The sequence below is a fragment of the Marinibium conchae genome, from assembly GCF_015595035.1.
GTDB lineage: Bacteria > Pseudomonadota > Gammaproteobacteria > Enterobacterales > Alteromonadaceae > Glaciecola.
Genome location: NZ_JADNRN010000001.1, coordinates 57672 through 980417 on the forward strand (window position 1 = coordinate 57672; position 922746 = coordinate 980417).

Consider the following 922746-nt stretch of genomic DNA (forward strand, 5'->3'; position numbering starts at 1 on the left):
AAGTCTTTTTAAGGTGCAACAAAAGTATGGTGTTGAATCGGTAGGTACATATTTGGGCAATCCCAATGCGCATAATATGGGGGCAATATTGTTTGGCCCTTATTTTTATAGAGCGTTGCGTTCACACAATCGTTATTCAGCGACGTCAGTTGATCAACTGCCTCATCACATTGTTAGCCGGATGTTATTTGGCCATCAGTCGCAAATTCCAATTCCCGATATCGATCACACTCACTATTTTATGGTGATTGGCGGTAATCCGCTTGCCTCAAATGGCAGTATAATGACCGTCCCGCACATTAAACGTCGTTTAAAAGCAGTTCAAAAAAGAGGTGGTAAGGTAGTCGTAATCGACCCGAAAAAGTCAGAAACTGCGGACATTAGCAGCGAACATCATTTCATCAAGCCAGGTACAGATGAGCTCCTGCTGCTTGCGATGATTCATACTGTATTCGTAAAACAGTTAGACAAGCCCGGTAAACTTCTTGACTACGCACCAGAACTCGCCACGCTTAGGGATCACGTTGCCAATTACCCTGCCTCTCGCGTTGCAACACATACCGGCATGAGTGCTCAGCAAATAGAACAACTAGTCGAAGACTTTTGCGCTGCAGAATCCGCCGTTTGTTATGGACGCATGGGCGCAAGCGTTCAAGCCTTTGGTACCCTTACTCAGTATCTGATTATGCTGTTTAATATGCTCACTGGTAATTTGGATTCGCAAGGCGGCATGATGTTTACGCAACCTGCGGCCGACTTACTGCCTCATTCCGGTAGAGGTTCGATTGGCGCATACAGCACTCGCGTTAGGAAGTTACCGGCGTTTTCCGGTGAGTTTCCGGTTTCTGCGTTAGCAGAAGAAATATTGACCGAGGGGGAGGGGCAAATAAAAGCAATGGTTGTTGGCGCTGGTAATCCTGTGCTTACAACGCCAAACGGTGGGCAACTTGATCGGGCATTTGAATCTTTGGAATTCGTTGTTGCGATAGACTTTTTCATTACCGAAACGACTCGTCACGCTGATATCATATTGCCGCCAGTCACTTCACTTGAACGTGATCACTATGACATTATTTTTCATAACTTTGCGGTAAGAAACAGTACTAAGTTCTCTTCCCCCATCTTCGAACCCTCGCCCGATTCTCGTACTGATTGGCAGATTTATTTAGCCCTAGCCGAACGAATGGATGCCCTTAATGGTGCAGCTACCGACAAATACAAAGCGTTGTGGGCGAAAGAGCCGACAGGTGTAGTAGATGATTTGTTACGAAGCGGTAGTTATCGTCATGAAGGAAAGCCTTTAAGTATCGACCTGTTAAAAAACTTGCCTCATGGAATTGATCTTGGCCCACTACAAACTGCGCTTCCAGAGGCGATTTTTCACAGTAACAAGCGAATCGATCTAGCCTTCGATTACTTCATGCCCGACATCGACAGAGTTGAAAAGGCCTTTTTTATAACGCCCCAGAAGACAAGTCAGCAACCGAACACTTTGCAATTAATCGGGCGTAGGCATTTAAAAACGAATAACTCTTGGCTTCATAACAGTCAACGCATGGTAAAAGGAACTAATCAGGGGATGTCGCGCTGCACCGCGCAAATTCATTCCCAAGATGCCGCTCGGTTTGGTATTGACAATAAGCAGCTGATTAAAGTACGTTCAAGAGTAGGAGAGATTGAGATTCCGGCTGAAGTTACCGACAAAATCATGCCCGGCGTGATTTCTATTCCTCATGGCTGGGGACACAACAAAAAAGGAATGCGCTGGCAGGTAGCCGAACAACATGCAGGAGTTAGCGTCAATGACCTGACGGATGAGATGGTGGTTGATGAACTCTCAGGAAATGCGGTGTTAAATGGGGTTCCAGTGCAAGTTTTTCCCTCATAAAATATTACAATCATATTTATGGATAATTATGAAAAATGTTAATAAACAGACAGTATTATTACTGAGTGGGTCGTCTTTAGCATGTTTGGGTTTTGGGTGGCATTTGGGTAGCTCGAGTGTTGCCGAGGACATTGCTGCGTATAAAGGTCAAACCGTCGAAATTTCTTCGCAAAGTTTAGTGTCGGCAGATACACTGCCAACTTCACTAGCAGCGCAGCCCAAAAGTACAGGGCAAACAGAAGAAATTATTGATAAAACCTTATTGATAAAAAACGCAAGTGACCTCTCGAAAGCTGATTTAGTTTTACAAAACCAAGCATTGAAAGAGGAAATAACACAACAGAGCATTTTAGCTAAGGAAAAATATCAGCGATTACAAAAGCACTATAATGATGCAATATCGATGTTAGATGCTCAAGGACTTAGCCGAGAAACCATTTCTATCGAAGATGTAAAAAAGGAAGTCCCTTCACCTTTTGCTGAGGTCGTCGCTAGTAGCTCCGGCACAGTAGTCGAAAACTTTAAAAAGCTTCATGCGATGGAAGAAGACTACGATTGGGGTGTGCAGATGCAACAAAAAATATCAGACTTCTTTTTGACTCACGAATTATCCGATCAAATACGACTGCAGTCAGTGTCGTGCAAACAAAATTTATGCGAAATTAGGGCTTTTCAGGACACAGACAAAATATTCGGTCAGGTAATGAGTGTAATGAGCGCACAGCCTTGGTATTCATTTAACTCAGTGCATTCATCATCATCGAATAGTGAGCAATACGGTAATTACATATACGCAATGGCTGAGGTTATACACCACAACGAAGAGGATTCTGAGTAGTCTAAGATAATAGGTAATTTGAAGTTTTTTGGCTTTAAAGACTTTCCTGTGTTTCATTCCTTGCTGTAGCGCTTTTGCGATTTATTGTCAGAGGCGTTCCCGTTCATCATTTCCATTGACCGCTCGTCATATTTTCATATCGTCGTCGAAATATTTAGGTAGAGTGTTTGTGTCAGTCGAAGAAAAAGGAACATAAATGAAAACAGTGACCAAAATAGTATCTCTGCTTGTTTTGCTATTTGCCGTTCAGTCCATGTTAGTGACATCAAGCTACGCTAGCTCAAACAACACCTTTGATGGCATGTGGCGAGGCGAATTAAACATATCGAAAGGTCTTAAACTGGCTATCGGCATAAATATTAGCGACAGCAACAAAAAACTTACCATCAATAGTCCTAATCAAGGAATGCATGACAGAAATCCCAGCAGTTTTAGTATTGAAGGTCAGAGTATTTCATTCTATGACGAGAGTCTAAATGCGACATTTAAAGGTCAGGTCATTGGCGACAAGCTCGAAGGTAGCTTTACGCAAGGGAAATCAATGCCATTGGTGCTTCATAAATTATCTGAAGATGATTTGAATAGAATGGCATTTGAAGGCAAGTACATTGGTGACCTGCAAATCAATGCTACTAGCAAGCTTCCTTTAGTATTGCATGTAGCAGTAATAAAAGATGGCTATTCGGCAAGCTTAGATAGTCCATCACAAAATGGCTTCGGTATTCCCGTGAATGAAATTTCCATAGATACGCATAAGCTAAGTTTCACGTCAGACATGATTAGCGCTAAATTTTCCAGCACTGCAAGTGACCAAGGCTACGTGGGTACCTTCGTGCAAGGCATGCCCTTGCCATTGACATTGACTAAGGTCAACGATAATAACGCGCATTTGCAATTTAAACCTGCTGAGTTTGGAGAAAAAGGTGGTAGTGTCGCGGTGATAGAAAATGGCAAAGCGACTATGCGATTCTGGGGAAATCATGGACCGACAACCCAATATGAAATCGGTTCTATCAGCAAAACCTTCACTACTTACCTTCTGGCTAAGCAAGTGCTTGAAGGCCAAATCGAACTGCTCACCACTACAGACCGTTTTTTTGAAAATGCATCCGCTATTTCAATGCAAGCGCTGGCGACTCATACGAGTCGCTTAGAACGCAACCCTCCGAGCCTACAAAAAAATGCAGATCCGCAAAATCCCTTCGCACATATTACGCGCAAGATGTTGCAGGAGGATTTGCTTGCCCCAAATTATTTACCTGAGCAAAACACCCACGAATACTCCAATTTCGCCTTTGCCGTTTTGGGTGAAGCGCTCGCTATTAATCGACATACGACCCTTGAAAAGGAAATGCAAAAGCACATCTTCAAGGACTTAAAAATGGATAATAGCTATCTTTCAGTTAAGGCGGACTCAAAGCAAGCTAATAACATGGCTCAAGGACATAACTCAAGTGGCCAAGTTGTGCCTAGGTGGGGAATGGGTGCAGCATCTGGCGCTGGTGCTGTGGTTTCAAACCTTGACGATATGATTAAATATGCTGAATATATGATGCAATTACCGACTCAGCAGAGCGAACTTGCCAACTTACTCTTCACTTCTTACACGCCTACTGCGGGCAGGTTTGAACAAGGCTTAGGCTGGATGCTAATGAAAGACGATAAAGGACAGACTTACGCTTGGCACAATGGTATGACGGGCGGATTTAGTACTTTTATTGGCTTCTATTTAGATGGTTCAAGAGCGGTGATCATGTTAAATAACCAAGCGAGCAGCTTCGACCAAAAAGCACATCAACTATTAACTCGTGAGCAATCGTTACAGGGTATTTAATGCAAAGCAGATATGTACATTACTATCAGTTTTTCGCTTGGCTATCGGTCTTCTCGCTTATAACCGGGAGCATTCATTTCTCTCGTGGCCTGGCCGACCAAGAAATTTATTTTGCGATCAGTCTCATATTTGGAACTGGACTATACTCTTACCTTAGCCGTTATGGTTTCAAACGCTTCCTCAATACTGCAAACATCTTTTATCAAGTTCTCTACTTCATCACTCAATCGGCGCTAGGAGCCAGTTTTGGTGCAAGTCTTATGGTGTTAAGCATATTGCTTTTCATTTCCTTTGGCTTAGTCACTCCTATCCCTGACGACATGCTTTGGTTCGCTATTAAAACTATGTTTTGGGGTAATTGGAATAATATGTTTGGCGCATCCTTGTTTTGGTCGGTGCTCTATCTATTGTTGACTAAAGTGCGCCAGCTTTACGCTATGAAAGAAGCATTAGCTAGCAGTCAATTAGAGGTTTTATCGCAACAATTAAATCCGCATTTTTTGTTTAATACCTTGAATAATATCCGCGCTAGTATCCTAGAAGAACCTGAAAAGGCCAGAGATTCACTCGCCCAGTTATCAGATATGCTTCGCTATTCGCTGGAACAGCATTCATTGGAGCAGCATTCATTGGAGCAGCATCAAAGCCCAAAAGTACTCCTTGAGAAAGAACTTGAGATTCTGGAAGAGTATATTGCGTTATGTAAGATACAATATGAAGACCGCTTAAGCTTTGAAAGTGATATAAATAGTAAGGCTAAGCGCGCATTGATACCAAAACTACTTCTACAATTGTGTGTTGAAAATGCAATCAAGCATGGCATAGGGAATTTGGTCGATGGAGGTACTATCTTTTTGAAAGTGAATATTGAGCAAGATAAGTCGCTGCATATTCATGTTAGCAATCCGATTCCGAGGGCGAATGAAGGCTCCTTGCCGAAATCAAGCTCTGGGATTGGGATAAAAAACATCCGCCGTCGTTTAGCGCTGCTGTACCCGAAAAATAGCGCAGTATCTCCGTCACTATCATTGTCATATGAAAATGATGTTGCAATAGTGACTATCATTCTTCCCCTAGAAAAAAGCGAGGACGATAAATAAGTGCGCATTGCAATTGTTGATGACAGCCGCTTGGCAAGACTGGAACTCAAGCAGCAAGTGCTCGCGATAGGTAATGTTGAGCTCGTTGCTGAGGCAGCTAGTGTAAAAGAGGCACTTGAAGTCTTAAAGCAAAACACTGTCGATTTATTATTGCTCGATATTGACCTGCCCGATGGCGATGGTTTCGATGTTTTAGAGCAATGCCAAGGCCTTCCTCAAGTGATCTTTGTCACTGCATTTAATGAGCACGCAATTAAATCGTTTGAATACAATGCGCTCGATTATTTGCTAAAGCCCGTGCGTCAAGAGCGTTTGGAAAAGGCGTTATCAAAAGCGCGAGTCCAAAATGAGACACTGAAGCCAGAAAAACGCATCTTTATTAAAGATAGAGACGAATGCTATTTTGTTAGTGTAGACGAGATTTTCGCTTTTGAGGCTTTAGGAAATTACACCAAAGTTTATTTCGATAAGGCATCGCCATGCGTTTATCGTCCTATCAGTGCTATTCACGAGCGTTTAGATTCCGATGTATTTTTTAAGGCGAGTCGAAGCTGGCTAGTCAATACGCACTTCATAGAATCGATAGATGCAATGGAAAATGGCTCACTTCAAGTCACCCTGAAGAGCGCTTTGAAAGTGACTATTTCAAAGAGACAAAGCAGCGAATTTAAACGGTTATGGGCCTTATAGTCTAACAGAGGACTTGGGCTTTTAGCTTTCGTTTCAATGGCTTGAGTATTACTGACGGTCAAAACGATATCATCCCAATTTGGCATCGAGAGCCATACACACAAAAACGGTCTGTTAGTGCAAAACATAACAAATAAAGATAACGAAAAAACATAAAGCCAATCGTAAATAACTTGTTAACAAGCTCATTGACCTACCTATGGGCCTATAATACTGTTTGATGACCAAAAGAAACGAGTCATTGCCACAGGTTAATTTATGCTATTACATCGCACAAACCTTTTGTCTAGTATTGCGCAAACGAAACAAGCAAAAGCCTTTCTCGTGGTATCTAGCTGTGTGTTGGTCTTACTAGTGTCAAGTTGCTCGCACCGCGCTGAAGTAAACTCAGCCGCCTACAACGAGGTAGTACCGAACACGCTTGCTCAAAGCTATACACCATACTTTCAGGTGGGGGCTGCTGTTAATCGAGATCATGTTACAGGGCAAAATCCGCGAGGTGCAGCTATCGTCACTGAGCATTTCTCTGTATTAACAGCTGAAAACGACATGAAGTGGGAAAGTGTTCAACCGAGAGAAGGTGAGTTCACCTTTAACGGAGCTGATGCGCTCGTCAGGTATTCAGCTAAGACTAATCAGGATGTTATAGGGCATGTGTTGGTATGGCATTCACAAACTCCTGACTGGGTGTTTGAAGATGAAAATGGTAAGCCTGCAAGTCGAGAGCTTCTGCTAAAGCGCATGCGAACACATATTTTTGAGGTCGCTGGCCGCTACAGACACGATATTAAGGGCTGGGATGTAGTGAATGAAGCTTTGAATGAAGATGGATCATTACGAGACTCTAAGTGGCTGCAAATCATCGGGGATGACTTCATAGATAAAGCTTTTGAGTATGCAGCGCAAGCGGCACCAGATGCAGAATTATATTACAACGACTACAACCTTTATAAAGCAAGCAAAATGGATGGCGCTATTGCCTTGGCTCAACGCCTGCGTAAAAAGGGCATACGAATCGATGGTATTGGCTTGCAAGCGCACTACGACACTAGTCCGCCTCTTAAAGAGCTAGAAATTAGTATTCAACGCGTCATTAAAGCGAATCTAAAAGTGATGATTACCGAACTAGATCTCAGCGTACTGAAATTTCCGGATGAGGAGAATATGGGAGCTGATGTGTCTCTCAACTTTGAATTTAAGGACGAATATAACCCTTACGTCAATAGTATTTCTGAGTCGTCGAGTCAGCGCTTGGGGCAAGCTTATATTGATTTATTTACCCTATTTCTGAAATATCACGAACATATCGACAGAGTGACCCTTTGGGGCGTGACCGATGAAAATACCTGGAGAAACACCTGGCCGATGAAAGGGCGTACAGATTACCCCTTGTTATTTGATCGTGACTATCAACCAAAATGGTTTGTAAGCGATTTGATTGACTTGGCACAAGCCCAGTAAACAAAGCATGTTTATGTAAACAAATAAGCATAAAAATAGAAAAAGGAAAGCAGTATGCAAGGCCTCAGCGTTAAAGAGAAATTTGGTTACGGACTAGGAGACACTGCCAGTAATATTGTGTTTCAGGTTGTTATAGGTTTTTTAACTATTTACTACACCGATGTTTATGGCATATCGGCGGCTGCAGTAGGTACCTTATTTTTAGTGGTAAGAATATTTGATGCAATCACCGACCCAATCATGGGTGGTATAGCTGACCGAACGGAAACCCGATGGGGGAAATATCGACCTTATCTTGTTTGGTTTGCGTTGCCTTATGGTGCTCTGGCGGTCGCAGCCTTCACCACACCAGAGTTAAGTGAAGACGGTAAGTTAATTTATGCTTATCTTACCTATGCCGCCTTAATGACGGTATATACCGCGATAAATATTCCCTATTCGGCCTTGGGTGGGGTGATGACCGAGTCACCAACCGAACGAGCCTCGGTTCAGTCTTGGCGTTTTGCTTTAGCAATGGTGGGTGGGGCGATAGTGACGGCCTCTGTACTGCCCCTGGTAGAGTATTTTGGTGAAGGTGATGAGCAGCTAGGTTATCAAATGGCTATGATAGTGCTGTCCACTTTTGCCATTCTGTGCTTTTTTGCTTGTTTTGGCCTAACAAAAGAGCGAGTTGCTCCTCCGCCACCCTCAAATAAGCCTTGGGTGAAAGGTATTTGGAGTGATTTTCAGCAAATGCTACGCAACGACCAATGGCGCATAATCGCTGCAATAAGCCTAATTATATTGATCAGTGTGGTGATGCGCGGCGGAACAACCGCCTATTATGTTGAGTACTATTTGGGTCAAAAAGACCAAGTCACCTTGTTTATGACTAGCGGAATGATCGCCGGCATTTTTGGCGCTTTGAGTGCTAACTTCTTAGTGGCGAAGTTTTGCAAAGCTAAGCTAATGAGTGCTTGTGCAGTTGGTATTGTGGTGTGCAATGGTGTTCTTTTCTTCATTCCACGCGAGGGGGTTGAGCTTGCCTTAGTCTTTACCGTCCTAGCTAATTACGTGCACATGATTTTTACACCCTTATTATTCTCTGCCGTGCCCGATACGGTTGACTATGGCGTGAAGAAGCTCGGACAAAACAGCATGGCGATGGCATTTTCTGGTCATCTGCTTATGATAAAAATGGGTATTGCTTTAGGTGGCGCAGGAATTGGATGGATACTCGCATTTTCAGGCTACGAACCAAATGTTGCACAGAGTGAATCGGCATTGAATGGCATACTTTTTCTATATTCACTGGCATCAGTTATCGCAGGCATTATTATCTTCTTCTTAATGAGAAGCTATAAGCTAACCCGCGACTTTAATGATTAATTTACCGCCGTTTGAACGTGCGGTTTGGAAGTTTTAGCGGAACTCCCCTTTTCGTTAAAACTTCCCACTTTTTGTTTTCAATATATAACACAGGGCACTTATTTTGAGTTCACACACAACTGTTCAAAATCCTATTCTTCCTGGCTTTAATCCAGATCCAAGCGTTGTTGCCGTTGGCGATGATTTTTACATTGCTACCTCAACTTTTGAGTGGTATCCCGGTGTACAAATTCATCATTCAAAAGATCTTAAAAACTGGCGACTTGTAAAGCGTCCGCTAGATAGAAAGAGCCTTCTCGATATGCGTGGCAATCCAGATTCATGCGGTATTTGGGCGCCATGCTTGACTCATCATGACGGAAAGTTTCATTTAATATATACCGACGTTAAGCGTTTTAATGGTAATTTTAAAGACGCTCACAATTACTACACAACTTGTGAAACTATTGATGGTGAATGGAGTGAACCGGTATATATGAACTCTAGTGGCTTTGATCCCTCACTGTTTCATGATGATGATGGCCGTAAGTGGTTTATTAACATGATTTGGGATCATCGCCATGAAAATAATCAATTTGGCGGTATCTTACTGCAAGAATATTGCGAAAAACAAAAGAAACTTGTAGGACCGATTAAAAATATCTTCAAAGGCACCAAGCTAGCGTTAACTGAAGCCCCTCACATGTTTAAACGCAATGGCTACTATTATTTGCTAACGGCAGAGGGTGGTACTTTCTATACTCACGCCATGACTATGGCTCGCTCTAAAAATATAGATGGCCCTTATGAAGAAGACCCCCATGGTTATTTGCTTACGGCAAAGGATCACCAGGATCTAGGCTTGCAACGAACGGGGCATGGTGATTTATTTGATGCACCAGATGGACAGTCGTACCTAGTGCATCTTTGTGGTCGTCCGCTTGATGGTGAAAGACGCTGCCCCTTAGGTCGTGAAACTGGCCTACAAAAAACCTTGTGGGGTGACGATGATTGGTTGCGCCTCGAAAGTGCTGTCGATGCAGAAGCCAATGGAAATTCGACAACTAGCAATGGTTTGCCAGAAATGGAAGTAAAGGTTAGTAATTTACCAGAACACCCTTGGCCAGCAAAAACTGAACGTTACACCTTCGATAGCGAAGAGCTTCACATCGATTTTCAGTGGCTCAGAACGCCAACACCAGAGAGCTTCATGAGTTTAACTGCCCGTAAAGGTCACTTGCGACTGATTGGGAAAGAGTCTATTGGTTCATTGTTCGAGCAGGCTCTGATTGCGCGTCGACAGGAGGCTTTTGCTTACACTGCACAAACTGAATTGGAGTTCAGTCCAGAAAATGTTCAACAAATGGCTGGGTTAACTTGTTATTACAATAGCACCAAGTTTCACTACCTTTACGTATCGGTAGACGATGAAGGGCAAAGATTCGTAGATATAATGAGTTGCTTAGGTAAGAGCGATATGGGCTTGAACTTTCCACTTCGCGAAGGTCATTGCGGCGAATTTATAACAGATACGCGTTTTATGTTACCTAAGGAAGGTAAGGTGTATCTCAAAGCTGAAGTGGATCATCATAAATTAACCTTCCATTTTTCAATGAACAACAAAGATTGGACTAAATTGCCGGTAAACCTCGATTACACGATCATCTCCGATGAAGCGGGTGGAGGCGATGGTTGTCATTTCACAGGCGGCTTTGTAGGCATGGCTTGCCAAGATGTATCAGGCCAGAAGTGTGTGGCTGATTTTGCTAGTTTTACTTACAAAGAGAACAGCTAGGTATGTGAGTGATGATGCGTTTATATTAAAAAAGGTAGGCCATTGGCCTACCTTTTTCGTGGTGCTAACCTTGTGGTTTAAACGCGCTCAAAGATGGTTGCTATACCTTGGCCTAGGCCAATACACATCGTTGCTAAACCAATTTCTTTATCGTTTGCTTCCATCAAATTAATGAGGGTAGTTGATATACGAGATCCAGAACAACCTAAAGGATGACCTAGCGCAATTGCACCGCCATTCAGGTTTACTTTGTCTTCATATTCATCTAGCCAGCCCAAGCGCTTAATGCATGATAATGCCTGTGCAGCAAAAGCTTCGTTAAACTCGGCAATTTGAATGTCTTCCATGGTCAAGCCTGCACGCTTGAGTGCTTTTTGAGTTGCTGGCACAGGACCAAAGCCCATAATCGCAGCATCACAACCGGCAACAGCCATCGCACGAACCTTCGCACGAGGTGTTAAGCCCAGCTCTTTTGCTCGGTCGGCAGACATAATAAGCATTGCTGAAGCACCGTCCGACAATGCCGAAGATGTGCCTGCAGTGACTGTACCGTTAACAGGGTCGAACACAGGTCTCAAACCTGCTAAGCCCTCTACACTCGTTTCTGGGCGAATAACTTCGTCATGCTCAATTAGGCTTAATACGCCGTCTTTGTCATGCCCTTCAATTGGTACAATTTCATTCCATCGTCCGTCAACGGTTGCTTGATGAGCACGTTGATGAGAGCGAGCACCAAAGGCATCTTGCATTTCACGGGTGATGCCGTTTTGGCGACCCAATAGCTCTGCCGTCATACCCATGCTGCCAGAGGCTCTTGCGGTATGCTTTGCGATGCCAGGATGAAAGTCGATATTGAAGTCCATAGGTACATGACCCATATGTTCAACACCACCAATCATATAAATATCACCACGGCCACTCATAATACCTGATGTGGCATCGTGCAATGCTTGCATAGACGAGCCGCATAAACGGTTAACTGTTACAGCACCAGTGCTGCGTGGAATTGGTGTTAGTAACTGAGCATTACGTGCTACGTTGAAGCCTTGTTCTTTAGTTTGTTGAACACAACCCCAAATAATATCTTCTATTTCAGCAGGATCAACGCCAGGGTTGCGTTCAAGCAACTTTGTCATTAGATGAGCTGATAGTGTTTCGGCGCGCACATTTCTGAATACACCACCTTTAGAACGACCCATAGGGGTACGAATACAATCGATAACTACGACATCTTTCATTTTTATCTCCTAGTGGTGGCTTATGCTGTTTGTGAAAAGTAAGATTTACCAGAAGCGGCCATTTCACGCACACCATCTGATATTTGATAGATAGGCCCTAAACTGGCGTACTTGTCGGCAAGTGCGACGAAGTTAGCTAGACCCATAGTTTCGATGTAACGGAAAATACCCCCTCTAAATGGCGGGAAGCCTAATCCAAACAACAAGGCCATATCTGCCTCTGCGGCACTGGCAACAATACCCTCTTCCAAGCAACGAATAGCTTCATTAGCCATCGGTATCATAACCCGAGCAATTATTTCTTCCTTGTCGAACTCTTTAGTAGCTGCTACATGGCCTTCGAATAAAGCATAAGCCTCTGGTGAAGCCTTCTTCGTTGGACGACCGCGCTTGTCTAGTGAAAAGTCATAAAAGCCCTTTCCGTTCTTTTGACCAAAACGACCGGCTTTGTATAGAAGAGTAACCGGGTCATTTTCAATCTTTTGCATACGCTCTGGGATGCCATCAGACATTACGCCAGATGCATGATCAGCTGTGTCCATGCCAACAACATCAAGCAAGAATGCAGGGCCCATTGGCCAACCGAATACTTTCTCCATTACTTTATCAACAGCAGTAAAATCAGCGCCATCAATTAATAGTTGACTGAAGCCTGCAAAGTAGGGGAATAAAACACGGTTCACTAAAAAGCCCGGGCAATCGTTCACGACAATAGGGGTTTTACCCATTTTTAAGGTTGAAGCAACAACGGCACTGATTGTTGCGTCGGAGGTTTTCTCACCGCGAATGATTTCAACCAATGGCATTTTGTGCACAGGATTAAAGAAGTGCATACCACAGAAGCGTTCCGGCTTATCCAAGCTTTCGGCTAACTGGTTAATTGATATCGTCGACGTGTTAGAACAAATAATGGCATCATCGGCCACTGTTTTTTCTGTGTCGGCTAGCACAGCGGCTTTAATTTTGGGATTTTCTACAACAGCTTCTATGATCAAATCGGCATTCGCAATCGCATTCTGATCAAGGGTTGGGATAATGTTATTCAGTGTTGAAGCCATCTTCTTAGCGTCAACTTTGCCGCGTTTCATGCCTTTAGCAAGAATACCAGAGGCTTCTTTCAGACCAAGATCAAGTGCAGGCTGATTGATATCCTTCATGATAGTAGGAATACCCTTTACTGCGCCTTGGTAGGCAATACCGCCACCCATGATGCCTGCGCCTAATACGGCGTGTTGTTTGACTTCTTTAGTCGCACCTTTGGCTACTTTTTTGCCTTTCGCTTTAACCAGTTGGTCAGCTAGGAAAATACCTACTTGCGCCTTGCATGCGTCGGTTTTCGCAAGAGCAACAAAGCCCTCGTTTTCAAGCTTAAGTGCGCCTTCGCGATCGAGGCCAGCGGCCTTTTGTACCGTTTCAACCATTTTATGAGGTGCTGGATAGTGACGACCGGCCTGAGCTGCGACCATTGCCGCTGCGGTTGAGAAGCTCATCATTGCTTCATTAGCGTTAAGCATTAACGGCGCTTTCTTTTGGGCTCTGCGAGCAGACCAATCGAGCTTACCTTCAATTGCACTGAGTAACATTTTACGGGCCGCTTGATGCAAGTTTTCTGGTGCAACTACAGCATCCACTGCGCCTTCTTTTAGTGCTTTTTCACCATTACGATCTCGGCCTGTTGTCATCCATTCCAAAGCATTATCGGCACCAATTAAGCGCGGTAAACGCACCGTACCGCCAAAGCCAGGCATAAGACCTAATTTGACCTCAGGTAGACCAATTTTCGCAGTGGTATCTACAACGCGAATGTCACCAGCTAAGGCCATTTCACAGCCACCGCCAAGCGCGAAGCCATTGACTGCGACAACTGTCGGCACAGGAAGATCTTCGAAGCGATCAAAAACTTGTGAGGTTTTTGCGACCCAAGCGAGGATGTCCGCTTCGTCCATTTCGAATAAAGGAGTGAACTCGGTAATGTCGGCGCCCACGATAAAGGTTGATTTTGCAGAGCGAACTAACACACCTTTGACATTACTCTCTGCTGCAATTGCTTGTGTTGCTTCATCAAGCTCTTGAACGGTTTGTCGATCGAATTTATTTACTGAACCTTGTGCATCAAACACGAGTTCAGCAATTGAGTCGTCCGTCAGCGTTACTGATAGACTCTTGCCTTCAAAGATCATTCTATTCTCCTGTGACATTTACAACACGCCAATGTTTATTGTTAATATAAAATTGTTAAGATTAGACCACACTATTCCGATAGGTGATTTATACTCTTATTGAACATTTCGATGATATAAATAGTAGAACATCATTCACGATCATCAACTTGTTCATCAATATGGTAGTGGATACTACGTTTTCAACCACTGATTGTACCAGTTATTTTTTTGTTTATTTCATGTAATCTAATTTACAACATCTAATTATTGTAGGAATACCATTGCAGAAGCACAGCGCATCGGCTTATTACATTATTCTAATAATCAGTATTTTCTTGGGAAATATTGCAGATGCGAATGAAAATTCTACAGAGAAAGCACAAAACGCCCCACTCAACCTTTCTTCATTGGATAATGACCTCAGTTTTTCTATGCTCGGTTCTCAAGACGAAGAGCAGCGAGAGGCTCAACGTGCCGGTTTTCTCAGAGCCGAAAAACATATTTGGAACACTAGCGATGAGGAGTTTGCTAAATTACTCACTCAGTTAGGTGACTACCCTCTTGTTCCTTACCTTATAGAAAAAAAAATACTGCATAATCTGACTACAAAAAAACAACAGCAAGTACGCGCATTTCTTGAGGAATACAACGGCACGCCCTTAAAGCGCAGAGTACTGCGCCCATGGCTTCGTTATCTTGCTAAAAAGAATCGTAAACGTTTATTCATGGAATTTTACGAACCTGTCGCAGACACTAAGCTAGCTTGCCGATATATCCGCTATCGCTTAGAAGATGAAGCTGACAGTAGCGAGTTGTTTGCAGATATTGCAAAGTTGTGGAATGTCGGTAGGTCGCAACCTAAGGACTGCGACCCGATATTTAAAGTGTGGAAAAACGCGGGACAGCTCAATCCTTCACTTGTGTTGGAGCGCATAGCGAAAGCAGCGCGAGGGGGGCAACACTCGTTAATACCTTACCTGTCGAAATTGTTACCCGAAGAACAAGCTTATCTTGGTGATTTATGGCATAAAACTCGCCGTTCGCCTGCGACGGTTGCAAAATTAAGCGCGTTTAGCGGTAAGCATCCGCATATTGAAACACAAATCCTAAGTTATGGCTTTGGGCGATACATTTGGCGTGATGAAGAAAAAGCACTGGGTGCATGGGATAGGGCACTTGAGAAGTTTTCATTTTCAACAGAACAAAAGGCTTATGTAACCAACCGTTTTGCTATTGCTCTGGCAGTATCGCAACATGCAAAAGCCGAAGAGTGGCTGGTTAAGTCTGAGGCTTTTGAGCAAGACGCCGAGGTATTGCGCTGGCACCTTGCTACCTTGCTCAAAGATAAAAATTGGTTGAGTGTAATCAAGCTGATTGAGAAATCGTCTCCTGTGCTCACAGTTAAAAATGACTACCAATATTGGCTAGCAAGAAGTTATGAGAGCCTAGGTAATCAAGCCAGAGCGAATGAACTTTATAAGCAGTTAGCAAATAAGCGTCATTACTATGGCTTCCTAGCAAGTGCTCGTCTTGAACAAGCAGTAAGCTTGGAAAATAAGCCATTGCTGGTGAATAAAGCACACGTTGATAAGATTAGGGCGATGCCTAGTGCGCAGCGAGCTTATGAGTTAAAGCAGATCTCACGTTTTCACGAAGCGCGAATTGAGTGGCGCTTTGCACAAAAGCAACTTAATGAGGATGAGAAGCTAGCATCAGCAGTATTGGCTACCGAGTGGGAGTGGCACGACCAAGCGATATTTACTTTTTCAAATACCGGCTATTTGGACGACATCGACAGGCGTTTTCCCATGGCTTATTCAGACATACTGACCAGAGAAGCGAAACGTAATAAAATTGAACCAGAGTGGGCCTTTGCAATCGCGCGCCGAGAAAGCTCTTTCATGACTGATGCGGTATCTACTGCTAAAGCATTTGGATTAATGCAGGTGTTACCGTCAACCGCAAAATATCTTGAGAAAAAGCGGGTTTCGAAACGCTCTTTAATGAATCCCAACATAAATGCGAAACTCGGTAATCGATATTTGCGTTATTTAATGGATAAAGTCGACAACAACACTGTGCTAGCCACCGCATCTTATAATGCCGGTTGGCGAAGGGTGAAAGAGTGGCTGCCGGAAGAGGAAACGATTGAAGCAGATCTATGGGTGGAGAGCATTCCTTTTAAAGAAACCAGAAATTACGTGAAGGCAGTGCTAGCATATAAGCAGATTTATCAGCATCGTTTATATGAGATTAATCAACAAACAGATAACGACAGTGGCACTAAACCGGAAGCGAAAAGTCTCGCTTCATCAGTTTTTGGTGAATTTGTGCAAATGCACATTCCAACCAGTGTGGCTGATTAAGTAATTTTAGAAGGGATAATATGAATACAAAACTAAGTCACGACGCCGCATATGCGCAGCATATTCAAATTTTGCAAGAGAGAACACTTGAAGCCATACAGCGCGAGAGCATCGATGGCTTGATCATTCACTCTGGGCAGGGCAAAGTGATGTTTTTGGACGATAATTATTATCCTTATAAAGTAAATCCGCAGTTCAAAGCTTGGTTACCAGTTGTTGATAATCCTTGTTGTTGGTTAGTAGTAAACGGCACAGATAGACCTAAGCTGGTATTTTATCGCCCTGAAGACTTCTGGCACAAAGTACCGCCTGAACCTACTGATTTTTGGGTTGAGCATTTTGATATCGTGTATTTAAAACAAGCAAATGCGGTTGAAAAGCACCTACCTTACGATAGAGAGAAATACGCCTATGTTGGTGAATACATTGAAGTCGCAAGGGCTTTAGGCTTTGACCTTATTAATCCAGACCGCGTGTTGAACTACTTACATTGGCAACGAGCTTTTAAGACGGATTATGAGCTGCAATGTATGCGTGAAGCCAACAGAATTGCAGTTGGCGCTCATAAAGCAGCGAGCGCAGCATTTTTTAATCAGCAAGCCGAGTTTTCTATTAATAGCGCTTATTTACTGGCAGCCACGCAAGGCGACAATGAAGTGCCCTACAATAATATTGTGGCCTTAAATGAGAACGCCGCCATTTTGCATTACATGCAAACCGATAAACACGCACCAAGCGATTTTCGCTCCTTTTTAATTGATGCTGGAGCGAGCTATCACGGTTATGCCGCTGATATCACCCGTACGTATTGTGCCAAACAACATGAGTTTGCAGACTTAATAAGGGCTGTAGATTCGCTTACCCTGCAATTAGGCGAGATGTTGAAACCAGGCTTAAGCTATATTGATGTTCACAAGGCAGCGCATGCTGGTGTTGCGCAAATATTGAAGGACTTTGGTATTGTGAATTTAGCTGCTCAGGATTGCCAAGAGCAAGGCATCGTGCATACCTTTTTTCCTCATGGGATTGGTCACTTTCTTGGTTTGCAGGTTCACGATGTTGGTGGCCATAGTGCGGATGATCGCGGTACCCCGAACCCACCACCAACAGAGCACCCTTTCCTTCGCTGTACCAGAACAGTTGAAGCAAGGCAGGTATTTACGATAGAGCCAGGTTTGTACTTCATCGATAGCTTACTCGCCAAACTAAAAGGCTCAGAGCAGTCTAAATACATCAACTGGGATGTGATAGACAACTTCAAGCCTTTTGGTGGCATACGTATCGAAGACAATATCATCGTTCATCGTGAGCGAAATGAAAATATGACGCGAGACTTAGGTCTTTAAGTATTTTGTTTAACTGCTGCGATTAACAGCCAGATCAGCTAGCCCCAAAAGTGCGTCTTTTGCTTTACTCTTTGGGATAGCATTTAACGCTTGTTTGGCTAAATCGGCCTCTGCTTCAGCGAGTTTACGTGTATATTCCAATGAGCCCGCTTCGCGCATGGCATTTAAGATGCGGTCGAAGTGTGGCATGCCATTCGCATTTTCTATCGCGTCTCGAATAAGTGCAGCATCGCTGTCAGTCGTGTTTTTCATCGCATGCAATAAGGGTAGGGTAGGTTTACCTTCAGCGAGATCGTCACCAGCATTTTTTCCCATCTCATCGGCTTCGGCGGTGTAGTCTAGGACGTCATCGATAAGCTGAAAGGCCGTACCAAGATGCTTGCCATAGCTCTGCATTGCCGCTTCCACTTCGGGCGCTTGGTCGGTTAAGACAGCAGCGAGTTGTGTCGCAGCTTCGAACAATCGTGCAGTCTTGCTGTAAATAACTTCTAGGTAGCTTTCTTCAGTTGTATCTGGGTCGTTACAATTCATCAATTGCAACACTTCACCCTGAGCGATTCTGTTGGTGGCGTCGGAAAGGATATCCATTACTCGCATACGCTGTAAACTCACCATCATCTGAAATGCGCGAGAATATAAGAAGTCACCAACCAGTACACTTGCTTGATTACCAAATACAGCATTGGCTGTTTCACGACCCCGTCTTAAAGTGGATTCATCTACAACGTCGTCGTGTAGCAGGGTAGCAGTATGGATAAACTCGATGATTGCCGCCAAGGTGTGATGCTCATCACTCTCAATACCGAGCGCTCTGGCAGATAATACTGTTAATAACGGACGTAAGCGCTTGCCACCGCTGTTAACGATGTAAAAGCCTAATTGATTAATCAGAGCAACATCGGAGTCAACTTGCTGCTGTATGAGTTGATTGACGGCTTGCATATCAGATGCAGAAAGCGATTGAATACTGGCTAAATCCATATAGAACTCGTTTTTACTCTTTAAATCAAACACAAAGATAGTTGGCATTAGTGTACATTAAAGTACAATAAGGTGTACAAAATCGATGTAAATTAAGTATAAGAATCTGTCATTTCCACGGATTCTGTTGGCAATTGCGCATTAGCCCAAATAAATTCAGTTTTCCACTTGATAGATCATTAACCTTAACGTACAATTCGCGCCCTGTTTTTTGAATTAAAGCGCCCATGTGCGCAGAGCGGAGAAATATATGTACGCGGTTTTCCAAAGTGGTGGTAAACAACACCGTGTGGCCGAAGGCCAAACCGTTCGTCTTGAAAAAATCGAAGTGGCTCCAGGTGAGTCAATTGAATTCGATAATATCTTGATGGTTAGCAATGGCGACGACGTTAAAATCGGCACGCCTTATGTTGCTGGTGGTAAAGTTACAGCTGAGATCGTTACTCACGGTCGTGGCGAAAAAATTAAAGTAGTTAAGTTCCGTAGACGTAAGCACAGTCGTTCTACAACGGGACATCGTCAGTGGTTCACAGAAGTGAAAATCACTGCAATCAACGCATAATAGGAGCACTAACTCATGGCACATAAAAAGGCTGGTGGTAGTACCAAAAACGGTCGCGATTCAGAAAGTAAACGTCTTGGCGTAAAGCGCTACGGCGGTCAAGAAGTACTTGCTGGTAACATTATTGTTCGTCAGCGTGGAACTAAATTCCACCCTGGAGACAATATGGGTATTGGTAAAGACCACACTTTATTCGCTCTTACAGACGGTAAAGTGCAGTTTGAAATCAAGGGCCCGAAAAACCGTAAGTACGTAAGCATCGTTGCTGAGTAATTCGGTTATAAGAATATCGGAAACCCCGCTATTAGCGGGGTTTTTTTTGCTTTGCAAAAACTAAAAGCCAGCGTTATATACGCTAGAGTTAACACCAGAGCTATAATAAGCCAAAAGCACGGTTAGCGAGATTTGAGAGAGTGCGGAGAAAGTGTAGAGAGAATGTAGTGGGAGTCCTTAGCTCACAAAAACCGCTACGAGCTCATCCATGAGGGCTTAGACAAGCACATCCATGTGCTTGTATATTTTTGTGAGCTAAGGACTCCCACTACATTCTCTGTGCTATCTCGACGTTAATGCTATCTCGACCTTAGCGTTCGTGCTTTTGGCGAACTAGCTCCATGCCAAACTGACGTGTATAGGGCTGGCTTTTCGGGCAGTTACGATGCTAAGCATTTACTGCTATAATATAAAAGTACTAGAGTACGACTGCATTTTCGTTGTGCCTCACTATCGTTTAAAGGTTTAGAAGAAAGATATGAAATTTGTTGATGAAGCAGAAATACGCGTTGAAGCTGGAGACGGCGGTAACGGCGTAATTGGATTCAGACGCGAGAAATACATTCCTCGAGGTGGACCTGATGGTGGCGACGGCGGTGACGGTGGTAGTGTATATTTAGAGGGTGATGAAAACCTTAACACGCTCATCGATTATCGATTCGAGCGTTTTCATCGAGCCCAAAGAGGTACGAATGGCCAAGGCTCAGACTGCACAGGTCGAGGTGGTGAAGATCTTATATTGAAGGTGCCTGTTGGTACCCGCGCGACTGACAAAGACACCGGCGAGCTGCTCGGTGATTTGACTGCCCATGGTCAACGCATGAAGGTTGCACAAGGCGGTTATCACGGCTTGGGTAATGCACGCTTTAAAAGCAGCACCAACCGCGCGCCTCGTATCAAAACTAATGGTACACCTGGCGAGATACGTAATCTCTCTCTGGAACTCATGTTACTTGCCGATGTTGGTTTGTTAGGCTTACCTAATGCCGGTAAATCAACTTTTATTCGCTCAGTTTCTGCAGCAAAACCAAAGGTTGCTGATTATCCATTCACGACACTTGTTCCTAATCTCGGTGTGGTGCGTTTGGATTCACAAGCAAGTTTTGTCATTGCTGATATTCCAGGTTTGATTGAGGGTGCTTCCGACGGCGCAGGCTTGGGCATTCAGTTTCTGCGCCACTTAGAGCGCTGCCGAGTGCTCTTGCACATGATCGACATCATGCCTGCAGATGGTTCCGACCCTGTTGAGAATGCCTTAACCATAATCAATGAACTTGATAAATATAGTCCGAAGTTAGCCGCAAAGCCACGATGGTTGGTATTTAATAAAGTCGATTTGATGCTTGAAGATGAAGCAAATGCGTTATGCAGCGAAATTGCCGCTAAGCTTGGTTGGGAAGAAGATTATTATCAAATATCAGCTTTCCAAAAGTTAAACGTCAATACTCTTTGCGAAGATATAATGGATTTCATCGACGAACTTCCCCCAGAGGAAGAAAGTGCTCAAAGCGATGAAGAGCCTCAGTTTACTTGGGATACCTATCACGAAAAAGTGATTGCAGAGCATCAGAACGATGATGACGATGATTGGGATGACGATGACTACGACGTAGAAGTTGTTTATCAAAAGTAAGTATCGCTGGCCAGAAAACAGGATTAACCGATGATATCAATGATTGCAGCGATGGCTAATAAGCGTGTTATTGGTGCTGATAATGACATGCCTTGGCACCTCCCTGCAGACTTAAAACATTTTCGTGCCACAACAATGGGTAAGCCAGTATTGATGGGGCGAAAAACCTACGAGTCAATTGGTAAAGCGCTCCCCGGCAGGCCGAATATTGTGGTAACCCGCAATGCTAGCTATCAGTTACCTGATGCCTGTGTTGTCGACTCGATGGACGCCGCAATGCATGAAGCCAAAGAATATGATGAAGTTATGATCATTGGTGGTGGAAGCATTTATGAGTTGATGTTAGCGAAGGCAGATCGTTTATATCTTACTTTTATCGACCTAGACGTTGAAGGTGATACTTATTTCCCGGATTACGAAGCTTATGCCCAGTGGCGTGAAATCGCGCGTGAGGAGCATGTTAAGGACGATAAAAACCCCTATAACTATAGCTTTGTTACTCTTGAACGGAAGACCTAAGACACACTCTCATTCACTTCTACGCTTAGAAGCTCTCAGTTTTGTTGAGCCCTAGCTTTTCGAGTTAACCCTATACTGTAAATATAGCCAAAGATGGCGCTGAAGAATATTGATGGTGCAACGGTTAACCACAAGTTAGGTGTGTTAAATATAACATTTATTCCAATGACTAAAACGCTTTGTGTAATTATTGCCGGTACTGGAGTAAGTAACATGCCAGGAATACAAGTACCTTTGCAGGCTTTTTCTATTTCGGCAAGTGAGTTTTCAATTGTTTTAGTTGTAGCACATTCCTTAGAGAATAAGTGTGGGCTAACTAAGTTAGGTACAATGAATGGCAGACAATAAGACTTGTGCTTGAAAATATGGAAAAAAAACTCTAGGAAGAAAGTAAAAATTAAGGTGATGGAACCGCTATATACACCTTGCACCAGAGCCGCTTTTAGCAAAGTGCTTTCATCTTCAGTAACAAAACTATTTGCATAATAAGCCCACGCTGCATAAAACGTGAAAGCAACGATACCTGAAGTTATTAAGCGGATAAAAGCTATCATAGGGTGTTCGTAAAATGTGTGAGCATGATGTTGTCATTTATGCCAAGTAAAGCTTAGTGTTGATTAAGCTCTATCTGAGCTAAGCTGGCAACATTTATGGCTCGTAAGTAAATAGGGACTCTATATCAAGACCTTGATGTCGCATAACATCTTTCAAACGCTTTAGAGCTTCCACTTGAATTTGACGTACTCGTTCGCGTGTAAGACCGATTTCTCTGCCAACATCTTCTAACGTAGCAGGCTCATGACCTAAAAGGCCGAAGCGTCGAGCAAGAACTTCTCTTTGCTTTGGATTCAATTCTTCTAACCATTTTACAATATTCAATTTCATGTCGTTGGTTTGTAAACGACTTTCAGGCCCTGACTCTTGCTCATCGGCAATAACGTCGAGTAGTGCTTTACTTTCCTCGTCGCTGCCAATGGGTGTATCAACTGAACTAATGCGCTCATTTAATTTGAGCATCTTCTGAACGCTGGCAACCGGTGCGTCTGCCGCTTCGGCAATTTCCTCGGCACTAGGCTCATGATCTAATTCTTGAGCAAGCTTGCGAGCCGTTCGTAAGTATAAGTTGAGCTCTTTTACGATATGAATGGGTAAACGTATCGTACGTGTTTGATTCATCAAAGCACGTTCAATGGTCTGGCGTATCCACCAAGTCGCATAAGTAGAAAAGCGAAAACCTCGTTCAGGATCAAATTTCTCAACGGCTCGAATTAAGCCCAAATTCCCTTCTTCTATCAAATCGAGCAGAGCGAGGCCTCTATTATTATAGCGACGTGCAATTTTGACCACCAATCTCAAGTTACTGACGATCATGCGCTCACGAGACTTTAGGTTGCCTTTTAATGCTTCACGCGAAAATTTAATTTCTTCTTCGGCAGTGAGAAGAGGAGAGAAGCCAATTTCACCTAAGTAGATCTGAGTGGCGTCGAGTTGCTTTGAAGTTAATTCGGTGCTTTTGGTATTTTCTTTTTTTGCTTCGGCTTCTTCAGCTTTAAGACCGTCATCCAGTTCAAGCTCTTCATTATCATCAAGCGTATCAATTTCTATTTCGGCTTCACTTGCTTCGATATTTTTTGTTTTCTTGCTCATTATTTGCACCTTGTTAGGAAGGCAGAAATTGAGTTGGCGCACAAATTTATCGATGTTTGCTTAAGCAACACAGAAAAATGGGCTATCAACGAAAACTCAAAATTAACGTCTTGGTAAAAATTTGAATGGATCAAGTGACTTACCTTTGCGGCGTATTTCGAAATGCAACATAACCTCGCCATTATCGGCGCGTCCCATTGTTGCAATCTTATCTCCCTGCCTAACATAAGTTTGTTCACCTACTAAAATCCTATCATTGTGCGCGTAAGCGCTAATAAGATCATTGCTATGTTTAACAATAATCAGATTTCCGTATCCTTTCAGGGCATTACCTGAATATACAACTTTGCCATCGGCTGCGGCATAAATAGGGGAGTTTAGCTCACCCCGTATATCTGCCCCACGGTTTGTTCCATCGCTACCAACCACTGCTGACGTTGATTTTCCCTTAGCTGGCCAAGCCCACACAGGTTTGTTATAAGGTTTAATCGACGTTAAGGTTTCTTTTTTTGATTTTTTTCGATGATTATTTTGCTTAACGACACCATACGCCCTAGTTTTACTAGGGTCAACCTTAGTTTCAGAAGTCTTCGTTGGATTAATCTTTACACCCTTGTTTTTGTTGTGGTTATTTTTTGGGGGAGTAGCCGTTAATTTTAAGATCTGACCTGGAAATATGTTATAGGGAGCCGATAAGTCGTTGAAACGCGCTAGATCAAGGTACTCATTACCGCTATAAAAAGCGACAGCAAAAAGCGTATCGCCACGTTGTACCGTATAGGTTTCCCCAGTGATTTCGGTGAGCGTGTTCTTTTTTGTGATATTTGTGTCTAGCGTGAGCACGGGTGCAGGCGAATGTCGGCCACTACAGGAAAGTAGCACCAAAAGACTTAGAGAAAATATAAATAATCTAATTGAAGCGCAGTAAAACTTATCCATTTTAATCCAAACTGCTAAGTCTTTATCGAATTAGAAAATAAGCAATAACAGCCAGAACTACTGTTGCCCAACCAATAATTTCGATGTATTTCTTGAGTTTTGCTTCCATCATTGGGCCGCCATATTTCATCAATGCAGCTACCAAAAAGAAGCGCAGTCCTCTCCCTATCGTAGAGGCAATGATAAATGGCAGCAATGCCATGTGCATGAAACCCGCAGTGATGGTGAATACTTTATAGGGTATGGGTGAAAAACCTGCCAAAAAGACAACCCAAACTCCATAGTCTTCAAACCATTGGGTTGCTTGAGCTAGCTTTGCTTCATAACCCATATCAATGACTAAAGGCTGAATAAGTGATTCAAATGCGAAATACCCTAAAATGTAACCCAACACACCGCCGATAACCGATGCGATTGTGGTAACAGCTGCAAAACGCCAAGCTTTGTTTGGTTGGCTTAATGCCATTGGGGCAAGCATTACATCTGGGGGAATCGGAAAAAACATCGATTCGGAACAGCTTAGGCCGGCAAGGTACTTTTCAGCATGTTTATGTTTTGCCCATGTGAGACAAAGGTCGTAGCATTTTTCAAATATCTTCATAGCAAATCACCAGCCACCAAAGGCACAAAGCGCACAGGTTCAATAGTGCGTTCTTTAAATGTTTCACCTTTTCGGTCGATGCATTTTAAGCTCTGTTCAGCATCGCCTACAGGAATAATCAGTCGACCGCCATCGTTGAGTTGTTGCACTAGGGCTGTAGGCAATTCAGCAGCAGCGGCAGTGACAATGATCGCGTCAAAAGGAGCCTTACTTGGCCACCCTTGCCAACCGTCACCATGCTTCATTGATATGTTATGAAAGTCGAGTTGATTCATTCGACGCTTTGCTTGAAATTGTAATGATTTGATTCGCTCAACTGAAAATACTTGTGCAAAAATACCGGCGAGTACCGCAGTTTGATAGCCCGAGCCAGTGCCAATTTCTAATATTTTTTTCGGCTGATTGCTTGATTGTAGGAGAAGCTCCGTCATTTTGGCAACTATATAAGGTTGAGATATCGTTTGGCCCTGACCAATGGGCAGTGCCGTGTTTTGATAAGCTTTGTGTTTGAGTGCATCAGGAATAAAAATTTCACGGGGAATGTTGGCAATGGCAGAGAGTACTCTAGTGTCACTTACGCCCTCCTGCTCCAATAATTGAGCGAGTTGTAAACCTCTGCGTGATGATAATGCCATATTTCTTCCTACTTCTCTTTCGTGTGTAATAACGACAGTATTCGTTATTGAGTTCGATTATTTCTATGTGTTTGCAACTGTTGCATCGGAATTATTTACTATTTCGGCGCATGATATCGCATGTCAATCCTACAGTCTTATGAAAATAAGCGACATCCATTATTTATAGGCCTAGGGGCAGATATTCTTCACCTGTCAATGTGCTAAACATCAAAAAGCTCTCGTACAATTGATGTTGCAAAACAACCCGATGGTAAAGTAAAACTAAGCGTTAGCTCTGTGTTGCTGAAATGCCATTCAAACTCAGTAGGCATAACGCGTATTGCTCGTCTCTCTTGCTTTAGGCCAAGTTTGTTAAGCGCCTGTGCAAGCTGGGTATGCTCTTTTAGTACATTGGTTTCGAGTGTTTTTGCCTCATTGCTTGTGTGTAATTGCCCGTCACCTACTAGCGGTGCAGTGATGTTGATATCGTTACAAGACAAGCGCTGTTGTATGTTTTCTAGTTCTTTGGGGTCGTTAAAGATAAAAAAGCTGTTTGAACCGCTTAGCTGCATGGCATCACCCAGTTGCACCAAATTAAACTGTTGTTGCTGAATTCGTTGATGAATAACTTCATTAAATAGCCAACTGCGAATTGCTGATATGGCTAGCGAGCGTTTATTGCGATTACGAATTGCTTCGCCTGCGATCATTTTCTGCGCAAGAGATAAATTACCACCTAATCTCATTTGTTGCTCGGTCTGCTGACCATTGTCATTTGTTACTGACACTCGCATTTCACCAAAGCGTTGACTACCGTAATAATTAGGTGCTCCCTCGAGCTTTATTCTATTCAGGCGCTCTAGCAAGTCTTGTTCAGTAAGCCCTTTATTAAGAGATACATTTCTCAGAGTTAGTTCGAAGCGATTCGCTTTCAAAACGCCAACCCGCAATTTTCTATCGTTCCGAGTAAGCTTTACTATTCGTGCGCCATCCAGATGGAAGTTTGACCAATCAGGCTCTTTGTTGTTGGCAATATGAACCCCAAACCATTGTCGGGTAAGGGCATACTTGTCTTTCCTTCCTGCATAGGTAATTGCTCTGAGCGGTAAGGCACTGAATTTTGCAAGTTCCTCCGCGACATAAGCGGTGTTCAGATTACTCTTTTCAACCCATAGAAAGATGTGTTCTCCAGCACCGCTAGGTTCAAAGCCTAATTCTTCTTCGACGATAAAGTCGTGCAGGTGAGTTTTAATTTGCGCGCTGCCTAGCGACGGCCCGTAAAGACGAGACCAATGCTTCGTGCCTAATTCAGGAGTGAGTTTAGACATAACTAGCGGCTTGGTGATATCAGCACGACTGCGTGGCAAGCTATGCCCTCTTCTTTACCAACAAAGCCTAAGCCTTCGGTGGTGGTCGCTTTAATACTAATATCTTTCACTGAGACACCCATTGCATCTGAAATTGCTTCGCGCATAAAAGAAATATGTGGTGCCATTTTAGGTGCTTGAGCCTCTATGGTGATGTCGGCATTACCAAGGGAGTAACCTAAGTCTTTAATGCGCTGATATACCTGACGCAGCAATTCAAGACTGCTGATATTTTCGTAGCTCTTATCGTTATCAGGAAAGTGATGGCCTATATCGCCAAGAGCTAAGGAACCGAGCAATGCATCACATAGAGCATGCAAGGCAACGTCACCATCGGAGTGAGCAATTAAACCACGTTCATGGGCAATACAGACACCACCAATTGTGATAGGGCCCATTCCCCCAAACTTATGCACATCATAGCCATGCCCAATACGGAACATTCTATGTCTCCTTGTTGTTATAGTTAAGGTAAAACTCTGCCAGTGATAAATCACAAGGGCGCGTGATTTTGATGTTACTAGAGCGCCCTTCAACAAGTTGTACTGTTGCCCCAAGGTATTCCATGGCAGAGGCCTCATCAGTAATCACTCGATTATTCTTTAAACCTGTCTCGATAGCGTTGATCAAGGCATGCAGTGGAAATATTTGTGGCGTTTGTGCTTGCCATAGCAAATTACGGTCAATCGTTTTCTCAATAGCACTGGTGGACCGCAATGATATGTCGTGAGCTTGCGCCATTTTGATGGTATCGACTACTGGCGTTGCTAAGATGGCTCCAAAATTAGCCTCAGCTGTGTCAGCCGGCTTTTCCTCTTCAAGTCGGACGAGAGATTCATAGTGCATGAGCAATTGCTCAATTTCTTGATGCGTAATACAAGGGCGAGCGGCATCATGCACTAAGACGCCATGTGGTGAATCTGTTGCAGCATTAGCGATATCTGCATAGGCTTTTAGCCCAGCTAAAACTGAATCGACCCGATCTTTACCTCCAACGACAGTGTGTACTCTTGGATCGTTGGCGCATGCTAGCATTTGAAAATGTTTGTCATTGGGATGCAAAGCAACAATTACTCGTTCAATGGCATCATGTCGAAGTAATTGTTCAATACAATGCTCAATCACTGGCTTAGCATTTAATAGCAAATACTGCTTGGCTACTGCGGCTTGCATTCGTGATCCTACACCTGCAGCAGGCAGCACAACTGTATATTTGTTCAAGCTATTCAATCTACTTCTCTTGCGGCAGTATTCTGTAGAAGGTTTCGCCTTCTTTTATTAGCCCAAGCTCATTTCTAGCACGCTCTTCGATCGATTCAAGTCCAAGTTGCAAATCACTTATATCGGCTTTAAGTAAGGAGTTTCGCTGCTCTAAATTCGCATTTTGACGTTTAAGTTCCTGTACTTGAGCGTCCATTTTACGATAGTCGGCAATGCTATTTTTACCAAACCAAAGTCGAGCTTGCAGGGCTGTGAGCAATACAAGCATTATGATGACGAACCAGCGCTTATGCATAATTATCGTTATCCGTTGTTTTTAGTCTTTACCAAATAGTTTTCCGCCCAGCTTATTTAACAACTCGTCTTTTTTGTCTTCGAGGGCGTTAGTCATTTGTGATTTCAATAATTCGTTTAAACTATCAGTGTCGCCCTGAGCGGCAGAAAGCAGGGCGTCAACAGATTCCAGTTGTGCATTTGAATCACCAAGCTGTGTTGCAATTTTGTCGTTCAGTTTCGATTTCAACTCAGCAAGCTTACCAGAGTTAGCCCCGCTTAAGCCTTGTGTGAGTGACGCGAGCATCTTTTTATCCAAATCAGATGATACGCTTACTTTCGGGCTATTTAAGCTGCCAGCGAAGTCTGTCATCAAATTGAGTTCGCTAAGTCCTGAAATGATTTCGGCCATGGTGGAAGTAAGATCATTCTGACCATTTGCTTTAAGTGACAATGCGCTAAGGTCAAAGAGAGACGAGCCTGATAACTTGCCATCTTGGATATTCAGGCCACCTTTACTAGCAAGTAAACCAGATTCCAGCAATGCATTTAGCTTTTGCTTAGATTCTTCGGGAACAAGCTCAACAGCCTCCAAGACTAGACCTTGTATGTCCCAATTTTGTACGGCGTTAACCTTGCCCTGGGCAATACTAAAGTTACCGCTGAAATCAATATTTTCCCAGTTATTCGCTTTACTAGAGTTGACGACAAATTCGGTTGCTTTACCTATAAGGTCGTGTTGATTGGTGATGTTTTCCCATACCGATTCGATACTTTCATCTTGCCATTTTACATTAACAGCAGCCTTTTTGATCCAAACCTTAGGCAGACCATCGTCTGCTTGTTGTTCTACAGGTTCATCAGGCGAAGCTTCTGCGTTTGCAAGCATATCGATAGCAGCAAGAATACCTTGAGTGTATATTTTTGCTTTATCACCAAACAAGTGCTGGGTGACCTGACCAATAGCACCTTCATCGCCAGCCACTAGGCCCTGTAATAACGCGTAATCTTCTTGAGGGGCTGCCTTCAGCGCGGCAATAGAGTCTGCGCTTGCTGCTTTGGCTTCTTTGGCTAAGGTCATAAAAGCGCTAATTTTATCTCGGTCTGCTTTCATTGCTTCTTTGATACTGTCAAACTCTTTCTTGGCCCCAGCCAATTTGGCCGGATTTTTATAATCCGTTTCTTTTAGGGCTTTTAGTCTGTCTTTATAGGCTTGTAATTGCTCTTTGGTGGGCAAGCTATCATATTGCTCTTTCAATGGTTTCTGATATTTGTCAACGACCTCTTTTGCCTGTGCAACAGCCGCAGTAGTTTGCAGAGGAGAGCTGGCTAAAACCTCATCAACACTGGGTAAATCTTCTAAGGTAGGAAAGGCAAAAGGCGATGCCTGTTGGTCAGGCTGCACATATACTTCACCAGGATTTTCTCTTGTTGTGTTGAACGCAAGATCTTGAACAATTAATTCCTCAACAATGAGCTTGCTGTTTAGTAGTGGCAAAAGGTCGACGTCAGCTTTGACTTGTGTAATTTCTACTTTATTTCGAGAAGGTTGCGCATTATCAGTCGCTTGAATTCTATTGAGGGTTAATCCAAAAGGAAAAAGACTATGGTCGACCGTGTCTATATTGACCTCAGCACCTGACGCATTGCCCAATGCACTCTGCGCTAAACTTTTAAGTAAAACATTAGCGAATAAAAAATAAAGGACGAATAGCAGTGCTACGATGCCCAAGGGTAAAGCTAACCATGTTTTCACTTTTCCCTGTTGATTTGAATACGGGACAGCTTGAGAGCTTTTGATCATGAAATATTCCTTATAACGTGATTATGAGGCATTGTTAAGTACCCTTATAGTAGCCGATTTATATTCGAACAGCCAATTTTTAAAGGCTTACTGAGATGGCGTTCAGGTCCTTTATTTTATTGCTGATAATCAACAAAAGCACCTTCTTCCTATCTGTTTGTTTTTGGAAAGAATTGTTTACCAGTAAAAATTTTTAAGTTTATGAATTTAATGGTCTTTTTGCTGTTTACGTCAGACTTGTGAAAAAAGTGTTTACAAAGCTAGTTTTTCACATCAATTAGGATTATCGTACGCACAAATCAAACCCGCTCATTAACCTGTGGAGCCATGCAATGCTAATAAACGAAAATACCCAGACATCTTGTCCGATTCGTCAGAAAATTCGTGAGTTTTATCGCATAAGTGAGTCTGAGGCCATTGACCATATACTGCCTGAGGCCGAGGTAAATATGGCTGCGCGCAGCAGAGCATGGGAAAGAGCTAGAACAATGGTACTGCAAATTCGTCGCGAGCAAGAAGGGCATGGCGGCGTTGATGCACTATTAAATGAATATTCTCTGTCTACCTCAGAGGGAGTAGTATTGATGTGTTTGGCCGAGGCACTTCTACGAGTGCCCGATAAGCATACTCAAGAGGAATTGATTCGTGACAAGTTGTCGAAAGGAGAATGGACACCTCACTTGGGCAATAGTGACTCATTATTCGTTAATGCTTCGGCGTGGGGCTTGCTATTCACCGGAAACATGGTGAATTATGCTGACAAGCGCAAAGCAGAACAATTTGGCCTGCTCAAGAAAACGATGGGTAGACTGGGCGAGCCAGTGATTCGCAGAGCAATGAAAATTGCAATGAAGGTGATGGGCCGTCAATTCGTTATGGGTGAAAGCATTGAAGATGCCGTGGAGCGTGCTGCAGAAAAAGAAACCCAAGGTTATGTGTATAGCTATGATATGTTGGGCGAAGGCGCTCGCACGGCGAAGGATGCAGAGCGTTATTACCAAGCTTATGTTGATGCAATCACAGTAATTGGCAAAGCTGCAAATGGCAAAGGGCCTCGCAAAAGCCCGGGTATTTCAGTCAAACTATCGGCCATTCATCCACGCTACGATTTTGTCAATTACGACAATGTGATGCGAGACATCCCTGCCAAGTTGAAAACTTTATGCTTAATGGCGAAAGAATACGATATTGGGCTAACAGTTGATGCTGAGGAGTCCGAGCGCTTGGATATCTCTCTCGATATTATCGAAAAAGTCTATAGTGATGACGACTTGAGTGGCTGGGATGGATTTGGTTTAGCCGTTCAAGCTTATCAAAAACGCGCAATTTTTGTGATTGAATGGTTGCGTGAGTTGAGTCTCAGAGTAGGGCGAAAGATGATGGTTCGCTTGGTGAAAGGAGCTTACTGGGATACTGAAATCAAACATACTCAACAGGGTGGTTTTGAGGACTTTCCAGTATTTACTCGCAAAACATCAACCGATGTTTCCTATCACGCTTGCGCTAATCGAATGTTAGCGTATCGCGACACCATTTATCCTCAGTTCGCAACGCATAACGCCTATACGGCTTCAGTGATTATTGAGTTAGCCGGAGACGATAAAGAGGGTTTTGAATTTCAGTGCTTGCATGGCATGGGTGACACCCTTTACGACCAAGTGGTGACTAAAGACAATATTCAATGCCGCGTATATGCGCCTGTTGGCGTACATGAAGATTTGCTTGCTTATTTAGTGCGCAGACTCCTAGAGAATGGCGCGAATTCTTCTTTTGTTAACGCCATAGTAGACGATAGCCAGCCAGTAGAGTCATTACTTGAGGACCCTGTTGAACGCACGCAGCGCTTACAGGTTCGTGAGAACCGTCAAATTACTATGCCAATTGATTTGTATCAGCCAGAGCGAAACAATTCTAAAGGCTTTGATATTTACGATGTTGCTCAAACTCACGAGTTATCGAAACGCCTGAGTAAGTGGTTTTCTGAGCACATCAAATCATTAAAGCTAGATGACGTGAAAGAGAGCTCATCAACTGTCTTGGTTCGTAATCCGGCTAAACTTGATGAGGTGGTTGGATTTCACCATCTCAACAGCCAAGACGAGATGCGTGACATGCTAGCATGCAGCGCCAAGGCAGCTACTTCGTGGGCTCAAGTTCCGGTACAAGAGAGAGCTGGTTTGTTGATGCGCACAGCAGATATTCTCGAACGTCACATGGACGAACTCATTGGCTTATGCATAAAAGAAGCAGGAAAAATCACGGCAGATAGTATAGACGAAGTACGTGAGGCCGTAGATTTCTGTCGCTACTATGCGGTAGAGGCGCAAAAGCTTGATCCTCAAAATCGACTCGTTCCCAGAGGTGTGATTTTATGCATTAGCCCGTGGAACTTCCCTCTTGCAATTTTCCTTGGGCAAGTAGCTGCGGCACTAGTAACGGGTAACACAGTTATTGCCAAGCCCGCAGAACAAACAAGTTTGATTGCCAAACGCGCACTGCAATTGATGCAGTCTGTCGGCTTGCCAAAAGATGCTGTAAACCTGGTGGTGGCCCGTGGGCCAGATGTTGGTGAAGCATTATTGCCAGACGAGAGAATACAAGGCGTGATGTTCACAGGGTCTACTCAAACAGGCACCTTGATCTCTCAAATTTTGGCTGAACGAGGCACAGAACAAGTGCCATTAATTGCAGAGACAGGTGGCCAAAATTGCATGATAGTCGACTCCACTGCCTTGCCAGAGCAAGTAGTAGACGATGTTATAGCGTCAGGTTTTCAAAGTGCAGGGCAGCGCTGCAGCGCCTTACGCGTGCTGTTTGTGCAAGAGGATATTGCTGATGATGTGAGTGAAATGGTCATTGGTGCCATGAAGGAGTTAAGCCTAGGCGATCCGTCTTATCTCTGCGCCGATATCGGCCCTGTGATTGATGATAAGGCCTTGCGATCCTTGAACAGCCACGTTGAAGAAATGAAAACAAAAGCCAAGCTATTATACAAATGTGAACTGCCCGACGCGAAGGGCAATTTCTTCGCTCCGCATTTCTTTGAAATTGAGAATATCAACGTGCTCACCAGAGAGGTTTTTGGGCCCTGCGTGCACCTAATTAGGTTCAAAGGCAAAGATATTGACCAAGTGATAGAACAAATAAATAGCACAGGTTTCGGCCTAACTATGGGTATTCATTCACGTATAGAAGAACGCGCGAATGAACTTGCTCGTTTATCTCGTGCAGGCAACATATACATTAATCGCAATATGATCGGCGCTATTGTTGGTGTGCAACCTTTTGGTGGCAGAGGTTTGTCGGGTACAGGGCCAAAAGCCGGTGGACCGAATTACCTGCCTCGCTTAATGAAAGAGAAAGCAACGCCCACCGAGGCTTCCCAAGTAGATAAATTTGAAGATGACAAAGCTATATTGAGTGATGAACAGTCTCAATCAGAAGCTCATCAACTCATGATCGCGGCAAGCAAGGTTGAGAAAAAATGGCGTTTAACGGCCTTGAACGACAGAGTGAGTTTTGTGCGTCAGCTTCTCGCAAAGATTGCTACGGTTGAGATTGTAGAAGAGTTGGCCGATGATTTGAATAAAACCTTAGCGTCTGCTCGCACTCAATTAATTGCCATCGAGCGCCGCCTAAAGCAGCCCACTCAATTGCCTGGGCCAACAGGTGAGTCGAATACCTTGCATCTAGAGCCTCGCGGTATACTCGTTTGCTTCGCTGATAAAGATGTTACCTTCGAGTACTGGACTTTGTCTATTGTGACTGCATTGGCAACTGGCAACACGGTGATTTCGGTGGTATCAGACTTGTTCTATGAAGAGGCTTGCGCCTATCGGGACAAACTCGAAAGTACCGGTGCGGCCAAGCACGCCTTTCAAGTAGCCAAACTTAGGCATCTCGAGGCTTTGCTGGTGCATGAGGATTTGGCGGGTGTTGTCGTTGATAGTAACACTGACCGAAGCGCTTATATTTCTGCTAAACTAGCGGAGCGTGAGGGAGCCATATTGCCTGTTATCACAGCAGAATATAACGACAGTATGATACAGCGCTTGGTAACCGAAAAAACCATCAGTATCGATACCACGGCGTCGGGCGGAAATACTTCATTAATGACCATGATTGAAGATGACGAGTAGTCACGTCGTTGTTAGCCTACTGAAGGCCTTTGTGTGCGGGCATAGATAAGTTAGTTAGAATAGCTATCGCCCGCACTACAAAAGCAACAACACAGCCTATTGCAACTGCATAAAAACCAGTAATGCTTAGCATTGCATCGCATACGCAAAATGCAATTGCGCCGCATAATGAGGCGGTGATATAAATCTCTTTTTGAAACACTACTGGCACATCATTCAGTATGACGTCACGGACGATACCGCCTAAACAAGCACTGAATACCCCCATAATTACCGCGACGGGTAGGTCAGCGCCAAGCGACAGCGCTTTTTGAGCGCCTAAAACACTGAACAAGGCCATTCCAATTGCGTCTGCCCAAAGCAGTGCTTTTGATTTCCGAGATATCTGCTGTGTTGCGAAGTAGGTGACGATGGCAGACACACTGCAAATTATGATGTAGTACCAGTCGACTAACCAAAATACAGGTACGTCGAGGATCACATCTCTCAATGTACCGCCGCCAATACCCGTGACATTAGCGATAAAAATAAAGCCCACCCAATCCATCTTCTTTTTTGCGGCAAGCAAGGCACCTGAAACCGCAAATGCAGCGGTTCCAGCAAGGTTAATAACAAATAATAAAGTGAGCATGTGTGCCTTTGCAGCGTGATTAAAGTAGAGGGTTTGCTTTGTTTCGTTTGCGTGCAAAGAAGCCGAGTAGGAAGCCAAAGAGAACGCTCATCAACGCTAATATGCTACCACGAGTAAACCACTGCATTTGTTCTTTCGAACTGCGCTTTTCAAAGCTACGCTGCAGCTCTGCTTTCTGTTCTAGGGTTTTTGTTAGTTGTCGATTGAGTCTCTGTTTCTGTTCTTGTGAAACAGCTAGTTTATTTTCTGCCTCTCGCATTTTGGCTACGGCCTCATCAACTTCTCGCTGTTGTTCTTTTACACGTTCTTTTGCCATATCGATCTCAGCTCTAATCGATGGGATTCGGCTCACAAATTTTGATTCTACCCAGCCAATACGATCTCTTTCATCTTGAATTTGAGCATATCCGGCCTCTTTATCAACTTGCAATAAGTTTACCGTGGTGCCGGCAGTAATTGATCCTAACATGCGGAAGTCGCGCCCTGGGCCAGCATGTAAAAAAATGAATAGCTCGTCGGATATATAACGAACTTGCTTATTCTCTGAGGGCGCTTTACTGGAGGACGTTTGAGCATAAGCGTAGGGGCTTGATGCCAGCAAGTTTGCGGCTACTAATATACTGAATATTACGATGTGAGTGAGTCTTTGGCGAGTGAACATGGCGCTGCTGATACTCCGTTTTGCGTATAAGAAAAAGGCGATTGCATAATACTTAACTGCCTATAAAGGTATAACACAAGTTTTTATGAAATAAAGGCTAAATTTTGCTGACTGCTGAGATTTAGCATTGCACCCTATTGTTAAGCTCGTTATTGTATTTCACATATTGACATGCCAACACGGCAATTAAAGCTCAACAATGTGAGCATATCGAAGAGTAAACATGGAAATTGAATTAAAACTAGTTGCGGATCAAGACGCATTGCAAACTTTCGAGCAACAAATACTGCCGAAACTGGAAGCTCGAGTCACTCGAAGTGCTTCGGACTTATTTAATGATTACTACGATACTCCAGACCAGTTTCTAGGGCAGCGAAAGATGGGTTGCAGAGTAAGAACGGTTGACGGTCATATCGAGCAAACTATAAAAACCCAAGGGAAAGTGGAAGGGGGCTTGCATCAGCGTCCAGAATTCAATGTTGATTTGGACGAGGCTAAACCTGACCTAGAGCGTTTTGAACGCAATATTTGGGCAGACGATATTGATGTTGAAGAAGTGAATCGCCAACTCACTGTGCAGTTTTCGACGCACTTTCATCGCGTTACTTTTGATATACAAGACGACGAAAATCACCTAGAGCTAGTTTTTGACACCGGCCAAGTGAAACACAAACAACATAGTGTTGATATTGGTGAGATTGAAATTGAACTCAAACGTGGCTCGCCGTCGAGCTTATTTGATTTGGCCGATGAAATTAGCAAGGTGACACCAGTAAGATTGAGTAACGTGACGAAAGCTGCGCGTGGCTATCAATTGATGAATGGAACTAGCCTGCAAACTATCGCTCTACCTAAATTCCTGGCATTAGCACAGGAAGACACCACGGAGGACGGCTTCTGCAAAGCGATTGAGTGCGGCTTATCGCACTGGCAACATCATGAGTATGTATATTTGCAAACAGGGCATCATGGTGCGCTTAGAGAAATAGCCCAGAGCGTTCAATTATTATTGCAAGCCGTGTCTTTGTATCTGCCGGTACTTCAATGTCAGGAACTACTCAATTTACATAAGCAATTGCTTTTACTGTCGGAGCAATGGTCATGGCAAGAAGACTTGCAGTGCATTCGCAAGTTGAGATCGAAAAAAGGCCCTTTTTGCCAACGCATTCCAAAAAACCAGTCGCTGATGAGTTATTTGAAAGGTCGCCGAGAAGGTCTTCTTAGTGTTCAATCTCCAGAGCAGTTACTTGCATCTATGGAGAGCTCGCAAGTGCAATTGGGTGCCTCGAGACTCCTCATTGAAAGGCCTTGGCAAACACAAGCAACTGGTCACAACATTGCTGTGCTAAAGCACGCTCGAGGATGGTTGTCGCAAGGCTGGCAAACCGTTATGCAAAGCCTACCGCCAAAAAAAGGCATGGATTTTACGAAATACATTACGTTAGAAGTCTTACTCCGCCAAACCCTTATGAACGGTTTTATGTTGGCAGACTTATTCACCGAAAGTAGGGGCAAATTTCGTGCACCTTGGTTGGACCTAATTGAGGGTATCGATGAAATCAAAGCCTTGTTGTTTCTGCGCGGCGCGCTTGAAGAAGTCGACATCGAAGATAGTAAAGAATTACAAGGCTGGATTGATGAAAAATTAAATGCGGTGATAAATGTCATGGAAAAGAGCCGCAAAGTTGCCATGAACGCTGAGGTGTATTGGTCCTAAGCAACGTGCTTAAAAAGTTTAGCTACTTGTCAAACAGTAGCTACTTAGCCCATTGAATACTTACCTGTGTGCCGCCGTTGTCTAAGCTTGTTAATTCCATGTGTCCGTTATAATGCTCAACAATTCGATTTACCGTTGCCAAACCCAATCCAGTGTTTGAGAGAAGACTATAGGTTGAGGCTAAATGGTATGAATTTTGAGCTATATTAGCTGGTAAGCCTGGACCATCATCCCTTACGACAAATATATAGCTGTCATCCTTATCGCTTGCAGTAATACTGACTTTGCCTGTGTCTCGATGGTGATGCTTTATAGCGTTAGTAATAAGATTTGAAAGCACCGTCGACAGCGGTATTTTCGGTACACTCACTTCAATATTTTGTACATCCAGCTCGAAGCTTTTCGACCATTTAAATTGCGAGGCTAATTTATGCACTAAGTCACGTAAGTTGACGGGTTCAGGGTGTTCGTAACTCGTTCGTAAACGTGCATTGTCGAGCATGTCAACAATGACCTTCTGTAAAGTCGAGAGCATCTTATTGGAAGCGCTGAGCTTAGTGACATCGGCGCTGCCCTCAGACTCTATTGTCGATATCACTGAGTTTAATTGATGTTGGATATGATCAAGGGGAGCACTGAGTTCGTTAGCTATTTTATAGGAGATACCCTCAAGTTCTTGGTTTGATTGCTCCAATGACTGGATAAGTCGCTTTTGAACGCGATTAGCATTATTGAGTGCTTTGGCTTGGCGTTTTAACTCTAGTTTCGATACCACGTCCAAAGCGAGCACCTTTAAAAGTTCACGCTGAGTGTTACTTAACTTATGGGGCTTGTCGCTGATAACACAAAGCGTACCCAGTTTACTGCCATTGTGAGCCGTTAAGGGAGCGCCAGCATAAAAGCGAATATGCGGTTCGCCGACGACCAAAGGGTTGTCGTGAAAACGCTCGTCTTCAAGTGCATTTTCTATTTCCAAAATATCATCTTGAAGTATAGCATGTGCACAAAACGCGATATCTCGGTCAGTTTCACTAGCGGGCAAGCCTACCTTTGATTTAAACCACTGCCGACGCTGATCAACCAAACTGATAAGCGCGATAGGCACATTGCATAGCTGAGTCGCTATTTTGGTTATGCTGTCGAAGACAGCCTCTTGATCAGAGTCAAGAATACCATACTCATCGAGAGTACGTATTCTTTCTTCCTCGTTAGTAGTGCATTGGGCTTTAATCAACTTATCGTCCTTGATTTGATGTTAGTTATGTCAATATAACCCAAGTCCTCGTAAAAAGTATAGTAAGTTCGTTTTGAGCTTACTGTTTTCACTAAAGTCACCTTAAATGGCATTTTATTGTGCTTACGCCATTGATTTTTCCCCCTTCGTGACCACTTTCCGATCTAATAAAGTAAGTGCTCAGTATTTATGTTTGTTTTAGCGAATAATTGAGCGAAGCAGATTTTACTAACTACACTGTAGAGAGCGAATTGCGATGAGTTAAGACAAATAAAAGCGGTAATCGGATTAATTAATTAGAAGAATCGTTTTTATTCAATTTAATTATTTTACTAGTGTCGCTATATTTACATCCAAGCAAGGCAAGTAAGCCTTAAATTTTAACCTTAATCATTACTAATAAAGGAAAACATCATGTCTATGATCAACAAAACTATCCCTGACTTTTCAGTAGAAGCTTTTCACGATGGTGAGTTCAAAACTATCACTAGCGAAGACGTAAAAGGCAAATGGTCTATCTTCGTTTTCTACCCAGCGGATTTTACTTTTGTATGTCCTACTGAACTAGAAGACATGGCTTCTAAGCACGAAGAGCTTTTGGGTTTGGGTGTTGAAGTATACTCAGTATCAACTGATTCTCATTTCGTACACAAAGCGTGGCACGATGCGAGCGATGCGATTGGTAAAATCAAATATCCAATGCTTGCTGACTCAACAGGCGCACTAACGCGTGCTTTCGATATTATGATCGAAGAAGAAGGTCGAGCGCTTCGCGGTACATTCTTGGCAAACCCAGAAGGTGTTATCAAAGTAGCTGAAATTCACGACTTAGGTATTGGTCGCTCTGCAGCTGACATGGTTCGTAAAGTGAAAGCAGCGCAGTATGTTGCTAACAACGACGGCGAAGTGTGCCCTGCAGCGTGGGAAGAAGGTCAAGCAACGTTAACCCCAAGCCTAGACTTAGTCGGTAAAATCTAAGCGAGCCCGCACAATTGGGGGAGTTTTGCTCCCCCACTTAGTCCACTTACGATGCAAGAGTATTTGTATACTCTGATCCGGAACGCTTGAGATTAAACTATGCTAAGAAGCAAAAATTTAACATGAAAGGGTTTCAGTCTCTGTTACGAGCGATATCCTGATAATTAGTGATAGTTCGCTCATCCACATTTTATGAACACCAAGAGCGACAGGCTCAGCCCGAGGGCTTAGCCAAATGCACCCTGAAATAATAGAGACTGACACCTTTTCAACCGTCAGCAAACACAGTCTGTTTTGCGTCATTAACGCATCACAGCAAAAACAAAAGAGGAAAAATTATGTTAACGCCAGATATTTTAAATGCCTTGAAGCAATATACGAATGACATGACAAAAACTGTAACGCTAGTATTGCAAACTGGTGAACACGCTAAAAGAAATGAGCTCAAAGAGATGTTGAGCCAATTTGCCTCAATATCTGACAAAATTGTTGTAGAGGAAAGAGATGATGCAGGTCGCTTTCGAAGCCCAGTAACCTTCGGGTTAGATGTAGATGGAAAATCTACCGGTATCGTATTTTCGGGTGTACCTGGTGGTCACGAGTTCAATTCATTTGTATTGGCGGTATTACAGTCAGGCGGCGTAAAATTGAAACTTGACGAGTCGATACAAAAGATGATCAAAAAAGTGGCAAGCCCACTGAAGTTTCAAGTATATGTGAGCCTCAGTTGTCACGCATGTCCAGACGTAGTTCAAGCAATGAATCAATTCGCTTTGCTTAATGGCAATATTGAAGCTGAAATGATTGATGGCAGCGTATATCCTGAATTAGTGGAAGAAAACGGTATTCAAGGCGTACCAACTGTATTTATGAACGGTAAGGTATTTGCCACTGGCCAGATTGATACCGCTAAACTTATTGATAAGCTTGGCGAGTTACAACCGGAAATGTATGCGGCAAGTAACGACGCTGAAACACTAGCACTGCAAGACGTAACGGTAATTGGCGGTGGACCAGCAGGTGTTGCGGCGGCGATTTATTCTGCTAGGAAAGGTTTGAAGGTAACTATTGTCGCTGATCGCTTTGGCGGGCAAGTCAAAGACACCATGGGCATAGAAAACCTGATATCTGTACCCAAGACTACTGGACCGAAGCTTACCAATTCATTGATGGACCACCTTAACGATTATGAAGTGACTATGCGCGAGCATCTTCGTGTTGATAAGATTGAAAAAGGCGAAATCAAAAGGTTAACACTGACTTCTGGGGAAGTAATTGAAACAAAAACGATAATTATTGCCACAGGTGCTAACTGGAGAGAGCTTGGTGTGCCGGGTGAGAAGGAGTATATAGGTAACGGAGTGGCCTACTGTCCACATTGCGATGGCCCTTTCTATAAAGGAAAAGACGTTGCTGTTATTGGTGGTGGCAACTCAGGCGTCGAGGCTGCTCTTGATTTGGCCGGTATCGTAAAATCCGTTACGGTGTTTGAATTTTTGCCTGAGCTGAAAGCTGACCAAGTACTTATTGACCAAATTAATGCTCGCGACAATATATCGGTCATTAAAAACGCACAAACCAAAGAGATTCTGGCAGCAAATGGCAAAGTAAACGCAATTGAGTATATTGATCGCGCAAGCTCAGAAGTACATCAACAAGCACTGGAAGGGGTGTTCGTACAGATTGGCTTGGTACCTAACAGTGAGGTGCTAAAAGGGGTGGTTGACTTGACCCAATATGGTGAAGTTATTATCAATGAGAAAGGCCAAACGAGTGAAGAAGGTATTTTCGCATGTGGTGATGTTACCACTGTGCCCTATAAGCAAATTGTTGTTGCCATGGGGGAAGGTTCAAAAGCTTCTTTAGCGGCTTACGACTACTTACTCATGAATCAAACCAGTAGTAAAAGCGAATCTGCAACGGCGGCAGCCTAAAATATAAAGCCCCTTAATGGTCATGTTATTGATATTTACAACATGCCATAAGGGGCTTTTTCAATATATTTATCTAAACAAAATAGACACAGATAAAGCACTCACTATGATCGCTTTAAAAGTTGGCTAAATAATCCTTAGGCAGCTCTTCAATTTTTGCCACGCCTGAGTCGATTGCGGCTTGTGCGACAGCCGTCGCGATCCGTTTGCATAGGCGAGGATCCATTGGTTTTGGAATGATGTAGTCTTTCCCAAATTTCAAACTCTTGCTGTTGCTCGCTATGAGCACTTGTTCAGGTACTTCCTCTTTCGATACTGAGCGCAAGGCTTCAACAGCCGCTACTTTCATTTCATCGTTTATCACACCAGCGCGCACATCAAGCGCCCCTCTGAAGATGAATGGGAAGCACAACACATTGTTCACTTGATTGGGGTAGTCTGAGCGACCTGTTGCCATGATCAAATCATCACGTACCGCATGCGCTAAATCAGGTCTTATTTCCGGATCTGGATTGGAGCACGCAAATACAACCGGCTTCGGTGCCATCAACTTGAGTGCTTCAGGTGGCAATAGATCAGGGCCACTTAACCCTAAAAATACATCAGCACCTTCCAACACATCTTCCAAACTGCGTTTATCTGTATTGTTTGCAAACAGCATTTTGTGTGGTGTTAGCTCTTCTCGTCGGGTGTGAATCACTCCCTTGCGATCGAGCATGTAAATTTTTTCACGCATAGCGCCACACTTTATCAATAGCTCCATGCAAGCAACGGCTGCTGCACCAGCGCCCATACAAACAAAAATCGCTTCTTCAATTTTTTTACCTTGAATTTCTAAGGCATTTAACATGCCTGCAGCGGTAACGATGGCAGTTCCATGTTGATCATCATGAAAAATTGGTATTTTGCATCGTTTGATGAGCTCTTGTTCAATCTCGAAACACTCTGGCGCTTTTATGTCTTCAAGGTTTATACCACCGAAGGTATCAGCAATATTGGCGACGGTGTTTATAAACTCTTCAGTGGTTCTATGTTTAACTTCAATGTCAATGGAGTCGAGCCCAGCAAAGTGTTTAAACAATAGTGATTTCCCCTCCATAACAGGCTTTGAGGCGAGGGGGCCAAGATTTCCCAAGCCCAGAATTGCTGTTCCGTTTGAAATTACAGCAACCATATTGCCCTTTGCCGTGTATCGATAGGCTGCGTTTGGATCCGCTGCAATTTCTCTGACAGGCTCTGCAACCCCAGGGCTATATGCCAGCGCAAGGTCGTTGACGGTATCGGCGGGTGTTGAAAGCTCTACACTGATCTTTCCTGGCTTCGGAAACTCGTGATAATCAAGCGCTTGTTGACGAAAATCTGACATAAGGTGCAGGGTCCTTTCTTTTTGGGTCGATGTTACACTCTTTTGTAAGTTTACAGTTTAACTTACGAATCTAGTGCAAATGTAGCATAAATAAGCGCTGAGGGAAGAATATAACTTTTACTAAGCTACTTTTTTACAAACTGGTAAGACCATGATTTTAATGTACTATTTTCGAGTAGATCGATGACTATTATAAAATCAATATAATGAGTATTTATGAAGCATAATGAGCTTGTGTAGATAACGCGGAAAAATACAAGAGAATACGAAAAAAGTGTAATAAATTTACAGTTTTTAGACTGGTAGTTGATGGGGATTGCAGCACTTAGGACAGATGCGATAGCAGGGCATAGTGAAGCCAACATCTGCAATGCCACATTCAAATAGTTTGCAAAAAAAAGAGCACTTGAGAGTGCTCTTTGATATTAGATGCGAAAGTGCTAAATGCAGTTTTCGGCCAAAGCTTTTATTACTTCTTGCTAAGAGCGCCAAAACGCTTCTTAAAGCGATCAACACGACCACCAGTATCAACGTTACGTTGCTTACCAGTGTAGAAAGGGTGACAAGCTGAACATACGTCCAAGTTGATATCTTTTTTAAGCGTTGAACGAATTTCTAATACGTTGCCGCAAGAACATGTCGCTTTGATTTCGTTATACTGTGGATGAATACCGTCTTTCATTGGCTTACCTTTATGTTTAGGCCGTCTCGCTATACAACCCGAAGTTGCACACCAAACGAAATTGATTAATACGCCGATGGGGGTCATGTAGCCACCGCCAGCAAAATTTGGACGCGCATGATAAGTGAGTTTTTTCTCTAAGGCAAGTAATAAGTGTGTTTCAGCTAGGTTTTATTGCTAACATTAAGTTGCGCGCATTGCTCGATAAATCAGTTAACATATAACACGTACATAAACCAAGGAATTCCGTTGCAAATAGCTCAAGTGGCAATCCCAGTGCCAATGTATCAACTCTTTCATTATGAAATAATGCTTAGTACCACAGATATCATTGGGGCGCGCGTGCTAGTGCCTTTTGGCCCGCGAAAAGTGCTTGGTATTGTAGTGAATTTGGTTACTGTTAAAAATGATGAGCAAGCTGCACAGCTAAATATAAATCTAAAGAAATTGCGTGCAGTTGAGCGTATTTTAGATGATTGTCCTGTGCTGAGTGAGCACATGATGACTCTAGCGCAGTGGATGAGTGACTTTTATCATCATCCTATTGGTGAAGTCATGCACACTTTGCTTCCAGCAAGCTTACGAAAGCATCAAGATGGAAAGGCAAGGCCATCGGTGCAAAGTATTTCTTATTATCGACTTTCCAGCAATCAGGAATTACATCTACACGCTAGTGAGTTAGTTGCTCGTTCACGCAAGCAAGGTGAACTATACACCTCTATGCAGCAAGCTACTGACCATAAATGCAGTGTGCATGAGCTCAAAGAGAGCTTTAGCGCCAGTGTAATAAAGGCCCTGCTCGACAAAGGCTTAATTGAAAAATATGACGAGGCGGTAAAACCAGGACTTTGGCAGTCAAGTCTCAAAATCGATACAAAACCAGTGCCCAATATTGAGCAATCGATCGCAATATCAACCATTTCCATGTGCACAAGCTTTGATACTTTCTTAATTGAGGGGGTAACAGGAAGCGGTAAAACCGAAGTATATTTACAAATTATCGAGCCTCTTCTTGAAGTCGGAAAGCAGGTACTTATTTTGGTGCCCGAAATAGGTTTAACACCGCAAACTGTGAAGCGCTTTGAGCGACGCTTCAACACTCGGGTCGGGGTATTACATTCTAATCTAAATGATTCCGATCGACTCAGCGTATGGCAGCAAGCTCGAGAGGGAAGTGTTGGTATAGTGATAGGCACACGCTCATCTATTTTTACACAACTGAAAAACCCCGGAATGATTATTGTTGATGAAGAGCACGATGAGTCATTCAAGCAACAGGACAACCTGAAGTATCACGCTCGCGACATTGCGGTGTACCGCGCAAATAAGTTGAATATTCCACTGGTGCTCGGCAGTGCAACCCCGTCATTGGAAAGCTTACACAACGCCTTGGAGAAAAAATACAAGTTCTTAAGTCTACCCAATCGAGCTGGGAGCGCCTCTATGCCGAGCCAACGGCTCATGGATGTCAAAAGTCAAAAGATGCAGTTTGGGATAGCGCAAGGCATGCTCGATAAAATGAAGCAGCATCTTGAGAACGGTAATCAGGTAATGGTGTTTGTTAATCGGCGCGGTTATGCGCCGGCCTTGTTGTGCCATCAATGTGGCTTTGTGGAGTTCTGTGAACGCTGTGATAACCCCATGACGGTGCATAAAATCCAGCATCATCTTCAGTGTCACCGTTGCTCCGATGTTAGGTACCTACCGAGTCAGTGCAGAGAGTGTGGGGCGAGTGACATGGACACCTTCGGCTACGGCACTGAGCAGCTTCAACAAGGCTTGAGTGAATTATTCCCCGAATATAATAGTATACGAATCGACAGCGACTCTGTTCGCGGCAAAGGGAAGCTAGATCGTCTTTTGAAAGAAATTAATCAAAAGCAATATCAAATTCTGGTGGGTACGCAAATATTATCGAAGGGCCATCATTTTCCAGATGTCACATTTGTTCTCATACTTGATGTCGATAGCGCGCTGTTTAGTGCCGACTTTCGAGCCCCTGAGAAACTCGCTCAGCTAATTACGCAGTTAGCAGGAAGAGCTGGGCGGAGTGATAAATCTGGAGAGATGTGGCTACAAACACATTGCCCAGAACATCCCTTATTACAAGACCTGATAAACAATGGGTATTCTGACTTTGCTCGCTATGCTTTACTCGAGCGCAAACATGCCGGTTTACCACCACATGAGTTTCAAGTTTGCATTCGAAGCGAGTCACACAAAAAAGGCCTAGCAAACCAGTTTCTAATACTCTGTGCTGAAACCTTTACTCAGTTCAAACATGCAAAAGTACTGGGGCCTTTTCCGGCTGCAATAGAGAAACGTCAAGGACGCTATCGTTTTAACCTTATAATACAATCAGCCTCAAGAAAATATCTGCAGGAAATAACAAAACAAGCCAACGCAGCGCTTATTCAGCTACCCATTGCGAAACAAGTGCGCTGGAGTATTGATGTGTTACCGACTGACTTCAGCTGAACATCTTTCATTATAAGAATATTAAAATATAGAGGCGTTTTTTCTCGAAAAATTTTGTATAGTCTGCCTCGGATTAGTATTACAACAAAAAGAATTCATCAAAAAGTATGGCGCAAAGAGATTACGTGGCCCGAGGCCAGAAGAAAAAGAAAGCAAATCCCCCAAAGCGCAGTCAGCAGGTTGTGCCGTGGTTCAAAGTATTATTGGCTATATTGGTGGTGGTAGTATTCGTCATCGGGCTTTTTTATCTTAAAAATAGCAATGTAGGTGCGACCAACAATGATGTAGACACTGAAACCGTTTCGTCTGCCATCGATGCAAAGCCAGGTGAAGTAAAGTCTCCATCTTCGGCGATTGCTGTGCCTACGAATAAGTCTACGAGTGATACTGAAACCACTGATTCAACCGCCATTCCGGAACTAGGAGATGAGGAGTGGGAATTCATCGAGGGGCTGCCGTCTTATTCAGTTGAAGTGGATGTTGAGGAGATGCCAGATACTGGCGAAACTTGGAATGTGCGTTGTGGCTCCTTCCGCGAGCTAGAGCGAGCAAATAATATGCGAGCAAGCATCGCTATGCTTGGTTATGAACCGCAAATGAAGAAGAGCAATAATTCAAATGGAACATGGCATGTCGTTTTCATCGGGCCTTACGATATGAAGCGAAAAGCGGATTTCGACCGAGGGAAACTGGTAAAAGGTGGGCTTCGCACCTGTCAAGTTTGGAAAATTTGGGATTAAACTAAAGCTCTCTTGAATTAAACGTATCTTGCCCCACATATACCCTACTAGCTGAAATTGTCAGCATCTTATCAGGAGTATACATGACCACTATTGTTTCTGTTCGCCGCGGCAATCAAGTTGTTATTGCCGGTGACGGCCAAGTCTCTCTTGGCAACACGGTAATGAAGGGTAATGCAAAGAAAGTTCGCCGCCTTTATAACAATAAGGTGCTTGCCGGTTTTGCAGGGGGCACCGCAGATGCTTTTACCTTATTCGAACGTTTCGAATCAAAGCTTGAGATGCACCAAGGTCATCTGACCAAAGCTGCAGTTGAGCTAGCCAAAGATTGGCGAACAGACCGCATGCTACGCAAATTGGAAGCGCTGCTGGCTGTTGCTGATCACAGTGCCTCATTGGTTATCACGGGTAACGGAGATGTAATCCAACCAGAGCAAGACCTCATTGCCATTGGTTCCGGAGGACCCTTTGCCCAAGCTGCTGCAACCGCGTTATTGGGCAATACTGAGCTTAGCGCCAGTGACATCGCTCAAAAAAGCCTTACGATTGCTGGTGATATCTGCGTATTCACCAATCATAGTCATACAGTTGAACTTCTGGAGTACTAGTAGTTTGCTCGTTTACTGAACGAGCCTCGCTCCATATGCAGAGTGCTCAGTCGCCTGCAAGCTAACAAAATTTAAGGTAAATATTATGTCAGAAATGACTCCTAGAGAGATTGTACACGCATTAGACCGTCATATTATTGGGCAGGCAGATGCCAAAAAGGCTGTGTCGATAGCCCTAAGAAATCGTTGGCGTAGAATGCAGCTTGACCCTGAACTTCGTCAAGAGGTGACGCCTAAAAACATTCTGATGATAGGTCCGACAGGTGTTGGTAAAACTGAAATAGCGCGTCGATTGGCGAAGCTTGCGAATGCACCCTTTATTAAAGTTGAAGCGACCAAGTTCACTGAAGTGGGCTATGTGGGCAAAGAAGTTGAAACTATTATTCGTGACCTAGCCGATATCGCTGTCAAGATGACCAAAGAGGAAGCATCTAAAAAGGTGAAGTATCGTGCCGAGGAAGCGGCAGAAGATCGTATTCTTGATATTTTATTACCTCCAGCTCAAAGTCTTAATGGTGAAGCTGAGAGCAATCCTGATAAAGGTACGCGCCAAGTTTTTCGTAAGAAATTGCGCGAAGGTCAGCTAGATGACAAGGAGATCGAAATTGATGTTTCATTGCCACAAATGGGCGTTGAAATAATGGCTCCGCCCGGAATGGAGGAAATGACAAATCAATTACAGGGGATGTTCCAAAATCTGTCTGGCGGTCAAAAGAAAAAGAAAAAGCTGAAAATCAAAGAAGCTTTCAAGCTCTTAGTTGAAGAAGAGTCGGCTAAGTTGGTTAATCAAGAAGATTTAAAAGAAAATGCAATTGAGTCGCTTGAGCAAAATGGTATCGTGTTTATCGATGAGATTGATAAGATTTGTAAGAGAGAAGGAAACCACTCTGGTGATGTATCAAGGGAAGGCGTTCAGCGCGACCTTCTGCCCCTAGTCGAAGGTTCAACGGTTTCGACAAAACATGGCATGGTTAAAACAGATCATATTTTGTTTATTGCCTCAGGGGCTTTTCAGATGGCTAAGCCATCCGACCTTATTCCAGAGTTGCAAGGACGACTTCCAATCCGCGTTGAATTAGCAGCACTTCGAGTTGAGGATTTTGTGAGAATACTCACCGAGCCAAATGCCTCGCTAACTCAGCAGTACCAAGCGCTTCTCAAAACAGAAGGTGTAGATGTGGAGTTCACAAGCTCGGGTATTCAAAGGATCGCCGAGGTTGCGTGGCAGGTGAATGAAAAAACTGAAAATATAGGTGCGAGACGTTTGTACACAGTTCTCGAGCGTTTAATGGAAGACATTTCTTTTGAAGCGAGCGATAAAGCGGGTGAGTCACTGGTGGTGGATGACGCGTATGTCAATCAACATTTAGAAAATTTAGCAGAAAATGAAGACTTAAGCAGATTTATACTGTAGTATAGAAGATATAGCGTAAGTGTATTTATTTATACGTATACGAATAGGGAAATCGAGAGTAACTCGGAAGTAAGTAAATACAAGATCTCTGGTCTAGTCAACCCTTGATTTTCCTAACGTTTTTTATTATTTGATTCAAAACCCCAAACACTCACGTATTTGGGGTTTTGTTTTTCTAGACTAGCCTCGGTATGCGATAGCGAGTGATTGTTTTATTGGTTAAGGAATTAAGTCGGTGTTTATTATTTTGTCAATGATGCTGCGTTCCTGAAGTAACATTTGGCTCGTAAGCATACTCCACTGGTCCAAAGGATCATCGTGAATAGTTGGGTTAATTGCATAAGGTACCCGATGTCCGCCACTGACTGTAGTTTGTTCTTGTTTGCTTAACTCTCGTGTTGTTAATTGTCTCATGTTGTCTCCGAATATTTGGACTGTGCTGAGGGCGGTAAAGTAATCTAGGCCAGTCTTGAAGATAGCCTAGATCATCACCATCCTTGGTGTGTCGTCTGTTTCCTTACAGACAAAACAATCATAGCTCAAGGGCACATTTGAGGGCACTGTACTTTGAGGCAGAATACGCGGTGGGTGCTAAAACAGTTATTAAGTCGGGTTTCAAACCTGCAAATACGAAACGATTTGCATTGGAGTGAGTCAATATTGTCGGTGATACTGTATTGTTCGGATAAGGTAAAGGAGTTTGATATTTTAGCTTTGGTAATTAATAGGTTATTTGTGCGTATTTTTGTCGTTATTTGCTGCTGCTTACTCCCGCTTCATGTTTATGGAGAATGGCTTATAAAAGGTGTAGACGCCGACATTGAAAGTAATATTCGCTTACACCTAAGTGAACTTACATTACCGACCAATGACTTTGAACTCGCACAGTTTGATACGAAAGTGAAAAGCAAAGTGAATACAGCGGTAAGGGCTTTCTCGTACTATGAAGCTACGATTGAACTTCTTGAGCTTGATTCACTATTGCTTGGTAATTCTGAACAAAAAGCGACTGTCCAAATAAGCCTCGGAAGACAGCTTGTCGTCGACAATGTAACACTAAACATGGATGAGGCAAGCCTAAAGGCTCTCAGCCTAGCCCACTTCCCATTGCAAATAAAAAGCTTGTTAGACGAACTGCGAGCAATGAGAGGAAAAGTTTTCAATCATGGCGATTACGAAAGAATCAAAAGTTCTGTACGGTCTTTTGCGCTCATTTTTGGTTATTTTGATTTTGAGCTATCCGAGCACAAGGTGGCAGTCCGCTCTAAGACTAGCCAAGCTAGCATTATTTGGACACTCCAATTTGGCCAACGATACAGGTTTGGAGAACTCCAATTTATTGGTGATAAAAAGGGCATTGAGCTAGTAAACTCAGTACGTCCATTCAGTACTGGCGACTTTTTTAATCAACAGTTGTTAGGTAATTTCACTCAAGCAATGCGGCAAACTGGTTACTATGAAAGCGCTTTGGCACGGGCGAACATAGATGCTGCAAGTGACATTCAAAAGAGTGCTCACCTCGTTCCTATCGAAGTGTTGTTGAAAACTAAACCAAGAGATACTTACCAATTTGGCGTTGGTGCGTCGACTGATTCTGGCCCTCGACTCACTTTTAATTGGGAACGTCCGTGGGTGAACTTACGAGGACACACCCTTTCGTCTGAACTCTATTTGTCGGCACCACGAAAATCGGCGGCACTCGCTTATCAAATTCCCATGGCGAACCCGCTGAACGATTTTTTGAATATTCAATTAGGTTTTCAACAGTTGAACGAGGACCAACGAGAGAGTGATACCTTTAGCTTGGCGCTGCAGCGGCAGTTTGGGGCTGTTGAAGAGAACGAATGGAACAAAATTGCCTTTATTCGCTATGAGTATGAGCGTTTTACGCAAGGGATAGATATCGAGCAGAGCACTCAACTGCTACTTCCTGGTGTGAGCTTCAATCGTGTAAGAAAGCGCGGTGACCTGTTTGTAAATTGGGGCGACCGACAGCAAATAAAAATAGAAGCCGCTTCACAAGATTTATTGTCAGACATTGACCTCGTAAGAGTTACCGCTCAGACTAAATGGATTAGGAGTTTCGATAAACACCGGTTTATTTTACGTGCCGATGCGGGTGCTATTTTTGCATCAGATTTCGAACAAGTGCCCTCTAGCCTGCGATTTTTTGCCGGCGGTGACAACAGTGTTCGGGGCTTTCAACTGAATACTATCAGTGCATCAAGGATTGATGAGTTAACGAATCAACCAGAGCTAATTGGTGCTAAGTTTCTCAGTGTCGCCAGTACCGAATATGCTTATCAAGTAGCCGAAGCGTGGCGTGCGGCATTTTTTGTTGATGCTGGAAGCGCAAGTGATGCTCTGGGGGAGGATTTGGTATATGGCGTAGGTAGCGGTGCGCATTGGCTCTCACCTGTGGGTACCGTTAGGCTCTACATCGCTCGTGGGTTTAACGAAGAAGAGAAAACGTGGCGCTTGCACTTTTCAATAGGGCCGGGTTTATAATATGTTCAAATTCTTATCCAATCGGTCTTGGTTAACCAAGCTTTCATTTTTATTTTTACTGTTTTTATTCATCTTGCTTTTGTTTATTGGTGCGGTCTTGTCGCCATTTGGAACCCGTTTTGTAATAAGCCAAGTGAACAAAGCAGAACTTGGTGCGGCAATCTCCTATGAAAGCGGAAGTTTACTTAGCGAACTGTCACTGAGCAAAGTGAGCTATAAGCAGGAAGGGCTCAGTGCCACGATCGAAGATTTAAGGCTTAACTTAGGATGGGAATGCTTTTTCAAAGCAGATGTGTGCATTGAAGTGTTTTCGGTTCAAAAACTCAATGTGGTGCTTTCCCCACAGCCTGAAAATGCTAATTCGGACACACCAACTAACACATATATTGAGTTACCCTTTGCATTTTCTGCTCCCAATATTTCAATTGCTGAAGTTGAAATACGTCAACAAAACATAGAGTTGTTAAAACTGCAAGAACTAGACTTGAGTGTTGAGTTCGAGAAGGTGTTAACCATTGATAGACTCAGACTTGGTGCTGCGCGCTTCTTTGTAAAGCCTTCACCAAGTGATACCGAAGCTCAGGAAAATACGCCTAAGTTGGACACACCTAGCAATCGGCAATGGATTGAAAATTTAGCTAAGTACAAATACGACCCGATTGAAATCCCGCAACTGTTTATTCCGATAAATGCAGAGCTGTTAAACCTCGAAGTGTTGGATGTTTGTGCTGTGGAGCAAGAGCAGGGCTCTCAACAAAATACTTATTGTATGGAGTCACTAAGGGCAACTATTGGATTGCAGAAACAGCATGTTGTTGCGAGCGTCAATGTAAATGGTGTTGCGGACAAAAGTGACACAGCACTTTTTGAAAACTTTAACGCGTCACTTAGCGTTGATCTCAAACTGAGTAAAGCCATAGCTCACGATATTAAACTGTCGATATCGCCACAATCCGCCTCACAACAGAATGAATCTCTCGAGCTTAAGGCAAAAGGGAATTTAAAAAATTCAAGCCTTTCCATGCGCTTTGGAAGCAAGCTAGAACCTGACTTAACACTTAATTATGCATCAAATTTTAGCTCAAAAAATTTACCACTTGATGTGAATGTCACATTTTTAGGTGTGTCCCCAAATGCGCTCAGTTTTGTTGAATCTATGGCAATCGATGGCCTGCAGCAACAGATGGAAAGACTAGTTGGTGTGTCCGGATTAAATGCGAGCCTTAAAGGAAACATGACAAACTATGCATTAAATGCCGACTTTTACACCAAAAATGAAGCAAACCAACTTTTTGGTGTACAAAAGATTTCGCTACATGCCTCTATAAAACCAAGTGATCCAAATGCGTTGGCAATCCTCAATAAGCTCAACATTGAGGGTGCTCTCGGCCGACTGCATTACCACGGTGCTGCGATTATCGAAGGTCAAAATCAAGGTCGACATTTAAATCTTAAGGGCAATATGAGCTTAGACGGTGTCGACGTCTCCTACTTCAGTGATGAACTATCGGGGAAAGTATCGGGCAAGATCCCACACGACCTGAGCATTGGGCAAGATACACAGTGGGGCAGCATTAAAGGTTCAAAATTGGAAGGTAACTGGTTCGACACTAGTTTCAGTTTACAGGCAGACACGGCGCTAAAGCAGAACGGAACGATTCAAATTCAAAAGCTGCTACTTCAACAGGCGAGCGACAACACAATTGAGTTGAGCGGCCAGCTGTTGTCAAATAAAGCGAACAAGCTTGTGGCAAGTGCCATAGACGGCACTTTAAATAGCCAGTTAGCTGAGCTTGAGGACTCGCAAATTGCTGAGGCAATTGAAGATAACCAAGCTCGGTTAAGTTTCGACATTGATATCGCGAACGCATCGCTTTTATATCCTAAACTGGCAGGCCAAGCGCTGATATCAGGAAATATTACAGGGCCCGTTGAAGCGCCACAAATAGTGTTCGACGGTAGGGGGGAAAGTCTCGAATTTGAAAATAATCAAGTTGGTTATTTTACACTGAACGGGGATATTAACCTCGACAATAAGTTGCGCTCGAAGCTAGCAATATCTCTAAGCCGTATTTCGAGCGGTGATATATCTATTCCAAAAGTGGCTTTGGTAATTGATGGTGATGAAGACCGTCAGAATGTGAATTTTTCAATACCAGAGGGTGACTTCAAAACTGAACAGAGCTTCTCCGGAAGCATCGAAAAACTGCAAAGTGATACTCAGTGGCGGGGAAGCTGGCAAAAGGGTCAACTGTCATCGAAGCCGATAGACTTAGCGCTTCAGTCTGCACCTGAAATAGTGTTGGGGCTTTCCCCCTTTGAATTCTCTATCGACGCTCACTGTTGGAAGGGGCGAAGCGATTCAATTTGCATCGATGAACTTAAGGCTTCCACGAGTGAAGCGAAGGCCAAATTGACTCTTCATTACAATGTGACAGAGCTATTGCTCGGCTTGCTACCAGAATTAGATAAAGCTAAATCGGATATGGGCTTAACTGCTTTGGTTGATCTTGCCTGGAGCGAGCAGGCAGGAGCGAAGATAGACGCTAAGATCGAATCAATAGATTCTATGCTGTCGTCGCAAGGCAGTAGCGTCAACATTAATACACTCAGTATCAACACCCGTGGTGATGCACAAACCTTAAAGTCTAGCGTATTTATGAGCAGTGATACGCTTGGTAACGTTGAACTGTCCAGCGAGCTTAGTAAAGCTGATCAGCAATACTGGCATAAAGGTCAAATTGGTGTGTCCCAATTGCGCTTAAATGAACTTGAAAATTTGATTGAGAATCTACAAGAGCTCAAGGGAACACTGAACTCTCGGCTCGATTTTGATGGACCACTGGCGAAGCCTAAATTATATGGTTTTGTCGAACTCAACGGGGGAGCGATCGGAGTGAGTGAGCTTCCTATGTTACTTTCAGATGTGAATCAACGTATTGAGTTCGATGAATATGATGCTCAGTTCGATGGGTCATTTCTATTAAGTGAAACGCTTTCTCAAAGAGCAAAGGCTACTGATATGCAAGCAACTGGACGAGGTCGAATCAGCGGTAAACTGACTTATGCAGATGCATTAAGCATCAACGCGAACATTTCAGGCAATGAGTTAGGAATTGAGTATGAAAGTTATCGCTTTCGAGTTTCTCCAAACGTTGATATTTCTCTGGAACCTGACTTCGTCAAGGTGTCTGGTGATATCAATATTCCTTATGCGAAGGTGAAAGTAAAAACACTTCCGAAGAGCGCGAAATCGCCTAATCGCGATATTGTCGTTATTGATGAGGAGAAAAAGCCAAGCGCCTCGCCACTGCCTCTGAGCGCGGATCTGAACATTAAAGTAGATGAATTGGAGAAAGGTGAAGTTCGTATCGATGCGCTCGACCTAAAGGCGCAACTTAGCGGAAATCTGAATGTAAAAGTGGATGATGATAATACCCGTGTGAATGGCTTAGTTAGAATACTTAAAGGGGATTATGAAGCCTATTCTCAAGTCTTACAGATTCGTAAAGGGGATATCACCTTCAGTGGGCAGCCCGACGTACCTTCATTTGATATTGAAGCGATAAGAAACCCTTTGAATACCGCAGATAATGTGATTGCTGGCATTCAAGTTAGCGGTAACGCGCTGCAACCGAAAGTCGATTTGTTCAGTGAGCCAAGCATGGAACAAGCAAGGCAGTTATCTTATTTGATCGGTGGTACCGACATTGGTTCGAGCAGTGGTGGTAGCAGCGACTCCAATACCGTGCTAGTGAATGCGCTAGTGAGTTATGGGGTAGGAAAAAGTGAAAATGGACTGGGCGGCTTAGGGCGTTCTTTGGGTGTTGAAGACCTTAACCTTAAAACTGCAGGCCAAGGCAACGATACAAGAGTAGAACTATCAGGTGAGTTAGCTAAGGGTGTCCGAGTAACCTATGGTGTCGGTGTCTTTGAGTCAATCAGTGAGGTGCGCGTGCAATATCAATTGCTCCCTCAGCTTTATCTAGAGGCCGTGAGCGGTGCATCCAATACTCTTGATTTATATTATCAAATCAGTAGTAAAGACTAATCATGCATGCCGAGACCAATAGGGCTCAGACCTGAACGAACAGGTCCCAGCGCACTTGTGAGCTTCGTAAATGCCCAAGACACTATTCGCTTAAAAACAGTGACTATCAAGCTGCTTCTTTGTAGCGGTCCCTGTAGTAATTGGCAATTAGAGATGTTCGATTATGTATATTCAGTTTTTTATAAATATTTGCACAGTGAAACTTTACAGTACGTTCACTAATATACAATTCGTTTGCGATTGCTTTATTTGATAGGCCGTCGATTACCTTCAAGGCAATTTCTTTTTCTCTTCTGGACAGGCTGTGTAACATGCTTATGGTATTCATCAGTATTTTCCTTATTGTGATGATTGTTGTTGAAGGGGTGGATTGTGTTTCTTATCTACGTAGCTTAGCTTTGGACTTACACTGCCATCGTTAAGCGTAAGCACCGCATCGGCAGAACGTATTGTTTCTGGACGATGAGCTATCAGGATTTTGGTGATATTAAGGCGACTTAAGTGCTGATTTATTTGCTTTTCATTTGCAATATCGAGGTGACTTGTCGCCTCATCTAAAAAAAGTAAAGAGGGTTCTTTATATAACGCTCGTGCGAGGAGGATGCGCTGTTTTTGGCCGCCACTAAGTGAACTCCCCATATCGCCTACCAAGGTGTTGTACTGCATCTTCATTTGAATAATGTCTTGGTGAATACAAGCCGAGATACAAGCATTGATGACTTTATTGATATCAACTTTTTCAGCAAAATCACTGACGTTGTCTAAAACAGATCCTGTGAGAAGCTGATCGTCTTGGAGCACCGCTGCGAAGCCTTGAAGATGCCTATTTTCGCTAGTGAGCTGCTCAATCGACCCGTTCGATAGTGAAATATTTATGCACCCTTTGCTTGGTTCATTCAGGCCCATTAAACACTGCAGTAAGGTTGACTTGCCACTTCCGCTTTTACCAACAATTGCAAGCGTTTCACCGCGTTGAACAGTGAAGCTGAGCTTTGAGAATATCCATGGTAATGAATGATGGTAGCGATAGCTTAAGTCTGTAACCGAAAGAGCATACTCTCTTGGCGTTTTGTTTTTTTGCGTTGGTGAAATGTTTGCTACATTTGCTGCAATACTGTGTTGAATATTGCTCTCGATACTTTTTGTCTTTTCTGTTTTGCTTTGCAAAATATCAGCTAGGCGCGCCAAATGTACGCTTAGCATTTTGAATTCAAGCCATGTGTTCACGAGGCTATCCGATGCGGCAATAAATCGAGTTTTGTAACTCATAAATGCGTAAAGCATGCCAATTGAAAAAAGATTGTCGATTACCAAATGTGCCGCTAAAAATACAATTAATATATTCTCTAGTCCGAATATTAGCTTGTTAAGCAAAGCGAAATTAATATTCCACGTTGCCAGACGAATCTGTTTATTCATGGCATGAGTAAGCAGGTTAGACCACTGACCGTGACGCTGAGCTAAGCTATTATTCAACTTAAGCGTTTTAATTGCTCTGATGCTCTGCATGAAATGCGAACTTTCATTTGCATTTGCTTGGATTATTTCATTTTGCTGGCGCTTCATTGGCTGAAAGAAAAACCACCTGATTAAAATGTATAAACTCAAGGTTGTACTTACAATCAGTGCTAGTTTTACAGAATAAATCATTAGCACAACGAGCATTAGCAAGGCCATTATCCCGTCGATAAGCGCTGTTACAATGCCCGAAGTAATTAGGTCGCGAACATGTTGCAGTGCACCGAATCTACTTACCACATCGCCAAGGTGGCGTTTTTGGAAATAGCTGACTGGAAGACAAAGCAAATGATGAAATACACTGGCCGCCATGTGCAGATTTAAGTAGCAGCTAAAACGAAGCATAAGACGTTCGCGTAAAAAAGACGTCACAAGGTCGAGGCCGAGTAATATGCAAAAAGCCAAAGCAAGGACGATCAACAGATTGGTATCGACGTTCACAATCACCTCATCGATAACGGTTTGCATATAAAAGGGCGAAGCAAGGGCGAAAGCCTGTAAACAGAGGCTTAAGGTAAACAGTAGAAGCAGATGATGTGAGATGTTTTTCGTTTTTCTAAAGAAGTCATGAAGCCTAAGCGCTTTAAGCTTATCATCATTGTGAACATCGAAGTTCTCGTTCGCTCTGAGCTCCAGAGCTATACCTGTATATGCTTCATCTACTTGGGCTATTTTTAAACGTCGATGTCCAAAAGCGGGGTCGACGATATCACAATAGTCTTTACGTACTTTACTCAACACTACAAAGTGATTGAAATTCCAATGTAAAATCGCAGGTAAAGCAAGTTCCTTCAGTTCAGTTAAATCGGCTTTGAGCGCACGACTGGATAAGCCAAGTGTTTCTGCATCATTTATTAGGCCACTTAAATCACTTCCTTGAGAAGAGCAAGGAGACGCTTGGCGTAAGCTGTCAATTGATACCTTGTTACCATGATAATTAGCTATCATAGTTAAGCAGGCTAGTGAACATTCACTAGCTTCGCTCTGCATAACCAAGGAAACGGAGCTGTTCTTGTGAAACTTTAATTTTTCTGCAAGCGACATTACCAAGATCCTCTCAAACTCAAAATAGGATTCAGCAACCATTCCCACAGTTTCATTTCTGCCAACACTATTTCAGCTTGGAAAAGCATACCTGGTCTGAGTTGCACCTCGGTGCCGTTGGCATTGATATGGGTAGACTGTATCTGTGCTTCTACCATGAACACAGGGCCTGCAAGAGTAAAAGGTGCTTTATTTATCTGATTAGGCAATAGGATGTGCTGAGATATTTTATCCAAGCGAGCTTGCAGGGTGCCAAATTTTTGATAGGGAAAGGCATTTAGTTTTAATCGTATATCTTGATCAGGCTGCACAAAGCCAGCTTGGTCGGAAGGAAGGTATATAAGCGCCTTTAGTTGTTGGTTACCGGAGTTTACTTGCATTAACAAAGTGTTAGAGCCAAGCATCATTCCCTGCCTTGCTTGTATATTGCTTATCACTCCATGAACAGGGCTTCTTATTTCATAGCTTTGCGCCGATAAGAAGGCGTTTTGCTGTTGTGTGTTCTGTTCAATGCTATTTTGAATGATACTGCTGTTTTCTCGGTAGGTAAGTTCCGCTGCTTTTTGTGTGGCGGCGATCTCTTTTAATTGTTGTTCGGTGCTTTGTAATTGAAATACGGCATCGTCCTTCTGCAGGCTAGCTCTAAGCCACTCATTTTTATGTTGAGTTAATACCGACTTGGCTATAAGCCCTTTTTCAGCTAAGTGTTTTGTATTGTTCAGCTGTTCTTCAAGATTGTTAAGGACTAGATCTAGACTGCTAAGCTTATTTTGATGGATGCTAATCATTTGCTCTAAAGCTTGCTTGTTTTGTTGCTGTTGTATTGTTTGTTCTTGATACTTCTTTTTCGCAAGCACCTGCCTTTGCTGTAGAAGACCCTTCTGTTTTTCAAGCGAATCCGCAGTGGTGTTTGTTATCGCTTGTCCGTATGAACTGTTTGTCGGGCGCATTAAGCGAGCGAGAATTTGTCCCTCATTAACTAATTCACCCTCTCGAACCAATAGTTCGATAACTTGGCTTGATGATTCACGCGGAAATATGTCTATTAGTGCTTCTTCATTGACCAACCATCCATAGACGGTGGCTTTATTCGTATAGCTTTGGCTAGAGAGCAGGTACAGTGCAATTGAAATGGCGATGAGCAGCAGCAAAGTCAACAAAAAATAGTGTGCTTTTGGTAATGCAATAGTATTCCCTAGTTTGTGGGCACCTTGATTTTCCAAAGCTGCTTTGCGAAATAAACCATCTCTTTTTTCATGAGTTACTGAGTCAGGCATATTTATTGGTCGGTTAGTAAAGATGCCTTAAAGACTACAAGTATTGATAAAAACTGATGTTTAAATTTGGGACAAAAGTGTTAAGAAATGGGACATTTGGTCATTTTGTCTCATTTCTTAAAGGTGTCTTAAAGTGCAGTATTGAGATTTGAGAATATATATTCTCTTGTTTTATTTCTTATTATCAGGGGTTTGCGTCTTCCTGCTAAGCGAAGCGCATTGTGACAGTTGATATCGTATAGGCGAGACTGTAAATAGGCATTTCTATTTTTTTGCTATTTAACTTGCCTGTTTTATATACAAACAGGCAGGCTGCATTTTTATTGATGTTTCTGTTTGATATTCCTTGTGCTGCCATACCACAGGCCCGAACATGAAAAAGGGTGCAAATATTGAGTATTTACACCCCTTGATGTAATGAATAAAGTAGAGTTTATTATGCTCTAGTGTACCCAATGATAAGTGTGTGCTTTAGCATCCATTTCTCGTTGAGTTTGTTCAGGCATAAATAAATTGTTCGCCTTCTCAAAGAAAAATTCAGCGCGCTTGGTTTTGCTTCCCATTTCATTCATGGTTGCCGCGTCAAACACTCGCCCATTAATGATTGTGTAATCAACATATTCGCTGCGACTCAAATCCGCTAGCACATCGCCATCAATAATAACGAGGTCGGCGAGCTTACCCACTTCGATGCTACCGATTTGCTTATCCATGCCCAAGTGACGAGCGCCATCAATTGTGCCGCCTCTTAAGGCTTCAAATGCTGAGAATCCGCCATGCTCCATCATCCAGAGTTCCCAATGTGCTCCCAAGCCTTCGCGTTGACCATGGGCACCAATGTGCACGCCCACACCATTATCACGTAATGTTTTGGCATATTCAGCGATAGGATAATGATTGTAGTGTTCATCAGGCGCTTTTGGTCGACGAATCTTACGGTCAAGAATGAAGCTTGGCGTATAACGCATCAATCGTTCATTTTCCCAAACATTGCTGCGGTCATAAAAGTACGTCTCACCCGTTAAACCACCGTAAGCGACGACAAAAGTTGGTGTGTAGCCAAATTTTGTTGCTGCCCACAGTTGGGTTAGGTCGCTATAGCCATTGGCAATTGGTATCGAGTGTTCTAAGCCGGTATGACCATCAACTAGCATAGAGATATTTTGTTGGAATTTGCCGCCGCCCTCCGGCACAACCATCATGTCTTGATTTTTTGCAGCAACAAGCACCTGTTGACGTTGGTCGCGACGCGGTTGGTTGTAACTCTTGACAGAAATCGCTCCCATGTCCTTTAAACGTTGTACATGGTAGTACGCATCATCATAATCATTTATGACAGACTTGAATCGTAATGATTCAGCGCCGTACAAAATGGTGCCAGTTGAGTAAATTCGCGGGGCAACACGCTGGCCAGCTTTCTGAAGTTCCGCTGCAGCCATTATTTCACTGGTATCGTTCGATGGGTCATGAATTGTTGTTACACCAAAAGCGAGATTAGAATATTGCGTCCAATTTTGCTGTGGAATAATTTCGCTGCGACCTTGTGAACCATGAGCATGGGCATCGATTAAGCCTGGGATCACCGTTTTACCTGTTGCATCAATAATGAGCGCACCTTTGGGAATGCTGACATCTGATTTAGCACCCACCGCGGCTATCTTGTTATCTTTGATCAGCACAACCCCGTTTTCGAAAATTTCTTCTATGTTATCGGCGTCACGCATCGTCACCACCTTCGCCCCAACAATTGCTTTGTAGCCTGAAGGAGCAAAGCTGGCTTCTTTGAAGCTTAGGTCGATACCTTCGTTGAGCGGTTCTGGTAATTCATCGGCAGCGCCTTTGACGAAATTAAATGATTCGCTTAGTGCGCGTTCAAAATAACGTGCACCATGTGACCAGCTTACTGAGCTATTGTCAGGGCTCCATGTCATATAACTGCCAGAGCGCGCAGACAACTGTTTAACTGGTAAGGAAGACATTGTAGGGCCAATAGAAATTTTTTGCCCGTTGTCTGCGAAGGGGCTAACAAAGGTATTGTATTGATGAACAAAGGCGACCCATTTTTTATCGTGAGATAGGCGATATTCGCTAACCTTATCAGCACCATATAAATGCACTCGTTTGTCTTCGCCACGCAGGTTTACACTCGAAAACTGGGTTTCAGGGTAGGGAGTGCCACCGACTGCTTCAGTGAAGTATACGCGATCATTACCAGCGCTGAAGTGGGGCTCGACACCACGCTTAGAAACACGCTCTGTTGTCTTGTCTTTGATGTTAAGAACGTAAATGCCCGGTTCCGTTGAATTACTAGGATCAAGCAAGTATCCACCGGTAAATTTACGATAGGTTATTAGTTTACCGTCGGTTGAAAAGCTTGGCTCAATATAATGACCTGGTGCTAAGCTTACTACTTTACCTTTTCCGCCTCTTGCGGATACAACTCGTATACTACCTTGTTCTGCATCGTTCCACGTTGTATACACAATACGTTTACCGTCATTTGAATAACGTGGATAGTATTCATCGTGATTGTTTTGCTTGGTAAGCCTTTTGACCTTGCCCGATTTTATATCTTTCAGATAGAGTTTACCTAGAGCTTGGTAAAGTATCGACTTGCCGTCGGGAGACTTTTGTGCCCACCGTATTGCCTTAACCTCAAACTCGTCAGGCGCAACATCTACGTCGAAGCGAAGAGCATCGGCGTATTGTAGTGTTGTTTTTACACTTAGCTCTAGGGTGTCTAGCTGTTTGCTTTGAATATTGAGTTTATGAAATTTGCCACCGGTCCAGAACATGATCTGTTTTGAGTCAGGCGTCCAGTCAAAGTAGGCAAAGTAGCCTTCAGAACCAAACCCTTCCTGCATATCGCGCTCAAGGTCTAAGAAAATTGGCTCTTCATCGCCAGTTTTCAGGTTTTTTAAAAATAGGGCGGTCTTGTGTTTCACACGTCGAATGAAGGCAAGATATTTGCCATCAGGAGAAGGTGTTGGTACCACTGCGCCGCCGGTGCCAGAGACGAAGCGCTCTTCTTCGCCGTTGCTTCGATCGTAGCGAATGATGGCAAAAATACCTTGTAGAGCATCGCGGTTATATGAAAAAGTTGAACCACCCGATACGTCTCTGGTGTAGTAGATATAACGTCCATCAGGCGAGAAAGCTGGGTCGGCAATGTTCTTTTGGTCTGCTTTTCCGTTTACACGTTTTTTGATTGCTAAGCCACTACCGCCACTCTTGTGATAAAGCCATATCTCGCCGGCGGGAATGCTTCGGCTCGACATTATACCTTTATTAACAACGATGTATTCTCCGTCAGGGCTCCACTTTGGTGAGTGTATAAGATTATTTTTTTCTTTGGTTACTTGGCGTAGATTGTTGCCGTCGATATCCATTAACCATACATTCGACAAACCGTCTCGGTCTGAAATAAAAGCGACGGTTTTGCCATCAGGACTGATATTTGGGTGGATATTCCAAGCGAAGTCTTGAGTGAGGGCTTTTGCTTCTCCGCCATTTGTGCTGGCAATGAAGATATCGCCCAGCATATCGAATACAAAGTTATCTCCACTGGGACTTATATCGAGACTCGACCAAGTAGTTTCATTTGTTGAAATACTAATACTGTTTAGTTCCATCGGCGGATTAAGCACATCCCACGATGCGTATGGTTTCTCTTCACCCACTTCTTTTTTTGCAAGCTCATCAGCCAATGCTAGTGAAGAGAAGGTGAGTAAGCCGGATAGCAATATCGTGCTTAGTTTCTGTCTTGTTGTAATCATTCTTATTCTTCTATGTTGAAATAGTTCATGATGGTGTGTCTTATGAAGCGTTTGTTTTTTCAAATGACTTTTTTAGGTCACTGAATCGCGACCAATAGCTCGGTGCACATTTCATTGAGCACAATAATGGCTATGGCGTTTTTCTGCAACTTTGTGAGTAAAATCATCCTTGCATAAAAATGGATAGTGTAGTTTTTGGGACACACCCTTTTATGAGGCAAACTTGTTTTGCCGATGTTTTGCGGACACACCTTTTTAAACACTAGCTTGTGCAACAAGGCCAGAGTGATAGGTGTGTCCAACTTAGGGCACCTCTTACTGGAGTGTCTTTTTAGATTGCTAGGTGTGTCCGATTAATGGGTAAAGCGCTAAAAAAGCTCTAATGTAGTTTGGCGGTTACGAATACCCATGGCGCTTTCAGGTGCAACCTCACCAAGTGCGTATTGAGCAGGGCCAGTAGGTTCGGCCAAAACAAAGCTAGTCTTGCCTTCTTTGATGCTCAAGTCTTGCTTTTGGGGTTTAAGTGCCACACCAACCAAAGCATGATTCGGTAGATATACCATGGTGCTTTTAACGTTTGCATTGTATGTTTTAAGCAGTGCCAAGAATAATGTCGACTTGCTATCACAATCACCACGATTGTTCAGCAGTAGTTGCTGAGGGGCGGCAAAGCCAGAGCCATTTGAGGAAGCTCGGTTCTCGAGAGTATCGTAAGGAATCGCCTGTAGCCAAGACAAAGCGTAGTTTACAAATGCCCGCGTATCATTTGGATTAATGAGTGCTTCTTTGATAGCTTCTACTATCGCTACAAGGTGAGGAGCGCTCTCTAAGGCATAGCGTTTATGATCATGCTTGATCGCTTTTTGCCCTAAATCATCTCGAAAAGCGACATAGTAGTTTTCGTTAAGATATGCAGCTTGTGCCTCATCATGTTTGACGGTGAGCATGTTGTTGACTTCTTCTACCAACTTTTCAGAGCGCCCAGTAACCTTCATGCTTAAGGTGTTACCAGATTGAGATATAGACACTCGCGCGTCACGAGGGTCGAGTGTTTTTGCATATAAAAGCAGAGCGCGCTGAGCAGAGTTTTGGGCGAGAAGGGGGTTGTAGGCAGGAGCCGACTCAGGTAAGAGTGAAAAAGTGGCTTTTTTAAACGAAAAGGCTAACGACTGTTGTTCGCCCTCGCTAGTAGTCCATTCATATTCAAACTTAATTGAATCATCAAGTTGATACTTGTTAAATCGAGTCTGCTTTGCATCTATGTCTGCTGTAAATAAGATACTTACAGCCAGGGTTATAAAAACGCTTAGTTTTTTGTTCATCGTCAATAAGCTCTTAGGTTATTGGCTGACTTTCCCTGTAAACCAGTTTAGCGTAGCGTGCAGTTCAACTACTGTGCCCACTATTATAAGCGTGGGAGGTTTCAATGCTAAGGTATCAGGGTTATCGGCAATTGTTGCCAACGTGCCAGTAACGACCTTTTGATTGTTTCTTGTGGCGCCTTGCACCAGCGCAATTGGCATAGTCGAAGGCATCCCATTTTCGACGAGTTTATCACAAATGATGCGTAAACCAGTGAGCCCCATGTAAAATACCAAAGTGTGATTTTGCTGAACCAAAGCAGGCCAATTTAGGTTGATAGTATTGTCGCGCAGGTGTCCTGTCGTAAAGGTAACCGATTGAGCGTGATCCCTGTGGGTTAGAGGAATACCGGCATAACTGGCAGCGCCGGTAGCCGCAGTAATCCCTGGTACAACTTGAAAATCAACGCCATGGTCAATGAGTGTTTCGATTTCTTCACCACCGCGACCAAAAATAAAGGGGTCACCGCCTTTTAACCTAACAACTCTATTACCGGCGAGGGCCTCTTTGGCAAGCAGTTCGTTAATCTCTTCCTGAGGTATTGTATGGTTGCTTTTCGCTTTGCCAACATAAATTTTTTCAGCATCACGTCGTACTAACTCTAAAATTTCTGGGCTAACAAGTCGATCGTAAACAACAACGTCGGCTTTTTGCATGAGGCGTAGAGCGCGAAAAGTTAGAAGATCGGGATCTCCAGGGCCCGCTCCTACTAGATACACTTGACCAGCAGGTTTGTCGCCATTTTTATAGGCAATAAGTGCCTTATCTAGCTTTGCTGCAGCCAGATCATTATTGCCTTGTAGTACTGATTCACCAATATCACCATCAAGCACTTCTTCCCAGAAGTAACGTCTATCAGTGACTGAGGATAAGCCTTCTTTAACTTTGTTGCGAAATTTCTCTGAGAAATTCCCTAGAAGTTTGATGTTGGCCGGAATAACGCTTTCAAGCTTCTGACGAATGTAACGTAATAAAACGGGTGCAACGCCACCGCTGCTCATAGCAATAATAATTGGGGAGCGGTCAACAATAGAAGGGGTGATAAATTTACACAAGGGCGTGTTATCTACTACGTTAACTAATAATTTACGAGCGTGCGCAATGTCATGAATATGCTTGTTAACAACCTCATCATCAGTTGCAACAAAAATCATTTGTTTGTCGTTAATATCATCATCTTCGAATTTACGATTTATTAAGGTGATTTGTTCAGACGCATCAGCCAAGCGTTGCACCGTGTCACTTACCCACGGCGAGACAATCGTAATCTTTGCTGGAGTCTTTAGCAGGAGTTCACATTTTCGAGCAGCTACTTCCCCAGCGCCAACGAGAAGACAATGTATGTGCTGAGCATCAACGAAAATTGGAAAGTACTTCATAGTTATACCTGCATGTTTTAGTGTTCGTAGTATTGCGCTTTTGCTTATGCAAGGAAAGCATCTTTTAATCACTTGATATAACAAAAAGTAATTCTCAAGTTCTAGTCCGGCAAATGTGGTGTAGCAAGCTTACTCAGAATTGTAGTCGAAAAAAAAGCCACTAACGTGGCTTTTCAGTATTACTTTTTGCGCTTCGGTGGTGTGTCGGACCACTCTCGAAGGTTCAGCCTTTGGCCTGCTACTCGAGTTTTCGCTAGGGTTTCTTTGGTTTCTTTTGGCATGCCCTTTGGCAAGTCAACAGTAGTAAAGTTGTCGTATATTTCTATCGCGCCAATATTTTTACTGCTGATGTTTGCTTCATTAGCGATAGCGCCAACGATATTACCGGGCTTCGCACCATGGGCATGGCCTACTTCAATTTTGAAGCGTTGCATACCTTCATCTGGTGTACTTTTACCACGAGGTTTACGTGAGCTACGGTCGTTTCTGCCTCGTTCGTTTCTCTCGTTTCGACCTTGTCTTCTGCCACTGTCGCGATCACGGTCTCGATCGTTGAATGTTGGCTTACTGTGTAGATCAGGACGGTCGGTTTCTTTCAATAGCAATGGTTCGTCGCCTTGAGCTACTTTAGCTAGGGCTGCCATTACTACATCTGGAGAGGCTTCAGTTTCTTCCATAATAGACTCTACAATAGGAATGTAGGATTCAATGGACTCATCTTTCATTGCATCGACGATGCTTTGTTTGAACCTGACTAAGCGCGATTCATTAAGTTGTGTTATGGATGGGATTTCCATATTCTCAATGCGCTGTTTGGTAGTTTTCTCAATCGCAAATAACAAGCGCTTTTCGCGGTGTGAAATGAATAGAATAGCATCACCGGTTCTTCCAGCTCGACCCGTTCTTCCGATTCTGTGAACATAGGATTCTGTATCGTAGGGAATGTCGAAGTTAATCACGTGACTCACGCGCTCAACATCAAGCCCTCGAGCAACAACGTCGGTTGCCACTAGAATATCGATTGTGCCTTGTTTGAGTTTTTCAACGGTTCTCTCACGAGCGTTTTGAGGAATGTCGCCATTCAGCGGCTCTACGTCATAACCGCGTGCCGTGAGTTTATCAGCAAGTTCAACAGTGGCTGTTTTCGTTCTCACGAAGATGATCATGCCGTCGAACTCTTCGACTTCCATAATGCGAGTAAGCGCTTCAAGTTTGTGATGCCCTGCCACTTGACAGTAGCGTTGCTTGATAGTGTTTGCCGTTGATACCTTAGATTCGATTTTAACATGCTCAGGATTCTTCAAATAACGTTTCGTTATTTTGCGGATCACTTCAGGCATAGTTGCCGAAAATAGCGCTGTTTGACGTTCTTCCGGAGCATGGCTTAAAATAAGTTCGACGTCGTCTATAAAGCCCATGCGAAGCATTTCATCGGCTTCATCAAGCACTAAAAAGCGAAGTTTATCTAGTTTTAGAGTTTTGCGTTTGATGTGGTCAATAATACGACCTGGCGTACCTACGACAACCTGAACTCCGCGCTTAAGTTGGCGAATTTGGTTATCGTAAGACTGACCACCATATACTGGTAATACACGTATTTTCTTTGAGAAACTCGCATATACCTGGAATGCTTCGGCGACTTGGATAGCAAGCTCTCGCGTTGGAGCTAGTACCAATAGTTGCGTAAAATTATCGTCAGGGTCAATGTTTGACAGCATTGGTAATGCAAATGCAGCTGTTTTCCCTGTGCCTGTTTGAGCTTGGCCCAAAAGGTCTCTACCTTCGAGTAAAAGTGGAATACTCTTGGCTTGTATTGGAGATGGCTTTTCATAGCCAACTTTTTCTAACGCCTGTAATATGGGCGTTGGCAGATTTAGTTCTTTAAATGTAACATCGACAGTGTCGGTCATCGGGTATCCTGATAGACTGAAAAAAGGGGCGTTGCAGAGAGGATGCGAGAGCCTTCGTAATGCGGGAGTATATAAGAAATTTATATAAGTTTCCATCACTACATAGGCTTATTCGTAAGCTTATGAGTTACAAGGTATTAATTAAGTAGAAACCAATAGCCATTACGCGTTATATTGGATCTTAATGAGATTAATGGCTTTTCGAAGCGCTATAATCGACGCAAATTTAAACGATGCAAAAACTTAAAAGGACGTTAAAGAACATGATATTTCGATCCAAGCTTGCCCCCACTTCTGAACACACTGCACTGAAGCGTTCGTCCGAGCCGAAAAAACGCTCTTCAGGTTTAACTGGAGTGGCTGCATCGTTAGCGCTAGTATTTGCATTGTCGGGCTGTGCAAAAAAAACCACTGAAGATCACTTAGAAGCTGCTGCAGATTTCTCACAGGAAGGGAATTATAATGCTGCTGTGGTTGAGCTGAAAAATGCGATTCAACTGGCTCCTGATATGGCCACTGCGCGCTACGAGTTGGGCAAGGCTTATTTGCTGCAGAATAAATTCGAAGCCGCTGAAAAAGAACTCAATAAATCTTTAGAGTTAGGCATGTCAGCCGTCGACGTCATTCCTTATCTAGCTCGCGCCTATCAAGGTTCAGGAGCAAATTCAGCGCTTGAAGTTATTGATCATGAACTGATTGGCCTAACGACCGTGCAGAAAGCTGAAGTGGGTTTCTTCAAAGCTCAGTCACTTATTCAGTTAAACAAAATTGACAAAGCGACGGTACTTATCGACCAGTTAGTCGATTTAGATACTGATTCTGCCTACCGAGGTTTGGCGAGAGTATTAAAGCTGATTCTTGAAAGAGAGAATGTTGAGGCCTTAACGCAAGCGGTAGCTTTGCAAAAGCAGGCTCCTCTAAACAAAGACGTACTAAACATCACTGCGCGACTTTACATGCTTAATGAAGAGCCTGAGAAAGCGGCTGACGTTTATGCCAAATATGTAAAAGCCGCGCCAGAAGATATCGAAACAAAGTTTCGCTTGGCAGCAATGTTAGTGCAACAAAACCGAACCGAAGAAGCCGAGCCGCATGTCGATGACTTACTACAAATTAACGATCAACATCCTCTGCTTAACCAACTCAAAGGTGTCATTAAAGCTGCGGCACAAGATTATGAGGCTGCACAGCGATTTTCTGAAACAGCAATCAATAATGGTCGCACCGACCCTACTGTAAGAATGGTAGCTGGTTACTCGGCATATCGCTTGGCCGATTATGAGGCGTCATCTATGCACCTTGAAGCAATTGCCTCAGATTTGCCTGATAACCATCCTGCCCTTCGGGTGTTAGCGGCAAGTCAGCTACAAACGGGCAAGTCAGTAGAAGCTTCTAATGTGTTAAACCGCTTAGATAATTTGACGGCTGAGGATGCGAGTTTATTCTCCAAGACAGGCTATGAGTTATTGCAAAGCGGCAATATCACCAAAGCCAAAGAAGTGGTCGGTCGAGCCGATGGGATCAGCGAAGAAGCAGATGATCTTACACGACTTGGTATGTTAAAACTTGAGTTAAATAATGTTGAAGGCATTTTAGACTTAGAGAATGCGGTGGAAAAATCACCTGATTCAGTGACTGCTCGAAGCACGCTTGCAACTGCGTATTTGGCTGCAAACGAGCTCGAAAAGGCAAGCGAACTTGCCACTGAGTGGAAACGAGAAAGTAGTGACCAACCGGGTGGTTTTCTGTTAGCCGGAGAAGTAGCAGCGCGTCAAGGTGACTTAGCTGTTGCCGAACGCGAGTATATGACGGCCGCCGCGCTAGCTCCTACTGATAACAAAGTGAAGATGTCATTGGTTAGTCTTGATATTCTCAACGACAAGCCTGATGAGGCGTTAAATAAACTCAGCGACTTACTTAAAAATACACCCAGTTACAAACCAGCCATCTCAGCTTATTTCTCGCTAATGAGTAAGCAGGATAAAGCACAGGAAGGCATGCAACCAGCACTAGAACAAGCCAAGAATGCGCCACAAGACTATCAGCTAAAAACAACAATTGCGAAGATGTATGTGGTTCAGGGAAAGGATGATGAGGCCCTATCGGTATTGAATGAAATACCTTCTGATAGCAGAGCACCTCAGGCTTTCTGGACGACAAAAGGCTTGATGCTGTTCAAAAATGGCAGTATGAATGCAGCCAAAGTCCACTATGAAACATGGCTTGATATTGCGCCAAACAATCCCGATGCAGTGTTTGGCAATCTATTACTACTTGATAGCCAAAACAAATATCCAGAGGGTTTAGCGCTTTTGAATAAGCTAACGCTTGTTAGAGAAGCAATTCAGTTTGATATCCTGAAGAGTTATTTCCTTGTAATGTCAGGAGATGTAGAAGGTGGTAAAGCACTGCTTCAAAGTTTCAATGAAAATGTGCAGTTAGTTCCTTTTGTTCGTGGTGTTAAAGCCAGAATTAGCCTACTCGAACGCAGGCCAGCTGATGCCATAGAAGATGCAAAAGCTGCTTACGAAGCTAACCCGAATACGAAAAACTTGGTGGTGTTAGTTCAGGCCTATGATCAGACTAACAACGCTCAAGCCTCTTCATCCGTGCTAGAAAAACACACTGATGCTAATCCTAATGATTTACAGGCTCTCATGCTGCATGCTGAGAAAGCAATCAGTAGCGACAATGCCGAAGCAATTAAACGTTATGAAGCAGCGTTAGAGTTGAATGAAAATAACTTTGTGGTGCTAAATAATCTTGCTTATGTATTGACCCAAGAGGGACAACTAGAAAGAGCAGCACCCCTTGCTAAACGCGCATTTGACCTCAAACCGAATAATCCACCAACCGTAGATACCTATGCGCAGATACTTGCAAAACAAGGCAAACTTGATGAAGCATTGAAGACTTATAACCGAGTGATGAATCAAGATGTAGGCAGTGAAGAAATTTTCCTAAACTACATAGAAGTACTATTGAAAAATAAAAATCAGACGATTGCCAAACGTCGAATTGCTGAGGTCGAATTGAAGTTGCCTGAGTCACAGGCGCGACTCAATAAATTGGCCGAGCAGTATAGTTTATAGCATAGTCGCTTTTACACGATGGTACCTGAGCGAGGGGCATTATTGCTGCTCGCTTCTTTAATTTAGTTGTGAGTTATCATGTTCGAATCAAGTCGCCTCTTCCTTTTCAATCTAAAACAAAACAAGATATTTGAATTTTTCGTTATAACCGTCATCATCGTATCTGCGCTTGAAATCGGCGCTAAAACCTATGATCTGTCGGAAGGTACGCTTTTATTCACCAAGTACCTCGATGTTTTTATCACCCTGTTTTTCCTGATAGAAATTAGTATTCGCTTTTTAGCGGAGGAAAAAAAGGCAGATTTCTTCAAATCAGGTTGGAATATTTTTGACACCATAGTGGTGATCATTAGCCTTATTCCTGTCAACGAATCCGAAACAGCTTTGTTGGCTCGCTTGGTGAGAATTTTCAGAGTGCTTAGAATGGTATCTATCATTCCTGAGTTAAGGATTCTGATAAATTCACTTTTACAGGCATTACCACGATTGGGATATGTGGTGCTTCTCATGTTCATTATTTTTTATATTTACGCGGCTATTGGCAGTTTCTTATTCCATGATATCAATTCGGTACTCTGGGGGAATATCGCCATTTCCATGCTGACTTTGTTCAGAGTGATGACCTTCGAAGACTGGACCGATATTCAATATGAGACTATGGAAGTGTACCCAATGAGTTGGCTCTTCTACATGACTTTCATCTTCTTCACCGCTTTTGCATTTTTAAATATGGTTATTGGTATCGTTGTGGGTGTTATGGATGAAGAAATGCACAAGGAGCGCCTCAAGTCAGAACCTTCCATGAGCGAGCTCCAGGCGCAAATTCAAGGTTTAGAAAAGCAGATTCAAATACTGATAGAAAGAGAAAGTAACAAGCAGCCCGATAAATAAAGTGAATGGTGATAAATCGGCAACAAAGCATCCAAAAAAAAGGCAGCCTTCGCTGCCTTTCTATAATCAATCTATGCCTTAACTTGCAGGTTTCATCACTCTGTTAATTGCTAAGAGATCATCTTCGGTTAAGGTGCCTGCAGCTCTTTTTAAACTGATTATTGCAGAAATGAAGTTGTATCGCGCATCCGCTAGGTTGCGTCGAGCGTCAAACAAATTTCTGGTACTGTTGAGCACATCTACTATCGTTCGTGTGCCCACATCAAATCCAGCTTCGGTTGCCTTTAAGGCACTATCAGCAGAGACTACTGACTGTTCAAGAGCGCGGATAGTGGAAACTGCAGCTTTTACGTCGTTATATGAACTTCTCACTGAGCGCACAGTTTGACGGTAGGTAAGCTCCATATTCTCGCTGGCGATAACGTAACGATTGCGGGCTTGCTCGGTACTAGTGCTAATACTCCCGCCGTTATAAATTGGAATTCTAACAGTTACGCCTATTGATTGGCTGTCCAGAGCTGGAAGTTTTTCGGTTATATCACCGTCGTCACCGGGAAAGGTGTTCTCCGTCTCTCGTCGACCTAATGCCGCAGACAATGATAATGTTGGATAGTGTCCGGCTTTGGCTGCTTCTATATCTTCCATAGCAATGTCTTTTGCAAAGCGTTGCACCAGCAAGTCAAAGTTTGAATCTTCGGCAAGCTTTAACCAATCATCAACGTTCTCTGGGCTTGGTGCGGTTGCAGAGAATAAATTAGTATCGAGAACTGAAATCTTACTGTGATATTTGCCCGTAATTTCTCGTAGTTCTTCCAAGCGTAACTCGAGCAAGTTTTCTGCACGGATTTGTCTAGCGACGGTGTTATCAAAATTAGCTTGTGCCTCATGTACGTCGGTAATCGCCGTAAGACCGACTTCAAAGCGCTGCTTAGTTTGCTCAAGCTGACGTTCGATGGCGCGAAGTTCGGCTTTCACAAATTCGACGCTGTCTTGTTCTCTTAGTACTGCAAGGTAGGCGTTGGTAACCCGAACAATAAGTAATTGCAATGCAGAAGCAAGGTTAGCATCACCTTGTTGCGCTACTTTCTCGGCTCTGTCCATACCTACCCAATTGGCATGATCGTACAGTGACATACCTAAATTCAACCCCATATTTAAGGTTTTGCTATCGGCGTTGAAGGTGATAAAACTAACATCATCGCCTGAACCAACAGCTTGGGCCTGGTCGCCACCAGCTAGCGAGTATGACACCGAGCCTGAAATTTGAGGAAGCAGGTTTGCGCGGCTCAGAGCGATACCATTATACGCTAACTCTTTATCAGCTTTAGCTCTGTTGATGACTGGGTCATTTTGAAGTGCTAATTGATAAACTTCTGATAGGTCGTCTGCGATCACTGGCGTGCTTAAACTGACGCCTATGAATAGTGAGAGTAGCGTTTTTTTCATGAAAGAGCCTTAGGTTAAATTAACATTGGAACTTTAAGTATGGACAGAGTGTAAAACATTCAAGCTTGTTGCGATAATGAATGGTTGTTACATAACACCTCCAAGTGTAACAGAATGTAATATTTAAAAGTGCAATTCGAGACTTTATGGTTTAGTTTAGTCGAAAATTCAGAGAGAAGATCATGACCTTTACATTAAATTACAGTAATGATGACGTTAATGTACTTTCAAAAAAAACCGTTTTTAAAGGTTTTTTCACAATGAACCGTTATGAGGTAGAGCATAAATTATTCGATGGCAGTATGAGCCGCGTTATGCAGCGGGAAATGTTCGAGCGTGGACATGCGGTTGCAGTCTTACCTTATGATCCTGACACCCAAGAGTTTGTATTAATAGAGCAGTTTCGACTTGGGGCTATGGAAACTTGCGAATCACCTTGGTTGATAGAAGTGATAGCAGGAATGATAGATGAGGGTGAGAGCCCTGAAGAAGTTTGTCATCGTGAAGCGAAAGAAGAGTCGAATATCGAAATGAGTGAATTAACTAAGGCGCTCACGTATTTATCAAGCCCCGGTGGAACAACAGAACGTCTGCATATATTTATGGGGAAAACTGATTCAACAAAAGCCGGTGGTGTGTTCGGCTTAGCGTCCGAATCCGAGGATATTAAAGTTCATAGAGTGCCAGAGGCGACGGCACGAGCTTGGCTTGAAACTGGACGAATTGATAATGCAGCTGCAATTATTGCGCTACAATGGTTTTTCTTAAACAAGGCAACACTTCTGGCCAGTTGGCGCTAGCCGTTAAACAAATAACGATGATAGAAATTAATAAGGACACACCCTTTTATTAATTGCAAACATAAGAATGAGTGGTATTTAGTCTATATATGAGTTTGAGAAAAAAGTACGTTCCCCATCTGCCCAGTATTTTGGCAACATGCGAGCAAAATTACGCATACGCACTTCGTTTGCTACCTGATTGCGATTCGGAGTCTCTGTCTTATCAGTTTCAGATAAACGATTCGTTAAGCTATAGAATTACTATCATCGAATCGACGCGTTATACCTCCACAATTGAGATGGCTCAATTCACAAAGAATGCCCCGGCATTTTTACAACCCTTAATGGAAGTTCGTTTGTATCATGATGCTAAAGTGGCGGAAGTGTTAAGTTGTCAACGCATCTCTCGATTAGAGCCGTCATACGAGTATCCGAATTTGAATATGCATCAACGGAATGAAAAGCAAATGGTAAATATATTTCTAGCAGAGTGGTTGCAGTTTTGCCTCCAGCAGCATCGTGAAGTCATCACGACTAACCAGGATTGACATGAATCATCTAATTTATTTACACGGATTTTTAAGCTCGCCTGCATCTCAAAAAGCGCAGCAGGCAAAACGGTTTTTTTCTAGTCAACATCCAGATATCACAGTGCATATTCCTACGTTGCTTGGAGATCCCGATTCTGCGGTAACAACAGTTTCAGCGCTTTTCCAGAGCATTCATACACTTGAATCAGAAAATAAATCCGTTAACCAGGACACACCGCACATTGCATTTATTGGTAGTTCTATGGGAGGGTTTTTGTCTACCTATTTTGCCGAAAAGTTTAATTGTAAAGCGGCGCTCATTAACCCGGCAGTGAGGCCTTTTGATTTAATGGCATCGTATTTGGGGAGCCACATTAATCCTTATACAGGTGAAGAATTTGAGATAACACCTGCTACCATTCAATCATTACGTAATTTGGACACACCCATTTCGCGCGATTTAGAACGTTACATGGTTTTCTTGCAAACAGGTGATGAAACCCTAGATTACAAATTGGCTGTAGAAAAATATGGAAGTAGCTTGTGTAACATCGAGCAGGGCGGTGATCACAGCTATGTAGGTTTTGAAAATAAGTTACCTCAAATTGCGCGTTTTCTTTTTCCGAGAAGTTAAAATATACGAGCTCATGAATTGCCGCAAAGGCTCAGTCTTGCTACTATCGAAGCATACAAAATTTACCGAAAACACATATGTCTACTCAATATAACTCTGACGCTATTGAAGTCCTAAACGGACTTGAACCAGTAAAGCGTCGGCCAGGAATGTACACTGACACAACTCGGCCAAATCATCTCAGCCAAGAAGTTATCGACAACAGTGTGGACGAAGCTTTGGCTGGACACGCTACAACTATTAAAGTGATTTTGCATACCGACCAATCACTAGAGGTTATTGATGACGGGCGTGGTATGCCAGTTGATATTCATCCTGAAGAGAAAATATCAGGTGTTGAGCTGATCATGACTAAGTTGCACGCAGGTGGTAAGTTTTCCAATAAAAATTATGAATATTCTGGCGGTCTGCATGGTGTTGGTATTTCCGTTGTTAACGCACTATCCACCAGGGTAGAGGTAAACATTCGGCGTGATGGCAATGTGTATCAAATGGCGTTTGAAAATGGAGATAAGGTAGAAGAACTCTCCGTTGTTGATACATGCGGTAAACGCAACACCGGCACGAGCGTGCATTTCTGGCCTGATGCAAGCTATTTTGACTCTTATAAGTTTTCTGTCACGAAGCTATTGCATGTGCTTCGTGCGAAGGCGGTTTTATGCCCTGGCCTGAAGATTCGTTTCGATGATAAAAATACAAAAGAAAGCACTGAATGGTACTACGAGGATGGACTGCGTGACTATTTATACCAGTCAGTAAAAGAATATATTACCTTGCCAGATGATAGCCCTTTTGTTGGTCAATTTTCCGGTAATGGCGAGGCCGCTGACTGGGCCGTAATGTGGCTGCCTGAGGGTGGCGAAATGGTTACTGAAAGCTATGTTAACCTAATTCCTACCGCACAAGGTGGAACGCATGTAAACGGTTTGCGTCAGGGCTTACTTGATTCTATGCGCGAGTTTTGCGAATTTCGTAATTTATTGCCCAGAGGTGTCAAAATCACCGCAGATGATATCTGGGATCGCTGTAGCTATATATTATCAACAAAAATGCATGATCCTCAGTTTGCAGGACAGACAAAAGAGAGGCTGTCTTCACGCCAAGCATCAGCTTTTGTTTCTGGTGTTGTAAAAGATGCTTTCAGCCTTTGGCTCAATCAACACACTGACGTTGCTGAACTGCTGGCAGAAATGTGTATCAATAATGCACAGAAACGTCTTCGTCAAAACAAAAAAGTAGCAAGGAAGAAAGTTACCTCAGGCCCAGCTTTGCCCGGCAAACTCACTGACTGCTCATCTCAAGACATAAAATATTCAGAACTATTTTTAGTCGAAGGTGATTCTGCAGGAGGGTCAGCAAAGCAGGCCAGAGACAGAGAATTTCAGGCCATCATGCCTCTGCGTGGAAAAATTCTAAATTCTTGGGAAGTCGATTCCTCTCAGGTACTTGCGTCTCAGGAAATTCATGACATATCGGTGGCGCTGGGTATCGATCCTGACTCGGATGATTTAAGTGGGCTGCGTTACGGGAAAATATGTATTTTGGCCGATGCTGATTCAGATGGTTTACACATTGCAACGCTGCTGTGTGCGCTGTTTGTCAAACACTTTCGAACGCTAGTGAACCGAGGTCATGTGTTTGTTGCTATGCCGCCTCTATTTAGAATTGATATTGGTAAAGAGGTTTTTTACGCCTTGGACGAAAGTGAACGCCAAGGTATTTTGGATAGAATCGAAGCTGAGAAGAAGCGCGGTAAAGTAAATGTTCAGCGTTTTAAAGGTCTGGGAGAGATGAACCCTCTTCAGTTACGGGAAACGACGATGGATCCAAATACTAGACGCTTAGTGCAGTTGACGGTTGACGATGCTGAAAACATGTTGGAGTTGATGGATATGTTGTTGTCGAAAAAGCGCTCCCCTGACAGGAAGGCGTGGCTGGAGAGCAAAGGAAATCTTGCGATAATTGATTAATACAACCTATCTCTTATGATAAAACGCACTCTAAAAATTGCTACTTTTACCCTGCTTTTATTAGTGGTTGTGTTTGTGGCCTTGATTATTGACATCTCGCCGACGGTTGAGCGTCAAGCTCATGAGCAGGTGGAGAATGCTGAAGATGTGAACTCGCTAATAAGTCAACTGAGAGGCGGGCTGAAACAGCGATATTCTACACAGCGTATTGATATAACCCTCAATCAAGCCGAAAGCCTTATTGGTTTTGCTCAGCGGGCGCTTCCGAATTTGGCAGCGGAAATTAACTTGTCGGATGGACTTGCTTCCATAAACATGTCATATAAATTGCCTTCATACCTTTTCGGGACACACCTCAATATTTCCGTAGAGACAATTAGTAGCGAATCTCTTGTCGTGAAATCTGTTAGTGTGGGAGACATTTCCCTTCCAGGTGCGTGGGCCTTGTCGTGGGCTGAGTCTGCAGCAAACTCTTATACAGAGAGTGAAATAGCGACCGTGGCTATTTCACAAGTATCGAAGGTTACAATATCCTCCAATAATATAAATGTGGTCGTTAATCCAATAGATACTTTCTTAAAAGAACTTAAAAGTATTAGGGTTAGCGGCAAAGATGAGATGGATGAATTACTTCGAATTAAAACTGCGCATTACTTGCGATTATTAATAGACTTGAAAGCTCCTGCTAACCTTAATGCGGACACGTCCCTTAGCTATTATTTGCATCACTTAATGAAGGAGGCAAAATATCTCAGCCAAGACCCAGAGGGTGGTCAATTGAGTTCGGCGACATTAGAAAATGAGGCTGCAATATATGCCCTAGGAATTTACGCTGGCCATCGGCGTTTTTCTTCTTTAGTTGGGGATTTATCATTTGCGGTTGGCGATTCAACTTTTAAGCAAGTTCAACCTGTTTTAGCTGGGCGTAAGGATCTAAGTTTGCACTTTATATTTTCTGCTGTCATAAAGCTGATGTCTCAGCAAGACATTAGTAACGCAGTTGGTGAGTTCAAAGAGTTAATGGATAGGGGGGAAGGTGGCTCAGGCTATAGCTTTGTGGACCTTGCTGCTGATATGGCGGGAGCGAATTTCGCCGCACTTGCCGTTAATCCTCACACCGCATTGCAAGTTCAAAACATAATGTCTCTTGACGCGAATGAACTCTTGTTTTTCCCTGCAATTGACGAGCTAGAGGAGGGCATGGATAAAACTGAATTTCGTCAAAAATATAGTAATATTGAGAGTGATAGCTATAAACGTGTTGTTAACGAGATAGACGCCAGAATAAAAATGTTGCCTTTGGGTTCCGCGCCTTAATTATTTCATGGAAAAAGTCTTGTTGCGTTTCCCACACCTTTAATTCTCTTCTGGTTTATTCTATTTTTAAAAGCAATTAATGAATCAGCATTTCCTGCTACAAAGCCGAAAGCTTCTTCAAAACCAATACAAAGTTCTTCCCAGGCGCTAGGTGCAATACCAAATTTTGCTAATGAAAAAGAGGCTACATTTTTGCCTGATGTACCTATGGTTTTAGATGTCTGCTCAACCAATTCCAGATAGGAAAATAAATCGAAAGGGAGATGTTTACCGAATTGTTCTCTCTTTGTCTTGAACGGGAGGAGTTCAAAGGGTTGTTTTCCTATCCGAGCTTCTATAAGCCTCTTTCTAATGCTTGTATACTCTGAGTTTGAAAGCGATGATGATGCGCCGACTCTTAATGGATTTAGTTCAACATACACCATGCATGCGATAAGAGCCTTTTCGTCGAGTAAGGCCTGAGACTTGAACCTAGCTTCCCAAAATTTTCCTTTGCAGTCGTCTTCCTTATTTGCTCGTGTTGCAATTTCTTGATTAAGCTCTTTCATGAATGTACTGATACAACTTAGTGATTTTCGACGTCGCATTATTTCTTTTTTAACAGATGCTCGGCCTAAATCAGTAAGGCCTTCTTCGCCATATCGTAGGTAGTGAGTTTCTTCAGCGGTAAGTTTGTGTATTGCTCCCCATCTTCTAAGAACCTCAATATTTGAGAGCGTTTCAGCTCTACTGTCATCGACAAATAGCACCAGATGAGTGTGATTTTGCATGATTGCGTATGCACAAACATCGATGGTAAAAAGCCTGGTTAGCATTATAATGCGAGCTTCTATCCAGTCCCTTCGATGTTCATAATTTTTTCCTGTGGCAAAGTCCTTTCCGCACAAGAATGCCCGTCTGACACACCGCGTCATGCAATGATAGTACTTAGTTTGTGACAAAATAACTTGCTTTTTTCTCGGTGTGGCCATTACTCATTCCTTTATTTGGCTATATGTCGATAGTAAAGGATGAGTATTAATATTCTAACTGTCGGGCAGTACAGTTTTGGCATTAGCTTAACCTCTCTGTGGAAACCCTTCTGTGGACACGCCAAATTGGCTTAAGAGGGTAAATCTCAAAAATGTCCTTTGGCGTCGGGAAAAGAGTGCTAGTTCTGAAAAAAGTGAATTACAGAGTCGATTTGAATTTGTCTAAGGTAAGGAACATGCTTTGAATTTTTTGAATAATAACTTGAAGTTGTTCAGTATCAACTGCACCGCCTTTCTCAAATTCAGTAATATCTTCCGCTAGCTCTTCAACATAGGGGTAGAAGCGTTTTTTTCTGGCTGAGAACAAAGAATCATCGCCAAAAATTACGGTAAATTTACCCTTGTTTGCTTTTTGGAGTTGATCGAGGGCTTTGTCTGCATCCAATGACTTTCTATAAATTAGCTGCATGTTTTCAGTGATTTTTGGGAGGATATCTTCCATTTTATTTCTCTATTCTGTTAAAGACTCTGGCACGCTAGCCGATATAAAGTTGTGCAATTGTGCACATTTTAATTGTTGCTACAAGCAATATAAGGAAATGGTATGGATATTTCAGGTGCAGGCACCTCTGGTGTATCCGGTGCGTTGGAGATCAAGTCGGCACAGTTGGCCAAAAACCAAATTGAGCAAGAAGGTCAAGCTGCGCTTCAGTTGCTAGAAGCAGCCGACGTACCACAACAATCTGCGAACTCAAACTTAGGGTCAATTATTAATACCTATGCCTAGGGTTGTAGATTGAGATCTATCGGCGTTTTGCTGGGTTGTCCACCGATTTCTCTAACGAGTTTCGGGACAAGAAATCCCGGCAATCGCTTTATTAGCTCTTGCATCACTGCGACCGCGTCGGCCTCACTTACTTCAAAATGAGCCGAGCCTTTTACTCTATCGAGTAAGTGGAGGTAATACGGCAGCACACCAAACTCAAAAAGCTTTTCACTCAAATTCTCTAGAGTACTTACACTATCGTTAACGCCTTTAAGAAACACAGCTTGATTTAGCAGTGTTACGTTGTTTTTCTTTAAGCTCTGGCATTTGTGAAACAGCTTACCGCTGAGTTCATTGGGGTGATTTATATGCAGCACCATTACTTTTTGTAGTTTGCTGGCGGTCATGATGTCAATAAAATCATTATCGATGCGATTTGGAATGACGACCGGCAGCCGTGTATGGATCCGTAATCGCTTCACATGCTCTATATTTTCTAATTTACTGATGACCCACTGAAGATGCTCATTTTTTGCCATCAAGGGATCGCCGCCCGAAAATATCACTTCGTTTATGGATTTGGCCTGTCCAATGTACGACAAGGCTTCTTCCATCGACTTTCTATTAAGCGTATTTTCGCTGTAAGGGAACTCTCTACGAAAACAATATCTGCAATTTACTGCGCAGCCAGTTTTTATCATCAATAAGGCTCTGTTGCTGTATTTGTGTAAAAGCCCAGTAACAGCATTTCCTTGCTCAAGAAGTGGGTCGGATACGAAACCAGGTGTGTCCTCATACTCATCAATTAGAGGTAACACCTGTTTCAATAGAGGGTCATTAATATTTCCCTTCTCCATAAGCGTTGCGAAATGGTGAGGAACCCTCATGGCAAACAATTTGCGAGCCGCTGTATGTTTTTTGGCAATTTGAAGGTCAAGTTCTAGAAAATCAAACAAAGATTCCAATGTAGTAAAGCAATTTGACAATTCTTTTTGCCAGTTAGACTCTACAGCGATAAGATTTTTAGGTATTATTTGGTTCACAGATATGCTCATTTTTAAACTTAAGAGGAAATATGGCTAATTTCAGCACAAACGAATTCAAAGCGGGCTTAAAGATAATGCTCGATGGCGAACCTTGCAACATTCTTGAGAATGAATACGTCAAACCAGGCAAGGGCCAAGCATTTAATCGTGTTAAAATTCGCAAGTTAATCTCAAATAAAGTGCTTGAAAAAACCTTCCGTTCAGGTGAATCAGTAGAAGGTGCTGACGTGCTTGATATAGAGCTATCTTACCTCTATTCCGATGGCGAGTTTTGGCATTTTATGAATAATGAAACTTTTGAACAAATTGCCGCGGATGAAAAAGCACTCGGTGATAGTATTAAATGGCTAGTAGAGAATGACCTTTGTACTATTACCTTATGGAACGGGACACCTATTTCTGTGACTCCGCCCAACTTTGTCGAACTTGAGATTGCTGAAACTGACCCAGGTCTGAAAGGCGATACAGCGGGTACAGGTGGGAAACCAGCAACCCTAACAACGGGTGCGGTTGTACGAGTTCCCTTGTTTGTGCAAACCGGTGAAGTGATAAAAGTTGACACACGAAGCGGAGAGTATGCTTCGAGGGCTCAAAAGTAATCGCGTTAGTGATTTCGCGGTCATGCCGAGCCAATGATGACAGATAAACCCGACTGGCGGCCCAGTGCTAACATCGCGAATAATAAAATGAAAAACGAAGTACTCCATCAAATTAGGCAGTACTTCGAATTTCATAATGTACTCGAAGTGGACACACCCATATTGGGAAGATCTACTATTACAGACGTCCATCTTGATGCGATGTCGACTGTTCATACAAATCCGCTTTCCACTCAAAAAACTCAAATGTATCTTCAGACTTCCCCTGAATATTTTATGAAGCGGTTGTTATGCTCTGGCTATCCGTCTATTTTTCAAATTGCAAAATGCTTTCGCGATGATGAAGTGGGGACACACCACAATCCGGAATTTACGATGCTGGAGTGGTATCGATTAGATTTTGCGATGGAAGAACTTATTCACGACGTAGAGTCAATATTGCGACTCACTTTAGGGGTTGATGGTATTGAAGCGCTTTCTTATCAAGAAGCGTTTAGCAAATATTTGTCGATAGACGTATTCGGTGTGTCCCTTTTGGAGCTAATGGAATTTTGCGAACAACAGGGTTTTGAGCACTATGTGAACAGTGTTAAACAAATTGGTGATGACGATTCTCGTAAAGATATGTTATTGCAGCTTCTTTTCAGTGAGAGAATTGAAGCGAAAATTGGCAATATCTTGCCAACGGTCATAACTCATTTCCCTGCCAGTCAGGCTTCGCTCGCAAAGCTGAATATGGCTGACTCTAGGGTTGCCCAACGCTTCGAGGTTTATTACCGAGGTATGGAGCTTGCAAATGGCTTTGAAGAGCTCGGTTGTGAACGAGACTTACGAACAAGGTTTGAACGCGATAACATACAAAGGTCCTGTTTAGGGAAAGCTACACGGGATTTAGATGAAAAGTTTCTTCAGGCTCACTCATACGGCTTGCCAGCTTGCTCTGGAGTGGCATTAGGTATCGATCGGCTACTCATGATTAAGAGTGGCGCCAGTGATATTGGTGAAGTTCAAACCTTTTCTTACGAGCGAGTCTAGAGTTAAACAAATGACACATAAGCTAGATTGGCTCCATCAATGCGACAAGGAATATATCGTATTAGCATATGGTAGTCTGCTCAATAGAGCTAGCAGAGAACAGCATAATGACGTTTACGCTGATGGTCTAGGCGTTATGGTGCAAGGATGGGAAAGGAGTTGGATTACTCGTTCTGAATCAGAGAAGCAAAGCTATGTGGGTGCTCGGCCCAATATTTCGATATCTCTGAGTGCATTAGCTCTCCCCATGATGATAGATGAAAAGTTGGTGGCGCGAGAAAAGGATTATCGATTTACCGAGGTTGATTTCTCTTGTCTGCACTTTGATACAAGTCTCCCTCAACACTTACGCGCCGAACTTTCTAAAAAGAAATTTGTTATCTGTGAAAGTTTACTACGCCATGAACCAAACCATTCATACCCCGTCAATCAGAGCTATATCGATACTTGTTTAGCTGGCGCGATTGAGTCAGGTGGTCAAAAATTTGCTGAGCGCTTTGTAGAGACAAGCTCGGGGTGGGACAGTCTATATATCGTAAATGACAGGCACGCCCCTATGTACCCTCGATTCGCATCGCTAAGTAAGCGCCTTCATAATACTATCGATATGCTGCTACAAAATTATCGATAGTTCGACGGCGCATTATCTGTAAAAGCTCATTGCTATTGTTGAAAGGCTAAAAGGAATGATGCTTTGATTAGACTCACTAGTCTTTATAACTATCTATGGCTTTGGTAAATCGTTGGTTTGGACACACCAATTTCCAATTAATTAGTTAAAAACGATAATTTCTGATAATTGGGTGTGTCCTAATAACCTAGTTCGCTAGTCTGTTTGACCAGCTACTGTGGTGTTCGAAGTACCATTAATCTGATTTCAGTCATATCTTCAATTGCAAACTTAATACCTTCTCTACCCAGACCGGATTCCTTTACACCACCATAAGGCATATTGTCGACGCGCCAGCTCGGTACATCTCCTATCACGACTCCGCCAACATCCAGCGTGTCCCAAGCTTGGTATGCTTTATAAATGTCACGTGTAAAAATACCAGCCTGAAGGCCAAATTGACTATCGTTAACTAAATGTAACGCTTCCTCAAAATCACTGAATTTGCTAATGACTGAGACCGGACCAAAAGCTTCTTCAGCATTAATATCACTGTCTGATGGTACATCCTCCAGCAGAGTCGCTTGCAGCATCAATCCATCTCTTTTACCACCGCAAAGAAGCTTGGCTCCTGCATCGACGGCTGATTTTATCCAGCTCTCTAGTCTTTTTGCTTCTGACTCAGAAATCATGGGGCCAATAAAAGTATCTTCGTTGAGCGGGTCGCCATGCACTAAATTAGCCACCTTCTCTACGTATTTAGCTTTGAACTCCTCATAAACGGCATCGTGGATATAAATTCGCTGAACACTTATACAGCTTTGTCCTGATTGGTAATAAGCACCAAACACTATTCTTTCTACAGCGTCATCTATGTCAGCGTCGTGATCGACAATACAACCCGCGTTGCCACCAAGTTCTAAAATGACCGGCTTTTTACCGGCTTTAGCCTTTAATTCCCAACCAACACTCGGTGAGCCTGTGAAACTTAGTAGCTTAAACCTATCATCTGTCGTGAAAAGGTCAGCACCATCTCTGCTGCAGGGTAGGATAGAGAAAGCTCCTTCTGGTAAATCGGTTTCTGCTAATATATCGCCAATAATAAGAGCGCCAATTGGCGTCCTACTAGCAGGTTTTAACACAAACGCACAACCTGCCGCTATTGCCGGTGCTATTTTGTGGGCCGCTAAATTTAATGGAAAATTAAATGGTGAAATAAAAGAACAGGGTCCGATAGGCACTTTTTTATATTGACCTTGGTAACCTTTGGCGCGCTCAGTTATTTCTAGATTCATTACTTCGCCTTCGATTCTTACCGATTCTTCCGCAGCAATCTTAAAAGTGTCAATGAGGCGAGTAACTTCACCTCGGGCATCTTTTATTGGTTTTCCTGCTTCAATACAAAGTGCATATGCCAGTTCGTCGTATCTCTCTCGAAAACGATTAACACAGTGTTCCAGGATTTCTTGTCGCTTAAATGCTGGCATCTTATTTAGCACTTTTTGGCTATTTTCTGCAGCTTCAATTGCTTTATCAATGATTTCAGCATCAGCTAAAGCTACTCTGGTGGCAATGTCACCGGTATATTTGTTTGTAACATCTAGGTCTTCGTTTGCGTAAATGGCTTTATTTGCCAAATAGTATGGGTAATGCTTGGCTAATTTTTTCATTGTTTCTTCCTTATTCAGACACACCAATTTAAGAACAGTCTCAAAACGTGAGCGCACTACATACACATCAAAAACACAATGTGGTGTGTCCTCGTAGTGCAATTTGGTGTGTCCTAGTAGTGTGCTCTCACAATAGTTAGAGCTTTGAACTAAGTGTGCGAATTGTTTTATTCAATGTCTCGTCATTCAAGCTGTAGTCAACGGGCACGTCGATTAAATGGACCGCAGGATCATTTAAACAAGCTTCTAGTGTGGGAAGTAATGCATCTGTAGCATCAATTCTCCAGCCTTTGCCGCCGTACGATTCAACGTACTTAACGAAATCAGGGTTTCCATAGTCCAAACCATAGTTTTCGAACTCCATATTCGCTTGTTTCCACTTGATCATGCCATAAGCATCGTCACGAAGAATGATGACTACAATATGAAGCTTTAATCTCACGGCAGTTTCGAGTTCTTGGCTATTCATCATAAAACCACCATCGCCGCATACTGTAATCACCGCCTTCTCGGGATGAACTAACTTTGCAGCCATAGCAGAGGGAAGGCCAGCGCCCATTGTTGCTAGCGCGTTATCAAGAAGCAATGTGTTGGGTAAAAATGCAGGGTAGTTTCGAGCAAACCAAATTTTGTACACACCGTTGTCTAGTGTAACAATACCGTCTTTTGGCATCGCTTTGCGTACTTCTCTTACAAACCTTTCGGGTAAGATAGGGAAACGGTCGTCGTCTTCCGATTCATTTCTATGAGTAACATAAGCATCATGTACATCTTGATAGAAACCTAACTTCCAGCTCTCTTGCGGTTGAATTTTTTCTTTAATCTGCCAAATACTGTTGGCAATGTCCCCAATGACTTCGAGTTGAGGAAAATACACTGGGTCAACCGATGCGGAATCGAAGTTAATATGTATCACTTGCTTACTATCGTCTTCCATAAAGAACGGCGGTTTCTCAACCACATCGTGTCCAACGTTGATAATCAGGTCAGCTCGGTCGATGACGCGATGCACAAAGTCGCCCGACGAGAGTGCAGTGTTACCCATGAACAATTTTCCACTCTCGTCTAACACTCCTTTGCCCATTTGTGTTGTGATATAAGGTACGCCGGTTTTGTCCACAAACTCTTGCAACATCTTTGCTGTTAGCTTGCGGTTGGCCCCCGCACCTATCAGCAATACCGGCGACTTAGCGTCTTCAATCATTTCGACTGCACGGTGTATTGCTTTATACTCTGCGATAGGGCGGCGGGTGACACTTGGTGTAAGCACTTTGGCCGAAGTATCTTCTGCTGCAATATCTTCAGGCAGTTCTATGTGTACCGCGCCAGGGCGTTCTTCAGATGCTAACCTAAAGGCTTCACGCACGACGGACGGGATACGGTCTCCACTAACGACCTGCGTGGTATATTTGGTAATTGGACGCATCATGTCTACTACATCAATGACTTGAAATCGGCCCTGCTTACTTGTTTTTATTGGTTTTTGACCAGTAATCATCAGCATTGGCATCGCACCGAGTTGAGCGTAGGCGGCTGGGGTAACTAGGTTGGTGGCCCCTGGCCCGAGAGTAGAGAGGCAAACGCCCACTTTACCCGTAAGTCTGCCGTAAGTTGCTGCCATGAAGCCAGCGCCCTGTTCGTGACGAGTTAGCACCAGTTTAATTGAGGAGTTCCTCAGAGACTCAAGCAAGTCGAGGTTTTCTTCCCCAGGTATTCCAAATATGTATTCAACGCCCTCTGCTTCTAGCGCTTTTACCATCAAATCTGATGCTTTCATGTTATTTCCTTTTCGCGTTAAGAAATTTCAGTATAGATTGGTCAAGCCAACATACATATTCAATTAAAGCATAAAGTATTTTGCTGAAATTGAGCTAACACGAAGAGTATAGAATCAAATCAATGGTCTAGGGGTAAAACCGTTGCTTTTATTAAAATCACATCTTCTTTAGGAGTGTCTTGAAAGCGAATTGTTGCCTTGTATTCTGTTTCAATTTCTGAGAAAGCATCTATCACTTCGGTACCATCTGTGACATAGCCAAAGACTGTGTAGCCCCATCCTTTTCCTGGGTTGAGGTTGTCATTGTCTTTGAGGTTAAAGAAAAACTGTCTGGTTGCACTGTGAGGATCGTCTTCACGTGCCATCGAAATGCTATACATGTCATTTTTTAGGCCATTGCCAGATTCATTAATGATTGTTCTCGATGTTTTTCTTTCCTTGAAACCCGTTTCGTAGCCACCTCCTTGAGCAATATAATTTGGGATGACTCGATGGAAAATAGTGCCATCATATTCCTTTCTCACGACGTAACTGAGAAAACTATTTACGGTTGCAGGTGCGCGCTTGCGATTGAGTTCAATAATGAAATCACCAATAGATGTTTCTATTTTAACTAGCGGATAGTAGTTATCTGCTTGAATATTAGCGCCAGGTTCCTTGCTAGATTTAGCCGAAACATCCCCAGTGATGATGAATATTGCGGTTAGAATGAATATGATTTTTTGCATCTAATTACCTCGCCTTGTAGGTCGATAAAACACTGAATTTCTTATTACTGTCAATGACTTGATAACCACCAAATAGTTTTTTTAGCTTTTGATGGTAGTCTAAATGACGATTACCAACAATCCTTAATTCTCCGCCTTGTTTTAGCGCGGACTTTGAGTCGCTAAACATTTGTGTGGCAACATGGTCAGTCACTGCATTTTGTTGATGGAAGGGAGGATTACATAAAACTAAACTGTAATCGCGTGGCTCTTCCTTCAATACTTCTTCTAAACAATTACTTACGAAAAAACTAGCCCTATCCAAAGAGCCTAAATGGGCTAGCAGAGTCTGTTTGGCGGATTCGATTGCCATAAAGGATTCATCAACAAAGGTAACGTGCGCATCTTTATATTTATCTAATATGGACACACCAAGCACGCCATTTCCGCATCCTAGATCGATGACTCTTGCTCCCTCAGCGTTAGGGAGATTCTTCAGTAAAATTCTGGCTCCAATATCAAGGTGATCTCTGCAAAAAACGTTTGCATGGTTGTGAAGTGCAAAGGGAATGAGGGGGTCCTCTACAATGCTAGGGTAAGGACTAACATGAGGTTCTTTCGTTTCAAATTGAGAAAATATCAGTCTAGATTTCTTTTTCGCTAAGGAGGTAGTTGTTTTACCTATATGCTTTTCAAAGAGTTTTAACACGGAATTTTGTACCGATTTGACCTTACCTGCGGCTACGACTTTTGTATCTTCATTTATGACTTTTGATAAATTAATCAACTGATACTCGAGCAGTGCGAGTGACCTTGGGATTTTCAACAGAACAAGCTTGGGTGCTGCAGGCATGAGAGTTGCGAGATTTGTTAATGCGTCGCAAAATGTAATGCTCTCGGGATTTAAGTCATTAATTAGCATGTTAGTCATCAGACTTTTATGGGAAATCCATGAGTCGGATATAAAGACTGGTTTTGCTGAATGGAACCAGCATGACAGAGCTCCAAACTCGTCGTTTAGAATAATAAGTGGTGTGTCCTTATTACTACTTTTTTCGCTTGAAGTGCTGATCAAATTACAGTCTTCAATATGTTGAATGATGTATTCATCAGCCGAGTCCCATGCTTGCAAGCTTACATGTTGGTGCTTTGCGGGGTAGCGTTCCAAATGTAAAGTGCGCTCAAATGCGCTAAAGTGCGTATTCATCAACAACCTTTGTTAGCTTCTTATCATAATATCTATGCAAAAAAGTCTTTTTCCTCAAAATGAGTTACAGAGTCTACCGCTCGCCGATGCAAAGGTACACTACTTGGAGAACTGGCTAGACGAATCTCAGTCCAAATACTTCTTTCAAAGCTTACACAACTCGTTGGATTGGAGTGAGGGTTTTATTAAGCTATTTGGTAAAACTCATAAAATACCGAGGCTCCAGGCGTGGTATGGCGATCCGGGAACTGATTATGCGTATTCGGGTGAAACAATGAAATCGCTTAATTGGACACACCAACTTTTAAAATTAAAAAACCTGGCTGAGCAAATATCAGGCAAAAGATTCAATTCTGTGTTGGCTAATTTATATCGTGACGGCAGTGACGGAATGGGAATGCATTCAGACGACGAACCTGAATTAGGACACACCCCAACGATTGCTTCCGTGTCTTTAGGAGAAACACGGCGCTTCGACTTTAAACACAAAATCAGTGGTGAAAAGTACAGCATTCAGTTACGCAACGGCTCTTTATTGCTAATGTCCGGCCAAACTCAACGGTATTGGCTGCACGGGATAGCGAAAACGACAAAAGTACACGCTCCTAGAATCAATTTAACTTTTCGCCACATTATTAAAAAATAAATTCGTACATGATTTCAACTTGTAAAGAAGTTAGTATGTTTGACGATAAGTTGGTGTGTCCTCATAGTGATAGACATACCAAAAAACTACAGAAATAAGGGAAGAATGATGAGTGTACAAAAAGCAATTGAGGCAAAATTACAGCAAGCCTACTCTCTTGAGTTTCTCTCTGTAGAGAACGAGAGTCACATGCACAATGTACCCGCCAATTCTGAAACTCACTTCAAGATAACTTTAGTTTCGAACGACGTAGTGGGGCAGAGGCTGATCCAGCGCCAAAGAAGCATAAATAAATTACTGGCAGATGAACTCGCTGGGCCTGTGCATGCGCTCGCCCAACATATTTATACTGTAGATGAATGGAACAAGAAAATGGGTGTGTCCCCACAATCGCCAAATTGCCTCGGCGGTGGAAAATAGAAATTTGGCGATATTGAAGCAATTAACAATCTCTTAAAAGAAATTTACTTTCAATTCTGCTAGACTCCGGCCACTTTTGAGTTATTTGATATTGATATATGTTTAATTTAATTAATGGCACCCAAGGAAACGTCAAAAACGACATCCTTTCGGGTATTACCGTTGCACTGGCGCTTGTTCCTGAAGCTGTTGCCTTTGCTTTCGTCGCTGGCGTAGAACCAATGGTCGGCCTATATGCGGCCTTCATGATGGGTCTAATAACATCTGCAATTGGTGGCAGACCAGGGATGATATCCGGTGCTACAGGTGCAATGGCAGTCGTGATGGTTGCGTTGGTGGCGCAGCATGGCGTTCAATACTTATTTGCAGCGGTGCTACTTGCTGGTTTACTGCAAATACTTGCTGGAATTTTTCGTTTAGGAAAGTTCATTAGACTTGTTCCCTACCCAGTTATGTTAGGTTTTGTAAATGGCCTTGCAATCGTCATTTTCCTTGCTCAATTGGGGCAATTTAAAATAACTAGCCCCTTAGGCGATCTGGAGTGGATGTCGGGCTCGATGCTTTACATTATGCTTGGTTTAGTCGGTTTGACGATGGCCGTAATTTATCTACTACCTAAGTTGACTACCGCAGTTCCAGCCTCTCTAGTTGCCATCGTTGGTGTCACTCTGCTTGTTCATGGGCTTGACTTAGACGCCAGAACGGTTATTGATTTCGTGCGCGACATGGTACCGGAAGCCCAAAAAGACAGTGTTACCCTTGCTGGTGAATTACCGAGTTTTAGTATTCCGATGGTCCCATTTAACCTTGAAACGCTTTACATCATTCTGCCGACTGCGGTGATTTTGGCCTTAGTTGGCCTAATCGAATCTTTACTAACACTTACCTTAATAGATGAAATGACCGACACTCGAGGTCAAGGTAACAAGGAGTGCGTTGGTCAAGGTGTCGCCAATACCGTAAATGGTTTTTTCGGGGGCATGGGTGGCTGTGCGATGATTGGCCAGAGTATGATTAACATCAATTCTGGTGGCCGTGGTCGTCTATCAGGTATTACTGCTGCATTGGTATTGCTTGGTTTTATTCTTTTCGCAGCCCCCCTGATTGAAATGATACCGCTAGCTGCCTTGGTTGGTATGATGTTTGTTGTCGTTATCGGAACTTTCGAATGGGCATCATTTAGAATTATTCGCGGCGTTAATAAGGAAGACGCTTTCGTACTGTTTTTGGTCACTGGTATAACTGTGATAGCTGATCTGGCAATTGCCGTTATTGTTGGCGTTATCGTTTCTGCTTTAGTGTTTGCATGGAAGCACGCCACACACATTATGGCTAAAACTCATACCGATGAAGACGGTTGGAAGGTCTACGATTTAGAGGGGCCATTATTCTTCGGTTCTGTTTCTCATTTTAGGGAGATATTCGACCCGCAAAATGATCCTGAAGATGTGGTTATCGACTTTAGAGAATCACGAATTTGGGATTCATCCGGTATCGATGCACTTGATGGGCTTGCCGACAAATATAAAGAACAGGGAAAAAAGTTACATATAAGGCACATCAGCTCTGAATGCCGAGTTTTGCTTAAAAAGGCAGGTGATTACGTTGAAATAAATGTGAATGAGGACCCGCGATATAGGGTCGTTTCGGATACTCTCGGGTAGTTGATTCTTAAATTAAGTTCATCTACTTGATATGCTGTTTGTTATTGTAAAAGGGAGCTAATGTAGCTCCCTTTTGTATTTGCTAACCGAGGTCAGCTTTAGTTTCGGTAAAGTGTTTTAATTAAATGGAAGCCAAATTTAGTTTTGATGGGGCCATGAACAACCAATAGTTCTTTTTTAAAAACAACATTATCAAACGCTCTCACCATATCGCCCTGCTTAAACTCGCCCAAATCGCCACCCTTTTTTGCCGAAGGGCAATCACTATACTTTTTCGCAAGAGCTTGAAAGTTAGCTCCACGATCAAGTTCTTTCTTGATTTTATCAGCTTGAGCTTTAGTTTTTACAAGAATATGGCAAGCAGCAGCTTTCATGCATTAACCTACTTTTTTAAACAAGAGAGTCATACGATTCGACTCTCCAATAGCGTCGACTGCAGCTTTTAACTCTGGGTCATCGGCAGTGCCATTATACGATGGCGGTAGGCGCCAAACGATGTCTTTTTCTGACGGTAGGTCTTTAGCGTTAGCATTGATATTCGATTCGTCGACTAACTCAAAACCAGCATCAGTAAACGCTTTAATTACTTGAGATTTCTTAAGGTAACCGGCTCCGCCATTTGCCCATTCATCACTATTAGCCTCAGGGCTTTCATGTTGAACAACGCCTACCAAGCCATCCTCTTTGAGCAGTTGATGCGCAGTTTTCAGTGCTTGCGTCATTGTACCTGCTTCGCCTTCAAATCGATTTAGGTTATGTAATGCCCTGACAAACAATACGCGATCAACGGTGCCGAATAACTCCTGTGGTGCTGATGCAAAGGTGAAACCACTTGCACTTGGCATCTTTTCACCGAACTCACTGATCATTTCTGGAAACTTAGCAGTGCGAGCTATCATGCTTTGCATGGCTTCCTCAGAAAAGAACCCGAACATCGGCCACATATCTTCATTATAATTAATCCCATGGAGTTGCCCCTTTTCTCCTAGATAAGTGGCAAGGATTTTGGAATACCAACCGCCACCGGGTAGTGCTTCGGCTACTGACATGCCGGGCGCAACTCTGAAGAATGATAGTGTTTCGACAGGGTGGCGAGCTTCATCTCTTGCTTTCTCGTCTTCACTACGAGAATTTACCGCGGCAGAGAGTGCAGTTGTGTCGACGCTGACCACTCCATTGTCTTGTTCGCTCATTTGAGTCTTCGGTGACTCTGTATCTACGCTTTCGATAGATGCATCTTTCGATGAGTTTTCGGTACACGCGCTGAGACCAATCAAAGCGCTCAATATTGCAATTGAAATTGTCGATTTATTTAACATGGTAATCCTTTTCTTTAGTTATTGTTGTTGACTTAGCCACTTGATAAGTTCAATGACATCTTGTGCATTCATATCTCGTGTGAATGTTGCCTGATATTTTCCATTTACAATGAAGTTGGGAACACCGTTTAAGTCCTCTCTGTTTGTATCAATGAGCGCATTATTGGCCTCATAGATGGCGACAACTTCGTCACTCTCGGCGGCAGCAAGAAAATCTTTCTCAGAAACGTTTAAGGAGAGAAAAATACTTTTTATATCGTCTATTGTAGTTATGTTTTGGCGTTCCTGATGTATTTTAGAAAATATGGACGCGTTTACTAAAGTCTCATTATTCAAATGTCTTGCGATAGCCATTCCAAGGGTTGCTAGCTCTTGTGATTGCTTTGAAGCCAAACCCATGAAATTAACATGTACTTTCTGAAATGCCACTTCAGTGCCAAGTTGACGTTCTATTTCTTTTGCTAGCGGCTCAAAGTTATAACAGGCAGGACACCAAAAAGAGAAGTATTCAACCACAACAGGACTCTGCGTCAACTCTTGCTCTAACACCTTATAATGAGTGCCTTCTTTCCAAGGTACTAGCACCGAGCTTTCAATTGAAGCTTGAGTGGTATTTACTTCGCTTTGAGCAACCGTCGCTTCAGAACTACTCGCCTGATTTTGAATATCGTCTTGCTTCTCACAAGCACTTAGAAAGACTATAACGAATAGAGCAAATAGGGGATTACAAACTGATTTCATAGCAAATTTTCCGTTTTGTTTTGTAAAGAGTATAGATGTTTTTGGCGCTTGGTAAACTAATTAAGTCAACAATTACTTGTAATTAGGACACACCAAATAATTGTTATGAGGACATGCCAAACAGATTTGAATCTTCTAAAAGGCCTAAAAGGCCTAAAAGGCCTAAAAGGCCTAAAAGGCCTAAAAGGCCTAAAAGTGCAGAAAGTGGCTTACTTGTATTTGAGTTAGGTGTGTCCTAATAAATGTAGTGCGTTCAAAAACATTGCAGCTAGGTGTGTCCTCATAGAGAAAATTAGGTACAAAAAAAGCCCTTGCAGGGCTTTTTTAAAATGTCGAATTATCGACTAAGGCTGTTTGGTTAGCCACACAATTAATTCAACAATTTGGTCTGTGGTCATATCTCTGCTGAAGGTTGCTTGATACTTACCATTCACGATAAAGTTTGGAACACCAGTTACATGCTGTCTAAACTCTACGACTTGTTTGTTGTTTTTATTTGCTAAACTTTTCACGCTGAAACTTTTCGCTAACTTATCGAACTCTTCACCATCAACTCCATTAACCACGAAGATGTTTCTTAGGTCCTTCAAACCAGTAATTACCGAACGCTGTTGGTGGATATAGTTGAAGATGGCTCCATTGAGCTCTTCTTCTTTCTTAAGTGCTCTTGCGATCACCATCGCTGTAGTGGCGTTTTCTTGTACTTCAGGGCCTGCCAAGCTCATGAAATTGACATGCACTTTGGTGAATTTTACGTCTTTGTCCAAACCATCTTTAATGTTTTTTACCAAAGGTTCAAAACGGTAACAGGCAGGGCACCAAAAAGAAAAAAACTCTTTTACTTCAGGTTTGGCGGTTCTGGTTTCACTGATCACTTTATAGTGTTTACCTTCTTGCCATGCATCTTGAGCATTTGCATAAAAGGGGAGTAATACAACCAGCAAAAATAGAGAGAGAAACTTCTTCATTAATAGATTCCTTTGTTAACGCAAGTTTTTGCGCCTGTCATTTGTTAGCCCTAGAGTATCATAAAGCCGAAAATCAGTTCAAAAAAAAAGGCCAAACTGCGGTGCTAATCTGGCCATATTCATTTTCTGTTCAGTTCTACATTACGGCTTGATCTGCTTTAGGTCGCCATTCACTCAATTAGTTCCATTCATATTGAATATTAGCCATGACTCGTCTTGGTTGACCAACAAAACCAAAAACATCTTGATAGCCTTCGTCGAATAAGTTGTCGACACGAATGCTTAGCCCCCATTCTTTGTTCAATTGAGCACTATAATTTGCACTTACTAACCAATAAGGCGCTAGTTTTACTACTTCAGATGGCAGCGGGAAAGGCGGAAAGAAACGGTCAGTTTTGCTACCACTATAATCGCCCTGCAAATAAAGCCTGTGAGCTTCAGAAAAGGCATAGTTAAGCGAAATAGAGCCAGTATGGCGAGCTCGTCTTAACTCCACTTCCGTCGGAGCTTTGGAATCGAGGTAGGCATAACTCGCAGACCATTGCAGATTTTTATAGTCTCCTGCCAGAGTTAACTCTACACCTTCTCTAGTGCTTTGCTCGTCGATATTGTCTGCAGTGAATCCGCCTGTTGAAGCGTCAAAAACAAAACCGTTGATTTCATTGCGAAGCGCTGTATCGAAGTAGGTCAATTCCATATTCACAGCCTTATTAGCTTGATATTCGAGACCGACCTCATTTGAATAACTAGATTCAGGGCGTAATGCTGGGTTACCTATGAAAGTGCCTGCAAAGAAGCCAAAGCGTTCAGTGAAGCTGGGGTTTTTTATCGCCTTCCCTCTGCTAACAAAGACCTTTACATCTGTGCTTAGTTGACTGCTTAAGCCCAACCTGAAGCTATTGGCATTGTCAAATTCATCGCTGTTATCACGTCGAAAGCTAGCGCTTAAATATGTTTGCTCAAAAATCGCATATTGACCATCACTTAACACAGAAAGTGTTGTGTTGTTTTGTTCTTGATTCGGATCGCCAAATCCAATAGGGCCGCTTTGTTCAAAGTCTTCTTCAACAGCATCAAGGCCAAAATTGATAAAGTTATGAAATTTATTTTTGGTGTGTCCCAAACTCGATAAATTAATGAAATTTAGCCATGTAAGGCGCTGAGTTTGCCCTTCAGTTCCACCAGAAAAAATGCCGCTAGAAAAGTTATCACTGGCATTGTTGCTTACTTGATAAGCTAAGGACTGTGACCACATACTGCCTTTGGGCTGATAAACCCAACGTAGTAAGGAGCTGAGAGTTTGCCCTTCACTGTTGTTGTCAGCATCGGTTGGAAGGCCAGTATTTACAAAGTCTACGCCGTCGAATTCACTTATAAAATCAACAAAACGAAGATTTGCTACAATTTTATGTTCATCGTTTACATCATATTCAAGGTTAGAGCTAATGCTTGTATTTTCATACCCGTCTTTCTCGTCACCTTGCAGTGAAATGTTTGCACCATCGGTATTAAAATGATTTGCATTCAATGAGAACTTTAGAGCATCTGTGGCTTTTGAATAGTTGAGGCCAAGCTGCTTCGTTGCTTGGTTTCCCAAGCCCAAATTCGCGCTAAATGCTTGCCCGGAACGGGCTCGTTTAGTCGTGATAGATATCACACCCGACACCGCACTTGTGCCCCAAAGCGCACTTTGTGGGCCTCTCAACAATTCGATTTCTTGAATATCCGACACCAGCAAGTGAGCAAAATTGACCAAGCCACCTTGGCCTAGGTCATTGATTTCAACACCATCAACCAAAACCAGTATATGATTGCTCTCACTGCCTCTAAAGCGCAATTCAGTGAGTGTTCCGGTGGGCCCTGATTGACTCACGTTAACGCTGGCAAATCTTCGTAATAAGTCAGTCAATGACGTTGCACCAGAAGCTTCTATAGTCGCTTCATCAATAAAGGAGACTGAGCCTGCTAAGCTTGATTTATCGATAGGGGCGCGAGAGCCTGTGATGCTTATTTTTTCTATGGAAGTAGATAATTGTGTTTGCGCATGGGCAAGATGACTTACGCCCAAACAGAGCGCTAGTGTGGATAATTTTAATTTCATGTTGGATATATCTCTGTGTATGCTCCGCCCGAGCATGACAAAAGGTAGGCACAATGCCCAGTTTATCAAGGCCGGTATCCGGGCTTATCTATCTTGGACGAAGCTAGTCGTGCCAAGCTACTTCATCACCTTCCCGCGCAAATACGCAGTGGTTGACCTCGAAAATCGATGTATGAAGTAGTGGTAGTTTTACCAATATATTTACCGTTGCGGGGGCAGCTCTAGCTTTCCACTAGCTTCCCGTTTACCTCATTGAGCTAACAATGAGCACCTTGAACGGGCGCTAGTATAATGGGATATACTAATTTTTATAGGCTTATTTAGCATTTTATTCGGATTAGATATAACCATTAGAAATTACAGTTTGAGTGGCGCTTCTTGAAGTGCCGAATATTGTTCTTTTAAGGCTAAAATTTGGTTTTCCCAATATTTATCTTCAGCAAACCATGGAAACGCCTGTGGAAATGCCGGATCTTCCCATCGTTGACTCAACCAAGCCATGTAATGCACCATTCGCATAGCTCGAAGCGCTTCGATCAGAACGAGTTCATTGGTGTCGAAAGAGTGAAATTCGTCATAAGCTTCAACTAGCGTATCGAGTTGAATAAATTGCTGCTGCCTATCGCCGGATAACATCATCCATAAATCTTGAATCGCAGGGCCTGTTCTACAGTCATCAAGATCAACGAAGGTTGGTCCATCGCGCCAAAGTATGTTCCCGGGATGCAAATCACCGTGTAATCGTATTTGTGTAAATTGCTGGCTAAATTTCATTTTTGTTTCGCTAATCACCATGTCCAAAATAGTATGGAAAGCCGTTTGCAAATGATGTGGCAGCAATGAGCCATTTTCTAAGATTTGTTTTGGTGTGTCCAAATAGCTGGTGGTGTCAATTTGTGGACGATGTTTGAAAGACTTCGCTTGAGCAACCCTATGAATACGGCCAATAAATCTCCCCATCCATTCCAGTTGGTCAAGATTGTCTACTTCAAACTGCCGCCCGCCAGCCGATGGAAACACGGCAAAGCGATATGCTTCATGATGATGTAACGTGCTCTTATTTGCGCCTAACTGCAAAGGAGCAACAACAGGTATTTCTTGATGAGACAGCTCCAAAGCAAAGTCATGTTCTTCCTGAATTTGCGAGTCGGTCCAGCGCTGTGGGCGATAAAACTTAACGACGTAACGCTTGTTATCTTCAGCTAAAAACTGATAGACCCTATTCTCGTAGCTATTTAAGGCTAGAAGCCCAGATTCGGCACGAATATCTACCGTTTCTATTGCATCCAATATAAGGTCAGGATTGAGTTTCGAGAACGTAAAATCAGACATCAGTGAAAATGAACTTACTGTTTTCTTGCACTGCTACGGTTTCGCCATTCTCATCTTTTGTTTCTAGCCGGAAAGTAAACTCTGTTACTTCTTCACTTAAAGCATAGGGGTCAACGGTTACACTCATTGGCAAGGTATATACGTCACCACCTTTCACCTCTACCTGCGATAAGCCCACATAATTCGCTCCTTCTATACCACTTATAGAAACTGTAAATACTCTACTTGCCTGCGATTTATTGAGAATTTTTAGCGTATACACATTCTCGATAAGGCCTTGATTTGTTTCTCGGTATAGGGAGTTTCTATCCTTTATAATATCTAGCTCAAGGGGGGCTCTTGAATAAATGTCAACGACTAACAGGCTGGTCATAATGAAGAGTACAAATGCGTAACCGACTAACTTGGGGCGTACTATTTTTGTAGTACCGCCACTTAATTGATGCTCCGAAGTAAAACTGATCAAGCCTTTTTCATAACCCATTTTGTCCATCACGCCATTACATGCATCAACACAGGCGCCGCAGTTGATACATTCGTATTGCAAGCCGTTGCGTATATCAATGCCGGTTGGGCAAACTTGGACGCATAAATTACAGTCTATGCAATCGCCAAGGCCTTTTTCGGCCAGTTGCTCTTTACTGACTTTCCTAGAGCGAGGTCCCCTTTGTTCGCCTCGTTCGGGGTTGTATGCAACGGTAAACGTGTCCTTGTCGAACATGGCAGATTGAAAGCGTGCGTATGGGCACATGTGGGTACACATAATTTCGCGCATGTAACCGGCATTGCCATAGGTACATACAGTAAAGAAAATGATTGAGAAGCCTGCCCAGAAGCCAACATGTAAAGTAAAGAAATCGATGAACAGTTGGTCAATAGGACTAAAGTAGCCAACAAAGGTAATAGAGGTAAGTAGCGCAACAAGTATCCATGCGAAGTGTTTTAAGAATTTTCGAGTGAATTTATCGAGATCCATTTTGCGCTGATCAAGCTTCATTCGTTTATTTCTACTGCCCTCTATTTTTTCTTCAAACCAGATATAAATGAAGGTCCAAGTTGTTTGTGGGCACATAAAACCGCACCAAACACGACCGGCAAAAGTGGTCACGAAAAATAAGGCGAATGCAGATACGATGAAAATATAAGCCAATATTGTGAGATCTTGTGGCCATAGCGTCATGGCGAAAATGCTGAAGCGCTGTTCGCCGATGTCAAATAGCACTGCCTGCGAGCCCTTATATTGAATCCAAGGGATAATAGCAAAGATGCCCAGAAAGATGAGGCCAAAAAAGCGCCTAATATTTTCCAACATACCCTCCACGGCTCTCACATATATGCGGTTTCTCGCCGAGTAGGTATTGGCGTCACTGGCCTGTTTTGGCTTGTGGATCTTAACCGGTGTGACATCTTTGATTTTAATTTTTTCGGTCATTGAAGACTCCGATAAATGCAGAAGAACAGCCTCTCGACTTATATTCGGAGTATATCAAGTTGTTGATAGAAAATGTTATTTGAGATCAAGATAATGCCTTTTCTGATCGTAAAGTCTACGCTTTAGTTATTTTTATTATACCTTTCGCCACTAAAGCTAAGCCGAGAGCAGTTAGAAATATACGAGTGTATTGCCCATAATCATTGTATTTGTCGTATAATTACCTATGATTAGAGCTATAGATATGCGTATATTTTTGCAAACCATAAAGGAACAATTAGAAGCATGTGGCGTACTTTTGTCATCATTATTGAAATTGCTATTCTCATCATTGTGTTGAGAACCTCCTTTGTGCAATATTTTTTATCAGATATTCAGCAAACAGTATCCGGATGGATCGAAGCCGTAGTAGAAATCCCTGAGCAACAAACACTGGCAAATTTGCGAGAAAAATTTTTTTACAACAATATGTCTCTGCAATCTCATCAAACCGACTACATAATTGGGGTGACGTCGTCAAAAGAAGAGCTTCTCGATTTCAAAAAGCGCTATTGCGACGGCAATGATAAAAATCCTTTTATATACGGAACTAACCTTCGACGTTTTTGTCATCATATAGATGAAGTTAAGTTTATAGACGGGCCGAGCTTGTAAAATCTGTATTGTTTTGGCTAAATCTTTGGGAAGAGTACTGAGCAGAAGCACAGAAGCACAGAAACACAGTTCATACAAAGTAGATACTTATCCATCGTAGTCAACGCGGAATATTGAATGCTCCACATCGTGCGGGCTTCATCTGGCAGATACATCGATAGTAAGTCGAGCATTTCATCATTAATCCACAGTGTTAAATCACCGGAGGCAACACATGAATCGTATCAAGCAGTTTTTAATCGCAAATGCGATGATTATCCCCTCGATTGTAAGCTTTGACCTTATGGCTGAAGATAAACCTTCAGAAGTCGCGCTCGAAAAAGAAGAGCGTGTCAGTATTGATTGGGTTGAACCCAAAAAATATAGAGATGTGCGCAGCCCGAATATGTCTCGTAAACGTTTCCGTGAACAAGTGTTTAATGATTTGCATGAATTCTTCAATGAACTTGCTACAGAACTTCCTGAAGGGAAAAGGTTAGCGCTGACTGTAACCAATGTTGATTTGGCCGGCACAGTGCAAGTACCGTCACAGATTGGCATAGGAGGTTCGCTTAATTTTGATCGAGGTTTTGACGAATATCGAGTGTTGAGAGATGTCGACATTCCTCGTTTAAACTTCAGCTACACATTACTTGACGCTGATGGTAATGAGTTAAAGAGTGAGACCGTTAAGCTTAAAGACATGAACTATTTACGTAATGCTTCCATTCGGCGTAGCAGCGAATCTTTGCGTTATGAGAAGCAAATGATAGAGAAGTGGTTTGAGCGTACATTTTTTAAACAGTCTTGAGTTAATATAAATAGTTCTAGGTATTTTCAAAACGAAAAATCCAATAAAAACGGTGCTTTACAAGTGCCGTTTTTTTGTTTGCGAAAGAGGTAGGATCTGTCACATTTTTGTAGTAATTTAGCTATACCATCGTATAGGAAAAAATACCTAACAGTTCTAGCGATAGAATTATAAAACACACGGACAGAAACTCATGAAAATCAAAACCTTAAGTGCCCTTCTGCTAGGCTCTATGAGCTTTGCATCAAGTGCTGACGTATTCATATCAGAATATATAGAGGGCTCGAGCAATAATAAAGCGGTTGAAATATACAATAATAGCGGCACCGCTGTTGAGCTAGGTAATTATCAATTACTTATATATGCTAATGGTGGAGAAAACGCGGGCACCACAATTAATTTGTCCGGTTCATTAGATGCATATAGCACTTATGTTATTGCTGACAATGACTCTGCCGATGCTATCCTTACGCAAGCTCAAATTTTATCTAACTCAAGCTTCTACAATGGCGATGACTATCTTGAGCTTGTGGTTCAAGACGATGCTGGAAATCGTGTTGTTTTAGATACTGTTGGCCAATATCTTGTTGACCCAGGTAGTGCTTACTCGACTACCGTAGAGGGTGTTTTTTATTCTACTCAAAATAGAACATTGGTGCGTCGTAGTAATATCACAATGGGTGATACTGACGGTACTAACGAATTTGACCCAAGTGTTGAATGGGACGTGTTTCCGCAAGACGATTTTTCAAATTTAGGAAGCCACAGTACCGTGGACAGTCCAGATGGCGGCTCTGATGGTAATTCTGAGGGTGGCTCTGAGGGTGGCTCTGACAGCGGTTCAGAAGGTAGCGATAATAACGATGGAAGTGTAAGCGGTGATGTTTGCACAGGCTGCCCTGACTTGTTCCAATTCAAAGACCCAGCAACATTTGATGCGTCAGTTTACTACGCAAGCGTTAACGCGCTAATTAGTTCAGGTAGCGCTACGCCAGCTCAAATAAAAGCCGCATTGAGTGAGGTGATCTCTACTGATATAACCCGTTTATCTTATTCCGAAGTCTGGACAGCGATGACGGTAACTGATGAAGATCCATCAAATAGAGACAACGTTATATTACTTTACTCTGGCCGCTCCATTCCGAAGGCGTCGAATGGCAGTGGAAGCGTAGCATCTAGTGATGGTGATAACTGGAACCGCGAACATACATGGGCTAAAAGCCATGGCTTCCCAGACCAAAATGATGAGCCTTACACCGACATTCATCATCTTCGCCCAACTGATATTTCAGTAAATGCAGCCCGCGGTAATCTTGATTTTGATGAGAGTGATGCCCCGTTAACAGAAGCGCAAATTACGCGAGAGTCTGATCCTGAATTACGCGCTGCAATATTGGCAGCAACTGCAGCAAACTTTGTTGACGCTGACTCCTTCGAGCCACGCGCTGAAGTAAAAGGTGATGTTGCCCGCATGATGTTATACATGGACACACGCTACGAAGCTGGTGGTTCATACACCGACCTGGTATTAGTAAATAGAATTACCTCGACCGGCACGCCGACTCTAGGCAAATTGTGCACCTTATTAAACTGGCACTACGGTGACCCAGTGAGTGATTTTGAACTAAACCGTAACGAGCGTATTTATCAGTATCAAGGTAACCGAAATCCTTTCATTGATAACCCGCAATTAGTGGATGAGATTTATTCACTTGAAACCTGTTCTGATGTCACTGATGGCGGTGATACAGGCGGCTCTGATAATGGTGACGGGTCAGACAACGGCGGCTCCGATAACGGCGACGGCTCTGATAATGGTTCTGGTGAAGAAACAGACAATGGTAACAGTAGCAATGCGCCAATGCTTATTTCTGCGATTTTTGATGCAACGCTTCCCGGCGGCGTACCAAAAGGCATAGAAGTGTTTGTGACTCAAGATATCCCAGACTTATCGGTCTGCGGTATTGATCGCGGCTCAAATGGTAACCTTCCTGATGGTTCTGTTTATAGCATTGATATAGGCGGCGACAATTCAGCTAAACAAGGTGACTTCCTCTACTTTGCATCTGATATCGAGAACTTTAGTGCTTACTTTGGTTTTGCGCCAAACGGTGTTACCGGTGAACTCAATAATAATGGCGATGATGTAGTACAACTTGTTTGTAATGGTAGCGTGGCCGACACTTACGGTGTTCCTGGTGTAGATGGTAGTGGTGAAGTTTGGGAGTATACTGATGGCTTTGCATACCGTGTTAATGATTCTAGCCCCAGTGCTACTTTTGACTCAGCGCAATGGAGCATTAGTGGGCGTGATGCTCTTGATAACATCACTGCTAACGACTTAATTCCATTAGCATCATTTACCCGCACCGCAGGTGGCCTGATTATTTCAGAATATGTTGAAGGGTCTAGTTTTAACAAAATTCTTGAAATCGCAAACCTTACCGGCAGCGATGTAGACTTAAGTGAATACAGCATACGTGTTTATGCGAACGGTAATCCTGCAATAACAGGTGAGAGCCAGCTCGAAGGTATATTAGCCGCAAACTCAGTATTCGTTATTTCTAACCCTGTAGCAGATATCGCCGGAACAGATGTGGTCGATATGGTGTCATCAATACTAAGCTTTAATGGTGATGATGCCGTGGCTTTGGCTGATGCAAATGGCAACATCGACGTGATTGGTCAAATTGGCGTTAGAACGGTTTGGGGCTCAGGTGATATCAGAACTCAAAACGATACTATTCGCAGAAAGTTGAGTGTGACTGTTGGTGATAGTGACGGAAGTGATGAGTTTGACCCAGCTGTTGAATGGGACGGTTTTCCTCAAAATGATACCAGTGATATCGGCTTTTATGCAGGTTTCCCAGATGGTGGCAATGGCGACGGCGGTGACGGATCTGGCGAACAAACAGATGAAGAGCTACTCGGTTTCTGTTTCGATGATGCAACACGCATTCATGCTGTGCAAGGTGAAGGAGAGTCTTCGCCATTAATCGGTCAACAAGTGGTTGTTGAAGGCGTTGTTACTTTAGTTACACCGTCGCTGAATGGCTTCTTCATGCAGGAAGAGGACACTGACGTAGATAATAACCCACTCACTTCTGAAGGTGTTTTTGTTTTCACTTCCTTTGAGGGTGTAGAGCTTCAAAGTGGCGATGTTATACGTGTGCTAGGTACTGTTGATGAAAACTTTGATAGAACGCAAATAAATGCAACGCTCTTGTCTGCTTCTTGTACAAGTGACCTAGCAAGCGCAAGTGAAGTAACGCTGCCACTAGGCCCTGAAGAAAGCCTAGAATCAGTAGAGAACATGCTCATAACTAGTGCGCAAGAATGGTTTGTGACCGACTTAAGCAATTACGGGCGTTTTGGTGAGCTCGCTTTGTCTAGTGAAGTGAAATACAGCCCAACCCATCTATTTGCTGCAGATAGCGCAGAGGCGGCAGAGCTCAACGACAAGAACCAACGCAATCGTATTGTTCTTGACGATTTGCTTAACGGCACGGCTCAAGAACTTGTCTATCCTGTTGGTGGTTTTGATGCAAGTAACCCCGTGCGCATCGGCGATTCTTTTGTTAGCGTGACAGGTGTGCTCGATTATGGTTTTAATAATTATAGAATTCGTCCTGTTGATAGCTTAACGCTTGAGCAAAATAACCCGAGACAAGAAGCTCCAGAACTTGAAGAAGGTAACCTGAAGGTAGCTAGCTTCAATGTTCTTAACCTATTCAATGGTGATGGCACGGGCAATGGCTTCCCAACGGCTCGTGGCGCTGGAACTTTTGAAGAGTATCAATTACAACTGCAGAAAATCACCAATGCAATTATTGCGATTGACGCTGATGTAATCGGCTTAATGGAAATTGAAAATGATGGTTTCGATGAGCTCAGTTCGATTGCTCAACTGGTTGACAATATCAATTCTACCTTAGGTGGCGATGTCTATAGCTTCGTGAATGCAGGTGAGCCTCAAGGTACTGATGAAATTTCAGTTGGTCTGTTGTACAAAACGTCGACAGTGAGCCTTGATGGCGCATTGAAAGTGTTGACCTCAGACAACTCGATACTTGATGAGAATGGTGCGCCATTATTCGATACTAGTTTAAATCGACCGTCTTTTGCCCAAGCTTTCACATTGAACGAGAGCGACAAAGCCTTCGTTGTCAACGTTAACCACTTGAAGTCAAAAGGGTTTAGCAGTCGCTGTAATCAACCTAACGATAGCGACACGCTAGCTGGTAACTGCAATGTAACGCGTGATAGAGCGGCTCAAGCACTCAACGTGTGGTTGGCTGAGCAGTATCAGGACACACCCATTATGATAATTGGTGATCTAAATGCTTATGCGAAAGAAGATCCGATTCAAACTTTGTTGAATGCTGGTTTCAAAGATGTAGCGCGTGAACTAGATGGCCCGTTGGCTTATAGCTATCGTTTTGCTGGGCAACTTGGTTCATTAGACTATGCATTAGCAAACGAAGCTGCGTTTGAACTCGTCGTTGACGTTACCGAATGGCATATTAACGCAGATGAGTATGCTGGCTTAGATTACAGCCTTGGTTTCCCACGTTCTAGCGCCGACAAGCCAGCGAGCTTCTTGAGTGAAAACGTTTATCGCTCGTCAGACCATGATCCTGTTATTGTGAGCCTACTCTTAGAAGCTGACCCAGCGATATTTGGCGATGTTAATGCTGATGGCGTTGTGAACTTTAGAGATTACATTGAAATCATACGTGCTTTTGGTGCTAGAGAAGGCAGCGGTCGCTACAATGCTGCAGCCGACCTCGACAATAGCGGCCGTATAAGCTTCCGCGATGTTTACATTTGGTGGCTTGCGTATTTATTCAATAGATAAGCTTTAGCTAACAATACATAAATCAAGCCAGCCTCATTATATGACGCTGGCTTTTTTGTGACTCTCAGCTTTAATTATGTGCAATGACATTTTGTAGAAAGGGAGCTAGTGTGACACCCGCTGTTAATATTTTGAAAAAACAAAAACAGACCTATGAATTATTGCAGTACGAGCATGAAGCTGGGGCGGAAAGTTATGCGAGTGAGGCCGCTGAAAAACTGAATTTGCCCGTTCAAGCGGTATTTAAAACCTTGTTAGTTGAGCTTGATACTGACGAATTAGTTGTTGCCTTGTTACCCGCAGATAGTAAGCTAAGCATGAAGAAACTAGCCAAAGCTTGTGGCGTGAAAAAAGCAAAGATGGCTGATGCTCAAAAAGTACAAAAAGTAACGGGTTATGTACTTGGCGGTGTATCACCTTTTGGGCAGAAGCGACGACTTAATACAATCATAGATAGCAGTGCTCAAAACCAATCACGAATATTTGTTAGCGGTGGTCGTCGGGGGCTTGAAATTGCGGTTACAGCACAAGTTATCGAACGGCTATTAAATGCAAGCTTTATTGATTTAAAGGCGCTCTAAAAAGCTGTGGTAAAGGAAGACAGAGATGAATATAGAGATTAAAAGAGTAGACTATTCCGATAAGGCACAAGCTGCGGATCTACTTCATTTACTAAATGATTATGCCCAAGATCCAATGGGCGGCGCACAAGCATTATCGGATAACACAATGGCAGGCTTAATTGACGCACTTAAAAGCCGTAGCTTTATGTTTTCGCTTATCTGCTATGTTGATGACGAAGCCGCAGCGTTCACTAATTGTATTGAAAGTTTCTCTACTTTTAAGTGCAAACCCCTTATCAATATTCATGATTTTGCTGTTAAGAAGACATTTCGAGGCTTGAATCTGAGCCAACGATTGCTGGCTGAAGTTGAGCTTATTGCCAAGGAAATGGGTTGCTGCAAGCTCACCTTAGAAGTTTTAGAGGGTAACCTCGCAGCAAAAAACGCTTACTTGAAAGCCGGTTTTAGTGCCTACGAGCTTGATCCTGAAATGGGGAGCGCGTTATTTTGGGAAAAGCCTCTTCTAACGGAGTGTTAATATGAGCATAAAGTTTAGCGCTCAAGAGAAAGAGATACTGATACATAAGTTACAAGCCTATATGAGCAAAGAACTCGATTTCGAACTTGGGCAATTTGACGGCGACTTTTTGCTCGACTTCATCAGTGAAGAGATGGGCGCCTATTTCTACAATCGTGGTTTATATGATGCTAAGCTCAGAGTTGAAGAAAAAATTGCCCAAATCGATGAAGCCTTATACGAGATTGAACAGCCGACTAGCCTTCGTTAGCCTACTAAATCTGCTTATATCGATAAACCACATAACGCTGATATTCCTCGCCTGGGCGCAGAATATCATGCGCTAGCCCGTCGTGATTAATTGCATCTGGATAGCCTTGTGCTTCTAAGCATACGGCTGATTGTGGTTGTGCTAAGAAGTTCCCAGTATAAAGTTGCAGTCCTACATGATCTGATTCCACCGTCAGTTCAAGCCCGTTTTTTAGCGATTTAAGCGTGGCCATTTCACTTGAAGTTACCCTGTAACAGTGATCGTATACGCCTTCTTGTAATTTGCTAGCGAGGGTCGCAGTTTTAGTAAAGTCAAAGCGAGTATCTTTAACGGGTGTAAAGTCTCCTAGAGGAATACTTTGATCATCAACTTCCAAGTAGGCATCGCCTTGAATTTGAAGGCTGAGATTATGAATACTCGACTCGCCCATTGTAAAGTAAACGTGATTACACAAATTGATGGGTGTTGCTTTGCTACTTGTTGCTTTAAATTCAAATTTAAGCGCGTTATCCTCACTCAAGCTATAAATGATATCGACTGCAAGATCACCAGGAAAACCTTGGTCTCCGTCACCTGATAGTAAACTGAACTTAATTCGCGACTGAGTCGAGTCTACGCCGTCGCTTATCCATCGACGCTTTGAGAAACCATATTGTCCGCCATGGAGATTATTCGCGCCTTCGTTTGCGCTCAGTGTGAAGTGTTCGCCATCTAGGGTAAATTGGGCGCCAGAAATGCGGTTTGCGGTCCTTCCGCAAGTAGCTCCCATGTATGAGTCGTCGTTAATTATCGCTTCGTCAGAGTCATGGTTTTGAGTGGTTTCGACCAATTTACCCTCTCTATTAGGTACTTTGATAGAGAGTATTCTTGCGCCTAAGTCACAGAGTTCTACTTCCATGCCATTTTGGTTTTGTAAAGTGTATCGTTTCAAACTACTTGATGTCATTTATCTGTTCCGTCGGCGCTTATTGCCATTAAATAAGTGAAAATTAAACTAAATGGGAGGGAATACGCCCGTTTTTTTAACCGTTCCATAGGCAAAACTAGTATCTATTGACGCAATGCTGCCAATAGGGTGAAGTACTTTTCTTACAAAAACTTCGTAGGCCTGTAAATCCGCGACTACTATTTTTAATAAATAATCCGAAACTCCCGTCATGACATAGCACTCTAATACTTGTTCAGCAAATTCAATATGTTGCTCAAAATTTGAGACAATATCGGCGCTGTGTTTTTCTAGTTGTACGCGAGCAAAAACGGTAATAGGTAAGCCATAGGCTTGAGCATCTACCTCTACGCCATAGCTTTTTATAACGCCTTGTGACTCTAGGTTTCTTAGTCGACGTAAGCAAGGTGAGGGGCTTAAATTGACTTTATTGGCAAGTTCTTGGTTACTCATTCGCCCATCTGTTTGAAGCTCACGAATGATTTCTCTGTCTTTATTATCCATAGTGGTCTTACCTGAGTTGACTATATCATCCAAGATTTTGGCATATTATGCCAATATCGCTGTGAATTGATAGCTAAGAAACACGAATTCACCTCTTTTATAGGCATATAATGTGAAAAACGTGAATATGGCATTGAACTTACATGACAACTCAATCAACAAACTTCTCTACTTTAGCAATTCATTACGGCTACGATGCGCAAAAAAACGAAGGCTCTCTCACGCCTCCAATACACTTAAGCTCTACTTTCACTTTCGAAAGCGCCGAAGTGGGCGGTGAGATGTTTGCTGGGGAGAGAGAGGGTCACTTTTACTCACGAATTTCAAATCCGACGCTTGATATCTTAGAGAAAAGAATTGCGGCACTTGAAAACACCGAAGCCGGCCTTGCTTTGGCCTCTGGTATAGCCGCTATTTCTTCTACAATGTGGACACTGCTGCGTCCTGGCGATGAAATTATTGTCGATAAAACCCTGTATGGTTGTACATTTAGTTTCTTACATCATGGCTTGGCGAAATTTGGTATCAAAGTAACTCACGTCGACCTTTCTAGCATCGATGCGCTTAAAGCTGCGATATCAAATCAATGCAAAGTTGTTTATTTTGAAACACCGGCTAATCCTAACATGCGTTTGGTTGATATTAAGGCTGTGAGCGCCGTAGCACATGAGCTAGGTGCAACAGTTGTGGTGGATAACACTTATGCAACACCCTACCTTAGCCAACCCATTTCCTTGGGGGCTGATTTGGTCGTACATTCTGCTACCAAATACTTAGGCGGCCACGGTGATTTGGTTGCGGGCCTGATCGCTGGGCCAAAAGCAATCATCGACGAAATCCGTTTGTACGGAATGAAGGACATGACTGGAGCCTGCATGGCGCCTTTTAATGCGATGCTAGTTATGCGCGGCATGAAAACCTTAGCCTTAAGAATGGATAGGCATTGCAGCAGTGCAATGAGGGTGGCCAAAATGTTAGAGGCGCATCCCAGCGTTGAGAAGGTTTGTTACCCAGGTTTAAAGAGTTTTGCTCAACACGCTTTAGCTAAGGAGCAAATGTCAGATTTCGGCGGCATGATTACTTTTGAAGTAAAAGGTGGGGTAGAGGCTGGGATCAAAATGATGAACCAACTCACGATGATCCAACGAGCGGTATCTCTAGGTGATGCCGAAAGCTTAATACAACACCCAGCAAGTATGACTCACTCAACTTACACGCCTGAAGAAAGGGCTGAACACGGAATTAGTGATGGTCTAATTCGTTTGTCGGTAGGTTTGGAGGATGTAAGCGATATTCTTGATGATTTGCAGCGTGCGCTTGGTGCCGTATCGCAAAATGAATCAAGTTTGCTCGGACTTTCCTGATTGCCAAACCACGAGTGCAACGCCACCTAAAATACTCGCAGAGGCAATGATGAGTCGTAAAGTGATGCTCTCTTGAACCCAGATGAGACCACCTATTGTAGCAATTATCGGCACGGTCAGTTGTAAGGTGGCAGCTGATGCTGCCTTCAAACTTGGCAGTACGGCATACCATATCGCATAACCAAGGCCAGAAGTAATGGCACCAGACGCGATGGCTAACCCTAAACCGTGGGCGTCAATATGAAATTTGCCGATGGGTAGAACGAGCATTAAGACCAATAGAGCTAAACAATAGGGTAGTGCCCGCAAAAAATTTTCGGTGGTGGCTAGGGTTGGTTCACCAGCTGTTTTACCCTTGATAGAATAGACTCCCCAGGCAATACCAGAACACATCATCAATAACGCGCCAAACAATGGCGGTGCACTCAAACCTGGCAGTAATAAATAAACCAAACCTGCAATTGCGAAAATGAAGCCTGTCCATTGCAGCAGATTCAAACGGAGCCCTTTGAATATAGCTACCCCAAGCATGGTTATTTGAACGCTGGCGAATAGGATTAAAGCACCAGTGCCGGTTGCAAGGCTTATGTAAGCAAAAGAAAAAGCCGCTGCATAAATAAACAAGGAAAGACCACTCACCCAATCACTGTGCTTAAAATTCACACCTGACAAGCTCAGCTTGTTAGGCGTCAACAATAAGCAGATTATGCCTAGGGTAATCGCCCCGCTGACTATTCTAATGCTAGTGAAGGAAGTCGGGTCAATGCTCCCGCCCTCAAGAGCAAGCCTGCAGAGAACTGAATTCCCTGCAAAAGCTAGGAGCGCTAGGCTTGTCTTGAATACGAGGGTAAAGTTCAAGACTATACGTAATCGAACTGTTGATCTTGAAGTGCGAGTAAATCATCGGCAGCTGCAAGCACCACAGACTTATGTACATCTTTTCTCGGTAATAGGCGCTTAATAAAGAAGTTAGCTGTGTTTGCTTTACCTTCTTTAATAAGTTCATTCGACGAGTTAGCAGCAGTACTTGCCATGTCGAGCCACAAAATTCCCAATATACAATAGGCACTGTAGTGAAGGTAGTCAGTAGCCGCGCCAGCTACATTTTCAGGGCTAGCTCCCAATAAGTTAGTTGAAGTATCTCGCCACTCATTCAACAAGTCTTCAGCTTGCTGCTTACGCCCCGCGTCTGCCATTACTGCAATTCGGCTAGCAAGCAATTCAAGCGTTGCATTTAACATATCGCCGCCATCACGAGTGAGCTTTCTGCCAATGAGGTCAGCTGCCTGTATACCGTTGGTGCCTTCATATAGCTGGGCGATACGCGTATCTCGCACTAATTGCTCCATGCCCCATTCGCGCACATAACCATGACCACCATAAACTTGTATGCCGATGTTAGTCACCTCAGTTCCCATATCTGTCATGAACCCTTTACAAATAGGGGTAAGAAAGGCAATGACCTTTTTGGCTTTGTCGTGACGCTCATCGCTAGTATATTTTTCAACATCCATTTGATGTGCATAGAGCATAGATAATGCTCTGCAGCCTTCGGTAAGGGCTTTTTGAGTCAATAGCATTTTTTTCACGTCAGGCTGATGGATAATCGCATCGGCTTTGCTTTCAGGTTGCTGAACGCCCTGAGGTGCGCGAGACTGCATGCGTTCGCGCGCATATTGCAGTGCACCTTGGAACGAGGCTTCAGCTGCACCAAGACCTTGTAGGCCGACTTGGAATCTGGCGTCGTTCATCATAGTAAACATGCACGCTAAGCCTTTATTTTCCTCCCCTACGAGCCAACCCTTAGCTTCGTCATAGTTCATAACACAGGTAGGACTGGCCTTGATACCCATTTTCTTTTCAATACTTCCTACGCTTACTGCGTTGCGTTCAGCAGGTTGACCTTGCTCATCCAGCAGAAATTTGGGTACTAGAAATAGGCTGATACCACGAACACCAGGAGGTGCATCGGGCAAGCGCGCAAGTACCAGGTGTATGATGTTATCAGTCCAATCTTGATCGCCCCCAGTAATAAATATTTTATTGCCGGTAATGGTATACGAGCCATCTGCCTGCGGCAGGGCTTTTGTGTTCAATAGCGCTAAATCGGTGCCAGCGTGAGGTTCAGTAAGGTTCATGGTGCCTGTCCATTCTCCACTGATTAGCTTGGGTAAATAAGCTGTTTTGAGCTCTTCGCTAGCATGTTTATCGACTGCTAGTACCGCGCTTTCTGTCAGCATCGTTGTTAAGCGCCAACTTAGATTGGCAGAGTTAAGCATTTCATGAACGGGTACCGCTGCAGAATAGGGTAGGTCTTGGCCATCAAAGTCAGGGTTGCCAAGCATCGCATTCCAGCCGTTGGCTACGTATTCGTGGTAGGCCTCTGCAAATCCAGTTGGGGTAGATACTTGGCCATCAACGAGCTTACAACCCTCTTCGTCGCCTTCCCTGTTGAGGGGGGCAACCGCTTCTTCTGCAAACTTTGCACCTTGTGCAATTATTTCGTTAACGAGCTCAGCATCCATGCCCTCAGCACCAACGCTTTGATAGTGCTCGTCGATACCAAGCCAATCATTGAGAAGAAACTGAAAGTCTGCAATAGGGGCTTTGAACTGGGGCATATAAACTCCGATAAAATTAGTGGTTATCAAAAATTGAAATTTGCTAATGCTCTTAAAATTGCTTGCACTAAGCACATCGCAATTCTATGTATCATTCGCATTATTATTTGTCGTTAAAATACGCGAAAATCTCATAAATGGACGTATTTTGTACTGAAAAAGTGCATAAAGCTGCTATTTGTTAGATTCTACAAAACCTATCGCAACATAACCATCTCTATACATAATTAAATTATCTGGGTGTGTCCAATTATCGGTGCGAGTGTCAAAAGGATTAACGAAATGTATTTCAGCGACACTACTACTGGCCCAATCTGGTGGCTCCACCTTTACATCAAATGCATCAAAGCCACCTGATAGATGGCATTTAAATAAGTGTGTACCGTCCGGCGTAATACTCAAAAGCTGATCAACCTCAACATTGAAGCCGGTATTTTCCCACATTTGACGATGCGCTGTGCATTGTGCCGATTCGTTTGAAAGAGAATCACCAATTGCTAGGTCATATAGGCCAGTTGAGGCTCGTTCAAGCACGAGCAACGAGTTTTGTACTCTAATTAAACAAGCTGAGGGCCCTTGATAGTCTCCCTCAAAGGCATTTGATACTCTGCAAGTGGGCGATGGCGGAGGAACTTCAGAACAAGCGACCAAGCAAAAAGCGATGGCAATATAAAATAGTTTCAATCCGTATTTCTCTGTAATCAGTAAACAAAGCGCATGCTATAAACAGTACTGCTCAACTAGGTGTTAATCAAGTTATCTTGAGAATAAAAAAATAAAATGAGAACAAGCAAAATCAGGCACTTGAACTACACTTAGCGTATAAATCTGAGCAGCTTATATCGAAGTATTTGCTACATGCAGATAAGGCAATTAAACACTCATAGCAAGCGCATGAACGCCGCATCATAAGGCTCTGCCTTGCTGTATTAGATAGGACGTAAAATGACCAAATTTGTGAAAATCTCTCCTTTATTCATTGGGGCAATAGCATTGTTGGGTTTTGTAATATATCTCAACTTGCCTGCTCAAGAAGAAGATGCGCAGCAACGTGGCCGAGGGAGTACGCAGGTGGTTGTTGCTGAGGCGCAAAACCAAGCTTTCCCAATTGTTGTTGAGGCGCTAGGTACGGCAGTTGCTAACGAGTCTGTTAATTTGACGGCACAGCAAGCCGAGACCGTAAAAACGGTACTGTTTGAAGATGGTGATATCGTAGAAAAAGGACAGTTACTGATCGAGCTAAATGACCAACAAGAACGCGCAAGAGTGAACGAGCTTTCAATTAACTTAGCCGAAGCAAAGCGCCAATTAACAAGAATAAGAGATTTAGCAAAGCAAAATGTGGCATCCGAGCAGTTACTCGACGAGCAAATTGCCCGAGTCGATGCGATAAGCGCTCAAAAAGATGTTGCCGATGCGCAGTTGGCAGAATTGAAAGTCAGTGCGCCTTTTGCAGGACGTTTGGGCATTCGTCAAGTAAGTATAGGCTCTTTGGTTCGTCCGGGTGATCTTATTTCAACCCTTGATGATTTGAGTATTGTGAAAGTCGATTTTAGTATCTCAGAGCTTCATCTAGCTAGCGTTGCAACCGGACAAGCTATCGCAGCTTCTTCCATTGCCTATCCAGGAGAGCTATTTAAAGGCGAAATAAGCAGTATCGATTCTCGCATAGATCCTGTCACCCGAGCGATACAAGTGCGCGCGCAAATTCCAAACCCTGATTATCGTTTACGTCCTGGTATGCTATTGCAAATCAATGTAGAAAAACGAGTGGTAGATGCGCTTGTTATTCCCGAACAAGCATTAATTCCTGAAGGGGAATCACAATTTGTGTATCTTGTGGACGAGGAAGCTATTGCCCGCAAAACCAAAGTGAGAGTAGGCCAGCGAAAGCCAGGATGGGTGCAGATCCTTGATGGGCTAGATGAGGGCCAGAAAGTGGTCATTGAAGGTACGCTGAAAGTGAGAGATGGTGCGAAAGTTGAGCCCATTGCCGCCACTAAAACTGAGCAATAGGAGTCACTATGTTACTTTCAGATATATCGGTAAAGCGTCCGGTTTTTGCATCCGTTGTCAATCTTATCTTATTGGTGTTTGGTATTGTTGCCATTAGCTTTTTGTCGCTTCGAGAATATCCCGACATCGACCCTCCTATAGTATCGATTAATACGAACTATCCAGGGGCTTCGGCGGAAATTATTGAAACTCGTATTACACAACTCCTTGAAGACAGGATAAGCGGTATTGAAGGCATTAAGAATATTAATTCCTCTAGTCGTAATGGGCGCTCCAGTATCACAATAGAATTTAATCTGAGTCGTGATATTGATGCCGCTTCAAATGATGTGCGTGAGCGAGTGTCACGTGCTTTAAACAACTTACCCGACCAAGCGCTCCCTCCTGAAGTGTCAAAATCAAATAGCGATGAAGATGTTATCGTTTGGTACAACCTTCGCAGTACCAACCTTAATACCATGGAGTTAACCGATTATGCCGACCGTTTTATAGTTGACCGACTGTCAACTGCCGAAGGTGTTGCTAGAGTGCAAATTGGTGGCGGTCGTACCTATGCGATGAAGGTATGGCTTGATCGCAATGCGATGGCTGCACGTGGTATCACTGTGGGCGATATCGAGAGAGTAATTCGCTCTGAGAATGTCGAACTTCCAGCAGGCAGAGTGGAATCAAATGAGCGCGACTTTGATGTTCGAGTAGCCCGCTCCTTTCTTAGTCCTAAAGATTTTGCCAATCTTACAATTAAGGCTGGTATCGACGGTTTTTTGATTCGCCTGTCTGAAGTTGCCACCGTCGAACTTGCAGCAGAAGATGATGAAACTGATTTCCGTGGTGACGGCGTTAACATGATCGGACTTGGCATTGTCAAACAATCAAAAGCCAACACGCTGGAAGTTGCTCGTTCTGCGCGGGAAGCCATTAAAAGAATCGAAGCTACATTACCGTCAAACATTTATGTTGTGGCAAGTTACGATTCCTCCGTATTTATCGAAGAGTCCATTAATGAAGTTTACAACACCCTAGGCATTGCGATGTTCATGGTAATCGTGGTTATTTATCTCTTTTTAGGGAATGTCCGGGCCACTATCATTCCGGCGCTGACTGTTCCTGTTTCTTTGGTTGCCGCCTTTATCGTCATGTATATGTTAGGTTTCTCAATTAACCTTCTGACTCTACTTGCCTTAGTGTTGGCGATAGGCTTAGTCGTAGATGATGCTATTGTGGTGCTTGAGAATATTTATCGCCGTATAGAGCTCGGAGAGCCGCCTTTACTCGCTGCTTTTCGAGGCGCAAAAGAAGTTGGCTTTGCCGTAATCGCGACGACGCTAGTATTGATTTCAGTGTTTCTGCCATTAGTCTTTTTGGAAGGAAATATAGGCCGGCTGTTTACTGAATTTGCTATTGCGATAGCAGCAGCGGTTGCCTTTTCGAGTTTCACCGCACTCACCTTGTCGCCCATGTTAGCGTCGAAAATTCTTAAAAAACGCGAGCGTAGCTCAGGTTTTGGCCGCTGGGTTGATGTCAGCTTCAAAAAGTTGGAGTTGCGTTATTACAAGAGCTTAGGTACTACCATTAAACAACCTTTCATTATGTTGTTTATTGTCATTATAAGCATTGTTGCCCTGGTGCAATTACAAAGTAAGATTCCAGAAGAGTTTGTGCCCCGTGAAGACCGCGGTAACTTTTTTATCCTCATGCAAGCGCAAGAGGGAGCGAGTTATGAAAGTAATGCTAGAAATCTCAAAGTTATCGAAGATATCCTTCTGCCTTATAAGGAAGCAGGAGAGGCCAAGCGTATTTTAGTAAGAACCCCTGGCTTCGGTGGTACCGCCGGTATTGCGATTGTTGGTGCTGCGGATTGGGACACTCGCGAACGAGACACCTTCGCGCTAATGAATGAGATCAGCGGCAAGCTTTCTCAGATACCTGATGTAAGAGCTTTTGCTATTATGCGTTCAGCTTTAGGCGGAAGAGGGCTTGGGCGTCCTGTGCAATTTGTTTTGCAAGGAAATACCTATGAAGAGCTAATTTCTTGGCGGGACATCGTCATGGAGAAAGCCGCTGAAAACCCAAAATTATTGCGCCTAGATTCCGACTACAAAGAAACCTCTCCGCAATTGCTGGTTAATATCGACCGTGATAGAGCGGCTGACCTTGGTGTGTCAATTTCTGAGGTTGGTCGCACCTTAGAAACAATGCTGGGTCAACGTCGAGTATCTACTTACCTCGACAGAGGCCAAGAGTATGACGTTGTCATGGAGGGTAATGAAGCAGATTATCGAAGCCCTAACAGTATCGACAATATTTATGTACGTTCGGATCGAACGGGTGAGCTTATTCCCATGGATAACTTACTGAATATCTCTGAGCGTGCAACGTCTAACACACTTAATCGATACAACCGCATGCGCGCTATCACCATCAGCGCGAATTTAGCCGATGATTATACCGTCGGTGAAGCCCTCGCTTATCTTGAAAATATCGTCGCAACCGAATTGCCTGAAGGAGTATCCATTGACTACAAAGGGCAATCGCAACTCTACCAAGAGTCCGGTTCATCCTTCATCTTCATTTTTGCCTTAGCACTTGCCGTCACTTACCTAGTCTTAGCGGCGCAATTTGAGAGTTGGATCCATCCTTTAGTTATCATGTTAACCGTGCCGCTAGCGTTGGTGGGAGCCTATGTTGGGCTTTATTTCGCTGGCATGTCACTGAATATTTATAGTCAGATAGGCTTAGTTATGCTGATAGGCCTTGCCGCTAAAAATGGCATACTGATCGTTGAGTTTGCCAATCAATTACGCGACAGTGGTGTAGAGTTTGAAGAGGCCTTAAAAAAGGCATCTATGCTGCGTTTACGCCCTATAGTTATGACCGGTTTCACAACTGTTTTTAGCTCGTTGCCCTTAGTGTTAGCCTCTGGACCAGGTGCAGAATCCAGAGCGGTGATCGGGATGGTTATTTTTGCCGGTGTTCTTTTTTCAGCATTTATGACTTTGTTTATTGTGCCTACTGCTTATGCGTATCTTGCTCGTGGAACAGGCTCACCAGAAAAACGAACGAAGAAGTTAGAAGAGTTAGAAAAAGAACTGCCTTATGCTAAGGGAGAGCGTGAGCTTACGGTTAATGACCTTAGCAAAGCGGAGTAGACGAGCATTTACAAGCCTTTGTTAAGCTCATAGCAAAACTATCAGCATAAAAAAACTCGCTATTGGTTGAACCAAATAGCGAGTTTTTTATATTTTGTGCAAGAGCCCAAACAAGGGCTATAGTCACTCCAGCACTAGCGTACCGAACTAGTCGTCAAGAAAACTTTTAAGCTGTTCAGAGCGGCTAGGGTGGCGTAACTTACGCAAAGCCTTGGCTTCTATCTGACGTATACGCTCACGAGTCACATCGAACTGCTTACCTACTTCTTCCAAAGTGTGGTCGGTGTTCATGTCGATACCAAAACGCATTCTAAGGACTTTCGCTTCGCGGGCCGTTAAGCCTGCCAGTACTTCTTGAGTTGCATCCTTCAGACTACCGCCGGTTGCTGAATCAAGTGGTTGAACGATAGTACTATCTTCAATAAAGTCACCTAAGTGCGAATCTTCATCATCACCTATGGGAGTTTCCATCGAAATAGGCTCTTTCGCGATTTTTAGCACTTTGCGGATTTTGTCTTCAGGCATGATCATGCGTTCGGACAATTCCTCAGGTGTTGGCTCGCGTCCCATTTCTTGCAACATTTGACGAGAAATACGGTTAAGTTTATTTATTGTCTCGATCATGTGCACGGGAATACGTATTGTTCTTGCTTGGTCGGCAATTGAACGAGTGATTGCTTGACGTATCCACCATGTTGCGTAAGTTGAAAATTTATAACCACGACGGTACTCAAATTTATCAACTGCTTTCATCAGACCGATGTTACCTTCTTGAATCAAATCCAAGAATTGTAAACCACGGTTGGTGTATTTCTTAGCTATTGAAATTACCAAGCGAAGGTTGGCTTCAACCATTTCTTTCTTCGCCCTACGAGCCTTAGCTTCACCGATAGACATTCTTCGATTTATGTCTTTAATGTCAGGAATAACAAGCCCTGTTTCGGCTTCAACAGCATTCATTTTGCTTACGCTGCGCTCTATCTCTTCTTTAAATTCATGAAGCTTTTCTACGTAAGCAGCTTTGCTTTCAAGTAATTTGTATAGCCAGTCGGTACTTGTCTCATTGCCAGCAAAAGCCTTTATGAACTCTTTCTTAGGCATTTTAGCGTTAACAACGCAGTACTTCATTACAAGGCGTTCTTGAATTCTAACTCTGTCCATCATGCCGCGCATATTCTTAACCATGCGGTCAAATTGCTTGGGCACTAGGCGGAATTCTTTGAAAACTTCGCTAAGTTGATTGATTTCCTTGCGAGCTGCTTTGTGTGAGCGACCTTTCGACTCTATAACGTCGCGGGCTTTTGCATATTGCTCACGTAGGGCAGTAAACTTTTCTCGAGCAAGCTCAGGATCAACGCCTGTATCTTCTTCTTCCTCGTCTTCGTCATCGCTGTCGCCATCTTCGTCATCCAGCTCTTCTTCAGATAGCTCTGAGCCTATGTGCGTTGCTGTTGGAGCTACGTCTTGCTCGTTAGGATCAACGAAACCGATGATGATGTCACTGATACGAAGCTCTTCAGCTTCATACAGGTCCCATTGGTCAAGGAGGTATGTGATGGCTTCAGGATACTCTGCAACCGAGCATTGAACTTGGTTGATGCCGTCTTCAATGCGCTTGGCGATTTCAATTTCGCCCTCACGAGTAAGCAGTTCAACGGTGCCCATCTCGCGCATGTACATACGTACGGGGTCAGTGGTGCGACCGATTTCACTTTCAACAGTCGCGAGCGCTTGTGCAGCGGCCTCGGCAACATCTTCATCGGCTGTGGTTTCTTGCATGAGTAGTTCATCGGAGTCAGGTGCTGACTCTGAGACTTTAATACCCATGTCGTTTATCATTCGGATGATATCTTCTATTTGATCCGAATCTACGATGTCTGGAGGTAGGTGGTCGTTGACTTCTGCGAAGGTCAAGTAACCTTGCTCTTTACCTTTTGCAATCAGGAGTTTTATCTGGGACTGCTTGCTTTGCACAATATACCTTACATTTATTAGGAGTTGTTAAACGCGAATAAGTTTTATCCTATTGAAATATAACTTATTTTCAACCCGTTAAACGGTGCTGTGATTGTCTGCTTTACGAGTCAAGTTTGTGCTTGATTTTGTTTAGCTCACAACGTTCTTTATCTTAGCGTTTGCGAATTAGCTAGTATAACATCAACGCAGTTATTTTTACTATATATACTTGTTTACGAGTGTTGTGATAATCGGATTTATGTTGAAGCTCAAATAATCCTAATTGTCGTTAAGCTTTTCGCGCTTTTTGTTCATTAATCTGTGCAGCGAGTATCTCAACTCTCTATTTTAAACACCTATAATATGTATATCGACATTAGACCTTGATACTGCAGTGTTGTTTTGCGCTAATCAATTCAGTTTAGTCACCAAGAGATTTAGCTCTTGCTGTTCGTCATTGCTAAGCTCAGAGAACTTTGCTTTTGCCATTAGCTCATCAAGGCGAGCGCTAAAATGCCAATTTAGTAATTTTTTAAAGCAACCAAGATATTCGGCTTTCAAGTTCATTTCGCCAGAGAGTAAGTCGCTTTCTAATAATTGAGCCAAATGCTTGCTGTTGGGATGCTCTCTAAACGCCTCTAACACCATGCCGGTATTTGCTTTGGGATTTGCATAACAGTAGGCGTGTAAATCGATCAAAAGGGGAACACCAGGTATCGCTGTTTGTTGCAATAAACTGAGCTGTACATTTTTGCACTTTGAGGCAAGCTCTGGCGCATCGAGCAGTAAACGCAGCATCATTCGAAGTGGCGACTGCTTGATTTTTTTGGGGGCTTGATAATCAATTTTACGAGGGGCTCTGCGACTATTAGCGTTTTTTATATCTCTGGCTAAAGTCTCTTTCGCTTCTTCACCGAAGAGACGAGACAAATCAAGTAGTAATAGTTCACGTTGATTTTCTCCCTGAATTTGATTTATCAGCGGCAATGCTTCTGCTTTTAGGGCGGCTTTACCTTCATTAGAACTCACTGAATGACGTTGTAACAAGTTATCAAAGAAGAACTTGGAAAGTGGAACAGCATCGTTGAGTAAGGCCTCGAAAGCATCTTTGCCTATTTGCCTAACCATCGTATCGGGATCTTCGCCATCCGGCAGGAACAAGAACTTCATTGCTACGCCGTCCTTCAGAAACGGCAGTGCGTTTTCCAATGCGCGCCAAGCTGCCTCGCGGCCAGCCCTATCACCGTCATAACAACATACGATTTCGCTGGTAGATTTGAACATCGCCTGAATATGCTCAGGTGTTGTTGCTGTGCCCAAGGCCGCTACCGCATATTGAATATCAAACTGACTTAAGGCAACAACGTCCATGTAGCCTTCAACAACGAGTAAACGTTCAAGTTTACGATTGTTTTTTCGAGCTTGGTATAGCCCAAATAGCTCAAAGCCTTTATGGAAAATAGGGGTTTCGGGACTGTTCAAGTATTTGGGACCGTCATCTTCCATTACCCTGCCGCCGAAACCTACAACACGCCCACGTTTATCCCTAATAGGAAACATGACACGATTTCGAAAGAAGTCAAAACGACGTTTGTTGTCATTTTCTGAGATAAGCTTTAGCTCTAGCAGGCGTGACTGTTTGTGGTCATCTGTACCAAAGGTTTTAAGCACAGAGTCCCATTCAGGTGGTGCAAAGCCCATATCCCACGCTTTGACTACGTCACCACTTAAACCTCTTCCTTTAAGATAATCGATAACCTTGGGTGCTTGTGCATGATTCTTAAGTTGATGCTGAAAGAAGCGTGTTACCGACTCCATAAGCAAGTAATCTTGTTCTCGCTGGCTCTTTTGCTGGGCTGTCGGGGCAGGAGCTCCACCTTTTTCTCGCGGAACTTCCATGCCGTAGTTTTTGGCTAGCTCTTCGATTGCTTCGGGAAATTCAAGTCGATCAAACTCCATTAAGAAGCTAATGACATTGCCTTTGGCACCACAACCGAAGCAATAATAAAATTGTTTTTCCTGGCTAACAGAAAAGGAAGGACTCTTTTCGTTATGAAAGGGGCAGCACGCTTGGTGGTTTTTTCCTGCTTTTTTGAGCTTTACTCGCGAATCAATAATATCAACGATATCGCTACGAGCAACAAGGTCGTCAATAAAATCACGAGGAATGCGTCCGGCCATGGGTGTCCTTTTCAAGCACGAATAAGTATGAGCACAGTTAGGCGCTGAAGGGCCATTGTTCTGTGCTCAATAAATGAAACAAAGAGGCATGTAGCTTAGCTGATTTTTTGCTTAATTCAATTTTGCTTTGATGCTGGCACTGAGTGAGCCCATATCTGCTCTCCCTGTGACTTTTGGCTTTAACCAGCCCATTACTTTGCCCATATCTTGCATTGTCGCAGCGCCTGTTTCGGCCATCGCTTGGTCGATTAGCGCATTTATTTCGTCTTGAGTGAGGGCTTGTGGTAAGAAGCCTTGAAGAACTGCGATTTCAGCTTCTTCAACGTCAACTAAATCTTGGCGATTCGCTGCCTTGAATTGAGTGATTGATTCGTTACGTTGCTTTACCATTTTCGTGATAATGGCTAGTACATCGGTATCGTTAAGCTCTATGCGCTCATCAACTTCTCGCTGTTTCACAGCCGCCAAAGCCATTCTTAGTGTTTTTAGTGTGTCTTTGTCTTTAGCGCGCATTGCGTTTTTTTGCGCTTCTTTTAGCGATTCAAGTAATGTCATTACACTTTCCTTTTTACAAAACAAAAACGGGCGCCATAAGACGCCCGTTTAGAATAGAGTTGGCTGTTAGCCTGTCAAGTTGTGCTTAGTACAACTTGATACGACGTGCGTTTTCGCGAGCTAACTTTTTCATGTGACGCTTTTTAGCAGCAGCTTTCTTGCGCTTGCGTTCCCAAGTTGGCTTTTCGAAAAATTCGCGACGGCGAACTTCAGATAGTACACCAGCTTTCTCACATGAGCGTTTGAAGCGTCTTAGCGCGATATCAAACGGTTCGTTATCTCTTACTTTCACGATTGGCATTAATTCATCACCTTAGATGTCTAATCTTCCAGGCATGTATTTTTACCCGGGCTTAAAAAATGGTGCGGAATACTAAAACTTTTAGGCTTGGTTGTAAAGCGCTTTAGTACAAAAATATTCACTTTTGTTGGTTTTCCGACAGCGGTGCGCAGTATATACTAGCTCCGCTTTGAATGCACCGAGATCACGCAATTAAATCCTATGTTTTTGCTATTTTTTTTAGGTGCACTTTTAAGTGCTTGAAATTCTTGCGAACTCGTGACGAATTTTCTCTAAAGCTACTTATTTATTGCTATTATTCGCAAACCAACACTGTTATTGATAAGGCCATATATGAAAATCCTAGGCATTGAAACTTCTTGCGACGAAACAGGTATTGCTATTTATGATACAAATGAGGGTTTGCTGGCTCATGAGTTATATAGCCAAGTGAAGTTGCACGCCGATTATGGTGGTGTGGTGCCTGAACTAGCGTCAAGAGATCATGTTCGTAAAATAGTCCCGTTGGTTAAGCGGACCATAGCGGCGGCTAAACTACACTCTGATGATATTGATGGCATAGCTTACACTCGAGGCCCAGGCTTAGTTGGGGCCTTGTTAGTCGGCTCATCGGTAGGGCGTAGCCTTGCGTATGCTTGGGATATTCCTGCGGTGGGAGTGCATCACATGGAGGGACACCTTTTAGCACCGATGCTAGATGATAATCCGCCCGATTTTCCTTTTATTGCCTTATTAGTCTCCGGCGGGCACAGCATGATAGTTGATGTGCAGGGGATTGGGCAGTATGAAGTTCTAGGTGAATCTCTTGATGACGCTGCTGGAGAGGCCTTCGATAAAACTGCGAAGCTGCTCGGTTTAGACTATCCGGGGGGGCCGCTATTAGCGAAGCTTGCGGAAAAAGGCGAGGCTGGACACTACCAATTCCCACGACCGATGACCTCACGTCCAGGCCTTGATATGAGTTTTAGTGGTTTGAAAACCTTTGCTGCAAACACCATTTCAGCTTGTGACGGCAGCGAGCAAGCAAAAGCAAATATCGCTTTCGCCTTTCAAGAGGCAGTGGTAGATACACTATTAATTAAATGCCAAAGGGCGCTTAAGCAAACTAAACAAAAACGCTTGGTGATTGCCGGCGGCGTAAGTGCGAATAAACAACTTCGAGCATCGCTCCAAGACTTGAGTAAACGAAAGGGAATTGAAGTGTATTATCCAGCTTTTGAGTATTGCACTGATAATGGTGCCATGATTGCATACGCTGGCGCGCAAAGGTTAATGGCTGGGGAAAGAATTGGTTTGAATGCCAAAGCAATGCCCCGTTGGCCTTTAGATTCTTTATCGGCTATTTGAGTGGGCTATCACGCTATCAATAGTAGGCAGAACTACTACTCGTTTGCCTTACCTTTTTTCCAAACTTTGCTTTCCTCACCTCTGTATAAACGTCGAATATTAGCGCGGTGTTTGAATATGATGAGCACTGAGAGCATGATTACCGCATAGGTATATTCTGGTTTAAAAAGATAAGTATAAAGCGGCGCGAAACTGACTGTTACGATGGCCGCTAGCGAAGAGTAGCCACATAGCAGTATTACGATAAGCCAAGTGCCAAACAAATAGGCAGCCAAACTGTAACCCATTGAAATTAAACAGCCTAAAGCTGTCGCGACTCCTTTACCGCCAGAAAAACCAAAGAAAACCGGGTACATATGGCCCAAACAAGCGCAAATAGCAACTAGCCCCAGTTCTAGTTCACCAAGCCCAAGTAAAAATGCTACATATACGCCCACTGTACCTTTTAATACGTCAAAAATTAATACTAAGGCCGCGGCAACGGGGCCGGCGATACGTAAAACATTGGTTGCCCCTGGGTTTCCCGAACCTTGACGTCGAGGATCACCTTTGCCAAATAAGAAACTGACAACTATGGCACTTGAGACTGAACCCAAAAGATAGGCAGCAAGCATCATCATCACAGTGAATGAAATCATATACTTGGGCCCTGTCTTGCGGTTACAATTACCCTAGACTACTAAAAGATATAAATAATCGCTAGGCGATAACGTGGAAACAATGGATTTAGTAAAAATACAAGGCCTCAGCGTTCAGGCCCTTATCGGCGTTTATGACTTTGAGCGCCACGCCAAACAACGTTTATTACTTGATGTTGAGATGCAAACAAGTTTGCAAGCGGCTGCTGAATCAGATGATGTTAACGACACCATCGATTACGGTAAGGTGGCTGAACGTTTAGATGAAATTGCACAATCATCATCGTACTACCTGCTTGAAGCATTGGCTAAGGAAATGATAGAGAGCATACTTGCCGAATTTAAGCCATATTCGATAAGACTTACCGTTAATAAACCCGATATTCTGAAGAATGCTGAGAATGTTGCCATTTCTATTTACCGAGAGCGTGAGTAGTGAGTCACTTTATTTTGATCAGTGTGGGCTCCAATATCGACAAAGAGAAACACACAACAGCGGGTTTAAATGAACTTGAGCTCGCCTTCGGAGAGTTGGGGCTATCGCCTATTTATGAGAGTGAGTCGGTAGGTTTTACTGGTGCAAGCTTTTTTAATTTAGTTGTGTCGGCAAGCACCGACATGAGTGTGGATGAAGTTTGTCGCGTATTAAAAAAAATTGAAGATAATAATGGCAGGGTGCGTGGAGCCAAAAAGTTTGCTTCACGTACCCTCGATCTCGACTTGCTAACTTATGATGAAGTCGTAAGCCAAGAGCCGATCGTTTTGCCCAGAGAAGAGATTTTATACAATGCATTTGTGCTTCAGCCTCTGGCTGATTTAGTGCCTACCCACAAACACCCCATTGTGAAAAAAGACTACCGCAGCCTATGGGCTGACTACGATAAACAAAAACAGAACCTTTGGGTTGCTGATTACACATGGAGTTCTACGCAATCATGACTTGGTTCGAAATTATTATATTGGCAATTATTCAGGGGCTTACTGAGTTTTTGCCGATTTCCAGTTCCGCTCATTTGATACTGCCGGCTGAAGTTCTGGGTTGGCGAAATCAAGGCTTGGCTTTTGATGTTGCGGTGCATGTTGGGAGTTTGCTTGCTGTTATTATTTATTTTCGCAACGACATTGCGAAGCTCACAGTGGGTTGGTTTTCACATGGCTTCAGCAAACAACAAACAACAGAGAGCAAACTTGCCTGGTGGGTGGTGATTGCGACCATTCCTGGCGTTATTTTTGGTTATTTAATGAAAGATTGGATAGCACTCAACGCCAGAACTGCATTAGTTATTGCAATTACTACCATTGTTTTCGGTTTGTTGCTTTGGTACGCCGATGTCAAGGCAAAGCAAACAAAAAGTATAGAAAAAATAGGCTTAAAAGAGACGGTTATTATCGGTTTAGCACAAGCTGTTGCCATCATTCCAGGTACCTCGCGTTCTGGTATCACAATGACGGCAGGCCTCATGATGGGCCTCGATCGTGAGAGTACCGCGCGCTTTTCTTTTCTACTTTCTATTCCTATTATATTGGGAGCGGGTTTATTTTCGGTCTTAGACCTGTTAGAAAATGTCGCTAAAGTCAGTTGGATGGAACTTGTGTATGGCGCCGCTTTCTCTTTTGTAGCAGCCTATTTGTGCATTTTCCTTTTTTTGAGCTGGATCTCTAAAATTGGTATGTTGCCATTTGTTATTTACAGACTGGTGTTAGGTTTCGTATTGTTATACATAGTTTTGGGTTAATTTATATACGCAATATAATCGATAGTTTACGAGAAGGACTGCTACTATGAATGACGTTAATGTAGTACCAACAGATACTATTTTTACAAAAATTATAAATAAAGAGATTCCGGCCGATATACTGTTTGAAGACGAGCGTGTATTAGCATTTAAGGATATCAGTCCACAGGCACCGGTGCATTTTCTCGTTATTCCTAAAAAGGCGATAGCGACGACTAATGACATCGCTGAAGAGGACGAGGCAACAGTTGGTTACATGCATAGGGTTGCCGCGAAAGTCGCAAATGACTTAGGGGTTGCACAAAGCGGTTATAGAACGGTAATGAATTGTAACGAGCACGGCGGGCAAACTGTGTATCATATTCATTTGCATGTATTAGCTGGAAAAGCGCTAGGATGGCCGCCTTATCAAGAGCGCCTGAAAAAGTAAATAACGATTTACCATGTTGGCAACGGCAATTTAGTTGCGATACAAAAATTAAAATTAAGGTTTCATTTACATGTCTACTCAAAATGCACTGTTAACAATACTAGTTGAAAAAATTAATAACGATACCCTGGTTTTACCAACACTTCCTGCTATTGCTCTGAAGGTCCGAAAGTCGGCAGATGATCCCAATATCAACCTAAATGGCATGGCTGAGGTCGTTGGCCAAGACCCATCACTCAGTGCGCGCATGATAAAAATATCAAATAGTGCTTATCTTGGCCGAACGGTAAAGGTAACTTCAACTACCCAAGCGGTTACTCGTATTGGTCTTAATCAAGTGAAAAATATCGCCACTGCGCTTGCAATGGAGCAACTATTCGTGTCAAAGAACGCCATCGTTAAGAAGTATATGGCTAGAATGTGGACAGACACGATTGAGATAGTGGCGAACGCTATGGCGGCGGCACAAACATTTCAGCAAAGCACGGGGAAAAAAGACTTGAGTCTCGACACTATTACCTTGTCTGCTTTGGTAGCTAATATTGGTGCATTGCCTGTACTCACTGAAGCAGAGAGACACGACAGCGTATTTGCTAATCCGACTTTCTTAGATGTCGCCATTGAAAAACTATCTGGTCGAATTGGGGGCAGCATCATGCGTGAATGGCAGTTCAATGATGTATTTATTCAATGCGCTGAGCATTGGAGAAACCTAGAGTTTTCTGAAGCGGGTATTACTTACATTGATTTTGTAAGGATCGGCGCCGCATTGGCTAATCAAGCTGATAATGGTGATGAAATTCTTACTCAGGCCATGGAGAAAGGAATTTTCAAAGAACTTGACGAATACCACACGCCAGAGTTTGCAGAAATGAGAGACAACGCGAAAGCTATTTTTGCCTAAGCTTTAATAAGGCCACAGTTGGAAGAGCCCGGTAGAGTTTGCAAACTCACCGGGCTTTTTTGTGTGCGCAATCAATTTTTCATCGCTACTCATGACAATATGCTCTTACGAGGACACACCAAATTCTGATGAGAAATGTTTGTAAGGACTCTGCAATGCCATTATCAACAATTCAAAAGCTACAAAATGCGATATTCTAATGGAATGCTGAAATGTGACTGTCTCTGATTAGCCCATGGAACGGCTACAATGCCTATGGCATTACAAACATTGAAAGCAACTATAAGTAGCTTGATAAAAACTAGAAAGTAGGGTTTTTCGTGCACCGAGTACGATGGCTGATTCGCTGGTTGCCAAGAGCAATATAGCTGCCCTTGGCAAATCAGGATTTACTGGGAACGATCCTGTTCCAAATTCGTAATGTAGGCATGCTTGCCAACATCACTATAAGCTTTATAAAGCTACTGTTCTTCCTTCAAAACGTTTGATAAATGATTCGATAGTGCGGCCATTACAAATAATGTTTGGGCTACTCAAGTCATGTTTTTCAAGGGCTGCGTCAACACCAATTAGGACTGCATCGCGGCATACTTTTGATTCAGTCGCTTCATCAGTGATGAACTTCACTTTAGTAATTTTTTCAGGTGTTACTGGTGTCGTTTTTTGGCTAAAGATTCTAGCAGCGCGTTCCAATGAGTAACCATTGCAGCTTAAGGTGCTTGTGAAGCGAGCAAAATTCTCACCGCTGTTCTTAACCATGGTGCGTGCGGCCTCTAAGCCTTCAGTTGCTGCGGTAAAGCATACTTGTGTTTCGAAAGTTGAATCAGCAGGACGAAGTTGAACGTTTGTTGCTGAAACTGACGATGCAAATACAGATGTAGCTAATGCGATAGATAATAGTGTTTTCATTTTTTTTCCCAGTATTTAATGAATGTGTCGTTGTGTTGATAAGTATACTAATGACTTTTTTGCAGAGATCCAGCCTTTTCTGTAATTTAATTACAGAAAAGTGCAAAAAATCTTGTTTTTAATCTTAAATCTGTAATTAAATTACTATTAATTCACCTTTTACGATATAAATTAATCTTTTAGTAACATCATCAACAAATTGTTTTTATTAATTCAGGCCATTAAAAATAAAGGTTTGATGTTTAATGTGATAAATTATTCGTGATTGTTTTATTTTTGTAATAAAAGTACGGATTTTGGTTTTTTTGCGTTGATAGTTCAATAGATGTGCTGTGAGCGCATAAGGAACTCAGCTTAGAAAGTGCTTGCTAAAAGATGTGTGGAATTGAGAGTTTTGAATTTAATAAAATAGTTAAGAAAAATGGCGGTATTTATTTTTCTAACCGCCATATAGTTTGCTTGATGAAGCTTATTGTTCGGAGTCAATCTCAAAAATATCACGTAAGGCTTTAGCCAGTTCAACGACTTCTGCCGACATTAGGGTGAAATCAGCATCTAATTTGGCGTTAATTTCATCCTTGGGAATATCTTCGTTTTGTTCTTTTACTACATCGGTGAATTTTAGACGTTTAACTGATAAGTCTTCACCTAGAATACAGGTGAGCCTATCTTGCCAAGCCAGTGCAATTTTCTGCACTAACATTCCGGATTGTAAATGAGCCAACATTTCATCAGCGTCTAAGTCTTGAGATTTGCAACGTATCACAGCACCATCTTCTGAAGGCGATTTAAATTCAGCCTCGTCTAAGATTTCTATATCGGCAGGACTGTCTTGAAGTATCCAAGAGGTGAGAATTTCTTGTTTACTATTTTTTGCAAAAGGCACAACAGGCAATGATCCTATACACTTCCTAACGCAAGCAAGGAATGCTTCAGCTGCGCCATCAGAGCTAGCATCAACAGCAACCAAGTTGTCTTTAAGTGAGATAAAACCATGGGTGCTACTGTTTTTTGTAAAGGCTTGCGGCAGCAAACGGTGCACAATTTCTTGCTTCAAGTCTTGTTGCTGTTTTTTGGCCACGGGCGACCCAGTTTCCTTTTCAATTTGTGCAACTTTTTCGGCAAGTTCATTATTGATAACAGAAGCGGGTAGGATGCGATCTTGTTTTTTTAACACTAACCAAAAGCGATTGTCGGTTTTGTGAAAAAGCATGTCACTATTTCTAAAAGGCGAGGTCCAACCCATGGTCGCTAGGTCTTGAGAACCGCAAGGGCGAAAGGACATACTCTCTAGCTGTGTTTGAAGTTCGTCATCGCTTAGTTCGATACTGGAAGTGAGTTGATATAATTTGAGATTTTTAAACCACATAGTCATTTGCTCTGATATGTAAAAAAGATGCGCGCACTCTATCAATCAGACCTCCAAATATCAAAAGCATTTTCAAGTGAATTTTCAATGTAGACACAATAATTGACTGTGGTCATAAGCGGGAAAGTAACTGAGACGACAAGTTAAATGGTGTGTCCTGATAAAGTGCGATTTAGTCAGAAATGGAACTTATTGGCGTGTCTTGATAATAGCCAGAGTGAGTGTTTGCTTGTCATAATTCTTGGTAATGGCGCAAGTAAACGCTAATATGAGAGGGTAATATTGAGTTTTCATGTCGAAAATGCATGAAAAATGATTATTTCTGTTCTTTTTGGTGAACTTTAATAAAAATGTCACACATTACTCTAATAATAGCGAGCTCTTACTATGTCACGAGTACAACCCATGTCGCGCACAATTTTGTTAGTGGAAGATGAAGCTCCGATCAGAGAGATGTTATCTTTTATTTTGCAGCAAGCAGGCTTCTCTGTTGTAGAGGCCGAGGACTTCGATATTGCCCTTGAAAAAGTGCAGGAACCTTATCCCGATCTTATTCTACTCGATTGGATGCTACCTGGCGGCAGTGGCGTACAACTGGCGAAAAAGTTGAAGCAACACGAGTTTACCCGAGATATTCCAGTGATTATGCTAACAGCTCGTGGCGAAGAGGACGATAAGATCAGAGGTTTGGAGGCTGGTGCCGACGACTATGTTACCAAGCCTTTTTCGCCCAAAGAACTTGTCGCTCGCATCAAGGCTGTGATGCGTCGCGTCACGCCTACTAGTAAAGAAGAGCCAATAGAATTTAACGGTCTAATACTTGAGCCTATTTCACATCGGGTGAGTGCACATGGCGATGCCATCGATATGGGGCCAACCGAATTTAAGTTACTTCATTTCTTTATGACTCACGCTGAGCGTGTCTATAGCCGCGAACAATTACTCGATAACGTATGGGGAACCAACGTCTATGTTGAAGATCGCACGGTCGATGTACATATTCGCCGTCTGCGCAAAGCACTATCTCAACATGGTCATGATGCCATGGTACAAACTGTGAGGGGCGCTGGATACCGCTTTTCGAGTAAAATATAGATGTACTACCCTCGTTCTTGGTCAAAAAGTATTATCAGGCTATCGGTGTATGTCGGCCTGATTGTGCTGCTTGGTCTATACGTGGGTAATGTCACCTTAGTACTATTAATTGCATCCCTAACGCTACTTACCTTCAACTACTTGCACCTCTACCGACTTACTAAATGGTTATGGGAAAGTAGAAAAATGTCTCCACCTTCAGCGCCAGGTGTTTGGGAGCATGTATATGAGGGGATCTATCACCTTCAGCGTAGAAATAGAAACAAGCGCCGCAACTTGGGCGAACTTGTAAAACGCTTTCGTGAGGGTTCAGAAGCCCTTCCTGATGCGGTCGTTGTCGTTGATGATGAAGCCCGTATTGTATGGTGCAACCGCCATGCTCGCATTGAGATGGGCTTCAAGTGGCCCGATGATAATGGTCGGCGAATTGATAATCTAATTCGTCACCCAGACTTCATCAATTATTTCCATTCGGGTGACTATCAATATCCGATTGAAATTCCTGCTCCAACGAACCCGAACAAGACTTTTGAATATCGGATCATGGCCTATGGCGAAGACCAATTGCTGTTGATTGTTCGTGATGTATCGCGTGTGTCTCAATTAGAGGAAATGCGCAAAGATTTCGTGGCCAATGTATCGCATGAGTTACGCACGCCGCTTACTGTTATCAATGGCTATCTAGAGGTGCTTTCGGATAACGATAGTGACCAAGGCCCATTCATTAATAAAGCAATGAGCGAAATGGGTACGCAAACTCAACGCATGCAGGCGCTGATTGAGGACTTACTCATATTATCTCGTATTGAATCTTCTTCTGAACGCATTTATGAAAAGACGATCGATATGAAGGCCATGTTTGATCTTATAGAAATGGAAGCTGCCGCCTTAAATAAAGAAAAGAAACACAAAATTACCTTTAAGATAGACAATAAACTACGCATTTTTGGTGTTGAAACTGAGATGCGCAGTGCCTGTTCTAATTTGATTTTCAATGCTATTCACTACACACCGGAAGGGGGTGAAATAAAGGTGCATTGGAAAGCGAAAGGCGGGGGGGCCTACTTTGCCGTTATTGATAATGGTGATGGCATAGAAAGCAAGCATCTACGAAGGTTAACCGAACGTTTTTATCGAGTAGACAAAGCGCGTTCAAGAAAGACTGGAGGCTCAGGTTTGGGGCTATCTATCGTTAAACATGTATTAAATCACCACAATTCCTTTTTGAATATTGAGAGTAAAGTTGGCAAGGGCAGTGAGTTTTCTTTTATACTGCCCGAAGAGTTAATCTACGAATCGCAACGCTAAGGTCGCCCGTGAGTATTCAATCAGGCAAACATCATCTTCATGTTAAGTGGCGCCATTATGCCATGCTTGTCGGTGTCATCTTTTTCGCTTTGCTGGCGTTGAGTAAGCACAGCATTGCCAAGCAATATGCTCCTAGCCAAAGCCAAAGCCAAGAAAGAGAAATCGATTTGCCTCCAGAAATGCTTCCACTCCCCAAAAATTTAGCGCGAAGTAAGACCTTAGCTGGCGTGTACGGCAATATTTCCTCGGTTGGTTCCGACACCTTAGCCAACTTAATATCATTGTGGGCCGAAGCCTTTAAGACCGAATATCCACACGTGAAGTTTCAATTACAGGCCTCTGGCTCAGCAACTGCACCGCAAGCACTTACGCAAGGTACCGCGACCATTGGTCCTATGTCGAGAGCCTTAACTGCAAATGAAATTAGTCAATTCACCCGTCGATATGGCTATCCGCCAACTACTATTATCGTTGCAGTTGATGCAATCGCCATTTATGTTGAAAAGAATAACCCGATTGAAAGACTCTCGTTACAGCAAGTTGATGCGCTATTTTCGTCAACTCGCTTCTGTGGCTCTTCCATCCGCATCAATAAGTGGCGCGATCTTGCTGTCTCCAAGTTTGGTGATGCTCGCGAAGTGCTGTTGTATGGTCGAAACTCAGCTTCGGGTACTTACGATTTATTCAAACAGCAAGCGCTTTGCGATGGCGATTATAAGGCACGAGTAAACGAATTACCGGGTTCAGCATCGGTAGTGTTGTCGATTGCATCGTCGGTCGGAGGATTGGGTTACGCCGCAATGGGTTACGTTGACGAGAATGTGAAAGCCCTGTCTGTAGGTGTACCAATGAAAGGTCAAGATGGCAGTGTTGAACTAGAGTATATTGCACCAACGCTCGCTAATATCACTTCAGGAAAATACCCATTTTCTCGCTACCTTTACATCGTTGTTAATAAGGAGCCGGGTAAAGCCTTGCCTGTGCTCGAACGCGCTTTTTTACGCTTCATTTTGTCTGAAAAGGGGCAGGAAATGGTTGCTGATAATAAATATTATCCGATTAATCAAGAGCTTAGGGTTAAGCAGCTTAGTCTTATTGAAGCTCCCTGAAAAGCACGATAAGCCTCATTATATGAAACTTTTGTGACAATATGGTCATGTAACATAACTGTCACTTACATCGCGTACTCTCCTTTCAAATTCTGATAGTTATTATTATTTGTCGATGTTTTGGAGATTCAAATGAAATTAAACGGACTATTTAAAGTTTCTGTTTTGGCCGCCACTATGGCGCTTACTGCATGTGGTGGGGATATCAATATATCCGAAGGCGATATTATTGATAACAGTGACAACAGTGTTGTTAACAACAATGGTGGTTCCGATTCTGGCAATGGCGGCGATTCAGGTACTGGTGATGAGTCAAAGCCAGGTACGGTCAACACTGCATTATCCACAGAAGTATCGACAGCGCTAGGGCAAACTGTAGAAGTGCGAGAGCTAAGCGGGCGCTTGCTAGCAGATAGTACAAATAATGGTGTTATTAGCCTGACTAACGATACAGTATGGGCGCTTACTGGCCCAGTTTTTGTTGGTAACGATAATGCCGACAACGTAAGTTTAGAAATCGAAGAAGGAACAATAATTTTCGGAAGCCAAGGTGCTGACTACCTTGTTGTGAGTCGGGGCTCTGAAATAGAGGCCATCGGTACTTCCTCTTCACCGATAATATTCACCTCATATAATGATGTTATTGGTTCTACTGTTCAAGCTGGGCAGTGGGGCGGGCTCATCATACTGGGTAATGCGCCTACCACAAAATGCCCACAAGATGGTACCGAGTGTTCTCTTCAAGTTGAAGGTGCAGAAAACGGCGCTGTTTTTGGTGGTACCGATGACAACGATGACTCAGGTACCCTCAACTATGTAGTTGTAAAATATGCGGGTTTTGAGATTGCGCCCGACAACGAATTAAATGGTATCACTTTTGGTGGAGTAGGTTCTGGTACTACCATCGATTTTCTACAAGTGCATGCAAACGCTGATGACGGCATTGAATTCTTTGGTGGTTCGGTAAATGCCAAGCACGTTGTCCTAACATCTATTCAAGATGATAGTGTTGATTGGGATAACGGCTACATGGGTAAGCTACAATATGTCTATGTCGAGCATGCTGCTGATGGTACTGATGCTAATCGCGGTATCGAAGGTGATGGCGATGGTGGTGATGGCACTGCTTTTTCTCAACCAAAAATAGCCAACCTTACAATTATCGGTAACGGTTTCGACACTGCTGACGCAGATTCTGAAGGGGTGTTACTTCGCGATCAAACCGGTGCAAATATCATTAATATGCTGGTGACTGGCCCTGAAGGTATGGGTGAATGTTTAGAAGTAGACTTTGATGAAACTGCTCAGGCAAACCTCAGCGATGGTGATATTACGATCACGCATTCAGTAATTGCTTGTTCTACTCCTTTTGCGTTTACTGAAAACGATGTGAATTTAGAGACATGGTTTACTAATGATCAAGCCGACAACGACTTGATTGCCTTCGCCGACCGAGCCAATGTCGGTCTCAATGCTGACGGCACGCTTACTTCGCAAAGTGCTCTATTAACCAGCGGCGGTAATGCATCAAATCTTGATACTTTCTTTGAAGCGAATACCTTCATTGGTGCAATCGGTGCTGATGACTGGCGTGAAGGTTGGGCCTTTGGTTTTGGCGGTGGTGAAGTAGGTGTGGTTGCCTCTGCTTCTGGCTGCCCAGCAGGCACTACTGCTATTCAAGCAGTTGATGGTGTGACCAATACTTGTGAGGTGTCAGGTAGAATAAGCAGCGACCTTCGCTTAACCGCCGGTAATCACTACGCTTTATCTGGTGCAGTATTTGTCGGTAACGATAATACAGACAACACCACGTTGACGATAGAGCCTGGTGTGGTGGTTTATGGTAGCTCTGGTGCTGACTACTTAGTCATCACTCGTGGCTCTCAAATAAATGCTAATGGTACGGCATCTTCGCCTATTACATTTACCTCGCGCCAACACATTGCAAATGGTGTGGAAGCTGGCCTTGATAATGGTACTGCCGGTCAGTGGGGTGGTTTGATCATTCTCGGAAATGGTACTTCTACGAAGTGTCCACAAGACGGCACAGCGTGTTCGTTACAAGTTGAAGGCGCACAAGAAGGCACAGTATTTGGTGGCACTGATGATAGTGATAACTCAGGTACATTGCGCTACGTTCGCGTGATGCACGGTGGTTTTGAGGTAGCACCTGACAACGAACTGAACGGAATTACTTTCGGTGCTGTTGGCTCTGCAACGACGATTGAGTACTTACAAGTACACAAAAATGCCGACGATGGTGTTGAGTTCTTCGGTGGTGCAGTGAACGCGAAATACTTGGTTCTTACTGATATTCAAGACGATAGCGTCGACTGGGATAATGGTTACACGGGTAATATGCAGTTTGTGTTAGTTCGACACGCGACTGATAACTCCGATGCTAACCGTGCGATTGAAGGTGATGGTGACGGTGGTCAAGGAACTGCCTTTTCGAATCCAACAGTAGCCAACATGACTATCATAGGAAATGCTTTCGATACCGCAGACGCTGATTCTGAAGGGGTCTTATTAAGAGACCAAACAAATGCTCAATTATATAACTTTGTGGTGACCGGGCCGGCAGAAATGGGCGAGTGTTTTGAAGCAGATTTATCTGATGGTGATACAACACTTGAGCAAAACATGGATGGAACGGCTACTACGCAGTTGGTGTTTCAGTCATCGGTATTGGCCTGTTCAGAGAATATTAACGACTCAGGCACGTTTAACCAAACTACATGGTTTATGGCACAAACAGGCAACTCAATGGCTGCTAACCAAACTGCAGTGTTAAACGGTATCTTCACTATCGATACCACTACACCTACAGATGTGAGCACGCTTGACTCCTTCTTTACACCCGTTGATTTCATTGGTGCGGTGAAAGATGCAGATAACGATTGGACGGCTGATTGGACAGTTGGTTTATAAATTGGACTTCACGAGAGTCGTTCCACAATAAAGATAAAACAAATGCGTTACTAAAGTAGCGCATTTGCCTATTTAAGATACACAGTTTTCGCAGTATATGAGGTTAATATGAATCAACCTGCAAAAAGGTTTCCTGTAAAACAGCTCACATTGGCTGTGCTGGCATCATTAACAGTTTCACAATCTGTGGCTTTTGCTCAGGATGATGAGGAAGCTATCGAAGAGGTCGTAGCAACAGGAACACGCTTGAAAGGCACGGCTACTGCGGTACTAGAAGAACGCAAGAATCAAGCCTTCGTAGCCGACATTTTGGGTGCCGAACAGATATCAAGAACAGGTGACAGTGATGCTGCTTCAGCTTTGCGACGAGTGACCGGACTGACATTAGTCGATGGTAAGTTTATTTATGTACGCGGCTTGGGCGAACGCTATTCCTCAACGCAACTAAACGGCGCAGCAGTGCCAAGCCCTGACCCAACACGTAACGTTATTCCCCTTGATTTGTTTCCGTCTGATATTATCGAAAGCCTCTCCGTTCAGAAGTCGTTTTCTCCGTCAATGCCAGCCTCGTTTGGTGGCGGTAATGTTGATATTCGATTGAAAACACTTCCTACTCAGTTTGTATTTAATGTGAGTGGAAGTATCGGTTATGACACTGAAAACTCGGGTGACGCTTTGGCCTACAATGGCGGCGATAAAGACTGGCAAGGACGTGACGATGGCACGCGTGCTGCACCACAGTCAATTGCTTCCCGTTGGGAGAATAAAGACTTTTTGGATAATCTTGAGCCTACAGAAGCGCTAGCGTTATTCAAAGATGTCAATCGTGACTACGATCCTTTCATCGACAGTGTTGGCCCCGATGCAGGTTTCTCTTTTTCACTCGGAAACTCTTATAACATAAACGACGAGCTTCGCTATGGTTTCCTAGTGACCAGTAGTTATAATGCAGATACTACGGTATCGAAAGAATATGAGCTTCAACAAGCCGACCGTGTGCAAGAGGATATTGTGATTGCACGATTCTTTGATGACATACTGGTAACTGAGTCTACCGTTAAGTGGTCGACAATGATCAATTTTGGTATTGACTACAACCGCAATCACGCGATTAACTATAGCCTCATTCTTTTGAACGATACCCGTGATGAGGTGAGCGAAAAGTTCGGAAATACAGAAAATATCAACCAAGCTGAAGGGCTTCGTATTCGCGATATCGATGTCGAATATGAAGAGCGAAAACTGTTTACTAATCAGCTACGGGGCATGCACACCTTTCCAGAATTAGACTTTGCTGGCCTCGATTGGCAATACAGCGTGGGACGTTCGGTTAGAAAAGCACCTGGTAATTTTTCGTCACGTTTCATTATCAGCGATGACAACGAAGATGGTGTATTTGATGCAAGCAACGAGATTGTATTAAATAACTCTACCACAGCCGCGCGCTACTCTTTTCAGACTCTGCATGATCGCTTAGAAAACTTTGGTTATAACATTAACTATCCAATGGCGATTGAAAACTGGGAAATGGAAGTGAAGTTCGGCGGGGATTTCGTTAGTAAAACCCGTACCGCTGAAAACCGTCGATTCGATGTAAATACGCGTGCGTTTTCAAACACCGACCTGCTTATTGGCGATTCCTTTTTCTCTGCTGTTAGCGACACAGTGTTAAACGATACCAGTAACTTTAATTTAAATGGTTTCCCAATTTTGCGTGATACTACTATCGCAGGTGATGATTATGCGGCAGCTCAGAAAGTAGATGCTTACTACGTAGAGGGCGACTTCTTTTATAAAAACAAGTGGCGCTTCAGCGGTGGAGTGCGTTGGGAAGACTTTAGGCAAGTGGTAGCGCCTTTCGACCCTCGCACTAATCAATTTGATTTACCAGACGACGCAGACCGCTCCCAGTTGGCTTTCAATGAAAGTGATTTTTACCCCGCTATTGCTTTCACTTATATCCCAGATGAGAGTATGCAATACAGAGCAAGTATTGGTAAAACAGTGGTTCGCCCTGATTTGCGTGAAGTCTCATCATCCACATTCATCGACCCACTTACCGAATTCCCAATTGCCGGTACACCAGGTATCAAAACCACTTCAATCATTAACTTTGATTTAAGATGGGAATGGTACCGCGAGGCTGGAGACAACTTGTCAGTGGGTTTGTTTTTTAAAGATATGGATGCGCCTATTGAGTCTGTGCAGTCTCCTGCGCAAGATGGGCCGCCTCTTATTCGTATCGCGAACGCAGAAACCGGACTACTGTACGGTGTCGAAATAGAATTTCTGCAGGGTTTGGATTTTATTGACGGTGAAGTGTGGGATAACATCTTTGTTTCAGGAAATCTCACGCTCAGTGATTCAGAAATTGAACTCGATAGGCAAAATATCGTTGATCAAACCGGTGTATCGGCAGCGATTACTAACCTCAAGCGTAGACTCACTGGTCACTCTCAATACGTCTTAAACCTACAGGGCGGTTTCGATTCAGATAACGGTGAGCACAGCGTGTCGCTTGTGTACAACGTATTTGGCGATCGAATACTGATCCCTGGTATTGATGGATTTGAAGATAGTTTTGAACAACCGTTTCATTCTTTTGATACGGTCTATAAATACTATCCTGACTTTAATACAACAATTACTGTTAAAGTGCAGAACATCTTAGGTGAAACGAAATTGCTTGAGTTTGAGGACGTGTTATTGCGCTCTGAATCACGCGGACGTCAATTTTCACTCTCGTATAAATACGATTTCTAAACTGCAACAAAAAGTTCATAAAACTCTTTGAATTGCTCTAGGCTGTGCTACTCCATGGGTCGCGCAGCCTTTTTATGAGCCTTGTTACAAGCCCTTTCCAAATATGACAGTCATGTAATAAATCTGTAATACAAGCGCTCTATCCTTTGCCCAGATTTTGGTGTGCAAGCGCCGTATTTATTTGGAATTAGGATGCGTATATGAAGCTTATGAAACCCCTACTAGCTGTCGCGGCAACGACTCTGTTACTGAGTACATCGGTAACGGCGCAAGAAGACAAGTACTTAGAGCCTGCTGTGGAAAAGGCAACTGAGATTAATGAATCGGCCGTAAAGTCGCAAAGTAAAATCAATAGCATCACTGATCAAATTGACGACAAACTTCAGCAATTTAAAACCCTCAATAAAGAGATTGAAGGTTTAGAGGTTTACAACGCACAACTGCGCCGTCAAATCGCCAATCAAGCTCAAGAGATGCTCGATTTAAATAGCTCCATTGACGAAGTTAGCGTAGTTGAGCGTCAAATTACGCCACTGATGTTGCGCATGATAGACGGTTTGTCACAATTCGTAGCACTTGATGTGCCTTTCCTTGAAGAAGAGCGAAGCAATCGCATTCTTGATTTACAAAGCATGATGGATAGAGCTGACGTATCTCCTTCGGAGAAATTTCGCCGTGTTATGGAAGCCTTTCAAGTTGAAATGGACTATGGCAAGACAATTGAAGCTTATCCTGGTTTGAAAGAGATTAATGGTCAGGAGCGTTCTGTAGACTTCTTACGCATAGGTCGTACCGCGTTGATTTATCAAACACGCGACGCCAGCGCACAAGGTGTTTGGAACAAACAAACACGTCAATGGGAAGAGCTTGACTCAAGCTATAAAAATCAAATTGCAAAAGGGTTGAAAATCGCCAAGAAGCAACTAGCACCGGACCTACTAATGGTTCCTGTCGCGATTACAGACTAAGGAAATACTATGACTCTTTTTACTCAATCAACTATGCTTAAAAATATCGCATTAGCATGCACGGTATTCACTCTGTCATTTTCGCTACAAGCGCAATCAGATACTGCACTTGACCTTGATGCTTTATTGAAACAGTTAGAAGAAGGTAAGTTTGCACAGAGCGAGAAAAATAATCGCCGTGAACAAGACTTTATCAATCAGCGTGCTCAACAAGACCAAATGTTGCGAGACGCCATCGCTAAACGCGACGAACAACTTGCTTTGTCTGAGCGTCTTGAAACGCAATTCGAAGAGAATGAATTCAAAATAGCTGACTTAAATGGTGCCCTTGATAATCGTCTAGGCTCATTAAAAGAGCTCTTTGGTGTGCTTCAGCAAGTAGCAGGCGACACTAAGAATAAATTTTCAAATTCGGTAATCTCTGCACAGATCCCAGGCCGCTCTGAGTTCCTCGATAACATGGCACAGTCGATGGGCAGCTCGACTAAGTTAGCTTCCATTGCGGAAATAGAACGAGTTTGGTTTGAAATTCAACGCGAAATGACAGAGTCGGGTAAAGTAACTCGCTTTACCACCGACGTGGTTGAAGCAGGTGGCCAAAAAGTGACAAAAGAAGTGGTACGAGTTGGGCCATTTGGACTTGTTGCCGATGGTCTCTACCTTGATTACCAAGGCGCGACTGGCGTTGTGTCTGAGCTTTTACGTCAACCAGCTAATCGCTTTGTCGATTCAACTGCAAATCTTCAAGCATCAAGTGGCGAACTAGTATCCTTTGGTTTAGATCCTACTGGTGGCTCGATTCTAGGCTTGCTTGTACAGGCTCCTTCTCTTGAAGAGAGAATTCATCAGGGTGAGCTTGTGGGTTATATCATCATCGCTGTTGGTGCAATTGGTATTTTTGTTGCTATCTGGCGCTTCTTGGTGCTAACCACTATTACCAATAGTGTTAATCGCCAGTTGAAATCAAACACATTAAGCGATAAAAATCCCCTAGGTCGCGTACTAAAAGTGAAAGAAAATTATCCAAATGTGGATACCGAAGCTTTAGAACTGCATCTTACAGAAGCCATTTTGGGCGAAGTGCCTAAATTGGGTCGTTATTTGACGCTAGTGAAAATGATTTCTGTGGTCGCGCCGCTAGGCGGATTGTTGGGTACGGTTACAGGTATGATTGTGACCTTCCAACAAATTACACTTTTTGGTACTGGCGACCCTAAAATCATGGCTGGTGGTATTTCCTCAGCACTCATGACGACAGTACTAGGTCTGGTTGTCGCAATTCCTACTACTTTGCTATATGCATTGTTGAGCACGCAAAGTAAAAACGTGGTGATGATCCTTCAAGAGCAAGCCGCTGGCGTCATTGCAGAGCGAGCTGAAAAGCAAGAAGCGAAGGCATAAGCTATGTTGGTTGATATCTTCGAATCAATACGCGACTTTACCGAAACTGGCGGTTCAATACTGCTGGTTATCGGGACGCTAATTTTCGTGATGTGGATATTGATACTCGAGCGAATTCTTTACGTGGCCAAAGGTCATAAGGAAATGATGAAGTCGACCATTGACGAGTGGCGTTCGCGCGAGGAACGAGCCTCGTGGAATGCCATACAAATTCGTCAAGCCATGATCTCTCGAGTGAGTTTACGTTTGCGTTTTAGTTTGCCGATTATCCAAGCGTTGGTTGCCCTTTGCCCACTTCTGGGATTGATGGGTACGGTAACCGGTATGATCATGGTATTCGATGTAATGGCAATGACGGGCGGTGGAAATGCGCGCTCAATGGCGGCTGGCGTATCACAGGCAACAATACCGACAATGGCAGGAATGGTAGGGGCACTTTCAGGTGTTTTCGCCTCTACTTGGCTAACACGGACCGCAAAAACAGAACGCATGCATCTTGAAGATGCCCTGCAACTTCAACGTAGCGAATAGCGCGCGTTTGAAAAAGGAAGAATGATGAAGCATTTACAAAATTTAGTAGAAGAAGAAGAAGCAACAATCGATATGACGCCCATGCTCGACGTGGTATTTATTATGTTGATCTTCTTCATTGTAACGGCCTCTTTCGTTAAAGAGTCTGGAATTGATGTTAATCGTCCAGATGCGCCTACTGCGGTGAAAAAGGACCGTGCAAATATCCTAATTGCTATCAGCGATAAAGGTGAAATCTGGATCAATAAGCGCAAAATTGATGTACGCGCGGTACAGGCAAACGTTGAACGTTTGCATGCTGAAAATCCTCAAGGCTCTGTTGTTATTCAAGCTGATAGAAAGTCAACAACGGAAACCTTGATAAAGGTAATGGATGCCTCTCGTGCAGCGGGTGTTCCAGACGTTTCAATCGCGGCCAATGAGTAATCGCTATGCTTAGAGTGTTAATCGCCATTGTTTTAGCTGCGCTGATTACCTTGAGTTTGTTCTTTTTGATGCAAGCTTTGATAGCCAGTGGTGACAAAACCCTTACCGAACCACCGGAAGGTCGAGTGCTAGATTTTGTGCGTGTTCCGAAGGACGAGGCTGTACAGAAAAAAGAGAGCAAACCAAAGCGTCCACCTAAGCCTGAAACACCACCACCCGAGATGGAACAGCCACAAATGGATTCGCCTACTCCTGATGGTGAAGGAGCTGCTCTCGATTTTGGTGCAGATGTTGCCAGTGATATTGCCTTGGATGGCGGTTTAGCTCTAGGCTCGGGTGATGGTGAATACCTACCTATTGTAAAAGTCACACCGGTATATCCTAGGCGTGCTCTGCAACGTGGTATTCAAGGTTATGTTATCGTTGAATTTACGGTAAACAAAGTAGGTGCCGTTACCCAACCTGTCGTTGTTGAGGCTAAACCTGAAGGTATTTTTGACCAAGCCGCAATAGACGCTGCGAAGAAATTTAAGTACAAGCCTCGTGTCGTAAATGGTGAGGCGATTGCCGTGTCGGGCGTACAAAACCGAATTACCTTTAAGATAGATGGTTAAGGAGAATTGACGATGAAAAATAAACTTTCCTTATTCTTGTCTGGCGTATTCGCGGCTTTAACCGTCGCTTTGTTAAGTACCTTAGCGATACCTGCCTATGCCTTGGAAGCACTTGAAACGAGCCCTCAGCCAGCAACAAACCAGCAAAATGCCGATAATCAAGCTGCTAATGAAAATGCCGTCTCGCCGGGAGAGCGTAAAACCCGTCGCGTACCCGCATTGCGTTCAAACGTGTATACCCAACTGTCGCGCGCTCAAAGCGCAGGTGATGCCGGCAATGTAGCAGAAGCGCTAGAAATTCTTGATGAAGTAAAAAGCAAAAGGTCTTCAATGAATGCCTATGAGCAGTCTATGATGTATAACTTTTATGGCTTTATTTATTACAACAGTCAGCAACTAGACAAAGCGATCGAGAGTTTTGAGCAAGCCATTGCACAGCAACCTATCCCAGCTAAATACGAACAAACCACACTCTTTTCACTTGCCCAATTGCACATGGCACAAGGAAATTATGAAAAGAGTATTAAGATGCTTGAGCAATGGGAAGCACTAAACAACGGTGTTATCCCGCCAAAGAATTTTGTATTAAAAGCACAAGCGCATTATCAAAATAAAAATTATGCCGAGTCTGCTCGCTATATCGAGATGGCAATTGAAGGTCACGAGGCCGAGGGCTATTTACCCGATGAAGCTTGGTTGATTCTCCAACGTGCTGTTTATTACGAAATGAAGCAACCTGAAAAGGTTAAAGAAATACTCGCGAAAATGATTCGCCTATATGACAATCCTCAGTATTGGATACAACTTGCGGGCATGTATGGCGAGCTAGGGCAAGAGAAAAAGCAGTTGGCGATGATGGAAAGCGCCTATCACATGGGTTACGTACAATCGGCTTCTGACATCTTCAATTTTGCGCAACTTTACTATTACCACGAAGCGCCTTATAAAGCGGCTCGATTAATGGAAATTGCGATTAAGAACGGCACCCTTGAAGCAAACTTGCGTAACTTAAAGTTTTTGTCTGTGTGTTGGACTGCAGCGAAAGAGAAAAGTAAAGCCATTGATGTGTTGATTGATGCCGCTCAATTGTCTGATGATGGTGAACTTGACGCTCAATTAGGTCACTTGTATTACAGTAGCGACGATTTTGATAAGGCAATAGAATCATCAACTCTGGCGATACAAAAAGGTGGTTTAGCGAACCAAGGAGCAGTGCACATGGTTATTGGTCTGTCGCATTACAATCAAAAACGTTATGTCGAAGCACTCGACGAGTTGGCCAAAGCCGAAGCATTCAAAGCTAGTCGCGCTGCAGCGCAACAATGGGGACGTTTTGTTAGTACAGAAAAGAATGAAGCTGAGCGTTTAGCCTCCGCCTTATAATGTTAAAGCCCCTGCTTCTACAGGGGCTTTGTGAACACAATACTAGGCTCTTGCCCTAGAAGAACACTTCGTTTATCTCTTCTTGTTGCTCCTCCTCACTTTTGCGTGAAGCATTTGGCTTACTTTTATCTCGAATCTCTAAGTCCCATTCAGTATCGCTGAGAGTGAAGTGGCTCACAAACTCTGCTAGGCGATTACTTAGTTTGCCCATGTCGATGCCTATTTGTACCGACACATGACTGGCTTCCTGTGACTCATGAAAGCACTTATCCATGAGGTCAAAATCTTCACCTACAGCATTGAAGTTATCGCGTTGTTCGGCGACGGTGTGATTAATTTCGCCAACATTTCGAGAGATTAAGTTCATTGTGCTCTCAATGCCTTCAAGTTTTTCTTTGGCTTCGTTCACTCGTTGGTTACAGCCTGCGATAGTGTCTTGGCCGATCGCCATGGTTTGTACAACGGTGTCAGTTTTCGATTGAATTGCCTCAACCATTGCCGACACTTCCAAAGTCGATTCGCGTGTGCGAGACGCCAAAGCTCGAACCTCATCGGCTACAACAGCAAAACCTCGACCTGCTTCACCCGCTCGTGCGGCTTCGATAGCCGCATTTAGTGCCAATAGGTTGGTTTGGTCGGCAATTGAACTTATCACATCAATCACGCTAACAATGCGGTCATTCTCTTCTTTAAGGGAATCGATCGATTGGCTAGCTGAATCCATATAGCCACTCAGGTTTTGAATTTCACCTTCGGTCTCTTGGAAAGTTTTAAGTCCTATGCTTACGCTAGTTGCCCCTTCAGCACTGCTGAGGGAGATCTGTTCGGACACTTCTCTGACCTTATCGGAGGATTCACTGGCGATATAGAGTCGGTCGCGCATTTTTGACAGTTGCCGATTCTGTTCATTCGAGGATTGGGTGAGTGCATCATTGCCAAAAGATAACTCTTTCGACATAGGGATTAAGCGCATGGCAGACTTAATGAGTTGTGAGAATGTGCTATCTAAATGGCTGACAAAATCGTTGAAGCCACTGGCTAGGGCAGCTATTTCGTGTCTCCCGCTAATCTCTACGCGTTGAGTCAGGTCGCCTTCACCAGCGACAATGTCAGATAAACGGTGGCGTAACAAGCCAATAGGATCAGTGATTGTTTTAGCCAAATACCAAGCGCCAAACATGCCAAGGCCGATAGCGATTGAAATCGCTAGCACCGCGCTTCCAACTATTTGATTGCGTAACGAAATCGCTGGGGCAAATGCCTCTTCAGCATCTATTTCGCTCATAATTGCCCAATTGAGCCCCGAAATTTCTAGGGGTTTGTATGCTGAAAGTACGCTAACGTTACGGTAATCATCAAAAATGGCAAAATCACTTTGTCCGTCCAATGCAGCTGCAGTACCTTGCGTTTTCACCGTTTGCAGACCAATAGAAGTTTCTTTGTTTTGAATTTCATCAACAATGTCACTGGCTAAACCGATTTCACGCATTAGAGCGAGATATGCTGTTTGATCTTCAAGCAAAAAACGACTCTCACTACGCAGCCTAAAATCACTGCCAACTAAATAGGTTTCTCCAGACTCTCCAAGCCCCGTCTGTTCCCATTGACCTTGATAGGTCATGATTGCGTTGAGCCTGTCTATTGGCATTTGTAGGATCAGGATCCCTACTTTTTCGCCATCGAGATGAATAGGGCTGGCAATGAATGAAGCCGGAGCATTATAAGAGGGCAGGTACGGTTTAAAGTCAGTAAGCACAAAGTCATTGGGATCTTGTAGAGCATTCGCTTTGCTAAAGGCTTCAGCAATGCCTGAGTTGGCATAGGGTCCGTTAATTAAGGAGGTTGCGTAGTCAAGTTCTTTAAATACAGAGTACACAATGTTGCCTGTCTGGTTGTCGACTAAAAATAAATCATAAAAGCCAAAGCGCTCGATAAAGTCTCTAAAGATAGGATGATATCGGGCGTGCTCTTTGTCGTAGTTATCAATATTAGCGGTCAGCAGTTTTTGCTTGTTGCCCAGTGGATAGGAGTTGTTCGAGATATAACGGCTTTGCATTTCAATAGCTAAAGGAGAAAGCCCCTGCAGTTGCTGGTTAAGTGGTGCTTGGCTTTTGTTTTTATCTTGGAACACTTTGCCAAAATCACCTTGATAATAGTTCTTCAAGTTCGCATTAGGGCTGGCAGCGCTGCTCTTAGCGTCAATATTATTGAACTCTTGACTAAACACTTGCATCGCTTGAGCTGTCATCAGGTTAGACGAGCTTGTTGCCACTTGCTGCTGAATATCTGCAAAATAATTTTCAACTTGTGAGGCGGTAATGTCACGAGTTGAGATAAGTGAGTTTTTAGCGTCTTGCTCGAGGGATAGTTTCCCTGCAGAAATCGCTGAAACACCAATAAAAATACTGCTTAACAGCACAGGAATAGATGCCAAAAGAGCACCACCGAGAAGCATTTTGGATTTGATCTTCATTGTTTACCTAAAAAAGCTATACAGACGAACTGTATGTAATATCGGCAGCTAGCAATATTAATTGAGTCAGATATGACCGAAGAGTGATTACCAAATATCGATAATAAATTGCAGATGCAAAGAAATTAGTGCAGCGAAGCAGGGCACCTCGCTGCAGGAAGTACGGCGGTATTATTCGTCGTTAGCTATTTTTTCATGTAGCCACGCAGCATGACGTGGGGCTTTTTTTGTTTTGCTCCATTCTTCTAGCATTGCTGGCGCAACACTGTGAAGCTGTGCCATTTGTTCGCTAGTTTGGGTATTCGCGGCTAGCTCTAGGCGGTGGCCATTTGGGTCAAAGAAATAGATAGATTTGAATATGCCATGGTTGGTTGGACCGATAACCTCAATACCGTGACCCTCAATGCTTTTTTTCGCAGCAAGCAGCTCATCGACACTGTCGAGTTTCATGGCGATATGCTGAACCCAGGCCGGTGTGTTCGGATCTCGACCCATCTCAGCTTGCTCAGGTAACTCAAAAAACGCCAACACGTTTCCATTACCTGCATCCATGAATATATGCATGTAAGGGTCGTAAGCGCCGGTTGATGGCACATGGTCCTCGGCGATGGCAAGCTGAAAGTCCATACCTAAGACCTGTTGATAAAACTCAACGGTTTCTTTTGCATCTTTGCAGCGATAAGCCACATGATGGAAACCCTTTAATTGGATTGGGTGGCTCATGCGCCCTCCTTTTCCCCTGTGTTTAATACGCCGCGATTTATCTGATCTCGCTCTATTGATTCAAATAGTGCTTTGAAATTACCTTCACCGAAACCGTCATCGCCTTTTCGTTGAATAAATTCAAAAAATACTGGGCCAAGCTGGGTTTCAGAGAAAATTTGCAGCAATAATCTTGGGCCATTTTCGGTAGTTCCGTCTAGTAAAATACCGCGAGACTGTAACTCGGATACCGGCTCACCATGGTTGGGCAAACGTCCTTCGAGTAGCTCGTAATAGGTGGCAGGTGGCGCTGTCATAAAAGGCATGCCCATGTCTTTTAGGCGATCCCAGCATGCAACTAAATCGTCACAGCTAAAGGCAATGTGTTGTATTCCTTCTCCATTGAAGGCACGAAGAAACTCTTCTATTTGGCCTTTGCCGCCTTCGCCTTCCTCATTTAGAGGAATACGTATTTTGCCATCGGGCGCGGTGAGGGCTTTCGAAGTTAAACCGGTGTATTCTCCTTTGATGTCAAAGAAGCGAATTTCCTGAAAATTGAAAAGTTTTTCGTAAAAGTCAGCCCAATAGGCCATGCGTCCGCCATAGACATTATGAGTTAGGTGGTCGATAACCTTAAAACCAGCGCCCACAGGATTGCGGTCGATACCATCGATATAGTCAAAATCGATATCGTAAATGGACAGTTCATCGCCGTAACGGTCAATTAAATAAATAATGGCATTACCAATACCGCGTATTGCAGGTAACCTGAGTTCCATAGGACCGGTTTCAACCTGCACAGGTTCTGCCCCCTGAGCTAGCAAATGTTCGTAAGCCTTAACTGCATTCTTAACTCGGAATCCCATACCGCAAGCGGAGGGTCCATGTTCGCGAGCAAAATACCACGCGGCTGATTTCGGCTCATAGTTAGCGATTAAGTTGATGCCGCCCTGACGCCATAACTGCGCATCTTTTGTACGATGATTTGCTATGTGAGTAAAGCCCATCGCGGTGAATACAGTTTCTAATTGCCCCTTCTCGGGTGACGAAAACTCTATGAATTCGAAGCCGTCGAGGCCTACTGGGTTGTCAAACAAATCTGGCATGTTGATATTCTCATTATTATGTTGCGCTTTTTTCCAAGTCATTCAGCCACCTTGTAGAGACTGTGAATACATGCTTGGCTTCGCGCTTTATTTATTCGGCTAAGTGCCCGATGACACTCATTGATGGGCGCAGTTTAGGATATTTCGTAAAAAATTACTGCAATTGCAACGCGGAAGTCGCTTTTCTATCCCCTTAGCTTTATCTCGAGGTGTAAAAATAAAGTTACGAAAGTTGGCTGTGAGTATTGATTTGTGGTTTGAAATTCCATGGCAGATTGCACTTTCGAGCGTATTTAGCTTGTGTCTCCAATAACTCTATTGCGCCCACCTTCCTTTGCTAAATAGAGATTTTCGTCGGCGAAAACTAACATGCTTTCAATCTTGCGTTTGAACTTGCTGGTTACACCGATACTGACGGTGCATTGCACACTCACGTTTTTGCGCACGATAGTTTTAAGACTGAGGGCTTCTCGAAATTCGTCCAGGAGTACCAAGGCTGCGTGTTGGGGAAGATCGGGCATAAATACGCAGAACTCTTCACCACCAAAACGTGATATGCAGTATTTGCCGAAGTGTTTATCAAGCAATTTGGAGAACTCTTTTAACACCAAATCACCGTGATCATGGCCGTAATTATCATTGATTGATTTGAAGTGGTCGAGGTCCATCAATGCTAAAGTTTTATACTCTAGGCCACGCTGCATGCGCTCTTTAGCTTGACTGAAAAAGTGTCTTCTATTGGGTAAGCCCGTTAAATAATCAGCGTTTGCGGTCTTTCTAATGAGCGCTATTTGCTCAACATACTCAATATTCTGCATTACCCTTACAAAAAACTCTTCGTGACAATAGGGCTTTTTCAGATAATCGTCTGCGCCACACTTTAAAAACCGCGCCAGAATGGTAGGGCTATGTTCATCCGACGAGCCAATGATGCTCAAGCTGTCTTTATCAAATGCTTTTCGAGTCTCGGCAACAACATCAACACCCGCTAACTCTGCAGTCGCGGTTCCAAATTGAGCGTCTATGATCATAAGCTTGATAGTTGGGTGAGCATGCAAATAATCTATAGCCAACTCTGGCTTTGCGACTTCATGAGTTTCAAAGTTATGTCGTTTGAGTAAATCGACCATATTTTTGCGTGAGCGCCGAGAGCTATCAGCTACCAGCACACCAATATTTTTATTGCGCTGAAGACGGGTGAGTAAACGGCTGAGGTACTCGTAGATTTGTGCATTTTGTTTTGGGATATAATCTATCACTGCCTTGCTGAGAATATGTTCCCTAACGTCATCTTCTGTGCTGTTGGTAATTACAATCGTCGGCACGAAAGCATCTAGTGCAAAGTCGATTGCTTGGCCATTTTTTGCATCAGGTAGCTGGTAGTCAACCACTGCACATAGGTAGCTTTCTGGTGGTGTGGAGCTGAAAATGGCGCGCGCTTGTGTAAGCGTTGTCGCACTAACTACATCAAGCTTTGCTTTGCCGATGACACGTTTAAGTACCCTTAAGTTGGCACTGTCGTGCTCGATCAATAAAACCTTATATTTCATAGTGTTTGAGCCGGCTTGTACTAAAATTCTCTTTAACCACAAATAGAAGAGAGCGTTTTTTCGTCTTTGCTTATTAAAACTATAGCACCCAAAGCATGCAATAGCTCGTGACCTTTGTCTTGACCTTAAATGATTATTAGTTGACTACTTATATAAGTGCTTATATATTTATTCAGCATAAGGTGAAAAAAGGCACTCAAAATGAAAATACCCGCGCAAGAGCAGCATGTTAAAACACAGCAAATAGACTTTTTGGATGAATTGGCCGAGTTAGCGCTAGGCAGTCGCTTGAAGCGCATCAGTGAAAAAATGCTGGCGAATGCCGCTCAGGTATACCAGGCCTTTGATATGAATATTCAACCAAAATGGTTTACCTTGCTTGCCCTGCTTGATAGTAAGGGGAGTGTGAGTATTGTTGAGGCATCGCAGTTATTAGGCTTGTCTCAACCTGCGCTTAGTCAGTTCTGTAAGCAGTTGAGTGAAGAGGGGTTAGTGGACGTCACGGTCGACCCTGAGGACTCGCGTCGTAAAGAACTATCTTTGAGTACGAAAGGCAACGCCGCCATTTTAAGAATGCGACCTATTTGGGAAGCCGTAGAAGCCGCTGCAATTGAATTATGTGAGGACAACGCTAATGATTTCTATCGTTCACTCATTCGTTTTGAGAGCGCTTTCGACAGCCTAGATTTGTTCGAGAGAACAAAGAAAATACTTGATAGCCAAGCCATCGATAAACAAGCCGCGGATAAACAAATGATAAACCACACTATCAGTATACTCGATTTTAGTGCAGAGCTAGCCCATTATTTTGAGTCGATTAATACACAATGGATAGAGCAGATGTTTGTGCTTGAAGACATTGACAAGCAAGTATTGCAAGATCCTCAAAGGCACATCATTGATAAGGGGGGGCGGATTTGGTTTGCTAAACATCCAACACTTGGTGTCGTGGGAGCCTGCGCTCTCCTCAATAAAGGAAATGGTAATGTCGAGTTAACAAAAATGGGTGTGTTGGATAGTGTTCGGGGTATGAAGGTTGGAGAGCGACTGTTGCAACATGTTATACAAGAGGCATTGAATATGCGAGTCGAGACGCTATTTCTGCTAACCAATGCTAAGTGTGAAGCCGCTATTCATTTGTACGAGAAGAATGGTTTTGCTCATGATGCAGATATTATGCAAAGGTTTGGGCAAAGCTATCAACGTTGTAATGTCGCTATGCGCTACGTGAAGCAATGATATGGATCGCTTATCTGAAGTATTAAACCGCTTTTCAATGGACGCAGGCGTTTTCTTTACTGGTAATTTATGTGGCATGTCGTCGTTTGAGCTTAACAAAGACGAAGCTATTCATGGCCATCTGCATGTACTTAAACAAGGCAAACTAAAGCTCATTCAAGCAAATATGAGCTCTCTAATTATTGACCAGCCAAGCGTTTTGTTCTTTCCGCAAGGTAAGACTCATCGCTTTGAAAGCGATCCTGATGTGGGTGCTGATTTGGTGTGTGCGGCCATTCATTACCAATCAGTTGGGAGCGATCCGATTGCTAGTGCTCTTCCTGAACTCATTCATTATCCTTTAAATGAAAAGCCTGCATTAGCGCGTTCGGCACTGTGGTTATTTGAAGAAGCCTTTGCACAAAATAGTGGCCGTGAACCGATGATAAACCGCCTTTGTGATATTTTCATTATTCAAATCCTACGTGAAGTGCTCGAGGACATTGAGTTGTCTCAAGGTATGCTGGCAGGTCTTTCGCATCCACAAATAGGCCGATTATTAGCGACGCTTCATCAGTCACCGCAAACTCAATGGACTTTAGAGATGATGGCACAAGAGGCAGGCATGTCTAGATCGAAATTTGCCTCTTTATTTAAGACACTGGTAGGAAAGTCGCCGGGGGAATATCTTGCCGATTGGCGCATGACTTTGGCACAAAGTATGTTGAAGAAAAATCAATCTGTGGGTATTGTTGCTCACAGTTTAGGCTATGACAGTGGTTCGGCATTAGCTCGTGTGTTTAGAAAAAGGGTAGGGATGTCGCCCAAAGAATGGCTTAAAAGCGTCAGCAAGATAGGTAAAGCCTAATCCTAGCATAAAAGGCTACATTATTTCAGGGCTTGTACATTAGGGAACACAGCATGTCTAACGATGTTTTAAAAGGTCAAGAGCGCATTCGATTATTGCAACAAGTGCTTGAGCATCATCAGTCTTTAACGCCTAGTGCCTATGAGCAAATCTTGGATGCTTTGAATAGTCAAAAAGAGAGCTTTGGCTATTCCTCCAAAGGTAAGCTTAAGGTTGCTTTTTACGATATCCACTCTTACGACAAGAATGCTTTTGAAGCACTCGGCGATATTCCTATCGAGCCTGTCTTTCTCACTAACTCACTGAATGCTTTGTCGGCAATACAGGCAAAGGGCTGTCTTGCGGTATGTGTCTTTGTGAATGATGATTGCAGTGCCCCGGTGATAGAAAGACTTGCCATGTTGGGGGTTAAGCTAATTGCACTAAGGTGCTCGGGTTATAATAATGTTGATTTAGATGCGTGTGCTGCCAAAGGCATTGATGTAGTAAGAGTGCCTGAATATAGCCCTTACGCTGTGGCGGAGCATACTGTGGCTTTAATGCTAATGTTGAATCGAAAACTGCATCAGGCTTACATGCGTAATAAAAACGGACAGTACGTTCTCGATGGTTTGGTGGGCTTTGACATGCGTGGCAAGCAGGTGGGCATTATTGGTTTGGGCAAAATTGGCAAAGTGTTAGTTGATATTCTCAGTGGTTTCGGCTGCGAAATATTGGCCTACGATGTAAAGCCAGATCCCGCATTGGAAGGTCGTGACAACCTTCGTTATGTAAGCTTAAATGAACTGGCTAAAAATGCTGATATCATTAGCCTGCATGCCCCCTTGTGTGACGAAACTTATCATTTGGTAGATGCAGCGTTAATTGAGCAAATGAAAGCAGGTGTGATGCTCATCAACACGGGGCGAGGAGCATTAATCGACACTAAAGCACTGATACAAGGCTTAAAGTCGCAAAAAATTGGTGCCGCTGGCATCGATGTTTATGAAGAGGAAGCTGATATTTTCTTCAAAGATAAAAGCGGTGAAGTACTTACCGACGATGTCTTTGCGCGCCTAACCACGTTCAACAATGTGGTGATTACCTCGCATCAAGGTTTTCTTACCCATGAGGCTTTGCGAAATATCGCACAAACCACCCTCCAAAGTTTAACTGAGTTTAAAGATGGACAACGAGGGCTTGGTCTGAGCTATTCTGTGCTCGGGAATCCTTAGGAGTTAATGCTATAAAACAAGGCAAAGGCTAAACAAACAGCTTATCACTAGCGCGAGATCAATATCAGACGCTGCCAAACCATTTACTATGTTGTTTTCTATATGCAGCAAAGCTAGCACGAGGCTTACCTATGCAGTCACTTGTTTCTCAATTTACTAATCAAATTCCATGGTCTGAGCTTTTGCAATCGGGCAATCGTATTTTTCTGGGCTCCAACGCGGGTATTCCTAACGCGCTTGTCGATAGCTTAATAGAGCACGGACGCAGTATCAAAGATCTGGAAGTAACCCATATCGGTACCTTATCAGATGAGCGCTGGGCGCTTCCTGAACACCAACATCAATTTAAAGTGAATACCTTTTTCATTCATGGCAAAGTGGTGCGTCAGGCTGTTGATGAAGGGCGTGCTGATTATACACCTTGTTTTTTATCGGAAGTGTCTAGTCTGTTTACGGACGACATATTGCCACTTGATGCAGCTTTGATAATGGTCAGTGAACCCGACGAGCTTGGCTACTGCTCGTTGGGGGTATCGGTAGACGTGGTAATGTCGGCAGCGCGCTCTGCGAAGAAAATTATTGCTCAGGTGAATCCTGCTATGCCAAGAACAGCTGGGCACTCTTTTATTCACATATCGGAATTTGCTGCTTGTATCAAGCATGAGCAAGCTTTGCCTGAGATTATTCCTGCGCCCAAAAATGATATTTACGAACGTATTGGGCAATATGTTGCCATGTTAGTGGAAGATGGCGCCACACTTCAGCTAGGTATTGGTAAAATTCCAGATGCTACTTTGCGCTACCTTACAAAACACAAAGACCTAGGGATTCACAGTGAGATGATCAGCGATGGTGTGATTGATCTGATTAAAAGCGGTGTTATCAACAATAGAAAAAAGACTTTTCACCCCGGTAAAGCGGTTGTGAGCTTTTGTATGGGAACTAAACGTTTATATGACTTCGTTCACAATAATCCTCACGTCGAGTTTTATCCAACTAGCTATGTAAACAAACCCACCAACATCGCCAAAAACGACAAGTTAGTTTCTATCAATAGTGCTATTGAGGTTGATTTAACTGGGCAAGTGGTATCAGACTCCATCGGACATGATTTTTATAGTGGCATTGGTGGGCAGGTCGACTTTGTTACCGGAGCCACTATCAGTAAGGGGGGAAAGCCTATCATTGCTTTACCTTCTACTGCCAAAAACGGCACACTTTCTCGTATCGTCGCCAATATTCAAGATGGCGCAGGGGTGGTGACTTCACGTGGCAATGTGCATTATGTGGTCACTGAGTTTGGTGTTGCGAGCTTAAAAGGTAAAAGTATACGAGAGCGTGCGCTGGAACTTATTCGCGTTGCTCACCCGAAGTTTCGCCAAAGCTTATTGGATTCGGTGCGCAAACACTACTATGTACCAGATTATCAAACGCAATATCCAACAGATATTCCTGAGTTAGGAGAGCTCCAATTAAGCCCCATCAATATCGACGATGACAAGTTCTACTTGCGACCGCTAAACCCTGCCGACGAACGTCGCTTGCAAGAGTTCTTCTACTCGCATACCAAAGAAACGCTGCGCCTTCGCTACAACTACATACCGCAGGGCATGAGCCGTCAAAACTCTTGCGAGCTCGTGAGTGTTGATCAGACTAAAGATGTGGCGTTAACCATTGTTAGTCAGCAAGGCTCCAAGATGAAAATTGAGGCGGTAGGGCGTTACTATCTTAATCAAGATAACTCCTGTGAAGTTGCTTTTGTTACACGCGAAAACATGCAAGGTAAAGGTATGGCGACAAGACTAATGAAGGAAATGATCAGTATTGCAACGCAGCGAGGCGTGAGCAAAATGGTCGCTTTTGTGCGCAGTGAAAATAAGCCCATGATATCGGTTTTTGAACAGTTTGAATTTAAGCGCGTATTTAACCCCGACCCAGCTGAAGTAGAGTTGATATTGTTTTTACAGGAGACATAGATGTCGTTAGTGTTGGTAGGTAGCCCAGCGTGTTTACTACACGATATGGACCCAGAACATCCCGAACAACCGGCCAGATTGCATAGTATCAACGACCAGCTTTTAATATCGGGCGTAGAGCTGAGCTTGCAATTCCTCGACTCGCAAGCCGCAACTAAAGAGCAACTATTACTCGCTCACGATAAAGACTTCGTTGAAGAAGTCTTCAATAAGTCACCCTCTGAAGGTCAGCAATGGCTTGATGATGATACCTTAATGATGCCCCATTCTTTAACGGCTGCTTTACATGCTGCCGGAGCAGGTATCGAGGCGGTGAACAAGGTGCTCCCGAGAGAAGAGGAGTGCCCCGAATTTATGCCTGTAACCACTGCATTTTGCGCCGTACGCCCACCAGGCCATCATGCAGAGCATGCCAGATCCGGAGGCTTTTGTATTTTCAATAATATCGCGATTGCCGCCCGCTATGCATTAGAGGTGCGTGGTTTAAAAAGAGTGGCTATCGTTGATTTTGACGTGCATCATGGAAACGGTACAGAAGATATATTCAAAGACGACGATAGGGTCATGTTTTGTTCGTCCTTTCAGCATCCTTTTTATCCTTTTAGCGGCACTGATACAACAAAAGCCCATATTATCAATACTCCTATACCGGCGGGTACAAAAGGCAGCGAGTATCGCGAATTAGTGCATCATTGGTTTGCAAAGCTTGATGAGTTCAAACCCGAGTTATTATTTATATCTGCCGGCTTTGATGCTCATGCCGAGGACGATTTGGGGCATCTACGCTTGCAAGAAGCCGACTATGAGTGGATAAGTTATGAGCTTAAGGCGATTGCTGATAAGCACTGTGAAGGCCGAATTGTGTCAATGCTCGAGGGCGGATATGCTCTGGGTGCCTTGGCTCGAAGTGTGCTCACTCATATTAAAGTGTTAATGGCTTAAGCTTGGTCGACAGAAAGCTTGTATCTTTTTTCAATATTGTTCCGTATTTCTTCTACAATAACACGGTATTTTATCATTTAGACCAAAATCTAGGAGCAAGGAATGAAATATTCACCATTGGGTAGCTCGGGCTTGTCTGTATCGCGTGTGTGCTTGGGGAGTATGACTTGGGGCGTCCAGAATAATCAGAGCGATGCCGACGCACAGATCCAATATGCTATCGACAACGGCGTTAACTTTATTGATACGGCTGAGATGTATCCGGTACCGCCGTCAGAACAAACACATGGTGATACTGAAGCTATTATAGGCGATTGGTTATCAAGAAATGCCAGTAAGCGTTCGGATATCATTATTGCAAGCAAAATTGCAGGGCCTGGCTTTCCCTATGTGCGCGACAACTCAATGATCAGTGGTGCAACTATTCAACAGGCGCTCGATGACTCGCTGCAAAGGTTGCAGACAGATTATATCGATGTTTATCAGTTACACTGGCCAAATAGAATCTCTCCACATTTTGGAAAGCATTGGCCAAATCAAGTGCTTGCTACTGAGCAAGATGTTAGGGCTGAGCGCGATCGTATGCGCGATATTGTGCAGGGCTTAGGACTAGCCATTCAAGCAGGAAAAATAAAGCATTGGGGTTTATCTGACGACACGCCTTGGGGCATTCATACTTATCTACAGCTTTGCGACGAACTCGGTGTGCCAAAGCCGGTATCGATTCAAAATGAGTTCAACCTATTACATGTTAAAGATTGGCCTTATCTTATTGAGTCATGTGTGTTTGAAGATATTGCTTACTTGCCTTGGTCGCCATTATCTGGCGGTATGCTGTCGGGGAAATACATCGGTGGCGCTAGGCCCAAAGGAAGCCGTTGGACAATGATGCAACGTAACGGCTTATTTAGGAACACGCAACACGCGGAAGACGCCGTAGTGGCTTATTGTGAGATTGCGAAGAAGCACGGTATAAGCCCTAGTCAGTTGGCATTAGCTTGGTGCGATCAAGTTGATGGCGTTACATCAACCATTATTGGAGCAACGAATTTGCCTCAGTTGGAAGAAAACATTGCAGCTTTTGACATGACACTGTCACAAGATTGTGTAGATGCTGTGCTTGAGACATTGCAGAAATACAGTATGCCATTCTAGTAAGTGCCGTGTTGCGGTTATTGCTGATTTTATAGAAAACTCTGCGCTCCGTTCTCGAATAAACCTAGGTTTTTTTAAGGGCGGAGCAAGTTTATGTTCAACTATTTAAGTTTAACTTTTCTACTATCTCACCTACATCGTGTTTGAATTTAGCATTGCGTAAGGTGCTATTAATTTGGCCTAATTCATAACGTTCAACTTGATCCTGAGAATAATACAGCGCCTCATTAAGTGTTTCTGCGAAACTAATTTCTTCAAAATCAATGTTATCCATCGCACGCTCAAACACAATAATGTCGGTTAAGCGACAAATTATATAACTGAATAAAGCCACTTTTTGTTGCTCTTCGTCTAATTGGCTTGAGTCCAATTTATTAACCAGCGCTAGAGCGTTGGCACCTAAACTATCAATGATTTCGGTGGGCAACTTCGCGTTTGCAGCGAAGACTTTTGCCATTATTGAAGGGTTAGTTCCAAGCATGTTCTGTATGTTCTGTAGTCTTTCAAAGTATGGACTGAAGTCGAGGTAGAACTCAGCAATTTCAGGCTTGGCAGCCAGCAGTGATATGTCGCCAAGATAATCTAATAAACAACGCGTCGAAAGCTCGGCAGAGTTTTCTAATTTCATGTCCTTTGCGACTAATAAGCCGATCGAGCTTGCTAAAAAGCTTGCCTTCCAAATGCGATGGTATGCTTTCTTTTGTTCTTGAGTAGTAAAATCGGCGCTGTGTTCCAGTGCAAACTGCATCGAGATGTTTTTGGCTTGTAGAACCCCCAAATACACCACTGCATGGTTAATAGTTGTGATCGACTTTTGTAGCGCGAACAAAGAGGAATTTGCCACATTAATCACTTTCACTACCAACTCAGGATCTTTTTTGACAATGTCGAGTAATTCTTGCGGGTCGCTAATGTCTCGTGTTAAAGACATTAATAGAGGATGTGGCTTTTTGAGGCTAGATGCTTCTAAGAGGAATTGCTTCTGTTCTTCATCCGCAATATCTTCAAGCAATTCAAAATTAAGTAAGGCTTCACTCGGTTCTGGGATGTCTTTAGCGTCGCGAAGTTTGAGGCTTGGTACAGTGTCTTTTTCTAAACCGACGAAGCTTTGCGCTTTGCTAGTTCTCTTTTTTGACGGGTTCTGTGTCTCAATAGTCGACTTCTTGCCCATTGCGTATAAGTATACTATTAACAGAAGAATAAGCACCAAGCCCACAGCGACGCTCGAGTACATGATAAGATTTGTTGAGGTAATGTCTGGTGACACGCTTTAGCTCTGCAATGTGAGTATTTTTATAGATATTACAACAGGAAAGAGCATATTTCCTGCATAGTTATTAATCTAAAGGTATGTTTTTCTACAACATTAGTCTGTTAACTAAGCAAATTGCTGCACATCATCGCAATAATGTGGTGATCTTTTGCCTATTTCATCTGCAAGTATTGTCAAAAAATCAGGCTCACTTTTGCTTGAAAAAGCGAGCCTCTTTTTTCGGCAGTGTATGTTTGCATGGCTTTTAAAAAGCATACTTCATTGAAAACTGCAGACGTGTCATGTCGCCATCCAGTCCAGATTCAATTTCTCTGGTAGCTTGCTTAATTTCAGCCCCAACAGTGATTTTTTTAGTCGGCGAATATAACAAGTTTGCACTCATACTACTTGTGGCTGAGTTAACTCCTAAGCCAGTTAACGCTGTGTCATTATCTATCGTCAGTTGGGCATAGGTCACACTCGAGCGCATTTTTGAATTCCATAGGTGGCGGTACGACAGCGCAAATGCAGTTGAATCGATGCTTTTCAAATTACCATTGGCATCAAGGACCGCCCCATTAGCTGTATTAAGAGCAACATAGCGACCAAGCCCCGAGCCCGAGGTTAAAGATATACGAAGGTCATCGCCATTATCAAAATTAATTTTTGAGTTAATACTGACGCCCGCAGAGCTTGCACTGTCATCAATAAGATCACCCTCTACGTAGCGCAGTTGGCGAACAATACCTGCAACCGACAAATGTCCCCAATCAGCCTTATGCGTATATCGCACAACAGCATCAGGTAACGATGAGTCATCTGATACGATTCTTGTACCACCACCGAATGGTGTAATGGTGGACTCAGAATTCTCAAGAGCGAACTCCCATGCACCACTTTGATAACGAACTAAGGCTTGACGATCGAAGGCAACACCATCAGGAACGCCAATAAAATCCAAGGTTTCAGGGAGGGTCTTAACATCTTGGAAAGTGGTCCAAGTTTGGCCGACCGTCCATGCTTTATATTTAATAAAACCATGTCGAATGCGCGGAACGTAAGAGTTACTGACTCGTTCATTACCACCAGGCGTCACTAGGAAGTCAATTTCAAGCACGCCAGTTATGGTGTCTCCTTCGTCAGTTTTCGTTGTAGAGGTAAATTGAAAGCGACTTTGTTTGGCGTGTGCGTCAAATTGAGTACTTTCTTTTATGCCGCCGACAGGTGTCAGCCCCGGAATGTAAAAATCGCGACCAACACTTTGGCTGCTAAGTGTGCCATCAGAATATGAGCTGAATATTGCATCAGCTTTAATATAGCCAGAGAATTTCACTTCAGAATTTGCTAGTAGATCTGCCTGAGCATGTAGTGAAACACTAGACATTCCTAGTGCTACAGACACTGCAATAGCATACTTAGTTATTAAATTTTTCATGTTCGGACTCGTTTGTTAATTTAGTGTAAAGGTATGGTTAATCAGGAGTAATATTACTAAGCTTGCTAGAATTGCAAATTAGCCCATGGTCTATAAGACTAAGGTCGTAGGGTCGTCGCTCGCGCTGTATTTTAAGCTCGAATGTATGAATTAGTGAAACAAAGTCAATGGCTTAGAACACAGCTGAATTTGCTTTTAGTGCTAGCTAGGCGTTGGCGCAAATGTTAACTTATAGCATTCGAGCTGTTAATGCAGAGTCTGATACCAAAGTCGCATTTTGGTTTGCGGGCATCGGTATATGGTAGTGGTATGTTGTCGTTAATCTTTTTAGCCAATACTTTTAATTAGCGCTTGAGCGCTCAGCAGCCTTTTTGTTGAGAAGTGACTTTCAGCGTCGTAGATAAGAACGTAATCAAGGAGACTACTTTATGTCGGCCAACAAACTTTACCCCGTACCGCAAGCGTATAAACAAGATACCCTCCTTACGCCCGACCAATATAATGCGATGTACGAGCAGTCAATAAATGACCCTGAAGCCTTTTGGTCACAGCAGATGACTCAGTTGGATTGGTATAAGCTTCCTTCGATCATCAAAAACACAAGCTTTGACTCACAAGACTTATCAATTAAGTGGTTTGAAGATGGTGAGTTAAATGCCAGCTACAATTGTATAGATCGTCACCTTGCGACTCGTGCAAAGAAAACTGCACTTTTTTGGGAAGGTGATTCTCCTGAACACTCGCAAGAGGTTAGCTACCAAGAGCTTCATTACGAAGTGTGTAAGTTAGCTAATGGTTTAAAAAAACTTGGAGTTAACAAGGGCGACCGCGTAGCGCTGTATATGCCAATGGTGCCGCAAGCAGCTTATGCCATGTTAGCTTGTGCACGCATTGGGGCCGTACATTCAGTGATATTTGGGGGCTTCTCACCGAATGCGATTGCAGACCGAATTAACGACAGCTCAGCTAAGGTGGTGATTACCTGTGATGAGGGTCGCAGAGCAGGTAAGTCTGTTCCATTGAAGGCTAACGTCGATAAAGCCTTGGCAAATGGCGCATGTCCGTCAATTGACGCGGTTGTTGTGCATAAGCTAACCGGCGGAGCGGTAGAGACCTCTGCTGTCGACGTGTGGTGGCATGAGCTAACCGAAGACTGCTCAGGGCAATGTGAGCCTGAAGTGATGAATGCTGAAGACCCTTTATTTATTCTCTATACATCGGGCTCTACCGGTCAACCTAAAGGCGTGGTGCATACCACTGGTGGTTATTTGCTATGGACTAGCATGACGTTTAAATATGCCTTTGATTATCGCGAAGACGATGTGTTTTGGTGTTCTGCTGATGTGGGTTGGGTTACAGGTCATAGCTACATCGTATACGGGCCACTATCGAATGGTGCTTCCCAAGTATTTTTTGAGGGTGTACCAACTTACCCCGATGTGCGCCGTGTTGCTCAAATCGTCGAAAAGTACAAGGTAGCATCACTGTATACAGCGCCAACAGCGATTCGAGCGTTGATGGCGCACGGCGATAAACCCGTGGAAGGCTGCGATCTATCATCGTTGCGTATATTGGGATCAGTGGGCGAGCCAATTAATCCTGAAGCGTGGGAATGGTATTACAGAACCATTGGCGAGAGTCGCTGCCCTATTATTGATACTTGGTGGCAGACGGAAACCGGAGGCATGATGATTACACCATTACCTACGGTTCATGATTTAAAACCGGGCTCCGCGACAAGGCCAATGTTCGGTATTCAACCCGCCTTGTTTGACGCCGATGGCAATGAGTTGCAAGGAGTCGCTGAAGGCAACTTGGTTATTAAAGATAGCTGGCCCAGCCAAGCGAGAACGGTATACGGTGATCATAAGCGTTTTATCGAAACCTACTTCTCGGCTTATGAGGGTGTGTATTTTACGGGTGATGGTTGTCGTCGTGACGAAGATAACTATTACTGGATAACCGGCAGAGTTGATGATGTCTTGAACGTGTCTGGTCATCGCCTTGGCACTGCTGAAATTGAAAGTGCCTTGGTAGCCCACAAAGATGTGGCTGAAGCCGCCGTTGTTGGTTACCCACACGATATCAAAGGGCAGGGAATATATGTTTATATCACTCCGAATGAGGGGGTAGAGGTAACCACGGAACTCACTGATGATATTCGTAAGTGGGTGCGTAGCGAGCTGAGCCCGATTGCTAGCCCGGATATGATTCAGTGGACGGGTGGTTTACCAAAAACTCGCTCGGGCAAAATAATGCGCAGGATTTTGCGTAAAATCGCCGCGAATGAGCATGAACAACTCGGCGATACATCAACCTTGGCCGACCCTTCTGTCGTTGATACACTTATCGAAGAAAGGTTAAATAAGTAAAAGGACACAGTATGGTAAACCTGCTTATTGCAGACGACCATCCGCTTTACAGAGACGCCCTCAAAGGGGCGTTGAATTTAGCGTTGAAAGATCTGAATATTGTTGAAGCTGGCAACTTAAACGAAACTGTTGCTATATTAGAAGCACAAGATATTGATCTGCTACTGCTCGACCTACACATGCCAGGTAGCAGTGATTTGTTTGGGCTTTTGCACATACAAAAAACCTTTCCTGGGCTGCCAATTGCAGTGGTATCAGGCACAGAAGATACGGCATTGATATCTAAAGTTGTCGGCCTTGGTGCGATGGGCTTTATTCCCAAAACAGCAAGCGCTCAAGAAATCAATGATGCCGTAAACACAATGCTGGAAGGAGATGTTTGGGTACCAGAAACACTGCGCCAGCAAATTGAGCAAGTGGATGAACACTTTTCAATTTTGGCTGAAAATGTCGCAAGCTTAACCCCTTCACAATACAAAGTACTTTGCTATATGCGTGATGGCCTTCTAAATAAACAAATAGCTTACAATTTAGATATTGCTGAAGCGACAGTAAAAGCGCATGTTACCGCTATCTTTAGAAAACTAGGTATTAACAATCGTACACAAGCTGTCCTAATTGCAACTGAACTGCAACTAGAGCCGCCAGCTCACTAACATGAGAAGCGGGCTTATATGAAAGTTCAACGCTATGTTCGAAGCCTGCATAAATGGCTTGGTCTAGTATTAGTTATCCAACTATTTTTCTGGATTGCCGGTGGTTTGATTATGAGTGCCATACCACTTGAAAATGTACATGGAAAGCACCTAGCTGTTAAGGAACTTCCAAATCCATTTAGCTTTCATGATTATTCATTTGACTTACAAACCGTGTTAAATGACCTTAACGCAGGCTCAAAGGCGTCAAATCGCTTCACAAGTACGCAAAGAGTTGAGTTTACCGAGTATCAAGGAACACCCGCTTATCTGATCACCAGTGCTACCGGCCAAGAGCTGCGCTCTGCAATTGACGGCTTAGCTTTCCCTACTTTACGCGCTGAGCAGGTTCGCAGCTTAGCTAAACAACACTATATATACACAGGCAACCCGAGTAAGAAGATAGCTTCAACGACGCTATTAGAGATAGCTCCACAAGAGGTCGCAACACAGAGCGATCGACTATGGCGTGTGAATTTTGATGATACTTGGAATACCAGTTTATATTTCTCTGATTCAAGTGCTCAATTGGTATCAATAAGGAGTGATATTTGGCGTTTATTCGATTTTGTGTGGATGTTACACATTATGGATTATGATGAACGTGAAGACTTCAACAACCCCCTTCTCATCGCATTTGCAGCTTGCTCAGTGTTATTTACCATAACAGGTATGTTGATGTTAATGCGCAGCCTTCGCTACCGACCTAAGCAGAAGATATAAAATAAAAGCCGCGACCCAGAGCAGTGCTCAGAAATAAAGCAACAAAGTGTGAAAAAACAAATTTATGTTATCGCTTATGCTGCTTATAGTTGTGAATCTTATTTATATTTCGCCGCGGTGATGAATTTTGTCATACTTTGAATCAAGGTTCTTAATTTGGCCGGTTTTAAAGGTTTACTGAGATAATTCACACCTTGCTCTTTACAATGCCTAATAAGATCGTCACCGCGTTTTGCGGTTAACAAACACGCAGGCAGAACAATGTTTAGCTTACTACGAATCGAGTCTATAATTTCTAAACCAGTTGGTCCTTTGCCTAGCTGGTAATCAACCAGAAGAATTTGCGGCGAAAAGTGCTCACAAAGCTCGACGGCATCTTTATAGTTGAGTGCAGTTCTGGTATCCACTCCCCACTTATTCAGCAGGGTCTCCATGGCATCTAGATTCTCTTGTTGATCGTCAACGCAAAGTATACGCAGGCCATCAAACACCGACGTCGCTTTATTCATTGCTGCACCCACTTGCTCCACAGCGGGCATTTCTGCAAACATAATAGAAAAACAACTGCCCCGGTTTTCTTCAGATACAACCTTTACAGCACATTTGAGCTGTTGGCTTAGTCGCTTTACTACGCCTAAACCAAGTCCGATCCCTTGCTCATTTGAATTCTCTACCCGATAGAAGTCACTAAAAATAGCCGCTTGTTGTATCAGCGGAATACCTATGCCAGTGTCTCTTACTTCAATCAGTATTTTTCCATTCCGTTTTCTGGTGCTGAGTAACACTTTACCACTTTGTGTATATTTCACCGCATTCGACACTAAATTTTGAATTATCCTATACACGTAGGTCCTATCTGCGCTAATCCAAACATCGTGAATTCGGTGTTTAAAAATAAGGCCTTTCTCTTTTGCTTTCATACTTAGTTCATTGATGATGGGGGTAAGCGTTTCCCGCAGGTTGATGGTTTCAATGAACGGTTTCAGTTCACCTTGGTCAAGGCGGGAGATATCTAATATAGTCGCAATTAAGGCCTCGCTAGAAACGACCGAGTCATTAAGTTTGCTGATAATTCTAGTGGTGTCTTGATCGAGTTTTGTTTCCTGCAAAGCAGATAGATAGAGTTTTGCCGCATTCAAGGGCTGTAAAACATCGTGACTGGCAAGTGCTAAAAAGCGTGATTTACTGGCGTTAGCCTCTTCGGCTTCTTTGCGTGCACGAATAAGCTCCTTTTCAGCCTCATTTCTGCGTTCGATTTCAAGTCTTAGTTCGGCATTAATTGAATGTACTTCTTGTGTTCTTTTACGAACACTTTGCTCAAGGTTACTGTTGCTTTCTTCCAACGCTTGTTGCAACTCCACGCGATCAGTGATGTCTTGGAAACTGGTAACGAAACCACCACCAGGAAGAGGGTTACCAATCATTTCTATGACACGCCCATCATCTCTTTGGCGAGAAAAGCGATGGGCTTGCCCAGATTTAAGTCGGCTCATGCGTTTTTGTACTCGTTCCTCAAGTTCACCACTCATGACTTTGCTATGCGCGACGTTATAGCGAATGAGCTCCTCTATTGGCATTCCCACATTCACCATTTCTACAGGAAAGTGAAAAAGGTCGATATAGGGTTTATTCCAAGCCACAAGGTTTAGGTTTTTATCTACCACGCTAATACCTTGATCAAGGTTTTCTAGCGATGTCATTAAGGCGCTTACATTGAAGTCGACTGCCTGCGCAGACTCTTCAAAAAAGTTGACGACTTCGGTGATATCCAGTTTCTTACCTCCGACTAAACTGTCGATGAGAGCTTTAGCGCTAGATGAGCCAACAACGCCACCAAGGGCTCGCTCACAGAATGCTAAAAAGTCGCTTTGTACAGGGTCTTGCATATTAAGCTGCAAGCCTTGTTGGTGGGTATAATCAAGAAAGAGTTGCTTGCTTCTGACGTCGCCTGTAAATTTTGTAATCAGGGTGTGCAGGTCCTCTACCGTAACGGTGTGAGACTGATTGCTTTGCGAAACGAACTTTTTGTCAGCAGGCGATACAAACGCTTCAGCTTGAATTCGATCAATTAAACGCGACTGGGTAAATAAGGAAAATGAAATATAGCCAATAAGGTTCGCGACTAAACTTACCATCGCGCCTTGGCTCAGAACCTCCGATTGATCTTTACCCGGATCGCCGCCTCCCAATATGGGTAGCATCAGCCACAATGTCCACACCACAATTCCGGCTAATAGCCCTGCATATACGCCATGTGCATGGCCTCGCTTCCAATAGAGGGCACCGACTATCGATGGTAGTAAATGAATGAGTAGTGAAAAGGCCAGTATGCCTATGGATGCTAAGCTTGCTTCGTTAGTCATTTGCTGTTGATACAAAAAGGCTAATATCAATATTAATAAGATAATGGCTCTGCGAAGTGTTTTAATTCGCCTAATTTTGTTTACTTGTAATTTACTGTTTAGCTCTAGCAACTTTGGCAATACAACGTCGTTAGTAATCATCGTACTGAGAGTTAAGGTGGCGACAATAATCATGGCGGTTGCAGCGGAGAGCCCACCTAAAAATACTATCATTTGAAGTACAAGGGAGTCGGACAAACTAGCTAGTGCCAACACATAGTTATCGGCTTTTACATTAGCGTTTGATCCCGGGGCATTAAATATCGCATCACCGGCTGCTGCTATCACAGGAATCGTTGCGGCGATAATTACCAAATACAAAGGAAATACCCATCGAGCCTGCTTCAGATGCGTCAAGTTGAGGTTATCGACGACCGCAACGTGGAATTGTCGTGGAAGGCATATCACAGCCGCAGCAGCCATCAGCGTTTGTGCCCAAAAAGTAAAGGAGCCAAAAGTACTGAGCGCTTCACTGCTCTTAAAGCTGCTTAGCAATTCAGTCTCGGTCGCGCTTTGGTAGTATTGATAACCAACGACAGCGATGAGAACTAAGGCAAGTAGCTTAATACAAGACTCGAATGATATTGCTAACATCAATCCTCGACGATACTCGGTAACGTCGGTATTCCGAGTGCCAAAATACATTGCAAAAATGGCAATAAACAAAGTCGCGGCTATTACAACATAGGTGGGCTTCTCTTGTGTTGAGATGATCGTAAACAAAGACCCAATCGCTTTGAGTTGCAAAGCGATATAAGGAATGGTGGCCAACAGAGCAATGATAGTGACAAGTAAAGCAACGGTTTGTCGCTTCCCGTAGCGTGCGCTAATGAAATCGGCAATAGTGCTAATATGCTGCTTTTTGCTTACAAGCATCAGCTTTCGCATAAAACGATGAAACACGACATAAACTATTATCGGGCCCAATAAAATTGGAAGAAACAGCCAATTATCTCGGCTCGCTTGTCCTACTGCTCCGAAAAAAGTCCAAGCAGTACAGTATATACCCAGCGCCAGAGAATAAACCAAAGGGTGTGATGTTAACCAGCGGGAAGTAGGCGTATTCCTGTCACCCCATTTTGCTATCCAAAATAAAAAACACAGATAGAAAAGGGCAAGTGCCAACCATCCAAATGACATAGAAAATCCTTACAAGCTATTTACATACGCAACTGTATCACAATAAATAGTGGGTCTACGACTACTAAGACCATGGTCTAATTTTACGTTTTATTAACAAGGGATAAAGTAAGACCATCACTGCTACTACACCTAATTAACTAGCTGAGGAATACAAAGATGGCTTTTAAAAATGAAGGAGATCAGAAGGCATACTGGAAGGATAATCTGTCCCTCCTGTTTACACTTCTCATTGTTTGGTTCGTCGTCTCATTTGGCGCCGGTATTATTTTCGTTGACCTACTTAATCAGGTCCAATTTTTTGGATTTAAATTAGGTTTCTGGTTTGCCCAACAGGGCTCAATCTATGTTTTTGTTGGCTTAATTTTCTTCTATGTGAAGAAGATGAACGATCTCGACAAAAAATATGGCGTGGACGAGGAGTAGACGATGAGCGTTCAAATCTTAACATTTCTGATAGTAGGTGCTTCATTCTTACTGTACTTGGGCATTGCTGTTTGGGCTAGGGCCGGGTCAACCAACGATTTTTATGTGGCCGGTGGTGGCGTTCACCCTGTATTAAACGGCATGGCAACGGCGGCTGATTGGATGTCGGCAGCCTCTTTTATCTCAATGGCAGGCCTAGTTTCCTTCATGGGTTACGATGGCGCTGTATATTTGATGGGTTGGACCGGCGGTTACGTGCTACTCGCCCTTTGTTTGGCGCCATATTTACGCAAGTTCGGCAAATTCACGGTGCCAGATTTTATTGGCGATCGTTACTACTCGCAAACAGCAAGAACGGTTGCGGTCATTTGCGCAATTTTTGTGTGCTTTACCTATGTGATAGGTCAAATGCGTGGGGTTGGTGTTGTCTTCAGTCGCTTCTTGGAAGTTGAGCTGTGGTTAGGCGTAGTGATTGGCATGGGGGTTGTGTTCTTCTACACTGTCTTAGGCGGTATGAAAGGCATCACTTACACCCAAGTTGCTCAGTTCTGCGTACTCATTTTTGCTTACTTAGTACCCGCAGTGTTTATATCTATACTAATGACAGGGCACGTATTACCGCAAACGGGCTTTGGCGCGACGCTTGTCGACAGCTCTACCTATCTCTTAGATAAACTCGACATGCTCTCAACTGACTTAGGGTTTGCTGAGTACACGTCGAATAAAAAATCCTTACTGGATATCTTCTGTATTACGTTTGCATTAATGGTGGGCACCGCGGGATTGCCTCATGTCATCGTGCGCTTCTTCACTGTGCCGAAAGTGCGCGACGCACGCAGAAGTGCCGGCTGGGCCTTGGCGTTTATTGCTATTCTTTACACCACTGCGCCATCGTTAGCCGCTTTTGCCCGTGTGAATATGATTGAAACCATCAATGGCCCACAAGCCACAGGCACCTCTTATGCTGAAGCACCAAGTTGGATAAAGAACTGGGAAAAAACCAATCTTATTAAGCATGATGATAAAAATGGCGATGGCAAAATGTTTTACTCGGGCGACGAACGCAACGAGATGACTATCGACCGCGACATTATGGTTTTGGCTAATCCAGAAATTGCGAATTTACCGGCTTGGGTGATCGCATTAGTCGCCGCTGGTGGTGTTGCTGCAGCATTGTCTACATCGGCGGGTTTGTTGCTGGTCATTTCGTCATCGGTATCGCATGACTTACTTAAGAAAAATCTGATGCCGAATATTACCGATAAACAGGAGCTGTTATCTGCAAGGCTGGCCGCCGCAATCGCAATACTCATTGCAGGCTACTTTGGCATACATCCGCCAGGCTTTGTGGCCGCAATAGTCGCTTTTGCTTTTGGTTTGGCTGCCTCTAGTTTCTTCCCGGTGATCATCATGGGTATTTTCAGTAAGCGTATGAACGATAAAGGGGCAATAGCTGGCATGGTGACGGGTATCACTTTCACTGCCGCCTATATTATCTATTTTAAATTCGTGAGCCCTGAGATGAACCTTACTGAAAACTGGTTGTTTGGTATATCCCCCGAAGGTATCGGCACCATTGGCATGCTGATAAACTTTGCGGTTGCTCTTACCGTATTTAAATTTACTGACGAGGCTCCCAAAGAAATACAAGACTTGGTGGAAAGCATTCGTTTCCCTAAAGGAGCAGGAGAAGCCACCGGTCACTAGCTACTGAAACCTGAGACCAAAGCCCAGCCATGCTGGGCTTTTTCAGTGCCTAGCGAAAGTGGATAGCCCTGGCCTCTCTGCTTCTGCAAAGACGCTGTGCCGCGTTGCGGCAGGTCATCCATGACCCGCTCTACTAAAACCATCCATGGTTTTAGACGCTTTGCGCCAGCAGAGAGGTCAAGGCTATCCACTTTCGCTAGGCTGGACTGTTGGCAAATGTAAAAACGCTGTGCCGCGTTGCGGCAGGTCATCCATGACCCGCGCTACTAAAACCGTCGATGGTTTTAGACGCTTTGCGCCAACATAGAGGCCAAGGCTATCCACTTTGGCTATGCTGGACTGTTGGCAAATGTAAAAACGCTGTGCCGCGTTGCGGCAGGTCATCCATGACCCGCTCTGCTAGAACCATCCATGGTTTTAGACGCTTTGCGCCAGCAGAGAGGCCAAGGCTATCCACTTTGGCTATGCTGGACTGTTGGCAAATGTAAAAACGCTGTGCCGCGTTGCGGCAGGTCATCCATGACCCGCTCTACTAAAACCATCCATGGTTTTAGACGCTTTGCGCCAGCATAGAGGTCAAGGCTATCCACTTTGGCTAGGCTGGACTGTTGGCAAATGCAAAGCAATATCGACGGTAAAACGAACTGGGAACTTAGAGGGTCAGCGCCGATTGTGGGTGATGAAGTAGAAAGTTTCTAAAGCCATGGATGGCTTTAGCTAAGCGGGCCAGGATGGCCTGGAGCGAAAGCGACACAACGTCTTTCAGCTTCATCACCCACAAGCTGTGATTGCCTTTTAACATAGACAACACAGGCATTGCCGTCTAACAAAGACAACACAGCCAATGCCTTCTAACTTAGATGGGTTGATGTTTGTCAATGTAATGTGACTGTAAAAGAGTATGATATTTACGTGAGTAGAGTGGGGGAATAGACGATGACGGCAGTGCCAAAACAGGTAGCTGATTTTTTAAGAGAGTCAGGGCCCTTCGATTTGCTTGATGACGAGCACCGGCTCAACATTGCCAAAAAAAGCCAGCTAATTTATCTCACAGCCGAAAACCACGACGAGATGTTACAACAGCATCGGCATTCGCTGTTTTTAATTCAAAGCGGCCAGTACTCTGTCAAAGACGGTGAGGGTGCCCTAAAGCACTTGAGTGATGGCGACTACTTCGGTTACGCCGCGTTGCTAGATGGCGTTGATTACAAGCTAGATATGACCGTAGACAGCCCAGGCTTAATTATCTGTATATCCAAGGCAAGTTTCGATGGTGCCATGCAATATCCAAAATTTGCGCAATTTTTCAACGCAGCAAAGGACGATATGCTTGAGCATGATGCCGTTACTGACGCTAATTCAATGTGGTTGCATAAGCCGCTTTGTGAAGTGAGCCAAGTTAAGCCCATTGCGCTTGCAAAAACAGATTCAATTCAAAGTGCTGCCGCTTTAATGTGCGAGAAAGCCATATCTTCGGTGCTGGTTATCGAAAATAACGCTCTCATCGGTATCGTAACCGACCGAGATCTACGCAATCGAGTTGTTGCTGCTGGGCTGGATATGCAACTGCCGGTGGAACACGTCATGACCACCCAGCCTGCTTACTTGACCAAGAATAAGACCCTTTTTGATGCTGTTTTACTGATGAGCGAAAGGTCTATTAACCATCTGCCTGTGCTTGATGCAGTAAGTAACGAGCCTGTTACCATGATAACGGCGACAGATATATTCAAACAGCAGCGAAATAACGTGCTGTTTGTTATTAGTGATATATCAAAAGCCAACAACTTATATGAGTTAACACGCAGTTCTTGGCTCTTGCCACATTACTTTTCATCAAGCGCAAAGCGTTTAGGGGATTTTGATATTGCGGGTAAAGTCCTATCTCAGGCGACCGATGTAATGACTCGAAAGTTAATCAACTTTTTTCAACAAAAGCACGGCAAGGCACCAATACCCTATTGTTGGTTAGTTTATGGTTCACAAGCGCGCGAAGATCAAACGATGGGTTCGGATCAAGATAACGCGTTGCTATTTGCTGAAGAGCCTAGTGACGAGCAAGCTACTTATTTTGCAAAGATGGCCGAGTATGTGTGTTCAGGACTTGGGAAATGTGGCATAAAGTTGTGTGACGGTAACATTATGGCATCAAATCCAGCACTGCGGGTATCGCTGGGTCGAGCCATCGAAGAATCCAAGTCGTGGGTGCGCCAACCAACACCGGAAGCCATGCTTGCGTTTAATATTTTTCTTGATGCGCGTGCAGCAGCTGGAGATTTTTCTCTGTTTAAAAGTCTGCAAAAAGAGCGCAAAAAGCAATTCAGTAACAGTCTATTTTTGGCCGCACTGGCTCGACAAGCAAATGAACAGTCTGTGCCTTTGTCGATGTTTCAAAAATTTGTTTACGCTAAAAATAGACCAGAAAAAGACAGCATAGATCTAAAGCATAGTGCAATTGCTATCGTAAACAATCTAGCGCGTCTCCATGCCTTAGCTAACGGGATTACGGTGCCATCTACTATCGGAAGGTTAAATAACCTGCCAAAATCTTCCGGTATCGCCGAGGCCGATATTAAAAATTTAAAAGATATTTGGTTATTTTTAAACCGACTGCGTTGGCGACATCAATTACATAGAAAAGTGCAAGACAACTTTATTCGAATAAGTGATTTGTCGTCTATTGAAAAGCATCAGCTTAAGGCCGCTTTTAAGGCAATTCATCGCGCTCAACAGGCCGCAGTGCTCAAATATAGCGGAGGTATTGGGTAGTGGCGTCGCTTTTTGCTCACTTCTTTTCTTCGAAGGCTTTCAGCAATAGCTTTCTTACAAAGTCTTGGCCAGTGAGTAAAGAGTGGAAGGAAAGTTCGCTGCTTTCCACACCCCTTCTTGGCATTGACCTTGAATTAACTAGTCTGCAAACTGACGTCGCAAAAATAACATCTATCGCCTGGCTTGAGGCAAAGGCGCAATCCATCAATATGGATAGCGCACAATATAGCCTTGTTCGGACAAGTGGTGATCTAGCACAAAGCCCAGTGATTCACGGCTTAACTGCGAAGGATCTGGCACAAGGTGAACATGTTAGTGTGCTGGTAAAACAGTTGGAATCTTATTCGAAAACACATATATGGGTGTTGCATAATGCAGCACTTGATATGCAGGTGCTGCACAAGGTGGCCACTTCACTAAAGCTTCCTGAAAGCTACATTCTAACACTCGACACCATGCTGCTCGAACTGTACCTTCTGAACAAAGCACAAGCTCCGGTAAAACAGAACGCGCTTACCTTAGAAGAATGTAGGCAACGCTATCAGCTTCCGTCAGCGCCCAATCACAATGCACTTGACGATGCCCTTGCCAGCTTGACCCTCGCTTTTGCTCAACTTCACGCAATAGATGCCAAAGGTGTTGCAACGATAGGTGATCTCTTGCAGAGCAAAGCATTTAGGGTGTTTCGCGTAGGTATTGAAGGTAAAAGAAATGTAGGGAAGCGTTGAATTGGGCATCGTATGATTCTCATTTGAGCTTCAACAGTATAAAAGCTAGTATAAAAAACAAACAAGTGACGCGTTAATTGAAATGTGGAGTTGTGTGATGCAAATTCGTTTTTACTTTCCTGTCCTTTGCTTGGTCGCTTTGGCTACTTTTTTGTTAAGTGCTTGTACGTCTTCTAAATTGCGAGTGGGAAATGAGTTAAGCTTGTCACAAACGCAACTTCTTGACGATGAAGTGTTTCCCGAGTATCACCTTTATCAGATTGAAAGCACGAACGAGATATTTTTTCTCGACGAAAGCGCGCGAATTTTTGTTGATACAGCAATAGCAAAAGGTCGAACAGAAAAAGAGCAGGTAGAACAACTCATTGGCGCTATATTTGCTCGAACAGACTTGGATTTAGTCTATCAAGAAGCGGCGAATACCACCGCTGATACTACCTTCACGAGCGCTGCAGCTAATTGTTTATCGCTTTCAATTATGACCTACGCAATGGCCGAGTATGCCGGTTTTGACAGCGATTTTCAGCTTGTACACATTCCTGAATATTGGACTAGACGCGACGGTTACTCATTACTTAACGGGCACATAAACCTAAAGATTGTGCCGAGGGCGAACGCTGGAATCACCCAGTTTTTTGAAAACAGAATGGTAATTGATTTTGATACTGAAATAAGTTCGAAGCGCTTCCCTGCGAGCAAGGTGACTAAAAATTATGTGGTTGCTATGTTCTATAACAATAAGGGGACAGATGCACTATTAGAGCGCAATTACACCAAGGCTTATCGTTATTTTAAAGCGGCTATTCAGAGTAACGAATACTACGAGGGTTCATGGGTAAACCTTGGGTATTTGTACCGGTTAATGGGAAAGGTTGAATTGGCAGAGCAAAGTTATCTTCGCGCAATAGAGCTTGATGATAATCATCTTACTGCTTGGGAAAATTTAGCTATATTGTATCGCAAGATAGGGGATGTTAAGTCAGCTAATTCTATTCAAAGCTATATAAAATCGAAACGTCAGAGCAATCCGTTTTACCATCTCATGCTTGGCGAAATTGAGCGAGATAAGGGTGACTACACCGCCAGTATTAAGCATTTCCAAGAAGCTATACGCCTAGATGAAAATCAGCATCAATTTTACTTTTCTTTAGCTACTTCGTTCTTCGAGATGGGGGACTTAGACAGTGCCAAACGTTATATGTTGTTGGCAAAAAGAAAGGCCCCAGCGAGTCAAGTCGCTGAGACCTATTCAAGCAAAGTGTCTGCTATCCGGGCTATACAAGCCAAATAGTTAAGCCAGTTAGAGCACGCCAAGTTCAGTTAAGCGTTCGTGTAAGTAACTCCCTGCGGTATGACGCTCAGATAGCTTCACATCGGGGCGTGGATGCAAGAAAAGCGGCAATGAAATACGTGCTTTTGTCATGTCGGTACCTTCCGGATTCACTACTCTGTGAGTGGTTGAAGGGAAGTAATGACCGGATGCTTCTTGTAGCATATCGCCGATATTAACGATCAGGTTGCCGAAATCACAAGGCACATCCAACCAAGTTCCGTCCTTGGCCTTAACTTGCAAGCCAGGCTCATTTGCTGCTGGAAGAAGGGTAATGAGGTTGATGTCTTCATGGGCCGCCGCCCTGATTGCGTCAGCTTCTTCATCACCCGCAAGTGGTGGGTAATGTAACACTCGCAATAAGGTTTGATCGCTGCCATCGATCATGTCTGATAGTGGCATACTGTAGTGCTTGCTAACTTCCGCTGGTGACTCTTGTTCAATCCAGTTTAATAGTTGAGCAGCAAGTTCAGAGGTATTGTTGTAGTAGTTATCTAACTCTGCTTTTAGACTGCTTGGGCACTGACCCCAAGGGTAAAAATGATAATACTCTTTGATGTCTTTCTTCTTAAAGCCTTTCGCGACTTCTGAAACGCTTTGAGGGAAGAAGCCATCTTGCTTGTCTTTGTTATACAGATAATTTTGTTTTTCATCAGTGTTAAAAAATGCTTCCCAGTTTCGATATATATCGGCAACGCTTTGTTGCTTAATTGGGTGATTCTTAAGAACACCGAAACCCGTTTGGCGTAGTGATTCTACAAATTTTTGCGCGGCGTCGGGCGCCGTGAAATCAACTGCTTCTAATTTCATGTGTAATGCCTGTGTATATATATTTCTGTCGATTAGTGTCTAAACGCTTCCAGATGCTAAGTGCAAATTTACATACTTAAAGAAATAAAAATTCCTGCCAAGCTTGCACTCATAAAGTTAGCTAAGGTTGCTGCAAACACTGCTTTTAAGCCCAGTTGCGCAATTTCTTTGCGTCTTGTTGGGGCTAGTGCGCCAATACCACCCATCAAAATAGCGATGGATGACAAATTAGCGAAACCACATAAAGCAAAAGTGATAATTGCCTGTGATAAAGGTGATAATTTGTCGGCAGTTTCAATGAGTGCAACATAAGCCACAAACTCATTAAGCACTATTTTCTGGCCTATTAGTGAACCTGCAATATTCGCTTCGTTCCATGGTACGCCAATAAGCCATGCGATGGGCTGAAAAACATAGCCCAATATAAGCTGAATGCTAACCTCTTGGTCGGTAAACCAAGCGGCAATGCCGCCTATCATGCCATTCAAAAGCGCAATGAGGGCAATGAATGCCAATAGCATTGCGCCCACATTAACTGCAAGCTTCATCCCTGATGTTGCACCGCTAGCTGCTGCGTCGAAGATATTAGCGTATTCTTCGTTATCTTCCTTGACGTCGGTCAAGGTTTCATTGGTTTTGGTTGTTTCGGGCTCTAACATCTTTGCCATCATCAAACCGCCAGGTGCAGCCATGAAGCTAGCGGCTAGCAGGTATTTCAACTCGATCCCCATGCCAGCGAAACCAGCCATAATAGAACCGGCTATCGAGGCTAAACCACCCACCATTACAGCGAAAAGTTCTGAGCGGGTCATCGTTGGTAAAAAGGGTTTGATAATCAAGGGCGCTTCAGTTTGGCCAACAAAAATATTCGCCGCGGCCGACATTGATTCAGGTCGGCTGGTACCGAGCATTTTTTGCAAAGCGCCGCCAATAATCCGAATTACCCAAGACATGATGCCAAGGTGGTAAAGCACTGCAATGAGTGATGAAAAGAAGATAATCACTGGCAAAACGTTGATCACGAATATAAAACCAAGCGACTCGTTGCCATTTAATCCGCCAAATAAGAAGCTGATGCCATCCTCACTGTATGAGATCACATTAGCAACGTATTGTGTTAGGCCATTTAAAAAGGAAATTCCCCAGCTCGAATAAAGAATAAAGGCGCCTAATGCCGCTTGTATTGCAAAGGCACCGCCTACCGTTCGCCAATTAATATTTTTCTTCGCGGAGGAAAACAAAAATGCCATGCCGACTAAAAAGCCGATGCCGAGTATACCAGTCATAATTTTATCGCTTTGTTATTGTTGTTATTTATAAAATCGCCTTTCGGCCTGTTGCTTGGTCCCGCTGTAATCGTCGTTATTCATTCTGATGTTTTTAATGGTTTTTTGAAAAACCATCTCAGTGCTACGACAACTAAGGTCCCTTTATACTGGCGTTTTACCTTCGAGTAAATAAGTACTCAACACGTCAACGGCCAAATGATTCTCTCCGCCATGTGGTACGATCAAGTCAGCAAAGGTTTTGCTTGGCTCAATAAATTTATGATACATGGGTTTTACTGTATCTTCGTACTGTTTGGCAACCGAGTTAATTGTGCGACCGCGTTCTTGCGTGTCACGAAGCATTCTTCGCATCAGGCATACATCAAGCGGAGTATCGACAAACACTTTAATGTCGAATTGGTCGAAGAGTTGGATCTGCGTTAAAAGCATAATGCCCTCGATGATAATGATCGGTGAAGGGCTGACTACTTCAAAATCTGGCAAGCGCGTGTGGGTTACATAACAGTAACTAGGATATTCAATGCTAGAGCCAGTATTTAATTCTTGTAGGTGTTGATTAAGCAAATCGTGCTCAAATGCATCCGGGTGGTCATAATTTGTACTAGCACGCTCTTCAATCGCGATGTGATCCTGAGCTTTGTAATAGTGGTCTTCTTGCAACACTAATACATCTCGTTCGTGCTGACTTAACTTTAACGCTAGGTTTTGCGTAAAGAGTGACTTGCCTGAGCCTGAAGCGCCCGAGATTGCAAGGATGATAGGTTTTGCCATGGTCTTATTTTCACCGCAGATATAATTCCCAATAGGATACCCTCTTGCTGAGTTCCAATCAATTTAAGAAGACACGATCACTCTATTATTCAAGAAGTTGTTGTAATATTCGCAACAACTGTCATAAAAATGGCGATATTCTGCTGAAATAGTTTATAATAATCGCGCGAAATAATATTTTTACGCTTTTAGGGTGATTTCATAGTGTAAATGCGTCAAAGAAACGCATGGTGTCATAAATTTGAAACACAACACAACGACAATCACTCTGCAAAAATACTCAACTAAACTAACATAGGGATTAAAATATGTTTGCTAAGATGAAATTGAACCGTATTGCACTGGCAGTAGCGGTATCAGTTGGCTTATCAACGGCTGCTATAGCACAGGAAACATCTTCATCGTTGCGCGGTACTGTTGCAACTGAAGCTGGTCAAATTGTAAGTGGCGCAACAGTCACACTAATTGACACTCGTACAGGCAGTGCTAGAACAATACAAACTTCTGCTAACGGTACTTTCAACGCTCGTGGTTTGCGTGTTGGCGGTCCATACACTTTGATCGTAGCAGAAAGCGAAGGTTCAAGAACAATTGAAGACGTATACGTAAACTTGGGTGAAGCTGCTGAATTAACTATCAGCCTTGTACCAAGTGCAGCGGTTGAAAGAATCGTTGTTACTGGTTCTGCCAGTGGTTTGATTACAGAAACAGTTGGTCCATCTTCAAACTATGGCTTTGATGATTTGCAGTTCCAACCGTCGGTTGACCGTGACATCAAAGACGTAATTCAAAACGACCCGCGCATTACTATCGACGCAACTAATTCAAGCGCAATTCAGTGTGCTGGCGGAAACAACCGCGGTAACAGCGTCACAGTTGACGGTGTACAACAAAACGATAACTTCGGCCTAAATGGTAACGGTTACCCAACTGAGCGCTTGCCTTTCCCATTCGACGCAATCGACCAAGTCGATGTTCAGCTTGCTCCTTTTGATGTCACTTATGGTGGTTTCACTGGTTGTAATATCAATGCTGTTATTCGAAGCGGTGCAAACGATGTGTTCGGTTCTGTATTCATTGATTACACTAACGATGACATGCAAGGCAACACTATTGAAGGCAACTCTTTTGACGTTGCTGAATTCGATGAAATTCGTTACGGCTTCACTGTTGGTGCTCCAATTATCAAAGATACCTTATTTATCTTTGGTGCTTTCGAAAAACATGAACCTACTCAAATCTTCAACAACGGCCCAGAAGGCGCAGGCTTTGCCTCTCCTATTGCTGGTCTGACAGTTGCTGACCTTGAAGAAGTTCGCCAAATCGCTCGTGACGTTTACGGTTACGAAGTAGGTGAGATTCTTAACTCAGCTGATGAAAGAGAAGAAAAAGTACTTATCAAATTAGAGTGGTTAATCAATGATGATCACCGTGCTACTTTGACTTACCAAAACACCGACGGCAACACTGTTAGCTCTACAGGCTCAAGCACTTCTAGCTACGCCTTCAACGATCGTTACTATGAAAGAGCAAACGAGTTAACCACACTTGTTGGTTCTGTCTATTCAAACTGGACGGATAACTTCTCTACTGAAGTACGTTTAGCGAAAGCTGAAGTGAAAAATGGTCAAAAACCGTTTACATCAGACGCTAGTTTTGCTGATGTGACAATTCAAGATGCTTTCGGTAGTGTTGATATCAACTTAGGTGCTGACCAATTCCGTCAAGCAAACATCCTAAACTACGATACATTAAACGGTAAAATCGCTGGTACTTACGTTGTAGGTGATCACGAAATTACTGCTGGTTACGAGTTCCAAGCAACTGACGTATTCAACTTGTTTGTACCACGCAGCCAAGGTCGTATTATTTTTAACAATACTGACGACAGAAACGGTCCTGAAGAAAGTGGTTTAGAGAACTTCAGAAACCAACTAGCCCAGCAAATTGAGTATGCTATTCCTGCGTCTTTAGATCCGAATGACGGTGCTGCTGCCTTCACTTTTGACAACAGCACTTTTTATGTTCAAGACAAGTGGTATGCAACTGACGACCTAACGTTAACATTTGGTCTACGTTACGACACATGGACTTCAGACGACAAGCCTGTTCAAAATGATCGCTTCGAAACACGCTACGGCTTCTCGAATGCACAAGAACCTGACATGGACTTGCTACAACCACGTCTCGGCTTTAACTACATTGTAAGCTCTGATACCTTCGTATATGGTGGTGTTGGATTGTTTGCTGGTGGTAACCCGAACGTTTGGTTGTCTAACAACTATTCAAACAATGGTGTAACTATCCTTGGTTCTGACATTGAGAGAACAGGAAGCTCAAGTGCTGAAGAGCTTGCCGCTCTTAACGGTGCAAATACCGCTAACTTTGGTTTAGAAGTTCCTCAATTAAGCGTAGATAGCTTGACTGGTGGTGACGGTGCAGTGAATGCTCTTGACCCAGACTTTGAAATTCCATCATTGTGGAAATACAACATTGGTACGCAGCACTCTTTTGAGAATGACGTACTAGTGGGTATTGACTTCATCTACTCTGTTTACCAAGATAGCGCGAAAACTATCCCATTGAACGTTGTTCCAAACGGTCGTGCACCTGATAACCGTCCTATCTATCGTGATTTCGATGTATTTGACGCTGATTGTGCTGCTGGTGGCGATGAAAGTCGTTGTGGCCGCTCAGGTACAGATTACTTGCTTACCAACTCTGATGAAGATGGCGATGCTTTCGTAGCGTCAACTTTCGTAACCAAGCGTTTTGATAACGGCTTTAAAACGACTCTTGGCTATGCATTCCAAAACATCAATGATGGTAGCCCAATGAACAGCTCTACCGCTAGCTCTAACTTTGGTAACTTATCAGTAAGTGACCTTAATGAGCCAGGTATAGCAACTAGTAACTATGAAACAGAGCATCGTTTCACTTTACAAATGAGCTACGTAACTCAGTTCGTTGATGGCTTAGACACACGTTTCACTCTTTTCGGAACGCGTCAAAGCGGTAGACCTTTCAGTTTTACTTTCGATAATGATCCAGGTTTTGGTGATGAAAGAAGCTTCGAAGATCGTAACTTACTTTATGTTCCAAGAATTGACGATCCGCTAGTAAACTACTCTAGCCCTGAAGTTCAAGCAGAAATCGACAACTTCATTGAAGAGTACGGCTTAGAAGGTAAGCGTGGTCAAATCTTAGACCGTAACTCACAAAGAAGTGCTTGGTGGACTCGTATCGATCTACGTGTTTCTCAAGAAGTTCCGGGTTTCATGGAAGGTCATAAAGGTGAAGTTTACTTCGCTATCCGCAACCTAGGTAACCTAATCAACGATGATTGGGGTGTATTACGTCAGGTTCCATTTGAGTATAACTCAGCGGTAATTGATGCAACTATCAATGATGACGGTACATATACTTACACTAACTTCGACGGAGTTCGTGACCAAGGTATATTCAATGACCCATCAACTTACTCTATTCGTGTAGGTGTTAAATATACTTTCTAATCAGTATATTAATGCTGCCTTTAAGTTAGCTTAAAGGCAGTCGGATAGAAAAAGTAGCATAAAAAAAACCTAGCTCTGTAAAGATGCTAGGTTTTTTTATTATCTGCGATAAATCTTGACATTGCTTAGCCTTATGCTTGCGAACAAAACACACGGAGTGCTTAAGATAAACGCGCTTTAAACTCCTCATAGCTAAAGCTTTTTATTAAGTCAAAGCTTTGATCTTTGCGTAGTATTCCTATTGCCGGGTGCTCTACGCCATTAAAAAATGTAGTTTTGACCATGGTGTAATGCAGCATATCTTCAAACACTAGCTTCTCTCCACGTTGTATTTCATGATCGAAGCTATAGCTATCAATTATGTCACCCGCGAGGCAGCTGTTACCTCCAAGCTTGTAAGAAAACGCTTTTTCATTCGCACTACCAGCCCCAGTAATTGTTGGACGGTAGGGCATTTCTAATACATCGGGCATGTGGGCCGTGGCGCTTATATCAAGGATAAGGATTTTCCCATCATTTTCGACAATATCCACCACTTCAGCAACTAACGGCCCTGCTTGCCAAGCCACTGCTGAACCGGGCTCCATAATAATTCTCAAGTAAGGATATTTCTTCTTAAATGCCGTTAAGCTAGCAATGAGATGCTCGATATCATAGCCGGTCTTGGTCATCAGATGGCCACCACCAATGTTAAGCCATTTAAGTGATGGTAAATACCGCCCAAATTTATCATCGATAGCTTGCAAGGTGCGCTCGGTTGCAAAAGAATCACATTCACAGAGATTGTGGACATGAAAGCCCTCTATACCACTTAAGTCTGCGTTTACGAGCTGAGAGGCTAATATGCCTAAACGAGAGCCAGGCGCGCAAGGGTCGTATAAAGCGGTGTCGGCTTCTTGATTTTCAGGGTTTACTCTAAGGCCCGGCGATACCCCAGTTGCCAGCACTTGTGTTTTAAATGTCTGCCATTGGTGCAAGCTATTAAAAGAGAGGTGGTTAACTAAGCCTAGTAACTCATCCATATCTTTTTGTTTATAGGCTGGCGAATAGCAATGCACCTCACCGCCCATTTCATATTTAGCCAATTTTGCTTCCCAAACTGCGCTTGCTGTGGCGCCTTTTAGGTAATTTTTGACCAAAGGGAAGGTCGACCACATCGAAAATCCCTTCAGTGCCAAAATAATATCAACACCGCTACGTTCTTGCACTTCAGCCATTATTTGCAAATTACTCTCTAATTTGGCCTCATCGCACACATAGCAGGGCGACGGGATGTCGCTGCGTATGAACTTACTCATAGGTTGCTCGCTAAATGCTCGTTATTTACTAAAAGGACTTTGTTCACATTCCAATACATGCCAAGGTAGACCATGTTCATTAAGCATCGCCATGAATGGGTCGGGATCGAATTGCTCCATGTTCCACACACCGGGTTTCTTCCATGTATTATTGAGCATAAGTGCTGCACCAATCATGGCGGGAACACCGGTAGTATAACTCACTGCTTGAGCGCCCACTTCTTCATTGCAAACCGCATGGTCACAGTTGTTATAAATAAAGATGGTTTTCTCTTTACCATCTTTAATGCCAGTAATATAGGTACCGATACAGGTCATGCCTGTGTAGCCCTCGGCAAGTGAGCCAGGATTTGGCAATACGGCTTTCAAGAATTCTAATGGTACTACTTGCTGACCTTGAAACTCGATTGGCTCAATGCTGGTCATGCCGATGCCTTCGAGTACTTTTAGATGATTGAGATAAGCATCTCCAAAGGTCATCCAGAAGCGCGCGCGTTTGAGGCTAGGGAAGTGTTTAACCAGAGACTCTAACTCTTCGTGAAACATTAGGTAAGAGGCGCGCGTGCCGATATTCTGATAATCAAGATCTTCTCTCACACTTAATGGTTCTGTTTCCTTCCATTCGCCATTCTCCCAGAAACGTCCGCGTTGAGTGATTTCTCTAATATTAATTTCGGGGTTGAAGTTGGTGGCGAAGGCCTGACCATGATCACCGCCATTGCAGTCAACAATATCAAGATAATGAATTTCGTCAAAATAGTGCTTCGCCGCATAAGCGGTATATACATTCGTTACGCCGGGGTCGAAACCACTTCCGAGCAGTGCCATAATACCGGCTTCTTGAAAGCGTTGTTGATACGCCCACTGCCAAGAGTATTCGAATTTGGCAACATCTTTAGGCTCATAATTTGCGGTATCGAGGTAGTCAGTTTTGGTTGCCAAACATGCATCCATGATGGGCAAATCTTGATAAGGTAAGGCTAAGTTAACCACTAAGTCTGGTTTTACTTCGTTAATCAATGCCGTCACTGCATCTGCATTATCCGCGTCAACACTATAAACAGCTTTTAGCCTATCGCTACCGACTTCGTCTTGCAAGGCTTGGCATTTTGACAGGGTTCGGCTGGCTAAGTAAATTTCGTCGAACAGCGCAGGTAAACGAGCGCACTTTTTAACAGTAACAGAAGACACGCCGCCGGCGCCGATTATAAGAACTCGAGACATTAGTTTTCCTCAGTAAGATAATGGCTGGATCGTAACAGTAATTTTTGAATAGGCAAGCACAAGAAACTGTTAAAAAGAATAGACTTAGTCTGAAAAATCGCAAGTGTAAGGTTTGCCGAGGGCAATGCTATCGCCTTCATAGCTGTAGGGGTATAAGCTCAATGTATTTTCACCATTGCTGTCGCACAAGCTAAACATTAAACCGTCGGTTTCATTATTGTCTTCGCTTCGCAGTGTCGCGGCATATACTAAGAGGCCAACCGCGTTCTCCGCATGGATTTTATTGATATTTATAAGACGCTCAAGCTTTTCTATCATGCCAAAACTCGCACCGTTTGGGTGTTGATTTTTTGTGTCGCTGTCGTCGAGGAATAAACACTGCACTTGGTCATCGACAGACAGAACGGCAAAAGGATACAGCATTTCACAGTGGCTGAGCATGGTTTCGCAAAGCGTGAGTGCTTTGTCGATGAGCTCTGCATGCTGTATATGTTCTTTTAAGATCATATGCTGGTTCACGTGGTTGCCTCTATGCGCTGAATTGGCTAAAAAATGTTGCTTGATTATGTGTTAGTAAACGGAAATAAGGGAAGAATAGTTCAATAACGATAGTCGAAATACCTCCTTATTAAGGTTCTCCCCTTCATACTTTAGTATAAGATATTTATGCCAAATACAACACCAACAAAAATTACCAACACACAGCGCTGACAAAGGATGCCGACTAAGGCTTAGTTGGAGGGCGTTTGCCTTGAAGACCACCGGTGTGTAAAAGCAGTAATTTACTACCCTTAGAAAAGCGGCCTTGTTCGAGCATGTTATTCACCGCATAAAACAGTTTTCCTGAATAACAGGGTTCAATTCTAATACTCTTTTCTTCTGCGTCGGGGTGATGATTTATCTCTTTCACACTGGCACAAAAGGCGTCTAACTCGGGCGATGTTTTCGCATAGCCGCCAAAACTGTAATGATGTTCAATTTGCCAATCACTTGTTTCAGGTGGCCTAAACTGTGGCAAAAATTGTTGTACCAGGCCTTCAAGGTAGCCTTCACCCTTAAGCACTGCCACTCCGGTAATTGTCTTGGCGATCGACTTGTTGGTAGCGTGCTCCGCCTTTACTACACCTGCCATTGTTGCGCCGCTAGCTACGGGTAAAAAGAACTCGTCGAAAATACTGGCATTAAGCTGAGCAAGTTCGAGCTCTTGAGCTTGTTCTTGTATTTCTTGCATCATCTGGGCAAGCCCATGCAATGAGGATATTTGCGAGCCGCCTTCGGGAATTATTAAATCTGCGTCGAACTTGCTTTTGAGCTGTTGTAAATATTCAGGGTCATGTCTTCTGCGATAGTCCGTTTTGCTAACAAAGTGAAGACGCGCACCCCACAAGGTCATATCTTGCAGTGTCGGATTCAAAGTTTCGTTTGCGAGGTACTGCCCTCTGATCACCGCGATAAGCGCAATGTTTAGTTTGTTACAACAATAGGCAAGTGCATGAAGATGGTTAGAATAAGCGCCTCCAAAGCTGACTATGCGTCTAGGGCGAGAGGCCTGTGTTGCGAGCGCCTCGCTCTGTGTTTCAAAAGTTGCAAGGGCGTGCTGTAATTTACGCCATTTATTACCCGATATAATGGGGTGGAGCAAGTCATCACGCTTGCACCATACTTGAATCTGCTCATGTAATGTGGTCGCTATAGTGCTATTAAATTCCAGTTGAGCTGGCAATTTTATTTGATGAAGTGGCGAGTTCTGCGCAATACCCAAATAGTTGGCCATGGTCGATATGTGTCGGAAGGGGTGATGCATTCGTATTCCATATTACATAAGTTTAACGGGGCTGGATGATCTTAATCAGCTATCATCAACGTTAACTATTCAAATTAATTAAGAGCAGGAGCCTTGTATGTTAATAACGAGACTAACAAGACTAACAAAAAGCATAGCTATATTAGGTGTGCTTGCATTCACCTGCAAGCTAGCATTTGCGAATGCCGCTGTGGCCAACAAAGTCACATTAGCCAGTGCTTCCGAATCTACGGCATCACCCATGAGTTTACGCGAGATTTCCAAACGTTACATACCTCAGCCTGAAACGGTAGGAAAAGCAAGGCTTAAGGTCATGTTCTGGAAGATATATGACGCGCAATTAATGGCGACTAAGGGCGAATGGCAAGAGGGGGCGCCTTTCGCTTTATCACTCACTTATTTACGAGATTTCGACGGTGAAGAAATTGCCAGCCGCTCGGTGGATGAGATGCGAGATTTAGGCTACGACGACGAAGTTGATTTGGCGAAATGGTTTGAACAAATGCGAGCAGTGTTCCCCGACGTGAAAGAGGGCGATAATATCACGGGTGTGCTTGATGAAAATCGCCATACACACTTTTATTATCGAGGTCAAAAGGTGGGTAGTATTGATGATGTTACCTTCGGGCAGTCGTTTTTTGACATATGGTTGAGCGATAAAACCTCAGAACCAAAAATGCGTAAGCAACTATTAGGCTTAAACTAATCAATATTGACAAAAAGGACAGGAAAATGACAAGTAAGCTTATCTACAAAATAGTCGCGATAGCGTTTGTTGCTGCATTTTTATCGGCTTGCTCGGTATCGATCGACCCAGACAAATATCAGCAAATGGAGCCTAAATTCAATATAGAGTCATTTTTTGACGGCAAGGTGAAAGCGTGGGGGATAGTACAAAACCGTGATGGTGATATTGTGCAGCGTTTCATAGTTAACATCGATGCTTACACGCAAGATGACAAGCTTATATTAGACGAAACCTTTGAATATGGGCTAGGTGAAGGCCCACTTAAACGAGTATGGACGCTTACCAAGAATGCTGATGGGAGCTACACTGGAAATGCCGATGACATCGCTGGGCCCGCAACAGGCACTCCGCATGGTAATGCATTTAACTTTGTATACGAAATGGATTTGGCAGTTGGTGACTCAACTTATCGCGTGAATTTTGATGATTGGTTTTGGGCTTTCGACGAAAACACAATGATGAATCGTTCGTACATTAAAAAGTTTGGCCTAGTGATGGCTGAGGTGACTATTTTCATGCAAAAGCAATAAGCGTCATTTGCGTGTAGTAAAACCGCTGTGATCCTTATGGTAGTCATCTTCCAAACCTAGTCCTTTGACTAGTTTTCCCAATAATGACGACAACCATGCAAGAGGTAATATTCTTGCAGCAAGTCGAGCTCGTTGTGATTGATACCCATACACTATACGTGCTCTATTATGCATTACCGCATTCGCTATTTTGTTTGCTAGTGCGGACGGTTCGGTTTTCAAAAAGCGCTCTTTGAAGCGCTGACTATGCTCTAGTCTAGTGATGTTGGTATTTATGCCTCCGGGGTGTACCAAGTGCACTTGAATATGCGGGTGCACCAAAGCAAGTTCGGCTTTGAGTGATTCGGTGTAGCCTCTAATTGCAAATTTGCTTGCACAGTAGTCGGCGGTATTTGGTGGTGCCATTAAACCAAATATGCTCGACACATTAATCAATGCCGCCCACGGCTCATTACTTAAATACGGCAACACATGTTTAGTGCTGTATGCCATGCCATAAAAGTTGACATCCATTACCCGCTTTAAGCTTGCTGTTGTGCTAGCCCAAACAGGTTGCCCCGAGCCCTCAATACCAGCATTGTTAATTAGTAGGTTAATCCCTCCCAAAGCAGCCGCCGTTTCAGCTAGAAACACGACCCAAGCATCTTCATCGGCAACATCAAGAACGCTGTGATAAAGCTCAGTATTAGGATGTGTCGATTCTATACCCTTAACAACTTCATTAAGGGCTTTTTTGTCGATATCACAAAGGGCAAGCTTACAACCAAGTTCGGCGAATAAATGGGCCAAAGCAAGTCCAATTCCTGAGGCCGCACCGGTCACAACGACCGCTTTGTCTTGGTAAAAGTGAATGAGCTTTGTTGTTGGCATAGCATTTATCCTTACGAAGCAAACTGAGTTATTACCTCTAGCATATAGCGTTTAATTTTATTGAGGAAATTATTTCAAGTATTTGTAGCAATTAATGTCGTTTATCCACGAAACGCGCTATATTGATATCATGAGACGAGTATGTGTACATAGCGCCTGATAGAGGTAAGTCGCAAAAATGATGTTGGCAAAGCGAGCAACCAAGCAAGGGCTCAATATAAAATATCCAACGAGACTACCCATCGTATGGGTTGCGTTTTATTCTACAATGCTATTATTGAGTTTACTGTTCTGCGCTCCCTATAGCTATGCTTCGAACAAAGCCGATGTAAGCATGTACACCAGTATACTCGAAGATAAAATAACCCCGCTCAATAAGCGCATTCAACTCTTACTCGAGTCCCCGCCACGGGAATTAGAACCTGATAATAAAAAAGCTTTTTATCATATGGTATTAAGCCAACTTTATGCTCAGGCTACACAGCCATCCAAGGCCATAGACGAAGCTAAAAAGTCTCTTTTGCTGATCAATGAGAAGGAGTTTCCTGACTTATTTCACTTATCCAAGGTAACTCAGGCGAATGCGCTCAATTTAGTACAACAGGGTGAGTCAGCTATTGATAGTGTTAGCGCTGCGGTTGAATGGGCGCTCAGTTCCAATAATCAAGAGCTACTTGCTCAAGCACAGCTCACGCTCGCAAATATTTATCTTCGAGGCGGTCAATTCAGCTCTGCTCGAGATAACGCTTTAGCTTCCTTAACGGTAGCAAAGGAAATTGGCTCCATCCGCTTGAGCAGTCAAATAGCAGAGGTACTAGCTAATACTTATGCCCGCCAAGGCAATTATGAGCTCGCAAAGAAATTTTATATAGAGTCTGCTAATTACGCGGAAACAGCCGCTGATCCAATTGGTTTGAGTTATAGCCTGTTTGGTTTGGGGCGTATGCAATTATTTCTAAAAGAGTATGCTGAATCTGAACAGAGCTTTTTGCGCTCTAAGATTTATGCAGAGGAATCCGGAGATGAGTTAGGTGTTGCTTATGCGCTTGATTTTTTGTCACAACTCTTCTTTGAAATGGGAAATTATGACAAGGCCAAAGACTATCGCTTGCAGTCATTGGTCGTGTTTGAGGAAAAGCAGTCAGTATTTAGTGAACGTCAAGCGCTGTTGCACATGGTGAAAATTGCAATTGCTCAGTCTGATCTCAGTACTGCGCTTATTTACTATGAAAAAGGTCAGTCGCATCCTTTTCAGCGAGTAGGTGAGGGTTTTCGGATAAATGAGAAGCTATATTATTCGCAAATTCTGGCTCTTCAGGGAAACTACCAGCAAGCCTTCGAGCTACTGAATGAAACAGTAAAAGTAAAAGATGCTCGAACAGTAGCAGCACGACAAAAAATGCAAGCAGAGCATATTAAGCAGATGGAAAGTGAAGTACGTGTCAAAGAAAACAAACTATTGGCTTCTATCTCCAGCGCGGAAAAGAAATATGCACAACAGCAAAAGCAACAGCGGCATCGTGTTGTGATCCTATATATCTGTGTATTATTAATAAGCGTGTTTTTTATTGCGTGGTTTGTTTCTTCACGACGCAAAAAGACTTTTTTACTTGAGTTGGCAAATACCGATAGCTTGAGTGAACTGGCTAATCGACGTCGGGTACTCGAACTCATGAATCATCAAATTGCGCTGGCCCATCGACATAAAACCCCTTTCACTGCTGCGCTGCTCGATATCGATCATTTCAAAAAAATCAATGATACGCACGGCCATGCAGCGGGTGATGCTGTACTAAAAGGCTTTGGGCAGCTATGTAAAGTCATGTTTAGGCATACTGATATTGTTGGTCGAGTCGGTGGCGAGGAGTTTGTCATTGGCTTTCCTCACACACCTTGTATTGTTGCCGAAGAGGCATTACGTGCATTCAGTCGAGAATTCGAAAACTTAGGTGAGGCGATAGGCTACCCTGGTTTAAGCTTGAGTATCTCTGCGGGGGCAGCAGAGTTGGAATCACAGGCTGATGCAGAAGCTTTAATCGCTGATTGTGACAAGGCTCTTTATGAGGCTAAAAAAGAAGGTCGTAAGCAAGTTCGGCTCTTCGTATCTTAGGCTTCGGTAATGCTGACTGGGTCGTTAATAATTTTTATCGGCAACAGTATTTCACAACCCAAACCTGATGTTTGTGCCAAGGGATTATCGAGAAAACGAATTTCGCCATCGTGCAAATTAACAATAGCTTGCACTAGAGCAAGACCTAAACCGTTGCCACTGGTCGTGCGGCTTTTATCAGCGCGATAAAAACGTCGCGTTAGCATATCAAACTCTTCTTCGTTTACGCCAAGCCCAGAATCATAACATCTAAAAGCTAGGTATTTTCTGTCGCCAATTTTGGCGTAATCGAGCGTGAGCAAAATACTGCCGCCGGGGTGATTAAATTTAATGGCGTTGTCGATAATATTTGCATAAGTTTGAAAAATAAGGTCTTTATCGCAAAACATGATGGCATCATCGACGCTTATTATTGTTTCTAGGTGGATTTTTTTATCTTCAAAGATGGGACTGTATAGCTCGATAACGTCGGTGAGTATTTGCTTTACATCTACGTTAGCGAAGGCGCTGGTTTTGTGTTCGGTTTCTAAATCGGCAATCCTTAGCAAGGAGTTGAATATAGACAGTAAGTTATTAGATTCACTTAACAGTGCTTCTTTTTCATCGCTCGGAGCAATTGCTTCAATGTGTGTTTTAAGGCGTGCAAGCGGAGTTCTTAAATCATGTGCGATATTGTCGGTAACTGATTTGATACCTTCCACTGAACTTTCGAATTGCTCTAATAATTTATTTAATGAAATGGTGAGCTTGCTCAAATCGTCCCAATTGCTATCAACTGGTAAGCGTTCGTTGAGCCTTCCCGTGATAATGATGTGTTCGGCTTTTTCGGATATAGTATTGATACGATTAACGACGTAATAAGCAACCCAAATACTGGTTGCTGATATTAAACACAGAACCAAGATCATTATCCAGCCAAAGGTTTTGCCAACCCATTGCACAATTTCGATGTCATCAATATTTCGGCCAATCAATAACTGATGCCCGTTGGTAAAGGTCATGATCTTAGCGATTACGTCATATTGGTCGCTATCCTTGCTGCCTATTTTTATCGACAACATGCCATTCTTTACAGCTTGTGTTCCTTTCTCTGGCCAGAACAGCATGTTGCCCGCGACGAATTTATCTTTGTCTGTTTTTAAATGATAGAAAAAGTCATTTCCGTTTTCTGCAATCCTATCATTGAGTGCATTTTCAACTGCTTTCGCGCCAGCAGCTCGGTAAAGTGAATTAAAGCCTCGGATATCTGAATTAATGGCAGCTTCCGACTCTCTAATTAAGAGATCGTCGTTTGAAAGGATAAGAAAATAGGTAATAAATACCACACCCATCATCAGCAACGAGGTAAAAACAATACTAAGTGTAAAGCTTGAGCTTTTTCTAAAAGCAGAAATGGCGCGCACTAAAAGTTCCTATGCTTGGTTTGGGTCGGTAACTAAGTAGCCTGAGCCCCGAATAGTTTCAATAATAGGATAATCAAAGCCCTTATCTATTTTATTCCGTAAACGGCTTATGTGCACATCAATCACGTTTGTTTGAGGGTCAAAATTGTACTCCCAAACCTTCTCTAAGAGCATGGTTCGAGTCACGATTTTGCCTTTATTTTTCAATAGGTACTCCAATAGCTTGAATTCTTTTGACTGTAAATCAATGAGTTGTCCGCCACGACTTACTTGGCGATTAATTAAGTCGAGCTTTAAATCACCTAACTCTATTGAGGTCAGTGCAGTCTTTGACGCAGACTGCCTTGACGCTACCACCTCAACTCGCGCAAGTAGTTCTTCGAAAGCAAAAGGTTTTGTCATGTAGTCGTCGGCACCGGAGCGCAGGCCTTTTACACGATCTTCTACCTTATTTTTAGCACTGAGAATAACCGCAGGTGTTTGGTCACCGTTGGCGCGTATGGTATTTAGCAGTGTAATGCCGTCAACAAATGGCAGCATACGGTCAAGCACGATGACATCGTAGTTTTTCGATGACGCTAAATCTAGGCCCTGTTTTCCGTCGTTTGCTACGTCTGCACTGTGGCCAGAGTCTTGAAAACCTTTATGAATGTAATTAGCAACCGTGGTATCGTCTTCTACTATCAATATTTTCATTTTTTACCGTTTATGGTGTTAGTAAAGCAAGTAAGTTGTGTTTTATACACATGTAAACAAAATATAGACTGTTAAGCTTAAAAAAGTAACCTTTAGGAGTATGTTAGTGACCATTGTTGTTATATGTTTAATTATTGTGGTGTTTATGCCTATGTTGGCGAAAGTACCTCTGGCCATTATGATGAATCGTTCTGGTGGCTATGATAATCGTTTGCCACGTTTACAGCAGCAATCATTAGAGGGATTTGGTGCTCGCGCTCAAGCTGCTCATCAGAACTGTTTTGAGGCAACGAGCTACTTTGCTCCAACCATATTATTGGTATTTACTTTAAACGCCATCGACCATACGACAGCCTACCTCTGCATCGCCTTTGTAGTAAGCCGTCTACTCTATCTTGTTTGCTATTGGGCTAATTGGCATATTTTAAGAAGTTCTGTATGGCTGCTAGGCATGGCAAGCGTGGTTGCTCACTACTACTTTTTATTAGCTTAATCGTCGGAAGCGTTTACTGGCAGGGTAGGGGCTGAAGTTCGGAATATCGCCCTTACTTGTTATGGCTTGCGTTTCTTGCCAGTATTCTGGAGTCATGATGTCGCCATGTAGTTCTTTCAGAATATCTTTAAACTCCTTCTTGCCAATAATGAAATGCTCGAATTGCTCCGGGAACACATCTGTTGGGCCTACTGATAGAGTATCGATTGCGTATGGGTCGTCGCTTTTGGGGATAGCTCTAAACTGACGCTGCGACATGTAACATATTTCATCGTAATCATAAAAAATAACCCTCCCGGTTTTGGTCACACCAAAGTTTTTATGCAACATGTCTCCTGGAAACACATTTGCTGCCGCGATCTGTTTAATACATATTCCTAAGTCGTCAATGACTGCGCGGATTTTTGATTTGTCTTGTTCTTGTTGCAAATATAGGTTCAGCGGTGTCATTTTCCGTTCAATGTAAAGATGAGAAATGATCACTTCATGCTCAGTTATGGTTAAACTGCTGGCACAGGTTTCTTGTAAATAGTGTAAGAGCTCATTATTGATTCGCTGCTTCGGAAAACGAAAGTTGACGTATTCGTGGGTGTCGGCCATGCGACCCACGCGGTCGGTTGTTTTTACCAAGCGATAACGGTCTTTCACATGCTCACGAGTGATTTTTTTACTTTCAGCAAACTCATCCTTTATCACCTTAAATACGACGCCATAGCTAGGAAGATGAAATACTGTCATGACTAGTCCCTTAATCCCAGGGGCGAGTGCTAACTGGTCTTCGGAATTCTCAAGGTGTTGCAAATAATTGCGATAAAATACTGTTTTTCCATGTTTGTAAAAGCCCAATGCCATATATAATTCAAAGTGCTTTTTATGCGGTAGGAGTTCTTGAAGAAAAGCGACAACTTCAGCTGGATATTGCGTGTCGGCCATGAAGTAAGAACGAGCAAAGCTAAAAATAACACTTAAGTGACGGCGTTCGGTAAGCAAGGCGTCAACCATTAACTTGTTATCTTCAGAGCTTTGTAAAGCAATCACAAAAGGTAGGGTTTCATCAGGCATGCAAATACGACCCACCAAATATGCAGCCTTTCCACGATAGAAAACGGGGCGAAGTATTTCTACGGTGTGAACACTCGCTAACGCTTCAGGGCTTAAACGTTCTCGCAAAGCCTTATCAAGATTGTCTAGATCAAGTTCATGGTTGTCGAATGCGATATTAAAACGGAAGGTTGCAAATATCTGTTTGTACATATCGCGAACGGTGCCGGTGGTATCGAAGCTATAAATCACCTTCTTGCGATCTGGGCCCGGCAAATAGCAGCGGCTAGGTAAAACAAACATGATCTCGTCGTCAATTTTACAGTGTTTAAATATCCGTCCAATAACTGAGTTGTAAAAAGTTTCAGCTAATTCAAATTGCGGGTGGTTGTTAAGCAATTTTGCATAATGTGCCTTAGACTCTCGCCAAAAACTCATTTCTTGTTGGCGCGGGTGGACCTGTTCATAGAGATCAATAACAATATTGCTAATACTTTGCTCATAGATCGCAATTCGTTCTTTTACTGCCGCTTGTGACGCTGCCCATTGTGCATTTTCAAAGCGAGATTTGGCTTGTGCGCTTATTTTACTAAACCACCTATATGACTTGTCAAAACCAACAATCACTTGATAAGCAAAGTGCTGGGCTTGCTCTTTCTCATCACGCTTGTATTTATCTGGTTTTGAGTTCATCTGATTCCTTTTGAACAAGCCATGTCGCTTATTGTCTATATGAGTATAATAACCGTAAACCTAGCGTTGTCGCATAAAAGAAAACTATAGTTGTGATACTTACGGATGATAGCGCTGTAGCAACTGCCATGAGGAAGCCCTAATTTGATTTTAAGTACTCTGGACAAACTATTTTTTGGGCTAACCCTGTTGTTTGCCTTGCAAGTCCCACAATTTACTGACCAATATTATCAGTTCATTGCAGGAGTGCAGTCTTCGAACCAATGGCAAATAGATGGCTATCAACAGGTGGCAAACAAATACAATTATGCTTCCATCGAGGCAATGATTGCACATCACCTTAACAATGAGGTAGACAGTGTGCGTGACGATGCCTTGCAAAAACAACAGACTATTGCCCGTTTTAATGCGATAGAAAATGGTTTAAGCATTTTCGAAAAAGGTAATCTTTTGCAAAAGCTAGCATATATCGCGTCGGCGAATGGGCGAGAGTTTGTGGGTCCTACCTTAAAACAGTTTAGCTTTGGGTTGCCAATTAGCACTGAGGGGATTGTATTTGGTGTCGTCTTTGGCCTCTTGTTAAATCTCCTGTTTAGTGCGCCTGCTCGGGTTATCGTTAAAAAGAGAAAGGCGCGCAAACAACATGCCAAGCGCTAATTCGCAACAAGTAACCAACACGACTCAGTCAATCGTGACTTAATGAGTATTTTGCGCCTAGCGAACTCATGTCATCAGCAATTTACTCGCTGATATAATAAGTGATGCTAAAAATCGATTTATATCACCCATAAACACATTTCTTTATTGACATATAGACGTCTATACGGCAAATTGAAGGCATGAAAACAAAAACAAATACTAACGACAGTGTACCAATGATAATCCGTGATAATTCCATCACGATGATCGGTATGATGATTACCATCCTTTTGAGGGGCGGTCGTTAGCTTGCGCAAGTTTAAAAGTTAACGAAAGCCCGCACTAAGCGGGCTTTTTTGTATGTGCTTTGTGGCGCTAGTGATTCAAGCAAACAAGGATAACTCGCGCGCAAAAGTACAAAATAGCGCGAAAAGTAAGATAATTTTAGATATTAAGAGTACAGGAGCGACAAATGAAGGTTTTAAAGTTTGGTGGGTCAAGTCTAGCAGATGCAACAAGATATATGCGTGTGCTAGAAATTAGCACCGCTACACACCAAACAGAAGGCGCTGCTGTTGTGTTGTCAGCGCCAAAAGGCGTCACTAACGCTTTGTCGCTACTTTGCGAACAAGCTGAGTCTGGGGCTGATTACGGCGAGCTTTTGGCTAAGCTAAATATGACTTTACACGGCATTGCCGACGAATTGAATAAAACGCTGAGCAACTTTGCTTATCAACCACTAAGCGATTTTATAAAAGCTAAACTAGGAGTGTTAGAAGCTCAGCTTAAAGGTATCAAGTTACTCAAAACCTGTCCTGAACAAGTTACCGCCACCATTCTGAGTTTAGGCGAATATGTGAGTGTGCGTATTTTCAGTGAAATCCTTTCTGCTAAAGGCATTGCAAATGAGATTGTCGACCCTGTTGAGCATATTATCGCTCATGGAGACTATCTCGACAGCATAGCCGACCTTAGCGCAAGTAAGGCGCGTTTCAGCGATGTTGATTCATCTGGTAAAAAACTACTTATCATGCCTGGATTTGTTGCTGTTAATGAGGAAGGAGAGAAGGTAACCTTAGGCCGCAATGGTTCTGACTACTCTGCTGCTATATTGGCCGCTTGTATCGGTGCATCGTGCTGTGAAATTTGGACCGACGTAGACGGTGTTTACAACGCTGATCCTAATCAGGTCGACGGTGCTGTTCTACTAGACAAACTCACTTATCAAGAGGCCATGGAGCTCTCTTACTTTGGCGCTAAAGTTCTGCATCCAAAAACCATAGGTCCTATTGCGCAATACAGTATTCCCTGCTTGATTCGAAATACTTTGAACCCAGCTGCGCCTGGCACACTTATTAGCCATGAAGCAAGTGAAAAATGGACCAGTGTAAAGGGCATATCTCACCTAGAAGATGTAGTTATGTTCAATATCGCTGGGCCAGGCATGAAGGGCATGGTAGGTATGGCGAGTCGTGTTTTTGATGTGATTTCTACTGCTAATATTTCAATTAGCTTGATCACCCAAAGCTCGTCTGAATACAGCATCAGTTTCTGTATTCAACAAAAAGATGCCGACCGAGCGCTCGATTTACTTGAAGAAAGCTTTGCACTTGAGTTGAACAATCAGTTGTTAGAACCAATTGAAGTGCGCCGAGAGTTAGCCATTGTGACCTTAGTGGGCGATGGTATGCGACAGTCGAAAGGAATGGCGGCGAAATTCTTCAGCGCACTTGCGCAAGCTAGAGTCAATAACGTTGCTATCGCTCAGGGCTCTTCTGAGCGTTCGATCAGCACCGTGATTGAAAACGCAAAAGCGAAAAAAGCAGTCAAGGTTATCCATCAAAATTTCTTTACCAAGAAGCATACTATAGATGTGTTCTTGATTGGTTGCGGTGGCGTGGGCTCAGAATTACTTCGTCAAATAGCGCTGCAACAGCCAAAATTGTTGAAGCGTGATATCAAGCTGGAAGTATACGGTATTGCGAATAGCAAAAAATTGCTGCTTGATGCCAATGGAGTTAATCTTAATGAAGACTGGTCGGCGTCGTTAAATGATGCTGAAGAATGCTTCTCAGTTGCTCGAGTTCACCAGTTTGCGAACGACAATAGCCTGGTAAACCCAGTTATTGTTGATTGCACTAGCAACGAAAATATTGCTGATTTATACATTGAAATGATGACCTCAGGTTGTCATGTTGTCACTCCTAATAAGAAAGCGAATACTGGTAGCATTGCCAGATATCATGCTCTGCGCCGAACGGCTCAACAAACTAATCGCCAATATCTTTATGAGACTACTGTTGGTGCCGGATTACCGGTTATTGACAACCTTCAGAAACTGTTTGCTTCCGGTGATGAATTAGAAAGCTTTGAAGGGATTCTGTCGGGTTCTCTTTCCTATGTGTTTGGAAAGCTAGATGAAGGTATGAGTTTATCTGATGCCACTATAACGGCTAAAGACAACGGATTCACCGAGCCTGATCCACGTGATGACCTCTCGGGCATGGATGTTGCTCGCAAACTATTGATAATGGCAAGAGAGTCTGGGCTTGAGATTGAATTGAGTGATATACAAATTGAGTCGGTGTTACCCGATAGTTTCGATGCGCAAGGGAGTGTCGACGCCTTCTTAAATAGGCTGCCTAGCCTAGATGACGCGATAGCAGAGCGTGTTGCAGCAGCAAAAAAAGCAGGTAAAGTATTGCGCTACGTAGGTTCTATTAAAGACGATAAGTGCAAGGTTGCGATCCAGGAAGTCGCACTTTCTCATCCTTTAGCTGCCGTTAAAGATGGTGAGAATGCATTAGCTATTCACAGTAAATATTACCAGCCAATTCCTTTTGTTATTCGAGGCTATGGCGCGGGAGCAACGGTAACCGCGGCTGGTGTGTTTGCTGATGTACTTCGTACAATGCCGTGGACACAGGATTTCGCCTAATGACAACACCGAGAAAAACAAAAGCATTCGCGCCAGCGTCAATTGGTAATGTGAGTTTGGGCTTTGATTTACTTGGTGCTGCACTTGCGCCAGTAGAGGGTGAATTTTTGGGCGATTGGGTTGAAGTGACGGACGCAGATAATTTCGATCTGACAGTCGATGGCCGCTTTGCGCATAAATTGCCTGCGGGTAGCGAAAATAATATTGTGACTAAATGCTATCACTACTTTCAAGAAAAGTTAGTTAACGCGGGCTTAGCAAAATTAAACGTAGCGCTCCACTTACACAAAGCATTGCCGATAGGAAGTGGTCTTGGCTCAAGTGCAGCCTCCATAGTGGCGGCATTTTATGCCTTGAATGAGCATGCGCACGCCCCCTTTGATAAAGACACTTTGCTCGAAATGATGGGCGAACTTGAGGGGCAAATTAGTGGCAGTGTTCATTATGATAATGTTGCGCCAAGCTATCTTGGTGGGCTCGTTTTAATGACAGGTGAAAGCTCACCTTTAGCGGCAAAGCTCCCGTGTTTTGATTCTTGGTATTGGGTTGTTTGTTATTCCGGTATCTCAGTATCGACTGCCGAGGCACGGCGTTTACTGCCATCAGAATACAACTTAGCCGATACGCTAAGTTTTGGGCGTCAACTGGGCGTATTTGTTCATAGTTTGTATGCAGGTGATGAAGAATTAGCGGCCAAAATGATGACAGACGTGATTGCAGAACGCCATAGAAAAGCGCTATTACCGCGCTTTGATGATGCTCGCTCGGCGGCATTTGCTAACAACGCGCTTGCTTTTGGTATTTCTGGGTCAGGGCCGACGGTGTTTGCTGTCTCACGCTCCCTAGAGGATGCTAGAGCAACGCAGGCTTGGCTAGATGCAAATTATATTCAGAATGAAGACGGTTTTAGTCACGTGTGCAAGCTAAGCTATGAAGGCACGCACACTCAAACAAGGTAAGTAATTTATTTGGCAAGTGTTTTGCTAGCCTTAATACAATACATGTAATAACGAGTAGCGATTTTGCTACCAGACAGGGTTAAAAAGTGAACTTAGTAAATTTAAAAGATGCCTCTGACAAAGTAAGTTTCTCGGAAGCGGTAAAAAAAGGTCTTGGCAAACATCAAGGTTTATACTTTCCACAAAGCATAAAACCTTTTGATAACATCGATGAAATATTGGCCTTGCCCTTAGTTGAGAGAAGCACAAGAATTCTACAGCATCTTATTGGTGACGAGTTAGCGCCAGAGCTCATCGAGACCATCGTGTCAACGGCATTTCAGTTTCCAGCACCCTTAGCAAAAGTCACTGATAATATTCATTGTTTAGAGTTATTCCACGGCCCAACCTTGGCATTCAAGGATTTCGGTGGGCGCTTTATGGCGCAGTGTTTGGCTAATATTAGTGAAGGTAAGCCAATTACTATCCTAACGGCTACTTCCGGTGATACGGGAGCCGCAGTTGCGCATGCTTTTCACGGTATTAATAATATTCAGGTGGTTATTCTATATCCCAAGGGCAAAATCAGCCAATTGCAAGAGAAGCTGTTCACGACTTTGGGTGGGAATATACATACTGTGGCAATAGAAAGTGACTTTGACGACTGCCAGCATTTGGTGAAAGCGGCTTTTGATGATCCTGATGTGCGGGATGGGTTGCACTTAAACTCAGCGAATTCTATCAATATCAGCAGATTGCTTGCCCAAGTATGCTATTACTTCGAAGCAATAGCACAGCTTCCAAAAGAACAGCAAGCGAAGGCTGTGTTTTCAGTACCCAGTGGAAACTTTGGCAACCTTACTGCAGGCGTTATCGCCAAAGCACTAGGTTTACTAATAAAACGTTTTATTGCAGCAACAAATTCTAATGATACCGTGCCTCGTTATTTACAAACAGGCGAATGGGAACCAAAGCCTACCGTAGCAACCATCTCGAACGCGATGGATGTGAGTCAACCTAACAACTGGCCACGTATTGAAGCGCTTATTGAACAAGGTTATATCGATAAGAGCGCGATAGTGGGCGAGGGAATTGACGAAGAGTATACGCAAGTTGCTATGCGCCAGTTATCAGCTTTAGGCTATGTCTCTGAGCCACATGCAGCGATTGGCTATCGGTCACTCTCTCGCTCATTGCAAGATGACGAAGTGGGGATTTTCCTGGGTACAGCACATCCAGCGAAGTTTAGAGAAACAGTGGAAAATGTATTAGGTCAGCCTATTAGCTTACCGCAGCCGTTAGCTGACTGTGTCGGTAAAGCTGATTTCTCAGTTGATGTTGATAACAGCTATGAAGCACTTAAAAAGCACCTGTTTTCAATTTTAACGTAGATAGACATGGAAGCTTGGTCGTCACTATTAGGTGAGTTAACACAAAAAGCCTATTTCTTGGAAGCAATGGCCTTTGTTGAAGCCGAGCGCCGTGCGGGAAAAGTCATCTATCCACCTCAAGAAGACATTTTTGCAGCCTTTGAGCTTAGCACTCCTGAAAATACTAAGGTAGTCGTGTTAGGGCAAGATCCCTATCACGGCCCCAATCAGGCACATGGCCTGAGCTTTTCAGTTCGCAAAGGAAATAAGATACCACCATCTCTTCGCAACATTTATAAAGAGCTAGCGAGTGACATCCCGAGCTTCAGTGTACCAGAGCACGGGGATCTTACGAATTGGGCTGAGCAAGGGGTATTGTTGCTCAATAGTGTACTTACTGTTGAGCAAGGCCAAGCTCATTCGCACAAAAATATCGGTTGGCATAAATTTACCGACGATATTATTTACGCACTCAGTGAGCAGTTTAGTGATTTGGTGTTTATTTTGTGGGGTGGGCCAGCACAGAAAAAAGAAAAGCTCATAAATGCGGATAAACACTTTATTCTAAAGGGCGTGCACCCATCACCTCTCTCCGCGCACAGAGGTTTTTTTGGATGTAAGCACTTTAGTCGAACCAACGAATATCTGCGCTCAGTGAATAAGCAGCGCATAGATTGGCAGCTCTAGTATGACAACAAAAGTATGACAACAAAAAATGCCACCCAAAAGGGTGGCATTTTTGTATATTTTATCGCATTTCGTCGAGTTCGTATTCTAAGTTAACATCCATATCAGAGAGTTCTCTCTGCAAGCGATACTGTTCATGTATTGCTTCAATTTCTCGCCACTTGCGTTTTTTGCTTTTAGTTTTTACTGGGCTTGATTCGTTATCGATGATAGATAGTATGTCTGATCTTTCCACGGGTATCTCCTTGTCGAAACCGCTTGCTACACAAACAGTAGAACAAAAAGAACTGCCTACTGCTTACGCTATCTTTTGTAACATAAGCAGTAGAAAAACAAAAGCTAATAGTTAATATTTTATTAACTTTTATTTAACAATCTTAACAAGGCCAATAGAAATTGAGTTGATCTATGCACGGGATTTAGCAAATTTGGCGACGAGATTAGCCGTCGATGCGTCAAGCTTACTGTTATCATTTTTATCAAGAATAACGTCAAGCACATCATTGCCTAATACTTTTCCTAACTCTACGCCCCATTGGTCAAAGGAGTTTAAGTCCCAGATAGCACCTTGTATGAGCACCTTGTGCTCATACATAGCAATTAGTGCACCTAGGGTTTTAGGGTCGAGCTGTTCAAAAATGAGTGTATTGCTCGGTTTGTTTCCAGGCATAGTTTTGTGCGCTGCAAGCTCGCTTCGTTCTGACTCTGATAGCCCTTTGCCTTCTAAGTCTTTAAAACACTCTTCAAATGTTTTTCCTTGCATCATGGCCTGTGTTTGCCCGAAACAATTGGAGGCCAGCATGGCGTGATGCGTGTCATTTTGATTTGGAACTCGCAATGGGAACATGAAATCGGCTGGGATAGGCAAGTTACTTTGATGTATCAATTGGTGAAAACTATGCTGTCCGTTTGTTCCCTCACTTCCCCAAATTACAGGGCCTGTGCCGTAATCAACTGCTTGCCCATTCAAGGTGGTCGATTTGCCGTTGCTTTCCATATCGAGTTGCTGAACGTAGGCAGGTAAGCCACGCAAATAGTGATAATACGGCAGTAAAACATGTGACTGTGCGCCCATGAAGTTCCTGTACCATATACCTAACATAGCCAAAATAAGGGGGAGGTTTTCTTCAAATGGCGCAGTTTGCACATGTTCGTCCATGTCGAAAGCGCCGCGCAATATTTCTTTAAAGTTATCAAAGCCAATAGCAAGTGAAATGGGTAAACCTATTGCTGACCACAGAGAATAACGACCACCTACCCAATCGGCCATCGGGAATACATTTTCGGCAGCCATACCAAAGTCGGTTGCTGCTTTCACATTCGACGAGACCGCTACAAAATGCTTAGCGATATCATCGATTGTAGTGCTATGTTGCTCGGATTTTTGCTGTAAAAACCAAGCTTTAGCCGTTAAGGTATTTTGTAGTGTTTCTTGAGTGCCGAAAGACTTCGATGACATGACAAACAAGGTTTCTTCAAAGCAACACTCGGCTAGAACATCTTGTATATGACAAGCGTCGACATTCGCGACAAAACGCACATCTACTATATTGTTGCGATAAGGCTTAAGGGCTTCGCTGACAATTTTTGGCCCAAGAAACGAACCACCAATGCCTATACTAACCACCTTTTTGATTGCTTTTCCTGTGCAGCCTTTGTGTGCTCCTGAAAGCACACTCTTAGTAAATGCTTCGACTTTGTCTAGCGTGGCGAGAACGCTTGGCATGACGTCTTCGCCGTCAACCATCACTGGCTTTCCTGAAAAATTTCTCAAGGCAGTGTGCAGTACAGCGCGTTTCTCAGTGGTATTAATTACATCTCCTCTAAACATCGCTTCAATTTTAGCATTGACTTTACGTTGTTCAGCGAGTGCTTTTAACTGCTCTAATACGTCGTCGGTGACGAGGTTTTTGCTATAGTCGAGAGAAATACCACAGGCATCAGCGCTGTATCTATCAGCACGCGAGGGATCGTTTTCAAACCAGTCTCTCATATGCTGTCTTTTGGTTTTTGCTGCAAGCGCTTCTAATTTGCTCCACGCATCAGAATGACGAATACGTTCCATGGTAAATCTCCGTGTGTAGTTTAAAGCATATCTCTTAATAAGCTCTCGAGCTTAACTTGGTCGGCAGCGAAATTGCGAATACCCTCGGCAAGTTTCTCTGTTGCCATCGCGTTTTCGTTCATGTGCCATCTAAACTTGCTTTCTGAAATGGGCTCGCCAGCGTTCTTAGCTTTACCGTTATCGACAAGATAAGGCTTAACCTTTCCTTCAGTGTTTGACAATTCCTCTAATAGCGAAGGGCTGATAGTGAGTCTATCGCAGCCAGCCAAGCATAGAATTTCGTCGATATTTCGGAAGCTAGCTCCCATTACTACCGTTTTGTAACCATGTGCTTTATAAAAATTGTAAATTTCGGTAACAGAAATGACACCCGGGTCTTCATTCCCTGGGTAAGACGCTTTACCTGTACTCGCTTTGTACCAGTCTAGGATACGACCAACAAAGGGAGATATTAAAAACACACCCGCTTCTGCACAGGCACGCGCTTGAGCAAAACCAAAAAGTAAGGTTAGGTTGCAGTTAATGCCTTCTTTTTCAAGTATCTCAGCGGCTTTAATGCCTTCCCAAGTTGATGCAATTTTGATCAGGATGCGAGATTTATCAATCCCCGCTTCTTTATATAGTTTTATTAGTTTATGCGCTTTTTGCACTGTGGCAGCGGTATCAAAACTCAAACGAGCATCTACTTCAGTTGATATGCGACCCGGAATAACATCAACAATTTCTTTTCCGATTGCTACAGCAAGTTTATCGCCAGCGTCAATGATTTGTTGCTCAGCATCACTTGATTGCTCAACTGCCCATTTAACGGCATCTTCAATGAGTGTTTTATATTGTGGAAGCGATGCTGCTTTCAACAACAGAGAAGGGTTTGTTGTTGCGTCAACAGGTTGGTACTTTTTTATCGCGTCGATATCGCCTGTATCTGCAACTACTGTGGTTAGCGCGCGCAATGATTCAAGTTGTGATGTCATTTTTTGAGCCTTAAATGTGATAATTACGAGAGTAAGTTAATTGTTACATAGAGTACCGTTTGTGTGGGTTTCTGGCTAGGGTTGAATCATTGTTTTTATATTATGAAAATAAGGTTTTTTCCTTGCATTTAGCTTAATTGAGTATTTTGTGACTTACTGGTCGACTTAGCACTACGCAGTGAGCGATAATACAAAAAAGAGCGTATGTCTTTGTGAGAGTAACAAAGCTTTTGTGTGTCTATCAGGCGTGCAGAAATACGATGAATAACGACGGTCAAAGTAAAAAGGTAGAATTAGAATATGTTAATGGTTGTGTCTCCAGCGAAAAATCTAGATTTTGAATCTTCAGTGCCGGTAAGTGACTTCACGCAACCAGCCATGTTGAACGATGCGAAGGAGCTTGTTGAAACATGCAAAACGCTAGCACCAAGTGATCTGGCAAGTTTGATGAAAATTAGCGATAAACTTTCTATATTGAATGCTGAGCGCTTCTCGAGTTTTGAAACGCCTTTTACAACAAAGAATGCTCGCCAAGCTCTTTTTGCTTTCAATGGCGATGTTTACACGGGTATTGATGCACAAAGCCTGTCTGAAGACGACCTAGCGTTTGCTCAAAAACACCTTCGCATTTTGAGCGGCTTGTATGGTTTACTTCGTCCCCTAGATTTGATGCAAGCATACAGATTAGAAATGGGTACCAAACTCGAAAATACCCGCGGGAAGTCGCTTTATGAATTTTGGGGTACTTCCATTACCGATGCACTCAATCAAAGTCTCGATAATGAAGGCAGCGACAAAAAGGTATTGGTAAACCTTGCGAGTAACGAGTATTTCTCGTCGGTGAAAAAGAAGAATTTAAACGCTACGATCATTACCCCACAATTTAAAGATGAGAAAAACGGCAAATATAAAATTATCAGCTTTTATGCCAAAAAAGCCAGGGGCTTGATGGCGCGTTACATCATTCAGAACCGCATTTCGCAGGTTGAGGACTTGAAGTCCTTCAACTTAGGAGCCTACGAATATTGCGACGCTGAAAGCACGGCTACCGACTTTGTTTTCAAAAGAGCTGAAAATGCCTAAGGTTTTGCTCTGACTGAAATGACTAGCTTGTAATTTAGCTAGGGTTACAGTTGATGTAAGTGCTCAAAGGGCGGTGAATGTTAACTCAATTCACGTACAACTCTTCTTGAAACTTCAAGGTCTGTACCTCATTTCCCAAGCGTAATTCAATGTTGAAACGGTAGGTTTCACGATGGTCATGATTCATCACCGCCAGATAATAGATGGCGTCGCCGTCACTCACCTTCTTAAAGTTGAGCTGTTTGCTGTTGCCTAACAGGTTTCTTGCATCTCCGCTTACCGAAACGTTTTGAGCTATCTTTGAGTCCTTGTCTAGTACCGAAATATTGACCAATGCGTTGTATTTGCTTCGTACGATATTATTGGCTTTAGCAATTTCAGGGCTCAGAAATGTGGTGTTTAATACAATATAATGTACATCCCAGTCGCCTAATGTTTTCTTTTGTTCGGCACTGAGTTTTGTGCTGCTGAAACACATCACTAATATCAGCATAACGATAAACGGGGTGTTTGAACTGGGTGTTTTGAATGTCAGGTTCAACATAATATTTTATCCTCTATATCTATATTCCGATATATTGCGACATTAAACTTAGTAAAAACTGAATACCTAAGATTAATACTAAGGGTGAAAAGTCTAAACCACCGATTACTGGTAACACGCGTCTTATCGGGGCTAGCATAGGTTCAGTGAGTTGGTGCAATACATATTGCATAGGATTGCCCTGACTTACGAAACTTAAAATCATGCGCACGATAAGTACGACGAATAAAAGATAGAAAGCTGTTTTAAGTAGGCCAAAAATACTCACAATTGCGACAGATAATAAGTTGGGTATGCCACTACCAAACATGACGCTAAACAATACGAGCTTAATAAATATCACTAAGTAGGCGATCAGGAAAGTGCCAGTATCAAAAGCGCCGATTGAAGGGATCATTCGTCTTACAGGGCCCACAATCGGTTGAGTAGCTTTAACGACAAATTGGCTTAGTGGATTATAAAAATCAGCTCTGGCAAATTGCAACCAAACACGGGCCAACACAATAGTGGCGTATGCGTTAAATAAGAAGTCCAGTAAGTTGTATAGTGCTTGCATGCCTGTTTCCGTATGGTTATTAGTGAAATTTAATCGTTAGTTTTAGCAATTTCTATTGATATCAGAAGTCGTTAGCCATTTCCGTTGCTCTGGTAATAGCGGCTCTCATCGCTTTACTCACGATAGCTTCCAAGTTACTTTCTTGAAAGCTAGATATTGCCTCGTGGGTGGTTCCCCCCTTTGATGTAACTTGGGCACGGAGCTCGCTTAATTCAAGCGTTGGATTGTCACAAATCATCTGAGCACTGCCCAATAAGGCTTGTTGCACAAGTAGACGCGCATCATCTTTGTTGAGTCCTTGCCGAATGACTTCGTCTTGCATTGCTTGAGCAAATAAAAAGAAATAGGCGGGGCTACTTCCAGCAGCGGCAATGACAGTGTTTATTTTCTCATCGCTGTCTACCCATAATATTTCGCCAACATGTTTCATCACCGAGGCAACGAACTCTTTATCCGCATTATTGACTGTTTTTGGCGCATACAAGCCCGTCATTCCCATACTCAAGGCCGATGGCGTGTTTGGCATGGTGCGCACTACGTTGGTGTGGCCACCAAGCATCTCAATAAGGCGATCAGTAGTAATTCCCGCTGCAATTGACACCATTAACTTGCCGCTTATGTCGCAATGTGCGATTAAGTCGGCGCAGGTTTGTGCCATAATCTGTGGCTTCACAGAGAGTATTACTACGTCGGCAAAGTCGCATGCCGCATAATTTGACTGAGTGGTGTTAATACCAAAGTGATGAGAAAGCGCCTCTAGTTTTGGCGTCGATGGGTTGGATGCGCTTATTAAGTTAGCATCATAACCACCTTTCACCAGCCCACTAATGATACTGCGGGGCATATTTCCTGCTCCAATAAAACTCAATCTACGTGCTTGCATACTTCTCCTTATTCGATATTCAACCAGACCCTAGGCCATGAACATGCGTTTGCTTAGTCTCGAGCACCAAATATAGCCGTTCCTACACGCACCATCGTAGAGCCACATGTTATGGCAGAGGCCAGGTCATTGCTCATTCCGATGGATAGGGTATCAAATTCAGGATAGCTTTGCTTAGCAGCCTCAAAAAGAGTTTGCATTTTGCGTAAGCTAGCTATTTGTTCTGAAGGCACTTTTGTCGATTTAGGGATTGCCATCAGCCCACGGACTCTTAGCTTTGATAAGCTCGTTAACTGGGCTAGCATAGGCATCAGGTTTTGCGGTAATATGCCCGTCTTGGTTTCTTCCTCATCAATATTTATTTGTACGCATATGTTGAGGGGGGCAGCGAAAGCCGGTCGTTGATCGTTCAGGCGCTTTGCAATTTTATAACGGTCGACGGAATGCATCCAGTCAAAGTTTTCTGCGACCAATCGGGTCTTGTTTGATTGTAATGGGCCGATAAAATGCCAAATGATATCAGGTAAATGCTTTAACTCGGTTATTTTATCAACACCTTCTTGCACATAGTTTTCACCAAAATTTCGGTGTCCGGCTTCATACGCAAGAACAATATCTGATACGGGTTTAGTTTTACTTACGGCTAACAATTCAATATTGTTCTCGTCACGGCCAGCCTGCTTCGCGCATGCCTTTATTTGGGCTTTGACGGTGTCGATATTGTCGGCGATTTGATTAGTCATTTTGATTCTCACAAGCTAAATTGCAATTTTTCATGCGTTTGCATCAGTACTTATTTTTGGAGTTATACAGTGGATATTAACGAACTTTTAGCCTTTAGCGTAAGCAACAAGGCATCAGATTTACATTTAACCGCCGGTTTACCGCCTATTATTCGTGTTGACGGCGAGATGCGGCGATTAAATGTTGATCCGCTCGACCATAAGCAAGTGCATAATTTGATCTTCAGTATTATGAACGACATGCAACGTAAAGAGTACGAAGAAAACCTCGAATGCGATTTTTCTTTTGAAATTAAAGATCTCTCTCGATTTAGGGTAAATGCTTTCGTTCAAAATCGCGGCGCTGCGGCTGTGTTACGTACAATACCAAGTGAAATATTGACCCTCGACCAACTCGGAGCGCCCGAAATATTTAAAGAAATTATCAATCAGCCTACGGGCATCGTGTTAGTGACAGGGGCCACAGGCTCTGGTAAAAGTACGACGCTTGCAGCAATGGTTGATCACATTAACACTCACAAACGTGAGCACATTTTGACGATTGAAGATCCGATAGAATTCGTGCATCAAAATAAAATGTGCGTAATGAATCAGCGTGAAGTTCATCGTGACACTCACAGCTTTAATAACGCTCTTCGCTCTGCATTGCGCGAAGACCCAGACGTAATTCTTGTTGGTGAGCTTCGTGATTTGGAAACAATTCGATTAGCTATTTCTGCGGCTGAAACTGGCCATCTTGTGTTTGGTACTTTGCACACAAACTCAGCACCAAAAACTATTGATAGAATTATCGATGTATTCCCAGCAGAAGAGAAACAAATGATTCGCTCTATGCTGTCAGAATCTTTGCGCGCTGTCGTATCACAAACTCTTCTGAAGAAAGTAGGCGGCGGACGCGTTGCGGCTCATGAAATTATGGTAGGCATACCGGCGATACGGAATCTCATTCGTGAAGATAAAGTACCGCAAATGTATTCTGTTATTCAAACCGGTCAGCAGCATGGCATGCAGACTATGGACCAGTGTTTACAACGATTGGTCGCAATGGGTGTTATCACTGCAAATGATGCGGCATCTAAGTCAGTAGATAAAGCGCCATCAGTTGGAATGTAAAATATAGGAGCGTAGAAGTATGATGGGTTTACATGAATGTTTACGAGATATGGTTGCGCACGAAGCTTCTGATTTATTTGTGACCGTTGGCATGCCAGTGAGCGCGAAAATAAATGGCAGAATGACACCTCTCACGGCTATGAACCTCACCGAAAGCGAAGCGCTTGAACTGGTTCATGACGCAATGAACGAAAAGCAGAAAATTGCGTTTGCAGAAGAAAAAGAATGTAACTTCGCTATTGCGGTAGATGGTATAGGTCGTTTTCGTTGTTCAGCCTTTTGGCAGCGAGACCAAGCGGGCATGGTTGTTCGTCGAATTGTCACAACCATTCCAGAGGCCGACGACTTAGGTCTTCCAAGCGTGCTCAAAGATATTATTATGTCTAAGAAGGGGCTAGTACTATTTGTAGGCGGAACCGGGACTGGTAAGTCAACATCGCTTGCTGCGCTAATAGGCCATAGGAACAGAAATTCACACGGACATATTCTCACTATAGAAGATCCAATTGAGTTTGTGCATAACCATAATAACTGTGTGGTAACGCAACGTGAAGTAGGCATAGATACACACACATTCGACGACGCCCTAAAGAGCTCACTGCGCCAAGCCCCTGATGTTATTTTAATTGGTGAGATTCGATCAATGGAAACCATGGAATACGCAATGTCGTTTGCTGATACTGGGCATTTATGTGTAGCAACATTGCATGCCAATAATGCTAACCAAGCGATTGAACGTATCATGCATTTGGCCCCAAAAGATCTTCATGAAAAGCTACGTTTTGATTTGAGCCAAAATATTCGCGCTATTGTTGCTCAGCAATTGGTGCCGACTATAGATGGTAAAGGCCGCGTTGCTGCGATTGAAATATTATTAAATTCGCCTTTAATTGCCGACCTCATTCAGCGAAATGAGATTGGAAGCTTGAAGGAAGCCATGATGAAAGGAAAAGAGCAAGGTATGCAAACCTTCGACATGGCACTTTATGACTTGGTGAAAGAGAATCGCATTAGTGAAGAGCAGGCTATGCACAATGCAGATTCTCCTAACGACCTTCGTTTGATGTTCAAACTTGATAGTGAAGAGGGTGCAGGCCTAGGCAGTTTGACCAATGTATCGATAGACATGGGTTAACCTTCCTCTCTAACATCGAGCTTGCCTTCATAAAGTACGGTGACATGATGAAAAATCCCGTTATTAGACGGGATTTTTTTGTAGCCTTATTTTTTCAACACTGCAACATTGCTGGTCGCCATAATAATTGTCTTTGTAATTACAAACTTGAACTTGTTGATTCTTTTTAACTAACAACAAGCGCTGTTGAAGTTCGAATAAAATGCGAGTCATGGTTTTTTCCTTTTCAGTTGTTTTTGTCTTCACCATTAATGTAGTTGCTATGACTGAGTAATTAAAACGATAAAAACCAATTGAATTAATCGCTTTATAAGATTGAAAGAGAGGACCAGTCTCCAAGGCTTAGCATCTTGTGCCTTTTGATGACTAGGACGGTGAATCAGGCAATTTATTTAAAAAATGCTAAGCTTTGTATTATTCATAGTAAGAAGGAGATAAGCCAATATGGTGCATTTTTATTATCACCCTGACCGATTCCAAGTTTATCAAGTTAAAAGCCTTCTTGATGCTGCTGGGGTGCCTTGCTTCATTAAAAATGAGTTTATACAAGGTGCCATGGGAGAGGTGTCTCCATTGGATTGCGAACCTGAGCTATGGCTCAATGACGCGGAATGGCAAATAAAGGCGACACAAGTCCTTGAAAGCTTCAAGGCGGAGCAACAAGCGCTTAGTCAGGGTGACAAAAATGATTGGGCATGTCGCAGTTGTGGCGAAATAAATGAATATCAGTTTGCTCTTTGTTGGCAATGCCAGAGTGTAAGAGTCTAGCTGCTCATTTGGCTTGCAGCGATATGAAGATATCGTCAGCAATTTTCGGTGAGTCTTTGTCTGCACCACCAAAAGTCCATAGCGATGCTTCTTCAGCAATATCACGGTAATGCCCCTCACCAGCAATATCCCACGTGCTAATATAAATATCGACATTGGCCCAGTCATCGATACCCAATTCATCTCCAGCGTAATGGAAGCTGATTGATGCAGCGGATTTATCCACGGTAATGTTGGCTGCTGTACCAAGGTTATTTCCTCTTCGGGTCGGTGAGGCGTTCTTACTACTGAACATGTAGTTACCCCAACCAAAAGCGACATGCCCAATATCCCATCCATGCATCTCAGCTTGGTCTGTCGCTGACGAGGAGCGAGGCATCGAGGCGTTTATAAGAGGAAGTGCTCTCTTGCGGTGCTTCAAAGTGCTAGCTTTCTTTTTATTGTCTCTTATAAAAATGCTGAAGCTGACATTATCAAAGCCATTTGCTGGCGCCCAATTATCGCTGACCTCATGCATGAAAAGACTCAGTTCCAACTTGTTGCCAGAAGCTCTTGCTAGCACTTTGCGTATATCGCGTTGTTGTCCAGACGCCGCATGCTGAAGGTCAAGGTAACGCATTTTCGGGCCAAGAGTATCGCCTTTTGGATCGTCTTGGCGTTGCACTATGGCCGCTTTATTCATTACGGCTGTGTAGGAAATAGTATCAACAATACGGCGGTGAGTTACATCAAATATACTGAGACTATGACGTTCCGTCCCTAAGTTTTCAACCGGCAACTCGAACTCCCATTCCCCTCGAGTATTAGTATTTATATATGTTCTGTTGTCCCAATCGTTATCGATAATTAGTGCAAAACGTCCATCTGCTAAGTTACTTGATCCAGAGAGTAAGCTGCTGGTTGTAAATGTTTTCTCGTCGTATTTATCGAGTCCTTTTAGGGTGAGTAGCTGGGGATGTTTACGCGCTCTTATATGGCTTGCAGCATCAGCTTGCTTTTGTTCAAATATGACTATGGCGCGTGGCCCGAGCAAAGCTTGAATTTGACCTTTTTGTTCGCTTTGAACGTCGAGGTGATACTCAATTTCTTGTTCCTCACGCGAAGAATACACAGGTTCTAGTTCAGTGCCGGCAGACAGATCTAAGTCGATAGCTGGTGTAAATAGGCTTTTCGATGATGTGTTCATCAATACGATCAAAGCACTTTCTTCGTGAATCATTTTGTAGGCCATCAAACCAGTGCCCTTATCTGAGCCTTTGAGTGCTTTAAAGCTGCCATGAGTCAAAGCTTTGTATTTTTTGCGTAAGCCTTGCAGGTTTTTAATAAGCTGATAAAAGTCGGCTGTTTCATCGAAGTGCGAATGGGTAGACAAATAACCGCCGGCGAACATGCTTTGTCTAGTTTCTCGAAGTTGCTGTTCTGTTCCTTGATAAATAACCGGTATGCCAGGAAGCGTGAATAAAACTACCAGAGCTTGGTGAAGTGCTTGTGAATTAGCGCCAGCTAAAAAGCGCGGAGTATCATGATTATCTAAAAAGGTCGGAATTAGCCTTGGGTCTGGGAAGACGCTCATATGTTGCTCAATACGATAAAGTAACTCCGAGGTAGCAACTCCCTGAGCAAACACGCGTCCCAAATCTTTATACAAGGGAAAGTTGATCACTGAGTTAAGCTCTGGCTTTTGCTCGCTGCCCAAGAAGCGTGAAATCGCAATTTCGCCGTCGTTTTGCTTGGCTTCTGAGAATCGAAAAACTTCACCAAAAGCTAAAAAGTCCTTCTTGCCTTTTGCCGCGGCGCTAGCAAAAATACCATCATCATCATGTAAAAAGCGATGCCAGAATTCATGCTCAACATACTTTACTGTATCGATTCGAAAGGCATCTACACCGACCTCTTCAATCCAATATCGATAGCTTGCTTTTAGCTCTGCGATAACTATCTCATTGGATGTGTTCAAGTCGGCCAGACCGCCCAACTGGTAACGATGTTCTTGGTCTTGCTGATCGTAATTTTGGATCTCTGGCGTCCAATGATAAATTGCTGCCTGAGCATGTTCTTCGTTGTACAAATCTATTTTGTTAAACGGAGCTTGAGTAGGCGCGTCATAGAACTCAGTCGCGTTACCATCTTGCACGTTACGGCTATATGGAGAAAAGAATGTAGATAGTTCATTTGTATCGATTTTCTGAGCATCTAAGGTTGCATTCAGCTCAAAGTGTTGTTTGGGATTGTTAGCGTTATATTTACCATTTGGGTAGGAGAAAAATATGCCCGTATGGTTGGCTACAATATCTTGAATGAGCAACATTCCTCTTTTGTGTAGCTCGTCAGCCAGTTCTTTATAGTCATTCAAGCTGCCAAAATGGGGATCAAGCTCTTTAAAGTTTTTCGCCCAATAGCCATGGTAGCCACCATAGTTTGTGCTAGGGCTAAACCACTGATTTAGCACTGGCGGCGTTATCCATACCGCAGTAAAGCCCATTCCCTGTATGTAGTCGAGCTTATCTATTAAACCTTTTATATCGCCACCATTAAAATGGCTTTCTTTACTTGGGTTATACTCATTTAAGCCAAAATCATTGTTGCTTTTGTCGCCATCATTGAAGCGGTCAATCATCACAAAGTAGATGGATTGATCACCCCAATCTACTCTTTCTTCAGTATCAGCAGCGAAGGCTGTAGGTGTCATGGCAATGAATGCAAAAGCCAATAAAGCAATGAGAATCACGGGGAAGGGTTTGTTAATTGATTTCAATAGTTACTAATCCATGTTTCATAAATAAGGCAGGCAGAGACACTATCGACTTTGTCTTTACTCAGCTTCTTAAAACCACCGAGTTCGAATAAGCGCGCTTTGGCATCTACTGTGCTAAGGCGCTCATCGTGGCTAAAAACAGGAAGACCATAACGACCATGTAAACGCTTGGCGAATTTTTTTGCTCGTTGTGTAATTTCTTGTTCGCTCCCGTCCATATTAAGAGGTAAACCAACGAGCAAGTTGCTCGGTTTCCATTCATCAATTAGGGTAGCAATATCTGCCCAATTTGGAATGCCATCTTGTGCTTTTAACGCAGGCAATGGCGATGCAGTGCCAGTAATACTCTGACCGATGGCCACACCAATACTTTTTGTCCCATAATCGAATGCGATGGTAGTGTTATTGTTCATGGAAACTCATTGTGCAAAGCAATTTACTAAGCATGACCGGCGTCTTGGGTGAGTTGCCACACATCAACGCCTAGCTTATTGACCGCGCTTTGCCATTTAGAGTGAATCGGAGTGTCGAACAGCAGCTCATCGTCGGCTTCGACTACAAGCCAAGTGTTATCCTGTATTTCGGCTTCTAACTGACCCGCTTCCCAGCCTGCATAACCCAAAGCAACCAAAGACTTTTTAGGGCCTAAATCATTACCAATAACAGTGAGAATGTCTTTCGATGTAGTCACCATTAAACTCGGTGTTACGGCGAGACTTGAGCTCCACCCCTGCTGAGTTTGATGCAGTATAAAACCCCTATCTTGATGAACTGGGCCACCGCACAAGACAATTTGTTCACTTTTATTGTCATCAACAATGGCGTGCTCGTCGGCTTGACTAATCAGCTCGCGAAACGTCATGGTTGAGGGCTGGTTTATGATGATTCCCATCGCACCCTTTGCAGAGTGCTCACAAAGATAGATAACAGAGCGCTGAAAAAAGCGGTCGTCCATTGACGGCATCGCAATTAACAAGTGGTTTTCAAGGCTACTCAAACTTTTCATTTCAACTAACAGTTCCTTATTTTATGCGTTTCTCAATTGCGTCAAATAGCTTTCCGCAAATATTAATATTATATGCAGCCTCTATCTCTTTTACGCAGGTCGGACTCGTAATATTAATTTCGGTTACTTTATCACCAATCACATCTAGTCCGACAAAAAGAAGGCCTTTTTCGCTCATGTTTGCCGCAATTTTATTGGCAACCTCAAAATCACTAGCACTCAGGGCTTGCGGCCTTCCTGTGCCCCCGGCTGCCAAATTGCCACGTGTCTCGTTCTTTGCTGGTAAGCGCGCTAGTGCATAGGGAATAACTTCACCGTCTACAATTAAAATACGTTTGTCACCTTCAGATATTTCGGGCATGTACTCCTGGAACATTGCGTAACGCGTGCCCAGTGCTGTTAGTGTTTCGATAACGACGCCCAGATTATTGCCATCCTCCTTAATCTTGAATATGGAGGTGCCACCCATGCCGTCTAAGGGTTTGCAGATAATGGTTTTGTGCTTTTCATGGAAGGCTCGGATAAGCTTGGCATTACTGGTAACAAGAGTGTCAGGGATTAACTCTGGAAACCAAGAGGTAAATAGCTTCTCATTAAAATCGCGAAGTGCTTGCGCCTTATTCACTACGACACAGCCACGCTCTTCGGCCAATTCAAACATTTGAGTTGAGAATAAAAACTCACTATCGAACGGGGGATCTTTACGCATCAGTAAGCTATGTAAATCACCCAGGCAGATGTCTTCTTCTGCACTAAAAGTAAACCATGATTCAGGGTTATCTTTTACATTGAGCAATTTAGCCGTAGCGCGAGGCTCTCCGTTGTTGATGTATAGGTCACCCATTTCCATGTAGTATATTTCATATCCACGCTTTTGAGCCTCGAGCAACATCGCAAAGCTAGTGTCTTTTTTTATATTAATGGCCTCGATAGGGTCCATTACTATGCCAAGTTTTATCGTCATATTATTTGCTCAACTATTATGTGGTGCATGGGCTCTATAAATTAGTGGGTACAAAGTGCTAAATATCAAGCTACAAATCGCCAAATATGGCCTGAATAATTGCAATGCTGGCAAGTGCTGCAGTTTCTGTTCTAAGTACTCGCGGGCCTAAATTTGCGCTCTGGAACCCTGTTTGTTCACAGGTGTATATTTCTTGCTCGGATAAACCACCCTCAGGACCAATGAGTAAGCGAAAGCCATGCTGATTGCGCTTCAATGATGAAAGGTAGGTAGTCGCACTGGGTGATAGTATTATTTTAGCTTGTTCGGTGCTTTGACCAATCCAAGACGACAAGTTAATCGGCTCGTGCAATGTGGGTATCACATTTCGACCAGACTGTTCACAAGCTGAGATAACTATTTTTTGCCATTGCTCATGTTTCTTTGCCCAGCGTTCTTCTGATAATTTTACGCTGCATCTTTCCGTTATTACCGGAGTAATTTCACTCACTCCTAATTCAACCGATTTTTGCAAGGCAAAATCCATCCTATCGCCTTTTGACACACCTTGGGCTAAGTGAATCTGAAGCGGTGATTCGCTTCTGATTGATAATTGAGTGTTCACCAGCGCTATGGTTTGTTTCTTGTTGGTAACCAGAATTTCAGCACTGTACTCATTGCCATCGCCATTAAATAGCACAACAGGGTCACCTTGCTTTAAGCGCAATACTGTGGATACATAATGAGCAAGCTGTTTGTTGAATTCAATTTCTGAATCTACGTAAAGAGGGGTATTGGTGTAAAATCTAGAGATACGCATGCGCTGTTTTGTGGTTGTTCATGATTGCGTTCATATTAGCACAAAACTCGACACATATAGTCGAGCGAATAAGGCTCGACAATATTGTTTAGGAGACATATCTTCGAAGCAAAGTGCGCTTTTTGGAAAAGCTAACTCAACTGTTGGTTCGAGTCAGCATTATCTGGATTGTTGTGCGTCGCATTTTGATAAGCATTCGCTTGATGCTTTTTGCCACGAGCATGATGACTGTTTTTGCCCTTTGACTCGCTCATTGAGAATGCAAAAAGAGCAACCACGGTAACTAAGATAAAAATAAAAAGATAAATTTCCATTGCCAATTCCTATGACTCGTTAACATTTATTTGCGTAAGTTGACGATTACCATCCTTGGAAAGCTAATCATACTGCGCGATTTATGTGAGCGGTTTCATTTCAAAACCGTAAGTCACATACTTGCACACTGCTTTTAAAGTGCCGTATGAAATCTGACCAGTTACAAAGTGTTGCTAATTCTATTCAAAATGAATTAAATTTCAACTAGTTTTGTGTAAAGTTTATGCAAAACTGCCATGTTATTGTGTTTCATTGCAATAAAAAGGAAGGAGATAAATAGCTATTATTTAGGCTTAGTAATTGTTTTTAATGAAATAAGTGCTATTTTACTCTCTGTTTGACGTATTTTCGTTCAAGCTTACAACAATAAAAAATACATAGGATTTGTACCATGTTTGATTTCACTCAAGAAGATTTAACAAAATACCTCGACGATTTTATTATCCCATTTGCAATTAACCTTGTGATGGCGTTAGTTATTTATGTGGTTGGTAAATTTGTCGTAAAGATACTTGTCTCTACCTTTAAAAAGGTGATGGCGAAGTCTAAGTATGACGAAATGCTTGTGTCGTTCTTAGGTAATATTCTTAATGCCCTGTTAATGATCTTCGTTATCATTGCGGCCTTAGGTCAATTAGGTGTCGATACCACGTCATTCGCGGCAATTATTGCGGCAGCTGGTTTGGCAATCGGTTTGTCTTTGCAAGGCTCATTACAGAATTTTGCGGCAGGCGTAATGTTACTTGTTTTCCGTCCATTCAAGAAAGGTGACTTTATTGATGCTGGTGGTGTAGCTGGGTCGGTTGTTAGCATCGGTGTTTTCTCAACAATTATGAGCACACCGGACAACAAAGAAATTATCGTTCCAAACGGTAATATCTATGGCGGTAATATCACCAATTTCTCTGCTAAAGATACGCGTCGAGTAGACATGAAGTTTGGTATTGGCTACGGCGACGATTTATTGAAGGCGAAAAAGGTACTAGAAGAAATGGTTGGCGCAGACGACCGCATTCTTGCAGAGCCTGCTCCTACAGTAGCAGTTGCTGAGCTAGGCGATAGCAGCGTTAACTTCGTGGTTCGCCCATGGGTTAATTCTGGTGATTACTGGGGTGTTATGTTTGACTTCACCGAAGCCGTTAAATTACGTTTCGACCAAGAAGGCATTTCAATTCCGTTTCCACAAATGGACGTTCACGTTCAAAAACAAGACTAGAAAAGTACTTGTTTGACAAAAAACCGAGTCGATGCTTTGCATTGGCTCGGTTTTTTATTTGCTTGTTGATAACAGAGCGCGCATTCTATCCTGAACAACCTCAACCAGAAGGTCAGGTTGGAACTTTGATATAAAGCGGTCACAACCAACTTTTTCTACCATTGCTTCATTGAAGCTACCACTTAAAGAAGTGTTTAGGGCTATGTACAAAGACGTCATTCTTGGGTCGTCTCTCACTTCTGCGGTTAAGCGATAGCCGTCCATTTCAGGCATTTCTGCGTCGGTGAACATCATCAACAAATGTTCAGACACCTTAATACCTTCGTCGGCCCAAGCTTGTAATTTCTTCAGTGCAAGTAGGCCATTTTTTTCTTCGATGATATCTAAACCTAGTTGCGAAAGTGTTTGCTTGATCTGCCAGCGAGCGGTTGAAGAGTCATCCACGATGAGTATTTTTCTGCCCTCTAGATGGGTTTTGATTTCTTCATCCAATACTTCTTCGGATATTGACGTATCGTATTCCACTATTTCTGAAAGTACTTTTTCTACATCTATTATTTCAACGAGCTCACTTTTACCATCTCCATCATATCGTGTGATGGCAGTGAGGTAATTATTTTTTCCAACACTGCTGGGAGGGGGCTGTATGTCACTCCAACTGGTATTGACGATATTCATGATTTGGCCAATAAGAAAACCCTGAACGCTTCTATTGTACTCAGTAATGATGACGTTTTCGGGAACATAGTCAGGGTTATTAGCGCTTAGGTGTATGGCGGTTCTGAGGTCGATTATAGGAATGGATCTTCCACGATAGTCAGTTACGCCAGATATATGGTAGTGCGATCCAGGCATTTTGTTCATTTTAGGAACAGTAATTACCTCACGGACTTTGAATACATTAAGTGCAAAAGTGTGTCGTGAGCCCAACTTAAAAAGAAGCAGTTCTAGGCGGTTTTCTCCTACCAATTGTGTTCGTTGGTCGATAGACGACATTAGTTTTGACATGCATATACTCAACTATGCATGGCGGAAACAAGTACGCTCGTAAATCACAGCTACTGATCCCACCACGCTATTAAAATAGACTTACTCCTTTAACGGCCGTAATCGCTAGCACTTTACACTAAGCTTCGCAATCTGGACGCTCAGGAGCAGCGTTATAGTATTTCATCGCCGAAGTCATCTTGCTTTCTAGGTCTTCTATACGTGTTTGTGGGCTGGGGTGAGTCGAGAAAAACTCTGGTTGAGATTGGCCACCACTTGCTTTACTCATGTTTTTCCAAAGTTGGACTGACTCTCTAGGATCGAAACCAGCTTTAGCCATTAATTCCACACCGATTTCATCGGCTTCACTTTCATGTGTTCGACTGAAAGGAAGTGCGACCGCATATTGTGTTGTTAGCCCCAAACCAGACATAATTAAACCACTACTTTGAACTTCATTAGCCTGCAGTACTTGGTTAACGATTTGTGTACCTGTGCCAATAAGGGCATTTTGTGAAACACGTTCATTGCCGTGCTGAGCGATAACATGACCCACCTCATGGCCCATCACAGCAGCCACTTGATGCTGATTGGTCGCTACTTCCAGTAAACCTGTATAGACGCCTATTTTGCCCCCGGGAAGTGCAAAGGCATTTAACTGCGTGTCGTCGAAAACGACGACTTCCCATTGACCATCAAAAACCTCTGTTGGAACGTGTTTGATAATGCTGTCGGCAATGCATTGAACGTAGCTATTTTGCACAGGCTTATTGCTGATTTTTATATTGGACTTCATACCAGAGAAAGCCTGCACACCCATTTCACTGAGTTGTGACTCTGGGAACAGCAGAAGTTGATTTCTGCCTGTTGGTGACGTTGTGCATGCCACTAATGCTATCGAGGCAAGGCTAAATGAGAGTGCCTTTAGTGCGCTGAATTTCATTGTATTCTCCTTATAAAAAAATACCCCCTGAGAAGGAGGTATTTATTTCGTTGACTTAAATTGAGTCCTTCTGAGGTATTATAGCCCAGCTGCTTCTTTTAGGTCATTGGCTTTGTCGGTTTTTTCCCATGGGAACTCATCGCGCCCGAAATGACCATAAGCAGCAGTTGCTTTGTAGATAGGGCGCTCAAGGTCAAGCATGGTGATTAGACCATAAGGGCGAAGGTCAAAATGCTCTCTTACTAATGCTGTAAGAACTTCGTCAGATACTTTACCAGTACCAAAGGTTTCAACACTAATTGAAGTCGGCTCGGCCACGCCGATAGCATATGACACTTGGATTTCGCAACGGTCTGCAAGACCTGCCGCCACAATATTTTTAGCAACATATCTGCCAGCATAAGCTGCTGAGCGATCAACCTTCGACGGATCTTTTCCTGAGAACGCGCCGCCGCCATGTCGAGCCATACCACCATAGGTATCAACGATTATTTTTCGGCCTGTTAAGCCGCAGTCACCCATCGGGCCTCCGATAACGAAGCGACCTGTTGGGTTGATATGAAATTGTGTTTTGTTGGTAAGCCATTGCTCTGGAAGCACGGGCTTAATAATTTCTTCCATCACCGCTTCACGCAGCACTTCGTTACTGACTGAATCGCAGTGTTGAGTTGACAGTACAACTGCATCAATACCCACAGGCTTGTTGTCTTCATAAACGAAGGTAACTTGTGACTTGGCATCAGGGCGCAACCAGCTTAATTTGCCACTTTTTCTCATTTCGGCTTGTTTGTGCACTAGGCGGTGAGCGTAGGTTACCGGTGCAGGCATAAGTACGTCGGTTTCATTGCTGGCATAACCAAACATGAGGCCTTGATCGCCAGCACCTTGCTCTTCGGGTGATGAGCGATCAACACCTTGGTTTATATCGTTAGACTGTTTACCAATAGCGTTTAGCACGGCACATGAATCGGCATCAAAGCCCATGTCAGAATGGGTGTAACCAATTTCTTTTACGGTTTTGCGAGTTAACTCTTCAATATCAACCCATGCTTTGGTGTTGATTTCGCCGCCAACTAATACCATGCCTGTTTTGACAAAGGTTTCGCATGCTACTCGGGCTTTCGGATCGATTTCTAATATTGCATCAAGTACCGCATCAGAAATTTGATCGGCGATTTTGTCTGGGTGTCCTTCCGACACTGACTCAGACGTAAATAAGTGACTTGCCATAAATTGTCCTATGGTTGTTTGTTATGTCTATCGTTAATTTATCATTAGTTGAAATAAGGAAGGCGTTCTCGGGCTAACAAACACGCTTTGCGCCTTCCTGGCCGCTCTCTAATGGCATCCTTGCCATTAGAAGGTTTGCAAGCCCGAGAACGCCTTCCTTATTCCAGCTAAACTCTATATTTCGACTTCTCAAAGTTGACTCAAGCAAACCTCAAATCACACTTGGGTGATCAGAAGCTTTGAAAACCCAGTGATTACGGGCTTTAACAGTCCGAATTCACATTCATTATTTCTTGTTGAACCACTACAGCGCCGCTTGTCTCAAATGGCATCCATGCCATTAGAAGGTTTGCAAGCCCGAGAACGCCTTCCTTACTCTAGCTAAACTCTATATTTCAACTTCTTAAAGTTATCTCAGGCAAACCTCAAATCACACTTTGTCATGAATCGGCTAAGTCAACTTCAAACAAGCTCAAATATAAGAGAAGTAAGAAACGAAGAGTCTCTATGGGTAAAACCTTACAATGACATGGATGTCATTGTAGAGCGGCCATGGATGGCGCAAAGCGTGTTTTACCCATAGAGACTCTTCGTTTCTTGCTTCTCGTGCTAACAAGTGCGTTGCTTCTCGTGCTAACAAGTGCGTTGCTTCTCGTGCTAACAAGTGCGTTGCTTCTCGTGCTAACAAGTGCGTTGCACCTTGAAGCAAAACGCAAGTTGCTTGTTGTGTAACCAAGCTTTTCTCTATATCGAATATTGTAGTCTAAAACTTTAGTTTTACCAATCTTTACTTCTAGACGTCTATAAGTCTGTTTGCTGATAGGCTGTTTACGGCTCACAGCGATGTTTGGATTTTAGTGAGAACGATTTCAGCAAAAAAATGAATACCGAAACGCCGAATAATGATTGAACAAAGTCGCTAGCTGTATAAGAATACGCCCTCACTTCGATATTAGTAACTGCAAGTTCAAGGAGAGCTCATGCCATCACGTCGTCATTTAGCCAACGCCATAAGAGCGTTAAGTATGGACGCTGTACAACAAGCCAAGTCAGGACACCCTGGCGCACCAATGGGAATGGCAGATATTGCTCAAGTACTTTGGACCGATTATTTATCACACAACCCAGCGAACCCAGATTGGGCTAACCGCGACAGATTTATATTGTCGAATGGTCATGGCTCTATGTTGTTATATTCGCTATTGCATCTCACGGGCTACGCATTACCAATTGAAGAGTTAAGACAATTCCGCCAGTTGCATTCCAAAACTCCTGGTCATCCAGAGTATGGTTATGCGCCTGGTGTTGAAACAACAACTGGCCCACTCGGCCAAGGTATTACCAACGCTGTTGGGATGGCGATTGCCGAAAAAGTACTTGCTGCCCAATTCAACCGCGATAATTTCGACGTTGTTGATCATCACACCTACGCTTTCCTTGGCGACGGTTGCCTAATGGAAGGTATTTCTCATGAAGCATGTTCTTTGGCGGGTACGTTAGGCCTTAGTAAACTTGTTGCTTTCTGGGATGACAACGGCATTTCAATCGACGGTGAAGTGGAAGGCTGGTTCAGTGATGATACGCCAAAACGTTTTGAATCTTATGGTTGGCAGGTAATTAGTGGCGTTGATGGGCATGATCCTGAGCAAGTGGCAGCTGCCATCGAAAAGGCCAAGGCGGAAACATCTCGCCCGAGCCTAATTTGTTGTAAAACAGTCATTGGTTTTGGTTCACCAAATAAGCAAGGCAAAGAAGATTGTCATGGCGCACCATTGGGCGATGATGAAATTGCACTTGTACGAAAAGAGTTAGACTGGCCGCATGCGCCTTTCGACATTCCTGCTGATGTGTATGCTGCTTGGGACGCCAACGAAAAAGGAACACAAGCTGAAGCTGCATGGAACGATATGTTCGCAGCGTACGCAAAAGCGCACCCTGAATTAGCAGCCGAATTCAACCGTCGTAACAGCAACGAGTTGCCCGCAAATTGGGCGGCTGACGCTGCAAAATATATAAGTGATTTACAAGCAAATCCTGCCAATATCGCGACACGCAAAGCCTCACAAAATGCATTGAATGCATTTGGTCCATTGTTACCAGAATTACTTGGTGGTTCAGCGGATCTCGCTGGCTCAAACTTGACTATTTGGTCGGGAAGCAAAGGTGTTAGCGCAGATGATGCAAGTGGTAACTACTTGTATTACGGCGTGCGCGAATTCGGGATGTCGGCAATGATGAATGGTATTGCTTTGCACGGCGGCTTTAAAACCTACGGCGCCACCTTCCTTATGTTTGTAGAATACGCTCGTAATGCGGTGCGCATGGCCGCCTTGATGAAGCAGCCTTGCATCTTTGTATACACTCACGACTCTATCGGCTTAGGTGAAGATGGCCCAACTCACCAGCCAGTTGAGCAAGTTGTTTCATTACGTGCAACGCCAAACCTTGATAATTGGCGTCCATGTGACCAAGTCGAATCTGCCATTGCTTGGAAAGCGGCGATAGAAAGAACAGAAGGGCCGACAACATTAATATTTACTCGCCAAGGTCTTGCTCAACAAGAGCGTAATGCTCAGCAATTAGCCGACGTTGAACGTGGTGGCTATGTGTTAGTTAAAGCGAGTGAAGCACCAGCGGTCATTCTTATTGCCACTGGTTCTGAAGTGCAGTTAGCGGTAGAGGCCGCGGCTAAGTTGAACGCCGAAGGCACGCCAACAAATGTGGTGTCAATGCCATGTACCGACGTATTTGACCGCCAATCGGCCGAATACAAAGAAAGCGTGTTACCGAGTTCGGTTACTAAACGAGTTGCAGTAGAGGCCCTAGCTAAAGATACTTGGTATAAGTATGTTGGTTTAAATGGTGCTGTTATTGGTATGGACACATTTGGTGAATCTGCACCTGCAGGCGATTTATTCAAACATTTCGGTATTACAACTGACGCTGTATATAACGCAGCGAAATCATTGTAGAATAGTTGTATCGTTTGTTATGCAAGCTGAGATATTGGCTCAACTTGCTGCGTAACTCAGAAAATAAAAGGCTGTGGCATTGTGCTACGGCCTCTTTGTTTTAAGCGTTTTTATTTTTACAGTAGCTTAATTTTGAGAGCATCTTAATTTTGACAAAAAGTGCAGTGCTGAATATTGCAATTAATGGTTTTGGTCGAATAGGGCGAAATGTGTTGCGGGCTCTTTACGAGTCAGGTCGCAATAAGCAAATTAACATTGTAGCGATCAACGAGATAGCGTCTGCCGAAGGCGTGGCTCACCTTTTAAAGTATGATACTGCTCACGGGCGCTTTCAAGGCAAGGTCGATTATACGGATAACTGCCTCATCGTAAATGGCGACAAAATCCCGCTCTTTCAAACCGAGCATTTGAGCGAACTTAAATGGCGAGATGTTGACGTTGATATCGTATTGGAGTGCACTGGCATTCACAGCTCGCGCGAGTCTGCTTTGCAGCACATAGAATGTGGGGCGAAAAAAGTCCTCTTTTCTCAACCTTGCGGTCAAGATATGGACGCCACAATTGTATTTGGCATTAATCACCATACTTTAAAAAATGAAGACATTGTTGTATCCAATGGTTCTTGTACAACAAATTGTATTGTTCCTATTATTCAAGTGCTTGATGACGCTTTTGGTGTCGAGAGTGGCACAATAACCACTATCCATTCCTCAATGCATGATCAGCAAGTTATCGACGCTTACCATCCTGATTTGCGTAGAACCCGAGCAGCAAGCCAGTCGATTATTCCTGTCGATACTCGTTTGGCAGCAGGTATTGAGCGCATATTGCCTCGTTTTGCTGGTAAATTTGAAGCAATTGCGGTGAGGGTTCCTACGATCAACGTTACCGCTATGGATTTAAGTGTGACTTTGCGTGACAAGGTAACGGTTGAAGAAGTCAACGCAAAGCTAAAACTAGCAAGTCAAGGCGAGCTCTCAGCGATTATTGATTACACGGAAGAGCCACTAGTATCAGTCGATTTTAATCACGATCCACATTCATCAATTGTGGATGGTACACAAACTCGGGTGAGCCACAAGCAATTGGTAAAAACCCTGGTATGGTGCGATAACGAGTGGGGCTTTGCCAATAGAATGCTCGACACAGCTGCATACATGCATGGCTTAGAAATAGCTGAAAGCAACAATACTTAAGCGATGCGCACCGTTAGTCTGGTGCGTTTTTGTTTCTGAGCACGGCAAGAGCTTATTGCTTGGTAAACTTATTATTAATTGTGTTGGCATGCTGTAATAGTGTGTAGCATGCAAAAGATATTATTTAGAAAAGAGAAAAGTCTGAAAGGAGAAAACAATGGCTATTCAAGAAATGAGCGCTCTCGATTTACAGGGCAAGCGCGTACTGATCAGACAAGATTTAAATGTGCCGGTCAAAGATGGCAAAGTAAGCTCTGACGCCAGAATTAGAGCATCGCTACCGACCATTAAAATGGCCTTGGAAAAAGGCGCAAAAGTGATATTGATGTCTCATCTTGGCCGCCCAACTGAAGGAGAAATCAACCCAGAGTTCTCGCTGCAGCCAGTAGTTGATTACTTGAATGATGCTTTATCAGGTGGGGTTGAATTAGCAAGTGATTATCTTAATGGCTTACCTACAAGCAATGCAGCGGTAACCGTTCTTGAAAATGTGCGTTTTAACATTGGCGAAAAAAGTGACGACGAAGGTCTAGCTAAGAAGTACGCTGCACTATGCGACGTGTTTGTGATGGATGCGTTCGGCACCGCACATAGAGCTCAAGCATCCACCCATGGTGTTGCGAAGTTTGCACAAGAAGCCTGTGCAGGTCCTCTGTTGGCTGCTGAGCTAGACGCACTGGGGAAAGCTCTCGACAACCCAGCTCGTCCTTTAGTTGCTATTGTCGGCGGTTCCAAAGTATCGACTAAACTAACAGTACTAGAATCGCTTGCAACTAAAGTCGACCAACTGATCGTTGGCGGCGGGATTGCAAACACCTTTATCGCGGCTCAAGGACATGCTGTAGGTAAGTCTTTGGTTGAAGAGAGCCTAATTCCTGAAGCAAAACGCCTCATGGAAGAAGCGAAGCGTAACAATGGCGAAATTCCCGTACCGACGGATGTTGTTACTGGTACTGAGTTCTCGGAATCGACGCCTGCAAGTCTAAAAGCAGTGGATAAAGTTGATTCTGATGACATGATTTTCGATATTGGCCCAGAAACAGCGACCAAGCTTGCTCAAATTCTTAAAAACGCTGGCACCATAGTATGGAATGGTCCTGTCGGTGTATTTGAATTTGACCAGTTCGGTGAGGGTACAAAAACCTTGGCGATGGCCATTGCGGAGAGTAAGGCTTTCTCGATTGCTGGTGGAGGTGATACTTTAGCCGCAGTCGATAAATATGGCATTGAGAATAAGGTATCTTATATTTCTACTGGCGGTGGAGCTTTCTTAGAGTTTTTAGAAGGAAAAACGCTTCCCGCGGTTGCCATTTTGGACAGAGACTAGCACTATATAAAAAGTTTCGGACACATTAACACACAACACACAGCTTATATGGGCAGAAACTCTGCCTTCAAACACGAAAAAAGGAGCAGTTAATGACAACTCAAGCGCAGCGAGACATGCTGACAAAAGTAGTAAACGAAGTAGGCTTTATCGCCGCATTGGATCAAAGCGGTGGAAGTACCCCAAAAGCGCTTAAATTGTATGGTGTTGATGAGTCGGCCTATGCGAACGACGAAGAAATGTTTAGCTGTGTGCATCAAATGCGTACACGCATTATTACTAGTCCAGCCTTCGACGGAAAACGCGTACTGGGGGCTATTTTATTTGAAAATACCCTCGATAGAGATATTGAAGGCTTGTCGAGTGCAAATTACTTGTGGCAGCAAAAAAACGTAGTGCCATTTTTGAAAGTTGATAAAGGTTTGGAAGACGAGCTTAATGGTGCTCAGCTTATGAAGCCTATGCCTGGTTTGGACGAGTTACTTGCAAAAGCTAATGCACAAAATGTGTTTGGGACTAAAATGCGTTCAGTCGTAAAATTAGCCAATAAAGCCGGTATTGATGCGGTTGTAGAGCAACAGTTTGCGGTTGGTAAGCAAATTATAGCTGCTGGGCTTGTGCCGATTATTGAGCCTGAAGTTGATATTAATAGCCCAGAAAAAGCTGAGGCTGAGGCCTTGCTTAAGGCAGCCTTACTCGAGCAGTTAGCAAGCTTAAGCGGCGAGCAAAATGTGATGCTTAAGCTTACCTTACCTGAGTCTGCAAACTTCTATCAAGAATGTATCGCTCACCCGAGAGTATTGAAGGTTGTTGCTTTATCTGGCGGTTACTCACGTGAAGTAGCAAATCAAAAGCTAAGTGAAAATGTCGGTATGATCGCAAGTTTCTCACGCGCGTTAACCGAGGGTGTGAGTGCGCAGCAATCTGACGAAGATTTTAACGCCACGCTAAACAGCACCATTGAAACTATCTACGCAGCCTCTGCGACTTAGTGTTTAGTAAGATGAAAGAAGAAGGCGATGCATGTGTATCGCCTTCTTTGTTTTCTGCTATTTGATTTTGAGTTTTATACCTACTTGGTCGAGATAAGCATTTTCTTGCTCTAAGTCAGCCAGCAACAAAGGCGATAAATCAAACCAGTCATCAGGAAAGCTTAGAATAATTTTTGACTCACCGGCTTTCACACCAAATTCGGGCAACTGGCTTTCTTGTCGATTAATGTTCAAAACGATGCCCAAGCGCAAAATAGTAAGCAGCTTAAGAAGCGTGTCTTCGTTGTAGTTGATGAACTTGGGGAGTTCTTGAAGTTTGATTTTCTTGCGATGATAGCGCACAAGCGTCGACAGTAATTTCTGTTGTTCTTGATTGAAGCCAGGTAAGTCGCTTTGCTCTATGATATAGCTTGAGTGACGCTGCACACCTCGCGAGTTTATTTGCAATCCTACTTCATGAAGAAGTGCAGACCAACCTAGTAGATGACGCAGATCCCAAGTATCTATCTTCCACTTTTTACTGCATGCTTCATATATTTTAATACAGGTTGACCAGACCTTTTTGGCGTAGTGTGTGTCAACGTCATATCTTGTTGCTAGGCTTTGCGCAGTACGCTCACGCACGTTTTTTGAACCATCGAGAGCCTGACTTTCGTAAAGCACGCCTTCACGCAACGCAGCGTTGCTTGTAGTAATAGACTTAAGCGACAGGCTTCTGAATATCGCGATCAATATGCTTAGACCAGCGGCAAAAACAGGGCGTCTATCTTCACTTAAGCCAAGCAGTTCAATATTATCTGAATTTCCTGCCTCACAACAATGCTGCATAAGTAGCGTGAGTCCACTTTTACTAATGGCTAGGTCGTTGTGGCTTTCGGCTTCAGCAGTTAACACCGCACATATCGCGCGAATAGTTCCTGATGCCCCAATGGTTGTTTCCCAATCGAAGCGTTTAAGATTCGCTACCACAAGCTCAATTTCCTGCCTTGCTGCAGTGATCGCTTTATTGAATGCTCTCTTAGTTATCTTGCCCTGAGGGAAGAAACGTTGTTGGTAGCTAACACAGCCCATTTGCACGCTTTTACACATCAATGGCGTAATGGAGTCACCTAAGGCAAACTCTGTAGAGCCGCCGCCAATATCAATGATTAACCGACTTCCTTCAACTTCAGTGGTGTGGGCAATACCAGCATATATTAGACGCGCTTCTTCAGGCCCTGAAATGATTTCAATGGCGAAGGGGAATACCTTACGCGCTTTTGCCAAAAATGAGCGTGCATTTCGCGCTCTTCTCAAGGTGTGAGTAGCGACTACACGCACATTTTCAGGCTTTAGACCTTGCATACTTTCGGCCATACTTTCCAATGTGGCCAGCCCTCTTTCCATCGCTTCTTCAGAGAGTAAGTTTTTGCTGTTTAAGCCGTCGGCCAAGCGAACTTTGTTTTTTATTTTTTGGACGGTTTGTAATGAGCCTGCTACGACCCGCGCAATTACCAAATGGAAGCTGTTGGAACCAATGTCTAGCGCTGCATATAAGTCGACATCACGACTTTCTACGTCTTCAAACACATTTTCTAATGTCTGCACTTAAAAAGCTTCCTTTTTAGTTAGGTAGCTATGAATGGATATTTGCGAGCGAATGTTCTTACGATTCCCGCGCTTCACATAATTATTGATTTGGTGTTCATCGATCACTCGGGCTTTTTTGGTATCTTTGAACTGTAATTCTAAGAGGTCACTGATCATAGCGATTGCATCTTCATCATATACTGGGCAACCCACTTCAATGCGATGATCCATGTTACGCGTCATCCAGTCTGCGGAGGAGAGAAATACACGCCGGTCGCCGCCATTTTCAAACATCATAATGCGCGGATGCTCAAGGAAGCGATCGACAATACTAATTACCTCTATGTTCTCACTTAAGCCTTTAACACCGGGAATTAATGAACACATACCACGAATAATGGCCTTGATTTTCACGCCAGATTGGCTTGCATGATAGAGGTTATCAATCAGTTCTTTATCAACCAAGTTATTAATTTTGAGAGTAATAAGGCCTTGATGGCCTTCAGTTACTCGTTGAATTTCTTGGCGAATTAACGATTGAATTTTACTTCGGGCATTAATAGGCGAGAGTTGTAAGTGCTGAAATTTCATTTTGCGAAATGGGTTTTGGATCATATCGAATACTTGAATACATTCCAGAGCAAGCTCTTGATTACAGGTGAAAAGACTCAAGTCAGTATAAATTTTTGCGGTTTTTTCATTAAAATTACCTGTACCAAAATGGGCATAATGCTTGGTAATACCGCGCTCTTCACGGGAGACAACACAAAGTTTACTGTGAATCTTCACGCTAGGATTACCCAACACTACTTTTATACCGGCGTCGGTCATGCGTTTAGACCAAGCAATATTGGCTTCTTCATCAAAGCGTGCTCGCAATTCAACGACGACAGTTACCGCTTTACCATTATCAACGGCATCAATAAGAGAGTTGATAATGCGTGACTGAGAAGCTACTCGGTAAATATTCAAGCGTATGTGTTTTACCTGAGGATCGAAGGCCGCCTGGCGCACAAACTCGGTGAAATGAAGGAATTCATGATAAGGATAGTAGAGCAAAATATCCTTGGCGGCGATAGCCTGAAAGACGGTATCGTGGGTGGCAAAGTCTTTGTTGGTGATTTCAGGTAGGTTCACATTTTCTAAGTAGCTTCTGCCAACGTTTGGAAATCCGATAAAGTCTTTGAAATTACGATAGTGTCCAGCACTTTGTATGGTGTCTTCCGACGATATTCGTAGCCGCTTTCGTAGATCTTGAATCATGTCATCTGGCATGCCCTCGTCGTGAATAATGCGAACAGGCTCAGCAATGAGACGCTGCTTCATGCCCTCGGACATTTTTTCAACATAGCTTTCGTCAATCTCATCATTGATTGAATACTCTGCATCACGGGTGATTTTGAATGAAAAAGCATCTGCAGTGTCAAATTTAACAAAGCCGGTGAATATGTCAGCAAGACACAGTTTTATTAAGTCGTCGATAAGAATAATTTGCTTCACTTTGCGCGACTTTTCAGGCGGCAACAAGATAAAACGACTTATTGAAGATGTTGGTATCTCGACTACCGCATATTTGGTATTTCGGCCTTCACGGCGCAGAGCAACATCGAGGTATACTGAATTGTCGTTTAAACGCTTTATTAATTGCACCTTACTATCGAGTAATATGGGCGCTACATGCAGCAGTACTTTGTTTTTGAAGTAGCGTTGAGCCCATACAAGTTGACTTTCTGAAAGCTCATTGAAGCGCAGAATATGAATGTTGTAGCGCCGAAGTTCTTTCGTCACCGTTTTATGAATGCTGTCGAAGCGTTTTGATAGTTTATGAACTTTGTCTTGTATGCGTTTCAATAGCTCTTCATATTGCGCGGCGAGCTCTTCGTTGTTTTCATTATATGAGATGGTGATCTGACGTTTAACGTCAGCAAAACGGACACGATAAAATTCGTCGAGATTATTTGAATATATGCCGAGAAAACGTATGCGCTCAATGATTGGGTTACTTTCATCTGCCGCCTCTTGCAGCACTCGTTCATTGAAAGAAAGCCAACTCAATTCTTTCGGATAATATAACTCACTTTGATTCATCAAGATTTATTCACCCTCTATTTCGACCATTAAATCGTCGGTAATACCTTCAACGGCTGCTTTTATATCGTCCAAGTCAACATCGGCTACTAAAGAAAAACTGAGCTTGGCGGTAAACAAAAGGCTGCCCCAATTAGGCGCACTTTCACAGCGAGTGCTCATTTCAATGATGTTGATATTAAAGCGCTTCAAAGCGGATGCGATATCACTAACGATACCTCGACGGTCATTAGCCGTGACAGTCATGTTAACCACAGGAAGCTCTGCGCTTGACTGGTCTGAATCGCTGTTGTTGAGCTCGCTACTAGGTAGCAGGGTGATGTGTAGGTTAGCTAAATTTTGGCAAGCACTTACCAGTTCATCATGTTTGTCACGCTCTAGCATAACCTCAATAAAGCCGGCAAATTGACCAGATAATTGACAAAAACTACTCTTGAGCCAATTTCCGTTAGCGTCGGTTATGCACTTGGCAATAGCATCTACTAAGCCAGGTTCGTCTTTGCCGATAATTGTTAACACCATTGCTTGCATAATAGATTTGTCCTTAGCTATTGATTTGTTTTGAGTATAGTGCTTTAGTAGCGCCAAGTCATTTGATGTTTCGCCTTCATTATATAAAGCTAAATGAATAATCAACAACGAGAATTTAATCAAGATCGCTTTCGTAAGGATTGGCTAGCTAGGAGAATTGTTACCGCGGCAGGGTGGCTTGTTTTGGCGACTTTTATTTTAATTATCTGGCATATATTCAGTCATGCCTTTCCTCTTTTTAAAAGTCCTTCGGCAAAGCTAATCGATTCACAGACGAGTATTGCCAACGCAAGCTTAAACAAGGTTGTTGAGTTATCCAATGGCAATCATGTATTAGCCACTGATGGGTGCGACCTGCTACTGATTAAACATGCTCAAGACGGCGCTCTACGCGACAAAAAGCGCTTTCCATTTCCTTGTGGCTACAAGTTCGTATTTCCCGAGCAAAACACTAGTCAGTATATTGGTATAGTGACTAACAATGCACTGTTTGAACTGCATAAATTAAGTACTGAGGGTGAGGACTATCACTTAACTTTGGAAAGCTCTATTTCCGTCAAAGAGCTACAACAAGCCAATGCAATTGATCAGGATGCGAACGCCGAAATAACAGAGCTAACACTGTCGATAGCCGGTGATTTTATTATGTTATCGGCAAGTAATTCCGTGCAAGAGCTACACGTCTATTCATTTAACAAGTTACGTCCAGCCGATTATCGTTACCGACGCCTTGATAATGTGAGCACCCACGCTTTACTACCTCGTTCACAGCACATGATTACAGTTGAAGAAAATATGTGGTCGGTGCGCAAACACACTGCAGAAGTCGTTCAGCGGCAAATACTAGCGACTCCTATTAATACTATATTTATTGCGCCCAGTCAGCGAAGCTTGTTTACCCTTGATACTCAAAATGTGTTCACAAAGTGGGTGATGGTAAACAAAGAGGGGCGTTTTGAATTTGTTGCTGATACGAACAATCAAACGAGCTTAGAGGCTATGGCAACATCGATGGTATTTGATCTTAACTCTAACGCAGCCTTGCTTGTTTTTGACGCTCAGCAATATGCCTTTGTGAATAAAAGCACAAATGAAGTTTTCGAGCGAGTCAACACCAATGCTCGATTGCATAATTTAGTATGGCAAGGCCGTTACATTTATTCATTATCGGAACAGTTAACTACCTTCGAATTAGCCGATATGCAGGGCATCACGACCTTAAAAAGTCTTGTATCAAAGGTGTGGTATGAGGGCTATGATGAAGCCAAATACGTATGGCAAACGAGCAGCGCTGCACCCGGTTACGAGAGTAAAAAAAGCATCATGCCTCTCATTATTGGTAGTTTAAAAGCCTCTTTGCTGGCGCTTGTCGTAGCTATTCCTTTGGCCCTCGGTGCTGCAATTTATACTGCATTTTTTGCCGACCTAGCAGTCAGAAATATTATCAAGCCTGCTATTGAGATGCTTGAAGCTGTCCCCTCGGTTATTATCGGCTTCATTGCGGCGGTATGGCTCGTACCTATTGCTGAAAGTTTCTTGCTGTCGCTTATACTGTTCATCATATTACTTCCTTTCGTGCTGTTGTTCAGTGCCATCATGCAACCCAAAGTAGCAGAGCTATTAAATGATCGACTAGAGCATAAATGGGAACTTTTGTTTATTATGCTGGGTGTGACTTTACTGGGTTTGTTCTGCTTTTCGCTCAGTGATCTGTGGCAATTATTGATTTTCGGGGGCTCAGACAATCTTGCTGCGCCAGTGCAATTACTCAGTATTTCGAAAACGACAATCGTTGTCGCTATTGCCTTGGGCGTAGCTATTTCACCTAGTATTTATTCTTTAGCTGAAGATGCTTTGTTTGAGGTGCCAGAGGGCATTAAGCAGGCATCCTACGCTTTGGGCGCGACCAAATTGCAAACCCTTCGAAAAGTTATCCTTGCTGTGGCCTTACCGAGCATACTTTCCGCTGTTATGTTAGGTTTTGGGCGTGCCTTTGGTGAAACAATGATTGTGCTTATGGTTACTGGAAATACGGCCATTAGCGATTGGAGCATATTAGAGGGCTTGCGTGCTATGACTGCGAACCTTGCGATTGAGCTCTCCGAAGCGAGTAGTAATAGTGCTCACTTCAACACCTTGTTTTTGACCGCAGGCATACTCTTTATTTTCACTTTTATTGTGAACACCGCCGCTGAAATTTTACGCAAACGATTGAGGTTGCTATATCACTATGGCTAAAGCGAACAAGAAGGCCACCGATAAAGAAATGCGTAAGAGTAAGAAAGTGATACTTAATGCTCAACAAAAGCAAGCGGTCTCGAGTTTTACAGCAGGCTTGAGCGCCGCGATCTTACTGATTGCATTAATTAGCCTCGTTGTTTTTATCATGATCAAAGGCACGGCTTATTTTTGGCCAGCCAATGTTTTTAAAGTCACCACCATAAGCGCTACCTCACCTAGTGACACTGGACAGGTTTTCGTGAAGAGCAGTGTTGATCAAGCTGAGTTTATCTCAGCGCTCGAAAACAGGCTCGAAACTCAGTTTTCTGGCAATAAAGCGTCAATGCCAGAATTTGAGGTTGAACAACCTACGAAGGTCTATCAAATAAATCTGTTGAATGGTGACGAGAAACTAGGCGTCTTCTCCCGTTTACACACTCAAAGTGGTCAATATGAGGATATTCAGCGGCTTGCGAAAATAAAAGCCGAAGTTAACTTGTTACAGGCAGACTTACGAAGCATCCAAGATGAGCAACTAACGGTGCTTCACAGAAAGATAGCCAATCTCGACCAGAAAAACGTAGAGCAAGGTGCGCCAGCGAGACTGCACGAGCTCGAGCTATTTGATTACTGGCAGAGTAGGGCTGACGAATTGTCGAGTCAGATTGAACAATACAGCATCGAGTTTACCGATGCGATGGGAAATCCTTTTCGTGTAGCGGTAAAAAACACAGACACATTATTTCTTCCAAACCAACTGAGTTTAGGGGATAAGTTCGCTTACAGCGCAAGTAAAATTTTTGCTTTCGTTTCTGAGTCTCCAAAGCAAGCGTCAACTAGCGGCGGTGTGTTTCCTGCTCTTTTTGGGACCGTACTCATGGTGCTAATAATGGCGATTATCGTTGCTCCCTTTGGCGCGATGGCGGCCATATACCTGCATGAGTATGCGCCGAATAATAAACTCACTTCAATTATTCGAATTTGTGTGAGTAATATGGCTGGCGTACCTTCTGTTGTTTATGGTGTATTTGGCCTTGGTTTTTTTGTGTATTTTTTAGGCGGCTCTATTGATTCAATCTTCTTTAGTGAAGCCTTGCCGTCACCTACTTTTGGAACCCCCGGCTTATTTTGGGCGGCTTTAACGATGGCATTACTGACACTTCCAGTGGTTATTGTGTCAACAGAGGAAGGCCTTAGGCGAGTACCTGAGGGGCTCAGGGCCGGCAGTTATGCTCTTGGTGCGACTAAAATTGAAACCATATTAAAAACAGTACTGCCCATTGCTAGCCCGGGTATCATGACGGGGGTAATACTCGCCGTAGCGCGTGCTGCCGGTGAGGTGGCGCCCTTGATTTTAGTGGGCGCGGTAAAGTTTGCGCCTAGTTTACCAGTTGATAGCGATTTTCCTTTTTTACATCTCGAACGCCAATTCATGCACTTAGGGGTTTTCATATACGACGGTGCATTTCATAATCAGACAAATACTCAAGGTTCATCGATGATGTTTGCAAGTTGTATGTTGCTACTGCTTATCGTTTTTGTACTGAATTTATTTGCTATTATTGTGCGTAAGCGATTAAGAGATCGTTTCCTGCGTCTTTAAATTGAATTGGGGCAGGCTATGAAAACTGTATTTACTATCCAAATGCATATTGAGAATTTATGTTAAAGCTGTTTGAAAAAGAAACACTAGCCCTTGAGAGTCTTAGCGACGAGCAAACCGCATTAGATGTGAAAAATTTGAGTGTGCGCTTAAACGATAGCTTGGTACTCGATAATATCTCTATGCGCATCCCTAAGAATAAAATTACTGCCATGATAGGGCAAAGTGGTTGTGGGAAATCCACCTTGTTGAGTAGTTTTAATCGTATGAACGAACTTCATCAACATTATGCTTACAGTGGTGAAGTTATCATGGACGGCAGAAACATCTATAGCAAAAAAGAAAATGTTGCCAAGCTTCGGACACAAGTGGGTATGGTGTTTCAAAGGCCTAATCCCTTTCCCATGAGCATATATGAAAATGTGTGTTTTGGATTACGCATTCAGGGGCAGTCTGAACGCCGGGAGTTGGACGAGATTGTGGAGCAATCGCTTCGCCATGCGGCATTGTGGGATGAGGTAAAAGACCGTTTATTTGAATCTGCGTTGTTACTCTCTGGTGGGCAGCAGCAACGTTTGGTAATCGCTCGCGCGCTTGCTTTAAAACCTGAGGTGTTATTGCTCGACGAGCCTACTTCTGCTTTGGATCCATTAACCACTCTACATATTGAAGAGTTAGTCAGCCAACTCAAACACAACTGCACTGTCATCATCGTCACCCACAATATGCAACAGGCCGCACGCGTGTCTGATTATTCGGCATTCTTGCATCAAGGACAGCTAATTGAATATTCAGATAGCGATTCTCTGTTTACAATGCCTGAGAAGAAACAAACCGAAGACTACATCACCGGCAGATATGGCTAGCTTTAGGGGAGCAAATGAAACGTAATATCGAACTAAATACGCATATATCTGGGAAGTTTAACCAAGAGTTAGAAAACCTTACAAATTCAGTATTGACGATGGGCGGCGAAGTTGAACAACAACTTATTTCTACCATAAGCGCAATTCGTGAAAATAACGCGAGCGAAGCAGAAAAAGTGCTATTAAACGATGCAAAAATCAATTCGATGGAAGTGCAAATAGACGATGAGTGTATGCGCATTATTGCCAAAAGAAATCCTACCGCGAGTGATTTACGCTTAATCATGACGGTATACAGGGCAACCACCGACATTGAGCGCATTGGTGATGAAATTTGTAGAATAGCCAAGCTCGTTACAAAGGATAAGTTGCCGCCCTCTGATCTCGTCCAAAGTGGAATGTTAATGATCGCTGAAAAAGTAGTGGTCATGATGCGGGGTACCTTTGATGCGCTAGCTCGACAAGACGAGAAATCTGCTGTGGCGGTGTACGAACAAGACAACAGTATCGATAAAAAACATAAAGAGCTGCTTAAACAAACCGCAAAAGAAATGTCAGGAGCAACGGATGACTTGCAAACTTGGTTTGACGTGCTGTGGGCAATTCGTTCACTGGAGAGAATAGGAGATCGCTGTAAAAACCTTTGTGAATATGTGCTTTTCCTTACTTATGGTAAGGATGTTAGACACAGTTCGATGAAAAAAACACTCAAGAAATTATTGAAATAAGTAGTGTAATTAATTGATATATATAACAAAGCCATTTTTTACGAAATAGTCGCTTGCGATCATCTATGCATGTTGTAACATACTCGCCAACTATGAAACGAATCAGCATTAATATTTCGATCTGCTGTAATTCAAATCTGGATATTTACACATGGATATAATTCAAAATTACGGCACATTGCTTGTAATTATGGCTGCCGCAGTTGGTTTCATAATGGCTTGGGGTATTGGCGCAAATGACGTTGCTAATGCCATGGGCACTTCCGTAGGTTCCAAGGCGATTACACTCAAGCAAGCTATCATTATTGCGATGATTTTCGAGTTTGCTGGGGCTTACCTAGCGGGTGGAGAGGTAACCTCAACCATTCGCAAGGGTATTATCGATGTTTCTTATTTCACAAATATTCCGGAATTTCTTGTACTCGGCATGATAGCGTCGCTATTAGCGGCTGGTATCTGGCTTGCGGTAGCATCGTATTTTGGCTGGCCGGTGTCGACTACCCATTCAATTATTGGCGCTATTATCGGCTTCACAGCAATAGGTGTTAGTCCTGAGGCCGTTGCATGGGCAAAGGTAGGCGGCATTGTTGGTAGTTGGGTAATTACGCCAGCTATATCGGGTATTATTGCCATCCTTATATTCGTGAGCGCTAAAAAACTTATTTTTGACCGTGCAACGCCGTTGATTTATGCCGTTAAATACGTGCCTATCTACATGGGCCTAGCTGGTTTTATCATGTCACTGGTTACTATCAAAAAGGGCCTTAAGCACGTTGGCTTAGGTTTACCAACCGACCAAGGTTACATGCTAGCGGTTGCGATCGGAGTGGTTGTTGCCATTATCGGTATGATACTAATTCGCCGTTTAAATATTGATACGACGACAAGCTCTGAACAGCAGACTCAAAGCGTAGAAAAAATCTTTGCGATTCTGATGGTGTTAACAGCTTGCTGTATGGCTTTTGCGCATGGTTCAAACGATGTGGCGAACGCTATTGGGCCTTTGGCAGCGGTAGTTAGTGTGGTTGATAACAATGGCGAAATTTTGAGTAAATCTCCGCTGGCTTGGTGGATACTACCCTTAGGTGGCCTCGGCATTGTGGCGGGTTTAGCCTTATTTGGTCATCGCGTGATGAAGACAATCGGCCAAGGTATTACGCATCTTACCCCCAGCAAAGGTTTTGCTGCAGAGCTAGCTGCAGCCACCACTGTACTTATTGCATCAGGTAGCGGCTTACCTATCTCAACCACACAAACCCTTGTTGGGGCAGTGCTTGGTGTAGGCATCGTACAAGGCGTTGCTGCTCTGAATAAGAAAGTGATCAGAAGTATTATTGTATCATGGGTGGTCACACTGCCTGCTGGTGCAACACTCTCGGTCATTATCTTCTTCATTTTAACCTTTTCATTTGGTGTGTAATCGTATTTCAGCTACACTCTGGTGAATGAAATTACCTAATCTAAAACACCTCCATTACCTTACAGTGCTGCATAAAGAGCAGCACTTTCATCGCGCTGCCGATAAGTGCAATGTCAGCCAGTCGACACTCAGTGCCGCAGTTCAGAATTTAGAGGATAGTATTGGCCAGCAACTGCTTGAGCGTGAACATAAAAACTTCGTATTTACTGACTTTGGCGAAGCGCTTGTAAATAAGAGCCAATATTTGCTTAGACAAACTCATGAATGGATTGAGTTTGCTGAATCAGCCGGTGATTGGAAGAGCGGCACCTTGCGCATTGGCGTTATTCCTACCATTGCTCCATTTCTGTTTGAAGGAATGATACGCAGTATTTCCGAAGCTTTGCCTGATATTAAGCTGCAACTTCACGAAGACACGACTGACAATTTACTAGCTCGTCTGGAAGATGGTGAGCTAAACCTTCTGGTGTTAGCTTTACCTATGCAAACACCTGGTTGCAAGCAGTTAGTTATTGGCCGTGACCCTTTTCATCTCATTGCCCATGAAGATAGCACTCAAGACATTAGCGTCGCTCCTGCGGTTGATACCTTACCAAAAGACAGTATCTTTCTACTACAGAAAGAGCACTGCTTAACGGAACATGCGGTAAGCGCATGTGGCTTGCAACACAAAGAGCAAATAAGCTCCTTAACTGCAAATAGTCTGCATACGCTGGTTTCCCTAGTGAACAGTGGCATGGGCTACACTTTTTTGCCGGAAATGGCCTTGAACAAAAACATCCTAGCAGGCAGTGATGTGGTGAGCTTACCTGCAGAAGATGGTGCTTATCGCGAGTTGGGCTTGGTATGGCGTAATGGAACGACTCGGGTTCAACTGTTTCGCTACCTAGCAAAGCTCCTAAGTAAGCTAACTCCAGAGCCCGCTGATATTGATTAAATCAGTTGTATTTTATATTTACTGAACTAAAGTATAGTAGAGAACATAGAATGAATGGACTAAGCTAAATTATTCTGTGCAAAACTTTCTATGAAAATTCTTTATGTATTTCATCACTTGAATAAACAAGGCTCAAAAAAATACCACTATATGAACGCGTAAATTAAACTACAAAATGACAGACAATAATCACATAAATAACAAGCTGCTATCCTTGTTATCTAAAAATGAAAAAGTGATCTATCTATATCAGCCAGTCGACGCTGATATGTCTGTGTCGATTTCTGACAATGTCAAACAAATACTTGGATTTGATGCGTCGCTATTCAAAAATGAAGCCATGCATTTTGAGTCTTTGGTTCATCCAGAGGATCTCGACGACTATAAATCCGACCTAGTCAACGCCATAGCCGACGCCCAAAATAATCCACATTTTACTCATCAAGATTATCAGCTCATGCGTTCAGATGGCACTTTCTTGTGGGTTGAAGAAAACAAACAGTTCGAAGTTGATGTTAATGGTGAACTGATTGCTACTATGAGCATCATTTCTTTGCAGGCCGAAAAGTATCAAATGCTTGATACGCTTGAATCAACGAACAAACGGCTAGAACTCGCAATGACTACCTCTGGTATTGGCACCTGGGATTGGGATCTTGTAAGCAATAAAGTTCGCTGCGATGCCAGTTGGAGCAAGATGATGGGCTTTGCAACCCCGATCCCCGTTGTGAATGTGTCGCGTATCTATGCCATGGTGCATGTAGACGACTTACATTTATTGCAAAAGGAGTTGAATGGTTATATTCAAGGTGAAAGAGCACGCTTTGAAATTGTGGTTCGCATGCGAAGCCTTAACGGCAGTTGGCGTTACATTTTGAACAGGGGGGTAATATTTAAGTATGATGCAACTGGCAAACCTCTTCACTTCATAGGTTCTCATACCGATATTACTGAACAAAAAGAAACGGAAATCGCGGCACTTGCGGCGCTAGGGTCGCGGAATCAATTTTTTGCGAGAGTGTCGCATGAAATAAGAACGCCTATGCATGGCATTCTCGGTATTTTAGGCTTGCTAAAGTCAAAAATTAAAGAGCCTGAATTGCAAGGGCAACTGGATAAAGTGGAAGAAAGCTCTGAGCAGCTCTTGTTTTTGCTCAATGACATTCTCGATTTGGCGAAATTGAATGAAACTAAACTCACCGTTAAACCCGAGCTTACCTCGATTAATGAAGTTGTAAGCCAAGTTGAACGCTTATTCAAAGCGAAGGCTGAGGAAAAAGGCCTTAAATTTACAACCACGGGGCCGAGTGAAGAGCATGCCTACCTTTTGATTGATAAGGTGAGAATAACTCAGGTGCTTTCGAATTTGGTCAGCAATGCCATTAAATATACTCATTATGGTTTTGTGAGCATTAATTGTCAGTATGTAGATGACGATCTCTATATTGAAGTGAGTGATTCTGGAATAGGTATTAAAGATATAAGCAAAATTTTTGACCCTTACGTGCAAGAGAGTGAACGCGGCAATCATGCTAGCAATAGCACAGGCTTGGGTTTAGAGATCGTCAAAAAACTCATTGATCTAATGGGGCTGAACATTAGCGTTGTTTCTGATGGAAGTGGTACAAAATTTTCAATATGCTTAGGGCGGCCAACGCCGGCTAAGAACATCCGAAAGAATGTGCAGCAAAAGCCTGATTTCTCATCTAAAAATTTAGTAGGAAAACGTATCTTAGTTGTTGATGATAGCGATATAAATTGTGAAATCGCCTGTGAGATGCTCAGTACCTGCGGTGTAGAAACACATCGAGCTAGTGATGGCTTTCAGGCTTTAAAAGCGGTTAATATTTCACCTGAGTTCGATGTGATACTTATGGATAAGCATATGCCAAATATGGATGGTATCGAAGCGACTAAGAGCATACTTGCTCTCTACTCAGATGCTCAGCCGCCGATCATCATAGCGCTAACAGCAGATGCCTTTGATGCGGATAACGAGGCATGGTTCTCACTCGGGCTTGCCGATTTAATTACAAAACCTTTTGATGCTGACATGTTATTGCAAACCGTCAGCCGAGCAATTAAAAAACGGCGAAAATCATGATTTATCCAAAAGTATTGAACATTCATAAAGACAGTGAATGGTCAAAGGAGTTTGGTCTTGAGCCATTGGAGTTGAAGACCCTACTTTTTAGCTCTACGATGGACTTCGTGGTGGCTCTTGGTGCTACTGGCTTGTACTTTCAGTTATTCCCCGGCAGAGAGCAGGTATCGGCAAAGTTCTCGATAGGCAAGGAGCTTAAAAGCACGGATATGTTCGTCGATTTAAGAGATGTTAAAAATATCAACGATGATTACTTTATTTATGATCAGGAAAGTAGGACATCAAGCTTTGAAAAAGTGAAAAAAGCCTCGAAAGAGGAAGATCTTGAACAACTTATATACATCCCGGTTTTACAGTCAGATAATCGCTTTTTAGGTTTTATGGTTCTGTATTTTTTTAGCGCGATTGATGTGACTAAAATACATGAAACGCTGATTCGTCAATTTAGAGACAACATCATTCTTCGCTTAAATTTAAGCAGAGAAAAACGTTTGCGCAGAGACATATCTGAAATTCAAGACTTAATTGCAAACTCCAATGAGCATCCTATATTTGCAAAAGACAAAGAGTTTAGAATCGTTTATGCGAATGACGCATTTTTGGAGTTTTATCCCCCGGAGCAGCGTGATAAGGTTATCGGTTACACTACCTTAGAGAGCTATGACCCTGCTGAGGTTGAAGAGTTTTTACAAGAAGACCGAGTCGCTTTCGAAAGCGGCCTAACTAAAACAGTCGAAAGAATCAGTTTCCCGAGTGGTAAAATTCGTGTGTTGGAAACCACCAAAAGACGATTCAAAACAAGTGCAGGCACTGAATATATTTTGGGGGTATCGTACGATCTCACCGAAAGGATTGTATTGATTGAGCAACTGAAAAAGCGTAACGCCGAATTGGATAAGTTCTCGAATATTGCGTCACAAGACTTACGTGGGCCACTTAACTCTATTTTGAAACTGCTTGATTGGACACTCGAAGACCTTGACCCGATAGCAAACGAAGAGGCGATTGATAATCTTCATCAAATCAAAACTAAGGCAACCCGAATTCATACTTTACTTGATGACCTGTTTGATTATTCATATGCGGGTCGTGAAATACATGATGCAAAGCCCTTAAGTTTGCGATCATTCGTTATGAAAATTGCACCAAAGCTTAATTTTCCAGAATCAACTAAGTTAGCTATTGACGACATTGAGTTAAACTTGCCCCATAATCCGTTTGAAGTTGTTATGCTGAATCTCCTAGGCAATGCTATACAGCATGCTGATGCAGAGCAACTCGACATTGCTATCACTGCGAAAAAAGAAAGTAACGAATTTCTCATCACGGTACAAGACAATGGTATTGGTATTGACGAGAAGGATCACAAAGTCGTGTTTCAACTCTTTGAGACATTAGCCCCCCAATTTGAGCGGGCAGGCAGCGGTAAAGGCCTTGCTTTGGTGAAGAAGATTGTCGAAACCTATCAGGGTAGCGTTTCACTTGATAGCCAAATAGGAAAGGGTTGCCGCTTTGAAATACGCTGGCCACTGATCAGTAACGTATAGCGTTTATAGTGTCGTCTGCTTATCTCAGTGAGCTTGAGCAGATTCACAAATAATCTTTTCCGTGATGACGATGCCTGCAGCTATGCCTTTTTCTATTTCTTTCTGTTTTTATATAAAAACTCGATGAAAATCGACTGGTTTGGTGTTAATTTAGAGCTATCGACGGTTAGCGATCAGTTAGCAGTAAATTTGTCGTGTCTGTATCGCATAAAAAATCACAAAATTTGAAGGAACAAAGCATGTTAGGGTCAAAATTCAAAATGAGCTTACTCGCTCTCACGCTAGGTCTTGTACTCACTGGTTGTGGGCTTGATGGCGATGATGGCGAAGTTGGCGAAACAGGTGCGCAAGGCCCAGAGGGAAGCCCTGGCAGTGACGGTAACGATGGTAATGACGGCAGCGATGGCGCCGACGGCCAAGACGGCCAGGATGCTTCAACAGGGGTATCTCTCTCTATAGTTGCTCGTGCTTCTTTAGGTTCACAAGACTCTGCCGAAATAGTCCAGTATCACAAAGCAAGTCAAACTATTTATGCAACTAACTCAGCAGCAAATACGATAGCCATTATCGCGGCAGACGCAATCAGTAACGCTGAGCTTTCAAACCCAACAAGCTCAACCAACCTGACCGTCTCGAGTATTGCTTTGCCAACTGAGATCGACTCAGTCGCACTCGGTGGTGTTACCAGTATTGCTATCTCAAACGACTTGTTGGCCGTTGCTGTAAGTGCAGCAACAGCGACCGATAACGGTTACATTTTGTTTTATAACGGACTAGAAAATAGCGCTCCTGCTTTTCTCGATAGTGTAGAGGTTGGTGCCCTGCCTGACTCGATTGCCTTTACACCCAACGGTGGCAAGTTGATAGTGGCTAACGAAGGCGAGCCAAATGATGATTACAGTATAGACCCAGAGGGCTCTATATCAGTGATTGATATATTAGCCAGTGGTGAGCCAGAAGAAACAGCGGAAGCGGTTTTATTCACCGCGCTAAACGGCACACAAGCAGCGCTTGAAGCTCAAGGCATGCATTTTCCAAACCCGAGTGGGCGTACGCTAAACGCTAATGTGATCAACACTACCGTAGCACAGGACTTGGAGCCAGAGTTCGTGTCAGCTACCAATGAAAATGCCTACATCACTTTGCAAGAAAATAACGGTTTGGCTATCGTTGACCTTGAGACTCTTGAAGTCACGGTAGTTGGCCTTGGCAGCAAAAACTGGTCTGGCTTGAACTTTGATGGCGAAGAAAATGCCGCAGTTAGCTTTGGTCAATATGAAGGTCTTGAAGGCATGTATATGCCAGATACCATTGCGAACTATGAGTGGAAAGGTGCTACATTTTTGGTGACTGCGAATGAAGGTGATGCTAGAGAGTACTTTTTCCCTGTTGCTGATGAAGCTGCATGCACTGCAGCCGGTGGGCAAGCCTATGATGCTGACGATGGGTGTTTGGCTTACAGCGATGAGATTGCCTTGGGTGACTTGACCGCGCAGGCCGGCTCTGAGCTTGAGGCCCTTCAAGCAGATGGTCGTTTAAATAATTTATTGGTAAGCAATGTGCTAGGTGATGCTGATGGCAACGGTGAATTTGAAACTGCCTATACCTACGGCGCTCGTTCTTTCACCATTTGGGACCAAAATGCTTTGGTAACGTTTGATTCAGGCGATGAGTTTGAAAGAGTAACTGCTTCTATTCATGGTGCTCAGTTTAATAACGATGATGAAGAAAATGCGGGTGATTCTCGCTCTGCAAATAAAGGCCCTGAACCTGAGGCTTTGACGGTGGGTCAAATAGGCGACAGAACTTACGCTTTTATTGGTCTTGAGAGAATGGGTGGCATTTTTGTGTACGATATTACCAATCCTTTTGATGCTTTTTTTGCTGATTACGTAATCAATCGGGACTTAACCGAGGGTAGCACGGCAGCAAATGGTATTGGCGATCTGGCGCCAGAAAGTTTGTTGTTCATCGACGCAGCTGATAGTGCGACGGGTGAAGCCTTGGTGGTTGTTGGTAATGAGGTAAGCGGCACGGTGAGTGTTTACCAAGTAACACCTAACTAAAACGATAAACATTGAAAAAAGCGCCCAAGGGCGCTTTTTTTATTTCTAGCTTTGCAAAAGCAAAAGCAAAAGCAAAAGCAAAAGCAGTTGACGGGCCCTTGCTCTTCAAAACACGCTGTTCGCCATCCATGGCCGCTCTCCAATTGCATCCATGCAATTGGACGGTTTCGAAGAGCAAGGGCCCGTCAACTACTTTTGCTCTCACATGGTCGTTCTCCAAATGCATCTATACAATTGGACGGTTTCGAAGAGCAAGGGCCCGTCAACTACTTTTGCTCTCGCATGGTCGTTCTCCAAATGCATCCATGCAATTGGACGGTTTCGAAGAGCAAGGGCCCGTCAACTACTTTTGCTATCGCATGGCCGTTCTCCAAATGCATCCATGCGCGTATCAAGTGACAAAAGTAGTGTTAAGCGTTACTCTAAGGGGATTAATAAGAATAGCATTAACAAGGCAATAATATGACGCAACAAGTGGTACTGAGTGGAACAGGCTTATGGACACCAAAACACAGCATAAGTAACCAAGAGCTTATTGGCGCTTACAACGCTTATGCTGATCAATACAATGCCGAAAATGCAGCAGATATTGAGGCTGGTGTATTACAAGCAAAGCCACATTCAAGTGCTGAATTCGTTGAAAAAGCCTCAGGTATCAAAAGTCGCTACATTTATGAGAAAGAGGGGGTGTTGGATATTAATAGAATGCGCCCTGCTATCGCTGAAAGAGGCGAAGACGAGCTTTCTAACCAAGCTGAAATAGCCGTCGAAGCAGCTAAAAAAGCCATGCAAGCTGCAAATAAAAGTGCCAGTGATATTGACGCCGTCATCGTTTCTTGCGCTTACTTACAGCGCTCTTATCCAGCCATTGCAATAGAAGTTCAAGCCGAGCTTGGTATTCAAGGTTTTGGCTTTGATATGTTGGTTGCGTGTTCTGCGGCCACTTTTGGTATGCATCGCGCCTATGAAATGGTGAAAGCCGAAACGGCAAAATGCGTTTTAGTTATTAATCCTGAGTTAGTATCGCCACAAATTAACTACACTGATCGCGATAGTCATTTTATTTTCGGTGATGTTGCTACCGCAGCTATTTTAGAAAGTGCAGAAACTGTCAGCTCGGCAAATGCCTACGATGTGTTAAGCACTAAAGCATTTACCCAATTCTCAAGTAACATTCGCTCTAATCATGGCTATATGAACAGGGCAAACGATACCGACCCCTATGGCCCAGACAAGCTTTTTCATCAAGAAGGCCGAAAGGTTTTTAAGGATGTTTGCCCACTAGCTGCTGAGCATATTAAAGAGCATCTTGCCAAGCATGACCTTGTGCCTGATAACCTAAGTCGTTGGTGGTTGCATCAAGCCAATATCAATATGAATACTCTTATTAGTAAACGCCTGTTGGGTCGCGATGCGAGTAGAGAAGAAGCACCGATAGTACTTGACCGCTATGCTAATACAGCCTCGGCTGGTTCAGTTATTGCGTTCAATTTATACAATGAAGATCTCTCTAGTGGCGATTATGGCATTTTGTGTTCATTTGGCGCTGGATACTCAATTGGAAGTCTGCTCGTTAAAAAGAGATAAACACGGATGTTAGGAAATTTAGGATATGGCTTAGCGGCACTGGGCTACTTCTCCCTCATGTTGCTATTGTTGACTGGCAGAACGACTGGCTTTGCAAAGCACCTTCTTTTGGGCGCCAGTCTTGTTACCTGCTTGTGGGCGGCGAGCCATTTGACCGTATTGGGTTGGCAACGGGATATTGGCGACTTTTTCGTCGCTGATGCAGCTCGCCAATGGGTTTGGATGCTTTTCTTAGCTGCCTGTCTGCGGGCCGATTTTTCCTCTTTCAAGCAAATCGTAATACGTCCAACTACGCTCGCTTTACTTACGTTACCTACTGTTGCACTAATAAGTGCTGGCAGCGGCGCTATCCCGCTACTCTGGCAATATTCATTACATACTATTATCGCCTTGCAAATGCTGATTGTACTCGAATTAGTGTTTCGTCAAGCCGGTGAGCATAAGTGGGCCTACAAACCTTTGGTTTTGTTCTTAGGCGCATTGAGTTTGTTTGATTTTGTGACCTATGCCAACGCGACCATGATTAATCAAATTGGTGAAAATTACGTTATTGCCCGACCTTACATCTATCTCTGTTTGTTACCTTTCTTGATACTTGCTATTCGCAGAATTAGCCATTGGGGGGTTACCATCTTTGTTAGCCGTGATGTGGTGTTGCACAGTACGCTTCTGTTGGTAGCTGGCGCGTATCTATTTGTCATGGCTTTAGTCGGTTACTTGGTAAAATTTATGGGTGGTTCGTGGAGCTACCCCTTACAGCTTGCTCTTGTTGCTATATCTTTAGTGTTGCTGATTTCTTTATTCTTATCGCATAACTTTCGCACCAGAATAAAGGTATTTATTACCAAGCATTTTTATGCAAATCAATTCGATTATCGTGTTCAGTGGGTGCAGTTAACAGAGAGCCTGAATGGGCAAGACGAAAACTTGCAGGATGTATATCAGACCTCTTTGCATGCCATGCTTGAGGCTATGGAGTACGAAAGTGGCGTGATTCTGAAACTGCAAAAATCCGGTTTACAGCAAGTTGCAGAGATCACTTCGGGTAATAACCGTCATTTTGAGCCTGATAAAGTGACAGCTTTGTTGTCTTACTTTGAAATTAAAGAGTGGATAATAGATATACAAGAATTGAAGGTAAAGCCTCATCAGTATGAAGAACTCATGCACAAAGACTACTTTATGGAGCACTTTGATTATCAGTTAGTGATTCCAATGTTCAAGAAGGATGAGTTATGGGGAATGGCCTTCATTGACGCTCACGAAGAGCAAAGGAAACTATTGAATTGGGAACTAAGAGATTACATCAATGCTGTTACGGCGCAGGTCTCCAATTATTTATATCAATTTGAAGGGGCTTACGCCTTGGCTGAAAATGCACAGTTTGCGGCGTTTAGCCGTATGTCGGCATTTGTTTTACACGACCTAAAAAACGTGATGGCGCAAATTGATTTGATATTGGCTAATGCTCAGCAGCACAAATCTAATCCTGAGTTCATTGATGACACATTTGAAACGCTCGAGCATACCAAAGCGAGAATGGACAAAATGTTAAAACAATTGACTGATAAAAAAGGCGTTGAGGCGCAAAAAAATAGCAAAACAGCCTTGCACGACCTTATCCAGAATATTCTCTCTGAGCGTTGCCAAGGCATGCTACCTCTGCCCACCTTTGTGGCGAAATCGCAAGTATTGCTCAATATTGATAGCGAGAAGTTTAGTAATGTACTCTATCACCTTGTCAGCAACGCTCAGCAAGCGACGTCAGACTCAGGAAAGGTAAGTGTAGAGTTAACTCAAGATGTACATGCAATTTTAACAATTACGGATGACGGTGAAGGCATGAGTGAGCACTTCATCGCGACGCGTCTGTTTAAAGCTTTTGATACTACTAAAGGCAACGCTGGGATGGGCATTGGTGCTTACGACGCAAAAAACTATATTGAAGAAATTGGTGGTACAATAGCAGTGCACAGCAAAGTTGGTGAGGGCACCACCTTTATTATTACTTTACCCGTAACAGCGTAAATTCGGCGCAGTACAACGGAATAACAAGGCAGAAGAATGGACAAAGTACTAGTAGTAGATGACGACCTAGGTATTCAAAAGCAACTGAAATGGGCTTTGTCTGAATTCGATACCGTATTCGCTGCCGATCGTTCGGCAGCAATTGCCCAGCTTCGTCGCTTTGAACCGGCCGTTGTGACACTTGACTTAGGCCTACCGCCTGATCCCGCTAATGCCTCTGAGGGCTTAAAAACGCTGCAAGAAATCATGTCTTTGCTGCCTCGCACTAAAGTTATCGTGGTGACGGGGAATAACGATAAAGAAAATGCGCTGAAAGCAATTAGTATGGGAGCCTACGACTTCTATCAAAAGCCAATAGATTCCGACACCATCAACATTCTTATAAAGCGAGCGCTGAATTTAGCATCGTTAGAACATGAAAATCATTTGTTAACTCTGTCGAACCCAGCGATGGGCAGAATTATAGGAAATAGCGAAGCAATACAAAATATTAGTCGGAAAGCTGAAAAAATCGCGTCAACCGATATATCTGTGTTGCTGTTAGGGGAGAGTGGCACTGGTAAAGAGGTCTTCGCTAGAAGTATTCATGATCATAGTCAGAGAAAAGGCAAAGCTTTTGTAGCGATAAACTGTGCATCTATTCCAGAGAACCTGCTAGAGAGTGAGCTTTTTGGTTATGAAAAAGGCGCGTTTACCGGCGCTAACAAGACGACTCTGGGTAAAATCGAAACTGCTCAGGGCGGCACTCTTTTTCTTGACGAAATTGGTGATATGCCATTGGGTTTGCAAGCTAAGATGCTGCGTTTCTTACAAGAACGAGTAATCGAGCGGGTAGGTGGAAGAAACGAAATACCGGTTGATATTCGCGTTGTTTGCGCCACCCATCGAAACCTACAGACCATGGTACAAGAAGAAACCTTCCGTGAAGATTTGTTTTATAGAGTGGGTGAAATTGTTATCTCAATACCACCTCTTCGCGATCGTGATGAAGACGTGATTCTATTAGCTCGTACTTTCTTGAGCCAATACAAAGAAGAATATGGCAACAAGATAAAAGGTTTCAGTGAAGACGCAATTGAGGCAATGCTCGCACACCCGTGGCCTGGTAACATCCGAGAGCTTCAGAATAAGCTGAAGTCAGCAGTAGTGTTAGCTGAAGGAAATGTGATTAACGCCGACGACTTGAGCTTAGTGGCTAAGAAGTCAGAGGAAGATACGGTTGTACTTAATTTGCGTGAAGTTAGAGAGCAAGCTGAAAGTAAGGCCATCAGGCGCGCCTACCATCAGTCTGAACAAAATATCTCTAAAACGGCAGAGCTACTGGGTGTAACTCGGCCTACACTTTATTCTCTTATCGATAAATATCATTTAGAAGACCTGAAAGCGAACGCTTAAGCGAAGCTTACAACATTATCGAAGCTCTCTTGCTTTGGTATTTGCACTAAGTCTTTGAATAGTGCTCTAAGTTCATCGGCAGCCTTGCCTTTGGGTTCGCATTCTATGACCGATAGTCCAGACTCTTCGCTATCGTCATAGATGTGGCGCTCATGCAATACATGCTCCGATACTTCAATATCATATAGATCAGCCATCGACTTAGCTTCGTTTAGCCTGCTTTGTTGATTGGGTTGTGATGGGCATTGAGTTAACACGATATGCGCACTAAGGTGGTGATTTACTAGTTTACAACTGTGTACCATCTCGTCGATATGCGGCAAGGTTTTTAGGTCTCTCCTCTTGGGGCGCATGGGCAACAAGGCCACGTTTGCAGTAGACAGTGTCGAACGCAATGCCATTGTGTCTTGTGCCCCGCAATCAACAACGACATAGTCGTATTGACTACTGTAACCCAATAATTGATTTCGAATCTTTCCATTTAGCTGCACCAAGTCAATGGTGGGTGCTTTCGGGTTGGTGTTTCTTAATTTTATCCAATCGGCGCTTGTTCCTTGGCTATCGCAATCAACAATGAGCACACTGGCATTATCTTCAACAGTAAGCAGTGCAGCTAAATTTTGCGCAATACAGCTTTTACCGCTGCCGCCTTTCTCTCCACCTACTAAAACGATCATATATCACCTTTATAGTTATCAGTTTTTATAAGCAAAGCGTTTTGGTTTTGTGTTCGATTTTATCTTCAACGCTTGCTAGAGGCTAAAATCTACTTGTTTCACTGGCATTCTTGTGAATATCAATTAATATTTAAGCATATTCTACTATACCCTAAATAAGGAAAAACATGGCTCAACCTACACACTTACCCAATCAGGAAGGTAAAAAAGTTCCTGACGTTACGTGGCCTGTACGCGTAAACGATGAATGGCAAAAAATGTCGTCTCAGTCTATTTTTGCAGGTAAGAAGGTCATTTTATTTTCACTACCTGGAGCATTTACTCCCACTTGTTCGTCAACACACTTGCCTAGATATAATCAATTGGCAGGGGTATTTAAGAAACTAGGCGTTGATGAAGTATGTTGTATGTCTGTCAATGATACCTTCGTAATGAATGCTTGGTTAGCTGATCAAGAAGCTGAGAACATTACTGTTATCCCTGATGGTAATGGCGAGTTCACAGCGGCTATGGAAATGTTAGTTGATAAAGATGATATTGGCTTTGGAAAACGCAGCTGGCGCTATTCCATGCTAGTGAATGACGGCGTTGTTGAAAAAATGTTTATTGAACCTAACGTACCCGGTGACCCGTTTGAAGTATCCGACGCTGATACCATGCTTGAATACTTGGCGCCGGGCTCTCGTGCTCCTCAAGAAGTGTCGTTATTTACTAAGCCGGGTTGCCCATTTTGTGCTAAGGCCAAGACCTTGTTGAGTGATGCAGGATACGAGTTCGAAGAAATCGTTTTAGGTAGTCAAGCCAGTCTCGCTTCCTTAAAAGCGATTTCGGGTCGTGATACGGTTCCGCAAGTGTTCATTGGTGGACAGCATATCGGTGGAAGTGACGATCTAGAGGCATTCCTACAGTCTGCATAAAAGACAAGCAAGATAAGCGTCATAGATTGTATTGTCTATGGCGCTTTTTTGTTGTTATCCTCTGCACCATTATCCATCATAGCCAGTGTGAACATGACAATTTTTAACTCCGTGCATAAATCTGCTTCCTTCTCCTTGCTCCTGTTGATCTTATTTTATTTTCCATCTGCTATAGCTCTCGACAACGCGGTCGACACTTCTGATAAGCTGGTAGCGTTGCCGAGTGAGGTCATGAACGATAAAGCAAGCGCTCAACTAGGAGTGCCTTTAAGACTTATGCAAGGTTTTACTGAATTGTACGAAGCCGAACTTGGTAAGAGCTACCCTTGCCAACAACAAGTAGCCAAGCTAGAACATAAAGTGTGCTTTGAAAGTTTGCGCAATGAAGGCAACTCTCCGTATATCCTATTCTCGCGTGCAAGCAATTCACCATTAGGCGCTCATCCTTCAGCCAAGGTAAAGAAGCCGGTGGATATTGTCGTGCTATTTCATGGTCTCTCTGATAGCCCTTTCTTCATGCGTGGGATTGCCGAACATCTTCAATCGTCAGGCTATACTGTCGTTGTTGCATTGAGCCCAGGGCATGGCAAGCGTGACGCTAGGGAAGATATGAAGGACGATAAGCTCAAAGAGCGCTGGTATCGTCATGTAGACGATGTCATGGCCTTGGTAGAGCCCTTTTCTGAACGGCGCTTTATTGGTGGCTTTTCGACTGGCGGAACTTTAGCGACACGCTATGCATTATTAAACGAAGATAACATCGACGGCTTACTTCTTTTCTCTGCTGCGTTGGCTTTATCGAACAATGCAGAAAGACTCGGGGCTATATGGGGGATGAAGTCCATTGCCAAATTATCTGACGGTGAGTTTGTTAGTCATGGGCCTCATCCTTACCGCTATCCAGATGTTGCCGGTTTTGCTGGACTGAGCCTAGCTGATGTTATATTCGAAATCCGCGATATGCTTGAAAGCGGCGAAGATGAGAGTGGAAGGGCAATCGACCGTCACTTTCCCATCTTTATTGCTCACTCTCTCGCCGATATTATTACTCCCTATCACGGCGTAGATGGTTTAAGCCAGCAGATCGAAGGGGAGCATCACATATTTACCATTGCTGAGAGTTATGATACTTGCCACCAAGACTTAGTGATGTCTGCACAGATGATGATAGGACTTAAAATTGACAAACAAGCACTGAACATTAGTGAGCGTTGCGCTGTTCCCACGCCAAACCCACTTTTTAATCAAATGATGTTAATGCTTAGCTATTTTATGAAGTCTCTATGACTTAGCAGCTACTGCTTCAACCTCGCGCCATACTCTGAGAAAGTTCTCATTGAGAATTTTCTTAATATCATCTTCAGAATAGTCTCGCTTTAACAAGCCCTCTACTAGCCTTGGAAAGTCAGATACGTCTTTGAGGTTTACAGGCAGTGAGTCGCCAACGCCATCATAATCAGAGCCGATGCCTACGAAGTCTATGCCAACCAAATTGACGACATGATCAATGTGATCGAGCACTGTTTCTAAAGTCGCAAAAGGATAGGGCTTGTCGGTATTGTACTTTGCCACAAAGTCACTCACTTCTTTGCTGTCGCGACCAAAAGTTTTTGCTAATTCGGCAGCCTGTTTCGTACGATTGTCGCGCCATGCTCTTGCCGTTGGACTGATGAAACCAGAACCAAAGTTGATCATAATTATCCCTTTGTTTTTAGCTAGGGCTCTTATCATTTCATCGTCCATGTTGCGCTCAAAACCCGGCGTAAATTTTCTCAGGGAGGAATGAGAGGCAATCACGGGAGCAGTGCTTAATGCAACCGTTTGATAAAAAGCATCATCCGACACATGAGAAATATCAACAATAATGCCCAGTGCATTCATTTCTTTTACCATCTCTATACCAAAAGGACTCAGGCCCTTCCATTGCCTGCGAAGGTCATAAGATGAGTCTGAGATATGATTGCTTTGACTATGGGCAAGGGTGATATAGCGAATTCCGCGCTCGTAGAAGGTAGCAAGGGTATCAAGCGAGCCTTGCACAGGGGAACCATTCTCCATTCCCATTGGAAGTGATATTTTGTTGTCTGCGAAGTTTCTCTCAACGTCAGCCACGCTTGTAGCCAAGGCAAATTTTTCGGGTGCTCTACCAACAATCGCTTCGACGTAATCGATCAAGCGGTGCGCAAGCTTTGTTGATTCAGCCGAATCATCTAAACTTGCAGGCACGTAAATAGACATAAACGGTGCGTTTAGACCCCCTTCAACCGCTCTGGGATAATCAAAATCACCATTAATTGTTGACTTTGTTACATCTACCCATTGATTTTGCAGTCGGTAGGGCACATCTATGTGTCCATCAACGATTATATTTTGTTGAGTAATTCTTTTTGCTGCAGCTGCATGGCTCTCTTGTAATTTGAGATTGTTAACTGTGCTTGATTGACATCCGGCAGTACTTAAGGTGATAGCTAGCGCAACTGCGCAAAGTGATAGAGGGCGTTTAATGTTGTTCATTTTTCATCCTTGTTGAATTGTATAACGATACCTTGAGGTGTATGAGTGTTGAGCACAGTTAACGTCCTTTTGTGCATCGACGCTGGTACAAAAACCTAAACCTAGCATTAACGTTTGTTTTTTGTGCGATCGATAGCGATTCATTTGTTAATGTAAAGTTACAGAGTGACAAGCCTTGTGCTTTACGTAATAATAACGACCTTACAGTGCCAGTCAAATATGGGCTGTGACAAAAAGAAAATTTTTAATCGCTGAGAGAATTAATAGCTATCACTAGCTTTGGTTTTTTGAGCTCGAAGGTGCGATACTTAGACAATCATTTGCCGCATCAAACTTACGTAAGAGAAAAATAACAACATGGCTATTAACTACATTCCTCTGGATAAAGAAAAGCATCAATCAATTAAGATCGTTCCTCAATTAGATCTTAGTTTTTCAAAAGAAACTCACCTTGCTGCTGCAACAATTCGTGAATTCGCACAATTAGCATCAACAATGCCAGTCGTTTTTATTGAAGATCCAACAAATAAAAATATTCATACCGTTGCCATGCTAGGCCTTGATCAGAACAAGAACTTGTTTTGGGCCGATGACAGATGGCAAGGTCCGCATGTTCCACTTAATATTCAACGTTATCCATTTGATATTCGTCCTGACGGTGATCAGCTTGGCGTATTCTTCGATGAAAACAGCGACTTGGTAGGCGATCAAGGCGAAGCTTTGTTTACCGAAAGTGGCGAGGCGACTGAGTTTTTACAAAGCCGTCAAAAGTTTTTGGCGGAACTTGCTAATAGCGAAATGATGAATCAACGTTTCATTAAACGTGTTACTGAGCTTGAATTGCTAGAGAATGTGCAAATTGGTATTCAGTATCAAGATGGCTCAGCTAGAAATGTGACGGGTATCATGAGTATTAATGAGAAGAAATTAAACACACTTGATGATGCCATTATTCTCGAATTACATAAGGCCGGCTTCTTGGGCGCAATGTACGCTATCATGATGTCATTGGCTCAATTGAACCGTTTGGTTGAATTATCAAATAAAAGTGATAAACCTATTCGCACTGTTCAAATTCGTCCGGTAGCAACGGAAACTGAGAAAAGCGAGACTACTGCTTAATTTATAAGCAGTTAATAAGTATAAGAAAAACCACCTTCGGGTGGTTTTTTTATGCCTGTTCCTAAATTGCGACCCTATTCCTATTTATGTCTAAAGCCTGTGTTTATGTACAGTTGCTAGGAGTGCTTATTTCATTTTTTGTCATAAATGTGCTTGACAGGGGGGCATGGTGGTACATAAACTGTCAAAAGTGGGTAGAAGTGGCGAAAAATGGTTTTTTCAGTCAAGTGCAACCAGCTAATAAAAAATAAAAACAATAATAATTATGAGCTAACAATAAAAATAAAAGGCTAGGGGAATGTTCCGCGGCGCTAACGCAATCAATCTGGACAGCAAAGGTCGACTCACGATACCTACAAGGTATCGCCAGTCGCTGTTGGATGATTGTCAGGGACAACTGGTTTGCACGATTGATATCTCCCAAAACTGTTTGCTACTCTACCCACTCCCTGAGTGGGAAGAAATTGAGCTTAAATTAAGTAAGCTATCAAGCACCAATCCTCAAGAAAGACGACTCCAACGCCTGTTACTGGGCTACGCTATGGAAGTTGAAATGGACAAGAGTGGCCGTATTCTCATTGCTCCGACACTTCGTCAACATGCAGATCTCGATAAGCCAGTGATGCTGGTGGGGCAGTTGAATAAGTTTGAAATATGGGATGCTAATACTTGGCAGCAACAAATCTCTGAAGACATTGAAACGGAAAAGCAAGGTCAATTCGAGCTTACGGAACGTCTTCAGGATTTCTCACTATGACCCTAGAAACGATATCTGCAGAATCAGCAAGTTTTGTTCACCGCTCAGTTTTACTCCAAGAATCTATCTCTGGTTTAAACATTAAGCCTGATGGCATCTATATTGACGCTACTTTTGGGCGTGGTGGTCATAGCCAGCACATTCTTAAACAACTTTCGGAAAACGGTAGACTCATTGCACTTGATCGCGATGATGCTGCTATTGAAGCCGCAAAGACTTTCTCCGACGACCCCAGATTCAGCATTCATCATGTCGCATTTTCAAATATAAAAGACGTGGTCAACGAGCTTGATTTGATGGGTGAAATTGATGGTGTTCTTATGGATATCGGGGTGTCGTCTCCACAACTAGATGATGCCTCAAGAGGCTTCAGCTTTCAAAAAGATGGTCCACTCGATATGCGAATGGACCGTAGCTCAGGAATGAGCGCGGCTACATGGTTGCAATACGCTGACTTAGACGAGATAACCATGGTATTAAAAACTTATGGTGAAGAAAAGTTCGGCAAGCGTATCGCCCATGCAGTCATTGAGCAACGTGCAATAAAACCGCTAGAAACGACAGCCGAGTTTGCCGCCTTAATAGACAAGGCGGTACCAGTAAAAGACAAATACAAGCATCCAGCAACTCGCAGTTTCCAGGGCGTTCGTATTTTTATCAATGGTGAACTTGATCAACTTAACGCCGGCCTAGAGGGTGCTGTTGAGGTTTTGAAGCCCGGTGGACGCCTTGCTGTCATTAGCTTCCATTCTTTGGAAGATCGTGTTGTGAAGCGTTTTATTCGAAGCCAAAGCAAAGGTAAAGATGTTCCCCACAATATGCCTATAACGCAACAGGAGATTGATGCGGATAAAGTACTGAAGGCTATTGGAAAAGCGATTAAACCCAGCCGCGAGGAAGTCAGCGAGAATGTTCGCTCAAGATCTTCGGTGTTGAGGGTGGCAGAAAAACTATGAAAATGCCAAGCACTAATTTCAACTTGTTGTTGTTAATGACATCAGACCTTGGACGAAACCTCTTCAAGGTTTTTTTATTTCTAACCGTAATTGCTTCTGCGTTGGCCGTGGTGTTAAGCGCTCACCATAATCGCCAACTAAGTATTCAGCATGAAAAACTGGTACAAGAAAAAGATGCCTTAGATATTGAATGGCGTCACTTGATCATCGAGCAAAGTGCGCTTACTGAGCACAATCGTATCGAACAAATTGTCAGCAAAAATTTAGATATGCGACGCCCAGGGCCAGATGACGAAATTTTAGTACGAGGGAAACCAAATGGCAGTTAACGCTAGACGGCGTTCAACTGCGAAAAACCGAGCAAGTTCCGACCGCCAAGCCAAACAAAATATCTCGCCCATTTTAATGCAATGGCGCTTTTTGACTGTGCTATTCAGTGTCGTGCTTGTGTTTTTCTGTCTTGCCGCCAGAGCTGCTTACATTCAAGTAATTGAGCCTGACGCACTGATTAAACAGGGCGACAACAGAACCATACGCGTGCGCGACAATCCGACTTATCGAGGTTTAATCACCGATAGAAACGGGCAACAATTAGCGGTGAGCGTGCCAGCAAAGGCCATCTGGGCTGACCCAATGGTTGTGCACGCTTACGATGCCGAAACAGGCAGTACCGAGCCTCTTGATGAGCGGCGCTTTGAAGCCTTGGCAAAAGTGTTGGGTAAAGATGTTGAGAGCATTTACACAACCGTTAAAAACCCCAAGCGGCGTTTCGCTTATTTGCAGCGACAAGTGTCGCCGGCAATGGCTAATTTTGTTGAGGAACTTGCGATTCCTGGCATTTATCTGCGTAACGAATCCAAACGCTACTATCCAACGGGTGAAGTATCGCCTCACGTGATTGGCTTCACCAATGTTGATGATGAGGGCATAGAAGGCATTGAAAAACTGTACAACGACTGGTTAACGGGGACACCTGACAAACGAAAAATACGTCGTGATGCAAAAGGCCGTCAGGTTGAAATAATTGAAGAGCAGGAAGGTGAAAAAGCAGGAAATCTAACCTTAACGATCGATCAGCGTATTCAAGCTTTAGCTTACAGAGAATTAAAAGAAGCTACCTTGTACTATAAAGCGCAGTCGGCGTCGGTCGTTATCGTGGATGTTCATAGTGGAGAAATACTCGCTTTGGCGAACACGCCTTCTTATAATCCAAATGATCGTTCTACAGTGTCGAATTATCGTTTGAGAAATAGAGCGATAACAGATGCCTTCGAACCTGGATCTTCCTTAAAACCCTTGGCGGTTATTGCTGCCCTTGAGTACGGCACTGCTACTCGCGATACTATTATTGATACCTCAGAGACTATGCGTTTGGGTGGGATATACGTACGAGATGGCGTAAACCGAGGGAAATTAAGTTTGCGCGAGGTCTTAAAATACTCAAGCAACAAAGGTACGTCGCAATTGGCGTTGTCGGTTGATAAAACTTTCCTAATGGATCTCTATTACAACATGGGTTTGATGAGTGATTCTGGCAGCAACATGATAGGTGAGTCGGATGGTATATTCCACGAACGCTCGCGTTGGTCAGACCATGAAATTGCAGCTTTATCTTTCGGTTACAATATTTCAGTAACAACGATGCAGCTCGCCCGCATGTATGCCACGATAGCAAACGGTGGCATCAAAATGCCGCTTTCGATTATCAAGAGCGAGGAGCCAGCTTTAGAAGCCCCAGAGCGAGTGATTAGCGAAGAGACGGCTTACGCTGTTTTGGAAATGATGGAGAGCGTACTAGAAGACGACGGCTCTGCTAAGTTAGCGAGGGTGCCTGGTTATCGCGTCGCAGGAAAAACGGGCACGAGTAAAAAGGCAGTTGCAGGTGGTTATGGCGAAGAGTACGTGAATATCTTCGCGGGTGTCGCCCCAGTTTCCGATCCGCAAATTGCGGTGGTGGTGCTTATCAATGAACCCGGTGGTGATCTTTATCATGGAGGCTCAACAGCTGCACCGACCTTCAGCAAAATCACTGCTGGTGCATTGCAAATGCTCAACATTGCGCCAGATGATAATGACACCTTAGCGAGAGTCACAACGCGGGAGCAGTCCAATGACTAAGCTGCCTAGTATATCCCCACCAATGCGTTCGATCAGTCAAGTTTTAGCTCTTTTCGATATCTTCATTGACGAGTTTGATACAGATAACATTGTAATGGACAGTCGAGCCGCAAATGACAAATCGATATTCATCGCGCAAAAGGGCGGTTCAGACGATGGCAGAAAATATATAAACTCTGCAATAGAGAATGGCGCTAAACTCATACTTGTTTCTACCTCAAAGAGTGAATTGCATGGCGAAGTTGATGTGGTCAGCGATGCGCTTATCATTCAATTCTTTGAATTATCCAAGCACTTAGGTTTCATTTGCAGTGCCTTTTATCAACATGCCTCGAAAAGGCTTCAAACCATAGCGGTAACTGGCACTAATGGCAAAACTTCGGTCACTCATATTTGCGCCCAGTTATCAGCCTTATGTGAAGAGCCAGCAGGAACGATCGGTACGATGGGGGTAGCTTTTTATCAATCAAATCGTGATATATCGAAGATTTCAGACACTATTAATACGACACCAGATCTTGCATCTATTCATCGTTTATCGAGCTTGGTTAAACAACATGGTGGTCAACGCCTATGTATTGAAGCCTCTTCACACGGTCTACATCAAAAACGCTTAAGTGGCTTCAATACACAAACCGCTATTTTCACGAACCTTACGCAAGATCACTTAGATTATCATCACAGCTTTGAAGAATATGCCCGCGCAAAAAGGTTGCTGCTGCAACAAGAAGGCCTTCGATCTGTCGTGTTAAACGCAGATGATAACGAGAGTGTGAATTGGGTGGCGGCCTTACCGTCTCACATGTCAGTTTGTCTCTGTTCAATTAAAGCCAAAGACAAAAGTGAACTCTTCGAAAGCTATTCAAATAATAATCAGCACTTCAAATATTGCATAGCGAAAAGCCCTCGTTTTACTCCCAGTGGTAGCGGTTTTGAGCTCGAGTCAAGCTGGGGGATTGCAAGTATATCGTTGCCAATGATAGGCATGTTCAATATTTCGAACCTACTTTCTGCGCTAAGTGCTCTATTAATGCAAGGCATGGATTTTGACAGTCTTATCGCAGCCATCCCACTCTTGCAGGGTGTTCCCGGAAGAATGGAAGTTTTTGAGTCGCGCAAACATGGCAACATTATCGTGGATTATGCACATACGCCCGATGCCCTCGAGCAGGCCTTATTGGCATCACGGCCCCACGTACTCGGTAAACTGACGGTTGTGTTTGGTTGTGGCGGTGATAGAGACGCGACAAAGCGTTCGATTATGGGGCGTATTGCGGAAAAATGGGCCGACAATATTGTGCTAACCCAAGACAATAGCCGCTCAGAATCGCCCGAAAATATTATCGCAGATATTACACAAGGGATGCAGGGCAAGTCTAACTTGTCCATTGAACTAGAAAGAAAAGATGCAATCAAAAAGGCTTACCTTAATACACAAAATGATGACCTCATTTTAGTTGCAGGCAAAGGCCATGAAGAATACCTCGAATTGAATAACGTGCGTGAATATTACAATGAGAGGGAATACGTTAAACAGTTAACCTTGGAGTTACTCGGATGATTTCTGTTTCATTATCTTGGATCGCTGAGAAGGTAAACGGCACTCTTAATACCAAAAGTGTCGAAGATCTCAGCATTAAAGGGGTAAGCACGGATACGCGTGATTTACAACCCGGTGATCTTTTTATTGCCCTTGTTGGGCCTAATCATAATGCGCACGAACACTTATTTAAGGCGCTAGAAAAAGGCGCTGCAGCGCTTATTGTAAGCGAAGTTGTGGATTGTCCGCTACCTACGATAACGGTTGCTGATACCAATGAGGCCTTGGGGTTGTTAGGAGCCGCTGTAAAAGCTGAAGTAAAGCCGAAAACAGTCGGTATAACTGGCAGTAGCGGCAAAACAACCGTAAAAGAAATGGTAGCCTCTATCCTTTCTGTGAAAGGTAAAGTACTTGCAACGAAAGGGAACTTTAATAATCACATTGGTGTGCCACTTACCCTGTTACGCTTAGAAAAGCAGCACGAGTTTGCCGTTATCGAAATGGGAGCCAATCACCTTGGTGAAATCGCCTATACCACCAACTTAGTGAAACCAGATGTGGCAACCATAGTGAATGCAGCGGCTTCTCATCTAGAAGGCTTTGGCAGTTTGTTTGGGGTAGCTAGAGCGAAAAGCGAAATATTTAAAGGTTTAGGTGAAAATGGCACAGCGCTTTTGAATCGAGACAGTCAATTCTATGAGTTCTGGCAGGGAAAAACTTCTCACTTAAATTGTCTCAGCTTTTCACCCGACTCTGCCGAGGGAGACTATCGCGCAGAAGATATCGCCATGGGCATGGACGGCTGTGCTGAGTTCGAGCTTGTTTGCCCCGCTGGCAGAGCAGCAATTCGTTTGAGTATTCCAGGTACGCACAATGTGGGTAATGCGCTTTTAGCGGCGGCTTTATCCATCGACGTTGGTGCAAGCCTGGAAGACGTACAAATGGGACTTTTCAATATGCGTGAGGTTGGTGGGCGTTTGAACGTAAAACAACTAACGAATCAGGTTCGTTTGCTGGATGACACCTACAACGCCAACGTTGCTTCCGTGAATGCAGCGATAGACTTACTCGCTACTTTCTCTGGAAGCCGCGTCTTAATTCTGGGTGATATGGCTGAGCTGGGTGATAAAGCTCGCTATTATCATGAGAAGGTGGGGGAATATGCGAAGTCTAAAGGAGTTTCAGCCGTATATTCACTTGGTGTCTTAAGCCAATGTGCAAGCGCTGTCTTTGAAGATAATGGCTTTCATTTCGACGATAGAGATGCACTTGTCGATATGTTGAATGAAAACCTGTGTTACGAGAAACGCGATATCACTATTTTAGTTAAAGGATCGAGAAGTTCAAAAATGGAATTAGTAGTAAAAGCAATTGAGGAAAGCCCCGTGGGAAAGTTCGAAAGGCGTAGGGAGCGTATCGCATGTTAATTTGGTTAGCCGATTGGCTGATGCAGTTTGATGCGAGCTTTGGTGTTATCAAATACCTTACCCTGCGCGCTATATTAAGTACCTTAACGGCTTTGTTGATCGCGATATTGATTGGGCCGTCGATGATACGCTGGTTACAGAATTTACAAATCGGACAAACGGTGAGAGATGATGGACCTCAAACTCATTTGTCAAAAGCTGGAACGCCTACCATGGGTGGCCTGCTTATTTTGGCTGCAATCCTTGCAAGCATAATCCTATGGGCAGATTTAACCAATAAATATGTCTTAGTTACTATTCTTGTGATTGTGTCTTACGGCATTGTTGGCTTTGTAGATGACTACCGAAAAGTAGTGAGAAAAGACCCAAAAGGCTTGATTGCTCGCTGGAAGTACTTTTGGCAATCTGCTATCGCTATTGTTGTCGCCTTTTTTCTTTATTACAGCGCAAATCCTGATGTGCCAGCAGAAACAGCCCTTTTAGTTCCTTTCTTCAAAGACGTAATGCCACAGCTTGGTATTTTTTACATCATCATTTCTTACTTTGCTTTGGTGGGAACAAGTAACGCGGTTAATCTTACCGATGGCTTAGACGGCTTGGCTATCGTTCCAGTCATTTTGGTGGCGGGTGCTTTTGCGATATTTGCTTATGTTACCGGTAACCTTAATTTTTCTGCTTACCTCAATATTCCTTTTATTCCACTCACTAGTGAATTGGTTATTGTTTCAACAGCTATTGTGGGCGCAGGTTTGGGTTTCTTGTGGTTCAACACTTACCCAGCACAAGTCTTCATGGGGGATGTGGGCTCACTGTCACTTGGCGCAACCTTAGGTTTACTCGCTATTCTAGTTCGCCAAGAAATCGTATTTATTATCATGGGCGGGGTATTTGTTGTTGAGGCCTTGTCGGTGATATTACAAGTGGGTTCATTCAAGATGAGAGGCAAAAGAATTTTTAGAATGGCACCTATTCATCATCACTATGAACTGAAAGGTTGGCCGGAGCCACGGGTGATCGTGCGCTTTTGGATCGTTTCTTTAATCCTTGTCCTCATTGGGCTGGCTACATTGAAGTTGCGTTAGATGAGAAAAGACCTTGCACATCAGTCTATTGCTGTTGTGGGCTATGGCATCACCGGGCGCGCTTGTGCTCGGTTTTTGCTTTCCAAAGATGCGAAAGTCTGTGTATTAGACAAGCGTGATCTCAGCGAGGAACTTGAGGCTACTGACTTAACTAGCGCTATTTTGTCTGAAACAACAGAGCTGTCACATTTTGATATTGTCGTGTTGAGTCCGGGTGTAAGTCCTCATCAAACATGCTTCAAAGACTATCAAAAAGCGGGTGGTTGTTTGATTGGTGACATAGAGCTTTTTGCTTGGTTCAACCGCACTCCAGTTATTGGTGTAACCGGTTCAAATGGCAAAACGACGGTTACTGATATGCTTGGAAAAGTACTTCAATCAGCGGGCTTGAAAGTAGCTCTTGCCGGAAATTACGGTCAGGGCGCACTTGATTTGCTTATGCAAGGTCATGACTATGATTACGTCGTGCTAGAGTTGTCGAGTTTTCAACTTGAAATGACCTCTAGTTTGCAGTTAAGAGTTGCTACTTTACTGAATGTTACGGAAGATCATATCGATCGTCACGGTAGCCTTGAAAGCTATCGTCTTGCTAAGCAACGCATATTTTCCAATGCTGACAGCTTGGTCTTCAACTTAGACGAACAAAGTAGCTTTCCAGATCCTCAATATAAGGCTAATACTCAGCTAACGATAAGTAGTGGCGATACTGCAGCTGATTTTTATGTGAACGATAAGAGCGAATTGGTATTTTCAAGTTGTGTTAGCGGCAATGCTACTGACATTCAAAAACTGCTCAAAGTCGATGAAATGCTCCTTAAGGGTAAACACAATATTGTCAATGCTCTAACAGTGTTTGCGATTGCCAAAATCATTGGTGTTGATTTGCGCGTGGCGGCAGCTAGCTTAAAAACCTATAGTGGACTTGAACACCGTTTCGAACTCGTGTTGGAGCACGATGGCAAACGTTGGATCAATGATTCTAAAGCAACCAATGTAGGTGCTTGTGCTGCAGCTTTAGCCTGTTTTGATGACAATGAGTATTTAGTATTGATTGCTGGTGGTGACGCAAAAGGTGCAGACTTAAGTGCTCTTAAAGAGAGCCTACACAACAAAGTCAATGAGCTGATTGTATTTGGGAAGGATGCCGAGGCCTTTATCGCCCTGCAGCCAAATGCTCTTCTGGTCAGCACCTTATCAACAGCGATTGCGAAAGCAAAGGAATTAGCTGAGACGCAACCCAGAGCCACTGTTTTATTGTCGCCAGCTTGCGCAAGCATTGATATGTTTAAAAACTATCAGGAGCGAGGCGCACAATTTAAAGAACAAGTACTATCGCAGGTCAGTCCCGAAAATGTTGAAGGGGCAGTTAATGGCTAATGCAGAGTTGAAACCTGATAACCGCTTATCGGCATTATTCGCCGCTAAACATGATGATAGCGTCAAAGTTCGGCCTTATGATCTAAGCTTAGTGCTGATAGCGATGACGCTTTTTGCTATTGGTTTTGTTATCGTAAGCTCAGCTTCAATGCCAATTGCCGAACGCTTGCACGGAAACCCTTTTCATTTTGCTGTTCGCCACGCCATATATATTGGTTTAGCGATTATTGCGGCGATGATTGTCCTCAATCTGCCCATGAACTTCTGGCGGGTGGCCAATCCTTATCTATTATTTTTAGCTATTGGTTTGCTCATCGCAGTGTTAATCGTCGGTAGAACAGTTAACGGTAGTACTCGATGGATTGTTGTTGGGCCCATTACTATACAAGCCGCAGAGCCGGCAAAACTCTTCTTCTTTTGTTATTTAGCGGGCTATTTGGTTCGGCGTTACGAAGAGATTTCTGAGAATTTTAAGGGCTTCGTAAAGCCGTTGGGCGTCTTTTTCCTATTGGCATTATTACTGTTGAATCAGCCTGATCTAGGCACCGTTATTGTGATGCTAGCAACCACTATCGGTTTACTATTTTTGGCTGGGGCTAAACTTTGGCAGTTCTTTGGGCTCATATTTACGGGTGTGCTTGCTGTGGTCGCTCTCATCCTAGTTGAGCCTTATCGCGTTAAGCGGGTAACAGCCTTTCTAGATCCGTGGGCTGACCCTTTTGGTTCAGGCTATCAATTAACGCAATCGCTAATGGCTTATGGTAGAGGTTCTTGGTTTGGCCAAGGCCTAGGAAATAGCCTACAAAAACTGGAATTTCTTCCTGAAGCTCATACCGATTTCATCATGGCAATACTCGCGGAAGAGCTGGGCTATATAGGGGTTCTCACAGTGCTGCTATTGATTCTAGCAATGGTTGCGATTGCCTTACGCATAGGCAATAAAGCCCTCACGCAGGAACGCCCTTTTGATGCGTTTTTGGCTTACGCAATTGGCATTTGGTTTAGTTTTCAAACAGCGGTAAATGTAGGGGCAAGCTCTGGAATACTCCCGACTAAGGGCTTAACGCTACCACTTGTTAGCTATGGTGGTTCGTCTCTCATAGTTATGGCGGTTGCTGTGGCCATACTGCTGCGTATTGATTTCGAGTTAAGAGTTGACGGAGTGCAAGCCCTAAAGCGCGGTCGCAAAACAAATGCTAAGAAAATTAGTACAAACAAAGACTCAAGTGAAGAGTAGCGCCGATGACTAAAAATAACGCTACGAATCAGACTTCTCCCTTGCTATTTATCATGGCTGGCGGAACCGGTGGACATGTGTTTCCGGGTTTAGCTGTGGCCAAACAGATGCTTGCCAATGGTTGGCGTGTAGAGTGGTTTGGCACTCAAGATAAAATCGAGGCGAAGCTTGTTCCAGCCAATAATATTGTTATTCATTTTTTGAAGGTGAGCGGTGTCAGAGGAAAAGGGCTAATTAGAAAACTAGTTGCGCCTTTTATGCTCTTGTCTGCCGTTGTGCATGCCCGAAAAGTGTTAAAAGAGAGAAAGCCGGATGCTGTGTTAGGAATGGGCGGTTTTGCCAGTGGCCCCGGTGGTATCGCGGCATGGACACTTGGAATACCGGTTATTGTTCACGAGCAAAATGCAATTTTTGGAATGACCAATAGGTGGTTGGCTAAAATCGCAACGCGTGTGCTGTGTGGTTTTGATGTCACTCACGAAGCATTGCAGCAAATAGCAAAAGCGCCGAGCAATGTTGAGTTCGTTGGCAATCCCGTGCGTGCGGATTTTTTCAATATTAACAAGCCCACGGCAACTGATAATGGGCACCCTACTTTTACAATCTTAGTCGTTGGTGGCAGTCTGGGTGCCCTAGCACTGAATCAAAAGCTACCAAAAGTTTTTGTCGAACTAGCCAGTAAGTACTCGTTGAAGGTGATACATCAGGCGGGCAAAGGTAAAAAGAGTCCTGTAGATAAGCATTATAAAGAACTGACAGCATCAGGTGTAGCACTTAGCTATGAAGTGGTTGAATTCATTGATGACATGCCAATGGCCTTTGCATCAGCTGATATCATTATTTGTCGCTCTGGCGCACTTACGGTTGCAGAAGTTGCAGCGTCGTCCAGTTGCGCTATTTTTGTGCCTTTGCCAATTGCAGTTGACGATCATCAAACTTACAATGCGAAGTCGTTGAGTGACAATCAAGCGGGCATTTTAATTTCTCAAAGTGAATTGGCAAGCAAACTGCCTACGGCCCTAACTGAGCTCTTGTCTAAGCCGCAAAGCATTCATGCTTTAGGTACCAGAGCTCGCGAGCTTTGTATTGAAGATGCAACCGAAAAAGTTGCGTTGGCCTGTATACAAGCGAAGCAAGGATAAATACAGTGAGTAAAGAGCTAAACACAATGCAAGCCCACAAAATGCGGCCCCATAAAATGAGAAGAGTACAACGTCTTCACTTTATTGGTATTGGCGGTGCAGGCATGGGCGGCATCGCAGAAGTAGTATTGAACTTGGGCTATGACGTGTCGGGCTCAGACTTAAAAGCCAGTAATATGACGTCGAGATTAACAAAGCTTGGCGCAAAAGTGCACATAGGGCACGCTCAGGGCAACATACAAAATGTAGATGCAGTCGTAGTATCAAGTGCAATTAATCGTGAAAACCCAGAAATACAAAAGGCAATTGAACAACGCATACCTATCATTAGACGTGCCGAGATGCTCGCTGAGCTTATGCGTTTTCGTTACGGTATTGCCGTTGCCGGCACTCATGGTAAAACCACGACCACTAGCTTAATTGCTACTATTTTTTCACAGGCCAAGCTCGACCCAACCTATGTGATAGGGGGGCTTCTTAATAGCGCTGGTACAAATGCTAAGCTTGGTGAAAGCAAATATTTGATTGCTGAAGCAGATGAAAGCGATGCGTCTTTTTTGCATTTGCAACCAACGGTATCAATAGTCACTAATATCGAAGCGGATCATTTAGAGGCTTACGGTGGCGACTTTTCAAAAATGAAAAGCGCCTACGTTGAGTTCTTGCATAACTTACCCTTCTATGGCCTAGCAGTTTTGTGTGGCGACGACCCAGTGATACAAGAGCTATTGCCAAAACTCGGTAGAAAGTACCTGACTTATGGTCAACATGCTGGGAATGACTATCAGGCGACAGATATTCGCTTTGAGCTTAATTACAGTCACTTTACGATTAAGCGCCAAGGCCACAGTGATTTAGCTGTGAAACTGCGTTTACCCGGCATACACAATGTACTCAATGCTACTGCTGCGATTGCAACGGCTACCGATGAGGGGATTAGCGATACAGATATTCTCGACGCACTTGCCAGTTTTGAAGGCATCGGTAGGCGTTTTCAAGTATTAGGTGAATTCACTCAAAGCTATGGCAATGCAATTCTAGTCGACGATTATGGGCATCATCCTACTGAAGTTGCGATGACGATTGCCGCCGCTCGAAACAACTGGCCAGATAAACGCGTTGTGATGGTGTATCAACCACATCGATTTAGCCGGACACGTGACTTATATGAAGACTTTGTCGAGGTATTGTCCAAAGTCGACGTATTGCTTTTACTCGATATCTACCCCGCTAGCGAGGAGCCGATTGAAGGAATTGATAGTAAATCTTTATGTCGTTCTATTCGTCAACGCGGCAAGTTTGAGCCTATTTACGTTAGCTCGCAAAAGAGTCTCTATCAAATTCTATCTGACCTACTGAGCGACGGCGATGTATTGTTTGCGCAAGGGGCCGGAAATATTGGTGACATAGCACAAAACCTAGCATTGACAGGCTTGAACAAAGACCAACTTGCAGCAAAAGCAGCGCAATTTAACGAGGGCAATGTATCGTGAATTCATTTATGTCTTTAGATGAGATCCGTAAAATAGGTCCAAATCGCTTTGGCAAAGTTGCAGTGCTGTTAGGTGGTAAGTCGGCTGAGCGAGAGGTGAGTTTAGCGTCGGGAAAAGCGGTGCTTGATGGGCTTATTGCTAATGGCATTGATGCACACGCCTTTGATACAAAAGAACGAGCGTTGTCTGACTTAAAAGACAAGGGATTCGAACGAGCGTTTATTATTTTGCATGGTCGCGGTGGTGAGGACGGTAGCATGCAGGGTGCCTTGGAAACTCTCGGTATTCCCTACACCGGCTCGAAAGTATTAGGTTCGGCCTTGGCTATGGATAAAGTGTGTTCTAAACAAATTTGGTCGAATTTAGGTTTACCAACTGCACAATATAAAGTGGTAACTAAAGCCCTTGTTAGCAATTTCAGCGCAACTGATTTTGATAGCTTATTAAATGACCTAAGCGGTCAAGCTATGGTGAAGCCTGCTAGGGAAGGTTCTAGTATTGGTATGGCTAAAGTGAGCAGTGGAACTGAGCTGCGAAGCGCGATTGTTAATGCTCTTATGTATGACGATGAGATACTTATTGAATCGTATATTACGGGGCCCGAATTTACGGTGAGTATCCTAGGCAATCAAGCTTTACCCTCTATTCGTATGTCCACTCCGCATGTTTTCTACGATTATGACGCCAAATATATCGATAATACTACGAATTACTATTGTCCTAGTGGCTTGAGCGAGAAAGAGGAAGCTGAACTTAGTGCTTTGTGCGTTAAGGCATTTACTGCGCTCAAAGGTGAAGGGTGGGGAAGAATCGACCTAATGCAGGAAGAGAGTGGTAAATTTCTGTTACTTGAGTCGAATACTGTACCTGGGATGACAAAAACGAGTTTAGTGCCCAAGTCTGCTAAGCAAGCAGGTCTTAGTTTTGAGGACTTAGTGACGATTATTCTGGCGTCGAGTTTGGAGCGCTAGTTTGACCGACGGTAAACCCACTCGAGCAAGACGCAAGCGGCCTGAGTTAACGACCGCGGGCGAGTCTGATACTTTAGTGTCGAAACGCAAACAGAGGTCTAGTGAACTCGCCGACTTGCCGAGCACGGGAACTGAGGATGATCTCGAGTCGCCACACTACAGAATTTATGGTTTTATTTTTTTCTTGTTGGTGATTTTTGCGCTTATTTACGTTGTGATTGTGACTAAAAATTGGTTGCAAGACGAGCAGCAATTACCGGTGCAAAGTGTTGTTTTCAGTGGCCATCGTCAAGTATTGCAAGACGACGAGATGGAAGCACTGGTCAGGGCGACTCAGCAAGGTAGTTTTTTTGCCCTTGATGTGAATGAAGTCCATCGCTTAATGGAAGACATTCCTTGGGTTTACAGAGCATCAGTACGCAAACGTTGGCCGAGTAGTTTGCATATCTATATTGTTGAACAAACACCGGCGGCTGCATGGAACGATGATTTGTTACTGAATATACATGGTGATGTGTTTGAAGGCGGTCAAATTCCGACTTCTTTGCCCTTGCTTTACGGCCCTGGTGGGAGCGAAAAAACAGCACTTGCGGGCTATAACGCAATGCAGTCATTGTTAAACGTGACAGGACTTGAAATAAAGAGCTTATTTTTGAGCGAAAGATTCGCTTGGCGACTAGAATTAGACAATGGAATTCATCTGAATATCGGGCGTCAACAATTCATCGACCGACTGCAGAATTTCATTGACATTTTTCCGCTACTTAAGTCGGAAAATAAGGCGATTAATTACATCGATTTAAGGTATGATACAGGGCTTGCTGTGGGATGGCAGGAAAATGACAAAAAAGAACAAGAAATTACTGAAAATAATGATTAAAATAAGTGGTAATAAACATGTCTAAAGCATCGGAAAGAGACCTCATTGTTGGTTTAGACATTGGTACTAGCGTAATCAAAGCCATTGTTGGCGAATTACTCGATGATGATAGCATCAGTATCATCGGCGTTGGCACTCACAAATCCCGCGGAATGGATAAGGGCGGTGTTAACGATTTAAATTTGGTTGTTCAATCGGTTCAGCAAGCTGTAAACGAAATGGAGTTGATGGCGGATTGCAGTGTTTCCTCAGTCTTTATGTCGATTTCTGGCCGTCACGTACAATGCCAAAATGAAAGCGGTATGGTACCAATTAATAACCAGGAAGTGACTCAAGACGATGTCGACAATGTAATACATGCTGCCCGTTCGGTGCCGATGGCCGCGGAACGAAAATTATTGCATGTTTTGCCACAAGAATTCGTGATCGACGTACAAGAAGGAATTAAGAATCCAATTGGTATGTCGGGTGTGAGAATGGAAGCAGCAGCACACATTATTACCTGTGCCGATGACATGGCAAAGAATTTGGTTAAGTGCGTTGAAAGCTGTGACTTAAGCGTTGACCAAACTATTTTTTCTGCGCTGGCATCAAGCTATGCGGTGTTGACCGATGATGAACGTGAATTGGGCGTATGCGTAGTTGATATTGGTGGCGGAACGATGGATATCGTTATGTTTACCGACGGGGCAATACGTCATACTGCTGTCATACCGCTGGCCGGGAATCAAATAACCAGCGATATTGCAAAGATCTTTCGCACGCCAATGAGCAATGCTGAAGATATAAAAACGAACTATGCATGTGCACTGAAAGACATGGTGAGCATGGAAGAAAGTATTGAAGTGCCAAGCGTTGGCGGGCGTCCGGCTCGTGTAATGTCAAGGCATACTTTGGCCGAGGTGATTGAGCCGCGGTATCAAGAGCTATTTGAACTAGCCTACGAGCAAATTAAAGCGAGTGGTCTTGAGGAACAAATTGCGGCAGGTCTGGTAATTACAGGTGGTACTGCCAAAATGGAAGGTGCAGTAGAGTTTGCTGAAGAGATTTTCCAAATGCCAGTAAGAGTAGGAAAGCCTCATTCTATAAAAGGTTTAGCCGAATATGTAGACGATGCCTGTTTTGCTACAGCGGTAGGTCTGTTACAGTATGGTAAACAAAATATAAATACAAAAAGAACGTCTTCAAAGAAAGGCGAAGAAAGCGTGTTAAAACGCATACAAAGCTGGTTTAAGGGCGAATTTTAGGGGGCCTTTAAGAAAGCGCTAAATCAATATGAAACCGACATAAAAATATAAAAGGTTTCAGTATACCGGAGAAGCAGAATGTTCGAACTAATGGACAGTCAAAGCGACGAAGCCGTCATTAAAGTTGTTGGCGTCGGAGGTGGCGGTGGTAACGCCGTCGAATATATGGTTAAGCAAGTGATAGAGGGCGTTGATTTCATCGCCATGAATACCGATGCTCAGGTATTGAAGACATCATCTGCCCATACAAAATTACAGATTGGGAATGAAGTTACTAAAGGGCTAGGAGCGGGTGCTGATCCAAATGTTGGCCGAGAGGCTGCGCAGGAAGATCGCGAAAAGATTCGCCAAACCTTGGAAGGTGCAGACATGGTATTTATCACCGCTGGAATGGGTGGCGGTACAGGTACGGGTGCTGCGCCAGAGGTAGCTAAAATTGCGAAGGAAATGGGTATACTCACGGTTGCCGTAGTCACAAAACCCTTCCCATTTGAAGGCAAAAAACGTTCAGACTTCGCCAATCAAGGTATTGCAGAGTTATCTAAAAATGTCGACTCACTAATCACCATCCCAAATGAAAAGTTACTAAAAGTAATGGGTAAAGGTACGCCTCTACTTCAAGCCTTTAGTGCAGCAAACGACGTACTGCGTGGCGCAGTTCAAGGTATTGCTGAGTTGATTACACGTCCTGGTCTTATCAACGTGGATTTTGCTGACGTGAAAACGGTGATGTCTGAAATGGGTACAGCAATGATGGGTAGTGGCATAGCTTCCGGTGAAGACCGAGCTGAAGAAGCCGCTGAATCTGCCATTGCGTGTCCGCTATTGGAAGATATCGACCTATCAGGTGCGCGAGGTATTCTAGTGAATATCACTGCTGGCCTTGATTTCGCTATTGATGAATACGAAGTGGTAGGTAATGCGGTAAAAGCATTTGCCAGCGAAAACGCAACAGTCGTTGTTGGAACCGTTATCGATCCAGAACTAACCGACGAAGTGCGAGTTACTGTTGTAGCTACTGGCATCGGTGCTGAGCGCAAGCCAGATATCACTTTGGTGAACGATTCCGCCAGAGTCAGTGCTCAAGGTCGTGATTTTGCTTCGAGCGCTCATGAAACACGCGGTAATGGCGGCACTGATGGTAACCAAGCATTAAAGCTTGATGATGAAGCGCAACCAAGCTCAGAACTTGAATATCTTGATATTCCTGCCTTTTTAAGAAAGCAGGCAGACTAAGGTTTAGGCCCTGTCGCGTCGTTGTTCTGCGACAGTGGTCTGAACAGTTCATTTTTTGATAAAAAAAGCTTGAAAATTTCCAAGTCTTTGACAATTAAGCGCTTGAGTGATATTCTGCGCGCCGTTTTTATATTTGGTGACCAAATTTAAATGATAAAGCAACGTACTATTAAAGAGTCTGTTAAAGAAACCGGTATTGGTTTGCACAAGGGCCGCAAGGTTACAATGACCTTACGACCAGCTCCTGCAAATACCGGTATTGTATTTCGACGCGTTGATTTACAACCTTATGCCGACATCCAGTCAAAAGCCGACTCCGTTGGCGATACCATGCTTTGTACCTGCATCACTAACGAAGATGGACACTCCATTCACACAGTCGAGCATTTGGCCTCTGCACTGTCGGGCTTGGGTATTGACAATATCATTGTAGAAGTCGATAGCCACGAGTTACCAATAATGGATGGCAGTGCATCTCCTTTTATCTTTTTGCTCCAGAGCGCCGGTATTCAAGAGCTAGATGCCCCTAAAAAGTTTATTAAAGTCACCAAAACTGTGCGTGTTGAAGATGGCGATAAGTGGGCTGAATTTCGTCCGCATGATGGGTTCAAAGTGAATTTTGAAATTGATTTTGATCATCCAGCAATTGCTGCTAGTCGACAAAAAGTCGAACTCGACTTTTCTACGGACTCATACGTAGACGAAGTTAGTAGGGCCCGTACTTTTGGATTCATGAAAGATCTAGAGTTAATGAATTCGATGAATCTGGCGCTTGGTGGCAGTATGGATAATGCGGTTGCCCTAGATGAATATCGAGTGCTTAATCCCGAAGGCTTGCGTTGCAGCGATGAATTTCTCAAGCACAAGATCCTTGATGCGGTCGGCGATTTATATTTAGGCGGGCATAGCCTAATTGGCGAGCTTGTTGCATATAAAACAGGGCATGGATTAAACAATAAGTTATTGAATGCTATACTAAATGACAGCGAAGCGTGGGAATACGTCGAGTTCGAAAGTGACGAGAGCATGCCAATTCGCTACATTGAGCCTTCGCTAGCATTTTAGAAAAGACTAAGAAAAACAAGGAGTAGCTTATAATTGAGCTGCTCTTTTATTTTAGGTATAAAGCACGATAACGATGTGTCGTATAGTATTGTTCCTTTGTGCCGATACAAACGTTAGAATACGACGCAGTTTTGAAATTTTGCGACAATCAGGTCGCACCGCGATAGAAAATACACAACGAAGTAGGCTGAATCAAAATAATGAGCATCACTATTATGTATAAAGGCAGAAAACGCAGATTTGCGAAGCGGATATCCGCGCGCAAGTTGCTCAGCCTTTCAGTGATGGCATCACTTTTATTTCTCATCTCAAGCCGGTCGACCGAATCTGTTTACGAAAATCACGTTCGAGTTAACGTCGTCAAGACTGGCCTTGAAGAACAGGCTAAGCTGGTAGAACAACTTAAAACGAATACCGAACAACAAGTAGGTGGCATTGCTTCGCAGTTAGCTACCTTGCAGACTCGCATCAATCAAATGGAACTACTCACAGCAACCATGGCTGAAAGGGCTGGGTTGAATAGCGAAGATTTCGTGTTAAAAGAAGAGATGAAGACACTTGACCTATCCGAATCATCTTTAAGCAAACAAATAGAAAAAATGTCGGATACTCTCGACTTCAAAATACAACAACTCACAGCCCTTGAATCTTTGATGCTCGGCCTCAATATAGAAAGAGAGAGTGAGTTAGGCGGTCGCCCTGTAGGTAAAGGTTGGCTGTCCTCGTATTATGGTGTTCGAAAAGACCCATTCACAGGGCGACCTGCGATGCACAAGGGTATCGACTTTGCCGGCAAGGAAGGTGACGCAGTGATTGCCACTGGTGCTGGAGTAGTTACTTGGTCTGGTACCCGATACGGATATGGTAAGTTAGTAGAGATTGATCATGGTAATGGGCTTCGCACTCGTTACGGACACAACGCAGGTATCAACGTGCAAGTTGGTGATGTCGTCACAAAAGGGCAGGCCATCGCTTTCGTTGGCAATACCGGGCGTTCCACAGGTGCCCATGTTCACTACGAAGTGCTCAAAAATGGTCAACAAGTCGATCCACTACCTTACGTTTATCAATAGTTCCGCATACTTGCGAATAAATTCGCTTAATACGTCGGTCTAATATTCCTCTCTTATAGTTTATTCGTCACATTATTGATATTATGTGGCGCGTTTAATAATAGTCATTTTTTGGAAAATCTAATAGCATGCTTGCAAACATCTTTAAGAAAGTATTTGGCAGTCACAACGACCGTTTACTAAAAAAATTAAAAAAAACCGTTGGTGTCATAAATAGTTATGAGCAAGCGTATGAAGCCCTAAGCGACAACGAACTTAAGGCTAAAACTCAAGAGTTCAAAGAACGCTTAGAAAAAGGTGACTCGCTAGAGCAAATTGCACCCGAGGCTTTTGCTGTTGTGAGAGAAGCCAGTAAGCGCGTGTTTAAAATGCGCCACTTCGACGTGCAGATGAAAGGCGGATTGGTTCTGCATCAGGGTAAAATCGCTGAAATGAGAACCGGTGAGGGTAAAACGTTGACCTCAACCTTACCAACTTATCTGAACGCCGTGACAGGAAAAGGTGTTCATGTAATTACGGTCAATGATTACCTTGCAAAACGAGATGCTGACTGGAGTCGTCCTTTATTTGAATTTCTGGGTTTAAGCGTTGGCTGCAATATCCCCGGTATGAACCCGATTGAAAAGCGTGAGGCTTATCAATGCGACATTACCTACGGCACAAACAACGAATTTGGTTTTGATTATCTTAGAGATAATATGGCTTTTAGTCCTCAAGATAGAGTACAGCGTCCTCTTCATTATGCGGTTATTGATGAAGTCGATTCAATTTTAATCGACGAAGCGAGAACACCACTGATAATCTCTGGTGCTGCTGAAGACAGTTCTGAGCTTTATCGTCAAATTAATCAAATCATCCCAGAGCTTCAACAACAAGAAAAAGAAGATGAAGAAGATAATATCGGTGATGGTCATTATACAATTGATGAGAAAGGCAAAGACATCCATCTTACCGAAACAGGGCAAATATTCGTTGAAGAATTACTCATAAAGCACAAGATGCTAAGCGAAGAGGAGTCTTTGTTCTCTGCAGCAAATATTTCTTTGCTTCATCACATCAATGCTGCTTTGCGCGCTCACAAGCTTTTTTCCAAGGATGTTGATTACATTGTTAAAGACCAAGAAATTGTTATTGTCGACGAGCATACAGGCAGAACAATGGAAGGTAGACGTTGGTCTCAGGGACTGCACCAAGCAGTTGAAGCAAAAGAAGGTGTTACGATTCAAAATGAGAACCAAACACTCGCATCTATCACGTTCCAAAACTATTTTAGGTTGTATGAAAAACTTGCCGGTATGACGGGTACCGCTGATACTGAGGCATTTGAGTTTCGTCATATATACGGCCTCGAAACGGTTGTTATACCGACTAATAAACCAATGATCCGTGACGACCGTGCAGATAAAATATACATGACCGCCGCTGAAAAATATGATGCTATCGTCGAAGATATACTGGATTGCGTTAAGCGTGGACAACCCACTCTTGTTGGAACCGTATCGATTGAAAATTCAGAGTTGCTATCATCGGTCCTGAAAAAAGCGAAAATTCCGCATAAAGTACTAAACGCTAAGTTTCATGAGCAGGAGGCGGACATCGTCGCAAATGCGGGTTTACCAGGCGCGGTAACGATTGCAACTAATATGGCCGGTCGTGGTACCGACATTGTTTTAGGTGGCAATTTACAAGCTGAAATCGAGAAGTTAAAGAATCCGACAGAACAACAACTTGAGCATGTTAAAAACGAATGGAAAAAACGTCATGACGCTGTTCTTGCTGCAGGCGGCTTGCATATCATAGGTACCGAAAGACACGAATCACGACGCATCGATAACCAACTGCGTGGTCGCTCGGGTCGACAAGGAGATGCTGGCTCATCTCGTTTCTATTTATCATTAGATGATGCACTCATGCGAATTTTTGCCTCTGAGAAAATGGGCAACATGATGAAGAGACTCGGTATGGAAAAGGGCGAGTCTATTGAGCATCCTTGGGTGTCCAGAGCCATTGAAAATGCGCAACGAAAAGTAGAGGGACGCAACTTCGATATCCGTAAATCATTGCTAGAGTACGATGATGTTGCAAACGATCAACGTCGTGTTATATACGAACAACGTAACGAATTGCTAGATGAAGGTGACATTGCCTCTACGATTACAAATATACGAAAAGACGTTGTTTCGGATGTGATTAGTCAATATATTCCACCGCAGTCATTGGAAGAAATGTGGGACGTTAGTGGTCTGGAAGAACGCCTCAGAAGTGATTTTGCCACTGACTTGCCTATTCAACAATGGTTAGATGACGACGATAAAATCTTTGAAGAAGTTATCCGTGACAAAATTCAAGAAGCGGTAGAAAAGAATTATGCTGCGAAGGAAGAAGCAGTTGGACCAGAAGTTATCCGTCAGTTTGAAAAGGCTGTTATGTTGCAAAGCTTGGATGGCTTGTGGAAAGAACACTTAGCGGCGATGGACCACCTTCGTCAAGGTATTCACCTACGCGGCTACGCGCAGAAGAATCCGAAGCAAGAATATAAGCGAGAGTCTTTTGAACTCTTCTCGCAAATGCTCGATACCTTAAAGGTAGACGTGATCAGTATATTGAGCCGAGTTCAAGTGCAAGAAAAGTCAGATGTTGACGCTGTTGAAGAGCAGCGCAGAGCTGCTGAAGTACCAAAGAACTTCGAGCATGAGTCTGCAAGTGCTACTGAGCAAGATGAAAAGCCACAAGGAGCTATCAAGCGCGAAGGCCCTAAAGTTGGGCGCAACGATCCCTGTCCTTGTGGTTCCGGTAAAAAATACAAGCAGTGTTGTGGAAAGCTGTCTTAAAGTAGCGCATTGTTTCATAGCTAGATTTTATAATGCATTGCAGCCGTCGCTTAGATAACTAAACGACGGCTTTTTTATTAGGTGATAAATGATGAAGCAAATTCATGTGGCTGTTGGTGTGGTAAAAAAAGACAGCAAGTACTTCGTTTGTAAACGCGCAGCGCATCAACATCAAGGTGGGAAGTGGGAATTCCCAGGTGGGAAGGTCGAAAGGGGTGAGAGCGTTGAACAAGCGCTAAAGCGCGAGTTAGAAGAGGAAATTGGGATAGCCCTAACACATTCTTCTCCTCTAATTGAAATCGCTCATGAGTACCCTGATAAACATGTTCTTCTATCTGTACTGCTAGTAGATAGTTTCGATGGACAGCCTTACGGCAAGGAAGGGCAAATTCACTCTTGGGTATCACAAGCAGAGCTAGAAGAACTTGATTTTCCAGAAGCAAATAAAGCTATCGTCGCAAAGCTTAGGTCTTAAGCTCAGACCCTCTGATTAACAAGCCAGTATCGTTCTTTTATCAATTGCATCTACCGGGTAGCCTGAATAACAAACTGTATAGCACCGGTACTACGCCCAATGTCAATAGGGTGCCGATAGCCAAACCAAATGCCAGTGCTGTTGCCATTCCGAAAAACAACGCGTCTTGCCCTATGATCAGGGGCAGTAGCCCTAAAATCGTAGTCACTGTCGACATCACTATTGGGCGAAGGCGCCTCATGCACGCGTGAACCAAGGCCTGATATTGGTCGTCATTTTCCTTACGTTCAATATCAATGCGGTCAATTAACACGATAGCGTTATTTACAATGATGCCAGCCAGAGCATACAAGCCCAGTATAACCATGAAGCCGAAGTTTGCCTGAACAGCTAATAGGCCAACAACCGCGCCAATTAATATTAAGGGCACAGTCATTATAACGATACCAGCCCTTCTCAGTGAGTTAAACTGGGCGATGAGTATAAGCATAATAACAGCTAAACAAAGGGGCAAATTCGCATTCAAAGATGCTTGCGACTCTCTAGAATCTTTTACCACGCCATCAAATTCAATCCGATGAGCAGGAGGTAATGTCTCACGAAGCTTATCGAATTCTGGTTCAAGTATCGGCACCATGTCTTCAGCAGTCATATAGAGGTTTTTAGCTTCTACTGTTACGGTTCTAAATAAGTTTTCACGAGCGATACGAGCATACTGTGGCGTAAACGCTATGGTGGCCACTTGCTCTAGCGGTATATTCGTTTGGCCTTGTGGCGAGTAGATATTTACATCGTATATGCGGCTAATATCAAAACGATCTTCGGGCGCACCTCTTATAATAATGGGGATGAGATCGTCACCCTCACGAAATTCAGATACAACAATACCTGAGAAAAAAGTCTCGAGTGATCGAGCAATATCCGCTGAAGTTAAGCCGGCTCGTTTTGCTCTTGCTTGGTCGATCTGAATATCTAACTGCGTTACTTTATTTTCCCAATCATTTTTGATTTCAACAGTCCCCTCCAGTTTTCTAAAAATCTCTTGTATTTCAAGCGCAGTCTCATAGATATATTCTTTATCAGGTCCAATAACCTGAACGTCAATTTTATTGGAGTCGCTTGGCCCAAGAAACATTTTTGTAACCCGAGCATTTACTTGAGGAAAATGCGTCAAGAAGTCTTCGCGTAAGTTAGCAATAGTGTCGTCTTGATATCGTCGGTCGGTGAGGTTTAGCATGATAAATGACTTACCCGCCTCGGGTGTGATAGGCGTGAGTGATAAAACGAAACGCGGACCGCCAAAACCCCCATAAGCCGCGTAATTTTCTACATGCGGATAGCGCTTTTTGTCATTCAATTTTACAAAGACATCCTCCAATACGGCTTCCGTTTCTCGCATAGACGCTCCCGCCGGTAAGTCAATGTAGGCTAGCACTTGCGCTCGATCTGAATCGGGGAAAAACTTTACCGGCACAATACTCATAGCTGCGCCAGCGCCAATAAATAGCAATATTGCTAAGGCTAGCGTGAAGAGTCTAAATCGCAACACAAAGTGCAATATTACCTCGTAGAGAGGATTAATAAGGTCAAAGAAATTAGCGACTTTTTGGTGAATACCAGACTCCTTCTTTTTCTCACCATCTTTAATGAATAAGTAACATAAAAAGGGAGTGACCATTAAGGACAATATCCAAGAGGTGAAAAGGGAATAGATAATGACAATTGATACTGAGCGCGTGTATTCCCCTGAGTCGCTTTCCGCAAGCATCAATGGTAAGAAAACTAACATGGTCGTTGCTGATGATGTTAGTAAGGGAATGGCTAAGGTTTTTCCTATACTCGATACAATATCTCGACGCTTCTCGCCATTCTCCAAGCGCTTCTTGAAGTCTTCAGCAACGACAATGCCGTTATCAACGAGCAAACCCAGTGAAATAATTAGCGTTGCTAAACTCATACGTTCCAGAGCCATACCGGTAAAATTCAGTATTGCTAACACTATTAACACTACCGCAGGTACGATTGCCCCAACGATGATGCCTATTCGGAAGCCCAAAAATAGAATCACCACGCCGAGTACGATTGCCAGTGTTTGGATAACGCTAATTGACACTCCATCGACAGCGGCATTAACTTGATCTGCCTGACGAGTAATTACATTCAAAGATATACCGGCAGGCATCTGTTGTTCGAGTTGAGCTATCATCGCTTCTAAACGAGGAGAATATTCAGTGACACTGAAGCGGTTATTTTTTGCGATCGCTAATACTATGGCTCTTTCGCCATTGAAGTATGCCGTCTGAAATGCGGGCTCCTGAGTACTCCGGTATACTCTAGCCAGATCCCCCAAATGTATAGTTGTATTCACATTCGGTAAGGTAAAAATAACTTCTCGTATTGATTGGATATCTCTGAAATCACCGCTTGGAATAATACTAAAACTTTTACCATCGAGATTAACAGTGCCTCCAGAACGCAGCACGTTTTGTTGTTGAAGAGTAGAAATAAGTTGATCAGGAGAAAGGCCTAGTTGTGCCGCTTTTACGTCGGATATTTCTATCACGATGTTTTCTTGCTGGGCACCTAAAATGTCAACTGATTGCGTGCCTTCAACGGTGTACATCATGTCTCGCGCATGTTGAGCCATATCAAACATGTCACCCATGGATATTCCCTTATCAGCCTGCAGGGCAACAGTTAAAATGGCGACGTCGCCGAAGTTATCATTAATAATATGAGCTTGTGTACCGTCTGGCAGTTGGTTTTGCACTTTATCTAATTCGTTTCGTACTTTGTCCCAAATCTGGTCTAGGTCGAAATAGCGGTCATATAAATCAACATAAACTACTGATGTACCTTGGGTTGATATTGAACGAATTTCTTCTACTTCATCAACATTGCGCACTGCCTCTTCAACAGTTTTGGTAACTAAGAGTTCAATTTTCTCAGCTGACATTCCCGGGAAGTTAGTAGTAATAACCGCCTCTCGAATTTTTATCGAGGGATCTTCTTGTGCGGGTAGAGTGAAATAACTGACTACGCCAAATATCATTAGTGAGATAACCGCAGTCATTAATACGCGATTATATTTCAAGCCAATATTGGAAAGATTCATACTTGTGTCTTCCTATTGGTTATAAATACGAGTTTCGGTTTCAACGATCGACACGGCTTGGCCGTTGCGAAGAAAATTGAGTCCAGTTCGAACAATGATATTATTGCTTTCTGGACTATGTTCATCTAACAACTTCACAATGGCACTATCAGCTTTTAATTCTAAAATCTCGATATCAACGCGACGAACACGATGTTCTTGGTCGGCACTCGAATCATTTTCTGCCGCTGGTGTTGATTCAACAACGTAAATATAAGGGCTGTTCTTGTCGGTGGTGAAAGCGCTAAAAGGCACTTCGTATAATCCGTCAATATCAAAATCTGACTTTACCTGAAGTATTACTTCCGCCGACATCCCTGGATATAAGCCATCATAGTTATCATTGAGTGTAATGGTAATTGGAAAGGCATTTGCCACTGTTGCTCTTGCACCAATTTCTGTGAGTGTCGCGGGTAAACGCCTCTTAGCATTAATGGCTAGAACAATGACATCGACTGGGTCGAACAAAGTGACTTTTGAAATTAGGCCTTCAGGCAAAGCAGAAGCCACTTCAAGCTTTGCGTTGCCTTGAATATTGAGTATTGGCGCCCCTGGAGAAACTTGTTGTGATGGTTCGGCAAAACGCGCTGACACTCTGCCATCGTAAGGAGCAATTAGGCGGGTATCAGATAGGTTTTCCTGTGCCAGAGAAAGAGCACTTTGCGCCACATCAACGCGCTGTTGGGCAATATCAAAAGCTGCCTTTGCGTTATCAAGTGCCGCCTGCGACACCAAGCCTTGCTCTCTGAGTGTAACATTGCGATTGTAGGTTTGCTCTGCATCAATGAAAGCGGCATTTGCTTCGCCTAAGTTACTTCTGCTTTGCGCGACGCTTAGTTCGTAAACGGCAGTATCAAGCTCAGCTAAAACATCTCCTTTTTCAAAGGACTGACCTAAATCAACATGCATTTTATTGATGACACCACTTAACTCAAAGCTAACAGCAACCGCATCTGCGGCTTGGATTGAGCCGGTTAAATGACGTTTCCTGCCTTCTGCAGCAGGAATCAATGTTGTGGTCCATACTTTCTTGGCATTTTGCTCAATGCCACTTTTGTCATGAGCCATTTCGCTTCTATCGTCGCTGCAAGACAAGAGTGCTAAACAGGCTGTAAGTATAAAGACAGGGTAAAAAGCAGAGGTTCGTATTGCCGAAGCGAAGCGCATGTTGTAATACCTATATGAGTAACAAATCATAAGACTAGTCAAAACTAATAGCCCTTATTCAATGCTTTAAATGGATTATTCAGTTAAATAAAACGATAGATTAAAAGTGTACTGTACGGTACAGTACCATTATGGTTTAAGAATGTCAGCCATTAGTTGTGAATATTTTTAATCATGATAGATTGCACGGTAGTTGTGTCCGACACCGTTTTTCACGAAAGCTAGCGTTATTATTAGTTGGGCTAGGTGTTGTGTCCGACACAAGCAGTAAAGAAAAGTAGCAGCTGTAAAGAGAAGGTTTATGATATGAGTAGCATCAATGAGTAGTCGAAATGCTGAAAGTCGCATATTGGCGGCAGCGAGAGCGTTGTTCTTCGAGCATGGCGTACCAGCCGTAACAACTGATATGTTGGCGAAGGCTGCGCAAACCTCAAAAATGACCCTGTACAAGTATTTTCCGAGTAAAGAAGAATTGTTAGAAGCCGTAGTCGCTAAAGAAGTTGCACGAATTTATGAGCCGACCCAGGTTGATATTCATTCTAAGGATGATTTTGTGAAGGTTATTCATTCTTTCTGTACTAATCTGCTTAAGATCATTTTTGATCCTCAGATCGTGCGTTTTGACCAGCTCATGATTAGTCAAGCCCTCACCAATAGCGACATGTCGAAAGCCCATTTCAGTCGCTGCTATGAGCCAACGATTGAAGAGCTAGCAAGACTGATTAATTTAGGTAAAGAAAGGGGCTATTTGGAATCAGTGCAATCTTCAAAAATATTAGCCGATATCGTGATTTCGGCAATCTCTGGTGTGACTTACACTAAAGGTTTGCTAGGCTTTGACATACAAAAAACCAAAATCAAAAAACACGTTTCAAGCGTGTTGTCTGCGATCTTTAACTTTTAGCTTTGCTCAATCGCGAATGCGTCTCTCGCGATAACAAATAACAGGCTTTGACTAGATCCTTGTTTTATCTGCAAGTGCGAATGCAACATTTAGGTGATAGTAGGCTGACTCACCAATAAAGTGCGGGTAGACTTCGCTGCTTCCTTGCCAGAGGATCGCATTGTGGTCAAAATCTAAAAACACTGGTTCGCCCTCGTTCAACGCAAGGAAGTCTTTATCTTGGAGCATAGGGTGGATCATTGCGCATTTATGGCCATCTTCATCAAGCGGATAAGAGACCTCTTCGGTGAGCCTGAACGCATCTACCGGTGTTAACTCACTCAGCAATCGTAAAGCGTCTTCGTCACCATTAAGATGTTGATTCCAAGCTTGGCAGAAGGCTAAAATTGCTCTCGTCATGGTTTCGGTCTGAAGGTAGGCCGCGGGGCGAAGCACCCCTTGTGGTTGTGGACCGACTTCAATCATCACGCCACGTTTACCCACCGTGCACAAGTAAGCATGGTCTGCGAAAGGCTTTTCATCTTCAATTAAAATCACTGCTTCTGGCATTTGTGCTTTGACAAAACGCGCCATTGCGCTATTAAAGTCGTCTAATTCTAAAATAATCAGGGTTGGACCCATGTTGCTCGTTGTGTTGTGCACATCAATCACTAAGTCGGTTCGAGATTCATGTTTGGGGCCATAGCGATGGTTAAACTCAATTGCTAGTTGGTGTTCAAGGTTTTCACCGCTTAGCACACTGAGCTTTTCCTGACTGAATTGACGGTTAAGATCTTCTTCTACAAAGCGAGCGCGCTTTTCTATCGCTAACTCATTCACAAGGCAAGTTTCGAGGCTAAAGTTTGCGTTATCACCGAGTATTGAGTGTAGTTTATGAGCTTTATTTCTTTGTATTTTACGTACAAACTCAATACCTGAAAGTTCATTGCCATGAGTTCCTGCTGCCAATAAAACGCTAGCAATAGGTTTTTCAGTTGATTGAGCATCGTTTGCTTGCTCGAACGAAGAACTTGTCACTACTATTCCTTAAAGAAGTCTTTTTCTTGATCAGCCAACATCGCTTCGATTTGCTCTATATCGATATCAGGGGCAATACCGGGCAATTCCATTTCAGAATCTTTATTAGCCCCGCTGGGTATTGCGTTTTCTTCATTTGCCCATTGACCCAAATCAATCAATTGACAACGTTTGCAGCAGAAGGGGCGGAATTCACTCTCAGGTATCCATTCAACTTTTTTCTTACATGTGGGGCAGTTTACGTTCATTACTTTTTCATCTTTCGCTTATATTTTGTACAAATAACTCTAGACATTTAGCAGCAAGCTATTTCAAATTCTATTGGGCCTGTGAGGCTCTCGCTGCCATCTTCAGTCGAAATAAGATTCATAAAACGGATGCCATAGCGATATTTGTTACCGCTAAGCACGGGATAATAGCCTTCGGTGTTCGCACAGCGAACGCGTATCAAGTCAATTTTTTCAGTAACAACACCTTGGTAAAAAGCGTTGTTTGCGATCACTTTCTCGTATTTGCTGCGTTCACGAAGAAACTGCAGTAATAAGTAGATGTTTTCGCGCACTAAATTCAATTGCTCAACCCACAATTTAATATCTTTTTCCCGGACGTCTTTGTGCTGTTTCATCCAGCAAAACAAATGCGGCAGGTCAAAGCTAGTGGCACCGCCTGGTATTGAAAAGCGCTGGCGGATACTCGATAGGAAACGATCCTCTTTGAGACTCGAGCCGAGCTTATTTGTTCGTTTTAAGTCATGAAGTAATTTGTGCAGCTTTTGTAGGGTTGCATCGAGTGCAGCAGAGTCAATGTTTGGATGCTGAGACCAATGCACCAAATTTTTTTCATGAACGTCAATGTCGCGAATAAAATCTGTCCGGATATCTAGCCGTTCGAGAAGGTCGAGAATAGTAAAGAGCAGGTCGAAAAACTGAATACTTCCGAATTCATTATCGAACTCAGCGCTGTGTTCAAGTTGCTTGAATAGTTGCTCCAATCGCAAATAATTTCTCACTTTTTCACAAAGCGGGAATTCGTAAACTGCGACTGGCATTCAGTGCTCCTTGTTTTTTAGCTATTAATTTAAGAGTCTACAGGTTTTCGATGCATATGTTTAGTGCTTGTTTTAGCTGGAGCGCTAGAAAGGAGCAAAGAACGCGAGAAATTGATATTATTTCAACTAAAACAATGTAGATGTTGCCAAAGCGCGACGATATTCGAAGCACGGTGAAGCATGTAATTTATTGGCTTTGTCGTAAATAAAAATGGTGCAGTTTTTCGGTTTGAGCATGCAAATATGAAATGTCTTTCGTGTTTCTAATCAAGTCGTCAGCTTTTTCTATGCGTGTTTGTCTGCTGGCTTGTGCGGCCATGATTGATTTTATGGTGCTAATTGAACTGCCATCTCTATTAAGCGCTCTTTTTAACTGAGTATCTTCGTCAATATCAACCACTAGGGTGCGATTCACCATGGTGTTAAGGCCGTTCTCTATTAAAAGAGGAACACTTAAAATGCAATAGGGCGACTGTGCTTGTTGTGTTTGTTGCAACATTTCATTGCGTATCAAGGGATGAAGAAGAGCATTTAGCCACTGTTTATCTCCTTCATCTGAGAATACTTTAGCACGGAGCTTGGCTCTATCAAGAAAGCCATCGCTGCATAACATAGTACTTCCGAATCGACCGACAATGGCCTCGAAACCCTCAGTGCTTGGCTCTACAACTTCTCGCGCAATGATATCGGCATCAATTACATCAATGCCCAAGTGTATAAAGTGGTCGCTCACAGTGGTCTTGCCAGACGCTATTCCACCGGTAAGCCCTACTATGTAAGTGCTCATAAGGTTGATAAATACCATGAGGCGATTGCATCGCCGTATAACATGCTTAGCCAACCTGCCGCGGCTAGATAAGGGCCGAAGGGAATGGCAAGAGTGCTATCCTTGCGCTGCACTAACATCAAGCTTATACCCACGATGGCCCCGACGATAGATGATAACAATATAACAATAGGCAAGTGTTGCCATCCAACCCATGCACCCAAGGCAGCGAGCAGTTTGAAATCGCCATATCCCATACCTTCTTTGCCCGTGAGCAGCTTAAAAGCCCAATAAACAGACCACAAACTTAAGTAACCGAGCATAGCGCCAATGATTGAATCAGTTGGGCTTATGGTGCCGTCAAAGCAGCTTACGCCTAAACCAAGCCATAGCATGAGCAGGGTAAGAGAGTCAGGCAACAACATCTTATCAAGATCGATGAAAGTCATCGCAATCAGTAACCACGTCGCGAAAATAAAGGCCACTCCTGTGATACCAAAACCTAATTGATAAGCAACGACCATTGAAAGAAGTGCGGTTAAAAGTTCTACAGCAGGATAACGAGCTGAAATAGGACCTTTACAACTACTGCATTTACCGCCCAATGCTAACCAAGAAAAAATAGGTATGTTCTCCCAGGCTCGTATTTTATGTTTGCACTTTGGGCAAGTGGAGTCTGGCTTAATTAGATTAAAGCTTGCTTGGGCTTCTGGCTCTTTGTCTGGTTTTTGCGAAAGCTCGATATCACGTTGCCATTCACGTTCCATCATAATAGGCAATCGATGAATGACGACATTAAGAAAGCTCCCTACCAATAAGCTAACTATCCCGGTTGCTATGATAAAAGCCACAGGATAATCAGTAATGAGTTGAATGATGGCGGTGTTTTCCATGCTTTTGTCCAGTTTTTATTTGATTGCACTTGTTAGTTAACAACGATGTGTTGCGTAAAGTCAAAGTAGCATGAGGAGCAAAAAAAACCAGCCTTTGGCTGGTTTTCCTAGTTGGTAAAGCTTATACAACATTACCCATTTCGAATATTGGTAAATACATCGCTATAATCAGACCACCGATAACAACGCCAAGTACCGCCATAATCATAGGCTCAAGCAAGCTTGTTAAGCCATCAACCATATCGTCTACCTCAGCTTCATAGATTGTAGCTATTTTATCGAGCATAGAATCAACCGAGCCCGATTCTTCACCGATAGCTATCATTTGCGTAACCATCGCAGGGAAGATGTCTGTCGCTCGCATAGCAACATTCATTTGCAGGCCGCCAGCGACCTCTTTCTTCACAAAAAGAATGCCATCCCGAAATACTGCGTTGCCTGATGCGCCCGCAGCTGAATCTAGTGCACCAATGAGCGGAACACCTGCTGCAAAGGTGGTAGACAAGGTACGGGTAAATCGCGCTACTGACGCTTTTTTGAGAATTTCACCGATGACCGGTATTTTTAAGGTGAATTTATCTACTTTGTCACGTAAATCAATCGATTTAGCATGTGCTTTTTTAAACGCTATCGCTCCAATAATGAGTCCAACGGCTAAGAACGGTCCATAATCGCGCATCATATTTGAAATCCCGATTACAAACTGAGTAAAGGCTGGGAGTTCGGCGCCAAAGCCATTAAAAATTTCTTCAAACTGAGGAACAACGAAGATTAAGAGAATTGATGTCACAATAGCTGCAACAACAATTACCGCGATGGGATAGAACATCGCCTTTTTAATTTTAGACTTGAGTGCTTCTGCTTTCTCTTTATAAAGTGCAATTCGATCGTATATTGTCTCTAGTGCGCCTGATTGTTCGCCTGTTTGTACTAAATCACAGTAGAGGTCATCAAATTTATCGGGGTGTTTTCTTAATGCAGTGGATAATGGGTTACCGGACTTCACTTCATTGCCGATTTCACTGAGTAATACGCGCATGGAAGGATTCGTGTGACCTTGCCCGATCATGTCAATACTTTGAATGAGTGTTACGCCAGCACCAAGCATCGTTGCTAGTTGACGTGATAATACCGCTATATCCTGTGCGGTAATTTTTTGCTTACCGCTAAACAAAGGTTTAGCTAGTTTCTTTACTTTAGTTGCCGAAACACCTTGGCGACGGAGAAGGTTTTTCGCCTCTTGTATTGAGGCAGCGGTAATTTCCCCCTTCCCTGGTCTGCCAGTTTTGGTAGTGCCAACCCAAGTAAATGTCTCTGCTGTTTTCGCCATGGTAATCTCTTTCTATTAATTTTGAGACTAAAAAGCCCAGGCAAGCTGGGCTTTTTACATTATAGTATCACTCTAATTAGCAAAGTGTTGCTGGATCACATACCGCAGACCAAGTAACTGTAGTACCTGTGTATGCAGGAGTTAGCGTGTATGTTGCTGCGCCGCCGCCAGGCTTAACGATGCCAGATGAAGCAGAAGCAGTAGAAGTGATAACGCCAGCAGCAGTAGTAAGTAGAGTAGTGTCTGCTGGAATACCTCTAGTACCGCCGTCACAGCCAGTTAGTGTATTGTTTATCTGAGCACAAACTTCAACAGCAGATTTAGCTGCTGCAGTTGCGTTAGTAACTTCAGTAAACTTCGCTTTTTCAGTATAACCTTGGTAAGCAGGTAAAGCGATAGCTGCAAGAATACCGATGATTGCTACAACGATCATTAGTTCGATTAGTGTAAAGCCTTTTTGAGCTGAATTTTTCATTTTATATCTCCGAGCGTGGTCAACGCGTTTTTAATATTTGATTTTTGATTAGTTAAAAAGGTAAGTCTGGTAATTGCTTACCTCCTTAACCTCGAAACTGAGTATAAGACCTGATATTCAAATGTGAAGTATGCTGTCGCATACCCAAGTCTCTGAAACAACACCGGCGTTTATACTTTCGTTACTTCGTGTCTGGCGAAGAGCGGCGTTCCTGCAATGAAACTAGCGATAAATCTATTGCAGATACATGTTTCGTTAATGCACCTGAAGAGATGTAGTCTATTCCCGTTGCTGCCAATTCCTGCAATCTTGCAAGAGTGATATTGCCAGACACTTCTATTTTACACTTTCCGTCAGTGATTGCGACTGCTTCTTTTACTAGTTTTGTAGAAAAATTATCTAACATAATAGTATTGACATTACAGTTTAATGCTTGACGCAGTTCATCCAAAGTCTCTACTTCCACCTCTATAGCTGCATTTGGCTGCAATTTTCTTGCCTTGGTGACTGCGTTTTTAATTCCTCCACATGCTTCTATATGGTTTTCTTTTATAAGGTAAGCGTCGTACAAACCCATTCTATGATTTTGTCCGCCTGCGCATGCAACTGCATACTTTTGTGCTTGACGCATCCCCGGAAGCGTCTTTCGAGTATCTAGCAGTTTAGTTTTGCTACCCGTTAAATAACTAGCATATTTTGCTGTGACCGTGGCTGTGCCGCTGAGGGTTTGCAAAAAATTCAAGGCGCAGCGTTCAGCTGTTAAGATTGATCGTGCGTTTCCATGAATGGTCACCAAACATTGCTTTGCGCCAACATGATCGCCATCCTTGCATTGCCAGTGCAACTCGACGCTGCTGTCAACCTGTTGAAATACTTCATTCACCCACTCTACACCGCAAATCACAGCTGCTTCTCGCGTTATAATTTGAGCATGCATCACTTCATCTTCATTGATTAACATGGCGGTAATATCAAGTTCGCGTTGAGAAATGGCTAACGTTTCTGCTTGAGGCTGGCTAGAGCTAGGCACAAAATCAAAGCCTAAGTCTTCGGCAAGTGCTTGGTTGACTTGATAGGGGATATTCAGTTTGTATTCTGATATGAGTGACATATTTATTACTTATATAATGAGTACGATTGCTTTTAGGAGTGGCCAGAATATTACTTGTTTATCGAGCACAATGAAACGGTGAATATTACTATGTGTTTGCTTTGCTGAGGTAAACTGTCATTTAATTATGCCAATACTTTGTACACTACTGCTATACTTAAACGGAAAGCTGTCTACATAATTTACGTATCAAGGAAAAAGCAACACATGACGCTTATTTCACTATTAATAGTTATGGCATTGGAGAGAGTCACTTCTAAAGCGCCCGAATGGCATATACACGCTTTAGTAGGTCGCTACATTCAGTTTTTGCAAGCTAGAAAGTGGTTTAATGAAACTGCATCAACACTTTCATTGGTGCTCATTTCTTTATTACCGGCTTTATCACTTTACTTAATCGATTATCTTATCGATAACGGATTGTTTACTTTCGTACTCCAACTGATTACTTTGTGGGTCTGTTTGGGCTGCCCGATCACCAGGAAGAATTACAAACGTTATTTAGAAGCAGCAAATCGCAAAGACTTTGAAGCATGCTCACTGCATAGCCTTGCTTTTGGCAATACGAACGGCGATTTATCTAAAGTTGGGCAACAACTGGTTTTTGTTAATTATCGTCAATATGCAGCTGTCATTGTTGCTTTTATTTGTTTTGGTGTCGCAGGCGTTGTCTTTTATAGTATCGCAAAAGAGTTGCAGATATTTTCTCATAAGATGTCTGCCTGTGGCGGCGATCCAAATGAAGTCGATGAAGAAGTGATTGGTGAATGTGAAAAGGCCAACGCTGAGCTAGCCATTGATAAAATAATGCATGCCATTGATTGGCTTCCTGTCCGCATCACGGGTCTTGGCTTCTTAATCGTAGGACATTTTTCCAGAGCACTGACGATTTGGCTCCCATCACTTTTTGATCTGAAAACTTCTAGTAAAGAGACATTAGTTTCTGTTGCGGTTGCGGCTGAAGAGGTAGAGCCAAACAAGCAAAATTATGTCGACGAGCCCTGTATGTTAGTCAGATTGGTTAAGCGAAATGTGATGTTTATGTTAGTAGGCGTGTCGATACTTACAATGGTCGGAGCAGTTGCCTAACACTCAGTCTTGGTTAATATTTAATCTAAATGAAATGAGCAAAAGTTGTTTAATTACAATGACTTTTGCTTTTTTTATGCCTCAAGCTAAGTTACTTGTATTTGTTAATAGCCAGTGAAAATACAGTTAATGCCTTCCTTTATTAGCGCTAACGCTTGTTCGTGAAGCAAAAGTTAATTACACTTACTTGGTTAATTGGTATTACCATTGTGTTTTGCTAGCTTATAAAGAAGTACAATTTACTATTTCTTGTTGAGCTATAAGCATCTAGTGAATTTCTTTTTTAAAGCGGCTATGGCGACGATTTGAACTCAAGCATAAAACAACAGAAATTATCAGACGTGATTACTGAACGGCTCGAGTCGATGATACTTGATGGTACGCTAGTGTCAGGCGAGAAGTTATTGCCTGAACGTTTACTCGCCGAAAAATTTGAGGTATCCCGCCCTTCATTGCGAGAAGCCATTCAAAACCTACAGGCTAAAGGGCTTATTGAACGCAAGCAAGGTGGTGGTACGTTTATTAGTCAAAACTTAAGCGCCAAAATGACCGATCCCTTACTAGCCTTGGTAGCTAGCCGCCCAGAAACCCAATTTGATTTGTTAGAGTTTCGTCATGCCTTAGAGGGAATGGCAGCATACTATGCTGCACTTCGTGGTCAACATGAAGACTATATTGCGTTGAAAGATGCGCTCACGAATTTACCTGAAGCTTCTGCTAATGTTGAACAAGAAGCCACCGCCTTGGTAGATTTTTATCTAATAATGGCAAAAGCATCACATAATATGGTGCTATTACACGTCATGCGAAGTATGAAAAACATGTTGCATGAAAACATTCTTCGTAACTTAGAAATGCTTCGGGATGGAGCGAAGGTAGAAACTGACATCAGAGAGCAGCGCAGTGCAATAGTCAATGCAATCTGTGACCAAGATCCGGAGGCTGCGAGAAAAGCCAGTAATGAACATTTAGGTTTCGTTGAAAGTACTCTATTAGGGATTAATCAGCGAGACATTAAGCTTCAACGCGCCATGCGCAGAATTGAAGTGAAACAAAACAAAAACATCGCATCATGAGTGCGGTGTTTTTCGATTTAAGTAAGTAAAAGTAACACCATAGTTAACACGCAACAGTCTTCATATCATGGAGCTGTTAACAGTAAAACATAGAATAGGAAAGCACCATGACCGATGTGATGCATCCAGATGTGGATCCAACAGAAACGCAAGAATGGTTAGACGCACTTGAAGCAGTATTAGAAGAAGAGGGCGTTGATCGCGCTCATTATTTACTCGAGTCGCTTATTGAAAAAGCACGCCGTAGCGGGGCACATTTGCCATACGATGCTACTACAGCCTACATCAATACTATCCCTGCTGGCCAAGAGCCAACCATGCCTGGTGATCAAACGATCGAAACCAAGATCCGTAACGCGATCCGCTGGAATGCAATGATGATGGTGCTTCGCGGTTCCAAGAAAGACCTTGAACTAGGCGGCCACATATCAAGCTTCGCTTCATCAGCAATGTTGTACGACGTAGGTTTCAACCATTTCTTCCGTGCGCCTAACGATAAAGACGGTGGCGATTACTTGTTCGTACAAGGTCACGTCTCGCCGGGCATTTATTCTCGTGCATTTATTGAAGGTCGCTTGTCGGCAGGTCAACTGGATATGTTCAGGCAAGAAGTCAGCGGCGAAGGTCTATCTTCTTATCCTCACCCGAAATTGATGCCAGACTTTTGGCAATTTCCAACAGTGTCTATGGGCCTTGGCCCAATGCAAGCGATTTACCTTGCACGTTTCTTAAAATACCTCACTAACCGTGGTTTGAAAGACTGTTCAGAACAACGTGTATGGTGTTTCATGGGTGATGGTGAAGTTGATGAGCCAGAATCATTAGGCGCGATTGGCTTAGCTTCTCGCGAAGGTCTCGATAACCTAACTTTTGTGATTAACTGTAATCTACAGCGCCTAGATGGCCCAGTTCGTGGTAATGGTAAAATTATTCAAGAACTTGAGGGCACTTTCCGTGGTGCTGGTTGGGAAGTATTTAAAGTGATATGGGGGCGTTATTGGGATCCATTATTAGCCCGCGATACTTCTGGTAAATTGCTCGACGTAATGAACGAAACCGTTGATGGTGAATATCAGAACTATAAGTCAAAGGGTGGTGCTTACACTCGTGAAAACTTCTTCGGCAAATACCCTGAGTTGAAAGAGATGGTTGCGAATATGTCAGATGATGATATCTGGCGTTTGAATCGAGGCGGTCACGACCCAGTAAAAGTATATGCAGCATACAAGCGCGCTACTGAAACCGTAGGTCGTCCGCAGGTTATCCTTGCCAAAACCGTGAAAGGTTATGGTATGGGTGATGCCGGCGAGGGTAAAAACATTGCGCATAATGTGAAGAAGATGGATATCGAAGCTGTTAAGCATTATCGCAATCGCTTCAATATACCCGTGTCGGATGACGACATTGGCGAGTTACCTTACTTCAAATTTGAAGATGACAGCCCTGAAATGAAGTATCTTCGCGAAAAGCGTGAAGCCTTGCACGGTTACATGCCTGTTCGTTTAAGCAAAAGTAATCATGACTTACCAGCGCCGCCACTAAAATCTTTTGAAGCAATCACGAAAGGTTCAGGTGAGCGTGAAATTTCGACAACGATGGCTTTTGTACGAGTACTCACCGTACTCTTAAAAGACAAGCAAATGGGCAAAAATGTCGTGCCTATTATTCCTGATGAAGCCCGTACTTTTGGTATGGAAGGCTTATTCCGTCAAGTGGGTATCTATTCAAACTCAGGACAGAAATACATTCCGCAAGATAAAGACCAAGTTGCTTATTATCGAGAAGATAAAAAGGGGCAAGTACTGCAGGAAGGTATCAATGAGTTGGGTGCTATGTCGTCCTTTGTGGCTGCCGGTACATCCTACTCTACCAACGATCTGCCTATGCTTCCTGTGTATATTTACTACTCCATGTTCGGCTTCCAACGTGTCGGCGATATGGCTTGGGCCGCGGGCGATAGTCAGTGTCGTGGTTTCTTAGTAGGCGGCACAGCTGGCAGAACAACGCTTAATGGTGAAGGATTGCAGCATCAAGATGGTCATTCTCATGTTCAGGCAGGCTTAATTCCAAACTGTGTGAGTTATGACCCAACTTACGGTTATGAAGTTGCGGTTATTACTCAAGACGGCACACGCCGTATGTTAGAAGAACAAGAAAACGTGTTCTACTACCTCACAGTAATGAACGAGAACTACGTTCAGCCCGAAATGCCGAAAGGCAGCGAAGAAGGCATCATCAAAGGTATTTATAAATTAGACACCGTAGGTGACAAGTCTGCTAAGTTGAAAGCAAAGCTACTTGGGTCAGGCACTATTTTGGTTCAAGTTCGCGAAGCGGCCAAATTACTGGCTGAGAAGTTTGGCGTGCAGTCTGAAGTTTACAGTGTGACTTCGTTTAACGAGCTTACCCGAGACGGTATTGATTGTGAGCGCTGGAATATGCGTAACATCGATAAGAAGGCTAGAGTGCCTTATATTACACAAGTGTTAAGTGAAGGTAATGATGGCCCAACGATAGCCGCAACAGACTATATCAAAGCCTATAGCGACCAAGCCCGTTCATTTGTTCCGGGTGCTTATCGCGTATTGGGCACCGATGGCTATGGCCGTTCTGATTCTCGAGAGAATTTGCGTCGTCACTTTGAAGTAGATGCTAACAGTGTTGCTTATGCCGCCTTATACGAATTGTACTTAGCAGGTGACTTCGATAAGAAAGCACTGAAAGAGGCAATGAAAGAACTCGCGATTGACCCAGATAAAATCAATCCGCTTTACGCATAATAGGGAGAATGACATTGGCAAATTTAGTAGACATAATCGTTCCTGATGTAGGCGAAGATGAAGTTGAAGTTATTGAGCTTTGCGTTGAAGTCGGCGAGTCGGTTGATGCCGAAGCATCCATAGTGACAGTCGAAAGTGACAAGGCCAGTATGGACATTCCTTGCGTTGATGCGGGTGTAATAAAATCGCTTAGCGTGAAAGTTGGCGACAAGATAAAGCAAGGTGATGTGTTAGGCCAGATGGAGTCAGGTAGTGCTGCTGAAACTGATGAACCTGCACAAGAAGCTGCTCCAGAACCAGCGCAAAGTAGCGCCGAGGCTGCACCCGTAAAAGAAGAGTCGACGGCTGCACCTGCTGCCCAAGAAACACAACAAGCACCTAGCGCGAGTAAAACCATTGAGGTGTTTGTACCTGACATTGGTGATGCTAGTGACGTAGAGATTATTGAGGTGCTTGTGGCCGAAGGTGACAGCGTTGAGCCAGAAGATGGCTTGATTACGCTTGAAACCGATAAAGCCACTATGGATGTACCCGCTCCAGAAGCTGGTAAGATAGTGAGTTTGGCTGTGAAGCTTGGCGACAAGGTATCTGAAGGTTCGCTTGTATTAAGCCTAGAAATTGCTGGAAGTGACACTGCTTCTTCTGAACCTGCGCCGGCACCAACTCCTGCTGCGCCTGAGCCTGCAAGCGCAGCGTCAAGTGAAAAAAGTGCACCTGCACCAGTCGCGCAGAAAGCCCCGCCTGTGCCACATCATCCGTCGGCGGGTGATAAAGGCAAGACGGGTAAAGTACACGCTTCTCCTTCTGTTCGACGATTGGCGCGCGAGTTTGGTGTTGATCTTACTTTAGTGCAAGGCAGTGGTCGCAAGAACCGCGTTCAAAAGGAAGATGTACAATCATACGTGAAGTATGAATTATCACGCCCTAAAATGAACCCAGGTAGTTCTGCTGGCACCGGCAGCACCGGTGGTGGTTTGCAAGTGTTAGCACAACCTAATGTTGATTTTGCCAAGTTTGGTGAAGTGGAAGAAGTGCCACTTACGCGTATTCAAAAACTATCAGGCCCTAATCTGCATCGTAACTGGGTAACGATTCCTCATGTTACTCAATTTGACGAAGCCGATATCACCGAGCTTGAAGCGTTCCGCAAAGAGCAAAATGTACTTGCTGAAAAGCGCAAACTTGGCGTGAAAATCACTCCGCTAGTGTTCATGATGAAGGCTGTTGCAGATGCATTAAAAGCATACCCTGCCTTTAATAGTAGTTTATCAGCAGACGGCGAGTCTTTGGTAATGAAAAAGTACTACCATATTGGCATTGCAGTCGACACTCCCAATGGTTTAGTTGTGCCAGTGGTGAGAGATGTTGATCAAAAAGGCATTATGGAAATCTCTCGAGAATTGATGGAAATAAGCGCGAAGGCCAGAGATGGAAAACTTAAATCTGCCGATATGCAAGGTAGTTGTTTCACAATATCTAGCCTAGGTGGTATTGGTGGAACCGCATTCACACCAATTGTAAATGCACCTGATGTTGCTATTTTAGGCGTTTCTAAGTCGGAAATGAAACCAAAGTGGAATGGCAAAGACTTTGAGCCACGCCTCATGTTGCCACTATCCTTGTCTTACGACCATAGAGTGATTGACGGAGCGCTTGCCGCTCGTTTTGCTGTGCATGTAAGTGGTGCATTAGCCGATCTACGTCGTATTTTATTGTAATAAATAATGAAAAGGGTTGCGCAACCAGCCCTTTTACAGAAGAAATTTTGCTGTTTACGTCGCTAATCGGTAAGATCCGGGCGTAGCATGCACTTAACCATATAATTTTGAGGTCAGAATGAGCGAAATAAAAACTCAGTTGGTCGTACTAGGCGCAGGTCCTGGTGGATATTCAGCAGCTTTCCGTGCTGCGGATTTAGGTATTGATACCGTTATTGTCGATGTACGCGAAACACTTGGTGGCGTATGTTTGAACGTAGGCTGTATTCCTTCGAAAGCTTTACTTCACGTTGCAAAAGTCATTCAAGAAGCGAAGCATTTATCGTCACATGGTGTCACTTTTGGTGAGCCAACATTTGATCTTGATAAAATTCGCGGTTGGAAAGACAGCGTAGTTAGCCAGCTTACTAAAGGCTTGGCCGGCATGTCAAAAATGCGCAAAGTTAAGCATGTGCAAGGCTATGGTAAATTTACAGGCCCCAACACGCTTGAAGTGGAAGGAAACGACGGTAAAACCACGATTACTTTTGATAACGCAATCATTGCTGCGGGTTCTGAACCTGTAAACTTGCCGTTCATCCCGGATGACGAGCGAGTGATTGATTCAACTGGTGCATTAGAAATGCGCGACATACCTGGCAAAATGCTTGTGCTAGGTGGTGGTATTATTGGCTTGGAAATGGGTACCGTATACCATGCGCTAGGTTCGCAAATTGACGTGGTTGAATTCCTTGACCAACTCATGCCAGCGGCAGACAAAGACATCGTGAAGATGTATATGAAAACCATCAAAAACAAATTTAACACCATGCTTGAGACAAAAGTAACGGGTGTTGAAGCAAAAGACGACGGCTTGTATGTCACCTTTGAAGGTAAACAAGCACCTGCAGAGCCTGTACGTTATGATCGCGTACTCGTTGCTGTTGGTCGTAAGCCAAATGGCTCTCTAGTTGCTGCTGAAAAAGCCGGTGTTACGGTAACAGATCGTGGTTTTATCGATGTCGACAAACAGATGCGTACGAATGTATCGAACATTTTTGCGATTGGTGACTTAGTTGGTCAGCCTATGCTTGCTCACAAAGCTGTGCATGAAGGTCATGTTGCTGCTGAAGTGATTGCCGGTAAGAAGCATTACTTCGATCCTAAATGTATCCCTTCAGTAGCTTACACCGAGCCAGAGGTCGCTTGGGTTGGTTTAACTGAGAAAGAAGCGAAAGAGCAAGGTGTGAACTATGAAGCTGCTACTTTCCCATGGGCTGCTTCAGGCCGCGCTATTGCATCGGCTGCTACTGATGGACTAACGAAAATGATTTTCGAAAAAGACACAGGGCGCGTTATTGGCGGTGCAATCATTGGTACAAACGCTGGTGAAATGCTTGGTGAAATCGGTTTAGCTATTGAAATGGGCGCTGATGCGGAAGATGTTGCATTGACTATTCACGCTCACCCAACACTTAATGAGTCTATTGGTTTAGCTGCTGAAATCTTTGAAGGTAGCATCACTGATATGCCAAACCCAAAAGCGAAGAAAAAATAACATAAAAAATATAAGGGCATAAGGTCGTTTACAGTGCCAATAGTTATGAAAGCCGATACTTTATGTGTCGGCTTTTTACGTATTTATGATGTCAAAACAAGAACTTTAGGGAAATAAGCTAAATAAATTAGCGCATAAGTCGTCTGAAAACACCTGTTTGTTAGTATAAATACTAGATTTTAAGTGTTAACAAACTTGGTTTTTACAAAAATTGCGAGTAAATTTAAAACACTTTAAAAACGCTTCAGAAATTTATCGAGATACAGTTCCTTCTTGAATATTGACTTATATGTAAACTAAAGAGAGCAGCTAACTGTTATGAGCGACATGCAACAACTAGAGTTTTTTGCTATTCCTAGCCCCTGCATCGGTGTATGTGAATCAGGGCCTAGAGGCTATTGCAAAGGTTGCTTTAGGAGTCGAGAAGAGCGTTTGCATTGGTTAAAAATAGATGATCAAACAAAGCGTATTATCGTTAAAGCCTGTAATCGTAGGAAGCAATCTTGGTCGAGAAAACAAGGCATTAGCCAAAGTGACTTTCATGGTGGTGAACAACAAGACCTCTTTTAAGGTATAGCTTCTTCTCAATAGGTATTATCAATACAACCTTACTACAATCTCAATCTTGTATACTCCGTTCATTATTTTTCACCATGAAGCACGCTGTGAGTGCAAACGAACTCGGAATCCACGAATCATGTCAATAAAGCCCCTCGTTAAATTTGCCTCTAAGTCGTTTACTCTGCCTGATACTTGTGTGAATTTACGCGCCGCTCTTGATGATCCGAAGAAAGACTTAACTGACATTGCACAACTCATTGCGGTTGACCCTTCGCTTAGCGCTAAAATATTGAAGCTTGCCAACAGCGCGCTATTTAGATTTCCTAGCCAAATTGAAACTGTGTCAAAAGCCCTCAATGTGATTGGAGGGGAAGCTGCCTATAATATATCTATTGCAGAAACCGCTAATATCGCGTTCAAAACTTTCAATACATCGGTGATGAATTTTTCTGAATATTGGAATAATGCGGTAATGTGTGGCGTTATTGCTAAAAGTATCGCTCAGCAAAAACAGTCCCGAGGTAGCGAGCGCTTTTTTGTATTAGGTATACTTCAAGGCTTGAGTGAATTGATCGTTGCGAGTAAACATGCTGACAAATACAAGTCATTCCAGAATGATTTGGAAGCAAAGGCACCGCTTGTTAAACAGAAGGATTATTTTGGTTTTACTTTTCCGCAGTGCAGTGGTCAAATTATCCAAGAATGGAAACTTCCCCAGAGCTTGGTGTTACCCCTGCAGAAACTCGCCCATCCGCCGTCAGAAAAACTTCAACTTGAAGAAAGTATTTTGTATGTTGCGATCGCAATGGCGATATGCGAGCAAAAAGACTATGAATTAGATGACCTTCCAGGTTTTAACAAACAAGCATTAGACACTGTTAGCTTGAGTGATGATGATTATGATATGATCCTAAATTATTCGCGTCTTGAGACTTCAAAGATTGCGAATTTGATTAATTCATAAACACCAAAATTATAAAAAGAGTGAGCGCTCTAATTACAGCGCGATAACCAGTGCTAATGTCGATAAAACTTTTACTTGCCCAGCTCGGCCTCGTGCTCATGTTTGTCACTTCTTCTGTTCAGGCTTTTGGTTCAAATGACCTCATAAAAAAGCTCTATTTAAAAGAAAGGACGTTTAAAAATACAGAAGAGGGTATCAGTCTTAGCGGTGAATTTGGTGTCCTCACTACCCAAGGTAATACCAATACCACCACTTTCAAAGCTGGGTTAAGCTCAGAGCATGAAACCACAAATTGGAGCAATCGCTATTTCTCTGAAGTGATTTACAAGCAAAACGAGGTCGATAATGACACGATTGTGACCGCCCAGCGCTTCTCGGTAAATACCCAACTCGATTATAAGCTAGCAACGAAGAACAAGCGGCTCTTTGTTTATGCTGAATATGAAGACGACCGATTCAGCGGTTTTCGTTATCAAAGTGCTGTTGCGACTGGTTTTAGTGCTCATGCATGGAAGGAAGCAAGCAGTCAACTACGCTACAGTATTGGCCCGGGCTACAGCTACTCGGAAAGAGAGGTGATCGACGACAACAATCATCAATCCTATGACGTTTTTAAAGAAGCCATAGTAAGAGCATCGCTCGACTATAGAATCAGCCTAAGTAAAACCGCTCGCTTTAGGCAATTTTTGTCTACTGAATCTGGACAAGAGAGCAATCGTTCACGTTCTGAAACATCACTTACCGCAAATATTATCGACAGTCTCGCGATGAAGCTGTCAATTGTGTTGCTATATAACGACAATGTGCTGCAAACTAATGAAGACCTTAGCACAGAGACCTCTATTTCCCTTGTTTACCAGTTCTTTTAGCTTGATTCTTAAACAAATCTGACTATCATTAGCAGCGTAGCAAATGGGGGCTAAGCGTTTCGCTGAATCTGGCTCTCCTCATTGATAAGATAAAAGGAACTAACATGAAACTCTCTACAGTATCGGCCGTTGTGGCATTGGGTCTGTTTGCAAGTGCGAGTCAGGCAGCCGACGAAGAAAAAACATTTACGATGGACGGAGAGTTAGGCTTCATCTTCACATCTGGTAATACAGAAACAACCTCTGTAAATGGCGCATTAAATGCCAAGCAAGAATTAGAGAAGTGGAGTAACGAATATGTTCTTACTGCACTCTATAAGAAAGACGAAATCGGCGGTGTTGAGAGAACATCGGCTGATAAGAAATTTGCTTCCGCACAGGGTAACTACAGGCTAGAAAACCCCGCTTACCGCCTATTCGTGTTCGGTTCGTATGAAGATAACCGCCTAAGCAGTTACGATTTCCAAGCGACGATTGCGGCTGGTTGGAACCACAAAGTATGGGCCGACGACACAAGCAGCTTTGAATATAGCATCGGTCCTGGTTATTCACTTAATGACCGTATTGATGTAGATGATGCTGGTAACCGAATCATCATAGAAGAAAACAGTGTTGTTGTTCGTGGGGCTTTGTCTTACGCTTATAATATTTCTGAAACGGCTAAGTTCACACAAAGCTTTTCAACAGAAGTGGGGTCTGACAACACTAAATCTCGAGCGGAAAGTGCAATTAGCGCGAAATTAGCCGGTGCATTATCTCTAAAGGTCGCTATCAGGTTTGATCATAACTCTGATGTAAGTGAAGGTACCGAGAACTTAGATACAGAAACAGCAGTTAACTTGGTTTATACCTTTTTCTAAGCCTTGGCTGGTAGCAATGATGAAATATTATTGATTAATGCTTTCATCATCACCTGAACAAAATGAAGCTGATACGCCCCTACTTAATGTAGTAGAGAGGCTTATCAGCTTTTTTGTCTAAGCGAGTGTCTGATTTTGCCGTTTTGCTTACCCCAAGAGTCACTCATCTTGCTGCGCACTTCCCATAACTCAGGGAAAAACTGCTGACGAGCACCATTTTGTAGTATTTCTACTGGGCGACCTTTAAGTGAGTTGGCGTCGATGCCAATAGAGCGACGGATCAAAAACATATGGTTCCAACGAAATTTCTGCATTAACTCATCAAACTCAATAAGCGACTCTGCAATGGCATAGGCATCGCAATGTGAAAAGTGCGTGTCGTAAATACTTTCTACGCTTTGTTTTCTTGCACGTAGATAGTGCTCCTGAAATACCTGCCAAATATCGTTAGGCATTTTCAATAGCGTGATAAATCCAGGCGATTCTTGTCCGCTACCGTTGCCTAATTGCAAACGAATTTCTTGATACTCTTTTGGCGACATCGTTTCTAGTAAATCAAGTTGTTGAATCATCAAGCGCTGTATCATGTGTACACGTTTCATTTGTGAAAGCACCGCGATCGACTTAGCTTGCTCCATTTTGTCGATGACATCAATCAGAGTGAAGATTATCTGCTTCATCCAAAGCTCTTCAACTTGGTGTACGAGTTGGAACTGTAATTCGTCATGGGTGGCAAGTTGGTCTAGTGCTTTTTGACAAGAGAGTAATTTATCGCATTGCAGATATATGCCGTAGTCGAGCATTTGGGGGTTATTTAATTCGTGAATATATTTTTCTGATATTGCCGACATATTAACACTCGATAAAGTAGATATGCTGAAAATAGTAGCCAATAAAGCCAAAAACATTGTTCCTATTGGTCTGTTATTTCTGCTAAATTAGACGTCTTTGTTTCGGTTTTAGGGTGCTTATATGGATTTTGTTCTTGATGATATGGATTTGGCAATTATTCGTTATCTAAGCGAAGATGCGCGTCAGTCTTTTGCGACCTTAGGTGAGAAAGTCGGTTTGAGTAAAACTCCTTGTTGGAATCGCGTAAAGCGGCTGCAAAATGAAGGCATCATAGAGGGCTTTGGGCTACGACTTAATCACACGAAATTAGGCTTTGAAATACGCGCTTTGCTGCAAGTCGTTGTCGACTTTTCCTTATACCAAGAGTTTGAAATCGCGGTCAATGAACACCCTAGTATACGTTGGTGCAGAGCTATAACGGGTGAATTTGATTATATTATGGAAGTGATGTCGCAAAATATTGCAGAGTTTGACGAGTTGCTCCGTGCAGATCTAAGTGCTCTTCCAGGGGTGTATCGCTTTACCACGTCAATATCGACGAGGGAAATAAAAAGCGCATCCTAAACTCTGACGAGCCAAACTCTGACGAGAGTGTAGGATGCGCTTTTCAGCTTCGTTTCTATGTTTTGCCTTACCTGGCTCAACTGTCTTTTGAGCTGATGCTGCCTAAGTTCCTGTGTCGAGGCTAGTGAAGCAAACGCGTTTTTATCGTGCCTTCTATTGCTTCGAGTTGTGCAAAAGCGTCGTCGGCTCGGTCTGCTTCGACATCAACGACAACGTAACCAATTTCCTCGGTAGTTTGTAGGTACTGTGCCGCAATATTGATATTTTGGTCAGCAAATGCTTGGTTTATCTGGGTTAATATGCCCGGGCGGTTGCTATGAATATGCAATAAACGCGATCGGTTAGTATGCGATGGTAGAGATACTTCCGGGAAGTTTACGGCCGATAAGGTTGAACCATTGTCACTGTACTTGGCTAGCTTACCTGCTACTTCAATACCGATATTTTCTTGGGCTTCTTGTGTGCTGCCACCAACGTGAGGGGTTAGAATCACGTTATCAAACTCTCGTAAGGGTGACTCAAACTCTTCGCTATTCGATTTAGGCTCAATTGGGAAAACGTCTATTGCGGCGCCATTGAGTTTATTTGCTTTGAGGCTTTCAACGAGTGCATCGATATCAATAACGGTGCCACGCGCAGCGTTAATTAAGATTGCACCATCCTTCATTTGATCAAGCTCAGCCTTGCCGATCATGTTCTGAGTGTGCGCTGTTTCTGGTACATGCAACGAGATAACGTCAGAACTACTCAATAACTGTTTAAGCGATTTGACTTGCATGGAATTACCTAGAACCAGTTTGTCTTCGATATCGTAAAACTGCACGCGCATACCGAGGTGTTCAGCTAATATACTCAATTGAGTACCAATGTGACCGTAACCAATAATTCCGAGGGTTTTACCTCGTGCTTCGTAAGATCCAACTGCCGATTTGTCCCATTCACCACGATGAGCCTTTGCATTTTTGGCAGGAATACCGCGCAACAGAACAATGATCTGTCCAAGCACTAGCTCTGCAACGGAGCGCGTGTTAGAAAATGGCGCATTAAATACTGGAATGCCACGTAATAGCGTAGCTTTTAAGTCAACTTGGTTTGTACCGATGCAGAAACAACCCACTGCAACAAGTTTTTTGGCTGAGGCAATAACACGCTCATTAAGTTGAGTACGCGACCGAATACCTATGAAGTGAACATCTTTGATTTTTTCAATGAGTTCGTCTTCTGGTAATGAGGTTTTTAAGCATTCGATATTGGAATAGCCGTTGGCCTGAAGTGTTTCCACTGAGCTTGGGTGTAAACCTTCTAACAGAAGGATTTTGATTTTTTCTTTTGGTAGAGACACTTTTGTCATGGAACAAACCTTAAAACTGTATATTTCTTGCTTACTTACATCAAAAGTCTGGTAAATGAGTAGATGCCTACTCATCAGACATCTAGACGTCCGTTTTTTTGATTCCAGAAATATACCAGAGTTCTAACAGGGTTCACAGTGTTTTGTGAGTGTAGAACGAAATTAGCACTGGCGATTATATGCAGCGCTATTCTTGTATATTAGCTTTCGCTTACACCTTCGCTCGTACCGGTTATCACGACATCGGCTCCACGCTTTGCGAAAAGACCATTGGTTACCACACCCACAATATTGTTTAGTGTATTTTCGAGTTCCACTGGGTTCAGAATTTCCAAGTTATGAATATCGAGGATTACGTTACCGTTATCGGTGATAACACCTTGCCTGTATGCTGGATCACCACCAAGCTTGACGATTTCACGAGCAACATAAGAACGTGCCATGGGGATCACTTCAATGGGTAAGGGGAACTTCCCGAGTATTGGAACATGTTTTGTATCATCGATGATGCAGATAAATTGACTGGCAACTGCCGACACTATTTTCTCTCGTGTTAATGCTGCGCCACCGCCCTTGATCATATGCTTGTGCTCAGTAATTTCATCAGCGCCATCCACGTAGATATCTAACTTATCTACTGAATTTAGATCGAATACTTCAATGCCTATTTTTTTCAGTCGAGCAGTAGAAGCATCTGAACTGGAGACGGCGCCTCGAATCATATTTTTCTTACTAGCTAGAGCGTCGATGAAAAAATTAACGGTAGAGCCGGTTCCAACGCCTACAATGGTGTCCTCTTTTACATAATTTAGGGCTGCCTCTGCCGCCGCTTTTTTCTTTTGATTCTGATCCATGAGCTATCCTTATATATTTAATATGATGAGCAGTAATATGAGCCATTTAGAGAAATACTAACACGGACTATAGTGCTTTGTTCTTATTGTTCTGTTTTGGGTCTTAAGTCTTGATCCTTAGGGTCTTTGGCTCATTCATGCTGAAGGATACAGGCTAGGCTAAGGACTAAGCAAATATATAATGCTGGCTTGGTGTTAATACCTCAGGAAGCGGGATATCCCATGTCTCTTTTGGTAGTTGATTTGCTTTTTGCTGGTCAAGCGCTAAGCCGACGACTCGAGTTTTTCCTTGCTCTTTATTGTAAAGCGCGCTAAGAGTGCGATCGTAAAACCCGCCTCCCATTCCCAGCCTATTGCCTTTGTCATCAAAAGCCACCAGAGGTGTAAATAACACATCTAATTCGCTGCATGGCAATACCTTTTGCACATTTAATGCTGGCTCACTAATACCGAAACGATTCTTGGTCATTTTTGTGGTCGAGTCGTAAACTTGAAACAACAAATGACCTTTAGCGAAGGGGTGAAGTATCGGTAAAAAAACACGGTGACCAAGTGCCCAGGTGCTTTCGATTAATACCCGAGTATCCAACTCTCCATCGAAACTCAGATAAGTGGCAACATTCAGTGTGCTTGCATGCGAGGGTTTACTAAAGTCGCTAAAAATATGAGTATGTGCTCGTTTCGCTAGATTGCTTGCGAAGCGTGAGTGGTCGCTTTTATTGATTTGTTGTCGTTGCGCTCTGAATTCAGAGCGCAGTGTTGAACGTAATTCGGAACTACTTGCTCTTGTCGACTTACAATGCATATGTGTCGATAAAGAACTGCGTTAAACGAGGGTGGTCGACCTTAGTGGCTACATTAACGGTCATTGCTTGCGTCCAGTCGGGGCTAGCAGTCGTGCCCGCAGGTGCAATAATTGTTTGCCCTTTGTTCAATGCGTCAGTTGATATTCTTGCGTTCCCCTCAGTCATTTCAAACAAGCTCGGATCGAGCAGATAGGCGAGCGGGAAGGCATCATGAAAATAACACTGTTCGCTATCTTTGCCTTGAGAATAGAACTCTGTATAGAAGCGCGATGATTTTTCTACAAAACCGCCCAAAATCGGATTTTTTTCAGCCAATATTTTGGTGAAGTCAGGTGGGAAGGGAAGGTCGTAGGTTACATCGAGACCGAACATATTAAGTTCCCAATCGGCGGCAAAAACAATTTCTGCGGCGTGGGCATCATTCCAAATGTTTGCTTCTGCAACCGGAGTAACATTACCTGGCACAAATGCCGCGCCACCCATAATATTCACTGCTTTTATTAGCTTTGGAAGCTCCGGCTCTAGGCGTAAAGCCAAGGCTAAATTACCCAAGGGGCCTACTGCAACAATGGTAATTTCTCCTGGGTGCTTGCGAGCCATTTCCACAATGAACTCCGCAGAGCTACGCGGGTCAATCTTACCTTTCGGCGCCGGGTGGTTGATATTACCAAAACCATCATCACCATGCACAAAGTGCGCATAAGTTGACTCCGGACCTACCCAAGGCATACCAACTCCTTTACAAACAGGGATGTCGATGTTCGCTAGTTCACACAGAGCCAAGGCATTTTGCGCCGCCATTGTTACGGGTACGTTACCAAAAACGCTTGTTAATCCCAACACCTCAATATCAGGTGACTGGAAAGCAAAAAATATAGCCATTGCATCGTCGATGCCCGGATCGGTATCTAATATGATCTTGTGTGTCATAAAACTCTCTAATTATTCTTTTGTAAAAAGGCTGCTACTTCATCTACGTTTGGAATTGAAGGCGCAGCGCCTGCTTTTGTTACAGCTAATGCTGACGCTGCTGACGCATATTTAAGTGCATCAGGCATGGACTCTTTGCGTTGATAAGCGGCTAAGAAAAAGCCGATAAAGGTATCACCTGCCGCTGTTGTGTCAACGGCATCGACCTTGAATGCTGGGCAGTAGTGCTGGTCTTCAGCACTTACGTACCAAGCACCCTGTTTGCCTAAAGTGACAACAAATTGTGTTGATGGGTAATTTGCTAACAAGCTTTGTTTTATCTTTTCAACATCTGATTCGCCAGTAAGTTGCTCGGCCTCTACTTCATTTACAATCAATAGACTTAGCTTATCGAGCGGCAGTGATTTCACTGAAGCTGTCATCGGAGCAGGGTTAAAAGCGATATTTAAGCCTCTAGCGTGACTGCTTTCGATAATATCAGCAATGGCGTTTGTTTCGTTCTGTAAGAGCACCCAGTCGTCAGTTTTTGCAAAGGCCAAGGCAGAGGCGATATGGTCATCGCTTAGGCAGTGATTGGCTCCGCCAAATAAAATAATTGCGTTTTCAGCATCTGGGGTTACTTGAATAATAGCGTGGCCAGAGGCTACATCGGAAAGCGCTCGTATGTGAGTACAGTTAACGCCCGCCTTTTCCATCTGTTCGATAAAAGCCGAGTCTGAACTGCCAATGGCGCCTACATGATAAATATTGTTCTCTGCTTTTGCGAGGGCGACAGATTGATTCGCTCCTTTACCGCCTAAGATTGATTGGTAAGCCGATGATGATAAGGTTTCGCCGGGCTGCACAAAGTGTGAAACTGAATAAACGTGATCGATGTTGATCGATCCAAAATTAAACACTGCCATGTTTAGTCCTTATCTTCTTAGGTTTTCATCAAATGTTGCAGTTATGGTTGCTTAAGGCGAGTGGTGCTTCCCAAAATGCCGCAGCACATTTTTCGTCCGTGTGCCGACAAGGACACGGTGGAGGTATCAACATTGCCTCAGGTTTCTCGATACGGGTCGAGCTTACACAATAGCAATAGTGTCAACTTCCTAAGTTTAAAGCATCGGCCAGGAACATGAAATGCACAAGCAAACATTCCAGGAAGCGCAGAACCCAACGATTTTCGTCAGGGGGAATTGATGGTACATGAATACGTCACTGCTTAGAAGTGTTTATCGGGACAGTTTTAAAATTTCCCTTTAGCTCACGCTTTGCTAAAATGTAGGCTACTCCATAAAAGGGCAAATTTGTGTCTACAAAATCAATAGATTATGAAACATTCAGCGCGATGCTTAGGCAAGAAAATATTGTTGTTGATGCGGCTGAAGTACAGGGCATCCTCTGTGGTATGTTGAGCGGTGGTATGGCGGCAACTGATCAGTCGTGGTCTGAGGCATTAGCCGACGTGATAAACCAAGGTGATGCATTTTCTCCCAAAGCAAAAACGGCGATTACGGCCTTGTTCAACGAAGTGTGCCAGCAATTTGTTGATGCAGATTTCGCGTTAAGGCTTTGTCTACCCGACGACGCCTCGCCTATTAATGAACGTGGCGCCGCTTTATTGGTATGGGTTCAGGGCTTTCTGCTTGGCTTTGGATTGCATCAAGCTGACCTCACGGGCTGTTCTGCTGACGTAAAAGAAGCATTAGAAGACTTCTCAGAAATCGCTCGCATGGACGAGGAAATGAATGACGATGAAGAGTCGGAGCAAGCATTGTTTGAAGTAATGGAGTATGTTCGCATTACGTCGATGCTCTGTTTTAATGAATTGGGCAAGCCTCTATTAGACGATGACACTAGCTCTACATCCGTTCATTAGCAAATAACGTATACAGAGATTCAAAAGGTGCAAAAACTCTGTTTCATGCTAATGCTCGCTGCAACATTTTTGTCATTAGTATGAAAGCTCTTAATAATCATATCAGTATTAAAGGAAAAACAGGCATGTCGACTTTGCTTACGAGTCACTTCTATGAACGGCGCAGCGCCTTCATGGCTCAGTGTGAAAAAGATAGCATTTTTATTATTGCTGCGAACACTTTGCTTACCCGAAGCAACGACACCGAATATCCTTTTCGGCAAAACAGTGATTTTTGGTATCTGACCGGCTTTGGTGAACCCGACGCTTATTTGATACTTTCAAATCGAGAACTCAATGATATCAATGATGGCAAAAAGCAACTCACTGAAAATATAGCAAATCATAGTGCCTACATCTTCGTTCAACCAAGTGATGCACTAGCTGAAATTTGGCATGGCAGACGTTTGGGCGTCGACCGAGCCAGTAAAGCTTTAATGGTCGACCAGGCTTTTAGCATTGATGACTTGGACGAACACTTACCCGATTTACTAGATGGACATAAACATCTCTATTATTGTTTCGATACGTCGCCTGCTATAGAGGCGACAATACAGTTAGCTTTGAAGGAATGCAGGCAAGCACCCAAACAAAGTAAAACCGCACCAAACTCATTGCATAACGCTCAAGAACTCTTGCATGCCATGCGCTTGATAAAGTCAGAAGAAGAGCTAGCTATCATGCAAAAAGCCGCTGATATTTCTAGTGAGGCTCATGCAAGAGCGATGAGTTTTAGTGCTGCAGGAAAGTTTGAATATCAACTAGAAGCTGAATTACATCACGAATTTGCCATGAGCGGGGCAAGATACCCAGCTTACGGCACTATTGTTGGAAGCGGGGTAAACGCTTGTATACTGCATTACACCGAGAATAAAGACGAGCTCAAAGATGGAGACTTAGTGCTCATCGATGCCGGCTGTGAGCTTCAAGGTTATGCCGCTGATATTACACGTACTTTCCCAGTAAATGGAAAATTTAGCGACGTTCAGCGTAGTCTTTATCAACTGGTTCTTGATAGTCAATATGCCGCAATAAACGCCTTGCGCCCAGATGCAACAATATCTGAGGCAATGAAAATCTGTGTACGGGTATTGGTAGAGGGCTTAGTTGAATTAGGTATCTTAAAGGGAGCAGTCGAAGCCAATATTGAAGCTGAAACTTGGCGTAGCTATTTTATGCATGGTTTAGGGCATTGGTTGGGTTTAGACGTTCACGATGTGGGTATTTACAAGGAAAACGGTCTTGATGTGCCGCTGCGTCCGGGCATGGTGATGACGGTAGAGCCCGGTTTATATTTCAGTGAAAATGCGGATGTGGACGCTCGTTACAGAGGTATTGGGATTCGAATTGAAGATAACATTGTAATTACTGACACTGGCAACAGAGTACTTACCGATAAAGTGCCCAAAGAAATTGCGGGAATTGAAAAGTTAATGTCGAGTTAAAAACTATGGCGGGCTCACAGCAAAATGCAAAAAATAAAGACGTGTTGAGCGAGGAAGCATCAGATAGCAGTCTGCAACACTTCGATATCGTTATTGCAGGTGGTGGCATTGTTGGCTGCACTGCTGCCATTGCAATTGCCAATCATAGTGATTTTAGTGTTGCTGTGGTGGAAGCTTTCGACAGCCAGGATACAGCTAAAACAAATCCGCAAAACGACCATTCGATAAAGAACGCAAAAACTACTGAAAATACGGAACATCCGAGTTTCGATGCTCGCGTGGTTGCGCTGGCACAAGAATCTTACAAGCAATTAGCAAGCTTTGGGCTTAAGATGCACAAGCTAGCTTCTTGCCCAATTAAGCAGATACATGTGTCCGACCGCGGTCACATCGGCCAAGCGAGGCTCGACTTGCCTGAAGATTCTGCCCAAAGCATGGGGCATGTGCTCGCTCTTGCTGATTTGGGCAAGTTGCTTATGGAGCAAGTTAGCGAGTCGAAGATAAAATATTTCAGCCCTTACAAAATATCAGCGGTGTCCCGTCATAGAGATTATAGTGACCTATCTTTACTGGCAAATAACGAGAGCGTAGATACTAAGCTTAGCTTACGCACTAAGTTAGTTATTATCGCAGAGGGTGGAAATGCGCCCTCTTTGTCTTTTTTCAATCTGCAGCAACAAAGGACTGATTACCATCAGGTTGCTGTTATTGCCAATGTGATGAGTCAGTTGCCTCATCAAAATCGTGCCTTCGAACGCTTTACCGAGCAAGGTCCTATTGCGCTACTACCAATGTGTTCTCCGAATTCGGCTTTGTCAAACTCAGCAGACGCCAGCAAGTTGGCGGAAAGGCATGAAAGCAGTAGGCAAATGTCGTTGGTATGGACCTGTGATGAAAATATTGCTAAGTCCATATCGAGCCTCGATGAGCACGCTTTTCTTGCTAAGCTACAACGCCTATTCGGTGACAAGCTGGGGCGTTTTCAAGCAAGCTCGCCAAGGTACTCATATCCTCTTTGTTTGGTCCGCACACTGCCTTTTAGCACCCACCGAGTGATTTGTGTCGGAAATGCAGCTCAAGCATTGCATCCTATCGCTGGGCAAGGTTTTAATTTGGGTGTGCGTGATATAGCGGGTTTACTTAGCAGTATTAAACACGTTTTTGCTGAACAACAAAGCAGAGATCCACAGCTGTCTGAAATACCAATGGATCCAGGTAGTTTTGAATTAACTCAAGATTATAAAGTACGAAGAACTAGTGATAAAAACGCAGTTGTGATGGCAACTGATAGCCTGGTGCGCTTATTTTCAAATACTTATGCTCCCACGGTCGGTGGCCGCAATATGGGTTTAATAGCATTGAACCACGCTCCAACAGTTAAAGATGACTTAGTCGCATTTGCTATGGGCAAACGCTAGAGTCAAAAATAAATGAAACAACAGAAAGGACGATAAATGGCTGTTATCAATAGCGATGTCACAATAGTTGGTGCAGGAATCGCTGGTCAAACACTTGCGTTAGCTTTAGCGCAGCAAGATTTTTCGGTTGTTGTCATTGATGCAAATAGGGTTGAGCAGCCGCTCACCGATAGTTTCTCTGCACGCGTGAGTGCCTTGAGTAAAGCTAGCGAACAAATATTTAAAAACTTGGGCGTATGGCCACATATTCGACGGGCACAGCCTTACACTGGAATGCAAGTATGGGAAGACCAAGCTTTCGGAAAAATTGCGTTTAGTGCGATTGAGTCGAATTTAGATAATTTGGGCCATATTGTTGAGAACAGTTGCATCACAAATGCATTATTCGAGGCCGGCCAGTCACAACGTTCTCTGCAAGTTTTGCAGCAGCAAAAGATCATGAGCGTCAATAAAGGCGAAGGTCAGCATTTCGTTAACTTAGATAATGGCGACATGCTAGCCAGTAAGCTAATTGTTGGTGCTGATGGTGGTGCTTCATTTGTTCGCAAAATAGCCGAGTTTGCCACCACCTTTTGGGATTACGACCACATTGCTATTGTCGCTAATGTGCGCACGGAAAATGCACACGATTTGATTGCTAGACAAGCATTTACACCAACAGGGCCTCTCGCCTTTTTGCCGATGTCAGAGGCGAACACCTGTTCCATCGTGTGGTCGCAGGATACTGACGAAGCACTGCGACTACTTGAGCTGAGTGATGCCGAGTTCTGCAAGGCCTTGCAAGTCGCCATTGACAATCAACTCGGACACTGTGAACTGCTGACTCAGCGATACTCTTACCCACTTAAAATGCAATATGCTCAACAATGGTTAAGCGACGGCATCGTGTTAGTGGGTGATGCTGCCCACACCATTCATCCTTTGGCGGGGCAGGGCGCAAACTTGGGGCTGCTCGATGTTGCTTCCTTAGTCGAGGTGCTTGTTGATGCGAGAGCAAAGGGAGCTGATATTCATAGCGCCAAGTCTTTACGTGCCTATGAACGCTGGCGTAAAACGGAAGCACTAAAAGTGGTCGCTACTATGGAAGGCTTCAAGCGTCTCTTCAGTGGTAATTTCGCGCCTGTAAAATTAGCTCGTAACTTGGGTTTGGCCGGTGCAAACAATCTACAACCGGTGAAGAAATTCTTTATCCAACAGGCCACAGGCAGTGCAGGGAAGTTACCCAAACTAGCAAAGTAAGCATGATGCCCGTCACACCAGCCGTCAACCGTCATACCAGCCGTCAACCGTCATACCAGCCGTTCTCCGTCATACCATCTGTTATCCGTCATACCAGCGAAGGCTGGTATCTAAGATTCTTGCCTGCGCAAGAATGACAAGCCCACCGTCACACCAGCCGCCATTGGTCATACCAGCCGCCATTGGTCATACCAGCCGCTATCAGTCACACCATAGGTTCTCCGTCATACCAGCGAAGGCTGGTATCTAAAGATTTTACTTACAAAGTGAGCATTTTATTTCTTAAAACGTATACTGTATTCAGGAATTAATAACAACAAAGGGCTCAGCATGGACTTTCCTAAAACCTTACTATTTACTTGTGTGGTAAATGCATTAGCGTTGTCAACATCTGGAGCAGTATATGCTCAGGATGTGCCTATTATTAAACCCGGCGCGCCAGGCGAAGCATCACAAACACTGAATAAAGATCAAGCAATTAATATTGCTAATACCAGTTTTACCAAAGCCGATGTTGCCTTCATGCAGCATATGATCCCGCATCATGCACAGGCGGTTGAAATGGGTGTGCTTGTAAGTGAGCGAACAAACAACCCAGAAATTATCGAAATAGCGGGGCGAATTGAAAAGTCTCAAGCAGATGAAATCAAGTTTATGCAAGATTGGCTGAGTCAGCGCGGTCAGCCACTGGAATCAATGCACTTTAAGCACATGGATCCTAGTGAAATGGGTATGGCGACACCAGCGCAAATGCAGGCGTTAGCAGCTGCTAAGGGCGTTGATTTTGACCGCTTGTTTTTGCAGCTTATGATCCCTCATCATGAAGGTGCGGTGGACATGGTCGACGATCTCTTAGACACCACCGGTGCGGCTTATGATCCTATCTTATTTAATTTTATTAACGACATAGTTGCTGATCAAAATGCCGAGATCGATCAAATGAATGCCATGCTAGCAGTGCTTTCTAATGATCCTCGTGCCGACCTAGCAGCCGGCTTTCGTGATGCCGAAGAGGTCAGTCTGCATTTATCCTTAGTGGCAACATTACCGAAGCCCAATGGTTTCTTTGACCCTGAAAACCCTTCAAACATCCCTCCTAAAAAGCCTAAGGGTGAGGATGATTCAAAAGAGTCAGACAACGAAGAGCTTGATGGCGCAGACGCGAAAACAAATTACAGCGAACGTTGGCCACTATTGAGTTTCTGGAATACCGACATGGCATTTTCAGACAACATTCTGATCGCTGGGAATTACCATGGTTTTAATATTTATGACATTAGCCAAGGCGATGCGCCAACGCTAATGAGTTCAATTGTATGCCCGGGTGGGCAAGGCGATGTGTCTATCGTTGACGACATTCTCATTATGTCGGTTGAGCAAACTCGCGGAAGAATTGACTGTGGTTTGCAAGGTGTAAACGAAGATATTAGCGATGAACGTTTTCGAGGCCTACGTATTTTCGACATCAGTGATTTGACTCGGCCAACTCAAGTTGGCTTGGTGCAAACGTGCCGAGGCTCTCATACTCACTCTATAGTAAGTGCTGATGATGAAAAAATAGTGGTATATAACTCCGGTACTGCTGGCGTAAGAGACCGAGAAGAACTCGATGGTTGCATCGGTGAAGTGCCAGGCGATGAGCGAACTGCTTTATTTAGAATTGATGTTGTTGAAATTCCCCTTGCTGATCCAAGCAAATCAAGAATTACCTCTAGTCCAGCGGTATTTGCCGACGATGAAGGGCGTGTTGCTGGTTTGTGGTTGGGCGGCGATCATGGTGACGGTACTCAAAGTACAAGGCGCACCGATGAATGCCACGACATCACGGTTTTTCCATCTTTAAATCTCGCTGCGGGTGCCTGTTCAGGGAATGGCATTTTGATGGATATCAGCGACCCATATCATCCTAAACGTATCGACCAAGTAAAAGACATTGGTTTTGCCTATTGGCACTCCGCTACTTTCAATAATGATGGCGACAAAGTGATATTTACCGACGAATGGGGTGGCGGAACACAGCCTCGCTGCCGTCCTTCTGACCCAATGACTTGGGGTGCTAACGCATTATATTCGATTAACAATGGCAAGTTCGAGTTTGAGAGCTATTACAAAATTCCTGCGCCACAAAGCGATGTTGAAAATTGCGTAGCCCATAACGGTTCAGTGGTTCCCGTGCCTGGCAGAGATATTTTTGCGCAAGCTTGGTATCAAGGCGGCTTGTCGTTAATGGATTTCACTGACATTGGCGAACCTCAAGAAATTGCTTATTTTGATCGTGGGCCAATTTATGAAAATCGCCTAGTGATTGGTGGTTATTGGTCGACGTATTGGTATAAAGGAAGAATTTACGGCACGGAAATTATTCGCGGTTTAGATGTGTTTGAGCTCCAAGCAAGTGAATTTTTGAGCGAGAACGAAATTGCCGCAGCCAAATTGGCTGACATGGGTAATGCCTTCAACCCACAGCAACAGTTCCCCGTGACTTGGCCTGCTGTGCCTGTTGTAGCGATGGCTTATTTGGACCAACTTAGCCGTGAGGGTGCGCTGGATGAGACAGTCATTAAATCCATGATGGAGACGCTAACTGAAGCCAACAAAGCACTTGAAAATAAGCGTGAGGATAAGTCACTTGCTCAGACACTTAAAGCGCATGCTAGCAAGCTCGCATTAAGTGCAAATGCTTCAGAGAATAATGAGAAGCGTTTAGGGGACTTAAAAACTACGCTCGCAGGCATTGCTGAATCACTTATGTAATGTACCAAGCTTAAGTGTTACTAGCTAAGCCCCTGTTATATTTCAGGGGCTTCTCGCATAAACATAGCGACCTTTCCCATTGCCACAGCATTGCCGAACAACACAATTATGACGCCCAATGCCGATACTAAGGTCCATTGATAAGCCTCAAAGAGGGTAGATATTGCTAAGGCAACAATGGGGTAAATCAGCACCACATAAGCGGCTTTGTCAGAGCCAATTTGCTGTAATAATTTCATGTAGGCGCCAAAAGCTAGCACCGAACCGAATAAAGCAAGATAAACCAAGGCATAATAGAAATTAGGCTCTTTGGGTAAGCTGAAGCTCGCTCCGCTAAAAAGTGCGAAACCGTAGGTGAAAATCAAACTGTAACTCATCGCCCAAAAGTTCATTTGAATAACAGGTGTGCCAGCGTCGAGTATCTTCTCTGATACCACATTGCCCAGCCCTGCACTCAGGAAGGATGCCGAGGCAAACAACAGACCCATCACTAAGCCTTCATTCATGTCCATATTTTTGAATTCAGGAATGAAGATCAAAAATATGCCTAGCAGGCCGAAGCTAGCGCCAACGATCACTTCAAAACGCATTGGCTTGCCGAGCATAATACGGCGAAGCACCACATTGATATAGATAATCGTTGAGCTGAGTAAAGCCAAAAGTGCACTAATAATATGATGTTGCGCGGCATATAAAAAAGTATAGTCGAGGGTGTAAAACAACAATCCAACCAAAACAAGTTGTTTATGCGTTTGCAGTGATAGCTTAAGAGGAAGCCTTCTCAATAAGCACCACAGGCCTAAAATACAAGCTGCAATAGTGAAACGGAAGGCGACAGACACGGCAGGGTCGAGCTCGCTAATTTGAAAGTTAATAGCAATCCATGTGCTGCCCCAAATTAAGCAGGTGACGGCAAATAGCATAGGGTTCGACATTAATCAGCCTTTGCCTCTTTTACCATTGTTTTAACATCTTCTAATAGCGACTTAGCGTCATAAACAATACCGTCTTTAATGGTGTAATCAACACCACCGCTGCGAATGGGTTTATTGTTATCATCAAGGCGGTAATGGCCGGTTCCGTAAAGTACTTTGAAGTTTCGCAGTGGGTTTTCTTTTATGATCACCATGTCAGCAAGCTTGCCGACACTAATAGAGCCTATATCATCCTCCATCCCCAGTGCTTGCGCACCGTTTAAGGTTGCCGCTTGAATAACCTCATAGGGGTTAAACCCAGCTTCGCGCAGCAGTTCTAATTCGCTGATATAACCAAAGCCATAAATTTTATAGATATAGCCAGAGTCAGAGCCAGTGGTTACTCGCCCACCGTGGTTTTTGAAATCGTTCAAAAACTGCATCCACAAACGATAGTTTTCTTTCCATTCAATTTCTTCGTCAGTTGTCCAATCAAACCAGTAAGAGCCATGTGCATAGCGACTCGGCGTGAAAAAATCCCATAGCGTGGGTAAGGTGTATTCGGCGTGCCAGTCGGCGTTGCGCTCGCGCATGAGATCTCTGCTAGCCTGATAGATAGTCATCGTCGGGTTTATGGTGAAGTCGAGCGCGATAAGCTCATCACGCACACTATTCCATTTGTCTGAGCCCATTACGGCTGCTTGCTTCCACAACTTGCCAGCTTCGGCAAAGCGGTCTTGCTCGTTATTGTAGTTGTAGGTAGCAGGGTAGTCTTGGATCCTACGATCTTCAAAAAGAGCTTCAGGTAAGCCGTACCAATGCTCCATCGTGGTAAGGCCTAAACGGGCTGAGTCGAGCACATTCATACTCATAACATTTAACTGCGCGTGATGCATCATTGTGCCTAGGTTTTGCTTTTTTGCTTCATCTAGGGCGGCTGTCATTACTTTTGGTGTTGCTCCAAAAAATTTAATGCCTTTAGCGCCATTTTTTGCGCTAGCCTTCACCCAAGCTCGCGCTTGTTTAGCAGTGAATATAGGCTCCTTTGCCCCCATGCCAAAGCCTAAATAAGGAATTATTCGGGGTGCCACAATTTCATTTTTCTGGCTGCGTTTAACGTGGTCTAACACCCAGTCGAGACCATTGAAGCTGCCAGGTTCGCGCACCGTAGTTATGCCATGAGCTAACCATAATTTGAATACATACTCCGCAGGGATATTATCTGCTGAACCGCCAATGTGGCCGTGCATGTCGATAAAGCCTGGCAACACGTAATAACCCTCGAGTTGCATTTCTTCATCGCCCTCACGCAGCACTGGGCGGCCTTCTACTTTTATTGGCACGTCTGGGTGACCGACACTCACAATGTTGGTAATACGATCACCTTCAATAACGATATCAAGCGGGCCTCGTGGCGGAGCACCTTCCCCATTAACAAGCGTAATGCCTCGCAGAATAAGACGCTTATAAGGGCCTTTTCCTTCATCTGCTGCTTTATTGGGGGCCGCCTTATCTGCATAGCTGTAGGGGGCAATACTCAATATAACTAAGATAACGGCTAAGACCATTACTTTATGCAAATAAGAGAAGTAAGCACTTGTGAGTGTAAACCGAGAGTTTGGCAATGTTGTTAACATGGTGAGGTCCGCCATTAGTGTCGTGATCGTTCTTATAAGAATTTTCTTAGAATGAAGTGGCAAAACCGCATACTTCATCAATTTTTCAATAGCTTAGCATTGCTTTGTTGTGATTGCTTTACGTTAGATGAATTTTAACGCTTTCTTGTAATGTAAATAATGCAAGATTTTCTGTACTTGTAGAATTTTACCACTATCATTTGCCTAAGACTCAAAGGATTTTTCTGCCAATACATGGATATTTTCTTGCCGCTATGAACAAATTTAATTTTATCACCGCTTTTTCTCTTATCGCCTTTAGCATTCTAAGCTCGGGTTGCGCAAGCTCGTTTGAGCGTACTAAAAAGCACAGTGACGCTAAGCTCATCGACAATGAATTTTTGGTGTCTTTTGCCTCGTGCGCAAAAGAAAACCGCCCTCAGCCGATTTGGACCGAAATTGCTAAAACGAATCCCGACGTGTTCTTATTTATCGGCGATAATGTGTACGCTGACGTGTATGAAAAGAACGGCAAGAGAAGTATGCAACCCGTAGAGACTCGTGAGCGTTTCGACGAAGCCTACGCGATGGCAAATGCTATTCCCGAGTTTGCGGCTTTTCGAAAGCAAGTGCCTATGATGCTGGGTACTTGGGACGACCATGACTATGGCGCAAATGACGCTGGCAAAGAGTTCCCATTAAAGAAAGAATCACAACAAGCCTTTCTCGATTTCTTCGAATTTGCCGATGACGACCCAATCCGTCAGCAAGAAGGTATTTATCACTCGCGTTTCGTTGAAGACGAAGGGAATACAGTTCAGATAATCATGCTTGATACCCGCTATCATCGCGACCCAATTACCAAGAACCCCGCTGGCCGCCCAAAAAATAAAGGGCCGTACTTACAAATTGACGATCCCAATGCCACGATTCTTGGCGAAGCCCAATGGCAATGGTTAGAAGAAGAATTGAAAAAGCCAGCCGATGTGCGCTTGATTGTGAGCAGTATTCAAGTGGTTGCGTACGAGCATTCGTGGGAGAGCTGGGGTATTTTTCCACATCAGCGTAACAAGCTTTACGATATGATCACGAATACTAAGGCAAATGGCGTGGTGTTCTTAACGGGTGACCGCCACCTCATGGAAATTTCAAAAGATACTGGCCAACTCGGTCATCAGGTGCCTTATCCGCTTTGGGACTTTACGTCGAGTGACATTGTGCGTGATTTCACTGAAGTGAATGAGGACAACAGTTTCAGGCAAGGTAGGGTCGTGCGCGATACCAACTTTGGCGAGGTTAAAATAGAATGGGCTGATAAGCTTGCCGATTCCGTCATTACCCTGACTGCAAGGGGCCGCGATGGCGGTGTTTTGAACCAGCAAGTTGTTTCCCTAAAAGACTTACAAGCCTTTTAGTGCGTCATTGATGGCGAGTGGTCGCTTTAGGTGATTCTAGAACGAATATAATCTGACAGCGTTTTACTGACTTGTGGATGCTGTGTGTCTTGGTTGAACAAGCAGATCTTTACTTTTCCCAAATGGGGTAGGCGTTTGTTTTTAATAATGTCTAATTCAGGCGGCACACTAGTTTTGGCTAACGCACTAAGCCCTAATCCTTGCTTTATTGCTGCGATGAGGCCATATAAATCGGCATTGGTATAGGAAATTTTCCAGGCTTGGGTTTGTTGTTTTAATTGTTGAATCACCCGCGAGCGGTAAATACAACCGTCCGGCGCCAATACCAGTGATAGGTGCTTATTGTTGAAAGCCTGCTTAGCATCACCCACCCATACCAGCTCATCTTCAATGAGTAATTCACCTTCTTGTGGCTCTTCTGGGTTCACCAAGGCAAGTATTAGATCGAAGTCTTTGCGCTGGGCTGAGCTTAACAACTGACGTGACAGTGACGAGGTGACATCTAATGACACGTCGGGGTAGCGTATATTGAATTCGCCAATGATGCTTGGTAAGAGGGTCGACGCAAATTCACTTGGAATACCCAAACGTAAACGCCCTCGAAGTGTATCCTGTTCGTGATGACGAAAAATATCATCGTTGAGAGCGAGCATCTGCTTGGCTCGTTCGTATAACCATTGGCCGTCGGCGTTGGCCTGATAACGTTGTCCTACCTTATCGAATAGCTTTTTGTTTAACTGGCTCTCCAGTTTCTTTATTTGCAAGCTGATTGCAGGTTGTGACCTACCTAAAAGCTCGCCAGCTTTGTTGTAAGCACCAAGCTCGATGATGGCGACAAAGGTGCGTAGATTATCAAGGGAAAGCTGTTTCATTATTGTCCTCTTACCTTCGACGCACCGTCGAATATCGAAATTATCACTGCGCGTTGTTAATTAGTAGTTTAAATGCATTGTAGATAATAGATTTAAAAAGTAAATGTATTCATAAGGACTTTTAATTAGATAAAACGATATCGAGTTTCTATACTCTGTTCATTATTTCTTAGCATCAGGTGAAACATGAACACTACTGCATTACATGCGGCTCACATTAAAGCGGGCGCTAAAATGGTCGATTTCTTCGGTTGGGATATGCCAATTAACTACGGTTCGCAAATTGAAGAGCACAATGCGGTGCGTCAGGATGCGGGCATGTTTGATGTATCACACATGACCATCGTTGATGTGGAAGGAGCCGATGCCAAAGCATATTTACGTTACCTGCTTGCTAACGACGTAGACAAGTTACAAGCCAAAGGTAAAGCGTTATACAGCGGTATGCTCAATGAGCAAGGCGGTGTTGTTGATGACCTTATCGTTTATCACTTCGAGTCGACAAATTATCGCTTGGTGGTGAATTCAGCGACAAAAGAGAAAGACCTCAATTGGTTGAACAAAGTTGCCGAGGGTTTTGATGTAAGCATCAGCGAGCGTGATGAGTTTGCCATGATTGCTGTGCAGGGACCAAACGCAAAAAGCAAAGCACAAACTTTATTCAGCGATGCTCAAAAAGAAGCCGTTGCTGATATGAAGCCCTTTTTTGGTGTGCAGGCAGAAGATCTTTTTATCGCCACCACTGGGTACACGGGTGAAGCAGGTTACGAAATCATGGTGCCACGAGCGCGCGCAGAAGAGTTTTGGGAGCAACTATTGGCAGCAGGCGTTGTAGCTTGTGGTTTAGGTGCTCGAGATACATTGCGTCTTGAAGCCGGTATGAATCTGTATGGGCAGGATATGGATGAAAGCATTTCGCCGCTTGCCGCAAACATGGGCTGGACAGTTACTTGGGAGCCAAGTGAGCGTGACTTCATGGGGCGTAAAGCCTTAGAAGCTCAAAAAGCGGCTGGCCACGATAAGTTAGTTGGCTTGGTAATGACGGAAAAGGGCGTGCTTCGAGCGGGTCTTAAGCTTATCACTGAAGCCGGCGAAGGCATTATTACATCTGGAACTTTCTCTCCTACCTTAGGGCATAGCATTGCCATGGCAAGAGTACCAGCAGCAATAGAGATAGGCTCTAGTGTTGAGGTAGAAATGCGCAAAAAATTAGTCACGGTAAAAGTGGTTAAACCCAGTTTCGTTCGAAATGGAAAAAGTGTTTTATCAGAGTAGTAAGGCTAGCTCCGAGCAGTAAGAAAGTGAGCAAACAACAAGTAAACAAATAACTAAAAGTACTATAACAAGCTAGGAAAAATTATGAGCAACATACCAAGTGATTTACGTTACGCAAGCACACATGAATGGGTTCGTCCGGATGGCGATGGTGTATTTACGGTAGGCATTACCGAACACGCCCAAGACTTACTTGGCGATATGGTTTTCGTAGACTTACCTGATGAAGGCGATGCAGTCACTACAGGTGAAGATTGTGCGGTTGCAGAGTCGGTAAAAGCGGCATCTGATATCTACGCACCGATTACGGGTGAAGTTGTTGAAGTAAATTCACAGCTAGAAGATTCGCCTGAACTAGTTAACACCGATGCTTTTGGTGATGGCTGGATGTTCAAAATCAAAGCTGATGATCCTTCAGAAGTGGAAGGGCTTTTGGACGCCGAAGCTTACGCAAACTCCATCGAAGACGAGTAAGCTTTTTCAGAGCTACCTTTTTGTGGGCTTGTTAGCGCCCCTGAGATAGCTCATTTAACATCATAGTGTTATTTCTCAGTGCTACCCTCCGGTGGCACCGTGTTTTTTATTTTCAATTTGTTTGTAGGTCGCCTATTTATGAGTACGTCAAATAATCCAGCTTCATTGTCAGATTTAGAACAACCTAACGATTTCATCCGTCGTCATATTGGCCCAGGTCAAGACGAAATAGCTCACATGCTTAAGACTATCGGCGCTGAATCACTTGACGATTTAATGGTACAAACAGTACCTGCAGCTATTCGTTTGCCAGAGCCTTTAAAGGTTGGCGAAGCCCAAACAGAAGTGGACGCTTTAGCTGAGCTCAAAGCTGTTGCTGCGAAAAACGTAGTTAATCGCTCTTTTATTGGTATGGGTTATAGCAATACGCACACGCCAAATGTCATACTGCGTAACGTTCTTGAAAATCCAGGTTGGTACACGGCTTACACGCCTTATCAGCCTGAAATAGCACAAGGCCGCTTGCAAGCCATTTTGAATTTTCAGCAAGTGACAATCGACTTAACCGGATTGCCTCTAGCATCTGCGTCGTTGCTCGACGAAGCAACCGCTGCTGCTGAAGCCATGGGTTTAGCAAAGCGCGTTTCTAAAAACAAAAAATCAAATAGCTTTTTTGTATCGAAAGGTGTTCACCCGCAAACGCTTGATGTGATTAAAACTCGTGCCGACATGTTTGGCTTTGAAGTGATTGTTGGTCATGCACTTGAAGCTGCTGAACACGACGTATTTGGCGTGTTGTTACAATACCCAAGCTCAACGGGTGAGATTAAAAATATCAAACAAGTAATAGCCGACGTGCAAGCCAAGAAAGGCATTGTTGCCGTTGCGTCTGATCTAATGGCACTCACCATGCTAACGCCTCCTGGCGAGCTTGGCGCAGACGTTGTTCTTGGGAGTGCGCAACGTTTTGGTGTACCGATGGGTTACGGCGGTCCGCATGCTGCATTTTTTGCCACGCGCGACAGCTATAAGCGCTCTTTGCCTGGCCGTATTATTGGTGTATCGAAAGATACCCGAGGTCGCCCAGCTTTGCGCATGGCCTTACAAACTCGTGAGCAGCATATTCGCCGCGAAAAAGCTAACTCGAACATCTGTACAGCACAAGTATTGTTAGCCAATATGGCAAGCTTCTATGCCGTTTATCACGGTCCAATTGGACTGAAAACAATTGCTAATCGCATACATCGTTTCGCCGATATCCTTGGCACAGGTTTGCAAGCCAAAGGCGCTGAATTGGCGCACAGCACATGGTTCGATACTATCACCGTGTTAGTGGATAACAAGCAGACGGTGATTGATGCTGCTCTAGCAAAAGGAATGAACCTACGGTCTGACCTCGACGGGGCAGTGGGTATCAGTGTAGATGAAACCACCACTCGCCAAGATATCGCGGATCTATTCACTGTATTATTAGGTGAGGGCCATGGTTTGGATGTTGATGCGCTCGACGCAGACCTTGTGAAAAACGGCTCAACTTCAATTCCGGTTGAACTAATCAGAAGCACCGACTTTCTTACCCATGAAGTATTCAACAGCTATCATTCTGAAACGGAAATGCTGCGTTATATCAAGTCACTCGAAAACAAAGACTTGGCGCTCAATCACAGCATGATTTCACTTGGCTCATGCACAATGAAGCTGAATGCGACTGCCGAGATGATTCCTGTTACGTGGCCCGAGTTTGGTCAACTTCATCCTTTTGCGCCGGTAAACCAAGCTCAAGGTTACAAAGAGATGATTGATGAGTTAAGTGATTGGCTAATTGATATCACCGGTTACGATTCACTATCAATGCAGCCTAATTCAGGTGCTCAGGGTGAATACACTGGTTTGTTGGCGATTACTCGGTACCATCAAAGCCGCGGTGAAGGCCACAGAAACGTGTGCTTGATTCCGCAATCAGCTCACGGCACGAACCCAGCGTCGGCGCAAATGCTGAGCTTGAAAGTAGTGGTGGTAAATTGTGATGCCAAAGGTAACGTTGACCTTAACGACCTTCGCGCAAAAGCGGAAGAAGTGAAAGACAACTTAAGCTGTGCAATGATTACTTACCCCTCTACTCACGGTGTTTACGAAGAAACCGTAAAAGAAATCTGCGATATCGTGCATGAGTTTGGCGGCCAAGTGTATATGGACGGTGCAAACATGAACGCGCAAGTGGGTATAACCTCTCCGGGCTTGATTGGTTCTGATGTATCGCATCTTAACTTACACAAAACCTTCTGTATTCCTCACGGTGGTGGTGGCCCTGGCATGGGTCCAATCGGCGTGAAAGCGCACTTGGCTCCTTTCTTACCAAGTCACACGCAAGTGGGTTTAGAAGCCGGTGGAACAGGTGAAGATTTAGGCTCAAATGGTGCAGTTTCTGCAGCACCATGGGGAAGTGCTTCTATTCTACCGATCAGCTATATGTACATCAAAATGATGGGCAGTGCTGGTCTTAAAAAAGCATCTGAAGTTGCCATATTGAATGCCAATTACATTGCGAAGAAATTAGAAGGTCATTACCCAGTGCTGTATAAAGGTAATAACGACCGTGTCGCCCACGAGTGTATTATTGACCTACGCCCATTAAAAGAGGCCTCTGGCGTCACCGAAATGGATGTCGCCAAGCGCTTGAACGACTATGGTTTCCACGCACCGACAATGAGCTTCCCAGTAGCAGGTACGCTGATGATTGAACCTACTGAATCTGAAGCGCAAGCTGAAATGGATAGGTTCATCGAGGCGATGGTTTGCATACGTCAAGAAATCGCTAAAGTTGAATCGGGCGAGTGGGATGCCATCGATAACCCACTGCATAATGCACCTCACACTTTGGCAGATATTTGCGATAGCAATTGGGACAGAAGTTATGACCGTCAGTTAGCAGCCTACCCAGTAGATGCCGTAGCGAAAGACAAATTCTGGCCAACGGTGAATCGTATTGATGACGTTTACGGCGACAGAAACTTAATTTGCTCATGCCCTGATTTAGACAGTTATCGGGATTTTGCTGAGTAGTTGTGACATCAAAATTAAGTTTGTGAATGATAAATAAAGTTTGTGAACTAAATTAAGATTGTGAAAAAGGGCCGAAAGGCCCTTTTTAATTTAAGACATTCACTTCAGCGTGGGTATTAATTAAGTTTTCTGTCACGATCTATTAAGTTGAACCAACTCATGAAATCACAGAGAGTAAATTTGAAATCTGCTTTTTAGCGGGTGCATTTTTGAGGTGAAAGTGAGCATGATTTGTTATTTTTGGCCTTGTAGCAGGGTATCCTTTGCACTGAAGTAGAACCGCCGGTGCTAACGCCATTCACATTCTCTAGATTTTCTGATAACAACGGTTGGGGTAAAAAGTTAGATGAAATTGACATGGTTTTTCTGCAGAATTGAGCAAATTACGTATAGCAGATCAATAAAAACGGACGTTCGCAAAGAGCATTAGCGCGGCTTATTGAAGTATTATGAGTCAGGAGTAACAGACAATTATGGAAGAACTTTTCAATAAATACACGGAAGCCTTTGACGCTTTTGACCCAGAAGCTATAGCAAATCTATATCGTTTACCTTGTGCTATTGCGGACGCAGACGGTGTTCAAGCATTTGCTTCAAAATCTGATTTAGTTAAAAAGTTTGCATCCAATTGCGAGTCTATGCGTGACTTTGGTTACCAATATGCTCAATTTAATATTCTGCAACAGCAACCTATTGGCCAGGACAAGGTTGCCACCACACTTGGTTGGCGTATAAATACAGGTACCTCTAATATAGAATTCCGTACACTATACATTTGTCATTTAGTAGACAGTAAGTGGTTTGTGTTTAGCGCTAATGTGTACCAAGGCAGTTTTAGCAATGCCACATAACAAAAAAATTCAAGCGTACATTAACGAGAGAGGCTAGCGCTGCTCAAATTGGTGTTGTATGCCTATGTTGTAAGTTTAGGTCCTTTAAAATGACACAGATAAAAGAAGAACTAGTTTTATCCGGCAGATGGTTATACGCTGGTTCAATTGACAAAAATGTTCATATTATTAAGAGTAACTTTAAGGCAGGGTCTGGAGATTACCAGGATCCGCCGAGTACAAGAGACGACGAGTTTGGCGTCTTTTATGGTGTGATTTTTGTTGAATTCACTAAATCAGTTCATCCAATTGGTGGATGTTATGATAGCTTAAAACAAGCTAAAGAATATGCCTCAAGTGTATGCGAGTCATTGGTATGGGGTGAGAATGAAGAAAGCATATAATAAAAAAATTGAAGACGGATATCTGGGAAGAGCGCCCAGCTACCGCTTAATTTGGTGTGAGACATACAATAGGTGAAATCTTTCTGCGTAGCTTTTTTTCTACTCTTTTTGTCGTTTGATGCTTTGACTTGCATGCTACCTAATCAGGGTGTGGAGTTTGATAGCCTTATTGAAATAAAGAAATTAGATGAAAAAGATAAGTATCTCGTCTCTTTACCTAGAACAATTGGGAGTTCGAGCGGGTTCCCGACAATTACTATTGTATATAAATCAATTGAATTGGAAGATAATTGCACAGAATCAATATTGAGTGATGGTAGTCGCACAATTTGTTTGCCAAAAGAGCAAACGAGAACGGAAATTCAACTTCAAAATATAGCTCAAGATCTTTGGGATGTAGTAACTTTTGAAGAGATGTATAGCGGAAGTTTGACAATAAAGCCCAAACAAGGGTATTTAGTTTTTTAAGCGTTATGTGGAATACAGAAGTATGCCTAACAAGAAATTGCGGTCGGACACAGCGCTCTACCTGCTTTTGTGTTACTTGCTGTGCTAGGGCATTAACATAAAACCACCCCCGGCACTGAGCCGCTGAATTGGAGCGTTATGAATCACAGAGGGTTTATAAATGAAACACACAGAATGGTTAATGGACAAATATCCGAAATTACGGGACGAACCTAGTGCAAAAACATTTGCTTTGATTGAGCAAGCTAAAGACCGGACTAAAGGGCGGATGTTAATTATACTTTCAATTTGTACGTTAGCCGCTGTGTTACTCGCATATTTTTTAGCCGCACTGTCTTCTCAATTCATAAGTCTGGACTTTCCAATTGTTTTTGGGGTGACTTATGGTCTAGTGTTTGTGTTGTTAGGCGGACTTCAAAAAAGGCTTGAGCGACTAGTAATTCAAAACAAAATAATTGAGTTAATGGGTGATAGCGAGGAATAAACATTCGCCGAATCGCTCGGGAAAAAGCTCGTTCATTCAAGAGTCACTCTCAAAGGTTTTTATTAAACTAATTACGAGTTAGCGTGTACTTGCTGTTTGGTCTAGGCTACCAAACATCAGTTGTTGTTTAAGCTTCAAACGAGTATTGTTTTACCTAAATGGTTAACGTAAGGAGACATGGAATGTTTTATCAAAATCGAGTTGCACCAACCAAATCTAACAAACGATTGAAGACGCATAAAAACAACAGCGGTTTTTACCGCTTAATCGGGTGTTATGTCAGTGTTGTTAAAAAGCCAATCGCGATTATGCTTAGTTTTTTTTGTTCAATTGTTTACGCACAAGATATTAAAATTGAAGTTGACGACTGTGGGCCTCTTGCTAGAGGTGAATTAGCTGTTGTATTCAGCACAAAGCCTCACGGAACCGGGCAATCGTATTTTTCTAAAGGCCCATTGGTTGAGGTATGCACAAAGCTAACTGAAGCGAAGTACGTTATCGGATATGAGGAGCCTTACTGTAAAAACCATAAACCCTTTGACCCACAAGAGTGTGAATACCGGAAAGTCTTTGTGATTAAGGAATATGTTTTTAATTAAGTTGAGCATGCCTTTCGGCCAGTTTTGCACAACAATCCACTACACGCAAAACGCCGCTGAGTAAGGCGTCAGGTTTCACTCATTAGTATAGGTTACATCCTCTTCCGGAATTTTCTCCGCGATTATCTTAGATTCATGGTATCTGCGGAGCTAATCATTTTACCTGTAAAGAGGAACACATTGTACTCATGTTTTCAGGATCCATACCCTCATGAAGAAAGGGATTCTGGGTCGAGTGTTTTTTTCTCGCCAAATCATTCTTTGCCGAAATTACCAGATCTATCCAGTCTTGATACGACGAAACTCGAGTGTACAATTCTGTTACACCGTATTCGCCGACATCATAAAACCATGAATCAGCTCGTGAGCTTATTCCAAGTAATTTATATGACTCTCCTTCTTTCATGTAGGCTGGACCTCCACTATCGCCGTTTCCACTAACTCCCTCTAGCATTTCTCCTTTTGAACCTTTTTCAAACTTAAATATGATGTCCGTATCGTTAACCTCAATTATTCTATTTTGAGCTTTTCTCAGTTTCCCGTTGTTCTCTTGGTAGCCTATTGTTTCTCCACTAATACCAGTGCCAGTCCCTCCAGCACCAATAAACCAAGTTACTTGACCCATCTCATCATCATTTCTGTATATTTCTGCAGGCTTGACTGTCGATATACTTGATTGTAACTGAATTAAAGCGATATCGTGTTCATCTCCGAGCTTATAGCTAGGATGGCTATACCTATTTGCAACAGTTACGATTTCGTTACCCACTCTAATTTTTTGTCCTGGATTGAGGCAAAATACAGCGTGAGCAGCCGTGACGACCCACTCAGGATGAATTAGTGTTCCGTGAACGCCGATGTTGTATAAGGTTGCAAGAGGAGGAAAGTCAGATGGGACAGCATGATATCTCTCATCGGGAACATCATGACGAATAACTATAGCACTGCTTGCCGGAGCGATGAGTCCCAATGATAAAAGCAAGGATTGGATAAGCTTCATTTAAATTTCTCTCTGATTATTTCTTGAAGTGGCAATTTCTTGCGAAATTAGTCTAATTCGTTAAGTCTTTTTACAAGTGACTTTTCAACGAGTGCTAATTCAGCTTGGCGTATTTTACTCATGAGTTCGCAGCCAACTTCTTTGTTTAGTTGGTCGAAAATAAGATTAATATCCCGCATAATCGGCCGAAGAAGTTTCTCTTCAGTCATTCCTAGTTTTGTCAAATGAATAGTTTTAGCGCGTTTGTCTTGAGGGTTCGGTTTACGGTAGATTAATCCTAACTTTTCTAAGCTGTTCACTCTTTGAGTTGTCATTTGATGGGTAACACCGAGCGCTTCTGCTAGCTCAGCGACTGTGACACTACCAGTGTCTGTTAGAAAAAAAATAGTAGAAATCGCTGTAATGGGTGTAGTAATTCCGTGAGCTTGTACTATCTCTGAGCCTTGCTCAATAATTACTTCAGCCAAACGGCGACTGAAGTGAGCCAAAAAGCCACTATCAAGTTTCTCTACATATGAACTCATATTTCATTTAACCAATAATTATACAGGTACTTGTACAATACCTTTGTTTATAAATGTACGCAAGTACTTGTATATATTTTTTCAATAATAGCAACAAGACCCCGTTTCGCCGATATGCTTTGTACGGGTTTGCACATGCTAAGCATATCGCTAAAGTAGGTTTGGGCGAGTGTGGTGCCATCACCACCCTCCTTTCTAACATTTCCTAACAAACTCCTTGCGTTCCGCGCGCGAGTGCTTTTAAATAAAATGGTGGTCAATAATTGTACTGCTATTGAGCTGTCTAAGAATAACAAAGCACAGGGAAGACTCTAGAAAGCATGCGTTCAACATCAATCGTAAAGTACTTACTACTAGTTAGCTTGGTTTTCAGCCAAGGCTTAAGTATGTTTGCGAGTGCCTCGGCAATGTCGACAATGCAGAGCTTTGCAAGTGAAGACAGCCTTGCGATTTGCACGGGCAAAACTGTGCGTTGGATTTCTGCCAGTATTTTTTATGAAACGGGTGAATTGATTGAGCTTGAAGCTCAAGAAAGTGTACCCGATAATTTGCATGAGGTTGTTTGTGTACTTGCGCAACTAGGTGATGCACCTCCATCTATTTCTGATTGCTATGAGCCACTTATTGTTAAATTGGCACTTATAAGCAAAGTCATCAACAAGGTATATGCCGCGACTACTCAAGCCGCCCATTGTCATTTTTCAAGCAGAGCACCGCCTTCCATTTTTTTCTCATAAGCACCTCATATTGCATAATGGCTATCTGATCAGCTGGTAGTCATAACTTGCGAGATACTCAATTATTATAAATTAATATCCTTGTGGCACTTTTTCTATTAGCCACAAGGTTTAGAGAAAAATCATGACTAAAATTATTCAAACAAACACTTTGGGCAAACCCGCCAGTAAACCCGCCTTTCTTGCCTCGTCCATAGCCTTAATCCTGACGTTTCCTTTTGTTAATGCGAAAGAAAACGATTCACTTGGCTCACTTGAAAGAATTGAAGTGAGAGGCATCATCAATAATGGCAGTAATCGCATGATGCAATCAGAAATTGACCTGGCAGATGGCAGCGCACCAGACCTGAGGGGGCAAATCGAGCAGTTACCGGGCTTATCGGTTAATGGAAATGGCTTGGTCAGTGGGGTAGTTCAATATCGCGGTCTATTTGGTGACAGGCTCAAAGTTAAGGTAGATGACATCGGCATTGCGGGTGCTGGCCCAAATGCCATGGACAGTCCTTTATCTCACGTGTTGGGAAACCGCCAAGAGTTGGTCTTACATCAGGGCATAGCACCTGTATCGCTTGGTTCTGAAAGCTTAGGTGGTGCAATTGAAATCAGAGACCTTGCGCCTGAGTTCAATAGCGAGGCCAATTTTGCCGTTAATTCAGAGCTATCTGCTGGCTACTTTGCAAACAATAAAGCGCAACTTTTGGGTGCAAATCTTCATGGCGCTAATAAAACGACCTACATTAATTTTCAAGGGCAATACCAAGAAGCAGAAAACTATGAAAGTGGTAATGGTCTGCTTGTACCTTCGACTTTTTATGAACGCAGCGGTATGAAGCTACGGGCGGGTTATCATCATAACGACTCCGAGCTCGACTTAGTTATAGGGCACAGGAATACGAATGAATCGGGAACCCCAGCATTGGCCATGGATATCATCTATGTTGATTCGCTTTGGTATAAACTCAATTATGCAAATAGGCTCAACGATAAGTGGAAAGTAACAAGCAAGATTTATGGTAATCAAAACGAACACGCTATGAATAACTTTCAACTGCGGCCTGCGTCAATGGCTGCAATGCATCGTCTAAATACAGTTGATAGTGAAGCATTAGGTGTAGATATTGAGTTAATGCAGTTAGAGCGGGATGATGCGGAAGGTTTTAGCACGGGTATTAGTTATTACAAACAAAATCACAACTCACGCATTACTAACCCAAATAATGGCATGTTTTTTATTCAAAATTTTAACGATGTGCAACGGGATATAAGTAGCTTGTATGCGCAATATGAATTTGAAACATCGAGTAGCTCAAGGCTATTGTGGCAAATAGGTGGGCGAGCAAGCCGAGTAGACTTGCAGGCGAATGAGGTTGGTTCAAACATGGTTATGATGAGCCCGGCTGTTGCAAGCGTAGTCAATCGTTTTAATGACGCAGACCGACAGCTTGACTTTTTCCTTCTCGACCTTGTTGTAAAAGCGCAAATGCCACTGAGTAAGCATACCGTGGCAACATTTTCAGCAGGACAAAAAGAGCGCGCGCCTAGCTATCATGAAGTCTATTCTTGGTTCCCCTTGGGCGTTTCTGCGGGTCTTGCCGACGGCCGCAACTATATTGGGAATCTCGACCTCGAAAAAGAAAGTGCGCTGAAAGCTGATATCGGTTTTCAATACCAAAAAGACAACACAAGTGTGCTAGCAAGTCTGTTTTATCAAAAGGTGAGCGATTACATTATTGGCGTGCCCAGCAACAATATGCCAATAAACATGATCACCAATATGATGGGCGTTCAACAAGCCCTTCAGTGGAACAATAAGGCGGCTCGATTATATGGTATTGATGCTTACTTCTCGGTCATGCTCAGCCCTCATTTGCAGTTTAGCACTAGCGCACAATACGTTGACGGTAAGCTTAGCGATGGCATAAATGGGCAAGAACTTGCGCTTTATCGCCTTACTCCCTTAAGTGGCAACATGGCTTTGAATTGGCAGCACAATGCTTGGGATATCGCTTTCGTATTCGATGTTGCAGCAGCTCAAACTAAAGTGTCCCCATTGCAAAACGAAGCGGAAACAGCCGGGTATGGTGTTTGGAATGTAAAGGTCGATTATAAGGTGAATGCTGCTATGGACATTAGCTTTATTATTGAAAACTTGGCCGACAAAGACTACGCAACTCATCTTGGCGGTGTTAACCGAGTGAGAGATGAAAATGTTGCTCTGGGGCAAAAGGTGCCAGAGGCAGGTAGAAATCTTGGTTTACATCTTAACTATCGTTTTTGATTCATCGTAGGTCTCAGCACGATAAAGATCATCACTTTAACGCTAAACAGGCTACTCCATCACCATTACTTTCTGTAAGGCTCTCGCAGTAGAGCCTTTTTTATTTTCAAAAAAATTTAGTATTGCATAGTAGGATTACATGTGTAATATTAAATATAGATTACAACTGTAATATCAATGTAACCCCTTTTTAGAGTGAGAATTAACCAAGATGAGTATTGAAATCTCAGATGCGGAATATCAGATCATGCTAGCTATCTGGGAGTCTTCCCCAGTAAACGCGAAAGATGTTATTGCCCGCCTAGATAGCGACTGGCACCCTAAAACAGTGAATACCTTGCTTGGTCGACTGGTTAAAAAAGAGGCTCTAGCCTATATGAAAGACGGTCGCTCTTACCTTTACACGCCGCTGATAGAAAAAAACAGCTATATCAAAAGTAAAAGCCAACATTTCTTACAGAAATTATTCAATGGCAAGTTGTCGCCCCTTGTTGCCAACTTTGTTGATCAAGACTTAGTTGAGAAGGACGACATTGAGGCACTTAAAAAGCTTATTGATGATTGGGAAAGCTCAAATAATCCTGACGGCGCTAAAGGCAAAAATAGTGATACTAATAACGCTGAAGCTAATACCAATGCTAGTCATAGCAATAATAAATAAGGGGAGTCAGCATGAGTGAAATATTCATAAATCTGTTGCTAAGCCTAGTTGATTTTCTGATATCCGCCTTCCTACCTATTACTCTGTTACTGCTTGTTCTTTTGCTTAGCAGAAAGTTCGTTTTACATAAATTGGGCCCAAGCGTTAGCTACCAGCTGTGGTTGTTAGTGCCGATTTGTTTGATACTTACACAGTTACCCAGTTTGCCTGTAGCGCTGCAAGAATCCTTTGCGGTAATAGCTAAGATTCAACGCTTTGTGGTTAGCAATATGGCTGCACACAATGACACTAGAGCTTTGTACATACTTGCGTCTATGCTTTGGTTGGCCGGAATCTTGGCTCTTGTAATGCTGGTGAGCGCTACTCATCGTAAACACTTCGCTCGGGTCTTCAGCACTATCGCAGAGCTTACGCCTGAACAAAAACAGCAAATCGGCGTGGAATTACCTAAGCAAAAACACCCAAATATTTACATGAGTTCATCGATTACTAGCCCTATGATCACGGGTTTTTTTCGTCAGAAACTCATATTACCGCAAGGCTTTTTCACTCAATTCTCTGCTACTCAACGCAGCTTGATCCTTGCACATGAAACTCATCATTACGGCCGTTTTGATATCTACTGGAACTATCTCGCCATATTTGTACTTGCGGTGTTTTGGTTTCATCCTTTAGCTTGGCTTGCTTACTTGCGTTTTAGGCAAGACCAAGAAATATCTTGTGACCAAGCAGTACTGTCACATAAACCAGAAAAAGATAAACAGCAATATGCAAGAGCGCTGGTGCATACCTTAGAACATCAGCAATTGCACCTTGCCTATCTTTCTTTTGGAAAATTTGGAGATAACAACATGATGGTTGAAAGAATTAATCAAATCAAAAAAGCTAAAGCCTCTGCTAAGTTCGTGGCTCCGGCTATTATCCTTGGCGCGGCACTGACAATGGCCGCGACACTGCAAGCTGCTGATGTGCCAGCACCACCGTCTGTGATGGTGATCAAAGGCGCAGATATTGGAGCCGTTCCCGTACCACCAAAACCGCCTTTGCCGCCAAAGTCAGTTAAGGCATTAGAAGCAATGAAACCCATTGTAAGAGTATCACCCGCTTACCCGCCAAAGGCTGCTGCAGATAATGTAGAAGGATGGGTTGTGTTGAATTTTGATATAGCAAAAAATGGCTCTATTGATGACATAACGATCATCGATTCATCGCCAAAAGGTACCTTTGATGAATCGGCGCGTGTTGCCGTAGCAAAATGGCGTTATCCCCCTCACGATATCACTAACGCGAATGCTACGATACAATTGGACTTTACATTAGATAGCAAGTAGTTCTTATAATTTTGAGGATTGTGTTTGCTATTCTTTGAATAGCGAACGCAATGCTTAACTTTACAAATCTCTGGCTATGACTATTGCGCGAATTTGTGTACTCTTACATAGCCTAAGTTGTCATTCTTAGAATGTAGGCACGTAAATGGCTCTTAACAAGCCTGCCTTAACAATCTTCGAATAAGGAAATTCACTTATGAGTGACTTCTTCAATAATTTTGACATTAATGAGTATTTGCCCATTGCTATAAATTGGTCAACAAATATTCTTCTCGCCGTTTTGATTCTTTTTGTGGGCTTTTGGCTCGCTGGAAGAGCCTACAAAGCTGTTTATTCGATTGGTAAGAAATACGAACGTCTCGACGATACCTTATTTCGGTTTTTCGGTAGTATCGCCCGTTATGTGATCATTGCTTTCGTGTTAATCGCCGTTCTGAATCGCTTTGGTGTGCAAACAGCATCCGTTGTTGCTCTGATAGGTGCTGCAGGTTTAGCCGTTGGTTTGGCGCTGCAAGGGGCAATGTCAAATCTGGCGGCAGGCGTTATGTTACTAATATTCCGCCCGTACAAGGTAGACGAGTTCATTGATGCAGCAGGGCAGTTTGGTAAAGTCACAGAAGTTGACTTGTTTACGACTATTTTGCAAACCTTCGATAATCAAAAAATCATCATTCCGAACAGTGAAATTTGGGGCCAGCAAATTACCAATCATTCATTTCATCCTGTTCGTGGTGTCGATATGACCTTTGGTGTAGCTTATAATGCGGACATCGACGAAACACGCAAAGTCATTGAGGGCGTGTTAGCCGCTCACCCTAAAATATTGAAAGATCCAGTGCCCTTTGTTGAGGTAAGCACTTTGAATAATAGTTCGGTAGACTTTGCAGTGAGACCTTTCTGTAAAGGTGAAGACTACTTTGCCATAAAGTTCTCCGTTCCAGAGCAAATTAAAAAGGCCCTGGATGCTGCAAATATTGAAATCCCTTTCCCACATAGAAAAGTGATATTAGTTAAAGAAGACTAACCACATCTAAAGGCTCATGTCGGTTGACCTGAGCCTCTATTTTCCGCTTACTAAAATCGTTTTTGGTTTTATTTTTTTTGTTTTTTTATTTTTTAAATAGCTTAAAAAGTAATCAGTTTTATGTTGATCACGTGTTTAATTCACTCTATCCTAAAAATGTAAACATTATGTAAATGGCTTTCAGCTTTTTTTTGCAACAAAATGAAAGCGCTTACATGTTTGCAGGGAAGTTGGCTTTACAATTTGGATTTGTAATTTGATGCGTTGGTTATCGTAGTGCGCGCCTTACTCATTACCCAGTTCAATGTGCCAACATAGCAATCAGACTTGCTAAACACACAGCAATGGGATTTATCACATGACTAGACATTTCAATACTAAATTTGGAGGAGCACTTCTGGCTTCGTCCATTCTAATGACCTTATATTCTGCACAAGCATTCAGTCACGGCTTGATCGTGCAGCCCGCATCAAGAAACGCAACTTGCGGCTTACCCGAAGATCAAAAACCTCACAATGCTACTATTCAAGCTTGTATTGACGCCTTCCAAGCGGATCAAAACGGTGGCTATCAATTCATGAGCGTGCTTACCCATGATGTGGGTCGTCAAGGCGTTACACCTTTACCAGAGAATGTGTGCGGCTTTAACAGTGAAACTTGGGACAACTACAATAATGGCAACACTACGCCTTGGGATTTGCCCCTTGATTGGCCGACCACACCGGTCGCTGCCGGTAATTTAGATTTTGTATGGAACATATCGTGGGGCCCACATTTTGACGATACCGACGAATTCGTTTATTACATAACAAAGCCTGATTTTGTTTACCAAGTAGGAGTACCGCTAACTTGGGATGATTTTGAGTCTGAGCCCTTTTGTAAAGAGGACTATGATGATACCAATCCAAACGGCAACCCGAATATAACTCCTGATAAAGGGGCAACGACTTTCACTACGTCGTGTCAGCTTCCTGAGCGCAGTGGCAGGCACGTTGTATATGGCGAGTGGGGACGTAATCAATTTACCTTCGAACGCTTTCATGGTTGTGTAGATGTGAGCTTCAGCGGCTCAGGAGGCGGTGGCACAGTGAACCAAGCGCCTAGCGCCATTGCGCAAAGTGTAGATGTAGACGAAGGAAGCAGCGTTGCTATCACGCTTGCTGGCACTGATAGTGACGGCACCATCGATTCCTATGTTATATCAACTCAGGCGCAAAGCGGTGTGCTATCAGGTAGCGGTGCTAACCTTACTTATTCACCCAATGCTGGATTCTCTGGGGCAGATAGCTTTGCCTTTGTTGTGAGAGACAACGACGGCGCACTATCAAGTCCTGCAACTGTCTCCATTACGGTAAATGATACCGGCGGTGGCGGCACTGTAAATCAAATGCCAATTGCTGCGTTTACCTTCGCTGCGAATGATCTTGCGGTGAGCTTCGCCGGCGGTATGTCGTCTGACCCTGATAACGCGCCAGTAAGCCCACTCAGTTATAGCTGGGATTTCGGTGATGGTTCAACATCAACTGAAGTTGGCCCTGTACATACTTATGCTGTCGAAGGCTCATACTCTGTATCTTTAACTGTAAGCGATGGAGATTTAAGCGATACCTTAACGCAAACAGTTATGGTAACTGAGCCAGTGGTGGGTGTTGGTAGTGGCGCAACATGTACTTATGCTATTGCAAACTCTTGGAACAGTGGTTTTGTTGCTGAAATAACGATCGCCAATACCGGCACTAGTACAATTAACGGTTGGGATGTAAGCTGGGCTTATACCGATGGTAGCTCAGTTACGAATGGCTGGAATAGTGTGCTGTCAGGTACAGGCGCTGGGCCATACACGGCATCCAATTTAGCTTGGAATGCAACGATAGAGCCCGGTTCAAGTGTTGTGTTCGGCTTCCAAGGAAGTCACAACGGTAGCGCGCCAGTGGTAAATGTTACCGGCGACATTTGTGAGTAAGCCTTGTGTTTAATTCAAAGCTAAGTTAACTATGCCAAGTTAGCTACATCAATCGAAGCAAGGCCTCTATTTAGAGGCCTTTTTCTTTTTAGGTTTCCACGTTTGCGGGCTATTGTGTGGCTGATTATCTGAGAAGCGTGTTAAGCCTTGTTGATGCTTCGGTGTTTTCCCTGAATCCGCCCCTTGTTTCTTGCCTTTACCCTTTGCATAAGCTTTGTTCACGCTGCGCTTTGCATATTCACGCTGTTGGCTGCCTTTCAATTCGTTGCGACTCTCGAAGGGAACTAAGCATTTAGGGCCATTACCAATGAGATGTCCCTTGCCCATTTCCTTCAAGGCTTTTCTGATCAACGGCCAATTAGCAGGATCGTGATAACGCAACAACGCTCTGTGTAATCTGCGATGTATTTCTCCCTTTGGTACCTCCACAACTTCACTTTTGTGATTCACCTTATGGATCGGGTTTTTGTTGGTGTGATACATGGTTGTGGCGTTGGCCATGGGCGACGGATAAAAGTTCTGAACTTGGTCAAGTTTGAAGTTTCGCTCTTTCAGCCAAAGTGCCAAATTCAGCATATCTTCGTCTTCCGTGCCGGGATGAGCAGAGATGAAGTAGGGGATCAAAAACTGCTCTTTACCCGCTTCTTTGGTGTACTTGTCGAAGAGTTCTTTAAAGCGGTCATAGGTGCCCATACCGGGCTTCATCATTTTGTCTAGTGGGCCTTTTTCAGTATGTTCTGGTGCTATTTTTAGATAACCGCCTACATGGTGAGTTACCAATTCTTTTACGTAGTTTGGATCTTCAATTGCCAGATCGTAACGCACGCCCGATGCAATGAGTACTTTCTTAACGCCCTCGACCTCTCGAGCTTTACGATACAAATCCACGGTAGGTGTTTGATCGGTATCCAAATGCCCACAAATATCGGGCCAAACACACGACAGTCGACGGCAAGTTTGCTCGGCTTTAGGGCTCTTGCAACGTAATTTGTACATATTGGCTGTTGGCCCACCTAAATCAGATATTACGCCGGTAAAGCCAGGTACTTTGTCTCGAATTTCTTCAATTTCGCGAATAATCGATTCTTCTGAACGACTCTGTATTACTCGTCCCTCATGTTCAGTGATGGAGCAGAAAGTACAGCCTCCGAAACAGCCCCTCATGATGTTCACCGACGTTTTGATCATGTCATAGGCAGGGATCTTGGCTTTGCCATAACTCGGATGTGGAACTCGGGCATAGGGAAGGTCGAATACGGCATCCATTTCTTCAGTTTCCAAAGGGAAGGCCGGAGGATTAATCCACACTAGTCTATCGCCATGGCGCTGCGCCAACGCTCTTGCACAACCGGGGTTAGTCTCTTGATGTAATATGCGTGAAGTGTGTGCGTAATGGGTTTTTTCGGCGCGAACAACATCGTAAGGAGGGAGTAATACGTAAGTCTTTTCCCAAGGTTTTCTGCGCTTGGTTTTTGAGGTGAACGGTTGTATTACAACAGGTTTCGCCTTTTCTGCATCCTCAGCTGCCTTTTTATCTTCTTCTGACTGCAAAGCACACTTGTCTTCAATCATTTCGTAGGGGCTAATAATAGGTTCAATTTTACCTATCGTGTCGACATGAGTTGAGTTAACGCCTTGCCAGCCTGGCAGCGCTTCTTTGCGGATAACAGCAGTGCCTCGAATGTCCTGCATTTGTTCAATCGTTTCGCCAGAAGCAAATCGATGCGCCATTTCTATCAATGGTCGCTCAGCATTACCAAACATGAGCATGTCAGCCTTAGAATCAAACAATACTGATCGTCTGACCTTATCCGACCAATAATCATAATGGGCTATACGGCGCAAGCTTGCTTCAATTCCGCCAATCACTACTGGTTTTTTATACGCTTCTTTGCAACGCTGAGTATATACCGTCACTGCTCGGTCTGGACGTTTGCCACCCTCGTTGTTTGGTGTGTAGGCGTCGTCGTGGCGAAGTTTTCTATCAGCTGTGTAGCGATTAATCATGGAATCCATGTTGCCAGCGGTGACGCCGAAAAACAGGTTTGGCTCGCCTAATTGCATGAAGTCATCTTTCGAATGCCAATTAGGTTGCGAGATAATACCAACGCGGAAACCTTGGGCTTCCAGTGTTCGGCCGATCACCGCCATGCCAAAACTTGGATGGTCAACATAGGCGTCGCCAGTCACGATGATGATGTCGCAGCTATCCCAACCTAGTTGGTCCATTTCTGCCCTAGACATCGGCAAGAATGGTGCGGGATCGAAGCAAGAAGCCCAATATTTAGGAAAAGAAAATAAGCTGCGCTCTGCCTTCATCCTTGGCGTTTGAGTTTTTCGTGACGTGGGCTGAACTGATGGCATGATGAAAGTGACCTTGGTATTTGGAGCTGCGAGCTGGCAACGGCTATTTCGAATTGTATTTGGATAATAACACGCTGGAACAATTTCGGGGCGACCAGCTTTCAGTGCGTATTATAAATTAAGCGCGGCAACATAACAGCAAAAACCTCTAGGCTCTACTACAAAAGGTCTGAATAGATTGGTTATGCCATAGCAGGCATATTATAAGCCTAGCCGCACAGGGCGGCATTACAAAATTACAAAGCGTGTGCTTGTAAGGCTTCATAGAATGGCATGACTTCATCGACTACTTTTTGCTGTTGGCTATTTAAAGTAAATGATTTTGAAAGCGATTTGCCAAAACCGGTCGATTTCTCAACACTATGATACCAATGCTCAGCCCACACTCCGTCACTTGCGCGCCTGCCAGTAGGCCAGCTCATCATATTTTCATCAAAAGGAAGGGCTAAAGCTTTGCACAATTTGTGCATTTTGTCTTGCGGGGCTGCTAAAACGTCGTTTGAGTCTATAACGGGTATGTTTTGCCCGGTCATCTGGCTAAAAAGCACAAAAAGTTCGTGCTGGCGCTTTATGCCAATATCTTCTGGACTGCATTCGCCGCGGCTATTGGTATAAGAGTTTACCACTTGCGCTGGGTCGCGAATTAAAAAGCAGTGCCGTAAGTCTTTCGCCCACTCAAAATCGTCTTTGTGCTCATTTGTGGTTAACATGTGTTGGGTCATGTGTTTTTGATATTGGAGGGGTGTACCACAGCTACCTTCACTCATGTTTTTAGCGACTAGCTCATAGTCGGTGGGTTGCGATGCAATCACCTCGTCAAACATGGGGTGCGGGCTTTGCGTTTGATTGAGATAGTAGGCGTAAAAGGGTTCATCGACAACACTACAATCCTGTCTGTTTTCCCAACTTCTCATCATCGCTGTAGAGATATTTCTTGGTCCCGACCACATGGCTATTCTAATTGTCATTTCTTGTCCTTTTTTACTTGCGTCTATATCGAGCTTCAGCAAGGTTGACTGGGATTGTTGGTTTGCGCTTGTCGGTGTTCTGCTTTTATTCGCTGCACATAAAGGCTTTCAAGTTTTTTAGTCATAGGGTTGCTAGGGTCGTCACCGATCACTCGTCCATCAATCATCGACACTGGCGTAAGCCCTGCAAATGTACCGGTAATAAATGCTTCATCCGCGCCATACACATCGGCCAGGGTAAAGTTCCTTTCATATACCGGCACTTGGTGTTCCTTACACACATTAATTACATTGCGGCGAGTAATGCCGTCCAAGCAAAAATCGCCCGATGACGTCCATACTTCGCCATCGCGAACGATAAAGAAATGGGTTGAGTTACAAGTAGCAACAAAGCCGTGGGGATCCAACATTAAGGCCTCATCTACTTGGGCTTTTGCAGCTTGTATGCAAGCAAAAATGCAATTGAGTTTGGAGTGCGTATTCAACTTTGGATCTTGCACGTCGGGATAACCGCGACGAACATGAGAGGTGAACAAGGTGACGCCTTCATTGGCGTCCATACCGAGCGGTTTTTTATGCTCAGCAATAATCACTATTGTGGCATCCGATATAGTCACTCGAGGGTCTTGATAAGGCGTCGCTTTTAGGCCTCTCGTTACCATTAATCGAATATGTACGCCGTCGTGCATGTCATTGGCTTTGCAGGTGTCGTAAATACGTTGTACTAATGCTTCTTTGCTTATACCGATATCCATATCGAGGGCTTTTGCACCATCGTAAAGCCTACGCATATGCTGGTCGATAAACGCCAAATACCCTTCGTGTAAGCGAATCCCTTCCCAAACACCGTCGCCGAGAATAAAACCACTATCAAAAACCGATATTTTCGCTTCGCTGCGGGGAAACAACTCGCCATTGATATTGATTAAGATTGAAGCGTTGCGAGGATCGTCAACATATTGATGTGTGCCCATAGTCTACTCTAGGTGTTGTTTTTCTCTACATTAATCGGTTTTGTCTCGCTTTTCTAGCTTTCTTCACCTCCACTTTTTAGTGAATTTATTGCCAGCAAAAGCTAGTCGATTCAACTTTTTTCTTCACCTGGGCGTATAGAGGCTTTGCTATGGTAGAAATCGCAAAAAGTACTAAGCTTCATAGGGTTAACGTTCGCCATAAAAGTAAAAATCGTAATTACATAAACACTTATTCGTAAGTGCTAAAGGAACCTGTATGTTGAACCAAAGAAACAAAACTATCGTGAATAAGCTATTAATCGGGTGTGCTGCTTTTGCAATGCTGCTAATGGGTGGTTGTGCCAATTATGATTACCCTGGCGAGCTTAGCCTAGGCGAAAAAATGGTGTCAGCAACGGGCCAGAGTCTGGAGGGTGACCTTGTCGTTATACCAAAAGATTTTGCGGGCGAAAAAACACTCCTACTGTTTGGATATGTACAAGACTCTCAATTTGATATCGACCGCTGGTTAATCGGCCTCGATATGACTGAAACGCCAGTAAATGTATATGAAATTCCTACTATTCAAGGAATGGCGCCACGCATGTTCAGTGGCTTCATCGACAACGGTATGCGCAAAGGCATCCCAAAAGAACTCTGGAAAGGGGTGGTTACGGTTTATGAAGACGGCGATAAAATTCAACGTTTCACTGGCAACATCAACCCTAATAATGCTCGAGTGATGCTTTTAGATGCCCAGGGCAAGATTCTTTACTTTTACGACCGAGGTTTTTCTGTTGCGGCCTTAAAAGAAGTACGAGTGTTAGTGGGTGTAGAGGGAAATGCGACGTTTTAGGGATTGAACATATTCTGTAAAGTGTAGTCGTATTTTGTACATGATATGTGTAATCTATGGCTTTTAAGGCACTCAATTAATGGATTATTGCGACGAGCTGATAATTTAAGATCTGTGTGTGCTGTGAAATCTAAGCCGCCAGCTGCGTTAACCTTATCAGCTCTATACGGAGATTTATGCAAAAACCAGAATCAGATTCAAACTCAAACTCATCAGGCGAAAACTCATCATCGCATGAGCATAAAACGCTAAGCACAAAACTAGCTTCTACCGCACCTAAGTCGGGCTTGATGAGCAGCAAACGTTTCCTTCCGCTTTTTGTTACCCAGTTTTTCTCGGCGATGAACGATAATGTGTACAAGAATGCAGTACTCTTGCTTTTAGTCTTCCAAGCCGCTAACGAAGGCGATGGTGCCTTATATTCGAATTTGGCGGCAGGTTTATTTATTCTGCCCTTCTTTCTTTTTTCCGGCATGGCGGGGCAGTTGGCTGAGAAGAATGAGAAATCAAAGCTAATCCGTATTATCAAGTTCTGTGAAATGCCTATCATGGTGATTGGCGCAATATCAATCTTTACACAGCTTATCTGGTTGATGTTAGTAACGGTATTCTTAATGGGCTTACAAAGTACCTTTTTTGGCCCACTGAAATACAGTATTTTACCGCAGCATGTGGATCGTGATGAGTTAACTAAGGCCAATGGTCTGGTCGAGTCTGGAACTTTTGTTGCGATATTGATGGGAACCATTTTTGGTACTTATTATATCACTCAAGAAGCGGGTTCAATCTATATCAGCGTGGCCATTTTAACACTTGCCGCTGTTGGTTATTTCAGCAGTCGCTTTATTCCTGTCAGCGCTGCGAACGATCCTAATTTACACTTCACTTTCAATATTTTTTCGTCTACCAAAGATGTGTTTAAAACCCTAAATCAGCAAACTGAATCAGTTGGCAAATCGGTAGTGGGTATTAGCTGGTTTTGGCTAATTGGAGCCATTATTCTTACTGCATTACCTAACTATGTTAAATACGAAATGGGTGGTAATGAGTTAGTAGTAACAAGTGCCTTGGTAGTATTCTCTTTGAGTATTGCCATTGGCTCATTGCTTTGCGAAAAGCTTTCAAGGTCGCGTATCGAGCTAGGTATTGTGCCCTTTGGAGCGATTTTGATTACAGTATTTTTGTTTTTGCTAAGTCAAGAGCCAAATATGGCGAGTTACAGAGTAATGCCTGAGCGCGACAACATCACGGCGGAAGATTTGCTTTCAATATCGGAAGTCTTTAGCACTGGCGATATGATTTATCATCTTATTTGGATGGGCGCTATTGGTATTGCGGCGGGCTTCTATACTGTGCCACTCTATGCTCTGATCCAACAACGTACAGAGGAAGACAGTCGCTCTCGCGTAATCGCTGCTAACAATGTGTTGAATGCCTTATTCATGGTTGGTAGTGCCGTACTTAGTATTGTTACGTTAACTGTATTGCAATGGTCTATTCCTGAGTTACTGCTTCTATTGGCAGGATTGAACTTGCTTATATCTATTTATATCTATACCAAGGTGCCAGAGTTCTTCCTACGTTTTGTTATTTATATTCTCGCTATATGCATGTACCGAGTGCGGACAAGAGGTGAACAAAATATTCCAGTCGAGGGGCCAGCGGTTATTATTGGCAACCATGTTAGCTTTGTCGATTGGATGTTTATTTTGGCCGCGTCACCACGACCCATTCGTTTCGTTGTATTCGCGCCTATTTACTACTCGCCTTACTTGCACTGGTTATTCAAAATGGCCAAGGCCATCCCAATCGATGCTGAAAAAACCAATCCTGTTGCCTTTAAGCGTGCTTTTGATGATGTGGCCGATGCACTAGAGCGCGGAGAGCTTGTTGGCATTTTTCCTGAAGGGAAGCTAACAGCTGATGGCGAAGTTGATACCTTTCGCCGTGGTATAGAAAAGATCATCGCGCGAAGCCCTGTGCCTGTTGTTCCTCTGCATTTAGGTGGCTTATGGGGAAGTATGTTCAGTCGAAAAACCAAATGGCGTTTGCCGCGTTTACGTTGGTCTTTAGTATCAGTGACGATAGGCTCACAAGTTGCCGCTGAAGATGTCGAAGCTGATGATTTACGTAAAAAGGTACTGAGTTTACAAGCAGAATATTCAGCCGATAATCCTTGATAGCGAATAAAAGTAGTGGAATAAAAAAAACGCGACACTTTAAGCAAAAGCAGTCGCGTTTTTTGTTCCCGATCAAGCTCTAGCTGGTTGGCGGCGTTTTCGGGCTATCCGTTGGAGTAGTATCTGCACCTAGCTTATCTTGTTCTTGCGCCTCTTCATTTCTCAAGTAACCCGCCGCTTCTTCATCAGCCTTTAGGTCGAGTCTACTATCGATATTTGCTTCAGGATCGAAGGCTCGGGATTGTTGGTTTATCTGATGTATCTGACTAGCATTCGATAAATCACGCTCGTTAGTAATGGCGGCAATAGCCTCACGCTCTCGCAAGAAGCCTTTGATTTCGTCTACTATTGCTCCCATTTCTTGTTCATTTTTGCTCATCGACATTATGAATCTTGGTTGCTCAAGGTTTTTAGCGCCACTGGTTGCAAAAATAGAAGTCTTTATACGCGATGTAATTATCCAAGGTGTAATACTAGAGCGCACTACGGTATTTTCAGAGCGGGTACTATCGTGAATCGACATACCGGTGGACAGTTTCGACTCGGTGTAGGTTCCTTCGGTTTTTAAGTACATCAACAATGAGGTGAAATGCAGTTCCCCCCAGAATAAATGTGATGCCGCGTCGAGGATCTTCGAAGCACTTTTCAGGGTTAACCAAGCAAACAAAGTAAACAAGGCAGAACTGAAGGCCTGTAATAGCAAGGTAAGGCTTTCTTCTGTTTTTGCGGCCTTCAAGCCTTCAAAAGCGCCAATGCTGTCGATAAGGTTCTGCCCCAAAAAGTAAAAGGCGATAGCGCTGACTACATAAAATACTTGGCTTACAAGCGATAGGATAGTTTTCTTGCCGTCTTGATCTGATGAGTTATCTTCTTCGGCTAAGGCGGGTTGAGTTTCGATCAATAGTTGACCATCGAAGCTTCCTTTACCATCTGATTGTTCATTAAGCTTAGGATCAAATTCGCGATAAATACGGTTAGGCATTTCTTTGTAGCGGCGATTCGCCAACACGATATTTTCGATATTGATGAAGATCTCATTAGGATGCACCGACTCTTGCATATTCTCACGGTACTCACTCACTTCAGTTTGCGGGGCTGCTTTCGCCATTCTCGCAAAAAGCAATGGCAATACAGCGGCTAATACTGCAGCAGTCGCAATGGCAAGAATACCTAAGTTAGCCCAAGCACTGAATATTCCTGAGGCTTCAGCAAAGACCGTTTTGGTTTTATCGGTAATATTGACTAACTCATCTAAGTAAACACCGGCGATAACAGGTACCAGAATGGAAAGCGCAAGTATGCCACCAAACGAGGCACCGCCTGCGCTTTTTAGTACGGTTTCGCGGTTGTTGTTTATCGCTCGCGCCGCGGAGGACCAACTTACGACAAGGTATAAAAGTAACAATATGCCCATGATTGGGAGAGCAAACAACTGAGCTGTCTCTCCCGCGAGGCCCGTGGTGACAATGAAGAATACAATTAAAAACGACACGATGCCGGTGATGAAGTTAATCACAACTCCTGCAATTTCTTGCGCCATTTTGCGCAAAGGATAAGGGAGAAAAGTGAGTTTGGGGAATATTGAATGCACAAAGCGCCCAAGAAAACCAACAGGTTCAATGAAGGTGGTGTTTTTTCTGCCCATCATCATTGAATGTAGTGTTTTCGCATCATATAGCAGAGCGTCACGTTCGAATTTCGCTGAATCTTGTTCTGAGCGAGACAAGTTGTAAGCGAGTGATGTAGGCACTGAGCGCCCGACGAAATAACGGAATAGTTGAAAAAAACCAACGCCAGTGTGGCGTGCTCCGCTTAACAGTAAGTAAAAACCAATGATGGCATAGGCCCAGCCTACGATCTTGTCTTCTTTCAATTCGCCAGCTACTTGTAATAGAGTAAATATACCGAGTAACGCAACTAGAATACCCGCAGCGGCTTTGAAAGTTCCTTCTTTTTTGAAGGGGTTTTTTATGCCAAGGGTTTGTGAGCCAAAATCATATGCCATGCAAGTTCCTTTTTAAATGAACAAATTATTTACGGTCAAGTCTACTGAATGCTGCATTGATGCGCTAGCACAAATCCATGAACTTGCTATGTTGCGATATCTTCGAGAATAAAAATCAATACCCTTCGTTTCGCTTACTATAAAATTTGCTCGTTATCTTTACTCTATGTTTTGAAGAATGATGTTGCAGCAGTATCTAATGTAAAGAACGATATTATAGATTTCTTCAACTACGGTTTTCCCCTATACTCTAGGGGAGCTACAGCACCTATTGAGAGCATTGAAGCATAATTTAATGCAACTGTGTTAACTTCACAGAAGATGCGTAGCGACGGAAACACTATAATTAAAAAAGGAAATACCATGAAAAAGCTCGTCTCAATTGTCTTTATATCTTCACTAACATTCTCAGCAGCTTCTCACGCCGAAGATGGTTGGTTCGGTTCTCTCAAAAGTATGTTGGGTTTCGGCGATAGCGCTGAAGAGCAAGTTGAAATGCCTGCTATGCCATCTGCAGATGGTTTAATGGAGTCTCTTCAAAGCAGTTTGGGTGTTACATCTGAGCAAGCTGAAGGCGGTATGGCATCCATCATGAACTATGTAAAAAACAACGCTTCAGAGGGCCAGTTTTCTGAGTTGTCTTCGGCCATTCCTGGTTTAGATTCAATTATGAGCTCTGTGCCGAGTATTGAAGGTTTGGGTTCAAGCGACGCTTTATCGGGCGTAATGAGCAAAGTATCTGAATACAGTGATTCACTGAAAGGTATCAATGAGTTAAAGCAGCAGTTTGAAGCATTAGGGTTAAAACCAGAAATGATCATGGGCTTCATTGAGCAAGCAAAAGCTTATTTGGACACAGAACAAGGTCAAGCAGCCAAAGAACTGCTCACTAGCAGTCTTGGTGACTTTGATCTCAGCTCCTTCCTATAAGTCTTAGCGAAAAGGCTTGGTAAGTCTTAAGTGAAAAAACGACTAAACAACGCAGCCCTTAGAGGCTGCGTTTTCTTTAGCTTGATTTTTGCAAGCTAGCTAGAAAAAGGCTTCGGCGGTGGATTCATTATTACTACGCAAGATAAGCACTTCCGACTTATGTTCATTCAATGAATATACGCAACGACTCGCACAGCAAAGAACTAGAATAGGGCAAATATGACTTTTAGTGCTTTGCTATCTGCTTTTTTTGGAACTAACGCTGTTGAGATTATTGCAGCAATATCAGGCTTTATTTGCTTGGTGCTATTAATAAAGGTGAATATTTGGAATTTTGCCTTTGGTTTCGTGCAAGTTACCCTTTATGTGTGGGTGTTTTATCAGGCTAAGTTATATGCCGATTCAGCCTTGCATATTGTTTATATGGCCTTACAAATATACGGTTGGTGGAATTGGTCGCGTCATGCAAATGCTAAAACAGGGGTAATGGTAATGAGTATGCCCTATCAGCTTATTGCTTTGTGGGCCTTAGTGGCAATAGTCGCAAGCGCAATTGTAGGTGGCTTACTGCAAGTAAATAGTGATGCGAGCTATCCTTATCCTGATGCTTTTACCACCTGTGCTAGCTTGGTTGCCTTTGTTTTAATGACCAAGCGCTACACGGTCAATTGGGTTTTCTGGATTGTCGTTGATGTGGTGGCAATATTTGTCTATTTTCAAAAGGCTTTGTACCCAACCGTGGCGCTGTATAGTTGCTTCTTAGTAATGGCTTGTCTAGGTCTTTATACTTGGAGCAAACAAAGCCAAAGTGCCTATGGCGACGATGATAGCCAGAACCAAAGAGTATAGATTACTGTATCCATTCTTTTCCCTGAATAATAAGAATAAATTAACTCGCTATGAAAAACGATTGTTGTGATATTAAGAAAGTTGTATTTATGGGCGCACCGTCTACAGGTAAATCAACCATTTGCCAAGCTGCTGCAAAGCATTATAAAACCGTGCATGTAGATGAATATGGTAGAACGTACTGGGAAGAAAACCAAAGCGACCGACGCTTAACGCCGGAGCAACTTTTGCATATTGCCCAGGAGCACATTGCTATTGAAGAGCGAACACTGCCGCAAGCCAATAAATATCTGTTTGTGGATACCAATGCACTTACTACTTGGCATTTCGCGCTGGATTACCATAATTCGGCCTTAGCAGAATTGTGTCGCCTAGCAGATGAAAGTAAAGAGCGATACGATTACGTTTTTCTATGTTGCGACGATATCCCTTTCGAAGATACGTGGGAACGCTCTGGAGATGTTAAACAAACTGAATTTCAACGCTTCATAAGCGAAGAGCTAAATAAGAGAAACATAAAGTACACCGAGCTTAAAGGGAGCGTTGAAGAGCGTCTACAACAGATAATAAAAACACTGCCATAATTCGCCACCAGCCACCAGCCACCAGCCACCTGACCTCTGCTAGTGCTTGCATTTGATTAGCACTTTTGTGAACATAACAACGCGCCTCAGTAATACGCTTGGGGCAGTAAATACGATACGCAATTTCAACTTCATTTCTATAAGAACATAGAGCCGAAGTAACACGATTTGAAACTGCCATTTGTTTGTTAGGACGTTACCACTGGCTAGTTGTAAACGGGCTAGTGGATATTAATAATAAAAATGGACAACACTATGATTTATAGAAAAATGCCGCTCAACAAGAAGTTTTATAAGCTCTTTCAACACAATCCTTACATATCAAGGTTAAATTGCGCCTTTAGGGCAGTGGCAAAGTCTGCTAGCTATGCGCTAAAAGTAAGCTTCGTGTATGCGGTGCTCTTCGGTGGCGCAGCCCAGGCGCAAGACCGCTCCAAAGAAATTGATGTGATTTACAGTAAGTTAGTGTCGGCCTTGCCTACGGAAGGCGTCTTAATGCTATCGCCTTACGCTGATAGCCTGCAAATCTTTGGCGATGATATAAAAGCCAGTTACAACAAAGAAAGTGATGCTATGGGTGGCGTAGCTCTGGAGATAGAAACCAAACGAGGCAAGAACCCATGGGATGCTGGCGTATTCAATGTCGCGGGCGCTGAAATCAAAAAAGGTGACGTTATTTACATGGCTTTCTTTGCTAAAGCATTGGAGCTTCCGAAAGGTAAAGAGAGTGCATTAATAAAAAATGTGGGCGTGCAAAAAGGTACCGAACCATACACCACAGTGATTGGTAAAGATTTCTCTCTTAGCCAGCAATGGCAGAGTTTTGCGTTAGCTGGTGTTGCCAACGATAGCTATAAGGCTAATGAGGCACAGTTGTCGATGCAGATAGCAACCGCAAAGCAAAAAATTGCGATAGGGCCTGTGTTTGTATTTAATTTAGGTAGCGATGTTGACCCAAGCACCTTACCCTTTATTAGCCAATAATATCTCTACCCAATAGACCACAAAAAGTTAGGGAGCACTTAAATTTGAGTGCTCTTTATCTGCAGCGACCAGCTTCTGATACCAAAAACTTGCCAATAATATAAATACACCAATACCAATAAACATAATGACTTTTTGCCATAGCACAACTTGAGCTGCATCTACCAGAGCAAGCTTTGCAATGCCTAATAATATGAGGCCAAAACTAAATCGAACTGATGCAATTCGTCGATTTTTCAAAAACAATATAGCTGCGCCATGCACAGCCATAACAGGCGCAATAGCAAGGTCGGCACCAACATCATTCAGCATCATGAAGGCGAGCAGATAGGTGATTAATGCATAGCTATGGCCGATCAAATCCTTATTTTTGATAGCATTTATACGTTTCGAAATACTCAAATTAGCCAAGCGTTTTGTCGTATAAACCGCAGTCGCCAATACTATGATTGGATAGATAACCACAAACAGCTCACTTCTACCGCCATTAAGCAGCGTAAGCCACGACAGCACACTGATTGCTAGCAAGGTGAAGGCATGGAAATAAAGGTTTCGTTTGAATACTGTAAAGCGCTCAGCGAACACAAAGGCAAGTAATGGATAACTCGTAATTAGTGCGAAAGGCAGAAGCTCAGAAAACAAGGTGAATGAGCGAATATCCAATACACTTGAAATACTTACCCCCACGAATATCGCTAGTAATATGGCGGCAAAATTAACGATACTACTTTGAATAAACGCGTAAAAGCCTAGCGCTTTTAGCTGCTTTTGTTTCTCTATTCTATTCGTTTCTTTTAATGCTGATTCAGCGCCAAGTTTATGGAGGTAGAAAGCGATGCTAGCTAGCACTGTAAGCCCAGCTAACAAAGCTAAGTCGTTGACGAAGTGATAGTACTGCCCAGACCAACTTTGCAGCAAGGTCATTGAAAATATACTGTAGGCAACGAGCAATACGCTCAGTATTTGGCTCTGTACACGCAACACGGCGGCCTTTATAAAATGGGCTAAGACTAAACTTAAGGCTGGAGACAGCCAGAGCAATGCGCCAATATAGGCTTCGAAGTGTCTGAAGGCTGAGCCAAGCCAACATATCGGAAGTAGAAAGTAAAAGGCAAGTCGAGCGAGTTCTGCTACTGATGCAAAAGGACTTTGCGGGTAAAATTTGCGATAAAAAGCAGACCACAGCCACAACTGTACAAAGGCCAGAATGAGTGAAGCTTTGGCAAAAGTAGGTAGCAGACTAAAGCGTAATGAGTTTACAGATTCTGCACCAATCGCTACGTAGGCCAATGGGAATATTATCAATGCGGCGGCCAACAGCTCTAATTGTGAGCGTTGTGTTTGCCTAGCTCTAAATAGTATAGCGATCTGTACGATGATGGCAGTTAAACCAGCCCAATTATCAAGCCAAATGAAGGCGCAGCTAAGTGCAATTAAACTCAAATAGGCTGTTTCTGCAAAAACAAGCACGGGGTAAACGTCTTTTAGGGTGTAGCTGTTTAGCAGCTTGTCGCTTTCTTTGCTATCTTCATTTTTTAACCTGATCAAGCGTTGCCATGCCGATAACGTGAGGCCAATCACTGCAGCGATAACCCAGCCGTCGAGCGTCAATAGCGCTGGATTAGGGAAGTAAGGATATATTGCAGCAGCACAATAGAGGATGGCTATACCACTTAAGGCTTGGCCATGATGGATAAGTTGCGCTAATGCGTAGCGACGGCTCATATAAATCAGCAATAGGCCTTCAATTGCCCATGCTATTCCCCAATAGCTTGGCGCTAACAGGGCGATAATCGCAAGTACAGTCCATGCTGCAGCAATTAAAGACGCTAGATGTGTAAAACGGTGTTTTTCTCTGAAGAGATAAACGGCAACGATGAGAGAAACAAAACCATTTAGTAAAAACTGTAAGGCTAATTCGGTGAAACCAAATTGATTGCTTTGCAGCATGAGCAGCAAGCTCGCACCAAAGTTAGACGCAATGAGCACCAAATACTTGGTGAGTGTGCTCTCTGTTTCTTTGTCTTCTCTATTTGCGTAGAGGCAAAACATAAAATAGGTAAAAAATAGAAGATAGAAGGCATTAATCATCCATGCCGCCATTTTTAAGTTGCTGTTAGCTTCTACCCAACCCAAGGTGACGAAGGCAAACACAAAGGTAATATTGCTTAACCAATGACCCAAGTACTTGAAAGCGATATATAAGCTACTGACGCTCACTAGCCATACCGACATTAGATAGAAAGTGGGAGCTATGTTGCTTGCGCCAGCAATGATGGGAATGAGGGTTATGCCGACAATGCCCATTACCGCCACCACTTTTGTTTCCAAATAAAGTGCTAAGTAATGGCAAGCAAGGGCGATTAATGCATAGATACTTAACGTAACCAATGCTGGCAGTAGCGCGTATACACTGCCCACGAAGTAAATGGTAAGAAAACAAAGTAGTAAGCCCAAACTGACGATAGCGCTGGCAAATTCAGCATATTTCGTTCGAACTTTTAGCACTAGGCCTAGTGCAACTACGCTAAGAGCTGAGCTACCTAATAGGGCAGCTTTGCTACCGGCACCTAGCTCATCAACGACTAACTGCATAAGGTAGCCAAAACCAGATAAAACAAGCCCTACACCGGCAATAGTGAGGAAGAAAATTCCTAACATGCCTCGTTGTTTGTAGCTTTCATAGAGAGTTGTGACGGGGGAGAACCAGTCAATTACCATGCTCAACAGCTGCATTAAGGCGACTTCGATGAATGATGGCTGCTGGGTTTGTGTTGCTTCAGCTTCTGAGGCTTTTATGGTAGCCGCTTCACTAATGGCCGCTTCATTTACTAGAGCTTGATGCTTTGCAGCTTCCTGCACTTTGGGTTTAGGTGAGCTTGATGGCGCGCTTGAGTGCTCGTTTTGTTGTTTGGGGGATGGCCTTGTAGAAATTTGACTTTCAAGAGCATCAATTTTTTTTGATAACAGCATACTCTTGAGGATCATTTGATTTTTGAGATCCTCTAACTCTTCCTTAAGTGCTTCAATATCCTGATTCAACCGACTCTCCATATTGTGGTGCTGACATTGCAGCGAGCATTGCATACGCTTGGATTAAGGGTAGACTACGCCTAAAGCAAGTCGACTTGTCGACCAAATTTAGCCTATACAAACTAGAATACTCCCTCACTGCGTGTTGAGCAAGCTTGCTCATCTTTTATAAAATACGCTTGCTGGAGTAGAGCTGTGTGAACTATACAAGGACTTAACAATGTATCGCTTTTCTCTTCAAAAATCTTGCAAGTGTTTTATAAAAACGGCTCTGTTGTTTGTTGGTGTTTATGCATGTCACTCTCATGCTTTTTTCATTGAGAATGGGGAAGCGCAGAATGATGAACGCTTAAGTCGAGAGTTTGTGAGCTTTCCTGCGGCCACAAAAAATACCCCATATAGCGAAGTGAGTGCGCTTAACTATAACCAAGCAGACCTTAAGCTGGTTTATTCAGATGAGCACGCTGATTTGTATTCGTCTTTATGGTTCAGTCGTGATTCTGCAACAGAAAAAGAGAAGCCTCTATTAGTATTTATTCATGGCGGCTGCTGGCTAAGTGCCTTCGATATGTCGCATTCATACGCTATGGCGACAGGCCTAGCACAGGCTGGCTATACAGTCTTGTCTTTAGAATATAGAAGAGCAGGCAACGGCGGAGAGTGGCCCGTAGCCTTGAATGATCTTGCTAAGGGCTTAACGCATGCTCTGACAGCACTTTCAGATGGAAGCCAAACAGCGTCAAGCAGAACTAAGGTCGATAACAATACTGCTGAATCAGCCAATAACCCTCAGATCAACACTCGCCATGTGGTCATTATGGGGCATAGCGCCGGTGGTCATCTAGCGGCAATGCTCGCACTGAAGCTAGAAGACATATTACCGACTACCACAGAGCGAGTGGATATAGTGTCGCTAGCAGGGATTATGGACATCAAGCAATATAGCTTTGGCAATAATAGCTGCCAAAGCGCTACCCCAAGCTTTATGCAGGGCTCGTTAAGTGAGCGGCCACAAGCGTATTACCTTGCCAACCCACAGTCTTACACAATACAACACCCCAAGATTGGTAAGTTTCTGTTGTTGCAAGGAAGTGCAGACTCAATCGTACCAAGCGCACAAGCAAAACATGTGAATGCGCAAGTGAACATGTTTGAGGGGGTGGGTCATTTTGATTGGATCCATCCGGGAAGTTTTGCGTTTAAACAATTGCTTCTTGCCCTAGAAAAAGCCGATTAACCTTGCTTCAGGAACTCAAAGTCTAGTGAATACTAATAATAGCAACACAATACACAGTTTTTCAGCTAAGCCCTCACAGGCGCTTGTGGAACAAGCAAGAGCGATGGATGAAAGCGATGCCTTAAGCCATCTTAAAACAAAGTTCCTGCTACCAAATGGGCTTGTTTACCTTGATGGCAACTCTCTTGGTGCTTTGCCCAAAGCTGCAAAAGAACGCGCTATTGAAGTCGTTGAGCAGCAATGGGGGCAAGACCTCATTACCAGTTGGAATAAACACGCCTGGATAGCCTTGCCTGAGCAAGTAGGTGAAAAAGTTGCGCCCTTAATTGGCGCTCATATACCTGGGCAAGTTATTTGCTGCGATTCTATTTCTGTCAATTTGTTTAAGTTATTGTGTGCTTGCGTACATTTAAACGGCAGTGCAGGCAAACGCAATAAAATATTGTCGCAACGCGATAATTTCCCTACCGACCTATACATGGTCGAAGGTTTGGCAACGCTGTTGAGCGAAAATCACTGTGAGTTGCTTCTTTGCGAAGAAGATGAGGTGCTTGCGAATATTCAAGAGCACGGTGATGACTTAATTGCGGTTATGTTAACCCACGTGAACTTTCGCTCTGGTTATATTCATGATTTACCAACAATTACCTCACAAACTCACGCAGTTGGCGCACTGAGCCTGTGGGACTTGGCTCATAGCGCTGGGGCTGTGCCCGTAGAGTTGGATGAGCATAACGTTGATTTTGCCGTAGGATGTGGTTACAAATACTTGAACGGTGGGCCAGGCGCGCCAGCATTTCTCTATGCAGCACAGCGTCATCACGACGCTATTCAGCAACCCTTAAGCGGGTGGATGGGTCATGCCAAGCCCTTTGACTTCACTCCTAGCTATACGCCAGCGCCGGGCATTAAACGTTTTTTAAGCGGCACGCCCAGTGTGATTTCAATGAGTGTGATGGATGCCGCTATGGATGTTTTTGATGGCGTTAGCATCGCAGAACTTAGGGCCAAGTCTGTCGCGCTAACGCGTTTTTTTCAGGCTGCGGTTGCGCAGTCATCTTACTTAAGTGATTTAGAGCTGGCTTCGCCTGAGGATGCAGGGGCCAGAGGTTCACAAATCGCTTATGCTCACCCGCATGCTTATGCCCTTTGCCAAGCGCTTATTGCCGAGGGTGTTGTGGCAGACTTTCGAGCGCCAAATATTCTTCGTTTTGGTTTTTCCCCCACTTTTGTTAGCTTCGAAGATATCGCCACGAGCTTTGCTGTGCTTGAACATACAATGCAAAGCAAGCTTTATGAACAGCCTCAGTTTAGTCAAAAGCAACTCGTTACTTAAAAGTGATAGGTCGATGACGATTTCTGCACAAGACAAAATCTGGGCCACGGTAAATATGATCCCCGTTGGCAACGTCGCCAGTTATGGTCAAATTGCCGATTTAGCAGGTTTGCCAGGTCGTGCACGGCTAGTAGGCAAGTGCTTAGGGCAACTGCCTACGAACAATGATAATTCAGATATGCAAGTGGCATGGCACCGTGTACTTCGCGCCAACGGACAAATAGCCTTTGCGGCTGAAAGTGAGCAAGCCTTGAAGCAAATAGGCTTACTTCAGGAAGAAAATGTGGCGGTGTTTAACAATCGCGTGAAACTTGCCCAATACCAATGGCAGCCTGAGCTTGCCGAGCTTTTGTTTGGTCTTAAATATTAAATATAGTGGTTAAATTTCAAATATTCTCCTAATGTGATGAAAGAATCTGCAATGCCTGTAGGTCTTATAATCGAATTTACAAAAACAAACATTTAGGAGCTACCCATGTTCGCATCAATCAAAGGTTCAAAGCTATTAACAGTCGCTGCGTTGTTAGTTGCATTCACTGTTACATCGTGCGGTCTAATTCCATCGCAAGTGCAGTCTTCAATCAACGAAGTTAACGTTGATGAGTCGAGACTGGCGATTAAAGGTTACGACCCAGTTGCTTACTTCACCATGTCTAAACCTGTATTAGGCAGTGCAAACCATACTGCTACGCATCTTGGTGCAACCTACCAATTCAGTTCTGCAGCTCACAAAGCGCTATTTGAAGGTAATCCTGAAAAGTACGCACCACAATATGGTGGCTACTGTGCATTTGGTGTGTCTAAGGAATATAAATTCGATATTGACCCTCAAGCATGGGCAGTTGTTGACAATAAACTCTACTTAAACTTGAACCCAAAAGTACAGTCACGTTGGTTAGAACAGCAAGACGAACTGATTGTTGAAGCAGACAGCATATGGAATACAATCAAAGACGTTCCTGCATCTTAATGTAAAAAATTTAACAAAATGTGAAAGTTTTTATTCCCTTTCACGGTTTATATTACTATCCTGAGTATCAGGCTATTTTTCAAACACGAGGATTTTCCTATGAAAACGACTAATATCGCAATCGCCGCTGCCCTAGCTACAGTATTAACTACGGGTGTTATCACAGATGTAGAAGCTAAGAAGAAAAAAGAGAAGTGCTATGGCGTTTCTGCCGCGGGTCAAAATGACTGCGCTAACTTAGCAGGTACTCACAGCTGTGCAGGCCAGTCTACTGTAGACAACGATATCGGTGAATGGCGTCTAGTGCCAGCAGGCACTTGTAAAGAGCTTGGCGGTCATGATCGCAAATCTGCTAAAAAATTGTTCAAAGAAATGCAAGCTAAAAAGAACAGCTAGTTCTTTTGTATCGCTAACAGCAGTATAGGCGATATGCATCAATGACTTTGAAAGAAACTAAAAAGCCCAACCCCGTCATCGGAGTTGGGCTTCGTCATTCTCATTACAGTGATTTATTGGCTGGGGAAAAGCAAAACGTTGATTTTGTTGAAATCCATGCAGAAAATTTCTTCGCCAAAGGCGGCGCGAGCCGAGCTGTGCTTAGTGATATTATTAGCACTTATGCTTTGAGTTTGCATGGTACGTCGCTGGGTTTAGGGTCAACTTTGCCTGTTCCTGAGAGTATTTTGGCGCAGTTCGCAGAGCTGGTTGAATTTACTCAACCTATGCTTGTATCAGAGCACCTGTGTTTTAATCGCGCTAAACTCAACGATAAGGTGCTGCATAGCGGTGACTTACTTCCCATTCCCTACAATGAAGCCTCACTTGCCAACATAGTTAGCCACATCCAGAAGGTGCAAGACACCATTGCTAGGCCGATATTAATAGAGAATTTATCGGCTTATGTTGAAGCTAGCCAACTAGTTCCAGATCTGCGAGACAGTTTTACAGAGTTTGAATTTTTAATTGCTATGTGCGAGAGAGCGGGTTGCGGTTTATTACTCGATTTAAATAACTTGATAGTCAATGAACTCAATAGGGCGAATTTAGCGTCCGAGCCAACGAGCTTTTCCTTATCGAATATAAAGTCACGTATTAATAGTTTACCCAAGCATTTGGTAGGCGAAATTCACCTTGCTGGCTTTTCGGCTACGGATCCAAACAGTTTTATTATCGATGACCACGGTGCACCGGTTTCCTCTCAGTGTTGGGAATTGTTCGACATGGCAATTCAGCGCTTTTCAGGCACACCCAGTTTGGTTGAATGGGATACGCAAATGCCAAGTTGGCCGGTGCTTATGGGCGAAGCTGACAAGGCAAGAGCTATCGCCAACAAGCACTTACAATCGCCACTAGCAAATTCAAGGGCTTAAATCAGTGAGTAAATTACCTGAGCAAGTTCTACCATCACAGCGGGAGCTACAAGCCGACTATGAAGTGAGTTTAATATCGTCGATTTTTACTCGAGATCTGCCTACTAGTGGTGAGCGCAGCGGTAAATCAGCTGCGCCAAACGCTGAAAAGAATAAGGAAATAAAAGCCGAACAAGCGCTTAATATCTATCAAAACAACTTTCTCGAGAACGGCATACGTGCATTAGCAATTACCTTCCCAACAGTAGAAAACTTAATTAGCCCCGAAAGCTTTCGAGTGCTAGCCAAACATTACCTATTACACTATGAAAAGTCAGCGTTTGATTGGGCTGAATATGGCGCATCTATGCCTGAGTTTATTGATGAACAAGACGCTCTCGCTGACTCGCCATTTTTAAGTGAGTGCGCTGAACTCGATTGGCTCATTCATCGCATACAGCGTGAAGCTGATGCCGACTTTGTGGCAGAGAGTTTTGCTAAGCTAGAAATAACTGAGCTTTCAGCTCTTCGTTTCACGCCAGCGCCCGGTTTGTGCATCATGCCATCGTGGTTTCCTGTGGTCGATTTGTATCAACTTGTGCACGATCCGTATTTGCAGTCGAAAGAAGCTGTGCTAGCGCGGGAAGACTTACTAAAAAACATCAATAAATCAATAAATAATGCACTTAATAGTGCAATAAATTCAGAACCACCTCGGTCTCTTGTAGTGTGGCGTGCAGAGTACAAAGCTCAGTTTGAATATGTATCGGATGCAGAGGCATCGGTCATCAACCATATCCTGAGTGAAGAGCCTGTTAGCCAAGTGATTGAAGCTGTTGTTAAGCATGACCTCGATTTGAGCGAATGGCTTAGCGAGGCAATACAGAAAAAACGAATTTTTGCCGTTGAATAAGATTTTGTTGGGGCTGCCCTATGCAAAATGACAACAGCAACGATAAAAAATAAGCGAGCATAGCGTCATCAATGCGATGAATACTATTACTGAGAAGACTACCAAGAGGCCCACAATGAGAAAGCTGATTAATTTATATAATACTGTGTTTGAAAAACTAGACTATTTGCAACCTGTCGGTCTTCTATTAGCTAGATTTTATGTGGCATGGGTGTTTTTCAAAGCGGGTTTAACTAAGCTTCGCGATTGGGACTCAACCTTGATGTTGTTCGAATATGAGTATGCTGTACCCTTATTGAACTTTGAAGTGGCCGCATATTTAGCTACCTTCGGTGAAATTGTCTTGCCAGTTTTGTTGGTGTTGGGTTTGTTTGGCAGAAAGGCGGCAATTGGCTTGTTCATTGTTAACTATGTAGCAGTAATAAGTTTTGAGGATATGCCTGCGGCTGCCTTAAATGAGCATGTGTATTGGGGTATATTGATGTTGTTGGTTGCTATCTGGGGTGCAGGAAAGTTGTCGGTCGATAATTTGCTTAACATTAAATAGGACATCTACTCACGCTGATCAATGTATAGCGACTCATTTATAAAACCACAAAACCTTCAAAAACTCCTATGTTTTTGAGGGTTTTTAGCTATTATCGTAGCTACATTAGAGTCCAGCGGCGATTTAGCTAAGCTGGTGAGTTCACTAGGACACCATTCATGAGTTTACTTGGCTCCGTCGCCATCTTTCTGGCTGCAACGCTAATCGCTGTGCCGCTTTTCAAACGTCTTAAGCTAGGGGCTATTTTAGGTTATTTGATCGCCGGTGTGATTATCGGTCCTTCGGCTCTTAATTTAGTGAACGACCCTTACACAATCTTGCATTTTGCCGAGCTTGGCGTGGTGCTTCTACTATTTGTGATTGGCTTGGAGCTTGAGCCAGCTACCCTATGGCGCATGCGCAACCAAATTATATTTAGCGGCGGTTCACAGCTCTTGGTGAGTGCTATTGTGATAGCCGCTTTTTCGCATTATGTTCTAGCGGTGTCCTTCTCGGCGAGTATCGTTATTGGTTTGGGCTTAGCGCTATCCTCAACGGCCTTTGCGATTCAGCTCATGAATGAACAACGCATTTTGCAGAGCCCTCCTGGGCAGCAAGGTTTTTCGATCTTATTGATGCAAGACGTTGCTGTTATTCCTATATTATTGGCCGTAGCCGCGCTTGCCCCAGTAGCTACTGAAGCAGGAACGCCATGGTATATTAGCTTGGGTGCAGTGCTTGCAGTATTGCTCATCGGACGTTTCTTAATTAACCCGTTTTTACGCATTGTTGCGCGCTATGGTAGCAGTGAGGTAATGACCGCCGCGGCGCTATTTATTGTATTGGTAACCGCTTTAGTGATGGATCAAGTTGGTTTGAGTATGGGGATGGGCGCTTTTATTGCCGGCATACTCCTAGCAGATTCAAGCTTTAAGCATCAACTGGAAACTGAAATAGAACCCTTTAAGGGACTGTTATTAGGTTTGTTTTTTATCGCCATTGGGATGAATCTCGATTTATCATTATTGGTAAATGAACCCGTATTTATTATCAGCATGAGCGTGTTGCTCGTTGCCGTTAAGGCCTTCATTATTTTTGTCATACTGCGAGCATCAAAACAAAGTAATCGTGATTCGATAAGGGTGGCTTTGATGTTATCGCAAGGTGGCGAATTTGCTTTCGTTGTGATGACACTGGCACTTTCAAACTCGGTGCTTAGCGCTGAAATTGCTGGGCAGGTCAATCTTATTGTGGGGCTTTCAATGGCGCTAACCTCGCCGGTGGTGATTGTGTATTCCCTGTTCTTCAATACTCAAAATTGCCCTGCAGTTTATGATAGCTTCAACGATACTGGCGACCCGAAAGTGATCATTGCAGGCTTTGGTCGTTTTGGTCAAATTACCGGTCGAATTTTAGCGGCCAACGGTATTCCTTTCACTGCAATGGACAAAGATGCCGAGCACATCGAATTCGTCCGGAAATTTGGTAATAAAGTTTATTTTGGTGATGCAACAAGGCTCGATTTACTCAAAAAGTCAGGCATACAAGAGGCACGAGTGCTCCTTGTTGCCATCGACGACAAAGACGAAATAAATGCGCTGGTGAAGTTAGTACAGCATGAATTTCCTCATATTAAGCTTATTGCTCGCGCAAGGCACAGGATGCACGCAGTAGAGCTAGCAAAAATGGGCGTTGATTTCTTTGTTCGCGAAATGTTCGACAGTGCTGTTTCAGCTTCAAAAGAGGTGCTAAAAGCCTATGGTTTCACTCAGGGGCAGGCTGATAACATGGCGAGTATTTTTGAGCAACACGACGTTGCTATGCTTGAAAGCGTAATACAGGACAACCTCGACCTGCCACAGCTTATTCAAACGGCCAAAGATGGCAGAGCAGAGTTGCAGCAATTGTTTGAAGAAGACAAGCAAGACTAAACATTCACCTTGGTATGAGTTAATTTTGCAAGGCGCATAAAGGCTACTGCTTAACAAAGTGCATGTCGCGATAGGCGTGGCGTTTGCGCTCTCGTGAAGTGAAGGGATGCATTTTCATGCCACTGACTTCGTTTGCTAAGTTTAGCTCAAAGAGTAAAAACGCATTAGACGCCGCGTTTTGATTATCCCAAGTCACTTTGTATTTGTTGCCTTCAAATGGGCTAAGAGTGCCTTTGAGTGTGCTCATTCTTTGCGATGAGATGCGTAGCTTGCCATCAATGGCTTCAATGATCATTTGCCCAAACCACGCATCCTGATAAATGCCTAGCACGTCGCTATCATTTATCAGCATGGGCTTTGTTGGAGTAGGGTCGGGTAATTTATTGGCCAAGTATTGTGACTCTTGTTCCGCTTGGTAATCACTGTAGGTTTGTACCCAGTCGTTCACTTCAGAATGAGTGCTGTCTTGAGTGGGTAAAAATGATTTTAAGATATGTTGCATCACCGACGAGCGCGCGCCGTAGTTAGAGCCATTGTTTAAAATAACCACGCCTAATTCTAATTCGGGAATAAGTGATACAAAGGCCTGAAAACCAGACAGTGTGCCAGTATGAGAAAGCACTTTGTAGTGTTGTAAGTTCGACATACGCCATCCGTATCCATAGCTTTTGAAGTGAGTGCCATCCCACTCTTGTTCGGTATTGCTCACTCTCATTATTGTGCGTGGTGTCCACATTGCTTGTAGTTGCGCTTCGGAAAATGGCAGGGTGCTTGGTGCGAGTAAGGCTTGTATCCATTTCGTCATCGACTCTGCATTACACACAATGCCCCCTGCAGCTACCGACATTTGCGCTTTAGGGCCGATGGCGTTTCTGGGAATGAGATACAGGCCACGCGCGTCGTTGTGAGCATAGGGAAGGGCGGTTTTTGCCAAGGCGCTTTTCGGAACGTCACCGGCATAACAGCTCATATTCAATGGGGCAAAAATGTGCTTTTGCAAAAAGCTTGCATAAGATTCACCACTCACTCTAGCAATTAATTCGCCAACCGTGATGTAAAGCACATTGCTATATGAATAAGCCGAGCGAAAGCTGTAATCGGGTGTTAAGTGCTTAAGGCGATGAATCACTTCTTGGCGGCTAAAGCCAGATGGCTCAGGCCAAATCATGCTATCTCCTGCACCAGAAACCAGACCACTTCTGTGCGTAAGCAGATCTTCAATGGTGAACTCTCGGCTTACCCAAGGATCTTGCATTTGAAATTCAGGAAGATGGTCGATTACCTTATCTTTCCAGTTCAGCTTTTTTTGATCAACCAGCACAGCGAGCGCTGCGGCAGTGAAGGCTTTGCTGGTAGAAGCTAAACGAAAATAAGTGCCAGGTCTAACTGATTGGTTTTTGAGCAGTTGAGCGTTGGGTAGCAAGGGCACCTTATTCACATGTTCAGCGTTAATAAAGCTTTGACCAAAACCATTTAGGAAAACAATGTCATTTTTGTGCACCACACCCACTGCCATGCCTGGTGTGTAGAAAGTTGATAGCGCAGAGACAATTTGCTGCTCTGTGGTTTGGGCATCAAAGCGGGCTTGTTCGCTGGCTAGTACTGGGTTTGGAAGAGTAATGAATAAAAAGGTAGAGAATGAAACAGCAGCTTGAATAATAGAGCGCATATTAACTCTTCTTAGGTTGTGCCTTGTAAGTCGTTTTATGATAACCCACTAGCAAGAAAGCGCCAACGTACATTGTGATCCCGTATACACCTGCAGCAATGCTATAAGCGCTATTATCGAGAAAGCTCACAGAAATCAGCATTGCCATCGTGGCATTTTGAGTGCCAATTTCGATGCCAAGTGTTAGTCCGTCTTTTTTGGATAAAGCACTCAGCTTTGCGATTAAGACCCCCAACACCGTTGCGCCAATATTCAATGCGAAGGTTAAAATGAAAACGTTAGGAAAAGACTCTTTCAGCGAATCAAACTCATCATAGGTGATAATCGCAATCAGCAAAATCATGAAAATAGTCGAAAAGTGCCGGAAAAAAGGCTCTGCACGTCGAGCTTGCTTAGAAAACAGGCGTCGTAACAACATGCCAAGGGAAATCGGCACAAGCAGCAGTACAATAAGTTTCAACGAAATGTCGAACAAGGAAAAGTGCGAAGCATCAGCTTGGGTGAAGTACTCAATCGAAAACTGAATTAAAAAGGGGGTGCTGACTACGCATATTAAGGTTGCGATAGCGGTTAAACTTACCGACAAAGCCAAGTTAGCCTTTGCGATATGACTGATCAAATTTGAGGTTGTGCCGCCGGGGCAGGCCGCTAGTATCATTAAGCCAATCGCAATTTCAGGTGGTGCCGAAAAAACAATAGCGAGTACAAAAGCAAAAATAGGCAGTAATACCAGTTGCCCGAATAGGCCAATAACAACGGGTTTAGGCGCTTTGGTCAGTCGAGTGAAATCGTCCTTTACAAGGCTAAGGCCCATACCTAGCATGATGAATGCTAGCGTTGCTGGTAAAAGCACCTGCGTGAAAAAACTACCTTCCAATATATACGCCTTATGTTATGTGGCAATGATGTGCGTAGCTAAATAATTAGCTTGAGCATAGCAAAGTTGCTACGAGTTAGCTCATTTTAGCAAGCCAAGACAAAGGAGCTATACGCATAATCCTATTGAGTATAGCCCAAGGCCAGCGTGGCACATAGCTATTGGCCCCCTCTTTTTCGATAGCCGATATAATCGCCTTACAGCCTGTTTCAGTGTCGACCATAAAGGGCACTTTTTCTACTTTTTCGTTAATTTCACTGCGAATGAAACCTGGATGTACGGTACTGACTTTTATCGGTGTTTTCATTAAGTCAATGCGAATGCCTTCCGTAAGTGAGCTTATTGCAGCTTTTGTCGCGGCATACACCGTGAGCGCGCGTCGGAAGCCCCTCACAGCGCTTATTGATGAAATGGTTACCAAATGGCCATGATTCTGCGCCCGAAAGATTTCAACGGCGGCCTCACATTGCGCTATTGCTGAAACAAAGTTGGTAATCGCTGTTTCTTTGTTGGCTTTGAAGTAGCCTGTGCCGATAGATGCACCTTTACCCATACCCGCATTCACAATTACCCTGTCGAGACTACCGAGTTCATCTTTGAATTCGTTAAACACGCGAAAGACAGCATCGTGATCATTTACGTCGAGCGACTTTATCACCACCGATATATTGGGGTTAATTTGGCTTAACTCGGTTTTCAGTTCTTCCAATCGCTCTATTCTGCGAGCACAGAGTGCGAGGTTGCGCCCCATTTTCGCATACAGCAAAGCCATGCCCTTTCCAAGACCTGAACTTGCACCTGTGATGAGAATATTTTGTCGCATGGCTCTTCCTTATTATTATTCTTTAGAGTGTTGGCTGCTCGATTATTATTACTTACTGCGCTTTATTACTTTTCTACAGCGGTGCATTAAATATTGCACAAAAAACCAGATGTGCTTATAAGCGGGGTTTCTGGTTTGTTTGTGGTGATAGCGATAATATATTTGCTGTGCGATGGCCGCTAAACGAAACAGGCCATACACCTCGTAAAAGGCAAAGTCATCGGCCTTTAAGCCTTGTTTGCCACAGTAATATTCAATGACTTCTTGGCGAGTCATCATGCCCGGTAAATGGCTGGGTTGACGCCGCGTCGCTTTTGCTACTTTGTCGTCGTCTGCCTGTACCCAATAGGCTAGGCTATTGCCCAAATCCATCAGTGGGTCACCCAATGTTGCGAGCTCCCAGTCGAGCACTCCGATGATTTCCTGAGGATTTTGCGCATTCAATACCAAATTATCGAAGCGGTAGTCGTTGTGTGTAATGCATATTTTTTCATTGCTCGGCATGTTGTCTTGCAACCAATCGGTAACCTTTCTACCGCGCGGTACATTCCAGGTTTTTGCCTTTTGGTAGCGATTAGTCCAGCCGCTAATTTGACGTTGTGTATACCCTTCGCCTTTACCGATATGTGATAGATCCGCTGCTTTGTAGTCAACATTATGTAAGTCGATTAAACCATCTAATGCCGATTCGCAAAGTTGACGTGTGTCGGCCTCCGATATCTGAAAACCTCGAGGCATATTTTGGCGTGGAATTATGCCGTCGAATTTTTGCATGATATAAAACTCAGCACCAATAACGCTTTCGTCGTCGGTGTAGCCGAGCATATCGGGTACTTTTGGATAGACCGGTTTGAGAGCTTTTTGAAGCCGATATTCGCGCCCCATATCGTGGGCGCCTTTGGCTTTTGTGCCTGCTGGCGGGCGACGCAATATTACCGACTTATTCTCAAATGCTAGGCAGTAGGTCCAATTTGATGCGCCGCCTGAATATTGGGTAATAACTGGGTCACCGCTTAAATCTGCTATGTTGGCGCGTAGCCACTCTTTTAACGGCTCTACAGGAAGCTCTTCACCAGGGCGAACCGAGCCCGCTTTATCAACTAGACTAGTCATTATCTATACTTTTTAAGTTCTAAGCGAGTCACCATGCCCATATGCACTTCGTCAGGGCCGTCGGCTAAACGTAAAGAGCGCGCGCCCGCTGCAAATTTAGCCAGTGGGAAATCTTCACACATACCAGCACCGCCGTGCATTTGTAAGGCCATATCAACCACTTCTTGAAGCATATTGGGCACAACCACTTTGATTGCCGATATATCCACCATGGCATTCTTTACGCCAAGGTTGTCAATTTTCCATGCGGCTTGCAAAGTCAATAAACGAGCCTGCTCTATCTTCATTCGAGCCATCGCAATACGCTCGCCATTGCCACCTAATTTGATGATAGGTGAACCAAAGGCAACACGTTCAAAACCGCGTTTAATAGCCAGTTCTAAGGCCTTTTCGGCCATGCCGATTGCGCGCATGCAATGATGTATCCTGCCGGGGCCTAAGCGTCCTTGAGCGATTGCAAATCCCTTACCCATACCCACTAAAAGATTCGCTTTGGGAACACGGACGTTAGTGAAGTGCATCTCGCCATGACCAAAGGGAGCATCGTAATCGCCGTAGGCAGTTAACATGCGCTTAATTTCAATCCCGGGTGTGTCGAGGGGCACAATTACCATGCTATGCTGGCTATGACGGTCGTTTTCCGGGTTAGACAAGCCCATAAAAATGCACACTTTAGCATTCGGGTGCCCAAGCCCTGTCGACCACCATTTCTTGCCGTTGATAACTATGTCGCCACCATCTTCTTCAATGGTGGCTTGCATGTTGGTTGCATCAGATGACGCTACATCTGGTTCGGTCATGCCGAACACTGAGCGTATCTCGCCGGTGAGCAGTGGCGTTAACCACTTCTCTTGCTGCTCTTTATTACCAAAATGATATAACACTTCCATGTTGCCGGTGTCGGGCGCATTACAATTGAATATCTCAGGAGCAAACAAATAGCGGCCGGTTTCTTCCGCTAGTGGCGCATACTCAAGTGTGGTTAAGCCTTGTGCTAGCTCTGCGTCGGGTAAAAATAGGTTCCACAGGCCCGCCGCCTTTGCTTTTTCTTTTAAGGGCTCAATGGCCGGATGTACCTTCCACGACTTCCAGTCACCCGTTGGATTGAGTTCTGCTAATTCGGCGTATACTTGATCTTCAATCGGCGCGACGTGCTGAAGTAAAAAGCTCCTTATCCGACCTAAGTAGTCTTTCGTTTTTTCGTTATGAGAAAAATCCATCGTGCGTCATCCTATAAGGCGTTTGTGATGTTTTAATCATAGTGGATATTGTCATTTAAGCGTACTTTGTTTCGTTTGGGTTAATTCATAACTTTCATGAATAGTATTGAGAGCATTAAATAGTCTACTAATGTGAGATTTTTGACGCTTATTGTTTTTTAAAGCTAATTAAAACATTGGTTTAGGTCTGCTGGGGGTTCTGTGCTTTCACTCTGTACATAGATGCTATCAATAGTTGCTATTAAAAAGCGACTCATTTACTCCATCACGCTTTAGCTATGCTCCTCACAAATTGCTAGAGGCTCACATAACGATGCCATATTTGGTGATCAATCGCTGGGTGGGCTCGGGGTACATAATAAGAAGGTCAATAAGTAACTGTCTATGGCTATCTTCTATTCGTTTATTTGCGCCTAATAATTTTTGCACGAAGTAGAAGTCTTCATAACCTTTTATTATATCAATCAAGGCATTATCTAAGGCATCTCGGCCTAGTTCAGGCTTTTCTACATCAACGCCTAAACGAAGTAGGGCTCTAAAGCCGATTTCATGTTTTTCCTTGATTGCAACAGACAACAGTGTTCGCCCAAAATTGTCCTGTGCATGAATATCGAAACCCGCATTTACTATATTCTCAAGCGATTGCATGTCATTGGAGCCTAGAGTACTTGATAAGACTGAGCCTACTGGTACATCAATTTTACTCAAAAGTAGTCTGAGTTCATCAACGCTTGCCTTGTTTGCCATTGCACGGTGAAATATGCCACTCTCAATAGTCGATCTAACACGGGGGCTTAATGACTCGCTTAATTCAAGCGCTGTTTTATAGTCGTTGCTTAAGAGGGCTTCTTCTAATTGCTTCAGCAGCAGGGCGTCGGGGGCCTTATCAATTGCCTGGCTTATTTCCAGTGTTCGCCTAAAAGAAGGGTCTGATCTTCTTTCTGCGTTTTGAATAGTGTTAATTAAGCCTTTAGCTCTGTATTCGTCGATTAGACTAAGTTGTTCGATTGCTAAGTCAGCATCAATTAGCTTTTCATTATATTCCTTGAATATTTGTAAAGCTTGCGCATGAAGCTGCTCGTACTTTTCTTTTTGTATTTGATCTTGCTTTCGGTCCTTAAAGCTTTTTTGACGTTTCTTTTGGAACACTATAAATTCGTCTTCACATGTTTTCGATAGGCTAGCGTTGCCCTTGGTATGAATCGCAACTAGCTCATGCACGACTTCAGCTAGTTCGCGCTGTAGCCTCTTATCTTCCGCGGTGCTAAGGGTTGATACTCTTTGATGTTGCTTGTAAAAGCTTTCATTATTCGCATTCGGGAAACGTGTGTTTAGTCTTTCCTCAAAATTTTTATTCGCACTGGTGGTAAATAAACCCGCGTTAACAAGGGTTTTTATCGTCTTATCACTCGCCCTGTCGTCCACAAGCAACAGACCGCCATGACTACGTTGGAGTTTGCTTACTTCTTTATAATTACTGAAAGGGTCGACCCCTTTGGATAACCAAAACGCCGCTAACTCATATTGATAATTGCTTAACGCTAGCAGCACTAAATTGGTCGACTTATTATTTTTGTAATCAAAAACGGTATTAAAATTTCCGTTAAAGTGTTGGCTTAAATAGCTTACAAGTTCTGGCCTATTGCGCATATAATGCGTCATTTCAACGAGTTCGGTGAAATGAATTTGGTAGCCAGAATTTAGGAAAAGGTCGATGATACTTTTCGTCGATTCGGCCGATTGAGAAGATGAATTCATTGCCCATTTTGTTGACATTGTATAGTTTAGTAGTGAGTTACCAAATGAATCTAACAAGATGCTATTGGGAGAATCCTCAACTATTTTTGTTAATAAGCTCTCGGCTAGCGCGTAGTTATTTTCTATTATGGCTTGCGTAAAAGCGTCACTTGACACCAGCACTCCCTCTTCACGAATAATTTTTTCGATGCTCATTTGTGGGCGCTTAAAATCCGATGAACGGAGATTGTTCGCATCGGATACGAACATTGGCTCAGGAAGATAAAACAGTCTAGTCATAGCGCTGCGAAAATAAAGTGCCATTTCTTCGCTTTCATTGGGGAATTTATTTTTGGCAAGTTTGCTTAGTGTTTGAAAAAAAGCAGCATTAAGTCGATATTCTTTGAATAAGGCCCGTACTTCTTCTTCACAGCGTTTGGAAGCTTGAAAAAATGAGGCTGTCGTCGGGCTCTCTGTTTTTATGCTTTGGCGAGGTGATACAAGCTCTTCAGTTGACTCTTCGAGCACCACTTCTTGCGCTTGTTCGTGCGTGTCTGTCGTGTTCTCTTGAATCGACGTATCTGCTTGTGCAACAAATTCATTTTCATCCGTGTTGAGGTGAATGTAGGCGCCGATCGCTATTATGATGATTGCGATTAGACTTAACACTGGTTTTAGGCTCATTCCATGACTTCCAATAGTTTTAAAAAAGGTGGCAACGCATTTTTACTCGTATTTTACATTTAGTGTTGATTTTTTGCGCGATTCTGTCGATATTAAAGCTGTGGTGAATATTTGAATATTATTTTAACACTTTTATTAGGGTCATATTCCAACAGCACCATCAATGTACTACATCCAATGTACTACATCACTTTTACAATCAGTAAGTATTTTTCGCTTAAGGATGAGCATAAGCGGAGTTTCTCTATTTTATGTCTCAACAGTTAGCCAAACTATCCATCATTTCACTCACTCTAATGTCGATGGTGTTATCAACATTGTTCATTCTTGTGATGGGCATTCAAAGCGTAAGTAGCTCTTATCAAAATATGCGAGCCAGCGATACTGCGGTTATTAGTACTGAGGTGATGGTTTTACTCGATCAACTGGCTCATAATTTTGCGGTTGAGCGTGGGTTGAGCGCTGGGTTTTTAGGGAAGCCAAACGAGCAGGCCTACAACAAAGTCCTTACTCAGCGCAAAAAGGCCGACGAAGTTGTGAGGCTCTTTGAGGCCAAATTACAAGACAGTGAGGTGGAAGAATTAGGTATTGCGGCTAGTTTGAACTTGGTGCAAAAAACACTGCAGGGGCGAAATGTCATTCGACGCCAAGTTGATGCAGAAGAAGGCCGCAGCGCCTTTGGTTACTATTCTTCATTAAACAGGGCAGCTCTTGATGCGATAGAGTTGGTTCGTTTACGCAATCAGGTAGCAAAGCAGCAGTTAGGTATAAGCCAAGCCCTCTCTTTTGCTCAATTGAAAGAACGCTCGGGTCAGGCGCGAGGCTTGATTAACGGCACTCTAGCGCGTGGTGAAATAGCAAGCACTGCGAAGGCCAATCTTCAACTTTATGTTGACGAAATAAGTGCCCAGCAACAAAAGCTCTCGCTGCTCCTGCAGGGCGAAGAACTCGCCAGTTTCGAGAAGATATTACGCTCAGATAACGCCATGTTAATTAAAGACACCCACCAATTCTTGTTAAGAAGTGCTGGCGACCTGCAGCTTAGCCAAAGTCCGGTTACTTCTGCTAATTGGTTTCCGCTTGCGACTAAAGAGATTGTAGAAATTAAAAAATTACTAGATGCCAAATGGGAGCAAAATATTGCGCAGGCTCTGCAAAGCCAATCAAGTGCTCATACTTGGATTTTTGTCAAAAGTGTCTTGTTCTTGCTGTTGCTAGCAGCGCTTGTTTCAATCAATTTATATTTAATAAGGTCGTTGAAGAGTGAGCTTCAGTTGCTTACGAGTAAGTTGCATAAAATGTCTCGAGAGGGCGACCTGACAATTGACTTTACCATTAATTCAAACGACGAATTTGGTGACATATCTCGCTCTATCGCGTCCAGTATCGGCGGTATTCGTGGCTTGATCATTTCGATGGTTGATGCAATCGACCGCAATACTCGTTTGAATGCTGACTTTGATCAGGCGCGTGCTAAAGTGATTGACGATGCAACTAACACGCAAACCATCGCGAATAATATTGTGCTGGCCGTAAGTGAAATGAGTGCGGTGAGTAGTGATATTGCTGCAACGGCAGTGGATACTAAAGAGGCAAGTGAGCATTTGAATCAGCGTTTGTCTGAGTCGATTGATTTAACGCATTCGAGTGAGTCTTCTATCCGAAATGTTGCGGATAACATGGACAATATTTCCGATAAAGCAGCTTCGACAAATGAGCAGGTTGCTGAAATATCGAATATTCTTGAGAGCATTAACAGTATTTCTGAACAAACTAATTTACTAGCTTTGAATGCTGCTATTGAAGCTGCGAGAGCTGGCGAACATGGTCGCGGCTTTGCTGTGGTTGCCGATGAAGTCAGGAACTTAGCCTCGAATAGCCAAAAAGCGACCGAACAAATCGCCACCTTATTGCACACCTTACAACAGGCAAGTACTGAAGTGGTGAATGCCGTGCAAGATGGTCGTGTTACCATCGCTAGCACTTTGGATACGGTGAATAAAGCCAAAGAGATATCCCTTATTCTGCAAGACTACTCTTCAAAAGTTGATTTACAAGCTAGCCAATTTGCCAGTGCCTCTGAAGAACAGACCGTAACGGCATTGCAGATATCTGAAGAGGCAAAGCAAGTCTTAACCGCGGCAACAAATCAATTAGACGCCATTCAAAAGATGACCACCATTTTTGATGATATTGTGCAAAATGGAGAAGTACTAAGTACGACAATTTCAAGCTATAAACTCAAGTAACTATCTTTATATCTTGAGGATGGTGATGTTCTGTTATCAATTAGCTAATGTTAATAAGCGTTGCGCTTTGCTGCTTTAAATTTCAATGACTTCTGGTAGACTTCGCTGAGGTTGAAGGTATATAAGGGATTATCACTATCAATAAGTCTGCGTTTTTCATCAGCTGTGCTATTGCTGCCGCCATTGGTTTTGCCTCTGCTGAGCTTATTTTAGGCAGCTCAGCTAGCCCACATAATTTAGCTAGCCCTAACAGCCCTGATAGCCAATTGGCTCTCGCGTCTAGCCAAGCAAATCTAAATTCCAGCCAAATAGAAAGTAATAAACAAAGCAATATAGAAAGCAATATAAAAAGCAATGAAGCTCAAGGTCTTGGGCTTGATGTAGAAAAACAACAAGAGCAGAGCAAGCAACGAGTGCAAGCGCTTAAGGTTCAGCTTGCCGAAGCAAATGCACGTTACTCGCAGCTACAAAAAAAATACGCATTGGCCAACCAAGCTTTGGAAAGGCAAGGAAGAATTTCACCAAGGCAGCTCACGGAATATCTTCCAGCCCCCTTCGATCTGCTTGTTTCAAATTACGATGAGAAGGCCTTTGCCGAGTTCGAGACCTTTTATCGCGCCGATGATAACAACCCAATTACCCAAGACTACGAGCGTTTGATAAGCGCACTTTTTGATGACTCAGTGAATGAACATTTTGTGTTAAAGAAAGTAGACTGCAAATTGAGTGTTTGCCATATTTATTTTTTAGCCTCCAATACTCAGTCTGCGCAATACCTTCAGCACGCCACGGCATATTTGCTCGAGCAAGAGTGGGCTGCAAATTTCATATTAGCAGGCTACCGAAGCTTTTTAGAAAGCGCTAATGAAAAGCAACTCATTGCTTTTGTATATTCGTATAGGGTCCCAGATAATAGCGGAGCAAGCATTAATGAGTAGACTAGGGCAATACGCAGTCATTTTGTTATGCTTTGTAATTGCTTTCTTAGCAAACCGTGAATTGCAAGCTGACGATTTTGAAAGGGGTAATGTTGAAAGTGAGACTGCGGAAAGCAGCAATATTCAAGCTGAACACTTTGCTAAAAGCGGTATCGAAAACCAGAAAACGAACAATGTATTGTCGACGTCAGAAAATCGGAATGTGACTGCTTATCAAGAGCTATCAGGTAACCAAGAACTATCAGTTAATCAAGATTTATCAGTTAAACAAGTCAATAAACAAGCCCGTAATGATATCGATTTGGATGACTATGATTGGCATGAAGAAGAAGAGCTAATCGACGCAAAGCTCAAGGAGCTTAGTCGCTCATATAGTCAGCTTAATAGACGTTACCAAAGCGCATTGGCAAGGCTTGAGGCACCTGCCGCACTCACAACTAAGCCGAATAAGCCATTGCGAGGCACAGCCTTTGAATCTGTGAGCAAAAAACTACCACCAAAAGCTGCCGCAGCCTATCAGTCTTTTTATGAAAGTAGTGACGATGCGCAATCATATTTCGACTTAAAAACCCGTATTAGCGATTATTTTTTACTTCATCAATACGCTGAATTCGTTAACCTGCACAGAATAGACTGCAAGAATTCCGTTTGTTTTCTTTATGTATACAATAACGACGTGAAATTTGCCTGGGAGGTGGTGAAGTCTATTAGTGAAGCTAGTGATATTCATGCGATTACGGTGGGAAACTATCATTTATTCCCGATAGACAAAACACAGCATGCAGATAGTGACTATCAATATGGAGTGTTTGTGAGCATTTCTGCACCGCTTCGACGCTGAGTAAACGGCAATTCACCCACAGTACTTCATCGCATTGGCCCGAACTTAGTCAAACAGGCCTAAGAATGCAGCTATCATTGCAGCAAGACTTATTACACTGATAATACTGCATGCAATAATAGGGTCGTTTATACGCTTGCCGTTCATACCAAGCTCCAACACCGCTTTTTGTGGGTTGCTAGCTTGGTAATATACCGTCACCTTATCGCCTTTTTTATATTTTTCAGCGAAAGCTTCGCAGTCCTCTTTGCTTGTGACCGAATAAAAAGCTGGTATGTAGTGGCTATACTGTTTTCCTGCTACTTCATAAGTATATTCAACCGAGTAGTTACGGCCATTCCTGTTACCGACTGCCACACTTAGTTCACTGTGCTCAATGTTGCCCTGTACTGAAGGCCACGATTCGCTCTCGCTTTGCAGTTTTTTTAATTCTAGTGAGCGCCGTAAAATATAAAGGCTGATCAAGAGGAAAAACAAAGCCGCGAAGAAAGGCGCAGAAAGCATAAGTGTGTACTCACATTAAAAGTTAAATTATTGTTGCCAAGGCTTGCGCTACCACAAGCAAAAGCAAAAGCACAAGCTTCTATGCGCAACAGGCCAAGTTAAAGCAAACTTCCCTTTTGCATAAAGTGTTTTCGGCATAGTGATACATACTTTTCATTGCCGCCCACGTCTACTTGATCGCCTTCTGAAATTGGATTTCCTTGCTCATCTAAACGAGCAACGAAATTCGCTTTTCTGCCACAATGGCAAACCGTTTTCAGCTCAGATAGTTTATCGGCCCATGCCAGTAAATAATGACTTCCTTCAAAGGTTTGGCCTCTGAAGTCGGTACGCAATCCATATGCAAGCACCGGTATTTTTAGTGTGTCGACAATTTGCAGGCATTGAATTACCTGTTGTTTGGACATGAACTGTGCCTCATCAATGAACAAACAGGAAATCTTCTGTTTTGCACATTCTTTTTGCATAGCGGCAAATAAATCAGTATCGGATGAAAACAATTCAGCAGGTGACTCTAAACCAATTCTTGACGCGATCTTGCCTGTGCCATAACGATCGTCAAGCGCTGCAGTAAACAAGCAAATGTTCATACCTCGTTCTTTGTAATTGTAGGCTGATTGAAGTAGTGAGGTAGATTTACCCGCATTCATTGCGGAGTAGTAAAAATAAAGCTGCGCCATGTTGGTTTCTTATTGTGTAGAGTTATACGAAGAACTTACTTACCCAAGCGTTTATTTGTTTAAGCGGCATTGGACGAGCAATATAATAACCCTGAATATAGCGTATTCCACCACTTTTTAATATGGCCAATTGATGTTCAGTTTCTATGCCTTCGGCAACCATTCTGGCGTTGAATTGGTCAGCGATGAGCTTGGTAGCAGAAATAATAGTGAGATCTTGTTTGCTGAGTTCGATGATAAAGCTTCTGTCTATTTTCACGACATCAAAGTGCATTGCTTTCAGTTGGCTTAGGGAGGAAAAGCCAGTACCAAAATCGTCGATAGAAACATGAACGCCTAGTTTGGAAAGGTGGGCTAGTTGAGATAAGGCCAATGCCTCGTTTTCGAACAGCACACTTTCGGTAATTTCTAGATGAAGATTTTCAGCAGGTAAACCACTCAAGACCAAGGCACTTTCAACGGTTGCTATAAACGAGTCATCTACCAGTTGAATGCACGATACGTTCACCGAAACACCAGGTTGTTTGTTTCTCTTGGCGCTCAAAGCATCGAAATGCCATGTCGTTGCATCCATACATGCTCGCTGCAATACCCAAGCGCCAATGTCGTTTATCCTACCCGACTTTTCTGCCATTGGAATAAATTCAACCGGGGATATAAAGTTGCCTTGATGCTCCCAGCGCAGCAGCGCTTCAAAACACACCAACTCGTCGTCTTGAATGTCGACTATGGGTTGATAAACAAGCGAAAACTCTTGTTTTTCCAGAGCGAGTTTTAGGCCATCACGAATAAGCTGATCACGTTGAAACTCGGCAAATAAATCGAGGGAGAAGTAAGTCGCATTACCTTGGCCAAACTCTTTGTGGTAATACATCGAAATGTCGGCATATTGAATCAACTGTTGTGGCTCTTCGGTGTCTTCAGGATACTTGGCGATACCGATACTGGCACCTAAATGTATTTCATTCGAGGCAATGTTGATGCTTTTAGCGACTCTTTTTTGAATTTCTGCGCTAAGCTTCTCAATTGCTGGGCTAGGCGCTGTTGTCACACTTTTACTGTCGGTAGGGTAGAGCACTAAAAACTCATCCCCTCCCCAACGGCATAAGACCGCTTTCTGGCTATTAATGGGTTGAGTTTCATTCAATAAGGTTAATAATCTATGGCCTATCTCACTGAGCACTGAGTCGCCAATCTTGTGACCGAAGCCATCGTTTACATCTTTAAAGCCGTCGAGATCGATGAATAGCAGGGCAAATTGTTCCCGCTTCGATTTTGCAAGTAAGACTCTCTCTTTCAACTGCTCGAGAAATGCGCTGCGATTACTCAAGCCTGTGAGGGAATCAAGATTCGACAAACGGTAAATTTCTTTCGTTCTATTTTCTACTTTTTCTTCTAAAGAAGCGGTGTATTCGTCTAGTTGTTTATTAGCGCTTAGCAGCTCATTATTAACCCGCTCTACCTCCTGTTTTTCTTGATCCATGAGCAACACGAGTTCGGAATTTTTGTTTTTAAGTGTCAGTGTTTCACTTACAAAATTAGCCGCTTGTTTAGACGACAACAGCATGACGAACCAAAAGCCAAAACCCAAATAAGAAATGTAATGAAAATACTCGAACTCATTAAATAGCCCCATAATGGCGTAGGGTAAAATTAAGCATGACATATAAAAACGAGCAAGTAAGCCAGATGCCGCAAGGATGGTTGTAGCACCGCCAGCTAATGCAGAGAGTATCACTGCACTTACTGTGATCTCGATACCACTCATCGTAGGCACCAATAAAAAACTATAACTTGCCCAAATTGTACTGTTGATCATGATACCGACAGTAAATCGAACTATTAAGGTTTTGTGATTTGCAGTTTTTTGTTTTATTTGATGCAGAGTTAGCGTGTTTTCAGTAAATCGAAGGACATGAGAAATAACCAAAATCACAAATATGCTTGTTTTTAGCTTTTGTTGCTCGGGCGTATCAAAACCAAAACACAGTACGCCCATGCACAGCAAAGTAATGAACAAACCACCTAGCGCGTTACCGTATAGAAGACGCAGGCGTGCTAGCGTATCTTGGGGACTCGAGTTGAATATGTCGGTATGCTGCATTAGTTTTACAAAAGGTCGCTCAAGGTTTGGTAAATTGGAAACGCTACCACAATCATTTATTTTTCAGGCATAAAAAAAGGCCGATAAGTATATTATCGGCCTTTCTTGGTGATTCTTTATGAATCGCCCAGTGAAGATATTCCTACTGGGCTTAGCACATATTAAGCTGCGTTTGCTTCTTCTTTGGCTGCCTTACCAGCGGCTGGGCCGTCGGTTTCTTCAGCGCTAAGAAGTTGCATGTCGAAAGTAAATTCGTCAACACGAACAGACAATTTACGCTTCTCATTATACGACAATAAAGTAGTGCGTTCAGCGTCCGTTAAATCGCCTTTCGCGTGTAAAGTGTCGACAGCATTCTCAAACGATATGAATGGAATAACAGGCGATTTACGTAAGGCTTTGTGCACTTTTGACAACAATGGCATTGCAGCATGTTTCGCTTTAAATGCTTGCTCGTTGATGTCGTTACCGTCGCCAGGCATTACTTTCACAAGATGCGTTAGCTGTGCTTTGATGCTGCTATCTTCCAGTGACGCGGCAGAAAGTTCACGTACCAAGTCGTCAGAGATGCCGCTTACCGATGAGCTGTAGGTGTTGGTTAACAATCTCATTAGGCCACGAGTAGGCGTGTTCGGGAAGTTATTCACGAAATCAACTACCGCTTTCTCAGCTTGTTGTAGTGACCATTCCATCGCATAGCGGAAGTAAGCTTCGGCTTGAGTGCGGTCTTCAACACGTTGCTCATAGAAACGGATAGTTGCCATTGCAGCGTATAAGTAGCTCATTACGTCGCCAAGTCTTGCAGACAACAATTCGGCTTTTTTCAACTCACCACCCAATACTAGTAGCGATAAATCTGCTAGTGGTGCTAGTTTTGCAGCCATAGCATTTACGCGCTTCTCGTAAGGACGAACAATCGGGAAGTTCGACTCTTTCGTGCGTAAGAATGGAAGATAGCTATTTGCTAAGCTTCTAAACGCATTTTTAACACTGAACTTCACAGTCTTACCAAGCACTTTGTTAAACTCAGCATCGGCTGAGGAATCTTGGCTGTGAATTAGATCAACCATTTCCTTCAAGTGCGGGTGACAACGCATTGCGCCTTGACCAAAAATCATAAGGTTACGTGTTAGGATATTCGCACCCTCAACCGTAATCGCAATAGGCAAGGCAGCATAGCCGTTAGCGAGTGTATTTTGCGGCCCACGCTGAATAGCTTTACCCGCTTGAACGTCCATGGCAGTGTTTAGTACGTCACGGCCAAGTTCGGTCATGTGATATTTAGCAATAGCCGTAACAACCGATGGCTTCACACCTTCGCCTAGGCCTTCAGTGGTTAATACACGCATCGCTTCTAGTAAGAAAGTCTTGCCGGCGATGTCTGCTAATTTCTCTTGGATACCTTCAAAACGTCCAATTGGTACACCAAATTGCTCACGAACAAAGGAGTACTCTGCTGTTGACTTAAATGCCGATTGTGCAGAAGCCACACCCATTGCAGGAAGCGAAATACCGCGGCCAGCACCTAGACAGCTAACCAGCATTTGCCATCCGCGACCAATGTTTTTCTGGCCACCGATAATAAAGTCCATAGGGATGAACACGTCTTTACCGCGTGTAGTACCGTTATAGAATTTAACGCCCATAGGATCGTGACGATTGCCTAACTCAACACCAGGGTGAGACTTAGGTAATAAGGCACATGTAATACCCAGTTCAAGCTCGTCACCCAATAATTGCTCAGGGTCGAATACTTTAAATGCTAGCCCAAGTACTGTCGCGATTGGGGCAAGAGTGATGTAACGTTTGTCCCAAGTCACGCTTAAACCAAGTACTTCTTTTCCTTCCCACATGCCTTTAGTAACGATACCTGCGTCTGGTATAGAACCAGCGTCTGAACCCGCTTCAGGACTTGTAAGTGCAAAACACGGAATGTCTTGACCGATGGCTAGTTTCGGTAGCCAAAAGTTTTGTTGCTCTTCGGTACCGTAATGCATAAGCAACTCGCCCGGGCCTAAAGAGTTAGGCACCATAACCGTAACAGCAATCGCGCCTGAGGTGGCAGCGATAGTCGCAACGATGGTGGAGTTTGCGTAAGGGCTGAACTCAAGACCACCGAATTTTTTCGGGATAATCATTGAGAAAAATTTGTTTTTACCAAGAAAATCTAAAACTTCCTGTGGGATGTGCTTGCTGTTGTTTAGCTCGAACTCATCAACCATTTCAAGAAGTTCTTGAACAGGACCGTCCAAGAAGGCTTGCTCGTCTGCGCTCAATGTTGCTTGAGGAAGGCTACGCAGGGCATGCATGTCAGGTTTGCCTTGATAAATAGACGATTCAATCCACACGTCGCCGGCATCAAGTGCTTCTTGCTCGGTGATTGATATTGGGGGTAATACTTTCTTTAAGTTTGTTCTAATACTCATTGTTAACTTATCCGCTCATCTGACCAGTTGAAATATAGATACTACATGAAATCACACAAAGATCAAAATTTATTGTATGAAATATGTTCGATTGAACTCGAAGATAACCCAAATTATTAACAGAAAGGTATCGTCAAGGGCTCATGCTTATTGATTCGCATTCTTTTTGTCGCTGCTATAATCATTTGTGAGCCTAAAGTGATCTGCCTCGGCGCTCTTACGAATTAATAGTAAAAACAAGGTAAATAAAATGAAAAACAGCATCGATAGTAAATTCCTGTTACAAGTGTTTGAAAAAATTCGTCAGCATGGTGAACATAAAGACGGAGCGCATCACTTGGACGGCGTGAAGGCCTATACCGACTTCGACGGTTATACAGTGTATATGGAAGACGCGACGGTGAAATTAAGTTTTGGTTTTCATAATCAATACCATTTCGACTACGACAATCAGTCGCAATTTGATGCCTTTGAGAAAAAGCTTCAAAACATCGATAAAACTCACTAGTTCTTTATTCAATATGTGTTGCAAGGTAAACTAGGGCTATTGAAAGCCTTTAAGGTGGTGAGAGTTTCCCTTGGAACAACAGCAAAAAATAAAAAAAATAAATGCCATGATGGCGCCAAAATTCAGTTGGCGTTTTTTTCTGCCAAAATATTGGTTGGTGTGGATTGGCGCGGCCATCTTGTACATCATCACTTGGCTTCCTTACCCCGTTATCAAATTGCTAGGCCGAGGTGTTGGCAAGCTCATTGGTCTTCTTGCGTCAAAACGCGTCAATGTGGCACGCAGAAATTTTGAATTGGTTTATCCGGACTGGACGCCTGAGCAGCGTGAGCAATTAGTCAAAGATAACCTTTTTCGCACGGGTATGGCACTTTTCGAGACAGCAATGGGCTGGTGGTGGCCAACTTGGCGCGTGCGCCGCATCGGTGAAGTTGAAGGCCTCGACCACGCACTAAAGGTGCTGAAATCTGGAAAAGGTGTATTTGGATTGGTTATTCATAATGTGAATATCGAAATTTGCTGTCGTATCATTGGTTTAGCGCATCCTTGTGTGGCTTTCTACCGAAAGCATAACAATCCACTTCTGGATTACATGCAGTATCATGGTAGAAATCGCTCAAACAAATACATGATCCACAAACGTAATGCTAAAGCGCTGATCAGAGCCTTAGATGAAGGCGAAATTGGCCTGTATTTCCCTGATCAAGATTACGGTAAAAATCAAAGTGTTTTCGTTCCCTTTGGTGCAGTTGAGAAAACAGCAACCACTACGGGCACACTGATGTTCGCGAATCGTGCAAATTGTATTCCCATGTTTATCACGCCGCAATATAGCGAAAAGGGTTATAAAGTAAAAATAAGTGCACCTTTGCCATACTTGGCCGATAACCAAGCTGAGGCAGCATTAACGGCGTTGAACAAAGACATATTTGCCTTGGTTAATGAACAACCCGACGGCTATTTGTGGATGCACAAGCGATTTAAAACACGCCCCGATGATGAGCCCGCTTCCTTGTATTAATTTGGCAGTTAACGAGCACTTCGGAATTAAAGTAGCGTAAATAGGATAGGTCATGGCAGATAAAAACCAATCGATGTTCTGGCTCAAGCATGCTTTACTTGCTTTAGTTGTGTTGTTGGCTGCTTTATTTGTTTTGCGATACAACCCTGAAGAAAGTCAGCAGTCAATTAAATCCTCTGGGCAAGACAGCGATACGCGTGAGACGATTGAAGATAATGTGTCACGTTTTTATCAAGAATTTCGCATGTCTTCGCGTGACCCAATAAAAGAGCAATTCGGTGATTATGTTGTTCCCTTGGAGGTGAATGAGTTGAGCCAAACAGAACAACTCGCCGACATGCCTACACCCACTAAAATACCCAGCGAAAACTGGCAAGGTGAATTGAAGTACAGGGCCTTTGCAAAGGGCAATACGATCATGGTAGAAGCGATAAAGTATGCTGAAGAAGAAGGCATGACACTGATGTGGGATTTAAACCAAGATTTTATTATTCGTCAGCGTTTTCTCACTGAAAACACCTTTCTAGGTTCATTAAATGATGTTGCGGGTGCAATCGACGCCAACTTCATCCCTAAAGTCGACGTTTATTTCTGCAACAGAAAAAGAACGGTTATCATTACCGAACAAGCTGATAGCTTCGTGATGGAAAACTGCAAAAAGCACGGTTTTATTGACTAGCCTATTAGCAACGCGCTTGAATAGTGCTCATTAATGCACTGCATAGCCTGCAGTAGCTTTTGACTGGTTTCTTTCGTCACTCCCTTATTTAAACTCTCTCGATGCAGTCTATTTCTGATACTCAAATAGGCCTTTTGCAAGCTTTCTGCCTCGGCTTGCGTTAACAAGCCTTCATCGGCCATGGTATCGAGAATGCGCAGGTTATCGGTCCAGGTACTTAAGGCTGGATGTGTATTAGCGTGACGCAACACCCAGTACTGACACAGAAACTCTAAATCGCTGATCCCACCGCGAGCCTGCTTAAAATCAACTAGCGATGCCGTACTTTTATCAAGATGCTCGCGCATCTTATCTCGCATCTCAGCAACTTCGGTCGCTAACTCAACTTGCTCTCTTGGTAGGGCTAGCACTTCCTGACGAATTTGCTGAAAGGCAGCTACAAGTTCATTATGGCCGTAAACAATCCTAGCTCTCACTAAGGCTTGATGTTCCCAGGTCCATGCATCTGCTAACTGATAATCTCGAAAAGTATCTATGTGACTTATTAACAGACCTGAGTTGCCCGAGGGCCGCAAACGTAGGTCGATCTCATAGAGTTCATTTAAGTATGTTTTGGTGGTGAAAAGATGTGATATACGCTGCACGAGCTTTACAAAAAACTCACTGCAACTTACTTGTTTGCGGCCATTGGTACTCAAGCTCAAATCGACATCGTGAACAAATACAATGTCGAGGTCGGAACCATACCCTAGTTCTATGCCGCCTAATTTACCGTAGGCGATCACTCCTAAGCCCTTGTTGCTTGCAGAATAGCCCTCAATACAACCGTATTTATCAGTAATTTGCGCCCAAGCTAAGTCGATCGTCTTATTCAGTAAACACTCAGCTAAGGCGCTCAGTTTGTCACTTACTTGGTTTATGGGCAGCGTGCCACTTACATCGGCCGCGGCAATTCTGAGTTGTTGGGTAAGTTTAAAATAACGGAGGGCGTCCATTTGTGCTTCTACGTCGTCAGCCTCTATGCGTAGCATTTGCGTGCGAAGCTCGTCGGTATATTGAGCAAACCACAGCTGTGCATTGCCTTTTTCGCTCACCAAATACGCCGGGTGAAGTAGCTCATCAAGCAATAAAGGAAATTGTTTTATTTGCCTTGCAACCCAATTGCTTTTTGCTGACAACGACAACAAACGTTGGCGAACCATGGGGTTTTCCAGCAGCAGGTCGAGATAGGCAGTTCGACCTAGCATCGGCAGCATTATGTCGAGTATCAACGCATATAATTTGCTGATGCGTTCACAGCGAATGGCACTTGCCGCTAGCTCTGCTTCACCAAACACGAAAAGCAGCACTTCTTTGGTTAGCACAGGTAGTAGTTTTTCGAGAGTGTCGACGCCTTTCGGGCCAACATTGTGCTTATGACTTTGGTGTTTAAATTCGATGAGTTGAGCAGCAATATCAGCGGCCGTCGATGTCGCTTGCTGAGCGAGTGAATGTTCGTCTTCCTCGATTGAACTTACTGATGGGATACTAGCGTTTAGTGCTGCCTTAAAGGCAGGAAAGAGCAGCTCAGAGGCTTCATTCTCATTCAGTTTGAGTTTCCATAAGTCAACAAAGTCTTGCTCAAAGCCTGCCAACACTCTGCCTATCGAAGGGGCTAGCGTAGAGCCCAATGATTCGTGGTCGGTGTCGCTATCTTCCCCCATCTTTGTGGTTGAAGTTTGTTCGTCACTGGTCTCAATAAGGTTTATAAAATGAGCGTTAATCAGGTGCATCCGTGCTTCAATTGCTTTTTCACAGCTTGCATAATCTGCTTGTTGATTTAGCACGCTAAGGCGAGCCTTGTCTAGGGGGGTATCGGGAAGTTGCTGCGTTTGTTTGTCGGCGAAAGCTTGTAGATAATGTTCATTTTGGCGCAAATATAAGTAGCTTTGAAGTAATTCATCTGCAACAGTCGCCTCAAGAAAACCATGTTTTTGCAGCACCGAAAATGAGGCCAATATAGACCGTGTTTGGCATTCTGTTACTTTTCCTGCATGTATAAGTTGCAATGCTTGAATGAAAAACTCTACTTCACGAATACCACCTTTACCTAATTTTATATTTCCGCTTAACTGCCTACGCGCGACTTCGCTTGATATGAGTTGCTTCATTTTACGCAGCGATTCTATGGTAGTGAAGTCGAGATACTTGCGGTAAACAAAGGGTCGAATAATGTTTTGAATTTCGGCAGAAGCCTTGCTTTCAGGGCTTAATACTCTGGCCTTCTGCATCGCAAAGCGTTCCCAATCTCTACCTTGTTCCAAATAGTAAGATTCAAACGCTGCCAACGAAATGACCAAGGGACCACTTTCACCGAGTGGACGCAAGCGCATATCCACCCTGTACACTTGCCCATCGGCCGTGGTCTGGTGCAGTGCGCTTATGAGTCGCTGTGCTAGTTTAGTAAAAAAGCTGTGATGCTCTACGGGTTTTCTGTCGCGTTGTGTCTCTCCTTGCTCAGGATAAACAAAAATCAAATCGATATCTGAAGAGAAGTTGAGCTCTTTGCCGCCAAGTTTGCCCATACCAATAACGATGAGTTTTTGTTCTTCGCCTTGCCAACTTGCTGGCCTACCGTAACGAGAGCAAGCTTGCTCGTACAACCAATGGTTAGCTGAGTTGATAAGCGCATCGGCTAACTCGCTCACGGCTATCAATGATTGCTTGATGTCTGCCTGATAAAGCAAGTCGCGCCATGCTATTTTCGCCATCGATAAATGACGATATTGCCTTAACGTCGCGTGTAACTCACTTTCACTATTTAGCTCAGCAAGCGCACTGGCTAATGCGCTATCATAGCCCGATGTTTGATGTGCTTTTTGCTGAAGCAATGAGGGCAGTTCAGCGATAAACTGCGCAGGGTATTTGCCAGCAACCTCTGCAATAAAATCACTCAACGCGAAGGCCTTTGTGATCAGAGCTTGGTTATCGTACACAAGCGCTTTATAGTCAGATTGAGCTTCTGTGCTAGGGCTATCTTGCTGAAAAAGGTAAGCCGCTTTTGCAATGAAATATTGCCAGTGGCTTTCGCCGGCTTCTTGAATCAGGGTATTGAGTGTAGACATTTGTTTTTACATTGATAAATGGCTTATTTGTCTATTATGGTATAGTTTTGTCACAAATGGATAGTCTGAAAAGAGCTTTATGGAACAACTTGTTAAATTAGTGCCTTTGTCGCCCGACATATTAATCTATCTTGCAATTGATATATCGATTGCGGTTATCTTGCTATTCGCAATTCGCTCATTGTCGGGTTTGTTCAGTAAAATCAGTGTGCGCCAAGAGCTTGGTGAAAAAGACAATTTTGCTTTTGGCATTTCAATGGCGGGAAGGATGCTTTCGCTAACTATTGTGCTGTCGGCGGTGGTGGGGCGACACAGTCATCTTGGTTACGAAGCTGCAGCTTTAGGCATGTTGTTGTTCGGTAGTATTGGTATCTTTTTGGTGAAAGTCGGCCGTTTTGCCCATGACAAAGTGGTATTAAATCGTTTAGATAAAAACCAAATGATATCCGAAAAGAATGTGTCTGTTGCTTTGGTCGACGCAAGCAGTGCAATAGCTAGTGCGATCATAATAAAGAGTATTATTGAATGGGCCGACGGTACTGACGCAAATACGTTGGTAGCGATTATGTCGGGCTCGATGGTGGTATTAGCAATATTGTTGCTAACTACCCGTCTATACGAGCGACGCTATGCCAAAAACAACCAAAATAACGGTTTTCAACGCACGCTGTGTAAAGGCCAATTGGCGCTTGCAATACAGCATTCAGGCACCTTAATCGGCACTGCTATTGTGGTATCTTCGGCGGGTTCTGTGATTGAATATTCGGCTGATGCCTACGTAAGCAATATTACCGGATGGTTGTTTGTGGGCGCCGCGTTCTCGCTTTTACTGATCGTATTCACCAGCCTGGCGAAAAGGATCGTGCTCAGTGGCGTGAATTGGAAAACAGAAGTTGATTTACAGCACAATATCGGGATTGCTAGCATCGAATTTGTACTAAGCATGGGCCTGGCGTTGTTGATTGCTGGTTTGTTTGCTAACTAAGACAGTCAATGCTTGTGTTTACCGATTAGGATAACTATTTAAAAGGGGATCTGCTTCTCTCCACTAATGATTTTATTTTTGGTGTCTCTGCTTTGTTTTTTCATCCAAATCTCAGCTTTAAGCGCGGTTGAATGGTCGCCTAATTTGGTAACGAAGGCCAATACTAAGGGGCCTTTTCCTTTCAGTGCCTTAGCACACTTTGGGCTTCCACTGGCGTGCTCTTGAAATCGCCGTTCTGCATCTTTAGTGATACCCGTATAAAGTTGATTGAGCTTATTTTTGATTAAATATAGATACCAAGTGTCGGTATTTTTTGCACTTGTTGCGGTCATCGTTAACTTTCCTTCTAACAAGCTCTGACTTTAGCAGATTCATTGGTATACTTGCAGCATTAAGCCAAAGATATACACACTATTACATCAACACAGAGCGAATAACTAGCATGCAAATACCTGATTTCAGTCAAGCCAATATTCTTATCATAGGTGACGTGATGCTTGATCGTTATTGGTCGGGGTCGACAGCGCGTATATCGCCAGAAGCGCCAGTGCCTGTAGTAAACGTGAATGATTCCGAAGATCGCCCTGGTGGTGCTGCGAATGTGGCAATAAATGCCGCAACGCTCGGCGCTAAGGTTACTCTAATGGGTATGACTGGAGACGATGAAGCCGCGCAAATATTAGAAGAAAAGCTCGGTGCAATGAGGGTAAACTGTGTGTTTGCAAAAATACCGAGCAAAGACACCATCACCAAGTTGCGAGTGATGAGTCGAAATCAGCAGCTATTGCGTTTGGACTTTGAGAAGAGCTTTGCGCTCGACTGCAAAGCCGATTTGCTAGCAAAATTTGAAGCGCAAGTTGAGGCCGCCGATTTGGTTGTGTTGTCAGACTATAATAAAGGCTGCTTGTCGGCACCTGAGGCGTTAATTGAGGCAGCAACTAGGCTGCAAAAACCGGTTATTGTTGACCCTAAGGGTAGTCATTTTTCTAAGTATGCAGGGGCCACCCTGATCACCCCAAATATGGCTGAATTTGAAGGCGAAATGGGAGCGGTCAACAGTGAGCAAGACTTACTAGAGAAAGCCAGCATCTTACACAGTAAGTGTAAACTTGAGGCTTTGTTGGTCACGCGCTCTGAAAAAGGAATGTCGCTGTTTACGACTTCAAGTGGCGATGCGCTTAGCGCTTACCATTTACCGGCTCATGCTAAGGAAGTGTATGACGTTACAGGTGCTGGCGATACCGTAATATCAACGCTCGCATGTGCAATGGCCTGTGGTTTAAGCTTACAAGTCGCGAGTCAATTAGCCAACCATGCGGCAAGTGTCGTAGTAGGCAAGCTGGGTACCTCCACTGTTAGCACCACCGAATTGGCCTTGGCAGTTAATGCTAAACAAAGTCAAGACAGCGGTGAAATGAACATACAGCAACTCAAGCTTATGGTGCAGCAGGCACAAGCAAAGGGTGAGCGAGTGGTAATGACCAACGGCTGTTTTGATATTTTACATTCAGGGCATGTTGCTTACCTCAATGAGGCTGCAACGCTAGGCGACCGACTCATTGTAGCCGTGAATACCGACGATTCTGTGCGCAAATTAAAGGGTGAGGGCAGACCCATTAATAATGTGCAGCGTCGAATGGCAGTGCTCGCTGGTTTACAAGCCGTTGATTGGGTTGTTGCGTTTTCCCAAGACACACCGCAAGAGCTTATTGCCGATATACTACCCGACGTACTGGTGAAAGGTGGTGATTATAAGATTGAAGATATTGCAGGTGGTAAAGAAGTTATCGCGAGTGGTGGCGAAGTCAGGGTGCTGTTATTTGAAGATGGCGTATCGACTACCGGAATTATTTCGCAAATTGTGAATGCTGACGCAAAATAGTGTATATTATGCAGACTTTTAAAAGGGATGCCAGAAGTCAGAGGCAAAATACTAACAATATGTTTTTGTGTGAATTACATAGCCTATTGAATTATAAGCTTAAAATTACACATCATTAGATTACGGACAAACGAAACGCTCATGTACGAAAGCTATTACGGACTTGACTCAAAACCTTTCCAGCTAACTCCTGACCCGGAGTTCTTTTATGCGAGTAAATTGCATAAACGTGCTATGTCATATTTACAATACGGACTTTCTCAAGCAGAAGGCTTCATTGTGATTACTGGCGGTATAGGAACGGGTAAAACCACCATCGCAAACAGTCTTTTAGATAACATGAAAGAGGACATATTTGCTGCCCAGATCGTAACACCAAAACTCACCCCCGACGAGTTGGTGAAAATGGTGGGGGCTAAGTTCGATTTAGATGTAGCAAATAAATCAAAGACCGAAATCTTAGAAGCCCTAGAACGCTTCTTAAATCAACTATCGCAGCAAGGAAAACGTGCTTTGCTGGTGGTGGATGAGGCCCAAAACTTACCACTGGAAACCATCGAAGAGTTACGCATGTTGTCGAATTTCCAGAAAGATGGCAGGCCACTTTTACAAAGCTTTTTGCTTGGGCAGGAAGAATTACAACCCATCCTTCGTGCGCCCAACATGGAGCAACTAAGACAACGTATTGTTGCGTCTTGTCATTTAGCGCCTCTTAATAAGGTAGAAGCTAAAGAATACATCGAGTTTCGACTCAATCATGCGGGTTACGAAGGCGAGTCCTTGTTCACTGAAGAAGCGTATACCGCTATTCATGAGTTTTCCTTGGGAATACCAAGACGCATGAATACACTCATGGATAGAGTATTGTTATTTGGCTTCCTAGAAGAAGTTGAAACTTTCGATGTTGAGGAAGTGAACATCGTTATCGAGGAAGTAAAATCAGAGATGTACATTCCTGATAACAAAATGCCATTGCGTACCGACGCCAGTAATTACAATGAGCAAGACGGTGCAAAAGATGGTGCCTTGTACACGGCAAACGGCACGAAAATTAACGAGACGCAGTACTATCGCGATATGTTACACGATCTGGTTGATGCTTTAGATGATGCGCTTAAGCACAAAATAAAGCTCACCCAATACATCGATAAGTTATTAAAACGTAAGTACCAAGCCTACGTAAGACTAAAAACAGAAAAGTGAAATAGCGAGCCTGTTGTTAAGCTCTATAAGGCTGGCTAGTTTGCCAGCCTGTATGAAAGGTTCAACGCAACTCTGCGATCTTGCAAGCTACCGTTAATACCTGCAGCGCCGGTGCCACTGCTTAGCACTCTACCTTCTACTTCCCTATCTAAATACGAAAAATCGAGCGCCAGCTTGAAATATCTACCTAGGTCTCTGCTAATACTTAGCTTTGAGCTGTAAACGTCTGAGCTACCACTTTCTCCGTCGATGGATTCGTCGGTATAGGCGGCGTTGAGGGTCCAACTAAAATTGGTTCTTCTACCGATCTGAAATGACAGTAAACTACCTGCCGAATAAGTACGTGATAAGCGATTTGTTTCCAAGAAATCGTTGGTGGCATATCGCCCGTTTATTGAAATGCGAGTGCGCCTTTGTTGCACACCCAACTGCCAAGAAAGCGCCTTACGTAGTATTATTTCGTCGTTTATTTCAGTGTCTTGTTCACTAAATTGCACAAATTGTTCGTTGGGAGCCAACTGATAATTCAGTGAGTTAGGCTGGAAACAGGCTGCTAACTCGCTAACGCCGTCGGTGCAAACGAAAACACCCAGGTTGTCGGGGTTAGATATGAGTCTGGCGAAACTAGTGACTTCTTCAGAGTAGCGAATCTGAGTGCGAAAGCGCCTTATTTGATGTTGAAAAGAGAAGCTGCCTGCTTCACCAAAAAAACGCCTTTCATATTCCGCCGCTAAGCTGGTTCTTGGTGTAAATCGCCAGTTAATATCCAGGCCAACATAGCCCTTATTGTCTTCATCTTCTTCAATCGCGTCACTATCCGCTCTATTCCAAGTAAGCGATATTGACCTGTTGTCGGCGGCTTGCCAGATGATACCAGCGCCGATGGAATTAAAGTCTTGTAAGCGGCTGAAGCTAGTTTCGCTCGATGATACCTGATTGGCTTCATGGCTGGTACTCACTAGCGCGCCGAAGCCATTATAAATTTGATAGGCAAGCTCTGCGTCAACTTGTCGGCTAGCAAAGTCACCATTGTCCGGACGTTCAGATATAGTGAAGCCGGTTTGCACACCAAAACGAAAACGTTCGAAATTATTACCGCTGAAGGTATTTGTATTAATGTTGTATACCTTGCTGTTGAGTTGAGCAAAAGAATTGATATTGCGTTCACTTTCGGTATTTGAATAGGCAATTTGTGTTTGATGGCCGAAGTAGTCACCTCGTGGCAAGTTGAGGTTCAAGCCATAACGATTGGAGCGCGTTTTACTCAAGTTTTGTGCATTGGTTAAGAAGTCGTCGACCAAAAAGCCACTGGCCCCTACATTCTGATAATTAAGTGCCCCATTTGCAGTGAACTGTAGTAAGTTCTCGACAAGGTCGTAGCTTCCACGATAATTGTAGTTGGTATAGTTATTGGTAACGTCGAGGTCTTCTAAACCTCGCCTTACATGATTGTGTGTGGCACCCCAAGTAAGCGAGGCGCGTTTGTTCCTATAACTCAGGTTTAGGCGAGGGCGTATGATGAAGTTAGTTGTATTCAGTGTTTGTCTGTCGTCTTCAGAGTAAATGTCTTGGAACACGTTTTCTGCATCGACGCTGAGTGTATATTTTAGCTCTTGCGCTTGAGCAAGGCCAGCTGAGACTATTAGAGCAAGCATAAACATAAATGCATTCAAAGGCACGAGGAACAAGCTAGCGGCTGCGTTACACAGCCAGTGTCGTTTACTCGAACGAATAATAGCCATCCCTGAGCGTGTCATTTATCGCTTGTTCCACTTCACTGCTTGCGCGCTTCGCTGCTTTCATCGGTGCCTTGATCAGAACTTTGACCTGAGCCTTGCGACGCATCGGTATTAGCCTTCTCGCTAGCGTAGTCAATCGCATTGCCAGCTTCTTCGCGGTTGCCATAATAACTATAACCGTAATAGCCGTTACTGTCTGACTGACTCACCGACTTATTGATCACATAGCCAATCGCCATATCGGGGTTTAGACGATCAACCGCTTTTTTAACGTCAGCCAGTTTTGATCTTCCTTCTTCAACCACCACCACGGCCTGCCCAGCGAAATTGGCCAATATTGCCGATTCGTTGATACCAATAAGAGGGGGAGTGTCGATAATTACAATACGATCAGGGTATCGATTGGAAAACTCATCAATTAGGTCACTCATCGCTTCACTGGCGAGTAGCTCAGTAGATAAGTGATGCGAGCGTCCAGCGGGAATCAATCGAAGCTTGTTGAGATTAGTTCTAAACATAACTTCGCCAATTTCTTCTTTTTCGCCAAGCAAATATTCCATTAGACCACTGCGCTCATTTAAGCCCAAAGTTCGCAATGTGTTAGGTTTGAGCACATCGGCATCAACAAGCAATACGCGTTTGTCTTGTTCTGCAGCAATGCTTATTGCAAGGTTAACTGCAGTGAAGGTTTTACCTTCACTCGGGCGAGCACTAGTAACCATAATAATATTTGAATTATTAATTGTGCCTGAAAGTGCGCCAAAGGCATTCGCCAATAGTTTACGCTTGATTTCGCGGTACTCTTCATTTATCAGGCTTCGAGTACTGTTAGGCGATACAAAGCCTCGTTCTTCCAAACGTTCTAAATCAATTTCAAAGCGCTTGTCTGTGAACATTTCTGGCTTGTCAGGCTCAATAACAACTTTTCTGCGGGCTGAGCGGCGGTCGCCTTTGCCATTTCCATCAGCGCCACTAATATCGCGCTGCGCACGTTCGGCTTCTTGTTGGCGAAGCAATGCCTTTTCTATCGTATTGCTCATATCGGTAATCTACTCATTAAATCTACATTGAGAATGTCTAACATCACAAAGCCTGCGTATATAGCGAAAATTGAACCCGAAGACAGGGCAAAAACCGCTACTCTGAGTTTGTTTCGGCGCTTAATCCGTATAAGCTCCAAATGTGATACGGTGCCCCAAATCGGGAAACCAGTGAGATCAGCTAATTGCTGACCACGCACTAGTACTGGCGTTAGCATGCTCATCAAGAAAGCAAGGCCAATACCTACACCAAAACCAACAATTAATATGCCGGTATAAAACAAAATGCGCTTAGGTCCTGAGGGGCGCTCGGGTACCATGGGCGGGCGAAGTATCTCGAACTGGAGGTCGTCGGATGCTCGGTCAGCACGTTCAGTGACCCTAGCTGCCTCACGTCGAGATAAAAACTCCTCGTATTTTTCTTTTTTAATGTCGTAATCGCGATTCAGTGCAGTTCCCTCAGCTTCAACTTGAGGCACAAGGTCTATCTTTGATTGCAAAGAAGCGATTTTTTGTAAGGCGTCGTTCTCACGCACTTTTAACGAGGCCATTTGGCCTTCTAGGCGCGTAATTTCAAGGCGAAGTTGGCGATCAGACTCACTCATTAGGCTATTATCTTCACCAGTGTCTTGCGACTTGTAAGCGGCTATTTCTTTGTCACGCACTTCTTTTAAGGCTTCTAAGAGGTTGCTAGATTCGATCACGTCGGGGTGTTGATCGGTGAAGCGCAAGCGCAGTGAATCAAGGCGTTCTTCCAAGGCTAATATGCGGTCATCGTAGCGCGTTCGTAGCACTTGCTCATTTTCGTTTCGAACACCTAAACCATCCGACGCTTTTTTAGCTTTTCGAGTTTGCGCCTTCATCGCTTCAATTTGCTGAGCGGTTTCTTTCATGGTCAGGCGCGTTGTTTCAAGCTGTGTGCGCATGTCTTGTAAGTTAGCGTAGAAGGTGCCTTGAAGTGGCAAAATATCGCTATACTGACGCTTAAAATCAGCTAAGCGTTGCTCACTTTCGGCAAGCTGTGATTCATAGTCGGCTATTTGGTCATCGAGGAAGCGAGCAGTTGTTTCGCTATCAGAACGTGTATTTCCCAGAGCACCTTCAACAAATAAATCAAGGGTTTCTTGCACCACCGTGCGAGCCATTTCACGATCTTCGTTTTGATAGCTGATGGTGTATTCGTTACTACCCCTTGCGCTATTGAGTTTGATGTCTTCAGTAAGATCGTTAATTAACTGATTGTAAGCTTCATCGCCGATTGCGGTAACGTCTAAATCGGCTTCACGTGCAATCTTTTCGATGTTGTCTCGGCTTTTCAAAGTGGTCGCCATCATGCGCAACTCTTCGTCAGGATTTGAACCCATTACCATGTTACCTAGCAGAGGGCGCAACACTGAGCGAGTATCAACAAATACACGTGCATCCGACTCATACACATTGGGTAAGGTACTTACGTAAAAGAATCCTAATGGGCATATAAGCCAGGAGCACACCATAAGGTAACGCTTTTTTATCCAGATACCGCGGATAAAATCTAACACCATGTGAATGGTTTGTTCTAAATCTTGCATGAAATTTCTCTAGGTTAAGACTAAAACCAGGCTTCTGGAATAATCACAATATCGCCGGGGAGCATGTCGACATTTTCCCTAATGTCGCCGTCCTTAATTAAGTCTTCTACTTTTATTTCGAAGGTGGTCTGTTTGCCGTCAACTACGCGCACAAGCTTTGCGTTATTGCCACTAGCAAATTCTGTTAGCCCGCCAACCGCAATCATCAAGTCGAGCAAGGTCATGTTTTGTGTATAGTTTATTGCTTTCGGGTTTGTCGCTTCACCAATTACTCTCACCTGTTCACTGAAGGGGCCATTAAAGCGGCCAACGCTCACGGTAACGCGCGGGTTGTTGATATAAGTAGAAAGTTGCTCTTCTAATTGCCTAGCGAGCATGGTGGGCGTTCTGCCTGCGACTTCGATATCTTCGACTAATGACGTGGTAACTTTACCATCGGGGCGCACAACAAAATTGCCGGATATTTCTGGGTTCCGCCAAACGAAAATGGTTAAATTATCGCCAGGGCCAATTAAATATTGGTAATCGTTTACATTGCTGGTGAGTGAAGCTCGAGTGGTGGCTTCTGGCAATTTGTTTACGCTGCATGCGGAAATTACGAAGGTAGCAATAAGTAGTGCAGTGATACCTATTTGTCGCGCTTTTATCATCCCTAAAGTTCCTTCACAAGTATTACTAATTTGGCTCAAAATATGGATTCTTTCAGCATGTTTTCAACGAAAATTCGCGCTAGTTTATCATAAATAACAAATGAGTCATTTACCCGAGCGCTAAACCTACTATAATGCTGAGCGAAAGTTTATGAAGTTTAACTTAATTAGATTAATTATCATACGTCTAAAACAAGAGTTTTTTAAGATAGATCGTAAAGGGAAATATGGCTTCGTCCAACAAACGTCAAAACAAGCGCTCAACCGCATTAGTTCTCACCGAAGCTGTACTCATCTCCTATGTGAGTTACATCGCCAGCTTTGTGCTGGTTAGCCTTCAACTCATTCCAAAACCAAACAGCGAAGCACTCGTTCTCAACATTTTTCTGTTGGTGCTTGCTATTTTAGTATGCTCACTGTCTGTGGGCTTATATGAAACTAAGCTTCGCGAAACATTTCGAGGCATCATTCGACGTATATTTGTGAGCTTAGTTTTGAGCTATTTTGTCGTCGAAATCGTGACTACTGTGCTTCTTAGTGAACTCAACACACACCATTATTTCTTGCCGATGGCAGTGTGCTTCAACATTGTGACTATCGTTTTCTTCCGCTACTTCACCAACCGATTGGGATTGATGGGCCTAAGCAGCTCCAGAATATTGGTGCTTGGGGCTGGCATGAGAGCGTCCATCATCGAAAATAGAATGCGCCGCGACGTCGATCGACTAGGCTTCGAATTAGTTGGCTTTGTGCCTATTCCTGGCGATGACCGAGCTAACGGCGTGCAAAGAGAGAAAATCATTCACGTAAAAGTAGATGACGGTTTTAAACAGTTCTTGCTCGATAATGATATTGAAGAAGTCATTGTAGCTTGTGATCAGCGCCGAGGAACCTTGCCAGTGTCGGTATTGTTCGACTGCAGATTACGTGGCATTGAAGTAACTGACTTGCTCGATTTCATGGAAAGAGAGCGCGGACAAATAGTCGTCGATTTGATGTACCCAAGTTGGGTAATTTATTCAAATGGCTTTCACTCACAAAATTACCTGCGCGAATCTATCGACCATTTGTTGAATATTGTGCTGGCCGGTTTTGTCATGTTTTTTGTGTGGCCAATCATGCTTATCACCGCCATGGTTATCTACATCGACGACGGTTTCAGAACCGGTGCATCGGTATTTTATAAACAGGAACGCGTGGGCAAAGATGGCAAATTGTTTAACATACTTAAGTTTAGAAGTATGCGTCCCGATGCTGAAAAAGACGGTGCAAAGTGGGCAACTAAAAACGATAACCGAGTAACGTCTATCGGTAATTTCATCCGCAAATATCGTATAGATGAGTTACCGCAGTTGCTCAATGTCTTGAAAGGCGAAATGTCTTTTATCGGCCCTCGACCCGAGCGTCCGCAATTTGTGCAGCAACTTGTGAAAGAAGTGCCTTACTACAATCAAAGACATAACGTTAAGCCTGGCCTGGCTGGCTGGGCTCAACTTAATTACCCCTACGGTGCGAGCGTGAAAGATTCATTGGAAAAGCTGAAATTCGATTTGTATTACGTAAAGCATCAAAGCATGTTGCTCGATATCTTGATCCTCATCCGCACGGTTGAAGTTGTGATCTTCGGAAAGGGGCGCTAATCATGAGCGACACGCGCCTTAATGCCATGACGGTAGATGTTGAAGACTACTTTCATGTGTCTGCCTTTGAGTCGGTGATATCACCATCTGACTGGAGCAGTATCTCGCCTAGAGTTGGCGACAATACCCATCGCTTAATCGACTTGTTTAATGAACATAACATCAAAGCAACCTTTTTCACCCTTGGTTGGGTAGCTGAGCATTGCCCCGATGTTGTCAAGCGTATTGTAGATGAAGGTCATGAGCTTGGAAGCCATGGTTCGAACCATAAACGCACTACCTTGATGACGCGCGAAGAAGTCTTCGAAGATATTCGTATTAGTAAAGATAAGTTAGAACAGGCCTCGGGAAAAGCGCTCTTGGGTTATCGAGCGCCGAGCTTTTCGATTGATAAGAGCAATGAGTGGGTGTTCGATGTATTGGTTGAGTTAGGCTTTAAGTATTCGTCTAGCACCTATCCGATAGAGCACGATCTTTATGGTGTGCCAGACTGGCCACGGTTTAAGCATGTGCGAAAAGAAGGTATTGTTGAAATTCCGGTGCCTACTTTGAGAGCCAACGACAAAAATACCGGCATTGGCGGCGGCGGTTACTTTCGCCTATATCCATATTGGCTTTCAAAGCGCAGAATACAAAAATACATGCAAAGCACTAACGAAGCTTATAATTTTTACTTCCATCCTTGGGAAATTGATCCCCAGCAACCTCGCGTGGAAGGCGCTCCGTTTAAATCAAAACTTCGCCACTATGTGAATCTTCATGTAATGGAAAAGAAGCTCAAAATGCTCATGAGCGATTATAAATGGGGCTCGATGTACGATACTTACAAGGATGTAATTGATGGTAATGGTAGAAAGTAAGAGTAACACGAAGCTATGGGGCCTAGGCCTCGTTCTATTCTGCTTTTGGCTAGGCTTTAGTTTACAGGGCTTAGTATCGGCGGTTAAAATTTGGTATATCTCTGAAATATTCAATCACTGCTTTTTTGTGATTCCTGTTAGCATTTATCTTATTTGGGAAAAGCGCAACGAGGTTGATTGGTTAAACCGAAGCCTATCTTTTTACGCCTTACCACTTATAGTTCTGCAAGTACTGCTATACCTTGTTGGCATTGCAGGCGATATACAACTTTTCCAACATGCTGCACTTTTCGCTTTGCTACCCACCTTGATATGGTTTTATCTTGGCAACAAAATTACTTATCAATTAATTTTTCCTCTGTATTTTATGCTGTTTGCCATCCCCTTTGGTGAGGAGTTTATTCCCTTCCTACAAGAAATAACGGCTGATTTATCGGTTATCATGGTGTCGTGGACAGGCATTCCGCTTTATCGCTCTGGCCTTTTCCTTGAGATCCCACAAGGCCGATTCTTAGTTGCTGAAGCATGCTCAGGAGTAAGCTTTCTGATTGCTTCCGTGGTGTTAGGTAACTTATATAGCTATATGAATTTGAAGTTGAAACGTACGCGGATTTTCTTCGTGCTGTTGTCGATTCTATTTCCAATAATTGCGAATGCCATTCGAGTTTTTGGCATTATCGTTATCGGCTACGCTTCAGATATGGAACATGCTGTTGGCGCTGATCATTTGATTTACGGTTGGTTTTTCTTTGCTTTTGTGATTGTGTGCTTATTAGGTATCGGCGAGCTTGTAAGGCGGTTCGAGGCCAAACGCTTGCCTAGCAGTGCAACAGCACAAATACCCGCTACGGGGAATATCGACAACAATAGCCATGGTGAAAAATCGACGCTAACCATCGCGAAAATGTCGATAGTGTTGCTCATTTTGGTACTTGGCATTGTGAAAACGCAAGCATTGAATTCTGCGTCGCAAAACACGCCTCCTTATCCTATTTTCGATTTACCTATTAGCAGTGTTAGCGAAGGTAATAGGCTAGGTACTTGGCAACCCGAGTTTCAAAAGGCGAGCTATACCGAATTTAACACTGGCCTGATGAAAGGCATCGCCGAAGAACAGCAAATTGTGTATTTTTTAGCTTATTACGACGGTAGCGATGGCGAACTCATCAGCGCACAAAATAAGATATTTGGTGAGAAGCGATGGAGCTTAGCGGGTCGGCAAAAGGTGGGTTTGGACAGTGGAAATAGCGCGAACCAAATTACCTTGCGTTCTGGCAACGGTAGCCGAATTAAAGTGAACTATTTTTATGTTATTGATGGTTTACTATTCACCGACAACAAAAAAGCGAAACTGTATCAAGTATGGTTGAAGCTGCAAGGTAAACCCTATGACGGTGTGTTCTTTGCGATGTCTGGCGATAGCTCAGATGAAAAAAGTACATTGAAAGAGCTTGATATGGCAGCGACTGCATTAGTCAGCGCATTCAATCAGCGCAAATAGACTAACCAGCTACAACGATGCCTCACTTTTAATCGCTAAATGTTTGAACAGCTAACGCGTTTTAAGTACCTTGGCTGGGTTGCCACCCACTATACACCCATCTGCGACTGGCTTGGTAACTACTGAGCCTGCTGCTACTACGCAGTTTTTGCCTATGTCGGCCATGATTAAGGCACCATTTCCTACCCATGTGTTCTCGCCGATAGTCACTTTGGTGAATTCACCACCTTGGTCTCTTAATGGCGTGTTAGGGTCGTCGAAATTATGCTGTTTTGCGCCACTCATTATGTGTACAGCGCTTCCCAACAAACAATCGCGCTCGATGTTACACATACCAATGTTGCCTTGTGGGCCAATATAGACTCCGCTGGCGATAGATATTTGTTGTTGTGAAAATAGCGTACCAAAACCAACCACCGCATTCACGGCATAGCTTTCTAAAGTGAAGCGATAAAAGCCGCTCCTTAGATACACACCAAATTTACCAGGTACCAAACTCAAACTTTGACTCAATGAAGCTAACGCGTCTGATTTATTCATTATTACGCATAGCAAAAAGTAAAGAAGCGTGAAGGGCAAGGCTAAAAGGGCAAAAATGAAAAAGAACACTGCTTTTAGGGCGCTCTTCATAACTTGTGATCTCCGCTCAGCTGTTCAGTTAGTGGTTTTAACACTTCTGGCCATGCATAGTGATCTACTATCGTCTGCCTAGCCTTACCTCCTATTTCTTGTGCCATAGCCTGATCATTGAGCAATGCAATGCAGTGGGCAGTGAATTCCTTAGCATCTTTTGCTAGTAACACATCATCGCCATTTTTATGCACTATGCCTTCTATGCCGCGCTCTGTGCTCACCACTGGAATTTCGCAAGCCATGGCTTGCAATACTTTGTTTTGTACACCACGAGCTATTTGAAATGGCGCCACAAAAACGCTTGCAGCTTGAAAGTAGGGCATAATGTCGTCGACAAAGCCGGTTACCTTAATGTTGCCTTTACTGGTGAGTTTTTGAATTGCTGGGCTGGGGTTCATGCCCGCGATCACTAGCTCAGCCGATGGGAATGCATCGCTGACCTGTGACCAACAATTTTCTACAAACCACAGCACTGCATCGATGTTTGGTTTGTAATCCATGACACCAGTAAATAATAAGCTAGGCTGTTGGTGGTTAATCAGCTCGGGTTTGGCTTTAAATACGTCTGTGTTCATGCCATTGGCCAACACCCGAATGTTGCCGATGGCACTAACCTCGCTTTTGAATAGATCAACTTCGGCTTGCGCAATCAAATAGCATTCGCTCGATACATGGGCGGCTTCAACTTCTAGTGCTTTAATTAATTTGGCTTCTCGTTTGTAAACCATGGCCATTGGAAAGCCTGACTTGGCTTGATATTGCTGCCATTTGTTGGAGTCTACATCCATAAAATCGGTGAGGATATTGGCAGAATACCTTGCACTACCTTTGTTGCTAACATAGGGAATAAGTGATGAAGCAGAGACAAGAATTGTGTTTGGTGCAAAGTCTTTCACTTCTGCGTTTATTAACGCTGAAACAGCTGGTGAAACAAAGTTAGCCTCACTTAATGAGCGCCCAGTTAGCAGCGCCTTTGCAAAGCGCAGATATTTATTCGATAAAGCACAGGTTTGCACTTTTATGCCAAGTGCTTTCGTTAAGCCTATTGCATCGTTTTCATCGCTTGCTTGATGCAGCGGAGCAATCAGTGAAATGGAGTGGCCGAGTTCAACAAGATGCTCAAGTTGGTGGAAGGTGCGCAGTTTCTCGCCTTTATTGGGCGGATAAGGCACTCGATGCGCAATTACTAAAATTTTCAAATGCTATCTCGCTGTGGTTACAATCAATGTAGAGAGTTAACTTCCTGTTGCCATTGTACTACACAAATTGTAACTTACTAGTAGCGCAGTGATTGCGAATGACTGAACCGACAAGGAAAGTGCAAAAGCCATGCTTTTAGCCACGCAATAAAATGAAATCAATACTGGCAATAATCGCGTTTCTTATTATCTACGGGTCGCTTTACCCGTTTAGTATAGAAATAAAACCTGTTTCAGAAGCTGCACTCGCTGCATTGCTTAATTTTGATGTTAGGCAAACTGGCTTAACCGATCTTATCGCCAATATCGTTCTATTCGTGCCTATGGGCATGTTTATTCGCGGTGCTTTTCCTCGTGTTAACTCGGCTTTTCAGCTTGGCCTGCTGTTTATCGCTGTGTTTGCTTTTGCCTATGGCATTCAGGCTCTTCAATTGTTCACACTTGATAGAAAACCGTGGGGTGGCGACGCTATTTGGAATATGGTGGGCTATGTTATTGGTTTGCTTTTGCATTCCAGCTTGCGCTTCGAGTTTGTTGGCTCTTTTCAGAAGCTAGACAAGGTAAAGCAGATATCACTAATGTTAGCTTGCGCGATCATTTTGCTTGAATTAGCGCCATTTGCCCCCTCCATTGATTTTGATATTTTAAAGCAAAACATAAAATCGTTGTTGCAGAAGCCAAGCATTGACTGGTACTGGACTTTTGAGAATACGGTGTTCTGGTTGGTGGCCTTCTATCTCCTTCATGTGGCCTTGCCAGTGTGGGTAAATATGCGTCGATTGAGCATTGTTGCAGCTACGGTGCTCGCGGCCAAATTCTTTATTATTGCGAATAATATTAATTTGGCATCGTTGGTTGCGGTAATCATTGCTTTGTTAATTTGGTCGGTGTTTTGGCAGGTAATTAAGTCAAAAAACAAATCTGTATTGAATGCCTTAACCCTTGCCGTTCTATTGTTGGCTAGCATTATTGCCAATGGCTTATATCCCTTTGAAATTAGCGACAATATAACAGCATTTAAGTGGCTACCTTTTAGTGGCTCGATGAACGGTAATTTGCTACTAAATATCGTGGCTTTTGCGAAAAAATTGGTTTTCTATGGTGGCGCTATTTGGCTGTTGTATTTGCATTACAAGCACTTAATAAAAGCAATGTTAATCTGCGCTGCAGTGGTATTGTTTGCTGAATTGCTACAAATGCGAGTTGATAATTCAATTGCCGAAAGTACCGACATATTTTTGGCCGCCATGGTCGGTTTCGCGATCTTTAAATGGCTAAATGCTAAGACCTTAGCGCAAGTGACTGATACTGCTGATGTAAACGTGCAGCAACATACTAGCGAGCTAGGGGCGCTTAATGATGAAACACAAGCGCAAGCCCAAGCCTCGGCTCACGGTCCAGGGCAAATAGTGCCTAGTCGACTATCAAGCCATAAAAACTACATTGAAGGCTTGGACGGTTTGCGAGCGATCGCGGCTTTTGCAGTTTTTATGGTTCACTTTCAACAGTTTTCTGGGGTGGGTGGCAGCTTTGGGCCTATTGATTTCGAACGTTGGATGATTAACGGCAACACAGGTGTTGGTCTGTTTTTTATTCTCAGTGGGTTTTTGCTGTCTATGCCGTTTTGGCAGGCATTTAAAGATGAAAAGCGACCCAGCATTAAAGCTTACTTTATTAACCGTGCCGCGCGTATTATTCCTTTGTATTATGCCTGTTTGTTTGGCCTATTAGCATTAAAAGGTTTTAGTGGCCCCGATGCTGGTGTTAACAATATTTTTTCTCATCTGTTGTTTTTGCATAATCTAAAAGACTATCAGGTAATGAGTTTGAATCCGCCGTTTTGGACCTTAGCGGTTGAGTTTCAGTTTTACCTTTTGCTTCCTTTTATATTTTTAATATTGTTAAAACTAAAACGTGGTATTGCTGTAATTTTGTTAAGCCTTGCTATTCCCTTAATTTATATTGCTTATCGTGCGTTCATGCAAAAGATGGCTCTGCACTCAGAATGGCCCATTATTGTTCCCCTTATTTGGCCTTTGGGCATCGATATTCAATCGGCAGAAGGGCAATCGCTTACTTATTCTCTCTTTGCTCATCTGCCACACTTTTTGCTAGGTGTACTCAGTGCAAACTTCTTCACCAAAAGCAAAAGTAAGCTCGCCGAGCTCTCATTTTGGGGAAGCTGTTTATTCGTGTTTTTGATTTTGGCGACCAGCGCAGATGACGATTTTCAATGGGATTTTGGGCGTTATAATTTTCCTTTCATACCTATTTTGCTCGCCATTATGGTACTTTCGGTGGCAAAAACACGCCTAGCAAGTGCTATTCTTGAAACGTGGATACTGCGCTGGATGGGCCTACTGTCATACGGTATTTATTTATTTCATTACCCTATACAAAAAGCGGTAAAGCAAGTTATTGAGTTGGCCGGTGCTGATGTACAAAACCAGAGCATGCTCTTCTTTTTACTCAGCTTGATACTAACGTTGGTGGTGTCGTATGCCGCGTACAAACTCATTGAGCGCCCTGTTATTGCTCATTTCAAGCAGCAGCCCAACAAAGCCCTTGAAAAGCTTGTTAATGTGGAAAGTAACGAGCAAGTCACATCAACAGCAAAGCAAACACTGGCAGCAGACAACAGCGATAAAATAAGAAGAAAAACCATGAAACACAAACGTTTATCTCCAGCATTAGTGAGTATATGTGTTATTGCATTGCTCTCTGTAGTTGTTTATATCTCAGTATTTTCAAGGCCCGAAATAAAAGTTGAACAAGCCTATTGGGCGGGTTCAACCGCTAAACCGCTTATATTCGACCATCATACACACTCCACCCATTCTGACGGGTCCAAATCAATTGAAGAACTTGCCGAACTCGCTTATTTGGGAGGGTGTGACGCTTTCGCAATCACCGACCATACCGATGCATTAAAAAACTTCTCGTTGGAGAAATTGGCAGAAATAGAAAAAGTACGAGAAAAGTACCCTGTAATGAAAATTTTTGCAGGGCTAGAAGTGGGCATGCCTTCTTATTTCCAGCGCGAACACGTTAATGTGATCACTACGCCTAGCTTCGAAGATGATGTGATCAATGCCACTATGGCTGCGCTAACAAAAGTAGAAGAGCTTGAAAAACCCGAATGGGACTTGTCGGTACTTAATGCTATTCAAGCAGTGCCTAAGGCGAGCAGACACACTATCGCAATTTACAATCACCCAAGTCGAAAAGACTTGAATGAAAACGGTGATGAAAACTATTCTGATATTCAAATTTGGAATAAAGACTTTCAGCATATTAAAGCCGTTGCAGGTGCACCTGGCCATCAAAATAAGGTGGAAATAGGCTCGTATGAAACCAATATCAAAGCTATCGACCGTTGGGACCCGTTTGTTGCTGTAGTTGGTGGTACTTGGGATCGTTTGTTATCGGAAGGTATGCATATTTGGGGTGCCATTGCCTCTTCTGATTATCATAATGACAGTATGGATTTCCCACCTTGTGCCTTTTCTCGCATACACGTAAGTGTGCCATCGCATTCTTACGAAGGCATTATTCAAGGCCTAAAAGCCGGTACATTTTGGGCCGACCACGGCAAGATACTTGATGATTACCGTTTTTCTGTGAGTGCCGGCGAGTCAAAGCTTACAGCCTTTCACGGTGGCAGCTTGCAGCTAAATGGTGCCAAAGATGTGTTAGAAGTGAAGCTTCGAGTGAAAGTAGCAGAGCAATATCAAAACGAGTACTTCCGTAGCGACATTATCACGAACTGCGGTAGCGAGAGCGCTAAGGTAAATTCCAAACTACTGGCACCAAAGGAAGAAAGCATGAGCTTGTTACTTCCCATTAGTGCGTCAAGCCAAAAAAGCAAGCATTGCTATCTTCGTTCAAGAGTTTCTTTGGAGTCGAACGATGGCGATAGGTTAAGTGCATATTCAAATCCTATTTTTATCGAATTTTAATTGCAGTATAAGCCTAGCATTAGCTATTTAGTTATTGCATGGCTAAGCGCATGCGTTTATTCTTCACACATTACGCTCGCTGTGGCTTGAACGAGCTTGCAGTAACTTGCGAGAGCACCAAGGAAAGTGCTCTGTTTAGCTTTAAAGGCTAACGTAAAAAATATATTAGTCTTAAGGTTTTTTGAATGTGTGGAATAGCTGGCTTTCTTACCGAAAACGGTAGAGATTTAACAAAAGAACATTTGCTTGCGATGGGCGAGGCGATTGCGCATCGCGGGCCTGATGCCAGCGGTACCTACCTTGATGACACTATAGGTTTATGCCATAGGCGTTTAAGTATTCTGGATCTGTCGGAAGCGGGCAATCAGCCCATGTACTCAGACGATAGCAACATTGTTATTGTTTTTAATGGCGAAATTTATAATTTTTTAGAGTTGAGAGAGTCATTAATTAGCGAAGGTGTGAGCTTCCGCTCAAGTACTGACACCGAAGTCATTATTCGTCTTTACGAAAAGCTGGGAACACAGTGCTTATCGCTGCTAAACGGTATGTTTGCTTTTGCACTGTGGGATAAGCGCGACAACACGCTGTTTATAGCTCGCGACCGCTTAGGCAAAAAGCCCTTGTATTACTACTTGGAAAATGACACCGATAGCAGCGGTGAGGTATCGCGCTTTGCTTTTGCATCTGAAATAAAAGCATTACTAGCATTGCCTGATATTAAGAAAGAACTGCGACTCGATGCAGTACACGACTTTTTTGCCTATCAGTACATTCCCGACCCAAAAAGTATATTTCAGCACGTTCATAAACTGCCTCCAGCCCATTTCATGCTTGTTAAAAATAACAAGATTGAAATTGAAGAGTATTGGACCTTAAGCTTCGCCAATAAAACTACCGACTCTGAAAAAGAGTCAATCGATAAGCTCAGAGAACTCATTAAGCAATGCACAAAACGCAGAATGATAAGTGATGTGCCTCTAGGTGCCTTCTTAAGCGGTGGTGTTGACTCAAGCGGCGTTGTTGCCACTATGGCTGGTTTGTCGGAAACCCCTATAAAAACCTGCACAATTGCCTTCGACAATAAAAAATATAATGAAGCTCAATTTGCAGAAGCGGTAGCCAAACAATATAACACCGAGCACCATGAACTGATGGTGCATCAAAATGTGGCAGATGCACTAGAAAATATCGTGAGTTATTTTGATGAACCCTTTGCCGACCCATCGCTCGTACCGACGTTTTTCGTGTCGGAGCTAGCAAGGCAAGAGGTAACGGTAACCATTGCAGGTGATGGCGGTGATGAGGTTTTTGCAGGCTACGAAAAGTATGCTGTAGACGATGTTGAAAACAAACTTCGAGCAAAATTCCCCGAGTGGATGCGAACGCAGTTGTTCCCACCACTTGCTACTTTTTGCAATAAAGTGAGAGTAGGGCCATTCAAAAAGGCGGCTAGCCTGCTAACAAGCTTAAGTGTGAGCCCAGCAATGGGTTTTTATATTACCAACAGCTTTATAACTGACCGTGAGTGGCAGTCATTGGTAAATACAAAGACTAATGAGGCCTTAGCCAGCTATCACCCGTCTAGCTTAACACTTGATAAGTACAACGAAGCAGATGCCAGCGACCATTTGGGTAAAATTTTATATACCGATATGAAAACCTATCTTACAGGCGGTATTTTGGTGAAGGTTGACCGAATGAGTATGGCAAATTCACTTGAGGTGAGGGCACCTATATTAGACAAAGAAGTGATTGAGTTTTCAGCGACACTGCAGTCTGACATGAAATATAGAGGCAAAGAGAAAAAATACATTCTAAAAGAAGCGTTTAAGCCTTACTTAAGTGACGATATTTTGTATCGCAAAAAAATGGGTTTTTCTGTTCCCCTTGCACAATGGTTCCGCGAGGAAATTAAGGATATTGCCGAACGTTATTTGATCAACGACGTAAAAGGTTTGGGTGAAATATTCGACATTAGTGAAGTGAAACGCTTGTGGAATGAGCACCAGACAGATAAAGGTGATCACAGCACGGTGCTTTGGTCGATGCTTATGTTCGAAATGTGGTGGCATAGGTACATGAACTAGTATGATAAAAACAAAAGTACTTCATGTAACCTACGACATGCGCATAGGCGGCACCGAAATGGTGATTAAGAACATTATTGAAGGTTCGGACACTACCAAACTCGACATGCAAATATTTTGCATTGAAGAGCCGCTGGGGCCTTGGGGGGAAGAATTACAACAAAACGGTATTCCCATTCACTCACAAAATAGAAAAGATGGATTTGATACATCGCTTATCGGCGCTATTCGCAAAGTAGTTAAAGAGCAAAATATTGATGTATTGCATTGCCATCAATACACGCCTTGGGTTTACGGTGTGCTTGCTGCTATTGGTTTGAAAGCTAAAGTGATTTTTACAGAGCATGGGCGTTTTTACCCTGATTCAAGTTCTTGGAAACGACGCTTTATAAATCCCGTCTTGGCTTTCTTTACTGCCCATATCACCGCAATATCCAAAGCCACAAAACAAGCTCTGGTTGATTTTGAGTTTTTGAAAGAAAAGAACATAGAAGTAATTTACAACGGTATTGAGCCCTTACCAAAAGCTTCGCCTGAAGCATTGAAAACGCTACGAAGCTCCTTAAAGATCCCTGATGAGGATATGATCCTTGGCACCGTTGCGCGTCTTGATCCCATTAAAAATCAAAAAATGATGATTGATGCGTTTAGCGAGGTATTGAAAGAGCAGCCGAACACTAGCTTGATCATCGTTGGTGATGGTGAGCTAATGGACGCACTTCAGAGCCAAGTAAAAGAGCTAGGTATTACGGACAAAGTCATTTTTACAGGCTACATAACAAAGCCAGGCAAGCATATTCAGTTGTTTGATATATTTTTGTTGTCGTCTTTGAGTGAGGGGACATCAATGACCTTACTTGAGGCCATGTCGGTTGGTGTGCCTTGTGTCGTCACAGACGCTGGTGGGAATGGGGAGGTTGTTTGTGATTCAGTAAGTGGTGTTGTTGTAAGTAATGACTCAAAACTGGCGTTTTCTGACGCGGTCACTACGGTTCTGTCTAACGTTGAATTAAGAGAGAGTTTTTCAACTAAATCAACGAGCAGATTTGAAGAGTTTTTCTTTGTTAGAGTTATGACAAAAACGTACGAAACTATTTTCCGACCACAAAATTCGACTTTGAATAGTTAAGGTAAAGTCTATCAATGTTAAGTGCGCTAATTTTTGTATCGACTTTTCTCTACACAATATTTATGGCTTTTCGGCAAGGCTCAGTTTACATATTCGTGTTATATCAGGCTTATTATTTTTTCAACCCTCCTACTAAATGGTGGTCGGCATACATTCCTGATTTGCGCTATTCATTTTATATTGTTTTGTCTTTATTGTTAATTACGCTGCTGAAATGGTCGAGTTTGTCTGAAAATAAAATAAGTAAGATTCCACAGTTTAGATTTATGGTTTTCACTGCTTTTCTCTATTTTTGCGCACAGTTCTACGCAGTCTTTCCCGATACACATATGATTGCACTTGATGCTCTTATCACAGTGACAATACTCGTGTTGGTAGTGTTTAAACAGGTTAATACCACAAAGCATCTTGACATTATTATGAAAGGCTACGTAATTTTTTCGGGCTACATGGGCTACTACATTTCTCAGTTTGGAAGGGTTAAAAATGGTAGGTTTGAAGGGGCAGGTATGGTTGATGCCCCTGATGCAAATGGTATCGGAGCAGCCATAGCGCCGGCAATAATCATAGCTTTATATTATTTTTGGAGTCGACCAAATATACTGTCCCGCGCGTTATATGGAGTTGTGGGTATTTATCTTGGAAACGCGTTGGTGCAACTTGGTAGCAGAGGCGCTTTCTTAGGGCTCGTGATTGGGGGAGGAATATTTTTAGTATTTTTATTCTTTACTAAAGCAAGAAAAAAACATCAACGCAAAGGTGTAATCGCGCTCGTTGTAGCCGCTATTTTGGGTTTAATTATTGTCACTGATTCAGCTTTTTGGAGCCGAATGTCAACTATAAAAACTCAAGACATAGAAAGTGCTCAGCAAAAAGAGTCAGGGTCCACGCGTGTTTATTTTTGGCTTGCTGCTATAGATATGGCAAAAGATCACCCCTTTGGTGGCGGCGCTTCAGCGTTTATATATTACGCAAATCAATATATTCCTAGTAATGTCGACACAGGGAAAAGTAGAAACCGTGCGGTACATTCAACTTGGTTTGAGGTATTAACCGAGATAGGATACCTGGGCTTAATGTCGTTTGTTGGTATGTTGTATTATAGTTTTATTACTTTGAAGCGAAGTGCTAGATGTTTATCGGCCTCTAATAGGCCTGACGAGTTAGCCCGCGTTATTGCAATTGGAGCTGGATTATTGTGCTTTATCGTGAGTATGACTTTTTTAAATCGATTTAGAGCCGAAATACTGTATTGGTTCGTTTTGTTCACTGCAGTTGTTTACAATCTTTACGTACTAAAAAACTCAAATGAAGATTTATCAAAATGATGAATAGGGAAGTTTTCTAGTGTATTTGAGTTACTTTGAATTGAGATTATTATGAGTGCGTTAAAAAAAGGCATCCTAAGCAGTGTTATTTTAGTTGGGGAGTCTCTTCTTAACAAACTGGTAGGTCTAGTTAGTACATTAATTTTAGCTAGAGTTCTGTTACCTGAGGACTTTGGTATTGTTGCTGTCGGGACGTTATTCATTGGCTTCTTCGAAGTGATCTCTAGTATAGGCGCTTCGCAGTATCTTCTCCGAGAAAAAAAGATAACAGATCAAGATGTAAATACCGCTTTTTCTATTAATTTTCTACTACGTACAATTCTGACGTTGATTGTTGTTGGATTATCTTTTGTTATCAATGGGGTTTTCGAAGACGATAGGATTCAAGGCGTTGTTTTAGGTCTAGCAATAATTTTCTTGAGTGAGTCTTTTCAAAATCCTGGGATCATTTATCTGAAAAGAAATCAAGAGTATGCAAAGATAGTAAAAGTAACGCTTTCTGGGAAGGTTTTAGCTGTAATTAGTGCAGTGTCAATAGCTCTGTTGTACCAAAGTTATTGGGCACTCGTCATAGGTCATGCCATCAATAGACTGAGTATGCTGGTGGGATACTATTTGATTTACCCTTACCTACCAAAGTTTGAGTTGGTTAAAGCAAAAAAGCAGTGGATGTTTTCAATTTGGATGTTGCCTCAATCCATTTTGGGCTTTTTTAGAACTCAGCTTGATACATTTCTAACGGCCACATACTTTGGTCAAGCTCAGTTGGGTTCCTATCACACAATGAAGTATATTGCGTTTATACCTACGTCACACCTTATGATTCCATTGACTCAACCACTTCTAGTCGAATTACGAAAAGCTTCATCAAATGTAAAAGAATTTTCAAAAATATTTAATGCTTCGTTCATTCTGGCACTTATTGTTGCTGCCCCATTATCATTTTTTGTCTTAGTTTTTCATGAATTAACAACTCAAGTGTTGCTTGGAGAAAATTGGTTGGAGTTTTCTGAGTTGATGGGGGTTTTCTGCGTTTTAGTTACAACTACCGTGTTAAGCCTTCAATGCTCGAAAACGCTTATCGTCTTTGATAAACCCAATCATCTTTTGATTTATGAGGTCGTTTCGTTCGTTGTTATATATACCATTCTAATATTTTCGGGTTTCGATAACATAATTGAATTTGCGAAAATTCGAATATGGCTTGAGGTTCTCACTATTTTCATGTTGCTCGTCTATGTATCTCTCCGTTATACAAGCATAATTCACTTTGGTAAGCTCATAAGTGCCATGTTCGCGATAGGTTTCTGTGCGTGGTGTTCTGTGGCAGTGGTCGACTTTTTTGGTGTAGCTAATTACACTAGTAATGCATTCATAAATTTATGTCTAAGTTCTCTATCGGTATCTATATTATATGGCTTACAGTTAGTACTTGGATATTTGCTCGTATTCAAATCGTACGAGGAGTGTTTCTACCTAAAATCACTTTTTAATAGGGCCATTCAACCTATTTCTAATAGATTGTTTAAAGCCTAGTAGGGCTATTGTCAGGTTCTACTATAACTTTGATAAGGTTTTATCGAGGATTTCATTCGCGATATTCTTTTGTTGTTTCGATAATTCCAATAGTCCTTTTTTGCAATTATAGCTTGAAATCTCTATGTTGGCCTCATCAGTCACATCCTGCAGGACGAAGCCTGCACCAATAGTTTCATACAGAGATTTAATTTTTTTGTGCAATCGTATATCGGTAAGTGCAACGTGGGGAATACCAGATATCAAGGCTGGTAGCAGCACATGTAATCTATTGGAGATGACTAATGAAGATTTAGAGATAATCTCATTTATTTCCTTCAAATCTAGCATGTCTTCAACGTTAACTACTTCGATACCTTGAAGGCCGGATAACGAGTTGAAGATCTCTAAAGAAGTTTCTTTATCTTCAACTACTTGATAACCTATTACGACCTTTCGAAAAGAAGAATTTTCTAAAAAACTAGTTATTTTACTCGTGATCTTTTGTAAATAATCTGAGCTTGTTTCTGCATCGGGAAACTTCGACCTAAATGATAAAAAACAAATATCGTTGTCAGCAGGATTGAGATTTGTTTCCACTATGTCAGTCGACAAAAAAGCGAGGTCAGGGAAATACTTCATTGATGACGAGTTGCACATTTTGACTGATTCGTTGTCTCGCAAACCATAGAGTTCATACATTTTTGACTTAAATCTTTCAACACTTAGTTTAAATGAAGGTATTGGTCCAAAGGATGTACCCACACGCAAGAATCTGACACGAAGCACGTAACGAAGAAAAGCTGTTTTGATGCATTGCAAAAAGCCTGAAATATATTCAGGTTGGCTCTCCAAACTATGTCCAGGAATACCTACCTTGAAAACTCTATTTTTAAATATATTGTCTAAAACGCACCCTAAAAAGCTATGGATTTGTTCTTCGTCATTTAAGTGTAGCTCCTTCAAAAATGAAGCCGGTAAATGAGATGAAACGACTTTTACTTTTCCATATTTTTTGAGTGTATTTATTAACGCTTTATTTATGAGAAGATCGCCGTTATTACCAAAAGCAGTTACTATATCGAATATAAATATGTTTTCTTTGTTCACTTTAAGTCTTGCTAATTAATATGTGCTTGAGTGTATGATAACATCAAAGGAGTCAAACAAAAGTTTTGTCGTGACTTTTATGCGTTGCTTATTTTGTAAATAGTAGGATCTCATCAATATATGAAAATAGGACAATAGTCTCAATGAAGAAAGAGCTAAAAGTAGGGGTTACAGAGCTACATGGTATAGCACAAGAGTCTGTAAAATCTCCTCCGGAAGGAATTAGTTACCAGAAATTAGAGCCTAAGGATGTTTGGAGTAATCATATATTCAGAAGCCCTGCTAAAGGTGTATTGAATCGTTATATTGACGACGACGTCGATTTTGTTGAGGCGCCATTGTTTCCTATTCTTACGTCGAAGCCATGGATATATACACCAGCAGATACCGCTAGTGCTATGGCATTTAATATTTTTGGAGTTCCAACCCCAAGGATATTTAGAGCCTTAATATTGCGTTATTTGTTTTCTCGCAAAAATTTTTTGGGCTTGTTCTTTAAAAGTGAGGCAGGGTTGAAGACATTGGATGAGTACCCATTATTAAAGTCAAAAAAAATAAGAGCCGATGTATTATATCCAGCAGTACAAGAATACTCTCGTTCAAATGGTTCACAGAGACGAGATGCTTCCACAATTAATTTAATATTCGTCGGAGAATTTTTCCGTAAAGGTGGGAAAGAAGTTATCGATGCGTTTGTTGAGCTTAAGCAAAAATATCCTAACATCTCTCTAAGTATATGTGCTGATCGTGACAAACATTTTCAATCAGAGCTTTATAAAGAAAAATATTTGGAGATCATAGATAGCGACGAAAATATCAACCTCCAATTTGTTACCAGAGAAGAATTATTCGATGAGCATTTTGAAAATGCTGACATATTCTTATGTCCTACATTTCAAGAGAGTTTCGGTTATGCCATCTTAGAAGCCATGGCAAAAGGGTTGCCAATAATCGCAAGCGACGTATTTGCCATTCCTGAAATGATTGAAAACAATGTGACAGGCCTTCTTTTACCGCTTAACGACCAAGCTTATATTAAAAGTTTAACGGGTTACTGTATTGATGAAATTCCAGCGGATTTTTCTGACTTTCTTAAGTCAAAGCTAATCGATTCTATTTCATTATTGGTAGATGATGAACAGTTAAGACAAAATCTGGGTAGCAATGCACGAAAAAAGGCGTCAGAGAAATTTTCGTTTAAGATTCGAAACGATTTCCTCAGTACAATTTATCGCAAGGATGAGACGTGAGTTAGGGACATATTTCAGCTATAAAGATATGCAGAGAAACTGTTTGGGTAGTTCAATTAGATAAAGAGAAAGTCAACTCAAAGTAGTTGGCATGATTACGTCTGTACTTTTAATTCTTTGATAATCTTTTGATTGATCCTAATACATTGGATACCATATGGATCATAACTATACAATTTGACCAGCTTTTGAAAAAAATATTATTACTCTTATTAATCCCACTTTTTTGTTTAACATCACTCTATCTATATTTTTACCAGTGTAATTGTGAACATCCTCAGTCGAGTTTCGAAAGGATTACCAACGCCCATTACGCACGAAAGGTAAGAAATGCTGATGATGAGAGTGCTCTATTTTTAGGCAGTTCCTCGATTCAGGCATTAGACGTTAGTAGAGTGGTAAATAGAGCTTTAAACCTTGGCATTGGCGGAGAAACTCTGGCTGACTTAGAAGCTAGATTGGAGAGTTATGAGCTTGTAGACCAATATCAGTTGGTTGTCTTGGGTGCGGGATTCAATGACTTGTGCAACAGTGATTTTGAATATAAGGCAGAAAAGTTCAAAAACATTATGAGAGTTTTCGAAGCTAGCCCAATGGTTATTTCTTCTCTACAGCCATCACCGACGACGCGATTATGCAAAGACTTAACTTCTCGAATATCTCAATATAACGACTTTTTACAAATGACCTGTAAATCTCGTGATAAGTGTAAATTTGTGGATTTGGAAGCTGCATTTTTACTCAATACTTCTCAATATTTTGAGAAAGACGGAATACATCTAAACCCTCTCGGATATAGAGTGTGGGAAGAAGAGTTACGCAATGCCATATCGAAATTAAGTGGTGATGTCAGTAGATGATTTTTTCGACCTTTACTTTTATTCTATTATTTTTACCAATCGTTTTTTCGTTATATTCGGCATCGTTGTACTTTGGACGAATACAATTATCTAAGATAGTTTTAATTATTGCTTCATTAGTATTTTACGCTTACGGAAGTGGTGACTTTTTTATTGTTTTTGTTATTGCAGTTATTCTGAATTATTTCTTTGGTATAGGTCTATCAAAAGCTATTAATAAATCGAAGATGCAGAGATTGATGCTACTTTGGATAGCAATCAGTCTTAACCTAGCGCTTCTTGGCTATTACAAATATACTGACTTTGTTCTTTTTAATATAAATATCTTTATAGAGCATCCTATCGAATACCAAAATATTATTTTACCAATTGGTATTTCGTTTTTTACTTTTCAGTTAATCGCTTTTCTCGTTGACTCATACAAGGGGGAGACAAAAGGCTACGCACCGACAGACTATTTGTTGTTCATTACTTTCTTTCCGCAGTTGATTGTTGGTCCCATAGTTCATCATAAAGACGTAGTGCCGCAATATCAGGGACTCAAAAAGTCGGCACCAGATCTGAGTCGAATCAGCCCTGGTATCTTTCTTTTTGCTATTGGTTGCGCTAAAAAGCTTTTGATAGCCGATCCACTCTCTGAATGGGCGCAAAAAGCCTTTGATGTTGCAGGTGAGTTAAATAGCATCGAAAGTTGGGTTGCTTCATTAAGTTATACGCTGTCATATTATTTTGATTTATCAGGGTATGCTGATATGGCTATTGGGTTAGGCATGATTTTCGGAATAGCCCTACCTATAAACTTTAATTCTCCTTACAAAGCTAGAAATTTTGCTGACTACTGGAGGCGTTGGCACATGACTCTGTCCAAGTTCTTAGGCGACTATATATTTAGAAATGTATACGATAAGACTAAAGGTAGCCTTAATTTTTATTTTGCTCTGTTCGTGACCTTTTTCGTGTCAGGCTTTTGGCACGGGGCGGGATGGACGTTTGTTTTGTGGGGTATCATTAATGGTGCTTTTGTTATCATGTCACACATGATGATCCGCGCAAATAGGAGCCTCGCGTTTCCAATCGCTTGGACGTTGACATTTATCGGAGTAATTAGTACCAGAGTTTTATTTGTGGCTAATGATTTCGATGATGCCGCACACGTCCTTCTAAAAATGTTTTCCTTTTCTGATTTTGCGAACACGATCCAATTGGCAACATTGCAACCCCTATACCTTCTCGTGGGAATGGGGCTGGTACTTTTTTTCCCTAATAGCAATGCTATGGTCAAATCGTTTAAGCCAAGTTACATTTATGCGATATCTACTTCCTTGTTACTATTAGCGTCATTTTTGAATATGAGCTATGTAAGAGGTTTTTTGTATTTTCAGTTCTAATTTGGTAGTCATATGAAACATTATAAAAAATGGATATCGTTAACCGTAGTCTTATTATTAACGTTCGCTTTGATTTCTAGCATAGTTAACTATTTTGTAGTGATAAAGCCGGTTTATAATACTGACAATTTTAAGTTGCCGGATGTATCGACTATCGTCGTTGGAGCGTCCCATTCTGCTACAGCCATAGACACTGCGGCACTGAAGCAGATAACTAACCTAGCCAAATCTGGTGAGCCTCTTTTTTTTAGTTACTACAAGAGCAAGATGTTGCTCACAAATAACGAAGATATTGATCATCTCGTGGTGGCTATCTCGCCAATTCATATTGGTAAGTATGCTGACGAACATATCTTTAGTAATAGTTCAGGTTCTAGGAAGTTCGTGATGGATTATTTTTTCCTAATCGACGAAACAAACGACCCATTTATCAACAAGTATAGCCTTGACTACGTTATAGGAATTTCTAAATTCAAACTAGGCGTCCCGTTCAGTTACATGTCAGACTTAAAAGTGACACTTAATTATTATACAAGTCAATTTACGCATAGCGACTATGCGTTTTGGGGTGGTGTTGAGTCTCTTGATGGGAATCATATTGAAGAGAGTAGACAGCTGGAAAAGTCTAACTTCTACTATGTTGGCGAGAATAGCTCGATTAGAAGTTCGAAGATTGGCGTTGAATCAATCAGGCGGTTATTTAGCTTATCGGAAGAGTACGATGTAAAGGTAACTGTTATTACAACACCCATGCACCCCTATTTTAGAAGTTTAACTCCTCCGAACATTAAAAAAGAATTTGTAGGGCTTATAGATAACTTAGTATTACAGTACCCTAATTCAAGCTACTATGATTTTTCTTCTTTTGAATTAGACAATGATGATTATCTAGATGGCGATCATTTAAATAAACAAGGGGCAGCCAAGTTTACGGGGTATCTGCGAACACTTGGTTTGCTGGATAGTGATGGTTAGTCCAGGGTTATTAGTTTAACAATTTTATCCGTTGCAATGGTTGATGGGTGATTCGAATCGAAATAGAGTGTTTCGTTATTTCTTACTGCGTAGCAAAATATCTCATCACAAAATATACTAGTCGCATCAATGAAATGTACATTGTCCGGGTATTTCGTATTTTTAAAATGCTCGATTATTTTTTGGTTTCGTTCCGTATACCATTGTAAGCTAGTACCTCTAACGTTCGATATGTCTGATCCAAATAAGTTCTCTCTGCTGATTAATTGACCTACATGTCTTGGTAATTCGGGAAAGGGATAAACCACAAAAATGTTATCTTTTTGACTTGAAAGAAGCTTAATCATCTTTTCGAAGTTCAATAGCCTTTCTTTGGATTGAGCTGTCATAGGTTCGTTAACTAATTCAGGGTAATCGGAACCATCGCCCCCAAGAAGTTGACGGGTGAATCGATGGTTTACTACTATGTTTGTTATATTGTCACTGCTTAATAGGTACGCTACTGCATCGTTGTACCAGCGAGTGCAGTCATCAACAGTATGAGAGATCTTGTATGAAGTAGCGCAACCCGAGAAACTCATGTGTTTTACGCCGACCTGTTCGGGCTCTAACCTTTTAGCCATAGAATAAGACAATTCTGTCGCATGGCTATCCCCAAAAACTGCCCAAGATATATTATTCCCGAAATATGTGCATGATTCACTTGGCGCTGCATAGGAGTGTTTATGGCACTTCTCTCTCATTGGGCTTGACACGGCCCCGGCTATTAATGACTGATATTGTTTGTTTCGGAGTTCACTAAAACCTGCATTGACAAATACAACTGCGCCTACCACGATAACTGCGATACTCATTAACAGAGGCTTAAAATATATGAAATCGATAGGTGAGGATATATTAGTGTTAAAGTTCTTTCTTTCTATAAAGTGATGGCTCAAATATCCAAGAGCAAGCGATAGTACAATACCGGCTAGAGTAAAAATTGAGCTCAGAGAAAAGTAAAAAAATAGAACTACGATGGGCCAATGCCATAGATAAATTGAATAAGACCACGTGCCTATTTTTTGAATAATGAAACTGTTATTTAAAATACTATTAGCTTGTCTAGCCTGAATAATAAGGAATGCGCCAACTACTGGACATAATGCCAAGTACCCAGGCCAGTAATTGTCTTCAGATATTGCAAAATAAGAGATGAATATCATTACGAAACCAAGTAGCTCTAGTTTCGATTTTGTTGAAGTTTTGACATGCATAGGATATAGAAAAGCAATACCGCCGAACATCAGCTCCCAAGCTCTTGTTGATAATAAATAATACGATGAAGATGGCCAAAACTGAGAAGCTACAGCACTATAACTCAAACTCAATATTGTGAGACCAACAATTACAAACTTCGTTTGCGATAGCGAGAAAAAGCGTCTCAAGCTAATGATTAGTATTGGATAAAGTACATAGAACTGCCATTCAACAGCTAAAGACCAAGTATGAAGCAACCACTTTTCTTTTGAAGAGGCATCAAAGTAACCAGCCTCTTGCCAAAATATAAAGTTGGACAAAAAACTAATACTACCTGCAGCGTGTTTTCCTAGTGATTTGTAGTCGTCAGGTGATAAGAACAGAGGGCCTAATATTAGAAGCACTAAGCACAAAAAGGCTAGTGCGGGAATAATACGGAGTGCTCGGGCTCTGTAAAATTTTGTTAAAGAAAAAGTATTTGTATCGATTGCTGTAAAGATGATACTTGTCATCAAGAAGCCCGAAATTACAAAAAATACATCCACCCCAGCGAAACCACCTGGCAAAAATCTGGAGTCGAAGTGATATATTACTACTGCAATTACGGCCCAGGCTCTGAGTCCGTTAATGTCCTTGCGAAATTCCATACAAAACCGCTTAAAATTGAATTCGCAGATTATAGGTTTAAAAGTTAACTAAGGCAAAATAAGACACGCGATTTGCTACGCTATGTGAGTAAATCGCGTGTTCGTCTCAAAAAATCAGTCTTTAGCGCTCAGTGCATACGATATTATGAGAGGAGGTCTATCATACAGTCCAACTTGCCCTGCTTCCTTGAGGGATATGTATAGCCTTGAATTTGAATCATCATAGACAGCGCCCAAAACTTTAACGAAACCACCTTCATCATACGGATGGCTCCACTTACCATAGCTCACAGGTTTAACTTCCCAAGGTTCATTTGAAGCTGCAATATCATTGATGTCAAAAAGCCAAAAGTAGTTGTAATAATCGGCTGCATCATAACTACAAGGCCCGCCACATAAATTACCGTCATTTTGAGTTATTTTATATCCTACACCACTGTGGATTCCACCATGACTCCCTATGGCCATGAAATAATCTGTGCCAGGAATAATAAAGCCATAAATAGCCCTAGACAATGGTCCCCAAATTGGGCTTATGTCATCAGAGTAGTCTGCAGCGCCATCAACAAGCTCCTTGCCCGATTCGAGGGGATACACCACTTTGGCGTTGGCTTCTACTGTTACATCGGCTTCTATTGCATTCTGCGGATTGAAAACAAACATGCTTGGACCTTGGGAATATCTTGATGTAATTGAATAATTAGTCGCCCAACCAACAAGGTATTCCCCCCCCAGTGTTTCAACGTGAGGTTCGGGTATTTTCGACATATATCCAGCTCCTAATGCGCCAGACGATAATTGCAGCATTCCTTTGAATGCAGATGATGTCAGATCGTTCGCATCATCAAATATTTGTAAGTTATCCATGTTCCTCGCCGATGCGTCGTACCATATTTCAGACGAGACAAATAACTTACCTTCATAATTCAATATTCCTGTAATGCGGTTTGTGCTGTTACCATCAGTCTTCTTATCTAATATTGTTGTATATTCTTGTAAAACACCAGCTAGTGGAATCGCCGATATATCTTCGCTTTTGGAAAATTCATTAGGGATTTGAAACTCGGCTATTGCATTGTGGTGTGCGTGACCCGCCATGTACAAGCTATTGGTCGTTGAGTTGAATCCGAGAGCACCGATTGCATAGCTTGAGTTACTCTCACCACCAGCCAATACTCTAAACGCTCCCAAATACTCAACATCAAGCGTAGCCTGAATCCCGAGCGGTATATTCACATTGGTTGGGGTGCTTTGAACAATATCCTCTGCGATGTCTTCTTCAAACAAAACTTGGGTGGGCTCATCATCACCGCCTGAACCGTCATCGCCGCCTGTGCCATCATCACCGCCTTCGCCATCATCACCGCCTTCGCCGTCATCACCGCCTGTGCCATCATCACCGCCTTCGCCGTCATCACCGCCTGAGCCATCATCACCGCCTGAGCCATCATCACCGCCTGAGCCATCATCACCGCCTGAGCCATCATCACCGCCTGAGCCGTCATCACCGCCTGTGCCGTCGTCACCGCCTGAGCCGTCATCACCGCCTGTACCGTCATCACCGCCTGAGCCATCATCACCGCCCGAGCCATCATCACCGCCTGAGCCGTCGTCACCGCCTGAACCGTCATCACCGCCTGAGCCGTCATCACCGCCTGAGCCGTCGTCACCACCTGAGCCATCATCACCGCCGCCTGTTGCTGGTGGTGGCGGAGCTGGTGGAGTTTCGGGGGTTTCTACAATGCTTTGTGCAACTTCAGGTTCATCACCCGAGCCACAAGCTGTGAGGGTAAACATTGCACCAATAACTACTGCGATTTTTGATAACTTCGAAACAGACTTCATAATACAGTTCCTGAATGACTACTAAATATTCTTGAGCTTAATAATAAGCACTTCTGGCCTGTTGTAGAGCAAACTGTCAATACGAAGGTATTTTGACAAATACCCGCATAGCTTTCGAGCTGTACGAAATTCATACTTTTCTGAGCTATGTCGATGTTTACTAAGCTCATGTTTTATATCGATTTATTTGAGGTTTAGGTTTGGATCATTTACTTATGCCAAAGTATAATTTTGACTAGGGTGTTTTATGCGCATACTGGAATAAATTCCCTCGCCCGCAATACTTATTATCTTTCTTGCGAGCGGTTCATAATGCTTTTACTATTAGATTGAGTTGTCAAAGCTCTGAGGTAAGAGGCTATCTGACTTTGAGAAGACCGTCTTACTACAAACTTATAAACTTCCTTACTTTGGGGCCCACAAATGTTGTTAAACCAAGGGGAAGCTTCTGCCAAGTTTGCTCTATAATGCTTCTTGCTTTCGACTTTTGCATGTCGTTATTGTCAACAGGCTCGCCTTCGTTAAATTCTTGCCAACTGAGTAGCGCTGGCTCACAGCCCCATTGCTTTTTAAAGCGGTAAGTTCCTTCTCCCATCGTCGAACGACCAAAATCGAAACTCAGCATTTTTTGCTCAACAGCTTCGCTCAATACTTGCCAATACAAGAGCATATTTGGTGCCAACCTGTTGTAATCAGCGAGCGTTGATGCCCAAGGAATACTTGCGTTTTTTCCGTTCATTAGCACAATAGCCCCGCCAACTGCGACTTCTTCTTTGTAAACAAGCGCTAAATAGGCATGTTTACCATAGTGTTTTAATACCTCATAAAACCATGCTCTGGAGTGAACAGGCGAGCCAAGCGAGTGCATATTGCAGGCCATTACATGATAAAAGGCATTAAACTGTTGCTTAAAAGCATCGCTATCTGAAAATTCGCTTACACAAGCACGCAAACCATTTTTCTCTGCCTTACGGATCTGGCTTCGCAGCTTTGACTTAAATGCAGCCATTTGTTCATCAACACTTGCTTCCAACGGCAGTATCATGCGCACTTTTGTATTTTGCTTTATTTTTTCGGCATCTGTGGTTGCGTAGGTGCCTGCGCGCAGAGTAAGGCTTGTATGCTCGCTCTTTGATAAAACCTTGATCGCATAATCATGTAAAGCTTCATAAGCATCATTGTTGTTAGCGATAATGCCCGAGCAATCACAATAGGGTAACGACACATAATAAGCTTTGCGAAGCGGTAGGCCCATCTTCACTAAGGGCAAGATACCTACTAACTCATTGTTGTTGAACGCACCTAAGTAAATTGGCGTAAAGCCATAGCTGCTCTGAACAGCCTGGCCCCAAGCATAACGATGATAAGGGCTGGCTTCACTGCTGTTGCCTACGAAGTTATCCCAGAGCGACTTGTCAGACTCGCCAATGTGTTTAATTTCTATCATGACTTAGCTAACAGGTGTGGGTTTTGTGAAAAGTAAATGTGTGCTTCTTTTAAAGTCATAAATTCTAATGTATAAGATTCAGATAAGGTTTCGATAGTTTGCGACACGCGTTTGCAAATTTCTTGGAAAGGCTGCTCTTCTTTAAAAAAGCCGGTGCCGTTGGAAATAAGGTTTGAGCTATGAAAATACATATTAATGAATGGTACGTTGTTTTTAACTAGCTGATGCGCCAACGAAATCATATCGTTAGCCTGCATTACCTCCGGGCTCATATATATTTTTCGCAGTAAGCGGGTTTGCCACAAAGCACCAACTGCTTTTAGATATTTAAAAGGCGCTAACTCTGCTGCGTTGTATATTTTGTTTGCGCGGGCAAAATTACTGCGATTAAAACCAACCGACGCTTGTATTTCTAATATATTTCGTTGGCTCCCTGCCTTTAGCACATTGTTTGAATCGGGCCAGTAAGCGCCATCGGGTGAGCCTTGGCAAGTAAAAAACTCGTTCGAATAGTATGGGTACACACTTGAGTCAACTGTAAAACCTCGTGTCCATAACAGATGCATAATAGCCGCTGATATTCCCCAGCGTCCGGTTCTGAATGAGCTAGGTTGGTAGTTAAATTCTTCTACGAACACGTCAACTAAGGCATCAAGTTTGGCTTCTACTTGTTCGATGGGTAAGTTCACAACATGTGAGTTGGCTTCCGTTGCTTTTTCGAAAAAAGGCGGATTGGCCCAAGGATGTAAATGTGCGCCGAGCTCACATGTATTTTCTGCTAAGGCTTTTTTAAATACACCGTTTTCAGCCGCTCCCTTCGCTGCTGCATAGTCGACAAAGTAAGTGGGGCGAATTCCCGCTTGATTAAAAAAGTCTTGAAGTTCAGGTATCTTCTCAAGGTTTTTTACCGAGAAGTCTTCTTCTGGGAAGGGGCCTTCCCAATCCCATTCTTCTTCGGTATCCACCGTGAGGATGAAAATTAATGGGGGCTTAGTACTCAAAGCGCTGCCTCTTTAATATTCGAGCTTTGCAGTAGGGTGTTGAACAATGCGATGTATTCGTCGGCCATGCGTTTGGCTGAATAGTATTCATTTACATAGTCACAAGCGTTTTTACCCAGCGCCTTGGCGTAATCAGTGTCGGTTAACAGCCTTTCCCAGCAAGTTAATAAATGCGCTTTGTCACCTAAAGGCGACAACATACCGGTTTTTTCATGACTAATTAGTTGGTCAATACCTGCGATATCATAAGCAGCTACCGGTGTTTCCATAGCGCAAGCTTCCATTAAACAGCGTGGTATGCCTTCAAGGGTAGAGGTCATAGCAAATATATCGAAACTTTTTAGGTAGTCTAGTCGGTCGTCTCTGTAGCCTAAAAAGTGTATGTCGGCTTTTGACGACAAGCTCGCAGCGTGCTCTTCTAAAGATGGGCGAGATTCACCATCGCCAAGCAGTACTAACTCGACGTTCTCCATTTTTTGATGCAGGGCGTCGAATACATCGAGTAAATCAGTAATGTTCTTTCTACTGATCATCTGTCCAATAAACCCAACCCGCTTTTTCGTTTTTGTTTGCGCTGTTTCTTTGTTTTTAAAGCGCTCTACTTCCGACAGGTCGACACCGTTTTGAATATACACTAGCTGTGGCGCTTTAATATTATATGCTTCACAGTCTTTTACTAATTGTGGTGAAAGTGGAACAACATGGTCGGCGTATTTCATGGCCTGGCAACCCAGCCAAATAAATAGCCTGAGCTTGAAGTCTTTAGCGTTTTCAAAACCGTGCGGAGTAACTACCACCGGCACGCCAGCTTTTCTAGCGGCCATTACACCAATAATATCCGACTTATAGCCGTGTGTATGAACTACGTCTACTTTATTGGCTTTTATGTAGTCGGCTAAGCGACTTACCGCCTTGAAATCAAATTTGTTGGCCATGGGGAGTTGATAAACATCGCCACAATCAGCTTTGAAGTGTCGGGCTATTTCTAAGTCTTGAGAGGCGGCTTCATCGGTTACTGCCAATGAATACTTTACGTTTTGGTCATGAGTATTGTTACACATGGCCAAAATCCAGCGTTCAGCACCATAAAAACCAGTGGAACAAATAAACTGCAATACATGCATGGCTTGTGACTCTTTCATTATTTGTGGCTACTCGTTTGTATGGGTTTTACTATGCCGAGAATTGTACCCCAAGTTCTTGCGGGAAAATACAAAGCATAAAATTTAATCACGGTAGCTAAGCTCAGTTTGGGCTTGGCTATTCGATAAAGGCGCAGACTGTATAAGCCAAGCACAAGAATAGCGCCAAGCAAACTGACAATGCTCAATGTAGTAAGCGACAGCATTGCAAACACAATAAAGCCCAATAGGCCGAAGGTAAAAGCGGGTGGGGCAATAAAGCTAGGATATTCCGATAAGCTCACTTTTCTACCTTTTAATGAGGCTAAATTCGACTGCCCGCGCCACACTTCTTTTTTTGCCATTTCGTTAAATACTTTATCTTCACCAAGATGCACGTAGTTCGAGGCAGTGCTATAAAATAAATCGCCTTGCTCTGCTACTTTTTGTGTAAAAACATAGTCTTCACAAGTCACGAGGTGCTCAGGAAAGCCGCCAGAAATAGCGAAGGTTTCGGCGCTCATGAGTAAATTTCGCCCAGGTAAAAATTCCACCGTGCAATCAGTATGCGCGTTGCTTAATTCTGTTCTCAATATTTCGAGTGGCGGCGCGTTGTTAGCGGCTAGCTGCACGGCACTGACCAGTTTTACTTGCTCATTTAATTGCGGCAAAAGAGCAAGGAGCCAATTCGGTGCTAAATCAATATCGGCATCTAAAAACGCAAGATAGTTACCATTAGCTGCCGCGACGCCCATGTTTCTCTGTGCAGAAATAGTCACATCCATTGGCGCGTTGATAACACGTACGTTGAGCTTATTTGCAAACACTTCAAGGTCGCACTTGAGCTTAGTGTTTTTCGTAACAACAATTGCTTCCACTTCGTAATGTTGCTCGGAATTGTCGTCTTTTAAGCTTAAACGGCTCACCGAAGCCAAGGTGTCCACTAGCATTTCCTCTCTGCCGTAATGAGGAATAATAAAGCTGCAAAAGGCAGTAAGTGGTGCAGACATGACTATTTGCCCCTTAACTGAGGGAAACGTATAAACAAGTGTTTAAACTCTCGCCGAATTGAATATTGTTTGAGGAAGTGCCACGCCGCTAATACGGGGCTGAAAGCCTTGGTCTGGTAAGACAAGCTGAGTGTTGGTTCACCTATATTTGCGCTTTCAACATGCTGATGGTAAAGGTGAAAATCGTCGTTGGCGTTTTGCATCAACAAGGCCAAAATGCGGGTGTATTCTTTCTCTTCGCTTTGGCTGAGCTTTTTCTCAACAAAGCGTTGAATTTCGTTTATTTTATCTTGCATTTGTTCTCGAAGTTCATCGTTTTCAGCGTAGCCAATAGCAACTTTGAGAACCTGCACTTTGCGCAAATCTTGAGCTGTCCAAGTGTCGTTGGGGTATTCTAATTTGTCGCTGTTGTGCAGATATACTTGTTCATGTTTGGCTATGTAGCTTGCGTAGTGCATAAAAGCACGCTTAATGTTGAAGTAATCTTGGCTAATGCCGTAGTCGCTCTCACAACGCCACAAAAACTTGGCTACGGATTGCATAAATACAATGTAATACCATGTATTTTCAATATCGCCGAAATTGCGATCTGCTATATCATCGTCAGCACTAAAGGTATTGAGAATAACCGACGACGCGTTTTCCATGTATTCTTTATTAGCACTTACGTCGAAGCTATCGAGCAAGGCATTTACGTAATTCGCCACACCTCGGTCGAGCGGATATTTTCCGTTGAGCGGATTGCGCACAATGGCTTTGTTGCGATACTGCAAAAGCGTTCCTAGCACGGTGCCATCGCCTTCGAAAAAGTAGCTTATCCAAGTAGTGAGTTGCAACACTGCGGCTTTGGCCTTTTCGCAGCCACTAAGGTGATAATACAGCGCTAAACCACTGGTGTAGCAATGATGGCTACCAGGTCCGCCACCGCCGGCATGATCCTCATATACACCTGTTTGTTGGCGTTTAGAATAGGTTCTATGCGTGGCTGTTTCAGCCTCAACGTAATGGTCGGTGTGCCAAAAAAGGCCACCGTTATATTCTTTTTTGTCTTGTTCAGTGTGGTAGATGTCGATATTTACGATGTGATCGTATAGGTCGTCGGCAAGGGTTTTCCAGTTGTCGTTACCGCTGAGCAGCCATTGCTTTAAGAACCCAAATAGTGGGTCGTATTGGTTGTTGTAGTGCGACACAAAAATATCGTCACCGCTGTGATTGGCAGCCTCATGATCAGCATAAAGATCGCCGAAGTTTCGCCAACCATATTCATCCAAAGCCTCACGTTTTGCAAAAAAGTGCTGTTTGCCACTTAAGCCTAACTCAATAATATTGGCCAGCGCTGAACCAGTTTCGGGTGTTTTTAACCATGGTATGGCGTTTGAATCGCTAAATAGCTCAGTATTTGGCTTTACAGTGACTTCACGGGCACTTGCGTTAGCTACGTGATCTTCTTGCTCGCTGATAGCTTGGTCTGAAGCCTTGTTTTCATTATCTTTGTTTTCAAAAGCTGTGCTATCAAAACATAAGCGTAATTTATGAGACTTCTTTTCACCCGGCTGTAGCTCGACAGCAGCGCTTTCATTTGCTCCTGCGAAATTAATAGATAACTCGCCTTCGCCCGCGCGAATTTGAATAGGAAATTTCTGCCAAAGTTTCTCAATGGCTACTTCCAGTGTTTGTTGTCTGTTTTTTAAATAGATAAGTGGATTGGGGCGATCAAGTCGATAACTGTGGGTTGAGTCGTTCGCCCGTTCAATCAGCAAAGCTCCTCGTTCGCCAATATCAACTTTTCCCTCATGATTAACATGATTTTTCGATTGCCAATTGTCTCCGCCGCTATTGTCGGTGCTCAAGTTCCAGTAATCGAAGGCTTTCAATTCTGTAGTGTTTGAGCGCTCGCTACTGCAATATAAGCTAGCGTTTGGCATCTCAATGACTAAACCAAACTCACGAAGATGAAGGCTATTCTCGTTACCTAAGTCCCATTGCCCGCCTTTTTGCACTATCGCTTGTGGATTGTGCGCGGTAAGGTTTATATCAAGCGTGTTATGGGCATGATCAAGTACGAACTTCAATTCAATATTTAGGCTTTTGCTACTGTACTTATCGCCCACGGAGAAAGTTTGTTCAAGCTCAGAAAAAAGCGCTTGGCCGCTTGCAGAGTGCCTAGTGAGTTGCTGTGAATGAGTGAGTTGGCTTGTGTATTGATTGTTCGAAAAGCTAAGTAGCGGCCTGATGTGTAGCCCTTGCTTAGAGTTTGTGTGTTGCCTAATGTTTAAAAACTGCGTTGATGATACCGCGAGCTCTACCTTGGCCGATTTCAACAAAATATGCTGATCGTGCACAAGGGCGCAATTAATTTTTCGAGTGGTATTTGCCTTGCGAGTATTAAGGTAATAGTCAGCAAGTTTGCTTTGGTCATCAAAATGGCTTGTTTCGCTGTAGCCCTTAATAAGGCACCAACGCACAGACTTATCTTGCCACAGCGACTTCACACTGATTTGTGCTGCCACTTCCTCGCCCGATTGCGTAATCAGACCGAAGCTTTGCCCAAGGAAGAATTGACCTTTTGGCAGGGGTACGCCCACGCTGAATGCCTGTGAACCAGCACATGCAGCCTGTAAGCTAAAAACGTGTGTCATTTGCGTATGTCATTTTGTGGTTTCATTTACCTGGGGCTAGTGTTGGCCCTGAGAGCTAGTGTCGCTTGTTTTTTCAGCGCGTAAGTATAGTTTTTTCTTGAGCAATATATAAGTCTTTTTTATGCTGCGGGCAAAGCTAATTAACCAAGTTTTGCGTTCAGCTTGAACGTGATAAACAGGATAATGATGGGTCGACATTTGTTCTTTATAGCGGGCTCTGCCGGCCAAGAAGTCATAACGAGCGTAGCCCGCTGCATTTAAATACTCAATCGCGGCATAATGCGCACTTAGGCCTGGCTTGCATTTGTTTCCTAGGTCGAAGCTTTCAAGCGCCGACAGATAAAACAAAGCATCTTGTTTTTGTATCATGATGTAGAGATAAGCGAGCAGTGTACTACCAGCAGTCACTTCCAATATATCGAAACCTTTTCCCGCTTCGAACATATTGTCGTGAAAGGCCGTAAATGCGGGGTTGTTAAAGCCGCTACCAAATTCGCTGCTTCCCCAACGCTCTTTGTGTAAATACTTAAGCTTTTCAATACATGGTATAGCTTGGCTTGGGCTCATGTCGTGTTGTAGCGAACGAACTGAAATTGGTCCAAAAGTGTGTTCAAGTAGCTTATTTGAGCGTTTCACCGCTGCGCGCGTGTTCTTTGATAACTGGTCTAAGTAATTGTTGTTACCTAAGCTCACAAACTGACTATCTTCTTTCGTAATATCCACAGTTAAGTCGGCATAGTGCCAATGCTCACTGAGTGCATTGTGTACGACGATGCGATGGAAGCGTTTGCGTTTACTCAACTTATGACACATGGCTTCAATTACTTTATCGCGCAGCTTGTTAACACAAATAGCGTCGTTATGCTCTATCCACACCTGATCGCTCAGGTGGTCGCCACTTTGATTAAGATAATAGCTGTCACCTACAAGCTGTGTTTTTCGCCCCCAAAAAGCGAAGCCTACCAGTTGCTGTTTGTTCTGAGTTAGCTTGTGGCTTGCAGTGTGATGGGCTGTTTCAACGCTTTTAGCAGTGCTGTAACAACAAAGCAGAAGGGGGCGTTGCTCTATGCTACGAAGCCAGTTAATAAACCACTGCGAACTTAAAAAGTAATTGGTACTTAGTTCATCGTCAGGGTAGTGCTGCTCAAGCTCTGAGAAAAGCGCTGCTACGTCTTCAAGCTCGTATTGATGAACAATCTTAACTTCAATTGGCGACATCCATTCCCCCCTATGTCCTTATAGTTTTTGAGCATACAGACTTTTTCGAATGTTCTCCAACATACATTCAAATCCTGAGTCGAGATTAGCGAACAGTAAATCTGAGTTAATGTAGTGCGGAGCGCGTTTTCCATGGTAGTCAGTGATGGGGCCAATTTGTTTAAATTTAATGCCTACAAGAGCTAAATTTCTGGCTAATTGTGGCTCTAACATCACAAATGCATGCTTTTTATTCAATTTTAAGCACATTGCCGCGGCTGAAAAGTACAAACCAACGGCAATGAAAGGAAAGCAGCGTAATTCGTTATCTTCGTCGACGTCGTCGTTAAATGAGCCGGTGGCTGCACCGCTGACTTGGTCGCTCACACGACGCCTAAATTCGAGAGGCACTGCCAATCGTGAAATCTCACAAATGTCATCGCGATTAAAGTTTTCAGGCAAGAATTTGGCATTGAGTATTTTATCCTGACAGAATACTTCAATGGGCAGTTTTTCACTCTCATCACGCGGACAAATAATTCTTACCGTTCCTGCGTACTGCCTGCTTTTGATATGTTGTATTAAGGCATGAAAAGCATAATTATCGAAAGTATCAGTCTCTAATTCATCATCGCGCAAAGGCTCATAGCTTAACTCTTCACAGTAGACCTTGTGCCTCAGTCTGAATACGATATCTTTCTTAAAGTCACTGTTTGCGATCACTGGTCGAAGGAAAGTCGCAAAGTGCAAGCTGACCTCTTGAGCTTCTTTTACACTTTGATGTTCAGACCATCTCCTTTTTAATTTTCCAATGATGCCACTGGGAAGGAGAGTTTGTGCGGTTTTTTCTAACAACATATATTCTACTTATTCGAGTGATTAGCTTCGAGCTTGTAATTTCACCTAGCGGGCGGAATATATCAAAGTGAAGAGTATTCTTCGTATATAAACTCGCGAGGAATGTATCTTTTCTTATACTTTTATTCGGTTAAATATTGAGAACAAGCTTAATATTGGCCATCCACACATAAATGGCTCTGCGGCTCTCTTCCAGCGCCCCTAGTTTGGGAAACCCCGGGAGGTAGGATATTTTACCTAAGCCGTTGTGCTCCACTGGAATAAAGATAAAAGGCTTAACGTCGTTGCTGGCAACTAGGGCTTTGAGTCGTTTTCCATGGCTGGCCGACGATACGATGGCAAGAAACTCAGTGAGCTGATAGCTTGGATGCTGTTGAAGATGATAGAACTCTTCTTGAGTATTACTGCCCTGATTGATTTCGATAATGTCGTTTGAGTTTACCCCCAACTCAACCAAGAAAGCCTTTGCCTTTGATGCATAGCTAAAGCTTTTATCACTGCCAAAGCGCCCGCCTGTAACGATGATCTTGGTGGGTTTGTAGCGGTACATTTGAGCTGAATGGACCAAACGCTGCAAAGCGCAATTATTCCATTTGCTAACGGATGGTAAGCCTTCTGCGTTGAAGTGACCACAGCCTAGTACCCAAATCGCGTCGGCAGAATGCCATGCTGCATTCTCAATAGTGATCGGCGGGTGTGCTTTTTCAATAGAGGAGATTAACCAAGCACTGAAAAATGGTTGAGAGCAGAGGTAAAGCCATAAAAGCAGGACCCCAACTGAGTATCGGTGAGTCATTTTTTTGATAATATTGAATTTCTTCAATAGGCTAAATATGCCAATAAGCACTAAGCTATGGTTAATTGGCGATACTAAAATATGGGCGAATTCGTTGATCACGGTAGGCTTGTTTGGTATTTCACAGTTAATTCGATATGCTATACGATTAACGGACTAAAGAATACCTACGATGTATAAAAGAAGCCTTAACTCAATCTACAAACCTTACTTGTTTTTACTTGCAGTGCTAGTGGTCTTGTTTAGCAGCAAGCTTAGTGCTCAGGATACGCAGGCTAAAACTAATCTAGTTGACAGTATCAAACTGGTTAAGCCGTCGATAGTTGGTATTGCGAGGTATACACCTATTGACGCCAAAGCGCCTGTTATTTTGGGCACAGGCTTTGTGGTGGCCGATGGGAAGCACATTGTTACCAATTACCATGTCGTGTCAAAAGAACTCGACAGTAAGAAAGTGCAGCATTACGTTGCGCTCAGTGGAAAGGGCGCAAACCCGAAAATTCATATCATGACAATTAAAGCGGTTGATCCGGTTCACGACCTTGCTTTACTGAGTATTGAAAAGAGCTTGCCAGCGTTAGCATTGGCAGGCGATGAATTAATAGACGATGGAACGTCAGTATTTTTTACAGGCTTTCCAATTGGCGCTGTATTGGGTTTATATCCGGCCACTCATACCGGTATTATCGCGGCTACAACCCCCGATATTAACCCTGCAAAAAACGCGAGTGAACTTACAGTGCAGATGCTCAATAGGCTCCAAAAGCCCTTCTATATCTATCAGTTAGATGCAACGGCTTATCCTGGGAACAGTGGTAGCCCCTTAGTGAATCAAGATACGAATGAGGTAATCGCGGTGATTAACAAAGTGTTTGTGTCGGAAGGAAAAGAGTCGGCGCTAACTAATCCAAGCGGTATTACTTACGCAATACCTATTCGGGAGCTAAGAAAGCTAGCCAAAACAGTAGATATAACGCTATAATCTGTCGATATTTTTTGCACTACGCATAGGCATCTTCACATAAATCTAGTTGAAACAAAGGTTTATATTTTGGTGTGAATATTGCATCAAGCTAGTATTACAGCAACTTTTTGCTAGCACGCAATAAAACGTGCAATCAGAGCAGTCATTTTTAGTAGGTGGTTTTCAAATGGAAGACAAAAATTCAAATTTACCCACGGACACTGGGCTTGAGAAAACACAAAGCAGGCGTAAGTTTTTAACTCGCGCTTCTTCTGGTGCTTTACTAGCGACAATTCCTAGTAAATCCGTATGGGCAACGATGAGCTCGAACAGTATAGCGGCCTCTGGTCACGGCTCTGATTTTGCGGGTGGCAAAGCCATGCATTTGAAAAAGCCTCATCACTGGGTTGATACTGGAGTGCCAGAATTAACTGACAAGTACGAGCGTATTTGTGGCGGCGTGCCTTACGTGGGCGGCAACTTTGGTACTTGCTTAGGATCTTCAAAAAACAAGATTCAACTTTGCCACATACTGGGTGACTGGAACGAAATAAAGAGCTTTGTTAAAACGCTCTTTATCCGCAAATCCAATGGCTCAAAAATTTATGCTAGAGTCGTAAATAAAGTGATTAATGGCACGCGTTACAGAATTAAGTTCCCGAAAAACACTAGCGGTGACTATGAATACTTCACCAAAAATGAGGTGTTAGAAGCCTTAGCCGGTGATCACGACCTTAACAAGCTTATTGTTAGTGCATATCTTAATGCTTTGTATAGCGGCTCTCATCTGGGCATTCATTACCCAGTGGTAAACTCATACAATGGCAACAGAACACCTTTCCAAAGTGCTGAAAGTTACATCAGAAAAATTCATCTTTCTGCACAGGGTAACCCAAGCCATACTCGTGAGGTTCTCAATAGTTTACATAACGACCCCAATTCATTCCGTACGGTATAGAATAGGCTAGTTATATTGAGCAAACCTATTAGTTCGACAAATAGTGGTCAATATAAAATTAAAGAAGGGATGCTTATGCATCCCTTTTTAGATGGCTCTGGAGTCGTTTTTTTCGACCCGGCTAAAACCACAATTAGCTCTTTGAATATTAGCCTAGATGCCTTTAATGTATGGTTAGATGCTCCAGATGAATTGCGTGAAGATGATAGAATGCGTTTTGACACGCTTGTAAGACAAGGCTTTCTGGTGAAAAACACCAGTGTAAACAGCAAGGCGGGTGACCCTTAGTGCAGCGCTTTCAGTTAACTATTCCACCCTTTGTATTTCAAATAGAAACTGATATTCCCGTGGTTATTGATAATGCAAGGCGCATTTACAAATCAGCCTTTATCGAGGATATCAACAACGACAATTATGTTGATTACTTTCTCAGCGCCACTTATTCCAATGGGGTTCGCCGCTTTTTTAGGCCGCAAGCTCGCTTTTTGTGCGACGACCGTGAACCTTTCAAACCCTTGCATGCAAACCAAGCTTTCGCAATGCTTGAGTGGGGGATGAACTGGACTGTTGCCGCTCATGAACTCGATTATGCGATTGTGCATTCAGCCGTGCTTGCTAAAGAAGGCAAAGCAATCCTCTTCCCCGCACCGCCGGGTTCTGGAAAAAGTACCTTAACCTCGCATCTTTCGCAAAACGGCTGGCGTTTATTGTCTGATGAAATGGCACTAATCGACCCCACAACAATGCGAGTAAGGCCATTTGTTCGGCCTATATGCTTAAAAAATAGATCCATCGATTTAGCGAAAAAGTGGTTTCCCGAAGCCTGTTTCTCAACAGTTGCGGCAAATACGCACAAAGGCGATGTTATTCACATGGCAGCGCCGGATGATGCCGTAGCTGCGTGTAATGAAAGCGCTGAGATCGTAGGGGTGGTTTATCCAAATTACCGAGCCGACACAACACTCGATATTTACAAACTCAGCATGACCGAAAGCTTCATGCAGTTAGTTAGCAATTCGTTTAATTTTACGGTGGTAGGGAATGAGAGCTTCGACACCATCACTAAGGTGATTGAAAAAGCCCAGCATTTTGAAATCTTCTATAATGATTTACACGAAGTGAATAGTTTTTTATTGGATGAAATTATCTCATCAAGTAAGGATGAGCATGAACATTGATTCTGACTTGATTGTTCGCCTATTTGATAGCCCAGAGTTACTCGCTGAGGTAAACCTAGCTGATCGGCCACGGGTGATCACCGCTTTAAGGCAACAAAAAGTATTGGCTAAATATGCGCATTTACTGTTTGAAAACGATAAAGCGGACTGCGTTGATGATAAAACTCAACGACACTTACGAAACGCACTAAAAATTGCAGAAAAACAAAAACAACAAGTTGCCTTTGAGGCGAACGAAATAAAAGCGGCTTTAGCCGATGTGTCGGAGTTTGTGGTGTTTTTAAAAGGCGCGGCCTACAGCCTGAATAATACCGAAGTAGGGAAGGGCCGCATCTACAGCGATATCGACGTGTTGGTGAATAAACCTGACTTACTGGCTTGCGAACAAAGCTTAGTATTTCACGGTTGGCACGGTGAAGAAATAAGCGATTATGATGATAAATATTATCGTAAATGGGCTCATGAAATACCGCCTATGACGCATATGCACAGGGGCACAAGTATTGATGTTCACCATAATATTATTCCGGTGATTTCAAAAGACGCGCCCTCAGCTGAGAGTCTAAAAGCCTTTATTGTTGAAAACGACAGTGGGATTCAGAGCCTCAATATTGATGCTCAGTTTGTGCATTGTGCGGTTCATCTTTTTAGAAATGAAGACTATAAAACAGCTTTTCGAGATATTTTGGATCTGCGCTTTATGCTGAAGGATTTGAATGATCAGAGTTTATGCGGGGTGTTAAGTGTCGCTGATACTTTGGGCTTTCGTTATGAAGTCGGCTTAGCTCTGCACTTCGTAAAAGCTATTTTTGCAGTGGGCATCGAGCAAGACCTGATTGATAGTTGCTTGGTGTTAAAGCCACTCCGCAAGAAAATTGACCTGTTTATATTTTCTACGGTGCTGCTACCAAAACACCCAATGATACAGCATAAAAGTAGAGCCTGGATTGAGGCGCTTGCCGAGCTGCGAGGGCACCTGATAAAGATGCCACTGCTTTTACTTATCTATCATTTAACAGTAAAATCGACACGTTCGGTGATTGAAGCGATTATGGGAAAGCACTTCTTTTCGAAACGCGAACTAACATGATCAAGCGCTAAAATGCTAAATCTCTACTATTAATAATGGCGAAAAAGGAAATACATTGAAAATTCTAGTCACCGGCGCGGCCGGCTTCATCGGCTCTCATACTTGCCGTCAGCTTTTAGATATGGATATGCAAGTAGTAGGTATAGACAATATAAATGACTATTACAGCACCTCATTGAAGGACGCACGACTCGAGTGGATAGCCGAGCACGAAAAAGCAAGTCAGTTTCAGTTTATCAAAATGGATATTGCCCACCGCGAAGATATAGAGGCTCTTTTTGCTGAACAAAAATTTGATCGAGTGGTGCATTTAGCCGCCCAAGCTGGGGTGCGCTTTAGTATTGAAAACCCACATGCCTACGTTGATGCTAACATTGTCGGATTTATGAATATTCTGGAAGGATGTAGGCATAATAAGGTAGAGCACCTAGTGTATGCGTCATCAAGCTCGGTATATGGCGCAAATGAAGCGATGCCTTTTAGCGTTGATGACAATGTTGATCATCCCGTTTCACTTTATGCTGCGTCGAAAAAAGCCAATGAATTAATGGCTCATACCTACAGTCACTTGTATGATTTGCCAACCACAGGACTTCGTTTCTTTACCGTTTATGGCCCATGGGGTCGCCCCGATATGGCACCCTTTAAATTTACTAAAGCGATCAGTGCTGGCGAGCCAATTGATGTGTATAACTATGGCGACCACCAACGTGACTTTACTTACATTGACGACATTGTTTCGGGCGTGATTAAAACGATGATGCATGTTGCACAGCCTAACTCAGAATGGGACGCAAAAGCACCTTCGCCAAGCTCAAGTAAGGCACCATGGCGTGTTTATAACATAGGTGCACAAACGCCAGTTCATTTGCTTACTTTTATTGAAACCATTGAAAAAGCACTTGGTAAAACAGCGCAAAAGAATTTATTACCAATGCAGCCAGGTGATGTGCAGGCAACTTATGCTGATGTAGAAGCGCTGGTTAAAGATGTAGGTTATCGCCCGAGTACTTCCTTAGAGGAAGGAATAGCAGAGTTTGTTAAGTGGTATCAGGGCTTTTATTCTTAGGGAGTAAACCTTAGGGATTAAATTTCGGGCAATAAAAAAGGCGCTAAGAGCGCCTTTTTTCGTAGTAGAAAACTTATTTAGCTTTGCGTCTACGTGATAGACCAAGACCGATTAGGCCAAGACCCATAATTGCAACAACACCTGGAGCTGAAACTCTGATTTCAAAGCTCTGCTGCTTCATACCATTAACATCAGCTACTAATACGTTAGTTGTACCGAAAGTGTAATCATCACCACCACCGATGTAGATATGCTGACTAGCATTACCAGAATCAGTATTAGTTAACGCTAAGTTGTTGAAAAGGCTAGAACCTAAAGAAAATACCATAAGCTCAACGTCGTCAGACAAAGTAAAGTCGATACCGTCTACGCCGCCTGAATTATTTGTTATCGCAGTCCAACCAAATGCGTCTTGACCGCCTAAAAAGCTAGCATCATAGTTTACGCTGAATGTTTCGTTAGAAGCTAGTTCGTACTGAAACAACGAAGTTGTGTCAAGTGACGAAGATCTGAATACTAGGCCGCCAGCCCATGTAGGTGTGCTTTCTGCTGCGCCATTTCCTGTCCAACGAATAGACCAATTTTTAGGAGCTAATTCGTCGTTCCAGATGTAGTATCCATAATCAAGTGTCGTAGCTAAGTCGCCACCGTTAGCTGGAGTTACGTTCGATATTTCTTGGCCGTATGTGTTACCACTATACTGAGGTGTAGCAAGAGCGCCGAAAGCTGCTAAGCCTAGAGTCGCTGCTACAAGTAATGATTTAATTTTCATTATGTTTCCTTTGAATTATTATCTATTTGTTTGTTTGGATGACACGTTTAGCATCAAGTCCTTCTAAAGCTAGCAGTGCTATTCTAAAACTTACCCTGCTCGTATTGTTGATAAGCATGTTATGTGCCAATAATTAAAGCTATTAAAAATCAGTGGTTTATGGTGGTTTCTTGGTTTGGGTTTATTATGTTGTAAAAATATTCGACATAAAAAAAGCGTCGTTCCCAACTAGATTGGGAACCTCGAAAAAGGCGTCGTTCCCAACTAGATTGGGAACCTCGAAAAAAGCGTCGTTCCCAACTCGATTGGGAACCTCGAAAAAAAGGCGTCGTTCCCAACTAGATTGGGAAGCTCGAAAAAAAGTCGTCGTTCCCAACTAGATTGGGAAGCTCGAAAAAAGGCGTCGTTCCCAACTCGATTGGGAACCCCGCGACATCAAGCAAGATATGTAAAATTACCAGTCATAGCAACGACGTATAAAGATCTATCCAGTTAGGATTCCCCTTACTTATTAGCTGGTTTTTCCAATCCCTGTTCCATTTTTTCAGACGTTTTTCCCGTATTATTGCATTGTACATATCATCATACTGCTCAAAATAAATAAGCTTGTGTAGGTTATATTTGGCACTAAACCCTTTAAAAGTCTTATTTTTATGCTGGTAAATACGTTGAACTAGGTTGCTAGTAACTCCGATATAAAGTGTAGTATTTCGATCGTTGGTGATGATGTACACGCATGGTTGTTTCATCATTGAATTCCTTTTCAATTAGACGTTTTGAGAAACAATAGAGCAATTTTAGTGTAGTGGAAAGTACAGTTTTTTTTCTTTTTTAATGGGGTGTGAGGTTCCCAATCGAGTTGGGAACGACGTTTGTTTTAGGGGTTCCCAATCAAGTTGGGAACGACGTTTGTTTTAGGGGTTCCCAATCGAGTTGGGAACGACGTTTGTTTTGGGGGTTCCCAATCAAGTTGGGAACGACGTTTGTTTTTGAGGTTCCCAATCTAGTTGGGAACGATGTTTGTTTTTGGGGTTCCCAATCAAGTTGGGAACGACGTGTGTTTTTTGTGGGGGGCCAATCAAGTTGGGAACGACGTGTGTTCTGGGGGGCCCAATCTAGTTGTGAACGACGTTTGTTTTAGGGGTTCCCAATCAAGTTGGGAACGACGTTTGTTTTTGAGGTTCCCAATCAAGTTGGGAACGACGTTTGTTTTGGGGGTTCCCAATCGAGTTGGGAACGACGTTTGTTTTAGGGGTTCCCAATCGAGTTGGGAACGACGTTTGTTTTTGAGGTTCCCAATCAAGTTGGGAACGACGTGTGTTTTTGAGGTTCCCAATCTAGTTGGGAACGACGTTTGTTAAGTTGCGGACGGCGTTTAGCCTTTATAAAAAGCTCTTTGAATTTTATCTTTCAAGAAGTTTTTATGGATTTTAGTTGCTTGGTCGCCACGTGAACGCTCAACCATTTTCAAGACTCTGCCAAGCTCATAGGTTGCTGATGCTTGTGCGAAGTTGTCATAGCTGCTTTGCTTCTGCAAACCTGACATAGCTATTAGGCGATTAACGTATTCTACTTGCAGATTTCTGCGGTATGAGTTTACGTCGCCTTTAATATCAGCCTTGAAGATAGCGTCGGTTAAACGCCCCATCATTTTCTCAGCGGTAAAGGTATTTCCGTAGAGTGTGGTGTCGGTTAAACGGATCAGTACATTAGGATGCATAACATGGTTTAACACGTTCTTTTGCGCGCCTAGTAACATATCGTGTAAGCGCGGTGACTCGTCGCGTCCCCAACCACTGAAACCACGACGTTGGCGTTGAATATAGGCAAACAAGGGTTCCATCTCTTTAATGGCATCTGGTGCGAACACGAATGACATTAGCGTATTCATTGCCTTGTTCTGCTCAGCTTCTGGCACTGGTGTCAGTGGCTGCGTGTAGCCTTCTTGGCCAACAAAAGCACGGTTTAGATAAACACCACCGATGTAGCGTGATACCACCGACGCTTGACGGGCAAACTCACCAAATAAAACATTCACACCAGTTGCTAGGTCGTTGTGTGAGCGACCAGGAACTAGCGTTTTGTCTTTCAGTTTGCCAGCCATGTGTTTAATAAGTGCAAACCGGTCTTGTGCATAATCAACAGCTTCAGCTGACATGTCGAAGATATTAATGCGAGGATCAACGTGACGACCCGGAGAGCGCATATCGTCGGCATCATTACCAAAGGCAAGTTCAGGCTCTGTAGAGCGGTTTAAAATTGCGGTGAGACGCTTTTCTTCTGCTTCCGCATCGCTTAAAGCTTCTGAGTAACCATATAAAATAACCCAATCGTCGTAAGGACCCGGCTTTTCTGTGTAGAAATCACCTTGCTCTTTACCCACTGGCGCATAGTTCACCGATGGGTAATCCATAACCGAACCAGCAAGTATACCTTGAGTGATCGATGCATCATGCGCATCATCGTGACTGTGCAGCTGCGAGGCCATCATATTATGGTTCAAACCAAGCGTGTGACCAACTTCATGCAAAATAAGGTAAGCCATAGACTGACGAAGTAGTTTATCTTCATCGATTTTGCCCATGCCATCGGCTAAACCCGCATATTTTCCGAACATCATTCCAAGATTTAGCTCATGGCCTAAGGTACACATCATACGGTCGTCACCTTCAAGGCTTGCGCTTAGTGCGTCATAACCGTCTGTAAACATTTCACTTGCTATCCAACGGCCTTTCATAAAGCTGTACTCAAGCATAATATCAGAGCCGATAATTTGGCCTGTTAGCGGGTGGGCAATGCTCGGGCCATAACCACCAAAGGGAGGGCGAGGCGATGATGTCCAGCGTAGCACGTTGTAACGCACATCATCAGAGCTCCAGTCTGCATCGTCAGGCTGAATTTTAACTTCAATAGCATTGCTGATACCTGCTTTTTCAAATGAGGAATTCCACGCTAGAGTTGCATTCTTAATCGTTTCACGCCACTCAACCGGAGTAGTATTTTCAATCCACCAAACGATAGGCTCAACTGGGTCAGATACTTCAGCACCCGGATTTTTCTTCTCTAGATGCCAGCGATTAATAACATCGCGGTAGTTAGCTGTTTGGTCAGACGTCAGGTCATCGAACTGTTGCGAGAAATAACCGATTCTTGCGTCGTCTCTGCGAGGCTTGAAGTTATTTTCGGGCGCTTTGATAAATGCATGTTGAATTTGAAGAGAGGTGTAACGTGCATCCGATACTTCAGCACCACCGCCCACTTTTGGTGTGCTGTTTTCATACACGTAACGAACAACAACATGGGTATTTTCGGGAAAGTTATTCACTTCCTGAATATCGGTTTTGTCTTTTGACAATTTACCTGGCTTAAAGCGGCGCTTTTCAGCTTCGGGGTTGTTAGACGGCATAGGCGCCACACGATGCATATCTTCGTTGGCAAATAAATCGTCGAGTGAAATCGCGATCTTGCCTTCGTGTTCGTGTTCAATCTTGGTTGAAACTAAAATAGCTTCGCTGATGTTAGCGTCTGCCGCTCGGCTAACTGCATTTTCAGGGTCGAAATAGAATCGTGGTGTTTTTGATACCACTTCAATGCGGTCGTAATTGCGGCGAAATTCAATTAGACGAGAGCCACGGAATTGACCTCTAAATGTACCTGCGGCTACCGCGCCGTCAACAGTTGATACAAAGTAAAGGAAGGGTGTATTTAATTGCTCTTCATCGAAAACAACTAAACCGCTGCCGTCTTCTTTGTCGCGATAGATATCAACAAAGCCTTCAAAGGCGTCTTTTTTCTCTAAGATCTCAGTGAGTGTTTCTTTCTTTTTTTCTTCGTCTTTGGCATCTTCTTTTTTATCTTCTGCTACGGCTGTAAAAACCATAGAAGACAAGAAAATCGCCATTAACGATTTACGTGTAAAGTTTACAATCATGGTGCTTTCCCAAGCTAATTAGACTTTGCCTTTCTGTCGAAGGCGCGATGGCTCTTTAGTGATACTAATGCTAACTCTGCGCGATGCTTTGCCGCTTATCAGAACACGCTAATATCACTAAAAAGTAATTTCAGTATAGTACTACTTTCGTAATTGCTTTTTAGTTTCTCAGGATTACAAATTATTGATTAATTGTTACAAGGTTTTACAAGCTCTTTAGCTCAACTGTAACTCAACAAATTCTTTGTATACTGAGCTACTCTGCAATAGCTCTTGATGTTTACCCTGAGCTATCAGTTTGCCACTCTCAAGCACAATAATGTTGTCGGCATTAATTACTGTCGATAAACGGTGCGCAATAATAAGCGTGGTCGTTTGGTTCATCAGTGAATCAAGGGCTTGTTTTACGTATTTTTCACTGCTAGCGTCTAGTGCGCTGGTGGCTTCATCAAGCAATAAAATAGGCCGCTTAGCCAGAATCGCTCTAGCGATGGCAATGCGCTGCTTTTGCCCACCCGAGAGCTTCACGCCGCGCTCGCCGAGCTCGGTATGATAACCGTTAATAAAGCCTTCAATGAATTCATGTGCATAGGCCAACTTGGCAGCGCTAATAACAGCTTCTTCACTTGCCTCAGGTTGTGAAAGGCGAATATTGTCGAGCACGGTGGTGGCAAATATCACCGCATCTTGAGGCACTAAGGCGAAGTTAGCGCGAAGCTCAGCGGTGTTGAGTTCAACATGGCTTTTTTGATTGAGCATAATGCTGCCAGAATCAATATCGTAAAAGCGCATGATTAAATCGAAAAGTGTTGATTTACCTGCACCGCTGTGACCAACGATAGCAATTTTTTGCCCTTTTTTTACCTCAAACGATAAGTTGTGAATGATTTGCTTATTTGGCACTGACGGATAGGCAAAGTTAACCTTATTAAGCGACAAGATCGCCGCACCATCTTGGCTTTGCTCTGGCGCTGACATTGCTGGCTTGGTCGTTTGCGTAAGCGTCGACACAGGTATGTCGGGTTGAGTATGCATCAACTCGACGATGCGCTCGCTTGCACCAGCGGCTTTTTGTAGATCGCCAATCACTTCGCTAATGGTCGCTATGGCGCCGCCAGCTAAGACCGCATAAAAAACGAATGCGGTAAGTTCTCCAGGGGTGATGCTTCCAGCAATAACATCTAGTGCGCCTATCCAAGCAACGACGAAGATGGAACCCAACGATATGAACATGATCATGGCAATAAGTAGAGCGCGATAATGTATTCGCTTAGCTGCGCTTTGCATGATTTTTTCGGCACTCTTATCAAAAGCTCTAACGCTCGGGCCTTCGTGGTTATAAGCTTGAATGGTATGTATTTCATGTAAGTTTTCGTCGATGAGAGTGCCCATTGAGGCAACGTCATCTTGACTGACTTTAGCAAAGTGCCGAACTTTTTTGCCTAATAGCTTTATCGGTAACAGAATAACTGGCACCGCAATAAATACGTACAGGGTGAGTGTCGTGCTGGTTATCGCCATCAGGATCAAGGCGCCAATAAACATCACAAAGGAGCGAAGCGCCATCGATACCCCAGTGCCTACAACCGACTGCAATAGCGTAGTGTCGGAAGTAAAGCGGGAAATAACTTCACCGGTTCTTGCCTCGGCGAAAAAGTTCGGTGACAGTGTGACCAAATGGGAAAATAAGGCTTTTCTAATATCGGCGCAGACCCTTTCACCTAACCACACCATAAGATAAAAGCGGCAGTAGGTGGCTACACTGCCGACAAAAGCAATGCCTAGCACTATGAGTAGAGAGGTGTAGAGCATTTCTTCATCGCCAGCGACAAAGCCCTGATCAACCACCAAGCGCACGCCTTGACCAAGCACTAACCAAGAGAGAGCGCCAACTAATAAGGCGACCAGCGCAAGACCGACCTTGGCCATGTAAGGGCGAAGGTGAGCAAATAACCAGGCGAGTATCGACCTACTGCTTTTCAATTTCCTTTCTGACTCAATTACCTTGCCTACGTTGAGCATTTCCCTTAGCTAGCCAATATCGCCTATGTAAAGCAATAAGCAGCAATATATTGATTAGCGAAATTGCACCACCAGAGCTTGAAGGAGGTGGTGGTATCGGAAGTGGCACAGGGTTTACCTGCGCGTCGGCTTCTACATTCACCGTTACCGACACCGTTGATTGTACACCAAAGTCGTCGGTTGCAGTGAAGTCAAAGCTTAATGTCCCTTCGCCGTTAGGTGCAGTGAATTGAGTACTTAAGCCTGTTGTACTGCTAAGAGTTACCTGTGTTCCTGATGTCTGCGCCCATGTGAAGCTTAAATCATCATTTTCTGGGTCGTTAGCAGTGGCCGTCATTGTCACACTTTGCCTTTCTACAACGTTAAGTTCAGTGTCGGTATTTACTACAGGGGCTTGATTTGATTCGTCATCGCGAATTGTTAAGGTAACGCGGTTGTTTCCTTCAATAGTGACGTTGTCGGGGTTACTTACCACGAAACTGATGCTTTCGGTTGATTCACTTTCGTCATCGTTAATTATATTAATGCTGAGGCTTCGATCGCCAACTTCGCCTATTCCCCATGAGAGCGTATTGCTAGCAAGGTTTAAGTCGCTTCCTAGTTCAGCGCTATTGACTACACCATCGCTGTTGTCGAGTTCAATAGTGACACTTGCCGCGGTATCGGCAGCTCCTGAGCGAGTAAGGGTTAAGCTTACCGACGCGTCGGTTTCTTTTGCGTTTAGCGTATCGGCGTTGATAGCAACAAGAGACGCCCGAGCGGTGGTACTAAGAACATCAACTTTGGCAATATTGGGAGTGATGAGTTCTGCGCTAGGTGATGCATTTTCTAAACGGATGAATAAGCTTTCCATCGTTTCACCTTGGGCATCATCAAGTGGCGCAATGGTAATGGTTTTAGGCTCACTTTCATCGGCTGCCCAAGATAAGGTGCCAGACTCAAGCGAGTCGAAATCGTCTGCGTCGGTCGACCCACGAATAATATGGTAATCGACACTTATTTGCTGAACGCCGCTGCGTTCAACAGCAATTTCCAAGCTAGTGCCTTCAGCGACGCTGTATTGACTGGCTGAAAAGCTAATGTCATCTTTTTGGTTGCTTTGGGTTTCATCCTTAATAATATACAAGCCACCTTGAATATCGCTCACTAGAATTATACCGCTAGGAAGGTAGGGATATACGCCCCAAGCACCATTGAAACCTGCTGAAGTGCGTGCAGGGAAGGTATCAAAATAGCCTATTTCACGAGGCGCTGTTGGGTCGGATAAATCCAAAACAGTTACCCCACGCTCGTAGTTCGACATGTAATACTTATTGCCTCTTACGAAACCATTATGGTCGACTGCTCGGGTTGGGCCAACCCATGTTGAGACTAAGCTAGGTGAGTTTAAGTCTGAGACATCAAATACGTGTACAGTGGTATTGAGGCTATTGCGTTGCTCATCGAGCTCATCGTGCACAAGCACGTACTGGCGATCTTCACTCCACCAACCTGAGTGAGTATATTCGGCATTGGGATAAGATACCGACGACAATTCCACCGAAGTATTTAAGTTTGAATGGTCCCACAAGCGCAGCGTACCTTCATTGAAGTCGAGCATTACGGTACAACCTGCTGCAGAGGCATTCACGCAATCCCGTTCTGCGCGTTCATCATTGATTAACATAGAAGACGCGTCGTGGGTGTAATCAGCACGAGTTGCGCCTGGTAAGCGATAGGTTGAGCGAATGTTTTCTGGGTCGGTGAGTAAATAGCTTCTAAGCGAACCACCGCCATTTGAAGAACCTAAAATATGCGCCTGTGGCAATGCCAATGAGTTTTGAATATTCAAACCGTAATCAACATTTGAAATGTAGATGTTATGTGCAGAAAGATCGCTTAGGTCGCGATCTACTAAGATCATGCCGTCGTCGGGGTTACTTAGATTTAATATCGTAAGGCCTTCACTTGCGCTATCGGCAGTAGCGTATGCATAAGCTTCCCATTTATTCATATCGGCATTGAAATACTGTAGCACTTTAATATCACGCCAAGTGGTGTTCTGACCAAATATATTATTAATAACAACCGGGTTTACAGGGTCTGATACGTCTACCAAGCTTACGGCCCTGCGTGAGCCTACAATGGCATATTCTTTCATCGTATTTAGGTCGACATGCCCCCAGATATCATTAGCAGCCGTACTTTCAGGCGTTAATTCACGTACGGGAACATGAGAAAGTAAAGACATATTACTACAAGGAAACTCACCTGCTAGGCCATCAACGCAGGCGGTTTCGGCTTGAGATTCGTACATCGCGTTTACCTGTGCTAAGCCCTTATCGAGCGCCTCAGCGCTTTCATGGAGTGCCTCGTCGCTTTGGTTAGCTTTGCTATCAACAATAACGTTAAAGCCTTTTTCACTGAGTTGTTGTGCATACTCTAACGGAACGCCCGAGAGCGTCGTCGGAAAAGCATTTGGGTTTTGAGCTTGGTAATTATCGAGTGTTTGAAAACCGCCATAAGCGGGCACGATGTCGCTGATGAGATAAAAAACATCGGAAAAGCTGCGTAATTCGTAATGACCTTGTGCAACTAATACAACATCACCTTTGTTGGCTTGCTCAGCTGCGTAGCCAATACTTGCGCAGGGGCGAAAGCGGTTTTTACAGTCACCGCTATCACGGCCGTCTGGTGACACGAAGCGTGCTTTGTCGTGATCCATATGTGCGTTTGCTTGGGCACAAATCCCTATGGTAATTACAAGCAAGATGCGTAAACTAAAGAGATACTTTTTCATGAAGATTCCGTTTATTGTGTACTCAAGGTCATTATTAACATGTTGTGGCGCATTTAAAAAGTACTTCCTAGCGACATTCATTCATCGTACTTTATATACCGTGCCCACCTCGTTTATTCGGGTGTTTGCTTTGCTATTCAGTGTGACAGCCTTAAGTGCTTGTCAGCCGAATGATGCCGAAGGCCCTAGTGCATCTCAGTTAGCACCTAAGGGTGACTTGCAAGCTGCAAACGCTTATCAAGTTACCATAAGTTTTCAACCGGCCTTTGGTTCGCAAATGCTAGCTTGTGACACACCGATTTCGACACGAAACTCTGGGCAGCAACAAGTATGGAAAATTAACGAACTTGCGGCATTTATTAGTGAACTTCGTTTCGTGCAAAATGGTAATCGCTATGTAGTAACGTTAGTCGATAATCCTTGGCAAAGCCAGAACGTCGGCCTTCTTAGGCACTCTGGCGATTGTAAAGTTCAGCGTACTAATTTGAGCCTAAGTGTGAATCTGTTGAAAACAAGCGCTGATAATACTCAGCCAGAATTTCGCCCCGATCAGCCCAGCCGACTTGACTTCACGCTGGGTGTACCTTTCGCGTTGAATCATGGAAACCCAGTACTACAAGCTTCTCCTTTGAACGATTCCTCTATGTTTTGGGTGTGGCGCAATGGCTATAAATTTTTACGCTGGGATATGCAAGCAGATTCTGGCGAACGGTGGTCATTTCACTTGGGCAGTGTGGGTTGTGATTCTGCCGCGATGGTACGCGCCCCGAAACGTGAGTGTGACTTAGCAAATCGCATCCCTTTTTCTGTTGAAGTGATGTCGTTGGTTGAAGCTGAGTTGAAGGCTGCTGCGACGCATGAGGGTATACATCAGCTAAAGGTTTCTGAGCCGCTACAGGCTTCTGACCAGCTGAAGGCTTCTGATCAGCTAAAGGCTTCTATCACCTTAGACTTAGAGAAAATAGTGTTAGGTTTGAGTGTAGATAACTCAACAACTTGCATGTTTTCGAGTATCGACGAAAGAAGTTGTATGCACTTACTCAACAATCTGAAAACACAAAATGTATTTTCGTCATCAGCTGAATCAGCTTCTATATTAACAGGCAAGGGTAGTTAAATGCGCAGAGTTTTCTTGCTTTTGCTGAGCACGATTGTTGTGCTAACGACGGCATGCTCACCTAAACCAACGCCTTTTGTATGGGATATACCTGAGGGCTTCCCAGCACCTAATGTACCTGCTGATAATCCTATGACGATGGAAAAGGTCGCACTGGGCGAAAAGCTGTTTAATGATGTTAGTTTGTCGGTGAATCAACAACAGTCTTGTGCCTCGTGCCACATGAAAGCCTTCGCTTTTGCTGAGCCTAAAAAAGTATCGGTAGGCACCACGGGCGACCAACTTGCTCGTAACTCTATGGCTCTGGTTAATATTGCCTACAATGGCAGTTTCACTTGGGCACACGATAGCTTGGGAATTGTTGAAAATCAGATCCTTATTCCATTGTTCAATGAAGCGCCAATAGAAATGGGCGTAAGCGGGCATGAAGAAGAGATTTTGGCACGTTTAGACGCTTACTCGAGTGAATTTAAGGCGGTATTTGGTAGTAGCGAGCCGAACTTTGATTTCATTATAAAGGCCTTGGCAAGTTACGTGCGCAGCTTAACGTCTTTCAATTCAGACTTCGATCGCTACGCTTATTATAATGACGATGATGCTCTCAATGCGTCGGAATTGCGCGGTATGGAGCTGTTCTTTTCAGAAAAGCTCGAGTGTTTTCACTGTCATGGCGGTTTCAATTTTACGCAGTCGAGCAAGCACGCCTTTCAAAAGTTAGATTTGGTCTCGTTTCATAACACAGGCTTGTACAATGAAGATGAAAAAGGTAGCTATGCAAATGGCGATCAAGGCTTGGCTGATATCACGATGAACGATGCGCATAGGGGGAAGTTTAGAGCGCCTACCTTGCGAAACATCGAGCTTACCGCCCCTTATATGCACGATGGTAGCGTGGCTACATTGTCGGAGGTGATAGAGATTTACGCAGCCGGCGGCCGAGGGAAGGGCGTAAACAATCCACTTAAGAGCCCTTTTGTGCGTGGTTTTGATATTACTGAACAAGAGAAGACCGATTTAATTAATTTCCTCGAAAGCTTAACGGATGAGTCCTTTGTGAAAGATTGATGATGTTGGTTTTGCGGAGATTTCTGCCTTCGCAGAAATGACGATGGGGCGCAGAAATGACGTTTTTCTTCGTCATTCCAACTTCACCAGTCATTCCAACGTAAGTTGGAAACTAGATTTCTGCTTTCGCAGAAATGACGCTTTTCTTCGTCATTCCAACCTCACCAGTCATTCCAACGTAAGTTGGAAACTAGATTTCTGCTTTCGCAGAAATGACGGTGGGGTGCAGAAATGACGATGGGGGCGAAGCTTCTTCGCCCCGTATCTGGTTATTCGTAGTTAACACCGGTTACAAACATGGTCGTAGTGCCGTCATGTTTATCGTCATCTGCTTGTTGGCGATAAAGACCCCATCTCCACCCATATAGCGTTGAATTACTTTCAAGGTTCGGCTGTGGATGGTTTTCAGCTAAAACTCGATCGCAATTTAGATATACTTCAACTCGAAAGCCGTTTGAACGAACACGCAAGTTAAACGGTTTTTGATACACATCATCAGCAATTTTTACTCTGCCTTTTCCTCGTCTAGCAATTTTTAGGCTGCCATCGCGGTCGATTAAGGCTTGTATAATGAAGTTACTAGCATCGTTGGTTTTGATCTGAAAAATAGCATACAGCTGACCTTCATCCCAATCGGCTAGGTAATAATTCGCGCTAAATTCTCTCCATGAACTTTGGTTGCTTCTTTTCCATCTAGGAGACTGATGCGTTTCTACTCGAGGGCGCAATATGCTCGAGGTTTGATTTTGGTCGCCGTCTTTTAACTGAAAGCGCTGCATATTACCTTGCTCTGTATACCAGTTAGTATAGTCACCGAAATCGCTCCTAGACGTATTACGATCGAGAATAGTGTGTAATTTAAAATCACTTCTCATGTCGAGGTTTGCGTTACTGCATGAGGATGGGGGCTGAGCTACGTTACTGAAATTGCCACTTCCTGAGCCACCACCAGAACCGCCGCCCGTAGCATCGCATCGCTGAGAGCCACATATACAGATGCTTGCATTGCTTCTGCTATCAGCACAGTCTGTGGCAGCACTGCCGAACATGGCTTGGCATTGCGCTGTAGTGTTACACTGATCTGGACCATCAAACGGTCCACCCGAATCACCACCGTTCGAGCCGCCACCTGATCCGCCGCCACCGGAGCCACCATCTGGATTGCTCCCGATAATGCCACCACGGTTGCTAGGTTGGTCATTTAAACAGGCATTTCTGCTAATACAGCGCTGCCCACTTTCTCTACCCCAGCCTTCTGCCTTGTTTTTGCAAAGTGGAACGACATCGCGGCCGTACCAATTGCATGCTTCTTGAGCGCTTGCGTTTGCACTGAAGAATATGGCAACGATTAAGCTGCTTATTCCGATTAGTAAGTACTTTGTTTTCATACTGTGTCCCTTCGTTTTGTTAAATGGAGATACACAAGTACAACCGGAAAATGCATATCCGCGTAAAGTATTACGTACATTTTTTTCACTACGCAATTACGAAATATGGTAATTGCTACAATAAATTTACATTTGGAGGTGGCTAATGATAGTTTAAATTTCGTTCGAAATTTGTATGAAATTTGAAGGTAGATCAACAATGCTGGCTCGTCTAAAAACAAGCTTTTTGCTTATTGCTATAGCGATTTTATTAGCCATTTCCTCTTTGCTTTTTCTGCAAGAAAATAAAGCTGATTTTAACCAAGCCCATATTGCACAGGGTGTTAAAATTTTTGAGCACGCTAATTCAACACAGAATCAAAGGCCATTTTTTTATCATGAAACGAAGGGGAATCAGGCCCAAATCACTTCGTTAAATTCACAAAAAGTAGCAAGTAATAATGCCACTATATCGGAAAATATGGTCACAGTGACGAACATGGACGAGCTCAATGACTATTTTCGGTCTCCAATAAGCGACAGTATTTTTGACTTTGAAAGCCTTCTTGATTTCACAAATAGTTCACCACAAGCCTTTGCTTACATTGCAGATTTATATGTAAATACCGGTAACGCTTGGCAACAAAAAAGGGCCTTTGAGCTCTTATTTCGTTGCCTGCATCCTGAAAAAGTGAGTTTTATTGCTTCGTTGCTAAGGTCAACTGACCTAGATTTACAATCAAAGGGAGCGCGTCTGTTATCTACCGATGTTCAAACTACTGAGCAATATGAGCTTATGGTTAGTTTAATTATCGAAGCATCGTATAGCGCAGAAAATCCCGAGGCATTAACGCATTTAATCAAGGCCTTGCAACTCACTGAACGCAAAAGTTTGAGTAATGACTTTACCGACAAACTGATAGTAGACAGGCTGCATGAGTTGGCCTCCGACAGTCACCCAAGTGTCGCGAATATTGCCTTATCAACACTATTGCAAGTGTCTCAAGGTGAAACTGCGTTAGCTATTGTAAATATTCATTTATCTCAGGGCTCGGAAAGTACTCAGCTTAATGCACTTCAAAGCATACGAGATATCGCATATCCGGGAGAAGAGGTGATGCTTACACTAAATCAGATTATGAATGACAACAGCCTTCCTAGGGAGGTAAGAGCCTTAGCAGCAAAGCGCTTAGTAGACTTTGAGAATTATGCGAGCATGCAAGATGCTTTGGAGTCTATTTAAAGGTTTTCCAATTAATATTAGTCGAGAGCAGTAACTCCCTTAAGGAAAGTGCCCGTGGTGAGGTTTTGCCTTTGCTATTCCATGTATGACCACTGCAGGCTGCACCTACGATGGCTTTGTTCGGTTTAACTAACTGATGGCTTACGTGCTTAGCTTGCGCTTCCAAACTCTTGCCATTGAGTGCAAACCAGCCGTGCTTATTAGTATGCAATTTGTTTAGTGGCGTGGGTAGCATGTCAATGGAATCAAATTCAATATGTTCATTGCCGTAATCATTCACGTAAATACATACGACTGCACCGTGATAAGAGTGCTTATTAAACCATGCCTCAGTTTTACCAAGCACCTCTTCATCTTCTAAGAGTTTTGTTGCTGGGCATTTTCCCGCTTGTTTCGATTTCCATGTGCCGTTGTGCACGTCTACATCAATCGGAGTAGGTTCATTAATGAGGAACTCAGCCGCGTTTTTAATATGATAGGACAAACCACTTAGCTTGCGTTTTAAAAGGATAGGATCGCTAATATTGCTGGATGCTAAATTCACTAGCTCTCTTTCATACAAGGCATTGCAAAGCTCAGCAACATTTGGATATTGCTCAGCTAAATTGAAAATATTTGTTTGGCTAGGGTGTTGGTCGCTCATATTACTCGAGTAAATACTACTTTATGGCTTTTCAAATAGAAGCGGCATCTTAATACAATAAGATGCCGCTTTCATTAACAACAATGTCGATTTCTCGATTTTAGTTTAAAAGCAATAGAATAACTACTGGCCTTTTATTTCTGATAAACCCTTGTATGGTGCAGGCGTGCCATTTTCGGCAAGCTCAGCTTCAATACGAAGTAGTTGGTTATATTTAGCAACACGGTCAGAACGACAAAGCGAGCCAGTTTTGATTTGGCCTGCTGCTGTGCCCACTGCTAAATCTGCAATAGTTGCGTCTTCAGTTTCGCCGGAACGATGAGAGATAACGGCTGTGAAGCCAGCGTCTTTCGCCATTTTGATAGCGTTCAAGGTTTCAGTTAAAGAACCAATTTGATTGAATTTAATCAGTATCGAGTTACCTACACCGTTCTCAATGCCGCGCGCTAAAATCTTAGTGTTAGTAACAAATAAATCATCACCTACTAATTGAATTTTATCGCCTAGGATCTTGGTTTTATATGCCCAACCGTCCCAATCACTCTCGTCTAAGCCATCTTCGATGGAAACAATTGGGTATTGGTTTGCCAAATCAGCCAAGTAGTCGCTAAAGCCATTTGAATCAAAAGACTTATCTTCACCACTTAGCACATACTTGCCGTCTTTATAAAACTCAGACGCCGCACAATCAAGTGCGAGGGTTACGTCTGTACCCATTTTATAGCCCGCATTTTCAACAGCTTCGACAATCACAGCAAGTGCTTCTGCATTCGACGTTAAGTTTGGTGCAAAACCACCTTCATCACCAACCGCGGTATTAAGACCCTTAGCAGAAAGTACTTTTTTCAAGCTATGGAAAATCTCAGCACCCGTGCGCAAAGCTTCTGAGAAAGAAGGCGCGCCAACTGGCTGAACCATAAACTCTTGAATGTCTACGTTGTTGTCTGCGTGCTCTCCACCGTTGATGATATTCATCATTGGTACAGGCATGCTGTACTGGCCAGGAGTGCCATTTAAGTTAGCGATGTGCGCGTATAATGGTAACTTTTGGCTAATAGCTTCGGCTTTTGCCACTGCTAAAGATACCGCTAGGATTGCATTAGCGCCCAACACTTCTTTGTTTTCTGTACCGTCCAGATCAATCATTACCTGGTCTATGCCAGCTTGGTCGCCGGCATCTTTACCCGCTAAAGCTGGCGCAATTTTGTCATTAATTGCGGCAACGGCTTTTAATACGCCCTTACCTAAATAACGAGATTTATCGCCGTCACGCAGCTCTAAGGCTTCTCTTGAGCCAGTAGATGCACCTGATGGAGCGCAAGCGCGACCCATGGCACCGCAATCTAGGTAAACATCTGCTTCTACCGTAGGATTGCCTCTTGAATCTAATACTTCGCGACCGACTATGCGATTAATATTCGCCATTTTTGTTCCTTTTACTTGTTGATTTTACTTGTTTTTCGTATATTCGCCTGCTGCTGCGATGAAGCCCGTAAATAAAGGGTGTCCATCGCGAGGCGTAGAGTTAAACTCAGGGTGGAATTGACCTGCTACAAACCAAGGATGATCTTCTAGCTCAATCACTTCCACCAAGGCTTTGTCAGTTGATAAGCCACTGACTTTTAAACCTGCATTTTCAATTCTCTCACGCAAGTTGTTATTCACTTCATAGCGATGACGATGACGCTCATGTATTTGCGTATCACCGTACATGGTGGCCACTTTACTTCCTTCTTCAAGGTGACAGAGTTGACTTCCCACACGCATAGTACCACCTAAGTCTGTTGTAACATCTCGGATCTCTTTGCTACCGTCGGAATCTAACCACTCAGTAATTAAGCCAACCACAGGGAAGGGCGTGTCAGGGGCGAATTCAGTGCTGTTCGCGTTTTCCATTCCGGCAACATTTCGCGCAAACTCAATATATGCGACCTGCATACCCAAACAGATACCTAGATAAGGCACGTCATTTTCGCGTGCGTATTTAGCTGCCGCAATTTTCCCTTCAATGCCGCGCTCGCCAAAACCACCTGGCACTAAGATGGCATCAAGGTCGTGTAAGATATGCACACCCTTACTCTCTACGTCTTGCGAATCGATATATTTAATGTTCACAGTAAGACGGTTCTTCAAGCCGGCATGCTTTAGTGCTTCATTTACTGATTTGTAGGCATCGGGTAGTTCAACATATTTGCCCACCATACCCACATTGACTTCGCCAGTAGGATTTGATTCTGCATATAATACTTGTTCCCACTCGCTAAGGTCGGCTTCAGGGCAGTCATAGCCAAAGCGTTTGACTACTAATTCGTCCATACCTTGTGCTTTGAGCGCAGCAGGGATTTTATAGATGCTGTTGGCGTCACGAAGCGAAATAACGGCTTTCTCATTCACGTTAGTAAATAGGGCTATTTTGGCTTTTTCGTTATTCGGAAGAGGGACTTCTGAACGACACACTAAAATGTCGGGTTGAATACCTACCGAACGCAATTCTTTTACCGAGTGCTGGGTGGGTTTAGTTTTGGTTTCACCAGAAGCCGCAAGATAAGGCACTAGGGTAAGGTGCATGAACATAGCATGATCACGGCCAACCTCAGTACCTAATTGACGAATAGCTTCGATAAAAGGTTGTGACTCAATATCACCTACCGTGCCGCCTACTTCTACAATAGCAACGTCGTTGCCTTCAGCACCGGCGATCACACGGCGCTTAATTTCGTTGGTAATATGCGGAATAACCTGAATGGTCGCACCTAGATAATCGCCTCTGCGCTCGCGTTTTAACACCTCTTCATACACTCGACCCGTGGTAAAGTTATTGCGCTTGCTCATGCGAGTACGAATAAAGCGTTCATAGTGACCTAGGTCGAGATCGGTTTCAGCGCCATCATCGGTAACAAATACCTCGCCGTGTTGAATGGGGCTCATAGTGCCAGGGTCGACATTGATGTAAGGGTCGAGTTTGAGCATAGTGACCTTCAGGCCTCTTGCTTCTAGTATTGCTGCTAATGATGCGGCTGCGATGCCTTTTCCTAATGATGAAACAACACCACCGGTGACGAAAATATAATTTGTCATGTAAAACCTAAGGTACGTAATTGAACAAAACCAAAAGCAAATAGACAGCCACGCTTTACTCCAAGGTGCCAATGCAGGTTGTGCGGCTCATGGCGACCCTTATGGGGCGAGTAGACTCTTTGATTAATGGTTGTAATTTGGGTTTACAAACACCTTTGCCCCTTTTTGAATAAAAGGCTAGCTGTGTTTCGATGGGCGAATAGTATACTAAGAAATAGGCCTTTTAGTAAATGAAAATTATGTGACAAAGGCCAGTTTTCGTTATTTGTTTAGCTCTTTACGCCATTGATACATCAGCGCTAGAGCTTCTCGTGGCGACAAGTCGTCGATATCAATAGTACGAAGCTTGTGTTCCAGCCAATGTTCGGCGTCATCAAAGCTCATACTCAGTTGTGGAGCAGGCTTGGTTTTCGCAGCTTGTTGAACTTGTTCAGCGGTTAAATCTGCCGTTGCTACGCCTTGTTGTTGCACCTGATCCAGCATTTCGAGTTCCTGCAATTTCTTTTTTGCCGCGTAAATAACTGGCTTAGGTAAGCCTGCTAACTTGGCAACTTGCAAGCCATAACTCTTACTCGCAGCACCTTGTTGAATTTGGTGCATAAAACGAATGTCATCATTGTGCTCTACAGCGCTTAAGTGCACATTGTTGATAGTGGGTATTAACTCCGGTAAGGCGGTTAGCTCAAAATAGTGGGTCGCAAAAAGAGTGAAGGCTTGTAAACGCTCTGATAGCCATTGTGCGCATGACCAAGCTAAACTTAAACCATCATAAGTGCTGGTTCCGCGACCGATTTCATCCATCAGCACTAAACTATTTTGTGTTGCATTGTTTAAGATGTTGGCGGTTTCGGTCATTTCAACCATGAAGGTAGACCGGCCAGAAGCGAGATCATCTGCCGCACCAATACGGGTAAATATGCGGTCGATTGGGCCAATTAAGCTTTCTTGTGCTGGCACAAAACACCCAGTGTAAGCAAGTAAAACGATGAGGGCTGTTTGACGCATATAGGTTGACTTACCGCCCATGTTAGGGCCGGTAATCATGAGCATACGCTTACTGTCGTCCATGAACAGCGGGTTAGAAATAAAGGGCGAATTCATGACTTCTTCAACCACTAAATGACGGCCCTGAGCGTAGGAAATCGTATTTTCATCTACTAGAGCGGGGCGCGACAGGTTTAGCGAATCGGCTCGTTCTGCAAAATTAGTTAGCACATCTAGGGTCGACAAGGCCACCGCACTTTGCATCATGTCGGCAAGCTGTGGCGCTAGGATGTCGAAAAGTTCTTCGTATAGTGATTTTTCTAACGCAAGTGCACGGCTTTGACTTGTGAGTACTTTATCTTCATGTGCTTTTAATTCAGGAATAATGTAGCGTTCGTTGTTTTTTAGGGTTTGTCTGCGCACATAATCAGGCGGTACTTTGTCGCTATTTGCACGGCTTACTTCTATGAAAAAGCCATGCACTCTATTGTAATTGACTTTAAGGGTAGGGATGCCAGTTCTGTTTCGTTCTCGTTCTTCCAATTCCTCGAGGAAGTCTGTTGCCCCTTTCGAGAGCGCTCTAAGTTCGTCTAGCTCAGCAGAATAACCGTCGGCAATTACGCCGCCATCACGCAATACTACCGGAGGATTATCGGTAATGGCCTTGTTTAGGAGACTTGCAGCCTCAGGATATTGGCCAATTTCTTCAATAAAGTGTCGGAATGACCGATGTTCGCTGTTAGCGAGTGCATCAGCAAGCCATTGCTGTAAATTAGGGAGCACATTTAATGCATCTTTAAGGCGTGAAAAATCTCTTGGGCGAGCACTACGCAATGCCATTCGAGCAAGAATGCGTTCGATGTCACCGATGCTTTTTAGTAGTTCATGCAGTACACTGTAATCATGCATTTGAATGTCGGCAACGCTGTTCTGTCGAAAGCTAAGCACTTGTTTGTTAGTGATAGGGCGATGCAACCAGCGTTGCAACAAACGGCTACCCATCGCAGTGGCAGTGTGATTAAGCACAGAAAAAAGTGTGTTATCAACGCCTCCACTCAGATTTCGCGTGAGTTCTAAATTCTGTTGTGTAGCCGCATCCATCAAGACCGCTTCATCAGCCTTGTTCTCACTAATCTTTCTAATGTGTGGTAAAGCGGTGCGTTGGGTGTCTTGAATGTATTGCAGTATGCAACCGGCTGCACCAATAGCGCAAAGCTGAGTGTTTATGCCAAAACCATCTAAAGAGCTTGTGCCAAACTGTGCATTGAGTTTTTTGTCGGCGGTTTCCCTATCAAATTCCCATTGAGGTCTGCGCCGTAAACCTTTATGGTTTTCAATTAAATGAAAAAATGTACATTGTTCTGGATATAAGAGCTCCGCAGGTTGAAGTCTTTGTAGCTCGGCTTGCAATGCCTCGTCGCCCACCACATCTATTACTTGAAAGCGTCCGCTGGCTAAGTCGACGTAGGCTAGGCCATAAGTTACCTGATTCTGTTGCTTTTGTTGAGTAACGGCCAATAATATGGAATCACGATTTTCTTCAAGCAGTGCTTCGTCAGTAACGGTACCAGGTGTAACGATACGCTGAACTTTGCGCTCTACGGGGCCCTTGCTGGTGGCAGGATCGCCGACTTGCTCGCAAACAGCGACTGATTCACCCATTTTTACAAGTTTTGCTAAGTAGTTTTCGGCAGCATGATAGGGCACACCGGCCATTGGGATCGGTTCACCACCCGACTTACCGCGAGCGGTTAAGGATATGTTTAACAAATTCGAGGCTTTCTTGGCATCATCAAAAAACAATTCGTAAAAGTCACCCATTCTATAAAATAAAAGAATATCCGGATGTTCGGCTTTTATTTTTAAGTATTGCGTCATCATAGGCGTATTCGCAGGCCCAGCCTTGGCTTTGCTTTTCGACAACGAATTTGAGGCTTCAGTAGATACTTGATTGTTTTTTGATGTTTGCATACAGCCCGCGAATGTTTTTATTGTAGCGACAGGTTCATGTCATTATTATGTGGCGCTATTGTAATGAAAACCAGTCGGATATAAACAGAACTTTGCAAAACTTCAAAACAAAAAATATAAAGAGTTTGGCGATCGAGCTTGGCAACGAGCTTGCAGAGCAAAATAAAAAGGTGGCCACTGTTGAGTCATGCACTGGTGGTGGCATTGCCTTTGCTATTACTGAGGTTGCTGGTTCGTCGGCTTGGTTTGAAAAATCCTGGGTGACGTATTCTAATCAAGCTAAACATGAAGAGGTAGGTGTATTGAACGACACCTTGAGCGAGTTTGGTGCGGTGTCGGCTCAGACTGTTGAAGAGATGGCTGCTGGCGGCTTACACGCAAGCGGTGCAGATTTATGTGTTGCGGTAAGCGGCATAGCTGGTCCTGACGGTGGCAGCCCCGAGAAACCTGTTGGCCTCGTATGGTTTGCCATTGCGTCGGCAACATCAAACATAACGGGAAAAGCAACTATAAGAAACTTCTCTCGCTGCTTCAACGGCGATAGAGCCGAAGTGCGTGAACAGGCGATTAGCCTTTCTTTAAAAGAACTGATCGACAGCACAGTTTCCGCGTAATTCTATACAGTATATGCTGTGCTTTATGATTTTTTAGAGTGAAATACTGTGTAAAAAGCACTGCAATAGCCCAAACATTGACTCACCAAAAATAAAAAATCTAGAAATTTCATTAAGATACAAAATTTATAAAATACAGTGTTGCAACTGTATGGTTATACAGTATACTTGCGATATAAATGATTAGGTGTGTGAAACTTCAGCTTGGCAAATGAATGCAAGCAGCGACTAATTAAAATAAATAGAAACTAAGCGTACATTCATAGGAGTACAAGCCATGTTAAAGAAATCCGCGCCAAAAGCAGAAAAGAATTCTCCAGCTAGAAGAACAGGTAAAGAGGACAAAAACATGAACGAGAATAAAAGTCGCGCACTAGATGCGGCACTCGGCCAGATTGAGAAGCAATTTGGTAAAGGTGCAATCATGCGCTTAGGCGACAACCAAGCTATGGACATTGAAGCCATTTCTACGGGCTCTCTAAGTATCGATATTGCTTTGGGAATAGGCGGTTTACCCTGTGGACGAGTTGTTGAAATTTATGGTCCTGAATCTTCTGGTAAAACAACCCTTACCTTGCAAGTTATCGCGGAAGCGCAAAAGAAAGGAAAAACCTGCGCCTTCGTTGATGCTGAGCATGCCCTTGATCCAGTATATGCAGAAAAGCTTGGTGTAAACATCGACGACCTACTTGTGTCACAACCTGATACGGGTGAACAAGCACTTGAAATTTGCGACATGCTTGTACGTTCAAATGCAGTTGATGTTGTGATTGTTGACTCAGTAGCGGCACTTACACCAAAAGCGGAAATTGAAGGCGACATGGGCGACTCTCATGTTGGTTTGCAAGCTCGTTTAATGTCTCAGGCCTTGCGTAAGTTAACTGCAAATATAAAACGTTCAAACACACTATGTATTTTCATTAACCAAATTCGTATGAAAATTGGTGTGATGTTCGGCAATCCTGAAACCACAACAGGCGGTAATGCGCTGAAATTCTATTCATCTGTACGTTTGGATATTCGTCGTATCGGCGCAATCAAAGACGGTGATGAAGTGGTTGGTAACGAAACTCGCGTGAAAGTCGTGAAGAACAAAGTTGCCCCTCCTTTCAAGCAGGCTGAATTCCAAATTATGTATGGTGCTGGTATTTCTAAAGAAGCTGAACTTATCGACCTAGGTGTTAAGTTAAAGTATGTAGAGAAAGCTGGTGCATGGTATAGCTACAATGGCGAACGAATCGGTCAAGGTAAAGCCAATGTCGTTAAATATTTGAAAGAGCATGTTGAAATGGCGAATGAAATTGAAGCTCGCATCAGAGCTGAATTGCTTCTTCCAAAAACGAAAAAAGAAGAGGCCGACGCGGCCGCGGCTGCAGCAGAAGAGCTTACTTCGGCTGAATAACAACTTTAGCGTTGCGTAAGAGCAGCCGACGCTCTTACAATCCCCTTGAATGACTGACTTGTTCAGCCATTTTTTTTATTAAGTTGAGAATTTTTTAGAAGCGAAAAATTAAGAAAGCACCTATATAATATGTGTGCTTTTCGGCATCCTGCCTACTCTCAAACGACAGCCTTGTCGTTCTGCGGTCTCAAGTGCATGCACATACGTCCTAGACTTTCAGCCTCTGACTCTATGTCGCCGCTATGATGCTTGTCATGTGATTATCGAATTTTAGCGAAGGAAAGTTGAGCTCTTTATAAGCAGGAGCGCTCGCCCTTCCTTTAAGCAAAGAGATTTGCCCAAGCCCGTTTGAACTGGCAATCCCAGAGCCTGTTTTTACGAGGCCGGCTACGTCTTTTTGTGTTATTTGAGCGAGTGCTTTATTTTTTACCAAATCAAATATAAATAGCGAGTTTCCGCGAGGGCAAGTTACATAAGCTTGGTTTTGATGACATACCACACTTGCAGTATATTGTTGCATTTGTTGCCACTGCGTATTCGAGGCTTGCATCGGCATGAGCTCTTTATCATGCATGTGATGCGAAAATACTAGTGCTTGTATTTTACCTCTTTTCCCTTGGTATTGTGCCCCAACTACAACTCTTCCTTGCGGGTTCACATCGAGATGACGAAGACTCAACTGTGGGTCTTTGGGTAATACTTGATGCTCTAATGCACCCGTTTGACTATTAATATAACTTAGGTTTGACTGCATCGAGTCTAAGTTAAGCTTTATACGCGGGTAGTCCGGGTGCGTTTCTATGCCACCGTTTGCAAGTGCCAAGGTGTTATTATCGGGCATAAATACTAACTCATGCGGGCCGATACCATGAGAGTCGAAACGCCCTTCAACTTCAAAGGTGCTAGTATTACGCACAACAATTAGGCCTTGTTTGAAGTCATAGCGATTTTCAGTGGTGAACAAATAGTCGCCGTTTTTCGATAGCACTCCGTGGCCATAGAAATGGGTATCGGCTTGGCTACTAAAGCGTTTTACAATCTGCCCAGAAGCTAGGTCAATCTCCATTGCAAAGCGGTCTGGTCGCCTTGCAAATACAAGCACGTGCCCAGGCTTATGAGGCATTTCTAAAACATCATGTGCGCGCTGCGGTAAGGCTACCTTTGAAATGATGTTCCCCAATACATCGACCGCAGCAACAGAATAGCTTCCGTCTATCTCTTTCACTACGCTAGCAAACCAACGCGCTTGCTTTAGTACATCACACCCAACAATAAGGCTACTAGTGCCCAGAATGCTGGCCGCAGCGACGCCATTCATGGAAAGCTTAAGAAACAGTCGTCTATTCATATTAAAACTCGTACTTTATTCCAACAATAAGCTGTTGAGGTTTGCCGGGGCGAGCACCAAAGGGTCTACGCGAGACTATCTGGGTTTCATCGCTTAGGTTGTCTATTTTTATGTAAATTCGGGTTGCGGCTTGAATTTGGTACCAGCCTGATACGTCAATCTGAAGTAAGCTCTCAGTGCTAAGGCCGCTGAGATCCGTTCCACTGCCAGCCGCTTCAAGCATTTCACTGCTGTGCTTGATATTCATGGCTACCTGCCAATGTTGAGCTTGAAGACCTACTTGTATGTTTAGCTGGTTCTCAGGTAGGTAGGGCAGCTCATCGCCAGCCGAGATATTCCCCCATTGAGAAAATTCAGAGCGAAAGTCATTTTGGAATTCAGACTCGGTAAAAGTATAAGCAAGGCTAAGCGGTACAGAGAGCGTCTTCGATAAATCAAGGTCTGCATTAGCGCTGAACTCTACACCCTGAATGATTACTTCGCCGCCATTGAATTCTTGATTTAAATCGCTAGTACAACCACTTGAAAATGTGCAGGTGCCTTTCAAATTACTGTAGTCGAAGTAAAATGCAATAGCTTCTGCGTTCCAGTTGTTTCCACTTGCTCGGGCACCTAATTCATAATTCCAACTTTCTTCTGGGTCGATATCATCGTTTTGACCGGGACTGTTTGGCACGAAACCTTTGTTTACGCCTGCAAGTAATCCAAAAGTATCATTTATTTGATAGAAGGCCCCTATACCCGGTAATACGACAGTATCGCTGTTGTTGGCTGTCGTTGTTAAGGTGCTTTCGCTGAGAAAGTCATTGGCTTGCCCTTCAATATGCTCTGCTCGCAATCCGGCATTGAGGGTTAACATATCGGCTTGAAGCTTAGCGTCGATATAGGAAGCAATAGCCGTTGTTTTATCTTTGTTGCTTAGCAATACAACTTCTGGTCTGCCTGAGAACACCAATTCAGCATTAACCATATTGAAGTATCTTGCTCGATGTAATCGTTCAACCTGATCTTGATGAATGCGAAACCCGGCTTCCAAGCTGACATCGAAGTTGTTCACTTGAAGGTCGTAAAACAACTTCGACTGAATACCTTGAGAAAAGAAGGTCCGATCATTTAATGTAAATTCGAGTGCTTCGTCGTTAGTTAAGCTATCGCGCTCGCCATTAAGTACTTGGAAGAATAATGCGTTCAAGCCTGTATCAGGTGAGCGCAACACGGTCTCGATGCTTCGATTCCCCGCGAATCCGTTAAGCCTGTCCCAATCACGGTTGAAATCTCGACGGTAGGCTTGAGTGAATAGAGTCAAATTTGGACTCAGCTCAGCGTAATGAGATAACTGTATTTGAAAATGTTCCCAATCGAACTTGTCATTCGCACTTGCTGGGTAACGCAAGTAGGGGTTTTGCTTGAAATCGGCATCGCTCAAACCCAGATAGGTTTCATTTGATACTTCATCTGCATAGCCGACTTTTAACTCGTAATATTGATTGTAACGACTATTTTTAGGGCTGTAGCTAAGTTTGCCCAATAGCTCATTTTTTGCAAAGCCAGTGGAGTCACCCGACGCTAGAGTTTTAAACCCGTCGGTATGAAGGTTTATGCCTTCAACTAAATAACCAATGTCATCGCCAAGGTGCTCTAAGGTATCGGAATAGTAAGCATGTAGCTTACGATAGTCTTGTTGGCCTGCGGAGAAATCTATCTGACCTTTACTGGGCGATTGTGACTCGTTGATTGGGCGCGATACCATATTGATCGCCCCGCCAACCGTGTTTGGACCATACTTGATTGCTGCAGGCCCCTTGAAAACCTCGACGGCGGTCATTCTGCTTACTAATGGGAAAAAATATGCAGCCGGAGCAGAATAGGGTGCAGGCGACAACAACACGCCATCTTCCATTAAGGCAATTTTGCTACTTCTCTCGCTAGTGGCTCCACGTAAACCAATATTTGGTCTTAAGCCATAACCATCTTCTTCACGGATGTAAACGCCAGGCACACTCTGTAGCACTCGATGAATATCGTCGAACTCGTAAAGCTCAAGTTGCTCTTCCGTTAGCACAGCGCCAGAGCCTGTTGCGGTTTTAAGGTCGTTTTTACTACCAAAAATTTGGATGACTTCTATCTTATCATTGGTTTTCTCTTCCGCTAATACGCCCTTGCTGATACTTAATGTAGCAAGCACCGAAGCGGCTATGGTGCACATGTACTTTGTATTTGAACTAGCTATAGCCATTCTGTTAATCACCATCATTTGAGTTAAAGCCAATGTTGATATCGAGTGCCTGTACGAAACTCGTCGACAAAATATCGCGCGTTATTCTTATTTCTTCGACAAGGGCATTTAACTCTGCGCGACCAGCTTCGTTGCTGAGCATGGCATCCAAAGAGTCATAGTTGTTAGTGATCGTTGCCAGGCGATTAAGCTGTGCGTTTAAGGCGTTAAGCATTTGTTCGTTTATTGTGCCTTGATCAAGACTGTCGGCTAAAATACTATCGAAACCCGTAGATTCACCATTTTGGTAGAGTGCCAGAAAACTCTCCATATTCGCCTGAATACTGGCCAGTGACTGTGCGCTTTTTGGGAATTCAGAAATTGTAATATTGCCAGGCGTTACACTCCCTAGTGGAAAGAGTACTTTCTCATCTTTTACAATCTCCAAAGATTCAAGCCAGTTTGTAGCGAGTTCTTCTACAGCATCAGTAACCGAAGTAAATTCGCCACTGCCTGAAATAAGCGCTTGGCGATAGTTGCCACCGTTACTCGACCAGCTAGAGGCGATGGTGGCGCTGATATTAAATAAGTTTTGTGATATTGCGACAAACACTTCACAGCGTTTTGCACGGTCGCTACTGCTATGCAGGTTATTGATACTGTTGTCTGGATACAGCAAGTATTCAAGTGCAGGAAGTCCCTGACCGCCTACATTTCTACCTGAAACGAGCTCTGCGGTGACGGTGTCTGCCTCTATTAGAAGCCCCTCGACACCCCGCGCAACTGCACCGTTTGTATCAGGCCAAAATTGAATCCTAAACAGTCTATTTTCATCTACCACGGGGCCAATTTTAACCCATTGAATGGCCTGCCAGGCCAAGTTGCTAGCTTTCCATTGCTGTTGCAGTGCAGCGAGGTCTTCGATACTAGGTGAAGCCATCGCACAGAAGCTTGTGCCTTGTGTAAGCAAAGCGTCAGTTTGATTTGCCAAATTTTGATAGCCAGGCAAAATAATATTGTCTGCCAGGCCCGTAAGGTAGCTTGTGAATTCTGCTGGTAAATCAACGGCAGGCGATGTGATAGGGGGTTCAACGGGCGCTGGCGGGTCGAGTACAGGATCGTCAACACTGCCGCCTCCACCCCCACAAGCGCTCAAACATGATGCTATGAGCGCCACAACAAAGCTACCTTGTAGTCTTCGTGCCGTGTTTATTTGGGAAATTAATTTCATCGTTTATGCTCCTAAATCGCATTTAAAAAGGTAAGCAAGTCTGCCCTCGATGCGGCATCGAGTTGCTTAAAAAATTCTTTACTGGCTTGTGCTTCGCCACCATGCCAAAGAATGGCTTCTTCTATTGTTTGTGCTCTGCCGTCGTGCAGATACACGGCGTCAGATTGATAAGCTTTTCTCAAGCCAATTCCCCACAGAGGTGGTGTTTTCCATTCTTGGCCCGTTGCCGAGTATTCAACCACGTTGTCAGCTAATGCTGGTCCCATATCGTGTAAGGCTAAATCGGTATATGGCCATATTTTTTGCTTGGCGAGTGCCTCAATCGGATAGTCTTCTGAGGTGGTATAGCTTGGTGTATGACAACTATGGCACTTCGCTTGGTAAAAAAGCTTGCGCCCAGATATTGCCGACGGACTTGAAAGGTCTCTGGCAGGGGGAACCGCCATAAACAGATTGACCTTGAGTACGAGATTAAGCAGTTTGTCGGGGATTTCAACGGGCTTTCGACTAGCCTTAGTGGCTTTTGGCAAACCTAATAAAGCGGCTATTTGGCAGTCTTTTTCGTTTGTGCTGCAGGTTTCGTCAGGAAAATAATTATTTGTAATGCCTATGTCGTCAACGAAAGCCGCTGCCACTTGTTGCATCAGAGTTGGATGTTTAGCTTTCCAACCAAATCTTCCTATTCTTAGTTCGTCACTTTGTTGATTCGAAGCTTGGTGCCTAATAAGAGGTACTTGATTGTATTTACCGCTAATCCCATCTCCGTCTATATCGTTGGGGTCGGCTTGAGCGATAAGGTCGTCTTCTGATATTGCATCAAGTAAACCTGAACCGAAAATGGGCGGGGCAAAACGCGGTGACAAGTCGGTGCCTTCACTCAAGCTGCCAAAAGCCAAATCATGTAAGCGGTAGTTTGGTTGACGAAGTTCGTATTCACTGCCGTCTGCGTAGGTGCCTTTTAGCGTTGTGTAGCGGAGGTCAAGTTTTGCTTCGCCAACTAAAGGCTTGCTCATTGAGGGATGCTGAATTTGGATTGCTCTGGGCTGAATTTGACCACCGTAGCGCGCAAAAGTTGACGACGATTCAAAAGCCTTCGTCATCATCATGGCCCTTTTACTCTCATCCTCGGCAAGTTGGTTTGGCTGTTCAGACGCCTCCCAAACCTGTCCAAGCCTTAAGACTAGACTCGACGGTTTTGATATACCTTCAAGCGTGGCTGGCCCTCTGGCACCGCCGGAATGACAGCTAATACATGAGCGAGTATTAAATAGTGGCCCCAAACCGTCTCTATCGGCGGTAGAACTGGGCGCTATTACCCATGGGTCGCGAAATAATGAAAAACCTGTCCAGAAATCTAAGCGCTGCATTGCACTGAGTTTTTTAGATACTTCCACGTAGCTATGATCGGATAGTCTATTTGCCGTTAGATCGCCACCGGGCAATAGCGCATCAGTACTTTGCTCTGGAGCTGAATCGACTTGCTGCCCCTCGGAACAGGCCATGAGAATAAACAATGCGCAAGCAAACAAACAAGCACCCTTATTGGCTCTGTAAAAAGCTACTCTGCGGCTGCTATCTGCTATTAGATTCCGTTCAACTGACACTTGATTTCCCTACAATGAAGCTAAAAAGCTGAGTAATTGTTGTCGCTGTTGTTCGTCCATTTGCATGAAGGCTTGCTTCGACGCCATTGCTTCGCCGCCATGCCAAAGTACAGCTTCTTCAATAGTTCTGGCGCGCCCATCATGCAGAAAGCTAGCTCGTGCATTCACAGTTTGTACAAGCCCTAAGCCCCAAAGTGGTGGTGTTTTCCACTCACTGCCGCTAGCGTCACCTTGTATTAAACCATCAGCCAGCCCGTCGCAGCGTTGAACATAAAAACAAGCTTGCCCACTAGAGCATGAGCTACCATCTGCCAACTCGCGAGTGACAGAACAGCTTCCGCCCATGTCGTGCAGGAGTAGATCGGTATAAGGAAATATGACTTGATTGCTCAACATTTCAATAGGGCTCGCATTTTCTTCTAAGCCGGTAAGAGTGAGTTCACCAAGCACACTTCCAGCCGCTTCTTCAGTTATATGACGGGGCGTATGACAAGCAACACAGCCGTTATTGAAGAAGTGTTCACGGCCCAATACTATGTCAGTTTCCCAAATGGCATTCGTGCTATCAAAACCGCGCCTGGCGGGTACTCCTAGCACTCGGTTATAAAATTCCACCAAGGCAAGTGAGTTATCTGATATGTCATGTTCTGGTTTTACCTTGCCTTCTCTTTCAACGGCGACTTCACAAGCCACTTGATTGCTAGTACACACTTCATCTGGAAATATTGAGCTAGTGACGCCTGTATCGCCTCTGTAAGCTGCAGCAGCTTGTTGCAATACATTCGGTGTTTGCGCTTTGTAAGTAAATCGGCCGATAACGGTTTCAGGTGCTTGATTGACGTTACTTACATCTAGTACAAACGATGCCCTGCCGCTTATACCGTCATTGTTGCTATCATTTTCATCAGCTAGCGCGAGTATATTCTCTTGAGGAATTGCCGCTAATAAACCCGCGCCAAATACTTGTGGAGACACTCTTACTGAAAAGCGAATATCCTCAGTAAATGGCCCAAAGCTGGTATCTCTGATTTTGTAAATCGGCTTTCGAAGCTCGTAACTTGTGCCATCAGGGTAGGTGCCCGAGATTAATTCGTAGTGAATTTCGGTAAAGGCTTCCCCTTTAAGTTGGTCTCCGTTTATCGAGGCATTATAAACTGGCCAGCCTGACTCAAAGTCACTGCTATCAAAGCTTTGAATTGCAAATGTTTGTATTTGACTTCCGTACACAGGGTCGGGGTTTCCGAGGGAGTCGCCAATTTTTACCAGTGCACTCGTTAGTGGGGAACTTGTATCGAGCGGCAGCACACCGCGGCCGTCGTTTAAATGACAACCTTGGCAATTATTTGTATTCAATAGTGGGCCGGCGTTGTCGTGTGGCGTTCGAAAGATATGGTCGCCGGAAGTAAAAAAACCATCGAGTTGAAAATCATCTTTTATAGGATCTGGACGAGTGCTAAATGCGTCTTCGTTCGTGACAAACAAGGTTGCATCTCCGCCTGATAAATACTCAGCGTTATCTGGCACTGATGCCGAGAGTGGCTCAAGCCCACTATGGTCCAATACTGGCGTAGATATTGGAGGAGAAACCGGTGGAGTCTCAGGTGGTGTTGTCTCTTGGTCAGTAGAGCCTCCACCACCACAGGCGCTAAGCACGAACACTGTAATAAAAAAGATAGCCTTGTGAATATATTTCATTTATTTGCCCAATTTATAAAAATGCCGAAAGGGGCAATGAATGCCCCTTCGGTTTTAGCGTAAGATAGTTGGTCTATGAGCTAGCGTATTAGCCACCAATATCCTCTTCAGTATCTTGTCGTAGGTCATTGGTTGTGATGCCTAGTGCACTGATTGCTTGCTCGATATCGTCAGTTTGCTGAACAAGCGCTGCAATTACCGCGGTGATATTTTCTTGCTCAACACCTTCTTGAATAAGTTGGTCAAAAGGCGTACCGGTTTTTGCTTTTGTATCAATTACCGCTGCCTTGGCCATGGTCTCTTCAAGTGATGCGCGAAGCTGGTTGGCTAACTCGAAATGACCCTCAACGACCATTAAGTCGTACGGTGAAGCACCTTCGATAAGCTCACCATCAATGCGTGTATACGACCCTAGGAAACTGTTCTGCACACCTTTTGCGTTGAGAAATATGTCGCGATGGGTATTGTCGCTAAAGCAAGAATGTTCATCTTCTTGAGAGTCTGTGGCTAGCGCTATTTTTATACGCTCACCACCGAGTTCACCAAAGCTCAAGCGGCCCATTCCTTCGAATATTTTAGCAAGTGAAACATCGCCGCCAGCGATGTAAGCGTTATAGTGAACACCAGCACCTGGCTCCCAAGCTTCAACCACGGCGGTGAGGTCGTCGATTAGAATGTCGGTAGCAGCTAGCAGATAATCGCCGCGGCGTGCACAAATATCTTCAACGACTGCAACTTCGCCGGAAGTGCAGGCATTAGGATTGCCGTTTTCAGTTGTGTAGAAATCACTTACCGGACGCTGACCACCTGATGAGTCTCTTTGGCCTGCGCCACTCAAGTCTTCATTGAGATCTTGGCCCCACAGTAAAAACTCAATAGCGTGATAGCCTGTGGTAACGTTGCGCTCGTCTTCACCGAATTCAAAAAGCGAACTGATTGTTTCTTTATCAATAACGGGGTAGTCGGTGATATTGGCGATGGCATTACCACTTAAAGCATTTTCGGCACTTTCTGGGCCTGAGTTTCCATCAACTACTGGCGCAACGTAATCAATAATAGCTTCACCTAAAGGCCAAGCATTGATGCTACCTTCTGGACCATCACCATCATCACCCATTGTGCCGTCTTCTTTTAATGCATCAATAGGGCCTACGCGGAAGCGATATACTTCAGTTTGACCATAGGGTTCGCGTGAAGCAAGCCATGCCTGCTTGGCTAGCGTAAAGTTTGCTTCTGTCGGAGAAGCTATAAATGTTTCCAAACTGTTTCTGAGTGCGACCACACTGATAAGAGAATCAGCATAGGCGGCATAAGCAATGTTTGCATTAGTGGCAACCACGTCATCTCTGCTGACGAAGGTGCTAACACCATTTTGACCAGGTGCGCCATCAGCACCAGTGACACCGTCAACGCCATTGAGGCCATCGTCGCCGTCGTCGACGCATGCACCGAGGGTGAAAGTAAGTGCTATTGCGATAGCTAAACTACGTTTTTTCATTGTTAACCTTCCTTTAGATAACAAAATGGTACTCTTAATGAATACCTAAATGATAATGATTATCATTGTTGATCCGTTTGGGCGTGATTGCAATGGTTTTTTCGAATAAAATGTAAGGTTTTCTCTGATTATTTTTGTGTGATAGAGGGTTTTTGCACTGAAAATCGCCTTCGTGGCGGCGCCAAAGGGAAGAGAAAGAAAAAAAGATAAAGGAAAGAAAGATAGAGGAAAAATGAGCGGGGTGCTTTATGCTATTCTTTAAAATCTATGTGTTCGTGAACATTACTCCATGATTCGGGGAATTTGCCTTGTAGCATGTAGGAAAACGAAATGAGTTCGGCAATAACATGGTAGAGGCTTTCCGGGATCTCTTGCCCCAAGTCCATTCTCGATAACAAATCGCTGAGGTAAGGGTCTTCGTGAATCAACACGCCATGCTCTTTTGCCAAGGCTATAATATCGTCGGCCATGTCACCAAAGCCTTTGGCTATTATCGTTGGTGCTTCTGTATCGTGGCTGTTGTACTTCAGGCCGACCGCTTTTTTCATTTCACTCATACTTTTGTCTCAAATAAATGATAATGCTCAGGCTTTAGTTGTGTAGGAACTTTGCCAATGGCGCAGGAGCGTTCGATTAAATCAATGCCCAACTGTGCTAGTCGCTTTTGCAGATAGGGAAGCATATTCAGTGCTTTGTTCTTTAGCGTTTCGGTTGATGTGTAAAGTTGTAATTTAATTTGGTTTTCAGTTAACTGCGTCTTGGCCAATATTTTACCGTGTTCGCCCACATCAAGTTTCATTGTTAAATACCATGACGAAACACTCTCTTCGTTGGCAGTATTTTTCTTTTCTTGGCTTTCGCGCTTAATGAGCAGCTCGAGGTCGTCGGCGTCTTTATTCAACAGATTCGGTAGCGAGTAATAGAGTTGGTCTTGCCCTTGTAACGACGATTCTGCACTTGTTATTTTACTGTGTTGATGATTCGCTAATAGCTTGGCAACCTCTGCTGATAAATTATGTTTGGCATCGAATTGTCGAAAGTCCTGCATCATCCTCGCACTCTGCACGTTAGATATTGTTGGTATGATATTTTTCACGATGTCGGGGATCTGATCTTGCAGTTTGCTGGCCTGCTTATTTGATTGGCGTTGCAGTTTGGACGCCAAACTTACCTGTAGAAGAGTCACTAAGCCCGATAAAAATCCACCTTGGCTAATACTCGCAAGGGCCGAAATTGGCGGCGGGTTAAGTGGTGAAGCGAGCAGAGTTTGAATAGTCCTACTATCCAAATTAGGCACATTTGAGTCAGTTTTTGGCAATTGTTCTTTAATGCTTTTTAAAAGCTGTTGGGTCTCTGGACTTAGCTGGTCGAGCTCAGCACTGTTAGTTAATACCGCGTTAAGCTGAGAATTGATACTGGCGATACTTTGAGACTGAGACCCCGACAACACCAAGCTTTGCTTATTTAACTCTTGGAGTGAGTTTTTCAAAACTCCGAAATCAAGCGCTTTCGCAATCGCTTTGATGTCAACTGAACTTAGTGGTTTATTTTGACTAGGGTTTGCGTTCGGTGTTGATAATGCTTCTTTAGTTTTCACATCCGCATTAGCATCAACACTACCTTGTAGATGAGCGATTTGCTTTATGATTTGCTCGATTACTGGGTTGAGTACCTTGGCGCTAGGGTCTGCGCTGCTAGGATTAATCTGCCCCTTTTGTATGAGTGTTTGCACAAGCTTCTGCAATAGCTTATTCGATTCAAATTGCGGCACTGACTGCGTGTTAGAGGCTTTTGGAATATCGTCTGGCACACTTGTGGGGTTGGCTCTTGCCATGCTAGCTGCCGCGAAATTATTCACCCGTTGATTAAATAGCGCGTTTTTGGCGATTAAATCTGCTTTCGTAGGGATCACAATATTGCGAGCATTTACAGGTGCACGTTCAAGGGGGCTGTCTGATGATTGCGCAACACCCGAAAGTGCAGCGCTACTAGACGACTTTAGTAGCAATGACTGTGCCTGGGCAGCGCTGAGCTCGAATCGTTGTGGTCGTAAATTACCTAGCACTGAAATGCTTAGCGAGCCTTTTGTTTTGCCGGCTTCAATCGACAAAAATAGACTTTTGCTACCCGCACTTTCGCCGCGCGCTGCAACAGCGTTGTCTTTGCCATTATTGATTGAATTCGCCAGCTCACTGACTGCTTGTTTGCTCAGGTTCTGAAAACTCTCCTGCAGGCTCTTTGGTAGTAGCGCAAGTAGATTTTGGTTTAACGGTATGAGTAATTTGTTCGGTGAGGCTATACTTTGGTTGGCTCCTGTTGGAGCTGCTTGCACCGCTCCAGCTTTAGTTGCAATCGCCTCGAGTAAGGAGGTGTTTAACAGGGCAGTGGGAAGCACACCTTTGTTTAACTGCCCCTGACTTGCCGTTAATACAGTTGTTGAATTAGTGGACAGGTTGTTTATTGATAATATTTTGGGGCTTTTACCACTTAAGTCTGCGTTAATCTGCACTTGGTCGCCAAGCTTGAAGGCACTGGCTTGCGCAGTGCTGAGTGTGATCTGTGCTTGTTGAGCCCCTAAATTTGAACCCGCTACTTGGAATTTGATACTCAGTTGAGTTAAGCCCGATGCATTACTAATACCTACGATTGAACCTTGTAGCGCTGCCGTGCTTGTGCCAGAAATTGTAATGTTTCCAAGCGACGCAGCTTTCGTCAGTAAGCTATTGATTTGGTTGTCGTTGATATTAACGTTATTAGAGAGTAGCGCTGAGGGAAGTTTGTTTGCAATTGCGGCTTGCGTGGCTTGATTACTTGCTTGGCTTGTTGTGCTCGAACTTCCGGTATTTGCGGCGATCAATAAATAAGTATTGGGTTTATTCGCCAATTGCAGCAAGTCAAACGCTTGACCGCTTGTTACTGCTAGCTTAGTAGCCCCGGATGTTTTATCAGAAAATATTGAGGCAGATACTTGAATGGCTTGTTTATTTTGTGGGTTGGTGAGTGTGACTACCGTTGGTGTGACTTGCGATACTAGCACTCGCGCGAGTGTTTGATTGGCGATAGCGCCCACACCACTAGAGTCTCGAGAGCTCACTCCTGCATTCTCGCCACCACGGGCAAGCGCATTTGTTTGGGTTGGTGGAACAGAATTAAAATTCGACATACTTTATTATCGGCAAGCGATGCGAAAAAGCAACAATATGGATCATTCGTTTGATATTTATCAAATTCATCGAGAATTACATAGCTAAATAATTTATTAAGGCCTTATGACAGATAAATATTATGGTAGTATCTCGTTGATTAACATATTAAAACGAGTAGTGGCGTTTGACGATATTAGTAGCTCAAAATATTGCATGTGAAAAAAGTGACAGGCGTCTCTTTAGTGACGTTAATATCCATCTGTCTGCTTCTCAGCTCATCCATCTTACCGGCGAGAACGGCGCGGGCAAAACCAGCTTGCTCCGCATTCTTGTGGGGCTAAGCGCGCCAGCAAGAATAGAGAGCGCCCCAGCAAGATTCGAGAGCGCCCCAGCAAGAGTAGAAAGCGCCCCAGCAAGATTCGAGAGCGCACACGCAAGACCAGAAAGCGCGTCAGCGAAACCAGACGATGCTTCAACAAATGAGTTCACACAAGGTCGTGTTGAAATCAACGGCACAGATGTACACAGCAACACTGACCAAGCCAGCGAAAAATTACTCTATTTCGGACATAAGCAGGGGGTAAGCCAATTGCTCACGCCTGTCGAGAATCTCATGTCGTGGTGTAAATTGCACAACATCGTAGTGAGCGAAGCAGACATTATTACCATTTTAGGGGAGCTTGGCTTAACTGGCCTCGAGGATTTACCCTTAAAGAACTTATCCGCTGGACAACAGCGCAGAGTTTCTTTAGCCAAGTTATGGTTAAAAACACATGCTAATTTGTGGGTGCTAGACGAACCTTTTACAGCTCTCGATGTGAATCTTATCGCCAGCTTAGAAAATAAAATACGCGAATTTCTGCAAAGCGGCGGTGCGGTGTTAATGACATCGCATCAGGCGCTTAACATTGATCACCCGATCACCAATATGCATTTGGAGTATCAATGGTAACTAAGGCACTACTGGCTGTATTTAAAAAAGATATAGCCTTGGCTTACAGACAAATTGCTGAGTTGATGCAACCGCTAATGTTTTTTGTACTGGTGATTACCTTGTTCCCATTAGCTGTGGGTCCCAGTCCTGAAACGCTTCAGCGAATCGGAGGTGGTGTGATATGGGTTGCCGCTATTTTGTCTTTATTGTTAGGCATGGAGCGTTTGTTTCGAGATGATTTTGCCGACGGTACACTCGAACAATACATATTGTCGCCAATACCGCTATATCTCATTGTTGTTGTGAAGGTACTTACCCACTGGTTGATGCACATTGTCCCGCTGTTTTTAATTTCTCCTTTATTAGCCCTGTTTCTGAATCTTTCCGTAGATATGTACGTGGCATTGATGCTAACGCTTTTGTTGGGTACGCCGTTAATTAGTTTTGTGGGTGCAATTGGTGTTGCTTTAACCGTTGGTTTGCATCGAGGTGGGGTGCTTCTGGCGTTGTTGTTGATCCCTATTTTTATACCGTTGTTAATATTTGCCACATCGGCGATTGAATCAGCGTCGATGTTATTACCATATCAACCGCAACTTGCTATTATTGGTGCAATGTTGCTGTTTTCAGTTGCTTTATCGCCCATGGCGATCGCATATTCATTAAAAGTGAGTCAAAGTTAATGTGGAAGTGGATTAATTCGTTTGCAAAACCTGAAAAAGCGCATTGGCTAGCAACTGTGCTTATTCCGTGGTTTGCTGTTGTGGCCATCGTGAGTCTAATTGTCGGTATTACTTGGGGCTTGGGTTTTGCACCACCTGACTACCAGCAGGGAGACTCTTTTCGAATTATCTATATACACGTTCCCAGCGCAATACTTGCTATGGGCGCATATGTTGCGATGGCAGTGGGGGCCTTAGTAGGCATTGTATGGCAGTGGCGTACCGCTTTCATGTTTATGATTGCTATCGCGCCGGTTGGTGCTGTTATGACTTTCATATCTCTTTTTACCGGTTCATTTTGGGGTAAGCCAATGTGGGGAACATGGTGGATATGGGATGCTCGCTTAACCTCTCAATTAATTCTGTTATTTCTATACCTAGGCGTAATAGCCCTCTATTCAGCTTTTGACGACAAGCAACAAGCCGGCAAGGCTTCAGGTGTGATGGCGATGGTTGGCGTTATAAACATTCCCATTATTCACTATTCGGTTGAATGGTGGAACACCCTGCATCAGGGCGCAACAATCACAAAAATTGGAAAGCCTTCTATTGCACCTGACATGTTGTGGCCTTTATTAATTTGTATTGTAGGTTTCGCCGCTTTTATTGGTTGGGTTACCTTAATTCGCATGAAGAACGAAATAGTTATTCGGGATATGCATCGCCCCTGGGTGGCAAAAATGTTTGGTGTTGTCACGCCGCAGAAACTTCGTCGGAGTGATAAAATTTTGGGCGGCACTGCACAGACTTCTGAGCAAAGGGAGGCCAAATAATGGAATTTCAATTCGAGACGATGGCTGATTTTTTCGATATGGGTGGCTACGCACTTTTTGTATGGCTTTCGTTCGCGTGCACCTTCATTTGCATGCTCGCCTTATTCATTCAGAGTGTGTTTGTGAGCAAAAAGATTCAACAAGGCGTAAAAAAAGAAGCGGCGCGTGCTCAGCGTATTATTGATGCTAGGGTCGCAAGAAGTGAAAAAATGCGTCTTAAAAGAGAAACTCAAGACTCAGAAATTAGCAGGGTAGAAGCTGCGCCAACAAATTCAAATTCTAATGATGAGGTAAGTCATGAACCCAAGACGTAAACAACGTTTGTTCGCAGTATCGAGTATCGGCGTTCTATTGGTATTATCTATCGGCTTTATGTTGTATGCCCTTCAAGATTCAATTGACGTCTTTTATACTCCCACTGAAATTATGCAAGGAAAACAGAAGACTGGGCAGAAACCGGTGCTCGGACAACGCTTGCGTATAGGTGGTTTGGTCGTGCCTGGTTCTGTTTCTCGTGATGAAGCAACACTTGCTGTCAGTTTCGACCTGATGGATACAGGGCCTAAAGTCACTGTGCAGTTTAATGGCAGTCTTCCTGACTTGTTTCGTGAAGGGCAAGGGATAGTGGCTACTGGCATATTAGAGAAAGAGAATCTTATTGTCGCTCACGAAGTGTTAGCTAAACATGATGAAGAATATATGCCGCCTGAGCTTGCAGAGCAACTTAAAGGCATTAAGCATGTGAAACCAGAGGAGGCGGGTTACTAATGATCCCTGAACTTGGTAACGTTGCCCTCATCATTGCACTGGTTTTATCTATATTACTCGCTGTGTACCCACTGTGGGGGGCGCAAATCCATAACCAAACGATGATGCGCATGGGGCGCCCTTTGGCCTTTGGATTATTTCTGTTTACTGCCTTCGCCTATCTTTGCCTGACCTATTCGTTTTACGTTGACGACTTTAGTGTGGCGTATGTTGCCCAAAATTCCAATAGCGCGCTGCCATGGTATTACAAAATTACCGCGGTATGGGGCGGTCACGAAGGTTCATTCCTGCTTTGGTGTTTGATTTTTGCAGTCTGGACGGTTGGCGTCGCCTTGTTTTCTAAAGGTATTCCGCAGGCGATGATAGCCAGAGTGCTTTCGGTGTTAGGGATGGTAAGCATCGGCTTCTACTTATTTATGTTGCTCACCTCCAACCCTTTCGATAGCTTGCTACCGTTTTTCCCCGTTGATGGGCGTGATTTAAACCCATTACTACAAGATTTTGGCATGATTATTCACCCACCAATGCTGTATATGGGCTATGTGGGCTTTTCCGTTGCTTTCGCCTTCGCCATAGCCGCTCTCATTGGAGGCCAACTTGATTCTACTTGGGCACGTTGGTCGCGCCCATGGACAATCGCCGCATGGAGTTTCCTCACTATTGGCATCGCTTTGGGCAGTTGGTGGGCTTATTATGAACTTGGTTGGGGCGGATGGTGGTTCTGGGATCCAGTTGAAAATGCCTCCTTTATGCCGTGGTTGGTTGGCACCGCCTTAATGCACAGCCTTGCAGTCACAGAAAAGCGTAAAGTGTTTAAATCATGGACAGTGCTTTTGGCAATCGCCGCATTTTCATTAAGCTTGCTTGGTACTTTTCTCGTGCGCTCAGGAGTCTTAGTTTCAGTCCATAGTTTTGCTAGCGACCCATCCAGAGGCTTATTCATACTAGGACTCTTGGTTATTGTTATCGGTGGTTCTTTGTTGCTCTATGCAATCAGGGCCTCGCAACTAAAAAGTGTTGGGCGCTATGAGATATTTTCTCGAGAAATGATGTTGATGGGAAACAATGTGTTACTGGTTGCCGCTACCATCGTTGTATTGTTGGGTACTCTGCTACCCTTGGTACATAAAGAGCTAGGCATGGGCACTATTTCAATCGGAGCGCCATTCTTCAATGAAATGTTTACCTTACTGGTGGTTCCTTTTGTTGTGTTTATGGCAATAGGCCCACTATCTAGATGGAAAAAACAAGCCCCTAGCGCGCTTCGAAACCAGTTATTGCTTGCACTTTTTCTAGGTGTATCGGCGGGTGTTTTGATTAACTTCACCTACGATGAAGCAACTTATATGGGCATGTTAGGATTGGTCTTGAGCTTTTGGATATTGATTGCTGTGGTATTAGAGGTTAGACAGCGAGTGACGTCAAATACGCGTGAAGAGCCACTTTTAGCGTCGCTTAAAAAACTGACACCAAGTCACTGGGGAATGGTGCTGGGTCATGTTGGTTTTGCCGTTACCTTAATCGGTATTACTTTAGTAAGTAATTATGAACTTGAGCGTGATGTACGCATGAACGCAGGAGATACCGTCACAATCGCTGATTATACTGTTAAGTTCGACGGTGTTAAACAAGTGCAAGGGCCAAATTACAGTGCCGATCGCGGTATTTTCGATGTGTATAAAAATGGCGAGTTCGTCAGTCACCTCGAACCTGAAAAGCGCTTCTATCCAGTACAGCGAACGTCGATGACTGAAGCCGGTATACATACCACTCTCACGCGTGACCTCTTTGTTGCCTTAGGAGAGCCATTATCTAACAATGGTTGGGCGGTAAGGCTTTACTACAAACCTTTTGTGGTGTGGATATGGGGGGGCGCCTTCATCATGTGTGTTGGTGGTATTTTCTCTATGTCGGACAAACGCTATCGCATCAAAAAGATGGCAAAGTGGAAATCAGTTATCGGACGACATGGCGAGGGAAATAGTCCGGAAGCGCAGATTGCAGGCTCTCCAACGCTAGGTGCCAGTCAAAACGTTGTGGCTGCGAAGCCAGCAGGAGAGCAAAGCTAGTGAAACGTATTATATGGTTCTTATTGCCCCTGTTTCTGTTTTTGGGCTTGAGTGTGTTTCTCTTTCAAGGGCTTTTTTCTGACCCGCGCGACCGAGAATCAGAAGTGCTAGCCGAAGCCTTTCCACCTTTCACTTTGCCTGATCTAATGGATGAATCGCTAAGCTACGACAACAGCGTTTTCGACGGCAACGTGACCTTAGTGAATGTATGGGGCGTTTGGTGTGTCACTTGCGCCATAGAGCTACCTTATCTTGAAACACTAAAGGATCAAGGCTATCGCATTGTAGGTTTGTATTACGACCAAGACCTCGATCCAGATTTTGGCACTAAAACGCTTGAACGCGTTCGCTCCGAAGTAGTGACTACCTTAGCAAAATACGGCAATCCTTATGCCTTTAATATTTTTGATGTATATCGAGATACTGCTTTAGATTTAGGCGTTACAGGAGCACCAGAGCACTTTCTTGTTGACAGTCAAGGCGTTATTCGAGTGCATCATTTAGGTGATATTAACCCCAGAGTGTGGAAGAACAAGTTTGTGCCCGTGTTACGAGAGCTGGGCGCGTTAATGCCAGCCGACGAGGAGCTAAGCGCCGATGTTAGGAAATAAATCGCTGATAGAAGTTAGTAAATCAGACTCGACTGTTTTTGTGTCATTTGGCTCAATTTCAAGTGCAATGGCGTCTTTTTTGACGAAATTATGCTTCCTTTTTTGCTTATTTAGCAGCCTGGCTATTGTCGTAGTGCCACAAACTCATGCACAAAACAGTGTGCCTGTAGCGCAAGTGGAAAGCGCTGAACCCAATGCGAGTGAAGAGCCGATTATTACTGCGGAAAACTATGCCTTTGATGATGCATCGCAACGCAGGGTGTTTCTCGACCTCACTGCGGTATTGCGATGCCCCATGTGCCAAAACCAGAACATTGCTGATTCTGACGCCATGATTGCTCATGATATGCGAAGAAAGGTGTATCAATTACTGAAACAGGGAAAATCAAAAGACGACGTTATTGCTTTTATGAAAGAGAGATATGGCGACTTTGTGTATTATCAGCCACCTGTGACACCTGTAACTATATGGTTGTGGGTGCTACCGGTGATTTTCGCCTTTGTAATGATGCTCGTTTTTATTCTGCGACGCAAGCCGACGGTTGATGACGATATTCAAGATAAAATCGCTGCGGCGAATAAACTATTGAAGGATGAATAGTGGTCAGTTTTTATTTGTACTCCATCTTTTTCGCACTTGTTGCGATAGCGTTTGTCGCTTATCCATGGTTTAAAGACAGAAGCGCAAAAAAACGTTTCGAAGTGTCTAATGCTAATGTGATCAAGCAACGTATAGAAGAGATCCAACGAGAAGCGCAAGAAGGACTCATCGACGAAGATGAGATGGATACCGCAATCAACGAAATGAAGGTTGCTTTGGCTGAGGAAGCCGAATTCCAACAAGCCCAACAAGACGAAGCTGAACGCGTAAGTTTGTCTGCTCGATCAGCTAAAATACCGTTGCTAATTGGCGCTATTCCCGCTTTAGCGATAGGTGTTTGGACTTACTATGATGCCAACCAGCTCTCAGGTTTACGTGACTTAGTTGACGCTACCAGTAATGTAGAGCAAATGAGCCAGCGTATATTAGGTCAAGATGCATCGGAAGTCTCTCGGGAAGAATACAACAAGTATGCCTTGGTTATCCGCCAGCAATTGCGTAAGAAACCAGATGATGTTACTGGCTGGCAGTGGCTAGCGCGCTTGCGAATGACCCTTGGTCAAAGTGAAGAAGCTTCGCAAGCATTCGACCGTATCTTAGACATTAATCCCAACGACAATCAAACGCGCATGCAATACGCTCAGGCGCTTATGATGATGGGCAGTGAAGAAAACTTGCAGGACGCAAAACGTCAAGTACTCTATTTGGTGAGTAAATCGCCGCAAGATCGAAATTATCGCCTATTACTAACGGTTATCGCCGCCCAGTTAGGTGACAAAGAAACTGCCTTCGATAATTTTGCGCTCATCAAAGCGCAACTCTCGGCAAACAGTCAATTATATGTGTCGTTAGTTGAGCAACTTAAAAAAATGGGGGCGAGCGATGAGCTACTTGCGCTTAATTCACAAGACAGCAATGAAGATCAAAACGGCAATACAACACAAACCACTGCAAATGCTGAAGGCCCAGCTTTTGATGTTAGCGTGAATATTTCGAACGAATTGAAAGAAAAACTGCCACCTTCCGGTTACTTAATTGTTTTTGCCCAAGATGCTAATTCAGGTGCTCGAATGCCACTAGCGGTTAAAAAAATAGCTCTTCCAAGCTTCCCAATAACACTAAATTTAAGCACCAGTGACGCAATGATTACAAACTTTTCATTGAAAAATGCTAAACAAGTCACTATAACTGCGCGTATATCCATGGACGAAGACGTGATGACAGCGCCAGGTGAGCTGCAAGGTAGAGTTGAGAATCTCGATGTAGCCAACACCACAAGTGCTGTTAACTTAACAATTACTGAGGAAGTGCAGTGACACAAAATACAATAGGCTTAGGGCCAAACGCAAAAGTCTTACTCATCTTAGCTGCTTTGCTAATGGGCGGTTGTGCTAGTCAAAATGCTAGTAAGCAAGCTGGCGAAGTTAATACTGACATAGCCGAGCAGAATACGGTGGAATCAGCTAATGACGACGGGGTAAATGACCCTTTAGAACCAATCAACCGAGTGGTGTGGGATTTTAACTTTGAGGTACTCGACCGCTTCTTAGTAAAGCCTCTGACGAAGGGGTATATTGCTGTGACACCTCAATTTGTGCGCACAGGACTACTTAATGCTTCCGAGAATCTGGGCGAGCCAACCAATGCGGTCAATAACTTACTTCAAGGCAAAGGCACTGATTCTATCGCCAGTGTGGGGCGCTTTTTAGTAAACAGCACCGTGGGAATTGTGGGTATCTTCGACGTTGCCTCCGAATTAGGTTTGGAGCGTAAAGAAGAAGATTTTGGTCAAGTATTGGGTGTGTGGGGTGTGGGCACGGGCCCGTATTTGATGTTGCCAGGCCTAGGCCCGAACGATGCAAGGAGTTTAGCCGGTACCTTCGTAGATAACGTTTATTGGCCATTAGAGTTTGTAGAAAGCCCCTACGTTATCGCTGCAAATGTGGTGAATGTGCTTGAAACTAGAGCATCCTTGTTAGATCAGGAAGAAACCTTAAACCGTTCACTGGATCAATATCTCTTCGTGCGTGATGCCTACTTCCAACGTTTGGCTTTTCAAGTAGCCGACGGGAAAGTTGAAGCACGCTCAGCTGAAGAAGTAGAAGAAGAAGCCGACGACTTCTCCAACTTCGAAGATATGTTAAAAGACCTGTAGACTTAGTCGTAACCGTTAGGGTTATTAGACTGCCAGCGCCAGCTGTCTTCACACATCTCTTTTAAGCCTTTTTCGGCTGTCCAGCCTAGTTCATCGGCAGCGAGCTTTGGATCTGCATAGCAGGCGGCGACATCGCCGCTGCGCCTTGCTGTGATCTTGTAGGGCACTTTTTGCCCAGACGCTTTCTCAAAATTGCTGACCATTTCAAGCACACTATAACCTTGGCCAGTGCCCAAGTTGTAGGTCACTAAACCGACTTTTTGGCTTAGCTTATCTAAAGCCTTAAGGTGGCCGTTAGCTAAATCGTCAACATGGATGTAGTCTCGCACACCAGTACCGTCTGGCGTGTCGTAGTCGTCACCAAATACACTTAAGTATTCTCGCTTACCTGTTGCTACTTGCGTTATGAAGGGCATTAGGTTATTTGGAATACCATTAGGATCTTCACCTATCAGGCCGCTGGAATGCGCACCTGCCGGATTGAAATAGCGTAATAACACAATATTCCAGTTGTTATCAGCCTTGAACAAATCGGTTAGCATGAGTTCTACCATTAATTTAGACTGTCCATACGGATTCGTTGGTGTTCCTGTAGGAAGTTTTTCGTGTAGCGGTAATTCTGTTGGGTCCCCGTAAACAGTGGCAGATGAACTAAATACAATATTCTTTACATCATGTTCGGCCATTGCCTTACACAAGTTTAGCGTGCCGTATACATTGTTCTCGTAATACATAAGCGGTTTCTCAACCGATTCCCCCACCGCTTTCAAACCTGCGAAGTGAATAACACCATCGATCTGATGCTCTGAAAAAATGCGATTCAGAATTGATGAATCTCTGATATCTCCCTCGTAAAGTACCGCGGATTTGCCTGTTATTTTCTCAACACGCTTTAAGCTTTCGTCGGAGGAGTTCGCAAAGTTGTCGAGAATGATTACATTTTGACCGGCTTCTAATAGCTGAAGAACTGTGTGGCTACCTATGTAGCCGGTGCCGCCTGTAACGAGAATATTTTGCATGTTTTACTCTTTGGTATTTATGTAACGGTAAATGTGTATAATTATCTTATAAATCGGATTATTAATCCACTTAGACTACCTAAGCCATCAGTTCCTTGAATGGGGGACTGCAGTTATTCGGAAGGCCCTGTCAAATGCTTCACGCACAACGAGTATTGTATCGGTTTCACTAGGATTGGGTAAAGTGCGAGAATTAATGCAGCCCAAATTAATGAGGTCCAGTCGGTAGAAATGCGTAGCAAAAAAATAAAGACCGGCACCAAGACTAGAAGCTTCAATACATTGAGCATCGCCTTTTCTGGCACGCTCATGTGTTTTGCTGCATCTTCCATGATTGCAATACGTTCGGTAAGGGGTTTATCTTTCAATTGTGGAATGTGCTTCGTTGAAGTATAAATTTTCACGCTTGGCTCCATTGTTAACTCTTCAACTATTATATAGGTATCATTACGTTGATGCATAAAAAAAGCACCTGAACTATTGTTAGGTGCTTTTTATATTTGATTATATGAAGAAATTATCGCTTTTTAAAACGTCTAGCAGCTAATCCCATTATACCTAGTGCAAATATAACTAAGGTTGAAGGTCCAGCAACTTGCGCTGTTTGGCTAAATTCAATATTGTCAATTCCAAAGGAGTAAGCGCTTGTTGCACCATATGCAGTGAAGGTTGCTCTGGATAAGTCATTAAAGCCTATCAAATCAAATTTTTGAAAATCAAGTAGCGGATTAAATTCCGCTATTAAATCCAAATCGAATCTACTTTGAATGCTTCCTCCGGTAGCAAAATAGCCGGTAACTTCAATACCTTCAGCACCAAACCTTGGAAAAAAAGAAGTATTAATATTCCTACCTTCTGACCCGAAAAAACTCAACAGGTTAAAGAGTTCACCTGTAGTGGATTGCATATTGATGGAAGCAGGGGTTCCTCTATTTACTAAGAGCGATGGAGTTCCTGATGTAGGTATATTAGAGTTGCCAAGCTCCCCAAAAAGAAAGCTTCCACTGAGTGAAGATATCGTGAATCCTTCCTCTATAGGAGATCCTGCGTCAAAGGTAATTAAACCTGCATTGGCCAAGTTACAAACAGACAGCATCAGACCGGCAAATACAGTCTGTAGAATTTTTGATTTCATGAAATATTCCTTGTTAGTCCCTTTCCATTGATTTTGGATTGGCACTGTAAAAACAACGTGTTATTACTTCTCGGCTGGATGTAAGCAAAAAATACACCAGAAAGTAAATTTGTTTTTTTTCAGTGGCTTATATTTCGCTAAAGTTACTGGTAATTGATTTTTGTAAAGAACACCGACACTGAGTGTATAAAAATAAAGCAAATAAAAACAAACAATAAGAAACAAACAGTTTTTAATTGTTGATATTATTTAGTAGGCTTTTGTATTTGATGTAGTCCTTGTTTGTATTCATTACGTATCACAAATAGTCGGTGTGCAGTAAAACTAGAGGCCAACAATACCACTGTTATTCAATGGTATTATTGACTTGATGTGTCACAACATGTTCAAACTATTAAGACGTTATTCATCATTCCAATTAGTTAATAACTTATCTTAGTTGAAACCCACCTTTTTGGTCGATAGGCCTTTTCGAACTTTATTCGGATTTTGCTGCTATCGATAATTTTTCCCACTTCCCAGTTTTCACAGAAAGCAGTAATAGTAAGATGCCAACGCCAACGCTAAACAAAGTAATCTGGATATACAAGCCCGGCATTTGGTCAACTTTTTCGGGGTCGAAATTACCTGACAGTAAGCCAGCAATAATATTACCCATCGCATAGGTAAGAGTGAATACTCCCATCATTTGGCCAGCAAAACGCTTCGGTGAAAGCTTACTCACCGCACTCAAGGCCGTTGGGCTTAAGCATAATTCACCAACCGTATGTAAAAAGTAGGTTGCTACTAACCAGTATGGCGCTACCTTTAAATCAGTTGCAGCATATTGAGCTGCGAAATACATCACAATGAAACCGCTTGCCATTATGATGAGTCCTACAGCACATTTTACAGAGTAACTAGGCTCTATCATTTTCTTTGCCATGTTGATCCAAAATGCAGCGAAGAAGGGCGACAAGATAATAATGAAATAACTGTTGATTGATTGGAACCATGCTGGTGGAATTTCGAAGTCACCGATCATGCGATCTGTATAGTTTTGACCAAACAAATTCAAAGATGAGCCTGCTTGCTCAAAGCCAGCCCAAAAACAGGTAGAAGCGACGCAAATGAGGAATAAAGCGCCTAAACCGCGTTTTTCATTTTCATTTAAGTTACCGGTGAAAAAAATATAGGCGAAGTAAACTAAGAAAATAGTACCAATGGTGTAAGCCACGTACTCAGCGACAACGACTGCATTGAAAGTAAGTGAACCGCTCATTATCAAGAAAGTGACCACCGCAATAAGTGATAACACCGCAACGATTACAGACCACGCTATCTTGTTTCCAGCCGCAGTTAAGGGAATCTTAGGGCCATCAGCAACACCAGTAATATTATGTGCAGACAGTTTGTATTGAACGATACCGATACCCATACCAATTGCGGCTGCACCAAAAGCATAATGGTATCCATATTCAACTTGTAGATACCCACAAACCATATAGCCAATAACGGAACCGATGTTTATGCCCATGTAATAAAGCGTATAGGCACTGTCGCGACGTTTGTCTTCAGGCGTATAGAGTTCACCGACCATTGCGCCAATATTTGGTTTTAACAGACCTGTACCAAGAACTACGAAAATAAGACCGATGAAAAAGCTCCAGTCGGTAGGTATGGCCAAAATAATATGTCCGGTCATAATAATGCAGGCACCATAAAACACGGCTTTTTGACCACCGATTAAACGGTCTGCTATCCAACCACCTGGCAGGCCAAAGAAATATACTGCGCCGGTGTACAAGCCATATATTGCACCAGCTGCGGCAACGGTAAGACCCAAACCGCCTTCTTGTAAACCTGCTACCATGAAGAGCACAAGTAAGGCTCGCATTCCATAATAACTCATTCGCTCCCACATTTCAGTGAGTGCTAGGGTTGAGAGCCCCATGGGGTGACCAAAAAATCGTGTATCGTTAGTGCGATCGACATGACCGCCATCTGGAGAGGAGGTTTGCATACTGCTTCCTTTATTATTGTTATTATCATTGTCGTTTTATTGCAACCAGCATTATGCCCGTGTTAGTAAGAAAGTTGCAAGTTTGTTAATAAGCACGTTGCATACGAAATCATTGAAAAAAAGAGCGTTTTATTTACGAATACATGTGACAAATAGGCTAGTTTTAAGTAGGATCTCGCGATTAAGGAAAACTCTGCACGGTTGCAGGCATTTGGAAGACTCAAATAAATGAAGAAAGTTTGCATGCCAACATTAGCCATATCCCTAAAATCTATGATAACTAAACTCATTCCGACTATAACCTTGGCAGCCGCAATTGTTGTATCACCTATTGCTATGGCTCAATCATTTGTGCCATCGGCCCAACAAATCGAGCAGTTTAAGAATCTCCCTAGAGCACAGCAGGAGCAGTTGGCTAAGCAGATGGGGTTTGATTTGTCTATGGTACAAGGTGGAGCGCAAGCTAAGAATTCTAGTCCTTCAAGTCAACAAGCCGATTTTGTAACCCGCGAAGTTAACACGAAAGAAGTTGCAAATGAACTTGCTAAGCAGAGTAACGTTGAGAGCGTGTCTGCAAGGCTTGAACCGTTTGGATACGATATATTCAAAAACAGGCAAGAAGCTGCGCAACCAGCTGCAAATACTCCGGTTCCCTCAAACTATGTTATTGGGCCTGGAGATTCAATTAAACTTCAATTGTTCGGTAAAGAGTCTGGCAATTTTGAGCTTGTTGTAAATAATGAAGGGAATATTGATATTCCGGAATTAGGGCCGCTGAACGTCGCAGGTATAAGTTTCAATGAACTAAAACAGTTAGTAAAAGAAAAATACGATCAACAAAAAATAGGTGTGACACCTTTCGTGTCGATGGGTCAGCTAAGGACTATTCAAATCTTTTTGGTTGGTGAGGTTTATCAACCAGGCCCCTTAATGATAAATAGCCTCTCGACTATCACGACTGCTTTGATTAACAGCGGCGGTGTCAATGATATTGGCTCATTAAGAAATATAGAACTAAAACGCAACGGTAACACTGTAGCCACTTTTGATTTATATGATTTGATCGTATTCGGCGATACGTCAAACGACATGAGGCTCGAACAGGGGGATGTTTTATTCGTTCCTACAGCACAGAATATCGTTTCAGTAGACGGAGAAGTTCGACGCCCTGCAATCTATGAAATGAAGAAAGGCGAGACTGTTTCAGACCTCTTAGAACTTGTTGGTGGTTTTCTTCCAAAGGCCGACAGAAGTTCGATGCAGCTTGTGCACAATTCTCTTACCGAAGGTTTGACAATTAAGACGATTGCGAGTGGTGATGAATCAGCTATGGCGCAAGGTCTAAAAAACGGAGATTTTCTTAGGGTTCCTACCGCAACCCAAGAGTTTAAAAACGCTATCATAGTTAATGGCGCGATAAATGTTCCCTCAATCATCGCGCAGAATGGCGTTAAGCTAGACCAGTTAATTACTAAAAAAACAATCCTTTCGAATTCCGATCTAGACTATGCTCTTGTCGCTAGAAAAGGGCGCTTTGACACGAAAACAACAATAATACAGTTTAAACCGAAGGACGTATTACAAGGTAAATTTAATCTCGAATTACAAGCATTCGACGAAGTTTTAGTGTTTAACAAGGTTGGACAAAACATTGCACGCGGAGCCGCGTCTGAAGTCGCGAGCGGTGATATAAAAAGTTCTGATGACGCTCTGAGAAGTGGCAGTGCTAGCTTTTTACAAGAAATTGAAACAGAAAGGTTTACAACAAAAGCATTTGATAAGAGTGCTACCACTGACTACTCTCGCAAGGCTCTCTTAGCACCGTTGATTGCTCGCTTGAAAAACGAAGCGACTACCGATGCTCCTGTTCAACTTGCAGAAGTTATTGGACAAGTTAAATTCCCAGGTATATATCCGATCGCACAACAGTTCGTTCTTAGTGATTTAATTGCAGCAGCAGGTGGCGTAAATGAGTCAGCTCATTTGGAATCAGCTGAGCTATCACGAGTCACAATGATTGATGGTGTGTCGGGAATTAAGCATCAAAAGTTGAGCTTACTTAAAGAGTTATCTCTGCCAAAGGAAAAACAGTTAGCAGTCGAATCAAAGGATGTGTTTAGTATCGTAAGGATACCCCAATGGTACGAGAATAATGTTATTGAACTCAAAGGCGAAGTTGTTTTTCCTGGGCGTTATCAAGTGTCTCAAGGGGAAACTCTTTCTAGTGTTATTGAACGAGCTGGAGGCTTAACAAGCAAGGCGAGTATTCGGGGCGCTGTGTTCAGTCGAGAAGAGTTAAAACAAAAAGAAAGAGAAAATATTGGTAAAACAGTTGAAGATTTGCGCCAACAGATAGCGAATAATAACTTGAGTAATAGTCAATTTTCTAAAACAATCGATTACGAAAATGCTACAGCAGTATTGGATGAGCTCAGTGAGGTAGAACCCTTGGGTCGCATGGTTATCGATTTACGCAGAATTATTGACGGTGACTCATCGGCAGATATTTTGATTAAAAATGGTGATGTTCTGGTTATACCGAATATCACGCCTGCAGTTTCAGTGATTGGCGAGGTGTTTGTATCTACGACCAACATGTTTGATCCTGCACTTTCGGTTAACGATTATATCGATTTGGCTGGTGGTGCCAGGGATTACGCAGATACCTCAAAAATCTATATTGTAAAAGCCAACGGTTCGATACAGATCCCCGAAGCTAGTTTTTGGTTTTCGTCAGGGCAGGAGAATGTATTAGAACCAGGTGACACAATCGTGGTTCCAAGAGATGTAACTAACTATGACAATATATCGTTGTGGCAGGGTATTACTCAGATAATTTATCAGAGTGCGGTGGCGTTGGCCGCTATTGGTTCGCTTTGATAAACATGTTAACTAAGAATATGAGGTGTACTCGTGAGGTTTTTGATACAAGCTCTGTTTGAAATTAATTTTTTTCGTAGAGAACTAAATGACAGAAAATAATCATAAGCAGAATTCTGAATTGAACGATAGGTCTCTGAACGATGATGAAATTGACCTAAGAGAACTATTTTCCGCGCTTTGGGCTGGAAAGGTCACCATAGTACTAAGCACGTTTGTGAGTAGCGTTATTGCTGTTTTCATCGCGCTTTCTATGCCGAATATATACAGAGCGGAAGCTTTACTATCACCGGTTAGTAGTGATGGTGGCGGCATGAATGGCTTGGCAAATAAGTTTGGTGGGCTTGCTTCATTGGCTGGTGTATCAATAGGCGGTGGGGGTTTTGATAAAACCACCATGGGTATTGAAGTATTAAAGTCTCGTACCTTTTTTGCTGATTTTGTTGATAAGCACCCTGTCATGGTAGATTTGATGGCTAGTAACGGTTGGGATTCAAACAACAATGAAATATTGATAGACCCTGAAATTTATGATGTAGCTAGTCAAGCTTGGGTCAGAGAAGCTAAAGCACCGAGAAAGTCAGAACCATCTGTTCAAGAAGCGTATAAAGAATTTAGGCAACTGTTGTTTGTTTCGCAGGATAAGGAATCAAGTTTTATAACTATTGCAATTGAGCATCATTCCCCCTATGTTGCCAAACAGTGGGTGGATTGGTTAATACAAGACATAAATAATACGATTCGCAATCAAGATGTAAAACAAGCCCAACGTTCAATTGATTATTTACTAAATGAAATAGAACAAACAAAGTTGTTAGAGTTACAAACAGGCTTTTTTGAGCTCATACAATCACAAACTGAAACAATTATGTTGGCTAATGCAAGCCCAGAATATTTATTTAGAACACTTGACCCTGCAGTTGTACCAGAGTTGAAAGCAAAGCCTAAAAGAGGATTGATTTGTGTTTTAGGTGCTTTTTTAGGTGTAATTCTTGGTGTACTTATCGTGTTAGTTTTGTATTTCGTACGATCTAGAAATGATAAAACGTATTGAATAATGGGAAAGTAATACTACCAATGTTATCTGAAGAAACCTTTAAAATCATTGTTGCTTCGACTCCACTAGTCTCGATCGATTTTGTGGTGCGCGATCTCCAAGGTAAAATTTTATTAGGAAAACGCGTAAATCGACCCGCACAAGGCTCGTGGTTCGTACCGGGTGGCAGAGTATTAAAAGGTGAATCAGTTGAACAAGCCTATAGTCGCTTACTTAAAATTGAGTTAGGCATGGATAAAACGTCGAGTTGTTTTAAAGGCGTCTATCAGCATTTTTATGAGGATAACTTTTCTGAGGAGCCATTCACAACGCATTATATAGTTTTGGCCTATGAAGTGATCTTTGATGGTACTACTGAGTCATTACCTGTTGTTCAACATAACGATTACCACTGGTTTTCAGAAGACATGTTGTTAGATGATGATGATGTCCATCTTCATACCAAATGGTATTTTCAGAAAGATAAACAAGCTGATATTTTGATTACAAATTTATAGTTAGGAATATAGATGATTACTCCCGTTATTATGGCCGGTGGCTCAGGCTCTCGCTTGTGGCCACTTAGTCGCGCTTTATACCCCAAGCAGTTTCTTGCTTTAACTGGTCAGCAAACTATGCTTCAGACAACGGTACAACGTTTGTCGAATCTTGATGTCAACGCTCCTTTGATTATTTGTAACGAAGAACATCGTTTTATTGTTGCAGAGCAATTACGCGAGTTGGATATAACAGGCTCAATAATTTTAGAGCCCGTTGGTCGTAATACAGCACCAGCAATTGCGCTGGCAGCTGAAGCGACAGTAAATGACAATGATCCGCTATTACTTGTATTATCCGCAGATCACGTTATTCAAAATACCGATGCCTTTACTGATGCAGTTAAAAGTGCAATCTCTCTTGCTCAATCAGGTAAGCTTGTAACGTTCGGCATTATTCCGACACAAGCCCATTCGGGTTACGGTTATATCAAGCGTGGTAATGCAGTATCAGGCTCAAGCGGTTATGACGTAAACGCGTTTGTAGAAAAGCCTGATTTAAATACCGCAGCTACCTATGTAGAAAGTGGTGAATATTATTGGAATAGCGGCATGTTTTTAATCAAAGCAAGCCGATACCTACAAGAGCTTCAAAAATATCGCCCTGAAATATCGCAAGCATGTAAAAAAGCTCTGGAGCATACTACGCACGATAGCGATTTTGTTCGATTAGACGCTGAAGCATTTGCTCTATGTCCTGATGAGTCAATAGATTATGCGGTTATGGAAAATACCAAAGATTCAGTAGTTGTTCCGTTAGATGCCGACTGGAATGATATTGGCGCTTGGTCTGCTTTATGGGACGTCAGTGAAAAAGACAAAGAGGGTAATGCAGCCTTTGGTGATACCCTTTTACAAAACACATCTAACAGCTATATTCATGGTGGAGATCGGCTTATAGCTACTATCGGATTAGATAGTGTTGTTATAGTCGATACGAAAGATGCCTTATTAGTGGCGTGTAAAGACAAAGTGCAAGATGTTAAGAAAATTGTTGAAAAACTGAAAGCCGAAAAGCGCAGTGAATTTAAAATCCACCGAGAAGTTTACCGGCCATGGGGTAAATATGATGCTATTGATAGTGGTGAGCGCTATCAAGTGAAACGTATTACTGTTAACCCAGGTGAAAAATTATCTATTCAGATGCACCATCACAGAGCTGAACATTGGATTGTTGTATCAGGCACAGCAAAGGTTACTAATGGTGACAAAACCTTTTTAGTAACAGAAAATGAATCAACATATATCCCTATTGGTGTAGTTCACGCCTTAGAAAACCCAGGTAAAGTGGCGCTAGAAATGATTGAAGTGCAGTCAGGCTCATACTTAGGTGAAGATGATATTGTTCGTTTTGCCGATCGTTACGGTCGAGCATAAGTAGTAAAATGTCAGAAAATTCAAAACTAGTTAGCTCAAATGTTATCGCACAAAGCGGCGTTGCTTTTGGCACCAGCGGCGCCCGAGGTTTAGTAGCCCAATTTACGCCTGATGTATGTGCAGCCTTTTCAGTTGCATTCATCGCGGGAATGAAACGCAATTTCAGTTTTAAAACTGTTGCTATCGCTATTGACAATCGCCCTAGCAGTTATGCGATGGCGCAAGCCTGTGCCAATGCGCTTAAAGAGCTAAATCTTGACGTTGTCTATTACGGTGTAATACCAACACCCGCGTTAGCCTATATCGCGCAAGCGGACGAAATTCCAGCTATTATGGTCACTGGTAGCCACATACCTTTTGACCGTAACGGTCTTAAATTTTATCGGCCCGATGGTGAAATCAGCAAAGCTGATGAGCAAGTAATTGTTACTGAAAAAATTGAATTTATTCCACTTGTAGGCACTGTTGAACTGACAGTAAATAAACGTGGGGCAGAAGAATATATCTCGCGTTATGCCTCTTTATTTTCGACGCCGTTTTTAACAGGTAAACGCATTGGTATTTATGAGCATTCAAGCGCAGGACGCGATATATATTACCGTATTTTTGAAACGTTAGGTGCCGAAGTAATTTCTTTAGGTCGAACAGAGCATTTCGTACCTATCGATACTGAAGCGGTGTCAGATCAAGACAAACAAAAAGCTGTCATGTGGTCTAAAGAGTATAGCCTAGATGCTGTTTTTTCAACCGATGGGGATGGAGATCGTCCACTAATATCAGATGAGAATGGTAATTGGTTACGTGGTGACATTCTTGGTTTGTTAACGGCCGATGCACTTAGCATTGAAGCTTTAGCTGTCCCTATCAGCTGCAATACAGCTGTCGAATTAAGTAATAAATTTGCTCATGTTGAGCGTACAAAAATAGGCTCCCCTTATGTTATCGCAGAATTTTCAAATTTAAACGAAAAGTTCAATACCGTAGCAGGTTTTGAGGCCAATGGCGGCTTTTTATTGGGTAGTGATTTGCAACTAAATGGGAAACCATTAAAGGCATTACCAACACGAGACGCTCTGTTACCGGCAATTATGCTATTATATGCCGCAAAGGAAGGTGTTATCTCAACTTTAGTTGATGCATTACCGAAACGTTACACACACAGCGATCGTATTCAAAATTTTGCCATTGAAAAAAGCCAAGCAATAATCGCACGAGGCAAGCAAGAACCTACAAAACTGTTAGCTCAAATAGGCTATTCAACGGCAGAAATTAAAAATATAGATGAAACTGACGGATTAAGAATTACGTTAATTGATAACCGCATTATTCATCTTCGTCCATCAGGTAATGCGCCAGAATTACGCTGTTATGCAGAGGCTGAAAATTATTTAAAGGCCAGTGAATGTGTTATTACGAGTTTGAAGAAAATTCGAATAATGTAATATTCTTGGCTAATGTTAGTCAGTATTAAAAAATTATTTTTTATTTTGCAGATACACGGCAAAGACTTAAAGTTAAGTATAGGAATGAAAAAATGTCAAAGAATAAAGTTGCATTAATTACGGGGGTTACAGGTCAAGATGGCTCTTACCTTGCTGAGTTTTTATTGGAAAAAGGTTATGAGGTTCATGGTATTAAACGCCGCGCTTCATCATTAAATACCGAGCGTGTTGACCATATCTATCAAGATAGCCATGAAAACAATCAAAGGTTTTTTCTGCATTATGGTGATTTAACAGACTCATCTAACTTAACGCGTATCATCAAAGATGTGCAGCCAGATGAAGTATATAATCTAGGCGCCCAATCTCATGTTGCTGTTTCTTTTGAATGTCCAGAATATACCGCTGATGTAGATGCAATGGGCACACTACGTTTGTTAGAAGCGATCCGCTTTTTGGGGTTGGAAAAAACAACTAAGTTCTACCAAGCGTCTACCTCTGAATTATACGGTGAAGTGCAAGAAATTCCGCAAAAAGAAACGACGCCATTTCATCCACGCTCGCCTTACGCAGTAGCAAAAATGTATGCGTACTGGATAGTTGTTAACTATCGTGAATCATATGGTATGTATGCATGTAACGGTATATTGTTTAACCATGAATCACCCCGCCGAGGTGAAACGTTCGTTACCCGTAAAATAACACGCGCTATTGCGAATATTTCACAAGGTCTAGAGACATGTTTGTACCTTGGAAATATGGATGCATTGAGAGACTGGGGACATGCTAAAGATTACGTTCGAATGCAGTGGATGATGCTACAGCAGGAAACCGCAGATGATTTTGTTATCGCGACGGGCAAACAAATATCTGTACGTGAATTTGTATCATTATCAGCTAGAGAAGTTGGTGTTGAGCTTGAATTTACCGGTGAAGGTATTGATGAAATAGCGACAGTTAAGGCTATCACGGGAGATAACGCATCAGCATTAAAGGTTGGTGATGTTATTGTGCGTGTTGACCCGCGTTATTTCCGTCCTGCTGAAGTTGAAACATTATTGGGTGATCCTTCTAAAGCGAAAGAAAAGTTAGGTTGGGTACCACAAATTACAGTAGAAGAGATGTGTGCTGAAATGGTACAGAATGATTTAAGTAAAGCAAAACAGCACGCATTACTAAAAGCGCACGGTCATAACGTAGCTATGTCAATTGAAAACCAGGGTTAACAGTATGACAGGGTTAAATACTAAGATATTTGTCGCGGGGCATCGAGGTATGGTCGGGTCGGCAATTGTTCGTCAGCTTGAAAAAAGTGGCCACACTAACATTATCACTCGCAGTCGATCTGAATTAGATCTAGCTAATCAACGGGAGGTACTTGATTTTTTTCAAGCTGAACAAATCGAACAAGTGTATTTAGCAGCTGCCAAAGTAGGGGGGATTGTTGCAAACAATACTTACCCCGCAGATTTCATATATGAAAACCTAATGATACAGTGTAACGTTATTCATAGTGCCCATCTATCAAACGTTCAGCAGCTACTTTTTTTAGGCTCTTCGTGTATTTACCCTAAATTAGCCGCGCAGCCAATGCAAGAAACTGCATTACTAACAGGTACACTAGAAGAAACTAACGAACCTTATGCAGTGGCTAAAATAGCAGGCATCAAACTATGTGAGAGTTATAATCGCCAATACGGACGAGATTACCGTAGTGTAATGCCTACTAACCTTTATGGTGCACACGATAATTATCACCCTCAAAATAGCCACGTTATTCCTGCATTATTACGTCGTTTCCATGAAGCAAAATTAAATGGTGATAAGAAAGTCGTTGCATGGGGTAGCGGCAAACCAATGCGTGAATTTTTATATGTTGATGACATGGCCGATGCTTCTATTCACGTCATGAATTTGGATAAGTCTATTTACGATGATAATACGGGGCCTACATTAAGCCATATTAATATAGGTACTGGGGTTGATTGTACAATCAACGAATTGGTTAAAACGATTGCTAAGGTTGTAGGTTTCACAGGCGATATCAAGTTTGATGTGACAAAGCCTGACGGTGCACCACGCAAGTTAATGAACGTTGGCAGACTTAAGGCATTAGGCTGGGAATACTCGGTGCCATTAGAAACTGGTCTTTCTAAAGCTTATGAGTGGTTTTTGAATAATCAAGATGAGTTTAGAGGTTAGAAATAAATGAGAATATTAGTCACGGGTGGCGCAGGTTTTATTGGTTCTGCTGTTATTAGGCACGTTATTAATAATACGAATGATTCTGTGATTAACCTTGATAAATTAACCTATGCAGGCAATTTAGAATCTTTATCAGAAGTTAGTAACTCAGAGCGATATAGCTTTGAGCACGCAGATATCTGTGACCGCATTGCATTAGAGCGTATTTTCTCTAAGTATAAGCCTGAAGCAGTAATGCATCTTGCTGCGGAATCTCACGTAGACCGGTCAATAGATGGGCCTGCTGATTTTATCGAAACTAATATAGTAGGAACTTACACGTTATTAGAAGCAACGCGTCAATATTGGTCGGAATTAGATTCTAAACAGAAATTAACTTTTCGATTTCATCACATATCAACAGATGAGGTATATGGTGATTTGGAAGGTACAACCGACTTATTTACGGAAACCAGCTCATATGAACCAAGTAGTCCGTATTCTGCTTCAAAGGCTTCAAGCGATCATCTAGTAAGAGCTTGGTTACGCACCTACGGCTTACCTACAATTATAACTAACTGCTCAAATAACTACGGTCCTTATCATTTTCCTGAAAAACTAATTCCATTAGTTATTTTGAATGCATTAGACGGTAAAGCTATACCGATATATGGTAAAGGAAATCAAGTTCGTGATTGGCTGTATGTCGAGGATCATGCGCGTGCTCTATACGAAGTTGTTACAAAGGGGGATATAGGCGAAACCTACAACGTTGGTGGTCACAATGAAAAACAAAATATAGAGGTGGTTGAAACTATTTGTCAATTATTGAATGAATTAGTGCCACAAAAAACTGACTATCAAGATCAAATTGTTTTTGTTAAAGATAGGCCTGGTCACGACCAGCGTTACGCAATAGATGCAAGTAAAATTGAACGAGAACTAGGCTGGAAACCAGAAGAAACATTCGAAACAGGTCTCAGAAAAACTGTTGAATGGTATTTGAAAAATAAGACTTGGTGCGAACATGTGCAAGATGGCTCATATCAGCGAGAGCGTTTAGGAGCGTAAAATATGAAAGGAATAGTTTTAGCTGGTGGCTCAGGAACCCGTCTGTATCCAATTACCCAGGGGGTTTCAAAACAGTTATTGCCAATCTACGATAAGCCAATGATCTTTTATCCTATCTCGGTATTAATGCTCGCAGGTATTAACGATATTCTAATCATATCTGCACCAGATGATATTGGCGGATATCAGAGATTACTTGGCGATGGTTCTCGATTTGGTATCAATATTTCTTATGAAATTCAGCTTACACCCGATGGATTAGCGCAGGCTTTTATTATTGGTGAAGATTTTATTGGTGATGACAGCGTTTGTTTAGTTCTTGGTGATAATGTTTTTTACGGTCAAGGCTTTTCTCCTAAGTTACTTAATGCGGCTTCAAGAGAGAAGGGAGCAACAGTGTTTGGCTATCAAGTTAAAGATCCAGAGAGATTTGGTGTTGTTGAGTTTGATAAGGCTGGTAAAGCTCTTTCTATTGAGGAAAAACCAAGCAAACCAAAATCCAATTATGCTGTTACAGGATTGTACTTTTATGACAATCAAGTTGTTGAAATTGCAAAGTCAATAAAACCATCACATCGTGGTGAATTAGAGATAACTTGTGTAAATAATGTATATTTAGAGCAAGAAGAATTGAATGTAGAGATGCTTGGTAGGGGGTTTGCTTGGTTAGATACAGGCACTCATGACTCATTATTGGAAGCGTCGTCTTTTGTGCAAACTATAGAGCATCGCCAAGGTTATAAAATTGCATGTTTAGAAGAAATTGCGTTCAACAACGGTTGGCTAACTTCTAAACAAATAGAGCAATTCGCACAACCAATGATGAAAAATAGTTACGGAGTGTATCTATTGTCACTTATAACTGCAGAGTAAAATTTATGAAAGTTTCATTTAATGAACAGTACAGTTTATTCCTAGATAAAGTTAAGGGTTTTACCGACGAGCCTATCTATCCTCACACAATAGAGTCATTTTTTGAGTCTCTCAATGATTGGTCTCAATTTCATTCACTTGAAGATGTTAAAAAGTGGTTTATAGAGAAGAGGAAGTCCTCCTCTCTCTCAGTAACAAATATTCCCCTAAATGAGGTGAGTGGATGGAAAGCGGATCCTTCGACTGGAAACATATCACATTGTTCAGGAGATTTTTTTACTGTTCATGGTCTTCGTGTTAATTCAAAAAATAGAGAAGTCGACATCACTTGGGAGCAACCAATTTTAGAACAGGTTGGCTATGACGGTGGTTTACTCGGTATTATAAAGAAAAGATTTAATGATGTTCCTCATTATTTGTGTGAGGCTAAAGAAGAACCTGGCAACTATGGAAAAGTACAAATAAGCCCAAGCTTGCAAGCTACTTTTGCTAACTTGAATCAAGCCCATGGAGGAAGGAAACCGCATTTCGCAGAGCTCTTTATGTCCAGGGAAAAAAATGAAGATTTGAATGTTTTATTTGATAGTTGGCTAGCTGAAGATGGTGGTCGTCTACACTTAAAAAGAAACAGAGGTATTTTATTAGAAGTGCCAGCAGATGAGGAAATAGAATTACCCAATGACAATTTTATATGGTTGAGTTTATATCAAATAAAACAACTGTTGACGGAGGATGCTTGGATAAACCCTCATGTAAGGGGGATTCTTGCACATGTCTAAAGTTATAAATATTGGTGTTATTGGTTGCGCCAACATTGCTGATAAGTATGTGATACCAGCAATACAATCCATGCCAGATGAATTTAATTTATTTGCTGTTTGTAGTCGCAGTGCCGAAAAGTCAGAGGTCTATGCAAAAAAATATGAAACACTAGGTATCGTTGGGTACGAGCAGCTACTGTTAATAGAAGATATTGATGCTGTCTATATTCCATTACCTAATAGTATGCATCATGAATGGATAAAAAAATCTTTACTTAAAGGAAAGCATGTTTTGGTAGAAAAGTCTTTAGCTTGCAGTTTAGGGCAGGTTGAAAGCTTGACATCCTTAGCAAAAAGCAAAGGGTTGGTGTTAATTGAGAATTTTCAATTTAGATTTCATCCACAATTAAAAGTTATTAAGGAATTAATTACTAGTGGTGAAATTGGAGCAATTAGAAATCTTAGAAGTAGTTTCGGCTTTCCTCCTTTTTTAGATGAGGATAACATTCGCTATTCTAAAGAATTAGGTGGTGGTGCGTTATTAGATGCTGGTGCATATCCAATAAAAGTTAGCCAAGAGTTGCTCGGTGAAGATTTATTTGTAGACTCAGCCACACTGAGCTACTGCGGTGAAAAACAGGTTGATATATGGGGCAATGCACAACTTAAAAGTGAAACAGGTGATGTTGTTTCTCAAATATCATTTGGATTTGATAATTTTTATCAATGTTCGCTTGAGATCTGGGGGTCTAAAGGGGTTATTAGAGCTGGGCGGATTTTTACATGTCCTCCATCTACAAATGCTACGATAGAGCTATGTAATGAGAATGGTAAAAAAGTTCTAACCGTGAATGCTGAAAACCACTTTGAGAATATGCTTCAGTACTTTTATAAATTGATCAATAAGGTCTTACCCGTTGAAGTGGAATATACTTCGTCTATTCATCAGTCCAAATTAATATCTGGAGTATATAAAAAATCTTATGAAAAATAATATATATGTTACACAGCCTTCTCTAGCGCCGCTTAATGATTTCGTTGACTTATTACAAGATACTTGGGATACAGGTATACTGACTCATAATGGTCCGTTGGTGAGAAAGCTTGAAGCAGACTTGTGTAAAACGCTTAACATAGAACATCTTTCCGTAGTTACCAATGGTACAGTTGCGCTTCAAATGGCAATAAAAGCATTAGAGCTGAAGGGTGAAATTATTACAACTGCTTTTAGTTGGGTCGCTACTATAAGTGCCATTAAGTGGGAAGGGTGCACACCTGTATTTTGTGATATTGATGAAGATACCTTTAATATTGATATCAAAAAAATAGAGGGGCTTATTACTGACAAAACTGTTGCTATTATGCCTGTTCATGTATTTGGTAATCCTTGTGATGTTAATGCGATTGAAATCATTGCAAAAAAACACGGATTAAAAGTAATTTATGATGCAGCACATGCTATGGGGAGTAAGATAAATGGTTCGAGTTTACTAGAGTTTGGCGATATTTCCGCAACAAGTTTTCATGGTACCAAGCTATTTAATACGGCTGAAGGCGGCGCATGCATTACTAAAAGCTTAGATTTAAGCAAAAAGTTAGAGCGGATACGCTTTTTTGGTCATGATGATAATAAAGACATTGTTGAAGATGGATTTAATGGCAAAATGACCGAAATTCATGCAGCGCTAGGTTTAGCTAATCTGAAGTATTATTCAGATGTGCTAGATGACCGCGAAGTTAAATATAAAAAATATAAGTCTGAACTATGTCAGATTGAAGGTATTGGCTTTCAAAAATTATCTATGGGGGAGATCAATTTTTCATATTTTCCAATAGTATTGAAATCAGAAGTAATGTTATTGAAAATTGAAAGTTTACTTAATGAAAACAATATATATCCTCGAAGGTATTTTTATCCATCACTAAATCATTTATCACAAATAGTGGATTATCAAGAGTGTCCCGTGTCTGAGAGCCTATCTACTAGGATACTATGCTTACCTTTATATAAAAGCTTAACTGATAATGAGTTAATGCGGATCGTTCGATTGATCAAAAGGTGTTTTTAATATGAGTGTAAATAAATGAAAAGTGTTTTAGTTTTAACTGACAACGTAATTATCTTTGAAAAATTCAAAGCTATTTGCGAAAAGCATAATAGGGTCGATGTCAAATTTGATTATTTCTGTAGTCCATCATCTGAACACCTTTTTTTAAAACACAATGATGTGTGTGTGCTTGATATTCAGAAAAATTATAAAAGTGTTATAGATACATACTCCTTAGTTATTTCTTGCCACTGTAAAAAAATTTTTCCTGCTGAATTGGTCAATTCGATTCGTTGTATAAATATACATCCAGGTCTCAATCCTTATAATAGAGGCTGGTATCCACAGGTATTTGCTATTAACAACGGACTTCCTCATGGGGCAACAATTCATGAAATGGACGAAGATATTGATCATGGAGCGATAATTGCACAGAAAAATGTTCAAGTTAATCTGGAAGATACGTCATTAACTGTCTATGAGAGAGTTTTAAATGCTGAAATAGATTTATTTGATAATTTTTTTAATTCCTTGATCGATCAAAGTTATGTCGCACATCCTATGGTTAATGAAGGAAACTATAACTCGATTCAAGACTTTAGAAATATCAACCATATTGATCTTGACCGTAAAGGAACATTTTCAGAGTTTTATAATTTATTGCGATCTTTGACACATGGGGATCATAAAAATGCTTATATTCTTTCTGAGGATGGAGCAAAGATCTTCATCAGTTTAAATATTGAAAAAAACTAGCGAGTGAGCCTTGCTTGGTACCCTAACAATATTTTTATTTCCATACTAAACCTTTTGTTAGCAAACATTTCTAGTTAATTTAAAAGACAACACGTGTTTTGATGTATTTAACTTCAAGCCTAAAGCGACTGTGAGATGATTAGAAAAATGTTAAACGATACCGAAATAAAAATACTCGACTGAATATCTAATTTTCCAAAGATATCTAATATTGTTAATATTTAAAATACAAAAATGTATTGAGTTATAAATTCTTCACTAAAGTGTCCAAGCATTGTTAGTCAAGTCAAACGGGAGTCAGACAACAATTTTTAGAAAAAATATATTAGCAAACTATATAAGTCAAATTTATGTTACTTTGATCGGCATTTTGTTGTTACCTATGTATATAAAGTATATGGGTAGTGAAGCATACGGTTTAGTAGGTTTTTTTGCCATGTTACAAGCCTGGTTTGGTTTGCTTGATTTAGGCTTGACACCCACGATAGGACGAGAAACAGCTCGTTATAGAGGTGGAGCAGTGTCTGTATTGGCTTTTAGGCAATTATATCGTGCACTATCTGTGATTTTTATCACTATCGCTGTTCTGGGCGGAGGGGCGTTGTTCTTATCTGCGGATTTAATAGCAGAAAACTGGCTAAACCTAGAAAACCTTGCAGTTACTGATGTTGTTATCGCAATACAAATAATGGCAATTAGTGTAGCGCTGCGCTGGATGGCAGGCTTACATCGTGGAGTTGTTGCGGGTGCTGAGCAATTAGTATGGCTTAGCGGTTTTAATGCCCTTGTTGCTACACTGAGGTTTGTTGGTGTATTTGTCAGCATGTGGTTTTTTGGATTCACACCATTAGTTTTTTTCGTTCACCAGTTCGGCATAGCCTTACTCGAAAATATAGGCTTAATGTTAAAAACATCGCAAATACTTCCAAGTAAGCAATGCATATCAACTAAGATAGGATGGTCTTTTTTACCTGTAAAACCAGTACTAAAGTTTTCAGTAACGATTGCATTTACAGCCTCTGTTTGGGTGTTTGTTACTCAAACTGATAAATTAGTTTTATCTGGTATATTGCCTTTGGACGAGTATGGCTATTTTACTTTGGCTGTTTTAGTTGCTAACGGTATTATGGTGTTAGGAGGGCCCGTAAGTTCAGCTATTATGCCTAGGATGACACGACTTTTTGCGGAAAATCAGCATAATGAGATGATTAACCTCTACAGAAAATCAACTCAGTTAATTGCCATAATCGCCGGCTCAGCATCTTTAACCCTCGTTGTAGCGGCTAAACCTCTGCTTGCTGCATGGACTGGCGACGACATTGTAGCCACACAGTCTGCACCAATATTGCAATTATACGCAATGGGTAATCTATTTTTGTCATTTACAGCCATGGCATATTATCTACAATACGCGTTAGGAAACCTTCGTTATCATTTGATGGGAAATATAGGTCTGGCTGTTATATTGATCCCCTCTATCATTATCGCATCATCAAATTTCGGTGGAATCGGTGCTGGTTATGTGTGGTTGCTTATGAATGTTTTATACTTATTCACTTGGATTGCTTTTGTACATCATAAATTGGAGCCAGGGCTATATATAAAGTGGATGCTAAACGATATAGTTAAAATACTGCTGCCTGCGGCATTGGTTGCATTATCACTCTTCCTTATTGATATAGAGATAGCTGGCCGGTTGGCATCTCTGGTATTTGTAGTGTCGGTTGGAATCATTGTCATTGCCACAGCTTTTACTTTTTCTTGCTATGCGTCTAATTTTCGACGTAAATATTTACAGGCTAATTAATTACATGAAAATACTTCACTTAGCTCCTGATGAAAAATTTATTGATATGGCCCTAGAAATTTTTGAGGAATCCTACCCTAAAGAAAACTCTTTGATAGTTTTTTCAAATAGCCCTATAAAGCTTGTTAAATCGAAAGGGGTTAGTTGTAGTAGGGTTAACCCTCTTAATCGTTTCAATCCTATATTTTATTCTTCTGTAATTAAAAAGTACGATGTTGTGGTATTGCATGGGTTATCTGATTGGTTTTTACCTATTGTTCTTTTCGCTTCAACAAAAACAACTTTTATCTGGTTGGGTTGGGGATATGACTACTATAGATATATAGATGGTTATCAAGGAGAGGACCAACTAGAACCGTTGACTAGAGTAGCTAGCTTCAACAATAGAAAAAGCATTAGTAGGATATTATCTGATTGTGTAAAGTACCCATTTAGTTTAAAGCCATCAGTCAAGTATTGTATTAGTAAAATAAAAATTTTCTCACCAGTTCTACCCGATGAATATGAGCTTTTAAAAAACAGCTTACTTTTAAATAAATTTCCAGCTTATTCGGCATGGAATTATGGTAGTTTAGAACGGAATTGGTTGAAAGACTTTACTGACCAAGAAGTTTCGGGCGATAATATATTGGTCGGCAATAGCGCTGCGATAACTAATAATCACTTTGATACGTTTGCTTTGCTTTCCAAAATTCCTTTTAATAAAAAACAGTTAATCACCCCTTTGTCTTACGGTAATAAAGAATATGGTGATGAGGTTGTTAAAAAAGGCTACCAGTTGTTTGGTGATGATTTTTATCCGCTCAATGCTTTTTTAGAATTAACTGAATATATTAATATAATTAAAAGTTGTGGTTTTGTTATTATGAACCACAAAAGGCAACAGGCTCTAGGCAATATTGTGATCATGCTTTATTTGGGGGCAAAAGTGTTTTTGAATCAAGCTTCACCCGCACTCCTATACTTGAAAAACCTGGGTTTTGTTATTTTTAGTATTGAAGAGCTTAAAGAGCAGCCGTCTCTACTTAGCGGTAAACTATCGCAAAGAGAAGTTAATTTAAATCGAGAGAAACTTAAATTGACATGGTCACATAGTGTTATAAAAAAGAGAACTGAATCACTAGTACAGTTAGCCTTGCTGCCAGATAAGGAGTAGACTTTTTGTTTTCTCCCACTTTAACTAATTGCATTTTATTATTGTTTTTAAGTAATTTGTATTCATTAATGCTGAAAATATCTAACCGAATAGAAGTGGGGTACGATGTTGGTCTTAAATTATTATGACTAAATTTGTCCTTGTTGCATATATATTGTTTTCATTGATTATCTCTTACTTAGGGGTTTCATACGATATGATACCGACCCCATTTTCCTACAATCAATTAGTTTCAATTGAGGAGTTATGGGGTACTGTAATTATTCTACTCTCATCATTGTTATTGTATGGTGTTTCATACAGATGTTTTGATTATAAACATAAACATAAACATAAACATAAACATTCAACTAACAACTTAATTTCTGTAAATGTAAGTAAAAATAACCACTTTTTTGTCGTGAAGAAGCGTACCTTATACTGTTGGTTTTTCCAGCTCATTATCGTCTTATATTTTTTAAGTCAGTTTATTACTAATTTTGATGATTACTTATCTAGCAATGCGCATATTAAAAGGATTTTTGAAGGTAAATTCAGTCAGTTTTTCTTAATAATCCAATGCTTTCTTGTGTTTTTAACTAAGGGGTGGACTAGAACGTTGATTGCTACGTTTTCGTTGTTATTGGCTTTTTGTGTTGCTTGGTTTGACGGTAGTCGATCTGCACTAATTCCGTTATTTGGACTTGTAATCTCTGCGTACATGGAAAAGAAGTATCTGAAGACTACCTTTTTTGTTTTTATTTTGACATATATGTTCGTGTTTTCTATGGGAGTAAGGACGGTTGATGACAAACTTAGCGTATTTACCTTTTTTGGTTATTTATTTGAATCTTTAGTTAACTTTTTTATTATTTTTGCAGGCTCTATAGGTTACCTCACAAGCTTTTCTATACTGCACTTTACTTACGTTAATGAAACCCAAAAAGGTTTGTTTGGAATTCATGATTTATTATATAGCCTTTCCCCTTTTCCATCATTTGTATTTAAACCAGCTATTGTTAACGAGGAATTATGGAAAATAGATAGCGCGAGAGTCATAGGGGGGGCGGGTGAAATTTACAGGGTGTCAATCCTTTTGTTTTATTGTACGTTTATTTTTTTCGCATGGCTTACTAATAAAATAGATCGAATGTCGACCATTCACATCAAATTAATATCAGTTTCAATCTTTACTTTATCTATGGTTGTATTTTTTCAGTATAGCTTGAGAACTGTCCACTGGTTCTACTACTTGCTTATGTTGTTTATATTTATTGATTATAAACTGTCAAAAAAACGAACCATAAAGCCTACAATTAGATGAGCTACTAGACTGGTACGGTATATTAGTTGATATTGGTTGTTTTCACTTTGCAGACGTACATGAAATAAACTTCAGCTAATCAGAGATGAGATAAAAGAGAAATATCATGAAAGAAGTAAAACACAGTAAAGGTCTAAAAATAGCAGTTGTCTTTTTCGCATTTAATAGACCTGATAAATTGAAAAATACTATTAAATCATATCTCAGTTGTTTTAATGCACAAACAGATGATATTTTTGTTTACATTGATGGCCCTAGAAATTTGAAAGAACGAGTTCTTACTAATGAGTGTTTTCAAGTATCGTCCGAGTTGATCTCTCAAGCAACAATTATTTCAAGGGAAGATAATTTGGGGCTCAAACATTCTATTCATGGTGGTATATCTGATGTTTTGAAGCAATATGAGGCTGTAATAGTTATTGAAGATGATTTGAAGTTAGAGCCAGAGTTTTACAACTATATGCGGACTGGGTTAATTAAATACGATGGGAATGAAAAGGTCTATCAAATATCGGGTTATAACTATAACCCTGAAGAAGGGACAGATGCGTTTTTTTTACCTATAATAACCTCTTGGGGCTGGGCTACATGGAGAAGTAGGTGGAAGGGTTTTGATTTGACTACAAATTACCAGTCTTTATTAATGACAAAAAGTGATAAGAAAAGATATAACTTTGGTGGGTCGTTTAATTTTTCAAGGATGATTAGTTTGGAATACAGTGGAAAAATAAGCTCTTGGGCCATTCGGTGGTATTCTTATGTTTACTCGTATAATGGTTTGACACTATATCCACCACAAAGCTTGGTCGTCAATGATGGTTTTAATGATGGAGGTACTCATTCATCTTATACTTCAAGTGAATTGTTTTCATCAGCCAACTCCTACGCTACATCCAATATCGATTATCCAGATGTTGTTCAACTGTGTGAATTTAAGGTTAGATCCTTACAAAAGCATTTTAGAAAACGTTTAAATAGAAAGATATTAGGTTACATCAAATCTCTTCTAAAAAGAGTCTTCCATGTTAAATAGTCTGAAGGGAAACCTCAAAGAGTTAGCAAAAAGCAAGTTAGGTCTGGCGATGCTGCGTGGTTATTATTTCATAATAGGTTCTATGGGGTATTTTTATAGATATAAATATTTTTTTAAATGTACCATATCAAGAACTGCGCGAGTAACTGGCTGGAAACAAGTTTCATTAGGTCGTAATGTGGTTATTTGCAATCGTACGTGGCTGAATGTTAACCATCGAGATAGTCAAGGCATAAAGGCTATTACTATTGGTGATAATTCATTTATTGGTGAAAATAATTTTTTAACTGCAGGAGCACATATTACCATTGGTGCATATGCGTTAACTACGTCGAATTGTTCATTTATTGGTGCATCTCATAATATTGACTCGGTCATGACTCCTTACATCAGAACAGGAGTGGATAGTGAAAATATAATACAAGTCGGGGTTAATTGTTTTTTCGGCTACGGCTCAACCGTTATCGGTAATGTGAGTATCGGTCACGGTTCAATTATTGGTGCTAAATCAGTTGTCTTACACGATATTCCACCTTTTTCCATTGTCGTTGGTAATCCAGCAAAAGTAATCAAAAGGTATGATTTTTCATCTCAAAAATGGGTAAAAACAGATATAGATGAATCCTTAATTCCGAGTCAAGAGGAGTATTTAGAGTTAGTGGAGAAAGGTAATGATTTAATCTTGATGCCTTATATTTTGGCAGCAAAAAATTTCAGTAGTATCATTTAATTATAGAAAAGGCTCAATTTTGAATGAAGTTATCGTAACCGGTTGTTTTGGCTTTATTGGAAGCAACCTTGTAAATAAACTTTCTCAGCAAGACTGCGATGTATACGGTATTGGTAATGGAAGTGAGAAAAAATTAAGTCATAATTTTATAAGTGGCTATGTTGATTTCAATAACCTTAATAAACTTCTTAAGCTAATGAAGGGTAAACCTAAGACTATTTATCATCTTGCTGGTGGCTCTTCGGTCGGGACCGCAGTGGACAACCCTTTCGAAGACTTTTGTAAAAGTGTCAATACTGCTTCATTATTATTCGAATGGGTTCGTGTAAATTCACCGGAAACTAATGTGATTGTTGCGTCGAGTGCTGCTGTATACGGCAGTCACTCAGGTGGAAAGCTCTCGGAAAACTCAAGAGTTAACCCTTATTCTAATTATGGTTACCACAAAGAGATGATTGAGCGTCTAGCTTCGATGTATCGTTCAAATCATAATTTAAAAATTACCGCTTTAAGGATATTTTCAGTTTATGGTAACGGCTTAAAAAAGCAATTGCTTTGGGATACGTGTAATAGACTCAGAAATATAGAAAACTCAACAACCTTAACTTGTTTTGGAACAGGTAATGAGGAGCGGGATTGGATTCACATCAGTGACGTTTGTGATGGTCTCTATACTCTTGGTAGTTTGGGGAACCTAAGTCCCTCGGTCGTAAATATGGGGACGGGAAAGAAACATACCGTAGCGGAACTTATTTCGCTTTTATGCAAACATTGGTTCAACGGTCAAGTTGACATTGACATTGTTTTTAACAATTTATCTCGAGCTGGCGATCCATTTTCTTTAGTTTCAGATTGCGAGTTTAAAGATAGCCTATGTGAAAAATACAAAGTTAAATTAGATGAGGGTGTTGCTCAGTATGTCAATTGGTACAAACAAAATCATGAATAATAGACATATAAGACTGGGGATTTTTTTTCCATCTCCAAAACTATGGATGGGCGGAGCAAATTATTACTTAAGATTAGTGACATTACTCGCTGAATATTCGACCAATATCAAAGTAATAGTTTTCATGTCCCGTGATATTGATAGCGATTTTGCAGAGTTGCTCTCATCCATGAATAATGTTCAGCTAGTTTATGTTAAATCTACTCAGCAAAAATTAATTGAGGTTTTATCTGCAGTTCTTCTTGGTAAAGATAAGGCTATTTCTCTTTTAGCTGAGAAACACAATATTGATGTTTTTTACAGCAACGCTACCTTTTTTGGATGGAACTTTAAAACTCCCGTTTTATATTGGATCCCTGACCTACAGCACATATATCTCCCGAAAATGTTTTCAATGCTGAAAAAACTAAAACGAAATATTGGCTTTTTAGCGCAAGCAAAGTTTTCATCTGGTATTGTTTTAAGTAGTTACGATGCTAAAAATAGTTTTTTAAAAACTTATGCAACTCCAGAGGATAAGTTGTTTGTTGTAAGGTTTGCTGTCAAGGCAGCAAGTGTACCCCAAAAAGATATTGAAGCCGTAAAAGAAAAGTACCAACTTGAAGATAAGTATATATTCTTACCCAATCAATATTGGCCTCATAAAAACCATGAAGTTGTTTTGCGAGCTATTGAGTTTCTCCGATCGAAGGGGGAAAAATCATTTCAGATTGTTTCTACAGGTAGCACTGAGTCGGAGTCATTTAAAAAATGCGAAACACTCATTCGAGCTATGGAAATCACGTCGGCTGAATACAGTGTTCTCGGTTTAGTACCTGGTAGTGATGTTCTAGCTTTAATGGCTGGAAGTTCTTTCGTTCTCAACCCGTCTTTATTTGAAGGTTGGAGTAGTACTGTCGAAGAAGCTAAAGCTCTCAATAAGAAGATGATTCTTTCCGATATCCCTATACATAGAGAGCAAGAGCCAAAACATGGTGAATTCTTGTTTTTCGATCCCCAAAATATCGAATCACTTGCTGTATTAATTTGCTCAACTACAAAGACAAAAGTGATGCCTACCGCCCAACCCGAACTTGATTTGCAGAAACGTTTTTTTGACGAACTGGAATATGCGATAAAATCGGTAGTATTCAAATAATAAGCTAAAAAACTAAAACGATTGTCTATTATATGGTTAAGGTGAATTGTCTAATTTATTTTAAGGCGAGTGAACTTTATACCCATTGTATATTTGGAAATATTTATTAAATGAAAGTGTCAATCATTACAGTATGCTTTAATTCTGAGAAAACAATTGAAGATACTATAAAATCAGTTCAATCTCAGACTTATCCTACAATTGAATATATTATTATTGATGGTAATTCTAACGATTGTACCAACGAAATTGTGTCAAAATATAAAGATGTCGTTAAAGTACATGTTAGCGAACTTGATAATGGACTTTATGATGCGATGAACAAAGGTATTAAGTTAGCGACTGGGGATATTGTTGGTGTGCTGAATTCAGATGATATCCTCGCAAGCGATGAAACTGTTCTTAATTTGGTTTCAGCCATTGGTAATAGCGATGGTATATATGGTGATATCGGTTTTTATTCAGAGCATGATTTTTCAATTAAGAAAAGACGTTATTCATCTGCTGGATTTAAAAAATCAAAGTTCTCACGTGGAATGATGCCTGCTCATCCTTCTTTTTACGCAAAAAAAGAGTGTTATGAAAAAGCAGGTTTGTACCGTACTGATTTTAAGATAGCTGCTGATTTTGATATGCTTTTGAGGATTTTTTCGTTGCCAAATACCTCTTTTACCTATTTGGACGAAGAAATTGTAAAAATGCGTTTAGGAGGGGTTAGCACCTCTGGTTTTATGTCGAATTACACTCTGAACAAAGAAATATTGGCGTCCTGCCGGAGCAACGGAATAAAAGCAAATTGGTTTTCTATTATGTCTAAGTATCCGAGTAAAATCATGGGTTATATTTTTAAATGATATTGCTTACTGGAGGAACTGGATTTGTTGGTAAGGCATTGCTTGATGCTTTAAAGAATAGAAACGTACGATGTTTAGGAAGGCGGAAGCCTTCAATAATAGCAAGCACTTCATTCTTTGAGAGCGAAATTAATGCCAACACCGATTTTGCCGTTGCTTTGCAAGATACGAATGTACTTATTCACTGCGCTGCTCGTGTTCATATTATGAGTGATAGCGCAACAAATCCATTAGAGGCGTTTCGAGAGATAAATACCTACGGTACGCTTAATCTTGCTCAGCAAGCCTCGGATGCTGGTGTAAAACGTTTTATCTTTATTAGTTCAATCAAAGTGAACGGCGAATCAACCGAGCCACATTCTCCGTTCAGGCCTGATGACCAATTTGTACCTACCGATCCTTACGGTTTAAGTAAGTATGAAGCTGAAGTTGGATTACGCGAAATTGCAAAAAATACGGGCATGGAGGTTGTAATAATTCGTCCACCATTAGTTTATGGTCCTGGAGTCAAGGCAAACTTTGCTTCCATGATGAAATGGATGAACAAAGGGGTTCCATTGCCACTAGGTGGTATTAGAGGGAACAAACGAAGCTTAGTGTCTGTAGATAATTTAGTTCATTTAATTGTCACTTGTATTGAACATTCTAATGCGGCGAACCAAACTTTTATGGTGTCTGACGATAATGATGTTTCAACCTCTCAATTATTGGCCAATATGGCAACCGCATTAGGAGCGCCTAATAGATTATTGTCTATTCCTAGTACATGGTTTATTTTGGCTGTAAAACTAATGGGTAAGGCTGCTATTGCACAACGTTTATGTGGGTCTTTAGAAGTTGATATATCAAAAACAAAAGAGATGCTAAACTGGAGGCCACCATGCAGTTCGGCTGAATCTATGAAAAAAACAGCAGATGCTTATCTTGCAACTCTCAGTTCAAATAAAAGATATAGATAACAGATGAATACAATTATAATCCGCGTCCTCGATTTTTTGCTGGCTTTCTTTGGTCTGCTTGCCACTTTTCCAATTTTAATTGTTGTTACCATTGTTGGTTACTTTGATACCGGCTCGCCGATCTTTATTCAACAACGCATGGGTAAAAATAAACGGCCATTTAAACTTATTAAATTCCGCACTATGGCGATTGAAACCAAATCGGTAGCTAGCCATCTTGCAAGTGCAGCTTCTGTTACTAAATTGGGTGGCTTTTTGCGTAAAACTAAAATAGATGAGTTGCCTCAGTTAATTAATGTTTTGAGAGGGGAGATGAGTTTTGTAGGCCCTCGGCCAAATTTGTTTAATCAGGATGAATTAATTTTTGAACGCGATAGCCGAGGTGTTTATGCTGTATTGCCTGGTATTACTGGGCTGGCGCAGGTTCGTACTATTGATATGTCTACGCCTAAACTGCTTGCAGAAACTGATCAAAAGATGATTTCTGAACTGTCATTAATCCATTACTTCAAATTCATTATTATGACTATAACTGGGAAAGGCTCGGGTGACAGAGTAAAAAGCGACAATCAATAGTGAATAGGTAAGTGATGGTACTCTAAATTTAAGTACCATCATTGTGTCATTTCGACTAATAGGATTACATCATTACTTTTACTGTAACTGGTGCTAGAATGTGAAAGTGTTTAATTGTCATAAATGAATCTGATTAATTTTTATGGTAATTAAAATAGTGTCCAGCTTCAGCATTTTATGTTTATTCTATTGGACGCTATGTTTATAAAGCGCCCTACATCGGTAGTCTAAAAATTAGAAGAGTTCAAAAGTGATAAGCCTAAACACTATACTAAATCTATCTCGTCCAAAAAAACGTTTGATTACTCTCACAGTCGATTCACTTTTCATCGCAATTTCTTTTTGGGCTGCGCTGGTAATACGCATTGATAGCTTTTCAGTGTTTTCAAACATAAACTACTGGCTAATTCTTTCCGGCTTGCTTCCTCTTAGTATTCTAATATTTGTTAAGCTTGGCTTATACCGAGCTGTGTTGCGCTATATGAGCTCGCAAGCTGTGTGGGCTGTCGTTGCTGGAACTATGTTATCAACTGCAGCATTAGTGCTTATTGCATTTTTCTCTACAACAGCTGTACCTAGAACAATGCCATTGATTTATTGTGCCTTGATATTGCTAACTGTCGGAGGCGCGAGGCTTCTTATTCGCGCTCTGGTTACACAATTCACCGGCTCTAACAAACAACCTGTGGTGATTTACGGCGCTGGCTCAGCAGGTCGCCAACTTGCAACAGGAGTCGCTATTGGTCAAGAGTATTATGTATCAGCCTTCATTGATGACGATGAAACAAAACATGGCTCCGTAATACAAGGTATTCCTGTCATTTCTTTGGTTGAGCTGAAAGGGTTAATTGATGCAGGTAAGGCAACAAGAGTTTTGCTTGCTTTGCCTAGTGCAAGTCGCTCAGCGCGGAACCGCATAATTAACTCTTTAGAAAAGTATCAAATTCGAGTCCAAACAATTCCTGGTATTAAAGACGTAATAGAAGGGAATTTTAACGCGTCTGAACTGATAGAGGTTGAAATCGAAGACTTACTGGGGCGTGAGCCAGTGACGCCTCTTCCGCAATTAATGGCACAAAACATTACCGGTAAAAACGTGTTTGTGAGCGGTGCTGGCGGCTCTATTGGTTCAGAGCTGTGTCGTCAGATTCTTAAATTCAAACCAGCAAAGTTAGTCTTATTTGAATTATCAGAATTCGCTCTTTATCAAATAGAAAAAGAGCTGAGCGAGTATATCCATAAAAATGGTTTGAAAATTAAACTTTTCCCCCTCATGGGGTCCGTACAGAGAATTAACCGTATGGAAAACGTTATGACGGCGTTCAATGTAAACACCATTTATCACGCAGCCGCCTATAAACATGTTCCATTAGTCGAACATAATGTTGTTGAAGGCATTAGAAACAACGTATTTGGCACATATTACGCTGCAAAAGCTGCCATTAACGCAGGGGTTGAAACGTTTGTATTGGTTTCTACCGATAAAGCAGTGCGACCAACAAACGTTATGGGCGCATCAAAAAGAATGGCTGAATTGGTTCTCCAAGCTCTGTCTCAGGCATCCTTCAACAAGTCAACTCGCTTTTGTATGGTTCGTTTCGGCAACGTCCTTGGTTCCTCTGGTTCGGTAATCCCGCTATTCAGGCGTCAAATACAAGAGGGGGGGCCGATAACACTTACCCATGAAGACATCACTCGCTATTTTATGACTATCCCCGAAGCTGCACAGCTGGTTATTCAAGCTGGCGCTATGGGTAAAGGGGGGGACGTATTTGTTCTCGACATGGGAGATGCTGTGAAAATCAAGGATCTTGCCGAGAAACTTGTGCGCTTATCTGGTTTGGAGATTAAAGACGAAGCTAATCCGAATGGCGATATTAAAATTGAATGCACAGGCTTGCGCCCAGGTGAAAAGTTGTTTGAAGAGCTACTCATTGGTGATAATGTCCAAGAAACTTTTCACGAACGTATAATGACTGCCAGTGAAGCAATGTTGAGTTGGGAAGACCTTGAGCCTCTACTCGACATTTTAGATACGAAATGTCATGAGTTTGATCATGAAAGTATTAGAGAGATCCTTCTAAATGCACCTACAGGCTTCAACCCTACAGACGGTATTTGTGATTTAGTATGGGCAGCTCGACGGTCTGAAGAACCACAACCTGAATCAGCAGAAGTTATAAATTTGCAACGAAATTAGGTGCGCTTTTGATACAATATAGTTAACAACAACTCTAGTAGACTATTTTGGTAACACCGTTTACCAAATTTGAACTACCGCTGATTTGAGAAGAATTTGTTTGATATCACCATGCAAACATACTGTCCCAGACAATTAACAAAATGAAATACTTAAAAGGAACTCTCCAAATGAAAGTAACCGTCTTCGGCATCGGCTATGTCGGCCTAGTACAAGCCGCCGTTCTAGCAGAAGTAGGCCATGAGGTTGTTTGCGTCGATGTTGACCAAAACAAAGTAGATAATTTGGAAAAAGGCATTATCCCGATCTATGAACCAGGCTTAACTCCACTGGTCACCACTAACTTCGAGCAAGGGCGCGTTAAATTTACTACCGATGCTGAGCAGGGGGTCAAACACGGTGAGATTGTATTTATTGCAGTTGGTACACCACCAGATGAAGACGGCTCAGCGGATCTAAAGTATGTGCAGGCAGTCGCAAAAACTGTAGCAACTCACATGCAAAACCACAAGATTATCATCAACAAGTCGACCGTTCCGGTAGGCACCGCAGATAAGGTGATTGCCACTGTATCTGCTACCCTACAAGAGCTAGATAAAGACCTCACTTTTGACGTCGTCTCAAACCCAGAGTTCCTAAAAGAAGGCGCAGCCGTAAATGATTGTATGCGTCCCGACCGCATCATCTTGGGCACAGAAAGCGAGTTTGCAGAGAAGAAGCTTCGTGAGTTATATAGTCCTTTCAACCGTAATCACGACAAAATTATTGTCATGGATGTACGAAGCGCAGAGCTTACCAAATACGCAGCCAATTGCATGTTAGCAACAAAAATTAGCTTCATGAATGAAATGGCCAATTTGGCTGAGTTGATGGGGGCTGACATTGAAAATGTGCGCAAGGGCATAGGCAGCGATCCACGAATAGGCTACCAGTTTATTTATCCTGGTTGTGGTTATGGCGGCTCGTGTTTCCCCAAAGATGTGCAAGCGCTCGTTCGTAGTGCAAACGGTGTTGGTTACAAAGCAAAGATATTGGAATCGGTGGAAGCCGTTAACTATCGTCAAAAAGAAAAACTGTTTGATTATTTAATGGACTTCTACAAAGGCGACTTAAAAGGTAAAACGATTGCGCTTTGGGGGCTGTCCTTCAAGCCAAATACAGACGATATGCGAGAGGCTTCTTCGAGAGTATTAATGGAGAAGCTTTGGGAGCAGGGCGCTAAGGTGCAAGCCTTTGATCCTGAGGCAATGGAAGAAACTCAACGCATCTATGGTAACCGCTCTGACTTAGCACTAATGGGCACAAAAGAGTCAGCATTAACAAATGCCGATTGCTTGGTTATTTGTACAGAGTGGCAGGCGTTTAGAGCACCTGATTTTGAGTTGATTAAGGCCACCATAAAAGACCAAGTAATCTTCGATGGAAGAAACCTATTTGAACCTTCGTTAATGTCGGAATACGGATTGCATTACTATGCTATCGGCAGAGCACTCGCTGTAAAAGCACACTAAGTAATAGAAAGGAATGTATACGAAATGAGTCAAGTAAAAAAAGCAGTTATTCCAGTTGCAGGTTTGGGAACGAGAATGTTGCCCGCTACCAAGGCTATTCCAAAAGAAATGCTACCTGTGGTGGATAAACCCCTCATCCAATATGTAGTAAACGAGTGTGTGCAAGCTGGAATAAAGCAAATTGTACTAGTTACTCATGCCAGTAAAAATAGTATTGAAAACCATTTCGATACCTCTTTCGAACTTGAAGCAACCCTAGAGAAGCGGGTAAAACGACAGCTTCTTGAGGCAGTTCAGGCTATTTGCCCTAAAGATGTAACCATAATGCATGTTCGCCAAGGAGTCGCAAGTGGGTTAGGGCATGCGGTTATGTGTGCATACCCTCTGATTGGCGATGAGCCTTTCGCAGTAGTTCTTCCCGACGTAATCATTGATGACGTTGCAAGTAACCCCAAAAAAGACAACCTAGCTGACATGGTTGCTAAATTTAACACCAGTCGCGTTAGTCAAGTTATGGTTGAGCAAGTGGCTCAGGAAGATGTATCAAAATTTGGTATAGCGGATTTGGAAGGAAAAGCTATCCAGCCAGGTGAGTCCGCAAAAATTCACAAAATGGTTGAAAAGCCAGACCTCGAAGATGCGCCATCTGATCTTGCAGTCGTAGGCAGATATGTAATGTCGGAAAAAACCTGGGATTTATTAGCGAAAACACCTCCTGGTGCCGGTGGTGAAATTCAATTAACTGACGCTATCGATGCACTCATGGAGCATGAGCAGGTAGATGCTTATTATATGAAAGGTAAGAGCCATGATTGCGGCAGTAAACTTGGCTATATGAAGGCGAATGTTGAGTACGCAATGCGTCACCCTGAGTTAGGTGAGGAATTTACAGAGTACCTTAAATCGCTATAAATATAGCACTCAGTTTTAAATAGCATTAGAAAAACCCCACTCACAGTTACGGCGGTCCTGTAAAACAAGACCCTTAACATTGAAAGAGGGGTTTTTTATAGGCAAAGCTAGTAGCCCGATGTCTTAGTTTACCTATTAGCACTGCAAACTCTACTAGTTATACTTTAACCATGTCACTGATCTTGGCGACCATCTTAACGCCAATACCTTTTACATTTACCAGTTCATCAACAGTTTTAAACTCTCCATTAAGTTTTCGATACTCAATGATTCCTTCTGCTTTTTTCTGGCCAATACCAGGAAGTGCTGTCAGTTCATCCGCATTCGCTGTGTTGATATTAATTTTGTTTTCCAAACTTTTACTAACAGTATTTAGTGTTTCAGCATTCAATGATGATGCGTCTTCATATCCGAATGACGCAATAGCTGGAGTCATACTGCAGGCTGACGCAAGAGCAACACTCGCAAGCAATAATTGTAGATTTTTCATGATTAATTCCTTTTTTAGATAATTTCCTAATTGGTGTGCACAGGCACGGATTGATCTTATGGTAGCTTCAATAATAAATATACTGTCTAACAGCGCAGTTTTTTAGTTACCTTGTCGTGTAGGTTATTTTATGTTGTATAAAGGGGGCGATATTGACTCGGATTCAATTCCCCGAGCTTATGTCTGATTATTGACGCTAAAACTCAAACTTAAGTCTCTAATGGCTCATTTGAGCCCTGCCTATAATAGTTTTATTGGTATGATATGTGCTAATGCTAAGAAAGTTTACATTGAAAATACATCTAGGTGAGTCAATTATGAGCTTTAGCAATTCCAGCCAAGCGGGAGCCACATGAGTAGTAAGAATCTGAAGGAACAAATAGTGCATCTCGCCATAAGCATAATTGGGCTTGTATCAAAGAATGCCGCTGTGGCAACTTTTAGGCAAACTAATGCCATTAGACTCGTTCCCTTAACTTGGGTTATTGCTTATCTTGGTAAACAAGTTAGCAAACGGAACATAAAGCAATATATTGATATTGGTACTAATGACGGTTTTGAACTAAAAAAAATAGTGAAAAGTATTGGTCCATTTAGCGAAGTTCACTGTTTTGAACCAAATCTAGCGATCGCAACAAAGCTAGAGTCGGAGCTCAAAGATGTGCACGTCCACGCGATTGCATTAGGGAAGTCTTCCTGTGAGGCAATTCTCAGTACTCCTATTAAAGTAGACGGAGAGCATCAATCGAGAGCGGCATCGATTGTATTTGCTCACAAAAGTAATGCGTACGGTAACGATGCGCAAAAAGTGATTGTAAAGAACCCTCGGGATACCTCAGTTAATTGGGAAGTTCCTTCACTGATTAAAATTGATGCAGAAGGGGCTGAGCTAGATATATTGAATGAGTTGATTGATATGATTGATAGTAATAGTGTTGTTTGTATCGAGGACCACTGGGCTATTATGGAGCAGTCAGAACAAAAAACCTATAAAGATGCTTTAGCTCAAGTTATAAGTCGCCTGCAATACAAAGGCATCCACGTGTTAAAATGGATGTGAGTATGAGCATTCCTTATCCTGATATGCCGAATAGCGAGATTATCGATGTCTAAGGATATTGCTATAAACAGCATCTGTTTTATTGAGCCCGGAAAATCCTATCTTCCGGAGCTTGAGGCTTATACTCAGTTTCTCAGTAATTTTGACATTAAGGTCTCGCGCCATACTTCTGTTGAACAAGTACCAGATGACGCTGGCGTCATCTGGATAATTTGTGGAAAAGCACCAACAATACCAAAACGCTTTAAAAACACTCCGATCGTTGTGCATGAATATGCCTCGGCAAGTGTCGGACGTTTTGCTTTTCTTAAAGATAAATTAAAACGACTACTGCATCCAAAGCCTACGTACAGAATTTTTTTAAACAAATGGGTAGAACGACAGTTTAATTTTAAAGATAAGGTTCCATCGTTCTATCGGGATATGGGCGTCCCAGACTATTTCTTTAATACAGAACATTCAGAAAAAACCTATGACTTTATTTATGTAGGTGAAACTAGCCGACTTCTAGCTTTTCATGCTGAGCTATCGGCTTTAAATCAAGCAGGTAAATCCTTAGCTATAATTGGTAGTTTCGATAAGTCTGTAGAGGACTTGGTGTCTACACTACCTCACGTAGAATTACTTGGACGTAAAAAACAATCTGAAATTCCATATTTCCTTTCAAGGGCTAAAACAGGCTTGAACCTTATGCCGACAGAAAGGCCGTACGTATATCAAACGGCCACAAAAGTGTACGAATATTTGGCTGCAGGTTTGCCTATTTTAAGCAATAGTTATCAATGGATTGATGATCTAGCAAGCAAACATAACGAGACGATTGTGGTTAAGAAGCAATTGGATATAAAAGAGAGCTGGCTGCAGGTTGACAGTGCACTAATCAACTTTCATCCAGCTAAAAACGGATTGGAAGTTTACTCTTGGCATGCTCAACTGAATTCATTTGGCCTTTTTCAGGCTTTAAAGCTAGTTCCTTGATCTAATTGAAACGAATTGAACCTAACAAATGGCGGAGAACCGAATAGTGTTATTTGCAAAAATGAAAATCAAACTTAAGCAGTTAGGGCGAGGCTTAAAACTCAATAAGCCTGCACATAATCAGTTTATTTTTGGTCAAAAACTACTCTCCGATATTGCTCTTGATTACACGCTCAATAATTTGGAATTTAACAGTGTCTTAGATATAGGGAGTGGTGCAGGAGTGCATGCAGACATCTATGCATCAAGAGGAAAGAGCGTCACACGATTCGACTTTGGTAAATCAAGGGCATATACGGATAAAAAAGATGTCATTGTAGGAGACTTTGTTAGTTACGAGTTTTCTAATAAATATGATTTAGTTTGGGCGTCACATGTTTTAGAGCACACCATACATACCCATGAATTTTTAACTAAACTCTTAGCTGTTTCGAGTCAGAATGGTTTTGTTGCCATAACCGTACCACCAGCCAAATCAGAATTTGTAGGAGGTCATGTAACATTGTGGACACCCGCATTACTTATCTATCGTATGGTATTGGCCGGCTTTGACTGCAAAGACGCGGTTGTATTGAACTACGGATACAACATTTCGGTTATTTGCGCAGCAAAGCGTAACGAACTGGACATGAATGATTTGGCATGGGACTTCAATGATATTGAAAGACTCAGCAAGTGGCTGCCCAGCGATATGATCCCCAGAATGGATGGAGCCAAATATGGAACATCATATCGCAGTACTGAAACATATCTGTCGTAATTTCTGGCTTAAGCTCAAAGGCGTTTTAAAGGTAATCTACTTCCAATGACCTATGCAATACAAAATACCGAAGGTATTAACGAATTCAACATAAGGACACCCTTAGAGCGCCCCGAGGGGCTTTCTGCTATGGTTCGTGTAAAGAATGAAGAGCTCATGTTAAAGGAGTCAATTGAATCGATTCAAGCGTATTACGATGAGATTGTAATATGTATTCAACCTTCAGAAGACAATACTTTGAGCGAAGCGCAAGAGCTATCGCGACGATTTGATAATGTTGTCAATTTTGAATACCCTTTTTTATCTTTACCAAATGGTTCAGGCTATCAATACCAAGATGAAAACTCAGTTTTCTCAAGAACCTATTTTTACAACTGGTGTTTGAGTAAGTGTAAGTTCCGAACGGTAACAAAGTGGGATGCTGATATGATCGCACTTCCTTGCTATGTAAATTTAATAAATATGCTGAGAAAGGGAACTCAATATATTACTGAATACGGAATCGACCTTGCTTTTGATGGAAAATTTACCACTGAAAAAGTACATACTGGCAGCGAAATAAGGCACTTTCAGGCCGAAAAATCTAAATTTGTAAACGGAAAGATGTGTGAATTACTTAGCGTTAATAATCGATTCGGTACTATTTGGGGTAAAATATTTAGAAAGCAACAAACTCGCTCCTTAGGTGAACCTTCCTACCTTCATTTTAAATGGTGCAAACCTCTTTATTTATCCACTCAAGCATGGCCAATAGACTGGAAAGAAAATCAACACTTTCGGCACTTGTTACAAAGAACTAATAATCTAAGAGAGAGAACAACACATTTTGATTTAAAAATAGAAAACGTCATTGAAAAAATCTGTAAGAGGATGGCTCGATGAAATCCAAATTAGCGCTAGGCGTGGGTCTTCCATTTTTAACTTTGCTCTCTCTTTGTTGGCATTATCGTATGTTAATTATTCCCGTGCCGATGGCTAAGTTTAGTAGACTCGGTTTTAGTCATGATTCACTCAGAAAAATTATAGCCTGGTGGGGCAGCAAGCTGATTTTCACTTGGGGAGCTAGATTGCACGATTTAGGGTTTTCTATGTCCTCCATAGTCTCGTTTGAAGATGGCTTCTATCGTTCCAAAGATGTTTGGAGAAAACAGCCTATCCCTGAAAAAATCACCTACGAGTTTGGATATCCATATTATTGTTGCAACAAAGATAGCCGCTTAGCGCTCAACCTTAAATCGTTTGCCAATATGGCGCTAATTCCAGCAAGTATCGAAGAGAAAGCCGATGCCGAAATACTAGCAATTCGCTCTGGTCGCTGTAAGTATGGTTGGAAAGAGATTGAGCAAATAGAAAAATCGATTGAAGACAAAACTATCATGGCGGTGCAAACAGAAGGTGATTTCTCGATAACATATTCACCTAATAAGAGTATAAATTTCAAAGAGTATGAAGCAGCCCTATCAAAGCATGATGAAACCTTAATAAAGTATCATCCACTCGATTCAAATCGCTCAAATGCTTTGTCAACAATGTCTATCCAAGAGTTAGCGGTATCTAAAATAAAGTGCTTATGCGTCTATAACAGCACTCTAGGGCTAGAAGCGATAACTTGTGGGATCCCGGTAACATATTATGGCGAAACACCTATCGCAAACTTAATCGTTGCAGATTCAATTCATTACCCTCTAACGATTTTACCAAGCCAAGATAACATTCAAAGGATGGTTGCAGCATGCTACGTTTGCTATCCCCTAAACTTATAAAAAATAAAATCAAACGTTATTGCGATATGCATATCTTTGATCATAAGACAGGCTTGTTGTTTGTAGAAAACCCGAAAGTAGGCTCTACGTTTCTTCGAAAGGTGCTTTATGACAATGCCATTGAAACAAACTCATCCGCAAGTAATACAGATATTCGCAAAGCTACGCGCTATCACTTTTCGGTCTGTGCTCAAAAGTTCCATTTCTGTCATTTTTTTATAAAGCTCAAGCTAAAGAGAGACAAAGTGAGTGTTGTCATGTTTCTGAGAGAGCCTTTGCTGCGTCTCAATAGCGCATATAACGACAAAATGAAATCATTTTCCAGCGAAGAGTCAGAAGAGTCGAAGGCAATTTTTTTAAAACTAAGAAAGCGATATCAACGCTTTTTGCTAAATAATAACCTAAACGATCAGCTAGAGAGCTTTATCAATTGGAGTGTGCTCCCAGAGAATGCTAATCCACATTGGGATTTTCAATATGAAATTGCGAATAAGGCTCTCATATCACCAAGTAAACTTATACCTTTAAACAAAATATCAATGTTTCTTGCTAGCTTCTACTCAGTCAGTAACGGCGATGAAGTTAATAAAAGTAAAAATGCGTCAGAATGCGAAATTTCAAAGGAACTATTGAGCGAATTAGCCTCTGAAAAGATGTCAAATGAATATGGATTCTATAAAAAGGCGCTCATTAATGAAAAGTAGTCAGGAAAAAATTAACACAATTACTTTGGTTCATAGTCAATGATTAAGTTGGCTTTTCAATCGTTAGCGTATTTTAAATTGCCGGTTATTCTTTCGTTTGGAAAGTACTTACCGCTGATAATGTCTCTTTTTTATTTCAGCAGTTTAGAAAAAAAGGAGAACTTACTACTTTTGGTGACACTCTTCGGTCTGTGCAGAATAGTACCGAGTTTACCTATTGGTGGTTACATCATAAGGTGTGCCGTTGATAAGAAGTTAATGAAGTTACCCATTTATCATGTGTTTTCTTCGGTTCTTAGCTTATTGCTGATCAACATCTATTTTTATATTTTTTACCCAGCAGCACTAAACGACGTTTTCGTTTTTACGTTTCTAGGTGCGTTGGCAGCGAATTACAATATCTGTGTGGGTATATATCAATCAGATATTGATAAAGCAAATACTAAGCAACATGTTTACTATTTTATATTCTTAGCATTCTGGTCAATTTCAATCCCCACTATCAGTAATTTATTAGCTAGTGACGACTATAGCGCGTTCTTATTGTTTATTTTTATTGCAACTGTTTGTCATTGGTTCTCGTTTTATAAGGTGCTAAAGCTTGACTATCTTAAGACTTTTTTCGCACACTCATCACCGCTTGTATCAATTACTGTAATTGCACAGTTGATTTACAGTATCGGAACTTTTGCTTGGATTTCGGTCGACCGACTGATTGTCTTAAAACATGGGCCAGAGTTAACATTTAGCGCCGATCACTATGCAATTGTTTCAGTTGTCGCCTCGGTTTTTGCTGGTATTACTAGCACAATAATAATTGCGAGTCGCAGTCAGTTTTTGAAGGTAGCTCGCAAATCAAAAGTACAAATGGTGTGCTATGCGATCGGAGGAGTAATTATTACCACCTCAGTTGCTACATATTTTTTTGCTCCAAGCGCGATAATTGCATTTCCTATCTCCGTCAGTTTATTGGGTATCGTGCTTAGCTTTTTGATGATTAAAGCACTTGATACTGACCACTCTATGCTTCTTACAGGGTTCGTTTTGTTAGTAGTCTCAGCATTGGTATTTATCTTGCTTGAGTATATTTCGTTGGCAAGTGGGATGTTGATAATTTTAGTTGCGAAGTTTTTACTGCCATTGTGTGTTGAAAAGATAACACTCTCGTTACAATCAAAAAGTTAAAAGAAAAATGAAAGAGCTTACAGTTTCATGAAAATTGCGCAGGTAATCACACGCTCTGACACACTCGGAGGTGCAAGTGCGCATGTCAGAGATTTAACTATAGCACTAGTGGAAGAAGGTCATGAAGTTTGCGTATTTGTTGGAGGACATGGTGTGCTGGTTGCACAATTCCAAGAAATAGGGATTCAAGTAAAAAGTGTTTCCACACTTGTACGAGAACTTTCTCCGTTGAATGATTTCAAAGCGTACTTCGCACTAAAAACACTACTGGCAGATTTTTCGCCAGATATTGTTGCTTGTCATTCGGCGAAAGCTGGATTACTAGGACGCTTAGCTGCATCGAGATTAAATCTCCCCGTAGTTTATACCGCACATGGTTGGCCATTCACTGAGGGGGTCCCAAACTTCAGCGCTAAGCTCTATAAATATATAGAAAAGTTTATGGCTAACTACTGCGATAAAATTATTGCAGTTTCCAACTACGATAAAGAGCTTGCGATAAAGTATGCCGTGGCTGATACATCGCAACTCCAGGTCATTTGGAATGGGGTCCCTGATACTACTTCAGTTGTTGCCAAAACTTGCAGTGAAAGAGATACCTCAATACCAACTATTCTAATGCTTGCACGATTCGAGCAACCCAAAAATTTTTCTTTATTGCTAAACTCCCTGAGCGCGATCGAAAATTCAGTCTGGCAAGCCAAGTTCGTTGGCGATGGTCCAGATCTATTAGCTGTAAAAGCTCTCTGTGATGAACTAAATCTGAGTCATAAAGTTACGTTTTTAGGTTGGAGAAAAGATATTCCTCAGCTTCTTGCCGACGCTGACATTTTTACATTAATTTCTGATTGGGAAGGCTTGCCACTTAGTATCTTAGAGGCTATGAGGGCAGGTTTACCTGTTATTGCTAGTGATGTTGGTGGTGTTAAAGAAGCTGTTGATCATAAACAGTCTGGGTTGCTTGTTTCAAACAAACAAACAAGGACGATTGTCAATGCATTTGAGCAACTATTAAATGATGAGCTTTTACGAAAAACGATGGGGAGCAATGGACGAGCTCGCTTTAATTCCTTATTTACTGTAGAGAGAATGACTAAGAAAACCTTAAATGTCTACAGTGAAGTGATAGGCGACAAGTGAGCATGGTTTCGAAGACTAAAAGAAAGTGTGTTTTTGCGATACAGCTTAAAATATCTTTCATATTCGGAATAAAGTTTTGAAATATCGCCCAGAGATAGATGGATTAAGAGCCCTTGCTGTAATTCCGGTAATACTATTCCATGCTGAATTCAGTCTTTTTATGGGAGGCTTCATAGGCGTTGATATTTTTTTTGTTATTAGTGGATATCTTATTACGTCGATTATTATTGCAGACCTCGAAGCTCATAAGTTTTCTATTCTTAATTTCTATGAGAGACGCGCACGGCGTATCTTACCTGCACTGTTCTTAGTTATTTTCTTTTGCTTACCTTTCGCATGGCATTGGATGCTAGCTGAACAATTCCGTGATTTTTCGCAAAGTCTCGTTGGAGTAAGTGCTTTCGCATCGAATATACTTTTTCACTTTGAAAGCGGATATTTCGCTCCCTCTGCCGAGTTAAAACCTCTATTACACACTTGGAGCTTGGCAGTAGAGGAGCAGTATTATGTAATTTTCCCCTTACTTTTAATCGCAATTTGGAAGTATGGGATTAATAAAGTGTTTTTGGTAGTAGGTATACTTGCGTTGTTGAGTTTGATGATAGCTGAGTTTGACTGGAGAAAAGATGGACAAAGCAGCTTTTACTTACCTCATGCACGCGCTTGGGAGCTCTTAGCGGGATCCATTTCAGCATTTGTTATTCATAAACAAGGTGTAAAATCGAATGAATTATTAGCGTCATTAGGCTTACTGATGATCGCAGGTTCGCTATTTATGATCGATGAAAATATACCGTTTCCAAGTATATATACGCTTATACCCGTTGTAGGTGTAATGTTACTAATACTTTTCGCTGGTGAAAAAACAAGAATTAACCAAGTCCTTAGCGCCAACATACTTGTTGGTGTAGGGCTGATAAGTTATTCGGCGTATTTATGGCATCAACCCTTATTCGCATTTGTTCGGCTGAGAAGTCTCGAACATCCCTCAAGTCTGTTAATGGGTTTGCTAGTTTTGTGTACTTTTTTATTGGCATATTTAACTTGGAAATATATTGAAGGACCTTTTAGAGACAAAGAAAAAGTGACAAGGAGGCAATTGCTCAAGTTCAGTGTAGGAGGTCTCGTCTTTTTCTCAGTGATTGGCTTGTTAGGACATTTCGGTGTTTCCTCATCAAATATAGCGCATAATCAAGAAGTAATCGATGACTGGAGAGACTTAAGCCCTTGTGTTGTCATAAAGGGATTCAGACCCTCGCTGCTGGAACAGCGAAAGACTTTACTTTCAGAGTGCTTTGGTCAAAATGAGAATTTCATTTTAATCGGTGATTCACATGGCGAAGCGCTCTCCAAAAGCCTTAGAATGGTAATCGATGAAAAGAATGGCGGTCTCATCTCACTACTTCACAATGGTTGTTTACCAATAGTTGGTACATCAAGAGTTCCGTTACAGATTAATTGTATAAAAAACAAAAAGGATTATTGGGATTCTGCTCTATCTACTAACGCCACCATTATCGTTGCTGCAAGGTGGAGGCTAAACCTTGTTGGCACGAGGTTTGATAATACAGAGGGCGGCGTCGAATATGGTGATAGTAGTTTGAATATACTTCTTAACTCGAAAGAGAAACACGATATATATGAATATACAAAGCTATTTCTGCGAACTGCCGCTCACAAAAATAGACTTATTTTAATTGACCAAATACCGGAAGCTGGCTGGCATGTGCCTGAACGAATTGCAAAGATTAAATCGTTTAGGGAGCCTGAAGGAGTTGATATTTCGACATCCTACGAGGTGTTTTTGGATCAAAATAAACCCATTAGAGCATTGTTTGCAGAATTGGAAACAGTGCCTAATATTTCAATAATTCATCCATCTCAATTAGTTTGTAATATTGAGAATTCTAATCGATGTGTAAATAGCACCGATAGCCAATCACTTTACATCGATGATAACCATCCAAGCCCACGATTTGCTGAGAAAATATCAAAGGAAATTTCAAATTTGATACCCAAAGAGTAATCTATTTTCATGATAACAGTTTTGTAACTCATCTAATTTTTGAAATAGCTTGGCCCAGTTTTTGCCTTCATATTTGAGTAACGCGCAACCCAACTAGATTTTTCCACAATTCTACTAAAGGTAATCGCGCTTTCTACCGATAAATCACTATAAGGTAAACACTGGAACTTAATCATGAACAAATCGCAGACAATATTCGTTACAGGCGCGACTGGTTTCGTTGGACGGCACTTAGTTGCCGCATTATTAAGTAATGGATTTAAAGTAATCGTTGGTGTCCGCGACACTACCAATGTTGATCCCCGTGTCGAAACGAAAAGGTTCGTATTGAATGAGCATACCGATGTTGATTTAACGGGTGTCGATTGCGTTATTCATTTAGCGGGTCTTGCTCACACCGTAAATGCCAGTGCGGAAAAACTAAATGAGATTAATCATGTCGGTACTCAGAGAATTTCACAACTTGCAGCGAAGCAGGGCGTCAAAAAATTTATTTTCTTGAGTTCAATTGGCGTTAATGGTTGTTCAAACGATTCTCCATTTACTGAAGACTCTGCAGCGAATCCATTCAACGATTACACAGTCTCCAAATATCATGCAGAGCAAGCATTAACTGATGCTACAAACTACTCAAAAATGCAGAGTTTTATTATTCGAGCACCACTAATTTACGGTAAAGATGCTCCTGGCAATTTTCAGAAGCTTATTAAGTTTGCGAACTCAAATATGCCTTTGCCGTTTGGCAGTATCCAAAATGAGCGAAGTTTGTGCAGTATCTCTAATTTGTGCGACTTTATTATGTGTTGTTGTTCGACGTCGAACTTGGAACTAAAACAGATAGAGAACTTTGTTATAGCGGACAACGAGCCTGTTTCTACTTCAGCTCTATTTAAGGCTATCTCTGGGGCGCTCGGCAAAACACCAAGACTGGTGGGTGTGCCAAAAACGCTGTTAAGTTTAATATTTAAAGCGGCACGTAAACAGCAATTAGAAACGAGTTTGATGCACGATTTAACCGTGGATAACTCCTACGCTAAGCAGAAGTTAAACTGGGAGCCGCGCTTGACTCTCATGCAAGAGCTTTCAGGTTTAAATATTCAAAACCGCTAAGAAAAAAGCTCAACATCCATAAGGTGTTGAGCTTTATAGTTACTAATTTTTTTGTAGCATTTTAAATAGAAACCAACGCCTACAGACGCTCCAACAATGCCTCAGTGAACTCCGTAGTGCCGTGCTCGCCACCTAAATCACGTGTGGTGCGGTCGCCGCTCTCAATAACGTCTTTCAATGCGGTACGTATTCTTTCTGCTTTATCAGACATATCTAAATATTCCAACATCTGAATCGAGGCCAAAATGACTGAGGTTGGGTTCGCTAGGTTTTTGCCTGCTATATCAGGTGCGGAGCCGTGAACAGCCTCAAAAATTGCGCATTCTTCACCTATGTTTGCGCCTGGTGCCATCCCTAATCCACCAACTAGACCAGCGCATAGGTCCGACAGAATATCACCAAATAAATTAGTCGTCACAATCACGTCGAATTGATGTGGGTTCATCACTAATTGCATGCAGCAATTATCAACAATCATTTCCTCTGATTCGATATCCGGATAGCGCTCACCCACTTCGCGAGCAACTTTCAGGAATAATCCAGATGTTGACTTAAGAATATTTGCTTTGTGTACGGCGGTTACTTTTTTACGACCTTCTCTGCGAGCTAACTCGTAGGCGAATACTACAATCTTTTCCGCGCCATCGCGGGTAATTTTACTCATTGCTTCGGCTTCGTTGCCGTCTTCTGACACTACCTGACCTAAGCCGCTATACATGCCTTGCGTGTTTTCTCGAACGGTAATAATATCAATATCTTCGTAGCGCGCCTTTGTGCCTTTAAAAGACAATACAGGGCGCAGATTGGCGTATAACTTAAACTGTTTACGCAAACTAACGTTGATTGACGTGAAACCTTCACCTACGGGAGTTGTTAACGGGCCTTTCAGCGCGACCTTATTCTTAGCTATGAGTTCTAAGGTTTCTTGGGGTAATAGTTCACCGTGGTTTTCTAATGCCATCAAACCAGCATCAGCATAGTCGTAAGCAAAATTACAACCTACTTTGTCTAAGATTTTTGTTGCTGCGTCGATGATATCCGGGCCTATACCATCACCACGAATTACGGTAATTCGTTCTTGAGTCATTTGTTGTGCTCCGATGTTGTGTGCTGTGCAATACGGCTTTTATTGATTATGGCATATTGCTTTGTGTGAGCCGAGCAGTGAGTGCTTTGGCTGTTATATTTGTGTCGGGATGCATTTTACCTGATGAGTCAAGTGTATGGTAGCTTTTGCTGTTTGAGTGAGCAGATATGCATCATTCATGTTGCTTATTTTGTTTTGGGTGCTTGTTGAGGCCCCAGCTTGCGCTGGGGTGACGTGGTTCGATGCTGGGGTGACGTGATTTGATGCTGGGGAGTCGATTGGCTAAACCTTTACTCTATAGCAGGGTTCATATTTGCTGCCAGGTAGCTTCATTCTTCCTTGCTCAACAAAGGATGCGAGTAGGGCGTCCATTTTCTCCATAAGCTCTGGATCACCGCTGAGTTCAAAGGGCCCATGCCTTTTGATTTCTTCGATGCCTTCTGCTTTCACGTTGCCGGCTACAATGCCCGAGAAGCATTTTCGCAAAGTGGCTGCGAGATCTGCTTTAGGCTGATTGAGGTGAAGGTTTAAGCTGCGCATATTTTCATGAGTAGGCTCAAATGGGGTTTGAAAATCTTCAGAAATATGCAGCGTCCAATTGAAGTTGAGTGAATCACCGTTCTCACGCCTATGTTGTTCAACTACCGCTTTCTGTTCAGCTAGCAGTGTTGCTACTTTCGCTGCGTTACCTACCACAATGGTATATTTTGCTTGAGCTTGAGGTCCAAGGGTAGCGCCTACAAAGGCATCTATTGCTTCGAAATAGGCTTTACTATTTTCAGGGCCTGTCAGTATGAGTGGAATTTGCTGTTCTTTGTTACGGTCATCCATTAACAGCCCTAGTAAATACAACAACTCCTCAGCAGTACCAGCGCCACCAGGGAATATAACGATGCCATGAGCAATGCGCACAAAAGCTTCTAAACGCTTTTCAATATCTGGCATTATTATAAGCTCATTAACAATCGCGTTGGGGGGCTCAGCGGCAATGATGCTAGGTTCAGATATACCTAAATACCGGCCTGATTTATTACGCTGTTTTGCATGACCTATAGTTGCGCCCTTCATCGGGCCTTTCATTGCGCCAGGTCCACAGCCAGTGCAGATATTAAAGGCGCGTAGGCCAAGTTCATAGCCCACTAGTTTTGTATATTTGTATTCTTCAGAGCGAATTGAATGGCCGCCCCAGCACACTATCATGTTAATGGGTTGTTCTTGCGAAATTGCCTCAGCATGGCGAAGCATATCAAACACAACGTGAGTGGTTAGTTTACTTGGTGCGTCTATTAAGTTTTTTAAAGCTTCATTATGCTTTGAGCCCATGTAAAGCATATCTCGAAGCACTGCAAATAAATGCTCATGCACCCCTTTGATTAGGTGTCCATCAACGAAGGCAACTTCTGGCGGATTGATTAACTTTATCTTTACTCCTCGCTCCTTGCGAATGAGGCGCACGTCAAAATCACCATAAGGGGAAAACAAATTGTGATAATTGTCTTCTTCGACACCGCTGTTAAGCACGGCTAGACAACAATTTCTGAAAACTTCATACAAGTCACTTTGGGTTGATTGCTGCAATAGACTGACTTCTAATTGCGATAATTGGCTCATCCATCCAACTGGATTGAGTTCTACTGTTGTCATGCACTATCCTTATTTATTGTTCGGTTTCTGCCTTGTTCTTTGGCTTTATATAGATTGGCATCCGCTTTCTCGAAGGCAGTCTCTAAAGTGTTTTTCGCTGTTATTTCAGCTAAGCCACATGAAACGGTCACACTCACTCTTTCCCCCTTAAACTTAAACGGCAAAGTCGCTATTTTCTTTCTTATGACTTCAACTTTGTCGAAGGCCAATTGCTTGTTTGTGTTTGGCATGAGTATCACGAATTCTTCACCGCCCCAGCGAGCCACAAAATCTTCATTAGGTAAAAACTCGCGTATGTGTTTCGCTATCACCTGTAGGGTTTTATCACCTACAGTATGCCCATAGGTGTCGTTAATTTTTTTAAAATGGTCTATGTCCATAATGCCAATACTCAATGTTTCACCACGTTTCTTAGCATTCGCCACGTCCATAGGCGCTTTTTCTTCGTAAGCCATACGATTAGGAAGTTTCGTTAGTTGGTCGGATAAAGCGGCAGCTCGTTGCGTAAAGAGCTTTTGTTTATAGGTGGCAGCCTCGGCCTCAAGCTCATTTACGCGTTCCTGCATTTTTTTCATTAAGGCAATTGTTGCCGCTTGCTCTCTTTTTTCAGCATCAGCAGATTTGGTAAGTGAGCTTTGTAGATGGTCTAAGTGTTCTTGCGCTTGCAGCTTCAGTTCATCTAGTTGCTTACTGTCGGCGACCACATTTTCCATCGTATTAATTTGAGCATTTATCTCACTGTTGTAATTGTCTCGCTCTGTTTGACGTTTCACTGAGTCTGAAATGGTAGATTTGATCGACTCGCTTATTTTGCCTAAGGATTTGTGTAGGTTGGTTACCAAGCGACTGGTTGCGCTAGCTTCCTTAATAACATCCCGAATAACAAAGCGGATGAGTATTAAGCAACACTCAAGTAATTCTTTATGGTCAATGCCTGCGTTAAGTTTGCGATAAATATTTTCGAGGTTTTTGTCTTTTTTATTACCAATATAAAAAGGCGCGATAAGCTCTTTTAGCTCTTGGGTAATGCTATCGTGCAGGGCGAGTTGCTCAGGTGTGGGTTTCGCACTGGCTTCTGCAGAGTTTTGTATTGCTCGATTGTATAGGCTGAGTGCCTTTTCAAACTGAGCTAATGGGGCAACTACTGCGTTTTTGTCGGGCGATAAAGATGAAAGAAAGAGACTCACGTCAGAGCGCACATCGTCGGGCACACTTTTGATGTTACTCAGTTTTCTGAGAGCGGTTTGAAGGTGAGATACCGAATCGAGATTGCGCTGCTTGAAAAATTTGGTGTCTTTTTTTAGATTAGCGTTGAGCTTTCCCGTTATTTCGGCTGCCATGTCGTAGTTAGGTTTGCCAGAAAGCTGCTTTTTCAGCATCTGCAACTCATCGTCGAAGCTGGGGTTGGCTCCTTGATAGAAGTTTGCCATGTTCACAATGAAAATCGCTAGCTTGTCGAGATGCTGACGTGCAACCATCAATTGTTTTTTGTGCGACACTTCACTCATTTTTTACACCTTACAGTTCTTGTAATATAACAGTTCTTGTAGCAACGTGTTCATGCATTTTCTTTCGTGTTCACTGGCGAGCAAGGCGTTTATCGGCGTAAGTGCTCTCAAAATTTGAGCGGAAAGGGTTAATATCTAAACCGCCTCTTCTCGTGTAACGGGCGTAAACAGTTAACTGTTGCGGCTGACACTGCTGAAGAATATCGTAAAAAATACGCTCAACACATTGTTCATGAAACTCGTTATGTTGTCTAAATGAGATCAGGTAACGTAGAAGCCCCTCTTGATCTATTTTCGCCCCGCTGTACTTAATTAAGATGCTACCCCAATCTGGCTGATTAGTAATCAAACAATTTGATTTTAATAAGTGGCTCACTAAGGTTTCGCTAACATGTTCGCTTTTCGATGAGCTAAGTAGTGTTGGGCTAATATCGAAGTCTGTAATTTCGATATCTTGTTCGTCAATACAACTACCCTCAAACAGACCTAGTTGAAGCTCCGAAAATTTCGCTGCGGGAATTAGGGTCACTGCGACTTTTTCCCCGGCGCAAGCGCTCAAATCCCCTTGTAATACGCGACTCACCTCGTCGATAGTTGGAAACTGACTTTGATTAAAGCTATTTAAGTATAATTTGAAAGACTTCGACTCAATCAAATTTGGCGACGTAACTGGCACCTCGCAACGCATGATAGCGACATGTGGTTTTCCTTTACTATTCAACCACGAGAGTTCGTAACCATTCCAGATGTCGCTACCATGAAAGGGCAGTGCTTTAGGTAAGTTGATTGCATTTCGACTCATAGAGCGCGGCACGGCTTGCAAAAGGCTGCTGTCATAATGCTCTGAATAGTCTACTTGTTTACCTAAGGTCAAATGGTCCAAAGATGTCTCCTTTATTTATACTTAACTATACTTAAACCTACGCGTAATTTATCATAAGTGCTCAATTCTCAATAAGGTGAAACGCACTTTATTTAGATATCACAATTTCTATGGCGAAATCTATGCATCCAAAATCAGACCTTACAGCGGCAACGCAAACCTTAAATGAGTCATTGGACCAATTTATATCCTCCTATATCGGCTTGCTTAGTGATGACAATAGCCAAATAATGACTGAATATGATAGCGAATGGCCTTCACCTTGTATTCAGCTCACTAGCGAAGACTTAAATGCGACAGCTGACGGCAGTGAAGTGCCTTGGCAGCCCGTTCTAAGAAATGATGGTGTTACCTTGAACAATATCGCTGAGGCATTGGAGATTGAGATTGATCCTCAGCTCAGCGCACTTTTTTGTCGGTATTATAGCCACGACCTACCTGCTGTCACAGAAAGAGGTGAACTAGAAATTCTCCAAGCGTGGAATGAAGAGGATTTTGATCGTCTTCAAAAAAACTTAATTGCTCATGTACTGATGAAGCGCAGGTTAAAACAACCCGAAACCCTATTCTTTGCAACAACCGATCAGGAAGAGTTTATAATTAGCTTGGAGTTGGCGACGGGTAATGTTGTGCTAGAACAGGTTGGGAAGTTGCCAAAAGAAGTGCTTGCTCCTGACATAGCGACTTTTATCGACTCGCTAAAGCCTCGAGCTGTTGTTGTAACGCTTTAAGCTCTGCTTGAGTCGACGCTAAGCTCATTTCGAGTTGGTTAACACGCCCCTCACTTTCTGCGGCGCGAGCTTCCTGCTTAGCCGCAAAGTCTACGAGTGCTTTATTCACTCTCTCATTTACAAGAGCATCAATATAGCTAGCCTGCTCTTTACTAAAAGTCATTGACTGACTGGCAGTTACTACAGCTTTGTTGGAAACTTGGACACCTTCTTTTACCAAGCGATCTTTATTCTCCTTCCAATAACTGAGCGACTTTATAATTACGGGAATGGGCAGAGGTGAGGGAGACTTTGCTTTTATCATCCCAACACTGGGCTTTTTATTGTCTCGATTTAGTGCGATGCAAATATTCAGGGCCTGTTGCATTTCGGGTGTCATGTGTAGTCCTCGCCAAACTATTTTGTGGTGATTTTGACTAAGTTTTAAGGAAATTCATAGTCATGATTCAGCTTTAATTCAGCTAAAAAAAGCTAAGCTATTGATGTAGTTAATAGTTTCAGTATTGGTCTGATATTTGTAATGGTGTTTGTATCATCATGTAAATATTAATAATAATCTTGTTTATAACACTAAGGAACACAAATGAAAGCGTTAATAATTTCTTCTCTACTCGCAAGCTCCGTGCTACTGAGCGGCTGTGTAATCTCAATTGGCGGCGATGAGGATGGTTATTCATCCTATAATGTAGGCTGGGAAAAGAGAGAAATGCAAAATCGAGAGTTTATTTCTAATTTGTCCACAGGGGTGTCAAAGTCGGCGGTTGTTGATGAGCTTGGCGCAGCCGATTTCAATGAGCTAACCTCAAAAAATGGCGACAACATTCAAATACTCTATTATCGAACCCAACGCATGGAAGACGATGGTGTCACCACAAAAAATGAGTGCACGCCTTTGGTATTCGTTAACGGTAGCCTGAGTGGTTTTGGCTCGGCTGAAGTAGCTAAATATCTATAAGTCGTAGGTGGCTGCCTTTCAAAAAGGGCAGCCATTGAGTTATTCGTTCAAAAAATCGTCCGAAGCGCCTGATTTGTTAAAAAAATGTTAGCGAAATTCTGAAATTGTTTTATTGTATATGTAAGGCCATGAGGAAAATCGATGACAACTGCAGAATATCACCCGACGATTGAAGAAATATCCGTACACTATCTTGGTGCAGACGACCTAAAAGTGGCGGCATCTATTCTCTATAATGCATACTATGATGACCCTCTATTTAATGACATTTTTGATGTCGAGCGCGAGGGCTATGAAATTCGTCTTAGAGGGGCCATACGAGAGGAATTGAACGCCTTTTGGGATGCCAAGCAACCCATGATCGGCTTATTTGACGACGGTAGACTATTGGCTGTCGCTTGTCTAATCAGTCCGGACGCCGCTTTTGGAGCTGGCAGATATTGGCATTGGCGACTTAAAATGTTGCTCACAGCCGGTTTCTTGGGTACCAAGCAAATGATTGCTAAAGAGGAAAGGGTGCGAGAGTGCATACCTGCCGAAGACTACCATATGCTGTCTTTTATTGGTGTTCACCCCGACCATCAAGATATTGGTCTCGGTCATGTACTGATGGGAGCGATCGTCAGCTTACTTGAAGAAGATAATAAAACCCAAGGTGTGGGCGTTTTTGTGACACTACCAAAGTGCCTGTCGTTCTTCGTTGATGGTAAATTTGAACTCGTCCAAGAGCTTGAAGTAGGGCATATCACCGGAAAAGTAATGTTCCGCAAAAGGTAAAAAAGACAAAAGCCGATATCGTTTGTACGACATTTCGTACAAGCATGTGAGCTAAACTACCTTTGTGCTACATGATTTTGTTTTTCTAAAAAATAAAAAGCAATTATTACAATAAGTTAATTTTAGCTGTTCATTTAATATACGACCTTTATTTAAATAAAATAATTTCACCGATAGTAAAAGAAAATCGGCTTGCTATTATTACACCACCTAAAGGAGACGAGTTCAGGAAGAAAGCGTTAAAGGTGATGGAAGGCTTCAGGATGAAGTTAGCAGGGAAAGGACGATAAAGGATTACTTCAGGATGAAGTGCAAGGAAATGGATTAAAGGGATACTTCAGGACGAAGGCGACAAAAGTAGGAAAGCTTTAGGATGAAGCGATAAGGATAGGGAAGATAACGGACAACTTCAGGATGAAGATTTTGTGCGAGACGGATTAGCACAATAGATGGAAAAAAGGAAAAGGGACCTACACATGGAGTGTTGCCTGCTTAGGAAGAGTGGGATAAAAATGGAAAGGGGTGTAAAGGATTTTATCTGGATGATGTTTTAGCAACGGAACGCTGAGAGGGACGCTCAAAATTCTTGGAAAAAGGTGGAGACAGTGATGTCTCTGCCTTTTTTTATGCACTTGGCTTATTCATTAAACTGGCCGCAGAGCTTTTTTCAGAGACGGCAGATGACACAATAGATTTAATGCAGTTCTGAATCTATTTTATATACTGGCAGGTTGATTTCTATAACGGTGTTCCCAAAACTGGTCATTGTGCCCATATACGCATCTTCATGGTTACTGCTGAATTCGAGCTGATAAACTACTTTCCAGTCTAGCTTGCCTCTAAAGGCAGATATTCGTGTTGAACTGCGCGCTAAAGAGAGGAATTGTAATTGGTGCTTTTCACAATAGCGTTTGGCATAAGCAATACTGAACTCAGCCATGCCCCGTAAGCGCCAAAACTGGAAGGCAATCCACGCTAACACAAGCAATATTACAAGTGGGCCTAGTGTCATTAAGAAGCGCTCTTTAAATTTGTTACGCTGGCATATAAAGAAGCAATTGCTTCACTGAGTGGGGTGGGCAAGTCGTTTTGACGCATAAGTGTGAGCAATGCGAAACGAGTGTCTGGCACTTGAACTAAGTCGCTATAGATCCCTTTAAATAATTCATAACTTGAGTCATGTTCGATGACTTTGAGCAGATAAGACCTCAGTAGCGATTCTTGTGCAAGTAAACGATAGTGCCGCCCTGCAATGATCACTAAACATTCGGTGTCAGGGTGTCCTCGCTCAATGAGTTCATGCAAAAACTGTGTGACTTGCTGTGAGTTTTTGCTGCGCTTCAGACCTCTTAACGCCATGTGCTGGATTTCAGCATAGCGAGCGCCTTCGAAGAGGCTAATAAGTTTGTCGCTGAGTACAGTATCAATCTCAATATTTTCAAAACTACTGCACAATGCGGTGAGTACCTGAACCGGTAAACTCGTCAAGTTCTTGTGAATAGCGTGTTCGATATCTTTGCGATCAATGTTTACAGCAAGATCAGCAATGTCTTGCAGGGCTAAGTCTTCCCACGTTTGGATTGATGGCGATTTGATATAGGCAATAGCTTTACTTAAGCCAAGTCTAGCTGAAAGCAAAAGCTCTTTACGAATAAGTGCATTAAAATCAGCCAACTGCTGTTGTGAAGGGGTAAAAACATAAGGGTTTTCAGGCAACTGAGCGCCTTTAGCGTTAGTATTCTCCAACTCTCTGCCTAAAGCTTCTACCACGGTTTCTAAAAATTGATTTCGAGCAGCTTGAACAATCAATGAACGCTCATCGATAGGAAGTTTAACGAACCATATATACTGTTCATGGCTCAGTGATTTGTTCCAAAAAACAAGCCCAAACCAAGCATACCCAGCTCGCGGACAAGGCACCGGCAGTAAATTATTTTCGAGATTCATAAATAGCTGAGCATCAACGGCCTCTATGCCTCTGCCCATATCGTAAACCCGATACTCGGTGCCAGCTTGCAGCAAAAATTCACTGATTGTATTGATGGTTTGTGCGGTCATGAAACTACTTTTCTTCAATAAATATAGAGCATTGATGCTAGATTAGCGCTTTGCCTTGTATATTAGCAAGATATCGCGCTTGTACCAATGTATGAAAAGTCTATATAGTGCTAATAATACTATTTTCAACAAAGAAGCTCAGTGTTAAATATTCTCCATCAAGACCAGCACCTCGTGGTTGTTCACAAACCAGCTAATATGCTGGTTCATAAAAGCATGATAGACCGCCATGAAACGCAATTTGTAATGACCATTTTGCGCGACCAAATTGGGCAGTACGTGTATCCTGTTCACAGACTCGATAAACCTACTTCAGGTGTATTGATGTTCGCACTGTCATCAGACGTTGCTAGATTACTTGCAGGCTTGTTTGAAAATAGAGAAGTGAAAAAAGAGTATCACGCAATTCTTCGTGGCTTTGCTCCCGAACAAATAAGCATTGATTATGCCTTAAAAGAAAAACACGACCCCATTGCCGACAAGCACGCTAAGAAAGATAAAGAAGCTCAATCGGCACTTACCGTCCTAGAAAGAGTCGCTACTTTAACCGTGCCTGAGCCTGTTGGTCGCTATCCTGAAGCGCGATACTCTTTTGTGAAGTTATTACCCGAAACAGGGCGTAAACATCAACTACGTAGACACATGGCACACATTCGTCATCCAATCATAGGCGACACCACTCATGGAGATGGCAAACAAAATAAGTTCGCAAGAACAAACTTAGACTTTCACCAACTTGCCCTTTGTGCAACTAAGCTCAGTTTTACGCATCCGATTACGGGCGAGGCAATCGCTTGTGACACTCATTTTGAGGCGCCGATGCAAGCCTTCGTGGAGCGCTTTAAGCAATAAAAAGTGTATCTAACACATAGATATTTTTAATTTTGACCCCATATGCCTTTTTATCGATATAAAGAATCATTAAAAGTAGTAGACAAATCTAGGAGCTAATAAATGCGTAGCGTAAGTATCTTCGCGGGGTCAGTTTATGGAAACGCTCAACATGTTGCTGAGGAAGTGCAGGGCATGTTGACTGATAAAGGGGTGGAGTCGGAGGTATTTACCGATCCAGAAACATCCGACTTGAGTGAGGCTGAGGCTGTATTGGTGATCACTTCAACTACTGGGCAAGGCGATGTTCCGCCAAACCTAGAAATGTTTCACAGCGATCTTCGCAGCGAGTTTCCTTTACTAGATGGGAAGCCTTTCGCAGTTGCTGCGCTAGGAGATAGCAGTTACGGTGAGAGTTTTTGTGGCGGTGGTCGTCAATTTCAAGAGTTGCTGCTTGAACTTCAAGGCAAGCCTGTTGCTGAAATGCTAGAGGTTGATGCGATTGAAACCTTAGCGGCTGAAGATGAAGTTGTGCCGTGGGTTGAAAAGTTAGTTGATGCGTTAACCGTTGACTAGCATTAACTAATAAGCTTTCAGTCGAGTGTTAACTCGACGCTAGATCTTAGATGCAAAGCAAAGGGGCTCGAATCTAATCGGCCCCTTTTTGTTTTCTGATGCGTTTCCGGATGATTATTCGGCGCCGCGTAGAATTTCGTTGATACCTACTTTGGCTCTTGTTTTAGCATCTACCTTTTTAACGATGATCGCAGCATATAGGCTGTGAGTTCCGCATTTACTCGGCAAACTTCCAGAAACTACAACCGCTCCAGCTGGCACGCGGCCGTAAGTCACTTCACCGGTTTCACGATCATAAATGCGTGTACTTTGGCTTATGTAAACGCCCATCGAAATAACCGCGCCCTCTTCAACAATAACGCCCTCGACCACTTCTGAACGGGCACCAATGAAACAGTTATCTTCAATTATGGTTGGGCTAGCTTGCAAGGGCTCGAGCACTCCGCCTATACCAACGCCACCAGATAAATGCACATTCTTACCAATTTGCGCACAAGAGCCAACGGTTGCCCAAGTGTCTACCATCGTGCCGTCGTCAACATACGCGCCAATGTTCACATAAGATGGCATAACTACCACATTCCTACCAATATAAGAGCCAGTGCGCACGGCGGCTGGTGGTACCACTCGCATACCTTCTTCAGCAAAACGCGCTTGCGTATAGTCGGTAAATTTTAAAGGTACTTTATCGAAGTATTTCGTTTCGGCGCCATCAATTATTTTGTTGTCGTGTAATTTGAAATACAACAGTACCGCTTTTTTCAACCATTCGTTGACTACCCACTTACCGTCTATTTTCTCGGCTACTCTCGCTTTACCCGAATTAAGCAGCTCGATTGATTCTGTAACTGCTTGCTTTATTGCTGAGTCTGCAGTTTCGGCTGTATAAGTGTCGCGCGTGTCAAAGGCATTTTCGATGATTGCTTGTAGATTGTTCATATAGCTGGGTTCACTTCTGGTTGGTCTAGTTTTAAAGTTAATTGTTTTTTTAGCGTAATTTCTTGGTCTCTGGTGAGCGCTTTTCCATCTTCATTTGAAACAATGAAAATATCTTCCGCTCTTTCACCGATAGTGCTGATTTTCGCCAGTTTCAGTGTGAGATTTAGGTCAACGAATAAGTGACCTATCTTAGCAAGAAGACCCGGAGCATCCAGTGCTTCAAGTTCAACTAGCGTGGCGTCTTCAGTTGACGAATAAAAACGAACCTTAGTTTTCACATCAAGTTGCTTCATTTGTCTCGACATTTTGCGTTTATTAGCATGTGAACGACCAGGTTTGATCAATTGAGAACGCACTGCTTCGACGAGGTTGTTCACATGGTTTTCGGATTCTATTCTATTGGCATCTTGATCAAGAATAATCATTGAGTCAAATACGTTACCTTGGTCGGTAACCGTTATCTGGGCATCGTGGATGGAACAATTTCTACTGTCGAGTACCGATGCGATTTGTGCAAAGAGTGCGGGCCTGTCAGAGCAATATATCAAGAGTTCGGTACCCGCTTTAGAGGTCTTATTACTAGCGTTAACGAGTATTTCGTCTTTAGCCAACTTTCCGGCTGAAACGATAGTGTCAGTATGCCAAGCAATTTGATTCGGTTTAAAACGGGCAAAGTAGTCCTTGCGCATTTGCCGCCAAAAAACATCTGCTTTTTCACGATTAATATTCCGTTTGGCTAACAACTCAATCGCCTCTACCTTGTGCTGTTCAATGCGCTGGTCAAGGGTCACTTGACACTCCAGTCCATTGTCAAAGGCTTGTTGCGTAAGCAAATACAACTCTCGTAACAAAGATGCTTTCCAGTCATTCCAGAGGTTGTCGTTGGTTGCTCGTATATCAGCCAGTGTTAAAGCATAGAGAAGATTAAGTTGATCATGACTTTTAACTGCGCTCGCAAACTGATTAATCACTTCTGGATCGTATATATCTCTGCGTTGGGCAACGACCGACATGAGTAGGTGGTTCTCGACTAGCCATGCAATTGTGTTTGCATCGGCTTGAGGAATATTGTGCTGTACACAGAATTTAAGTACGTCAACTGCCCCTAAGGTTGAATGATCGCCGCCTCTACCTTTGGCTATATCATGGAAGATAGCTGCTATAAACAAGATTTCGGGTTTATCTAGGTTATGCACAATGCGGTGACAACGCGGGAAGCTTTTTTCACTGCTGTAATATCTATGTACGTGTTTAACTAATCGATGAGTGTGTTCATCGACTGTATATGCATGAAAGAGATCGAATTGCATCATACCCACGATTTTGTCCCACTCTGGCAAATATGATTGCAAGATCCCATATTTATACATGGTGTCCCAACCAAGGCCAAAGAAACTAGGTTGCTTCATCAAAGCAACAAATCGTTCTCTGCAATCCATACGTTCATGGTAATATTGGTCTTGAAATTTTCTGCGAGCGTTCCTGACTTGTCTGATGCAGTCGGCGTCAAGCCCTTCGATGTTGTCGTGTTCACAGAATAGCGCTAAGAAGTCTAAGATGTCGGACGGCTTGTAAAAGGTTTCTTCATTGAGCGGTGAAATCAGCCCATCTTTAAGGGTAAAGCGGTTATTTAAGGGTATTTCTTTCTTAGTCTTTGTTTCAAGAACATCATCTTTGAAACGATGCAGAAGCATGCTGTTCAACTCAGACACTCGTCGCACTATGCGAAAGAAGGCCTTCATCATTTGTTCTACTGATGATTTATCGTCACCGTAGCCGAGTAATTTTGCAACGTCCGTTTGGTAATCAAATAACAGTCTATTTTCGCTACGTTTGGCAACTAAATGCAGTGCGAAGCGAATTTTCCAAAGATGCGAACGACACTCAATCAGTTCAGCATGTTCGATTTCAGTGAAGTAACCGTGCCCGATGAGTGTCTGACCATCGTATTCTCGGAAGTGCTTTTTGGCTACCCAGCCAAGCGATTGTATATCACGCAAACAGCCAGGATTTTCTTTTACGTTGGGTTCTAGGTTGTAAGAAGTGTCATTAAACTTGTGGTGACGATTTTGTTGTTCTTCTAGTTTCGCCAAGAAAAAGTCTTTGCTCGACCATACTTTTGGAGAGTTGACTTTGTCGATAAGGGAATCGAAAGTCTTTTCGCATCCAATGAGAACTCGAGCTTCAACTAGATTGGTTGCGATAGTAATATCGGCTTTGGCCAATTTAACAGTTTCCTTCACCGTTCTTACTGCCTGACCTATTTCGAGTTTAATGTCCCATAAAAGTGTGATGAAGGCGGCGACCTTTTCTTCAACTTGTCGACTGATATTTTTTTCACTAAGTATCAACAAGTCAATATCCGAATATGGTTGAAGTTGACCTCGCCCATAACCACCGACGGCGCATAAGGCGAGTTTTGCTTCATTGTCTAATCCCAACAATTGCCACGCTCGGCATAATAAGGCATCGGTAAAATCGCTGCGCGCGACAACTAAGTGGTCAACATGGGCTTCTGTAAAGGCATCGTTTAACCATTGATAATTTTGTTGTACTGCATTTTTGAATGCAGCTACGTCTAGCACATCGTCGATATTCCGAAGTGCGTCAATTTGAGCTTGTATCGGCAAAGTGACTCCTTGCTGTTCCAACTGTTGTTTTATAAAAAATTCACATTCTGATTCTGTCGTCAGTATTAGGGCCTGTTTATGTCAAGCTCTTATTGTTGGATAGCTTAATTACTTTGAGTTTTCGATCAGGTTTACGCCATCATCAATACAAAATTATGCGTGGCTGATAACGCGGTCTATTGTTTCCTCATCTCGAAGTGTCAGTATTTCTACACCTGTTTCAGTGACTAACAAGGTATGCTCCCACTGAGCACTTAAACTGCGGTCTTTAGTGACAACTGTCCAGTTGTCGGGCAGTATTTTTGAATGTCGTTTTCCTGCGTTAACCATAGGTTCAATGGTAAAACACATACCAGCTTCAATCAGGTCGCCGGTTCCCTTCTTTCCGTAATGCACAATTTGTGGATCTTCATGGAATACGGCGCCAATACCATGACCACAGTATTCTCGAACAATACTGTAGTTATGTGCTTCTGCATGTACCTGACAAGCATGACCAATGTCGCCCAAGCGAATACCTGGCTTTACAATCTTAATGGCATTGTATAGACACTCTTGCGTTACTTTAATCAAGCGTTCGGCCATGATTGATGGTTTGCCCACCACAAACATTTTTGAGGTGTCACCGTGGTAGCCATCTTTTATAACAGTAACATCGATATTCACGATGTCACCGTCTTTAAGCTTCTTGTCGCCTGGAATGCCATGGCAAATCACATGATTAACAGACGTACACACCGACTTTGGAAACGGCGGGTTACCATAATTAAGCGGTGCAGGAATAGCGTCTTGCACATTAACAATATAGTCGTGACAAATTTTGTCTAGCTCACCAGTGGTAACGCCCTTCTTTACGTGTTCACCGATCATCGTTAACACTTCTGAAGCGAGCTTGCCAGCCACGCGCATTTTGTCCATTTCTTCTGGTGTTTTAATTGTTCCAGCCAAGGTTAACCTCGTTATTAATTGATCTTTATAAACATTGAAGTCTCAACTATATGACTACATTGCTTGATGCAAAAGCTTATTTATCAGAAGTATATCAAGTTCAGCCCAACTGCACTATGCTGAGTTTGTGATAAATAATAACTTTAATGGTTGTTATCAAAAGCGGGGTAGTCACTGTAGCCCTCGGCACCGCCACCATACCAATGGCTCATATCGTCAAAAGGAGTCAGTGGCCAATCGTTTTTGTATCTCTGTGGTAAATCGGGATTAGTGATATATGGACGACCAAAAGCTATCATATCTGCTTGCTTTGTAGCCACCGCGCTTGTTGCACTTTCAAATGTATAGCCACAGTTGCCGATGATCTTACCGCTAAATAGTGAGCGGAAATCACCAAGTGTCATAGGTTCACCGCGTTCATGGAACCCGAATGCAAGGCCATCCATTACATGTAGAACACCTATTTTTTCACTTTCGAGGTAACGAGTTAATTCACTAAAAAGCTCCCTGTAATCGTCACAACCCATTGAGTTATAGACACCGTTTGGTGAAATTCTGACGCCTATGTTAGCAGCGTCGAAGACTTCCTTTATAGCGCTAACGATTTCTTTAAGAAAACGCAGTCTATTGTCTATTGAGCCACCGTATTCGTCGGTTCTTTTATTGCTCTCACCGTCTAAAAACTGATTGATTAAATAACCATTCGCAGCGTGGATCTCGACACCGTCAAAGCCTGCGTCCTTAGCGTTTTCTGCCGCTTTTTTGTAGTCAGCAACAGTGCGCTTAATATCGTCGATGCTCATCTCTCTAGGCACTTCAAAGTCTTTTTTGCCGTAAGGTGTATGAATTTGGTCACCTTCAATTTTAATTGCAGATGCGCTCAAGGGAAGGTCACCGTCGTGGAAATCGCTATGTGACGCTCTACCCATATGCCATAGCTGCAACATAATAGTACTTTGAGCGGCATGCACACGGTCGACTACGGCTTTCCAACCTGCCACTTGCTTGTTGTTGTAAATGCCAGGTGAATCTATCCAACCAATCGCTTCTTTAGAGATATGCGTGGCTTCGGTAATGATTAAGCCGGCGCTAGCACGTTGCTCGTAATAATCGCCCATTATTTGGTTTGGTACTCTTTCGCTACCAGCTCTTCCTCGAGTAAGCGGGGCTAGAACAAAACGGTTTTTCAATGTTTTGTTAAAAAGGGGGGTTGTTGAATATAGGTTCGTTGCTGTCATAAAGCTCCCTCAGACAAGAAATTGTTGTAAACGCGTTACGGTATCGATAACTCATGATTGCATTTTTTCACCAAGAGCTGACCTAAAGAAACGCTTTGTGTTGCTTATGTATACCTAGGTGGTGATAGAAAGTTTATTCACAAGGAATAATCGTGCGTTTTAATAGCGCAAATTCGAATAAGTAAAAGGACTTTGTTATTAAGTTTGAACGCGGATTAGTGCTTCAGTGGTCAAACTAAAAATACATACAATTGCAACGATAAATGTTGATGTTGGGCAGTCAAAATGATATAAAGCGCGCGCTGTTTTTGAATGTCACTGCTATGAGCACTTCACACTGCTTTTTTGCGTTGCTGTCAACTTCAGTAAAATTAACTTAAAACACACATATACCGACACTGAACTCGGGGTGTCTAAATCATGTTATATCAATGGTTTGGATCGAGTGATGGGGTATATGGAGGCCTAACCCCTAAATAGGAAAATATATAATGGCAAACGTATCAATGCGTGACATGCTACAAGCTGGCGTACACTTCGGTCACCAAACTCGCTACTGGAATCCAAAAATGAGTCAATTCATTTTTGGTGCTCGTAATAAAGTTCATATCATCAACTTAGAAAAAACAGTTCCTTTGTTCAATGAAGCCTTGAACTATCTTTCTAGCGTATCAAATAAGAAAGGTAAGGTATTGTTTGTTGGTACCAAGCGTGCAGCAAGCGAAGCAGTTAAAGAAGCCGCTGAAAAGTCTGGTCAATTCTACGTAAACAAGCGTTGGTTGGGCGGAATGTTGACTAACTGGAAAACAGTTCGTCAGTCAATTAAACGTCTTAAAGATTTAGAAGCGCAGTCAGCTGACGGCACTTTCGACAAGCTTACAAAGAAAGAAGTACTTATGCTTCAACGCGAAATGACTAAGCTAGAAGGTAGCTTAGGTGGTATCAAAAACATGGGTGGTCTTCCAGACGTTATCTTTGTTATCGATGCTGATCATGAGCACATTGCTGTAACTGAAGCTCGCAACTTGGGTATTCCAGTTGTGGGTGTAGTTGATACTAACTCTAACCCAGATGGCGTAGATTACATCATTCCAGGTAATGATGACGCTATCCGTGCGGTACAGTTATACACATCAGCTGCTGCTGATGCTATCAACGAAGGTCGTAATCAGGAAGTTGTTGTTGCAACTGCTGAGAAAGACGATTTCGTAGAAGCCGCAGAGTAATTATTACACTGAAGATATGTAAGGGGGCGTTCGCCCCCTTTTTAAAAGTATTAAGAGGACAGAAAAATGGCAGTGACTGCAGCACTGGTTAAAGAATTACGCGAGCGCACTGGCGCTGGCATGCTAGATTGTAAAAAAGCATTGGTAGAGACCGATGGTGATATTGAACTAGCGATTGAAAATATGCGCAAGTCTGGGCAAGCAAAGGCTGCTAAAAAAGCCGGTCGTATTGCTGCTGAAGGCGTTATTTTAACTAAAGTTGATGGTGGCAAAGCCACTATGATGGAAGTTAACTGTGAAACTGATTTCGTTGCACGAGATGAAGGTTTCCTAGCGTTTGGTAACAAATTATTAGACGTAGCGTCGGCAAACAATGTCAACGATATGGATACATTGAATGCTGCTGAGCTTGAAGGCTCAACAGTGGCGACTGTTCGCGACAACCTTGTTGCTAAAATTGGTGAAAACATCAGCCCTCGCCGCGTTATCAATGTTGAAGGCTCAAACCTTGGTGCTTACGTTCATGGCGGCCGTATTGGTGTAATCGCTATCTTAGAAGGTGGTGACGAAGAGCTTGCTAAAGACATCGCAATGCATGTTGCTGCGGCAAGCCCTCAGTTTGTTAAGCCTTCTGACGTTCCTGCAGAAGTTGTTGAGAAAGAAAAAGAAATCCAAATCGACATCGCTATCCAGTCTGGTAAACCAGCTGATATCGCTGAAAAAATGGTTTCTGGTCGCATGAAGAAATTCACTGGTGAAATCAGCCTAACAGGCCAAGCATTCATCAAAGATCCTTCACAAAGCGTTGAAGCTCTTTTGAAATCTAAAAATGCTGACGTTATCAACTTCATCCGTTTTGAAGTTGGTGAAGGCATCGAGAAGAAAGAAGAAGATTTTGCAGCTGAAGTAGCTGCACAATTAGAAGCCGCTAAGAAATAAGTGCTTCGATTGCTTTTGCAATCACCGTTTCTCGGATAATATACGAAGCACCTCAATTGAGGTGCTTTTTTATAAGCTTTTGGTTTTAATAATGCTTCTTCTAGGAAGAAAGACGGATTGGACGTTTTTAGTAATGCCTCTTTTGACAAGAAAGGCGGATTGGTCATTTTTAATAATGTCTCTTCTAAGAATAAACAGCGAATCAACACCTCAAATTTGAAAGACGCTTCAAGCCCATCCATGGGACGCTTGGCACTCGACATCCATGTCGAGTGACACTTTCAAATTTTAGGTGTTCATCCACTTTTAGTTTCTTCCTAGAAGAGGCATTATTAAAAGCTAAAAAGCTCTCAGGCACTAACAAAAAGCCGGAAGTCTTCCGCCATATAAAAGTGTCAATCGGCAGGACGCCGATTGCCAAGCACCCCATGGATGGGCTTGAAGCGTCTTTTATATGGCGAAAGGCTGCAGGCTGTTAGTGACTGAGGGCGTCGTTTCGCAGAGGCAAGTGCAAGTAAGAAGCATCTTTTCAAAAATTTATAAGCACATGGATGTGATTATTTAAGCGGCCATGGATGGCGTACAGCGCTTTTTGAAAAGATGCTTCTTGCTTGTAATTGCCGAGAACTAGCATCCGTTGCTTGTGATTGCCGAGAACTAGCATCCGTTGCTTGTGATTGTCGAGCGCTAGCACCCGTTTGCCAACAGCGACGCTTCGGCTTTTGTAAAAAATAATAAATACCCTTGAGGACATAAGATGAGCATAACACCAAAATCTGCGTACAGACGCATCTTGTTAAAGTTAAGTGGCGAAGCGCTGATGGGCGAAGAGAACTTTGGTATTGACGCAAAAGTACTCGACCGCATGGCGATAGAAATAAAAGAGTTAGTTGAATTAGGCGTCGAAGTTGGCTTAGTCATTGGCGGTGGTAATTTGTTTAGAGGGGAAGGCCTCGCTCAAGCAGGAATGAATCGCGTTGTTGGTGATCACATGGGTATGCTAGCAACTGTGATGAACGGCCTTGCCATGCGCGATGCGTTGCACCGAGCATTCGTTAATGCGCGCTTAATGTCAGCTATTCCACTAAACGGAGTATGTGACCCATACAACTGGGCCGATGCTATAAGTTTTCTCAAATCAGGCCGAGTTGTGATATTCTCTGCAGGTACTGGAAATCCGTTCTTCACCACAGATTCAGCAGCCTGTTTACGCGGAATAGAAATTGAAGCCGACGCAGTGTTAAAAGCAACAAAAGTTGATGGCGTTTACAGCGAAGATCCAGTCAAAAACCCTGATGCTGTGCTGTTAAAGCAAATTAGCTATCAAGAAGTACTAGAAAAAGAACTAAAAGTAATGGACCTATCCGCCTTTACATTGGCGCGCGATCACAATATTCCTATTCGTGTATTTAACATGAATAAGCCAGGATGCTTGAAGCGCGTTGTTCTCGGCGAAGATGAAGGTACGATTATTTGTCATCCAGAAAAAGTAGAAAAATAAGGATTCTGTCGTGATTGATGAAATTGAATTAGATGCTAGTCAACGAATGGAAAAGAGTATCGTTGCACTTAAAGGGCAGTTGAGTAAGATCAGAACAGGTAGAGCTCACCCAAGCTTATTAGACAGCATCATGGTGCCATATTACGGTTCAAATACACCACTAAAACAAGTTGCTAACGTTGTTGCAGAAGACAATAGAACCTTAGCCTTGTCGGTTTTTGACAAGAGTATTATTCAAGCGGTAGAGAAAGCCATAATGCAATCTGATTTAGGCCTTAACCCCATGAGTGCAGGTACAACCATTCGTATACCCATGCCGCCACTTACCGAAGAGCGACGTAAGGACCTTATCAAAGTGGTTAGGGCTGAAGCTGAGCAAGGGCGTGTTTCTGTTCGTAATATCAGACGCGATGCTAATAGTGATATAAAAGAACTGCTGAAAGAAAAAGAAATTAGCGAAGACCAAAGCCGCGCTGGTGAAGAAAATATTCAAACGCTTACCAATGATTTCATCAAGCAAATTGATGAAATTTTGGCTGATAAAGAAAAAGAACTCATGGAAGTGTAAAATTTGAGTTCTGATAGCAATAATATAGCATCCTCGGTGCCTGAAGATGCTATGCCACAGCACGTTGCGATCATTATGGATGGCAACGGCCGCTGGGCACAACAACAAGGAAAGTTAAGAACCTTTGGCCACAAAGCTGGGGTTGATTCCGTGCGAGCATCAGTACGCTATGCGCGAAAAAATGGAATTAAGGCGCTCACATTATTTGCTTTCAGCAGTGAGAACTGGAAACGTCCAAAAGAAGAAGTAAAAATATTGATGCAGCTTTTTAATCTTGTACTTTCAAGTGAAGTTAAGAAGCTAAATAAAAACAATATTCGCCTTAAGGTAATTGGCGACCTCTCAGCATTCGATAAAAAATTAGTTGAAAAAATCCACAAAGCAGAGGCGCTAACCGAGCAAAATACGTCGTTAACACTCAATATCGCCGCTAACTATGGCGGGCGTTGGGATATTGTCAACGCGGCTAAAAATATCGTTCAGAGCATCAACGATGGCATCATGACATCTGAAGATATTAACGAAGAAAGTTTTCATCAACATACTTGTATGTCGGCACTTCCACCCCTTGATCTCATGATCAGAACCGGCGGCGATCATCGCGTAAGTAATTTCCTATTATGGCAGTGTGCATATGCAGAGTTCTATTTTTGTGAGACACTTTGGCCAGATTTTAATGAGCAGAAGTTTGATGAGGCAGTTATCGACTTTTGCCAAAGACAACGTCGCTTTGGGCAAACTGGTGAGCAGATTGCTCCAGAAAAACAAGGTCAGGCTTAATGTTAAAACAAAGAATAATAACCGCGTTAATTCTCGCACCGCTTGCCATCTGCGCCATTCTATTTTTACCCGTAGAGCAGTTTAAAATAGCCGTAGCCGGTGTTGTAGCATTAGGCGCATATGAGTGGGCAAATATGTCGGGTATAAATGGTCGTGTATCCAAAGCGACCTTCATGGCCCTTATTTTGGTATTGTGCGCAGTCTTAATCTTCGCTGTCGACGGACAAGCGGTGTGGTACCAAGGTGAACTAAATAGCTTATACAAAAGCATTTTGGCAATCGCCGCTGTATGGTGGGCAGTGTCGCTAGCGATGATTGTCACCTATCCCAAATATAGCTCAGGTTGGACCGAAAACGTACCCATTAGAGCCGCGTTTGGTGTGCTAACACTTATTCCTACTTGGGTAGCAATTGTTAGTCTGCGTACTAACTTGTACGAAATTGACCCATTTTACGGCGCCTCATTAATATTTTACGTGTTGGGGATCGTGTGGGCTGCAGATATCGGCGCTTTTTTTGTGGGTGTGAAATTCGGAAAACACAAATTACGCCCAAATGTGTCGCCTGGTAAGAGTATCGAAGGTTTATTGGGTGGTGTAATGGCATCATTGGCTATTATTGCTTTTGCAGCTTTGCACTATCAATTTGAAGCATCGCGCATTGGTTTGCACATTTTAATTGGTGTAATCACTGTGGCGGTCTCTGCGCTGGGTGACTTGAACGAAAGTATGTTCAAACGCTGTGCCGGAATAAAAGACAGTGGAAAGCTTCTGCCAGGTCATGGTGGCATCATGGATCGAATAGACAGTTTAACGGCGGCCTTTCCTGTTTTTGCGTTCTGCTATGTCGTGTGGATGGCATAATGTTAAAGCGACCAAGTGCTTTCAGCATCGAGCTATAAATTGAAAACAGTCACTATTCTCGGAGCCACTGGTTCTATCGGTCAAAATACATTGGACGTTATCTCTCGTCATCCTGACTTGTATCGAGTTTTTGCCGTCACCGGCCACTCTAATGTTGAAAGCCTTGTTCGTTCAGCTGTGCTATGTAACGCTCGTTTTATCGTGCTTTCCAACGAATCTGCCTACGAAAATGTAAAGCAACAAATGCAACAACAACACTGTCATTCAGAAGTCTTGATAGGGCCGGAAGCTATGTGCGAGGTGTGTTCGGCTCCAGAAGTTGATATTGTGATGTCTGCGATTGTCGGGGCGGCGGGTTTGCTTCCAACGATAGCCGCAGTTAGAGCAAGTAAACGAGTATTACTGGCAAATAAAGAGTCACTGGTTATGTCGGGAGAACTGTTTATGAATGCTGTTCGCGAGCATAAAGCCGAATTACTTCCCATCGACAGTGAACACAATGCAATCTTCCAATGTCTACCACATAACTTTGAATATGGTAACTTAGCCGCTTCCGGCATAAGCAAAATATTATTGACAGGGTCGGGTGGTCCATTTCGTGAAAAGCCACTGGATGAGTTTGAACTCATTACGCCTGAACAAGCCTGTGCTCATCCAAATTGGACGATGGGAAGAAAGATATCCGTCGACTCGGCGTCGATGATGAACAAAGGCTTGGAATTTATTGAAGCTAAATGGTTATTTGGTGTTGATGAAGCAGATATTCAAGTAGTTTTGCATCCACAAAGCACTATTCATTCAATGGTGCAATACTCTGATGGCTCGGTAATAGCTCAGATGGGCAACCCAGACATGCGAACGCCTATTGCCTATGGATTGAGTTACCCGTCACGAATTGAATCAGGTGTCAGCCCCCTCGATTTTTCACAATTAGCGAACTTTAGTTTCGCTGAGCCCGATAATTTAAGATATCCCAACTTATATCTTGCCATAGAAGCCTGTAAAGAAGGGCAATCCGCAACGACAGCATTGAATGCATCGAATGAAGTTGCGGTTGAAGCTTTTCTAGATCAGAAGCTAAGCTTCTGCGCCATTGCTGCTCTGAATGAGCGTGTTTTATCTAAACTATCGACCGTCGAATTGAACTCTATTGCTCACGTTATTGAGCATGATGAAATGGCGCGAAACATCGCGCGAGCCGAGTTAAGGAAGTTATCATAGTGGTAGATATACTTTGGAATATTGCGTCATTTGTTGTCGCTTTGGGACTGTTGGTTGCTGTGCATGAATGGGGTCACTACTACGTGGCTCGTTTATGCGGTGTTAAAGTTTTGCGTTTCAGCATCGGTTTTGGCAAGCCTATTTACAAACGTATTACTTCTTCAGGCATGGAATTTGTGATTGCCGCTATTCCTCTTGGTGGCTATGTAAAAATGTTAGATGGTAGGGTCGATGATTTGAGCAAGGAAGATGAAGCGGTAGCGTTTAATTTTCAGCCAGTTTGGCAACGCTTTGCTATTGTTGCAGCCGGCCCTGGTATTAATTTCATTTTTGCCATATTCGTCAGTGCCCTTGTATTTATGATAGGTCAGAATACTTTTAAACCTTACATCGGTAAGGTTGATAGAGGCTCGTATATCGACACCGCTGGCGTGCAAGAAGGAGACAAATTTGTTGCTATTGGTGAGCACAGCACAACAACATGGAAAGCTGTGAATATCGAACTGATGTCCTACATTGGTAAAGACGAAATACCGCTCACGGTTGAAAAGTCTAATGGCAACTTGCGTGAATACCTAATGCGAGTCCCGAATTGGAATTATGATCCTGAAAGTGGCAGTATTTTTGAATCATTAGGCTTTGAAATATATCGCCCTGAGGTGTTTCCAATTATATCGAGCTTTGTTGAAAACAGCCCTGCAGAGCTGGCAGGTTTGAAAGAAAACGACGAAATACTAAAACTAAATGGAACTCTTATCCAAGAATGGAGACAAATACCTGACATTGTTGAAGTGAATGCAAACAAAGCGATGTTAGTAGAGGTATTGCGCGACGGAGAAATAGTAACCATCGAGTTGATACTTGGCGAGCGTAACACTCCCGATGGTATCGTTGGCTCGCTAGGGATTTATCCAACGCTGGCTGAACTGCCTGAGAGCCACTACTTTAACTATCAATCAGGGCCTTTTGAGGCTTTGGTGAACGGAACAAAAGAAACGTGGCGTTTAATGACGTTTACTGTACAAATGTTAAGCAAATTTATTACTGGTGATTTAGCAGTCAAAAATCTCAGTGGCCCTATTTCCATCGCTCAGGGTGCTGGAATGAGCGCAAGCTACGGAATTATTGCTTTTTTAGGGTTTTTAGCCTTAATCAGTGTTAATCTTGGCATCATAAATTTGTTACCATTACCGATGTTGGATGGCGGCCACTTAATGTATTTTACCGCAGAGTGGATCACCGGAAAGCCAGTATCGGAAGCGGCTCAAGAAATTGGATTTAGAATTGGTGGTGCGTTGTTGCTCATGCTTATGGTTACAGCCATATTTAACGACATTGCTCGCCTCACTTAATAAAAGTTTTATATAAAAACGTGTTTTGGAAGAATATCAGTTAATGAAGTGTAAAAAGTTAGTTTTAGTCGTTTTGATGGCATTTACGTCGTTATCATTCGCACAGAGTAAAACGGAATTTGTGGTTGAAGACATCCGTGTTGAAGGCCTACAACGAGTTGCTCTTGGTGCTGCGTTAACTTATCTTCCAGTTCAAGTAGGCGATAAGCTCAATGCTTTTCGTGTAAGCCAACTTATCCGTTCGCTTTATTCATCTACCCATTTCGAAGAAGTTGAGATACTCCGCGATGGTGGCGTGCTGATTGTACGAGTCTCAGAGCGACCAACAATCAGTAACATCGTGTTCGAGGGTAATGACGACATAAAAGACGAGCAACTATCCGAAAGTCTTAATAACTCAAATGTGCGCGTTGGTGAACCGCTTGATAGAACGGTATTAACATCTATTGAAAACGGTCTTAAAGACTTTTTCTATAGTATTGGTAAGTACAACGCAGATGTCACTGCTATTGTTACACCTCTTCCAAGAAACCGTGTTGATCTGAAAATGCTTTTTGAAGAAGGTGACGCGGCTAAAATTAAGCAAATAAATATCGTTGGCAATGAGCTTTTCGATGATGAAGAACTGTTCAAAATCATGGAGCTCAAATTTGATGCGCCGTGGTGGGATTTTACCTCTGAAACTCGTTATCAACAGCAAACCCTCGCTGGTGATTTGGAAAACTTAACAAGTTTTTACAAAGATCAAGGGTATTTGCGCTTCGAAATTTCGTCAACTCAAGTATCGATGACGCCAGAAAAAGATGGCATCTACATCGGAATGAATGTCAAAGAGGGCGAAAAGTATACGGTGTCTGAAGTAGAGTTAGTCGGTGATTTACTTGGTTTCGAAGGTTTTCTAAACCAAGTTCTTCCCCTACGTAGTGGCGAACTATACAACCAAGCACAAGTAACCTACGCTGAAGAGTTTATTAGCAAGTATCTAGGTCGTTTTGGTTATGCTTATCCTACGGTAACCACTATTCCTGATATCAACGACGAAGAGAAAACCGTGAAACTGTCCTTGTCGGTCGATCCTGGCAAGCGAATTTACGTGCGACGCATTAACTTCGAAGGCAATGTGATCACCTCTGACCAAGTATTACGTCAGAATGTAAGTCAGTTGGAAGGTACGTGGTTATCCGATCCGTTGCTTGTTAACTCGAAATCCGCTATGTCACGACTCACCTATATGGAGACAGTGGATTACGAAACGGTTCGAGTGCCGGGTGAAGATGACAAAGTCGATATCGAGTTTACAGTCAAAGAACAAGCCTCTGGTTCCTTTCAAGCGGGTATAGGTTACGGTGATAACACTAAATTAAGTTTGCAGGCCGGTATACAACAAGACAATTTCTTGGGCACTGGTAAGCGCATTGCTCTAAACTTAAATACCGTTTCGTATCAGCAGTCTGCGCAGTTGAGCTACACAGACCCTTACTTCACTATCGATGGCATAAGCTTGGGCGGAACGCTTGGTTACAGCAAGTTTGATGGTGGTGACTTTGGTGTTATTCAATACAATAGTACGCGTTATCAAGTCGGCGCGAATATTGGATATCCTATCAATGAAGTTAATCGAATTAATTTCGGGCTTACCTATGCGAATGTTGAGCTGTCTAACGACAACACAAGCTTTGTACAAACATCGCGTTTCTATGACCAGTTCACAAGTGCTAATGATCCAGATTCCGAGATCGAATACGAAAGTTTCTTAGCGTCGGCGAGCTGGACACGCTCAACATTAAACCGTGGTTTGTTCCCAACTGATGGTTCGTCACAAAGAGCCTCATTCAGTATTACTACCCCTAACTCTGACGTGAACTACTTTAAGTTTATAGCTGATACTAAGTTCTATTTCCCTATCAGTCGTAATCAACGTTGGTCTTTATTAGCCCGGGCTCGATTGGGTTATGGTAACGGTTACGGTGAGAAGAATGGTACGGAACAAATATTGCCATTTACTGAAAACTTCACCGCCGGTGGTGCCGATACACTGCGTGGTTTTGAAGACAATACAGTTGGACCTCGCGGGGTTAGAAGAATTACTAACAGCATTTCAACGACACCAACTGGGATTCCTATATTTGGTTCGTCTGATCAAGACAGCATAGTAGTGTCTTCACGCAGTTTAGGTGGTAATGCAATGGTAATAGGTGGCTTAGAATTGATAGTACCCACCCCATTTATTGAGGCTGATTTTGACAGCTCGGTCCGAACGTCATTCTTCCTTGATGTAGGTAACGTATGGGATACCGAATTTAATTATGACACCTTCAAGGAGTTAACTTTCATTCGTCAGTCTGGGCAAGGCCAACCTGAAGAATTAGGTGATTACAGCGACTGGAGACAATTTAGAAGTTCTGCAGGTTTATCAGTGCAGTGGATTTCGCCAATGGGGCCGCTAGTGTTTAGTTTTTCTAAAGAAATAGATTCACGAGATGGCGATAACCCAAGATTCTTCACTTTCAACATAGGTCAAACTTTCTAAACTCGATTGAACGTAGTATGATTAGCGCCATGTATAAGGCATAGCGCGTCGTCATAAAAGCATGATTTGGCGTTAGATTGAAATTTTATAGATATAATAAGAACCAAGTGCTCAGACACTTGGCGCGTAAACGGAACAGATTAAAGGAGTTTCCATTGAAAACATTTACAAAAACACTTATCGCTGGTGCGATGTTAAGCACAGCATTATTGACTACTGCTGCACAAGCAGCCGAGCAAAAGATCGGTGTTGTTGATGTACAAGGTATTGTTCGTTCACTACCGCAGTTCGCTGCGATTGGCACGACCATACAAGCTGAGTTTAAAGATCAAATTCAAGAAGTTCAGAGCCAGCAGGAAGAGTACAACTTTTTGCTTCAGAAGTTTCAGCGTGAAAGCGCTACGATGAGCGAAGAGCAGAAAAAAGCTTTAGAGGATCAAATACTCGCTTTACAAAAAACACTTCAAGAAAAGTCTGCACCTCTGCAGCAGGAGCTTCAGCGTCGTGAACAAGAAGAGCAAAGAAAGCTTTTCGCCTTAGTTATGCAAGCGGTGAACAAAATCGCTGCAGACGGTAACTACGACGTGCTTCTAAACCGTGGTACTACGCCATTTGTTAAGCCAGAATTCGATATCTCTGAACAGGTATTAGAGCAAGTTAACAAAACTCAGTAATACTTCAGATATTACTGTGGAGCAGAAAGCATCATATTTTGATGCTTTTTTCATCACAGTGGGAAGGAATTTAATAGCAGGCCAACCATAACGGTTGGTCTGATTTGTTTTTGGCCTATAAAAGCGTATCTTATGCACAAATTTTATCGGCAATTAACAAATATCAGCACGGATGCAGTATCGCGTTCTGGTGCTATCAAGGAGAAACTGTGGCAAATGCATTAAATACCATCGACATAAAAGAAATAATGGAGTTGTTACCACATCGGTATCCATTTCTACTTGTTGACCGCATTACTGACTACGAACTAGGAAAGTCGATAAAAGGCTATAAAAATATCACCTTCAATGAACCTTGTTTCATGGGCCATTTCCCAGAGCAACCTATTTTCCCTGGTGTAATGATATTAGAGGGTCTAGCTCAAGCTGCCGGCGTTCTGGGTTTTAAAACGATGGGTAATAGCGATCAACTCTACCTTTATGCTGGTATTGACAAAGCTCGTTTTAAAAAGCCCGTTGTTCCTGGCGATAAACTAGAATACTCTGTTGAACTAATCAAAGAGCGCCGTGGTATTTGGAAATTTTCAGGCATTGCTACCGTAGATGGTAACGAAGTGTGTAATTCTGAATTTATGTGTGCAATGAGAGAGATGTAATATGATCCATCCTTCATCAGTAATAGCAGAATCAGCAAAAATTGGCGATAACGTAAAAATCGGTCCTTTTTGCATAGTGGGCGATAACGTTGAGATTGGCGACAACTGTGTGCTTACTTCACACGTTGTGGTGAAAGGACATACCAAAATCGGAAAAAACAATGTGTTTTTTCAATTCTGCTCTATTGGTGAAGACTGCCAAGACAAAAAATATGCAGGTGAAACGACCTATCTTGAAATCGGCGATGACAATGTTTTCCGAGAGTCGTGCACTGTGCATCGTGGCACTATTCAAGATAATAGCCTGACCAAGATCGGTAATAGAAACCTTCTCATGGTAAATGCCCATTTGGCCCACGATTGTATGGTCGGAGACGATAACGTATTTGCCAATAACTGCGCAGTGGCAGGGCATGTTCATGTTGGTAATCATGTTATTTTAGGCGGTTCATCTGCCGTGCATCAATTTTGCCACATTGGTTCTCATGCTTTTGCCGGTGGCGGCGCGATTATTCTGAAAGATATTCCTCCTTATGTAATGATCAGTGGCACGAAGCACATCCCCCAAGGTATAAATAGCGAAGGCTTGCGCCGACGAGGCTTCAGTGCCGAGTCAATTCAGGCAATTAAGCGCGCTTATAAAGTTATTTATCGAAACGGTAATACTGCTGAGCAAGCATTGGTGCTGTTAAATGAGATGGCTGGAAGTCAGAGTGAGGTTAAAATACTAGCTGATTTCCTCGCAAGCTCTAAACGCGGCATTGTTAGATAGGCTTGGCCTTTACATTCAAATTAGATGGGCTGAGTTAGCATTCAATTAGCCTTTTGGTATGTCACACATTAGCGTAGTAGGCAGTATTCATGGTTGATAAAAAAGGGCCTAGGATAGCGATAGTGGCCGGAGAAGCTTCTGGCGATATTCTAGCGGCTGGATTTATGAAGCAACTTCAAGCAATCTACCCTGATGCCGAGTTTGAAGGAATTGGTGGCAAACATCTCACTGGTTTAGGTTTACAGTCGCTTTTTGACATGGAAGAATTGTCGGTCATGGGGTTGGTTGAAGTACTAAAGCACCTTCCTCGCTTACTTCACATCCGTAAAAGCGTCATCCAACATTTTACTAAAAACCCTCCCGACATCTATATTGGCGTAGATGCTCCAGATTTTAATCTGGCAGTTGAAAGCAAACTCAAATTACAAGGCGTTCAAACGATACACTACGTGAGTCCAACCGTTTGGGCTTGGCGTGAAAAGCGGATTCATAAAATTGCTAAAGCGACCAATTTGGTATTAGGTATTTTTCCTTTTGAAGCCGATATTTATCAAACATACTCTGTGCCTTATCAATACGTAGGCCACACTATGGCGGATAGTATTCCTTTGCATCCTGATAAGTCAGCCATGCGTGATAAGTTTGGCTGTCACGCTGAAGCAAAAGTGCTAGCGATTCTCCCAGGAAGCAGAGCGAGAGAAGTGGATACTTTACTTCCCGATTTTTTTTCAACTGCTCAAATATTAACCGAAGACACTGAGTTAAAAGCCCTAGAACTGCTTATACCGGCTGCAAATTCGGCAAGAGAGCATCAAATTCACGCCATGCTAACCAACTTCGGTTTAAAGAAAATCGCCACTGATGATAGGGCAGATAAAAACGCCGTGTACACCCTATATAGAAGTGAACAAGACGGTATTGATAAGGGCTTAGCCTCGATTCAAGTCAAAGTAAGCAGCGAGGCCGCGCGAGATGTCATGATTGCAGCCGACTCTGTACTCTTAGCCTCAGGAACAGCAAGCTTGGAAGCGATGCTTTGTAAGACACCGATGGTGGTTGCTTATAAAATGTCGAAGCTGACTCACATGATCATGAAGCGCCTATACAAGCCAGATTATTTTTCATTGCCTAATATATTGGCTAACAAAGCCCTGGTGCCCGAATTGCTGCAAGAAGAGGCAAACCCAAAAGCCATGGCTAACTTACTCAAAAGCCTGTTACTGGGCGATAACTCACAATTAATAGTAGAGTTCACCGACCTTCATCGCAGCCTTCAAATTGATGCAGACAGACAGGCAGCGAATGCTATTGCCAGCTTGCTCGATAAGCAACAGGAGAAAAGTTGAGCTAAATGAAAAAACAGCAAGATCTTGATGCCTTAAAGCAGTCACTGGCTACTTTTAATCTCATTGCCGGAGTTGATGAAGTAGGGCGAGGCCCCTTAGTCGGTGATGTAGTGACTGCCGCAGTCATTCTTGACCCGGAAAAACCGATATTCGGTTTAACAGACTCTAAAAAACTCTCTGAGAAAAAACGTGAAGAATTTGCAGAATTGATCAAGCAAAACGCGTTATCATGGAGTATAGGCAGGGCTACACCCATAGAAATTGATGAACTTAATATTTTGCAGGCGACTATGCTCGCCATGCAACGGGCAGTTGAAGGCCTAACGATACAACCTGAGTATGTTTTGGTTGATGGTAACCGTTTACCGAAATGGCAATACACGGCTGATGCAGTGATAAAGGGCGATGCTTTATTTCCGCAAATTTCAGCCGCGTCTATTATTGCGAAGGTTGCCCGCGACCACGAAATGGTCGCACTGCATGAGCAATACCCGCAATACGGGTTCGCTTCGCATAAAGGATATCCTACTAAGGCTCATTTGGAGGCCTTAGAGCAGCATGGCCCCTTGTCATGCTATCGACAAAGTTTTAAGCCTGTGAAAGCTGCATTGATGCAGTGGCATGGCGAACTACAAAATGAGGTAAACTAAGTGTCTTCAGATTTTGTACACTTACGAGTTCACAGCGATTTTTCAATGCAGGACGGTTTGAATAAAGTAAAACCGATATTAGCCAAGGCAAAAGCGCTAAATATGCCAGCTATTGCCCTCACAGACCAAATGAACATGTGTGGTTTGGTAAAATTCTACTCATCTGCATTCGCTGAAGGTATCAAACCAATTATTGGCTGTGATATTTGGCTACTGTCGTCTAAGTTTCCGGACGAAATTACCCGCCTTACCTTGCTTGCCAAAGACAAGGAAGGTTACCGAAATATCACCGAAATCATTTCTAAGGCTTATTTGCAAGGGCACGTGCAGTACAAGGTTGTTGTTAGAGAAGAGTGGTTGGCTGAGCATGCCAAGGGCATTATCGTCTTGTCAGGAGCACTTGCTGGAGAGTTAGGCATGGCGCTCACTAAAAACAATCCAGATATTGCACAGAAAGTTACCGATTTTTTTCAAACTCACTTCCCCGACCATTATTATGTAGAACTCATTCGTACAGGTCGCGAAGGTGAAGAAGACTACATTCATCGGGCGGTTGAATGGGCGACTCAGCAAGATTTACCAGTCGTTGCAACTAATGAGGTTTGCTTCAACGAACAAGAAGGGTTTGAACCTCATGAAGTTCGAGTGTGTATCAGCGAAGGCTACACACTAGACGATAAGCGACGTCCAAAAAAATACAGTGAACAACAGTACTTACGCAGTTCCGAAGAAATGATTGAGCTATTCTCAGACATACCTTCTGCGATTGAAAATACCGTAGAGATTGCTAAACGGTGCAGTGTTGAAGTGAGATTAGGTGAGTATTTCTTGCCGCAATTTCCTACTGGTGACATGAGTACCGAAGACTTTTTGGTAAAAGTCTCGGAGGAAGGTCTTGAACGTCGACTAGCGAAACTGTTTCCCGACGAAGCAGAGCGTTCAGAAAAGCGTAAAGAATATGATGAACGCCTCGCGATTGAACTGAAAGTAATCAATCAAATGGGCTTTCCAGGCTACTTCTTGATCGTCATGGAGTTCATCCAGTGGAGCAAGGACAATAATATTCCCGTTGGGCCAGGTCGTGGGTCGGGCGCAGGTTCATTAGTGGCTTATGCACTGGATATTACTGATCTTGACCCGCTCGAATTTGATTTACTATTTGAGCGCTTCTTGAACCCAGAACGTGTTTCGATGCCTGACTTCGATATCGATTTTTGTATGGACCGCCGTGATGAAGTAATCGACCACGTTGCTGATATTTATGGTCGAGACGCCGTATCGCAAATCATTACCTTCGGTACCATGGCTGCGAAGGCGGTTATTCGGGATGTTGGTCGTGTATTGGGTCATCCTTATGGTTTTGTTGATAGAATTTCAAAATTGGTACCACCCGACCCGGGAATGACACTCGAAAAAGCATTTTCCGTTGAGCCACGCTTACCCGAACTTTATGAGTCAGACGAAGAAGTAAAAGATCTTATCGACCTCTGTCGCATTCTTGAAGGTGTCACCCGAAATGCCGGCAAACATGCTGGTGGCGTTGTTATTTCACCCACTACCATTACCGATTTTTCGCCATTATATTGTGATGATACAGGCTCTAACCCAGTTACCCAGTTTGATAAAAATGACGTTGAAACAGCGGGCTTGGTCAAATTCGACTTCTTAGGCTTACGCACGCTAACCATCATCCAGTGGGCCATTGATATGGTCAAAGAGGTGCAAGGTAAAGAGCTTAATATTACCCAGATCCCTTTAGAAGACGCTAAGAGCTTCAGAGTCCTACAAAACGCTGAAACGACAGCCGTATTCCAACTTGAATCACGCGGCATGAAAGATCTTATCAACCGTCTGAAGCCAGATTGTTTTGAAGATATTATTGCACTTGTGGCGCTTTTCCGCCCAGGCCCACTTCAATCAGGCATGGTTGATAACTTCATTGACCGTAAGCATGGCAGAGAAGCGATTTCGTACCCGGATGCCGAATATCAGCATGAGTGTTTACGAGAAATATTGGAGCCTACTTACGGCATTATCTTGTATCAAGAGCAAGTAATGCAAATAGCTCAAGTGATGTCAGGTTATTCCTTGGGTGGCGCAGATTTACTACGTCGAGCGATGGGTAAGAAAAAGCCTGAAGAAATGGCTAAGCAACGAGCATCATTCGAGCAAGGCGCTGCAGATAATAATATCGACCCAACGCTATCTATTAAAATTTTTGACTTGGTTGAAAAGTTTGCAGGCTACGGCTTTAACAAATCTCACAGTGCGGCCTATGCACTTGTTTCCTATCAAACACTATGGTTAAAAGCGCATTATCCGGCGGAGTTTATGGCCGCGGTTATGTCGGCAGATATGGATAATACCGATAAAATAGTGACCTTGGTCGACGAGGTCGGTCGCATGGGTATTGATATTTTGCCCCCAGATCTTAATGCTGGTGCCTATAAGTTTACTGTGAATAAAGAAGGTCAAATCGTTTACGGTATCGGCGCAATCAAAGGCGTAGGTGAAGGTCCTGTTGAAGCGATAATCGAAGCACGCGAGCAGCAAGGTGTGTTTAAAGACTTGTTTGATTTTTGCGCTAAAGTTGATGTGAAACGGGTGAACAAACGAGTGCTCGAAAAGCTTGTATTGAGTGGCGCAATGGATAACTTGGGGCCGCATCGAGCTGCGCTGATGGCCACAATCAAAGATGCGCTTGATGCAGCACAACAGCATGCGAAAGCTGAGCTTGCAGGCCAAGCAGATTTGTTCGGCGTGCAGATTGAGTCAGAAGAAGACGTGGTAAATGCCTTTGCTAAGGTGCCAGAGTGGTCGGAAAAAGTATGGCTTGATGGCGAAAAAGAAACCTTAGGTTTGTATTTAACCGGTCATCCGATTAATCAATATCTCAAAGAAATAAAGCAGTACTCCGATGGTCGTTTAGCCGACCTAACGCCCACTAATCGCGACCAATTTGTTAGCACTGTTGGCCTTGTTATCGGCGTGCGAGTGATGACCAATAAAAAAGGTCGTCGTTGGGGGATTGTTACCTTGGACGATAAGTCGGCGCGCATGGATGTGAGATTCTACCCCGACATGTACGAACTTTATGAATCTGTGCTTACCACTGATAATTTGTTGTGGGTGAAAGGACAGGTCAGCTTTGATGAATTTTCTGGTGGGAATACAATAAACGCCAAAGAAGTACTAACGATTGTTCAAGCTAGAGCGAAATACGTTAAACAATTACGAATTAGTATTCCAGAAAAGTTGTGTACTTTGTCAACAGTCGCTAAAGTGCAGGGTACATTGCAAGAGTATAAGAACGGAACATGCCCTCTGCATATCCATGTTGAGCATGAAGATGCTGAGGTAACCATTGCCGCGAATGCGCAATGGTACATTGAACCAGACGAACAGTTATTAGTTGAGCTTCGCCACGTGTTAGGGGCGGAGCGGGTAAACTTGGAATTTAATTAGTAGCCGGCAATTTAAGGCTTTACAAGGTGTTAGGATAAAACATGACAGGACATTTTTTGGATTTCGAACAGCGAATTGCTGAGCTAGAAGCCAAAATAGAAGAGCTTCGCATCGTGAACCAAGGTGGTGAATTCGATGTGGGCATTGAAGAATCTATTGGGAAGTTACGTGAAAAGTGTGCCGAGGAAACCACAAAAATTTTCTCTAACCTAGGAGCCTGGCAAGTATCACAAATTGCTCGTCATCCTATGCGACCTTACACTCAAGATTATATTGATAGAATCTTAACAGATTTTGATGAGTTAGCGGGCGATCGCGCTTATGCAGACGACAAAGCGATTATTGGAGGCTTAGCTAAACTTGATGATGTACCTGTGATGATCATAGGACACCAAAAAGGCCGAGATACTCAAGAGAAAATCAAGCGTAATTTTGGTATGCCTAAACCTGAAGGCTACCGTAAAGCGTTGCGTTTAATGAAAATGGCTGAACGTTTCAAGCTTCCGATCATAACCTTTATTGATACGCCGGGGGCATATCCGGGCGTAGGTGCTGAAGAGCGCGGGCAGAGTGAAGCAATAGCCATGAATCTTAAAGTGATGGCTGAGCTCACGGTTCCGATCATTTGTACCGTAATTGGTGAAGGGGGCTCCGGTGGTGCGTTAGCTATCGGTGTTGGCGACAGAGTAAACATGTTGCAATACAGTACCTATTCAGTAATTTCGCCAGAAGGCTGTGCGTCTATTTTATGGAAAAGTGCCGACAAAGCATCAATTGCGGCTGAAGCAATGGGTGTGACAGCACCGCAAATCAAAGAGCTGGGCTTAATTAATACGATTATTGAAGAGCCCCTCGGTGCTGCTCATCGCGACCATGCAGGTATGGCCGCGAACTTAAAAGCAGTATTGAAACAACAATTAGCACAGTTACAAACCTTGCCGACAGAAACACTGCTTGAAGAGCGATACGAGCGCTTAATGTCTTTCGGTTATTGTTAAAGAAAGTTGTTAACGATTACTACAACAGTACGAATATAAAAAGGGGCTAGCTATTGACTACCAATATAAGTCATTCATTGGTTTCAGGGCTTGCCTCTTTCTTTTCTAAACTTCCTCAATTTTCGTCCAATGAATCTGTAGAACTTACCATCGCCTTAAGCGGAGGCGTTGACTCCGTAGTGTTACTTCATGTTTGTTCCCAATGGGCTAAACAGAATGACATGTTGAGCCTTTCCGCTGTACACATTCACCATGGCTTAAACGAGCAAGCGAATGCTTGGCAGAAATTCTGTAAGGAGCTTTGCAAGAGTTACGATGTAGCATTCTTGTCTAAGCGCGTTGAGCTTAGTCAGAAGGCTCGTCAAAGTCTTGAAGAGAAAGCTCGGGAAGCACGCTACGCTGCAATTGATGAGCTAATGCTTGGTAAGGACGGCAATAGTATTGTGTTACTTGCTCAGCATATCGACGATCAAGTCGAAACCCTCCTTCTTCAATTGAAAAGAGGCGCAGGGCCAAAAGGTTTGTCGGGCATGGCTGAATTTTTCGTTTCTGGCGCCGGTGTTCAGTATGCAAGACCATTTTTATCACTTGGTATTGCTAAGCAAGATGTTATTCATTACGCCAAACTCAACAATTTGTCTTGGGTTGAAGACGATTCAAACCAGGATTCACGTTTTGATAGGAACTTTCTGCGTAATGAGCTTTTACCTTCATTAACAAAACGCTGGCCGCAATTCGCGAACACTGTCGCTCGCAGCGCCAAATTATGTGCTCAGCAAAATTCGCTTATCGAGTCCTTAGCAAGTGAAACTCTCTCGAATATCATCGGTTCAAAGGGCGAGTTACCTACAAAGGCCTTGTTAGCCTTAGCCCAAGCATTGCAATATGAAGTACTTCGCAGGTGGACATCCACCTACTTGGCCAAAGCACTTTCCCACAAACAAGCTGCTGAGCTGATATCGATCGCGGAAAGTGGCACTGACAAAAACGGGCTATTATCAGTTCAAGGCTACCATTGCCAAAAATTCAATTCAGCGCTTTATTGGGTGAAAGATACTGAGTTTTGCAAAATAGCGCCTGAAAGCTATCAGCTCAAGCTTAAAGACCTGCAAAGCAAAGTCCTCAGGGTGAATGCCTTTAGTTTGTGTGCTAATGACGAACATCTATTCATTAAGTTTGAAGAGCAAGCGAGTGAGATTTCGGAGATTATCAACACGAGTAATAGTGGTCATCTCAGTAAGCTTGATAAGACTATATTTAACATAGTGCCGCTTGAGAATACTGAGGAAAATACTTCCGTTTGTGTCGAGTTTGGGCAGCTTTCTAAGAAAGTGAAAATAGCAAAAAACCGCCCATCGAAAAGCGTTAAGGCTTGGCTGAAAGAAGCTAAGGTAACGCCTTGGCGGCGTTTGGCAGTGCCCGTGGTTAGCGTCAATCAATACGCCTGTTTGTTAATTGATAAACGCAAAGACACTTAACAGCTTGCCTCAAACAGTGCTAAAAATTAATGCAGGCAGTCATGCTGCTTCAAATACGTCGGCCCATTATTGCCGAGCGCGGTAATGGTTTGCCTATGTTTGTTCTCACTCAAACGCTAAGATTAGGCGGCTTTGAATAAGTTCTTACCGTTCTGCTTTGCGCTCAGAAGAGCCAAATCGGCTCTGTGGAATAAACTTTTTTCGCTATCTTCGGCACGAAAAGTTGTTGCGCCCACGCTGCTTGATACGTCATGCTTTTGAAATAGAGGCGTGTCTGCAAGTGCTTGTTGAATGCGTTTGGCAACGCTCTCATTTGCACGTTTATCGCTATCAACTAACAGGCAGCAAAACTCATCTCCACCAAAGCGGAATGCATGATCAGACTCGCGCAAACATGACTGTAGAACATTGGCAAACTCTATGAGAACCTGATCACCACACTGATGGCCAAATTTATCATTCACCTGCTTAAAGTTATCGAGGTCAAGTACTAACAATCCAAAGCTTTGTTTGTTCCGCAGACTGATACTCATGAGCTTTTGTAATGAATCGTTGAAGTGGGAACGGTTATATAGTCCAGTTAACATGTCTTTTGTGGCTAATTGACGAATTCGGTAATACTCCAAAGCATGCTTTAAACCCATTGCATAGATTGCGTGTACTTCAGACAATAGTTTGCGCTGAACTGGCGTCAATACCTTGTCAAATACATATGCGAGTTGTGCATGCTGAGGAGCACCGAAAGGTTGGCCATAATCTAGGGATATTTTCAAACTGCGGCCGCTGCGTTCTTCAGTACCGAAGGCAAGAGTTTGGTTTGCAAAATTAATTTTGATCGCGCTACAAGGTAGCTTACTTGTAAGAAGTGCAAAATAAGCACTTGCTAATTCATGCAGATCAATCGATTGCATCATCGATTTCATAATATTTGAAGATTCAGTGCTTGTTAACATAGTACCAAGTGTCTCGTCTTGATAGTCGAAGCCCTGAATAACTCGGGACTCAACTAGTGAACTTTCCTTAGTGCTCTCAGTTTCATTTACGGCAAGGATGTCCATTGACTACTCCAATAACATTACGATAAAAATACAAGTGAGCGATTTACGCTGATGTACAAGGCTCACTATTTAGCGCGCTAACGAGACTTTTGACGATAATGACAAGTAATTGACAGTTTCATTGATATAGATTGTGTATATAAACACCAATTTGTGCGAATATCGCACTATCAGCGCATACACTCTCAATAAGTTGTCGAATTATCTTGTTTTTATCTTACTGCTTTAGTCTAGTTTTTACCCTTGTAGTACTCCTAAGCAAAAGCTGTGCCTGTTTTTTCCAGACACATTTATCAGAGGAATAGAACGTGGATGCTAATTTTGTCAATGTGATTACATTGATGACTCTGTCGGTTATTTTAGTTTGGGCTTTTAAGCGGGTTAACTTGCCGGCCATACTTGCCTATCTTGCCGTTGGCCTAATAGCTGGCCCTCAAATATTGTCGCTTTATACTGACCCAGAACAAATGCACTTATTAGCAGAAGTCGGTATTGTTTTTTTGCTCTTTTCCTTAGGTTTAGAGTTTTCCCTACCCAAACTCATGGCGATGCGAAATCTCGTATTTGGAGTAGGTTTTGCGCAGATGCTTTTCACGACCCTTATTTTTGCCTCTATTGCCTACTTGTTCGATATTAGTCTTGGTACCTCTATCATCATTGGTGGCATGCTGGCTTTGTCGTCAACGGCTATCGTCATTAAGCAGATTGACGAAGCAGGTCATCTCAATACGCCTCGCTCACAAATGGCAGTGAGCATTCTGCTATTTCAAGATCTCGCTGTTGTACCATTTTTGATTGTGATCCCTTTGTTGGCCGAAAGCGCAGAGCAAAGTATTGGCACTGCGATGCTTTTTGCCCTGTTTAAAGGTGTTGTTGTGGTAGTGTTATTGTTGTCGATGGGTCGTTGGTTGCTTCCTAAAATCTTCAATGAGGTGGCGCGCACTCGCACCGATGAACTTTTTGTATTAACCACAATTTTGGTAGCCCTGCTAGCTGCCGGAACCACTTATGCTTTCGGTTTGTCGATGGCACTAGGTGCCTTTCTTGCTGGAATGATGTTGAGCGAATCACAGTATCGCCATCAGCTAGAATCAGATATTCGTCCTTTTCGAGATATTCTAATGGGCTTGTTCTTCATTACCGTGGGTATGAAACTTGAGTTGGATGTTTTTTTTGGTGAATTGCATTGGGTTGTTTTAGGGGTGGCGGTACTTGTCCTGATAAAAACAGCTGTCGTGAGTTTTAGTGCATGGCTATTAAAACGAAACACACAAGACGGATGGGCTGCGGGAATTAAGCTTGCGCAAATGGGAGAGTTTAGTTTTGTTATTGCCGCCTTAGCCGCTCAAAATGAACTTATCAGTGCCCAACACAGCTCGATGTTGATCAGTGTCGGCCTACTCAGCATGGCCTTAACCCCGTGGTTGATAACACACAGTGCTAGCATAGCGAAACGTATCGCACCAAACAAAGCACTTGAAGATATCGACCTGCTAGCCCCGCAGCATGAGCGCCAGGAACTATCGAATCATGTGCTTATTTTAGGTTTTGGGCGAGTAGGTCAGTCAGTTGCCCGAATGTTGAAGCTTGAGGGGATCAAGTATCTTGCTGTTGATATCGACCCTATTCGTGTTCAAGAAGCACGGCTGGCGGGTGAAAATATCATGTATGGGGATTCTAGCCAACGAGACCTGTTGAAGTCTGCCGGAATACTGCACGCGCAACTAGCACTGATTACTTTTGACCATCACGATAAGGCGTTAAGGGTAGTCAACACCATCAATGGTATTAAAAAGGCTTTGCCGGTGGTTGTTAGAACGCGAAAAGACTATCAATCTGATGATTTTTACGCAGCGGGTGCAAGTCAGGTGGTACCCGAAATACAAGAAGGCAGTTTGATGTTGGTATCGCAGGTGCTTCATAGTGCTGGGGTGCCGATGTCTCGTATTCTAAAACGTGTTAGAAATGAGCGTAAGAAAGGCTATAAACACATGCACGGTTTTTATCCAGGTGAAACAACTGAAATCACTTACGGCACGAAGGACAAGTTAGAGTTTATGCATGCGGTGCTGATCAGTGCCGAAGCTTTTGCGGTAAACAAGACTTTGGCCGAGCTTGATATTAAAAGGCGAAGAGTCACGGTAAATGGGCTTAGACGAGAACAGGTAGAAATAGAATACCCAGATGCCGATACACGCTTGCAGGCGAATGATGTTCTTGTCATTTCTGGAAAGCCCAGACGTGTTGAGCGTATAGAGAACTTTTTGCTTTATGGAAATTAGTCTAATTTTTTAGGTGAAATACAGTAAACTAGGCTAAAAATATAGTACGAAGGCACACAATGGCAGTTCATTGGTTTCCAGGGCACATGCACAAAGCCCTAAAAGAGATAAAAGAGGCGTTGAGTCAGGTTGATATTCTGATAGAGGTACTCGATGCTCGCATTCCCTATTCAAGTGAAAACCCCGAAATAGCTAAAATACGCGGTGATAAGCCGGTGTTGAAAATACTGAATAAAGCCGACTTAGCTGATCCAGTCATTACCGCAAGGTGGCAAGAACACCTTGAATCTGAGCGAGGCGTTAAAACTTTTACCACTTCCACTACGAACACGGCTAAAAGTAAACAAATTATCGAATTGATCCGAAAAATTTGTGCACAAAAAGACGCTTCTGTAAAAACCGTTAACGCAATGATCATGGGTATTCCCAATGTGGGTAAATCAACCCTCATTAATATTTTGGCAGACCGAACTATCGCTAAAACAGGCAATGAGCCAGCCGTAACAAAAAGCCAACAACGCATAAATTTAGGCAGCGGTATTGTTTTGTATGATACTCCCGGAGTACTTTGGCCCAAACTAGAAAACCCCAACACGGGCTATCGGCTAGCGGCCTCTGGGGCGGTTAAAGACACTGCTATGGAGTATGATGATGTAGGCTTTTACGCTGCTGACTACTTAATTAAAGCATATCCAGAGCTTATGCAAGAGCGCTTTAAGCTAGATCACTTACCTGATACTGAGCTCGCATTTTTAGAGGCCGCAGCGCTTTCTCGCGGGGCTAAAATGGCCGGTGGTAGAGTTAACTTACACAAAATTTGTGAAGTACTAATAAATGAACTGCGTTCGGGAAAATTAGGGCAAATTACCTTAGAAACTCCCGAGATGTTAATTGTTGAAAAACGTGAAATGGCTGAGGTAGCAGCCAAAAAGATCGCAGATAAAGAAAAACGTAAAGAACGATTCAAAGAAGGTTCGTTAACCCCAGATAAAAAAGATCGAAAAGAGCAACGAACAGAAAAGAGAATGGCAAATAAAGCCCGCCGGAATAAGCGCTAAATCAGCGAGCATGTTAACTTAGCAGCGCTAAAAGGCTATATAAGCCCTTTAGCCTCGAGATAATCCAAGGCACCACTTATCGCAGCAACTTGCGCTTGTGTGCAAATGGCATCGCTGGCATTTGGGCTATCGGGATAAACCTCAGTTGTGCTTACATATTCAGCATTGGTGAAACCACCGCACAGGTAGAGAGATTTTTTGTCGTAGTTGATCACGCCGCGTTGCTCGCATCGGGCTCCAATGATTTTACCATCGGGATCCGCTTCGGCTATGTGGGTAACTTTCTCAACAGCTTGAATGATGGCTCGCTGAAATTCAGCTTGCGGCCTAGCCGTGTCCCCAACCGTATAGAAACCGTCGGGAATATCCCAAACTTTTTGTTCAATTGCATCACGAGCACTCAGCGCTGGGCGAAATTCTGAGTTGTCTGTGTCTGTTGTTTCATGTAAATCGATATGCATTAAAAACTCAACACCTAAGGAAGCAACAAAGGCCATTGCTTGATTAGCCTCTTGGCTTGGTCCCGTTAACTTGAATGAGCGATTTGGGTCAATTGCGTCAGGATTCCACCGGTTAATAGTTTCGTAAGCCCATGGACTGATGCAGGGAAGTATAAAAATATTAGCATTATCTTGATATTTGCTTGCAGCGCTCTTGGCAAATTCAATCGCGCCTTGTACGCCGCTAGTTTCATAACCGTGAACACCGCCTGTAACAAGTACGTTTGGTAAACGCTTATCCTGGTTTCCTATCTTGATACAGTAGAGGGGATAGGTGGTACTAAGTTGCGAGTACGATAACTCACCATATTGGATAACTTCATGGTGGAGTTGCTTTAGCTTACTCTCTACTTCCAGGGCGTAACTGCGCTTGACAACTTGGCGAGTAAACCATTGTTGTTTTTCATCGTCGCCCCAAGGTTTACCGGCGACACCAATTGGATATTGCTTATAAGAGCTGGTCATTTATGCTGCAGGTTCCCTTCGAAGGTTTTCAAATTCTTTATTAAGAGAGTATTTTTCATCGGTTACGATTCTCTCAAGTGTCTGTATGCGCTCGTTCATCTCTTTGATTTGAAGAAGAAGTGCTTCTTTGTCCTCGTTCGCAAAATTATCCGATTTTTTGCGCTTGTTGCGGGCAAGGGTATCGATAATCTTAGTAATACCGCCTACACAAATAGCGACAATTATAATAGCTGTTAAGTTCATACGTCTCTCCTATTGATATAAAACTAACATCGTAAAACCTAGCTTACAATGATTTGTTAAATGTGAGGATTTACAATAAAGGTTATATTTTACTAGTTAGCGCAAAAGTAGCATGTGCCAATAGTCATTAAAATATGGAAAAAATGTTTTTCCTGCACTCGTAATAAAAGAATTAGCAAAAAAGCTGCCATAAAATATCCCTATTAAAAACAATGCTTTATGTTTTCTGCTGAATATCGACGAGGCCATTGTTCGTTATTTTGACCAAAAAGTTGTGCAATTAATTACATGGTTATTGCTTTGAACCTTCATTATACTAAGGGTGATACCAACATGGCTTTGCGAGGAATATACTGTGGGTAGCCAAGACGAACTGTTTATGCATAGAGCGCTAGCACTTGCAGAGAAGGCGGAAGCCATCGGTGAGGTGCCTGTTGGGGCTGTGGTCGTTATCGACGGCACCATAATTGGTGAAGGTTACAATCAGCCTATAACACTTCACGACCCTAGTGCTCATGCTGAATTAATAGCACTTAAAGAAGCAGCGAAAAACATTCAAAACTATCGGGTTACTGACGCAACTGTTTACGTTACCTTAGAGCCATGCCCTATGTGTGCAGGAGCGATGTTGCATGGCCGAGTGAAGCGGATCGTATTTGGCGCATTCGATGAAAAAACAGGCGCATTAGGAAGTGTGATGGACTTGGTAAATCATGACTATGCTAACCATCAGATTGAGGTTGATGGTGGCTGTCTAAAGAATGAATGTGCCTCTCAAATATCGGCGTTTTTCAAGAAAAGACGACAACAAAAAAAGACTGAAAAGCGAATTAAACAGCAAAGCAAGGTTGCAGGGTCGAGCGATAAGATTGTGTCCTAACAGGCTTGCTGAAAATCGCCACTAGATTCTTCGTTTAGGCAAGCTGCAGCGAATTGTTTACGTCTTTGAAGTACTCGTTGATGTACCTTCTTCAGCAATGTTCTGCGTTGGTTGTTGGCGCGTAATCTGCGCGCTGCGCTAAAAGTATTAGTCTTTCTCATTTGTTCTCTCTTTGATTCACTTACATTAAAAATATTTTACAGTTTGTTGCTTGTAAGAACGTTTGCTTGTGAAATTCGTTCAATTTCCAACATCTTTCAAGCTCGATAACTGTTAATGAAAATTGACAACTGCTTGTCTTTTACAAGAGCTAGTTGTCAAGGGTGTAAGCAAAAATTAGACCATCAAAGTGACGGTTTGATGAATGGTTTATCTCATTTTCATGACGTGATTGTTACGCCTAGGTTACAAGCCTGAACTTGTTAATTCGGCTTATCGCTCTCGGCAGGCGTTGTTACTGGGCTGCCAGTTTCTGAGTTGTTAGTTTCCGAGTTGTTTGTCTCAGTGGCACCCGCTTCGGAGTTTACTGCTTCAGACTCCTCAATGGCCGGAAGCTCTGTTTGCTCTTCCAACCATACAAGGGTGTCATAATAACGGCGTATGTTGTCAACATAATTAACGGCTTCGTCACCACGAGCGTAGCCATATCGTGTATTTTTGTAGAATTTTTTCTGGCGCAGCAGTGGAAGATGCTTTTTCACGTCGACCCACAAGTCTGGGTTATAGCCCTGGCGCTCAGTAATTTTTCGAGCGTCCTCTAAATGACCTAAGCCAACATTATATGCTGCCATCGCCATCCATAGTCTGTCAGGAGACTGAATTCGCTCCGGAATTCTACGTAATAAACTTGAGTAATAGCGTGAGCCGCCGCTGATACTTTGTTCTGGATCGAGTCGCGATGTTACTTTCATATCTTTAGCCGTCGCGAGAGTAAGCATCATCATGCCGCGCACCCCAGTTGCCGATTTTGCTTTTGGATCCCAGTGGCTCTCTTGGTAACTCATCGCGGCAATTAAGCGCCAATCATTCTCGCCAGCATAGGCTTCGAAAAGTGGTCGGTAGGTGGGTAGCGTACTCTCAACTGCGCGCATGAATGCGCGAGTGTCAACGAAGTCAAATGATTGAACATGGCCAAAGTATTTGTCTTCTAGGGAGCTAAGCTTGCCATTTGATTGAACAATGCCAAAGTACTCAATAAGTGCCGCTCTGAGAGAATCGTCGGTGTTTTTATTTAAAAGCCAGCCAATTTCCAAGGTGTCAGTAACTGAAAAGCCAATTCCTAAATTAGGGTAACGTCGGCGAGCAACAGCTAATATGTTTGAGTCGGATAAGGTGTAGTCGAGCTCGTCATTCGATACCATCTCAAGTAATTCTTCAATATCCTTCTCGGCGGTTTCTTGCCAGAAAGGTGCTTCATCATCTTCAATAAAGGCGGTAAGTGGTTCTCGGTATAGATCGTTGGCAACGATGGTCAGCTCACCATCAAGTTGTTCGATGTCACGAGGCCGATTGGTTCCCTTTTTGTAAACCAACTCAAAATTAACTGATTGATAAGCAGGCCCGAAGCGATACGCTTCTTTACGTGCTTCTGTCATGGTGATATTCGCTGCAAGTAAATCAACTTGACGATTATCAAGCTGAGGGAGTAACTCTCTGTACGAATAATAGGGATAAACTTCGAGGCGCACGCCTAAGTAGTCAGCAAAACCCTGAGCGAGTTCGTATTCAAAGCCCTCTGGGGACGTCGAACCATTGTAGTAAGTTGTTCTGCCATAGACTGACCCGACTTTTAACACACCAGACTGCAATATTTTACTCAATGAGGAGGAGTGTTGCGGCTGGCTACAGGAACTGAGTAGAAACAGAGAGCTTAGTAGAGCTGCAAAAACACACAAGCGCCTAACTTTTTGAAAAAGCGCTCGCACTAGCCTATGTTCTTGCATGCAAAGCGGCATAGCTCTATATATAGCTCTGTATTTTGTGGCATTCGAATATCTCATGACCTTCATTGTGACGAAATTTAGTGCTGGCATCTATAGGCAGTACAAAATAAATATTAAAAAGCGAAAAATAGAAAGCCTCTATCACTTATAAAGTGCTCATTTTTCATCTATAATCTTGCGCCAATTGATAGGCTTTGAATTGCCTGAAATCTCAAGTATCTCTACTTGCAACCTACTGATTGGTATCCACTATATGTTAACTCTTTCCGGCTCATCAGCTTTATCACTATTCAAACAGGAAAAACTCCTTGCTCAATATGCCCTTGCAGGCTTAAAAGTAAGTAAAGTAACTGCTAATTATATGCATTTTGTCAATATTGATAAAGGCGCCAACTTGTCTGTCGAACAGCGTGATGTACTTGAGCAATTGCTAACTTATGGCCCAGAAAGCCATGATCCTGAAATGTTAGGTAAAAACAGCGAGCTCGAAGAAAAGAAGCTGCTCATTCTTGTTACGCCTCGCCCTGGTACAATTTCCCCTTGGTCATCAAAGGCAACCGATATTGCTCAAAATGCGGGTTTGACTTCAGTTCAACGAATTGAGCGTGGCATCGCATACCATGTTGAGTTCGAAGGTGAGTTTGATTTGCAGCAATTAGCTAAGCCGTTGCACGACCGAATGACACAAAGCGTGTTTACCTCGCTAGATAGTGCCGAGCAATTATTTGCTCGGGCAGATGCCAAGCCTTTTACTTCTGTTGCCATACTAGAAAACGGTAAACAAGCACTAATTAATGCCAATACGTCACTGGGCCTTGCCCTCGCTGACGACGAAGTTGATTATCTGTTTGATAGTTTCACCGAATTGGGCCGAAATCCAAACGATATCGAACTGTACATGTTCGCTCAAGCCAATAGTGAGCACTGTCGACATAAGATATTTAACGCTGATTGGACTATCGACGGCGAAAAGCAAGCAAAGTCTTTATTTAAGATGATCAAGAATACCTACGAAGTGTCGACCGATTTTGTGCATTCTGCATATAGCGACAACGCTGCGGTGATGGAAGGATGGAAGGCAGGGCGCTTTTATCCTAACGCTGATAGCGGCGAGTATGATTACCATCATCAAGATATTGATATTCTAATGAAAGTAGAAACCCATAATCATCCTACCGCTATTTCGCCATTTCCAGGCGCTGCTACAGGTTCTGGTGGTGAAATTCGTGATGAAGGTGCAACGGGTCGTGGTTCAAAACCTAAAGCCGGTCTGGTTGGTTTTTCAGTGTCGAATTTACACTTACCGAATGCCAAACAGCCATGGGAAGAACATTATGGCAAGCCTGAACGAATAGTAAACGCCCTTGATATTATGCTTGAAGGGCCACTGGGTGGCGCAGCATTTAACAATGAGTTTGGCCGCCCCAATATATTGGGATATTTCCGTACTTTTGAACAGAAAGTAAATAGTTTCAACGGGGAAGAAGTGCGCGGCTACCACAAGCCAATTATGTTGGCAGGTGGTTTGGGAAATATTAAAAAAGACCATATTCAAAAAGGCGAAATTACTGTTGGTGCAAAGCTTATCGCGTTGGGTGGCCCTGCTATGAACATTGGCTTGGGGGGCGGAGCAGCATCATCGGTTGCATCAGGTCAGAGTAATGCTGACCTCGATTTTGCCTCGGTGCAGCGTGAAAACCCCGAAATGGAAAGGCGCTGCCAAGAAGTTATCGATAAATGCTGGCAGTTGGGTGATAAAAACCCCATTCAATTTATTCATGACGTAGGTGCCGGAGGGCTCTCAAATGCGTTTCCTGAGCTAGTGAATGATGGTGGGCGAGGTGGTGTTTTTGAACTGCGCGAAGTACCCAATGATGAACCGGGGATGTCACCGCTAGAGATCTGGTGTAACGAATCACAAGAGCGTTACGTTATGTCGGTAGCGCCTGAAAACATAGCACTTTTTGAATCAATTTGTAAACGCGAGCGGGCACCATTCGCCATTGTAGGCGAGGCGACTCGTGAACAACACCTTACCTTGAGTGATAGTAAATTTGGCAATAAGCCAATTGATATGCCGCTTGATGTTCTGTTGGGCAAACCACCTAAAATGAGCAAAAACGTTGTTTCTAAAAAAGCGGTCGGTGACGATTTTACAACAAGCAATATTGATCTAGCCGATGCTATTCATCGCATATTGAGTTTACCTACCGTTGCTGAAAAGACCTTTTTAATCACAATAGGAGATCGCTCCGTTACAGGCATGGTATCGAGAGATCAGATGGTGGGACCATGGCAAGTGCCCGTATCGGATGTCGCCGTTACCACTTCTGCTTTTGACACTTACGCTGGGGAAGCAATGAGCATGGGCGAACGTACTCCGGTGGCACTGTTAAATCATGCAGCGTCGGCTCGTCTTGCGGTAGCGGAGGCCCTGACGAATATGGCAGGCACCGACATTGGTGATTTAAAACGCGTCAAACTATCGGCTAACTGGATGTCGGCTTCTAATCACCCCGGTGAAGATGCTGGTTTGTATGAAGCAGTTAAAGCGATAGGAGAAGAACTTTGCCCTGAACTCGGTTTGACCATTCCTGTGGGTAAAGACTCAATGTCAATGAAAACTGCATGGGAAGACGAGGGGACTCAAAAGGCTGTTACTTCACCCTTATCATTAGTGATTACCGCCTTTGGCGCGGTAAAAGACGTGCGTAAGACGATTACCCCTCAAATTCGTGATATAGGTGAAGATTCCAGCCTATTGCTCATTGATCTTGGCAAACAAAAGAATCGAATGGGCGCGTCCTGTTTAGCTCAGGTGTATGGCAAGCTCGGTAGCGAGGTGCCTGATGTTGATGATGCTGCAGCGCTTAAGGCCTATTTTATGTTTATGCAAGAAGCCGTGAGCAAAGAGTTAATAAATGCTTATCACGACCGTTCTGATGGTGGCTTGTTCACTAGCCTAGTGGAAATGGCTTTTGCTGGGAAAAAAGGCTTAGAAGTAGACATTAGCGGCTTAGAGGGTGACCCTGCTGCAGTACTCTTCAATGAAGAGCTTGGTGGCGTTATTCAAGTGGCTGATAGCAACAAAGCGGAATTAATGGCTCTGGCTTCTCACTTCGGTCTTGCTGATATCATTCATAGCGTGGCGAGTATTAACGACCTAGATCGAATTTGTATTTCTAAAAATAACGAGTTGCTAATTAAGAATACCCGTACTGCCTATCGTCAAATGTGGGCAAGCACAACCTTTGCAATGCAAACTTTGCGAGATAATCCTGAATGTGCTGAGCAAGAGCATAATGCAAAAGCCGATGCCGAAGATCCTGGTTTACACAGTTTACTCACCTTCGATTTAAATAAAGATGTGAGCGCACCGTATATTAATACGGGTGCCAAACCAGAGGTCGCAATACTGAGAGAGCAGGGCGTAAACTCTCACGTAGAGATGGCGGCTGCTTTTCATCGAGCTGGGTTTAATCCGATTGACGTGCACATGAGCGATATGCTTGCTGGGCGCTCACTTGATAACTTTGCCGGCTTGGTTGCTTGTGGTGGATTCAGTTATGGTGACGTGCTTGGCGCTGGTGAAGGCTGGGCAAAATCGATACTCTTTAATGCAGAAGTTCGCGCTACTTTCAAAGATTTCTTTGAACGCCAATCGACCTTCTCGCTAGGTGTTTGTAACGGTTGTCAGATGCTTTCTAACCTAAAATCACTCATTCCTGGCGCAGAGCATTGGCCGCATTTTGTAAGCAACCAATCAGAGCGTTTTGAAGCTCGAGTAGCTATGGTTGAGGTAGGTAACTCTAAGTCAGTCTTACTCGAAGGCATGGAAGGTTCCAGAATGCCGATAGCTGTCTCGCACGGCGAAGGAAGGGCTGAGTTTAAGGCTGAAAATCAATTACAAGCCTTGAAAAATCAAGCCCAAATTGCGCTTCGCTATGTCGATAACTATGGGCGGGTTACTACTCATTACCCCGCAAACCCAAATGGTTCAGCTCAAGGTATTACTGGTCTAACATCGGATGATGGAAGAAGCACAATTATGATGCCTCATCCTGAGCGCGTGTTTAGGGCAGTGAGCAACTCTTGGCGCGCGGATGAATGGAAGGAAGATGGCCCGTGGATGCGCATGTTTAGAAACGCTAGAGTCTTTGTTGGTTAAAGATGCTAAATGCTATTGACCGCGACGATTCTTTTCGCGGTTAATCAGTTTTTGATTAGGGTGTTTTTTCATTAGCACATACACTGAGGCTAGGCCCCCATGTTGTTTTTGTGCGGTGTGAAAGGCAATTACCATGTCTATTTCACGAAGCCAGACATTCACGTAACTTTTTAAGAAAGCAGGAAAAGGTTTACTATTTAATCCCAAGCCGTGCTGCAGCAATAAGGTCCTGATCCCGCGTTCATGACAGTCTTTAATTGTTCTATAAAGACTTAAACGCGCTTCATCAAACTTCATGTGAGTGATGTTTAAGGTTGTATCTATTTGGTATTTACCCAAGCGCAAATTCTTATATACGCCGTCTTGTACTCCATCTTGTTTGTATTCAATGAAGTCGTGCGGGGCAACAGGCTCTACTCTTTCTACACTAAGTCCGTTATCGTCTTTTTCTATTTCTGCTTCCAAAGCCTCGCGCTTGAGCTTTTGTGCTAATGTTTCTTTTGGTTTATTAAAAACGGCCACTTTGTCGCTTTTTGCCAGCGGCTTAACATCATTCATTTCTTCAAAAAATGAGAGTTCATCTGCAGACGATTTCGACATTGTTTTCTCCACTGTTTTATAACACTATTTCAGACGCTTAATGTCGTAGACTTTATTTGGTTTTATACGCGAAAATCTCAAGTCTTGTCCACAAATATATTTTGTCTACGTTGATTATTAAAATTAGAAGGAGAGAAGTATGTTGCCACTTATTGCGATATTGAGAGGAGTCAATCCTAGCAGGGTAATTTCTATTGCTCAGCTTTTAGTCGATAGAGGCTTTCAAATGATAGAAGTACCACTTAACGGTAAAAATGCCGTAGAAAGCATTCAGCTAATGTGTTCGCATAGCTTTGGAATGGCTAACGAGGAGCATTCTCATAGGCCTATGTTTGGGGCCGGAACCGTGACTACTGTTAGTGATGCAGCAATGGCCATTGAAGCGGGTGCGGAATTCATCGTTTCGCCGAATACAAATCCCGCGCTTATTCGTTTTTGCAAAGACAATGATGTTTTGGTTTGTAGCGGTGTATTCACTCCTACCGAAGCCTTTCAAGCATTAGAAGCTGGTGCTGATATTCTTAAAATTTTCCCTGTAAATGTGATGGGGATTGACGGATTTAAAGCATTGAGATCGATTCTTCCTAGCGAAACAAAATGCTTCCCCGTCGGTGGGATAACGCTTAGTAGTGATTGTTTTCAATCATTCATTGCTGCGGGGGCGGATGGTTTTGGTTTAGGCAGCTCTTTGTTTACGCCTGATATGAGCGACATGTTAATTTCCCAAAATGCCCAAAAAAGCATTGATTTATGGGAGCAATATACAACAACATAATTTGCTATTATCAGTCGAGCAGGGTTTTGACCTTTTCTAGTAAGGTGAGGTCGTAGTTCTCATGGTTTGACACTAGTTTACAGTCGCCATCGTTATCGCAAAAGAAATGACCAGTTACGTAGTTGTTTGCTTTTTTGACTAACAATAGTGATTTGCTTCCATCTCTAAATAAGCTGATGATCTGTGATTTTCCATCAAATGCTTTTTTGCCGGTACCTTTTAGTACCATCAAATCAAAACGATCAATAAACTGTTGTAATCGCTCCAATGCAATTTCTTTCGGTGAGTTTAACTCGGCAGCGGCCACTACGTCTCCGGCTTTTATGTGGCCTAAGTATTTGAGTAGAACAGTGATTTCTGGCAACGAGCTTCGAGTGTCATTGTTCATTATAATTGGCTCGCCAAGCAGCACTTCAGTAACCACCTGTTCACGATTATCTATAATGAACGGGGTGCGCACAGTTTCGTATTGTCGTTGGATTGCTTGATTATTGTCATATGCAGCACCAATGGGAACCGCTCTAAGAAGAGATTCTTTCATTGATAATACGAAATTCCTCATTGCAAATATTTCCTTATCCCTCTGGCTAAGCCTTCCATTATTTTACGAATTATCAAGCATGTCGAGTAGACGCACTAAAGTGATGTTTTGATTGGGAATTTTGATTTATCGCTCAAAACTCCTCCGATGTGTGCAGATTATAACCCATTCTATGTTTTTTTTCACAAAAAAAACCTTGCCGCCGGAATACAGGAAACAAGATTTTTAATTAACGCAGTCTTATAAGCGTTGTAAGTGGTCGTAAACAACCCGTCTACTGCGCTCTAGACCTTGACGTGTCGGATACCAGCGAAGTAGGGCGTTATCGTCCATGCCTTGGCTGCAATCGTACTCAATGCTTTGTGCCAAATCAATAAGCGGTTCAGCGTTGATACTCTTCGACAATATCACTAGCTTGTGCGCCAACTGAATTAGCTTTTGTGCACTTCCGTCATTAGTAGCTTGATCACCAAACTCAATCAGTTCGTCGATATTGCCAAAGAGCTCAAGTAAAGCACTAGTGAGCGTTGTGCTAGACGACTGTGTTGCCCAGTAAGTACTTAAGTCGAACCATGTGCCTGGTTTTGCCGGCAATGGTGTAGACTCGACATCTGACCTATTTAATTGCACTGCACTGCTCGATGCTTTTCCGTCCGAGGCAGGCGCTTTGGTCGCAGCAGCTTGCTCTAATTGTTTTTCGGTTTGATTCAGCTTGCTTTCGAGCTCTTTTCTAGCCTTTTCGGCCTCAGCAACACTGGCTTCATACTCACTAGCACGTTTCTTCTGCTCTTCAAGCTCAGAAGCTAATTGTTTTTGCTGGCTTTCTTTTTTATCAATCTCGCGTTGCAGTGACTGCATAGTATCACTTGCTTCCAATAGCTTATTCTGCAGATCGGTTTGACTTGATTGACGCTCAGCATTCTCTTGAGAGCTTTGTTTCTCGAACTTGGCAATAATCGCCATTTGTTCTTCGATCTTCTGTTTGAGTGTCTCTATTTCTCTATTCGACTCTTGAACACTCGCTTCAAGTGATGCTGCTTTCCCATGTTCGCTTGAAATATCTGACTCTAATTTTTCGTTTACAGCCGACAGCTCTTTTCTTTGCGCAGCAGACTCGGTTTCTAGCTCAGTAATTTGTGTCTTGAGCTTTTCAATAGTTGACGTCTGGGCTTCTCTTTCTGAGTCACTTTGTTTAGATAACTGTTGAACTTCTTCAAGTGACTGATTTGCTTTTTGCAATGCTCTTTGGGAACCACTAAGCTCGTCTTGCAGCTTCTCTCGCTCGGCTATTAATGCCTGCTGTTTCTCTTCTGACGAAGAGCTTAGCGCGGCTAATTGCTCCTGTAGTTCTTTTAACGCCTCGGAGCTGTCTTTGTGCACTTCCTGTTGGCTTTGTTTAGTTTTCTCGATGAGCTCTTTTTGTTCAGTAACCTTTTCGTTGAGCTGACTTATTTCGCTCTGTGTTTTCTCTTTCTCACGCTCAAGCTTAAAGATAGTATCTTCAAACTCGTCTAATTTTTCAGATTTAGACTGCAAGTCTTCTTTCAACAGACCAAGCTCAGAGCTGGTTTTCTCGAATTGTTGTTGCTGTTCTTCATATTCGCTAGTGAGCTTTTTCAGCTCAGACTCACGCTGTTCTAATTCGTCCCGCTGCTTGGTCAACTCAGTTTTGCTTGCAGATAATGCATCTGATGCCTCACTGTGTTGCTTCTCTAAGTCTGTTAGCTTTTGACTAGCAACTTTATGCTCTTTCGTCAGGGAAGCTTCTCGCGATTCAGCTTCTTTCAGCTTCGCAGCTAGTTTATCTATTTCTTCTTGCAGTACAGCTTTGCCATTTGATGAGTTTTCTTTCTCAGCAGTCAGCTCTTCAACATTTTCACGTAAGAACTTGTTTTCGCTGTGCGCGATGGAGAGTTGAGACGCAATATTTTCTTTTTCAGTTGCCGCAGAGCTAATTTGCTCATGAAGCTTGTCAACTTCTTTAGTCTTAGCTTCAAGAGTAGAAACGGCCTCTTTAAGCTTCACTTCGCTTTGAGCTAAGCTGTCTGTTTTGAACTGTATTTCAGTCATGTCCGACCATAAAAACAATACAGAATCAAATTGGTTGTCTTTGAATATTGGTATCAGCTTGATTTGGCATGGACGCTTTCTGTCGTTTATCTCAAAAGTCCAATCTGCAGACGCAGTGCCACCGTTGTCTCGGGCTGTTTGGAACATAGACGCCAGCTTTTCTGCTTTTTCATCGCTATCATTGAATTTTTCAGCGTAAGGGAACACGCCTCGCAACATATCATCTGAGGCAACGTTAAAGAATTGGCAAGCAGGGCGGTTAGCTTTGGTCATGCCTTCGCTAGTAACAATTGCCGCCGGTGACTGATTATTCTGAAGAAGCGCTTCAAACTTCTCGTATTGAAATTGTTCATCTGAGCGATTGATTATCCAAAAAAGATACTCACCTTTTTCTTCGTCAATCGTGTCGATTGTTATCTCGCCAGGATATTCTTTACCGTTTTTACCCACTAGTTTAACGTGGAAATCGCGTAATAGTTTTTGTTCTTTCAGTTGATTTGACGCAAGCTCAGCTTGTTTAGAATTACTAAAGAGCTTGTAAATGTTTCCTTTCTTAAGTTCTGCTTCGCTGTACTTAAGACGCTTTATAAGACTCTTGTTCGCACTGATTATTTGATGCTTTTTATTCAATTTACCAATGGCTACAGGCGACAAATGCATTACTGTTTCCATGTCTTGAACTGAACTGTTCAAAGCACCTTTCACTTCATCTAGTTCTTTTATCAAATGCTCGAAACCTTGGCTACCGTCAGCGCTTTCGCTTGGTATAATCATGGTGACTAAACGAACGTTTTCCTTTCCAAAAATGAGCTTTTCACCCACTGATAACACAATATGCGAATCACCCTTAACCACTTTTGTGTTGATAATAGTAGGTTTTTTGCCATCACTGGTGAATAGCTTGGGGCTATACGTTAACTCCAGGAAGGTATCAAGTTTTTTGCCTACGACATCACGTTCTTGATTAAGTAGCTTCTTTACCAACTTATTTGCAAAAACAATCTTGCCCTTTGTATCAAGGTAAATAGCCCCAGTATCTTTGTCGAGCATATATTGATTGAGAGCTTTCAGTTCCTTATCAACACTTTCTCCTTTGAGAGCAGCGAAGTAAAATTGAACAACGGGTATGATCAGTAACACTGTTATGACAAATAACAGTGCGTATATAAGTGCAGCTACAGTGCCAGGGCTACCTTCCTTTACAAAGCCAGTGAAAGCTAAGGCAGTATTTGGAAACAAGACACATACCAAAAAGGCGAGTGACAGCAACTTGTGTAATTTGAAAAAACGTACATCCATTTGTAATATCCTAAGCTTTTGCGAGGTCTGTATAGACGATAATAAGCATAATAATTTCCTCTATTGACCTTAATTGAGTTCGTTTAAAAGCTCATCGGGTAAGCTTAATGTAAAACTTTGCTCAGAGTTGAACTGGTTAAAAACATCATCAATTTTTATTTGAACAGTGTATTCACCAGCATCTAAAATCTCGCCATCAAACGTGAAACTAAACAGGTTTACTTTCTGAGCGGCAATAGATTCGCGCTGTATTGTGTCGCCATCAGGCCCCACGAGGCGTAATGAAATAAAACCATTTGGGCGGAAGTTAAATTCGGCCGTCATTTCAAAAGACGTTACACAAATCTGTGTTGCTGAGCGATGTTGGTCACAAAAAGTAGGTAATGTTTCAAATTTATCTACTGTGAGCACGCTAGAGCGGGCAGAATCTTCAGGCGTTTCACTGCCTGAGCTTTCAAGTTCTGTAATCTTTGCAAGTAGCTCGTTCTTCTCTTGATTAAGTGTTGCTAATTCAGCCTCAAGTTGTGTTTCGATATCTTGGAGCTGGCGATTTCTTTGTAAAACGCTTTCATTTTCTTCGAGCCTACTCTCTAACGATGATATACGTGATAAAAGTTCACGATTCTCTGCGTTTCGCTCTTGCAAGCTCGCTTGAATTTCATTTAATTTTTCATCATTTGAATCACTCGATGCGCTTGTTCCTGCAGCGATAAGCTCTTGTTTGTCTTCTTCTAATTCACTAATGCGGTTTTGTAGACCTTGAACGGTATCTTTCGCGGTTTGTAGCTCTGCCATTAACTGGGCTTGTTCATCGCTCTGGTCATTATTTTGAGAAGCACGGACTCGGTCTATTTCGTTTTCAAGTCTGGAAATATTTTGCTGTGATTGAGTGAGAGAGCTTGCACACGAACTTGCCTCATCGCGAGCTGTCACTAAGTCTTGTTTGATAATCGATATCTCAGCTGCGGCGTCGGCATTATCGACAGCTTCACACTGCTGAGGTGTAGAGGTGCTAGCGCTTTTTTGACTTGAAGCACTGTTGCCTTCATTAGAGCTGAGGTTTTTGCTCATCATGAAGAAAAAATAAATGGCGAGGAGTGCTAAAAACGCAACAATCCCGATGGTATATTTAAGCGTGTTTTTAATCATATTATCCATAAATTGACTCATTCCAATAAACGCATGAGTTGGTCAACAGTTGTTTCACAAGTTTATTTCCTTAACCATTAAATCAGTTTTCTATTGCTACTTTGGGTTAGATCCTGACAGGAAATAAAAGCCCACTTGCGTGGGCTTTTAAATAGCAACGTTTAAAACACGTAGTTTATAGCAAATCTTACTAGAGTTGCATCATCTTCTTCAACAAGATCGTCAGTGTATTTGCTAACATCAACTTTTATCGCAAAGTTAGCTGCATAATCGTAACGAATTGCTGCGGATGCAACCTGATAGTTTTCAGCGAATCTATCATTAACGGCATTAATAATTGGTCTCAACGCTGAATTCAACGGCTCACCAAGGGCTGCAAGTTCATCAGAACCTTTCAGTTCGTCACCTTCAAATACAGAGTATGTCAGTGAAGGCGTCCATTTACCAGCCCTAAAACCAGCGGTTAGGTATGCAGTGTCATCAGTTGATGAGAATGAATCTGGAATCTCAATTCTCGTGAATTCGCCCGCAAGGAACCAGCTGTAACGGTCTATGTTAAAACCTGCACCGAAGAAGTTCGCAGTGTCTTCATTAATTGCATAAAAATCACCGAAGGCGGGACTTAGAGCACTGAATTGTCCGACCAAGCCATCAATCTGTGTTTCAGAGAAAGTCGTTGTAGACGTTCCGTAAACAGTACGAACATTCAACCAGTCATTAGAAATTTCCGCACTCACTAGGTAAGTGTTGTCACCAGTAATAACACCGCCACCTACTTCGTTTTCGAAAGTACCTACTGAAGCACCAAGTTTGATTTCCCAATCGCCCATGTAGTCAGCGTAATCAAGGCGGAAACCATCAATATTGTTAAATGGTACGTCGTAAACCCCTTGCGGTACTGCCACCCAATGGTGAGAGTAACCAATATCCAATGAATCTGAATATTTAAATAGTGGTAAACGGAAGCGTCCCGCTGAGAACGATGTGTTGTTAGTCATGCGATACGTTACATAGGCCCACTGGAACTCTGGGTCATAATCGTTTTCACCACGAGCAAGAATCTGAACGGTTGCCGTCATCTTTTCATTGATGCTGCCACTTGCCTGCAAGGCAAATAAGCTCTCTTGGCTGAAGTTGAAATTTTCGTCGTAACCGTAAAGTGTTTCGTCGCTACTTGTAACTCCACCAACTAAATTAGCGAAGCCATTAATGCGTATTTCAGCGTGTGCTGGAAGAGCAACTGATGCAGTCAATGCTGCAGCTATAAGTGTTTTTTTCATGACATACTCCTTAGTCTATTTTCACGACTTTAACGTCACTGGTGACAGAGGACGTATCGATGAAGCCAATTGCGTTTTTATTTTCTGAGATTAATTCGATCATCTCAGCGTCTGACTCAACCGTGGTTGGCATAACGCCGCGCCCAGTGAATACAAGTTTTGACCAGTAGGCGTTAACAGCAGCAGTTTTGCGGTTGAGAACTCCTTCATCGAATTCGGTACGAAGCGCAGAGTCGGGAGAGTGAGTTATCACTGTCGCGATCTCACCATTTGAGAAGGCAGTTTCTCTGCCAAGAAAAATGCGCTTTACCAATTGAGTGTCAAATTCAGCGTTATTTTCAGGATGTACTACGACAGCGTAGTCGGCGAAAACCTGAGAACTGAACAAGGCACCAAACAATACCGTGCCAATAATACGTTTCATGTAGTCTATTTCCTTGAGTTAAGTGTAAATTTTTTGAGCCCATGTTAGTCACTAAATTACTTCGTCACGACCGTCTTTGAGGATCAATTAGTTATTAATAAGGTCACCAGTCCGGGTTCCGACGGGTGGCATTTTAAGGCACACATCCGATGACCAATATAGCTAAGGGTGCGAAGCCTAAATTGTGATGCACCAAAAGTAAATAAAATAAGGGTATAAAATAGACATATGGTGTATGAAAATCGCTATTTAACATGCAACCGGTTCCAGAGTTGTGTGTTTTTGAAAACACAAAAAGGTCGCTTCTATTAATAACTTAGCAGTCACATTGTCTGTTTATTGCAACACAATCAAAGTTTATCAACATTACACCTTTGTTTAAAAAAAATCAAAAAGCTAATGGCGCTTTTGTCGCATTTACCGCACAAAGTACATATTTGACGCTAAAAACGTGGTCGGCTAAGACTGGGTCAATAGGGTATTCCTATGCGATAACATGATGCTCGGTAATCAAAAATGTACTGTCTTTACTGCTGTATAAATTGTATATTTTCGAAGAAACCACAGCTAATTTAAAGTATCGCAGTGCAGAGTCTCATCATTAGCTGCTCAAAACGCTATAAAGGAAGAAGGTAAATGAAGTACTTGCTAACACTAGTTTTATTGTTTGCATCCACCACATCTCAGGCTCAGGTATATAAATGTACCAGCGAGAAAGGGGAGTTGAAGTTCTCTGATAGTCCCTGCGCCGAGAACAGCAAACAAGAAAAGTTATTTGATAAACCGCCTAAAAAGCATTGGACTGAGATTGTTCAGGATAAAGCGCCGGAGAGCGTTGAGGTGAGCAAGCTTACTCAGCAAGACGACGACGTATTTATTCACTATTCCTTCGCTAATTCAAAGGATGCTAGTGATTTTATGACCTTAGTATACGAAACTAGTCAGATTACAACCGTTCTGCTTAAGTATGTTGAGGCAACGAGCGAGGTGCGCGGACGTGCTGAACTTAAAATATCAAGCAAACCTAACGCTTTGGCTGGTGTCCTGGAGTCAAAAGAACAGGAAAAGAGTGTTGAAACCAAAGATCAATAACTGATCTACACCAGTCACTCCTACAGCACAAGATTACCTAGCATGTCATCGCAGACTCTTGCTTTGCACTTAGGTGTTGTATCCCCTACATATTATTGATAGCACGCTCGTCCTATTCACATTCAAATTAAATGGGGTAGAAATCAAACCGAACCCAAAAAAGCAAGAAATGGCATTACATACGTATTCAGTTGGTTAACATTTCATTTACGATTGACTCGATATATTTTAACAAATACTCTGCGATTCCCATTCACTGATCGACTAGGAAGATCTTATGAAATCAAGAACTAATGCTTCTTTTTTCAAAGCTATATCTATCATCATCGTGACATTTATTTGGAGTATCGCCAGCATACAACATGCTAGAGCCGATGTTATTCTCCATGCATTTAATTGGAACTACAATGAAGTAAAAAACAAAGCCAACGAAATTGCAGATATTGGCTACAAAGCGGTACTTGTCGCGCCACCATTAAAGTCTGGCAGCAATTGTGCTTGGTGGGCACGATATCAACCGCAAGACTATCGCGTTATCGACCATTGCCAAGGCAATAAAGAAAGTTTTCAGGCCATGATTGATGCTTTAAACAGCAAGGGCGTTGTTGTCTACGCTGATATTGTGTTGAACCACATGGCAAATGAACGCAACAACTCTACCTATTTTCCAGGTGACAGCGCACTTAATGATTACCAAAATAACGCCAACTATTGGAATAAGCAAAAGCTATTTGGCGATCTAAGTAATGGCTTTCTGAGCCCTTGGGATTTTCATTCGGAAGCCTGTATCAGCGACTATAATAGTATTTGGCAGGTGCAAAATTGGCGCATATGCGGCGGTAATGGTGATCGTGGTCTACCTGATTTAGATCCGAATGGTTATGTCCGAAGCCAACAGCGTCAATACTTACAAGCACTTAAAGATATGGGTGTTAAAGGCTTTAGAGTAGATGCAGCTAAACACATGACGAATTGGCACATGAACCAAGTATTCACTAGCAGCATTAAGAGAGGTATGCATATCTTTGGTGAAGTGATTACTGGTGGTGGCACTAATTCATCAGACTACCGTAATTATTTAGGTCCTTACTTATCTGGCACCGATCATGATGCATACGATTTCCCTTTGCTAAACACCATGCGCAACGCACTTCGTCCTGGTGGTAGCATGACCTTACTAGAGAATCCAATTGCTTTTGGGAATGCCTTACCAGGTAGCCGAGCAGTAACTATGCCGATTACTCACGACATACCTACCAATGGTGGATTTCGTTACTTGATTTTAGATCCAAGCGATGAGCATTTAGCCTATGCCTACGTGTTAGGTCGTCGTGATGGCGCACCAATGGTATTTAGCGATAGCACAGGTGTAGATAACAATCGTTGGGTGAATGACTATCGTCAATCAGATATCAAAGCCATGGTTCGCTTTCATAATAAAGTGAGAGGACAAGGGCAAGAAACGATTTATTCCGATGATTGTGTGCTCGCTTTCAGACGCGGTAAAGAGGGCGTAGTTGGTATCAATAAATGTGGTGGTGATCGCTGGGTAGAGTTACGTACAAACGAAAAATACTATTGGTATCGTAACTATCGTGACACTTTTTCAGGCGAAACCTTCCAAATCAATTCTAGTAGCAAGTGGGTTCGCATTCCTGGCAGAAGTGCAAGGATGTGGTACGCGGACTAAATTACGCAGATCAAATAAAGCATCTATGAGTTCTTGCGTTAGCAAGAACTCATAGACTGCCAACTTTTAGACTAGCTCAGTTTGTTGAAATGTTGATTTGTGTCAGTTTTGTATGACCTGTTAGTTTGAACTGTCATGTGAAGGCAGGCCATTGGTAAAGGAATTGTGTGATTAGGATGCTATAGCTCTAACCATCTGATAACCTTTCTTAGTGAGCCCGATAAGTGGATGAATTAGGCTAAGGTGGTATGTTGGTAATTTCTCAGTGTAGCTTACAGCATCACGTTTAATTGATTACAGTCGACACTCGGTCTAATTTGGAGATATCCGTTTTTATCAAAAATTCATCAAAGTAATCATGGACAAAAATCAAATGCTTTCCCTCGAAACGAATTGTCTGTTCGTGGGCGTTATCATCGATATAGGAAAGGGTAGCACTCGAATCTTGTAGATTTTTTATAGTGAAATCAAATGGCCCTAGTTTTTCGTAAGCTGCAACCTTATTGTTCTCGATTACTGCAATAAAAACCGTCACTTGCTTATTGTTAAACTCAAAAACATTTGCACCACAACTTTCGTCATTCACGCAGAGCTTGAGGGCTTCAGAAAGCTCACTCATCTCGTTTTGATGATCGCTGTATGTCTGAGATTTATCCTGAATCCACAAGCCTTGGATCCGCTCCGTAATATCCTCTTCTTCACTTATTGCAAAAGAACTGACATTTAATAACAAAAGAGAGGCTAACAATTTAACATTCATTTTTTTTCTCTTTTTATTGCAACACAGCAACAGTATTAGACGCGTTTTCACTCGCCTATCTGAATTGGCAGCCTGATCGTGCGTGACACTGCCGGTGTATCACTATTTGAAAGGATGAGAGAAACATAATTTTCACCCACTTGGCTAAATGACGTTTGCACGAAGGTCCCCACGTCATCTACTTCACCATCACCGTTATAATCCCATTCCCAGCTAGTAACATCGCCAAAACCTTCAGCACTCTCGCTTGATGTTACTTCAAAAAATACCGTTTTCCCCACATAGGTCGCGTTATCATATTTCACGTTTGCAAACAGCGATTTGCCGCCTTTATCTTCAATGATTTCTGCTAATTTTGTTGCTGCTTTATCCACAAAATTTTTAGGCGCGCGTTCATGTGCTAAACCGGTAAGGTCAAAGTTGTAGATAGGCCAAACCAAACCACCGGTTTCAAAAGCTAAGCTAGATAGCTTACTTTCTTCAGGCTTTTTGCCAAAACGTTTTCCTTTCAAAAAACGTAGGGTGTCACATTTTTGCATGCTTGAATCTTGGCCCAAGGTCATGTTGTTGCGATCAACTGCAAATGCAAGACTATTATCGCACCAAGCAGGAAAGGGGATGAAGGCGTGAAACTCAGAACGTCGATTTCTTAACTGTTGCATCAATTCAGCTGTATCTGAGTTTTCTAAAAGCGTATTTTTACCATCTGAGAATATCAACACGATAGCTTCGTTTAGCTCGGGTGTGCTGGCGATCAATTGAAGGGCAGACAACACGTCTTCAGATGATGAAATCAATTTGGTCTCCGTAAGCCTCGATCTCACTTGGCTCAAGGTGCCGGCTTCTTCATCAATAACAATATCGCGAAATGATACGAGCTTCGCATTGTCAACCAAGTTGCTATTATGCTCAAGATTTCTCTCAATTTGTTTCAGCATGTCAGCGATGACTGCCTGTGAGCTTTTCATTGAGGAGGAAGCATCAAAAACAACCCAGATACTGGGGTCTTTTTGAGCAAACACTGACTTTACAGGCAATAACATGCAAACTATCAGAGTCAAAATACAACTAGGCAAGCCTTTGGTTTTGAAATTGAACACCTTTAATATCCTTATTTAAGGTAACGCACAGGAGGCAGGAGAAACATAGTAGTAAGTTCCGAGCGTATCCGTTGAAATTAATAGTAGTATAGGCAAAAGGATTTATCTTCGCAATAAACGCGCCTGCGCACTGGTGATTACAACCGCATAGACTCACAGAACCAACTTGATATTTCAACGAGAGCGTAAGCCAGATTGGAAAGATAAAGCTCACTATAAAAACTAGCATTCTCGTAATTTATTAAGTCTTATAAAAGATTTATGTAGCTTTACTTTGTTTAAAAAGAATAATTGCGAAAACGACTTCGATAATTCCTCCTGCAAACGCACCAAAGACGAAAGGTAAACTTAAGCTTGCACTAATCACCCCGGCGATTACCAGTAGAGCACCAAGTAACCAGTATGCTTTTAACGAGTACATTGTTTGGAAGGCAAAATAACGAGCACCTATCACCATTAGCATTATTGGAAAAAATAATTCGACTTTGATCTGAGCCACGTAGAAGGCAATAAGCAAACCTACAAATAATATGGGGAGTGTTTCTAAAGCGAGATGTCTCAATAAATTCTGCGAGGAGTGCTTGCCTGAAGCCGACAACAACTTGGAAAATACTATTGAGAGAGGAAATATGAACATTCCTCCTACAAACAATGCGGCCATTGATGCCTTTTCGGTGACTGTCATAGCGATGATAGCAGCGCAAAGCCATATTAAACCAGATGCAAGGACACCTGTAGCACCGCCTACGTAAGAGGCATTCATATCTTGTTGAGACTGAGTGAAATCCATTCCTTTACCTCTCTCGTGTTAAACGGTTGTGTGCTAAAAAGGCTAGTAGCCATAGTCACAATATGCCATTTTCACATAGCTAGTAACAGCACTTTCGAAAGCCTTTTTCTTCCTCGTTCTGTGTGTTGGTTTTTTGTTGCTCGGATACGGTACTGTTCGGTGAACTAGCTATACCTTTCCAATTTCAGTTTTTTTAACTCACTACAGACCAGCTTCCTGAAGTAAAGTGGGTTTTGAGTCGAGCTTGATAAAACTCTCAAGGCTCAGTGCGTTTAGCTCTGTTTGGGTTGTTATTCCGTTAAAAATATAGCGTTGATAGTTATTGGAATAATGGACTTGATTCTCTATAGTATTTAGTAAACTGATTTTGCGACTTTCTCTAATATAACAGTCCGACTCAGGAAATGAATCAAAACTAGCGTTTACGCATGCAGCCTCATTACCTCTATATATTGGGAAGAAGAGTTTATGTTCAACATCGCCTTCTTCATTGATGCGCCAATAACGTGTGTAAGTGGTTATTTCTGACGGATTATTGTTAGCATCTGGCGTCGCTTGAATTTTACCATCGTCATTTATGTCAACCCATGTGTAGGTGATTACGCTTCCATTTGGTTTATATTCGTACCATACCGCCTTTTTTGATGGCCACGAAATATAGCTACTTTCATACCATCCAACAATACCGCTTTGGGCAAAGCTCGTAGCTGTATTTTTTAAGATGAGGGCGCTTTTCTGTACTCTCTGTTTCGATTCCACATCAACATCTGCGCTTGGCATAGAAGTATCATTCGAAACACTAATTTCGGTTCCGGAAAGAGAGAGCACAGCCAGCCCCTCATCTAACAGTTTGGCAATATTGAATTCAAGTGTTTCCTCGTCTTCAAGGCTAAAAGTTAGCAATTTTTGGTCAACTGAATAGATGCCCTGATACTCTTTATAAATCACTTCGTTATCAATTGAGAAGTCTATTGCGCGTCGAAGAGTAAAGCTGTTACCGTCCCTTACGGAAAGAGTCGTTAAATTTGAAAAATTTCTAACGGCTCCTTGAAGCTCAGTCGATAAACGGTTTATCCATACATTTGGGGTTTGCAGGGTATATTCGCCAGCAGTTAACCAAGTTGGCTCTAAAAGGTTTTGTTCTTTTACCACTTCAAATTGTCTGAAGGATGTTGATATTTCGTTCAGAGATGGGTTGTCTGCACAAATGCGCTCATAGGTAAATACTGCGCCTAGAACCATGCTTTCTTTTGACTCATTGAGGAATCCGACACTCGCATTTGTGGCGAACGCATCACATAAAAAGCCACCAATGTAATTGAGACTAGAAGGCCCTTCAAGCGCTAAATTTAATGCATTGCTTTGAAGGTCCCAAATGACTGAATACTCAAAAGCTGAGAGTGTTAGCAAACCAGTGCCATCTTCGAATAGTTCAAGTTTTCCATTTCCGTCATAGTTGTCGAGACCCACAAAGTAATAATTTGTGATTAATGCGTCTAATGCAGGCAAGCTAGGCGCTTCTGGGTTGGTAACGAGAGACAGAATCGATTCTTCAAACTCTGTTGTGTTCGCTACGCCCAAAGCGAGCGATGTTGAAATAGCGAGCTCTCTATTTGAAACTAAGTCCCATGTTGTTTCCACTCCTTCAGGTAACTCAGCCACTTGTCCATTAACGGTTCCAGTAAAATAGCCTAGCATTACCGACAATGGCGCGATCAATGCTCGGTCATATTTCTGTCTAGCACGAGAGAGTGACTCTGCGTCGCTTATCTCATTTTCGTAACTTATTAGAGCGGAAAGAACAGTATGTAGCGATGAAATTTTCAGTGATGGTTGATCTGAGTCGTTAATACTGCTGCCAATAGCAAGGAGGTTCTCAATTGAATCTACGTAAGTTTTGTAATGAATTTGCTGATTAGAGCCAATACCGACAGCGTCTAGTATCAGTATGTTGTTCTGTTCGCCTTCGTTAACCTCAATGTCGAAAGTATAATTACCTTGTTCATCGGCGCTTGTTTCAAATCGGCTTGAGCCAACACTGGCTGTTAGTATTGCATTCGCCATATTTGCTGACGATAGCGTACCGGAAACTTGCAAAGATACATTGGTTGGTGGAGGAGGTAGCGGTGCACTTACGTCACTTTCCGGCGTGGTACTGTCTGAGTCGCCGCCACAAGCTGAGACCAGCCAGATAGCGATAAGTATGAATAGTCCCAGTTTCATTTTAAAATCCTTTTGCTCTATTTTTGAAGTTTGATTTGCTAGATATTTGAACACTTAAGCGTGATTTTTGAGCTTGCTTTTGCTTCGTTTTTCAAGATAAACCAATAACTACCTATTCTAGGTGGCTTTATTACGGCTTGAACTTTGCCAGTAGTTGACTCCTTATAAAAAATAAGGTCTTCGTTTTTCATGTTCTCACTATCGCCTGACATAAGCGCTTTATAGCTGCGTTCAGCAATTAAAATTACGTTAAGAGCACCTTCACTGTTTTCAATTTCACACTTTATCTTGACATTTATGCCGGCAATGATCTCTCTATTCCATTCAAATTCAGGAAGGACTTGCCTTGATTCAGATATAAATACTTTTGACTCAGCTGCGAAGCTGAACATGATGGTAGAAAGATAAATAGTGACTAATCCAAATAGTCTTGGTTTCATATTCCTCTCCTTGGATATGTGTTGGTTTGATATTGTTCGATGGTTTTGATTACATACTTAGCTATTTCTTTATGGTGTTTGGACACAAAGCGATTCACTAAGGCGCATAGTATATCTGTTTTTGCGACAAATATGAACTTACAGATATTATTATTGGCCTATTGAGTAATTTACCGAAGAGCAATTATAACTTCGAAGCAATCTCATTTCTTAATTTTTCAACTAGCTTAACATCCGCTCCTGCAACAGCCGTGTATACAAAAGTTTGCTTACTCACTTTGACACACTTTATAGCGGCGCGATTATTATTGAAGTTGCCATAAACGTAATTTCCGTTTTTAACTACTGATTTAAACCCCAAGGAGTTAAGAATAGATTCGCCTTTCATAGCGCATACCTCGGGCGTTTCCTTTAATGTTTTATGATGCGACCAAAGTTGAGGTGTATATTCTTTTTCAACAGTTACTAACTTGGTTTCAGTAACAACCTTTGGCTCGGGCATTTCTTTTTGGCTGACGGCACAGCCTGATAATGTAATGATTAGTGCTAATGATAGATATTTGATAAGTCTCTCCTTTTTGTATTGCATCCAGTTTTTCATAAACGTTTCACCGCCTAGTTTCACATGCTTATCCAGTGCGTCATCAGGTATTGCTTCTGCATAGATATCGAAAGAATAAGTCATTTCTTTGTTAGATGACATGGACTTTAACCTAAACGACCTGCTTTTTGGATAAGTACATTACCCAAATACCAACGACAAAGTCTACTGCTGCACAAAAGGGTGCCCACCAAGATGGCGCTACGGTTTCTGTAAACTGAAGATAATGCAAAATATCATATACACCATGCAGCGCAATGGCCAAACCTACAACAAATAAAGACTTATAAGCCCCATACAGAGCAAAAAGTATAAAGACAAAAGCAATAGATGTCTCTCTTACAATTGAATGGCCAGCCATGACTGCAAACAAGATATAAAAGCTAGCAATAAAAATAAGTATTGAAGGGTAAAAGCTCACATCCCTATCAAAGCGTGTAAATTTTGCGCTAAAGATCAGAAGTAAAGAAAGTACAATCCCGATACAACCTGCCAGTATTAAAATTTTCATTGCTACCTAATAATGTAAACCTTCCTAGGAAATCTATACCACAAATAGTAAGCGCCAATTGCAGTACCGACTGGAAAAGAAAGTAACAAAAGAATACATGCTACTAGGGCTACCCTGCTAATAATGTCCCTTTTTATTACGCCACAAATTCCCGCTAGCAACGCCATGACTGATGGTAGGCACACTACGATAAGTGCTACTGATTGAAGGAAGGTGAGTCCGGACTCCCCGTGAAAAATCTCGTTGGTTTCAGAAAACGCAGTAATTAAGTTTGGTAAACCAAACCCCATTACAGTGCTGGAAATCAGGCCGTAAGCAAGAAACATCCAAGTCAATCGAAATTTGTGCTTATCCATAGTCTATCCTTAGGTCTACATGGGGCTGCATAAAGCGGCTCTTGTTTTGCTCTACTTTATTTATTAGTTATACACCGCTTCAGCAATGCTGTTTGATAAATGCTTCACCCATTCCGTGAATTTTGAACAGCCATTAACTTTATCTTTGTCAGTCAACTAACTATTGCCCAAGCGAGCGAGTTGTGTACCTTGCTCAAAAAAATACATCAATAAAGTTACCAATATTTGCTATGAACAATCCAGCAAGCAAACCGTAGCTGAAAGACGCAGACACTCGCGCTTCAGTTTTGTGCCGTTCGATTGTCGCCACCATCTCATCAACTGAGCCTCGTTCGTTAGTGAATTGACTCAATTTATATTTGGTTTGTCCGTTTAATGGGACGCAGAATTGTTTATGTTTCTTAAAAAAGCGTCGTAAAACTGATTGGGAGTAACCAGTTTCTAAGGAAAGTGAAATTACTCCTCGACCTTCTTTACCGGAAGATTCCAAAGCTTCTAAAATTTTGCGTTCATTTACACTCATAATACGTCCTGTATTTATCAATTGTTGAGCTACACCGCATTTTAGCAACATGCGTTGGCCGCTCTAGCAAAAATTCTCTCGATAGGAGTATAAGACGAATAAAAGCTACGTGCTACTCCTTGTGACAGTTGTCTTTTAGACTAGCTCAGTTTATTGAAATGTTGATTTGTGTCAGTTTTGTGTAGCGTGTGTATCTTTCACTCTTGTCGTAAAGGTAGACTAGGCCCCAAAGTTGAAGTCTTGTTGCATAGTAAAATCGTTTGCGTATCGTTCTCTCGGTGGTGCAGGCAAAGGTGGCAATAGCTTTGTTTGTATGGAAGATGGGTACTTTTTGTCTAGAGAATGGCAAAGGACCAACGCATAAATTTGGGTACGAACAATAATTCATTTTCACTTAACACTAATTTAGGGAGCAATGATGAAAGTTTATGTAAAAGTGTTGTCATGCGTTAGTTTGTTATTTTTTTTATATGCATGTGGAAAGCATATAGCTGAGGCTGAAAAAACCAAACTTGTTGAAAAAACTATTAAACAAGATTCGCTAAAAATCTTAGAGAATATCAGTGAAATTAATGAAATGTCTGAACTCATGTACAGTAAAAACGAAAGTATAGAATTGCATACGCTTCTTTGCAAAGTATCACTTAGCAAAGAGCGTCGGGAACCCTCAAATGTCATTGACAAGTATTGCAGTTTGATGCACGAAGCTGGGCTAACCAGTGTTTCATTTGGTAAAAAAAATCCCGAGGAAGTCTATATGATCGTAACACAAAGGTATTTTAAAGCTGATAGCGGGTTAATTGAGGGGCTTATTTTGAGCTATGTTTTTGAGCATGGCAAAACAACTGAATTGGGGCTTAATCAAGAGTTTGCTAATGTAGAAGGGGGAATATATAGATATGAACGTATAAATGGTAAATGGTCTATTATTGCTGTATGGGTAAATATATTTGATGAGTAATGGCCGTCGTTTATTGCTAACACTATGTACTAAACATCGTCATGGCTTTATTTGAGGGTAGTTTCGCGTTTACGTATTTGTGGTGATGAGGAAATTTGTGAAATATTTACAGGTGAGTAAGTAAGCCAACCTTTGGTGCTGAAAGTTGTCACAAAAGTTCAAGTCAAAATCGCCCAAAAAATGGCCGGCCCTAAGGGACTCGAACCCCTATTTTCCGCTTAGGAGGCAGACGTTCTATCCAGTTGAACTAAGGGCCGACGCTTTCCCAAATATAGTGTGATAAATAAGCTCAAAATACAAGGTGTAAGCTATTTTATACTCGCTAAAAACTCTTCATGGCTTGGCATAACATTCAAGCACTTTTGCGTTACGCTATGTATTTCTGACATTCTGCGCTCCATTTCCTCTTCCTGTAGCAAATTTGCCACCGGGTGATGACGCTTCGGATGAATGCCTTGGCCGTTAAAGACTGCAAGCCAACTTACATGATTGAATAGTTCCTGATCCTCACGATATAAACGTGCATTCTCTTTGTATATCGCAATACGCTTTTCTAATGATAAAGGAATATCCATTTCTCTAACGTAATTCCAAAAAGGACTATCGTCGCGTTTGGTCGCCTTGTAATGCAATATTAAGAAATCGCGTACTTGTTCATATTCAAGTCTTGTCTTTTCATTGTAGTAGTCAATGTCGGGTTGATTAAACGACTTGTCAGGGAAATTAGTCATTAACCTGGCAATCGCTGTTTGTATCAAGTGAATGGACGTTGATTCAAGCGGCTCCAGAAAGCCAGATGAAAGCCCAATCGCAACCACATTTTTGTTCCAAGGTTGTTTTCGAATGCCGGTTGTAAACTTTAACTGGCGCGGCTCTGAAATGGGGCTAGTATCGAGGTCTTCGCTGAGGCTATCCATGGCACGGCTGTCACTTAAAAATTGGCTAGAATACACATAACCATTTCCTGTGCGCGATTGTAATGGTATTCGCCATTGCCACCCAGCTTCTTTTGCTGTAGCTCTTGTGTAGGGGGGCAGTACTTTCATACGCTCGCTTAATCGAGTAACAGCGCTATCACATGGTAAATAATGTGACCAATCGTCGTAACCAGTTTTTAAGGTTTCTTCAATGAGCAAGCCCTTAAAACCTGAGCAATCGATAAACAAATCGCCGTCAATAGATTCACCGCTATCAAGGCTTACTGACTGAATATGGCCACTTTTGTTGTCTTGTTGTACCGATGAAATTTTGCCCTCTGTGCGCACAACGCCTCTTCCTTCCGCAAATTCGCGTAAGAAGGCGGCGTACAGTGTTGCATCAAATTGAAATGCATAGGCAATTGTCGCCAGTGGACTACCTTTCATATCGGGTTTTGCACGCATAAACTTACCGGCTTTGGCAGCTAAAATTTGCAAGTTGAAATCGCCAATAGGCTTAGCACTGCCCAATTTTTGCTGGCGCAACCACATGTGGTGAAAATGAACACCTTCCATGTCCATGCCGTAGGGGCCAAAAGGGTGTATGTACGATTCGCCAATGCTACCCCAGTTAACAAATTCGATGCCCAGTTTAAAGGTGGCATTAGTTTGTTTAATAAAACTGTTTTCATCGATACCTAACAAGCGGTTAAAATAAAGAATGTGAGGAATAGTCGCTTCACCAACACCAACCGTGCCGATAGCTTCTGACTCAATCAAGTGGATACTAATTTTTTGCTTATCGAGTAATCTAGACATTGCTGCAGCTGCCATCCAACCAGCAGTGCCACCGCCAACGATTACTATTTTTTGAATATCCATACTGTTCATTGGAATTTCCTGCTTGTTAGTTTTTCAAAATTGATGATTTACAAAGCGTTTGCATAGCGTTTTATAAACTCAGCATGACTTGGCATTTGCTCAACAGTTCTGCTCATTGCCGTATTCATCGACTGCAAGCTATGTTGGATACCACCTATTGGAACATCAGCTAAAAGCGGATCTACAGTGAGTGGTTGCATATTCTGACCCGTCATTACCGCGACCCAGCTTGGTATTGTGAATAACTCATGATCATCGCGAAAAACGCGCCCAACTGTTTTAAACAAATCCATTTTGTGTTGTAAGGAATCTGGAATAGACATCTCTCTACAATATCGCCAAAAGCGAGAATCGCTGCGCTGAGTTGCTTTGTAGTGCAAAATAATAAAGTCGCGTACCTGATGGAACTCTCGAGTCATTAAACGATTGTATTCTTGCGCTACTTTAGGCGACGGATTCAGTGTTGGATAGAGCGATATAAATCGACTTATACCTTGTTGAATCAAGAATATTGACGTTGATTCCAAAGGCTCTAAAAAACCACTGGATAAGCCAATAGCGACACAGTTTTTATGCCAAAACTCTTTTCTACACCCAGTTTGGAAACGGATTATTCTGGGGTCGGCCAGGGGTTTAGCGCCCAGCCCCGACATCAACACTTCATTGGCTTCGTCGTCACTGATGAAATCAGTACTGTAAATATGGCCGTTTCCTGTTCGATGTTGAGTAGGTATTCGCCATTGCCAACCGGCGCTCTTTGCCATCGACTTGGTATAAGGCAATAATTCTCCGGTACGCTCAGTCGGCACTGCTTGTGCGCTATTGCATGGTAACCAATGAGACCAATCGTTGTATTGAACGCCAAGCGCCTTTCCAAGTAGCATCGACTTAAAACCCGTGCAGTCAAAAAAGAAATCAGCGTTAACTAAGCTGCCATCACCAAGCACTAAGCTGTCGAGATTGCCTGATTCAGAATGAACGATAATTTGCTTAAACTTGCCTTCAATGCGCTTTACCCCACGTTTTTCGGCGTATGAGCGCAAGTAAGCTGCATAAGCACTGGCGTCAAAATGATAAGCGTAGCGTATCTGAGATAGGGGGGAGCGGGCATCATTGTTGGGGAGTGCAAACTTCATCTTTTTCGCTGCAAGGGCACACATGCTGTAATGCTCGATTGCTTCATTATTCCCTGCTCGTTGCAAGCGCAACCAGTATTGGTGAAAGTCGATACCGTTCATATCAACGCCATGTACACCAAAGGGGTGGAAGTACTTATCACCTAATTGACCCCAGTCGCTAAATTCTATTCCTAGTTTAAAAGTCCCCTTAGTCGCCCGAAGAAATTCTGCCTCTTCAATTCCTAGCATCTGGTTGAAGTTTTTAATATCGGGGATCGTTGCTTCACCCACACCAACAGTGCCAATTTCTTCTGATTCAATCAGCGTGATGTCTACGTGTTTTGTATCGAGCATACTCGACAGTGCGGCTGCCGTCATCCAACCAGCTGTGCCTCCGCCTGCAATGACTATTTTTCTGATTTGTTCTGATGGCTGCTTCATGACTTCTTCTTTAAATATTCTTTGTACTTAACTGTATATGCGTCGCATGGGGGCACCTTTGGCACCAGTATGCTTATAGCTTCTTTCATTTTGTTCAGTTCGAGTGCTATCGTATTTTGATTAAGGCTAGAGCATAAACTATCTCTTCGCCGTGGCTCACGTTGCATACCGCAGTGCATAATGCTCCAATCTTCGAGGTTAAAAGGCTCCAAGTCGTAGTTTACCAATAGACCTCTATTGAGAAACTGCTCTATTTTGCGATTCAGAAGCGCATCTGCTCTGTTGTCTTGTGCCCTCGCTGTTGCTGGCATTTCATCTTTATCAAGCTTCTGACGCGTGTCGAATAATGCGTCGCAGAATATACCAGCATGGTCAACATCGAGAAGGTAGCGACGATTATACTCTTTTCTTTCCATATCCATGTCAGAGTGAATGGGGATGAGTTCTAGCAAGCGTTCTATGTCACGCTTCAACAATCTGTAGGAAGCATTGCTGTGCGGGCTGAGCAGTGCCGCCGCATGGCTAATGGCAACACAATTCCCAAGCCAAGCCTTTGCTGAATGGCCAAGTTGAAAGGCTTCAGCGTTAGCGAAGGTTTGCCTACTTACACGTAGTAGTTGTCGTTTATTTTGTAAAGGCACTTCGCACTGCCAATGCGATTGATGACCTGTTGCGCTGATGCAGGGCCTCGGTGATTCAGCGATGTCTCTATCTTCGAGGGAAAAGTACATGTTGCTTTTCACTTCAAAAGCACAATCAGCATGTTGTTGAAGCTTCGCAATAACTTTCCTTTCTGAGCCCGAGCAATCAATGAAAAAATCGGCATTGATGGTTTCACCCGTGTGCAATCTAAGGCTTTTCACCGAGGTTTTATTTTGCGTCAGTTCAACCGAGTCCAACTCTGCTGAATGCACGGTTACCTTGCTTTGGCTCACACGTTCTCTTAGAAATGAAGCGATACTAGCGGCGTCAAAATGGTAGGCATATTCAGCTCGAGAAAGCGGCAGTGCTGGTTTATTCTGAGGGGGATGAGCGAAGCGCCCCTGAAGACTCGCTTGGGCGCCAAAAAGGTAGTCTTGCAAGTTCTCTTTTTGCTGCAATAGTATCTGATGAAACTCCGCCCCAAAATGGCTAGGGAAGGGTAAGTTAAATGCTTGCACCCATCGCAACTGCTTATCGGTCCAATTGCTGTAATGAGTGCCAAATGAGAAAGCTGAATTGGTTTTTAAGAGTAATTCAGGCTCGCTAATGCCCAAGGATAAATGGAAATCGTAGGCATCAGGACTGGTAGAGCCACCATAAAGCATATCGCTTTGACTTTGCTCCTTTGGCAAAATTAAGCTTACTTTGCTGCCCTCATCAAGTGCTTTACTTAATGCAATACTGCTTAGATAGGCTGCAATACTATTGCCATAGATGACTATTTTCATTATTGCGTATTCCCGAGAGTGTTCAGGCCGAGGTAATGTTCGAGAAATTTAGCATGACTTTGCGCTTGCTGGCTTCCTTCATGTATGCGTTTTCGCATGTTTCGCGCAACTTCAAGGCTATATTTTGCCTCGGTATTTTGTACCCTAGGGTCAACATTTTTAGGTGTTAAGTTTTGCCCCAACATCACTGCAACCCAACTAGGGGGCAAAAAAGCGCCAATTTCATAGCGCTGAATATACCCTCTGTGCAGCCAAGCATCTAGTTTATCCTCTAAACTCTGAGGCAGCTCCATTTCTCTATAGTATTGCCACATCGGACTATCGTCTTTTTCATTTGCCACATAGTGCAACAACAAAAAGTCTCTGATTCGTTCATACTCGAGGCTCATCTGTGCATTATATTCATCCATATCAAAGTGATTAAGCTTATACGCTGAAGGTTCGCCAGCTACAGTGGTTTTGCTTGCATCCTCAAGTTCAGGAAATAGCTCGATGAGCTTTGTGATCCCCGATTGGATCAAATCGATAGATGTTGATTCCAGAGGCTCTAGAAAGCCCGCCGATAAACCAATCGCTACCACGTTATTTTTCCAAAATTGATTGCGGCGGCCAGTTTTAAATCGCAGCTGGCGAGGGCTCGAGAGCGCTTTGCCGTCGAGTTGACCCATTAGGGTGTCTTTAGCATTGTCGTCGCTGATGAAGTCGTTGCAATATACATAACCATTGCCTGTTCTGTGTTGTAGAGGGATGCGCCAAATCCAACCTGAATCTTGTGCAGTTGCCCGTGTGTAGGGACCAAGTTCACCCGCGCTTTCACAGGGAACGGCAACCGCGCTATTTGCGGGTAACCAGCGCGACCAATCTTGGTATCCAGAGTGCAAAGCTTGCTCGATTAACAGGCCGCGAAAACCCGAGCAATCAATGAAAAAGTCGGCACTAATACATTGGCCACTCTCGAGGCTTAGGGTATGAATATTCCCGCTTTGCTCACATAAGCTAGTATTGACGATTTTACCTTCAACTCTGTTAACTCCTCGTTCTTCTGCAAATTCTCTTAGATATTTTGCATAGAGAATGGAGTCGAATTGATAGGCATAACCGAAGGCGTTGGTAATATCAGATGAATCACCCTTGGGCATTGCAAATTTATTGTTTTGGGCAGCAACAATCCCATAGGCATAGTCACTTAGTGCACCTACGTCTTGGTTTTGCTGTTGTGCATGTAACCAGTGCTGGTAAAAGTCGATTGATTGAATAGGGGGGCCGAAATCGCCAAAAGGATGGATGTATCGCTGACCTTTTCGACCCCAATTTACAAATTCAATCCCAAGCTTAAAAGTGGCCTTGGTTTTCCGCATAAAGTCGCGCTCATCGATTCCTAGTGTTTGGTTAAAAAACCGAATGTGTGGCAATGTAGCCTCACCCACACCAACCGTTCCGATTTCCTCTGACTCAACCAATGTGATCGTAAGTGCGGTGTTTTCAAATTTTTTTGCAAGCCCCGCCGCAGTCATCCAACCTGCTGAACCTCCGCCAACAATACACAAATGCATGATTATCGCCTCTTCCTGTTTTGTTAAAGCATTTTTAACAAATTTTGCTTTACTAAATATTGTTTCTCTATTGATAAATATTACTAAAAAACGAAAAGGATTATTAACACTTTTAACATTATGTTAATAATATGTAACTGGTGTTCGACAGTCACCAGTAAATGAATATCATATTTGTGGAAAAGTGTCGGGTTAGAAGAAAGCGCTACCATCGAGTTATATGACTATTCAGCATTACGCTACAAAGCACAACAAGAAATATTTAGCGCCCTTTGGTGCAGCACACATCTCACAAGGAGAACACAATGCGTTTGCAAAGAAAATCTTTTCTAAGCGCCTCAGTAAGAGCAGCCATGTACGGTACAACCGCTCTACTAGCAGCAGCGACAAGTCACCATGCTTTAGCTCAAACAGCCGACGAAGAGGCTGCTACAGATGACGTAACTGAAGTTATCGAGATTAAAGGTATCCGAGGTGCACTTGCTAGTGCAGCGGAGATTAAACGTGAAGCGTCAACTTTTGTTGATTCGATTACTGCATCTGATGCGTCTGCGTTACCAGATCTGTCAGTAGCTGAAGCACTATCACGTATTCCAGGTCTTACCGTGACTCGATTTACTTCAGGTGGCAGTGAAGGCGATTTTCCTTCACCAGAGGGTTCAGGTAACCTCATTCGAGGCCTCGGTTTTATACGCTCGGAATTCAACGGTAGAGATGCATTTTCTGCTAATGGCGGACGTGCTCTGGACTGGTCGGCTGTGCCGCCACAACTCATTGGGCGTGTTGATGTGTATAAAAACCAATCTGCCGACCTAATTGACGGCGGTATTGGCGGTACGATTAACTTGCAAACCTTAGAGCCTTTCGATAATCAAGACGGTGTGGGTATTATTACTGTTGATACTATCTACACAGACTTACGCGAAGAGTGGTCTCCAACTTACAGTGGCATCTTCGGTAAAAATTTCACGAATGATAATGGCAAATTTGGTTTTGTAGCATCCTTTTCGTCATCTGAATTAGCGTCTGATATCAATGGTTATCAGAGTGGTGCACCAAATCCTCGCACCAACATCCCAAGCGATGCTTACGCTGATCCATCACAAGCCGCTGATAACGTTGCAATTGTTCCTGGTTTCCAAATGCGAACCAATAAGGTCGACCGTGATCGTGATAGCCTATACTTCGCAGGCCAATGGCGCAGTGCCGACAGTGATATGGAAGTGCTTTTCAAGTACGTTACTGTTGAAAACAATATTGAGTCTATTGAGCGCACAACAGAATGGTTTCCTGACGCCAATAACGTCGGCCGAACAGAACTCAGTGAGCTAGTGGTTTCACCATTTACTTCTGGTGGTATCGCCACATGTAATGGTAATAACGAATCACCAGTGGGCGCTTGTGACGAGCTTGTAGCCATAGATGGCGGCTTAATGGAGCAGGGGATTGTTTCTGATAGTGGCGATTCATGGTTTGGGGCATATGGTTTGCAGGTGAGTAACTTGGGTATAGGTAAACAAGAATACTCAAAAACTGACGATGTAAGTTTGAACCTTAAGTGGCGTCCAACGGATCAATTATTTGTTGAATTTGATACACACAGAACGACAGCTGAAGCGTCTTTCCAAGAGCAATGGATTGGTTCAAATACCTACTTGAACGTATTTACACGTCCGGATCTCGACGACCCACGTCTTGAGTTCTTCATTGACCCACGTCATAGCTTCAACCCTAATCAGGTTCAAGATGGTGGTGATGTTCAAAACCCATATTCGCCTACCACAAACACAGATGATCCTGGCGGTTACTTCCTACCTTTTGCTAACGACGGTTTTCGTGATGGTGAAGGGGACTTGTTCGCAGTTAAGCTAGATGCTGAATATGAATTTGAAGATGAGGGTTGGTTCGACTCTGTTAAAGTGGGAACACGTTATTCTGAGCGTGACCAACTAAATAGAGAAGCTGGCACTAACTGGCGTGGTGTGAGTCAACCATGGATAGGTGGCGGTCTTACTCCTTTGGATGCTTTCGATACCGAAATACATGAAGTAGTAGACTTTTCTGACTTCTTCAGAGGTGGCGTTATTAGCGGCGACAATACTTCATTTGTTTACGTTGATGAGCGCTTCTTACGCGATCCTAACCTATTCTATGATTTCATCATTAATGAGCCTGACTTAGCACAATCACAATACTCACCGTTTGTTGGTTTTACTAACTTATACGACGATGCCGGCATGTTAAATATGGGCGGCGAGAATGCGCGTAGAGATGAGAACTTCAACAAGATATACCAACCAGGTGATATCTCGGACGTAGTCGAGGAGCAGTTTAACTTATATGCAATGGCTAAGTTTAGCCAAGACTTCGACAACGGTATGTATATTGAAGGTAATTTGGGTCTACGTTACGTGAAAACCTCATTGTCGTCTGACGGCTTCCTGAGATATGCTCCTTTCGGACCTGATGCCGACGATACGCTAACTAATCCTCTGTACACCGATGAAGCTGAGTCTCGCGATTCTGAGCGTGATTTCCTTCCAGAAACTACGGCATTCCTAGAAACTGGTGATTCGGTGCGCACTGTGGACGTAGACGAAGACCATTGGCTACCGTCATTGAATATTAAGCTAAATCTGAACGACGATATGTTGATCCGTTTTGGTGCTAGTAAGGGCATTACCCGCCCTAATATTCAAGACTTAAGAGCTGATCAAACGATATTTGCCAATACCTCTCGTGTTGAGTTTGATCCACTTCCGGCCGATGATCCTAATGCTGGTATTCCTCGTGGCGCACAAGATATTAGCCTACAGCGCCTAAATGTGAACGGTGGTAATCCAGATCTTAAAGCAACAGAAGCAATCAACCTTGATATTTCTTATGAATGGTATTTTGAGAATGGTTTCTTTACCTTTGGTGTGTTTAACAAAGACATTAAAAACATCATTCAGTACGGTGCAGTACCACAAAGCCAGATTACGCTAGATGGTCAAACTGTTAACTTTAACTTTAATGGTAACAACAACATAGCTGATGCTGATATCACTGGGTTTGAGATTGCTTACCAAGACTTCTTCACTGAGCTACCAGGCTTATGGCAGCACTTTGGTCTTCAAGCAAACTACACCTTCGTAGATGCTTCAGCCACGCCGCCACCGCAGTTCTTGGATGCAAACGATGATGGTGTTCCAGATTCATTTGATTCGACCTTCCGCTTTGGTTTAGACAACCTATTAGGTCAATCTGAGCATACTGGTAACTTGATTGGTATTTATCAAGATGATGCCTTAGAGGTTCGCCTGATATATAACTACCGTTCTGAATACTTGAACTCTTATCGAGACTTCGTAACGGGCAACCCAATCTTCCAAAAAGGAACGAGCTTTGTTGATGCATCAGTAAGATACAGCTTTACTGATAACTTAACCTTGAACGTATTGGTTGCTAACATTACGGATGAGAAGAGCCAGTCAGAGACGCAAATTGATGCAGCCGGCCAACGTTATCAGCGTTCAAGCTTTATCAATGACCGTCGCTTACAAGTTGGTTTAAGCTATAAGTTCTAAGTCGCTTTGAACAAATAAAATTTGTTTATAAGCAACGACCTTGATAGTCAAAAAAACAAAAGGGCAATGAAGTAAATTCATTGCCCTTTTTTTATCTGATAGTACTTGAGCTTTATTAAGTTAACTAATATGTCGATGCTTTAACGAATACTATTGTCTAGCAACATAGTCATTGGCTTGAACATTCACTAATAAGCTTCGGTCTTTGCTTGCAACAGTCGCTGTTTCTGCGTACACCTGAGTCACTACTAAAGGACTAGGGTGAAGCACAAACTGCTTATATTGCTGTCCAAATGTGTCTTGAATATGTTGAACACTGAAAAGAGTCAGCTGGTCGCCTGTTTGCACATTTTGGTTTTTCCCCAAGTTAATCTGCAGTTGATTGTTCGCAACAGCCAAAATTCGTCCCATCGTTGGTTCACAAGTGGCGTATTCGTCCAAATCAATAACAGCTTGTTGCATACTTTCAAGTACGGCTCTACCAAAACGACTGCGCCAAAATCGGTCTGAGTGAACATCCACCGATTCTCCTCTTTTAAATTCCCACGCCTCGGTAAGTCTGTATTGCTTCGTTAATAGAGTTTCGCCAGAAGCACCATTGAGCAAGCTCATGCTATAACCGAAGTTTCTCGTGGCTTGTTCGCCTTTCCAGAAAGAAAATGCCGAAGCTGCGTCGCGTTGCACGCTAATATCGTCGATAGAAATTGCTAAAACGTACTGTGCATCGGTTTTTTCAGATAGTCTTACTGCTTGAGCGCCTTTGTTGGTGTTATGCCAGTTTAGAACATAGGGCTCAATCCTAGAAATTTGAACACTGTTGCTGATGTTTGAGAAGGTTTCTTGTAATCGTAGAGCTGCGGCTTCTCCAAACTCGTGAACCTGCCCATCAGCAGCTTGTGCACCGTAGCGAAGTGGAAAGTAGGTAGTTGCAATACGTTTGGTATAGTCGGCGGCGCTGCATTGGGATTCTTGCGAAAAGATATCTGCTCTTATCGATACTGTCACATAACCGTCTTCATAGACTTCTTCGATCAACTCAATAGTATTGACTTCACCGCTAGATCGAATTTCTAAATGGTCATCCATTAATAATCCATTTGTCATTTGCTGAACACTTCTTACTGAAGCGCCGGCAAATAAAAGTGCCTGTTTTATGGCCTCTTCGGTGGCTTGTTCTCTAGCTGCTACACGATCGCCGTTAAGTATAGCGGCTTGACCTGTAGCAGAAAACCAAGCTGCTAAACTGTCTGTGCTGTAGAGGCAACTGAAGCTGAGCGCAAATAACGCAATTTTAAAGTTCATTTTCATTTGTATCACTTTTTTGACAAGTGGTTGCTGTTATTAAGTCTGATTCAATTTGTATGCCAATAGACTTGAAATTTGGGAAGGGCATGAAAATATGCCCACTTGAACAGTGAATTATGTCGATATGGTTCATTTATTGCTTTGTACTGATAAGCATAGAAGCACTATTAAGCTATGAAAAACGAATTAGTAAAGAGACACCTAACTCAAGGCCATCGATAAACTTAAGGGATGAGCATGTACAACAATAATTTAGCAAATGAAACAGCAAAAAAAGGGCGTAAAATGAAGCTTAAAAGGCTTGTAAATATATCGGTAATGTTAATTGCTGTTGCCTCAATGTCCGGGTGTAGCTCACTCTTTACCAAGCATGTGGAGTGGGAAACCATTGAACCTGAGTCGTACCCGGTACTCAATGCAGTGGGCTACGCGCCTATAGATGCGCAGTTAGCAAGTGATGAGTCGACAAAAACGCTCATGGCTATCAAGGCTTCGAAATTAGATGCGTACAGAGAGCTTGCCGAACAAGTCTATGGGCAAAAAGTTGACGGTGAGCAAGAGCTCGCTAATTTAATTCTCACTAATAATCAGTTAAAAAGTTCAGTCGAAGGGGTTATTCGTGGAGCAAGGGTAGTAAAATCTTATCCAGTTGGAGAAGACACATATGCCACAGAATTAGAGCTTGATATGTCACGTGTTTACGACATTTATTTATCTACGGCAAAACCTAAAAAGATCCGCAAAGTCTCTTATTACTAATACATTACATTTCCAGATACAAAAAAAGCGACCGACGTCGCTTTTTTTGTGTCTGGAAATAGGGACCTAATGCACTGTTAGGCTGTGATACCCTTCGAAGAAGCATCGCCTCTCGGTTTGCCGCTTCTGTCGTAGGTCATCGATTCTCTGGCGCGCAATTCCATCATTAGATTACGAAGATGGGTTAGTCGAAGTTGCCCTTGTTCGACTGACTTAGCGTTAATTTGAGTTAGGTATTTGCATTCATGGATAACTGCATTGCACTTATTCATCGCTGCTATTGCTTCTTCGGTACTTTCACCGTTATTTTTCGCCTTCTCGAAGAGGCTTGAAATAGAAGCATCTTGTTGTTCAATTTCGTTTAATAAGGCTTCTTTGTCTTTCAATAAGCCCATCAATGTTTCTGGTTCCCTAGAGCTTATGAGGTGCAACTCATTCTCTAGCAATGCCTTTAGTTGGGTCAGTTGCTCGAATTGTTTGTCAATTGCGCTCAATAGACTCGACATCATGTTATTTTATGCTCCAGAACCAAAGATTTGAGTTTCCAACTTAGCGATTTTTTGCGCTAATACTTCTGGGTTTATTTTGTATTCGCCATCAGCAATTGCTTTTTTAAGCTTATCAACCTTCTCTTGGTTTACTGGCGCTTCACTGCCTTTCTTTTGCACCTGTGAAAGTTGTTGCGCGGATTGCGTTAGCGAAACCGAATCAGTGCGTGGCGCACTGGCAGCTGCTGCAGTGTTCTGCGAAGCATTTGCCGTGGCAGCCTGTTGCCCGGCATTCTGCTGCTGAGCAAGCTTTTGGCCATCAATTTGTGGCTTGTTTATATTGTTGTTTACGTTATTAATAGTCATAATTTTTTCCAGAACCTATAACATCTCAATTAAGTTATCGGCTTGCTTATCACTAACTTTAGCAAAAATGTGAATTAAATACAGACTTTCCACCCTTTTTTGCAAAAATATTTGTAATTTAATCAAACTGATACCCCTAAAGCGTCAAAAATTTATCCCTCTAAATGTGAATATCGACTTGGTTAGTGCTCGACACTGTCGCCGATATCGTTTTTCGTGACTGAGCGTTTGTCACGCGGATCGTGTCACCAAGGTTTCCGTCTTGTTGAGCTATACCCGATACTTTAAGTTGCAATCCTGTCGTTTTTGCCATAATCGTGACTTTGTCACCTTTGCACACAAAGCAAAGCATGCTGCTACTTATTATCTGCCCTGGCCTGACTCTACGTTTGAGTCTGGCACCAATTAAACTGTCGGGATTGGTGAATGTGGTTCCCCGCAAGCGATTAATTGGTATATCGGCAATATATAGGTTTTGTTCACTTAATAATGTACCAGGGCTCAAGGTGTCGGTGGTAACAACAACAGGCTTGGTTTGTTGCACCTGAACGGTAGTAAACAAATACCAATCGGAGCTTGGACATGTCACTTTAACTGATATGTTAGACTGCTTTAAGCTAGCTGACGACGCTGAAAATTCGAAGGGATAGTCACAACGCGGTATATGGATACGGTTATCAATAGGGGAGGCTTTGATGACAGTATCGGCGTTGCTATCAATCATTGCGTTATTGTTCACATATTCTTGAGCTTGCAATTGAATATGCTCGTGAGAGGAAGCAAAGCTAGCTTGTGAAAATAAGCCAAAAAATAAAATCAAGGCAGAGCTTATTTTGGCCGATAAGGTCTTTGTTAGATAAGGTAGCATTTTATTTGCCCTTGTTTTGGTGCTTCATCTTTTAAAGTTGCTAAGCAATGGTGGCTTAGTGTGTGTCAAAAACTCGGCACATATTTCGCTTAAAGGTGCACGTTTAATAAGATATAGTGCTTAGTACACAGGTTAAGGCAACAATCGTGCCTAAAATTAAAGTGGAGGTAATGAATGTCCAGTATCATGGATTCGGTTAACCAACGAACGCAGCTTGTAGGTCAAAATAGATTAGAGCTATTATTGTTTCGTTTGAATGGAAAACAACGCTTCGGTATCAACGTGTTCAAGGTACGCGAAGTTTTGCAGTGCCCCCCTTTAACTCAAATACCTAAGTTAAACTCGCTGGTGCGTGGTGTCGCCCACATTCGTGGCCAAACCATCTCTATTATTGATTTAAGCATGGCAACTGGCGGAAGTAAGATTGAAAACTTAGAAGCGGGCTTTATTATTATCGCGGAGTACAATCGCTCAGTGCAGGGCTTTTTGGTTGGTTCAGTAGAGCGTATTATTAATACCAACTGGGACGCGATAATGCCGCCGCCTCAAGGTACCGGTAAAGCAAGCTACTTAACCGCCGTTACTGAGGTCGAAAATGAACTCATTGAAATATTGGATGTAGAGAAAATACTCAATGAAATATCGCCGTTAAATACAGACATTAGCCAAGAGGTGGCCGATACCTTCGATGTCACATCAAGCGAAGGTAAAATTATATTTATCGCCGACGATTCATCAGTTGCACGTAATCAGGTGAAGAAAGCCTTAACGGCACTTGGTCTTCAAATTGAAGTGGCCAAGAATGGATTGGAAGCACTTAATATGCTTCGCGATCTTGCCAAAGAAACTGGCGACGTTACCGATAAAGTGGGTGTCTTAGTATCTGATATTGAAATGCCAGAAATGGATGGTTATACGCTCACCGCTGAAATAAAAAATGATCCAGAGTTGCACCGCTTGCACGTGGTCCTGCATACCTCTTTAAGTGGTGTATTTAATCAGGCTATGGTGAAAAAAGTCGGTGCAGATGATTTTATTGCGAAATTTCACCCAGATGAGCTCGCATCAGCTGTTGAAAAATGGCTTGGCACCGAGCTAAAAGCGAAATAGGCATTGAATAAAGAACTCTCTGCAACCTTATACGATAAGTTTTGCCATTTTTTGCATACAAAAAGCGGTATAGTATTAGGTGATGCCAAACAATATTTGGTTAGAAGCAGGATGGTGCCGCTCATGCACCGTTTTGAGTTTAATGATATTGATAAGCTTATCAGTATGGTAATTGGCCAAACTAACACAGGGCTTACTCAAGCAGCCCTTGAAGCGATGACAACGAACGAGACCCTGTGGTTTCGCGACAAATATCCCTTCGATATCCTCCAAGATACTCTGCTACCTGAACTAAGCAAAAAACAAAATAGAATCCGAATTTGGAGTGCGGCAAGCTCGACAGGGCAGGAAGCATATTCTATTGCAATCACCCTAGCGGAGTTTCAAAAGAAGCATCCTGGCGCTTTTAGCCATGGCGTTGAAATTGTTGGCACCGATTTATCAACCGAGGTTGTTACTAAGGCAAAGGCAGCAATTTACGATGAGCTCTCCTTAAAACGCGGTTTGACTGAGTATTTCAAGAAACACTACTTTGAGCCCGCATCGGGTTCTAGTATGAGAGTCTCGCAAGCCTTGCGAGACTGGGTAAGTTTTCGCTCATTCAACCTCACCCAAAGCTTCGCTTCACTCGGCAAGTTCGACATTGTGTTTTGTCGTAATGTCCTTATTTATTTCGATGTGGAACGCAAAGACAAGATACTGCAAGATATTTCCGCCTCCCTCCATGATAACGGCAGTTTAATCCTCGGGGCCTCTGAGTCTCTTGGTGGTGCCAGCAAAAAATTCACCATGGTTACCCAAGCATCAGGCCTTTATTACCGCAAGGTGTAGGGTTTTTGTGTAAGCCCGTCTCTTAATCAATTTCTAAGTTCTCACTATTTGGCACATCATTTGCTGAACACTGGCATGTTTAGAATGTGAGAAAAACTTATGGCCATTAGTTTAGATCGTTTAGTTGGATTTCATCAGAAGGCGCTGTCAATACGCAGTGACCGAATGGAAGTCATTGCGGGTAACCTCGCAAATGCGAATACGCCGGGCTACAAAGCGCGAGATATTGACTTTAACAAGGCAATGAAAAGTGCTCAGTACAATCAAGGCAGTATGACACAAACACACGAAAAGCATTTTGCAGGTAAATCGCAAATGCAAGGCGAAATAGAGTTTCGAGTACCCGACCAACCAGATACGGGTGACGGCAACACAGTAGATGCTCAAGTTGAGCGAAATAATTTCTTGGATAATGGTATGCGCTATCAGGCCGGTATCATGTTATTGAACGGTAAAATCAAAGGAATGAAGAAGGCACTAAGCGGCGGAGGTCAAGGCTAATGAGTTTATTTAATATCATGAAAATCGCGAGTACAGGCATGGGGGCAGAAAGCGTCCGCTTGAATACGACCGCGAGTAATATTGCAAATGCTAACTCAGTGAGTAGCAGTTACGAAGATACTTACAAAGCGCGACACCCCGTGTTTGCTGCAGCTTTGGACAAAGCCACAAACGATATGTCTAAAGGCACTGGTGTTCAAGTACTCGGTATTGTCGAAAGTAATAAACCTCTTCAGGCTGAATATGCGCCTGGAAACCCCTTGGCCAATGAAGAGGGTTACATCTTCAAGCCCAACGTAAATATTGTGGAAGAGATGGCGGATATGATGTCGGCTTCCAAAGGCTACGAAACAAATGTGCAAATCGCAGACACAACGAAACGTATATTCAGACGTGTATTGCAGCTTGGTCAGGGTCAGTAAGCTAAATTATTAGCGAGGAACAATTATGAATATATTAGAACGCAATACAAACGGGCTAAATAGCGATTTGTATTGGCAGCCAGAGCCGGTCAAGGTGTCGGATGGCACTGAGCAGAATTTAAAGCAAGAAGACTTCTTTGCTTTACTGACTGAGCAATTGGCTAATCAGGACCCAACAAAACCTGTTGATAATGACCAGTTGGTAGCGCAAATGACCTCATTTACGACTGCCGATGGTATTTCTCAACTCAATGAGAAATTTGAGTCATTTTCTTCCTCTATGACCTCAAATCAAGCACTGCAGGCGTCGAGTCTCATAGGCCAAGATGTGTTGGTTACCGGCAACATCGGGCATGTTGCTAACGAGGGCGACGGTATAACCGGCGTAATCATCAGCGACCAAACCTCGCAAAATACTAAAATTGCTATACAAAATAGCCAAGGTGAGGTGGTCCGAACAATGGATGTGGGCACCCTTGCAGCGGGTAACATTGAATTTAATTGGGACGGTACGGATCAGAACGGCAATGCTTTGCCGCCAGGTGATTATGCTGTTCAGGTACAGGGTGATGTGTTTGGTGAACCAACATCGTTGCCAACGGCAATCAATCGACACGTAGACAGTGTAAGTCTGGCTGCATCTAGTCAAGGTGTCATTCTTAATTTAGACGGTGACGTTAGCATCAAGCTTGATGACGTTATCCAAATCGGTAGTTAATAGGAGTTATTTTCCATGTCATTTAATATCGCATTGAGTGGAGTCTCGGCATCTCAAAAAGACCTCGACACCACAGCAAACAACATTGCAAACGTAAACACAGTCGGTTTTAAAGAATCACGCGCTGAATTTGGCGATGTATATGCTGCTTCTTTGTTGGCATCAGGTAAAACCAAAGTTGGTGATGGTGCATTGACACAAGAGGTTGCTCAACAATTTTCTCAAGGTAGCTTAACTTTTACCAACAACTCCTTGGACTTAGCAATAACGGGCAACGGCTTTTTCGCTACTGTGCCTGAAATAACCTCTCGTGATTTCTCATTTACGCGTGCTGGCCAGTTTAAGTTAGATTCAAACAACTTTGTGGTGAATTCTTCAGGTGATAATCTTCTTGGTTTCCCTGTAAATACAGACGGTACCTCTGCGTCAGTGGCGTTGAGTACAACTGAGCCTGTTCGTATTCCAGATTCGTCGGGCTCACCCACCCCAACGACAGAGGTTGACGTAAGGTTCAACTTGCCGGCAGGTGACCAAGGTAAGGTTGCCGCAGATTTCGACCCAAGCGATCCTTTAACTTACAATGCTGCAACTTCGGTTACTGTTTATGACTCCTTGGGCGATAGCCACGTAATGACTTACTACTTTATCAAGGACAACGATCCTGGCGTAGTGAACGAATGGTATGTTGCCACCGCTGTTGATGACCAATTAGTAGATGTTGTTAACTCTGACGGCTCTGATGCTGATCCAGCTACCGCGGTCAATTCAATTGGCACAAACACAGGTAACGGGGTAACAGCAGCTAAGATTTCCTTCAGTGAAGGTGGCGATTTTATTGCTTTGGCCTCTGCTGATGGCTTACCTCAACTAGATTCCAAGTTCCAAACCGAGGCTTTGGGCCCTGTTATTTTAAGTAACGGTTCTGATCCCGGTCAACAAATCACAATTGATTTCAACCTTGACCCTAATAACGCCACACCGAATGAACCAACGCAATTTGCATCGGCATTTGAAGTAACGTCGCTTGAGCAGGATGGTTTGCCGGTGGGTAGATTAACCGGTATTGATATTGGCGCTGATGGTCTAGTACGAGCTACTTTCTCAAATGGTACCTCGGAGCCTATCGTGAGAGTTGCATTGGTGCGCTTTTCGAATGAACAGGGCTTGACTCAGCAGTCTGGTACTCAGTGGAAGGAGAGTATTTTGTCTGGCGAAGCCTTAGCTGGTGAGGCCACAACGGGTACATTTGGCGACATTAACTCGTCTGCATTGGAGCAAGCCAACGTTAACTTAACCACTGAACTAATCGACATGATTATTGCTCAGCGTAACTTCCAAGCGAATTCCAGAGCTTTGGAAGTTAATAATCAGTTGAATCAGACTATCTTGAATATTCGATAGTCTTAACAGCTAGAAAAAGAAGCGGCACAATAAAACGTGACCGCTTTTTTTGTGTTTGTTTTTTGCATGAAGCAACTTGCTGCTACAAGCGTTTGATTTTTATCGCAAGCTTATTTCTCAGGGTCACTTGTAGCAAGTATTCATGAACCCTCGTTTAGTAAAAAGTGTCACTTGGCAGGACGCAAAGTGCCAAGCGCCCCATGGATGGGCTTGCAGCGGCTTTTTACTAAACGAGGGTTCATGGATGATTGCGGTGCTCAATACAACAGATTGCGGTGCTTAATACAACAAACGAACATTGGCATCTTCTTTGCAAACACTTCTGCATTAGCAACAAGTAACGTCAAAAAAGAGTCGAACCCTATGGACAAAATGCTGTATATCGCGGCCAGTGGCGCCAAGCAAGACCTGATGGCTACTTCCATCCGCGCCAACAATTTGGCCAATGCCCAAACGACGGGCTTCAAAGCCCAGCTCGAGCAAGCTCGTGCTATGCCCGCGTTCGGCCAAGGTTTGCCGACTCGCGTCTTTAATGTCACCGAAAGCCCAAGTAACAATTACGAAAGCGGACCGTTGATTACCACCGGACGTCCCCTCGATGTGGCAGTTCAAGGGCCAGGTTGGTTAAGTGTACAAACTCCTGAAGGCCAAGAGGCATATACTCGCAGCGGCAGCATGACGATGACCGCCGATGGCGCATTACAAGATTCTAAAGGAAATTTGGTATTAGGTGAAAATGGGCCTTTGTTTTTACCTGTTCCTGTTACCAATGTGACGATAGCAAATGATGGCCGAATTTCTGGCAGGTTACAGGGCGCACCAGCAAATCAAATTGATGAAATAGGGCGTTTGAAAATGGTTAATCCTGCTTTAGATACTATGAAGCGAAGAAATGACGGCCTGTTCGATTTAAAAGATGGCGGCATTGCGCCACAGGATATCACTGTAGGTGTGGGCTCAGGTATGTTGGAAGGTTCGAACGTGAATGCGGTGAATGAAATGGTCAGTATGATCAGCTTACAGCGGCACTATGAAATGCAAGTGAAGTTGATGAAAAAAGCTGACCAAATGGTGACTAGCTCGAACACCCTACTCAGAATTATTTAATTAAGTTGAAAAGCGAAGTACCTTTTCGCGGAGATTGTTATGCACCCAGCATTATGGATAAGTAAAACAGGTTTAGACGCAGCACAAACAGATGTATCTGTTGTTTCCAACAACTTGGCGAATGCGAGTACCGTTGGTTTCAAAAAAGACCGTGCGGTATTTGAAGATCTTCTCTATCAAAATATCAACCAACCCGGTGGCCGCTCGTCTGCTGATACCGAGCTTCCGTCTGGCTTGATGTTAGGCGCGGGCTCTAAAGTAGTAGCAACGCAAAAGTCACATACCCAAGGTAATTTGTTAACGACCGATAATGCCCTAGATATTTCGATTCAGGGCCGTGGTTTCTTCGAAATTCAGCAGCCTGATGGCACTTTGGCCTATACCCGAAACGGACAGTTTACCTTAAACGACCAAGGTAACATCGTCACACCTGGTGCTGGCTTCGTATTGCAACCCGTGGTTACCCTGCCGCCAGATGCTCAGCAAGTAACTATTTCACAAGACGGCGAAGTGTCTGCGCAACTGCGTGGACAAGCCGAGCCCCAAGTACTTGGCCAGTTAAATCTTGCCGACTTTATCAATCCGGTGGGGCTTCAACCTATAGGGCAAAATCTTTATGTTGAAACTGCGGTTTCTGGTGCACCTATTCAAGGTGTTCCGGGTTTGGAAGGCTTAGGTACCTTAGCGCAGGGAACGCTTGAAACGTCTAATGTGAATGTGACCGAAGAGCTGGTTAACCTGATTGAAAGTCAGCGCTTGTATGAAATGAACTCAAAGGTTATTTCATCGGTGGACCAGATGTTAGGCCAAGTCATCCAGCAGCTTTAAGTTTTAGCTGAATAAAACAGTAGCAGTACGAGAGCAATAAAATGAAAACTAAGCGCACGAAAAAGAGTGGCACTCGCGAACAAGGTATAAACACCTTTCGACTCATCTTATCAACTGCATTGCTAGTGATGTTGTCTGCCTGCGAGTCGACACAGAATATGCCGATTACTGCAAACGACCCCTATTATGCGCCTGCTGTTCCTATGATGGCTAAAGACGAGATTGTTGAAGACGGTAGTTTGTTCAACAAAGGCTTGTCGAACAGTCTTTATTCAGATGTTAAGGCAAGACGATTAGGCGACATTATTACCGTTCAGCTAAGTGAAAATACGAATGCGACAAAATCTGCGGGCACAACTTCATCTAAAGAGAGCACTGTTGATTTGCAGCCCATCATTGGCTTCGGAGGTAATGCCATCAATATTGGTAAGGAGGCTGTTCAGTTGGGGCTCGATTCAAGTAATGAATTTACTGGTGATGCTCAAGCCAATCAGAGCAATAGCTTACAGGGCAGTATTTCTGTCACCGTGGTGGAGGTGCTACAGAATCAAAATTTGGTTATTCGCGGCGAAAAGTGGTTAACACTTAATAATGGTGATGAGTATATTCGATTAACTGGGGTGATTAGAGCCGCAGATATTTCTCCTACGAATCAGATTGAATCAACCAAGATTGCCAATGCTCGAATTCAATACAGTGGTAAAGGCTCATTTGCCCAAGCACAGCAGAAAGGTTGGCTTACAAGGTTCTTTTCTTCAACGTGGTGGCCACTCTAGGACGATATGATGAAATTATTTTCAGCAGTACTTATCTTAAGTTTACTCTTTACCCCTTTCCAATCTTATGGGCAACGAATTAAAGACCTTGCCAGCGTACAAGGGGTTCGCTCAAACCAATTAGTGGGCTACGGCTTGGTCGTGGGGCTGCCCGGCACGGGTGAAACGAGCCCATTTACCGAGCAGAGTTTCAGAACGATGCTAGCGAATTTTGGCATTTCCCTAGACAGCAACGTGAAGCCTAAGATAAAGAATGTCGCGGCGGTAACAGTCACTGCAAATTTGCCTGCTTTCTCCAAACCGGGACAGAAAATAGACATCACTGTTTCTTCTATTGGAGAAGCGTCTAGTTTAAGCGGCGGTACTTTGTTGCAAACGGTTCTACGTGGAGCCGACGGTGAAGTATACGCTGTTGCTCAAGGAAGCTTAGTAGTGAGTGGTTTCGGGGCTGAAGGTAACGACGGTTCTCGTATAGTATCAAATACGCCTACCGTAGGTCGTGTGCCTAACGGTGCCGTGGTTGAACGCTCTGTGCGGTCAGGTTTCATGCAAAACGATTTTCTTACTTTCAATCTGAATACACCTGATTTTAGCACGGCACAAGCTCTCGCTGATGTGATTAACACACGTTTAGGCGGCGATCCTGCAAACGGGACTGCCTTTGCTAAACCACTGGATGCAGCCTCGGTACAGGTGTCAGCGCCTCGTGATCAAGCACAACGTGTGAGCTTTTTGGCGACTATTGAGAATTTTGAATTTCAGCCTGCAACAGCGCCCGCTAGAGTGGTTATTAACAGTCGTACAGGCACAATAGTTATCGGGCAAGACGTAAGGCTGCTTCCTGCTGCCATAACGCATGGCGGCTTAACGGTAACTATTTCTGAAAATACTCAAGTTGATCAGCCAAATGCGCTTGCTAACGGTAATACCGTAGTGGCGCCGCAGTCAGTTGTTGATGTGCAGCTTGACGACAGTCGCATGTTCTTATTTGATCCTGGTGTAAGCCTCGACGAATTAGTGCGTGCAGTAAATGAAATCGGCGCTGCTCCCGGTGATTTAATGGCGATACTTGAAGCCTTACGTCAAGCAGGTGCGCTGCAAGGTGAATTGGTCATTATCTAATGGACGCATCAGCAAACACGAAATCTCAACTTGAAATGTCGCGTAACTATCACGACATGGGAAGTGTTAATAAGCTTCGTGAAGCCGCGCAATCAGGTGACAAAGGCGCCTTAGAAGAAGCCGCAAAGCAGTTCGAAGCTATCTTTGTGCAAATGATGCTCAAGTCTATGCGCAAAGCACAGGATGCACTAGCTGATAAAGACAGTCCTTTTAGTTCAGAACAGGTGAAATTCTACCGTGAAATGCATGATAAACAACTGGCTACGGATTTATCTGCAAACGGCAGCATAGGCCTGGCTGATATTATCGTACAACAAATGAATCCAGGTGATGAAATGATGCCTGCTGGCGCAGTTCGTTCTGATGGCGACTTATCGGTATTGAATCGGCACAATGTTGCCGCTGTGCAAAATGCACAAGATCGCGTTCTGGGCGAGAACAATCAAAATGTGGCGAAGGATAATGTTGCTGCTGGCGCATTCAAACAATCTGTATTTGCGTCGCCGCAAGAGTTTGTAAAAGCGCTATATCCACATGCAGTTGAGGCAGCCAAAGCACTCAATATAAGCCCTAAAGCAATGATTGCGCAGGCGGCGCTAGAAACGGGGTGGGGCAAGAGTATTATTCACAAAGGCGATGGTGAAAACAGCCACAATTTGTTTGGTATTAAAGCCGACAAACGCTGGGAAGGTGAGAAAGCCGCAGTAGATACGCTTGAATTTGTAAATAATGTCGCGGAAAAACAGCAAGCTTCTTTTAGAAGTTATGGGTCATTCACTGATTCTCTAAGCGACTACGTTGATTTTATTAAGTCAAATCCGCGCTATGAAAAAGCAACACAAAAGACCGAGTCTCCGCAAGATTATTTTGAAGCACTCCAAGATGCAGGTTACGCAACTGACCCCAAGTATGCAGAAAAAGTCATGTCGGTTTTTAACGGAAGCATTCTAGGCGACTTACTACCATGATTAAAACAGCGGATTTATTTTCGATTGCCAAAACGGGTGTTAACGCATCAAACCGTTTACTGAATACCACCAGTAATAATATTGCAAATATAAACACTGAAGGATATGTGCGAGAGCGCACCGAATTTCAATCTCAGCTCACCGGCGGCGTAGATCGGGGCTTTACTGATCGGGTACTCAATCAGTTTGCAATGAACCAACTTCGCCGCGACACCACGAGCGTTGGCGAGGCACAGGCATTTTTTGATCGAGCTGAAGGTTTGGACAATGTGCTTGCTAGCGAGGCTAATTCGATTAGTGGCGCAGTGACTCGTTTTTTTGCTTCTGTTCAAACCGCAGCCGACGACCCAACGAATATCACATCGCGCAACTCTGTTTTAGGTGAAGCCCAAGGCTTAGTCAATCGCATCAATACACTAGGTGATTTCATCACCGTAAAAGAGCGAGAAGTTGAACAACAAATAGAAGATAGTGTTAATAACGCGAACGCCCTTATAAAACAAATAGGCGACTTGAACGAAGCGATTCAGGTTGTGGGTAACAGCAGTTCCGTCGACACACCTTCTACTTTAATGAATGAACGAGACTTGGCAATACGTAAACTTGCTGAGTATATGTCGATAGAGACACGCACTAGCCCAAACAGCGATTTGGGAGTGGTTGTTAATTTGAGCTCTGGCGAGTCATTGGTATTGGCCGATGGCACTTTTAACGTATTAGCCCTTGATGGTGAGCCTGATTTTACAAATGCTCAGTTACAGCTCTCAACGAATTACGAACCACCAAAAGCAAACACAACTTTAAATGTACAAGAGCAAAAAATGGGTGGGGCGATGGGCGGTTTATTTCGCTATCGCGAGCAAATATTGGAGCCAGCTCAGCGCGACCTCGGCAAACTATCAGTAGCCATGGCTGATGCTTTCAACACCCAAAATCGTCAGGGCATGGATTTGGATCAACAACTCGGTGCCAATATATTCGCGCTTCCCGAATTTCGTGGCATTAATTACCCTGAGAACGCCGATTTAGGTTTGGGTATCAAGGGGCGATTTACGCCGGGTGCGGGTGGAGATATCACTAATTCTGATTATCGTATTGAAGTGCTTAGTGCGCCAACTGGCAGCCCACCCACCTTTGACATACAAGTATCTGCCCTGAATACAGACGGCACAGATCAATTAAATGCTGACGGTAGCCCTATTACGCAAACTATAAACGTGAGTGCGCAGCAAGGCACATACAACACAATTATGGGCGGCATAGAAATAGAGTTTGCTAGCGGAGCTGCTTACAGTGTTGGCGATCAGTTTTTGTTTCAACCACTTCGAACGGCAGCGAATGACCTTGAACTTGCCACTAATCGAGGTGAGGATCTTGCTTTTGCTAAACCGCTACGTGTTGATACCAATCAAGCAAATTTGGGTGACGCAAGCATTCTTAACGTAGTCGTCACCAATTCGTTAGTTGATAATACTTTCACAAATTCCCTTGCTTCCGGTTTTAATGGCGCGGGGGATATTCAAAGTGCAAGCGATACGCCAGCCTCGGTAGGCGCACCTGCTGCGATCCGCTTCAGCTCTGAAAGTGCTTTTGAGGTTCTTGATAATGCTGTACCTCCGAATGTAATTACCACCGTGAGCGGTGTGAGTGATTTCAACAACTTGCTACAACAAGCAAAAGATAATGGCACCGCGCCTCCATGGCCAACTGAGTTCGCTGCTTTAGATGATTATCCTGGCTACGATTTTAGTCTTGAGGGCATCCCTAAGCCAGGAGATGTATTCAATATCAGCTTTAATACCGATGGTTTAGCAGACAACCGAAACGCGATTGAGCTTGCTGACTTACAACAAGCAGATACTGTGCGTCAAAGTGTTGGAGATAATGGAAATCGGGCAACCTTTAACGAAGCCTATGCCAACATTGTGGGAAATATTGGTTCACAAACGGCTAACGGAAAGATTGAGCTTGAGGCGGCTAAGGTGTTGCAAACGCAATCTTCTGATTGGTTTGAATCAACCTCAGGCGTGAGCTTGGATGAAGAAGCTGCTAATCTCATTCAGTTTCAGCAGTCTTATGCAGCAGCAGCAAGAATTTTATCCACGGCACAAGAGCTTTTCGACACCATTTTAGCAGCAGCTAGGTAGTAATCATGAGAGTAACAACCAACTTAATTTATAATCAAAACCTTCGAAATATTGACACCAATCAAGGTAACTTGGTGGATATTCAACAACAACTTGCCAGTGGCAAAAAACTGCTGCGTCCGAGCGACGATCCAGTAGGCGCTGCACAGGTGATTCGTTTAACCGAAGAGCTAGATAAGATAACGCAATATCAGCGAAATAATGATCTCACAACAAATGCACTAGAACTTCAAGAGACGGCTCTGCGAAGCATTAATGATGTTGTGAATAGGGCACGGGTACTTACTGTACAGTCGGGTAATGGCATTTTGGCTTCGGAAGATCGCAAGGCTATTGGCGCTGAAATAGAGCAAATTAGAAATCAAGTATTAGATCTTATGAATACGCGAAACGCGAGTGGTGAATATATTTTTGCAGGTTACCAGTCGTCGAGCCAAGCTTTTGAATTTAATCCTAGCGCTAGCGGAAATAAAGTCACTTTCCTTGGCGACGATGGAGAAAACCAAATAGCGCTTAGTGATAGTGTCAAAATACAAAGCACCTCGTCGGGCAAAAGTATCTTCCAAGATGTCTTTGCGCGCTTAAATTTTTCAACGAGTGCATCGCCTGGAGTCTTGATTGAAACGGCTAGAGTTGACGAACAAGGTACTTTTGATAAGTTTCACAAGCAGAATTTTGACACGCTTAACCCCATAAACAACCAATATCAAATTGAAGTATTAGCGGGTAATCAAGTAAGCATCAGCAATGTCGGCACAGGTGCGATTGTATCAACGCAGTCTTATGAGTCGGGCGAAACGATTCGCTTTGCGGGTGTGGAATTAAATTTTGAGGCAAATGTTGGTGATACCGTCAATATTGAGTTGAATCGTCCTGAGAAAAAAAACTTGGCGGAAACCCTAAATGACATGTTTATAGCATTAACGTCAGACGATATTTCTGAAACTGATTTCGTTAATGCGATCGACAATACACTTGTTGGGCTAGACAACGGCCTTGAAAAAATGTCGCTCGAAAGCTCATCTATTGGTGCGCGATTGAATATTGCGCAGTCCATAAATGAGTCTAATCTAGACAGTGAAATAACGCTGCAAGCAGCGCGTTCGAGTATAGAAGATGTTGACTATGCGGCTGCATCCACTGAATTTGCGAAACAAGAAACAGCGCTGCAAGCAGCCTTTCAGTCTTTTCCTCGGGTGAGCTCCTTAACGCTTTTTGATTATATTGGTTAGAACCTTATTGATTGACGAAGCCGGTTAAAAGCTGATTCAGTTGATCAGGTGCCTCTAGCTGAGGGTAATGACCTACATCGATGCCAATTGCTTTGGCTGCTGGTAGTAGCGTTTTAAACTTATCTAACATGTGTTGCCCCGAGATCGGATCGTATATCCCGTTGATAAAAAGCTGGGGCACTTGAGTGTTTTTCATCGCCTCTACCCAATCATTTCTGAATACATGCCTTTCATCTATGTAACTTAACAAATATGGCAAGGCTGCTGTGCCGTTATTGTGTTCAAGTAGCGCCCAAATGACATCAACTTCAGCCCTTGATGGAGGCGTTTTGGGGCCAAAGATTTTGTTGAAACTGCGACTAAGCGTGGCCTTCGACATAAACTTAGAAATAAACGGGCCAAGCTTGCTCTTCAGTAATTTTTGAGTGAAGAGAGGGCGGTGACTTTCAGCAAATAAACCGCCATTCAAATAGCAAATCCCCTGTATTGAGAAGCTAGTCTGGTGATTTTCAAACCTTGTTAGGAGGCTTTGCGCAACAGAATCACCGTAATCATGTGCAACTATTAAGCAGTCTTTTATGTTTAGGTGATTTAGTAAAGTGTCGGCAATATTTGCTTGCTCTACCAGTGAATAGGAATAAGGGCTTGGCTTATCTGACAAACCCAGCCCAAGTAAGTCGAAGCACACTAAATTAATATTAGACTTGGCTTGTTTTTGCAGAAATTCCCATTGCCAATGCCAATCCCAAGAGGCACTTGGAAAACCATGAATGAACAGGACTGTTTTTGCTTTGGCAGTACTCTCTTTTGCTGCGTTGTTTGCAAACTCTGCCCAATAGGCAATATTGTGCTCGCCAACTCGTAAATATCTTGCCTTATTCTTATAACTTTCAATATTTGAATGTGGCACGTGCGTTCCTTATCGAGACAAGTCAGGGACGATTCCTTTGGATGCTATTATCTAAACATCAAAGCCTGGATTTGTGCGATTGAGTTTACGTAAAATACCAGGCCACGCAAGTTCGCCGCCAGCAGACTTGGTGACTTCTTTTGCTTGAGCTTGAATACCAGCTAATATTTGATCTGGAATTTTAAGCATTTCCTGCCCTGTGGCCTGAGCTTGCAACTGTATTTCGCACGAGCGCTGAAGTAAATACATAAAGGTAAAGGCTTCTGCGATACTGCTCCCACAGGTTAGCAAACCATGATTTCTCAATATCATGAACATGGTTGAGCCTAGATCGGCTACTAATCGAGACTTTTCATCCGGATTTAAAGCAACGCCTTCATAATCGTGATAAGACAGCGACGATAAAGCAAATAAAGACTGTTGAGAATATGCTTGTAATCCTTCTTTTAAAGTTGATACAGCAATGCCTGCATTGGTGTGTAAATGCATCACGCACTTTGCATCCTCACGACTCTCGTGCACCGCGCTATGAATAATGAAACCAGCAGGATTAATATCGAAGTCACTCTCCATCACTTTATTGCCTCGAATATCCACTTTCACTAAACTTGAGGCAGTGACTTCGTCAAACATCATACCGTAGGGGTTGATCAAAAAGTGATGCTCTGGGCCCGGCACACGAGCTGAAATATGCGTGAACACTAAATCATCCCAGCCATAGTGAGCCACCATTCTGTATGCTGCGGCCAGATCAACTCTGGTATTCCACTCCTCTGAGCTAACTTGATTTTTCAGTGATTCAGTGTTGATAGCCTTCATTGCTTTACCTTTTGTGACAAACTTTTTATTAGATTAACCTAAGTATTCAATATAAACTGTCGTCAATTTGACAATTGGTCTGAATGTCTTTTTTTCAGATCATTCCCCTCGATTTTCAGCCCTTCATGGTGAGGATATGATGCTAGCAAGTGACTATAAACAACGCTTGATGAGCAACGATTGGTTCAGCAGCTTACCTATCGATGTTATTGATAAACTTGTTAGCTTGTGCAAATTAAAAACCATCGATACAGGACAATACCTTATTGCTAGGAATGGGCCAGCCGATGGCATGTATTGCTTAGTTGAAGGCAAGCTTAGAATTTCTAATGTTAACCAACAGGGTAAAGAGATGGTGTTAACTTGGATCAGTCCCGGCACATGGTTTGGAGAGATATCTTTATTCGATGGTTTGCCAAGAACACATGATTCGATTGCCGAAACACAATCAACACTGCTCCTGTTACCGGCAAAATCATTTCATGAGTTACTAGCTGAGCACCCCGAACTCTACCCACATTTTATGAAACAACTTTGCCGACGTTTGCGCAGTGTTTTTTCGGTATTAGATGAAGCTAACGGGCTGAGCTTGAAACAGCAATTGATGAAACGCTTACTCATGTTGTCTGATGCGTGGCGTTTTTCTGACTCACAGATTACCTCGCCGCAAGCTATCGATATTGAAGTATCACAAGAAGCGTTAGCCAGGCTGTTGAATACGTCACGTCAAACGATAAATAAACTGTTGCAGGAACTACAAGCAGAAGCACTCATTTCATTAGGTTACCGAAGCATCACTCTCTTGCAACCACAAGCATTAGACCAAGCCTGTAAAGCATAAATATTGAAAGAGGCTGCGATTAAATCAATAGCGATACTCGAGTATGACCAAGGCTGCTTTCTCGGTTTGCGATGGGGCAATATTTAATTGTAGTCGGTTTACTGCCCGATTCTTCGATAGGTGTAACTCGCTCCCAATGCTAATGCTGTCAGTTAAAGCGTATTTGTAGTTAAGCGTCAAAGCGCTTCCGTGACTGTTGTTAGGGTCCTCGGGAATGATGTCTCTTTCATTGACATCAAAAACATCCACACGAGTGCTTACTTTACTTCTTTTTGTCAATTGTAAAAGGATTTGCGCAAAAGCTGCTTGGTAATCAACATGCACAAAATTTTCTCCCATCAGGGTCGAGCCACCTAAGATTTGAGCTTTGAACGCAAGCGACTTGTTGACTTGGTGTTGCACAGCAATGGAGTGAAATTTGGTTCGCCATGCGTACAAACGTTGCGAGTTAACACTATTTGGATTAGCAAAATTATCATAGTAGTAGTATTTAATTTGTGTTCTTCTTAGGTAGCGTAGATGTAAGCCCAAATATGCACCTACACGAGAGTCAAGTTCGCTGAAGGGTTCAACCCACGCCGGATGGTCGATTACCTCAGGGCTAATCACCGACGGATAAGGCGCAAATTCAAGTCGTTCAGCGAACAAACTCTGCCTATCATGACTCGAAAAACCACGCCAAGCAATCACGCTACCTAGGGGATCATTGCCCTTATAAAGACCTAATTTTGCATCCCAACTCCACGCGCTTGCACGCTTGCGGCCTCCTTGAAAAACGGACGCTTCTATACCAAAAATTCGCAACTCTTCGCCGAACCAACTATTGATGGCTGAGTGGGTATAACTGTCGGGTGACAGCCAACCAATATCTGTGTTTTCAACTGATAGCTCGGGGTAAAACATGCCAAGCCGCAGTCGATATTTAACACGTGAAGATATGATGGGTTGATACTTCAAAAATGCTTGTGACAACCCAAGATGCTTATGCCCATCGCTATAGCCATTGAGCATTACTTCTGAGCTAAACGACGAGCTCCAGTCCGATTCAATTTGAACAATAGCCTGTTGCCATCTTAATCCGCCACGGTTGGATCGAAGGCTACCTGTGCCACTTTCTAAAAAACTCTTTTGCGCATCACTTGCTGCAACGCCAGCTTGAAAGATGGCGTCTACTTGATGATGCACTTGTGCGAATGCCACTTTGTCTGAAGAAAAAAATAATACACAAGTGAGCAAGAGTGAGTTTACAAACTGCATTTGATTGCCTCTCTCCAGCGCTGTACTAATACTCTTCGATTGAAAGTGCTTCATATCCGTCAAAGTCCTCTTGCATTGCATTTGTGAGCTGATGAACTTGCGACTTTCCAGAATAGGTCAATTTTATTCGTTGCTCATCCTCACGCATGCGAGGATGCCATATACTAAGGTGGGATATATCTTTATCGGACAAGCTATTTTGATTAAAAAATGCTTTTCCATCTTTATTGGTTTTTGCAAACAATGCGCTGTCGGCAATATAGATGTAACCGAGCATCCAGTCGTGAATATTACAACCTAAATCAACCACGCCACTTTTTTCAAAGACGATAGGTGGGGCTTGCCTTCCTTTATATAAACCTTGCTCGAATACTTTTGTTTCAGAAAAGGAATATACATGGTGTTTGATATTATCTGAATTTGGAAAACTCACCGATGTGCCCTTCTCGATTGCGAGGATATGCGGATAAAACTGCTCATCAACTTGGTCCATCACGGCAAGCTTATTCGTGTTCGCAGTGCTCGTTGACGAGCCATTATCTCGATAATGAATCTCTACTATCGCATTTGCTACTGGCTTACTCTCACTGTCAAGCAAGGTTAGGCTGTATTCTGAGGCGCTAGCGCTGTGAGAGCTAAACACCATAACTAAGATAAAAAACAATGGAGCAGAAAAGCTGAGCATGGATGATCCTGAATTGTGTTGGCGCTGTTGAGCGCTGAAATATGTACCTAAACGATGGTCACAGTTTTGCGTTTAGCCTGTTAATGGCTATTTACCCAGTTCATCTTCTAAAAACCATTGTAATTCGCCGCAAAAAAACACCTTCGATAATAGAGTAGCGGCAAGAGCGACAAAAGTATGAATTTAGAATGCTAGGGATAACTTGCACAGATAAACATCAGTGTCATCATTGGCACTTGCGCCGTCACTTGCACCGTCACTTGAATAGTAACTGAGCCACAGTGTGTTGCCTTCTAGGCTTGCTCCAGGATAGCCATTGTCGCCAGTACTGGGCAGCGCACATAGCAATCTTTGCTCTAGGCTTTTTAGTGAGACCGAAAAAATACCTGTTTTCAAGTCGCCATCTTTATAACTAATGTCGGAAAGCGGTATTTCAGAGACAATCACGCGGCTAGCTTCTGCCTCCATTTTCCAGAACGGTGACGATATAGCGTTTTCGTGATTATCTGATGAATGCTCATATCTAGCAGCAATCAATAGGTAGTCTTTATACTTTCCAATGATTACAGGGCTGGCCATGTAAACCTTGAGTTCATGCCATACCCAATCGGTGAAAGGCGCAGTACTTATTCCAAGTAGTGTGGTGAAGCTGTCTGCATCTCTGCGCACAATCGCATGAGCTTGCTTAGTTGTGAAAAAGAGATCGCTCTCATTTGGATAACCAAAACCGTGCTTTTGCTTGCTCAAAATAGCCTTGGGTTTTGCCCGCAGAGCTGATAAGGACTTGCCTTTATAAAGAAGCAAATGTTCTTTGCTGCGTTCATAGGCAATACTATAAAGACGGTTGTTGTGTAGAGTAAAACGCCAGCACCATTGAAACTCTGCTCCGAAATACCCTCGGTGCTCCCAAGTAATACCTCCTTGGTACTCAAAAAAGGTATTGCGACTTTGTAGCGTCGTATTTTTCTTTTCTCGTGAATAGGCGGTCAAATATAGGTGATTGTTCATCTGAAGCAAACGCGGATCACGTAAGTCTGAATGAGGGAGGCTTATATAGCAGCGACTGAGCTCTTCGCCTTTTGTATTCAAACTGATAACAACCACTTTACTTGTTGATGAGTGGTGGTCAACAGCTGTGCGGAAACACAACCATAGTGTGTTTTTTATACGAATAAGATCCGTGAAGGCATTATGCGGCAATGCAGGAGAAATTTTTTTAATACTCAGTATATTTATATTAATTGGCTTATCCATTGTTTTTAATAACCTTTTCATCTTGCCTGAACAAGAGGGCGGCAATTTTTTGCCGCTTATAGTGAAAAAAAGCAATATTTAGTTAAAGGGAATTGATGACATGTCGATAAACATTTACGAGAGAGCCAGTACATTAACTTATCACTAGTATAGTTATTGTTCTACAAGTTGTTATTAATCCACCGGAGTCACGTCCGGCGACCAGCAAGTGCTGGACTGAGAGTGTAGGAGAGACTTATGTCCTTGTTCGTAAATACAAACCAATCGGCTTTGAATGCTCAACGCCAATTATTCAATTCATCAAACAGTTTGAACACCTCGTTCGAACGTTTATCTTCGGGTTTCCGTATTAACCGTGCTTCAGATGATGCTGCAGGTTTGCAAATATCGGACCGTATGACCACCCAAGTCAATGGCTTAAATCAGGCGGTTCGTAACGCCAACGATGCTATTTCATTAACGCAAACGGCTGAAGGCGCGCTGGCAGAGACAACAAATTCATTACAAAGAATTCGTCAGCTTGCAGTCCAATCACAGAATGGTATCAACTCTTCTGCTGACCGTTTAGCACTTCAAAAAGAAGTTTCGGCGCTTAAGACTGAAATTTCTCGAATCGCGACTGATACTCAGTTTAACAAGGTGGATTTATTAACTAATAACTTCTCTGCGGCGTTTCTAGTAGGTGCAAACTCTGGTCAAACTATTTCAGTTAACCTTTCTGGTCCAAATTTACAGGGCATCAATGGTTTTTCTGCGACGGGTTTGAACATCGGTGATCTTTCGGTTGCAACTTTCGGTGGTGCTTCCGCTGCACTAGTTGCTATTGATAATGCTATATCTTCGGTAGGTGGCGTGAGAGCAGATTTAGGTGCGTTAACAAATCGCTTCCAGTCTACAATCCGAAATCTAACGAACATTTCTGAGAACGTTTCAGGTGCCAGAGCGCAAATTCGGGATACTGACTTTGCTTCTGAAACAGCTGAACTAACACGTAACCAGATTATTCAGCAGGCAAGCACAACCATACTATCACAGGCTAATCAGCGTCCTCAGGCCGCTCTTCAGCTTCTTGGTTAAGCCTAACTGACCCTACTGTTTGGGGAATGAAGCCAGGAGGTAGTATCTAGCGTCACAATCCAAACAGCAGAGAGTCCGCTCACTCTCGACACATCCAGAGCGAAAGGTCAGGCATTGCCTGGCCGCTTACTAACTTAGTTAAAACAATAGCTTAGTGGGTATAGTCACACTTACCAAAATATAATTTTAATAAATTTAGCATTAAGCCTAAAGGTTTTCGCGTATCTGCACGATAAGTATTTCAAGCACGGAGATAAAAATAATAAATACTCCGAGTCAGCAAGTTGAGTTGAGCACCACAGAGTGATAACCAACACAAATCGATAAGCTCAAATTAGTTACACAGAAGAGCACAACATAATAAAAAGTCGAAGCTGATAAATACGCATGCAATGAGCTGCTTCAAAGAAAGCTGCCAAGCATAGAAAATCGTTAGGAGAAAAATCGTGAGTTTATTCGTTAATACGAATGTGTCTTCGTTAGAAGCGCAGCGTCAGATTTTTACAGCGTCCACTCGGTTAGATACCGCATTTGAACGCCTGTCTTCTGGCTTTAGAATCAACAGTTCAAAAGATGATGCAGCCGGTTTGCAAATTAGCGACCGAATTGCAACGCAAGTGAATGGTCTGAATCAAGCTGTACGCAACGCTAACGACGGAATTTCCCTTGCTCAAACCGCTGAAGGTGCGATGCAGGAAATCACCAATGCATTACAACGTATTCGAGTGCTGGCGATCCAATCACAAAACGGGATTAACTCCTCAAACGATCGTTTGTCATTACAAAAAGAAGTATCGGCTTTGAAATCGGAAATCGATAGAGTTTCAACGACTACGCAATTTGCAGGTGTTGATATCTTAAACGGCAATTTTTCGTCGATATTTTTAATAGGTGCCAATTCTGGGCAATATATTGCCATAAATTTGTCACGAACAGGTGGCTTTGGTACTTCGGGTTTATTTGGTAATAACCTTGTGTCGGTACAAAGCGCAGAGGCTGCTTCTGCCGCAATATCCTTTATGGATGCAGCAATATCGATAATAGATGCGAAAAGAGCCGATTTAGGTGCGATACAAAACCGCTTTCAATCAAGTGTGCGCAATTTAGCGAATGTGGTTGAGAACGCTTCGCAAGCTAGATCTCGGGTTCGTGATACTGATTATGCTATCGAAACCGCAGAGTTAGCACGTTGGCAGATTACCCAACAAGCCAGTGTAACTGTGCTGGGGCAGGCAAATCAACGACCGCAGCAGGCTTTGCAGCTGCTGCAATAAGTAAAAACTAGAAAAGCGTCGCGAATAGTCGTGAGGGATGAGTGTGTCTAAATTAGCACTTCGACTGACCATTATCGGTGATGTTAACAAAAGAGAATTAACGATGACATTCCCCAAAGAGGGAACTGCTGACTGACAGGAACAATGCCAGGAGGTAGTGAGAGGTATAAAGGTCTGGACCATTATACCTGTCTGTCAGCAAGAGCTTTCGCTCTGTTACAGCAATTGCGTCATCAAACGAGTGACTGTTTGATGAAATGAGCCTGTCCATGACTCATATAAGCATAAGCACTTTGTGTGCCAACTAGAAAGACCGAAGTTGTAAAACTTCACAGATAGGCCGCCAATCGGCGTTTGAAAAGAGAAAATAACCGAGCGCGATAAATAAAGTAAAAGGGCGCTACATTTCATTATTTAATATTTGAAAATCGTTAGGAGATTATCATGAGTTTATTCGTCAATACTAATGTGTCCGCTATTAATGCACAAAGGCAATTAATCAACACATCATCCAATCTAAATACCGCTTTTGAGAGATTGTCATCTGGCTTTCGTATCAATAGCGCAAAAGACGACGCCGCGGGTTTGCAGATAGCAGACCGAATGACGTCGCAGATCCAAGGTTTAGACCAGGCCGTTCGAAATGCCAATGATGGTATTTCCTTAGCGCAGACGGTTGAAGGTGCATTACAAGAGACTACTAATGCCCTGCAAAGAATTCGCGTGCTGGCCATTCAGTCACAAAATGGTATCAATGATGACTCCGACCGATTGGCTCTGCAAAAAGAGGTATCAGCACTGAAAATTGAAATGAGCCGTATTACCACAACTACTCAGTTTGCTGGAGTAAATGTATTATCCGGAAGTTTTTCATCGGCTTTTTTGGTAGGTGCGAATGCTGGGCAAACAATTAACGTCAATATCTCTCGCCCTAATGGTTTTGGTACCTTAGGTCTATTTGGTAGCTCGACTTTAACGGTGGCGACTCCGGGGGATGCTTCTGCGGCGCTCGCTCAAATTGATAGGGCTATTGAAATAGTGGACGATAAACGCGCTGATTTAGGTGCTATACAAAACCGTTTCCAGTCAACGATAAGGAACTTGGCCAACATTTCGGAAAATGTGTCGGCAGCGCGTTCAAGAATTCGAGATACTGACTTCGCCTCTGAAACTGCTGAGCTTACTCGCTCGCAAATTATACAACAGGCAAGTACAACCATATTGGGTCAGGCAAACCAACGACCTCAGGCTGCATTGAGTCTGCTGCAGGGATAAATAAAGGCTTAAGCTTGCGGCTGTAAAAGCCAGTCAATAAAAAAGCAAAAATTGGAAAGCGTTGAGAGGCTCTCTATTGCCAAGGATGGCGGCCGTAAGGCAACTCTCCTATCGCTTTTATAAACCATATAGTTAAGGCTATATGCGAATTAAAATGTCGACGTACAGGACTGAGAGTGTAGAAGTTTTTGGTTGAGAGGCCAGTAACTTGTTCCACAATCCTGCAAGCCGACGAAACTGCTTTGCTCCAACTCCTAACGTGAGCAAGTTGGTCGGGCCGCCCTTAGGCTCGACCTTTTTTCCTTCTCAGTCTGGAGCGATCACCAAGAAGGAATTATTGTCGATAGTAAAGATTACGATTTCTTGCATCTACGATTTCAAGATTTCTTTATCTTTCTATACTAATTCGTAAGCATTCATCGTGCCAATATTCTAAAAAGCAACATTCATACATCAAAGATAAATACGCCCAGTTGCTTTTGCCGACTAGCGTTATATAGATCGAATTAGTGAATATGCTTATTAATAAATTCATTCGCATTTTTCAAAAATATTCTTCTAGTCTTTCCGGTTGAGAACCAATGGTCACCGCCCTCTATTTCGATATATTGACTGCTATCGAGTCCAAGTTCTTGTAAACGTTTAAACATTTTGGCCGATTGAAATGATGGCACAACAGTATCGTCGCTGCCGTGCATCATTAATATTGGTGAGCTTTCTTTGTTTGCCATGAATAATGGAGAGTGGGCTCTAAGTTCATCCTCGTCGAAACGAGCACCAATACTCTTAATCCAATAATCAACTAATCCTTTCTGTTCTTGTACATGGTAAAACATGTTGCCAAGTTCACTTACGCCAGCAAATGAAACTGCACACTTGTATAGGGAAGGGTTTCCAGTAGCACCATATAATGCTGCGTAGCCTCCATAACTTGAGCCAACAATGCAAATTTTTGAATCGTCAACAATGGCCTGTTCAATCAGCGCGGCAACACCTTCATCAACATCACTTTGCATTTTTTTGCCCCATTGCCCGTGACCTGAGGACTCAAATTTGTAGCCAAAGCCTTCTGAACCTCTAAAGTTTGCTTGGAATACAGCGAAGCCTTGGGCGGCAAAAAATTGGCGCTGCCAATCAAAGCGCATATCATCGCGTGATGCTGGACCACCATGCACTAGCACAATAAGTGGCGGTTTAGCTTTAGTTTCAGTTGCTTGAGTGGACGAAGCTGGCAGTGTTAAGTAGCCAGATAATTCAAGGCCGTCACTAGCGGTGTAAGTAAATCGTTTTACAGCGTTTGTGGTTTTGTTTTCAGCAAGCGCAAAACCCTGCCCGAGAAAACCTAAACTACCAGTCTCAGTGTCGTATAAAAAATAGTGCTCAGGGTATTCAAAGCTTGATACGAATACGGCAAACTTTGTCCGCGCTTTGTTGAAAGAATTAATGCTCACCTGTGCACCCGGAAAAGTTGCACTAAGATCCGCTTGGGCTTGAGCAAGCTTTTTATCAAGGTAAGTGTATTCATTCACATCTTTGATAATTGAAAAGCCAAGTAGCTCACTGGTTAAATAGTCTGTTACGACATAGTTTAGGTCGTATTTCGTGTTTTTAGATAAGTTAGTTTCATTTTCTACGTAGCCCTTATTTATATCAGCTTGATAAAGCGTATAAAGGTCTCCGTCATTTCTCGCAGTAAAATATATGCGCTTGGCGTCTTCAGTCAAGCCAATTACGTGGTGTGTGAAATCGCTGTCTTTGCCTTCTGCGTCGACTGTTTTAAGTGCCTTGAAATCATCATCCCTAGGGCCTTTAAACATATTTAAAGTAGCATTGTTGCTTGTGCTGTCTTGTCTAAAAAGTTGGATATTGCCACTTTGGTCACTTATCCAATCACTCGCATTAAAACCAGTGAACACTTTTTCTCGTTTACCATTATCAATGTTGATCTTAAAGACGGCGTTAACAATTTTCGCCTCTTTTTTGGCGGTTCTGTGTTGTTCGTAAGAGGCTATTTTTGCTTTTTGGCGATAATAATACGACATCAATATATGATCTTCGTCAGCAGCAAGCTTATTGACTAACTGCGGCCCGGAGATATTATTGGTAAATTCGGAGCTGCTAAATGGCCAATACACCTCGCCATTTTCGGTATTCATAATACCAGCCCTTTGCATGGTAAAAGTTTCAAAATCACCGCGAGAGTAATGAGTGGTAGTTGCGGTGAAAAGAAGACGGTCGTTCGACAGCCATTCAAACTTTCGCATTTGCGCATCTCCAATTTTCAGCGTTCGTGGCTTGCTTTTTGGATTTACCAAGCTTTGCACAACAATAATGTACTCTTCACTGACATCTCTTAAATAGGCAATGTGTTTCCCATCGGGTGATAGCTGAATATCTTTTGCTAGTGGTAATTTTGCGAATGTTTTTAAACTAAGGTGAGTGTTGCTCTGGTAAGCAGTAATGTCGCTAAGATGTAAACTGGCACTTGCAGCCGCAAAGACTGGCGTGGTGCTCGATTGACTATTAAAAGATAACAGCAAAAAAGCTGAGCTAATAATGAGAGAAAGCATTTTTATCATTGCTAACGTCCTTGTTTCTAGTGTTAATTGTAATTTCATCAAAGTTGCAAAGAGTAAAAGATAATGCGCTAAGTTGCCAGCAGGCAGGCGCTTTGAGTGTTATTATTTCGCCTTATTGAATTTGTCTTTGAAATGGGAAAATGCTTTGTAACTAATTAGGGTGGCGATAAATACGGGTATTTTGGTGACTAAAAACAGTGTACTCCATTCACCCGTCAATACACTGAATAGGGCGACCAAAATGAAAATTGCACTGAAAATTGCGAACAAAGTGAGCACCACTGCCCATGTTACCGTCCAATGAAAAGCCTTAGTTTTCTCCAAAGGAATATTATTTGTTGCAAGGTAACTTATTAGCAAAAGCAAGCCAAAGATGCTTGTGATGACAACAAAAACATAATCCATTTAGTGAAATTTCCATTTTTATCAGTGGGTTAGTATTTAATTTAAAAAAAATCCTAAATCTTCCTAAAGTTACTCATGAAGGCGCCGATAACTATAGTCGAGGGGTAATTTAAAGTTTTTTTGACTTCGTGTCGAGTCATCCAAACTAGAGGTAGCTTTTTTGGCCTAGTGAACCAAGAAAGCATGAATTAGGTTCGTCAGAGAGTTATCTACACTCGCTCTTTGATGATAGGAGGTATTATGTCAATTTTTGTAAACACCAATGTATCAGCGTTAAATGCTCAGCGTCAATTATTCGACTCTGGACAAGCCTTAAATAAATCGTTCGAGCGTTTATCGTCGGGCTTTCGTATCAACAGCGCTGCAGACGATGCTGCAGGCCTACAAATTTCCGATCGCATTACCAGCCAGCTCGAAGGGCTGAACCAAGCGGTTCGGAATTCAAACGACGCGATATCATTAGCACAAACTGCCGAAGGTGCTTTGGCAGAAACAACCAATTCGTTACAGCGAATTCGTCAGTTAGCAGTGCAAGCGCAAAACGGAATTAATTCTTCAGCAGACAGAGCCGCTTTGCAAAAAGAGGTGTCTGCATTAAAAACCGAAATATCGCGGATCGCAACCGACACTAAATTTAATAATGTGAATCTACTTGACGCTTCGTATTCAGCGGCGTTTCTAGTTGGTGCGAACAGCGGGCAAACTATTAGCATTAACTTGTCTGCTAGCAATATTACTGGCGCTAATGGTTTCAGTGCAACCGGCCTTGGCATAGGTTCATTGTCAGTCAGCACCTTCGCTGATGCGTCGTCAGCACTTACCGATATTGACACGGCAATATCTGCAATCGGTGCTGTCAGAGCCGACCTAGGTAGTTTGCAAAATAGATTTGAGTCGACTATTCGAAACCTGAGTAACGTTGCAGAAAACTTGTCAGGTGCGAGAAGTCAAATCAGAGACACTGATTTTGCAACAGAAACAGCCGAGCTGACCAGAAATCAGATCATACAACAAGCGTCTATTTCGGTGTTGAGTCAGGCAAATCAAAGACCGCAAGCAGCGCTCGCATTGCTCGGTTAATTTATATTGCAAAGTAAAAACACATAAACCAGCCGTGAGGCTGCGTTTATCTTACGGTTCCTCCGTTTATGGCGTGACCGTTTTTACAATTGAAGTAGGAGGTATTGAAAAATGGACACTATCAATCCGCAAGCTGGCAACAATGTTGCTAGTCAGTTTAGTAAAGCGTCAGCACTTCCCCAGCTCGAGTCGCTAGCTCGTGCTCAGAATAATGACGTGCTAACTACAGCTGAGTCGGTGGCAGCAAAAGAGACTTCAAGCTCTGATGTTGTTTCGTTGCTCGATAACGTACAAAGTACTAAAGCAAATCCACGCGAGGCCGATACCTTACAACGAGAGGAAAGCGTTGTTGAGATCGAACGGGCGCTTGGTGATATAAGTGAGTTTATGCAAAATAGAAATACGCAGCTTGCGTTTTCTATTGATGAGGCCACCGATAAAAGGGTGGTAACCGTCAAAGATGCATCGTCGGGTGACGTGATCCGGCAAATTCCTTCCGAGGAGGTGCTGAAATTTGCAGAGCGAGTTAATGAGTTACAGTCTGAATTTGGCAGTAGTGCAGGAATACTTCTGCAAGGGCAGGCTTAAATATGAGGTAAAATTATGGGTATTTCATCATTAGGGGTTGGTTCAGGACTCGATTTAGAAGGTCTGGTATCACAACTACTTGAAGCCGAGCGCGCTCCTAGAGCTGCTCGTTTGGATGCCCGTGAAGAAACCATTGAGTCTGAGATTTCAAGTCTTGGGCAAATAAAATCAAAGCTCTCGGAATTCAAAGACGCTGTTGACGACCTGCGCAAAGATCAGTCGTTGACAGGCCGAGAGCCTACCATTCGCAATCCTTCTGAAGACACTGAGCCTTTTACGGCCGAAGCATCAAACTCTGCGCTGACAGGCGAATACGATATTACGGTCGAGCGTTTGGCAAGTGGAACGCGAATAGAAACTCAAGATGCCGCTTTCGCATCATCTTCCGAATCGGTTGCTGATGCTGATGGGTCATTAACTTTCAGAATTGGCGATTCAGGTGAAAGCTTCACGCTAAACATCACTGCCGGTACAACGCTTGCCCAGTTACGAGAACAGATTAACGATGCTGAGGATAACTTTGGCATTACCGCAAACATTATTAATACCGGTACCGACGCAGGTGGCGCTAAACTAGTTATTAACTCCGATATCACGGGTGAGGGTAACGACCTCAATATAATTAATAACAACGATATTGCCGGTTTAAACAGACTTGCGACGACTAATTCCACAGAAACTACCAGTTTATTGAGCCCTACAAGAGCCGCTCAAAACGCTCAGGCTATCATTGACGGAATAACGGTTCAAAGCGACACCAACAAATTCGAAAACACCATACAAAATGTTACTTTTACTGCCGAAGCCGTGTCAGAGAAAGATGCAAATGACAATTTTCAATCTTCTAGCTTAGTTATTGGTTTTGACGAAGAGGCATTGGAGGAAAAAATTCGTGCTTTCGTTGAGGGTTACAACTCCTTAAATACGGAAATAGTTGCCTTAACTCGCTACGGCGAATCAGAACTAGAAGACGACGGCGCCTTGGCTGGCGACTTTACCGTTCGTGGTATTCAGTCTGGTTTAGGTAGCATTCTCAGTGGCACCGTAAGCGATTCAGCCTTGGGTGGTTTATTTCAAATAGGAATTGAGTTGACTGCTGAAGGCACGTTAGAAATTGGAAGTACAGACTTCGGCCTAGGAACAGGTGAAAGCCGATTAAGCGATGCTCTTGAAGATAATTTTGATGAAGTGTCTAAGTTATTTACTGCTGATGATGGCATCGCAAACAAACTTTATGATTTTCTTGACCAATATACTAAGTCAAACGGTGTTCTTGCCGATAGAGAAACAGCCGCGAAAGATCAAAGAGATCAACTTCTTGACGATCGAGCGGCTTTTGAATTGCGTTTGGTTAGCTTTGAAGAAACATTACGCGGAAGGTATTTGAACCTTGACCAAACCGTCGCAAGACTTCAGCAAACCAGCTCAGCCTTGCTAGCATCGCTATAAGACTTAGACAAGCAACAGCGTACGAAGCCTAACAATAAAAAAGTAGCAGTACACACTATTTGGAGATTACGTATATGGCCCTTAAAGGCATAAACGCTTATAAAAAAGGCAGCCTTAAACAAGATGTTGCCGCCGCCGACCCCCACCGATTGACGCTAATGTTGATGCAAGGCGCGCTCGATAGAATGGCCTATGCAAAAGGGTGCATGGAACGCCAAGACCTAGCCGGTAAGTCTGAGCACTTGTCTCGTTCTAGCGCGATCTTGATCAATTTGCGCGACACTCTCGACTTGAAAATTGGTGGGGAAGTCGCTGAAAACCTCTATTCTCTGTACGATTATATGGTACAGCGTTTGGTTGATGCCAACGTTCAAAACAGCTTGTCGATAATGGATGAAGTGATTAACCTGCTATTGCCCATCAAAACGGCTTGGTTAAGTATTCCTGAAGAAGCTAAACAAGAAGCTTACGAAGCGAAACGTCAACAACAGCAAACAGTGTAAGGCTCTCGAGTAGCGCAAAAACCTTGTAAGTACTCGATGGTAAATACTCATCTGCTATTAACGCCAGCAAATAAGGGACAGCTTTGGAACAAGCCAATAGTTCGGTTGAAGACTACCTTTCTCATTCACTCACACCCAAAGCATTGAGCGAGCTGAATATGGCTATCTGCTTAACACTTGTGAGCCTTGATGAAAGTGACAATATCGACGATGTAAAACTTCGTGAGCTCGTTGAACAACGAGATGAGTTTATTCAAGACTATCTGAGCACACTAAAGCCAGAGCCACGAAAAGAGTTTGCGACGGCCGAACTACCTATTAACAATCAACTTCAAGCTATTGTCAAAAACTTGTTTACAGATTCGTTAAGCGAGTTGAGTTCACTAGTTAGAGGCTTGAAAGCAATCAAAAAATATAAGTGACGTAGCCATTATGTTGAACGATATTCGGGTGCATATTCACAACGACGATGAAGTCCAAGAGCAGATAGAAAAAAAGTCTGCACCTTTCATCGCTAAAACTCACCAGCAGAATCGGGCTGCATTCGCACGCTCAATCCCGCATTTAATTACTGAGCTAGATGCTATTCGCAGTGAAAGTATATCTATCTTTTGCAATAAAAATGAGCAATACAACATTGTTGATTTTGGCTTGGGTAGAACTTTATACGGTGAAAATCCCGACACTGAGATACAAGCACAGTGTGAGAACTGGGCCCAACATAGCGCCATTTTAGCGTTTTCAGATGGCGATAATTACGACAATAGTAACGACGACTTGCTGGGCAATGCACTCGACTTGTTTCAACAAAATCAAAGCCGCGTGCTTGCAAGTGCTGAGAACAGTGACGTGTTGGTGCTCTTGGGGCTGGGCTTAGGCAGTTATATTCCACGTTTACTTCGCGAAATATTTGCAAACAAAGCGAACATAAAGCACCTCATTATTTATGAGCCCGAGGCGCAGTACTTCAAAAGTTCTTCCATGGTAATGCAATGGGAGTCCTTACTGCTAGAGCTTGAGAAACAAGGTATTGCCATCTATTTTCAAATCGGAAAAGATGCTCAACATCTCATCACTGATTTACAAGAACTACAAACTCACTGTCCAGTATCACAAGCCATTGTATTTCAGCATTATTTTCATCCTACCTTTGATGCTGTCATGCATTCAATTCGACACAGTGATTGGCAAACGCTACAAGCAAAATCAAGCTCCTTCAAAGCGCAGCGTAAATTCACCCAATACACACCACCTTGGTTAGAAAGCACTAAAGTAACTGAGTTACATCCGGTTAGGCCTGAGCAACATCGCTTTCGCGACAACCTGTTGGCGTTTAAAAAATACTACCCAAATATTTATGCTGAATTTTCCGACTACCAGCCTGATACTTGGCAAGCTGTTGAGAATAAAAGCGGCAGTGTAAATCTTCTTAATCTTTTCAACGGCGCAACGTGGTACGGAAATAATCCTGTTGAAGAAGGGGCGGCGAATTATAGAAGTTTTGAAAAACATCCGAATAAAGACGGCTTAATCCTTGGTTACAATGGTCAAAAGTTAAAGCACTATTTGCATTATCGTTTAGTCAAAAAAACTGAAGCCTTGCTCGAGCAAGCAGAAGATGAAGTGAATATGTTGCCCGACACGATCAAGTCATTAATACTGTTTGGTTTAGGCGCAGGTTATGAATTAGAGAGCTTGCTGGAAAATAAAAAGCTAGAAAAGTTGTTTATATGTGAACCTAATCGTGACTTCTTTTATGGCTCCTTGTTCGCAGTTGATTGGCGGCATATTCTCGAAAAGCTTGATGAAAGTGAGGCTAATGTCTACATCAATATTGGCGACGATGGCAGTCACCTGTTTCGAGATTTATTAGGCCAGTTTTATAACATTGGGCCCTATGTTTTAAGCCAAACCTTTTTTTATCAAAGCTATTACAACGAAGCACTGAACTCGGCGATTGCTCAACTCAGAGAGCAACTGCAAATTGTGGTATCGATGGGGGAGTACTTTGATCATGCTTGTTTTGCTATTGAACATACTAAGGAGGCATTTCGACAAGAAATACCGTTTTTAAAATCAACACCAAGCCAGTATTTACGTCATGAAAACAAAGAACTCCCCATTTTATTTGTGGGTAATGGTCCTTCACTTGACTATAGTATCGATACAATAAAAGAGTTGCAGGGCCAAGCGATTGTCATTTCTTGTGGTACGTCATTGCAAGTGTTGCACCGCAATAATATTGTGCCTGACTTTCATGCCGAGATAGAACTTAACCGCGCGACTTTCGACTGGGCATGCAGAGTAGGCGACCCAGACTATCTTAAAAAGATAACCCTGCTAAGTTGTAACGGCATTCATCCAGATACCTGCGTCCTATATAAAGATGTATTAATTGCATTTAAAGAGGGCGAGTCGGCGACGGTGTCAGCGTTGAACGTGGTTGGTGAAGACAAAGCTGAATGTTTAGCGTTTGCTTTTCCAACGGTAAGTAATTTCGCTGTAAATCTATTTTTAAAACTTGGCTTTCATCAATTTTATTTTTTCGGCATTGATATGGGCTTTGTTGACAGTAGCCAGCATCATTCATCTCAATCAGGCTATTACAATGTTCAGGGCAAAGAGCTATATAAATATGCTGAAGCAAACAATACCGGCTTGCTTGTTCCAGGTAATTTCCGCACGCTAGTTAACACTAAACATGAATTTAAACTGGCTAAAACCATCATCGAGCAGGCATTGGCTTCTACTCCTGTTGATTGCTACAACACCAGTGATGGCGCTTTGATTGAAGGGGCTATTCCGCTTGATATAAATAACATTTTGCTCATGAGTAGCGAGACGCAAAAGCAACAGACCTTAAATAGCTTACGTGACTGCTTTGAGCGATCTCCAGCAAAAACATTTGTTGAGACTTTTGATGATAAATATCAACACAGTGTGCTGATACAAGAACTAGAATCGCTCATTGATTTAGCTGAAAATAGCAGCGCAATGCTGTTGGGAGAGGCAGGCAGTAAGCAAGAAGACATTTTTGAGTTTGTAGAAACACAAAAACAGTTTTTATTTTTCTCTTACAAGCAAGGCAACTCCCTGTTGTTTTATTACTTGTATGGTTCAATGAATTACATTAATTCAGTACTCAGTAAAGCGGCTATGCATCATGATCGCGATATTGCCGTCAGTGTCGCTTCTCAAGCGCTCGTATTTTGGCGCGACTGTTTGTGTGACGTCAAACTATTGTTGTTGGACAAGCATCAATTGTTTGACACCTCCTCAAGTTTTACGCTTCGCAGAGAACGAATATTGCTGGCAGAAAAATCACTTGCCATTGAGTTTGTTAGCTTCAGCCAAGGTCTACAAGATATCGCCAAAGGTGAGCTTGAAAAGCTTCAGGAGTTTTACTCTCTGGCCTTAAGTTTCTCTCTAATTACCGATGTAGGTAAAGAGACTTTCGCTTCAACTGAAAGTAACAAGCACTATATATTCATGCTTCACGATAGAAGTGAATGGCTTGTTGCTCAAAGCGCCTTAACCGCACTGAATAGCCTTTACCGTGAGAGCACAAAGCAAATTCCAGTACTGCTGTGTCTTGCCTGTGAATTTGAATCTGAGTGGATAAAAAGCGCCGAATTTTATGCTAAATACTTCCCTGCACTGAGCGTATCTTTTCAGCTTTTGCCTAGTTTAGCTGAGCGAGCGGACGCATTGCCTTATTCACGAGGTGAAGTGCCTTGCGCCCCTTGTAGCCTGCACGTGGAGTCTGCATTAAAGCATGTTCAAAATACTGCTAAGCAGTTTATTTTTATAGAAAAACTTGATTTTTCGGAGGTTGGCTTAAAACCTGCATATAGTGAAGTTAACAATAAGAATGTAGGTGAAAATGACGGTAAAGAGGCAGCGACCGCACTGCGTCTGATACCCGAACCAATATCAGCTGAGTTTGTTAACAATCAAATTATTTCTAAGCTTCGAGCTATCTGCGCTGCTTCAGATTTTTGCTTTTTTGATTTTAAAACCTATGCTGCAGTACCAAGAGACTTCAATAGCACGGAGGCCTCTGCGACTGTGTTGGACTTGGCCGGATCACGTGGCCTTAGAGTAAATCGACCTTTCACCTCCATAGAATTTCTTTTACGTTGGCAAAAGCCTGCGTTGGTAGAAAAAAACATTACTCAGTATATGAAGGCAGATTAAATTATGTTCGACAATAAAACGATACTCATTACGGGCGGTACAGGTTCTTTTGGGAAGCGTTATGTTTCTCAAATTCTAGCTAACTATAATCCCAAAAGAGTCATCATTTATAGTCGAGACGAACTTAAACAGTTTGAAATGCAACAGCAATTTTCACATAAGGCTATGCGGTATTTTATTGGGGATGTTCGCGATGCAACTCGCCTAGTTTCTGCGATGCGAGGCGTCGACTATGTTATTCATGCGGCAGCGCTAAAACAAGTGCCGGCTGCAGAGTATAATCCTAATGAATGTATCAAAACGAATATCAATGGTGCACAAAATGTTATCGACGCATGCATTGAAGCGAATGTGCATCGAGTAATAGCGCTATCTACCGATAAAGCCGCGAACCCTGTTAATTTATATGGCGCGACAAAGTTAGCTTCGGACAAGCTATTTGTGGCAGCGAATAATATCGCAGGTGCTAACGGTCCTCGATTTGCTGTAGTACGTTATGGAAACGTAGTGGGTTCTCGCGGCTCAGTCGTGCCGTTTTATCGGCAGTTGTTAGAGCAAGGAAAAACAGTATTGCCTGTGACTCACCAAGAAATGACTCGCTTTTGGATAACTCTTGATGACGGGGTGAAGTTTGTCTTAACAAACTTTGCGCGCATGCAGGGCGGTGAGATATTTGTGCCTAAAATTCCTTCCATTCGAATTCTTGACCTTGTTGAGGCCATGAGTGGCACTACAGAGCATGAACTGATAGGTATCCGCCCGGGTGAAAAATTACATGAGGTGATGGTACCAGAAGAGATGGCTCACCATTCTTATGAGTTTGACGACCATTTTGTGATCACGCCAGCGATCAAGTTTTTTGACGGTACCATCAACTACTCAGTGAATAAGATCGGAGAAAAGGGTACAAAAGTCGGCGAAAAGTTCGAATATCATAGTGGTACTAATCATCACTTTTTGACTGTTGATGAGCTTAAAGAGATGGATGAGCAGCCGCTATGATCCCTTACGGAAAGCACCACATCGACCAAGGAGATATTGATGCCGTAGTTGATGTGCTTGAAAATCACTTTTTAACTCAGGGCGCTAAGGTACCGGAATTTGAGCAGGCCCTATGTGACTATACCGGCGCAAACTATTGTACAGCGGTTAACAGCGCGACGTCTGGCTTACACGTTGCTTGTTTAGCTGCAGGTGTTAAGGCTGGCGACATGGTTTGGTCAACGCCAAATTCATTTGTCGCGTCGGCCAATTGTGCCTTGTATTGCGGTGCAAGCGTTGACTTTATCGACATGGACCCAGCGACTCGGAATATTGATATCGATTTACTGGCCAAAAAAATCACACAAGCAAAGCGTGAGAATAAGCTGCCAAAAGCATTGATTGTGGTTCACTTTGCTGGTTTTAGCTGTGATATGAAGTTAATTTCGGACTTGCTTAAGGGTGTCGATATTGTACTCATCGAGGACGCAGCCCACGGTTTGGGTGGCAGTTACCTAAACACTAAAATCGGAGCTTGTGAATATTCCGACATGGCTGTCCTGAGTTTTCACCCAGTAAAATCCATCACCACCGCAGAGGGTGGTGCAGTAATGACTAATTCTGAATATTTTGCTCAACAAATAGTGTTGTTTGCAAAGCATGGGGTTACTCGTGATGTGCAATTGTTCGACAGCGAAGCCTCTGATCTTAGCAAGCAGGGGCCTTGGTACTACCAACAGTTGGAACTCGGATATAATTATCGCCTCAGTGATATGCAGGCGGCTTTGGGGATTTCGCAACTCAGGAAACTTGATGGCTTTGTGGCAGCGCGTCAGAAATGTGCCGATTTCTATTTTGAGAATCTTGCTCATCTGCCCTTAAAACTGCCACAAAACGACCTCAGCACTCAAGGGCCAGAAAACCAAAGTGGTTGGCATCTGTTTATGATTGAGTTAGACGACAGCGTAAAACTCGATAGAAAAACAGTATATGAACAGTTAGTACATAAAGGCATTGGTGTTAACGTGCACTACATTCCGATTCATTTACACCCCTTTTATCAACGATTGGGGTTTAAGCCTGGCGATTATCCAGCGGCTGAACATTTCTACGACCGCGCAATTACTCTGCCTCTCTATCCGAGTCTTAGCATCCATGAGCAAAAAGCCGTGCTTGCCGCTTTAGAAGAGGTTTTGCTGTGAATGTGAGTAAAGATAACCCCAAACGAACAAAAGATAAGAAAGCGAAAACGATTGCTGTTATACCCGCACGCGGGGGAAGTAAGCGCATCATTGGTAAAAACACACGAGTTTTTGCTGGTCAACCTTTGATTGCCTACTCCATTAAAGTAGCGCAAAGTTCAGGCCTTTTCGATGACATCATAGTGACAACTGATTCAGACAAAATAGCCGACCTTGCAAAGCAGTTTGGGGCAACCGTGCCTTTTTTAAGGCCATCAGATTTATCCGATGACTTAACCGGAACGCGCCCTGTTACGAATCATGCTATTCGATGGTATCAAGATAATATTGGAGCGCTTGATTATTGCTGCTGTATATATGCAACAGCGCCTTTTCTGCAAGCCAACTACTTAAAAGCGGGCCTTGATGCTCTCGATGAAGATAGTTCGAAGGCTTTCGCATACTCAGTTACCAGTTTCCCTTTTCCAATTCAAAGGGCCTTATTTATGCAAGCTAACTATGCAGAGCCAGCCTTCAAAGAAGATATAATGAAACGCTCGCAAGACTTGCCCGAGGCTTACCACGACGCAGGGCAGTTCTACTGGGGTAGGGCTGAAGATTATTTGTCGTCCAAAGCTATATTTTCTGAGCATGGCATTCCTATTATTTTGCCGCGTCATCTAGTTCAAGATATTGATACGGAGGAGGACTGGCTGCGAGCCGAGTTGATGTATAAGGCCTATATGCAGTCAAGCCACGAGACTAATAGTGGGAGTAACTGATGACAGTTGCCTTCAATGAGCCTAGCGAGACAGAGAGCCAAGCTGACAAAGAGAAAATTCTAGTTATTCGTATGTTAGGTCTTGGTGACGTGACATGCATTGGTGTGTCGGCTATACGTCACTTGAAACGCAAGCACCCAAGCGCCGAAATTCATGTGTTAACCTACGCAGCCGGCCACGATATTATGGCCTTGGCAGAACCAACGATAAAGACTTATGGTTTGAAAAGCGGGGAGTGGCCAGAAGATATTATCCAAGCGATGGAAGCTTTTTTAGGCTTAGCCGAAATCATCATTGGCGAAGCTTATAATTCGATTATTAACCTTGATACGTGGTTCATGCCTTGCTTCTTATCTCGCTTTTTGAAAGATGCGGGTGAGCCGGTGAGTGGGAACTATATTGCGATGTCGATCGCCGATCTGATAGACCAATATCAGAAGCAAACACTTCAAGCTACCTTCGTCAACGATCCCAGTCACTACATGCAAAGCACTTGGTTTAGTATGATGCGTTGGCATTCAACGTGGTGGGAAAGTGACTATTTGCCTGAGGGTGGATATCCTGAGTTTTATCTGAAAACCTGTTGCGGTTGGCAGGACTGTGAATTGAATTTTAACATTGATGTTCCCGCAAACAAAAAATTGGTAAAAGAAAAACGTAAAATTATAGCACTTGCTACCGAAGCTCGTACCGACGAGCGCAGCTATCCGCATGCTGAAAAGTTGGCAGCGGCATTACGCATGGCTGGTTTCTATGTGTGGTCAAAGTTCGATGGCAGTCAATCGATGCGTGAAACCTTATCAATGTTGAAGGCAAGCGACCTTCTTATTACTGTTCCTTCAGCACCACAATGGTTTGCAACGTCAGTTGATTGTCCGGTAATGGTCATTAGTGGAATGGTCGACCCAAGAACCTTAATGCCCGACTATGCAACTGATATGTCACTACAGCCAGCGTCGGTCGAGAGTTTAATCGAGGGTGTGCTGGGTATTTTCGATGGCAGTATCGCTCAAGGTGATGAACAAAGCGCATACTAAAATGCAGATGCATAAGCACTGTATAGAAGCACTTAATTGAACAACTAACATGAGTTTATTCAACGACATGAAAAACAGTAAATCGACTATTCGCATTGGTAAGGATGATCTTTATTTTGACATTGGAGAGGGTCATAAACCTTTCATCATTGCAGAGCTAAGCGGCAATCATAGTCAGGATTTTGAACTTGCTAAAAAGATGGTGGTTGAAGCGGGAAAGGCCGGTGCACATGCAATAAAACTGCAAACCTACACGGCGGGTTCAATGACCTTAGATGTGGATGCTGGTGATTTTGTTATTCAGGAAAAGGACAGCCTATGGGCAGGTGAAAAGTTGTTCGACTTATATGCCAAGGCTTCTACACCGTATGAGTGGCACGGAGAGCTTTTTGCCCTAGCGAATAAATTGGGGATGTTAGCTTTTAGCTCTCCATTTGACGAAGATGCTGTCGATTTTCTGGCTTCATTAGATGTGCCTTGTTATAAGATTGCATCTTTCGAGCTCACCGATATTCCGCTTATCAGAAAGGTTGCACAGCAAGGGAGGCCGATGATTATGTCGACAGGCATGGCAAGTGTAAGTGAAATTGAAGAGGCTGTGAAAGTTGCTAAAACACATGGCTGCAAAGAGCTTATATTGCTCAAGTGCACAAGTACTTATCCTGCATTACCCGAGAATACTAATCTTGTCACCATTCCCAATATGCGAACTACTTTTGATGTGCAAGTGGGTCTGTCGGACCATACCGCAGGAATAGGGGTATCGGTTGCAAGTGTGGCCTTTGGCGCATCGGTGATTGAAAAGCACTTTGTTTTATCGCGCGATGCTGGTGGTGTTGATGCCGAATTTTCAATGGAGCCCGATGAACTTAAAAGTTTAGTTGCCGAAACTGAGCGGGTGCATTTAGCGCTCGGACAAGTGACCTATGGTGGCAGCAAAGCGGAAGAAAAATCCAAACAATACCGTCGTTCAATTTATGTGAGTCAGCCGATTGAAAAAGGCCAAATGATTGCACGCAGTGACATAAAAATTGTGCGTCCAGCGCATGGGCTAGCACCTAAGCATCTTGACACTGTTGTGGGGGCCATAGCCCGCTGTGATATGCCAATTGGAACGCCATTAACTTGGCGTACTATTAGTGTCGCTTCAGACAATAAGAATGACTTAAAAAATAACGGCTAAGACGATGCAATTATTCTTTCGGGTTGAAGGTAACAAAAAAGTTGGCTTGGGGCATTTAATGCGATGCTTTGCGCTAGCGCAAGTTGCCCTTGATAATCAAATTGCAGTTAACTTCATTTGTAGTGCCGAAAGCGCTAAATTTCTGCACACTCGGCATGCGTTCTTAGGCTCAACACTGGTTATTGACGAGGCACTTCCTCAAGAAGATGAACTTCATCAAATAGTTGAGCTAATAGTGTCACGCTTGGATAGTGATGCAAACGCAGCACTTGTACTAGATGGCTATCAATATACTGTTAATTACCAGAGCAAATTAAAAAGTGAGCTGGGTAAAAAAGTGACGCGAACTGGCTCCGTACCGCTTGTCTACTTTGATGATATCAACTGCATAACAGATTTCCCAAATCATGTCGCCGATATGATAGTCAACGGTGCCGAGTCAGCTAAAAGCTTGGGTTATGAAAGAAACGCAGCAAATAGCAAACTATGCCTAGGTTCTGGATTTATGTCACTTCGAAGTGAATTTATGTCTCTGCCAGAACTACCCGTAAACCGGCGTCATTCCTTACTGATATGTTTCGGCGGCGCTGACACAGAAAACCATACCTTGGCGCTGTTAATAGCCTTAAGTGAAATTGAATGTGATATTCCTGTTCGCGTGGTAAGTGGCGTTGCCTATCAGCACCATAACGACTTACAGCGTATGATTGGTTGTCAAACGTTGGAAGTGCCAGGAGAGCTGGATAAGAGATTGGCCTTAAGCATGCCTGTGCAATATATTCATGATGCTCAAGATATGGCAGAACTTATGTTACATAGCCGTTTGGCAATTAGTGCGGCAGGCGGGAGTCAATTTGAACTCTTGCACTGCTACACCCCCAGCTTTCTTGTAGTGGTAGCCGACAATCAAGCTCCTGCAACAGCTATTGCTCAACAGCAAGGCTGGGCAAGTGTGCTAGATTGGCGTGACAGTGCCACGGTTGACTACAAAGGTTTGGCTAAATCGCTGATAGCAAAATATCACGATGCGAAGCACCTCAATGCTCAGCAACAAGCTGCTATTAATACAATGAAGGCCATGCGCGAGGAGCATCAGCGTTTTGGTACTGAGAATATTCTTGATGCTATCGCCGCTATTGTTACTAATACGCATAAGGAAGAAACGTGATGATGACTCACCTTTCAGGCTTCGGCGTAGTATTGAGGCCGATAAACGAGGAAGACTTGTCAGATCTGCTTAGGTGGCGAAACCGCGAAGATATTCGTTCTATGATGAAGTCGCAAAGCATTATTAGCATGGATGATCATAGAAGGTGGTTTTCTTCTATTGTGCAGTTGAATAATGCCGATATTGATTCTAAGGCAGCACAGCATTGTACTTCTGATAGCATCGCTATTCAGTCACAGTACTTTGCTATTTGCTATAAAGCCGAACTCATTGGTTCGGCTAATATCACTACCGAGGCGCTAAGTCTTTCTAAGGCGAGCGAAGTGGAGCCTGGCTTATATATAGGCCATGAACGTTATCGTGGAAATATACTCGCTTTTGCTCCTAGCTTGGTGTTGAACGATTATTGTTTCAAGGAGCTTAAGGTGAAAAGAATATGTGCCACAGTGCATGCGAATAATCACCAAGCCTTAGCTTACAACGCAAAGCTAGGTTATAAGTTAAGCTCAAGCGATGAGCAAGATAGCCAAAAGTCTAGCCATGATCATGTGGCTGGGAGTGAAAAACACCCATGGATAAAAATGACCTTGCAGGAAGAAGACTATTTACGGGCGACTGCTAAAATAAGGCAGTTTCTGTCTCGACCTGCTAAAAAGAATTAGCTGTTTGAGCTCGCCAAATTTCAATAGCTTGAGGAGAAACAAAAGTGTCAACGATAGAACAACTTAACGCGGCTTTTGTAAGCGCATTAGACATTGACGAAAAACAAATAAGCGATGAGCTTGCCTATAATAGTATCGAGGAATGGGACTCTACTGCGCACATGATATTAATCGCTGAGCTAGAAGACCAGTTTGACATCATGCTAGATACTGACGACATTATTGATATGAGCTCAGTAGCTAAAGCAAAAGAAATCTTGCAAAAATATGATATCAGCTTCTAAGCCTATCGAGGGATCTTCAGAGCCACGAGTTCCGCTCGAACAGGCTGCAATATTAATTACTGGCGCCGCCGGTGGAATAGGCCGCGCGTGCGTTATAGCATGCGTGAAGCAAGGCTGGCATGTGTTCGCTGCGATGCGCAATAAGCAAGAAGGGCAGGAACGCTTGCGAGAGGCCTTACAGAGTTCCGGTCTTAATAATGTTGCCCAAAGCGCTGATTTGCTTACCCTTCTTGAGTACGATGTATCTGATTCAAAACAGGTTAAAGCGGCTTTCGCTCAAATTAAAAAGTCACCTTATGAGCTGGTCGGCTTAGTGAATAACGCTGGTTTAATGAAGGATAGCCTCTTAGGCATGACATCACTCGACGATTTCGACATGCAAATGCTAGTCAATGTTCGAGCTAGCTTTCTACATTTGCAGTTAGCTAGTCGCTTAATGACTAAAAACAAGCAGGGCTCGATTGTGAATGTTAGTTCAGTTATCGGCTTAGATGGCGCACCCGGTCAGGTTGCTTACAGCGCGAGTAAAGCTGCGCTCTTAGGCATGACAAAATCGGCGGCGAAGGAGTTAGCACCTTTAAATATTCGTGTTAACGCAGTTGCGCCAGGTTTTATCAACACCCAATTAACACATGATTATAGCGCTGCTAAACGAGCGTCGGTTATCAATAATATTGCTGTAGGGCGCGAGGGGCAGCCAGAAGATGTTGCAGCCACCATTATGCATCTTTTGAGCGCTCAAAGTGCCTACATAACTGGGCAAACAATCCGCATCGACGGCATGATGTCGATATAAAGCGAGGCGGTCATGACCAGCAATCAAAGTAGCCCTCCCTATTTTTTTGATGACATTTCCAAGCATGGAGATGCGCTTGCTGTCATTAGCGATGGGCAACAACTGAGCTATATCGAACTTGCCAAACTTGTCGACAATAGAAAAGAAGAGCTGGTTTTGGCATTAGGTAAGCATAAACAAACTATCGGAATGGTGGCTCAAAATACCCTCAATACTTTAGTTAGCTACTTAGCTCTACTGCAGTTGCGCCAAGTTATCGTATTTGTAGCTTCTACAGGACGCACTTGGAGCGAGTTAGCACAGCAAAGTATCGTGCAAGATTATCATCTCAGTGCGGTACTTTTTGACGATTATCTTTGCCTTGCCGAGAGTAGCCAAGCTGGTATCAATGCTGGGAGTCGCAACAAGGTTGATATTCATGACTCTGTTGCCCTTTTGTTAAATACTTCAGGAAGTACTGGAGCTAGCAAACAAGTGGTCATTTCCTACCGCAACATGGCAGCAAACACAATGAGTATATGTGCTTATCTCCCCATAGAAAACAGCGATATTTGCATGACGACTTTGCCATTTCATTACTCCTATGGCCTCTCTATCATCAATACCCATTTAGCGGTTGGAGCGGCCATTCTGATGACGTCATACTCGTGTATGCAAAGAGAGTTTTGGCAGCAGCTCGAACAATATAAGGTAAGTAGCTTTGGCGGTGTGCCTCACAGCTATGACATGTTATTGAAAATGAAATTTACCGAAAAAGACTTACCTTCACTGCGTTATTTCACACAAGCAGGTGGGAAGCTGGCGGCGAGTAAAATTAGTCAATTGGCCTCTTATGCACAGCGGCACCATAAAGCATTTTTTGTCATGTACGGGCAAACCGAGGCGACCGCAAGGATGGGCTTCGCAAACACCGACAAGCTCGTGTTAAAGCCTGATACTATTGGCAGGGCCATACCGGATACACAGTTTTATCTGCTTGATGAGCAGAATCATCTTCACGACATTCAATCAAGTGCTGCAAGCCAACTCAAGGGAGAGCTCGTATTTTCTGGTGAAAATGTGATGCTTAACTATGCGCGAGGTATTAATGACTTATCGGGCAGCGCTTTGATGGCCGACAATGGGGTTTTCATCCATGCTTCGCTGCAGGCAGATAATGCTAAAAGCCTCGACGCCCCTGTAAAACAAAAAATGCTTCGAACCGGCGACCTAGCCAGAGTCGACAGCGACGGTGACATTTTCATCACGGGTCGACTCAAACGTATTATTAAGCTTGCTGGCGAACGTATCAGCTTAGATGACATTGACACCCGTCTATTAACAGCGATAGAGAAATCGACACTTGACGCTAAGCAAACGCTTGTTGTTTGCAGTTCAGGCAACGATAGTCGTTTAGATATTGTGTTTGCTGGGGAGAACTTTAGCGCTATCACGCAGAGTAATGGCGGCCGCGAAGAGCAAGGGATCGAAAAAGACCTGGTTGATATCTGCAAGCCAGTGCTCAAGTCTTTCGGTATTCATAGCAAGTTCTGTCGCTATCATTTCATGCCAAATTTACCGCTTACAAATAATGGCAAGGTGGATTACGCAAGCTTGCTTTCCATACTTGATAGTCAAAATACTACGGGCGACAGCAATACCACGTCACCCAAAGCTGAGCCCAAGTTTGAACCCACGCTGAAACAGCTTAGCGAAAAACACAATAGTTCTTTTACTTCCTTACTAGCGCATCCTGCCTTTTCGTTGGTAGCAAAAGATAAAGATGCCTTGCTTTCTGAAAATGTGAGCTTATTGCATGATATGCACAGTCAGCGTTGCTCTGATTATGCAAATATTTGTGGTATCAGTGGCGAGTTTGGGAAAATTGATGCTAATGAACATGATGTACTAGCTGAAAACGCCCAACAGGATGAACGCCAACTGCCGTCACTCCCGTTCTTGGCGGTTCGTTTGTTCAAGCAATTTGAATTGGCCAGTATAAATAAGGCTGATATTTTCAAAGTATTGAGCTCCTCAGGTACCACAGGCCAAAGCCCTGCGCGTATATTGTTAGACCAAGAAACCAGTGCTAGGCAGTCAAAAACCCTAGTGAACATTATGCAAAGTATCTTGGGTAAACAGCGCTTGCCCATGTTGATTGTCGATACTGAGGCTGTGGCAAAAGGACGAAAAGGCTTCAGTGCAAGAACAGCGGGTATTCAAGGTTTGTCATTTTTTGGCCGCAAACATGTGTACGCTTTGCACGATGATATGACGCCCAATTGGCCGGCGATTGAGGCATTTTTCACCGAGCATGCCAACAGTGATGTACTTATATTTGGCTTTACTTTCATGATTTGGCTTTATTTAATCAAAGCGGCAGAGAAAGAAAATAAGCAATTCTCGGCGCGTAAAGCGCTTATTGTGCATAGTGGCGGTTGGAAAAAGCTAGAGTCAGAAAAAGTCGATAACAAGGCTTTTAAGCAAGCTTGCGCGCAAATAGTAGAGGGTGCTCATGTACATAACTTTTATGGGATGGCAGAGCAAGTTGGCAGTATTTTTGTAGAGTGTTCGCATGGGCATTTGCATGCACCGAATATGGCTGATCTGATCATCCGTGACCCATACACTTTTGAAGTTAGTAAGCAAGGAGAGGTGGGGCTAATACAAGTGCTTTCTGCGCTACCCACAAGTTACCCTGGGCATTCTTTGTTAACTGAAGATATGGGGCGTATATTAGGTGAAGACAACTGCTTGTGTGGCTGGAAAGGTAAATACTTTGAAGTGCTAGGACGTCTTCCAAAAGCCGAAGTTCGCGGGTGCAGTGATACGCATGAATAAGATCAATTTACTAGCTCCCAAAAAAGTTGAATATGTATCTCAGGTGGGGGTGGAAGCTTGGCTCGAGGATTTTACTCAGCAAAGCAGCTTTGCTTGCTTCGATGCGCTTACCTTTGAGTTTTTAGCCAGTCTTTCTTCGTTATTAATGAAAGATAAGCGTTTTAATTCGGTGCCAGAGTTGGTTGCCTTGGGTTTTTGGTTACGTAAGCCCAATCTTGATAGAAAAATTCAAGAGGGCATCTCGACTTCTAATATAGAAGCGAACGCCGATGCTAAGCCCAAAACAACAAGTAAACCATTGGGAACGGTAGTGCATTTCAGCCCGGCCAATGTGGATACCATGTTTATATATAGCTGGTTGGCTTCAGTGTTACTGGGCAACAAGAACATTGTACGAGTTGCCAGTCATGAATCGCAGAGCAAGATATTACTACTAACCTTGCTTAACGAGCTTTTTGCAGAGGCGAAATACGCAAAAATAGCCGAGAGAAATATCTTTATTGGTTACGACAAGCACTCAGATTTTAGTATGCGACTATCAAAAATTGCTGATGCGCGAATGATATGGGGCGGTGATCAAAGTGTCGCGCTTATTAAAGGTAACCCCTGTAAAGCAAGTTGTCGCGATTTTTGCTTTTCTGATAAATACTCTATTGCTGTGCTAACGCAAGCGGAGCTTTATACAGAGCCAAGAAAAATAGCAAACCTCTTATGGCGAGATACACAAGCATTTCAGCAACAAGCATGCTCATCACCTCGGGTACTCTTTGTGATTGATGACGATATTCATGACTTATCGAATACAAAAAGACATAAGCCAGTTGCGAGTAATAAAGAGCAATCCATCGAGGCGCTATTATCTGACTTAAATGTAATGGCGCTAGCTGACAAAAATGATTGGGCACAAAATAACCGTGCAAATGAACATTTAGTCAGTATTCAAAGTTTAGCTGCGCGAAAACTCATCACTCAGCGCGACCAAATTGTGCAATTGCGCAATGTTTCCGCCATCAAACTTAAGGCTCTCTCAAGCGACTTGCTGGACTATCATACGGGTAATGGTCTCTTTTATATTCGACGTATTGGCAGTATTGATGAGTTGTTTACTGAGTTGAGCACTTGTTCGCCGGATAAGCTGCAGACTATCGCAATATCGAATTTGGTAAATGAAATAGTTGAAAATCGTGCTTCGGAGCTAGCCGAATCTCCCGTGCAAACCCTATTACAGAGGCTATCAGAGGAGCTTCAGCATCGTAACTTCCGAATTCAAGCGCTTGGTCAAGCCTTGGACTTTAGTTTTCATTGGGATGGATACGCATTATTGAGTGAATTAACAAATGTCGAATAAAACACCAGAACAATATTATATCTACGGAGCCGGTACGGCTGGTAAAAATGCACTTGAGAATCTTAAGGCTAGCTATGATATCAAAGGCTTTATTGACTCAGATGTGAAAAAGCATGGTGAGTCTCTACTTGGTTTAACGATTAGCTCCCCTGATATTCTTAAAAATAAACCACATATCAAGCTATTTATTGCCAGTGAATATACTGAACAGATACAGCAGCATCTGTTGGCGGAGGGCTTTATTGAACAGGCGCAAATTCAGCCCCTAGCGGCCCGAATGTTGGCTGTTACGACCTTTGCTGACGACAAAGAAAAAGCCGAGATTGCTCTAGATGTCTTGCAATGTTGTGTTAATTTTTTGCGAGCATTAAAGGTAAGCCACTATCTTGACGCAGGCACTTTATTAGGTATTTACCGGGATCAGAAATTAATTCCTTGGGATGACGATTTAGATCTAGCGGTAAATTCCCGTGATGTGGAAAACATACAAAAGAATTTAGCCAAGCTTGTTAATGATTTACACACATTGACTAAGCAGACTTGGCAGTATCAGGTTCACTACGCAAGCCAAACTTTTGGCAATGTGCCAAAGGATGCGGTTCGTTCATTTAAAGTGGTATGCGAGAGTAATACGAAACTGCCATCAATTGATTTTTTTGTGAAATATGTTGGTGGTGGACGCAGCGACCATAGCTTAGCTTCACGCGGTATTAATATACCGTCCTCTTATACTGAGTCAATAATCGACTTCAGCTGTGGTGACTATGCATGGCCGATACCAGCAAATGCAGATGCCTATTTAACCCGTCATTACGGTGATTGGAGAACTCCTAAACCTGACTGGAGCATTACAGAGCTAAAAAGTGCTGAAACTTTTTAGAGCTTAGTTTTAAAGTTAGTTAAATCAATGCCTTATGATTTATTTTCAATTTTATTCAAAAAATCACTCAAGTCAGCTCAACACCTGCCGATAACATAGAGTCAACCAGCAATCCTTGTAAGTTGCAGACAGGTTAGGAGAGATAAATGATTAAGTTAGATGGTTCGGCCAATACAGGGCTACTACAACAAATTCAAGAAAAGCAAAGCAGCTTACTTGAGAAACTAGCTTCTGGAAAGCAGGTAAATAAAGCGTCAGATGATGTTGCTGCCCAATTAATTATCGACCGACTAAGCTCTCAAACTCAAGGCAATCAACAAGCTATAGCCAATGCCTATGATGGTATCTCTTTAGCGCAAGTTGCTGAATCAGGTTTGGCAAATATTAATGAAGATGCGAATCGTATACGTGAATTAACCGTACAAGCAGGCAATGGGGCGTTAAACGATGCCGATAGAAAAGCACTGCAAAGTGAAATATCGGCGTTGCAAGAGAATATCTCATTAACGGTTGAGCAAACCAATTTTGCCGGTAAACCGCTGTTGTCGGGTAATCAAGGTGAGGACTCCGGTTTACGTTTTCTTAGCTCAGCATCGGGTAGCAGTATAAGTGTTGATACGCCCGATGTGACGAGTTCTATCAGTGACTTACTCAGTATCGACGTTACAGATGCTGCATCGCGACAACAAGCGCTCGACATCGCCGACAGTTCTATAGAGACGATCGGAGGCTTTCGCGGCGACTTAGGGGCAAGTCAAAATCAATTTGCCTCGGCTGCCAGAATACTGACAGAATCAACAATTAATACTCAGGCTGCTCAGAGTCGTTTACAAGACCTCGATTTTGCACAGGCCACCAGTGAATTGGCTGCTGCTCAAATTCAAGGCCAAGCTTCCTTGACGGTACAAAGTCAGGCAAATCAACAACAAGGCCAAGTGTTGGCGCTTTTAGGCTAGTCACCGCGCACTTTAAGACAAATGATGGTAAAAAAAGCGGCTTAGCCGCTTTTTTTTATGGTAATCCGTTTGTTATCAGATACCATGTAGGTATATTATTTGAGATCTAAGAAAGACTTAACGCACTTTTGTATCCAAAAACTGGGGTAGCAATGAAAGAAATTCTGATTATCAGCGACAACGAAGTTCGTAAAAATAATCTGAATGTGATACTGACTTTTATGGGTGAGGCTTGCAGTCACAGCGAATACCAGCACTGTGTAAAAACCATAGAGACTAAACCCAATTTAGTGACTGTGCTGATCGACGGTGAAATACCAGAGTTAGCAGAAGACGTTATTGAAAAGTTCCACTCAATTCCTTTTATTAACATTGGCTTTCAATTAAGCGGCGAAAAGAACTTCAAAAACCTGTTAGGGTCTTTATTCGAGCCGGTAACAATGCCAGCACTTACTGAATTGCTAAATAAGTGCCAAGATTTTCATCGTTTAAATACCCCCGCTTTATCTTCTAATGCTGGTAAGACACGCCTTTTCCGTTCACTTGTTGGAAAAAGTGAAGGTATTCAAGAGGTACGCTCATTAATAGAGCAAGTCGCTCCAACCGAAGCGAATGTGCTTATCCTTGGGGAGTCGGGCACAGGTAAGGAAGTTATTGCCCGTAATATTCATTACATGTCGAAGCGACAGAAAGGCCCCTTCATTCCGGTAAACTGCGGTGCGATTCCTGGAGAGCTTCTTGAAAGTGAGTTGTTTGGCCATGAAAAGGGAGCATTCACGGGGGCAATTGGCTCACGTAAAGGGCGTTTTGAACTGGCTGAGGGTGGCACGTTATTCCTTGACGAAATAGGCGATATGCCACTGCAAATGCAAGTTAAGTTGCTGCGCGTATTGCAAGAGCGGATATTTGAGCGAGTAGGCGGGACAAAAACCCTTTCTTGCGATGTAAGAATAGTGGCCGCCACACACCGTAACTTAGAGAACATGATAAACGACGGTAAATTCAGAGAAGATCTCTTTTATCGCCTCAATGTTTTTCCAATTGAGAGTCCTGCATTGCGGGATCGTGCGCCTGATATTCCATTGTTGTTGCAAGAATTAGCACACCGCCTAGAGAATGACAACGAAAATACTGTTCGTTTTAATGATGAAGCATTACGCTCACTGATGTCACATCACTGGCCTGGAAATGTGCGCGAGTTATCAAACTTGGTTGAGCGCTTGGCAATACTCTATCCAACCAAGGTTGTTGGTATCAAAGAACTTCCGCTTAAATACCAATATGGTGATATTCCTAAGGCGGTCAGCAGTTTACCTGAAGAGCAACAAGAACGTGAGGCCCTAAATGAGCTCTTTGTATCCCAGCAAGACATTGAAGCAGAAGGAGCCCAAGTAGGTATGCTCAGTACGGCGTTGCCTTCAGACGGTGTTAATCTTAAAGAGTATTTGTCTGAACTTGAGATAAACTTAATTACGCAAGCACTTGACCAGCAAGACTGGGTTGTTGCCAGAGCCGCAGATCAGCTAGGTATGCGACGCACGACGCTCGTTGAGAAGATGAGAAAATATGAAATAGTGAGAGGCTAAGCGCCCCTCACTATATAATTTTTTGTTGTCTTCTACGTTAATATCATAGCCAAATCTGTAGCACTATTTTCTTACTCAGTCATTTTCTTGACAGTTGTATCTACTGATAAAATACCAATAAAAATCATGTAAAACAATAGCTTAGAGTAAGCTTAAAACTGGCATAGCTCATGCATTACCTCATCCTATAAGCCCATACACATCCAGTAGTTGAGGTAAGAGTAGGATTATGTCGCACATGAACAATCACTTTTTTGTAGTAGAGCCACAAAACCAATTTTCTGTTGGTTCTCACCCTGACTTTGCTTTTAAACCGCAGAGTTTATTGAAGCCAAGTTCTATAATCAGTGTAGGTAGCAGAGCAAAAGTCGACGCCGCACCCTTTGAAAATGGCGACTCAGTTGAGGAGCTAAAGAATAAAGCAAAACAGCTCTCCCATTTACTCGAAGTCATGCCTGCTGGCGTTATAGTACTAGACCAATTTGGACGCATTAAACAGGCCAATGAACAGGCTGTTGAATTGCTTGGCGAGCCATTGGAAAAAGAGCTGTGGCGGGAAATTATCAAACGTTCATTCAAGCCTCAAGCAGATGACGGTCATGAAGTATCCTTGCGTGATGGCAGAAAAGTAAAGTTATCTATTACCCCGCTTGTTGAGGAGAAAGGGCAACTCATTGTTGTTACCGACTTAACCGAAACTCGAGAAATGCAAAGCCGAATTAGTCACCTCCAGCGCTTGTCTTCTCTTGGTAAAATGGTCGCCTCATTGGCTCATCAAGTTCGCACACCCTTATCTTCAGCGATGTTGTACGCGGCCAATTTGCGTTCGTTAAACCTAGACAATGATATGGCGGAGCGTTTTACCACCAACTTGCAAAACAGGCTAAAAGACTTAGAGAGCCAAGTGAACGATATGCTCTTATTCGCAAAAAGTGGTGAACAGCAAATCGTAGCACCGCTTACTTTGTGGCAACTGCTTGTAAACAGTTCAGAGTCAGTTGATGCATTGTTGGCGGCAAAATCTGTGCATCTTAAACTTGATAAAAGACCTTTAGACGCTGAGCTAATGGGCAATGAAACGGCACTTTCCGGTGCGCTGAGCAATTTGTTTCACAACGCTATTCAGGTATCAAAACCAGGGGATATCGTTGAGGTTAATTGTGACGTCGTAGAAGAGGGCGCAATGAACTTCATACGCATTCGGGTAAAGGATCAGGGTTGTGGCTTATCGCAAGATAAACTTGATAAAATATTTGAGCCCTTTTTCACAACGAAGACTCAAGGAACAGGTTTGGGACTAGCGGTTGTTAAATCGGTAGTAAAGTCACATCGTGGATCGATTGAAGCTGAAAATAACGAGGATAAGGGGGCATGCTTTACGATGAAGTTGCCTTGTATGAGTGCGTGTACGTCTGTGACCAAAATTCACAGTGGCATGGCCCAAGCTCAGCGAGCGTGCTCAAAAAGTCCTGACACAGGTGTTGGAGAAGCGCTATGAGCAAAACTAAAATACTCATTGTTGAAGATGATCATGGTTTGAGAGAGGCATTAGTTGACACGCTTTTGCTAGGCGGCTATGAAGTAACACCGGTAGATAGTGCTGAAAATGCCATGATAAAACTGTCGGACAACGTTTTCGACCTTGTTGTTAGCGATATTCAAATGGGGTCTATGAGTGGACTCGACCTACTCAAAAGCGTTAAGGCTAAATATCCGAAGCTACCGCTCATATTAATGACCGCCTTCGCCAATATTGATGATGCAATTCAAGCAATGCGAGACGGTGCAACAGATTACTTGTCGAAGCCATTTGCACCTGAAGTTCTACTTAACTTAGTGGGGCGTTATGCGCCAGCTCAGAAAGTTGAGTCGAAAACACCCATCGTCGCTGACCCAAATAGCATCAAAATGCTAGAGCTATCTCGTAAGGTCGCGAAATCAGAAGCTACGGTGATGGTACTGGGGCCGAGCGGTTCGGGTAAAGAAGTATTATCACGCTATATTCACGATCAGAGTCGCAGATGTAATAAGACTTTTGTCGCAATTAACTGTGCTGCCATTCCTGAAAATATGCTGGAAGCAACCCTGTTTGGCTATGAAAAGGGAGCGTTTACCGGCGCAGTTCAAGCCTGCCCTGGCAAGTTTGAGCAAGCGCAAGATGGCACTTTGTTGTTAGATGAAATTACTGAAATGGACCTAGCGTTACAAGCAAAATTGTTGCGCGTTTTGCAAGAGCGTGAAGTTGAGCGTTTAGGGGGTCGAAAAACCATTGCTTTGAATGTGCGTGTCATTGCAACTAGTAATAGAGATTTAAAACTTGCTGTTGATGAGGGCAAATTCCGTGAAGACTTGTATTATCGCTTGAATGTATTCCCGATCACTTGGCAACCTCTTGCGCAGCGAATTGGCGATATTATCCCGCTAGCAAAACATCTCATTCAGCGTCATGCGGCGTCACAAGGTATTGCTGCGCCAGAAATTTCATTAGCAGCTCAACATAAATTGATGCAACACACCTGGCCCGGTAATGTGCGAGAACTTGAAAATGTGATTCAACGTGCTCTTATCTTAAGTGAAGAAGGGAACATTGATAGTGATGATTTGATGATCGAAGCAGCACACAACGTCGAGCGAAGCACGGTTATCACTAGTGCAATGCAGAGTTACGGAAGTGCGGGAATGAATAGTGAAAGTACTGAAGAAAATATGCATTCTGCCGATAAGAATTTATTAGGGTCGGAACTCCGCTCTCAAGAGCATCAAATAATTTTGGACGCACTCCAAGCCTTCAATGGTAAACGAAAAGACGTTGCTGAGAAGCTTGGTATTAGTCCGCGCACTTTGCGTTATAAGCTCGCAAGAATGCGTGACTCAGGTATTGAAGTTCCGGGTTAACTCAAATTTAGGCACTTGCCAACATTTTCCCAATGCTTGTTTGTAAGCAGTAGACAGGATGTCACCCTTATATGCCGCTAGCCTTTAGCGGCATTTTTTTGTCACTTCATAAACCCTCTTTCTTAAAATCCTGTAAGTCATTGTTAAATATGAAATAAATTTCTTGGCATTGTATTTGCAAAATCATGTTATTAGCATGCATCACCACGGTGTTTTTGACACATAACGTGTTTTACCCATGAGTGATGCAATTCAACATGAGAGTATTGAGGCAGTCTGATGGACATTAAAGCAAATTCAATTTATCAGGAAATGCAGGCAATGATTGGTACGGTTAAACCAAGTCAGTCGCCTGTCTCGATGGACGTTCCCGGGGTAAAAGGCAATGCTTCGGCTAGCCAATTTTCTGATATGTTGAGTCAAGCGGTTAACAACGTGAACGATATGCAACGAACGTCGCGTGAAATGCAAAAGTCATTTGATATGGGTGATACTAACCTCAGTTTAGCTGAGGTGATGATTGCCAAAGAAAAAGCCGGCATTGCATTTGAAGCGACACTTCAAGTGAGAAACAAAGTACTTGAAGCATACAAAACCATCATGAACATGCCGGTTTAAGGAACTAAGTCGTGGCCGAAGCAGCAAGCACAGAACTCACACTCACCGATGGCATGGATATTGGGGACGACAACAACGACGCCAAGTCTGGTCTTATGGACCAATTAGGCACGACAGAAATGGTGCGTCAAATCACCTTAGTTGTCACTTTAGTTATTTGTATTGCTATCGCCATTTTTGTTTTTTTATGGTCAAAAGAGCCTACCTATCGCCCGCTAGCGCAAATGCCCACTCAGGAGCTTATTGAAACCTTAGACTATCTTGATCAAAGTGAAATTCAGTACAAACTCGAAGGTAACACGGTATATATAGTTGAAAGCCAATTCAAAGATGTCAAAATTGGCATGGCCCGCAGTGGTATTTCCAATGAGGCTTCGCAAGGCACCGACATTATTATGCAAGACATGGGATTTGGTGTTAGCCAGAGAGTAGAAATGGAACGCTTGAAGCATGCCCGAGAGCAGCAATTGGCTCGAACCATTGAAGAGATGAACGCAATTGGTCGTGCGAGGGTGTTACTTGCATTGCCAAAGGAAAATGTATTTGCGCGAAGAGAAAAGAAGGCAAGTGCTACTGTTGTCGTAACCGCTCGTCGTGGCAATGTTCTGGCTGGTGAAGAAGTGGATGCAATTGTTGATATTGTGGCGAGCGCTGTACAGGGAATGGAGCCCTCTCGTGTTACAGTAACCGACAACAATGGTCGCTTGCTTAATTCTGGATCGCAAGATGCCGGAGCATCAGCGGCGCGAAAAGAATACGAACTAGAGAAAAAGCGTGAAGCCGAGTATATGGAGAAGATTGATTCAATTTTAATTCCTGTACTCGGACTAGGAAATTATACCGCGCAAGCTGACGTTACCATGGATTTTACTTCGGTTGAGCAAACTCAACGTCGATTTAACCCTGATTTGCCAGCGGTTCGCAGTGAAATGATTTCGGAGCAAAATAACGTAGGGAATATCATAGCCGGTATCCCGGGTGCACTATCAAACCAACCACCACTCGACGCCAACATCCCCGAAAATGCCGTAGGTGATAATATGGGTAATCCGGTGCCGGGAAGCAATAGCAAAGAGTCGACGCGCAATTATGAATTAGATACTACCATTAGCCATACTAAGCAGCAGACAGGCGTGATCCGTCGTCTAAGCGTATCGGTAGCGGTTGACTACACGCCAGTCACGGCTGAAGATGGAACGGTAAGCTCAGCACCAAAAAGTCAAGAGGAGCTTCTCAATATCCGCAGATTGTTACAGGGGGGTATTGGCTTTGATGTTACCCGTGGTGATTCGTTAGAAGTTGTGAGCATTCCTTTCAATAGAATTGACTTGGGTGAGATACAAGAAAAACCATTTTGGGAACAAGAGCGCTTTATGCCTATCTTGAAACTGGTGCTTGGTGCACTAGTGATTATTGTTTTGATCTTCTTTGTTGTACGTCCAATGCTGATGAAGCTGATTTTCCCAGAAAACAATATTGTAAATGATGAATTCGACGAGTCCGACTTAGACTTGGGCGACGATCCAATGACCATGCTAAGCGATGAATTTGATGAATCGCAAGTAGGCTTCGCAGCCGACGGTTCATTGCAATTGCCAAATTTACGCAAAGATGAAGATGTGTTAAAAGCTGTCAGAGCATTAGTTGCGAACGAGCCAGAATTATCTGCTCAAGTCGTTCGCGGCTGGTTGCTAGAAGATGAATAAGGATTGATAGAATGGCCGACGATAATAACGACGAAAAACAAGAACCGTCCTATGATATTTCAAAGTTGGATGGTGTAGAAAAAGCCTCAATATTATTGCTGAGTTTATCGGAAGAAGATGCAGCGCAGATCCTTAAATTTATGGAGCCAAAGCAGGTTCAAGTGTTAGGTACCGCCATGGCAGCCATGGATGACATGACACAAGACAAGATCACCGCAGTGCACACACACTTTATCGAAGAGATACAAAACTATTCAACCATCGGCTTCAAGAGCCAGGACTTTGTGCGCAGAGCATTGATATCAGCCTTGGGTGAAGATAAAGCAGCTCACCTTCTTGATCAGATCATGACAGGTAGCGGTGCAAAAGGCCTAGAATCACTAAAATGGATGGATTCGAAACAAGTCGCAACGATTATTCGTAACGAGCATCCACAAATCCAAACTATCGTGATGTCTTATTTAGAGCCTGAGCAATCGGCTGAGATCCTCGCCCAATTTCCTGAAAAAGTGCGCCTAGACCTATTAATGCGTGTAGCCAACCTAGAAGAAGTTCAGCCAGCGGCCTTACAAGAATTGAATGAAATTATGGAGAAACAATTCGCGGGCCAGGCCGGAGCTCAAGCTGCCAAAATGGGCGGCCTGAAATCTGCTGCAAACATTATGAACTACCTAGATACCAATATCGAAGGGCAGTTAATGGATGCTATTCGTGAGCAAGATGAGGAAATGAGCCAACAGATCCAAGACCTTATGTTCGTCTTTGACAACCTCATTGATGTTGACGACCGTGGAATCCAAGCTATTTTGCGTGAAACTCAACAAGAAAGCTTGATGAAGGCAATCAAAGGCGCTGATGAAGAGTTGCGTAACAAAATTACCGGTAACATGTCGAAACGTGCTGCTGAAATGCTCATTGACGATCTCGAGGCGATGGGACCTGTTCGTTTGAGCGAAGTTGAAACCGCACAGAAAGAAATATTATCTATTGCTCGACGTTTAGCTGATGCCGGTGAAGTCATGCTGGGTGGCGGCGGTGGTGAAGAGTTTGTCTAATGTCTATTGCTAGCACTCAAAAGGGAAAGCAATCATATCGTGAGTTTGACAGCACGAGCGCTACAGAGGCACAAGCTTGGGATTATCCGACAGTAGATGAAGAGCTTAAAGCATCACAGCAGGATAGTGTTACCAATGCCTTGAATCGCCCCAGACAGTGGAAGTATGAGCCACCGGAAATTGAAGAAGAGGTAAAACCCCTCACCGCAGAAGACATTGAAACTATACGTCAATCGGCTTTTGAGGAAGGTTATGCTGCTGGCAAAGAAGAAGGCTTTCAAGCTGGTTTCAACGAAGGCAAAGATGAAGGTTTAGCAAAGGGTTTAGAAGAAGGAAAGAATCAGGGCCTTACTGAAGGAATGGAGGCAGGGCAGCAACAAATTGAGTCTTTAGCAAATAGTTGGGCAACGCTCATCGAACAAAGTCAACATCCATTGAGGCAAGTGAATTCCGAATTAGAGAAAGAACTCGTAATACTTGCCAGTGAATTGGCGAAAGCGGTGATAGGGCTAGAAGTCAGTACTCAGAAAGAAGTGCTGCTAAATGCGATTTCTGAAGGCATTAAAGTATTACCGATTCAAGAATCTACCTATCAGTTTCAAATGCATCCACTAGATGTAGCGATGGTAAAAGGTCATTTTAGCGAACAAAAAATTGCAGAAAATAACTGGCAACTTATTGAAAACCAGAGCATCGAACAAGGTGGTTGCGAAATTATTACTGAGAATAATGCAGTTGATATGTCGATCAGCAAACGAACTAAAGACGTTTTTGCTCAGTTTCTCAGCGCACAGGGCGTCGACCACGACCCTCGTAATTCATAGGAAGATAGCATGAGTCTTAGCGAAGGGGTCAAGCCAAGCATTCTTGATAACATAAAGTCGCTGCAACAACAGGTTCCGAAAAGCGTAGCAATATCATCGGGTAAACTCGTGCGTGGCGTTGGACTGACACTTGAAGCAGTCGGTTGTCAGATTCCAGTTGGTGGTCGTTGTTTAGTGCAAACAAAGCAAGGCGAGATTGAAGCAGAGGTTGTTGGTTTTGCTGGCGAAATAACTTACCTAATGCCAACCGAATCAGTGCAAGGCATTGTGCCAGGATCGCGCGTGAAACCGCTTTCGCAAGACAGTGGACTAGCGGTTGGTGATGAACTTCTTGGCAGAGTTATTGATGCTAATGGTAATGCGCTTGACGGCAAAGGTCTCATCGCTTGTAGTAAACGTGCGTCACTTACGCCACCACCAATTAATCCCTTAGTACGTAAACCAGTGAGTGAACCACTCGACGTAGGTGTTCGAGCAATTAATTCTGTACTTACCGTAGGCAAAGGGCAACGAATGGGGTTGTTTGCTGGCAGCGGTGTCGGGAAAAGTGTGCTTATGGGCATGATGACACGCGGCACTACTGCAGACGTGGTTGTTGTCGGTCTAATAGGCGAACGTGGCCGCGAGGTAAAAGAATTCATTCAAGACATACTGAGCGAAGAGGAGCGTCAAAAAGCGGTCGTGATTGCGTCTCCCGCGGATACTTCTCCACTAATGCGTCTAAAAGGATGTGAGGCAGCGGTTACCGTGGCTGAATATTTTAGAGACCAAGGCAAGAACGTACTTTTATTAATAGACTCCTTAACCCGCTATGCGATGGCACAGCGTGAAATTGCGTTGGCGGTAGGTGAACCCCCTGCAACTAAAGGTTATCCACCCTCAGTGTTTGCAAAACTGCCAGCCTTAGTAGAAAGAGCCGGCAATGGTACGGAGCAACAAGGCTCCATAACCGCTTTTTATACAGTGCTTACTGAAGGTGACGACTTGCAAGATCCGATTGCTGATTCAGCTAGAGCAATACTCGATGGCCATGTTGTGTTGTCGCGATCTTTAGCTGAATCGGGACATTATCCAGCGATTGATATAGAAGCTTCAATTAGCCGCGTGATGCCTCAAGTGGTGGATGATGATCATTTACTTCAGGCGCGAAACATAAAACAAGTCTATTCAACTTATCAACAGAATAAAGATCTGATTAGTATTGGCGCCTATGCCCGTGGTTCTGATCATCGTATCGATTTGTCAATAGCTGCCGAGCCTGCGATAAATGCGTTTCTTCAGCAATCCATGGGGCAAGTAATTGCGTTTTCCGATTGTAAAGAGTCAATGCATACCTTGAGTCAGGGCTTAAATGCCGCATCGGCTCATGGTCAGCAAACGCAACAGCGATAGTAGGCCTTCATGAGTAATCTCAAACAATTAATGTTGGTGCTCGACCTAGAGAGTAAAAAAGAAAATAAGCTTGCTCAAGATTATCAACAAGCAGAATTGCATAAACAGCAAAGTAGACAAAAACTGTCAGGTTTAGAGCAGTATCGCTTGGATTATCTGCGCCTAATTCAACAAAAGGGTCAACTGGGCGTTGAAGCTAAGGAATTACATCAACACCAATCTTTTGTTGGCAAACTAGATAAAGCCTGTGAGCAACAAATTCAATTTATCAGTCAAGCCACTTTGGTCGCAGACCAGCGTAAAAGACTTTGGCTTGACCAACAAAAAAGACGCAAAGCAATAGAAATCTTAATTTCGAGCAAACGGGCAAAGGCCAGCGTAATTGCAAATAGACGCGAACAAGACATGTACGATGAAATAGCACTTCAAAAGTATGCTCGCCGCAAACACCCAGGTGTTCTTTAGTAATAAACTTCGTAACCAGTTGTTTTTTAACATGATTTTAATTGGCACATCCATTGCAATAATCCTTGCTAGATACTATCAAGCCTTAATCAGTAACAGTATGATTCTGTTGTAAGTTGCTGTTTAATATAGCTTTGATCAAAACCAACCGTTTGGATGAAATTATTATTATGCAACAATTTGCCTCAACTCAAACAAGTATTGCCGCATCAAATATTGCCTTCGATGAAATAAAGCTCTCGTCTCCTGTTGGGCGTGATGCACAATCCACATCACTGCAAAGTAGCGAACAACGCTCAGCATTTGAAGATGCTCTTGCTCGACAGGAGCAAAAAAATGCAAGCTCATCTGAACGCAGCGATCAAAAAGGCAAGTCGATAGCTCAGCGCAACGATTCAAGAGATGCTTCGAGCGAACGAGCCCAAGAGAGCAGAGAGCGCGCTCGCGACAATCAATTAAAAGCCGAAGGTAAGCGAGAAGAACTGGCGTCACAGCGCGAACGTCAGGCTGAAAACCAAGAGGCAAAGCAAGCGCAATTAAGAGAAGATAAAACGCAAGCATCGTCAAACGACTTGGCTAGAGAGGATAAGGCCCAGAAGCACTGCGATAATTGCCATCATGATGAAACTGGCAGTGATGCGGCAACAAAAGCAAATGAGTTCGCTGCGGAGGCCGGAAATAAAAATAGTGATGTCGACGGAGTTGTTATTGAAGAAAACTTACTGCAGTCCACTTTGAGAAAAGAATCTGCCAAAGACAGCGCGGAGCAAGGTGTGGATGATGTTGCCAACGCTGCTCTAGCCGATGACTTTGATTGGGTGAACTACGTTAATCAGATTAAGGATATTGCTAACCAAGATAAGGGTATTATTGACTCACAAGATACTATTAAGAATGATCTTTTTATTGATAAAACAGTGTCGAGCGAAGAGTTCTTTGCCAAGGCTGTTGAGTCACTTCGAGTACAAGATGAAGTGAATACAATTGAAGGAAATTCTGCAAATATTATTTCTCCTGAATCCAATACAGAGTTAGTCGATATTCAGTTAAGTGAAAAAGAGCTTAACGCGCTACTTGAAGCCGCTGGTGTAAATGTTGAAGAATCACAAGAAAACTTATCATTGAATAGTGAAAAACTCGCAGAGCTAGACCAAGCAATCGCATCTTTTCTAAATCAGCTATTGAACGATAAAAACGCTGAGAGCGAACTTAGTGATAGCAGCGAGTCTATTGATCAACAAGACATGAAAGAGCTTAATGCCTCATTAATAAAAAATTTATTGGGTGCTGTTGATGTTGGCGATGAGTCAAATTCAAGACTACGTGATGAACAGTCGAAACTTGGCACTGAGGAGCTTACAATTCCTAACGACCTCGCGATTAAAATAAAACAGTCCAGCGCATCTGAGGCCGTTGATAGTCTTCAAGACGTAAAGCCGCTGCAAAAAGAATTCATCGATATTAAACAAACTGGCGCTAAAGAGCAGGGCGACAGGGTGCTTGTACCTGAATTGGCAATTAAAGCTGAGAGTATCAGCTTGAGTGAAGTTGACGCTAGCGTTGCCATCGCTGATGCCAAAGCGGCGACAGCACTCAACGAGCCTAATCAAAAAGTCGTTCTTAACGAAAAACAAGCATCACTAGTACTTAGCCTGCCGGTGGGAAGCGATGCCGGTAAAAAAGGTGCTGAACTTCTTACAAAGCTAACACCCGACGCTGAATTAGCGACTATTGAAAATGTGAGTAAACGTCTTGAGGCAGTAATACCTGATTTGAAATCAGACGGTAAAGCAACCGAGTTCATTGCTGCACTGCAATCGTCAGTAAAGGAAATGAAGGAGCAGCTCAAGCTCGGACGTGAACCAGGCATTGATTTGAAGAGTTTGGTGAGTGATGCCCTCGCTACTGCCGACCTTAAAGTGCCAAGAACAGCCGATATCAATATTGATAAACAAATGAGTCAAATTACCACGATTTTGGCTGCGGCAAATAGCGTCAATCAAAATGCACAGCAACAGAGTTACCTGAGTACGGGCTTGGCTGACTTGCAAGGCATAAAAGAAGTGTCTCAGTTTCAAGCCGAGAGCAGTAAGTTAGTGCAGCAGACGGTAGTGAACGAAAAAGCGGTCAATATCTTTAAGCCTGAAGGTCAGCAGCAACTAAGTGAAAAGGTTCGCTGGATGGTAAATAGCAAGCACCTGAGCGCTGAAATCCGTCTCGATCCGCCTGATTTAGGTGGTATGAATATCAAGGTGAACTTATCTGGCGATTCGGCAAGCGTCAATTTTGTTGTGCAATCTCAACAAGCCCGTGAAGCTCTCGATCAAGCAGTACCTCGCTTACGTGAAATGCTCGAAGAGCAAGGCATAGAGCTGGGTCAGTCATCGGTTGAGCAAGACAGTTCTGGAAGGGGACAACAAGGGCAAGATCCTGAGCAACAAATTGCAAATAATTCATCAGGCAATGGCAATTTGGCACAACAATCGCAAGACCATCTAACAAGCGATGAGGGCGAAACGAACGCTGATGACCATACAAATCAAGATGCTGTTGCTGAGCAACGCATCAGTGGTGCACAGATAGGTGGAATAGACTATTACGCATAATTACTTCGCCTCGTTTACTGAGCAACACGCATGGTAACTGATGCTTACAGTAGTGAATAAGTTGACGTAAAAATGACATCAAGCGTCAGTAAGTCGTTGATAAGCGTAATTTATAGACTGCAGATATTGAGCCTTAACTTAACAAGAGAAAAGACATGGCCGACGAAGAATTAGAAATTGAAGAGGGTGGTAAAAAAAAGGGCAAGTTAATGCTCATCATTATCATTGTCGTTGTTTTGCTAGCCGGTGGCGGTGGCGCATATTTCTTTCTATTTATGGGTGATGAGCCTGTTGCTGAAGAAGGAATGGAAGGTGAAGAGAGCAAAGAGCTTGCTCAAGACTTACCTGCAGAGGGAGAAGCCTTATACGTTGCTATGCCTCGTGCTTTTACCTTTAATGCCCCGGGCGTTGCGCGTGAACGAATCGTACAAATCGAGGTGCAGTTAATGGTGCGCGGCGTTGAAAATGAGGAGCTGGCCAAACGTCACATTCCTCGGATAGAGGGAACCCTGCTGCAGGTGTTTAGTGCCTCTAATGCTGATGATTTAGTTACCGACGTTGGTAAAATAGAGTTAAAAGACCGAGCTACAGCGCAGGTTCGTCAGGTGATGAACGAAATAGAAAAGACACAAGTGGTAGAACAAGTTTTATTTACCGGCTTTGTGATTCAGTAGTCCTTCTATTGGCTGCCCAAGCGGCTTCTACATAACTGAAAAAGAGAATTAATGTGAGCGATTTATTATCACAAGACGAAATTGATGCGCTATTACATGGCGTTGATGATGTTGAAGAAGAAGAGGTCGAGGAGGTTGTCGATGACGGCTCGGCAATGGAATACGACTTTTCGTCTCAAGATAGAATTGTGCGCGGTCGCATGCCAACACTGGAAATTGTTAATGAGCGTTTTGCTCGCCATATGAGAGTTAGCTTGTTTAATATGATGAGACGCTCAGCAGAAGTCTCTATTAACGGGATTCAGATGATAAAGTTTGGAGAGTACATCCATACTTTATTCGTACCGACCAGTTTGAATATGGTGAGGTTCCGTCCACTTAAAGGTACAGGCCTTATCACTATGGAAGCAAGATTAGTCTTTATCATGGTGGACAATTTTTTTGGTGGCGATGGTCGTTACCATGCAAAAATCGAAGGTCGTGAATTCACACCCACTGAACGTCGTATTATTCAAATGCTTTTGAAATTAATATTTGAGGATTACAAAGAAGCTTGGGGCCCGGTGATGGATGTATCATTTGAGTACCTTGACTCAGAAGTCAACCCGGCGATGGCAAATATTGTGAGCCCAACCGAAGTGGTCGTGATTAGCTCTTTCCATATCGAACTTGATGGTGGCGGTGGCGACTTTCATATTTCTCTCCCTTATTCCATGCTTGAGCCCATCAGAGATTTACTTGATGCAGGCGTTCAAAATGACAAAGAAGACACCGACTTTAGGTGGAGTAAAGCGCTCAGAGACGAAATTATGGATGTACATGTAGGCTTAACTACGCACTTACTCGACATGAACGTGTCACTTGAAAAGTTAATGGACTTTAAACCAGGCGATATTATTCCGATTGATATGCCGAATCATGTAACGGTATTAATAGAAGAGTTGCCTACTTTTAGAGCTAAACTTGGAAAGTCCCGAGACAACATAGCGCTAAAAATAACTGAAAAAATTCCGAGACCAAATTCTGTGAAGTCTGAGTTACAGCTTCTTACTAGAAATGGCAAGGTAATAGATAACGACGCCGAACTGCAGGTGTTGGAAGAAGATTTATAAGAGATAGGAATTAAGACGATGAGTGAAGAAGGCGAAGGTTTAGATGATTGGGAAGCAGCAATGGCCGAACAAGCCGAAGCTGAAGCTGGCGAAGGTGATGGCGGTGGTGATCCACAGGATGATATTGATGCGATTATGAATGAGCAGGCTGCTGGCGCTTCCGATGGCGCTCAGCCTGCTGAGTTTGATGAGCTGCAAGAGGATGCACCCATCACTCAAGCGGAGAAAAAGAAACTAGACACGATACTCGATATCCCAGTCACTATTTCAATGGAGGTAGGTAGAAGCGAGATATCTATTCGAAATTTACTGCAATTGAACCAAGGTTCTGTTGTCGAATTGGACCGCGTTGCGGGCGAACCATTAGATGTTTTAGTAAATGGCACGCTGATTGCTCATGGAGAAGTAGTAGTCATCAATGATAAATTTGGAATTCGTTTAACCGATGTTATTAGTCAAGTCGAGAGAATCAAGAAACTCAGGTAAAACTCTAATTAAATTAGGGTCTTGCATCCTTTTCCTTTTTTTGTTTTGTAGCGTGGTCAGCGCGGAGGCTTCGGCCTCCAACCCTCAAACCCTTCAAAATCCCACATCCATACTGTCAATTTTTCTTAGTCTTTTGCTAGTAATCGCCATTATTTTTGCGTTTGCATTCATTGCGCGTCGATTTAACGTCACTCAGGCTGGAAATGGTCAAATGAAAGTGGTCGCTTCTATGTCGGCCGGCGCCAAAGAAAAAATTATGGTAATCGATGTGGGTGGCGAGCAGTTCCTACTCGGCGTGACTGCCCACAATATTAATCAGCTAGGTAAACTCGATAAGCCTCTTGAAAGCAGCAAATCTATATTATCAGACACCGCGAGCAGCGCCGAATCTAAGCATATAGCATTCAAAGATAAGTTAGTCAAAGCAATGGCAGATGCCATGGTTGGCTCACCTAAGAAAGCGAATAAACAAAGCGCCTCCGACGCTGCGATTCAGGGGCAATAGCATGAAGTCTTACAGTGCTCATCAATCGCAACACTCAAATACGCTCAATAAGCTCTTACAAAAGCTCTCTAATATACTGTTGAAGATGTCAGTGCTTATTGCCTTATACATTTGTGTCAGTGGGGCCTTGCTAGCGGAGCAGGGTATTCAGGCTATTACGGTGACGACTACGGACGACGGTAGTCAAGAATACAGCATGACCTTGCAAGCACTGTTTATAATGACGGCCTTAAGTCTTATTCCTGCCTTCATTATGATGATGACATCTTTTACGCGTATTATTGTCGTGTTGTCAATATTACGTCAGGCGATAGGTTTACAACAATCGCCATCGAATCAAATTTTGATAGGCGTAAGCCTTTTTCTGTCGATGTTTATTATGGCTCCTGTATTTGAGGAGATAAATGAAAAAGCACTTCAGCCCTACTTAAGTGAAGAGCTCACATCGATTCAAGCTTTTGAGATTGCAAAAGAGCCAATGCGGGCTTTCATGCTCTCTCAGACCAGAATTAAAGATTTAGAAACCTTCGTGCAAATTGGAGGCTACGATGATCAATTTGATGATCCTGCCGATGTTCCTCTAACCGTATTAATACCTGCTTTTGTTACCAGTGAATTAAAAACCGCTTTTCAGATTGGCTTCATGCTTTTTATACCATTTTTGATACTCGACTTGGTTGTTGCCTCGATTTTGATGGCGATGGGAATGATGATGTTGTCGCCAATGATTGTTTCATTGCCATTTAAGTTAATGTTGTTCGTCTTAGTCGATGGATGGAATCTTATCTTTGGTACCTTAGCCACCAGTTTCGGTATGGGAGTGTGACGCAATGAGCCCTGAAACATTTGTAGAAATACTGCGTTCATCGATGCTGATCGTCATTATTATTGTATCAGCAGTGATTATTCCCAGTCTTATAGTGGGCTTAGTCGTTGCCGTATTTCAAGCGGCGACTTCTATAAATGAGCAAACCATGAGTTTTTTACCTCGTTTAATTGTAACCCTTTTAGCATTGAGTTGGGGTGGTAGTTGGCTGGTAAAGAAAATGATGGATTTCACCATTGAGATGGTTCACAGCATCCCGTCGATAGTGGGCTAAAGCCTAAGACTATGAGCATAAGAGGTTTTACTCAATAATATGGATATTCTAGCCTCCACAATTACTAATTTTATGGCAGACTATTTACTGCCATTTATGCGCATCTCTGGTCTTTTCGCGTCGATGGTGGGCTTTAGCGCCAAAACGATTCCAACGCCAGTTCGCAGTTTGTTAGCTGTACTACTCACTCTGATGATTGTGCCCGTTATTCCGCCTGTTCCGGTAGAAGACTTTGTTAATTTAGGGACATTTGTGCTCGGTATAAAGCAACTGATTATTGGTATTGTTATTGGTTTCATCTCTATGATGGTGCTGAATACCTTTGTACTTGTTGGTCAAATCATTGCGATGCAAACAGGCTTGGGTTTTGCGTCAATTGTCGATCCGGTAAACGGCATAAGTGTACCGGCTGTTGGTCAATTTTATCTGATATTGGCCACGCTGCTTTTTTGGACGCTTGACGGCCATCTCGCAATGATACAAGTGATAGTGCTTAGTTTTGAAGCTTTTCCAATTGATGCGCCGTGGTGGACTGGTGAACAATTTAGGCTGGTTGCTCATTGGGCTGCATGGATGTTTATTTCAGCAGTCACCATGTCGTTAGCCCCGATTGTTTCTTTACTCATTGTTAATTTAGCCTTTGGCGTCATGACGAAGGCTGCACCACAACTCAATATTTTCAGTTTGGGTTTTTCAATCGCTCAAATTACAGGTTTGCTCATTATTTATATTACCTTGAGCAATCAGACATATCACTTCGAGCAACAATGGCAACGTGCACAAGAGTTTATGTGCAAGCTATTGCTGACATGTTAATTTTCTAGGAAGAAGACATGGCAGACGACTCTTACGAAAAGACCGAAGAACCCACCCCCAAAAAACTCGACGATGCCCGAAAAAAAGGGCAGGTTGCGCGATCCCGTGAATTATCAACTGCCTTAGTTCTCATATTTAGTGCAGTCGCTTTTCTCTTTGTTGGCTCTTACATTGCCAAAGCGATGTTTACGGTTACCAAACGAGCGTTTACCCTTTCTCGTGATGAAAGCTACGATAAGATTCACATGTTCCAGATCCTTGAAATGGCGGTGAGTGAATCAAGTTGGCCCGTTATTATGTTCATGCTGATTTCTTTGATAGGTGGTGTTTACGGCAGTATTGCATTGGGCGGCTACAACTTCACTTGGAAGTCGGCAGCACCAAAAGGCAATCGCTTGAGTCCGGTACAGGGCTTTAAAAGAATGTTTGGTACAAATGCTTTAGTTGAACTGATTAAAGGCATCGCAAAAGTGTTGGTGATTGGCCTAATGGCTTATATAGCGCTATACATTTTTGAGGATGAAGCGCTGCATCTCGACATGGAGCTCTACCCCTTAAATTTATTCCATGCCCTGAATATGGTTGAGTGGGCTTTTCTCATTTTATGTTTGGGCATGATCCCAATAGCACTGATTGACGTGCCATATCAAAGCTACAAGCATAATGAAGAAATGAAAATGACCAATCAAGAAGTTAAAGACGAACGTAAAAATTCAGAAGGTGATCCTCAGGTAAAAGGGCGTATTCGTAAACTACAATATCAAGCCGCGGCAAATAGAATGATGCAGGAAGTGCCCGAGGCAGACGTGATAGTCACCAACCCGACACACTTTTCTGTTGCGTTGAAATACGAAGAAGATGGCAGTCGAGCGCCAGTGATGGTCGCAAAAGGGGTTGATGAGCTGGCCATGCACATTCGTAAAATCGCAAATGCTCATGAAGTTCCGATTATTGAGTCACCGATGTTGGCAAGGGCCATTTATTACAGCACGGAAGCTAATGAAGAAATTCCTTCAAAGTTATTTATGGCAGTCGCTCAAGTGCTGGCCTATGTGTATCAGCTCAAAGCCTATAAAAAAGGTAAAGCGACACGTCCGAAACCGCTTAAGAAGAACTTGCCAATACCACCCGAACTTCGAAGGTAAATGCCTGCTCTGAAAAGCCTAAAAGCCTAAAAGCCTAAAAGCCCAAAAGCCCAAAAGCCCACAAGTCACCTGATAGCGAGTATCCCAAAGGCCAAGCGACAGAAAGTGTCACTCAACATGGATGTTGAGTGCCAAGCGTCCCATGGATGGGCTTGAAGCGGCTTTCTGTCGCTTGGCCTTTGGGGTGATCGCGTTGTCAATGAGGCACAAGCGTTGTCAATGAGGCGCAAGTCAGATATTGCTATTGATAAACAAGACTTTATACTAAGATTCACTTAGACACGTGTTTGCACACACGCTCCTTACCTTTTAGGCCCTTGTATTGATTACGTCAACGAAGTACCAACGAGCTTTGGCAACAACTATCCGTGGTGTAGTTATCACTATCATCTCGATCTACTCGCTCGCCACTAGCGCAACGACCTACAACGATTATCAGCTTCCTCCAAGCAGAAATTACAGCGTGCAAGACGGATTAGCCCAAGTATCCATATACGACTTCGCCCAAGACCATAAGGGTTTTATCTGGTTAGGCACTCAAAAAGGGGTTGACCGTTTTGATGGTTACGATTTTATTAACTACAGTCAAAATAATAAGGATGGAAACGGCCTCAGTTCCGATTTAGTTTATGCCGTTGAGCATGACCCCATAACTGGCGACATGTGGTTTGGTACCTTAAATGGCTTGAATGTATTGCGTGCGCAAAGTCAAAAGTTCGAGCTGGTGCCTTTGCCTCTTGATACCGAAAAGGCAATAAATTCAATCTATATCGATCCGAAGGGAAATGTCTTTGTAGGAACGCAAACTGGCTTTTACGTGAAAATGTCTGATGATGAAGAGTTTCGCTTAGCATCAACTGCCACCGAAGCTATTGTGGTCGAGGACATCAATGCTGAAAGTCAAACGACTGTCCTAGCTGCCACCGCGAAAGGACTTTACCGTTATCATACGGTACGCAAAACATGGGAACTTGTGCTTCTCGAGGGTATCAGTTTAGAGTCGGTATTGGTTGATAGTAAGCAACAGCTCTGGGTTGGTTCAATCGGTGAAGGTCTGTTCAAGGCCGACCTAATACAGCAACAATTCCGCAATGTCGAAAACATTTCTTCTGACCAAGGCTTTAGCGATAGTCTGATAAACGATGTTTACGAAATGCCTGATGGCTCGATTTGGGTAGCAACTACCAACGGTATGTCGATTTTTCCAAATGCTGAAAGTAAAGAGTTTTTGAATTATTACAAACGAGATAGCAACGGCAAAGACGCTCTCAATAGCCATTTAATATCGCTGTTTTCTAATGATACTGGATTGGTATTTTTTGGCACTAACGCAAACGGTTTCAGTGTTGTCGACCCGAATAGAAATATGTTCGGCCGTTATGTTATTCAAGATAATTTACATCATTACAATGTGGCTGTTGAAAAAGATGACACGCTCTGGATTGCAGCAGAATCGGGAGTGTGGCAACGCGCGGTCGATGGAGAGATTATAGGACCTTACCTCACTCAAGAAGGAGATCAAACGGTCAATAAAGTGATGTCGCTCAAATTTGACGAAACGAGTCAAACGGTATGGGTGGCAACGCGCTTGGGCTTAGGAAAAATTGTCAGCAATAGTAATTTCATCGAGTACGTCGCATTTGAAAATAAAGAAATCTACACCTTGGAAATAGTGACAAATGGGGTGTGGATAGGTAGTACTAAGCATGGTTTGCATTTCTATGACTTTGAACAAGGTAAAATTACTCAGTCTTACGAAACTCCTATGGTGATTGATATCTTTGTTCGTAACGATAGGGAGTTAATGGTAGCCACAACAAACGGTATTTACCTAATTAACACTGTTACCAAAGACGTCAGAGTCATTACGACTAACAGCGACTTGGCAATGCCGATCGCTCACAATGTAATTACTTGGTTATCAGAACATAAACCAGGAGAATATTTTGTTGGCTTACACTCTCATGGTTTGATGCTATTAACGCTGGATAGTTTTAGCGATGAACCCAAATTCAAACAATTGTTTACTGATTCGGTGCTTATGAAGGCATCGATAGGTGCGGTTGTTAAGGATCGCTCTGACAAGCTGTGGATTTCAACCGAAGGTGGCATTGCAAAAGGAGATATGTCAACGGGTGAGCTCGCTTACTTTGACGAAACAGATGGTACTAACGCCAGCGGATATTATATCGGCGCTGCAGTATCACTGAGTGACGGCAGTATTTATTTCGCAGGTGATCAAGGCATTACATACTTTTACCCACAAGACATTGTAAAAAATGTCACTATGCCTTTGCTGCAAATTACGCATGCTAGAAGTCTGCGCTTGGAGGATAAAACCGGTGCTCAGCGCTCATTAAGTCAAGCAAGCAAGACTGGGCGTATCACCTTAGATTCAAAAGATATTATGCTTGCTGTAGATTTCGCGGCATTAGAGTACGGAAGCCCCGATACTATCGAGTATGCATACCGACTTCTTGGGTTTGATGAAGGATGGCAATACCTAGACTCTAGAAATCGCACTATTACTTACACTAATTTAGATGCTGGTGAATATTCCCTTGAGATAAAGTCGACTAATCGTTACGGGGTTTGGAATCCGGAAGCGGTTACGCTAGCGATTGACGTAAAACCGCCATGGTGGAAAGCACCATGGGCGTTAATGCTATTTAGCGTGCTGATTGCTCTATTTCTATTTCTTATTTTTCGCTGGCGGACCTATGCTCTGCACAAAAGTGCGTTGCGATTAAAGCGTAGCGTGGAAGAAAAAACCATCGAACTGAAACAGGCTAATGCTCGTTTATCACTTTTAATCACGCTTGACCCCCTTACTCAGGTGTTTAATCGTCGAGGCTTCACAGATGCCTTGTCTCGAGAGTTTTCTCGCTATCAGCGCGAGCAAGCTACCTTTTCTATCGTGTTAGCCGATATTGATTTTTTCAAAAAAATCAATGATGAGAATGGGCATGAAGTGGGTGATAAAATCCTTGTTGAAATAGCTAGGGTGTTGCGTGAACAAATTAGAAGTTATGACATTCTTGCTCGCTGGGGTGGTGAGGAGTTTATTATCTTGTTGCCAAATACAAAGCTTCCGGAAGCTATCTTTATTGCCAACAAGTATCGCGAAATAATTTCCGATCAGCGGTTTTCCATAGCTGGAAAGGAGATGGGAGTTACTCTCACTGCTGGCGTCGCGAATATCAGCGAACATGAAAATGTTGATGCTTGTATTAATCATGCAGATAAATTGCTTTATGAAGGTAAAAAAATGGGACGTAATCAAATTTTACCTATGCTGTAGCGACAGTCCTATTCTCAAAAGTCTGACTAAATCACAAGGCCGACATTTTCTGGCACGGTAGTTGATATACACCAAGTATTATTACTTAGCTGTCAAAATTCTGTTGTATGCAATTAACTACCGCTTTTCAACGCGTTGATAAAACACAAATCAAGAGCATCCTTGCTGGAATGGGCGCGCCTGTCGTCGTTCTCGCTATTATGGGCATGGTTATTTTACCTATGCCAGCAGTATTATTGGATGTTCTTTTTAGTTTCAACATCGCACTTTCACTCGTCATTATTTTAGTGTCGGTTTTCACTCAGCGGCCAATAGACTTTGGTATTTTTCCATTGGTTTTGCTAGTGGCAACAGTGTTACGTTTAGCACTCAATGTCGCTTCTACCCGAGTAGTTTTGATACAAGGGCATGAAGGAGGTGATGCCGCTGGCAAGGTGATTCAAGCTTTTGGTGAAGTGGTTATTGGCGGTAATTATGTTGTGGGTGTGGTGGTTTTCGCGATACTTCTTATCATCAATTTCAAAGTAGTCACCGCAGGTGCAGGCAGAATATCTGAAGTGAGCGCACGATTTACCCTCGATGCCATGCCAGGTAAGCAAATGGCGATAGATGCAGACCTAAATGCAGGTTACATCGATCAAGATCAAGCTCGTAAGCGAAGAGAAGAAATTACGACAGAGGCTGATTTTTATGGGTCTATGGACGGTGCGTCTAAATTTGTTAAAGGTGACGCCATTGCCGGCTTATTTATTATGCTCATTAATATCGTCGGTGGCTTGTTCATTGGTATGTTTCAACATGGCCTTGATTTCAGCACGGCCATGGAAGTCTATACAATACTGACTATTGGCGATGGTCTAGTTGCTCAAATTCCTTCATTGTTACTGTCTGTTGCTACGGCCATTATTGTGACTCGCGAGAACGACACCCAAGAGATGGGACATGAAATTCGCGAGCAATTAGCAAATCGTAAGGCCCTGTATATCACTTCTGCCATTCTTTTCGTGATGGGAATTGTGCCGGGTATGCCGCATGTTGCCTTTTTGGGGTTCTCTGCTGCCGTAGGCGGCTATGCCTATTTCCGCGACAGAATGAAAGCAAAACAAGCCCAAGAAAAAGCACTGGTGGAAACCATGCCAGATGCGGGCGCTGTGCCTTCTGAGGTAAAAGAATTGGGTTGGGATGACGTGCAACACGTTGACACAATCGGACTAGAAGTTGGCTACAGACTTATTCCTTTGGTCGACAAATCACAGGGCGGCGAATTATTGACTCGCATCAAAGGTGTTCGCAAAAAGCTTTCTCAAGAGCTAGGTTTTTTGATACCGCCGGTTCATATACGCGACAACTTAGACTTTTCGCCGAATGCATATTCAATTTCTATGATGGGAGTGTCGATAGGTGATGCCGAAATCAGCCATGACAATGAACTGGCTATCAATCCCGGCCAAGTATTTGGTGAGCTAAATGGTACTAAAACCAAAGATCCAGCTTTTGGTTTAGATGCAGTGTGGATACAAGCTTCGCAACGAGAGCATGCGCAGACGCTTGGGTATACCGTGGTAGATTCGGCGACTGTGGTTGCCACTCACCTTAGTCAATTACTAACGACAAATGCTTACCAATTACTAGGGCATGAAGAGGTTCAACAATTACTCGACATGCTTGAGAAAAATAACCCCAAATTAGTAGAAGGCTTAGTGCCCGATATCTTGTCGTTGAGCACTGTCGTGAAAGTGCTGCAAACTTTGTTATATGAAGGGGTGCCGATTAGAGACATGCGAACTATTTGTCAAACCCTATGTGAATACGGACCGAAGAGCCAAGACCCCGATGTGTTGGTATCTGCCTTACGTATTGCGCTTAAGAGATTGATTGTTCAGGACATTACTTCTGGCGGTGATGAGATACCCGTTATTACCTTAGCACCAGACTTGGAACAGATGTTGCATCAGTCTCTTCAAGCCGGAGGTGATGATGGTTCAGGTATTGAACCTGGGCTTGCAGAGAAGATTCAACAATCACTTACCGAAGCAAGTCAACAACAAGAGTTAGCAGGCGAGCCTTCTGTGTTATTGACTTCAGGAATGTTACGCCCCGTGTTATCAAGGTTTTTGAAACATTCAGTGCTAGGTTTACATGTGTTGTCATATCAGGAAATACCTGACGACAAACAAATTAAAATAGTGTCATCAGTCGGTCAATAAACTGACGCATTACATACACTAAAGAGGACATCATGAAAATTAGACGCTTTTTTGGCAAAGACATGCGCGAAGCACTCAAGCAAGTGAAAGACGAGCTTGGTGGTGACGCTGTTATTATGTCGAATAAAAAGGTTGCCGGTGGCGTAGAGCTCGTTGCTGCGGTGGACAAAGAGGCAGAAATGAGCCAACCACCACCTACAATCAGTCTTGCCAAGAAAGGTAAAAGCACACCTTCATTGAGTGAAATAATTGGCGATGATGGACCTGATAGTTTGCGAGCCTTGCTAGAAAAGCAACAGTCAGGGCAGTTGGAAAATCCAAACGCAATACAACAACAAGCATCACTTCAAGCACATAAGCCAGAGGTAGCCCAATCACCTGTGGTCAGCCAGACCTATGCTGATGGGGTGCAAGCGGAAAAACGCCGCCGGGAAGCCGAGCTGACCAACGAGTATGTAAGAACGCCAGTGAATCGTCCTGAGATCGATTCACAACATGACGATATGCGAATGAATACTGATTTTGACAGCCAGGCTGCCAGTTTAATGCAACAGCGTAATTCTTCAGCTCCTGTCGAGCAAGCACCAGTACAGAGCACCGAACTTTCCTCGATTCAAGCTGAATTACATTCAATTAGAAATGTGTTACAGCATCAAGTGAGAGGGTTAAGTGACGAAAAAACCAAGCGTCAAAATCCTACACAACACTATCTAGCAAACAAATTGATGGGTATGGGAGTGAGCGAAACGCTTATTGAGCAGATGGTTAATTTTCTCCCAGCTAACACTAGCGAGCAAGATGGATGGGAATATTTGTTAAACCTAATCGCGAATCGCCTGCAAATTGGCGGAAACGACATTCTTCAACAATCCGGCATAGTTGCCTTAGTTGGTCCAACCGGCACAGGTAAAACCACAACAGTAGCTAAGTTAGCTGCAAAATATGCACAAAAATACGGTGCCAATGAAGTTGCTATGATAACCATTGATACCTATCGCATTGCGGCATTTGAGCAGTTGGCGACATATGGGAAAATAATTGGTTGTGCGGTTAAAAAGGCGCAAAGTTCCGAAGAACTCAATCATATTCTTTATCAATTTAGACACAAGAAGTTAATCCTCATCGATACGGCGGGTTTTTCTCAACGAGATGTTAGACTAATCAATCAATTAAGTGATTACGAGAAAGAAATTAACGCTAAAATCAAAAAATACTTAGTGTTACCTGCTGGTGCGCAGTATCAGGTGTTACATCAAACCATACAAGCGTATGGAAATACAAACCTAAGCGGTTGTATTTTAAGTAAACTTGATGAGTGTTATAGCCTTGGAGAGGCCCTCAGCGTAGTCATTGAAAATGACCTCAGCCTAAGCTACGTAACGGATGGACAGCGAGTGCCTGAAGATATAAAACTAGCGGATGCAAAGAATTTAACATTGGTGGCGTCAAAACTTTATAAAAAGTACGGATTGGCGCATACTAAACATTCACACACTGCTTCTGGAATTAGAGCAGTATGATAGAAGATCAAGCGAGCAGCTTACGAAAAATGAATCAGTCCAAATTAATTAAGGTTATGGCAGTCACCGGCGGTAAAGGCGGTGTTGGTAAAACCAACATATCTTTAAACTTAGCTATTTCCTTAGCGAAGCAAGGCAAGCGCGTGCTTGTGCTAGATGCTGACTTAGGCCTAGCGAACGTTGACGTGCTTCTGGGCCTTAGAGTGGATAAAAACCTATCCCACGTTTTGCGCGGTGAATGCACCCTTGATGATATTTTGGTGACTGGTCCGCATGGCATTAAAATAGCCCCTGCAACATCAGGCTCGCAGTCTATGGCCGAATTAAGTTCAACCGAGCACGCCGGCTTAATTAGAGCATTTAGCGAACTGCGCACGGAAATTGACGTGTTATTGGTGGACACCGCTGCTGGTATATCCGATATGGTGATGAGTTTTTCGCGAGCAGCTCAAGATGTGTTAGTTGTAGTTTGTGATGAACCAACATCACTCACCGACGCTTATGCACTGATTAAAATTCTTAACCGTGAACATGGCGTATTTAAGTTTAAGATTGTTGCGAACATGGTTCGTAGCGATAAGGAAGGGAAGGAACTATTTAGTAAGCTTTCCAAAGTTACAGGGCGATTTCTGGATGTTGCATTAGAATTAGTGGGAGTTATTCCATTTGATGAAAATATTCGTAAATCTGTGCGTAAGCAGGCTGCGGTAGTTGATGCTTTTCCATCATCACCAGCAGCAGTGGCGATATCTAATTTGGCAGAAAAGACGATGTCTTGGCCTATCCCGACACAGCCGGGTGGTCACTTAGAGTTTTTTATTGAACAATTAGTATCGAGAAACGAGTAGGTATTTAATCAGTGAGTAACAAAGTGGCAGTCTATCAACAACAAATTGATAAAAACCAATTGGTCGAACGACACGCTCCATTGGTCAAAAGAATTGCTCATCATCTAATGGCAAGGTTGCCAGCAAGCGTTTTAGTCGACGATTTGATACAAGCAGGGATGATTGGTTTGCTTGAAGCAGCCAAAAACTTTGATGGCTCTAAAGGTGCAAGTTTTGAAACGTTTGCAGGTATTCGTATCCGCGGTTCAATGCTCGACGAAATTCGAAAAGGTGATTGGACTCCGCGTTCAGTGCATAAGAACAGTCGTGCAATAACTGAAGCGATTTCACAGGTTGAAAAAGCGACCGGACGCGACGCTCGTGATGTTGATGTAGCCGAGAGGTTGCAGGTATCGATGCAAGAATATCATCAGATGCTGAATGAAGTGAACGCCGGAAAACTCGTTGGTATTGAAGATCTTGGCGTAAGCGAAGATGTACTCACCACCGATGCAACCAAGGGTGAAGACAGTCCTTATAACGATATGGTGCAAGGTTCATTTCAGAAAGCGCTGGCTCGGGCGATAACAACATTACCAGAGCGTGAAGCAATTGTGTTGTCTCTTTATTACGATGAAGAGTTAAACTTGCGTGAAATTGGTGAAGTGCTTGAAGTGAGTGAATCACGAGTGAGTCAAATTCACAGTCAAGCAATGTTAAAATTAAAGTCAAAAATGAGTTCTTGGCGCACAGCCGATTAATTTTTGATATCGAATATCCCTTTTTTATTCCATAACGGAGGCAGTTTTGGATAAGAACATGAAAATCTTAGTTGTTGATGACTTTTCGACAATGAGACGCATCATTAAAAATTTGTTGAAAGATCTGGGTTTCACCAGCATCCAAGAAGCAGACGACGGTAATACAGCATTGCCAATGCTCCAACAGGGTGATTTTGACTTTGTTGTGACAGATTGGAATATGCCTGGAATGCAGGGTATTGATTTGTTGAGGGCGATACGCTCCGACGACAACTTAAAACATCTTCCTGTGTTAATGGTGACTGCCGAAGCGAAGAAAGAGCAAATAGTTGCTGCTGCCCAAGCGGGTGTTAATGGCTATGTCGTTAAACCCTTCACTGCGGCAACATTGAAAGAGAAACTAGATAAGATATTCGAACGTCTAGGATAAACAGCGATACTTCAAGGGGTAACGTTGTATGACAACGAATAACCGAGATATGGTTTCGCTCGAAGAGGCGAAGCTATTAGTAGAATATTTAGAAAACGGTGACCGAGAACAGGCTAATGCGCTCGTTGATACGATCACCATGAGAGAGTCTATCGAGCTTTTTTCAGAGGTCGGTAAATTAACACGTCAACTGCATGATTCATTGAATTCTTTCCAAGTTGACGAGAAAATTACAAATATCACCCAAGATGCCATTCCTGATGCGCGTTCACGTCTAACCTACGTAATCGAAGAAACCGAAAAAGCCGCGAACTCGACAATGGATGCCGTTGAAAAGAGCATGCCATTAGCGGAAGGTCTAAATGATCGCCTCACCAAGATTATGCCAGAATGGCAAAAATTAATGGGTAGACAAATGGAGTTAGGTGAGTTTAAAACACTATGCACTGACCTAGATAAGCTGCTTGCTGATGCAACTGCTGATTCTGCTCAATTAAATTCTCTACTCACTGAAGTGCTTATGGCTCAGGGCTATCAAGACCTTACAGGTCAGGTAATTAGACGCGTCATTGAACTAGTAAAAGAAGTCGAAGACAACCTTGTGTCTATGCTCACTGCCTTTGGTGATACTCAAGAAATAAAACAAACTGAAGATAATGCTCAAAGTTCTAAGAAAGAGACCGATACAGTTAAAGCCGAAGGGCCGATTATCGATGCAGAAAATCGTAATGACGTAGTTAGTGGGCAAGATGACGTCGACGATTTACTGTCCAGTTTAGGGTTTTAGGGGAGCCGACGAATGTCGTTTGAAGTTGACGAAGAGATATTACAAGATTTTCTAGTGGAAGCTGGAGAGATTCTTGAACAACTCCAAGAGCAACTTGTTGATCTAGAGAATAATCCAGAAGATAGTGATTTACTCAACGCTATCTTTCGAGGTTATCATACAGTTAAGGGCGGCGCAGGTTTCCTCGCACTCACTGAACTAGTCGACATTTGCCACGGAGCTGAAAATGTATTCGATATTATGCGCAATGGACAACGCACGTTAACGCCAGAACTCATGGACACTATTCTTCAAGCCACTGATGTGGTTGTAGATATGTTCGAAAAAGTTAAAAATCGCGAGCCTTTAGAAGCAGCGCCTGATGAATTAATTCAAGTGTTGCACAAACTCAGCAATCCAAATACACCTGATTCAGAAATTTTCGGCGGCGCTGATGATGGCGCTGATGACAATGAACAATCTACTGATTCCCAAGAAGTCGTTGAAGCAATAGATAACGACACTGCTGACGAAGATGAGTTAGTCATCGAAGACGACGAAAACGATTCACAGATTGACGAAATCACCGAAGACGAATTTGAGGCTCTCCTCGATGAGTTGCATGGCAATGCTGCTCCAAACAAAACCGACGATGCTAAGCCTTCCGCAGCGGTAGATACCTCAGGTGACGATATAACCGATGATGAGTTCGAAGCACTTCTAGACGACCTGCACGGTAAGGGGTCATTTAAAGCGGAAGACAAAAGCGTTAAAGTTGAGGCTGAAAACAACGCGAATCCTGATGAAATTACCGACGATGAATTTGAAGCGCTGTTAGACCAATTGCATGGTGAAGGTCAAGGCCCGAAAGTAGCGGCTACGCCACCGAAAAAGGACAGTGAAGCTGCCACCGACAAGAAGGTCAACGATGCTAAGAGCACAGATAAGAAAGCTGAAAAGCCGCCCACGAAGCCAGTCGTAAAAGAAGATAAAGCGCCTACTAGTTCACCAGCGCCTGCGGCCAAAGCGGCAGCAAAAAAACCGGCCGCACCTGCCAAACCAGCGAAGAAAGATGACAAGAAAGCCAGTGCTGCTGCTCCTCAAGCCGAGACAACCGTTAGGGTTGATACGAAACGCCTTGATCAAATAATGAACATGGTTGGCGAATTAGTGTTGGTGCGCAACCGTTTGTTGAGTTTGGGTATCAATAACGCCGACGAGAGTATGACTAAGGCGATTGCTAATCTTGACGTGGTAACAGGTGATCTGCAGGGCGCAGTCATGAAAACCCGCATGCAACCAATCAAAAAGGTATTTGGGCGTTTTCCTCGAGTTGTTCGCGATTTAGCCCGAACTCTGAAAAAAGAAATTACGCTTCAGCTTGAAGGTGAAGAAACTGATTTAGATAAGAACTTGGTGGAAGCCTTGGCCGATCCACTTGTTCACTTAGTTAGAAACTCTGTTGATCATGGTATCGAAATGCCAGATGAGCGCGAGGCTGCGGGCAAACCACGTATGGGCACGGTGAAGCTATCGGCTTCTCAAGAAGGTGACCACATACTGCTTACTATTGATGATGATGGTAAAGGGATGGACCCTGAAAAGTTAAAAGAGATCGCTATTAGTCGAGGTGTATTAGACGCAGACTCAGCAGCTAGAATGTCAGATGTAGAGGCATTTAACTTAATTTTTGCTCCAGGCTTCTCAACTAAGGTTGAGATAAGTGATATCTCAGGCCGTGGCGTTGGTATGGATGTAGTCAAGACTAAAATCAACCAACTTAATGGCTCAGTCAATATTAATTCAGAGCTTGGTAAAGGCACTGTTTTAGAAATAAAGGTACCTTTGACCTTAGCAATATTACCCACATTAATGATAGTGGTTGGCGAGCAAACCTTTGCCTTACCTTTGGGGTCGGTGAATGAAATCATTAATATGGATATTAGTAAAACAAATACGGTAGATGGTCAGTTGACCATGATTGTGCGCTCCAAAGCGATACCTCTCTTCTATTTAGGGGATTGGCTAAATAGATTACCCAGTAATTCTGACCGCGCAAAAGGGCATGTCGTTGTGGTACAAATTGGTACTCAGCAAGTTGGCTTTGTCGTAGATTCCTTAATCGGACAAGAAGAGGTAGTAATCAAGCCCCTAGATGCTTTACTTCAAGGTACAGCGGGAATGGCTGGCGCGACAATAACCTCCGACGGTGGCATCGCGTTAATTTTAGATATACCGAGTTTACTGAAACGTTACGCCTAAATAGCGCATCTCATACACAATCAAAGGCGAGCACGATGCTCGCTTTTAGGGATTAGGAATGGCTTACCGAGTATTAATTGTTGATGACTCCGCATTTTATCGACGGCGTTTGTCTAGTATGCTCGAACAAGATCCCAACATCGTCGTAGTAGGGCAAGCGGTTGATGGTAAAGATGCCATTGCAAAAACCGCAGAGCTGCAACCAGATGTGATCACAATGGATGTTGAAATGCCGGTAATGGACGGTATATCGGCAGTAAGCGCGATAATGCAAAATACACCCACTCCTATCTTAATGTTCTCTTCCCTTACTCACAGTGGTGCGCAAGAAACTCTTGATGCGCTTGCCGCAGGCGCAATCGATTTTTTACCTAAAAAGTTTGACGAGATTAGTAAAGAACGCCCCGAGGCTATTCGATTACTGCAACATAAGTTGAAGTCGGTTGCGAGATCGCGGCGAAAAGCGCGAGTAAGACAGCCATTACTTAGTTCATCAAAGTACAAACTGACTAAACACGGTGTGCCAGATACCACTGTTGAGCCTCTTCCCCCCTCTGGTAAACACTACAAATTACTTGTCGTTGGCGCGAGCACTGGCGGCCCCGTCGCATTACAGACAGTAATAAGCGCTTTACCAGCTAATTTTGCTCACCCTGTTTTGTTGGTGCAGCATATGCCAAGTACTTTTACCAAAGCCTTTGCGGAGCGTTTGGATAAATATTCAAAGATAAGTGTCAGCTTGGCTAAAGATGGTGATCGGCTCAAGCCCGGTCACGCCTATCTTGCTGAGGGCGGTAAGCAAATGTCGCTCACCGGCAAAGGCATATTCTCTAAAATTAAAATTAGTGATGCACCACGCGACCAAAAGTTGCATTTTCATCCAAGTATCGATTTTACGCTGGCTTCTGTTGCTCAGTCGTTTGCCGGAGAGGTACTCTTTACTGTACTCACAGGAATGGGAAGCGATGGTGCCTCCGGTGCAAAGCAAATAAAATTGAAGGGTGCCACGGTGTGGGCTCAAGACGAAGCAACGAGTGTTATATATGGCATGCCAAAAGCCGTGGGTGAGTCGGGTGTTTGTGATAGAGTGATCCCACTAGATAATATAGCCAAGCACATAATAGTGGAAATGAAATCCTCGTGAACATTTGGACGGTGGCAAATCAAAAGGGTGGCGTCGGGAAAACCACTTCGGCGGTGACTATCGGCGGAATTTTGGCGCAACAAAAAAATCGCGTTTTACTCGTTGATACTGATCCCCATGCCTCATTGAGTTACTATTTTGGTATCGACTCTGAAACACTCAATTCAAGTATTTATGATGTGTTCGCTGAGCCAGCGGATTTTTTAGGCGCAAGCCTGCTTGATGTTTTATGTCCCACTGAACTTAAGGGCTTGCAGGTTTTGCCGGCAACGATGGCGTTAGCAACCCTTGATCGAAAAATGGGCATGGAGAGCGGGAAAGGGCTAATATTAAAAAAAGCGCTTAAATCAATTGAAGCTCATTTCGATTATGTGGTCATTGATTGCCCGCCTATTTTGGGAGTATCGATGGTTAACGCGCTTGCTTGCAGTTCGAGAATTATTGTGCCTGTGCAAACTGAGCATTTAGCTCTTAAAGGTTTAGATCGTATGATGCGTACCCTGCAAATTATGCGTAAAACCATGCCTGCAGACGTTCCCATTAGTATCATCGCGACGATGTTTGACCGACGGGTCAACGCTACTATTACAGCATACAACAAGCTCAAAGAAGACTATCCAGATTATCTGTGGAGAGGTTTTATACCGGTTGATACGAGGCTTAGAGACGCCAGTGAAGCTAGGGTGCCAGCGTCGGTATTTGCACCCAAGTGCAGAGGCGTGTTTGCTTATCAAAAGTGGTTAAAGGACATTAGCAGTGAAGGATAAAAACGAATTTGCCAAAGAAAGTGTGGTAGAGGATTATCTCAATGATTTACTCCTTGATAGCGATACCGATGAGAGCCACGAGACAAGGGCCCAAAAGTTATTGGATAGAGCGGCTGCTTCCTTAGTCGAAACATCCATTAATACCGATGCTAACATTCACACCAAAGAAGACACGCAGACAGAAACTGAGCATAGGCTTAATGAGAGCAACGACAGTGCTGACGAATTTGTTGAAGATGAATATAAAGAAATTACGGCTCAGGTCGACATAGATACTAGTAAAGTAGAGTTTGTTGCACCACTGAGCATGAAAGACTCGCTTGCAGAACGTTTTCAAGCTTTGTTTTTTGAGGTTGCCGGTTTAACCTTAGCCGTGCCCTTGATAGAGTTGGGTGGTATTCATCAAATAGCCAAAGTGTCGCCAATGATAGGTAAGCCTGATTGGTTCATGGGTGTGATGATAAAAAACGATGATAAATTTAACGTTGTAGATTCAGCTAAATGGGTGATGCCAGAGAAGTGTACAAATGAATTATTGGACTCATTGGATTATCAATTTCTCATTAATTTAGGCAAAACCGAATGGGGTTTAGCTTGTGAAAAACTAGTCAATACCGTTGAACTTGAAAAGTCCGACGTTCAATGGCGAGAGCATACCGGCAAACGCCCTTGGTTAGCTGGTATGGTAAAAGAAAAAATGTGTGCTTTAATTAATGTCTCGGAGCTAGTACAGATGCTTCAATCAGGGGCAGGCAGTAATGACTAAATATTGTGTGACGGAGTGAAGAAATGAGCGAAGAAAGAACAACGATTACCGCAAGCGATCCAAATGACGAGGTTTTGCAGTGGGTAACTTATCGACTCGATGAGGAAACTTACGGTATCAATGTTATGCAGGTTCAGGAAGTGTTGCGTTACACGGAAATTGCGCCAGTACCAGGTGCGCCTGATTACGTTCTTGGCATTATCAACTTGCGCGGAAATGTCGTGACAGTAATCGATACTCGTTCGCGCTTTGGTTTGCCGCCAAGCGATATCACAGACAACACACGCATCGTTATTATTGAGTCGGATGAGCAAGTTGTTGGTATTTTGGTAGACAGTGTTGCTGAAGTAGTTTATTTGCGCTCATCTGAAATAGACAGTGCGCCTAACGTTGGCACTGAAGAAAGTGCTAAGTTTATACAAGGCGTAAGCAACCGCAGTGGTCAACTTCTGATATTAGTCGATTTAAATAAGTTACTGAGCGACGATGAATGGGATGAGTTAGGCGGCTTCTAAGTTCAAAAAAAATCTTTAGTATTACGATTTTAAAACCGCGCATTGTCGCGGTTTTTCGTTACTGCTATGCTAGTGCTCACAAACATCATTTTAGCGAAGCACTCATGCCAACTTTCACCCTTTCCTCATTTAGCATCATTATTATAGTGGTCGTAGCATTCAGCTTTGCACTGGTGATTGCACTTGTGTCCTTGATGGCAACTCGGAAACTGAGTCTTAAACTACATACTTCTTTGGGATTAATTAAGAGTCTACATAGCATGCTTGAAGCTGAGTTAGCGAAAGTGAATGACCTGAAAGAGTCTATGGCAGGCTATCAAGAAAGAGTGGAGAGCGAGATTCAAAAGCAACAAGGGCTCATTGCATCAAGTTCGCAAAGCATTGGCAATCAGGCTAACCAGCTTTCATTGCTACAAGAACAACTCAACAACTTACAGGCACAATGCGATGAGCTTGCTCTGCAAGAGCCTGCAGCGAAAATTTATTCTAAAGCGCAAACCTTGGTAAAATCTGGTGCATCAGTCGAGGAAGTCATGGAAGCCTGCGATCTGCCCAGGGCCGAAGTAGAAGTCATGGTCGGCTTTCAACAGAAGGCGAAAGACTAGCCAGTACATTCTCGATACAACGTTCGCTTTGTTCACACCAAAGAAGGTATGGAATAGCCACTATGTTGAGCCCGGCGCGTTGAATGAGTTTGTACATATTCATTTCGTAAAAGCCCTCCCACGGACCAGGGTAGCCAATGAGGTCAATGACCAGATATTGCTTATTTTTACTTACGAGGAGATCAACGTAGTTACCTAAGACCTCATAGCCAACCCAACAGCTAAGCCCTCTTTTTTCTAGCGCTTCTTTGACGGATTGTTGAAATGCATCAGGTTGTTTATCCTCTGCATGAGCGCTTTTGAAACTGTCTATAGAATCAAGGTATTTTCTAAGCAAATTGGACGGATTCAAGGCTAATTTGTCGACAGAAAGAAAAAGGTGCTGAGCAGATTTAGCTCTGGTTATTGCAACATTAAACATATCTTCTTTGTTTAAGTAGGTGGCTGATCTAGCTGAGTCATTATCAATAGCAAATGACATTAACATGAGGTCTCGTTCCTCTCCTTGAAAACCGTAAGGCGTAGCCACCTTAATGTCATGTTTTTCAAGAAGCTCAATACTGATGGCTTTTTCAATAAGCGATGCTATATATGATAGCTGTTTACTATAAGGTGAGAGAACGCCTATGGTCCGTGAAATAGGCTTATCGGCATCTTCTTCGATGGATGTAAGTAAATACGCTAAAAGCGCCTCTGCCTCGACCTTGTTTATGCCCTGATTATTTCGCTTACCATTAAACGAATGCACATGCAGATGACCAGCACTCGCACATGGGCGATGTTGCATAATTCGTAATCGCTCTGAATAGAAGTGTTTATTGCTAAAGGCTATTAACTCTGGCTCGCTCCTGTAATGTTCGTCCAAAAATGAAACCTGCCTCTGCTCCCTAACACAGTCGATCGCAAGGTCTAGGATGCTATTGTCACGATAACTCACTATTTTTTGTTCTTCTGATAACGCTAACTCTTCTGCTATCTGATTTTCTTTTTGTTTAGCAAGGAATGAAAAGTGGCGTAACTGCTTTTGGTCGCCCACTATCATTGCTCTTTTTGCACGGTACACAGCAGGCAAAGACGCAGCAATATTGCACTGGCTTGCTTCATCTATGATAACTAAGTCAAAGAGTTCAGCTTGTAAGGGCAATACCTTGTGTAAGGTGCTTGTACTTACTAGCCATATTGGAAAGCCGCTTAATAGCGAAGCAAAGTTCACGGCCCTAAAATACTCGCTTTGTTTTGACGAAGAGCGAGCTCTAATCGCTTTGTTTAAGCCTTGAATCGTAGGCCTGTCGTGACTTAATAATGTGGCTATCTTTGTTGTTTTGCTTGCATGCAAATATTGTTTAGACAAATTTTCTTTGCTGGCAACTAACGCTTTGAAAGTGTCTAGTTTTTCCCAAATTGAATCAATGTCACCACCCACTTTCGCAAACAGCGAGCGTTCAAGTTTAAACATCAAAGCATCCCACAGAGAGCCTTGACTGTTTTGTAAGCGATAGCTGCGCTTACCCTGCTTTTCGGCCTTAATATGCAAAGCAGTAAGTTGGCTTTCGATATTATGTATCGCCGCGACATGCTTCTGAATCTCAGCACTTAGTGTTTGATGTTTGCCAGCTTGAGCTAATTTGTGCTGACCAGATAGCAGGTCGCTTAAATAAAGTTTTAACTGTTTGAGGAAGACTTTTTGCCCACTTCGTATGAAACTGTTTTCAAGCGCGAAGTCGATAGATAGCTTATTTGCAATAACATCTAAGGCGGTTTCGGACCCAGCCACAATCAGTGTACTTTTGCCACGTAACATGTGCTCAGCGGCCACCCCTGCAATGGTGAAACTTTTTCCTGTGCCGGGTGGTCCGGTCACGACGCCAAGGCTTTCCTCGCTAGCGATTCGCATTATATCGATTTGGGCACGACTAAAAACACAGGGTAGATAAGGATATTGTAGCTTTTCTGTGTTTTTATTAGCGCTATTTGTGTCATTTTTACCTAAAAGAGACAATAGCGAGGTGGGATTATTACTTGCCTTATCACTGAAAAATTTACCTATCTTTGTGAGTTCATGCAAAATTCCTCGGCTGCTTGTGGAACGATCAATCAAGGCCAAGGTAGAAATAGGTTGAACAGAGAGTAAATTGGCTGATGTTGCATCTTCAGCGATTTTTTTTGTGCTGAGTTTGGGAAAGCGCATTGCCGGAGATATGTCGATGTTGAAAGGACTGTATTTTAGATATTCACTCCAGTAGCTTGGATCATGAATGCGAGTAGTGTCTATCGCTGGTAACTGTTCGGTATTTGGCAATAGCATTGCAAGTAGATCTTCGTTCACGCGCGCATCGCTACTGGAAAAGTAGTGTCCGTATTCGTCAGTCTCTATTTTCGCTTGACGATAAATCAGTGGGCTAAATATGCTAGATGAACTAGCAAAGCTAGACGTTGATGGCGACAATAGTGACGCCTTGCCACAGATGAAGAGACAACAGTGCAACAAGGTTTTTTCACGTAAGTAAATTTGCGCTTTTTTTGACAATGCCTCTGCGGATTTGGGCAGAAGTGCAGCGCGGTGAATTTCGTTTACAGCGACTTCATCGTTTCCTTTCAAAAACACAATGTCACTGCTTGCTAAACGAAACAAGTTACGCAGGTTGAAATCAGCAGAGTCTGCGGCATAACAAGCTCTATAGTATTCAACGATCTTAGCTTCTTGCACCTTAATTGTTTTCCATTTCAGTTCTAGCTTATGCCAACATCTTAACAGTTAATTTCCTTAATTCCATGATCAGGTCGATCTCGCTTATATTAATTAGACGTCTAGACGTAAAGATGTTGACATTTTATGGATTGTTGCCAAAATGACGCTACCAACGTTTGTTTTGCACCCAATAAGGTGAGTAATGCCAATCAATATTCCAAGCAATCTGCCAGCTCTAGATGTTTTGCTCAAAGAAAACATCTTTGCGATCGATAGTAATCGTGCAGACAGTCAAAATATAAGACCATTGGAAGTGGGTATTTTAAATTTAATGCCCAATAAAATTGAGACTGAAATACAAATCTTACGCTTACTATCAAATACGCCAATCCAAATTAATGTAGACTTGATCCGCATCGATGAAACCATTCCAAAGAATACTCCCAAGTCTCATATGGATGCTTTCTATCATGAATTTAGCCAAGTTGCAGATAAAAACTATGATGGGTGGATAGTGACTGGCGCGCCGCTCGGTCTGTTGGAATATGAAGATGTAAAGTATTGGAACAAGATGACTGAATTGCTTGATTGGGCCCGAGAAAATGTCCAATCAACAATGTTTTTATGTTGGGCTGCTCATGCTGCCATGTATCACTATTATGGCGTACAACGCCAACTGAGGGATAGCAAACTATCAGGAGTGTTTGAGCACAGTGTTGAGCAACCAAACGATGAGCTTATGCGAGGTTTCGATCCACTTTTTTGGGCGCCACATAGTCGCGTCGGGGAAATATTACGTAGTGATTATGAGTCAGTTGACGGCTTGTCCGTTATTGCTCACTCAGAAATAGCCGGTACTTATATATCGGCTACTGATGATCGTCGATTGGTCTTTGTTACTGGTCATCCCGAATATGACGCATCTACCTTGCAACAAGAGTATGAACGCGATTTGGCTGCAGACTTAAATCCGCAATTACCACAGTCGTATTTTATAAATGATGATCCACAACAAGAGCCAATGGTTCGATGGAAGTCACACGGTAGTCTTTTGTTAACCAATTGGCTGAATTATTATGTGTATCAAAATACGCCCTATGATTTAACGCAGTTGCGACGAAAATAAATTAAGAAGATTGCTTACTCAGCATGAATATTACAATTAGAGAAAAACAGTGACTAAAACAAACGAGATAGCTGCTAGCAACACCATTATTCAGGCCAGTAATGAAGCGAAAAGGAAATTAGAAGTCGCCGCAAATGAACGAGTGTTAATTCTCGACGGTGCAATGGGAACAATGATACAAAAACATCAACTAGATGAAGCAGCCTATAGAGGTACACAGTACGCCAACTGGCATTGTGATGTGAAAGGCAACAATGACCTATTATCGGTTACACAACCTGAGCTCATTAAGAACATTCATAAAGAATACCTAGAGGCGGGTGCCGATATCATTGAAACCAACACCTTTAATGCAACGACAATTTCAATGGCCGATTATGACATGCAGGATGAATCTCGTTTGATTAATCAGCAGGCTGCAAAAATCGCACGTGAAGCCGTGGATGAATTTAATGCGCTAACACCAAACAAGCCACGTTTTGTTGCGGGCGTTATCGGCCCTACCAGTCGCACGGCCTCAATTTCTCCTGATGTGAACGACCCAGGCAAACGCAATGTGCATTTTGATGAGTTGGTTGAGGCTTATAAAGAGTCGACCCAAGCGTTAATCGAAGGGGGCGTCGACTTAATATTAATTGAAACGATTTTTGATACCCTTAATGCTAAGGCTGCTTCTTTTGCTGTTGAAACTGTGTTTGAAGAAATGCATATTACCTTGCCTGTCATGATTTCTGGCACCATTACCGATGCTTCGGGCAGAACGCTTTCAGGGCAAACATCGGAAGCCTTTTACTATAGTATGCGCCACGTAGCACCATTTTCTATTGGTTTAAATTGTGCACTGGGTCCCGACTTATTGCGTCAGTACGTTGCTGAAATATCACGAGTCGCTGAGTGCAGGGTATCTGCTCATCCAAATGCCGGTTTGCCAAATGAGTTTGGCGAATATGACATGGAAGCTGAAGAACTCGCAGAGCACCTTCAAGAGTGGGCAGAATCAGGTTTGGTTAACATATTGGGTGGTTGTTGTGGCAGTACGCCTGAACATATTCGTCAAGTAGCGGAGGCTGTTAAACATTTAGCACCTCGAGAGCTTCCCGAGATTGAAGTGAAAATGCGGTTATCGGGGCTAGAGCCCTTCGTACATTAGTTAGGCTTTGAGAAACGGCGCTTATAGCTCAGTCGCTCTTATCTAAACTCTATGGTTTGTAAGTAAATATCAACAAATTGTCATCAGGAAGTATCGTGTCAGCAGAATTTTCTAGTTTTATCAATGTTGGTGAAAGAACTAACGTAACAGGCTCAGCGATGTTCAAGCGCTTGATCCTCGAAGACGACTTTGAGAGTGCCTTGGATGTCGCGCGTCAACAAGTTGAAAACGGTGCTCAAATTATTGATATCAATATGGACGAGGCTATGCTCGACTCAGAAGCTGCCATGGTCAGATTTTTGAATCTTATTGCATCTGAGCCAGATATATCCAGAGTGCCCATCATGATTGACTCCTCTAAGTGGTCAATCATCGAGGCTGGTCTGAAGTGCGTGCAAGGCAAGGCAATCGTCAATTCCATCAGTTTGAAGGAAGGTGAGGCGCCTTTCTTGGAGCAAGCTAAAAAAATTAAACGCTACGGTGCGGCAACAGTCGTCATGGCCTTTGATGAAGTAGGCCAAGCGGATACTCAAGAACGTAAATTTGAAATATGTAAACGTAGTTACGATCTTCTGGTTAACACGGTGGGCTTCCCGCCAGAAGATATTATATTCGACCCAAATATTTTTGCTGTTGCCACTGGTATAGAAGAGCACAACAATTACGCCGTTGATTTTATAGAAGCAACGCGTGAAATAAGAAGCAAACTGCCGCATTGTCATGTTTCCGGAGGTTTATCTAACATCTCTTTTTCTTTCCGTGGCAATAACCCCGTCCGCGAAGCTATGCATAGCGTATTTTTGTATTATGCCATCCGTGCGGGCATGGATATGGGAATAGTCAATGCTGGGCAGTTGGAAGTGTACGATGAGATTCCACTAGAACTTCGAGATGCCGTTGAAGATGTGATTTTAAATCGCAGCCCTGATGCTACCGATAAGCTACTTGAACTCGCCCCTAAATATCAAGGTGGTGGCAAAGTTGCGGCAAAAGAAGACTTAACATGGCGAGAGCAAGATGTGAAAAAACGTCTTGAGCATGCCTTGGTGAAAGGAATTACTGATTACATAATAGACGACACTGAAGAGGCTCGTTTACAAGCAGAAAAGCCTCTGCATGTTATTGAAGGCCCACTGATGGACGGAATGAACGTAGTGGGTGATTTGTTTGGCGAAGGCAAAATGTTCTTGCCTCAGGTGGTTAAATCAGCACGCGTAATGAAAAAAGCTGTTGCACATTTGCAACCGTATATTGAAGCAGAGAAGGACGGTGTTCAGCGCTCCAACGGTAAGATTATCATGGCGACGGTGAAGGGCGATGTGCATGATATTGGTAAGAACATCGTAGGTGTTGTGTTGCAGTGTAATAACTTCGAAGTGATTGACTTAGGGGTAATGGTGCCAGCGGCCAGAATATTGCAGGTCGCAAAGGATGAAAATGCCGATATGATTGGACTTTCAGGCCTAATCACTCCGTCGCTTGATGAAATGGTACAGGTTGCTAAGGAAATGCAACGCTTGAAGATGGATTTGCCTTTGCTGATAGGAGGCGCTACAACTTCAAAAGCGCATACCGCGGTTAAAATAGAACAAAACTACGATCATCCCGTGGTGTATGTGCCAAACGCCAGCAGGGCGGTGGGTGTATGTCAAAAACTTATCTCACGAGAACATAGGGCACAATACGCTGCTCAAATAACTGCTGAGTATGAGAAAGTACGCGTTCAACACGCGAAGAAAACCCCACGTACAAAAGCAATCAATTTTGTTGATGCTAAAACAAATAAATTCACTTGCGATTGGGCGTCTTATCAAGTTGCTAAGCCAAATTTCATTGGTGTAAAAACGGTAGAAGTCGACTTAGCAACACTTAGAGAATACATCGATTGGACTCCGTTTTTTATCACTTGGTCCTTAGCTGGCAAATACCCACGAATTTTGAATGATGAAGTTGTGGGCGAAGAAGCGAAATCCTTATTCAAAGACGCTAACGACATGCTAGATCTATTTATTGAGAATAAGTCACTAACTGCTAAAGGTAGAGTGGGTATATTCCCTGCCAATAGCGACGGTGAAGATGTTAAAATTTTTGATAGTCAACAGCCTGATACAGTGATTGGCGTAGCGCATCATCTTCGTCAACAAACCCATAAACCTAAAGGTCCAAATTATTGCTTGAGTGATTTCATTATGCCTGAAAGTGAAGGCCGCCAAGACTATATGGGTGCATTTGCTGTTACAGCAGGAATTGGTGAAGATGAGCTAGCAAAGGCCTATGAGGCGGATGGGGATGATTACAATTCTATTATGAGTAAAGCGGTTGCCGACCGGCTCGCTGAGGCTTTTGCTGAATATCTGCACGAACAAGTAAGAAAAGAGCTTTGGGGTTATGCTCCTGATGAGGCACTAGACAATGCAGCACTTATTGGTGAAAAGTATCAAGGTATTCGACCTGCGCCTGGCTATGCGGCTTGTCCTGAGCATACTGAGAAACAGCTTATTTGGGATCTACTTGATGTCGAAGCCAGTATTGGTATGAAGTTAACCTCGAGCTACGCAATGTGGCCGGGAGCAGCTGTGTCGGGTTGGTATTTTTCGCATCCTGAGTCTCGCTATTTTGCCGTCGCTAAAATTCAGCAAGATCAATTAAAAGACTATGCGCAAAGAAAAGCATGGGACATTGAGTATGCTGAAAAGTGGCTTATGCCGAATTTACATGACTAGAGATGCGTTGTGAGTGGCGATAAACCTTTTAGCCAAGCTTGTGAAAATAACAAGGAGCCAATTCTGGCTGAACTGAAACGTGTTCTTGTTAAACATCGGCATGTTCTCGAGGTGGGCAGTGGTTCTGGGCAGCATGCCATTCACTTTGCAGCCAATTTGCCTCATCTTAATTGGTATTGTTCAGATGTTGAAAACTATCATCATGGCATCAATCAGTGGATTGATGACTATCCAAGCGCTAACCTGCATAGGCCTTTTGCTCTCAAACTTGCGCGTGATGAATGGGTTAAAGGGCCCGTGAAGCTAAACACGACTGGAATTGAAAGCAGCTCGGAAGTATTTGATGCTATTTTCTCGGCTAATACTGCGCACATTATGCTTGAGCATGAGATCAAGGCGCTTATGCATTCGGTTAGCGATAACCTTCCTTCGGGTGGCGTATTCTGTCAGTACGGGCCATTTATAGTAGATGGTAAGTTCACCAGTGATAGCAACCGTGCTTTTCATGAGAAGCTCTTAGATAGTGGCAGAGGTGGTTATCGTGATATTGATGAGCTTGCTGGGTGGGCACCCAAGCTTGTCCTACATGAGAAAGTTGATATGCCAGCAAATAATCTAATGCTTGTTTGGCGTAGTGCTTAGTTGTTTAGTAATTAACTGTTTGATAAATAGTATAGAGGGAGGCTCAACCCTCTAGAAAACACGCTTTACGCCATCGATGGCCGCTCTCCAATGGCATCCTTGCCATTGGACGGTTTTCTAGGGGGTTGAGTCTCCCTCTATACTTCTCGCCTTACAAACACGCATTACGCCATCCATGGCCGCTCTCCAATAGTATATCTTCCAACAAGTACGAAAAAGGCTCCGTATGGAGCCTTTTTGATGTAACTGAGTTTTTATTTACTTAGTTGCCGCTATTGATTTTCCGCTGAAGCAGTAATTATCAAACCAGTCTACAAGCTCGCCATAAAACTGCATTTTATGCTCGTAAAACAAGGTATTTGAAAAGTGGTCGGCGCCTTCAATTTCAGTATATTTAAAATTGTTGGTATGTTTTTTTAGCTCTTCAATGAAATCACGACTATGTTCGATAGTAACTTGGCGGTCAATATCACCGTGTACAACATATAAAGGTATATTCACCTTTGATACCTCTTTCACGGGATCAATACCACGTACGGTAGGTGATTGGAAAATACGCAAATAACGGCCTCTGTTTATCACAGATAACCAGCGATTTAAATCACCAACCGAGGCCCCTGCGGCAGAACACTTGTAGATTTGTGGGTCTCTCGTTGCCGCAACAAGCGATGCATAACCGCCGAAGCTCCAACCAAACATCGCTAACCTATCTTTATCAGCCAAACCTTTTTCGACCAGATAAAGCGCAGCGTCGTCTAAGTCATCCTGCATGGCTTTACCCCATTCAGCATCTCCGGCCTTCCATAGTTCTAGGCCAAAACCAGTTGATCCTCTAAACTGCGGTTGAACCACCAGATAGCCATTATTAGCTAATAACTGCGACCATTCGTCATAAATGTTAACATCACGACTCCAAGGTCCACCGTGAGGGTGAACAATGGTAGGAAAAGGTCCTTTACCTTGTGGGATCGTAACGTACGCAGGAATAACCATACCGTCACGCGCCTTGTACTTTATCCAGCGAACTTTTGCGAGCTTGTCATTGTCGATCAGCGGTGCAGTATCGCCGATAAGGCTTAGTTTCGTTTTGTTTTCTAAGAGATAATATGTGCCAGGATCGTTCGGACCAGAAGTTCTGATAACAATCATATTGTCGTCTTCCGAACGGCTATTTAAACTCACGAACTTTTTAGGGAAATTCGCCTCAATGGCTTCATATAGTGCCGCCTCATTTTCGTCAGTCCAGTAAACCTTGGGATGTTTTCCGGTATAAGAGTAACCAAGCAAACGACCGCGGTCAGCCATTTTATTTGAAATAACAATACTGTCTGCATCATACGACTTCAGACCAAATAAACGCTCCGAATATTCTTTTGTTTCAATATTATATCTATAAATTCCCGCTGTATTTTGACCTAAGGTAGCACTAACAAATATTTCATTGGGGTTGTCTTTATTGAAATACAAGAAGTCAAAAACTTCACGGCTTTCGGGTTTATTTTGATGAACTAATTGCCATTCTTCTGAACCTTTAGACCTGGCGTAAAGGTTAATTGCACTGATTGTTGCGTCGTAACCCGTTCCAGCTCGAACTTCGCCGTCACTATCCACGACAAAGCCGCCATTTACGGTATCGTTACCGCGCAAAATGGTCCTAGTGCGGCCTGTATCGATATCGTATCTGATAATATCGGGTCTACCGTCTTCGTCAATGTCATAGTTCAACAGAATGACGTCTGGGTCCTGTGGAAAGGTACTAACTATGCTAAAGCGAGCTGATTCGTCTTTTGCAAAAGGCACATCCCATTTTCCTTTGCCATCGGCATTCACTATGGCGTTCTTACTTACCCAATAATTGCGAGCACCATCTACAATATTTTGACGAAAGTACATCATCAATTTTTTATTATTTAGCCAAGTATAGCCTGTAAGCTCCATCTTGGCAGCACCCAGAGTAACAGGTTTTGCGCTAAGGTTACTCGTCGGTCTAATTTCGACTACATAATCACCACGTTTTGACGTCGCTCTCATATAGGCTAGCTTTTTACCATCCCGACTCACTGACACACTGCGCATAGCGGGCTCGATAGCGAAAGCTTCAATCGGCATCTTGACGCTGTCAGTTTCATTCTTTGCTTTATCTTCTGCCGCTACATTACCGGCAAAGAGCAATGCGCTACCTAAAATAAAACTTGTGGTGAGAAAGTGTTTTTTTAACATCTTCATCTTCTCCTTGTTTTGATAAAAAAAGGCTCCCAAACCAGCGGTCAGAGAGCCTCTCTATTACTAGCTGCTTCTATCTTAGAATGAGTATGCTACTGAAGCAAACACCGTTCTACCGAAGATATCATAACCTACACCTAGTGGTACGTTACGCTGTTGGAAACCGCCAGCGTCGCCATCGATAAGAGGTGGAGCTCTGTCGAATAAGTTTCTAATACCTGCTGTAACGGCCCAATTATCTTGACCGTAACTCGCTGATACAGTGTGAATGATATAGTCTTTGGTTTTCTCAAGTGGACGACAAGACACATCTAAACCAGTACACGGTTGGTTATCAGGCTCAAAATCGAACAAGTTGTCGTTTTGACCACGGCCAATGAAACGACTTGACCAGTTGAATCTGAAGTCAGTGTATTCTAAACGAAGTTGAGCAGAACCACGCCACTGCGGGTTAGTAATTTCACCTACGTTATCATCAAATATGTCAAAGAATTCAAGTTCACGAGACTGTAACTTAGTAGCGAGTAAATCAATAGTTACCCCTAGCTCATTCTCACCAACAATAAAGTCTTGCTGATAGAATACGTTGAAGTCGATACCTTTTGACCCTTCAAAACCAATGTTGATGAAAGAACGATCAACACCAGTCATTTGTAGAGTTGTTGGATCACGTTGGATGCTGTCACAGAATCCGCTCGTACCATCAGGTACTTCTTCGTTGTTATAACAACTTGCGATAATGAAGCCTGAAGTAGGCTCAGATACCGCACCTCTGATTTCAATATCATACCAAGTCGCAGATAAGGTCAAATCAAAGGCGTCTGTGAACGGTTGTTCAAAGATAATACCGTAAGTCTCTGAAACTGAACGTTCAGCAAGTAAAGTCTCAGAACCACCTGTTGTTACTTCAGCAGATACGAAGTTAGAGAAACCAGCACTATCTGGGGTGTTTAGACCAAACGAAGTTGCATCGATACCGTTAGTTAAGCACGAAGCAAATACACGTTCATTCCTTTCATCTTCAGAAGCATCGTAAGTTTCAGCCGAATTGACGTCTAGTGGATCAGATACTCGAGCTGCTTCAGGAACAACACATGGATCGGTTACTGAGTTAAAACCAGAGGTTCCGTTTAAGAAACGCTCACGTAGGTTTGGTGTTCTATATGATGTTCCTCGAGTACCACGAATAGTTAGATACTCAGTAGGACGCCATAATGCTTTCAAACTGAAAGTCTTCTCTGGTGCATAGAAAGTTTCTTCTGTTAAACGACCAGAGGCAGTAAGCGTAAGTTCTTCCGCCCACTCTTGCCCACGTAACATAGCAAACTCAGTTTCGAAGAAAATCTCACGAAGGTTTTTAGAACCATCAGCGCCTTGGTCAGCAAAAGAGTTATACAAACCATCTACCGCTGCAGGGTTAGCATCCGTAATAATTTCATCTTTACGGAATTCAGCACCCACTACCAATGGAACAACTTCATCATTCCAAGGAAGAGTGAACCAATCACCTGTAATGAAACCAGTTAGCATCGTTTGCTTAACTTCAGTTACGATATTACGAGTTGTAAATAGGTATGCCGCTTCTTCAGGTGTGAAAGTACCACCACCTTCTTGATAAATGTTCGACGAGAACAAGTTTACTGCAACGCAGTCATCACCTGGGTCTCCACAAACGATTTCGCCATTTGCATTACGAGTAGCAGCAATTGACTTTTCGAAATTCGTTGAGCTTATACCAACTTGGCTCGACTCACCACGTGAGGCACTGTAAATAGCAGAAACTTCATAGCTCCAAGAACCTTCACCAAAGTTGTCTAATGCGCCAATGTTACCTGATACACCACCAACTAAACGATACTGATAGGCATCAACCGAGTTATTTTGTCTGTCGCCACGAATGTTCAGAATCGGGCGTACAGCTTGTGGACCATAAGGTGCGCCAACTCCGGCACGGCAATCACTACCATTAATCGGGTCGGAACCACAAGGGTTATATGGGTTAGTCGCGTCGATTAATGGGAAAATTTGACCCGTGCCTGCAAAGGTGCTGGAGTCACGAGTTGCATATAAGCCTTCGTAGAATAAACGCGTGTCATTTTCGTCGTTAAACAAATAGTCACCGTTTAAATACATTGTAATTCTTTCTAGCGGACTGACGAAATCTTGTGAGTTTCTGTAGTCAGAATTCAAGAAAGAATAAAGTGGATCACCAAAATCGAAGTCTAGCAAACCATCGCCATTACCATCAAAGATAGCGCCGTCAAGTATGCCGTCGCCGTTCGTGTCAACCTCAATTGCGTTAACGCCTTGTGACTGGAAGAAAGCAACGTTAGCAGGGTTGAGCGTTGATTCACTCCAGTTAGGGATGCCGATGTTAGTGAAGCCTTCGGTGCGGTAAACACTACCGAAGAATGGAATCGACATACGGTTGGTTAGTGGGAAAATCTGACAGTTTGAAATGGGTGTCGCTGAAGGACCATCACCACGGCGACCACGATAAATATTTCCGTCGTTGCCTTCATAAATTAGCTCTTCACATGAGCTATTAAATCTACTTTCACCAAGTGTTTGTCTTTCTCGGTTATTATACTCACCAGCAATGGTGAATGAGTAGTTATCGCCAGACGAGCCATATAACAAACTGAAAGCAGTTTGCTCGCCGCCCTCTGGCGGAGCTGAACCTGATGCATTGAACTCAAAGCCATCAACGTTCTTTTTTAAGATAACGTTGGCAACACCAGCGATTGCATCGGAACCATAAACAGTAGACGCACCGTCGAACAAGTTTTCAATTCTGTCGATTAGTACAGAAGGGATTAGGTTCAAATCTGGGGCAGTTGGAGCACCACCTACACCGGCAGGTGCAACACGACGACCATTCACTAGAACAAGCGTTCTGTCAGCACCAAGACCACGGAAGCCAACAGTAGCAGCACCAGGACCGTTATCTAAAACAAAGCCGTTAAATGTACTATCGATTTGAACACCAGACGCTTGTGAGGTGTTCTGTAGCATGTCGTTGGTGTCGAATAAACCAAGTTCACGTGAGATGTCACCACTAATAATTTGAACAGGGGATGCATTTGAGAATTCTGCTCTTTTGATACGTGAGCCTGTTACTGAAATTCTCTCAACTACCTCAATTTCGTCTTCCTCTTCTTCAAGAAGATCATCGATTTCCTGCGCGTATAGGTTTGGGGCTGCTAAGCATCCAAGGGCGACTAAAACCGCCATTGACACTTTATGCAACTTGGTATCGTTGCTTTGATTCATATTGTTTCCCTGTTGTCGCTTTATAGCGATTAAGTATTATTGTTTTATCCAAAAAAAATTTTGGTCAAAATGTGCAACTTTTTTTGTGAAGACCGGTCTGATTGATTAGCGATGTTTTCTTAACATTTCTACTTAATCAAACAAACACAACTTCCAGTTGCTTTTTGTGCACTTACTAATTTAATGCAATGTGGCACGAACAGTCAAACCCTTGATAGTGGCAAAGTAGTGCGTTTTTTAAACGAATTTAGGTATTTCCGTTCGTTCATAAGTATAAAATTTTAAAAGGCCTTTAGTTTCAAACATTTAAGCCTGTGTTTAAGTGCGAAATTTATTTGAAAAAAAATCGAATTATTTTGGAGTTAAGGATCTTCACCCTTATTTTAGCCTCTTTTAACGCCAAAATAGGTGGGATCTACTCCTAATTTAGCATTTTATAAGTGAATTTTTTCATTCGATGCCTGTCTATTTTACCCCAACAGTTTTCGGTAAAGTGCTCAAGGCTGCTTAAAAGGCAGTACACTCTCTGCTTGTTCTTTATACCTTTGCATAGCAATTTTTTCATTGCTTAAGAAGTCTGCAACTGCATGGTGGAAATCTGGATGTAGAAGGTGATGGTTCGAGTAACAGTAAGTTGGCGCAAAACCCCGAAGAATTTTATGTTCACCCTGAGTGCCAGGATTGAAGGTTGAAATATTATTTTCAATACAAAATTCAATGCCTTGATAATAGCAGCACTCGAAGTGCAAACCAGATATGTCCTCCAGCGCACCCCAATATCTTCCGGCAAGCAATTTATCATCATAAACAAATAGCGCAGACGCAATGCACCGTCCAGCGTCAAATGTCATGACAATTAATAGCTTATCGGGCATTTGTTCAAGTAATTGGTGAAAGAAGGCCTGATTTAAGTAGCCAGTGTGGCCACTTCGCTTTAAATAGGTTTGTTGGTAGCAAAGATAAAAGTCTTGCATAAGTTCTTTACTTATATCCTTGCCAGTAAAGCGCTTGATCTGCAAATCTTCACCTTGTTTATACACCCCTGAACGCTCTTTTCGTATTGAGCGACGTTTGCGCGATGTCATCTTGGCTAAAAACTCATCAAAATCTGTATAGCCATCATTCTTCCAAACAAATTGCACGCTTAAGCGCTGCAATAGTGTTTGTTTAGTCTTCTGTTTTGCTAACTCACTACTATCATGCTCTGGAAGAAATAAGTAATGCAGTGATGATGCGCCAGCTGCGTGGATGATAGATTCACTGTGAGCTGCTAACCATTGGTAAATCTCTTGAGAAGTGATTTCGATGTTTTGGTTAATCAACATCCTGCTGCCCGTAACCGGCGTGAAAGGAATGCAACACACCAGTTTTGGATAATAGGGAAGCTGATGATGGTGATAGGCATTCGCCCAAGCATGATCAAACACATATTCACCATAAGAATGTGTTTTTAAATAGCAAGGGAGAAAAGCGACTATGGTATTTTTATTTATAGCGTCTTCATCGTAAATCACTAGGTGATGACTTAACCAACCGCTATTGCCGTCGACACATTGAGTTTGTTCAAGTGCTTTTAGAAAGGGGTAGCTTAAAAATGGCGTAGCGTCATACTTATTGCCAGCGGACAGTTGTTGCCATTGTGTTTGACAGATATCATCTAGTGCTTGTATTGATTTACATTTAAGTGGCATTGGCAGTTCAATGTCCTAAAATAACGAGGAATTATAAAGACTATGTCAGATAGTCAGGCAAAGATCATTCGACACAAAATAACACGTTTGTTGTCTCGTCGTGAACACAGTGCCCACGAAATTCGTCAAAAACTGTTAGCCTTGAATAACGAACGCCCCTCTTTTAGGCAAGTAGCGAAAAACAAATCGCAGCAACAAACAGCAATCGATTCGAGCGAGCTCGACGCAGAAGCAGTCATCCAACCTGAGTTAGTTGACGAGATATTAACTCAGTTTATCGAAAAAGATATACAAAGCGATTTTCGCTACGCAGAAGCCGTCGTTCGTGGAGCCTATCGCAAGGGTAAAGGCCCACTATTTATACAACGTAGTTTGCAAGAACATGATATCGACTATGCCCTTGTGAAAGCGCTAATTGCTGAACATGATTTTGATTGGTTTGAACTGGCAAAAACGGTGCGCGAAAAGCGTTTTGGCTGGGAGCTCCCACAAGATTGGCAAGCAAAACAGAAACAGATGCGTTTTTTGCAATATCGCGGTTTCGAGCAGGAGCAAATCAAATACGCCTTTGAGTAGCTTTACGCTTAACAAAGCCCCACTTAACATGATATCTTCAAACAATTATTAAAAAACATCGATATAGCATATCCACCCCGCAGACTTAGGAACATTAATGACACGCTCTACTGCTGATATTCGCCGCACATTTTTAGAATTTTTTCAAAAACAACAACACCAGATAGTCTCTAGCTCATCACTGGTACCGCATGATGATCCAACACTGTTGTTCACAAACGCGGGCATGAATCAATTCAAAGATGTATTTCTTGGCGCTGAACAACGAAACTATACTCGAGCAGTGTCCTCCCAGCGTTGCGTGAGAGCTGGAGGAAAACATAACGACCTCGAAAATGTGGGCTATACCGCACGTCATCACACTTTTTTTGAAATGCTAGGTAATTTTAGTTTCGGTGATTATTTTAAAGAACAAGCCATAAAGTTTGCATGGCAATTTTTAACTGAAGAGCTAGGTTTAGAAAAAGAGAAGCTACTTGTTACCGTCTATCATGATGATGATGAAGCTTTCAATATTTGGGAAAACCAAATTGGTTTGCCCGCTGACAGGATTATTCGAATTTCTACGTCGGATAACTTTTGGTCAATGGGTGACACAGGTCCTTGCGGTCCTTGTTCTGAAATATTTTATGACCACGGCGAACATATTTGGGGTGGTAAGCCCGGCACAGCCGAGGAAGATGGTGATCGATTTATCGAAATCTGGAACTTGGTATTCATGCAATATAATCGACAAGCTAATGGCGATATGTTGCCTTTGCCTAAACCGTCGATCGATACAGGCATGGGTTTAGAACGTGTATCAGCGATTCTACAAAACGTGCACAGCAACTACGAGATAGACCTATTTCAGAGCCTTATCAAGTCGGCAGCAGACATTGTCGGCACTACCGATCTTGAACACAAATCTTTGCGCGTGATTGCCGATCATATTCGCTCTTGTAGCTTTTTAGTGTGCGATGGTGTGATGCCGTCAAATGAAGGGCGAGGCTACGTTCTGCGTCGAATTATTCGCCGAGCTGTGCGCCACGGATACAAAATGGGTGCGAGCGATATCTTTTTCTTCAAATTATTGCAAACCCTGGTTGACGAAATGGGGGAAGCTTACCCTGAGCTGGTTCAACAACAAGCAGTTATTGAGAAAGTATTGAAAGTTGAGGAGGAACAGTTTTCTAAAACCTTAGCTCGTGGTATGACGATCTTAAACGATGCGCTGGCTGAGCTAAGTGGAAAAGAAATTCCGGGCGAACTGGTTTTTAAGCTTTACGATACTTATGGTTTCCCTGCAGATTTAACGGCTGATGTGGCACGCGAGCAAGACTTTAGTATCGACGAAGCGGGTTTTGAAGCGGCGATGGCTGCTCAGAAGGCTTTATCGCAATCAGCAAGTAAATTTGGCGCAGACTATGCGAATGTTTTAAGCGTTGATGAGCAAACTAGCTTTACTGGATACGACCTTACAACCGGACGTGCCGAAGTGGTAGCTCTAATAAAGGATAATGAGCAAGCAAGTAGGGCAAGCGGCAGTGCAATCGTTGTGTTAAATGAAACACCTTTCTATGCTGAATCCGGTGGACAGGTTGGCGATACAGGTCTAATAAGCACAAAAGACGCCAGCGCCAAAGTTATTGATACAGTAAAGCTAGGTCAAGCTTTTGCCCATCATGTACAAATAGAAGGCGAACTAGCGCTTGGAGATAGCGTTGAACTCACCGTGGATAGAACTCGACGTGACCGAATTAAAGCCAATCACAGTGCAACTCATCTATTACATGCAGCGCTGCGAGAATTACTGGGGGAGCACGTTACCCAAAAAGGTTCACTTGTAGATGCCGAAAAGCTTCGTTTTGATTTTTCTCATTTTGAGCCGATTTCCGCCGAGCAATTGCTTGAGATTGAAAATAGAGTCAATGCTGAAATTCGCTTAAATCATGCCTTAAGCACAAAGCTAATGGAGCTTGATGAAGCTAAAGCGTCGGGAGCGATGGCCTTGTTTGGAGAAAAGTACGATGAAAAAGTACGCGTGGTGCAAATGGGCTCATTTTCTACAGAGCTTTGCGGTGGTACCCATGTTGCTAGGACTGGCGATATAGGCCTGTTCAAAATTACAACGGAAGGTGGAATTGCATCGGGTGTTCGACGTATTGAAGCTACCACTGGTCAAAGCGCTCAAGACTACATCAATAATGAGTCACAACTATTGTTCGACATCGCGTCTTTGGTGAAATCCGACAAAGCCTCAGTTGCTGACAAAGTATCATCAGCCCTACAGCAGCTTAAACAGGCTGAAAAAGAACTGGCTCAGTTGAAACAATCAATGGCTGGGCAAAAGGGGAAAGACCTGTTAGCTAATGTTACAGACGTAAACGGGGTAAAACTCCTAGTCGCGAAACTAGAAGGTGTTGAGGCAAAATCCTTGCGCGGAATGATGGATGATTTAAAAAATCAGTTGCAGTCGGGCGTCGTTGCCTTGGGGCTCGAAAGTAATGGAAAAGTAAACTTGATTGCGGGGGTCACCAAAGATCTCATTTCTAAGGTAAAAGCGGGTGACTTAGTCAATCACATGGCTGGTCAAGTAGGTGGAAAGGGCGGTGGCCGGCCAGATATGGCCCAAGCTGGGGGCTCACAGCCGGAAAACCTCCAAAAGGCACTTGATTCTGTTCAAAGTTGGCTCGAAAATAGCATATAGAATCCTGTTGGAAAAATGTGAACAAAATGAGTGGGATAAACGTCAGGAATTTGACTGTTGTTTGCTTATTGTACAAATATTTATATTTTTCTTGGCGTAAATCAATAATTTGAAGTATATTAAAAATTCAATGTTGGCCAATGTCGTACAAGATAAATCACAAGGTGCATACATCCATTGTTATTGTGGAAGCGCGTTTGTAAAACAGATATCGATACATTGATTGGACCAAATTTATAAGGAGCGACAAAATGCTTATCTTGACTAGACGTGTAGGGGAAACTTTAATGGTAGGTGACAACGTCACCGTGACTGTTTTAGGCGTCAAAGGAAATCAAGTTAGAATCGGAGTGAATGCGCCGAAGGAAGTTTCAGTTCACAGGGAAGAGATTTACATGAGAATTCAAGCTGAAAAAGGTAATCAGGTTTCGCCTGGTAATTCTTAATCAACTTTACACGACTCATTATTTGCTAGTGCAATTCATGCTAGCAAACACAAAAAAACTCGGTTTATTCTGAGTTTTTTGCTTTAGGAAGGCTGGATGTTACTCGCTATTGGTCAAAAAACTGACAAACAGCAAATAATAGTGAATTAGTTGCCAAAAAAGCATTGACTTATAGCACTGATTCAGTAAACTTCCGCCCCACATTTAGGAGAGGTGGCCGAGTGGCTGAAGGCGCTCCCCTGCTAAGGGAGTATAGGGTTTGTAGCCCTATCGAGGGTTCGAATCCCTCTCTCTCCGCCATTTATTTGCTGACTCAATTAGCATAGTAAATGTGACTAAATGTAGAACGCCTTATTAGGCGTTCAAAAGCAAAACAACGCGCATGTAGCTCAGCTGGATAGAGTACCTGGCTACGAACCAGGCGGTCGGAGGTTCGAATCCTTCCATGCGCGCCATATTGAATAGGCAAAATGCTTGTCATTTTGCTAACAAGTTCGGAACAAGATAGTTCCACTAAAGTTTACCACGCGCATGTAGCTCAGCTGGATAGAGTACCTGGCTACGAACCAGGCGGTCGGAGGTTCGAATCCTTCCATGCGCGCCATATCACGTTAAAGCTCCAAAGCTGAAAACGATAGAATGCCCACTGAGAAATCAGCGGGCATTTTTTTTAGCGCCATTTTCCGCCTGCTTGTACCAAGTCTTGATAACAGGTTTGGGTGATGCTTTTGTTAAAAATTCGTAAAAATTGAATAATAATAGGACAATCATCCTTCAAAGTGCATATTTATAGTGATCTTATGCAAGCTTAAGATGGTTTTCGATTGTATTTTTTGCGTCTCCGTGCTATTTATCTGTGCCTGAAATTTTGGGGCGTAACAGTTTATGGAGAATGTATGGCTGAGCAGTTAATGGAAGCAGGTGTTTTACTTGCCGTTGGTATGTCGGTTGTGTTTGCTTTTCTTACACTACTGATTGCTGGTATTCATCTTATTGCTTGGTTTGAAAGAGCCTTCCCAAGTCCGATTGAGACCCCAAGTACTAGGCCAAGACAAGAGCCCAAGCAAAAAAACGACATCACTGAAGTGAGTCCGCAAATCGCTGCCGCAATAAGCGCTGCGGTGAGCACACACCGCAAATCAACTTCGAAATAATAGGGAAGCTTTTATGTCCAAATCATTAGGAATTACCGAATTGGTCCTTCGCGACGCGCATCAATCTTTACTCGCAACAAGAATGCGCCTTGCGGACATGCTTCCCATTGCTGAGAAGCTCGACAACGTGGGTTATTGGTCTGTTGAGTCATGGGGTGGTGCTACCTTTGATTCATGCATACGCTATCTGGGCGAAGACCCCTGGGAGCGTATCAGAGCATTGAAAAAAGCGATGCCTAAAACCAAGCAACAAATGTTACTCCGTGGTCAGAATTTACTGGGTTATCGTCACTATGCCGATGACGTTGTTGAGAAGTTCGTTGAGCGTGCCCACGTCAATGGCGTTGACGTGTTTAGAATTTTTGATGCTATGAATGATGTTCGCAATCTTGAGACTGCGGTTAAATCAGCGATCAAAGTAGGTGCGCATGCGCAAGGCACTATTTCTTACACAGTGAGTCCTGTGCATAATCTGCAGCTTTGGTTAGATATGGCTAAAAAGCTTGAGGATATGGGTGTTCACTCTATTTGCATCAAGGATATGGCTGGCTTGTTGAAGCCCTACGATTGTGAAGAACTGATTCACGGTTTGAAAAACACTGTCGAGGTGCCAATTGCTATGCAATGTCATGCCACGACCGGCCTCAGTACGGCGACTTATCAAAAAGCTGTCGACGCTGGCATAGATATGCTAGATACCGCTGTGTCGTCAATGAGCATGACGTATGGGCACACAGCAACAGAAACCATGGTATCGATAGTAGAGGGAACTGAGCGCGATACAGGCCTTGATATCGAAGCTTTGGCCGATATAAGCGCCTACTTTAGGGATGTCCGCAAAAAATATGCACAATTTGAAGGATCGCTAAAAGGTGTTGATGCACGAATCCTGATTGCCCAAGTGCCTGGTGGAATGTTGACTAATATGGAAAGCCAACTGAAAGAACAGGGCGCTGAAGATAAATTTGACGAAGTGCTCAAGGAAATTCCTCGCGTGCGTGAAGATCTTGGCTTTATTCCTTTGGTTACACCAACATCTCAAATAGTGGGTACTCAGGCCGTATTAAACGTGCTCACTGGCGAACGTTATAAGAGTATAACTAAGGAAACTGCTGGTGTGCTAAAAGGCGAATATGGCGCAACCGCAGCACCGGTGAACCAAGAGCTACAGCAACGTGTCTTAGAGGGCAATGAGCCTATTTCTTGCCGACCCGCCGACGTATTAGAGCCTGAACTTCACAAATTAGAAGCTGAGTTGGATGAAATTGCGAAGCAGAAGTCTTTACGAATTGCCGAAGATAAAGTTGATGACGTGCTTACTTATGCCTTATTTCCTCAGATTGGCATGAAATTTATCGAAAATCGTGATAATCCAGGGGCCTTTGAACCGGCACCCGCCGACCCGTCTGATATTGTTGATGCTTCTGACTCTGTCGCAATTGCTGGCGACTCAAAAGCTTATCAGGTAAAAGTCGAAGGTAAGTTATATCATGTTGAAGTCGCTGAAAATGGTGAAGTGAGTCACATATCATCGTCATCAAACAACAAGTCCCACTCAGGCAGCTCTGCAGCAGGTGATGCGTCCGCGGTCAGCGCAAATGCTACGGATATTGCTGCGCCATTGTCAGGAAACATTTTTAAAACCATCGTTAGAGTCGGTGAGCAAGTCAATGAAGGTGATACTATCCTCATACTTGAAGCGATGAAAATGGAGACTGAAGTCAGAAGTTCCGTTTCTGGTATCGTCCAAGACTTACTCGTTAGCGAAGGTGACGCAGTTCAGGCCGGGCAAACAATGATGGTAATTGGGTAGGAACATGGAAAAGTTATTGATTCTTTGGGAAAGCACTGCCATACCTCACTTTGAGATTAAGCAAATTATCATGATGCTAGTGGGCTTCGCTTTGCTCTACTTAGCGATTGTTCGAAAGTTTGAACCCTTATTACTATTGCCTATAGGTTTCGGCGCTTTGCTCACCAATATACCACTTGCTGGATTTAGTGAAGCAGGCGGCTTACTGCACTATATCTATTATATTGGGGTCGACACCGGCGTATTCCCGCTGCTTATTTTTATGGGTGTCGGGGCAATGACCGACTTCAGTGCTCTGATTGCAAACCCACGAATGTTGCTTCTTGGGGCTGCAGCGCAATTTGGCATCTTCGCTACCTTGTTCGGAGCAATATTGTTAAACGGATTATCGTTTTTTGACTTCAGCTTACAAGATGCATCGGCCATCGCAATTATTGGCGGCGCTGATGGTCCAACTGCCATATTTTTGGCATCTAAATTAGCGCCGGAGTTACTGGGAGCAATTGCAGTTGCCGCATATTCCTATATGGCATTAGTGCCGATCATTCAACCTCCTATTATGAAAGCACTAACAACAGCTGAAGAGCGTAAGTTGCCGATGGCGCAGTTGCGGGTTGTGTCAAAGAAGGAGAAGATACTATTTCCTCTAGCAGTATTGCTAATGACACTTATCTTTTTGCCATCAGCCACGCCATTAGTCGGCATGTTTTGCTTCGGTAACCTTCTCAAAGAATGCGGTGTTGTTGACCGTTTAAGTAATACTGCGCAAAATGAGTTGATTAATATCGTCACCATTTTCCTTGGTTTGGCGGTTGGATCTAAATTAAGTGCTGACGCCTTTCTCACTGCAGAAACATTAGGTATTTTAGCCCTAGGTGCCGTTGCGTTTTCTATCGGAACGGCCGCCGGTGTTATGATGGCTAAGCTAATGAACAAGCTCAGCAAGGATAATATAAACCCCTTAATTGGTGCTGCAGGCGTATCTGCTGTGCCAATGGCTGCAAGAGTAGTGAACAAGGTTGGCTTAGAGTCTAATCCCCACAACTTCCTGCTTATGCATGCTATGGGCCCTAACGTTGCTGGTGTATTGGGTTCGGCTGTTGCCGCAGGTATATTGCTTGCCTTGGTTGGTCCCTAAGCTAAATTATCCTAGGCTGTTGCATTAGAAGCTCGATTTGCAATAGCCTTCGCTACTCTCTCGATATTCTCGACATACTCAAGCAGTTAGCTTTTCTTGTTGGTCTGCTTCTTGCTAATTACTCAAAAATAGCGTTTCTCCGTCAATAAATTGATGCTTAGGCACCGTATTGACTTTGGGGAAGCCGGTAGGTTTTTGAGGACTAGCAAATGAACAATATAAAACACAAACTAAGTGCATTATCGGTTGCGATTTCAACGGCTGTCTTAATGTCTGGATGCAGTTCGTTGCCCTTCGTAGATGAAGCTAAGACTGACTCCGCTCAACTTTCTCAAAGCGAACAAGCCCGAAGTACTCAATCGATACAAACAGAAATAGACGACTTTAAGACAATGAAGCCGAGTTTGTCTCGCTTGGTTGCATTAGAGGCGGATTTAAGCTTTTTGTTGGAGGAAATGAGTCGTTTTAATGAACAAAACCCCATCATGTATGACACTGCTGCCGCAACTACTCCACAACAGGTACCTCAAGCGCAATCAACGATCGTATTTACTGAAAATGGACGACAAGAAATTGCCGCTGAAAAACTAGTAGATGGTTGGGCAGACACACAAAGCGGAATAGGCGGTAAATGGCAAACAAAATCACCCGACTTAAAAACTGAGATGGACACATTAGGGCTTACTCAGCGCACCAGACCTACGAACAAGGTTGCGGTGAATACTCAAACTGCAAGTAGGCAAGGCGTGAGCCAATCTAAATTTTCTGGTAACAGTCAAGTCGAAGTTGCTGCTGTCGCTCCAATTATGCAGGTTAACAGTGCGCCGGGACCAAGTATAGCAGCGTCAAGGCCGTCTCAGCTGCGACAGCCAGATAGGGTAGCGATAACAAATAATATCGCTGAACGCAGCCCGAAAGCGGTAACGCTATCGAAATTCTCGACTATGACCAGTCCTGATCAAATAGTCGGAGATGTAAATAATTGCAGCGAGTGGAAGGTCGATGCTACAAGAACCTATTCCCTTCACCTCGCCTCTTTTACAACCAGAGCTGCTGCTGAGAATGGCTGGAATGAGCTAGAAAAGAAGTATGCCGACACATGGTGTGATACACCTGCAACGCTAGCTAAGGTAGTGGTTAAAGGTAGAGAATACCTTAGTTTGCGGGTAGGCGCTTATGCCTCTCGAGACAAGGTTTTAGCGTTATGCTCGCTAATTAAACAACGCGGTGACTATTGTGCAGTTAGCACAGCCACTGGCGAACGTATTCAATAAGCTTATTGAGACAATATCGTGCATAAACTAACTGTCATTTCTCATTCAATACTTATATCACTGAGTGTTCTTGCTGGCACTGTCAATGCGCAATCTGACGTAATTGAGCAGACATCTGCTGCAAATGCGAACGAAGTTGCGCTTTCAAGCCTAGCGGAAAGGTTTGAGGTGGGAGAAGAACTTATCGTGACTATGCGGGTTGGGCAGTTTAATTACGGTGAGGTATTCGCCGTTGTTACCGAGCGTGGCTTATTTGTGAGTGCTGAAGAAGTGATCTCTGTTTTGGATTTTCCAATTAAGAGAGTTGCTACCGATCGGCCGCTAGAACTGGATGGTTGGTACATTTCAGAAGACAGAAGCTTCAATCTGCAATTATTCGATGAAGTACGAAGCGAAGGTGTTGGACGAGTGATCCGCTCAGGTGACACCACTTTCATTACACCAGAGCAATTTGCGGTGATCAATGGAGAGAATCTCATTGATTTCGACCTAGTTGGCTCGTGGTTTGGTTTAACGCTTAGCTTCGACAGCGAACGTTTGTCGGTAAACGCAAAGGCCAGTATTCCTCTGCCTGCGCAATCTAAATTGAAGCGTGAGAAAGCCTCTCTAAATGAAAAACAGCATCGTATTCCCAACTATCCGAACTTTGATTTTGGTTATTATGAGCGCTCTCACCAAATGTTTGATGCAACGTTGACCTCACGTTACATCAATGACGAATTTAGCCATTTTTATAGTTTGATAGGTATTCAAGACTTGTTAGGGTATTCCACTCGTTTCTTTGTAAGCGGAAATGAAGAAGATATCCTGCGAAATGCAAACATTAACTTTAAGCGTCAGTCTCTAAAAGAAGACTTACTCGGGCCATTAAATGCGTCCACGGTCCAGTTTGGGGATATACGTCCTACTCGAGTTGGCGGAGTTACTGGCGCGCAGTCGATTGGTGTGAATGTAAGTAATCGGCGTCTAGGGCAACCTTTCGATTTTGAGTTCACTGAGATTACAGGATTAATACAAGACGGATGGGACGTCGAACTCTATCAAAATGGAGTATTAACAAGAAAAATCTTAAATACAGGTGGCGGCCAATACGAGTTTCTTGACTTACCATTATTTGCTAATTTGAACCGATTTGAAGTTGTTAAATATGGCCCTCAAGGGCAGGTTGAAAGAGAAAGGTTTGAGAGAAATTTAGACGCAGATATATTTAATCAAAGAATTCGATATGATGTATCTCTCACTAAATCAAATACTTCGTTGTTAAATGAAACAACCGTCCCTAGTGACTCTCAAGATTTGTTTCTCACTGGCGCTTACAGCTATTCCTTTCTTGGCTGGCTTTCCACAAGATTTTCACATAATGTAAATTTGACTGATTCGGAAGGGTTATATTCGCTTGGTGCAACTGCGCGGCTAAGCCCTAGGTTATTATCTAGTGTAGCAGTCACATCTTTTAACTCAAGAAAGCATGCTATATCTGCAAATTTAAGGTCCCTATTATTTGACCAGAATTTATCTCTCAATATAAGTAGAACTATTGATGAGGATTTTGGAGATAGCAATAATGCATCGTTAGAAATGAATGGAAATTTGTTACAAAGCGACTTTGGTCGATTGTCCTACGGAAACTCGTTGTCTTTTCAAAACCAAAGCAATGGAAATGCAAATGTAAACCTAAATAATACACTGACTTTTTCTTCTCGTTTTGGTTTTATCAGCCACAATTATTCCTTTCAAAACACAAAAGCCTCAGGTACCTCATTTGATACACAAGCGGGGGGCGTGACACTAGGCTTGTCTACTGGCAATTTAGTTAGTCGACTCAATGCGAATTACGAGATTGATTCAAATACGTCAACGCTAAATTGGACAGGAGCTGAGGCTTCACTAAACTACGAATTTTACAATAATTTATCAACTCGTCTTAAGGTAAACAGAGTCTTTGATACTGGGTTTAATAATTACCAGTGGAGCTTACAGTGGCAACAGCCAAGTTATGCATTATTTGGCAGTGTGACACATAATTCAAATGATGATGTGAGCGTGTCATTAAACGCTCGTTTTAGCATGTCTGAGGCGCCTTTTGGAAAGGGGTATGTGTCAACCAATTTACCTCTCACATCCACAGGCCTTGTTGCAGTTCGATTGTACGAGGATGTGAATCAGAACTTTGTTTTTGATAGTGAAGACAGAGTACTGCCTAATGTTAAAGTGTCAGCCGACCAATTAATACGATTCGCAGAAAGTGATGAATTTGGCATAGCTCTCTTTGAAGGGATCAGTTCATTTGAAAAATCCGATTTAACAGTAGACCTAGAATCACTCGACGACCCTTATCTTCTTCAATCTACAGAAAATACCTCCCTCACTACTAGAGAGGGTTTGCTCACGCTTGTGAACTATCCTTTTGTTCAAGGTATAGAGTTTGAAGGTAATATTTTGAACAAGAGTGCTGATGGAAGCAGAGTCAGTGGGCTTCGAAATGCTCCGGTAAAAATCTACAGGAGAAATGGAGAGTATGTAAAAACGGTTAAAACTGAATTTGATGGATATTTTTATTCGGGGCTTTTGCATCCCGGTGTTTATACCTTAGTTATAGCGGAAGAGTATGTCAGTGAGAATGGCTTAGAAACATTGCCTAACATTATTGTTAAAGCGAATAGAGCAGGAGGATTTGTGCCAGATATCCAAATTTTAACATCTACGTTACCGTTTGTTGAAAGATATCAAGCTTATATCGCGAGCTTTACGTCAAAGCTGAGTGCTAAAGCATATATTAATCTCATGACTAGAGGCCCCAAAAAGCAGGCGTTTAATTTAACAATTAGTCACAACAGAGCCAATGATAAATACCTTGTTGGAGCTGCCTTGTTCGAAAGGCAAGAACTTGCCGAGGCTTTTTGTCTTGCACAAAAAAACAACTTTCCGAACTGCAATATTCGCAAAGATAAATTTTTGCTCGACAACATTAATTAAAACTGGAAGCAATATGCACTTTTATGAATACACGAATCGACTTTTCTCTAAGTTGTTATTTAGCTTTAAGTCGACAGTGAGAGTTTTTGTTTTGTTTAACTTTATGTTGGTCTCGGTTAGCGCGCTTGGCCAAGAAATTGAAGTTATTCAGCCATTAAATATCGGAGTGGTGGCTATTACTGACAATGATTCAATTGGAAGCATAGAAATTGATGCTGAAGCGGTTACCAGAGTAAGGGGAGGGGTAAGGTTAATTAGCCAAGGTCAGCCTGCTCTCGTTCAAGCGAGGGGCTATGAGGCGAACCGACGATTGTTTATTTCAATCCAACCAAATCAGTTTAGAACGGCTACGGAAGAGGTATCACCCGAGCAATTCACTGTAGTAAGTTATCAAGTTGCAGAATTTGTTGTGACTGATGAAAACGGTATAGCTAACTTTAACATCGGGGGAACGTTTGCAACATCTGGCAACGGGTCTCTAAATTTTAGGGATACCGAATATCCCGCTAGATACACTATCACTGTAAATTATTAGTAGTAAGGAAGAATAATGACGTATTTAAAGCATATATATTTATCAGTTTTGTTGCTTGTTGCGCTGATATCGCACGCCAACGCTAACTTATTAGTATCTCCTACACGTATCCTGTTTGAAGGGAAGGAAAGAGTTCAAGACGTTGTACTCATCAACGTCACTGAGCAAACTAGGTCATATAGAATTGGTTGGCAAGAGTATACGGTTGATGAAAAAGGTGACTATAAAGTTATACCAGATAACGATGTTTCATTTGCATCGAGCAACTTCATTCGCTACTCCCCGCGTCAGGTAACTTTAAAGGCTGGGGAACGTCAGGTAATTAAATTAATGCTACGACGAAAAGCGAGCATGGAATCACCCGAGTATCGATCACATCTCAAGTTTACCGCGCTACCTGTAACTACTAATAGTGACAATAGCAACGCAACTGAGGGCGTTGGATTTAAAGTAAAAGTACTTACAAGTTATAGCATACCGGTCATCGTGCGAACGCTAAAAGAGGTACCTTCTATTGCTATAGACAATATAAGGCTTGTGCGGAAAACAACAGATAAACTTTCATTTCAAATGGATTTAATCAAATCCGGAGTAACTAGTGTCAATGGAGAGTTAAATGTCTTTCGTTTGAGTGATAACAATCAACCTGATGCCAAAGTAGGTATTTTGCGTGGCATAAATGTTTTTCATGAGAAAAGTAAGAGAGTTATAACCGTAGATGCGCTGGACGGGGAAAGCCTTGCGAGTGGCAAATATCGTTTTGTGTTTTATGATTCAAATAACAATAAGAACAATGTGTTAGCTGAAAACGTGACCGTCTTAGATATCGATAATTTCAATTGAACAAAATAGTAATTTTGAAGAGGCTTAAGTTTTTTCTAATTTTGTCTAAAGTTTAAAATTACGATGTCGATACTTAGGTTGTCAGGCGAAAACCTTACATTCGAACTATGATGTTTGATTTAGGCTTAGACAACGCAATTAAACATGCGTGTCTGTGTCATTTAATTTTATAAGTAAATTGGAGATTTCCATGTTTAAACGCAATCACATGTTAAAAACTATCGCTGCAACAAGTATCGCAGTGGTTTCTTTTGCCGCACTTTCACAACAAACTGAACAAACAACTGCTTCAGTTACCGTGCAAAATGCATTTACGCTAACCGAAGATGCAGCCCTTAGCTTCGGCACCATTACGGCTTCTGTTTTTTCTACAGCTTCTACGTATGAAGTTAACGCTGATGGCACCTTTGGCAACACCGGCGACAATATCAGAGTGCTGAATCCAGGTTCTCCTGCATCATACACAGTTGCAGCAGCTGCGCCTTTCGCTGATTTACAAGTAAGAACTTTACAGGATTCTGTTGACTTGGAAAATTCTGTTGCGCCTCCTGGCTCCCCCGTCTTAACCTTAGATACATTCACTATATCTGACGGAACGTTGTCTGGAACGGTCAATTCAGCCGCTGACTCAATCGCCCTTGCTACTGACGTAAATGGTACCGTAACATTCACGGTCGGTGGCACCATCACACTGGCAGGCGATATAACTGTGGCGAATCATGGTCCATTAGTGGACGGTGATTATGAGGGTACGTTCTCGATTGAAGTAAGCTATTAACGGGTAACTCTGCAACAAAAAATGTAAGACATTATTCGAATAATAACTTATCAAAATCCCGCACTTATTGCGGGATTTTTTATATCATCTTGGATTAAAAATTGCATATGTAAATCTCACTGAGTAAATGTAAAAAGACTAGAGTTTTTTATTACAAAGCCAATGGGACACTGCTAATGCAACCAAAAAGACAGATGTTAACAGGAGATTTACCATCAACGATAATGTTGTTTACTGTTTTTGTAACCTTCGTAATTGCAATGAATTACAGTGGGGAGCAGATTGGTGGTTACGGTCTTGAACTACTGTTTAATAATAGTGTTTGGATTGCTTACGTCCTGATTGTATTGTTAGGAGTCTGCTTAATAATCAAAAAGGCCAAGGTTAGATTGTCTAACGGCTTTGTTTATTTGGTGCTGTTTTCTATTCCACTTTTTATTCCGTCTTTGTTCTCATTCAGTGACTTGAGATATGAGAGTATCTTGATATATGGCGCGATTATAGCTGCTTTTCTTTTGATTTTTGTTATTGAACAATTTAAAAACAAAAATTTCACGCGCCGACTTCTATTTATTTTGCTTTGCTCTAGCATTATTCAAACCGTTTTTGGGCTCTATCAATATTACTTCATCTTTGATTCATCATTTCTTTTTCCGCATGCTGAAACACATGCAAAGCCTTACGGTATCTTTCTGCAGATTAATGTGTTTTCTACTTACCTTGCGTTTGGTTCACTTTTGTCTATTTATTTTTTATTTTCGGCAAAAAAACAAACGAAAGCTTTAATTATTTTTACTTTTGTCTTGGTGATATTGAATGCGCACCTTTCAATGCTTGCCGAAACTAAAACTGGTAGGGTAGTTCCGCTTATTGCGTTAGCTATTTATCTGGGGTATTTTTCTTGGAAACGACATCATAAAACATGGCTGTTAACATCCCTCCTTTTTCTATTCGCGGCCCTTGTAAGCTTTACTCCAAAACAATGGTTTGACGTTAGGCCCAGCCAAGTAGTTGAAGCACCAATTGGTATACAATCCTTAGGTATGAGACCTCTTATGTATAAAGTAGGGATTGAAATAGTAATCGATAACCCTGTTTCTGGCATCGGCATGGGGGAGTTACCAAGAGAGTTCAACTTTCGAAAAGCTGAACTTTTATCTAGTAAGCAAGACCTGAAGCGTATGACAGCTATCGCGAATCATATTCACAACGAACCACTTCAGTGGATGATTGAGTTAGGTGTATTTTCTCTTGTAAGCTTTGTTGGTATTTTTGGCGTCTGGGTAGTGGGTTTGTTTAAAGGCTGGTATGACATTTCGATTCTTCTATTGGCTCTTCCATTCATAGGGCATACTATGCTGGAGCTACCATTTTATAATTCAGCTCCTCACCTTCTCGCATTTGCCACTATTCTCGCTCTAGCTAATAAGAAAACGCTTAAGTTAGTGCACTTTCCTTCATCGATAGGTTGGGGAGTTGTCCCAATATTAAGCGCTATTTCTTTTAAAGTGATTGCCTTCTTTATCTTATCAATTTCTTCGAATAAGATACTTAAAGAATATCGAATGACAGGCGAAAGAAACGAAAATCTCCTATATGCAGTTGAACCAACGATAGGCTTTGAACGATTTTTTACCCACGAAAAATTTCAATGGGAGTTAAAGCGTGCAGTCAAGAAAGGTGCTATAGATCAAGCGCTTGTTTTCAATTACATTGTCTTCCTTGAAAATATCCGAATGCAATGGCCCGAAGCTATCATTTATATACAATTAGCCGAAATGTATCTTATTTCTGGTCAAAACCAGAAAGCGCTAGAAATAATGGAAGAGGGCTACTTATTTTTTCCATTGGATGAAAAAGTCACTGAGCTTTATAAACAATTAAAGGGATAGAAGATGTGTAGTATACTCTTCGTGACAATCGAACAGCGACGGCAATTGCAATTTTAGATTTTGTATAATGCTTCCTAATAACAGCAACTGAGATTATTCCTATTAATACAATGCCAGCAAAACATTTTTTTCGTTGGTCAGAGCTAGCATTATTAGCATGCTTCGCTTTGATTTTTCTTGTCGCTATGAATTACTCTGCAAGAGACCTTGGGGGCACAGGATTAGCCAGAGTGTTCAACTTACCAACATGGGTAGCGTTTGCGCTATTTACATTTATTGGAGCTTTATCAATTGGTGTCTCAGGCCGATTAAAAATATCGAATTATTTCAAGTTAAATCTTGGCGTTATTGCTTTGCTCTTATTTCCGTTGGCCTATAACTCCAGTGCACTAGCCGCACCTGGCTTATATGTTGTTGCTGTTATTTTTGCCGCGGTATATTTTTTTATGATTGTTTCCCAACACTCAAGGCAGGCATTTAAGATAAAATTACTTTTAATACTTTATATATCCACACTTATTCAGTCTGCGTGGGGCTTGATTCAGTATTATTTTATTTTTGAGAATAGCCCAATTTTCTTCAATGCAGAAAACAGCACTATACCTTATGGCATTTTTGGTCAACAGAATGTCTACACTACTTTCTTGTCGTTTGGGTCACTACTATCAATATTCTTTTTAGTGAGAGGAAAAAAAACTAAGAGCCTTATTATCTTTACCTTCTTGGTAGTGTTATTAAATGCCCATCTGAGCATGTTAGCCGAGGCAAAGACAGGAAGAGTTGTTGCGCTTATTTCAATATGTGCTTACTTAATGTTTTGCATTTATTTCTACAAAATTCGTACTATTGGTTTGTCATTGATATTGCTCGCATGCTTGTTTAGTTTTATGCCTAAACAGTGGTTTGATGTTCGGCCCGAGCAAGAGATTACGGCTCCCATCGGCATTAACTCTATGGGTATTCGCCCACAAATGTATAAAGTTGGTTTAAAAATGATTGCTGATAAGCCAATTACGGGTATTGGTATCGGAAATATGCCCAGAGAGTTCCTCTCACGAAAGGCATTAGAAACTGAAAGTGGCTTTGCAAATAAACCGATGCGCACCATCGATCATATTCACAATGAGCCAATGCAGTGGATGGTAGAGTTAGGGTTGGTATCGGGGCTTGGTTTCGTCTTGCTTTTCGCTATTTGGGTAAGAGGTTTGCACAAAAGCGAACTCGACCCCAGTATATTGCTTCTTGCACTACCTATGGTGGGACATGCAATGCTAGAACATCCATTTCATCATTCAGCTGCATATTTCCTTGCTTTTATAACGATACTTTCACTGTCCTACAGAGGTGCAGTTAACAAAGTGAAATTATCAAAAATGATGAGTATTTCAGTTGTTCCCGTTGCTGCGTTTATCTCGTTTCAAATAGTGTCATTTATGTTTCTATTGCTTGTGTCTTTACAAAATATGCTTGATTACCGTGATAATAAAAAACTCGACGAATCAATGCTTTACGCCGTAAAAGTTGGGCCAGTTTTAGAAGATTTGTACGAGCATGAAAGGTATCAATGGATCGTTCGCAGGGGAGTGGCGAGCGGCAACCTGAGTTATGAGGCTGCTCTTGCCTACATTAATTTTCTTGATGGTATTCGTTTAACAAGACCAGAACCGATTATTTACGGTCAATTATCGCAATTATACGAGTTTATTGGCAACAGCGAAAAAGCATGGTCTACGATAAGTGAGGGGCGGGAGTTTTACCCTTGGAACGAGGCAATTGCTGAGAGGTATATGTTAATGCTCGAGAATCGACAAGACCAAGCTTATTAAAACTGTCCAAAATGCTTGTCGACCAGACTGAAATGAGAGTCGATGAGCTTTTGTGTCAACTCATGTTGCGGATTTTGGAATACTCTTGCTGTTTTTCCTGATTCAATCACTTTGCCTTTATCGATTATCATCACTGTGTCGCTTATGTGCCTTACGATCCCTAAATTTTGCGAAATGAAGATAAAAGCCATCCCTAAATCCCGTTGAATATCTAGTATCAAATTAACCGTCTGAGAACGCACTGAAGGGTCAAGCGCTGCGAAGGGTTCATCCGCAATTATAATTTTAGGGTCAAGTATCATTGCTCTAGCTAGAGATACGCGTTGCTGTTGCCCATCAGACAGCATGTGTCGATAAAAATAATAGTGCTCACGCAACAAGCCAACCCTTACCAAGGTTTGTTCGATTTTCGCTTTTCGATCTTGCTCATCGAGCTTGGTATTGAGTTGAAGTGTTTGATTTAAGACATTGCCTACAGTGACCGCTTTATTAAGTGTGGTATTGCTGTGCTGTAAAATCAGTCGAATGTCATGATTTCGCGTCTTTTTGTCGCTTTGTTCCACCTCTTTGCCTTCGAGAAGAATGCTACCTTGCTGGGGCTGTATTGCGCCAACTAGCGCTTTGGCTAGAAGTGTTTTTCCTGAACCATTGTGACCTGTTAACGCAAGTGTCTCGCCAGCATTAACAGCAAAGCTGATTGGCCCCAACACAAATTCATCAGGTGCGCTAAAAATCGAACGACGAATACGATGAGTGTAGATGAGTTCCTTTACTTCCAACACCGCTGTCATTGTTCATTTCCTTCAGTTTTTTGGCTAGTAATATTACTATTTTCAGAATCTGAATTGTCGGATTTGTAAAGTCTATCTGTGGAAAAATACTCTTTAGTACTGGTGCCAATATTATTAGTATTTTGTGTGTGACTCCTAGCTGCCGAAGGCAAATGTAAAGGGAAGTGGCAACTGTAAGCGTGCTGTTGAATAAAGCGCTCTTCTGGCACCTTTACGCACTCTTTTCTAGCTTTTGGGCAACGTGGACCAAGCCTGCATCCGATAGGCAAGTGTTGCAAAGTAGGTATTGTTCCTTCCAAGGCAACTAAGTGAGATTTTGGAGGCAAGTTCACTTGAAAAGAAGGTGCTGAGTCGAGTAAAGCTTTGGTGTAATGATGCAAGGGGCGACGGTGAAGATGTTTTACTTTGCCTGACTCAATTGTTTGCCCGCAGTAGAGTACTGTCATTGTGTGGGCCATACTTGAAATGGCTAATAGATCGTGACTAACAAACAGTATGCCCAAGCCCTTTGACTCGTTCAACCCGCCTAATAATCGCAATATTTGGTTTTTGGTGGTGCTTTCCATACTTCGAGTAGGATCATCAGCGATGAGCAGCTCAGGCTCAGAAACAAGGGCCATTGCAATCATGAATTTCTGCGCGATATCCGAAGCTATTTCATGCGGATAACGTTGCATGCAACTCTGATGGTCTTTTATACCGACTTTATGCATCAATCCAATGGCAATGTCTTTACGCTGTTTTGCTCGTTGCCAGAACCTGCCTTTGTCGAGCAGTTCCGCAGGTATACTTTCCTCTAATTGCTCTTTGAGTGTAGCGGAGGGATCTAGAGACGAGGTTGGGTCCTGAAATACAACAGCAATTTCTCGGCGCATTATCATCCGACGTTGTTCGTTTGACATCGCTAATAAGTTCTGTCCTTTCCACGTCAGTCTGTCTGCCGTAATTATCCAATGGTCGGGAACAGCTCCGATAATTGCACGAACGATGAGACTTTTCCCTGATCCTGACTCACCTACCAAGGCTCTAATTTCGCCTTTCTCTACGGTTATACTGACTTTGTCCAGCGCTTTCACAAACTCGGTGCCGGTATCAATTTCTAAGGTAAGGTTTTTTACGTCGAGTAGCGGCATCAGTGAATCAACCTATTTCTAAGTGCCGACCTCAGTCCTTCGCCCACAATATTGACGGCAAGTACCATTAAAAATATACAAAAACCCGGTAAAGCAACTAACCAAGGCGCCGAATACGCAACCTCCAAACTTTGCGATAAACTCGCTCCAAGCTCGACCAGAGGCACTTGCGCCCCGAGACTTAAAAAACCTAAAGCCGAAATATCGATAATTGCAACCGATAGAGCGAGTGTACTTTGAACTGCTAATAACTCGAACATACTCGGTAATATAGACTTCCAAAAAATGCGAGCTGAACTAGCGCCGTCTAACTTATCAAGAAGCACATAGTCTTTTTTCATTTCTTCGCGCACAAAGCTTCTCGTTTGATGCACGAATTGTGGTATGAGTGCTAATATAATCGCCATCATACTGTTGAGTAAGCCTGTTCCTAATATAGCGACTATGATGATGGCAATTAGCAGTGTTGGCACAGCCATCAAAGAATCAAGTAAGTGATTCAATACACTGGATTTTACACCTTTATTCATGCCGGCTAACGTCCCTAGGGCAACACCAATAAGAAGAGCGATAATTACCAATATCACACTCGAACCAAAGGTAGTTCGGGCACCATGAAGTGTTCGAGAGAATACGTCTCTGCCCAATGCGTCTGTACCGAAGATATGAGATATACTCCCGTTTCCTTCCCAAGCGGGTGGAAGCAAAATTGCATTCGTATTCTGAATGTTAGGGTCATAGGGAGACATTAGCGGTGCTAATACGGCAATTCCACAAAACATTAGCAACACTGCCAAACCAACTAATGCAAAGTGGCTACGCTTGAATTCAAGCCAGATGTGCATAAAAGGTGAGGGGTGAAACTCCTCTTGATATAGACTAAATCGTGGCACGTTCGAATTTATCCCTTGCTGGGTCGATCGCTCGACTTAAAAACTCAATGGTAAAAGTGAGAGTTACCACAAACACAGATACGACTAACATACCAATTCTAATCGCAGGATAGTCACGCTGATAAATTGCTTGAATCAACCAATTTCCAATGCCAGGCCATGAAAAAATAGTTTCAACTACCATGGCGTTGGTGATGAGAGTTGAAATCTGCATCGCCATTAATGGCAGTATAGGCAGCAAAGCATTTCTTAAACCGTGCTTGAAAAAAATTTGTTTCGTTGTGAAACCTCGTGATTTCGCGGCATCGATGTAACCTTTTTCCATCACATCCATGATAGAACGCCTCGTAAAACGCACAAATATCGCAGTTGTTACAAAGGCGATTGATAAAGTAGGTAGTATTAAGTGTTGCAGGGCGTCATACAGAGCATCAGCTTTATGCGGAATGTCTGCGACTAAAATATCAACTATGATAAAACCACTGTGGTGGGGCACATCGTAGAGTAAATTAACTCTGCCAGAGAGCGGCAGTAAGCCAAGCTGCAGACTAAATATAGTGATGAATATGAGGGCCAACCAAAAAACCGGAAAGGAATAGCTGACGACAGAAAAGGTGACAACGCCAAAGTCGAAAGGCTTGTGGTGCCAAATGCCGCCAATAAAGCCAAGTGGTATACCTACTACAACAGAAATCAGTAGCGCATAGGTAATTAGCTCAATAGTTGCTGGAAAGGCGATACTAACAGCATCGAACAAAGATTCTTGCGACGAAAAACTTACCCCCCAATTTCCACTGAATAAGGTGTTCAGATAATACCAAAACTGAACAAAAACCGAGCTGTTTAGCTTATATACACCTTCTAAGGCCGCACGTTGCGCCTCAGATTCAGGCACGATACCAGACATGTTGGTAAGTACGTCACCTGGGAATAAATAGGGAAGGCTAAAAGAAATTAGTATTAGCGCTGCAATCGTTAATACCACCAAGTTCACATAGCGAGCCAGTAAATTGATCAAGGTGTTCGCTCCACATCATCAAATCTAATGCCGCCAAAGGGGTTTATTACCATGCCTTGAATATTATTACTCACGGCTTGATACTGATAAGCATGAGCGATGGGCACCAAAGGAGTTTCCCTAAATATCACTTGGTTCGCACGATGATAAAAGATTCGCCGCTCATTCTCATCTTCGGTATTCAATGCACTCTCAATTAAGACGTCGTATTCTTCATTACACCATCGCGCTCTATTTGTGCCAGAAGGTATCGCCGCGCAGGTTAACAGAGGGCGATAGAAATTATCAGGGTCACCATTATCCGCAGACCAACCAATCAACACCGAGTCGTGCATACCTAAGGTAAGGTTTTCACGAAACCTTGCCCAGTCATAACTGACGATATTCACAGTAACGCCAACGTCAGCGAGATACGAACTCATCAGTTGCGCCATCTTCATCGCGTTTGGATTATAGGCTCGTTGCACTGGCATCGCCCAAATGTTCATCGTAAAATTAAAAGGAATACCAGCCTCGTCTAATAATTTTCTGGCGGCAACTGGGTTGTAACCCAGATCTTGCATATTTGATTGATGAGCCCAAGATGCAGAGGGTACCAAACTTTTTGCGCGGGTAGCTTGTCCCAAATAAACAGCTTCTAACAAAGAGGTCTTGTCAATAGCTAGTGCCAATGCTTTGCGTACTCTCGGGTCGTTAAAAGGCGCTTTTGTTGTATTAAAAGCCCAAAATCCTACGTTTAAGCCCGGTTTTTCAAGCAGGGTGAGGTCGTCACGCTCACGGATAGTTTCCAAATCATTTTGTGAAGGAAAGGCTACTGCATCACATTCGCCAGTGATCAGTTTAGCGACTCGTAAGGAGCTTTTCGGCGTAATATCAAATACTAAGTTTTCCGGCCCTTTGCTATCTAAAAAGTAATCATTGTGACGCTGGTATCTGATGAACTGGTCTTTTCGATAAGATAGGAATTTATAAGGTCCTGTGCCTATAGGAAAGCGATCAAGGTAACTTGGACTACCATCTTTCATCAGCGCCATCGCGTATTCGGCAGATAAGATAACAGAGAAATCAGTGGCTAAATTTGCGAGAAAGGAACTGTCTGGTTTGTAAAGTGATATTTCAACCCGATAACCATTTATCCGTTTAACGTCCTTAATGGTATTGCCTAAACCCAGACTGTCGAAGTAGGGGTAGTTACCACCAGAGATGTCGTGATAAGGATGAGACACAACTCGCCATCGGTCGATACTAAAGATTACATCATCGGCATTAAAGTTTCTGGATGGGGTGAAATAATCTGTGGAATGAAATTTTACGCCTTTACGCAATTGAAAAGTGTAAGTCAGGCCATCATTGCTTACTAACCAACTACTTGCTAAACCCGGCTCAATACGGCCATTGTCGGTATTAAATTCTAGTAAGCGATCATAAATTTGATGAGACGAGGCATCGGCTGTTGTACTAGAAGTGTCAAGTTGAGGGTTTAGGCTTGCAGGGCTGCTCTCAGAACAGAAGGTGATACCGTTTCGAGTAATATCTGTTTTTTGTTGCGAGCAAGCGCTTGTCAGTAGACAGCAGCCTACCAACAAAGAATTAACTACTTTTTGTTTTAGCCGCTTACTTGTCTGAAGTGAAAAAGGTGTCATTAATCGTCAGCTTTATCTAAAAGATTGTATTTCTTCAAATAACCTCTCAGTTGATGATACGTCAAAGAGAGCTTATCTGCAGTTTTTTTCTGATTAAATTGAGCGTCTTTTAATGCTGCCTTAATCATGGCTATCTCATGGTCTTGCGATGCTTGCTTCAAATCCATTGGAAACGCAAAGCTATGCTCTACTGATGTCTCTGTATCGTCGTTGCCATTGTTAGGTTGCGAAGCGCTTTGCATTGGCGCTTCATGGGCCAATTCGGTTGTAGTAGCGGCAGGGCGATGCTCAACTTTATTTGACAGGGCTTTGATGCGCTTTTGAGGTCGAAATTCAGACTCAAATGGGTCGACGTTTATTTCATGCACGGGTAAGTTAGGGTTATTTCTATACACCGCTCGCTCAACAACGTTTTTGAGCTCTCTTACATTTCCCGGCCAGTCGTAAGCTAGTAAGCTGCGTTTGGCTTTTTCAGTAAAGCCACTGAATAACTCCATTTCTAGTTCGCGCGCCATGTTGATGGCAAAGTGTTCGGCCAGCAACATTATATCTTCTTGACGATGCCTTAAGGGAGGAATGGTAATAACATCGAAGGCAAGTCGATCTAGCAAATCAGCTCTGAATTCACCTTGATCGGCTAATGAGGGTAAATCTTCGTTTGTGGCCGCTATTAGACGCACATCGACTTTCACCGTTCGTGTGCCGCCCACGCGCTCGAATTCGCCATACTCTATTACTCTTAATAATTTTTCCTGTATTAAAGCAGAGGTGTTTGCTAATTCATCTAAAAATAACGTTCCTTGGTCAGCATATTCGAAACGACCTTCTCTGCGTTTAGATGCCCCAGTGAATGCGCCAGCTTCATATCCAAAAAGTTCACTTTCCAAGAGATTGTCGTTCAGAGCAGCACAATTCAGTTTTACGTAGTTTTGTTCCCAGCGCTGAGATAAAAAATGCAAGCGAGCCGCGATAAGTTCCTTACCCGTGCCCCTCTCTCCGATAACAAGAACTGGTTTATTCAATGGAGCAATTTGAGAAATTTGCTCCAACACTTCTAAAAAACTATTCGCCTGACCTAAGAGATTATCTTGTTTCTTGAAGCGACTCATTAAACATTCCTTGAAAAGTAGTCAATTTCACTAAAAGTTAGTCTACTTGAAAATAAAATTAAATCACGATTTTCTTTTGTTTTTGTTAAAGTTCATAAATTACAACGGGTTACATTCTTTGGTGAGTTGGCAAGTAAATTGAATAGAGAGAGCTAAGTACAACAATTTCCAAGCGCCAATCAGGTTCTTGCGTAATTTTTAAATTAACTGACAGAGGTAAATGACGATGGGTATATTTTCACGTTTTACAGATATCATAAACTCAAATATTAATTCACTATTGGACAAAGCTGAAGATCCTGAAAAAATGGTTCGCCTTATCATCCAAGAAATGGAAGACACTTTAGTAGAGGTTCGTTCTGCCTCTGCGAAAACGATTGCCAACAAAAAAGATGTGAGTAATCAGATTGCTCGATTAAATAAGGAAACTGCGGATTGGCAAGCTAAAGCTGAACTGGCCTTAAGTAAAGATCGTGAGGATTTAGCAAGAGCTGCTCTTCATGAAAAGCAAAAAACCAGTGAGCAGGCAGGTGCACTAGAGCATGAGTTAGGTTTGATTGAAGCTGAACTAGAAAAGCTTCAAACAGAAACTGGCCAGCTTCAAGAGAAATTAGCTGACGCTAAAACACGGCAGAAAACCATTATTATGCGTCAGAATACCGTAAGTTCACGCTTGGAAGTTAAAAAGCGTTTAGACAGCAGTACTGTAGACGCCGCAATGGGCCGCTTTGAACAGTTTGAGCGTAAAATTGATGACTTAGAATCACAAGTCGAAGCTTATGATATTGGCAAGAAGACGCTAAAAGATGAGTTTGCTGAATTAGAAGCCGGTGGTAAAATTGACAATGAGTTAGAAGCATTGAAGAAGCAAATGCAAGCTAAATCGACAAAACCAGAAGCTAAAGCAACAAAAGCTAAAAAGGCATAGGTCGTTCTTTTTAACTCGATAACACCGTGAATCGATGCGGCGCATGGAGTGCCGCTCGCTACCGCAGCTAACTACTAGGAGAGATACCGTGGACGAACTATTAGTGATATTTACAGGCGTGCCGCTGATTTTATTTACACTTTTTGTTGCTCCCATCTGGTTAATTTTGCATTACAGAAGTAAGAAACAAGTGAACCAAGGCTTATCTTCAGAAGAATTCGCCCAATTGCAGACTTTAGCCGAAAAAGCCGAACATATGTCGGAACGCATTCATACTTTAGAAAGCATCCTTGACGAAGAAGCGCCAAAGTGGAGGGACAGAGCATGAGAAGCGGTGGAACATTATATCGTGACCCGAAAAATGGTCGTATAGCTGGTGTTTGCGCAGGGGTGGCAGAGTATTTTAAACTTGAGACATGGCTGGTTAGAATTCTAACCGTAACGGCCTTCTTTTTGATGGCAGGTCCCTTCGTTATCGTTACTTACGTCGCAGCTTGGTTTATTCTCGATAAAAAACCTAGCGACTATGATCTAGCGGGTCAGCAAAGTACTGATGGTGATGAAAATGTTGAGTTTGTTGGATGGCGGGTAGGTAGGAAGTCTGCAAGTGCAAGTTCTCAAGGAACGGTTGCGTCTAAAGTTGAAGTGAAGTCGAGAGTTTGGCAAGCAGGCGAGCCGCCCAAACAAGCTTTCCATGATATTCAACAACGCTTCAGGGTTGCCGAGAGTCGGCTAAGGAAGTTAGAAGGTTACGTCACATCCAAAGAGTTTCAAATTAATCGAGAAATTAGTCGTCTTTAATTAGAGCCCTTTCCCGTTATTTTGCCGCAGTCTTGCGGCTTTTTCTTTTCTGATTTCGCTATAAAAAATCAAATTTTGTATTGTTTTATTGGGTTGCAGCCTGTTTTCGTAATTTTAAATTTACGTTCTGGTGTTTTATGGCTAGTTCAACTCATCGCAGAAAAAGTACTCATTGAGAAAAATTAGTTAACATCGATTTGTCAAAACTCACGAGATTGTAAAATCGATGTTAGATGTAAAAACGCAAAACGCGACTACAAAAAAAACAAAATATAAGTCCCGACAATCTGATGAAAATGGTCTGATAGCATGGTCGGTCGACGAGAATAAGCGTTGGCAGCGACTGTATGAACGTCAAATAGAGTTGTTGCAGGGAAGAGCTTGTAAGGAATATATGCAGGGTATTGAATTGCTTAATCTACCGAGCAACAAAATTCCTCAGTTAAAGGATATCGACGAGGTGTTACTGCGAGAAACCGGCTGGAAAACCGCCGAAGTTCCTGCATTAATCAATTTTAGTGATTTCTTTACGCTTCTAGCAAACAAAGAGTTTCCAGTAGCGACGTTTATTCGTAGCGAAGAAGAGTTTGATTATCTTCAAGAGCCCGACATATTTCATGAAATATTTGGTCATTGCCCGTTGCTCACCAACAAAGCTTTTGCTCATTTCACTCATACCTACGGTAAGCTGGGTTTAGCGGCGAGTAAAGAGGATCGCTCTTATCTAGCGAGATTGTATTGGTTTACGGTAGAGTTCGGCTTACTCAAGAGTGCTGATGGATTGCGCATTTACGGTGGCGGGATACTTTCATCACCTGGTGAAACGCATTATGCATTGGAAAGTGAGTTGCCTGAGCGAAAATCATTAAATCCAATTGACGTGCTGAGAACGCCTTATCGCATTGATATTATGCAACCGATATATTACGTGCTTGATAGTTTCGATGATTTATTCGATATATCTGAGATGGATATTATGGCCTTAGTTGAGCAAGCTAAAGGCTTAGGTCTTTTCGAGCCTAAGTTTCCTCCCAAAGAAAAACTAGCCAGTTAGTTAAGCGAAATTTGTTTACGAGTCGGACGGTCTTCTATTAGACTGTCCGCTCTTTTTGGTGACTCCGCTTATCCAGTGACTGATCTCCACAAGCCAAAAAGCGTATAGAATAATAATTAAATGGCTCAATATCACCCTGGGGTGACTTTTCGGATAACTTAATATCATGCGATTGGAAATAAACTGTCAAGACAGACTCGGTATTACTCAAGATGTGCTCGATATTCTTACGGAATACGACATCGACTTGAGGGGAATAGAGATAGATGAAACTGGCAAGATATTTCTAGACTTTCCAACCATTGAGTTTGAGAACTTTCAACACTTGATGCCGAAGATCAGAAGAATAGAAGGTATTGAGGATGTCAAAACGACACCCTTCATGCCGATTCAGCGCGAACGCAACCAGTTGCGGGCTCTTTTACAGACTCTCCCCGATCCCTGCTTCTCAACAGACACAAACGGTAAGATTATTTTGTTTAATGATTCTGTTGCCCGTGGTTTAGAGATGGAAGCAGAGCAAATTTTGTCTTTGAATATCGACGATGTGCTCACAGGCTTTGGTGTATCAAAGTGGCTAGAGTCGAAAGAAATCTACGCGCAAACCCATCGGGTTAAGTTTATAGAGCAAGATTACATCGCAGACATTTTGCCTGTGGATGTTCCTGATAACGACAAAACGGTACTTGCGGGTGCCGTGGTGATATTGAAATCAGAATCGCGTCTTGGACAACAAATTACGGTATTTAACAAAACGACATCAAACTGTTTCGATACCTTCCAAGCAAGTAGCAGTGTGATGAAGAAAGTGATTCGAGATGCTAAACGAATGGCAGAACTGGATGGGCACATGCTTATTTACGGCGAGGCAGGTACTGGTAAGCAGCGTATTGCAAAAGCTTGCCACGACAGCAGCCCCAGAGCAGAAGGCGGTTACTACGTCCTCAATTGTGCTTCACTGCCCGATGATGTTGCTGAAACGGAGCTTTTTGGTTGTATTAAAAGTCAGTTTAATGATGCGGAAAACAAAGAAGGTTTGCTAGTTAAAGCAACCGGGGGCACCTTAGTGCTTGACGAAATATCTGAAATGTCACAACAGCTTCAAGCAAAGTTGCTGAGAGTGTTGGAAGATGGTTACTTTAGACATTCGGGTGAAAAAGAGGCCCAACTCATAGACGTACGCATCATTTGCACTACCGGAAAAGACTTATCTGAATGTGTCGAGCTTGGCACTTTTCGAGAGGACCTTTTCTACCTATTGAATGTGCTTGCTTTGGTGCTCCCTCCGCTCAGAGATCGCAAAGCCGATGTGATTCCACTTGCTGAAAACATTGTTCGTGCGCACAGCAACAAACTTGGAATTCGCTCTCCGAAGCTCAGCAAATCCTGTGTGGAGTATTTACAGGCATATCCGTGGCCAGGTAATGTGCGTCAGCTTGAAAATGCACTGTACCGAGCCATTGCCCTAATGGACGGTAATGAGATAACGAAAGAAGCTATCCAATTGCCAAGTTGCAGCACTACGGTGAACTATATTGATGAGAACTTCGAAGGCACACTTGAGCATGAAGTGAAGAAGTTTGAGAAAGAGCTTCTAAAACGCCTTTATCCTTCCTACCCATCAACGCGCCAACTTGCTAGAAAGTTAGGATTAAGTCATACGGCAATTGCGAACAAGTTACGCGAGTACGGTATAAGTAAAGCAACTGTAAAGTATTAGTTACGAATGTCTTCTGAAGCCCCTTATATAGGGGCTTTTTTTTCGTCTATTTTCTCTGGTGTCTATACCGTAAGCAAGATGATTAATAGCAAGCTCTTGCCTATAATACCCACAGCTTGTAACCGTGATAAAAGCATAATAATGAGAATAGAAGGTTTATTGAATGAAACTAGCCACATATAAAAATGATACGCGCGACGGTAAATTAATGGTAGTGAGCAAGGATTTGACGCTCGCAGTCTCCGCTACTGGTATCGCGCAAACAATGCAACAAGCGCTAGACAATTGGCAACATGTTGAATCACAGTTACAAAGTCGCTACGACGATCTCAACCAAGGTCTTTGTAAAGACGCCCAACACTTTGACGAGACAATGTGCGAAAGCCCGTTACCAAGAGCTTATCAGTGGGCTGACGGAAGTGCATACGTGAATCACGTAGAGTTAGTGAGGAAGGCTAGAGGTGCAGAAATGCCAGATAGTTTTTGGACCGATCCGCTAATGTATCAGGGCGGTTCAGATGATTTTATTGGACCACGGGACGACGTTTTACTACCTAGTGATGATTACGGCATTGACTTTGAAGGCGAGATTGCAGTTATCACCGGTGACGTGCCGATGCAGGTAAATGCAACTGATGCTGGTAAACATATTCGTCTGTTGATGTTGGTTAACGACGTGTCTTTACGTGGTCTCATTCCTGGTGAATTAGCGAAAGGCTTCGGCTTCTTTCAATCGAAACCATCCTCTGTATTTTCGCCCGTTGCGGTCACGCCTGACGAGCTTGGTGAGGCATGGAGTGATAACAAGTTACATCTACCGCTATTATCACACTACAACGGTGAGCTTTTTGGAAAGCCTGAAGCAGGGCAAGATATGACTTTCGACTTTGCTGAATTAATAGCGCATGCCGCGAAAACCAGAAATCTCGGCGCAGGTTGTGTTATTGGCTCTGGTACTGTATCTAACAAACAAGGCACAGAGCATGGCTCTGCAATAAGTGAAGGAGGTCTTGGTTATTCATGCATCGCTGAACTTAGAATGATTGAAACGATAAGAGATGGAAAACCGACTACCTCATTTATGTCTTTTGGTGATCGTATCCGCATCGAGATGTTAGATAAACATGGTGATTCAATTTTCGGTGCAATTGATCAGGTAGTTAAAAAGGCATAAGAGAGGAAGAAGCATGAGCATTCAATTGCATGGTTATTGGCGTTCGTCAGCCTCTTATAGAGTCAGAATTGCTTTGCATCTAAAGCAGTTGGATTTTGAGTACATCCCAGTGCATTTGGTTAAAGACGGAGGAGAGCAAAAATCAGAATTTTATCAAAAGCTAAACCCGTCTATGCTTGTGCCTACCTTTGTTGATGATGATGAAGACATTGTGTTAAATCAATCGTTAGCTATTTTGGAATATTTGGACGAAAAATACCCTCAAACTTCTCGCTTACTTCCTCAACACACCCTAGATAGAGCTCGCGTGAGGGCGCTAGCTCAAGATATTGCTTGTGACGTTCAACCCATCGCAAATTTACGTGTGTTAGCTAAGTTAAAAGAGGAATTTGAAGCAACTGACGAGCAAACTAAGCAGTGGTCTCGCGACTGGATAATGAAAGGCTTTGATGCCTTAGAGAAAAGACTAAAAACTCGAGCTGGCAAATACTGTTATGGTTATGAGATTACTTTGGCCGATGTTTGCCTAGTTCCTCAGGTATATAATGCCTTACGATTCGGTTTAGACCTAAATAGCTTTCCAATTATTAAAAAGGTCTGGGAAAATTGTAATGAGTTAGACGCGTTTAAGAGAGCGGCCCCTGAGATGCAGGTAGACGCCCAGTAAAATAATCATGGGCGAAGTGAGCTAGCTTAAACACCCTAACTTAGACATTTTTTATTGGCAACTCAGTAGTATTTTTTACTTGTTTGAGTGCAAAAGTCGAACTTAGATGATCAACTAAGGGTAGGTGAGTTAGCTTGTTTTTTAATAAATGTTCGTATTCTTCAATACTTTCAACAATCACTTTCAATAAGTAGTCTTTGTCACCACTGGTTGTGTGGCATTCTACGATTTCATCAACTTCCTGAACGGCTTTTTCGAAATCGATGAGCGAATCACCGTCATGGTTTTTAAGCGTTACGTAAATAAATACTGAAACGCCCAAATTGAGTTTTTTGCTATCGAGTAAGGTGACCTTCTGACGAATGACGCCATCGGCTTCCATTCTCTTCACTCTTCTCCAGCACGGTGTATGAGATAAGCCTACACATTGGCTCAGTTCTGCCATAGACACAGTCGCATCTTTTTGCATTACTCGTAGAATTTCTCTATCAAATTTATCTAACTTCATTATATTTCCAGTGTAAGACGTTTATCACTTTTGACTTCTCCATTATAGGATAGATATCCTAGAAAAAGGAAATAATAAATACATTTATTCAACAAGTTCATTTGGGCGCTCTGTAAATTGCAAAATACATCCTCTGGTTCATCAGCTACAATTTACGCCAGTAATAGTGAATATCAGCATCCGCACCTGCAGCCTTCAGCCGCAGGTTAAGTCTCAAATAACTAAAATAATAATAAAAGGTAAATATGTCCGTTTTTGATCATCCAGAGTTTGCGGGTCACGAGCAAGTTGGTTTTTGTCACGACGAGAAAAGCGGCTTAAAGGCTGTGATTGCGGTTCATAATACAAATTTGGGGCCTGGTTTGGGAGGATGCCGTATGTTTTCTTACGCTAACTCCCATGAAGCGTTAACTGATGTGCTGCGCTTGTCTAAGGGCATGACTTATAAAGCTGCCATGGCTGGTCTTCCTCAAGGTGGCGGTAAAGCGGTAATCATCGGAAATCCACGAAAGGATAAAAGCGAAGATCTCATGCTAGCCATGGGTCGCTTCGTCGACTCCTTCAAAGGTAAATATATTACTGCTGAAGACTCTGGCATTGCGGTGTCTGATATCCATATCATGGGACAAAAAACGACATACGTTGGCGGCACTTTTTCAAAATACAGTTTTGATGGCAGCGCTGCGGATGGTAACCCAGCCCCGGCTACAGCTTACGGTGTGTTTGTAGGGATCAAAGCCGCGGTAAAACATCGTTTCGGCACTGACCTACAGGGAAAAAAGATTGCTATTAAAGGTATTGGTCATGTCGGAATACGATTAGCTGAGCACTTGTATCGAGCTGGTGCGAAGCTGTATGTGGCTGACATTTATCCTGAGGGTGTCAATAAGGCTGTTTCTGAGTTCGGTGCTGTTTCAGTAGATACGAGTGAGATCGATGCACTGGATGTCGATGTTTTTGCTCCATGTGCGCTGGGAAAGTCTGTTAACTTAAGCAATATAAATTTAATTAAGGCTAAAGTTATTGCTGGGGCTGCGAATAACCAACTGGAAAATGATGAACTTGACCAACAATTGGTGGAACGAGGAATTCTTTATGCGCCAGATTATGTGATCAATGCGGGTGGTGTAATTGACATATATCATCAGGGTATTGATAGCAATGCGACTGCTTTAAAAGCTCATATTGAAAAGATTGGTGATACTCTCGCCGAGATATTTAATATTGCTGAAAATGAAAATAAGCCAACGGCGCTCATCGCAAATGAGATGGCAGAAAAGAGATTTCTAAAAAAATAAATAAAATGCTGGCAAGCGGTTGCATGACAGCGCATTAATCGTCATAATCCGCAGCGTTGAGGTCAACCGTGTCAAGAAGACGCAAGTGTTGACCGCCAACGACCTTTCTATGGTGAGCTCTGGTTCTCTCGCAATGATAGTTTGGAAACCCGGTCAGGCCCGGAAGGGAGCAGCCGTACCAAAGGACTCATGTGCCGAGATGTGGCTAGAGCTTGCCACCCAAATTCTCTAGCTATGAAATCTCGCTTACAATCTTAATCCAGTTTGGGTTTCTCATCGAGCTTTGGATTAGCCTCCAAATACTTCACCGCATTGTTGACAGCATGCGATACGTTCATTTCCATTTGACGTCTTTCAGACAAGGGTAAATAAAATGCCATATCAACCTCATGGCGTATATAGCGAGGGGGCAATTGGTTAAGCACCAAGCAGCTTAAGTCTGCTAAGAAATCATCGCTTTTACTTTGGACAAGTTTCAAAGAAGTGATTTTTTCAAGCACCAAATGCTCATAATAATTGTGAATATCGTCGTCTAATTTCATAACAGCCTCGCTGTGTAATATGAATAATTACTCGTTCTTGATATGAACATTATCGACATTTTCCCTCAATTCTCCACCTTACATCTGCGAAAACTGCATATCCATAACTCTAGTGGTTAAAAAACATACAAATATATAAGTGTTTTTGCTTTGTGTTGCACTTCCTTATTTCAGCAGGTGCCGAAATTTATGTTCTTTATTTCAAATTATTATGCATATATATTTTAAATAGTTTATTTTTTTAGGATGTTTATTCTAATTTTGCTTTCAGATTCTTCTTGAAACATTATACTAGGTTGCGCTATAGCACCTATATTTACTGAATTTGCCTTCTATTTAGTTGACCAATCTTGAACTCAACGTATAGTATTGCTGGTATGGGAATAAAATCTCATACATCTTATAAAAATCGTTTAAGCGATTAAATAACACTAACCATTAGGTTTATGGTGTCTAGGGAGACATAAATGTTTACAAACTCAAAAATAGCTAAGTCAGTTAAACTGGCTTGTCTGTTTGGTGCTGCTTCTACTGCGAGCATTGCAACTAATGTTGCGGCTCAAGAAGAAGGCGCTAAATCAGTTGAAAAAATTCAAGTTACTGGTTCACGTATTAAGAGACAAGAACTCACATCAGTAACTCCAGTAATAGAAGTATCTGACTTTGAATTCGATATTTCAGGTAACTTAAACATCGAGCAAAAACTAAACGAACTACCATCAACGCTTCCTGCGTTTGGACCTAGTTCTAACAACCCTGGTGATGGCACCGCTACAGTCAACCTTCGTGGTTTAGGAACAAATCGTACTTTGGTACTTGTTAATGGTCGTCGTTGGGTACCATCGCGTCAAGACGGTGTTATCGATTTAAACACGATCCCAGCTAGCTTAATTGAAAACGTTGAAATTATTACCGGTGGTGCATCTGCGGTATTTGGTTCAGACGCACTTGGTGGTGTTGTTAACTTTAATTTAGTTGATGATTTTGAAGGCGTTGAAATGACAGCGCTTTACGATATCACTGGCGAAGGTGATGGCGAGAAATACAACTTCGATATTACCATGGGTGGAAACTTTGCTGACGGTAAAGGTAACGCTGTAATTTATATGGGTTACTCTGAGCGTAAGCCTATTTTTCAAGCTGACAGAAGCTTTTCAGATGTTGCTCTTACCGAAAGTGGCGGCGAATTAGTACCTGGTGGTTCATCAGGTGTGCCTGGAACACGAGTCTTTGGTGGCCCAACACTTCCAAATGGTGAAGTCTTGGGCATATTTGAGGAAGACGGCTCTGGTCGTGCGTTCCAAGACCCAGCAGATCGTTTCAACTATGCTCCAGATAATTTCCTTCAGTTACCACAAACACGCCACACTGTGCAAGCTTTCTCTCATTATTACCTTGCTGATGAAGTTCGTTTGTACGGTGAAATGACTTACGTGCGCAACGAAGTACCTCAAGAGTTGGCACCTACACCCGCTTTCTTAAGCAACTTAGAAGTTAACCCTGATAGCCCATTCTTTGGCGCTGATGTTCAAACTGCACTTGATGGTGAGCGAACTGATACCAATGGTGACGGGGTTATTGACGGTGACGACAATGCTTCATTTGGTTTCATTGGTCGCCGTATGGTTGAGAATGGTTCACGTCAGTCTGTTGATACTCGTGATGCATTTAGAGTACTAGTCGGTCTTGACGGTGCTATAAACGACTACTGGACATATGATATGTACTTGAGTCGCTCGATCCTCACACAGACTAACACGCTAAATAATGATGTTGCAGAAAGTCGCTTCCGTCAGGCTGTTTTGGTTACTGACGACGGCACTGCCTGTCAAGATACATCTGGTGGTTGTGCGCCGTTAAATATCTTTGGTGCAGGTAACATCTCTCAAGCAGCTATCGACTTTGTGAACGTTGGTGCGACTAACCTAACAACAGTTGAGCAAAACGTATTCCTAGCATCAGTTGCTGGTGAGTTGCCATATACTCTGCCTGGTGCTGATGAAGCAATCGGTCTTGTGCTTGGTTTCGAGCGTCGTCGTGACGAATCTAATTTCCGCCCAGATACTTTCCTTTCAGCGGGTGACGTTCTTGGATTCAATGCAGGCCAAGCGACAGTAGGATCATATAGTTCGAGCGAATATTTTGCTGAGCTTTCTGTGCCTATCCTGTCTGGTAAAGACTATGCAGAAGATTTAAGTCTATGGGGTGCTTTACGTTCTTCTAATTACTCTAATATTGGCTCAGTAACTTCATATGCTGCTGCGCTAAACTATAAGCCGACTGAAAATGTTGGCGTTAGAGTCGGGTTTCAAAAAGCGGTAAGAGCACCAAATGTTTCTGAGTTATTTTTGGGATCTTCAAACGGCTTCCCTGGCGCGACAGATCCATGTGCTGAACGTTTAGACTCGGATGACAACGTCATTACTCCATCAGCTCAGCTAGTGAGCTTATGTGAAGCAACCGGTGTTCCAGTTGGGCAAACAGGGGTTTTCACTCAAGCTAATAGCCAAATAGAAGGTACATTTGGTGGTTTCGAAGATCTCCAAGAGGAAACCTCAGATACTCTTACTGTAGGCTTAGTTGTTGAGCCAATGGAAGGTTTGGATGTTACGATAGATTATTTTGATATCAAAATAGAAAACGCAATTGATGTGTTTGGTGGTGGTGTAAACAATACCTTAGATCTTTGTTATAACGTAGTTCAAGATGCTAACAGCGAATTCTGTCAGGTAATAGAGCGTAGAGCGGATGGTAACGTCGACGTAGCTACGGTATTAAACGATAACATAGCGCAAATCTCAACTAGCGGTATAGACTTAAATGCAAACTATACGACTGAAGTTGGTTTTGGCTTGTTTGAAGACACATCAACCGTTAATGTGCAATTTAGAAGTACCTTCCTTGATAAATTTGACACTACGCCAGTAACTGGTTTTGATAGAGTGTTCGAGTGTGCTGGTTCGTTCGGTAATACCTGTGGTATTCCCCGCTCTAAATTCCAGTATAATGTTCGAGCAACTTGGAACACAGGTCCTTTGACGGTTTCTGCTTTACTAAGACACCTATCTGAAGTAGACGATGACACTATCGTGAATGGTGGTGTAGACCGCGACAGTATCGTAGTACCTGAACTTGCAAAAGCATACTACGTTGATTTAAGTGCGGCTTATATGGTTACTGACGCATTCTCGGTTAACTTCGGTATTCGAAACATCTTCGAAGAAGAAGCTACTCCGATTGGTGACCAACAACAGCAGGCTAACACCTTCCCTGAAGTATACGACGTACTTGGCCGTCGTCTCTTCATAAGTGGTACTTACACCTTCTAAGAAGGAACAGAGTATAATTAAGTAAAAAAGCCGACATGAGTCGGCTTTTTTTATCTTAAATAGGTGAACATTAAGCGTTCGATGATAAACTATCAACGTCATTTAAACTAAAGAGCATGCGTTACGTGTCATCTTCATCTCAACAGCTTCAGCATTTATTGCAGTCAATCGCAAAGGACATTCAAAGTGGTAACTCGCAGCTTGCGCTGAGCAAATACAAAGGTTTGAGTAAGCAAGTGCAGGCACATCCTAATGTTCAACACTTTTATGCCTTAGCGTTAAAGTCAACAGGGCAATTAGAGCGCGCTAAAGACATATTGCAGGAATTGACACAACGTTACCCCAAGCAAGCCGAATTTCACAATAATCTCGCAAACATATTTAAAGCGCTCACAGATTCAAATAAAGCCATAGAACACTATAGTAAAGCATTAAGCTTACAGTCTAATTATCAAGATGCTTTTAAAAATTGCTTGATTATTTTACTCGAAGAAACCCGCCTAGTTGAGGCCGATACGCTTTTAAATAGCCACCATGACATTTTTTCGAATTGGCCTATCTATCAAAAGTTAAAAGCTGATTTATTAGTCGCTAAAAAACAATATGAGCAGGCTATTGTCGAATATAGACTCGTATTAAAAACACAGCCTAACTATACTGAGGCAAGCATAGCTTTAGCGTCTTCACTTGCAAAAAACAATCAGTTCACCGAGGCAATTAGCCACTTAACAGCGCTAATAGAAAAGGTCGAAAGTCCTATGGCCTATTATCATTTAGCACTTTGTTATTTTGAGACGCATGAGCATGTGTTAGCGAAAGACTGTTTTGAAAAAGCGATTGCCATCCGTCCTAATTATCGTGCAGCCCATCAGCAGTACAATGAAATGCTTTATCAACTTGCTGATTTGCAAGCCTTTGGTAAAAGTTATGAGGCTGCTTTGCTATCATTACCAAACGAACATGAACTTCGCGCTGACTATATCGACTCTCTTGTAAGTGCAGACTTTATAGAAAAAAGCGCTAGAGCAATTGATACTGGGCTTTCGTTAGCGCCGGAAAACAATCGCTATCTAGCCCAAAAAGCACGGCATTTTGCCAATGCAGGTAAATTAACTGAAGCCCTCAGACTTTCAAAGACGGCCTTTGCGTCACGTTCAAATTTGAACAACGGTATCGAATTAGTGAAGCTAGGCCTATCCTTAAAGAATTATGCATTGGTGACCAATACGATTGAGTATTTGAAGTCTCACTATCCTAACAATCAATTAGTGTTAGCCTATGAAGCAACTTGTCTGAAACTCTGCGATAGAGAAACTTACGATAACTACCATATGTTTAGCTCTACTGTAAAAACATATACATTGCCTGTGCCCGATGGCTACGACAACTTAGCTAGCTTTCTCTCAGACTTAAAGGACTTGTTGGTGAGTATGCACACCACAAACAAGAGGCCACTTCAACAAACGCTTAAAAAAGGAACGCAAACACCAGGGCGTTTACTAGAGCGGGAGCATCCGTTGTTAGACAAGTTAAAATGGGCTTATGAGACAATCATTGCCCAATATATTGCAGAATTACCCGATGCAAAAGGTGAACTTCAGGCACATCCTTTTTTAAGTCGGAAAAGTAATGAATTTGAGATTACTGGTAGTTGGTCAGTTAAGTTGCATGATGAAGGTTTTCACGTCAATCATGTGCATCCAGAGGGATGGATAAGTTCGGCCTGCTATATTTCAGTACCAGATAACTTGAGTGAGAATGAGGGCTGTATACGCTTTGGTCAGTCGCCCTTAGAATTAGGTGAGGCCGATGAACCTAGCCTTAGTATCACACCGAGAGCAGGGCAATTAGTGCTCTTTCCATCTTATATGTGGCACGGAACCTTGCCTTACTTTTCGTCACAAATGAGGTTAACTGCGCCATTTGATGTCGTCCCGAAGTAGCAATTAATCATGGAAGTCAAAACAAATGAACGATACTGAAGCTTGGGATCTCTATTGGCAAAGTGGGATAATAAACAGCTGTGTTACCCAATCAGATGAACTTGTGGATAATGCCTTGTTTGTTTTCTGGACCTCGCATTTATCGCGCCTGCCACAGACACCCAAGGTGCTCGACTTAGCAACAGGTAATGGCGCGGTTGTTCATTTACTGCACAAAGCTGAGTCAAAGTTGCAACTTACCGGTATTGATAGGGCAAAGATTGTTTCAGCAAGCCAACATGATGAACATTCTCCACAGTTTCTTTCCAACATTGACATCACTCAAACACCATTTAAAAACCAGAGTTTTGACCTTATTACGAGTCAATTCGGTGTAGAGTACGCGATGTGCACAAATGGCACTGACTCTATGCAGTCAGTGCTTCAAGAAATTAGCCGTTTACTGCGCCCTGGTGGAATTTTTCAGCTATTAATACACCATAGTGAGAGCTCCTTACTGCACTCCAACGCAAGGAAAAGAGACGAGCTTGCCTACCTATTACAAGACGGTGGCCTAATTAGCGACTTATGGCGCTTCTCTCATTCTGATTTGTCGGTAAGTGATTTAGAGCTGTCGGGGCAAAATTATCTACATACGGCTCAAATTAAAACACAAGCCATTAGTGGTCAAATATTCTCAGCTATCAATCACTTTATTCAGCAACAAGGAATGCCCGAAACACAAGGCAGCATTAGTGATGTCATTACACGAGTAAAAGCTGAGCATTCGCGACTCAAGCAACTCTGTGCAGCAGCGATGTCGGAGGATGATCTTGTGATGATGGAAAGGCTAGCCGAGAACAATGACTTAGCTATTGAAACGAAGAAGGCGTTCGAAGTCGAAAATAAAGATGGTACTTTGGACTTATTGGCCTGGCAAATCGTTGGTAGTAAGGGAAGCTAATGACTGAAGATGAGATAAAGCAAAGCATTGATAGTATTAGTTTGAAATTAAATAGTGATGAAATTTCTGAAGGTGTCAATTTGGCCAGAGCATTAGCAAAATCCGAACCTTCATCCTTCGCGGCATTAAACTTTCTGGCCAATGTTGAAGAGCAATTGGGTGATAGGGAGGCCGCAAAAGACTTGCATAAATCATGTATTCGATTAAATGAGGCAACGCCAATTGCCTACTTGTCACTAGGTTATCTATTGTCGGAAGACTGCCATGGTCAGCTTAAAGCAAGCCCTGAAGCGATTGTGTTATTTTCAAAGCTCTTTGATATGGCACCACAATGGTTCTACGACCACCAGTCCTTTAATTTCAATCCTCAAGTAATGCAGAAGCTCGTATTTGCGGGAAGAACACTGTTAGTGTTTTTTGACGAATTGCATCGAAACGCCTTAACTCTTGATGTCGAGAACCAAGACACTTCATACATAGAAGCACACACTAAGCCTTCACAATATGCAGAAGAGCGCGTTCGCATTGCCGAAGCCATATGGACAAGAACACACTTGAGACCCTTTAGCTTTGCTCTGCATGACCAAAGACCCCATTTGTTTTACGTGCCAAACCTGGTTGCTAAGGGAGTCTGGGAACTAGAGCAGTTTCCTTGGGCAGAGGCTTTCTGCAAGCAGTACCCCGATATTTTGGCAGAGTTCAGGGCAGTAACCAAAAATATTGCAGATCATGCGAGGCCTTATCTAGATGAACATTTTGAGAATAATGCTGAGCTTACTCAACTTGCTGGAAAGCAAAGATGGACTGCTTTAGATTTATATCGCGAAGGCTTGTTGTCAAACTTCGCCAAGCAACATTTCCCTAAAACCTTAGCTGCCTTGAAGTTGATTCCGCTATGTGGCCGTGGTGACAATCCCGACGAAGTGTTCTTTTCTATTTTGCAAGCTGGGCAAGCTATTCCAGAACACTATGGTCTATCAAATCATAGTTTAACCGTACATTTAGGTATTGACATACCTGATAACTGTACGCTGAGTGTGCGAAGAAGCGACTATTACTGGAAGAACGGCGAACTGATAGTATTTGATGACTCTTTTATCCATAGTGCCAAGAATGATAGTGACAAACTCCGAGTGGTGTTACTGTTCTCTATTTGGCACCCACATCTGAGTGGCGCCGAAATAAAAGCAATAAAGAGTAGCTTCACTCAACGCCATAACTGGTTTGAAAGTCGCGATGAAAAGTTAAAAGCGATTATGAGTGAAGCCCCAGAGAGAGTCATTGATTAAGCTCTAAACCAACCACTAATACTAAGTCGCAAGGCCGGCGAAAATGGTGCGACACAGGTAACTGAGTGTGGGCGGCTCACATCAAACAGGCTTAAGCTGTTGAATGTTGGAGTGTAAGACTCGACTGAGGTGCCATCGCTCTCGAAAAACTGCAATAAGCCACCCCAATCCGCATGCCACTGTTCAGAGAGGTTCATCACAAAGGCAACTCTACGGGTTTCATTAGGCGCGACATCGTTATGACGCGTTAAAAACTCGCCTCGAGCAAAGCGCGTAACGTTAGCGTCGGCATGACTAATATCGTGGTGCCCAGTAACAGTTCTTACCCAATCAATTGTCTGTGGGCTGTTGAGCCATTGCTTAAACTCAAGCAATGGAGCTTGCTTTTCACCCTCTATAATAGGGTGACGCCCGTACAAAAAACCTACCCCGTTTGCTGCGTTTTGAAAAATCTGTGCTTGTAGGTTTCCTCGGGTTTCATCACTGTGTTTGCGCAGTTCTGACTCTCTAACTGCCTTATTTTCATTTCCCGCAAAAAATACAAGCTCGTAGTCCCTTATTTCTTTAACTACTGTCGCTATTCGAGTTGCTGAACTTGGCGCCAAGAAACCAGGGATACGAAAGCGTTGTTTCGAAGAGTAGTGTGCTTCAAACTTATGAGCTTCATTTGCGTCAATAACAGGAGATTCTATGGAAAGTGGCATGCGGCTTTAGCTATCCTTTTGACTGAGTGAATTTGCTCGGTGTACAAGATTTTGTACTTGATTCAGTGAGCCCATATGAATGTGTATACACTCCAATGCGCTGTCGATTGAGCGGAGTTTAAGGTACTTTTCATCGCTAAGTGACCGCAGCTTTTCATAATCAACCACCATAAAGCCACCCATTGACTTGGTTTCCCCTTTGTCTTGATATTCAAGCGCTTTGTCAGTGAATAAACCTTCGTTGTCGAGAAGCTCAAATAGAGTCTGTGAGTGATGTTGCATGTTATGCATATGACTTAAAAACTTCTGAACTTTTGTCAGGTGGCTAGACGGTGTGCCGTCACTATTAAATAAATTTAGCCCCTCGCTATCATTGAGCACAGCATTCGTGTCATTGACACACAAGGCCATATCAGAGGATTCAGCACTCACTTTAACAAAGCTAAAAGGATAGCGACGTATAATCGCTGGCACATAGGGCACCAGCCAATTGAATGTTGAGTCTATGAACAAATTTTGTTTTGGTGCTAGGCCCATAAGAGCAACGGCTGAAATAGACTTATCGTCGTTGCGCACAAACACAATTGGGTAGTTGGCTGAGGCCAATCCAAACTCATCAACCGAGATGCTTGCCAAATGAAAGTCTTTTGCATGGGCGTAGTTAGCTATTTCTTTTACTTTTTTATTTTTGTGAAGGTCGGCGCTAAGCGCGACATAGGTAGGATTCATCATTCGCTTCCAAATATTGGTATTGTGTTTTTTATAGCAAAAAAAATTCTGCTCAGATATTCCTTATGATTGTACTAAAAGTTCGGGTAAAAACTAAGTGCATTGATGTAAATAAAATGTAGAAAAAAATACACTATCGAAGTGATTCTGAGCTTCTGCCATCTTGACATTTAGCTTACATCCTGTGACTATCTACCGGGAGTGCATGTGTTACGCGTGTACGACTATGATAATTATAATTTCTCCGCCGGCAAAACTAAGCGGCGTGAACATCAAATAATGGTTGGGAATATGTCCAAAATGAGCAAGAGAACTCAAATAGCGTCATGCATTCTTGGTGCACTAGCACTTGGAAACGCTTCGATCGCCTCTGCAGATCAGCTTCAGGATTTACAAAAAGCAGAAATAAAAGTCCAGAAAGCCTCAGCGAAATCTCAAGAGAAAATCAATAACCTTTTCGAACAGTCACAAGAACTATTGGCTGAATACAGAAATGTAATTGACACCACGGAAGGCTTAAAAGTATACAACGACTATTTAGCCAACCTAGTTGCAGACCAGCAACGCGGTATCGATTCTTACCAACGCCAAATTGATTCAATTGATGAAACAAGACAAAACATTGTTCCATTGATGTTCAGCATGATTGATTCACTCGAAGAATTTGTCAATTTGGATATTCCTATCAATATCGACGAGCGTCGTAACCGTATTCAAGGCTTGCGCGACGTAATGACGAATTCCAACGTAACCGTAGCAGAGCGTTTTCGTTTAGTACTCGAGGCCTATCAAACTGAAAACGAGTATGGCACCAAGATTGAATCCAAGACTGGTACTATCGAGGATGGTGGCCAAGAGATTACCGTTGATTTCTTCAATTTAGGTCGAACAGCTTTATTAGCGCTATCTAAAGACCAAAAGAGTGCCTGGGTTTGGGATAATAAAGCTAGAAGCTATCAAAAGCTTGGTGATGAGTACTTAAGTTCTATTATCAATGCTGTTCGTATGGCAAAAGGCCTTGTTCCACAAGACCTAATTAAATTACCAATTGAAGCTGCGGAGTAAGGTTAATGAAAACAACAATAAAAACACTTGTTGCTGCAGCGGCAATCGCATGTATCTCATCGGTTGCACAGGCACAACAATCAACGACATTACAAGAGTTATTGAAAAAGGTTGAGCAAAGCGCAACGGCACAATCTCGTGAAAACCAACAGCGCGAAGCTGAGTTCAAAAGAGATCGTGACCAACAAGCACGCTTACTTCGCGAAGCGAAAGCGGCATTAGCAGCTGAGCAAGCTCGCGGTGATCGTTTGGCGGCACAATTTGCTGCAAACGAACAAACACTTATCGACAAAGATGCAGAGCTTGAAGCTGCAAAAGGCGATTTAGGTGAGATGTTTGGTGTTGTACGTCAAGCGTCTGCTGATGCTTACGGCCGAATCTCAACGTCGATAGTGAGCGCACAGTACCCAGGTCGTGATGCGTTCTTAGCAGAAATGTCTAACGATGCGAAAGGTCTACCAAACATTCAAGAGCTTCGTCAGCTTTGGTTATCTCTTCAAACAGAAATGACGGCTTCTGGACAAGTAGAAAAATTCGAAGTTGAAGTGCTTAACCTTGAAGGCGGCAAGTCTGTACAAGAAGTTATTCGTATTGGTACTTTCAACCTTATCGGTGAGCAGGGTTACTTAGTTTACAATGATGACGACAATACGGTTGAGCCGCTTGGTCGCCAGCCTGATGGTTTTCAGGTAAGTACTACTCAAGACTTGTTGAGCGCAAGCTCTGGCCTCATTCCTGTTTACGTGGATCCTTCACGCGGCACAATTCTTAATTTATTCAAGCAAAAAGCAACTTGGTCCGAGCGTTATCATGCTGGTGCTGAGGTAGGTTATACCATCACAGCCATGCTAATTATTGGTCTACTTATCGGTTTATATAAGTTTGTTACACTAAACGCCTCTGGCGCGAAGATGAAGTCACAGCTTAAAAATATCGATGATCCGAGCGAGAAGAATCCACTTGGTCGAATTCTAACGGTATATCAAGATAACAGAGAAGCTGACGTAGAAACCCTTGAGCTTAAGCTTGATGAAGCTATCTTACGTGAACTGCCGCGCATTGATGCTGGTGTGAATATCATTAAGATATTTGCTGCCATTGCACCATTACTTGGTCTACTCGGTACGGTACTAGGTATGATTGAAACCTTCCAACAAATCACTTTGTTTGGTACCGGTGACCCTAGAATCATGGCTGGTTCAATCTCGATGGCGCTTGTAACAACTGCGCAAGGTATTATTGCAGCCTTACCACTTATTCTTGTACACAGTGTTGTCGCTTCTAAAGCGAAGTCGATTGTTCATGTACTTGATGAGCAAACAGCAGGCTTCATCGCAGCGAAAGCTGAGTCGGAGAGAGTTTAATATGTTGTACCTGATTGGATTATGGGAATCTGTCAGGGACTTTATCGCTACCGGCGGTGACGTGCTGTATTTCGTCGCCTTAGCGCTTTTCCTAATGTGGGTTTTAATGGTTGAGCGCTATTGGTATTACACCTCTGTATTTCCTTCAGTTAAAAAGCAAATAATTGCTGATTGGGATAGCAGAAACGATACCACTTCATGGTACGCGCATAGAATTCGTGACACGTGGATTTCACAGGCGTCAGATTCTTTAAATGCAAGATTACTAGTAATTCGAACTTTAGTGGCGATGTGTCCTCTAATTGGATTGTTAGGTACTGTAACAGGTATGATCGGTGTATTTGAGAGTATGGCTACGCAAGGTACTGGCAACCCAAGAGTCATGGCAGCCGGTATTTCGATGGCAACAATTCCTACAATGGCAGGAATGGTTGCAGCTCTTTCAGGACTGTTTTTCAGTTCACGCCTCGAAGCGAAAGCTAAGATTGCGAAAGAGACCTTAATCGATAGTCTGCCACATCATTAAGAGAGATTAGTATGGGTCGTAAAGTAAGAGAACAAGAAGAAGACGCCCAAATCGACATGACGCCGATGTTGGACGTTGTCTTCATTATGCTTATATTCTTCATTGTTACTACGGTGTTCGTTAAACAAGCGGGTATGGAAGTTAACAAACCCGATGGCGAAACTGCGGTGTTGAAGAAAAAAGCTAATATATTTATTGCGATTACTGAGAGCGGTGATGTATGGATGGATCGACGTGAAATTTCTGTCGAGGCCGTTGGTGCGAACCTGGAAAAGTTATTAGCGGAACAACCCTCTGAAGTTGTATTCATTCAAGCAGATAGCAAAGCCAAGCACGGTATTGTTGTTAAGGTAATGGATCAGGTGAAAGAAGCAGGGATAGACCGTGTCGCAATTGCGGTGAGGAGTTAGCATGGTTAGATTGATAAGTTCCATCTTAATCGGTGCGGCTATCGCGTTTGGTTTATTCGTCATCATGGCCAAGTTGATTGAAAACGATGGGCAAGCGCAAGAAGCGCTTGAGCCGATTCCAGTTATCGATATTGTAATGCAACAACCTGATGACGAGATACAACAACGTGTGCGCACACCGCCACCACCGCCACCACCGCCACAAGAGCCACCAAAGCTCGATCTTGTTGAGCCCGACACTGCCGAGCCTAGCACAGACGGTTTTAGTTTAGCTCTACCTAGCGTTGATACTGGCGACATTGGTGTGAGTATCGGTGGTATTGGTGCAATGCGTGATGGTGACGCAGCTCCTATCGTTCGTATACCACCGGATTATCCGCCACAAGCATCTCGCGACGGAAAAGAGGGTTGGGTGCGTTTATCATTTACCATTAACGAAGTTGGTGGTGTTGAAGACGTCAATGTTATCGATGCAGAACCAAAGCGAATTTTCGATCGTGCGGCGAAACGCGCGCTTCGTAAGTGGAAGTACAGACCTAAGGTTGTTGATGGGGTAGCTCAGAAGCAATTCGGTTTGGAAGTACAATTAGACTTTAAGTTGGACCAATGATATGAAAAAGCAATTTAAAAATCTAAAAACTTCAGTTGTTATCAGCTCGATATTGTTGCTGGGGTCTTATTCCTCAGCATCCTTTGCTCAGGCAAACTTGCAAGTTCAATGTCCTGGTTACAAGCCGGCAAAAACGCAGTTGCTTAGCGAAAAAACGGGTAAAAAGCTGAACAAGGCTTTTGAAGCTTACAACCAAGACCTTGTTAAGGAAGCTATCGATCTGCTCTATGAGATTGAAGCCAAAGACCCTTTTGACAGAGCTTCTGTTGACCGCTTTCTTGGGCAACTTCTGGTATCAGACGAAGATAGACGTTCTGAAGCAAAAGACTACATAGAGCGTGCTGTTAAAGTTAAGGTACTTAACGATAACGACCATGCTCCGCTGCTGAAGTTGATGGGCGACCTCGAGTATGCAGAAGGCAATTATGCAAAAGCCATTGAGTGGTTTGAGCGTTGGATGGACTTCACCTGTCAAGAAGACGGTGTTGCTTATCTCAAAATTGCACGAAGCTTCAGCGAAATGAAAAAACAAGCTGAGGTTATTGCGCCAGCAGACAAAGCTATTGAGTTGATGGAGAAGCCTAATCAAGGGGCGTACTCTCTCAAAGTTCAGTCTTATTATGAGCGTAAGATGTACGCTGAAGCCATCGATGTGCTGGAAACTGCTGTTCAGGTTTTCCCTGATTCAGATGTCTGGTACACGCGCTTAGGTTTGTTTTATCAAATCGTTGAATCTTACGACAAAGCTTTAGCAATGTTTGAATTAGCTTATAAAATGGGCCATCTTAAAACAGCTAGTCAGTACCGTTCACTGGCACAGCTACATGCTGTCAACGGAGCGCCTTACAAATCAGCTAAAATCGTTGAGAAGTATTTGAATGATGGTGTCATTCCACGCACCGATACTAATCTCGAAGGTATTGCTAATTCGTATTATCAAGCTCGCGAATTCAAAGATGCTGCAAAGTACTTTGCGCTTGCTGCTGTTGAAGGTAATGATAATGACTTGTATAGACGTCAAGGAGCTATGCTGTTATCAGCTGGTGACTACAAGGGCGCTATCCAAGCCTTGAACAAAGCACTTGTGAATAACGAAGATAACTTGGGCAAAGTGCACTATGCACTTATAGAAGCTCATTTCTATTCTGGCGACCTAAGAGCTGCAATGAAGGCAACTCAAGAAGCTAAGAAGTTCCGCGCCATGCGCAAGAATGCATTAGCTTGGGAGCCGCATATTAGAAATAAAGCGTCTAATAAGGGTATTAATATTTAGTTTAAGGCATAGTATATGCCACTTTGTATTTAGTCGTACCTAGTAAAGAAGCTCCTTCGGGAGCTTTTTTTATGCCTTGCTATTCTTGCTATAGTATCAATTGCCGCAGTGTTGTAATAACTTCCTCTCTAATAATATTCATTTGTTTTAATTTAATTTCTTTTGGTGTGTGGGCTTTTGAATAGATGGTAATGGCAGATTCCAGCCGGGCTAGGCTACACCTGCGAAGGTTTTGGATGAAAGGAATGTTATCATTATCGCCGAGCCACTTTGATAACTGACTGGCTTTGTTGTTAATCGCAATTATAGTAAATAGGTCATCTTTGACATTTGAAAACGGGCGCGCGCCCTCAATAAAAAGCTGAAGGGAGTAACAAAGCTGTTCAAATGTGTATAACAACTTGTCTGACCCTATTTCCGCGGTGTTTACCATGTGATGATATTGCTCTTCAGTGAAGCTTTCATTTTGCTTATCGTTAGCCATTAGGCTATGCAGTCTAAATATGACTTGATATATAAGTTGCTGCACTTTATCGATGCTTATGCTGCTTAAAGGTTTTATCAATATGACGCTTCTTTCGCCGCTAGATGTGTCTTTTCTTAAGCCAAACTTAATGAAGTGATAGTCGCATTTGGTCCACCATCGATATAATTCGTCGGTACGTCCAAATGACGTACTCAAGAATGTCGGTTGGTTATCCAAAGGTAAAGAGTTTGCAATCTGTGCGATTTGTCTCAGCAGAGCACTACCAAAACCTCGTTTTCTGACTGTATGTTCGACTGCAACTCTGCTTATTCGCCAGGATTTTTGTTGTAAGAACATAGACTCTAAAAATGTTGTTGCTAGGTTTTGTGCTACAAGGTGGCCATTAAATCGTCGACTACCGTTAATCAAACTACTAGTGTTCTCATCATGTTCTTTTATATTTCCTTCAACAACGACGTTAGCTACTGCGACTAGCATAGAATTAGCAGCGATGGCGGTAACGACAAAATTGCGTTCGCTATCCATTAGGCGCATCAAATCGTCGGGCGTAGTTTGATAGTGACTTTGCAATAACATGTAAAATACGTCGACTAACAACTCCTCATTTTGGAATAGTTCGGGCGGGGTAAAAGTTTGAAAGCAGAGTTTTTCAGCGTCCCAAGCCTCTTGAGTGTTGTTGTTCAATATCTGTGTTTTTGTATTTTTCGGTTCAGGAACAAAAATATCCTCGAAAACAGCTTCAAGCACACAGTTTTCAAACCATCTAATTGGGGAGCTGAGGGTGAATTCTTTCGTTTTCGTTCCAAGAGCGTATAGCTTTGGCAACACTTTCAAGTTGAAACCGAGCCCGCTTCCTTCATAGCCAACTGATGTGCTTGCAAGTATTGTGTGGGCAAAACGCCCGCAGGCCTTGATTATTGAAGCTGGGGCAATAGATGCTGCTTCGTCAATAAACAAAATAGAGTCACTGCTTAGTTCATCGAGCCTATCAATCGGGACGAAACTAAGTGAGCCATCTTGTTGTTCCTTCGTCAAACTACCGAGCACTTCCTCTTGGCATTCTGTAAATTTTTCTATGGCTTTCTTGCAGTGTTTTACAGTAGGGGCGGTTATATACAGAGTTGCTTTGCTGAACAGCAGAAACTCAAACGCGATCAAGCCCAAGAGCGTTGATTTACCGCGGCCTCTTTTCGCGCGAATGATACTACAGCGGCCATTCTGCTTAAAATGCGAAGAAATCTGCTGTTTGTAGTGTAGTTGTGTTTCGCTTATAGCGCGCATTCTCGCCTGTTCATTGGCAGCGTTTGCTTGTTTTGCATGTGCGAGTGGAAAGTGCTGGGGCCCAGATTCTTGCAAAATAGCAGTGAAGCAATCGTTTTTGCTCTTTGCTACTAGTCTTGCGGTATAGTAGCTAAAGTGCTGTTCTTCTTGGTAGCTGAAGCTTATTCCCTGTTGCGCTGCTTCGTAGTCAGGCCAGTCATCAAGCTTAGGGCATAAAATAACAAATAGGCCTCTTTTTGCTACTGTGCCCTCTAAGGCCAGCATAGCACTCGGCTTAACACCATCAAATGCATTATAAATTACACAGTGATACTCGCTACCTAGGTGCTGTTTATAGTGTTTGATAGAGGAGGTGGAAAGTGGAGGGTAACTCTCGTCGCGCAGCTGTTGTTCTGTAAGTAAATCGGAATTAGAGACAAGTAGGCGACTTGCGTGTTTAGTCGTATTTGCTGCTAGCCGGTCGGGAGTTAACCGTAGCACTTGCTTGCAAGCCCAGCTTTTACTTCCTGATATAAGCAATAGCTGTCGATGACAATCACAGTCTTGCCTGAGTTTTAGCCATTGCTGTAAATCCATCTGCTCCAAACTTGCTTTCCATCTTTATGCTATCATCATGATTTTATAGTTTACCTTGTTAAGGATTAAAATGCGTTTTTTATCAAGAAGGCTGGTAATGCCAAACGATCTTAACTATGCAAATGCGCTATTTGGTGGCAGAGCATTGGAATGGATTGATGAAGAAGCCGCCATTTACGCTATTTGCCAACTCGAAAGTAATTGTTTGGTAACTAAGCATATTGGCGAAATTTCCTTCGAATCTCCGGCTATTCAGGGCGATATTGTTGAATTTGGCTTAGCGACTAAAAAGGTCGGTAGAACATCCATCACCGTGACTTGCTTAGTGCGTAACAAAGCAACAAAAAAGACGATATGTTTAGCGGATGATATCGTTTTTGTGCGTGTTGACCCAGATACCAAACAACCCGTTGCTCATGGCAAAACCCTTGAGGGGCTTGTGCAACAGACGAAAGAAGAAATGAAAACGCTTAATGTAGAATAAGGTAAAAGGGCTAGCTAGAACGATTTGTGTACAGTTATAACGATAAACTACTTAGTCCATCTTTCACTTTTGTTTTTTTGTTGATAGTATCTGCGCGAAATCGAATGAGGCTAGCAAAACACAGCCTGTCGATTTCAACACCAAGGGGTGCAACTTTTATGTTGCTGAGATTCTAAGGAAAACCCTTATTTACCTGATCCGGTTAGTACCGGCGTAGGAATGGTTGTTATCGCAATTCAATTACCTGCTCCCATACCGGCTCTTTTCTAAGGATTTGAAGAGAACCACATGAAATTTGAACAAACACACACACACATTTTTTCTAACACAACGAATAGTACTGCAGCACTAAGGCACGTCTTCAAGCCGACAGCTATGGCGATGCTCATTTCTGCCGCGCTTAGCTTTTCTCCTCTTGCGAATGCAATGCAAGACAGTGACGAAGACGCAATAGAGAGAATTATTGTCACTTCTGATTTAGGCCAGCGTGAAGCTAATAACCTTGCAACAAGCGTCGCGATTGTAGGACCGGAGTTAATGGAGCTTCGACAAGCTACTCATCTCGAAGACATTCTGGCTGTTGTGCCGAATTTGAATTTTAGTAGCGGTGCATCACGGGGTAAGTTCGTGCAAATACGCGGCATCGGTGAGCGCAGTCAATTCGCCGAGCCAATTAATCCGTCGGTCGCGTTAGTGGTCGATGAAATTAACTTTTCAGGGATTGGCGGCCTAGCCACTTTAGTCGATGTGCAACAGGTTGAAGTGCTGTCTGGACCTCAGTCTACTGGCTTCGGGGCGACAGGCTTGGCTGGTATTGTTAAAGTTGTTAGTAACAAAGCCAGTGACACAGCAGAGGGCTACGTGCAAGGTAGCATTGGGCAATTCAATACGCTACGGTTAACGGGTGCCTACTCAGACAAATTAACCGACGGCGTAAATGCAAGAGTGGCCTTACAAAAAGTGCAAAGTGATGGCTTCGTTGAGAACATTCATTTAGGCAGAGAAGATACAAATAACATCGACGAACTCAGTGCCAGAGTAAGCATAGACGCGAACTTGTCGGAGACTTCAGATCTAGAATTTAAGTTTTATCATTTCGATATTGACAATGGTTACGATGCTTTCTCTCTCGATAATAACAATAAGACTCGCTCAGACGAGCCGGGTTTCGATCGCACAGAGACTCAAGCTGCAAGTGCCAAGTATATCTACGAGAATGACGACAAGGTACTTTCAGTTGCAGCCACTTTTTTAACTGCTGATCTTGATTATGCGTATGACGAAGATTGGACCTTTGTTGGTTTTCATCCTGACGAATACTCCTCCTTCGACCGTTATAGCCGTGAGGTAAATAATCACACCATTGATGCACGCTATGCAAGTATTGCTGCAGACTCACCGTGGGTTGTGGGTTTGTATTATCAGGCAAGTGAGCAAGATTTGCGTCGTATATATACTTTTGCAAGCGCCGATTTTACAAGCACCTATGATCCGTCATCGATTGCACTTTACGGAGAATATAGCTGGCAAGTCAACAAGCCTTTGTCGATCACTGCTGGTGCAAGGTTAGAGAAATTTGAAGCTGATTATATCGATAGCAGCGATTTCACTGAAAGCCTCGACGATAACCTGATTGCAGCAAAAGTAAGTGCAAGTTATGTAATAAACAAAGCAACGTTATTTTCGAGTGTGTCACGTTCGTATAAGGCTGGCGGTTTCAATCCTGATCAACGAGTGAGCGAAGACGACAGGCTGTTCGATCCAGAGTATAACTGGAACTATGAGCTAGGTGTAAAAGGCCGAGTGAATACTCGTTCCGGTATTGCAGGGCAATTGAGTGTGACTTTTTTCTATATGGAGCGAGAAGATGCTCAGGTGAGTGACTTTTCGGTAGAGCGTCGTGATGGCAATGCGGGCGGCGATTCCTTTATTGACGTAATTGGTAATGCGGATACGGGCTTAAATAAAGGTGTTGAGATTCAAACAAATTGGCAGTTTAGCGATTCCTTTGCTACAACTATTAACTTTGGCTACCTTGATGCTACCTTTGGAAATTATACGCGAACAAATGGCAGCTTTATTCCAAAGCAAAAGCAGGCACAAGCGCCTAAGATTACTTTTTATGTCGCTTCTAACTATGCCATCACCGATGATATTTCATGGGTGCTGGAATTAGAAGGAAAAGACCGCCATCGCTTCTCTATTGGGCATGATGAAAGGTCTCCGTTTACTGCTTTGGTTAACACTCATATTACTCTGCATCGCGGCGATATGAGCCTTCAGTTATGGGCTAAAAATATCTTTGATAGAGAAGTATTAACGCGTGGTTTTGGCGGTTTTAACAATGATCCTCGTGATGGCTACGATCCTGCAAAGCCGTATTATCAGTTTGGTCAAGAGCGTCAACTCGGTGCAACGCTTACCTATCGTTTTTAAGGAATAGATTATGAAACTAGTCGTAGATATTTCGCTATATCCGTTGAATGAGAAGTATATTGCACCTATTCAAGCCTTCATTGACAGGCTCAATAGTGATCCAAAACTCACAACCAGTACGTCTGCAACGAGTACGATAGTGAGTGGCGATTATGAACATGTAATGGCGGTGTTGGCGAAGGAGATGAAATATACTTACGAAGAAACAGGGCAGGCGATATTCGTATGTAAGTTCCTTAATGGCGACAAAATGGGTTCTGGCCATTGATTGAATTTCTTCAGCAAGCTTGGACACAGGCACAGCAGCAGAGTTTGTTGGAACTCGTTGCGGTGCTTTTGTCTGTCGCTTATGTTGTTCTGGCTGCTCATCAAAATAGCTGGTGTTGGCCTTGTGCCTTCATCAGCACTAGTATTTTTGTCTTTTTATTTTGGGAAAGCACTTTAGTTTTCAATATGTTATTGAATGTGTTTTACATAGTGATGGCTGTTGTTGGCTATTTCAGTTGGAACAAAGGTAAGTTATTACAAACAGAAAAGTTCATAGTGAAAGCACTAAGTCTCGACAAGCTAGCGATTCTGTTGTGCTTAGGTGTGGCTATCACCGTCATTTTAGTAATGATAGGTAGTCAATTGTTTCAATCTGAGTGGATATGGTTGGATGCCATCACCACGGTATTCTCAATTATTGCAACAATACTCACCGCAAGAAAATATATCGATAATTGGTATTTTTGGATGGTAATGAATCCGTTAAGTGCCTATTTAGTGTATAAAAATGGTCTATATCTAACCAGCATTCTCATGGTCGTGTTTACTATCATGGCATGCTACGGCTACATAAAGTGGAAGAGCGATATTCCTAACGAGGCCTAAGTATTGATGCAGATTGATGCGCTGTTAGCTCATTTGTCGGAGCCACTGCACCTAAGTGAAAATGCAGTGTTGCTGCCTTTGTCAGGCGGCACGATTAATGGCGCATTCTATTTAGTCGACAACAAAAACGAGTACATGGTGAAGTGTTTCGAGGCCAGTGAGACAGTTGACATTAATCGTTTAGAGCGGTTTCGGCTGCAAGAGCGCTTGGCTAAAAAACGTATTGCGCCAAGACCTATCTATTTGTCTGCCGAAGCTTGCATATATGTAGAGCAGTGGGTTAAGCAACACCGTAGTCAAATTCCACTCTTTTTTGATGAATTGCATATTAATTTACTGGCGAAGACGCTTAGCAATATTCATCGCTGCAAAATAGAGCTCCCTATAGCAAATTTACCCGTAAGTTGGCAGCACTATTTAAGCTCAATTCCCACCATTAATGACTATACACACGAGCGAGTTGCCAAGGCAACGCAAGCCTGGGAATCACACAGGCGCAACGAGTCCGCTTCGTGGGTCTTGTGTCATAACGATTTAGCGTGGGCGCATGTATGTGTCCCAACTAAATTGATATTAGATTGGGAATACGCTGCTTTGGGTAACCGCTTTTTTGATTTGCTGTCTTGCGCCAAAGTTAATAAGTTCGATAATGAGCAACACGAAATGCTGGTCGCTGCCTATGCGAAGCAAAATGACTTAAGTATTGAATATGCGTATGAGCAATGTGGCATACAAGCTGAGTTTGTCGACCTCACGTACTCACTTTGGTATAAAGCGCTAGGCATGCAAAACGCTTAATTGTAAAACATGCAATATCCAAATTAGCGATTGTCAATGGCATGTTTCTAGTTGCATGTGACTAATTAAATACGCTCAATCACCCACGCTCAATTACCTGTGCACAGGCCGCTGCGTAGACCGAGAGTTAGTATCAAGTCCAAACACAAGCACTTAGTGAGTGCGTGGTTGTATGAATTGTGAACGATCGCTGATTAATATCTATTATTCGACATAAAATACTTTTCTTTTTTCAGCCTCAAAGTATAATGCAACGCGCTGCAGGGGTGTAGTTCGAATTGGTAGAACAGCGGTCTCCAAAACCGATGGTTGGGGGTTCGAGTCCCTCCACCCCTGCCATTCTCCCTCGTTCTATTGGGTCTTGATCTACAAACAACTTCCACTATTCATTTATGCAGTGTTATCATTCTATTCAGCTTCGCTGAGAGAGCGGTGTTGTGCTAATCGGTTTTTTTACGCCTAAAACGATGATTATTGTTAACAACCTTGCAGGACAATCTTACGTGACGACGACTTATCAAAAAGCAACATTACAAGCTATGGGCATCACTCTTTATGAAGCGGTAAAAAGTGTGGAAGAAAGTCAGGCACTTTCCAATATTCAACACGATCACCCTTTTGTCTTGAAAGTGCTAAACTCTATTGGCTTTTCATCACTTGCTGAGTCAGGTCTGACTTGGTTGATAGGTGATAACGACGACATCACTCTCAGTGCCAGTGTGTTAACGACCCCTGATATTCCATCCTTACAAAACCCTGAGCTGAAAAAGCGACTTTGGCTAAGCATTAAACACCTAAAAAAGTGAGCTTATGATTAAGCTTAGGCTTTTTAACACTAGTGATACAGCGATGGCATACACGATATTTGCCGCGGAGAGAACTCAGCCTTGGCGCTTTGACACCTTTGAGGGTTCTGCGTTAAATGGAAGGTCTCTTGTTGCGGTCAAAAATGAGGTCGTTGTCGGCTATAGTCTTCTTAGCAGTGTGTTAGATGAGGAAACCCTCGAAGATATTGCTGTTCTTCCTGCCTTTAGAAAACAAGGTGTGGGAAGGTCACTCGTTGAAGCCAGTGTTACACAAGCGAAAAAACGTGGTCAGAAAGTGATTTTCTTAGAAGTCCGCCAATCAAATGAGTCGGCCATTGCCATGTATAGAAGCTTGGGTTTTGAACTCATAGGTGAACGTAAAAATTATTACGATGCCGCCCCCCAAGTGGCAGAAATATCATATCAACAGAGTAAAACCAATCAAAAGAGCTCAGTTGGGCGTGAAAATGCGCTTATCATGAAAAAAGTCTTATAAGACACCCTTATTAAGCATTCAAAAATAGCTCGGAAGAAGGTACAATTCGCGCCCTTAAATATGTGCCAGTAGAACGAGAAATCATGACTTATCAGAGTGAAATAGAGAAACGTCGCACCTTCGCGATTATTTCTCACCCCGATGCCGGTAAAACGACGATTACTGAAAAGGTATTGTTGTTCGGAAATGCCTTGCAAACAGCAGGCACGGTAAAAGGGAAGAAGTCTGGACAGCATGCGAAGTCTGATTGGATGGAAATGGAAAAGGAACGCGGAATATCGGTAACCACCTCGGTAATGCAGTTTCCGTATAAAAACCATCTGGTCAATCTCCTTGATACTCCTGGGCACGAAGACTTTTCTGAAGATACCTACCGCACGCTCACTGCTGTTGACTCCTGTTTAATGGTCATTGACGCTGCAAAAGGGGTTGAAGCGAGAACCATTAAGTTGATGGAAGTAACACGTTTACGTGATACACCTATCGTGACTTTCATGAACAAGCTTGACCGAGATACTCGCGACCCTATCGACTTGCTAGATGAAGTAGAAGATATTCTCAATATTAAGTGTGCTCCCATTACGTGGCCGATTGGTATGGGTAAAGAGTTTAAAGGTGTTTATCACTTGCTTAGGGATGAAACTATTTTGTACTCGACAGGCCAAGGTCACCGCATTCAAGAAACTCGGATTGTTAAGGGTATCGACAACCCTGAGTTGGACGACGCCATTGGCATGTATGCCGATGAACTTCGAGAAATGCTCGAACTCGTCAAAGGTGCCTCTCATGAATTTGATTTAGAGGCATTTTTAGCTGGTGAATTAACGCCGGTTTATTTTGGTACAGCTTTAGGTAACTTTGGTGTTGATCACATGCTCGATGGCTTAATCGAGTGGGCGCCTAAGCCTCAGGGGCGCGAGCATGATGCCGGCGAGGTGAGTAGTAGTGAGGAAAGTTTCAGTGGTTTCGTGTTCAAAATTCAAGCCAACATGGATCCCAAACACCGCGACCGGATAGCCTTCTGTCGTGTAGTCTCGGGTAAATATGAAAAAGGCATGAAAATGCATCACTCTCGCATAGGTAAAGACATCCGGGTTGCCGATGCTGTAACATTTTTAGCGGGTGATAGGGCTCTGCTACAAGAAGCCTATGCAGGCGATATAATTGGTCTACATAACCATGGTTCAATACGCATCGGTGATACCTTTACGTCAGGTGAGAAATATCGCTTTACGGGTATCCCAAACTTCGCACCAGAGCTCTTTAAACGCATTCGTCTTAGGGATCCGTTGAAGCAAAAGCAGTTACAAAAAGGCCTTATTCAACTAGCTGAAGAAGGTGCGGTGCAGGTGTTTAGGCCGCTACAAAACAACGACTTAATTGTTGGTGCAGTGGGTGTACTCCAGTTCGACGTGGTGGTGGCGCGACTTAAGGCAGAATACAATGTAGATGCCATTTATGAAGGAATCGGCGTTGCGACCGCTCGCTGGGTATATTGTGACGATGCCAAAAAGCTTGATGAGTTTAGGCGCAAAGCACAGGCCAACCTTGCCCTCGATGGCGGCGACAACCTAAGCTACGTGGCACCTAGCATGGTGAACTTGTCGCTTGCTCAAGAACGCTACCCCGACATTCAATTTAAAACTACCAGAGAACACTAGGCTTCCAACTTTATGAATATTCATCATTTACTCAGTGAAAGATTTACGCTCGCCGTTCAAGCGATGGGAATAGAGGATGCCGCGATTCCATTGAGTCGCAGTACCAAGCCCGACTTCGGTGAATATCAGTTCAATGGTGCCATGGCTTTGGCGAAGCGACTGAAACAGAAGCCTCGCGATATTGCACAACAAATACTTGAGCATGTAAGCTTGGATGATGTTGCAGAGAAGTTAGAAATAGCCGGCCCAGGTTTTATCAATATTTACCTAAAAAATGACTGGCTCTCGGCATGGTGCGAAAGCGCACTTAGTGACGCCAAGTTAACGGTCAGCCCGCATAAGCGTCAGCGCATCGTAGTTGACTACTCGTCTCCAAATTTAGCGAAGGAAATGCACGTTGGTCATCTGCGCAGCACTATCATCGGGGATGCTGTGGTTAATGTACTCGAATTCCTTGGGCATCATGTTATCCGCCAAAATCACATGGGTGATTGGGGAACCCAGTTTGGCATGTTACTGGCTCATTTAAGTGATGAACTTAAAAATGCTTCAGTCGCTGAAACTGCGCTATCAGACCTTGAAGATTTTTATCGTGCTGCAAAAGTACGCTTTGATAATGAAGATGGTTTTGCTGATAGAGCCCGAGAATATGTTGTCAAGTTGCAAGGCGGTGATGTGGAATGCTTAGCGTTATGGCAACAATTTATCGACATAAGTATTACTCACAGCGAAGAGGTTTACCAGAAGCTCAACGTCGGCTTAAGCCGAAAAGATGTGATGGGTGAGAGTAGCTATAACCCTGACTTACCTGTAGTGATTGCCGATCTGAGTGATCGCAATATTGCGGTTGAAGACCAAGGCGCTAAAGTGGTTTTTATCCCGGAAATGAGCAATAAAGACGGTGATCCCGCAGTATATATCGTTCAAAAGTCTGGGGGCGGCTACCTTTATGCGACTACTGATTTAGCGGCAATTCGTTACCGTTCAAAAGAGCTCAAGGCTGATAGAACCTTAATATTCACTGATGCTCGCCAAGCACTTCATTTTAAACAAACTGAAATTGTTGCGCGCAAAGCCGCATATTTGCGAGAAGATGAAAGTTATGAGCATTGTCCTTTCGGCATGATGCTAGGTAAGGATGGCAAGCCGTTTAAAACTCGTTCCGGTGCAACAATTAAGTTGTCCGATTTGCTTGACGAAGCAATCGAGCGTGCTGATGTACTGATTAGTCAACGAGAGTCATCATTATCCGATGCGGATAAAAAACAAGTTGCTGCTACAGTGGGTATCGGTGCTGTAAAGTATGCAGACTTGAGCAAAAACAGAACAACAGACTATATTTTGGACTGGGATACAATGCTCAGTTTCGAAGGTAATACAGCGCCTTATTTGCAATACGCGGTAACTCGCGTAAAAAGTATTTTTAGAAAAGCAGAAGCCGATCTAGATACTTATCAGGCAAGTGTAAGGGTAGCATCTCAACAAGAACATGACTTGGTTGTAAAAATGATGCAATTTGATGAAGTGCTAGAGAGTGTCGCGAAAGATGCAACACCACATGTTATTTGCACCTATTTATACGAAGTGGCTAGTTTGTTCATGCGTTTTTATGAAGCAAATCCCATCCTTAAGTCTGACGTAACCACAGAAACTAGGCAAAGCCGACTAGCGTTGGCGGCACTGTGTGCTAGAACCCTAGAAACAGGCTTAAATATTCTTGGTATTTCAACGCTTGATGCAATGTAGTTTTGTTATCACGCCGATAAAGAAGTGAACATTTCTTTATTACGCGCGTAGAAGTAACTCATTTATAAAGAGGATATATAATGCCAAAAATACTTGCCTTCGCCGGTAGTGGTCGCAAAAATTCATACAACTTCAGCATCGCTAAATGTGCTGCGACTGGGGCTGACATCGACGGTGTTGATGTAACTGTTATTGATATGTCTGCTTTCGACATGCCTTTATTTAATGAAGATTTAGAGGCTGATTCAGGTATGCCTGAAAATGCCAAAAAATTTAAACAACTGTTGTTAGAGCACGATGGTTTTATTATCGCTAGCCCAGAATACAATAGTGGATACAGTGCTGTACTGAAGAATGCTATTGATTGGGCATCACGCATGGAAGACGGTGAAAAGCCTCTGCAGGCCTTCAAAGGTAAGTATGCTGCTATTATAGCTGCATCTCCAGGTGGTTTAGGGGGAATTCGTGGTTTAGTGCCGCTACGCATGTTGCTCGGTAATATAGGTATGTTTGTGTTGCCAAATCAACTTGCGGTGAGTGGTGTCAACAAGCTAGTGAACGAACAGCATGAAGTGAGTGACGAAAAAACCGCAAAAAATTTAAAAAATATTGGGCGAAGCCTAGCTGAAACCCTAGTTCAGCTCGCAAAATAAGGCTTTATGCTTTATTTGCTAATAAAGCTAATTTTTCAAGTCCATTTCTCTATCAAATAGGGCCGGAATTCTGTAATATTCTCGGTCTTATTTATTCTTCAAACATCAGGAATTATGTTCGAATTAAATCCAATTCAAAGTGCTATTGCAGACGTTCGCCAAAGAACCGAACTGCTTAGGGGGTACCTTTGACTTTGACCTTAAAGTTGAAAGGTTAGAAGAAGTTTCCCGTGAGCTCGAAAGTCCAGAAGTCTGGAATGATCCAGAGCGGGCACAAAGCTTAGGCAAAGAAAAAGTGGCGCTAGAACACGTCGTTCTTACCATCAATAACTTAACGCAAGGTGCAGACGACGCAGAAGGGCTTGTTGAATTGGCCGTTGAGGCTGAAGATGAAGACACCCTAAGCGAAGCTGAATCGGAAGTTGCAGAGCTAATTAATACCTTAGAGGCGCTTGAATTCCGCAGAATGTTTTCGGGTCCAAATGATGCCAATGATGCTTATCTTGATATTCAATCGGGATCGGGAGGTACTGAGGCCCAAGACTGGGCAAACATGCTGCTACGTATGTATCTGCGTTGGGGCGAAGAGCACGGTTTTAAAACCGAGCTTATTGAAGTTTCCGATGGTGATGTTGCAGGGATCAAGAGCGCTACGATACGTTTTGGTGGGGAATATGCCTTTGGTTGGCTACGCACCGAAACCGGCGTACATCGTTTGGTGAGAAAGTCTCCCTTCGACTCTGGTAGCCGCAGACATACCTCCTTTGCATCTGCCTTTGCCTATCCTGAAGTGAGCGATGATATTGAAATTGATTTAAACCCAGCGGATCTGCGCATTGATACCTATCGAGCCTCGGGCGCCGGTGGTCAGCACGTTAACAGAACGGATTCAGCGGTGCGCATAACGCATTTACCCACTAATATAGTGGTTCAGTGTCAAAATGATCGCTCTCAGCACAAAAATAAAGATCAGGCTTTCAAGCAACTCAAAGCGAAGCTTTATGAGTATGAGCTACAAAAACAAAATGCTGAGAAACAAGCAATGGAAGACGGGAAATCGGACATAGGTTGGGGCAGTCAAATACGTTCCTATGTACTCGACGACTCTCGCATCAAGGATCTTAGAACGGGCGTTGAAACCCGAAATACGCAAGCCGTTCTCGACGGTGATTTAGACAAATTTATCGAAGCTAGCCTCAAATCTGGCTTGTAATTAACTAGTAGCAACAGGATTTCACATGAGTGATCAGCAACAAGATGAGAATAAATTGATTACGGAGCGTCGCGCTAAGCTTACGCAAATCCGTGAGAATTGCCAATCGAACGGCTTTCCTAATCAGTTTGATCGCAAGCATTACGCACAAGACTTACAAAGCTCGTTTGGCGACAAAGACAAAGAGACCTTAGCAGATGAAGCTAACAAGGTAAGCATTGCAGGGCGTATTATGGCAAAGCGTGGCCCGTTCTTGTTACTACAAGACATGACTGGACAAATCCAAGCCTATGCTGCCAAGCCAACCCAACAAGATATCAAAGAGAAGTATGGCTCGCTAGATATTGGAGACATCATCGGCGTAAGCGGCGACTTGCACAAGTCGGGCAAGGGCGATCTGTATGTCAATATGGACAGCTACCAATTGTTGACCAAAGCACTACGCCCGTTACCTGAGAAGTTTCATGGCTTAGCCGATCAGGAAACAAAATATCGCCAACGATACGTTGATCTCATTACTAATCCTGACACTCGAAACACTTTCAAAATTAGAAGTCAGATAGTAAATGGTATTCGTAGCTTCCTAGCCGAGCGTCAATTTATGGAAGTTGAAACACCGATGCTTCAGGTTATTCCAGGTGGTGCAACGGCTAAACCTTTTGTGACACATCACAATGCGCTCGACATCGATATGTATCTGCGTATAGCTCCGGAGCTGTATCTTAAGCGCTTGGTTGTGGGTGGCTTTGAACGTGTTTTTGAAATTAATCGTAATTTTAGAAATGAGGGTTTATCTACACGCCACAACCCCGAATTTACGATGCTAGAGTTTTACCAAGCTTATGCTGATTATAATGATCTGATGAATTTGACGGAAGAAATGCTAAGAGAGCTTGCACAAACGATAATGGGCACGACGATCATTAAAAATACGGTGAAAAATGCCGAGGGTGAAGTTGTTGAAACCAAAGAGTATGATTTCGGCCAGCCTTTCCAGCGATTGAGTATGGGTGATGCCGTGCTTAAGTATTGGCCAGATGCCAATGAAGCTGCAATAAATGATCCGGAAAACCATCTTGATGAACTTAAAGTTATGGCAAAAGCGTTGCACATCAAAGAGCCAGAAGTTGATGGAATATGGGGCCCAGGCAAATACCTTTGTGAAATCTTCGAAGCAACAGCCGAAGAGCAATTAGATCAGCCTACCTTTATCACCGAATATCCGTGGGAAGTATCTCCATTGGCGCGTCGCAATGATAATAATGCTTTTGTAACAGATCGTTTTGAGTTCTTCGTTGGCGGGCGTGAGCTAGCAAACGGTTTCTCGGAATTAAATGACTCTGAAGATCAAGCCAGTCGTTTCAAGAAACAAGTAGAAGAAAAAGATGCGGGTGACGACGAAGCCATGCATTTTGATGAGGACTATATCACTGCCTTAGAGTATGGCTTACCGCCAACAGCAGGTGAGGGCATCGGTATTGATCGCTTGGTGATGTTATTCACTGATAGTCCAACGATTAAAGATGTGATTTTATTTCCGCACATGAAACCACAACATCAAGAAAGTTAGACTTAGTGGCTATCTTATCTTGATAGCCGCATGTACATGTCATTAATAAGCGGAAGTTGCATACCTGTAGCTTCCGCTTTTTCTATTAGAAAACCCAAAATTCCATCGAGTTCTGTTTCACGCTGAAAGTGGTAGTCTTGGTGCATAGATGAGTAGTTGTTGGCTGTGAGTGAAATTACCTCATCAATTTGCGTCGATAATGCAAAGGTATCAATTGGCAGTTGCATAAACTCGTACAAATCAAAGACTTCATTTTTAACTGCTGCTACTTCTTTAGGATACAAAGTGAGTTCGCCATTTTTACAGTTTTTCAGGGCTGTTAGCGGGTTAATCACAGCATTTACCGCTAGTTTTTGGTATTGAGCGTACTCAATGTCCTCTCGCCATTGCATGTTCGGATGTAAGGTTTCCAGTCTTGGTTTCCAGTAAGTCGCAAGCTCCTGGTCCTCTCGGTTATCAGTAAGCGCATTGTCTTGCAATGCATCTATTGTAGTGGCTAAGCCAACTTCTAGTTTTCCGGTAGCTACGTGCTGAAAACGATTGGCAGAAAGTTGATAAACACCATCGGTTGTTATTCCAAGGAGTATTGGATTGTGAGGAAATAACTTTTGAGCAAGCTCTTTAGTTCCCATGCCATTGTGCAACAACAATAGGGCTGTTCGGCTTGGCAATATACCGGATAATTGCTCGAGCGTTGCTGCTACTTGATAATGCTTTATAGGTAAGATAATAAGTTCAAGCTTTTGCACATTTGCTTGGCTTATCGGTAATTGCTGTGCTTGTAATACTCGTTCATTTTGCTCTTGGGTAGCGAAATATATTGCATCGAGCACTGCCGTCTCCGGTCTTATGAATAGCGTAATGTTATGTTCTTTACGATTTTGTAGGTGATTTAATAGACTAAGGCCAATGGCACCACGGCCAACAATACCAATCTCCATATTACACTTCTCTACCTTCATCCAAATGTCTTAAGTTGTCGGCTGTTGATATTCTAGGCCACTTTTGCTCACTAGGCTCGCCATGTTCAATGAGTTTTTTCTGTAGTCCATTGGCTTCAAAATACTCTCCTTGCAGCGGCAGGCAATGATAAGAATGGGCTTTCCCTTTATAGTTAAATGCTAACGCATATGCATGAAGATACATCCTATCGCAAGCTCGTCCTTTATAACGCAGGTCGCCTAAAATCGGCGAACCCAAAGATTTAAGGGCCACGCGCAGTTGATGTGTTTTACCGCTGTGAGGCTTTAGTATGCAAAGGCGCAGAGACGTCATTTGATTGACTGGATAAGAAAAGGTAAAAAACTGAGTCAGTGCGGGGTTCTGTTTGCTCTGACAAAGTTTCCAACTGCCGTTTCGAGACTTTTGCATGTCTCCCACAATTTTACCTTGCTTTTTTTTAGGCTTTTTATCAATTAGCGCAAGATAATACTTCTGGATCTGTCGAGCAGCAAATATTTGTGAAAGTGCTGACGCAGACTCTTTTGATTTGGCTAGCATAATGCAACCAGACGTGCCCGTATCAAGACGATGAACTAACCAGAGCTTAGATAAACCGAACGCAGCTTTAACTGCAGGAATCACAGGGGTGTTTTGCCCAGCTTCAAAGTGCATAGGCATATCGATAGGCTTATTTATGATAACGAAATCGTCGGTATCAACAAGCAGTTCAAGCACGACGCTATTGCCTAGCTAGCATCAACTAATTCAATAGCTTCTTGATACTGTAATTCTTCAATCAGCTCTACTAGTCTGTTCGCTTTGCTTTCAGATAACTCAAGACCCGATACTAAATCGACTAAGGTGTCGTCGTCGATAAATTCGTTGCGTTTCAGCCGTTTAATTAATTCAAGCTTGCTTGTTTGCAAAGAATAAGTCGTCTTTTCGAAAGAGCGAGCGGGATCTTCGATTTGGTCGCGCTTTTTAATTTCTGCGCAGGTGTCGATAATTAACGCACTAAATTCTTCGAATACAGACGGAGTAAATTCTTCGTTGCGCAATTCAGCATCAAATTTTGTTGCACATTCATATAAGGCTTGCAGTCCAAGATTGCCGCTGATCCCTTTAACAGTATGTACCTTCATCTTGGCGTTTTTGTAATCGCCGTGCTCGCAAAAGTTGGCTACCTCCGAGGCACAATGCTCAAACTCGGTAACAAATTTGCCCAGCATTTTGCTCAAAAGGCTCTCATTGCCACCTAATTGATTGAGTGCAAAGTCGAAGTTGAGCAGAGGAAGTTGGTTAGCCATTTTATGATCCAAGGTTAGCAATTAGGTTGCGTTAGGCGCAGTGCTTTTCGCATCTTCCACATCATAGTAATAGAATATCAGCACAGTCACAAATGTGAATTATTTATTTACAAATTATATTTCGCTTTTCTTTGTGTGCAAGTAGCGAGGCGGATATAGTGTGTGGTTAAAGCGAGTATAACAACCCTTAAGGTAAATAATGATAAAGAATTTAAAAACTAAGCTGATCGTAACAGCATTATCGGCTTCTGCTTTTGTTATTGCAGGGTGCACCGTTGCACCTAGTGATACGCTGTCTGAAAAAGTTAAGGCTGGTGCCTCGAGCAAATCAGGCACGAGCATTCCGTATGAAAAATATGAATTACCGAATGGCCTAACCGTTGTCTTACACGAAGACAAATCAGACCCTTTGGTGGAAGTTAATATTACTTATCATGTTGGTTCTGCTCGTGAGGAGTTAGGTCGCTCTGGTTTTGCTCACTTCTTTGAACATATGATGTTCCAAGGATCAGAAAATGTTGATGATGAAGAGCATTTCAAAATAGTTACCGAAGCCGGTGGCACAATGAATGGCTCAACAAACAGTGACATCACTAATTACTACCAAACGGTTCCGATTAATCAGCTTGAAAAGGTTCTTTGGCTAGAAGCTGACAGAATGGGCTTTTTGCTTGATGCGGTAACCCAAGAGAAATTCGAAACTCAACGTGAAACCGTTAAAAATGAACGTGGACAACGCATTGATAACCAACCTTATGGCTTACGTTTTGAGCGCACTGGCGAAGCTTTATATCCGGTAGGCCATCCGTATTCTTGGTCGACTATTGGTTATGTTGAAGACTTAGACAGAGTCGACGTAAATGATCTCAAGCGTTTCTTCCAACAATGGTATGGCCCGAATAATGCCGTACTTACCATCGGTGGCGCGATTGATAAGGCACAAACAAAAGCATGGGTTGAAAAGTACTTCGGAAGCATTCCTCGAGGTCCGGAAGTTGAGAAGGCCGAGAAAGCACCGGCAGTGTTGGAAGAAACCCGTTACATAACGCTTGAAGACAAAGTGCATTTGCCGTTGCTACAAATCACTATGCCAACAGTGTATGCGAATCATCCAGACGAAGCGCCACTGGATGTGTTAGCTAATATTCTCGGTAGTGGAAAAACCTCTTTATTGTACAAAAATATGGTTAAGAATGGTCTTGCCCTACAAGCTTTTGCTGGCCATCCTTGTCGCGAATTAGCTTGTGAATTTACTATGCTTGCCTTGGTAAACCCACAAAAAGTGCAAAGCCTAAAGCAAATGCAGACCATCATCGACGAAACGCTTACCGAGTTTGAAGCTCGTGGTGTAGAGGATGATGACCTTCAACGGACCAAAGCAAGTATTGAGAGTAATACAATATTCGGCCTTCAAAGCGTAGCTGGCAAAGTAAGACAACTTGCAAGCGGACAGATTTTCAGAGGCGAGCCCGATGGTATTGCTGCTGACATTGCTCGATATAACGCGGTGACTAAAGACGATGTGATGCGGGTTTATAACACTTATGTGAAGAACAAACCTGCGGTAGTCCTTAGTATAGTGCCGAAAGGACAAGCTCAACTTGCTGTGGCAGAACAGAATTTTGAGTTGCCTACGCGTAATTTTGAGGCGCAAAGCTCTCCGGCAGATGATATTAAGCAAGCCGATATCAAAGATAACTTCGATCGTAGCGTGCAGCCTACTGCTGGGGTTAATCCTATTGTTGATATCCCTGACTTTTGGAAGCACTCGTTTGATAACGGTATAGACATTTTGGGCGTTGACACCAAAGAAACCCCCACTGTGTTTATGAATATTGCTATCGAAGGTGGTTCACTACTCGACAGTGCTGACAAACCAGGTGTGGCCTCCATGACGGCTCAATTGATGAATGAGTCTACGGCGCTATCAAGCAATGAGGAAATTGCAAACAAATTAGCACTACTTGGCAGTAGTATTACTTTCACCTCATCAGGGCGTTACACAAATATCTACGTAAGTTCGCTGTCAAAAAATATCGAGTCGACCTTAGCCATTTTGCAAGAGAAACTATTTTCGCCTGGGTTCAAAGAAGACGACTTCAATCGTCTAAAGCAAAACACTCTGCAAGGCTTGCAACAGGTACTTAAAAACCCATCAGCTTTAGCGAGTCGAGCGCGTGATTTAGTGTTGTATGGCGAAGAATCAGTGTTAGGTCAACCAGAAGGTGGCACAACGGCCAGCGTGCAAGCAATCACTTTGGATGACATTAAGGCTTTCTACGACAACTATTATCGTCCAAACTATGTTGATATGGTGATTGTAGGTGATATATCAAAACCAAAAGCCATAGCGGTAAGTTCGTTGTTGTCAAAGTGGGAAGCGAAAGATTATGCCTTACCTAGCTTTGAAAAATTTGAGTCAAAAGAGAAGGGTAAGATATACCTTGTCGACAATCCAGGTGGTGTTCAATCGGTCATCTCAATGGTAAAACATGCGTTAGTGTTTGATTCTGAAGGTGAATATTTCAGAGCCCGTTTGATGAACTTCCCTCTCGGTGGCATGTTCAATAGCCGTATTAATCTTAACTTACGCGAAGACAAAGGTTACACCTATGGCGCGAGAAGTGGATTCAGTGGCGGCAAATTAACAGGTATCTTCAGCGCTGGCGCAGACGTTGCGGGCCAACATACTGTCGCGAGTATTCAAGAATTTTTAAAAGAGATTAATGAGTACAAAGCATCAGGCATGAGTGAAGCTGAGCTTGAGATGATGAAAATGGCCTTTACACAACGTGATGCCTTAAGTTCAGAAACACCAACTCGAAAAGCGGGTATCTTAGTGCGTATGCTAGGCTATGACCTCGATAAAGAATATCGTCAGCGTCAAAAAGACATTATTGCCAATGTAACAACGGACGAACTCAATGCATTGGCCGATAAATGGCTTGATACTGACAATATGGATATTATTGTCGTAGGTGATGCTGCGACCTTGCGCGAGCAATTGGCGGTACTCGACCGAGAAATCATTGACTTTAGTGTGCCTAAATAAAGAAACAATGATGCGCTTTTCTTAGTATCATTCTATACTAAGCTTATTGAGAATAAACGCCCTCGTAGTTTGTGCTACGGGGGCTTTTTAAAACCAGTAATGGAATAATAATTTGGCTATTGATTCACTTACCTTTTCTGCTCGTTTACAGGCACTTTCACTTCCTCAGTTTCAGTCCGCATTACCTAATATCAAACACGGTGTAGAACGCGAGGCATTGCGCGTTAATCCGAATGGTGGTCTTGCTACTACAGTTCACCCAACAGCGTTAGGTGCTACGTTAACGCATGAAACCATCACTACTGATTTCTCTGAGGCTCTACTTGAATTTATTACGCCTCCAGAACAGCAGGCCAGAGTGACTCTTGCACAACTCGCTGATATTCATAAATACGTTTATGAAAATATTGGTGATGAACGTTTATGGCCAATGAGTATGCCGTGCTTTGTTAACAGCGAAACTAATATTCCAATCGCACGATACGGTTCATCCAACGTGGGCCAAATGAAAGAGGTTTATCGTAAAGGTTTACATAACCGCTATGGCAGCATGATGCAGGTTATTGCGGGTGTACACTTTAACTTTTCGTTATCAGATGATTTTTGGCAAGCTTGGTGTGACCTTCATCAGCTTGAGAACAACGTCGACAACCGTTCAACGTTTCATTTTGACTTAATTAGAAATTTCCGCCGTTTAGCTTGGCTGATCCCATATTTATATGGTGCGTCTCCCGCGCTATGCCAATCGTTTTTGGCCGGCAAAGAGAAAAACTTCCCGTTTAAAAAATTAGGTGTGGGTACGCTTTATTTGCCTTTCGCTACCTCATTACGAATGAGCGACCTAGGCTATACGAACTCCGAGCAGTCTTCACTTAATATTTGCTATAACGATCTTCAATCCTATGTGAAGTCTGTTCGCGTTGCGATCAATACTGCCTCTGAACATTATAAAAGCTTTCCATCGGGGCAAAATGGCGAATGGCAACAGCTAAACGACAATGTGTTACAAATTGAAAATGAATTATATAGCCCGATACGGCCGAAACAGGTGGCCAAATCTCTAGAAAAGCCAAGCGATGCGCTAGAAGATCGAGGTGTCTCCTATATTGAGGTCCGTGCACTTGATGTTAATCCATTTTCTCCCTTAGGAATTGAAGAAACTCAATTTCATTTCTTAGACGTTTTTCTTTTGTACTGTTTGGCAAGTGAGTCGCCAAAATTCACAAGTGATGATTTTGATGAGAGTGAAAGCAATCTTGATAAGGTAGTGCTAGAGGGGAGAAAACCGGGTTTGTTGCTAGAAAATGCTAGTAACAGCATCACTCTAGTTGATTGGGCGAACCAAATATTTGTTGATTTAGAGAAGGTCGCAAAACAACTTGATACTGCAAATAATACTGTTAGCTACAGTCAGGCCGTGGCGACTGAATTGAAAAAAGTCAATGACGCTTCGTTAACGCCGTCTGCAAAATGGCTCGATACTTTACTTGAGCACAACATCGACAACAGTAGATTGGGCTTAGAGTTGGCTCAAGAGTACCGCGAACACGTTAGTGCCTTAAATTATTTGCATTTTGATGAAGCTTCATTTGTGCAACAAGCTAAAGATTCTATTCAAGCTAGAGAAGCAATAGAGGCCTCTGATACTAAGTCGTTCAACGATTTTATCGAGGCGTATTTTGCATGAGTTTGCAAGCCCGTAGCTCATGTATAATGACAAGACATAAAAAAGCCCAAACAATTGAATGGGCTATATAAAAATATCAACAGGGAAACTTTGTAACAGGGATAAATGTTAACTAAGTTGTAGATAAGAGTTCCGTTTAATGAAAAAGTTCCAACTTGTTAAAAATAAATTAAAAATAATATTTTTTGTCCTTTTCACACAATGTGTTTTGTCTGCCTGTGTTACTCAGCCGCCACAAGAAAAAGAAAATATTTGCGATATTTTTTATGAAAAGCGTGATTGGTTTGATGCCGCTGTAGACATGCGTGAAAAGTGGGGTGTGCCAATACACGTTCCTATGGCAATGATGTATCAAGAGAGTTCTTTTCGCCACGATGCATTGCCTCCTCGAGATTATATCTTTTTTGGCTTAATTCCTTGGGGAAGAGTGAGTACGGCCTATGGTTATTCTCAAGCCAAAACGATGACTTGGGCCGACTATAAAAGGGAAACTGGCAGCACTTTTGCTAGTCGTGAAGACTTTGATGATGCGATTGACTTCATGGGGTGGTTCATTACCAAAACACATAGTATAAACCGCATATCAAAGTGGGATGCCAACGCCCAATACTTAAATTACCATGAGGGGTGGGGCGGGTATAAACGAAAGACTTACAACAAAAAGCAATGGCTAGTCAACGTTGCCAAAAAAGTTGATGCAAGGTCAAAGCGTTATGCGCAGCAGCTTAAGACTTGTGAAAGTGACCTTAGTAAAAATTGGTTCATGAGGTTATTTTCTTAAACTAGCATGCAATTCATTTGATCTAGCACAAAGAATGATCTCACTTTTTGGGGCGTAAACCGCAGTATTGATCTCGATCAGTAGTGATGCATTAGCAATCGACTACGCTTAACTCATTGATATAAACCAACGAGGTAAGTTATGTTGAATTTAATTTTTGGCGACGCAGTTGTATGGGGTTCACTTCTTGGCATTTTGATCATGTTGATAATGAGCGGGTACTTTACCTACATGTTTATCCACAATAGTGATCCCGATGTTGAAGATAAAGGCGCTAAGTAGATAAATTGAGGCTTCGCTATTTTGTGCTGACTGCTTGGTAAGTGCTGTCGGTCTTTAGTCGAACTTATTGTATTCTTCATTCTGTTTGACGAGGGCTAAAATAGCGCCCTTGCCACCCCATTCAAGAGGAGCTTGATGAAAACCTTCTATGTAAGGGTGTTGCACTAACCAGCTTGGCACTTTGCTTTTGAGCACGCCAGCGCCTATGCCATGCACAATGCAAACACAGTGATGATGACGGCGATGGGCTTCATAGATGAGGGCTGCAATTTCATGTTTAGCGCTTTGCGTGTTCAAACCATGTAAGTCGAGTACTAAGTCAGGCGGTATTTCGCCGTTTCGAAGGCGTTTTACCTCATCACTGCGCTCACCTTCCTTTACATATTTCAGCGGGCCTTGAGGCGAAAAGCTGGCTTCGAATCCATCAGAAAACTCAAACAAAGCGCTCGCTTGCTTTTCCATTGAAGCATGACTAAAGCGCTTTTTTTTCATAGCAACACGCTTTTCTGCAGTGGATAGCTCGTACTTATCATGCTTCACAGGCTTAGCATCGCTAAACAAGCTCGAAAATGAAATATCTTGGTCGCTAATAGGATCCGTTTTACTTTTAACTTTTTTTGGCATTAGTGAAGATAACAAGCGAATTTGAACGTAATATTGCGTATTATATCAGGATATTAGTCAATTGAGTTAGTAAGTGCATGTCTGTCGACAATTCAAGTGAGTCTTTGCCCAGTGAACATCGGGTTGAGAGTGAATATCAATCTATCAATCAAGATGAAGTAAAGAGTATCATTAATCCTCATGTAGTCGATGAGCTTGACTCAATTCTTGATTGGGTGCGCTATTCCGTGTCTGTATTTTATCAAGCAGGTGTGTTTTTTGGTCATGGCACTGATAACGAATGGGACGAGGCCTGTAGCTTAGTTTATCAGGCGGCAAATGTGCCACTCGATACAGCTCCCCTTCGACAAGAGCTGTTATATCAAGCAAAATTAACCAAAGATGAAAAGGCGCGTATTATCGACTGGTTACAACAACGCGTTGAGTTGCAACGCCCGCTGCCATATATTACAAATCAAGCTTGGTTTGCAGGCATGCCGTTTTATGTCGATGAACGCGTTCTGATCCCTCGCTCCCCTTTTGCCGAACTTATTCAGCAGGGATTCAAGCCGTGGTTATCCAGTTCTCCGTCTCATATATTAGACCTATGCACCGGTGGAGCTTGTATAGCTATAGCCTTGGCAGATAGCTTTGAAGATGCGATTGTGGATGGTGCCGATATCGACTCTGATGCGCTCGATGTCGCTTCTATGAATATTTACGAATATCAGCTAGAAGATCGCGTTTTTCCATTGCAATCAGACTTATTTGCAGGCCTAGAAGGGCAGCGATATGACCTAATAGTGTCAAACCCACCTTATGTTGATCAGCAAGATATGGACGACCTTCCCGATGAGTTTCGTCATGAACCAGAGCATGCATTGGCCGCGGGTGTCGATGGCTTAGATTTGGTTGATATTATGCTGAAACAAGCCCCCAACTATATGCAAGATCAAGCTTGGATCTTTGTTGAAGTTGGCAATAGTGAAGTACACATGACTACCCGCTTTCCAGGCCTAGAAGTGGAATGGGTCGAACTAAGCTCAGGTGGTAGTGGTATTTTTGCCGTTCAAAAAGAAGTACTGCAGGCCTACTGGTCGTCAGTTGAGTAAAATATTTATCGGCAAATATTAATGTGCCGAGCTAAATGCAGTAATAGTAAAGTAAAAGGAAAGAAGAGATGTCTGGGAATACATTTGGTAAGTTATTTACCGTAACAACCTTTGGTGAAAGCCATGGTATTGCAATTGGAGGGGTTGTTGACGGGTGTCCTCCCGGTTTAGAGCTTGATGAAAGTGATCTACAAGGCGACCTCGACCGCAGAAAACCGGGTACTTCCCGCTACACGACAGCGCGCCGTGAAGATGACGAAGTGCAAATACTCAGTGGCGTTTTCGAAGGCAAAACAACGGGTACAAGCATTGGCTTATTAATTAAGAATAAAGACCAACGCAGTCAAGACTACTCTAAAATTAAAGACTCCTTCCGCCCAGGGCATGCAGATTACACCTATCAACAAAAGTTTGGTTTTCGAGACTATCGCGGCGGTGGTCGATCATCAGCTCGCGAGACTGCCATTAGGGTTGCAGCAGGTGGTATTGCGAAAAAATATTTGAAGCAAGAATTCGGCATAGAAATTAATGCCTATATTAGCCAATTAGGGCCAGTGTCGATTGATAAGGTCGACCATAGTGTGACTAATACAAATCCATTTTTTTGCCCCGACGAGACAAAGCTTGATGCCTTAGATGAGTATATGCGACAGCTTAAAAAAGAGGGCAATTCAATTGGCGCTAAAGTAAGTGTTAGTGCGACGAATGTGCCCGTTGGTCTAGGTGAACCGGTATTTGACCGACTTGATGCCGACATTGCACATGCCATGATGGGGATTAATGCTGTCAAGGGCGTTGAACTGGGCGATGGCTTCGACGTTGTAACTCAAAAAGGAACGGAGCATCGTGATGAGATGTCACCTGATGGCTTTCATAGCAACCACGCTGGTGGAGTATTAGGCGGGATCTCAACCGGGCAAGAGTTATTGGTACATATGGCGCTTAAGCCAACGTCGAGTATCAGTATTTCTGGTCAATCTGTAGATGTACATGGTAATACTGATGATGTGATTACTAAAGGTCGCCACGACCCTTGTGTGGGTATTCGTGCTGTTCCTATCGCTGAAGCGATGTTGGCACTTGTGTTAATGGACCACTTATTGCGTCATCGTGCACAGAATGCCAATGTGAGGAGTATTACTCCAGTTATTCCTGCGCAACGTTAAATACCTTAGCCTTGTTTTTTCATCATCTGATAAGTTCAAAAAGCAAGGCTGCTATCGCTAGCCCTATCAACTTAGGGCTTATATCCCTCACTTATTTTTTCTATTTTGGCCAACTGGGCGTATTTATACCTTATGTTGCTGTCTTCCTTGATGGGCGCGGTTTAAGCTCAGAGGAAATTGGAAGTTTGTTAGCCATCGTGACATTAACGCGCGTTCTTGGTCCCAACTTATGGGCAAATGTTGCTGACAGAACCGGGCGAGGAGCCGACATACTGCGATTCGGCTGCCTGCTAGGATTTTTGGCTTTCAACGCCATCTATTTTACTAATAGCTTCTGGGGCCTGACTTTTGCCTTTGGTTTAATGATGATGTTTTGGACGGCAGTATTACCTCAGTTGGAAGTTATTACTGTCAACGCTACAAAAACCACGAAGGGAGGCTACGGTGCTATTCGTCTATGGGGCAGTATAGGATTCGTTGCGCTGAGCTTGGTGGTGGGCAGCCTATTAGACTACTTCAGCAGCGATGTGATCGTTGTTTGCTCGAGTGTTACTTTGTTTGCACTTTACCTTGCTAGCCTTTTTATTGCCTCCCCGAGCAAATTAGAGCACAGTAACACAAGTCACTCTGCGAGCTCAAACTGGCAAGAAGCCTGCAAATTGCCTTTTATCATATTCATGTTGTCGGCAAGTCTGCTGCAAATGAGCTTTGGTTCTTACTATAACTTTTTTGCTCTTTACATGGTCGATCTTGATTACTCGGGCAAACAAACTGGCTTGTTTATTTCAATTGGCGTGGTTGCGGAAATCGCTATCTTTTTAGTTGCAACAAGAGTGATTTCTCGTTTTGGCGTGAAATGGATAATGTTAATTTCAATGCTATTAACAACATGTCGATGGTTAACTCTTGCTCTATTGCCTGAATACTTGAGCGCGATACTTCTCTCTCAGACCTTACATGCCTTCAGTTTTGGCATGACACATGCTGCGTCGGTGCATTTTCTGCATCACTATTTCTGCGCGGAATTTCAAAGCAGAGCACAGGCTTTGTATGTCAGTATTGCGTTTGGAGTGGGCGGGGCAATAGGAAGCTACATATCAGGTAAGACTTGGTTGCAAGGTGAGGGCGCTGAATTTAGCTTTATGTTGTCAGCATCGTTTGCTTTTGCTAGTGCCTTGATCTTAGTGTTTTTTTCAGATAGTGAGAGTAAAAAAAAGCCCGATATCTAGCGGGCTTTTAGTAGGTAATTGTCGGTTGATATTTAACCGTATTAAGCGAAGTTACTTGATGCAAAATCCCAATTCGCTAAGGCCCAATATGCCTCTAGGTAGTTAGGACGAACGTTGCGGTAATCGATGTAATAGGCATGCTCCCAAAGGTCACATGTTAACAACGGCGTAAGCCCTTCTTCAGTAATTGGAGTGCCAGCATTGCTTGTGTTTACGATATCTAAGCTACCGTCTGCTGTTTTAACCAGCCATGTCCAGCTTGAGCCAAAGTTGTTTACCGCTTTATCATTAAATGCTGCTTTAAAGTCAGCAAATGAGCCCCACTTTGCGTTGATAGCATCCGCTAATGCGCCTGATGGCTCGCCACCACCATTTGGGCTTAAACTGTTCCAATAAAAAGTGTGGTTCCAGATTTGCGCAGCGTTATTGAAAACACCACCGTCAGAATTTTTAACGATTTCTTCTAATGACTTGCTAGCAAGGTCAGTACCTTCAACTAAACCGTTTAGTTTGGTAACGTAAGTTGCGTGATGCTTGCCGTAGTGAAACTCTAAAGTTTCTGCTGAGATATGCGGTTCTAGTGCATTTTTTTCATAAGGTAATGCTGGAAGTTCAAAAGCCATTGTGTTCTCCGTTAGTAGGTCTATGTATTGTTTTAAGTATTGCTAACACAGTTAATGTTGGGCTTATTATAGTAAACCCAAGATAAAACGTGAAAAAATTAATTGATAAGATATAACTAGTTCGAAAATGAACTCGAAGAAGATCATTTTTTACTGATTTTTCGTTATATAGTCATTAAACTATGCGCAATTAAGATTTTTGTGATGCCCGTATTAATAATACCAGCGTGCAAGCTTGTAATATGCGATTTCATCACCACTTCTAAAGCAGCTTTTCGAATCATCTAAAAAGGGTTACATAATGGAAACAGTAGACAAAATTAAAGAGCAAATAAGCGAAAATCCGGTTCTTCTTTATATGAAAGGTTCTCCTAAGCTACCAAGCTGCGGGTTTTCAGCTCAAACAGTTCAAGCTTTAATGAGCTGTGGAGAGCAGTTTGCTTATGTGGATATTCTTCAAAACCCCGATATCCGAGCTGAGCTTCCAAAATATGCTGATTGGCCGACCTTTCCGCAACTATGGGTTAAAGGTGAGCTAATTGGAGGTTGCGACATTATTTTAGAAATGTTCCAACAGGGCGAATTACAACCTTTGTTGAAAAAAGCTGCCGTGAAAGCTGAAGACTAATTCGCGAAAGTACATTATTGAGGGTCATGCAACTAGCATTGTGTGGCCTTTTTTTATGCGTGTTTTTAAGCTAGGCCAGAAGTTGAGAGTATTGCTTAGCTATTTAAGGTGCTACAGCTGAAGAGGATTGATTTGAAAGTAACGGGTTTCAAGTAATAGGGTGAAAAATTTAGCCAACTTCTTTGAATAGGCTTTCGTCGATGATGGTGTCATCTATGATCGTCTGGGCTAACTCAACACACTTGCCACACTGACCACCCAGAGCCATTACTTTTTTAAGGTCGCGCATATTCCCAACGCCATGTGTTTCCACAGCGGTTTTGATTTGTTTATCAGTGATTCCGAAACACATGCATACAAACATTGCAGACCCAATAAAATAATTCAAGTTAGGATATGCAAATGATAATAATTGTTATTTGTTTTAAACGCAATAGTTTTTGCGACTAATTCTCAATTGCGTTTGCAAGTTATTATTATTCATCAGTTTTTTTTTCGATATTTTCAAGTGGCCAGGCGCCAATAGCGCTATATCGGTTTACTATGAAGCAAAACAATTCAGCGGTACGTTGAGTGTCGTAGAGAGCAGAATGGGCTTCCGACTGATTGAACTCAATACCAGCTGCCTCGCAAGCCTTTATCAATACGGTTTGACCCAAGGCGAGTGCTGATAAGCTGGTAGTATCGAAAGAAACAAAGGGGTGAAAAGGACTCCTTTTTATGTCGTGGCGAGCAATAGCGGCATTCACAAAGCTCTGGTCGAAAGTCGCATTATGAGCAACAATCACTGAACGTTGGCAATCCGCTTGTTTTTGATGCTTTCTCACATGTTTACAGAGGTTTTTGAATACGCTGTTTTCGTCAATCGCGCCGCGCAAAGCACAAAAAGGATCGATACCGTTAAAATCGATGGCCGCTTTTTCTATGTTTGCACCTTCAAATGGTATTACATGTTCGTGAAACGTTGCGTCAGGGACGAGCTCGCCTTTTTCGTCATACTTCAGCGTAATGGCTGCGATTTCAAGGAGAGCGTCAGACTGTGCGTTAAAGCCGGCTGTTTCAACATCAATAATAACTGGAAAGTAACCACGAAAACGATCTTTAAGCTGAGGCGAGGTGTTTGACATGAAAAAAGTAGTATCCTATTGAAGGCTTGTTTCGCCAATATGAATTGTTTGCTAAGTATTCATTCGAATCAGTCGATATCTATTACAATATAAAAATAATTATCATGTTGAATTTTCACGCTTGCTTTTTCCAAGCACTGGCCTTAACGAGACGACATTCTAAATGAAAAAACTTCTACTTAGCTTCTTTTGCTGCTTACCGTTTTTAGTATCAGCCAATTTACGAGAGTATAATGCATCTATCGAAAATTCTGAATGGTCTTTAGGTGAGCAAACGAAATTAAAATGTGAACTCACTCATCCAATCCCAGGCTATGGTAAGGCTACTTTTGTTACAGAGGCATCCAAACAACTGAATCTAGAGTTTGTGTTGGATATGCTTCGCCTTCCTAATCGCTACGATTCGGCAACTGTTTATTCAGCGCCACCAAAATGGATGCCAGGTGCAGTACGCAAAACGATAGGAAGCATGAGCCTGCGTAAACAGTACGACGGTGATCTACCTTCAGACTCGGCTTGGGAGATGCTAACAGAGCTCGAGAAGGGGTATTGGCCGACTATCTTTTATCAAGACTGGAATAATCGTAATGACGCCGTGGCAGTCGCACTTAATTCCAGTAATTTTATACCGTCATACTATGCGTTTTCTGATTGCGTGGCGAATCTCTTGCCATTCAGTTTCGATGACATTGCTTATACCGTGCTGAGTTATAAGAAGAGTAGCGTTGAATTAACAAAATACTCACAGCGCCGATTAGACATGATAGGCGAATACCTGAAAGAAGATACTGATTTAGAATTGGTGTTGCTTGATGGTTACACGGATAGCTACGGTGGCAGTTGGAACAATGAGCAACTCTCCATACGCCGCGCTAATGAGATACGAGACTATTTTGCTTCGATGGGTGTCGATTCTCAACGCATTGAAGTAACCGGCCATGGTGAAAAACGTCACATTGCGCCTAATGACGATGAAATGACTCGCCCGCAAAACCGCCGAGTTGTAATACAGCTAGCAAAGCCATAATTAACCGCTAAGCCATCGCTTTGAGTAACAGCGTTATTGACTAGCGTCAATGAGAAATGATTTTACATGATCAACTTGGTCGCTAAACACGCCGTCTACTTCAAGCTCATTAAACAAGATATTCAGAAGCTCATGACTCGTCGCTTTGCGCTCTACATTACCGTCTTGTAGTTTTACTCCAAGGTCATCACTGCGAAAAGTGTATGGGTGCAACACTAAGCCCTCTGCCTCAATCTGTTCGGCAAAGCCGCTAGGCTTTCCATCAGGAGTAATAAGTTGAGGTATCCAAGCACCGACGCCGTCAGCATACTTCGCAATTTCGGCAACACCTTCGGCAGTCATCATCTGGGCATAGTCGGCACTAGTTTCTTGCCAGTCATTTTCGGCGACTAACTGAACCAGCTTGGCGGACACGCTAAATTCATCCCGCAAGCGCTTCAGCGTGTTGGGATAAAAGCTCTGAATATAAATGTTAGCGTCGGCCTGCGTAAGCCCTTCTTTTGCTAGAGCTTGGAAAACAGTATAGGTAATGTCCTTGCCCTCTCTAAGGTGCCATTCTGGTGCCTTTATCTCCGGGTAAAGCCCGACACTTTTATTAAAAATACGATTGAGATTGTTGATCAAGGCAATATGTTGCTCAAATGAAGCGACTTTAAATCTGGAATTTCCCTTGTAGCGCTCGGGATAGACTTGCTTTCCATCCAGATTTTGGCGTTCATGAACATAAAGCTGTTGAATTTCATCCCATGTGAAGTCTATGGCATAGAACCGCCCATCTTCTCTGGCTCGCTTCGGAAATACCTGCTCTACATTGGTGACTGTATCGATATGGATATCGTGCAGAACAATCAGTACGTTGTCTTTGCTCAGCACAAGATCTTGTTCGATATAGTCTGCTCCTTGCATAAAGGCTAAGGTAGCTGCCTCCATGGTATGTTCAGGTAGGTAGCCAGAAGCGCCTCGATGAGCAATAACTACCGCCTTATCAGTTTTAGAGGAGGCTTGTGCTAGTGCATTTTCATCTAATGATGAAGCACAGGATGTCACCAGCATTAAGACCATGACAATGTGGAGCGGATAAAAGCGAGCGTTAGCGGTAATAGACATTAGCATGAGATTACAATAATGACTTTTCTTGAATCAACTCAATAGCGTAACCGCTAGGGTCGCGAACAAAGGCGATGATCGTTTTCCCACCTTTTACCGGGCCTGGTTCACGGTAAACGTCACCGCCTTTTGCTTTGATGGTGTCGCAGACTGCATATATGTCATCGACTCCGATCGCAAGATGACCAAATGCATCACCATGATCATAATCTGTTTTGCCCCAGTTATAGGTAAGTTCAATAACAGTATTATCACTTTCATCACCGTAACCAATAAAGGCCAAGGTGTACTTGTATTCTTGATTGTCACTCTGGCGAAGCAATTTCATACCCAAGATGTCGGTGTAAAAGGCGATAGATTCATCCAAATTACCCACTCTTAGCATACTGTGTAATAGTCTCATGTTTATTTTTGCCCTTTGATTTTAATCTACTTATAACAATACAATAGTTCTTAAATAGAAGCTATTTGTCGCCTATCAATGTCTTGGTAATGAGTGTTCTGTGATGTAAATGCTATTTTATTTGGCTACGGCGTTGCCGTTTGCTGTACAGCCTAACTTTACACTCCGCAGGCACCACTTTTAGCAGCTTTACAGAGCCTCGAATAAGGTGACAAGCTCGTCCCAAAAACTACGAGATTCTATAGCGTTATCTCTTAACTGTTTTAAAACTGTGTCGGGATAAAAAACACCACTTTTGACGACAGCTCGTGGTGATTCAAGCACAGATAAATCATGTATAGGGTTTGTTTTGGACAAAATAAAGTCTGCGTTGTAGTTCTCTACTATCTGACCAATTTGATTGTCTAAATTCAATGCTTTAGCTGGGTTAATCGTAGCGGCAGTCAATACGTCAAAAGCGCTCAAGCCTGACTCCTGCATTAAGCGCATTTCATTATGAGTTGCTAAGCCGTGCGGTGACAGCAATACGCCGGAATCAGAACCTACAAGTAAGGTGATCCCTGACTCGTGAAAAACATTAGTAATATGCTTTAACAAAGTTAAGGTTTTTTGATTGTGTTTCGCCATCTCCTTTGATGCGGTTAACCAACGATTTACCTGATTATGTTTCGCTTCCAACGCGACGATGTCCGATGTGTACTCAGTAGGTATAGTTTCAAGGAACTGTTCTTTTTCATCACTAAGTTTCGTGAGTTGCTCATATATATTTAGGGTTGGCGTGAGCGGAACACCAGTTGCTCTTATTTCTTCAGCTATTTTGAATAATTTCTCAGGAGCAAACTTATAGTTAAGAGGCCCTTGATAAATATCCTCTACATGCTCAAAAGATTGGAACCCTGCGATTGAAGATACTGGCATATTACCTGAGGCATGTGGGCCATGTTTGGCGATGGGAAAATTTAGGATATTGCTAGCTTCAATAAGCGCCGTTAATGCTTCTTCATTCAAATTTCCATAGGCTTTTATTAAGTCATATCCTTGTGAATGATATTGCTTAACTGCCGCACTTGCTTGTGCCGCAGTATGCACCGTATGGTGAAAAATTGCATCGTCATAGCCTGAAAGAATGGGGCTACTAACAGTTGCGTTACTGCCGATTAGTTCTCCATTAGTTACCTGATCTCTCCATGTTAATTGGCTAAGAGTTCCATTCATAATGCGTACATGAGTTACACCATGACTTAGTGCTAAGGTAAATGCCGCTTTTTCATAAATATGAACATGCATATCAATAAGGCCCGGCGTTATATACCCACCATTGCCATCGATGACTGTGATGTCTGTTGGCGAGTCCAGTATCGGCAAATGGGCAATTTTTTTGATTTTTCCTTTACTTACTAAGATTGATTTATCGCGTTGAACCTTTCTGTTCTTAACATCAATAATATTGATATTGTTTAAGATGAATGTGTTTAAATTGGGCTTTAACTCAGCGCGTGCAATACAACTTATGCTAGAAATAATCGCGAGTAGTGTGATTAGTATTTTCATTGTTAACTCCTTTAAAAGATGAGGTTAAGTTAACAATGATTGCTTTTAAGAACGTCTAGTATCTTGCTTTTAGCCAGCTATCATCCTGTTCTTAGACTTTATATTTAGATTTATATTCACTTGGCGTCATGCTCGTATAATTTTTAAAGACATTATTAAACGTTGCCTTAGAGCTAAAGCCTGCTTCGGTATATAGTCGGGTGAGAGAGTAGTTAGAGCCAGCATCAAGTGCTTGACTAATATGCTTGATCCGAAACTCATTGATGTATTCATTAAATGATTTTTTAGCAACAGTATTAATTGCTCGCGAAATATCTCTTGGTTGTAACCCCGTTAACTCGCTCACATCGCTTAGTGTTAAACGAGGCTTTAAAAACCATTGGTTGGTAATAATTAAATTATTCAACTCCTCAAAGGTCGAATGATAACTATCCTGAAATGGCTCCTTGTTGGATTGCTCTCTATTGATTTGAATTGGTTTAGGTAGTGACTTTTGCTCTACCAGCTTTATTGTTATGACCATAACAGCAAGCAACCAAACGCTATTGTTAATTCCTTGGCCAATAATATTCATTTCATAAGAAATAAAAGGTTGGCTATTCAGCCTAACTAAATCTAGTAAATTAAACAGAGCTGTCATGACAATAACCCAAACTAACCATTTAAAAGAGTATTCGTCAGAATCTGAACGTTCTTCGTCTAATATACGTTTGTGCTTTATCAGTAATGCAGCTGTAAAATAGGCGTAGACTAATCGCCAAATAGTTCCAATGGCTATCACGATAGAAACGTGTGAACTAAATAGCAATAATGGAGCAACTGGTAATAAATGCACCCAATCGTTTTTTTCGAGTTTTTCATTGATGATATGTTTCGAGGCTAGATAAACGGCGGGGCCAAAGAGTAAAATAAATACAGGGCTGATGATGTAGATATCACGAGTAATACCTGTTTCTTCTAGTAGATTAACAATGGTCGCAAAGGCAATTAATCCAAGTAGTAGAGCAACACCATAGAAAGCTCTTTTTCGCCACAATAAAAGGACACCCAATAAAGATACGCTGATAGTCGCTGCTTGAATTAAGTTAACAAAATTGAGTGATTCCATACCGTCTATTAAAGTAAAAAAATATATTATTCTACTAAAATTATCCCACGTATCTTAAGGCTCGTAAACGACTTATAAGATGAGTGTTAATAAGGTAATGCCACTAAAAACATGTAACGAAAATTAAGCATAAGCATAAGCCTACAACAATCGATTTGTTACTCTACTTTATCTTTAAATTCACACAAATCCTCAATGATACAAGAGCCACAACGAGGTTTTCGAGCAACACAGGTATAACGCCCGTGGAGAATAAGCCAATGGTGCACGTCAACTTTAAACTCCGCAGGCACCACTTTTAGCAGCTTTTCTTCAACTTTATCTACATTTTTACCCATGGCGAGTTTGGTGCGGTTACTCACGCGAAAAATGTGAGTATCGACTGCGATGGTAGGCCAGCCAAACGCTGTGTTCAAAACAACGTTGGCGGTTTTTCTGCCAACTCCAGGCAGAGCCTCAAGCGCCGCTCTGTCTTCTGGGACCACTGAGCCATGTTTCTCTACCAATATTCGACAGGTTTCTATCACGTTTTTGGCTTTGGAATTAAACAAGCCAATTGTTTTTATATATTCCTTCAAGCCGTCGACGCCGAGTGCATGCATCGATTCGGGTGTATTCGCGACGGGAAATAATTTATCGGTTGCCTTATTAACTCCAACATCAGTCGCCTGCGCAGACAAGATAACCGCGATGAGTAATTCAAACGGTGATGAAAAGTTGAGCTCAGTGGTTGGTTGTGGATTATTCGCCCTTAGGCGAGATAAGATCTCGTAGCGCTTTTCTTTATTCATATGTCAGTTCCGGTAACGCGCGCACGCTCAACAACTTTATTCGCTTTTTCAGACGCCATGCGTTTTTCAATCCATTTATCAATCACATTTTTAAACGCAATAAGTAAGCCCATGCCTAAAAATGCGCCTGGTGGCAAAATAGCGATCAAAAACGGGCTATCTGTTTGGAATACCACAATGGTGAGTTCAGCTGCCCAATCACCCAATAATAAGTCAGCACCAGTGAGCAGTGTGCCGTAGCCGAGTAATTCGCGCATTGCGCCCAAGACAACGAGTATGAGAGTGAAGCCAAGGCCCATCATTAAGCCATCAAATGCGGCTAGCTGAACTGGGTTCTTAGAAGCATAGGCTTCTGCTCTGCCGATGATGGCGCAATTAGTTACAATGAGCGGTATAAAAATGCCGAGCGCTTGATACAGTTCGAAGGTAAAAGCGTTCATCAATAGTTGGACAATCGTCACAAAGGCTGCGATGACCATTACAAATATAGGGATGCGGATTTCATTAGGTACAAAATTGCGTACCAATGAAACAGTAATATTGGAGCCCAGCAATACTAGGGTGGTTGCAATACCAAGGCCAAGACCGTTTATAACCGTCGCTGTAACAGCTAACAGAGGGCATAAGCCCAACAGTTGCACCAACGCGGGGTTATTTTTCCAAATGCCTTGTAAGCTAAGATCCTTATATTCATTCATCGCGAAGTTCTCCGCCCAAGTTCTGCGAACGACCTGCCGACTCACAATTTGATGGCGTATCGAAAATCATTGTTTGGTTTTCATTAAAGAAGACTAGGGCATTTTTAACAGCGTTAACCACCGCTCTTGGTGTGATTGTTGCCCCGGTGAACTGGTCGAATTGACCGCCGTCTTTTTTCACTTGCCACCTTTTGTCCTCGGGTCCAGAAAAAGGCACGTCATTAAACGAAAGTATCCAATCATCAACTCGGATATCTACTTTGTCGCCTAAGCCAGGTGTTTCCTTGTGCTCAACTACGCGGGCACCGAGAGAGTTTCCGTTAATATCTGCCGCAACTACAAGCTTAATCGCGCCGCTATAACCGTCAGGAGCACTTGCTTCAATGACTGCGGCAACATTGTTTTCACCATCTCGAGCGCGAAAAATACGCTTGGGTGCAGCATTACCTAACAAGCTTTGATCGGCAACACTGATACAGTCGAGGTGAAGCTCGTTGCTATGTGCAGACTCCGGAACTAAATCGTTTAAAACCGACAAGAGTTGTTTTTCTTGAGCTGCTCTTATTCTTTCTTCTGTACCGTTAAACGTTAGGGCTATTAAACCCGTCGTGACCAATGCGAAGGCGGCTAGTATTCCACCGTTCTTACCCATATACTTCGCTATCATGATGATTTGCCCGCTGTTTTCTTATGGCCGTAGGTTCTGGGTTGCGTATAGTAATCAATTAACGGAACAGCCATGTTCATTATTAGCACCGCGAAAGCAACTGCGTCAGGGTAGCCGCCCCAGTTACGGATGACAATAATCCACACACCTATGGCAAAGCCAAAGATCAAACGGCCCTTATTTGTTGTCGATGCCGATACCGGGTCGGTAGCAATGAAAAAGGCACCAAGAATAAGACTGCCATTAAACAAATGAAATACTGGCGAAGCAAACTGGTCAGGGTCAACCATATAAAACAACAAGCTGAGTATCAGCGCGCCAAATAGCATACTGCCTGGAATATGCCAGTTAATCACTTTTGTTTTTATCAGAAATAAGCCGCCAGCAAGGTAGGCGAGGGCGACCCAAGTCCAACCCTTCCCAAAAGCACCATCAAGAATGAGATGCTGTTGTGCTTCGCTTACGGTATAGCCTTGTAGTAATGAGGTTTTCACGTGGTCCAGAGGGGTGGCCATAGTGATGCCATCATATCCTACTTTGAGTTGTTCGATAGAAAACCCCGTAGTAGTGAACCCAGTAAATACTGTGTGTACCGCATCATAAAATGAGTAGGATTGCTCCGCTATTGACTGTGGAGGGAGCCACGAGGTCATCGCTACAGGGAATGACACCAATAAAAGAACGTAACCAGCCATAGCAGGATTGAACATATTGAAGCCCAAGCCACCATAGAGTTGTTTTACAACGGCGATGGAGAAAAATGTGCCAATGACAATCACCCACCATGGAGCGAGTGGTGGTATCGAAATCGCTAACAAGACTGCTGTAAGTACAGCACTATAGTCTTTCAAAATACGTTCGGTTCGTTTTTTTCTGAGCTCGAGTATAAGGCCTTCAGTAATTAGGGCTGTCGCGATAGCTAAAGCGAGTTGTATGAGAATACCAAAGCCGAAAAACCAAATGTTGGCCAAAATGCCTGGGATGCAGGCGTAGCAAACCATGCGCATAACCTGTCCAGTATCGCGGCGGATATGGTGATGAGGTGAACTCGAAATACTTAATTTACGCATCAGTTATTTTCTTCACCTTGATTATTATTAGCCTCAGCGGCTTCAGTTTGTTTTTGTTTTGCTGCTTTTGCTTCGCGCGCCTTTTTTGCTTTTGCCTTAGCGAGCGCCGCAGCGACTCTCTTTTTCTTTAACTCTGCAGCCTTGGCTTTCTCGCTTTCTGCAGCAGGTACTTCTGATTCATTCGTATCTTCAGGTATTTTGGTAATAGGGCTATTTTTTTTCTTTTTGCTGCTAGGCGCTGACGTCTCATCAACTACACCTGCTGCCTGCTTTGTTTTTTTTGCTTTTGCCTTAGCTATTGCAGCAGCAACTTTTGCTTTTTTATCGCTGTCTTTGTCTTGCTTTGTTTGTTTGCTTGTTTGTTCAGTGCTAACTGTCGCTTGGTTTGTACTTCTTGCGCTCGTCTCATTTGTCGTTTTTTCACTAGGCGTCGTGGTATCTGCTACAGCTTGTTTTGCAAGTGCTTCTTTTTTGGCTTTTGCTCTTGCAAGTGCGGCTGCAATTTTATCTTTGGCCGCACCGCCATCTTTCGTCATCGACGACTTTCTTGCTTCTGCAGCTAGACGATGCTTTTCTTCTCTTTCCTCTTTCTCTCGCTGAAGTCTTGCTTTACGGGCCTCAAAGCGAATTTTGGCCTTCTCAGACTTCGCTTTTTCTTCTTGTTGATTTCGAATATCGGCTTTGGCTTGACGATAATAATGTACGAGCGGAATCTCACTCGGACATACGTAGGCGCATGCACCACACTCTATACAGTCAAATAAGTGATATTCTTGTGCTTTATCTAATTCTTTCGCTTTGCTATACCAAAACATTTGTTGAGGTAATAACGATACTGGGCAGGCGTCTGCGCATGCTGAGCAGCGTATGCATGCTCTCTCGTCATCTATATGCGGCAATTCTTCATCGCTGGGCACCAGTAAACAGTTAGTAATTTTAACGACTGGTGTTTTGGTTGATGTGATCGCAAAGCCCATCATTGGACCTCCCATCACCACTCGAGCTTCTTTTTGTTTGTTGGCTAAATAACCGGCACTTTCGAGGAGTTCTTCAACGGGCGTGCCGAGCCGAGCCCATACGTTCTTTGGTGTTTGCACCGCTTCACCTGTTATCGTCACAACCCGCTTAATCAATGGTTTTCCTTCCACGATGGCATCAGCAATCGCATAGCAGGTACCCACGTTGTACATAATGCAAGCGACATCGCTGGGAAGCCCATTGGCGGGTACTTCTCTTGATGTTAATACTTGAATCAATTGCTTTTCGCCGCCGGCTGGGTATTTTGTTGGCACCGAAACAACCTGATAATTGTCTTTTTGTTGGCAGGCAATAGCCATTGTTTCAAGCGCCTCAGGTTTATTGTCCTCCACAGCCACTAATACCTGTTTAGGCTGAAGAATATGCACCAGAATGTCGATGCCCTGACGAATTTGCCACGCATGCTCTCGCATTAAGCGATCATCAGAGCTAATGTAAGGCTCACATTCAATGCCGTTAATAATTAGGAATTCAGTGGGTTGAACGCTAGTGGTTTTTATATGCGTTGGGAAACCAGCTCCTCCGAGCCCGCTGATTCCGGCCTCACAAATCATGTTGATTAAGTCTACACTCGCTACTTTGGTAAAATCCGGCACGGGTTTTAAGCTTATCCACTGGTCTTGCCCATCAGGCTCGATTGTCACGGTGAGTTCAGGTATTCCTGAGGGATGCGCCGATACATGTTCAGCAATATTTGTAACGGTTCCCGAGCTTGGCGCATGAACGGGCACTGCCATTGACTGCTCGTTGTTGGTCAGTGCTTGCCCCTTTAGAACATGGTCACCTACCTCTACCAATAACTCTCCATGAACACCAATATGCTGTTTTACAGGCACATAATAAGCGCTTGCTAAGGGCATCGCTTCAATATTGTGTTGGTTGGATAATGATTTTTTCTGCTCAGGATGTACGCCACCTGGAAAATCCCAAAGTTGATTCACACTGAGGCGTTCCATAATTTGGTCATAGTCTGCAAACATACTCACCCTCTTACGACACTTGCTTTATTGGGATGTCGCCCACAGGCACTTTAGAGAAATTCCACTCCCAATGACTAGCATCCACTTCAACCGGAATCATGTCGATACAGTCTACGGGGCAGGGGTCGACGCATAAATCACAACCCGTGCACTCATCGGTAATAATGGTATGCATCTGCTTTGCAGCGCCGATGATGGCATCGACAGGGCAAGCCTGAATACACTTTGTGCAACCTATGCATTCGTCTTCTCGGATAAATGCCACTTTTTTGATGTCTTCCACACCATGAGCGGCATCAAGTGGTTTCGCTTCTACACCCATTAGGTCGGCGAGTTCCTTAATGGTTGCTTCCCCTCCCGGTGGACACTTATTGATGTCATCACCGTTTGCAATCGCCTCTGCGTAAGGTTTACACCCTGGATAGCCACATTGCCCGCATTGAGTTTGTGGAAGTATTGCGTCTATTTGTTCAACTAGAGGATCGCCTTCGACTTTAAAGCGAATAGCCGCAAAGCCTAATATGGCCCCAAAAACGAGGGCAAGTAGGGCAACAATGAGAAGTGAGCCAAAGGTAAACATTATTTAATAAGCCCCGAAAATCCCATGAAGGCTAAAGACATAAGTCCGGCGGTAATCATCGCTATCGATGCGCCTTTGAAAGGTGAGGGCACATCTGCGGCGGCAAGTCGTTCGCGCATGGCTGCAAACAAAATAAGTGCGAGAGAAAAGCCTACTGCCGCACCGAAACCATAGATGATGCTTTCGATGAAGTTGTGTTGTTCGGTAATATTTAACAAAGCAACGCCGAGCACAGCGCAGTTGGTTGTTATTAAAGGAAGAAAAATACCAAGCAGACGATAAAGCGTTGGACTTGTTTTATGCACAACCATTTCGGTAAATTGCACGACCACTGCAATAACCAAAATAAAGCTAAGCGTTCTTAAATACTCAATACCTAAAGGTGCGAGAATGTAGCTTTCAACAAGGTAGCTAGACATGGATGCGATAGTCAAAACGAAGGTGGTTGCCATAGACATACCAATTGCGGTTTCAAGTTTACCCGACACACCCATAAAAGGGCACAAACCGAGGAACTGAACCAACACAAAGTTGTTTACCAGTATAGTACCGACCAATAGTAGGATGATTTCTGTCATTGCTTCTCGAGTGAACCATGTTGTGTCTATGTTTACTGAAATTTATGCTTTTTGGTTTTGCACATGGAATTATCGCTTTTTACAGTCAAAAGAACAACTTGTATCGATATTTAAAAAGAGACTTTGAGTAAAGCTAAAACCACAGAGTGATTATGTTTATGCTTTTTACTTTGAGAGTTTGTATTTTTAGAAATGAAGTGGCTCCCCCTCCCCGACTCGAACGGGGGACCTGCGGATTAACAGTCCGTCGCTCTAACCAACTGAGCTAAGGGGGAACAGGTCTTTCAGCTACGAAAAGGCTCGTAGCATTGCTGGTTAAAAGTGGCTCCCCCTCCCCGACTCGAACGGGGGACCTGCGGATTAACAGTCCGTCGCTCTAACCAACTGAGCTAAGGGGGACCTGCTTTTAACGGATGCGAATACTAATGAGCGAATGGCCTTGTGTCAACAAAGAACTTAGCTTTTTTTTGTTTAATTTTGTGTTGATTATTTACTAGGCAGCATAGATTTAACTAGCAAGACCCGAGCAAGCCTTCGAATAATAGATTACTAAATTTTAAGTCACTGAAAATACGTTGGTATTTTCTATAATCAAGGTGCTTCAGTTTATCATTGTAATGTTAAATAACTCTTTTCTTGTGTTTATCCATTATCTATCGCAATTAGTTATTAAAAATAGTTTGACCACTGTTGTTATGTCCAGTTGTTTGAAGTATTGTGGCCTAGTCGGAATACGTACAAGGTTAGTGGTGACTTACATAAATTTTTGCCAAATGCTCCTAAGAAAGCGTCATTATTAGGGCGCATACAGTTATCCACCAGATCTGTGGATAAGTGTGTGGATGATATTGTGAAAAAAGCGATAATTATCATTACTTGAAAGTCAATCAATTATGTGAATATTTTAATAAAAATAAAATATCTATAAAAATCATAGGTTTAACCTTTAGGTGCTTTTTTTGAAGTTTTTGTTGTTGACAATCAAAACTTGCTTAAAGGCCTGTGTATTACTTCTAAATATGTTTTTCGCAAAGACAATTGTGACAGTTTATTGACGGTTTTTTGACCCAATTCCAATGACTTGTAACTTTCAAGCCGACAAAGAGGCTATACTTTTCATGCGGATAATTTAATCGAGTGAAATTTGGACTTAATTAAATCTTAAATTAACTAAAGTGCATACTTAATAGCAGGCATAGTAACCATTAATTATATTATGAATAATAGTGAATAAAACAGAGCTGACATCGGCTAACAGAAAAAATGACATGCTCGGCGGAGATATAAAAGTCACGCTTAAGAACATGACGATTCCAATGATCGTCGGCATGGTAATGCTGATGACCTTTAGTATAGTCGACACATTTTTTGTAAGCATGTTGGGCACACAGCAACTAGCCGCGATTAGCTTTACCTTCCCAGTAACTTTTACCGTAATCAGCTTGAACATAGGCCTAGGTATAGGAACGTCTGCTGTTATAGCGAAATATATTGGGTCTGGTGATACTGAGTATGCAAAAGTATTTGGAACGGGTGCACTGATGCTGTCGGTGGTGCTTGTTGGCTTCCTCGCAATCGTCGGTTACTTTACCATCGATTGGGTATTTTCTTTGATGGGCGCAACTGAAGCACTTATGCCTTACATACGTGCCTATATGGTTACTTGGTACTTCGCTGGTGTTTTCCTAGCGCTGCCAATGGTTGGTAATGCTATTCTGAGAGCATCAGGTGATACTAAAACGCCAAGTATCATCATGGCTGCCGGAGGTGGCATAAATGCCCTGCTAGATCCTATTCTTATCTTTGGCTGGGGTCCCATTCCAGCGATGGGCATACAAGGTGCGGCCGTGGCAACGGCAATTGCATGGGCTATCAGCGTTGTATGGATACTTTACTTGCTGGCTATTAAACGCGGCTTAATTGAAGCCCGCATATTATCGCTACAAGAATTTTTAAGCTCCTCGCGGAATGTGTTAAAAATTGGCTTGCCAGCGGCGGGGGCAAACATGCTTACGCCAATTGCAGGTGGGGTGATAACTGCGGTTGTAGCAAGCTATGGTGCAGAGGCAGTTGCGGCATGGGGGGTAGGGAATAGGTTAGAGTCTATCGCCTCTATTGTCGTATTAGCTCTATCAATGTCGCTGCCACCTTTTATCAGTCAAAACTATGGAGCAAACCAACTTCAACGAATTAAGCTGGCTTTCGACATCAGCGTTCGCTTTGTTGTCGTGTGGCAACTTATCGTTTTTGTTATTTTAGCCTTATCTGCTGACGTCATCGCCAACATTTTCGCCAATGACGAGAAAGTTGCTGAGGACATCAAACTCTTCCTATTTATTGTGCCAGTCGCCTATGGGCTGCAAGGCATCATTATACTCGCGAACTCTTCTTTTAACGCAATGCACCTGCCAATGTCGGCGCTATTGTTGAGCATATTACGACTTTTCGTTTGCTACATTCCTATTGCGTATTTGGGCAGTTACTTTTATGGGCTTGAAGGCTTGTTTTGGGGCTGTGTTGTCGCCAATGTTGTGACCGCTTCTATCGCTTACTTTTGGTTTAATAATTACATCAAAAAACAAATGGACTTAGTGCCAACATTACCTATTTCGGAAATAAAATAAGATGACTAAAGGTTTTTCCTTACAATCAAAATATCAACCCGCAGGAGATCAACCCAAAGCTATTGAAGGTTTGGTTGATGGCTTGGAATCTGGCTTAGCGAAGCAAACTTTGTTGGGGGTAACAGGTTCTGGTAAAACATTTACCATGGCTAATGTCATCTCGCAAGTTCAGCGCCCGACACTCATTATGGCTCACAATAAGACTTTAGCAGCCCAGCTTTACGGAGAAATGAAGGAGTTTTTTCCCGATAACGCTGTAGAGTACTTCGTATCCTATTACGATTATTACCAACCAGAGGCTTATGTTCCTAGCACTGATACTTTTATAGAAAAAGACGCCTCGATTAATGATCATATCGAACAGATGCGGCTGTCGGCAACCAAGGCCTTAATGGAAAGACGTGACGTTATCATAATTGCGTCTGTGTCGGCGATTTATGGTCTTGGTGACCCAAAAAGCTATATGAAAATGCTCTTACATTTGCGTCAGGGTGACACTATGGACCAGCGAGACATTCTTCGTCGCCTAGCTGAACTCCAATATAAGCGCAACGACATAGCTTTTGAACGCGGCTCATTTAGGGTGCGTGGGGACGTAATAGATATATTCCCCGCAGATTCTGAGAAGCAAGCAGTGCGTGTTGAGCTGTTCGATGAAGAAATCGAATCGATAAGTTTATTTGATCCCTTAACCGGCGCGATAGACAAAAAAGTGGTTAGAACAACTGTGTTTCCTAAAACGCACTATGTCACACCTAGGGAAAAAATAGTTGCCGCGATTGATAGGATTAAAGACGAGTTAAAAGAGCGAAGAGAAAATTTAAAAAATAATCACAAGCTCATTGAAGAGCAGCGCATAAGCCAACGTACTCAGTTCGATATTGAAATGATGTTGGAGTTAGGATATTGCTCTGGTATCGAAAATTATAGCCGATATTTATCGGGTCGCGCTCCAGGCGAGCCACCACCAACCTTGTTAGATTATTTTCCAGCTGACGGCTTGCTGTTCATTGATGAATCACACGTGACGGTATCGCAGATTGGCGCAATGTATAAAGGTGACCGTTCACGGAAGGAAACATTGGTAGAATTTGGTTTTAGATTGCCCTCTGCGCTCGACAATAGACCCCTAAAATTCGAAGAGTTTGAGCATATTTCTCCACAGACCATCTATGTGTCAGCAACCCCCGGAAATTATGAACTCGAGAAGTGTGATGGCGATATCATTGAACAAGTGGTGCGACCAACTGGCCTCATTGATCCGGAAATAGAGGTGAGGCCAGTTGCAACGCAAGTTGACGACGTGTTGTCTGAAATTCACAAGCGAGTCGCGGTGAACGAACGTGTTCTCATCACGACGCTAACAAAACGTATGGCCGAAGATTTAAGTGAATATCTTAATGAACACGGGGTGAAAGTACGCTATCTACATTCCGATATTGATACGGTAGAACGTATCGAAATAATACGTGACCTTCGAATTGGAAAGTTCGACGTACTTGTTGGCATTAACTTGTTGAGAGAAGGCTTAGACATGCCAGAGGTGTCCTTAGTTGCCATATTGGACGCTGACAAAGAAGGCTTTTTACGAGCCGAGAAATCGCTTATACAGACCATCGGGCGTGCAGCAAGACACTTAAATGGTAGAGCCATACTCTACGCAGACAAGATTACTGGTTCAATGAAAAAAGCGATGGATGAAACTGACCGCAGGCGCGCTAAACAGGTTGCTTATAATGTAGAACATAACATTACGCCGCAACAGTTAAACAAACCGATAACAGACATTATGGACTTAGGTGACTCTACTGCGCATCCAGCCTCAGGAAAAGTGAGGTTACGTAAAGTTGCTGAGAAAGAGAAGACTTACAAAGCCATGACGGTAACGCAAATGATGGAAAAGGTTGCAGGTATGGAGAAAGAAATGTTTGAGTTTGCTCGAGACTTAGAGTTTGAAAAAGCAGCATCCTTGAGAGATGAGGTTGAAACCCTTCGAGCGGAAATTCTGAAGTTATCGTAAACATTATGTTGTGACTTGTAATGCGACAACATTGGCTCTAATGGTTGTGAAAACCAGAGTAAAGTATGACGCGTGATACATTGTTGGTCGTGAGCAGTTTAGCCGTTTCTCTGGCAATGTATCCCCTGAAAACGCTCGAAGTGGAAGCTGGGAAGGTTTTGAGCATACTGAAGTCATCATTTTTGGATAAATGCGTAGAAACACATTGTCACGCGCATTTCTTTAGTTTGCAATCTTATCCATTGAATTTACTTGGGATCGCAAGTTGCAATGAAATAGTTATGTATCTTTATAACAAAAACGTTGTAATGCGCTCACACTTTGAATAATATATCTACAAGTCGTATGAGCTACTATACCTAACGCGGTGGAAATATGTTAAATCGTTTACAAGAATCAGACATCAAATTACTAAGAGTGTTTTATGCGGTTGCTTCATGCAATGGTTTCACTGCTGCTGAACCTGTACTTCGTATGCAGCGTCCGAATATAAGCGCGGCTATTAAGAAGCTAGAAGAAAGGCTCGACCTTGTTCTCTGTCATCGAGGGCGCGGTGGCTTCCAAATGACTAAAGAAGGCGAAGTTGTTTTTCAAGAGACAAAGCGAATATTCAATGCTTTTGATAACTTTGTTTTTAACCTGAAAAGTCTACATGATGACTATAGTGGTCATATTACTTTAGTGTTGATGGCTGGCCTTGCTACATCGATGCAACTTGCTGTAAGTAAAGCCGTGAAAAGTACCATGAAAAAGTTTGACGATATTCATGTAAATATTCAAACCAGACTATACAATGAAGTCGAGCATGTCGCCTTATCTGGCGAGTGTCACTTAGTATTATCTACTTACGATATGGTAAAACCTGAGTCGGTAACCTTCCACCCTACGGGAGTGCATTGTACTGGGCGTTTATATTGTGCTCCTACACATCCGCTGGCCAAATATCGTGAAGCTGATGCGCTTCCGGAAAATGTTAGAATTGAAGACTACCCTGCGATTGGTATGTCTGGCTTGTCCTCAGTTAATTATATAAATGGTGAGACTCGTCTTGCTATCCAAACCTTCTCTGATTCGTACGATGTTTGCATGGCGGCAGTTATGACAGGTGAATACGTTGGTTTGCTACCAGACTATATTGCGAGAGAGCAGGGAGCCGCAACTGGCTTAGTTCCTTTATGTAAAGGCAGTTTATTTGAGTTTAGTCACGAGCTGTTTGTCATGAATGGTAAAAATACGCGTTTAAACCCTGTTCTTCGTCATTGCATCAAAGAATTAGAGTATTTTATTTCTGAAAGCCAAAAGTAAACTAGCACTTTATAGAAAAGCCGGCTTTTACATTAAGAATTGGCCGGCTTTTTTGTAGCTTTTAGACGCAAACTAGCTTTCAAACTTCATATTCAAGTGGGTCCGATAGCTTGTTTTCGGAAAATGCCTCAAGTCTTTCTTGGCAGGCACCACATTTACCGCAAGCTTTTTCTCTGCCGTTGTAGCATGTCCACGTTAAAGCGTAATCAAGTTTCATGTCAATACCGTCGGCAAGAATATCGATTTTGCTACAGTCTAAGTACGGTGCTCTCACCTCAACGGCTTGATAATTAGCAATCTTACAAACTGCGTTCATTGCTTCAACAAACTCTGTTCGGCAATCTGGGTAGATAGCATGGTCTCCAGAATGCGCTCCGAAATATACTGCTTCAGCTTCAATTGCCACGGCGTAAGCGACGGCGATAGATAACATCATCATATTTCTATTGGGCACAACCGTAGTTTTCATGCTCTCTTCTTCATAGTGCCCTTCAGGAACATCAATATCGTCAGTGAGTGCAGAGCCTCCAAGCACTTGATTAACACTGCTAATATCAATCACTTTATGTTCTATACCTAATCGCTCGCATACGGTAGCTGCATAGCTGAGCTCTTTGTTGTGACGTTGCCCGTAATTAAATGACACGGCATAAACATCAAAGCCTTGTTTTATCGCTTTATTCAACACGGTGAACGAATCCATACCGCCCGAGTATATTACTACGACTTTTGCCGACATTTATAATCTCCTTTAAAAAACGGTGCTGATTCTACGCGAAGCCTGTTAAAATCCCAACCTGAAATATGGTAACGTTAAGGCAAAGTATTGAAACAAGTAGCATTGAAACAAGCAGCATTGAAGGTAAATGAAGTCTTTGAGTCGCTTCAAGGTGAAGGGGCTTTCACAGGAGTGCCATCAATCTTTGTGAGGCTGCAAGGTTGTCCGGTCGGATGCTCTTGGTGCGACACTAAACATACTTGGCATATTGATCTGAACGACGAAGTAAATTCCGATGTTGTTATGCAACAGAGTTTTGAGTCCACTCAATGGTTCTCGTCGTCCGCTGAAGAGTTATTTACCTTATTTGAGCGTCATGCTTATGTTGCTAAGCATCTTGTGATTACCGGTGGTGAGCCATGCATGTTTGACTTGCGAGAATTAACCGAGCTGGCGCATCAAAAAGGCTATAGCACACAAATTGAAACCAGCGGCACCTTTGAAGTGCGTGCCTCGGAAAATACATGGGTGACAGTGTCTCCGAAAATCAATATGAAAGGGGGCTATGATGTTCGGAAAGACGCTCTATTGCGAGCAGACGAAATAAAACACCCCGTTGCTATGCAAAAACACGTTGATGAACTAGATTCATTGTTAGAAGGCATTAAGTTTACAAAACAAGCTCTGATTTATTTGCAACCGATCAGTCAGCAGAAGCGGGCAACCGAATTCGCTGTCAAAACATGTATCTCACGCAATTGGCGCTTATCTCTGCAAATGCATAAGTATATTGGTGTTGAATAGGGATAGTAAGCCATTGTCGGCTATTATTAGGCCTAGAAGCAAAAGGGTATTAACATGAATGAAGTTGAATATTTCGAAAAATTCGCTAGTTTGCTAAGTGATTTGAAGTTTTCCGAGTGTGCAACTTATTTCCACACTCCTTGTGTATTAATGAATAATAAACAGAAACATGTTTTCAATGACCACAAAGATATCGCTACTTGGTTGAGTCGCTATGCAAAAAGATTAGCAGTGGAAAATGATAATCAGTTGTCCTTTGTAACTCAACATAGTGTAAATATGTCAAGCAAAGTGTGTTTTATTAAGGTTGCTGTTCAAGGTGTCGTAATGAGAGATACTAAGCAGTCATTGAATATCTCCTTCACCTTAGCCAATGATGAGGATAAGAGCATGAAGATCATAGTCGTGGTAATTGATGATGTTTGATATCACCCTCAGAATGTTGCTCATGCTCGTCATTTTGGCTTCATCTAGTGTTAAGGCTGCAACTTGGGTGGTTACCTATCCTGGACCATTATTCGAGGGTGATAAACGTCATGAGTATCCTGAAGCGGTATTGAAACTAGCACTTGAAAAAACAGGTGTACGCTTTGAGATGAGAGCGTCTGAGCGTCTTAAATATCAAGCTAAGGCCTTGCGTCAGTTACGAGAAAATATACAAGTAAATGTAGTATGGAGCATGACTGACAGACAGCGTGAGGACGAGCTTCTCCCTATCCGTATTCCTATCGCAAAGGGACTGATTGGTTGGCGAGTATTGCTTACTCATCAAGATAAGCCATTTTTTCGAAAAAAAATCGATAGTTTGGCTGATCTTCAGGTTTATTCAGCTGTTCAAGGCTTAGACTGGCCTGATACTAAGATCTTACAAGCAAATGGTTTCAATGTGCTAGCAGCCCAGAATCACACTGAATCCTCACAATTGATATCGCGGAAACAAGCTGATTTCTATCCGCGCTCAGTAATTGAAGTTCTTCCAGAGCTTAATGCCCTTAACGCAGATCCCGACGTAAAACTAAAGAATGGTATCGCGCTGCATTATAAAGCGGCCATGTATTTTTTCGTCAATAAGAAGAATGTCACGCTAGCTCGCGTGATTGAAGTTGGACTACAACGTGCAATAGAAGATGGCAGCTTCGATGCGTTATTTTATGAATATCACGGTAACATGCTAACTACCTTAGCGCTTGAAGACATGCAACACTTCGAATTAGAAAACCCATTGTTACCGATTAACACGCCTATCTTTGAAGAAGCTTATTGGTATTCACCACTTGATGCTAAAAAAGATGTAAGCCCTGCTCAGCTGCCATAAACCAATAAAAAAGGCTTGCCCACATATTGGGGCAAGCCTTCGTCGTTAGCGTTTATTTGCGCAAATTTATGCTTTAAATTCACCACTATGTACACTTTTCATCGAACGACCGGATGGATCAGCTGCTGCTTTGAAACTAGCGTCCCATTCCAGTGCCTCTACCGTGCTGCATGCAATGGACTTACCACCAGGAACACATTTTGCTGCGCTCTCTTGTGGGAAGTAATCTTCAAAAATAGTGCGGTAATAATAGCCTTCTTTGGTGTCTGGCGTGTTTATTGGAAAGCGGAATTCTGCTGTCGCCATTTGTTGGTCGCTTATTTCAGCATCAACAAAGTCGCGAATCGAATCTATCCAAGAGTAGCCAACACCGTCACCAAATTGTTCTTTTTGACGCCATAATACTTCCGCTGGAAGATAGGTTTCGTCGTCGAAAGCCTTACGCAGTATCCATTTTTCCATGCGACCATCAATACACATTTTGTCTTGTGGATTTAGACGCATTGCAACATCCATGAAGTTCTTATCAAGGAAAGGTACTCGAGCTTCCACACCCCAAGCGCTCGTTGATTTATTTGCACGGGCGCAGTCAAACATGTGAAGGCGATCCAATTTACGAACTGTTTCTTCATGCAACTCTTTGGCATTTGGTGCTTTGTGGAAGTATAAATAACCGCCGAATATCTCATCTGAACCTTCGCCCGATAAGACCATCTTTATTCCCATTGCTTTGATTTTTCTCGTCATCAAATACATCGGAGTGGCTGCGCGGATGGTAGTCGTATCAAATGTTTCAAGATGATATATGACGTCACGGATGGCATCCAAGCCTTCTTGAATAGTGAAGTGAATTTCATGATGCACGGTGCCTATCATATCGGCCACTTTTTTAGCGGCAATCAAGTCTGGTGCACCCTCTAAACCTACTGCAAAAGAGTGTAAGCGAGGCCACCAAGCATCACTTTGGTCGCCATCTTCAACTCGTTTAGCTACGTAGCGAGCAGCTACTGCTGACACAAGAGAGGAATCTAAACCACCTGATAGTAACACCGCGTATGGCACATCAGACATTAAATGTGACTTAACTGCTTTTTCGAATGCGGCTTTTAGATCGGCTAGGTTAGTCTCGTTGTTCTCCACAGCCTCATAATTCATCCAATCGCGCTGGTAGTACTTCACCAACTTGCCATCGCTGCTATCGAGATAATGACCGGGAGGGAACTCTTGTACAGTTTTACAAACAGGGGCAAGTGCTTTCATTTCAGATGCTACGTAAAAGTTACCGAATTCATCGAAACCAGTATAAAGAGGGATGATACCTATGTGATCACGTGCGATCAGATAAGTGTTTTTCTCTTCATCGTACAAAACAAAGGCAAACATGCCCTCAAGTTTGTCGATGAAATTTACGCCTTCTTGCTGGTACAGAGGTAAGATAATTTCACAGTCAGATTTGGTTGCAAAGTCGTAGGGCTTTGCTAGCTTTTGTTCGAGTTCTTTATGATTATAAATTTCACCATTAACGGCTAATACTTGATTTCCATTATTACTGATAAGCGGCTGCGCGCCAGTGTCAACGTCTACTATAGCGAGTCTTTCATGACATAAAATTGCATTATTATTGTGCCAAATGCCAGACCAGTCAGGGCCGCGATGGCGTAATAATTTTGATAATTCGAGTGCTTGTGTGCGCAACTCAGACACATCAGTTTTGATATCAAGGATACCGAAAATACCACACATAGGTTGGTTCGCCTTTTCTTGCTAGGTTGTTAGATTAGTTATCGTTTTCTGTCGATAATAAGGTAGGTATGTAGAACTTATGTTCGAATTTATTATTGTTAGCTTACCTTCATGTTGAATGTGCCATTCTGAGAGGAAAAAGCAAGCCTTTTCTTCACTTTCATGTCGCTATAACGAAATATCATATAAAGAAAGTGACGCTAGTTTGATCGTGCTGATAATTTTAAAAAAGTGTTTGCAAATGAAATGAAAAAGCCTCTTAAAGAAGAGGCCTTTTATTGTTTATTAAGTCTTTATTTTCTCTGAAATTCGCTACTTTCAGCCCATTGTGGCCAACTTTCTGAGTTAGCGATATCATAACCTACTTCAAATAGCATCTGAGTATCCTCCTGTATACCACCAAAGTCCCAGTTTTCTCGGAACTGATCACACACTTGATGATAACAGCCACGAACAATTAAATTCGTCTTCTTTCGATAGTCTGCAGTTGCTTCATCAATTGGCTCTGTACCGCCTTTCGCATAGAGTGCTGGAACCCCAAGTTTGGCAAAACTGAAATGATCTGAGCGATAGTAGTAGCCCGCTTCAGGTGTGGCCTCCTGAACGAGTGTTCTGCCTTGACGTTTAACTGCCTTATCAAGGTAGCTCTCAAGCTCTGATTTACCCATTCCAATAACAGCAACATCTTTGGTTCTTCCAAGCACGTTCATTGCGTCCATATTAATGTTAGCAACAGTCTTATCAAGCGGGATAATAGGGTTTTCAGCGTAGTATTTAGAACCAAGCAGACCTTGTTCCTCAGCGGTCACAATAAGCATACTGATTGAACGTTTCGGTTTACTATTTAACGAGGAAAAAGCTTCTGCCATTGCCAAAATAGCCGATGTGCCAGTCGCATTATCGTGAGCACCGTTATAAATTTGGTCACCTTCTTTAGTCTCGTCTTTACCTAAGTGATCCCAGTGTGCGGTATAAATGATATGCTCATCTGGCTTTTCGCTTCCTTCAAGCGTGGCTAATACGTTATAGCTTTTTGATTTTTCAAAGTCGTTCTTAACCGTCACAGAAGCTTTGAGATTTAATGGTTCAGAATAGCTTCCTTGAGCGGCGTAATCTTTTTGCTCATCAAAATTTAGACCTGCTTCAGCAAATACTTTTACAGCTGCTTCGCGTGATAACCAACCCTCGACAGCGACACGACTTGCGCCACCGTCGGGAGTCACTAACCCATATTGCGGCCCGCTCCAACTATTTGCAACGACCGACCAACCATAAGACGCGGGCGCAGTTTCATGGACTATAAATACGGCTTCAGCACCTTGACGGCTTGCTTCTTCATATTTGTAACTCCAGCGTCCGTAGTAAGTCATTGTCGAGCCTTGAAACAGCTCACTGTCGGGACTGGCGAAACCAGGGTCGTTGACCAAAACAATAACCGTTTTTCCTTTTACGTCGATGTCTTCGTAATCGTTCCAACCGTATTCCGGTGCATTTACCCCATAACCAAGAAATACCACCTCGGAATCAGTCAAATCTATTTGCGCTACCTCTCTTTTCGAGCCAGCTACCATGTCTTTTTTGTATTCGAAGGAATGCGAACCCATCGACAAGGTCATATCACTCGATGCGGTAATTTGCATTAAATCGACTTGCTGGAAAAAGCTATCGCCATTGCCAGGTTGAAAACCAACTTCGGTGAGTTCCTTTGTTAGGTAGTCGAGTGTTTTTTTCTCGCCTATGGTAGTAGGAAGGCGACCTTCAAACTCATCTGAAGACAAGATTTTTGTGTGTTGCTTGAGTGTTTCAGTGCTGATAGCCTTATAAACAGACTCGAAGTTATTTGCTTGTTCGAGCACTTTACTATCATTGTTACTTTTATCATTGCTGTTTTCATCGACATCACTTTGAGAGCATGCGCTTAAACTCAATGCGACTGCTAGCGTAGCAATAATAGGTGTCTTGCGTGAGATCATTCATCTGTCCTTTGTATTGTTATTTTTGTTTTTTTTAGGTCTTATCTAAGGCGTAAGTTTAGTGACTGTGGCATAATAACACAACTTTACAGTTAGCTTTTCAACGAGTTTTTCTTGAGTGATATAATTAAAAAACGCTTTTTCCTAGCCCCCCTGCAGCAACTCCTTTTTCTCTTAGATGCTAAGGTTAAGCGCGAGCTGTTTGATGCTGCTAGTGATATTACTGACTGTTTGAATGCCGGCCTGCTGAATCGAATAAGCGAGCGATTGAATAACAGAAACCACCAGTATCGTTTCATCTGTCAACACGAACTCGATAGTAAGGTCATAAGTCCAAGCCCAATGTCTTCAGCGTCAGACATAGTAGTTCCGCAATATTACGAAGAGATTATTTTTCACACTCGCAATATTCCCACTAGGCCCGCTAGCTGGCACGATTTCTTTAATGGCTTAGTGTGGGCAAGCTTTCCACAATCAAAATCACTTTTGAATGAACTGCATATCGCAGAGATAGAGGCCCACGGCTTACATCCTCGCACCAAGGTGAGAAATCATTTAACCCACTTTGATGAATGTGGTGTTGTGCTATTTGTGCACTGCGCAGACCTAGCTGCAGAGCTAAGAGAATTGTTCAGCGCTCAGCTATGGAAAACGATATTCATATCGCACAAGGATAAATGGCACAATGAAATTGTACCGGTGATTTTTGGTCACGCGAATTACGAAATGCTTTTGCAGCCCTTTATCGGCTTAACCGCGAAGGTATTGATTGTGAATGTAGAAAATAAGCTTGATACGCAGCATTTCGCTTGGGAAGAAAACAGTGAGCGCTATGATGATCTGTTAAAGAGTAGGCTAATCGACGACAGAGTATTTCATCAGAGTAAACCTTTCTACCCTTTGCCCTTGCTTGGCGTACCAGGTTGGTACGAGGGAAGCCAGAATGATGAATTTTATAGTAATCAACACTACTTTATGCCCAAACGCCGCAAGAAATGCGACGCTTGAAGTTTAGCTTATTATTCACTCAATGTTAGCTAAATACCGCAAACAATAAAGTGAGTAGCAGTAGGAATAAACTTGGTATTGCCGCTACAATGTAGGATTTGGCTTTGCTGAAGTGGGTCCACTGCTGTAAACAATAAGCTCCTAAGAATACACTCCAGATACGTTCGACTCTGATTTCATTCATAAATGTTAACCACTTGCTGTCGATGCCAAGGCCGAGTACATAGCTAAGTGATAGTGGAGCCATCACTGCTGGACTTAGTTTCGCGCCAGGGTCCTGCATCACTAATATCGCTAAAGAAACTACCGCACCAATAATGTAGGGCATCATAGTCCACCATTGCACACCGTACCAATCAAAAAAGCTATGCACACTTTTCTCGTCGTTGCGTGTCACAATAGTAAAGTACAACGCTGCCAATGCTGACACTACGATAAGGGCAATAGGAGTAAATACTAAGGAAAAAAAGCGAGATGATTCTGCCGTACCCATCAACTCTCGTTGGGACTCTAACTGTGCCGGTGCAACATCTCCCATGCGAGCAGCAAGTTGTGTGTCTACATGCCAGTCAAAGTCGATGACACCGAAGTATAGATAGGCTGGCAAAACGGCAATGATGCTGACCAATAAAAAGGGAAACCACGACCAGTTGTCTTTAACTGCAAGCGAGCGAAATACCTCTGATGGCTTAATGAAAATATCATTGCAAGCTTGAACGGGGTTAGTCACAGTGAGTTCTCGAGGCACCGACGCGACTTCCTTCTGAGCTGGAAGGTCAACTGCTTGCGTGTTTTCGGTCTCATCTATGCTCGCCGACGTTGGCTCTGCTGCTTGCTCATCATTATTTTGCTTATTTTCTTCAGTCATACGTATTCCTTACTTTTCTGAGTGTCTGAGTATTTATGTTATTCCTTTTCGGCGCAAGTAAAAAAGCTGTTCTGTATCACTTTGAAACAATTATTCGCGTCAATGTAATATTTATGGATCGCATTTGACTACATAATCACTTAACCTAAGTAAAGTTCAAATGTTGCATGGTATCGTGCACGTTTTCGAGTTAAATAAAAGGAATTCAGTGTGATAGAGATCAGCAAGCTCGCAAAGAAGTTTAAAGTAGAAAACCCCAAAAAGCTGAGTGAACAAGACAAAAAGGACCCAAGGTTAAAAGGCCGCTTTTTTCACTCTGTAAAGGACGTCACGTTTTCGTGTGAAAGCGGACAAGTCTTGGGCTTACTAGGCCCTAACGGCGCAGGTAAAACAACCACCTTACGTATGCTTTCAACGGCACTTCAGCCCGACGGCGGTAGTATAAAGCTTGGTGGTGTTGATATACTCGCCAACCCAGTTGAGGCAAGACGCCAAATTGGTTTTCTTTCAGGCAGTACTGGTCTGTACGGTAGGCTTTCAGGGCGAGAGAATATCGCTTATTTTGGGCGTCTAAATGGTATGACTGAAGCCCAGATCAGTGCGCGAATTGATGAGTTATCGACCCGTTTGGATATGGATACCTTTCTTGATCGTCGAAGCGAAACATACTCAACCGGCATGAAACAAAAAGCATCTATTGCACGCTCGGTGATTCACTCTCCTAAAGTAGTTATTCTTGATGAGCCAACTACGGGGCTCGATATCATGGCAACGCAAACCGTGCTGAACTTCATTCGTGATTTAAAAGCGCAACAAGTTCCAGTGATATTTTCCACTCATCACTTAGACGAGGTGGCCGAGCTATGCGACAAGGTCACTATCATTGACCAAGGTGAGACGAAATTTAACGACTCTTTTGATGTGTTCAAAGCACTCGGGGCCAACTCATTACATGACTCGTTTTTACAAGCTATTGGCCAGACAGCAATAACAAATTCAGCTTCAGGGAAGGGAGAATAAACATGTGGTTAGTATTTCAAAAAGAATTAAGAGAATTGATACGAGATAGAAAAACCCTGTTTTTCATGATCGCTTTACCCATCTTGCTGTTTCCCTTAATCATTGGTGGAACCCTCTATGTCGCTACTCAAGTGGCGATTGGTGCGCAAGAAAAAACGCGTACTTATGCGCTTATCGGTGCAGAATATAGCAGTGAGTTTGTAGATAGTCTTGCCGCTGTTGAGCAATTCGAATTGACTACATTGCCAAGCGACATCGACACGGAAGAAGAGATAATAGCTTACGTTAAAGAGGGAAAGGTCGACTTTATCATCACTATTCCTCAAAACTACAGCAACGATGTTCTTAAGACAGGAGCAATATCGTTAACGCTCTATCGAAACCAAGCGGGTTTACAAGTTGTAGAGAGAGAGCTCAATGGTATCATTGACGAGCTGTCTGAAGCCTATCAAAATGCTGCTTTTGACAAGCTAGCACTCAGTGAAGGTGAACAGAAAAGTTTACTGTCACCTATCACTATTAAGTCAATTAACGTGGCAGACAAACGAGAGACACAAGGCGAGAATTGGGGAGCATTCATTCCTTACTTTATTTTCATGCTTTGTTTGCAAGGAGCGATGCTTCCAGCAAGTGACTTGGGCGCCGGCGAGAAAGAGAGAGGCACTCTTGAAACCTTACTCATTTCTCCAATTGAAAGAAACAAGCTAGTACTCGGAAAGTTTTTTACCATCGGTTTCGCTGGTGTTACCTCCGCTTTAGTCACGGTACTGAGTATGGCAGTCTGGACCGCGCTGATTGGTGTGCTCACCGCAAACGATCCTAAATTGGTAAAGATAGGACAAGCCATTTCTGACTTTATGTCTGCCATTGGTGCAGTTGATTTTCTTCTTGTCTTTTTGATGTTGGTGCCAGTTGTTGCTGTGTTCTCTGCTATCCTCCTAACACTGTCAATTTACGCGCGTTCATTTAAAGAAGCCCAGGGTTACATGACGCCTCTTGTTTTCGTCACCATCATTCCTGTTATCTTTGCCATGCTACCTGGTGTCGAACTCAAAGGTGTTTGGGCTTGGGTGCCGCTTACTAACGTTGCATTGGCTATTAAAGAGTTAATAAAGGGGACCATGGATTATGTACAGTTGTTTGCAATATTTGGCTCTACTGCAATTATTGCTGGGGCGCTTTTAGCATTCTGTATTTACTGGTTTAAGCAAGAAAAAGTACTATTTAGATAAGAACGTAGATAAAAGCAGATATAAGAGCTTAGATAAAGCTTCGGTAGCCGCTCGTAATGCTCGGCGCCGAAGCTTTTTTGTGTCCGTCGATAGCTAAGAATCGAGTAGCCGATTGCTGGCTTCTGTCGTTTATTGCCAATCGCGCTGGTCTTGTGCTTCTAGTCTGTGTTTCAGGTGAACAATGAATGCGCTTCGGTATAATCAACCATAAATGGCTATCTATGTATTTTGGATGATGCGAATTATATAGGGTAAGCACCTAATAAATTTGGCATAATACTGCCCGAAATGAGCTTATGGTCGTCTGAGCCTAAGTGCACTAAATAATTTGAAGGCGTAAATGAGCGATATAACAGACTTTTTCTCGAATCCTGGGCCGCTATCGGATGTAATCAAGGGTTTTATACCTCGTGATGCACAAACTGCAATGGCCGAAGCCGTTGGCGAAGCAATTAAAAACAAAGGGTCGTTGATAGTTGAAGCGGGCACGGGTACTGGAAAAACGTTTGCTTATTTAGCACCTGCGTTGCTGTCTAAAAAGAAGTTCATCGTTTCCACAGGAACAAAAAACCTGCAAGAGCAACTATTTCACCGCGACCTACCCATGGTGAAAAAAGCAGTTGATAAAACCAAAAAAACAGCCTTGTTAAAAGGGCGCTCAAACTACCTATGTCTTCATCGTCTTTCTCAGCATGGCGGCGGCATACTGGAAAAAGAAACGCTCAATGAGTTCTCTTTAGTCCGACGGTGGGCCGAAACCACTAGTACGGGCGACATTGGCGAACTTAAAACAATAAAGGAAGATGCAAAGGTCTTACCGATAGTGACGTCGACCGTTGATAACTGTTTGGGCAAAGATTGCCCTAGTTATGAAGACTGTTATCTTGTGCAGGCGAGACGAAAGGCGATGGAAGCTGATGTCGTGGTCGTAAACCACCACTTATTTTTTGCCGACTTAGCGCTCAAAGATACCGGTTTTGGCGAACTTGTTCCTGAAGTTGATGTGGTTATATTCGATGAGGCTCATCAAGTACCTGATATTGCGAGTGAATACTTTGGTATCAATCTGTCGAGTCGCCAAGTACAAGACTTGACTAAAGACATTATTGCTTTGCAGCGGACTGCTTTGAAAGATGCTGAACAACTTGGCAAAATTGCCGAAAAGTGTCAGTTACATATGGCAGACTTACGCATGTTGTTTCCTCACAATCCTTCGCGCGGAAATTGGATTGAGAAACTTCAGCAAGATGATGTGGCAAAGCAAATTGATATTATTAAACACAATTTGAAGAACTTGGCCGACGTGGCAGTTGTTCATCAAGGTCGAGATAAAGACCTCGATTTGATGATAGAACGTATTGTAGATTTTATTGAGCGTTTGGAGAAGGTCACTGATATTACTAGCACAGGGGTGAGTTTATGGTATGAGACTACGCCTCGGCATGTGGTGCTGCACCTTACACCTCTGAGTATCGCTGACAAGTTTTCTAGTATTATCCAAGCACAACCATCGGCTTGGGTATTCACCTCGGCTACGCTCATGGTAGATGGCAATTTTGAACATTACCGACATACAATGGGCTTATACGACGCTGAAACGCTCTCACTCGATAGCCCTTTTGATTACCAGAATCAGGCTATTCTGTGTATTCCCCGTTTTTTGCCAGAACCAAACGATAGAAGTATCAAGCATAATTTGGTGGATATTGCCGTCGGATTAATCGAAGCAAGTAAAGGGCGCTCATTTATTTTGTTTACCAGTCATGCAATGCTCCGAGAGGTTGCGGAAATAGTGAGTGAGAGAATAGACAATCCTATATTAGTGCAAGGCAGCACAACAAAAGCTGCATTGCTAGAAGAATATCTTAAGAGACAAGATGCGGTATTATTTGGAACTGGCGCTTTCTGGGAAGGGGTTGATGTGAAGGGAGACGATCTCTTGTGCGTAATGATCGACAAACTTCCTTTTGCCTCACCTGATGACCCCTTACTGCAAGCGCGCATCGACGATTGTAAAAAGCAGGGTGGCAATGCTTTTGCGCAGATACAAATTCCACAAGCTGTTATTACCTTAAAACAAGGTGCAGGTAGGTTAATTCGTGATGAAACAGACAAAGGTGTGTTAGTTATTTGTGATAATCGTCTTGTAACCAAGCAATATGGGCAAACATTTCTTAAAAGCTTGCCTGATATGAAACGAACGCGAAGTCTGCAAGCTGTGCACGACTTTTTGCAAAATATTGAGTGAATGATGAAAATTATAGCGATTGATACTGCAACCGAAGCTTGCTCTGTTGCGCTGTTAAATGGTGATGTGAGAGACGGTGTTTTTGAGCTCTGCCCTCAACAACATAGTCAAAGAATACTCCCAATGATTGACGAAGTATTGAAAAGGAATGACTTGAAGATAGGTGAGCTCGACGCTATTGCTTTTGGTCGAGGCCCTGGCAGCTTTACTGGAGTAAGAATAGCCACGGGTATAGTGCAAGGCTTGGCCTTAGGAACTGAACTGCCTGTGCTGGAGATCTCGACTTTAGCTGCAATGGCTCAAGAGAATTTCGAACGATATGGCAGCTTGCGCTCAAAAGTATTGATTGATGCACGCATGGGGGAAGTCTATTTTGGTGACTATTTTATAAAAGAGGGTACTGCACTAACACTTCAAGAGGAAGCCGTATTAGCGCCACAAGAATCGCTTAAAAAATATGCAGATATTCAAAATTCTGGTATAAGTAATCAAAGCATAGATAGAAAATCAACAGCGCTGGCTGGAACCGGCTGGGAAGCCTATTCGGAACAAACACAATTTGATAGTCGTGTTGACAAAGTGAAGGTGCTTTTTCCTAATGCCATGTACATGCTATCTCTTGCGAAAAAAGAATTTGAGCTTGGTCGAGCTAAGTCTGTAGACGATTTGGCACCAGTCTACTTACGCGACAAAGTAACGTGGAAAAAGTTACCAGGCAAAGACTAAAAGCCACTAAGAAAAGAATAAGTAAGCGCAATTAAACGATGGGGTAAATGTTGGATACTGGAAATATAAAGTCAAATTCAATCTTCATTACTAAAGAGTCAGTATCTAATTCGCCTCAGGCGCTAGTGATTGAACAGCAAAAGAGTGATCAATCAACAGCTAGTCCTCAAGTGCTCGAAGCATTGCCAGTTGAAAAAATAATTGCTGGAAACAGTGATGTTTTTAAACAAGCGGATAGCTTCAAACAGCAGAGTGTTGTAAACGAAAATATTCGTTATAGCCTTCGAAAGGAGTTGGAGGCCTATCAGATGATAGATAAACAAAAACAACGCGAAGATATCTCAAAAATGTTAGGCGTCGATATATTCGCTTAGCTTACATCGAGAACATACTGCTTTGCACAAGTGATTAAAATGTCGCGCAACATGTGTTTTAACTTTCACAATAAGCTGTGCTTGAACTTTGACAATAACGCCATTGTCAAAGATTAAAATGGTCAATTATTGCAAGCGCGACGTAATATTGTCATGATGCAAGAAAGCAACAAAATAAGAAGAGGTCGTTGCAGGCCCAATACTGTTTTATCGACATCATACTTCGATAATAAACGGTACCCATTGATACCATAAATTGAACTGGAGTAAGTTATGCACTCTGTTATGAAAATTCCCCTCGTTGCCGCAGCTGTATTTTTAGCTGGATGCGCAGTATATCCTGATCAAATTGATGTTGCCGACGACGTTAATCTCGTAAGTTATGAACAAATTCTCAATGGAGAGAGTGCTGGAACAGGTTCCATGGCACGTTGGGGCGGTGAAATTGTCGCCGTCGAAAATAAAGCCGACTATTCTGAAATTGAGATATTGCACTATCAAAATAATCATTACGGTAAGCCAAGAGCGACAGCCCAAAGTGCAGGTAGATTTAAAGTAAGGGTGCGTGATTTTATCGACCCATTAGTATTTTCAAAAGGGCGTTTAGTTACTTTTATTGGTGAGATAGGTGAGCCTGCTGAAGGAGTAATAGGTGAGCAAACCTACGTATACCCAGTTTTATTGGCCGACGGCTATCATATGTGGAAGAAAACACAGGACTATGACATAGCGGCCTTTCATTTTTCTCCGTTTTCACCTTTTTGGGCTTTCGGCCCCAGGTTTGGCTACCATCGCGGCTGGCGTTTTTATGACCAAGGCGGAACGGTTAGGGTAAAAGTGAAAGACAGCGTATCGGGTCAGTCAAATCGCGCGGGGCGTTCAAGTCCTTCTACTCGAAGTCCCCAAGACGGCGGCGCTACCAGCGGACCGAAAAAGAAACCTTAAATCAAGATCATTTATCAGCATAAAAGCGGCTAACTAAGCCGCTTTTTGTTATTAAATTAGTTTTCAAAGAGCGACTTATTTACAGGCCCCTTATGTCTATTCGTGATATTTCATTTACGCTTCCTAACTCGCATATTGCTGCATTAACGAACGCTAAGTCGACTAAACCTCTTCTAATCATGGTCCATGGTTGGCTTGATAATGCTGCTAGCTTTTCACCGCTCATCCCCTACCTTGATGATTACCACGTTATCGCTATTGATTTACCGGGGCATGGGAAATCCTCGCACAGAAGTGCAGACGCTCATTACCACTTAATCGACTACGTTAACGACCTACACGCGCTAATTACCAGTCAGCATTGGCACTCTATCTTTTTCGTAGGGCATTCATTAGGGGGGATAATTTCCAGTATATATTGTGCTGCTTTCCCTGAACGTGTCTCAAAATTTGTATGTATCGAATCAGCAGGACCATTAACAGAGCTAGAATCGACGAGTATTGAGCAAATTCGCCAATCTATTCTTAGCCGTCTTCAAGCCGACGATAAAGAGATAAAGCAACCTGAAGATTTAGAAAGCATAATTCGTGCTCGACAAAAAGTAAGCGATCTTTCATTTGATAATGCAAAAGTCATTCTGTCGCGTAATACGCAGCTAGATCCTTCTGGGCAACTGATTTGGTCAACAGATAAACGATTGCGCACAAAATCGACACTCCGACTAACATCTGGTCAGGCTGAAAATATCATGTCTCAGCTCGCATGCCTGACTCACTTTGTTTTAGGTAGTAACGGTTTTTCCAAGGTGAGTAAGTTGCTGCACCAACGCAGCGGGCTTTTGAAAAACTATCAAGTCACTGAGCTAGAGGGAGGGCATCACGTTCACATGGAAGCTTGTGATGAGGTGGCGAAAATTATATCGACGCATTTTGATGCGTATAAGTAAGGTAATTACGGTATTCACGGCATGAATATTAAACATCGTTTTAAATAAAAGTATCATGCTTTAGTATTATAGGCCCAACACAATGTATACTAGTGCATTGTATACATTGATGCTTTGCTGGTATTAACAGCTTAACAGTTAAGAATAATAACAATACCTGCAAGCACGACAGAATAACTATAAAAGTCTGAGGACATAAATGTGGAAAAAGTCTGGTTAAAGCATTACGACGAAGCCATGAAACCCGAGATTGACGTTGATAATCTATCGACTATTTTAGAAATATTCGAAACATCCGTCACAGAATATGCAAACAATACTGCTTTCATTAATATGGGTCACAAAATATCCTTCGAGGATTTAGACGTATTATCTATGCAGTTTGCTGCATACCTGCAAAGTCGAGGCTTAGAAAAAGGCGATGCGGTGGCGATAATGATGCCCAATCTACTGCAATATCCAGTTGCACTTTTTGGTGTACTTAGAGCAGGGATGACAGTGGTTAACGTAAACCCACTTTACACGGCTAGAGAACTGCAACATCAGCTAAGTGACGCAAAGGTAAAAACGATTGTTATTGTCGATAATTTTGCCCATACACTTGCCGAGGTCATCCATGAAACGCCAGTTCAAGAAGTGTTGATCACGAGTATCGGAGACATGCTTCCTGCACCCAAGCGTTGGTTGGTTAATTTTGCAGTTAAATATATCAAAAAAATGGTGCCTGATTTCGACCTTCCGTCAGCTAAACGCTTTACTCAGGCTATGTCCATAGGTGAAAACGAAACTTATTCGCGACCAAAAGTCGAACCAACAGATATTGCTTTTTTGCAGTATACAGGGGGAACCACAGGTGTATCTAAAGGTGCCATGCTGACCCATCGAAGCATGGTGGCTAACTTGGAGCAGGTATCCGGTACACTCGAGAGCTCTGTCAAAGTAGGTGAGGATATGGTGGTAACGGCTTTGCCTCTTTATCATATTTTTGCGCTTACTAGTAACTGCCTGACCTTTATGAAATACGGTTGTCCTAATTTGCTGATCACCAACCCCAGAGACATGAAAACTTTTGTGTCAGAATTAAGCAAAAATCAATTCGCTATTATTACCGGAGTAAACACGCTATTTAATGGCTTGTTGAATACGCCAGGCTTCGCTGAACTTGATTTTAGTAATTTCCGCTTCGGTTTAGGAGGTGGTATGGCGGTGCAGCGACCAGTAGCTGAAAAATGGCAGAAAGTGACAGGTACGGTCTTGATTGAAGGTTATGGCCTAACTGAATGCTCTCCAGTGGTAACAGTAAACCCAACAAAGATATCAGAATATAAAGGCTCTATAGGGCTGCCTGTACCATCAACGGATATTAAGCTCGTGAATGACGAGGGCGAGGAAGTTGCTGTTGGTGAAGCTGGTGAAATGCATGTTAAAGGCCCTCAGGTGATGTTAGGTTACTTAAATCGCCCGGAAGCGACGCAAGATATTTTAAAGGATGGTTGGCTCGCAACGGGTGATATTGCCAAAATGGATGAAGATGGTTTTTTCTATATTGTCGATAGAAAGAAAGACATGATTTTAGTGTCAGGTTTTAACGTGTTCCCTAACGAAATCGAAGAAGTCGCTGCCATGCATGACGGTGTGCTTGAGGCCGCTGCTGTAGGTATACCGCATGAGGTTTCTGGTGAAGTGGTTAAACTTTTTGTGGTTAAAAAAGATGATGCCCTCACAGAGCAAGAGGTTATTACTCACTGCAAATCTTTACTAACTGGCTATAAAGTGCCAAAAACAGTTGAATTTCGAACGGAACTGCCTAAATCAAATGTAGGCAAAATTCTGCGAAGACAACTAAGAGACTAATTGGCTTTGATTGAATTTGAATATATAGATAGCCTTGAAGCCTTGCATGATTATTGCGAACGCATTAAGCATGCAGATGCCTTAGCGATTGACACTGAGTTTGTACGAACGAGAACGCTCATACCTCAACTGGGTCTTATTCAAGTCTATGATGGTGAACACCTAGGACTGATAGATCCTGTGGCAATAGACGACCTCTCGGCTTTTGCCGATATTTTAGTGTCTGAGTCAGTGGTTAAGGTATTGCACTCTTGTTCTGAAGATCTTGATGCACTGTGGTTTAATTTAAAGGTAGTGCCGTCGCCGCTTTTCGACACTCAGTTCGCCGCTAACTTGCTTGATATGGGGCCGAGTCTTGGCTACGCAAACTTAGTAGAGCAGATGTTTGATATTCATGTAGATAAGGGAGAATCACGCACCGATTGGATAGCTCGACCTTTGTCTCCAGAGCAATTGCACTATGCCGCTGCCGATGTATTTTATTTGTTGCCGGTGTATCGCGATTTAGCCGATAAAGTTAAGCATGCTGGCAAGGACTCGTGGGTGTTTTCGGAGTCGGCTTTTCTATCTGAAAAGAAGCGCAACCCAATGCCCGCGAGCTTGGTTTATTTGAATATTAAAAATAATTGGAAGTTGGGTTGTCATTCTCGTCAAGCCTTAAAGCTAGCAGCCGCTTGGCGGTATGAAGAAGCTCAGTCGCGCGATATGGCGATTAATTTCGTCTTACGTGAACAAGCGATGTTGGAGCTTGCAATGGCATTGCCTGATTCCAAAAATAAACTCTTTCAGTTGCCTACGATTACACCAAAAGAAGCTCGCATTCATCAAGATGTATTACTTGATATTGTTGAACAAGCTAGACAAACCAAAGCCGAGGATTGCCCGGGAAAAATCCAACGTTTAGTCGATTTTAAACACTACAAAAAAGCGCTTAACGTACTTAAAGATCTGTGTGAGGAATTGGCGAAAAAGCATGACACGCGAGCAGATGTGCTGGCCTCTAAAAAACAACTTAACCAATGGATTAAGTGGTGCTGGTTCGACCTTGATGAGCTGGCAGCTATGAATATACAGCCCGACATCGTAAGCGGGTGGCGCCGAGAAATCTTCAAAAAGAGATTGTCCGAAATATTTAACAACGAAGGTGGTCAATTTGAAACTTTGCGCAGTTTATAAATCTCCCAAAAAAGCTGATACGTATTTGTACCTAGCTAATAAGGATAAGTTTGATGCAGTGCCACAAGCACTGCTTGAAACCTTTGGTAAACCCAAGTTTGTAATGTTAGTGCCGCTTACAAAGCCGAGAAAAATCGGTAAAATATCGAGTGATGAAATGATTGAGACTTTGCAGTCCAAGGGGTTCTATCTGCAACTTCCACCAAAAGAAGAGAACCTACTTACATCTCATCGCTTAGAAAAAGGCCTTAACGCACAGCCAGATAAAAAATTCTAGGCTCGACACATTATTCCACTTAGTATTTCAATCGGATTCACGAATGACTTCAGCCCTCTCTTTTTATAATATTTTGAAATTTTCCACCGTCACTTGTTGCATGATGCTCGTTTTATCTAGTTTACCGACAAATTTTAGCCATGCTGCCGAGAGCGAACAACAGGACGAGGTCGATCCAGGCTTTACCGCATACCTGGGTGCCTTGAGAGTAGAAGCCGAGGAAAAAGGCTACTCTGCGGACTTTTTAGATAAGGCTTTCGCCACCATTAGCCTGCGTAAGAAAGTCGTTAAGGCGGATAAAAATCAGCCCGAGCGTAAACTTACCCTCGATAGCTACTTGAGTACCAGAGTGCCCGACTGGAAAGTGAAACAAGCCATTGACAAGCTTGCTGAACATAATGACTTGCTAGAGTCGGTTTCAAAGCAATACGGGGTGCAAAAGCGTTTCATTGTAGCGCTGTGGGGCAATGAGAGTAATTTTGGGCGTATTCAAGGAAATCACCCAGTATTGTCTTCCTTGGTGTCACTTGCCTATGACGGTAGACGTGAAAGCTTGTTTAAGAAACAGTTTTTTGCTGCGCTGCAAATTCTGAGTGAGGGGCACGTTGAACTTGAAGCGTTTAAAGGCTCTTGGGCGGGGGCGATGGGTCAGAGTCAATTTATGCCTAGCTCTTTTCTCAGCTATGCAGTTGATGGGAATGGTGACGGTAAAAAAGATATATGGTCAGAGCCTGCTGATGTTTTTGCATCTATTGCTAATTACCTCAGTAAAGAAGGCTGGAAGGGCCGCGAAACTTGGGGCAGACAGGTTAAACTGAGTGATAAATTCGATTTATCGCTACTGAATCAATATTCGGGCCTGTCGAAAAGTAAAATGCTAAGCCTAAGAGCGTGGCAAAATTTGGGAGTCACGCGTTTTGACAGCACAGCTCTGCCTTCGGTTGATATTAAAGCGAGCCTTATTCTCCCTGATGGAGCAAAAGGGCGCATCTACTTAGTTTACAATAACTTTCACACCTTAATGCGTTGGAATCGGTCTCAATATTTTGGGGTTTCAGTGGGTTATTTAGCCGATCGCATTCGCAAGGGTAGCTGAGTAAATATCTATGAACAGTAGCTACACTCACTCATTTTATAACACCGACCTCTCAGTTAGTTCGATACCCGACATACCTGTGGGTAAAGTTGTTTGCGTCGGGCGTAATTATTTAGATCATATCCAAGAATTAGACAATACAGTAAGCGAGACGCCAATTCTGTTTTTGAAACCGCAAACCGCATTTTGTGATCTTCGAAATAATATTGAGATCCCTAAGCATTTGGGTGAGTGTCATAACGAACTTGAACTCGCACTTTTGATAACAGAACCTCTCTTAGCGTCAGTATCTACCGCCTATACTAACGAGCAACTTGCGGATTCTATTGGCGGTATTGGCTTGGCCCTAGACTTAACGCTGAGAGATTTACAAAAGGAATTAAAAGCTAAAGGGCATCCTTGGGAGCGCGCGAAAAGTTTCGATAAAAGCTGTCCAATATCTCCTTTTATTCCGCTTCGTCACTTTAATAACACTGAACCCTATAAATTTAGTCTGACAGTAAACAATGAGCTCAGGCAATATGGTGATACCAGTCTGATGTTATACTCTGTGATAGATTTATTGCGCGAAATTTCCTCCGTTTTTTCACTTACACCGGGCGATGTTGTGCTAACTGGCACGCCGAAAGGAGTTGCCGCATTGGCGAGTACTGACATCCTTGAGCTTAGCCTGAAAGGGCATTTCGATATAAAAACACAGGTAGACTGAGTATGAGAAAAACACCGTACACAAAAACACTGATCGAATCAGAGTTTTGGCTTGATACAAGCCTTGAGTCTATGAACCGTGCCCAGTGGGAGGCCGTTTGCGATGGTTGTGCCAAATGTTGTTTGCACAAATACATGGATGACGAGGATGCGGGTGACATTGCAGAGTTTGAAGCGCTTCCAACTAGCGAGGCGAAAGAAGGGGATGAGGTCTTCTTCACTAATATTTCGTGTCAATATTTGCACACAAAGCATTGTGATTGTACCCAGTATGACAAGCGCAGTGAGCTTGTGCCGCATTGCATTACCTTAAGCAAAGAAAACCTCAAAGATATTTTTTATATGCCTAAATCATGTAGCTACCGCCGTTTGCACGAAGGACGAGGTCTTGCTAGTTGGCATCCTCTGCTAAATAAGGGGAAGAAAACTAAAATGCACGAGCTCGGCTTATCAGTTAGAGGCCAAACGGTGAATGAAAATGATGTGGATTTAGAAAAATTTGAAGACCACATAGTTACGTGGCCTTTAAAAGATATTGATTAAGGTTTTAGCGCTTGTTGCTAACAAATTGAGCAACAAAAAATACGACAAACGCTGCAATGTACATGGCAAAAATAATTTGCATCCATTCAGCCATACCCATGCCAATAAATTGCCAAGTGTTCTCTAAGCAACTACCTGGTGCGGCAAATATGTCGGGAAGCCATTCATGCAACGGCAAAACCGATGGGAATTCAGGCTCAACTGGGCAAGGCACCAAGAAGGAATTTTCGCTGAATAGTATATCTTTATGCTCAGACGATAAAACAAAGCCTTTTACCGCCGACGTTCCCCATATCGCATAGGCCACTATTCTTACCAAAAAAGTGTTATGCAACATCGGAAGGAAAGCTGCTAGCAAAATGCCAAATACAGCGGTTCTCTGGTAAATACACATCACACAAGGCGCATGCCCTAGCAGATGTTGGAAGGCCAAGGCCGCCCCAATTAACATGGCGGCAGATAAAAAGAGTATTTGCCACGACCCTCGCGTATGCGACCATAACTGAAGTTTGTAAAGCATGTAAATTCTACGCTCTCATTTTTTTGATTATCATACCATAGCTTGCAAGCTGGTGCGTATGGATTTAATGCCCATTACGACCTCCTTTCTCAAGCATTGCTGTGGCACTTTGGTGTTCTATGAGATGGTGTTCATAGAGACAAGTACTATCCTCTAAAAGACTAAAATAGACTAAAATAGACTCAAAAAGGCCCAAATAGACACCTATCAGAGCTATAGTCGTTAACACTATCGTATTAGGGGAAGCTGTGCCGTCGGCAGAGTACATCATTTAACGCCAACAGAAAAGCCGACGCAGCATAGCAACTTTCGCTGCCCTGCAATACAAGCTGTTTATTTCCTAAGGTTTTGGCTGCTTTTTAAGATTCCTAAAGTTTTATTGCTTTCTTTGTGTCATTCATCTGGTACAATCAGTTAACTTTTTAATTACATGTTGTTTGAGAGAAGCATGATTTATAAATCCCAAAGTCCAGCTGGGTTCGCAGAAGAATATATTGTTGAATCTATATGGAGCGGCAGGTTTCCTCCAGGTACTATTTTGCCAGCCGAACGTGAATTGTCAGAATTAATTGGGGTAACAAGAACAACACTGCGAGAGGTGCTTCAACGCCTGGCTCGTGATGGCTGGTTAACCATCCAACACGGCAAGCCGACAAAGGTGAATAATTTTTGGGAAACTTGTGGGCTTAATATCCTAGAAACCCTTGCTAGACTTGACCAAGACGGTCGTCCCCAATTGGTCGATAACCTGCTATCGGCAAGAACAAACCTAAGTGCCGTTTTCATGCGGGCTGCTTTCAAGCAAAACCCTGACAAATGCAAAGAGATCATCGCCAACCATTCGTCAGTAGAGCAGGAAGGAAAAGCGTTTGCGCATTTTGATTATCAAATGCATCACGATTTAGCTTTTGCCTCTTATAATCCCGTGTACGTATTAATGATGAATGGATTTAGAAGCATCTATGCTCGTATAGGCGGCTATTTCTTCTCGCATCAGCCCGCCAGAGACGTTGCTACAAAGTATTATCAGCAACTGCTTGAAGTGCTCGCTAATGAAGATGCCGACAAAGTTATCTCCGTTGTTAGAACTTACGGTATTGAAAGTGGCAAAATTTGGCAACAAGTTCGTAAAGATTTACCCACTAACATCGTTGATTAATACACTATTTAACGCCTCTGCCGTGTGTTTTCTGAGAGGCTTAATGTTCCCCATTTAGATATATATCGTAGTAGCCATCCATATCACAACATAAGGATTTACCATGACGACCTCTGTTGACACTCCTTTCCCACATTTGTTTCGCCCACTAGATCTCGGTTTTACATCGTTGAAAAACCGAGTATTGATGGGCTCAATGCATACCGGGCTTGAAGAAGCACCTAATGGGCACAAAAGAATGGCTGCTTTCTTTGCAGAACGAGCGAGAGGAGGTGTTGGCCTGATTGTGACAGGTGGAATTGGTCCGAACGATGAAGGAGCTACTCATGCGGTAACGCGGCGGCTAGATTCTCCAGAGGCCGTTGAGCATCATAAAGAAGTAACTGATGCAGTGCATGCTGAAGGTGGGAAAATTTGTATGCAAATACTGCACACTGGCAGGTACGCTTACAACAAAGACTTAGTTGCACCATCTGCTGTACAAGCACCGATTAATCCGTTTACGCCCAAAGAACTTGATGCGCAAGGCATAGAGAAACAAATCAATGATTTCGTGGAAACTGCACTGCAAGCTCAACGGGCTGGTTACGACGGCGTCGAAATCATGGGCTCTGAGGGTTACTTCTTAAATCAATTTATTGCTGCACGCACAAACTTTCGCTCTGACGAGTGGGGCGGAGAATACCAGAACCGCATCAAATTGCCGATTGAAGTTGTTCGCAGAGTACGCGAAGCTGTCGGCGAAGCCTTCATTATCATTTATCGTCTCTCAATGTTAGATTTGGTTGAAGGGGGCTCTAGCTTTGATGAAGTCGTTGAGCTGGGATTAAAGGTTGAGAAAGCTGGCGCTACAATCATCAATACCGGTATAGGCTGGCACGAAGCGCGTATTCCAACGATAGCGACCAAAGTACCTAGAGCCGCATTTACTTGGGTTACAGCAAAATTCCGTGAAGCCCTAAATATTCCCGTTATTACATCGAACAGAATAAATACTCCAGAGGTTGCCGAAGAAGTGCTTGCACGAGGTGACGCAGATATGGTGTCGATGGCAAGACCGTTTTTAGCAGACGCTGAGTTTGTAAATAAAGCAATGCAAAACAAATCTAGCCAAATCAACACTTGTATAGGGTGTAATCAGGCCTGTTTAGACCATGCATTCGAAGGCAAGATGACAAGCTGCTTGGTCAATCCTAGGGCTTGCCATGAAACTGAATTCAGTATTGAAACAACGGATAAACCGAAGGCCATTGCAGTTGTTGGTGCAGGTCCCGCAGGCCTTGCAGCAGCTACGACTGCCGCCCAAAGAGGTCATAAAGTCACTTTGTTTGAGGCAGATTCAGAAATTGGTGGGCAATTCAATATTGCTAAACAGGTTCCAGGTAAAGAAGAATTTTATGAAACGATTCGATACTTCGGTGTGATGTTAGCGCTACATGGCGTTGATATTAAGTTAAATACAAAGGTGTCTGCAAACGACTTGAATGCTCAAGGCTTTGATGAAGTCATTCTTGCCACGGGTATCGTTCCTAGAACCCCTGAGCTTGAGGGAATCGATCATCCCAAGGTGCTTAGCTATATTGATGTGCTGAAGCACAAAAAGCCAGTGGGCAAATCGGTAGCAGTTATGGGCGCTGGTGGTATTGGTTTCGATACTTCAGAGTTCTTATCGCATGGTGAGCAGTCTAATAGCACGAACATACCAGCCTTTATGAAAGAGTGGGGTATTGACATGACCTTGCAGGCTCGTGGCGGTGTTGAAGGGGTTCAAGCGATGCCTGAACCTTCACCTCGAGAAATCTTTTTGTTACAACGAAAAAGCTCAAAAGTCGGTGCTGGGCTAGGCAAAACGACTGGCTGGGCGCATCGCGCAGGTTTGATGATGAAAGGTGTGAACATGTTGGCTGGGGTAGAGTACCTCAAGGTCGACGACGAGGGCTTGCATATTCGCGTTAACGACGAGAACAAAGTACTCGCGGTAGACAATGTTGTTGTTTGTGCAGGTCAGCTACCACGCAAGGAATTAGTTGAAGGCTTAACTGCTCCATATCATCTCATTGGCGGTGCTGATGTTGCGGCGGAGTTGGATGCAAAGCGAGCAATCGATCAAGGAACTCGTCTAGCAGCACGCTTATAGCGCTTCGTCAATAATGAAGGAAAACGCAGGCTTTGCCTGCGTTTTTTTATTTGTTTGAGTTAACGCTCGAACAGCGTCATTTTCTGTGTTGAGGGATCGAAGCGCATCTCAAATGCACGCAGTACGTTCATCCCTAATAAACCAGAAAATGAACCTTTAAGATTTTCGTTGGGTAACACAATCACGCTTACATTCGTTAACTCTAGTCGGTCTAATTGGATACTCTCAAGCTTGTAAAGTGGTGCTTGGATTGCCCCACCGGCAGTCTGCACGGTGAAGTAGCCGACAAACTCTTTGCCTGAATCGGCAACTTTCTCAAATACAGATTGCTTAATGGCAGTTGTTGATGCGCCTGTATCGAGTAGAAGAGGATAGGTGCGACGTCCAAAGCGCGCGGAAACGAAAAATTGTTCGCCGTTACCTGACACTTTGATTTTACGCTTAGATAGGGAGGCTGTTTCACTTATCGGGTCGTCTATTAGATCATCTTCACCACTTTCAATACCCTTGGCTCGGTTATACATTGCAGTTCGTAGTTTCTGAGCTTTTTCATCATCATAATCCATTGCGGCAAGCACATTTTCCATCAATACCAATTGTTCTTGTTGACCATAAGCACGGGCAAGGGCAAGAATATAGCGCTTGTTCAAGGGATCAATTTGAATCAGCGGCTCAAGAAAGGTAGCTAGCAATTCCCATGCGCCATCACCACTCAATTGCTTAATTACTCGACTGGCATTGACATTAATTAGTGACCTGATTTTACTTTTTTCACTGTCGGGCATAGTTTTATCGAGCAATGAATAGTAATAGGCTATGGCAACATTAAGTGCTTCTGTGTGAAAAATAATGTCTGCTTCAATTAGCCATGCTCGATAGTCGTTGGGATTGAGTTTTAGGTATTCGCGTACCGGCAGAATCATATCGTTGTAGCGCTGTGCAGCCTGCAACTCCTTAAGCATGGAGAATAGGTCGTTAGTAGAAAGTGACTCAGGAACTTCATTTAGCCTAGTGAGATCTTCACTCGTCGTGTCGTTATTATTGCTGCTGCTCACCGCTGGCGTCGAGAATGGGTTTTGTGCTGACAGAGCGGGTGATTGGCCGTTTTTGTTTTGCTTAACAAGCGTTTCTATCTGTTTTTGATTAGGCTGTTGTTGATTCGGGGATAGTTGTTGTATTTTGAACAGTAGATAGCAATTTGCTAAAAGTGATAATAGTAATAACAAACTTAAAGCTTTTAGCATTAGTCTCTCTCGCTATCATCTGCTTTGCTATTTACCTTGCTACCTCTTACCTTGCTGCTGCTTACCTTGCTGCTTGGATTACTTAATTTCGCTGCTTGGCCGTATATTTCTATAAATTTGGCTGGCATTCTTTTTGGGCTTCCTTTTGACAAACTCACACAAACAAACTGGGTTTGAGCCGAAAAAACAGTTTTCAGGGTTTTTAACGAAATGAATTGAAAGGCTCTGCTGAGCCTAAACTTATTATCGCAGCTAGCAATCCAAGTCGCACACGCAATTTCATCTCCTAGATGAGCAGCGAAGTGGTAGTTTAAAACATGTTGTTGTATCACCATGCCGCGGTCAAACTCTTTGTAGTCTTGCATGCTAAGCCCTAGCTTATTCGAATGCTTCCATGCGAGCTTTTCTAGCTGTGATACATAAGCGACGTTATTCACATGCTTGTAGTGATCGATATGTTGTTGTTCAATCTTCCAAACATCAACAAAGGGGGCCTCAAGTTCCCATGCTAAAGACGTGAGTGCAGGTTCCAGCTCGAGCACAGTGTGATCAACCGCAACATCTACTCCATCATCCACGGTATTTAGTGCTACTTCATTATTGCTGTGTATATTCGCTTGCTTCACGTTGATATAACTCACTGCTTCTAACTTAGCCTAAAATAAATTTTTATTTTCAGTGCTCAGGTTAACTCGAATTAACGTATAATGGCAGTCTAAATTTTAACAGTTTAATCGTACTAGGAACGCGTTGTGTTGTGTAATAGCAATCAATATTCACCTGCTGAATTGTATGAGTCGCAGAAGTCGACCGATCTTATCAAGCTCTTTAACGAGTGTTTTAGAGAGAGCGAAAATACTATATTGGTGGGAAACGCCGATGAACCGGTGTATCTTCCGGCAAGTAATGGTGAAAGCTTTGATCGAGTGATTTTTACTAAAGACTACTTCTCAAGTGCACTACATGAAATTGCACATTGGTGTGTTGCTGGTAAACAAAGAAGAAGGCTCGTTGATTATGGCTATTGGTATTTGCCCGATGGCCGAGATGCAGAGCAACAAAAACGCTTTGAACAGGTTGAGGTAACACCGCAGGCAATAGAATGCGCGTTCTCTAAAGCAAGTGCGATCAAGTTTCGCGTAAGTATTGATAACCTTTCTGGTGAACAAAACTGCAGTAAAGCTTTTGAAACTGCCGTGAGCAATAGGCTAAATGAACTAATCATCACAGGTTTCAATGCTAGAACACAGCGCTTTTTAGCAGCGCTTCATACTTTTTATAAAACTCCCCCCTTCACTATGTTGGAGCACAAATAGCGTGTTATCACAGCGCCAATTTAGACTAGGCCTTATCGTTAATCCTTATTCTGGTATCGGTGGCGCGCTTGCGCTAAAGGGCAGCGACGGCGCTCACATTAGGCAGCAAGCATTGGCATCCGGTGCAGATAAGCAGGCAAACGCTAAAATAGAGAAAGCGCTGAACGAGTGCGCTGAGCTATTTTCCCATATTCATATATTCACAGCTGCTGGTGAGATGGGCCAAGACGTCGCTGAAAAGCTGGGCATTCAAACGACTGTGGTATACCAACAACAAGATGAACAAAGCGAAGCCTTTGACACCACCGCAGCGGCGAAAGCAATGTTGGTTAATAAGGTCGACCTCATTCTTTTTGCTGGTGGAGATGGTACAGCCAGAAATATATGTGAAGTGATAACGAATGCCTGTCCAGTTATAGGCGTACCTGCAGGATGTAAGATCCACAGTGGCGTTTATGCCATCACGCCAAAAGCGGCGGGGAAGGTACTCGCCGAAGTGGTGAAGGGAGAACTGGTTAGTCTGATGCAAGCTGAAGTTAAAGACATTGATGAGTTAGCATTTCGCTCGGGTAAGGTCATTGCTAAACACTACGGTGAGATGATGGTGCCAGAGGAACTGCAATATATTCAAGCAGTAAAAATGGGTGGGAAAGAGTCCGATGAACTCGTGTTGGCTGATATTGCTGCACAAGTCATTGATATGATGGAGGATGAACCTGAAACGTTGTTCGTAATGGGCTCGGGTTCTACTGTTGATAGTATTATGCGTGAAATGGGCTTGGCAAATACGTTGTTGGGTGTTGATGTTGTTAAAAATCAGGCTTTACTTGCCAGCGACCTAAGTGCCAAAGAGCTGTTGAATATTACCGAGGCTTGCGATACAAAATTGGTGATCACCTTGATCGGTGGGCAAGGCCATATTTTTGGTCGCGGTAATCAACAACTTTCTGCCGAGTTGCTTAAGCGAGTTGGCAAAGCGAATGTGCTTGTGGTTGCGACAAAAACAAAAATAGAGAATTTACAAGGGAAGCCACTTGTTTGTGATTCTGGTGATCAAGAAGTTGATGCGCTAATGTCTGGACCTATTCCTATTATCACCGGATATAGAGACCGTGTACTTTATCCCGTTATTGATATTTAATTTTTATATAGCAAAGAGCAAACAATGAGCCGTAGCGAGCAGCAAGAATTTTTTGATAAAACCGATAGCATGCAGTTAACCCTTGATTCATTTATCGACAGCGGAAGCGATCAAGAGCTATTTATAGCGAGTTATTTGCACGGTCATTTTGATGTTGCAGTAGCGAACATCGACAAACAATTAGAAAAGCAAACCTTGTCTACAACGCCAATTAAGGCCCTGCAGTCGCAGTTAAGCGAGCAACTTAACGATGCCTTCGATGCAAATGAGTTGTCGGAAGATGATGCAAGGCAGGTAAAGGCTTTAGTAAAGCGTTTGTTTTCAAATAGCTAAAACTATAAAAGCGTTAGTGCTTAAGAGTTTTATCTATAAGAATGCCTTTCAAAGCTCTCATAGTATTCCTACCTAAAGCGATGCTTCTCTTCGTTGTACTTAACGGTGCTTGTTAGCTCAGCCTCTCAGCAAGCTCTTTCAGGAGCGTAGTTAGCACTTTTATTTAGTGAAATATACAAAGTGGTTCTGATTTTGCAAACAATCTCACATCTATTACTCATATAGCTTTAGGTAATCACTTTGAAAAGTTCTCACAAGAAGGCCATCTCCCCTTGTTTAGCGGGCTTGACGCTTATTGCTTCGCTAGCAATCTCAGGGTGCTCAAGTTTCACTACATCTTCAGAATTGTCGCCTGTGCGAGAGCAGAGCGATTTAGGGAATGCTGAGTTGCACACCCATTTGTTAGCAAATGAATTGTTTGCGGCGATGCGACCTGATCGTAACTATCGCTTTGCCGTCGCAGGTTTTGTGCCGGTTGATACCTTCAAGACAAATCATGAGCACCAAGGTCCTTTAATGCTCTTGGGCCAACAACTCGAACAAGGTTTGATTACCGAAGCAGTAAAACGCGGTTACGTGGCTCAAGACTACAAAGCGGCAAATAGTATCACCATCACGGAAAAATCTGACCGCGTATTGTCACGTGACATTGACCAGTTAAATACTGTGCAACGTGTTGATTTCTTTATAACTGGCACGATCACGCACCAACAGCAAGGTGCGGTTGTCAACGCCAGAATTATAAATGCGCGAAGCAAAGACGTGATTGCGGCGGCAACTCAGTTTTTCCCAGGGGATTTATTTTGGCAAACAGAACAAGTGACCACTCGTGGTGGCAAACTATATCGTATTGATAACGCAACAACAGGGGCATCGTTATGAAGCTTTTACTAGTTACACCCTTTTTATTCCTTATATCGGCTTGCTCGCTATTACCTGATTTAGGGTCATTGAGCGCTAGCACTAACGAGCCAGAAGTGTTGGAGGTAGAACAAGAAACTACGCCAGTGGCAGAAGTCATCAGCACTGCTAGTCAGGAAATGGATCAGCAAGAAGATGCGATTGATGAGTTCGGTGCTATTGTTCGCCCAGCAGTTTACTCAAGTGTGAATGGTGCATATAAAAGTCGACCATTAGCCAAACACATAGGTGATTATGTGCAGAATATGGCACAAGATTTGGTGTCTAATATGGAATATGTCACTGAGCGCACCCCAGTTGCTGTTACGCATTTTTCTCTAATTGACAGCGACTTAAAAGAGACAAATTTATTAGGTTTTCAAATTGCAGAGTCCTTTGCTCACGAATTCCATAAATTTAGAATGCCAGTAGTCGAATTTAAAGCGACACAGTTTATTCGCGTCACCGATACTGGGGATTTTGTTTTATCAAGAGACTTCCTAGATCTTGCTAGTACCACCCCAATCCAATATGTGCTTACTGGCACGATGACCAAGCATCAAGGCGGTTACATCGTCAATGCGAGAATGCTAGGGATGGAATCGAATGTGATTGTGGCCAGTTCACAAATGTTTATTCCATTTTATGTAGTGGATGCACTGATACCAAGTGAGTCGAGCAAGTCGGCTGAAATTGTCGACGGGGTTCGCCTCATTCGCGGGGAGTAATTTGTTATGCATGACGAAACGATGCCAAAAAGACGCTATCACCGAAACTACGGTCGAATCTTACTCTTGATGACGTTCGTGCTCTTATTAAGTGGCTGTGCGGTTGGTCGAATGCTAGTTTCAGGCTATACGCCACCACCGTTGATTGAGCAATTGGAGCAAGACAATGACTTGCTTGTTGATATTAATCAGGGTGTACAAAATCAAAGGAAACAAGGTGCTATTTCATTAGAATCATATAAAGGGGATGCTCCTTTTCCATTGCTTCAAAACAGAGGTGATGAGCAAGTAGATTACCGCTCGTGGCAAACACCATCGAGCCTATTTCAGCCTAGTTTTGTGCATAAGTCGATAGAAGACTACGCCGCGCAAATGGCCATGGAATTACTTAAGAACAGCGCGGGCTTGAAAACTAGCGACCTTATTGGGGTGGGTTCCTTCGTTCGCTTAGACAGAAGCTTGCAAACAACTAACGTATTGGGCAATCAATTGTCTGAGTACTTTATATCTGAAGTGCAACAATTTGGTTTGTCGGTGATAGACTTTAAAGCGATGAATCATGTTCATGTGAGGTCTAGCGGGGACTACATGTTCTCTCGTGATTCGCTCGAATTGGCGCAAGATCTGGAAATGGACCACATGCTGTCGGGCACCATGATAGACAAACCAAAAGGTATTCAAGTAAACGCGCGGATAATATCGGTTACCAATAAACGCGTAGTGGCTAGCGCATCGGTATTAATTCCGCACTTCATCGTCCAGCGTTTACACCCTCAAGTGATAGGGCATTACGGTAATATGGCAACTACTGGCGGCGAATAAGACTTTTGATAAGAAAACGATTAGGGTTTAACGCGTCTAATAGCGGGTTTCCAAGCGGTAAAGCCTCACCACATATCTGGCTCGCTAATAATTCAGCTGCTAGTGGGGCAGTAGTAAGTCCTCGTGAACCTAAGCCTGTGAGCATATAAACCCCATTTAAGACGCTAGGCACTGGATAATATTGCGGCGGCTTAGCCTTATATAATTCGTTCAGTTCCATTTTCTGCAAAGCGGTGTCTGGCACCGCACCAACAGCAGGAAGGTGATCGGGTAAGCTGCATCTAATTGCTGCCCGCCCGGGGTTTTCACCTTGATTGAGTGCAATATCATTAGCCCACGTCGCTTGTTGCAGTGCAGATTGATGCATGGCTAAATTAATTTGCGCCTCGCTTGGCCGGTAATCAATACTAGTGTCGTTTTTGATGTAGGTTGATCCCATTGCTAAATGCCCACTCATAACGGGTGTCATATATCCTTTATGACACAACACTGTCTTGAGTTGGCCCATTTTTGAATTGTTGATGGAGCTTGGGATACTTTCTACTTGACCTCGTGTTAGACGGAAGGGTAAATCTAGTGCAGCAATAGTCGCTGATTTAGAGCCGCAGGCCAAAACAACAGCGTCTACCTCTATTTGTTCAGGCTTTTTGTTACCGCACTCAAAGTGTAACAGCGCTAAGCTTTTTTGAGGCTGGTGTAATGAAGATGCGCTTTTGGCTGTTAGGTTGATTAATTCGTGCTCAAATTTGACTGAAAAGTTTGAGCATAGCGAATGAGTTAAGCTAATGCAGGCCTTGGTGAGTTCAGGTGGAGAGATCCAGCCTCCTAGGGGCAAGAATAAACTGTCGTGAGGTATGTCAATACCTGCTATGTCGCTGGCTTCTACCTTATTGCGCCAATTAACTAAGTCGCTGGGCCAGGTTTGTTTAGCCATCATTTTTGTGTAGCGCTTTGTTACGTTGTCATTAAAAGCAAGTTGCAGCACCCCACACCAACTGTGAGAAAAGTGGGCACCTTGATTCAAAATATCGTCGTAGAAGCGCCTTGCATACAAAAAGCTATGAGCATGAATTTGACTAGCTATTCCAGCTTCGGCATTCAATTGTGGGTAGAAGCCACCTTGATCATTACCTGAAGCTCCCTGTGCAAGTTGTTTATCTGCGCAATAGAGGGTAACTCGCTTGCCTCGTTCTACTAGTTTTAGAGCCATTATGGCAGCGGCAATACCGCCGCCAACCACGGCAATATGATTTTTTTTAGCATCGACTGAATCTACAGAGCAATGTCGATGAAAAATGGGCGATTGTCGAGTAACGGCAAGCTTCTCGACCGACTTATTTTCGCCTACAAGCATTTCTCGTTTTCTACCAAAGCCTTTTTGTTTTTTTACATCAAAGCCAACCGCCGCAAGGCCACGTTTTACTGCGCCAGCGGCCGTAAATGTAGCGAAAGTAGCATCGGCCTTACTCAAACGCGCAATAGCTTCGTAGAGTTTGTCGTTCCACATGTCATTATTTTTGCTAGGTGCAAAACCGTCTAGAAACCAAGCATCTATCCGACCTAGGGGCTGAGAGTGACATTGCTGAAAACCCTCCGTGGCGTCGCCTAAGAATAGATCGAGGATAACTTTACCGTGGAAGAGTGATATGCGGTGAAAACCTGGAAGCAAAACAGGGTAGTGCTGGATTAGTTCCTTGCTATATTCAGCAAGTTCCGGCCACAAATTCAATGCTTTGCGCAGGTCTTCTATTCTAAGTGGAAACTTTTCGGTGCTTAGGTAATACAGTTGTTGCGATTGGTCTTTTACAATATCCAAAAAAGTTTTTGCTGTTAGCAGAAAGTTTAAGCCAGTACCAAAGCCCGTTTCACCGATAGAAAACGAAGATGACTGTGAACCCTGCCAACGCTCGATGAGCTTATTGCTTTCGATAAATACGTACTGAGTTTCTTTAAGTCCGTTTTCATTTGAAAAATATACATCATCAAAGCTTTGTGCTACAGGTGTGCCAAATTCGTTAAATTCGATGTTTGCAGATGTGATCTTCATAGCGATTAATAGTACTTCGTTGATGCGGCTTTTACTCTAAGAGCAAGTATAACATGTTCTTAAAGGCATCTTTACTGCTCAATTTGAGACTTAATTGCCCACAATGGTGATTTATTTTGCTGATTTCGTTAATATCAGACCAGTTAGTGGTAAAAAAAAGCTAACATTGCGCAGCTTTTAGAAGAATTACAATTTCCACAATGTTTGTATATTCTGAAAACATATATTCACAAGTTTCTTAGCTTGTAATAATTATTCAAAACGCAACAACAGATTGGGTGAAAAATGAGAAGAGCAGTCATAACCGGCTTAGGCATCGTGTCGAGTATAGGAAATAATAAACAGGAAGTAACTGAGTCGTTAAAAGCAGGGCGCTCAGGTATAACGTTTTCTCAACAGTTTGCAGATATGGGTCTTCGAAGCCAAGTATGGGGTGACCTAAAACTCGATTTGAAAGAACATATTGATCGCAAGGCACTAAGATTCATGGGCGATGCTGCTAGCTACGCATATATTGCTATGCAACAAGCCATTGAAGACGCAGGCCTTAGTGAAGAGCAATACTCAAATGAAAGAGTGGGTATTATTGCTGGCTCGGGCGGTGCATCTTCAGAAAACCAAGTTATTTCTGCCGACACATTGCGTGAAAAAAGTGTGAAGCGCATTGGTCCATATATGGTGACACGTTGCATGGGCTCTACCGTATCTGCCTGCCTTGCAACACCGTTTAAAATTAAAGGTGTAAACTATAGTATTTCGTCAGCCTGTGCTACCAGTGCACACTGCATTGGTAATGCGCTTGAGATGATACAGTTAGGCAAGCAAGACATGATATTTGCCGGTGGTGGTGAAGAGTTACACTGGGCACTATCGAGTCAATTTGATGCAATGGGTGCTCTGTCAACGAAATACAACGATGAACCAACTAAAGCATCACGTACCTACGATGCAGACCGTGACGGCTTCGTTAGCTCAGGCGGTGGCGGCATGGTTGTGGTTGAAGAACTTGAGCACGCGCTAGCCCGTGGCGCTAAGATTTATGCTGAAATCGTAGGTTACGGTGCAACATCCGACGGCTATGACATGGTTGCTCCTTCTGGAGAAGGCGCAATACGATGCATGAAACAGGCTCTTCAAGGTATAGACCAATCAGTTGACTATCTCAATACTCATGGTACATCTACGCCAGTGGGCGATGTTAAAGAGCTAGAGGCGATTCAAGCTTTATTTGGTGATGACAGCCCTGCAATGAGTGCAACTAAATCATTAACCGGGCACGCGCTAGGCGCGGCAGGTGTTAATGAAGCGATATACAGTTTGTTAATGATGGAAAATAGCTTTATTGCTCCATCGATTAACGTAGATACGCTTGATGAAGCCGCTAAAGGTCTCGATATAGTGACAGAAATGCGTGAGCAGCCGCTCGACCTCATCATGTCGAACAGCTTTGGTTTCGGTGGCACTAACGCAACGCTTACTTTCAAAAAGTATCAGTCGTAGGCCAAAGGCTCATCGGTCGGAAAGACGTCATAAAGCCATTCAATGTGAATGGCTTTTTTATGTAAAGGAAAACAGCTAGTGAATATTCTATATGATGCTGCCATGCCTTATGCTGAGAACTTTTTTGCAGATTTAGGTGAAGCAACTGCTTTTGAGTCTGGGAAGTTGAGGCCTGAACAGCTTTCTGAGACCAATGCGCTGATGGTGAGATCGACTACTAAGGTTGACAAGGCCTTGTTAAGTTATGCAAGTAAGCTCGAGTTTGTTGGCACCGCAACTGCCGGCATTAATCATTTTGACTTGCCTGAATTAAATCGTAGGGGGATCAAATGGTGCTCTGCTGCTGGCTGCAATGCCATTGCAGTTGCTGAGTATGTTGTTAGTGCAATTTATCACCTTGCTTATGAAGATAGCTTTCTACCACAAACGAAAAAAGTGGCAATCGTGGGAGCAGGAAACGTCGGGACAGCGCTCGCTTTGCGATTACAAGCGCTTCAAATAGACTATGTATTATATGATCCGCCGCTTCAAGCCAAAGGTGATTCTAGGCACTTTGTTTCCTTTGGCGAGCTACTGTCGGCTGATATTATCTGCTTGCATGTTCCTCTAGTAGAAGACGGCGAACACCCAACACGGAATATGATCAGCGATAGCGAATTGCGTCAAATTAGCGAAGCGCAATATCTGATCAATGCCTGTCGAGGAGAGGTTATTAATAATCGTGCTCTACTGGAAGCCTTTAACGCAGGTAAAAAACTGAATGTGATACTCGATGTTTGGGAAGGTGAACCCTACATTGAGCACAGGCTTATCCCTTTTGTTAGATTTGCTACTGCACATATTGCGGGACACACCCTAGAGGGTAAAGCGCGAGGAACATCAATGCTTTATGACCAATTTTGTGAATGGAAAGGGCTCGAGAAGCAACAACAGTTAGCCACTTTTTTACCAAACTATCAGAATTGCCCCACATTATTGGCTAACAAAAGTACGTTTGAACAAATTTTTCATGTTGTAAAACATATGTATAACATCAAAATGGATGATGGTAATTTTCGCTCTCGCATGGCAAAATCAGAGGCCTTCGCTGATATTCGAAAAAACTATCAAATACGAAGAGAATTTAGCGCTGCCACCCTTTATGTTGATACAGTAGGAGAGGTAGCGGGTGAACTGCCGGCTAATAGCGATAATAATATTGCGTTAAAGCAAAAAGAAGCAGTGCAAATAGCGAGAGAACTAGGGTTTTTAATAGCCAACTAGCGACAGATGTCTACCCTTTTTATATTATTTTTGGAGATACAAATTCATGTCACAGTTGTTTGACGTTGCCGTACTAGGCGCAACTGGCTTAGTTGGCCAAACAATGATGGAACTGCTTGCTGAGCGAGATTTCCCTATAAACAAATTATATCCATTAGCCAGTGAGCGCTCTGCTGGTGGTGAGATCACCTTCAAGGGTGAAAAAATCACGGTTCTCAATGCTGACGAATTTGATTGGTCTAAAGTGCAATTCGGCTTTTTCTCGGCAGGAGGTAGTGTGTCTGCCAAATTTGCGCCATTGGCTGCTGAAGCCGGATGCGTAGTGATAGACAATACCTCTCACTACCGATATGAAGCAGACATACCGCTTGTGGTGCCTGAGGTAAATTCCCATGCGCTGGCTGATTTTCGTAATCGTAATATCATCGCCAACCCTAACTGCTCAACGATTCAGATGATGGTTGCATTAAAACCAATTCATGATGCCGTTGGGATTGAAAGAATCAACGTATGCACTTACCAATCTGTATCAGGTGCAGGTAAGTCTTCAATGGAAGCTTTAGCAAGACAAACGGCAGAACTGTTAAACGCAAAAGCGGTAACAGGCGATGAATTTAGTCGTCAGATTGCTTTCAACGTTATTCCGCAGATTGATATGTTCATGGATAACGATTACACCAAAGAAGAAATGAAAATGGTGTGGGAAACTCAAAAGATCATGGGTGACGAGAGTATTTTAGTAAATGCAACGGCAGTTCGAGTGCCGGTTTTCTATGGCCACGGTGAAGCAATTCATATCGAAACAAGACAACAGATCGATGCAGAAGATGTTAAGCAACTTCTGAGTGCGGCGCCGGGTGTTACCCTATACGCTCAAACCGACGAGTTCCCCACACAGGTCTCATCTGCTAGTGGCAATGACTCGGTTCATGTTGGTAGGGTGCGTAATGATATTTCGCATAGCCACGGTATTAATCTGTGGGTGGTTTCGGATAACATACGAAAAGGTGCTGCAACTAACAGCGTGCAGATTGCGGAAACACTAATAAAAGAATATTTATAAATAATCAGTCAGTAATGCCGATAACCTGTTGATGAGACAAGCTCTTTAGGCTTGATCAACTTAGTTATCGGCTTTTCAACAAAATAAAGAAAGTAAATTCAGATTGAATAGCAAGTGCCTTAGTTAACTATCGGGTCGTCTTCTTAACTTAATGCATTGTCAGTGTGAACAGCTTGTATTGGAGAGTTAAAAAAGTTGCTATGAAGTGGTTTTCAAAAGTCATTCAAGTATTGTGTTTGTGTTCGGCATTCGTGCTTTCAAGCCATAGTTTCGCGCAGAGTACGCAAATTCAAGGCCCTCGAGATTCAGCAGATGTTTACTCTGGCGTTGTGTATGGTCCTATCGACCAATCCGACACGCTTTGGGCCATTTCTAGCCAGTACAGAAAAAATCAACAGTTCACTGTCTATCAAGTTATGCTCGCAATTTACGAGCTCAACCCTCGCGCATTTACTAACCGAAACTTCAATACCATGGTTAACGGTTCGATGCTGCAACTTCCGACTGAGCGTTATATCGCTCGAATTGACCCACAAAGGGCTTTGCGAAAAGCTCAAGATGATGACCGTGCATTTGCTCAGGCTACCGGTCGGAGTGGGTCGAGTGTTGCCCCAGTGGAGAGCGACAGCGAAATTAATTTAAAGCCTGACGCAGAATTAGTTAACAAAGATGAACTCGATGCGGCACAAGAGTCTTTTCAGCAAGAAATATCTGGCCTCAAGCGTCAACAAGGTCAAGTTGTGCGTCAATTGCGTGAACAGTTAAGCGCAACAATAGATGCTACCCAGAGCATTGTTAATGAAAATCAATTAGTGCTTCAAAAAATGGCACAGAAAGATGAAGAGATGGCGGCGCTGAGGGCTGAGCTAGCCGAACAGTTTAATGCTGAGCTTGCCGAGCAAGCCGCAGAGATTGAAGCGCTTAAGGAATTTGTTCGCATCGCGCAGGCGAAGGAGAAATTAGCGCAAAACGAATCTGTGGGGACACTTATCCGACAACCCTTATTTATTATTATTGCCACAACAGTCGCTGGTTTACTGGTGTTTGTTTTAGTGGCAATGGTTTTGTTGAGAAAGCCAAAGGCGAAAGCAGAGGCAGTTACTGAACCTCTTAATGACGACTTGATTGAGCTTGACGACGCAGCCTCTCAAGATGCCGATGACTTGCTGGCAATCTTGGATAGTGATGATGTGTCGGATGATGATTTATTAGATGACATTTTGTCGGACGATCTCGAAGACACGATTGATGAAATATCACCCGACATAGAAGACTTCGATTCGTTAGAAGACGAAATGCTCGTGCCTGACCAAAAAGATGATAACAAAGCTAAAAGCACGAAAGTCGACGATGCCGATGCAAATACCAATGATGATGTTGATTTCGATGTCGACTCACTTGACGCCGATAGCCTTGATGGCGAAATAAGTCTCGACGACGATGACTTTAGTCTTGATGATGACGAAGCAAGTGATGAAAGTGAATTGGAAGAGATCGACATTGACCAAGTACTTGGAGATGAAAACGTTGAAATAGCTAATACCGCTGAAGAGAGCGAGATAGATGACTTGACCGGCGATAAGCTCGATAACGACAAGTCGATGGAAGAAAGTGATAAGCTCAGTGTAAGTGATATCGAATCAAGCAATGACCTTGCTGATGAGGAAATTCAAGATGAAGTTAACATCGAAGACTTGCTGGAACAAAATGCTTTGGATGATGGCGACACACCAGATGGCATTACTATCGGGCGTACCGGTGAAATAGATGAATCCGTAATCGAGCAAATAGAAGCCAGTATTAGCGATAAAAATACCGAGATTAATGCGCTTACAGAGAAGCTCGAGGATGACCTCGAAAATAACGATTTCGTTGATGACAACTTAGATTTGGATAGTTTGGAGGAGGATGTAGCTCAAGAGACTGCTACAGATAGCGAACAACAAAAATCTACACCGTCTATTGACGAGATAGCTAAAGATGTTGAAGCTGCTAGCGCAGATGCTGGCTCAGATACTAGTGCAGATGCTGGCTCAGATACTAGTGCAGACATCAATGATGAAGTAGAAGTAGATTCCTCTGACTTAGACGAGAGCGTTTTAGACGAGAGTGGCTTAGACGAGATTGACTTAAACGAGACTGATTTAGACGAGAGTGGCTTAGACGAGATTGACTTAAACGAGACTGATTTAGACGATCCCCTTGGTGATGAGTTACTTTCTGAGCTTGAAGCCGAACTTCCAGATAAAGATGACCTTGCTGTAGAGGAAAGTGCTGAACTTGAAGATAGTCATTCTGCAGCTGATACCAGTGATGACGACCCAGCGACAGCAGACAGTGTCGATACAGCTGACGATACAGCTAATACAGATGACACTGACGACCTTGATCTTGATTCCATCCTGGACGACAGTTTAGATGACCTAATCGATAATCATATTGATGAGGATGATATTCAATCAGGTAAGGATGCTCTGTTAGATGAAATCTTAGAGCCAGAGCGTACTTCGCCAGAAAAGGGGGCTTCAGCCCAAGAAAGTGACATCGTTGATCTCGAGATTGATACTAGACTCGACGAAGCCGGTGTTGAAACGCTTGATGATATCGATTTAAGTGAATTAGACGCAGAGCTTAATAATAGTCAAGACGCTAGTAGCAATGTAGATGATATCGATGACTCAATTCTTGACTTGCCAGACCTAGACGATTGGCTTGATGATGAAAAGGCACAAGAAGATGAAGAGTCGCAGGACAGTCAGTCTAGGGCTAATGACGTAGATGATGATTTTGATTCTTCAGGTGAGAGTAAATTACCTAGCAATTATGACGATCTCGCTATCGACACCTTAGGAGAGGATGCTCCCTCAACAAGCGCTGAAGATGAAGTGCTTAAAGAAATAGAAAGCGCAGACTTTGATGCTCTCCTAGAGGAAATGGGGGCAATTGCTGATGATGATATAGGATCTAAGCTAGCTGAAATTGAACCAGATATGGAAAATTTGGATAGCTTGGTTGAGGCACTTGATTCGGACAATGGCAAGTCTGATAAGTTAGACAATCCTGATTTAGACTTAACGGCATTATTTGACGATCCAGAAGGTGAAGTTGATGCTAGTGCTGATTTCATCGATGTCGATAATCTGATCGAGGAAAGTGAACAATTAGCGCCTGCAAGCGATGATGAAATTGAATTAAATTTAGACATGTCTCTTGATAGCTTTTTGAATGAAAGCAACGGAATTGATGTTGACGTTGATGCCGACCAATCGAGCAACTTGGATTTGGCGAGAGTTTACATCGATATGGAAGATACCGAAGCCGCTATTGAAGCCTTAGATCAGGTTGTGAAAAAGGGCAATGCTAAGCAAAAAGAAGAGGCTAGCGCTTTACTTGAACAACTAAAAGGAAAGTAGAGTTTGAGTGGCAAGTTCGGTGTAAATAAACCATCTCAGCTAGTATATGAAGCTAAGTTAGATGAATTTATAGCTCAATCAACCCTAAATATAAAAAGATGGTCGTTTACCGGCGCTTTGGCTTTTTATCTGGCTTTCACCTATATCGATTATCATCGTTTTTCGGTTGATGTCCATCAAATAACCATTCCTATTCGTGTCATCTTTGGTGTTTTACCGCTACTGTGCGTGTCTCTTTTATTTTGGACAAAACGTGTTACATCAACTCGTCAGTATCTCAATTTGTGTCTTTTTACTTATTTTAGCTGTGGCATGGTGCACATCTTCGTATTTGCCTTTGCTCGCAATTATGATCAAAATCTCTCAGAGCTCGGTTTCGTTATTCTCATCCTTTTTGGATGTTTGATGACAGCACTACCGATAAAGCCAGCAGCAACAATAACCTTGTTGATGATAATTATTATGGCAGTTGTTTATCCTAATTTGGGATGGGAAGCCAACAAGCTCGCTTTCCAATTGTTTGTTTATGTGGGTATAGCAAGCATGTGTTTGTTCATTAATCGAAACCTATCTAGGCAGTTAGTGAATAACTATCACATGATAAATGAGCTCTATGGCCACTCAATAACCGACCGACTCACTAACTTAAAAAACAGTCGATACTTTGAGAAACAGCTTTTATCACTCATTGACAGAGCACGAAATGAATTTAAAAAAGTATCTTTGATTATTATAGATGTGGATAACTTCAAAGAGCTTAATGACAGGAATGGTCACGATTATGGTGATAAATGCCTAGTTAATCTTGCAGGAGTGCTATCCAAGCAATGTACGAAAGAGTGTGACTTTGCATGCAGAATAGCTGGAGATGAGTTCGGTATTGTCTTGTATGACGCCAAGGAAGGAGAAGTAGAAACAATAAGTCAGAGGATTTTGACCGAAATACAACTCATTCATGTTGAGGTGTCAATGGGCATAGCAACAAGCTCAATCGACGAAGGTGAGACAACGATTGAAACTAAAGAACAGTTGTTCAAAAACGCAGATCGTGCTTTGTATCTAGCGAAAGATAAAGGCAGAAATACCTTTGTTGTAGATGCTTAGTTCTGAAAACGCTCTGCCAGTGCGGCTCATCACTAAGCTCTGTATTCCATAAGCTGTGGTCTATTTACGAGTCGAGGGGCACATTGAAGTTTTCATCAAGCTCAAAATCACCTCTAACTGCTTGTAACTTTCCATCTTCAAAGTCGATGACCAATTCCTTTTTAAAGTCTTCGCCACGCTTACTCATTCCGCGCTTCATTTCATAAACGTAGTACCATGTATTTTGGTCGAAAGAATCTTCGACCACAGGGTGCCCCAATACATAAATAACTTGCTCTTTTGTCATATTGATACGAAGTTTTTTAACATCTCTGTCATCCAGATAGTTGCCCTGAGGGACGTCAATTCTGAATATCCAGTTTTTACAAGCAGTGGTACCGAAAACGACGGCGATGATAATTAAGAGATGTGTAAGTTTCATTCAATTTTCCGATTTATTGGCATTCTTAGCCAACCTATTCATTTAGTTGTCACTGATATTTGGTATTTTCAGCGTAAGCGTAATTATGTAGCTGATGCTACCACTATATTATGACCATTCAACATCTATTTAGTTCTTTCTATAGTTTTAATAAGTCTCGTGCGTTTGCGATGGCGGTATCGGTTAATTTATCGCCTGCAAGTAACCTTGCAATTTCATTCACTCTTTCATTTTCAGTGAGTTGTAGCATACGCGTTTCGGTGCTGTCGCCATCGGTTAATTTGGTAACAAATATCTGATTATGACCATGTGCAGCGACCTGTGGGAGATGCGTGACACACATTACTTGAGATCTTTCACCTAGTTTACGAAGTAACCTGCCCACTATAGAGGCGGTAGGCCCGCTTATACCAGTATCGACTTCATCGAAAATCATAGTGGGTATGTGGTTTCCGCTAGCGGTGATCACTTGTATGGCTAATCCTATTCGCGACAGTTCGCCACCTGAAACGACTTTATCTAAGCTATCTGCTGCTTGGCCGGGGTTAGTCGCTACTTTGATTGAAACTTGATCAGTGCCATGTGCGCTTGGCTTTGCATCCAAAATACTATTTACTTCAATTTCTACTTTCGCATGTGGCATGTTCATATCACGAATATGTGCTTCGATTTTTTTAGCCAATAGTGTCGCACTTTTTTGACGTGATAGGTGCAAGGCTTCTGCGTGTTTTTTATAGTCGCTAGCGAGTCTAAGACACTCTTCCTCAAGCTCACCTAAGCTGTTTTCTTGTTGAATCAGCGTGGCATACTCGGCTGCCAACTCCATATGTTTATCATAGAGCGCTTCAGGTTTAACATTATGTTTTCTCGCAAAGTCCATTGAACTCGCATACCTTTGTTCAACTTGCTGTAAACGCATGGGATCAATTTCTAATTGCTCACAATATTGACGTAATTCTTGCGATGCCTCTTCAACTTGAATAGAGGCTTCATTGAGTACTTCCACAATTGGGCCTAACAAGGGATCGTGCTCTTGCATGTCAGCCAAATTGTCGATGCAAGAGCGGATCGCAGATAAAGCATTAAACTCGTCGCCTTCATATAAGAGATAAAAGCTCATTTGAGCTTGCTCTAGTAAGGTCTGACTATTGCTTAGCCTTTTATGCTCTATTTCCAATTCGCTAAACTCATTCTCGGCAATACTAAATTCGTCTAGTTCGGCCACTTGATATGACAGCAGTTGCTTTCGGTCATTGCGTTGCTGTTGTGCTTCTTGTAATTCACTTAGTTGCGACTGTTTTTCTTTTAGGGCTTTGCATGCTGAGGCAACAGCATCAATTAAACTGGAATGCTCGGCAAAAATGTCAACTAAGCGCCGTTGGTTATCGGTTTTGAGAAGCTGATGATGTGCATTTTGCCCATGAATGCTTACCAGATATTGGCCAAGCGCTTTTAGCTGATTAAGTGATACGGCAACGCCATTAATAAAGGCTTTCGAGCGACCCTCTTGGCTAATTAAACGACGTATAAAGCACTCATCTTTGTTATCTTCTTGTTCTAATTCGTTCTCTTCTAGCCATGATTTTGCCAGCTTAAGATGACTGACATCAAAGTGTGCAACAATTTCTGCCTTCTCAGCTCCTTTTCGCACGCTAGCTGCGTCGGCTCTATCACCCAAGCATAAACTGAGGGCGTCTATAGCAATTGACTTACCTGCACCAGTTTCACCAGTAATGGCGGTCATGCCCTCAACTAGGTCAACTTGTAATTGTTTAACAACAGCAAAATTCTTAACTGAAATGTGTACGAGCATCTGGCTTTCCCGAAGATTCTAAATTTGCTAACTATGTTTTGATAATTAACGCTGCTAATAAATGTACTGGTAATATATACAGTAATTGAGTTTAAGTAAAGCAGAGGGTCAGGCATTAGTGTTTTTACTGTGGTAGTGAAATCTTGCCCATGCTGGTATTGACGTTAGTTGACCCTTTACTTCCTGTGGCCGATTCCGCCGCAAAAGTCTGTATATCCCCAGCAACACATTCGTTTGCAAGCAGAGCAAAAAGGATCGCCTCTTTTGCATCGGGGTCGATATCTAAAGCTCGTGTATTTGAAACACTGCGCTTCAAATGAAAAGAAAGTCGGTTTAATAAATGAGTATTACGCGCTCCGCCACCACTTACGTAGATTTCAGTATCAATTGGTAGGCACAGCACATGCTTGGCAATAAGCCAAGCTGAGAATTCATTTAAAGTCGCCATTTTATCTTCAAAGCTGATACTTTTCTGTTCGTCCAATTGCATAGGCGTCGCTGTTCTCGAGTCAGTGTCAGATTGGCTGACTGCATTATCTAACCATGCGATGTTAAATAACTCTGGCCCAGTTGTTTTGGGCATCGCTGCATTTACGAATGCGTCGTCTTGCATTTTTTTTAACAAGATTGTGTTGACCTTTCCCATGGCTGCGATCTTTCCATCCTTGTCGTAACCCCACGCCAATTGTTCGCTTTGCTCATTGGATTTATCTCTTTCAGCCCTAATCAGTGCATCCATGAGTGTATTTCCTGGGCCTAAATCTGAGCAGACCGTGTCATTAAAACCTGCACCCTTCGGTAAGTAAGTTAGGTTAGCGATGCCACCTATATTGATCAAACAACGGTTCTTAGTGTGACTGGAAAATAGCAAATAGTCTCCGTACATGGCGAGTGGGGCGCCTTCACCGCCATGAGCTATCTGTTTTTGGCGAAAGTCGCTGATGGTAATTATATGGGTTAATGAGGCTATGTGGTCGCCATCGCCAAGTTGAAGTGTAGAGTGAATTGAGGAATTAGCCGCACTTTCAAGGTAAGTGCTCTCGGTTTGAGCAGGGCAAGGAGTCCTCGACACGTTTTTCAAAGAGTTCGCGACTCTCAGTGAATTGGGATAGTGGAAAACAGTTTGGCCATGACTTGCTATCAGATCAACATCAGCACTAGTTAACTTGTTATCCTCAAGAAACTGAAGGACCATATCAGCATGAGTTCTTGCGATAAAAGCATTAAGCCAACACAAGACTGACTGATCAACGATTTGTTTTGAAAAAACATCTTTGACCGCGAGCAAAAACGCGTCGTCGTATGCTTTTGTTTCGAAGCCTTCCAATCTAACGCGAGTTGCTTTTCCGTGACCGTCAATAGTACACAAAGCAATATCAAGCCCATCCAGCGAGGTACCGCTCATCAGCCCAATAATCCTGCGAGTTTTTGCTCTAGTTAGACCATATAGTTTATCGATATGTTGACGCATCAGTAGAGTTTACTGCCCCAATTAAGTTTTGTTCTTAAGACGTTGAAGTAGTTGTAGTCTTTTGGGTGTACCAAGGTCAATTTATTTGGGTTTTTTCGAATTCTAACTTCGTCGCCAGGTTGTAGGGAGATAACAATATGACTATCACAGCTAACCTGCAAATTGTCAGTGTTTACTTTGGATACTTTCAAATAAATTTCGCTATTTGCGTCAACAACAATTGGTCGACTGCTGAGAGTGTGAGGGAACATTGGTACTAAAGTAAGGGCATCTAATTGAGGCATAAGTATTGGGCCTCCACCAGACAAAGAATAGGCTGTGGAGCCGGTTGGAGTCGCGACAATTAAACCGTCTGAACGCTGACTAAATACGAAAAGTCCGTCGATGTATAGCTCGAACTCCATCATGTGAGCGACTTTACCGTGGTGCAGAACAATCTCGTTAACAGCTGAATTCGTCTCTTGGTTTTCGCCGTCTCTGACCACGGTGGCCTCTAAAAGGAAGCGCTCTTCCCTGTGAACTCTTCCTTCAAAAATATTGGTGATTTGACGGCTAATATCTTCAGGATTGATGTCGGTTAGGAAGCCGAGATTACCGCGATTAACGCCGACTACGTCGGTATTGTGGTTTGCCAAGATCCTGGCCGCCCCAAGCATGTAGCCGTCGCCGCCCACAACAATCGCTAGCTCTGACCGCTCACCAAGTTCCTCTAAGCTACAAACTTCTAAAGAACGATCGTCAAGCTCTTCTTTGATGCGAGCTTCAACCAAAATTTGGCAGTTTCGCTCCTTTAATTCTGTTACCAATGCATTGAGGCTAACCCGACTCCCTTCATGGTCGGTCTTCCCTATCAGTCCTACTGTTTGATAACTCATAAATGCGCTATAACTTCCTTTGCCTGATGTAAATAACCTTCTCTACATGCAGACCTTACTCCGCCTGTTATTGATTGTTCTTGGTCGTGCTTGATTATAGTACAGTGAAGCTTGCTAATAATAAGATAACTGTTACCCAATTCTAGTTGACTTGCAAGTGTATTTTTGGGTTCGAAAGGTAAATTAGTGTCCAAGCCTTGGTTTGGCATTGCATATTACAATGTATCGTCAGTTTAGCGTGTATAAATAATGGTGTTTTTTCCAAGCGTTTTTGCCTTGTACATCCCTACATCGGCTCTGCGCAGAGTATCTTCAAAGTGCTCACCTTGCAGAGCCGCCGCAACCCCAATACTCAATGTAGTTTTTAGTTCAGGATGCGCTCTTGGACGCACGTGATATTTAATATTTTTACGAATTTTCTCAACGAGTGTTTCGGTGCTCTCTTCGTCTATATTCATCAACAGAATTAAAAATTGCTCGCCACCCCATCGAGATACAATATCACTCCCGCGAACAGTCGCTTGTAAATAGTCGGAGGTGTCTTTAATTACCTGGTCTGCGGCAAGCGGACCAATGGTGGCATTAATATTCTTAAAATTATCTATATCACAAAGCACTGCAGTGTAATTTTGGGCATGTTGCCCACGCCTTTCTTGGTGTCGCCTTTTTAGAAAGTCGTAGACGAACTGCCTGTTATAGCTCTGAGTAAGCGCATCTTTATTTGCCATTTCATATAGCTTTTTTTCTTGTCTCATGCTTCGAGACCTAGCACTCATAGTAATAATAACGAAGGCCGTTGCAGTGAGGACAATATTGATAAATTGTACATAGGGGGCAATACTTGGAAAGGCATATACATAGTCAAAGTTGGCGGTAAGTAGATTAAGTACACCGAAAAGTACAATAAGACTGAGGCTTATTATGGCTGACAATTGGCGCGAAAATAATGGAAATATAATCACCATAGAAGCGACCGGCCAAAGAAAATATTGAAAACCCATCGATAAGCCAATCACCAAAGTTGCAATAGTCGCATGCACCGCAATTTCCAACGAAATCAATATGGTCGCGAGCAAATACCGACTTTTATGGTTTTGATAGAGCGCTATTAGCCAAACTAGCACACTTGCTACGTTCAGAAACGACAGCCATAACGCTCCTATACTCAAAAAGAAAAAGATAAATATGATGTGCGATACGGCACCTAAGAAACAAACCGTCCTCAGGGTGATGTATAGTCGAATGTTTGCATGATCAGGGCTTAAATGCTGATATTTTTCTTCAAGAGGACTCAAGCTTTGAGTGCTATGCTGATTTATTCGGTCAACCACTTTTCACCACTTAAATGTAAACGACGCTGCAAGTAACTTCTTATCAAATTGTACATTAATAACTACAACAACTGTATTAGAACTTATCTTTAAACAGTTCCAGTGTATTTGATATGATATTCAAGGGCTTAGGATATAATTTTATTTTTTCCCTTGAAGAAAGCTAAAATAACCCCATCTACATCGCCATGCATAAACCAACGGTGTCCCCACCGTTTTAGAGAAGATTCGAAGTATCCGCGGAGAAATATAATGAGCGACCAAAAAGCCAATCCTGATAACGAAGTAGAGATCCACGATGAAGAAAGTTCGTCGGAAAATGAAGAACAGCCAATGACGGCTGATGAGCTTGAGCAAAGCATGAACGATACCGATAATATTGAACGAATTGCAGAGTTGGAAGCCGAGTTAGAGGCTGCAAAAGGCACTATTGACGGTCAGAAAGACGCTGTACTTCGAGCTCGTGCCGACATGGAAAATGCTAAACGCAGAGCAGAGCAAGAAATTGACAAAGCACGTAAATTTGCCCTTGAGAGATTTGCCGGTGAACTACTGCCTGTGCTTGATAACCTTGAGCGAGCGATGCAAGTTGCTGATGCTGATAATGAGGCAATAAAACCGGTGATTGAAGGTGTCGATCTTACCCTGAAATCATTTGTGTCGACCGTTGAGAAATTTGGTATGGAAGTGATAGACCCACAGGGTGAAAGCTTTAACCCTGAACTTCACCAAGCAATGTCCATGCAAGAATCGTCAGATGTTGCGCCTAATACAGTCATGGCTGTGATGCAGAAAGGCTATAGCTTGAATGGTCGCTTGATTCGCCCCGCCATGGTAATGGTATCTCGTGCAGCAAGTGATGGGGTTGACACCGAAGCATAAGTGTTTGGTGTGAACCTTATTTAAAAAGCATTTCAAACCTAGTACGACGATAAAACTTTGACTACCCGTCCTTTGGCAATTAATTTATGCAGTAGTCCGCGCGTGTTCTGCATCACATCTGTTTTATCGTCTATTAAACGTCACAAAGAGAAGAGTCCCAGCAAGCACAAGCTTAGAAAAGCAAAGCCCAATACTGGACAGGCTCACAGCGCTTTTTTCTAGGTAAATTAAAAAAAATAAAAAAAAGTTTAATCACGTGTTGAAAACAGGGGTATTAGCCCCACTTAGTAAGTCATAACGCAATAACTCATATTTTGGAGACACACTAATGGGTAGAATCATCGGTATCGACTTAGGTACAACTAATTCATGTGTCGCAGTACTAGACGGCGACAAAGCAAAAGTAATTGAAAACGCAGAGGGCGATCGTACAACGCCATCGATTATCGCTTACAGCGCCGAAGGCGAGACACTTGTTGGTCAGCCGGCGAAGCGCCAAGCAGTGACTAACCCTGAAAACACATTGTTTGCGATTAAGCGCCTAATAGGCCGCCGCTTTGAAGATAAAGAAGTGCAGCGTGACATTGACATCATGCCTTTTAAAATCGTGAAAGCTGATAACGGCGACGCTTGGGTTGAAGCAAACAACGAAAAAATGGCACCGCCTCAGATTTCAGCGGAAGTGCTCAAAAAGATGAAGAAGACTGCTGAAGACTATTTGGGTGAAGAAGTCACTGCAGCTGTTATTACTGTTCCTGCTTATTTTAATGATGCTCAGCGTCAGGCTACTAAAGATGCTGGTCGAATCGCGGGCTTGGAAGTAAAGCGTATCATTAACGAGCCAACGGCTGCAGCATTAGCTTACGGCATGGATAAAAAGCAAGGCGATAGCGTAGTTGCTGTTTACGACCTTGGTGGTGGTACTTTTGATATTTCAATTATTGAGATTGACGAGGCTGACGGTGAGCACACATTTGAAGTATTAGCGACCAATGGCGATACTCACTTAGGCGGTGAAGATTTCGATAACCGCATGATCAATTATCTTGTGGATGAGTTCAAGAAAGACCAAGGTTTTGATTTACGTAAAGATCCTTTGGCTATGCAACGTTTGAAAGAAGCGGGTGAGAAAGCCAAGATTGAGCTTTCTTCAGCGCAGCAAACAGAAGTTAATTTGCCATACATCACTGCTGACGCAACTGGTCCTAAGCACTTAGCAATAAAGGTGACACGTGCGAAATTGGAGTCGCTAGTTGAAGATTTAGTGAAGCAATCACTTGAGCCATTGAAGCAAGCCCTTGCCGATGCAGATTTGTCGGTAAGCGACATCAACGACATTATTCTTGTTGGTGGCCAAACTCGTATGCCTTTGGTTCAGAAGTACGTTACTGAGTTTTTTGGTAAAGAGCCGCGTAAAGACGTAAACCCTGATGAAGCAGTTGCAACGGGCGCCGCGATTCAAGGTGGTGTTCTAGCGGGTGATGTGAAAGATGTTCTATTACTTGACGTTACCCCTCTATCTCTCGGTATCGAGACGATGGGTGGAGTGATGACAGCCCTTATCGAGAAGAATACAACGGTGCCTACTAAGAAGTCACAAGTATTCTCAACCGCTGAAGATAACCAGTCTGCGGTTACAGTACATGTGTTACAGGGGGAGCGTAAGCAAGCTCAAGGTAATAAGTCTTTAGGTCAATTTAACCTTGAAGGTATTCGTCCGGCATCACGTGGAACCCCTCAAATTGAGGTAACTTTCGATATTGATGCCGATGGCATATTACATGTTTCGGCCAAAGATAAAGATACGGGCAAAGAGCAGAAGATCACTATCAAAGCTAACTCTGGTTTAAGTGATGAAGAAATTGAGCAAATGGTACAAGACGCTGAAGCGAATAAAGATGCTGACGCGAAGTTCGAAGAACTAGTACAAGCTCGAAATCAAGCTGATGGCATGATCCATGGCACTCGCACGCAAATTGAAGAAGCCGGTGACGCTTTAGCTGAAGATGAGAAAGCGAAAATCGAAGCTGCTGTTGACGCTCTGGAAACTGCGCGCAAAGGCGAAGATAAAGCGGCGATTGACCAGAAGGTTCAAGAGCTCATGGAAGCATCAGCTAAGTTAATGGAAATAGCACAGGCTAAAGCTGCAGCAGAAGGTCAAGATGCACCTCAAGCTGATACAGGTGAAGCTACTCCAGCGGATGATGATGTAGTTGACGCTGAGTTTGAAGAAGTGAAAGACGACAAGAAATAAGTCGAATTGCTTTAAGTAAGATAACGAGGCGCAGCTGTTTGTGAACAGGTTGCGCCTTGTTTGTTTTACACAATATGGTAATAAAAGTCTAACAAACGCGCATTTGTGGTTTTATAAGCGATTTAACTAAGGCTTGAAATAGAGCTCTTATAAAACAGTACCCTTACACAGATTTTATATAGTAGGAAGTTTTTATCTTATGTCCAAACGAGATTATTACGAGGTTTTAGGTGTTCCCAAAAGTGCCGATGAGCGCACAATAAAGAAAGCCTACAAGAAACTCGCCATGAAGTACCACCCTGATAGAACTCAGGGCGACAAGGACATGGAAGAAAAATTTAAAGAGATTCAAGAAGCTCATGAAATGCTCACCGATAGTCAAAAGCGTGCCGCTTATGATCAATACGGACACGCTGGGGTTGATCCTAACCGTGGCGGAGGTCACGGTCATGGGGCTGATTTTGGTGACATTTTTGGAGATGTTTTTGGCGATATTTTTGGTGGAGGCAGGGGGCGTCAATCACGTGCTCGCCAAGGGTCCGATTTACGTTATAACCTCGAAATGTCACTTGAGGAAGCTGTGCGAGGCAAGGAAGTTGAAATTAGAGTCCCTACCTTAGTGGAGTGTGACTCATGTCATGGCTCGGGTGCAAAGAAAGGGTCTTCACCAACAACATGTCCTACATGTAAAGGAAACGGGCAAGTACAGATGCGACAAGGCTTTTTTGCAGTCCAACAAACCTGTCCAACATGTTCTGGGAAAGGCAAAATTATATCAGACCCTTGCAATCCATGCCGTGGTCAAGGCAGAACTGAAAAAACTAAAACACTTTCGGTCAAAGTCCCTGCAGGTGTCGACACAGGCGATCGTATTCGGTTGAGCGGCGAGGGAGAGGCTGGTGAGAACGGGGCTCCAGCAGGTGATTTATATGTTCAGGTAAATATCCGAGAGCACGAAATTTTTGCTCGTGATGGCAACAACCTATACTGTGAAGTCCCTCTTGGTTTTGCGACTGCAGCACTGGGCGGTGATATTGAAGTTCCGACTCTTGATGGCAAAGTTAAGCTTAAGATTACTGCTGAAACACAAACAGGCAAGATGTTCCGCCTGCGTGGTAAAGGTGTGAAATCAGTAAGGAGTGGCAGCGTAGGTGACTTGATGTGTAAAGTTGTAATCGAAACGCCAGTTAATTTATCGAGCAAGCAACGTGAGATGCTGGAAGAGTTCGACGCTTCTCTTGGTGGCGGTAAACATCGCCCTAAAGAGCAAGGCTTTTTTGATGGCGTGAAAAAGTTCTTTGACGATTTAACCAAGTAACACAAGCTAAAATCCATAACATAAACGCCTGTCATACAACGATGGGCGTTTTTGTTTTAAGAAAAATAATATTGAGGCCTTTTTAAATCGGTGTTTCTGAACTATTATTTTTTGACAACAAATATAAGTGATAAAGGAAAACAACAATGAAGAAATTTTTATCAATTGCGAGCATCTTGAGTATTCTGTTCTCGGCGTCTATCGTAGCTAAGGAAGCAAGTTCTGAAAAACAAGCTAAAGCAAATGTACAATTTAGAAAAGCGATTCTTCAGTTAGTCAGGAGCAATATGGGTCCTCTTGGGGCGATGGCAAAAGGTCAAATTCCTTATGATAGTGAGGTAATGATGACCAATGGCTTAAGAATTGAACAGCTCAGTTATATGATGGAAGATTATTTTGCTACAGATACTCGCAAATTTGAGCTAAAAACTGACGCTTCAGATGATATTTGGGAGAATCAAGACGACTTCAATTCACTCGCATTAGACATGGCAGATGCGGCAGCAAAGCTCCAGAAAGTAGCTGAAGCTGGGGACGAAGCAAATTATCGTAAAGCGATTGGTTCGGTAGGGGCTACTTGTAAAGCCTGTCACGATAAATACAAAACTGATTAGACGTTATTGCACTAAGCAAATCAAAAGAAACATAAAGTAGCATTTGCAATTTTGTAGAGATATGTAATTATAATGTTAATGAAATTGTTCTTTGGGAGAAGAATGATTTTATTGGAGTACTATTATTACTGTTCAATTAATACAATGATTGTAAAGCGACACCGTTTAGCAATGCTCGGTGTTTAATGTAAATGGAAGTTGTAGTGCTTAATCCTAATAAAAAAAATAAAAGGATTGGCGAATATGTCTAAACATGCTTTAAAACAAACAGCATTTGCTGTGGGCTTGACTATCCTCTACGGGTTAACAATTTCACAAGCTAACGTATTTTTCTAAGATAGCAAACTCATATCTTATTGATACAAATGAATAGCCGAGCAGGCCTTGCTCGGCTATTTTTTTGTCAGTAGTAAAAGTCATCTGCTAGCTCAGGAGCGAAGCTGACGACAATGAGATACACTGCGCCTGCAGATAAGCTCGCTACAAACACAAAACGAAGCCAATGGTTCTTGCTTGCTACAATATTCTCTAGCTTTGATACTTGAGACTCACTTAGCTCTTTTCTGCCAGTTACCATTGCTTTAAGCAATGCTTGGCCTTTTAGTCTTTTGTATAAAATCATTGCAGTAATGTGCAAGACCAAGAAAAATAGCACGGCGTTAACAGCGTTACTGTGCAGCATGTTCATTATATCTTCAACCGCATCACTTACGACAGAGTGATAAGGACCTGAATAAAAGATATCGTCGGTGATAAATAGTCCTGATACGGTTTGCGTTAACAGCATGCTCATGACAAAAATGATGGAGTAAGCGCCAAGCGGATTGTGCCCTAAATATGTTGTGTAGCTACTTTTATTCAGACTCTTGGCATAGGCAATAGTGGTAGTAGGGCCATGTATAAACTGAGAAAAGCGAGCATAATAGGCACCAACAATCCCCCAGAGAAGCCTGAAGATGATTAGCCCAAGCATCACATAGCCACCATAGAAGTGCCATTGCATAGCATCGTCAAGTAACTCCCCAGTTAAATATTGCGCGGCAAAAGTGACCACCAATAGCCAGTGGAATATTCTCGTCGGAAAGTCCCAAACATATATTTTCATTTTAGCTTCTTGGCAGAATAACAATATGGAAAGTATAGCGCTTGCAAATAAATCTTCATTAGTAATTTTAACAAAGCGCTAGAACAAATCTCAGCAATGCTTATTAGAAAAGGTGGGAAAGAAAAGAGCTAAAAGCACGATTACGGCTTTTTGTTTGTCGCCAATTCATGCAGAATACCGTGGTAATTCTAAAGGAGAGCACAGACGTGACAAAAATTGGTGTATTTGGCGCTAACGGTCGAATGGGAAGAGTATTAATAGAAGCTTGTTATGAGCATACGGATGTGTCGCTTGGTTTTGCAAGCGTTCGAGACGGCTCTGCCTTGGCGGGCATCGATGCAGGTGAGTTGGCTGGGGTCGCAAAACAATACATAAATGTGTGTGAGTATAGTAAACAGCCTAGCGACATAGCAGATGTAATTGTCGATTTTACGCTACCTCAGGCTCTTCAGGCCAACCTTGATTGGTGTGTACAACACAATAAACCAATAGTAATTGGTACAACTGGCTTGAGCGAGCAGCTTTTATCAGCCATTGATACAGCGGCTAAGTCAATACCGATAGTGTTCGCAGCAAACTACAGCGTTGGTGTTAATCTATTGCTTAGTCTCGTGCGTCAAACGAGCGCAGTGATGGGTGATATCGCTGATATCGAAATTGTTGAAGCACATCATCGTTTTAAAAAAGATGCGCCTTCAGGCACAGCAATGGCTATAGGCGAAGCTATCGCAGATGAATTAGACAGAGATCTTAATTCCTGCGCAGTTTATGGAAGAGAGGGCGATACCGGTGAAAGAGAGCACCAAACCATAGGTTTTAGTACAATTAGAGCTGGCGACATTGTTGGTGAGCACACCGCGATATTTGCCACTATAGGTGAACGTATCGAATTAACACACAAAGCATCTAGTCGTCTCACTTTTGCCAATGGCGCATTGCGAGCAGCTATTTGGTTAAAGACGAAGCCACCAGGCTTGTATACAATGCAGAATGTATTGGGCTTAGGCGAGTAATGTCATATAAATCGCATAAACACCAAGATGTCAAAGTGTGTTTATGCGTAGTTCATCATAATAATAGTGTTAAATGCTTATTTTCGTCACTTTTGTGGCGGCTTTTGAGAAAAAAATAGACCAAACTATTTCATTAATATATACTCATTGGAATTTGCCACCAATTTGCAATTTCGCGCAGGGCGCACGCAACTGTTTATGGCAAGAAAAGCTATAAACGTTTGGAAAGCGTTAATGCGTTGAGAGTGTAAAGTTTCGCGAAGAAGCGACAATTTTCCTTTTTTTACTAAAGGTACAATTGTTTTTTTCGGAAATAGCATCTTCATTGCTATTTCCCTTGTTACCTTTAATTTTAGGAGGTTGACTTGGCTATTTCTGCCCTTTTAGTGCTCGAAGATGGTTCTATTTTCAATGGTTCAGCAATCGGTGCTTCCGGTTACAGTGTCGGAGAAGTTGTTTTTAATACTTCAATGACCGGATATCAAGAGATCCTAACCGACCCATCATACGCCGAACAAATCATTACGCTCACTTATCCTCACATCGGTAACACCGGAACTAATTCAGAAGACGTCGAATCCGACAAAATTTGGGCCAAAGGCTTAGTTATCAGAGATCTTCCGCTAATCGCGAGTAATTTCAGAAATGAACAAAACCTGTCTGACTACCTTTCTGATAATAATATTGTTGCTATCGCTGATATTGACACCCGTCGACTGACTCGAATTTTGCGAGATAAAGGTGCGCAACGAGGATGCATTGTTGCTGGCGGTGCCTTGTCGGAAAGTGACGCTTTAGACAAAGCAAGATCTTTTGCTGGTCTTAAAGGAATGGACCTTGCGAAAGTGGTGACTCGTAAGGTATCAGAAGCATGGACTGATGGCTCATGGGAACTGGGTAAGGGTTATGCTGTCGATCAATCAGAGCTTCCATATCACGTTGTTGCGTATGATTTTGGTGCAAAAAATAATATTTTACGAATGTTAGTTGATCGCGGTTGTCGTCTTACAATAGTACCCGCTGAAAGCACAGCTGAGGAAGTGCTTGCACTCAATCCTGACGGTATATTTTTGTCGAACGGCCCCGGCGACCCCGAGCCCTGTACGTATGCTATCGATGCAATAAAAGTATTTCTCGATAAATCATTGCCTATTTTTGGTATTTGTTTGGGCCATCAACTTTTAGCTTTAGCGAGTGGTGCTAAAACACAAAAAATGAAATTTGGTCATCATGGTGCTAACCATCCAGTGAAGGACCTTGCTAGGAATGTGGTCATGATTACTAGCCAAAACCACGGTTTTGCTGTTGATGAGACATCTTTGCCAGATAACTTGAAAGTCACGCATGTTTCGCTATTTGACCAATCACTACAAGGTATCGAGCGTAACGATAAGCCAGCTTTTAGCTTTCAAGGCCATCCTGAAGCAAGCCCAGGCCCGCACGATGCTGCGCCATTATTCGATCGCTTTATTGAGCTACTAGCTAAAGCGAAAAACAACACTCAAGCCAAATAGTAGGAATAAGACTATGCCAAAACGTACCGACCTCAAGAGTATACTAATTCTTGGTGCTGGGCCTATTGTGATTGGTCAGGCTTGCGAGTTTGACTATTCCGGCGCACAGGCCTGTAAAGCACTTCGTGAAGAAGGCTACAGAGTAATACTCGTCAACTCTAATCCTGCGACTATCATGACTGACCCTGAGATGGCCGACGCTACTTATATAGAACCGATTCAATGGGAAGTTGTTCGCAACATTATCGATAAGGAACGTCCCGATGCGGTATTACCAACCATGGGTGGGCAGACCGCGCTGAATTGTGCACTGGACCTTAACAAACATGGTGTGCTTGACGAATTCAATGTTGAACTAATCGGTGCTTCCGCAGATGCAATCGATAAAGCTGAAGACCGAGAGCGATTCGACAAAGCCATGAAATCTATCGGACTTGAGTGTCCTCGGGCTGAAATCGCCCATACGCTTGAGCAAGCTCATGATGTTCTGACTCGAATTGGTTTCCCATGTATTATTCGCCCATCTTTTACCATGGGCGGAACTGGCGGTGGTATTGCTTACAACAAAGATGAGTTTAATGAAATCTGTACTCGTGGCTTAGATTTATCTCCCACCTCCGAATTGCTTATTGATGAGTCACTCATTGGCTGGAAGGAGTACGAAATGGAGGTGGTTCGCGATAAAGCAGATAATTGCATTATTGTATGTACCATTGAAAACTTCGATCCTATGGGGGTGCATACTGGTGATTCAATCACCGTTGCCCCTGCTCAAACGCTCACTGATAAGGAATACCAAATTATGCGCAACGCTGCCATGGCAGTGCTGCGAGAGATTGGTGTAGAGACTGGCGGTTCAAATGTTCAGTTTGGTGTATGTCCAGACACTGGTCGTATGGTAATTATTGAGATGAACCCTCGGGTTTCTCGCTCTTCAGCATTAGCATCTAAAGCTACCGGCTTTCCAATCGCTAAAATAGCAGCGAAGCTAGCGGTTGGCTTCACGCTTGACGAATTGGCCAACGATATCACCGGAGGCTTAACGCCTGCATCTTTTGAACCTTCAATTGATTACGTAGTAACCAAAATTCCTCGTTTTAATTTTGAAAAATTCTCTGGTGCTAACGACCGCCTCACCACCCAGATGAAGTCGGTTGGCGAGGTTATGGCTATCGGACGAAACCAACAAGAATCCTTGCAAAAAGCACTGCGGGGCTTAGAAGTTGGTGTAACTGGCCTCGATCCTATTCTTGACTTAGATGATCCTGAAGCTAAAAATAAACTCATTTACGAACTTCGTGAACCAGGTGCTGAACGTATTTGGTACATCGGCGACGCCTTTAGAATGGGTATGTCAGTTGACGAAATTTTCGGCCTGACAAATATTGACCGTTGGTATCTGGTACAACTAGAAGAGATAGTTCAGTTAGAGCAACTTGTAGAAAGAATTGGCCTTTCAGAAGTAGACCATAGCTTAATGCGAACATTAAAGCGCAAAGGCTTTGCTGACGCAAGACTCGCTGAATTAACCAAAGTTGCAGAAAGTGATGTGCGAGATATGCGTAAGAAATTTGATATCTTACCTGTGTATAAGCGCGTTGATACCTGCGCCGCTGAATTCAGCACCTCTACCGCATATATGTATAGTACTTATGATGAGGAGTGTGAGTCGGCTCCGTCAAACAAGGACAAAATCATGGTGCTTGGTGGCGGGCCAAACCGAATAGGACAGGGCATAGAGTTCGATTACTGCTGTGTTCATGCAGCTCTCGCTATGCGCGAAGACGGCTATGAAACTATTATGGTTAACTGTAACCCAGAAACAGTTTCTACTGATTACGATACGTCAGATCGCTTGTATTTCGAGCCAGTCACCTTAGAAGATGTGTTAGAAATTGTGCGTGTTGAACAACCCAAAGGCGTGATAGTGCAATATGGCGGGCAAACACCGCTAAAACTAGCTAGAGCACTTAAAGAAAACGGCGTTCCTATCATCGGTACGTCTCCCGATGCTATCGACCGAGCAGAGGATCGAGAACGTTTCCAGCACATGGTGAATAAATTAGGTTTAAAGCAACCTGAGAATGCGACTGTGAGCAACATGGAAGAGGCACTTCTGCGCGCAGAAGAGATAGGCTTTCCTCTTGTAGTGCGCCCATCATATGTATTGGGCGGACGAGCAATGGAAATTGTTTACGACCTGAAAGACTTAAGACGTTACCTAAATGAAGCAGTAAAAGTGTCAAATGACAGTCCCGTGTTATTAGACCGCTTTCTAGACGATGCTATTGAAGTTGATATTGATGCGATTTGCGATGGTGAGCAGGTCGTTATTGGTGGGATTATGGAGCATATTGAACAAGCGGGTGTCCATTCTGGAGATTCTGCATGTAGCTTGCCTCCATATTCGTTATCAGAAGATGTGCAAGATGTTATGCGCAAGCAAGTTACCGAGATGGCACTGGAACTTGAAGTTGTCGGTTTGATGAATACCCAATTTGCCATTAAAGACGGCGAAGTTTATTTGATCGAGGTTAACCCACGCGCTGCGAGAACGGTACCTTTTGTGTCGAAAGCGACAGGCGTGCCCTTGGCAAAAGTAGCAGCAAGAGCAATGGCTGGGACATCTTTACAAGCACAAGGCTTTACCAAAGAAATTATTCCTCCATTTTTCTCGGTCAAAGAGGTTGTGCTGCCATTTGCTAAGTTCCAAGGTGTTGACCCTTTGCTAGGTCCTGAAATGCGCTCTACTGGCGAAGTAATGGGAGTAGGGAATGGTTTTGATGAGGCGTATGCGAAAGCTAACTTAGGAGCGTCTGCGCCACTGCCTGTTAAAGGAAAGGTATTATTGTCGGTGCGTAACAACGACAAACAACGCTTGATAGGCTTAGCTCGCGAAATGATCGAGCAAGGCTTTAGTGTTGAGGCTACCAAAGGAACGTCAAAGTTCCTAGAAGAGCACGGTGTTGCTTGTGGTGTGGTGAACAAGTTGTCCGAGGGTAGGCCCAACATTGTTGATGCTATAAAAAATGGCGAATATTGCTATGTGGTAAATACGACGGAAGGGAGACAAGCGATAACCGATTCTGTTTATATTCGTCGTGAAGCCCTACTCAATAAAATTAGCTACACGACAACTCTGAACGCTGCCTTTGCGACCCTAAGCGCGTTAAATGCAGATGCAAAAGTGAATGTCACTTCTGTTCAAGAGTTACATGAAAGAGTGAACGCACAGCCCTAATACTGCGTTTTTTTGGAGCATAGTGGTTCTGCTACTTTTGTCTGTCAAAAAATAGTATATAATTCTATGTAATACACGAAAGAAGAATGCGCTCTACACGAGCGCATTTTGTCTTTTAAGCGCATTAGCAAAAAATCTGAGGAAGAAGAGTACAGTCATGACCAAATATCCAATGACAGCGCACGGCGCTCAAATGCTTACTGAAGAGCTGCAAGAACTTAAGAAAGTGAAGCGACCTGAAATAATTAAATCTATCGCTGAAGCCCGTGAGCATGGTGACTTAAAAGAAAATGCTGAATATCATGCAGCACGAGAGCAGCAGAGCTTTTGTGAAGGCCGGATTCAAGATATTGAGGGCAAATTATCAAATGCTCAAATTATCGACGTGACTAAAATGCCTAACACAGGCAAGGTGATTTTTGGTACGACCGTCACTGTAATGAACACTAAAAATGATGAAGAGATTACCTACAAGATAGTGGGCGATGATGAAGCAAATATTAAGAATTTGCTTATCTCGGTAAACTCTCCAATTGCTAGGGGCTTAATTGGTAAAGAAGTCGATGATGTGGTGAATATTCAAACACCCAACGGCGTGATTGAATACGAAATCATTGAAGTACAATATATTTAGTCTATAGACCAATTAATCTGTATTCACACTCTTTATTCAGTGGTGCATTTATTGCCTTAAGCACCACTGTTATTATTCCTTGTATACTAATTTTCTTTATTTAACCACTCGGTTGCTTTTGTGAGTGCTTCAGTACGATTATTTACAAAAGCATCTTTCGGTAGAATATCAGTGAATCCCATTCGTTGAAGTTTTTTCTTTGAACTGTCCTGTTTAACCAGCATGATTATGTGCTTCTCGAGCTGGTTGGCATCTTTGATTAAGTTTTCTATCGCCAAGGCAATGGTGTCATCTAAAAACGACACGTCACTTAAGTCAATGATAATAACTTTGTGCTCAGTCATGCTGCTCAATTCACGAGAAAGTGCTTTAGATACGCCAAAGATCATTGTGCCACTTAGGTAGAAAAATAAAATTTGGCCGTTAGCTTTGTTAAGCAATTTGCGTTGCTCGATAGTTAAAGGAAGCCTGCCATCAACATCGCTTATGGCCTTAATGTTTTTTGCTTGTGAGGCGCTGAGCTTCTCAATAGTAATAATATTTGCAATAAATACACCGATGCCTACAGCAACCACTAAGTCGACAAACACAGTAAGCAGCAAAACTGCTAACATGATAAGAGAAGACTGCTTAGATACCTTGTGAGCGCGTTTTATAAAGCTCCAATCAAGTATATCGATGCCAACCTTCACTGCTATTCCTGCTAACACTGCAATAGGTATGGTCGCGATTAAGGTCGATGCGCCAAATATTGCAACAATTAACACGGCAACTCTCACCAAACCTGAGAGCGCGGTTCTCGCCCCAGCCTGAATATTTACCACCGTCCCCATAGTTGCACCAGCGCCTGGCAAGCCCCCAAATAAACCGGACATCATATTACCTATGCCCTGTCCGATAAGCTCTTTATCTGACTTATGTTCACTGCGGGTAAGGTTGTCGGCGATCACAGAGGTGAGCATCGAGTCTATGCAGCCTAGCATGCCAAGCACAATACCATCGAGTATCATCGTTTTGATCTGGTCTGGCGTAAATTCAGGCAGGATTAGTGTTGGCAGACTCACGTTTATTTCCCCGATGCGACGAATATCGACCGTTTGGAAAAAAATAACCGATACGATAGATATCATGATTAAAGCAATGAGCTGTGGGGGTACAATATTTTTAAGTTTCTTGGGTGTTAAATACAAAATTGCGATAGTTGCAGCGGCCATGCCGAGTTCTATGAAGCTCACGTTAGCGATAATTTCTGGTAATGCGCTAAGCGTGCCGATAACGCCACCGCTTGGCGCTACTGACCCCATTGCGGGTGCGAGTTGCATAACAATTAAAATACATCCAATACCAGACATAAAGCCTGATATTACACTGTAGGGCATCATAGTGATGTACTTGCCAAGCTTCATTACACCAAAAATGATTTGTGTTAGTCCTGCGATCATAACCACAGTGAACGCCATAGCAATGCCGTTATCGGGGTTGTTCGCAATCAGAGTGGTTACTACCGCAGCCATGATTACTGTCATAGGGCCGGTAGGCTCTGAAATAAGAGTAGGGGTACCACCAAACAATGCGGCAAAAAGACCGATAATAATCGCACCGTATAAACCAGCCTCAGGACCTACACCAGATGCTACACCAAAGGTTAATGCTAGAGGAAGAGATACAATTGCTGCGGTAACACCACCCAGTATATCGCCACGCAGATTAGTTCGATTAATGGTATTAAAAATTTGCACACTCACTACCTATTATTATAATTATCAAAAACAATGTGACTAATTACGCATAAATAAGGCGCTCGAGTGAGCGCCTTATTTCTATTTAAAGTATATCAATTTACTCGTTAAACAGTGGTTTGATCTGCTGTCGCATGTCGTTTGTCAAAGCGCTTTGAGGAGCGAGAAATTACGATCCCCCCTAAGATTGCAGATAAAAGGGAACCCGCTAGAACGCCCACTTTTACACTGTTGAGATAGTCGACACTGACATTTTCGAAGGCCAAGGTGCCGATAAAGAGACTCATCGTGAAACCGATACCACAGAGTATGGATGCGCCATAAAGCTGACCCATGGTAACCCCAGCCGGTAGTTTCGCCACACCCACTTTCACGGCTAGCCAACATGCCCCGAAAATGCCAACCTGTTTACCAATAAATAGGCCCGCCATTACACCAACAACGATGGGGTTAAATATTTGTTCGGCTGTTGTGCCTACTATCTGAACACCCGCGTTTGCAAAAGCAAAAATAGGTAATATAGCAAATGCTACCCATGGGTGAAGTTTGTGCTCCAAGTGCGGCAACATGGCTTGGCCGCTCCTGTTTTTCCCCTTTAAAGGTATAAATAAGGCCATGGCGAAGCCCGCTAATGTGGCATGAACGCCTGATTTCAACACCGCGGCCCAAATAATCACCCCGATGATGATATACATGCCTTCTGATTTTACCTTCATGCGGTTAAACACAAACATGATTGATAGGCCAATTGCAGCGATAACTAATGATGTAGTCGAAAGTTCCGCTGAATAGAACAGCGCGATAATAATAATGGCACCGATGTCATCAAAAATAGCGACTGATAACAAAAAGAGCTTAAGCGTAATCGGTAATGACTTACCAAATAGACTGAATACGCCCAAGGCAAAGGCTATATCGGTTGCTGCGGGGATTGCCCAGCCATTGATACCGACAGGCTCGTCGTAGTTGAAAAAAACATAAATGAGTGCTGGAACAGTAATTCCCGCTATGGCACCTATCGCAGGAAGCATTATTTGGTCACGTGATTGTAGGTGACCTGCAAGCACTTCGCGCTTTACCTCCAGACCAACTAAGAAAAAGAAGATAGCCATTAAGCCATCGTTTACCCAAAGTATAAGAGGTTTATTTACCTCAAATGCGCCAAACTTTACCGCTACGGGTGTAGAGAAAATATCGTTATAAAAAGAAACTAAAGGTGTATTTGCCATTACCATAGCAAGCAGTGCTGCAAAGACGAGAAGAACACCGCCGGCAGCATCATGATGAAATACCTGTTTCAACTTCGCGATCATAAATTTTCCTCTAATGAATTATTTTTATATTTTTAATTATTGCACACGTTTATACGTGAAAAACCAATTAAGGAAAAGTCGATTAACTGGACTTTATTCTTCGAATTTTACGAGCATTTAGCTCAAAAATACTATGCTTTATATCGAGTTAGCTGGCTTTCTCTGTATAAGTATAGCCACTATAAACAATAGACCAAAAAAAGCATAAATGGGAATATTTCCCAATCTTCTGTATGGCGTATACCCAGATACTAAGCTTACTTTTTGAGTAATGGTGCTTGCCTCAAACTGCGTAGCCTGCTTTTGTATATTGCCTCGATGGTCAATAAAAGCGGTAAGGCCATTATTAGTCGCTCTGAGAACGGGAAGGCCAAACTCTTTTGCCCGTACTTGCGCTATTTCTAAATGCTGATGTGGGCCGTGAGAATTACCAAACCAAGCGTCATTACTGACAGTGACGATCAAGTCAGTATCGTCAAATAAATTCGCTAATATTTGTTTAGGAAAAGCTATTTCAAAACAAATAGCAGGCGCCATCTTAAGACCATTTGAGGCTAAGTTACGCTGCACGTAATCACCTCGGCTGAACGAAGACATCGGCAAATCAAAAATGGGTGCCAACTCTCTTAATACTGACTGAAAAGGGACAAATTCACCAATCGGTAGCAGATGATGCTTACTAAATCTATTATTATGCCCATAGCGATAGGGAAGAGTACTTTGCCCGTTTTCGTTGTTACCGAGGCTGAGCAAGCTATTATAAATCTTATCGTTAGCATACTGATAATCGACTATGCCAGTGATAAGAGCGGTGTCTGAGTCACGTGCTTTGAGGTCTAATGCGGCTAGAAAATCGACAGCCTTAATTTCCAGTTTTGGTATAGCGGCTTCGGGCCAGATAATAATATCTGAATTCCAGTGAGCTTCTGTCAACGCAAGGTATTTATTCATGGTTGGAAGGTCTTGCTCAGGCACCCATCGCATAGTTTGCTCAATGTTGCCTTGCACCATCGTTACCAATTTGCTCTCACCATTAAGTGTTGCCCAATGATATTGGTTCAACACCCATGAGGAGGCAATAAAAAGGACAAAAAGCACAATGCTGTTTAAGCCATTTACTTTCACACCGATTGTGTTCTTCTGGATGCGAAAGTTTTGTCCAATACTCAGTGTGATTAGAATGAGAAAAGCTGATACTCCCACTTCACCTACAATGGGAAGCCAGCCAGTTAAACCGCCATGCAACTGACTATACCCGATTGACAACCATGGGAAACCCGTTAGAAAATGAGCTCTGCACCACTCAATAAGTAGCCAAGCGAAGGGGATAACAAGAGGCCATAAGCGTTTACTTATATACTTATTTGTCACCCATATTGCGCTGGCGAAAAAAACTGCGAGGTAGCTACATAGGGCTACCATCATGCCGATTGACACCACAAGTGGCAAGCCGCCATGGTCTGCAATGCTAACATGTACCCAACTGATACCGGCGCCAAAATAACCAAAAGCAAAACACCATGCTAATTTGAAGTGTTTGCCTTCGCTAATATGGTGCAGGTAGAACCATAAAGAAAAGCTAATATAGGGTAACCACCACAGGTTGAATGGCGCGAAAGCGAGGGTATTGCTTGCACCGAGTAAAAATAATACTGTGGCTTTGGCGTAGAAGTTTATCGGTTAATCCTCATCAGGAAGAGTGACTTTTAATTGCAAGATCCGCCTCTTATCTGAGTTAGTCACTTTGAATACTAAATTTTCAATAGTCACTTTGTCATCAGTATTTGGCATGTGACCAAAGGCTCTGAGTACAACGCCCCCAATCGTATCAGAGGCCTCTTCATTTAAATTGGTTTCGAAAAAACGATTAAAATCGTCAACGGATGTTAAGGCTTTCACGCTGTAGGTATGCTTGTTGAGTGGGCGTATTTCGTCCGATTCATTGATTTCAGTATCAAATTCGTCTTCAATTTCCCCAACAATTAGCTCAAGAATATCTTCTATCGTTACTAAGCCAGATACACCGCCATATTCATCAACAACTATCGCCATGTGATAGCGCTGTTGGCGAAACTCTTTTAAGAGAACATCGACGCGTTTGCTTTCAGGGACGATAATGGCCTCGCGCAATACTTCTTTAAGATGAAATTCTTTACCAGGAATAAAGGCATAGGGGAGCAAGTCTTTGGCAAGTAAAATGCCTTCAATATGGTCTTTGTCTTCAGAAATAACGGGGTAACGAGAGTGAGCGTTGTCAAGCAGAATCGGTAGGAACTCATCTACATCCTGCTCTATATCGACGGTAACCATCTGAGCACGAGGTATCATGATATCTCTTACTCGAATCTCATTGACCGACATCACGCCTTCAATCATTTCACGCGTTTGAGGGTCAATGAGTTCACGTTGTTCGGCATCAGAAATAACTTCTGATAGTTCTTCCTTGTTTCTCGGTTCCCCTCTAAAAGTTTGGCTGAGCTTTGCGAGCCAGCTTTTATTAGAGGAACCGTTGGTAGAGTGGGGGTTGTCGTCGCTCATGATTTTTGTTATGTCCTATTTTTGTTTCGCATATTCATGTTCACACCTTTCAACATCATCTGTGATCTTGATAAGGGTCGTCAATAGCTAATTTAGCCAGTATTTCAGTTTCGAGTGTTTCCATCTCTTCTGCCTCATCATCTTCTATATGGTCGTAACCCAGTAAATGCAATAGGCCGTGTAGGGTAAGATGTGCCCAGTGATCAATTACCTTTTTACCTTGCGTTTGTGCTTCGGCCTCAACAACAGGAGCGCAAATAACTAAATCGCCTAAAAAGGCTAACTCAATGTGCTCGGGTGACTCGAAGGGAAAGGATAAAACATTTGTTGCTTTATTTTTACCGCGATAAGTATGATTAAGCGTTTGCGACTCGTCATTACCACAAACACGAATAGTCACCTCCAGGGGCTCACTATCTGATTCATTTGCTGTTGAGCAAGCCGACTTATCGCTCTTTTGTTGGTCCTTTAGTAGTGATATACCCGTGTTCAGCCAAAGGCTAAAATCGTCTGCAGTGGGCAAACTATGTTTGATATCCTTCTGATCAACGACTAGCTGAAGGTCAAGCAGGATCGTCATTATTCTTATTCTGCTCGTCTCTCAAACGCTTTTTTTCAGCAGCCTCAGCTTCTTTTTTTGCATCATAATGCTCGTAGGCTTCTACAATACGAGCTACCACAGGATGGCGAACAACGTCTTGTGCGGTAAAAAAGTTAAATGATATATCATCAACGTCAGCTAATACTTCTATTGCATGGCGTAGGCCAGATTTAGCGCCGCGCGGTAGGTCGATTTGAGTAATATCACCTGTGATGACTGCCTGTGAGTTGAAACCTATACGAGTAAGAAACATCTTCATTTGTTCAACGGTCGTATTTTGACTTTCATCTAGGATAATAAAAGCATCGTTGAGGGTTCGACCGCGCATGTAAGCAAGAGGGGCGACTTCGATAACGTTGCGTTCAATTAATTTTTCAACTTTCTCAAAGCCCAACATTTCAAACAAAGCGTCGTAAAGAGGGCGCAAGTAAGGGTCAACCTTTTGTGATAAGTCACCGGGCAAAAAACCTAATTTTTCGCCAGCTTCAACTGCTGGTCGCGTAAGTAAGATTCTACGAATGTCTTGGCGTTCCAATGCATCAACCGCGCAGGCTACCGCCAGATAAGTCTTACCAGTGCCAGCAGGACCTATCCCAAAAGTGATGTCGTGATTGACTACGTTAGCAACGTACTGAGATTGATTTGGATTACGAGGCTTAATTACGCCGCGTTTAGTTTTGATGTGAACTTCTTTACCGTAGTCTCGAGAGTCGGCAACTTCCATGCAATTCGCTTCTTGAATGGCAAGGTGTACCTGATTTGCTTCGAGCACCGGCACGCTGCCTTTTATAGCTTGGGTCTCGATGTATAGCAACTTAAGAAGTTCACTTGCACCATTTGCCTGTTGGGCATTACCCATCACTTTAAATTGATTATTGCGATAAGTAATTTCTACTCCCAAGCGACGCTCAATCTGTTTGATATTGTCGTCAAAAGGGCCGCAAAGGCTAGACAATCTTTTGTTATCTTCTGGTTGCAATATGATTTCGTTACTAACTAATTGACTCAATATGTTTCCTTTATCACTAAAATCTAGTTTGCTGGTACGAATTGGTTAACACCAAGATCATCTGAACTGGGCTGCTTCGCTAAAATACTTTGAGGCGATATGGCAACGCGTAAGCCCATGTCACTCTCTCGTTTAACTACTATGCCACGCAAGGAGTTGCTGTAAACATCGGTAATCTCAACGTCAACAAATTCGCCAATCATGTCGGGACTACCTTCAAAGTTAACGACACGGTTATTTTCTGTTCTTCCGGTGAGTTCCATCACATTTTTCTTAGATGGCCCTTCAACAAGTATGCGTTGTGTGCTCCCAAGCATCGCCCTGGCGATACGCAGAGCATTCTGGTTGATGCGTTGTTGAAGTATCTGCAAGCGTTGTTTCTTGGTTTCTTCGCTCACGTCATCAACGATGTCGGCTGCCGGCGTTCCAGGGCGCGAGCTATAGATAAAACTGAAGCTCATATCGTAGTCCACCTTCGCAATGAGGTCCATTGTCGCTTCAAAGTCGGCGTCGGTTTCCCCAGGGAAGCCTATGATAAAGTCGGACGACATACATAAATTGGGGCGAACTTTCTTAAGCTTGCGAATGATAGACTTATACTCAATAGCGGTGTGGCCACGCTTCATTTGATTAAGTATGCGGTCTGCACCACTTTGTACCGGAAGGTGAAGGTGGTCAACTAACTCTGGAATATGTTTATAAGCCTCAATAATATCGTCGGTAAATTCGACCGGATGCGAGGTTGTGTAACGAATACGATCTATTCCGTCGATGGAGGCAACGAGTTCAAGTAACTCTGCAAAGCGGCAGATACTTCCGTCGAAATGCTGGCCTCTAAAAGCGTTAACATTTTGGCCTAGCAAATTAACTTCTCTAACGCCTTGCGCAGCAAGTTGAGCAACTTCCAGTAAGACATCGTCTACAGGGCGACTTACCTCTTCACCACGGGTGTAAGGGACTACGCAAAAGCTGCAATATTTTGAGCAGCCTTCCATAATAGATACAAAAGCACTGGGCCCATCAGCACGAGGTTCAGGCAAACGATCGAATTTTTCAATTTCAGGAAAGCTCACATCAACAACGGCCTTATTTCCACTCTTAATATCTTTGATCATTTCGGGCAAGCGATGCAGGGTTTGTGGACCAAAAACAATATCGACAAAGGGAGCTCTTTTGCGAATTTCAGCGCCTTCCTGTGATGCAACACAGCCACCCACACCAATAATTAATTCTGGTTTATCGTTTTTCAGGTTTTTCCAACGACCCAACTGATGAAACACTTTTTCTTGTGCTTTTTCACGAATTGAACATGTATTTAGAAGGATAACATCGGCCTCTGCAGCTTCTTCAGCAAGTGTGTAGCCATGCGTAGAGTCGAGTAAGTCTGCCATTTTTTCCGAGTCATACTCGTTCATTTGGCAACCCCAAGTTTTGATAAATAACTTCTTATTCATAGTTTCGCTGTATTGTTTTCGTTGGCTAGCAACTGTGTTTACCGTCGTCATGAACTTAGTTATTGCTTGTCGCTTCTGTGCGAAGCTTTTTGCAGAGTAACAAAGTAAAATGCTGTTCGTAAGAAGTAGAAAGCCACTCATTTGGAAAAAGTGACACTGCTTCAAATTTGCCGCCATTTTAGCGCTAAACACCTCTATTGGCTAGCAATCGCCGCACAATCGCTGATTTAACTTCAAAGCCAAAGATTTTTGGCTATTGCTGGCCACAAATCCATTGAAAAGTATTACGAACAAGGAAAATTATCGAGACTGATAACGCCAACACATAAGATTCTTCAGTAAACTGTGATAGCCTATAAATATTATTAGCGTGCATGTTGTGACAAACTTCGTGCTGGAACGCGCTGTGACTTAGATAAAGACAGAATTAGAGTATTGATGATTAACGTAGATTACTGTGTGTTTGGTGGCGGTATGATTGGCTCAGCGGCTGCTTTAGGCTTAGCCCGATTGGGTTATAGCGTTGCCGTAGTGGAAGCCCAAGAACCGCATGGATTTGATCCGACAGAACTGCCTGATCTGCGAGTGTCGGCATTAAATCGTTACACTCAGAAGCTATTGGCTGATTATGCAGTCTGGGATGATGTTCTTGCCATGCGAGCACAGGCTTACAATAAATTGTCGGTGTGGGAGCAAGCGAATTCTGCATTACATTTCGAAGCTGCAGAGCTTGGAGAGAGTTATCTTGGCCATTTTGTAGAAAACCGAGTGTTGCAACTTGCATTACTGAATAAGCTTAAAAGCGACTACGCTAGCAAGGTAAGCATTCATTATTCAAAAGCAAAGCACGTTAAGCTTGGCTTTGAATACGATAAAAACAACGAAGCCAATGTACAACTTGGTAATGGTGAAGCAATCAGTGCAAGGTGCCTGATCGCTGCCGATGGGGGCTTTTCGCAACTTCGAGACATAGCGTCAATCGGAATAACGGGTTGGCAATATAAACAAAAAGCCAATGTGTTTTTGGTTAAAATGAAGGCTGATTTTGAGCCGCAAACGTGGCAAGAGTTTACGCCAAATGGTCCCTTGGCTTTCTTACCTCTATTTAACGGCTATGCAAGCTTAGTGTGGTACGCTGATGTGCAGCAATCCTCTCGTTTGGCAACAGCGACATTATTACAGTGCAAAGAAATGATTGTTCAAGCGTTTCCACCATTGCTGGCAGACTTCGATTTGTTAGATAAGATCTCTTTTGGTTTAAGACGCATGCATGCCAATCAATATTGGCGTGAAAACTTGGTGTTGTTAGGCGATGCAGCACATCAAATAAATCCGCTCGCCGGGCAAGGGGTAAATTTAGGCTTTAAAGACGTTGGCGCGTTGATTGAATCTATAAAAATTAACCCCATATCCATTGCAAGTCAGCAGGCCTTTGTCGACTATGAAAGAGCACGACGCCCGCAAAATTTATTGATGATGACGGCAATGGATGGGTTCTATCACACTTTCAGCAATAATATTAGGCCACTAAAACGTATTCGAAACTTAGGCGTGAAAGCGGCCAATGCAGGCGGTTTTTTAAAACAGCGCGTATTAAAATATGCAATGGGCATAGAGTAGGGAAGAGCAATGTCAGTATTAGGAATTTTAGCAGTATTATTTATTTCATTGATAATCATCGTGCCGATGTTAGAAAAGTCGAGCATTCGAATATCGCAAGAAACGCAAAGTAAGTTCGCTCGTTGGATCATTCCACTATTACTCATATCGGTACTTATTCAATTGTTTTTCTTTTTGTAGAAAAAAGGGCTTTTAACAAGCCCTTTGTACTCTGATAATGAAGCGAAAGAGCTTATTTCCAAATGTTGTCGGTTGTTTCACCTTGGATCTCACAGTCTTTTTCTATGAAGTCCATTTTAGCACTTGCCTTACGTTTTTCATTGTAGTCTTTAGTGACTGCCACGATAGTGGGAGTGAGTAGCACGATTGCAATAATATTCACCACTGTCATTAGCCCTAATGCCATATCTGCCATGTTCCACACTGTTTGTAAGCTTTCTCTTGAGCCCCAAAATATCATCAATAAGTAACCTGAGGTGTAAAAAATCCGCCCTAGTTTATTGTCGAGTTTAAAAATGTGTAGATTACTCTCTCCGTAAGCATAATTGGCAACTACTGAGGTAAATGCAAACAAACAAATAGCAGCGGCAACAAAGTCTCCTCCAAAGAAACCTAGGTGAGATTCCATGGCTGACTGTGTTAATCGTATGCCTTCGCGCTCTCCGGTCATCCCGTTACCTGCGAGTAAAATAATAAAAGCGGTGGCCGTACATAAGATCATGGTGTCAATGAACACCCCCAACATTTGCATATAACCTTGTGATACCGGGTGATTTGGATGTGGTGTTGCACTAGCCGCCGCCTGAGGTACGCTACCTGAACCTGCTTCGTTAGAATAAAGGCCGCGTTGTATACCGTTCTTCACGGCCGCCGCAAAGGCTCCAGCACCGGCTTCTTGCAAACCAAATGCAGAGCTTACAATATCGTAGAGCACCGCAGGTAAGAACTGTATATTAATGACGGTAATACCCAAGGCTACTAATACATATGCGATACCCATAAATGGCACGACAAATTCCGCAAAACGTGCAATTGCTCTTAGGCCGCCAATAACGATTGCGCCGGCCAAGACAATAATTGCCAATCCAGAATAAGTCGTTGATATACCATAGCTGTTATTGAGCGCGTCGGTAATCGTATTTGCTTGAACCGCAGAAAATACAAAGCCGTAGCCAAAGAATAAACAAAGGGCAAAAAGAACGGCAAACCAACTATTTTTTAGGCCTTGCTTGATGTAATAAGCAGGCCCACCTCGGTATTCGCCGTTTTCATCTTTGATTTTATATACTTGCCCTAGAACGCTTTCTGCATAACCCGTCGCCATTCCTAAAAGAGCAATAACCCACATCCAAAAGACAGCACCGGCGCCGCCCAAAGAAATTGCTACAGCGACACCGGCCAAGTTACCGGTTCCGACTCTTGCAGATAAACTAGTACACAATGCTTGAAATGAGCTGATGCCGGCAGCGTCGCTTTTGGTGCTGCCTTTGAGCAGGCTAAACATGTGTTTGAAGTTAAGGATTTGGATGAATTTGAGTTTGAAAGTAAACCAGATACCTGCAATAAGCAGCATATATATAAGAACTTGGCCGTTACCCCAAAGCAGATTATTCACTGCGTCGACTATGCTATTTATCAAAATATATTCCCTTAAACGCAAAAAACGCCGGATAACCGGCGTTCTAAAAATATGGCTGGGGTAGCAGGACTTGAACCTACGAATGGCGGGATCAAAACCCGCTGCCTTACCAACTTGGCTATACCCCAATATAATCAAGGAAACCCTAGATTACAATAGTGCGTATTGACCGTGTGATACTTCGCTTAAGAAGTTGGACTCACTTAGTCGCTTTTTACATTACATACAAACCAACAACTGAAATGGCTGGGGTAGCAGGACTTGAACCTACGAATGGCGGGATCAAAACCCGCTGCCTTACCAACTTGGCTATACCCCAACAATGTTTGGTGCGGAAGGAGAGACTTGAACTCTCACGCCGTGAAGCACTGGAACCTAAATCCAGCGTGTCTACCAATTCCACCACTCCCGCGTATTTCAGTCACTATTTACAGAGTAAAAAGTGTATTGGTGGCTACGGCGGGACTCGAACCTGCGACCCCATCATTATGAGTGATGTGCTCTAACCAGCTGAGCTACGTAGCCATCAAAGTACTCATCTGCGATGCTTGTCCGCTTCAGAGTGGCGCGTATTATGCTTAGTTGAACTGTGGTCGTCAACCCCTTTTTTACACGAAACATCCAGTTGCTTAAAATTTAGTCTCAATAGTTCAAAAAATTCCCACTTTAGTTGTTTAGTGGGCGATTAGGCTCTGTTTTTGTTCTCGATTCTTGGCAATATACCACTTGCTATGTCAAAGGCCTGCATTTGACTCCTAAGCTTGTCACCTAATCTAGACTTGGGGAATTTAGGCACTCGTGATTCATCTGTTTCGTAATTGTTTTGCTTGAAAGCTTGGGCAAACTCTTTATCGTCTTCGGTTAGACCTTTGTGTCTTGTTCGCGCCGATAATTGACTTATTTTTTTTACACTATTGTGCCGCGAGAAACGCGCAAAACCTTTGAACTCAAAGTGTTCCTCGACGTGCCTTTGGCTAAGGTGCAACAAAGCATCAATGAAGCTGAAGAGGAAAGCATTCTCCGACGCAGACTCAGTGATCACGTTTAATTGTTGTAGCGTGAGTAATTCAGGTAGTTGCGTGCTGTCACTCTTCACATAATCTAATACGATAAGTTGTTGTCCATTGGCAAGAGGAAGTAGATTACTGAGGGCGAACTTGCCACCATCATATTCTAACTTAGCGATCACTTGCTGCAGGCGACTTATGGGCAATGCAATGTCGTCGTCATCCGTGTTAGTGTTTCTCGACATGGCCATAAGAGGCAAGTCGTGATGGCAACTGAACGGGGTCGTGGTTTTGTCCTCTTCATTATATTTAACCAGCTCTCGTACTTCGTGTTCTCTAGCTTTAAGTAGCGCTAGATAAGCCGTCTGAATTATTTCCGAGGAGGGTAGTTGCGGCTCAACACGCCAACGTCTGCCGTAAACAATTTTCTTGCATCCTTGCTTGGCTTTCGATAGTTCTGCTTTTGATAAATAGTTGTCAACGCCAATGATACCAACCTGTATAAAAATACCCCCGTTATCTTCATCAACAAAAAGCAAATAGCATGAGTCGTAACTTATATCCGCTACTATCGTTTCTACGGATTCTATCGTGTGATGATATGACAAGTAGTGCTGCGGAATACAGTTTGTACCGTCATCGAGTTGTACTTGTGGCGCTCTAGGCATCGGTGTTTCACCGGGTAACAATGGAAGTTGTGATTTCATACGTACGACACCAAATCTGATTACCTAAATAGACCTACAAATTGCAGGGTAAATTTCGTTATGGAGCTAAATACGCTAAAAATAAATTTAAAGTTTTAAACAAAAGGGCTTTTTATTATGCGAATTTATTCAGTGATTATAACAATTAGGTAAAAACTAGAATTGAGAAAGAAAAAAGCCTTCGTGAAGAAGGCTTGTAGAATTACGATAACTTAATTAATGCTTACACATTGAAACGGAAGTGAATAACGTCGCCATCTTTTAGAATGTAGTCTTTGCCTTCCAATCTCCATTTACCGGCCTCTTTTGCACCGGCTTCACCGTTGTTAGCGATATAATCATCGTAGCCAATAATTTCAGCTCGAATAAAACCTTTTTCGAAATCGGTATGTATTTTTCCGGCACCCTGTGGCGCTGTAGAGCCTATTGGATAGGTCCATGCTCGCACTTCTTTTACACCAGCGGTAAAGTAGGTTTCAAGTGTAAGTAAACTATAACCAGCTCTTATTACGCGATTTAGCCCCGGCTCGGTAAGGCCAAGTTCGTCCATAAATTCCGCTTTTTCATCGTCTTCTAGTTCTGCGATATCAGATTCAATAGCTGCGCAAACGCTTACCACTACGGCGTTTTCCTTAGCGGCAATTTCTTTGACTTTGTCGAGGTATGGATTGTTGTCAAAACCATCTTCACTTACGTTGGCGATATACATGGTTGGTTTTAACGTTAAGAAGTTCATGTAGGCGATTGCCGCATTTTCTTCCTTGGTCAATTCAACAGCACGAAGCAATTCACCTTCATTTAAGTGAGGTAATATCTTCTCTAGGACTTTCAGTTCAAATTTAGCATCTGCGTCGCCACCTTTAGCGCGTTTTGCGACTCGTAATATTGCTTTTTCGGTGGTTTCTAAGTCAGACAAGGCAAGTTCAGTGTTGATAACGTCGATATCTTCTTGAGGGTTAACTTTCCCCGCAACGTGCACGATGTTTTCATCATCAAAACAGCGCACTACGTGTCCAATTGCATCGGTTTCACGGATGTTGGCTAAGAACTTATTACCCAAGCCTTCACCTTTTGAGGCACCAGCAACAAGGCCCGCAATATCAACAAACTCCATAGTGGTCGGAATAACGCGTTCCGGTGATACAATTTTTGCTAAGGCATCTAAGCGCTCGTCGGGCACAGGAACAACACCAGTGTTAGGTTCAATTGTGCAAAAAGGAAAGTTCGCTGCCTCAATACCAGCTTTGGTAAGAGCGTTGAAAAGAGTAGATTTACCTACGTTTGGTAGACCAACAATGCCGCATTTAAAACCCATGGGGGAGTTCCTCTATCAATGATGCTGATGAAATACAGCATCGTTATTTATTCTGCTTTGAATGAATGTAAGCGCTGTGTGGCAGCGGTTAAACCATCTCTAAATAGTATCTCGACACAACGGATAGCCTCATCAATAGCGGCATCCATTTTATCTTGTTCGTCTTTAGGCGCTCTGCCTAGTACGTGGCCAGTAACTTTGCCTTTATGGCCTGGATGACCGATACCGATGCGTAAACGCAAAAAGTCACGTTGGTTTGCTAGTTTAGCGACAATGTCTCGAATTCCGTTTTGAGTTGAACTACCACCAAGCTTGAATTTCACTATCCCAGGTTCAAAATCGAGTTCGTCGAAAGCAACTAACAATTCAGAGTGGTCGATCTTATAAAAATTGGCAAGAGCACCAACGGATTGGCCGCTTTTATTCATGAAGGTAGTTGGGATCAGGAGACGTACATCTTTGCCGTTAAGAGTGAAACGACCGGTAAAACCATAAAACTTACTTTCAAACTTTAAAGGACAATTAAACCTTGAAGCTAAGCTTTCCACAAACATAGCACCCGCATTGTGACGAGTATTTTTATATTCGGGGCCTGGATTTCCCAGGCCCACGATAAGACGAATGTCAGCCAAGCTGATTATTCCTCTGAAGCCTCTGCGTCACCTTCAGCAGCATCTTCTTCAACTGCTGGGCCTTTTGCTGCTTTAACTGTTACTACAGCTAAGTCGTGTGACTCACCTTTAGTAAGTTCAACAGAATCAACGCCTTTTGGCAACTTGATGTCAGAAATGTGCAAAGTCTGACCTAGTGCAACGTCCATAAGGTCAACTTCGATGAACTCAGGTAAGTCTTTCGGCATACAAGTGATTTCGATATCAGCCATGTGGTGCTCTGCGTGACCGCCTTCAACTTTGATAGATGCAGCAGCATCTTCGTTAATGAAGTGTAAAGGTACGTTAGTTTGTAGAGCTTGACCGGCAATAACACGCTGAAAGTCAATGTGCATTACTTTTGGTTTGTAAGGGTGGCGCTGCATGTCTTTTACGAGTGCTTCTACTTTTTTACCATCAACGTTGATAGTAAGTACGTGCGAGTAGAATGCTTCAAACTCTTGTGCTTGAAGTACTTTGTTGTGCTCTAGTGTTAATGAAACAGGTGCGTCTTCACCACCATAAAGGATAGCAGGCACTTTATCCTGATGACGAAGGCGGCGGCTCGCACCTTTCCCTAGGTCAGTACGGACAGTTGCATCCAATGTAAATATTGCGTCAGACATATGATGTCTCCAAATTGTGAGTAAGATTCATTCGGTTTTGCGACCAAACCGAATACAATTTCGTTTGTAATAATGACTAAACGAAAGCCCGTAGCTAAACGGGCGGCGCATTCTATCACTGGGCTGGGGTTGGTACAATATGCTTTTGATAAAAACAGCCATTCTTCCATTGCTTTACGCAGAATAATTAATTTATTTGGATTAACACCGCGACCTGAGCGGCCCAGCGGCGTTATTTGCAAGAACTATCTAAACGATCAGTTTTGAGCATTGACCACTCATTAGTTAACACTACTAAGCTTTCTTTTAAAGAACCGTTTCTCTTGTTCAATAAGGCATAATTTAACTAGGTCTGGAGTGATGTCATGAATAATCCGAAGCGATCATATCGTTTAAGCTGAAAAGGAGGCATTGCCTAGGCAGTCTTTTCACAAAGGCCTTTTTGACAAACAAGATGTGTCTTGTTGTATGCCTCAAACTTTAAAAACACCACCTTATTATTAACTATAAATACATTCTATTAACATAATTGTTACATTTAACTATTTACTTGCTACTATGCGTTGAAGAGTAAGAAGTTTGACTAGTTATACCTTTGCTAATTTATGAGTATTCGTACTGACAAAAATCACAAAGGTTGCTAGTCGATTACTGTTGCCGCAGTTATATAACCAAACTTTGCTTACTCACTACCTTACTTGTAAACGGATGTTGAGAGCAATCTAAGCTTCTTTATTTTGCACAAACACGAATAAATAATAATAAAGTTAATATTGAAGAGTATGTTATGAATAAAAGCGCATTACCATTGTTTAGAAAAACTACCCTATCTACTCTTGTGGCCTTCTCACTAGGTCTAAGTTCACAGTCTTTGATGGCACAAGAAAATGTTGAGACCAAGGAAGAGGAAAACACTGAATTTGAGGTTATTTTAATCACGGGGACAAAAAGAATAACCGGTTTGCAAGAAACACCCGTTGCGATAACAGTAACGAGTGCTGAAGCTATTGAGCAAACCAAAGTATTAGATATTCAGGATCTACAAACACTCGTACCAACCCTCCGCGTTACGCCATTACAACGTTCAACAAATACCAATTTTTCCATTCGTGGCTTTGGAAACGGTACTAACAATACCGGTATTGAACCATCTGTTGGTGTATTTATCGACGGCGTTTATCGCTCTAGAGCTGCTGCTCAAATAGGAGACTTGCCACGTTTAGAGCAAGTCGAAGTGCTGAGTGGACCACAAAGTACTTTGTTCGGAAAAAATGCCTCTGCAGGGGTCATTAGTGTTCGCACGCAGGCACCATCTTTTGCTCCTGAGGGAAAAGTAGAGCTGGGTATTGGGAACTTCAATCAAAGGCTCATGAAGGGCTACTATACCAATGCGATTAACGATGAGATGGCCTTTAGTGTTTCTGCGGGCTTAAATAAACGAGACGGTTTTACCGAGAGTGTCGTGGGTTTAGGAGAGCTAAATAACAGAGACCGCTGGAATCTACGAGGTCAATTTCTCTACGAGCCAACAGAAGATGTCAGTGTGCGTTTCATCGCAGATTATAGTGAAATAAGCGAAGCGTGTTGTACCGTTGCCGATGTTATAAATGGCCCTACGACAGCAGCAGTTAGAGCGCTAGGTGGTGTAGTGTTAGACGAAGCTGACCCGTTTGCTTTTGAGTCTGCGTTGAACATCGATCCTAATAACGATGTAGAAGATGGCGGGATTTCCCTTCAGGTCGACGTAGATTTCGACACTTTTGCACTGACTTCAATCACCGCAATACGTAATAACGAATCAAATTACTTTGTTGATGTTGATTATACTTCACTTGATATATTAACCGAGAGTGGCTACACCGATATTCAAACACTCACTCAAGAATTTCGTCTTACTTCAACAACCGAAAGTAATTTCAACTGGATGGTAGGTGCCTTTATCTTCTCTGAGGATGTTGATACTGGTGATACTCTTTTCTACGGAGATGACGTAAGAAGTTATTTTGATGCTTTAGGCTTAGCGCCGTTGTTGGCTGGTGTAGAGGGTGTGTTTGGCTTAGCCCCGAACACTTTCTTCTCCGCCGGGCCCACAATTACGTCAGACTTTACTCAACGAAATGATGCTTATTCGCTATTTGTAAATTTCGACTATGCATTAACAGAGCAACTAACAGCAACCTTGGGTGCAAACTACACTAAAGACGAAAAAGACGTCACAATCGACTCGACTAACTCCGAAGCACTATCGGCAATCGACCTGAATAACGATTTAACATTATTTGGTGTGCCATTGCCATTCATTGATAGCTTGGCGCCATTTATTCCAACCTTGCGAGGCGTTCAGTTTTTACCGCAGCAACTTGAGTTCCCCAATGCTGTGGAAAGTGGAAATAGTAATGACAGTGACACTACGTGGAGCCTCCGTTTAGCCTATGAATTGAATAAAAATTTCAATTTCTTTGCAACTGCTGCAACTGGCTTCAAAGCAACATCATGGAACCTGTCTCGCGATACTAGACCTTTTCCCGGTGACGCCCAAGCATTGACCGATGCTGGCTTAATTCAAGCAAATCAGAATTACGGAACCCGATTTGCTGGCCCTGAAGAAGCGAAAGTATACGAGCTAGGTATGAAGTCTCGTTTTGCTTATGGTGCATTAAATGTGACTTTGTTTGACCAAACAATCGAAGGTTTTCAATCTAGTACCTTCGTTGGTACAGGGTTTGTGTTAGCTAATGCAGGCCAGCAATCAACAACTGGGATTGAATTTGATGCTAACCTGCGGCCAACTGATGATATCGTGCTTACTTTTGGAGGCACTTTACTCGACCCTGTATATGACTCTTTCGTAGGTGGCGCTGGTGTTAATGGGCCTGAGGACTTGAGTGGCGAGAAGCCTGCTGGTATTCACGAACGCAGTTTCACTGCTGGCATTACTTACAACTTTGATTTAAGCGATGACATTACTGGCTATGTTCGCAGTGATTATTTATATGAGAGTGAGGTGCGTTTGGTGGCAAACGTGCCAGAGTCGCTAACGCGCAAAGTGAATACGGTAAATGCCAGTGCCGGACTAAACTTCGATAGTGGCCTTGCACTGCAGATTTGGGTGCGAAATTTAACGAACGATGAGTATTTCTTATCGGCATTTCCACCGCCAATACAAGCGGGGAGCTTCAACGCTTACCCGAATCAACCTCGTACGTTCGGAGCATCGGTGTCTTACGAGTTTTGATCTTGTGAATGCTAAATTGACATAGCGAGGGGGCCGCAATTTGTGGCCCCTTTTTGTGCCGATAACTAAATTCAGAGCAATAAATGCTATTGATGGTAGTTTAGACGCGCTATCAGCCTTTTTGATACATGCTAATTCATAATTATGCTTGGCTTTATTATCAAAGCTTATCTTTAATATAAACTCCATTCTAATCAAGTAGAGCGCTTATGTCAGTCGAGTTTATTGCCGTAGATATTCCAAAAGAGGGTGAGCTGGTTGAAGTTGCTACAGGCATCTTTTGGTTACGTATGCCTTTGCCTTTTGATTTAGACCACATTAACTTGTATTTAGTAGATGATGGCGATGGCTATGCTCTTATCGATACAGGCATCGGTACTAAACGTGTCGAGGAGCTTTGGGAACTTATCTTAGCTAAGCTAGATAAAGGTATTTCAAAAGTTATTGTTACTCATATGCACCCAGATCATATTGGAATGGCAGGCTTTTTAGTTGATAAGTTCAAAGTGGCACTTTATATGAGTCACTCTGAGTACTTTGTTGCCCGAGCTATCTCTGCGGGCAGCAGAGGTGCTTCTGATTGGCAAGATGATAACTACTTAGTGCGTTGTGGTATGGGGTCGAAGTATATTGCTGATGCCCAGAAAAATCGCAGAGAAAGCAAAGGTGTAGGGCAGGTGATTCGTCCAATTCCAGTAGCGTTCGAGCGTTTGCAAGCCGGCGCTAGTATAAATCTGGGAGGTGAGTTATGGAGGGTTATTATTGGTCGTGGGCATTCTCCAGAGCATGTTTGTTTGTTCAATGATGAGCGAAAAATATTATTGTCTGGCGATCATGTTTTACCGATTATTTCCCCAAATATTGGTGTTTATAGTACTGAACCAAATGCTAACTCATTAGAAATGTACCTAAGTACTTTGCCGCCTTTTCTGGATTTGCCATCAGAAACACTCGTACTGCCGTCACATAAACAGCCTTTTCACGGTCTACATTCTCGGGTTGAGGCGCTATTGGCGCATCACCACTTGCATTTAAGTAATTTACGAGCGTTTTGTGCCCAAGAAAGGAGCATTAAAGAGTGTTTGCCGATACTTTTTAAGCGTGAGTTAAATCAGCACAACATGTTCTTTGCGATTGCTGAGGCATTTTCTCACTTAAATTATTTATATTTTTGCGGTGATTGTTCACGAGAGATTGGCAAAGATGGCGAGTATTTGTTTAAAACTAAAGAGGCTTAGATCTTGGCCTTCGCCAAGATGACGGGGATGCTATCGTAGCCGAGGTGTTTATCCCGTTATACCTACGGTGTCTATTGAGTCATTCCTGCGGTATTTGTCACGTCATTCCTGCGGTGTCTATTAGGTCATACCTGCGGCATTTGTTACGTCATTCCTGCGGAGGCAGGAATCTAGGCCCCTGCCTCCGCAGGGGCGACGGAGGTCCGGAGGGGTGACGGACGTTTCGCAGGGGTGACGTCCGTTTCGCAGGGGCGACAAAAGGTTCGCACGGGCGACTGCGTATTATAGATCGCTAGGATTCACCGCTTTTTTCTGAAGTGGTGCTGCTTTTGATTCATCAATTACTTTAGCACTATTCACTTTGAATACGGTGCCATATTGTGTCGTTGTAATCATGTTTGGCATTAGTTCTCCACTTAACTCAAGCACAAGACCGTCTCTCATGTGCTCCTTATTCAGTTCCATCGGCGTATATTTGCTGCCATCTTCTGCGATAAAACCATAAAAACCACCTTCCATGTCGTTCAGAACTATACGACCAGTAATCGTGGCTTTCTGGTTTTTAGCCTTTTCATTTTCCATGCTTAACTCGCTTAATTCGATTACTTTATCACCATCGACTTGGCTTAACTCCCTAGCTGGTGCTTTGGTATCTTGTGCTTCAACCGCTGCAGTGTTGGCAAGGTCATCATTTGGCTTGTCCTCCATGCAGGCGCTCAACATCACGCTGGCTGTTAATAGCATAAGCATTTTGCTGCTTTGTTTTTTGAGCATGCTCACTGTTCTGTTTGCTTTATTATTTTTGTTCATATTGCTCTCTTTTTGTTTGTCACTTGCTATTGTCGTTTGTCTAACTTGGCAGGGAACTGCTTTGCAAATCATGCTCGTTTCCCAAGCTTTGTATTATTGGTCTAGGACCATTAATTGCGCCATAAGTTTCACTACTCCATGAACAGTGCAATGTGCTGTGCCCCTTGCGAAGTTTTCCTGCCCATGCTTGTTCAAGACGCTCTATTTCGTAATATTCGGGACGAATTTCCCAACCTTCACTAATGCACTTTTGAATGATGGCATTGAAGCGGTCTATAGGGATCGCTTCAATGATATTAAGGTCATCTCGTTTATATTTATAAGCGATGTATTTTTTTCGTAAACCACTCATTAAACGCATTTTACTGATGTTTACCCAACTAAAAATGATGCATGTTAAATAAGATAACATACCTTGTTTATTTATTTTCGCCAACTAAAAAGCCGGCATTATTAATACCGGCTTTGTCTACTTCGAAAGCTGCAATGCAGCCGTGTTGTTAGTATTCAAACATCGCTGAAATAGATTCTTCGTTGCTTATACGACGAATAGTCTCTGCTAACATCTCTGATAGCGTGAGTTGTTTAACTTTCTTCAAAGCTCTGATTTCTTTACTTAAAGGTATGCTGTCGGTAATGATAATTTCATCGATTACTGAATCCCTCAAGTTCTGTGCAGCGTTACCTGAAAATATCGCATGTGTTGCATAAGCAAATACTCTAGCAGCGCCATTGTGTTTGAGTGCTTCAGCTGCTTTCGCTAGCGTGCCACCGGTATCAATCATATCGTCGACAATTATGCAGTCTCGTCCTTTTACATCACCGATGATATTCATCACCTGAGCAACGTTTGCTTTTGGTCTACGCTTATCAATAATAGCAAGGTCGGTGTCGTTCAACAGTTTAGCTGTCGCTCTCGCTCTGACAACACCGCCAATATCAGGAGAAACAACAATTGGATTCACAAAGTCTCGTTGGAACATATCGTCTAACAAGATTGGCGTGCCGAAAGCGTTATCAACAGGTACGTCGAAGAAACCTTGTATTTGCTCAGCATGGAGGTCGATGGTTAATACTCTGTCGACACCCACATTAGACAAAAAGTCAGCAACAACTTTTGCTGTAATTGGCACACGAGCAGAGCGCACACGGCGGTCTTGACGAGCATAACCAAAATAAGGGATTACCGCTGTGATACGTCCTGCAGACGCTCGACGAAAGGCGTCGATCATGACGATCAGTTCCATTAAGTTGTCGTTTGTAGGGGCGCAGGTAGATTGAATAATAAATACATCCGAGCCACGAACATTTTCGTGGATTTCTACGCTAATCTCACCATCACTGAAACGGCCAACACTGGCGTTTCCTAGCTTGGTGTACAAACGTTCGGCGACTTTCTGGGCGAGTTCAGGTACAGCATTTCCTGCAAAAAGCTTCATATCAGGCACAAGATTAATCCTCAGTGCGTTATTTTGGCGGTGGCTGGGGTAGCAGGACTTGAACCTACGAATGGCGGGATCAAAACCCGCTGCCTTACCAACTTGGCTATACCCCAATAAAGGTTTTAGCTTGTCAGGAATAACCTTCACCGTGCAACAGATAAGCTTAAAGTGCTTTATGTATGCCAGAGTGATTGACACCTTTGGCTACGAAACCTGTATAGTGACTAGGTAATTTGTCGAGCACATTTTGCGCGTCTTCTTTCGCATTAAAAACAGCAAAAACACTTGCGCCCGTTCCGGTCATCCGCGACGGTGCGTAGTGTAACAACCACTGTAATAAAGATGCAACTTCCTTATGCAATTTCGACACTAAAGTTTCACAATCGTTGTGCGTCCCTTCAAAGCTATAGTCAGAAAACTCAATTTTGGGTGTTGAGCGGGGTAGGTCGGGATGGGTGAATATGGCTTGAGTCGATACATGAACCTGTGGCGTGGCCACAAGATACCATTTTGTAGGAAGCTTCACAGGCACAAGTATTTCCCCCACACCTTGTGCAAATGCTGTTTTTCCCTGAACGAACACGGGAACGTCTGCACCTAGAGTTAAACCTAGCTTAGCAAGGTCTGCATTGCTCAACTCACATTTCCATAGTTTGTTTAGCACCAATAATACGGTGGCGGCATTAGATGATCCACCACCGATACCTCCGCCCATCGCTAGTCTTTTTTTAAGGTGAACGATACATCCGGCGCTCTCTGCCGCATAAGGCTTTAACAGCATCGCCGCTTTGTAAATCAGATTTTCTTGTTCTGGCACGCCGTCGATTTGCTTATGTAACGTAACCATGTTGCTTGAGTTCACTTGAAAGCCAAGCTCATCACCGTAGTCGAGCATTTGAAAAAGACTTTGTAATTGATGGTAGCCGTTTTCATAACGACCGTTAATATGCAGAAAAAGATTGAGTTTAGCTGGGCTGGGATACCAGTCTATTTTCGTAGCCATTCATCTACTCTAAATTTTAAGGTGGTTTCTTGATCAAAATTGGCAACAGTTATCGCATGTGGAAGCCACAAGCCGTCTAATTGCTTATAATTTGCGTAGGTGATTTGCCAGCCTGCGCAGCGAAAGCAGCTCGGAGATATTTTACGTGGTAAGCCTTGTTGATTGAGTTCGATGATGTCTTGCTCATTACTTGCCCCTTTTATCCAAAATATTAGGTTGTCGAGGGGGAGAAGCCAGCCAGTTGTACGATAAATCAATGCTTCCTTTGATTCATCTTCATATAGCTTACCGTCGGCCTCCAGGCTGGCTGACTGACTATCTGCGTTTAGTTTTAGTAACGATACCCCGAGTAAATTGGTGAGTTTGAAGTCGGTCTGATCCTCTAATTGTTCCCAATTTAAGTAAGCACTTTGTCTTTCTTTGGGGCTAATTATGGCTATTTTCCCTGATAACTCCCAACGTGTTAGCATCGACAATTTCTCTTCGTTACTTAATTGACTATAATTGTCGGGCAAAGCGTCAATTTGCTCTTTTGTGGTCGTTTTGCATGCACTTAGCATAACTAGCGTGATGATGATTATTACGCTGTGTTTTAGCCAATCGGGCTCAGTCAATGTCATATCGGATTTTAGTCTTTACCTTCGTTATCATGCCCAAAGGTTAACAAATTTCTTTAGAAAATCGATAAAAAGCTGGAAATTAGCTCAATATCAATTCTTTAGCGGCTATTTCTTCCATTCATTTGTGCTTTTTCGTACAATGCCGCGACAAATAACGCTCGGGCACCAGCAAAATTTTTTAATGACCATTATCGCACTTGGAATCAACCATAAATCAGCTCCAGTCGAGCTGAGAGAAAAGGTTGCCTTTTCCCCAGATAAACTCGCACAAGCGTTGCAGTCTTTTTCTGTGAGCACGAATGCTGAGCAAATGGTTATATTGTCTACCTGTAATCGCACCGAAGTTTATGCTAGCGCTTCTGCGGCAAACGAGGCTGAAAATTTAAGGCAATGGTTAGCCGATTTCCATCAAACAAATCCACAGATGCTTATCGAGCACTCCTACATCAAGCAAGATGACGATGCTATTGAGCATTTGATGCAAGTAGCCTGTGGCTTAGACTCTCTGATTTTAGGGGAGCCGCAAATACTCGGGCAGGTGAAACAGGCTTACACTGAAGCTAAAAACGCCGGTAAAATAAATACTGAATTTGAAAAGTTGTTTCAATCAACTTTCTCGATAGCAAAGAAAGTGCGAACCGAAACCGATATCGGCGCAAATGCTGTTTCTGTGGCATTTGCTGCTGTTCAGTTGGCAAAACAGATTTTTTCTCGTTTGGACAAAAGTAACGTGCTACTCGTTGGTGCTGGCGAAACAATTGAACTTGTCGCAAAACACCTAATTGACGCCCAGACCCAAACGATTACCGTTGCTAACAGAACACTCTCAAGAGCGGCAGCACTAGCCGAAAGCCTAGACGGTAAAGCCATCACAATCAGCCAGGTGCCCGAACATCTAGCTAATGCTGACGTGGTAATAAGTTCCACTGCCAGCTCATTGCCTCTGATCGGAAAGGGAATGGTAGCGACGGCACTGAAGCAACGTAAACATAAGCCCATGTTGCTAATTGACCTTGCGGTTCCCCGTGATGTTGAGCAAGAGGTTGGTGAACTTGACGACGCTTATCTATACACCGTTGATGACCTACAAAATATTGTTGAGAAAAACGTCGCAAATAGAGAAGTGGCTGCAAATCAAGCTGAGCAAATGATTAAGCAACAGGTAAAAGACTATCGCTACTGGCAGCAACACTATCAAAATGTCGATTTAATTAAGAATTATAGAGAAAATGCCCATAAACAACGCGACGAACTTCTGCAAAAAGCGATAAAGCAAGTCGCAGATGGCGCTAAACCTGAGGATGCGATGCAAGAGCTAGCGTTTAAGCTCACTCAGTCAATGCTGCATGGGCCGACAAAAGCCCTACAACAAGCAAGTAAACTAGAACAAGATACACAACTTAGTCTTTTATCCAATGCTTTGGGTTTAGCGTCAGTTGAGAAAAGTGAAACAGGAAAATAATGAAACAATCAGTAGTGCAAAAATTAGAGCAGTTGGTTGAACGCTTTGAAGAGGTTCAAGCCTTACTAGGTGATCCAGACGTTATCGGTAACCAAGATAAGTTTCGCAGTTTATCTAAAGAATATGCCCAACTAGAAGAGCTCGTCAAACAATTTGGGGCTTATCAAGCCGCTCAGGAAGATATTGCATCATCGCTTGAGATGTTAAAGGAAGATGATGAAGAGATGCGCGAAATGGCCCAAGAAGAATTAAAGGAGGCTAAGCTCCGCGTTGAGGAACTTGAGTTAAGCCTTCAGGTGTTGCTGTTACCAAAAGATCCTAACGATGATAATAGTTGTTTCTTGGAAATAAGAGCTGGAGCTGGCGGTGATGAAGCCGCTATTTTTGCTGGTGACCTGTTTCGGATGTATAGCCGTTATGCGGAAACCAAAGGCTGGCGGCTAGAGTTGATGAGCGCCAACGAAGGTGATCATGGCGGTTATAAAGAAATTATCGTCAATATTAGCGGTGATGGTGCTTACGGAGTGATGAAGTTTGAGTCGGGTGGGCATAGGGTGCAGCGTGTACCTGAAACTGAATCTCAGGGCAGAATTCACACCTCAGCCTGTACAGTAGCAGTATTGCCAGAAATACCTGAATCCGAGGCAATTGAAATCAATTCAGCCGATTTGCGTGTAGATACCTACCGAGCCTCGGGTGCGGGGGGACAGCATGTTAACAAAACCGACTCAGCTATTCGACTCACACACATTCCTACTGGCGTTGTTGTTGAGTGTCAAGACGAGCGCTCGCAGCACAAAAACCGAGCCAAAGCGATGTCTGTGCTACAGGCCCGTCTTAATCAACTGGAAGAAGACAAACGCAATGCCGAAGAAGCTAGCACTCGACGCAGCCTTGTAGGAAGTGGCGACCGCTCTGAACGCATACGAACCTATAACTTTCCGCAGGGTCGAGTAACCGACCATCGAATTAACCTTACCTTATATAAATTGGATGATGTGATTGCTGGCGATTTGGGTGCGCTGATGGAACCCATACGACAAGAACATCAAGCTGACATGCTCGCGTCTCTTTCAGAAGAGCATTAATGCACACAAGCCTTGCCGAATTGTTCGATGAACTTCAGGATAACGCTGTCAGTTTGGCCGACTGTGTTGCCTGTGGCCGCAAAATACTGCACGCGGAGCAGAGGATGCTTACCTATAATGAGCCGGATTTAGAAGCAAAAATACTTGCCGGACATGCCTTTGGAGTGTCGCCTACTGAGCTACTTACCGAATATGATCGCGCTGTTAAACTCAGTCAGAAACAACGTTACATTAGTTGTCTGCGCCAACGTATTGAGGGGCAACCAATCGGCTACATCACCGGAGAACAAGCTTTTTGGACGCTTTCCTTGGAGACTTCTCGCGAAACGCTTATTCCGCGGGCTGATACCGAAACTTTGGTCGAATCAGCTTTAGCCCTTGAGTTACCAGCAAACGCGAACGTGCTCGACTTAGGCACCGGCACTGGCGCTATCGCCTTGGCCTTGAAGTCGGAAAGGCCACATTGGAAGGTGACGGGCAGCGATTTTAAGCAAACTATTGTTGAGCTTGCACGGCGCAATGCGAAACGTAATGAGCTTGAGGTTGAGTTTCTAAAAAGCGACTGGTTCTCTGCTATTAATATGCTTTGTGATGCTAATTCGGCTAAAAGCGCTTTCGACTTGATTGTTTCAAATCCCCCCTATGTTGAGTCGCAGTCTGCCTATTTGCAGCAAGGTGATTTGCTTCATGAGCCAAGTTCCGCACTTGTATCTGGTGTAGACGGTCTAGAAGATATCAGGCATATTATAGGAAAAGCTCATAACTATCTAAATTCGAACGGTTATTTGCTTATTGAGCATGGTTTTGAGCAATCTGCAGATATCCAAGCGTTGTTAGCATCAGCGGGTTACACGTCGATTGAAAGCAAAAAAGATCTCAATGGATTGGACCGAGTTACTCTTGGTCAACTCGTCTAATACTCTGAAAGTAAAGGAATAAATATGTACCAAATGGCGCTTCATCTGCACGTTACAGCGGTTGTTATAAGTCTTTCTTTGTTCGCATTTCGCTTTGTACTCAGTATGAAAGCCCACCCAATGCTTCAAAAAAAATGGTTGAAAATTCTTCCTCATGTTGTTGATACGGCGCTTTTAGGTTCGGCTATTTGGTTACTTACGCTATCTCCTATGGTAGGCGTTGACGGTTGGGTCGCGAGTAAAGTTATTGGGGTTTCGTTGTACATTGTGTCGGGATTTTTCGCTTTAAAATGGGCTAAAAATAATCGCTCGAGAGTTATTGGTTTCGCATGTGCAGTCATTTGGGTGATGCTAACCGCCTCAATAGCTTACTCAAAACAGCCTTTTTCTTTCTTAGTCTAATTTCCCTTGAGCAACTGCTAAGAATGTCAGCAGACATGAGCGTTGCAGTTTGTTTGTAACAATGAAGCTTGTTAGGTATTAATTTTTTTATTTTGTAAGGTGGTAAATGGTGATTTCTCAAGTAAATGTGCAGCAATTACAGGTCGATAATAATGCGCCATTCGTGTTGTTTGGTGGCATGAATGTATTGGAATCACGAGATTTGGCAATGCGTATTGCCGAAACTTACAAGGAAGTAACGACTAAACTTGGAATTCCCTACGTATTTAAAGCATCATTTGATAAAGCAAATCGTAGCTCAATTAATTCCTATCGAGGCCCAGGCATGGACGAAGGCTTACGGATTTTTGAAGACATCAAAACCAGTTTTGATCTGCCGATCATCACAGATGTACATGAACCATATCAAGCTGCACCCGTTGCCGAAGTAGTTGATGTCATTCAATTACCAGCCTTCCTAGCGCGCCAAACAGACTTAGTGGTCGCGATGGCGAAAACTAATGCAGTTATCAACGTCAAAAAACCTCAGTTTTTAGCCGCACATGAAATGAAGCACATTATTAGCAAATTTGCTGAGGCGGGTAACAATAAAATTTTGCTTTGCGAAAGAGGTTCTTGTTATGGCTATAACAATCTGATTGTTGATATGTTGGGAATGGATGAGATGAAAACCATGGCCCCAGTTATTTTCGATGCCACGCACGCTCTACAGAAACCTGGTGGAAGAAGTGATTCTGCAGACGGTCGTCGACAGCAAGCGGCAGAATTAGCTCGCAGTGGTATAGCATTGGGTATTGCTGGTTTATTCATAGAGTCGCATCCCGATCCCGATAACGCAAAATGTGATGGTCCCTGTGCGCTGCCTCTCGATAAACTTGAAGGTTATTTACGCCAAATGAAAGCAATTGATGATCTAGTAAAAAGCTTTCCGCCGTTGAATATCAAATAGAATCGGTTAGTATGGATGGTACGCAGCGGGCCTAAGCCTCGTAAATCAGCACTTTTGACAGCGCATTGAGCCAAGGATATATCCGATGATGGAAATGACAGTTCCCCTTCTTCCTGACGAATCAGAGAAAGTAGAGGTTATTGCTATACACTGCTCCGAGGGCGACAGAGTGGATCATCATCAGTGTATACTTGATATCGAAACTGACAAAGTTGTGTTGGAAATCTTTGCTCCCGCCGACGGTGTTATTCATAGTATTAACGTTAATGTAGGCGATAAGCTTGCGCAAGAATCCCTCTTGTGTGTGCTGAAGTCGGATAAAGATACCTATCAAGAGGATGTTGACCATATTCAGGCAATGTTTGAAGCCGATTTAGGGGAAAAGCGTGCCGGTGATGAAAAGTCAGGTAAAGCCGATGTCCTCAACATGAGCTCTGTCGCGAGCCTAAATGCTCAATCAAGCGCTCAACTAAACGCTCAGCCTAAAGCAGAACCAAACGCAGAGCCTAACACAGAACAAAACACAGAACAAAACGCACAAGTAAATGCCCCTATCGCACAAACACCAGCGACAGAGAATATCGAAGCAACAGTTAGGCCTGAGCAAGCTAAAGCCGAACAAGCTGAAGTAGAACAAGCTGAAGTAGAACCAGTTGAAGTAGAACCAGTTGAATTAGAACCAGTTGAAGTAGAACCAGTTGAAGTAGAACAAGTTGAAGTAGAACAAGTTGAAACAGAGCAAGCTACAGAAGAACAATTGAGGCCAGAACAAAGCAAGCTAGAAAGAGCGTTGTTAGAGCGGTCAAAGCAAGAACAGACGTCTTCTCAGCAAGCGCCTTTTTCTGAGCCTGAAACTGAGACAGAAATTGAGCATTTCATTGGTGATGACGCAGAAGCCACTCATGCACAAGTTAACCATACAGAAAGCCCTAAGCAAAATAGTAATGAAAATAAGGTGAGCTTGCAGGTGGAAGATGAGAGCAATAGTGGTTTCACTATTTTCATTTCGGTTCTTGTGGTGCTAGGTGCTGCGGCTTTCTCGATACAGTATTTCAAACTCTGGCCAGTGATTCAGGAGTTTTTAGAGCGTTTCATTTAGGGGCTGGGCCAGATGTCAGAAGCTGTAATCTTATTACATGGTCTTGCTAGAAGTGCTTCCTCCATGGCGAAGCTTGAGGGCGCCTTATCAGACAATGGCTACGAAGTGCTTAATATCGACTACCCATCAACAAAGCATGATATTGAGGCGCTTGCCGATTTGGCGATTGCTGAGCCCGTAGCTCGCTTACAGCATAAGTCTTCTATTCATTTTGTTACCCACTCTATGGGGGGCATATTGGTTCGTCATTTTCTTCATGAAAACACATTGCCAAACCTAGGAAAGGTGGTAATGCTAGGGCCACCTAATCACGGTAGTGAGGTGGTTGATAAACTACATAAACTGCCAGGCTTTAAAACTGTTAACGGTCCCGCTGGCCTCCAGCTAGCAACGAATGACCAAAGTGTTCCTAATCAGCTTGGTCCCGCAGACTTTGAGCTGGGTATCATTGCTGGGTCAAGAAGTATTAACCTGATACTCTCTACTCTCATCCCGCAACCTAATGATGGTAAAGTATCGGTAGAAAGCTCTAAAGTTGACGGTATGAACGATCATCTCACTTTACCAGTAACTCACACCTTCATGATGCGAAATAAAGAGGTTATTGAGCAAGTATTGGGTTTTTTACAAAATGGCGAGTTTCAAACGTAGCAGCATTTCTTATATTTTTTCTTGCTTTGGCAAGGGCAAAGCTCATTTCTTTCAGGTTTATACAATCCGCTCAACTTTCCCTCTTTTCCTGATTTGTAAAACCATTTTCCTAATATAGTTTCGAAATAGGAATGTTCGTGCAAGTTGTAAAAGCTACCATTTGATTGGTAAGTCGCTACAAACTCCACTTCAGCAAAGTACTCTTGAGGGCTTAAGGCTTGAATTGGACTAGTATTAATAACCTTAAGACAAAGCCATTGAGTCGCTTCTGCACTTTCCTCCAGATCTTGCTTTGTTAGCGTATCAAGAGTGCTGGGGTGGTGCGTATCGATGATATAGTCGAAACTATGGCAAGCGAATGCACTGTAACGTGAGCGCATTAACTGTTCTGGTGTTTCGGCTGACTGTTGTTGGATGATAACTTTACAACAAAGCTCAAATGGCGTTTCTGTTCCGCAATAACACATAATTTGTCTTCGATTTTATTGAGTGATTTGGTCGAGTATACTGTTTTTCGCGTATGACCTTTACTACAGACTATAGTTTTGTTGTATTTTTACAAGAAAAGGGTTTCGAAGCCGCGAATAGACTTTCCATGTTATGTAGTGCATCAATGATATTCTTAACACGTCCGATCAGTTGAGGACATTGATGCTTTTTACATTACTAGCTATATAAAAACGCCGCGTTTTCCTTTAAAATCACGCGCACGAATTAGGGCTTGCAGATTTGCATTAATGTAATTGTGCGCTTTTTGATTGAAATTCAACAACAAAGCCCATTGAACTGATACACCCGTTTAACCGCTAACCAGCATTAGGAACTTTAATGACTACTGATACACCAAAGATCATTTATACGATTACAGATGAAGCACCAGCACTCGCAACGCACTCACTACTACCAATTATCAAAGCTTTCACTGCTTCTTCTGGTATTCAAGTCGAAACTCGTGATATTTCATTGGCTGGTCGTATCATTGCTAACTTTCCTGACTACCTAACTGAAGAGCAACGTATTGGTGATGCACTAGCAGAATTGGGTGACTTGGCAAAGACACCTGAAGCCAACATTATCAAACTGCCTAACATCAGCGCATCCGTTCCTCAGTTGCAAGCAGCGATAAAAGAACTTCAAGACAAAGGCTATGCTTTACCGAATTATCCAGAAGATCCAAAAACTGAAGAAGAGCAAAAGATAAAATCGACTTACGCGAAGGTTCTTGGTTCTGCCGTCAACCCAGTATTACGCGAAGGTAATTCTGATCGCCGTGCGCCGAGCTCTGTAAAGCAGTACGCTCGTAATAATCCGCATTCAATGGGAGCATGGTCTGCGGACTCTAAGTCTCATGTGGCGCATATGGAAGCAGGGGATTTTTATGGTAGCGAGCAATCTACTACCGTAGCTGGTGCGCAAGACGTTCGAATCGAATTCGAAAATAAGGCTGGAGAAGTTTCAGTATTAAAAGAAAAAGTATCTTTGCTTGATAAAGAAATTATAGATGCTTCGGTAATGAGCAAATCTAAATTAGTAGCCTTTTTCGATAAAGAAATCAACGCCGCAAAGGAACAGGATGTTTTGTTGTCTTTGCACATGAAGGCAACCATGATGAAAGTATCGGATCCAATCATTTTCGGCCATGCGGTAGAAGTTTTTTATAAAGACGTTTTTGCTAAGCATGCTGATACCTTTGCCGAAATTGGTGTCGACGTAAGAAATGGTTTGGGCGATGTTTACGCAAAAATTGCATCTCTTCCAGCAGATAAAAAAGCTGAAATTGAAGCGGATATACAAGCTGTTTATGCTGTGCGCCCTGATATGGCAATGGTTGATTCTGATCGTGGTATCACCAACTTGCACGTTCCTAGTGACGTCATCATTGATGCATCGATGCCTGCTGCTATTCGAGCTTCTGGTCAAATGTGGGGGCCTGACGGCAAGCAAAAAGACACTAAATTCATGATCCCTGATCGCAACTACGCTGGCGTTTTTGCTAGTGTTATCGAGTTTTGTAAGAAACATGGTGCGTTCGATCCAACAACAATGGGAACCGTACCTAACGTTGGCTTAATGGCTCAAAAGGCTGAGGAGTATGGATCACATGACAAAACATTTAACCTCGCTGAAGACGGGACAGTACGCGTTGTTAATGCAGCGGGCGATGTCTTGCTTAGCCACAGCGTAGAGCAAGGCGATATTTGGAGAATGTGTCAGGCCAAAGACGCACCTATTCAAGATTGGGTGAAACTTGCTGTAACGCGAGCGCGCGCTACGGATACTCCTGCTATATTCTGGTTAGATGCTGACCGTGCTCACGATGCTCAGATGATCAAGAAAGTGACAACATACTTAAAGGATCATGACACCAGTGGTTTAGATATTCAGATTATGAGCCCTGTGGAAGCGACAGAGTTTACGCTTCAGCGTTGCGCGAAGGGCCAAGATACGATTTCCGTAACGGGCAATGTGTTACGAGATTACCTAACCGATCTTTTCCCAATCCTAGAATTGGGAACAAGTGCGAAAATGTTGTCAATCGTACCGCTAATGAACGGTGGTGGATTGTTTGAAACTGGTGCGGGCGGCTCTGCTCCTAAGCACGTTCAGCAATTTGAAAAAGAAAATCACTTGCGCTGGGATTCTTTAGGTGAGTTTTTAGCACTGGCTGCTTCTTTAGAGCATTTGAGTGTAAATACCGACAAGCCTAAAGCTAAGGTATTAGCTGACACTCTTGATAGAGCTACCGCTAAGTTCTTGCAAGAGAATAAGTCACCGTCGAGGAAAGTTAATGAATTAGATAACCGTGGTTCGCATTTCTACTTAGCTCTGTATTGGGCTCAAGAATTAGCAAATCAGACGGATGATTCGGCGCTAAAAGCACAATTTACGCCCGTTTCTGAAAAGTTGACGGCGGCTGAAGCAACCATCGTTGGTGAGTTAAACGATGCTCAGGGTGTTGCTGTCGATATCAATGGCTACTATTTTGCCGATGATGCGAAGGCATCAAGTGCAATGCGTCCTAGTGCAACGCTTAACGACGTATTAGCTGCAATTTAGTTCTGTCATCGCTCAATAAAAAAAGGCTATTCCGAAAGGGATAGCCTTTTTTGTTGCAATTGAATTTTAATATTTGTAGTCCCAATAACCACTTAGCAATAGCGCCTTCAAACACTCGCTGAAAGTGTCATTTTCTAAAATGTTAGCAGCGAAATGGTTTCGCAAATGAATCTCACGGCAATCTACTACTTTTTGAATATGCTCCGACATGGCAATACTTGTTGAAAATCTCTCGCCATTAACAAAGAATTCAAACTCTTCGCCAGATTGCTCTTGTGCGTAAATGGCTTTTATTCCTGATTGACGTAAAAGCGTTGCTCCAGAGGCAAGTGCACGGTCAACTTCTTCTATTTCTTCTTGGCTTAACTCGTAGTCGTAGTCCGGAAGGGATTGCCTGCTGAGGTATTGAACAATGGCTGATTCAGCATTTTTTGAGAAAATAAGCGAAGCAAGCTCGTCTTTTATTTTCTTCATTTCAAGCGCGGTGATTGCTCCAGGCCTAAGCTCGCCGGATCGCTGCTGCATAGTCTTATTGTCGGTATATCGGGTGTCAGCATTTTCAAAGGCATGCTCATCTATAATACCTGTGAGTAATTCTACGTCGGTATGAGCCCTAAAACCAATGCTGTAATTCATACATGGTTCAAGCGCTACCCCATTGTGAGGGTGCTTCGGAGGAATATATACAACATCACCAGGTCTGAGCACTTCATCAATAACTGGCTCGAAGCCTTTAATCTGTTTAAGTAAGGGATGAACGATATTTTCTTCAAAAGACGATGGTAAACCTACTTGCCAACGCCGGCTTCCTTTCCCCTGAAGTATAAATACGTCATACTCGTCGAGATGGGGGCCAACACCACCGCCTTCCACTGAATAGCTTACCATTACATCATCAAGTCGCCAGTGCGGAATAAAGCGAACCAAGTCGGTCAAATAGTCGATATTATCTATAAATTTATCAACGCCTTGAACGAGTATAGTCCACTTTCCTTTGCAAAATTTTTTAAAGTTGTTTATCGGTCCTTGCTCAACATGCCATTGACCCTTATCGAAAGACACAATTCGACTATCGATATCTAGCTCCTCAGCGAGACCAGCTAAATGTTCTTCGCTAATTGGATCTTTATAATCGGGAAGGAATGCTCTGATTATGCAGGGTTTTTGTTGCCAATAGTTGGCGATAAATTCATCTTTGTTAAATTGTTCAATGATCATGAATATTTGCTTCTCCTAATAAGCAATATGTTGAAACGCGGCTAATTCCTTTAGCACAACTTTTGTATTGTGTTGAATGAGTGCTGAATTGCTAGTGCCGCTAACTATACAACATCATGTGTGAACAAACTCGTATATCATGCCGTTTGCGCTTGATTCTAGTCTATAAGACAGGTTATTGGGGTTCCCTCAAGGAATAAAAAAGAACAAAAATAAGCTATTTATGGCTTTTACTGCCACAGTACTCACTTTTGCCTGAGATGCTTTTTCTCAAGTGTATGTATTAACATAAAGGCTGATGTAAGGTCGTGGTAGATAGATATGAACTAATGTACTCAATCTCAGCACTGAGTTATGAATATGTAGCTTGGTGCTCGCTTATGTTTGCGAGCGAAGGCAAATGAGCTGTGTGGATTGCATAACAAGCGTGGCTATTACAACAGGCGTAGCTATTACAACAGGCGTGGCTCACGTCCTTGTGGGGCCATCTACTTTGCTAAATACAAGGTTTTATTGTTCGGCCAATAACTGGTCGACCAACCTTATTGCATCACCAATATATGTGGCTGGACTTAACTGCTTTAATTCTGCTTTCACTGGATCTGGTAAGTCTAGGCTATCTATGAAGTCTGCCATCACTTCGGCATCAACCTTTTTGCCGCGGGTAAGCTCCTTAAGTTTTTCATAAGGCTTTTCGATCCCGTATCTGCGCATAACTGTTTGGATTGGCTCGGCGAGAAGCTCCCAATTGCTGTTGAGTTCTGCAGCTAAGCTAGCTTCATTAACTTGTAGTTTACTTATGCCTTTCAGAGTGGCTTGGTATGCAATTACAGCATAACCAATGCCGACACCTAAATTTCTAAGCACTGTTGAATCCGTAAGGTCACGTTGCCATCGACTCACAGGCAGTTTGCTCGATAAATGCCCCAATATCGCATTTGCTATGCCCAAGTTTCCTTCGGAGTTTTCAAAATCAATAGGGTTTACTTTATGCGGCATAGTGGAAGAGCCAATTTCACCGGCAATAGTCCGTTGTTTGAAGTGTCCGAGTGCTATATAGCCCCACACATCACGGTCAAAATCAATGATGATAGTGTTGAATCGTGCGATCGCATCATAGAGCTCAGCAATGTAATCATGTGGCTCAATTTGAGTGGTAAAAGCGTTCCAGCTAATCCCTAAGCTCTCAACGAAGCGCTGCGCAAAAGCCTGCCAATCAGCATCTGGGTAAGCACTTAAATGTGCATTATAGTTACCAACAGCACCATTAATCTTGCCCAGCAAATTTACTTGTGCAATCTGCTTGCGCTGACCTTGTAATCGCACTGCTACGTTTGCCATTTCCTTACCCATGGTAGTAGGAGAGGCTGGTTGCCCGTGCGTTCTTGCCATCATTGGAATTGTTTTATATTCACTGGCGAGACGTTTTAGCTCCTCAATGAGTTTGTCGGCGTAAGGAAGCAACACCTCGTCCCGCCCGCCTTTTAGCATCAGAGCATGTGAAAGGTTATTGATGTCCTCTGATGTACAGGCAAAATGGATGAACTCATTGATAGCATTAAGTTCAGCATTATCAGCGACCTTTTCTTTTAAAAAATACTCTACCGCTTTGACGTCATGATTAGTGGTTGCTTCAATGTCCTTGACTCGTTGCGCGTCGGCTTCGCAAAAATTATCAATGATGTTGTTTAGTAAGGTATTTGCTTCGCTTGAAAACGTCGGCACTTCCACAACGTCGTCAAAATTAGCAAGAGCTTGTAGCCAACGAATTTCAACTATTACGCGTTGCTTAATTAGGCCGTACTCACTGAAATACTCTCTTAATTCTTTTGTTTTACTTCCATAGCGACCGTCTACAGGTGAGAGGGCGGTGAGTGCAGATAAATTCATTGCGGGTCCTTAGTAAATAGTGACATAGAGTCAAACTCGGTGTTGATTATTAAAGTCTGTTTGGCTTTGATTATGGGCATGTTGTGTAAATGCATGATCACGAAATTACACGCAGTGCTTGTTTAGCAGAGCTTAATATATGCCCTTTGTTAAATAAAATTTGGCGACGTTTTCCACCCATTTGTCGCCATAGAACAGCAGCTCGAACGCCTGCCAATAGCAAGGCTCTTACTTTATGCTGAATCACAGGTTGCGCGAGGTATTGTTGGCTACCAGCAACTTGTATTTTAGGTGCAAGCGGGCTGATAATGTCGGTATAAATACTCGCAAGCGAAGACACTATTTGTTGGTGTTCGAAGTCGACGTGCGCTAGTTGGCGTTGAACATGAGAAATACGTTCGCCTAAGTCTTTCAGAGCTCCAGTGTTTTTGCTCAGTTTGCGCTCTAAACTCAAAATTGAGGCTACGTAGCGCGTGATTAAGACGTCTTTGTTCTTAGTTTCGCCGTCGAGTTGTTCGACAACTGTTGTGAAGCCAATACGCAAATTGGGTAAGGAGCCAAATACTTGCTGAGGATTGTCGGGTGAAACGACTAAAATACTAGAGATACTGGCCTCAAACGCAAGAGTGTCGGCTTCCCCTGTCTGAGCGATAGCTTTTACTAATGACGCTGCTTGGCAAACACCAGCGAGGGCCAGTTGATTTTCAATGTTGGGGCTTATCATTTGCATGCCTTCCTAAGAGCCGATACTGTCAACAGCGACGGCAGGCTTGGCGATACTTTGAATTTTGTTGTCAGCAATATAACCAAAGATGATGCCGCCACCAAGACAACGATCGCCTTGATAGAAAACGGCAGACTGCCCTGGAGTGACAGCCTTTTGTGGCTCATCAAACATAACCGTTACTGAGCCATCAGAATTGGGTGTCACTTCACAGGGAATATCTTGTTGGCGATATCGTGTTTTTACCAGCATTCGAGTTTTGTCAGAAGGCCCTGTGCGATCGACCCAATGCAGTTGCATTGCAAGCAAGCCATCGGAGTATAGACGAGGGTGGTCTGCCCCTTGTCCTACGATGAGGACATTGCGCGCGACATCTTTATCAACAACGTACCATGGCGCATCACCATGATCCTTCTTGCCGCCAATGAGTAAACCTTTGCGTTGGCCAAGAGTGTGGTACATCAAACCCTCATGCTCACCAATTTCCTCTCCCTCAGCCGTTTCAATAATTCCTGGCTTGGCGGGTAAATACTGCGCTAAGAAGTCTTTGAACTTTCTTTCACCAATGAAGCATATACCGGTGCTGTCTTTTTTATTGTGAGTTACTAAACCCTGTTGCTCAGCAATTTCCCGTACCTTCGGTTTTTCAATGTTACCCACGGGGAAGAGTGTTTTGGCGATATGTTCATGACTGAGCGTGTATAAGAAATAACTTTGGTCTTTATTGCTATCTAAACCTCTAACCATTGCCCAAGTGTCGTTTTCTAGCCGGCGCTGCACATAATGCCCAGTAGCAATGTAGTCTGCACCTAGGTCCTCTGCCGCAAACTCTAAAAAGGCCTTAAATTTGATTTCTTTATTACAGATAATGTCGGGGTTTGGTGTGCGTCCCGCTCGGTATTCTTCTAAGAAGTACTCAAAAACGTTGTCCCAATACTCGGCGGCAAAATTGATAGTGTGTAAATGTATGCCTAATTTATCAGCAACTGCTTGTGCATCAGCCAAGTCTTGTGCTGCGGCACAATACTCGTCATTGTCGTCCTCTTCCCAATTTTTCATGAAGAGGCCTTCTACTTGATAGCCCTCTTGCTGGAGCAAATAAGCAGAAACCGACGAATCTACTCCGCCAGACATGCCTACAATAACTTTAGTTTCTGATTTTGGTTTAGAATCCAACACTGAGCTCCTATACGGCTAAAAATCTAGCGGACATTGCAATGCGACTAAAGAGGTAAGTTTGCTCTTTTTTAAGGGCGCAGATAATAACAATAATCAAAGATTATTTGTAGCTTTGTTGTAGTATTTAGGGTGCTAGCATATTACAGACTGCGGTACTGACCATTGCTAATATTGTCTAGTGTCCAATCGCCAATACGATACCTAATTAATCGAAGCGTCGGAAAGCCTATATGAGCAGTCATTCGACGAACTTGACGGTTTTTGCCCTCAGTAATGGTAATACTGAGCCATGTTGTTGGAATCGCTGCTCTAAATCTGACTGGCGGATTTCTTTGCCATATATCAGGTTCACTTATTATGCTGATTTGCGCTGGTTTGGTCTTGCCGTCTTTCAGCTCAACGCCCTTCCTGAGCTTATCGAGATCGCTTTCGTTCGGGCTTCCTTCAACTTGTACCCAATAGGTTTTTGCTGTTTTTTTATCGGGAGAAGCAATTTGGTGCGCAAGCTTCCCATCATTGGTAAGCAATAGCAGCCCCTCACTATCGCGGTCAAGTCGACCCGCTGCATAAACATCTTTAACATCGATATAGTCTTTAAGAGTGCTACGGCCGTCTTGATCGGTAAATTGCGTTAGCACCATGTAAGGTTTATTAAATAATAGTATTTTGCGGTTGGCATTTGTTATTGCCGCTTTTTTTGTCGAAGGTATTTTTTTATTAGGATCGTTTTGCAAAGCTGCTTTTTTTCTATGACGATAAAATGTGGCGCGAGCGTTTTTCACAATGAGCTAACTTGGCTTGGGTTACATGTTGCAATTATCGCATGCTTCTGATTATTTTGTTAAGCATTCATATTGCGAAATATATTTCAGGCACAAAAAAGCAGGCGTTGCCTGCTTTTTTATCGAGTTTGCTTATTAGAGTGTGGGAATTACCTTTCCGGTTCTTCCGAACTCAAACCGATGTTCTCGGCATGCAAGCCCTTTGGACCTTGCTGAACTTCATAAGTCACTTCCTGGCCCGCTTTCAGGGAACGATAGCCGTCCATCTTGATAGTAGAATAATGTGCGAAAATATCCTCGCCACCATCTTCAGGAACGATGAAACCGAAACCTTTAGCATTGTTAAACCACTTAACTTTGCCGACTGCCATACTACTACTTCCTTTTCTTGAACCTTGAAATACCGCTAAATTACCCCCACACTAGGAGAGAGCAACAGGTGTGACTCACATCTGAAGCATCACATACTAAAACTGTAGGTTTTTTAACCATTGTTTGTCAAGTGTAAATTACACGAAGTGACTATTTGTTTAAAAAAGTGTTCCTGTTGGGCTTTTTAACACTATTATGTATCTATGACTAAAGAAAACACCATAAACATTGACGGCGAGAAGCAAATTGACACCGTCAAAAAGAAAGTTGAGCCACCACCTATGTATAAGGTGTTGCTAAACAACGACGATTACACGCCCATGGATTTCGTTATTGAAGTTCTGGTTACCTATTTTAATATGGATACTGAGAAAGCTAATCAACTCATGCTTACGGTTCACTATGAAGGAAAAGCAGTATGTGGCATATTTACTGCAGAGATTGCAGAGACAAAAGTCATGCAGGTGAATCAGTACTCACGAAAAAATCAGCATCCATTGATGTGTACAATGGAACCTGCACATTGAGTAAGGGGAAATAATGCTAAATAAAGATTTAGAACAAACGTTAAATGATGCTTTTGTGTTTGCGCGTCAAAATAGGCATGAGTTCATGACAGTCGAACATCTATTGTTGATGCTTTTAGACAATGCAGCAGCGCAAGAAGCATTGAAAGCTTGTGGGGCGAGTATTGAAACACTTCGCGTAGAACTCACTGCTTTCGTAAACGAAACGACACCTCTTATGTCAGAGCAACAAAGCACTGAGAGAGAAACACAGCCTACTCTAGGTTTCCAGCGAGTGCTTCAGAGAGCCGTTTTTCACGTACAATCATCAGGCAAAGGTGAGGTCACGGGTGCTAATGTACTAGTGGCCATCTTCAGTGAGCAGGAATCCCAAGCCGTATACATTTTAAAGAAAGCAGATGTTACTCGTCTGGACGTTGTGAATTTCATCTCTCACGGGGTCAGCAAGGCCGAGGACGAAGGTGACTCGCCCGACGAGGTCGCGCAAGAGGGTGAAGACGGCGATGAAAACCAATCAATGCTCTCCAAGTATGCAAGCAACCTAAATGTTGCCGCAAAAGAGGGCAAGATAGACCCGCTCATTGGTCGTGACAAAGAACTAGAGCGCAGTATTCAAGTGTTGTGTCGCCGACGAAAAAATAATCCTTTGTTGGTTGGGGAAGCTGGTGTAGGTAAGACTGCTATTGCCGAAGGTCTGGCCTACAGGATCGTAAAAGATGACGTGCCTGACGTTATTGCCTCCTCGACAGTTTACTCCCTAGATCTAGGCGGGTTGCTGGCAGGTACGAAATATCGCGGCGACTTCGAGAAACGCCTTAAAGGTATACTTAAAGAGTTAAGTAAAGACCCTGACGCAATTTTATTTATAGACGAAATCCATACCATTATTGGTGCTGGCGCAGCGTCGGGCGGTGTAATGGATGCATCAAATTTACTCAAACCGAAATTAAGTAGCGGTGAATTACGTTGTATTGGTTCAACAACCTATCAGGAATATCAAGGGATCTTTGAGAAAGATCGTGCTTTGGCAAGACGCTTCCAAAAGGTAGACGTAGTTGAACCAAGTGTCGCCGATACAACCAAGATATTAATGGGGTTAAAATCACGTTATGAAGAGCACCATAGTGTGAGATACACCCAAAAAGCCCTAGCTGCTGCGTCGGAATTATCAGCTAAATATATAAGTGAAAGACATTTACCCGACAAAGCTATCGACGTAATGGATGAGGCTGGAGCGAGTCAACGGCTGTTACCTGCGTCAAAACGCAAGAAAACAATTAATGTTGCCGACATCGAACAAATAATTGCCAAAATTGCGCGTATTCCTGAGAAGTCGGTGAGTGCGTCGGATAAAGAAGTTCTTAAAAACCTTGGGCGTAACCTTAAAATGGTTGTGTTTGGCCAAGACAATGCAATTGAAACGCTTTCTGACGCCATTCAATTGTCGCGCTCTGGTTTGGGTAACGAGGCGAAACCGATTGGTAGTTTCATGTTTGCTGGCCCCACTGGCGTAGGTAAAACCGAGGTAACTCAACAGCTTGCTAAAATTATGGGCGTTGAGCTTGTGCGTTTCGATATGTCTGAATATATGGAGCGACATGCTGTATCCCGTTTGATTGGCGCCCCACCTGGTTATGTAGGTTATGACCAAGGCGGACTGCTCACTGACGCTGTGATTAAAAATCCTTACTGCGTTGTGCTGCTTGATGAAATGGAAAAAGCGCACTCGGATATTTACAATATTTTGCTTCAGGTAATGGATCACGGCACGCTTACCGACAACAATGGACGTAAAGTTGATTTTCGTAACGTTGTGTTAGTGATGACGACAAATGCTGGCGTACAAGAAACAATTCGCAAGTCGATAGGCTTTAAGCAGCAAGACCATAGTCATGATGCAATGTCGGCGATTAACAAAACCTTCTCGCCCGAATTTAGAAACAGACTAGACAGTATCGTTTGGTTCAATCATCTGGATGAAGATGTTATTTTGCAAGTTGTTGATAAATTCATTATTGAACTACAAGCTCAACTTGACCAAAAAGGTGTTTCTCTTGAGGTAACAGACAAAGCAAGAGATTGGTTAGCAAAAACGGGTTACGACAAATCAATGGGGGCTCGCCCGATGGGTAGAGTGATACAAGAACAACTTAAGAAAGAACTAGCGGCAGAGTTGTTGTTCGGCAAACTTGCCTCCGGCGGCGAAGTGAAAGTAGATCTAAATAAAGAGAAGCTAACCTTCACTTATACGTCAATAAGTAAAGAGAAGAGTGAAGCCTAGACCTTAGTATTAACGACTAATTATCTCTTTCAAGCAGCATGCGAGCGCGTTAAAGAAAAAAACCGAGAGCCTAAACAAGCACTCGGTTTTTATTTTTAGCTTTATGTTAACGATTAATTGCTAGAGATCCTTCGCCATTTGCGCACCGAACTATTGGCAAAGTCGAGCGAGTTCAGATCATCTTCTATTAAAGCGCGATACAGATATTTAAAATACACATCGCCATTTACAACTCTAATTGGCGTGATTTCGCGCACGATTAGGGGAAGATAAGGTTCCATCAAAAATCCATTGTAACAGCTGTCATAGCTATCGGTGGAACCACAAATGGCGCTTGATAAATTAGATAGGATTGAAAACGACCCATCGGGATTAAGTTTCCACCTTTCTGCGTTGCTATCGTCTCCCAAGTTAAAAAGTCCGCCGGTCCCATCAGGTCTAAAGTTATGTATTATTGGCTCATTGCCTCGCAATAAGGAAATTGACAGTGTATTGTATAAATATGAAAAGTCGTTTGAGGTAAATGCCAGTGGTTCACCTACAACTGCAGTTTCATAAGCAGTGATAGGAACACCCGCTTCAATGGCTTCGATATAACCTCGCAAAACAAATTCGCCAGACACAGTAGTAAAGCCATAATATCGCTCAGCTTGACCATCGCGAATAAGCTCCAGCATGTTGCCACTAGCACTCCAGACAACCTCTTCCGTTTCTATTCGCCGACCAGGACCGATCATTGTGGTCGTTAAAATAGCTTCGGAGTCACTTACAATTTCAAGCTGGTTAGCCCCGAGATTTGTATAATCATCGCTACTACTTTCAAATCCAGAATTGAACTTTGAGAAAAGAAATTGCCCAGGGCTTAAAGCAGGTATGTCCGCTTCTGTCAAAGCATACATTTCGTGGTAGTTTATTTGTGTTCGATTAAGCCTATTCTCAAGTGCAGGATAGTCGTCAGCAGTGGCATCAGGATCACTATCGGTTAAAAAACTCTTTGTAGCTGTTTTGAAAATTGCTAAGCTATCATCCACATATTGAATTTGTACTTCAGTAATGACATCCTTCACTGGAACTCGCTCCATCAATCCAGTTCTGCGATTTTGTGCTTCGAAAACTTCGATTCTGGTAACTATTTCACCACTAGTTAGCGTGACAGTGCCTTGTTCGTCAAATGTGCCAGACATTGTAAAGTCTTGACTTGTAATTCCTGAGATAGAACCAATTATGCTGTTGCTTTGTGAGTCAAAACTCAATGATCTTGCATTTGATAGTGACAAAGTGCCATAAGTAGTATGTTGTGGTGAAATAGTAGGAATTGCCTTGGTATTAACCGTTAAACTTGGCGTATCTTCTCTCTCAACTGAAAGTCTATACCTGTTGTTTTCTTCAACTAATACACGCAGTGATATACGATCAAGGATATCATCTTCAACAGCGGTTGGCTGGAGTACGTTAATTTGAATATTATCGCCTTCAACAGACCATGCAATAGGGAAAAGCGAACCATCGGCATCTTTGAATAAGCCATTATTTTGGTTATAAAAGTGAAATTGTTCTTCATTTTCTAACAACCAAGTTTGTGGAAGACTTTCTTGCGTATATGTAGGAAGCGTATAAGCACTAGGGTTATCAGCAACCTGTATCATAAGGCTATAGTCTTTGCTGACAGTACCATCGGCAATCGTTAGTCTTATTTGGTATTCACCGATATCAAAAAAGCCAGGATTACTGCCAATTGTAGCTTGGTTATTTTCAAAACTAACAGTAAGCCACGATGGCGGCTCTTCGATGCTAAGATTCATCGTGTCTCCATCGGCATCGCTAGCATCTAACACCACTATTTGCGATTCATTCGCCAAGACATCGAAAGATAACGGTCCGCTCAAGCTTGGTGCACTATTCGTTGGTGGTGTTGGTGGCGTTGGTGGAGGCGGCGGAGGTGGTGTTTTATCACCACCTGATCCACTGCAGGCAGCCAATACTAATAATGATGCTATACAAATAATAATCTTTTTAATCACTGTACTTCCTTTGAATAAATGCTTCCTTGATACTCAACCAAGCTTGTAGCTGAATATCTCATTATGTCACTACAATAATACATTAGGTACACGACCCGTACACAAAAAAACCGCCTTTACGGCGGTTTTTTATTCTCTATCCATACTCGCTAGTTGCTAATGGTCGTTTAGCTAGCTCAAGTTCTTAAAAGTTAGCGAGCTCGATATATGATTCTGCCTTTACTCAAGTCGTAAGGTGTCATTTCCACAGTTACTTTGTCGCCAGTCAAAATACGAATATAGTTTTTACGCATTTTTCCAGAGATATGGGCTGTCACAACGTGACCGTTTTCTAGTTCTACTCGGAACATAGTGTTTGGAAGTGTGTCTAAAACAGTACCTTCCATTTCAATGCAATCTTCTTTTGCCATCTAAAGCAATAACCTCAAGTTGTTAGTCAATAATTTTGCCGCGCAGAAGTTAACGCATCTAGCCCTTTATGTAAAGGACTTCATTCATTTTTCGGGGATAATACCCATTTATCATGAATGAATCTTTCGGTTGGGTAGAAATTCTTCTTATAATTCATCTTACGACAATCATCAATCTGATATCCAAGATAGAGATATGCTTTATCTTGTTGTGCGCAGAGAGCTATCTGTTGAAGGATGAAAAAGGTACCAAGGGAGCGTGCACTGAGCTCGGGGTTGAAAAAGGTATAAAGAGCAGAGTAACCATCATCAAGCACATCTGTCACAGCAACGCCAATGAGTTCATCCTTGATATAACCCTCGATAAATAGAGGCTGATTCCACTCACAATTCACAAAGCTGGTGTATTGTTCGTAGGTGGCCGGGAACATCGCTCCGTCATTATGTACTTCATTAATATAACGCTCGTATAATGGGTAGTAGTCGGGATTATCATGATCGCTTATCTTAATTTGAATATCACGATTCTTTGATAACACACGTTTTTGACTCTTGCTTGGTGAAAAAGCGCGAGAAATGACCCGAATAGACTGACAAGCACTGCAGTTATTACAGTGAGGGCGGTAGATCTGTTCGCCACTGCGTCTAAACCCTGATTGAGTGAGTTGTGAAAAAATGTCACTTAGTGTCTCTTTGGGCTCAACACAGACCAAGAGTTGTTCTTTTTTATCTGGAAGATAACTACAGTCAAAAGCTTGTGTAATGCCAAATTTCATACAAGTATTCCAAGCGACTGAGCGCGCCAACAGTCTTCTGACAATTCAACCGTTAACTGTTCGTCTAGCATGTCTATAAAAAGCTCTCTATCAACTTCTTGGCAGCCTAAACTGCGCAAATGCTCCGTTTCCATTTGGCAATCAATAAAACCCATATTATGATTTTTCATATGCAAAACTAGTGCATAAAGTGCTGCTTTTGAGGCATCCGTTTTACGGTGAAACATTGACTCTCCGCAGAATACGCCACCAACAGCCACGCCGTATAGACCGCCAACAAGAATTTCTTTGTCCCATATCTCGATAGAATGTGCGTAGCCCTTGTGATGAAGTTCTACGTAGGCATTCTTCATCTCAGGGGTTATCCAAGTAAGGTTGTTAGTTTCACTAACATTGCCAAGACCAGGACTCTTTCTTGGAATTGATGCACACTCGTTAATAACGGCTAAGAAATTATTATTAAGTGTTGCTCGATATTGGTTCTTTCTCAGACTTTTGCGAAAGCTTTTCGAGCAGTGAAAGTCTTCTAGCGCTAATATACCACGAGGATCTGGAGACCACCATAAATAGGGATCACCCTCAGAAAACCAAGGGAAAATACCGTGTTTATAAGCTTCAAGTAAACGCTCGGCGGACAAGTCTCCGCCGAAGGCAAGTAAGCCGTTTGGTTCAATCAAAGCAAAATCAACCGCTGGGAAGCGGTTGGTATGGTCGAGTTTAAAGAGTTCTAGCATGCTTTTATTTTCGGCCGCGACACCGAAAACCTGACAATTTAATCGTCTTTTGCATCCAAATACTTTTCTGCGTCTAGTGCTGCCATACAACCTGTGCCTGCAGAGGTAATTGCTTGTCTATAAACGTGGTCGCTTACATCACCGGCAGCAAATACGCCTTCCACGCTGGTTTGCGTCGCATTGCCTTCTAAGCCGCTTTTCACTTTGATGTAGCCGTCTTTCATTTCTAGCTGGCCCTCAAATATTCCAGTATTTGGAGAATGACCAATAGCAATAAAGAGACCCATTAAATCAATCTGAGATTTTTCACCGCTGTGAGTATCTTTTATATTGATACCCGTAACGCCCATATCATCCCCTAAGACCTCATCGAGTTCTTTGTTCAGGTGTAATACAACATTCCCATTTTTTGCCTTTTCCATGAGGCGGTCAGCAAGAATTTTTTCACTTCTGAAAGTATCACGGCGGTGGATGACGTGTACCTCTGAGGCAATATTAGAAAGATAGAGTGCCTCTTCTACAGCGGTATTACCGCCACCAACAACAGCAACCTTTTGATTACGGTAGAAGAAACCGTCACACGTAGCACAGGCCGATACGCCTTTACCCATAAATGCCGTTTCAGACTCTAAGCCTAAGTACTTTGCAGATGCGCCAGTGGCAATGATCAGTGAATCACAAGTGTAGGTACCTTGGTCGCCCGTGAGGGTGAATGGTCGTTTTGAAAGATCTGTCTTATTGATATGGTCAAAAATAATTTCAGTATCAAATTTTTCCGCGTGTTTTTGCATGCGAACCATGAGGTCGGGCCCGGTTAAGCCTTCAGGGTCGCCCGGCCAATTTTCAACTTCAGTCGTCGTTGTTAATTGTCCGCCTTGCTGAATTCCTGTTAGTAGCACTGGATTAAGGTTTGCTCGTGCAGCATAAACGGCAGCAGAATAGCCTGCTGGTCCAGACCCAAGTATTAGCAAGGGAACGTGTCTGGTTTCTGACATGTAAATCTCCGAAAACAAGTTTGAATGCTGTAGCGTTTTTCGCTATTGCTACAGTAAGATGATTAGTATTAGATGGGGTAAGTATGTTGTTTTTCAACTATTGTTTACCCTATCTTTATACTCACAGTATACATTCACTTTGTGTGTGCCTCCATGCTTAAGATATATATCTTTTTAGTTTCAACAATAACTAAAGACTCTTTTAGGCTTTTTTAGTCTAAGTGCGTATATAAGTTAACTGAGTTTCGGTGTATATTTACTGCTCGCATACACGGAATTTCTATCTTTGCTAGCCGTTTAGGCTTTAGCGCCATTAGAGATGTAAATAATGAAACAAGCTGTGCCAAATATTTTGAAAAGTGGCCAACACTATATGGAAGTCTGGCCGATGCAGAAAGTACTATATGGTTTATTTCCAGAATGTAGAATAGTCGCGGCCACTAAATTCGGCTTTAAGGTCATGCCTGCTTTGGCTGTGATAACAGTAGCGACCCAGCTTTTTTATTTGGGCACACAACACTTACCACAAGCGCTTACCTTCGGGATATTCTTTCTTAGTTTACCAGTTCAAGGTCTCATATGGTTAGGTCTGCGAGCGGAAAAACCTCTGCCACCAGAGATGAAAGCGTGGTATCAAGAAGTCTATCGAAAAATGCAAGAGCAGGGCTGTGCCCTTGAAGGGATTAAGTCGAAGCCTAGGTTTTTAGAGCTAGCCTTGCTGCTTAAAACGGCCTTTAACGAACTGGACAAGGGCTTCACCAAACAATTCTTTTAGACACTGTCTACGGCAATCAATTCCTGTTTACAAGTCGAACAACGGTATTGCCTCTTCCCTTGTTGGATGCGATTGTGACGTATACTGCTTAGTTTTATTTTAGTGTCGCATGCGCAACGATAATCAAAGTGCTTTAAACCAACGTTGTCTACATTTAAGGAATGGGTGACCAGAGCTTTCAGGTTGAAAACTTGTGTCATTACCATTTTCCATTCATTCCCGTGCGGTTTTACCTTTCCAAAATATTGATAGCATACAATATGGGCAACTTCGTGGGGGATCACATCACTAAAAAAATGAGCAGGATTTTCCTCGAATAGCACTTTGTTTAGCTTTATTAGGTTTTTTTGAAGGTGGGCACTACCTGCTATTTTTCCACGTTGATGGGTATTCACCATTGGTGTTTTAAAATCGTAAGCGAAGTGTAAAGATGCTTGTTTTATGTTGTCGGAAATTCGTTGTTCGGCTTGTTCTAACAGCGTGGGCATAAAAAGGATTATTCGCTTCGTGAAAGTTCTATAAAAAAGGCAGCGACCAAAATGGTAACTGCCTTAAAGATACTGCAATTGTGTAGTTTAGTCTATTTTACACTCTAGGCACATTGCATAGGCTGCAAGCGGGTCGTTCAGCTGTGTAAACTGCTTAAGGTCCGCGTCAACCCTAGAAACGATTTCTTGCAGAGCGCTTTTGCGAGGTTCAATATTAAAGCCCGCTAACATAGAGCTGCCTGAGTTCATCAGGTTCTGCCAAAATAGCTCCTGTTCACTCAGTTCACGTACTACGTACTTTGTGTCGTAATCTTCGAGTTCTGCTAGTTCCGCTGCAATGTTAACAGCGTCTTCTAGGCCACCTAATTCATCTACTAAACCCAACTCAAGAGCTTGAGTACCTATCCAGACGCGTCCCTGAGCGATTTCATCGACGGCTTCGGGGGTCATGTTACGCTCGGTAGCAACAAGATCTATAAAACGTTTGTAGCCACGTTCAATATTCATTTGAATCACCTGCTTCATTCCTGGCGACAATGCACGAGTAGGGGTCATTCCGGCGAAGTCTGTTGTGCCGACACCATCGGTTCTCACGCCGATATACTCAAGTGAGTTTTCGAAGGTGGTAAGCATTCCAAAAATACCGATTGAACCAGTTACGGTGCTAGGCTCTGCTACGATCCGGTCGGTACTAGCAGAAATCCAGTAACCACCTGATGCGGCATAGGTAGCCATTGAAGCAACAATCGGTTTACCGGCTTCTTTTACGAGCTCAACTTCCTTTCGAATAACTTCTGAGCCAAACACGCTGCCGCCGCCAGAATCAACCTGCAGGACCACGGCTTTAACTTTGTCGTCGAGTCGCGCTTTACGTAACAGGGCAGCAGTGCTGTCGCCACCAATTGTTCCTGGCTTCTGGGTACCGTCTAAGATAGTTCCTTTCGCGACCACAATGGCAACCTTGTCTTTGCTAGATTCTGGTATCGTTATTGGTGATGTGATGGCATCCAAGTAGCTGCCGTAGGAAATGGTGTTATAGCCGGCTTTATCGTCTGATTCACCGAGCAGTTCTATCATTTCATTCCTAAATTCGTTGCGAGTTCTCAGCGCATCAACCCAGCCATTTTGTAGGGCATACTGGGCGAAATCGCTGTCAGCAGCTTCGAACTTAACTAAAATTTGCTCCATTTTTTCATCAAAATTACTCACGTCCATATTTCTTGCTTTTGCAACATCAGATTTATATTGCGACCATAGCTCACCAAGCCAGGCTTCATTTGCAGTGCGAGCTTCAGGTGACATATCGTTCCGTAGAAAAGGTTCAACAGCAGATTTAAATTTACCTACTTTGAATACATTTACTGTTGCTTTTAGCTTCTCAAGCCCTTCTTTGTAGTACATTCTATATCGGCCATAACCTTCAATGATAAGAGCCCCCATCGGATGCAAATAAACATTGTCTGCATGGGCGGCAAGGTAATATTGGTTTTGACCGTAATAGTCACCCATAGAATAGACTGGCTTACCAGATGTCTTAAAATCTGTCAGCGCGTCTGCAACATCACGCATCTTATCAAGGCCACCGCCGCCTAAACCTCCAAGTTTAAGTACTAAAGCCTTAATTCGCTTGTCTTCCTTTGCGTTCTCGATAACTTTGACAAGATCTCTGACTAAAATTTCAGGGTTCTCTTGGTTTTGACCGATTGCTTCGCCAATGAATTTCTCAGCGGGATCCACATAGGTTTTTTCGATTACCAAGTTACCCTGTAAATTTAACACCAAAGCACTGTCATTTGGCACTTTAACAGTGTCGGAGCTTGTATTACTCAAGCCTATCAGCACTGCAAATAAAATAATGAAGAACACTAGGTTCAATATGAACTTTCTGGTGAAATTTATGGTTGTCCACGCACCAATAAATAAGGATTTCGTCCAGCTTCTTTTCTCTGACATATTCTATGAATACCTTGTTGTTGTTAACTTTGTAGAGTCGTTCTATCGTGTATACTACCGAATCAACTTTTCAAACAACATCATTTAAATGTAAATGAGTGTGTACTCGTTTATTTAGCCGACGATTCTGTTGCCAAGATTTTGCCAAGCCCTCAACAATATTCAGGCTTAAAGAGCTAGGCAGGCATGAAATGAAATTGTTATTGCTTGTCTTTTAACCATTCTTGAAGTAGGGCAGCGATATGTTTGGCATCGTTGTCAGCAAATTCTAAAAGAAGGGCGCTTTGGCGCTTTTGAACGGCTTCGGACTTGGCGTGTGGTCGCATGATTTTAGCGAGTGCGCTGCTAGGTTTAGGGTGAGGGCTTGGTAATTTTTGATTCTTCATAGATACTCACTCGACACGTTCAAAGCAAATGTGCTTTTTTTTCCTTTCAACAGTACACTGTAGTTATAGTAGCACATAGTCGCAATTATCGAGGAAGCCTTTATGGATGCGTTAGATCTCTTATTGAATAGAAGTTCACAGCCACGTCTTACCGAACCTGCGCCAAGCGGTGTGGTTCTTGAAAATATTAAACAGGCCGCTTTAAGAGCACCGGACCATCGCTGTCTTACACCTTGGCATTTTATTGTATGTGAAGGTGAAGGACTGCATAAATTAGGACGCATTTTTGAAAACGCTGCAATTACAAAGCATGCTGATCAAAAGACCATTGAGCGAGCGCCACAGTTACCCCTTAGGGCTCCTATGGTAATAATAGCGATAGCGAAATATAAAGAAGATCCAAAAGTACCGTGGGTTGAACAAGTTGCATCGGCCGCCTGCGCCATGAGTAACATGCAAATGGCTGCAATAGCTCAGGGCTTTCAAGGTGTTTGGCGTACAGGGAGTTATGCGCAAGACCCCGAGGTAAAAAAAGCGTTAGGATGTTTTGATCATGATGAAGTGCTAGGTTTCATGTATCTTGGTTCAACGCAACTTAAAACTATGCCGAAGCCTGAGCGTGCTAGCAGTGATTATTTTGAGCACTGGAGCTAGGTAACAGTAAAAGGAGTATTTATCAGTGCACAAGTGTCATACGCACTTGTGCACTAATGATGAGAAGCAGAGTCAATTAGGCCTCAATCTTGAAGCGTAAACCCGCATTGTTTTCAAGTCGTTTGATTAAGGCGTTCCCTAACGATGGCGCGGGGGTATATATTCCGCCTGCAATGGTCGGGTAGTTCTCAACCAAACAAATGGCGCTCTCAGCTAACATTTTCGACGTGGATGCGTAACCGGGGTCACAGGTGGCTGAAACGCTAACTATATGAGTTTTGTCGTTGTTATCCTTTCCTAAAAACATCACGTCGTAAAAACCATTGTCGCGTTCTTCTTTACTTGGGCCTTCACCAGGCTTTGGTCCTGAATCGCTAGAAAGCGATTTGTCTGAGGCTACCGCGTGTGCAATTTTTTCACCTTGTTCGCCTGGCCCAGTGAGTAACATTTCATCATATTTAAACGTGTTAGAATACATATGCCCGAGCAACATGTTACTTCTGTGAATGTTTCGGGTATTAATGGCGGCCATAATAAATGGTGCTACCCAGCTGTTAAGCGTTTCGTCAAAATAAGGCTTATCACCATCTGGTTGCTCGACCGCCACAGAATCACCAGCAAGCGAATACGGATTTTTAAGGACTGACATCAGAGTCTTGTCGGCAAACGCTGCCTTTAATGTGGCTTTTAGGCTGGCAGCGGTGCCACCAGAGAACTTACCTTGCATTTTTCTCACTCGACCTTTTACGTACTCAATTGGAGCACCACTTTCTTTAATGGCTTTTTCTTGAAGATGAAATACACCCAAATCGAAGGGGATAGAGTCGAAGCCGCAGGAAAAAATAATTTTAGCCCCACTTTGTTGTGCGCTTGCTTGATACTTTTCAATCATTTGGTGCATCCACACTGGCTCACCGCAGAGGTCGACATAACCTGTTCCTGACTCAGCGCAAGCTTTAACTAAGTTCTCACCATAGATCTGGTAAGGACCAACCGTGGTTAAAACAACAGCGCTTTGCGCAACCAATTGCTGAATACTGGCCTCGTCATTTCCATCTGCATACATAATGTCAATGTTTTGCGGGGCATTGTGTGCTGAAGCAACTTCCATTAGCTTGACTACATTCCTACCGGCTAAGGCCCAAGACACATCCGAATCTGCATATTTTTCGACAAAGTATTCAAGCACTAATTTTCCAGTAAAACCGCTAGCACCATAAATCACAACATCGTATTTCTTCTCTTGTTTGTTAAGCATTATATTCCCTCGTAGATTCTCAGATGAATGAATTGACCTTACCCACTAGCTAGGCTTGGCAGTGACTGAACTCGTCTAATATTAGGACTCAATTGCGCAGAGGGCTATTTTTTTGCTTTATTAGGAGTTATCACTCAAATTATTTGAAAATAGTTGTCACATTTTTTCGTTGGCTGGTTACTTAGTTAAGAAGGCTCAATCGAGAGCCACTTTGTAAGGAAAATTGTCATGACAATAAAAATCGTAATTATTAGCTTGTTGTTAATCATCAGTGAAATAGCATCACCTCAGGCGGCAACTTCGCCGGATGAAAGTCTCTCCACTGTATTCGAAGCGAAGATATATGGTAATGGAAAGCCCATTATTTTGCTGCCCGGGTTGATGTCGGATTCATCAGTATACGAAGAAACGATTGCGGCTCTACAAAAGGATTTTGAGGTTCATGCGCTTAGTTTGAACGGTTTTGGCAAGCTAGGTAGCAGAAGCAATGATAAGCAGCTGCCTTTCAGTTTGAATTTGCTTGAGGAGTCCTTAATTCGCTACATTCGTACAAATATGTCGTTAAAACCTCACATTGTCGGGCATAGTATGGGCGGCTTTACTGCGCTTTCCATGGCAATAAGCTATCCGAATGAGATTGAAAAAGTAGTATCGGTAGACGGTTTACCCTTTATTGGCCCGGTATTTACTCGTTCAAATGAAACCACAGCAGATCAACTTCGTTCCCAAGCTGACTCTATGCTGGCAGCATTTTCGTCGATGACTTCTTCGCAACTAGCCGATCAGGCTCGCCGTGGTGTTTTCATACAAGCAACAAAAAAGGAAGATCAAGAGTACATTATTGATATGGCTAAAGGGTCTAACCCGCAGTTTACTGGCCAAGTAATGCATGAACTAATGAGTACTGATTTGAGACTTGCACTGCGATCAACAACAACCCCTATTTTACTGATGGGGGCATCTGGCGCATTTCAGACTACTCAGCAACACGAATTTATTGCAAACTTATATCGCGCTCAATTTGAAGGTGTTGAAAATGCAGAGGTAAAAATGAATACTAAAGCTCGCCATTTCATCATGCTAGATAGCTTCGATTGGTTCATGGCCAACCTCAACGCGTTTTTAAGCACGTCAGCAAAGGGATAAATTATGGCATCAATAGTAGACAGTAAACTAACGAGCGTTGTAGAAAAAGCCCAGAATGGTGACCTTCAAGCATACGAAACGCTGATTCATGAGACGCGCAATTTGGTAACGAGTATTGCTTTAGCCGTGGTGAAGGATGTAGATGATAGCGAAGAGATTGCACAACAAGTGTTTGTCTCTCTTTGGCAGAATATTCAACAACTAAATAATGCGGGAAGTTTCATACCATGGCTTCGCCAAAGTACACGCTACACTGCTTTCAACTTTTTACGCTCGAATAAAAACTACACTAGGCTCGACGAGGGGCAATTTGATAACGAAGCACTTGACGAATCCGATGCAGAGAGCCAAATCTGCACAAAAGAACAAAACGCAGTAATTCAGGAGTTAATTGATGCGTTACCACCAGAGGATAGAGAAATTATCATCCTGTTTTATCGTGAAGAGCAGTCGAGTGCCCACGTTGCCAAATTGCTCGATTTGAGTGAAGCCAACGTGCGAAAAAAGCTATCAAGAACCAGACTTGCATTGAAAGACGAATTTGTTAAGAAGGCTGGTAAAGCGATCTTTGCAACTGCGCCTGCCGTGGGTTTTTCCGGTGCAATCACCGGGCTGTTGGCGCCAACCTCGCAAGCAGTGGCTGGAGTTACTGGGGCATCGGTGTCCGCTAAAGTGTCTGGAAGTTCATTGTCAAAATTCTTCGTGATACTTGGTGGTGCTATGATAGGGGCTTTTTTAGCTGTGTTCGCTACGATATGGTCATCAAATATTGCGATTAAGCAGTTAAATGACAATGACGACAAGCAAACCATGAGGGGCTATCGCAATGAACTTATCGCTTGGATACTCACTTGGGGTGTTTTATTAACAATTGCATACGAATTAACTGATGGTTGGTTTTGGCCCCTGATTACCTTTGTTGGATTTTCAATAGGTCTATTTGTGTTAATGCTAAGGAGTATGCGTTTTGTCTATCTCAAGTCAGGCTCCCAACCGGTTAGCAAGGGGATGAAACTGCTCAGCTATGCTTGTCTTGTTCTCGGTATAGCCAGTGGTTTTTCAGGCTTGATTATCGGGTTAATTGGAAGCGGGCGGTTTTAGTGCGCCTCGCTTTATACTATTTTAGATAACTGGATAGTTTATCAACGTGGCCTTTGGTTTCTTCTATCAGGCTGCCAATTTCGTTAGCCGATTCGGTTGTACTGCCAGCTAGGTTTCTCACTTCGTCAGCCACCACGGCAAAACCTCGGCCAGCCTCGCCTGCGCGAGCTGATTCAATGGCAGCGTTTAGAGCAAGTAAGTTTGTTTGTGACGATATCTGGTTAATTGTCTGGATAATTGACCCTATCTTGTCCATTACCTGCGACATCGCATCATGAGTTTCGTGCAGAACCGCATTGCGTTCCGACACGTCGCTTCCGTACATTAGTATTTTAACTATTGCACCAGTCTCATCGTCAACAGGACTTAGAATAACGGACAGTAAAATTTTTCTGCCACCGCCAACCGTATAACTGATCTCTGTCTGGACAGAGTTACCGGATTTAAGCGAGTCGAGCTCCGAGCTCGTTAATTGCTCGTACAAGTTATCTATGCTGCCATTTAACTCGTTTTGTGAGCTATAACCGAAGGTTTCTAAGCAACGTTTGTTGGCAAACGTCATATCACCAGAGATTGACCATTCCATTATGATATTGGCGCGGTCTATAGCATCTAGTTTGATGTCGTTTTCAAGAGCGAGTTTTTTTGTGCTGTCTACGTTAGCCTGTATCGAGACATATTTTTCTAGACGACCTTGGTCATCGAAAACTGGAGATATACTTAAGCTTATCCAGTAAGAATTACCTTGTTTGTCGTAATTCAGAATCTCTTCGTAAAAGGGTTTTTGTTCTCGTAAACACTTAGATATATTCTCTTTGGTTTTTTGTGATGTGTGCTCTCCTTGCAAGAAACTGCCGGGTTTTTTACCCATTACCTCGTCCAAAGTCCAACCTGTGAGAGTAGTAAATCCTGGGTTTATATACTCTATCAGTCCATCGGGATCGCATATAATCACCGAATTGCTTGTTTCATCTGCGACCAGAGAGAGCAAGGCTATGCGCTGTTGTTGCTCTTTTTGGTGGGTAATGTCTTTGATAAAGGCGGTGTATAATACTCTATCCTCTAGTGCTACCTTAGACAGCGACAGGTTGCCCCAAATCTCTTTGCCTTTCATCGACTTGAAGGCGACGTCTCGGGATGTTCCGACAATTTTATCAACGCCGCCGAGGCGATTGCTATTGACCATCTGATCATGACCGGCTTTGATGGCATCAGGTACGAGTATCTTAACGTTTTCGCCTAACACTTCGTTTCTATCGCATTCCCATAAACGCTCTGCTGCGGCATTAAAAAATACAATCTTATTTTGCTCATCTATGGTAACAACAGCATCTAGGCACTGCTCGAGTGTTTGATCAATAATGAAAAGTGCTTCTTTTTGTTCCGTAATATCTTTTACAAAAGCGGTATATTCTATGCCTTTTTTTGTTTTTACTTTAGATAGAGAGAGGTTACACCAAATTCGCTCGCCACTCTTCGTAAAGAGTTCTACATCCCTTGATATACCGACGATTTTATCTCGGCCGCTCGTTCGATTATTGTTGATATAGTCATCATGCGAGCTTCTGATATCTGAAGGCACCAACATTTTTACGTTCTGGCCAATGACTTCTTCCTGTTTATAGCCCCAAAGCTTTTGGGCACTTTTGTTGAAAAAAGTCACTTTGTTATCAACGTCGATAGACACAACGGCGTCAACCGCTTGATCTAATGCTTGAATAATCGTGGAGTTGTCTTTATTGCCAAAAATAAAAGCCATCAGCTTACCCTTGAGGAACGATTACTATTTATCGGTATAATGGCTGAAAAAGTGAAGTATTATTTCCCAATAGCTCAGGCCCACTGCTGCGGGCGCTTTACTATTGAGTGCGTGGCTTAACTGAAAACAAAAAGCCACAACAGAGTGTGGCTATTTCTTATTATTGCAGGTAGTTGTTTATACGATACTAACTATTTTGCACACGTTGGTCGCGCCTATGGTTTCCATTTGGTCGCCGTAGGTCAAGATGCACTGGTCGCCTTCTTTAACTAGACCAGATGCTTTAAGAGCAACGATAACGTCTTTGGTCAATTCACCAGGCTTACACTCTGTAGAATCGAATTTAAGTGGAATAACTCCTCTATAAAGTGCCATCTTTTTGAGTGTGGCAGCATGGCGAGACATCGCTATGATGGGTAAAGAGGTAGTAATTCGTGACATTAGTTTAGGTGTTGTGCCACTTTCTGTTAGAGCAACAATGGCTTTGATTGTCGGTAAGTGATTTGCTGCATAAACAGTAGCCATTGCAGTGGTTTCACTCACATCTTTAAAAAACTCATCAAGACGATGCTTTGATATCTTCACACTAGGATGGCTTTCAGCCCCTTCGCACACTCGAGCCATCGCTTGTACAGTCTCTACCGGGAATTTACCTGCGGCGGTCTCTGCAGACAACATAACAGCGTCTGTGCCATCTAACACGGCGTTGGCTACGTCCATTACTTCGGCCCGAGTCGGCATAGGGCTCTCAATCATCGATTCCATCATTTGTGTAGCAGTGATTACAATTCTGTTGAGTTGACGAGAGCGTGCTATTAATTTTTTCTGCACACCAACAAGTTCTGCATCACCAATTTCCACACCTAAATCACCACGTGCAACCATAACGGCATCGGACGCCATAATAATATCGTCAATTGCTTCGTCGCAAGCAACAGTTTCAGCCCGCTCGACTTTAGCGCAAATCATAGGTGTTGCACCTGCAGCTTTTGCTAATTCACGCGCATAGTCTAAGTCAGCACCAGAACGTGGGAAAGAAACGGCTAGATAATCTACGCCAATTTCGGCGGCAGTAACGATGTCGCGTTTATCTTTTTCGGTGAGAGCCTCAGCAGACAAGCCGCCACCTTGACGGTTAATTCCCTTATTATTGGAGAGTTTTCCACCTACGACTACTTTAGTGTGTACTTTGCGTCCCTCTACAGAAGTCACGACTAATTGAATGCGACCATCGTCGAGAAGCAATAAGTCATCTTTTTTTACGTCGTCGGGTAGGGCTTTGTAATCAATGCCAACCACTTTGTTGGTTCCGGCATTAACATCTAACTCTGCGTCTAAACAAAAATCTTGACCAAGGTCCAAGTGAACAGCGCTGTCGATAAAACGAGACACTCTGATTTTTGGGCCTTGTAAGTCACCCAAAATTGCTACATAAGTGTTTAGTTTTTTTGCTGCTGCTCTCACTCTATTAGCTCGCTCGATATGGTCTTGAGCATTTCCGTGAGAGAAGTTCATACGAACAACATTAGCACCTGCGGCTATAATGGCTTCAATCGTTTCTACTGTATCCGTTGCCGGACCTAGGGTTGCTAAGATTTTTGTTCTACGTGACATAAATAACTCGATTCTCTTTTTGACTATTGTTACATTAAAAAATGACAGCTTTATTTCATCTTTGAAAATTTATTACACTTAACTTTCGTTCTTATTAAAGCGACTACCTCTTAGGGTATCTTTGACTCGCTTTAGATTTTCTCTGAATTTTGTGCCTCTGCGCAGGGTAAAGCCCGTCGCTAGAACATCGATCAGCGTTAATTGTGCAATCCGTGATGCCATTGGCATGTACAGGTCGGTGTCTTCTGGTACGGCGAGAGACAGCACGTAATTGCACTCCTTTGATAAAGGGCTATTGGCTGATGTGATACCAACAACTACCGCGTCGTTTGCTCTGGCTATTTGTGCGATGTCGACAAGACTCTTAGTTCTCCCTGTGTGGGAGATGAGAACAACGACATCGTCTTCAGTACAATTCATGCAACTCATTCGCTGCATAAGTGCGTCTTCAAAATAGACCACGGGAACATTAAAACGAAAAAATTTGTTAAGGGCATCATGCGCAACTGAAGAGGAAGCGCCCATTCCAAAAAACGATATCTTTTTGGCTTGAGTAAGTAAGTCAACTACTCTATTTACCGTGGGTACATCTACTGATTGGCGAGCAACCTCTAACGATGCCATGGTGGATTCAAATATTTTGTTAGTGTACTCGGAGGGGCCGTCATACTCATCCACGTGTCGATTAACATAGGGAGTGCCATTTGCTAAACTTTGTGCAAGATGCAATTTGAAGTCTGGGTAGCCTTTAGTATCGAGTCTTCTACAGAATCTATTTACAGTGGGCTCACTTACATTTGACATCTTCGCAAGGGTAGCTATTGAGGAGTGGATGGCAACTTGCGGATTAGCTAATATAACTTCAGCAACCTTCTTTTCCGACTTACTAAAATCAGTTTTTTGGCTTGTAATCTTTTCTAATATATTCATCATTCTTGCTCGTCTGAAATCGAGACGACAACCAGCCTTGGTTGTGCGTTTGAACAGAGACTCTGGCGTTGTAAATACAAGGTCAACTCTCAATATGTAATTATACTACGATTATTTTTTGCGTTTGTCATTTATGTTGTAACTTTTTGACAAAATTAATTTACATCTTTTTCTCGAATTGCTGGTTTTTTGTTAAGTAATCGTTCGTTGTGGGTGTCAATAACAGCCCGTCGTAACAGGTTTTGTATGATAAATACTCTAAATCGAGTAATATTTATGCAAGACCCAAAAGACTGTTGAATATATGTTAATTATTATCGTCATTTACTCTGGAATTGGTTGTAATATTACTACATTTGTTGAATACTATAGGTGATAATTACCTGTCAATAATTACAACTTCGCACAGATAGTTTGTGCACAGAGGCTACTATGAGTATAGATACCGCGGCTACTAGTACTGGATATGAACCTATTGATTTCGTGTTGTTTGGCACCCTTGGTGACCTCGCAAGACGAAAGCTTCTCCCTTCTTTATATCAGCTAGAAAAAGCAAAGTTACTAAACGACGGCACAACAATAGTTGGTGTGGCACGTCAAGATATGTCTGTTGAGGACTATGCGACTCAAGTCAAAGACAATATCGAAAAATTCACTGATGAACCTTTTTGTAAGGATACTTGGAAGCGTTTGATAAAGCGTTTGGACTATGTTCAGATCGATATGAAAACGCCAAAAGACTACAAAAAATTGTGTGAGCATGTCGATCCTGCACGAACCATGGTTTGTTATCTTGCAACACCACCTTCTATATACGGTGATATATGCCGGGGTATGGATGCGGCAAAAGTAATAGATCCAAGTGTACGTGTAGTGCTGGAAAAGCCTATCGGGCACGATCTTGAGTCGTCGATGGTTATTAACGAGCAAGTGGCTGAGTTCTTCGACGAGAAGCAAATCTATCGCATTGATCATTATCTTGGTAAAGAAACTGTGCTTAATTTGGTTGCACTGCGATTTGCGAACAGTATTTTTGCGACCAACTGGGACCATAATTGTATCGATCATGTCCAAATCAGCGTTGCCGAATCTGTCGGTATTGAAGGGCGTTGGGGCTACTTTGATGATGCTGGTCAAATGCGTGACATGGTGCAAAACCACCTATTGCAAATACTCTCGTTGGTTGCGATGGAGCCACCCACAACACTTGATGCAGATAGTATTCGAGATGAAAAACTCAAAGTATTGAAAGCACTTCGTCCAATCGACGCTAGTAACGTAAGTGAAAAAACAGTGCGCGGGCAATATATTTCAGGTTTTGTTCGCGGTGAAGAAGTGCCTGGCTACCTTGAAGAGCCCGATGCTAACGAAAAAAGTACAACCGAGACTTTCGTTGCAATAAAAGCAGAAATTGATAACTGGCGTTGGGCTGGAGTACCATTTTATCTGCGCACGGGTAAGCGCTTACCGAATAAAACCAGTGAAGTCGTTATCTATTTTAAGCGACAGCCGCATAATCTTTTCGGCGATAGCTTTACCACTTTACCGCAAAATAAACTTGTTATTCGCCTTCAGCCTGATGAAGGTGTTGAAATAACAGTCATGAATAAGGTGCCTGGTTTAACAAGCACCGGTTCAATGGATTTACAAAAATCAAAACTGAACTTGAGTTTCTCAGAAGCTTTCGCTGCCGAAAGAATTGCAGATGCTTACGAAAAATTGCTGCTTGAGGTCATGATAGGCAACCAAGCCTTGTTTGTTCGTCGCGATGAAATTGAGCAAGCGTGGACCTGGGTTGACTCTATTAGGGCCGCATGGGATGCAAGCAAAGAGCCGCCAGCATCATATCAAGCCGGCACGTGGGGCCCAGTGTCGTCTATTGCGCTTCTCGCTAGAGAAGAACGTTCATGGTACGAAAGCAAGGTTAAGAGGTAGCAACGATGAGTTTACACACACACACATTTGCTACATCAAATGAACTGGTTACTGTTTTTAGCCAACGTATTGCAGACACACTCAAGCAGGCAATTAGCGAGAAGGGGCAAGCTAGCTTAGTAGTTAGCGGTGGCAGCACACCTTTACCTTTGTTTAAGGCGCTT

At 42.9% G+C, this 922746-nt stretch carries 772 protein-coding genes, 12 tRNA genes, 2 other RNA genes and 2 riboswitches (2 of these 788 running past the window's edge); of the genes, 475 read left to right on the forward strand and 311 right to left on the reverse strand.

What is annotated here, in order from left to right; all coding sequences use genetic code 11:
* The 8 genes from ISG33_RS00260 to ISG33_RS00295 all read left to right on the forward strand — a co-directional run.
* Nucleotides 1-1888, forward strand: the 3' portion of a protein-coding gene (locus ISG33_RS00260) for a molybdopterin oxidoreductase family protein (protein WP_195731588.1). Its footprint begins 260 nt before the window's first position; the window shows 1888 of its 2148 coding nt (coding positions 261-2148); its start codon lies off the left edge, out of view; its stop codon occupies nt 1886-1888.
* A gap of 28 nt (nt 1889-1916) precedes the next feature.
* The gene (locus tag ISG33_RS00265; RefSeq protein WP_195731589.1) at nt 1917-2726 is read left to right on the forward strand and encodes a hypothetical protein; all 810 of its coding nucleotides are present in this window, start codon (nt 1917-1919) and stop codon (nt 2724-2726) included.
* Between the two features lie 196 nt (nt 2727-2922).
* On the forward strand, nt 2923-4560 hold the full coding sequence (locus ISG33_RS00270) for a serine hydrolase domain-containing protein (protein ID WP_195731590.1): 1638 nt from the start codon (nt 2923-2925) through the stop codon (nt 4558-4560).
* A complete protein-coding gene (locus tag ISG33_RS00275; protein WP_195731591.1) occupies nt 4560-5660 on the forward strand; it encodes a sensor histidine kinase in 1101 nt (366 codons plus the stop codon). The genes ISG33_RS00270 and ISG33_RS00275 overlap by 1 nt, the downstream gene beginning before the upstream one ends.
* On the forward strand, nt 5661-6350 hold the full coding sequence (locus ISG33_RS00280) for a LytR/AlgR family response regulator transcription factor (RefSeq protein WP_195731592.1): 690 nt from the start codon (nt 5661-5663) through the stop codon (nt 6348-6350). It begins immediately after the preceding gene.
* Between the two features lie 258 nt (nt 6351-6608).
* Complete coding sequence (locus ISG33_RS00285; protein WP_195731593.1) at nt 6609-7811, forward strand: endo-1,4-beta-xylanase; 1203 nt, start codon at nt 6609-6611, stop codon at nt 7809-7811.
* Between the two features lie 54 nt (nt 7812-7865).
* Nucleotides 7866-9179: a glycoside-pentoside-hexuronide (GPH):cation symporter gene (locus tag ISG33_RS00290; protein ID WP_195731594.1), complete on the forward strand. Its 1314-nt coding sequence runs from the start codon at nt 7866-7868 to the stop codon at nt 9177-9179.
* A gap of 103 nt (nt 9180-9282) precedes the next feature.
* The gene (locus ISG33_RS00295; protein ID WP_195731595.1) at nt 9283-10953 is read left to right on the forward strand and encodes a glycoside hydrolase family 43 protein; all 1671 of its coding nucleotides are present in this window, start codon (nt 9283-9285) and stop codon (nt 10951-10953) included.
* Between the two features lie 77 nt (nt 10954-11030).
* Here ISG33_RS00295 and fadA read toward each other — a convergent pair whose 3' ends face one another.
* Entirely contained in the window at nt 11031-12191 is a 1161-nt protein-coding gene (fadA, locus tag ISG33_RS00300) for an acetyl-CoA C-acyltransferase FadA (RefSeq protein WP_195731596.1), read from the reverse strand.
* Between the two features lie 20 nt (nt 12192-12211).
* Complete coding sequence (gene fadB, locus ISG33_RS00305; protein ID WP_195731597.1) at nt 12212-14371, reverse strand: fatty acid oxidation complex subunit alpha FadB; 2160 nt, start codon at nt 14369-14371, stop codon at nt 12212-12214.
* Between the two features lie 263 nt (nt 14372-14634).
* Here fadB and ISG33_RS00310 point away from each other — a divergent pair, with 263 nt between their 5' ends.
* Both ISG33_RS00310 and pepQ read left to right on the forward strand, forming a co-directional pair.
* Entirely contained in the window at nt 14635-16719 is a 2085-nt protein-coding gene (locus tag ISG33_RS00310) for a transglycosylase SLT domain-containing protein (RefSeq protein ID WP_229333397.1), read from the forward strand.
* A 20-nt stretch (nt 16720-16739) separates the two neighbouring features.
* Nucleotides 16740-18065 (forward strand): Xaa-Pro dipeptidase, encoded by a 1326-nt coding sequence (gene pepQ, locus ISG33_RS00315; protein WP_195731598.1) that lies wholly within the window; start codon nt 16740-16742, stop codon nt 18063-18065.
* A 9-nt stretch (nt 18066-18074) separates the two neighbouring features.
* On the opposite strand, the gene ispB is transcribed toward pepQ, so the two are convergent.
* Nucleotides 18075-19046 carry an octaprenyl diphosphate synthase gene (ispB, locus tag ISG33_RS00320; RefSeq protein ID WP_195732943.1) on the reverse strand — a complete coding sequence of 324 codons (972 nt, stop codon included), beginning with the start codon at nt 19044-19046 and terminating at the stop codon, nt 18075-18077.
* A gap of 250 nt (nt 19047-19296) precedes the next feature.
* Between ispB and rplU the strand changes: the two genes are divergently transcribed.
* The 4 genes from rplU to folA all read left to right on the forward strand — a co-directional run bounded on the left by rplU (nt 19297) and on the right by folA (nt 22033).
* Nucleotides 19297-19608, forward strand: a complete 312-nt coding sequence (gene rplU, locus ISG33_RS00325; protein ID WP_195731599.1) for a 50S ribosomal protein L21 — start codon at nt 19297-19299, stop codon at nt 19606-19608.
* A 15-nt stretch (nt 19609-19623) separates the two neighbouring features.
* Nucleotides 19624-19881 (forward strand): 50S ribosomal protein L27, encoded by a 258-nt coding sequence (gene rpmA, locus ISG33_RS00330; RefSeq protein WP_195731600.1) that lies wholly within the window; start codon nt 19624-19626, stop codon nt 19879-19881.
* Between the two features lie 478 nt (nt 19882-20359).
* Nucleotides 20360-21514 carry an Obg family GTPase CgtA gene (gene cgtA, locus ISG33_RS00335; protein WP_195731601.1) on the forward strand — a complete coding sequence of 385 codons (1155 nt, stop codon included), beginning with the start codon at nt 20360-20362 and terminating at the stop codon, nt 21512-21514.
* Between the two features lie 39 nt (nt 21515-21553).
* Nucleotides 21554-22033 carry a type 3 dihydrofolate reductase gene (folA, locus tag ISG33_RS00340; RefSeq protein ID WP_195732944.1) on the forward strand — a complete coding sequence of 160 codons (480 nt, stop codon included), beginning with the start codon at nt 21554-21556 and terminating at the stop codon, nt 22031-22033.
* A 35-nt stretch (nt 22034-22068) separates the two neighbouring features.
* On the opposite strand, the gene ISG33_RS00345 is transcribed toward folA, so the two are convergent.
* From ISG33_RS00345 to ISG33_RS00390, 10 genes are all read right to left on the reverse strand, one after another.
* Nucleotides 22069-22587 carry a hypothetical protein gene (locus ISG33_RS00345; protein WP_195731602.1) on the reverse strand — a complete coding sequence of 173 codons (519 nt, stop codon included), beginning with the start codon at nt 22585-22587 and terminating at the stop codon, nt 22069-22071.
* A 94-nt stretch (nt 22588-22681) separates the two neighbouring features.
* The gene (rpoS, locus tag ISG33_RS00350) at nt 22682-23680 is read right to left on the reverse strand and encodes an RNA polymerase sigma factor RpoS (RefSeq protein WP_195731603.1); all 999 of its coding nucleotides are present in this window, start codon (nt 23678-23680) and stop codon (nt 22682-22684) included.
* Nucleotides 23681-23782: 102 nt separating this feature from the next.
* Nucleotides 23783-24619 (reverse strand): peptidoglycan DD-metalloendopeptidase family protein, encoded by an 837-nt coding sequence (locus tag ISG33_RS00355; RefSeq protein WP_195731604.1) that lies wholly within the window; start codon nt 24617-24619, stop codon nt 23783-23785.
* 22 nt (nt 24620-24641) lie between these two features.
* Complete coding sequence (locus ISG33_RS00360) at nt 24642-25220, reverse strand: YqaA family protein (protein ID WP_195731605.1); 579 nt, start codon at nt 25218-25220, stop codon at nt 24642-24644.
* Nucleotides 25217-25855, reverse strand: coding sequence for a protein-L-isoaspartate(D-aspartate) O-methyltransferase (locus ISG33_RS00365; protein ID WP_195731606.1), 639 nt, complete (start codon nt 25853-25855; stop codon nt 25217-25219). The genes ISG33_RS00360 and ISG33_RS00365 overlap by 4 nt, the downstream gene beginning before the upstream one ends.
* Nucleotides 25856-26058: 203 nt before the next feature.
* Nucleotides 26059-27165, reverse strand: coding sequence for a tRNA pseudouridine(13) synthase TruD (truD, locus tag ISG33_RS00370; RefSeq protein WP_195731607.1), 1107 nt, complete (start codon nt 27163-27165; stop codon nt 26059-26061).
* Nucleotides 27166-27167: 2 nt separating this feature from the next.
* On the reverse strand, nt 27168-27647 hold the full coding sequence (gene ispF / locus ISG33_RS00375; protein WP_195731608.1) for a 2-C-methyl-D-erythritol 2,4-cyclodiphosphate synthase: 480 nt from the start codon (nt 27645-27647) through the stop codon (nt 27168-27170).
* Between the two features lies 1 nt (nt 27648).
* Nucleotides 27649-28407 carry a 2-C-methyl-D-erythritol 4-phosphate cytidylyltransferase gene (ispD, locus tag ISG33_RS00380; protein ID WP_370545297.1) on the reverse strand — a complete coding sequence of 253 codons (759 nt, stop codon included), beginning with the start codon at nt 28405-28407 and terminating at the stop codon, nt 27649-27651.
* A 28-nt stretch (nt 28408-28435) separates the two neighbouring features.
* On the reverse strand, nt 28436-28720 hold the full coding sequence (gene ftsB / locus ISG33_RS00385; RefSeq protein ID WP_195731610.1) for a cell division protein FtsB: 285 nt from the start codon (nt 28718-28720) through the stop codon (nt 28436-28438).
* A 21-nt stretch (nt 28721-28741) separates the two neighbouring features.
* The gene (locus tag ISG33_RS00390; RefSeq protein WP_195731611.1) at nt 28742-30502 is read right to left on the reverse strand and encodes a TIGR03545 family protein; all 1761 of its coding nucleotides are present in this window, start codon (nt 30500-30502) and stop codon (nt 28742-28744) included.
* A gap of 332 nt (nt 30503-30834) precedes the next feature.
* On the opposite strand from ISG33_RS00390, the gene putA reads away from it, so the two are divergent.
* Nucleotides 30835-34641 carry a bifunctional proline dehydrogenase/L-glutamate gamma-semialdehyde dehydrogenase PutA gene (gene putA, locus ISG33_RS00395; RefSeq protein ID WP_195731612.1) on the forward strand — a complete coding sequence of 1269 codons (3807 nt, stop codon included), beginning with the start codon at nt 30835-30837 and terminating at the stop codon, nt 34639-34641.
* A 16-nt stretch (nt 34642-34657) separates the two neighbouring features.
* Here the strand turns inward: putA and ISG33_RS00400 are convergent, their stop codons facing one another.
* Entirely contained in the window at nt 34658-35272 is a 615-nt protein-coding gene (locus ISG33_RS00400) for a trimeric intracellular cation channel family protein (RefSeq protein ID WP_195731613.1), read from the reverse strand.
* A 19-nt stretch (nt 35273-35291) separates the two neighbouring features.
* Nucleotides 35292-35933, reverse strand: a complete 642-nt coding sequence (locus tag ISG33_RS00405; RefSeq protein WP_195731614.1) for a TIGR04211 family SH3 domain-containing protein — start codon at nt 35931-35933, stop codon at nt 35292-35294.
* 223 nt (nt 35934-36156) lie between these two features.
* Between ISG33_RS00405 and ISG33_RS00410 the strand changes: the two genes are divergently transcribed.
* Entirely contained in the window at nt 36157-37650 is a 1494-nt protein-coding gene (locus ISG33_RS00410; RefSeq protein WP_195731615.1) for a CYTH domain-containing protein, read from the forward strand.
* Between the two features lie 40 nt (nt 37651-37690).
* Here the strand turns inward: ISG33_RS00410 and ISG33_RS00415 are convergent, their stop codons facing one another.
* Nucleotides 37691-38884 (reverse strand): sensor histidine kinase, encoded by a 1194-nt coding sequence (locus tag ISG33_RS00415; protein ID WP_195731616.1) that lies wholly within the window; start codon nt 38882-38884, stop codon nt 37691-37693.
* Between the two features lie 414 nt (nt 38885-39298).
* Between ISG33_RS00415 and ahpC the strand changes: the two genes are divergently transcribed.
* Entirely contained in the window at nt 39299-39862 is a 564-nt protein-coding gene (gene ahpC / locus ISG33_RS00420) for an alkyl hydroperoxide reductase subunit C (protein ID WP_229333399.1), read from the forward strand.
* Nucleotides 39863-40200: 338 nt separating this feature from the next.
* Complete coding sequence (gene ahpF / locus ISG33_RS00425; RefSeq protein WP_195731617.1) at nt 40201-41796, forward strand: alkyl hydroperoxide reductase subunit F; 1596 nt, start codon at nt 40201-40203, stop codon at nt 41794-41796.
* Between the two features lie 115 nt (nt 41797-41911).
* Here the strand turns inward: ahpF and ISG33_RS00430 are convergent, their stop codons facing one another.
* Together ISG33_RS00430 and rpmE are read right to left on the reverse strand one after the other, a co-directional pair.
* Nucleotides 41912-43162, reverse strand: coding sequence for a malic enzyme-like NAD(P)-binding protein (locus tag ISG33_RS00430; protein WP_195731618.1), 1251 nt, complete (start codon nt 43160-43162; stop codon nt 41912-41914).
* A 469-nt stretch (nt 43163-43631) separates the two neighbouring features.
* On the reverse strand, nt 43632-43844 hold the full coding sequence (gene rpmE, locus ISG33_RS00435) for a 50S ribosomal protein L31 (RefSeq protein ID WP_195731619.1): 213 nt from the start codon (nt 43842-43844) through the stop codon (nt 43632-43634).
* Between the two features lie 249 nt (nt 43845-44093).
* On the opposite strand from rpmE, the gene priA reads away from it, so the two are divergent.
* The 4 genes from priA to hslU all read left to right on the forward strand — a co-directional run bounded on the left by priA (nt 44094) and on the right by hslU (nt 49084).
* Entirely contained in the window at nt 44094-46322 is a 2229-nt protein-coding gene (gene priA, locus ISG33_RS00440; RefSeq protein ID WP_195731620.1) for a primosomal protein N', read from the forward strand.
* A gap of 107 nt (nt 46323-46429) precedes the next feature.
* Nucleotides 46430-47062, forward strand: coding sequence for an SPOR domain-containing protein (locus tag ISG33_RS00445; RefSeq protein ID WP_195731621.1), 633 nt, complete (start codon nt 46430-46432; stop codon nt 47060-47062).
* Nucleotides 47063-47145: 83 nt separating this feature from the next.
* A complete protein-coding gene (gene hslV / locus ISG33_RS00450) occupies nt 47146-47670 on the forward strand; it encodes an ATP-dependent protease subunit HslV (RefSeq protein WP_195731622.1) in 525 nt (174 codons plus the stop codon).
* 85 nt (nt 47671-47755) lie between these two features.
* Nucleotides 47756-49084, forward strand: coding sequence for an ATP-dependent protease ATPase subunit HslU (gene hslU / locus ISG33_RS00455; protein ID WP_195731623.1), 1329 nt, complete (start codon nt 47756-47758; stop codon nt 49082-49084).
* 219 nt (nt 49085-49303) lie between these two features.
* On the opposite strand, the gene ISG33_RS00460 is transcribed toward hslU, so the two are convergent.
* Nucleotides 49304-49498 carry a hypothetical protein gene (locus tag ISG33_RS00460; protein WP_195731624.1) on the reverse strand — a complete coding sequence of 65 codons (195 nt, stop codon included), beginning with the start codon at nt 49496-49498 and terminating at the stop codon, nt 49304-49306.
* Between the two features lie 153 nt (nt 49499-49651).
* Here ISG33_RS00460 and ISG33_RS00465 point away from each other — a divergent pair, with 153 nt between their 5' ends.
* Together ISG33_RS00465 and ISG33_RS00470 are read left to right on the forward strand one after the other, a co-directional pair.
* Nucleotides 49652-51592, forward strand: coding sequence for an autotransporter assembly complex protein TamA (locus ISG33_RS00465; protein WP_195731625.1), 1941 nt, complete (start codon nt 49652-49654; stop codon nt 51590-51592).
* A 1-nt stretch (nt 51593) separates the two neighbouring features.
* A complete protein-coding gene (locus tag ISG33_RS00470; RefSeq protein ID WP_195731626.1) occupies nt 51594-55643 on the forward strand; it encodes a translocation/assembly module TamB domain-containing protein in 4050 nt (1349 codons plus the stop codon).
* A 106-nt stretch (nt 55644-55749) separates the two neighbouring features.
* Here the strand turns inward: ISG33_RS00470 and ISG33_RS00475 are convergent, their stop codons facing one another.
* The 7 genes from ISG33_RS00475 to ISG33_RS00505 all read right to left on the reverse strand — a co-directional run bounded on the left by ISG33_RS00475 (nt 55750) and on the right by ISG33_RS00505 (nt 67909).
* Nucleotides 55750-55971 carry a helix-turn-helix domain-containing protein gene (locus ISG33_RS00475; RefSeq protein WP_195731627.1) on the reverse strand — a complete coding sequence of 74 codons (222 nt, stop codon included), beginning with the start codon at nt 55969-55971 and terminating at the stop codon, nt 55750-55752.
* 11 nt (nt 55972-55982) lie between these two features.
* A complete protein-coding gene (locus ISG33_RS00480; protein ID WP_229333400.1) occupies nt 55983-58205 on the reverse strand; it encodes a peptidase domain-containing ABC transporter in 2223 nt (740 codons plus the stop codon).
* The gene (locus ISG33_RS00485; RefSeq protein ID WP_195731629.1) at nt 58205-59482 is read right to left on the reverse strand and encodes an HlyD family secretion protein; all 1278 of its coding nucleotides are present in this window, start codon (nt 59480-59482) and stop codon (nt 58205-58207) included. The genes ISG33_RS00480 and ISG33_RS00485 overlap by 1 nt, the downstream gene beginning before the upstream one ends.
* Nucleotides 59483-59925: 443 nt before the next feature.
* The gene (locus ISG33_RS00490; RefSeq protein WP_195731630.1) at nt 59926-63258 is read right to left on the reverse strand and encodes an amidohydrolase family protein; all 3333 of its coding nucleotides are present in this window, start codon (nt 63256-63258) and stop codon (nt 59926-59928) included.
* Between the two features lie 368 nt (nt 63259-63626).
* Entirely contained in the window at nt 63627-64580 is a 954-nt protein-coding gene (locus ISG33_RS00495; protein ID WP_195731631.1) for a hypothetical protein, read from the reverse strand.
* A gap of 18 nt (nt 64581-64598) precedes the next feature.
* The gene (cysG, locus tag ISG33_RS00500) at nt 64599-65999 is read right to left on the reverse strand and encodes a siroheme synthase CysG (protein WP_195731632.1); all 1401 of its coding nucleotides are present in this window, start codon (nt 65997-65999) and stop codon (nt 64599-64601) included.
* Nucleotides 66000-66178: 179 nt separating this feature from the next.
* The gene (locus ISG33_RS00505) at nt 66179-67909 is read right to left on the reverse strand and encodes a DEAD/DEAH box helicase (RefSeq protein ID WP_195731633.1); all 1731 of its coding nucleotides are present in this window, start codon (nt 67907-67909) and stop codon (nt 66179-66181) included.
* 263 nt (nt 67910-68172) lie between these two features.
* Here ISG33_RS00505 and prsT point away from each other — a divergent pair, with 263 nt between their 5' ends.
* Both prsT and ISG33_RS00515 read left to right on the forward strand, forming a co-directional pair.
* Nucleotides 68173-71001: an XrtA/PEP-CTERM system TPR-repeat protein PrsT gene (gene prsT / locus ISG33_RS00510; RefSeq protein ID WP_195731634.1), complete on the forward strand. Its 2829-nt coding sequence runs from the start codon at nt 68173-68175 to the stop codon at nt 70999-71001.
* 78 nt (nt 71002-71079) lie between these two features.
* Nucleotides 71080-71892, forward strand: a complete 813-nt coding sequence (locus ISG33_RS00515) for an ion transporter (RefSeq protein ID WP_195731635.1) — start codon at nt 71080-71082, stop codon at nt 71890-71892.
* 78 nt (nt 71893-71970) lie between these two features.
* Here ISG33_RS00515 and tolC read toward each other — a convergent pair whose 3' ends face one another.
* Nucleotides 71971-73338: an outer membrane channel protein TolC gene (gene tolC, locus ISG33_RS00520; protein WP_195731636.1), complete on the reverse strand. Its 1368-nt coding sequence runs from the start codon at nt 73336-73338 to the stop codon at nt 71971-71973.
* 182 nt (nt 73339-73520) lie between these two features.
* On the opposite strand from tolC, the gene nudF reads away from it, so the two are divergent.
* From nudF to ISG33_RS00545, 5 genes are all read left to right on the forward strand, one after another.
* Complete coding sequence (gene nudF / locus ISG33_RS00525) at nt 73521-74138, forward strand: ADP-ribose diphosphatase (RefSeq protein ID WP_195731637.1); 618 nt, start codon at nt 73521-73523, stop codon at nt 74136-74138.
* A gap of 89 nt (nt 74139-74227) precedes the next feature.
* On the forward strand, nt 74228-74668 hold the full coding sequence (locus ISG33_RS00530; protein WP_195731638.1) for a DUF1249 domain-containing protein: 441 nt from the start codon (nt 74228-74230) through the stop codon (nt 74666-74668).
* A 1-nt stretch (nt 74669) separates the two neighbouring features.
* Nucleotides 74670-75284 carry a YqiA/YcfP family alpha/beta fold hydrolase gene (locus ISG33_RS00535; protein ID WP_195731639.1) on the forward strand — a complete coding sequence of 205 codons (615 nt, stop codon included), beginning with the start codon at nt 74670-74672 and terminating at the stop codon, nt 75282-75284.
* Between the two features lie 77 nt (nt 75285-75361).
* The gene (parE, locus tag ISG33_RS00540) at nt 75362-77254 is read left to right on the forward strand and encodes a DNA topoisomerase IV subunit B (protein WP_195731640.1); all 1893 of its coding nucleotides are present in this window, start codon (nt 75362-75364) and stop codon (nt 77252-77254) included.
* 15 nt (nt 77255-77269) lie between these two features.
* On the forward strand, nt 77270-78571 hold the full coding sequence (locus ISG33_RS00545; RefSeq protein WP_229333401.1) for a YfiM family lipoprotein: 1302 nt from the start codon (nt 77270-77272) through the stop codon (nt 78569-78571).
* A 5-nt stretch (nt 78572-78576) separates the two neighbouring features.
* Here ISG33_RS00545 and ISG33_RS00550 read toward each other — a convergent pair whose 3' ends face one another.
* Nucleotides 78577-79542: a transposase gene (locus ISG33_RS00550; RefSeq protein ID WP_229333402.1), complete on the reverse strand. Its 966-nt coding sequence runs from the start codon at nt 79540-79542 to the stop codon at nt 78577-78579.
* Nucleotides 79543-79741: 199 nt separating this feature from the next.
* A complete protein-coding gene (locus ISG33_RS00555) occupies nt 79742-80044 on the reverse strand; it encodes a hypothetical protein (RefSeq protein ID WP_195731642.1) in 303 nt (100 codons plus the stop codon).
* A gap of 102 nt (nt 80045-80146) precedes the next feature.
* Here ISG33_RS00555 and ISG33_RS00560 point away from each other — a divergent pair, with 102 nt between their 5' ends.
* Nucleotides 80147-80329, forward strand: a complete 183-nt coding sequence (locus ISG33_RS00560) for a putative motility protein (protein WP_195731643.1) — start codon at nt 80147-80149, stop codon at nt 80327-80329.
* On the opposite strand, the gene epmB is transcribed toward ISG33_RS00560, so the two are convergent.
* A complete protein-coding gene (gene epmB / locus ISG33_RS00565) occupies nt 80326-81351 on the reverse strand; it encodes an EF-P beta-lysylation protein EpmB (protein WP_195732947.1) in 1026 nt (341 codons plus the stop codon). The genes ISG33_RS00560 and epmB overlap by 4 nt on opposite strands.
* Before the next feature lie 32 nt (nt 81352-81383).
* Between epmB and efp the strand changes: the two genes are divergently transcribed.
* The 3 genes from efp to ISG33_RS00580 are packed head-to-tail and all read left to right on the forward strand — an operon-like array spanning nt 81384 to nt 83619.
* Nucleotides 81384-81953 (forward strand): elongation factor P, encoded by a 570-nt coding sequence (gene efp / locus ISG33_RS00570; RefSeq protein WP_195731644.1) that lies wholly within the window; start codon nt 81384-81386, stop codon nt 81951-81953.
* A 33-nt stretch (nt 81954-81986) separates the two neighbouring features.
* A complete protein-coding gene (epmA, locus tag ISG33_RS00575; protein ID WP_229333403.1) occupies nt 81987-82988 on the forward strand; it encodes an elongation factor P--(R)-beta-lysine ligase in 1002 nt (333 codons plus the stop codon).
* A 10-nt stretch (nt 82989-82998) separates the two neighbouring features.
* A complete protein-coding gene (locus ISG33_RS00580; protein WP_195731645.1) occupies nt 82999-83619 on the forward strand; it encodes a gamma-glutamylcyclotransferase in 621 nt (206 codons plus the stop codon).
* A gap of 212 nt (nt 83620-83831) precedes the next feature.
* On the opposite strand, the gene ISG33_RS00585 is transcribed toward ISG33_RS00580, so the two are convergent.
* The 4 genes from ISG33_RS00585 to ISG33_RS00600 all read right to left on the reverse strand — a co-directional run bounded on the left by ISG33_RS00585 (nt 83832) and on the right by ISG33_RS00600 (nt 88959).
* The gene (locus tag ISG33_RS00585; protein WP_195731646.1) at nt 83832-85268 is read right to left on the reverse strand and encodes an aldehyde dehydrogenase family protein; all 1437 of its coding nucleotides are present in this window, start codon (nt 85266-85268) and stop codon (nt 83832-83834) included.
* Between the two features lie 136 nt (nt 85269-85404).
* Nucleotides 85405-87045 carry an acetolactate synthase large subunit gene (locus tag ISG33_RS00590; RefSeq protein WP_195731647.1) on the reverse strand — a complete coding sequence of 547 codons (1641 nt, stop codon included), beginning with the start codon at nt 87043-87045 and terminating at the stop codon, nt 85405-85407.
* A 119-nt stretch (nt 87046-87164) separates the two neighbouring features.
* Nucleotides 87165-87773, reverse strand: a complete 609-nt coding sequence (locus ISG33_RS00595) for a peptidylprolyl isomerase (RefSeq protein WP_195731648.1) — start codon at nt 87771-87773, stop codon at nt 87165-87167.
* A gap of 4 nt (nt 87774-87777) precedes the next feature.
* Nucleotides 87778-88959, reverse strand: coding sequence for a methyltransferase (locus ISG33_RS00600; RefSeq protein WP_195731649.1), 1182 nt, complete (start codon nt 88957-88959; stop codon nt 87778-87780).
* 34 nt (nt 88960-88993) lie between these two features.
* On the opposite strand from ISG33_RS00600, the gene ISG33_RS00605 reads away from it, so the two are divergent.
* The 3 genes from ISG33_RS00605 (at nt 88994) to ISG33_RS00615 (ending at nt 91689) form a co-directional block, all read left to right on the forward strand.
* Entirely contained in the window at nt 88994-89605 is a 612-nt protein-coding gene (locus ISG33_RS00605; protein WP_195731650.1) for an alpha-ketoglutarate-dependent dioxygenase AlkB family protein, read from the forward strand.
* Between the two features lie 108 nt (nt 89606-89713).
* Nucleotides 89714-90025 carry a BolA family protein gene (locus tag ISG33_RS00610; RefSeq protein WP_195732949.1) on the forward strand — a complete coding sequence of 104 codons (312 nt, stop codon included), beginning with the start codon at nt 89714-89716 and terminating at the stop codon, nt 90023-90025.
* 98 nt (nt 90026-90123) lie between these two features.
* Nucleotides 90124-91689, forward strand: a complete 1566-nt coding sequence (locus tag ISG33_RS00615; protein WP_195731651.1) for a SulP family inorganic anion transporter — start codon at nt 90124-90126, stop codon at nt 91687-91689.
* 98 nt (nt 91690-91787) lie between these two features.
* Here ISG33_RS00615 and ISG33_RS00620 read toward each other — a convergent pair whose 3' ends face one another.
* The 7 genes from ISG33_RS00620 to ccoG form a co-directional block, all read right to left on the reverse strand.
* Entirely contained in the window at nt 91788-92063 is a 276-nt protein-coding gene (locus ISG33_RS00620) for a peptidylprolyl isomerase (protein ID WP_195731652.1), read from the reverse strand.
* A gap of 3 nt (nt 92064-92066) precedes the next feature.
* Nucleotides 92067-93008: a class I SAM-dependent methyltransferase gene (locus tag ISG33_RS00625; RefSeq protein ID WP_195731653.1), complete on the reverse strand. Its 942-nt coding sequence runs from the start codon at nt 93006-93008 to the stop codon at nt 92067-92069.
* Between the two features lie 18 nt (nt 93009-93026).
* Nucleotides 93027-93749, reverse strand: coding sequence for a thiol:disulfide interchange protein DsbA/DsbL (locus ISG33_RS00630; protein WP_195731654.1), 723 nt, complete (start codon nt 93747-93749; stop codon nt 93027-93029).
* A gap of 344 nt (nt 93750-94093) precedes the next feature.
* Nucleotides 94094-94717, reverse strand: a complete 624-nt coding sequence (locus ISG33_RS00635; RefSeq protein ID WP_195731655.1) for a thiol:disulfide interchange protein DsbA/DsbL — start codon at nt 94715-94717, stop codon at nt 94094-94096.
* A gap of 178 nt (nt 94718-94895) precedes the next feature.
* A complete protein-coding gene (locus ISG33_RS00640; protein ID WP_195731656.1) occupies nt 94896-96818 on the reverse strand; it encodes a TonB-dependent receptor plug domain-containing protein in 1923 nt (640 codons plus the stop codon).
* Between the two features lie 52 nt (nt 96819-96870).
* Nucleotides 96871-97108: riboswitch (cobalamin riboswitch) on the reverse strand.
* A gap of 67 nt (nt 97109-97175) precedes the next feature.
* Nucleotides 97176-98150 carry a serine/threonine protein kinase gene (locus ISG33_RS00645; protein WP_195731657.1) on the reverse strand — a complete coding sequence of 325 codons (975 nt, stop codon included), beginning with the start codon at nt 98148-98150 and terminating at the stop codon, nt 97176-97178.
* Complete coding sequence (ccoG, locus tag ISG33_RS00650; protein WP_195731658.1) at nt 98143-99582, reverse strand: cytochrome c oxidase accessory protein CcoG; 1440 nt, start codon at nt 99580-99582, stop codon at nt 98143-98145. The genes ISG33_RS00645 and ccoG overlap by 8 nt, the downstream gene beginning before the upstream one ends.
* 285 nt (nt 99583-99867) lie before the next feature.
* On the opposite strand from ccoG, the gene ISG33_RS00655 reads away from it, so the two are divergent.
* From ISG33_RS00655 to ISG33_RS00680, 6 genes are all read left to right on the forward strand, one after another.
* Nucleotides 99868-100236 carry a hypothetical protein gene (locus tag ISG33_RS00655; protein WP_195731659.1) on the forward strand — a complete coding sequence of 123 codons (369 nt, stop codon included), beginning with the start codon at nt 99868-99870 and terminating at the stop codon, nt 100234-100236.
* Between the two features lie 214 nt (nt 100237-100450).
* Nucleotides 100451-101026, forward strand: coding sequence for a DUF3016 domain-containing protein (locus tag ISG33_RS00660; RefSeq protein WP_195731660.1), 576 nt, complete (start codon nt 100451-100453; stop codon nt 101024-101026).
* Nucleotides 101027-101219: 193 nt separating this feature from the next.
* Nucleotides 101220-105884 carry an ExeM/NucH family extracellular endonuclease gene (locus ISG33_RS00665; RefSeq protein WP_195731661.1) on the forward strand — a complete coding sequence of 1555 codons (4665 nt, stop codon included), beginning with the start codon at nt 101220-101222 and terminating at the stop codon, nt 105882-105884.
* A 110-nt stretch (nt 105885-105994) separates the two neighbouring features.
* A complete protein-coding gene (gene ybaK, locus ISG33_RS00670) occupies nt 105995-106465 on the forward strand; it encodes a Cys-tRNA(Pro) deacylase (protein ID WP_195731662.1) in 471 nt (156 codons plus the stop codon).
* Between the two features lie 25 nt (nt 106466-106490).
* Nucleotides 106491-106985 carry a GNAT family N-acetyltransferase gene (locus ISG33_RS00675; protein ID WP_195731663.1) on the forward strand — a complete coding sequence of 165 codons (495 nt, stop codon included), beginning with the start codon at nt 106491-106493 and terminating at the stop codon, nt 106983-106985.
* A gap of 1 nt (nt 106986) precedes the next feature.
* Nucleotides 106987-107235 carry a DUF2164 domain-containing protein gene (locus tag ISG33_RS00680; RefSeq protein WP_195731664.1) on the forward strand — a complete coding sequence of 83 codons (249 nt, stop codon included), beginning with the start codon at nt 106987-106989 and terminating at the stop codon, nt 107233-107235.
* Between the two features lie 4 nt (nt 107236-107239).
* Here ISG33_RS00680 and ISG33_RS00685 read toward each other — a convergent pair whose 3' ends face one another.
* On the reverse strand, nt 107240-108181 hold the full coding sequence (locus tag ISG33_RS00685; protein WP_195731665.1) for an aldose epimerase family protein: 942 nt from the start codon (nt 108179-108181) through the stop codon (nt 107240-107242).
* A gap of 48 nt (nt 108182-108229) precedes the next feature.
* A complete protein-coding gene (locus ISG33_RS00690) occupies nt 108230-108685 on the reverse strand; it encodes an Lrp/AsnC family transcriptional regulator (protein ID WP_195731666.1) in 456 nt (151 codons plus the stop codon).
* 143 nt (nt 108686-108828) lie between these two features.
* Between ISG33_RS00690 and ISG33_RS00695 the strand changes: the two genes are divergently transcribed.
* Entirely contained in the window at nt 108829-110049 is a 1221-nt protein-coding gene (locus tag ISG33_RS00695) for a methionine gamma-lyase (protein WP_195731667.1), read from the forward strand.
* Here the strand turns inward: ISG33_RS00695 and ISG33_RS00700 are convergent.
* The 3 genes from ISG33_RS00700 to ISG33_RS00710 all read right to left on the reverse strand — a co-directional run bounded on the left by ISG33_RS00700 (nt 110026) and on the right by ISG33_RS00710 (nt 113354).
* Nucleotides 110026-110907, reverse strand: coding sequence for a DMT family transporter (locus ISG33_RS00700; protein ID WP_195731668.1), 882 nt, complete (start codon nt 110905-110907; stop codon nt 110026-110028). The genes ISG33_RS00695 and ISG33_RS00700 overlap by 24 nt on opposite strands.
* A gap of 2 nt (nt 110908-110909) precedes the next feature.
* On the reverse strand, nt 110910-112670 hold the full coding sequence (locus ISG33_RS00705) for an acyl-CoA dehydrogenase family protein (protein ID WP_195731669.1): 1761 nt from the start codon (nt 112668-112670) through the stop codon (nt 110910-110912).
* A gap of 174 nt (nt 112671-112844) precedes the next feature.
* The gene (locus tag ISG33_RS00710) at nt 112845-113354 is read right to left on the reverse strand and encodes a hypothetical protein (protein ID WP_195731670.1); all 510 of its coding nucleotides are present in this window, start codon (nt 113352-113354) and stop codon (nt 112845-112847) included.
* Between the two features lie 261 nt (nt 113355-113615).
* On the opposite strand from ISG33_RS00710, the gene ISG33_RS00715 reads away from it, so the two are divergent.
* Entirely contained in the window at nt 113616-114686 is a 1071-nt protein-coding gene (locus tag ISG33_RS00715) for an efflux RND transporter periplasmic adaptor subunit (RefSeq protein ID WP_195731671.1), read from the forward strand.
* Nucleotides 114687-114694: 8 nt separating this feature from the next.
* On the forward strand, nt 114695-117835 hold the full coding sequence (locus ISG33_RS00720; RefSeq protein ID WP_195731672.1) for an efflux RND transporter permease subunit: 3141 nt from the start codon (nt 114695-114697) through the stop codon (nt 117833-117835).
* A gap of 147 nt (nt 117836-117982) precedes the next feature.
* Here ISG33_RS00720 and rpoD read toward each other — a convergent pair whose 3' ends face one another.
* The 4 genes from rpoD to rpsU all read right to left on the reverse strand — a co-directional run bounded on the left by rpoD (nt 117983) and on the right by rpsU (nt 122828).
* A complete protein-coding gene (gene rpoD / locus ISG33_RS00725) occupies nt 117983-119812 on the reverse strand; it encodes an RNA polymerase sigma factor RpoD (RefSeq protein WP_195732950.1) in 1830 nt (609 codons plus the stop codon).
* A 390-nt stretch (nt 119813-120202) separates the two neighbouring features.
* A complete protein-coding gene (gene dnaG, locus ISG33_RS00730; protein ID WP_195731673.1) occupies nt 120203-121972 on the reverse strand; it encodes a DNA primase in 1770 nt (589 codons plus the stop codon).
* Between the two features lie 111 nt (nt 121973-122083).
* Entirely contained in the window at nt 122084-122527 is a 444-nt protein-coding gene (locus tag ISG33_RS00735) for a GatB/YqeY domain-containing protein (RefSeq protein WP_195731674.1), read from the reverse strand.
* An 85-nt stretch (nt 122528-122612) separates the two neighbouring features.
* A complete protein-coding gene (gene rpsU / locus ISG33_RS00740; protein WP_014109792.1) occupies nt 122613-122828 on the reverse strand; it encodes a 30S ribosomal protein S21 in 216 nt (71 codons plus the stop codon).
* A gap of 333 nt (nt 122829-123161) precedes the next feature.
* On the opposite strand from rpsU, the gene tsaD reads away from it, so the two are divergent.
* On the forward strand, nt 123162-124175 hold the full coding sequence (gene tsaD / locus ISG33_RS00745) for a tRNA (adenosine(37)-N6)-threonylcarbamoyltransferase complex transferase subunit TsaD (RefSeq protein ID WP_195731675.1): 1014 nt from the start codon (nt 123162-123164) through the stop codon (nt 124173-124175).
* Nucleotides 124176-124210: 35 nt separating this feature from the next.
* On the opposite strand, the gene plsY is transcribed toward tsaD, so the two are convergent.
* A complete protein-coding gene (gene plsY / locus ISG33_RS00750) occupies nt 124211-124813 on the reverse strand; it encodes a glycerol-3-phosphate 1-O-acyltransferase PlsY (protein WP_195731676.1) in 603 nt (200 codons plus the stop codon).
* An 82-nt stretch (nt 124814-124895) separates the two neighbouring features.
* Here plsY and folB point away from each other — a divergent pair, with 82 nt between their 5' ends.
* The 5 genes from folB (at nt 124896) to ISG33_RS00775 (ending at nt 127883) form a co-directional block, all read left to right on the forward strand.
* The gene (gene folB, locus ISG33_RS00755; RefSeq protein WP_195731677.1) at nt 124896-125249 is read left to right on the forward strand and encodes a dihydroneopterin aldolase; all 354 of its coding nucleotides are present in this window, start codon (nt 124896-124898) and stop codon (nt 125247-125249) included.
* On the forward strand, nt 125249-125752 hold the full coding sequence (gene folK / locus ISG33_RS00760) for a 2-amino-4-hydroxy-6-hydroxymethyldihydropteridine diphosphokinase (protein ID WP_195731678.1): 504 nt from the start codon (nt 125249-125251) through the stop codon (nt 125750-125752). The genes folB and folK overlap by 1 nt, the downstream gene beginning before the upstream one ends.
* Nucleotides 125749-126549 (forward strand): undecaprenyl-diphosphate phosphatase, encoded by an 801-nt coding sequence (locus ISG33_RS00765; protein ID WP_195731679.1) that lies wholly within the window; start codon nt 125749-125751, stop codon nt 126547-126549. The genes folK and ISG33_RS00765 overlap by 4 nt, the downstream gene beginning before the upstream one ends.
* A 46-nt stretch (nt 126550-126595) precedes the next feature.
* On the forward strand, nt 126596-126979 hold the full coding sequence (locus tag ISG33_RS00770) for a histidine triad nucleotide-binding protein (RefSeq protein WP_195731680.1): 384 nt from the start codon (nt 126596-126598) through the stop codon (nt 126977-126979).
* A 70-nt stretch (nt 126980-127049) separates the two neighbouring features.
* Nucleotides 127050-127883, forward strand: coding sequence for an HDOD domain-containing protein (locus ISG33_RS00775; protein ID WP_195731681.1), 834 nt, complete (start codon nt 127050-127052; stop codon nt 127881-127883).
* A 453-nt stretch (nt 127884-128336) separates the two neighbouring features.
* On the opposite strand, the gene ISG33_RS00780 is transcribed toward ISG33_RS00775, so the two are convergent.
* Nucleotides 128337-128792 carry an ABC transporter ATP-binding protein gene (locus ISG33_RS00780; RefSeq protein ID WP_195731682.1) on the reverse strand — a complete coding sequence of 152 codons (456 nt, stop codon included), beginning with the start codon at nt 128790-128792 and terminating at the stop codon, nt 128337-128339.
* Between the two features lie 469 nt (nt 128793-129261).
* The gene (gene rdgC / locus ISG33_RS00785; RefSeq protein WP_195731683.1) at nt 129262-130161 is read right to left on the reverse strand and encodes a recombination-associated protein RdgC; all 900 of its coding nucleotides are present in this window, start codon (nt 130159-130161) and stop codon (nt 129262-129264) included.
* A gap of 405 nt (nt 130162-130566) precedes the next feature.
* On the opposite strand from rdgC, the gene phoB reads away from it, so the two are divergent.
* The 11 genes from phoB (at nt 130567) to ISG33_RS00840 (ending at nt 144690) form a co-directional block, all read left to right on the forward strand.
* Nucleotides 130567-131256, forward strand: a complete 690-nt coding sequence (phoB, locus tag ISG33_RS00790) for a phosphate regulon transcriptional regulator PhoB (RefSeq protein WP_195732951.1) — start codon at nt 130567-130569, stop codon at nt 131254-131256.
* Nucleotides 131257-132564: a phosphate regulon sensor histidine kinase PhoR gene (gene phoR, locus ISG33_RS00795; RefSeq protein WP_195731684.1), complete on the forward strand. Its 1308-nt coding sequence runs from the start codon at nt 131257-131259 to the stop codon at nt 132562-132564.
* 8 nt (nt 132565-132572) lie between these two features.
* A complete protein-coding gene (locus tag ISG33_RS00800; RefSeq protein ID WP_229333404.1) occupies nt 132573-133673 on the forward strand; it encodes a PstS family phosphate ABC transporter substrate-binding protein in 1101 nt (366 codons plus the stop codon).
* A gap of 132 nt (nt 133674-133805) precedes the next feature.
* Nucleotides 133806-136604 (forward strand): beta-helix domain-containing protein, encoded by a 2799-nt coding sequence (locus tag ISG33_RS00805; RefSeq protein WP_195731685.1) that lies wholly within the window; start codon nt 133806-133808, stop codon nt 136602-136604.
* A gap of 108 nt (nt 136605-136712) precedes the next feature.
* Nucleotides 136713-139367, forward strand: coding sequence for a TonB-dependent receptor domain-containing protein (locus ISG33_RS00810; RefSeq protein ID WP_195731686.1), 2655 nt, complete (start codon nt 136713-136715; stop codon nt 139365-139367).
* 200 nt (nt 139368-139567) lie between these two features.
* The gene (locus tag ISG33_RS00815; RefSeq protein ID WP_195731687.1) at nt 139568-140335 is read left to right on the forward strand and encodes a DUF3450 domain-containing protein; all 768 of its coding nucleotides are present in this window, start codon (nt 139568-139570) and stop codon (nt 140333-140335) included.
* 33 nt (nt 140336-140368) lie between these two features.
* Complete coding sequence (locus tag ISG33_RS00820) at nt 140369-141736, forward strand: MotA/TolQ/ExbB proton channel family protein (protein ID WP_195732953.1); 1368 nt, start codon at nt 140369-140371, stop codon at nt 141734-141736.
* A 3-nt stretch (nt 141737-141739) separates the two neighbouring features.
* Nucleotides 141740-142267 carry a MotA/TolQ/ExbB proton channel family protein gene (locus ISG33_RS00825; protein ID WP_370545285.1) on the forward strand — a complete coding sequence of 176 codons (528 nt, stop codon included), beginning with the start codon at nt 141740-141742 and terminating at the stop codon, nt 142265-142267.
* 21 nt (nt 142268-142288) lie between these two features.
* The gene (locus ISG33_RS00830) at nt 142289-142693 is read left to right on the forward strand and encodes an ExbD/TolR family protein (RefSeq protein WP_195731688.1); all 405 of its coding nucleotides are present in this window, start codon (nt 142289-142291) and stop codon (nt 142691-142693) included.
* 5 nt (nt 142694-142698) lie between these two features.
* Nucleotides 142699-143307: an energy transducer TonB gene (locus ISG33_RS00835; protein WP_195731689.1), complete on the forward strand. Its 609-nt coding sequence runs from the start codon at nt 142699-142701 to the stop codon at nt 143305-143307.
* Between the two features lie 12 nt (nt 143308-143319).
* Nucleotides 143320-144690 carry a tetratricopeptide repeat protein gene (locus ISG33_RS00840; protein WP_195731690.1) on the forward strand — a complete coding sequence of 457 codons (1371 nt, stop codon included), beginning with the start codon at nt 143320-143322 and terminating at the stop codon, nt 144688-144690.
* A gap of 55 nt (nt 144691-144745) precedes the next feature.
* Here the strand turns inward: ISG33_RS00840 and ISG33_RS00845 are convergent, their stop codons facing one another.
* From ISG33_RS00845 to ISG33_RS00860, 4 genes are all read right to left on the reverse strand, one after another.
* Nucleotides 144746-147163 carry a methyl-accepting chemotaxis protein gene (locus ISG33_RS00845; protein WP_195731691.1) on the reverse strand — a complete coding sequence of 806 codons (2418 nt, stop codon included), beginning with the start codon at nt 147161-147163 and terminating at the stop codon, nt 144746-144748.
* Between the two features lie 171 nt (nt 147164-147334).
* Nucleotides 147335-147886: a VOC family protein gene (locus ISG33_RS00850; RefSeq protein WP_195731692.1), complete on the reverse strand. Its 552-nt coding sequence runs from the start codon at nt 147884-147886 to the stop codon at nt 147335-147337.
* On the reverse strand, nt 147883-148971 hold the full coding sequence (gene hppD / locus ISG33_RS00855) for a 4-hydroxyphenylpyruvate dioxygenase (protein WP_195732955.1): 1089 nt from the start codon (nt 148969-148971) through the stop codon (nt 147883-147885). Before hppD ends, ISG33_RS00850 begins: the two co-directional genes overlap by 4 nt.
* Before the next feature lie 293 nt (nt 148972-149264).
* The gene (locus ISG33_RS00860) at nt 149265-150521 is read right to left on the reverse strand and encodes a GGDEF domain-containing response regulator (protein WP_195731693.1); all 1257 of its coding nucleotides are present in this window, start codon (nt 150519-150521) and stop codon (nt 149265-149267) included.
* A gap of 201 nt (nt 150522-150722) precedes the next feature.
* Between ISG33_RS00860 and ISG33_RS00865 the strand changes: the two genes are divergently transcribed.
* The 6 genes from ISG33_RS00865 to ISG33_RS00890 all read left to right on the forward strand — a co-directional run bounded on the left by ISG33_RS00865 (nt 150723) and on the right by ISG33_RS00890 (nt 157894).
* Nucleotides 150723-151760, forward strand: a complete 1038-nt coding sequence (locus ISG33_RS00865) for a bifunctional helix-turn-helix transcriptional regulator/GNAT family N-acetyltransferase (RefSeq protein WP_229333405.1) — start codon at nt 150723-150725, stop codon at nt 151758-151760.
* Nucleotide 151761: 1 nt separating this feature from the next.
* On the forward strand, nt 151762-152607 hold the full coding sequence (locus tag ISG33_RS00870) for a helix-turn-helix transcriptional regulator (RefSeq protein ID WP_195731694.1): 846 nt from the start codon (nt 151762-151764) through the stop codon (nt 152605-152607).
* Between the two features lie 53 nt (nt 152608-152660).
* On the forward strand, nt 152661-153821 hold the full coding sequence (locus ISG33_RS00875; protein ID WP_195731695.1) for a 2-hydroxyacid dehydrogenase: 1161 nt from the start codon (nt 152661-152663) through the stop codon (nt 153819-153821).
* A gap of 131 nt (nt 153822-153952) precedes the next feature.
* A complete protein-coding gene (locus ISG33_RS00880; RefSeq protein ID WP_195731696.1) occupies nt 153953-155797 on the forward strand; it encodes a bifunctional acetyl-CoA hydrolase/transferase family protein/GNAT family N-acetyltransferase in 1845 nt (614 codons plus the stop codon).
* The gene (locus tag ISG33_RS00885) at nt 155798-156739 is read left to right on the forward strand and encodes a histone deacetylase family protein (RefSeq protein WP_195731697.1); all 942 of its coding nucleotides are present in this window, start codon (nt 155798-155800) and stop codon (nt 156737-156739) included.
* Between the two features lie 102 nt (nt 156740-156841).
* Entirely contained in the window at nt 156842-157894 is a 1053-nt protein-coding gene (locus ISG33_RS00890) for an aldo/keto reductase (protein WP_195731698.1), read from the forward strand.
* Between the two features lie 97 nt (nt 157895-157991).
* On the opposite strand, the gene ISG33_RS00895 is transcribed toward ISG33_RS00890, so the two are convergent.
* On the reverse strand, nt 157992-159161 hold the full coding sequence (locus tag ISG33_RS00895; protein WP_229333406.1) for an HDOD domain-containing protein: 1170 nt from the start codon (nt 159159-159161) through the stop codon (nt 157992-157994).
* Nucleotides 159162-159411: 250 nt separating this feature from the next.
* Nucleotides 159412-160581 carry a DcaP family trimeric outer membrane transporter gene (locus ISG33_RS00900; protein ID WP_195731699.1) on the reverse strand — a complete coding sequence of 390 codons (1170 nt, stop codon included), beginning with the start codon at nt 160579-160581 and terminating at the stop codon, nt 159412-159414.
* 428 nt (nt 160582-161009) lie between these two features.
* Between ISG33_RS00900 and acs the strand changes: the two genes are divergently transcribed.
* Genes acs through ISG33_RS00915 form a run of 3 tightly spaced genes read left to right on the forward strand, consistent with a single transcriptional unit; the run spans nt 161010 to nt 164371 of the window.
* Nucleotides 161010-162953 carry an acetate--CoA ligase gene (gene acs, locus ISG33_RS00905; RefSeq protein WP_195731700.1) on the forward strand — a complete coding sequence of 648 codons (1944 nt, stop codon included), beginning with the start codon at nt 161010-161012 and terminating at the stop codon, nt 162951-162953.
* An 11-nt stretch (nt 162954-162964) separates the two neighbouring features.
* Nucleotides 162965-163609: a response regulator transcription factor gene (locus ISG33_RS00910; RefSeq protein WP_195731701.1), complete on the forward strand. Its 645-nt coding sequence runs from the start codon at nt 162965-162967 to the stop codon at nt 163607-163609.
* 18 nt (nt 163610-163627) lie between these two features.
* The gene (locus tag ISG33_RS00915; RefSeq protein ID WP_195731702.1) at nt 163628-164371 is read left to right on the forward strand and encodes a hypothetical protein; all 744 of its coding nucleotides are present in this window, start codon (nt 163628-163630) and stop codon (nt 164369-164371) included.
* 98 nt (nt 164372-164469) lie between these two features.
* Here ISG33_RS00915 and ISG33_RS00920 read toward each other — a convergent pair whose 3' ends face one another.
* Complete coding sequence (locus tag ISG33_RS00920; protein WP_195731703.1) at nt 164470-167913, reverse strand: PAS domain-containing hybrid sensor histidine kinase/response regulator; 3444 nt, start codon at nt 167911-167913, stop codon at nt 164470-164472.
* Between the two features lie 159 nt (nt 167914-168072).
* Between ISG33_RS00920 and ISG33_RS00925 the strand changes: the two genes are divergently transcribed.
* Nucleotides 168073-168339 (forward strand): DUF4212 domain-containing protein, encoded by a 267-nt coding sequence (locus tag ISG33_RS00925; RefSeq protein WP_195731704.1) that lies wholly within the window; start codon nt 168073-168075, stop codon nt 168337-168339.
* A 3-nt stretch (nt 168340-168342) separates the two neighbouring features.
* Entirely contained in the window at nt 168343-170046 is a 1704-nt protein-coding gene (locus ISG33_RS00930; protein WP_195731705.1) for a sodium:solute symporter family protein, read from the forward strand.
* On the opposite strand, the gene ISG33_RS00935 is transcribed toward ISG33_RS00930, so the two are convergent.
* The 3 genes from ISG33_RS00935 to ISG33_RS17145 all read right to left on the reverse strand — a co-directional run bounded on the left by ISG33_RS00935 (nt 170043) and on the right by ISG33_RS17145 (nt 170885).
* Nucleotides 170043-170297 carry a hypothetical protein gene (locus ISG33_RS00935; protein ID WP_195731706.1) on the reverse strand — a complete coding sequence of 85 codons (255 nt, stop codon included), beginning with the start codon at nt 170295-170297 and terminating at the stop codon, nt 170043-170045. The genes ISG33_RS00930 and ISG33_RS00935 overlap by 4 nt on opposite strands.
* A gap of 65 nt (nt 170298-170362) precedes the next feature.
* A complete protein-coding gene (locus ISG33_RS00940) occupies nt 170363-170563 on the reverse strand; it encodes a hypothetical protein (RefSeq protein ID WP_195731707.1) in 201 nt (66 codons plus the stop codon).
* Nucleotides 170564-170759: 196 nt separating this feature from the next.
* Nucleotides 170760-170885 carry a hypothetical protein gene (locus ISG33_RS17145; RefSeq protein ID WP_255528843.1) on the reverse strand — a complete coding sequence of 42 codons (126 nt, stop codon included), beginning with the start codon at nt 170883-170885 and terminating at the stop codon, nt 170760-170762.
* A gap of 97 nt (nt 170886-170982) precedes the next feature.
* On the opposite strand from ISG33_RS17145, the gene ISG33_RS00945 reads away from it, so the two are divergent.
* The 3 genes from ISG33_RS00945 to ISG33_RS00955 all read left to right on the forward strand — a co-directional run bounded on the left by ISG33_RS00945 (nt 170983) and on the right by ISG33_RS00955 (nt 174834).
* Entirely contained in the window at nt 170983-172815 is a 1833-nt protein-coding gene (locus ISG33_RS00945) for a DUF294 nucleotidyltransferase-like domain-containing protein (RefSeq protein ID WP_195731708.1), read from the forward strand.
* A complete protein-coding gene (locus tag ISG33_RS00950) occupies nt 172815-173543 on the forward strand; it encodes a 3'-5' exonuclease (protein WP_229333407.1) in 729 nt (242 codons plus the stop codon). The genes ISG33_RS00945 and ISG33_RS00950 overlap by 1 nt, the downstream gene beginning before the upstream one ends.
* Before the next feature lie 97 nt (nt 173544-173640).
* On the forward strand, nt 173641-174834 hold the full coding sequence (locus ISG33_RS00955) for a tetratricopeptide repeat protein (protein ID WP_195731709.1): 1194 nt from the start codon (nt 173641-173643) through the stop codon (nt 174832-174834).
* 9 nt (nt 174835-174843) lie between these two features.
* Here ISG33_RS00955 and ISG33_RS00960 read toward each other — a convergent pair whose 3' ends face one another.
* The 3 genes from ISG33_RS00960 to udk form a co-directional block, all read right to left on the reverse strand.
* A complete protein-coding gene (locus ISG33_RS00960) occupies nt 174844-175683 on the reverse strand; it encodes a 2OG-Fe(II) oxygenase family protein (protein ID WP_195731710.1) in 840 nt (279 codons plus the stop codon).
* Nucleotides 175684-175751: 68 nt separating this feature from the next.
* Nucleotides 175752-176969 carry a NupC/NupG family nucleoside CNT transporter gene (locus ISG33_RS00965; protein ID WP_195731711.1) on the reverse strand — a complete coding sequence of 406 codons (1218 nt, stop codon included), beginning with the start codon at nt 176967-176969 and terminating at the stop codon, nt 175752-175754.
* A 144-nt stretch (nt 176970-177113) separates the two neighbouring features.
* Nucleotides 177114-177743, reverse strand: coding sequence for a uridine kinase (udk, locus tag ISG33_RS00970; RefSeq protein WP_195731712.1), 630 nt, complete (start codon nt 177741-177743; stop codon nt 177114-177116).
* A 308-nt stretch (nt 177744-178051) separates the two neighbouring features.
* On the opposite strand from udk, the gene ISG33_RS00975 reads away from it, so the two are divergent.
* Nucleotides 178052-181258, forward strand: coding sequence for a TonB-dependent receptor (locus ISG33_RS00975; RefSeq protein WP_195731713.1), 3207 nt, complete (start codon nt 178052-178054; stop codon nt 181256-181258).
* 161 nt (nt 181259-181419) lie between these two features.
* Here ISG33_RS00975 and nspC read toward each other — a convergent pair whose 3' ends face one another.
* The 4 genes from nspC to ISG33_RS00995 form a co-directional block, all read right to left on the reverse strand.
* Entirely contained in the window at nt 181420-182556 is a 1137-nt protein-coding gene (gene nspC, locus ISG33_RS00980; RefSeq protein WP_195731714.1) for a carboxynorspermidine decarboxylase, read from the reverse strand.
* A 21-nt stretch (nt 182557-182577) separates the two neighbouring features.
* Entirely contained in the window at nt 182578-183780 is a 1203-nt protein-coding gene (locus ISG33_RS00985) for a saccharopine dehydrogenase family protein (RefSeq protein WP_195731715.1), read from the reverse strand.
* A gap of 84 nt (nt 183781-183864) precedes the next feature.
* Entirely contained in the window at nt 183865-184299 is a 435-nt protein-coding gene (locus ISG33_RS00990; protein WP_229333408.1) for a hypothetical protein, read from the reverse strand.
* A gap of 205 nt (nt 184300-184504) precedes the next feature.
* Entirely contained in the window at nt 184505-185584 is a 1080-nt protein-coding gene (locus ISG33_RS00995; RefSeq protein ID WP_195731716.1) for a 1-aminocyclopropane-1-carboxylate deaminase/D-cysteine desulfhydrase, read from the reverse strand.
* 97 nt (nt 185585-185681) lie between these two features.
* Here ISG33_RS00995 and ISG33_RS01000 point away from each other — a divergent pair, with 97 nt between their 5' ends.
* Nucleotides 185682-186290: a chalcone isomerase family protein gene (locus tag ISG33_RS01000; protein WP_195731717.1), complete on the forward strand. Its 609-nt coding sequence runs from the start codon at nt 185682-185684 to the stop codon at nt 186288-186290.
* A 26-nt stretch (nt 186291-186316) separates the two neighbouring features.
* Nucleotides 186317-186862, forward strand: a complete 546-nt coding sequence (locus tag ISG33_RS01005) for a DUF3833 domain-containing protein (protein ID WP_195731718.1) — start codon at nt 186317-186319, stop codon at nt 186860-186862.
* 3 nt (nt 186863-186865) lie between these two features.
* Here ISG33_RS01005 and ISG33_RS01010 read toward each other — a convergent pair whose 3' ends face one another.
* On the reverse strand, nt 186866-187732 hold the full coding sequence (locus ISG33_RS01010) for an SDR family NAD(P)-dependent oxidoreductase (RefSeq protein WP_195731719.1): 867 nt from the start codon (nt 187730-187732) through the stop codon (nt 186866-186868).
* Between the two features lie 178 nt (nt 187733-187910).
* On the opposite strand from ISG33_RS01010, the gene ISG33_RS01015 reads away from it, so the two are divergent.
* Entirely contained in the window at nt 187911-189842 is a 1932-nt protein-coding gene (locus ISG33_RS01015; protein WP_195731720.1) for a tetratricopeptide repeat-containing diguanylate cyclase, read from the forward strand.
* On the opposite strand, the gene ISG33_RS01020 is transcribed toward ISG33_RS01015, so the two are convergent.
* Together ISG33_RS01020 and ISG33_RS01025 are read right to left on the reverse strand one after the other, a co-directional pair.
* A complete protein-coding gene (locus tag ISG33_RS01020; protein WP_229333409.1) occupies nt 189839-191245 on the reverse strand; it encodes a sensor histidine kinase in 1407 nt (468 codons plus the stop codon). The genes ISG33_RS01015 and ISG33_RS01020 overlap by 4 nt on opposite strands.
* Before the next feature lie 9 nt (nt 191246-191254).
* Nucleotides 191255-191941, reverse strand: coding sequence for a response regulator transcription factor (locus ISG33_RS01025; protein WP_195731721.1), 687 nt, complete (start codon nt 191939-191941; stop codon nt 191255-191257).
* 100 nt (nt 191942-192041) lie between these two features.
* Here ISG33_RS01025 and ISG33_RS01030 point away from each other — a divergent pair, with 100 nt between their 5' ends.
* Nucleotides 192042-192434 (forward strand): MAPEG family protein, encoded by a 393-nt coding sequence (locus ISG33_RS01030; RefSeq protein WP_370545286.1) that lies wholly within the window; start codon nt 192042-192044, stop codon nt 192432-192434.
* Here ISG33_RS01030 and aceK read toward each other — a convergent pair.
* Nucleotides 192426-194168, reverse strand: coding sequence for a bifunctional isocitrate dehydrogenase kinase/phosphatase (aceK, locus tag ISG33_RS01035; RefSeq protein WP_195731723.1), 1743 nt, complete (start codon nt 194166-194168; stop codon nt 192426-192428). The two genes, ISG33_RS01030 and aceK, sit on opposite strands and share 9 nt — an antisense overlap.
* A 144-nt stretch (nt 194169-194312) precedes the next feature.
* On the opposite strand from aceK, the gene ISG33_RS01040 reads away from it, so the two are divergent.
* The 5 genes from ISG33_RS01040 (at nt 194313) to ung (ending at nt 200740) form a co-directional block, all read left to right on the forward strand.
* A complete protein-coding gene (locus tag ISG33_RS01040; RefSeq protein ID WP_195731724.1) occupies nt 194313-194825 on the forward strand; it encodes a DUF2937 family protein in 513 nt (170 codons plus the stop codon).
* A gap of 454 nt (nt 194826-195279) precedes the next feature.
* On the forward strand, nt 195280-197745 hold the full coding sequence (gene thrA / locus ISG33_RS01045; protein WP_195731725.1) for a bifunctional aspartate kinase/homoserine dehydrogenase I: 2466 nt from the start codon (nt 195280-195282) through the stop codon (nt 197743-197745).
* The gene (thrB, locus tag ISG33_RS01050; RefSeq protein ID WP_195731726.1) at nt 197745-198704 is read left to right on the forward strand and encodes a homoserine kinase; all 960 of its coding nucleotides are present in this window, start codon (nt 197745-197747) and stop codon (nt 198702-198704) included. The genes thrA and thrB overlap by 1 nt, the downstream gene beginning before the upstream one ends.
* A gap of 86 nt (nt 198705-198790) precedes the next feature.
* Complete coding sequence (gene thrC, locus ISG33_RS01055; RefSeq protein ID WP_195731727.1) at nt 198791-200074, forward strand: threonine synthase; 1284 nt, start codon at nt 198791-198793, stop codon at nt 200072-200074.
* Between the two features lie 6 nt (nt 200075-200080).
* Complete coding sequence (ung, locus tag ISG33_RS01060) at nt 200081-200740, forward strand: uracil-DNA glycosylase (RefSeq protein WP_195731728.1); 660 nt, start codon at nt 200081-200083, stop codon at nt 200738-200740.
* A 61-nt stretch (nt 200741-200801) separates the two neighbouring features.
* On the opposite strand, the gene ISG33_RS01065 is transcribed toward ung, so the two are convergent.
* The 3 genes from ISG33_RS01065 to tal all read right to left on the reverse strand — a co-directional run bounded on the left by ISG33_RS01065 (nt 200802) and on the right by tal (nt 203779).
* The gene (locus ISG33_RS01065; RefSeq protein ID WP_195731729.1) at nt 200802-200975 is read right to left on the reverse strand and encodes a DUF3545 family protein; all 174 of its coding nucleotides are present in this window, start codon (nt 200973-200975) and stop codon (nt 200802-200804) included.
* A 171-nt stretch (nt 200976-201146) separates the two neighbouring features.
* On the reverse strand, nt 201147-202805 hold the full coding sequence (gene pgi, locus ISG33_RS01070) for a glucose-6-phosphate isomerase (protein WP_195731730.1): 1659 nt from the start codon (nt 202803-202805) through the stop codon (nt 201147-201149).
* Nucleotides 202806-202825: 20 nt separating this feature from the next.
* Nucleotides 202826-203779 (reverse strand): transaldolase, encoded by a 954-nt coding sequence (gene tal, locus ISG33_RS01075; RefSeq protein WP_195731731.1) that lies wholly within the window; start codon nt 203777-203779, stop codon nt 202826-202828.
* A gap of 300 nt (nt 203780-204079) precedes the next feature.
* Between tal and yaaA the strand changes: the two genes are divergently transcribed.
* The gene (gene yaaA, locus ISG33_RS01080) at nt 204080-204862 is read left to right on the forward strand and encodes a peroxide stress protein YaaA (RefSeq protein ID WP_195731732.1); all 783 of its coding nucleotides are present in this window, start codon (nt 204080-204082) and stop codon (nt 204860-204862) included.
* A gap of 85 nt (nt 204863-204947) precedes the next feature.
* Here yaaA and ISG33_RS01085 read toward each other — a convergent pair whose 3' ends face one another.
* The 4 genes from ISG33_RS01085 to ISG33_RS01100 all read right to left on the reverse strand — a co-directional run bounded on the left by ISG33_RS01085 (nt 204948) and on the right by ISG33_RS01100 (nt 207588).
* Nucleotides 204948-205406 carry a DUF4426 domain-containing protein gene (locus tag ISG33_RS01085; protein WP_195731733.1) on the reverse strand — a complete coding sequence of 153 codons (459 nt, stop codon included), beginning with the start codon at nt 205404-205406 and terminating at the stop codon, nt 204948-204950.
* A gap of 19 nt (nt 205407-205425) precedes the next feature.
* Nucleotides 205426-205962, reverse strand: a complete 537-nt coding sequence (locus ISG33_RS01090; RefSeq protein ID WP_195731734.1) for a YggT family protein — start codon at nt 205960-205962, stop codon at nt 205426-205428.
* Nucleotides 205963-206023: 61 nt separating this feature from the next.
* The gene (proC, locus tag ISG33_RS01095) at nt 206024-206845 is read right to left on the reverse strand and encodes a pyrroline-5-carboxylate reductase (RefSeq protein ID WP_195731735.1); all 822 of its coding nucleotides are present in this window, start codon (nt 206843-206845) and stop codon (nt 206024-206026) included.
* Nucleotides 206846-206898: 53 nt separating this feature from the next.
* The gene (locus ISG33_RS01100; protein WP_195731736.1) at nt 206899-207588 is read right to left on the reverse strand and encodes a YggS family pyridoxal phosphate-dependent enzyme; all 690 of its coding nucleotides are present in this window, start codon (nt 207586-207588) and stop codon (nt 206899-206901) included.
* Nucleotides 207589-207657: 69 nt separating this feature from the next.
* Between ISG33_RS01100 and ISG33_RS01105 the strand changes: the two genes are divergently transcribed.
* From ISG33_RS01105 to ISG33_RS01115, 3 genes are all read left to right on the forward strand, one after another.
* Nucleotides 207658-208701 (forward strand): type IV pilus twitching motility protein PilT, encoded by a 1044-nt coding sequence (locus ISG33_RS01105; RefSeq protein ID WP_195731737.1) that lies wholly within the window; start codon nt 207658-207660, stop codon nt 208699-208701.
* 22 nt (nt 208702-208723) lie between these two features.
* Complete coding sequence (locus ISG33_RS01110; RefSeq protein WP_195732961.1) at nt 208724-209836, forward strand: PilT/PilU family type 4a pilus ATPase; 1113 nt, start codon at nt 208724-208726, stop codon at nt 209834-209836.
* Nucleotides 209837-210280: 444 nt separating this feature from the next.
* A complete protein-coding gene (locus ISG33_RS01115; protein WP_195731738.1) occupies nt 210281-210604 on the forward strand; it encodes a putative signal transducing protein in 324 nt (107 codons plus the stop codon).
* A 4-nt stretch (nt 210605-210608) separates the two neighbouring features.
* Here ISG33_RS01115 and ISG33_RS01120 read toward each other — a convergent pair whose 3' ends face one another.
* From ISG33_RS01120 to ISG33_RS01145, 6 genes are all read right to left on the reverse strand, one after another.
* Nucleotides 210609-213359, reverse strand: a complete 2751-nt coding sequence (locus tag ISG33_RS01120; protein WP_195731739.1) for an alpha-amylase family glycosyl hydrolase — start codon at nt 213357-213359, stop codon at nt 210609-210611.
* Entirely contained in the window at nt 213356-213772 is a 417-nt protein-coding gene (gene ruvX / locus ISG33_RS01125; protein WP_195731740.1) for a Holliday junction resolvase RuvX, read from the reverse strand. Before ruvX ends, ISG33_RS01120 begins: the two co-directional genes overlap by 4 nt.
* A gap of 26 nt (nt 213773-213798) precedes the next feature.
* Entirely contained in the window at nt 213799-214365 is a 567-nt protein-coding gene (locus tag ISG33_RS01130; RefSeq protein WP_195731741.1) for a YqgE/AlgH family protein, read from the reverse strand.
* Nucleotides 214366-214381: 16 nt separating this feature from the next.
* On the reverse strand, nt 214382-215329 hold the full coding sequence (gene gshB, locus ISG33_RS01135) for a glutathione synthase (RefSeq protein WP_195731742.1): 948 nt from the start codon (nt 215327-215329) through the stop codon (nt 214382-214384).
* Between the two features lie 70 nt (nt 215330-215399).
* Nucleotides 215400-216128, reverse strand: a complete 729-nt coding sequence (locus tag ISG33_RS01140; RefSeq protein ID WP_195731743.1) for a 16S rRNA (uracil(1498)-N(3))-methyltransferase — start codon at nt 216126-216128, stop codon at nt 215400-215402.
* A gap of 131 nt (nt 216129-216259) precedes the next feature.
* Entirely contained in the window at nt 216260-216442 is a 183-nt protein-coding gene (locus ISG33_RS01145; protein WP_195731744.1) for a hypothetical protein, read from the reverse strand.
* A 392-nt stretch (nt 216443-216834) separates the two neighbouring features.
* Between ISG33_RS01145 and ISG33_RS01150 the strand changes: the two genes are divergently transcribed.
* The gene (locus tag ISG33_RS01150) at nt 216835-217659 is read left to right on the forward strand and encodes a mechanosensitive ion channel family protein (protein WP_195731745.1); all 825 of its coding nucleotides are present in this window, start codon (nt 216835-216837) and stop codon (nt 217657-217659) included.
* 54 nt (nt 217660-217713) lie between these two features.
* Here the strand turns inward: ISG33_RS01150 and ISG33_RS01155 are convergent, their stop codons facing one another.
* The 3 genes from ISG33_RS01155 to metK all read right to left on the reverse strand — a co-directional run bounded on the left by ISG33_RS01155 (nt 217714) and on the right by metK (nt 220819).
* The gene (locus ISG33_RS01155; RefSeq protein WP_195731746.1) at nt 217714-218667 is read right to left on the reverse strand and encodes a chemotaxis protein CheV; all 954 of its coding nucleotides are present in this window, start codon (nt 218665-218667) and stop codon (nt 217714-217716) included.
* Between the two features lie 118 nt (nt 218668-218785).
* Nucleotides 218786-219589, reverse strand: a complete 804-nt coding sequence (locus ISG33_RS01160) for a M48 family metallopeptidase (RefSeq protein WP_195731747.1) — start codon at nt 219587-219589, stop codon at nt 218786-218788.
* Between the two features lie 78 nt (nt 219590-219667).
* Nucleotides 219668-220819 carry a methionine adenosyltransferase gene (gene metK / locus ISG33_RS01165; protein ID WP_195731748.1) on the reverse strand — a complete coding sequence of 384 codons (1152 nt, stop codon included), beginning with the start codon at nt 220817-220819 and terminating at the stop codon, nt 219668-219670.
* 980 nt (nt 220820-221799) lie between these two features.
* Here metK and tkt point away from each other — a divergent pair.
* The 4 genes from tkt to ISG33_RS01185 all read left to right on the forward strand — a co-directional run bounded on the left by tkt (nt 221800) and on the right by ISG33_RS01185 (nt 227306).
* Nucleotides 221800-223791, forward strand: a complete 1992-nt coding sequence (gene tkt / locus ISG33_RS01170; RefSeq protein ID WP_195731749.1) for a transketolase — start codon at nt 221800-221802, stop codon at nt 223789-223791.
* Nucleotides 223792-223955: 164 nt separating this feature from the next.
* Nucleotides 223956-224987 carry an erythrose-4-phosphate dehydrogenase gene (epd, locus tag ISG33_RS01175; protein WP_195732962.1) on the forward strand — a complete coding sequence of 344 codons (1032 nt, stop codon included), beginning with the start codon at nt 223956-223958 and terminating at the stop codon, nt 224985-224987.
* Nucleotides 224988-225144: 157 nt separating this feature from the next.
* Nucleotides 225145-226314: a phosphoglycerate kinase gene (locus tag ISG33_RS01180; RefSeq protein WP_195731750.1), complete on the forward strand. Its 1170-nt coding sequence runs from the start codon at nt 225145-225147 to the stop codon at nt 226312-226314.
* Nucleotides 226315-226406: 92 nt separating this feature from the next.
* Nucleotides 226407-227306, forward strand: a complete 900-nt coding sequence (locus ISG33_RS01185) for a fructose bisphosphate aldolase (protein ID WP_195731751.1) — start codon at nt 226407-226409, stop codon at nt 227304-227306.
* A 57-nt stretch (nt 227307-227363) separates the two neighbouring features.
* Here the strand turns inward: ISG33_RS01185 and ppx are convergent, their stop codons facing one another.
* From ppx to ISG33_RS01200, 3 genes are read right to left on the reverse strand one after another with little or no spacing between them, the layout of a single operon-like run.
* Nucleotides 227364-228893 (reverse strand): exopolyphosphatase, encoded by a 1530-nt coding sequence (gene ppx, locus ISG33_RS01190; RefSeq protein WP_195731752.1) that lies wholly within the window; start codon nt 228891-228893, stop codon nt 227364-227366.
* The gene (gene ppk1 / locus ISG33_RS01195) at nt 228894-230963 is read right to left on the reverse strand and encodes a polyphosphate kinase 1 (RefSeq protein ID WP_195732963.1); all 2070 of its coding nucleotides are present in this window, start codon (nt 230961-230963) and stop codon (nt 228894-228896) included.
* A 6-nt stretch (nt 230964-230969) separates the two neighbouring features.
* Nucleotides 230970-231494: a glycine cleavage system transcriptional repressor gene (locus tag ISG33_RS01200; protein WP_195731753.1), complete on the reverse strand. Its 525-nt coding sequence runs from the start codon at nt 231492-231494 to the stop codon at nt 230970-230972.
* Between the two features lie 93 nt (nt 231495-231587).
* Between ISG33_RS01200 and ISG33_RS01205 the strand changes: the two genes are divergently transcribed.
* The 9 genes from ISG33_RS01205 to ISG33_RS01245 all read left to right on the forward strand — a co-directional run bounded on the left by ISG33_RS01205 (nt 231588) and on the right by ISG33_RS01245 (nt 244985).
* On the forward strand, nt 231588-233732 hold the full coding sequence (locus ISG33_RS01205) for an ABC transporter permease subunit (RefSeq protein ID WP_195731754.1): 2145 nt from the start codon (nt 231588-231590) through the stop codon (nt 233730-233732).
* Nucleotides 233725-235317 (forward strand): phosphate ABC transporter permease PstA, encoded by a 1593-nt coding sequence (gene pstA / locus ISG33_RS01210; RefSeq protein ID WP_229333410.1) that lies wholly within the window; start codon nt 233725-233727, stop codon nt 235315-235317. Before ISG33_RS01205 ends, pstA begins: the two co-directional genes overlap by 8 nt.
* A 59-nt stretch (nt 235318-235376) precedes the next feature.
* The gene (gene pstB, locus ISG33_RS01215; RefSeq protein ID WP_195731755.1) at nt 235377-236183 is read left to right on the forward strand and encodes a phosphate ABC transporter ATP-binding protein PstB; all 807 of its coding nucleotides are present in this window, start codon (nt 235377-235379) and stop codon (nt 236181-236183) included.
* Nucleotides 236184-236197: 14 nt separating this feature from the next.
* On the forward strand, nt 236198-236911 hold the full coding sequence (phoU, locus tag ISG33_RS01220) for a phosphate signaling complex protein PhoU (RefSeq protein WP_195731756.1): 714 nt from the start codon (nt 236198-236200) through the stop codon (nt 236909-236911).
* Between the two features lie 151 nt (nt 236912-237062).
* Entirely contained in the window at nt 237063-238331 is a 1269-nt protein-coding gene (locus tag ISG33_RS01225) for an inorganic phosphate transporter (RefSeq protein ID WP_195731757.1), read from the forward strand.
* A 25-nt stretch (nt 238332-238356) separates the two neighbouring features.
* Nucleotides 238357-239268, forward strand: coding sequence for a hydrogen peroxide-inducible genes activator (locus ISG33_RS01230; protein WP_195731758.1), 912 nt, complete (start codon nt 238357-238359; stop codon nt 239266-239268).
* Nucleotides 239269-239443: 175 nt separating this feature from the next.
* Nucleotides 239444-241372 carry a PAS domain-containing hybrid sensor histidine kinase/response regulator gene (locus ISG33_RS01235; protein WP_229333411.1) on the forward strand — a complete coding sequence of 643 codons (1929 nt, stop codon included), beginning with the start codon at nt 239444-239446 and terminating at the stop codon, nt 241370-241372.
* Nucleotides 241369-242919, forward strand: coding sequence for a sensor histidine kinase (locus ISG33_RS01240; RefSeq protein WP_195731760.1), 1551 nt, complete (start codon nt 241369-241371; stop codon nt 242917-242919). Before ISG33_RS01235 ends, ISG33_RS01240 begins: the two co-directional genes overlap by 4 nt.
* A 239-nt stretch (nt 242920-243158) precedes the next feature.
* Complete coding sequence (locus ISG33_RS01245) at nt 243159-244985, forward strand: choice-of-anchor I family protein (protein WP_195731761.1); 1827 nt, start codon at nt 243159-243161, stop codon at nt 244983-244985.
* Here ISG33_RS01245 and ISG33_RS01250 read toward each other — a convergent pair.
* Nucleotides 244978-245190 (reverse strand): hypothetical protein, encoded by a 213-nt coding sequence (locus tag ISG33_RS01250; protein ID WP_195731762.1) that lies wholly within the window; start codon nt 245188-245190, stop codon nt 244978-244980. The genes ISG33_RS01245 and ISG33_RS01250 overlap by 8 nt on opposite strands.
* A gap of 257 nt (nt 245191-245447) precedes the next feature.
* On the opposite strand from ISG33_RS01250, the gene ISG33_RS01255 reads away from it, so the two are divergent.
* The 3 genes from ISG33_RS01255 to prsR are packed head-to-tail and all read left to right on the forward strand — an operon-like array spanning nt 245448 to nt 249995.
* Entirely contained in the window at nt 245448-246572 is a 1125-nt protein-coding gene (locus ISG33_RS01255) for a beta-ketoacyl-ACP synthase III (RefSeq protein ID WP_195731763.1), read from the forward strand.
* 6 nt (nt 246573-246578) lie between these two features.
* Nucleotides 246579-248600: an XrtA/PEP-CTERM system histidine kinase PrsK gene (gene prsK / locus ISG33_RS01260; protein WP_195731764.1), complete on the forward strand. Its 2022-nt coding sequence runs from the start codon at nt 246579-246581 to the stop codon at nt 248598-248600.
* Nucleotides 248601-248636: 36 nt separating this feature from the next.
* Nucleotides 248637-249995, forward strand: a complete 1359-nt coding sequence (prsR, locus tag ISG33_RS01265; RefSeq protein WP_195731765.1) for a PEP-CTERM-box response regulator transcription factor — start codon at nt 248637-248639, stop codon at nt 249993-249995.
* Here prsR and ISG33_RS01270 read toward each other — a convergent pair.
* On the reverse strand, nt 249992-250672 hold the full coding sequence (locus ISG33_RS01270) for an AAA family ATPase (RefSeq protein ID WP_195731766.1): 681 nt from the start codon (nt 250670-250672) through the stop codon (nt 249992-249994). The genes prsR and ISG33_RS01270 overlap by 4 nt on opposite strands.
* A 167-nt stretch (nt 250673-250839) precedes the next feature.
* Here ISG33_RS01270 and ISG33_RS01275 point away from each other — a divergent pair, with 167 nt between their 5' ends.
* Together ISG33_RS01275 and ISG33_RS01280 are read left to right on the forward strand one after the other, a co-directional pair.
* Entirely contained in the window at nt 250840-251589 is a 750-nt protein-coding gene (locus ISG33_RS01275) for a glutathione peroxidase (RefSeq protein WP_195731767.1), read from the forward strand.
* Between the two features lie 93 nt (nt 251590-251682).
* A complete protein-coding gene (locus ISG33_RS01280; RefSeq protein WP_229333412.1) occupies nt 251683-252876 on the forward strand; it encodes an alpha/beta hydrolase in 1194 nt (397 codons plus the stop codon).
* On the opposite strand, the gene ISG33_RS01285 is transcribed toward ISG33_RS01280, so the two are convergent.
* A complete protein-coding gene (locus ISG33_RS01285) occupies nt 252871-254103 on the reverse strand; it encodes a dipeptidase (RefSeq protein ID WP_195731768.1) in 1233 nt (410 codons plus the stop codon). The two genes, ISG33_RS01280 and ISG33_RS01285, sit on opposite strands and share 6 nt — an antisense overlap.
* 357 nt (nt 254104-254460) lie before the next feature.
* Between ISG33_RS01285 and ISG33_RS01290 the strand changes: the two genes are divergently transcribed.
* From ISG33_RS01290 to mutT, 20 genes are all read left to right on the forward strand, one after another.
* Nucleotides 254461-255225: a SapC family protein gene (locus tag ISG33_RS01290; RefSeq protein ID WP_195731769.1), complete on the forward strand. Its 765-nt coding sequence runs from the start codon at nt 254461-254463 to the stop codon at nt 255223-255225.
* A gap of 298 nt (nt 255226-255523) precedes the next feature.
* Nucleotides 255524-255982, forward strand: a complete 459-nt coding sequence (mraZ, locus tag ISG33_RS01295; protein ID WP_195731770.1) for a division/cell wall cluster transcriptional repressor MraZ — start codon at nt 255524-255526, stop codon at nt 255980-255982.
* Nucleotides 255979-256938 (forward strand): 16S rRNA (cytosine(1402)-N(4))-methyltransferase RsmH, encoded by a 960-nt coding sequence (gene rsmH, locus ISG33_RS01300; RefSeq protein WP_195731771.1) that lies wholly within the window; start codon nt 255979-255981, stop codon nt 256936-256938. The genes mraZ and rsmH overlap by 4 nt, the downstream gene beginning before the upstream one ends.
* Nucleotides 256935-257267, forward strand: coding sequence for a cell division protein FtsL (ftsL, locus tag ISG33_RS01305; RefSeq protein WP_195731772.1), 333 nt, complete (start codon nt 256935-256937; stop codon nt 257265-257267). Before rsmH ends, ftsL begins: the two co-directional genes overlap by 4 nt.
* Complete coding sequence (locus tag ISG33_RS01310) at nt 257257-259056, forward strand: peptidoglycan D,D-transpeptidase FtsI family protein (protein ID WP_195731773.1); 1800 nt, start codon at nt 257257-257259, stop codon at nt 259054-259056. The genes ftsL and ISG33_RS01310 overlap by 11 nt, the downstream gene beginning before the upstream one ends.
* Complete coding sequence (locus ISG33_RS01315; RefSeq protein ID WP_229333413.1) at nt 259049-260617, forward strand: UDP-N-acetylmuramoyl-L-alanyl-D-glutamate--2,6-diaminopimelate ligase; 1569 nt, start codon at nt 259049-259051, stop codon at nt 260615-260617. Before ISG33_RS01310 ends, ISG33_RS01315 begins: the two co-directional genes overlap by 8 nt.
* A complete protein-coding gene (locus ISG33_RS01320) occupies nt 260614-262023 on the forward strand; it encodes a UDP-N-acetylmuramoyl-tripeptide--D-alanyl-D-alanine ligase (protein ID WP_195731774.1) in 1410 nt (469 codons plus the stop codon). Before ISG33_RS01315 ends, ISG33_RS01320 begins: the two co-directional genes overlap by 4 nt.
* Complete coding sequence (mraY, locus tag ISG33_RS01325) at nt 262017-263105, forward strand: phospho-N-acetylmuramoyl-pentapeptide-transferase (protein WP_195731775.1); 1089 nt, start codon at nt 262017-262019, stop codon at nt 263103-263105. The genes ISG33_RS01320 and mraY overlap by 7 nt, the downstream gene beginning before the upstream one ends.
* Nucleotides 263106-264482 (forward strand): UDP-N-acetylmuramoyl-L-alanine--D-glutamate ligase, encoded by a 1377-nt coding sequence (gene murD, locus ISG33_RS01330; RefSeq protein WP_195731776.1) that lies wholly within the window; start codon nt 263106-263108, stop codon nt 264480-264482.
* Nucleotides 264475-265719, forward strand: coding sequence for a cell division protein FtsW (gene ftsW / locus ISG33_RS01335; RefSeq protein WP_195731777.1), 1245 nt, complete (start codon nt 264475-264477; stop codon nt 265717-265719). Before murD ends, ftsW begins: the two co-directional genes overlap by 8 nt.
* A 5-nt stretch (nt 265720-265724) precedes the next feature.
* Nucleotides 265725-266861, forward strand: coding sequence for an undecaprenyldiphospho-muramoylpentapeptide beta-N-acetylglucosaminyltransferase (murG, locus tag ISG33_RS01340; RefSeq protein ID WP_195731778.1), 1137 nt, complete (start codon nt 265725-265727; stop codon nt 266859-266861).
* Between the two features lie 26 nt (nt 266862-266887).
* The gene (gene murC / locus ISG33_RS01345; protein ID WP_195732967.1) at nt 266888-268354 is read left to right on the forward strand and encodes a UDP-N-acetylmuramate--L-alanine ligase; all 1467 of its coding nucleotides are present in this window, start codon (nt 266888-266890) and stop codon (nt 268352-268354) included.
* An 8-nt stretch (nt 268355-268362) separates the two neighbouring features.
* Nucleotides 268363-269325, forward strand: a complete 963-nt coding sequence (locus ISG33_RS01350; RefSeq protein ID WP_195732968.1) for a D-alanine--D-alanine ligase — start codon at nt 268363-268365, stop codon at nt 269323-269325.
* Nucleotide 269326: 1 nt separating this feature from the next.
* A complete protein-coding gene (locus ISG33_RS01355; protein ID WP_370545287.1) occupies nt 269327-270205 on the forward strand; it encodes a cell division protein FtsQ/DivIB in 879 nt (292 codons plus the stop codon).
* Between the two features lie 17 nt (nt 270206-270222).
* Nucleotides 270223-271452, forward strand: coding sequence for a cell division protein FtsA (gene ftsA / locus ISG33_RS01360; protein WP_195731779.1), 1230 nt, complete (start codon nt 270223-270225; stop codon nt 271450-271452).
* A 78-nt stretch (nt 271453-271530) separates the two neighbouring features.
* Nucleotides 271531-272688 carry a cell division protein FtsZ gene (gene ftsZ, locus ISG33_RS01365; protein WP_195731780.1) on the forward strand — a complete coding sequence of 386 codons (1158 nt, stop codon included), beginning with the start codon at nt 271531-271533 and terminating at the stop codon, nt 272686-272688.
* A 150-nt stretch (nt 272689-272838) separates the two neighbouring features.
* Nucleotides 272839-273753 (forward strand): UDP-3-O-acyl-N-acetylglucosamine deacetylase, encoded by a 915-nt coding sequence (gene lpxC, locus ISG33_RS01370; RefSeq protein WP_195731781.1) that lies wholly within the window; start codon nt 272839-272841, stop codon nt 273751-273753.
* Between the two features lie 200 nt (nt 273754-273953).
* Entirely contained in the window at nt 273954-274826 is an 873-nt protein-coding gene (locus tag ISG33_RS01375; RefSeq protein WP_195731782.1) for a M23 family metallopeptidase, read from the forward strand.
* Nucleotides 274827-274954: 128 nt separating this feature from the next.
* Nucleotides 274955-277657, forward strand: a complete 2703-nt coding sequence (gene secA / locus ISG33_RS01380; RefSeq protein ID WP_195731783.1) for a preprotein translocase subunit SecA — start codon at nt 274955-274957, stop codon at nt 277655-277657.
* 91 nt (nt 277658-277748) lie between these two features.
* Entirely contained in the window at nt 277749-278132 is a 384-nt protein-coding gene (gene mutT / locus ISG33_RS01385) for an 8-oxo-dGTP diphosphatase MutT (RefSeq protein ID WP_195732970.1), read from the forward strand.
* A gap of 40 nt (nt 278133-278172) precedes the next feature.
* Here the strand turns inward: mutT and ISG33_RS01390 are convergent, their stop codons facing one another.
* Together ISG33_RS01390 and ISG33_RS01395 are read right to left on the reverse strand one after the other, a co-directional pair.
* Nucleotides 278173-281247 (reverse strand): efflux RND transporter permease subunit, encoded by a 3075-nt coding sequence (locus ISG33_RS01390; protein ID WP_195731784.1) that lies wholly within the window; start codon nt 281245-281247, stop codon nt 278173-278175.
* Nucleotides 281248-281259: 12 nt separating this feature from the next.
* Nucleotides 281260-282354: an efflux RND transporter periplasmic adaptor subunit gene (locus ISG33_RS01395; RefSeq protein ID WP_195731785.1), complete on the reverse strand. Its 1095-nt coding sequence runs from the start codon at nt 282352-282354 to the stop codon at nt 281260-281262.
* 418 nt (nt 282355-282772) lie between these two features.
* Between ISG33_RS01395 and ISG33_RS01400 the strand changes: the two genes are divergently transcribed.
* Nucleotides 282773-283357 (forward strand): TetR/AcrR family transcriptional regulator, encoded by a 585-nt coding sequence (locus ISG33_RS01400; protein WP_195731786.1) that lies wholly within the window; start codon nt 282773-282775, stop codon nt 283355-283357.
* Between the two features lie 51 nt (nt 283358-283408).
* Here the strand turns inward: ISG33_RS01400 and ISG33_RS01405 are convergent, their stop codons facing one another.
* The 8 genes from ISG33_RS01405 to nadC form a co-directional block, all read right to left on the reverse strand.
* Nucleotides 283409-284374 (reverse strand): aspartoacylase, encoded by a 966-nt coding sequence (locus ISG33_RS01405; RefSeq protein ID WP_229333414.1) that lies wholly within the window; start codon nt 284372-284374, stop codon nt 283409-283411.
* Nucleotides 284375-284376: 2 nt separating this feature from the next.
* Nucleotides 284377-284622: a DNA gyrase inhibitor YacG gene (yacG, locus tag ISG33_RS01410; RefSeq protein WP_195731787.1), complete on the reverse strand. Its 246-nt coding sequence runs from the start codon at nt 284620-284622 to the stop codon at nt 284377-284379.
* A 47-nt stretch (nt 284623-284669) separates the two neighbouring features.
* Nucleotides 284670-285422: a cell division protein ZapD gene (gene zapD / locus ISG33_RS01415; RefSeq protein ID WP_195731788.1), complete on the reverse strand. Its 753-nt coding sequence runs from the start codon at nt 285420-285422 to the stop codon at nt 284670-284672.
* A 187-nt stretch (nt 285423-285609) separates the two neighbouring features.
* Entirely contained in the window at nt 285610-286209 is a 600-nt protein-coding gene (gene coaE / locus ISG33_RS01420; protein ID WP_195731789.1) for a dephospho-CoA kinase, read from the reverse strand.
* The gene (locus ISG33_RS01425) at nt 286206-287081 is read right to left on the reverse strand and encodes a prepilin peptidase (RefSeq protein WP_195731790.1); all 876 of its coding nucleotides are present in this window, start codon (nt 287079-287081) and stop codon (nt 286206-286208) included. The genes coaE and ISG33_RS01425 overlap by 4 nt, the downstream gene beginning before the upstream one ends.
* A gap of 121 nt (nt 287082-287202) precedes the next feature.
* Nucleotides 287203-288411: a type II secretion system F family protein gene (locus ISG33_RS01430; RefSeq protein ID WP_195731791.1), complete on the reverse strand. Its 1209-nt coding sequence runs from the start codon at nt 288409-288411 to the stop codon at nt 287203-287205.
* Nucleotides 288412-288487: 76 nt separating this feature from the next.
* Nucleotides 288488-288886: a pilin gene (locus ISG33_RS01435; protein WP_195731792.1), complete on the reverse strand. Its 399-nt coding sequence runs from the start codon at nt 288884-288886 to the stop codon at nt 288488-288490.
* 181 nt (nt 288887-289067) lie between these two features.
* On the reverse strand, nt 289068-289997 hold the full coding sequence (gene nadC, locus ISG33_RS01440) for a carboxylating nicotinate-nucleotide diphosphorylase (protein ID WP_195731793.1): 930 nt from the start codon (nt 289995-289997) through the stop codon (nt 289068-289070).
* A gap of 207 nt (nt 289998-290204) precedes the next feature.
* Between nadC and ampE the strand changes: the two genes are divergently transcribed.
* The 9 genes from ampE (at nt 290205) to ISG33_RS01485 (ending at nt 301451) form a co-directional block, all read left to right on the forward strand.
* Nucleotides 290205-291086, forward strand: a complete 882-nt coding sequence (gene ampE / locus ISG33_RS01445) for a beta-lactamase regulator AmpE (RefSeq protein WP_195731794.1) — start codon at nt 290205-290207, stop codon at nt 291084-291086.
* A gap of 305 nt (nt 291087-291391) precedes the next feature.
* Nucleotides 291392-292162, forward strand: coding sequence for a GntR family transcriptional regulator (locus ISG33_RS01450; protein ID WP_370545288.1), 771 nt, complete (start codon nt 291392-291394; stop codon nt 292160-292162).
* Nucleotides 292163-292269: 107 nt separating this feature from the next.
* Nucleotides 292270-294942 carry a pyruvate dehydrogenase (acetyl-transferring), homodimeric type gene (gene aceE, locus ISG33_RS01455; RefSeq protein ID WP_195731795.1) on the forward strand — a complete coding sequence of 891 codons (2673 nt, stop codon included), beginning with the start codon at nt 292270-292272 and terminating at the stop codon, nt 294940-294942.
* A gap of 8 nt (nt 294943-294950) precedes the next feature.
* Nucleotides 294951-296660, forward strand: a complete 1710-nt coding sequence (gene aceF, locus ISG33_RS01460) for a dihydrolipoyllysine-residue acetyltransferase (protein WP_370545289.1) — start codon at nt 294951-294953, stop codon at nt 296658-296660.
* A gap of 118 nt (nt 296661-296778) precedes the next feature.
* Nucleotides 296779-298197 (forward strand): dihydrolipoyl dehydrogenase, encoded by a 1419-nt coding sequence (lpdA, locus tag ISG33_RS01465; RefSeq protein ID WP_195731797.1) that lies wholly within the window; start codon nt 296779-296781, stop codon nt 298195-298197.
* 327 nt (nt 298198-298524) lie between these two features.
* Nucleotides 298525-298767, forward strand: coding sequence for a DUF1289 domain-containing protein (locus ISG33_RS01470; RefSeq protein WP_370545298.1), 243 nt, complete (start codon nt 298525-298527; stop codon nt 298765-298767).
* Between the two features lie 127 nt (nt 298768-298894).
* Nucleotides 298895-299722 (forward strand): HDOD domain-containing protein, encoded by an 828-nt coding sequence (locus tag ISG33_RS01475; RefSeq protein WP_195731799.1) that lies wholly within the window; start codon nt 298895-298897, stop codon nt 299720-299722.
* A 56-nt stretch (nt 299723-299778) separates the two neighbouring features.
* Nucleotides 299779-300591, forward strand: coding sequence for a DUF481 domain-containing protein (locus tag ISG33_RS01480; RefSeq protein WP_229333415.1), 813 nt, complete (start codon nt 299779-299781; stop codon nt 300589-300591).
* Between the two features lie 104 nt (nt 300592-300695).
* Entirely contained in the window at nt 300696-301451 is a 756-nt protein-coding gene (locus ISG33_RS01485) for a DUF481 domain-containing protein (protein WP_195731800.1), read from the forward strand.
* 104 nt (nt 301452-301555) lie between these two features.
* Here ISG33_RS01485 and ISG33_RS01490 read toward each other — a convergent pair whose 3' ends face one another.
* Nucleotides 301556-302302 (reverse strand): tryptophan 2,3-dioxygenase family protein, encoded by a 747-nt coding sequence (locus ISG33_RS01490; RefSeq protein WP_195732974.1) that lies wholly within the window; start codon nt 302300-302302, stop codon nt 301556-301558.
* Between the two features lie 121 nt (nt 302303-302423).
* Here ISG33_RS01490 and ISG33_RS01495 point away from each other — a divergent pair, with 121 nt between their 5' ends.
* The gene (locus ISG33_RS01495; protein ID WP_195731801.1) at nt 302424-302867 is read left to right on the forward strand and encodes an Lrp/AsnC family transcriptional regulator; all 444 of its coding nucleotides are present in this window, start codon (nt 302424-302426) and stop codon (nt 302865-302867) included.
* A 121-nt stretch (nt 302868-302988) separates the two neighbouring features.
* Here ISG33_RS01495 and serA read toward each other — a convergent pair whose 3' ends face one another.
* The 6 genes from serA to ssrS form a co-directional block, all read right to left on the reverse strand.
* Nucleotides 302989-304218, reverse strand: a complete 1230-nt coding sequence (gene serA / locus ISG33_RS01500; protein WP_195731802.1) for a phosphoglycerate dehydrogenase — start codon at nt 304216-304218, stop codon at nt 302989-302991.
* A 200-nt stretch (nt 304219-304418) separates the two neighbouring features.
* Nucleotides 304419-305072, reverse strand: coding sequence for a ribose-5-phosphate isomerase RpiA (gene rpiA, locus ISG33_RS01505; RefSeq protein ID WP_195731803.1), 654 nt, complete (start codon nt 305070-305072; stop codon nt 304419-304421).
* Between the two features lie 166 nt (nt 305073-305238).
* Entirely contained in the window at nt 305239-305877 is a 639-nt protein-coding gene (locus ISG33_RS01510) for a 5-formyltetrahydrofolate cyclo-ligase (protein WP_195731804.1), read from the reverse strand.
* Complete coding sequence (locus ISG33_RS01515) at nt 305867-306808, reverse strand: nucleoside hydrolase (protein WP_195731805.1); 942 nt, start codon at nt 306806-306808, stop codon at nt 305867-305869. Before ISG33_RS01515 ends, ISG33_RS01510 begins: the two co-directional genes overlap by 11 nt.
* Nucleotides 306809-306816: 8 nt before the next feature.
* Nucleotides 306817-307713 carry a ribokinase gene (locus tag ISG33_RS01520; RefSeq protein WP_195731806.1) on the reverse strand — a complete coding sequence of 299 codons (897 nt, stop codon included), beginning with the start codon at nt 307711-307713 and terminating at the stop codon, nt 306817-306819.
* Between the two features lie 63 nt (nt 307714-307776).
* Nucleotides 307777-307960: non-coding RNA, 6S RNA (gene ssrS, locus ISG33_RS01525), on the reverse strand.
* A gap of 142 nt (nt 307961-308102) precedes the next feature.
* Here ssrS and ISG33_RS01530 point away from each other — a divergent pair.
* From ISG33_RS01530 to ISG33_RS01550, 5 genes are all read left to right on the forward strand, one after another.
* Nucleotides 308103-308672, forward strand: coding sequence for a UPF0149 family protein (locus ISG33_RS01530; RefSeq protein WP_195731807.1), 570 nt, complete (start codon nt 308103-308105; stop codon nt 308670-308672).
* Nucleotides 308673-308797: 125 nt separating this feature from the next.
* Entirely contained in the window at nt 308798-310156 is a 1359-nt protein-coding gene (gene pepP / locus ISG33_RS01535) for a Xaa-Pro aminopeptidase (RefSeq protein ID WP_195731808.1), read from the forward strand.
* Nucleotides 310157-310161: 5 nt separating this feature from the next.
* The gene (locus ISG33_RS01540) at nt 310162-311574 is read left to right on the forward strand and encodes an FAD-dependent monooxygenase (protein WP_195731809.1); all 1413 of its coding nucleotides are present in this window, start codon (nt 310162-310164) and stop codon (nt 311572-311574) included.
* A 36-nt stretch (nt 311575-311610) separates the two neighbouring features.
* A complete protein-coding gene (locus ISG33_RS01545) occupies nt 311611-312813 on the forward strand; it encodes an FAD-dependent monooxygenase (protein ID WP_195731810.1) in 1203 nt (400 codons plus the stop codon).
* Between the two features lie 330 nt (nt 312814-313143).
* Nucleotides 313144-315567, forward strand: coding sequence for a DUF305 domain-containing protein (locus tag ISG33_RS01550; protein ID WP_195731811.1), 2424 nt, complete (start codon nt 313144-313146; stop codon nt 315565-315567).
* Nucleotides 315568-315602: 35 nt separating this feature from the next.
* Here the strand turns inward: ISG33_RS01550 and ISG33_RS01555 are convergent, their stop codons facing one another.
* Entirely contained in the window at nt 315603-316502 is a 900-nt protein-coding gene (locus tag ISG33_RS01555) for a DMT family transporter (protein ID WP_195731812.1), read from the reverse strand.
* The gene (locus tag ISG33_RS01560) at nt 316502-318118 is read right to left on the reverse strand and encodes an amidohydrolase family protein (RefSeq protein ID WP_195731813.1); all 1617 of its coding nucleotides are present in this window, start codon (nt 318116-318118) and stop codon (nt 316502-316504) included. The genes ISG33_RS01555 and ISG33_RS01560 overlap by 1 nt, the downstream gene beginning before the upstream one ends.
* A 254-nt stretch (nt 318119-318372) precedes the next feature.
* Here ISG33_RS01560 and ISG33_RS01565 point away from each other — a divergent pair, with 254 nt between their 5' ends.
* Nucleotides 318373-319512: an alkaline phosphatase D family protein gene (locus tag ISG33_RS01565; protein WP_195731814.1), complete on the forward strand. Its 1140-nt coding sequence runs from the start codon at nt 318373-318375 to the stop codon at nt 319510-319512.
* A gap of 26 nt (nt 319513-319538) precedes the next feature.
* On the opposite strand, the gene ISG33_RS01570 is transcribed toward ISG33_RS01565, so the two are convergent.
* Nucleotides 319539-320384 carry a LysR family transcriptional regulator gene (locus ISG33_RS01570; protein WP_195731815.1) on the reverse strand — a complete coding sequence of 282 codons (846 nt, stop codon included), beginning with the start codon at nt 320382-320384 and terminating at the stop codon, nt 319539-319541.
* 186 nt (nt 320385-320570) lie between these two features.
* Between ISG33_RS01570 and gcvT the strand changes: the two genes are divergently transcribed.
* The 8 genes from gcvT (at nt 320571) to ISG33_RS01610 (ending at nt 327981) form a co-directional block, all read left to right on the forward strand.
* Nucleotides 320571-321659, forward strand: a complete 1089-nt coding sequence (gcvT, locus tag ISG33_RS01575) for a glycine cleavage system aminomethyltransferase GcvT (protein WP_195731816.1) — start codon at nt 320571-320573, stop codon at nt 321657-321659.
* Between the two features lie 84 nt (nt 321660-321743).
* A complete protein-coding gene (gcvH, locus tag ISG33_RS01580) occupies nt 321744-322133 on the forward strand; it encodes a glycine cleavage system protein GcvH (RefSeq protein WP_195731817.1) in 390 nt (129 codons plus the stop codon).
* Between the two features lie 138 nt (nt 322134-322271).
* A complete protein-coding gene (gene gcvP / locus ISG33_RS01585) occupies nt 322272-325196 on the forward strand; it encodes an aminomethyl-transferring glycine dehydrogenase (RefSeq protein ID WP_195731818.1) in 2925 nt (974 codons plus the stop codon).
* A 473-nt stretch (nt 325197-325669) separates the two neighbouring features.
* A complete protein-coding gene (locus ISG33_RS01590; protein ID WP_195731819.1) occupies nt 325670-326047 on the forward strand; it encodes a DUF6841 family protein in 378 nt (125 codons plus the stop codon).
* 89 nt (nt 326048-326136) lie between these two features.
* Nucleotides 326137-326430 (forward strand): hypothetical protein, encoded by a 294-nt coding sequence (locus ISG33_RS01595; RefSeq protein ID WP_195731820.1) that lies wholly within the window; start codon nt 326137-326139, stop codon nt 326428-326430.
* A gap of 132 nt (nt 326431-326562) precedes the next feature.
* Complete coding sequence (locus ISG33_RS01600) at nt 326563-326898, forward strand: hypothetical protein (RefSeq protein ID WP_195731821.1); 336 nt, start codon at nt 326563-326565, stop codon at nt 326896-326898.
* Nucleotides 326899-327058: 160 nt separating this feature from the next.
* Nucleotides 327059-327382, forward strand: a complete 324-nt coding sequence (locus ISG33_RS01605) for a hypothetical protein (RefSeq protein WP_195731822.1) — start codon at nt 327059-327061, stop codon at nt 327380-327382.
* A 182-nt stretch (nt 327383-327564) separates the two neighbouring features.
* A complete protein-coding gene (locus tag ISG33_RS01610; RefSeq protein WP_195731823.1) occupies nt 327565-327981 on the forward strand; it encodes a hypothetical protein in 417 nt (138 codons plus the stop codon).
* Nucleotides 327982-328135: 154 nt separating this feature from the next.
* On the opposite strand, the gene ISG33_RS01615 is transcribed toward ISG33_RS01610, so the two are convergent.
* Nucleotides 328136-328981, reverse strand: a complete 846-nt coding sequence (locus ISG33_RS01615; RefSeq protein ID WP_195731824.1) for a S1 family peptidase — start codon at nt 328979-328981, stop codon at nt 328136-328138.
* Nucleotides 328982-329028: 47 nt separating this feature from the next.
* Nucleotides 329029-329505 carry a MarR family winged helix-turn-helix transcriptional regulator gene (locus ISG33_RS01620; protein WP_195731825.1) on the reverse strand — a complete coding sequence of 159 codons (477 nt, stop codon included), beginning with the start codon at nt 329503-329505 and terminating at the stop codon, nt 329029-329031.
* A 320-nt stretch (nt 329506-329825) separates the two neighbouring features.
* Between ISG33_RS01620 and ISG33_RS01625 the strand changes: the two genes are divergently transcribed.
* The 6 genes from ISG33_RS01625 to ISG33_RS17210 all read left to right on the forward strand — a co-directional run bounded on the left by ISG33_RS01625 (nt 329826) and on the right by ISG33_RS17210 (nt 337499).
* A complete protein-coding gene (locus ISG33_RS01625) occupies nt 329826-330242 on the forward strand; it encodes a hypothetical protein (protein WP_195731826.1) in 417 nt (138 codons plus the stop codon).
* A 124-nt stretch (nt 330243-330366) separates the two neighbouring features.
* Entirely contained in the window at nt 330367-332520 is a 2154-nt protein-coding gene (locus ISG33_RS01630) for a TonB-dependent receptor (RefSeq protein WP_195731827.1), read from the forward strand.
* Nucleotides 332521-332731: 211 nt separating this feature from the next.
* Nucleotides 332732-333181, forward strand: a complete 450-nt coding sequence (locus ISG33_RS01635; protein ID WP_195731828.1) for a BlaI/MecI/CopY family transcriptional regulator — start codon at nt 332732-332734, stop codon at nt 333179-333181.
* Nucleotides 333182-333192: 11 nt separating this feature from the next.
* On the forward strand, nt 333193-334512 hold the full coding sequence (locus ISG33_RS01640; RefSeq protein ID WP_195731829.1) for a M56 family metallopeptidase: 1320 nt from the start codon (nt 333193-333195) through the stop codon (nt 334510-334512).
* Nucleotides 334513-334708: 196 nt separating this feature from the next.
* Nucleotides 334709-335536 carry a mechanosensitive ion channel family protein gene (locus ISG33_RS01645; RefSeq protein WP_195731830.1) on the forward strand — a complete coding sequence of 276 codons (828 nt, stop codon included), beginning with the start codon at nt 334709-334711 and terminating at the stop codon, nt 335534-335536.
* A gap of 358 nt (nt 335537-335894) precedes the next feature.
* A complete protein-coding gene (locus tag ISG33_RS17210; RefSeq protein ID WP_305040881.1) occupies nt 335895-337499 on the forward strand; it encodes a lytic polysaccharide monooxygenase in 1605 nt (534 codons plus the stop codon).
* Nucleotides 337500-337565: 66 nt separating this feature from the next.
* On the opposite strand, the gene ISG33_RS01655 is transcribed toward ISG33_RS17210, so the two are convergent.
* The 3 genes from ISG33_RS01655 to ISG33_RS01665 all read right to left on the reverse strand — a co-directional run bounded on the left by ISG33_RS01655 (nt 337566) and on the right by ISG33_RS01665 (nt 341805).
* Complete coding sequence (locus tag ISG33_RS01655; protein ID WP_195731831.1) at nt 337566-339863, reverse strand: YgiQ family radical SAM protein; 2298 nt, start codon at nt 339861-339863, stop codon at nt 337566-337568.
* 236 nt (nt 339864-340099) lie between these two features.
* Nucleotides 340100-340831, reverse strand: coding sequence for a sulfotransferase-like domain-containing protein (locus ISG33_RS01660; RefSeq protein ID WP_195731832.1), 732 nt, complete (start codon nt 340829-340831; stop codon nt 340100-340102).
* Nucleotides 340832-340866: 35 nt separating this feature from the next.
* A complete protein-coding gene (locus ISG33_RS01665; protein ID WP_195731833.1) occupies nt 340867-341805 on the reverse strand; it encodes an aminotransferase class IV in 939 nt (312 codons plus the stop codon).
* A 319-nt stretch (nt 341806-342124) separates the two neighbouring features.
* Here ISG33_RS01665 and ISG33_RS01670 point away from each other — a divergent pair, with 319 nt between their 5' ends.
* Together ISG33_RS01670 and ISG33_RS01675 are read left to right on the forward strand one after the other, a co-directional pair.
* Complete coding sequence (locus tag ISG33_RS01670) at nt 342125-342640, forward strand: hypothetical protein (RefSeq protein WP_195732976.1); 516 nt, start codon at nt 342125-342127, stop codon at nt 342638-342640.
* 290 nt (nt 342641-342930) lie between these two features.
* Nucleotides 342931-344820 (forward strand): MFS transporter, encoded by a 1890-nt coding sequence (locus tag ISG33_RS01675; RefSeq protein ID WP_195732977.1) that lies wholly within the window; start codon nt 342931-342933, stop codon nt 344818-344820.
* Between the two features lie 79 nt (nt 344821-344899).
* Here ISG33_RS01675 and ISG33_RS01680 read toward each other — a convergent pair whose 3' ends face one another.
* Entirely contained in the window at nt 344900-346825 is a 1926-nt protein-coding gene (locus tag ISG33_RS01680; protein ID WP_229333416.1) for a hypothetical protein, read from the reverse strand.
* Between the two features lie 363 nt (nt 346826-347188).
* Here ISG33_RS01680 and ISG33_RS01685 point away from each other — a divergent pair, with 363 nt between their 5' ends.
* The 4 genes from ISG33_RS01685 to ISG33_RS01700 all read left to right on the forward strand — a co-directional run bounded on the left by ISG33_RS01685 (nt 347189) and on the right by ISG33_RS01700 (nt 350172).
* A complete protein-coding gene (locus ISG33_RS01685) occupies nt 347189-347755 on the forward strand; it encodes a DUF2780 domain-containing protein (protein WP_195731834.1) in 567 nt (188 codons plus the stop codon).
* 219 nt (nt 347756-347974) lie between these two features.
* Entirely contained in the window at nt 347975-348604 is a 630-nt protein-coding gene (gene pnuC / locus ISG33_RS01690; protein WP_195731835.1) for a nicotinamide riboside transporter PnuC, read from the forward strand.
* Between the two features lie 50 nt (nt 348605-348654).
* Nucleotides 348655-349188, forward strand: a complete 534-nt coding sequence (locus tag ISG33_RS01695; protein ID WP_195731836.1) for an AAA family ATPase — start codon at nt 348655-348657, stop codon at nt 349186-349188.
* A gap of 255 nt (nt 349189-349443) precedes the next feature.
* Nucleotides 349444-350172 (forward strand): hypothetical protein, encoded by a 729-nt coding sequence (locus tag ISG33_RS01700; RefSeq protein ID WP_195731837.1) that lies wholly within the window; start codon nt 349444-349446, stop codon nt 350170-350172.
* 27 nt (nt 350173-350199) lie between these two features.
* Here ISG33_RS01700 and ISG33_RS01705 read toward each other — a convergent pair whose 3' ends face one another.
* The gene (locus ISG33_RS01705; protein WP_195731838.1) at nt 350200-353214 is read right to left on the reverse strand and encodes a DUF2339 domain-containing protein; all 3015 of its coding nucleotides are present in this window, start codon (nt 353212-353214) and stop codon (nt 350200-350202) included.
* A 211-nt stretch (nt 353215-353425) separates the two neighbouring features.
* Here ISG33_RS01705 and ISG33_RS01710 point away from each other — a divergent pair, with 211 nt between their 5' ends.
* The 9 genes from ISG33_RS01710 (at nt 353426) to ISG33_RS01750 (ending at nt 361467) form a co-directional block, all read left to right on the forward strand.
* Nucleotides 353426-354442 (forward strand): alpha/beta hydrolase, encoded by a 1017-nt coding sequence (locus ISG33_RS01710; RefSeq protein WP_195731839.1) that lies wholly within the window; start codon nt 353426-353428, stop codon nt 354440-354442.
* A 103-nt stretch (nt 354443-354545) separates the two neighbouring features.
* Nucleotides 354546-355778, forward strand: coding sequence for a kynureninase (kynU, locus tag ISG33_RS01715; protein WP_195732978.1), 1233 nt, complete (start codon nt 354546-354548; stop codon nt 355776-355778).
* Nucleotides 355779-355791: 13 nt separating this feature from the next.
* Nucleotides 355792-356148: an MGMT family protein gene (locus ISG33_RS01720; RefSeq protein ID WP_195731840.1), complete on the forward strand. Its 357-nt coding sequence runs from the start codon at nt 355792-355794 to the stop codon at nt 356146-356148.
* Nucleotides 356149-356253: 105 nt separating this feature from the next.
* The gene (locus ISG33_RS01725; RefSeq protein WP_195731841.1) at nt 356254-356748 is read left to right on the forward strand and encodes a YHS domain-containing (seleno)protein; all 495 of its coding nucleotides are present in this window, start codon (nt 356254-356256) and stop codon (nt 356746-356748) included.
* Nucleotides 356749-356847: 99 nt separating this feature from the next.
* Nucleotides 356848-357144 carry a BufA1 family periplasmic bufferin-type metallophore gene (locus tag ISG33_RS01730; protein ID WP_195731842.1) on the forward strand — a complete coding sequence of 99 codons (297 nt, stop codon included), beginning with the start codon at nt 356848-356850 and terminating at the stop codon, nt 357142-357144.
* Between the two features lie 41 nt (nt 357145-357185).
* Nucleotides 357186-358118 (forward strand): MbnB/TglH/ChrH family RiPP precursor modification enzyme, encoded by a 933-nt coding sequence (locus ISG33_RS01735; RefSeq protein WP_195731843.1) that lies wholly within the window; start codon nt 357186-357188, stop codon nt 358116-358118.
* Nucleotides 358119-358122: 4 nt separating this feature from the next.
* A complete protein-coding gene (locus ISG33_RS01740; RefSeq protein WP_195731844.1) occupies nt 358123-359010 on the forward strand; it encodes an HvfC/BufC N-terminal domain-containing protein in 888 nt (295 codons plus the stop codon).
* Between the two features lie 115 nt (nt 359011-359125).
* The gene (locus ISG33_RS01745; protein ID WP_195731845.1) at nt 359126-359557 is read left to right on the forward strand and encodes a DoxX family protein; all 432 of its coding nucleotides are present in this window, start codon (nt 359126-359128) and stop codon (nt 359555-359557) included.
* A 158-nt stretch (nt 359558-359715) separates the two neighbouring features.
* On the forward strand, nt 359716-361467 hold the full coding sequence (locus ISG33_RS01750; RefSeq protein ID WP_195731846.1) for a monovalent cation:proton antiporter-2 (CPA2) family protein: 1752 nt from the start codon (nt 359716-359718) through the stop codon (nt 361465-361467).
* 43 nt (nt 361468-361510) lie between these two features.
* On the opposite strand, the gene ISG33_RS01755 is transcribed toward ISG33_RS01750, so the two are convergent.
* The 6 genes from ISG33_RS01755 to ISG33_RS01780 form a co-directional block, all read right to left on the reverse strand.
* Entirely contained in the window at nt 361511-363136 is a 1626-nt protein-coding gene (locus tag ISG33_RS01755) for a serine hydrolase (protein WP_195731847.1), read from the reverse strand.
* Nucleotide 363137: 1 nt separating this feature from the next.
* Nucleotides 363138-364013: a bile acid:sodium symporter family protein gene (locus ISG33_RS01760; protein WP_195731848.1), complete on the reverse strand. Its 876-nt coding sequence runs from the start codon at nt 364011-364013 to the stop codon at nt 363138-363140.
* A 76-nt stretch (nt 364014-364089) separates the two neighbouring features.
* On the reverse strand, nt 364090-364836 hold the full coding sequence (locus ISG33_RS01765; protein WP_195731849.1) for an SDR family oxidoreductase: 747 nt from the start codon (nt 364834-364836) through the stop codon (nt 364090-364092).
* 48 nt (nt 364837-364884) lie between these two features.
* Nucleotides 364885-365949 carry a phosphotransferase family protein gene (locus ISG33_RS01770; protein WP_195731850.1) on the reverse strand — a complete coding sequence of 355 codons (1065 nt, stop codon included), beginning with the start codon at nt 365947-365949 and terminating at the stop codon, nt 364885-364887.
* A complete protein-coding gene (locus ISG33_RS01775; protein ID WP_195731851.1) occupies nt 365949-367169 on the reverse strand; it encodes an acyl-CoA dehydrogenase family protein in 1221 nt (406 codons plus the stop codon). Before ISG33_RS01775 ends, ISG33_RS01770 begins: the two co-directional genes overlap by 1 nt.
* A gap of 303 nt (nt 367170-367472) precedes the next feature.
* Nucleotides 367473-369590, reverse strand: coding sequence for an ankyrin repeat domain-containing protein (locus ISG33_RS01780; RefSeq protein WP_195731852.1), 2118 nt, complete (start codon nt 369588-369590; stop codon nt 367473-367475).
* A 251-nt stretch (nt 369591-369841) separates the two neighbouring features.
* Here ISG33_RS01780 and ISG33_RS01785 point away from each other — a divergent pair, with 251 nt between their 5' ends.
* The 3 genes from ISG33_RS01785 to ISG33_RS01795 all read left to right on the forward strand — a co-directional run bounded on the left by ISG33_RS01785 (nt 369842) and on the right by ISG33_RS01795 (nt 373618).
* Entirely contained in the window at nt 369842-371839 is a 1998-nt protein-coding gene (locus ISG33_RS01785; RefSeq protein WP_195731853.1) for a methyl-accepting chemotaxis protein, read from the forward strand.
* A gap of 266 nt (nt 371840-372105) precedes the next feature.
* Nucleotides 372106-372777 (forward strand): hypothetical protein, encoded by a 672-nt coding sequence (locus ISG33_RS01790; protein WP_195731854.1) that lies wholly within the window; start codon nt 372106-372108, stop codon nt 372775-372777.
* Entirely contained in the window at nt 372770-373618 is an 849-nt protein-coding gene (locus tag ISG33_RS01795) for a hypothetical protein (RefSeq protein ID WP_195731855.1), read from the forward strand. The genes ISG33_RS01790 and ISG33_RS01795 overlap by 8 nt, the downstream gene beginning before the upstream one ends.
* 45 nt (nt 373619-373663) lie before the next feature.
* Here ISG33_RS01795 and ISG33_RS01800 read toward each other — a convergent pair whose 3' ends face one another.
* The 4 genes from ISG33_RS01800 to ISG33_RS01815 all read right to left on the reverse strand — a co-directional run bounded on the left by ISG33_RS01800 (nt 373664) and on the right by ISG33_RS01815 (nt 379332).
* Nucleotides 373664-374122 carry a DUF3592 domain-containing protein gene (locus ISG33_RS01800; RefSeq protein ID WP_195731856.1) on the reverse strand — a complete coding sequence of 153 codons (459 nt, stop codon included), beginning with the start codon at nt 374120-374122 and terminating at the stop codon, nt 373664-373666.
* A gap of 98 nt (nt 374123-374220) precedes the next feature.
* The gene (locus ISG33_RS01805) at nt 374221-374802 is read right to left on the reverse strand and encodes a thymidine kinase (protein ID WP_195731857.1); all 582 of its coding nucleotides are present in this window, start codon (nt 374800-374802) and stop codon (nt 374221-374223) included.
* 22 nt (nt 374803-374824) lie between these two features.
* Nucleotides 374825-376906, reverse strand: a complete 2082-nt coding sequence (locus ISG33_RS01810; RefSeq protein ID WP_195731858.1) for a putative bifunctional diguanylate cyclase/phosphodiesterase — start codon at nt 376904-376906, stop codon at nt 374825-374827.
* A 161-nt stretch (nt 376907-377067) separates the two neighbouring features.
* Nucleotides 377068-379332, reverse strand: a complete 2265-nt coding sequence (locus ISG33_RS01815; RefSeq protein ID WP_195731859.1) for an acyl-CoA dehydrogenase — start codon at nt 379330-379332, stop codon at nt 377068-377070.
* 250 nt (nt 379333-379582) lie between these two features.
* On the opposite strand from ISG33_RS01815, the gene ISG33_RS01820 reads away from it, so the two are divergent.
* From ISG33_RS01820 to ISG33_RS01830, 3 genes are all read left to right on the forward strand, one after another.
* Nucleotides 379583-379840, forward strand: coding sequence for a DUF3081 domain-containing protein (locus ISG33_RS01820; protein ID WP_195731860.1), 258 nt, complete (start codon nt 379583-379585; stop codon nt 379838-379840).
* Between the two features lie 106 nt (nt 379841-379946).
* Nucleotides 379947-380861, forward strand: a complete 915-nt coding sequence (lpxL, locus tag ISG33_RS01825) for an LpxL/LpxP family Kdo(2)-lipid IV(A) lauroyl/palmitoleoyl acyltransferase (protein ID WP_195732979.1) — start codon at nt 379947-379949, stop codon at nt 380859-380861.
* A 52-nt stretch (nt 380862-380913) separates the two neighbouring features.
* Nucleotides 380914-381540 carry a TcpQ domain-containing protein gene (locus tag ISG33_RS01830; protein WP_195731861.1) on the forward strand — a complete coding sequence of 209 codons (627 nt, stop codon included), beginning with the start codon at nt 380914-380916 and terminating at the stop codon, nt 381538-381540.
* Here ISG33_RS01830 and glnE read toward each other — a convergent pair.
* Nucleotides 381537-384644: a bifunctional [glutamate--ammonia ligase]-adenylyl-L-tyrosine phosphorylase/[glutamate--ammonia-ligase] adenylyltransferase gene (glnE, locus tag ISG33_RS01835; protein WP_195731862.1), complete on the reverse strand. Its 3108-nt coding sequence runs from the start codon at nt 384642-384644 to the stop codon at nt 381537-381539. The two genes, ISG33_RS01830 and glnE, sit on opposite strands and share 4 nt — an antisense overlap.
* A gap of 79 nt (nt 384645-384723) precedes the next feature.
* Here glnE and ISG33_RS01840 point away from each other — a divergent pair, with 79 nt between their 5' ends.
* Nucleotides 384724-385629, forward strand: coding sequence for a DUF350 domain-containing protein (locus ISG33_RS01840; protein WP_195731863.1), 906 nt, complete (start codon nt 384724-384726; stop codon nt 385627-385629).
* 38 nt (nt 385630-385667) lie between these two features.
* On the opposite strand, the gene ISG33_RS01845 is transcribed toward ISG33_RS01840, so the two are convergent.
* A complete protein-coding gene (locus tag ISG33_RS01845) occupies nt 385668-385961 on the reverse strand; it encodes a GIY-YIG nuclease family protein (protein WP_195731864.1) in 294 nt (97 codons plus the stop codon).
* A gap of 110 nt (nt 385962-386071) precedes the next feature.
* On the opposite strand from ISG33_RS01845, the gene hldE reads away from it, so the two are divergent.
* Together hldE and ISG33_RS01855 are read left to right on the forward strand one after the other, a co-directional pair.
* Entirely contained in the window at nt 386072-387511 is a 1440-nt protein-coding gene (gene hldE, locus ISG33_RS01850; RefSeq protein ID WP_195731865.1) for a bifunctional D-glycero-beta-D-manno-heptose-7-phosphate kinase/D-glycero-beta-D-manno-heptose 1-phosphate adenylyltransferase HldE, read from the forward strand.
* Nucleotides 387512-387652: 141 nt separating this feature from the next.
* Nucleotides 387653-388714: an XrtA/PEP-CTERM system-associated ATPase gene (locus ISG33_RS01855; protein ID WP_195731866.1), complete on the forward strand. Its 1062-nt coding sequence runs from the start codon at nt 387653-387655 to the stop codon at nt 388712-388714.
* Between the two features lie 35 nt (nt 388715-388749).
* On the opposite strand, the gene ISG33_RS01860 is transcribed toward ISG33_RS01855, so the two are convergent.
* From ISG33_RS01860 to ISG33_RS01875, 4 genes are read right to left on the reverse strand one after another with little or no spacing between them, the layout of a single operon-like run.
* The gene (locus ISG33_RS01860) at nt 388750-390471 is read right to left on the reverse strand and encodes a TIGR03016 family PEP-CTERM system-associated outer membrane protein (RefSeq protein WP_229333417.1); all 1722 of its coding nucleotides are present in this window, start codon (nt 390469-390471) and stop codon (nt 388750-388752) included.
* A 17-nt stretch (nt 390472-390488) separates the two neighbouring features.
* Nucleotides 390489-391493 (reverse strand): XrtA-associated tyrosine autokinase, encoded by a 1005-nt coding sequence (locus ISG33_RS01865; protein WP_195731867.1) that lies wholly within the window; start codon nt 391491-391493, stop codon nt 390489-390491.
* Entirely contained in the window at nt 391490-393064 is a 1575-nt protein-coding gene (locus tag ISG33_RS01870) for an XrtA system polysaccharide chain length determinant (protein ID WP_195731868.1), read from the reverse strand. Before ISG33_RS01870 ends, ISG33_RS01865 begins: the two co-directional genes overlap by 4 nt.
* 20 nt (nt 393065-393084) lie before the next feature.
* Complete coding sequence (locus ISG33_RS01875; protein ID WP_195731869.1) at nt 393085-393714, reverse strand: XrtA/PEP-CTERM system exopolysaccharide export protein; 630 nt, start codon at nt 393712-393714, stop codon at nt 393085-393087.
* 227 nt (nt 393715-393941) lie between these two features.
* Between ISG33_RS01875 and ISG33_RS01880 the strand changes: the two genes are divergently transcribed.
* From ISG33_RS01880 to xrtA, 3 genes are read left to right on the forward strand one after another with little or no spacing between them, the layout of a single operon-like run.
* Nucleotides 393942-395354, forward strand: a complete 1413-nt coding sequence (locus ISG33_RS01880) for a TIGR03013 family XrtA/PEP-CTERM system glycosyltransferase (RefSeq protein WP_195731870.1) — start codon at nt 393942-393944, stop codon at nt 395352-395354.
* Nucleotides 395355-395356: 2 nt separating this feature from the next.
* Nucleotides 395357-396214 (forward strand): XrtA system polysaccharide deacetylase, encoded by an 858-nt coding sequence (locus ISG33_RS01885; RefSeq protein WP_195731871.1) that lies wholly within the window; start codon nt 395357-395359, stop codon nt 396212-396214.
* Nucleotides 396195-397715 (forward strand): exosortase A, encoded by a 1521-nt coding sequence (gene xrtA / locus ISG33_RS01890; RefSeq protein WP_195731872.1) that lies wholly within the window; start codon nt 396195-396197, stop codon nt 397713-397715. The genes ISG33_RS01885 and xrtA overlap by 20 nt, the downstream gene beginning before the upstream one ends.
* 51 nt (nt 397716-397766) lie before the next feature.
* Here xrtA and ISG33_RS01895 read toward each other — a convergent pair whose 3' ends face one another.
* The gene (locus ISG33_RS01895; RefSeq protein ID WP_370545290.1) at nt 397767-398255 is read right to left on the reverse strand and encodes an acyltransferase; all 489 of its coding nucleotides are present in this window, start codon (nt 398253-398255) and stop codon (nt 397767-397769) included.
* Between the two features lie 86 nt (nt 398256-398341).
* Nucleotides 398342-399547 carry a TIGR03087 family PEP-CTERM/XrtA system glycosyltransferase gene (locus tag ISG33_RS01900; protein WP_195731874.1) on the reverse strand — a complete coding sequence of 402 codons (1206 nt, stop codon included), beginning with the start codon at nt 399545-399547 and terminating at the stop codon, nt 398342-398344.
* A gap of 152 nt (nt 399548-399699) precedes the next feature.
* Between ISG33_RS01900 and ISG33_RS01905 the strand changes: the two genes are divergently transcribed.
* The 5 genes from ISG33_RS01905 (at nt 399700) to ISG33_RS01925 (ending at nt 409589) form a co-directional block, all read left to right on the forward strand.
* Nucleotides 399700-403506, forward strand: a complete 3807-nt coding sequence (locus tag ISG33_RS01905; protein ID WP_195731875.1) for an acyltransferase family protein — start codon at nt 399700-399702, stop codon at nt 403504-403506.
* Nucleotides 403507-403691: 185 nt separating this feature from the next.
* Nucleotides 403692-405596, forward strand: coding sequence for an asparagine synthase (glutamine-hydrolyzing) (gene asnB, locus ISG33_RS01910; RefSeq protein WP_195731876.1), 1905 nt, complete (start codon nt 403692-403694; stop codon nt 405594-405596).
* Between the two features lies 1 nt (nt 405597).
* Entirely contained in the window at nt 405598-406725 is a 1128-nt protein-coding gene (locus ISG33_RS01915; RefSeq protein ID WP_195731877.1) for a glycosyltransferase, read from the forward strand.
* 14 nt (nt 406726-406739) lie between these two features.
* A complete protein-coding gene (locus ISG33_RS01920; RefSeq protein ID WP_195731878.1) occupies nt 406740-408053 on the forward strand; it encodes an O-antigen ligase family protein in 1314 nt (437 codons plus the stop codon).
* A gap of 51 nt (nt 408054-408104) precedes the next feature.
* Nucleotides 408105-409589 carry an oligosaccharide flippase family protein gene (locus tag ISG33_RS01925; protein WP_195731879.1) on the forward strand — a complete coding sequence of 495 codons (1485 nt, stop codon included), beginning with the start codon at nt 408105-408107 and terminating at the stop codon, nt 409587-409589.
* A gap of 21 nt (nt 409590-409610) precedes the next feature.
* Here the strand turns inward: ISG33_RS01925 and ISG33_RS01930 are convergent, their stop codons facing one another.
* Entirely contained in the window at nt 409611-410678 is a 1068-nt protein-coding gene (locus ISG33_RS01930; RefSeq protein ID WP_195731880.1) for a polysaccharide pyruvyl transferase family protein, read from the reverse strand.
* A gap of 143 nt (nt 410679-410821) precedes the next feature.
* Between ISG33_RS01930 and ISG33_RS01935 the strand changes: the two genes are divergently transcribed.
* From ISG33_RS01935 to ISG33_RS01950, 4 genes are all read left to right on the forward strand, one after another.
* The gene (locus ISG33_RS01935; RefSeq protein WP_195731881.1) at nt 410822-411928 is read left to right on the forward strand and encodes a glycosyltransferase family 4 protein; all 1107 of its coding nucleotides are present in this window, start codon (nt 410822-410824) and stop codon (nt 411926-411928) included.
* Between the two features lie 188 nt (nt 411929-412116).
* The gene (locus ISG33_RS01940; protein ID WP_195731882.1) at nt 412117-412788 is read left to right on the forward strand and encodes a GDSL-type esterase/lipase family protein; all 672 of its coding nucleotides are present in this window, start codon (nt 412117-412119) and stop codon (nt 412786-412788) included.
* Nucleotides 412785-414176 (forward strand): MBOAT family O-acyltransferase, encoded by a 1392-nt coding sequence (locus tag ISG33_RS01945; RefSeq protein WP_195731883.1) that lies wholly within the window; start codon nt 412785-412787, stop codon nt 414174-414176. The genes ISG33_RS01940 and ISG33_RS01945 overlap by 4 nt, the downstream gene beginning before the upstream one ends.
* 69 nt (nt 414177-414245) lie before the next feature.
* On the forward strand, nt 414246-415151 hold the full coding sequence (locus tag ISG33_RS01950; RefSeq protein WP_195731884.1) for a hypothetical protein: 906 nt from the start codon (nt 414246-414248) through the stop codon (nt 415149-415151).
* Here the strand turns inward: ISG33_RS01950 and ISG33_RS01955 are convergent.
* From ISG33_RS01955 to ISG33_RS02000, 10 genes are all read right to left on the reverse strand, one after another.
* On the reverse strand, nt 415148-417037 hold the full coding sequence (locus ISG33_RS01955; RefSeq protein WP_195731885.1) for an acyltransferase family protein: 1890 nt from the start codon (nt 417035-417037) through the stop codon (nt 415148-415150). The two genes, ISG33_RS01950 and ISG33_RS01955, sit on opposite strands and share 4 nt — an antisense overlap.
* Nucleotides 417038-417151: 114 nt before the next feature.
* Nucleotides 417152-418882, reverse strand: a complete 1731-nt coding sequence (locus tag ISG33_RS01960) for a hypothetical protein (RefSeq protein WP_195731886.1) — start codon at nt 418880-418882, stop codon at nt 417152-417154.
* A gap of 385 nt (nt 418883-419267) precedes the next feature.
* Nucleotides 419268-420329: a FemAB family XrtA/PEP-CTERM system-associated protein gene (locus ISG33_RS01965; RefSeq protein WP_195731887.1), complete on the reverse strand. Its 1062-nt coding sequence runs from the start codon at nt 420327-420329 to the stop codon at nt 419268-419270.
* Complete coding sequence (locus tag ISG33_RS01970; protein ID WP_195731888.1) at nt 420326-421330, reverse strand: polysaccharide deacetylase family protein; 1005 nt, start codon at nt 421328-421330, stop codon at nt 420326-420328. Before ISG33_RS01970 ends, ISG33_RS01965 begins: the two co-directional genes overlap by 4 nt.
* Entirely contained in the window at nt 421327-422472 is a 1146-nt protein-coding gene (locus tag ISG33_RS01975) for a glycosyltransferase (RefSeq protein WP_229333418.1), read from the reverse strand. The genes ISG33_RS01970 and ISG33_RS01975 overlap by 4 nt, the downstream gene beginning before the upstream one ends.
* Nucleotides 422472-423461 (reverse strand): glycosyltransferase family 2 protein, encoded by a 990-nt coding sequence (locus ISG33_RS01980; RefSeq protein ID WP_195731889.1) that lies wholly within the window; start codon nt 423459-423461, stop codon nt 422472-422474. The genes ISG33_RS01975 and ISG33_RS01980 overlap by 1 nt, the downstream gene beginning before the upstream one ends.
* Before the next feature lie 2 nt (nt 423462-423463).
* A complete protein-coding gene (locus ISG33_RS01985) occupies nt 423464-426100 on the reverse strand; it encodes an RIFT barrel domain-containing protein (RefSeq protein ID WP_195731890.1) in 2637 nt (878 codons plus the stop codon).
* Nucleotides 426101-426136: 36 nt separating this feature from the next.
* The gene (locus tag ISG33_RS01990; protein WP_195731891.1) at nt 426137-427318 is read right to left on the reverse strand and encodes a GNAT family N-acetyltransferase; all 1182 of its coding nucleotides are present in this window, start codon (nt 427316-427318) and stop codon (nt 426137-426139) included.
* 18 nt (nt 427319-427336) lie between these two features.
* A complete protein-coding gene (locus ISG33_RS01995) occupies nt 427337-428155 on the reverse strand; it encodes a PEP-CTERM/exosortase system-associated acyltransferase (protein ID WP_195731892.1) in 819 nt (272 codons plus the stop codon).
* A gap of 130 nt (nt 428156-428285) precedes the next feature.
* Entirely contained in the window at nt 428286-429053 is a 768-nt protein-coding gene (locus ISG33_RS02000) for a YdcF family protein (RefSeq protein WP_195731893.1), read from the reverse strand.
* 70 nt (nt 429054-429123) lie between these two features.
* Between ISG33_RS02000 and ISG33_RS02005 the strand changes: the two genes are divergently transcribed.
* The 6 genes from ISG33_RS02005 to ISG33_RS02030 all read left to right on the forward strand — a co-directional run bounded on the left by ISG33_RS02005 (nt 429124) and on the right by ISG33_RS02030 (nt 434210).
* On the forward strand, nt 429124-429933 hold the full coding sequence (locus ISG33_RS02005) for a S1 family peptidase (protein WP_195731894.1): 810 nt from the start codon (nt 429124-429126) through the stop codon (nt 429931-429933).
* Between the two features lie 169 nt (nt 429934-430102).
* On the forward strand, nt 430103-430873 hold the full coding sequence (locus tag ISG33_RS02010) for a hypothetical protein (protein ID WP_195731895.1): 771 nt from the start codon (nt 430103-430105) through the stop codon (nt 430871-430873).
* Between the two features lie 75 nt (nt 430874-430948).
* Nucleotides 430949-431161, forward strand: coding sequence for a hypothetical protein (locus ISG33_RS02015; protein WP_195731896.1), 213 nt, complete (start codon nt 430949-430951; stop codon nt 431159-431161).
* Nucleotides 431161-432051: an HprK-related kinase A gene (locus tag ISG33_RS02020; RefSeq protein ID WP_195731897.1), complete on the forward strand. Its 891-nt coding sequence runs from the start codon at nt 431161-431163 to the stop codon at nt 432049-432051. The genes ISG33_RS02015 and ISG33_RS02020 overlap by 1 nt, the downstream gene beginning before the upstream one ends.
* On the forward strand, nt 432041-433141 hold the full coding sequence (locus tag ISG33_RS02025) for a nucleotidyltransferase family protein (protein ID WP_195731898.1): 1101 nt from the start codon (nt 432041-432043) through the stop codon (nt 433139-433141). Before ISG33_RS02020 ends, ISG33_RS02025 begins: the two co-directional genes overlap by 11 nt.
* 55 nt (nt 433142-433196) lie before the next feature.
* A complete protein-coding gene (locus tag ISG33_RS02030) occupies nt 433197-434210 on the forward strand; it encodes an NAD-dependent epimerase (RefSeq protein ID WP_195731899.1) in 1014 nt (337 codons plus the stop codon).
* A 73-nt stretch (nt 434211-434283) separates the two neighbouring features.
* Here the strand turns inward: ISG33_RS02030 and ISG33_RS02035 are convergent, their stop codons facing one another.
* From ISG33_RS02035 to ISG33_RS02055, 5 genes are all read right to left on the reverse strand, one after another.
* Nucleotides 434284-434982, reverse strand: coding sequence for a hypothetical protein (locus tag ISG33_RS02035; protein WP_195731900.1), 699 nt, complete (start codon nt 434980-434982; stop codon nt 434284-434286).
* Nucleotides 434983-435443: 461 nt separating this feature from the next.
* Nucleotides 435444-435734: a GIY-YIG nuclease family protein gene (locus ISG33_RS02040; RefSeq protein ID WP_370545291.1), complete on the reverse strand. Its 291-nt coding sequence runs from the start codon at nt 435732-435734 to the stop codon at nt 435444-435446.
* A 623-nt stretch (nt 435735-436357) separates the two neighbouring features.
* The gene (locus ISG33_RS02045) at nt 436358-438913 is read right to left on the reverse strand and encodes a zinc-dependent metalloprotease (protein WP_195731901.1); all 2556 of its coding nucleotides are present in this window, start codon (nt 438911-438913) and stop codon (nt 436358-436360) included.
* Between the two features lie 216 nt (nt 438914-439129).
* Nucleotides 439130-440935 carry an ABC transporter transmembrane domain-containing protein gene (locus ISG33_RS02050; protein ID WP_195731902.1) on the reverse strand — a complete coding sequence of 602 codons (1806 nt, stop codon included), beginning with the start codon at nt 440933-440935 and terminating at the stop codon, nt 439130-439132.
* Nucleotides 440910-443714, reverse strand: coding sequence for a choice-of-anchor B family protein (locus ISG33_RS02055; protein WP_195731903.1), 2805 nt, complete (start codon nt 443712-443714; stop codon nt 440910-440912). The genes ISG33_RS02050 and ISG33_RS02055 overlap by 26 nt, the downstream gene beginning before the upstream one ends.
* Here ISG33_RS02055 and ISG33_RS02060 point away from each other — a divergent pair.
* Both ISG33_RS02060 and ISG33_RS02065 read left to right on the forward strand, forming a co-directional pair.
* On the forward strand, nt 443713-444831 hold the full coding sequence (locus ISG33_RS02060; RefSeq protein ID WP_195731904.1) for an MbnP family copper-binding protein: 1119 nt from the start codon (nt 443713-443715) through the stop codon (nt 444829-444831). The genes ISG33_RS02055 and ISG33_RS02060 overlap by 2 nt on opposite strands.
* Nucleotides 444832-445896 (forward strand): MbnH family di-heme enzyme, encoded by a 1065-nt coding sequence (locus ISG33_RS02065; RefSeq protein ID WP_195731905.1) that lies wholly within the window; start codon nt 444832-444834, stop codon nt 445894-445896.
* A gap of 269 nt (nt 445897-446165) precedes the next feature.
* On the opposite strand, the gene ISG33_RS02070 is transcribed toward ISG33_RS02065, so the two are convergent.
* On the reverse strand, nt 446166-447284 hold the full coding sequence (locus tag ISG33_RS02070; protein ID WP_195731906.1) for a hypothetical protein: 1119 nt from the start codon (nt 447282-447284) through the stop codon (nt 446166-446168).
* Between the two features lie 199 nt (nt 447285-447483).
* Between ISG33_RS02070 and ISG33_RS02075 the strand changes: the two genes are divergently transcribed.
* Complete coding sequence (locus ISG33_RS02075; protein ID WP_195731907.1) at nt 447484-448506, forward strand: hypothetical protein; 1023 nt, start codon at nt 447484-447486, stop codon at nt 448504-448506.
* On the opposite strand, the gene ISG33_RS02080 is transcribed toward ISG33_RS02075, so the two are convergent.
* From ISG33_RS02080 to mutS, 4 genes are all read right to left on the reverse strand, one after another.
* Nucleotides 448499-449149 (reverse strand): hypothetical protein, encoded by a 651-nt coding sequence (locus tag ISG33_RS02080; protein ID WP_195731908.1) that lies wholly within the window; start codon nt 449147-449149, stop codon nt 448499-448501. The genes ISG33_RS02075 and ISG33_RS02080 overlap by 8 nt on opposite strands.
* A gap of 123 nt (nt 449150-449272) precedes the next feature.
* Nucleotides 449273-450574: a phosphopyruvate hydratase gene (gene eno / locus ISG33_RS02085; protein ID WP_195731909.1), complete on the reverse strand. Its 1302-nt coding sequence runs from the start codon at nt 450572-450574 to the stop codon at nt 449273-449275.
* A 24-nt stretch (nt 450575-450598) separates the two neighbouring features.
* A complete protein-coding gene (pyrG, locus tag ISG33_RS02090) occupies nt 450599-452227 on the reverse strand; it encodes a CTP synthase (protein WP_195731910.1) in 1629 nt (542 codons plus the stop codon).
* 261 nt (nt 452228-452488) lie between these two features.
* Nucleotides 452489-455182 (reverse strand): DNA mismatch repair protein MutS, encoded by a 2694-nt coding sequence (gene mutS / locus ISG33_RS02095; protein WP_195731911.1) that lies wholly within the window; start codon nt 455180-455182, stop codon nt 452489-452491.
* Nucleotides 455183-455229: 47 nt separating this feature from the next.
* Between mutS and ISG33_RS02100 the strand changes: the two genes are divergently transcribed.
* Both ISG33_RS02100 and recA read left to right on the forward strand, forming a co-directional pair.
* A complete protein-coding gene (locus tag ISG33_RS02100; RefSeq protein WP_195731912.1) occupies nt 455230-455796 on the forward strand; it encodes a CinA family protein in 567 nt (188 codons plus the stop codon).
* Nucleotides 455797-456145: 349 nt separating this feature from the next.
* Nucleotides 456146-457198 carry a recombinase RecA gene (recA, locus tag ISG33_RS02105; RefSeq protein ID WP_195732983.1) on the forward strand — a complete coding sequence of 351 codons (1053 nt, stop codon included), beginning with the start codon at nt 456146-456148 and terminating at the stop codon, nt 457196-457198.
* A gap of 229 nt (nt 457199-457427) precedes the next feature.
* Here recA and ISG33_RS02110 read toward each other — a convergent pair whose 3' ends face one another.
* From ISG33_RS02110 to fliK, 8 genes are all read right to left on the reverse strand, one after another.
* The gene (locus tag ISG33_RS02110) at nt 457428-458546 is read right to left on the reverse strand and encodes a DUF1513 domain-containing protein (protein ID WP_195731913.1); all 1119 of its coding nucleotides are present in this window, start codon (nt 458544-458546) and stop codon (nt 457428-457430) included.
* Between the two features lies 1 nt (nt 458547).
* Nucleotides 458548-460782 (reverse strand): TonB-dependent receptor family protein, encoded by a 2235-nt coding sequence (locus ISG33_RS02115; RefSeq protein WP_229333419.1) that lies wholly within the window; start codon nt 460780-460782, stop codon nt 458548-458550.
* A 4-nt stretch (nt 460783-460786) separates the two neighbouring features.
* Nucleotides 460787-461992 (reverse strand): imelysin family protein, encoded by a 1206-nt coding sequence (locus ISG33_RS02120; protein WP_195731914.1) that lies wholly within the window; start codon nt 461990-461992, stop codon nt 460787-460789.
* A gap of 11 nt (nt 461993-462003) precedes the next feature.
* Nucleotides 462004-463596: a di-heme oxidoreductase family protein gene (locus ISG33_RS02125; RefSeq protein WP_229333420.1), complete on the reverse strand. Its 1593-nt coding sequence runs from the start codon at nt 463594-463596 to the stop codon at nt 462004-462006.
* A gap of 9 nt (nt 463597-463605) precedes the next feature.
* A complete protein-coding gene (locus tag ISG33_RS02130) occupies nt 463606-465291 on the reverse strand; it encodes a di-heme oxidoreductase family protein (RefSeq protein WP_195731915.1) in 1686 nt (561 codons plus the stop codon).
* 88 nt (nt 465292-465379) lie between these two features.
* Nucleotides 465380-466789: an imelysin family protein gene (locus tag ISG33_RS02135; protein WP_195731916.1), complete on the reverse strand. Its 1410-nt coding sequence runs from the start codon at nt 466787-466789 to the stop codon at nt 465380-465382.
* A 251-nt stretch (nt 466790-467040) separates the two neighbouring features.
* On the reverse strand, nt 467041-467346 hold the full coding sequence (locus ISG33_RS02140) for an EscU/YscU/HrcU family type III secretion system export apparatus switch protein (protein WP_195731917.1): 306 nt from the start codon (nt 467344-467346) through the stop codon (nt 467041-467043).
* Nucleotides 467343-469952, reverse strand: a complete 2610-nt coding sequence (gene fliK, locus ISG33_RS02145) for a flagellar hook-length control protein FliK (protein ID WP_195731918.1) — start codon at nt 469950-469952, stop codon at nt 467343-467345. The genes ISG33_RS02140 and fliK overlap by 4 nt, the downstream gene beginning before the upstream one ends.
* 167 nt (nt 469953-470119) lie before the next feature.
* Between fliK and ccmA the strand changes: the two genes are divergently transcribed.
* The 10 genes from ccmA to ISG33_RS02200 all read left to right on the forward strand — a co-directional run bounded on the left by ccmA (nt 470120) and on the right by ISG33_RS02200 (nt 478568).
* The gene (ccmA, locus tag ISG33_RS02155; RefSeq protein ID WP_229333421.1) at nt 470120-470887 is read left to right on the forward strand and encodes a heme ABC exporter ATP-binding protein CcmA; all 768 of its coding nucleotides are present in this window, start codon (nt 470120-470122) and stop codon (nt 470885-470887) included.
* Entirely contained in the window at nt 470881-471552 is a 672-nt protein-coding gene (gene ccmB / locus ISG33_RS02160) for a heme exporter protein CcmB (protein WP_195731919.1), read from the forward strand. The genes ccmA and ccmB overlap by 7 nt, the downstream gene beginning before the upstream one ends.
* A complete protein-coding gene (locus ISG33_RS02165) occupies nt 471552-472364 on the forward strand; it encodes a heme ABC transporter permease (protein WP_195731920.1) in 813 nt (270 codons plus the stop codon). The genes ccmB and ISG33_RS02165 overlap by 1 nt, the downstream gene beginning before the upstream one ends.
* The gene (gene ccmD / locus ISG33_RS02170) at nt 472364-472678 is read left to right on the forward strand and encodes a heme exporter protein CcmD (protein WP_195731921.1); all 315 of its coding nucleotides are present in this window, start codon (nt 472364-472366) and stop codon (nt 472676-472678) included. The genes ISG33_RS02165 and ccmD overlap by 1 nt, the downstream gene beginning before the upstream one ends.
* Nucleotides 472662-473132 (forward strand): cytochrome c maturation protein CcmE, encoded by a 471-nt coding sequence (gene ccmE / locus ISG33_RS02175; RefSeq protein ID WP_195731922.1) that lies wholly within the window; start codon nt 472662-472664, stop codon nt 473130-473132. The genes ccmD and ccmE overlap by 17 nt, the downstream gene beginning before the upstream one ends.
* Complete coding sequence (locus ISG33_RS02180; RefSeq protein ID WP_229333422.1) at nt 473132-475201, forward strand: heme lyase CcmF/NrfE family subunit; 2070 nt, start codon at nt 473132-473134, stop codon at nt 475199-475201. Before ccmE ends, ISG33_RS02180 begins: the two co-directional genes overlap by 1 nt.
* On the forward strand, nt 475201-475812 hold the full coding sequence (locus ISG33_RS02185; RefSeq protein WP_195731923.1) for a redoxin family protein: 612 nt from the start codon (nt 475201-475203) through the stop codon (nt 475810-475812). Before ISG33_RS02180 ends, ISG33_RS02185 begins: the two co-directional genes overlap by 1 nt.
* A gap of 67 nt (nt 475813-475879) precedes the next feature.
* Nucleotides 475880-476413, forward strand: a complete 534-nt coding sequence (locus ISG33_RS02190) for a cytochrome c-type biogenesis protein (RefSeq protein WP_195732987.1) — start codon at nt 475880-475882, stop codon at nt 476411-476413.
* Nucleotides 476413-477729, forward strand: a complete 1317-nt coding sequence (ccmI, locus tag ISG33_RS02195; protein WP_195731924.1) for a c-type cytochrome biogenesis protein CcmI — start codon at nt 476413-476415, stop codon at nt 477727-477729. Before ISG33_RS02190 ends, ccmI begins: the two co-directional genes overlap by 1 nt.
* Nucleotides 477726-478568 (forward strand): MlaA family lipoprotein, encoded by an 843-nt coding sequence (locus tag ISG33_RS02200; protein ID WP_229333424.1) that lies wholly within the window; start codon nt 477726-477728, stop codon nt 478566-478568. The genes ccmI and ISG33_RS02200 overlap by 4 nt, the downstream gene beginning before the upstream one ends.
* A gap of 2 nt (nt 478569-478570) precedes the next feature.
* On the opposite strand, the gene galE is transcribed toward ISG33_RS02200, so the two are convergent.
* From galE to ISG33_RS02220, 4 genes are all read right to left on the reverse strand, one after another.
* Nucleotides 478571-479587 (reverse strand): UDP-glucose 4-epimerase GalE, encoded by a 1017-nt coding sequence (galE, locus tag ISG33_RS02205; RefSeq protein WP_195731925.1) that lies wholly within the window; start codon nt 479585-479587, stop codon nt 478571-478573.
* A gap of 113 nt (nt 479588-479700) precedes the next feature.
* Complete coding sequence (locus tag ISG33_RS02210; RefSeq protein WP_195732989.1) at nt 479701-479991, reverse strand: DUF6170 family protein; 291 nt, start codon at nt 479989-479991, stop codon at nt 479701-479703.
* A 113-nt stretch (nt 479992-480104) separates the two neighbouring features.
* On the reverse strand, nt 480105-480722 hold the full coding sequence (locus tag ISG33_RS02215; protein WP_195731926.1) for a hypothetical protein: 618 nt from the start codon (nt 480720-480722) through the stop codon (nt 480105-480107).
* Between the two features lie 478 nt (nt 480723-481200).
* Entirely contained in the window at nt 481201-482724 is a 1524-nt protein-coding gene (locus tag ISG33_RS02220) for a peptide MFS transporter (protein WP_195731927.1), read from the reverse strand.
* 243 nt (nt 482725-482967) lie between these two features.
* Between ISG33_RS02220 and ISG33_RS02225 the strand changes: the two genes are divergently transcribed.
* The 25 genes from ISG33_RS02225 to galU all read left to right on the forward strand — a co-directional run bounded on the left by ISG33_RS02225 (nt 482968) and on the right by galU (nt 512837).
* Nucleotides 482968-485604, forward strand: coding sequence for an SLBB domain-containing protein (locus ISG33_RS02225; protein WP_229333425.1), 2637 nt, complete (start codon nt 482968-482970; stop codon nt 485602-485604).
* 88 nt (nt 485605-485692) lie between these two features.
* Nucleotides 485693-486658 carry a Wzz/FepE/Etk N-terminal domain-containing protein gene (locus ISG33_RS02230; protein WP_195731928.1) on the forward strand — a complete coding sequence of 322 codons (966 nt, stop codon included), beginning with the start codon at nt 485693-485695 and terminating at the stop codon, nt 486656-486658.
* Nucleotides 486655-487158 (forward strand): GDP-mannose mannosyl hydrolase, encoded by a 504-nt coding sequence (locus ISG33_RS02235; protein WP_370545292.1) that lies wholly within the window; start codon nt 486655-486657, stop codon nt 487156-487158. The genes ISG33_RS02230 and ISG33_RS02235 overlap by 4 nt, the downstream gene beginning before the upstream one ends.
* Before the next feature lie 12 nt (nt 487159-487170).
* On the forward strand, nt 487171-488574 hold the full coding sequence (locus ISG33_RS02240) for a mannose-1-phosphate guanylyltransferase/mannose-6-phosphate isomerase (RefSeq protein ID WP_195731929.1): 1404 nt from the start codon (nt 487171-487173) through the stop codon (nt 488572-488574).
* 8 nt (nt 488575-488582) lie between these two features.
* On the forward strand, nt 488583-490016 hold the full coding sequence (locus ISG33_RS02245) for a phosphomannomutase (protein ID WP_195731930.1): 1434 nt from the start codon (nt 488583-488585) through the stop codon (nt 490014-490016).
* Nucleotides 490017-490108: 92 nt separating this feature from the next.
* Nucleotides 490109-491242: a GDP-mannose 4,6-dehydratase gene (gmd, locus tag ISG33_RS02250; protein ID WP_195731931.1), complete on the forward strand. Its 1134-nt coding sequence runs from the start codon at nt 490109-490111 to the stop codon at nt 491240-491242.
* Between the two features lie 4 nt (nt 491243-491246).
* Nucleotides 491247-492218: a GDP-L-fucose synthase gene (fcl, locus tag ISG33_RS02255; protein WP_195731932.1), complete on the forward strand. Its 972-nt coding sequence runs from the start codon at nt 491247-491249 to the stop codon at nt 492216-492218.
* 6 nt (nt 492219-492224) lie between these two features.
* On the forward strand, nt 492225-493271 hold the full coding sequence (gene rfbB / locus ISG33_RS02260; RefSeq protein ID WP_195731933.1) for a dTDP-glucose 4,6-dehydratase: 1047 nt from the start codon (nt 492225-492227) through the stop codon (nt 493269-493271).
* A 3-nt stretch (nt 493272-493274) separates the two neighbouring features.
* Nucleotides 493275-494144, forward strand: coding sequence for a glucose-1-phosphate thymidylyltransferase RfbA (gene rfbA, locus ISG33_RS02265; RefSeq protein ID WP_195731934.1), 870 nt, complete (start codon nt 493275-493277; stop codon nt 494142-494144).
* A gap of 5 nt (nt 494145-494149) precedes the next feature.
* Nucleotides 494150-494923, forward strand: a complete 774-nt coding sequence (locus tag ISG33_RS02270) for an NDP-hexose 2,3-dehydratase family protein (protein ID WP_195731935.1) — start codon at nt 494150-494152, stop codon at nt 494921-494923.
* The gene (locus tag ISG33_RS02275) at nt 494916-495899 is read left to right on the forward strand and encodes a Gfo/Idh/MocA family protein (RefSeq protein WP_195731936.1); all 984 of its coding nucleotides are present in this window, start codon (nt 494916-494918) and stop codon (nt 495897-495899) included. The genes ISG33_RS02270 and ISG33_RS02275 overlap by 8 nt, the downstream gene beginning before the upstream one ends.
* Nucleotides 495889-496974: a DegT/DnrJ/EryC1/StrS family aminotransferase gene (locus ISG33_RS02280; protein WP_195731937.1), complete on the forward strand. Its 1086-nt coding sequence runs from the start codon at nt 495889-495891 to the stop codon at nt 496972-496974. The genes ISG33_RS02275 and ISG33_RS02280 overlap by 11 nt, the downstream gene beginning before the upstream one ends.
* A gap of 15 nt (nt 496975-496989) precedes the next feature.
* On the forward strand, nt 496990-497709 hold the full coding sequence (locus ISG33_RS02285; RefSeq protein ID WP_195731938.1) for a dTDP-4-amino-4,6-dideoxyglucose formyltransferase: 720 nt from the start codon (nt 496990-496992) through the stop codon (nt 497707-497709).
* A gap of 274 nt (nt 497710-497983) precedes the next feature.
* Nucleotides 497984-499516 (forward strand): MATE family efflux transporter, encoded by a 1533-nt coding sequence (locus ISG33_RS02290; RefSeq protein WP_229333426.1) that lies wholly within the window; start codon nt 497984-497986, stop codon nt 499514-499516.
* Between the two features lie 4 nt (nt 499517-499520).
* Nucleotides 499521-500672, forward strand: coding sequence for a TDP-N-acetylfucosamine:lipid II N-acetylfucosaminyltransferase family protein (locus ISG33_RS02295; protein ID WP_195731939.1), 1152 nt, complete (start codon nt 499521-499523; stop codon nt 500670-500672).
* Nucleotides 500673-502081: 1409 nt separating this feature from the next.
* Entirely contained in the window at nt 502082-503008 is a 927-nt protein-coding gene (locus ISG33_RS02300; protein WP_195731940.1) for a glycosyltransferase family protein, read from the forward strand.
* Nucleotides 502998-503738 (forward strand): acyltransferase, encoded by a 741-nt coding sequence (locus ISG33_RS02305; RefSeq protein ID WP_195731941.1) that lies wholly within the window; start codon nt 502998-503000, stop codon nt 503736-503738. Before ISG33_RS02300 ends, ISG33_RS02305 begins: the two co-directional genes overlap by 11 nt.
* A gap of 19 nt (nt 503739-503757) precedes the next feature.
* Complete coding sequence (locus ISG33_RS02310) at nt 503758-504687, forward strand: NAD-dependent epimerase/dehydratase family protein (protein WP_195731942.1); 930 nt, start codon at nt 503758-503760, stop codon at nt 504685-504687.
* Nucleotides 504656-505825 (forward strand): glycosyltransferase, encoded by a 1170-nt coding sequence (locus ISG33_RS02315; RefSeq protein ID WP_195731943.1) that lies wholly within the window; start codon nt 504656-504658, stop codon nt 505823-505825. The genes ISG33_RS02310 and ISG33_RS02315 overlap by 32 nt, the downstream gene beginning before the upstream one ends.
* A 110-nt stretch (nt 505826-505935) precedes the next feature.
* On the forward strand, nt 505936-506679 hold the full coding sequence (locus ISG33_RS02320) for a glycosyltransferase family 2 protein (protein WP_195731944.1): 744 nt from the start codon (nt 505936-505938) through the stop codon (nt 506677-506679).
* Nucleotides 506676-507638, forward strand: coding sequence for a UDP-glucose 4-epimerase family protein (locus tag ISG33_RS02325; RefSeq protein WP_195731945.1), 963 nt, complete (start codon nt 506676-506678; stop codon nt 507636-507638). Before ISG33_RS02320 ends, ISG33_RS02325 begins: the two co-directional genes overlap by 4 nt.
* 3 nt (nt 507639-507641) lie before the next feature.
* Entirely contained in the window at nt 507642-508214 is a 573-nt protein-coding gene (locus ISG33_RS02330; RefSeq protein WP_229333427.1) for a sugar transferase, read from the forward strand.
* A 250-nt stretch (nt 508215-508464) separates the two neighbouring features.
* Nucleotides 508465-510414, forward strand: coding sequence for a polysaccharide biosynthesis protein (locus ISG33_RS02335; RefSeq protein ID WP_305040882.1), 1950 nt, complete (start codon nt 508465-508467; stop codon nt 510412-510414).
* A gap of 170 nt (nt 510415-510584) precedes the next feature.
* Nucleotides 510585-511925, forward strand: coding sequence for a UDP-glucose dehydrogenase family protein (locus ISG33_RS02340; protein WP_195731946.1), 1341 nt, complete (start codon nt 510585-510587; stop codon nt 511923-511925).
* A gap of 24 nt (nt 511926-511949) precedes the next feature.
* Nucleotides 511950-512837: a UTP--glucose-1-phosphate uridylyltransferase GalU gene (gene galU, locus ISG33_RS02345; RefSeq protein WP_195731947.1), complete on the forward strand. Its 888-nt coding sequence runs from the start codon at nt 511950-511952 to the stop codon at nt 512835-512837.
* A 157-nt stretch (nt 512838-512994) separates the two neighbouring features.
* Here galU and ISG33_RS02350 read toward each other — a convergent pair whose 3' ends face one another.
* Entirely contained in the window at nt 512995-513327 is a 333-nt protein-coding gene (locus ISG33_RS02350) for a ComEA family DNA-binding protein (RefSeq protein WP_195731948.1), read from the reverse strand.
* Between the two features lie 352 nt (nt 513328-513679).
* Between ISG33_RS02350 and ISG33_RS02355 the strand changes: the two genes are divergently transcribed.
* The 10 genes from ISG33_RS02355 to ISG33_RS02400 all read left to right on the forward strand — a co-directional run bounded on the left by ISG33_RS02355 (nt 513680) and on the right by ISG33_RS02400 (nt 524053).
* Nucleotides 513680-514387 (forward strand): FkbM family methyltransferase, encoded by a 708-nt coding sequence (locus tag ISG33_RS02355; RefSeq protein ID WP_195731949.1) that lies wholly within the window; start codon nt 513680-513682, stop codon nt 514385-514387.
* Nucleotides 514388-514432: 45 nt separating this feature from the next.
* Complete coding sequence (locus tag ISG33_RS02360) at nt 514433-515365, forward strand: glycosyltransferase family protein (protein ID WP_195731950.1); 933 nt, start codon at nt 514433-514435, stop codon at nt 515363-515365.
* A gap of 61 nt (nt 515366-515426) precedes the next feature.
* Complete coding sequence (locus ISG33_RS02365) at nt 515427-516125, forward strand: class I SAM-dependent methyltransferase (RefSeq protein WP_195731951.1); 699 nt, start codon at nt 515427-515429, stop codon at nt 516123-516125.
* A gap of 45 nt (nt 516126-516170) precedes the next feature.
* Nucleotides 516171-517007 carry a glycosyltransferase family protein gene (locus tag ISG33_RS02370; RefSeq protein WP_195731952.1) on the forward strand — a complete coding sequence of 279 codons (837 nt, stop codon included), beginning with the start codon at nt 516171-516173 and terminating at the stop codon, nt 517005-517007.
* The gene (locus tag ISG33_RS02375; RefSeq protein WP_195731953.1) at nt 517004-517888 is read left to right on the forward strand and encodes a hypothetical protein; all 885 of its coding nucleotides are present in this window, start codon (nt 517004-517006) and stop codon (nt 517886-517888) included. Before ISG33_RS02370 ends, ISG33_RS02375 begins: the two co-directional genes overlap by 4 nt.
* Before the next feature lie 26 nt (nt 517889-517914).
* Nucleotides 517915-518592, forward strand: coding sequence for a sulfotransferase family 2 domain-containing protein (locus ISG33_RS02380; RefSeq protein ID WP_195731954.1), 678 nt, complete (start codon nt 517915-517917; stop codon nt 518590-518592).
* Between the two features lie 171 nt (nt 518593-518763).
* Entirely contained in the window at nt 518764-519777 is a 1014-nt protein-coding gene (locus ISG33_RS02385) for a hypothetical protein (RefSeq protein ID WP_195731955.1), read from the forward strand.
* Nucleotides 519778-519804: 27 nt separating this feature from the next.
* On the forward strand, nt 519805-520917 hold the full coding sequence (locus ISG33_RS02390) for a glycosyltransferase family 4 protein (protein ID WP_195731956.1): 1113 nt from the start codon (nt 519805-519807) through the stop codon (nt 520915-520917).
* A gap of 76 nt (nt 520918-520993) precedes the next feature.
* Nucleotides 520994-522943: an acyltransferase family protein gene (locus ISG33_RS02395; RefSeq protein WP_195731957.1), complete on the forward strand. Its 1950-nt coding sequence runs from the start codon at nt 520994-520996 to the stop codon at nt 522941-522943.
* Nucleotides 522944-523117: 174 nt separating this feature from the next.
* Entirely contained in the window at nt 523118-524053 is a 936-nt protein-coding gene (locus tag ISG33_RS02400) for an NAD-dependent epimerase/dehydratase family protein (protein WP_195731958.1), read from the forward strand.
* A gap of 79 nt (nt 524054-524132) precedes the next feature.
* Here ISG33_RS02400 and ISG33_RS02405 read toward each other — a convergent pair whose 3' ends face one another.
* From ISG33_RS02405 to queF, 4 genes are all read right to left on the reverse strand, one after another.
* On the reverse strand, nt 524133-525140 hold the full coding sequence (locus tag ISG33_RS02405; RefSeq protein WP_195731959.1) for an isocitrate dehydrogenase: 1008 nt from the start codon (nt 525138-525140) through the stop codon (nt 524133-524135).
* A gap of 282 nt (nt 525141-525422) precedes the next feature.
* Nucleotides 525423-526784: a nucleotide 5'-monophosphate nucleosidase PpnN gene (gene ppnN, locus ISG33_RS02410; protein WP_195731960.1), complete on the reverse strand. Its 1362-nt coding sequence runs from the start codon at nt 526782-526784 to the stop codon at nt 525423-525425.
* On the reverse strand, nt 526781-528292 hold the full coding sequence (locus ISG33_RS02415) for a GGDEF domain-containing protein (RefSeq protein WP_195731961.1): 1512 nt from the start codon (nt 528290-528292) through the stop codon (nt 526781-526783). The genes ppnN and ISG33_RS02415 overlap by 4 nt, the downstream gene beginning before the upstream one ends.
* A gap of 70 nt (nt 528293-528362) precedes the next feature.
* Nucleotides 528363-529175 carry an NADPH-dependent 7-cyano-7-deazaguanine reductase QueF gene (gene queF / locus ISG33_RS02420; RefSeq protein ID WP_195731962.1) on the reverse strand — a complete coding sequence of 271 codons (813 nt, stop codon included), beginning with the start codon at nt 529173-529175 and terminating at the stop codon, nt 528363-528365.
* A gap of 122 nt (nt 529176-529297) precedes the next feature.
* Here queF and syd point away from each other — a divergent pair, with 122 nt between their 5' ends.
* A complete protein-coding gene (syd, locus tag ISG33_RS02425; RefSeq protein WP_195731963.1) occupies nt 529298-529906 on the forward strand; it encodes a SecY-interacting protein in 609 nt (202 codons plus the stop codon).
* Here the strand turns inward: syd and ISG33_RS02430 are convergent.
* Entirely contained in the window at nt 529863-530285 is a 423-nt protein-coding gene (locus ISG33_RS02430; RefSeq protein ID WP_195731964.1) for a hypothetical protein, read from the reverse strand. The genes syd and ISG33_RS02430 overlap by 44 nt on opposite strands.
* Before the next feature lie 204 nt (nt 530286-530489).
* Here ISG33_RS02430 and ISG33_RS02435 point away from each other — a divergent pair, with 204 nt between their 5' ends.
* A complete protein-coding gene (locus ISG33_RS02435) occupies nt 530490-530861 on the forward strand; it encodes a DUF3192 domain-containing protein (protein ID WP_195731965.1) in 372 nt (123 codons plus the stop codon).
* 141 nt (nt 530862-531002) lie between these two features.
* On the forward strand, nt 531003-531638 hold the full coding sequence (locus ISG33_RS02440) for a GNAT family N-acetyltransferase (protein ID WP_195731966.1): 636 nt from the start codon (nt 531003-531005) through the stop codon (nt 531636-531638).
* Nucleotides 531639-532332: 694 nt separating this feature from the next.
* Here ISG33_RS02440 and ISG33_RS02445 read toward each other — a convergent pair.
* The gene (locus ISG33_RS02445; RefSeq protein WP_195731967.1) at nt 532333-532650 is read right to left on the reverse strand and encodes a DUF3301 domain-containing protein; all 318 of its coding nucleotides are present in this window, start codon (nt 532648-532650) and stop codon (nt 532333-532335) included.
* A complete protein-coding gene (locus ISG33_RS02450; RefSeq protein ID WP_195731968.1) occupies nt 532650-533696 on the reverse strand; it encodes a DUF3549 family protein in 1047 nt (348 codons plus the stop codon). The genes ISG33_RS02445 and ISG33_RS02450 overlap by 1 nt, the downstream gene beginning before the upstream one ends.
* A 141-nt stretch (nt 533697-533837) precedes the next feature.
* Here ISG33_RS02450 and truC point away from each other — a divergent pair, with 141 nt between their 5' ends.
* Nucleotides 533838-534548 (forward strand): tRNA pseudouridine(65) synthase TruC, encoded by a 711-nt coding sequence (gene truC, locus ISG33_RS02455; protein ID WP_195731969.1) that lies wholly within the window; start codon nt 533838-533840, stop codon nt 534546-534548.
* Nucleotides 534549-534650: 102 nt separating this feature from the next.
* Nucleotides 534651-535103 (forward strand): flavodoxin domain-containing protein, encoded by a 453-nt coding sequence (locus tag ISG33_RS02460; RefSeq protein WP_195731970.1) that lies wholly within the window; start codon nt 534651-534653, stop codon nt 535101-535103.
* A gap of 114 nt (nt 535104-535217) precedes the next feature.
* On the opposite strand, the gene dapD is transcribed toward ISG33_RS02460, so the two are convergent.
* From dapD to ISG33_RS02480, 4 genes are all read right to left on the reverse strand, one after another.
* Nucleotides 535218-536042 carry a 2,3,4,5-tetrahydropyridine-2,6-dicarboxylate N-succinyltransferase gene (gene dapD, locus ISG33_RS02465; RefSeq protein WP_195731971.1) on the reverse strand — a complete coding sequence of 275 codons (825 nt, stop codon included), beginning with the start codon at nt 536040-536042 and terminating at the stop codon, nt 535218-535220.
* Complete coding sequence (gene glnD / locus ISG33_RS02470) at nt 536039-538672, reverse strand: [protein-PII] uridylyltransferase (protein WP_195731972.1); 2634 nt, start codon at nt 538670-538672, stop codon at nt 536039-536041. Before glnD ends, dapD begins: the two co-directional genes overlap by 4 nt.
* Nucleotides 538673-538825: 153 nt before the next feature.
* The gene (gene map / locus ISG33_RS02475; protein WP_195731973.1) at nt 538826-539620 is read right to left on the reverse strand and encodes a type I methionyl aminopeptidase; all 795 of its coding nucleotides are present in this window, start codon (nt 539618-539620) and stop codon (nt 538826-538828) included.
* Nucleotides 539621-539763: 143 nt separating this feature from the next.
* Nucleotides 539764-540858 (reverse strand): alkene reductase, encoded by a 1095-nt coding sequence (locus tag ISG33_RS02480; protein WP_195731974.1) that lies wholly within the window; start codon nt 540856-540858, stop codon nt 539764-539766.
* A gap of 491 nt (nt 540859-541349) precedes the next feature.
* On the opposite strand from ISG33_RS02480, the gene rpsB reads away from it, so the two are divergent.
* The 17 genes from rpsB to tilS all read left to right on the forward strand — a co-directional run bounded on the left by rpsB (nt 541350) and on the right by tilS (nt 561877).
* A complete protein-coding gene (rpsB, locus tag ISG33_RS02485; RefSeq protein ID WP_195731975.1) occupies nt 541350-542084 on the forward strand; it encodes a 30S ribosomal protein S2 in 735 nt (244 codons plus the stop codon).
* 66 nt (nt 542085-542150) lie between these two features.
* Nucleotides 542151-543023, forward strand: coding sequence for a translation elongation factor Ts (tsf, locus tag ISG33_RS02490; RefSeq protein ID WP_195731976.1), 873 nt, complete (start codon nt 542151-542153; stop codon nt 543021-543023).
* A 757-nt stretch (nt 543024-543780) separates the two neighbouring features.
* Nucleotides 543781-544524, forward strand: a complete 744-nt coding sequence (pyrH, locus tag ISG33_RS02495) for a UMP kinase (RefSeq protein WP_195731977.1) — start codon at nt 543781-543783, stop codon at nt 544522-544524.
* A 10-nt stretch (nt 544525-544534) separates the two neighbouring features.
* Entirely contained in the window at nt 544535-545092 is a 558-nt protein-coding gene (frr, locus tag ISG33_RS02500) for a ribosome recycling factor (protein WP_195731978.1), read from the forward strand.
* Between the two features lie 51 nt (nt 545093-545143).
* Nucleotides 545144-545872, forward strand: a complete 729-nt coding sequence (gene uppS, locus ISG33_RS02505) for a polyprenyl diphosphate synthase (RefSeq protein ID WP_195732995.1) — start codon at nt 545144-545146, stop codon at nt 545870-545872.
* On the forward strand, nt 545872-546735 hold the full coding sequence (locus ISG33_RS02510) for a phosphatidate cytidylyltransferase (RefSeq protein ID WP_195731979.1): 864 nt from the start codon (nt 545872-545874) through the stop codon (nt 546733-546735). The genes uppS and ISG33_RS02510 overlap by 1 nt, the downstream gene beginning before the upstream one ends.
* 39 nt (nt 546736-546774) lie before the next feature.
* Entirely contained in the window at nt 546775-547956 is a 1182-nt protein-coding gene (gene ispC / locus ISG33_RS02515) for a 1-deoxy-D-xylulose-5-phosphate reductoisomerase (RefSeq protein ID WP_195732996.1), read from the forward strand.
* On the forward strand, nt 547956-549308 hold the full coding sequence (gene rseP, locus ISG33_RS02520) for a sigma E protease regulator RseP (protein WP_195731980.1): 1353 nt from the start codon (nt 547956-547958) through the stop codon (nt 549306-549308). The genes ispC and rseP overlap by 1 nt, the downstream gene beginning before the upstream one ends.
* Nucleotides 549309-549351: 43 nt before the next feature.
* On the forward strand, nt 549352-551838 hold the full coding sequence (gene bamA / locus ISG33_RS02525) for an outer membrane protein assembly factor BamA (RefSeq protein ID WP_195731981.1): 2487 nt from the start codon (nt 549352-549354) through the stop codon (nt 551836-551838).
* 155 nt (nt 551839-551993) lie between these two features.
* Nucleotides 551994-552512 carry an OmpH/Skp family outer membrane protein gene (locus ISG33_RS02530; protein WP_195731982.1) on the forward strand — a complete coding sequence of 173 codons (519 nt, stop codon included), beginning with the start codon at nt 551994-551996 and terminating at the stop codon, nt 552510-552512.
* A gap of 209 nt (nt 552513-552721) precedes the next feature.
* On the forward strand, nt 552722-553168 hold the full coding sequence (gene fabZ, locus ISG33_RS02535) for a 3-hydroxyacyl-ACP dehydratase FabZ (RefSeq protein WP_195731983.1): 447 nt from the start codon (nt 552722-552724) through the stop codon (nt 553166-553168).
* 1 nt (nt 553169) lies between these two features.
* Entirely contained in the window at nt 553170-553940 is a 771-nt protein-coding gene (lpxA, locus tag ISG33_RS02540) for an acyl-ACP--UDP-N-acetylglucosamine O-acyltransferase (protein WP_195731984.1), read from the forward strand.
* Nucleotides 553941-554029: 89 nt separating this feature from the next.
* On the forward strand, nt 554030-555286 hold the full coding sequence (lpxB, locus tag ISG33_RS02545) for a lipid-A-disaccharide synthase (protein WP_195731985.1): 1257 nt from the start codon (nt 554030-554032) through the stop codon (nt 555284-555286).
* A gap of 5 nt (nt 555287-555291) precedes the next feature.
* A complete protein-coding gene (gene rnhB / locus ISG33_RS02550) occupies nt 555292-555936 on the forward strand; it encodes a ribonuclease HII (RefSeq protein ID WP_195731986.1) in 645 nt (214 codons plus the stop codon).
* A 45-nt stretch (nt 555937-555981) separates the two neighbouring features.
* On the forward strand, nt 555982-559401 hold the full coding sequence (gene dnaE / locus ISG33_RS02555) for a DNA polymerase III subunit alpha (RefSeq protein ID WP_229333492.1): 3420 nt from the start codon (nt 555982-555984) through the stop codon (nt 559399-559401).
* Nucleotides 559402-559442: 41 nt separating this feature from the next.
* Nucleotides 559443-560399, forward strand: a complete 957-nt coding sequence (gene accA, locus ISG33_RS02560; RefSeq protein WP_195731988.1) for an acetyl-CoA carboxylase carboxyl transferase subunit alpha — start codon at nt 559443-559445, stop codon at nt 560397-560399.
* 53 nt (nt 560400-560452) lie between these two features.
* Nucleotides 560453-561877, forward strand: a complete 1425-nt coding sequence (tilS, locus tag ISG33_RS02565; protein WP_195731989.1) for a tRNA lysidine(34) synthetase TilS — start codon at nt 560453-560455, stop codon at nt 561875-561877.
* Between the two features lie 122 nt (nt 561878-561999).
* On the opposite strand, the gene ISG33_RS02570 is transcribed toward tilS, so the two are convergent.
* On the reverse strand, nt 562000-562935 hold the full coding sequence (locus ISG33_RS02570; protein ID WP_195731990.1) for a GGDEF domain-containing protein: 936 nt from the start codon (nt 562933-562935) through the stop codon (nt 562000-562002).
* 308 nt (nt 562936-563243) lie between these two features.
* Between ISG33_RS02570 and ISG33_RS02575 the strand changes: the two genes are divergently transcribed.
* Nucleotides 563244-565217, forward strand: a complete 1974-nt coding sequence (locus ISG33_RS02575) for a monovalent cation:proton antiporter family protein (RefSeq protein WP_195731991.1) — start codon at nt 563244-563246, stop codon at nt 565215-565217.
* Between the two features lie 59 nt (nt 565218-565276).
* Nucleotides 565277-566275, forward strand: a complete 999-nt coding sequence (ylqF, locus tag ISG33_RS02580) for a ribosome biogenesis GTPase YlqF (RefSeq protein ID WP_195731992.1) — start codon at nt 565277-565279, stop codon at nt 566273-566275.
* Nucleotides 566276-566310: 35 nt separating this feature from the next.
* On the opposite strand, the gene ISG33_RS02585 is transcribed toward ylqF, so the two are convergent.
* Both ISG33_RS02585 and ISG33_RS02590 read right to left on the reverse strand, forming a co-directional pair.
* Nucleotides 566311-567240 carry a M14 family metallopeptidase gene (locus tag ISG33_RS02585; RefSeq protein ID WP_195731993.1) on the reverse strand — a complete coding sequence of 310 codons (930 nt, stop codon included), beginning with the start codon at nt 567238-567240 and terminating at the stop codon, nt 566311-566313.
* The gene (locus ISG33_RS02590) at nt 567241-567483 is read right to left on the reverse strand and encodes a hypothetical protein (RefSeq protein ID WP_195731994.1); all 243 of its coding nucleotides are present in this window, start codon (nt 567481-567483) and stop codon (nt 567241-567243) included. It abuts the gene before it with no gap.
* Between the two features lie 355 nt (nt 567484-567838).
* Here ISG33_RS02590 and tadA point away from each other — a divergent pair, with 355 nt between their 5' ends.
* Nucleotides 567839-568363: a tRNA adenosine(34) deaminase TadA gene (tadA, locus tag ISG33_RS02595; RefSeq protein ID WP_255528848.1), complete on the forward strand. Its 525-nt coding sequence runs from the start codon at nt 567839-567841 to the stop codon at nt 568361-568363.
* On the opposite strand, the gene ISG33_RS02600 is transcribed toward tadA, so the two are convergent.
* On the reverse strand, nt 568360-568524 hold the full coding sequence (locus ISG33_RS02600; RefSeq protein WP_195731995.1) for a hypothetical protein: 165 nt from the start codon (nt 568522-568524) through the stop codon (nt 568360-568362). The genes tadA and ISG33_RS02600 overlap by 4 nt on opposite strands.
* Nucleotides 568525-568785: 261 nt before the next feature.
* Complete coding sequence (gene mltF / locus ISG33_RS02605) at nt 568786-570372, reverse strand: membrane-bound lytic murein transglycosylase MltF (RefSeq protein ID WP_370545299.1); 1587 nt, start codon at nt 570370-570372, stop codon at nt 568786-568788.
* A gap of 187 nt (nt 570373-570559) precedes the next feature.
* Here mltF and purL point away from each other — a divergent pair, with 187 nt between their 5' ends.
* Nucleotides 570560-574474 (forward strand): phosphoribosylformylglycinamidine synthase, encoded by a 3915-nt coding sequence (gene purL / locus ISG33_RS02610; protein WP_195731997.1) that lies wholly within the window; start codon nt 570560-570562, stop codon nt 574472-574474.
* Nucleotides 574475-574486: 12 nt separating this feature from the next.
* Here the strand turns inward: purL and smrA are convergent, their stop codons facing one another.
* Nucleotides 574487-575074 carry a DNA endonuclease SmrA gene (gene smrA / locus ISG33_RS02615; protein WP_195731998.1) on the reverse strand — a complete coding sequence of 196 codons (588 nt, stop codon included), beginning with the start codon at nt 575072-575074 and terminating at the stop codon, nt 574487-574489.
* Between the two features lie 139 nt (nt 575075-575213).
* Between smrA and ISG33_RS02620 the strand changes: the two genes are divergently transcribed.
* Nucleotides 575214-575849, forward strand: a complete 636-nt coding sequence (locus ISG33_RS02620; RefSeq protein WP_195731999.1) for a beta/alpha barrel domain-containing protein — start codon at nt 575214-575216, stop codon at nt 575847-575849.
* Nucleotides 575850-575859: 10 nt separating this feature from the next.
* Here the strand turns inward: ISG33_RS02620 and ISG33_RS02625 are convergent, their stop codons facing one another.
* From ISG33_RS02625 to ISG33_RS02645, 5 genes are all read right to left on the reverse strand, one after another.
* Entirely contained in the window at nt 575860-576411 is a 552-nt protein-coding gene (locus tag ISG33_RS02625) for a hypothetical protein (RefSeq protein WP_195732000.1), read from the reverse strand.
* A 219-nt stretch (nt 576412-576630) separates the two neighbouring features.
* Nucleotides 576631-579759 carry a PAS domain-containing protein gene (locus ISG33_RS02630; protein ID WP_195732001.1) on the reverse strand — a complete coding sequence of 1043 codons (3129 nt, stop codon included), beginning with the start codon at nt 579757-579759 and terminating at the stop codon, nt 576631-576633.
* 69 nt (nt 579760-579828) lie between these two features.
* Nucleotides 579829-580917 (reverse strand): hypothetical protein, encoded by a 1089-nt coding sequence (locus ISG33_RS02635; protein WP_195732002.1) that lies wholly within the window; start codon nt 580915-580917, stop codon nt 579829-579831.
* Nucleotides 580918-581069: 152 nt separating this feature from the next.
* Nucleotides 581070-582188: a topoisomerase IV gene (locus ISG33_RS02640; RefSeq protein WP_195732003.1), complete on the reverse strand. Its 1119-nt coding sequence runs from the start codon at nt 582186-582188 to the stop codon at nt 581070-581072.
* Between the two features lie 10 nt (nt 582189-582198).
* Nucleotides 582199-582612 (reverse strand): type 2 periplasmic-binding domain-containing protein, encoded by a 414-nt coding sequence (locus tag ISG33_RS02645; RefSeq protein ID WP_195732004.1) that lies wholly within the window; start codon nt 582610-582612, stop codon nt 582199-582201.
* Nucleotides 582613-583248: 636 nt separating this feature from the next.
* Here ISG33_RS02645 and ISG33_RS02650 point away from each other — a divergent pair.
* Both ISG33_RS02650 and ISG33_RS02655 read left to right on the forward strand, forming a co-directional pair.
* Nucleotides 583249-583704 (forward strand): DUF4124 domain-containing protein, encoded by a 456-nt coding sequence (locus ISG33_RS02650; protein WP_195732005.1) that lies wholly within the window; start codon nt 583249-583251, stop codon nt 583702-583704.
* 277 nt (nt 583705-583981) lie between these two features.
* Nucleotides 583982-585394, forward strand: coding sequence for an alpha-amylase family protein (locus tag ISG33_RS02655; protein WP_195732006.1), 1413 nt, complete (start codon nt 583982-583984; stop codon nt 585392-585394).
* Between the two features lie 286 nt (nt 585395-585680).
* Here ISG33_RS02655 and ISG33_RS02660 read toward each other — a convergent pair whose 3' ends face one another.
* From ISG33_RS02660 to ISG33_RS02695, 8 genes are all read right to left on the reverse strand, one after another.
* The gene (locus ISG33_RS02660; RefSeq protein ID WP_195732007.1) at nt 585681-586154 is read right to left on the reverse strand and encodes a hypothetical protein; all 474 of its coding nucleotides are present in this window, start codon (nt 586152-586154) and stop codon (nt 585681-585683) included.
* Between the two features lie 47 nt (nt 586155-586201).
* Entirely contained in the window at nt 586202-587254 is a 1053-nt protein-coding gene (locus ISG33_RS02665; RefSeq protein WP_195732008.1) for a hypothetical protein, read from the reverse strand.
* 259 nt (nt 587255-587513) lie between these two features.
* Nucleotides 587514-588044: a DUF7010 family protein gene (locus ISG33_RS02670; protein WP_195732009.1), complete on the reverse strand. Its 531-nt coding sequence runs from the start codon at nt 588042-588044 to the stop codon at nt 587514-587516.
* A gap of 201 nt (nt 588045-588245) precedes the next feature.
* Entirely contained in the window at nt 588246-590267 is a 2022-nt protein-coding gene (locus ISG33_RS02675; RefSeq protein WP_195732010.1) for a hypothetical protein, read from the reverse strand.
* A 38-nt stretch (nt 590268-590305) separates the two neighbouring features.
* Nucleotides 590306-590707, reverse strand: a complete 402-nt coding sequence (locus ISG33_RS02680) for a hypothetical protein (protein ID WP_195732011.1) — start codon at nt 590705-590707, stop codon at nt 590306-590308.
* A gap of 184 nt (nt 590708-590891) precedes the next feature.
* Nucleotides 590892-591410, reverse strand: a complete 519-nt coding sequence (locus ISG33_RS02685) for a hypothetical protein (RefSeq protein WP_229333428.1) — start codon at nt 591408-591410, stop codon at nt 590892-590894.
* A 10-nt stretch (nt 591411-591420) separates the two neighbouring features.
* Entirely contained in the window at nt 591421-591819 is a 399-nt protein-coding gene (locus ISG33_RS02690) for a DUF6010 family protein (protein WP_195732012.1), read from the reverse strand.
* 549 nt (nt 591820-592368) lie between these two features.
* Nucleotides 592369-592698, reverse strand: a complete 330-nt coding sequence (locus ISG33_RS02695) for a hypothetical protein (protein ID WP_195732013.1) — start codon at nt 592696-592698, stop codon at nt 592369-592371.
* A 415-nt stretch (nt 592699-593113) separates the two neighbouring features.
* Between ISG33_RS02695 and ISG33_RS02700 the strand changes: the two genes are divergently transcribed.
* Nucleotides 593114-593659, forward strand: coding sequence for a hypothetical protein (locus ISG33_RS02700; protein WP_195732014.1), 546 nt, complete (start codon nt 593114-593116; stop codon nt 593657-593659).
* 181 nt (nt 593660-593840) lie between these two features.
* Here ISG33_RS02700 and ISG33_RS02705 read toward each other — a convergent pair.
* The 5 genes from ISG33_RS02705 to ISG33_RS02725 all read right to left on the reverse strand — a co-directional run bounded on the left by ISG33_RS02705 (nt 593841) and on the right by ISG33_RS02725 (nt 600000).
* Nucleotides 593841-593916, reverse strand: a tRNA-Arg gene (locus ISG33_RS02705).
* A gap of 51 nt (nt 593917-593967) precedes the next feature.
* The gene (locus ISG33_RS02710; RefSeq protein ID WP_195732015.1) at nt 593968-595467 is read right to left on the reverse strand and encodes a tryptophan halogenase family protein; all 1500 of its coding nucleotides are present in this window, start codon (nt 595465-595467) and stop codon (nt 593968-593970) included.
* Between the two features lie 38 nt (nt 595468-595505).
* A complete protein-coding gene (locus ISG33_RS02715) occupies nt 595506-597017 on the reverse strand; it encodes a tryptophan halogenase family protein (RefSeq protein WP_195732016.1) in 1512 nt (503 codons plus the stop codon).
* Nucleotides 597014-598447 (reverse strand): tryptophan 7-halogenase, encoded by a 1434-nt coding sequence (locus ISG33_RS02720; RefSeq protein ID WP_195732017.1) that lies wholly within the window; start codon nt 598445-598447, stop codon nt 597014-597016. The genes ISG33_RS02715 and ISG33_RS02720 overlap by 4 nt, the downstream gene beginning before the upstream one ends.
* A complete protein-coding gene (locus tag ISG33_RS02725; protein WP_195732018.1) occupies nt 598447-600000 on the reverse strand; it encodes a tryptophan halogenase family protein in 1554 nt (517 codons plus the stop codon). The genes ISG33_RS02720 and ISG33_RS02725 overlap by 1 nt, the downstream gene beginning before the upstream one ends.
* A 305-nt stretch (nt 600001-600305) precedes the next feature.
* On the opposite strand from ISG33_RS02725, the gene ISG33_RS02730 reads away from it, so the two are divergent.
* Nucleotides 600306-603569, forward strand: coding sequence for a TonB-dependent receptor (locus ISG33_RS02730; protein ID WP_195732019.1), 3264 nt, complete (start codon nt 600306-600308; stop codon nt 603567-603569).
* A gap of 150 nt (nt 603570-603719) precedes the next feature.
* Here ISG33_RS02730 and ISG33_RS02735 read toward each other — a convergent pair whose 3' ends face one another.
* On the reverse strand, nt 603720-604877 hold the full coding sequence (locus ISG33_RS02735; protein WP_229333429.1) for a flagellar assembly protein FlgT: 1158 nt from the start codon (nt 604875-604877) through the stop codon (nt 603720-603722).
* A 282-nt stretch (nt 604878-605159) separates the two neighbouring features.
* On the opposite strand from ISG33_RS02735, the gene ISG33_RS02740 reads away from it, so the two are divergent.
* Nucleotides 605160-605633, forward strand: coding sequence for an LPP20 family lipoprotein (locus tag ISG33_RS02740; RefSeq protein ID WP_195733000.1), 474 nt, complete (start codon nt 605160-605162; stop codon nt 605631-605633).
* 77 nt (nt 605634-605710) lie between these two features.
* On the opposite strand, the gene ISG33_RS02745 is transcribed toward ISG33_RS02740, so the two are convergent.
* The 3 genes from ISG33_RS02745 to flgA form a co-directional block, all read right to left on the reverse strand.
* Nucleotides 605711-606142, reverse strand: a complete 432-nt coding sequence (locus ISG33_RS02745) for a flagella synthesis protein FlgN (protein WP_195732020.1) — start codon at nt 606140-606142, stop codon at nt 605711-605713.
* A gap of 6 nt (nt 606143-606148) precedes the next feature.
* Entirely contained in the window at nt 606149-606487 is a 339-nt protein-coding gene (gene flgM / locus ISG33_RS02750; RefSeq protein ID WP_195732021.1) for a flagellar biosynthesis anti-sigma factor FlgM, read from the reverse strand.
* A 160-nt stretch (nt 606488-606647) separates the two neighbouring features.
* Nucleotides 606648-607355: a flagellar basal body P-ring formation chaperone FlgA gene (flgA, locus tag ISG33_RS02755; RefSeq protein WP_195732022.1), complete on the reverse strand. Its 708-nt coding sequence runs from the start codon at nt 607353-607355 to the stop codon at nt 606648-606650.
* Between the two features lie 174 nt (nt 607356-607529).
* Here flgA and ISG33_RS02760 point away from each other — a divergent pair, with 174 nt between their 5' ends.
* The 13 genes from ISG33_RS02760 (at nt 607530) to flgL (ending at nt 620518) form a co-directional block, all read left to right on the forward strand.
* A complete protein-coding gene (locus ISG33_RS02760; protein ID WP_195732023.1) occupies nt 607530-608465 on the forward strand; it encodes a chemotaxis protein CheV in 936 nt (311 codons plus the stop codon).
* Nucleotides 608466-608468: 3 nt separating this feature from the next.
* Nucleotides 608469-609296, forward strand: coding sequence for a CheR family methyltransferase (locus ISG33_RS02765; protein WP_195732024.1), 828 nt, complete (start codon nt 608469-608471; stop codon nt 609294-609296).
* 99 nt (nt 609297-609395) lie between these two features.
* Complete coding sequence (gene flgB, locus ISG33_RS02770; RefSeq protein WP_195732025.1) at nt 609396-609797, forward strand: flagellar basal body rod protein FlgB; 402 nt, start codon at nt 609396-609398, stop codon at nt 609795-609797.
* Nucleotides 609797-610219, forward strand: coding sequence for a flagellar basal body rod protein FlgC (gene flgC / locus ISG33_RS02775; RefSeq protein WP_195732026.1), 423 nt, complete (start codon nt 609797-609799; stop codon nt 610217-610219). The genes flgB and flgC overlap by 1 nt, the downstream gene beginning before the upstream one ends.
* 25 nt (nt 610220-610244) lie before the next feature.
* Entirely contained in the window at nt 610245-610937 is a 693-nt protein-coding gene (flgD, locus tag ISG33_RS02780) for a flagellar hook assembly protein FlgD (protein ID WP_195732027.1), read from the forward strand.
* A gap of 15 nt (nt 610938-610952) precedes the next feature.
* Nucleotides 610953-612338: a flagellar hook protein FlgE gene (flgE, locus tag ISG33_RS02785; protein WP_195732028.1), complete on the forward strand. Its 1386-nt coding sequence runs from the start codon at nt 610953-610955 to the stop codon at nt 612336-612338.
* A 363-nt stretch (nt 612339-612701) separates the two neighbouring features.
* Entirely contained in the window at nt 612702-613445 is a 744-nt protein-coding gene (gene flgF / locus ISG33_RS02790) for a flagellar basal-body rod protein FlgF (protein ID WP_195733001.1), read from the forward strand.
* 39 nt (nt 613446-613484) lie between these two features.
* Nucleotides 613485-614273, forward strand: coding sequence for a flagellar basal-body rod protein FlgG (gene flgG / locus ISG33_RS02795; RefSeq protein WP_195732029.1), 789 nt, complete (start codon nt 613485-613487; stop codon nt 614271-614273).
* A gap of 41 nt (nt 614274-614314) precedes the next feature.
* A complete protein-coding gene (flgH, locus tag ISG33_RS02800) occupies nt 614315-615049 on the forward strand; it encodes a flagellar basal body L-ring protein FlgH (RefSeq protein ID WP_195732030.1) in 735 nt (244 codons plus the stop codon).
* Between the two features lie 9 nt (nt 615050-615058).
* On the forward strand, nt 615059-616171 hold the full coding sequence (locus ISG33_RS02805) for a flagellar basal body P-ring protein FlgI (RefSeq protein ID WP_195733002.1): 1113 nt from the start codon (nt 615059-615061) through the stop codon (nt 616169-616171).
* Nucleotides 616171-617139 (forward strand): flagellar assembly peptidoglycan hydrolase FlgJ, encoded by a 969-nt coding sequence (gene flgJ / locus ISG33_RS02810; protein WP_195732031.1) that lies wholly within the window; start codon nt 616171-616173, stop codon nt 617137-617139. Before ISG33_RS02805 ends, flgJ begins: the two co-directional genes overlap by 1 nt.
* Entirely contained in the window at nt 617136-619286 is a 2151-nt protein-coding gene (flgK, locus tag ISG33_RS02815) for a flagellar hook-associated protein FlgK (RefSeq protein ID WP_195732032.1), read from the forward strand. The genes flgJ and flgK overlap by 4 nt, the downstream gene beginning before the upstream one ends.
* A 5-nt stretch (nt 619287-619291) precedes the next feature.
* Nucleotides 619292-620518 (forward strand): flagellar hook-associated protein FlgL, encoded by a 1227-nt coding sequence (flgL, locus tag ISG33_RS02820; protein WP_195732033.1) that lies wholly within the window; start codon nt 619292-619294, stop codon nt 620516-620518.
* Between the two features lie 4 nt (nt 620519-620522).
* Here flgL and ISG33_RS02825 read toward each other — a convergent pair whose 3' ends face one another.
* A complete protein-coding gene (locus tag ISG33_RS02825; RefSeq protein WP_195732034.1) occupies nt 620523-621428 on the reverse strand; it encodes an alpha/beta fold hydrolase in 906 nt (301 codons plus the stop codon).
* Between the two features lie 51 nt (nt 621429-621479).
* A complete protein-coding gene (locus ISG33_RS02830; protein ID WP_195732035.1) occupies nt 621480-622247 on the reverse strand; it encodes a class II aldolase/adducin family protein in 768 nt (255 codons plus the stop codon).
* Between the two features lie 136 nt (nt 622248-622383).
* Between ISG33_RS02830 and ISG33_RS02835 the strand changes: the two genes are divergently transcribed.
* Nucleotides 622384-623088 carry a Crp/Fnr family transcriptional regulator gene (locus ISG33_RS02835; RefSeq protein ID WP_229333430.1) on the forward strand — a complete coding sequence of 235 codons (705 nt, stop codon included), beginning with the start codon at nt 622384-622386 and terminating at the stop codon, nt 623086-623088.
* 24 nt (nt 623089-623112) lie between these two features.
* Here ISG33_RS02835 and ISG33_RS02840 read toward each other — a convergent pair whose 3' ends face one another.
* The 3 genes from ISG33_RS02840 to ISG33_RS02850 all read right to left on the reverse strand — a co-directional run bounded on the left by ISG33_RS02840 (nt 623113) and on the right by ISG33_RS02850 (nt 626284).
* Entirely contained in the window at nt 623113-624345 is a 1233-nt protein-coding gene (locus ISG33_RS02840; protein ID WP_195732036.1) for a hypothetical protein, read from the reverse strand.
* A 25-nt stretch (nt 624346-624370) separates the two neighbouring features.
* Nucleotides 624371-625030: a methylamine utilization protein gene (locus tag ISG33_RS02845; protein WP_229333431.1), complete on the reverse strand. Its 660-nt coding sequence runs from the start codon at nt 625028-625030 to the stop codon at nt 624371-624373.
* A 183-nt stretch (nt 625031-625213) separates the two neighbouring features.
* A complete protein-coding gene (locus ISG33_RS02850; RefSeq protein ID WP_195732037.1) occupies nt 625214-626284 on the reverse strand; it encodes a hypothetical protein in 1071 nt (356 codons plus the stop codon).
* Between the two features lie 237 nt (nt 626285-626521).
* Between ISG33_RS02850 and ISG33_RS02855 the strand changes: the two genes are divergently transcribed.
* The 3 genes from ISG33_RS02855 to ISG33_RS02865 all read left to right on the forward strand — a co-directional run bounded on the left by ISG33_RS02855 (nt 626522) and on the right by ISG33_RS02865 (nt 629910).
* Entirely contained in the window at nt 626522-627361 is an 840-nt protein-coding gene (locus tag ISG33_RS02855) for a flagellin N-terminal helical domain-containing protein (RefSeq protein ID WP_195732038.1), read from the forward strand.
* A gap of 446 nt (nt 627362-627807) precedes the next feature.
* Nucleotides 627808-628635, forward strand: coding sequence for a flagellin N-terminal helical domain-containing protein (locus ISG33_RS02860; RefSeq protein WP_195732039.1), 828 nt, complete (start codon nt 627808-627810; stop codon nt 628633-628635).
* Nucleotides 628636-629079: 444 nt separating this feature from the next.
* A complete protein-coding gene (locus ISG33_RS02865) occupies nt 629080-629910 on the forward strand; it encodes a flagellin N-terminal helical domain-containing protein (RefSeq protein ID WP_195732040.1) in 831 nt (276 codons plus the stop codon).
* 506 nt (nt 629911-630416) lie between these two features.
* On the opposite strand, the gene ISG33_RS02870 is transcribed toward ISG33_RS02865, so the two are convergent.
* Both ISG33_RS02870 and ISG33_RS02875 read right to left on the reverse strand, forming a co-directional pair.
* Entirely contained in the window at nt 630417-632489 is a 2073-nt protein-coding gene (locus ISG33_RS02870) for an alpha/beta hydrolase family protein (protein WP_195732041.1), read from the reverse strand.
* Between the two features lie 102 nt (nt 632490-632591).
* A complete protein-coding gene (locus ISG33_RS02875; protein ID WP_195732042.1) occupies nt 632592-632894 on the reverse strand; it encodes a hypothetical protein in 303 nt (100 codons plus the stop codon).
* 240 nt (nt 632895-633134) lie between these two features.
* On the opposite strand from ISG33_RS02875, the gene ISG33_RS02880 reads away from it, so the two are divergent.
* From ISG33_RS02880 to ISG33_RS03125, 50 genes are all read left to right on the forward strand, one after another.
* On the forward strand, nt 633135-633974 hold the full coding sequence (locus ISG33_RS02880) for a flagellin N-terminal helical domain-containing protein (protein ID WP_195732043.1): 840 nt from the start codon (nt 633135-633137) through the stop codon (nt 633972-633974).
* 111 nt (nt 633975-634085) lie between these two features.
* Nucleotides 634086-634562: a flagellar protein FlaG gene (locus ISG33_RS02885; RefSeq protein ID WP_195732044.1), complete on the forward strand. Its 477-nt coding sequence runs from the start codon at nt 634086-634088 to the stop codon at nt 634560-634562.
* Nucleotides 634563-634577: 15 nt separating this feature from the next.
* The gene (gene fliD / locus ISG33_RS02890) at nt 634578-636011 is read left to right on the forward strand and encodes a flagellar filament capping protein FliD (protein WP_195732045.1); all 1434 of its coding nucleotides are present in this window, start codon (nt 634578-634580) and stop codon (nt 636009-636011) included.
* Nucleotides 636012-636085: 74 nt separating this feature from the next.
* Nucleotides 636086-636514 carry a flagellar export chaperone FliS gene (gene fliS, locus ISG33_RS02895; protein WP_195732046.1) on the forward strand — a complete coding sequence of 143 codons (429 nt, stop codon included), beginning with the start codon at nt 636086-636088 and terminating at the stop codon, nt 636512-636514.
* A gap of 83 nt (nt 636515-636597) precedes the next feature.
* On the forward strand, nt 636598-636936 hold the full coding sequence (locus tag ISG33_RS02900; protein WP_229333432.1) for a hypothetical protein: 339 nt from the start codon (nt 636598-636600) through the stop codon (nt 636934-636936).
* A gap of 10 nt (nt 636937-636946) precedes the next feature.
* Nucleotides 636947-640711: a 6-hydroxymethylpterin diphosphokinase MptE-like protein gene (locus tag ISG33_RS02905; RefSeq protein ID WP_195732047.1), complete on the forward strand. Its 3765-nt coding sequence runs from the start codon at nt 636947-636949 to the stop codon at nt 640709-640711.
* 3 nt (nt 640712-640714) lie between these two features.
* Entirely contained in the window at nt 640715-641713 is a 999-nt protein-coding gene (gene pseB, locus ISG33_RS02910; protein ID WP_195732048.1) for a UDP-N-acetylglucosamine 4,6-dehydratase (inverting), read from the forward strand.
* Entirely contained in the window at nt 641710-642894 is a 1185-nt protein-coding gene (pseC, locus tag ISG33_RS02915) for a UDP-4-amino-4,6-dideoxy-N-acetyl-beta-L-altrosamine transaminase (RefSeq protein WP_195732049.1), read from the forward strand. Before pseB ends, pseC begins: the two co-directional genes overlap by 4 nt.
* The gene (gene pseF / locus ISG33_RS02920) at nt 642891-643655 is read left to right on the forward strand and encodes a pseudaminic acid cytidylyltransferase (RefSeq protein ID WP_229333433.1); all 765 of its coding nucleotides are present in this window, start codon (nt 642891-642893) and stop codon (nt 643653-643655) included. The genes pseC and pseF overlap by 4 nt, the downstream gene beginning before the upstream one ends.
* On the forward strand, nt 643655-644692 hold the full coding sequence (locus ISG33_RS02925; protein WP_229333434.1) for a glycosyltransferase family 9 protein: 1038 nt from the start codon (nt 643655-643657) through the stop codon (nt 644690-644692). Before pseF ends, ISG33_RS02925 begins: the two co-directional genes overlap by 1 nt.
* A 67-nt stretch (nt 644693-644759) precedes the next feature.
* The gene (gene pseI, locus ISG33_RS02930) at nt 644760-645875 is read left to right on the forward strand and encodes a pseudaminic acid synthase (RefSeq protein ID WP_370545300.1); all 1116 of its coding nucleotides are present in this window, start codon (nt 644760-644762) and stop codon (nt 645873-645875) included.
* Nucleotides 645876-645879: 4 nt separating this feature from the next.
* Nucleotides 645880-647043, forward strand: a complete 1164-nt coding sequence (gene pseG, locus ISG33_RS02935) for a UDP-2,4-diacetamido-2,4,6-trideoxy-beta-L-altropyranose hydrolase (RefSeq protein ID WP_195732051.1) — start codon at nt 645880-645882, stop codon at nt 647041-647043.
* Nucleotides 647043-647705, forward strand: coding sequence for a GNAT family N-acetyltransferase (locus ISG33_RS02940; RefSeq protein WP_195732052.1), 663 nt, complete (start codon nt 647043-647045; stop codon nt 647703-647705). The genes pseG and ISG33_RS02940 overlap by 1 nt, the downstream gene beginning before the upstream one ends.
* A 44-nt stretch (nt 647706-647749) precedes the next feature.
* Nucleotides 647750-647989: an acyl carrier protein gene (locus ISG33_RS02945; RefSeq protein WP_195732053.1), complete on the forward strand. Its 240-nt coding sequence runs from the start codon at nt 647750-647752 to the stop codon at nt 647987-647989.
* Nucleotides 647973-648785, forward strand: a complete 813-nt coding sequence (locus ISG33_RS02950) for an SDR family NAD(P)-dependent oxidoreductase (protein ID WP_195732054.1) — start codon at nt 647973-647975, stop codon at nt 648783-648785. The genes ISG33_RS02945 and ISG33_RS02950 overlap by 17 nt, the downstream gene beginning before the upstream one ends.
* A gap of 12 nt (nt 648786-648797) precedes the next feature.
* On the forward strand, nt 648798-651605 hold the full coding sequence (locus ISG33_RS02955; RefSeq protein ID WP_195732055.1) for a LuxE/PaaK family acyltransferase: 2808 nt from the start codon (nt 648798-648800) through the stop codon (nt 651603-651605).
* The gene (locus tag ISG33_RS02960; protein ID WP_195732056.1) at nt 651598-652953 is read left to right on the forward strand and encodes an acyl-CoA reductase; all 1356 of its coding nucleotides are present in this window, start codon (nt 651598-651600) and stop codon (nt 652951-652953) included. The genes ISG33_RS02955 and ISG33_RS02960 overlap by 8 nt, the downstream gene beginning before the upstream one ends.
* A complete protein-coding gene (locus ISG33_RS02965; protein ID WP_195732057.1) occupies nt 652943-653833 on the forward strand; it encodes a LicD family protein in 891 nt (296 codons plus the stop codon). The genes ISG33_RS02960 and ISG33_RS02965 overlap by 11 nt, the downstream gene beginning before the upstream one ends.
* A 146-nt stretch (nt 653834-653979) precedes the next feature.
* The gene (locus ISG33_RS02970; RefSeq protein WP_195732058.1) at nt 653980-654789 is read left to right on the forward strand and encodes a flagellin; all 810 of its coding nucleotides are present in this window, start codon (nt 653980-653982) and stop codon (nt 654787-654789) included.
* 152 nt (nt 654790-654941) lie between these two features.
* On the forward strand, nt 654942-656375 hold the full coding sequence (locus tag ISG33_RS02975) for a sigma-54 dependent transcriptional regulator (protein ID WP_195732059.1): 1434 nt from the start codon (nt 654942-654944) through the stop codon (nt 656373-656375).
* 238 nt (nt 656376-656613) lie between these two features.
* Nucleotides 656614-657873, forward strand: coding sequence for a sensor histidine kinase (locus ISG33_RS02980; protein WP_229333435.1), 1260 nt, complete (start codon nt 656614-656616; stop codon nt 657871-657873).
* A complete protein-coding gene (locus ISG33_RS02985; RefSeq protein WP_195732061.1) occupies nt 657870-659270 on the forward strand; it encodes a sigma-54-dependent transcriptional regulator in 1401 nt (466 codons plus the stop codon). The genes ISG33_RS02980 and ISG33_RS02985 overlap by 4 nt, the downstream gene beginning before the upstream one ends.
* 279 nt (nt 659271-659549) lie before the next feature.
* Nucleotides 659550-659888: a flagellar hook-basal body complex protein FliE gene (gene fliE, locus ISG33_RS02990; RefSeq protein WP_195732062.1), complete on the forward strand. Its 339-nt coding sequence runs from the start codon at nt 659550-659552 to the stop codon at nt 659886-659888.
* 11 nt (nt 659889-659899) lie between these two features.
* Nucleotides 659900-661594, forward strand: coding sequence for a flagellar basal-body MS-ring/collar protein FliF (gene fliF / locus ISG33_RS02995; RefSeq protein WP_195732063.1), 1695 nt, complete (start codon nt 659900-659902; stop codon nt 661592-661594).
* A gap of 11 nt (nt 661595-661605) precedes the next feature.
* Nucleotides 661606-662649: a flagellar motor switch protein FliG gene (gene fliG, locus ISG33_RS03000; protein ID WP_195732064.1), complete on the forward strand. Its 1044-nt coding sequence runs from the start codon at nt 661606-661608 to the stop codon at nt 662647-662649.
* Complete coding sequence (gene fliH, locus ISG33_RS03005; protein WP_195732065.1) at nt 662649-663473, forward strand: flagellar assembly protein FliH; 825 nt, start codon at nt 662649-662651, stop codon at nt 663471-663473. Before fliG ends, fliH begins: the two co-directional genes overlap by 1 nt.
* Before the next feature lie 9 nt (nt 663474-663482).
* Entirely contained in the window at nt 663483-664865 is a 1383-nt protein-coding gene (gene fliI, locus ISG33_RS03010) for a flagellar protein export ATPase FliI (RefSeq protein ID WP_195732066.1), read from the forward strand.
* Nucleotides 664866-664874: 9 nt separating this feature from the next.
* Nucleotides 664875-665330, forward strand: coding sequence for a flagellar export protein FliJ (fliJ, locus tag ISG33_RS03015; protein WP_195732067.1), 456 nt, complete (start codon nt 664875-664877; stop codon nt 665328-665330).
* A gap of 170 nt (nt 665331-665500) precedes the next feature.
* On the forward strand, nt 665501-667936 hold the full coding sequence (locus tag ISG33_RS03020; RefSeq protein WP_195732068.1) for a flagellar hook-length control protein FliK: 2436 nt from the start codon (nt 665501-665503) through the stop codon (nt 667934-667936).
* A gap of 155 nt (nt 667937-668091) precedes the next feature.
* A complete protein-coding gene (fliL, locus tag ISG33_RS03025; protein ID WP_195732069.1) occupies nt 668092-668610 on the forward strand; it encodes a flagellar basal body-associated protein FliL in 519 nt (172 codons plus the stop codon).
* Between the two features lie 53 nt (nt 668611-668663).
* Complete coding sequence (gene fliM, locus ISG33_RS03030) at nt 668664-669722, forward strand: flagellar motor switch protein FliM (protein WP_195732070.1); 1059 nt, start codon at nt 668664-668666, stop codon at nt 669720-669722.
* 18 nt (nt 669723-669740) lie between these two features.
* A complete protein-coding gene (gene fliN / locus ISG33_RS03035; RefSeq protein WP_195732071.1) occupies nt 669741-670208 on the forward strand; it encodes a flagellar motor switch protein FliN in 468 nt (155 codons plus the stop codon).
* On the forward strand, nt 670168-670713 hold the full coding sequence (fliO, locus tag ISG33_RS03040; protein ID WP_195732072.1) for a flagellar biosynthetic protein FliO: 546 nt from the start codon (nt 670168-670170) through the stop codon (nt 670711-670713). Before fliN ends, fliO begins: the two co-directional genes overlap by 41 nt.
* Nucleotides 670714-670798: 85 nt before the next feature.
* Nucleotides 670799-671539: a flagellar type III secretion system pore protein FliP gene (gene fliP / locus ISG33_RS03045; protein ID WP_195733008.1), complete on the forward strand. Its 741-nt coding sequence runs from the start codon at nt 670799-670801 to the stop codon at nt 671537-671539.
* Nucleotides 671540-671543: 4 nt separating this feature from the next.
* Nucleotides 671544-671813 carry a flagellar biosynthesis protein FliQ gene (fliQ, locus tag ISG33_RS03050; RefSeq protein ID WP_195732073.1) on the forward strand — a complete coding sequence of 90 codons (270 nt, stop codon included), beginning with the start codon at nt 671544-671546 and terminating at the stop codon, nt 671811-671813.
* Nucleotides 671814-671852: 39 nt separating this feature from the next.
* The gene (gene fliR, locus ISG33_RS03055) at nt 671853-672629 is read left to right on the forward strand and encodes a flagellar biosynthetic protein FliR (RefSeq protein ID WP_195732074.1); all 777 of its coding nucleotides are present in this window, start codon (nt 671853-671855) and stop codon (nt 672627-672629) included.
* Nucleotides 672630-672646: 17 nt separating this feature from the next.
* Nucleotides 672647-673774 carry a flagellar biosynthesis protein FlhB gene (gene flhB / locus ISG33_RS03060; RefSeq protein WP_195732075.1) on the forward strand — a complete coding sequence of 376 codons (1128 nt, stop codon included), beginning with the start codon at nt 672647-672649 and terminating at the stop codon, nt 673772-673774.
* Nucleotides 673775-674096: 322 nt separating this feature from the next.
* Complete coding sequence (locus ISG33_RS03065; RefSeq protein ID WP_195732076.1) at nt 674097-677075, forward strand: ligand-binding sensor domain-containing diguanylate cyclase; 2979 nt, start codon at nt 674097-674099, stop codon at nt 677073-677075.
* A gap of 107 nt (nt 677076-677182) precedes the next feature.
* Entirely contained in the window at nt 677183-679282 is a 2100-nt protein-coding gene (gene flhA / locus ISG33_RS03070; RefSeq protein ID WP_195732077.1) for a flagellar biosynthesis protein FlhA, read from the forward strand.
* A gap of 32 nt (nt 679283-679314) precedes the next feature.
* Entirely contained in the window at nt 679315-680802 is a 1488-nt protein-coding gene (flhF, locus tag ISG33_RS03075) for a flagellar biosynthesis GTPase FlhF (RefSeq protein ID WP_195732078.1), read from the forward strand.
* On the forward strand, nt 680799-681650 hold the full coding sequence (locus tag ISG33_RS03080) for a MinD/ParA family ATP-binding protein (RefSeq protein ID WP_305040883.1): 852 nt from the start codon (nt 680799-680801) through the stop codon (nt 681648-681650). Before flhF ends, ISG33_RS03080 begins: the two co-directional genes overlap by 4 nt.
* An 11-nt stretch (nt 681651-681661) precedes the next feature.
* Nucleotides 681662-682390, forward strand: coding sequence for an RNA polymerase sigma factor FliA (locus ISG33_RS03085; RefSeq protein WP_195732080.1), 729 nt, complete (start codon nt 681662-681664; stop codon nt 682388-682390).
* A gap of 46 nt (nt 682391-682436) precedes the next feature.
* Nucleotides 682437-682820 carry a chemotaxis response regulator CheY gene (cheY, locus tag ISG33_RS03090; protein WP_195732081.1) on the forward strand — a complete coding sequence of 128 codons (384 nt, stop codon included), beginning with the start codon at nt 682437-682439 and terminating at the stop codon, nt 682818-682820.
* Between the two features lie 28 nt (nt 682821-682848).
* Nucleotides 682849-683607 (forward strand): protein phosphatase CheZ, encoded by a 759-nt coding sequence (locus ISG33_RS03095; protein ID WP_195732082.1) that lies wholly within the window; start codon nt 682849-682851, stop codon nt 683605-683607.
* A gap of 12 nt (nt 683608-683619) precedes the next feature.
* Nucleotides 683620-685848, forward strand: coding sequence for a chemotaxis protein CheA (locus ISG33_RS03100; protein WP_195732083.1), 2229 nt, complete (start codon nt 683620-683622; stop codon nt 685846-685848).
* A gap of 58 nt (nt 685849-685906) precedes the next feature.
* Nucleotides 685907-686992 carry a protein-glutamate methylesterase/protein-glutamine glutaminase gene (locus ISG33_RS03105; protein ID WP_195732084.1) on the forward strand — a complete coding sequence of 362 codons (1086 nt, stop codon included), beginning with the start codon at nt 685907-685909 and terminating at the stop codon, nt 686990-686992.
* Nucleotides 686989-687759, forward strand: a complete 771-nt coding sequence (locus ISG33_RS03110) for a ParA family protein (RefSeq protein WP_195732085.1) — start codon at nt 686989-686991, stop codon at nt 687757-687759. The genes ISG33_RS03105 and ISG33_RS03110 overlap by 4 nt, the downstream gene beginning before the upstream one ends.
* The gene (locus ISG33_RS03115; protein ID WP_195732086.1) at nt 687749-688525 is read left to right on the forward strand and encodes a chemotaxis protein CheW; all 777 of its coding nucleotides are present in this window, start codon (nt 687749-687751) and stop codon (nt 688523-688525) included. Before ISG33_RS03110 ends, ISG33_RS03115 begins: the two co-directional genes overlap by 11 nt.
* Before the next feature lie 23 nt (nt 688526-688548).
* Nucleotides 688549-689040, forward strand: coding sequence for a chemotaxis protein CheW (locus tag ISG33_RS03120; protein ID WP_195732087.1), 492 nt, complete (start codon nt 688549-688551; stop codon nt 689038-689040).
* A gap of 104 nt (nt 689041-689144) precedes the next feature.
* Nucleotides 689145-689645, forward strand: coding sequence for a DUF2802 domain-containing protein (locus ISG33_RS03125; RefSeq protein ID WP_195732088.1), 501 nt, complete (start codon nt 689145-689147; stop codon nt 689643-689645).
* On the opposite strand, the gene ISG33_RS03130 is transcribed toward ISG33_RS03125, so the two are convergent.
* Nucleotides 689611-692352: a DEAD/DEAH box helicase gene (locus ISG33_RS03130; RefSeq protein ID WP_195732089.1), complete on the reverse strand. Its 2742-nt coding sequence runs from the start codon at nt 692350-692352 to the stop codon at nt 689611-689613. The two genes, ISG33_RS03125 and ISG33_RS03130, sit on opposite strands and share 35 nt — an antisense overlap.
* A 184-nt stretch (nt 692353-692536) precedes the next feature.
* Between ISG33_RS03130 and ISG33_RS03135 the strand changes: the two genes are divergently transcribed.
* The 4 genes from ISG33_RS03135 (at nt 692537) to ISG33_RS03150 (ending at nt 697975) form a co-directional block, all read left to right on the forward strand.
* Nucleotides 692537-693460, forward strand: a complete 924-nt coding sequence (locus ISG33_RS03135) for a homoserine O-succinyltransferase (protein WP_195732090.1) — start codon at nt 692537-692539, stop codon at nt 693458-693460.
* A gap of 88 nt (nt 693461-693548) precedes the next feature.
* Nucleotides 693549-694610 (forward strand): homocysteine S-methyltransferase family protein, encoded by a 1062-nt coding sequence (locus ISG33_RS03140; protein WP_195733009.1) that lies wholly within the window; start codon nt 693549-693551, stop codon nt 694608-694610.
* Nucleotides 694611-694705: 95 nt separating this feature from the next.
* Nucleotides 694706-697333, forward strand: a complete 2628-nt coding sequence (metH, locus tag ISG33_RS03145; RefSeq protein WP_195732091.1) for a methionine synthase — start codon at nt 694706-694708, stop codon at nt 697331-697333.
* A 9-nt stretch (nt 697334-697342) separates the two neighbouring features.
* On the forward strand, nt 697343-697975 hold the full coding sequence (locus ISG33_RS03150; protein ID WP_195732092.1) for a DUF938 domain-containing protein: 633 nt from the start codon (nt 697343-697345) through the stop codon (nt 697973-697975).
* A 258-nt stretch (nt 697976-698233) separates the two neighbouring features.
* Here ISG33_RS03150 and ISG33_RS03155 read toward each other — a convergent pair whose 3' ends face one another.
* The 3 genes from ISG33_RS03155 to ISG33_RS03165 form a co-directional block, all read right to left on the reverse strand.
* Complete coding sequence (locus tag ISG33_RS03155; RefSeq protein WP_229333437.1) at nt 698234-700201, reverse strand: alpha/beta hydrolase family protein; 1968 nt, start codon at nt 700199-700201, stop codon at nt 698234-698236.
* Between the two features lie 75 nt (nt 700202-700276).
* Complete coding sequence (locus ISG33_RS03160) at nt 700277-703471, reverse strand: TonB-dependent receptor domain-containing protein (RefSeq protein WP_195732093.1); 3195 nt, start codon at nt 703469-703471, stop codon at nt 700277-700279.
* Between the two features lie 497 nt (nt 703472-703968).
* A complete protein-coding gene (locus tag ISG33_RS03165; protein WP_195732094.1) occupies nt 703969-705162 on the reverse strand; it encodes a GNAT family N-acetyltransferase in 1194 nt (397 codons plus the stop codon).
* A 42-nt stretch (nt 705163-705204) separates the two neighbouring features.
* Here ISG33_RS03165 and ISG33_RS03170 point away from each other — a divergent pair, with 42 nt between their 5' ends.
* The 16 genes from ISG33_RS03170 (at nt 705205) to ISG33_RS03245 (ending at nt 723102) form a co-directional block, all read left to right on the forward strand.
* On the forward strand, nt 705205-705738 hold the full coding sequence (locus tag ISG33_RS03170; RefSeq protein ID WP_195732095.1) for a regulatory protein RecX: 534 nt from the start codon (nt 705205-705207) through the stop codon (nt 705736-705738).
* A gap of 97 nt (nt 705739-705835) precedes the next feature.
* A complete protein-coding gene (gene alaS / locus ISG33_RS03175; protein WP_195732096.1) occupies nt 705836-708427 on the forward strand; it encodes an alanine--tRNA ligase in 2592 nt (863 codons plus the stop codon).
* A 251-nt stretch (nt 708428-708678) separates the two neighbouring features.
* A complete protein-coding gene (gene csrA / locus ISG33_RS03180; RefSeq protein WP_195732097.1) occupies nt 708679-708873 on the forward strand; it encodes a carbon storage regulator CsrA in 195 nt (64 codons plus the stop codon).
* Nucleotides 708874-709080: 207 nt separating this feature from the next.
* Nucleotides 709081-709173 (forward strand) — tRNA-Ser (locus ISG33_RS03185).
* A 78-nt stretch (nt 709174-709251) separates the two neighbouring features.
* Nucleotides 709252-709328: transfer RNA gene (locus tag ISG33_RS03190), tRNA-Arg, on the forward strand.
* A gap of 72 nt (nt 709329-709400) precedes the next feature.
* Nucleotides 709401-709477, forward strand: a tRNA-Arg gene (locus ISG33_RS03195).
* A gap of 292 nt (nt 709478-709769) precedes the next feature.
* Nucleotides 709770-710027, forward strand: a complete 258-nt coding sequence (locus ISG33_RS03200; protein ID WP_195732098.1) for an OadG family transporter subunit — start codon at nt 709770-709772, stop codon at nt 710025-710027.
* A 13-nt stretch (nt 710028-710040) separates the two neighbouring features.
* The gene (gene oadA / locus ISG33_RS03205; RefSeq protein ID WP_195732099.1) at nt 710041-711840 is read left to right on the forward strand and encodes a sodium-extruding oxaloacetate decarboxylase subunit alpha; all 1800 of its coding nucleotides are present in this window, start codon (nt 710041-710043) and stop codon (nt 711838-711840) included.
* A gap of 4 nt (nt 711841-711844) precedes the next feature.
* Nucleotides 711845-712978 carry a sodium ion-translocating decarboxylase subunit beta gene (locus ISG33_RS03210; protein ID WP_195732100.1) on the forward strand — a complete coding sequence of 378 codons (1134 nt, stop codon included), beginning with the start codon at nt 711845-711847 and terminating at the stop codon, nt 712976-712978.
* Between the two features lie 209 nt (nt 712979-713187).
* A complete protein-coding gene (locus tag ISG33_RS03215) occupies nt 713188-714252 on the forward strand; it encodes an SPOR domain-containing protein (RefSeq protein WP_195732101.1) in 1065 nt (354 codons plus the stop codon).
* Nucleotides 714253-714270: 18 nt separating this feature from the next.
* Complete coding sequence (locus tag ISG33_RS03220; protein ID WP_195732102.1) at nt 714271-717228, forward strand: hypothetical protein; 2958 nt, start codon at nt 714271-714273, stop codon at nt 717226-717228.
* Between the two features lie 13 nt (nt 717229-717241).
* Complete coding sequence (locus ISG33_RS03225; protein ID WP_195732103.1) at nt 717242-717763, forward strand: DUF4402 domain-containing protein; 522 nt, start codon at nt 717242-717244, stop codon at nt 717761-717763.
* A gap of 15 nt (nt 717764-717778) precedes the next feature.
* Entirely contained in the window at nt 717779-718606 is an 828-nt protein-coding gene (locus tag ISG33_RS03230) for a fimbrial biogenesis chaperone (RefSeq protein WP_195732104.1), read from the forward strand.
* A gap of 190 nt (nt 718607-718796) precedes the next feature.
* Nucleotides 718797-719384, forward strand: a complete 588-nt coding sequence (locus ISG33_RS03235; RefSeq protein ID WP_195732105.1) for a DUF4402 domain-containing protein — start codon at nt 718797-718799, stop codon at nt 719382-719384.
* A 176-nt stretch (nt 719385-719560) separates the two neighbouring features.
* Complete coding sequence (locus tag ISG33_RS03240) at nt 719561-721276, forward strand: PglL family O-oligosaccharyltransferase (RefSeq protein WP_195732106.1); 1716 nt, start codon at nt 719561-719563, stop codon at nt 721274-721276.
* A 230-nt stretch (nt 721277-721506) separates the two neighbouring features.
* Nucleotides 721507-723102: a PglL family O-oligosaccharyltransferase gene (locus tag ISG33_RS03245; protein WP_195732107.1), complete on the forward strand. Its 1596-nt coding sequence runs from the start codon at nt 721507-721509 to the stop codon at nt 723100-723102.
* Here the strand turns inward: ISG33_RS03245 and ISG33_RS03250 are convergent.
* The 6 genes from ISG33_RS03250 to pspF are packed head-to-tail and all read right to left on the reverse strand — an operon-like array spanning nt 723099 to nt 729689.
* Complete coding sequence (locus tag ISG33_RS03250; RefSeq protein ID WP_195732108.1) at nt 723099-723893, reverse strand: ATP-binding cassette domain-containing protein; 795 nt, start codon at nt 723891-723893, stop codon at nt 723099-723101. The genes ISG33_RS03245 and ISG33_RS03250 overlap by 4 nt on opposite strands.
* Nucleotides 723890-725026, reverse strand: coding sequence for an oligopeptide/dipeptide ABC transporter ATP-binding protein (locus ISG33_RS03255; protein WP_195732109.1), 1137 nt, complete (start codon nt 725024-725026; stop codon nt 723890-723892). The genes ISG33_RS03250 and ISG33_RS03255 overlap by 4 nt, the downstream gene beginning before the upstream one ends.
* Entirely contained in the window at nt 725026-725919 is an 894-nt protein-coding gene (locus tag ISG33_RS03260; protein WP_195732110.1) for an ABC transporter permease subunit, read from the reverse strand. Before ISG33_RS03260 ends, ISG33_RS03255 begins: the two co-directional genes overlap by 1 nt.
* Nucleotides 725906-726937: an ABC transporter permease gene (locus tag ISG33_RS03265; protein WP_195732111.1), complete on the reverse strand. Its 1032-nt coding sequence runs from the start codon at nt 726935-726937 to the stop codon at nt 725906-725908. The genes ISG33_RS03260 and ISG33_RS03265 overlap by 14 nt, the downstream gene beginning before the upstream one ends.
* The gene (locus tag ISG33_RS03270) at nt 726934-728580 is read right to left on the reverse strand and encodes an ABC transporter substrate-binding protein (RefSeq protein ID WP_195732112.1); all 1647 of its coding nucleotides are present in this window, start codon (nt 728578-728580) and stop codon (nt 726934-726936) included. The genes ISG33_RS03265 and ISG33_RS03270 overlap by 4 nt, the downstream gene beginning before the upstream one ends.
* Entirely contained in the window at nt 728580-729689 is a 1110-nt protein-coding gene (pspF, locus tag ISG33_RS03275; RefSeq protein ID WP_195732113.1) for a phage shock protein operon transcriptional activator, read from the reverse strand. Before pspF ends, ISG33_RS03270 begins: the two co-directional genes overlap by 1 nt.
* Before the next feature lie 226 nt (nt 729690-729915).
* On the opposite strand from pspF, the gene pspA reads away from it, so the two are divergent.
* From pspA to maiA, 7 genes are all read left to right on the forward strand, one after another.
* A complete protein-coding gene (pspA, locus tag ISG33_RS03280; RefSeq protein WP_195732114.1) occupies nt 729916-730617 on the forward strand; it encodes a phage shock protein PspA in 702 nt (233 codons plus the stop codon).
* Nucleotides 730618-730705: 88 nt separating this feature from the next.
* Entirely contained in the window at nt 730706-730945 is a 240-nt protein-coding gene (pspB, locus tag ISG33_RS03285; RefSeq protein ID WP_195732115.1) for an envelope stress response membrane protein PspB, read from the forward strand.
* Nucleotides 730942-731418, forward strand: coding sequence for an envelope stress response membrane protein PspC (gene pspC / locus ISG33_RS03290; protein WP_195732116.1), 477 nt, complete (start codon nt 730942-730944; stop codon nt 731416-731418). The genes pspB and pspC overlap by 4 nt, the downstream gene beginning before the upstream one ends.
* A gap of 226 nt (nt 731419-731644) precedes the next feature.
* Nucleotides 731645-732472 (forward strand): phenylalanine 4-monooxygenase, encoded by an 828-nt coding sequence (phhA, locus tag ISG33_RS03295; RefSeq protein WP_195732117.1) that lies wholly within the window; start codon nt 731645-731647, stop codon nt 732470-732472.
* A gap of 166 nt (nt 732473-732638) precedes the next feature.
* On the forward strand, nt 732639-734192 hold the full coding sequence (tyrR, locus tag ISG33_RS03300) for a transcriptional regulator TyrR (RefSeq protein WP_195732118.1): 1554 nt from the start codon (nt 732639-732641) through the stop codon (nt 734190-734192).
* Between the two features lie 163 nt (nt 734193-734355).
* Complete coding sequence (locus ISG33_RS03305; RefSeq protein WP_195732119.1) at nt 734356-735366, forward strand: fumarylacetoacetate hydrolase family protein; 1011 nt, start codon at nt 734356-734358, stop codon at nt 735364-735366.
* A gap of 13 nt (nt 735367-735379) precedes the next feature.
* Nucleotides 735380-736033, forward strand: coding sequence for a maleylacetoacetate isomerase (gene maiA, locus ISG33_RS03310; RefSeq protein ID WP_195732120.1), 654 nt, complete (start codon nt 735380-735382; stop codon nt 736031-736033).
* Between the two features lie 40 nt (nt 736034-736073).
* Here maiA and ISG33_RS03315 read toward each other — a convergent pair whose 3' ends face one another.
* The gene (locus ISG33_RS03315; protein ID WP_195732121.1) at nt 736074-736541 is read right to left on the reverse strand and encodes an Lrp/AsnC family transcriptional regulator; all 468 of its coding nucleotides are present in this window, start codon (nt 736539-736541) and stop codon (nt 736074-736076) included.
* Nucleotides 736542-736786: 245 nt separating this feature from the next.
* On the opposite strand from ISG33_RS03315, the gene ISG33_RS03320 reads away from it, so the two are divergent.
* Together ISG33_RS03320 and ffs are read left to right on the forward strand one after the other, a co-directional pair.
* Entirely contained in the window at nt 736787-737839 is a 1053-nt protein-coding gene (locus tag ISG33_RS03320; protein ID WP_195732122.1) for a Glu/Leu/Phe/Val dehydrogenase dimerization domain-containing protein, read from the forward strand.
* A 117-nt stretch (nt 737840-737956) separates the two neighbouring features.
* Nucleotides 737957-738053, forward strand: an RNA gene (gene ffs, locus ISG33_RS03325) — signal recognition particle sRNA small type.
* A gap of 40 nt (nt 738054-738093) precedes the next feature.
* Here the strand turns inward: ffs and ISG33_RS03330 are convergent.
* Nucleotides 738094-738381 (reverse strand): late competence development ComFB family protein, encoded by a 288-nt coding sequence (locus ISG33_RS03330; protein ID WP_195732123.1) that lies wholly within the window; start codon nt 738379-738381, stop codon nt 738094-738096.
* 467 nt (nt 738382-738848) lie between these two features.
* Here ISG33_RS03330 and ISG33_RS03335 point away from each other — a divergent pair, with 467 nt between their 5' ends.
* The 4 genes from ISG33_RS03335 (at nt 738849) to ISG33_RS03350 (ending at nt 745885) form a co-directional block, all read left to right on the forward strand.
* Nucleotides 738849-741710, forward strand: a complete 2862-nt coding sequence (locus ISG33_RS03335) for a TonB-dependent receptor domain-containing protein (protein WP_195732124.1) — start codon at nt 738849-738851, stop codon at nt 741708-741710.
* A 125-nt stretch (nt 741711-741835) separates the two neighbouring features.
* Entirely contained in the window at nt 741836-743653 is a 1818-nt protein-coding gene (locus tag ISG33_RS03340) for a putative 2OG-Fe(II) oxygenase (RefSeq protein WP_195732125.1), read from the forward strand.
* Nucleotides 743654-743678: 25 nt separating this feature from the next.
* Nucleotides 743679-744596 (forward strand): class I SAM-dependent methyltransferase, encoded by a 918-nt coding sequence (locus tag ISG33_RS03345; protein ID WP_195732126.1) that lies wholly within the window; start codon nt 743679-743681, stop codon nt 744594-744596.
* Nucleotides 744596-745885: an aspartyl/asparaginyl beta-hydroxylase domain-containing protein gene (locus tag ISG33_RS03350; protein ID WP_195732127.1), complete on the forward strand. Its 1290-nt coding sequence runs from the start codon at nt 744596-744598 to the stop codon at nt 745883-745885. Before ISG33_RS03345 ends, ISG33_RS03350 begins: the two co-directional genes overlap by 1 nt.
* Here the strand turns inward: ISG33_RS03350 and ISG33_RS03355 are convergent.
* The gene (locus ISG33_RS03355; protein WP_195732128.1) at nt 745882-746589 is read right to left on the reverse strand and encodes a 2OG-Fe(II) oxygenase; all 708 of its coding nucleotides are present in this window, start codon (nt 746587-746589) and stop codon (nt 745882-745884) included. The two genes, ISG33_RS03350 and ISG33_RS03355, sit on opposite strands and share 4 nt — an antisense overlap.
* Before the next feature lie 6 nt (nt 746590-746595).
* Nucleotides 746596-747321 carry a SapC family protein gene (locus ISG33_RS03360; RefSeq protein WP_195732129.1) on the reverse strand — a complete coding sequence of 242 codons (726 nt, stop codon included), beginning with the start codon at nt 747319-747321 and terminating at the stop codon, nt 746596-746598.
* A gap of 297 nt (nt 747322-747618) precedes the next feature.
* On the opposite strand from ISG33_RS03360, the gene ISG33_RS03365 reads away from it, so the two are divergent.
* Genes ISG33_RS03365 through ISG33_RS03390 form a run of 6 tightly spaced genes read left to right on the forward strand, consistent with a single transcriptional unit; the run spans nt 747619 to nt 752566 of the window.
* Nucleotides 747619-748383, forward strand: a complete 765-nt coding sequence (locus ISG33_RS03365) for a DUF3450 domain-containing protein (RefSeq protein WP_195732130.1) — start codon at nt 747619-747621, stop codon at nt 748381-748383.
* Nucleotides 748384-748388: 5 nt separating this feature from the next.
* Nucleotides 748389-749747 carry a MotA/TolQ/ExbB proton channel family protein gene (locus ISG33_RS03370; protein ID WP_195732131.1) on the forward strand — a complete coding sequence of 453 codons (1359 nt, stop codon included), beginning with the start codon at nt 748389-748391 and terminating at the stop codon, nt 749745-749747.
* Between the two features lies 1 nt (nt 749748).
* The gene (locus ISG33_RS03375) at nt 749749-750273 is read left to right on the forward strand and encodes a MotA/TolQ/ExbB proton channel family protein (RefSeq protein WP_195732132.1); all 525 of its coding nucleotides are present in this window, start codon (nt 749749-749751) and stop codon (nt 750271-750273) included.
* Between the two features lie 11 nt (nt 750274-750284).
* On the forward strand, nt 750285-750683 hold the full coding sequence (locus ISG33_RS03380) for an ExbD/TolR family protein (RefSeq protein WP_195732133.1): 399 nt from the start codon (nt 750285-750287) through the stop codon (nt 750681-750683).
* Between the two features lies 1 nt (nt 750684).
* The gene (locus ISG33_RS03385) at nt 750685-751293 is read left to right on the forward strand and encodes an energy transducer TonB (RefSeq protein WP_195732134.1); all 609 of its coding nucleotides are present in this window, start codon (nt 750685-750687) and stop codon (nt 751291-751293) included.
* 1 nt (nt 751294) lies between these two features.
* On the forward strand, nt 751295-752566 hold the full coding sequence (locus ISG33_RS03390; RefSeq protein WP_195732135.1) for a tetratricopeptide repeat protein: 1272 nt from the start codon (nt 751295-751297) through the stop codon (nt 752564-752566).
* An 88-nt stretch (nt 752567-752654) separates the two neighbouring features.
* Here the strand turns inward: ISG33_RS03390 and ISG33_RS03395 are convergent, their stop codons facing one another.
* Nucleotides 752655-754910: a tRNA(Met) cytidine acetyltransferase TmcA domain-containing protein gene (locus ISG33_RS03395; RefSeq protein WP_195732136.1), complete on the reverse strand. Its 2256-nt coding sequence runs from the start codon at nt 754908-754910 to the stop codon at nt 752655-752657.
* A gap of 70 nt (nt 754911-754980) precedes the next feature.
* On the opposite strand from ISG33_RS03395, the gene ISG33_RS03400 reads away from it, so the two are divergent.
* The 13 genes from ISG33_RS03400 (at nt 754981) to lysS (ending at nt 767646) form a co-directional block, all read left to right on the forward strand.
* A complete protein-coding gene (locus tag ISG33_RS03400; RefSeq protein WP_195732137.1) occupies nt 754981-755394 on the forward strand; it encodes an acyl-CoA thioesterase in 414 nt (137 codons plus the stop codon).
* 133 nt (nt 755395-755527) lie between these two features.
* Nucleotides 755528-755631: riboswitch (TPP riboswitch) on the forward strand.
* A gap of 51 nt (nt 755632-755682) precedes the next feature.
* Entirely contained in the window at nt 755683-757830 is a 2148-nt protein-coding gene (locus ISG33_RS03405) for a TonB-dependent receptor (RefSeq protein WP_195732138.1), read from the forward strand.
* 10 nt (nt 757831-757840) lie between these two features.
* On the forward strand, nt 757841-758098 hold the full coding sequence (locus tag ISG33_RS03410) for a YkoF family thiamine/hydroxymethylpyrimidine-binding protein (protein ID WP_195732139.1): 258 nt from the start codon (nt 757841-757843) through the stop codon (nt 758096-758098).
* Nucleotides 758095-758703, forward strand: coding sequence for a nicotinamide riboside transporter PnuC (pnuC, locus tag ISG33_RS03415; RefSeq protein WP_195732140.1), 609 nt, complete (start codon nt 758095-758097; stop codon nt 758701-758703). The genes ISG33_RS03410 and pnuC (ISG33_RS03415) overlap by 4 nt, the downstream gene beginning before the upstream one ends.
* Nucleotides 758704-758709: 6 nt before the next feature.
* Complete coding sequence (locus ISG33_RS03420; RefSeq protein ID WP_195733011.1) at nt 758710-759501, forward strand: phosphotransferase; 792 nt, start codon at nt 758710-758712, stop codon at nt 759499-759501.
* 262 nt (nt 759502-759763) lie between these two features.
* Nucleotides 759764-759840 (forward strand) — tRNA-Trp (locus tag ISG33_RS03425).
* A gap of 98 nt (nt 759841-759938) precedes the next feature.
* Entirely contained in the window at nt 759939-760307 is a 369-nt protein-coding gene (locus ISG33_RS03430) for a hypothetical protein (RefSeq protein ID WP_195732141.1), read from the forward strand.
* Between the two features lie 4 nt (nt 760308-760311).
* Nucleotides 760312-760803 (forward strand): ribosomal protein S18-alanine N-acetyltransferase, encoded by a 492-nt coding sequence (gene rimI / locus ISG33_RS03435; protein ID WP_195732142.1) that lies wholly within the window; start codon nt 760312-760314, stop codon nt 760801-760803.
* Nucleotides 760804-760886: 83 nt separating this feature from the next.
* Complete coding sequence (prfC, locus tag ISG33_RS03440; RefSeq protein WP_195732143.1) at nt 760887-762464, forward strand: peptide chain release factor 3; 1578 nt, start codon at nt 760887-760889, stop codon at nt 762462-762464.
* A gap of 12 nt (nt 762465-762476) precedes the next feature.
* Complete coding sequence (argS, locus tag ISG33_RS03445; RefSeq protein ID WP_195732144.1) at nt 762477-764210, forward strand: arginine--tRNA ligase; 1734 nt, start codon at nt 762477-762479, stop codon at nt 764208-764210.
* 80 nt (nt 764211-764290) lie between these two features.
* Entirely contained in the window at nt 764291-764863 is a 573-nt protein-coding gene (locus ISG33_RS03450; RefSeq protein WP_195732145.1) for an NADPH-dependent FMN reductase, read from the forward strand.
* 114 nt (nt 764864-764977) lie between these two features.
* A protein-coding gene (gene prfB, locus ISG33_RS03455) for a peptide chain release factor 2 (protein WP_195732146.1) occupies nt 764978-766076 on the forward strand; the annotation gives its coding sequence in 2 pieces (ribosomal slippage) (nt 764978-765052 and nt 765054-766076; 1098 coding nt in all).
* 25 nt (nt 766077-766101) lie between these two features.
* On the forward strand, nt 766102-767646 hold the full coding sequence (gene lysS, locus ISG33_RS03460; protein WP_195732147.1) for a lysine--tRNA ligase: 1545 nt from the start codon (nt 766102-766104) through the stop codon (nt 767644-767646).
* Nucleotides 767647-767660: 14 nt separating this feature from the next.
* Here the strand turns inward: lysS and ISG33_RS03465 are convergent, their stop codons facing one another.
* The 3 genes from ISG33_RS03465 to ISG33_RS03475 are packed head-to-tail and all read right to left on the reverse strand — an operon-like array spanning nt 767661 to nt 769895.
* A complete protein-coding gene (locus tag ISG33_RS03465) occupies nt 767661-768608 on the reverse strand; it encodes a ketopantoate reductase family protein (protein ID WP_195732148.1) in 948 nt (315 codons plus the stop codon).
* A complete protein-coding gene (locus ISG33_RS03470) occupies nt 768589-769323 on the reverse strand; it encodes a TIGR01621 family pseudouridine synthase (RefSeq protein ID WP_195732149.1) in 735 nt (244 codons plus the stop codon). The genes ISG33_RS03465 and ISG33_RS03470 overlap by 20 nt, the downstream gene beginning before the upstream one ends.
* An 11-nt stretch (nt 769324-769334) precedes the next feature.
* Nucleotides 769335-769895, reverse strand: a complete 561-nt coding sequence (locus ISG33_RS03475) for an Hpt domain-containing protein (protein WP_195732150.1) — start codon at nt 769893-769895, stop codon at nt 769335-769337.
* 199 nt (nt 769896-770094) lie between these two features.
* Here ISG33_RS03475 and ISG33_RS03480 point away from each other — a divergent pair, with 199 nt between their 5' ends.
* From ISG33_RS03480 to ISG33_RS03495, 4 genes are all read left to right on the forward strand, one after another.
* Complete coding sequence (locus tag ISG33_RS03480; RefSeq protein ID WP_195732151.1) at nt 770095-772947, forward strand: M16 family metallopeptidase; 2853 nt, start codon at nt 770095-770097, stop codon at nt 772945-772947.
* 112 nt (nt 772948-773059) lie between these two features.
* A complete protein-coding gene (gene gshA, locus ISG33_RS03485) occupies nt 773060-774634 on the forward strand; it encodes a glutamate--cysteine ligase (protein WP_195732152.1) in 1575 nt (524 codons plus the stop codon).
* A gap of 139 nt (nt 774635-774773) precedes the next feature.
* Nucleotides 774774-775415 carry a transglycosylase SLT domain-containing protein gene (locus tag ISG33_RS03490; protein ID WP_255528851.1) on the forward strand — a complete coding sequence of 214 codons (642 nt, stop codon included), beginning with the start codon at nt 774774-774776 and terminating at the stop codon, nt 775413-775415.
* A gap of 141 nt (nt 775416-775556) precedes the next feature.
* Nucleotides 775557-775697: a DUF3149 domain-containing protein gene (locus ISG33_RS03495; RefSeq protein WP_195732153.1), complete on the forward strand. Its 141-nt coding sequence runs from the start codon at nt 775557-775559 to the stop codon at nt 775695-775697.
* A gap of 54 nt (nt 775698-775751) precedes the next feature.
* Here the strand turns inward: ISG33_RS03495 and smrB are convergent, their stop codons facing one another.
* Nucleotides 775752-776321 (reverse strand): endonuclease SmrB, encoded by a 570-nt coding sequence (gene smrB, locus ISG33_RS03500; protein ID WP_195732154.1) that lies wholly within the window; start codon nt 776319-776321, stop codon nt 775752-775754.
* Nucleotides 776322-776398: 77 nt separating this feature from the next.
* Between smrB and prmB the strand changes: the two genes are divergently transcribed.
* From prmB to ISG33_RS03515, 3 genes are all read left to right on the forward strand, one after another.
* Entirely contained in the window at nt 776399-777412 is a 1014-nt protein-coding gene (gene prmB / locus ISG33_RS03505; RefSeq protein WP_195732155.1) for a 50S ribosomal protein L3 N(5)-glutamine methyltransferase, read from the forward strand.
* A gap of 68 nt (nt 777413-777480) precedes the next feature.
* Nucleotides 777481-778578: a chorismate synthase gene (aroC, locus tag ISG33_RS03510; protein ID WP_195732156.1), complete on the forward strand. Its 1098-nt coding sequence runs from the start codon at nt 777481-777483 to the stop codon at nt 778576-778578.
* Nucleotides 778579-778589: 11 nt separating this feature from the next.
* The gene (locus ISG33_RS03515) at nt 778590-779807 is read left to right on the forward strand and encodes an MFS transporter (RefSeq protein WP_229333438.1); all 1218 of its coding nucleotides are present in this window, start codon (nt 778590-778592) and stop codon (nt 779805-779807) included.
* Nucleotides 779808-779848: 41 nt separating this feature from the next.
* On the opposite strand, the gene ISG33_RS03520 is transcribed toward ISG33_RS03515, so the two are convergent.
* Nucleotides 779849-780430 carry a superoxide dismutase gene (locus ISG33_RS03520; protein ID WP_195732157.1) on the reverse strand — a complete coding sequence of 194 codons (582 nt, stop codon included), beginning with the start codon at nt 780428-780430 and terminating at the stop codon, nt 779849-779851.
* A gap of 301 nt (nt 780431-780731) precedes the next feature.
* On the opposite strand from ISG33_RS03520, the gene ISG33_RS03525 reads away from it, so the two are divergent.
* On the forward strand, nt 780732-781058 hold the full coding sequence (locus ISG33_RS03525) for a Grx4 family monothiol glutaredoxin (protein WP_305040884.1): 327 nt from the start codon (nt 780732-780734) through the stop codon (nt 781056-781058).
* Nucleotides 781059-781227: 169 nt separating this feature from the next.
* Here the strand turns inward: ISG33_RS03525 and ISG33_RS03530 are convergent, their stop codons facing one another.
* On the reverse strand, nt 781228-781422 hold the full coding sequence (locus tag ISG33_RS03530) for a (2Fe-2S)-binding protein (RefSeq protein WP_195732158.1): 195 nt from the start codon (nt 781420-781422) through the stop codon (nt 781228-781230).
* A 112-nt stretch (nt 781423-781534) separates the two neighbouring features.
* A complete protein-coding gene (gene rnt, locus ISG33_RS03535; protein ID WP_195732159.1) occupies nt 781535-782185 on the reverse strand; it encodes a ribonuclease T in 651 nt (216 codons plus the stop codon).
* Between the two features lie 163 nt (nt 782186-782348).
* On the opposite strand from rnt, the gene ISG33_RS03540 reads away from it, so the two are divergent.
* On the forward strand, nt 782349-783212 hold the full coding sequence (locus ISG33_RS03540) for a flagellar protein MotY (protein WP_195732160.1): 864 nt from the start codon (nt 782349-782351) through the stop codon (nt 783210-783212).
* Nucleotides 783213-783245: 33 nt separating this feature from the next.
* Here the strand turns inward: ISG33_RS03540 and glpQ are convergent, their stop codons facing one another.
* The 13 genes from glpQ to ISG33_RS03605 form a co-directional block, all read right to left on the reverse strand.
* Entirely contained in the window at nt 783246-784325 is a 1080-nt protein-coding gene (glpQ, locus tag ISG33_RS03545) for a glycerophosphodiester phosphodiesterase (RefSeq protein ID WP_229333439.1), read from the reverse strand.
* A 4-nt stretch (nt 784326-784329) separates the two neighbouring features.
* On the reverse strand, nt 784330-784722 hold the full coding sequence (gloA, locus tag ISG33_RS03550; protein ID WP_195732161.1) for a lactoylglutathione lyase: 393 nt from the start codon (nt 784720-784722) through the stop codon (nt 784330-784332).
* A 189-nt stretch (nt 784723-784911) separates the two neighbouring features.
* Nucleotides 784912-786273, reverse strand: coding sequence for an amidohydrolase family protein (locus ISG33_RS03555; protein ID WP_195732162.1), 1362 nt, complete (start codon nt 786271-786273; stop codon nt 784912-784914).
* Between the two features lie 91 nt (nt 786274-786364).
* Nucleotides 786365-787381 (reverse strand): helix-turn-helix domain-containing protein, encoded by a 1017-nt coding sequence (locus ISG33_RS03560; protein ID WP_195732163.1) that lies wholly within the window; start codon nt 787379-787381, stop codon nt 786365-786367.
* Nucleotides 787382-787539: 158 nt separating this feature from the next.
* On the reverse strand, nt 787540-788172 hold the full coding sequence (gene nth / locus ISG33_RS03565; protein WP_195732164.1) for an endonuclease III: 633 nt from the start codon (nt 788170-788172) through the stop codon (nt 787540-787542).
* On the reverse strand, nt 788169-788870 hold the full coding sequence (locus tag ISG33_RS03570; protein ID WP_195732165.1) for an electron transport complex subunit E: 702 nt from the start codon (nt 788868-788870) through the stop codon (nt 788169-788171). Before ISG33_RS03570 ends, nth begins: the two co-directional genes overlap by 4 nt.
* Nucleotides 788863-789537, reverse strand: coding sequence for an electron transport complex subunit RsxG (gene rsxG / locus ISG33_RS03575; RefSeq protein ID WP_229333440.1), 675 nt, complete (start codon nt 789535-789537; stop codon nt 788863-788865). Before rsxG ends, ISG33_RS03570 begins: the two co-directional genes overlap by 8 nt.
* Entirely contained in the window at nt 789534-790607 is a 1074-nt protein-coding gene (gene rsxD, locus ISG33_RS03580) for an electron transport complex subunit RsxD (protein WP_195732166.1), read from the reverse strand. Before rsxD ends, rsxG begins: the two co-directional genes overlap by 4 nt.
* The gene (gene rsxC / locus ISG33_RS03585; protein ID WP_195732167.1) at nt 790607-792625 is read right to left on the reverse strand and encodes an electron transport complex subunit RsxC; all 2019 of its coding nucleotides are present in this window, start codon (nt 792623-792625) and stop codon (nt 790607-790609) included. Before rsxC ends, rsxD begins: the two co-directional genes overlap by 1 nt.
* Before the next feature lie 10 nt (nt 792626-792635).
* Complete coding sequence (gene rsxB, locus ISG33_RS03590) at nt 792636-793205, reverse strand: electron transport complex subunit RsxB (RefSeq protein ID WP_195732168.1); 570 nt, start codon at nt 793203-793205, stop codon at nt 792636-792638.
* The gene (gene rsxA / locus ISG33_RS03595) at nt 793205-793783 is read right to left on the reverse strand and encodes an electron transport complex subunit RsxA (protein WP_195732169.1); all 579 of its coding nucleotides are present in this window, start codon (nt 793781-793783) and stop codon (nt 793205-793207) included. The genes rsxB and rsxA overlap by 1 nt, the downstream gene beginning before the upstream one ends.
* A 198-nt stretch (nt 793784-793981) precedes the next feature.
* Nucleotides 793982-794058: transfer RNA gene (locus ISG33_RS03600), tRNA-Asn, on the reverse strand.
* A gap of 47 nt (nt 794059-794105) precedes the next feature.
* A tRNA-Asn gene (locus tag ISG33_RS03605) sits at nt 794106-794182 on the reverse strand.
* Between the two features lie 869 nt (nt 794183-795051).
* On the opposite strand from ISG33_RS03605, the gene ISG33_RS03610 reads away from it, so the two are divergent.
* From ISG33_RS03610 to ISG33_RS03620, 3 genes are all read left to right on the forward strand, one after another.
* Nucleotides 795052-796407 carry an MATE family efflux transporter gene (locus ISG33_RS03610; protein ID WP_195733017.1) on the forward strand — a complete coding sequence of 452 codons (1356 nt, stop codon included), beginning with the start codon at nt 795052-795054 and terminating at the stop codon, nt 796405-796407.
* A gap of 1 nt (nt 796408) precedes the next feature.
* Nucleotides 796409-798427, forward strand: coding sequence for an excinuclease ABC subunit UvrB (gene uvrB, locus ISG33_RS03615; protein WP_195732170.1), 2019 nt, complete (start codon nt 796409-796411; stop codon nt 798425-798427).
* A 375-nt stretch (nt 798428-798802) separates the two neighbouring features.
* Nucleotides 798803-799732 (forward strand): LysR family transcriptional regulator, encoded by a 930-nt coding sequence (locus tag ISG33_RS03620; RefSeq protein WP_195732171.1) that lies wholly within the window; start codon nt 798803-798805, stop codon nt 799730-799732.
* Nucleotides 799733-799811: 79 nt separating this feature from the next.
* On the opposite strand, the gene queC is transcribed toward ISG33_RS03620, so the two are convergent.
* A complete protein-coding gene (gene queC, locus ISG33_RS03625; RefSeq protein WP_195732172.1) occupies nt 799812-800471 on the reverse strand; it encodes a 7-cyano-7-deazaguanine synthase QueC in 660 nt (219 codons plus the stop codon).
* A gap of 87 nt (nt 800472-800558) precedes the next feature.
* Here queC and queE point away from each other — a divergent pair, with 87 nt between their 5' ends.
* From queE to ISG33_RS03640, 3 genes are read left to right on the forward strand one after another with little or no spacing between them, the layout of a single operon-like run.
* The gene (gene queE, locus ISG33_RS03630) at nt 800559-801254 is read left to right on the forward strand and encodes a 7-carboxy-7-deazaguanine synthase QueE (protein ID WP_229333441.1); all 696 of its coding nucleotides are present in this window, start codon (nt 800559-800561) and stop codon (nt 801252-801254) included.
* Between the two features lie 54 nt (nt 801255-801308).
* Entirely contained in the window at nt 801309-801680 is a 372-nt protein-coding gene (locus tag ISG33_RS03635; protein ID WP_195732173.1) for a hypothetical protein, read from the forward strand.
* Entirely contained in the window at nt 801670-802569 is a 900-nt protein-coding gene (locus tag ISG33_RS03640) for a type 2 periplasmic-binding domain-containing protein (protein WP_195732174.1), read from the forward strand. Before ISG33_RS03635 ends, ISG33_RS03640 begins: the two co-directional genes overlap by 11 nt.
* Nucleotides 802570-802635: 66 nt before the next feature.
* On the opposite strand, the gene asnB (ISG33_RS03645) is transcribed toward ISG33_RS03640, so the two are convergent.
* Together asnB (ISG33_RS03645) and ISG33_RS03650 are read right to left on the reverse strand one after the other, a co-directional pair.
* On the reverse strand, nt 802636-804312 hold the full coding sequence (gene asnB, locus ISG33_RS03645) for an asparagine synthase B (protein WP_195732175.1): 1677 nt from the start codon (nt 804310-804312) through the stop codon (nt 802636-802638).
* 293 nt (nt 804313-804605) lie between these two features.
* Nucleotides 804606-806285, reverse strand: coding sequence for a M28 family metallopeptidase (locus ISG33_RS03650; RefSeq protein ID WP_195732176.1), 1680 nt, complete (start codon nt 806283-806285; stop codon nt 804606-804608).
* 114 nt (nt 806286-806399) lie between these two features.
* On the opposite strand from ISG33_RS03650, the gene ISG33_RS03655 reads away from it, so the two are divergent.
* The gene (locus ISG33_RS03655; RefSeq protein WP_195732177.1) at nt 806400-807293 is read left to right on the forward strand and encodes a DUF3025 domain-containing protein; all 894 of its coding nucleotides are present in this window, start codon (nt 806400-806402) and stop codon (nt 807291-807293) included.
* Between the two features lie 25 nt (nt 807294-807318).
* On the opposite strand, the gene ISG33_RS03660 is transcribed toward ISG33_RS03655, so the two are convergent.
* Nucleotides 807319-808161, reverse strand: a complete 843-nt coding sequence (locus tag ISG33_RS03660; RefSeq protein ID WP_195732178.1) for a Yip1 family protein — start codon at nt 808159-808161, stop codon at nt 807319-807321.
* A 210-nt stretch (nt 808162-808371) separates the two neighbouring features.
* Between ISG33_RS03660 and ISG33_RS03665 the strand changes: the two genes are divergently transcribed.
* The 13 genes from ISG33_RS03665 (at nt 808372) to ISG33_RS03725 (ending at nt 821307) form a co-directional block, all read left to right on the forward strand.
* Nucleotides 808372-809181, forward strand: a complete 810-nt coding sequence (locus tag ISG33_RS03665) for an ABC transporter ATP-binding protein (protein WP_195732179.1) — start codon at nt 808372-808374, stop codon at nt 809179-809181.
* Between the two features lie 2 nt (nt 809182-809183).
* Nucleotides 809184-810413, forward strand: coding sequence for an ABC transporter permease (locus ISG33_RS03670; RefSeq protein WP_195732180.1), 1230 nt, complete (start codon nt 809184-809186; stop codon nt 810411-810413).
* A 340-nt stretch (nt 810414-810753) separates the two neighbouring features.
* The gene (gene yoaA / locus ISG33_RS03675) at nt 810754-812661 is read left to right on the forward strand and encodes a DNA repair helicase YoaA (RefSeq protein WP_195732181.1); all 1908 of its coding nucleotides are present in this window, start codon (nt 810754-810756) and stop codon (nt 812659-812661) included.
* 3 nt (nt 812662-812664) lie between these two features.
* Nucleotides 812665-813387: a tRNA (adenosine(37)-N6)-threonylcarbamoyltransferase complex dimerization subunit type 1 TsaB gene (tsaB, locus tag ISG33_RS03680; RefSeq protein WP_195733019.1), complete on the forward strand. Its 723-nt coding sequence runs from the start codon at nt 812665-812667 to the stop codon at nt 813385-813387.
* A gap of 47 nt (nt 813388-813434) precedes the next feature.
* Complete coding sequence (locus tag ISG33_RS03685) at nt 813435-813761, forward strand: hypothetical protein (RefSeq protein WP_195732182.1); 327 nt, start codon at nt 813435-813437, stop codon at nt 813759-813761.
* A gap of 285 nt (nt 813762-814046) precedes the next feature.
* On the forward strand, nt 814047-814706 hold the full coding sequence (locus ISG33_RS03690) for a Slp family lipoprotein (protein WP_229333442.1): 660 nt from the start codon (nt 814047-814049) through the stop codon (nt 814704-814706).
* Nucleotides 814707-814798: 92 nt separating this feature from the next.
* The gene (locus ISG33_RS03695; protein WP_195732184.1) at nt 814799-815653 is read left to right on the forward strand and encodes an alpha/beta fold hydrolase; all 855 of its coding nucleotides are present in this window, start codon (nt 814799-814801) and stop codon (nt 815651-815653) included.
* A 201-nt stretch (nt 815654-815854) separates the two neighbouring features.
* Nucleotides 815855-817507, forward strand: a complete 1653-nt coding sequence (fadD, locus tag ISG33_RS03700; protein ID WP_195732185.1) for a long-chain-fatty-acid--CoA ligase FadD — start codon at nt 815855-815857, stop codon at nt 817505-817507.
* Nucleotides 817508-818683, forward strand: a complete 1176-nt coding sequence (rnd, locus tag ISG33_RS03705; RefSeq protein WP_229333443.1) for a ribonuclease D — start codon at nt 817508-817510, stop codon at nt 818681-818683.
* Nucleotides 818652-818960 carry a YcgL domain-containing protein gene (locus ISG33_RS03710; RefSeq protein ID WP_195732186.1) on the forward strand — a complete coding sequence of 103 codons (309 nt, stop codon included), beginning with the start codon at nt 818652-818654 and terminating at the stop codon, nt 818958-818960. The genes rnd and ISG33_RS03710 overlap by 32 nt, the downstream gene beginning before the upstream one ends.
* A 100-nt stretch (nt 818961-819060) precedes the next feature.
* Nucleotides 819061-820056, forward strand: coding sequence for a lytic murein transglycosylase (locus ISG33_RS03715; RefSeq protein ID WP_195733021.1), 996 nt, complete (start codon nt 819061-819063; stop codon nt 820054-820056).
* Between the two features lie 10 nt (nt 820057-820066).
* Nucleotides 820067-820765: a fumarylacetoacetate hydrolase family protein gene (locus tag ISG33_RS03720; RefSeq protein WP_195732187.1), complete on the forward strand. Its 699-nt coding sequence runs from the start codon at nt 820067-820069 to the stop codon at nt 820763-820765.
* Nucleotides 820766-820767: 2 nt separating this feature from the next.
* Nucleotides 820768-821307 (forward strand): YcgN family cysteine cluster protein, encoded by a 540-nt coding sequence (locus tag ISG33_RS03725; RefSeq protein WP_195732188.1) that lies wholly within the window; start codon nt 820768-820770, stop codon nt 821305-821307.
* A gap of 4 nt (nt 821308-821311) precedes the next feature.
* Here ISG33_RS03725 and dsbB read toward each other — a convergent pair whose 3' ends face one another.
* Entirely contained in the window at nt 821312-821827 is a 516-nt protein-coding gene (gene dsbB, locus ISG33_RS03730; RefSeq protein WP_195732189.1) for a disulfide bond formation protein DsbB, read from the reverse strand.
* Between the two features lie 448 nt (nt 821828-822275).
* Here dsbB and fadR point away from each other — a divergent pair, with 448 nt between their 5' ends.
* Both fadR and ISG33_RS03740 read left to right on the forward strand, forming a co-directional pair.
* Entirely contained in the window at nt 822276-822986 is a 711-nt protein-coding gene (fadR, locus tag ISG33_RS03735; RefSeq protein WP_195732190.1) for a fatty acid metabolism transcriptional regulator FadR, read from the forward strand.
* A 103-nt stretch (nt 822987-823089) separates the two neighbouring features.
* Complete coding sequence (locus tag ISG33_RS03740; protein ID WP_195732191.1) at nt 823090-825123, forward strand: NADPH-dependent 2,4-dienoyl-CoA reductase; 2034 nt, start codon at nt 823090-823092, stop codon at nt 825121-825123.
* A 59-nt stretch (nt 825124-825182) separates the two neighbouring features.
* On the opposite strand, the gene ISG33_RS03745 is transcribed toward ISG33_RS03740, so the two are convergent.
* Nucleotides 825183-826367 carry a retropepsin-like aspartic protease family protein gene (locus tag ISG33_RS03745; protein ID WP_195732192.1) on the reverse strand — a complete coding sequence of 395 codons (1185 nt, stop codon included), beginning with the start codon at nt 826365-826367 and terminating at the stop codon, nt 825183-825185.
* Nucleotides 826367-826900 (reverse strand): acyl-CoA thioesterase, encoded by a 534-nt coding sequence (locus tag ISG33_RS03750; protein ID WP_195733022.1) that lies wholly within the window; start codon nt 826898-826900, stop codon nt 826367-826369. Before ISG33_RS03750 ends, ISG33_RS03745 begins: the two co-directional genes overlap by 1 nt.
* A 219-nt stretch (nt 826901-827119) precedes the next feature.
* Between ISG33_RS03750 and ISG33_RS03755 the strand changes: the two genes are divergently transcribed.
* From ISG33_RS03755 to ISG33_RS03780, 6 genes are all read left to right on the forward strand, one after another.
* On the forward strand, nt 827120-827683 hold the full coding sequence (locus ISG33_RS03755; protein ID WP_229333445.1) for an elongation factor P hydroxylase: 564 nt from the start codon (nt 827120-827122) through the stop codon (nt 827681-827683).
* Between the two features lies 1 nt (nt 827684).
* Complete coding sequence (locus tag ISG33_RS03760; protein ID WP_195732193.1) at nt 827685-828824, forward strand: ATP-NAD kinase family protein; 1140 nt, start codon at nt 827685-827687, stop codon at nt 828822-828824.
* 24 nt (nt 828825-828848) lie between these two features.
* Nucleotides 828849-829157: a YfcL family protein gene (locus ISG33_RS03765; protein WP_229333446.1), complete on the forward strand. Its 309-nt coding sequence runs from the start codon at nt 828849-828851 to the stop codon at nt 829155-829157.
* 240 nt (nt 829158-829397) lie between these two features.
* Nucleotides 829398-830039: a FlgO family outer membrane protein gene (locus tag ISG33_RS03770; RefSeq protein ID WP_195732194.1), complete on the forward strand. Its 642-nt coding sequence runs from the start codon at nt 829398-829400 to the stop codon at nt 830037-830039.
* On the forward strand, nt 830036-830785 hold the full coding sequence (locus tag ISG33_RS03775) for a FlgO family outer membrane protein (RefSeq protein ID WP_195732195.1): 750 nt from the start codon (nt 830036-830038) through the stop codon (nt 830783-830785). Before ISG33_RS03770 ends, ISG33_RS03775 begins: the two co-directional genes overlap by 4 nt.
* Before the next feature lie 6 nt (nt 830786-830791).
* Complete coding sequence (locus tag ISG33_RS03780; protein WP_195732196.1) at nt 830792-831607, forward strand: FlgO family outer membrane protein; 816 nt, start codon at nt 830792-830794, stop codon at nt 831605-831607.
* On the opposite strand, the gene mnmC is transcribed toward ISG33_RS03780, so the two are convergent.
* Nucleotides 831591-833654 (reverse strand): bifunctional tRNA (5-methylaminomethyl-2-thiouridine)(34)-methyltransferase MnmC2/FAD-dependent 5-carboxymethylaminomethyl-2-thiouridine(34) oxidoreductase MnmC1, encoded by a 2064-nt coding sequence (mnmC, locus tag ISG33_RS03785; protein WP_195732197.1) that lies wholly within the window; start codon nt 833652-833654, stop codon nt 831591-831593. The genes ISG33_RS03780 and mnmC overlap by 17 nt on opposite strands.
* A 285-nt stretch (nt 833655-833939) precedes the next feature.
* On the opposite strand from mnmC, the gene fabB reads away from it, so the two are divergent.
* The 5 genes from fabB (at nt 833940) to ISG33_RS03810 (ending at nt 841997) form a co-directional block, all read left to right on the forward strand.
* Nucleotides 833940-835154, forward strand: coding sequence for a beta-ketoacyl-ACP synthase I (gene fabB / locus ISG33_RS03790; protein WP_195732198.1), 1215 nt, complete (start codon nt 833940-833942; stop codon nt 835152-835154).
* Between the two features lie 78 nt (nt 835155-835232).
* Nucleotides 835233-836417, forward strand: coding sequence for a 4-phosphoerythronate dehydrogenase (locus tag ISG33_RS03795; protein ID WP_195732199.1), 1185 nt, complete (start codon nt 835233-835235; stop codon nt 836415-836417).
* Nucleotides 836418-836463: 46 nt separating this feature from the next.
* On the forward strand, nt 836464-837480 hold the full coding sequence (locus ISG33_RS03800; RefSeq protein WP_195732200.1) for an aspartate-semialdehyde dehydrogenase: 1017 nt from the start codon (nt 836464-836466) through the stop codon (nt 837478-837480).
* Nucleotides 837481-837680: 200 nt separating this feature from the next.
* On the forward strand, nt 837681-840893 hold the full coding sequence (locus ISG33_RS17340; RefSeq protein WP_195732201.1) for a FimV/HubP family polar landmark protein: 3213 nt from the start codon (nt 837681-837683) through the stop codon (nt 840891-840893).
* Nucleotides 840894-840896: 3 nt separating this feature from the next.
* Complete coding sequence (locus ISG33_RS03810; RefSeq protein WP_195732202.1) at nt 840897-841997, forward strand: GGDEF domain-containing protein; 1101 nt, start codon at nt 840897-840899, stop codon at nt 841995-841997.
* A 64-nt stretch (nt 841998-842061) separates the two neighbouring features.
* Here the strand turns inward: ISG33_RS03810 and ISG33_RS03815 are convergent, their stop codons facing one another.
* The 5 genes from ISG33_RS03815 to ISG33_RS03835 all read right to left on the reverse strand — a co-directional run bounded on the left by ISG33_RS03815 (nt 842062) and on the right by ISG33_RS03835 (nt 847908).
* Nucleotides 842062-842418, reverse strand: a complete 357-nt coding sequence (locus ISG33_RS03815) for an outer membrane protein assembly factor BamE (protein WP_195732203.1) — start codon at nt 842416-842418, stop codon at nt 842062-842064.
* Between the two features lie 139 nt (nt 842419-842557).
* Nucleotides 842558-844231: a DNA repair protein RecN gene (gene recN, locus ISG33_RS03820; RefSeq protein WP_195732204.1), complete on the reverse strand. Its 1674-nt coding sequence runs from the start codon at nt 844229-844231 to the stop codon at nt 842558-842560.
* 124 nt (nt 844232-844355) lie between these two features.
* The gene (locus ISG33_RS03825) at nt 844356-845702 is read right to left on the reverse strand and encodes an anhydro-N-acetylmuramic acid kinase (protein WP_195732205.1); all 1347 of its coding nucleotides are present in this window, start codon (nt 845700-845702) and stop codon (nt 844356-844358) included.
* The gene (gene nadK / locus ISG33_RS03830) at nt 845702-846577 is read right to left on the reverse strand and encodes an NAD(+) kinase (RefSeq protein ID WP_195732206.1); all 876 of its coding nucleotides are present in this window, start codon (nt 846575-846577) and stop codon (nt 845702-845704) included. Before nadK ends, ISG33_RS03825 begins: the two co-directional genes overlap by 1 nt.
* Nucleotides 846578-846810: 233 nt before the next feature.
* The gene (locus tag ISG33_RS03835) at nt 846811-847908 is read right to left on the reverse strand and encodes a GGDEF domain-containing protein (RefSeq protein ID WP_195732207.1); all 1098 of its coding nucleotides are present in this window, start codon (nt 847906-847908) and stop codon (nt 846811-846813) included.
* A gap of 252 nt (nt 847909-848160) precedes the next feature.
* On the opposite strand from ISG33_RS03835, the gene grpE reads away from it, so the two are divergent.
* From grpE to ISG33_RS03855, 4 genes are all read left to right on the forward strand, one after another.
* On the forward strand, nt 848161-848790 hold the full coding sequence (gene grpE, locus ISG33_RS03840) for a nucleotide exchange factor GrpE (protein WP_195732208.1): 630 nt from the start codon (nt 848161-848163) through the stop codon (nt 848788-848790).
* Nucleotides 848791-849118: 328 nt separating this feature from the next.
* The gene (gene dnaK / locus ISG33_RS03845) at nt 849119-851044 is read left to right on the forward strand and encodes a molecular chaperone DnaK (protein WP_195732209.1); all 1926 of its coding nucleotides are present in this window, start codon (nt 849119-849121) and stop codon (nt 851042-851044) included.
* A gap of 199 nt (nt 851045-851243) precedes the next feature.
* On the forward strand, nt 851244-852362 hold the full coding sequence (gene dnaJ, locus ISG33_RS03850; protein WP_195732210.1) for a molecular chaperone DnaJ: 1119 nt from the start codon (nt 851244-851246) through the stop codon (nt 852360-852362).
* 146 nt (nt 852363-852508) lie between these two features.
* Complete coding sequence (locus tag ISG33_RS03855) at nt 852509-852976, forward strand: c-type cytochrome (RefSeq protein ID WP_195732211.1); 468 nt, start codon at nt 852509-852511, stop codon at nt 852974-852976.
* 403 nt (nt 852977-853379) lie between these two features.
* Here ISG33_RS03855 and ISG33_RS03860 read toward each other — a convergent pair whose 3' ends face one another.
* Nucleotides 853380-854081 (reverse strand): cytochrome b/b6 domain-containing protein, encoded by a 702-nt coding sequence (locus ISG33_RS03860; RefSeq protein ID WP_195732212.1) that lies wholly within the window; start codon nt 854079-854081, stop codon nt 853380-853382.
* A gap of 206 nt (nt 854082-854287) precedes the next feature.
* Here ISG33_RS03860 and dapB point away from each other — a divergent pair, with 206 nt between their 5' ends.
* The 4 genes from dapB (at nt 854288) to greA (ending at nt 860483) form a co-directional block, all read left to right on the forward strand.
* Nucleotides 854288-855094, forward strand: a complete 807-nt coding sequence (gene dapB / locus ISG33_RS03865; protein ID WP_195732213.1) for a 4-hydroxy-tetrahydrodipicolinate reductase — start codon at nt 854288-854290, stop codon at nt 855092-855094.
* 365 nt (nt 855095-855459) lie between these two features.
* The gene (gene carA, locus ISG33_RS03870; protein WP_195732214.1) at nt 855460-856608 is read left to right on the forward strand and encodes a glutamine-hydrolyzing carbamoyl-phosphate synthase small subunit; all 1149 of its coding nucleotides are present in this window, start codon (nt 855460-855462) and stop codon (nt 856606-856608) included.
* A gap of 13 nt (nt 856609-856621) precedes the next feature.
* On the forward strand, nt 856622-859849 hold the full coding sequence (gene carB / locus ISG33_RS03875) for a carbamoyl-phosphate synthase large subunit (RefSeq protein WP_195732215.1): 3228 nt from the start codon (nt 856622-856624) through the stop codon (nt 859847-859849).
* Nucleotides 859850-860006: 157 nt separating this feature from the next.
* Nucleotides 860007-860483, forward strand: a complete 477-nt coding sequence (gene greA / locus ISG33_RS03880) for a transcription elongation factor GreA (protein WP_195732216.1) — start codon at nt 860007-860009, stop codon at nt 860481-860483.
* An 86-nt stretch (nt 860484-860569) separates the two neighbouring features.
* Here greA and ISG33_RS03885 read toward each other — a convergent pair whose 3' ends face one another.
* The 7 genes from ISG33_RS03885 to miaB all read right to left on the reverse strand — a co-directional run bounded on the left by ISG33_RS03885 (nt 860570) and on the right by miaB (nt 869137).
* Nucleotides 860570-862222 carry a SulP family inorganic anion transporter gene (locus ISG33_RS03885; protein ID WP_195732217.1) on the reverse strand — a complete coding sequence of 551 codons (1653 nt, stop codon included), beginning with the start codon at nt 862220-862222 and terminating at the stop codon, nt 860570-860572.
* A 107-nt stretch (nt 862223-862329) separates the two neighbouring features.
* Nucleotides 862330-863535 (reverse strand): Na+/H+ antiporter NhaA, encoded by a 1206-nt coding sequence (nhaA, locus tag ISG33_RS03890; RefSeq protein WP_195732218.1) that lies wholly within the window; start codon nt 863533-863535, stop codon nt 862330-862332.
* A 138-nt stretch (nt 863536-863673) separates the two neighbouring features.
* Nucleotides 863674-865212: an apolipoprotein N-acyltransferase gene (gene lnt, locus ISG33_RS03895; protein ID WP_195733025.1), complete on the reverse strand. Its 1539-nt coding sequence runs from the start codon at nt 865210-865212 to the stop codon at nt 863674-863676.
* A 3-nt stretch (nt 865213-865215) separates the two neighbouring features.
* Nucleotides 865216-866073 carry a CNNM family magnesium/cobalt transport protein CorC gene (gene corC / locus ISG33_RS03900; RefSeq protein ID WP_195732219.1) on the reverse strand — a complete coding sequence of 286 codons (858 nt, stop codon included), beginning with the start codon at nt 866071-866073 and terminating at the stop codon, nt 865216-865218.
* Between the two features lie 55 nt (nt 866074-866128).
* Nucleotides 866129-866653 carry an rRNA maturation RNase YbeY gene (gene ybeY, locus ISG33_RS03905; protein ID WP_195732220.1) on the reverse strand — a complete coding sequence of 175 codons (525 nt, stop codon included), beginning with the start codon at nt 866651-866653 and terminating at the stop codon, nt 866129-866131.
* Nucleotides 866637-867683 carry a PhoH family protein gene (locus ISG33_RS03910; protein WP_195732221.1) on the reverse strand — a complete coding sequence of 349 codons (1047 nt, stop codon included), beginning with the start codon at nt 867681-867683 and terminating at the stop codon, nt 866637-866639. Before ISG33_RS03910 ends, ybeY begins: the two co-directional genes overlap by 17 nt.
* Nucleotides 867684-867706: 23 nt before the next feature.
* On the reverse strand, nt 867707-869137 hold the full coding sequence (gene miaB / locus ISG33_RS03915; RefSeq protein WP_195732222.1) for a tRNA (N6-isopentenyl adenosine(37)-C2)-methylthiotransferase MiaB: 1431 nt from the start codon (nt 869135-869137) through the stop codon (nt 867707-867709).
* A gap of 438 nt (nt 869138-869575) precedes the next feature.
* Here miaB and ISG33_RS03920 point away from each other — a divergent pair, with 438 nt between their 5' ends.
* Together ISG33_RS03920 and ISG33_RS03925 are read left to right on the forward strand one after the other, a co-directional pair.
* A complete protein-coding gene (locus ISG33_RS03920) occupies nt 869576-870757 on the forward strand; it encodes an FAD-dependent monooxygenase (protein ID WP_229333448.1) in 1182 nt (393 codons plus the stop codon).
* Nucleotides 870758-870766: 9 nt separating this feature from the next.
* A complete protein-coding gene (locus ISG33_RS03925; RefSeq protein ID WP_195732224.1) occupies nt 870767-870937 on the forward strand; it encodes a hypothetical protein in 171 nt (56 codons plus the stop codon).
* Nucleotides 870938-870989: 52 nt separating this feature from the next.
* On the opposite strand, the gene ISG33_RS03930 is transcribed toward ISG33_RS03925, so the two are convergent.
* From ISG33_RS03930 to ISG33_RS03970, 9 genes are all read right to left on the reverse strand, one after another.
* The gene (locus ISG33_RS03930) at nt 870990-872396 is read right to left on the reverse strand and encodes an alanine/glycine:cation symporter family protein (RefSeq protein WP_195732225.1); all 1407 of its coding nucleotides are present in this window, start codon (nt 872394-872396) and stop codon (nt 870990-870992) included.
* Between the two features lie 52 nt (nt 872397-872448).
* Nucleotides 872449-872524 (reverse strand) — tRNA-Gln (locus tag ISG33_RS03935).
* Between the two features lie 115 nt (nt 872525-872639).
* Nucleotides 872640-872715 (reverse strand) — tRNA-Gln (locus tag ISG33_RS03940).
* A gap of 8 nt (nt 872716-872723) precedes the next feature.
* Nucleotides 872724-872808, reverse strand: a tRNA-Leu gene (locus ISG33_RS03945).
* 36 nt (nt 872809-872844) lie between these two features.
* Nucleotides 872845-872921 (reverse strand) — tRNA-Met (locus ISG33_RS03950).
* A 160-nt stretch (nt 872922-873081) separates the two neighbouring features.
* Nucleotides 873082-874110: a hypothetical protein gene (locus ISG33_RS03955; RefSeq protein ID WP_195732226.1), complete on the reverse strand. Its 1029-nt coding sequence runs from the start codon at nt 874108-874110 to the stop codon at nt 873082-873084.
* Nucleotides 874111-874333: 223 nt separating this feature from the next.
* Nucleotides 874334-875425: a redox-regulated ATPase YchF gene (ychF, locus tag ISG33_RS03960; protein WP_195732227.1), complete on the reverse strand. Its 1092-nt coding sequence runs from the start codon at nt 875423-875425 to the stop codon at nt 874334-874336.
* A 47-nt stretch (nt 875426-875472) separates the two neighbouring features.
* Entirely contained in the window at nt 875473-876057 is a 585-nt protein-coding gene (pth, locus tag ISG33_RS03965; RefSeq protein ID WP_195732228.1) for an aminoacyl-tRNA hydrolase, read from the reverse strand.
* 5 nt (nt 876058-876062) lie between these two features.
* A complete protein-coding gene (locus ISG33_RS03970; protein ID WP_195732229.1) occupies nt 876063-876701 on the reverse strand; it encodes a 50S ribosomal protein L25/general stress protein Ctc in 639 nt (212 codons plus the stop codon).
* A 787-nt stretch (nt 876702-877488) separates the two neighbouring features.
* Here ISG33_RS03970 and ISG33_RS03975 point away from each other — a divergent pair.
* Nucleotides 877489-879936, forward strand: a complete 2448-nt coding sequence (locus ISG33_RS03975) for a TonB-dependent receptor (RefSeq protein ID WP_195732230.1) — start codon at nt 877489-877491, stop codon at nt 879934-879936.
* Nucleotides 879937-880145: 209 nt separating this feature from the next.
* The gene (locus tag ISG33_RS03980; RefSeq protein ID WP_195732231.1) at nt 880146-881174 is read left to right on the forward strand and encodes an MBL fold metallo-hydrolase; all 1029 of its coding nucleotides are present in this window, start codon (nt 880146-880148) and stop codon (nt 881172-881174) included.
* A gap of 282 nt (nt 881175-881456) precedes the next feature.
* Here ISG33_RS03980 and ISG33_RS03985 read toward each other — a convergent pair whose 3' ends face one another.
* From ISG33_RS03985 to lolB, 6 genes are all read right to left on the reverse strand, one after another.
* Nucleotides 881457-881984, reverse strand: a complete 528-nt coding sequence (locus ISG33_RS03985) for a hypothetical protein (RefSeq protein WP_195732232.1) — start codon at nt 881982-881984, stop codon at nt 881457-881459.
* A 40-nt stretch (nt 881985-882024) separates the two neighbouring features.
* A complete protein-coding gene (locus tag ISG33_RS03990; RefSeq protein WP_195732233.1) occupies nt 882025-882336 on the reverse strand; it encodes a hypothetical protein in 312 nt (103 codons plus the stop codon).
* Nucleotides 882337-882484: 148 nt separating this feature from the next.
* Complete coding sequence (locus tag ISG33_RS03995) at nt 882485-883432, reverse strand: ribose-phosphate pyrophosphokinase (RefSeq protein ID WP_195732234.1); 948 nt, start codon at nt 883430-883432, stop codon at nt 882485-882487.
* A 31-nt stretch (nt 883433-883463) separates the two neighbouring features.
* Nucleotides 883464-883539 (reverse strand) — tRNA-Gln (locus tag ISG33_RS04000).
* Between the two features lie 50 nt (nt 883540-883589).
* Complete coding sequence (gene ispE / locus ISG33_RS04005) at nt 883590-884429, reverse strand: 4-(cytidine 5'-diphospho)-2-C-methyl-D-erythritol kinase (protein ID WP_195732235.1); 840 nt, start codon at nt 884427-884429, stop codon at nt 883590-883592.
* Nucleotides 884414-885049 carry a lipoprotein insertase outer membrane protein LolB gene (gene lolB / locus ISG33_RS04010; RefSeq protein ID WP_195732236.1) on the reverse strand — a complete coding sequence of 212 codons (636 nt, stop codon included), beginning with the start codon at nt 885047-885049 and terminating at the stop codon, nt 884414-884416. The genes ispE and lolB overlap by 16 nt, the downstream gene beginning before the upstream one ends.
* A gap of 181 nt (nt 885050-885230) precedes the next feature.
* Between lolB and hemA the strand changes: the two genes are divergently transcribed.
* The 7 genes from hemA to ISG33_RS04045 all read left to right on the forward strand — a co-directional run bounded on the left by hemA (nt 885231) and on the right by ISG33_RS04045 (nt 891617).
* Nucleotides 885231-886511, forward strand: a complete 1281-nt coding sequence (gene hemA / locus ISG33_RS04015) for a glutamyl-tRNA reductase (RefSeq protein WP_195732237.1) — start codon at nt 885231-885233, stop codon at nt 886509-886511.
* Nucleotides 886511-887599 carry a peptide chain release factor 1 gene (gene prfA / locus ISG33_RS04020; RefSeq protein WP_195732238.1) on the forward strand — a complete coding sequence of 363 codons (1089 nt, stop codon included), beginning with the start codon at nt 886511-886513 and terminating at the stop codon, nt 887597-887599. The genes hemA and prfA overlap by 1 nt, the downstream gene beginning before the upstream one ends.
* Entirely contained in the window at nt 887599-888516 is a 918-nt protein-coding gene (gene prmC / locus ISG33_RS04025; protein WP_195732239.1) for a peptide chain release factor N(5)-glutamine methyltransferase, read from the forward strand. Before prfA ends, prmC begins: the two co-directional genes overlap by 1 nt.
* A 24-nt stretch (nt 888517-888540) precedes the next feature.
* The gene (locus ISG33_RS04030) at nt 888541-888918 is read left to right on the forward strand and encodes a SirB2 family protein (protein ID WP_195732240.1); all 378 of its coding nucleotides are present in this window, start codon (nt 888541-888543) and stop codon (nt 888916-888918) included.
* 106 nt (nt 888919-889024) lie between these two features.
* On the forward strand, nt 889025-889867 hold the full coding sequence (gene kdsA / locus ISG33_RS04035) for a 3-deoxy-8-phosphooctulonate synthase (RefSeq protein WP_195732241.1): 843 nt from the start codon (nt 889025-889027) through the stop codon (nt 889865-889867).
* A gap of 85 nt (nt 889868-889952) precedes the next feature.
* The gene (locus ISG33_RS04040) at nt 889953-890966 is read left to right on the forward strand and encodes a biotin/lipoyl-containing protein (protein ID WP_195732242.1); all 1014 of its coding nucleotides are present in this window, start codon (nt 889953-889955) and stop codon (nt 890964-890966) included.
* A gap of 12 nt (nt 890967-890978) precedes the next feature.
* Nucleotides 890979-891617 carry an esterase/lipase family protein gene (locus ISG33_RS04045; RefSeq protein WP_195732243.1) on the forward strand — a complete coding sequence of 213 codons (639 nt, stop codon included), beginning with the start codon at nt 890979-890981 and terminating at the stop codon, nt 891615-891617.
* Here ISG33_RS04045 and ISG33_RS04050 read toward each other — a convergent pair.
* Nucleotides 891608-892084 (reverse strand): YchJ family protein, encoded by a 477-nt coding sequence (locus ISG33_RS04050; RefSeq protein ID WP_195732244.1) that lies wholly within the window; start codon nt 892082-892084, stop codon nt 891608-891610. The genes ISG33_RS04045 and ISG33_RS04050 overlap by 10 nt on opposite strands.
* 361 nt (nt 892085-892445) lie before the next feature.
* Between ISG33_RS04050 and ISG33_RS04055 the strand changes: the two genes are divergently transcribed.
* Nucleotides 892446-894674, forward strand: coding sequence for an NADP-dependent isocitrate dehydrogenase (locus tag ISG33_RS04055; protein WP_195732245.1), 2229 nt, complete (start codon nt 892446-892448; stop codon nt 894672-894674).
* A 66-nt stretch (nt 894675-894740) separates the two neighbouring features.
* Here the strand turns inward: ISG33_RS04055 and ISG33_RS04060 are convergent, their stop codons facing one another.
* The 6 genes from ISG33_RS04060 to cspD form a co-directional block, all read right to left on the reverse strand.
* Nucleotides 894741-895892: a JmjC domain-containing protein gene (locus ISG33_RS04060; RefSeq protein WP_195732246.1), complete on the reverse strand. Its 1152-nt coding sequence runs from the start codon at nt 895890-895892 to the stop codon at nt 894741-894743.
* A 510-nt stretch (nt 895893-896402) separates the two neighbouring features.
* Complete coding sequence (gene purB, locus ISG33_RS04065) at nt 896403-897782, reverse strand: adenylosuccinate lyase (RefSeq protein ID WP_195732247.1); 1380 nt, start codon at nt 897780-897782, stop codon at nt 896403-896405.
* A gap of 97 nt (nt 897783-897879) precedes the next feature.
* Nucleotides 897880-898506, reverse strand: coding sequence for a high frequency lysogenization protein HflD (hflD, locus tag ISG33_RS04070; RefSeq protein ID WP_195732248.1), 627 nt, complete (start codon nt 898504-898506; stop codon nt 897880-897882).
* A 12-nt stretch (nt 898507-898518) separates the two neighbouring features.
* On the reverse strand, nt 898519-899685 hold the full coding sequence (gene mnmA, locus ISG33_RS04075) for a tRNA 2-thiouridine(34) synthase MnmA (RefSeq protein ID WP_255528852.1): 1167 nt from the start codon (nt 899683-899685) through the stop codon (nt 898519-898521).
* Nucleotides 899686-899825: 140 nt separating this feature from the next.
* Nucleotides 899826-900395 (reverse strand): pseudouridine synthase, encoded by a 570-nt coding sequence (locus ISG33_RS04080; protein ID WP_229333495.1) that lies wholly within the window; start codon nt 900393-900395, stop codon nt 899826-899828.
* A gap of 221 nt (nt 900396-900616) precedes the next feature.
* A complete protein-coding gene (cspD, locus tag ISG33_RS04085) occupies nt 900617-900838 on the reverse strand; it encodes a cold shock domain-containing protein CspD (RefSeq protein ID WP_195732250.1) in 222 nt (73 codons plus the stop codon).
* A 204-nt stretch (nt 900839-901042) separates the two neighbouring features.
* Here cspD and clpS point away from each other — a divergent pair, with 204 nt between their 5' ends.
* Together clpS and clpA are read left to right on the forward strand one after the other, a co-directional pair.
* The gene (gene clpS, locus ISG33_RS04090) at nt 901043-901366 is read left to right on the forward strand and encodes an ATP-dependent Clp protease adapter ClpS (protein ID WP_195732251.1); all 324 of its coding nucleotides are present in this window, start codon (nt 901043-901045) and stop codon (nt 901364-901366) included.
* A gap of 13 nt (nt 901367-901379) precedes the next feature.
* A complete protein-coding gene (gene clpA, locus ISG33_RS04095; protein ID WP_195732252.1) occupies nt 901380-903647 on the forward strand; it encodes an ATP-dependent Clp protease ATP-binding subunit ClpA in 2268 nt (755 codons plus the stop codon).
* Between the two features lie 113 nt (nt 903648-903760).
* On the opposite strand, the gene ISG33_RS04100 is transcribed toward clpA, so the two are convergent.
* The 5 genes from ISG33_RS04100 to trxB form a co-directional block, all read right to left on the reverse strand.
* The gene (locus ISG33_RS04100) at nt 903761-905668 is read right to left on the reverse strand and encodes a hypothetical protein (protein ID WP_195732253.1); all 1908 of its coding nucleotides are present in this window, start codon (nt 905666-905668) and stop codon (nt 903761-903763) included.
* Between the two features lie 191 nt (nt 905669-905859).
* Nucleotides 905860-906078 carry a translation initiation factor IF-1 gene (gene infA / locus ISG33_RS04105; protein WP_006010397.1) on the reverse strand — a complete coding sequence of 73 codons (219 nt, stop codon included), beginning with the start codon at nt 906076-906078 and terminating at the stop codon, nt 905860-905862.
* A gap of 80 nt (nt 906079-906158) precedes the next feature.
* The gene (locus tag ISG33_RS04110) at nt 906159-906854 is read right to left on the reverse strand and encodes an arginyltransferase (RefSeq protein ID WP_195732254.1); all 696 of its coding nucleotides are present in this window, start codon (nt 906852-906854) and stop codon (nt 906159-906161) included.
* Nucleotides 906851-907588, reverse strand: a complete 738-nt coding sequence (gene aat, locus ISG33_RS04115) for a leucyl/phenylalanyl-tRNA--protein transferase (RefSeq protein ID WP_195732255.1) — start codon at nt 907586-907588, stop codon at nt 906851-906853. The genes ISG33_RS04110 and aat overlap by 4 nt, the downstream gene beginning before the upstream one ends.
* Nucleotides 907589-907626: 38 nt before the next feature.
* Nucleotides 907627-908583, reverse strand: a complete 957-nt coding sequence (gene trxB / locus ISG33_RS04120; protein WP_195732256.1) for a thioredoxin-disulfide reductase — start codon at nt 908581-908583, stop codon at nt 907627-907629.
* 328 nt (nt 908584-908911) lie between these two features.
* On the opposite strand from trxB, the gene yfbV reads away from it, so the two are divergent.
* Nucleotides 908912-909358 (forward strand): terminus macrodomain insulation protein YfbV, encoded by a 447-nt coding sequence (gene yfbV / locus ISG33_RS04125; protein ID WP_195732257.1) that lies wholly within the window; start codon nt 908912-908914, stop codon nt 909356-909358.
* Here yfbV and ISG33_RS04130 read toward each other — a convergent pair.
* The 3 genes from ISG33_RS04130 to ISG33_RS04140 form a co-directional block, all read right to left on the reverse strand.
* Entirely contained in the window at nt 909355-909846 is a 492-nt protein-coding gene (locus ISG33_RS04130) for a SprT family zinc-dependent metalloprotease (RefSeq protein WP_195732258.1), read from the reverse strand. The two genes, yfbV and ISG33_RS04130, sit on opposite strands and share 4 nt — an antisense overlap.
* 87 nt (nt 909847-909933) lie before the next feature.
* Complete coding sequence (gene sppA / locus ISG33_RS04135; protein ID WP_195732259.1) at nt 909934-911799, reverse strand: signal peptide peptidase SppA; 1866 nt, start codon at nt 911797-911799, stop codon at nt 909934-909936.
* 200 nt (nt 911800-911999) lie between these two features.
* Nucleotides 912000-912185: a hypothetical protein gene (locus ISG33_RS04140; protein ID WP_195732260.1), complete on the reverse strand. Its 186-nt coding sequence runs from the start codon at nt 912183-912185 to the stop codon at nt 912000-912002.
* A 102-nt stretch (nt 912186-912287) separates the two neighbouring features.
* Here ISG33_RS04140 and ISG33_RS04145 point away from each other — a divergent pair, with 102 nt between their 5' ends.
* Nucleotides 912288-912839 (forward strand): NAD(P)H nitroreductase, encoded by a 552-nt coding sequence (locus ISG33_RS04145; RefSeq protein ID WP_195732261.1) that lies wholly within the window; start codon nt 912288-912290, stop codon nt 912837-912839.
* 76 nt (nt 912840-912915) lie between these two features.
* On the opposite strand, the gene ISG33_RS04150 is transcribed toward ISG33_RS04145, so the two are convergent.
* Nucleotides 912916-914097 carry a saccharopine dehydrogenase family protein gene (locus ISG33_RS04150; RefSeq protein ID WP_195732262.1) on the reverse strand — a complete coding sequence of 394 codons (1182 nt, stop codon included), beginning with the start codon at nt 914095-914097 and terminating at the stop codon, nt 912916-912918.
* A gap of 228 nt (nt 914098-914325) precedes the next feature.
* On the opposite strand from ISG33_RS04150, the gene ISG33_RS04155 reads away from it, so the two are divergent.
* Nucleotides 914326-915243 (forward strand): alpha/beta fold hydrolase, encoded by a 918-nt coding sequence (locus ISG33_RS04155; protein WP_195732263.1) that lies wholly within the window; start codon nt 914326-914328, stop codon nt 915241-915243.
* Nucleotides 915244-915246: 3 nt separating this feature from the next.
* The gene (locus ISG33_RS04160; RefSeq protein ID WP_195732264.1) at nt 915247-916344 is read left to right on the forward strand and encodes an RNA polymerase sigma factor; all 1098 of its coding nucleotides are present in this window, start codon (nt 915247-915249) and stop codon (nt 916342-916344) included.
* Nucleotides 916345-916360: 16 nt separating this feature from the next.
* Here ISG33_RS04160 and ISG33_RS04165 read toward each other — a convergent pair whose 3' ends face one another.
* From ISG33_RS04165 to ISG33_RS04175, 3 genes are all read right to left on the reverse strand, one after another.
* On the reverse strand, nt 916361-918103 hold the full coding sequence (locus tag ISG33_RS04165) for a PAS domain S-box protein (protein WP_195732265.1): 1743 nt from the start codon (nt 918101-918103) through the stop codon (nt 916361-916363).
* A gap of 177 nt (nt 918104-918280) precedes the next feature.
* Nucleotides 918281-919717: a pyruvate kinase gene (gene pyk / locus ISG33_RS04170; RefSeq protein WP_195732266.1), complete on the reverse strand. Its 1437-nt coding sequence runs from the start codon at nt 919715-919717 to the stop codon at nt 918281-918283.
* 78 nt (nt 919718-919795) lie between these two features.
* Complete coding sequence (locus ISG33_RS04175) at nt 919796-920647, reverse strand: MurR/RpiR family transcriptional regulator (protein ID WP_195733027.1); 852 nt, start codon at nt 920645-920647, stop codon at nt 919796-919798.
* 432 nt (nt 920648-921079) lie between these two features.
* On the opposite strand from ISG33_RS04175, the gene zwf reads away from it, so the two are divergent.
* Nucleotides 921080-922582: a glucose-6-phosphate dehydrogenase gene (gene zwf, locus ISG33_RS04180; RefSeq protein WP_195732267.1), complete on the forward strand. Its 1503-nt coding sequence runs from the start codon at nt 921080-921082 to the stop codon at nt 922580-922582.
* A 5-nt stretch (nt 922583-922587) separates the two neighbouring features.
* Nucleotides 922588-922746: the 5' portion of a 6-phosphogluconolactonase gene (gene pgl / locus ISG33_RS04185; RefSeq protein WP_195732268.1), read on the forward strand. Its footprint extends 534 nt past the window's final position; the window shows 159 of its 693 coding nt (coding positions 1-159); it begins with the start codon at nt 922588-922590; its stop codon lies off the right edge, out of view.

What these genes read in the sequence shown, in the direction of transcription:
- truD (WP_195731607.1), bottom strand. Translation starts at nt 27,165, where the DNA reads ATGTCTAAACTCACTCCTGAATTAGGCACGAAGCATTGGTCTCGTCTT.
- ISG33_RS02040 (WP_370545291.1), bottom strand. Translation starts at nt 435,734, where the DNA reads ATGATGAAACAACCATGCGTGTACATCATCACCAACGATCGAAATACT.
- hflD (WP_195732248.1), bottom strand. Translation starts at nt 898,506, where the DNA reads ATGATAAGCCCCAACATTGAAAATCAACTGGCCCTCGCTGGTGTTTGC.
- ISG33_RS03230 (WP_195732104.1), top strand. Translation starts at nt 717,779, where the DNA reads ATGACGTATTTAAAGCATATATATTTATCAGTTTTGTTGCTTGTTGCG.
- nudF (WP_195731637.1), top strand. Translation starts at nt 73,521, where the DNA reads ATGACCTTTACATTAAATTACAGTAATGATGACGTTAATGTACTTTCA.
- ISG33_RS01675 (WP_195732977.1), top strand. Translation starts at nt 342,931, where the DNA reads ATGAGCAGCAAACGTTTCCTTCCGCTTTTTGTTACCCAGTTTTTCTCG.
- ISG33_RS02360 (WP_195731950.1), top strand. Translation starts at nt 514,433, where the DNA reads ATGTCTAAGGATATTGCTATAAACAGCATCTGTTTTATTGAGCCCGGA.
- ISG33_RS03020 (WP_195732068.1), top strand. Translation starts at nt 665,501, where the DNA reads ATGCAACAATTTGCCTCAACTCAAACAAGTATTGCCGCATCAAATATT.
- ISG33_RS01645 (WP_195731830.1), top strand. Translation starts at nt 334,709, where the DNA reads ATGAGTGACTTCTTCAATAATTTTGACATTAATGAGTATTTGCCCATT.
- ISG33_RS00765 (WP_195731679.1), top strand. Translation starts at nt 125,749, where the DNA reads ATGACTTGGTTCGAAATTATTATATTGGCAATTATTCAGGGGCTTACT.
- zwf (WP_195732267.1), top strand. Translation starts at nt 921,080, where the DNA reads ATGAGTATAGATACCGCGGCTACTAGTACTGGATATGAACCTATTGAT.
- ISG33_RS00355 (WP_195731604.1), bottom strand. Translation starts at nt 24,619, where the DNA reads ATGGATAAGTTTTACTGCGCTTCAATTAGATTATTTATATTTTCTCTA.
- ahpF (WP_195731617.1), top strand. Translation starts at nt 40,201, where the DNA reads ATGTTAACGCCAGATATTTTAAATGCCTTGAAGCAATATACGAATGAC.
- ISG33_RS01670 (WP_195732976.1), top strand. Translation starts at nt 342,125, where the DNA reads ATGCTGCTAATGGGTGGTTGTGCCAATTATGATTACCCTGGCGAGCTT.
- ISG33_RS02215 (WP_195731926.1), bottom strand. Translation starts at nt 480,722, where the DNA reads ATGAAATCAAAAATTCTACAGACTGTATTTGCCGGTCTGATGCTGTCT.
- aceF (WP_370545289.1), top strand. Translation starts at nt 294,951, where the DNA reads ATGACATTGGCAAATTTAGTAGACATAATCGTTCCTGATGTAGGCGAA.
- ISG33_RS02670 (WP_195732009.1), bottom strand. Translation starts at nt 588,044, where the DNA reads ATGGATTTCACTCAGTCTCAACAAGATATGAATGCCTCTTACGTAGGC.
- ISG33_RS04140 (WP_195732260.1), bottom strand. Translation starts at nt 912,185, where the DNA reads ATGAAGAATCAAAAATTACCAAGCCCTCACCCTAAACCTAGCAGCGCA.
- dnaJ (WP_195732210.1), top strand. Translation starts at nt 851,244, where the DNA reads ATGTCCAAACGAGATTATTACGAGGTTTTAGGTGTTCCCAAAAGTGCC.
- gcvP (WP_195731818.1), top strand. Translation starts at nt 322,272, where the DNA reads ATGAGTACGTCAAATAATCCAGCTTCATTGTCAGATTTAGAACAACCT.
- efp (WP_195731644.1), top strand. Translation starts at nt 81,384, where the DNA reads ATGGCTAATTTCAGCACAAACGAATTCAAAGCGGGCTTAAAGATAATG.
- ISG33_RS02245 (WP_195731930.1), top strand. Translation starts at nt 488,583, where the DNA reads ATGTCAGAAAATTCAAAACTAGTTAGCTCAAATGTTATCGCACAAAGC.
- ISG33_RS02375 (WP_195731953.1), top strand. Translation starts at nt 517,004, where the DNA reads ATGAAATCCAAATTAGCGCTAGGCGTGGGTCTTCCATTTTTAACTTTG.
- ISG33_RS01925 (WP_195731879.1), top strand. Translation starts at nt 408,105, where the DNA reads ATGAGTGCGTTAAAAAAAGGCATCCTAAGCAGTGTTATTTTAGTTGGG.
- flgK (WP_195732032.1), top strand. Translation starts at nt 617,136, where the DNA reads ATGATTAAAACAGCGGATTTATTTTCGATTGCCAAAACGGGTGTTAAC.
- ISG33_RS03520 (WP_195732157.1), bottom strand. Translation starts at nt 780,430, where the DNA reads ATGGCTTTTGAACTTCCAGCATTACCTTATGAAAAAAATGCACTAGAA.
- ISG33_RS01470 (WP_370545298.1), top strand. Translation starts at nt 298,525, where the DNA reads ATGCAACAACTAGAGTTTTTTGCTATTCCTAGCCCCTGCATCGGTGTA.
- mraZ (WP_195731770.1), top strand. Translation starts at nt 255,524, where the DNA reads ATGTTCCGCGGCGCTAACGCAATCAATCTGGACAGCAAAGGTCGACTC.
- ISG33_RS01395 (WP_195731785.1), bottom strand. Translation starts at nt 282,354, where the DNA reads ATGGCTCATGACAAAAGTGGCATTGAGCAAAATGCCAAGAAAGTATGG.
- pyk (WP_195732266.1), bottom strand. Translation starts at nt 919,717, where the DNA reads ATGTCACGTAGAACAAAAATCTTAGCAACCCTAGGTCCGGCAACGGAT.
- ISG33_RS03345 (WP_195732126.1), top strand. Translation starts at nt 743,679, where the DNA reads ATGAACGATACTGAAGCTTGGGATCTCTATTGGCAAAGTGGGATAATA.
- nspC (WP_195731714.1), bottom strand. Translation starts at nt 182,556, where the DNA reads ATGAGTAAGTTCATACGCAGCGACATCCCGTCGCCCTGCTATGTGTGC.
- flgC (WP_195732026.1), top strand. Translation starts at nt 609,797, where the DNA reads ATGAGTTTATTTAATATCATGAAAATCGCGAGTACAGGCATGGGGGCA.
- ahpC (WP_229333399.1), top strand. Translation starts at nt 39,299, where the DNA reads ATGTCTATGATCAACAAAACTATCCCTGACTTTTCAGTAGAAGCTTTT.
- cysG (WP_195731632.1), bottom strand. Translation starts at nt 65,999, where the DNA reads ATGAAGTACTTTCCAATTTTCGTTGATGCTCAGCACATACATTGTCTT.
- ISG33_RS00685 (WP_195731665.1), bottom strand. Translation starts at nt 108,181, where the DNA reads ATGACATCAAGTAGTTTGAAACGATACACTTTACAAAACCAAAATGGC.
- ISG33_RS03635 (WP_195732173.1), top strand. Translation starts at nt 801,309, where the DNA reads ATGAATGAAGTTGAATATTTCGAAAAATTCGCTAGTTTGCTAAGTGAT.
- ISG33_RS00865 (WP_229333405.1), top strand. Translation starts at nt 150,723, where the DNA reads ATGAAAATACCCGCGCAAGAGCAGCATGTTAAAACACAGCAAATAGAC.
- ISG33_RS00590 (WP_195731647.1), bottom strand. Translation starts at nt 87,045, where the DNA reads ATGAAAGCATCAGATTTGATGGTAAAAGCGCTAGAAGCAGAGGGCGTT.
- ISG33_RS03100 (WP_195732083.1), top strand. Translation starts at nt 683,620, where the DNA reads ATGTCGTTTGAAGTTGACGAAGAGATATTACAAGATTTTCTAGTGGAA.
- ISG33_RS00265 (WP_195731589.1), top strand. Translation starts at nt 1,917, where the DNA reads ATGAAAAATGTTAATAAACAGACAGTATTATTACTGAGTGGGTCGTCT.
- ISG33_RS03380 (WP_195732133.1), top strand. Translation starts at nt 750,285, where the DNA reads ATGGGTCGTAAAGTAAGAGAACAAGAAGAAGACGCCCAAATCGACATG.
- ISG33_RS04110 (WP_195732254.1), bottom strand. Translation starts at nt 906,854, where the DNA reads ATGAAATTTGGCATTACACAAGCTTTTGACTGTAGTTATCTTCCAGAT.
- thrA (WP_195731725.1), top strand. Translation starts at nt 195,280, where the DNA reads ATGAAGGTTTTAAAGTTTGGTGGGTCAAGTCTAGCAGATGCAACAAGA.
- ISG33_RS01685 (WP_195731834.1), top strand. Translation starts at nt 347,189, where the DNA reads ATGAAAAAGCTCGTCTCAATTGTCTTTATATCTTCACTAACATTCTCA.
- ISG33_RS01655 (WP_195731831.1), bottom strand. Translation starts at nt 339,863, where the DNA reads ATGCCATCAGTTCAGCCCACGTCACGAAAAACTCAAACGCCAAGGATG.
- ISG33_RS02220 (WP_195731927.1), bottom strand. Translation starts at nt 482,724, where the DNA reads ATGCAAACCTCCTCTCCAGATGGCGGTCATGTCGATCGCACTAACGAT.
- pseI (WP_370545300.1), top strand. Translation starts at nt 644,760, where the DNA reads ATGAAAAACAGTAAATCGACTATTCGCATTGGTAAGGATGATCTTTAT.
- ISG33_RS03695 (WP_195732184.1), top strand. Translation starts at nt 814,799, where the DNA reads ATGTCTATTCGTGATATTTCATTTACGCTTCCTAACTCGCATATTGCT.
- rsxD (WP_195732166.1), bottom strand. Translation starts at nt 790,607, where the DNA reads ATGCGTAAATTAAGTATTTCGAGTTCACCTCATCACCATATCCGCCGC.
- ISG33_RS01130 (WP_195731741.1), bottom strand. Translation starts at nt 214,365, where the DNA reads ATGAAAAGTTTGAGTAGCCTTGAAAACCACTTGTTAATTGCGATGCCG.
- ISG33_RS01625 (WP_195731826.1), top strand. Translation starts at nt 329,826, where the DNA reads ATGCGTTCAACATCAATCGTAAAGTACTTACTACTAGTTAGCTTGGTT.
- fabB (WP_195732198.1), top strand. Translation starts at nt 833,940, where the DNA reads ATGAGAAGAGCAGTCATAACCGGCTTAGGCATCGTGTCGAGTATAGGA.
- ISG33_RS02690 (WP_195732012.1), bottom strand. Translation starts at nt 591,819, where the DNA reads ATGAAAATTTTAATACTGGCAGGTTGTATCGGGATTGTACTTTCTTTA.
- ISG33_RS03270 (WP_195732112.1), bottom strand. Translation starts at nt 728,580, where the DNA reads ATGACACCTTTTTCACTTCAGACAAGTAAGCGGCTAAAACAAAAAGTA.
- ISG33_RS00805 (WP_195731685.1), top strand. Translation starts at nt 133,806, where the DNA reads ATGAAATTAAACGGACTATTTAAAGTTTCTGTTTTGGCCGCCACTATG.
- lolB (WP_195732236.1), bottom strand. Translation starts at nt 885,049, where the DNA reads ATGACATTGACTGAGCCCGATTGGCTAAAACACAGCGTAATAATCATC.
- ISG33_RS01590 (WP_195731819.1), top strand. Translation starts at nt 325,670, where the DNA reads ATGGAAGAACTTTTCAATAAATACACGGAAGCCTTTGACGCTTTTGAC.
- ISG33_RS01030 (WP_370545286.1), top strand. Translation starts at nt 192,042, where the DNA reads ATGTTAGTGACCATTGTTGTTATATGTTTAATTATTGTGGTGTTTATG.
- zapD (WP_195731788.1), bottom strand. Translation starts at nt 285,422, where the DNA reads ATGCCAGTCGCAGTTTACGAATTCCCGCTTTGTGAAAAAGTGAGAAAT.
- smrB (WP_195732154.1), bottom strand. Translation starts at nt 776,321, where the DNA reads ATGCCAAAAAAAGTTAAAAGTAAAACGGATCCTATTAGCGACCAAGAT.
- ruvX (WP_195731740.1), bottom strand. Translation starts at nt 213,772, where the DNA reads ATGAACAATAACACTACCATCGCATTCGATTATGGGACAAAAAGTATT.
- ISG33_RS01840 (WP_195731863.1), top strand. Translation starts at nt 384,724, where the DNA reads ATGGAACAACTTGTTAAATTAGTGCCTTTGTCGCCCGACATATTAATC.
- phoR (WP_195731684.1), top strand. Translation starts at nt 131,257, where the DNA reads ATGTACTACCCTCGTTCTTGGTCAAAAAGTATTATCAGGCTATCGGTG.
- fliN (WP_195732071.1), top strand. Translation starts at nt 669,741, where the DNA reads ATGAGTGAAGAAGGCGAAGGTTTAGATGATTGGGAAGCAGCAATGGCC.
- fliQ (WP_195732073.1), top strand. Translation starts at nt 671,544, where the DNA reads ATGAGCCCTGAAACATTTGTAGAAATACTGCGTTCATCGATGCTGATC.
- ISG33_RS04165 (WP_195732265.1), bottom strand. Translation starts at nt 918,103, where the DNA reads ATGGCTTTTATTTTTGGCAATAAAGACAACTCCACGATTATTCAAGCA.
- ISG33_RS01320 (WP_195731774.1), top strand. Translation starts at nt 260,614, where the DNA reads ATGATTTCTGTTTCATTATCTTGGATCGCTGAGAAGGTAAACGGCACT.
- ISG33_RS01795 (WP_195731855.1), top strand. Translation starts at nt 372,770, where the DNA reads ATGAGTAGACTAGGGCAATACGCAGTCATTTTGTTATGCTTTGTAATT.
- ISG33_RS00915 (WP_195731702.1), top strand. Translation starts at nt 163,628, where the DNA reads ATGAAAGTTCAACGCTATGTTCGAAGCCTGCATAAATGGCTTGGTCTA.
- ISG33_RS02925 (WP_229333434.1), top strand. Translation starts at nt 643,655, where the DNA reads ATGACAGTTGCCTTCAATGAGCCTAGCGAGACAGAGAGCCAAGCTGAC.
- ISG33_RS01255 (WP_195731763.1), top strand. Translation starts at nt 245,448, where the DNA reads ATGACGCAACAAGTGGTACTGAGTGGAACAGGCTTATGGACACCAAAA.
- ISG33_RS00770 (WP_195731680.1), top strand. Translation starts at nt 126,596, where the DNA reads ATGAATGACGTTAATGTAGTACCAACAGATACTATTTTTACAAAAATT.
- fcl (WP_195731932.1), top strand. Translation starts at nt 491,247, where the DNA reads ATGACAGGGTTAAATACTAAGATATTTGTCGCGGGGCATCGAGGTATG.
- ISG33_RS00515 (WP_195731635.1), top strand. Translation starts at nt 71,080, where the DNA reads ATGTTCGAATCAAGTCGCCTCTTCCTTTTCAATCTAAAACAAAACAAG.
- ISG33_RS02700 (WP_195732014.1), top strand. Translation starts at nt 593,114, where the DNA reads ATGATGAAAGTTTATGTAAAAGTGTTGTCATGCGTTAGTTTGTTATTT.
- aceE (WP_195731795.1), top strand. Translation starts at nt 292,270, where the DNA reads ATGACCGATGTGATGCATCCAGATGTGGATCCAACAGAAACGCAAGAA.
- ISG33_RS01710 (WP_195731839.1), top strand. Translation starts at nt 353,426, where the DNA reads ATGTATCGCTTTTCTCTTCAAAAATCTTGCAAGTGTTTTATAAAAACG.
- ISG33_RS02070 (WP_195731906.1), bottom strand. Translation starts at nt 447,284, where the DNA reads ATGAAAACAAAGTACTTACTAATCGGAATAAGCAGCTTAATCGTTGCC.
- ISG33_RS01745 (WP_195731845.1), top strand. Translation starts at nt 359,126, where the DNA reads ATGAGAAAGCTGATTAATTTATATAATACTGTGTTTGAAAAACTAGAC.
- ISG33_RS02865 (WP_195732040.1), top strand. Translation starts at nt 629,080, where the DNA reads ATGAGTTTATTCGTCAATACTAATGTGTCCGCTATTAATGCACAAAGG.
- ISG33_RS02940 (WP_195732052.1), top strand. Translation starts at nt 647,043, where the DNA reads ATGATGACTCACCTTTCAGGCTTCGGCGTAGTATTGAGGCCGATAAAC.
- ISG33_RS00690 (WP_195731666.1), bottom strand. Translation starts at nt 108,685, where the DNA reads ATGGATAATAAAGACAGAGAAATCATTCGTGAGCTTCAAACAGATGGG.
- ISG33_RS03080 (WP_305040883.1), top strand. Translation starts at nt 680,799, where the DNA reads ATGATAGAAGATCAAGCGAGCAGCTTACGAAAAATGAATCAGTCCAAA.
- glnE (WP_195731862.1), bottom strand. Translation starts at nt 384,644, where the DNA reads ATGTCTACACTCAATACCCTGATTCAAGAAGCCGGCGAAAGCCACTGG.
- ISG33_RS00815 (WP_195731687.1), top strand. Translation starts at nt 139,568, where the DNA reads ATGAAGCTTATGAAACCCCTACTAGCTGTCGCGGCAACGACTCTGTTA.
- ISG33_RS01140 (WP_195731743.1), bottom strand. Translation starts at nt 216,128, where the DNA reads ATGCGTATCTCTAGATTTTACACCAATACCCCTCTTTACGTAGATTCA.
- ISG33_RS03165 (WP_195732094.1), bottom strand. Translation starts at nt 705,162, where the DNA reads ATGCCACTTAAATGTAAATCAATACAAGCACTAGATGATATCTGTCAA.
- ISG33_RS02405 (WP_195731959.1), bottom strand. Translation starts at nt 525,140, where the DNA reads ATGACTCAAGAACGAATTACCGTAATTCGTGGTGATGGTATAGGCCCG.
- ISG33_RS00285 (WP_195731593.1), top strand. Translation starts at nt 6,609, where the DNA reads ATGCTATTACATCGCACAAACCTTTTGTCTAGTATTGCGCAAACGAAA.
- tolC (WP_195731636.1), bottom strand. Translation starts at nt 73,338, where the DNA reads ATGAAAAAAACGCTACTCTCACTATTCATAGGCGTCAGTTTAAGCACG.
- ISG33_RS17340 (WP_195732201.1), top strand. Translation starts at nt 837,681, where the DNA reads ATGAAGTGGTTTTCAAAAGTCATTCAAGTATTGTGTTTGTGTTCGGCA.
- ISG33_RS03475 (WP_195732150.1), bottom strand. Translation starts at nt 769,895, where the DNA reads ATGGCTAACCAACTTCCTCTGCTCAACTTCGACTTTGCACTCAATCAA.
- flgJ (WP_195732031.1), top strand. Translation starts at nt 616,171, where the DNA reads ATGGACGCATCAGCAAACACGAAATCTCAACTTGAAATGTCGCGTAAC.
- ISG33_RS00290 (WP_195731594.1), top strand. Translation starts at nt 7,866, where the DNA reads ATGCAAGGCCTCAGCGTTAAAGAGAAATTTGGTTACGGACTAGGAGAC.
- ISG33_RS01570 (WP_195731815.1), bottom strand. Translation starts at nt 320,384, where the DNA reads ATGAAACAGCTTTCCCTTGATAATCTACGCACCTTTGTCGCCATCATC.
- ISG33_RS02635 (WP_195732002.1), bottom strand. Translation starts at nt 580,917, where the DNA reads ATGGATAATATGATTAAAAACACGCTTAAATATACCATCGGGATTGTT.
- ISG33_RS00545 (WP_229333401.1), top strand. Translation starts at nt 77,270, where the DNA reads ATGATAAAACGCACTCTAAAAATTGCTACTTTTACCCTGCTTTTATTA.
- lpxA (WP_195731984.1), top strand. Translation starts at nt 553,170, where the DNA reads ATGATCCATCCTTCATCAGTAATAGCAGAATCAGCAAAAATTGGCGAT.
- ISG33_RS00960 (WP_195731710.1), bottom strand. Translation starts at nt 175,683, where the DNA reads ATGAAATTAGAAGCAGTTGATTTCACGGCGCCCGACGCCGCGCAAAAA.
- flgM (WP_195732021.1), bottom strand. Translation starts at nt 606,487, where the DNA reads ATGACTATTAATAACGTAAACAACAATATAAACAAGCCACAAATTGAT.
- ISG33_RS00955 (WP_195731709.1), top strand. Translation starts at nt 173,641, where the DNA reads ATGCAAATTCGTTTTTACTTTCCTGTCCTTTGCTTGGTCGCTTTGGCT.
- ISG33_RS01800 (WP_195731856.1), bottom strand. Translation starts at nt 374,122, where the DNA reads ATGCTTTCTGCGCCTTTCTTCGCGGCTTTGTTTTTCCTCTTGATCAGC.
- ISG33_RS01980 (WP_195731889.1), bottom strand. Translation starts at nt 423,461, where the DNA reads ATGTCTGCACCACTTACTGCCTTTTGCAGCTTTATTATTCCTCATTAC.
- ISG33_RS02870 (WP_195732041.1), bottom strand. Translation starts at nt 632,489, where the DNA reads ATGATAAAAATGCTTTCTCTCATTATTAGCTCAGCTTTTTTGCTGTTA.
- mutT (WP_195732970.1), top strand. Translation starts at nt 277,749, where the DNA reads ATGAAGCAAATTCATGTGGCTGTTGGTGTGGTAAAAAAAGACAGCAAG.
- ISG33_RS03825 (WP_195732205.1), bottom strand. Translation starts at nt 845,702, where the DNA reads ATGCGTCAACATATCGATAAACTATATGGTCTAACTAGAGCAAAAACT.
- ISG33_RS04060 (WP_195732246.1), bottom strand. Translation starts at nt 895,892, where the DNA reads ATGATCATTGAACAATTTAACAAAGATGAATTTATCGCCAACTATTGG.
- gcvH (WP_195731817.1), top strand. Translation starts at nt 321,744, where the DNA reads ATGAGCAACATACCAAGTGATTTACGTTACGCAAGCACACATGAATGG.
- ISG33_RS00505 (WP_195731633.1), bottom strand. Translation starts at nt 67,909, where the DNA reads ATGACCGACACTGTCGATGTTACATTTAAAGAACTAAATCTGCCAACG.
- ISG33_RS02450 (WP_195731968.1), bottom strand. Translation starts at nt 533,696, where the DNA reads ATGACCGCACAAACCATCAATACAATCAGTGAATTTTTGCTGCAAGCT.
- ISG33_RS01240 (WP_195731760.1), top strand. Translation starts at nt 241,369, where the DNA reads ATGATTTATCCAAAAGTATTGAACATTCATAAAGACAGTGAATGGTCA.
- murD (WP_195731776.1), top strand. Translation starts at nt 263,106, where the DNA reads ATGAGAAAAGACCTTGCACATCAGTCTATTGCTGTTGTGGGCTATGGC.
- ISG33_RS03395 (WP_195732136.1), bottom strand. Translation starts at nt 754,910, where the DNA reads ATGGATTTACAGCAATGGCTAAAACTCAGGCAAGACTGTGATTGTCAT.
- miaB (WP_195732222.1), bottom strand. Translation starts at nt 869,137, where the DNA reads ATGAATAAGAAGTTATTTATCAAAACTTGGGGTTGCCAAATGAACGAG.
- alaS (WP_195732096.1), top strand. Translation starts at nt 705,836, where the DNA reads ATGACACGCTCTACTGCTGATATTCGCCGCACATTTTTAGAATTTTTT.
- rfbA (WP_195731934.1), top strand. Translation starts at nt 493,275, where the DNA reads ATGAAAGGAATAGTTTTAGCTGGTGGCTCAGGAACCCGTCTGTATCCA.
- ISG33_RS02685 (WP_229333428.1), bottom strand. Translation starts at nt 591,410, where the DNA reads ATGTCATCTAACAAAGAAATGACTTATTCTTTCGATATCTATGCAGAA.
- ISG33_RS02015 (WP_195731896.1), top strand. Translation starts at nt 430,949, where the DNA reads ATGCATCCCTTTTTAGATGGCTCTGGAGTCGTTTTTTTCGACCCGGCT.
- eno (WP_195731909.1), bottom strand. Translation starts at nt 450,574, where the DNA reads ATGGCGAATATTAATCGCATAGTCGGTCGCGAAGTATTAGATTCAAGA.
- ISG33_RS01680 (WP_229333416.1), bottom strand. Translation starts at nt 346,825, where the DNA reads ATGGCATATGATTTTGGCTCACAAACCCTTGGCATAAAAAACCCCTTC.
- ISG33_RS02760 (WP_195732023.1), top strand. Translation starts at nt 607,530, where the DNA reads ATGTCCAGTATCATGGATTCGGTTAACCAACGAACGCAGCTTGTAGGT.
- ISG33_RS03715 (WP_195733021.1), top strand. Translation starts at nt 819,061, where the DNA reads ATGATGCTCGTTTTATCTAGTTTACCGACAAATTTTAGCCATGCTGCC.
- flgB (WP_195732025.1), top strand. Translation starts at nt 609,396, where the DNA reads ATGGCCATTAGTTTAGATCGTTTAGTTGGATTTCATCAGAAGGCGCTG.
- ISG33_RS00910 (WP_195731701.1), top strand. Translation starts at nt 162,965, where the DNA reads ATGGTAAACCTGCTTATTGCAGACGACCATCCGCTTTACAGAGACGCC.
- ISG33_RS02905 (WP_195732047.1), top strand. Translation starts at nt 636,947, where the DNA reads ATGTTGAACGATATTCGGGTGCATATTCACAACGACGATGAAGTCCAA.
- ISG33_RS02190 (WP_195732987.1), top strand. Translation starts at nt 475,880, where the DNA reads ATGGCGTCTTTTTTGACGAAATTATGCTTCCTTTTTTGCTTATTTAGC.
- prfC (WP_195732143.1), top strand. Translation starts at nt 760,887, where the DNA reads ATGACTTATCAGAGTGAAATAGAGAAACGTCGCACCTTCGCGATTATT.
- ISG33_RS00430 (WP_195731618.1), bottom strand. Translation starts at nt 43,162, where the DNA reads ATGTCAGATTTTCGTCAACAAGCGCTTGATTATCACGAGTTTCCGAAG.
- pgi (WP_195731730.1), bottom strand. Translation starts at nt 202,805, where the DNA reads ATGGAACGTATTCGTCATTCTGATGCGTGGAGCAAATTAGAAGCGCTT.
- metK (WP_195731748.1), bottom strand. Translation starts at nt 220,819, where the DNA reads ATGGCAAGTCACTTATTTACGTCTGAGTCAGTGTCGGAAGGACACCCA.
- yoaA (WP_195732181.1), top strand. Translation starts at nt 810,754, where the DNA reads ATGAGCGATATAACAGACTTTTTCTCGAATCCTGGGCCGCTATCGGAT.
- ISG33_RS03450 (WP_195732145.1), top strand. Translation starts at nt 764,291, where the DNA reads ATGCCAAAAATACTTGCCTTCGCCGGTAGTGGTCGCAAAAATTCATAC.
- uppS (WP_195732995.1), top strand. Translation starts at nt 545,144, where the DNA reads ATGCCACAGCACGTTGCGATCATTATGGATGGCAACGGCCGCTGGGCA.
- ybeY (WP_195732220.1), bottom strand. Translation starts at nt 866,653, where the DNA reads ATGACGATCCTGCTTGACCTTCAGCTAGTCGTTGATCAGAAGGATATC.
- galE (WP_195731925.1), bottom strand. Translation starts at nt 479,587, where the DNA reads ATGCAAAATATTCTCGTTACAGGCGGCACCGGCTACATAGGTAGCCAC.
- ISG33_RS01375 (WP_195731782.1), top strand. Translation starts at nt 273,954, where the DNA reads ATGAGCATCACTATTATGTATAAAGGCAGAAAACGCAGATTTGCGAAG.
- ispF (WP_195731608.1), bottom strand. Translation starts at nt 27,647, where the DNA reads ATGTTCCGTATTGGGCATGGCTATGATGTGCATAAGTTTGGGGGAATG.
- ISG33_RS02725 (WP_195732018.1), bottom strand. Translation starts at nt 600,000, where the DNA reads ATGCATTTGTGTATTGTTGGCGGAGGTTCAGCAGGTTGGATGACTGCG.
- ISG33_RS03555 (WP_195732162.1), bottom strand. Translation starts at nt 786,273, where the DNA reads ATGAAAATACTAATCACACTACTCGCGATTATTTCTAGCATAAGTTGT.
- ISG33_RS01025 (WP_195731721.1), bottom strand. Translation starts at nt 191,941, where the DNA reads ATGAAAATATTGATAGTAGAAGACGATACCACGGTTGCTAATTACATT.
- accA (WP_195731988.1), top strand. Translation starts at nt 559,443, where the DNA reads ATGACAGGACATTTTTTGGATTTCGAACAGCGAATTGCTGAGCTAGAA.
- phoB (WP_195732951.1), top strand. Translation starts at nt 130,567, where the DNA reads ATGTCGCGCACAATTTTGTTAGTGGAAGATGAAGCTCCGATCAGAGAG.
- ISG33_RS00890 (WP_195731698.1), top strand. Translation starts at nt 156,842, where the DNA reads ATGAAATATTCACCATTGGGTAGCTCGGGCTTGTCTGTATCGCGTGTG.
- ISG33_RS01425 (WP_195731790.1), bottom strand. Translation starts at nt 287,081, where the DNA reads ATGGAAAACACCGCCATCATTCAACTCATTACTGATTATCCTGTGGCT.
- ISG33_RS01905 (WP_195731875.1), top strand. Translation starts at nt 399,700, where the DNA reads ATGAAATCAATACTGGCAATAATCGCGTTTCTTATTATCTACGGGTCG.
- ISG33_RS02055 (WP_195731903.1), bottom strand. Translation starts at nt 443,714, where the DNA reads ATGAAAAAGTATCTCTTTAGTTTACGCATCTTGCTTGTAATTACCATA.
- carB (WP_195732215.1), top strand. Translation starts at nt 856,622, where the DNA reads ATGCCAAAACGTACCGACCTCAAGAGTATACTAATTCTTGGTGCTGGG.
- ISG33_RS01985 (WP_195731890.1), bottom strand. Translation starts at nt 426,100, where the DNA reads ATGACACACGTTTTTAGCTTACAGGCTGCATGTGCTGGTTCACAGGCA.
- gshB (WP_195731742.1), bottom strand. Translation starts at nt 215,329, where the DNA reads ATGACGATAAAACTTGGCATAGTAATGGACCCTATCGAGGCCATTAAT.
- asnB (WP_195732175.1), bottom strand. Translation starts at nt 804,312, where the DNA reads ATGTGTGGTATTTTCGGTATCCTTGATATCAAAACTGATGTGTCTGAG.
- ISG33_RS02675 (WP_195732010.1), bottom strand. Translation starts at nt 590,267, where the DNA reads ATGAAACTGGGACTATTCATACTTATCGCTATCTGGCTGGTCTCAGCT.
- corC (WP_195732219.1), bottom strand. Translation starts at nt 866,073, where the DNA reads ATGAGCGACGACAACCCCCACTCTACCAACGGTTCCTCTAATAAAAGC.
- pseG (WP_195732051.1), top strand. Translation starts at nt 645,880, where the DNA reads ATGCAATTATTCTTTCGGGTTGAAGGTAACAAAAAAGTTGGCTTGGGG.
- purL (WP_195731997.1), top strand. Translation starts at nt 570,560, where the DNA reads ATGTTAACTCTTTCCGGCTCATCAGCTTTATCACTATTCAAACAGGAA.
- ISG33_RS03650 (WP_195732176.1), bottom strand. Translation starts at nt 806,285, where the DNA reads ATGATCTCACGCAAGACACCTATTATTGCTACGCTAGCAGTCGCATTG.
- ISG33_RS00920 (WP_195731703.1), bottom strand. Translation starts at nt 167,913, where the DNA reads ATGTCATTTGGATGGTTGGCACTTGCCCTTTTCTATCTGTGTTTTTTA.
- ISG33_RS02080 (WP_195731908.1), bottom strand. Translation starts at nt 449,149, where the DNA reads ATGAGCGACCAACACCCTAGCCAAACAAATATTTTCAATTTAGCTGAG.
- ISG33_RS01720 (WP_195731840.1), top strand. Translation starts at nt 355,792, where the DNA reads ATGACGATTTCTGCACAAGACAAAATCTGGGCCACGGTAAATATGATC.
- ISG33_RS02840 (WP_195732036.1), bottom strand. Translation starts at nt 624,345, where the DNA reads ATGCAGTTTGTAAACTCACTCTTGCTCACTTGTGTATTATTTTTTTCT.
- ISG33_RS01920 (WP_195731878.1), top strand. Translation starts at nt 406,740, where the DNA reads ATGTTAAGTGCGCTAATTTTTGTATCGACTTTTCTCTACACAATATTT.
- ISG33_RS03690 (WP_229333442.1), top strand. Translation starts at nt 814,047, where the DNA reads ATGAAAATTCCCCTCGTTGCCGCAGCTGTATTTTTAGCTGGATGCGCA.
- ISG33_RS02735 (WP_229333429.1), bottom strand. Translation starts at nt 604,877, where the DNA reads ATGAAAATGAACTTTAAAATTGCGTTATTTGCGCTCAGCTTCAGTTGC.
- cspD (WP_195732250.1), bottom strand. Translation starts at nt 900,838, where the DNA reads ATGGCAGTCGGCAAAGTTAAGTGGTTTAACAATGCTAAAGGTTTCGGT.
- ISG33_RS03780 (WP_195732196.1), top strand. Translation starts at nt 830,792, where the DNA reads ATGCATGACGAAACGATGCCAAAAAGACGCTATCACCGAAACTACGGT.
- ISG33_RS03355 (WP_195732128.1), bottom strand. Translation starts at nt 746,589, where the DNA reads ATGCCACTTTCCATAGAATCTCCTGTTATTGACGCAAATGAAGCTCAT.
- ISG33_RS02835 (WP_229333430.1), top strand. Translation starts at nt 622,384, where the DNA reads ATGATGCTAGCAAGTGACTATAAACAACGCTTGATGAGCAACGATTGG.
- yfbV (WP_195732257.1), top strand. Translation starts at nt 908,912, where the DNA reads ATGAAACAAGCTGTGCCAAATATTTTGAAAAGTGGCCAACACTATATG.
- ISG33_RS02570 (WP_195731990.1), bottom strand. Translation starts at nt 562,935, where the DNA reads ATGGACATCCTTGCCGTAAATGAAACTGAGAGCACTAAGGAAAGTTCA.
- ISG33_RS03210 (WP_195732100.1), top strand. Translation starts at nt 711,845, where the DNA reads ATGGAAAAGTTATTGATTCTTTGGGAAAGCACTGCCATACCTCACTTT.
- ISG33_RS03800 (WP_195732200.1), top strand. Translation starts at nt 836,464, where the DNA reads ATGTCACAGTTGTTTGACGTTGCCGTACTAGGCGCAACTGGCTTAGTT.
- ppk1 (WP_195732963.1), bottom strand. Translation starts at nt 230,963, where the DNA reads ATGAATCAAAGTGAGTTATATTATCCGAAAGAATTGAGTTGGCTTTCT.
- ISG33_RS03855 (WP_195732211.1), top strand. Translation starts at nt 852,509, where the DNA reads ATGAAGAAATTTTTATCAATTGCGAGCATCTTGAGTATTCTGTTCTCG.
- mnmC (WP_195732197.1), bottom strand. Translation starts at nt 833,654, where the DNA reads ATGAAGATCACATCTGCAAACATCGAATTTAACGAATTTGGCACACCT.
- ISG33_RS00585 (WP_195731646.1), bottom strand. Translation starts at nt 85,268, where the DNA reads ATGAAAAAATTAGCCAAGCATTACCCATACTATTTGGCAAATAAAGCC.
- ISG33_RS02315 (WP_195731943.1), top strand. Translation starts at nt 504,656, where the DNA reads ATGTCAATTGGTACAAACAAAATCATGAATAATAGACATATAAGACTG.
- ISG33_RS01660 (WP_195731832.1), bottom strand. Translation starts at nt 340,831, where the DNA reads ATGACAATTAGAATAGCCATGTGGTCGGGACCAAGAAATATCTCTACA.
- ISG33_RS03560 (WP_195732163.1), bottom strand. Translation starts at nt 787,381, where the DNA reads ATGGAATCACTCAATTTTGTTAACTTAATTCAAGCAGCGACTATCAGC.
- tal (WP_195731731.1), bottom strand. Translation starts at nt 203,779, where the DNA reads ATGACATCACAACTTGAATCATTGCGCGCGCTAACCACAGTAGTTGCA.
- ISG33_RS03335 (WP_195732124.1), top strand. Translation starts at nt 738,849, where the DNA reads ATGTTTACAAACTCAAAAATAGCTAAGTCAGTTAAACTGGCTTGTCTG.
- ISG33_RS02720 (WP_195732017.1), bottom strand. Translation starts at nt 598,447, where the DNA reads ATGAAAATAGTCATCTATGGCAATAGTATTGCAGCCTATCTAAGCAGT.
- clpS (WP_195732251.1), top strand. Translation starts at nt 901,043, where the DNA reads ATGACTAAAGAAAACACCATAAACATTGACGGCGAGAAGCAAATTGAC.
- ISG33_RS01290 (WP_195731769.1), top strand. Translation starts at nt 254,461, where the DNA reads ATGGCTATTAACTACATTCCTCTGGATAAAGAAAAGCATCAATCAATT.
- ISG33_RS03490 (WP_255528851.1), top strand. Translation starts at nt 774,774, where the DNA reads ATGAAAAAGTTCCAACTTGTTAAAAATAAATTAAAAATAATATTTTTT.
- ISG33_RS01620 (WP_195731825.1), bottom strand. Translation starts at nt 329,505, where the DNA reads ATGAGTTCATATGTAGAGAAACTTGATAGTGGCTTTTTGGCTCACTTC.
- ISG33_RS01185 (WP_195731751.1), top strand. Translation starts at nt 226,407, where the DNA reads ATGACAACTCAAGCGCAGCGAGACATGCTGACAAAAGTAGTAAACGAA.
- ISG33_RS00490 (WP_195731630.1), bottom strand. Translation starts at nt 63,258, where the DNA reads ATGATTACAACAAGACAGAAACTAAGCACGATATTGCTATCCGGCTTA.
- ISG33_RS01865 (WP_195731867.1), bottom strand. Translation starts at nt 391,493, where the DNA reads ATGAGCAATACGATAGAAAAGGCATTGCTTCGCCAACAAGAAGCCGAA.
- mutS (WP_195731911.1), bottom strand. Translation starts at nt 455,182, where the DNA reads ATGCAAACATCAAAAAACAATCAAGTATCTACTGAAGCCTCAAATTCG.
- fadA (WP_195731596.1), bottom strand. Translation starts at nt 12,191, where the DNA reads ATGAAAGATGTCGTAGTTATCGATTGTATTCGTACCCCTATGGGTCGT.
- rnt (WP_195732159.1), bottom strand. Translation starts at nt 782,185, where the DNA reads ATGTCAAACACCTCGCCTCAGCTTAAAGATCGTTTTCGTGGTTACTTT.
- ISG33_RS03775 (WP_195732195.1), top strand. Translation starts at nt 830,036, where the DNA reads ATGAAGCTTTTACTAGTTACACCCTTTTTATTCCTTATATCGGCTTGC.
- ISG33_RS01630 (WP_195731827.1), top strand. Translation starts at nt 330,367, where the DNA reads ATGACTAAAATTATTCAAACAAACACTTTGGGCAAACCCGCCAGTAAA.
- ISG33_RS01275 (WP_195731767.1), top strand. Translation starts at nt 250,840, where the DNA reads ATGGCTCAACCTACACACTTACCCAATCAGGAAGGTAAAAAAGTTCCT.
- ISG33_RS04055 (WP_195732245.1), top strand. Translation starts at nt 892,446, where the DNA reads ATGACTACTGATACACCAAAGATCATTTATACGATTACAGATGAAGCA.
- ISG33_RS01735 (WP_195731843.1), top strand. Translation starts at nt 357,186, where the DNA reads ATGACTTTGAAAGAAACTAAAAAGCCCAACCCCGTCATCGGAGTTGGG.
- flgA (WP_195732022.1), bottom strand. Translation starts at nt 607,355, where the DNA reads ATGCTACCTTATCTAACAAAGACCTTATCGGCCAAAATAAGCTCTGCC.
- ISG33_RS00810 (WP_195731686.1), top strand. Translation starts at nt 136,713, where the DNA reads ATGAATCAACCTGCAAAAAGGTTTCCTGTAAAACAGCTCACATTGGCT.
- ISG33_RS01390 (WP_195731784.1), bottom strand. Translation starts at nt 281,247, where the DNA reads ATGAATCTTTCCAATATTGGCTTGAAATATAATCGCGTATTAATGACT.
- udk (WP_195731712.1), bottom strand. Translation starts at nt 177,743, where the DNA reads ATGGCAAAACCTATCATCCTTGCAATCTCGGGCGCTTCAGGCTCAGGC.
- proC (WP_195731735.1), bottom strand. Translation starts at nt 206,845, where the DNA reads ATGCAAGCACGTAGATTGAGTTTTATTGGAGCAGGAAATATGCCCCGC.
- ISG33_RS01600 (WP_195731821.1), top strand. Translation starts at nt 326,563, where the DNA reads ATGCTACCTAATCAGGGTGTGGAGTTTGATAGCCTTATTGAAATAAAG.
- ISG33_RS17210 (WP_305040881.1), top strand. Translation starts at nt 335,895, where the DNA reads ATGACTAGACATTTCAATACTAAATTTGGAGGAGCACTTCTGGCTTCG.
- ISG33_RS02130 (WP_195731915.1), bottom strand. Translation starts at nt 465,291, where the DNA reads ATGAAATATATTCACAAGGCTATCTTTTTTATTACAGTGTTCGTGCTT.
- ISG33_RS01510 (WP_195731804.1), bottom strand. Translation starts at nt 305,877, where the DNA reads ATGCATTGTAAGTCGACAAGAGCAAGTAGTTCCGAATTACGTTCAACA.
- dsbB (WP_195732189.1), bottom strand. Translation starts at nt 821,827, where the DNA reads ATGCTTTACAAACTTCAGTTATGGTCGCATACGCGAGGGTCGTGGCAA.
- ISG33_RS02005 (WP_195731894.1), top strand. Translation starts at nt 429,124, where the DNA reads ATGTATAAAAGAAGCCTTAACTCAATCTACAAACCTTACTTGTTTTTA.
- hemA (WP_195732237.1), top strand. Translation starts at nt 885,231, where the DNA reads ATGACCATTATCGCACTTGGAATCAACCATAAATCAGCTCCAGTCGAG.
- ISG33_RS03170 (WP_195732095.1), top strand. Translation starts at nt 705,205, where the DNA reads ATGTCAGATAGTCAGGCAAAGATCATTCGACACAAAATAACACGTTTG.
- ftsA (WP_195731779.1), top strand. Translation starts at nt 270,223, where the DNA reads ATGTCTAAAGCATCGGAAAGAGACCTCATTGTTGGTTTAGACATTGGT.
- rsxG (WP_229333440.1), bottom strand. Translation starts at nt 789,537, where the DNA reads ATGATAGCGAAGTATATGGGTAAGAACGGTGGAATACTAGCCGCCTTC.
- ISG33_RS03250 (WP_195732108.1), bottom strand. Translation starts at nt 723,893, where the DNA reads ATGACAGCGGTGTTGGAAGTAAAGGAACTCATCTACACTCATCGTATT.
- murC (WP_195732967.1), top strand. Translation starts at nt 266,888, where the DNA reads ATGCAAGCCCACAAAATGCGGCCCCATAAAATGAGAAGAGTACAACGT.
- ISG33_RS02295 (WP_195731939.1), top strand. Translation starts at nt 499,521, where the DNA reads ATGAAAATACTTCACTTAGCTCCTGATGAAAAATTTATTGATATGGCC.
- asnB (WP_195731876.1), top strand. Translation starts at nt 403,692, where the DNA reads ATGTGTGGAATAGCTGGCTTTCTTACCGAAAACGGTAGAGATTTAACA.
- fliL (WP_195732069.1), top strand. Translation starts at nt 668,092, where the DNA reads ATGGCCGACGAAGAATTAGAAATTGAAGAGGGTGGTAAAAAAAAGGGC.
- ISG33_RS03200 (WP_195732098.1), top strand. Translation starts at nt 709,770, where the DNA reads ATGGCTGAGCAGTTAATGGAAGCAGGTGTTTTACTTGCCGTTGGTATG.
- ISG33_RS01635 (WP_195731828.1), top strand. Translation starts at nt 332,732, where the DNA reads ATGAGTATTGAAATCTCAGATGCGGAATATCAGATCATGCTAGCTATC.
- yaaA (WP_195731732.1), top strand. Translation starts at nt 204,080, where the DNA reads ATGTTAATGGTTGTGTCTCCAGCGAAAAATCTAGATTTTGAATCTTCA.
- ISG33_RS03990 (WP_195732233.1), bottom strand. Translation starts at nt 882,336, where the DNA reads ATGAGTGGTTTACGAAAAAAATACATCGCTTATAAATATAAACGAGAT.
- ISG33_RS01110 (WP_195732961.1), top strand. Translation starts at nt 208,724, where the DNA reads ATGGGTTTACATGAATGTTTACGAGATATGGTTGCGCACGAAGCTTCT.
- lpdA (WP_195731797.1), top strand. Translation starts at nt 296,779, where the DNA reads ATGAGCGAAATAAAAACTCAGTTGGTCGTACTAGGCGCAGGTCCTGGT.
- ISG33_RS02100 (WP_195731912.1), top strand. Translation starts at nt 455,230, where the DNA reads ATGTGGCGCTATTGTAATGAAAACCAGTCGGATATAAACAGAACTTTG.
- ISG33_RS02710 (WP_195732015.1), bottom strand. Translation starts at nt 595,467, where the DNA reads ATGAACAGTATGGATATTCAAAAAATAGTAATCGTTGGCGGTGGCACT.
- flgF (WP_195733001.1), top strand. Translation starts at nt 612,702, where the DNA reads ATGGACAAAATGCTGTATATCGCGGCCAGTGGCGCCAAGCAAGACCTG.
- ISG33_RS01005 (WP_195731718.1), top strand. Translation starts at nt 186,317, where the DNA reads ATGACAAGTAAGCTTATCTACAAAATAGTCGCGATAGCGTTTGTTGCT.
- ISG33_RS00625 (WP_195731653.1), bottom strand. Translation starts at nt 93,008, where the DNA reads ATGTTAAATAAATCGACAATTTCAATTGCAATATTGAGCGCTTTGATT.
- flgG (WP_195732029.1), top strand. Translation starts at nt 613,485, where the DNA reads ATGCACCCAGCATTATGGATAAGTAAAACAGGTTTAGACGCAGCACAA.
- cgtA (WP_195731601.1), top strand. Translation starts at nt 20,360, where the DNA reads ATGAAATTTGTTGATGAAGCAGAAATACGCGTTGAAGCTGGAGACGGC.
- epmA (WP_229333403.1), top strand. Translation starts at nt 81,987, where the DNA reads ATGATGACAGATAAACCCGACTGGCGGCCCAGTGCTAACATCGCGAAT.
- ISG33_RS01615 (WP_195731824.1), bottom strand. Translation starts at nt 328,981, where the DNA reads ATGAAGCTTATCCAATCCTTGCTTTTATCATTGGGACTCATCGCTCCG.
- ISG33_RS01400 (WP_195731786.1), top strand. Translation starts at nt 282,773, where the DNA reads ATGAGTAGTCGAAATGCTGAAAGTCGCATATTGGCGGCAGCGAGAGCG.
- ISG33_RS02400 (WP_195731958.1), top strand. Translation starts at nt 523,118, where the DNA reads ATGAACAAATCGCAGACAATATTCGTTACAGGCGCGACTGGTTTCGTT.
- prfA (WP_195732238.1), top strand. Translation starts at nt 886,511, where the DNA reads ATGAAACAATCAGTAGTGCAAAAATTAGAGCAGTTGGTTGAACGCTTT.
- ISG33_RS03160 (WP_195732093.1), bottom strand. Translation starts at nt 703,471, where the DNA reads ATGAATCAAAGCAACGATACCAAGTTGCATAAAGTGTCAATGGCGGTT.
- ISG33_RS00275 (WP_195731591.1), top strand. Translation starts at nt 4,560, where the DNA reads ATGCAAAGCAGATATGTACATTACTATCAGTTTTTCGCTTGGCTATCG.
- flgE (WP_195732028.1), top strand. Translation starts at nt 610,953, where the DNA reads ATGTCATTTAATATCGCATTGAGTGGAGTCTCGGCATCTCAAAAAGAC.
- ppnN (WP_195731960.1), bottom strand. Translation starts at nt 526,784, where the DNA reads ATGACAACAGTAGAACTCAATCCAGTTGGATGGATGAGCCAATTATCG.
- ISG33_RS03540 (WP_195732160.1), top strand. Translation starts at nt 782,349, where the DNA reads ATGAAAAAACTTCTACTTAGCTTCTTTTGCTGCTTACCGTTTTTAGTA.
- ISG33_RS02740 (WP_195733000.1), top strand. Translation starts at nt 605,160, where the DNA reads ATGAAGCTTAAAAGGCTTGTAAATATATCGGTAATGTTAATTGCTGTT.
- ISG33_RS02075 (WP_195731907.1), top strand. Translation starts at nt 447,484, where the DNA reads ATGCTGGCTCGTCTAAAAACAAGCTTTTTGCTTATTGCTATAGCGATT.
- ISG33_RS00365 (WP_195731606.1), bottom strand. Translation starts at nt 25,855, where the DNA reads ATGGCATTATCATCACGCAGAGGTTTACAACTCGCTCAATTATTGGAG.
- ISG33_RS01435 (WP_195731792.1), bottom strand. Translation starts at nt 288,886, where the DNA reads ATGAAAAATTCAGCTCAAAAAGGCTTTACACTAATCGAACTAATGATC.
- ISG33_RS02050 (WP_195731902.1), bottom strand. Translation starts at nt 440,935, where the DNA reads ATGCTCAACGTAGGCAAGGTAATTGAGTCAGAAAGGAAATTGAAAAGC.
- ISG33_RS01700 (WP_195731837.1), top strand. Translation starts at nt 349,444, where the DNA reads ATGATTTATAGAAAAATGCCGCTCAACAAGAAGTTTTATAAGCTCTTT.
- prmC (WP_195732239.1), top strand. Translation starts at nt 887,599, where the DNA reads ATGCACACAAGCCTTGCCGAATTGTTCGATGAACTTCAGGATAACGCT.
- nth (WP_195732164.1), bottom strand. Translation starts at nt 788,172, where the DNA reads ATGAATAAAGAAAAGCGCTACGAGATCTTATCTCGCCTAAGGGCGAAT.
- argS (WP_195732144.1), top strand. Translation starts at nt 762,477, where the DNA reads ATGAATATTCATCATTTACTCAGTGAAAGATTTACGCTCGCCGTTCAA.
- ISG33_RS02620 (WP_195731999.1), top strand. Translation starts at nt 575,214, where the DNA reads ATGTTGCCACTTATTGCGATATTGAGAGGAGTCAATCCTAGCAGGGTA.
- secA (WP_195731783.1), top strand. Translation starts at nt 274,955, where the DNA reads ATGCTTGCAAACATCTTTAAGAAAGTATTTGGCAGTCACAACGACCGT.
- ISG33_RS01270 (WP_195731766.1), bottom strand. Translation starts at nt 250,672, where the DNA reads ATGATCGTTTTAGTAGGTGGAGAGAAAGGCGGCAGCGGTAAAAGCTGT.
- ISG33_RS03385 (WP_195732134.1), top strand. Translation starts at nt 750,685, where the DNA reads ATGGTTAGATTGATAAGTTCCATCTTAATCGGTGCGGCTATCGCGTTT.
- ISG33_RS03405 (WP_195732138.1), top strand. Translation starts at nt 755,683, where the DNA reads ATGAAATTTGAACAAACACACACACACATTTTTTCTAACACAACGAAT.
- ISG33_RS01280 (WP_229333412.1), top strand. Translation starts at nt 251,683, where the DNA reads ATGACAATTTTTAACTCCGTGCATAAATCTGCTTCCTTCTCCTTGCTC.
- ISG33_RS03125 (WP_195732088.1), top strand. Translation starts at nt 689,145, where the DNA reads ATGCCAACTTTCACCCTTTCCTCATTTAGCATCATTATTATAGTGGTC.
- putA (WP_195731612.1), top strand. Translation starts at nt 30,835, where the DNA reads ATGCTAATAAACGAAAATACCCAGACATCTTGTCCGATTCGTCAGAAA.
- rplU (WP_195731599.1), top strand. Translation starts at nt 19,297, where the DNA reads ATGTACGCGGTTTTCCAAAGTGGTGGTAAACAACACCGTGTGGCCGAA.
- ISG33_RS03365 (WP_195732130.1), top strand. Translation starts at nt 747,619, where the DNA reads ATGAGCAAGAGAACTCAAATAGCGTCATGCATTCTTGGTGCACTAGCA.
- ISG33_RS00945 (WP_195731708.1), top strand. Translation starts at nt 170,983, where the DNA reads ATGACGGCAGTGCCAAAACAGGTAGCTGATTTTTTAAGAGAGTCAGGG.
- ISG33_RS03155 (WP_229333437.1), bottom strand. Translation starts at nt 700,201, where the DNA reads ATGAAGATGTTAAAAAAACACTTTCTCACCACAAGTTTTATTTTAGGT.
- ISG33_RS01480 (WP_229333415.1), top strand. Translation starts at nt 299,779, where the DNA reads ATGTCGATAAAACTTTTACTTGCCCAGCTCGGCCTCGTGCTCATGTTT.
- tsaD (WP_195731675.1), top strand. Translation starts at nt 123,162, where the DNA reads ATGAAAATCCTAGGCATTGAAACTTCTTGCGACGAAACAGGTATTGCT.
- ISG33_RS03620 (WP_195732171.1), top strand. Translation starts at nt 798,803, where the DNA reads ATGTTAAATCGTTTACAAGAATCAGACATCAAATTACTAAGAGTGTTT.
- ISG33_RS03985 (WP_195732232.1), bottom strand. Translation starts at nt 881,984, where the DNA reads ATGAACAAAAATAATAAAGCAAACAGAACAGTGAGCATGCTCAAAAAA.
- ISG33_RS03105 (WP_195732084.1), top strand. Translation starts at nt 685,907, where the DNA reads ATGGCTTACCGAGTATTAATTGTTGATGACTCCGCATTTTATCGACGG.
- ISG33_RS02140 (WP_195731917.1), bottom strand. Translation starts at nt 467,346, where the DNA reads ATGAGTGAAATGAAAAAAGCGGTCGGCCTGAAGTACAACAGCCACGAT.
- ISG33_RS01730 (WP_195731842.1), top strand. Translation starts at nt 356,848, where the DNA reads ATGAAAACGACTAATATCGCAATCGCCGCTGCCCTAGCTACAGTATTA.
- ISG33_RS00850 (WP_195731692.1), bottom strand. Translation starts at nt 147,886, where the DNA reads ATGAGCCACCCAATCCAATTAAAGGGTTTCCATCATGTGGCTTATCGC.
- ISG33_RS02830 (WP_195732035.1), bottom strand. Translation starts at nt 622,247, where the DNA reads ATGAAGGCTATCAACACTGAATCACTGAAAAATCAAGTTAGCTCAGAG.
- rpsB (WP_195731975.1), top strand. Translation starts at nt 541,350, where the DNA reads ATGGCAAACGTATCAATGCGTGACATGCTACAAGCTGGCGTACACTTC.
- ISG33_RS02340 (WP_195731946.1), top strand. Translation starts at nt 510,585, where the DNA reads ATGAAAGTAACCGTCTTCGGCATCGGCTATGTCGGCCTAGTACAAGCC.
- ISG33_RS03225 (WP_195732103.1), top strand. Translation starts at nt 717,242, where the DNA reads ATGCACTTTTATGAATACACGAATCGACTTTTCTCTAAGTTGTTATTT.
- ISG33_RS00390 (WP_195731611.1), bottom strand. Translation starts at nt 30,502, where the DNA reads ATGATCAAAAGCTCTCAAGCTGTCCCGTATTCAAATCAACAGGGAAAA.
- ISG33_RS00995 (WP_195731716.1), bottom strand. Translation starts at nt 185,584, where the DNA reads ATGCATCACCCCTTCCGACACATATCGACCATGGCCAACTATTTGGGT.
- trxB (WP_195732256.1), bottom strand. Translation starts at nt 908,583, where the DNA reads ATGTCAGAAACCAGACACGTTCCCTTGCTAATACTTGGGTCTGGACCA.
- ISG33_RS00360 (WP_195731605.1), bottom strand. Translation starts at nt 25,220, where the DNA reads ATGAAGATATTTGAAAAATGCTACGACCTTTGTCTCACATGGGCAAAA.
- ISG33_RS02370 (WP_195731952.1), top strand. Translation starts at nt 516,171, where the DNA reads ATGACCTATGCAATACAAAATACCGAAGGTATTAACGAATTCAACATA.
- ISG33_RS00480 (WP_229333400.1), bottom strand. Translation starts at nt 58,205, where the DNA reads ATGTCGCTTGCAGAAAAATTAAAGTTTCACAAGAACAGCTCCGTTTCC.
- ISG33_RS03240 (WP_195732106.1), top strand. Translation starts at nt 719,561, where the DNA reads ATGCAACCAAAAAGACAGATGTTAACAGGAGATTTACCATCAACGATA.
- ISG33_RS02355 (WP_195731949.1), top strand. Translation starts at nt 513,680, where the DNA reads ATGAGTAGTAAGAATCTGAAGGAACAAATAGTGCATCTCGCCATAAGC.
- rimI (WP_195732142.1), top strand. Translation starts at nt 760,312, where the DNA reads ATGATTAAGCTTAGGCTTTTTAACACTAGTGATACAGCGATGGCATAC.
- ISG33_RS02280 (WP_195731937.1), top strand. Translation starts at nt 495,889, where the DNA reads ATGAAAAATAATATATATGTTACACAGCCTTCTCTAGCGCCGCTTAAT.
- tkt (WP_195731749.1), top strand. Translation starts at nt 221,800, where the DNA reads ATGCCATCACGTCGTCATTTAGCCAACGCCATAAGAGCGTTAAGTATG.
- ISG33_RS02045 (WP_195731901.1), bottom strand. Translation starts at nt 438,913, where the DNA reads ATGATTGTAAACTTTACACGTAAATCGTTAATGGCGATTTTCTTGTCT.
- lpxB (WP_195731985.1), top strand. Translation starts at nt 554,030, where the DNA reads ATGGTTGATAAAAAAGGGCCTAGGATAGCGATAGTGGCCGGAGAAGCT.
- ISG33_RS02445 (WP_195731967.1), bottom strand. Translation starts at nt 532,650, where the DNA reads ATGACACTAGGCCCACTTGTAATATTGCTTGTGTTAGCGTGGATTGCC.
- ispB (WP_195732943.1), bottom strand. Translation starts at nt 19,046, where the DNA reads ATGGATTTAGCCAGTATTCAATCGCTTTCTGCATCTGATATGCAAGCC.
- pstB (WP_195731755.1), top strand. Translation starts at nt 235,377, where the DNA reads ATGTTAAAGCTGTTTGAAAAAGAAACACTAGCCCTTGAGAGTCTTAGC.
- ISG33_RS02060 (WP_195731904.1), top strand. Translation starts at nt 443,713, where the DNA reads ATGAAGATTCCGTTTATTGTGTACTCAAGGTCATTATTAACATGTTGT.
- ISG33_RS02135 (WP_195731916.1), bottom strand. Translation starts at nt 466,789, where the DNA reads ATGAAAAAACGTAGTTTAGCTATCGCAATAGCACTTACTTTCACCCTC.
- ISG33_RS01750 (WP_195731846.1), top strand. Translation starts at nt 359,716, where the DNA reads ATGAGTTTACTTGGCTCCGTCGCCATCTTTCTGGCTGCAACGCTAATC.
- lpxL (WP_195732979.1), top strand. Translation starts at nt 379,947, where the DNA reads ATGATGGCGCCAAAATTCAGTTGGCGTTTTTTTCTGCCAAAATATTGG.
- ISG33_RS01545 (WP_195731810.1), top strand. Translation starts at nt 311,611, where the DNA reads ATGGCTGTTATCAATAGCGATGTCACAATAGTTGGTGCAGGAATCGCT.
- ISG33_RS04040 (WP_195732242.1), top strand. Translation starts at nt 889,953, where the DNA reads ATGATGGAAATGACAGTTCCCCTTCTTCCTGACGAATCAGAGAAAGTA.
- ISG33_RS01180 (WP_195731750.1), top strand. Translation starts at nt 225,145, where the DNA reads ATGGCTATTCAAGAAATGAGCGCTCTCGATTTACAGGGCAAGCGCGTA.
- ychF (WP_195732227.1), bottom strand. Translation starts at nt 875,425, where the DNA reads ATGGGTTTTAAATGCGGCATTGTTGGTCTACCAAACGTAGGTAAATCT.
- ISG33_RS03390 (WP_195732135.1), top strand. Translation starts at nt 751,295, where the DNA reads ATGAAAAAGCAATTTAAAAATCTAAAAACTTCAGTTGTTATCAGCTCG.
- ISG33_RS03860 (WP_195732212.1), bottom strand. Translation starts at nt 854,081, where the DNA reads ATGAAAATATATGTTTGGGACTTTCCGACGAGAATATTCCACTGGCTA.
- ISG33_RS03740 (WP_195732191.1), top strand. Translation starts at nt 823,090, where the DNA reads ATGACGACCTCTGTTGACACTCCTTTCCCACATTTGTTTCGCCCACTA.
- ISG33_RS01955 (WP_195731885.1), bottom strand. Translation starts at nt 417,037, where the DNA reads ATGGAATTTCGCAAGGACATTAACGGACTCAGAGCCTGGGCCGTAATT.
- ISG33_RS03375 (WP_195732132.1), top strand. Translation starts at nt 749,749, where the DNA reads ATGTTGTACCTGATTGGATTATGGGAATCTGTCAGGGACTTTATCGCT.
- ISG33_RS03350 (WP_195732127.1), top strand. Translation starts at nt 744,596, where the DNA reads ATGACTGAAGATGAGATAAAGCAAAGCATTGATAGTATTAGTTTGAAA.
- ISG33_RS03255 (WP_195732109.1), bottom strand. Translation starts at nt 725,026, where the DNA reads ATGCCGCTACTCGACGTAAAAAACCTTACCTTAGAAATTGATACCGGC.
- greA (WP_195732216.1), top strand. Translation starts at nt 860,007, where the DNA reads ATGACCAAATATCCAATGACAGCGCACGGCGCTCAAATGCTTACTGAA.
- ISG33_RS02350 (WP_195731948.1), bottom strand. Translation starts at nt 513,327, where the DNA reads ATGAAAAATCTACAATTATTGCTTGCGAGTGTTGCTCTTGCGTCAGCC.
- ISG33_RS01315 (WP_229333413.1), top strand. Translation starts at nt 259,049, where the DNA reads ATGACTAAGCTGCCTAGTATATCCCCACCAATGCGTTCGATCAGTCAA.
- mraY (WP_195731775.1), top strand. Translation starts at nt 262,017, where the DNA reads ATGTTAATTTGGTTAGCCGATTGGCTGATGCAGTTTGATGCGAGCTTT.
- fliJ (WP_195732067.1), top strand. Translation starts at nt 664,875, where the DNA reads ATGAGTAATCTCAAACAATTAATGTTGGTGCTCGACCTAGAGAGTAAA.
- ISG33_RS00270 (WP_195731590.1), top strand. Translation starts at nt 2,923, where the DNA reads ATGAAAACAGTGACCAAAATAGTATCTCTGCTTGTTTTGCTATTTGCC.
- ISG33_RS01150 (WP_195731745.1), top strand. Translation starts at nt 216,835, where the DNA reads ATGTTTGATTTCACTCAAGAAGATTTAACAAAATACCTCGACGATTTT.
- ftsW (WP_195731777.1), top strand. Translation starts at nt 264,475, where the DNA reads ATGGCTAATGCAGAGTTGAAACCTGATAACCGCTTATCGGCATTATTC.
- nadK (WP_195732206.1), bottom strand. Translation starts at nt 846,577, where the DNA reads ATGAGTTATCAAACAGTAGGACTGATAGGGAAGACCGACCATGAAGGG.
- ispE (WP_195732235.1), bottom strand. Translation starts at nt 884,429, where the DNA reads ATGGCTACGAAAATAGACTGGTATCCCAGCCCAGCTAAACTCAATCTT.
- ISG33_RS01235 (WP_229333411.1), top strand. Translation starts at nt 239,444, where the DNA reads ATGACAGACAATAATCACATAAATAACAAGCTGCTATCCTTGTTATCT.
- uvrB (WP_195732170.1), top strand. Translation starts at nt 796,409, where the DNA reads ATGACTAAAGGTTTTTCCTTACAATCAAAATATCAACCCGCAGGAGAT.
- ISG33_RS01765 (WP_195731849.1), bottom strand. Translation starts at nt 364,836, where the DNA reads ATGCGACAAAATATTCTCATCACAGGTGCAAGTTCAGGTCTTGGAAAG.
- ISG33_RS01605 (WP_195731822.1), top strand. Translation starts at nt 327,059, where the DNA reads ATGAAACACACAGAATGGTTAATGGACAAATATCCGAAATTACGGGAC.
- ISG33_RS00595 (WP_195731648.1), bottom strand. Translation starts at nt 87,773, where the DNA reads ATGCAAAAAATCATATTCATTCTAACCGCAATATTCATCATCACTGGG.
- ISG33_RS00705 (WP_195731669.1), bottom strand. Translation starts at nt 112,670, where the DNA reads ATGCCCCAGTTCAAAGCCCCTATTGCAGACTTTCAGTTTCTTCTCAAT.
- ISG33_RS03530 (WP_195732158.1), bottom strand. Translation starts at nt 781,422, where the DNA reads ATGTTTGTATGCATGTGTTTCGGAATCACTGATAAACAAATCAAAACC.
- ISG33_RS02680 (WP_195732011.1), bottom strand. Translation starts at nt 590,707, where the DNA reads ATGAAACCAAGACTATTTGGATTAGTCACTATTTATCTTTCTACCATC.
- ISG33_RS03135 (WP_195732090.1), top strand. Translation starts at nt 692,537, where the DNA reads ATGCCAATCAATATTCCAAGCAATCTGCCAGCTCTAGATGTTTTGCTC.
- ISG33_RS01310 (WP_195731773.1), top strand. Translation starts at nt 257,257, where the DNA reads ATGGCAGTTAACGCTAGACGGCGTTCAACTGCGAAAAACCGAGCAAGT.
- ISG33_RS01945 (WP_195731883.1), top strand. Translation starts at nt 412,785, where the DNA reads ATGATTTTTTCGACCTTTACTTTTATTCTATTATTTTTACCAATCGTT.
- ISG33_RS03400 (WP_195732137.1), top strand. Translation starts at nt 754,981, where the DNA reads ATGCGTTTTTTATCAAGAAGGCTGGTAATGCCAAACGATCTTAACTAT.
- fadB (WP_195731597.1), bottom strand. Translation starts at nt 14,371, where the DNA reads ATGATCTTTGAAGGCAAGAGTCTATCAGTAACGCTGACGGACGACTCA.
- ccoG (WP_195731658.1), bottom strand. Translation starts at nt 99,582, where the DNA reads ATGACCGAAAAAATTAAAATCAAAGATGTCACACCGGTTAAGATCCAC.
- ISG33_RS02975 (WP_195732059.1), top strand. Translation starts at nt 654,942, where the DNA reads ATGAAAGAAATTCTGATTATCAGCGACAACGAAGTTCGTAAAAATAAT.
- smrA (WP_195731998.1), bottom strand. Translation starts at nt 575,074, where the DNA reads ATGTCGAAATCGTCTGCAGATGAACTCTCATTTTTTGAAGAAATGAAT.
- ISG33_RS02025 (WP_195731898.1), top strand. Translation starts at nt 432,041, where the DNA reads ATGAACATTGATTCTGACTTGATTGTTCGCCTATTTGATAGCCCAGAG.
- ISG33_RS03330 (WP_195732123.1), bottom strand. Translation starts at nt 738,381, where the DNA reads ATGAAATTAGACGACGATATTCACAATTATTATGAGCATTTGGTGCTT.
- ISG33_RS01515 (WP_195731805.1), bottom strand. Translation starts at nt 306,808, where the DNA reads ATGACACACAAGATCATATTAGATACCGATCCGGGCATCGACGATGCA.
- rfbB (WP_195731933.1), top strand. Translation starts at nt 492,225, where the DNA reads ATGAGAATATTAGTCACGGGTGGCGCAGGTTTTATTGGTTCTGCTGTT.
- ISG33_RS02855 (WP_195732038.1), top strand. Translation starts at nt 626,522, where the DNA reads ATGTCCTTGTTCGTAAATACAAACCAATCGGCTTTGAATGCTCAACGC.
- ISG33_RS02120 (WP_195731914.1), bottom strand. Translation starts at nt 461,992, where the DNA reads ATGAAATTAATTTCCCAAATAAACACGGCACGAAGACTACAAGGTAGC.
- ISG33_RS03420 (WP_195733011.1), top strand. Translation starts at nt 758,710, where the DNA reads ATGCAGATTGATGCGCTGTTAGCTCATTTGTCGGAGCCACTGCACCTA.
- ISG33_RS03315 (WP_195732121.1), bottom strand. Translation starts at nt 736,541, where the DNA reads ATGAAGTTAGATAAATTTGATAGAGAAATTCTACGAGTAATGCAAAAA.
- ISG33_RS01885 (WP_195731871.1), top strand. Translation starts at nt 395,357, where the DNA reads ATGAGCGACACGCGCCTTAATGCCATGACGGTAGATGTTGAAGACTAC.
- gmd (WP_195731931.1), top strand. Translation starts at nt 490,109, where the DNA reads ATGTCAAAGAATAAAGTTGCATTAATTACGGGGGTTACAGGTCAAGAT.
- ISG33_RS02650 (WP_195732005.1), top strand. Translation starts at nt 583,249, where the DNA reads ATGAAGTACTTGCTAACACTAGTTTTATTGTTTGCATCCACCACATCT.
- ISG33_RS01155 (WP_195731746.1), bottom strand. Translation starts at nt 218,667, where the DNA reads ATGTCAAAACTAATGTCGTCTATCGACCAACGAACACAATTGGTAGGA.
- ISG33_RS01780 (WP_195731852.1), bottom strand. Translation starts at nt 369,590, where the DNA reads ATGAGCCTAAAACCAGTGTTAAGTCTAATCGCAATCATCATAATAGCG.
- ISG33_RS01015 (WP_195731720.1), top strand. Translation starts at nt 187,911, where the DNA reads ATGATGTTGGCAAAGCGAGCAACCAAGCAAGGGCTCAATATAAAATAT.
- fliE (WP_195732062.1), top strand. Translation starts at nt 659,550, where the DNA reads ATGGACATTAAAGCAAATTCAATTTATCAGGAAATGCAGGCAATGATT.
- ISG33_RS02640 (WP_195732003.1), bottom strand. Translation starts at nt 582,188, where the DNA reads ATGAAAAAAACACTTATAGCTGCAGCATTGACTGCATCAGTTGCTCTT.
- flhA (WP_195732077.1), top strand. Translation starts at nt 677,183, where the DNA reads ATGCAATTAACTACCGCTTTTCAACGCGTTGATAAAACACAAATCAAG.
- ISG33_RS00830 (WP_195731688.1), top strand. Translation starts at nt 142,289, where the DNA reads ATGATGAAGCATTTACAAAATTTAGTAGAAGAAGAAGAAGCAACAATC.
- ISG33_RS02600 (WP_195731995.1), bottom strand. Translation starts at nt 568,524, where the DNA reads ATGAGAAAGACTAATACTTTTAGCGCAGCGCGCAGATTACGCGCCAAC.
- ISG33_RS00460 (WP_195731624.1), bottom strand. Translation starts at nt 49,498, where the DNA reads ATGAGACAATTAACAACACGAGAGTTAAGCAAACAAGAACAAACTACA.
- prsK (WP_195731764.1), top strand. Translation starts at nt 246,579, where the DNA reads ATGTTAGGAAATTTAGGATATGGCTTAGCGGCACTGGGCTACTTCTCC.
- ISG33_RS01085 (WP_195731733.1), bottom strand. Translation starts at nt 205,406, where the DNA reads ATGTTGAACCTGACATTCAAAACACCCAGTTCAAACACCCCGTTTATC.
- ISG33_RS01975 (WP_229333418.1), bottom strand. Translation starts at nt 422,472, where the DNA reads ATGAAAGAGTCACAAGCCATGCATGTATTGCAGTTTATTTGTTCCACT.
- rsxC (WP_195732167.1), bottom strand. Translation starts at nt 792,625, where the DNA reads ATGTTTGCAGACTATGACCAAATTATGGAACGCCTCAGTGTGAATCAA.
- ISG33_RS03975 (WP_195732230.1), top strand. Translation starts at nt 877,489, where the DNA reads ATGAATAAAAGCGCATTACCATTGTTTAGAAAAACTACCCTATCTACT.
- ISG33_RS02645 (WP_195732004.1), bottom strand. Translation starts at nt 582,612, where the DNA reads ATGAAACGTATTATTGGCACGGTATTGTTTGGTGCCTTGTTCAGTTCT.
- ISG33_RS03970 (WP_195732229.1), bottom strand. Translation starts at nt 876,701, where the DNA reads ATGTCTGACGCAATATTTACATTGGATGCAACTGTCCGTACTGACCTA.
- ISG33_RS02950 (WP_195732054.1), top strand. Translation starts at nt 647,973, where the DNA reads ATGATATCAGCTTCTAAGCCTATCGAGGGATCTTCAGAGCCACGAGTT.
- ISG33_RS03660 (WP_195732178.1), bottom strand. Translation starts at nt 808,161, where the DNA reads ATGACTGAAGAAAATAAGCAAAATAATGATGAGCAAGCAGCAGAGCCA.
- ISG33_RS01965 (WP_195731887.1), bottom strand. Translation starts at nt 420,329, where the DNA reads ATGATAGAAATTAAACACATTGGCGAGTCTGACAAGTCGCTCTGGGAT.
- pseC (WP_195732049.1), top strand. Translation starts at nt 641,710, where the DNA reads ATGATCCCTTACGGAAAGCACCACATCGACCAAGGAGATATTGATGCC.
- maiA (WP_195732120.1), top strand. Translation starts at nt 735,380, where the DNA reads ATGAGCATTCAATTGCATGGTTATTGGCGTTCGTCAGCCTCTTATAGA.
- galU (WP_195731947.1), top strand. Translation starts at nt 511,950, where the DNA reads ATGAGTCAAGTAAAAAAAGCAGTTATTCCAGTTGCAGGTTTGGGAACG.
- ISG33_RS02010 (WP_195731895.1), top strand. Translation starts at nt 430,103, where the DNA reads ATGGAAGACAAAAATTCAAATTTACCCACGGACACTGGGCTTGAGAAA.
- recA (WP_195732983.1), top strand. Translation starts at nt 456,146, where the DNA reads ATGAACGAGAATAAAAGTCGCGCACTAGATGCGGCACTCGGCCAGATT.
- ccmB (WP_195731919.1), top strand. Translation starts at nt 470,881, where the DNA reads ATGGTAACTAAGGCACTACTGGCTGTATTTAAAAAAGATATAGCCTTG.
- ftsZ (WP_195731780.1), top strand. Translation starts at nt 271,531, where the DNA reads ATGTTCGAACTAATGGACAGTCAAAGCGACGAAGCCGTCATTAAAGTT.
- ISG33_RS00860 (WP_195731693.1), bottom strand. Translation starts at nt 150,521, where the DNA reads ATGAAATATAAGGTTTTATTGATCGAGCACGACAGTGCCAACTTAAGG.
- syd (WP_195731963.1), top strand. Translation starts at nt 529,298, where the DNA reads ATGCATCCAAAATCAGACCTTACAGCGGCAACGCAAACCTTAAATGAG.
- ISG33_RS03640 (WP_195732174.1), top strand. Translation starts at nt 801,670, where the DNA reads ATGATGTTTGATATCACCCTCAGAATGTTGCTCATGCTCGTCATTTTG.
- ISG33_RS00680 (WP_195731664.1), top strand. Translation starts at nt 106,987, where the DNA reads ATGAGCATAAAGTTTAGCGCTCAAGAGAAAGAGATACTGATACATAAG.
- ISG33_RS00975 (WP_195731713.1), top strand. Translation starts at nt 178,052, where the DNA reads ATGTTTGCTAAGATGAAATTGAACCGTATTGCACTGGCAGTAGCGGTA.
- ISG33_RS03465 (WP_195732148.1), bottom strand. Translation starts at nt 768,608, where the DNA reads ATGAAGGTAGAGAAGTGTAATATGGAGATTGGTATTGTTGGCCGTGGT.
- ISG33_RS00410 (WP_195731615.1), top strand. Translation starts at nt 36,157, where the DNA reads ATGGAAATTGAATTAAAACTAGTTGCGGATCAAGACGCATTGCAAACT.
- ISG33_RS01245 (WP_195731761.1), top strand. Translation starts at nt 243,159, where the DNA reads ATGTTAGGGTCAAAATTCAAAATGAGCTTACTCGCTCTCACGCTAGGT.
- ISG33_RS02745 (WP_195732020.1), bottom strand. Translation starts at nt 606,142, where the DNA reads ATGATGTCGAGTCTATTGAGCGCAATTGACAAACAATTCGAGCAACTG.
- dnaK (WP_195732209.1), top strand. Translation starts at nt 849,119, where the DNA reads ATGGGTAGAATCATCGGTATCGACTTAGGTACAACTAATTCATGTGTC.
- pyrH (WP_195731977.1), top strand. Translation starts at nt 543,781, where the DNA reads ATGAGCATAACACCAAAATCTGCGTACAGACGCATCTTGTTAAAGTTA.
- ISG33_RS01810 (WP_195731858.1), bottom strand. Translation starts at nt 376,906, where the DNA reads ATGCAGCATACCGACATATTCAACTCGAGTCCCCAAGATACGCTAGCA.
- fliG (WP_195732064.1), top strand. Translation starts at nt 661,606, where the DNA reads ATGGCCGACGATAATAACGACGAAAAACAAGAACCGTCCTATGATATT.
- ISG33_RS01775 (WP_195731851.1), bottom strand. Translation starts at nt 367,169, where the DNA reads ATGGATTTTTCTCATAACGAAAAAACGAAAGACTACTTAGGTCGGATA.
- ISG33_RS00780 (WP_195731682.1), bottom strand. Translation starts at nt 128,792, where the DNA reads ATGAAAACACTATTATCTATCGCATTAGCTACATCTGTATTTGCATCG.
- prsR (WP_195731765.1), top strand. Translation starts at nt 248,637, where the DNA reads ATGGACAAAGTACTAGTAGTAGATGACGACCTAGGTATTCAAAAGCAA.
- ISG33_RS02365 (WP_195731951.1), top strand. Translation starts at nt 515,427, where the DNA reads ATGAAAATCAAACTTAAGCAGTTAGGGCGAGGCTTAAAACTCAATAAG.
- ISG33_RS01555 (WP_195731812.1), bottom strand. Translation starts at nt 316,502, where the DNA reads ATGTCGAACCCTATGCTATTTGCCGTCACCTGCTTAATTTGGGGCAGC.
- ISG33_RS01225 (WP_195731757.1), top strand. Translation starts at nt 237,063, where the DNA reads ATGGATATAATTCAAAATTACGGCACATTGCTTGTAATTATGGCTGCC.
- grpE (WP_195732208.1), top strand. Translation starts at nt 848,161, where the DNA reads ATGAGCGACCAAAAAGCCAATCCTGATAACGAAGTAGAGATCCACGAT.
- phhA (WP_195732117.1), top strand. Translation starts at nt 731,645, where the DNA reads ATGTTAGATGTAAAAACGCAAAACGCGACTACAAAAAAAACAAAATAT.
- ISG33_RS01830 (WP_195731861.1), top strand. Translation starts at nt 380,914, where the DNA reads ATGGCAGATAAAAACCAATCGATGTTCTGGCTCAAGCATGCTTTACTT.
- ISG33_RS00615 (WP_195731651.1), top strand. Translation starts at nt 90,124, where the DNA reads ATGTTTAATTTAATTAATGGCACCCAAGGAAACGTCAAAAACGACATC.
- ISG33_RS03370 (WP_195732131.1), top strand. Translation starts at nt 748,389, where the DNA reads ATGAAAACAACAATAAAAACACTTGTTGCTGCAGCGGCAATCGCATGT.
- ISG33_RS01205 (WP_195731754.1), top strand. Translation starts at nt 231,588, where the DNA reads ATGAATAATCAACAACGAGAATTTAATCAAGATCGCTTTCGTAAGGAT.
- ISG33_RS00900 (WP_195731699.1), bottom strand. Translation starts at nt 160,581, where the DNA reads ATGAAAAATTTAATAACTAAGTATGCTATTGCAGTGTCTGTAGCACTA.
- fliR (WP_195732074.1), top strand. Translation starts at nt 671,853, where the DNA reads ATGGATATTCTAGCCTCCACAATTACTAATTTTATGGCAGACTATTTA.
- ISG33_RS01490 (WP_195732974.1), bottom strand. Translation starts at nt 302,302, where the DNA reads ATGTCGGCAATATCAGAAAAATATATTCACGAATTAAATAACCCCCAA.
- ISG33_RS04045 (WP_195732243.1), top strand. Translation starts at nt 890,979, where the DNA reads ATGTCAGAAGCTGTAATCTTATTACATGGTCTTGCTAGAAGTGCTTCC.
- ISG33_RS03570 (WP_195732165.1), bottom strand. Translation starts at nt 788,870, where the DNA reads ATGAATGAATATAAGGATCTTAGCTTACAAGGCATTTGGAAAAATAAC.
- hldE (WP_195731865.1), top strand. Translation starts at nt 386,072, where the DNA reads ATGCAAATACCTGATTTCAGTCAAGCCAATATTCTTATCATAGGTGAC.
- pstA (WP_229333410.1), top strand. Translation starts at nt 233,725, where the DNA reads ATGGCTAAAGCGAACAAGAAGGCCACCGATAAAGAAATGCGTAAGAGT.
- ISG33_RS01860 (WP_229333417.1), bottom strand. Translation starts at nt 390,471, where the DNA reads ATGACACGCTCAGGGATGGCTATTATTCGTTCGAGTAAACGACACTGG.
- ISG33_RS01350 (WP_195732968.1), top strand. Translation starts at nt 268,363, where the DNA reads ATGTCTTTAGATGAGATCCGTAAAATAGGTCCAAATCGCTTTGGCAAA.
- ISG33_RS00715 (WP_195731671.1), top strand. Translation starts at nt 113,616, where the DNA reads ATGACCAAATTTGTGAAAATCTCTCCTTTATTCATTGGGGCAATAGCA.
- ISG33_RS01960 (WP_195731886.1), bottom strand. Translation starts at nt 418,882, where the DNA reads ATGAAGTCTGTTTCGAAGTTATCAAAAATCGCAGTAGTTATTGGTGCA.
- ISG33_RS01520 (WP_195731806.1), bottom strand. Translation starts at nt 307,713, where the DNA reads ATGGCAGTGTTTAATTTTGGATCGATCAACATCGATCACGTTTATTCA.
- ISG33_RS00630 (WP_195731654.1), bottom strand. Translation starts at nt 93,749, where the DNA reads ATGAAATCAGTTTGTAATCCCCTATTTGCTCTATTCGTTATAGTCTTT.
- ISG33_RS00835 (WP_195731689.1), top strand. Translation starts at nt 142,699, where the DNA reads ATGCTTAGAGTGTTAATCGCCATTGTTTTAGCTGCGCTGATTACCTTG.
- ung (WP_195731728.1), top strand. Translation starts at nt 200,081, where the DNA reads ATGGAAGCTTGGTCGTCACTATTAGGTGAGTTAACACAAAAAGCCTAT.
- ISG33_RS03725 (WP_195732188.1), top strand. Translation starts at nt 820,768, where the DNA reads ATGAGAAAAACACCGTACACAAAAACACTGATCGAATCAGAGTTTTGG.
- ISG33_RS02165 (WP_195731920.1), top strand. Translation starts at nt 471,552, where the DNA reads ATGTGGAAGTGGATTAATTCGTTTGCAAAACCTGAAAAAGCGCATTGG.
- ISG33_RS02180 (WP_229333422.1), top strand. Translation starts at nt 473,132, where the DNA reads ATGATCCCTGAACTTGGTAACGTTGCCCTCATCATTGCACTGGTTTTA.
- ISG33_RS01000 (WP_195731717.1), top strand. Translation starts at nt 185,682, where the DNA reads ATGTTAATAACGAGACTAACAAGACTAACAAAAAGCATAGCTATATTA.
- dnaE (WP_229333492.1), top strand. Translation starts at nt 555,982, where the DNA reads ATGCAGGACGGTTTGAATAAAGTAAAACCGATATTAGCCAAGGCAAAA.
- pspA (WP_195732114.1), top strand. Translation starts at nt 729,916, where the DNA reads ATGGGTATATTTTCACGTTTTACAGATATCATAAACTCAAATATTAAT.
- ISG33_RS02270 (WP_195731935.1), top strand. Translation starts at nt 494,150, where the DNA reads ATGAAAGTTTCATTTAATGAACAGTACAGTTTATTCCTAGATAAAGTT.
- phoU (WP_195731756.1), top strand. Translation starts at nt 236,198, where the DNA reads ATGAAACGTAATATCGAACTAAATACGCATATATCTGGGAAGTTTAAC.
- ISG33_RS01475 (WP_195731799.1), top strand. Translation starts at nt 298,895, where the DNA reads ATGTCAATAAAGCCCCTCGTTAAATTTGCCTCTAAGTCGTTTACTCTG.
- ISG33_RS02230 (WP_195731928.1), top strand. Translation starts at nt 485,693, where the DNA reads ATGACAGAAAATAATCATAAGCAGAATTCTGAATTGAACGATAGGTCT.
- ISG33_RS01855 (WP_195731866.1), top strand. Translation starts at nt 387,653, where the DNA reads ATGTACGAAAGCTATTACGGACTTGACTCAAAACCTTTCCAGCTAACT.
- ISG33_RS00735 (WP_195731674.1), bottom strand. Translation starts at nt 122,527, where the DNA reads ATGACATTACTTGAATCGCTAAAAGAAGCGCAAAAAAACGCAATGCGC.
- ISG33_RS00405 (WP_195731614.1), bottom strand. Translation starts at nt 35,933, where the DNA reads ATGTTCACTCGCCAAAGACTCACTCACATCGTAATATTCAGTATATTA.
- murG (WP_195731778.1), top strand. Translation starts at nt 265,725, where the DNA reads ATGACTAAAAATAACGCTACGAATCAGACTTCTCCCTTGCTATTTATC.
- kdsA (WP_195732241.1), top strand. Translation starts at nt 889,025, where the DNA reads ATGGTGATTTCTCAAGTAAATGTGCAGCAATTACAGGTCGATAATAAT.
- ISG33_RS00550 (WP_229333402.1), bottom strand. Translation starts at nt 79,542, where the DNA reads ATGGCCACACCGAGAAAAAAGCAAGTTATTTTGTCACAAACTAAGTAC.
- ISG33_RS03955 (WP_195732226.1), bottom strand. Translation starts at nt 874,110, where the DNA reads ATGAAATCACAACTTCCATTGTTACCCGGTGAAACACCGATGCCTAGA.
- ISG33_RS00870 (WP_195731694.1), top strand. Translation starts at nt 151,762, where the DNA reads ATGGATCGCTTATCTGAAGTATTAAACCGCTTTTCAATGGACGCAGGC.
- aroC (WP_195732156.1), top strand. Translation starts at nt 777,481, where the DNA reads ATGTCTGGGAATACATTTGGTAAGTTATTTACCGTAACAACCTTTGGT.
- ISG33_RS02325 (WP_195731945.1), top strand. Translation starts at nt 506,676, where the DNA reads ATGATATTGCTTACTGGAGGAACTGGATTTGTTGGTAAGGCATTGCTT.
- ISG33_RS02480 (WP_195731974.1), bottom strand. Translation starts at nt 540,858, where the DNA reads ATGACAGCAACGAACCTATATTCAACAACCCCCCTTTTTAACAAAACA.
- ISG33_RS03920 (WP_229333448.1), top strand. Translation starts at nt 869,576, where the DNA reads ATGATTAACGTAGATTACTGTGTGTTTGGTGGCGGTATGATTGGCTCA.
- flgH (WP_195732030.1), top strand. Translation starts at nt 614,315, where the DNA reads ATGAAAACTAAGCGCACGAAAAAGAGTGGCACTCGCGAACAAGGTATA.
- ISG33_RS04145 (WP_195732261.1), top strand. Translation starts at nt 912,288, where the DNA reads ATGGATGCGTTAGATCTCTTATTGAATAGAAGTTCACAGCCACGTCTT.
- hppD (WP_195732955.1), bottom strand. Translation starts at nt 148,971, where the DNA reads ATGCCAGATTTGTTTGACAACCCAGTAGGCCTCGACGGCTTCGAATTC.
- ISG33_RS00880 (WP_195731696.1), top strand. Translation starts at nt 153,953, where the DNA reads ATGCAGTCACTTGTTTCTCAATTTACTAATCAAATTCCATGGTCTGAG.
- pyrG (WP_195731910.1), bottom strand. Translation starts at nt 452,227, where the DNA reads ATGACAAATTATATTTTCGTCACCGGTGGTGTTGTTTCATCATTAGGA.
- rdgC (WP_195731683.1), bottom strand. Translation starts at nt 130,161, where the DNA reads ATGTGGTTTAAAAATCTCAAATTATATCAACTCACTTCCAGTATCGAA.
- yacG (WP_195731787.1), bottom strand. Translation starts at nt 284,622, where the DNA reads ATGAACGTAAACTGCCCCACATGTAAGAAAAAAGTTGAATGGATACCT.
- ISG33_RS01565 (WP_195731814.1), top strand. Translation starts at nt 318,373, where the DNA reads ATGAACAAATTTAATTTTATCACCGCTTTTTCTCTTATCGCCTTTAGC.
- ISG33_RS02460 (WP_195731970.1), top strand. Translation starts at nt 534,651, where the DNA reads ATGCGTAGCGTAAGTATCTTCGCGGGGTCAGTTTATGGAAACGCTCAA.
- plsY (WP_195731676.1), bottom strand. Translation starts at nt 124,813, where the DNA reads ATGATTTCATTCACTGTGATGATGATGCTTGCTGCCTATCTTTTGGGT.
- ISG33_RS02300 (WP_195731940.1), top strand. Translation starts at nt 502,082, where the DNA reads ATGAAAGAAGTAAAACACAGTAAAGGTCTAAAAATAGCAGTTGTCTTT.
- ISG33_RS02275 (WP_195731936.1), top strand. Translation starts at nt 494,916, where the DNA reads ATGTCTAAAGTTATAAATATTGGTGTTATTGGTTGCGCCAACATTGCT.
- nadC (WP_195731793.1), bottom strand. Translation starts at nt 289,997, where the DNA reads ATGTCACTCATATCAGAATACAAACTGAATATCCCCTATCAAGTCAAC.
- fliD (WP_195732045.1), top strand. Translation starts at nt 634,578, where the DNA reads ATGGGTATTTCATCATTAGGGGTTGGTTCAGGACTCGATTTAGAAGGT.
- flhB (WP_195732075.1), top strand. Translation starts at nt 672,647, where the DNA reads ATGGCAGACGACTCTTACGAAAAGACCGAAGAACCCACCCCCAAAAAA.
- rpoS (WP_195731603.1), bottom strand. Translation starts at nt 23,680, where the DNA reads ATGAGCAAGAAAACAAAAAATATCGAAGCAAGTGAAGCCGAAATAGAA.
- fliI (WP_195732066.1), top strand. Translation starts at nt 663,483, where the DNA reads ATGAGTCTTAGCGAAGGGGTCAAGCCAAGCATTCTTGATAACATAAAG.
- ISG33_RS04155 (WP_195732263.1), top strand. Translation starts at nt 914,326, where the DNA reads ATGACAATAAAAATCGTAATTATTAGCTTGTTGTTAATCATCAGTGAA.
- ISG33_RS00845 (WP_195731691.1), bottom strand. Translation starts at nt 147,163, where the DNA reads ATGAAGATCAAATCCAAAATGCTTCTCGGTGGTGCTCTTTTGGCATCT.
- ISG33_RS03320 (WP_195732122.1), top strand. Translation starts at nt 736,787, where the DNA reads ATGTCCGTTTTTGATCATCCAGAGTTTGCGGGTCACGAGCAAGTTGGT.
- ISG33_RS00775 (WP_195731681.1), top strand. Translation starts at nt 127,050, where the DNA reads ATGTCTACTCAAAATGCACTGTTAACAATACTAGTTGAAAAAATTAAT.
- ISG33_RS01725 (WP_195731841.1), top strand. Translation starts at nt 356,254, where the DNA reads ATGTTCGCATCAATCAAAGGTTCAAAGCTATTAACAGTCGCTGCGTTG.
- ISG33_RS02590 (WP_195731994.1), bottom strand. Translation starts at nt 567,483, where the DNA reads ATGAACTTAACAGCTATTATAATTGTCGCTATTTGTGTAGGCGGTATT.
- ftsL (WP_195731772.1), top strand. Translation starts at nt 256,935, where the DNA reads ATGAAAATGCCAAGCACTAATTTCAACTTGTTGTTGTTAATGACATCA.
- ISG33_RS01115 (WP_195731738.1), top strand. Translation starts at nt 210,281, where the DNA reads ATGGTGCATTTTTATTATCACCCTGACCGATTCCAAGTTTATCAAGTT.
- ISG33_RS00840 (WP_195731690.1), top strand. Translation starts at nt 143,320, where the DNA reads ATGAAAAATAAACTTTCCTTATTCTTGTCTGGCGTATTCGCGGCTTTA.
- ISG33_RS02305 (WP_195731941.1), top strand. Translation starts at nt 502,998, where the DNA reads ATGTTAAATAGTCTGAAGGGAAACCTCAAAGAGTTAGCAAAAAGCAAG.
- ISG33_RS03745 (WP_195732192.1), bottom strand. Translation starts at nt 826,367, where the DNA reads ATGCTAAAAGCTTTAAGTTTGTTATTACTATTATCACTTTTAGCAAAT.
- ftsB (WP_195731610.1), bottom strand. Translation starts at nt 28,720, where the DNA reads ATGCATAAGCGCTGGTTCGTCATCATAATGCTTGTATTGCTCACAGCC.
- ISG33_RS01755 (WP_195731847.1), bottom strand. Translation starts at nt 363,136, where the DNA reads ATGCGCTCTATTATTCAAGCTGCTGTTTCATTCTCTACCTTTTTATTC.
- lysS (WP_195732147.1), top strand. Translation starts at nt 766,102, where the DNA reads ATGAGTGATCAGCAACAAGATGAGAATAAATTGATTACGGAGCGTCGC.
- ISG33_RS01990 (WP_195731891.1), bottom strand. Translation starts at nt 427,318, where the DNA reads ATGTCGCCAATTGAAGTTAAGATTGTTCATCAATACGAGCTTGAAGAC.
- ISG33_RS01995 (WP_195731892.1), bottom strand. Translation starts at nt 428,155, where the DNA reads ATGTTGTTAGAAAAAACCGCACAAACTCTCCTTCCCAGTGGCATCATT.
- sppA (WP_195732259.1), bottom strand. Translation starts at nt 911,799, where the DNA reads ATGTCAGAGAAAAGAAGCTGGACGAAATCCTTATTTATTGGTGCGTGG.
- xrtA (WP_195731872.1), top strand. Translation starts at nt 396,195, where the DNA reads ATGGTAATGGTAGAAAGTAAGAGTAACACGAAGCTATGGGGCCTAGGC.
- ISG33_RS00600 (WP_195731649.1), bottom strand. Translation starts at nt 88,959, where the DNA reads ATGAATACGCACTTTAGCGCATTTGAGCGCACTTTACATTTGGAACGC.
- flgD (WP_195732027.1), top strand. Translation starts at nt 610,245, where the DNA reads ATGAATATATTAGAACGCAATACAAACGGGCTAAATAGCGATTTGTAT.
- parE (WP_195731640.1), top strand. Translation starts at nt 75,362, where the DNA reads ATGTCTACTCAATATAACTCTGACGCTATTGAAGTCCTAAACGGACTT.
- fliS (WP_195732046.1), top strand. Translation starts at nt 636,086, where the DNA reads ATGGCCCTTAAAGGCATAAACGCTTATAAAAAAGGCAGCCTTAAACAA.
- ISG33_RS02415 (WP_195731961.1), bottom strand. Translation starts at nt 528,292, where the DNA reads ATGAGTGAAGTGTCGCACAAAAAACAATTGATGGTTGCACGTCAGCAT.
- ISG33_RS01100 (WP_195731736.1), bottom strand. Translation starts at nt 207,588, where the DNA reads ATGACTAATCAAATCGCCGACAATATCGACACCGTCAAAGCCCAAATA.
- ISG33_RS02585 (WP_195731993.1), bottom strand. Translation starts at nt 567,240, where the DNA reads ATGACCAGCTCTTATAAGCAATATCCAATTGGTGTCGCCGGTAAACCT.
- ISG33_RS00660 (WP_195731660.1), top strand. Translation starts at nt 100,451, where the DNA reads ATGAATCGTATCAAGCAGTTTTTAATCGCAAATGCGATGATTATCCCC.
- ISG33_RS02805 (WP_195733002.1), top strand. Translation starts at nt 615,059, where the DNA reads ATGAAATTATTTTCAGCAGTACTTATCTTAAGTTTACTCTTTACCCCT.
- ISG33_RS01230 (WP_195731758.1), top strand. Translation starts at nt 238,357, where the DNA reads ATGAAATTACCTAATCTAAAACACCTCCATTACCTTACAGTGCTGCAT.
- fliO (WP_195732072.1), top strand. Translation starts at nt 670,168, where the DNA reads ATGTTATTAGTCAAGTCGAGAGAATCAAGAAACTCAGGTAAAACTCTA.
- ISG33_RS02510 (WP_195731979.1), top strand. Translation starts at nt 545,872, where the DNA reads ATGTTAAAACAAAGAATAATAACCGCGTTAATTCTCGCACCGCTTGCC.
- ISG33_RS01875 (WP_195731869.1), bottom strand. Translation starts at nt 393,714, where the DNA reads ATGATAAAAGCGCGACAAATAGGTATCACTGCACTACTTATTGCTACC.
- coaE (WP_195731789.1), bottom strand. Translation starts at nt 286,209, where the DNA reads ATGAGCACTTACATAGTAGGGCTTACCGGTGGAATAGCGTCTGGCAAG.
- ISG33_RS02390 (WP_195731956.1), top strand. Translation starts at nt 519,805, where the DNA reads ATGAAAATTGCGCAGGTAATCACACGCTCTGACACACTCGGAGGTGCA.
- ISG33_RS04150 (WP_195732262.1), bottom strand. Translation starts at nt 914,097, where the DNA reads ATGCTTAACAAACAAGAGAAGAAATACGATGTTGTGATTTATGGTGCT.
- ISG33_RS02440 (WP_195731966.1), top strand. Translation starts at nt 531,003, where the DNA reads ATGACAACTGCAGAATATCACCCGACGATTGAAGAAATATCCGTACAC.
- ISG33_RS00640 (WP_195731656.1), bottom strand. Translation starts at nt 96,818, where the DNA reads ATGAAATTAAAATTATCCACACTAGCGCTCTGTTTGGGCGTAAGTCAT.
- pspF (WP_195732113.1), bottom strand. Translation starts at nt 729,689, where the DNA reads ATGAGTCGCTTCAAGAAACAAGATAATCTCTTAGGTCAGGCGAATAGT.
- ISG33_RS00485 (WP_195731629.1), bottom strand. Translation starts at nt 59,482, where the DNA reads ATGCCTGACTCAGTAACTCATGAAAAAAGAGATGGTTTATTTCGCAAA.
- rsxB (WP_195732168.1), bottom strand. Translation starts at nt 793,205, where the DNA reads ATGTTTACCTTTGGCTCACTTCTCATTGTTGCCCTACTTGCCCTCGTT.
- tsf (WP_195731976.1), top strand. Translation starts at nt 542,151, where the DNA reads ATGGCAGTGACTGCAGCACTGGTTAAAGAATTACGCGAGCGCACTGGC.
- ISG33_RS02985 (WP_195732061.1), top strand. Translation starts at nt 657,870, where the DNA reads ATGAGCAAAACTAAAATACTCATTGTTGAAGATGATCATGGTTTGAGA.
- dapD (WP_195731971.1), bottom strand. Translation starts at nt 536,042, where the DNA reads ATGAACAATCTACAAGCAATCATCGAAAATGCCTTTGACACGCGCGAC.
- ISG33_RS02065 (WP_195731905.1), top strand. Translation starts at nt 444,832, where the DNA reads ATGCGCAGAGTTTTCTTGCTTTTGCTGAGCACGATTGTTGTGCTAACG.
- ISG33_RS01160 (WP_195731747.1), bottom strand. Translation starts at nt 219,589, where the DNA reads ATGAAATTCAGCGCACTAAAGGCACTCTCATTTAGCCTTGCCTCGATA.
- recN (WP_195732204.1), bottom strand. Translation starts at nt 844,231, where the DNA reads ATGCTCGTACACATTTCAGTTAAGAATTTTGCTGTTGTTAAACAATTA.
- ISG33_RS01550 (WP_195731811.1), top strand. Translation starts at nt 313,144, where the DNA reads ATGGACTTTCCTAAAACCTTACTATTTACTTGTGTGGTAAATGCATTA.
- bamA (WP_195731981.1), top strand. Translation starts at nt 549,352, where the DNA reads ATGAAGTGTAAAAAGTTAGTTTTAGTCGTTTTGATGGCATTTACGTCG.
- folA (WP_195732944.1), top strand. Translation starts at nt 21,554, where the DNA reads ATGATTGCAGCGATGGCTAATAAGCGTGTTATTGGTGCTGATAATGAC.
- lpxC (WP_195731781.1), top strand. Translation starts at nt 272,839, where the DNA reads ATGATAAAGCAACGTACTATTAAAGAGTCTGTTAAAGAAACCGGTATT.
- rpiA (WP_195731803.1), bottom strand. Translation starts at nt 305,072, where the DNA reads ATGGATCAGAATCAAAAGAAAAAAGCGGCGGCAGAGGCAGCCCTAAAT.
- ISG33_RS03480 (WP_195732151.1), top strand. Translation starts at nt 770,095, where the DNA reads ATGATAAAGAATTTAAAAACTAAGCTGATCGTAACAGCATTATCGGCT.
- ISG33_RS01640 (WP_195731829.1), top strand. Translation starts at nt 333,193, where the DNA reads ATGAGTGAAATATTCATAAATCTGTTGCTAAGCCTAGTTGATTTTCTG.
- ISG33_RS00580 (WP_195731645.1), top strand. Translation starts at nt 82,999, where the DNA reads ATGACACATAAGCTAGATTGGCTCCATCAATGCGACAAGGAATATATC.
- ISG33_RS02845 (WP_229333431.1), bottom strand. Translation starts at nt 625,030, where the DNA reads ATGCTCAGCTTTTCTGCTCCATTGTTTTTTATCTTAGTTATGGTGTTT.
- ISG33_RS03610 (WP_195733017.1), top strand. Translation starts at nt 795,052, where the DNA reads ATGCTCGGCGGAGATATAAAAGTCACGCTTAAGAACATGACGATTCCA.
- ISG33_RS00655 (WP_195731659.1), top strand. Translation starts at nt 99,868, where the DNA reads ATGTGGCGTACTTTTGTCATCATTATTGAAATTGCTATTCTCATCATT.
- mltF (WP_370545299.1), bottom strand. Translation starts at nt 570,372, where the DNA reads ATGAAGGTCATGAGATATTCGAATGCCACAAAATACAGAGCTATATAT.
- ISG33_RS00470 (WP_195731626.1), top strand. Translation starts at nt 51,594, where the DNA reads ATGTTCAAATTCTTATCCAATCGGTCTTGGTTAACCAAGCTTTCATTT.
- ISG33_RS00940 (WP_195731707.1), bottom strand. Translation starts at nt 170,563, where the DNA reads ATGACCTGCCGCAACGCGGCACAGCGTTTTTACATTTGCCAACAGTCC.
- hslV (WP_195731622.1), top strand. Translation starts at nt 47,146, where the DNA reads ATGACCACTATTGTTTCTGTTCGCCGCGGCAATCAAGTTGTTATTGCC.
- ISG33_RS00825 (WP_370545285.1), top strand. Translation starts at nt 141,740, where the DNA reads ATGTTGGTTGATATCTTCGAATCAATACGCGACTTTACCGAAACTGGC.
- fliP (WP_195733008.1), top strand. Translation starts at nt 670,799, where the DNA reads ATGTCAGTGCTTATTGCCTTATACATTTGTGTCAGTGGGGCCTTGCTA.
- kynU (WP_195732978.1), top strand. Translation starts at nt 354,546, where the DNA reads ATGGATGAAAGCGATGCCTTAAGCCATCTTAAAACAAAGTTCCTGCTA.
- ISG33_RS03095 (WP_195732082.1), top strand. Translation starts at nt 682,849, where the DNA reads ATGACAACGAATAACCGAGATATGGTTTCGCTCGAAGAGGCGAAGCTA.
- ISG33_RS00560 (WP_195731643.1), top strand. Translation starts at nt 80,147, where the DNA reads ATGGATATTTCAGGTGCAGGCACCTCTGGTGTATCCGGTGCGTTGGAG.
- ampE (WP_195731794.1), top strand. Translation starts at nt 290,205, where the DNA reads ATGACGCTTATTTCACTATTAATAGTTATGGCATTGGAGAGAGTCACT.
- ISG33_RS01485 (WP_195731800.1), top strand. Translation starts at nt 300,696, where the DNA reads ATGAAACTCTCTACAGTATCGGCCGTTGTGGCATTGGGTCTGTTTGCA.
- prsT (WP_195731634.1), top strand. Translation starts at nt 68,173, where the DNA reads ATGATATTTCGATCCAAGCTTGCCCCCACTTCTGAACACACTGCACTG.
- ISG33_RS00935 (WP_195731706.1), bottom strand. Translation starts at nt 170,297, where the DNA reads ATGACCTGCCGCAACGCGGCACAGCGTTTTTACATTTGCCAACAGTCC.
- ISG33_RS02715 (WP_195732016.1), bottom strand. Translation starts at nt 597,017, where the DNA reads ATGAAGCAGCCATCAGAACAAATCAGAAAAATAGTCATTGCAGGCGGA.
- csrA (WP_195732097.1), top strand. Translation starts at nt 708,679, where the DNA reads ATGCTTATCTTGACTAGACGTGTAGGGGAAACTTTAATGGTAGGTGAC.
- ISG33_RS01090 (WP_195731734.1), bottom strand. Translation starts at nt 205,962, where the DNA reads ATGCAAGCACTATACAACTTACTGGACTTCTTATTTAACGCATACGCC.
- ISG33_RS03815 (WP_195732203.1), bottom strand. Translation starts at nt 842,418, where the DNA reads ATGAAACTTACACATCTCTTAATTATCATCGCCGTCGTTTTCGGTACC.
- ISG33_RS01805 (WP_195731857.1), bottom strand. Translation starts at nt 374,802, where the DNA reads ATGGCGCAGCTTTATTTTTACTACTCCGCAATGAATGCGGGTAAATCT.
- ISG33_RS02960 (WP_195732056.1), top strand. Translation starts at nt 651,598, where the DNA reads ATGAATAAGATCAATTTACTAGCTCCCAAAAAAGTTGAATATGTATCT.
- ISG33_RS03360 (WP_195732129.1), bottom strand. Translation starts at nt 747,321, where the DNA reads ATGATGAATCCTACCTATGTCGCGCTTAGCGCCGACCTTCACAAAAAT.
- thrB (WP_195731726.1), top strand. Translation starts at nt 197,745, where the DNA reads ATGACAACACCGAGAAAAACAAAAGCATTCGCGCCAGCGTCAATTGGT.
- ISG33_RS03685 (WP_195732182.1), top strand. Translation starts at nt 813,435, where the DNA reads ATGTTGGATACTGGAAATATAAAGTCAAATTCAATCTTCATTACTAAA.
- rsxA (WP_195732169.1), bottom strand. Translation starts at nt 793,783, where the DNA reads ATGACAGAAATCATCCTACTATTGGTCGGTACTATACTGGTAAACAAC.
- gloA (WP_195732161.1), bottom strand. Translation starts at nt 784,722, where the DNA reads ATGAGACTATTACACAGTATGCTAAGAGTGGGTAATTTGGATGAATCT.
- fliH (WP_195732065.1), top strand. Translation starts at nt 662,649, where the DNA reads ATGTCTATTGCTAGCACTCAAAAGGGAAAGCAATCATATCGTGAGTTT.
- flgL (WP_195732033.1), top strand. Translation starts at nt 619,292, where the DNA reads ATGAGAGTAACAACCAACTTAATTTATAATCAAAACCTTCGAAATATT.
- rpmA (WP_195731600.1), top strand. Translation starts at nt 19,624, where the DNA reads ATGGCACATAAAAAGGCTGGTGGTAGTACCAAAAACGGTCGCGATTCA.
- ylqF (WP_195731992.1), top strand. Translation starts at nt 565,277, where the DNA reads ATGGCAGTTCATTGGTTTCCAGGGCACATGCACAAAGCCCTAAAAGAG.
- rpsU (WP_014109792.1), bottom strand. Translation starts at nt 122,828, where the DNA reads ATGCCAATCGTGAAAGTAAGAGATAACGAACCGTTTGATATCGCGCTA.
- ISG33_RS01495 (WP_195731801.1), top strand. Translation starts at nt 302,424, where the DNA reads ATGGATTTTGTTCTTGATGATATGGATTTGGCAATTATTCGTTATCTA.
- ISG33_RS02630 (WP_195732001.1), bottom strand. Translation starts at nt 579,759, where the DNA reads ATGGATGTACGTTTTTTCAAATTACACAAGTTGCTGTCACTCGCCTTT.
- clpA (WP_195732252.1), top strand. Translation starts at nt 901,380, where the DNA reads ATGCTAAATAAAGATTTAGAACAAACGTTAAATGATGCTTTTGTGTTT.
- ISG33_RS01665 (WP_195731833.1), bottom strand. Translation starts at nt 341,805, where the DNA reads ATGGGCACACATCAATATGTTGACGATCCTCGCAACGCTTCAATCTTA.
- ISG33_RS04175 (WP_195733027.1), bottom strand. Translation starts at nt 920,647, where the DNA reads ATGAATATATTAGAAAAGATTACAAGCCAAAAAACTGATTTTAGTAAG.
- ISG33_RS01610 (WP_195731823.1), top strand. Translation starts at nt 327,565, where the DNA reads ATGTTTTATCAAAATCGAGTTGCACCAACCAAATCTAACAAACGATTG.
- ISG33_RS00345 (WP_195731602.1), bottom strand. Translation starts at nt 22,587, where the DNA reads ATGATAGCTTTTATCCGCTTAATAACTTCAGGTATCGTTGCTTTCACG.
- ISG33_RS02625 (WP_195732000.1), bottom strand. Translation starts at nt 576,411, where the DNA reads ATGAGGAATTTCGTATTATCAATGAAAGAATCTCTTCTTAGAGCGGTT.
- ISG33_RS01895 (WP_370545290.1), bottom strand. Translation starts at nt 398,255, where the DNA reads ATGAATAAATCAGACGCGTTAGCTTCATTGAGTCAAAGTTTGAGTTTG.
- hslU (WP_195731623.1), top strand. Translation starts at nt 47,756, where the DNA reads ATGTCAGAAATGACTCCTAGAGAGATTGTACACGCATTAGACCGTCAT.
- rnhB (WP_195731986.1), top strand. Translation starts at nt 555,292, where the DNA reads ATGAAAAAACAGCAAGATCTTGATGCCTTAAAGCAGTCACTGGCTACT.
- ISG33_RS00820 (WP_195732953.1), top strand. Translation starts at nt 140,369, where the DNA reads ATGCTTAAAAATATCGCATTAGCATGCACGGTATTCACTCTGTCATTT.
- ISG33_RS02880 (WP_195732043.1), top strand. Translation starts at nt 633,135, where the DNA reads ATGTCAATTTTTGTAAACACCAATGTATCAGCGTTAAATGCTCAGCGT.
- ISG33_RS04160 (WP_195732264.1), top strand. Translation starts at nt 915,247, where the DNA reads ATGGCATCAATAGTAGACAGTAAACTAACGAGCGTTGTAGAAAAAGCC.
- queC (WP_195732172.1), bottom strand. Translation starts at nt 800,471, where the DNA reads ATGTCGGCAAAAGTCGTAGTAATATACTCGGGCGGTATGGATTCGTTC.
- ISG33_RS00965 (WP_195731711.1), bottom strand. Translation starts at nt 176,969, where the DNA reads ATGACTGGTATACTCGGCATCGGCTTTTTAGTCGGCATGGCATTTTTG.
- aceK (WP_195731723.1), bottom strand. Translation starts at nt 194,168, where the DNA reads ATGAACTCAAAACCAGATAAATACAAGCGTGATGAGAAAGAGCAAGCC.
- ISG33_RS02885 (WP_195732044.1), top strand. Translation starts at nt 634,086, where the DNA reads ATGGACACTATCAATCCGCAAGCTGGCAACAATGTTGCTAGTCAGTTT.
- ISG33_RS01880 (WP_195731870.1), top strand. Translation starts at nt 393,942, where the DNA reads ATGGCTTCGTCCAACAAACGTCAAAACAAGCGCTCAACCGCATTAGTT.
- ISG33_RS01815 (WP_195731859.1), bottom strand. Translation starts at nt 379,332, where the DNA reads ATGAGTATTAGAACAAACTTAAAGAAAGTATTACCCCCAATATCAATC.
- ISG33_RS00675 (WP_195731663.1), top strand. Translation starts at nt 106,491, where the DNA reads ATGAATATAGAGATTAAAAGAGTAGACTATTCCGATAAGGCACAAGCT.
- ISG33_RS02380 (WP_195731954.1), top strand. Translation starts at nt 517,915, where the DNA reads ATGCATATCTTTGATCATAAGACAGGCTTGTTGTTTGTAGAAAACCCG.
- pnuC (WP_195731835.1), top strand. Translation starts at nt 347,975, where the DNA reads ATGACTTTTAGTGCTTTGCTATCTGCTTTTTTTGGAACTAACGCTGTT.
- ISG33_RS00875 (WP_195731695.1), top strand. Translation starts at nt 152,661, where the DNA reads ATGTCTAACGATGTTTTAAAAGGTCAAGAGCGCATTCGATTATTGCAA.
- ISG33_RS02320 (WP_195731944.1), top strand. Translation starts at nt 505,936, where the DNA reads ATGAAAGTGTCAATCATTACAGTATGCTTTAATTCTGAGAAAACAATT.
- ISG33_RS03410 (WP_195732139.1), top strand. Translation starts at nt 757,841, where the DNA reads ATGAAACTAGTCGTAGATATTTCGCTATATCCGTTGAATGAGAAGTAT.
- ISG33_RS04050 (WP_195732244.1), bottom strand. Translation starts at nt 892,084, where the DNA reads ATGTGTTATTGCGGAACAGAAACGCCATTTGAGCTTTGTTGTAAAGTT.
- ISG33_RS02965 (WP_195732057.1), top strand. Translation starts at nt 652,943, where the DNA reads ATGTCGAATAAAACACCAGAACAATATTATATCTACGGAGCCGGTACG.
- purB (WP_195732247.1), bottom strand. Translation starts at nt 897,782, where the DNA reads ATGAATTTATCTGCACTCACCGCCCTCTCACCTGTAGACGGTCGCTAT.
- ccmE (WP_195731922.1), top strand. Translation starts at nt 472,662, where the DNA reads ATGAACCCAAGACGTAAACAACGTTTGTTCGCAGTATCGAGTATCGGC.
- ISG33_RS02435 (WP_195731965.1), top strand. Translation starts at nt 530,490, where the DNA reads ATGAAAGCGTTAATAATTTCTTCTCTACTCGCAAGCTCCGTGCTACTG.
- ISG33_RS02430 (WP_195731964.1), bottom strand. Translation starts at nt 530,285, where the DNA reads ATGACACCCGAAATGCAACAGGCCCTGAATATTTGCATCGCACTAAAT.
- ISG33_RS04030 (WP_195732240.1), top strand. Translation starts at nt 888,541, where the DNA reads ATGTACCAAATGGCGCTTCATCTGCACGTTACAGCGGTTGTTATAAGT.
- pspC (WP_195732116.1), top strand. Translation starts at nt 730,942, where the DNA reads ATGAGAAGCGGTGGAACATTATATCGTGACCCGAAAAATGGTCGTATA.
- ISG33_RS01430 (WP_195731791.1), bottom strand. Translation starts at nt 288,411, where the DNA reads ATGGCGAAAACAGCAGAGACATTTACTTGGGTTGGCACTACCAAAACT.
- ISG33_RS03215 (WP_195732101.1), top strand. Translation starts at nt 713,188, where the DNA reads ATGAACAATATAAAACACAAACTAAGTGCATTATCGGTTGCGATTTCA.
- oadA (WP_195732099.1), top strand. Translation starts at nt 710,041, where the DNA reads ATGTCCAAATCATTAGGAATTACCGAATTGGTCCTTCGCGACGCGCAT.
- ISG33_RS02225 (WP_229333425.1), top strand. Translation starts at nt 482,968, where the DNA reads ATGCCAACATTAGCCATATCCCTAAAATCTATGATAACTAAACTCATT.
- ISG33_RS02655 (WP_195732006.1), top strand. Translation starts at nt 583,982, where the DNA reads ATGAAATCAAGAACTAATGCTTCTTTTTTCAAAGCTATATCTATCATC.
- ISG33_RS03980 (WP_195732231.1), top strand. Translation starts at nt 880,146, where the DNA reads ATGTCAGTCGAGTTTATTGCCGTAGATATTCCAAAAGAGGGTGAGCTG.
- gcvT (WP_195731816.1), top strand. Translation starts at nt 320,571, where the DNA reads ATGAACACTACTGCATTACATGCGGCTCACATTAAAGCGGGCGCTAAA.
- ISG33_RS00445 (WP_195731621.1), top strand. Translation starts at nt 46,430, where the DNA reads ATGGCGCAAAGAGATTACGTGGCCCGAGGCCAGAAGAAAAAGAAAGCA.
- ISG33_RS01770 (WP_195731850.1), bottom strand. Translation starts at nt 365,949, where the DNA reads ATGACTAGTCTAGTTGATAAAGCGGGCTCGGTTCGCCCTGGTGAAGAG.
- flhF (WP_195732078.1), top strand. Translation starts at nt 679,315, where the DNA reads ATGAAAATTAGACGCTTTTTTGGCAAAGACATGCGCGAAGCACTCAAG.
- ISG33_RS01010 (WP_195731719.1), bottom strand. Translation starts at nt 187,732, where the DNA reads ATGCCAACAACAAAGCTCATTCACTTTTACCAAGACAAAGCGGTCGTT.
- ISG33_RS01285 (WP_195731768.1), bottom strand. Translation starts at nt 254,103, where the DNA reads ATGAACAACATTAAACGCCCTCTATCACTTTGCGCAGTTGCGCTAGCT.
- ISG33_RS02330 (WP_229333427.1), top strand. Translation starts at nt 507,642, where the DNA reads ATGAATACAATTATAATCCGCGTCCTCGATTTTTTGCTGGCTTTCTTT.
- ISG33_RS01595 (WP_195731820.1), top strand. Translation starts at nt 326,137, where the DNA reads ATGACACAGATAAAAGAAGAACTAGTTTTATCCGGCAGATGGTTATAC.
- ISG33_RS04130 (WP_195732258.1), bottom strand. Translation starts at nt 909,846, where the DNA reads ATGCCCACGCTGTTAGAACAAGCCGAACAACGAATTTCCGACAACATA.
- ISG33_RS01785 (WP_195731853.1), top strand. Translation starts at nt 369,842, where the DNA reads ATGTCTCAACAGTTAGCCAAACTATCCATCATTTCACTCACTCTAATG.
- ISG33_RS00530 (WP_195731638.1), top strand. Translation starts at nt 74,228, where the DNA reads ATGAGTTTGAGAAAAAAGTACGTTCCCCATCTGCCCAGTATTTTGGCA.
- ISG33_RS00885 (WP_195731697.1), top strand. Translation starts at nt 155,798, where the DNA reads ATGTCGTTAGTGTTGGTAGGTAGCCCAGCGTGTTTACTACACGATATG.
- ISG33_RS01820 (WP_195731860.1), top strand. Translation starts at nt 379,583, where the DNA reads ATGAAAAACAGCATCGATAGTAAATTCCTGTTACAAGTGTTTGAAAAA.
- ISG33_RS00930 (WP_195731705.1), top strand. Translation starts at nt 168,343, where the DNA reads ATGAGCGTTCAAATCTTAACATTTCTGATAGTAGGTGCTTCATTCTTA.
- prmB (WP_195732155.1), top strand. Translation starts at nt 776,399, where the DNA reads ATGTCTGTCGACAATTCAAGTGAGTCTTTGCCCAGTGAACATCGGGTT.
- ccmD (WP_195731921.1), top strand. Translation starts at nt 472,364, where the DNA reads ATGGAATTTCAATTCGAGACGATGGCTGATTTTTTCGATATGGGTGGC.
- infA (WP_006010397.1), bottom strand. Translation starts at nt 906,078, where the DNA reads ATGGCAAAAGAAGATTGCATTGAAATGGAAGGTACTGTTTTAGACACA.
- serA (WP_195731802.1), bottom strand. Translation starts at nt 304,218, where the DNA reads ATGACAAAAGTGTCTCTACCAAAAGAAAAAATCAAAATCCTTCTGTTA.
- tyrR (WP_195732118.1), top strand. Translation starts at nt 732,639, where the DNA reads ATGCGATTGGAAATAAACTGTCAAGACAGACTCGGTATTACTCAAGAT.
- ISG33_RS03120 (WP_195732087.1), top strand. Translation starts at nt 688,549, where the DNA reads ATGAGCGAAGAAAGAACAACGATTACCGCAAGCGATCCAAATGACGAG.
- ISG33_RS02035 (WP_195731900.1), bottom strand. Translation starts at nt 434,982, where the DNA reads ATGAAAATTAAATCATTACTTGTAGCAGCGACTCTAGGCTTAGCAGCT.
- fliK (WP_195731918.1), bottom strand. Translation starts at nt 469,952, where the DNA reads ATGTCGAATTTTAATTCTGTTCCACCAACCCAAACAAATGCGCTTGCC.
- ISG33_RS00620 (WP_195731652.1), bottom strand. Translation starts at nt 92,063, where the DNA reads ATGAAAGCTGCTGCTTGCCATATTCTTGTAAAAACTAAAGCTCAAGCT.
- ISG33_RS03495 (WP_195732153.1), top strand. Translation starts at nt 775,557, where the DNA reads ATGTTGAATTTAATTTTTGGCGACGCAGTTGTATGGGGTTCACTTCTT.
- pseB (WP_195732048.1), top strand. Translation starts at nt 640,715, where the DNA reads ATGTTCGACAATAAAACGATACTCATTACGGGCGGTACAGGTTCTTTT.
- fadR (WP_195732190.1), top strand. Translation starts at nt 822,276, where the DNA reads ATGATTTATAAATCCCAAAGTCCAGCTGGGTTCGCAGAAGAATATATT.
- ISG33_RS02110 (WP_195731913.1), bottom strand. Translation starts at nt 458,546, where the DNA reads ATGAATAGACGACTGTTTCTTAAGCTTTCCATGAATGGCGTCGCTGCG.
- ISG33_RS02695 (WP_195732013.1), bottom strand. Translation starts at nt 592,698, where the DNA reads ATGAGTGTAAATGAACGCAAAATTTTAGAAGCTTTGGAATCTTCCGGT.
- ISG33_RS03765 (WP_229333446.1), top strand. Translation starts at nt 828,849, where the DNA reads ATGAGCCGTAGCGAGCAGCAAGAATTTTTTGATAAAACCGATAGCATG.
- ISG33_RS01845 (WP_195731864.1), bottom strand. Translation starts at nt 385,961, where the DNA reads ATGACCGCAACAAGTGCAAAAAATACCGACACTTGGTATCTATATTTA.
- ISG33_RS01935 (WP_195731881.1), top strand. Translation starts at nt 410,822, where the DNA reads ATGAAGAAAGAGCTAAAAGTAGGGGTTACAGAGCTACATGGTATAGCA.
- ISG33_RS00495 (WP_195731631.1), bottom strand. Translation starts at nt 64,580, where the DNA reads ATGAACAAAAAACTAAGCGTTTTTATAACCCTGGCTGTAAGTATCTTA.
- ISG33_RS01145 (WP_195731744.1), bottom strand. Translation starts at nt 216,442, where the DNA reads ATGGAAATTTATCTTTTTATTTTTATCTTAGTTACCGTGGTTGCTCTT.
- pepP (WP_195731808.1), top strand. Translation starts at nt 308,798, where the DNA reads ATGTCGACTTTGCTTACGAGTCACTTCTATGAACGGCGCAGCGCCTTC.
- ISG33_RS00400 (WP_195731613.1), bottom strand. Translation starts at nt 35,272, where the DNA reads ATGCTCACTTTATTATTTGTTATTAACCTTGCTGGAACCGCTGCATTT.
- ISG33_RS01540 (WP_195731809.1), top strand. Translation starts at nt 310,162, where the DNA reads ATGGCGGGCTCACAGCAAAATGCAAAAAATAAAGACGTGTTGAGCGAG.
- ISG33_RS00720 (WP_195731672.1), top strand. Translation starts at nt 114,695, where the DNA reads ATGTTACTTTCAGATATATCGGTAAAGCGTCCGGTTTTTGCATCCGTT.
- ISG33_RS02980 (WP_229333435.1), top strand. Translation starts at nt 656,614, where the DNA reads ATGAACAATCACTTTTTTGTAGTAGAGCCACAAAACCAATTTTCTGTT.
- glpQ (WP_229333439.1), bottom strand. Translation starts at nt 784,325, where the DNA reads ATGCTAATGTCTATTACCGCTAACGCTCGCTTTTATCCGCTCCACATT.
- ISG33_RS03525 (WP_305040884.1), top strand. Translation starts at nt 780,732, where the DNA reads ATGGAAACAGTAGACAAAATTAAAGAGCAAATAAGCGAAAATCCGGTT.
- ISG33_RS02970 (WP_195732058.1), top strand. Translation starts at nt 653,980, where the DNA reads ATGATTAAGTTAGATGGTTCGGCCAATACAGGGCTACTACAACAAATT.
- ISG33_RS02955 (WP_195732055.1), top strand. Translation starts at nt 648,798, where the DNA reads ATGACCAGCAATCAAAGTAGCCCTCCCTATTTTTTTGATGACATTTCC.
- ISG33_RS00475 (WP_195731627.1), bottom strand. Translation starts at nt 55,971, where the DNA reads ATGAATACCATAAGCATGTTACACAGCCTGTCCAGAAGAGAAAAAGAA.
- ISG33_RS01695 (WP_195731836.1), top strand. Translation starts at nt 348,655, where the DNA reads ATGAAAAACGATTGTTGTGATATTAAGAAAGTTGTATTTATGGGCGCA.
- ISG33_RS00535 (WP_195731639.1), top strand. Translation starts at nt 74,670, where the DNA reads ATGAATCATCTAATTTATTTACACGGATTTTTAAGCTCGCCTGCATCT.
- ISG33_RS03305 (WP_195732119.1), top strand. Translation starts at nt 734,356, where the DNA reads ATGAAACTAGCCACATATAAAAATGATACGCGCGACGGTAAATTAATG.
- ISG33_RS00695 (WP_195731667.1), top strand. Translation starts at nt 108,829, where the DNA reads ATGACAACTCAATCAACAAACTTCTCTACTTTAGCAATTCATTACGGC.
- ISG33_RS01915 (WP_195731877.1), top strand. Translation starts at nt 405,598, where the DNA reads ATGATAAAAACAAAAGTACTTCATGTAACCTACGACATGCGCATAGGC.
- folB (WP_195731677.1), top strand. Translation starts at nt 124,896, where the DNA reads ATGGATTTAGTAAAAATACAAGGCCTCAGCGTTCAGGCCCTTATCGGC.
- ISG33_RS01560 (WP_195731813.1), bottom strand. Translation starts at nt 318,118, where the DNA reads ATGTTAACAACATTGCCAAACTCTCGGTTTACACTCACAAGTGCTTAC.
- ISG33_RS03720 (WP_195732187.1), top strand. Translation starts at nt 820,067, where the DNA reads ATGAACAGTAGCTACACTCACTCATTTTATAACACCGACCTCTCAGTT.
- ISG33_RS00605 (WP_195731650.1), top strand. Translation starts at nt 88,994, where the DNA reads ATGCAAAAAAGTCTTTTTCCTCAAAATGAGTTACAGAGTCTACCGCTC.
- ISG33_RS02875 (WP_195732042.1), bottom strand. Translation starts at nt 632,894, where the DNA reads ATGGATTATGTTTTTGTTGTCATCACAAGCATCTTTGGCTTGCTTTTG.
- acs (WP_195731700.1), top strand. Translation starts at nt 161,010, where the DNA reads ATGTCGGCCAACAAACTTTACCCCGTACCGCAAGCGTATAAACAAGAT.
- ISG33_RS03235 (WP_195732105.1), top strand. Translation starts at nt 718,797, where the DNA reads ATGTTTAAACGCAATCACATGTTAAAAACTATCGCTGCAACAAGTATC.
- ISG33_RS03670 (WP_195732180.1), top strand. Translation starts at nt 809,184, where the DNA reads ATGTGGTTAGTATTTCAAAAAGAATTAAGAGAATTGATACGAGATAGA.
- ISG33_RS00645 (WP_195731657.1), bottom strand. Translation starts at nt 98,150, where the DNA reads ATGTCTGATTTTACGTTCTCGAAACTCAATCCTGACCTTATATTGGAT.
- ISG33_RS02730 (WP_195732019.1), top strand. Translation starts at nt 600,306, where the DNA reads ATGCGTTTGCAAAGAAAATCTTTTCTAAGCGCCTCAGTAAGAGCAGCC.
- ISG33_RS00665 (WP_195731661.1), top strand. Translation starts at nt 101,220, where the DNA reads ATGAAAATCAAAACCTTAAGTGCCCTTCTGCTAGGCTCTATGAGCTTT.
- ISG33_RS00985 (WP_195731715.1), bottom strand. Translation starts at nt 183,780, where the DNA reads ATGTCTCGAGTTCTTATAATCGGCGCCGGCGGCGTGTCTTCTGTTACT.
- rpmE (WP_195731619.1), bottom strand. Translation starts at nt 43,844, where the DNA reads ATGAAAGACGGTATTCATCCACAGTATAACGAAATCAAAGCGACATGT.
- ISG33_RS01200 (WP_195731753.1), bottom strand. Translation starts at nt 231,494, where the DNA reads ATGCAAGCAATGGTGTTAACAATTATCGGCAAAGACGAACCTGGCTTA.
- ISG33_RS00635 (WP_195731655.1), bottom strand. Translation starts at nt 94,717, where the DNA reads ATGAAGAAGTTTCTCTCTCTATTTTTGCTGGTTGTATTACTCCCCTTT.
- tsaB (WP_195733019.1), top strand. Translation starts at nt 812,665, where the DNA reads ATGAAAATTATAGCGATTGATACTGCAACCGAAGCTTGCTCTGTTGCG.
- ISG33_RS00925 (WP_195731704.1), top strand. Translation starts at nt 168,073, where the DNA reads ATGGCTTTTAAAAATGAAGGAGATCAGAAGGCATACTGGAAGGATAAT.
- ISG33_RS00555 (WP_195731642.1), bottom strand. Translation starts at nt 80,044, where the DNA reads ATGGAAGATATCCTCCCAAAAATCACTGAAAACATGCAGCTAATTTAT.
- dnaG (WP_195731673.1), bottom strand. Translation starts at nt 121,972, where the DNA reads ATGGCCGGACGCATTCCTCGTGATTTTATTGACGACCTTGTTGCTCGT.
- nhaA (WP_195732218.1), bottom strand. Translation starts at nt 863,535, where the DNA reads ATGATCGCGAAGTTGAAACAGGTATTTCATCATGATGCTGCCGGCGGT.
- ISG33_RS02660 (WP_195732007.1), bottom strand. Translation starts at nt 586,154, where the DNA reads ATGAATGTTAAATTGTTAGCCTCTCTTTTGTTATTAAATGTCAGTTCT.
- ISG33_RS02285 (WP_195731938.1), top strand. Translation starts at nt 496,990, where the DNA reads ATGAAAAGTGTTTTAGTTTTAACTGACAACGTAATTATCTTTGAAAAA.
- pepQ (WP_195731598.1), top strand. Translation starts at nt 16,740, where the DNA reads ATGAATACAAAACTAAGTCACGACGCCGCATATGCGCAGCATATTCAA.
- rsmH (WP_195731771.1), top strand. Translation starts at nt 255,979, where the DNA reads ATGACCCTAGAAACGATATCTGCAGAATCAGCAAGTTTTGTTCACCGC.
- ISG33_RS00610 (WP_195732949.1), top strand. Translation starts at nt 89,714, where the DNA reads ATGAGTGTACAAAAAGCAATTGAGGCAAAATTACAGCAAGCCTACTCT.
- ISG33_RS03925 (WP_195732224.1), top strand. Translation starts at nt 870,767, where the DNA reads ATGTCAGTATTAGGAATTTTAGCAGTATTATTTATTTCATTGATAATC.
- ISG33_RS02115 (WP_229333419.1), bottom strand. Translation starts at nt 460,782, where the DNA reads ATGGCTATAGCTAGTTCAAATACAAAGTACATGTGCACCATAGCCGCT.
- ISG33_RS01870 (WP_195731868.1), bottom strand. Translation starts at nt 393,064, where the DNA reads ATGCAAGATTTAGAACAAACCATTCACATGGTGTTAGATTTTATCCGC.
- aat (WP_195732255.1), bottom strand. Translation starts at nt 907,588, where the DNA reads ATGCTAGAACTCTTTAAACTCGACCATACCAACCGCTTCCCAGCGGTT.
- ISG33_RS02850 (WP_195732037.1), bottom strand. Translation starts at nt 626,284, where the DNA reads ATGGATAAGCCAATTAATATAAATATACTGAGTATTAAAAAAATTTCT.
- ISG33_RS02240 (WP_195731929.1), top strand. Translation starts at nt 487,171, where the DNA reads ATGATTACTCCCGTTATTATGGCCGGTGGCTCAGGCTCTCGCTTGTGG.